Annotated in this window: 802 protein-coding genes, 8 tRNA genes, 4 rRNA genes, 1 other RNA gene, 9 pseudogenes and 2 riboswitches (1 of these 826 running past the window's edge); of the genes and pseudogenes, 471 read left to right on the top strand and 353 right to left on the bottom strand. The window is 50.9% G+C overall.

All coding sequences use genetic code 11. The features are described 5' to 3' along the window. Together UNDYM_RS05520 and UNDYM_RS05525 are read left to right on the top strand one after the other, a co-directional pair. A protein-coding gene (locus UNDYM_RS05520) for a DedA family protein (RefSeq protein ID WP_162040155.1) crosses the window boundary here: on the top strand, nt 1–521 show its 3' portion. 133 nt of this gene lie to the left of the window's left edge; only the last 521 of its 654 coding nucleotides appear in the window; the start codon falls outside the window, past its left edge; the stop codon is at nt 519–521. A 15-nt stretch (nt 522–536) separates the two neighbouring features. Next, complete coding sequence (locus UNDYM_RS05525; RefSeq protein ID WP_174244927.1) at nt 537–869, top strand: hypothetical protein; 333 nt, start codon at nt 537–539, stop codon at nt 867–869. 179 nt (nt 870–1,048) lie between these two features. Here UNDYM_RS05525 and UNDYM_RS05530 read toward each other — a convergent pair whose 3' ends face one another. After that, nucleotides 1,049–1,708 carry a hypothetical protein gene (locus UNDYM_RS05530; protein WP_162040156.1) on the bottom strand — a complete coding sequence of 220 codons (660 nt, stop codon included), beginning with the start codon at nt 1,706–1,708 and terminating at the stop codon, nt 1,049–1,051. A 105-nt stretch (nt 1,709–1,813) separates the two neighbouring features. Continuing rightward, the gene (locus UNDYM_RS05535) at nt 1,814–2,437 is read right to left on the bottom strand and encodes a LysE family translocator (protein WP_162040157.1); all 624 of its coding nucleotides are present in this window, start codon (nt 2,435–2,437) and stop codon (nt 1,814–1,816) included. A gap of 98 nt (nt 2,438–2,535) precedes the next feature. Here UNDYM_RS05535 and UNDYM_RS05540 point away from each other — a divergent pair, with 98 nt between their 5' ends. Further along, nucleotides 2,536–3,861 (top strand): PLP-dependent aminotransferase family protein, encoded by a 1,326-nt coding sequence (locus UNDYM_RS05540; protein WP_162040158.1) that lies wholly within the window; start codon nt 2,536–2,538, stop codon nt 3,859–3,861. Between the two features lie 20 nt (nt 3,862–3,881). On the opposite strand, the gene UNDYM_RS05545 is transcribed toward UNDYM_RS05540, so the two are convergent. Genes UNDYM_RS05545 through tsaE form a run of 3 tightly spaced genes read right to left on the bottom strand, consistent with a single transcriptional unit; the run spans nt 3,882 to nt 6,323 of the window. Then, nucleotides 3,882–4,406, bottom strand: a complete 525-nt coding sequence (locus UNDYM_RS05545; protein ID WP_162040159.1) for a hypothetical protein — start codon at nt 4,404–4,406, stop codon at nt 3,882–3,884. A 22-nt stretch (nt 4,407–4,428) separates the two neighbouring features. Beyond that, entirely contained in the window at nt 4,429–5,874 is a 1,446-nt protein-coding gene (locus tag UNDYM_RS05550; RefSeq protein WP_162040160.1) for an N-acetylmuramoyl-L-alanine amidase, read from the bottom strand. Next, the gene (tsaE, locus tag UNDYM_RS05555; protein WP_162040161.1) at nt 5,838–6,323 is read right to left on the bottom strand and encodes a tRNA (adenosine(37)-N6)-threonylcarbamoyltransferase complex ATPase subunit type 1 TsaE; all 486 of its coding nucleotides are present in this window, start codon (nt 6,321–6,323) and stop codon (nt 5,838–5,840) included. Before tsaE ends, UNDYM_RS05550 begins: the two co-directional genes overlap by 37 nt. 79 nt (nt 6,324–6,402) lie before the next feature. Here tsaE and queG point away from each other — a divergent pair, with 79 nt between their 5' ends. Both queG and UNDYM_RS05565 read left to right on the top strand, forming a co-directional pair. After that, nucleotides 6,403–7,479, top strand: a complete 1,077-nt coding sequence (gene queG, locus UNDYM_RS05560; RefSeq protein ID WP_162040162.1) for a tRNA epoxyqueuosine(34) reductase QueG — start codon at nt 6,403–6,405, stop codon at nt 7,477–7,479. A gap of 48 nt (nt 7,480–7,527) precedes the next feature. After that, a complete protein-coding gene (locus UNDYM_RS05565; RefSeq protein ID WP_162040163.1) occupies nt 7,528–8,214 on the top strand; it encodes a hypothetical protein in 687 nt (228 codons plus the stop codon). 45 nt (nt 8,215–8,259) lie between these two features. On the opposite strand, the gene UNDYM_RS05570 is transcribed toward UNDYM_RS05565, so the two are convergent. From UNDYM_RS05570 to UNDYM_RS05580, 3 genes are read right to left on the bottom strand one after another with little or no spacing between them, the layout of a single operon-like run. Continuing rightward, on the bottom strand, nt 8,260–9,150 hold the full coding sequence (locus tag UNDYM_RS05570; protein WP_162040164.1) for an AEC family transporter: 891 nt from the start codon (nt 9,148–9,150) through the stop codon (nt 8,260–8,262). An 18-nt stretch (nt 9,151–9,168) separates the two neighbouring features. After that, nucleotides 9,169–9,759: a response regulator transcription factor gene (locus UNDYM_RS05575; protein WP_162040165.1), complete on the bottom strand. Its 591-nt coding sequence runs from the start codon at nt 9,757–9,759 to the stop codon at nt 9,169–9,171. A 41-nt stretch (nt 9,760–9,800) separates the two neighbouring features. Further along, entirely contained in the window at nt 9,801–11,789 is a 1,989-nt protein-coding gene (locus tag UNDYM_RS05580) for a PAS domain S-box protein (RefSeq protein ID WP_162040166.1), read from the bottom strand. A 172-nt stretch (nt 11,790–11,961) separates the two neighbouring features. On the opposite strand from UNDYM_RS05580, the gene UNDYM_RS05585 reads away from it, so the two are divergent. The 5 genes from UNDYM_RS05585 to xerD all read left to right on the top strand — a co-directional run bounded on the left by UNDYM_RS05585 (nt 11,962) and on the right by xerD (nt 16,793). Further along, nucleotides 11,962–12,966: a TRAP transporter substrate-binding protein gene (locus UNDYM_RS05585; protein ID WP_162040167.1), complete on the top strand. Its 1,005-nt coding sequence runs from the start codon at nt 11,962–11,964 to the stop codon at nt 12,964–12,966. Between the two features lie 104 nt (nt 12,967–13,070). After that, on the top strand, nt 13,071–13,622 hold the full coding sequence (locus tag UNDYM_RS05590) for a TRAP transporter small permease (protein ID WP_162040168.1): 552 nt from the start codon (nt 13,071–13,073) through the stop codon (nt 13,620–13,622). Continuing rightward, on the top strand, nt 13,619–14,899 hold the full coding sequence (locus tag UNDYM_RS05595) for a TRAP transporter large permease (RefSeq protein WP_162040169.1): 1,281 nt from the start codon (nt 13,619–13,621) through the stop codon (nt 14,897–14,899). The genes UNDYM_RS05590 and UNDYM_RS05595 overlap by 4 nt, the downstream gene beginning before the upstream one ends. 446 nt (nt 14,900–15,345) lie before the next feature. Next, complete coding sequence (locus tag UNDYM_RS05600; protein ID WP_162040170.1) at nt 15,346–15,879, top strand: methylated-DNA--[protein]-cysteine S-methyltransferase; 534 nt, start codon at nt 15,346–15,348, stop codon at nt 15,877–15,879. Then, a complete protein-coding gene (xerD, locus tag UNDYM_RS05605; RefSeq protein ID WP_232063724.1) occupies nt 15,870–16,793 on the top strand; it encodes a site-specific tyrosine recombinase XerD in 924 nt (307 codons plus the stop codon). The genes UNDYM_RS05600 and xerD overlap by 10 nt, the downstream gene beginning before the upstream one ends. Before the next feature lie 67 nt (nt 16,794–16,860). On the opposite strand, the gene UNDYM_RS05610 is transcribed toward xerD, so the two are convergent. Further along, entirely contained in the window at nt 16,861–18,858 is a 1,998-nt protein-coding gene (locus UNDYM_RS05610; protein ID WP_162040171.1) for a S9 family peptidase, read from the bottom strand. Nucleotides 18,859–18,987: 129 nt separating this feature from the next. Then, nucleotides 18,988–21,858: a TonB-dependent receptor domain-containing protein gene (locus UNDYM_RS05615; RefSeq protein WP_162040172.1), complete on the bottom strand. Its 2,871-nt coding sequence runs from the start codon at nt 21,856–21,858 to the stop codon at nt 18,988–18,990. Nucleotides 21,859–22,458: 600 nt separating this feature from the next. On the opposite strand from UNDYM_RS05615, the gene UNDYM_RS05620 reads away from it, so the two are divergent. Continuing rightward, entirely contained in the window at nt 22,459–25,104 is a 2,646-nt protein-coding gene (locus tag UNDYM_RS05620) for a zinc-dependent metalloprotease (protein WP_162040173.1), read from the top strand. A 593-nt stretch (nt 25,105–25,697) separates the two neighbouring features. Then, nucleotides 25,698–25,892, top strand: coding sequence for a hypothetical protein (locus UNDYM_RS05625; RefSeq protein ID WP_162040174.1), 195 nt, complete (start codon nt 25,698–25,700; stop codon nt 25,890–25,892). A gap of 168 nt (nt 25,893–26,060) precedes the next feature. Here UNDYM_RS05625 and UNDYM_RS05630 read toward each other — a convergent pair whose 3' ends face one another. Further along, the gene (locus UNDYM_RS05630) at nt 26,061–28,112 is read right to left on the bottom strand and encodes a S9 family peptidase (RefSeq protein ID WP_162040175.1); all 2,052 of its coding nucleotides are present in this window, start codon (nt 28,110–28,112) and stop codon (nt 26,061–26,063) included. Between the two features lie 100 nt (nt 28,113–28,212). After that, nucleotides 28,213–30,813 carry a TonB-dependent siderophore receptor gene (locus tag UNDYM_RS05635; protein ID WP_162040176.1) on the bottom strand — a complete coding sequence of 867 codons (2,601 nt, stop codon included), beginning with the start codon at nt 30,811–30,813 and terminating at the stop codon, nt 28,213–28,215. Nucleotides 30,814–31,389: 576 nt separating this feature from the next. On the opposite strand from UNDYM_RS05635, the gene ybaK reads away from it, so the two are divergent. The 3 genes from ybaK to UNDYM_RS05650 all read left to right on the top strand — a co-directional run bounded on the left by ybaK (nt 31,390) and on the right by UNDYM_RS05650 (nt 33,192). Then, on the top strand, nt 31,390–31,881 hold the full coding sequence (ybaK, locus tag UNDYM_RS05640; protein WP_162040177.1) for a Cys-tRNA(Pro) deacylase: 492 nt from the start codon (nt 31,390–31,392) through the stop codon (nt 31,879–31,881). An 87-nt stretch (nt 31,882–31,968) separates the two neighbouring features. Beyond that, nucleotides 31,969–32,634 carry a glycerol-3-phosphate 1-O-acyltransferase PlsY gene (gene plsY, locus UNDYM_RS05645; RefSeq protein ID WP_162040178.1) on the top strand — a complete coding sequence of 222 codons (666 nt, stop codon included), beginning with the start codon at nt 31,969–31,971 and terminating at the stop codon, nt 32,632–32,634. Between the two features lie 96 nt (nt 32,635–32,730). Further along, on the top strand, nt 32,731–33,192 hold the full coding sequence (locus UNDYM_RS05650; RefSeq protein ID WP_232063726.1) for a cache domain-containing protein: 462 nt from the start codon (nt 32,731–32,733) through the stop codon (nt 33,190–33,192). Between the two features lie 17 nt (nt 33,193–33,209). Here the strand turns inward: UNDYM_RS05650 and tsaD are convergent, their stop codons facing one another. Then, nucleotides 33,210–34,238: a tRNA (adenosine(37)-N6)-threonylcarbamoyltransferase complex transferase subunit TsaD gene (tsaD, locus tag UNDYM_RS05655; protein ID WP_162040179.1), complete on the bottom strand. Its 1,029-nt coding sequence runs from the start codon at nt 34,236–34,238 to the stop codon at nt 33,210–33,212. Between the two features lie 144 nt (nt 34,239–34,382). Here tsaD and UNDYM_RS05660 point away from each other — a divergent pair, with 144 nt between their 5' ends. The 9 genes from UNDYM_RS05660 (at nt 34,383) to UNDYM_RS05700 (ending at nt 46,761) form a co-directional block, all read left to right on the top strand. Next, complete coding sequence (locus UNDYM_RS05660; protein ID WP_162044468.1) at nt 34,383–35,060, top strand: ANTAR domain-containing response regulator; 678 nt, start codon at nt 34,383–34,385, stop codon at nt 35,058–35,060. 289 nt (nt 35,061–35,349) lie between these two features. Further along, entirely contained in the window at nt 35,350–36,633 is a 1,284-nt protein-coding gene (locus UNDYM_RS05665; RefSeq protein WP_162040180.1) for a CmpA/NrtA family ABC transporter substrate-binding protein, read from the top strand. Between the two features lie 9 nt (nt 36,634–36,642). Next, nucleotides 36,643–37,542, top strand: a complete 900-nt coding sequence (ntrB, locus tag UNDYM_RS05670) for a nitrate ABC transporter permease (protein WP_162040181.1) — start codon at nt 36,643–36,645, stop codon at nt 37,540–37,542. Between the two features lie 2 nt (nt 37,543–37,544). Continuing rightward, the gene (locus UNDYM_RS05675; protein WP_162040182.1) at nt 37,545–38,357 is read left to right on the top strand and encodes an ABC transporter ATP-binding protein; all 813 of its coding nucleotides are present in this window, start codon (nt 37,545–37,547) and stop codon (nt 38,355–38,357) included. A gap of 467 nt (nt 38,358–38,824) precedes the next feature. Then, complete coding sequence (locus UNDYM_RS05680) at nt 38,825–41,125, top strand: bifunctional diguanylate cyclase/phosphodiesterase (RefSeq protein WP_162040183.1); 2,301 nt, start codon at nt 38,825–38,827, stop codon at nt 41,123–41,125. Nucleotides 41,126–41,555: 430 nt separating this feature from the next. Next, nucleotides 41,556–43,478 carry a PrkA family serine protein kinase gene (locus tag UNDYM_RS05685; protein WP_162040184.1) on the top strand — a complete coding sequence of 641 codons (1,923 nt, stop codon included), beginning with the start codon at nt 41,556–41,558 and terminating at the stop codon, nt 43,476–43,478. A 56-nt stretch (nt 43,479–43,534) separates the two neighbouring features. Continuing rightward, entirely contained in the window at nt 43,535–44,806 is a 1,272-nt protein-coding gene (locus tag UNDYM_RS05690) for a YeaH/YhbH family protein (RefSeq protein WP_162040185.1), read from the top strand. An 8-nt stretch (nt 44,807–44,814) separates the two neighbouring features. Next, nucleotides 44,815–46,356, top strand: coding sequence for a SpoVR family protein (locus UNDYM_RS05695; RefSeq protein ID WP_162040186.1), 1,542 nt, complete (start codon nt 44,815–44,817; stop codon nt 46,354–46,356). 99 nt (nt 46,357–46,455) lie between these two features. After that, the gene (locus UNDYM_RS05700) at nt 46,456–46,761 is read left to right on the top strand and encodes a hypothetical protein (RefSeq protein ID WP_162040187.1); all 306 of its coding nucleotides are present in this window, start codon (nt 46,456–46,458) and stop codon (nt 46,759–46,761) included. Nucleotides 46,762–46,838: 77 nt separating this feature from the next. Here the strand turns inward: UNDYM_RS05700 and UNDYM_RS05705 are convergent, their stop codons facing one another. After that, nucleotides 46,839–47,519 carry a MarC family protein gene (locus tag UNDYM_RS05705; protein ID WP_232063727.1) on the bottom strand — a complete coding sequence of 227 codons (681 nt, stop codon included), beginning with the start codon at nt 47,517–47,519 and terminating at the stop codon, nt 46,839–46,841. A gap of 171 nt (nt 47,520–47,690) precedes the next feature. On the opposite strand from UNDYM_RS05705, the gene UNDYM_RS05710 reads away from it, so the two are divergent. The 3 genes from UNDYM_RS05710 to UNDYM_RS05720 all read left to right on the top strand — a co-directional run bounded on the left by UNDYM_RS05710 (nt 47,691) and on the right by UNDYM_RS05720 (nt 49,093). Beyond that, entirely contained in the window at nt 47,691–48,113 is a 423-nt protein-coding gene (locus UNDYM_RS05710; protein WP_162040188.1) for a hypothetical protein, read from the top strand. Between the two features lie 96 nt (nt 48,114–48,209). Then, nucleotides 48,210–48,695 (top strand): GNAT family N-acetyltransferase, encoded by a 486-nt coding sequence (locus UNDYM_RS05715; RefSeq protein ID WP_232063728.1) that lies wholly within the window; start codon nt 48,210–48,212, stop codon nt 48,693–48,695. Between the two features lie 38 nt (nt 48,696–48,733). Further along, nucleotides 48,734–49,093 carry a 5-carboxymethyl-2-hydroxymuconate Delta-isomerase gene (locus UNDYM_RS05720; RefSeq protein ID WP_162040190.1) on the top strand — a complete coding sequence of 120 codons (360 nt, stop codon included), beginning with the start codon at nt 48,734–48,736 and terminating at the stop codon, nt 49,091–49,093. Between the two features lie 53 nt (nt 49,094–49,146). On the opposite strand, the gene UNDYM_RS05725 is transcribed toward UNDYM_RS05720, so the two are convergent. Together UNDYM_RS05725 and UNDYM_RS05730 are read right to left on the bottom strand one after the other, a co-directional pair. Continuing rightward, nucleotides 49,147–51,459, bottom strand: coding sequence for a TonB-dependent receptor (locus UNDYM_RS05725; RefSeq protein WP_162040191.1), 2,313 nt, complete (start codon nt 51,457–51,459; stop codon nt 49,147–49,149). Nucleotides 51,460–51,551: 92 nt separating this feature from the next. Next, nucleotides 51,552–51,932, bottom strand: a complete 381-nt coding sequence (locus tag UNDYM_RS05730; RefSeq protein WP_162040192.1) for a DUF2946 family protein — start codon at nt 51,930–51,932, stop codon at nt 51,552–51,554. 234 nt (nt 51,933–52,166) lie between these two features. On the opposite strand from UNDYM_RS05730, the gene UNDYM_RS05735 reads away from it, so the two are divergent. The 3 genes from UNDYM_RS05735 (at nt 52,167) to UNDYM_RS05745 (ending at nt 55,198) form a co-directional block, all read left to right on the top strand. Further along, nucleotides 52,167–53,636 carry an APC family permease gene (locus UNDYM_RS05735; RefSeq protein WP_162040193.1) on the top strand — a complete coding sequence of 490 codons (1,470 nt, stop codon included), beginning with the start codon at nt 52,167–52,169 and terminating at the stop codon, nt 53,634–53,636. A 55-nt stretch (nt 53,637–53,691) separates the two neighbouring features. Next, nucleotides 53,692–54,180, top strand: coding sequence for a CreA family protein (locus UNDYM_RS05740; protein WP_162040194.1), 489 nt, complete (start codon nt 53,692–53,694; stop codon nt 54,178–54,180). Between the two features lie 151 nt (nt 54,181–54,331). Further along, entirely contained in the window at nt 54,332–55,198 is an 867-nt protein-coding gene (locus UNDYM_RS05745; protein ID WP_162040195.1) for an HDOD domain-containing protein, read from the top strand. Between the two features lie 40 nt (nt 55,199–55,238). Here UNDYM_RS05745 and UNDYM_RS05750 read toward each other — a convergent pair whose 3' ends face one another. Then, nucleotides 55,239–55,433, bottom strand: a complete 195-nt coding sequence (locus UNDYM_RS05750; protein WP_162040196.1) for a hypothetical protein — start codon at nt 55,431–55,433, stop codon at nt 55,239–55,241. 387 nt (nt 55,434–55,820) lie between these two features. Between UNDYM_RS05750 and UNDYM_RS05755 the strand changes: the two genes are divergently transcribed. The 4 genes from UNDYM_RS05755 (at nt 55,821) to UNDYM_RS05770 (ending at nt 59,580) form a co-directional block, all read left to right on the top strand. After that, a complete protein-coding gene (locus UNDYM_RS05755) occupies nt 55,821–56,465 on the top strand; it encodes a TetR/AcrR family transcriptional regulator (RefSeq protein WP_162040197.1) in 645 nt (214 codons plus the stop codon). Between the two features lie 117 nt (nt 56,466–56,582). Beyond that, nucleotides 56,583–57,452: an HlyD family secretion protein gene (locus UNDYM_RS05760; RefSeq protein WP_255456550.1), complete on the top strand. Its 870-nt coding sequence runs from the start codon at nt 56,583–56,585 to the stop codon at nt 57,450–57,452. Further along, the gene (locus UNDYM_RS05765; protein ID WP_162040199.1) at nt 57,449–58,450 is read left to right on the top strand and encodes an ABC transporter ATP-binding protein; all 1,002 of its coding nucleotides are present in this window, start codon (nt 57,449–57,451) and stop codon (nt 58,448–58,450) included. Before UNDYM_RS05760 ends, UNDYM_RS05765 begins: the two co-directional genes overlap by 4 nt. Beyond that, a complete protein-coding gene (locus UNDYM_RS05770) occupies nt 58,447–59,580 on the top strand; it encodes an ABC transporter permease (RefSeq protein ID WP_162040200.1) in 1,134 nt (377 codons plus the stop codon). The genes UNDYM_RS05765 and UNDYM_RS05770 overlap by 4 nt, the downstream gene beginning before the upstream one ends. Here UNDYM_RS05770 and UNDYM_RS05775 read toward each other — a convergent pair. The 3 genes from UNDYM_RS05775 to UNDYM_RS05785 are packed head-to-tail and all read right to left on the bottom strand — an operon-like array spanning nt 59,577 to nt 61,869. Then, the gene (locus UNDYM_RS05775) at nt 59,577–60,083 is read right to left on the bottom strand and encodes a D-alanyl-D-alanine carboxypeptidase family protein (protein ID WP_162040201.1); all 507 of its coding nucleotides are present in this window, start codon (nt 60,081–60,083) and stop codon (nt 59,577–59,579) included. The two genes, UNDYM_RS05770 and UNDYM_RS05775, sit on opposite strands and share 4 nt — an antisense overlap. A gap of 2 nt (nt 60,084–60,085) precedes the next feature. Next, entirely contained in the window at nt 60,086–60,895 is an 810-nt protein-coding gene (locus tag UNDYM_RS05780; RefSeq protein ID WP_162040202.1) for an N-acetylmuramoyl-L-alanine amidase, read from the bottom strand. Further along, nucleotides 60,892–61,869 (bottom strand): N-acetylglucosamine kinase, encoded by a 978-nt coding sequence (locus UNDYM_RS05785; RefSeq protein WP_232063732.1) that lies wholly within the window; start codon nt 61,867–61,869, stop codon nt 60,892–60,894. Before UNDYM_RS05785 ends, UNDYM_RS05780 begins: the two co-directional genes overlap by 4 nt. A 188-nt stretch (nt 61,870–62,057) precedes the next feature. Here UNDYM_RS05785 and UNDYM_RS05790 point away from each other — a divergent pair, with 188 nt between their 5' ends. The 5 genes from UNDYM_RS05790 to UNDYM_RS05810 all read left to right on the top strand — a co-directional run bounded on the left by UNDYM_RS05790 (nt 62,058) and on the right by UNDYM_RS05810 (nt 68,260). Continuing rightward, nucleotides 62,058–63,359: an AmpG family muropeptide MFS transporter gene (locus UNDYM_RS05790; RefSeq protein ID WP_162040203.1), complete on the top strand. Its 1,302-nt coding sequence runs from the start codon at nt 62,058–62,060 to the stop codon at nt 63,357–63,359. 14 nt (nt 63,360–63,373) lie between these two features. Then, nucleotides 63,374–64,381 (top strand): succinylglutamate desuccinylase/aspartoacylase family protein, encoded by a 1,008-nt coding sequence (locus UNDYM_RS05795; RefSeq protein ID WP_162040204.1) that lies wholly within the window; start codon nt 63,374–63,376, stop codon nt 64,379–64,381. Next, complete coding sequence (locus UNDYM_RS05800; RefSeq protein WP_162040205.1) at nt 64,378–66,174, top strand: ABC transporter substrate-binding protein; 1,797 nt, start codon at nt 64,378–64,380, stop codon at nt 66,172–66,174. The genes UNDYM_RS05795 and UNDYM_RS05800 overlap by 4 nt, the downstream gene beginning before the upstream one ends. A gap of 137 nt (nt 66,175–66,311) precedes the next feature. Further along, nucleotides 66,312–66,911 carry a M15 family metallopeptidase gene (locus UNDYM_RS05805; protein ID WP_162040206.1) on the top strand — a complete coding sequence of 200 codons (600 nt, stop codon included), beginning with the start codon at nt 66,312–66,314 and terminating at the stop codon, nt 66,909–66,911. 2 nt (nt 66,912–66,913) lie between these two features. Beyond that, complete coding sequence (locus tag UNDYM_RS05810) at nt 66,914–68,260, top strand: serine hydrolase (RefSeq protein WP_162040207.1); 1,347 nt, start codon at nt 66,914–66,916, stop codon at nt 68,258–68,260. Here the strand turns inward: UNDYM_RS05810 and UNDYM_RS30480 are convergent. The 4 genes from UNDYM_RS30480 to UNDYM_RS31310 form a co-directional block, all read right to left on the bottom strand. Further along, complete coding sequence (locus tag UNDYM_RS30480) at nt 68,257–68,796, bottom strand: LysR substrate-binding domain-containing protein (protein ID WP_370529441.1); 540 nt, start codon at nt 68,794–68,796, stop codon at nt 68,257–68,259. The genes UNDYM_RS05810 and UNDYM_RS30480 overlap by 4 nt on opposite strands. Beyond that, nucleotides 68,679–69,158, bottom strand: a complete 480-nt coding sequence (locus UNDYM_RS30485) for a LysR family transcriptional regulator (protein WP_232063735.1) — start codon at nt 69,156–69,158, stop codon at nt 68,679–68,681. Before UNDYM_RS30485 ends, UNDYM_RS30480 begins: the two co-directional genes overlap by 118 nt. A gap of 91 nt (nt 69,159–69,249) precedes the next feature. Next, nucleotides 69,250–69,711 (bottom strand): hypothetical protein, encoded by a 462-nt coding sequence (locus UNDYM_RS31305; RefSeq protein ID WP_370529442.1) that lies wholly within the window; start codon nt 69,709–69,711, stop codon nt 69,250–69,252. Further along, nucleotides 69,669–70,136, bottom strand: coding sequence for a hypothetical protein (locus UNDYM_RS31310; protein ID WP_370529443.1), 468 nt, complete (start codon nt 70,134–70,136; stop codon nt 69,669–69,671). Before UNDYM_RS31310 ends, UNDYM_RS31305 begins: the two co-directional genes overlap by 43 nt. A gap of 177 nt (nt 70,137–70,313) precedes the next feature. On the opposite strand from UNDYM_RS31310, the gene UNDYM_RS05825 reads away from it, so the two are divergent. Beyond that, nucleotides 70,314–70,883 carry a L,D-transpeptidase gene (locus UNDYM_RS05825; RefSeq protein WP_162040208.1) on the top strand — a complete coding sequence of 190 codons (570 nt, stop codon included), beginning with the start codon at nt 70,314–70,316 and terminating at the stop codon, nt 70,881–70,883. Between the two features lie 133 nt (nt 70,884–71,016). Beyond that, nucleotides 71,017–72,339, top strand: coding sequence for a serpin family protein (locus UNDYM_RS05830; RefSeq protein WP_162040209.1), 1,323 nt, complete (start codon nt 71,017–71,019; stop codon nt 72,337–72,339). A gap of 90 nt (nt 72,340–72,429) precedes the next feature. Here the strand turns inward: UNDYM_RS05830 and UNDYM_RS05835 are convergent, their stop codons facing one another. The 3 genes from UNDYM_RS05835 to UNDYM_RS05845 all read right to left on the bottom strand — a co-directional run bounded on the left by UNDYM_RS05835 (nt 72,430) and on the right by UNDYM_RS05845 (nt 78,456). Next, nucleotides 72,430–75,270: a TonB-dependent receptor domain-containing protein gene (locus UNDYM_RS05835; protein WP_162040210.1), complete on the bottom strand. Its 2,841-nt coding sequence runs from the start codon at nt 75,268–75,270 to the stop codon at nt 72,430–72,432. A gap of 329 nt (nt 75,271–75,599) precedes the next feature. Next, the gene (locus UNDYM_RS05840) at nt 75,600–77,201 is read right to left on the bottom strand and encodes a glycoside hydrolase family 10 protein (RefSeq protein ID WP_370529444.1); all 1,602 of its coding nucleotides are present in this window, start codon (nt 77,199–77,201) and stop codon (nt 75,600–75,602) included. 94 nt (nt 77,202–77,295) lie between these two features. Continuing rightward, entirely contained in the window at nt 77,296–78,456 is a 1,161-nt protein-coding gene (locus tag UNDYM_RS05845) for an acyltransferase family protein (RefSeq protein WP_162040211.1), read from the bottom strand. A gap of 409 nt (nt 78,457–78,865) precedes the next feature. On the opposite strand from UNDYM_RS05845, the gene UNDYM_RS05850 reads away from it, so the two are divergent. From UNDYM_RS05850 to UNDYM_RS05870, 5 genes are all read left to right on the top strand, one after another. Next, entirely contained in the window at nt 78,866–79,261 is a 396-nt protein-coding gene (locus UNDYM_RS05850; protein ID WP_162040212.1) for a DUF6404 family protein, read from the top strand. Between the two features lie 13 nt (nt 79,262–79,274). After that, entirely contained in the window at nt 79,275–79,856 is a 582-nt protein-coding gene (locus UNDYM_RS05855) for a hypothetical protein (protein ID WP_162040213.1), read from the top strand. Nucleotides 79,857–80,272: 416 nt separating this feature from the next. Next, nucleotides 80,273–81,886: a ShlB/FhaC/HecB family hemolysin secretion/activation protein gene (locus UNDYM_RS05860; protein WP_232063736.1), complete on the top strand. Its 1,614-nt coding sequence runs from the start codon at nt 80,273–80,275 to the stop codon at nt 81,884–81,886. Between the two features lie 18 nt (nt 81,887–81,904). Continuing rightward, nucleotides 81,905–88,075, top strand: coding sequence for an S-layer family protein (locus tag UNDYM_RS05865; protein WP_232063738.1), 6,171 nt, complete (start codon nt 81,905–81,907; stop codon nt 88,073–88,075). Next, entirely contained in the window at nt 88,044–88,802 is a 759-nt protein-coding gene (locus tag UNDYM_RS05870; RefSeq protein ID WP_162040214.1) for a FecR domain-containing protein, read from the top strand. The genes UNDYM_RS05865 and UNDYM_RS05870 overlap by 32 nt, the downstream gene beginning before the upstream one ends. Before the next feature lie 73 nt (nt 88,803–88,875). Here UNDYM_RS05870 and UNDYM_RS05875 read toward each other — a convergent pair whose 3' ends face one another. The 5 genes from UNDYM_RS05875 to glyQ form a co-directional block, all read right to left on the bottom strand. Further along, nucleotides 88,876–89,832, bottom strand: coding sequence for a M48 family metallopeptidase (locus tag UNDYM_RS05875; protein WP_232063740.1), 957 nt, complete (start codon nt 89,830–89,832; stop codon nt 88,876–88,878). A gap of 188 nt (nt 89,833–90,020) precedes the next feature. Next, nucleotides 90,021–90,770 carry a 1-acyl-sn-glycerol-3-phosphate acyltransferase gene (locus UNDYM_RS05880; protein ID WP_162040215.1) on the bottom strand — a complete coding sequence of 250 codons (750 nt, stop codon included), beginning with the start codon at nt 90,768–90,770 and terminating at the stop codon, nt 90,021–90,023. Nucleotides 90,771–90,808: 38 nt separating this feature from the next. Next, nucleotides 90,809–91,372 (bottom strand): D-glycero-beta-D-manno-heptose 1,7-bisphosphate 7-phosphatase, encoded by a 564-nt coding sequence (gene gmhB, locus UNDYM_RS05885; protein WP_162040216.1) that lies wholly within the window; start codon nt 91,370–91,372, stop codon nt 90,809–90,811. 40 nt (nt 91,373–91,412) lie between these two features. Next, nucleotides 91,413–93,497, bottom strand: coding sequence for a glycine--tRNA ligase subunit beta (gene glyS / locus UNDYM_RS05890; RefSeq protein WP_162040217.1), 2,085 nt, complete (start codon nt 93,495–93,497; stop codon nt 91,413–91,415). 72 nt (nt 93,498–93,569) lie between these two features. Further along, nucleotides 93,570–94,520 (bottom strand): glycine--tRNA ligase subunit alpha, encoded by a 951-nt coding sequence (glyQ, locus tag UNDYM_RS05895; protein WP_162040218.1) that lies wholly within the window; start codon nt 94,518–94,520, stop codon nt 93,570–93,572. A 352-nt stretch (nt 94,521–94,872) separates the two neighbouring features. Between glyQ and UNDYM_RS05900 the strand changes: the two genes are divergently transcribed. Together UNDYM_RS05900 and UNDYM_RS05905 are read left to right on the top strand one after the other, a co-directional pair. Beyond that, the gene (locus UNDYM_RS05900; RefSeq protein WP_162040219.1) at nt 94,873–97,356 is read left to right on the top strand and encodes a GGDEF and EAL domain-containing protein; all 2,484 of its coding nucleotides are present in this window, start codon (nt 94,873–94,875) and stop codon (nt 97,354–97,356) included. Between the two features lie 4 nt (nt 97,357–97,360). Beyond that, nucleotides 97,361–97,639 (top strand): hypothetical protein, encoded by a 279-nt coding sequence (locus UNDYM_RS05905; protein ID WP_162040220.1) that lies wholly within the window; start codon nt 97,361–97,363, stop codon nt 97,637–97,639. A 5-nt stretch (nt 97,640–97,644) separates the two neighbouring features. Here UNDYM_RS05905 and UNDYM_RS05910 read toward each other — a convergent pair whose 3' ends face one another. After that, nucleotides 97,645–98,652, bottom strand: a complete 1,008-nt coding sequence (locus tag UNDYM_RS05910) for an aldo/keto reductase (protein WP_162044475.1) — start codon at nt 98,650–98,652, stop codon at nt 97,645–97,647. Nucleotides 98,653–98,805: 153 nt separating this feature from the next. Here UNDYM_RS05910 and UNDYM_RS05915 point away from each other — a divergent pair, with 153 nt between their 5' ends. From UNDYM_RS05915 to UNDYM_RS05970, 12 genes are all read left to right on the top strand, one after another. Further along, nucleotides 98,806–99,717 carry a LysR family transcriptional regulator gene (locus UNDYM_RS05915; protein ID WP_162040221.1) on the top strand — a complete coding sequence of 304 codons (912 nt, stop codon included), beginning with the start codon at nt 98,806–98,808 and terminating at the stop codon, nt 99,715–99,717. A 134-nt stretch (nt 99,718–99,851) separates the two neighbouring features. Beyond that, complete coding sequence (locus UNDYM_RS05920) at nt 99,852–100,433, top strand: 3'-5' exonuclease (protein WP_162040222.1); 582 nt, start codon at nt 99,852–99,854, stop codon at nt 100,431–100,433. A gap of 85 nt (nt 100,434–100,518) precedes the next feature. Further along, complete coding sequence (locus UNDYM_RS05925) at nt 100,519–101,283, top strand: hypothetical protein (protein WP_232063743.1); 765 nt, start codon at nt 100,519–100,521, stop codon at nt 101,281–101,283. Between the two features lie 149 nt (nt 101,284–101,432). After that, nucleotides 101,433–104,570 (top strand): prolyl oligopeptidase family serine peptidase, encoded by a 3,138-nt coding sequence (locus UNDYM_RS05930; protein ID WP_162040223.1) that lies wholly within the window; start codon nt 101,433–101,435, stop codon nt 104,568–104,570. 611 nt (nt 104,571–105,181) lie between these two features. After that, nucleotides 105,182–106,033, top strand: coding sequence for a helix-turn-helix domain-containing protein (locus UNDYM_RS05935; protein ID WP_162040224.1), 852 nt, complete (start codon nt 105,182–105,184; stop codon nt 106,031–106,033). A 47-nt stretch (nt 106,034–106,080) separates the two neighbouring features. Further along, nucleotides 106,081–107,283 carry an acyltransferase family protein gene (locus UNDYM_RS05940; RefSeq protein ID WP_162040225.1) on the top strand — a complete coding sequence of 401 codons (1,203 nt, stop codon included), beginning with the start codon at nt 106,081–106,083 and terminating at the stop codon, nt 107,281–107,283. A gap of 164 nt (nt 107,284–107,447) precedes the next feature. Then, nucleotides 107,448–108,842, top strand: a complete 1,395-nt coding sequence (locus UNDYM_RS05945; RefSeq protein ID WP_162040226.1) for a dicarboxylate/amino acid:cation symporter — start codon at nt 107,448–107,450, stop codon at nt 108,840–108,842. A gap of 36 nt (nt 108,843–108,878) precedes the next feature. Next, a complete protein-coding gene (locus UNDYM_RS05950; protein ID WP_162040227.1) occupies nt 108,879–109,328 on the top strand; it encodes a hypothetical protein in 450 nt (149 codons plus the stop codon). Nucleotides 109,329–109,601: 273 nt separating this feature from the next. Next, nucleotides 109,602–110,225, top strand: a complete 624-nt coding sequence (locus tag UNDYM_RS05955; protein ID WP_162040228.1) for a hypothetical protein — start codon at nt 109,602–109,604, stop codon at nt 110,223–110,225. Between the two features lie 56 nt (nt 110,226–110,281). Further along, nucleotides 110,282–110,623, top strand: a complete 342-nt coding sequence (locus tag UNDYM_RS05960) for a helix-turn-helix transcriptional regulator (protein WP_162040229.1) — start codon at nt 110,282–110,284, stop codon at nt 110,621–110,623. Further along, nucleotides 110,616–111,095 carry an SRPBCC family protein gene (locus UNDYM_RS05965; RefSeq protein WP_162040230.1) on the top strand — a complete coding sequence of 160 codons (480 nt, stop codon included), beginning with the start codon at nt 110,616–110,618 and terminating at the stop codon, nt 111,093–111,095. Before UNDYM_RS05960 ends, UNDYM_RS05965 begins: the two co-directional genes overlap by 8 nt. Before the next feature lie 27 nt (nt 111,096–111,122). Next, nucleotides 111,123–111,806 carry an Asp/Glu/hydantoin racemase gene (locus UNDYM_RS05970; RefSeq protein ID WP_162040231.1) on the top strand — a complete coding sequence of 228 codons (684 nt, stop codon included), beginning with the start codon at nt 111,123–111,125 and terminating at the stop codon, nt 111,804–111,806. Between the two features lie 49 nt (nt 111,807–111,855). On the opposite strand, the gene UNDYM_RS05975 is transcribed toward UNDYM_RS05970, so the two are convergent. Next, nucleotides 111,856–112,629 carry a VOC family protein gene (locus UNDYM_RS05975; RefSeq protein ID WP_162040232.1) on the bottom strand — a complete coding sequence of 258 codons (774 nt, stop codon included), beginning with the start codon at nt 112,627–112,629 and terminating at the stop codon, nt 111,856–111,858. Nucleotides 112,630–112,879: 250 nt separating this feature from the next. Between UNDYM_RS05975 and UNDYM_RS05980 the strand changes: the two genes are divergently transcribed. Then, entirely contained in the window at nt 112,880–113,506 is a 627-nt protein-coding gene (locus UNDYM_RS05980) for a hypothetical protein (protein WP_162040233.1), read from the top strand. Nucleotides 113,507–113,535: 29 nt separating this feature from the next. On the opposite strand, the gene UNDYM_RS05985 is transcribed toward UNDYM_RS05980, so the two are convergent. Further along, nucleotides 113,536–114,849, bottom strand: a complete 1,314-nt coding sequence (locus tag UNDYM_RS05985) for an SH3 domain-containing protein (RefSeq protein WP_162040234.1) — start codon at nt 114,847–114,849, stop codon at nt 113,536–113,538. 173 nt (nt 114,850–115,022) lie between these two features. Between UNDYM_RS05985 and UNDYM_RS05990 the strand changes: the two genes are divergently transcribed. From UNDYM_RS05990 to UNDYM_RS06000, 3 genes are all read left to right on the top strand, one after another. After that, a complete protein-coding gene (locus UNDYM_RS05990; protein ID WP_232063746.1) occupies nt 115,023–115,874 on the top strand; it encodes a polysaccharide deacetylase family protein in 852 nt (283 codons plus the stop codon). Between the two features lie 30 nt (nt 115,875–115,904). Next, nucleotides 115,905–116,906 (top strand): ParB/Srx family N-terminal domain-containing protein, encoded by a 1,002-nt coding sequence (locus UNDYM_RS05995; RefSeq protein WP_162040236.1) that lies wholly within the window; start codon nt 115,905–115,907, stop codon nt 116,904–116,906. Between the two features lie 253 nt (nt 116,907–117,159). Further along, nucleotides 117,160–118,989, top strand: coding sequence for a sensor domain-containing diguanylate cyclase (locus UNDYM_RS06000; RefSeq protein WP_232063747.1), 1,830 nt, complete (start codon nt 117,160–117,162; stop codon nt 118,987–118,989). Here the strand turns inward: UNDYM_RS06000 and UNDYM_RS06005 are convergent. From UNDYM_RS06005 to UNDYM_RS06025, 5 genes are all read right to left on the bottom strand, one after another. Further along, a complete protein-coding gene (locus UNDYM_RS06005) occupies nt 118,986–119,516 on the bottom strand; it encodes a GNAT family N-acetyltransferase (protein WP_162040237.1) in 531 nt (176 codons plus the stop codon). The genes UNDYM_RS06000 and UNDYM_RS06005 overlap by 4 nt on opposite strands. A 95-nt stretch (nt 119,517–119,611) precedes the next feature. Further along, nucleotides 119,612–120,118: a DinB family protein gene (locus UNDYM_RS06010; RefSeq protein ID WP_162040238.1), complete on the bottom strand. Its 507-nt coding sequence runs from the start codon at nt 120,116–120,118 to the stop codon at nt 119,612–119,614. Between the two features lie 247 nt (nt 120,119–120,365). After that, nucleotides 120,366–121,982, bottom strand: a complete 1,617-nt coding sequence (locus UNDYM_RS06015) for a methyl-accepting chemotaxis protein (protein WP_162040239.1) — start codon at nt 121,980–121,982, stop codon at nt 120,366–120,368. Between the two features lie 480 nt (nt 121,983–122,462). Further along, nucleotides 122,463–123,494 (bottom strand): Glu/Leu/Phe/Val dehydrogenase, encoded by a 1,032-nt coding sequence (locus tag UNDYM_RS06020; protein ID WP_162040240.1) that lies wholly within the window; start codon nt 123,492–123,494, stop codon nt 122,463–122,465. 229 nt (nt 123,495–123,723) lie between these two features. Next, nucleotides 123,724–124,338: a hypothetical protein gene (locus UNDYM_RS06025; protein ID WP_162040241.1), complete on the bottom strand. Its 615-nt coding sequence runs from the start codon at nt 124,336–124,338 to the stop codon at nt 123,724–123,726. A gap of 235 nt (nt 124,339–124,573) precedes the next feature. On the opposite strand from UNDYM_RS06025, the gene UNDYM_RS06030 reads away from it, so the two are divergent. The 3 genes from UNDYM_RS06030 (at nt 124,574) to UNDYM_RS06040 (ending at nt 131,051) form a co-directional block, all read left to right on the top strand. Next, a complete protein-coding gene (locus UNDYM_RS06030) occupies nt 124,574–125,785 on the top strand; it encodes an efflux RND transporter periplasmic adaptor subunit (RefSeq protein WP_162040242.1) in 1,212 nt (403 codons plus the stop codon). 2 nt (nt 125,786–125,787) lie between these two features. Then, complete coding sequence (locus UNDYM_RS06035) at nt 125,788–128,985, top strand: efflux RND transporter permease subunit (RefSeq protein ID WP_162040243.1); 3,198 nt, start codon at nt 125,788–125,790, stop codon at nt 128,983–128,985. Between the two features lie 449 nt (nt 128,986–129,434). Continuing rightward, complete coding sequence (locus UNDYM_RS06040) at nt 129,435–131,051, top strand: MFS transporter (RefSeq protein ID WP_232063748.1); 1,617 nt, start codon at nt 129,435–129,437, stop codon at nt 131,049–131,051. An 80-nt stretch (nt 131,052–131,131) separates the two neighbouring features. Here the strand turns inward: UNDYM_RS06040 and UNDYM_RS06045 are convergent, their stop codons facing one another. Continuing rightward, the gene (locus UNDYM_RS06045; protein ID WP_232063750.1) at nt 131,132–132,814 is read right to left on the bottom strand and encodes an alkaline phosphatase family protein; all 1,683 of its coding nucleotides are present in this window, start codon (nt 132,812–132,814) and stop codon (nt 131,132–131,134) included. Between the two features lie 357 nt (nt 132,815–133,171). Here UNDYM_RS06045 and UNDYM_RS06050 point away from each other — a divergent pair, with 357 nt between their 5' ends. Further along, nucleotides 133,172–134,419 carry a GGDEF domain-containing protein gene (locus UNDYM_RS06050; RefSeq protein WP_232063755.1) on the top strand — a complete coding sequence of 416 codons (1,248 nt, stop codon included), beginning with the start codon at nt 133,172–133,174 and terminating at the stop codon, nt 134,417–134,419. A 78-nt stretch (nt 134,420–134,497) separates the two neighbouring features. On the opposite strand, the gene UNDYM_RS06055 is transcribed toward UNDYM_RS06050, so the two are convergent. Then, nucleotides 134,498–135,673: a DUF3667 domain-containing protein gene (locus tag UNDYM_RS06055; RefSeq protein ID WP_162040244.1), complete on the bottom strand. Its 1,176-nt coding sequence runs from the start codon at nt 135,671–135,673 to the stop codon at nt 134,498–134,500. Between the two features lie 124 nt (nt 135,674–135,797). On the opposite strand from UNDYM_RS06055, the gene UNDYM_RS06060 reads away from it, so the two are divergent. Next, the gene (locus UNDYM_RS06060) at nt 135,798–136,214 is read left to right on the top strand and encodes a lysozyme inhibitor LprI family protein (protein WP_162040245.1); all 417 of its coding nucleotides are present in this window, start codon (nt 135,798–135,800) and stop codon (nt 136,212–136,214) included. 56 nt (nt 136,215–136,270) lie between these two features. Here UNDYM_RS06060 and corA read toward each other — a convergent pair whose 3' ends face one another. Further along, nucleotides 136,271–137,236 carry a magnesium/cobalt transporter CorA gene (gene corA / locus UNDYM_RS06065; protein ID WP_162040246.1) on the bottom strand — a complete coding sequence of 322 codons (966 nt, stop codon included), beginning with the start codon at nt 137,234–137,236 and terminating at the stop codon, nt 136,271–136,273. Nucleotides 137,237–137,320: 84 nt separating this feature from the next. Further along, nucleotides 137,321–138,397 carry a GlxA family transcriptional regulator gene (locus tag UNDYM_RS06070; RefSeq protein WP_162040247.1) on the bottom strand — a complete coding sequence of 359 codons (1,077 nt, stop codon included), beginning with the start codon at nt 138,395–138,397 and terminating at the stop codon, nt 137,321–137,323. 191 nt (nt 138,398–138,588) lie between these two features. Between UNDYM_RS06070 and UNDYM_RS06075 the strand changes: the two genes are divergently transcribed. The 3 genes from UNDYM_RS06075 to UNDYM_RS06085 are packed head-to-tail and all read left to right on the top strand — an operon-like array spanning nt 138,589 to nt 141,396. After that, nucleotides 138,589–139,350, top strand: a complete 762-nt coding sequence (locus UNDYM_RS06075; RefSeq protein ID WP_162040248.1) for an N-acetyltransferase — start codon at nt 138,589–138,591, stop codon at nt 139,348–139,350. Beyond that, nucleotides 139,347–140,273, top strand: coding sequence for a ThiF family adenylyltransferase (locus tag UNDYM_RS06080; RefSeq protein WP_162040249.1), 927 nt, complete (start codon nt 139,347–139,349; stop codon nt 140,271–140,273). The genes UNDYM_RS06075 and UNDYM_RS06080 overlap by 4 nt, the downstream gene beginning before the upstream one ends. Beyond that, complete coding sequence (locus UNDYM_RS06085; RefSeq protein ID WP_162040250.1) at nt 140,260–141,396, top strand: nitroreductase family protein; 1,137 nt, start codon at nt 140,260–140,262, stop codon at nt 141,394–141,396. The genes UNDYM_RS06080 and UNDYM_RS06085 overlap by 14 nt, the downstream gene beginning before the upstream one ends. A gap of 188 nt (nt 141,397–141,584) precedes the next feature. Here the strand turns inward: UNDYM_RS06085 and UNDYM_RS06090 are convergent, their stop codons facing one another. The 5 genes from UNDYM_RS06090 to UNDYM_RS06110 form a co-directional block, all read right to left on the bottom strand. Then, nucleotides 141,585–142,340 (bottom strand): Crp/Fnr family transcriptional regulator, encoded by a 756-nt coding sequence (locus tag UNDYM_RS06090; protein WP_162040251.1) that lies wholly within the window; start codon nt 142,338–142,340, stop codon nt 141,585–141,587. 244 nt (nt 142,341–142,584) lie between these two features. After that, nucleotides 142,585–145,413 (bottom strand): ATP-binding protein, encoded by a 2,829-nt coding sequence (locus UNDYM_RS06095; protein WP_162040252.1) that lies wholly within the window; start codon nt 145,411–145,413, stop codon nt 142,585–142,587. 5 nt (nt 145,414–145,418) lie between these two features. Beyond that, nucleotides 145,419–146,225 carry a hypothetical protein gene (locus UNDYM_RS06100; RefSeq protein WP_232063757.1) on the bottom strand — a complete coding sequence of 269 codons (807 nt, stop codon included), beginning with the start codon at nt 146,223–146,225 and terminating at the stop codon, nt 145,419–145,421. Then, nucleotides 146,222–147,616: a hypothetical protein gene (locus tag UNDYM_RS06105; protein ID WP_232063759.1), complete on the bottom strand. Its 1,395-nt coding sequence runs from the start codon at nt 147,614–147,616 to the stop codon at nt 146,222–146,224. Before UNDYM_RS06105 ends, UNDYM_RS06100 begins: the two co-directional genes overlap by 4 nt. 182 nt (nt 147,617–147,798) lie before the next feature. Continuing rightward, on the bottom strand, nt 147,799–148,131 hold the full coding sequence (locus UNDYM_RS06110) for a hypothetical protein (RefSeq protein ID WP_162040253.1): 333 nt from the start codon (nt 148,129–148,131) through the stop codon (nt 147,799–147,801). A 407-nt stretch (nt 148,132–148,538) separates the two neighbouring features. Between UNDYM_RS06110 and msrA the strand changes: the two genes are divergently transcribed. Further along, nucleotides 148,539–149,078 carry a peptide-methionine (S)-S-oxide reductase MsrA gene (gene msrA, locus UNDYM_RS06115; protein WP_162040254.1) on the top strand — a complete coding sequence of 180 codons (540 nt, stop codon included), beginning with the start codon at nt 148,539–148,541 and terminating at the stop codon, nt 149,076–149,078. A gap of 96 nt (nt 149,079–149,174) precedes the next feature. Here msrA and UNDYM_RS06120 read toward each other — a convergent pair whose 3' ends face one another. The 8 genes from UNDYM_RS06120 to UNDYM_RS06155 all read right to left on the bottom strand — a co-directional run bounded on the left by UNDYM_RS06120 (nt 149,175) and on the right by UNDYM_RS06155 (nt 155,731). Beyond that, nucleotides 149,175–149,780 carry an SRPBCC family protein gene (locus UNDYM_RS06120; RefSeq protein ID WP_162040255.1) on the bottom strand — a complete coding sequence of 202 codons (606 nt, stop codon included), beginning with the start codon at nt 149,778–149,780 and terminating at the stop codon, nt 149,175–149,177. Further along, complete coding sequence (locus UNDYM_RS06125) at nt 149,777–150,376, bottom strand: dual specificity protein phosphatase family protein (RefSeq protein WP_162040256.1); 600 nt, start codon at nt 150,374–150,376, stop codon at nt 149,777–149,779. The genes UNDYM_RS06120 and UNDYM_RS06125 overlap by 4 nt, the downstream gene beginning before the upstream one ends. Beyond that, nucleotides 150,345–150,863, bottom strand: a complete 519-nt coding sequence (locus tag UNDYM_RS06130; RefSeq protein WP_162040257.1) for a hypothetical protein — start codon at nt 150,861–150,863, stop codon at nt 150,345–150,347. The genes UNDYM_RS06125 and UNDYM_RS06130 overlap by 32 nt, the downstream gene beginning before the upstream one ends. 14 nt (nt 150,864–150,877) lie before the next feature. Beyond that, entirely contained in the window at nt 150,878–152,008 is a 1,131-nt protein-coding gene (locus UNDYM_RS06135) for a glycosyltransferase (protein WP_162040258.1), read from the bottom strand. 113 nt (nt 152,009–152,121) lie between these two features. Continuing rightward, entirely contained in the window at nt 152,122–152,757 is a 636-nt protein-coding gene (gene pdxH, locus UNDYM_RS06140; RefSeq protein WP_162040259.1) for a pyridoxamine 5'-phosphate oxidase, read from the bottom strand. Nucleotides 152,758–152,809: 52 nt separating this feature from the next. Beyond that, nucleotides 152,810–153,343: a hemerythrin domain-containing protein gene (locus UNDYM_RS06145; RefSeq protein WP_162040260.1), complete on the bottom strand. Its 534-nt coding sequence runs from the start codon at nt 153,341–153,343 to the stop codon at nt 152,810–152,812. 76 nt (nt 153,344–153,419) lie between these two features. Further along, entirely contained in the window at nt 153,420–154,316 is an 897-nt protein-coding gene (locus tag UNDYM_RS06150; protein ID WP_162040261.1) for a class I SAM-dependent methyltransferase, read from the bottom strand. Further along, complete coding sequence (locus tag UNDYM_RS06155; protein WP_162040262.1) at nt 154,313–155,731, bottom strand: FAD-binding oxidoreductase; 1,419 nt, start codon at nt 155,729–155,731, stop codon at nt 154,313–154,315. Before UNDYM_RS06155 ends, UNDYM_RS06150 begins: the two co-directional genes overlap by 4 nt. A gap of 293 nt (nt 155,732–156,024) precedes the next feature. Here UNDYM_RS06155 and UNDYM_RS06160 point away from each other — a divergent pair, with 293 nt between their 5' ends. The 3 genes from UNDYM_RS06160 to UNDYM_RS31210 all read left to right on the top strand — a co-directional run bounded on the left by UNDYM_RS06160 (nt 156,025) and on the right by UNDYM_RS31210 (nt 159,548). Continuing rightward, nucleotides 156,025–156,768 (top strand): helix-turn-helix transcriptional regulator, encoded by a 744-nt coding sequence (locus tag UNDYM_RS06160; RefSeq protein ID WP_162040263.1) that lies wholly within the window; start codon nt 156,025–156,027, stop codon nt 156,766–156,768. A gap of 73 nt (nt 156,769–156,841) precedes the next feature. After that, nucleotides 156,842–157,666, top strand: coding sequence for a tRNA cyclic N6-threonylcarbamoyladenosine(37) synthase TcdA (gene tcdA, locus UNDYM_RS06165; RefSeq protein ID WP_162040264.1), 825 nt, complete (start codon nt 156,842–156,844; stop codon nt 157,664–157,666). A gap of 247 nt (nt 157,667–157,913) precedes the next feature. Further along, entirely contained in the window at nt 157,914–159,548 is a 1,635-nt protein-coding gene (locus tag UNDYM_RS31210; protein ID WP_162040265.1) for a methyl-accepting chemotaxis protein, read from the top strand. Between the two features lie 91 nt (nt 159,549–159,639). On the opposite strand, the gene UNDYM_RS06175 is transcribed toward UNDYM_RS31210, so the two are convergent. The 4 genes from UNDYM_RS06175 to UNDYM_RS06190 form a co-directional block, all read right to left on the bottom strand. After that, a complete protein-coding gene (locus UNDYM_RS06175) occupies nt 159,640–160,398 on the bottom strand; it encodes an energy transducer TonB (protein ID WP_162040266.1) in 759 nt (252 codons plus the stop codon). A 410-nt stretch (nt 160,399–160,808) separates the two neighbouring features. Beyond that, entirely contained in the window at nt 160,809–161,849 is a 1,041-nt protein-coding gene (locus UNDYM_RS06180; RefSeq protein WP_162044481.1) for a GMP reductase, read from the bottom strand. A 188-nt stretch (nt 161,850–162,037) separates the two neighbouring features. Beyond that, nucleotides 162,038–162,958 carry a metallophosphoesterase gene (locus tag UNDYM_RS06185; protein WP_162040267.1) on the bottom strand — a complete coding sequence of 307 codons (921 nt, stop codon included), beginning with the start codon at nt 162,956–162,958 and terminating at the stop codon, nt 162,038–162,040. Nucleotides 162,959–163,026: 68 nt separating this feature from the next. Then, on the bottom strand, nt 163,027–165,609 hold the full coding sequence (locus tag UNDYM_RS06190) for a heavy metal translocating P-type ATPase (protein WP_162040268.1): 2,583 nt from the start codon (nt 165,607–165,609) through the stop codon (nt 163,027–163,029). An 82-nt stretch (nt 165,610–165,691) separates the two neighbouring features. Here UNDYM_RS06190 and UNDYM_RS06195 point away from each other — a divergent pair, with 82 nt between their 5' ends. After that, nucleotides 165,692–166,123: a MerR family transcriptional regulator gene (locus UNDYM_RS06195; RefSeq protein WP_162040269.1), complete on the top strand. Its 432-nt coding sequence runs from the start codon at nt 165,692–165,694 to the stop codon at nt 166,121–166,123. A 25-nt stretch (nt 166,124–166,148) separates the two neighbouring features. On the opposite strand, the gene UNDYM_RS06200 is transcribed toward UNDYM_RS06195, so the two are convergent. The 3 genes from UNDYM_RS06200 to UNDYM_RS06210 all read right to left on the bottom strand — a co-directional run bounded on the left by UNDYM_RS06200 (nt 166,149) and on the right by UNDYM_RS06210 (nt 170,001). Further along, entirely contained in the window at nt 166,149–167,756 is a 1,608-nt protein-coding gene (locus UNDYM_RS06200; protein ID WP_162040270.1) for a DUF3369 domain-containing protein, read from the bottom strand. Between the two features lie 165 nt (nt 167,757–167,921). Beyond that, entirely contained in the window at nt 167,922–168,566 is a 645-nt protein-coding gene (locus UNDYM_RS06205; protein WP_162040271.1) for a TetR/AcrR family transcriptional regulator, read from the bottom strand. Beyond that, nucleotides 168,559–170,001, bottom strand: a complete 1,443-nt coding sequence (locus UNDYM_RS06210) for a PLP-dependent aminotransferase family protein (RefSeq protein ID WP_162040272.1) — start codon at nt 169,999–170,001, stop codon at nt 168,559–168,561. Before UNDYM_RS06210 ends, UNDYM_RS06205 begins: the two co-directional genes overlap by 8 nt. A 185-nt stretch (nt 170,002–170,186) precedes the next feature. Between UNDYM_RS06210 and UNDYM_RS06215 the strand changes: the two genes are divergently transcribed. The 8 genes from UNDYM_RS06215 to UNDYM_RS06250 all read left to right on the top strand — a co-directional run bounded on the left by UNDYM_RS06215 (nt 170,187) and on the right by UNDYM_RS06250 (nt 182,032). Further along, nucleotides 170,187–171,497, top strand: a complete 1,311-nt coding sequence (locus UNDYM_RS06215; protein WP_232063760.1) for an aspartate aminotransferase family protein — start codon at nt 170,187–170,189, stop codon at nt 171,495–171,497. Nucleotides 171,498–171,510: 13 nt separating this feature from the next. Then, nucleotides 171,511–173,010: a CoA-acylating methylmalonate-semialdehyde dehydrogenase gene (locus UNDYM_RS06220; RefSeq protein WP_162040273.1), complete on the top strand. Its 1,500-nt coding sequence runs from the start codon at nt 171,511–171,513 to the stop codon at nt 173,008–173,010. Nucleotides 173,011–173,071: 61 nt separating this feature from the next. Continuing rightward, entirely contained in the window at nt 173,072–174,430 is a 1,359-nt protein-coding gene (locus UNDYM_RS06225; RefSeq protein ID WP_162040274.1) for an NAD(P)-dependent oxidoreductase, read from the top strand. Between the two features lies 1 nt (nt 174,431). Further along, entirely contained in the window at nt 174,432–175,706 is a 1,275-nt protein-coding gene (gene preA / locus UNDYM_RS06230; protein ID WP_162040275.1) for an NAD-dependent dihydropyrimidine dehydrogenase subunit PreA, read from the top strand. A gap of 329 nt (nt 175,707–176,035) precedes the next feature. Further along, a complete protein-coding gene (locus UNDYM_RS06235) occupies nt 176,036–177,484 on the top strand; it encodes an NCS1 family nucleobase:cation symporter-1 (protein ID WP_162040276.1) in 1,449 nt (482 codons plus the stop codon). A gap of 186 nt (nt 177,485–177,670) precedes the next feature. Next, a complete protein-coding gene (hydA, locus tag UNDYM_RS06240; RefSeq protein ID WP_162040277.1) occupies nt 177,671–179,083 on the top strand; it encodes a dihydropyrimidinase in 1,413 nt (470 codons plus the stop codon). 24 nt (nt 179,084–179,107) lie between these two features. Beyond that, complete coding sequence (locus tag UNDYM_RS06245; RefSeq protein ID WP_162040278.1) at nt 179,108–180,349, top strand: Zn-dependent hydrolase; 1,242 nt, start codon at nt 179,108–179,110, stop codon at nt 180,347–180,349. A 249-nt stretch (nt 180,350–180,598) separates the two neighbouring features. Further along, the gene (locus UNDYM_RS06250) at nt 180,599–182,032 is read left to right on the top strand and encodes an SIR2 family protein (protein ID WP_162040279.1); all 1,434 of its coding nucleotides are present in this window, start codon (nt 180,599–180,601) and stop codon (nt 182,030–182,032) included. A gap of 89 nt (nt 182,033–182,121) precedes the next feature. Here the strand turns inward: UNDYM_RS06250 and UNDYM_RS06255 are convergent, their stop codons facing one another. The 5 genes and pseudogenes from UNDYM_RS06255 to UNDYM_RS06275 form a co-directional block, all read right to left on the bottom strand. Continuing rightward, nucleotides 182,122–182,778 (bottom strand): uracil-DNA glycosylase, encoded by a 657-nt coding sequence (locus UNDYM_RS06255; protein ID WP_162040280.1) that lies wholly within the window; start codon nt 182,776–182,778, stop codon nt 182,122–182,124. Next, the gene (locus tag UNDYM_RS06260; protein ID WP_232063761.1) at nt 182,775–183,923 is read right to left on the bottom strand and encodes a nucleoside triphosphate pyrophosphohydrolase family protein; all 1,149 of its coding nucleotides are present in this window, start codon (nt 183,921–183,923) and stop codon (nt 182,775–182,777) included. The genes UNDYM_RS06255 and UNDYM_RS06260 overlap by 4 nt, the downstream gene beginning before the upstream one ends. Beyond that, a complete protein-coding gene (locus UNDYM_RS06265) occupies nt 183,913–184,542 on the bottom strand; it encodes a hypothetical protein (RefSeq protein WP_162040281.1) in 630 nt (209 codons plus the stop codon). Before UNDYM_RS06265 ends, UNDYM_RS06260 begins: the two co-directional genes overlap by 11 nt. Next, nucleotides 184,542–185,009 carry a TIR domain-containing protein gene (locus UNDYM_RS06270; protein WP_162040282.1) on the bottom strand — a complete coding sequence of 156 codons (468 nt, stop codon included), beginning with the start codon at nt 185,007–185,009 and terminating at the stop codon, nt 184,542–184,544. The genes UNDYM_RS06265 and UNDYM_RS06270 overlap by 1 nt, the downstream gene beginning before the upstream one ends. A gap of 256 nt (nt 185,010–185,265) precedes the next feature. Continuing rightward, nucleotides 185,266–186,182 (bottom strand): annotated as a pseudogene (locus UNDYM_RS06275) (LysR family transcriptional regulator). 141 nt (nt 186,183–186,323) lie between these two features. Between UNDYM_RS06275 and ycaC the strand changes: the two are divergent. After that, complete coding sequence (gene ycaC / locus UNDYM_RS06280) at nt 186,324–186,965, top strand: isochorismate family cysteine hydrolase YcaC (protein WP_162040283.1); 642 nt, start codon at nt 186,324–186,326, stop codon at nt 186,963–186,965. Between the two features lie 103 nt (nt 186,966–187,068). On the opposite strand, the gene UNDYM_RS06285 is transcribed toward ycaC, so the two are convergent. The 7 genes and pseudogenes from UNDYM_RS06285 to UNDYM_RS06310 all read right to left on the bottom strand — a co-directional run bounded on the left by UNDYM_RS06285 (nt 187,069) and on the right by UNDYM_RS06310 (nt 199,688). Then, on the bottom strand, nt 187,069–187,713 hold the full coding sequence (locus UNDYM_RS06285) for a hypothetical protein (protein ID WP_162040284.1): 645 nt from the start codon (nt 187,711–187,713) through the stop codon (nt 187,069–187,071). A gap of 278 nt (nt 187,714–187,991) precedes the next feature. After that, nucleotides 187,992–190,904: an HD domain-containing phosphohydrolase gene (locus tag UNDYM_RS06290; protein WP_162040285.1), complete on the bottom strand. Its 2,913-nt coding sequence runs from the start codon at nt 190,902–190,904 to the stop codon at nt 187,992–187,994. 218 nt (nt 190,905–191,122) lie between these two features. Beyond that, a complete protein-coding gene (locus tag UNDYM_RS06295) occupies nt 191,123–194,476 on the bottom strand; it encodes a PAS domain S-box protein (RefSeq protein ID WP_162040286.1) in 3,354 nt (1,117 codons plus the stop codon). Nucleotides 194,477–194,484: 8 nt separating this feature from the next. After that, nucleotides 194,485–196,602 (bottom strand): bifunctional diguanylate cyclase/phosphodiesterase, encoded by a 2,118-nt coding sequence (locus UNDYM_RS06300; RefSeq protein WP_162040287.1) that lies wholly within the window; start codon nt 196,600–196,602, stop codon nt 194,485–194,487. A 167-nt stretch (nt 196,603–196,769) separates the two neighbouring features. Beyond that, a complete protein-coding gene (locus UNDYM_RS31035) occupies nt 196,770–197,243 on the bottom strand; it encodes a protein kinase (protein ID WP_255456551.1) in 474 nt (157 codons plus the stop codon). A 32-nt stretch (nt 197,244–197,275) separates the two neighbouring features. Continuing rightward, nucleotides 197,276–198,454 (bottom strand): annotated as a pseudogene (locus UNDYM_RS31040) (protein phosphatase 2C domain-containing protein); the annotation flags it as partial. 19 nt (nt 198,455–198,473) lie between these two features. Continuing rightward, nucleotides 198,474–199,688, bottom strand: a complete 1,215-nt coding sequence (locus UNDYM_RS06310; RefSeq protein ID WP_162040288.1) for a NarK/NasA family nitrate transporter — start codon at nt 199,686–199,688, stop codon at nt 198,474–198,476. A gap of 371 nt (nt 199,689–200,059) precedes the next feature. Between UNDYM_RS06310 and nirB the strand changes: the two genes are divergently transcribed. From nirB to UNDYM_RS06330, 4 genes are all read left to right on the top strand, one after another. Then, complete coding sequence (gene nirB, locus UNDYM_RS06315) at nt 200,060–202,489, top strand: nitrite reductase large subunit NirB (protein WP_162040289.1); 2,430 nt, start codon at nt 200,060–200,062, stop codon at nt 202,487–202,489. A gap of 24 nt (nt 202,490–202,513) precedes the next feature. Then, nucleotides 202,514–202,858 carry a nitrite reductase small subunit NirD gene (gene nirD / locus UNDYM_RS06320; protein WP_110255775.1) on the top strand — a complete coding sequence of 115 codons (345 nt, stop codon included), beginning with the start codon at nt 202,514–202,516 and terminating at the stop codon, nt 202,856–202,858. Between the two features lie 63 nt (nt 202,859–202,921). Further along, nucleotides 202,922–205,684, top strand: coding sequence for a nitrate reductase (locus tag UNDYM_RS06325; RefSeq protein WP_162040290.1), 2,763 nt, complete (start codon nt 202,922–202,924; stop codon nt 205,682–205,684). A 4-nt stretch (nt 205,685–205,688) separates the two neighbouring features. After that, complete coding sequence (locus UNDYM_RS06330) at nt 205,689–206,159, top strand: GNAT family N-acetyltransferase (RefSeq protein ID WP_162040291.1); 471 nt, start codon at nt 205,689–205,691, stop codon at nt 206,157–206,159. Nucleotides 206,160–206,179: 20 nt separating this feature from the next. Here UNDYM_RS06330 and UNDYM_RS06335 read toward each other — a convergent pair whose 3' ends face one another. Continuing rightward, nucleotides 206,180–206,821 (bottom strand): LysE family translocator, encoded by a 642-nt coding sequence (locus UNDYM_RS06335; RefSeq protein WP_162040292.1) that lies wholly within the window; start codon nt 206,819–206,821, stop codon nt 206,180–206,182. 36 nt (nt 206,822–206,857) lie between these two features. Beyond that, nucleotides 206,858–207,229, bottom strand: coding sequence for a GFA family protein (locus UNDYM_RS06340; RefSeq protein WP_232063763.1), 372 nt, complete (start codon nt 207,227–207,229; stop codon nt 206,858–206,860). Nucleotides 207,230–207,678: 449 nt separating this feature from the next. Here UNDYM_RS06340 and UNDYM_RS06345 point away from each other — a divergent pair, with 449 nt between their 5' ends. Genes UNDYM_RS06345 through UNDYM_RS06365 form a run of 5 tightly spaced genes read left to right on the top strand, consistent with a single transcriptional unit; the run spans nt 207,679 to nt 217,461 of the window. Then, complete coding sequence (locus UNDYM_RS06345) at nt 207,679–209,214, top strand: ShlB/FhaC/HecB family hemolysin secretion/activation protein (protein WP_162040293.1); 1,536 nt, start codon at nt 207,679–207,681, stop codon at nt 209,212–209,214. 11 nt (nt 209,215–209,225) lie between these two features. Then, nucleotides 209,226–211,535 carry a CHAT domain-containing protein gene (locus tag UNDYM_RS06350; RefSeq protein ID WP_162040294.1) on the top strand — a complete coding sequence of 770 codons (2,310 nt, stop codon included), beginning with the start codon at nt 209,226–209,228 and terminating at the stop codon, nt 211,533–211,535. Further along, a complete protein-coding gene (locus UNDYM_RS06355; RefSeq protein ID WP_162040295.1) occupies nt 211,532–214,720 on the top strand; it encodes a filamentous hemagglutinin N-terminal domain-containing protein in 3,189 nt (1,062 codons plus the stop codon). The genes UNDYM_RS06350 and UNDYM_RS06355 overlap by 4 nt, the downstream gene beginning before the upstream one ends. A gap of 6 nt (nt 214,721–214,726) precedes the next feature. Next, nucleotides 214,727–216,565 (top strand): adenylate/guanylate cyclase domain-containing protein, encoded by a 1,839-nt coding sequence (locus UNDYM_RS06360; RefSeq protein ID WP_162040296.1) that lies wholly within the window; start codon nt 214,727–214,729, stop codon nt 216,563–216,565. 41 nt (nt 216,566–216,606) lie between these two features. Continuing rightward, nucleotides 216,607–217,461: a hypothetical protein gene (locus UNDYM_RS06365; RefSeq protein ID WP_162040297.1), complete on the top strand. Its 855-nt coding sequence runs from the start codon at nt 216,607–216,609 to the stop codon at nt 217,459–217,461. Nucleotides 217,462–217,515: 54 nt separating this feature from the next. Here the strand turns inward: UNDYM_RS06365 and UNDYM_RS06370 are convergent, their stop codons facing one another. From UNDYM_RS06370 to UNDYM_RS06395, 6 genes are all read right to left on the bottom strand, one after another. Continuing rightward, on the bottom strand, nt 217,516–218,811 hold the full coding sequence (locus UNDYM_RS06370) for a GAF domain-containing protein (protein ID WP_162040298.1): 1,296 nt from the start codon (nt 218,809–218,811) through the stop codon (nt 217,516–217,518). A gap of 195 nt (nt 218,812–219,006) precedes the next feature. Next, nucleotides 219,007–221,085 (bottom strand): M13 family metallopeptidase, encoded by a 2,079-nt coding sequence (locus UNDYM_RS06375; RefSeq protein ID WP_232063765.1) that lies wholly within the window; start codon nt 221,083–221,085, stop codon nt 219,007–219,009. A gap of 124 nt (nt 221,086–221,209) precedes the next feature. Beyond that, nucleotides 221,210–221,578: a hypothetical protein gene (locus tag UNDYM_RS06380; protein WP_162040299.1), complete on the bottom strand. Its 369-nt coding sequence runs from the start codon at nt 221,576–221,578 to the stop codon at nt 221,210–221,212. Between the two features lie 76 nt (nt 221,579–221,654). After that, nucleotides 221,655–222,116 carry a GNAT family N-acetyltransferase gene (locus tag UNDYM_RS06385; RefSeq protein ID WP_162040300.1) on the bottom strand — a complete coding sequence of 154 codons (462 nt, stop codon included), beginning with the start codon at nt 222,114–222,116 and terminating at the stop codon, nt 221,655–221,657. Nucleotides 222,117–222,138: 22 nt separating this feature from the next. Then, nucleotides 222,139–222,789 (bottom strand): FMN-binding negative transcriptional regulator, encoded by a 651-nt coding sequence (locus UNDYM_RS06390; RefSeq protein ID WP_162040301.1) that lies wholly within the window; start codon nt 222,787–222,789, stop codon nt 222,139–222,141. Nucleotides 222,790–222,792: 3 nt separating this feature from the next. Further along, entirely contained in the window at nt 222,793–223,254 is a 462-nt protein-coding gene (locus tag UNDYM_RS06395; RefSeq protein ID WP_162040302.1) for an OsmC family protein, read from the bottom strand. A gap of 104 nt (nt 223,255–223,358) precedes the next feature. On the opposite strand from UNDYM_RS06395, the gene UNDYM_RS06400 reads away from it, so the two are divergent. Continuing rightward, nucleotides 223,359–224,858 carry a PLP-dependent aminotransferase family protein gene (locus UNDYM_RS06400; RefSeq protein WP_162040303.1) on the top strand — a complete coding sequence of 500 codons (1,500 nt, stop codon included), beginning with the start codon at nt 223,359–223,361 and terminating at the stop codon, nt 224,856–224,858. A 3-nt stretch (nt 224,859–224,861) separates the two neighbouring features. On the opposite strand, the gene leuA is transcribed toward UNDYM_RS06400, so the two are convergent. From leuA to UNDYM_RS06420, 5 genes are all read right to left on the bottom strand, one after another. After that, nucleotides 224,862–226,574: a 2-isopropylmalate synthase gene (gene leuA / locus UNDYM_RS06405; RefSeq protein ID WP_162044485.1), complete on the bottom strand. Its 1,713-nt coding sequence runs from the start codon at nt 226,572–226,574 to the stop codon at nt 224,862–224,864. Between the two features lie 119 nt (nt 226,575–226,693). Further along, entirely contained in the window at nt 226,694–226,822 is a 129-nt protein-coding gene (locus UNDYM_RS31045) for a hypothetical protein (RefSeq protein WP_255456534.1), read from the bottom strand. Nucleotides 226,823–227,213: 391 nt separating this feature from the next. Then, nucleotides 227,214–228,017, bottom strand: a complete 804-nt coding sequence (gene lgt / locus UNDYM_RS06410; RefSeq protein ID WP_162040304.1) for a prolipoprotein diacylglyceryl transferase — start codon at nt 228,015–228,017, stop codon at nt 227,214–227,216. Next, entirely contained in the window at nt 228,011–228,928 is a 918-nt protein-coding gene (locus tag UNDYM_RS06415) for a LysR family transcriptional regulator (RefSeq protein ID WP_162040305.1), read from the bottom strand. The genes lgt and UNDYM_RS06415 overlap by 7 nt, the downstream gene beginning before the upstream one ends. 84 nt (nt 228,929–229,012) lie before the next feature. Continuing rightward, nucleotides 229,013–229,243 (bottom strand): TIGR04438 family Trp-rich protein, encoded by a 231-nt coding sequence (locus tag UNDYM_RS06420; RefSeq protein WP_162040306.1) that lies wholly within the window; start codon nt 229,241–229,243, stop codon nt 229,013–229,015. Nucleotides 229,244–229,398: 155 nt separating this feature from the next. Here UNDYM_RS06420 and UNDYM_RS06425 point away from each other — a divergent pair, with 155 nt between their 5' ends. Then, entirely contained in the window at nt 229,399–229,707 is a 309-nt protein-coding gene (locus tag UNDYM_RS06425; RefSeq protein ID WP_162040307.1) for a c-type cytochrome, read from the top strand. 180 nt (nt 229,708–229,887) lie between these two features. Here UNDYM_RS06425 and UNDYM_RS06430 read toward each other — a convergent pair whose 3' ends face one another. Then, nucleotides 229,888–231,033: a branched-chain amino acid ABC transporter substrate-binding protein gene (locus UNDYM_RS06430; protein ID WP_162040308.1), complete on the bottom strand. Its 1,146-nt coding sequence runs from the start codon at nt 231,031–231,033 to the stop codon at nt 229,888–229,890. Between the two features lie 145 nt (nt 231,034–231,178). Between UNDYM_RS06430 and UNDYM_RS06435 the strand changes: the two genes are divergently transcribed. After that, entirely contained in the window at nt 231,179–231,691 is a 513-nt protein-coding gene (locus tag UNDYM_RS06435) for an Lrp/AsnC family transcriptional regulator (protein ID WP_162040309.1), read from the top strand. Nucleotides 231,692–231,933: 242 nt separating this feature from the next. On the opposite strand, the gene UNDYM_RS06440 is transcribed toward UNDYM_RS06435, so the two are convergent. The 6 genes from UNDYM_RS06440 to folD form a co-directional block, all read right to left on the bottom strand. Further along, nucleotides 231,934–233,238 (bottom strand): D-amino acid dehydrogenase, encoded by a 1,305-nt coding sequence (locus tag UNDYM_RS06440; protein ID WP_162040310.1) that lies wholly within the window; start codon nt 233,236–233,238, stop codon nt 231,934–231,936. A 164-nt stretch (nt 233,239–233,402) separates the two neighbouring features. Next, on the bottom strand, nt 233,403–233,804 hold the full coding sequence (locus UNDYM_RS06445; protein ID WP_162040311.1) for a hypothetical protein: 402 nt from the start codon (nt 233,802–233,804) through the stop codon (nt 233,403–233,405). Nucleotide 233,805: 1 nt separating this feature from the next. Then, on the bottom strand, nt 233,806–234,225 hold the full coding sequence (locus UNDYM_RS06450; protein ID WP_162040312.1) for a DNA polymerase III subunit chi: 420 nt from the start codon (nt 234,223–234,225) through the stop codon (nt 233,806–233,808). A gap of 6 nt (nt 234,226–234,231) precedes the next feature. Continuing rightward, a complete protein-coding gene (locus UNDYM_RS06455) occupies nt 234,232–234,837 on the bottom strand; it encodes a glutaredoxin family protein (protein WP_162040313.1) in 606 nt (201 codons plus the stop codon). A 17-nt stretch (nt 234,838–234,854) separates the two neighbouring features. Beyond that, nucleotides 234,855–236,918, bottom strand: coding sequence for a M3 family metallopeptidase (locus tag UNDYM_RS06460; protein ID WP_162040314.1), 2,064 nt, complete (start codon nt 236,916–236,918; stop codon nt 234,855–234,857). Between the two features lies 1 nt (nt 236,919). Further along, the gene (gene folD, locus UNDYM_RS06465) at nt 236,920–237,765 is read right to left on the bottom strand and encodes a bifunctional methylenetetrahydrofolate dehydrogenase/methenyltetrahydrofolate cyclohydrolase FolD (RefSeq protein WP_162040315.1); all 846 of its coding nucleotides are present in this window, start codon (nt 237,763–237,765) and stop codon (nt 236,920–236,922) included. Nucleotides 237,766–238,142: 377 nt separating this feature from the next. On the opposite strand from folD, the gene UNDYM_RS06470 reads away from it, so the two are divergent. The 5 genes from UNDYM_RS06470 to UNDYM_RS06490 all read left to right on the top strand — a co-directional run bounded on the left by UNDYM_RS06470 (nt 238,143) and on the right by UNDYM_RS06490 (nt 250,715). Next, a complete protein-coding gene (locus UNDYM_RS06470; RefSeq protein ID WP_232063766.1) occupies nt 238,143–240,932 on the top strand; it encodes a TonB-dependent receptor in 2,790 nt (929 codons plus the stop codon). A 404-nt stretch (nt 240,933–241,336) separates the two neighbouring features. Beyond that, nucleotides 241,337–244,033 (top strand): pyruvate dehydrogenase (acetyl-transferring), homodimeric type, encoded by a 2,697-nt coding sequence (gene aceE, locus UNDYM_RS06475; protein WP_162040316.1) that lies wholly within the window; start codon nt 241,337–241,339, stop codon nt 244,031–244,033. 123 nt (nt 244,034–244,156) lie between these two features. After that, a complete protein-coding gene (aceF, locus tag UNDYM_RS06480) occupies nt 244,157–245,491 on the top strand; it encodes a dihydrolipoyllysine-residue acetyltransferase (protein WP_304941427.1) in 1,335 nt (444 codons plus the stop codon). 14 nt (nt 245,492–245,505) lie between these two features. Continuing rightward, complete coding sequence (gene lpdA / locus UNDYM_RS06485) at nt 245,506–247,614, top strand: dihydrolipoyl dehydrogenase (RefSeq protein WP_162040318.1); 2,109 nt, start codon at nt 245,506–245,508, stop codon at nt 247,612–247,614. Nucleotides 247,615–247,823: 209 nt separating this feature from the next. Beyond that, nucleotides 247,824–250,715, top strand: coding sequence for a pitrilysin family protein (locus tag UNDYM_RS06490; protein ID WP_162040319.1), 2,892 nt, complete (start codon nt 247,824–247,826; stop codon nt 250,713–250,715). An 84-nt stretch (nt 250,716–250,799) separates the two neighbouring features. On the opposite strand, the gene UNDYM_RS06495 is transcribed toward UNDYM_RS06490, so the two are convergent. Next, on the bottom strand, nt 250,800–251,849 hold the full coding sequence (locus tag UNDYM_RS06495) for a cyclopropane-fatty-acyl-phospholipid synthase family protein (protein WP_232063768.1): 1,050 nt from the start codon (nt 251,847–251,849) through the stop codon (nt 250,800–250,802). 299 nt (nt 251,850–252,148) lie between these two features. On the opposite strand from UNDYM_RS06495, the gene UNDYM_RS06500 reads away from it, so the two are divergent. The 3 genes from UNDYM_RS06500 to UNDYM_RS06510 all read left to right on the top strand — a co-directional run bounded on the left by UNDYM_RS06500 (nt 252,149) and on the right by UNDYM_RS06510 (nt 254,953). Then, complete coding sequence (locus UNDYM_RS06500; protein ID WP_162040320.1) at nt 252,149–253,255, top strand: HD-GYP domain-containing protein; 1,107 nt, start codon at nt 252,149–252,151, stop codon at nt 253,253–253,255. A gap of 21 nt (nt 253,256–253,276) precedes the next feature. Continuing rightward, complete coding sequence (locus UNDYM_RS06505) at nt 253,277–253,819, top strand: GNAT family N-acetyltransferase (protein ID WP_162040321.1); 543 nt, start codon at nt 253,277–253,279, stop codon at nt 253,817–253,819. Nucleotides 253,820–253,975: 156 nt separating this feature from the next. Then, complete coding sequence (locus tag UNDYM_RS06510) at nt 253,976–254,953, top strand: GGDEF domain-containing protein (protein ID WP_162040322.1); 978 nt, start codon at nt 253,976–253,978, stop codon at nt 254,951–254,953. An 8-nt stretch (nt 254,954–254,961) separates the two neighbouring features. Here the strand turns inward: UNDYM_RS06510 and UNDYM_RS06515 are convergent, their stop codons facing one another. From UNDYM_RS06515 to UNDYM_RS06540, 6 genes are all read right to left on the bottom strand, one after another. Next, nucleotides 254,962–255,582, bottom strand: coding sequence for a hypothetical protein (locus UNDYM_RS06515; protein WP_197740985.1), 621 nt, complete (start codon nt 255,580–255,582; stop codon nt 254,962–254,964). Between the two features lie 61 nt (nt 255,583–255,643). Next, nucleotides 255,644–256,897 carry a hypothetical protein gene (locus tag UNDYM_RS06520; protein WP_162040323.1) on the bottom strand — a complete coding sequence of 418 codons (1,254 nt, stop codon included), beginning with the start codon at nt 256,895–256,897 and terminating at the stop codon, nt 255,644–255,646. A gap of 2 nt (nt 256,898–256,899) precedes the next feature. Next, nucleotides 256,900–257,640 carry an outer membrane lipoprotein-sorting protein gene (locus UNDYM_RS06525; RefSeq protein ID WP_162040324.1) on the bottom strand — a complete coding sequence of 247 codons (741 nt, stop codon included), beginning with the start codon at nt 257,638–257,640 and terminating at the stop codon, nt 256,900–256,902. 15 nt (nt 257,641–257,655) lie between these two features. Then, nucleotides 257,656–258,873, bottom strand: a complete 1,218-nt coding sequence (locus UNDYM_RS06530) for an FtsX-like permease family protein (RefSeq protein ID WP_162040325.1) — start codon at nt 258,871–258,873, stop codon at nt 257,656–257,658. Beyond that, complete coding sequence (locus UNDYM_RS06535) at nt 258,870–259,547, bottom strand: ABC transporter ATP-binding protein (protein ID WP_162040326.1); 678 nt, start codon at nt 259,545–259,547, stop codon at nt 258,870–258,872. The genes UNDYM_RS06530 and UNDYM_RS06535 overlap by 4 nt, the downstream gene beginning before the upstream one ends. Next, on the bottom strand, nt 259,544–260,191 hold the full coding sequence (locus tag UNDYM_RS06540) for a hypothetical protein (protein WP_162040327.1): 648 nt from the start codon (nt 260,189–260,191) through the stop codon (nt 259,544–259,546). Before UNDYM_RS06540 ends, UNDYM_RS06535 begins: the two co-directional genes overlap by 4 nt. A gap of 264 nt (nt 260,192–260,455) precedes the next feature. Here UNDYM_RS06540 and UNDYM_RS06545 point away from each other — a divergent pair, with 264 nt between their 5' ends. Then, entirely contained in the window at nt 260,456–261,577 is a 1,122-nt protein-coding gene (locus UNDYM_RS06545) for a DUF2855 family protein (protein ID WP_162040328.1), read from the top strand. Here the strand turns inward: UNDYM_RS06545 and UNDYM_RS06550 are convergent. Continuing rightward, nucleotides 261,574–262,263: an ABC transporter substrate-binding protein gene (locus tag UNDYM_RS06550; protein ID WP_162040329.1), complete on the bottom strand. Its 690-nt coding sequence runs from the start codon at nt 262,261–262,263 to the stop codon at nt 261,574–261,576. The genes UNDYM_RS06545 and UNDYM_RS06550 overlap by 4 nt on opposite strands. A 322-nt stretch (nt 262,264–262,585) precedes the next feature. Here UNDYM_RS06550 and UNDYM_RS06555 point away from each other — a divergent pair, with 322 nt between their 5' ends. The 4 genes from UNDYM_RS06555 to UNDYM_RS06570 all read left to right on the top strand — a co-directional run bounded on the left by UNDYM_RS06555 (nt 262,586) and on the right by UNDYM_RS06570 (nt 265,562). Next, on the top strand, nt 262,586–262,966 hold the full coding sequence (locus tag UNDYM_RS06555; RefSeq protein WP_162040330.1) for a tautomerase family protein: 381 nt from the start codon (nt 262,586–262,588) through the stop codon (nt 262,964–262,966). A gap of 97 nt (nt 262,967–263,063) precedes the next feature. Beyond that, nucleotides 263,064–263,648 (top strand): TMEM175 family protein, encoded by a 585-nt coding sequence (locus tag UNDYM_RS06560; protein WP_162040331.1) that lies wholly within the window; start codon nt 263,064–263,066, stop codon nt 263,646–263,648. Between the two features lie 5 nt (nt 263,649–263,653). Then, nucleotides 263,654–264,640, top strand: a complete 987-nt coding sequence (locus UNDYM_RS06565) for a S9 family peptidase (RefSeq protein ID WP_232063769.1) — start codon at nt 263,654–263,656, stop codon at nt 264,638–264,640. Between the two features lie 97 nt (nt 264,641–264,737). Continuing rightward, complete coding sequence (locus UNDYM_RS06570) at nt 264,738–265,562, top strand: DUF2189 domain-containing protein (RefSeq protein WP_162040332.1); 825 nt, start codon at nt 264,738–264,740, stop codon at nt 265,560–265,562. A gap of 32 nt (nt 265,563–265,594) precedes the next feature. Here UNDYM_RS06570 and UNDYM_RS06575 read toward each other — a convergent pair whose 3' ends face one another. Both UNDYM_RS06575 and UNDYM_RS06580 read right to left on the bottom strand, forming a co-directional pair. After that, complete coding sequence (locus tag UNDYM_RS06575) at nt 265,595–267,532, bottom strand: hypothetical protein (protein ID WP_162040333.1); 1,938 nt, start codon at nt 267,530–267,532, stop codon at nt 265,595–265,597. Nucleotides 267,533–267,742: 210 nt separating this feature from the next. Then, a complete protein-coding gene (locus tag UNDYM_RS06580) occupies nt 267,743–271,090 on the bottom strand; it encodes a S41 family peptidase (RefSeq protein WP_162040334.1) in 3,348 nt (1,115 codons plus the stop codon). A gap of 327 nt (nt 271,091–271,417) precedes the next feature. Here UNDYM_RS06580 and UNDYM_RS06585 point away from each other — a divergent pair, with 327 nt between their 5' ends. Then, entirely contained in the window at nt 271,418–273,199 is a 1,782-nt protein-coding gene (locus UNDYM_RS06585) for a glycoside hydrolase family 44 protein (RefSeq protein WP_162040335.1), read from the top strand. An 80-nt stretch (nt 273,200–273,279) separates the two neighbouring features. Here UNDYM_RS06585 and UNDYM_RS06590 read toward each other — a convergent pair whose 3' ends face one another. Then, nucleotides 273,280–274,293 carry an NADP-dependent oxidoreductase gene (locus tag UNDYM_RS06590; protein WP_162040336.1) on the bottom strand — a complete coding sequence of 338 codons (1,014 nt, stop codon included), beginning with the start codon at nt 274,291–274,293 and terminating at the stop codon, nt 273,280–273,282. A gap of 169 nt (nt 274,294–274,462) precedes the next feature. Here UNDYM_RS06590 and UNDYM_RS06595 point away from each other — a divergent pair, with 169 nt between their 5' ends. Continuing rightward, a complete protein-coding gene (locus tag UNDYM_RS06595; RefSeq protein WP_162040337.1) occupies nt 274,463–275,356 on the top strand; it encodes a LysR family transcriptional regulator in 894 nt (297 codons plus the stop codon). Here the strand turns inward: UNDYM_RS06595 and UNDYM_RS06600 are convergent. From UNDYM_RS06600 to UNDYM_RS06610, 3 genes are all read right to left on the bottom strand, one after another. Beyond that, entirely contained in the window at nt 275,339–277,357 is a 2,019-nt protein-coding gene (locus UNDYM_RS06600) for a S9 family peptidase (RefSeq protein WP_162040338.1), read from the bottom strand. The two genes, UNDYM_RS06595 and UNDYM_RS06600, sit on opposite strands and share 18 nt — an antisense overlap. A 162-nt stretch (nt 277,358–277,519) precedes the next feature. Beyond that, nucleotides 277,520–278,716, bottom strand: coding sequence for an acetylornithine transaminase (locus UNDYM_RS06605; RefSeq protein WP_162040339.1), 1,197 nt, complete (start codon nt 278,714–278,716; stop codon nt 277,520–277,522). A 269-nt stretch (nt 278,717–278,985) separates the two neighbouring features. Continuing rightward, complete coding sequence (locus UNDYM_RS06610; protein ID WP_162040340.1) at nt 278,986–280,011, bottom strand: CDP-6-deoxy-delta-3,4-glucoseen reductase; 1,026 nt, start codon at nt 280,009–280,011, stop codon at nt 278,986–278,988. A gap of 12 nt (nt 280,012–280,023) precedes the next feature. Between UNDYM_RS06610 and UNDYM_RS06615 the strand changes: the two genes are divergently transcribed. Beyond that, nucleotides 280,024–280,932, top strand: a complete 909-nt coding sequence (locus tag UNDYM_RS06615) for an SDR family oxidoreductase (protein ID WP_162040341.1) — start codon at nt 280,024–280,026, stop codon at nt 280,930–280,932. On the opposite strand, the gene UNDYM_RS06620 is transcribed toward UNDYM_RS06615, so the two are convergent. From UNDYM_RS06620 to UNDYM_RS06635, 4 genes are read right to left on the bottom strand one after another with little or no spacing between them, the layout of a single operon-like run. Continuing rightward, the gene (locus UNDYM_RS06620) at nt 280,866–283,343 is read right to left on the bottom strand and encodes a CHASE domain-containing protein (protein ID WP_370529478.1); all 2,478 of its coding nucleotides are present in this window, start codon (nt 283,341–283,343) and stop codon (nt 280,866–280,868) included. The two genes, UNDYM_RS06615 and UNDYM_RS06620, sit on opposite strands and share 67 nt — an antisense overlap. Continuing rightward, a complete protein-coding gene (locus tag UNDYM_RS31050) occupies nt 283,325–283,591 on the bottom strand; it encodes an MASE1 domain-containing protein (protein WP_162040343.1) in 267 nt (88 codons plus the stop codon). The genes UNDYM_RS06620 and UNDYM_RS31050 overlap by 19 nt, the downstream gene beginning before the upstream one ends. A 23-nt stretch (nt 283,592–283,614) precedes the next feature. Beyond that, a complete protein-coding gene (locus UNDYM_RS06630) occupies nt 283,615–285,396 on the bottom strand; it encodes a GspE/PulE family protein (protein WP_162040344.1) in 1,782 nt (593 codons plus the stop codon). Between the two features lie 34 nt (nt 285,397–285,430). Next, complete coding sequence (locus UNDYM_RS06635) at nt 285,431–286,249, bottom strand: methyltransferase domain-containing protein (protein WP_162040345.1); 819 nt, start codon at nt 286,247–286,249, stop codon at nt 285,431–285,433. 245 nt (nt 286,250–286,494) lie between these two features. Between UNDYM_RS06635 and UNDYM_RS06640 the strand changes: the two genes are divergently transcribed. Beyond that, complete coding sequence (locus UNDYM_RS06640) at nt 286,495–287,430, top strand: hypothetical protein (RefSeq protein WP_162040346.1); 936 nt, start codon at nt 286,495–286,497, stop codon at nt 287,428–287,430. A 37-nt stretch (nt 287,431–287,467) separates the two neighbouring features. Here the strand turns inward: UNDYM_RS06640 and UNDYM_RS06645 are convergent, their stop codons facing one another. Continuing rightward, entirely contained in the window at nt 287,468–287,992 is a 525-nt protein-coding gene (locus tag UNDYM_RS06645) for a DNA-deoxyinosine glycosylase (protein ID WP_162044489.1), read from the bottom strand. Nucleotides 287,993–288,156: 164 nt separating this feature from the next. On the opposite strand from UNDYM_RS06645, the gene UNDYM_RS06650 reads away from it, so the two are divergent. Beyond that, entirely contained in the window at nt 288,157–288,663 is a 507-nt protein-coding gene (locus tag UNDYM_RS06650) for a DUF3016 domain-containing protein (RefSeq protein WP_162040347.1), read from the top strand. Nucleotides 288,664–288,724: 61 nt separating this feature from the next. Here the strand turns inward: UNDYM_RS06650 and htpG are convergent, their stop codons facing one another. Then, nucleotides 288,725–290,632 (bottom strand): molecular chaperone HtpG, encoded by a 1,908-nt coding sequence (gene htpG, locus UNDYM_RS06655; protein WP_162040348.1) that lies wholly within the window; start codon nt 290,630–290,632, stop codon nt 288,725–288,727. Between the two features lie 260 nt (nt 290,633–290,892). On the opposite strand from htpG, the gene UNDYM_RS06660 reads away from it, so the two are divergent. The 4 genes from UNDYM_RS06660 to UNDYM_RS31060 all read left to right on the top strand — a co-directional run bounded on the left by UNDYM_RS06660 (nt 290,893) and on the right by UNDYM_RS31060 (nt 294,046). Further along, nucleotides 290,893–291,654 (top strand): transporter substrate-binding domain-containing protein, encoded by a 762-nt coding sequence (locus UNDYM_RS06660; protein WP_162040349.1) that lies wholly within the window; start codon nt 290,893–290,895, stop codon nt 291,652–291,654. Between the two features lie 246 nt (nt 291,655–291,900). Next, nucleotides 291,901–292,500 carry a TonB-dependent siderophore receptor gene (locus UNDYM_RS30525; protein ID WP_232063770.1) on the top strand — a complete coding sequence of 200 codons (600 nt, stop codon included), beginning with the start codon at nt 291,901–291,903 and terminating at the stop codon, nt 292,498–292,500. Continuing rightward, nucleotides 292,500–293,498: a TonB-dependent siderophore receptor gene (locus tag UNDYM_RS31055; RefSeq protein WP_255456535.1), complete on the top strand. Its 999-nt coding sequence runs from the start codon at nt 292,500–292,502 to the stop codon at nt 293,496–293,498. The genes UNDYM_RS30525 and UNDYM_RS31055 overlap by 1 nt, the downstream gene beginning before the upstream one ends. Beyond that, nucleotides 293,456–294,046: a TonB-dependent receptor domain-containing protein gene (locus UNDYM_RS31060; RefSeq protein WP_255456536.1), complete on the top strand. Its 591-nt coding sequence runs from the start codon at nt 293,456–293,458 to the stop codon at nt 294,044–294,046. Before UNDYM_RS31055 ends, UNDYM_RS31060 begins: the two co-directional genes overlap by 43 nt. A gap of 58 nt (nt 294,047–294,104) precedes the next feature. Here UNDYM_RS31060 and UNDYM_RS06670 read toward each other — a convergent pair whose 3' ends face one another. Both UNDYM_RS06670 and cysS read right to left on the bottom strand, forming a co-directional pair. Next, nucleotides 294,105–294,725 (bottom strand): hypothetical protein, encoded by a 621-nt coding sequence (locus tag UNDYM_RS06670; RefSeq protein ID WP_197740986.1) that lies wholly within the window; start codon nt 294,723–294,725, stop codon nt 294,105–294,107. Between the two features lie 87 nt (nt 294,726–294,812). Then, a complete protein-coding gene (cysS, locus tag UNDYM_RS06675; protein WP_162040350.1) occupies nt 294,813–296,186 on the bottom strand; it encodes a cysteine--tRNA ligase in 1,374 nt (457 codons plus the stop codon). A 370-nt stretch (nt 296,187–296,556) separates the two neighbouring features. Between cysS and UNDYM_RS06680 the strand changes: the two genes are divergently transcribed. Both UNDYM_RS06680 and leuE read left to right on the top strand, forming a co-directional pair. Next, nucleotides 296,557–297,642, top strand: a complete 1,086-nt coding sequence (locus UNDYM_RS06680) for a GGDEF domain-containing protein (RefSeq protein ID WP_162040351.1) — start codon at nt 296,557–296,559, stop codon at nt 297,640–297,642. Nucleotides 297,643–297,703: 61 nt separating this feature from the next. Next, on the top strand, nt 297,704–298,360 hold the full coding sequence (gene leuE / locus UNDYM_RS06685) for a leucine efflux protein LeuE (RefSeq protein WP_162040352.1): 657 nt from the start codon (nt 297,704–297,706) through the stop codon (nt 298,358–298,360). Between the two features lie 22 nt (nt 298,361–298,382). Here leuE and UNDYM_RS06690 read toward each other — a convergent pair whose 3' ends face one another. After that, nucleotides 298,383–299,804: a PLP-dependent aminotransferase family protein gene (locus tag UNDYM_RS06690; RefSeq protein ID WP_232063771.1), complete on the bottom strand. Its 1,422-nt coding sequence runs from the start codon at nt 299,802–299,804 to the stop codon at nt 298,383–298,385. Between the two features lie 183 nt (nt 299,805–299,987). On the opposite strand from UNDYM_RS06690, the gene UNDYM_RS06695 reads away from it, so the two are divergent. The 10 genes from UNDYM_RS06695 (at nt 299,988) to UNDYM_RS06740 (ending at nt 309,637) form a co-directional block, all read left to right on the top strand. Next, nucleotides 299,988–300,602, top strand: a complete 615-nt coding sequence (locus UNDYM_RS06695; protein ID WP_162044491.1) for a LysE family translocator — start codon at nt 299,988–299,990, stop codon at nt 300,600–300,602. 35 nt (nt 300,603–300,637) lie between these two features. Continuing rightward, the gene (locus UNDYM_RS06700; RefSeq protein WP_232063772.1) at nt 300,638–301,510 is read left to right on the top strand and encodes a DMT family transporter; all 873 of its coding nucleotides are present in this window, start codon (nt 300,638–300,640) and stop codon (nt 301,508–301,510) included. A gap of 253 nt (nt 301,511–301,763) precedes the next feature. After that, on the top strand, nt 301,764–302,222 hold the full coding sequence (locus UNDYM_RS06705) for a RidA family protein (protein ID WP_162040354.1): 459 nt from the start codon (nt 301,764–301,766) through the stop codon (nt 302,220–302,222). A gap of 61 nt (nt 302,223–302,283) precedes the next feature. Beyond that, on the top strand, nt 302,284–303,477 hold the full coding sequence (locus UNDYM_RS06710) for a PLP-dependent aminotransferase family protein (RefSeq protein WP_162040355.1): 1,194 nt from the start codon (nt 302,284–302,286) through the stop codon (nt 303,475–303,477). A 213-nt stretch (nt 303,478–303,690) separates the two neighbouring features. Beyond that, entirely contained in the window at nt 303,691–304,305 is a 615-nt protein-coding gene (locus tag UNDYM_RS06715; RefSeq protein WP_162040356.1) for a glycine zipper 2TM domain-containing protein, read from the top strand. Nucleotides 304,306–304,522: 217 nt separating this feature from the next. Beyond that, nucleotides 304,523–305,359 carry an ABC transporter substrate-binding protein gene (locus UNDYM_RS06720; RefSeq protein ID WP_162040357.1) on the top strand — a complete coding sequence of 279 codons (837 nt, stop codon included), beginning with the start codon at nt 304,523–304,525 and terminating at the stop codon, nt 305,357–305,359. A gap of 81 nt (nt 305,360–305,440) precedes the next feature. Beyond that, nucleotides 305,441–307,378, top strand: coding sequence for an ATP-binding protein (locus UNDYM_RS06725; protein WP_162040358.1), 1,938 nt, complete (start codon nt 305,441–305,443; stop codon nt 307,376–307,378). A 48-nt stretch (nt 307,379–307,426) separates the two neighbouring features. Next, nucleotides 307,427–308,143 carry a pseudouridine synthase gene (locus UNDYM_RS06730; protein WP_162040359.1) on the top strand — a complete coding sequence of 239 codons (717 nt, stop codon included), beginning with the start codon at nt 307,427–307,429 and terminating at the stop codon, nt 308,141–308,143. A 133-nt stretch (nt 308,144–308,276) separates the two neighbouring features. Next, on the top strand, nt 308,277–308,891 hold the full coding sequence (locus UNDYM_RS06735) for a ParA family protein (RefSeq protein WP_162040360.1): 615 nt from the start codon (nt 308,277–308,279) through the stop codon (nt 308,889–308,891). A 137-nt stretch (nt 308,892–309,028) separates the two neighbouring features. After that, the gene (locus UNDYM_RS06740; protein WP_162040361.1) at nt 309,029–309,637 is read left to right on the top strand and encodes a lysophospholipid acyltransferase family protein; all 609 of its coding nucleotides are present in this window, start codon (nt 309,029–309,031) and stop codon (nt 309,635–309,637) included. A gap of 41 nt (nt 309,638–309,678) precedes the next feature. Here UNDYM_RS06740 and UNDYM_RS06745 read toward each other — a convergent pair whose 3' ends face one another. Continuing rightward, nucleotides 309,679–310,764, bottom strand: coding sequence for an acyltransferase family protein (locus UNDYM_RS06745; protein WP_162040362.1), 1,086 nt, complete (start codon nt 310,762–310,764; stop codon nt 309,679–309,681). Nucleotides 310,765–311,094: 330 nt separating this feature from the next. Between UNDYM_RS06745 and fliL the strand changes: the two genes are divergently transcribed. Next, nucleotides 311,095–311,742 (top strand): flagellar basal body-associated protein FliL, encoded by a 648-nt coding sequence (gene fliL, locus UNDYM_RS06750; protein ID WP_162040363.1) that lies wholly within the window; start codon nt 311,095–311,097, stop codon nt 311,740–311,742. A 235-nt stretch (nt 311,743–311,977) separates the two neighbouring features. Here the strand turns inward: fliL and UNDYM_RS06755 are convergent, their stop codons facing one another. The 4 genes from UNDYM_RS06755 to UNDYM_RS06770 form a co-directional block, all read right to left on the bottom strand. Next, nucleotides 311,978–312,844, bottom strand: coding sequence for an EF-hand domain-containing protein (locus UNDYM_RS06755; RefSeq protein ID WP_162040364.1), 867 nt, complete (start codon nt 312,842–312,844; stop codon nt 311,978–311,980). A gap of 100 nt (nt 312,845–312,944) precedes the next feature. Next, nucleotides 312,945–313,964 (bottom strand): ATP-binding protein, encoded by a 1,020-nt coding sequence (locus UNDYM_RS06760; protein WP_162040365.1) that lies wholly within the window; start codon nt 313,962–313,964, stop codon nt 312,945–312,947. After that, on the bottom strand, nt 313,961–314,746 hold the full coding sequence (locus UNDYM_RS06765) for a response regulator (RefSeq protein WP_304941428.1): 786 nt from the start codon (nt 314,744–314,746) through the stop codon (nt 313,961–313,963). The genes UNDYM_RS06760 and UNDYM_RS06765 overlap by 4 nt, the downstream gene beginning before the upstream one ends. 2 nt (nt 314,747–314,748) lie before the next feature. Further along, the gene (locus tag UNDYM_RS06770) at nt 314,749–315,234 is read right to left on the bottom strand and encodes a CinA family protein (RefSeq protein WP_162040366.1); all 486 of its coding nucleotides are present in this window, start codon (nt 315,232–315,234) and stop codon (nt 314,749–314,751) included. Nucleotides 315,235–315,623: 389 nt separating this feature from the next. Here UNDYM_RS06770 and UNDYM_RS06775 point away from each other — a divergent pair, with 389 nt between their 5' ends. Continuing rightward, nucleotides 315,624–316,451: an HDOD domain-containing protein gene (locus UNDYM_RS06775; protein ID WP_162040367.1), complete on the top strand. Its 828-nt coding sequence runs from the start codon at nt 315,624–315,626 to the stop codon at nt 316,449–316,451. Between the two features lie 89 nt (nt 316,452–316,540). Here the strand turns inward: UNDYM_RS06775 and UNDYM_RS06780 are convergent, their stop codons facing one another. After that, complete coding sequence (locus UNDYM_RS06780; RefSeq protein WP_162040368.1) at nt 316,541–318,148, bottom strand: NAD(P)/FAD-dependent oxidoreductase; 1,608 nt, start codon at nt 318,146–318,148, stop codon at nt 316,541–316,543. Between the two features lie 887 nt (nt 318,149–319,035). Here UNDYM_RS06780 and UNDYM_RS06785 point away from each other — a divergent pair. The 13 genes from UNDYM_RS06785 (at nt 319,036) to UNDYM_RS06845 (ending at nt 332,164) form a co-directional block, all read left to right on the top strand. Then, nucleotides 319,036–320,564: ribosomal RNA gene (locus UNDYM_RS06785) — 16S ribosomal RNA — on the top strand. 112 nt (nt 320,565–320,676) lie between these two features. Continuing rightward, nucleotides 320,677–320,753 (top strand) — tRNA-Ile (locus UNDYM_RS06790). A 42-nt stretch (nt 320,754–320,795) separates the two neighbouring features. After that, nucleotides 320,796–320,871 (top strand) — tRNA-Ala (locus UNDYM_RS06795). A 427-nt stretch (nt 320,872–321,298) separates the two neighbouring features. After that, nucleotides 321,299–324,172: ribosomal RNA gene (locus UNDYM_RS06800) — 23S ribosomal RNA — on the top strand. Nucleotides 324,173–324,428: 256 nt separating this feature from the next. Then, nucleotides 324,429–324,541, top strand: a 5S ribosomal RNA gene (gene rrf, locus UNDYM_RS06805). The 16S, 23S and 5S rRNA genes sit together here with 2 tRNA genes alongside, the layout of an rRNA operon. 823 nt (nt 324,542–325,364) lie before the next feature. Then, nucleotides 325,365–325,979: a GspH/FimT family pseudopilin gene (locus tag UNDYM_RS06810; protein ID WP_162040369.1), complete on the top strand. Its 615-nt coding sequence runs from the start codon at nt 325,365–325,367 to the stop codon at nt 325,977–325,979. A 7-nt stretch (nt 325,980–325,986) separates the two neighbouring features. After that, complete coding sequence (pilV, locus tag UNDYM_RS06815) at nt 325,987–326,523, top strand: type IV pilus modification protein PilV (RefSeq protein ID WP_162040370.1); 537 nt, start codon at nt 325,987–325,989, stop codon at nt 326,521–326,523. Between the two features lie 11 nt (nt 326,524–326,534). Then, on the top strand, nt 326,535–326,906 hold the full coding sequence (locus UNDYM_RS06820) for a PilW family protein (protein ID WP_162040371.1): 372 nt from the start codon (nt 326,535–326,537) through the stop codon (nt 326,904–326,906). A gap of 8 nt (nt 326,907–326,914) precedes the next feature. Continuing rightward, the gene (locus tag UNDYM_RS06825) at nt 326,915–327,484 is read left to right on the top strand and encodes a PilW family protein (RefSeq protein WP_162040372.1); all 570 of its coding nucleotides are present in this window, start codon (nt 326,915–326,917) and stop codon (nt 327,482–327,484) included. Continuing rightward, nucleotides 327,481–328,056 (top strand): PilX N-terminal domain-containing pilus assembly protein, encoded by a 576-nt coding sequence (locus UNDYM_RS06830; RefSeq protein WP_162040373.1) that lies wholly within the window; start codon nt 327,481–327,483, stop codon nt 328,054–328,056. Before UNDYM_RS06825 ends, UNDYM_RS06830 begins: the two co-directional genes overlap by 4 nt. 689 nt (nt 328,057–328,745) lie before the next feature. Next, nucleotides 328,746–330,185, top strand: a complete 1,440-nt coding sequence (locus UNDYM_RS06835) for a hypothetical protein (protein ID WP_162040374.1) — start codon at nt 328,746–328,748, stop codon at nt 330,183–330,185. Further along, nucleotides 330,182–331,696 (top strand): pilus assembly protein, encoded by a 1,515-nt coding sequence (locus UNDYM_RS06840; protein ID WP_162040375.1) that lies wholly within the window; start codon nt 330,182–330,184, stop codon nt 331,694–331,696. The genes UNDYM_RS06835 and UNDYM_RS06840 overlap by 4 nt, the downstream gene beginning before the upstream one ends. Nucleotides 331,697–331,714: 18 nt before the next feature. Beyond that, complete coding sequence (locus UNDYM_RS06845) at nt 331,715–332,164, top strand: type IV pilin protein (RefSeq protein WP_162040376.1); 450 nt, start codon at nt 331,715–331,717, stop codon at nt 332,162–332,164. Between the two features lie 17 nt (nt 332,165–332,181). Here the strand turns inward: UNDYM_RS06845 and nrdR are convergent, their stop codons facing one another. Further along, on the bottom strand, nt 332,182–332,634 hold the full coding sequence (nrdR, locus tag UNDYM_RS06850; protein ID WP_110257305.1) for a transcriptional regulator NrdR: 453 nt from the start codon (nt 332,632–332,634) through the stop codon (nt 332,182–332,184). Nucleotides 332,635–332,775: 141 nt separating this feature from the next. Continuing rightward, complete coding sequence (gene glyA, locus UNDYM_RS06855) at nt 332,776–334,026, bottom strand: serine hydroxymethyltransferase (protein ID WP_162040377.1); 1,251 nt, start codon at nt 334,024–334,026, stop codon at nt 332,776–332,778. 89 nt (nt 334,027–334,115) lie between these two features. Then, nucleotides 334,116–334,252, bottom strand: a riboswitch (ZMP/ZTP riboswitch). Between the two features lie 198 nt (nt 334,253–334,450). On the opposite strand from glyA, the gene UNDYM_RS06860 reads away from it, so the two are divergent. From UNDYM_RS06860 to UNDYM_RS06885, 6 genes are all read left to right on the top strand, one after another. Next, entirely contained in the window at nt 334,451–335,203 is a 753-nt protein-coding gene (locus UNDYM_RS06860; protein WP_162040378.1) for an SDR family NAD(P)-dependent oxidoreductase, read from the top strand. Nucleotides 335,204–335,332: 129 nt separating this feature from the next. Beyond that, nucleotides 335,333–335,743: a tol-pal system-associated acyl-CoA thioesterase gene (ybgC, locus tag UNDYM_RS06865; RefSeq protein ID WP_162040379.1), complete on the top strand. Its 411-nt coding sequence runs from the start codon at nt 335,333–335,335 to the stop codon at nt 335,741–335,743. Between the two features lie 59 nt (nt 335,744–335,802). Next, a complete protein-coding gene (tolQ, locus tag UNDYM_RS06870) occupies nt 335,803–336,498 on the top strand; it encodes a protein TolQ (RefSeq protein WP_162040380.1) in 696 nt (231 codons plus the stop codon). Between the two features lie 16 nt (nt 336,499–336,514). Next, nucleotides 336,515–336,958: an ExbD/TolR family protein gene (locus UNDYM_RS06875; RefSeq protein WP_110257282.1), complete on the top strand. Its 444-nt coding sequence runs from the start codon at nt 336,515–336,517 to the stop codon at nt 336,956–336,958. 121 nt (nt 336,959–337,079) lie between these two features. Next, nucleotides 337,080–338,813 (top strand): autotransporter assembly complex family protein, encoded by a 1,734-nt coding sequence (locus UNDYM_RS06880; protein ID WP_232064102.1) that lies wholly within the window; start codon nt 337,080–337,082, stop codon nt 338,811–338,813. Nucleotides 338,814–338,928: 115 nt separating this feature from the next. Further along, a complete protein-coding gene (locus UNDYM_RS06885; RefSeq protein ID WP_162040382.1) occupies nt 338,929–342,981 on the top strand; it encodes a translocation/assembly module TamB domain-containing protein in 4,053 nt (1,350 codons plus the stop codon). 121 nt (nt 342,982–343,102) lie between these two features. On the opposite strand, the gene UNDYM_RS06890 is transcribed toward UNDYM_RS06885, so the two are convergent. From UNDYM_RS06890 to UNDYM_RS06925, 8 genes are all read right to left on the bottom strand, one after another. Further along, a complete protein-coding gene (locus UNDYM_RS06890) occupies nt 343,103–345,967 on the bottom strand; it encodes a pitrilysin family protein (RefSeq protein ID WP_162040383.1) in 2,865 nt (954 codons plus the stop codon). 127 nt (nt 345,968–346,094) lie between these two features. Beyond that, nucleotides 346,095–346,886, bottom strand: a complete 792-nt coding sequence (locus tag UNDYM_RS06895; protein WP_162040384.1) for a hypothetical protein — start codon at nt 346,884–346,886, stop codon at nt 346,095–346,097. A gap of 153 nt (nt 346,887–347,039) precedes the next feature. Beyond that, complete coding sequence (locus tag UNDYM_RS06900) at nt 347,040–347,549, bottom strand: DUF2867 domain-containing protein (protein WP_162040385.1); 510 nt, start codon at nt 347,547–347,549, stop codon at nt 347,040–347,042. Then, entirely contained in the window at nt 347,546–347,935 is a 390-nt protein-coding gene (locus UNDYM_RS06905) for a DUF6463 family protein (RefSeq protein ID WP_162040386.1), read from the bottom strand. The genes UNDYM_RS06900 and UNDYM_RS06905 overlap by 4 nt, the downstream gene beginning before the upstream one ends. Continuing rightward, the gene (locus tag UNDYM_RS06910; protein ID WP_162040387.1) at nt 347,919–349,271 is read right to left on the bottom strand and encodes an AarF/ABC1/UbiB kinase family protein; all 1,353 of its coding nucleotides are present in this window, start codon (nt 349,269–349,271) and stop codon (nt 347,919–347,921) included. Before UNDYM_RS06910 ends, UNDYM_RS06905 begins: the two co-directional genes overlap by 17 nt. After that, entirely contained in the window at nt 349,268–349,999 is a 732-nt protein-coding gene (locus tag UNDYM_RS06915; RefSeq protein WP_162040388.1) for a TetR/AcrR family transcriptional regulator, read from the bottom strand. Before UNDYM_RS06915 ends, UNDYM_RS06910 begins: the two co-directional genes overlap by 4 nt. Nucleotides 350,000–350,333: 334 nt before the next feature. Next, nucleotides 350,334–352,592 (bottom strand): ATP-dependent DNA helicase, encoded by a 2,259-nt coding sequence (locus UNDYM_RS06920; RefSeq protein ID WP_162040389.1) that lies wholly within the window; start codon nt 352,590–352,592, stop codon nt 350,334–350,336. Further along, nucleotides 352,589–354,259: a VRR-NUC domain-containing protein gene (locus UNDYM_RS06925; protein ID WP_162040390.1), complete on the bottom strand. Its 1,671-nt coding sequence runs from the start codon at nt 354,257–354,259 to the stop codon at nt 352,589–352,591. Before UNDYM_RS06925 ends, UNDYM_RS06920 begins: the two co-directional genes overlap by 4 nt. A 236-nt stretch (nt 354,260–354,495) precedes the next feature. Between UNDYM_RS06925 and UNDYM_RS31065 the strand changes: the two genes are divergently transcribed. Together UNDYM_RS31065 and UNDYM_RS06930 are read left to right on the top strand one after the other, a co-directional pair. Continuing rightward, entirely contained in the window at nt 354,496–354,627 is a 132-nt protein-coding gene (locus tag UNDYM_RS31065; protein ID WP_255456537.1) for a hypothetical protein, read from the top strand. After that, complete coding sequence (locus UNDYM_RS06930) at nt 354,609–354,860, top strand: hypothetical protein (RefSeq protein ID WP_232063773.1); 252 nt, start codon at nt 354,609–354,611, stop codon at nt 354,858–354,860. Before UNDYM_RS31065 ends, UNDYM_RS06930 begins: the two co-directional genes overlap by 19 nt. 30 nt (nt 354,861–354,890) lie before the next feature. Here UNDYM_RS06930 and UNDYM_RS06935 read toward each other — a convergent pair whose 3' ends face one another. The 11 genes from UNDYM_RS06935 to UNDYM_RS06980 form a co-directional block, all read right to left on the bottom strand. Further along, nucleotides 354,891–355,781: a GIY-YIG nuclease family protein gene (locus tag UNDYM_RS06935; RefSeq protein ID WP_162040391.1), complete on the bottom strand. Its 891-nt coding sequence runs from the start codon at nt 355,779–355,781 to the stop codon at nt 354,891–354,893. Between the two features lie 68 nt (nt 355,782–355,849). Next, on the bottom strand, nt 355,850–359,167 hold the full coding sequence (locus tag UNDYM_RS06940) for a type I restriction endonuclease subunit R (protein ID WP_162040392.1): 3,318 nt from the start codon (nt 359,165–359,167) through the stop codon (nt 355,850–355,852). Nucleotides 359,168–359,208: 41 nt separating this feature from the next. Next, a complete protein-coding gene (locus UNDYM_RS06945; RefSeq protein ID WP_162040393.1) occupies nt 359,209–359,814 on the bottom strand; it encodes a restriction endonuclease subunit S in 606 nt (201 codons plus the stop codon). Then, nucleotides 359,787–360,413, bottom strand: coding sequence for a restriction endonuclease subunit S (locus tag UNDYM_RS06950; protein WP_162040394.1), 627 nt, complete (start codon nt 360,411–360,413; stop codon nt 359,787–359,789). The genes UNDYM_RS06945 and UNDYM_RS06950 overlap by 28 nt, the downstream gene beginning before the upstream one ends. Continuing rightward, on the bottom strand, nt 360,410–361,429 hold the full coding sequence (locus UNDYM_RS06955; RefSeq protein WP_162040395.1) for a YhcG family protein: 1,020 nt from the start codon (nt 361,427–361,429) through the stop codon (nt 360,410–360,412). Before UNDYM_RS06955 ends, UNDYM_RS06950 begins: the two co-directional genes overlap by 4 nt. Further along, nucleotides 361,426–361,704, bottom strand: a complete 279-nt coding sequence (locus tag UNDYM_RS31315; protein ID WP_370529445.1) for a hypothetical protein — start codon at nt 361,702–361,704, stop codon at nt 361,426–361,428. The genes UNDYM_RS06955 and UNDYM_RS31315 overlap by 4 nt, the downstream gene beginning before the upstream one ends. Further along, a complete protein-coding gene (locus tag UNDYM_RS06960; protein ID WP_370529446.1) occupies nt 361,694–363,760 on the bottom strand; it encodes an N-6 DNA methylase in 2,067 nt (688 codons plus the stop codon). The genes UNDYM_RS31315 and UNDYM_RS06960 overlap by 11 nt, the downstream gene beginning before the upstream one ends. Nucleotides 363,761–363,975: 215 nt before the next feature. Next, nucleotides 363,976–364,060: transfer RNA gene (locus UNDYM_RS06965), tRNA-Leu, on the bottom strand. A 93-nt stretch (nt 364,061–364,153) separates the two neighbouring features. Next, nucleotides 364,154–365,578 (bottom strand): MATE family efflux transporter, encoded by a 1,425-nt coding sequence (locus UNDYM_RS06970; protein WP_162040396.1) that lies wholly within the window; start codon nt 365,576–365,578, stop codon nt 364,154–364,156. Then, the gene (locus tag UNDYM_RS06975) at nt 365,575–367,299 is read right to left on the bottom strand and encodes a glycosyltransferase family 39 protein (protein WP_162040397.1); all 1,725 of its coding nucleotides are present in this window, start codon (nt 367,297–367,299) and stop codon (nt 365,575–365,577) included. The genes UNDYM_RS06970 and UNDYM_RS06975 overlap by 4 nt, the downstream gene beginning before the upstream one ends. A gap of 183 nt (nt 367,300–367,482) precedes the next feature. After that, nucleotides 367,483–367,749 carry a type B 50S ribosomal protein L31 gene (locus UNDYM_RS06980; protein WP_162040398.1) on the bottom strand — a complete coding sequence of 89 codons (267 nt, stop codon included), beginning with the start codon at nt 367,747–367,749 and terminating at the stop codon, nt 367,483–367,485. Nucleotides 367,750–368,279: 530 nt separating this feature from the next. Here UNDYM_RS06980 and UNDYM_RS06985 point away from each other — a divergent pair. Then, on the top strand, nt 368,280–368,909 hold the full coding sequence (locus UNDYM_RS06985) for a trimeric intracellular cation channel family protein (RefSeq protein ID WP_232063779.1): 630 nt from the start codon (nt 368,280–368,282) through the stop codon (nt 368,907–368,909). A gap of 21 nt (nt 368,910–368,930) precedes the next feature. Here the strand turns inward: UNDYM_RS06985 and UNDYM_RS06990 are convergent, their stop codons facing one another. Further along, nucleotides 368,931–369,614 (bottom strand): TetR family transcriptional regulator, encoded by a 684-nt coding sequence (locus tag UNDYM_RS06990; protein ID WP_162040399.1) that lies wholly within the window; start codon nt 369,612–369,614, stop codon nt 368,931–368,933. Between the two features lie 673 nt (nt 369,615–370,287). Here UNDYM_RS06990 and UNDYM_RS06995 point away from each other — a divergent pair. The 4 genes from UNDYM_RS06995 (at nt 370,288) to UNDYM_RS07010 (ending at nt 377,087) form a co-directional block, all read left to right on the top strand. Further along, nucleotides 370,288–371,613, top strand: coding sequence for an efflux RND transporter periplasmic adaptor subunit (locus UNDYM_RS06995; RefSeq protein ID WP_162040400.1), 1,326 nt, complete (start codon nt 370,288–370,290; stop codon nt 371,611–371,613). Between the two features lie 74 nt (nt 371,614–371,687). Then, nucleotides 371,688–374,843, top strand: a complete 3,156-nt coding sequence (locus UNDYM_RS07000) for an efflux RND transporter permease subunit (RefSeq protein WP_162040401.1) — start codon at nt 371,688–371,690, stop codon at nt 374,841–374,843. A gap of 2 nt (nt 374,844–374,845) precedes the next feature. Continuing rightward, a complete protein-coding gene (locus UNDYM_RS07005) occupies nt 374,846–376,288 on the top strand; it encodes an efflux transporter outer membrane subunit (protein WP_162040402.1) in 1,443 nt (480 codons plus the stop codon). Nucleotides 376,289–376,502: 214 nt separating this feature from the next. Then, on the top strand, nt 376,503–377,087 hold the full coding sequence (locus UNDYM_RS07010) for a hypothetical protein (protein ID WP_162040403.1): 585 nt from the start codon (nt 376,503–376,505) through the stop codon (nt 377,085–377,087). 105 nt (nt 377,088–377,192) lie between these two features. On the opposite strand, the gene UNDYM_RS07015 is transcribed toward UNDYM_RS07010, so the two are convergent. The 4 genes from UNDYM_RS07015 to UNDYM_RS07030 form a co-directional block, all read right to left on the bottom strand. Further along, the gene (locus UNDYM_RS07015; RefSeq protein ID WP_162040404.1) at nt 377,193–377,843 is read right to left on the bottom strand and encodes an SCO family protein; all 651 of its coding nucleotides are present in this window, start codon (nt 377,841–377,843) and stop codon (nt 377,193–377,195) included. Continuing rightward, the gene (locus tag UNDYM_RS07020) at nt 377,840–378,652 is read right to left on the bottom strand and encodes a formylglycine-generating enzyme family protein (protein WP_232063785.1); all 813 of its coding nucleotides are present in this window, start codon (nt 378,650–378,652) and stop codon (nt 377,840–377,842) included. The genes UNDYM_RS07015 and UNDYM_RS07020 overlap by 4 nt, the downstream gene beginning before the upstream one ends. Before the next feature lie 53 nt (nt 378,653–378,705). Next, on the bottom strand, nt 378,706–380,214 hold the full coding sequence (gene nirK / locus UNDYM_RS07025) for a copper-containing nitrite reductase (protein ID WP_162040405.1): 1,509 nt from the start codon (nt 380,212–380,214) through the stop codon (nt 378,706–378,708). 180 nt (nt 380,215–380,394) lie between these two features. After that, nucleotides 380,395–380,850, bottom strand: a complete 456-nt coding sequence (locus UNDYM_RS07030) for an Rrf2 family transcriptional regulator (protein ID WP_162040406.1) — start codon at nt 380,848–380,850, stop codon at nt 380,395–380,397. 291 nt (nt 380,851–381,141) lie between these two features. On the opposite strand from UNDYM_RS07030, the gene UNDYM_RS07035 reads away from it, so the two are divergent. The 3 genes from UNDYM_RS07035 (at nt 381,142) to UNDYM_RS07045 (ending at nt 384,162) form a co-directional block, all read left to right on the top strand. Then, nucleotides 381,142–383,430, top strand: coding sequence for a nitric-oxide reductase large subunit (locus UNDYM_RS07035; protein ID WP_162040407.1), 2,289 nt, complete (start codon nt 381,142–381,144; stop codon nt 383,428–383,430). A gap of 79 nt (nt 383,431–383,509) precedes the next feature. Further along, complete coding sequence (locus tag UNDYM_RS07040) at nt 383,510–383,773, top strand: DUF2249 domain-containing protein (RefSeq protein WP_162040408.1); 264 nt, start codon at nt 383,510–383,512, stop codon at nt 383,771–383,773. Nucleotides 383,774–383,823: 50 nt separating this feature from the next. Then, nucleotides 383,824–384,162: a cupin domain-containing protein gene (locus tag UNDYM_RS07045; protein WP_162040409.1), complete on the top strand. Its 339-nt coding sequence runs from the start codon at nt 383,824–383,826 to the stop codon at nt 384,160–384,162. Nucleotides 384,163–384,229: 67 nt separating this feature from the next. On the opposite strand, the gene rho is transcribed toward UNDYM_RS07045, so the two are convergent. Next, a complete protein-coding gene (rho, locus tag UNDYM_RS07050; RefSeq protein WP_162040410.1) occupies nt 384,230–385,492 on the bottom strand; it encodes a transcription termination factor Rho in 1,263 nt (420 codons plus the stop codon). Nucleotides 385,493–385,736: 244 nt separating this feature from the next. After that, nucleotides 385,737–386,063: a thioredoxin TrxA gene (gene trxA, locus UNDYM_RS07055; RefSeq protein WP_162040411.1), complete on the bottom strand. Its 327-nt coding sequence runs from the start codon at nt 386,061–386,063 to the stop codon at nt 385,737–385,739. A gap of 276 nt (nt 386,064–386,339) precedes the next feature. Here trxA and UNDYM_RS07060 point away from each other — a divergent pair, with 276 nt between their 5' ends. The 10 genes from UNDYM_RS07060 (at nt 386,340) to UNDYM_RS07100 (ending at nt 396,150) form a co-directional block, all read left to right on the top strand. Beyond that, entirely contained in the window at nt 386,340–389,090 is a 2,751-nt protein-coding gene (locus UNDYM_RS07060; RefSeq protein ID WP_162040412.1) for a PD-(D/E)XK nuclease family protein, read from the top strand. Further along, nucleotides 389,090–391,966: a UvrD-helicase domain-containing protein gene (locus UNDYM_RS07065; protein ID WP_370529447.1), complete on the top strand. Its 2,877-nt coding sequence runs from the start codon at nt 389,090–389,092 to the stop codon at nt 391,964–391,966. Before UNDYM_RS07060 ends, UNDYM_RS07065 begins: the two co-directional genes overlap by 1 nt. Then, entirely contained in the window at nt 391,936–392,421 is a 486-nt protein-coding gene (locus UNDYM_RS31320; RefSeq protein WP_370529448.1) for a hypothetical protein, read from the top strand. The genes UNDYM_RS07065 and UNDYM_RS31320 overlap by 31 nt, the downstream gene beginning before the upstream one ends. A 117-nt stretch (nt 392,422–392,538) precedes the next feature. Beyond that, entirely contained in the window at nt 392,539–392,757 is a 219-nt protein-coding gene (locus UNDYM_RS07070) for a DUF904 domain-containing protein (protein WP_162040413.1), read from the top strand. An 11-nt stretch (nt 392,758–392,768) separates the two neighbouring features. Beyond that, complete coding sequence (locus tag UNDYM_RS07075; RefSeq protein ID WP_162044496.1) at nt 392,769–393,080, top strand: cell division protein ZapA; 312 nt, start codon at nt 392,769–392,771, stop codon at nt 393,078–393,080. A gap of 67 nt (nt 393,081–393,147) precedes the next feature. After that, a non-coding RNA gene (gene ssrS / locus UNDYM_RS07080) (6S RNA) lies at nt 393,148–393,328 on the top strand. 127 nt (nt 393,329–393,455) lie between these two features. Further along, nucleotides 393,456–393,917: an EVE domain-containing protein gene (locus UNDYM_RS07085; protein ID WP_162040414.1), complete on the top strand. Its 462-nt coding sequence runs from the start codon at nt 393,456–393,458 to the stop codon at nt 393,915–393,917. Further along, entirely contained in the window at nt 393,914–394,915 is a 1,002-nt protein-coding gene (ybiB, locus tag UNDYM_RS07090) for a DNA-binding protein YbiB (RefSeq protein WP_162040415.1), read from the top strand. The genes UNDYM_RS07085 and ybiB overlap by 4 nt, the downstream gene beginning before the upstream one ends. Nucleotides 394,916–394,928: 13 nt before the next feature. After that, nucleotides 394,929–395,462: a hypothetical protein gene (locus tag UNDYM_RS07095; protein WP_162040416.1), complete on the top strand. Its 534-nt coding sequence runs from the start codon at nt 394,929–394,931 to the stop codon at nt 395,460–395,462. A 100-nt stretch (nt 395,463–395,562) separates the two neighbouring features. Beyond that, nucleotides 395,563–396,150, top strand: a complete 588-nt coding sequence (locus UNDYM_RS07100) for a hypothetical protein (RefSeq protein ID WP_162040417.1) — start codon at nt 395,563–395,565, stop codon at nt 396,148–396,150. Nucleotides 396,151–396,790: 640 nt separating this feature from the next. Here UNDYM_RS07100 and UNDYM_RS07105 read toward each other — a convergent pair. Together UNDYM_RS07105 and UNDYM_RS07110 are read right to left on the bottom strand one after the other, a co-directional pair. Continuing rightward, nucleotides 396,791–397,297 (bottom strand): hypothetical protein, encoded by a 507-nt coding sequence (locus UNDYM_RS07105; RefSeq protein WP_370529449.1) that lies wholly within the window; start codon nt 397,295–397,297, stop codon nt 396,791–396,793. A gap of 101 nt (nt 397,298–397,398) precedes the next feature. Continuing rightward, the gene (locus tag UNDYM_RS07110; protein ID WP_162040419.1) at nt 397,399–398,112 is read right to left on the bottom strand and encodes a hypothetical protein; all 714 of its coding nucleotides are present in this window, start codon (nt 398,110–398,112) and stop codon (nt 397,399–397,401) included. A 313-nt stretch (nt 398,113–398,425) separates the two neighbouring features. Here UNDYM_RS07110 and UNDYM_RS07115 point away from each other — a divergent pair, with 313 nt between their 5' ends. After that, nucleotides 398,426–399,265 (top strand): transposase, encoded by an 840-nt coding sequence (locus UNDYM_RS07115; protein ID WP_162040420.1) that lies wholly within the window; start codon nt 398,426–398,428, stop codon nt 399,263–399,265. A gap of 378 nt (nt 399,266–399,643) precedes the next feature. On the opposite strand, the gene UNDYM_RS07120 is transcribed toward UNDYM_RS07115, so the two are convergent. The 3 genes from UNDYM_RS07120 to UNDYM_RS07130 form a co-directional block, all read right to left on the bottom strand. Continuing rightward, nucleotides 399,644–401,914, bottom strand: coding sequence for a TonB-dependent receptor (locus UNDYM_RS07120; RefSeq protein ID WP_162040421.1), 2,271 nt, complete (start codon nt 401,912–401,914; stop codon nt 399,644–399,646). Between the two features lie 511 nt (nt 401,915–402,425). Next, nucleotides 402,426–403,292 carry an SDR family oxidoreductase gene (locus UNDYM_RS07125; protein ID WP_162040422.1) on the bottom strand — a complete coding sequence of 289 codons (867 nt, stop codon included), beginning with the start codon at nt 403,290–403,292 and terminating at the stop codon, nt 402,426–402,428. Nucleotides 403,293–403,341: 49 nt separating this feature from the next. After that, the gene (locus UNDYM_RS07130; protein WP_162040423.1) at nt 403,342–404,001 is read right to left on the bottom strand and encodes an O-methyltransferase; all 660 of its coding nucleotides are present in this window, start codon (nt 403,999–404,001) and stop codon (nt 403,342–403,344) included. Nucleotides 404,002–404,415: 414 nt separating this feature from the next. Here UNDYM_RS07130 and UNDYM_RS07135 point away from each other — a divergent pair, with 414 nt between their 5' ends. From UNDYM_RS07135 to UNDYM_RS07170, 8 genes are all read left to right on the top strand, one after another. Further along, entirely contained in the window at nt 404,416–405,048 is a 633-nt protein-coding gene (locus tag UNDYM_RS07135; RefSeq protein ID WP_162040424.1) for a TetR family transcriptional regulator, read from the top strand. Nucleotides 405,049–405,126: 78 nt separating this feature from the next. Further along, complete coding sequence (locus UNDYM_RS07140; RefSeq protein WP_162040425.1) at nt 405,127–406,326, top strand: NAD(P)/FAD-dependent oxidoreductase; 1,200 nt, start codon at nt 405,127–405,129, stop codon at nt 406,324–406,326. 273 nt (nt 406,327–406,599) lie between these two features. Then, nucleotides 406,600–406,812 (top strand): 30S ribosomal protein S21, encoded by a 213-nt coding sequence (gene rpsU / locus UNDYM_RS07145; RefSeq protein ID WP_005877634.1) that lies wholly within the window; start codon nt 406,600–406,602, stop codon nt 406,810–406,812. Between the two features lie 240 nt (nt 406,813–407,052). Next, complete coding sequence (locus UNDYM_RS07150) at nt 407,053–407,499, top strand: GatB/YqeY domain-containing protein (protein ID WP_162040426.1); 447 nt, start codon at nt 407,053–407,055, stop codon at nt 407,497–407,499. A gap of 50 nt (nt 407,500–407,549) precedes the next feature. Beyond that, nucleotides 407,550–409,343: a DNA primase gene (gene dnaG, locus UNDYM_RS07155; RefSeq protein ID WP_162040427.1), complete on the top strand. Its 1,794-nt coding sequence runs from the start codon at nt 407,550–407,552 to the stop codon at nt 409,341–409,343. A gap of 537 nt (nt 409,344–409,880) precedes the next feature. After that, nucleotides 409,881–412,652 carry an RNA polymerase sigma factor RpoD gene (gene rpoD, locus UNDYM_RS07160; protein ID WP_232063789.1) on the top strand — a complete coding sequence of 924 codons (2,772 nt, stop codon included), beginning with the start codon at nt 409,881–409,883 and terminating at the stop codon, nt 412,650–412,652. Nucleotides 412,653–412,819: 167 nt separating this feature from the next. After that, a tRNA-Ile gene (locus tag UNDYM_RS07165) sits at nt 412,820–412,896 on the top strand. A gap of 6 nt (nt 412,897–412,902) precedes the next feature. Beyond that, complete coding sequence (locus tag UNDYM_RS07170; RefSeq protein WP_162040428.1) at nt 412,903–414,396, top strand: DEAD/DEAH box helicase; 1,494 nt, start codon at nt 412,903–412,905, stop codon at nt 414,394–414,396. Between the two features lie 237 nt (nt 414,397–414,633). Here the strand turns inward: UNDYM_RS07170 and UNDYM_RS07175 are convergent, their stop codons facing one another. Then, nucleotides 414,634–415,572: an ornithine cyclodeaminase family protein gene (locus UNDYM_RS07175; protein ID WP_162040429.1), complete on the bottom strand. Its 939-nt coding sequence runs from the start codon at nt 415,570–415,572 to the stop codon at nt 414,634–414,636. Nucleotides 415,573–415,957: 385 nt separating this feature from the next. Here UNDYM_RS07175 and UNDYM_RS07180 point away from each other — a divergent pair, with 385 nt between their 5' ends. Continuing rightward, nucleotides 415,958–416,290, top strand: a complete 333-nt coding sequence (locus UNDYM_RS07180) for a DUF3579 domain-containing protein (protein ID WP_162040430.1) — start codon at nt 415,958–415,960, stop codon at nt 416,288–416,290. 49 nt (nt 416,291–416,339) lie between these two features. Here UNDYM_RS07180 and UNDYM_RS07185 read toward each other — a convergent pair whose 3' ends face one another. Further along, entirely contained in the window at nt 416,340–417,251 is a 912-nt protein-coding gene (locus tag UNDYM_RS07185; protein WP_162040431.1) for a LysR family transcriptional regulator, read from the bottom strand. 101 nt (nt 417,252–417,352) lie between these two features. Here UNDYM_RS07185 and UNDYM_RS07190 point away from each other — a divergent pair, with 101 nt between their 5' ends. From UNDYM_RS07190 to UNDYM_RS07210, 5 genes are all read left to right on the top strand, one after another. Further along, entirely contained in the window at nt 417,353–418,084 is a 732-nt protein-coding gene (locus UNDYM_RS07190) for a histidine phosphatase family protein (protein ID WP_162040432.1), read from the top strand. Between the two features lie 29 nt (nt 418,085–418,113). Next, nucleotides 418,114–418,878 (top strand): SDR family oxidoreductase, encoded by a 765-nt coding sequence (locus UNDYM_RS07195; RefSeq protein WP_162040433.1) that lies wholly within the window; start codon nt 418,114–418,116, stop codon nt 418,876–418,878. Nucleotides 418,879–418,902: 24 nt separating this feature from the next. Beyond that, nucleotides 418,903–419,352, top strand: a complete 450-nt coding sequence (locus UNDYM_RS07200; protein WP_162040434.1) for a PaaI family thioesterase — start codon at nt 418,903–418,905, stop codon at nt 419,350–419,352. A gap of 49 nt (nt 419,353–419,401) precedes the next feature. Continuing rightward, nucleotides 419,402–420,628 (top strand): acyl-CoA dehydrogenase, encoded by a 1,227-nt coding sequence (locus tag UNDYM_RS07205; RefSeq protein ID WP_162044498.1) that lies wholly within the window; start codon nt 419,402–419,404, stop codon nt 420,626–420,628. 134 nt (nt 420,629–420,762) lie between these two features. Further along, the gene (locus UNDYM_RS07210) at nt 420,763–422,466 is read left to right on the top strand and encodes a long-chain fatty acid--CoA ligase (protein ID WP_162040435.1); all 1,704 of its coding nucleotides are present in this window, start codon (nt 420,763–420,765) and stop codon (nt 422,464–422,466) included. Nucleotides 422,467–422,551: 85 nt separating this feature from the next. Here the strand turns inward: UNDYM_RS07210 and UNDYM_RS07215 are convergent, their stop codons facing one another. The 4 genes from UNDYM_RS07215 to UNDYM_RS07230 are packed head-to-tail and all read right to left on the bottom strand — an operon-like array spanning nt 422,552 to nt 425,392. After that, on the bottom strand, nt 422,552–422,782 hold the full coding sequence (locus UNDYM_RS07215; protein WP_162040436.1) for a hypothetical protein: 231 nt from the start codon (nt 422,780–422,782) through the stop codon (nt 422,552–422,554). 39 nt (nt 422,783–422,821) lie between these two features. Next, nucleotides 422,822–424,282 carry a TIGR01777 family oxidoreductase gene (locus UNDYM_RS07220; RefSeq protein WP_162040437.1) on the bottom strand — a complete coding sequence of 487 codons (1,461 nt, stop codon included), beginning with the start codon at nt 424,280–424,282 and terminating at the stop codon, nt 422,822–422,824. Beyond that, the gene (locus tag UNDYM_RS07225) at nt 424,279–424,926 is read right to left on the bottom strand and encodes a DUF4166 domain-containing protein (RefSeq protein ID WP_162040438.1); all 648 of its coding nucleotides are present in this window, start codon (nt 424,924–424,926) and stop codon (nt 424,279–424,281) included. Before UNDYM_RS07225 ends, UNDYM_RS07220 begins: the two co-directional genes overlap by 4 nt. Further along, on the bottom strand, nt 424,913–425,392 hold the full coding sequence (locus tag UNDYM_RS07230; protein ID WP_197740987.1) for a cell division protein: 480 nt from the start codon (nt 425,390–425,392) through the stop codon (nt 424,913–424,915). The genes UNDYM_RS07225 and UNDYM_RS07230 overlap by 14 nt, the downstream gene beginning before the upstream one ends. 177 nt (nt 425,393–425,569) lie before the next feature. Here UNDYM_RS07230 and UNDYM_RS07235 point away from each other — a divergent pair, with 177 nt between their 5' ends. The 5 genes from UNDYM_RS07235 to UNDYM_RS07255 all read left to right on the top strand — a co-directional run bounded on the left by UNDYM_RS07235 (nt 425,570) and on the right by UNDYM_RS07255 (nt 429,715). Then, nucleotides 425,570–426,232: a response regulator gene (locus tag UNDYM_RS07235; protein ID WP_162040439.1), complete on the top strand. Its 663-nt coding sequence runs from the start codon at nt 425,570–425,572 to the stop codon at nt 426,230–426,232. Next, nucleotides 426,229–427,554, top strand: coding sequence for an ATP-binding protein (locus tag UNDYM_RS07240; protein ID WP_162040440.1), 1,326 nt, complete (start codon nt 426,229–426,231; stop codon nt 427,552–427,554). Before UNDYM_RS07235 ends, UNDYM_RS07240 begins: the two co-directional genes overlap by 4 nt. A 169-nt stretch (nt 427,555–427,723) precedes the next feature. Beyond that, nucleotides 427,724–428,260 carry a peptidoglycan-associated lipoprotein Pal gene (gene pal, locus UNDYM_RS07245; protein WP_162040441.1) on the top strand — a complete coding sequence of 179 codons (537 nt, stop codon included), beginning with the start codon at nt 427,724–427,726 and terminating at the stop codon, nt 428,258–428,260. A gap of 177 nt (nt 428,261–428,437) precedes the next feature. Then, a complete protein-coding gene (locus tag UNDYM_RS07250) occupies nt 428,438–429,274 on the top strand; it encodes a serine hydrolase (protein ID WP_162040442.1) in 837 nt (278 codons plus the stop codon). A 99-nt stretch (nt 429,275–429,373) separates the two neighbouring features. Beyond that, the gene (locus tag UNDYM_RS07255) at nt 429,374–429,715 is read left to right on the top strand and encodes an NIPSNAP family protein (protein WP_162040443.1); all 342 of its coding nucleotides are present in this window, start codon (nt 429,374–429,376) and stop codon (nt 429,713–429,715) included. 37 nt (nt 429,716–429,752) lie between these two features. Here UNDYM_RS07255 and UNDYM_RS07260 read toward each other — a convergent pair whose 3' ends face one another. Continuing rightward, entirely contained in the window at nt 429,753–430,160 is a 408-nt protein-coding gene (locus tag UNDYM_RS07260) for a helix-turn-helix domain-containing protein (protein WP_232063791.1), read from the bottom strand. A 97-nt stretch (nt 430,161–430,257) separates the two neighbouring features. Here UNDYM_RS07260 and UNDYM_RS07265 point away from each other — a divergent pair, with 97 nt between their 5' ends. From UNDYM_RS07265 to UNDYM_RS07275, 3 genes are all read left to right on the top strand, one after another. Then, a complete protein-coding gene (locus UNDYM_RS07265; protein ID WP_232063796.1) occupies nt 430,258–430,791 on the top strand; it encodes a nuclear transport factor 2 family protein in 534 nt (177 codons plus the stop codon). Between the two features lie 49 nt (nt 430,792–430,840). After that, on the top strand, nt 430,841–431,698 hold the full coding sequence (locus UNDYM_RS07270) for an SDR family oxidoreductase (RefSeq protein ID WP_162040444.1): 858 nt from the start codon (nt 430,841–430,843) through the stop codon (nt 431,696–431,698). A 280-nt stretch (nt 431,699–431,978) separates the two neighbouring features. Continuing rightward, complete coding sequence (locus UNDYM_RS07275; protein ID WP_162040445.1) at nt 431,979–433,208, top strand: S9 family peptidase; 1,230 nt, start codon at nt 431,979–431,981, stop codon at nt 433,206–433,208. A gap of 98 nt (nt 433,209–433,306) precedes the next feature. Here the strand turns inward: UNDYM_RS07275 and UNDYM_RS07280 are convergent, their stop codons facing one another. The 9 genes from UNDYM_RS07280 to UNDYM_RS07320 form a co-directional block, all read right to left on the bottom strand. After that, on the bottom strand, nt 433,307–433,786 hold the full coding sequence (locus UNDYM_RS07280; protein ID WP_162040446.1) for an NADH-quinone oxidoreductase subunit B family protein: 480 nt from the start codon (nt 433,784–433,786) through the stop codon (nt 433,307–433,309). 46 nt (nt 433,787–433,832) lie between these two features. Further along, a complete protein-coding gene (locus tag UNDYM_RS07285) occupies nt 433,833–434,711 on the bottom strand; it encodes an AraC family transcriptional regulator (RefSeq protein WP_162040447.1) in 879 nt (292 codons plus the stop codon). 58 nt (nt 434,712–434,769) lie between these two features. Continuing rightward, the gene (locus UNDYM_RS07290) at nt 434,770–435,339 is read right to left on the bottom strand and encodes a hypothetical protein (protein ID WP_162040448.1); all 570 of its coding nucleotides are present in this window, start codon (nt 435,337–435,339) and stop codon (nt 434,770–434,772) included. Between the two features lie 97 nt (nt 435,340–435,436). Further along, on the bottom strand, nt 435,437–436,042 hold the full coding sequence (locus UNDYM_RS07295) for a response regulator transcription factor (protein WP_162040449.1): 606 nt from the start codon (nt 436,040–436,042) through the stop codon (nt 435,437–435,439). After that, nucleotides 436,039–437,154 (bottom strand): sensor histidine kinase, encoded by a 1,116-nt coding sequence (locus UNDYM_RS07300; RefSeq protein ID WP_232063799.1) that lies wholly within the window; start codon nt 437,152–437,154, stop codon nt 436,039–436,041. Before UNDYM_RS07300 ends, UNDYM_RS07295 begins: the two co-directional genes overlap by 4 nt. Before the next feature lie 35 nt (nt 437,155–437,189). Continuing rightward, complete coding sequence (locus UNDYM_RS07305; RefSeq protein ID WP_162040450.1) at nt 437,190–439,010, bottom strand: CIA30 family protein; 1,821 nt, start codon at nt 439,008–439,010, stop codon at nt 437,190–437,192. Nucleotides 439,011–439,182: 172 nt separating this feature from the next. Continuing rightward, nucleotides 439,183–441,039, bottom strand: coding sequence for a signal peptide peptidase SppA (sppA, locus tag UNDYM_RS07310; RefSeq protein WP_162040451.1), 1,857 nt, complete (start codon nt 441,037–441,039; stop codon nt 439,183–439,185). Between the two features lie 30 nt (nt 441,040–441,069). Further along, complete coding sequence (locus UNDYM_RS07315; RefSeq protein ID WP_162040452.1) at nt 441,070–442,083, bottom strand: S1/P1 nuclease; 1,014 nt, start codon at nt 442,081–442,083, stop codon at nt 441,070–441,072. An 88-nt stretch (nt 442,084–442,171) separates the two neighbouring features. Further along, the gene (locus tag UNDYM_RS07320) at nt 442,172–442,873 is read right to left on the bottom strand and encodes a hypothetical protein (RefSeq protein ID WP_162040453.1); all 702 of its coding nucleotides are present in this window, start codon (nt 442,871–442,873) and stop codon (nt 442,172–442,174) included. 262 nt (nt 442,874–443,135) lie between these two features. On the opposite strand from UNDYM_RS07320, the gene UNDYM_RS07325 reads away from it, so the two are divergent. The 4 genes from UNDYM_RS07325 to UNDYM_RS07340 all read left to right on the top strand — a co-directional run bounded on the left by UNDYM_RS07325 (nt 443,136) and on the right by UNDYM_RS07340 (nt 447,598). After that, on the top strand, nt 443,136–444,812 hold the full coding sequence (locus tag UNDYM_RS07325; protein WP_174244928.1) for a peptide chain release factor 3: 1,677 nt from the start codon (nt 443,136–443,138) through the stop codon (nt 444,810–444,812). A 290-nt stretch (nt 444,813–445,102) separates the two neighbouring features. Continuing rightward, complete coding sequence (locus UNDYM_RS07330; protein WP_162040455.1) at nt 445,103–445,417, top strand: hypothetical protein; 315 nt, start codon at nt 445,103–445,105, stop codon at nt 445,415–445,417. A gap of 229 nt (nt 445,418–445,646) precedes the next feature. Beyond that, nucleotides 445,647–446,453, top strand: coding sequence for a transporter substrate-binding domain-containing protein (locus UNDYM_RS07335; RefSeq protein ID WP_162040456.1), 807 nt, complete (start codon nt 445,647–445,649; stop codon nt 446,451–446,453). A gap of 485 nt (nt 446,454–446,938) precedes the next feature. Beyond that, a complete protein-coding gene (locus UNDYM_RS07340; RefSeq protein ID WP_162040457.1) occupies nt 446,939–447,598 on the top strand; it encodes an amino acid ABC transporter permease in 660 nt (219 codons plus the stop codon). 25 nt (nt 447,599–447,623) lie between these two features. Here the strand turns inward: UNDYM_RS07340 and UNDYM_RS07345 are convergent, their stop codons facing one another. The 5 genes from UNDYM_RS07345 to UNDYM_RS07365 all read right to left on the bottom strand — a co-directional run bounded on the left by UNDYM_RS07345 (nt 447,624) and on the right by UNDYM_RS07365 (nt 456,557). Next, complete coding sequence (locus UNDYM_RS07345; protein ID WP_162040458.1) at nt 447,624–449,081, bottom strand: M48 family metallopeptidase; 1,458 nt, start codon at nt 449,079–449,081, stop codon at nt 447,624–447,626. A 7-nt stretch (nt 449,082–449,088) separates the two neighbouring features. Then, a complete protein-coding gene (locus UNDYM_RS07350; RefSeq protein ID WP_162040459.1) occupies nt 449,089–451,197 on the bottom strand; it encodes a lipopolysaccharide assembly protein LapB in 2,109 nt (702 codons plus the stop codon). A gap of 73 nt (nt 451,198–451,270) precedes the next feature. Beyond that, nucleotides 451,271–452,008 (bottom strand): YoaK family protein, encoded by a 738-nt coding sequence (locus tag UNDYM_RS07355; protein WP_162040460.1) that lies wholly within the window; start codon nt 452,006–452,008, stop codon nt 451,271–451,273. 137 nt (nt 452,009–452,145) lie between these two features. Further along, the gene (locus UNDYM_RS07360; protein ID WP_162040461.1) at nt 452,146–453,660 is read right to left on the bottom strand and encodes a tryptophan halogenase family protein; all 1,515 of its coding nucleotides are present in this window, start codon (nt 453,658–453,660) and stop codon (nt 452,146–452,148) included. 161 nt (nt 453,661–453,821) lie between these two features. After that, complete coding sequence (locus UNDYM_RS07365) at nt 453,822–456,557, bottom strand: TonB-dependent receptor (RefSeq protein ID WP_162040462.1); 2,736 nt, start codon at nt 456,555–456,557, stop codon at nt 453,822–453,824. A gap of 1,012 nt (nt 456,558–457,569) precedes the next feature. Between UNDYM_RS07365 and UNDYM_RS07370 the strand changes: the two genes are divergently transcribed. The 13 genes from UNDYM_RS07370 to UNDYM_RS07430 all read left to right on the top strand — a co-directional run bounded on the left by UNDYM_RS07370 (nt 457,570) and on the right by UNDYM_RS07430 (nt 470,681). After that, on the top strand, nt 457,570–458,241 hold the full coding sequence (locus UNDYM_RS07370) for an energy transducer TonB (RefSeq protein ID WP_162040463.1): 672 nt from the start codon (nt 457,570–457,572) through the stop codon (nt 458,239–458,241). 251 nt (nt 458,242–458,492) lie between these two features. Beyond that, the gene (locus UNDYM_RS07375; protein WP_162040464.1) at nt 458,493–459,362 is read left to right on the top strand and encodes a MotA/TolQ/ExbB proton channel family protein; all 870 of its coding nucleotides are present in this window, start codon (nt 458,493–458,495) and stop codon (nt 459,360–459,362) included. Nucleotides 459,363–459,748: 386 nt separating this feature from the next. Continuing rightward, complete coding sequence (locus UNDYM_RS07380) at nt 459,749–460,183, top strand: biopolymer transporter ExbD (RefSeq protein WP_162040465.1); 435 nt, start codon at nt 459,749–459,751, stop codon at nt 460,181–460,183. Nucleotides 460,184–460,319: 136 nt separating this feature from the next. Continuing rightward, nucleotides 460,320–460,754 (top strand): biopolymer transporter ExbD, encoded by a 435-nt coding sequence (locus UNDYM_RS07385; RefSeq protein ID WP_174244929.1) that lies wholly within the window; start codon nt 460,320–460,322, stop codon nt 460,752–460,754. A 298-nt stretch (nt 460,755–461,052) separates the two neighbouring features. Continuing rightward, nucleotides 461,053–461,997: a BadF/BadG/BcrA/BcrD ATPase family protein gene (locus UNDYM_RS07390; RefSeq protein WP_162040466.1), complete on the top strand. Its 945-nt coding sequence runs from the start codon at nt 461,053–461,055 to the stop codon at nt 461,995–461,997. A gap of 22 nt (nt 461,998–462,019) precedes the next feature. Then, nucleotides 462,020–462,754 (top strand): GntR family transcriptional regulator, encoded by a 735-nt coding sequence (locus tag UNDYM_RS07395; protein ID WP_162040467.1) that lies wholly within the window; start codon nt 462,020–462,022, stop codon nt 462,752–462,754. A gap of 2 nt (nt 462,755–462,756) precedes the next feature. After that, the gene (gene nagA / locus UNDYM_RS07400) at nt 462,757–463,887 is read left to right on the top strand and encodes an N-acetylglucosamine-6-phosphate deacetylase (RefSeq protein ID WP_162044503.1); all 1,131 of its coding nucleotides are present in this window, start codon (nt 462,757–462,759) and stop codon (nt 463,885–463,887) included. Then, complete coding sequence (locus UNDYM_RS07405) at nt 463,880–464,890, top strand: SIS domain-containing protein (RefSeq protein ID WP_162044504.1); 1,011 nt, start codon at nt 463,880–463,882, stop codon at nt 464,888–464,890. The genes nagA and UNDYM_RS07405 overlap by 8 nt, the downstream gene beginning before the upstream one ends. 139 nt (nt 464,891–465,029) lie before the next feature. Next, nucleotides 465,030–466,301, top strand: a complete 1,272-nt coding sequence (locus tag UNDYM_RS07410) for an ABC transporter substrate-binding protein (RefSeq protein WP_232063805.1) — start codon at nt 465,030–465,032, stop codon at nt 466,299–466,301. Next, nucleotides 466,298–467,191 carry a carbohydrate ABC transporter permease gene (locus UNDYM_RS07415; RefSeq protein ID WP_232063807.1) on the top strand — a complete coding sequence of 298 codons (894 nt, stop codon included), beginning with the start codon at nt 466,298–466,300 and terminating at the stop codon, nt 467,189–467,191. The genes UNDYM_RS07410 and UNDYM_RS07415 overlap by 4 nt, the downstream gene beginning before the upstream one ends. Before the next feature lie 2 nt (nt 467,192–467,193). Further along, complete coding sequence (locus UNDYM_RS07420; RefSeq protein WP_232063811.1) at nt 467,194–468,015, top strand: carbohydrate ABC transporter permease; 822 nt, start codon at nt 467,194–467,196, stop codon at nt 468,013–468,015. Continuing rightward, on the top strand, nt 468,012–469,568 hold the full coding sequence (gene nagZ, locus UNDYM_RS07425) for a beta-N-acetylhexosaminidase (protein ID WP_370529450.1): 1,557 nt from the start codon (nt 468,012–468,014) through the stop codon (nt 469,566–469,568). The genes UNDYM_RS07420 and nagZ overlap by 4 nt, the downstream gene beginning before the upstream one ends. Nucleotides 469,569–469,580: 12 nt before the next feature. Next, complete coding sequence (locus UNDYM_RS07430) at nt 469,581–470,681, top strand: ABC transporter ATP-binding protein (RefSeq protein ID WP_162040470.1); 1,101 nt, start codon at nt 469,581–469,583, stop codon at nt 470,679–470,681. A gap of 69 nt (nt 470,682–470,750) precedes the next feature. Here UNDYM_RS07430 and UNDYM_RS07435 read toward each other — a convergent pair whose 3' ends face one another. Both UNDYM_RS07435 and UNDYM_RS07440 read right to left on the bottom strand, forming a co-directional pair. Further along, nucleotides 470,751–471,188, bottom strand: a complete 438-nt coding sequence (locus UNDYM_RS07435) for a hypothetical protein (RefSeq protein ID WP_162040471.1) — start codon at nt 471,186–471,188, stop codon at nt 470,751–470,753. Between the two features lie 75 nt (nt 471,189–471,263). Further along, a complete protein-coding gene (locus UNDYM_RS07440) occupies nt 471,264–471,479 on the bottom strand; it encodes a DUF4287 domain-containing protein (protein WP_162040472.1) in 216 nt (71 codons plus the stop codon). Between the two features lie 247 nt (nt 471,480–471,726). On the opposite strand from UNDYM_RS07440, the gene UNDYM_RS07445 reads away from it, so the two are divergent. Further along, nucleotides 471,727–471,969, top strand: coding sequence for a hypothetical protein (locus UNDYM_RS07445; RefSeq protein ID WP_162040473.1), 243 nt, complete (start codon nt 471,727–471,729; stop codon nt 471,967–471,969). 36 nt (nt 471,970–472,005) lie between these two features. Here the strand turns inward: UNDYM_RS07445 and UNDYM_RS07450 are convergent, their stop codons facing one another. After that, nucleotides 472,006–472,908: a LysR family transcriptional regulator gene (locus tag UNDYM_RS07450; RefSeq protein ID WP_162040474.1), complete on the bottom strand. Its 903-nt coding sequence runs from the start codon at nt 472,906–472,908 to the stop codon at nt 472,006–472,008. A gap of 129 nt (nt 472,909–473,037) precedes the next feature. Between UNDYM_RS07450 and UNDYM_RS07455 the strand changes: the two genes are divergently transcribed. From UNDYM_RS07455 to UNDYM_RS07465, 3 genes are all read left to right on the top strand, one after another. Beyond that, nucleotides 473,038–474,048: a zinc-binding alcohol dehydrogenase family protein gene (locus UNDYM_RS07455; protein WP_162040475.1), complete on the top strand. Its 1,011-nt coding sequence runs from the start codon at nt 473,038–473,040 to the stop codon at nt 474,046–474,048. A gap of 33 nt (nt 474,049–474,081) precedes the next feature. Then, nucleotides 474,082–474,525, top strand: a complete 444-nt coding sequence (locus UNDYM_RS07460) for a heme-binding protein (protein WP_232063816.1) — start codon at nt 474,082–474,084, stop codon at nt 474,523–474,525. A gap of 87 nt (nt 474,526–474,612) precedes the next feature. Further along, nucleotides 474,613–475,086, top strand: a complete 474-nt coding sequence (locus UNDYM_RS07465) for a nuclear transport factor 2 family protein (protein ID WP_162040476.1) — start codon at nt 474,613–474,615, stop codon at nt 475,084–475,086. 7 nt (nt 475,087–475,093) lie between these two features. Here the strand turns inward: UNDYM_RS07465 and UNDYM_RS07470 are convergent, their stop codons facing one another. The 3 genes from UNDYM_RS07470 to UNDYM_RS07480 form a co-directional block, all read right to left on the bottom strand. After that, a complete protein-coding gene (locus UNDYM_RS07470; RefSeq protein ID WP_162040477.1) occupies nt 475,094–475,957 on the bottom strand; it encodes a DUF2306 domain-containing protein in 864 nt (287 codons plus the stop codon). A 131-nt stretch (nt 475,958–476,088) separates the two neighbouring features. Then, the gene (locus UNDYM_RS07475) at nt 476,089–476,862 is read right to left on the bottom strand and encodes a LytTR family DNA-binding domain-containing protein (RefSeq protein ID WP_162040478.1); all 774 of its coding nucleotides are present in this window, start codon (nt 476,860–476,862) and stop codon (nt 476,089–476,091) included. Between the two features lie 5 nt (nt 476,863–476,867). Next, nucleotides 476,868–478,043, bottom strand: a complete 1,176-nt coding sequence (locus UNDYM_RS07480) for a sensor histidine kinase (RefSeq protein WP_162040479.1) — start codon at nt 478,041–478,043, stop codon at nt 476,868–476,870. A gap of 108 nt (nt 478,044–478,151) precedes the next feature. On the opposite strand from UNDYM_RS07480, the gene UNDYM_RS07485 reads away from it, so the two are divergent. Beyond that, nucleotides 478,152–478,883: an ABC transporter substrate-binding protein gene (locus UNDYM_RS07485; protein ID WP_162040480.1), complete on the top strand. Its 732-nt coding sequence runs from the start codon at nt 478,152–478,154 to the stop codon at nt 478,881–478,883. Between the two features lie 17 nt (nt 478,884–478,900). Here UNDYM_RS07485 and UNDYM_RS30540 read toward each other — a convergent pair whose 3' ends face one another. Both UNDYM_RS30540 and UNDYM_RS07495 read right to left on the bottom strand, forming a co-directional pair. Beyond that, nucleotides 478,901–479,290, bottom strand: a complete 390-nt coding sequence (locus UNDYM_RS30540) for a cupin domain-containing protein (RefSeq protein WP_370529479.1) — start codon at nt 479,288–479,290, stop codon at nt 478,901–478,903. A gap of 214 nt (nt 479,291–479,504) precedes the next feature. Continuing rightward, nucleotides 479,505–480,827: an MFS transporter gene (locus UNDYM_RS07495; protein ID WP_162040482.1), complete on the bottom strand. Its 1,323-nt coding sequence runs from the start codon at nt 480,825–480,827 to the stop codon at nt 479,505–479,507. Between the two features lie 394 nt (nt 480,828–481,221). On the opposite strand from UNDYM_RS07495, the gene UNDYM_RS07500 reads away from it, so the two are divergent. Continuing rightward, nucleotides 481,222–482,295 (top strand): acyltransferase family protein, encoded by a 1,074-nt coding sequence (locus tag UNDYM_RS07500; protein ID WP_162040483.1) that lies wholly within the window; start codon nt 481,222–481,224, stop codon nt 482,293–482,295. 15 nt (nt 482,296–482,310) lie between these two features. Here UNDYM_RS07500 and UNDYM_RS07505 read toward each other — a convergent pair whose 3' ends face one another. The 4 genes from UNDYM_RS07505 to UNDYM_RS07520 all read right to left on the bottom strand — a co-directional run bounded on the left by UNDYM_RS07505 (nt 482,311) and on the right by UNDYM_RS07520 (nt 489,211). Further along, nucleotides 482,311–483,147 (bottom strand): HDOD domain-containing protein, encoded by an 837-nt coding sequence (locus UNDYM_RS07505; protein ID WP_162040484.1) that lies wholly within the window; start codon nt 483,145–483,147, stop codon nt 482,311–482,313. A gap of 222 nt (nt 483,148–483,369) precedes the next feature. Beyond that, nucleotides 483,370–484,677: a hypothetical protein gene (locus tag UNDYM_RS07510; RefSeq protein ID WP_162040485.1), complete on the bottom strand. Its 1,308-nt coding sequence runs from the start codon at nt 484,675–484,677 to the stop codon at nt 483,370–483,372. A gap of 137 nt (nt 484,678–484,814) precedes the next feature. Beyond that, on the bottom strand, nt 484,815–486,659 hold the full coding sequence (locus UNDYM_RS07515; protein ID WP_232063820.1) for a phytase: 1,845 nt from the start codon (nt 486,657–486,659) through the stop codon (nt 484,815–484,817). 14 nt (nt 486,660–486,673) lie between these two features. Next, the gene (locus UNDYM_RS07520) at nt 486,674–489,211 is read right to left on the bottom strand and encodes a TonB-dependent receptor (RefSeq protein ID WP_162040486.1); all 2,538 of its coding nucleotides are present in this window, start codon (nt 489,209–489,211) and stop codon (nt 486,674–486,676) included. Nucleotides 489,212–489,697: 486 nt separating this feature from the next. Between UNDYM_RS07520 and UNDYM_RS07525 the strand changes: the two genes are divergently transcribed. Continuing rightward, complete coding sequence (locus tag UNDYM_RS07525) at nt 489,698–490,621, top strand: GGDEF domain-containing protein (RefSeq protein ID WP_232063822.1); 924 nt, start codon at nt 489,698–489,700, stop codon at nt 490,619–490,621. Next, a complete protein-coding gene (locus tag UNDYM_RS07530; RefSeq protein WP_162040487.1) occupies nt 490,621–491,676 on the top strand; it encodes an AraC family transcriptional regulator in 1,056 nt (351 codons plus the stop codon). The genes UNDYM_RS07525 and UNDYM_RS07530 overlap by 1 nt, the downstream gene beginning before the upstream one ends. A 39-nt stretch (nt 491,677–491,715) precedes the next feature. On the opposite strand, the gene UNDYM_RS07535 is transcribed toward UNDYM_RS07530, so the two are convergent. The 3 genes from UNDYM_RS07535 to UNDYM_RS07545 all read right to left on the bottom strand — a co-directional run bounded on the left by UNDYM_RS07535 (nt 491,716) and on the right by UNDYM_RS07545 (nt 495,920). Further along, nucleotides 491,716–492,009, bottom strand: a complete 294-nt coding sequence (locus tag UNDYM_RS07535) for a hypothetical protein (RefSeq protein WP_162040488.1) — start codon at nt 492,007–492,009, stop codon at nt 491,716–491,718. Between the two features lie 214 nt (nt 492,010–492,223). Next, a complete protein-coding gene (locus UNDYM_RS07540) occupies nt 492,224–494,899 on the bottom strand; it encodes a prolyl oligopeptidase family serine peptidase (protein WP_162040489.1) in 2,676 nt (891 codons plus the stop codon). Between the two features lie 223 nt (nt 494,900–495,122). Further along, complete coding sequence (locus UNDYM_RS07545; RefSeq protein WP_232063823.1) at nt 495,123–495,920, bottom strand: AraC family transcriptional regulator; 798 nt, start codon at nt 495,918–495,920, stop codon at nt 495,123–495,125. A gap of 114 nt (nt 495,921–496,034) precedes the next feature. Here UNDYM_RS07545 and UNDYM_RS07550 point away from each other — a divergent pair, with 114 nt between their 5' ends. After that, complete coding sequence (locus UNDYM_RS07550; protein ID WP_162040490.1) at nt 496,035–496,727, top strand: aspartate/glutamate racemase family protein; 693 nt, start codon at nt 496,035–496,037, stop codon at nt 496,725–496,727. A gap of 10 nt (nt 496,728–496,737) precedes the next feature. Here the strand turns inward: UNDYM_RS07550 and UNDYM_RS07555 are convergent, their stop codons facing one another. Then, nucleotides 496,738–497,625 (bottom strand): DUF2785 domain-containing protein, encoded by an 888-nt coding sequence (locus UNDYM_RS07555; protein WP_162040491.1) that lies wholly within the window; start codon nt 497,623–497,625, stop codon nt 496,738–496,740. A gap of 192 nt (nt 497,626–497,817) precedes the next feature. Between UNDYM_RS07555 and UNDYM_RS07560 the strand changes: the two genes are divergently transcribed. The 4 genes from UNDYM_RS07560 to UNDYM_RS07570 are packed head-to-tail and all read left to right on the top strand — an operon-like array spanning nt 497,818 to nt 499,998. After that, nucleotides 497,818–498,186, top strand: a complete 369-nt coding sequence (locus UNDYM_RS07560) for a GntR family transcriptional regulator (RefSeq protein WP_162040492.1) — start codon at nt 497,818–497,820, stop codon at nt 498,184–498,186. Further along, complete coding sequence (locus tag UNDYM_RS07565; RefSeq protein WP_370529451.1) at nt 498,183–498,803, top strand: ATP-binding cassette domain-containing protein; 621 nt, start codon at nt 498,183–498,185, stop codon at nt 498,801–498,803. Before UNDYM_RS07560 ends, UNDYM_RS07565 begins: the two co-directional genes overlap by 4 nt. A gap of 23 nt (nt 498,804–498,826) precedes the next feature. Continuing rightward, nucleotides 498,827–499,060, top strand: coding sequence for a hypothetical protein (locus UNDYM_RS31325; RefSeq protein WP_370529452.1), 234 nt, complete (start codon nt 498,827–498,829; stop codon nt 499,058–499,060). Next, nucleotides 499,057–499,998, top strand: coding sequence for a hypothetical protein (locus UNDYM_RS07570; protein ID WP_162040493.1), 942 nt, complete (start codon nt 499,057–499,059; stop codon nt 499,996–499,998). The genes UNDYM_RS31325 and UNDYM_RS07570 overlap by 4 nt, the downstream gene beginning before the upstream one ends. 44 nt (nt 499,999–500,042) lie before the next feature. Here UNDYM_RS07570 and UNDYM_RS07575 read toward each other — a convergent pair whose 3' ends face one another. The 3 genes from UNDYM_RS07575 to xseA form a co-directional block, all read right to left on the bottom strand. Further along, entirely contained in the window at nt 500,043–500,915 is an 873-nt protein-coding gene (locus tag UNDYM_RS07575; protein WP_162040494.1) for a DMT family transporter, read from the bottom strand. A gap of 193 nt (nt 500,916–501,108) precedes the next feature. After that, entirely contained in the window at nt 501,109–501,687 is a 579-nt protein-coding gene (gene sodB / locus UNDYM_RS07580; protein WP_162040495.1) for a superoxide dismutase [Fe], read from the bottom strand. Nucleotides 501,688–501,858: 171 nt separating this feature from the next. After that, nucleotides 501,859–503,172, bottom strand: coding sequence for an exodeoxyribonuclease VII large subunit (gene xseA, locus UNDYM_RS07585; protein WP_162044511.1), 1,314 nt, complete (start codon nt 503,170–503,172; stop codon nt 501,859–501,861). Nucleotides 503,173–504,446: 1,274 nt separating this feature from the next. Between xseA and UNDYM_RS07590 the strand changes: the two genes are divergently transcribed. From UNDYM_RS07590 to UNDYM_RS07675, 18 genes are all read left to right on the top strand, one after another. After that, nucleotides 504,447–505,052 (top strand): MotA/TolQ/ExbB proton channel family protein, encoded by a 606-nt coding sequence (locus tag UNDYM_RS07590; protein ID WP_162040496.1) that lies wholly within the window; start codon nt 504,447–504,449, stop codon nt 505,050–505,052. A 2-nt stretch (nt 505,053–505,054) separates the two neighbouring features. Further along, the gene (locus UNDYM_RS07595) at nt 505,055–505,498 is read left to right on the top strand and encodes a biopolymer transporter ExbD (RefSeq protein WP_162040497.1); all 444 of its coding nucleotides are present in this window, start codon (nt 505,055–505,057) and stop codon (nt 505,496–505,498) included. A 118-nt stretch (nt 505,499–505,616) separates the two neighbouring features. Then, nucleotides 505,617–506,657, top strand: coding sequence for a tetraacyldisaccharide 4'-kinase (gene lpxK, locus UNDYM_RS07600; protein ID WP_162040498.1), 1,041 nt, complete (start codon nt 505,617–505,619; stop codon nt 506,655–506,657). Beyond that, on the top strand, nt 506,638–506,832 hold the full coding sequence (locus tag UNDYM_RS07605; protein ID WP_162040499.1) for a Trm112 family protein: 195 nt from the start codon (nt 506,638–506,640) through the stop codon (nt 506,830–506,832). Before lpxK ends, UNDYM_RS07605 begins: the two co-directional genes overlap by 20 nt. 5 nt (nt 506,833–506,837) lie before the next feature. After that, the gene (gene kdsB / locus UNDYM_RS07610) at nt 506,838–507,596 is read left to right on the top strand and encodes a 3-deoxy-manno-octulosonate cytidylyltransferase (protein ID WP_162040500.1); all 759 of its coding nucleotides are present in this window, start codon (nt 506,838–506,840) and stop codon (nt 507,594–507,596) included. Nucleotides 507,597–507,792: 196 nt separating this feature from the next. Next, nucleotides 507,793–508,449 carry an adenylate kinase gene (gene adk / locus UNDYM_RS07615; protein ID WP_162040501.1) on the top strand — a complete coding sequence of 219 codons (657 nt, stop codon included), beginning with the start codon at nt 507,793–507,795 and terminating at the stop codon, nt 508,447–508,449. A 267-nt stretch (nt 508,450–508,716) separates the two neighbouring features. Then, nucleotides 508,717–510,930, top strand: coding sequence for a sodium-translocating pyrophosphatase (locus UNDYM_RS07620; RefSeq protein ID WP_162040502.1), 2,214 nt, complete (start codon nt 508,717–508,719; stop codon nt 510,928–510,930). A 226-nt stretch (nt 510,931–511,156) separates the two neighbouring features. Then, nucleotides 511,157–511,915 (top strand): 3-hydroxyacyl-CoA dehydrogenase, encoded by a 759-nt coding sequence (locus tag UNDYM_RS07625; protein ID WP_162040503.1) that lies wholly within the window; start codon nt 511,157–511,159, stop codon nt 511,913–511,915. A gap of 276 nt (nt 511,916–512,191) precedes the next feature. Next, on the top strand, nt 512,192–513,406 hold the full coding sequence (locus tag UNDYM_RS07630) for a patatin-like phospholipase family protein (RefSeq protein WP_162040504.1): 1,215 nt from the start codon (nt 512,192–512,194) through the stop codon (nt 513,404–513,406). A 149-nt stretch (nt 513,407–513,555) separates the two neighbouring features. After that, entirely contained in the window at nt 513,556–513,933 is a 378-nt protein-coding gene (locus tag UNDYM_RS07635; RefSeq protein WP_162040505.1) for a ribonuclease domain-containing protein, read from the top strand. A gap of 26 nt (nt 513,934–513,959) precedes the next feature. After that, complete coding sequence (locus UNDYM_RS07640; protein WP_162044512.1) at nt 513,960–514,358, top strand: barstar family protein; 399 nt, start codon at nt 513,960–513,962, stop codon at nt 514,356–514,358. A gap of 89 nt (nt 514,359–514,447) precedes the next feature. After that, nucleotides 514,448–515,053: a phosphoribosylglycinamide formyltransferase gene (gene purN, locus UNDYM_RS07645; RefSeq protein WP_162040506.1), complete on the top strand. Its 606-nt coding sequence runs from the start codon at nt 514,448–514,450 to the stop codon at nt 515,051–515,053. Nucleotides 515,054–515,192: 139 nt separating this feature from the next. After that, a complete protein-coding gene (locus tag UNDYM_RS07650) occupies nt 515,193–516,503 on the top strand; it encodes an RsmB/NOP family class I SAM-dependent RNA methyltransferase (RefSeq protein WP_162040507.1) in 1,311 nt (436 codons plus the stop codon). Nucleotides 516,504–516,584: 81 nt separating this feature from the next. Then, entirely contained in the window at nt 516,585–517,883 is a 1,299-nt protein-coding gene (locus UNDYM_RS07655) for a mechanosensitive ion channel family protein (protein ID WP_162040508.1), read from the top strand. 146 nt (nt 517,884–518,029) lie between these two features. Then, entirely contained in the window at nt 518,030–519,232 is a 1,203-nt protein-coding gene (locus UNDYM_RS07660; protein WP_162040509.1) for an acyl-CoA desaturase, read from the top strand. A gap of 263 nt (nt 519,233–519,495) precedes the next feature. Beyond that, a complete protein-coding gene (locus UNDYM_RS07665) occupies nt 519,496–520,116 on the top strand; it encodes an ANTAR domain-containing response regulator (RefSeq protein ID WP_162040510.1) in 621 nt (206 codons plus the stop codon). A 606-nt stretch (nt 520,117–520,722) separates the two neighbouring features. Next, nucleotides 520,723–521,766 (top strand): HD domain-containing phosphohydrolase, encoded by a 1,044-nt coding sequence (locus tag UNDYM_RS07670; RefSeq protein WP_162040511.1) that lies wholly within the window; start codon nt 520,723–520,725, stop codon nt 521,764–521,766. Nucleotides 521,767–521,852: 86 nt separating this feature from the next. Then, nucleotides 521,853–525,143 (top strand): hybrid sensor histidine kinase/response regulator, encoded by a 3,291-nt coding sequence (locus UNDYM_RS07675; RefSeq protein WP_162040512.1) that lies wholly within the window; start codon nt 521,853–521,855, stop codon nt 525,141–525,143. A gap of 176 nt (nt 525,144–525,319) precedes the next feature. On the opposite strand, the gene rpmG is transcribed toward UNDYM_RS07675, so the two are convergent. The 3 genes from rpmG to radC form a co-directional block, all read right to left on the bottom strand. Next, on the bottom strand, nt 525,320–525,487 hold the full coding sequence (gene rpmG / locus UNDYM_RS07680) for a 50S ribosomal protein L33 (protein WP_110257750.1): 168 nt from the start codon (nt 525,485–525,487) through the stop codon (nt 525,320–525,322). 25 nt (nt 525,488–525,512) lie between these two features. Next, complete coding sequence (rpmB, locus tag UNDYM_RS07685) at nt 525,513–525,749, bottom strand: 50S ribosomal protein L28 (RefSeq protein WP_162040513.1); 237 nt, start codon at nt 525,747–525,749, stop codon at nt 525,513–525,515. A gap of 237 nt (nt 525,750–525,986) precedes the next feature. Beyond that, nucleotides 525,987–526,661: a DNA repair protein RadC gene (radC, locus tag UNDYM_RS07690; RefSeq protein WP_162040514.1), complete on the bottom strand. Its 675-nt coding sequence runs from the start codon at nt 526,659–526,661 to the stop codon at nt 525,987–525,989. A gap of 96 nt (nt 526,662–526,757) precedes the next feature. On the opposite strand from radC, the gene UNDYM_RS07695 reads away from it, so the two are divergent. The 8 genes and pseudogenes from UNDYM_RS07695 to UNDYM_RS07730 all read left to right on the top strand — a co-directional run bounded on the left by UNDYM_RS07695 (nt 526,758) and on the right by UNDYM_RS07730 (nt 534,191). After that, nucleotides 526,758–527,213 (top strand): peptidylprolyl isomerase, encoded by a 456-nt coding sequence (locus UNDYM_RS07695; protein WP_162040515.1) that lies wholly within the window; start codon nt 526,758–526,760, stop codon nt 527,211–527,213. A gap of 9 nt (nt 527,214–527,222) precedes the next feature. After that, entirely contained in the window at nt 527,223–528,161 is a 939-nt protein-coding gene (gene ispH / locus UNDYM_RS07700) for a 4-hydroxy-3-methylbut-2-enyl diphosphate reductase (protein WP_162040516.1), read from the top strand. A gap of 532 nt (nt 528,162–528,693) precedes the next feature. Continuing rightward, the gene (locus UNDYM_RS07705; RefSeq protein WP_162040517.1) at nt 528,694–529,623 is read left to right on the top strand and encodes a branched-chain amino acid ABC transporter permease; all 930 of its coding nucleotides are present in this window, start codon (nt 528,694–528,696) and stop codon (nt 529,621–529,623) included. Nucleotides 529,624–529,634: 11 nt separating this feature from the next. Next, nucleotides 529,635–530,825 (top strand): ABC transporter ATP-binding protein, encoded by a 1,191-nt coding sequence (locus UNDYM_RS07710; protein WP_162040518.1) that lies wholly within the window; start codon nt 529,635–529,637, stop codon nt 530,823–530,825. A gap of 11 nt (nt 530,826–530,836) precedes the next feature. Continuing rightward, a complete protein-coding gene (locus tag UNDYM_RS07715; protein WP_162040519.1) occupies nt 530,837–531,607 on the top strand; it encodes an ABC transporter ATP-binding protein in 771 nt (256 codons plus the stop codon). After that, complete coding sequence (locus UNDYM_RS07720) at nt 531,607–532,332, top strand: ABC transporter ATP-binding protein (RefSeq protein WP_162040520.1); 726 nt, start codon at nt 531,607–531,609, stop codon at nt 532,330–532,332. Before UNDYM_RS07715 ends, UNDYM_RS07720 begins: the two co-directional genes overlap by 1 nt. A 314-nt stretch (nt 532,333–532,646) precedes the next feature. Continuing rightward, nucleotides 532,647–534,010: pseudogene (locus UNDYM_RS07725) on the top strand (OFA family MFS transporter). 34 nt (nt 534,011–534,044) lie between these two features. Next, complete coding sequence (locus tag UNDYM_RS07730; RefSeq protein WP_162040521.1) at nt 534,045–534,191, top strand: hypothetical protein; 147 nt, start codon at nt 534,045–534,047, stop codon at nt 534,189–534,191. Nucleotides 534,192–534,300: 109 nt separating this feature from the next. Here UNDYM_RS07730 and UNDYM_RS07735 read toward each other — a convergent pair whose 3' ends face one another. Beyond that, on the bottom strand, nt 534,301–534,858 hold the full coding sequence (locus tag UNDYM_RS07735; RefSeq protein WP_162040522.1) for a phasin family protein: 558 nt from the start codon (nt 534,856–534,858) through the stop codon (nt 534,301–534,303). A gap of 362 nt (nt 534,859–535,220) precedes the next feature. On the opposite strand from UNDYM_RS07735, the gene UNDYM_RS07740 reads away from it, so the two are divergent. The 7 genes from UNDYM_RS07740 to UNDYM_RS07770 all read left to right on the top strand — a co-directional run bounded on the left by UNDYM_RS07740 (nt 535,221) and on the right by UNDYM_RS07770 (nt 552,102). Continuing rightward, the gene (locus tag UNDYM_RS07740) at nt 535,221–535,661 is read left to right on the top strand and encodes a thioesterase family protein (protein ID WP_162040523.1); all 441 of its coding nucleotides are present in this window, start codon (nt 535,221–535,223) and stop codon (nt 535,659–535,661) included. Then, nucleotides 535,658–536,350 (top strand): nitroreductase, encoded by a 693-nt coding sequence (locus UNDYM_RS07745; RefSeq protein ID WP_162040524.1) that lies wholly within the window; start codon nt 535,658–535,660, stop codon nt 536,348–536,350. Before UNDYM_RS07740 ends, UNDYM_RS07745 begins: the two co-directional genes overlap by 4 nt. 182 nt (nt 536,351–536,532) lie before the next feature. Further along, nucleotides 536,533–537,579 (top strand): D-alanyl-D-alanine endopeptidase, encoded by a 1,047-nt coding sequence (pbpG, locus tag UNDYM_RS07750; RefSeq protein WP_162040525.1) that lies wholly within the window; start codon nt 536,533–536,535, stop codon nt 537,577–537,579. Between the two features lie 629 nt (nt 537,580–538,208). Further along, nucleotides 538,209–539,057, top strand: a complete 849-nt coding sequence (locus UNDYM_RS07755; RefSeq protein WP_162040526.1) for a sulfotransferase — start codon at nt 538,209–538,211, stop codon at nt 539,055–539,057. A 2-nt stretch (nt 539,058–539,059) separates the two neighbouring features. After that, nucleotides 539,060–547,618, top strand: a complete 8,559-nt coding sequence (locus UNDYM_RS07760) for a DUF4347 domain-containing protein (protein WP_162040527.1) — start codon at nt 539,060–539,062, stop codon at nt 547,616–547,618. Between the two features lie 424 nt (nt 547,619–548,042). After that, nucleotides 548,043–550,862 (top strand): Ig-like domain-containing protein, encoded by a 2,820-nt coding sequence (locus UNDYM_RS07765; RefSeq protein ID WP_162040528.1) that lies wholly within the window; start codon nt 548,043–548,045, stop codon nt 550,860–550,862. A gap of 97 nt (nt 550,863–550,959) precedes the next feature. Further along, a complete protein-coding gene (locus tag UNDYM_RS07770; RefSeq protein ID WP_162040529.1) occupies nt 550,960–552,102 on the top strand; it encodes an OmpA family protein in 1,143 nt (380 codons plus the stop codon). 278 nt (nt 552,103–552,380) lie between these two features. Here UNDYM_RS07770 and UNDYM_RS07775 read toward each other — a convergent pair whose 3' ends face one another. Both UNDYM_RS07775 and glnE read right to left on the bottom strand, forming a co-directional pair. Beyond that, entirely contained in the window at nt 552,381–552,773 is a 393-nt protein-coding gene (locus tag UNDYM_RS07775; protein ID WP_197740988.1) for a hypothetical protein, read from the bottom strand. A 241-nt stretch (nt 552,774–553,014) separates the two neighbouring features. Then, a pseudogene (glnE, locus tag UNDYM_RS07780) lies at nt 553,015–555,749 on the bottom strand (bifunctional [glutamate--ammonia ligase]-adenylyl-L-tyrosine phosphorylase/[glutamate--ammonia-ligase] adenylyltransferase). 368 nt (nt 555,750–556,117) lie between these two features. Here glnE and UNDYM_RS07785 point away from each other — a divergent pair. From UNDYM_RS07785 to UNDYM_RS07855, 15 genes and pseudogenes are all read left to right on the top strand, one after another. Continuing rightward, nucleotides 556,118–557,293, top strand: coding sequence for an AsmA family protein (locus tag UNDYM_RS07785; protein ID WP_162040530.1), 1,176 nt, complete (start codon nt 556,118–556,120; stop codon nt 557,291–557,293). Nucleotides 557,294–557,811: 518 nt separating this feature from the next. After that, a pseudogene (locus UNDYM_RS30545) lies at nt 557,812–558,695 on the top strand (DUF3971 domain-containing protein); the annotation flags it as partial. Between the two features lie 513 nt (nt 558,696–559,208). Next, nucleotides 559,209–560,294, top strand: a complete 1,086-nt coding sequence (locus tag UNDYM_RS30550) for a YhdP family protein (protein WP_232064108.1) — start codon at nt 559,209–559,211, stop codon at nt 560,292–560,294. 62 nt (nt 560,295–560,356) lie between these two features. After that, nucleotides 560,357–561,151 (top strand): carbon-nitrogen hydrolase family protein, encoded by a 795-nt coding sequence (locus tag UNDYM_RS07800; protein ID WP_162040533.1) that lies wholly within the window; start codon nt 560,357–560,359, stop codon nt 561,149–561,151. Nucleotides 561,152–561,323: 172 nt separating this feature from the next. Next, the gene (gene tldD, locus UNDYM_RS07805; RefSeq protein WP_162040534.1) at nt 561,324–562,784 is read left to right on the top strand and encodes a metalloprotease TldD; all 1,461 of its coding nucleotides are present in this window, start codon (nt 561,324–561,326) and stop codon (nt 562,782–562,784) included. A gap of 43 nt (nt 562,785–562,827) precedes the next feature. Next, a complete protein-coding gene (bcsQ, locus tag UNDYM_RS07810) occupies nt 562,828–563,595 on the top strand; it encodes a cellulose biosynthesis protein BcsQ (RefSeq protein WP_162040535.1) in 768 nt (255 codons plus the stop codon). A gap of 339 nt (nt 563,596–563,934) precedes the next feature. Next, nucleotides 563,935–564,426 carry a cellulose biosynthesis protein BcsD gene (locus UNDYM_RS07815; RefSeq protein WP_162040536.1) on the top strand — a complete coding sequence of 164 codons (492 nt, stop codon included), beginning with the start codon at nt 563,935–563,937 and terminating at the stop codon, nt 564,424–564,426. 41 nt (nt 564,427–564,467) lie between these two features. Continuing rightward, nucleotides 564,468–565,289 carry a cellulose biosynthesis protein BcsP gene (gene bcsP, locus UNDYM_RS07820; RefSeq protein ID WP_162040537.1) on the top strand — a complete coding sequence of 274 codons (822 nt, stop codon included), beginning with the start codon at nt 564,468–564,470 and terminating at the stop codon, nt 565,287–565,289. After that, a complete protein-coding gene (gene bcsQ / locus UNDYM_RS07825; RefSeq protein WP_162040538.1) occupies nt 565,286–566,053 on the top strand; it encodes a cellulose biosynthesis protein BcsQ in 768 nt (255 codons plus the stop codon). The genes bcsP and bcsQ (UNDYM_RS07825) overlap by 4 nt, the downstream gene beginning before the upstream one ends. Beyond that, a complete protein-coding gene (gene bcsA / locus UNDYM_RS31330; RefSeq protein ID WP_162040539.1) occupies nt 566,054–570,610 on the top strand; it encodes a UDP-forming cellulose synthase catalytic subunit in 4,557 nt (1,518 codons plus the stop codon). Between the two features lie 161 nt (nt 570,611–570,771). Beyond that, the gene (locus UNDYM_RS07835; RefSeq protein WP_162040540.1) at nt 570,772–575,340 is read left to right on the top strand and encodes a cellulose biosynthesis protein BcsC; all 4,569 of its coding nucleotides are present in this window, start codon (nt 570,772–570,774) and stop codon (nt 575,338–575,340) included. 229 nt (nt 575,341–575,569) lie between these two features. After that, nucleotides 575,570–580,306 carry a cellulose biosynthesis protein BcsC gene (locus UNDYM_RS07840; protein WP_162040541.1) on the top strand — a complete coding sequence of 1,579 codons (4,737 nt, stop codon included), beginning with the start codon at nt 575,570–575,572 and terminating at the stop codon, nt 580,304–580,306. A gap of 23 nt (nt 580,307–580,329) precedes the next feature. Next, nucleotides 580,330–580,761: a tetratricopeptide repeat protein gene (locus UNDYM_RS07845; RefSeq protein WP_162040542.1), complete on the top strand. Its 432-nt coding sequence runs from the start codon at nt 580,330–580,332 to the stop codon at nt 580,759–580,761. Nucleotides 580,762–581,135: 374 nt separating this feature from the next. After that, a complete protein-coding gene (aroG, locus tag UNDYM_RS07850) occupies nt 581,136–582,197 on the top strand; it encodes a 3-deoxy-7-phosphoheptulonate synthase AroG (protein ID WP_162040543.1) in 1,062 nt (353 codons plus the stop codon). A gap of 57 nt (nt 582,198–582,254) precedes the next feature. Next, a complete protein-coding gene (locus tag UNDYM_RS07855) occupies nt 582,255–583,064 on the top strand; it encodes an ATP-grasp domain-containing protein (RefSeq protein ID WP_232063825.1) in 810 nt (269 codons plus the stop codon). 73 nt (nt 583,065–583,137) lie between these two features. Here UNDYM_RS07855 and UNDYM_RS07860 read toward each other — a convergent pair whose 3' ends face one another. Continuing rightward, nucleotides 583,138–583,788, bottom strand: coding sequence for a TIGR02281 family clan AA aspartic protease (locus UNDYM_RS07860; protein WP_162040544.1), 651 nt, complete (start codon nt 583,786–583,788; stop codon nt 583,138–583,140). Nucleotides 583,789–583,793: 5 nt separating this feature from the next. Continuing rightward, nucleotides 583,794–584,279: a YajQ family cyclic di-GMP-binding protein gene (locus UNDYM_RS07865; protein WP_162040545.1), complete on the bottom strand. Its 486-nt coding sequence runs from the start codon at nt 584,277–584,279 to the stop codon at nt 583,794–583,796. Between the two features lie 88 nt (nt 584,280–584,367). Between UNDYM_RS07865 and murB the strand changes: the two genes are divergently transcribed. After that, the gene (murB, locus tag UNDYM_RS07870) at nt 584,368–585,396 is read left to right on the top strand and encodes a UDP-N-acetylmuramate dehydrogenase (protein WP_162040546.1); all 1,029 of its coding nucleotides are present in this window, start codon (nt 584,368–584,370) and stop codon (nt 585,394–585,396) included. Nucleotides 585,397–585,470: 74 nt separating this feature from the next. Further along, complete coding sequence (locus UNDYM_RS07875) at nt 585,471–587,009, top strand: C13 family peptidase (RefSeq protein WP_162040547.1); 1,539 nt, start codon at nt 585,471–585,473, stop codon at nt 587,007–587,009. Between the two features lie 151 nt (nt 587,010–587,160). On the opposite strand, the gene UNDYM_RS07880 is transcribed toward UNDYM_RS07875, so the two are convergent. The 4 genes from UNDYM_RS07880 to UNDYM_RS07895 all read right to left on the bottom strand — a co-directional run bounded on the left by UNDYM_RS07880 (nt 587,161) and on the right by UNDYM_RS07895 (nt 590,975). Further along, complete coding sequence (locus tag UNDYM_RS07880; RefSeq protein ID WP_162040548.1) at nt 587,161–588,168, bottom strand: M48 family metallopeptidase; 1,008 nt, start codon at nt 588,166–588,168, stop codon at nt 587,161–587,163. Then, nucleotides 588,165–589,253, bottom strand: coding sequence for a YjgN family protein (locus UNDYM_RS07885; RefSeq protein ID WP_162040549.1), 1,089 nt, complete (start codon nt 589,251–589,253; stop codon nt 588,165–588,167). Before UNDYM_RS07885 ends, UNDYM_RS07880 begins: the two co-directional genes overlap by 4 nt. Nucleotides 589,254–589,402: 149 nt before the next feature. Next, a complete protein-coding gene (locus UNDYM_RS07890; protein WP_162040550.1) occupies nt 589,403–589,981 on the bottom strand; it encodes a lipocalin-like domain-containing protein in 579 nt (192 codons plus the stop codon). Between the two features lies 1 nt (nt 589,982). Continuing rightward, entirely contained in the window at nt 589,983–590,975 is a 993-nt protein-coding gene (locus UNDYM_RS07895; RefSeq protein ID WP_162040551.1) for a quinone oxidoreductase, read from the bottom strand. 128 nt (nt 590,976–591,103) lie between these two features. Between UNDYM_RS07895 and UNDYM_RS07900 the strand changes: the two genes are divergently transcribed. The 7 genes from UNDYM_RS07900 (at nt 591,104) to UNDYM_RS07930 (ending at nt 598,618) form a co-directional block, all read left to right on the top strand. After that, a complete protein-coding gene (locus tag UNDYM_RS07900) occupies nt 591,104–591,970 on the top strand; it encodes a LysR family transcriptional regulator (RefSeq protein ID WP_162040552.1) in 867 nt (288 codons plus the stop codon). A gap of 214 nt (nt 591,971–592,184) precedes the next feature. Continuing rightward, a complete protein-coding gene (locus UNDYM_RS07905; protein ID WP_162040553.1) occupies nt 592,185–592,571 on the top strand; it encodes a flagellar protein FlaG in 387 nt (128 codons plus the stop codon). An 11-nt stretch (nt 592,572–592,582) separates the two neighbouring features. Next, entirely contained in the window at nt 592,583–593,518 is a 936-nt protein-coding gene (locus UNDYM_RS07910; RefSeq protein ID WP_162040554.1) for a hypothetical protein, read from the top strand. 210 nt (nt 593,519–593,728) lie between these two features. Further along, a complete protein-coding gene (locus tag UNDYM_RS07915; protein ID WP_162040555.1) occupies nt 593,729–595,192 on the top strand; it encodes a pyridoxal-dependent decarboxylase in 1,464 nt (487 codons plus the stop codon). Between the two features lie 4 nt (nt 595,193–595,196). After that, nucleotides 595,197–596,450 (top strand): RimK family alpha-L-glutamate ligase, encoded by a 1,254-nt coding sequence (locus UNDYM_RS07920; protein ID WP_162040556.1) that lies wholly within the window; start codon nt 595,197–595,199, stop codon nt 596,448–596,450. Between the two features lie 23 nt (nt 596,451–596,473). Next, nucleotides 596,474–598,006, top strand: coding sequence for a hypothetical protein (locus tag UNDYM_RS07925; protein WP_162040557.1), 1,533 nt, complete (start codon nt 596,474–596,476; stop codon nt 598,004–598,006). 75 nt (nt 598,007–598,081) lie between these two features. After that, nucleotides 598,082–598,618, top strand: coding sequence for an isochorismatase family protein (locus tag UNDYM_RS07930; RefSeq protein WP_162040558.1), 537 nt, complete (start codon nt 598,082–598,084; stop codon nt 598,616–598,618). Nucleotides 598,619–598,652: 34 nt separating this feature from the next. Here the strand turns inward: UNDYM_RS07930 and UNDYM_RS07935 are convergent, their stop codons facing one another. Continuing rightward, nucleotides 598,653–599,333 (bottom strand): hypothetical protein, encoded by a 681-nt coding sequence (locus tag UNDYM_RS07935; protein WP_162040559.1) that lies wholly within the window; start codon nt 599,331–599,333, stop codon nt 598,653–598,655. Between the two features lie 300 nt (nt 599,334–599,633). On the opposite strand from UNDYM_RS07935, the gene UNDYM_RS07940 reads away from it, so the two are divergent. Both UNDYM_RS07940 and UNDYM_RS07945 read left to right on the top strand, forming a co-directional pair. Beyond that, nucleotides 599,634–600,341: an SDR family oxidoreductase gene (locus UNDYM_RS07940; protein ID WP_162040560.1), complete on the top strand. Its 708-nt coding sequence runs from the start codon at nt 599,634–599,636 to the stop codon at nt 600,339–600,341. 90 nt (nt 600,342–600,431) lie between these two features. Continuing rightward, entirely contained in the window at nt 600,432–600,989 is a 558-nt protein-coding gene (locus UNDYM_RS07945; RefSeq protein ID WP_162040561.1) for a hypothetical protein, read from the top strand. 2 nt (nt 600,990–600,991) lie between these two features. Here UNDYM_RS07945 and UNDYM_RS07950 read toward each other — a convergent pair whose 3' ends face one another. The 3 genes from UNDYM_RS07950 to UNDYM_RS07960 form a co-directional block, all read right to left on the bottom strand. Next, on the bottom strand, nt 600,992–601,744 hold the full coding sequence (locus tag UNDYM_RS07950; protein ID WP_162040562.1) for an SDR family oxidoreductase: 753 nt from the start codon (nt 601,742–601,744) through the stop codon (nt 600,992–600,994). A gap of 268 nt (nt 601,745–602,012) precedes the next feature. Beyond that, a complete protein-coding gene (locus UNDYM_RS07955; RefSeq protein WP_162040563.1) occupies nt 602,013–602,648 on the bottom strand; it encodes a hypothetical protein in 636 nt (211 codons plus the stop codon). A gap of 58 nt (nt 602,649–602,706) precedes the next feature. After that, the gene (locus UNDYM_RS07960) at nt 602,707–604,617 is read right to left on the bottom strand and encodes an ATP-binding cassette domain-containing protein (RefSeq protein ID WP_162040564.1); all 1,911 of its coding nucleotides are present in this window, start codon (nt 604,615–604,617) and stop codon (nt 602,707–602,709) included. Nucleotides 604,618–604,792: 175 nt separating this feature from the next. On the opposite strand from UNDYM_RS07960, the gene UNDYM_RS07965 reads away from it, so the two are divergent. Further along, nucleotides 604,793–604,867 (top strand) — tRNA-Arg (locus UNDYM_RS07965). Nucleotides 604,868–605,040: 173 nt separating this feature from the next. Next, nucleotides 605,041–606,057 carry a site-specific integrase gene (locus tag UNDYM_RS07970; RefSeq protein WP_162040565.1) on the top strand — a complete coding sequence of 339 codons (1,017 nt, stop codon included), beginning with the start codon at nt 605,041–605,043 and terminating at the stop codon, nt 606,055–606,057. Here UNDYM_RS07970 and UNDYM_RS07975 read toward each other — a convergent pair. The 14 genes from UNDYM_RS07975 to UNDYM_RS08040 are packed head-to-tail and all read right to left on the bottom strand — an operon-like array spanning nt 606,054 to nt 613,729. Further along, complete coding sequence (locus UNDYM_RS07975; protein ID WP_162040566.1) at nt 606,054–606,329, bottom strand: hypothetical protein; 276 nt, start codon at nt 606,327–606,329, stop codon at nt 606,054–606,056. The genes UNDYM_RS07970 and UNDYM_RS07975 overlap by 4 nt on opposite strands. Then, nucleotides 606,326–606,790, bottom strand: a complete 465-nt coding sequence (locus UNDYM_RS07980) for a hypothetical protein (protein WP_162040567.1) — start codon at nt 606,788–606,790, stop codon at nt 606,326–606,328. The genes UNDYM_RS07975 and UNDYM_RS07980 overlap by 4 nt, the downstream gene beginning before the upstream one ends. Before the next feature lie 24 nt (nt 606,791–606,814). Further along, the gene (locus UNDYM_RS07985) at nt 606,815–606,985 is read right to left on the bottom strand and encodes a hypothetical protein (RefSeq protein WP_162040568.1); all 171 of its coding nucleotides are present in this window, start codon (nt 606,983–606,985) and stop codon (nt 606,815–606,817) included. Continuing rightward, nucleotides 606,985–607,275: an ASCH domain-containing protein gene (locus UNDYM_RS07990; protein WP_162040569.1), complete on the bottom strand. Its 291-nt coding sequence runs from the start codon at nt 607,273–607,275 to the stop codon at nt 606,985–606,987. The genes UNDYM_RS07985 and UNDYM_RS07990 overlap by 1 nt, the downstream gene beginning before the upstream one ends. 2 nt (nt 607,276–607,277) lie before the next feature. Next, nucleotides 607,278–607,853, bottom strand: coding sequence for a hypothetical protein (locus UNDYM_RS07995; protein WP_162040570.1), 576 nt, complete (start codon nt 607,851–607,853; stop codon nt 607,278–607,280). Next, nucleotides 607,850–608,950: an RNA-directed DNA polymerase gene (locus UNDYM_RS08000; RefSeq protein WP_162040571.1), complete on the bottom strand. Its 1,101-nt coding sequence runs from the start codon at nt 608,948–608,950 to the stop codon at nt 607,850–607,852. The genes UNDYM_RS07995 and UNDYM_RS08000 overlap by 4 nt, the downstream gene beginning before the upstream one ends. Continuing rightward, nucleotides 608,947–609,711, bottom strand: coding sequence for a hypothetical protein (locus tag UNDYM_RS08005; protein ID WP_162040572.1), 765 nt, complete (start codon nt 609,709–609,711; stop codon nt 608,947–608,949). Before UNDYM_RS08005 ends, UNDYM_RS08000 begins: the two co-directional genes overlap by 4 nt. After that, a complete protein-coding gene (locus UNDYM_RS30565) occupies nt 609,708–610,241 on the bottom strand; it encodes a hypothetical protein (RefSeq protein WP_232063827.1) in 534 nt (177 codons plus the stop codon). The genes UNDYM_RS08005 and UNDYM_RS30565 overlap by 4 nt, the downstream gene beginning before the upstream one ends. Then, the gene (locus tag UNDYM_RS08015; protein ID WP_162040573.1) at nt 610,228–610,644 is read right to left on the bottom strand and encodes a four helix bundle protein; all 417 of its coding nucleotides are present in this window, start codon (nt 610,642–610,644) and stop codon (nt 610,228–610,230) included. Before UNDYM_RS08015 ends, UNDYM_RS30565 begins: the two co-directional genes overlap by 14 nt. A gap of 54 nt (nt 610,645–610,698) precedes the next feature. Next, entirely contained in the window at nt 610,699–611,073 is a 375-nt protein-coding gene (locus UNDYM_RS08020) for a DUF1566 domain-containing protein (RefSeq protein WP_162040574.1), read from the bottom strand. 60 nt (nt 611,074–611,133) lie between these two features. Then, nucleotides 611,134–611,739: a DUF1566 domain-containing protein gene (locus tag UNDYM_RS08025; RefSeq protein WP_162040575.1), complete on the bottom strand. Its 606-nt coding sequence runs from the start codon at nt 611,737–611,739 to the stop codon at nt 611,134–611,136. A gap of 30 nt (nt 611,740–611,769) precedes the next feature. Next, nucleotides 611,770–612,684, bottom strand: coding sequence for a UvrB/UvrC motif-containing protein (locus tag UNDYM_RS08030; protein ID WP_162040576.1), 915 nt, complete (start codon nt 612,682–612,684; stop codon nt 611,770–611,772). Then, nucleotides 612,681–613,196, bottom strand: coding sequence for a hypothetical protein (locus tag UNDYM_RS08035; RefSeq protein ID WP_162040577.1), 516 nt, complete (start codon nt 613,194–613,196; stop codon nt 612,681–612,683). The genes UNDYM_RS08030 and UNDYM_RS08035 overlap by 4 nt, the downstream gene beginning before the upstream one ends. Beyond that, nucleotides 613,193–613,729, bottom strand: a complete 537-nt coding sequence (locus UNDYM_RS08040) for a metal-dependent phosphohydrolase (protein ID WP_162040578.1) — start codon at nt 613,727–613,729, stop codon at nt 613,193–613,195. The genes UNDYM_RS08035 and UNDYM_RS08040 overlap by 4 nt, the downstream gene beginning before the upstream one ends. A gap of 50 nt (nt 613,730–613,779) precedes the next feature. Here UNDYM_RS08040 and UNDYM_RS08045 point away from each other — a divergent pair, with 50 nt between their 5' ends. Next, nucleotides 613,780–613,944, top strand: coding sequence for a hypothetical protein (locus UNDYM_RS08045; RefSeq protein ID WP_162040579.1), 165 nt, complete (start codon nt 613,780–613,782; stop codon nt 613,942–613,944). Here UNDYM_RS08045 and UNDYM_RS08050 read toward each other — a convergent pair. The 7 genes from UNDYM_RS08050 to UNDYM_RS08075 form a co-directional block, all read right to left on the bottom strand. Beyond that, nucleotides 613,917–614,789: a DUF2303 family protein gene (locus UNDYM_RS08050; protein WP_162040580.1), complete on the bottom strand. Its 873-nt coding sequence runs from the start codon at nt 614,787–614,789 to the stop codon at nt 613,917–613,919. The two genes, UNDYM_RS08045 and UNDYM_RS08050, sit on opposite strands and share 28 nt — an antisense overlap. Continuing rightward, complete coding sequence (locus UNDYM_RS08055; RefSeq protein ID WP_162040581.1) at nt 614,789–615,136, bottom strand: hypothetical protein; 348 nt, start codon at nt 615,134–615,136, stop codon at nt 614,789–614,791. The genes UNDYM_RS08050 and UNDYM_RS08055 overlap by 1 nt, the downstream gene beginning before the upstream one ends. Before the next feature lie 63 nt (nt 615,137–615,199). Next, a complete protein-coding gene (locus UNDYM_RS08060) occupies nt 615,200–615,877 on the bottom strand; it encodes a DUF1566 domain-containing protein (protein ID WP_162040582.1) in 678 nt (225 codons plus the stop codon). A gap of 23 nt (nt 615,878–615,900) precedes the next feature. Beyond that, entirely contained in the window at nt 615,901–616,098 is a 198-nt protein-coding gene (locus tag UNDYM_RS08065) for a hypothetical protein (RefSeq protein ID WP_162040583.1), read from the bottom strand. A gap of 10 nt (nt 616,099–616,108) precedes the next feature. Beyond that, entirely contained in the window at nt 616,109–616,231 is a 123-nt protein-coding gene (locus tag UNDYM_RS31070) for a hypothetical protein (RefSeq protein WP_255456538.1), read from the bottom strand. Further along, nucleotides 616,228–616,449 (bottom strand): hypothetical protein, encoded by a 222-nt coding sequence (locus UNDYM_RS08070; protein ID WP_162040584.1) that lies wholly within the window; start codon nt 616,447–616,449, stop codon nt 616,228–616,230. The genes UNDYM_RS31070 and UNDYM_RS08070 overlap by 4 nt, the downstream gene beginning before the upstream one ends. Beyond that, nucleotides 616,446–616,703 (bottom strand): hypothetical protein, encoded by a 258-nt coding sequence (locus UNDYM_RS08075; RefSeq protein WP_162040585.1) that lies wholly within the window; start codon nt 616,701–616,703, stop codon nt 616,446–616,448. The genes UNDYM_RS08070 and UNDYM_RS08075 overlap by 4 nt, the downstream gene beginning before the upstream one ends. Before the next feature lie 137 nt (nt 616,704–616,840). Here UNDYM_RS08075 and UNDYM_RS08080 point away from each other — a divergent pair, with 137 nt between their 5' ends. Beyond that, entirely contained in the window at nt 616,841–617,176 is a 336-nt protein-coding gene (locus tag UNDYM_RS08080; protein WP_162040586.1) for a hypothetical protein, read from the top strand. Between the two features lie 3 nt (nt 617,177–617,179). On the opposite strand, the gene UNDYM_RS08085 is transcribed toward UNDYM_RS08080, so the two are convergent. Beyond that, nucleotides 617,180–617,887, bottom strand: a complete 708-nt coding sequence (locus UNDYM_RS08085) for a LexA family transcriptional regulator (protein ID WP_162040587.1) — start codon at nt 617,885–617,887, stop codon at nt 617,180–617,182. A gap of 79 nt (nt 617,888–617,966) precedes the next feature. Here UNDYM_RS08085 and UNDYM_RS08090 point away from each other — a divergent pair, with 79 nt between their 5' ends. From UNDYM_RS08090 to UNDYM_RS08265, 36 genes are all read left to right on the top strand, one after another. Then, on the top strand, nt 617,967–618,179 hold the full coding sequence (locus UNDYM_RS08090) for a Cro/CI family transcriptional regulator (protein WP_162040588.1): 213 nt from the start codon (nt 617,967–617,969) through the stop codon (nt 618,177–618,179). Beyond that, the gene (locus UNDYM_RS08095; RefSeq protein WP_162040589.1) at nt 618,176–618,517 is read left to right on the top strand and encodes a hypothetical protein; all 342 of its coding nucleotides are present in this window, start codon (nt 618,176–618,178) and stop codon (nt 618,515–618,517) included. The genes UNDYM_RS08090 and UNDYM_RS08095 overlap by 4 nt, the downstream gene beginning before the upstream one ends. Nucleotides 618,518–618,841: 324 nt before the next feature. Continuing rightward, the gene (locus UNDYM_RS08100) at nt 618,842–619,309 is read left to right on the top strand and encodes a YmfL family putative regulatory protein (protein ID WP_162040590.1); all 468 of its coding nucleotides are present in this window, start codon (nt 618,842–618,844) and stop codon (nt 619,307–619,309) included. 1 nt (nt 619,310) lies between these two features. Then, a complete protein-coding gene (locus tag UNDYM_RS08105) occupies nt 619,311–619,715 on the top strand; it encodes a hypothetical protein (protein WP_162040591.1) in 405 nt (134 codons plus the stop codon). Next, the gene (locus UNDYM_RS08110; RefSeq protein ID WP_162040592.1) at nt 619,712–621,085 is read left to right on the top strand and encodes a PriCT-2 domain-containing protein; all 1,374 of its coding nucleotides are present in this window, start codon (nt 619,712–619,714) and stop codon (nt 621,083–621,085) included. Before UNDYM_RS08105 ends, UNDYM_RS08110 begins: the two co-directional genes overlap by 4 nt. Next, entirely contained in the window at nt 621,070–622,299 is a 1,230-nt protein-coding gene (locus UNDYM_RS08115; protein ID WP_162040593.1) for a DUF5906 domain-containing protein, read from the top strand. The genes UNDYM_RS08110 and UNDYM_RS08115 overlap by 16 nt, the downstream gene beginning before the upstream one ends. A gap of 270 nt (nt 622,300–622,569) precedes the next feature. Beyond that, nucleotides 622,570–622,761, top strand: a complete 192-nt coding sequence (locus tag UNDYM_RS08120; protein WP_162040594.1) for a hypothetical protein — start codon at nt 622,570–622,572, stop codon at nt 622,759–622,761. After that, a complete protein-coding gene (locus tag UNDYM_RS08125; protein WP_162040595.1) occupies nt 622,758–623,171 on the top strand; it encodes an antiterminator Q family protein in 414 nt (137 codons plus the stop codon). Before UNDYM_RS08120 ends, UNDYM_RS08125 begins: the two co-directional genes overlap by 4 nt. Before the next feature lie 335 nt (nt 623,172–623,506). Then, the gene (locus UNDYM_RS08130; protein WP_162040596.1) at nt 623,507–623,824 is read left to right on the top strand and encodes an HNH endonuclease; all 318 of its coding nucleotides are present in this window, start codon (nt 623,507–623,509) and stop codon (nt 623,822–623,824) included. Between the two features lie 122 nt (nt 623,825–623,946). Continuing rightward, the gene (locus UNDYM_RS08135) at nt 623,947–624,444 is read left to right on the top strand and encodes a phage terminase small subunit P27 family (RefSeq protein ID WP_162040597.1); all 498 of its coding nucleotides are present in this window, start codon (nt 623,947–623,949) and stop codon (nt 624,442–624,444) included. Continuing rightward, on the top strand, nt 624,410–626,119 hold the full coding sequence (locus UNDYM_RS08140; RefSeq protein ID WP_162040598.1) for a terminase large subunit: 1,710 nt from the start codon (nt 624,410–624,412) through the stop codon (nt 626,117–626,119). Before UNDYM_RS08135 ends, UNDYM_RS08140 begins: the two co-directional genes overlap by 35 nt. Further along, nucleotides 626,119–627,342 (top strand): phage portal protein, encoded by a 1,224-nt coding sequence (locus UNDYM_RS08145; RefSeq protein WP_162040599.1) that lies wholly within the window; start codon nt 626,119–626,121, stop codon nt 627,340–627,342. Before UNDYM_RS08140 ends, UNDYM_RS08145 begins: the two co-directional genes overlap by 1 nt. Then, a complete protein-coding gene (locus tag UNDYM_RS08150) occupies nt 627,339–627,989 on the top strand; it encodes an HK97 family phage prohead protease (RefSeq protein ID WP_162040600.1) in 651 nt (216 codons plus the stop codon). The genes UNDYM_RS08145 and UNDYM_RS08150 overlap by 4 nt, the downstream gene beginning before the upstream one ends. A 59-nt stretch (nt 627,990–628,048) precedes the next feature. Then, a complete protein-coding gene (locus tag UNDYM_RS08155) occupies nt 628,049–629,272 on the top strand; it encodes a phage major capsid protein (protein WP_162040601.1) in 1,224 nt (407 codons plus the stop codon). An 82-nt stretch (nt 629,273–629,354) separates the two neighbouring features. Next, a complete protein-coding gene (locus UNDYM_RS08160) occupies nt 629,355–629,786 on the top strand; it encodes a hypothetical protein (protein ID WP_162040602.1) in 432 nt (143 codons plus the stop codon). Nucleotides 629,787–629,869: 83 nt separating this feature from the next. Further along, nucleotides 629,870–630,604, top strand: a complete 735-nt coding sequence (locus UNDYM_RS08165; RefSeq protein ID WP_162040603.1) for a hypothetical protein — start codon at nt 629,870–629,872, stop codon at nt 630,602–630,604. Between the two features lie 13 nt (nt 630,605–630,617). Then, complete coding sequence (locus tag UNDYM_RS08170; RefSeq protein WP_162040604.1) at nt 630,618–630,827, top strand: hypothetical protein; 210 nt, start codon at nt 630,618–630,620, stop codon at nt 630,825–630,827. Continuing rightward, nucleotides 630,824–631,777: a hypothetical protein gene (locus UNDYM_RS08175; RefSeq protein ID WP_162040605.1), complete on the top strand. Its 954-nt coding sequence runs from the start codon at nt 630,824–630,826 to the stop codon at nt 631,775–631,777. Before UNDYM_RS08170 ends, UNDYM_RS08175 begins: the two co-directional genes overlap by 4 nt. Then, nucleotides 631,774–632,118: a head-tail adaptor protein gene (locus UNDYM_RS08180; protein ID WP_162040606.1), complete on the top strand. Its 345-nt coding sequence runs from the start codon at nt 631,774–631,776 to the stop codon at nt 632,116–632,118. Before UNDYM_RS08175 ends, UNDYM_RS08180 begins: the two co-directional genes overlap by 4 nt. Further along, nucleotides 632,118–632,615 (top strand): HK97-gp10 family putative phage morphogenesis protein, encoded by a 498-nt coding sequence (locus UNDYM_RS08185; RefSeq protein ID WP_162040607.1) that lies wholly within the window; start codon nt 632,118–632,120, stop codon nt 632,613–632,615. The genes UNDYM_RS08180 and UNDYM_RS08185 overlap by 1 nt, the downstream gene beginning before the upstream one ends. A gap of 10 nt (nt 632,616–632,625) precedes the next feature. Beyond that, nucleotides 632,626–633,225, top strand: coding sequence for a hypothetical protein (locus UNDYM_RS08190; RefSeq protein WP_162040608.1), 600 nt, complete (start codon nt 632,626–632,628; stop codon nt 633,223–633,225). After that, nucleotides 633,225–633,620, top strand: a complete 396-nt coding sequence (locus UNDYM_RS08195; RefSeq protein ID WP_162040609.1) for a DUF3168 domain-containing protein — start codon at nt 633,225–633,227, stop codon at nt 633,618–633,620. Before UNDYM_RS08190 ends, UNDYM_RS08195 begins: the two co-directional genes overlap by 1 nt. A 79-nt stretch (nt 633,621–633,699) precedes the next feature. Beyond that, nucleotides 633,700–634,161: a hypothetical protein gene (locus UNDYM_RS08200; protein ID WP_162040610.1), complete on the top strand. Its 462-nt coding sequence runs from the start codon at nt 633,700–633,702 to the stop codon at nt 634,159–634,161. A 140-nt stretch (nt 634,162–634,301) separates the two neighbouring features. Beyond that, nucleotides 634,302–634,730: a hypothetical protein gene (locus UNDYM_RS08205; protein WP_162040611.1), complete on the top strand. Its 429-nt coding sequence runs from the start codon at nt 634,302–634,304 to the stop codon at nt 634,728–634,730. A 35-nt stretch (nt 634,731–634,765) separates the two neighbouring features. After that, nucleotides 634,766–635,164 carry a hypothetical protein gene (locus tag UNDYM_RS08210; RefSeq protein WP_162040612.1) on the top strand — a complete coding sequence of 133 codons (399 nt, stop codon included), beginning with the start codon at nt 634,766–634,768 and terminating at the stop codon, nt 635,162–635,164. A gap of 41 nt (nt 635,165–635,205) precedes the next feature. Further along, nucleotides 635,206–640,647: a hypothetical protein gene (locus UNDYM_RS08215; protein ID WP_162040613.1), complete on the top strand. Its 5,442-nt coding sequence runs from the start codon at nt 635,206–635,208 to the stop codon at nt 640,645–640,647. Next, complete coding sequence (locus tag UNDYM_RS08220; protein WP_162040614.1) at nt 640,644–641,564, top strand: hypothetical protein; 921 nt, start codon at nt 640,644–640,646, stop codon at nt 641,562–641,564. Before UNDYM_RS08215 ends, UNDYM_RS08220 begins: the two co-directional genes overlap by 4 nt. Then, entirely contained in the window at nt 641,564–642,406 is an 843-nt protein-coding gene (locus UNDYM_RS08225; protein ID WP_162040615.1) for a hypothetical protein, read from the top strand. Before UNDYM_RS08220 ends, UNDYM_RS08225 begins: the two co-directional genes overlap by 1 nt. A gap of 13 nt (nt 642,407–642,419) precedes the next feature. Continuing rightward, a complete protein-coding gene (locus tag UNDYM_RS08230) occupies nt 642,420–642,830 on the top strand; it encodes a hypothetical protein (RefSeq protein ID WP_162040616.1) in 411 nt (136 codons plus the stop codon). Nucleotides 642,831–642,832: 2 nt separating this feature from the next. Next, nucleotides 642,833–643,687, top strand: coding sequence for a glycine-rich domain-containing protein (locus UNDYM_RS31075; protein WP_162040617.1), 855 nt, complete (start codon nt 642,833–642,835; stop codon nt 643,685–643,687). Nucleotides 643,688–643,689: 2 nt separating this feature from the next. Beyond that, nucleotides 643,690–643,848, top strand: a complete 159-nt coding sequence (locus tag UNDYM_RS08240) for a hypothetical protein (RefSeq protein WP_162040618.1) — start codon at nt 643,690–643,692, stop codon at nt 643,846–643,848. Nucleotides 643,849–643,878: 30 nt separating this feature from the next. Then, complete coding sequence (locus tag UNDYM_RS08245; protein WP_162040619.1) at nt 643,879–644,364, top strand: hypothetical protein; 486 nt, start codon at nt 643,879–643,881, stop codon at nt 644,362–644,364. Between the two features lie 92 nt (nt 644,365–644,456). Further along, the gene (locus UNDYM_RS08250) at nt 644,457–644,618 is read left to right on the top strand and encodes a hypothetical protein (protein ID WP_162040620.1); all 162 of its coding nucleotides are present in this window, start codon (nt 644,457–644,459) and stop codon (nt 644,616–644,618) included. 10 nt (nt 644,619–644,628) lie between these two features. Beyond that, the gene (locus UNDYM_RS08255) at nt 644,629–645,555 is read left to right on the top strand and encodes a lytic murein transglycosylase (RefSeq protein WP_162040621.1); all 927 of its coding nucleotides are present in this window, start codon (nt 644,629–644,631) and stop codon (nt 645,553–645,555) included. Between the two features lie 4 nt (nt 645,556–645,559). After that, nucleotides 645,560–645,934: a hypothetical protein gene (locus tag UNDYM_RS08260; RefSeq protein ID WP_162040622.1), complete on the top strand. Its 375-nt coding sequence runs from the start codon at nt 645,560–645,562 to the stop codon at nt 645,932–645,934. Beyond that, nucleotides 645,900–646,091, top strand: a complete 192-nt coding sequence (locus UNDYM_RS08265; RefSeq protein ID WP_162040623.1) for a hypothetical protein — start codon at nt 645,900–645,902, stop codon at nt 646,089–646,091. Before UNDYM_RS08260 ends, UNDYM_RS08265 begins: the two co-directional genes overlap by 35 nt. Here UNDYM_RS08265 and UNDYM_RS08270 read toward each other — a convergent pair. Then, nucleotides 646,081–646,392: a hypothetical protein gene (locus tag UNDYM_RS08270; protein ID WP_162040624.1), complete on the bottom strand. Its 312-nt coding sequence runs from the start codon at nt 646,390–646,392 to the stop codon at nt 646,081–646,083. The genes UNDYM_RS08265 and UNDYM_RS08270 overlap by 11 nt on opposite strands. Before the next feature lie 126 nt (nt 646,393–646,518). On the opposite strand from UNDYM_RS08270, the gene UNDYM_RS08275 reads away from it, so the two are divergent. Continuing rightward, on the top strand, nt 646,519–646,809 hold the full coding sequence (locus UNDYM_RS08275) for a hypothetical protein (protein ID WP_162040625.1): 291 nt from the start codon (nt 646,519–646,521) through the stop codon (nt 646,807–646,809). A 331-nt stretch (nt 646,810–647,140) separates the two neighbouring features. Here the strand turns inward: UNDYM_RS08275 and UNDYM_RS08280 are convergent, their stop codons facing one another. Both UNDYM_RS08280 and UNDYM_RS08285 read right to left on the bottom strand, forming a co-directional pair. After that, entirely contained in the window at nt 647,141–649,339 is a 2,199-nt protein-coding gene (locus UNDYM_RS08280) for a DUF4132 domain-containing protein (protein ID WP_162040626.1), read from the bottom strand. Between the two features lie 234 nt (nt 649,340–649,573). Next, nucleotides 649,574–649,947, bottom strand: a pseudogene (locus UNDYM_RS08285) (VOC family protein). Nucleotides 649,948–650,389: 442 nt separating this feature from the next. Here UNDYM_RS08285 and UNDYM_RS08290 point away from each other — a divergent pair. Both UNDYM_RS08290 and UNDYM_RS08295 read left to right on the top strand, forming a co-directional pair. After that, the gene (locus UNDYM_RS08290) at nt 650,390–651,004 is read left to right on the top strand and encodes an ATP-dependent Clp protease proteolytic subunit (RefSeq protein ID WP_162040627.1); all 615 of its coding nucleotides are present in this window, start codon (nt 650,390–650,392) and stop codon (nt 651,002–651,004) included. Between the two features lie 113 nt (nt 651,005–651,117). Further along, nucleotides 651,118–651,675, top strand: a complete 558-nt coding sequence (locus UNDYM_RS08295; protein WP_162040628.1) for an STM3941 family protein — start codon at nt 651,118–651,120, stop codon at nt 651,673–651,675. 74 nt (nt 651,676–651,749) lie between these two features. On the opposite strand, the gene UNDYM_RS08300 is transcribed toward UNDYM_RS08295, so the two are convergent. The 6 genes from UNDYM_RS08300 to UNDYM_RS08325 form a co-directional block, all read right to left on the bottom strand. Beyond that, nucleotides 651,750–652,454 carry a phosphodiester glycosidase family protein gene (locus UNDYM_RS08300; RefSeq protein WP_162040629.1) on the bottom strand — a complete coding sequence of 235 codons (705 nt, stop codon included), beginning with the start codon at nt 652,452–652,454 and terminating at the stop codon, nt 651,750–651,752. 30 nt (nt 652,455–652,484) lie between these two features. After that, on the bottom strand, nt 652,485–653,132 hold the full coding sequence (locus tag UNDYM_RS08305; RefSeq protein ID WP_162040630.1) for a hypothetical protein: 648 nt from the start codon (nt 653,130–653,132) through the stop codon (nt 652,485–652,487). 113 nt (nt 653,133–653,245) lie between these two features. Beyond that, complete coding sequence (locus UNDYM_RS08310) at nt 653,246–653,962, bottom strand: ABC transporter substrate-binding protein (RefSeq protein WP_162040631.1); 717 nt, start codon at nt 653,960–653,962, stop codon at nt 653,246–653,248. Nucleotides 653,963–654,131: 169 nt separating this feature from the next. Continuing rightward, nucleotides 654,132–656,063: an ABC transporter substrate-binding protein gene (locus tag UNDYM_RS08315; protein WP_162040632.1), complete on the bottom strand. Its 1,932-nt coding sequence runs from the start codon at nt 656,061–656,063 to the stop codon at nt 654,132–654,134. Nucleotides 656,064–656,260: 197 nt separating this feature from the next. After that, nucleotides 656,261–659,221 carry a site-2 protease family protein gene (locus tag UNDYM_RS08320; protein ID WP_162040633.1) on the bottom strand — a complete coding sequence of 987 codons (2,961 nt, stop codon included), beginning with the start codon at nt 659,219–659,221 and terminating at the stop codon, nt 656,261–656,263. 376 nt (nt 659,222–659,597) lie between these two features. Next, nucleotides 659,598–659,915, bottom strand: a complete 318-nt coding sequence (locus UNDYM_RS08325) for a RidA family protein (protein WP_162040634.1) — start codon at nt 659,913–659,915, stop codon at nt 659,598–659,600. Here UNDYM_RS08325 and UNDYM_RS08330 point away from each other — a divergent pair. Both UNDYM_RS08330 and sodC read left to right on the top strand, forming a co-directional pair. Beyond that, complete coding sequence (locus tag UNDYM_RS08330) at nt 659,890–660,459, top strand: helix-turn-helix transcriptional regulator (protein WP_162040635.1); 570 nt, start codon at nt 659,890–659,892, stop codon at nt 660,457–660,459. The genes UNDYM_RS08325 and UNDYM_RS08330 overlap by 26 nt on opposite strands. A gap of 270 nt (nt 660,460–660,729) precedes the next feature. Beyond that, nucleotides 660,730–661,242: a superoxide dismutase family protein gene (gene sodC, locus UNDYM_RS08335; protein ID WP_162040636.1), complete on the top strand. Its 513-nt coding sequence runs from the start codon at nt 660,730–660,732 to the stop codon at nt 661,240–661,242. A gap of 71 nt (nt 661,243–661,313) precedes the next feature. Here sodC and UNDYM_RS08340 read toward each other — a convergent pair whose 3' ends face one another. After that, nucleotides 661,314–662,615, bottom strand: coding sequence for a GNAT family N-acetyltransferase (locus UNDYM_RS08340; protein ID WP_162040637.1), 1,302 nt, complete (start codon nt 662,613–662,615; stop codon nt 661,314–661,316). A 149-nt stretch (nt 662,616–662,764) separates the two neighbouring features. Between UNDYM_RS08340 and UNDYM_RS08345 the strand changes: the two genes are divergently transcribed. The 3 genes from UNDYM_RS08345 (at nt 662,765) to UNDYM_RS08355 (ending at nt 664,658) form a co-directional block, all read left to right on the top strand. Continuing rightward, nucleotides 662,765–663,724 carry a ribonuclease Z gene (locus tag UNDYM_RS08345; RefSeq protein ID WP_162040638.1) on the top strand — a complete coding sequence of 320 codons (960 nt, stop codon included), beginning with the start codon at nt 662,765–662,767 and terminating at the stop codon, nt 663,722–663,724. Between the two features lie 141 nt (nt 663,725–663,865). Continuing rightward, nucleotides 663,866–664,258, top strand: a complete 393-nt coding sequence (locus tag UNDYM_RS08350) for an MAPEG family protein (protein WP_162040639.1) — start codon at nt 663,866–663,868, stop codon at nt 664,256–664,258. 19 nt (nt 664,259–664,277) lie between these two features. Continuing rightward, the gene (locus UNDYM_RS08355) at nt 664,278–664,658 is read left to right on the top strand and encodes a hypothetical protein (RefSeq protein WP_162040640.1); all 381 of its coding nucleotides are present in this window, start codon (nt 664,278–664,280) and stop codon (nt 664,656–664,658) included. 73 nt (nt 664,659–664,731) lie between these two features. Here UNDYM_RS08355 and UNDYM_RS08360 read toward each other — a convergent pair whose 3' ends face one another. Further along, nucleotides 664,732–665,904 carry a serine hydrolase gene (locus UNDYM_RS08360; RefSeq protein WP_162040641.1) on the bottom strand — a complete coding sequence of 391 codons (1,173 nt, stop codon included), beginning with the start codon at nt 665,902–665,904 and terminating at the stop codon, nt 664,732–664,734. Nucleotides 665,905–666,319: 415 nt separating this feature from the next. Between UNDYM_RS08360 and UNDYM_RS08365 the strand changes: the two genes are divergently transcribed. The 5 genes from UNDYM_RS08365 (at nt 666,320) to UNDYM_RS08385 (ending at nt 673,563) form a co-directional block, all read left to right on the top strand. Next, entirely contained in the window at nt 666,320–670,552 is a 4,233-nt protein-coding gene (locus UNDYM_RS08365; protein WP_162040642.1) for a hypothetical protein, read from the top strand. 119 nt (nt 670,553–670,671) lie between these two features. Further along, entirely contained in the window at nt 670,672–671,346 is a 675-nt protein-coding gene (locus UNDYM_RS08370; RefSeq protein WP_162040643.1) for a hypothetical protein, read from the top strand. Then, nucleotides 671,333–672,049, top strand: a complete 717-nt coding sequence (locus tag UNDYM_RS08375) for a hypothetical protein (protein WP_162040644.1) — start codon at nt 671,333–671,335, stop codon at nt 672,047–672,049. The genes UNDYM_RS08370 and UNDYM_RS08375 overlap by 14 nt, the downstream gene beginning before the upstream one ends. Before the next feature lie 88 nt (nt 672,050–672,137). Next, nucleotides 672,138–672,665 carry an alpha-ketoglutarate-dependent dioxygenase AlkB gene (locus UNDYM_RS08380; RefSeq protein ID WP_162040645.1) on the top strand — a complete coding sequence of 176 codons (528 nt, stop codon included), beginning with the start codon at nt 672,138–672,140 and terminating at the stop codon, nt 672,663–672,665. A gap of 118 nt (nt 672,666–672,783) precedes the next feature. Further along, nucleotides 672,784–673,563, top strand: coding sequence for an ATP-grasp domain-containing protein (locus UNDYM_RS08385; RefSeq protein ID WP_162040646.1), 780 nt, complete (start codon nt 672,784–672,786; stop codon nt 673,561–673,563). Between the two features lie 54 nt (nt 673,564–673,617). Here UNDYM_RS08385 and kynA read toward each other — a convergent pair whose 3' ends face one another. Together kynA and kynU are read right to left on the bottom strand one after the other, a co-directional pair. Further along, entirely contained in the window at nt 673,618–674,469 is an 852-nt protein-coding gene (gene kynA / locus UNDYM_RS08390; protein WP_162040647.1) for a tryptophan 2,3-dioxygenase, read from the bottom strand. A gap of 178 nt (nt 674,470–674,647) precedes the next feature. Next, nucleotides 674,648–675,904, bottom strand: a complete 1,257-nt coding sequence (gene kynU, locus UNDYM_RS08395; protein ID WP_162040648.1) for a kynureninase — start codon at nt 675,902–675,904, stop codon at nt 674,648–674,650. A gap of 481 nt (nt 675,905–676,385) precedes the next feature. Between kynU and UNDYM_RS08400 the strand changes: the two genes are divergently transcribed. The 3 genes from UNDYM_RS08400 (at nt 676,386) to UNDYM_RS08410 (ending at nt 678,509) form a co-directional block, all read left to right on the top strand. Beyond that, nucleotides 676,386–676,862, top strand: a complete 477-nt coding sequence (locus UNDYM_RS08400; protein ID WP_162040649.1) for an Lrp/AsnC family transcriptional regulator — start codon at nt 676,386–676,388, stop codon at nt 676,860–676,862. Nucleotides 676,863–676,900: 38 nt separating this feature from the next. Continuing rightward, the gene (locus UNDYM_RS08405; protein ID WP_162040650.1) at nt 676,901–677,377 is read left to right on the top strand and encodes an NUDIX hydrolase; all 477 of its coding nucleotides are present in this window, start codon (nt 676,901–676,903) and stop codon (nt 677,375–677,377) included. A 178-nt stretch (nt 677,378–677,555) separates the two neighbouring features. Further along, the gene (locus tag UNDYM_RS08410; RefSeq protein ID WP_162040651.1) at nt 677,556–678,509 is read left to right on the top strand and encodes an MBL fold metallo-hydrolase; all 954 of its coding nucleotides are present in this window, start codon (nt 677,556–677,558) and stop codon (nt 678,507–678,509) included. 46 nt (nt 678,510–678,555) lie between these two features. Here UNDYM_RS08410 and UNDYM_RS08415 read toward each other — a convergent pair whose 3' ends face one another. Then, nucleotides 678,556–679,554, bottom strand: coding sequence for a type II secretion system F family protein (locus tag UNDYM_RS08415; protein WP_162040652.1), 999 nt, complete (start codon nt 679,552–679,554; stop codon nt 678,556–678,558). A gap of 115 nt (nt 679,555–679,669) precedes the next feature. On the opposite strand from UNDYM_RS08415, the gene UNDYM_RS08420 reads away from it, so the two are divergent. Both UNDYM_RS08420 and UNDYM_RS31215 read left to right on the top strand, forming a co-directional pair. Beyond that, nucleotides 679,670–680,335, top strand: a complete 666-nt coding sequence (locus UNDYM_RS08420) for a hypothetical protein (RefSeq protein ID WP_162040653.1) — start codon at nt 679,670–679,672, stop codon at nt 680,333–680,335. 119 nt (nt 680,336–680,454) lie between these two features. Continuing rightward, a complete protein-coding gene (locus UNDYM_RS31215; RefSeq protein ID WP_162040654.1) occupies nt 680,455–680,994 on the top strand; it encodes a glycine zipper 2TM domain-containing protein in 540 nt (179 codons plus the stop codon). A 104-nt stretch (nt 680,995–681,098) separates the two neighbouring features. Here UNDYM_RS31215 and UNDYM_RS08430 read toward each other — a convergent pair whose 3' ends face one another. Further along, nucleotides 681,099–682,193 carry a serine hydrolase gene (locus tag UNDYM_RS08430; protein ID WP_162040655.1) on the bottom strand — a complete coding sequence of 365 codons (1,095 nt, stop codon included), beginning with the start codon at nt 682,191–682,193 and terminating at the stop codon, nt 681,099–681,101. A gap of 102 nt (nt 682,194–682,295) precedes the next feature. Here UNDYM_RS08430 and murJ point away from each other — a divergent pair, with 102 nt between their 5' ends. The 3 genes from murJ (at nt 682,296) to UNDYM_RS08445 (ending at nt 685,982) form a co-directional block, all read left to right on the top strand. After that, the gene (murJ, locus tag UNDYM_RS08435; RefSeq protein WP_162040656.1) at nt 682,296–683,849 is read left to right on the top strand and encodes a murein biosynthesis integral membrane protein MurJ; all 1,554 of its coding nucleotides are present in this window, start codon (nt 682,296–682,298) and stop codon (nt 683,847–683,849) included. Between the two features lie 192 nt (nt 683,850–684,041). Continuing rightward, complete coding sequence (locus UNDYM_RS08440; protein ID WP_162040657.1) at nt 684,042–684,371, top strand: hypothetical protein; 330 nt, start codon at nt 684,042–684,044, stop codon at nt 684,369–684,371. 312 nt (nt 684,372–684,683) lie between these two features. After that, nucleotides 684,684–685,982, top strand: a complete 1,299-nt coding sequence (locus UNDYM_RS08445) for a right-handed parallel beta-helix repeat-containing protein (protein WP_162040658.1) — start codon at nt 684,684–684,686, stop codon at nt 685,980–685,982. 219 nt (nt 685,983–686,201) lie between these two features. On the opposite strand, the gene UNDYM_RS08450 is transcribed toward UNDYM_RS08445, so the two are convergent. The 8 genes from UNDYM_RS08450 to UNDYM_RS08485 all read right to left on the bottom strand — a co-directional run bounded on the left by UNDYM_RS08450 (nt 686,202) and on the right by UNDYM_RS08485 (nt 698,790). Next, nucleotides 686,202–687,383, bottom strand: coding sequence for a serine hydrolase (locus UNDYM_RS08450; RefSeq protein WP_162040659.1), 1,182 nt, complete (start codon nt 687,381–687,383; stop codon nt 686,202–686,204). 101 nt (nt 687,384–687,484) lie between these two features. Next, nucleotides 687,485–688,285: a YfaP family protein gene (locus tag UNDYM_RS08455; RefSeq protein WP_232063835.1), complete on the bottom strand. Its 801-nt coding sequence runs from the start codon at nt 688,283–688,285 to the stop codon at nt 687,485–687,487. Between the two features lie 5 nt (nt 688,286–688,290). Continuing rightward, complete coding sequence (locus tag UNDYM_RS08460; RefSeq protein ID WP_162040660.1) at nt 688,291–689,070, bottom strand: YfaP family protein; 780 nt, start codon at nt 689,068–689,070, stop codon at nt 688,291–688,293. After that, a complete protein-coding gene (locus UNDYM_RS08465; protein WP_162040661.1) occupies nt 689,067–690,830 on the bottom strand; it encodes a DUF2300 domain-containing protein in 1,764 nt (587 codons plus the stop codon). The genes UNDYM_RS08460 and UNDYM_RS08465 overlap by 4 nt, the downstream gene beginning before the upstream one ends. Then, nucleotides 690,808–695,475, bottom strand: coding sequence for an alpha-2-macroglobulin (locus UNDYM_RS08470; protein WP_162040662.1), 4,668 nt, complete (start codon nt 695,473–695,475; stop codon nt 690,808–690,810). Before UNDYM_RS08470 ends, UNDYM_RS08465 begins: the two co-directional genes overlap by 23 nt. Before the next feature lie 9 nt (nt 695,476–695,484). Further along, entirely contained in the window at nt 695,485–696,210 is a 726-nt protein-coding gene (locus UNDYM_RS08475; RefSeq protein ID WP_232063836.1) for a DUF1175 family protein, read from the bottom strand. After that, complete coding sequence (locus UNDYM_RS08480; RefSeq protein WP_162040663.1) at nt 696,207–697,799, bottom strand: DUF2138 family protein; 1,593 nt, start codon at nt 697,797–697,799, stop codon at nt 696,207–696,209. Before UNDYM_RS08480 ends, UNDYM_RS08475 begins: the two co-directional genes overlap by 4 nt. Nucleotides 697,800–698,121: 322 nt before the next feature. Continuing rightward, on the bottom strand, nt 698,122–698,790 hold the full coding sequence (locus tag UNDYM_RS08485; RefSeq protein WP_162040664.1) for a glutathione S-transferase family protein: 669 nt from the start codon (nt 698,788–698,790) through the stop codon (nt 698,122–698,124). Nucleotides 698,791–698,908: 118 nt separating this feature from the next. Here UNDYM_RS08485 and UNDYM_RS08490 point away from each other — a divergent pair, with 118 nt between their 5' ends. Then, nucleotides 698,909–699,904 (top strand): YafY family protein, encoded by a 996-nt coding sequence (locus tag UNDYM_RS08490; RefSeq protein WP_232063837.1) that lies wholly within the window; start codon nt 698,909–698,911, stop codon nt 699,902–699,904. A gap of 239 nt (nt 699,905–700,143) precedes the next feature. Here UNDYM_RS08490 and UNDYM_RS08495 read toward each other — a convergent pair whose 3' ends face one another. Then, nucleotides 700,144–700,611 carry a cytochrome c family protein gene (locus tag UNDYM_RS08495; RefSeq protein ID WP_162040665.1) on the bottom strand — a complete coding sequence of 156 codons (468 nt, stop codon included), beginning with the start codon at nt 700,609–700,611 and terminating at the stop codon, nt 700,144–700,146. 379 nt (nt 700,612–700,990) lie between these two features. Continuing rightward, nucleotides 700,991–701,614: a glycoside hydrolase family 25 protein gene (locus UNDYM_RS08500; RefSeq protein ID WP_162040666.1), complete on the bottom strand. Its 624-nt coding sequence runs from the start codon at nt 701,612–701,614 to the stop codon at nt 700,991–700,993. A 193-nt stretch (nt 701,615–701,807) separates the two neighbouring features. On the opposite strand from UNDYM_RS08500, the gene UNDYM_RS08505 reads away from it, so the two are divergent. The 3 genes from UNDYM_RS08505 (at nt 701,808) to UNDYM_RS08515 (ending at nt 703,506) form a co-directional block, all read left to right on the top strand. Next, a complete protein-coding gene (locus tag UNDYM_RS08505; protein ID WP_162040667.1) occupies nt 701,808–702,599 on the top strand; it encodes an ABC transporter substrate-binding protein in 792 nt (263 codons plus the stop codon). 159 nt (nt 702,600–702,758) lie between these two features. After that, nucleotides 702,759–702,917, top strand: coding sequence for a DUF3096 domain-containing protein (locus UNDYM_RS08510; protein ID WP_162040668.1), 159 nt, complete (start codon nt 702,759–702,761; stop codon nt 702,915–702,917). A 76-nt stretch (nt 702,918–702,993) separates the two neighbouring features. Beyond that, the gene (locus UNDYM_RS08515; protein WP_162040669.1) at nt 702,994–703,506 is read left to right on the top strand and encodes a GFA family protein; all 513 of its coding nucleotides are present in this window, start codon (nt 702,994–702,996) and stop codon (nt 703,504–703,506) included. Between the two features lie 93 nt (nt 703,507–703,599). Here the strand turns inward: UNDYM_RS08515 and UNDYM_RS08520 are convergent, their stop codons facing one another. The 3 genes from UNDYM_RS08520 to UNDYM_RS08530 all read right to left on the bottom strand — a co-directional run bounded on the left by UNDYM_RS08520 (nt 703,600) and on the right by UNDYM_RS08530 (nt 706,601). Further along, on the bottom strand, nt 703,600–705,804 hold the full coding sequence (locus tag UNDYM_RS08520) for a TonB-dependent siderophore receptor (protein WP_162040670.1): 2,205 nt from the start codon (nt 705,802–705,804) through the stop codon (nt 703,600–703,602). Nucleotides 705,805–705,881: 77 nt separating this feature from the next. Beyond that, complete coding sequence (locus UNDYM_RS08525; protein WP_162040671.1) at nt 705,882–706,187, bottom strand: hypothetical protein; 306 nt, start codon at nt 706,185–706,187, stop codon at nt 705,882–705,884. 108 nt (nt 706,188–706,295) lie between these two features. Continuing rightward, a complete protein-coding gene (locus UNDYM_RS08530; protein WP_162040672.1) occupies nt 706,296–706,601 on the bottom strand; it encodes a hypothetical protein in 306 nt (101 codons plus the stop codon). Between the two features lie 404 nt (nt 706,602–707,005). Between UNDYM_RS08530 and UNDYM_RS08535 the strand changes: the two genes are divergently transcribed. Then, complete coding sequence (locus tag UNDYM_RS08535) at nt 707,006–707,920, top strand: LysR family transcriptional regulator (RefSeq protein ID WP_162040673.1); 915 nt, start codon at nt 707,006–707,008, stop codon at nt 707,918–707,920. 177 nt (nt 707,921–708,097) lie between these two features. Here UNDYM_RS08535 and UNDYM_RS08540 read toward each other — a convergent pair whose 3' ends face one another. Then, nucleotides 708,098–708,292, bottom strand: a complete 195-nt coding sequence (locus UNDYM_RS08540; RefSeq protein WP_162040674.1) for a hypothetical protein — start codon at nt 708,290–708,292, stop codon at nt 708,098–708,100. A 259-nt stretch (nt 708,293–708,551) separates the two neighbouring features. Here UNDYM_RS08540 and UNDYM_RS08545 point away from each other — a divergent pair, with 259 nt between their 5' ends. Then, the gene (locus UNDYM_RS08545) at nt 708,552–708,935 is read left to right on the top strand and encodes a glutaredoxin family protein (protein ID WP_162040675.1); all 384 of its coding nucleotides are present in this window, start codon (nt 708,552–708,554) and stop codon (nt 708,933–708,935) included. 96 nt (nt 708,936–709,031) lie between these two features. Here UNDYM_RS08545 and UNDYM_RS08550 read toward each other — a convergent pair whose 3' ends face one another. The 3 genes from UNDYM_RS08550 to argF all read right to left on the bottom strand — a co-directional run bounded on the left by UNDYM_RS08550 (nt 709,032) and on the right by argF (nt 711,860). Next, the gene (locus tag UNDYM_RS08550; protein ID WP_162040676.1) at nt 709,032–709,346 is read right to left on the bottom strand and encodes a pyrimidine/purine nucleoside phosphorylase; all 315 of its coding nucleotides are present in this window, start codon (nt 709,344–709,346) and stop codon (nt 709,032–709,034) included. 72 nt (nt 709,347–709,418) lie between these two features. Beyond that, a complete protein-coding gene (locus tag UNDYM_RS08555; protein ID WP_110257440.1) occupies nt 709,419–710,651 on the bottom strand; it encodes an argininosuccinate synthase in 1,233 nt (410 codons plus the stop codon). Nucleotides 710,652–710,945: 294 nt separating this feature from the next. Continuing rightward, nucleotides 710,946–711,860 carry an ornithine carbamoyltransferase gene (gene argF / locus UNDYM_RS08560; RefSeq protein WP_162040677.1) on the bottom strand — a complete coding sequence of 305 codons (915 nt, stop codon included), beginning with the start codon at nt 711,858–711,860 and terminating at the stop codon, nt 710,946–710,948. A gap of 516 nt (nt 711,861–712,376) precedes the next feature. Between argF and UNDYM_RS08565 the strand changes: the two genes are divergently transcribed. The 6 genes from UNDYM_RS08565 to UNDYM_RS08590 all read left to right on the top strand — a co-directional run bounded on the left by UNDYM_RS08565 (nt 712,377) and on the right by UNDYM_RS08590 (nt 717,651). Beyond that, the gene (locus tag UNDYM_RS08565) at nt 712,377–713,036 is read left to right on the top strand and encodes an SGNH/GDSL hydrolase family protein (RefSeq protein ID WP_162040678.1); all 660 of its coding nucleotides are present in this window, start codon (nt 712,377–712,379) and stop codon (nt 713,034–713,036) included. An 18-nt stretch (nt 713,037–713,054) separates the two neighbouring features. After that, nucleotides 713,055–713,711: an alginate O-acetyltransferase AlgF gene (locus UNDYM_RS08570; protein ID WP_162040679.1), complete on the top strand. Its 657-nt coding sequence runs from the start codon at nt 713,055–713,057 to the stop codon at nt 713,709–713,711. Between the two features lie 20 nt (nt 713,712–713,731). After that, nucleotides 713,732–715,129, top strand: a complete 1,398-nt coding sequence (locus tag UNDYM_RS08575; RefSeq protein WP_162040680.1) for an MBOAT family protein — start codon at nt 713,732–713,734, stop codon at nt 715,127–715,129. 9 nt (nt 715,130–715,138) lie between these two features. After that, a complete protein-coding gene (locus tag UNDYM_RS08580; RefSeq protein WP_162040681.1) occupies nt 715,139–716,275 on the top strand; it encodes a cell division protein FtsQ in 1,137 nt (378 codons plus the stop codon). A gap of 25 nt (nt 716,276–716,300) precedes the next feature. After that, a complete protein-coding gene (locus UNDYM_RS08585) occupies nt 716,301–716,801 on the top strand; it encodes a 2'-5' RNA ligase family protein (protein ID WP_162040682.1) in 501 nt (166 codons plus the stop codon). A 106-nt stretch (nt 716,802–716,907) separates the two neighbouring features. After that, nucleotides 716,908–717,651: a Sir2 family NAD-dependent protein deacetylase gene (locus UNDYM_RS08590; protein ID WP_162040683.1), complete on the top strand. Its 744-nt coding sequence runs from the start codon at nt 716,908–716,910 to the stop codon at nt 717,649–717,651. 14 nt (nt 717,652–717,665) lie between these two features. Here the strand turns inward: UNDYM_RS08590 and UNDYM_RS08595 are convergent, their stop codons facing one another. The 5 genes from UNDYM_RS08595 to UNDYM_RS08615 are packed head-to-tail and all read right to left on the bottom strand — an operon-like array spanning nt 717,666 to nt 721,442. Beyond that, nucleotides 717,666–718,301 (bottom strand): SMI1/KNR4 family protein, encoded by a 636-nt coding sequence (locus UNDYM_RS08595; RefSeq protein ID WP_162040684.1) that lies wholly within the window; start codon nt 718,299–718,301, stop codon nt 717,666–717,668. Nucleotides 718,302–718,344: 43 nt separating this feature from the next. Further along, complete coding sequence (locus UNDYM_RS08600) at nt 718,345–718,911, bottom strand: hypothetical protein (protein WP_162040685.1); 567 nt, start codon at nt 718,909–718,911, stop codon at nt 718,345–718,347. Between the two features lie 5 nt (nt 718,912–718,916). Then, nucleotides 718,917–719,822: a ribosome small subunit-dependent GTPase A gene (gene rsgA, locus UNDYM_RS08605; protein ID WP_162040686.1), complete on the bottom strand. Its 906-nt coding sequence runs from the start codon at nt 719,820–719,822 to the stop codon at nt 718,917–718,919. Then, nucleotides 719,822–720,172 (bottom strand): 4a-hydroxytetrahydrobiopterin dehydratase, encoded by a 351-nt coding sequence (locus UNDYM_RS08610; RefSeq protein WP_162040687.1) that lies wholly within the window; start codon nt 720,170–720,172, stop codon nt 719,822–719,824. Before UNDYM_RS08610 ends, rsgA begins: the two co-directional genes overlap by 1 nt. 10 nt (nt 720,173–720,182) lie before the next feature. Then, the gene (locus tag UNDYM_RS08615) at nt 720,183–721,442 is read right to left on the bottom strand and encodes a M48 family metallopeptidase (RefSeq protein ID WP_162044519.1); all 1,260 of its coding nucleotides are present in this window, start codon (nt 721,440–721,442) and stop codon (nt 720,183–720,185) included. 42 nt (nt 721,443–721,484) lie between these two features. On the opposite strand from UNDYM_RS08615, the gene orn reads away from it, so the two are divergent. Continuing rightward, nucleotides 721,485–722,081 (top strand): oligoribonuclease, encoded by a 597-nt coding sequence (orn, locus tag UNDYM_RS08620; RefSeq protein ID WP_162040688.1) that lies wholly within the window; start codon nt 721,485–721,487, stop codon nt 722,079–722,081. A gap of 150 nt (nt 722,082–722,231) precedes the next feature. Here orn and UNDYM_RS08625 read toward each other — a convergent pair whose 3' ends face one another. Beyond that, nucleotides 722,232–722,588 carry an FKBP-type peptidyl-prolyl cis-trans isomerase gene (locus UNDYM_RS08625; RefSeq protein ID WP_162040689.1) on the bottom strand — a complete coding sequence of 119 codons (357 nt, stop codon included), beginning with the start codon at nt 722,586–722,588 and terminating at the stop codon, nt 722,232–722,234. A 396-nt stretch (nt 722,589–722,984) separates the two neighbouring features. Here UNDYM_RS08625 and UNDYM_RS08630 point away from each other — a divergent pair, with 396 nt between their 5' ends. The 8 genes from UNDYM_RS08630 (at nt 722,985) to UNDYM_RS08665 (ending at nt 730,699) form a co-directional block, all read left to right on the top strand. Then, nucleotides 722,985–723,959: a cytochrome D1 domain-containing protein gene (locus UNDYM_RS08630; protein WP_162040690.1), complete on the top strand. Its 975-nt coding sequence runs from the start codon at nt 722,985–722,987 to the stop codon at nt 723,957–723,959. Nucleotides 723,960–723,993: 34 nt separating this feature from the next. Then, entirely contained in the window at nt 723,994–724,749 is a 756-nt protein-coding gene (locus UNDYM_RS08635; protein ID WP_162040691.1) for a polysaccharide deacetylase family protein, read from the top strand. Continuing rightward, nucleotides 724,749–725,729 (top strand): sterol desaturase family protein, encoded by a 981-nt coding sequence (locus UNDYM_RS08640; protein ID WP_162040692.1) that lies wholly within the window; start codon nt 724,749–724,751, stop codon nt 725,727–725,729. The genes UNDYM_RS08635 and UNDYM_RS08640 overlap by 1 nt, the downstream gene beginning before the upstream one ends. After that, nucleotides 725,726–726,571, top strand: coding sequence for an EI24 domain-containing protein (locus tag UNDYM_RS08645; RefSeq protein WP_232063838.1), 846 nt, complete (start codon nt 725,726–725,728; stop codon nt 726,569–726,571). Before UNDYM_RS08640 ends, UNDYM_RS08645 begins: the two co-directional genes overlap by 4 nt. Before the next feature lie 20 nt (nt 726,572–726,591). Beyond that, complete coding sequence (locus UNDYM_RS08650; RefSeq protein WP_162040693.1) at nt 726,592–727,392, top strand: molybdopterin-binding protein; 801 nt, start codon at nt 726,592–726,594, stop codon at nt 727,390–727,392. Nucleotides 727,393–727,394: 2 nt separating this feature from the next. After that, a complete protein-coding gene (locus UNDYM_RS08655; protein ID WP_162040694.1) occupies nt 727,395–728,741 on the top strand; it encodes a TAXI family TRAP transporter solute-binding subunit in 1,347 nt (448 codons plus the stop codon). A 36-nt stretch (nt 728,742–728,777) separates the two neighbouring features. Beyond that, nucleotides 728,778–729,263, top strand: coding sequence for a hypothetical protein (locus UNDYM_RS08660; protein ID WP_162040695.1), 486 nt, complete (start codon nt 728,778–728,780; stop codon nt 729,261–729,263). 143 nt (nt 729,264–729,406) lie between these two features. Beyond that, nucleotides 729,407–730,699 carry an acetamidase/formamidase family protein gene (locus tag UNDYM_RS08665; protein ID WP_162040696.1) on the top strand — a complete coding sequence of 431 codons (1,293 nt, stop codon included), beginning with the start codon at nt 729,407–729,409 and terminating at the stop codon, nt 730,697–730,699. Nucleotides 730,700–730,759: 60 nt separating this feature from the next. On the opposite strand, the gene UNDYM_RS08670 is transcribed toward UNDYM_RS08665, so the two are convergent. Beyond that, nucleotides 730,760–731,014 (bottom strand): hypothetical protein, encoded by a 255-nt coding sequence (locus UNDYM_RS08670; RefSeq protein WP_162040697.1) that lies wholly within the window; start codon nt 731,012–731,014, stop codon nt 730,760–730,762. A gap of 75 nt (nt 731,015–731,089) precedes the next feature. On the opposite strand from UNDYM_RS08670, the gene UNDYM_RS08675 reads away from it, so the two are divergent. Together UNDYM_RS08675 and UNDYM_RS08680 are read left to right on the top strand one after the other, a co-directional pair. Further along, a complete protein-coding gene (locus UNDYM_RS08675) occupies nt 731,090–731,881 on the top strand; it encodes a helix-turn-helix domain-containing protein (RefSeq protein WP_162040698.1) in 792 nt (263 codons plus the stop codon). A gap of 31 nt (nt 731,882–731,912) precedes the next feature. After that, nucleotides 731,913–732,389 (top strand): type II toxin-antitoxin system RatA family toxin, encoded by a 477-nt coding sequence (locus UNDYM_RS08680; RefSeq protein ID WP_162040699.1) that lies wholly within the window; start codon nt 731,913–731,915, stop codon nt 732,387–732,389. Here the strand turns inward: UNDYM_RS08680 and UNDYM_RS08685 are convergent. Beyond that, the gene (locus UNDYM_RS08685; RefSeq protein ID WP_162040700.1) at nt 732,384–733,457 is read right to left on the bottom strand and encodes a hypothetical protein; all 1,074 of its coding nucleotides are present in this window, start codon (nt 733,455–733,457) and stop codon (nt 732,384–732,386) included. The genes UNDYM_RS08680 and UNDYM_RS08685 overlap by 6 nt on opposite strands. 150 nt (nt 733,458–733,607) lie before the next feature. On the opposite strand from UNDYM_RS08685, the gene UNDYM_RS08690 reads away from it, so the two are divergent. Together UNDYM_RS08690 and UNDYM_RS08695 are read left to right on the top strand one after the other, a co-directional pair. Next, nucleotides 733,608–734,318 (top strand): response regulator transcription factor, encoded by a 711-nt coding sequence (locus tag UNDYM_RS08690; RefSeq protein ID WP_197740989.1) that lies wholly within the window; start codon nt 733,608–733,610, stop codon nt 734,316–734,318. Continuing rightward, a complete protein-coding gene (locus tag UNDYM_RS08695) occupies nt 734,315–735,748 on the top strand; it encodes a HAMP domain-containing sensor histidine kinase (RefSeq protein ID WP_162040701.1) in 1,434 nt (477 codons plus the stop codon). The genes UNDYM_RS08690 and UNDYM_RS08695 overlap by 4 nt, the downstream gene beginning before the upstream one ends. 32 nt (nt 735,749–735,780) lie before the next feature. Here the strand turns inward: UNDYM_RS08695 and UNDYM_RS08700 are convergent, their stop codons facing one another. Together UNDYM_RS08700 and UNDYM_RS08705 are read right to left on the bottom strand one after the other, a co-directional pair. Continuing rightward, nucleotides 735,781–736,122, bottom strand: a complete 342-nt coding sequence (locus tag UNDYM_RS08700; RefSeq protein ID WP_232063843.1) for a hypothetical protein — start codon at nt 736,120–736,122, stop codon at nt 735,781–735,783. A gap of 116 nt (nt 736,123–736,238) precedes the next feature. Continuing rightward, nucleotides 736,239–737,342: a low specificity L-threonine aldolase gene (locus tag UNDYM_RS08705; RefSeq protein WP_162040702.1), complete on the bottom strand. Its 1,104-nt coding sequence runs from the start codon at nt 737,340–737,342 to the stop codon at nt 736,239–736,241. A gap of 105 nt (nt 737,343–737,447) precedes the next feature. Between UNDYM_RS08705 and UNDYM_RS08710 the strand changes: the two genes are divergently transcribed. The 6 genes from UNDYM_RS08710 to UNDYM_RS08735 all read left to right on the top strand — a co-directional run bounded on the left by UNDYM_RS08710 (nt 737,448) and on the right by UNDYM_RS08735 (nt 743,253). Then, nucleotides 737,448–739,157 (top strand): M14 family zinc carboxypeptidase, encoded by a 1,710-nt coding sequence (locus tag UNDYM_RS08710; protein ID WP_162040703.1) that lies wholly within the window; start codon nt 737,448–737,450, stop codon nt 739,155–739,157. A 102-nt stretch (nt 739,158–739,259) separates the two neighbouring features. Continuing rightward, a complete protein-coding gene (locus UNDYM_RS08715) occupies nt 739,260–739,475 on the top strand; it encodes a hypothetical protein (RefSeq protein ID WP_162040704.1) in 216 nt (71 codons plus the stop codon). A 22-nt stretch (nt 739,476–739,497) separates the two neighbouring features. Beyond that, nucleotides 739,498–741,255: a diguanylate cyclase gene (locus UNDYM_RS08720; RefSeq protein WP_162040705.1), complete on the top strand. Its 1,758-nt coding sequence runs from the start codon at nt 739,498–739,500 to the stop codon at nt 741,253–741,255. 108 nt (nt 741,256–741,363) lie between these two features. Next, on the top strand, nt 741,364–741,636 hold the full coding sequence (locus UNDYM_RS08725) for a hypothetical protein (RefSeq protein ID WP_162040706.1): 273 nt from the start codon (nt 741,364–741,366) through the stop codon (nt 741,634–741,636). 148 nt (nt 741,637–741,784) lie between these two features. After that, nucleotides 741,785–742,612, top strand: coding sequence for an SAM-dependent methyltransferase (locus UNDYM_RS08730; RefSeq protein WP_162040707.1), 828 nt, complete (start codon nt 741,785–741,787; stop codon nt 742,610–742,612). Between the two features lie 242 nt (nt 742,613–742,854). After that, nucleotides 742,855–743,253, top strand: coding sequence for a hypothetical protein (locus UNDYM_RS08735; RefSeq protein WP_162040708.1), 399 nt, complete (start codon nt 742,855–742,857; stop codon nt 743,251–743,253). Nucleotides 743,254–743,363: 110 nt separating this feature from the next. On the opposite strand, the gene UNDYM_RS08740 is transcribed toward UNDYM_RS08735, so the two are convergent. From UNDYM_RS08740 to UNDYM_RS08760, 5 genes are all read right to left on the bottom strand, one after another. Next, entirely contained in the window at nt 743,364–743,579 is a 216-nt protein-coding gene (locus tag UNDYM_RS08740) for a DUF3820 family protein (RefSeq protein ID WP_162040709.1), read from the bottom strand. Nucleotides 743,580–743,582: 3 nt separating this feature from the next. Further along, nucleotides 743,583–744,245 (bottom strand): DUF2242 domain-containing protein, encoded by a 663-nt coding sequence (locus UNDYM_RS08745; protein WP_162040710.1) that lies wholly within the window; start codon nt 744,243–744,245, stop codon nt 743,583–743,585. A gap of 42 nt (nt 744,246–744,287) precedes the next feature. Beyond that, the gene (locus tag UNDYM_RS08750; protein WP_174244932.1) at nt 744,288–744,485 is read right to left on the bottom strand and encodes a hypothetical protein; all 198 of its coding nucleotides are present in this window, start codon (nt 744,483–744,485) and stop codon (nt 744,288–744,290) included. 391 nt (nt 744,486–744,876) lie between these two features. Then, nucleotides 744,877–745,587, bottom strand: a complete 711-nt coding sequence (gene hutC / locus UNDYM_RS08755) for a histidine utilization repressor (protein WP_162040711.1) — start codon at nt 745,585–745,587, stop codon at nt 744,877–744,879. Between the two features lie 80 nt (nt 745,588–745,667). Then, nucleotides 745,668–746,603, bottom strand: a complete 936-nt coding sequence (locus UNDYM_RS08760; protein ID WP_162040712.1) for a LysR family transcriptional regulator — start codon at nt 746,601–746,603, stop codon at nt 745,668–745,670. A gap of 192 nt (nt 746,604–746,795) precedes the next feature. On the opposite strand from UNDYM_RS08760, the gene UNDYM_RS08765 reads away from it, so the two are divergent. Both UNDYM_RS08765 and UNDYM_RS08770 read left to right on the top strand, forming a co-directional pair. After that, the gene (locus UNDYM_RS08765) at nt 746,796–747,587 is read left to right on the top strand and encodes a 3-oxoacyl-ACP reductase family protein (RefSeq protein ID WP_162040713.1); all 792 of its coding nucleotides are present in this window, start codon (nt 746,796–746,798) and stop codon (nt 747,585–747,587) included. 176 nt (nt 747,588–747,763) lie between these two features. Beyond that, nucleotides 747,764–748,570: an isocitrate lyase/phosphoenolpyruvate mutase family protein gene (locus UNDYM_RS08770; protein ID WP_162040714.1), complete on the top strand. Its 807-nt coding sequence runs from the start codon at nt 747,764–747,766 to the stop codon at nt 748,568–748,570. An 81-nt stretch (nt 748,571–748,651) separates the two neighbouring features. Here UNDYM_RS08770 and UNDYM_RS08775 read toward each other — a convergent pair whose 3' ends face one another. Next, a complete protein-coding gene (locus UNDYM_RS08775) occupies nt 748,652–749,131 on the bottom strand; it encodes a GNAT family N-acetyltransferase (protein WP_162040715.1) in 480 nt (159 codons plus the stop codon). After that, nucleotides 749,128–749,535, bottom strand: coding sequence for a rhodanese-like domain-containing protein (locus UNDYM_RS08780; RefSeq protein ID WP_162040716.1), 408 nt, complete (start codon nt 749,533–749,535; stop codon nt 749,128–749,130). The genes UNDYM_RS08775 and UNDYM_RS08780 overlap by 4 nt, the downstream gene beginning before the upstream one ends. A 303-nt stretch (nt 749,536–749,838) precedes the next feature. Between UNDYM_RS08780 and hutU the strand changes: the two genes are divergently transcribed. The 5 genes from hutU (at nt 749,839) to UNDYM_RS08805 (ending at nt 759,089) form a co-directional block, all read left to right on the top strand. Beyond that, nucleotides 749,839–751,542: a urocanate hydratase gene (gene hutU, locus UNDYM_RS08785; protein ID WP_162040717.1), complete on the top strand. Its 1,704-nt coding sequence runs from the start codon at nt 749,839–749,841 to the stop codon at nt 751,540–751,542. Nucleotides 751,543–751,756: 214 nt separating this feature from the next. Continuing rightward, on the top strand, nt 751,757–753,298 hold the full coding sequence (gene hutH, locus UNDYM_RS08790) for a histidine ammonia-lyase (RefSeq protein WP_162040718.1): 1,542 nt from the start codon (nt 751,757–751,759) through the stop codon (nt 753,296–753,298). Between the two features lie 91 nt (nt 753,299–753,389). Further along, nucleotides 753,390–753,998, top strand: coding sequence for a HutD family protein (locus UNDYM_RS08795; RefSeq protein WP_162040719.1), 609 nt, complete (start codon nt 753,390–753,392; stop codon nt 753,996–753,998). Further along, nucleotides 753,998–755,221, top strand: coding sequence for an imidazolonepropionase (hutI, locus tag UNDYM_RS08800; RefSeq protein WP_162040720.1), 1,224 nt, complete (start codon nt 753,998–754,000; stop codon nt 755,219–755,221). The genes UNDYM_RS08795 and hutI overlap by 1 nt, the downstream gene beginning before the upstream one ends. 127 nt (nt 755,222–755,348) lie before the next feature. After that, nucleotides 755,349–759,089: a DUF748 domain-containing protein gene (locus tag UNDYM_RS08805; protein WP_162040721.1), complete on the top strand. Its 3,741-nt coding sequence runs from the start codon at nt 755,349–755,351 to the stop codon at nt 759,087–759,089. A 91-nt stretch (nt 759,090–759,180) separates the two neighbouring features. Here the strand turns inward: UNDYM_RS08805 and UNDYM_RS08810 are convergent, their stop codons facing one another. Then, a complete protein-coding gene (locus UNDYM_RS08810; RefSeq protein ID WP_162040722.1) occupies nt 759,181–760,812 on the bottom strand; it encodes a M28 family peptidase in 1,632 nt (543 codons plus the stop codon). Nucleotides 760,813–761,176: 364 nt separating this feature from the next. Here UNDYM_RS08810 and UNDYM_RS08815 point away from each other — a divergent pair, with 364 nt between their 5' ends. Next, on the top strand, nt 761,177–761,569 hold the full coding sequence (locus UNDYM_RS08815; RefSeq protein ID WP_162040723.1) for a response regulator: 393 nt from the start codon (nt 761,177–761,179) through the stop codon (nt 761,567–761,569). Continuing rightward, nucleotides 761,570–763,381, top strand: a complete 1,812-nt coding sequence (locus UNDYM_RS08820; protein ID WP_162040724.1) for a diguanylate cyclase — start codon at nt 761,570–761,572, stop codon at nt 763,379–763,381. It begins immediately after the preceding gene. A 152-nt stretch (nt 763,382–763,533) separates the two neighbouring features. Here UNDYM_RS08820 and UNDYM_RS08825 read toward each other — a convergent pair whose 3' ends face one another. Next, the gene (locus UNDYM_RS08825) at nt 763,534–764,421 is read right to left on the bottom strand and encodes a LysR substrate-binding domain-containing protein (RefSeq protein WP_162040725.1); all 888 of its coding nucleotides are present in this window, start codon (nt 764,419–764,421) and stop codon (nt 763,534–763,536) included. Nucleotides 764,422–764,671: 250 nt separating this feature from the next. Here UNDYM_RS08825 and UNDYM_RS08830 point away from each other — a divergent pair, with 250 nt between their 5' ends. From UNDYM_RS08830 to UNDYM_RS08860, 7 genes are all read left to right on the top strand, one after another. Then, nucleotides 764,672–765,427 (top strand): MBL fold metallo-hydrolase, encoded by a 756-nt coding sequence (locus UNDYM_RS08830; RefSeq protein ID WP_162040726.1) that lies wholly within the window; start codon nt 764,672–764,674, stop codon nt 765,425–765,427. A 45-nt stretch (nt 765,428–765,472) separates the two neighbouring features. Then, on the top strand, nt 765,473–766,099 hold the full coding sequence (locus UNDYM_RS08835; protein WP_162040727.1) for an FMN-dependent NADH-azoreductase: 627 nt from the start codon (nt 765,473–765,475) through the stop codon (nt 766,097–766,099). 29 nt (nt 766,100–766,128) lie between these two features. After that, on the top strand, nt 766,129–766,440 hold the full coding sequence (locus tag UNDYM_RS08840; protein ID WP_162040728.1) for a YciI family protein: 312 nt from the start codon (nt 766,129–766,131) through the stop codon (nt 766,438–766,440). Nucleotides 766,441–766,454: 14 nt separating this feature from the next. Further along, a complete protein-coding gene (locus UNDYM_RS08845) occupies nt 766,455–767,237 on the top strand; it encodes an alpha/beta fold hydrolase (protein ID WP_232063845.1) in 783 nt (260 codons plus the stop codon). A 163-nt stretch (nt 767,238–767,400) separates the two neighbouring features. Beyond that, the gene (locus UNDYM_RS08850; protein WP_162040729.1) at nt 767,401–767,700 is read left to right on the top strand and encodes a putative quinol monooxygenase; all 300 of its coding nucleotides are present in this window, start codon (nt 767,401–767,403) and stop codon (nt 767,698–767,700) included. Nucleotides 767,701–767,887: 187 nt separating this feature from the next. After that, nucleotides 767,888–768,769, top strand: a complete 882-nt coding sequence (locus UNDYM_RS08855) for a phosphatidate cytidylyltransferase (protein WP_162040730.1) — start codon at nt 767,888–767,890, stop codon at nt 768,767–768,769. Nucleotides 768,770–768,795: 26 nt separating this feature from the next. Further along, nucleotides 768,796–770,598 (top strand): bifunctional alpha/beta hydrolase/class I SAM-dependent methyltransferase, encoded by a 1,803-nt coding sequence (locus UNDYM_RS08860; protein WP_162040731.1) that lies wholly within the window; start codon nt 768,796–768,798, stop codon nt 770,596–770,598. Here UNDYM_RS08860 and UNDYM_RS08865 read toward each other — a convergent pair. After that, nucleotides 770,546–771,166 (bottom strand): CDP-alcohol phosphatidyltransferase family protein, encoded by a 621-nt coding sequence (locus tag UNDYM_RS08865; protein ID WP_162040732.1) that lies wholly within the window; start codon nt 771,164–771,166, stop codon nt 770,546–770,548. The two genes, UNDYM_RS08860 and UNDYM_RS08865, sit on opposite strands and share 53 nt — an antisense overlap. After that, nucleotides 771,163–772,356 carry a phosphatase PAP2 family protein gene (locus UNDYM_RS08870; protein WP_162040733.1) on the bottom strand — a complete coding sequence of 398 codons (1,194 nt, stop codon included), beginning with the start codon at nt 772,354–772,356 and terminating at the stop codon, nt 771,163–771,165. The genes UNDYM_RS08865 and UNDYM_RS08870 overlap by 4 nt, the downstream gene beginning before the upstream one ends. A 41-nt stretch (nt 772,357–772,397) precedes the next feature. Here UNDYM_RS08870 and UNDYM_RS08875 point away from each other — a divergent pair, with 41 nt between their 5' ends. The 3 genes from UNDYM_RS08875 to UNDYM_RS08885 all read left to right on the top strand — a co-directional run bounded on the left by UNDYM_RS08875 (nt 772,398) and on the right by UNDYM_RS08885 (nt 776,007). After that, complete coding sequence (locus UNDYM_RS08875; protein ID WP_232063847.1) at nt 772,398–773,495, top strand: patatin-like phospholipase family protein; 1,098 nt, start codon at nt 772,398–772,400, stop codon at nt 773,493–773,495. Between the two features lie 2 nt (nt 773,496–773,497). Next, nucleotides 773,498–774,220 (top strand): SDR family oxidoreductase, encoded by a 723-nt coding sequence (locus tag UNDYM_RS08880; RefSeq protein WP_162040734.1) that lies wholly within the window; start codon nt 773,498–773,500, stop codon nt 774,218–774,220. A 344-nt stretch (nt 774,221–774,564) separates the two neighbouring features. Then, nucleotides 774,565–776,007, top strand: coding sequence for a tetratricopeptide repeat protein (locus UNDYM_RS08885; protein ID WP_162040735.1), 1,443 nt, complete (start codon nt 774,565–774,567; stop codon nt 776,005–776,007). A 139-nt stretch (nt 776,008–776,146) separates the two neighbouring features. Here the strand turns inward: UNDYM_RS08885 and parC are convergent, their stop codons facing one another. Beyond that, entirely contained in the window at nt 776,147–778,474 is a 2,328-nt protein-coding gene (gene parC / locus UNDYM_RS08890; RefSeq protein ID WP_162040736.1) for a DNA topoisomerase IV subunit A, read from the bottom strand. A gap of 51 nt (nt 778,475–778,525) precedes the next feature. Further along, a complete protein-coding gene (locus UNDYM_RS08895; RefSeq protein WP_162040737.1) occupies nt 778,526–780,517 on the bottom strand; it encodes a DNA topoisomerase IV subunit B in 1,992 nt (663 codons plus the stop codon). A gap of 150 nt (nt 780,518–780,667) precedes the next feature. Here UNDYM_RS08895 and UNDYM_RS08900 point away from each other — a divergent pair, with 150 nt between their 5' ends. Further along, nucleotides 780,668–781,495 carry a response regulator gene (locus UNDYM_RS08900; RefSeq protein WP_162040738.1) on the top strand — a complete coding sequence of 276 codons (828 nt, stop codon included), beginning with the start codon at nt 780,668–780,670 and terminating at the stop codon, nt 781,493–781,495. Between the two features lie 107 nt (nt 781,496–781,602). On the opposite strand, the gene UNDYM_RS08905 is transcribed toward UNDYM_RS08900, so the two are convergent. Both UNDYM_RS08905 and UNDYM_RS08910 read right to left on the bottom strand, forming a co-directional pair. After that, nucleotides 781,603–782,772, bottom strand: coding sequence for a VWA domain-containing protein (locus tag UNDYM_RS08905; protein WP_162040739.1), 1,170 nt, complete (start codon nt 782,770–782,772; stop codon nt 781,603–781,605). A 19-nt stretch (nt 782,773–782,791) separates the two neighbouring features. Continuing rightward, entirely contained in the window at nt 782,792–783,388 is a 597-nt protein-coding gene (locus UNDYM_RS08910; protein WP_162040740.1) for a GNAT family N-acetyltransferase, read from the bottom strand. 301 nt (nt 783,389–783,689) lie between these two features. Here UNDYM_RS08910 and rpsT point away from each other — a divergent pair, with 301 nt between their 5' ends. Both rpsT and UNDYM_RS31335 read left to right on the top strand, forming a co-directional pair. Next, nucleotides 783,690–783,953 (top strand): 30S ribosomal protein S20, encoded by a 264-nt coding sequence (gene rpsT, locus UNDYM_RS08915; protein WP_162040741.1) that lies wholly within the window; start codon nt 783,690–783,692, stop codon nt 783,951–783,953. A 218-nt stretch (nt 783,954–784,171) separates the two neighbouring features. Next, complete coding sequence (locus UNDYM_RS31335; protein ID WP_162040742.1) at nt 784,172–784,426, top strand: hypothetical protein; 255 nt, start codon at nt 784,172–784,174, stop codon at nt 784,424–784,426. A gap of 90 nt (nt 784,427–784,516) precedes the next feature. On the opposite strand, the gene UNDYM_RS08925 is transcribed toward UNDYM_RS31335, so the two are convergent. Then, complete coding sequence (locus UNDYM_RS08925) at nt 784,517–785,062, bottom strand: pseudouridine synthase (RefSeq protein WP_162040743.1); 546 nt, start codon at nt 785,060–785,062, stop codon at nt 784,517–784,519. Nucleotides 785,063–785,422: 360 nt separating this feature from the next. On the opposite strand from UNDYM_RS08925, the gene icd reads away from it, so the two are divergent. From icd to UNDYM_RS08940, 3 genes are all read left to right on the top strand, one after another. Then, nucleotides 785,423–786,676 (top strand): NADP-dependent isocitrate dehydrogenase, encoded by a 1,254-nt coding sequence (icd, locus tag UNDYM_RS08930; RefSeq protein WP_162040744.1) that lies wholly within the window; start codon nt 785,423–785,425, stop codon nt 786,674–786,676. A gap of 350 nt (nt 786,677–787,026) precedes the next feature. Continuing rightward, on the top strand, nt 787,027–789,885 hold the full coding sequence (locus tag UNDYM_RS08935) for a DUF3857 domain-containing transglutaminase family protein (protein WP_162040745.1): 2,859 nt from the start codon (nt 787,027–787,029) through the stop codon (nt 789,883–789,885). A 22-nt stretch (nt 789,886–789,907) separates the two neighbouring features. Then, entirely contained in the window at nt 789,908–791,137 is a 1,230-nt protein-coding gene (locus tag UNDYM_RS08940; RefSeq protein WP_162040746.1) for a hypothetical protein, read from the top strand. A gap of 131 nt (nt 791,138–791,268) precedes the next feature. Here UNDYM_RS08940 and UNDYM_RS08945 read toward each other — a convergent pair whose 3' ends face one another. From UNDYM_RS08945 to UNDYM_RS08955, 3 genes are all read right to left on the bottom strand, one after another. Beyond that, nucleotides 791,269–791,910: a response regulator transcription factor gene (locus UNDYM_RS08945; RefSeq protein ID WP_162040747.1), complete on the bottom strand. Its 642-nt coding sequence runs from the start codon at nt 791,908–791,910 to the stop codon at nt 791,269–791,271. Continuing rightward, complete coding sequence (locus UNDYM_RS08950; protein WP_162040748.1) at nt 791,907–793,274, bottom strand: cache domain-containing protein; 1,368 nt, start codon at nt 793,272–793,274, stop codon at nt 791,907–791,909. Before UNDYM_RS08950 ends, UNDYM_RS08945 begins: the two co-directional genes overlap by 4 nt. Nucleotides 793,275–793,452: 178 nt before the next feature. Beyond that, complete coding sequence (locus UNDYM_RS08955; RefSeq protein WP_162021162.1) at nt 793,453–793,656, bottom strand: cold-shock protein; 204 nt, start codon at nt 793,654–793,656, stop codon at nt 793,453–793,455. Nucleotides 793,657–794,052: 396 nt separating this feature from the next. Between UNDYM_RS08955 and clpS the strand changes: the two genes are divergently transcribed. The 3 genes from clpS (at nt 794,053) to UNDYM_RS08970 (ending at nt 796,999) form a co-directional block, all read left to right on the top strand. Then, complete coding sequence (gene clpS / locus UNDYM_RS08960; RefSeq protein WP_110257372.1) at nt 794,053–794,361, top strand: ATP-dependent Clp protease adapter ClpS; 309 nt, start codon at nt 794,053–794,055, stop codon at nt 794,359–794,361. Beyond that, nucleotides 794,358–796,658, top strand: a complete 2,301-nt coding sequence (clpA, locus tag UNDYM_RS08965; protein ID WP_162040749.1) for an ATP-dependent Clp protease ATP-binding subunit ClpA — start codon at nt 794,358–794,360, stop codon at nt 796,656–796,658. Before clpS ends, clpA begins: the two co-directional genes overlap by 4 nt. A gap of 74 nt (nt 796,659–796,732) precedes the next feature. Further along, entirely contained in the window at nt 796,733–796,999 is a 267-nt protein-coding gene (locus tag UNDYM_RS08970; protein WP_162040750.1) for a hypothetical protein, read from the top strand. A gap of 57 nt (nt 797,000–797,056) precedes the next feature. Here UNDYM_RS08970 and UNDYM_RS08975 read toward each other — a convergent pair whose 3' ends face one another. Then, nucleotides 797,057–797,461, bottom strand: coding sequence for an OsmC family protein (locus UNDYM_RS08975; RefSeq protein WP_162040751.1), 405 nt, complete (start codon nt 797,459–797,461; stop codon nt 797,057–797,059). Nucleotides 797,462–797,469: 8 nt separating this feature from the next. Next, complete coding sequence (locus UNDYM_RS08980; protein WP_162040752.1) at nt 797,470–798,336, bottom strand: pirin family protein; 867 nt, start codon at nt 798,334–798,336, stop codon at nt 797,470–797,472. A gap of 256 nt (nt 798,337–798,592) precedes the next feature. Between UNDYM_RS08980 and UNDYM_RS08985 the strand changes: the two genes are divergently transcribed. Next, the gene (locus tag UNDYM_RS08985; RefSeq protein WP_162040753.1) at nt 798,593–799,117 is read left to right on the top strand and encodes an NADPH-dependent FMN reductase; all 525 of its coding nucleotides are present in this window, start codon (nt 798,593–798,595) and stop codon (nt 799,115–799,117) included. A gap of 15 nt (nt 799,118–799,132) precedes the next feature. Continuing rightward, nucleotides 799,133–799,570, top strand: a complete 438-nt coding sequence (locus UNDYM_RS08990; RefSeq protein ID WP_162040754.1) for a hypothetical protein — start codon at nt 799,133–799,135, stop codon at nt 799,568–799,570. Between the two features lie 70 nt (nt 799,571–799,640). Here UNDYM_RS08990 and dut read toward each other — a convergent pair whose 3' ends face one another. The 7 genes from dut to UNDYM_RS09025 form a co-directional block, all read right to left on the bottom strand. Further along, on the bottom strand, nt 799,641–800,090 hold the full coding sequence (dut, locus tag UNDYM_RS08995; protein WP_162040755.1) for a dUTP diphosphatase: 450 nt from the start codon (nt 800,088–800,090) through the stop codon (nt 799,641–799,643). A gap of 58 nt (nt 800,091–800,148) precedes the next feature. Beyond that, complete coding sequence (coaBC, locus tag UNDYM_RS09000; protein WP_162044525.1) at nt 800,149–801,354, bottom strand: bifunctional phosphopantothenoylcysteine decarboxylase/phosphopantothenate--cysteine ligase CoaBC; 1,206 nt, start codon at nt 801,352–801,354, stop codon at nt 800,149–800,151. Nucleotides 801,355–801,371: 17 nt separating this feature from the next. Next, nucleotides 801,372–801,899 (bottom strand): signal peptidase II, encoded by a 528-nt coding sequence (gene lspA / locus UNDYM_RS09005; protein WP_162040756.1) that lies wholly within the window; start codon nt 801,897–801,899, stop codon nt 801,372–801,374. A gap of 81 nt (nt 801,900–801,980) precedes the next feature. Then, on the bottom strand, nt 801,981–804,845 hold the full coding sequence (ileS, locus tag UNDYM_RS09010; RefSeq protein ID WP_162040757.1) for an isoleucine--tRNA ligase: 2,865 nt from the start codon (nt 804,843–804,845) through the stop codon (nt 801,981–801,983). A 66-nt stretch (nt 804,846–804,911) separates the two neighbouring features. Next, on the bottom strand, nt 804,912–805,889 hold the full coding sequence (locus UNDYM_RS09015) for a bifunctional riboflavin kinase/FAD synthetase (protein WP_162040758.1): 978 nt from the start codon (nt 805,887–805,889) through the stop codon (nt 804,912–804,914). Between the two features lie 138 nt (nt 805,890–806,027). Next, nucleotides 806,028–806,243, bottom strand: coding sequence for a hypothetical protein (locus UNDYM_RS30590; protein WP_110257360.1), 216 nt, complete (start codon nt 806,241–806,243; stop codon nt 806,028–806,030). Between the two features lie 68 nt (nt 806,244–806,311). Then, on the bottom strand, nt 806,312–807,460 hold the full coding sequence (locus UNDYM_RS09025) for a class I SAM-dependent methyltransferase (RefSeq protein WP_162040759.1): 1,149 nt from the start codon (nt 807,458–807,460) through the stop codon (nt 806,312–806,314). Between the two features lie 231 nt (nt 807,461–807,691). Between UNDYM_RS09025 and UNDYM_RS09030 the strand changes: the two genes are divergently transcribed. The 4 genes from UNDYM_RS09030 (at nt 807,692) to UNDYM_RS31220 (ending at nt 813,892) form a co-directional block, all read left to right on the top strand. After that, nucleotides 807,692–809,479, top strand: a complete 1,788-nt coding sequence (locus UNDYM_RS09030) for a DUF885 domain-containing protein (protein ID WP_232063855.1) — start codon at nt 807,692–807,694, stop codon at nt 809,477–809,479. A 73-nt stretch (nt 809,480–809,552) separates the two neighbouring features. Beyond that, a complete protein-coding gene (locus tag UNDYM_RS09035; protein WP_162040761.1) occupies nt 809,553–810,029 on the top strand; it encodes a hypothetical protein in 477 nt (158 codons plus the stop codon). Nucleotides 810,030–810,073: 44 nt separating this feature from the next. Beyond that, entirely contained in the window at nt 810,074–810,523 is a 450-nt protein-coding gene (locus tag UNDYM_RS09040; RefSeq protein ID WP_162040762.1) for a dual specificity protein phosphatase family protein, read from the top strand. Nucleotides 810,524–811,099: 576 nt separating this feature from the next. Next, nucleotides 811,100–813,892, top strand: coding sequence for an Ig-like domain-containing protein (locus tag UNDYM_RS31220; protein ID WP_162040763.1), 2,793 nt, complete (start codon nt 811,100–811,102; stop codon nt 813,890–813,892). Nucleotides 813,893–813,984: 92 nt separating this feature from the next. Here UNDYM_RS31220 and UNDYM_RS09050 read toward each other — a convergent pair whose 3' ends face one another. Next, on the bottom strand, nt 813,985–814,614 hold the full coding sequence (locus UNDYM_RS09050) for a hypothetical protein (RefSeq protein ID WP_162040764.1): 630 nt from the start codon (nt 814,612–814,614) through the stop codon (nt 813,985–813,987). A 76-nt stretch (nt 814,615–814,690) separates the two neighbouring features. Between UNDYM_RS09050 and UNDYM_RS09055 the strand changes: the two genes are divergently transcribed. The 4 genes from UNDYM_RS09055 (at nt 814,691) to UNDYM_RS09070 (ending at nt 817,539) form a co-directional block, all read left to right on the top strand. After that, nucleotides 814,691–815,299 (top strand): glutathione S-transferase family protein, encoded by a 609-nt coding sequence (locus tag UNDYM_RS09055; protein ID WP_162040765.1) that lies wholly within the window; start codon nt 814,691–814,693, stop codon nt 815,297–815,299. A 62-nt stretch (nt 815,300–815,361) separates the two neighbouring features. Then, nucleotides 815,362–815,928, top strand: a complete 567-nt coding sequence (locus tag UNDYM_RS09060) for a hypothetical protein (RefSeq protein WP_162040766.1) — start codon at nt 815,362–815,364, stop codon at nt 815,926–815,928. Between the two features lie 52 nt (nt 815,929–815,980). Beyond that, nucleotides 815,981–816,901, top strand: coding sequence for an ADP-ribosylglycohydrolase family protein (locus UNDYM_RS09065; RefSeq protein WP_162040767.1), 921 nt, complete (start codon nt 815,981–815,983; stop codon nt 816,899–816,901). Next, nucleotides 816,898–817,539, top strand: coding sequence for an alanyl-tRNA editing protein (locus tag UNDYM_RS09070; protein ID WP_162040768.1), 642 nt, complete (start codon nt 816,898–816,900; stop codon nt 817,537–817,539). Before UNDYM_RS09065 ends, UNDYM_RS09070 begins: the two co-directional genes overlap by 4 nt. 54 nt (nt 817,540–817,593) lie before the next feature. On the opposite strand, the gene UNDYM_RS09075 is transcribed toward UNDYM_RS09070, so the two are convergent. The 7 genes and pseudogenes from UNDYM_RS09075 to UNDYM_RS09105 form a co-directional block, all read right to left on the bottom strand. Continuing rightward, entirely contained in the window at nt 817,594–818,019 is a 426-nt protein-coding gene (locus UNDYM_RS09075) for a YidB family protein (protein WP_162040769.1), read from the bottom strand. 130 nt (nt 818,020–818,149) lie between these two features. Then, entirely contained in the window at nt 818,150–818,875 is a 726-nt protein-coding gene (locus tag UNDYM_RS09080) for a 16S rRNA (uracil(1498)-N(3))-methyltransferase (RefSeq protein ID WP_162040770.1), read from the bottom strand. A 136-nt stretch (nt 818,876–819,011) separates the two neighbouring features. Then, a complete protein-coding gene (locus UNDYM_RS09085) occupies nt 819,012–819,419 on the bottom strand; it encodes a DUF350 domain-containing protein (RefSeq protein ID WP_162040771.1) in 408 nt (135 codons plus the stop codon). Between the two features lie 8 nt (nt 819,420–819,427). Continuing rightward, nucleotides 819,428–820,560: pseudogene (locus UNDYM_RS09090) on the bottom strand (glutathionylspermidine synthase family protein). Beyond that, nucleotides 820,560–821,051, bottom strand: coding sequence for a hypothetical protein (locus UNDYM_RS09095; protein WP_162040772.1), 492 nt, complete (start codon nt 821,049–821,051; stop codon nt 820,560–820,562). Before UNDYM_RS09095 ends, UNDYM_RS09090 begins: the two are co-directional and overlap by 1 nt. 27 nt (nt 821,052–821,078) lie before the next feature. Then, the gene (speE, locus tag UNDYM_RS09100; protein WP_162040773.1) at nt 821,079–822,314 is read right to left on the bottom strand and encodes a polyamine aminopropyltransferase; all 1,236 of its coding nucleotides are present in this window, start codon (nt 822,312–822,314) and stop codon (nt 821,079–821,081) included. Nucleotides 822,315–822,324: 10 nt separating this feature from the next. Next, complete coding sequence (locus UNDYM_RS09105; RefSeq protein ID WP_162040774.1) at nt 822,325–825,702, bottom strand: DEAD/DEAH box helicase; 3,378 nt, start codon at nt 825,700–825,702, stop codon at nt 822,325–822,327. A gap of 182 nt (nt 825,703–825,884) precedes the next feature. Between UNDYM_RS09105 and tkt the strand changes: the two genes are divergently transcribed. The 6 genes from tkt (at nt 825,885) to UNDYM_RS09135 (ending at nt 831,769) form a co-directional block, all read left to right on the top strand. After that, a complete protein-coding gene (gene tkt / locus UNDYM_RS09110) occupies nt 825,885–827,888 on the top strand; it encodes a transketolase (RefSeq protein WP_162040775.1) in 2,004 nt (667 codons plus the stop codon). A gap of 14 nt (nt 827,889–827,902) precedes the next feature. Continuing rightward, complete coding sequence (locus UNDYM_RS09115; RefSeq protein WP_232063862.1) at nt 827,903–828,502, top strand: GNAT family N-acetyltransferase; 600 nt, start codon at nt 827,903–827,905, stop codon at nt 828,500–828,502. A 206-nt stretch (nt 828,503–828,708) separates the two neighbouring features. Next, nucleotides 828,709–829,722: a type I glyceraldehyde-3-phosphate dehydrogenase gene (gene gap / locus UNDYM_RS09120; protein ID WP_162040776.1), complete on the top strand. Its 1,014-nt coding sequence runs from the start codon at nt 828,709–828,711 to the stop codon at nt 829,720–829,722. Between the two features lie 130 nt (nt 829,723–829,852). Beyond that, a complete protein-coding gene (gene lepB, locus UNDYM_RS09125; RefSeq protein WP_370529454.1) occupies nt 829,853–830,533 on the top strand; it encodes a signal peptidase I in 681 nt (226 codons plus the stop codon). Between the two features lie 146 nt (nt 830,534–830,679). Continuing rightward, nucleotides 830,680–831,141 (top strand): BON domain-containing protein, encoded by a 462-nt coding sequence (locus UNDYM_RS09130; RefSeq protein ID WP_162040777.1) that lies wholly within the window; start codon nt 830,680–830,682, stop codon nt 831,139–831,141. 166 nt (nt 831,142–831,307) lie between these two features. Next, complete coding sequence (locus UNDYM_RS09135) at nt 831,308–831,769, top strand: cache domain-containing protein (RefSeq protein WP_232063864.1); 462 nt, start codon at nt 831,308–831,310, stop codon at nt 831,767–831,769. 82 nt (nt 831,770–831,851) lie between these two features. Here the strand turns inward: UNDYM_RS09135 and UNDYM_RS09140 are convergent, their stop codons facing one another. Beyond that, on the bottom strand, nt 831,852–832,631 hold the full coding sequence (locus tag UNDYM_RS09140; protein WP_162040778.1) for an IclR family transcriptional regulator: 780 nt from the start codon (nt 832,629–832,631) through the stop codon (nt 831,852–831,854). Nucleotides 832,632–832,883: 252 nt separating this feature from the next. Between UNDYM_RS09140 and UNDYM_RS09145 the strand changes: the two genes are divergently transcribed. The 16 genes and pseudogenes from UNDYM_RS09145 to UNDYM_RS09220 all read left to right on the top strand — a co-directional run bounded on the left by UNDYM_RS09145 (nt 832,884) and on the right by UNDYM_RS09220 (nt 848,203). After that, nucleotides 832,884–833,282 carry a diacylglycerol kinase gene (locus UNDYM_RS09145; RefSeq protein WP_162040779.1) on the top strand — a complete coding sequence of 133 codons (399 nt, stop codon included), beginning with the start codon at nt 832,884–832,886 and terminating at the stop codon, nt 833,280–833,282. Nucleotides 833,283–833,307: 25 nt separating this feature from the next. Next, on the top strand, nt 833,308–834,345 hold the full coding sequence (gene cobT / locus UNDYM_RS09150) for a nicotinate-nucleotide--dimethylbenzimidazole phosphoribosyltransferase (RefSeq protein ID WP_162040780.1): 1,038 nt from the start codon (nt 833,308–833,310) through the stop codon (nt 834,343–834,345). Between the two features lie 40 nt (nt 834,346–834,385). Then, on the top strand, nt 834,386–835,153 hold the full coding sequence (locus tag UNDYM_RS09155; RefSeq protein WP_162040781.1) for an adenosylcobinamide-GDP ribazoletransferase: 768 nt from the start codon (nt 834,386–834,388) through the stop codon (nt 835,151–835,153). A gap of 1 nt (nt 835,154) precedes the next feature. Then, the gene (locus tag UNDYM_RS09160; RefSeq protein ID WP_162040782.1) at nt 835,155–835,703 is read left to right on the top strand and encodes a histidine phosphatase family protein; all 549 of its coding nucleotides are present in this window, start codon (nt 835,155–835,157) and stop codon (nt 835,701–835,703) included. A gap of 56 nt (nt 835,704–835,759) precedes the next feature. Beyond that, entirely contained in the window at nt 835,760–836,104 is a 345-nt protein-coding gene (locus tag UNDYM_RS09165; protein WP_255456539.1) for a PilZ domain-containing protein, read from the top strand. A gap of 104 nt (nt 836,105–836,208) precedes the next feature. Further along, nucleotides 836,209–836,447, top strand: a riboswitch (cobalamin riboswitch). A gap of 284 nt (nt 836,448–836,731) precedes the next feature. Beyond that, nucleotides 836,732–838,486 (top strand): TonB-dependent receptor domain-containing protein, encoded by a 1,755-nt coding sequence (locus tag UNDYM_RS09170; RefSeq protein WP_304941429.1) that lies wholly within the window; start codon nt 836,732–836,734, stop codon nt 838,484–838,486. A gap of 137 nt (nt 838,487–838,623) precedes the next feature. Continuing rightward, a pseudogene (locus UNDYM_RS09175) lies at nt 838,624–839,681 on the top strand (FecCD family ABC transporter permease). Further along, a complete protein-coding gene (locus UNDYM_RS09180; protein WP_162040784.1) occupies nt 839,681–840,454 on the top strand; it encodes an ABC transporter ATP-binding protein in 774 nt (257 codons plus the stop codon). The pseudogene UNDYM_RS09175 and the gene UNDYM_RS09180 overlap by 1 nt, the downstream one beginning before the upstream one ends. Nucleotides 840,455–840,473: 19 nt before the next feature. Then, a complete protein-coding gene (cobO, locus tag UNDYM_RS09185; protein ID WP_232063870.1) occupies nt 840,474–841,112 on the top strand; it encodes a cob(I)yrinic acid a,c-diamide adenosyltransferase in 639 nt (212 codons plus the stop codon). Beyond that, nucleotides 841,106–842,419: a cobyrinate a,c-diamide synthase gene (locus tag UNDYM_RS09190; protein ID WP_162040785.1), complete on the top strand. Its 1,314-nt coding sequence runs from the start codon at nt 841,106–841,108 to the stop codon at nt 842,417–842,419. The genes cobO and UNDYM_RS09190 overlap by 7 nt, the downstream gene beginning before the upstream one ends. After that, nucleotides 842,416–842,994 (top strand): bifunctional adenosylcobinamide kinase/adenosylcobinamide-phosphate guanylyltransferase, encoded by a 579-nt coding sequence (gene cobU, locus UNDYM_RS09195; RefSeq protein ID WP_162040786.1) that lies wholly within the window; start codon nt 842,416–842,418, stop codon nt 842,992–842,994. The genes UNDYM_RS09190 and cobU overlap by 4 nt, the downstream gene beginning before the upstream one ends. Then, on the top strand, nt 842,994–843,941 hold the full coding sequence (cbiB, locus tag UNDYM_RS09200) for an adenosylcobinamide-phosphate synthase CbiB (protein ID WP_162044531.1): 948 nt from the start codon (nt 842,994–842,996) through the stop codon (nt 843,939–843,941). The genes cobU and cbiB overlap by 1 nt, the downstream gene beginning before the upstream one ends. Further along, a complete protein-coding gene (gene cobD / locus UNDYM_RS09205; RefSeq protein WP_162040787.1) occupies nt 843,934–844,947 on the top strand; it encodes a threonine-phosphate decarboxylase CobD in 1,014 nt (337 codons plus the stop codon). The genes cbiB and cobD overlap by 8 nt, the downstream gene beginning before the upstream one ends. Nucleotides 844,948–845,023: 76 nt before the next feature. After that, on the top strand, nt 845,024–845,941 hold the full coding sequence (locus UNDYM_RS09210) for a cobalamin-binding protein (protein WP_162040788.1): 918 nt from the start codon (nt 845,024–845,026) through the stop codon (nt 845,939–845,941). Beyond that, nucleotides 845,938–846,747, top strand: coding sequence for an ABC transporter substrate-binding protein (locus UNDYM_RS09215; RefSeq protein ID WP_174244934.1), 810 nt, complete (start codon nt 845,938–845,940; stop codon nt 846,745–846,747). The genes UNDYM_RS09210 and UNDYM_RS09215 overlap by 4 nt, the downstream gene beginning before the upstream one ends. A gap of 34 nt (nt 846,748–846,781) precedes the next feature. Next, the gene (locus tag UNDYM_RS09220) at nt 846,782–848,203 is read left to right on the top strand and encodes a cobyric acid synthase (protein ID WP_162044533.1); all 1,422 of its coding nucleotides are present in this window, start codon (nt 846,782–846,784) and stop codon (nt 848,201–848,203) included. Here the strand turns inward: UNDYM_RS09220 and UNDYM_RS09225 are convergent. Beyond that, on the bottom strand, nt 848,200–848,607 hold the full coding sequence (locus UNDYM_RS09225; protein WP_162040789.1) for a hypothetical protein: 408 nt from the start codon (nt 848,605–848,607) through the stop codon (nt 848,200–848,202). The two genes, UNDYM_RS09220 and UNDYM_RS09225, sit on opposite strands and share 4 nt — an antisense overlap. A gap of 173 nt (nt 848,608–848,780) precedes the next feature. Here UNDYM_RS09225 and UNDYM_RS09230 point away from each other — a divergent pair, with 173 nt between their 5' ends. The 3 genes from UNDYM_RS09230 to UNDYM_RS09240 all read left to right on the top strand — a co-directional run bounded on the left by UNDYM_RS09230 (nt 848,781) and on the right by UNDYM_RS09240 (nt 851,491). Then, entirely contained in the window at nt 848,781–849,275 is a 495-nt protein-coding gene (locus tag UNDYM_RS09230; protein WP_162040790.1) for a MarR family winged helix-turn-helix transcriptional regulator, read from the top strand. A gap of 47 nt (nt 849,276–849,322) precedes the next feature. Further along, complete coding sequence (locus UNDYM_RS09235) at nt 849,323–849,724, top strand: DUF1398 family protein (RefSeq protein ID WP_162040791.1); 402 nt, start codon at nt 849,323–849,325, stop codon at nt 849,722–849,724. Nucleotides 849,725–849,856: 132 nt separating this feature from the next. Continuing rightward, the gene (locus UNDYM_RS09240) at nt 849,857–851,491 is read left to right on the top strand and encodes a DUF342 domain-containing protein (RefSeq protein ID WP_162040792.1); all 1,635 of its coding nucleotides are present in this window, start codon (nt 849,857–849,859) and stop codon (nt 851,489–851,491) included. Between the two features lie 68 nt (nt 851,492–851,559). Here UNDYM_RS09240 and UNDYM_RS09245 read toward each other — a convergent pair whose 3' ends face one another. The 15 genes and pseudogenes from UNDYM_RS09245 to UNDYM_RS09315 all read right to left on the bottom strand — a co-directional run bounded on the left by UNDYM_RS09245 (nt 851,560) and on the right by UNDYM_RS09315 (nt 870,875). After that, nucleotides 851,560–852,252 carry a tetratricopeptide repeat protein gene (locus UNDYM_RS09245; RefSeq protein WP_162040793.1) on the bottom strand — a complete coding sequence of 231 codons (693 nt, stop codon included), beginning with the start codon at nt 852,250–852,252 and terminating at the stop codon, nt 851,560–851,562. A gap of 36 nt (nt 852,253–852,288) precedes the next feature. After that, nucleotides 852,289–852,975 (bottom strand): hypothetical protein, encoded by a 687-nt coding sequence (locus UNDYM_RS09250; RefSeq protein WP_162040794.1) that lies wholly within the window; start codon nt 852,973–852,975, stop codon nt 852,289–852,291. A 1-nt stretch (nt 852,976) separates the two neighbouring features. Then, entirely contained in the window at nt 852,977–853,615 is a 639-nt protein-coding gene (locus tag UNDYM_RS09255; RefSeq protein ID WP_162040795.1) for a CatA-like O-acetyltransferase, read from the bottom strand. 72 nt (nt 853,616–853,687) lie between these two features. After that, nucleotides 853,688–854,623: a transaldolase gene (gene tal / locus UNDYM_RS09260; RefSeq protein ID WP_162040796.1), complete on the bottom strand. Its 936-nt coding sequence runs from the start codon at nt 854,621–854,623 to the stop codon at nt 853,688–853,690. A gap of 34 nt (nt 854,624–854,657) precedes the next feature. Beyond that, nucleotides 854,658–855,715, bottom strand: a pseudogene (selD, locus tag UNDYM_RS09265) (selenide, water dikinase SelD). Nucleotides 855,716–856,164: 449 nt separating this feature from the next. Beyond that, entirely contained in the window at nt 856,165–857,607 is a 1,443-nt protein-coding gene (locus UNDYM_RS09270) for a DEAD/DEAH box helicase (RefSeq protein ID WP_162040797.1), read from the bottom strand. A gap of 421 nt (nt 857,608–858,028) precedes the next feature. Next, a complete protein-coding gene (gene bcsZ, locus UNDYM_RS09275; protein ID WP_232063875.1) occupies nt 858,029–859,222 on the bottom strand; it encodes a cellulose synthase complex periplasmic endoglucanase BcsZ in 1,194 nt (397 codons plus the stop codon). A 68-nt stretch (nt 859,223–859,290) separates the two neighbouring features. Continuing rightward, nucleotides 859,291–860,085, bottom strand: coding sequence for an enoyl-ACP reductase FabI (gene fabI, locus UNDYM_RS09280; RefSeq protein WP_162040798.1), 795 nt, complete (start codon nt 860,083–860,085; stop codon nt 859,291–859,293). A 333-nt stretch (nt 860,086–860,418) separates the two neighbouring features. Next, a complete protein-coding gene (locus UNDYM_RS09285) occupies nt 860,419–861,741 on the bottom strand; it encodes a TldD/PmbA family protein (RefSeq protein WP_162040799.1) in 1,323 nt (440 codons plus the stop codon). Beyond that, nucleotides 861,741–863,138, bottom strand: a complete 1,398-nt coding sequence (locus tag UNDYM_RS09290; RefSeq protein ID WP_162044535.1) for a TldD/PmbA family protein — start codon at nt 863,136–863,138, stop codon at nt 861,741–861,743. The genes UNDYM_RS09285 and UNDYM_RS09290 overlap by 1 nt, the downstream gene beginning before the upstream one ends. Nucleotides 863,139–863,358: 220 nt before the next feature. Then, complete coding sequence (locus tag UNDYM_RS09295) at nt 863,359–865,059, bottom strand: ABC transporter ATP-binding protein (RefSeq protein ID WP_162040800.1); 1,701 nt, start codon at nt 865,057–865,059, stop codon at nt 863,359–863,361. 9 nt (nt 865,060–865,068) lie between these two features. After that, complete coding sequence (locus tag UNDYM_RS09300) at nt 865,069–866,184, bottom strand: ABC transporter permease (RefSeq protein ID WP_162040801.1); 1,116 nt, start codon at nt 866,182–866,184, stop codon at nt 865,069–865,071. A gap of 9 nt (nt 866,185–866,193) precedes the next feature. After that, nucleotides 866,194–867,132 (bottom strand): ABC transporter permease, encoded by a 939-nt coding sequence (locus tag UNDYM_RS09305; RefSeq protein WP_162040802.1) that lies wholly within the window; start codon nt 867,130–867,132, stop codon nt 866,194–866,196. A 51-nt stretch (nt 867,133–867,183) separates the two neighbouring features. Continuing rightward, a complete protein-coding gene (locus tag UNDYM_RS09310) occupies nt 867,184–869,016 on the bottom strand; it encodes an ABC transporter substrate-binding protein (protein ID WP_162040803.1) in 1,833 nt (610 codons plus the stop codon). A gap of 74 nt (nt 869,017–869,090) precedes the next feature. Further along, nucleotides 869,091–870,875 carry an ABC transporter substrate-binding protein gene (locus UNDYM_RS09315; RefSeq protein ID WP_232063884.1) on the bottom strand — a complete coding sequence of 595 codons (1,785 nt, stop codon included), beginning with the start codon at nt 870,873–870,875 and terminating at the stop codon, nt 869,091–869,093. 1,092 nt (nt 870,876–871,967) lie between these two features. On the opposite strand from UNDYM_RS09315, the gene UNDYM_RS09320 reads away from it, so the two are divergent. The 5 genes from UNDYM_RS09320 (at nt 871,968) to UNDYM_RS09340 (ending at nt 876,101) form a co-directional block, all read left to right on the top strand. Beyond that, nucleotides 871,968–872,639 (top strand): energy transducer TonB, encoded by a 672-nt coding sequence (locus UNDYM_RS09320; protein ID WP_162040805.1) that lies wholly within the window; start codon nt 871,968–871,970, stop codon nt 872,637–872,639. 194 nt (nt 872,640–872,833) lie between these two features. Continuing rightward, a complete protein-coding gene (locus UNDYM_RS09325; protein ID WP_162040806.1) occupies nt 872,834–873,715 on the top strand; it encodes a MotA/TolQ/ExbB proton channel family protein in 882 nt (293 codons plus the stop codon). Between the two features lie 79 nt (nt 873,716–873,794). Beyond that, on the top strand, nt 873,795–874,229 hold the full coding sequence (locus tag UNDYM_RS09330; protein ID WP_162040807.1) for a biopolymer transporter ExbD: 435 nt from the start codon (nt 873,795–873,797) through the stop codon (nt 874,227–874,229). 14 nt (nt 874,230–874,243) lie between these two features. Continuing rightward, nucleotides 874,244–874,678 carry a biopolymer transporter ExbD gene (locus UNDYM_RS09335; RefSeq protein ID WP_174244935.1) on the top strand — a complete coding sequence of 145 codons (435 nt, stop codon included), beginning with the start codon at nt 874,244–874,246 and terminating at the stop codon, nt 874,676–874,678. A gap of 169 nt (nt 874,679–874,847) precedes the next feature. Next, entirely contained in the window at nt 874,848–876,101 is a 1,254-nt protein-coding gene (locus tag UNDYM_RS09340; protein WP_162040808.1) for a tetratricopeptide repeat protein, read from the top strand. A 73-nt stretch (nt 876,102–876,174) separates the two neighbouring features. Here the strand turns inward: UNDYM_RS09340 and UNDYM_RS09345 are convergent, their stop codons facing one another. Genes UNDYM_RS09345 through UNDYM_RS09355 form a run of 3 tightly spaced genes read right to left on the bottom strand, consistent with a single transcriptional unit; the run spans nt 876,175 to nt 878,369 of the window. After that, nucleotides 876,175–877,146 (bottom strand): GGDEF domain-containing protein, encoded by a 972-nt coding sequence (locus UNDYM_RS09345; protein WP_232063890.1) that lies wholly within the window; start codon nt 877,144–877,146, stop codon nt 876,175–876,177. 51 nt (nt 877,147–877,197) lie between these two features. Beyond that, nucleotides 877,198–878,052: an HDOD domain-containing protein gene (locus UNDYM_RS09350; protein WP_162040809.1), complete on the bottom strand. Its 855-nt coding sequence runs from the start codon at nt 878,050–878,052 to the stop codon at nt 877,198–877,200. Continuing rightward, nucleotides 878,049–878,369, bottom strand: coding sequence for a hypothetical protein (locus UNDYM_RS09355; RefSeq protein ID WP_162040810.1), 321 nt, complete (start codon nt 878,367–878,369; stop codon nt 878,049–878,051). The genes UNDYM_RS09350 and UNDYM_RS09355 overlap by 4 nt, the downstream gene beginning before the upstream one ends. 299 nt (nt 878,370–878,668) lie before the next feature. Here UNDYM_RS09355 and UNDYM_RS09360 point away from each other — a divergent pair, with 299 nt between their 5' ends. Beyond that, entirely contained in the window at nt 878,669–879,286 is a 618-nt protein-coding gene (locus tag UNDYM_RS09360) for a DUF1345 domain-containing protein (RefSeq protein ID WP_232063892.1), read from the top strand. A 58-nt stretch (nt 879,287–879,344) separates the two neighbouring features. Here UNDYM_RS09360 and UNDYM_RS09365 read toward each other — a convergent pair whose 3' ends face one another. Then, nucleotides 879,345–879,803: a hypothetical protein gene (locus UNDYM_RS09365; protein WP_162040811.1), complete on the bottom strand. Its 459-nt coding sequence runs from the start codon at nt 879,801–879,803 to the stop codon at nt 879,345–879,347. 213 nt (nt 879,804–880,016) lie between these two features. On the opposite strand from UNDYM_RS09365, the gene UNDYM_RS09370 reads away from it, so the two are divergent. After that, nucleotides 880,017–881,255 carry a nucleoside recognition domain-containing protein gene (locus tag UNDYM_RS09370; protein ID WP_162044539.1) on the top strand — a complete coding sequence of 413 codons (1,239 nt, stop codon included), beginning with the start codon at nt 880,017–880,019 and terminating at the stop codon, nt 881,253–881,255. 46 nt (nt 881,256–881,301) lie between these two features. Here the strand turns inward: UNDYM_RS09370 and UNDYM_RS09375 are convergent, their stop codons facing one another. Next, a complete protein-coding gene (locus UNDYM_RS09375; RefSeq protein WP_162040812.1) occupies nt 881,302–883,095 on the bottom strand; it encodes a M14 family metallopeptidase in 1,794 nt (597 codons plus the stop codon). 36 nt (nt 883,096–883,131) lie between these two features. Beyond that, a complete protein-coding gene (locus UNDYM_RS09380; protein ID WP_162040813.1) occupies nt 883,132–884,439 on the bottom strand; it encodes a TRZ/ATZ family hydrolase in 1,308 nt (435 codons plus the stop codon). Nucleotides 884,440–884,583: 144 nt separating this feature from the next. On the opposite strand from UNDYM_RS09380, the gene UNDYM_RS09385 reads away from it, so the two are divergent. Both UNDYM_RS09385 and maiA read left to right on the top strand, forming a co-directional pair. Further along, nucleotides 884,584–885,279: a fumarylacetoacetate hydrolase family protein gene (locus tag UNDYM_RS09385; protein ID WP_162040814.1), complete on the top strand. Its 696-nt coding sequence runs from the start codon at nt 884,584–884,586 to the stop codon at nt 885,277–885,279. Between the two features lie 8 nt (nt 885,280–885,287). Next, nucleotides 885,288–885,944 carry a maleylacetoacetate isomerase gene (maiA, locus tag UNDYM_RS09390; protein WP_162040815.1) on the top strand — a complete coding sequence of 219 codons (657 nt, stop codon included), beginning with the start codon at nt 885,288–885,290 and terminating at the stop codon, nt 885,942–885,944. A 106-nt stretch (nt 885,945–886,050) separates the two neighbouring features. Here maiA and UNDYM_RS09395 read toward each other — a convergent pair whose 3' ends face one another. Then, nucleotides 886,051–886,581, bottom strand: coding sequence for a response regulator (locus UNDYM_RS09395; protein WP_162040816.1), 531 nt, complete (start codon nt 886,579–886,581; stop codon nt 886,051–886,053). Nucleotides 886,582–887,050: 469 nt separating this feature from the next. Here UNDYM_RS09395 and UNDYM_RS09400 point away from each other — a divergent pair, with 469 nt between their 5' ends. The 9 genes from UNDYM_RS09400 (at nt 887,051) to UNDYM_RS09440 (ending at nt 895,441) form a co-directional block, all read left to right on the top strand. Further along, nucleotides 887,051–889,813, top strand: coding sequence for a PAS domain S-box protein (locus tag UNDYM_RS09400; protein WP_162040817.1), 2,763 nt, complete (start codon nt 887,051–887,053; stop codon nt 889,811–889,813). Nucleotides 889,814–889,980: 167 nt separating this feature from the next. Continuing rightward, nucleotides 889,981–890,553: an RNA polymerase sigma factor gene (locus tag UNDYM_RS09405; RefSeq protein ID WP_162040818.1), complete on the top strand. Its 573-nt coding sequence runs from the start codon at nt 889,981–889,983 to the stop codon at nt 890,551–890,553. A 14-nt stretch (nt 890,554–890,567) separates the two neighbouring features. Further along, the gene (locus UNDYM_RS09410; protein WP_370529455.1) at nt 890,568–890,978 is read left to right on the top strand and encodes a hypothetical protein; all 411 of its coding nucleotides are present in this window, start codon (nt 890,568–890,570) and stop codon (nt 890,976–890,978) included. Between the two features lies 1 nt (nt 890,979). Further along, a complete protein-coding gene (locus UNDYM_RS09415) occupies nt 890,980–891,276 on the top strand; it encodes a 4Fe-4S dicluster domain-containing protein (protein WP_162040819.1) in 297 nt (98 codons plus the stop codon). A 112-nt stretch (nt 891,277–891,388) separates the two neighbouring features. Beyond that, entirely contained in the window at nt 891,389–891,868 is a 480-nt protein-coding gene (locus UNDYM_RS09420) for a GNAT family N-acetyltransferase (protein ID WP_162040820.1), read from the top strand. A 2-nt stretch (nt 891,869–891,870) separates the two neighbouring features. Beyond that, nucleotides 891,871–892,830, top strand: coding sequence for a GyrI-like domain-containing protein (locus tag UNDYM_RS09425; RefSeq protein WP_232063898.1), 960 nt, complete (start codon nt 891,871–891,873; stop codon nt 892,828–892,830). 147 nt (nt 892,831–892,977) lie between these two features. Then, nucleotides 892,978–894,045: a prolyl oligopeptidase family serine peptidase gene (locus UNDYM_RS09430; RefSeq protein ID WP_162040822.1), complete on the top strand. Its 1,068-nt coding sequence runs from the start codon at nt 892,978–892,980 to the stop codon at nt 894,043–894,045. Between the two features lie 93 nt (nt 894,046–894,138). Next, nucleotides 894,139–894,570 (top strand): hypothetical protein, encoded by a 432-nt coding sequence (locus UNDYM_RS09435; RefSeq protein WP_162040823.1) that lies wholly within the window; start codon nt 894,139–894,141, stop codon nt 894,568–894,570. A 127-nt stretch (nt 894,571–894,697) separates the two neighbouring features. Further along, the gene (locus UNDYM_RS09440; RefSeq protein WP_162040824.1) at nt 894,698–895,441 is read left to right on the top strand and encodes a TMEM175 family protein; all 744 of its coding nucleotides are present in this window, start codon (nt 894,698–894,700) and stop codon (nt 895,439–895,441) included. On the opposite strand, the gene UNDYM_RS09445 is transcribed toward UNDYM_RS09440, so the two are convergent. After that, nucleotides 895,434–897,128: a cation:proton antiporter gene (locus UNDYM_RS09445; RefSeq protein WP_162040825.1), complete on the bottom strand. Its 1,695-nt coding sequence runs from the start codon at nt 897,126–897,128 to the stop codon at nt 895,434–895,436. The two genes, UNDYM_RS09440 and UNDYM_RS09445, sit on opposite strands and share 8 nt — an antisense overlap. A gap of 518 nt (nt 897,129–897,646) precedes the next feature. On the opposite strand from UNDYM_RS09445, the gene UNDYM_RS09450 reads away from it, so the two are divergent. From UNDYM_RS09450 to UNDYM_RS09460, 3 genes are all read left to right on the top strand, one after another. Beyond that, on the top strand, nt 897,647–897,910 hold the full coding sequence (locus UNDYM_RS09450; RefSeq protein ID WP_162040826.1) for a hypothetical protein: 264 nt from the start codon (nt 897,647–897,649) through the stop codon (nt 897,908–897,910). Nucleotides 897,911–898,033: 123 nt separating this feature from the next. Continuing rightward, on the top strand, nt 898,034–898,576 hold the full coding sequence (locus UNDYM_RS09455) for a hypothetical protein (RefSeq protein ID WP_162040827.1): 543 nt from the start codon (nt 898,034–898,036) through the stop codon (nt 898,574–898,576). 90 nt (nt 898,577–898,666) lie between these two features. After that, a complete protein-coding gene (locus tag UNDYM_RS09460; protein WP_162040828.1) occupies nt 898,667–899,233 on the top strand; it encodes a hypothetical protein in 567 nt (188 codons plus the stop codon). 152 nt (nt 899,234–899,385) lie between these two features. Here UNDYM_RS09460 and UNDYM_RS09465 read toward each other — a convergent pair whose 3' ends face one another. Continuing rightward, the gene (locus UNDYM_RS09465; RefSeq protein WP_162040829.1) at nt 899,386–900,417 is read right to left on the bottom strand and encodes a histone deacetylase family protein; all 1,032 of its coding nucleotides are present in this window, start codon (nt 900,415–900,417) and stop codon (nt 899,386–899,388) included. 226 nt (nt 900,418–900,643) lie between these two features. Between UNDYM_RS09465 and UNDYM_RS09470 the strand changes: the two genes are divergently transcribed. Then, nucleotides 900,644–901,135 carry an Lrp/AsnC family transcriptional regulator gene (locus UNDYM_RS09470; protein ID WP_162040830.1) on the top strand — a complete coding sequence of 164 codons (492 nt, stop codon included), beginning with the start codon at nt 900,644–900,646 and terminating at the stop codon, nt 901,133–901,135. A gap of 160 nt (nt 901,136–901,295) precedes the next feature. Next, nucleotides 901,296–901,496 carry a hypothetical protein gene (locus UNDYM_RS09475; RefSeq protein ID WP_162040831.1) on the top strand — a complete coding sequence of 67 codons (201 nt, stop codon included), beginning with the start codon at nt 901,296–901,298 and terminating at the stop codon, nt 901,494–901,496. A gap of 153 nt (nt 901,497–901,649) precedes the next feature. Here UNDYM_RS09475 and UNDYM_RS09480 read toward each other — a convergent pair whose 3' ends face one another. The 6 genes from UNDYM_RS09480 to UNDYM_RS31225 form a co-directional block, all read right to left on the bottom strand. Further along, nucleotides 901,650–902,492, bottom strand: a complete 843-nt coding sequence (locus UNDYM_RS09480; RefSeq protein WP_162040832.1) for a hypothetical protein — start codon at nt 902,490–902,492, stop codon at nt 901,650–901,652. A gap of 300 nt (nt 902,493–902,792) precedes the next feature. Beyond that, a complete protein-coding gene (locus UNDYM_RS09485) occupies nt 902,793–903,017 on the bottom strand; it encodes a hypothetical protein (RefSeq protein WP_162040833.1) in 225 nt (74 codons plus the stop codon). 156 nt (nt 903,018–903,173) lie between these two features. Then, nucleotides 903,174–903,383, bottom strand: a complete 210-nt coding sequence (locus UNDYM_RS09490; protein ID WP_162040834.1) for a phage tail protein — start codon at nt 903,381–903,383, stop codon at nt 903,174–903,176. Between the two features lie 106 nt (nt 903,384–903,489). Next, nucleotides 903,490–903,579: transfer RNA gene (locus tag UNDYM_RS09495), tRNA-Ser, on the bottom strand. Between the two features lie 107 nt (nt 903,580–903,686). Further along, nucleotides 903,687–904,151 carry a rhodanese-like domain-containing protein gene (locus UNDYM_RS09500; RefSeq protein ID WP_162040835.1) on the bottom strand — a complete coding sequence of 155 codons (465 nt, stop codon included), beginning with the start codon at nt 904,149–904,151 and terminating at the stop codon, nt 903,687–903,689. Nucleotides 904,152–904,211: 60 nt separating this feature from the next. Beyond that, nucleotides 904,212–907,124 (bottom strand): EAL domain-containing protein, encoded by a 2,913-nt coding sequence (locus UNDYM_RS31225; RefSeq protein ID WP_162040836.1) that lies wholly within the window; start codon nt 907,122–907,124, stop codon nt 904,212–904,214. Between the two features lie 584 nt (nt 907,125–907,708). Here UNDYM_RS31225 and glnA point away from each other — a divergent pair. The 4 genes from glnA to ntrC all read left to right on the top strand — a co-directional run bounded on the left by glnA (nt 907,709) and on the right by ntrC (nt 912,492). Continuing rightward, nucleotides 907,709–909,124 (top strand): type I glutamate--ammonia ligase, encoded by a 1,416-nt coding sequence (gene glnA / locus UNDYM_RS09510; protein WP_162040837.1) that lies wholly within the window; start codon nt 907,709–907,711, stop codon nt 909,122–909,124. A 127-nt stretch (nt 909,125–909,251) separates the two neighbouring features. After that, entirely contained in the window at nt 909,252–909,740 is a 489-nt protein-coding gene (locus tag UNDYM_RS09515; RefSeq protein ID WP_162040838.1) for a DUF4124 domain-containing protein, read from the top strand. 86 nt (nt 909,741–909,826) lie between these two features. Beyond that, entirely contained in the window at nt 909,827–910,900 is a 1,074-nt protein-coding gene (glnL, locus tag UNDYM_RS09520; protein WP_162040839.1) for a nitrogen regulation protein NR(II), read from the top strand. 77 nt (nt 910,901–910,977) lie between these two features. Then, complete coding sequence (ntrC, locus tag UNDYM_RS09525) at nt 910,978–912,492, top strand: nitrogen regulation protein NR(I) (RefSeq protein WP_162040840.1); 1,515 nt, start codon at nt 910,978–910,980, stop codon at nt 912,490–912,492. A gap of 55 nt (nt 912,493–912,547) precedes the next feature. Here the strand turns inward: ntrC and UNDYM_RS09530 are convergent, their stop codons facing one another. The 5 genes from UNDYM_RS09530 to UNDYM_RS09550 all read right to left on the bottom strand — a co-directional run bounded on the left by UNDYM_RS09530 (nt 912,548) and on the right by UNDYM_RS09550 (nt 915,989). Beyond that, nucleotides 912,548–913,072 (bottom strand): phosphatidylglycerophosphatase A, encoded by a 525-nt coding sequence (locus tag UNDYM_RS09530; RefSeq protein WP_232063900.1) that lies wholly within the window; start codon nt 913,070–913,072, stop codon nt 912,548–912,550. Further along, nucleotides 913,069–914,037 carry a thiamine-phosphate kinase gene (thiL, locus tag UNDYM_RS09535; protein ID WP_162040841.1) on the bottom strand — a complete coding sequence of 323 codons (969 nt, stop codon included), beginning with the start codon at nt 914,035–914,037 and terminating at the stop codon, nt 913,069–913,071. Before thiL ends, UNDYM_RS09530 begins: the two co-directional genes overlap by 4 nt. A 76-nt stretch (nt 914,038–914,113) precedes the next feature. Further along, on the bottom strand, nt 914,114–915,301 hold the full coding sequence (locus UNDYM_RS09540) for an FAD-dependent oxidoreductase (protein WP_162040842.1): 1,188 nt from the start codon (nt 915,299–915,301) through the stop codon (nt 914,114–914,116). A gap of 7 nt (nt 915,302–915,308) precedes the next feature. Beyond that, nucleotides 915,309–915,473, bottom strand: a complete 165-nt coding sequence (locus UNDYM_RS09545; RefSeq protein ID WP_110258335.1) for a rubredoxin — start codon at nt 915,471–915,473, stop codon at nt 915,309–915,311. A gap of 36 nt (nt 915,474–915,509) precedes the next feature. Beyond that, on the bottom strand, nt 915,510–915,989 hold the full coding sequence (locus UNDYM_RS09550) for a rubrerythrin family protein (RefSeq protein ID WP_162040843.1): 480 nt from the start codon (nt 915,987–915,989) through the stop codon (nt 915,510–915,512). A gap of 272 nt (nt 915,990–916,261) precedes the next feature. Here UNDYM_RS09550 and UNDYM_RS09555 point away from each other — a divergent pair, with 272 nt between their 5' ends. Then, a complete protein-coding gene (locus UNDYM_RS09555) occupies nt 916,262–918,571 on the top strand; it encodes an NADP-dependent malic enzyme (RefSeq protein ID WP_162040844.1) in 2,310 nt (769 codons plus the stop codon). A gap of 76 nt (nt 918,572–918,647) precedes the next feature. On the opposite strand, the gene UNDYM_RS09560 is transcribed toward UNDYM_RS09555, so the two are convergent. Next, nucleotides 918,648–919,553: a 5'-nucleotidase gene (locus UNDYM_RS09560; protein ID WP_162040845.1), complete on the bottom strand. Its 906-nt coding sequence runs from the start codon at nt 919,551–919,553 to the stop codon at nt 918,648–918,650. Between the two features lie 50 nt (nt 919,554–919,603). After that, on the bottom strand, nt 919,604–920,257 hold the full coding sequence (gene alkB, locus UNDYM_RS09565; RefSeq protein ID WP_162040846.1) for a DNA oxidative demethylase AlkB: 654 nt from the start codon (nt 920,255–920,257) through the stop codon (nt 919,604–919,606). 586 nt (nt 920,258–920,843) lie between these two features. Here alkB and UNDYM_RS09570 point away from each other — a divergent pair. The 3 genes from UNDYM_RS09570 to UNDYM_RS09580 all read left to right on the top strand — a co-directional run bounded on the left by UNDYM_RS09570 (nt 920,844) and on the right by UNDYM_RS09580 (nt 922,679). Next, a 16S ribosomal RNA gene (locus UNDYM_RS09570) occupies nt 920,844–922,372 on the top strand. A gap of 112 nt (nt 922,373–922,484) precedes the next feature. Continuing rightward, nucleotides 922,485–922,561, top strand: a tRNA-Ile gene (locus UNDYM_RS09575). A 42-nt stretch (nt 922,562–922,603) separates the two neighbouring features. Beyond that, a tRNA-Ala gene (locus UNDYM_RS09580) sits at nt 922,604–922,679 on the top strand. The last annotated feature ends 67 nt before the right edge of the window (nt 922,680–922,746 follow it).

Here is a 922,746-nt window from a genome sequence, read left to right on the forward strand (position 1 = left end):
TCCCTTTCCTGCCAGGGGATTCGCTGTTGTTCATTGCCGGTGCGCTGTGCGCCGCGCCCGATGCCCCCATCAATGTCTGGGTGCTGATCGCCTTGCTGGTGATTGCCTCCATCACTGGTAACTCCATCAATTACTGGATAGGCAGCCTGCTAGGGCACAAGGTCATGGAAAAAGATTTCCGCTGGATAGACCGCAATGCCTTGATGAAAACGCATATGTTTTATGAAAAACATGGCGGCAAGACGGTGGTGCTGGCACGTTTTATCCCTCTGGTGCGTACCTTTGCACCTTTTGTGGCAGGTTTTTCCGAGATGACGCACAAGACTTTCCAGCTCTACAATGTGCTGGGTGCCCTGCTGTGGGTGTTCAGCGTGGTGCTTGCTGGTTATTATTTTGGCAATATCCCTATTCTGCGTGACCATTTGAATACGGTAGTCTTGGTTGGCGTTGGTGCTGCAGTCATCCCGGTCGTGCTGGGTGGCCTGTGGCGACTCTTCAGGGGCAAACGCAAACCTTCTTGAAAGCGGGTTCTTATCTTGAAGCCCCGGCAGACTTCATCCACGGTTATCTGGTTGCAAGCCAGTGCACCAGCCAAGCCTGCCCTGGGTCAGTCTTGCAATGGTTGTGGGGTGTGCTGCGCGGCTGAGCCTTGCCCGGTGGCGCGGGTGTTCTTATTGCAATTTCGTGGCAGTTGCCAGGCGCTGGAGTGGCATGCGGATGTGCAGCAATATCGCTGCGGGATGTTAGTGCAGCCTGCGAATTATGTGCGTTTGCTGCCGATTTCGTGGCAGTGCTGGTTTGCGAGACGGGTAAAGCGCTGGATAGCGGCGGGTACGGCTTGTGATTCGGATGCCAGTGTGGGTGGGTAATATTATGGATTGGGCCATGTTGTTGGACTGCGGATTGTAGCTTGGGCTACGGGATATCAGCCCAACACTCGGCTTCCACAAACGCATACGATTATTTAATCGCCCAGTGTTGGGCTGGTGAAGCGTAGCCCAACCTACGATTCCGGCCCAACCTACGCACTATCCAAGCTCTTCACTCCCTACCTGAATATAACAGGCAATACACTCGCACAAAACAGGGCTGCGGCGATATTGCACACAACCAGTTTGCGGGGCGCACTTAAATCTGGCTTCAAATCATCTGCGCGCATTTTTTCTTCCAGGGCTTTTGCTATTTTTTCTGCGGTCTCTTCGCGGCTGCCTGAGCCAGCGGCAGGGTTACTTTCCAACACCCGGCCTATTACAGAAATAAAATCAAACTTTTGCAGCAATGAGCTAAAGACCAGCTTGTTGACGGCGGATTGCTCCCCCATTTTATTGAGTTGTTCGGTGATTTTTTCATGAATGGCCGCACTGGTGCTGCCTGCACTATGGGCTTTGTCCAGCAACTGTGGGTAGCTGTCGGTCAGTTTGCCAACGACGAACTGGCTCAGGTCAGTGCCATGGCGCTCTGCCAGAAAGTGCAGAGCAGCGGCAACACCCTGCTTTTTACCCACGAAGAAATACAGGATGGGGGCCAGCAAGGTCGTCACGCAAAGCAATAATAATGGCAAGCCGCTATGGCCCCTGCCAGCCCAACTGGTAAACAACAATAATAAAACCATGTTCAAGAACACCCCGAAGGCTGTGTAACCGATGAGGCGTGAAGTGACTTTTACGCCAGCCAGGGCGCTTACATTCAAGATGGTTTTGATTGCCATAGGGGCGGATATTTCCTGTAAGAGGGCGAGAATTGCCCTCATTGGTTAGTCTATGGCGGTAAATCATAGCATACAGATAACAGTGCCCCCTGAAATGCTTTGCCGCTAGCGTGTCATTAGCAATAAACGCAAGGCCAGCAGGGACAGTACCGCCGCCAGTATGCGTGCCTGCAATTTGGCGACTTTGGCGTGGCGCATCAAGGTCTGGCGTATCACATGGCCAAAACTGCTGAGCAGGCTATGGAATACAGTGCTGATGATGGTCAGTGTTAAACCCAGTAGCAATAATTGCTGCGTGACCATGCCTGCTTGTGCATCGACAAATTGTGGCAGGAACACCATGAAGAATAACAAGGCCTTGGGATTGAGCAGGCTGTTCAGGCAAGACCGGGCAAAAACTGTGCGTAACGCCACTGCCTGAGCCGTAGCTGGTATTGCTGAAGCAGGATTACGCAGGGCCTTGTAAGCCATCCACAGCAAATACATTGCGCCCGCATAGCGTATCAAGTCAAACGATGGTGGCCATGCCGTGATGATGGCGGTGATGCCGCAGGCGGTCAGCAGCGTCAGAATGATGTCTGCCGCACCTATGCCCAGGGCAGCAGCGACACCGCCACGCACACCATATTGCATGCCGCAAGTCATGACAAAGGCCATGTTAGGGCCGGGCGAACATAGCAAGAGCAAAACTGCAATGCTGAAGGTGGCGAGAGTACTCAAGCTGATCATGGTGGCTTCCTGGTGATTGCTGAAAAGATGCAGGCAGTGTAGTCTCTTGATCTGATACAGTAAAAAAATTGTTCTAGATACTTTCTTGCTGCTATTTTATGGCCCTGGCTCGCTACAAATCCATCGTTGATGATTATGCTACCCGCATACGCAGCGGCAAATTACGTCCCGGTGCGCAATTGCCTACCCTGCGTAAACTCATGAAGGAACATGGCATTGCCCTGGCCACGGCCTCACGCGTTTATGCCGAACTGGAAGCACATGGCCTGGTTGCGTGCGAAATGGGGCGTGGCACTTTTGTACGCGATACCAGCCTGCCGCGCGGCCTGGGGCTGGAGCAGCAGACTTTGCAAACTGGTGCGGTAGATCTGATTTTCAATTATCCCTGTCTGCCAGGCCAGGATGAAATGTTGCGCGAAGGCTTGCGCGCTATCGCCAGTTCCGGCGACCTCGATGCTTTATTGCATGCGGCACCACAAGGTGGTCGCCCGCATGAACGGCAGATTATTGCCCTGCATTTACGCAATCGCGGCTTGCGTCTTCCCGTTGAACAGGTGCTCATCGTTAATGGCGCACAGCAGGCGCTGGCGGTGACGGTGCTGGCCTTGCTGGCACCCGGCGACATCCTGGTCATGGATGCGCTGACTTTCCCCGGCATGAAAACCCTGGCGCAATCAGCACGGCTGGATGTGGAAGCCTTGCCGCTGGCAGAAGGTAAATTGAACTTGCCAGCCCTGGCGGCGCTGTGCAAACGGCGTCCAGTGCGTGCCGTGTATGTGATGCCCACCATGCATAATCCCATGGGCACGGTGATGACAGATGCAGAACGCCAGCAGCTTGCCCAACTGGCGCAAAAGCATCAATTCTTGATCATCGAAGATGGGGCTTATGCCTTTCTGGCAGAACCTGCACCCAAGCCTGTGTTTACTTATGCGCCTGAACAGACGGTGTATATTTCCGGCCTGTCAAAAAGCGTGGCATCGGGTTTGCGCATAGGCATGCTGGCTGCGCCGCCAGCATGGATACCTGCGCTGGAAACAGCAATACGCGTCACCTCAGGTAATACACCCTCATTGATGATCGCCCTGGCTTGCCGTTGGATAGAATCTGGTGTTGTCGATGAACTGGAAACAAGAAAGCGCAAGGACGCCAGGCAAAGGCAGAAGCTGGCCCGAGCAGCGCTGCATGCTTGCATGCTGACAGCGCATCCCTCTTCTTATTATTTGTGGTTGAGTTTGCCTGACACTTTGCGGGCAGAACAAGTTGCCACAGCGTTGGCAGAGCAGGGCATTATGGTGGCAACCGCCGATGCTTTCAACGCAGGATTAACTGCGCCACAGGCTTTGCGGCTGGCGATAGGATCGGTTCCGCTGGATGTACTTGAACAGGCACTGACAAAGATAAATGAGGCATGCTGGCCTTAGCGAGCCTTAAGCACTGTGATTTAACGCGCAGGAAATTTTTTCATCTCGCTAATTTTTACCTGCATACCATGTCCTGTGGGTAAGCCTGTCAGGCATTGCGCGACCGTGACATGTTTTTGACTGGCTTTGATTTCACCACAGGACAGGCCCTTAGTGGTTTCAAAAACCTGCGTCTTGCCAAGATAGTAGGTATTGCAGAAATCGACATCATGCCCGGGTGACATGAATTGGCGCACAACTGCCTTGTCCAGGGTTTTTATACGCCCTTTGTAAGTTTCAATACCATGATCATAGTAGGATCGTATGTATTCCACTTCCTGTAGGGGCTGGGCTGTGAACAAGGCAAAGTATTTGGCCGAGATGCGGGTTTCTTCCAGTTCTTTTACGGAATAATCCCCGCCTTTTATCTTTTGTTCTATCAATGGCAGGGCAGAGGAGCAACTGAGAACTTTCATTTCCACATAAACGGGAATGTCGGCTATATCTTCGGCTCGGCCAGGTGCAGCAATTGCCAACATCAGCACGGACAGAATCAGTGATTTCAATTGTTACCACCCATTGATATTCTCAGGTCATACGGTTTTTAGCCAGCGGCGGGTTCTTGGAAAAATATTTCTTGATACCCTTCATGACTGCATCTGCCAGTTGATCCTGGTAGGCATTGTCGGTCAGCTTGGCTTCTTCTTCCGGGTTGGAGATGAAGGCGGTTTCTATCAAGATGCTGGGAATGTCAGGTGCTTTTAATACGGCAAAGCCAGCCTGTTCAACTGAGCCCTTGTGCAATCTGTTGATGCCGCTGATTTCACTAAGCACGACCTTGCCCAGCTTGAGGCTGTCATTGATTTGCGCCGTCGTTGATAAATCGAGCAAGACGCTGGCCAACTGCTTGTCATGGGTCTTGATATTGACGCCACCGATGAGGTCGGCAGCATTTTCTTTATCTGCCAGCCAGCGGGCGGCGGTCGAGCTCGCCCCTTTTTCTGACAGGATAAATACCGATGAACCGCGTGCGCTGGAATTGACAAAGGCATCTGCATGCACGGACATGAACAGATCAGCCTGCACGGCGCGGGCTTTTTGTACCCGGACATTCAGCGGCACAAAGTAATCTGAATCGCGGGTCAGCATGACGCGCATATTGGGATGCTGCTCTATCTTGGCCTTGAGGCGTTTGGCAATCGCCAGCACCACATCTTTTTCACGGCTGCCGCCACGGCCTATGGCACCTGGGTCTTCACCGCCATGACCAGGGTCGATGGCGATGGTGATCATGCGCGTCAGCTGTACCGGTTTTTCCTGCTTTTCTATGGCTGGCGCACCGGGTTTGATTTCTGGTTGCGGATCGAGCTTGATTTCTGGCTTGGGCTCCACTTTGGGTTCGGTTTTGCCCGCGAGTATATCGGCAGGGTTTGCCGTAGCTACCGGTGCCTGGTTGATGGCACCGGGTTCCTTGTTCCATTCGCCTTTTTCTATCAAGGCCGCGAGCGGGTCTGTTGGATTGGCAGGGTAAAGATCGAATACCAGCCTGTGCTTGTAATTACCCACTGGTGGCAGGGTAAATACCTGCGGGCTGACTTCTTCTTTGAGGTCGAACACCAGACGCACGACGTTGGGGCGGTTCTGGCCCACGCGCACTTGTTTGATGTAGGGGTCATTCGACTTGATCTTGGCGACCAGTTCCTTGAGCTTGGCATTGAGCTCCAGGCCTTCGATATCGACAAACAGGCGATACGGGTCTTTCAGCACAAAATGATTGGTTTTGAGCTCACTGTCATTTTCCAGCGTAACGCGGGTATAGTCTTCTGCCGGCCAGACGCGCACGGCTAGTATCTGTGCCGCCCTGGCAGCAGGTGCCAGGACTGAGAGCAGCAGGGTACCGCCTGCCTTGAGCAGGACGCGGCGTTTTTGGGTGCGCGCTATAGTACTGGTGGCAGCACCAGTGGCAGTACCTGGCGTACTTTCAGGCTTTTCAGCGTTTACAGATTCGGGGCGAACTTGAGTGATGCGAGACATGCGATACCTTTAGCAGACAACGCGTGCAATTCTACCTCACGACCGTCACCGGCGACGTGCAAAAATACATTCAAATCGGGTTCTGGCAGCACGCCGTCGGCTTTTTCTGGCCATTCAACGACGCAGATATTGCTGTCATTAAACTCTTCCCTGAAGCCTGCCTCGGCAAATTCATCTGCACTGATCATGCGATACAGGTCAAAATGCATGATGGTGACAGCCTGGCCCTTGATGCTGACCTGGTAAGGTTCGGCCAGGGTATACGTAGGGCTTTTGACGTTGCCGCTATGGCCTGCGGCATGGATCATGGCACGGGTCAGGGCAGTCTTGCCTGCACCGAGGTCGCCATGCAAAAAGATACTCATGCCCGGTGTCAGCGCATGCGCCAGGCATTTGCCCAGCGCCTGGGTAGCTGCTTCATCGGCGAGTGTGGTCTTATAATGTGACATTTCCTGCAAAGTTCCTATTCATGAATCTGCCTAACATAGCACAACACCCTCAATCTGTGTACTACAGAGGGGCGGGCTCGTGAGTCTGGACAGCACAGCCCTGGCCGACCTGGCAGGGCAAATACGCCTGTGGGGCAAGGAGCTGGGCTTTGCCGAGTTGCGCATAGGTGACGTCGATCTGTCACATATAGAAGGCAGCTTCGAGGCCTGGCTGGATGCTGGTTACCACGGCGAAATGGCCTACATGGCCAGCCATGGTACCAAACGCACCCGTCCGGCGGAGCTGGTGCCAGGCACGGTCAGGGTGATTTCTGCCCGCATGAACTATCTGCCCAAGACAGAAAGCTGGCGTGCCGAAGAGCAGGGGCAGGCGGCAGACAAGGCAGTGATCTCCCTGTATGCGCGTGGCCGCGACTACCACAAAGTCTTGCGCACCCGCCTGCAACAACTGGCTGAACGCATAGAAAAAGCCATAGGCCCGTTCGGTTACCGGGTCTTTACCGATTCTGCCCCTGTCATGGAAGTGGCGCTGGCGGCCAAGGCTGGCCTGGGCTGGCGTGGAAAACATAGTCTGTTACTCAGCCGCGAAGCTGGTTCGATGTTCTTTCTTGGTGAAATCCTGATCGACATCCCCTTGCCTGTTGATGAACCAGTCGGCCAGCACTGCGGGCAGTGCAGCGCCTGCATGGATGTCTGCCCGACCAAGGCCATCGTTGCACCATATACCGTCGATGCGCGCTTGTGCGTGTCTTACCTGACCATTGAATTGCACGGCAGCGTACCGGTGGAATTGCGCCCTCTGATAGGTAACCGGGTATATGGCTGCGATGATTGCCAGTTGGTCTGCCCCTGGAACAAGTTTGCCCAGGCTGCTGCTGTCGATGATTTTTCGGTTCGCAATGGTCTCGACAATGCCCGCATGGTGCATTTGTTTGCCTGGACGGAAGAACAATTCCTGCGCATGCTGGAGGGGAGCCCTATACGACGCATAGGGCATGAGCGCTGGTTGCGTAATATTGCGGTTGGGCTGGGGAATGCGGCGGTCAGCATGCGGGGAGATGCTGAGATCGTGGCGGCTTTACAGGCGCGGCTGGGTCATCCTTCTGAGATGGTGAGGGAGCATGTATTATGGGCGTTGAAACAGCATGGTAATTGAATTGCTTATCACCACTGTGACTCAAAATGAAGTGAAAACCCTAAAATCATGAACCTGAATATAAAACGCCTGCTAGTTATTGGACTGCTGCTAATTGGTTCATTGATCGGGGTGCTGCTATTGAATTTGAATAAACAGAAAGCTGAACAGGAGCGGCTACGTTATACGATAGAAGGTGAATTAACCTTGGATAAAGTTGCCGAGTTCGAAAAGCAGCTCAAAGCCCATCCTGATATCAATGAACTGGAACTGCGCAGCTCCATAGGATCTGGCAGTTCGGCAGGGATTATTATTAATAGAATGTATGCATTAATTGATGCCCGACAAATGCGTACGTTCGCAAGAGGGCAATGCGCATCTGCTTGTGCTTTTGTATTCTTATATGGTTACGAGCGTACTTTGCTGCCACCACAAAACACAAACATATCTACCCACCTGATGGTGCATGCCGGGAGAAGTAACACTACCGGAGAAATCAATTACGGCGAAACCGACAGGGACTTTAATAAAATTATTGCACGCAGTAATGGCAAGCTGAACATGGCTTTCCTGGAGAAGGTATATGATGCAAAAAACAAAGGTGGAGGATTGTATTTCGTGCGTGATGGCGAAGTGACTGTGGCAGGTAGAGAATATGTCTTCTTCTGTACTGGAGAAGAACTGAAAAGTAAAAAACCTTGTGAGCCGTATAAGGGTATCAAGCTTGAAGACCTTGGAATAAAAATAGCTCAGTAGTACAGCCTGGCAAGCTAGCTTGGTAAACAGGATTATTAATGAGCGCTAGCGCACCAAACTCAACCATACCGGCAAAGTCAGCACCGACAACACCGTGCTGGCAGAAATCAGAAATGCCACGAATGGCCCGTTGCCGCCCATGCGTGCTGCGAGTACATAAGCACTCGATGCGGTAGGCAGGGCGCAAAAGACGACGGCGATTTGCAATTGCAGCGGCGGCAATTCCAGCCAGCGGCCAAGGAACAGAGCGATCAGGGGCAGGGCCAGCAGTTTCACCGATAAAAAGTAGGTGGCTATACCCTTGGCCTCACGCAGGCCAGACAGGCGCATGCCAGCACCAACAGCGAGCAAGCCCAATGCGATTGAGGCATTGCCCAGCCGCGACAGGGTAGCGGCAATACCTTCAGGCATGGGTATTTCCAGCACACTGAACAAGACACCGCTGGCGGTGCCGACGACCAGCGGGTTGCTGGCGATTTCTTTCATGAGTCTGCCGCTATTGTGTGCCAGTGCATACACCGCACCCATATTACAGAGCGGTACCAGAAAGCCTATCAACAAGGCCATCAGTGCGGTACCCTGGTCACCTGCGAGACGTGAGGCAATCGCCAGCGCGATGTAGGAATTGAAACGAAATGCGGTTTGCACACCCGATTCAAATATCCTGGGTGCCGTGGTAAACATGAACTTGGCCAGCCAGCCCAGCAACATACCGCAGGCGGTTGTGATCAGGGCGACTTGCAGCAAATGGCCAGTCGCATGCAAGTCAAAGCGAGTGCGCGATGTCGTATAAAACAGCAGGGCCGGGAACATGATGAAATAAACGATCTTTTCCACCCCGGCCCAAAAATGTCCGCCCCAGTGCGCATGACGTGCCAGCAGAAAACCGATCAATATCAGGCTGAAGTCGGGGAAGAGCAGGGTGAAGATGGACATCGGCTTTACTTCAATTATTTACTTGAGCAAGCCCGCCAGCTCTACTGCAGTCTTGACCTGCATTTTGTCAAAGATATGGGCGCGGTGTACTTCCACCGTGCGCATGCTGATACCGAGCTGGTCGGCGATGACCTTGTTCATTTTTCCCAGCAAGATCAGGTCCAGCACTTCTTTTTCCCGGGCAGACAGGCTGGCAAGACGGTCATGGACCAGCGCGGCAGAACCTGCCTGGCGCGAGATGGCCAGGGCTTCCTGCACTCTGTCCATGAGCTTGTTGTCGTTGAAGGGTTTTTCAAAAAAATCAAAGGCACCGCGCTTCAGTGTATCTACTGCCATCGGTACATCGCCATGGCCAGTCAGGAAAATCACGGGCAGGCGTTTGGTCAATTGCCGGGCTGCCAGCATTTCAAACAGATTGATGCCGGTCAGGCCGGGCATGCGCACGTCCAGCAGGATGCAGTCGCCCTGGCTGTCAAAGATCAGGGGTTTGTCGAGGGCCAGCAGGAATTTTTCTGCACTCTCATAGCTGTGTGCGGCGATCTGCCTGGACCTGGCCAGCCATGATAAAGAGTCACGTATGACCTCTTCATCGTCAATAATATGTAGCATGGTATCTCCCGTTTTTTGTGTGGCGCATTATGTATTTCTTGTTAACTTGATGCGCTCGGATAGTCTTGTATAGGTATAGCGAATTGGAAAATAGTACCACCGGCAGGGTTTTCATGATGTGAGAGCTTGCCGCCGTGGAATTCTATGGCAGTGCGGCAAATGTTCAAACCCATGCCCATGCCTGCAGACTTGGTAGTGAAAAATGGCGAAAACAGTTTCTCGGCCACTTCTACTGGTATGCCGTGACCGCGGTCAGTCACACTGACGATAATCTGCTGTGTGTCTTCATCCAGCGCAGCCTCTACCCGTAGTATACGTTTTTCAGGTGCCGTGGTTTGCATGGCCTCTATGGCATTTCTGGTCAGGTTCAGCAAGACTTGCTCCAGCAATACCCTGTCTGCCAGCACCAGTGGCAACTTGGGCCTGACCTTCCATTGCAGGGCGACATGGCTGGCCTGCGCCTGTAGTTCTACCAGCGGCATGGCACTTTGTATGAGGTCGGCAATTTGCAGGGGCTCACGGGCAGCTTCGCGTTTTTTTACGAACTCATGCACGCTGCGTATGATTTGCCCTGCACGCTGCGCCTGGGCATTGACTTTTTCGAGCGCACTTTGGAACAGGCTGCGGTCTATCATGCCCGCCTGCAAGAGGTTGACGGCCCCTGTGGTATAGCTGGAAATTGCTGCCAGTGGCTGGTTCAGCTCATGCGCGAGCATGGAGGCAATTTCACCCATGGTCGCCAGTTTGGCGCTGGTGTGCAGCTTTTCTTCCTGCTGACGAGTCAGTTCCTGGGCGCGCCTGAGCTCAGAGATATCAAGGATGGAGCTCATCCAGCCAGCTTGCTTACCCTGTTCATCGATGAGGGCAGATTCATAGATCAGTACCGGGATGCGCTCGCCGCTGGCATGCTGGTATGTCGTCTCGAAACCTTCGGACGGCACGGTACCCGCCAGTAACTGGGTAAAGCGCTGCTGGTATTCTTCTATTGCTTCAGGTGCCCAGTAAGGCATGGGCGGCATGCGCCCTATGATTTCTTCTGCCGGGAAACCCACCATGCGACAAAAAGCCGGATTGACATAAGTCAGGCGGCCTTCCATGTCGCGTGCACGCAAGCCGGTGACCAGGGAGTTTTCCATGGCGGCGCGGAAGGTTACCTGCTTGCGCAGCGCCCCCTCTGCCGCCAGCCGCCGGTTGATATCTCGCCACAGGGCCAGCAGGCTCCAGATCAATCCTATTGATAACAGGATGACCGACAATACCAGCAAGTTCGACAAAAGCTTGGGTTCGGTTTTGATGCTGTTGGTGCGCAAGACCAGGGTCAGGCTGGGTAATTCCCAGGCGCGGCTGTGGGTATACACGTTTTTGCCGCTGCCACCGGCGCTCCGCTCCGCCAGGATGCGGTCGTCAATGTCGGTGATGGTGATCTGGTTATCTTGGGCAAACCACCAGGGCACCAGCTCTTCCAGGATGGCATTCATGCGGTAACTGATCATGATGCTGCCTACCCGGTGATCGTCTTTGATCAGAGGGATCTGGCAATGCATGAGATAGGCATTCTTGGCATTGATTTCCAAAACCGGCTTCATGCACACCGTTTCTTCGCTGACATCAAGTTCGCCAAATTCAAACTTGGGGAGGGGGATCCTGTCATTGTTCGCCGGTATGACCTCGCGGGTATCGACCAGCAATTTATTGTTGGCGTCATACCAGGCGATGCGCTGGATTTCACGGTTGTTCTTGAGTATGGTGCGAAAGCGATCAAGCACGGCATCTTTTTGCAACTTGGCCGATTTGATTTCATTGCCTATCTGGCGCAAGACTTCGTCATTGCGGTTGAGCTGAAATTGTATGGCCTGCTCCACCCATAGCGAATCAGCGATCAGTTGCTCCTGACGCTCATTGGCTTCCATGCGCTGCGCCTGCCACGGTAACCAGATCAGCGTGGACAAGAATAACAACAACAGCAAGATGGGAATAATCCAGCGCCACTTTTGATTGGGCCAGGATTGGGAACGGTGAAGGCTTTTCATGACCCTAGTTTACTTCAGAGCGTGATTTATCGACAAATACATCGCACAAACACTGCATAATCATTACACAAACATCGCACAATAATTAAGCCTTGTGGTTTTCCACAGTTGCAAGATAATGCTGCGGTTGAAATAATCAGTGTAATAACCCTTATAACGATTGGAGACTTAGATGAAATTGAAATCCCTGTTGTTTTCCCTGGTGGCGGCTTCTTTGGTGAGTGGCGCAGCATTCGCGCAAGCTCCCATTGTTATCAAATTCAGTCATGTTGTCGCAAATGACACACCAAAAGGCAAGGCTGCTGAGCGTTTTAAGGAATTGGCTGAAAAAGCCACCAAAGGCCGGGTTAAAGTTGAGCTTTATCCTAACAGTACCTTGTACAAGGATAAGGAAGAACTTGAAGCCCTGCAACTGGGGGCAGTGCAGATGCTGGCGCCTTCATTGGCCAAGTTTGGCCCTTTGGGCGTAAAAGAATTCGAAGTCTTCGATTTGCCTTATATTTTCCCATCAAAAGATGTGCTGTATGCCGTCACTGAAGGGGCAATCGGCAAGGATTTGATGAAAAAACTGGAGTCCAAGGGTATTACTGGCCTGGCATTTTGGGATAATGGTTTCAAAGTGATGTCCTCCAACAAACCCATGCACTTGCCAGCTGATATGAAGGGGCAAAAACTGCGCATACAATCTTCGAAAGTGCTGGATGCACAAATGCGTGCATTAGGTGCCAATCCACAGGTACTGGCTTTCTCTGAAGTGTATCAAGCGCTACAAACAGGTGTTGTTGATGGTACAGAGAACCCGCCATCCAATTTGTACACGCAAAAGATGCATGAAGTACAAAAGCATGTAACGGTGACCAATCATGGTTATCTGGGATATGCTGTCATTGTCAACAAGAAGTTCTGGGATGGTTTGCCAGCAGATGTGCGCACTCAACTGGATGAAGCGATGAAATCGGCAACCAAGTACGCCAACGCCATCGCTCAGCAAGAGAACGACAATTCGCTGGAAGCAGTCAAAAAATCTGGCAAAACCACAGTCTATGTTCTGACAGACAAAGAAAAAGCTGAATGGCGCAAAGCTTTGTTGCCAGTTCAGAAGGATATGGAAGGTCGCATAGGCAAGGATTTGATCGCCAATGTGAATAAAGAAGCTGTCAAACTCGGCTTTAAATAATATTCTGCCTGCCACCATGACATGGTCGTGGTGGCATTCTCTACAGTCTGCGCGTCCGCGCATGGTTCCGGGTCAGCGTTCTGCTACCCAGTTCAGGAGCTTATATGAAATTTCTGGATCACCTCGAAGAATGGCTGATCGCGACCCTCATGGGCGCGGCCACCATTGTTATTTTTATTGCGGTAGTACACCGCTACTTGTCTGGTTTTGCCATACCTGGCTTGCAAGATGCCTTGTTGAAGCTTAATACCAGTTGGGCGCAGGAACTGACCATCTATATGTTTGTGTGGATGGCAAAGTTTGGTGCAGCCTACGGCGTGCGCACCGGCATCCATGTCGGTGTTGACGTGTTGATCAATAAAATGAATCCGCAATGGCGTAACAAGTTTGTCGTGCTGGGTTTGCTGTCTGGAGCTTTGTTCACGGGTATCGTTGGCACCCTGGGTGCAAGTTTTGTCTGGGAAATGTCACATACTGACCAGACTTCAGCTGATATGGAGATTCCGATGTGGTGGGTGTATCTGGCAATACCGCTGGGATCTTACCTGATGTGCTTCCGTTTCCTGCAAGTTACATGGAATTTCATCAAAACTGGTGAGTTGCCCAAGCACGATCACGCCCATGTTGAAGGTCTGGACGAAGAGGTGAAAGCATGAACGCCGCGATTATATTTATCCTGCTGTTAGTTCTCATGCTGACAGGCATGCCGATTTCAATATCGTTGGGTCTGACTGTTCTGACTTTCTTGTTCACCATGACCCAGGTACCTATCGAGTCGGTGGCCCTGAAATTATTTACTGGTATTGAGAAGTTTGAAATCATGGCGATTCCATTCTTCATTCTTGCAGGTAATTTCCTCACACATGGTGGTGTGGCGCGGCGCATGATTAACTTTGCGGCCTCTATGGTAGGGCACTGGCACGGTGGCTTGGCGTTGGCTGGCGTTATGGCTTGCGCGTTGTTTGCGGCAGTTTCTGGTTCTTCTCCGGCAACCGTGGTGGCGATTGGTTCCATCATTTTGCCTGCGATGGTGAAGCAGGGCTATCCAAAGGGTTTTGGTGCTGGTGTAATTACCACCTCAGGAGCCCTGGGTATCTTAATCCCACCATCTATTGTCATGGTGATGTATTCAGTGTCCACCAATACATCGGTGGGGCAATTGTTCATGGCGGGCGTCGTGCCAGGCTTGTTGCTGGCTTTCTTTTTGGGGCTGACAACCTGGTTCCTGGCGAAGAAACACAATTACCCCCGCATGCCCAAAGCGAGTTGGACGGAACGCTGGGCTGCATTCCGCAAGAGCGCCTGGGGATTGCTGCTGATAGTCATCGTCATGGGTGGTATCTATACCGGCATGTTCACACCAACGGAAGCTGCTGCAGTGTCTGCTGTGTATGCCTTCGTTGTCGCCGTGTTTGTCTACAAGGACATGACCATCAAGAAAGTACCCAAGGTCTTGCTGGATTCTGCTGCGATGTCAGCGATGCTGTTGTACATCATCACCAATGCTGTTTTGTTCTCTTTCCTGATGACCAGTGAAAATATCCCGCAAGCCATGGCAGGCTGGATCATGGACAAGGGCTTTGGCATCATCAGCTTCTTGCTGGTGGTGAATATACTTTTGCTGTTGGCTGGTAATGTGATGGAACCGTCATCGATCGTGCTGATCATGGCACCTATTCTGTTTCCGGTTGCGATGAAGCTGGGTATTGATCCTGTTCACTTCGGTATCATCATGGTGGTCAATATGGAGGTGGGTATGTGTCATCCTCCAGTGGGCTTGAACCTGTATGTGGCGTCAGGAATCACCAAAATGGGGATTACTGAATTGACTGTGGCTGTTTTGCCATGGCTGATGACGATGATAGGCTTCCTTTTGTTGATTACCTACGTACCGCAAATCACAATGTGGTTGCCAAATTTGATTTACAAATAAGTTAAACAAAGTAAACTGACCAAAGTTTAAAAGAAATTGCCGTGTTTCCCGCAAGGAAATACGGCAATTTTTATTTTGGCAGAATTTAAATTGGTGTTGCCTAGCACATTTTTTAGGTTTATGATCGTTTTTCACATATCTGCAACAATGCACCGTTTTGTATCATTTTTGTTTTGAAAGCCAAAACTTGTCATGCTATATTCACGGCAGTTCAGATTTTTGCAAGACTAAGATCAATAAGAAAAAGGCACACAGGTTTAAAAGGCGGTAGTGCAAAATAACGGTAACGATACCGTACACACTGAGGAGACGCGCGTTTTTACTACAAGCTGAGTGGATGTGATAAATTAAAAAAAATCGCATACGCTAAACAGCCGAAAACGCGAAAGATGTTTTAAGGGCGCATCGGATGATGCGCCTTTTTTCTTTTGTCAAAAAGGAAAACCATGTCGAATAAAGAAGCTAAGGAATCCAGGGAAACGGGCTTTTTCTCCGCCATCGTCGAAGCCCCTTTTGGGGCCGTTGGCATACGTTGCGAAGACCAGAAAATCAGTGAACTGGTTTACTTGCCGCCACGTTTCCAGGAAAAAGCACCATCAGACAAAGTGGCTGAAAAAGCCGCCAGGCAAATAGCGGCTTATCTGGAAAATCCCGACTTTCAATTTGACCTGCCTTTGAAAGAGGCCGGCACGGCATTTCAGGGCAAGGTGTGGCATGCTATTTCTTCCATACCGCGCGGCCAGGTGCTGACCTACGGCCAGATTGCCAAGCATATACGCTCGGCACCACGTGCGGTTGGCCAGGCCTGCGGTGCCAACTGGTACCCGCTGGTTATCCCATGTCACCGCGTGACTGCTGCTGGTGGCCTGGGGGGCTTTGCCCACAATGATGATGAAACCGGATTCCACCTTGGTGTAAAGCGCTGGCTGCTGACACATGAGGGCGTGGCCGGCTTTACCCAGGAAAAATTGTGGAAGTAAAACCGCTGCCTGTCATCTTGCCGGAAAAATTGACGTCGCAAATCGATCAGTTTTGCGACGCACTATGGCTGGAAGACGGGCTGGCAAAAAATACCATAGAGGCTTACCGCCGCGACATGCGCCTGTTTGCCGAGTATTTGCACACAGATCAAGGTAAACATCTGTACGAAGTCAATCATGCTGACATAGGCAATTACATTGCAGCCAAACACGGCACATCCAAAGCCAGTTCTGCTAACCGGCGCATGAGCGTACTAAAGCGATTTTATTTGCTGGCATTCCGTCAAAACCTGATCAGTGTCAATCCTTGCACCAAATTGCGCTCGGCCAAACAGGGACAGCGTTTGCCCAAAACCCTGAGCGAAGCCCAGGTCGTTGCCTTGCTGCAGGCACCGGATGAGACCAATCCCCACGGCTTGCGCGACAAGACCATGCTGGAACTATTGTATGCCTGTGGCTTGCGTGTCAGTGAGTTGGTGGGTTTGCGCTCCATAGAAGTCGGCTTGAACGAAGGCGTGCTGCGTATCACCGGCAAAGGCGACAAAACCAGGCTGGTGCCGTTTGGCGAAGTAGCCCGCGCCTGGCTGGAACGCTATCTGCGTGAAGGCAGGCCAGCCATACTGAATGGCCAGATAGATGATGCCTTGTTCGTCACAGCCCGCGGTGGTGCCATGACCCGGCAGATGTTCTGGATACTCATCAAGAAGTATGCGACACAGGCTGAGATTACTACCCATTTGTCACCCCATACCTTGCGCCATGCTTTTGCGACACACCTGTTGAATCATGGTGCCGATTTGCGGGTAGTGCAGCTGCTGTTGGGTCATGCGGATATTTCAACGACGCAGATTTATACGCATGTGGCACGTGAACGTCTGAAAAAGTTGCATGCGATACATCATCCGCGTGGCTGAGCAAATTTGTGGCAGACAAAAAAATCCACGCTGATCAGCGTGGATTTTTTAATTGAAGCGCATTGATTTATTTTACTGCCGTATTCTCATCCAGGAATTTTTCTACCCTGGTCCAGAAATCGACATTGTTTTTCAATAAACCCCAGACATGCGCTTCTTCTGGATAAACTATCCATTCCACTTTTTTGTTGTGCGCTTTGACTGCGTCGTAAAACTTGGTACCGTGAATAATGGGGACGCGCACATCTGCACCGCCATAGGCCAATATCAAGGGGCTTTTAAGCCTGGAGGCTTGTTGCAGTGGCGATGTACGCTGCAACTGTTCAGCATCTTTTTGTTGATCACCAATGAGCTTGGGCATGCCGAATTTGGTCCAGGCGTTGCCTGCCGTATCACTCCAGGAAACGTCATACAGCAAATTGATGTCTGATACGCCTACCCAGCTAATGCCACAACGATACAAATCGGGTTCTTTGATCAATCCCATCAGCACAGCGTAGCCCCCATAACTTGCGCCTGCAATACAGACGCGTTTTGGATCCGCATAACCCTGTTTGATCGCCCACTCGCGCGCGTCCGCTAAATCATCCTGCATTGCCAGGCCCCATTGTTTCCAGCCAGCCTCGTGCAGTTTTTTACCATATCCTGTGCTGCCACGAAAATCCGGCTCTATGACTGCATAGCCACGGGATGCCAGAAATTGTACGGCAGGTGTCCAGTTCCAGTGACCACCCCTTAGATAGGGGCCGCCATGTACCATTACAACCAGAGGCAGGTTTTTTGCAGGACGCCCTTTTGGCAAGGTCACATAAGCCGGAATTTCCATGCCATCGCGGGCTTTGTACCTGACAAAATCACGATAGGCCATTTTGCTAGTATCAATATCAGGAAGGACTTCACCCAGGGGTGTTAGTTTTGATGTAGCTGCATTGAATAGTAAAAAACTGCCTGGATGCGTGTCCGAAAAAGACTTGACGAGTCTGATGTCAGAATCTGGATTTCTTCCTATGTCAACATTATTTACCCTATCTGGTAACAAGGCATCAATTTGGCCTTGTATCCTTTTCTCTTTTTCATCTAACCATAGAGTACCTGGGGCATCGCTCTCATAACGAATGCCGGCAATTTTATTCTGCTTACTGTTAAACAGTATTCTGCCTTCAAAATCAAAGCCATTTAGTTCCATTAAAGGGGAAGCATCCAGTGCTTTCTTTTTAATGTCGTAGCGATAAAGCGCAGCAGTGTCCTTGCCGTTGCGCGCAGTGACGTACAGCTCGCCCTCAGAACTGATAAAAATTGGGACATACCCATCTTCTATGGTTCCATCAAATTTATTTAACAATACCCATGGTGTGTTTTTATTTTCTTTGTAGTGGACGCCGGTGATCCCATCTCTGTTTGATACGGCAATGCGAATTTGCCCGGATTGGTCTTGTAAAAAACTTCCTGAATTTGGTGGTACGCTAACGATTTCAGCTTGTCCGGTACGAGTGTTGACTCTGAATAAATTGATGCCTGAATTTACGCGTTCGGTAGAGGGCTGCCCAACATATACATCATCTGAATTTTCGCTATTAACAGGACTTATAAATTGAGTACTAGCCGGTAGCATACGAAATTTTGGTGCCTCGATGCTGCGGATCCGATCAATTATTTGTCGCGAGTTTTTGCCATCTTTGTCGATTGCAAACAGACCGGTGCCAGCATAGGTGTCGCCTGCACCGGTTTTTTTATCAGAGATTCCGTAAACCAAGCGGTCATTGTTGACCCAATTAAAAAACACTACATCCAGGTTACTGTAGCGAGCCACTACTGTCGGTGTTGCATCACCCTGAGCATTCATCACCAACAACATGGTGCGATTGCTGGTATCTGCTGCCAGGAAGGCGATAAATTCTGCATTCGGTGACAATAGCGCATCGGTAAATTGTGCACTCTTGAAAAAATTTTCAACGGGTATAGGTGTTTCTCTGGCCTGTATTGCCTGAGCATTGACAAGCACCCACGTCAAGGCAAGCATCAATTTTAAAACTGGTTGTGTGATGCGCAGATATATAGTTCGCATATGTTCTCCAGACTTGAATGTATCGAAGGTAAAGCGCGTGGTTTAAAAAAAACGCCTCGTTACACGAGGCGTTTTTACTCTGCAAGATAGAAGCAAACAAACTTCATTCACTTCCCAAATTGCTGGTGATTACCAGAATTTGTAATTCGCGCTAACTGTGAAGTAGCGACCCAGCGGGTTATGCAGAGACTGGTTATAGCCAACTGTACCTGCACCCGGATCATACGGCGCTTTGGAATCAAACAGATTCTGGATGTTGCCGCTGATAGTCAGGTTTTTGATACCTGTGTAAGCATAGTTGACATCGATCGTAGTCCAGCTTGCGATCTTACAATCCATATTGTAGTTGCTGTACTTAGGCAGACCACCGAGGCTGTAGGCTGTGGATGGTTGACCAGTACCGTAGTAGCAATATGGAACTGGGTATTCAACAGTACCATCGTAACGACGCAACAGGGAGACTGAATCAACAAAGTTGATCGAGCCACTTACTGCGTGCGCTCCGTTGGTCCATGCTGTGCTCAGGGATGCTTTCAGTTTTGGAATCGCACCACGATTCAAAGCCCAGTTAGCAACACCAACATTACCGCCAACCAGGTTGAACTCTGGATCGCCAGGTGAACCAGCACTTCTGTAAGAGAAGATATAGTTCAGGTTCAGTTTGGTTGTCAGGTTACCGTAGGCACCCAAAGAAGTACGCAAGGTCGTGTCGATGTCCACACCAGTTGTTTCTGTACTACCCTGATTGATGTATGGGGTAAACACAGAGAAAATCGGGCCGGAATTTGGAATCACATTGCCATTCGCGTCCTTGATCCATGTACCAGGATTGGTATCACGGATAACCAGGCCAGGATACTGGGCTGGATGCTGGATAACAACGTCAGTACCCAGCAAGGCAACTTCGCCTTCTTTCCTGATTTTGTAGAAATCCAGTGCGACGTCAAAGTTCTTGGTCGGTGCCAGGATCAGACCGATAGTCAAGCTCTTGGAGGTTTCTGGTTTCAGGTCAGGGCTGGAACCGGCAACACCGGAAATGCTCTTGCTGCAATCAGACTGATCTGCACCAGTTACCGCTGTTACGCCATCTGGGCAACGGATAGGATCAGCTGTCGTGGTGAAGTACTGTGTACCACCTTTAACAATCTGATTCAAAGCCGGAGCACGGAAGCCTTCAGCATAGGTACCACGGAAAGAAATGCTGTCGTTTGGTGTCCATTTCAGGCCCACTTTTGGTACAAAAGAACCTTTCAGATTTGGATATTTATCGTAACGACCGGCAAAATCCATTTCAAAAGTTTTGCTGAATGGTGTGCGCAATTCTACGAAAGCAGAGCTGACATTACGCTCGCCAGACAAGAATTGATTGACCAGGCCCAAAACGTTACCGCTTGCTGTTGCAGGGTCAGGCGTCAACTGCATTTTTTCTTTGCGCAATTCAAAACCTGTCGCCAGGCCAATTGCACCACCAGCCAACTGGCCGATTTCAGTACTGGCTTTGGCATCCCACTGAGTAATTTCAGAGGAATTGTGGTTGACCAGTGGACGACTGACGGATGGGTCAGCAGCTACTTGAGCAATCGATTTATTTTGCGTGATCAGTTTTTGAACAGCGTCTAACTGGATGAAGCCATTCAAGGTTTCTTCACGTTTGACTTTATTCCAGAGAATTGCTGTTTCCCAATCCCAGTTGAAATTGCTGCCCTTGATACCTGCTACCAGACGTGCTGCATCATTTTCATTTTTGGAGCCGCCAGGAATATTTTCAAAGCGGTACAAAATCGCTGCACGAGAAGTCGGGAACGGATTGTCAGGATGGCCAACAGGCAAGATCGCCTGGAAGCTTGCAGCTGCACCCAGTTGTGGGAACGCAGACGCTGCTGTACGGCCGTCGATAGTACGTGATACGCCAGTGTATTTGCGTTCTGTTTTGGAGTAAGCGAATTCACCGAAAGCGCTGATATTGTCATTGATGCGCAATTGACCGCGGGACAGGAAGTTAATATCCTGAGCTGCGCCTTGAGATTCAAGGTATTGGTTACCGTTATAGTTACAGAATGTACGGCCTGTCAGGTAGCTGGTCGCTGCCAGGTTGTACTGCGGGCCACCCACCAGTTGCTGGGAAGTAGGGCAGTTCAGCGCATTGACGATATTCGCATTAGGGAATGCGCCACTGGTGAAGAAGGAATTGCTGCCAGGTGTACGTTCTCTGAAGAAGATAGGGCTGGCGCTGATAGAGCTGTAGTAAGGAATCAATGTCGCATTGATATCCTGGTACATGCTTTTTTCCCAGGCAGTAGCATCTTGCAGTTTGGTGCTGTCGCGCTTGGAGATATCCAATGTCGCAAAGACGTTGTAGCCGTCGTTGGAGAAATTACCTACACCAGCGAAAATATTGGCTTTTTGACGGCCAAATTTGCTGTGGGCATCAGAGGATACAGAGGCAGAAGCTTGCGCGCCCTGGTAATCCTGCTTGGTAATAAAGTTGATGACACCGGCAATAGCGTCAGAGCCATACACCGCAGATGCGCCATCTTTGAAAATATCAATGCGTTCAAGCGCAGAGATAGGGATCGAATTCAAGTCATACAGTGTGGATTGACCGTCGTTTGGATTGGCATACGCTGCTGGCGTCATGCGGCGGCCATTCAACAGGATCAAGGTGGACGAAGAACCCAGTCCACGCAAGGATGCAGTTGCGACACCTTTGGAGAAACCGCCATCGACGTTATCAAGCGCGCCGCCCGTACCGATCGCAGGGATTTTCTTCAAGAAGTCAGTGACAGTTGCAGCACCGCTTTCACGAATTTCTTTTGCAGTAATAATTTGTACTGGAGACGTACCTTCTTTATCCGTGCGCTTGATGTTAGAGCCGGTAATTTCAATACGTTGTGGTGCTTCAGTCTGAGCGTGGGCAAAACCCCCGATCAGCATGGAGCCAGCAAATACGCTGAGCGCCAGGCGCACGGACTGCACGCCTATTTTTTCTTTAAATATCATTATTGTTCCCTCTTTGTTGATAGACCAGATGCAATCGGGTGCCGGATCCGTTTGGCAGACAGGTTTAGTTCAGAAATTTTGTAAATTTACAAACAATCCTGTGCTGCTGCCTGATGAAATGCTGCCAAATCCATCCTCTTTATAATTGCGTGCGGGAAGTGAAAGGCAATGAATCAAACAGAACTTTATTATGTAAATAAAATACCTTTCGGGGAAAGCATTTGTTACTTTTTTTTGAGCGCTTGTTGTTTGACGACGACAGGAAATGAAAATTTAATTTCTAATTTTCCATGAAAATGACTTTTCAATATCTTTTTGAAAATTCATTTATATCGATATAAATTCCGGTTATAAGCTTATAAAAGCTGGAAAAAAGTATCAGTTTCAAGAAAATATGATGGATTTGCGGTCATTTAGCGGTTTAATATAAACCCGAGAAATGCGAAAAAATTTTCAAATTTCCGAATTTCTGTAAAAATCCAACCTATTGATAAGTTCCTGCAATATGTAAGAACTTGTAACGAGAAACAAGGTCTATGAACTGAGCAAATCCTTGCTTAGTGAGTAGTTTGCGGCCAATTCATCCAACCAGGAAAAAATATGAAATTGTCAAAAGAAGTACATTTTAAGAAAAAGACCTTACTCCTTTTGTTATGTGCATTGAGTGAGGCAGCCCTTGCCCAGACACCTCCCGCGACCCCGGCCGCTGCACCTGCTACAAATGGCGCTGCGACAGCTACACCAGCGGTTGCGCCAGCGCCTGCAGCAACACCTCCTGCCGGATTGCGTCCTTTTAAAGATGTTATCAAAGACGCTAAAGAGCTCAAGGGATTTTTTAATTTGTACCAGAAAGACGACAAAGTCTGGCTGGAAATTCGCCCCGAGCAATTTGATAAACCATTCCTGTTTACTTACAACATCCCGAATAGCATAGGTGAGCGTGGTTTGTATGGCAGCCAGATGGGTCGTGGATATCAGGCCGTGTTCAAAAAAATTGGTAATCAGGTACAACTGCTGGCCAAGAATACCCAGTTTTATGCCACTCCAGGCACGCCACAGGCGCTCGCTGTTTCACAAGCGTTTTCCGATAGTCTGCTGGCCAGCGCCAGCGTATTGAGTACGCCCAATTCAGAGTCGAAAGGCATCCTGGTCGATGCCAGTGCCTTGCTGTTTAATGATATCCCTGGTTATTCAACGAGCCTGGAATATGCCTATCGCGCCATGTATGTGCTGGACAAGGCCAACACCAGCTTTGGCAAGCTGAATACGGATGAGTCTCTGGCAGGTTTGTTTGTGAATGCACATTTCATGACACCGCGCATTGCTGCGTCTCCATTGGTACCACCGCCGGTAGCTCTCCCTACGCCCCCACAAACGACACCTGATCCGCGCAGCTTTTTCGTCGGTTTCTATTTTAATTTCTCAGCGCTGCCAACCGAAGCCATGCGACCACGCCTGGCAGATGACAGGCTCGGGCATTTTGTGACGACCAGCTACGATTTCACCGAAGACATCAAACCCAAGACTTCGCGTTACTACGTGAATCGCTGGCGCCTGGAAAAGCAAGACCCGACAGCCGCACTGTCGGAACCAAAACAGCCTATCGTGTATTGGCTGGACAAGAACGTGCCAGAGAAATATCGTAAATCGATCACTGAAGGCGTGCTCGAATGGAACAAGGCTTTTGAAAAGATAGGCTTCAAAAACGCCGTGGTCGTCAAACAGCAAACTGAAAAAGACGCTTTTGATACCATGGATTCTCGCCATGCCTCGATACGCTGGTTTGTCGGTGCAGACGTCGGCTTCGCTATTGGCCCTTCACGTGTCGATGAGCGCAGCGGCGAAATTCTGGATGCAGATATCGGTATGTCGGATGTCTTTGCCCGTGGTGCCCGCCGCATGATAGGTGAAGATGCACAGACACATGCGCTGCATGCCCAGGGTGACTGTAATTTTGCCCACGAAGCATCAATGGAAATGGGTTTCGCCATGGACTTGCTGGATGCCCGTGGTGAAATGGACATGGACAGCCCAAAAGCCGAAGCACTGGCACAAGCCTATGTCAAAGACGTCATCATGCACGAAGTTGGCCACACTCTGGGCTTGCGTCATAACTTCCGTTCTTCCACGATCTATACCCTGAAGCAATTGCAAGACCCGGCGTTCACCAAAGTCAATGGCATGGCTGGCTCAGTTATGGACTATGTGCCTTTCAATCTGGCGACCAAGGGTGAGCCTCAGGGCGAATACGTCATGTCTTCCCTCGGCCCCTATGATTACTGGGCAATTGAATATGCCTACAAGCCTATCGATGCCGACAAGGAAAAAGAAGAGCTGACCCGTATTGCTTCACGCTCTACCGAGCCTTTGCTGGCGTATGGTACGGATGAGGATTCTGCGGGCACCATGGTTTCAGACCCCGATGTTAACGTCTTCGATCTGGGTTCTGATCCGCTGGTCTATATACAAAAACGTTTGACGATTTCACGCGAATTGTGGGACAGGCTGCAAACCCGTCAGTTAAAAGCGGGTGACAGCTATGAAACCCTGCGCCGTAGTTTTGAATATGGTTTTGGTCAATTTGCCCGTACCGTACCTCTGGCGACGAAATATGTCGGCGGCACCACTTTCTTGCGTGACCACGCTGGTACTGGCCGTGCCACTTTCACGCCTATCGCGGTAGAACGTCAGCGCCAGGCTTTGAAGCTGGTATCTGACAGCCTGTTCACGGCCAAGAGCTTTGTATTTACACCAGAGCTCCTTAGCCGTTTGGGTGTCGATCACTTCCAGCGTGCCAATCGTAATGACGTGTCTATCTCCACACGTTTGCTGGGTCTGCAAACTGCGGCCCTGGATCAATTGATGTCTGATCTGGTGGCACAACGCATGCTCAATAATGCAGAGAAATTGCGCGACCCTAAAAAGGTATTGTCCCTGCATGAGCTGTACGGAAACCTGCAATCGAATATCTGGAGTGAGCTGGCAAGTGGTACAGATATCAGTTCGGCCCGCCGCAATCTGCAACGTGAACATCTGAAGCGTTTGTCGAATGCCTTGCTGAAACCGTCTGCAACTACACCGGCTGATGCCCGTAGTTTGCAAAGGGAACAGGCAAATCAGTTGTTGGTAGCTATCCGTGGTGCAGTCGGCAAGCCTATGAGCCCGGAATCCCGTGCGCATTTGTCTGAAAGTCTGGCTACTTTGAATGAGGTATTGAAGGCTTCACTGGTGAGGGCTGGCGTTTGATCCAGTCGTTTAAAGTAGTCGTTTAGTGCAGTCATTTTTTGCAGCATACAGTATTAGCATCATTTTCAAATACTGACTTCTGGCAAGCTCGAAGCCCCGTGTAAAAGCACGGGGCTTTTTTCATGTTTGCTGAAAAAATAGAATAGCGAGCGACTGTTTTGCCCTTTACTCAAGCTGAGTAAGTAATGCATGCCAAGTTTTAAATTGAACGCATTTTCCAATTGGATTGCTGATTTATTCTGATATCAAATGCTTGTATAAATGGGAAAAAATTTATCCATTTATTGTTGATGTAGCATTCATTGTGTGATATTTTATAAAATATAATTTAGCAACTTATGCTGACTTAAAAGTGTGCTATCGATATATGTTTTTTGCTGTTTTTTTAAGTTAAAGCAGCCTTTATTTGCCTGTGCTGTTGGGTATATGGCTGGGTGAAGAAGTGCGGAAAAAGAATTCAGGCATGTGGTTGTATGCATGGAAGTGCATAGTCCCGTGCCAGGATGCTGTTCCAGGCACAAAAAGCCGGGAATGGTGCAAATGCTTATGTCTGAACAGACATAATTTATTTACCTACAATGGAGTAGTGTCAAATGCGTTTGATTTCAAATGAAGAATTGAGCCTGATTGCCGGCGGTGACGGTGAAAGTCCAGATAATCCAATCATTGCCTCACCAGTTGAGATTGTTGGGGTTGTCCCCAGAGAAATTGTAGGGCCAGGAAATCCCCCTCGCCCTAATGGACCGATCCCTACTCCTTATCAGCCGCCTATCACTAAAATAGAGTGAGCCTGAGCTAGATTCTTGAAAAGCGCCAAATTCTTGGCGCTTTTTTATTGACTGTATCTTCCTGCTTCATTTTTCCAGGAAATGACAGAACAAAAAAATCCCCTGCAATCACAGGGGATTTTTTGTCTTGCATATTGAACTTGGCTAGGATTGCCTAAAGAATCAACATTATTTCTTCAAACACTGAGCAAAGAATTTTTCGCTGCGGTTGTATAAGTCAAATACGTTAACGTCTTTGTTGAAACCATGTCCTTCTTCTGGATAGACCTTGTAATCCAGGGTTTTACCAGCTTTCAACAAGGCATCACGCATTTTTTCACCATGAATCAAAGGAACACGCTTGTCATCGGAGCCCATGGTCAGCATGATGGGGCCTTTGACGTTGGCGGCATTCCTGGCTGGTGAGCGCAATTCAAACAAGGCGGCATCAGCTTTGGAATCACCTACCCAGAGTTTGAACTCATTGTTCAGGTAGCCGCCGGTTGCCGCGTCGGCATTTTCAGAGGTATCTGACCAGGAAACGTTCTGCAAGAGGCCGAGATCACTAACGGCTACGACAGAACTGGCGCAACGCCACAAGTCTGGGTCTCTGGTCATGCCCTGCAGGGAGGCATAGCCACCGTAACTACCACCCATCAGCGCCATGCGTTTTTTATCGACGATGCCTTCCTGCACCAGGAACATCGCACCATCATTGATATCATCCTGCATGGTGCCGCCCCATTGTTTCCACGCCTTGACATAATGGTTGCGACCATAACCTTCAGAACCGCGTGGTTCCAGTTCCAGGACGGCATAGCCACGTGAGGCAAAGAATTGTGCTTCAGGCCAGCGCCCCCAGGAAGAAAAGTGGAAACCACGCACCATAGGGCCGCCGTGAATATTTATGATCAACGGCAGGTTCTTGGCTTCAGTGCCTTTAGGCAGGGTCAGGTAGCCATATACCGGCAGCCCGTCGCGGGCCTTGAAGCCTATGTATTTACGTTCTGCCATCAAGGCTGGATTTGCCCACTCACGCTCCTGAACTATAGGTTCCAGAGTTTTCTTTTGTGTGTCAAACAAATAGTAGATGCCTGATTGAACATCTGACGTGGAATGCACCAAAGCTTTGCTTCCATCAGCAGATAACCTGAAGGTATTTTGAGTTGCGGGCAGGGATGCATCAATTTGCTCAGACAGGGTTTTTCTTGCGCTATTGCCAAACCAGACATGTACTGGTTTGGCTGCATCATAGGCCAGGCCCACGACTTTGCCGGCATCGTCACCACCTTCGCGTATCAAACGTGCACTGCTACTCTGGCCGTTAATATCAAATATGGGATCTGCGTGCACCATCTCACCAAATTTCTTGGTGACAGTGTCATATTTAAAAACGGCCATTTTATCCAGGCCATCTTTGTTGGTAGAGACATACAAGGTGCGGTCATCATTGTCAAAACCCAGCACATCGTACATCGTGCCATCGTTGTAGCTGGATTGTTCAAATATTTTTTCCCATTTTTCACTGTCGGGAGCACGGTGATAGTAAGCAGTCATCTGTGGCTGACCAGCTGCCGGACGGATTTCACCTCTTTGTGCGATGCGCGGACGTTTGTGGGTATCCAGTTCCCAGCCTTCTGTACGGCCTGGGGACTCGAATGTCAATAATTGCGAGCGCCTGGTTTTGAAGTTGAATTTATAGACATCCGCATATTCCTTGCTTCTTCCACGCATGGAAACATAGGCTTCTGGCGAATCATTGCCTTCTGCCATGATGATGCTGTCAATATGAATGTCGCCTTTCTTGCGTTCATTCGTATTTTCCAGCTCCATGCTTTTATCATTGTCTATATCGTAGTAGTAGGAGCCTTTATAGACAAAACGGCCCCTTGCTTCTTGTCCGTCAGCAGTGCGATAGAACAGATACTTATTACCTACCCAGCGACTCTCCGCGACGTCAAAGCGGGGAGATGAAGTGATGACTTTGGCTTTGCGCGTAGCAAGATCTATCAATACCAGATTGCCACGGCCATTCAGTGGCACGATGGCAGCGATGGTTTTTCCATCTGGTGACATCGACAAGTCACGGTAATCTGTCAGTTTAAAGAAGACTTCTACCGGTATGTCGGCTGCGCTCTGATATGCCTTGGTTTCTGCAGGGGCCCCGGCATGTGCAGCGCAGACAGGTAAGACAGCAAAAGCGGCAACGATCAAATGTTGCAGCGTTGTACGAAATTTCATGTTTACTCCTAAAAATGGGGGCACTAGGCCCCCAAAAATTTGATCCTGTATTTACTTGTACATGGATGCAATGCTGCGTATTTTTCAATAATCGCTTTGATTATTTGAACGCGTATTTAACAGAGAATTGGAAACGACGGCCAAATGGACTGTTATAACCTGAGTTGTATGGGAATGAACCATTGTTCAGCGCGCTACGGGCATCAAATGGTGGTTTTGTATCAAACAGATTGGAGATGTTCAATGCCAGTTCCATGTTTTTGAAACCCTTGTAACCGGTGAACCAGTTCCAGGTAGTAGTTGCAGCTACGCGGCAGTAGGAAGTTGGTGCACCATAAATGATGTCAATCTTGCAGCTGTCTGCTGGCGTACCAACATAGTCATAACCCGAGATATAGTTACCAGATGCCTCATGTGACCACGGACCTTTTTCCCAACCAACTGCGAGGGAACCACGGAATTCAGGTTGGCTATAAGTCTTGTTGTAATCGACAGTTTCACTATCCGGGAATGGCGTTGTCAGATACTCCCTGGTCAAGGACATTTTTGAACGGAAGTTCAGTTTGCCGTATTCACCCAGATTCTGTTTGCCCTTGAAGTCCAGATCAAAGCCGCTGACCTGGGTCTTGCCGATATTGATGTATGGCAGGCTTACTTCAGTGATGTGACCACCTTTGTCGCGTGTGATGAATTTCGCGAAGTTAGGGTCTTTCTGATTCGACAGCAGATAGGTGATGTCCAGCGAGCTGATTTCATCACGGCGTTCTATTTTGTAATAGTCCAGAGTGACGCTATAGTCCTTGACAGGTTCCCAAACGATACCGATGGTGTTGCTGGTGGATTTTTCTGGTTTCAGGTTAGCGTTACCAGAAATATTTGCCTTCAGCGAGATATTGCAGTCTGGTTCATTACCAGTCTGGCAAAGTACCGGATCTTGCTGGCCGTTGTAGAAACCAACGGAGACAGATGGAGAAATTTCGCGGAAGTTAGGCGCACGGAAGCCTTTTGCAATCGTGCCACGCAAGACTACCGTAGGCAGTACACTCCATTTTGCACCTATCTTCGGTGTCAGAGAATTGCCACCGACACTGTAATTATCTGCACGCACCGCAGTGGACAGTTCCAGGGATTTCAGTACAGGCAGATTCAACTCACCATACGCAGATGCGACATTACGGCTGGAGAATGGCAACTTTGGCAAACCACCGATGGAATAAACGCGTTGATCCAGGAAGTACTGGTCGTCGACGTCACTGGTGGACTCGCGGCGGTATTCAATACCGGCAGCGCTACCGGCAAAGCCACCTGGCAATTCAAACAATTCAGAATTACTGACTTTGAGATCAGCAAACCAGGTTTTATTTTCGCCCTGACGTCTCAACATAGGAGAGATTCTGGCACGCACGTCAGCTGCATTGTTGGCGGCGCCAGGCACATAAGTGCCATTTGCCAGTGCGGCTTCCATCTGATCGGTGATGATGAATCCGCGTTGATCTACGTTGACTTTACTTTGCAGGTAGCCGAGCGACGTATCATATTCCCAGCTGCCCAATGTGCCTTTGAAACCGCCGATGACACGTGTTTCTGTATCCTTGACATCAATAGTGCGGGCACCCAGGTCGCCGGTACGCACCAGGTAGCTCTTGCCGCCAGCTATCGTGAAAGTGCCAGCGTCGTCGTTCGCGTAGAACTGTGGATCAAAACGCAAATTGGTTTTGATTTGTGTGACCCCAGCTTCGATGAAGAAACTGTGATTCGCGCTGAACTGATATTCGCCACGGGCGAAGAAGGAATCGTTGGAGCGTTTTGGAACCGCATCTGTCCAGTCAAAACGATCCAGCAGGCAGCGGCCGTTTGGTGCCAGGTTGGCTGTAGGGCATCCTGGCAGGGCAGTAATCACGTTATTGATCAGGACATTACCAGGTACTGAGTAAGCTGTGCGGCGATCGCCTTTGGTAATGCCAAAACCACGGTAATCCTGGCTGTTATAGGCATTGATGTCGCGCATGGACAGTGCATCAGAGTCGTGATGCTCGAAAAAGCCCATCAGATTAAACTTGTCTGCTGCAATATCGCCCATACCATAGGAGAGATTGAAGTCTTTGGATTTTGCCTTGCCGTGAGAGGTTGTGCCACCGCTGACCTTGACTTCGCTGCCAGTGTAGTCTTTTCTCAGCCAGATATTGATCACGCCTGCGATCGCTTCCGAACCATAGATTGCGGATGCGCCATCGAGCAGGACGTCAATATGATCAACGGCACCGACAGGTATCGCGTCAAGATTGGCAAATTGTGACTGGAAGCCGGTAATGCCATATTGTGCAACACGGCGGCCATTGACCAGTACCAGAGTGGCGCCGCTACCCAGGCCACGCAGAGATGCAGTTGTTGCGCCGGGAGAGAAACCGTTGTATTCAACACCGGTCAGGGCACCGGCATTGTTTGAAGAAAGATTTTGAATAACAGATGACAGACTGGTGGCACCTGTTTTTTCCAGCTCGGCCCTGGTAATGATCTGTACCGGTGAGGCACCTTCGGTCTGTACACGTTTAATGTTTGAACCGGTAATTTCAATTTTTTGCAGTTTTGCAGGTTCTTCTGTAACGGCTTGCGCGTAACCGTTCATGGTGAGCATAGACCCTGCCATCAGGCACAGGGCAGTACGCACCAATTGAGAAGCTTTTTTTTCTTTCAGGTACATATATTTTCACTTCCACCTTAAGTTGTTATGAATTTTATCGGCGGCAATCAAACCGTTTTGCTGTTGTATGGTCGGTTTGGTCAGCACCGATAGAGCTAACTACATGGCCTGTTATATTTTTTTAACCATGCAGGCAAAGCCAGAATGACCATCTGGCTTGCGCGGTATTATGTAATGGGATGTAACAGAATTGTTAATAATTGTTGCTTGCAAACTACGGAAATAAATATTATGCATTTAATAAATATGAAATTTTGTAAATCATTATTTGAGGCTTGAGAATTCGAAAATTTCCATATTTTCCTGACATTATTTTGTGCTTTTTTTATTTGTCATCTTGCATCTTGATGAAATTGAATTTTTGTAGTTTAAATATGTTTCTGGCTTGCCTGAAGTGTGTTCAGGAGCGTTTTTAATGTTTGCATTCGACGTAATCGATACCTGGATTTGCAAGTTCATTATTGCCAATAGCCCAAATAAAGTGATGTTGAGCACGCACTTGTGTCCCAGCCAGACATCCTGAGGCGATATAATCTGTGCCTGTTTTTTACAAATCCAGTTTTTTGAGAGTGTAATTTGGCCAAGAAAGAACATGTATCAGTCACCCAGGCAACTCAGTTGCTGCGCAAGCACAAGGCGGAATTTACTGAGCACCCGTATGCGTATGAAGAACATGGTGGTACTTCGGTGTCTGCGCGTGAACTCGGTGTCGATGAGCACCACGTCGTGAAAACCCTGGTCATGCAGGATGAGGCTGCCAAGCCCTTGATCGTGCTCATGCATGGTGATAAAAAAGTTTCTACCAAAAACCTGGCCCGGCAGATAGGTTGCAAGTCAGTCGAACCCTGCAAGCCTGAAAATGCGCAAAAGCATTCTGGCTATCTGGTTGGTGGCACGTCCCCCTTTGGCACCAAAAAACTCATGCCCATCTATGTGGAGCGCAGCATACTTGCCCTGCCAAAAATTTATATCAATGGTGGCCAGCGCGGCTATCTGATAGGTATAGCTCCCGGCTTGCTGGAAAGTCTCTTGCAGGCACGGCCAGTCGATTGTGCCATCGACGAATGAATCCAGTTTCAAGAATTTTGCGAGGCTGGCTGATTCTGCTACTGGCCTGGCTTATACTTGCGAAGCTTAAAGAAATGAAGGAATAAGATGAATACAATTCTGGCGGCAGTTGCCGCTTACCTGATCGGTTCACTGTCGTTTGCAGTGGTGGTCAGCAAGCTGTTTGGCCTGGCTGATCCGCGCACTTATGGCTCAAAAAACCCGGGCGCGACTAATGTACTGCGTAGCGGGAACAAGGCGGCAGCGATACTGACCCTGTTGGGCGATGCCTTCAAGGGCTGGTTGGCGGTATGGCTGGCAATCCGCTACCAGGATCAGTTTGATTTGGGTGACGCCGGTGTTGCCATCGTTGCCCTGGCAGTATTCATCGGTCATTTGTGGCCAGTGTTTTTCAAGTTCGTTGGCGGCAAGGGCGTAGCGACGGCAGCCGGTATCTTGATCGGCATTGATATCTGGCTGGGTGTGGCGACACTGGTGAGCTGGCTGATGGTGGCGTTTGCTTTCCGTTACTCTTCACTCGCAGCCCTGGTCGCGGCGATATTTGCGCCTTTTTATTATGGTCTCTTGTTTGGGCCTGACATCAAAATGGCGGCCATTGCCGTGATGAGCGGGCTGCTGGTGTATCGCCATAGCCAGAATATCGCGAACCTGATCGCAGGCAAGGAAAGCCGTTTGGGTAGCAAGAAGACGGCAGTGAAAGATGACAAGAAAGACGGCAAGAAAGAAGATAAAACGCAGGACAAGAAAAAATAAGTCTTAAATATTGCAAATAAATCTAGATTATTCGCTACCCCTCACTTATGCTTAAAAAGCTCCATGCTTTTTTATTCATAAATGAGGGGTTTGCTTATGCTGACGCGATTTGTGAAACTTTGGATGGCAGGCTTGTTCACTCTGGGCTTGATGAGTTTTCCGGCCCAGGCGGCAGAGCATGGCAGTGCCAATGAGGCCAAGGCCATGGTGCAAAAAGCCATCGATGCGATGAAAAAGCATGGTGTCGAGGCGACTGTAGCCGAGATCAACAAGCGCGATGGTCAGTATCAGGACCGTGACTTATATGTCGTTGTGTATGACATGAATGGCAAAAATCTCGCCCACCTGAATCCCAAGATGGTAGGCAAGGAGATGTTTGACCTCACCGATGTCGATGGCAAATTTTTTATACGCGAGCGTATAGAACTGGTCAAAGCCAAGGGCAAAGCCTGGCAGGATTATAAATTCGTCAACCCCACGACCAAGCAGATCGAACCCAAGTCCATGTATGTAGAGAAATTCGAGAATGTGATCGTTGGCTGCGGCATCTATAAATAGTGCTGCCGTGGATAAAATCAGGCGGCGATCAATTCCTGTAAAGGCCAGCGCGGCTTCACATTAAATCCGTAATCTTTGGTCGCCAGGCCGGGATTGTTTTTCAGGCGCATGGCACCTGCAAAGGCGATCATTGCACCATTGTCGGTACAGAATTCCAGCTCAGGGTAATACACCTGGAAGCGCTTCTTCGCTGCTGCCGCATTCAGGGACGCGCGCAACTGCTGGTTGGCCCCAACACCACCAGCGATCACCAGACGCTTCAGGCCACTTTCTTTCATCGCGGTGACGCATTTGGCGGTCAGCACTGCGACGATGGCATCGACAAAACCACGCGCAATATTTGCCTTGTCCTGCTCACAGATATTTGATGGATGGTTTTTGACGACTGTCAGCACCGCTGTTTTCAAACCAGAAAAGCTGAAGTTCAGGTCCTTGGAGTGCAGCATGGGACGTGGGAACTGGTAAGCTGCAGGGTCGCCAAATTCTGCCAAGCGCGAGATAGCCGGTCCACCGGGGTAAGACAGGCCCAGCAATTTGGCTGACTTGTCAAAAGCTTCACCTGCAGCATCGTCCAGGGTTTCGCCCAGTAACTGGTAACGACCAACGCCATCCACCCGCATCAACTGGGTATGCCCGCCAGAGACCAGCAGGGCGATAAAGGGGAACTCCGGTGGCTGGCTGGCGAGCAAGGGGGACAGCAAATGGCCTTCCAGGTGATGGACACCGAGCACGGGCTTATCGAGTGCCATACCGAGGCCGCAGGCAACCGCGGCACCAACCAGCAGGGCCCCGGCCAGGCCAGGCCCCTGGGTATAGGCAATCGCATCGATGGCCTGTTTGTCTGTGCCAGACTTAGTCAGCACTTCAGTCAGCAGGGGCAGGGCGCGGCGTATATGGTCGCGTGACGCCAGTTCAGGCACGACACCACCATATTCCTGGTGCATGGCGATTTGCGAATGCAGGGCATGCGCAAGCAGGCCGCGCTCTGTGTCATACAGGGCCAGGCCGGTTTCGTCACAGGAGGATTCAACGCCGAGAACTATCATATCTGTTTCTAAGTAAGGGAAAAGCAAGCGAATGACATAGGCATGGCAAGAATGCAAGTGATTGTCCGCTTGTATTCCAGCGCAGGGATTGGTGTGATTCTTGCTATTGCTGGTAAACGTAATTATATCTGGCATGGGCCATCAATGCGCGGCAAAGCAAATACTGACGAAGCGACAACACCGGCAACACCAGCATCAACCAGTCTGCGGATTGTGGTGGTGAACACGGTCATCCAGCGCGAAGACGAGTTGCAGGAACACGCCCAGGCACAATTGGCCCGCTCCCGCGCCTTGCGCATAGGCTTGCTGCAAGCGGGTTATAACATCATCGCGGTTATTCCTGGCGACATCTATATGAGCGAGCGCATCGCCCAGTTGCAGCCAGACATGATCATTATTGATGCCGAGTCTGATTCGCGTGATGTGCTGGAACACATGGTCATGCTGACCCGCGATGCGCCTCGCCCCATCGTCTTGTTCACTGAAGATGGCAACCAGTCGAACATGGCTGCAGCCATGGAAGCTGGCGTCTCGGCCTATGTAGTTGCCGGTTTGCATTCTGAGCGCATCAAGCCTGTGCTGGATGTTGCCATGGCGCGCTTCAATGCAGATCAAAAGCTGCGTAGCGAATTATCCGATACCAAGGCCAAGCTGCAGGAGCGCAAAACCATAGAACGTGCCAAGGGTTTGCTGATGGAGCGCCATCATCTTTCAGAAAACGAGGCCTATCAAAAAATGCGCAAGCAAGCCATGGAAAAGAACCTGAAGCTGGTCGATCTGGCGCAGCGCATGCTGGATGTGGCGGATTTGCTCGGTGGCTGATCTGCTTTGCGCATGGAAATGGTGCATTGCGTCATTTAAGTGCGCGTCAGTTGGTGTTTTTCAGGGATTTTTATGTCACCACGCTGGCCTGAGGATAAGAGTCTTTTAATTTGAGCTGGCACGGCAATTGCTGTAGCTAAAGAAAGTGCCAAAGCTGGTGCTTAAGAAAAAATGTGAGTCTGACTAACGGCGGCCACCTCACAAGACAAAGGTGTCTTTCCATACGGTTTATCCGTGGTGGAACGACACCTTTTTTCATTATAGAAATCAATTTAGCTGGAGTGCAGACATGTCGAATCAGGAAACTTCTAATCATCTCATCAAGACGCAGGTAGAAAATGAACCTAATTTTAAACGTCGCAGTTTCTTGCAAACTGCTGCACTGGCAAGCGGGGCAGGCATCATGGGCTTGAGTACTGGTGGGGTATGGGCTGCGGGATCAGACAAGCCAGAAAAAGAAGAAGTGCACATAGGCTTCATTCCTCTGACGGATTGCGCTTCGGTGGTGATGGCATCGGTGCTGGGTTTTGATAAAAAGTACGGTATCAAGATTATCCCGAGCAAAGAATCTTCCTGGGCCAGCGTGCGTGACAAACTCGTCAATGGCGAACTCGATGCTGCCCATGTTTTATATGGTTTGATTTATGGCGTACAGCTTGGGGTAGGCGGGAATAAAAAAGACATGGCCGTGCTGATGACGCTGAACAATAACGGCCAGGCCATTACCTTGTCGAAGAAGCTGGCAGAGAAAGGCGCTGTAGATGGCGCGGGTCTGGCCAAGCTCATGCAAAGCGACAAGCGCGAATATACTTTCGCCCAGACTTTCCCTACCGGCACCCATGCGATGTGGTTGTATTACTGGCTGGCAGCACATGGTATCAACCCCATGAAAGATGCCAAGGTGATAACCGTGCCACCACCGCAAATGGTGGCAAATATGCGGGTCGGTAATATGGATGGTTATTGCGTAGGTGAGCCCTGGAATCACAGGGCAATTGCCGACGGCATAGGCATTACGGCCACAACGACACAGGACATCTGGAAAGATCATCCAGAAAAAGTTTTGGGTACCACTTCTGAATTCGTACAGAAATATCCAAACACGGCGCGGGCAGTTGTCGCCGCTATTCTCGATGCCAGCCGCTGGATAGACGCGTCCTTGTCCAACAAGACCAAGATGGCAGAAACCATTGCCGACAAATCCTATGTAAACACCTCGGTCGATGTCATCAATCAGCGCATTCTGGGACGCTATCAAAATGGCTTGGGCAAGACTTGGGACGACCCTAACTACATGAAATTTTTTAATGACGGTGCAGTGAATTTCCCTTACCTGTCTGATGGCATGTGGTTCCTGACCCAGCACAAGCGCTGGGGTTTATTGAAGGCGGATCCCGATTACCTGGCGGTGGCAAAAGCGGTTAACCGCATCGACATCTACAAGGACGCCGCGACCATGGCCAAGGTATCCGTACCAAAAGACCCTATGCGCAGCAGCAAGTTGTTGGACGGTACGGTCTGGGATGGCAAGAACCCGGCTGCCTACGCAGCTTCTTTCAAAATCAAGGCTTAAGGAGTTGCCATGAATACCCTGGTACATGGTGTAATGCCCGCAACAGACGATGCCGCCAGCGCTGCAACGACAACGAAGGAAGTAAACGTGGTCAAGGAAATCAAACCTAAAAAAGAAAAAAAGCCACGTTCGTTCCGGCCTTTTTTCCTGAGTGTGTTGCCGCCTTTGTTTGGTGTCGGCATGCTGATATTGATCTGGGAAATCATTGCAATCAAGAACACGACTTTTCCTTCACCATGGGTGACTTTGCAGGAAGCCGTTAAGGTATTCTCTGATCCCTTTTATCAAAAAGGGCCAAATGACCAGGGTATAGGCTGGAATATTTTTGCTTCGCTCAAGCGGGTTGCAGTTGGCTTTGGCTTGGCTGCAGCGGCAGGTATACCGTTGGGGTTTTTGATAGGCCGTTTCAAGTTCCTGTCCGGCATGTTTAATCCCATCATCAGTCTGTTGAAGCCGGTCTCGCCGCTGGCCTGGCTGCCTATAGGTTTGCTGGTATTCAAGTCGGCTCATCCGGCGGCGATCTGGTCTATTTTTATTTGTTCAATCTGGCCCATGATCATCAATACTGCAATCGGTGTGCAGCGCGTTCCACAAGATTATATGAATGTCGCTCGCGTGCTCAATTTGTCTGAATGGAAAATCATCACGCGCATTCTCCTGCCCTCGGTGCTGCCCTATATGCTGACCGGCGTCAGGCTGGCGATAGGCACGGCATGGCTGGTTATCGTTGCGGCAGAAATGCTGACCGGTGGTGTAGGCATAGGCTTCTGGGTCTGGGACGAATGGAATAATCTGAACGTTCCACACATCATCATCGCCATCGTCGTCATCGGCATGGTGGGGCTGATACTTGAGCAAATCCTGGTGGCGATAGCACGCGCCTTTACTTATGAAGATGTGGGGACATGATCATGAATGAAATCGACAACAAGTACATAGAGATCAATCAGGTAGAGATGGTCTTCAATACCAAAAAAGGCAGTTTTCATGCATTGCGCGATATCAACCTGAATGTCAAAAAGGGCGAGTTCATCACCCTGATCGGTCACTCTGGTTGCGGAAAATCGACGCTGCTGAATCTGATTGCTGGTCTGACTAATGCCAGCTCCGGCACCTTGCTGTGCGCACACAGGGAAATTTCTGGACCATCACCAGAACGCGGCGTGGTATTCCAGAATCATTCTTTATTACCCTGGCTGACCTGCTATGAGAATGTCTTCCTGGCGGTGGAGCGCGTATTTGGCGCAACCGAGAATGGGACGAAACTGCAAAAGCGCACCATGCAAGCCCTGTCACTGGTGGGGCTCACGCATGCCGAGAAAAAACGCCCGAATGAAATTTCCGGCGGCATGAAGCAGCGTGTAGGCATAGCCCGGGCGCTGGCGATAGAACCAAAAGTCTTGCTCATGGACGAGCCCTTCGGTGCTCTTGATGCCCTCACGCGGGCTCATCTGCAAGATGAGTTGCTGAAGATCGTCGCCAAGACGCAATCTACCGTCGTTATGGTGACACATGATGTGGATGAAGCGGTGTTATTGTCAGACCGTATCGTCATGCTGACCAATGGCCCGGCAGCGACTATAGGTGAAATCTTGAAAGTGGATCTGGACAGGCCACGTGACCGCGTGGCACTTGCGCAAAACCCACAATATGCAGCTTACCGCACTGAAGTACTGGAGTTTTTGTATCACCGCCAATCACATCCTGTGCATGATGCTGCCTGAACTTGCCTGAATGCAGTATTTGCTGGGAGCGGTGGTTTTTAGTTTCTTTAAAACCACCCGCATGCAGAAACTCCGTCGCCGCCGCCATTTCATTGTTTTCTGGCAATGAAATGGCGTTTCCGCATTTTATTTGTAGTCCATGCAATAAATTATCTAAATGCAATGTTTGGAATGTTTTGTCATCAAAAGAACTACAATATGAAATATAAGTATCCGTTCAATTCACCAAATGAAAAATAGTTTTCATTTTTAATGCGGCTAATTGTGACAATATGTGCGGAAATCAATTAAATCTATGAGAGAATGCCTAATTGTTTTGGAAACATTTTTTTACAGATTCATAGGGATTTGTTGATGTGAATGTGGTCAGGGATACCTCTGGGCAAATAATTGTTTTGCCGCAAGAGTGCAGGTATTTTTTCCATGAATGCGCAACAGGTTCTGGCTTTTTATATTGATTGCATGACATGTTTCGCTGGCTTTTTCTTAATGAAAGTGCATTAACGCCTGCCGAGCACGCTGCATGGAAATTAAGTGCACTACGTATCATTTTGATGTCCGGCTTTGTGCTGGAGGCGGCAGTAGCGATTCACAGTTCCCTGGACGCAATCGCAGTTGGTGCTTATCAGGTGCTGTGGGTGGTTGGCTTTTTCTATGCGGTGCTGGCATTGGGCTTGTACTATTCATCCCGTCATCTGCGCGCCGGTGCCGCTATACTCATAGGCACGGTATATGCGTCTGCATTCGCCATTGTTTGTCTCGTCGATCAGTTCGAAATAGCCAAGTTTGGCTATATCTTCATCTATACCACCCCCATTATTGCCCGCCTGTTCTTTGGTACCCGGCTTGCCTTGGGTCTCATGGCATTCAATGTATTGCCTTTTCTTTTACTGTTGCTGAACCGTCCCCTGTTCAATGTGCCTGGTTTTGATGTGACCCTGCCTGCCAGCAATACCTATATACAGTCTCTGTTATTCCTGTTCTTTAATACCTGCGTACCCTTGGCGGTGTTCAGGGTTTTGCACGAACTCGACGTATCAGCATTGCGCTATCGCCAGGCCAGTGCAGCGCTGGAAGTAAGCCATGCGCAATATGAAGAAGTATTCCAGAACGCCGGCACAGCTTTGTTGCTAACTGATGCGAGTGGGCAAATCCTGCAGGCGAATCAGCTAGCCAATAATTTGCTTGGACGAGAGGCAGATGATGATGGCGACCGCGCCTTGTTTGGCTGGTTGTCGCTGGATAACAGTGTGCGCTTGAAAAGCCCGAACGCCGAAGAATCAGAAAACATGCGCATGTCGGCTTACCGCACGCGTGATGGCAAGCTGGTTGCACTGGAAAATATTTCTCAGACTTCTACCGATCACTACATCGTCGCCTTGCGCGATGTTTCTGGCCTGCATTCCATGCATCACGCATTGCAGCTCAGCCTGCAGCGTGAAGATTACCTGAGTCGTCATGATGCCCTGACCAATCTCCCCAACCGTGACATGTTGCGCAGCCACCTGCAAGGCGTGCTTGGGAATAATGATGAAACCAAAGTCACTGCCCTGGTGTCTTTCCGGCTGAACAGCATACGTCATGCCAACCAGCAGTTTGGTGCTCATACTGGCGATATCCTGCTGCGCCGTTTTGCCGAAGAGTTATCACGTGCCTTGCCCAAGAATTGTTTTTGTGCACGCCTGCGCAGTATCGTGTTTTCATTCGTCGTTGAGAATTCGCGCACCCCAGGTGAAATCATCAAGCTGGTAGAAAAAGTCAGGAATAATTTACCCAAAGAGCTGGAAATCAATGGCGAGAATTTATTGATACAGTTCTCTGCCGGTATCGCCCTGGTCAGGCCAGAAGATGTTGATCCCGATGACCTGATACGCCGTAGCGAAGTGGCGCTCGATACTGCCCGCCGCTCCAGTGACCAGAGTGTCACCTTGTTCGATGAAGAAGATGCCCTGCAGATACGCCGCAGTGTCGAGATTGAAGTTGGCATCGTCAATGGCCTCAAGCAGGATGAATTCCGTCTGGTATATCAACCCAAGGTCGATAAGCATGGCAAGATCGCAGGCCTGGAAGCCTTGCTGCGCTGGGAATCACCCAGCCTGGGCAATGTCGCACCGGCAGAATTTATTCCGATTGCCGAGCGCGCAGGCCTGATACGCCTGATCAGCAACTATGTCATGAACCAGGTGTGTTGCCAGGTCAGGGACTGGCTTAACCGCTTTGCTGATTGTCCCGTGATTGCGCTGAATTTATCGGCGACAGATATCGCCCGCAATGACTTGCTGCAACTGATAGACAGTTGTTGTAACCGCTACGATATCGCCCCTTCCTATATCGAATTTGAGATTACCGAGACCGGCCTGATCGCGAATGAAGCCCTGACCATCCACCATCTTGATGAACTCAAGGCACGCGGTTTCAATATTGCGATTGATGATTTTGGTACTGGCTATTCATCGCTGTCCAAGCTCAGCCATTTTCCGGCACAGAGCGTCAAGATTGACCGTTCCTTCGTTGCCCAGATAGGCAATAACAAGAAGAGCGAAATGATCATCAAGGCGATTATCTCACTGGCCAATATCCTGTCCTGTCACACGGTTGCCGAGGGTGTGGAAAACGAAGAGCAGGAACGATTCCTCAAAGAGATAGGCTGCGATTATTTCCAGGGATATTATTATTACAGGCCACTCGAAGTCTCTGCACTGGAATTACTGTTGACCGAAATGCCAGCCAAAGAAGCTGCGCCATCTTATAAATTCAAACTTGCCTGACATGCTTCATGTCATATTTCCCGCATATGCATCAATGATTTGCGATGGAATGCGCATAAAAATTTGTGCATCTGCGGAATTACTCATCACATAAATTAACATTCGCTGTCAACGCCATCCACGAAATTGCGTTGGATAGTGTAGATTGATGCTTTGTGTTTGATCATGTTCAAGCGCAGGTTTAACTTAATTCGTTTAACCTAATTCGCTTTACTTAATTTGTTTAACAAATTTAGCTGACTGAATTCGTTTTGCTTATTTCCAACATTTTGCACAGAGTAACAATTTCGTCTGCACGTTTTGATAATTTCAACTACACTAAAGTTGTAGTGTGCTGGCTGGCAATTAATTTGATGTGATCAGTTTGATTTGAATTGCCACCAGACCGGTTCGGTATTTGCAAGTTTTCTGCTTATCCATGGAGGTCGGGATGAATATCTTTGACAACTACACCGCGCGGTATGAACGTACTCGTGAAGAAGAGTATTCCATGCAGGAATACCTGGATCTTTGTAAAAAGGACAGGCTGGTATATGCCAGCGCTTCAGAGCGCATGCTGGCTGCCATCGGTGAGCCTGAGCTGGTTGATACCCGGCACGACTCGCGGCTCTCACGCATCTTCTCAAATAAAGTCATCAAGATCTATCCTGCCTTCCGTGAATTTTACGGCATGGAAGAAGTCATAGAACAAGTCGTTTCCTATTTCCGCCATGCTGCGCAAGGTCTGGAAGAGCGCAAGCAAATCCTGTATCTGCTGGGTCCTGTCGGTGGTGGTAAATCGTCCATTGCGGAGAGGCTGAAATCGCTGATGGAGAAGATACCTTTCTACTGCATCAAGGGCTCACCCGTCAATGAATCACCTCTCGGTTTGTTCAACGAAGATGAAGACGGGATTTTGCTCGAAGAAGATTTTGGTATTCCTCGCCGTTACCTGAAAAATATACCCAGCCCATGGGCGGTCAAGCGCCTGCATGAGTTCAATGGTGATATCAACCAGTTCCGTGTGGTCAAACGCTACCCCTCGGTATTGAAGCAGATTGCCGTTTCCAAAACTGAACCAGGTGACGAAAACAATCAGGATATCTCTTCTCTAGTTGGAAAGGTCGATATCCGCAAGCTTGAAGAATATGCACAGGATGATCCTGATGCCTACAGTTATTCAGGTGGTCTGTGCCTGGCGAATCAGGGCTTGATGGAATTCGTAGAAATGTTCAAGGCGCCGATCAAGGTCTTGCATCCCTTACTGACTGCTACCCAGGAAGGTAATTTTAAGGGTACAGAGGGCTTTGGTGCGATACCGTTTGAAGGCATCATCCTGGCTCACTCGAATGAGTCAGAATGGAAAACCTTCAAGAACAATAAGAATAATGAAGCCTTCCTTGACCGTATTTACATCGTCAAAGTACCGTATTGCCTGCGCGTCAATGATGAAATAAAAATTTACGAAAAACTGGTGCGCACTTCTTCACTGGCAGCCGCACCATGTGCTCCTGGCACACTGAAAATGATGGCGCAATTTGCCGTGTTGTCGCGCCTGAAAGAGCCTGAGAATTCCAGCATCTTCAGCAAGATGCAGGTCTATGATGGTGAGAACCTCAAGGACACCGATCCCAAGGCCAAGTCACGGCAGGAATATGCTGATTATGCCGGTGTCGATGAGGGCATGAATGGTCTGTCAACACGCTTCGCCTTCAAGATTTTATCCAAGGTGTTTAACTTCGATAATACCGAGGTAGCGGCCAACCCCGTGCATTTGCTATATGTGCTGGAGCAGCAGATAGAACGTGAGCAATTTGCGCCAGAGATTGAGCAAAAATATGTGTCCTACATCAAGGAATATCTGGCACAACGCTATGCAGAATTCATAGGCAAGGAAATCCAGACGGCTTACCTGGAAAGTTATTCCGAATATGGCCAGAACATCTTTGACCGTTATGTGACCTTTGCCGATTTCTGGATACAGGATCAGGAATTCCGCGATCCCGATACCGGTGAGAGTTTTGACCGCGATGCCCTGAACAATGAACTGGAAAAAATAGAAAAACCGGCAGGTATTTCCAACCCTAAAGACTTCCGTAACGAAATCGTCAATTTCGTGTTGAGGGCGAGGGCACAGAATGCAGGTAAAAATCCAGCCTGGACCAGTTATGAAAAACTGCGCACGGTCATCGAGAAAAAAATGTTCTCGAATACAGAAGAATTATTACCCGTCATTTCCTTCAATGCCAAAGCCAGTGCCGACGATTCGAACAAGCATCAGGAATTTGTTGAGCGCATGGTCGCTAAAGGTTATACCGCTAAACAGGTACGCCTGTTATGTGAATGGTATTTGCGGGTAAGGAAATCTTCTTGATCGCAGCATGGACAGAAGAGTAAAGCAGGGAATTTGAGGGCAAACGGGAGAGCATTTTGGTTCATTTGATTGACCGGCGTGTCCAGGGTAAAAATAAGTCTGCCCCGAATCGCGAACGCTTTTTGCGTCGCTATAAAGGGCAGATCAAGGATGCTGTTGCCAGAGCAGTTAAAGGTCGTTCTATCACTGACATAGAAAGTGGTGAACGCATTTCCATCCCCGTCAAGGATGTCAGTGAACCGACTTTTGGTCATGCCCATGGCGGTGTCTGGGAAGGTGTGCAGCCAGGTAATGAGCAATATCAGCGCGGTGACCAGGTAGCCAGGCCCAAAGGTGGTAGTGGTGGTTCCGGCAAAGGGCAGGGCGGCAATAGTGAAGACCCCAGCGAAGATGATTTTGTTTTTCAGTTGTCGCGCGAAGAGTTCATGAATTACTTCTTCGAAGATCTGGAATTGCCGAATATGGTCAAGACCCAGCTGACTTCGACGACCGATTTCAAGAGCCAGCGTGCTGGTTATAAAACTTCAGGTACGGCATCCAGTCTGCATGTGCTGCGCTCTTTGCGCGGTGCCATGGGAAGGCGCATAGCGGTGGGTGGCAAGTCTGCCCGCAGACTCAAAGATGCAGAAGCAGAAATGACAGTCTTGCTGGAAGTGGGTGTGGACTCCAAAGATCCGCACTTCGTCGCACTCAAGCAGGAGATACATCATCTGCGTACCCGTTTGCTGGCCATCCCTTTTCTTGATCCATTTGACCTGCGTTACAGCAACCGCGTCAAAGTGCCCAAACCAGCCAGCCAGTGCGTGATGTTTTGCCTGCTGGATGTATCCGGCTCCATGGATGAGCAAAAGAAAGATACGGCAAAACGCTTCTTTATTTTGCTGTACCTGTTCCTGACACGTGCCTATGAAAAAATAGAAGTCGTCTTCATACGTCATCACACAACGGCGCTGGAAGTGGATGAAGATGCTTTTTTCCATTCGCGTGAATCGGGTGGTACCATCGTTTCTTCAGCCCTGAACCTGCTTTCGCAAATCGTGCGTGAACGTTATGCCGCATCTGACTGGAATGTGTATGTGGCCCAGGCCTCGGATGGTGATAACTGGGACAATGATTCTGCCACCTGCAAGCAATTGCTCATCAATAGCATCATGCCCCTGGTGCAATATTATGCCTATGTAGAAATTACCGATGGTCAGCCGCAAAACCTGTGGCTGGAATATGAAAAAGTGGCCGAGCAAAGTGCACACTTTGCGATGCAAAAAATAGAAACACCGGCGGATATTTATCCGGTTTTTCGGGAACTGTTCAAGAAGCAGCCGAAATGAGGTAATCCATGGAAAACGACCATGTCAGCCCCAGGAAAAAACATGCCCATGCCCTGCCCGAACAATCAGAATGGACTTTCGACCTGATAGAGCAGGCGCATGAAGAAATACGTCGTGTGGCCGAGCAATTTGGCCTAGATACTTACCCGAATCAGCTAGAGATCATTACTGCTGAGCAGATGATGGACGCCTATGCCTCGGTGGGCATGCCAGTCTCCTATAATCACTGGTCTTTCGGCAAGCATTTCCTGTCTACCGAAAAAAGCTATAAGCGCGGGCAAATGGGGCTGGCCTATGAGATAGTCATCAATTCCAACCCCTGCATTTCCTACCTCATGGAAGAGAATAGCCTGACCATGCAGGCACTGGTTATTGCGCATGCTGCCTACGGGCATAATTCCTTTTTCAAGGGGAATTACTTGTTCCGTACCTGGACGGATGCCGAGGCGATTATTGACTATATGCTGTTCGCCAAGAATTATGTTGCCGACTGCGAACAGCGTTATGGCATGGAAGCGGTGGAACTCATCATCGATTCCTGCCATGCCTTGCAGAATTATGGGGTGGATCGATATAAACGCCCGGCCCGCATCTCCCTGGCTGAAGAACGGGAACGTCAGGAAGAGCGCGAGAAGTACATGCAGTCCCAGGTCAATGATTTGTGGCGCACGATACCGAGGCGCAATGAAGCACCTGAGAGTATGGTCAAACAGCGTTTCCCGGCAGAGCCGCAAGAAAATCTCTTGTATTTCATCGAGAAATATTCTCCGCTGCTGGAACCCTGGCAACGTGAGATCGTGCGCATCATACGCAAGGTGTCGCAATATTTTTATCCGCAGCGTCAGACCCAGGTCATGAACGAGGGCTGGGCCACCTTCTGGCATTACACCATATTGCAACAACTGTATGAAGAAGGCGTCGTTGGAGACGGCTTCATGATGGAGTTTTTGCAGAGTCATACCAATGTCGTGTATCAGCCGCCGGTAGGCAGCCGCTACTTTAACGGCATCAACCCATATGCGTTGGGCTTTGCCATGATGCGCGATATACGCCGCATCTGTGAAGACCCAACGGCGGAAGACCGGGAGTGGTTCCCAGACTTTGCCGGTTCTGACTGGCAAAAAACCTTGCAGTTTGCCATGCGCAATTTCAAGGATGAAAGCTTTATTGCCCAGTTCCTGTCTCCGAAACTGATGCGTGACTTTCATTTCTTTTCCATTCTTGACGATGACAGCAAGGATAAACTGCTGATCTCTGCAATTCATGATGAGCATGGCTACCGTTATCTGCGCGAGCAACTGGCAGGGCAATATAATCTTGGTAACCGCGAACCCAATATTCAGGTCTGGTCCGTCGATATGCAGGGGGACCGGGCCCTGACCCTGCGCCATACCCAATACCTGCGCCGCCCACTGAATCCGCAAACAGGAGAAATGCTCAAGCATGTGGCCAGGTTATGGGGTTTTGATGTGTATCTGGAAACAGTTGATCCTGAGTCCAAAGTCCTGGCCAGGCAGGAGTGCAAATGGGAAAAACGCAACAGGCCCTGAGTTTTTCAGGCTGGCAGAGGGGTGGGCTTAAATCCCGGTGGCGACTGTGCTGTCTATCAGTTAGAATGAAAAACGATTATCAGAAGACGGAGACGCGCCATGTATCTGGACCACCCAAAAATTTCTGCCACTAATAGCGAAACCGAACCAGACCGTATAGAGCGCCTGAGCCGTGTCTATGGTTATGCGATGGGGCTGGCAGATATTGATGGCAATACCGTCTGTATTACCAAACTGGCCAAGATACATGATCACAAAGGCACGCTGATGGTGATCTGGTACGATGCACCTACACAGGCAGAAAAGAATTATTTTGTACGTGCCTGGAATAGCCGTATTGGCGACGAAACCGAGATAGTCGAGCATGCCCTGATGCTCAATGAGCCGGTTTCCAACGCGGAATAAGTAAGTCCCGCCCGCTGTTCAAAGGGAAGTCAATAGCACATGACTGGCTTGATGCCTGTCATGTGCGCTGTTACTGCTCAGTGCTTCAGATCTCCTAGTAAATCAGAAATACCAGCCCAGCCAATTTCTATCCCTATACAGAGCAAAATAAAGGCAGACAGTCGCAGCAAGACGATGGCACCGACATCGCCGAGTATTCTCTCCATATTGCGGGCAAAGCGATAACACAGGTAAATGACCAGACTGGTCAGCAAGACGCCTATCAGTGAGGCGATGCCGGTAATGATCCAATCGACAGGCTTATGCGGCATCTGCGTACCCAGCGTGACTGAAGCGGCGATGGTGCCCGGCCCCACGGTCAAGGGGAAGCTGAAAGGATAAAAACTGCGGCGGCGCAATTCTTCACGGGTCCAGCTGCCACCATGGGATGCGGCGACAGAATTGCGCAAATTATCCTGGCCCTGGTCGTTCAATAATTTCCAACCCGCCATGGCAACCACGATCCCACCGGCGACCCTGACGATGGGCAGGGAGATGCCAAAAAAATCCAGTACGTAAGAGCCTATGAAGATGGCGCCCATGAGCAGGAAAAAACAATTCAGGGCTATGCGTTTTGCCAGCCGGTTAGCCAGTGGTGGCTCTATCGGTCCTGTCATGGACAAGAAGATAGGTGCAATGGCAATGGGGTTCAGGATGGGCAGCAAGGTGATCGGTACTACGATCAGGGCCTTGAAAAATATGATCATCGTGATGCTCATGAATACTCCTAGTCATTGGGCTAATGATTATGCATCAGAAATCCGGCTACCGCGACTGTCAGGCCAGGCTTTGAAGTACAAATTGATACTTTTTGCAGATGGATGGCAGTATTCGCATGACCTACAATATATTCATGATGTAATGTACAGTAGATCTGCGACCGTAAATATATGAATGCATTGTATAAATTCTCTGCTTTGGCAGCCCTGGGTCTGTTGACAGCTTGCGAGACTGCTCCTCTTTCTTACCTGAGTGGCAAGCCTGACCGTCCTTTGATTGACCATGAATATCCGGTTCGTATTGTGGCTGTCGATCAGACTTATTATTTCCAGGGCCCGGTTTCTGTAACCCCTGGCAAGCATCTGGTGACGCTGGAGCTTCGCCATTCCTCTTCTCGTCTGCCTACCCAGAAGACACTGGCTCTCGACGTCCAGCCATGCACCCGTTACTACCTCACGGCCAAGAAAATATCCCTGATGGAAAGTAAATGGGAGCCGCGTATCTTCGACACTGAGCAGGTAGGCGGATGTAACGCTGAAGAAGAATTGAAGAAAGCCAGTGCTTCTGCCGGGCTTGCGGTATCCCGTTCATAAAATTTGCAGGCACGGCATCGACTTAAGTGCAAGAAGCTGGGTATTTGCTTAAAATAGAAAGCCATAGGCAATCTTTAGCCCATGCCCGGCAAACTCATGAGCATCAGTTTCTCTCCCTTACTTCCTGAACATCAGGACTTGCTTTGGAATTTTCTGCACGTCGCTTTGTGGGACCCGCCGCCCGCGGGTTTGCGTCCGCTGGAAACCCTGCAACTGCCTCATGTACGCATCTATGCCGAAGACTGGGGGCGTGCCAGCGATATCGGCGTCATCGCCAAGATTGAGGGCGAAGATGCACCCATAGGCGCCTGCTGGATGCGCCTCGTGCCAGATCGCATGGGGCTGGCGTATATCAATGAACATACACCGCAGCTTGGCATTGCACTTTTGCCCGACTGGCAGCACAAGGGCTATGGCAAATTAATGATGCTGGCAGCATTGGATGCGGCACGCCAGCGTGGCATAGAACAGGTTTCTCTGACCGTGCATCCACAAAACCCGGCTGCTGGCATGTATGGCTCTTGCGGTTTTGTGCAGACCGGTATCAGGAATTCTTATCTGCTCATGCAGGTCACGCTATAAAATTCAGCCACATTTTCTCAAATCATCAGAAAGAAAACATGCCTCATCTGACCGTAGAATATTCCAGTAATCTGCCCTTGCAAGCCAGGGAGTTACTATTGCAAATTAATGAATCTTTAGCTGAGACAGGGCATTTCAAGGAGATCGATATCAAGAGCCGGGCAATCCGCTTTGATGAGGTGGTCATTGGCACCGAGCCTGCTGCACGGGCTTTTTTGCATGCCAGGCTGCTGATATTGAAAGGGCGCAGCACCGAAGTCAAACGTGAATTATCAGAGCGTGTGCTGGCGGTTATCCAAGCTGCACAAGCCTGGCCGCAAGGGCTGGATGTGCAGCTTTGTGTAGAGGTACTGGAAATTGACAAGGAAACTTATGCAAAGGCGCATCTGGCTAATTGATAAGGCCATCAAAGCCATAGCATAAAGCCACAGCGCCTTTGGCTTAATCCACTTTAAAAATCAAACTTCAATTCACCTACTACACTGCGTTGCGTGTAGGGGTGAAAGGCCCAGTATTTTTTATTGTTCAGATTATCTATGCCGACAGAGGCCACCCATTGCCTTGCCAGTTGATAACGCACGCGCACATCAGCGACCACAAAACTGGAAAAGCCCTGATAAGTAAAGGCATTGCTGTCGCTGTTATCGAGTGAGCCATATTGCTTGCCGCTATAACGCAAACCCAGCGTGGTGCTGAGTTTGTCTTCAGGGCGGTAGCTGATGACAAAATTGGCGCGCCAGGCTGGCACGCGCGGCTGCCATTTACCAACGCTGGCGGGGAATTTGTCATTACGCGTTATTTCAGAATTGGCATACGTGAGGCTGGCTATCAAATCCAGCCCACGGGTAAATACATCGCTAGCCTGGTAGGCGAGCTCCAGCCCTGTCGTATGGATTTCATCGACGTTCTGGATATTCGTCACATTCGGCGTGATCAGGGTGTTCACTTGTGAATACAGCGCATCCCTGGTTCTTTCATGGAACAGGGTGGTACGCAGAAAACCCTTGCCATCATTGAGCGTCCGCTCTGCCGTCCATTCCGTAGTCCAGGATTTTTCTGGTTTCAGATTGGGGTCATTATTGACGATGGCGGTGGTGGAAATGCTTCCTTGATACAGTTCAGAGACAGTAGGCATGCGCACCGCACGACCTGCCGATGCCTTCAGGGTCCAGTCATCACTTGCTTTGAAGGCGATAGCTGCCTTGGGTGAAAAATAATTTTCCTTACGTTCAGCAAAGGGCAGGGTGCTGGTCGCTGATGAAATGGCTCCACGATCTGCCTGCCATTGCTCCAAGCGGCCGCCAACAATGGCTTTCCATTGCGGATTGATACGCCAGGCATCTTGCGCATACAGGCTTTGCAATTGGGTATTACCCTGGAAGGCAGAGAAGCGTTTGGCTGCAGCGCCATTGATCCAGTCATCCGTATCCGACACCAGGGTACGCATTTGATAAGCTTCGCGCTGGTAGCCAAATTCGGCAACGTGTTCTGCTGTCGGTCGCCAGATACCTTTCAAGGCCAGGGTGTTCCAGCCTGTACCTGCTCCATCGGTAATCCGGCCATTGCCACCGCCGTTGGCCTGCGGGATGGCCACTGTCGGCGCACGGACGATATCCTTGCTGTAGTCATACAGGCTGGCGGCGACTTCCCAGTCAAACTCGCCTTTGGTATTGCTCCTGAGGTTCAGGCCATGTGTGATATGCTCTAGCTGGTTTTTGCTGTTCGACATGTCAGTTGGGGCCAGGGTATATTTTTTACCGGCGATATTGATGTCGCCGCTATATACCGCATTGCCAGCAGCATCGCGCAAATAGCTTTCGACGCCGCTGTTCATATTATTGCGCCAGTAGCCAAAGGTGTAGCTCGCACGCAAAGTTGGGCTAAAGTCATAGGCAAGCTTGATCTTTGCATGGTCTTGCGTGGTATGGTATTGGCCGGTTGCACCCAGTATCCACCAGTCCAGCCCTTGTGGATTTTTGTCGGTAATCGCACCTGTCACTGCGGTGCCCGCGCTGCTGCTGATACCAGTGGAGGCCAGCTTGTTGGCGAAGGCGATAGGGTGGCCATCGCTATCAAGCTGGTTCACATTGAGCCACCAGGAAAATGCCCCTTGTTTATTACCAAGACTGGCGCTGAGCTGCTTGCCGCTATAGCTTTTGTCGGTGCCATATTGCTGGAAGTTTTCGCTAAAGCCCACCAGTTTGGCATGGGCTTCAAACTGCTTGGGCATACGCGTCACATAATCGACCACGGCACCGGCAGAGTTACCGGCATAGGCAGCAGAGAAGGGGCCGTACAGCACATCCACACGTTCGACTTCTTCCGGCGTCACCAGGCCCCAGCGTGGCGTGAATGCTGCACCATTGCCCAGCAAATTCGACAGCAAGATGCCATCGGCATACACCATAGAGCGCGCACTATTGCCAGTGCCGGATGCCCGCGTCGCCAGTACAGCATGGTTGTAGTCGCCCACATAGCGTTTGCGTACCAGCAGGCTGGGCAGGTATTTCAGGGCATCTTCTGCGTCGATGGCATTGATGGTCTGCTCCATGGTTTTGGCATTGATGCCCTCTATGGTGGTAGGGATTTCCTTGGGTAGTGAGGATGGGCGGTCACCATTGATGATGACACGTTCGGCCTGGGTGGCATTTTCTATTGCTTCAATTGCGAGGGCAGTAGCTGGTAATAAAGATAAAGACAAAGGGAAGGCGACAGTCAGTGCCGCTGTCAATGCGCGCAAGCGCAAAGGGCGTAAAGGAGACATATGAATAATCTAAAAATTGGAACGCGCATGCAAATGCGCAAAGCAAACTTGCCAGTGCAGGTGGCATGGCCGGTTTGAACTAATTCAATTTTTTAGATAGCAGGCGGCCCGCGTGCAGGTAAAGGTGCTGCAACAATCGATGCCAGGCGTGCAGCGGGTATGGAGCGGGTAGCGTAGGAAAGAGCGTGGGGTGCTGCAAAAACCGTGGTTTGCGGGAAGCTGGCAGGCAAACTGGCTGCCAGACACATGGAGCAATCAAGCATGTGCGTCATGCTCTTGCCAGTCTCTTTGACACCACTGCCGTCCGCTTTGATGAATTTATAGCCGGTACTGGTACAGATCAGATTCATGCCCTGTTCGCCGGATTTCACCACAGAAGATGCCATCGCGACACCCAGCGTCAGTACATACATCAGCAGTACTGCGCGCACCAGGTGGCGAAAACACGACAGGGAAATATGTTGGGCGGACATGGGGCGGAATTGTACCACCCTTCTGTTCTGTTATAAATCAGCTGTTGGAAGTCAGGAAAAATAAGCAGACTGACATCAAAGCAGACAAATTTGGGGCTATCATGGCGATTTTCGGGGCAAGCCTGGCCTGGGCCGCACAATGGCAAACAGCTAAACCTGGACTTTAGTCCGGATGATAGCCAGGCATCAGCCCCTTTACTCAACAGGTATTTGGCATAAGCAGAAGGATAGATCTTGAGACAAGTTAGCCTGGGTCAGCAACTGACCCGCACCAAGCCCATAGACCATAGCGAACAAGTGACGGACGATCAGGGCCATAGCCTGCATCGCTCACTGGGCTTGTTTTCCCTGACCATGATAGGCGTGGGTTCTACCATAGGTACCGGTATTTTCTTTACCATGGTAGAGGCCGTGCCCAAGGCTGGGCCTTCGGTCATTTTGTCCTTTATCATTGCAGCGATTACGGCTGGTTTGACAGCACTCTGCTATTCCGAGTTGTCTTCCCGTATCCCGGCATCCGGCTCTTCTTATTCTTATGCCTATGCAACAGTCGGTGAATTTGGTGCCTTCATTGTTGCCGCCTGTTTATTGCTGGAATATGGTTTGGCTGCCAGTGCGACGGCGATAGGCTGGTCTGCCTATCTGAATAATTTCCTGACCAATGCCCTCGGCTGGCAGATACCCGAAATGCTACGTTCACCCATGATAGTCGCGGGTGCCAACGGGGTGGAATTTCATGCTGGTCAATTCAATTTGCCACCGATGGTGCTGGTGGCGATTTGCTGCATACTTTTGTTGCGCGGTGCCAAGGAATCTGCGACGGTAAATGCCGTCATGGTCATGATCAAGCTGGTGATTTTGACTTTCTTTGCCGTCGTGGCATTTTCCGGCTTCAATGCAGAGCATTTCACACCTTTCTTTAATACTGACAACAGCAAGGGTCTGGCCGGCATGGCTGGCGTAACGGCTGCTGCCGGTACGGTATTCTTTTCATTCATCGGTCTTGATACGGTGGCAACCGCTGGTGCTGAAGTCAAGAACCCCAAGCGCAATGTGCCGCTCGGCATCATGGCGGCGCTGGTCGTTGTGACCGTGTTTTATTTGCTGGTGGCAGTTGCCGCGGTTGGCGCCCAACCAGCCAAGATGTTTGAAGGCCAGGAAGCTGGTCTGGCAGTGATCTTGCAAAACGTTACAGGCAAAGCCTGGCCTGCATTGATCTTGTCTGCTGGCGCTGTTATTTCTGTATTCAGCGTGACTCTGGTGACTATTTATGGCCAGAGCCGGATCTTGTTTGCGATCAGTAAAGATGGTTTGATCCCCAGTTCCTTCCAGCGTGTGCATGCGCGCACCCGCACGCCTGTCAGCAATACCATCATCGTCTGCCTGCTGGTGGGTATCGTCGCTGGCCTGGTTGATTCGACCTTCTTGTGGGACATGGTCAGCATGGGTACCCTGGTCGCCTTTATGGTGGTCTCGGTTGCCGTACCTGTCATACGCAGGCAAAAGCTGGGTGACGAAGCAGGTGGTTTTAGGGTGCCTTTCGGTCCTTATCTGATACCGGGCATGAGCATACTGGCTTGCCTGTATATCCTCAAGGATTTGTCGGCAACGACTTACCATGTGTTCTTTATCTGGATGGCAATCACTATCGTGATTTATTTCCTGTACAGCAGAGCCCATTCACACTTGAATAAACAGCAATAAGCCTGATATTCCTGAGGCGCCCGGTTTGTGGCGTCTTCAGGAAAAGAGCGAGATCATGAAACTGCCATCATTAAGTTTTGCCGCTGTAGCTATCTTCACCGCCTTCTCTGCGTACGGCACAGTTGCCCTGGCTGAAAACGTCGGCAGTGTTGATACTGCCTTCAAACTCATAGGTCCGGACCACAAGGTCGTCGTGGAAGCTTATGATGATCCTAAGGTCAATGGCGTCACCTGTTATGTGTCGCGTGCCAAGACTGGTGGCATCTCAGGTGGCTTGGGTCTGGCAGAAGACAAGTCTGAAGCCTCGATTGCCTGTCGCCAGGTTGGCCCCATCAGTTTTAATGGTCAGCTTAAACAGCAGGATGAAGTTTTTAATCAAAGTCTGTCTATACTGTTCAAAAAGCTGCGCATAGTCCGCATGGTGGATCAAAAGCGCAATGCCTTGGTCTACCTGACTTATTCTGACAAGCTGATAGATGGCTCACCCAAGAATAGTGTGACGGCTGTTCCAGTAGATCGCAGTACGCCCATCCCAGTCAAATAGTTCTGGAGCCAGGGAGTCCGGGAAGTATGCCCGGAAAGCAGGCAGGGCTTGATATGTAAAAAATGTTTGGGTTTTTCTATCCAGCAATGATTTACGCTTACAATAGCAGCCTGTAGGCCTTATCTCTTCCTGGTGTATCAACCGTACTATTATGACAAGCTCTGCTGCGGCCCCCCGGCTGACCACTGAACAATCCGTTGATGCGCTCGTCAAGACGATACGCATACCGCCACGTCCCAGCTTGCTGGCAGACGTGCAGGCAGAGCTTGCCGCCAATGATCCTGATCCCCGTAAATTGACTGGCATCATTGCCAATGATGTGGCGATGTCTGCATCATTATTGAAGCTCGCCAACTCTTCTTTCTTCGGTTTGCGCCTCAAAGCCAAATCGGTCGAGCATGCTGTCAATCTGTTAGGAATTACCCAGTGCGGTAATTTGATGACAGGGATTATTGCCCGGCAAAGCATACAGGTTGAGAAAATTTCCCTCGTTAAGTTTTGGGATTTTTCTACCAAACGTGCCCAGGCCATGACACAACTGGCCAGGCGCATGCGTGTTTGCCCGCCTGACCAGGCCCATACCTTTGGTTTGTTCTGTGACATAGGTATTCCTTTATTGCTTGAGCGTTTCCCCGACTATGCGGAAACCCTGGAGCTGGCTCACCAGGAAATCAATGAAACATTTACCGCCATAGAAGAGCAGCGCCATAGTACTTCGCACGCCGCGATTGGCTCATTGATGGCACGCACCTGGGGTTTGCCTGAGAGCGTATCTTTGGCGATACTTTTGCATCATGACTACAGTGTTTTGCATGACGCTAATACTGAAGACTCAGTCAAAAGCCTGATTGCCCTGGCCCTGCTTGCCGAATATGGAATACAAAAATACCATGGGCAAGAATTTTCTTGCGAGTGGGAAAAAGGTGGTGAGGCTGCCTGTGAATTTCTGGGCTTGTCTGCCGATGAAGTTGAAGACAGGTTTGAAGAATTGCACGAACTATTCAATCATGCGCATTAGCATTGATAGGTTGTACATTTACCAGCTAAAAGCCGTCCTCTCATGGGCGGCTTTTTAACAGGTTGGCTGGCAACATAAAGATCGCCCGCAATAATTCAAATACACCATTCACTGCAATGCCCAGCACGCGGAAGGGCAGCAACAGCAGCCACACCAGTGGATAGATCACCAGGGCCAGTATGGCTAATGGCCAGCAGAGTACAAACAAGATAATCCAGATCAAAAAGCCTAGCATTATTTTTCCTTAAGCGATGATGGCGCGCAACAGGCTGCTCAGGATAACCAGAGCGATAGTAGCGATGACAACGCCGTCCATGTTTGCTGTGATGTTCATGATATTTCCTTTCAATTCGGGTGGGAGTGATTGCACTTTAGGCCGTCGCCATATTGGTCGCCAGTAGCAGGCGACGAAGTGCAATTTTCTAGTATCGGAATGCGTTTGCAGGCGATGAATTGAGGGAGGTATTGATGCGCCGCGCATCGCTCTGCTCAGCCCCCACATTTCTTGCTAATTTAAAAATAAGCATTTGCCAATGGCCCAAAAAACGCTTGACTTGGCGGTTGTGCGCCCGCAAACTTCAGTTATTAGTCATCTGCATAATAATTATTGGAAAACAGAAATATGGCACGTCCTTCTCAACAGCTTGACGAAGTTTTATTGCAAAGCGGGCGCGCGCTGTTTGCCCAGCATGGCTGTGGCGGCTTGTCCCTGCGCATGCTGGCAGAGCATGCAGGCGTGAACGTAGGCATGTTCCATTATCACTTCAAGAATAAAGATAATTTCCTGACGCAGTTGCTGCAAACCATGTACGACGAAGTGTTCGTGCAACTGCAGGCTGAGGTGAATCATGAAGGCTCACCCATGCAGCGTCTGCGTGAAGCTCTGTGTCTGCTGGGGCGTTTGCTGCGTGAGCATGGCAGCTGGATAGGGCGGGTCTGGGCTGATGCCGCGCAAGGTGAAAAAGTCGCCAGACAATTTCTCGAAAAAAACGGCGCGCGTCATGTACTGCTGATCACTGGTTTGCTCATGCAAGCCATGCAGGCTGGGGAAATAGCCATGGCCCCGCCTGCCTATGCGCTGTCATTTTTGATGGGCAGTGTCGCTGCCCCCATGGTCATCGTGCCGCGTGCACTGGATATGGGCTTTGTACCAGCCATGTTGCAAGAACCTTTAAGCCAGGTATTGAGCGATGCCGCAATTGCCGACCGCGTTAACCGTGCCCTGTATGCCCTGGCTGCAACGAATGAGGAGTTACGCCGTGTATAAAAATGCAAACCCGCAGCAGTATTGCCATTGATACTCGCCATGTCTGCCATGCTGGCAGCCTGCAATGAAAAGACCTCCACCGCCTGATCAGGTTATGTAGAAGGTGATTACGTCTATATCTCTGCACCGCTGGGTGGCAAACTTGACAGTATCAAGGTGCAGGCGGGCCAGCAAGTGACCAAGGATAGCCTGCTGTTTGCTCTTGATGCCGAAGCTGAAAATGCCGCCCATGACGAAGCCAGTGCCCGCCTCACGAGCGCGCAGGCGCAAGCCAGCAATACTGAAAAAGGCAGGCGTACAGAAGAGATTGCAGTCACCCAGGCACAATTGACAAGTGCGCAGGCACAGGCCGCCCTGGCAAGACAGGAATTGGCACGCCAGCAGCAATTGGTAGGGCAGGGCTTAGTGTCCAAATCCCGCATGGATGATGCACAAACCAGTGTCAAACTCGCGGAAGCCCGCGTGGCAGAATTAAACGCCGCATTGAGTGTCGCCAAGCTGCCAGCACGTGTAGATGAACGCGCCGCTGCCCAAGCCAGTGCCGATGCCGCAAAAGAAGCCTTGCGCCAGACTATCTGGCGCTCAGGCCAAAAATCACAAAACGCACCCGCGAATGCGTTAGTGGCAGAAGTCTTTTTCCGCCAGGGCGAATATGTGCAGCCAGGTCAACCGGTATTGTCGCTGCTGCCGCCAGAAAACCGCAAAGCCCGGTTCTTTGTGCCGGAAGCTGAGTTGGGCAAGATTGCTGTTGGTCAGGCAGTCAGCCTGCATTGCGATGGCTGCGCAGCACCGGTACCTGCCCACATCTCCCGCATCGCCAGCCAGGCTGAATACACACCACCGGTCATTTATTCAAATGCACAAAGAGCCAAGCTGGTGTTCATGGTCGAGGCCAAACCAGATCAGCCCGGCAAACTCTTGCTGCACCCCGGTCAGCCTCTGGATGTGTCGCTGCTGGTTCCAGCAAGTACAGGAAAAGCACAGTGAACAGCGCAACGAATACCAGTGTTGACACAGGAAATCTGGCCATCAATGTGCATGGCCTGAGCAAATCCTATGGCGGTCGTGCCGTCGTCGATAAAGTCGAACTGCAAGTTGCCAGGGGCAGTATCTGCGGTTTTCTGGGACCAAACGGCAGCGGAAAAACCACTACCATACGCATGCTGTGCGGCTTGCTGACGCCCGATGCTGGCACGGGTTCTTGCCTGGGTCTGGATATCATCAAACAGGCAGAGCAGATCAAGCGCCAGGTCGGTTATATGACGCAAAAGTTTGGTCTGTATGATGATTTGTCGATACGCCAGAACCTGGATTTCGTCGCGCGCCTGTTTGAGCTGCCCAACAGAAAAAATGCAGTCGATCTTTCTCTCGAAAGGCTGGGCCTGACAGCCCGCCAGCAACAACTGGCAGGATCATTGTCCGGCGGCTGGAAACAGCGCCTGGCACTGGCTGCCTGCCTCATTCACGAACCACGTCTGCTGTTGCTGGATGAACCAACGGCTGGCGTCGATCCAAAAGCGCGTCGCGATTTTTGGGACCAGATTCATTTGCTGGCTGACCAGGGCATCACAGTGCTGGTGTCCACTCATTACATGGATGAGGCTGAACGCTGTCATGAACTTTGCTACATCGCCTACGGCAAAATACTCGCACGTGGCACCGAGGCAGAAATCATACGTGACTCCAAACTCAAGGTCTGGACTCTGCAAGGTGAGCAACTGGGTACTTTACTTGAGCCATTGAAGTCGGCATCAGGGGTATTAAGTGTCGCCGCATTCGGCAATGCCGTCCACGTCGCCGGGCTGGACGAGGCCCTGGTCTTGCAGGCACTCGACGGCATAAGGCATCAAGCCAATATACAAATCACGCCGAGTGCGGCGAACCTGGAAGATGTCTTCATCAGCCTGATCGCCAGCGCACCTGATAATTTTTCCAAAGACGATATTCAACAAATACAGAAAATACGTCAAAAGGTGACAGCATGAAGCGCTTTTCGCTGGCACGCATGTTCGCCATCTTTATCAAGGAATTCCAGCAAATGATGCGTGACCGCCTGACCTTTGCCATGGCGGTTGGAATCCCCATCCTGCAACTCATCCTGTTTGGCTATGCGATTAATACCGATCCCAAGGGTTTGCCAACTGCTGTAGTCAGTACCGACAATAGTGCCATGGCACGCAGCTTTGTCGTTGCCATGCAAAACACAGGCTACTTCCGTATCGATTCGGTAGGCCAGAGTGAGCAAGAGGCAGAAGCCTTGCTGGGAAAAGGCAAAATACAATTCATGCTGGTGATACCGCCACAATTCACCCAGCAACTGGTGCGCGGTGAAAAACCAGCCTTGCTGATCTCCGTTGATGCGACCGATCCTTCAGCATCAGGGAATGCCATCGCCGCGTTGAATGCCATTGCTACCCAGGCTTTGCATCATGACTTGAAAGGCCCTTTGCAATACCTGCAAACCGCCACGCCAGCTTATGAGGTGCGCGTGCACCGTCGCTATAATCCCGAGGGCCTGTCACGCTATAACATCGTGCCCGGCCTGATAGGCACCATACTCACCATGACCATGGTCATGCTGACCTCACTCGCCATGACACGCGAACGTGAGCGCGGCACCATGGAAAACCTGCTGGCAACCCCGGTGCGCCCGGCAGAAGTCATGGTCGGCAAGATACTGCCCTATGTGTTGATAGGCTATATACAACTGGGCGTTATCATCAGTGCTGCCTTTCTGTTATTTGAAGTGCCGATGATGGGCAGCTTCAGCCTGCTCATGAGCATGATAGGTGTTTTCATCCTCGCCAATCTCGCAGTCGGTTTTACCTTTTCGACGATAGCGAAGAACCAGTTGCAAGCGATGCAGATGACCTTCTTTTTCTTCCTGCCATCGATGCTGCTGTCCGGTTTCATGTTCCCTTTCCGCGCCATGCCGGAATGGGCGCAAGCGATAGGCGAAGCACTGCCATTGACGCATTTCCTGCGCATCGTGCGGGGGATCTTGTTGAAGGGAAATACCGCAGACCAGCTAGCACCAGAGCTATGGCCCATGCTGGTGTTTCTGCTGGTGGCGGGGTTTGTGGCTTTGAAGAGGTATAGGCAGACGTTGGATTAAGACTGAAAACACCAATGCCACGGCTCATATTGAAACCCGCTGCTATTTCCTGGCGGGTAGGACATGTGAAAACCAAAGCGCCGTGCACTATTTTGCAGCCAGGCAAAGGCAGCCGTGGTGTCAAAAGAAATTTCCAGTTCAGGGTCTTCTGGCGTGGCGATGTCTATCGCTCGGCCAGTGTGATGTTCGCTGTAGCCGGGTGGGGCGCAGACTAGCAATATATCTTTGAGTTGCTTGCCCTCGGCCAGTTTGTCGCTGATGATCTCGGTTTGTCTGGCGATGCTTCGAAAGGCGGAGATCATCAGCAGGGCAATGCCATCCTCGCTGGCGGCAGCCTTCATGGCTTGCCAGGCGAGCTTGGTGGCAGGTGTCAGCAGGTATTGCCTGCCATCTTCGCCGGTTTCTGCCAGTACCAGTTCTGTGGCTTCTTGCTGCGGTAGCAGGCCACGCTGTTCCAGCAGTTGCGGCGGGATGATGAAGTTTGCAGCCTGGTTGGCGACCATATTTATTTCGCCTTCAGGTTCGCCAGCAGGGTATCGAGCATGGCGGCGGTTTCTGCATCTGGCATGCCGTCAAATTTTGCTGGCCTGTACTTGGTCTGGAAGGCGACCAGCACACTGCGGGTGGTTTCATCGAGCAGACCGGTTTGTGGAATGCCATAGCCGTATTGTGCAAGTTTTTGCTGGAACCATTTAATCTCGGGCAATTGCATTTCATAGGCTGGCATGCGCTGGGCGACTTCGTCTGCCTTGGGCCAGGGGATCAGGCCAGCGTCGGCCAGTTGCTTCCAGGGGAAGAGCGGGCCAGGGTCTGACTTGCGCAACGGCGCGATGTCGGAATGGCCGAGTATGTATTCAGGGCGTATCTGGTAGCGTGCCGAGATATCCTTGACGAGTGCAATCACGCGGTCTATCTGGGCTTGCGGGAAGGGGAAGTAAATCCTGCCTTCTGGCGTATCCCTGAAACCGAGATTGACGATTTCTATGCCTATGGAACTGGCATTCAGACGGCTATAGCCTTTCCATTCACTGAGACCAGCGTGATAGGCCATATGATTTTCCGGCACCAGTTGCCAGACCTTGACGGGGGCTTGGTCACCAACTAGGTAATTCGCGCTGACGGCTTGCTGGCTGAGTACGCGCAAGGAGGTAGGTTCATCCAGTGCGGTGTAATGCAGGATGATGAATTGCACGCGTTCTTCCTGGCTCTTGGCAGAAATGGTGGTATCAAGTTTGCCCATGGGGCCTACGGTGGCACAGCCACTGATGAAGAGGCTGACTGCAGTAAACAAACTATATAGCGTGATTTTTTTCATGGTAGGTTTTTGAGGTGTCGGGCAGCTAGCCGTGCTGCAGAAAAATGTGCCTGGCAAGTACTTTGGCGTAGGGATATCTCGGGTGCTAAATTCTGGCGCAGGGATTCAACGATAGCCGGATGCAATTCCTGCACGCGCCCACTCAGTGCAATCGGTTTGCTGCCAAAGCGAGCGCACATGGCCATGCCCAGGCGCGCCAGTTCCTTACCTGCATTTTGCAAGATGGACATGGCGACTGGGTCACTGTAGGCAGCAGAGGCGACGGCCAGGGCGAGTTTGCCAATTTCGCCACGGCTGCGATGATAGATAAAATCGCGCGATATATTCCAGTCATTGCCACCGATGAGCTTGAAAATACGTATCGCCATTTCTGAATTTTTCCACTGGCCCGGATTTTCATCTTCCGCACGCCAGAGCTTGCTGATGGCTTCGCGTGCTATCCAGAAGCCGCCTCCGGCATCATCGAGCAGGTAACCACGGCCACCAGCCCGGTGAAATTCCCCATCGGCATCAATATAGGCAGCGATAGAGCCGGTACCTGCATAGATCAGATAGCCAGTGCCAGGTTTGAAAATATCGAGATAGGCAATTTCTATATCATTGCTGACCAGGATGTGCTGTTTTTGCAGGTCAAAGCACTCAGCCAGCATCTCTGGCAGGGTCTGTGAATCGCCACCAAAACCGGTGATGCCTGCGCGTATGCTGCTTACCTGGCCATGGCTGCCCGTTGCAGCAGCCAGGCTGGCAAATATCTGGTGTACTGCTTCCCTGCCTTCCGGTTTGTCAATTTGCAGCGCGGTCAGGCCTGCTGCCGTGCCGCTGGCAAGGATTTGTTCATCTTTGTTTGCCAGAGCCCAGCGTGTCTGTGTGCCGCCTGCATCTATGCCCAGCGCAATGTCTGCGGTTTGTTGTACCAGGCTTGCTTGCTGATCAGGTGACATGAATACAGGTTTCTGTTGATTTTGTTGAAACATCGTCGTGCTGAATTGCAATAACTGGCAGTTGTTCGTTTATCATAGGGCGCTTCTGGCGCTGGCAGCGAATGAAAAGATGCATCCGGCTTATAACTTTTTGCTATGAAGCAGCAGCAAAATTTCAATCGTAATCCCGGCATTTTACTGGGAAGATGATCCAGGCCTTACCATTCAAGAAAAAGATAAAAATGACAAGCGAGACAGTTACTGCAGTCAAAAAACCTGAAGTTCCTGCGGGCGGGGTCTGGCGCTGGATACCCTCATTGTATTTCAGTCAGGGGATTCCTTACGTCGTGGTAATGACACTTTCCGTCATTATGTACAAAAACCTGGATATTTCCAATTCGGATATTGCATTATATACAAGCTGGTTATACCTGCCATTTGTCATCAAGCCGTTCTGGTCGCCGTTCGTCGATATGTTCAAGACCAAACGCTTCTGGATCATTACGCTGGAGCTGATCATAGGTGCGATGTTCGGGCTGGTAGCCCTGACCATCCCCATGCCTGGTTTTTTCCAGGCGACGCTGTTGGTGTTCTGGCTGCTGGCGTTCAGTGCCGCCACCCATGACATCAGCTCTGACGGTTTTTACATGCTGGCGCTGGAGCAGTATCAGCAGGCGGCTTTTGTTGGTGTACGCAGCATGTTTTTCAGAATATCCATGCTGACCGGGCAGGGTGCCCTGGTTTATCTGGCTGGCACGTTGCGTGATATGACAGGCGATGCCAGGTTTGGCTGGGTCGTGGTTTTTTGTGTGCTGGCCGTGATGTTCATCAGCCTGTCTGCCTACCATAAATGGGCTTTGCCACGCCCTGCCAGTGATACGGCGCATGGCGACCCGAATCAGGTAGTAGCAACTTTCTTTACGATCTTTGGCAAGTTCATCAAAAAGAAAAACATACTGCTGACGATAGCTTTCCTTTTGTTGTATCGCTTTGGTGAAGCGCAACTGGTCAAGATGGCACCACCGTTCTTGCTCGACAGTGTCGATAAAGGCGGCCTTGGTCTTTCTACCCAGGCGGTTGGTATCGTGTATGGCACCATGGGCATGATAGCGCTGACCATAGGTGGTCTCGCCGGTGGTGCGCTGATCTCGCGTTTTGGTTTGAAACGCATGTTGTGGCCGATGGCACTGGCGATCAATGTGCCGCATCTGGTGTATGTCTATCTGGCCTTTGTGCAGCCAGACAATATCTATCTGATTGGTGCTGCTGTCGCTATAGAGCAAATGGGTTATGGTTTTGGCTTTACAGCCTATGTGCTGTATATGATCATGATTGCTGATGGCGAACACAAGACCGCGCATTATGCGATTTGTACGGGTTTCATGGCGCTGAGCATGATGTTGCCAGGGATGTTCAGTGGCCGCTTGCAAGAGAACTTGGGCTATGCCCATTTCTTTGTCTGGATATGTATCGCTGCCGTTCCTACCTTTGTTGTGACCGCCCTCATTAAAGTAGATCCGGCCTTTGGCAAAAAAACTGAATAGAGGCTGAATAAAATATGAACAAAACCGCTTACCCCTATCATTTTCAAAGCAACAGCTACAGCTCACCACAGCCCGGCAGCAGTGTCATTATCACTGGTGCCGTGCATGGCAATGAAACCTGCGGCACGCAGGCCATCCGCCGCGTCATTGCAGAACTCGAAGATGGCAGTCTGCAATTACTGGCTGGCCGTGTGACGCTGGTACCAGTATGCAATCCGCTGGCCTACAAACTGGGGCAAAGAGAAGGTGAGCGCAACCTGAACCGCCGCCTGATACCGACAGCAGATGTGCAGGAATTTGAAGACCATGTAGCAAACTGGTTATGCCCGCTGATGGCCCAGCACGATGTCTTGCTCGACCTGCATTCCTTCCGTAGTCAGGGTGAACCTTTTGTCCTCATAGGGCCAGAAAATAATCGCGGTCCCATAGAATCATTCAGCCATGAAAAACAGGAACTGGCGATGGCCATGCGCCTCGGTGTACATCGCTTGGTCGATGGCTGGCTGGGCACTTATGCGCGTGGCGTGCAACGCCGCCAGGAGAGGCTGGCGCATGATGCCGATGCCAAAACCGTGGCAAATGCTAATACACAGTTTGGTGTCGGTACCACAGAGTACATGCGCTCAGTCGGCGGTTATGCGATGACGCTGGAATGTGGCCAGCATCTCGACCCACAAGCGCCAGCGGTGGCTTATGCCGCCATCGTCAACAGCCTGCGTCACCTGGGTGTGATCGCCGGTGCAGCGCCAGAACCTGTGGCACAGATGGAAGCACTGCGCATCTATGATGTCATCGACAAGCTGCATGTTGGCGATAGTTTCGTGCGCGAATGGCGCAGCTTTGATGAATTGAAAAAGGGTGATCTGATAGGCATGCGCGCTGATGGTAGTGAAGTCAGGGCGGATCAGGATGGTCGCATCATCTTTCCTGACGCTGGTGCCAGCGCTGGTGAAGAGTGGTTTTACCTGACCAAGCCCAACCCCCGACTGGGCCTGGCCGGATCTGGAAAGTCGATAGCATGAGTTTGCGTTTCCTTTGTGCCGCATTGCTGGGTGTATTTGCCCTGATCAGCATGACACCTGTGCATGCCGCAGCCAGTACAGAAAAAGTCTTGCGGGTACTGGTGACGACGCCAGAGAGCAGCCTCGACCCGGCAGTGGCATCTGACGTACCCTCCGTCAGCATCAACGAAAATATTTTTGAACCCATGCTGCGCTATGACTACCTGGCGCGGCCTGTCAAACTCAAACCGAACACCTTGAAAAGCATGCCCGAGATACTGGATCAGGGCAAAACCTATGTCCTGCATCTGCAGCCCGGCATCATGTTTACACCTGACCCTGCATTCAAGGGCAAGCCCAGGGAATTGACGGCGGAAGATTACATCTACAGCATCAAGCGTATCTATGATCCTGCGGTCAAGTCGCCGTGGCTGTTCATGTTTGAAGGCAAGTTACTCGGTGATGAAAAACTCAAGCCAGCCAAAGATGGCAAGAGCCAGGACTTCAATCTGCAAACCAGCATCCCCGGTTTGCAGGCGGTGGATAAATACACCTTGCGCGTGCGCCTGAATGCACCTGACAGTAATTTCCTGTTCATCCTGGCGACTACCGCTACTGGGGCCGTAGCCAGGGAAGTGGTAGAGGCTTACGGCAACCAGGTCGGCAATCACCCCATAGGAACTGGCCCTTTCATACTAGGCCAGTGGCAGCGCAGCTTTCGCATAGAATTACTGGCGAACCCACAATATCGCAAAGTGGTTTTCAATGACCAGGGCACCGATGACGCTACCAGGAAAATTGCTGCCAGCCTGGCAGGGCAGACCTTGCCACGTGTCAGCAAGGTAGAAATCAAGGTCATGGAAGAGCAACAGTCGCGCGTGCTGGGTTTCCTGAATAATGAATTTGATTATCTGGAACAAGTGCCACCTCCACTGTCAAACATGGTGCTCGATGATGGCAAGCTCAAGCCTGGATTGCAGCAGCAGGGCGTGCGCCTGTCCCTGTTCACGCCCCTGCAAACCTATTACATGTGGATGAATATGGAAGATCCGGTGATAGGTGGCTATACCCCGGAGAAAATCGCCCTGCGGCGCGCCATTGCCCTTAGCTACGACAGCAAGGAAGACATCGCCCTGATGGAAAAGGGGCTGGCGATACAGGCGCAATCGCCTTTGCCACCGAATGTGCTGGGTTACGACGCCAGCTATAAAACCCCGGTGCAATATGATGTGAAGCTGGCCAATGCCTTGCTCGACAGGTTTGGCTATAAGCGCGGCACAGATGGTTATCGTCACTTACCTGATGGTCAGCCCCTGCACCTGCAAATGCATAGCCTGGCCAGCACGACTGGCCGCCTGCGCGATGAAGTCTGGCGCAAGAACCTGGATGCTATTGGCATCCACGTCAGCTTCAAGACCGACAAACATTCAGAAGTCTTGCGTGCGGCCCGTCTGGGCAAGGTGCAGATGACCGAGGCCAACTGGATTGCTGATTTTCCCGATGCCGAGAATTTTTACCAGCTTTTGTATGGCCCCAATGCTGGCCGTGCCAATTATTCGCGCTTCAACCTGCCAGCTTTCAACAAGCTGTATGAAGAAGCGATGCGTCTGAGCGACAGCCCGGAGAGAACGGCTATGTACCGGCAAATGGCACAGCTTATGCATGGTTATAGCCCCTGGGTGCCGCGCATACATCCGGTGACGGCAGATTTGTCCCAGCCCTGGCTGCAAAATTACTATAGGCATCCAGTGGATTTCACAAGCTGGCGCTATGTTGATGTGGATGTTGCAGCCCGTAATAAAGTACTAAAATAATTTGTATTGATAACCTGATGGAAGTTTAAAGCCTGATCATTCCATCTGGTTATATGTCATCGGTAAGTTTTCATTGGCAGGTGCAGGTGACTCACCCTATGCTGCGATTATGAAAAACTCTGTTGTGTGGAGAATGTGTGCGTTGTGAATTGATTGCGGATCATCCTGATTTTTGCCGGCTCGACACCGTCAGCGGCATAGTTATCGATTTACGTTATGTCGGTGCCGACAATTTTGTCGGTCGTGAGTTATATGGTGATCTTGATTGTAGCTGGTTGCACCGCGAAGCGGTTGCTGCACTGCAGGCTGCAGTCAACTGGTTGCATGAACATCACCCTGACTTGCGCATCCTGGTACTCGACGCCCTGCGCCCGCACCGCGTGCAGGAAATGCTGTGGCAGCACCTGGATGGCACACCCTTGCGCATGTACGTCGCCGACCCGGCACGTGGTTCCATCCATTCCTTTGGCATGGCGGTGGATGTCACGCTCATCGATGCCGCTGGCAAGGAGCTGGATATGGGCAGCGGCTTTGATGCCCTCGAAGAAAAATCCCATCCTGCACTTGAGCAAAGAATGCTGGCGGAAGGGCAGCTCACCCAGCACCAACTGGACCAGCGCGGCATATTGCGGGCAGCAATGGCGCATGGCGGTTTCAGAGGTATCAATAGCGAATGGTGGCATTTCAATTGTGGCGACCCGGTGGTCGTGCGCGAAACTTATTTGCGCATAGACTGAGGATGAAGTCTTATCCTGTCCGTTGCCTGTTCGTACTCACGTCCTTATTGGCAAGCCCGGTGATGGCGCAAATCAATCCGACCACTGAACTGCTGGTGACGCAGCAATTGGCTACGACTGTCGCACAGCCTGATAAAGCGCTTTCCAGCCTGTCCGTACTGGCAATCAAGTCTGGTAAAGTCGTTTACCAGCAACAGTTCGGTCAGCGCTATATAGACCTGCAAAACCCCGCCAATAATCTTCCCGCCGATAAGCTAACCCTGTTCCGCGTCGCCTCGGTCTCCAAGATGGTGGCGGCCATAGGTGCGATGTGCCTGGTAGAGCAGGGCAAGCTTGACCTGGATGCCGATATCAGCAACTACCTGGGTTTCAAACTCAGGAACCCGCATTATCCAGATCAAATTATCACTACCCGCATGCTGCTCAGTCATACCTCATCCCTGCGGGATGACGGTGGCTATAATTTCCCGGCAGATGTCAGCATACAGAGTTTCCTGCAACCTGGTGGCAAAAACTTTGCGCAAGGTGTGCAATGGGCTGATCCGGCAACGTCCAAGCCGGGAGAGAACTTTGCACCTGGCCGCTATTTCCATTATGTGAATCTGAACTGGGGCGTGCTGGGTACTGTCATGGAAGCCATCAGCGGCCAGCGCTTTGATGTGCTCATGCAAAATCTGGTCTTGCAACCCTTGCAGATAGAAGGTGCATATCATCCTGAACTTTTATCGGTAGATGCCTTGTCTCGGCTGGCTGTCTTGTACCGCAAGCAGGCGAATGAAGTGTGGAATGCGCAAGGCCCGTGGGTGGCGCAGACAGATGATTTCCGCAATAAACCTCTGCTTAAAAGACAATTGCAAAACTACCGGCCTGGCACGAATGCAACTTTGTCCAGCCCGCAAGGTGGCTTGCGCATCAGCGTGCAAGGTTTGAGCCGCATCATGTTGATGCTCATGAACGAGGGCGAGCTTGATGGCGTGCGTTTGCTAAAACCTTCCAGCGTCAGGGCTTTGACATCAGAGCAATGGCGTTACGGCGCAAAGGCCCACAATGGGGATGATTACCGTGGCCTGTTTCTATCCTGGGGGCTGGGTTTCCAGCGCTTCACTGATACCAGCGCTGCGCATTCTGGCGACAGGTTGGTACAGGCCCGGCCTGCCTTCAAACCGGTTGGTCATCTGGGATTTGCTTATGGCTTGCAATCGGCCTTCCTGTTTGACCCGGCAACACGCAATGGCATTATCTATGTCATAGGCGGTGTTGCGGCTGACCCGGAAAAAAATCCCGGTGTCTATTCCAGCCTTAGTATCTGGGAAGAGCAGATACAGACATCGCTTTACACCCTGTTTTAGCTGGTACGGGCAATAAACTCAGCCCCGGCTTCCTTGATGCATTCGACGAAAGCGCGCGCAGAGCGTGACAGTGGCGTTGATTTTACTGTCAGCAGATACAAATCCACAGGCACATTCGGCGACAAGGGGCGGCATTGCACTTTGCTATGGTCAGATGTGGCGGCAGTAAAGGGGTCGATGACGGCTGCGCCAGCACCCAGCTCCACCAGTGTCCTGGCCAGCAAATAGGTCTGTACCACGGTGTAAGAAGTAAAGCTCAGACCCTGTTCTTCACAGGCATCCATGACGCGGCTGACAAGATGGTCATCGAGGTCCAGTGCAATCAGGTTCTTGGGCAGGTCGGCAACGGGCAGGGCAGTATTGTCCAGGTTCTTTGCCCAGCTACCCAGCGGGGCGATGGCTGTCATGCTGCCGCGTATCAAGGGCTCAGATGCGATATTCGGGTGACAGGGGTCATACAATGACAGCGCAAAATCAACATCCCCAGTAGCAGGGCATTCACAATCTCGCTGGTGTGATGGGTCGCCAGTGTGCAATGCACATTGCCAAATTTCTTGCGCCAGGCGGCCAGTGCGGTGGGCACTACGGTGATAGACAGTGTCGGTGTTGATGCCAGCCTTACTGCTTCGTCAGGATGGTTTTTGAGATTGCTGGCCAGCCTGCGTACTGACTGCAAATCACGGTTGAGCTTATCGACTTCAGCAAACAGTTTGTGCGCTTCTGGCGTGGGATGCAGCTTGCCCTTGATGCGCTCGAACAGTTTCAGGCCCAGCTGTATTTCACAATGCTGCAAGACCTTGGTCGCGGCTGGTTGTGAAATATTCAACAATTGCGCAGCGCCACTGATCGTGCCTGCCTGCATGATGGCATGAAAAACTTCGATATGACGCAAACGCATGGTGAAAGTCCATTCAGCAAAAAAAAACGAGTTTGATTGTAACGCCTGGCGGGATTTATTGCCGTATTGATTGACGCTCAACTGCTGTAGTTCAAACCGTAGTGCGCAGGGCAAGACGCAGGTCGTCACCGCAGGCCAGCAATTTGGCATGTGCGGCTGTCACGCTGATGTTGTTGAGGATAGCCAGTATCGCTGTTTTGACATGGAAGTCACATTCTTCAAGGATGCGGCGGCAATATGCTTCGTCGCGCCCGGTTGCATGCATGGTCAGGGCGACGGTGCGTCGCAGTAGTTTGACATTAGTCGGTTTGACATCGACCATGAGGTTGCCATAGACCTTGTGCAGCCTGACCATCAAGGCGCTGGAAAAGCTGTTCAGGGCGACTTTTTGTGAGGTGCCTGCTTTCAGTCGGGTACTGCCAGAAATCACTTCGCTGCCGGTATCCAGGGTGATGCCTATCTCGGCTTGCAAAGTTACAGGTGCGCCAGGATTATTGGCAAAGCCTATGGTCAGGGCACCAGTCTGGCGCGCTGCCTGCAAGGCACCAAGCACATAGGGGTAGCGCCGGATGCGGCAATCAGCATCACCACATCATTAGCCGTCAAAGCCAGTTCCTGGATTTCTCTTGCACCTTGTGCAGCATCATCTTCTGCACCTTCGACTGCGACAAACATGGCTTGCTTTCCACCTGCCAGCAGAGACAAAGCGCGTTCGTTTGGCCATGAGAAGGTCGGTAATAATTCCACCCCATCCAGCACACCCAGGCGGCCAGAAGTGCCAGCACCCACATACACCAGGCGACCACCCGCGAGTATGCGCGGCGCGGCGGCATCCACAGCAGCTGCGATCTGTGCGGCAGCCAGGCTGACTGCACGTATGGCATTGAACTGATCATCAATGAAGGCATCAACCAGTTGTGTGGTTGGGTATAAATCCAGTCCTGTGTGGTTAACGCTAGGTGCTTCTGTATTCAGCATGGCTTGATTCCTTTTCTCTCATTACCTTATGTCCTCTGCAGACAGAGCACAAATGAAAGCTGATACCCGGCCCATAACTTCAGGTAATGCATGCGGCTGCATGAATTATTTGCAGATGCTCTTTGATCAGCTTATGCTGGCTTATCCTTAAAGCACAGATAAACCATGCAAATAAGAATGCAAATTCTTCGCCGTCACTTGATATTGATACTGGCTGCCAGCTTGCTGCTATCCGCCTGCCAGTGGGGCTGGCTGCAAGGGGGCGATACCCGCCATCAATTGATCATCTCAGTCCCCGAGCAAAAAATGGTGTTGCTGGAAGATGGCAAGCCAGTCGCGACCTATGTCATTTCTACCGCCAAACGCGGCATAGGCGATATGCCAGACAGCTATATGACACCGGGTGGCCGCATGCAGATCGCCGAGAAAATCGGCGCTGGTGTACCGCTGGGTTCAGTTTTCAAGGACCGAAAGCCTACCGGCGAGATTGTGGCTGCAGATGCACCTGGGCGTGATCCTGTGGTGACGCGCATACTGTGGTTGCGTGGCACTGAACAACGCAACCGCAATGCCTATCCACGCTTTATCTATATCCACGGCACGCCACAGGAAAGCCTGCTGGGCACGCCTGCAAGCTATGGCTGTATACGTATGCGCTCAGTAGATATTGCCGAACTGTTTGAGCGGGTGGGGGTTGGTGCGGTGGTGGATGTGCTTGAACAGCCGACAGCTAGCACAACATCTTGATTGTTTATTTGAGAATATCTTTCAGCATTTACAATTTGATGACAATTTGAGTACATTTTTGAACTGATTCAACAGAGTGGCAGGGGTATCATGAGCAAGTGTTTCTATTTTGATAACTCAAAGAAAGCTCAACATGCGCCCTACACTTCTATGCTCAAGCTTGCTACTTACACTGGTTTCTGCCTGCGGCGGGGCAGGCACTGCAGCCACAGCCACCACTCCTGACGCCAGCAAACCTCAGGCTGTCAGCACAGCCAAATCTACGCTGGCACGCAATGTCGCGCCTCAGGCCAGTGATGCTGATCTGGCCGCAGCAGTGGCCGGAAATACCGAGTTTGCTCTCAAAATCCTGCCTTTGCTGGATGCGCAGGGCGACAGTAACCTCGTCTATTCACCGTACAGCCTGACACTGGCACTGGAGATGGCAGCAGCCGGTGCTAAGGGCGATACCCTCAGTGGTATGGAAAAGGCTCTGGCTTTCCAACTGCAGCAAAGCCGTTTGCAACCAGCCCTGAATCGTCTTGATTTATTGCTGGCAGATAAAACCTCGACTGCTGCCAAACCAAATGCACAATTACCCAACCTGAATATCGCCAATGCCTTGTGGGCACAGCAAGGGTACAGTCTGCAAAGCAGCTACCTTGATGCACTCAGCGTTAATTATGGTGCTGCTGTGAACTTGCAGGATTTTGTCGGCGCTGCTGAACCATCACGTCTGACAATCAATAACTGGGTGGCTGACCAGACCCAGCAAAAAATCAAGGATCTGATACCTGCCGGTGGCATCTCACCACAGACCCGCGTGGTGCTGACAAATGCGATCTGGTTCAAGTCAGACTGGGCGCAGCCATTTACCAAAGAAGCTACGAGGAACCAGGATTTTACTGACCGCAAAGGGAATGTGAAAAATCTGCCCTTCATGAATCTGACCAGCAATTTCCCGTATGTGCAGGGCAAGGGTTATCAGGCGGTGGAGCTGCCTTATATCGATAACAAACTGGCCATGCTGGCCATCGTGCCTGATGCAGGCAAGTTTGATAGTTTTGTCCAGGGCCTGAGCAGTACGACCATCAGCGACATCACGGCAGGTTTGAAAGACAATTACATTGCCTTGAGCATGCCCAAGTTTAACTTCAGTGCCAGCCCGGCGATGAACTCCAGTCTGAGTACTCTGGGCATGGGCGCTGCCTTTGATGCAAGCAAGGCAGATTTTTCCGGGATAAGCGGTAACCGCGAATTGTCGATTTCTGGTGTCGTGCACAAAGCCTTCATCAACGTCGATGAGAAAGGAACAGAAGCTGCCGCTGCTACGGGTGTGTTGATCGGTGTCACCAGTATTAATGTGACACAACCCTTGAAGTTGACGCTGGACCGTCCTTTCCTGTTCATGATCAGGGACAGGCAGACTGGCCTCATCATTTTCATGGGCAAGCTCATGAATCCTGCTGCGAGCTAATCGCTAGATGTTTTAGTTGTAGCACATAAAAAAAACCCTTGGCATCAATCAATGCCAAGGGTTTTTTGTTTAGCTCGTTACTTGTTCGTTTTATTTGAACTTGTAATTCGCCAGCAAAGTAAATGAGCGTCCGCGTGGGTCAGCGACGCGTGGTTCCCAGGAGCTGCCTGCACCGGTATTGCTGTCATAAGTGATGGCAAACGGTGGATCGGTATTGAAGAGGTTTTTCAAACCGGCAGTCAGCGTCAGGTTCTTGATGCCGCTATAGGTCACACTCATGTTGTAGATGATGTAGGCTTTGACGTTAGGATTGTAGTTCGATGGCATGACCAGGCCACTTTGTACGCCCGGCAAGACCTGATCCTTGTAACCAGCACGGTAAATCTGCGTGAAAGTACCTGTCCAGTCACCCTGGGTGTAGTTGACAAAAGCAGTGTGCTTCCATCTCAGACCCAGGTCACCAGTGAAGGTGAAGCGGCCAACTTCGCTTACGCCATAAGGTGCGTTAGCCATAGGGCGGGATTTTTTCTCCAGCAGATAAGAACCATCCAGACCGGCAGCCCATTTGCCATTGAAAATTGCACCATTGGCTTTGGCACCAACTTCCACACCACGGGTGATGCTGGAACCGGCATTGACCCAGCGTTGATCAATGAAAGCCAATGCGCCTGTACTGTCACGCAAGAACTGATCCCTGAACAGGTCATAGTTTTGCAGCATCGTGGTCAGGTCTATGGACATGATGGAATTCTCCTTGCGGATTTCCCAGATGTCAGCATTGGCACTGAAGTTGCTGCTTGGTGCCCACACTACACCGACCGTACCTTGCTTGGCTTTTTCAGGGCCCAGCGTGGTTTTACCACCAGTCAGGATATTCGGCGTGATGGCGGCACAACCAGGTTTGCTGCTATCGACCTTCAGTGTTGGGCAGGTGGCTGGATCAGCCAGGTCTTTACCTGCATAAGGTGAATCAGTAATACCGTTAAACAACTGGTTGAATGACGGTGCGCGGAAACCTGTGTTGTACGAACCACGGAACAGCAGCGTTTCCGTCGGTGTATAACGGAAGCTTACTTTGGGATTGAAAGTGCTGCCAAAACCAGAGTAATGATCCTGGCGACCTGCAACGGTGACTTCCAGTGATTTCAAGACTGGCACCAATACCTCGGCATACACGGCGCGTATGTCGCGGCTGACCTTGGGCAAGGCATTGCTGTCATCAAATGGCGCATTCAGGATGGCAGGGCGGACACTGGATGCTCTTGCATCACCATTGAAAGTATATTCTTCCTTGCGCAAGTCAGTACCTACTGCAGCCATGACAGGGCCAGCAGGCAATTGCCAGATTTCGCCAGACAGGGCAGCATCAGCCTGGGTCAGCGTGGTTTTGCCACCATACAGCGTAACACCTGCAGCTGAGGTGCTGTTGATCAGGTCAAGCGCAGCTTGCGACTGTTTTTCACCGGGCTTGAGGAAAGGATTGATGATGCCGGTACCCAGGGCATTTGCCAGCGCAACGGTATAGTTATAGCCCGTGCCCAGTTTGGATTCGGACTGGCTGTAGGCACGCGACAGGCCAACACGGTAATCCCATTTGCCGATCTGGCCATCTGCACCCAGTTGCAAACGGGCGGCTTCTGTCTTGGTGGTGATTTCACGGTTGCCACATTCCATACAGCGCCAGCGGTAGGCAATAGGCGCACCACGGTTCGCTTCTATGCTGGGGAATACCGCAACGATGGCATTGAATACATCGTTATAGGCTGAACCTGTGCTTGGATAAAATGAAGACGCAGGGAAGTTCGTACCCGGTGACACCTGGTTGGGTGAAAAGCGTTTCGACACTTCAACCTGAGAGCCAACTGCTTCGGCAAACAACTGGTGCGTGCCTATTTTGAACGTGGCACGGCCGACGAAATTATCGTTCTTGACTGGTTGCTGCAATACTGCAGCGCGGCCTGTGTCCCAGGCGCAGGCATATTTGGAAGATGCTACATCCCACAGCTTGGCGTCGTAAGCGGCCATGCCATCGATCGCGCCACAACCCGCACCGCCCGGCAGGTTCAGCACATTGATGGCATTCATGACCTGGGTAGTACCTGGGAAGACCGGGCCACTATTGCTCTTGTTACTGAGTATGGTATTCGCCAGCGAAGTGGCAAATACAGTTGCATTTGGTGTACCACGGGTATCTACCGACAAACCACGGTTGGGCTGGAAGGTATTCACAAAATCACGCTGGTCACCACGCAATGCATCGTTCTCACTATGGGTAGCTGTCAGCAGGACATTGTAGTGATCATTTTCGAGGTCACCAAAGCCACCAACCACAGACACGCGCTTGATATTGCCGCCACCTTGCTGGGAGATATCGGTAAATGCCTGGGCTTCCAGACCATTGTAATTCTTGCGCAGGATGAAGTTGATGACGCCACCAATTGCATCGGTACCGTAGATCGCAGAGGCACCATCTTTCAAGACTTCGATTCTCTCCACTGCAGCCATCGGAATGGAATTCAAGTCAACTGCCGAGCCTTTCATACCATGGGTGGCAACGCGGCGGCCATTCAACAGCACGAGAGTGCTGTCAGCACCCTGGCCGCGCAGGTTGGCGGAAGATGCACCGTTATTACCGCGCTGGGCACCTGAGGTAACGTCAGCATTACTGGCCAGGTTGTCAGAACCATTGCCATTGATATTCAGGTTGGCGATAAATTGTTCTGCAGTGACGATGCCCGCAGCTTCGAGTTGCTTGCGGGTAATGACCTCAATCGGCAAAGCACCTTCGGAGGCAATACGCTTGATGCTACTACCGGTAATTTCTACCCTTTGCGGTGCTGGAGCAGGCTGCTCCTGCGCCTGTACCCATCCGCTGGTACCGGCAGAAATGCCTATCAGGGCGATGCACCTGGCTATGGTCTTTAACTTCACTGGTCTCTCCTTGGGTCGTACGACATTGATATTGTGAGCTCGGTATTTGTTTATGCTCAATTCTGGCCGCTGCTTTGAATTGATATAAATTTTATGTGTATGTTTATATGTTCCAGACTAGGGTTTTGTCACAATACGTGACAAATGAAAATATCATGACGGGCGATAACCAAAAGATATGGGGTTTGTCACGGCTGACGTGTCAGCCAGTGCGGATGCTGATTTCCGAGGAAAAACAGCGTATACGCCAAAGAAAAATACGTATGCACAAGACTGTTCATACGTATCTAAAAACCACACTTGCTGCTTGAATTTATGTCAACCTGACTTCAGGGCAGGCTATAACTGGCACGCACGCCTTCTACCCCGGTACGGCTGATGGCTGACACAGTGACCTGCCTGATCGCCCCTAGCTGAGGGTCGTCGCTGATGTCTATGCTCATGTTCTGGGCTGGCACCACAGAGAACAGCCATTGCTGGTCAGTGCGCTTCCAGATCGCCAGCAGGCGGGTATTGCTGGTATAGCTCAGTTGCACGCGTAATGATTTCTTGTCGGCACTGGCTTCCAGCACAGCGCTGGCAGGTGGGCTGCTGTCCAGCCAGGGGCTGGCAGGGACCAGCGACTGGGACGTGTATTTCTCGCTCGCCAGGCGTTTCCGTATATCTTTGCGGTTCTGGTTCAGCGCTGCCATGCTGAAATGCACATGGCCATTACCGGCCTTTTCACGCAGCGCATCGACCTGGTTCAGGATTTCATCAGCAGGCCAGGATTTGTCTGTATTGTCTATGCGGCTCGTATACAAACCAGGCCAGATATGCTTGCCAGTGGGGTTCTGGGCCAGCCAGTAATCATGCAAGACCTTGAACGCCTGCGGCCCCTGGTTGATCGGCCAGTAAAGTTGCGGTGCCAGATAATCCAGCCAGCCTTTAGCCAGCCACAGTTCTACATCAGCATACAGTTTGTCATATTGGCTGAAACCGGCAATGCCGGGTGGCAAGCGGTCTGGCCTGCCTATTCCAAATGGGCTGATACCAAATTTCATCCAGGGTTTTTCCAGATGTACGCGCTGGTTGACTGCTTCTACCAGGCGGTTGACATTATCACGGCGCCAGTCTGCACGCGCCAGTTTGCCGCCAGACTGCAGATAAGCTACCCAGGATGGGTCGTCAGGGAAATCCTGCTCTGCGCCATTGCTGCCCTTGACTGGGTAAGGGTAGAAATAGTCATCAATATGGATGCCATCGACATCATAACGGCGCACCACGTCGCTGATGACATTCAGAGTTTGCTGCATCGCCAAAGGTTCACCCGGGTCCATCCATTGCAGGTCACCATAATTCTTCACAACTTGCGGTGCCAGCTTGCTGATATGATTGGTCGCTAGCGCCATTTTGGATTGCGCGGTGCGGGAACGGTAGGGGTTGAACCAGGCATGCAATTCCAGGCCGCGCGCGTGAGCTTGCTCCACCCAGAATTGCAGAGGATCGTAATAAGGTGAAGGTGGCCGCCCTTGCTCACCAGTCAAAAACTCTGACCAGGGTTCTATCATTGACGGATAAATGGCATCCGCCGCCGGGCGCACCTGCAAGACGATGGCATTGAGTTTCAACTGCACCGCATTGTCGAGTATCGTGAGGATTTCGTTCTTTTGTTTTTCTGTGCTCAGGTCACGGCGTGAAGGCCAGTCTATATTCGCTACGGTTGACACCCAGGCAGCACGGAATTCACGGGGCAAGGGCGGCGCGTCTTTGACTTGCACAGGGTAATTGACCAGGGCATTTTGCGGGATGATGGTAAGGTCAACTGCGACAGGTTTAGGCTGGGGCTTTACTGGCGGCGTTGCAGTGGAGCAGGCAAGCATCAGTGCACACGCAGATGCGGCCAGCGCAGGCAACTTGAAACCTTGAAGAGCAATTTTCAAATTAGACAAAGTAAAAGCAGGTCGTGACGAGGGTGGTAACGAAAACATGGATAAGCCGGACTAATAATGCAATAAAGAGCGAAAGACCTGAGATGCTACTGCATTACACTTTGACAAACCAGCGTTTCTTCCACATTGCCCAGGCAATCAGCAACATCACCAGATTAAACAGTATTGCATACAGCAGGGAGGCATTGACGGCATGCATGGGCAGAGCCTTGATTGGTGCATAGATAAACGCCTGCAGGCTGGGTTTAGTGCCATCAGCCTGATCTACATGGATAAATCCCAGCATTTTGGCAATCAGGCCAGACAGGGTGAACAGGAACAGGGCATTCACGCCATACAGCACAAAGGGATGACAGAGTTTTGCCATGGATTTTTTCAGCATGGCTGAAGGATTGCCATCCAGCAGCCAGTAAAAGCAGGCAAAGCTGACGAGTGCCCAGCCTGTCATGAAAATGCTGTAAGACGGTGTCCACAAGCTCTTGTTGATCGGCATGAACAAGGTATCCAGCACCAGGCCAATTGCCAGGCAAGTCAGGCCTGCGACAAAGAACCAGGCAGTTTTTACAGCGGCGTCCTGCTTGCCTTCCTGCCTGCCGCTGAGCCAGCGTCCGGCCCATGCACCAAAGATTACACTGCAGACGGCGGGCAGGCTGCTCAGCACGCCCTCAGGGTCCCAGGTTTTTGCCCGTTTCCATAAGTGCCCGTCGAGCAAAAGCCGGTCCAGCCAGGCACCGGCATCACGCCCCGCTTCCAGTGCACCCCTTGTCCAGACGCCGTCAGCATCCGGTACAGATACGGTTAACATGAAAATGGAATACACAGTGAAGAGTATGCCAGCCCAGATTGCCTGCCATTTCCAGTCACAATAAATCAGTATCGGCGCTGCCAGCAGAGTGCACAGGGCGATGCGCTGTAAAACGCCAGGGATGCGTACAGATTGGAAATCAAAGCTGGGGAAGAGGTTAAGTGTGAGGCCTATCAGGAATATCCACAGCGCCCGCTTGGCGGTTTGCCTGAACAATTGCCCCCGGGCATAGCCAGCCATGAGTTTTTGATGCAGGGATATGTGTAGCGATACACCAACGATGAAAAGGAAAAAAGGGAAAATACAGTCAGTAAATGTCCAGCCTGACCAGGTCGCATGCTCAAGTGGCGGGTACAAGTGCCCCCAGTCACCCGGATTATTCACCAGGAACATGCTGGCAATGGTGAAGCCGCGAAATGCATCGAGTGACAGTAATCTGGATTTATTCATCGTGCTGACAGTATGGGCTGAAAAAAAGGGCGCTTGCGCGCCCTTGAGGTCTCGTTCGTCTTGGGGGAGTCATGAGAGTAATCCAACGAGGAAAGAAGGATTACATACATCATAGACACTAATACCAGTTAACTGCGATTGACTTTTTATTCATCAGATATAAGCCTGGGTTATTCTCTGTCCTTGCTGGCTTTGGTTTTCTTTCTGTAAATCAATATTTTCAATAGCCTTCCTGATAGTGAGGCTTAAAAGTAATTTATTCTTTTGTCGTTTATCTATGCGGGAAAAGTTCCGGGCCAGGTTTAAGTTGCATATAATCAAATATTACAGTGCGGCTTTCTTGTAGGCGTTTTTATAAATCAAACACGTCAGTAACGCACTTGTATCGGTTTCCTTGATAAGTATACAGATGAATACCACTGAATCAGATAATCGTGAAAACAGTAGAGAGCTTAAGCGCCAGGCAGCCTTAAAGTTGCTGGAAAAGACCGGTATCATGCGCAGCAATTATGCGCCGCCTTACTTGCACCTGTTGTGGCGCATGGGTTTCGATGTTCCTCCTCCACACTTTGCCAAATTCTGGCAAAACGCACTGTTTTCTGGCTGTTTTTATGCAATCGCCTGGGGGACACTGATGTACTTTTTTGTCTGGTCCAAAACAGCCATGTCTGTCACTGCCATGCTGAATTCTGCTGGAATTGCCGGTATTCTGTTTGGCCTGGCCCTGGCCAGTTATTATGCGCATGGCAAACGCAAGCATGGACTGCCATCCTGGCAAGAGTTCAAACCGGATACGGCAGTTTGATGGGAGGGCAGGCATGAAGTATTTTCTTTCCGCTTTGCTGTGCAGCTTCATGCTGCTTGCCTGCGCAACTGTTCATGCTGCCTCAACGCCAGTTCGTGCGGCAGTGACGGCATCTCCAGCGCAACAGGCAGCAATGCAGCTTGAACTAGACAGGCTGATCGCACAATTTAGCGATGGCATTGCAGAAACCTACAGCGAAAACCCTGCCCGTATCGTTTATGGAAATTTGTTTGGCGATCATCAACATGACGCCGTTGTCCTGTTCAACCTCGAAGGATACGGTGGCGGTAACCATCATGCAGAATTCATCGCCTTTTTTACCGAACAGGAACAATTTGACGTAGCCGACATGCATACACGGCCCTATCTGCTGGTGGCTGTTACCAAGCTGGGGGAGCGTGGCTGGCGCTCCTTTGATTTTAATAGTGCAAGCATCAAACAGAAGTCTGTCACCCTGAATGGCAAGGAAATGACCTCAGGTGATGCCATGTGTTGTCCGTCTCTGACGATTACTCGCAGCTTTGGCGTCGATGAATTTGATCATATTATCGAAAGCAAAGACGGGAAAATGAAGCGTCGTGCTGCTCGTCCATAATTACTCTTCCATCGATTTGCTGTTTTAACTTCGCGAAGTTCAAATTCACACATTCCAATTTCTCGCATTTTTCTCGCATTTAAGCCTCTCACATTCATATTTCCGGGTTTTAATCTGAATAAAACACATCAGTTTTAACTTTCCCGAATACAAAATAAGACAGCATGTTTGAATTAACAACATAGTGCTTGTAGTGCGTATTGGATTGCAGGATACTTGTAACTAAACATTTGTAAGCAGACATTTCAGCCGCAGTTTTTTTCGCGCGCATCTTCAGCACAGAATTCGATACAAGAATAAAAGTCGATAGGCAATATCAGCACAATCAGCATAAATCAGTACATCGCAGAGGCTGGTCAGGCTCCGCACACAGAAGAACTTGGTATAGCACGACTCAGTAACTGGGAAATCTTAGTATGAGACCGTTGAAGAACAAGCATGTCAAATCCCGTCTTAGCCTCAGCCTGCTTTTCGCCATGGCATTGGGGCTTAGCCAGCCACTGGCGGCGCAGGATACCGATAGCGTCATAGGGCGTTTTGATATCAGCCGTTACGATGTCAAAGGCAATAATTTGCTGAGTGCTGCTGCACTCGATAGCCTGTTGGCACCGTATACCGGCAAAGGCCGCAGTTTTGCCGATGTGCAAAGAGCACTCGAAGCACTGGAAAAAGCTTATCGCCAGAAAGGTTATAGTCTGGTGCAGGTGGTCTTGCCTGAGCAGGAATTGAACCAGGGCGTTGTTAAATTCATCGTCGTGCAGGCACGCATTGCCAATGTCAGTGTCAAGGGCAACCGCCATTTCGATAGTGACAATATCAAACGCAGCCTGCCCCAGTTGCGCACAGGTGATACGCCCAATATTAAAAAACTGTCTGAGAGTCTGAAGACAGCGAATGAAAATCCAGCCAAAAAAACCAGTTTGCAATTCGAGACATCGAATCAGGAAGGCGAAGTCAATGCTGTCCTGAATGTCACCGACAGCAAACCCTGGACAGTGGGCGCGACGCTCGATAATGCCGGTGACAGTAATACCGGCAAGTCACATTTGGGTTTGTTGTTCCAGCATGCCAATGTCAGCGGGCATGATGATGTACTCAGCCTGCAATACACGACCACCCTGCAAAAACCGAGTAAATACGCGGTGTTTGGTGTTGGTTACCATTTGCCACTGTATGAGCGTGGTGACAGTGTGGATTTGTATGCGAGTTATTCGAATGTCGATTCAGGCTCAGTCTCGGCTGGTATCTTCGACCTCAATGTCAGTGGCCGTGGTTCCGTCTTCGGTGGGCGTTATAACTTCAACCTGGGCCGCAGTGAAGATTTTGATTCACGTCTGAGCTTTGGCTGGGACTATAAGGCATTCAAGAACAATGTGGCTCTGCAAGGTATACAACTGGGTAATGATGTCACTGTCCATCCCGTCAGCATCAGCTATGCCGCCAGCCTGAATTCCACAGCAGGTGAGACAAATGCCTATGTGACTGCAGTGCACAATTTGCCCGGCGGTGAAAAGGGCAAGACCGAAGATTTCCAGCGAGTGCGCAGTGGCGCGACTGCTGGTTACAGCATCCTGCGTTATGGCTTTGGTTACAGCAAGGTGTTGCCCGCAGCCTGGCAATTGAAGCTCATGCTCAGTGGTCAATATACCAGGGACAGCCTGGTCCCGGGTGAGCAGTTCGGTGCCGGTGGTGCCAGCAGTGTGCGCGGCTTTACTGAACGGGCGCTGGCCAATGACTATGGCACCCTGATCAGCGCAGAAATTTATACTCCTAATCTGTGTGCCGGTTTCAGTGCCAGTTTTACCCAGTGCCAGTTACTTGGCTTTTATGACGCTGCCCATCTGTCGCGTAACAAGGCGCTGCCTGGGGAGCAGAGTTCGGCTTCCCTTTCCAGCGTAGGCATAGGCATCAGGCTTGCCATGTCGCGCATGATGTCGCTGCAGATGGACTATGGTAAGTCCCTGCATGCGCCGGATGAATTGAGCAAAGATGACAGGCGTTTGCATGTCAGGCTGGGCATCAACTACTAATGATGGATGAGGAAGAGCATGAGAAAAGAAATCGATATGTTCGCTCAATCTGTATCAGTATTGCGATCGGACTTGAAGCAAGTCTCGTTACCGAGATTGCTCCCACGGTTTATGCCAGCTTTGCTGGCAGCATGTTTTGGTACGGGTTTCATTACCAGCCTGGCCCATGCAAATCCCGTAGGGCCGCAGATCATCAATGGCAAGGTCATCTTCAATCAGGATGGCAAGGTCTATACCATCACCAATACGCCAGGTGCAATCATCAACTGGCAGGATTTTTTCATCAATGCCGGTGAGACTACCCGCTTCATACAAGAGAGTGCCAACAGCACGGTATTGAACCGCATCATCGGCCAGAATCCCACCCAAATACTGGGCACCTTGCAGTCGAATGGACGGGTGTTTTTGATTAACCCGAATGGCATCCTGTTTGGCAAGGGCGCGCAGGTTGATGTCAATGGCCTGACCGTCTCCAGCCTGGGCATGAACGATACCGATTTCAAGGCTGGCAAACTGAATTTCAATGCCGGTACTACGGCAGGCAAGGTCAGTAACCAGGGCGCAATCACGACACCGTCTGGTGGTCAGGTTTACCTGATTGCACCGGATGTAGAAAACAGCGGCATCATCACTTCACCCAAGGGTGAGGTCTTGCTGGCAGCAGGGCGCTCGGTGAAGCTGGTTGATTCAGCCAACCCGGATGTACACGTGGTAGTCAGCGCCAACGCCGACCAGGCAGTCAACCTGGGGCAAGTCATTGCCCAGGGTGGCAAGGTCGGGATTTATGGCGGCCTGATCAGCCAGCGTGGCCTGGTCAGTGCCAATAGTGCCGTCGTAGGTGAAAACGGCAGGATTTATTTCAAGGCCAGTGGGGATACCACACTTGATGCAGGCAGCACAACCACCGCAACCGGCAAAGGCAAGGGCGGCGATATACAAGTGCTAGGTCAACGCGTGGCACTGGCTGGCAATGCACAGGTGGATGCCAGCGGCGACACCGGTGGTGGCCAGGTCTTGGTGGGCGGTGATTACCATGGCGATAATCCCTCTGTCACGAATGCCAAACGTGCTTTTGTGTCGAGCGATGCCAAAATCAGTGCTGATGCATTGAAAACAGGTGATGGCGGCAAGGTCATTGTCTGGTCAGATGAAGTTACCAGGGTCAATGGCAGTATCTCTGCCCAGGGCGGTGCTTTGGGCGGTAATGGCGGTTTTGTAGAAACCTCGGGCAAGCAAAACCTCGACTTTCATGCCAAGGTCAATGTAGGTGCGGCACGCGGCAAGGCCGGCACTCTGTTGCTTGACCCGTCTTCGATCACCATAGCCGGTGGCAATGGCGACGGTGCCTCTGACGGTACTGGCACTTTCCAGGGCTCAGCAATAGGCACGATCAATTTTGCTGATGGCAGCCCGACGACTGTCTATCAGTCAGAATTACAGGGCTTGACACCAGGCACCAATATCATCCTTGAGGCCAGTAATTACATAGACACCAGCGGTACTTTTTTCGGTAGCCTCATCAACCTGCCTGCAAACTCCAATCTGACGCTGCGTACCCGCAATGCCGCTACCGATGTCAGTGCCACACGCGGCATCAACCTAACAGGCGCCGATCCCAATCTCGAATTCAAGACTGCCGGTACCGGCAGTATCAGCCTGCAGGCCGGGACTGCAGCGTCGCCGCAGACTGCAGGTATTTCAGTCGCCAAACTGACGACCAATGGTGGAAGCATCACCTTGAATTCCAGTGGCAATACCACCGCCAAAACCTTGCTGACAACCCCGGGCACGGTTGGGGCAGGCGGCAATATCACCATCAATAGTAGTGGTTATGTCAATCTTGGTTCTGGTGGTGTTGATGCGCGTGGCAACGCTGCCGCGAATGCGAATGTCACGATCACCGCCGGTTCTGATGTGACCCAGCAAAATGCGACAACCATTTATGCCAATGACCTGAAACTGATTGCCGCAACCGGCCTGCATGGCACAACATCGACCGACAATATGGTGGTCAGGGCGGCAAAAGTGAATGCCCTGAATACCGGTAGCGGGGACATCCGTATCACCAGCAATGGTGCCAATCTGGTGGTTGGTGATGTCGGTGGCACCGGCTATGGCATTAAACAGCAGCTTGCAGGGCAGGCCATATACCTGAGTTCGCCTACAACTTTTGCTGTTGAACTGAATGCCCCCGTCATTACCAATAATGGCCTGGTATCTGTCACCGGCGCAGGCGGCATTAATCAGTTTGCTGGTGGTAATATCGTCAGTGCTGGTGGTACGGTCAGCCTGTCGGCGACCGATGCGGATGCCATGACCAGCACGGCTGCAGGCACACAGATCAATAGTTCTGGCGCTGCCATCTCTCTCAAATCAGACAAGATGGATTTGCAGGGCACGGTCAACGCAGGTAGTGGTAGTGTGGCGCTGGATATGAATGGTGGCGGCACTATTCATCTTGCAACTGTTGCTACCAATCTGAGCTCGGGTACGCTGGAACTGTCCGCTGCCGAATTGAATAATATTACTGCGGCTCGCCTTAAAGTCGGCAACATGTCTGGTGCCAGTATAGATATCAAAGGCGTCATGGGTTCAGGCGCTGGCGGTGCCCTGCAGAACATCAACACCTCGCTGACCTTAAATTCTGGCAATACAATTACCCAGCAAGCTGGCGCTACTATTGATGGCGCCAGTTCGGTGCAGGCGCGTGGATACAGTGTCAGCCTGACTGAGGCGAATGCTACCGGTGTTATTTCCGGTTCTTCCAGCACGGGCAGTTTCTTTTACCGATCAAGCAATCCCATCAATGTTTCCACGGTCGATGGGTACAGCGGCATCAGTGCGCCGTCCAGCGTCAAGCTCATGTCTGATTCTGCCTCAGGTATCAGCCAGGCTGCTGGCAATGCCATTACCACAAGTGGCCTGGCCTTGCAGACCAAAGGCTCGGTCAATCTGAGTAATACCGGCAATAGTTTCAGTTCACTGGCGGCAGACCTCAATCCTGGTGGCCTTGGTACTGGCAGCCTGAATGTCTTTAGTTCCGGTAACCTGAATATCAGCAATCTTGCTGCCATCACCGGTATTACGACGAATAATCAGGCAGTAACGGTGAGTTCTGGCACCGGTACATTGACGGTTTCTGACAACGTCAATGCAGGTACCGGTAAAGTTGGCCTGATTGCTGATCAACTGGTACTTGGCGGCCCTGGCGGTATCACAGCCGGTGATTTTGGCATACGTCCATTTACCACAGGACGCGCAATCACGGTAGGTTCTGGCACATGCACATCGGCACCTTGCCTGAGTGTGACCAACCTGTACAAGGTCAGTGCCGCCAATATTGCGATTGGCAGTGGTGACGCTGGCAATGCATCCGGCTCCATCTCGGTGGTTGGCATTACTGACACCAATACCAGTGCAATTACCGATATCAAACACCTGACGACAACCCGCATAGGCTTGCTGACCGGCGGCGATATTACCCAGGTCAATCCTATTACTGTGCAGGATCTGGGTCTGGTTGCCGGTAGCAGCATCACGCTCAATAGCGCGAATGTCATCAGCAACCTGGCTGCCAAGGGCAATGCCAGCCTGAGCCTGGTGAATACCCAGGGTATCAATGTCAGCACATTAAGCGGTGGTAACGGCTCCAGCACATATAGCCTGGCTGGTATCGCCACGACAGGCAATTTGTACCTGACCACCAGTTCCGGCAATATCGCGCTGGGGGCCAATATCAACACCGGCACCTCCACCACAACACTGTCTGCCGCTAACGGTGCAATTACCCAGTCGGCTGGTAATGTAATCAGTGGCGGCGCGCTCGATGCAACTGCCAATGGGGGTATAGGAAACAGCACTGGTTTGAAAACCAGCGTACCTGTCCTGCTGGCGAATAACACCGGTGCCAATACCGATATCAACATCAAGAATACCGGTGCGCTGAACATCCGCAACGTGCAGCAAAGCACAGCTGGCAGCACTGGCAATATTTTTATCGATAATATCGGTGCCATCACGCTTGACAGCGGAGATGCCGTACGCAGCAAGGCTGGCAACATCAGCCTGGTCGCACACAGTCCTCTGACGGTGAACGGTACGGTTGCCAGTGCAAATGGCGGTAACATCACCCTCGAAGCGGGTGCCAGTGGCAGTACTGCCGACAAGCTGACGGTAGGCAATACCGGCTCAGTGACGACCAGCGGTAATATCTTACTCAAGGCAGGTGATGCCATCCTGATCTCTGGCACTGTCAGCGGTGGCACGGTCACTCAGCAAGCTTTCCAGAATGCACCTTTGCCTACGCTGGAACAGTGCATAACCAATTCCTCCACACCGGGCTGCAGCTCTGTCCTGCCTAGCCTGGCTGCCTGTGTCAGTAATCCTAATCTGCCGGGTTGCAGCGTGGTATTGCCCAGTGTGGCAGCCTGCCAGGCCAACCCTACGCTGGCAGGTTGCAGTGTAGTCTTGCCCAGCCTGAGTTCCTGCATTGCCAATCCTTCTCTGTTTGGTTGCTCGAATGTACTGCCCAGTCTCAGTAGCTGCCTGGCCAACCCGAATATCGCTGGCTGTAGTGCTGTATTGCCCAGCTTGTCTTCTTGTCTGGCAAACCCATCCATCCCTGGTTGCAGCGCTATTCTGCCTAGTCTGAGTTCGTGCATCAGCAATCCCAGCCAGTCCGGTTGCAGCGCAGTCTTGCCCAGCCTGACACAATGTACCGCCAACCCCGGTATCCAGGGTTGCAGCGTGGTCTTGCCTGCGCTGGCTGCCTGCCTGGTATCACCTAACATCGCTGGCTGCTCGGCTGTCTTGCCATCGGTCGCGGCCTGTACCGCCAGCCCGACTTTGCCTGGCTGTTCTGCGGTCTTGCCCAGCTTGTCCGCCTGCATCGCCAACAGCAGCCTGGCTGGTTGCAGTGCTGTATTGCCGACGCTGGCGTCCTGTATCGCCACACCGACGCTGGCAGGTTGCAGCAGTGTCTTGCCAAGCTTGACAGCATGCGTGGCCAACCCGTCTCTGGCTGGTTGCGCTGCTGTTTTGCCTACGCTGGCAGCCTGTACTGCCAGCCCCAGCCTGCCAGGTTGCAGCGCTGTTTTGCCCAGCCTCAGTGCCTGTATTGCCACACCAACGCTGGCAGGTTGCAGCAATGTGTTGCCGACACTGACAGCATGCCTTGCCAACCCATCGCTGTCAGGTTGCAGCGTAGTCTTGCCAACGCTGGCAGCATGTACAGCCAACCCGGCCCTGGCTGGTTGCTCGTCTATCCTGCCTAGCTTGACAGCTTGTATCGCCAACCCCGGTTTGGCAGGCTGTTCATCTGTGCTGCCATCGGTTGCGGCATGTGCGGCTACTCCCAGCCTGCCTGGCTGCAGCGTGGTCTTGCCCAGCCTGAGTGCCTGTATTGCCACACCTGCACTGGCAGGTTGCAGCAATGTCTTGCCGACACTGGCCTCCTGTACTGCAACACCTGCGCTGCCTGGCTGCAGTGTTGTTTTGCCCAGCCTGAGTGCATGTACTGCCAATCCGGCTACGCCTGGTTGTTCTGCTGTCTTGCCCAGCTTCGCAAGTTGCACTGCCAATCCAGCCCAGGCAGGTTGCAGCGCCGTATTGCCGACGCTGGCAGTATGTACCGCCAATCCATCCACTGCGGGTTGTTCTGCCGTCTTGCCTACCTTGGCTGCTTGTACAGCCAGCCCTGGCCTGCCCGGTTGTAGTGCGGTGCTGCCTGGCCTTGCCATTTGCGTAGGCTCGCCATCGACGCCAGGTTGCAGCGCAGTCTTGCCTGGTCTCGCTGCATGTACTGCTAATCCAGCGACACCCGGTTGCTCTGCTGTCTTGCCTTCGATGGCCAGTTGCGCAGCTAATCCGGGCTTGCCAGGTTGCGCTGCTGTGTTGCCTGCCCAGGCACAGTGCGCCATCAATCCAGTCTTGCTGGGTTGTTCACTGGTCTTGCCCATAGGTGATCTCAGGACTGGCAATATTCTGAACAACACGATTAATTTTGCGCTCAATAACTTTGTCAGCTCTACCTTGTTTATCACTAACGCTATCAGCAATCCTGGCAGTTTCTTCGATAGTGGCAGTGATTCCGGCAGAGAGACCAGGTTTGAGCAAAGAAGCAGTTTTGGCGGTATCAGGGATAACGGAGTATTAAAAAATGCTACAGATAAAAAACTCTACTGCAATTAAGTTTTTCTTTATTGCAGCACTGTGCCTGAGCTGTGCGCTGAGTTTTGCTGCGCAGATCGCGGGCACGGTGACCCATCTCAGCGGGCCATTGATCGCCAAGAAGGCAGATGGCACGGTCAAGGTATTGTCCCTGCAGTCTGGCATAGAGCAGGGCGATACCCTGATTGCCGAGAAAGATACGTATGCCCGCATCAAGTTTGCCGATAATAGTGAAATCGTTTTGCGCCCAAGTACCCAGATCAAGATAGACCAGTTTTCTTTTGAAGAAGACAAGCCCAATAATGATGGCTTTACCATGACCCTGATCAAGGGCGGCTTACGCGCTGTTACCGGCGTACTCGGCAAGCGCAATAAAGAAAGATTTGGCCTGAATACACCAACGGCATCGATAGGCATACGCGGCACTATCTTCATCGCAGAGTTCGTGCCTCAGGATGCAAGCCAGCCTGGCTCGGGTGCTACAGACGCCCAGGGTAACGGGCCACGCGCGCCTGGTTTGTATGTGCAAGTCCTGGATGGCACAGTCTTCCTGAAAAACGATGCGGGCAATCTCGATGTCACTGCCGGTCAATTTGGTTTTGCGACCAGCTTCACCAGACCGCCAATTCTTTTGCCGAACAACCCGGGCATGCAATTTTCACTACCCGGTAATTTCCCTGTGAGCCTGAATCAGGATAATGCCAATAATGAGAGCAAATCAGGCAGTTTGATTTGCGAAGTAAGGTAATGATGTATTGAGATGAAGACAGGATTTGTCGTAGCGGCAAATCCTGTTTTTCATTAGAGCCCTGTCGTTGAATTTAGAAAACCGGCAAATCAGCACTGGCATGCTGGCGCAAGGTATTACGTGCGACTTCAAAGTCAGGAAATACCGACTGCACAGTTGCCCAGAAACGCGGGCTATGGTTCATCTCACGCAAATGCGCAAGCTCGTGCGCGATCACATAATCAATAATCATTGGGGAGAAATGGATCAGACGCCAGTTCAGTCGTATCTTGCCTTGTGACGTGCAAGAGCCCCAGCGCGTTGCTGCTGCCGACAAGGCCATGCTTTGATAGCGGACGTTGAGTTTTTCAGCAAATACCGGCAGACGCTCATTGAAAACCCGCTTGGCTTCTTGCTGTAGCCAGGCCTGCACCCGGTCTTTCAATTGCTGCTCACCAGCATCCGCTGGCAGGTTGATAATCAACTCAGCCTGCTCGCTCTGGAAATGCGTGCCGCTGACAGAGGCAGGGGCAATCCGCAAGGTAATTTCACCACCCAGATAAGGCAGCTTCGCCCCATCCTGCCAATGCATGGTGGGTTCCAGCTGGCGCTGCGTGCGCTCACGCCGCTCGGTCAGCTTGCGCAAGATCCAGGCTTGCTTTTCCTGTATCGCCGTTTCTATATCGGCAATCGTGACCCAGCGCGGTGCAGTGATGCGCAAACCATCTTCGTTGATCAAAAAACCTATACTGCGCCGCTTCGAGCGCTGCAAATCATATTCAAGCAAATAATCCTGTATCAGGATGCGACGCTTGTTGCTGGTATTGACGAAGGTAGAAGGTGGTGATGCAGACGGCGGTGGTATGGGAGAGGGTGGTGCGGCGGGCCGCTGTTCATCACGCAGAACGATATCTTTAAGCGGGTTTGCTGCTGGCACCGGCGTCTTGGCAGGCACAGGACGCAATTTGTCCGGCACCAAAAAATCACTGAATAAATCCAGTTGCAAAGCCATTTGTATGGCCTTGCCTATCGAGGGAATACGGGGCTTCATTTATGCTTGGGGAATCCTGATTCAATAGCAAGTGAATATCTGCTCAGCTTCATTTTTAAGCTGGCATGACACTAGTTTGACCTATTTTCAGGCTTTCGTGTTTTTACGGCTGAAAATGGAGATTTGCAGCGGAGTTTGCAGCGGGGGAGGGGGAAGGAGCTGACACAGCAAGCATCAGCCCCGATAGCTTATTTGGATTGTTCAGACTGATAAACCTGCGGAGAAATCACACGCATCTCTGCCTCTATCCACTTCTCCACTTCCTGCATCAGCTCCACCGCATTCATGCCGTTCGGTGGTATAGGTTTACCGACAGAAACAGTAACAGTACCCGGCAATTTGGTGAAAGAGTTTTTTGGCCAGCATTCACCCGAGTTCAGCGCGATAGGCACGACTGGCGTATTGGTTTCTACTGCCAGACGGGCGCCGCCGCCTTTGTACTGGCCTTTTTTGCCAACAGGGATGCGCGTACCTTCAGGGAACATGATGATCCATTGCCCATCAGCCAGGCGTTTGCGGCCTTGCGTGACAACGTGAGCAAACGCATCCTTGCCCTTGCTGCGGTCGATAGGGATCATGCGCAGCATGGAGATGGCCCAGCCAAAGAAGGGGATATAGGTAATTTCTTTTTTGAACACGAAGACCAGTGGGCGTGGTGTCGCCATCAGCAGGAAGATGGTTTCCCAGGCAGACTGGTGTTTGGACAGCAGGATGGCCGGGCCATCCGGGAAGTTTTCAAATCCCTTGGTCTGGTAACGTATGCCGCAGATTACTTTTGCTGCCCAGATGATGGTGACATTCCAGCGGGCGGTAATGTAATAGCGCTGGTTATACGGCAAAAACGCAAACAGCATGCTGATGGGCGCCCAGACAACGGTGACTACCGCCATCACCAGCAAGAAAATCAGTGAACGTATAAAACGGGTGAAGCTAAGCATGTAGTCTCCATTGTAGCGATGCTGGTTTGAATAATGACTCAGATCGCGATATTAAATTCAGACGGCGAGTTTTCCACCAGTTTGTCGACCATGGCTGCCAGATCGTCATAAACTTGTGTGCCAGGTGGCAGGCCACCTTTTTCCTGGGTTTTAGTGCCTTTACCGGTCAATACCAGATGGGGTTTGCAACCCAGTACGAAGCCCGACTGTAAGTCACGCAAAGAATCCCCGACACAATGCACACCTTTGAGATTTACTTCATAGCGACGGGCAATTTCTTGCAGCATGCCAGGCTTGGGTTTGCGGCAGTCACAATTATCATCTGCCATGTGTGGGCAAAAGAAAATCGCATCGATTGTCGCCCCGACTTGTTGAGCACTGGTATGCATTTTTTGATGGATGGCATTTAACGTCGCCATATCAAACAGCTTGCGGCCTATACCAGACTGATTGGTTGCCACCACTACCCTATAGCCCGCCTGGTTAAGCCGGGCGATGGCTTGCAGCGAACCTGGTATCGGCTTCCATTCTTCGGGTGACTTGATAAAGTCGTCCGAGTCCTGGTTGATCACGCCATCGCGGTCAAGGATGATGAGTTTCATCTGCAATCCTGGTTAGTGGTGCACTCTTATTTAACTTGCCTCAAGCTGCCAGCTTAGAAATGTCGGCAACCTGGTTCATCATGCCATGCAGGCTGGCCAGCAAGGCCAGGCGGTTATTCCGCAAGGACAGGTCTTCTGCATTCACCATGACATCATTGAAGAAGCTGTCGACCGCTGCACGCAGGGCTGCCAGGGTTTTCAAGGCACTGGTGAAGTCACCTTTGGCAAATGCCGCATCCACTTCCGGTTTGACATCAGCCATGGCCTTGGCCAGTGCCTGCTCTGCAGCTTCCTGCAACAATGCTGGCTGTACTGCGCCTGGCGTACCCTCGGCTTTTTTGAGGATATTGGTAATACGCTTGTTGGCAGCAGCCAGTGCTTCTGATTCTGGCAGGGCAGCAAAGGCTTGTACAGCTTGCAGGCGTTCAACGATGTTATCGAGCGTGTCTGGTTGCTGGGCAACCACAGCTTCGACTTCATTTTGTGAAAAGCCCTTGTCGCGCAACTGGCCGCGCAGACGGTCAAACAGGAAGTTCAGTACATCGGCAGTCGGGTCTGTGAAATTGGCATTACCAGCGAACAGTGCTACCGCTTGTGCCAGCAGGGTGTTCAGCGACAGCGGCAAGCGTTTTTCCACCAGCATGCGCAAGATGCCCAGGGCATGGCGGCGCAGCGCAAACGGGTCACGGTCACCGGTAGGTTGTAATCCTATACCCCAGATACCAACCAGGGTTTCCAGCTTGTCAGCCAGTGCTACCGCAGTACCTGTCAGCGTTGCAGGCAATGCATCACCTGCAAAACGTGGTTGATAATGTTCAGACGCGGCAGCGGCCACATCAGCGTGTTCGCCATCATGCTGGGCATAGTAAGTCCCCATGATGCCTTGCAATTCAGGGAATTCACCGACCATGTCAGTCAGCAGGTCAGTCTTGGCCAGCAGGGCGGCACGTTCGGTCAGCGCGACATCGCCACTCAGGCTGGCAGCAATCTGGCCTGCCAGGGTTTTAACGCGTTGCGTACGTTCTGCCTGGCTACCCAGTTTATTGTGATAGACCACATTTGCCAGCAAGGGCAGGCGTGACTCCAGGGTCTTTTTCTTGTCTTGCTCAAAGAAGAATTTTGCATCCGACAGGCGTGGGCGCACGACACGCTCATTACCCTGGATGATGTATTGCGGGTCGCTGGTTTCGAGGTTGGAGACGATCAAAAAGCGTGAACGCAATTTGCCAGATGCATCTGTCAGGGCAAAATATTTCTGATTCGTTTGCATGGTCAAAATCAGGCATTCTTGCGGTACAGCCAAAAACTCTTGTTCGAAATTGCATTCATACACTACCGGCCATTCGACCAGGGCCGTGACTTCATCGAGCAGGGATTCAGGCATCAACACCTGATCTGCACCTGCTTTTCCCAGCAAGGCGGCGCGTATCTGTTCTTTGCGCTCATTGAAGCTGGCAATGACCTTGCCTTCGGTTTTCAGGCTGGCGGCATAGTCTTCAGCCTTGGCAATACTGACTTCACCGGCGGACAGGAAACGGTGGCCTTTGGTAATGCGGTCACTATTCAAACCCAGCAAGGACAGTGGAACAATCTCAGCGCCGTGCAGGGCAATGATCTTGTGCACAGGGCGCACAAAATGCACAGTCTCGCCATCGGGACGCTGGTAGCTCATGACTTTAGGAATAGGCAGCTTGCCTATGGTTTCTTCCAGCGCAGTTTGCACTGCCGGCGCCAGCGCAGTACCAGCGGCTGTATAGCTGTAAAAGAAGCTCTCAGCCTTGCCATCCACTGCACGTTCGAGGTCACTGACCTGCAGGTCAGGGAAGCCCAGTGCTGCCAGCTTCTTGCCCAGCGGTGCTGTTGCATTACCAGCCGCATCCAGTGCCACGGATACCGGCAAGACTTTTTCACGCATCAGCTTGTCCGGGGATGTGGCGCGCACGCCAGTGATGCTGACAGCCAGGCGGCGTGGTGAGGCATAGCTGGTCGCGACAGATTCAGCTTCCAGAAAATCGCGTGACTTCAGACCAGCGACGATGCCTGCGCTAAATGCTTCACCCAGTTTGGCCAGGGCCTTGGGTGGCAGCTCTTCGGTAAATAATTCTACTAACAGTGTTTGGCTCATGTTTCTTATCCTACGTTCCGGCGCTGTGCCAGAATCTGTTTAATGATGTTCTTGTTGGCTATGCGTACTTGCTTATACAGAAGCAGCAACCGTAGCGGGAGCAGGCTTGTGCTTGTCATCCGCAGCGCACATGGGGAAGCCCAGTGCTTCACGCGATGCATAGTAAGCCGCAGCCACGGCACGCGAGAGATTGCGTATGCGGCCTATGTAGGCAGCACGCTCAGTCACAGAAATCGCGCCACGCGCATCCAGCAAGTTGAACGTATGCGCAGCCTTCAAGATCATTTCATAAGCAGGCAGGGCCAGGGATTTTTCTGTCACTTCCAGCAGGCGCTTCGCTTCTGCTTCATAGTTGGTAAACAGGGAGAACAGGAAATCAGTGTTCGAATATTCAAAGCTGAAGGTCGATTGCTCAACTTCATTTTGATGGAATACATCACCATACGACAGGCGCAGGGTCTTGCCGTTTTCTTCACGCTCAGTCCAGACCAGGTCATAGATATTGTCTACACCTTGCAGATACATGGCCAGACGTTCGAGGCCATAGGTGATTTCACCGAGGATAGGTTTGCAATCCAAACCACCAACTTGCTGGAAGTAAGTGAATTGCGTGACTTCCATACCATTCAGCCAGACTTCCCAGCCCAGGCCCCAGGCACCCAGGGTAGGGTTTTCCCAGTCATCTTCCACAAAACGTATGTCGTTTTGTTGCAAATCCAGACCCAGGGCTTTCAAAGAACCCAGGTAAAGGTCGAGGATATTTTCCGGTGCAGGCTTCAACACCACCTGATATTGGTAATAGTGTTGCAGGCGGTTAGGGTTTTCACCATAACGGCCATCCTTGGGGCGGCGTGATGGTTGTACATATGCCGCACGCCATGGCTCTGGCCCGATGGCGCGCAAGAAAGTGCCGGTATGCGAAGTACCCGCGCCCACTTCCATATCGTAAGGTTGCAGCAGGGCGCAGCCTTGCTTGTCCCAGTAATCTTGTAATGTCAGGATAATTTGTTGAAATGTGAGCATCGTGCTATCTGCCTTTGTCACTTCATTAAGAAGCGATGAATAAAGTTTGCCAAACCTTAGATTTTAACGGCTTTTGCGTAGGATAGGCGAATTTGCTTGATGTTGTTTTATTAATTTCATGGGGTAATTTACCTAAATACCCAAGACCTCTCACCACAGAGACACAGAGGCACAGAGAAAACCAGGAGGGTGCTTATTATTTTTGCAAATATTCGTTTTATATCAAGTGACGCAATTGCAGCATAAATAGGCTGCTTTGTGATGGCGGTTTTTGTTGCAATTGCCTGGGCTACGCGGTATAAAAATCCACCTGCCAATAAAAATAGCGAGTTTAACCGGAGACCGCAGAGCAATGGCTATCGTTGATCCTGATCTGACTTTGGATGCCGAGTCACACCGGCTGGAAGAGTGGTATCTCTTGTTGGGGGAGCTTTCCCATTGTTTGTGGTACACGGCAGAATTGCCTGAGATGTTGCGTGGCTTTTGTCGCATCCTGGTACAGCGTGCTGGCTATTTGTGCGCCGAGGTGGAACTGGACTTGGGTGACAAGTCAGAAGTTTACCGCTTTCGCGCAGACAGACAGGCTGGAAAAGAGACAAAATACCTGGTCCTTCCTTTGCAGCGTTATGGTGATGTGCTGGCGCAATTGCGCGTTGGCGCTGACTTTGATCTCAGTGAAAATGGTGATGCATGCAACATACTGAGTCGCTTCGCCAACGAACTGGCGCAGGCCATCCATGCCCTCAGCAGTACCCATGAACACCATGATCTGCAAGACAATATGGAAATGCTGGCACTGTCTGTGCAGCAAAGCCCGTTTGCGGTAGTCATTACCAATGCCGATGGTGAGCTCGAATATGGCAATGACAGCTTTTGCCGTATTTCTGGCTATGCACTGAACGAGGTGCTGGGCAAGCATGTGTTCTGGAATTCTGGCGACCCTGCTGATGAAAAAGTCATGCGCATCATCAAGGCGCTCAAGGTTGGCGAGCACTGGCAGGGAGATGTACTCAGCCATCGCAAGGATGGCACAGCATACTGGGAAAGACAGATGGTCAGCCCCCTATGCAATGCAAACGGCCATATCACCCATCTGGTCGCTGTCAAACAAGACATTACCGATAGCAAATTCCAGTTGAAGGAAGTCGAACAGGCCTTGCTCTTGCGTGAACAGGCTTTGGTATCCAGCAGTAATGGCATCATGATTACCCGCAGTGATGACAGTGATCATTCCATCGTCTATGTGAATCCTGCTTTCGAACGTATTACTGGCTATACAGCACAGGAAGTCATAGGCAGGGAAGGGCGCTTTTTGGTCAGGGAAGACCTGGCACAACCTGATCTGGAAGAAATTCGCAGTGCCTTGCGGGAAAAAAGAGCAGGCTGCGCACTGCTGCGCAATTACCGCAAGGATGGTACGCAATTCTGGAATGAATTGCATATCTCACCCGTCAAGGATGCGGTGGGTGCGGCTACCACACATTTTGTCAGCGTCATCAACGATGTCAGCGAGCGCGTCAATTACCAGAAAGAGCTGGAATACCAGGCCACGCATGACAGCCTGACCGGTCTCGCCAACCGTAATTTACTGAATGATCGCATTACTCAAGCCATCGCCTGGGCCAAGCGCCAGGATTTGTCGGTGGGTTTGATGTTGCTCGACCTTGATCATTTCAAACTCATCAATGATGCCTCCGGCCATGGGGCCGGGGATGAAATGTTGAAGCAGGTTGCCAACCGGCTCAGTCATTGCGTGCGTGAAACCGATACAGTGGCGCGCCTGGGTGGTGATGAATTCGTCGTCATCCTGACTGATTTGCCTGAGACTGGCGACGTTGATATCGTCGCAGAAAAAATCCTGGCGGCCTTGGCGCGCCCGTTTGAAATCAATAGCCATGACGTGTTTGTCACTGCCAGCATAGGTATTTCGCTCTACCCGCGTGATGGTGATCATGGCGAGATTTTGCTGCGCTATGCCGACATTGCCATGTACCGCGTCAAGGAACATGGGCGCAATAGCGTGCGCCAGTTTATTCCCGAGATGGGTGTTACTGCCATCAGCCGCCTGAATATGGAAGGCGCATTGCGCCGTGCGCTGGAAAGGCACGAACTGACCTTGCATTACCAGCCCAAGATAGAACTCGCTACTGGCCACATAGTCGGCGCAGAAGCACTGGTGCGCTGGCATCATCCGCAGATAGGCTTGATACACCCCATAGAATTCATCCCGCTGGCAGAGGAAACCGGGCTGATATTACCGTTAGGTGAATGGGTGCTGGCAGAGGCTTGCCGCCAGCAAGTCAGCTGGAAAAAATCCGGCATGGCAGATCTGAAAATCGCCGTCAACATGTCGCCACGTCAGTTCAGGCAAGAGGATTTGTCCGAGCGCGTTGCCGCTATTTTTGCCGAGACAGGTGCCGACCCATCGAATGTCACACTGGAGCTGACCGAGAGCATGGTTATGCAGGATGTCAACAGTACACTGGTCGCATTGCGCGCCTTGAAAAACCTGGGTTTGTCGATATCGCTCGATGATTTTGGTACAGGTTATTCCAGTCTTTCTTACTTGCGGCGCTTCCCCATTGATGAACTCAAGATAGATAAATCTTTCATCAATGATATCCATGAAAATCCTGACGATGCAGCGATTGCCAGCGCCATCATTGCCATGGCTTTGAGCCTGAGTCTGAGTGTGGTTGCAGAGGGAGTCGAAAAGAAAGAGCAGGCCGAGCTTTTACGCAAAATGGGATGCAGCCAGGTACAGGGTTATTATTTTGGCCGCCCCATGGATGCCGTCGGATTTGCCACCCGCTATCGCGAACATATCAATGAGTAATGTAATGAGTAAACCCATGAACAAGCTGATCTGGCGCACCGGCAAGGTAAGCGAAATTCCGGAATTACTGATGGCCGCAACAATGGAAAAATCAGCCGCCATCGGCGCTGCGACCGTCTATCATTTCAAGCATGATGGGCAGGAAAAACTCGCGATTTCCCTGCCCGACGGCCAGGCACTAATCATAGAACCGCTGCCCAGCGGACGACCACGCCGCCGCCGTGTTGATCCACTGAAAGCTGAGTTGCCAGATCAGTTTTCAGTTGTTCTCGATAAGAGCTAAATAGTTTAATGATTTGCTGCATGCTCACTATCGAGCAAAGCCATGGCATGGTCATTGTAGCGATTACCCGCTACTGCATCGCTGGGCACCGCAGTAGCTATTGCCTGTAAATCTGCCGCATCCAGCTTCACATCAAGAGCACCAAGTGCCTCTGTCAAACGGTCACGACGGCGTGCGCCCACCAGCGGAATGATATCTGCACCTTGCGCTAGTACCCAGGCAATTGCCGCCTGTGCCACGCTGATGCCCTTGCTGCTGGCGATGCTGCGCAAGGCTTCTACCAGGGCCAGGTTACGCTCCAGATTGCCATCCTGGAAACGTGGACTGACACTGCGGAAATCCCTGGCGCCAGTAGTGCGTTCCGGGCTCCAGTGACCGCTGAGCAAGCCACGTGACAGCACACCGTAGGCTGTGATGCCTATGCCCAGTTCGCGGCAGGCTGGCAAAATTTCAGCTTCTATGCCGCGTGAAAACAGTGAGTACTCTATCTGCAAATCACTGATGGCATGGACGGCTGCCGCACGACGCAGGCTGGCAGCACCTGCCTCAGACATACCGATGTGGCGTACATAACCGGCTTTCACCATGTCGGCAATCGCACCTATGGTGTCTTCGACGGGTACTTGCGGGTCTATGCGTGCCAGGCGGTAGACATCAATGTGATCAATACCCAGACGCTTCAGGCTATAAGCCAGGGCATTTTTGACGGCCGCGGGTCTGCCATCCATGCCTATCCAGTTGCCTGCTGGATCGCGCAGTGCGCCGAATTTGACGCTGATCTTGACCCTCTCGCGTGGCAGGTTTTGCAAGGCTTCCTGTATCAGTAATTCATTATGGCCCATGCCATAAAAATCGCCTGTATCAAGCAAGTCTATGCCCGCATCCAGTGCCGCATGGATAGTGGCGATGCTTTCACCACGGTCAGCCGGGCCATATAAGTCCGACATACCCATGCAGCCCAAACCCAGTGCTGAAACTGCCGGGCCTTGTTTGCCCAATTGACGTCTTGTCATTTTGTTCTGTGCCATGCTGAAACTCCTTTGTCATTATTGCCTCAGCGGGTTTGCTGAAGATGTAGCCATTGTAGTTAGTCAGTATTTTTAGATAAATACGTTAAAATTGCCTTTACTGTGCAAAAAATCTAAACAATGAGGGTAGGGGCGATCATGGACAAATTCCAGGCTATGCAAGTCTTTATCGCCGTGGTCGAGCAAAGCAGCTTCACCCGCGCTGCCGAGCAATTGCAAATGCCCAGGGCTAGTGTGACCCTGAGTATCAAGCAATTGGAAACCCATCTGGGTACGCGTCTCTTGCAAAGGACTACGCGCCAGGTGAACACCACGGCGGATGGCGATGCTTACTATCAGCGTTGCGTGCGCCTGCTGGCTGATCTGGAAGAAACTGAGTCCGCATTCAGCCACAGCCTGCTTAATCCGCGTGGCAAGCTCAGGATTAATTTGCAAGGCTCGCTGGGCAAATCTTTCGTGGTTCCGGCCCTGCCAGGTTTTAGTGCCAAATACCCTTTGATAGAGCTGGAAGTTGGTATGAGTGACCGCCTGGTTGATCTGGTACGGGAAGGCGTCGATTGCGTCTTGCGTGGTGGTGAGTTGCGCGATTCCAGCATGATCGCCAGACGGGTAGCATTGATGACGCAAATTACCTGTGCCAGCAGCGCTTACCTGCAAAAGCATGGCGTGCCCATTACGCTGGACGATTTGCCTGCCCATCTGGCCGTGAATTATTTCTCATCACAAACTGGTCGGAATATGGATTTTGAATTTGTCATCGGCGGTAAAACCCAGACATTGCCTTTGAAAGGACAACTGGCAGTCAATGATGTTGACGCCTATGTTGCAGGAGCAGAAGCGGGTTATGGCCTAATACAACTGCCGCGCTTCCACGTTGCTGCCCAACTGGCTGCTGGCAGCATGCAGGAAGTTTTACCGGAGCTGCGGCCACCACCCATGCCGGTATCGATACTCTACCCTCACCACCGGCAGTTATCGCCCAGGGTGAGGGTATTCGTAGAATGGCTGACTGAGCTGATGCAAAAGCATGCAGACAAATTCAAGGCCTAAATAATATTAAAAATATATCGTTTATCAGGCTGGCGGGTAGTTTGTGGCTTATTTTCACTGTTTTTGACCTCACACGAGCTAAGCTGGCAAGTCAACACCTGACATATTCACCCTGTTTCCCTTATCATGCTGTCATGACAGAAGATCAGGAAGTTCTCCTCCCCCCTTATCCTGGTATCCAGGAAAAAGACATACTGCTGGTACAGACGCCGGCAGACGCAGAGCAAGCCTATGCAGAGATGCTGACAGCCGATATTTTGGGTTTTGATACCGAATCCAAGCCAGTATTCTTTAAGGGCCAGCAATCTGATGGCCCGCATCTGATACAACTGGCTACCGACAACAAGGCTTATCTCTTCCCCACGATCAAGGCGCAAAATATCGATGCCGTGAAAGCCTTGCTGGAATCGAAAGACATACTCAAGGTTGGCTTTGGACTCAGCGATGACATGAAACGCCTGAAGATCAAACTCGGCATTGTGCCGCAGCATGTGCTTGATCTCGCACGCGCCATGCGTGAGAGCAAGCAACGCGACATGGGCGCAAAAGCGGCGGTCGCTAAATTCTTTGGCATGCAACTGCAAAAATCCAAAAAGACATCGACCTCCAACTGGGCTGCCCCAGCCTTGAATGACAGGCAAATCATGTATGCCGCCAATGATGCACAAGTGGCCTTGCTGGTCTATAGAAAGTGGCTGGCACTAAAGCAAGGATAAGCAAGGCTGAACTTTAAGACCTCCCAACGGTCAGATGGCTCACGATAGCTATATTGACAGGGGATGTATGCTGGCCAAAAAGAAAATGCTTTTACTGCTTGCGGGCATGTGTTTCAGTTTGCTTAGTTTGTTTACTCAGGCGGCACAGGCTGATGGCCTGGCGGATTTAAAAGCCGCCCTGGCACGCTTGCCAGGGCAAACACCAGTGAAAGCTGTCGTTGAAGCCAAAACCTGGAGTCGCCAGGGTGAAGGTAAAGACGCTGATGAACAAAATGGCCAGGCCAGTATCAGCCTTGATGACAGCCCGCGTGGCTTGCAAATTTTGTACAGCAAGGATTTATTGACGCGCCTCGAAACCGAAGAGCGCGCCAAGGAAAAAGACTCCAAAGCCAAAACCCCCACTATTGCTGCCATCAAGGAAGTCAATTCATCCGAATTGCGCCCCATGGTTTCTGCCGTCGGCAATCTTTCGCGGGTGCTTGAGAAAGCCATATTCAAAAGTGAAAAAGCCGACGCTAGCTACAATGGCAAGCCTGCACGCTTGCTGAGCTTTGAGATACCTGTTGAAAAGCTCAGCGAAAAAGACCGCAAATACGTTAAGAAATTCGAAGGCAGCCTGGAAGTCTGGATAGGCCAGGATGGCATCCCGCTGGCCAGCCGCATGCATCAGGCTATCTCAGGGCGTGCTTTCGTTGTGATCAGCTTTGAAACAAAAAATGAAGAAGAGCTGGTGTATAGCGTCAGCGGTGACAGGCTCGTCGTGACTAAAAAAGAAAGCAAGAACAGCGGTTCAGGTGCTGGTGAAAAAGGCGAGATGCGCGTGGTCAAAACCTTGCAGGTGCAATCTTGATATGTTTGGGCTTGCTGCAACGCAACACCGATAATTCATAATTGTTTTGTCGATTTATTTTGGTTTGACATTACAATGTCGTGATGTAAAGTTCGTCTCCCAGAAAGGTAATTCCAGTGTTTAGCACGCCTTATTCCTCTCCTTCTTCTGTGTCTTCTGTTTTTTCTTTTTCTTCCTTCGGCCACTACAATCAGCGTCATCTGCGTAAGCTGGCTGCTACTGCCTTGCTGGTATGTCTGGCCTACGGTGCCTATGTTCCTGCTGTCCATGCTGCCCCGGTATTAGCAGATGGTGCGGCAGCCGCAGTCATTCCGGTAAATGCAAAAAAAGTCATCAGCCATGATGTCTATGCAAACTGGCGCAGCATACAGGGCAGTGTCCTGAGCCGCGATGGCAACTGGGCAGCTTATGCCCTGGTAGGGCAAGAGTCAGATGGCGAGGTCGTGGTCAGGAATCTCAAAGATGGCCGCGAGTGGCGAGCACCACGCGGCACGACACCAGCCTTCAGTGCAGATGGTCGTTACCTGGCTTTTGCGATTGCGCCAACCAGGGTAGAACTGGACAAGGCCAAGAAAGAAAAAAAGAAGGGGGATGACTTGCCCAAGTCTGGCCTGGGCATCATGAACCTGGCGACGGGTAAAGTTGAAAACCTGGACAGGGTAAAACGTTTTGCCTGGCCAGAAGAAGGCGGCAATTTCCTGGCAGTTTTGTTCGATGCACCCAAGGAAGCAAAGAAAGAGGCGAAGAAAGACGCCGAGCCTGCTGCCAAGGACGATGAAGATCAGCAAGCCACTGCTGCCTCAGCCGCAGCAAAGAAAAAAGATACAGGCACAGAATTCTTGTTGATTGATGTGGCGAATGCCAAGCGCAGCAGCTTCAAGGACGTTGCTGATTTTACCTGGGCAAAAAATGGTGAATTGCTGGCTTTCAATATCATCACCAAAGAGGCTCAGAAAGACGCCCAAAAAGACACGCAAAAAGACACGCAAAAAGATACACATAAAGACGCTGCGCGCGAAGGCGTTTACCTGATTAGTCCGCAAGACCTGACACCACGCACCGTCATGGCAGGTGCAGGCAGTTACAAGCACATGAATTTTGATGAGGCAGGCCGCCAACTGGCTTTCGTCAGCAATCGCGATGATCTCGCAAAGAAAAATGCGGAAGCCGAAAAGTCTGGCAAGAAAAATGCCGACGCTGACAAGGGCGATAAGTCTGATAAGGCCGAGAAAGTCGAGAAAGTAGATAAGGCAGAAAAAGAAATTACAGCTTTCAACCTGTATTACTGGCGCGCCGGTGATAGCGAAGCCAAAGCGGTCGTTACAGCAAACACCGCTGGTATGCCAGCAGGCTGGTTGCCTAGCGAGCACGGTAGCCTGAGTTTTAGCAAGGATGGCCAGCGTCTGTTCTTTGGCACTGCAGAGTTGGCCAAGGCTGATCCCAAGGATGCACCAGAACCTTTCAAGGTTGATCTCTGGCACTGGAAAGACCCTGAGCTGCAATCCATGCAAAAGGTCAAGGCAGAGAAAGAAAAACAACGCAGCTATAAAGCAGTTTTTCATATCGCTGAGCAACGCTTTGTCCAGCTTGCCAACAAGAATATCCCGAATGTGCTGATCAATGATAACCCGCGTTTTGCCATGGGTGCCAGCGATGTGCCATACAAAATGCAGCAGTCATGGGATGCGCTGTATCACGATGCCTACGCGGTAGATTTGCAAACTGGCCAGGCCCGCTTGCTGGCGCAAAAACTGCGCTACGTACCCAGCCTGTCTCCTGGCGGCAAATATGTCATGGCCTTTGATGCCAACAGCAGTATCTGGTATTGCTGGTCAACTGCAGATGGCAACAAGATCAACCTGACCGGCAAAATCAAGGCGCGTTTTGAAGATGCCAAGCGCGATACGCCAGAAGTCAAGGACGCCTATGGTTTTGCAGGCTGGACAGAAGATGACGCCAGCGTCGTTTTGTATGATCAGTTCGATCTGTGGGAAGTCAATCCCCAGACACAGTCCAGCCGTAATGTGACTGCCGGCTATGGCCGCAAGCACAATCTGGAACTGCGTTATGTTCCCGTCGATACCGAGAAAAAGCCGCCCGCTGATGAACCATCACCAGTCGCTGAATCCAAGGCTTTGCCGACAGATTCATGGATACTCGCAGCCACCAATGAAGGCAATCGCTCTACCGGCTATTACCAGCAAAATCCAAAATCTGGTGAGCCGGTAAAACTGATACATGGCGATAAAATGTTTGCCGGCCTGATCAAGGCCAAGAAGGCCGATACGGTTTTGTTCACTCAGCAAAGCTTTACGGAATTCCCTGACTTGTGGACCAGTAACCTGGCTTTGCAAAACCCGCAAAAAATCAGTAATGCCAATCCCCAGCAAGCCCAATACAACTGGGGCAAGCAGGAAATGATTGAATACACCAGTCTCGACGGCAAGAAGCTCAAAGCCTTGCTGGCCAAGCCTGAGAATTTTGATCCGGCAAAAAAATACCCGATGATGGTCTACATCTATGAAAACATGTCAGACAATCTGCATCGCTATGTTGCACCTGCCCCTGCCCAGAACATTAATGTCACCCGTTACCTGAGTAATGGCTACATCGTGCTGCGCCCGGACATCGTCTATAAAACCGGCCACCCAGGCAAGAGCGCCTACAACGCTGTCGTACCGGCAGTACAAAAAGTGCTGGCACAAGGCTATGTCGATCCCAAACGCGTAGGCATACAAGGTCATAGCTGGGGCGCTTACCAGGTCAATTACCTGATCACGCAAACCAATATGTTCCGTGCGGTTGAAGCTGGTGCATCAATGGCGAACATGATCAGCGGTTACGGTGGCATACGCTGGGGCACAGGCATGAGTCGCGCCTTCCAGTATGAAAAACAGCAAAGCCGTATTGGTGGTGCACCCTGGAACAAGACGGCAGAGTACATAGAAAATTCACCGATATTCTATGTCGATAAAGTGCAGACGCCTTACCTGACTATCCACAACGATGATGATGATGCAGTGCCCTGGTATCAAGCCATAGAATTCTTCACTGCCTTGCGTCAGTTGGGTAAGGAGGCTTACTGGTTCAATTTCAATGGTGAAAAACATGGTCTCAAAGAACGTGACAACATGAAGTATTTCACGGTACACATGGCTGAGTTCTTTGATCATTACCTGCTGGGCAGCCCGCGTCCTGAATGGATGGATAAGCCTGTGCCTTATCTGGAACGGGGCAAGCGGGATGTGATGGGGCAGTTCAAGCCTGTGGGGGCGAAGGCTGAGTAATTTTTTGGGAGCCGCTTGCGACTCTTTGTTAGCTGCCAGCACTTCAATCATAAGATAAACGGCAATCATAAATTCGTCGCTCCAGCGCAGGCTCACGGCTGTTCGGAATAATTATCTTGACTCGTGCTGAGCGTTAAGTACGAACAGCGCCTCGGCGATTCTTCTGCGTCGGAGACTTAATTCTGCAATTGAATAATTTTTGCCAGCGATCATGCTTGAAACTCCTTCCCCTTCAAGGGGAAGGTTGGGATGGGGATGGGTTTCTGTAGCAAAATCATTTGCTGCCAATCGACCGAAACCCATCCCCACCCTAACCCTCCCCTTGAAAGGGAGGGAATTTACTCGTTATTGTTTGTTAAAGACATTATTCCGGAAAGCAGTGAGCGCAGGCTGGAGCTCAGTGGCGTTCGTCGCATACGGGAGTCCTTATTAAAGTGACTGCCCTTCATGCACCCAGCTGGTCCATCACTCGCAACGCAAACATGTCTTACGAACTGCTCTGAGCAAATTGCCAACAATGCCTAAACAAATCAAACACTGGCCCTCATAAAACTTCAAAAATGTCGTAAACGTCCAATACATCCATCACGTAAGCAGGTAGCATCCACTACATGCACAAGACTGACATTATTCTCAAAGCGCAAACGCATATCTGGCCAGCCAGTGGCCAGGCGGCTGAGCATGTGCTGATGTATATCGTACGGGATACCCGTGGCTGTCATCTGGAGGGGCCGGATCAACTTAATCGTTACCCTGCTACGCCATTCTGTTGCATCACCTGGATGCTGGAAGGTGAGGTGAGTCTGCTGCAGCAGGGAAAAATCAAGCGTGAGCAGCGCTTGCCGCAGATATTTGTGGCTGGTTGTCAGAGCCAGTATGGGGTGTCGATGAACCTCGGTGACAGGCACAGTTTCATGGCGGTGTTTTACTCTGATGCCTTTCATGCCTTGTTTGAACTGGACCTGACGACAGGGCAGGACAGATTTGTCGACGCGATGGAGGTATTGAATCCGTCAGGGCTGGCGTTGCTGCAGGCCGTTGCGCTGGCAGATACACATGCTGACCGGCGCTCGCTGATTGAAAGCCATGTTGCACACAACAGCAGCGCCCTGCTTTCCAGCCCCTGGTCACGTTTGCGCAAGATGGGACAGAATCTGAGTCTACGCCTGAGTTGCAGCCTGCTTGGTGTAGGCGCGCGCCAGTTACAAAGACGGGTCAGGAAGGAAGCTGGCCTGCCTTTGCTGGGTTTGTCGCGTTTATGGCGTGCCAAGCGCAGTCACAGCCAGGTCTTGAGTGACCTGGCGCAGGGGCAGACTCCAAACTGGGCGGAACATGCCAATGCCCTGGGTTATGCCGACCAATCCCACCTGATCCGCGACTGCAAGGAAGTATCAGGGCGCAGCCCACAGCAATTGCTCAACGATGTCAGAAAAAATGAAAGCGACTGGATTTACCGTCTATAAGCAAGACGCCAGCCAGAGCTGTCCCATGCTAAGCTTGAACTTACCCTATGAATACTGCTAACACTGATCAACGCCTGCATTCTCTTGATAATCTCCGGGCCATCATGATGTGGCTGGGCATAGTCGTGCATGTATCGGTGAACTATATGATCAATCCATCACCTACACCCTGGCGCGATAGCCAGACCAGTGTGCTGGCGGACTTATTGATCGTCTTCATCCATGCTTTTCGCATGCCTGTGTTTTTCATCCTGGCTGGATTTTTTGTTGCCATGTTGGTGGCAAAGCGTGGCATGGCAGCCATGCTGCGTCAGCGTGTACGCAAGCTGGTTTGGCCTTTCATGGTGTTCTGGCCTTTACTGCTGATTTTCATGAGTTTGCTGGTGGCAGTGTATGCGCATCTGAATGCTTTTGGGACTATGGGTGTGGATTTTGAGTTGATTCCGAAAGTACCTGGCAGACCGCAGGTGTCGCTACTGCATCTGTGGTTCATCTATTACCTGTTCCTGTATTGCCTGGTGTATGCGCTGCTGCTGCGCTGGTCGGTCTTTATTCCATTGGCGTTACAACATGGTTTTGCCAATACCTGGAAAATACTGTGCACTAACTGGTGGGGTATATTTCTTCTGACATTACCTTTGGCGTTGGCCGGGAGTTTTTACCGCAATGGCATGGTGACGCCGCTGGGTTCTTTCATGCCGCACCCGGCAGAATTCATCCATAGCGGCATGTTCTTTAGCTGCGGGATTTTCCTGTATCGCTTTCAGGCAGATTTGCTGCCCCGTTTTGAGCGCAGGTGCTGGTCATATCTTTGCGCTGGTTTGCCGGTCTTTGTCGTGTTCCTGGCGCTGGTCAAAAGTGGTGGCAATACAGAGTCTGCCAACCCAGGCATGCAGACCATCATGGCGTATTTATACAATAGCGTGAGCTGGCTCTGGAGCTTTGCCCTGATAGGCTTGTTCCTCCGGTACTTACTTGGTAAGAGTCGTTTGCTGTCTTATCTGGCAGACAGTTCTTACTGGGTTTATCTGGTGCACATGCTGGGGACGATAGGCTTTGGTATCTTGCTATATCACAGCCCTTTTGGCGCTGTTGGAAGAATGATGTGCAATATCGTGCTGACCAGCCTGTTTTGCCTGTTGAGCTACCATTTGCTGGTGCGCCGCGGCTTGATAGAGCGCTTCCTGAATGGGGGTGCGAGCAAAAAAGCCGTTGATGCTGGCTCGGTCAATCCAGGGATTTCTTGCTGAATTTTGCTAAATCGTAGGCATATTCGTAGACATATTCGCGGGCGTATTTCTCCTTATGCGCTGAGCTCATTGCAGGGATGAATTTCTGTATTTGCAAATAGCACAGTCTTTGGTGCATCATGGCAGGCATTAATCATCATGTCAGAAGCACAGGGAATTTGGATATGCAAACTTCAAATAACAAGGCGACTGTATCAGCATTGCCCGGCGGGCATGGCGCACGCTGGTGGAAGTCTTTCGGACCGCAGATAGTCATAGGTTTATTGGCCGGGGTAGTGGTGGGGCTGATAGCACGCAACATGGGTACCCAGGGTAACGAGGCTAACTGGCTGCAGGTTGCGCTTGGTGCAATTGGCAATGCTTATGTAGGCCTCTTGAAACTCATGATCCCGCCGCTGATATTGACGGCAGTGGTTAGCAGTATTGCCAATCTGCGCCGTTTGCAAAATGCAGCGCAACTGGCAACACAGACCTTGATCTGGTTTGCGATTACTGCCTTTATCGCGGTAGCTATAGGACTGACAATAGGCTTGCTGGCAAATCCCAGTGCGGGTGCGGTAGTCGATGTCGCCAAGGCCAGTGCACCGTCAAGAACAGGCTCATGGTGGGCTTTTCTGAATCAACTGTTACCGGGCAATATTCTGGGCATGACCGCCAGCAGCTCAGTCAAGCTGGTGGGTGAAAAGGCGGTGGCCACTACCCAACTGGGTTTCAATGTCTTGCAATTGCTGGTGATCTCGATTGCAGTGGGTATCGCTGCACTCAAGGTCGGTGAGCGTGCAGAACCGCTACTGCGTTTTACCGATGCAGTCGGCGCAGTGGTGCAAAAAATATTGTGGTGGATCATACGCCTGGCACCAATAGGTACATTGGCCCTGCTGGGTGACGCGGTTGCCAGTTATGGCTGGGATGCGCTGGGTTCACTCGCCAGTTTCAGCGCCTCAGTGTACGTGGGTTTGTTGCTGGTCTTGTTCGTGGTGTATCCATTGCTTGTCAAGTTGCATGGCTTGTCCGTGCGCCAGTATTTCACAGGCGTCTGGCCTGCAGTACAACTGGGATTTGTCTCACGCTCGTCCATGGGTACCATGCCCCTGACAGAGCGGGTGACCGAGCGTTATCTCGGTGTGCCGCGTGAATATGCTGCCTTTGCCGTGCCGCTGGGAGCAACCACCAAGATGGATGGCTGTGCCTCGATTTATCCGGCGATCTCGGCTATCTTTATCGCGCAATTCTATGGCCTGCATCTGGATGTCACGCAGTTAGCCTTGATTGCCCTGGTTTCTGTACTGGGCTCTACCGCGACTGCCGGTACCACCGGTGCCACTGTTATGCTGACACTGACTTTATCTACCGTGGGCCTGCCACTTGACGGTGTCGGCCTGTTGCTGGCTGTGGAACCTATCATTGATATGGGCCGCACTGCAGTCAATGTCGCTGGTCAGGCACTGGTGCCAACCATAGTCGCCAAGCGCCTGGGTCTGCTGAACCTGGAACTCTATAATGCAGAACGTACTGCAGAAGCGCTGGAAGCTGAGATTGTCGAACGTCAGGCAGCATAAGTCTGATAAGGCTGGCGGGCTGTTGAGTCTATCGCGATGAAGCGTATCAGCATCCTGGATGATAGCCCTTATTTAAATACCCCCGATTTGCCTTTGCAATTAGGCCCGTCTGCGGTAGTGGCTGGCGATATCAAAGCTGTTCTGCCAGCCAGCTTGCTGGAGTTTTATCAGGGTGCACCGGCCTGCCATTTGCTGGCCTGGAACGATACAGATAGCGCAACGATGGGTCTGATTAGATCAGGCAGCGTCATCGTCTTTGAACGCACCCGCCTGCTTGAATTGACGATTAATATTTTGCGGCGCGCCAAAGGGGCGGGCTGGATATCTTTCGAGGCTGTGCTCACAGATCAGGACAAACCTCTGGTGTTGCTTGAGTCAGTTACGTTTAATGAAGCTGGTCTGGCATGGCTGGAAGCGAGGACTGCCGTTTTCGAGGCCGTGTTTGGCGTCAAGTCAATATTGATTGAGCATGGTTATGATTGTTAAATTGTTTTAGAAGGTGATGGATTTGATATGTCATAGCCATAAGTTTCAATATGAAAATGACCAGTCTGAACCAGTCTTGCAACATGGCGACAAGTCCCTCTTGTAAGCCACTGAAAATTGTTAAATACTGGAGCAGGGAAGGCTCCATCACTGATAGTCACTAAGCAAGAACGCGAAATGCCTGTCCCGGTTTGAAAGCCCATCATCGTGCGCGCATTTCTATTCACTTTTTTCTGTAGTGCCTGTGTCTTTGCAAGCGCCCATGAACAGCCCGTGCAACGCGAGATATTACGCTTTTCTTCTTCGCTTAGCGAAGCCGGTGAGGCCTTCGCAGACAGCAAAATTTTATTGGAAAAACTGTGCAGGCAAAGCGGCCTGAGTTGCAGCCTGACTGCTTATCCACCTGGCCGTGCAGTAAAGATGCTGCAAGATAGTGAAACAGCGGGTGAGTTGCCGCGCTTTGAAGAATTCCAGAATCTGGCACCAGCGGCAAGCCGCGTCCCTACGGCTTTAGGTTATCTGAGTTTCAGTTTGCTGACGCATGACAAAAATATAGTCGTGAAATCCCTGGCTGACTTGAACAGACACAAAGTGTTTTATGTGCGCGGCAATGCGGCCATTGCCGCGCATAAGGAACTGGATCATCTGATCGCAGTAGGCTCAGAACATGATTGCGCCTATATGGTGCTAAGAAAAGTGGGAGACGCCTGCATCATGACCAAATCGCTGGCGTTGAAAATGCTGGAAGAAATCCAGGCCACTGCAGGCAGCTATTACCTGCAAGATTTATTTTTCAAGCCAGTTTATTTATACCTGTCACCCCGTTATCAATATCTGCAAGATATCTTCGATCAAAAACTCAGGAATATGCGGCCAGAAGAGAAAATCGCACAGTAGCGAAAATTCAATATAAAGGTATTTACCTAAGTATTGGTTTGCGCTATATTATCCGCATGTCAAACCAGCAAACTCAACTCGATCATCTGTTTTCTGCCCTCGGTGATGCAACACGGCGTGCAGTGCTGGCACGCCTGTGCCAGGGGCCGGCTGCAGTCAGCGAGCTGGCGCTGGAATTCGACATGGCCCTGCCTTCATTTACCCAGCATCTGCGGGTACTTGAGCATTCTGGTCTGGTAGTGTCTGAAAAAAATGGCAGGGTAAGGACATACCGACTTGCACCAGTGGGCCTGAAAGAAGCAGAGCAATGGCTGGCTTCGCAGCGCAGCGATTGGGAAAAGCGCTTTAACCAACTCGATGCTTACTTAAATAAGATAAAGGAGAACCGTGATGTCTGAAGCAATGACGGAAGAAGGTAAATTTGATCTGGTGCTGGAGCGTATAGTCGATATCCCGCCATCTTTGGTATGGGCTGCCTGGACTACGCCTGCCCATTTGCTGGAATGGTTCACGCCTGCTCCGTGGAAAACCGTGGATTGCGAGATAGACCTGAAAGCTGGCGGTATCTTCCGCACGGTCATGCGTTCGCCTGAAGGTGTCGATCACGACAATGCCGGTTGCTATCTCGAAGTCATCCCTGGCAAGAAACTTGTGTTCACCGATGCACTGGGTCCAGGTTTTCGTCCTACAGGCAACTCCTTCATGACTGCCATAATAACTTTCGAGCCGCATGAAACGGGAACCCGGTATAAAGCAGTCGTCTTGCATAAAAACGCAGAAGACAAGCAAAAACACATGGAAATGGGGTTCCATCAGGGCTGGGGCACTGCCCTCGACCAACTGGTTGCTCATATGAAAAAACTCAATTGACTGTGCAAATACCAGGCTAAGGATCGTATGCAGGCCCAGCTCGCTTTTTTACATACCTCACCGGTACATGTCGCGGGCTTTGATGCCCTGGTGCAGGAACTGGCTCCAGGGATTGAAGTACACCATCATGTTGATGAAAGCCTGCTTGCCGCTGCTCAGCAGTTTGGTGCAACAGATGCTGCCGTCATTCAAAAAGTGGAGGCAGCGATGCATGCGGCTTCCTTAAATCGTGCAGCAACCAAGGTGAGCATGGTGGTATGCACCTGTTCCAGCATAGGCGGGATTGCCGAACGCATGAATGGGCGTTCAGGTTTGCGGACGGCCAGGATAGACCGTGCCATGGCAGATCGCGCAGTCGCTTTGGGGCCGCGCATTTTGCTGGTCGCCGCGCTGGAAAGCACGCTTGATCCAACGACGGAGTTGCTGATGGAGTCGGCCAGGGCTGCAGGTAAAACGATAGAGATCATTACACTCTTGCCTGAGCAAGCATGGGCGTATTTCCTGCAAGGTGACAGGCAGGCTTATCTGCAGGCGATCAGTGATGCGGTCAGATCGGCATTGCTGGATAAAACTGCTGGCATTGATGTCGTGGTACTGGCACAGGCATCAATGGCAGCAGCGGCAGAAGAGTTAAGTGATCTGGGTATAGAAGTCTTGTCCAGCCCCCGGCTTGGTGTGGCACGCGCCATCAGTGCATTGACACATGCTTGACACATGCAAACCAGGGACTGTGACTGCTAATTTCTGGCAAATTTTCCTGCTAATTTTCTTCATAAATCGCAAACACGGCACCCTGAGGATCAGCCAGAACGGCAAAGCGGCCAGTATTTGGAATATCACTTGGTGGCACATAAGTCGCTGCACCCAGGGCCTGTGCTTTTGCGGCAGTTGCATCGCAATCTTCAACGCTGAAATAAGCGAGCCAGTGTGAAGGCGCCATGACACCATCTGGCAAAGCCATCATGCCGCCTATGGCAGTGCCATGTTGCTGCCATTCTGTATAAGTCATGGCGCCATCACTGCCTGTACTGGCACCCCAGCCAAACAAGGCCTTGTAATAGGCTTCTGCTTTCGCCGTATCACTGGTATTGAGCTGCCCCCAGCAAAAAGCGCCTGCCTCATTGTGTATGCCTACGCCGGTATTTTTACCCGGTTGCCAGATGTTATGGAAGGCGCCGGTAGGATCTTTTAATACTGCCATGCGGCCCAGGTCATACACATCAAATGCCGGGACCACGACTTCACCACCTAATTCTGCGCTGCGCTTTGCCGTGGCCTCTGCATCTGCAGTCGATACATAGATAGTCCAGTGCGGTGGCACGCCTGCCTGTTGTTCCGGGTCCAGGGTATAAGCTGCTGCGGCATCGTGGCCCTTGAGCTGGAAAATCGTGTAATAGCTTCCCGGCCCCATCTCATTGTCTTGATGTCCCCAGCCAAACAATTCGCCATAAAATGCTTTTGCAGCTTTTTGATCATTGGTGCCAAGTTCTACCCAGCAAAAGGCACCAGGTTCGTGTGAGCTTACGATACTCATGCTGATATCTCCTTCAGTTTTATTTCGGTTGGAAAGCAGTGTGCCAGGACAAGTGTAAGAGGGAGTGAAGATACATCAGTGCAGCTCAGGAATTATAAGCTGCCATACAAGAAATGAAATGAGAATTTGCATGGATGCAGTCAGCTTGTGCAGCTGTTAAAGCTTAATGTTATGCTATCGTATATTGTTTTTGTTGCGCACCTGCAATTTGCACGGGCATCAAAAGAAAATCCTTTGGCCTTCTCTATTCATGCAACTTAAAAAAAAGCTGTTTTCACTGTTCATCCTGACGACATTGACAGCCTGTCAGCCTGTCGAAAAAAACGTAGTCAGCCCGCTTTCCCAGCAAGACGCAATCCCTGCATTGAACAAGGAAAATGTAGGTGACTTCGAGAATTACAGCGTGCTCAGCACGCAGGATGAATGGAAGATCATCGCCTGGTCCGGCAAAGCGGTAAGCCAGCCCGGCAACAAGAGCAAGGCTGGAATCTCCAGCACGGTCAGCATACTAAAAAAAGAAAAGCAAGCCTGGCGGGTCGTTTCGCAAAAGCAGTTTGCCGATAGTTATAACCCCCGCCTGCAGTTGCATACCGAATTCACACTGGCAGGTAAACCAGTCTTCATCCTCAAGATACAGCAAGGTGCTGCCTATGAAGAGCTGCAGGTATATGGCCTGGCTCAGGGCGAATACAAGCTGCTGCAAACCCTGGTAGCCGGGGCATTTGAGTGGACTTATGATGCCGCCGGAAATAAGAAATCTTTATTGGCAGTATCTGCCACACCAGGCGAGCAAGCCGCAACTTATCAATGGAATGGTCAGCAGTTCATGCTGATTGATAAAGTTGATCGTAAAGATAATGATTATGTGACAGACTGAATTTCCTGTTTTTCGCCTTTATGGTTATCTCAGCAACCGCATGGCGGGTCATCCTCATCGAAGTCGAGAAAATGCCAGCGTCCAAGCACATTGACGAAAATTAGTTTTAAATGGTACTCGCTGTTGTCACCCAATCCAACTTGAGTATTGATGCCATCCCACAAGGCAAGGTCTGGAATGCCATCACCATCAAGATCAATATACCTGGTCAGTGCGCGGATAAAATGAGGATCTGCCGGTAAGGACTTGGGTTGCAATAAAACCTGCAGCTTGACAGTTGACTTTGCCTTGGACAGATTCAGGGCCTTGTTGGAGCGGAATAAGCCCTGAATATGAGTAGCGTTTTGCGAGTCTGTTACTGGCCAGAGTATATGAGGATTGCCAACACATGGCGACGTATCTCCACCAGGTATTTCACGATAGTCTATCGTAGAGCTAGTTTGCACTAGCTCCGCTTTTTCATTCATGCCGATGGTATAGATTGGCCGATCCAGTCTCTGCGAAATTTCACCCATGTCCCAGATGCCATTTTTTGAGGGACCACTATTATTGTCACCGCCCCAGAACGGTGGTGCAGTGACAGCCAGTTTCCATGGAATGCCGAATTGGGCGCTAATTTTTTCTGGTGTAGTCTTGGGACTGGCAAGCTCGTTTGTGCTTTGAAAAAATGAAGATGGAACCTTGGTCAGCCTTATTTGGTGATATACCCACTGATGAAGTGCGCTCGAAGGCAGCATTCCTAAAGGTGATCCATCCCAATTGCTGGCGAGTTCTGCGATTTCTTTTGGCGCAACTATTCCGGCGGCTAATTTGGCACGCATTGCATTCAACTCAGGAATAGGGAAGCGCTTGATTTCAGAATTTTCTGCGCCACCGGATTCAGCATATTTTCTTTCGCTTTCACGTTGCTTTTCCGGTAACATAGTGTTTTCGAAATAACTGGCAACTGCCATCAATCTGTCATAGCCAGGTTGCAGCCAAAAAGCGCGCGCAGAAAGTGATGGATCAGTTGCGCCATTTGCCAATTTCTTTGAAGATAGCTCGGCCAATGTGACTGGTTTAGTACTGAGAAATTTGCAGGCAATAAACCCGTGTTGATTATTTTCCCAGCTAATTTCGCAAAAATCATCACGCGCCGCAAGCAATCTGACTTCGGTATTGATAATCAGTGTCGCACTCACCGGCGCGTCTTTTTTTGCTGCGGTTCTGATATTGACATATGAACCGCTGACCCATTGCCTCGCTGGCGCAGATACGGATGCCAATGCAGGTTCGGCACTTACTGCTGCTGACAGACAGAGGCAGGTGATCAAAAAAGAAAACCGCTGAATTGAATTGCTCATTATCCGCATTTGATGGTCGATCGAAATGTGAAAAGACATATAAAATCAGAGAACACACAAAACTTGTTACAAGTCACTTTATAAAATACATGCACAAATTTCTAAAAATATGTTTTGCACTCTCGCTTAATTTTACCTTTTTTGGGTTCCTTAATATAGCGCATGCGCAAACAGTGGCTATCACTATCGACGATGGCCCCAATCTGGAACAGACGCCCAGGCTGAGCCCTGAGCAGCGCAATCTGGCCATGCTCAAGGCGCTGTCCAGACATGGTGTCACTGCTGCCCTGTTTGTCACTGCCAATTATGCAGCCACTCAGCCTGCCGGTTATGCGCTGGCCAAAGCCTGGGGCGATGCGGGGCATGCTGTCGGCAACCACAGCATGAGTCATCCTGACCTGCATAGCGACAAAGTTAGTCTTGCACAATATCAAAAGGAAATCCTTGATTGCGATGCCATCATCAGTACTTTGCCCGGCTACCAGAAATGGTATCGCTATACTTATCTGCGCGAAGGTAATACGCCAGAAAAGCGCGATGGCATGCGCAGCTTTTTGAAACAGCATAACTACCGTAATGCCTATGTCAGCCTGGATACCAGCGACTGGCGCCTGAATGAGAAACTGGTAGAAGTGCTGGGCAAAAATCCCCAGGCAGATGTGAGCGCCATCAAGCGCGCTTACCTGGCTCATATACGCCAGCGCGCCGAAGCTTATCGCGCCTTGTCGTGGCAATTGCAGGGGCGCGATATTCCACAAGTCCTGCTCATGCATCACAATCTGATCAATGCCCTGTGGCTTGATGATGTGTTGGCCCAGTTCAAGGATATGGGCTGGAAGTTCACGACTCCGGCTGCGGCATTCAGTGATCCAGTCTATCAACTGGTACCGGATCGTCTGGCATCAGGACAAAGCCTGTTGTTGTCCATGGGCAGAATACTGGGTTTGGGCAAGTTTCCTGGCGGAGAGCGTTTGGTCGATGATGGTGATTTTGAGATTGAGGAATTGAAGCGACAGGGTTTGTAATCGGATTTTCCTGTAATTGAGAATTGCAATATGGCGATCAACATTCATTATCAAGACGATACCGGCGACTATGAGAGAGAGTATGGGCAGTGGAAAGGGCTATTGCTATCGATCAGTAATGCGCCCAGGCCGACATTGCGTTTGCGTACTGCATTCGACAGACGGATGCGTTTGGATGCGGGAGATTTGAGTCTTCTGTGGGCAGAAATACTTGATGGTTATCACGGCGTCACTATCTATCGCAATTTGCCGCAACATCAAAACTGGCTCCCTTCAATTAGCTCAACTGAGGTTCAGCGTATCAACGAATTTACTCCTGATCAGCAATTGAAGTTATGGTTTAGATATTTTGTTCGGGTCCTTCGTACTGCTGATATTAACTGTATGTCCAACGGTTTATGGTCGCTGGAATATTGCGACGGTACCCAAATTTATCATCCACATTGGTGTGGTAGCTATCGCTTGCGCGGCTGGCAGCGCGATGGCGATGATATGCAGTTGTTGCATGCGCCTACAGTTTATCTGGATTGGAACTTGAATGGTAACGGGCAGGTGTTGAATTTGTTTGCCCCGCAACACAAGGATAGTGGGCGCGTCAAGTGGTGGCGAAAATTGGTTCGTAATGGACAATTGCCACCAATACTCGTCTGGTACATTCACGGCCTAAATGCTTATCTGGTATTGGACGGGCACGACCGGTTGCAAGCTAGCTTGTTGGAAGATGTGCGGCCTACTTTTGCGGTGCTTAGTTCTTTTTATGAAATCGCCGTGCAAGGTGATCCCAGACGGGAGAACGCCATATTGCAGCAAGTAAATATGGTTAGTGAGCGAGTTGCTCAAGGCTTGCATATCAATCCAAGTGTATTGAATGACATGCAACAATTGCTGGCACAGGCGTTTGATCGTAGACCAATGCGTCGCTTCATTACCCGCAGTTCGGCAACTTTGAATCCGCAAACATGGGACGATGAGGTTGCCGCCTTCATGCGCCAAAAAGCTGCAACTGGCTGTATTCATTTACGCGGCCTTTGATGAACACCGTAAATTCTTTCAAGCAATTTACTGTTGTATTAATCTCAGCAAAATAGTGCAACACCACATTGTATTCAATATTTGTATTAAAAATTGTTGCTCGCCATCACGCCTCCTCTCTTTGGTATATGATCAAATAGGATATTACCGATCTCTGCTGGTAATGACCTGCACTTAGCCCGATATGTCATGCCGGTATAGCGGGCCTGCTAAATACGTGCAAGCACACTCTGATCAGGAATGCCGGGTAAATATGAGTCTGGATAATTTGCACAAGAGCAATGAAGACGGTCAGCACATGCTCGACCTGTATCGTCTATGCATGAATGATATTGCGCGCAATACTGAGCTGACGGATAGTTTGCTTCGCATAGTCAGCAGCCTGGATGCCCATTATTCCGGTTTGCTGTCTGCTATCGCGGTGCGTGGTATTGAGGCTGATTTGCTGCTTGCTTCAAATGTGCACCAGGCCTGCCTTGATGACATGCGCAATATGTATGCCGTGGTCGAAGATGCATATCCACAAGGCGCAATTCCTGAACATGGCAAGCATGTCAGTCGATTACAGGTGCTCGCACAAGACCACGGCCTTTGGCTGTTAGCTGAGATACCTATTTCCAATGATGAACACAGGCAGTCAGGTGGCTTGTATTTCTTTGCAAAGAATGGGGCAATTGAAGAAAAGCCCAATCAGCAAGCCTTGCAAGAGCTTGCCAGCCTGATCGCTAATCTCATACAACACAAGCGCACGCAGCAAAAAGCCCGGCAGGCAAAATCGCTGGCTGAACAAAGCCAGACCAATATGCTGCGTATGGCACTGGCGATAGAGGGCAGTGGCACCGGCATCTGGGACAGGGATGTGCCTGGTGGGCGAATACATTATTCGCCAGGCTGGAAAGCCATACTCGGTTATGCCGATGCGGAAATCACCGGGCGCATAGAAGACAGTTATGCGCGCTTGCATCCTGATGACCGTTCCTATGTACAGGCGACCATACAGGCGCATTTTGACGGACTCACTGAACAATATGCCGTCGAGCACAGGGTGCGTTGCAAGGATGGCAGTTATAAATGGATATCCAGCCGTGGCAAGGTAGTCAGTCGTGCAGAAGATGGCAGCCCCTTGCGCATGATAGGGACCACGACAGACATCACGGCCATGCGTATTTTGTCACAACGTCTGCAAGAGAGCGCTGACCTGGTGACCTGCCTGACCAATGAAGTGCCTGGCCTGGCCTATCAATATCGCATGGATAGCGACGGCGCAGAGCGCTTCACCTATCTCAGCGAAGGTGTGCGTGATATCTATGAATTAATCCCTGCACAAATGCCAGAAGCCATACAACTGGTGCACGCGCGTATTCATGCAGATGATTTCCCCGCTTACCGTAATGCCCTTCTGAAATCAGCCAGCAGGCTGGAGCACCTGCATCTGGAATACCGCGTTAACCTGCCACAGCAAGGCATGCGCTGGCGTCAGATGGATGCCAGGCCGCGCCGCCTGCCTGATGGCGCTACGCTTTGGCATGGTTTCATCAACGATGTCACAGAACACAAACGCATAGAACAAGAGTTGCAGGAACTGGCAACCATAGATTTTTTAACGCAAATTCCTAACCGGCGCAGCTTCATGTCCCGTATGGAAGAAGAACTGGCGCGCATACAGCGCGGTGCCAGCAAAGCCGCGGCGGTGCTGATGTGTGACCTGGATAATTTCAAACTCATCAATGATACCTATGGACATGCAGTAGGTGACCTGGTGCTCAGGCATTTTGCCCATATCCTGCATGATGAATTGCGCAAGAGTGATTATGCGGGCCGGGTAGGTGGTGAAGAATTTGCCGTCGTGCTGGCGGGCACAGGTATTGCCGATGCCACCATCTTTGCAGAGCGTGTACAAAAACAATTGCTGGACACCCCAGTCAATGCGCATACCCAACTCATCCCGGTGACGGTCAGCATAGGTATTTCCCTCATGCAGGCCAGCGATATTGATGCCGATGTCTCGCTCTCATCGAGTGACATGGCCTTGTACCGCGCGAAGGAAGCTGGCCGTAACCGCATTATTGTTGCGGCAGATTAGACCTTATTTGCTGTTTGCCAGCCTGCCTTGTCCATGGAATAGACGGCAGTGTCCATGTCATACCAGCGTTCTATGCCACGATATTGCATGCCCAGCTTTTTCATGACGTGGGCTGATCCATGATTGTCCTGGTGACAGACCGCGCACAGTGACTCAGCCTTGAGCTTGTCAAAGGCGAATGCCGCCATGGCGCGTGCAGCCTCCGATGCATAGCCCTGGTTCCAGCTTTCCTTACGCAGACGCCAGCCAGTTTCCAAAGGATTGGCCGGGTCGCGGCCCAGATACTGTATACAGCCAGCACCGATGACTTCATTGCTGGCTATCTCTATGAAACTCCACCAGGAAAAACCATAATCTATCCAGCGTGCCTTGACGCGCTCTATCATTGCCAGTGTATCCTCGGGCGTATCTGGTTTGCCGGTGATGTATTGCATGACTTCAGGCTGGCTGTTCATGCGGAACAAACCTTCAAAATGGCTGTCGGTCATTGGTTCCAGGCGCAGGCGTGCAGTGGTAAGTATGGTCATGATCTTCAGGGTCACTATAGACATTGATGAGTGTAAGCTTGAAAGCAATACGTTTCAAGCACGCACTCAATTGACCCGGGATTCACATAAAAGTTTCAAGCCCTTAACACGTCCCTGACAAACACAGTCAAATCAGTCGATTGCGGCATGACCTTGGCCTGGTACATCATATCGCCTACAAAACCGCGATGATAGGTAGCATGATTGACGACGTGCAGCAGCATTTCCTGGCAGCTCATGACACCCTCACCACCACCGATGAAATTAAAATGGATGACGCGCTCCAGATCATCCTCATTCAAGTCTTTGGTGAAGTTCCTGTACCACTCATTCATCTGCTTTGATGCATTCCACAGTTCATGAAATGGCGGTGTCGTCGCGGTATTACGGTCCTGATAGTCATGCGACTGACCCAGTAAATGGGCGCGGAAGACATCGTCTATCACATACACGTGGTTCAGTGTATGCAGCATATTGCCAAAGCGTGTCAGGCGTGGGCGCAGTATCTCTTCTTCTGGCAAGACACTCAGCATGGAAAAAAATTTATCATCTGCCCATGCTTTGTAATGGGTCAGCATACGGATATTTGACAGCATAGTCATCGTCTTGCTCCAGTGTTTGAAATAATAGTACCAGGCTTCTTTTCTTTGCTGCACGTGAAGTAGTGCATGGAAATGCAAGCCTGACCATAGTTACCATCAAAACTAGAGTAAGGTTTTTAGAGAATTGAAAATAGATACAGATCAATACAATTGAGACGGATACAATCGACTGTTCATGAAGTAGCGCTTGAGAGCATGACTGAAAAATTCAAAAAGGAATTTTGACAGACACAAGATTTTATCGGCGCTATGAAATGGCGAGTAAGGTCCCGGGGCGCATGTTGTTGTTTTTGGTTCGTAACTGGGGAGGCATGTTCTCTTGGCTCGCCATGATCTTGAATACGCTTACTACGCGCGCCAGATTCGTAGCCTGTTCCTGCATGCTTTCTGATGCAGCTGCGGCTTCTTCCACCAAAGCGGCATTTTGCTGAGTTACATCATCCATTTGGATGATTGCTTTGTTGATTTGCTCAATCCCCGATGTTTGCTCATCGCTGGCTGAAGTGATTTCACTGATGATGTCAGTTACATGTTTGACACTGGCAACAACCTCATTCATGGTCACTCCCGCCTGGCTGACGAGCCTGGCGCCGACTTCGACTTGTTCCACCGAGTTACCGATCAGGGACTTAATTTCCTTGGCAGCGGCTGCCGAACGTTGCGCCAAGTTACGTACCTCAGCAGCGACTACGGCGAACCCGCGGCCCTGTTCGCCTGCACGTGCGGCTTCAACTGCTGCATTGAGTGCCAGGATGTTGGTTTGAAAAGCGATACCATCAATTACACCAATAATGTCGACTATCTTTTTTGAAGATTCATTGATGGATCCCATCGTGTCAACGACTTGTGAGACCACTAATCCTCCTTTGATAGCAACTTCCGACGCGGATCTGGCCAACTGATTCGCCTGGCGTGCATTGTCAGAATTTTGTTTAACCGTTGATGTCAGCTCTTCCATTGAAGACGCGGTTTCTTCAAGTGAACTGGCTTGTTCTTCTGTTCGCGAAGACAGATCCTGATTTCCAATGGCAATTTGCCCAGATGCCGTAACGAGCACATCCGTGCCGTTGCGTACTTCACGGACAATCTTGTTCAGGCTGCTGTTCATGTCCTTCAATGCCAGCATCAATTGACCAGTTTCATTGCTTGAGTTGGACTGGATGTTAGCTGTAAGATCACCGTCTGCTACTTGCCTTGCCAAACTGACAGCTTCATTCATCGGTTTTGTGATGCCACGTGTGATGGAATGGGCTATCACAAGAGACAGCACCAAAGCGACGAGAGTAATCCCAAACATCAGTTGCTGTGCATTTCTGAATTCAGCTTTACTGAATTTTGCTTCCTCTGCCATTTTTCCGGCCTGGAGATCTATCATTTCAGTTAAGAGTTTGATGTAGGTTTGCTCCGTTTGTCGCACTACTTGGGAGAGAAATATCTTCGCCTCATCCTGTTTTCCTGCTTCCAGCATTGTCAGCAATTCTTTTTGCGCCGCAAGGTCCTTGCTGCGGGCGTCGGTAATAGCATTAAAGATTTCACGTGCCTTGGGTACGTTGATGATTTTGTCGAAGGCATCTAACAATTCCTTGTTTTTTGCCCGTATTGCATTCATGGTTTCGATAGCGCTTTTCACCCCCTCTCCATTAATAGCTATGATGGCATTACGCATTTGTTGATGTATTAGTGATACGTTATATTTTACTTCTGTAGCCAGTGTAATCTTCTTGTAACGATCTTCCAGCATATTGTCCATCCGTTGCTCAGCTTGACGCATGCGCGAAACGGATAGCAGTACTAAGACCACCAATAGCATGATGACAAAACCAAATCCTGACCAGAGCCGGGTAGCGATTTTCAGATTCTTCATTTTCATTTCCTTTTTAGCCGAAAACAAAAGTCATGCCGAAAGTGTGTTTGCCAAAAACGTTACCTTTTCAGCTACCAGCTTTCATATCAAGGTTAAACAGCATTGTTCGGGTTGAAATATGGAAAAACATTTGGCATTGCGGGATCTGCAATAGACGCAAATCAAAAATAGGGTCCCTGATTTACTGCAAGAGTAAAAACATGCTTTACAGATGTGACATTGGCGAGAACCACTCATGCCCTCACATGGAATTGATCAATGAAAGAATTCTCTTTGGCTTTCTCGTGATTTCATTAATAGCGAATAGAGTAAATTATTTCAAGGATGAAATAGTCACATTTGTTGTCTTAACGCGGCATTTGATGTGTCAGGGAAGCCTTGGTGTGAAAAAGACCCTGTCTAAATGAAAAAAACCGCTCAGACAAAGTGTCCGGCGGTTTTTTCTTTCAAGGTATAGCCAAAAATTTTTAACTTTAAAAGTTATTTCCTGAATTTTGCTTCGGCAATACGGTCAGCAATAACACTGGTCGGCAAGCCTTCTGCGTCAGCACGGGCAAATACTTCTGCCAGGGTTTCCCCGATACGGCGTACATGGGCGACCATGCCGTCTTCTGGGGTGTTCAGGTATTCGTAGCAAACCTTGATGATGCCACCGGCATTGATGACAAAGTCAGGCGCATACAAGATACCTTTTTGACGGCAGAGTTCGCCCATCTCTGGTGTTGCCAGCTGGTTGTTGGCGCCACCTGCAACGATCTTCGCTTTCAGGCGTGACAGGGTGTCCGGGTTCAGGGTTGCACCCAGGGCGCATGGTGCATAGATATCGGCTTGCACATCATAGATGGCGTCGATGGCGACGACTTCCGCACCCAGTTCTTCTTGCGCGCGTTTCAGTGCACCCTGGTCGATGTCGGTAACGATGAGTTTGGCACCGGCTTCTTTCAACTGGCGCGCATAGTCATAACCGACATGACCCAGGCCTTGCAGGGCCACGGTCAGGCCATCAAAGCTGTCACGCTTTAAATGGTGTTTGACTGCAGCCTGGGCACCAACGAAGCAGCCCAGTGCGGTGTAAGGGGATGGGTCGCCACGGTCACCCAGACCGGCAACGTATTTGGTTTTGCTCGCAACATTGGCCATGTCAGCCGGGCTGGTGCCTACGTCTTCTGCTGTGACATAACGGCCACCCAGGCGCTCCAGGGCTTCACCCAGGGCTTCAAACAGGGCAGGAGTCTTGTCAGTTTTCGGGTTGCCGATGATGACGCTCTTGCCGCCGCCTATAGGCAGGCCAGCAACGGCGTTCTTGTAGGTCATGCCGCGCGACAGGCGCAATACGTCACGTACGGCTTCGGCTTCATCTGCATAATTCCACATGCGGCAGCCACCCATGGCCGGGCCAAGATTGGTGTTGTGGACTGCGATGATGGCTTTCAAGCCGGATTTGGCTTCGGATGCGAACACGACTTGTTCGTGGTCGTCGAAATTGATTTCATTAAATACAAAAGCGGTCATGCTTATGGCTCCGCGCGGATCAACCAGACGAGCTGCCAGATCAGGCAGATGCACTGGTGCCGCAAAAAAAGTTAGTTAAATAGTGGTGTTGTCATGCAAATAAAACTGTCTTTGATCACGGGTTGGTGCAATCAAAAACGCAGGGCGGTGATTGTGTCACGCGTGCGAAGTATAGGGGAATAGGGTGTGAAACTCAATCTTGCCAGCCAGCTACAAGCAGGGTCTTTATTCATGCTGCAACGCTGATTTGCGTCAGATCAAGCAACTCTTTCATAAAACGTTCCTGGGTTTTCAGGCAAAAACCAGCGGAATAGGGATTCATGAAGCCATGTTTGCTGCCCTTGACCAGTTCTGCATCCTGATTCCGCCGTCGCAAGTCGGCTACCAGCTCTGCCGGTTCAAAGGCTGCTTCCTGCTCGGCAAAAATCAGGCGCATTGGGCAAACAGGTTTTACCTCGCGATGATCGCGTATGCGCGAGCCATAAAACAGCACGGCTTGCTGCAGGCCAGCCATGGCCGGCATGGCGCTATTGAGCCAGAGTGCACTGGCTCCGGCGCTAAAGCCTATCGCATAACGCAGGCTGGATTGATGCTCTTCTATGATACGGGCCAGGTTTTCGGCATAGGCAGCAACGCCGCCTTCGGCAATAAATGCGTGATAAGCCAGTGTTTCTGCCGGGTATTGTGTTTTCTCGCCACTAAAAGGCGAAACGGTCAGGCAGGGCAGGGGAAATTGCCGGGCAAAACTGGCAACCGCTGGCGTATTGCCAAAAACATCAGTAACAATCAGTAAGACGGGCGGTGAAGCTGGTGCAGGCGCTTGAACAGAAACAATAACAGACACAATGAGAGCTTGATAGATACGCAGGAGGCGGGAGCCTACCGGACTTGTGATCGAAATGCAAGAAATTCACCCATAAGTAAGCGACAAAGGGGGAGTGTTGCTAGCTGGTAATGTCGCTGGAAATGCATGATTGACACTTGCCTGCATGCTCATAGATACTTGGCAAGAGTTGGAACTTTTTGTTACAAATCAGCTTCTTAGCGAAACATTTATTATAAATATACGGAGAACCACCATGTTGCGACCCAGTCTGATTTTTCTTACCCTTGCCCTGGCATTGACGGCATGCAGCAAGGGAGGAAAAGATGGCAAGGACTCGGATCAGGCCAAGGCCAGTGCAGGTACTAGCCCGGCAAGCGCAAAGCCTGCCAGCGCCAAGATACCAGACAGTCCCTTGCTGGTTACTGAAGAAGACTTGCAAACCATACAAAATAGTGCGCTCTCATCCGGGCCCGTGATTACCGGCTCGATACAGCCAGAACGCAAGGCAGACCTGCGCTCGGAATTATCTACAGTCGTTTTACAGGTGCTGAAAGAAAATGGCGAGACTGTAAAGCGTGGTGACTTGCTGGTGCGTCTTGATGATACTTCGATACGCGACAGCCTTAATTCAGCTGAAGAAGCCGCCAGGGCCTCGGCGCAGACACTGGAGCAGGCTGAGCGCCAGTTTCAGCGCCTGAAGACCTTGCGTGCCTCCGGCATGACCTCGACCCAGCAACTGGAAGATGCAGAAATACGCCGTAACAATGCCCAGAGTGACCTGGTAGCCGCCAAGGCGCGTGCAGTGCAGGCGCGCCAGCAAATGCAGCGTACGGAAGTGCGCGCACCCTTTGATGGTGTTGTCAGCGAGCGTAAGGTCTCGGCAGGTGATACCGCCCAGATAGGCAAGGAACTGGTCAAGGTCATCGACCCGACCAGCATGCGCTTTGAAGGCTTGCTGTCTGCCGACAAGGTCAACAATGTCAAGATAGGTCAGGCGGTCAGTTTTCGCGTCAATGGTTATGGCGACCAGCAGTTTGCAGGCAAGGTCAAACGTGTTGATATGGCAGCCAACGCCACCACCAGGCAGGTCGAAGTGCTGGTCGCTTTTGCTGATGCGACCCCTCCCAAGGTGTCCGGCCTGTATGCAGAAGGCCGCATAGAGACGGGTTCTACCCAGACCCTGATGATCAAGAGCACAGCCCTGCTGCGCGACGGTGACAAGGCTTATGCCTGGCGTGTCAAGGATGGCATGGTCAAAAAAATCAGCATCGTGATAGGCGAGCGTGACCCGCGCCGTGGTGATTTTGAAGTGCGCAGTGGTCTGGTGGATGGCGACAAGGTCATACGCAATCCGGTTTCGACTCTGGTAGATGGCCAGAAGGTGAAAATGGTTGCTACCGCCGGGGCTGATCTGACTGCAGCAGCTTCCACACCAGCTGCGACTGCCAATCCACAAGGGAAATAATCATGTTCCTTTCTGATTTTAGTATTAAACGCCCGATTGCGATGATAGTGATTATCATCGCCCTCATGTGCATAGGTTTGCTGGCGCTGAAGAAACTCAAGGTCAACCAGATACCCGATGTGGAAGAACCGGTACTGGTGGTCAGCATCCCCTATCCTGGTGCATCACCCGAAACGGTGGAGCGCGAGATTATCAACCGTCTCGAAAAATCACTGCAAAGCATTACTGGCGTGTATCAGGTGCGTTCGACAGCGTTTGAAGGCCGGGCGCAAGTCGTTATTGTTTTTAACTTCAATAAAAACCTGATTGAAGCCTCGGACGAGGTACGCAATGCGATTGCATCTGTGCGCTATAAATTGCCGACAGAAATGCGCGAACCGATATTGGAGCGCAGTGATCCGTCGGCGCAGCCCATCATGCAGATGGCACTGTCGTCCAGCACACTCAGTCATGCCGAGATTTCACGGTTGGCGGAGGATGAGTTGTCGGATAAATTCCGCGGCATCGATGGCGTTGCCACCGTCAGTGTGAATGGCTCATTGCGGCGTGAATTGACCGTGCTGCTGCACGCACAAAAACTGCGTGAATACAATGTCTCGGTCGGTGAAGTGGTGACAGCCTTGCGCAATCAGAATACCACGGCACCAGTAGGTAAGGTGCGCGGCAAGCTGGAGGAGCAGAGCATACGCCTGATAGGCCGCATAGAGTCACCGGCAGAATTTCAGAATATCGTTATCAAGCGTCGTGGTACTGACCTGGTCAGGCTCGCGCAAGTGGCCGAGATTGCTGACAGCTTTGCCGAGATAGGTGGTTTCAGTGTGCGCAATGGCAACCCCAATGTCGGTATCTCGGTCACCCGTTCGCGCGATGCCAGTACTGTCACCGTTGCCAATAAAGTGCGCGACCTGATAGAAGAGATCAACAAGACCCTGCCCAAAGGCAGCAAGCTGGAGGTCACGCAAGACGGCGGCAAGGATGCGCAATCAAGCCTGAACAACGTCATCGAATCCCTGATGTTTGGTGCGGTGTTGACGATTTTTGTGGTGTATGTCTTCCTCAATTCATGGCGTTCTACCCTGATCACGGCCATGAGTCTGCCGACTTCGGTGATTGCCGCTTTCATCGCGGTGTGGTTGTGCGGCTTTACCCTGAACTTCATGACCCTGCTGGGCCTGTCACTGGCAATCGGTGTATTGATTGATGATGCGATTGTGGTGCGGGAAAACATCGTGCGTCACATGGAAATGGGGTCAGACCGCCGCACTGCTGCCAGCAATGGTACCAAGGAGATAGGCCTGGCCGTCGCTGCCACCACCTTCTCCATCATTGCCGTGTTTATCCCCGTGGCTTTCATGCCCGGTGTTTCTGGTGAATGGTTCAGGCCATTTGCGCTGACGGTTGCCAGTTCCGTGCTGGTCAGTTTGTTTATTTCATTTACGCTTGACCCTATGTTGTCGGCTTATTGGGGTGACCCGGTTGGCCATCACCTTGAACCCAAGCGTGGTATCAGTAAACTGCTTGCCAGTTTCAATGCCTGGTTTGATCACCAGGCTGATCGTTACGGCAATGTCATAGCCTGGGCCTTGCATCACCGCATCTGGATGGCCCTGATTGCGGCGCTGAGTTTTGCCGGTGCCATCGCCTTGCATGCGACCAAAGGTGGTACCAGTTTCCTGCCTGTGTCTGACAATGGTACCCTGGTCATTGATGTGCGTACTCCTTCCAGTGCCAGTCTTGATTATGGCCGCATGAAGGTGGAAAAAGCCGCCGAGCTTGCCCGTACCATCAAAGAAACCAAGGCCACCAACAGCGTGATCAATGCCGGTGGCGGACGGGTATATGTCGATATCGGCAAGAGTACCGAGCGCAAGCGCTCGGCTACTGAAGTCGGCATAGAATTGCGCAAACTGGTGGCTACGATTATTGGTGCAGAATATGTGGTGCAGGATGATCTCAGCAATGGTGCCAGAAAACCGGTGCAGATCAGGTTCTCTGGCCCTGACTCCAGAAAACTGACCGAGATTGCCACTGACTTCATGGGGCAGCTCAGCAAAGTTCCTGGCGCGGTGGATGTAGGTTTGTCTGAGCAAGACCCCAAGGATGAATTGCAGATAGAGCTTGACCGTGGCCTGGCAAATTCCCTCGGTATTTCGGTCAATGATGCGGCCCAGGCATTGCGCGTGGCTTTTGCCGGCGTTGAGATTGGTGACTGGGTCGATCCTACTGGTGAAGCGCGTGACGTGGCTGTGCGCCTGCACCCTGACGACAGGATCAGCGCAGAAAACATAGAACGCCTGCCGATTGCCGTAGCTGGTAGTGACAAGATGGTGCCACTGGAGCAGATTGCCAAGATCACCATGGGCAAGGGCCCCGCCAAGATCCAGCATACCGATGGCAAACGCATGATAGAAGTGTCTGCCAATGCACAGGGCAAGTCTTCTGGCGAAGTCACAACCGAGGCCCTGAAGATCGCCAGGGCCATGAACTTCCCGACTGGTTTTGGTATAGAACTGGGTGGAGCTGCACGTTCGCAAAAAGAATTGTTTACTGAAATGACCATCGCGCTGGTATCCGGCATAGGCCTGATGTACCTGATTCTGGTCATGCAGTTCGGCTCATTCACAGCACCTATTGCCGTCATGCTGTCCCTGCCTTTGAGCCTGATAGGGGTGGTAGTTGCCTTGCTGCTGACCAAGGGTACGCTGAACCTCATGAGCTTTATTGGCATCATCATGCTCATGGGTCTGGTCGCCAAGAACGCGATTCTCTTGCTTGATTGCGCGAGGAAGCGGGAAGAAGAAGGTTATGACCGTGAAGAGTCGCTCATGTATGCTGGCCGCAAGCGCTTGCGTCCTATCCTGATGACGACCTTTGCGCTGATTGCCGGTATGTTGCCAGTAGCGATAGGCCTGGGTGAGGGCGGTGAGTTTTACCGTCCGCTGGCGATTGCCATCATAGGTGGGACGATTACTTCCACCTTCCTGACCTTGCTGGTCGTACCGACTTTCTATGACAGCATAGAAATCAGCCATGACCGCATGATCGCCAAGTTCCGCCGCCGTGAATCGCGCTGGAACAGCTTCTTTGCGTTCATCGCGACTTTTATTGAAGTCTTGCTGACTTTGGTCATGCTGCGCTTTATCTACCGCCTGCCATTCAAACTGTGGCGCAAGATCAGCGGCAAACCTGCCGTAGCCTGATGAGATGAATGCCCACTTCACAGTGGGCATTTTCTTTTTTACAGCATGAAATATGGCTTAATTAAAAAAATTATTTTGCCTGATTTTTACTCATAACCATATCGTCATCAACCCATAAGTTTTTTATTTTTGCGGTGCACAAAGCCTTTATTCATAAGGCTTGCAGCCCGGTTACTGGCTGGTGTGGCATGACATTACGGTAGCTCTCTGACATGATTTCTCCTTGATTGTTGAAGCATGCTTCGCTGCAAGGCTTTTCTCTCGCAAATGAGCATGTTTTCATGCTTGACTACCCCTGCACAAATCTGGATACTTCGCCCACTGTTTTTCCAGATATATCCATTTTATATACTGGCAAAACTTATCCATGATCCCAAAAAGGCAAGCCTGTCTTTACAAGAGACAGTTTGCCCAGGCTGTGAAAAAAACAATTGAAACAGGAGAGACGAATGACTCAATCCGTGGCTATGGATAGCGCCGACAAGGCGCGGATGCCTAAGCAAATACCGTATATCATCGCCAATGAAGGCTGCGAGCGCTTCAGTTTTTATGGCATGCGCAATATTCTGGTCTCCTTCCTGACGACCAGCTTGCTGCTATCCATGCCTGAAGAAATGCGCAAGGACATGGCGAAGGAAGTGTTTCATACCTTCGTCATTGGCGTGTATTTCTTCCCCTTACTTGGGGGTTGGCTGGCTGACCGTTATTTTGGCAAATACAATACGGTGTTCTGGCTCAGCCTTGTGTATTGCTGCGGCCATGCATGCCTGGCTATTTTTGAAGATAGCCGTAACGGTTTTTATACCGGACTATTCCTGATTGCCCTGGGGTCGGGTGGGATCAAACCACTGGTAACATCTTTTGTTGGCGATCAGTTTGATCAGACCAACCGTTCGCTGGCGCAAAAAGTGTTTGATGGTTTTTACTGGATCATCAATTTTGGCTCTTTCTTTGCATCTCTGTTGATGCCTTATTTCCTTAAAAAATTCAGCCCCACTACTACCTTTGACATTTTCGGCGTACTGAAGTTTACTTTGACTGGCCCCAGTATCGCCTTTGGTATCCCCGGCGTGCTGATGCTGATTGCGACTATCGTTTTCTGGACAGGCCGCACCAAATATGTCCATGTACCACCGGCACCACGTGATCCACATTCCTTCTTGAATGTAGTTCGTACCGCATTGACTACTAATGCACCTGGACAGGCTAAAACTGGTTACTTCATCGCAGTCGCTGGCGTGTTGCTGGCGATAGGCTCGATGTTCCTGATTCCTAAAGTCGGTATCGTGGCGGCGCTGTGCCTGGCGCTGGTGTTGGTAATGGGCTTTGGTGGCATGGGTACCTGGATGCAACTGGAACGTGCCCGTGGCATCCATCCTGATGTGGCGGTTGATGGTGTGCGTTCGGTATTGCGCATCCTGGTTGTGTTTGCTCTGGTGACGCCGTTCTGGTCCTTGTTTGATCAAAAGGCATCGACCTGGGTCTTGCAGGCTGATCAGATGACCAAGCCCTCATGGTTTGCATCTTCACAAATGCAGGCTTTGAATCCTATGCTGGTGATGTTGCTGATTCCTTTCAATAATTTAATCCTGTATCCGCTGTTGAAACGCAAAGGCGTGGAGCTGACTGCCTTGCGCCGCATGGGCACAGGTATCGCTTTCTCTGGCCTGGCCTGGATAGTTGTGGGTTTCATGCAGGTGGCGATTGATGGTGGCAATGCCCTGACCATCGTCTGGCAAATTCTGCCTTATGCCTTGCTGACCTTTGGTGAGGTGCTGGTATCCACGACAGGGCTGGAATTTGCCTATAGCCAGGCACCTCTGGCGATGAAGGGCGTGATCATGAGCTTCTGGAATCTGTCCGTCACGATAGGTAACCTGTGGGTTTTGCTGGCTAATTCCAGTGTCAAGAGTGAGGCAGTGACCGAGCAAATCAAATCGACTGGCATGAGCGTCACGGCTTTCCAGATGTTCTTCTTCGCTGGTTTTGCCTTGCTGGCAGCCTTCCTGTTTGCTTTATATGCACGCGGCTATACGATGCAAAACAATTACCGTCAGGCGAAATAAGCTGATTGTATGATGTTAAAAAAACCGCATGATTTTAATCATGCGGTTTTTTTTCGTCCTGCCATTTAGCGTGATTGGAATCAGCGCAATATCTCTGTCAGCACCCGGCCTTCAGAACCTGACGGTGGACGTACCCGCAACAGGTGAGCCAGGGTAGGGGCAATGTCCATGACTTCAGCATACTGGCCATAAGAACCGGCTTTGAAAGGCTTGCCCATCAGTATCAATGGCACATTGGTGTCGTAGATATAAGGTGAGCCATGCGATGTGCCATGTGCCTCGCTGGCAAAATACCAGTAAGGTTTGGTGACGACCATGACATCGCCTGAACGCTGTTTATTCCAGGCACGTTGTACCAGTGTGCCTATGCGGGTGCGTGGCAGATTACCGTTCTCAAACTGAGTGCGGGTAAAGCTGTCAGCAATACCTGGTACGCCCTGCAGGAACCTGGCTGCTGCCAGTTCCACCTCTTCACGCTTGAGGTTTTTTTGCTCCATGAGTTTGTAGTCAAGCAGGAAGTTGGGATTAGACCATTTGCGGACCAGGTCTTTTTGCCCAAATTTTTCTGCCAGGTACAGATTCAGATCTGCCGTTATCTTCTTGCTATCCAGGCGCTGTGCATCACGTTTGATGGATTGCGCAAATTCAGGCACATTCGGGAAGCCGTGATCTGCGGTCAGCACTACCATGGTGTTTTCCAGGCCTATGCGCTTGTCCAGATAAGTAAAGAAAGCGGCCAGCATCCTGTCCAGTCTTTGCAGATGGTCATGCGACATGCGGCTTTCAGGGCCAAAGCTGTGATTCACATAATCATGGCTGGACAGGCTGACACCGAGTACGTCCGGCACACCGGTCGGATTTTGCCCCAGCTTTTCACCCTCTATCGCAGCACGGGCAAAGTCCAGTGTCATTTCATCGACATAAGGACCAGTATAGAGATCCTTGTAGTATTCAGCATCAGGCTTGCCTGACTTGCTGACGTATTTGAAAGGGAAGCGCTTGTCTTTCTCTTTTTGGTTGATGACCAGCTCGTCGTCGGCATCATTTGCGTAGGCCGCATCCGGCAGCAGGGGACGCCATTCCTTGCCATAAAACTTGTCTTGCGGTTTTGCCGCCTGGAATTGCTGCACCCATTGTGGATGAGACTTCATGTAATACGTGGAGCTGGCGAAGTTGCCAGTTTTGCTCATGTACATATAGGCAGTACCGGTTTTGCCCGCCAGCAGGATTGCGCCCCTGTCCTTGCCGGACACGGTGATTACCTTGCTGTGTTCACCGTTCGAATAACGCAATTCATCGCCCAGGGTGCTGACGCGCAGGTTGGCTGGGGATGTGCCATCACTGGCCTTGGTTTCTTCGCCTATATAAGTATATTGCTTGTCTTCTGTGCAATAGACAGATTCCAGCGTGACCGGGTCTATCCAGTTATTGCCGATGATGCCATGTTGATAAGGGTAAGCGCCAGTCAGCACCGCAGAGTGACCAACCGCTGTGACGGTAATCCCGTGCGCCTGATGTGCATCCGAGAACCAGGCACCCTGGTCCAGCAAGCGGCGGAAGCCGCCTTGTCCAAACTGATCGCGGTAGCGCACTACTTGTTCTTGAGGCAGGCCATCAACGACCAGAACCACAATGAGTTTGGCTTGTGCTGGTTTTTCTGCGACCGTTGCGGCGTGCGCAGGCATGCTGGCAGAAGCAGCAAGGCAGGTCAGCAAAAATAAGCGGCGCATGGGCAGGGGGATGCGGGACAGGGAATTATTCATGGTGTATTGTTGAGTGGTAAGTGCGGGTCAATGATGGTCAATATTGCTCAATAGTGGTCCAGGCAGGAGCCGACTCTCGCTATCATCGGCACCCAGGCTAGCATACACTAAGTGATACATCTGACAGCTTGATGACAAGGTAAATCTTGAGCAAAATACATAAGATTTTCGGTATGTATTCTTTATCTATTAAATTTGGCTATTAAGTTTTTGCTTTCAATTCCCTTGTTGTTGTGCATCAAAAACAAACTGCCTGATCTTGCATTTTCTTACTTTGCTCATCATTGCCCGGCAGTAAAATGAAATCATGCTTTTCTGCATGTCTATCAATTGAAGCCGGACCTGATCGGATCATTCTTGAACAAAGATCATTATTACACTTACCTGTTTGATATCTTGCCAGTCGCGGTGGCGATTGTGGTCGATGGCAAATTGGTGAAACTCAATCCCGCTGCAGTGCAATTGCTCGAGGTCAGTGACGAGCAGCTATTGCTGGGCAAGTCTGTTGATGAATTTGTCCACCCCATTGACCAGCCAAGATCACAGGGACGATTGAAAAAGCAGGGCAGCAACTGGGCGAATGCGAATAGTAAATTTCGCATACGTACCAGCAAAGGTAATTTCCGCATGCTGCTGGTGATCAGCAATGCGATAGAATTTGAAGGCAGGGATGCTGTCATGATCAGCGGCATGGACATGACCGAGCACAGCGAAATGGAGGAGCAATTGCGCCTCAGCGAATTCAATTTCAGGCGCTTGTTTGAAAACATGCAGGACGTGTATTACCGTACTGATGTCAATGGCATCATACAAAAAGTCAGTCCTGCAGTCACTAAAATATTGGGTTACACCCCTGAAGAAATTGAGGGCAAGCCAGCAGCGGAACTATATCCGCAAATGGGCGACAGGGAAGCCTTTAGAAAAGAGATCATGCTGCACGGCATGGTCAGTGATTTCCCCGGACAAATGGTCACCAAAGATGGTCGCATCATCGATATATCAGTCAATAGCCAGGCGCTGTATGACGATGAGGGCAATTATGCCGGTGCAGAAGGCATTTGCAGGGACGTCACTCAACGAAAATTGCTTGAACGAGAAATGCAAAGGTTGGCAACCACGGATTCTCTGACCGGCATTGCCAACCGCCGCGCTTTTCTTGAGCATGCCGAGCATATCTTCAAAAGCTGCCAGCGCTATCAAACCCAGATGACGCTGATGATGCTGGATCTGGATTTTTTCAAGGGCATTAATGATAAATATGGTCACCAGTCTGGTGATCTGGCGTTGATAAATTTTGCTGAGGCCGTCAAACTGGAATTACGGGAGTCCGACCTGTTTGGCCGTCTTGGTGGAGAAGAGTTTTGCGTGCTTTTGCAACAGGCCAATCAGCCAGAAGCCTTGCTCGTGGCTGAACGCATACGCGCCCATGTACAGTCCCTGCTGCTGAATTCTGCCGCTGGCGAGCCGTTCTCACTGACAGTAAGCATAGGCATAGCCATATACCGGACCGAGGATGACCGCCTTGGCCGTTTGCTTGAACGCGCTGACAAGGCCTTGTATCAGGCCAAAAGCAATGGCCGCAACCGGGTTACCTGGGAAACCTAGAGTTCAGGCTTTTCCCGGTTACACAATACACACTGCATACTACACACCGTACACTGCACACCGCACACTACAAACTGATCAGGCGCTCACGCTCAAAATCAGTAACAGATACATGAGCAAAGAACATCCAGCCACGAACAGCAAGGCTATCGTGCGCCACAGGCTGGCAGCTACTCCCAGGTGATAGGCCTCACGTAACTGCCTGAACATATGCAGGGGTGGCACAAACACAAATAGCAGTACTGCTGTGGTGCTGAAACCCATGGTATTCAGTATGGCCGTTGTCATCAGAAGCAGGGCCATGAAGGACAGGGAATACAGCGAAAACACCGCATGATCGAACATGCCATATCTGCGCTTGAAGATGAATAGCAGCCATAAAAACGGCAATGAAATAGGCATGAGCATGAAGGCAAGTTTCGATGCATTACTCTTCATTTTGTACAGGGTCAATTCAGGTGTATTGACCGCATGCTTGATTTTTTCCTGTATGGATGGAAGAGATGAGGTAACCGTGACCTTTTGTTTTTTTGCCGCTTGCTTGGCTTGATTCTCTTCTATTTTTTTAAACAGTTTTTCATCCAGTTTTTGCGCGAGTTTTCCCACGCCCTGGTCTTTGTCATCGTCCTTTACCTGGCCATTTCCATCATTTTTGATGCCAAGTAAATTCAATGAACTTTCCAGTGCAGTGATCTCTGACTTAAGATCGGCGATGTTCTCATCCAGTTCTTCCAGTTTCGAGTCTCCTGCCGGCAATTTGCCACGTTCACTTTGCAGGGATGTCAGCTTCGCCTGATTCTCTTGCAAGACCCTGCTGATTCCTTCCCTGGTGTGCGGCTTGTCAGTAATGCTCTCGAGCGGATTGCTCGTCGTGAAAGAAAACACAAAGAACATCAAAAAGATCAAAAACAAAAACAGGGCCAAAGGCGATACATAGCGTGTGCGCTGGCCATCTATATAGTCGCGGGTCAGTTTACCAGGTGACCAGATCAGTTTTGGAATAGTCCGCCAAGCCTTGGTCTCAAAGTGAAACAGACCATGCAAAAGCTCTTCTACCAGGTGCAACAGGGATTTGTGTATATGACCAGACTGACCACAGGCGTGGCAATAGGCCCCTTGCAGGGGAGTATTGCAGTTGGCGCATGCATGATGATGCTCTGCTGCGCCAGTCACATGTGAGGCGCTCTTTTCTGCTTCATTGACCAGCACTGCTGCTGTTGCCACATCCGTTGCAATTTCCACATCCACGTTCATATGCTTGCTCTCTGATTTTTTTGATTATGCACGATGTTGAACTTCCCTCAGTCCGGCAAGATAGCACAATCAGGTGTGGATTTGATAATATGCAACACTCATTTTTTAGATAAACAGGAACAAGATGCGCTTGCCTCAATTACTGTTGTGTTTGAGTTTGTCGGTTTCCAGTGCAGGTGCATGGGCGCAACGTGCTGCATCTGGTGAAGACTGTTTTTTCATTGGCGGCCAGGCAGATGCACGTACTTGTCTGGAACAACGGGTCAGGGACAGTGACACGCTGCTGCAGCGAACAGAAGCAGATACCTCCTCCATGGTGTTGCGCTGGGACGATACGCCAACAAACCGTGGCCGGGTGCAGCGCTATATGTTATCCGCAGGCAAGCAGTATTTGCTCTATCGCAAAGAACAATGTGAGCTGCAAGCTGCGCTCGCCGCTGGTGGCACAGGCGGTTCGCACCGGCGCTACCTGTGCATACTGGAATTGAATGAACAGCGCATCCTTCATCTGCAAGGAGTCCAGACCTCATTGCAGCGCTGAGACACCGATAATGACTTGCCTGATACCATGTAAGTCGTGCCAAGAGTGAACTCAGGTCACAGCCAGCCTGACTTCCTGAAGCGGTAATACAGATAGGCACAGGCCGAGAACATGATGCCCAGGGCCATGGGATAGCCGAAATGCCATTCCAGTTCTGGCATGGCCTTGAAGTTCATGCCCCAGATACCGGCAAAGGCGGTGGGGACTGCAAAAATCGCCGCACCTGCGGCCAGACGTTTGTTGACCTCACTCTCATCAATCGCAACCATGGATAAATTGACCTGTATCGCTGTGCTGATGGTGTCGCGTATGGTTTCTATCGAGGTATTGATGCGGTATAAATGATCATAGACATCGCGGAAATATTCCTGGGTATTCACACACAAGGCTGGCACGCGGCCACCAAACAGTTTGCCGCAGGCTTCCATCAAAGGTGTGACTGCATGTTTGACCACCATGATCTTGCGCTTGAGCTGGTACAGACGCTGGATGTTGGCACGTTCACTGCCTTTGGTGAAAATCTGTTCTTCGATGAGTTCCAGTTCTTCTTCCAGGGCTTCCACGACGGGGAAGTAGCGATCGACCACGGCATCAATCAGCGCATAAAACACAAAAGATGAGCCATGCCTGAGCAAATGCGGTTCTCGTTCGCAGCGTTGCCGCACACCTAGAAAATTTTGCTGGCAACGGTTGCGCACCGAGAGCACATAATTGTCACCGACAAAGAGGTTGAGTTCGCCCGTATGCAACTCGCCTTCCAGCATTTCTACCGTGTGGATGACGGCAAACAGCGAGTCGCCATATTCTTCTATCTTTGGCCTTTGATAACCGTGACGCGCATCTTCTACCGCCAGCTCATGCAGTTCAAACTCAACCTGCATTTCCTGTAATTCTTCATCCGAGGCATCGCGCAGGGCCACCCAGACAAACTGGTCCTTATGTTGTACATAGTCGCTGATTTCTGCGACGGGTATGTCTGACAGTTTGCGACCTTCCTGATAAGTAACGCAGTTGATTAACATGTTTCAGTTTCCATCTTTTTGTTGGGTGAAATAGGCTCAGTCTGAGCCAATATGTGTGCTGTGTAAACTCGGGCGTGGCAGGATTCAGTCAGTATCGTAAGAGGTGGCGTCAGTGGCGCGCCACCAGCGCTTGTCTGTCCTGAAGTTGAAACGGCGGCGGAATTGCAAGGGACTCATTTGCGTTTCTCTTTTGAACAGGCGGCAAAATGAGCTGTTGTCGCGGTAGCCGCATTGCTCAACGATGGCGCTGACATCCAGCATGCTAATTTCAAGTAATTGCTTGGCTCTTTGTATGCGCAGTTTTTGCAGATACGAGAGCGGCGACATTCCCAGTACTTCGTTGAAGTAGCGGTTGATTGTGCGTGGGCTGACGGCAGCGGCATGGGCCACTTCCTGCAAGTTGTAGCTGCGGCTCAGGTCTGCTTCCAGCCACACACGGGCCTTGAAGACGATGCCATCGCGCGCTTTGGTGGAGAGCACAGGGTTCATGTCGGCACTGATCTTGTAGCGCTCCTCGCGGTAATAGGTGGCGTCGATGGCGCTATTGGCCAACGCGTCACCGTACTGCAGGCGCATGACTTCATAAATCAGGCGGTAATTGCTGGCCGGTGCGCCCGTTGTGAACAGATTGCCGTCAATCACCACCTCATGACGCAAATTCAGCAAGACATTCGGATAATTGTCGCTCAGCCATCCGCTCATCATCCAGCTCATGCTTGCCTGCTTGTGTTCCAGCAAGCCTGCTTCTGCCAGAAAGCCTGTGGCGTTATAACTCGCAGCAATAACGGCCCCCGATTGATGACGTGACTGCAGCAAGGCTTTTTCTGCCACACCAGTTTTAACCCGCTGGTCCAGCTCATAAATGGTGCTTATTTGCAAGCCAGGCACGACCAGCACGGTTTGCCTCGCCGGCAGATATTCATCGGTGCCGTCAAAGCCGGGGTCCATGGTGTTTGTCAGCCATGGCAAATGCAGGGCTTTGCCATGCACATCAATGATGCGCCAGCGAAATGGCAGGGCACGCCTGCCAGCCTGGCTTAATTTTTCAGGGTTTCTCAAACTCCACAGGGTATTTCCTGCGGTAATGGCATCAATGCTGGTGAGCATGGCACCAGGCATGCAGCCTTCCAGAAATAAGAGATCAAAGCGTAGCGGTAACATTTGATTACATAGATTTGCTTACAAGTCATGGCTGAATCGGCACATCGCTTGTCTATTTTAGCTTATTAATTTTCAGCAGGCATGAATATACTTACTGCACAGAAACGATATTTCTGTTTCCAAAAGGTGGGTGCGCACTCCACAGGAAAGGTTTTGTAGTCCCTCAAACTGCTTATACTTTGGATAAGATCATGCACTCACTTGCTCAGACAAATACCATCATTGGTATGCCCCTGGATGTTCCGCGCCAGAATAAGGCGGATGCTTTCAGGCGGCAGCCACCAGTTTATCCCTGGCCGAACAAGCAGATTCCAGGCTTCAAGGTCAAGCTGGTGAATTCCAGAAATGACCGTGAAACCATCAACATGCTGGTCAATGAACGGTTTTCCTCGCGTGGTTATGCCCACCCTGAAGCGAGCAAAACCGGAAATATCCTCAGCCTGCAGGCGACCATAGAAAACCGTGTGGTTGGTACGCTCAGTGTGCAATTTGATGCCGGCGAAGGCCTGCCGCTCGACAAACTGTACCAGTTTGAACTTGATAGCTTGCGCAGGAGAGGTGCAAAGCTATGCCAGTTCACCAAACTGGCGATAGAAAAAGAAGTCAAATCCCGCAGTGTGCTCGCCTCCTTGTTCCACCTGGCCGAGATTTGGGCATTGCGGGTGCGTCAATACAACTATATCTGTATAGAGGTTAATCCCAGGCATGTGGCCTTCTATCAGCGCATGCTGAAATTTACTGTCCTGAGTGATGTCAGGGATAACCAGCAGGTGCAGGCACCATCTGTCTTGCTGGGCATCGATTTGCATTATGTCGCCAGGATGATAGAGATTTTTGGTGGTAAACCAGAGCTGGCTGATACTGAACGTTCTTTTTATCCTTACCTGTTTTCCCCTGAAGAGGAAGCCCGTCTGGCTGCCCGCATGCAGGGCATGAGTGAGCAATACGAATGAAACCACTACTAGTGCATCCTGCTCAGCCGGGCCCATCTTTTGATTACGACCAGGCTTTTTCCCGTAATCTGGGCTGGTTTACCGAGGCAGAGCAGGCACAACTGCGTGGCAAGAAGGCAGCCATCGCTGGCATGGGTGGAGTAGGTGGTGCGCATTTACTGACACTGGCCAGACTGGGCATAGGTGCTTTCCATATTGCAGACTTTGACCAGTTTGATTTGCCGAACATGAACCGCCAGGCTGGTGCCATGCAATCCACCCTCGGTAGAGACAAGGCGCAAGTCATGCAGGCCATGGCCAGGGATATCAATCCTGAGCTGCAGATAGAAGTTTTTGCCCAGGGTATAGGGCCAGCCAATATGGATGCCTTTCTGGATGGTGTCGATATCTATATCGACAGCCTGGACTTTTTTGCCTTCGATACCCGCCGCGCCGTGTTTGCTGCCTGCTATCGCAAAGGCATACCTGCTGTCACCGCTGCCCCCTTGGGCATGGGGACTGCCGTATTGTCCTTCATGCCTGGCAAAATGAGTTTTGATGATTATTTCCAGATGCAGGGGCAATCAGAATTTGAGCAAGGCATACGCTTTTTAATCGGGCTGGCGCCGGCACGTCTGCATGGCTCTTACTTGGTTGATCCCAGTCGGGTGCGGCTGGATTTGAAAAAAGGCCCGTCAACGGTCATGGCCTGTCAGTTGTGTGCAGGTGTGGCGGCAACGGAAGCTGCAAAAATCCTGCTGGGACGCGGCAAGGTGGTTTGTGCGCCGCGCGGCATCCATTACGACGCTTACCGGCAAGAATTGAAGAAAACCTGGCTGCCCGGTGGCAACCGCAACCCCTTGCAAAAAATCAAGCTGGCGATTGCCAGACGCATGTTGGGGCAGAAACTGGCAACTGCAGAAAAACAGCATGAGCCCGCTTGAATACATATTGGACAAGGCGCGCTGGGCACCCAGTGGTGATAATGTACAGAACTGGCGCTTTGAAGTCGTTTCAGAAGATGTCTTCATCATCCGTGCCTTTGATACCCGCGACACAGTGGTCTATGATTTTGATGGCCGCCCCAGCCAGATCGCCCTCGGTGCTCTGCTGGAAAATATCAGCCTGGCAGCCAGCCATCAGCATCGCCAGGCAGAATTTCTGCGCCTGGATAGTCAGGACAAATCTGGCAATAGCGATGCCATTGCCTACCAGGTCAGGCTTCTGCCTCTGGATATTTGCAGTCCCCATCCCCTGGTGGAGATGATAGAAAAAAGAAGCGTGCAAAGACGTGCGCTGTCCACAAGGGGTTTGCGGCCCGAACATCAACTGGCGCTGGAACAGGCAGCCGGAGACAATTTCAGCATACGCTGGTTTGGTGGCTGGCAACAACGCTGGCAAATGGCGAAATTGTTGTGGCGCAATGCCCAAATACGCCTGACCATGCCAGAAGCCTTTCCCGTGCATAAAAAAGCCATAGACTGGGGCAAGCAATTCAGTACAGACCGTATACCAGACCAGGCCATAGGCATGGATAAGCTGGGTTTGCTAATCATGCGCTGGGCCATGCATAGCTGGCAACGCGTTAGCTGGATGAACCGCTATATGGCAGGTACCTGGTTGCCACGTTTGCAGCTGGATCTGGTGCCCGCATTGTTTTGCGCTGCGCATTTCATGATCGTGGCAAAGAAAGAACCACAAACCGCTGAAGACTTCGTCGCTGCAGGCCGCAGCCTGCAACGCTTATGGCTGACTGCCACACAACTGGGTATACAATTGCAGCCAGAAATGACGCCACTGATCTTTAGCTGGTATGTCAATGCGGGGCGGCCTTGCAGTGCTGAAGCAGGCATACAGAAACAGGTGCAGGCATTGCATCAAGATCTTGCAGCGCGCTGCTACCCGGGAGCTTTGGAAAATACCTGCTTTATGGGGAGAGTGGGTTACGGCAAACCAGCGCAAGCACGTTCTTTAAGATTGAAGCTGCAGGATATTTGCCTGCAAGCCAATAATGGAGAAAATGAACAAGGTGACTACCCCATAGTTTGCCAGCATACTGCCACGTAACACATAGCCTCATGATCATTTCCTCAAGAGGGGAAATGCGATTAAGATGTCTTGGGACGCCGGGCAAGGCCCAAGCTGTAAAAAATTCTCCCTGTATGGCAGCACCAATGACTTACTTGTCCATCTTACTGCGCACTTTATGACAAAGTGCGCATCATACATATGGATGAACAATCGCTAGCTTATCGCTACAGCACCGTTGCCGGGTCGGCATCTGGAACGGGCGGTAGTAGCCGCAGGTATTCTTTGCGGACGACTTCATAGCATTCACAGACACGAGCTTCCATTGCCGCTCTGTCAATGATCTTGATATGACCGCGTCTGCTGGCAATTAATCCGTCCTTTTGCAATTGGCCTATTGTTTGCGTAACGCTTTCGCGCCGCACGCCTAATAAATTGGAAATCATTTCCTGGGTGATCACGATATCTTCAGAATGCAATCTGTCCATACTCATCAGGAGCCAGCGGCACAATTGCTGATCGAGTAAATGATGCTGGTTGCACACCGCTGTTTGTGAGGTCTGGCAAATCAGCGCCTGAGTGTATAGAAGAGCATATTGCTGCAACTTGCCGCCCAGGGAAAATTCTCTTTTCATGACTTTTCTGCTGAGTTTGTATGCCTTGCCTGTGCTTTGCACCTCCGTGCTGGATGGCATGCTATCCCCACCCATGAAGATGGAAATGCCCACCATGCCTTCATTTCCGACCAGGGCAACTTCGCTCGACGAACCATCTTCCAGTGCATAGATCAACGAGACGATGCCGGATATGGGGAAATACAGGTAGCGTACATGGTCACCTGATTCCAGCATAGTCCACTTCAATGGAAGAGGAACTAGTTCCAGATCAGGCAGGATACGCTCGAAATCTGCCTTGGGTAGCGCAGCTAATATGCTGTTCTGTTTTGGATTTTCAGACCAGACAGCTTTGCTTGTTTTTTTCATATGTTTTTTGAGGTCGCTTGCTTGTTCTACCGCAGGCTTGGGCAGGCTGTAACATCAAAGCAGTTTACATGGTTTCGCCCGCAGTCTGTGGGTCATTTGGTTTGTGCAAGCGGAAACAACAATAAAGACTATCATCCTGATTTCACAGCTAATAGTCTCCTCCAGTATTGGCAGTATGTACACAGAAAAAGTGACTACCAGAATAAGCTATCCCCTGATATCAAGCGATATCAGGGGAAATCCATTATGTCTTGGCAGTCTTGTTTTTCTCGGTTTTTCTTTGCAATACAAAAATAGGCTGCGCCCATTCCGTATCTTTTTTCTTCTTGCTGGTGATCAGTGTCAGTTCAGAAGGATCATACACATCCGTGTTATGCGTCAGCGGTGTCGTCATCAGGTACTGAGCATCTGTGTTCTTCAGAAACTCACCCACCAGCTGGATATTGCGTATATCCAGATGGGCGAAAGGTTCATCGATGAAGACAAAGCCGCCGGAACCATCGTCAGATTTCAGCAAGCCTATCAGCAAGATCAGTGACTTCATGACTTGCTGGCCGCCGGATGCTTCGCCGTCGTTCATGCCTATCGGGCCTTTGCCGTCAAACTTGAAACGTACATGCAAGCCAGCCTGGGCCAGTTGTATGTCGTCATTTTCGAGTTTGACCGGATCGGTATGCACTTCTATGCCTGCCAGCTCGCCCAGTTGCTTGATGTTCTTGCTGTAGGACTTGATCGTGAAGCGCAGCCTGTCCATATAGGCGGCGCGGGCATTCACGGTGGCTTCTATCGCGCGGTTATTTTGGTAGCGACGTTCATCAGTCTCAGCCTGGCGGCCTTGCAGCAGGGCGTTCAGGCGGGTGTATTGATCGACGACGGTGGAGTCAGTTTCCCAGTCATCGCGCGCAAGGTTATTCGTCAGGCTGCGTATGCGCAATTCTATCTGGTGGACGTTTTCATGCTCTGCCACCAGTTCCTTGCGGTGCGAGGCACGCTTCCAGTTATGTGGAAGGGTATGCCAGGTGTCGCGCATGGCGCGCAGGGTTTCGAATTGTTCCTTGCGTTCATCGGCATGTCGCTTTTCTGATGTGCGTAATTGTGCTTCGGCATCGGCAATCGCTGCCTTGGCCTGTTCCCATTTAAGGTGAGCAACCGAACGTTGCTCCGTAGCGGCTTTCAGCAAAGGCGCAATTTCACCGAGGCGGCCGCCGACTTCCATACGCTGCTGTTTCAGTGGCTGGGTATTGCGGGTTGCTTCTTCAAATTCGGCATGACGGGCACTCAGTTCTTTTGCTGCATCGACACCTGCCAGACGCGCTTTGAAGGCACTGATTTCACCAGCCAGTTTGCTGATCTGCATGGTCAGCACATCTTCTTGTGATTGCAGGCGTGGTAAAGACTTCAGCAGGGCTTCAAGACGCTGGGTGCGGCCCGCATTACCAAAGCGATAGCGTGACACTTCAACGAACAGTGAGCGGCCACCGCGACGTTCGAAATGGTAAGCGTCGGGGGTAATCCACTCCTGGTTTTTCGGCAGCTTCATGCCCAGCTCGATTGAACCTACCGTGTCTATGCGTTGCAACTGTTCTATCAGCCAGGCAGGAGCCTGACCAGTGAAGTTGACGACAGACAGCAGACTCTGGTCCTTGACCACAGGCGCACTGATACGGTCAGGCACGATGAAGTGACTATAGCGCTGCTTCTCACCTATGCGGTAAGCGGCAGAGGCGTCAGTCGCCTTGTCCAGCAAAATCACTGAAGTATAACCGCGCAATACACCTTCGACTGCAGCCTGCCATTTAGGATCAGTGACTTCGACGATCTCCGGCAACATGCAATGCGGGATATTCGCATCCGTCAGCGCCCGGCGCATCTGGCGCACATTCTCAGGGTCAGGCAGGGCAGACTTGCCTTGCAAGGCGGCGATGGTTTCCATTTCGCCAGCGATGCGCTGGGTCAGGGCATCACGTTCGAGTTTCTGGCGCGACAGTTCGGCTTCTTTTTTCTCCAGATCGTCAGCGATATTGGCGACATCGGCGTCTGCTTCAGCAGCCAGTTTTTGCAAACGGGCTTTTTGTTCCAGCAGGCTTTCTTGTGGCTTCAGTTTGCTGTTGATTTGCCCCAGTTTTTCTCGCAGCGACGACTCTTCTGCTTCCAGTGCAGCTTCTGCCTGCTTGGCATCTGAGACTTGCTGTGCCTGTTGTGCCAGGTGCTGGCGGCGGTCAGACAGGGCCAGGTCTTGCGTCTTTAAAAAGCGCTTGCTGGCACGTAGTGCCTGGCTGGTGGTGCCTGCTTTTTCCAGGGCTTCATGGTATTGCAGGGTAGGTAGTATCTCTTCCTGCAGATCGCGTTTCTCTTTGCTCAAACTTTCATACTGGTGGTAATTGGCAACCCGCAGGCGCAAGCCTTCGAGATTGGTTTTTGCACCTTCCAGCTCGGTTTCAAAGCGCTGCAACTCGGTTTCTGTATCACGCTGATGGCGCTTCGCATCATCGTATGCATCCAGTACTTCCTTGTCGCCAAAGACCTGGAACACCAGGTCCAGCAACTGGCGTGGTGCGTATTCACATAGTTTGTCGGTTTCACCCTGTTCCAGTGCCAATACCTTGCCCATGGCATTCGACAAGCCAGCATGTGCCAGACGCTTGCGATAGCTTTCCACGCCCAGCCAGTCATTGGCTTCCTGTATTTCTTCTATCTCGGTCTTGCCACTACGCATCAGGTATTGGCGCTTCCAGTCACCGCCATTTTTTTCTATCTTGCAAAACAGTGTGACCTCATCTTCATACAGGCCAGACATGCGGAAAGGCCGGTTGGATATCTGCGGACCCACCGCGCTGTTATCAACCACCGCACGTATCCATGCCGTTTGCTGGCCTGAGTGACGGGCGTAATGTTTGTAGGATCGCCCCATGGAACATTCCAGACCAAACAGGGTGCGCAAGGCATCGAGCAGCGTGGTTTTACCCGAGCCATTTTGCCCGGCGATAGTAATGATCTTGGCATCGAGAGGGATGTTCTTGATGCGTTGCCAATAATCCCAATGGACAAGTTCCAGCGATTTGATATGAAACATGGTGCTTATTCTTTTTCGGTATTGGTGTCGGTATTGGTGCCAGGACCGGCGTCCTTATCAGCGTTTGCACTTGCCTCGAAGTTGGCAACGGGTGTGACCACGCTTGCTACAGCCGGTTCAGTGACAGAGACAGTTTCAGCCTCTGCTTTTTGGGCCGCAACGGGTGTGATGATGGCAGGTGTCCTTGGTACCGGGATCTGGAAAATATCCGACAGCGCGCCGTTGATGATGCGGTCTTTCAGGGTATCGGTATCCATGAGTAAATCCAGCAGTGGGCCTTCCAAAATCAGGTCTGCCTTGCGTTCGATAAAACCTACGCGCGCCAGCTGGCCCAGGTTCATGTCCATGCGGGTTTTCTTGCCCAGCTTCTCGCCAAAGTCTGCCAGCAGGGCGCGGTAAGAGATGCCTATCGAGGTATCTTCTGCACGAGGCATGGGCTTGTCTTTGCCAAACATATCATTCTGGTCTTCTTCTGCCAGTTGATGGGCTTCCTGCCGTTCCCGTTTCGGCAAAATGATTAGTGACCACAAGACCACTAACAGGGCCACACCGTCGCGCGCCAGGCCAAAATTATTGTTTTGCCATGTCTCCTTCGTGCCAAATACCTTGGATTCGCTATCGCGTGTCAAAGCCAGGGTCACATAGTCGGCATACACGTTATCGACAAACTTCATGCCGCAGGCTTTCAGACGGGCGTCTATCTCGGTGCGAAATAATTCATCCGACAAGGCGCGCTTGACCAGCTTGTCTTCACGGCGCAGGGTCTGGTGCGCCAGCAAGCGGGCGATCAGGATTTGTGCATCTTCAGTCATGGTGTTTCTCTTGTCTGTACAGGTGGTGCAGATGGTACTGATTGTTCAGCAGGTGCAGTTGACTTCGCTTTGCGAGTCGCCTGGGCAGTAACTGCAGCATCGGGCGCGCTCAGGCTGGCGATAGACATGGCCGCAACGTGTTCATCATGCACCTTTTGCATTTTGTCTTTGGAATTGAAAACCAGCGGCAGGCGCGCCAATACGCCAGTGGCGCCCTGTAAGGCGGATTCATTGGCATCGCCCAGCAAAGGCAGCATGGACGCGCGGTAGGATGCAATCGAAAAATTCGACGGCAATAAAAGATCCTGTAATGAGATGGGCTTTTCCGAGGCATCAGCCTCAGTCAGCAAGGCCAGCCAGTGATCGAGTTCATGCAGGGCATCGCTGTCATCATTGGCAATCGATGGTGCATTTTCACCGGCAGGCAAGGCACCCACAAGCGCAGAGACGCGGTGGCTCAGCAGTTCACTCTCGGCCACGTCTATCATTTCTGACGGCGTAATGAACATCGGTGTCACCGGTTTTGCCAGTGCATCGTCAGCCAGTGCCGCCAGGTCGTCTTTTTGCAATAGCCAGGTTTTGATGTCGGTGGTCGATAAGCCAGACTGGCCCAGATGCACGCGCTGGCGCTCAATCTGGTTCAGCGCGCGGGAGAACATGCCCTGCATGTTCAGCAGGGCACTCTGGGCACGCCCTATCGCCTGCGCTGCTCTGTGTGTTGCTGCATCGGCACGGCTGTCATTGGTGATCGCATGAATAATTTGCGAACCTTTTTCCACCCAGTCACAGGCGGTATGCCATTTTTGCTGGGCTGTGCGTAACTGGAACTCTGAACCGGAGGCTATCGCATCCGAGAATTCTTCGGTCAGCTCTATCAGGCGTCCCAGCAAATGATGCAATTGCTCTACCGAGACTCCGCCCACGGCCTGGGCACCAGCAACCTGGGTGAGCATATAGCTCATCTCAGCCTGGTCATTGTTTTCTTCAACTTGCAGCAAGGATTCGATTGCGGCCAGCACATTACGTGCCGTTGGTGCAATACGGTAGACCGACTGGCTGGCATCCCAGATCAGCAAGCCGGTAGAGCGCAGGCGTGACAATACCGTCTCCAGAGCATCTGCTTCGAGATAACCGAGTTTGGCATTGATGTCGGCACGGCTCAGTGAAGGTGTTTCCACATCCGCTGCCAGTTCCCGCAAAACCAGCAGGCGCAGCAATACGCCGTTGAAACCGCCATGAAACAAGGCCGTAAAAGCCTGTAATACAGGCTGGGCGCGCTTCAGGGGGAATACAGCGGAAACGTCTTCGGGAGTAATACCAGGCTTGAAATAGGTCTGCAGAGCGAGATCGTCTTCGTTCTGAACCTCAGCGTCATGACTTATATTTTGCATGCGGGCATTTTAACCGCTTGCAGCCTGCTTGAGTATTGTCAGGATTTTAATTTTTGACAGTGTGCATCAAGAAAATGCTGTCGGACATAGTGCCAAAAATCCAGTTTCTTAATGCGAATACAAGTTTTGCTGCAATGGTTTATAAAATATGCCAGATATTGAGTTTTGTTGTGTTTTTAAAATTAGTGCAGGCGCGACCTGTCATAGCGGTGTTCTATGATTTGCAGTAACAGCACTTCACGGTCTGTTTCATTGGCATGCAACAGACGTGTCACCGCTTTGCGCGGTACCTTGAAGTAACGGCGGCGGTTTGAGCGCATATCCAGTGTACGCCAGCCTTTTTCGGTCAGCCATTCCCATTGCTCATAGTCAATAGGCACGATTAATTGCATCTTCAGGCGCTTGTAGACGACGGTGCTGCCAAATGCCGGCTTGGGGCCTGGCGGTGGCAGTTCGCGGTCATGGCGTACTCTGAAGATAGTCCTGAAACCGTTTTTGATAACGTCAATTAACATGATGTACTTATTGAAATAGCAAGAAAAATATGTGCCAGCAGGATTTGGCAATTAAATTCTGGTATCCACCATCTCTACCGGATGTCTGAGGATATTAAACCGACTCTCCACTGTGTCTGGAAGTGGAAGCAGACAGTACCAAAATTGAGGAAATATTTTAGTCGTATACCAAGTATTTCCTTTCATATTCTCGTGTAAGTTTTTGTAATCTTTCAATTGCTCCGTTACATTAATTCACATTTGACCAGGTTTCGATTAATGTATTTTTGATCATCACTCCAGGCGCGTGACAAACTGATGTGTGCCCTTAGCGCGAGGCGTGTGCGTAGATCGTGAGTAAATAGTTCATAAATGTAAGAAAATGGCCCGGATACAGACTAAGCTTGTATGTAAACAAGGAGAAAGATATGAGTACGACATCCACTGAATTTGCCACCCTGGGCGGCGGTTGTTTTTGGTGTACTGAAGCGGTATTCCAGCAAATTCGCGGAGTATTGAAAGTAGAGTCCGGCTATTCTGGCGGGGCAGTGCATCAGCCTACTTATGAACAAATCTGTACCGGCAAAACCGGACATGCAGAAGTAGTGCGCCTGACTTTTGACCCTGCTATCGTCAGCTATCGGGAGTTACTGGAAATTTTCTTCACCATCCATGATCCTACTACCCTGAACCGTCAGGGGAATGACACCGGCACTCAATACCGCTCTGTGATTTTTTTCCATGATGCGCAACAGCAGGCAATTGCTGAGCAAGTCGTCAAGGAAATGGCGATGGTCTGGGATGATGCCATCGTCACTGAAGTGAGCCAGGCACCGATGTTTTATATTGCGGAAGACTATCACCAGAATTATTTCCGCCAGCATCCTGAACAAGGATATTGCTCATTCGTGGTGGCACCTAAAGTAGCGAAAGCGAGGAAGATGTTTGCCAGCAAGCTGATAGGCTAGCATGGATTGAGATGTTGTTGATTCAGCGCGTTCGCTGCATAAAAAAAGGAGAGTTGCCGACTCTCCTTTTTTACGTAAATCAACGCAGGCCGTCAATCACCAACGCAGCTTGGTTCTGAGTGCATCCATCATCTTGGGTATGCTGTCCTTGCTCATGCTATCGACTATCCAGCCCAGGCCCATGGGCACTGGCCCCGGGTCGGTGAACACCTGGTATTTGACGACAGTCTTGGCTGGATTATCTGCCAAAGGAGTGAGTTCCCAATAACCTGAGGTATCAGCGATGGTTTCTTCCTGCCTCAGGCCTTCCCATGGCTGCAGTTTCCAGCTCAGGTTGCATGTGGCAGGGCTGACTTTGGGTGTCATCTTGAGGCGGTATTTTTTCACTTTCCCCAGTGGCAGGTTCAGGGTGAAATCGACCAGGGCAGATTCATCGGCTTGGCGTGTGACTTTTGCCTTGGCGGTATTCGGCATGAAGCTCGGGTAATCTTCATACGCCTGTATGGTGGCGCAGACCTTGGCGACTGGGGCATTCAGGATAGTACCTGCGGCAAAGGTTTTGCCATTGCTGTCCGCCTTGCTCTGGTCAATTAACTGCACCTGGGTTTCAGAAAACTTGCTGGCGTCCAGTTGGGCTGCTTGTGTGCTCGATAGCGCCAGCAAACTGGCAGTGATACCGGTTAAAACAGTTGTGTGCTTCATGGTTTGTTCACACCTTCGCGTATTTTTTCTATGTTCACGTTTTTTAGATATTCAGGGATATTTTTCCACATGCTGTGGTAGCCATAGCCACCTTTCATCAGCTCTTCCAGGGCCTTCTCTTTGCTCCAGGCCTGATACAGGATGCGGTACATCGCAGTCACCAGGCCGGTGCGGTCAGCCCCATGCATGCAATGCAAAAGTACCGGGCCATCCTTCTCTGCTGCCTTGATGGCACGCAGGGCAGAGATGACATTGCTGTCATTGATGTTCCAGGTATTGATACCTATGCGTTGCAGCTTGATGCCTGTATCTTTGAAGATGCCGGTGTCTGAATGGAAGGAACGCAGGCTGACCACGGTCTTGATACCCAGCGTCTGTAGCATGGCAACATCTTTGCTCTCCAGTTGGGCGCTGCGGTAAAAGTCCTGATTGACGCGGAACAGATTTTGCGCTTCCGCCACGGGGCTAGCCCAGTCAGCAGGCCTGGTTTCTTGCGCATGTGCGACAGGTGCAGTCAGCAGTAAGGCAGCGCAAACCAGTACTGCAAGGCGGGGACCTGAGCGCTTATCGGGTGTTTTGCAGAGGTAGTTGTCCATGTTGTTTATATGAATAAATATAGAGGAGGGTTGCGCCTATCAATCCTACCCAGTAATCAGTGGGCACACCCAGCAGCCAGTGTACATGCCATGGCACATCATGCGCGTTGAAGCGCGAGATGCCATAAGCCGGATTCATGACAAACCATAAAAAGTCTTCTGCTACCCAGAATGTCATGATACTGGCAATCGCACGGCATTCCAGCTTCAGTGTCCATTGCTGCAGCATTGCAAACGGGAAATGGAAGAACAGGGTGATGAAAGGGAACACCCAGGCATGGTAACCCGTCATGGCCCGGCCACCCCAGAAGATATCGAGCAACCAGTGCTTTTCTATACGCCAGGTAGGCAGGTTGGCGGCCCAGCCTGCACTGCCTTCTATCTGGATTTCAACCTGGGCGAAGAAAAGTGCGAGTACAAAAACAAAACCAAGGCAGATCAGGAAGGGCTTGAATGCATTATTAGCCGGGTTGTTAACAGATTTCATAGTCAACCCAAGGCTCAAACCGGTGCATCCAATATGGTTTGCAATACCTGCGTTGCCGCTTGCGGACGTCCCAGCGCCTGCGCCTTGTCATGCATGTCGCGCAATTTGGCGGGATGCTGCAACAGGTAATTCAGGCGGTAAGCCAGGCTGATATCATCATAGGCTTTCATGGCGACGCCTTGTTCCAGCAAGAAGTCGGCATTGCGTTCTTCCTGCCCCGGTATCGGTGAATTGACTATCATGGGCAGGCCCATGGCCAGGCACTCAGATGTCGTCAGCCCGCCGGGTTTGGTAATGACCAGGTCAGCACAAGCCATCAGGCGTTCTACCTTGTCGGTAAAGCCCTGGGGCAGCAGGCGGCCAGGATAGCGCAAGGCCAGTTTCTGCAAGGCCTGCAGGGCTTGCGCATTTTTACCAGCGAGCACGATGAGCTGGAAATTACCCGGTAATGACAGCAGCCGTTCTGCAACTTCATCCAGGCCACCAAGACCAGCACCACCACCCATGAGCATGAAGGTTTGCAGCGCAGGATCAAGCTTGAATTCTGCGGCACAGGTTTTTCTGTCCAGTTGCTGTGTAAAGGCAGGCATGATGGGGATGCCCGTGACGTGTATGCGTTCAGCCGGGATGCCATTGAGGCGCATGCGGTCAGCCACTTCTTCGCTGGCGGCAAAATAGCCAGCCATGTGTTCATGCACCCACATCCTGTGCAAATCAAAGTCGGTGACCTGTACCCAGACCGGGCAATGCAGTCTCTCCTTGCGCAATAGGCGGGACAGCATTTCTGCTGGCAGGAAATGCGTGCAGACGATGACATCTGGCGCAAAATCGGCAATGGCTTGCAGCAAGGGGCGGGCATTCAGGCGCTCTATGCCACGCCTGAGTTTTTCCATGGTACTGTCAGATTGCGCTTCATTCGACGCATGATAGAGATAACCCCACAGCGTCGGCGCTTTATTGACGAGCTTGATATAAAAATCAGTATAAATCTTGCGAAACCCGGCGGTAACAAAATCCATTACATCCAGGTGCAAAACCTCAGTATCGGCGGGATATGCTTGTGCGGTTGCCTCTATGGCCTGGGCCGCACGCTTGTGACCAGCGCCAGCGGATACGCTTAACAGCAAGATTTTTTTCTTGGGCATGGACTTCGGTGTCGGTAAAAAAACACCGAGGATATCATGCTCTGTATGCCCTCATGCCAATTTGGGCACCTGACTATCTCCTTAAAGAGAATAGTCAGGGCCGTTGAACAGCTTTAAGGTTGCAGGCGGGAAATTTTCCATGCGCCATTTTCATCGCGGGTATAGATGATGCGGTCGTGCAGGCGCGAGCTGCGGCCTTGCCAGAATTCGACGCGCTCTGGCAGCAAGCGGTAACCACCCCAGTGGGCAGGGCGAGGAGGTTGATCACCAAATTCTGCCACTACGGCTGCCAGTTTTTGTTCCAGCGTTTGTCTGTCAGCGATAGGCTGGCTTTGTTGCGATGCCAGCGCACTTTGGCGGCTACCCAGCGGGCGGCTATTGAAATAGGCATCGTTTTCTGCGTCGCTGAGCTTTTCTATGCGGCCCTCTATACGCACCTGGCGCTCCAGGGGAATCCAGAAAAACAGCAGGGCAGCGTGAGGATTGCTGGCCAGGTCCTGGCCTTTGGCGCTGTCGTAATTGGTGAACCAGGAAAAGCCGCGTTCATCAAATTCTTTGATAAGGACGATGCGTGAACTGGGCTTGCCATCAGTGCTGACTGTCGAAAGTGTCATGGCATTGGGTTCTGGCACATCGGCTTTCAAGGCATGATCGAACCAGCTGGCAAACTGGCTGTAAGGTTCGGGCTTTACATCAGCTTCGGCCAGGCTGGCTTTTTTGTAGTCGGTGCGGATATCAGCTATGGACATGTATATCTTTCATATCATCTTCAGAAATATTACAGGGTGTTTGCGGCTTGTTTCATGCAGCAATGCCACGCCTTGCCTGCATGGCTGCACCCAGGGTGGCCATTTGTGCATCAGAAAACAGACGTTTTGCCATCGGGGCGATCTGTGTTTCTTCTATCTGCATGTGCTCGCCATACAGGGCTTGAAAGTCTTTTACTGCCGCATCAGACAGGTGTGCTGCGCTTGCTGCGGCAATGGCAGTTAGCTGCTTTTCGAGCTGGCTCCATTGCGCGGCCATGTCTTCATGCTGGCTCAGGATTTTTGGCAGCAGGGTGGCCAGCAAGCTGGCATCCTCATCTTTGGCCGTTGCTTGCAGTTCAGGCAAGAGATTGATTTCTTCATCTTCGTGGTGCAAGGGCGCTGCTTTGATAAAATAATTCAGGACTGACTGCGCCGCCTGCTGCGCATCCTTGTCTGCGCCGTGGCTGGGCAGGTGTTCCAGCAACTTGCCCATGGTCGCCAGTTGCTTGCGTATGCGGTCATGGCAATGCTTGAGTACGGCCAGGGGCTGGTCAAAGCCTGGAGCGCTGTCGAATAGAGTATTCATGTTCACTTCACCTTTGTAGATATGCTTATTATGCAATAGACAGGCTGCTACTGCTTGCGTCATATCAAATTTAGGTTCACAGACTCTCAGCCATGCAGATATATTCCCCGGCAATTGGTTTGACACTGCAGTCCTGCGGACATACAGAAATGCTTTCCTTTAAGTCCTGCATTGCATAGCCTAGTTGCTTTAGAAATACCGGAACCCGGTCCTGTTGCATGCCAGATAAAAAGGGTTCGGCTTTTTTCCTCAGGAAAAAGTCGATAATCTTGCTGGCTGGCCGAAAATTGGCTTGGCCGTTGGCCTGTATCTCCATCCAGGTAAAAACCAATGCTGTTTTGGTGGCTGCCATCTGCATTTGTTTCAACAAACTGGCTATATCATCGCTTGTTAAATACATCAACAAGCCTTCTGCGATGAACAGGGTTTTTATGTCAGGATTGAATGCCTTGCAGTTGCTTAATACCTCATTCAGTTTTTGCTTACCCAGTTCGGCAGCAATGTAGTGGATGCGATGCGTCACTGTTGTCGCTGATGCCACTGCTGCCCCCGGTACTCCTGCCGCAGCGCGCTTGACTGCCTGCGTTGCCGGGTGATCGATTTCTATCAGTTTCAAGTCTGGATATTGCGTAGCAAGCTCCATGCACAAGGTATCGTAACCCGCACCGAGCAAGACGATCTGGCGGGTACCGGCAGTGATTGCGCGGGCAACATATTCCCTGATAAGTATTTTGCGCAAGACATAGTGCTGCAAGATGCCGGGCAGGGTGAATTTTGCTGCTGTGTATGCAAGGCTGCGGAACCAGTGCCGCGCAGTCAGGCTGGACAAGCGCGGGTGGCTGGCCCGTAATAAACGCTGGCCATGCGCCGCCATGGATGCGGGTACCAAGTCTCTGTAAGTCGGATCACGCGCCAGCATCTGCACCCCGGCTGCAACGATAAGAGCGGTGTTGCTGGCCTGATCTGTCTTCATGCTGCCTGCTCCAGGTTTTTTGCAAACATGGCCGTATGATGGCGTAACCAGGTACTCTGGAATAGCGATTCGGGATCAAGACGCTGTTTGTAAGCCAGGAAGTTTTCAAAATTTGGATAGCAATGGCGAATTTGCTCAACCGTGGCAAAGCGCCCATAGGTCAGATAAAAACTGCCATCGCGTTTGATGGCGAGATCGATCAGCCGGCGGAAAGCCGCAGCGGTTGCGGTGATGCCGCTTTCTGTATGTTCAGTGTGCAGATTGAAAATCACGCAAGCATAGTCTTGTCTCGCCCATGGCAAAAAGCTTTCTGTATCGGCTTCTATCAAACGCACCGTGCCGTAAATGAGATCGACAGCATGCTGGCGAAAGTCTTGTGCTGCATCGTGCATGAAGGCTGGCAGTGCAGTCCTGGGTACATATAATTCACCTATCATTTCTGAACCCTGGTGTCCAAGCAGCTCGTCTATTTTTTTGTGATAACCATCAAGGTAGGTTGTTTGCTGCAGTCTGTCGCTCCAGTAAATCTGGCCTGAGCTGGCCATATAATGTTGGGCGTAACAATCAAAGGCGCGGCTCTTGTCCACATGCGCGAGCATCAGTAATTGCTGCCATTGCTCATCGCTGAGTGCATATTCTTCGCGTATGCTGCTGGCCTCGGATACCGGGCAATAACAGGAGAAAACACCGCGTTGCAAAAAGTCAGGGCTGGCCGGGTCTATGGCAAACTGGAAGTCGCCATAGACATAGCCAGCATCCATGCGCTGCTGGAAGGCTGGCATCAACTCATTGAGCGAGATAATGCTGACATCACGCCGCATTTTTTGTCTTTGGCTCAGTCGCAGACTGACTTTGGTGATCACACCAAACACACCGTAGCCACCTATTGCCAGTCTGAATAAATGGCTGTTTGTATCGCGGTTGCAGTGCTGTAATCTGCCCTGCGCATCCAGCAGACTGAAGCTCTCTACATCAGCGATAAAAGGGCGCATTTGCAAGCCCCGTCCATGCACATTCGCTGACAGGCAACCGCCTATGCTGAGGTCATCGGCACCGGTCTGTTTTTGCCGTATCGCCCATGGATGCGTACTGTCTTTCTGGGCTGCTTCCAGATAATCGATCAGAGCTGGCCATTGTATGCCAGCCTCTACCGTGATGATGCCCAGCTCACGGTCAAAGCTGAGTACCTTGTCCATGCCACGCATGTCCAGCAAGATGGCATCTTCTGCAAACTGTTGCCCACCCATGGCATGCCTGCCAGAGCTGATGGCAATTTTCTTTCCCTGGCATTTGGCTTTTTCCAGCGTGGCGGTAAGCTGGGGGAGGCTGCTTATTTCTATGATCTCGCTGACCCTGGTCAGGTTCAGTGCGGAATGAATGTCATTGACCATGTTTGTGGTGTGGTGCTCGTACATGCTTTTTCTCCTTGATAGAAGATTGCATTTTGCAATTCAAGGTATTGATATACAATCTAATAAAAATTAGTATTGAATATCGATACTATTCGCCATGTCAGAAGCCACTTTGAGTTTTATGGAAAACCTTTCAACACAGAGACACAGAGGAGGCACAGAGGGGCACTGAGAAAAGCAAAGTACACACTGAGGTGAGCGCTCATGCTTTTCTCAGAGTCTCTGTGTCTCTGTGGTGAGCCTTTTGGTCTTGCCTTAATGCATACAATTCTATTTATTCCAAAAATGGACGCACCATGAACCTGACCCAACAGATAACGATTGCCCTGAAAAAACACCTGAAGCAAAAAGGCCTGACCTATGCGCAACTGGCGGCGCATCTGCAAATCAGTGAAGCCAGTGTGAAGCGCCTGTTTTCTGAATCCACCTTCACCGTGCGCAGGCTGGAGGCGATATGCCAGTTACTGGAGCTGGATTTCCTGGAGCTGGCCAGACTCGCACGCGGCCAGCAGGAACTCAAGGGAGAATTATCTGACTTGCAGGAGCAGACCCTGGCAGACCAGCCCAGGTTGCTGGGTGTTTTTTATCTCTTGCTGAATCAGTGGCAAGTCCGTGAAATCGCCAGGCAATTTGAGATTGCAGAAACGGAGTTATTGCAATTGCTGATGAAGCTGGAGCGCCTAGAATTGATAGAGCTGCATCCACATAACCGCATCAAGTTACTAACCCATACCACCCTGCAATGGCGTGAGGATGGGCCCATACGCAGGAAATACCAGTCCAAGGTCATGGAAGAATTTTTGCAGAATGATTTTCATGATGAGCAGGCTATATTGCGCTTTGAAACGCGCGAGCTCAGCGCCGCTTCGATTGCTGTTTTACAAAGAAAAATGGCACGGCTGTTGACCGAGTTTAATGAACTGGCTGATATTGATGCCAGCTTGTCATCGGAACAAAGGCAGGGCATGGCCTTGTTGATGGCGACCCGGCCCTGGGTCTTTTCTTTATTCTCTGATCTGAAGCGCAAAGCCGGGCGTTAAAGTCACGCCGATTCTTGCATCAAGTAAAATAGCGCCTGCTTACAATGTCCAGCCTTTTTGGCGTAATTTTCTTATGCAAGATGTAATAGATATCGATTTTGAACGCCGCTTTGGTGGCATTGCCCGTTTATATGGAGCGGCAGGTCTTGAGCGCTTCAAACAGGCGCATGTCTGCGTCATAGGCGTGGGCGGTGTAGGTTCATGGGTGGTAGAAGCGCTGGCGCGTAGTGCCATAGGCCGCATCACCATGATAGACCTCGACAATGTGGCAGAATCAAATATCAACCGCCAGATACAGGCTAATACCGATACCGTAGGCAAGGCCAAGGTTACCGCGCTGGCTGAGCGTATCGCCCTGATCAATCCCTATTGCAAGGTGAATGAAGTCGAAGACTTTGTCACACCAGACAATCTTGATGCCATGTTGGGGCAGCCGGGTTTTGATTATGTGATTGACGCCATTGACAATGTCAAAGCCAAGACCGCACTGATCGCCTATTGCCGCCAGCATGCCATACCGCTGATCACCATAGGTGCAGCAGGTGGGCAGACTGATCCAGGCAAGATAGAAATTCGTGATCTCTCACGCACCGAGCAAGAACCTCTGCTGGCACTGGTACGCAAGCGCTTGCGCCAGAACCATGGTTTCCCGCGTGGCGCAAAAAGCAAATTTGGGATTGATGCCGTGTTTTCCATGGAAGTGCTCAGCATGCCTGAGACTGCCGAGGCTTGCGAAATCAGTGCCGATGCAAGCACTAACACCAGCGCAGGTGTCACTGGCCTGAACTGTGCCGGTTTTGGCTCATCCATCGTCGTGACAGCATCCTTTGGCCTGATGGCAGCAGCGCAGGTGTTGCGCAGGCTGGCTGCACCTGTCCCACTAAATCGAGCAGAATAATTTCTATCTATGTAGAAATATTTTCGTTTGGAAACAATCGTTTATATTGTGTGGGGAAAATAGCTCAGACATTGTTGAATTACATTTCCTGTCTTGAGTTATTGCCACTTAGCATTTAAAGTCAATTGACGGACGGCTTGTCCGCTCCGTGTATCTCTATTGGTTCTGAGTCATCAGACCCGATTCAAAAAGCACCATGGTTAAGCCATGGTCTGTCACGTTCAACTCTGTGTTTGCGGAGGCAAGTATGTTTCAGGACATTCGTATCAAGACCAAGCTCATCTTCAGTTTTATCTTGCTGACCGTATTGGTGTTATCCATAGGGGCAGCCGGTTTTTTGAGTCTCAATGCCAGCAATAATTCAATTAAAACAGTGTATGACGACAGGCTGGTCGCCCTGGGCCAACTGGATGGCGTCATGCGCCTTATCATGCGCAATCAGGTCATCGTTGCCAAGGCGATGACGGACGATCCGGAGAAGGCTGCAGCGCATATAGATGTCATTGAAAAAGGCAAGGCAGAGGCGAGCAAGATATGGGCAGAATACATGGCGACCTACCTGACGCCAGAAGAAAAAGTCCTGGCTGAGCAGTTTGCCGCCAAGCGCAAGCAATTTCTCGATGAAGGTTTAAATCCCGCTCTTGCCGCATTAAAGAACAAGGATATCGACGCTGCATCAAAACGCTTCCATGGCAAAGTCGATCCTCTGTTCCTGAACATGAAAGAGAATATGGATGCCCTCATACAACTGCAGTTGAATGTGGGTAAATCTGAATATGAGGCTTCGCAAAGCTTCTTCCACAGCTTCCAGGTTTATGCGACGATTTTCATCGTCTTGTCAGGCCTGTTTGCATCTGCCATGGGCATCTGGCTGATCAACAGCATTTCACGGCCCCTGAACTATGCGGTGGAAATTGCCAATAATATTGCAGCAGGCGATTTGCGCCAGGAGATCAAGGTAAGCTCCAGGGATGAGGCAGGGGAATTGCTGCAGGCCTTGTTCAATATGAACCAGAGTCTGATTGCCATCGTCAGCCAGGTCAGGACCAGCACCGATACGATTTTTACTGCATCGAATGAAATCGCTACCGGTAACCTGGATTTATCTGAGCGCACAGAAAGTCAGGCCAGCTCACTCGAAGAAACAGCTTCTTCCATGGAAGAGCTGACCTCGACTGTGCAACACAATGCGGCAAGTGCTTCGCAAGCCAACCAACTGGTGATGTCTTCATCTGATTTTGCCAGCAAGGGTGGCGACGTGGTCGGGCAAATGGTCAGTACCATGGGTGCGATCAAGGACAGCTCGCGCAAGATTGTCGATATCATAGGCGTCATCGATGGCATCGCCTTCCAGACCAATATCCTGGCCTTGAATGCAGCGGTGGAGGCAGCCAGGGCCGGTGAGCAGGGGCGCGGTTTTGCCGTAGTCGCTTCTGAAGTGCGTAATCTCGCGCAAAGATCGGCCAGTGCCGCCAAGGAGATCAAGCAATTGATAGGTGACTCTGTTGCCAAAGTCGATGCCGGTACGGTACTGGTGGATGAGACCGGTATCACCATGGACCAGATCGTGACATCCGTCAAACAGGTAGCTGAGATCATGAGTGAAATTGCCGCAGCAGGGAGCGAACAAAGCCGGGGCATAGAACAGGTGAATGTGGCGATCACACAGATGGATCAGGTGACCCAGCATAATGCTGCTCTGGTGGAAGAAGCCGCTGCTGCGGCCCAAAGCCTGCTTGAGCAGGCTGATAATCTGCATCAGGTGGTCGGTGTGTTCAAAGTGACGGGTTTGCCAGAGGGTGGCAACGTCATCAAAACCGGCAAATTCAGGAAAGCAGAAGCAGCTAACCAGGAGCAGCGCAAGACTTTGCGTCTGGGATGAATGCCGGGGTGAATACTTGCCTTGGTACGAGCTGCAAATAAAAGAGCCTGCCTGATTTTAATCAGGCAGGCTCTTTTTGTTATGGCTAGTCTTAATTGTCGAGCTTGAAATTAAATTCCAGCAAAGTGGTCAGTGGTTTGGAAATCGGCGCGTATTTCCATTGAGACGCTGCTGCAATCACTTCCTTGTCAAAATGCTTGGGTGGATTGGCTTTGACGATTTCTACCTGAGATACCTTACCATCCGTATCGACATGCACACGTGCACTGACTACCCCGGAGGTGATGCCAGCACGTACTGCAGTACTCGGGTATTTGGGCTGTACGCTGGAGACGACTTTTAAAGTCAGGTTTTCAACCGGTGCCGCAACTGGTGCAGGCTTTGGTGCTGCAGCGACCACTGGTGGAGGCGCTTCAACAGGCTTGGGTGCCGCGACAGGTACCGGGGCAGGTGCGGTAGCGGTTGCTGATGCCGCTTTAGGAGCGTCTTTTACTTTGGCTGCAAGGGCTTTTGCCTCTGCTGCCGCTTTTGCATCCTTGGCGTCTTTAGCCTCTTTTGCTTCTTTAGCCTCTTTAGCTTCTTTCGCCAGTTTTTCTTCTTTGGCGATTTGCGCGGCTGACTTGTTGGATGCCATATCCATCCACTTCGTCACATCGGCAGTATCGGCATGTTTGACAGGGTTTTTTACCAGGCCTGTTGGCATGGCTGTCGATGAAGGTGCCTCCGGTGCACTGGCAACTGGAGCAGGCTCCGGTGTTTTTTGGCAGGCAGTAATGAGCAAGGCACTGGATGCCAGGCTGAAAGTGAGAAATGATAACTTCCCTGTTGTTTTAGTAACTACCGTTTTCATATTACTCCAGACAAAAGACTGTTTTTAAAGCTAAAGTGAAATCAAGCAATCGGCTGTATCACAGCGAAAAATGCTTGCATGAAAATAGTGCATTTCAAAACAAATGCAATAAATTGGTGCAAAAGCACTTTATCCGCTGCTCAGGAAATTTTCACAAATCCGAACGGCTATCCTGCCATGGATGTAGGCACTTAGCAATATTCAAATCACAGAACTGATTGAAATCATGAAAATTCACCGATCAAAATGGCATAAATTTCGCATAACCATGCATGATTTGTGCCAAATGCAGGCTAAATCATTTAATTGATAAGAATTATGAAAAAAAGCCAACTTCTATCGAAGCTGGCTTGTAGTATTGTTACGGGATTATGCTGATGCTGTTTAGTGCTAAACAGGCTTGATACGGATCAGGATTTTCCGAACACTTCATTCAATTGCTGTGTTACGCGAATGAAGGTCGTGCGCTTGGTCAACTCCTTGAGTTTGTGTGCGCCCACATAAGTGCAGGCTGAGCGCACGCCACCGAGTATGTCCTGCAAGGTTGCCTCGACCGGGCCGCGGTAAGGGATCAATACTTCCTTGCCTTCTGATGCGCGGTATTTGGCAACGCCACCTGCGTACTTGTCCATTGCAGCGCGGCTGCTCATGCCGTAGAAGCGTTTGAATTGCTGGCCATCGCGCTCTATCAAATCACCGGCACATTCATCGTGACCCGCCAGCATGCCACCGAGCATGATGAAGTCGGCACCGGCACCAAAAGCCTTGGCCAGATCACCTGGCACGACACAGCCACCATCGGCGCAAATCTGCCCACCCAGGCCATGCGCTGCATCAGCACATTCAATCACTGCTGATAATTGCGGATAACCCACGCCCGTCATCTTGCGCGTCGTGCAGACCGAGCCCGGGCCTATGCCGACCTTGACGATGTCGGCACCGGCCAGTATCAGTTCTTCCGTAATATCTCCCGTCACCACATTGCCTGCCATGATGGTCAGGTGCGGATAAGTGGTGCGCACTTTTTTGACGAAATTGATAAAGCCTTCGGTATAACCATTCGCCACGTCTATGCAGACATATTCTATGGCGTTCTGGGCTCTCGCCATGACAGCCGAGAATTTCTCGAAATCGGACTGGGTAATCCCCATGGAATAAAAGGCCGTGGATTTCTTTTGCAGGGCAGAGAAATAGGCAACCAGTGCATCTTCATCATAGTGCTTGTGCAGGGCAACCGATAATTGATGCGGGTCCAGTGCGGCGGCCATTTCCATGGTGCCGGTAGAATCCATATTGGCAGCAATGATGGGAATGCCGTGATAAGTCTTGCGCGAGTGATGAAAAACGAATTCGCGTTCCAGATTGACCTGCGAACGGGAGGTGAGGGTGGAACGCTTGGGACGTATCAAAACGTCCTTGAAATCCAGCCTTAGGGTTTCTTCTATATGCATGACGACTCCAGTATGCGCCTGGCGGACGCGGGAAATCACGACCAGACGCAGTAATGCCATCAAGTCGTTGAGCCGTACTTGAGTATAGTGCAAAATTTTTCCCCGGCTTGATCTGATTATTAAATGAGGTTTATAAGCCAGCGCATATACTGTTGCACCAAAAGCATGCTTAATGCTTTCAGCAACAATTAGTGGCATACCCCCTTGCCTTTATCGGTAAAATCTTGGCCTGGAACTGGCATAAATTCCCATTCGTAAGACTTGTCTTGCAGAGTCAGTTTCAGTACGCCATGGGTGGAGTTGTCACGTATCTCCGTCGCACCTTTGGGTAAAAACATCGGTGTCAGTTTAGCCCCGCCAGTGCCGACCACAAAACTGCGTATGCCATTCTTGTCGTCCCTGTCGCCATTCGCATCCAGGGGCGCAAAGCGCTCGTAATCATGATCATGCGAAGTCAGGACCAGATCTGCCTTGGCCGCGACCAGCATGGCCCAGGCTTCCTGCATGTTCTTATTATTGCCATGGCCGCCTGAGCTATATACAGGGTGATGCCAGAAAGCCAGGGTGCAGCTTTGTTTATTGCTGGCCAGCTCTTCTTTCAACCACGTCATCTGCACTTGCATCTGGCTGGGGTCGAGATTGCTGTTGAGCGAGAGCACCAGCCATTTGCCCAGTTGTGTCGCATAGTAGCCGCGTCTGTCAGGCCCGGCCAGTTCACCAAAGTAATTGTAATAACCGAGAGCTTTGGGCATGCCGTAATCATGGTTGCCTGGTGAAGGCAGGGTTTTATCCTTGAAGCGTCCCCAGGTGGGCTCATAGCATTTGGTGAATTCCTCGGGCTTGCCTACCGGGTAGGTATTGTCACCGAGGGTAATGGCTCTTGCGGTATTGTCTTTGGCCAGGCCAGCGGCTATCAGCTCTGCGGTTCTGGCTGCCATGCTTTCTGCAGGAGGTTGCTTGCGGCAATCGGCAATGTCGCCAGCCACGTAGACCGTTGTGCTGACAGCTTTTTCTACAGGCTTTTTGCCAGGTTTCCTGGTTTTATCTGCGGCCTGTGCTGACAGGATAAACAGGGTGGAGAGAGCAACAAGCAGGCGGGGGATACGCATGGATTCTTCTTATGAAACTTGGTGAGCAGGAACAGGCGCGTATTTTACCTGTTCCTGACAATTGCATACTACAGCTTTGCATGCCGCAGGCGTAAGGCATTGCTAATGACGGAGACTGAACTCAGGCTCATCGCCGCACTGGCTATCATGGGGCTCAGTAAAATCCCGAACCATGGATACAGCAAGCCTGCGGCAATGGGCACGCCGACAAAATTGTAGGCAAAGGCAAAGAACAGATTTTGCCTGATGTTTTTCATGGCCTGTTTGCTCAGGGCGCGGGCTTTGACTATGCCGCGCAAATCACCTTTGACCAGCACCACATGGGCGCTGTGCATGGCGACATCGGTGCCGCTACCCATGGCGATACCGACATCAGCCTGCGCCAGTGCAGGTGCATCATTGATGCCATCGCCTGCCATGGCAACTGCGTGACCCTGTGCCTGCAATTCCTGCACGATGCGGAACTTGTCGGCTGGCAGCAAGTCGGCCCGCACATCGTCGAGCCCCAGTTGTTTTGCCACTGCCTTGGCAGTCCTGGCGTTATCACCCGTCAGCACGATGATGTGCATGCCCTGCTGCTGCAATTGAGTGATGGCCTCTTTGCTGTTACTCTTGATTTTGTCTGCGACACTGAGCATGGCCACGGCTTTTTGTGCTACCGCCAGCAGCATGACGGTATGTCCCTGCGCCTGCAGATCACTGATTTGCGATTCGAAGCCTGGCAGCTCTATGGCATGTTCTTTCAACAGTGCAGGGTTACCCAGCAAAACCGTCTTGCCATCGACTGTGGCGCTGACACCCTTGCCTGTGATGGACGTAAAATCGCCGATGGCAATGGACTTTGCACCGCGAGACTCTGCATAGCTGACGATGGCATGGGCAACCGGGTGTTCACTGCGTTGTTCCAGTGCCATGGCCAGCGCCAGCAAATCTGTTTCTGATTCGCCGCTGGCGACGCTGTAGTGTTGTACTGTTGGTTTGCCTTCTGTCAGTGTGCCGGTTTTGTCTATCACCAGGGTATCGATTTTTTCCAGCCTCTCCAGTGCTTCTGCATCCTTGATCAGTACACCATCGTGGGCACCGCGACCTATACCCACTGTGACCGATATTGGCGTGGCGAGGCCAAGTGCGCAAGGGCAGGCAATGATTAGTACCGAAACTGCGGCCATCAGGCCATTTGCCATCCCCGGCGCAGGTCCCCATACTGCCCAAATCACGAAGGCCAGTACGGCAATGGCAATCACTCCCGGCACAAACCAGCCGGATACCTGATCCGCCAGCTTCTGTATCGGTGCGCGTGAACGCCCGGCCTGGTTCACCAAATTGATGATGCTGGCCAGCAGGGTGTCCTTGCCTATGCGTTCAGCCCGCATGCTGAAGCTGCCTTGCTGGTTGATGGTACCAGCACTGACTTTGTCGCCAGCCTGTTTGCTGACGGGCAGTGGTTCACCTGTCAGCATGGCTTCATCGATATTGCTATGGCCATCCAGCACTACGCCATCAACAGGAATATGCGCCCCCGGCTTGACGCGCAAGTTGTCGCCAGTCTGTACTTCATCAAGAGCAATTTCTTTTTCGCTGCCATCAGCAGCAATGCGTATCGCCGTTGCAGGTGTCAAACCCAATAATGCCTTGATCGCTGCATTGGTTTGCGAGCGTGCCCGTAATTCCAGCACCTGTCCCAGCAATACCAAGCTAATGATGACGGCTGCGGCTTCAAAATACAGCGGTGCCATACCACCCATCTTGAAGGCTGCAGGCAGTATATCTGGCAACAACAAAGCCACCAGACTGAACAGATAGGCAGCGGCTGTGCCAACACCTATGAGACTGAACATATTCAGATGCATGGTTCTGAAGGACGCCAGCGCCCGTTCAAAAAATGGCAGGCCAGCCCATAGCACGACAGGTGTTGCCAGGAAGAATTGCAGCCAGTTGAACACTGTCATGCCCAGCAGACCATGAAAAGACACGCCAGGCAACATGTCACCCATGGTCATGATCAGCAGCGGCAAACTCAACACCAGACTGAACTTGAAGCGCCGCGACATGTCATCGAGTTCACTGGTGTCCTCTTCTGCCGAGGCTTCCTTGGGTTCCAGCGCCATGCCGCAAAGCGGGCAGGTACCGGGACCTACCTGTTCTATTTCCAGGTGCATGGGGCACGTGAAAATCGCATCCTTGGCGACGGGTTTAGGTGCGGGGCGTTTGGCCGGGTCCAGCCAGGCGGCAGGATCTTTGCGAAATTTTTCCAGGCAGGCGTTGCAACAAAAATAATAAGGCTGCCCATCATGCACAAACTGGTGCTGGCTTTGCCCATTGACACGCATGCCACAGACCGGGTCTTTGTGCTCACCCTGGGCATCGCTTTGCATGGCATCTGTGCTGGCAGCATTAACGCTGCCCAGCCCTATGACCTTTTTGGCCTTCACATAATTCTCAGGCGCAGCATTGAACTTGCTGACGCAGGAAGTGCTGCAAAAATAATAGGTAGTACCCTGGAAGCGCGCCGTTTTTTCAGGGTTTTTACTGACCTGCATGCGGCAGACCGGGTCGGTATATTTTTTTTCCTGGGCTGCGGCTGGCTGTTCATCATGCTTGTGCCCACAGCAACTGCCGCCATGCTGGTGGGTGGATTGGTCCTGGGTCATTTGCTATGCTCCCGTACAGATAAAATGATATTGCCTTATCATAGACTCCGTACCCAAGAACAGAGTCAAGGATTATTTAACGATGTCTGATGCAGATCAATATACGATAGGGCAGTTAGCCAAGGCAGCAGGCGTGGGCGTGGAAACCATACGTTACTATCAGCGCCGCGAATTGCTGCCAGTCCCCGAAGTGGCAAGCGGTTTCAGAACCTACCCGGCCAGACTGGCAGAGCGCATACGCTTTATCAAAAGGGCGCAGGAACTGGGTTTCAGCCTGGATGAAATCGCTAATTTGCTGATGCTCGAAGATGGTAATGACAGACAAGCCATACGCGATGTCGCGCAAGAACGTTTGTCACAGGTAAAGGCCAAGCTGGCTGACCTGCACAGGATGGAAGACATGCTGACTGAACTGATACATCAATGCGCATCATCAACTGAACAGGCGCAGTGCCCTATTATCCAGGCGCTGGCAAGTGATAAGCCAGCAGAGGGAAAAGCCTGCCAGCATTGAGATAGAGGGACTGGGGCGGGTTTGATTATTCTCCGCTGGCGACCCAGTCCGGTTGCTCGGTCTGTACATAATGGATCAGGGCATCGACGACCAGCGGGTCAAACTGCGTGCCGCTCCGAGATTTGATATAGGCAATGGTGTCTTCGAGTGACCACGGTTCCTTGTAGGGGCGGCGATGCAGCAGAGCATCAAACACATCGACTACGGCAACTATGCGTGCCGACAAGGGGATTTCTTCCCCCTTGAGTTTGCGCGGATAACCCTGACCATCAAAATGCTCATGATGGCTGCCCGCAATCTGCGAGCCATAAGTCAGGTAACTGACGCCATCAACCATGGTGGCAGCGCGCGCCAATACGGTTTCACCTGCCAGTGCATGGTATTCCATGATTACACGTTCATGCTTGTCGTGCCCACCCGCTTTGAGCAGGACGGCATCTGGCGTCGCCACCTTGCCCACATCATGCAAGATGCTGGCGATGCCCACCATTTCCATGAATTGCGGCGTCAGGTCAGTGGCAAAATCATTGCGCCGCTTGAGTTCACTGGCGATGGCATTGGTCAGCCTGCATACCCGCTGTACATGGCCGCCGGTATCGGTGTCACGAGATTCTGCGAGGTCAGTCAGGGCAACCACCGAGGCTTCCTGGGCTTTTTGCAATTGCTCATTGAGGTAGCGGTTGTCAAAGGCCGCAGCGATGCGGTCGCAGAATAATTCCAGCAAATCGCGCTGCATCTGCCCCAGCGGCCAGGGCGGTGTCACCAATATGGCAAATTCATGGCCTTGCCGGGTGTGGATGAACAAGACATCGGCAGGGTGCTGGAACTGGCTTTTCTTTTCGTTGAAGGCTTTTTCTACGATGGCTGTCCATTCGCAATCCTGCGGCAGTTTGTCCAGCCCTGAGAAATCACTATAAGTACCAGTCGCCGCAATGATGCTGGCTTGCAGGCCACTGCCAGGATTACCAAGCGGGTTGCGTGAAAGGCACAAGACCCCGTCAGCACCGACATCCAGTATCGCACCTATCTGGTTCAGCACGCCACTGGCAAATTCTTTCAGGGACTTTAATTCATACAGGTTGGCAGACGCCTGCAATATGCGCGTCAAACCTATGCGGCTGCGCTCTATTGACAGCAAGCCTTCATAGGCGCGCAAGGACGCGATGACAGTCGTGAACAGGCGCTGGGTAGTCAGCTCGGTCTTGGTTTTATAGTCATTGATATCGTAATCGACGATGACACTTTTCTCGGGAGCCTGGCCGGGCTGGCCGGTGCGCAGAACGATGCGCACCAGTTGATTCTTGAGTTCTTCGCGTATGCGTTTGACGAGGCGCAAACCGGCGTCATCGGTTTCCATGACGACATCGAGCAAGATCAGGTTGATGTCGTTTTCTCTGCTCAGAATATCAAAGGCTTCGTATGCACTGTGGGCTGACAATATGTCCAGCGGACGCCCTTTGAAAACGATATTGGAGAGGGCCAGGCGGGTAACGGCGTGTATGTCTTCTTCATCATCAACGATAAGCAGACGCCAGGGGCGTGATTCAAATGAAGAGTCCAGTTGTTCCTGTGACTTGTCATTGCTGTCGTCTTCGATGATCCAGTCTTCGTCTGATCCCTGTTCGTGATTCATGCACTCCCCCGATCATTTGCACTGCAACATGACTTTTGGAAAATCAATCGAAATGGCTTGTATCTCAGAATTTATTATGCCAGCAATTTCCCTTCAATGCCTTCAGGCATTATTTTATTTCCGTGGTATTTGACAGACATTTACATTACCTCAAACCCAAGGCAACTAGCCGGGGGCTGCGGCCTGCAGGTGCAGCCTATGCAAGACCATATCCACTATCAATGTCTCGGCTTCTTCAAAGTCATTGTTGTTTAATGGACTATGACCTAGCACCAGGCTCATTTGTGCTGCAAAATCAGCATACGACTGCGTCATCGCCCAGATGGAAAACAACAGATGCGTGGTATTGACGGCAGCGATTTTGCCAGCCGCCATCCAGGCTTCAAAAACGGCTATATCTTTTTGCAAGAGCGGCAGGATTTTATTGCGCATGGTCTCGGCATACACAGGTGCACCGCTGATGACTTCCATCGCATACACGCGTGACGCCTGCGGTTGTTCGCGCGAGAAGCGCAGCTTGGCGCGTATGTAGTTTCCCAGTAATGTCGCCGGGTCTTGTTCAGGGTCGGCCAGTATGTTCATGCGCTCCAGCCATTGATCCAGCACCTGATCCAGCACCTTTTCATACAGGATTTGTTTGGTAGGAAAGTAGTACAGCAAATTCTGTTTCGACAGGCCAGCCCGTTCGGCTATTGATGCCAGCGCCGTGCCTGCATAACCAGCCTCGGCAAACACCTCGACCGCCGCCTGCATGATACGGGCTTGCAGCGCATCGCGTGAGCGCGTGAGTTTATCCGGCGCTCTATCCATGGCGCTGCTTCATCAAAAAGGCTTTCAATGCCTCATTGCCGCTGTAAGCGATATTGAAACGGAACCATGGGTGCTCGCTGCTGCGCAGGCTGAAGAATTCATCAGGTGCCAGCAAGATGCCTTCCTGCAAAGCCTGCCGTGAAATCTCGCTGGCACTGGCCTTGCTATCTTTCCAGCCTGCACTGATAAACATGCCGCCGCGTGGCTCAGCCAGTGGTGTCAGACCTGCGGCCAATAACAAATCCATGCTGGCATTGCGTGAAGTTTCCAATTGACGTTTAAGCTTTTCCAGCATGCGCCGGTACAAGCGCGAGCTGATTGCATGCAGCACCGCACGTTCATTGATCTCAGATGTCGTCAAACCAGCCAGCATCTTCACCCTCAATAGTTCACCGATCAGCGAATGCGATGCACATACTGAGCCTACACGCAAGGTAGGGGACAGCGTCTTGGAAAAACTGCCCACCCGTATCACACGACGCAAACCATCCATCGCTGCCAGTGAAGGTTCGGGGCGCGGGCACAGTTCGCGGTAAATATCATCTTCAACCAGCCAGAAATCAAACTGTTCAGCCAGCGCCAGCAGGCGGTGTGCCTGTGCCTGGGAGAGACTGGTGCCCAGGGGGTTTTGCAAGACCGTATTCACAAACATCAGCTTAGGTTGATGCAGCAGGGCCTTTTCCATCAGGCTGTCGAGGTTCAGTCCTTTTTCATCGCGGGCGATGCCTATAGGTATGCAGCCGTGATGACGTATCAGGGATAGCAAATTGCTATAACCGGGGTCTTCGACCAGTACAGTGTCACCGGGTTTGCACAGGGTGCGCAAGATAAGGTCAAAACCATGGGTAGCACCATGGGTCAGTAATATCTGCTCAGAATCAACACTGAACAGTTCCTGCGACAGGCTGCTGGCCAGGTGCTGGCGCAGGCTGGGGAAGCCCAGCGGGTTGCCATAGCCGCGCAGGCGCTGGGTAGGGATGCGCATGGATTGCTTCAGGGCATCCAGCAAAATATCATCGCCATACCATTCTGGCGGCAACCAGCCAGAACCCACGGGCAGGGCGCTCGATACGCCAGAGTACAAATCCGGGCTAAGCGCATCCAGCGCGCTGGGGACGACGGCTTGCGCCATAGGTTGCGGTGTACTGGCGGGTTTGGTAACAAAATAACCAGAACCGCGGCGCGAACTCAGCAAGCCCAGGGTGATCAGCCGCTCGTAAGATTCCACAACTGTAAAGGTACTGACCGCATTACATTTGGCGAATTGCCGCACGGACGGCATCTTGCTGCCCTGCGCCAGGTCGTTCTGACGCACCAGACGGCTTACCTCCTGCACGATCTGCTCTACCAGACTGGCCTGGCGGCTACGCTCCAGCGCCAGTTGCGGCCAGATCGGGCTTTGCTCTACTACCTGCTGTTCTTTTACGGCGTCCATGCTTGCTCCTCGCTAGACATAACATAAGCTAAATTGTGCAGATGCACATAACTGTTATGTCTCGGCTACCAATACGGTTGGATGAAATTAAACTGGCTGTATATGTCATTACTGCATATGCTTATTTAGCATTTCAGCATATTTTTACCACTTGGTAAATTGTTTTCAGTGTCGAGGAGAAACCCATGCTCAGCAAACAACAACTCAATTCCTACTGGATGCCTTTCACGGCCAACCGTGACTATAAAGAGGCCCCGCGCCTGGTGGCTTCTGCCTCTGGCATGTACTACCGTGACCAGAATGGCCGCGAAATACTCGACGGTACGGCAGGCCTGTGGTGCGTGCCGCTAGGACATTCCCACCCAACTGTGGTGAAAGCGGTACAGGATGCGGTAGCGACCCTGGATTACGCACCCGCCTTCCAGATCGGCCACCCGCAAGCTTTCGAGCTGGCAGAACAGTTGATAGACTATAGTGGCCACAAGTTTGGCCAGGTGTTTTACACCAATTCCGGTTCTGAGGCCGTCGACACTGCCATGAAAATGGTACTGGCCTACCACCGCAGCCGTGGCGAAGCCCAGCGCACCCGTTTCATCAGCCGCGAACGTGCATACCACGGCGTAGGCTTTGGCGGCATGTCACTCGGCGGCCTGCCAGCCAACCGCAAACAATTCGGCACCTTGCTGGCTGGTGTTGATTACCTGCCGCACACGCACAACCTGGAAAAAAATGCCTTCACCCGTGGCTTGCCGGAATATGGCACACATCTGGCAGATGAACTCGAACGCCTGATTGCCCTGCATGATATCTCCACCATCGCTGCCGTCATCGTTGAACCGCTGGCTGGTTCTGCCGGCGTCATCCTGCCATCAAAAGGCTATTTGAAACGCCTGCGTGAATTGTGCGACAAGCATGGCATCCTGCTGATATTTGATGAAGTCATCACCGGCTTTGGCCGCATGGGCACACCGTTTGCATCTGACTTCTTTGGTGTCACGCCCGACCTGATGACCACAGCAAAAGGCCTGACTAATGGTGTGGTACCCATGGGCGCTGTATTCAGTCACCAAAAGATTTACGATTCACTGATGGCTGGCCCGGCAGGCATAGAACTGTTCCACGGTTACACCTATTCCGGACACCCACTCGCCGTTGCTGCCAGCCTGGCTTCCCTTAAAGTATTCAAGGAAGAAAAAGTGCTGGAACATGCACAAAGCATGACTGCCTATTGGGAAGATGGCCTGCATTCCCTGAAAGGCTTGCCGCACGTCATAGACTTGCGCAATGTCGGCCTGATTGGTGCGATAGAGCTGGAATCCATGCCAGGCAAAGTCGGCGCACGCGCCATGGCAGCCTACAAGAAAGCCTTTGCCGAAGGTGTATTGGTACGCACGACAGGCGACATCATCGCCATGTCACCTCCATTGATACTTGAGAAAAAACACGTAGACCAGCTGTTCGGCAAACTGCACGACATTTTGAAACACCTCGATTAATCCGGCGGGCATCATGACCACATATCAAGTCAATCATTACATCAACGGCGAACTGCATCAAAGCCTGCAGCCACGCTTTGCCGATATCTATAATCCTGCTCTTGGTTCTGTACAGGGCCAGGTAGCGCTGGGTAGCGAGCAGGACGTCAACCTGGCAGTTGCCGCTGCTGCAAAAGCTTTTCCTGCATGGTCTAACACACCAGCCCTGTCACGCGCCCGCGTACTCATGGCTTACCTGAACCTGCTGCAACAGCACACTGATGAATTTGCCAATCTGCTGACCAAGGAGCATGGCAAGACCCTGGCCGATGCCAAGGGTGAAGTCGCACGCGGCATAGAAGTGGTGGAGTTTGCGATAGGCATACCACAGTTGTTGAAGGGTGAATATTCCGAACAGATCGCCCGTGGCATAGACGCTTGCAGCATGCGCCAGCCGCTGGGTGTAGTCGCAGGCATTACGCCATTCAACTTCCCCGTCATGGTGCCGATGTGGATGTTCCCTATCGCTATCGCTTGCGGCAATACCTTTGTGTTGAAACCGTCTGAACGTGATCCATCTGCATCCTTGCTGCATGCAAAACTGCTCAAGCAGGCGGGTTTGCCTGACGGTGTTTTCAATGTTGTGCAAGGTGACAAGACTGTTGTTGATGCACTGCTTGATCATCCAGAAGTGCAAGCCATCAGCTTCGTCGGTTCGACACCAATTGCGCAGGCAATCTACGCACGCGGCTGTGCCAATGGCAAACGCGTGCAGGCACTGGGCGGCGCAAAAAATCACATGGTCGTTATGCCGGATGCTGATCTGGACATGGCAGTCGATGCCTTAATGGGGGCAGCCTATGGTTCTGCCGGTGAGCGCTGCATGGCGATCTCGGTTGCCGTTGCCGTTGGTTCTGCTGCAGATGCCCTGGTCGATGCCATGGCTGCACGTGTTAAATCCCTTAAGATCAATAACGGCCTGGTGCCGGATGCTGAAATGGGTCCGGTCATTACTCATGCCGCCAAAGAACGCATAGAAAGCCTTATCGGCGACGGTGTGGCAGAGGGCGCGAAACTTGTTGTCGATGGTCGCAACTTCAAAGTGCCGGGACATGAACAAGGTTTCTTCTGTGGCGGCAGCTTGTTCGATCATGTGACGCCAGAAATGACGGTCTATAAGCAGGAAATTTTTGGCCCGGTTCTATGCGTAGTGCGTGTACCAGACATGGAAGCAGCAGCAGACCTCATCAACAAACATGAATACGGCAATGGCGTCGCCGTATTCACGCGCGATGGTGGCACTGCACGTGAATTCGTGCGCATGATACAGGTAGGCATGGTCGGTGTGAATGTACCCTTGCCTGTGCCTATGGCCTTCCATAGTTTTGGTGGCTGGAAGCGCAGCCTGTTTGGCGATCATCACATCTACGGCCCTGAAGGCGTGCGCTTTTATACGCGTGTGAAAGCAGTCATGCAGCGCTGGCCAGACAGCATTTCCAAGGGGGCAGAGTTTTCATTCCCTCAAAATAAATAATCGCTGTCACGAAACTTGCTTTTAGAAAAAAGTTAGCAAACCGAGATTGATTGGAGCCACCATGTTGGAAGCCCTTAAGCATTTACCCCAGGCAGAGGAAAGTCAGGAAACGCTGCGTTCGCATTTCACTGATTTGAATCCCGCACTGAACAAGCGCCAGGCAGCGATAGAAAGTGACCGCTGCCTCTATTGTTACGACGCTCCCTGCACACGCATCTGCCCGTCAGAAATTGATGTGCCCAGCTTTATCCAGAATATTGCTGTTGGAAATATCAATGGTGCAGCCAAAGTCATTCTCGATCAAAACATACTCGGTGCAAGTTGCTCACGCGTTTGCCCCACCGAGATTTTGTGCGAGCATGCCTGCGTGCGCAATCATGATGCAGAAGGTGCACCAGTCAAGATCGGTCTGCTGCAACGCTTTGCACTCGACAATGCAAAATTCGAACAGCATCCTTTCCAGCGCGCCGCCAGCACTGGTAAAAAGATCGCCATCGTTGGTGGTGGTCCTGCAGGTTTATCCTGTGCGCACAGACTGGCGACACTGGGTCATGATGTCGTGATTTTTGAAGCAAAACAAAAATCCGGCGGCCTCAATGAATACGGTATCGCCAAATACAAACTGACAGAAGACAGCGCCCAGCGTGAAGTTGAATTCCTGTTGCAAATTGGCGGCATCACCGTCAAGCATGAACAGGTACTGGGCAAGAACTTGCAACTGGCAGATTTACGTCGTGATTATGATGCCGTTTTCCTTGGCCTCGGTCTTGGTGCCAGCCGCCGGTTGGGCCTGACAGGTGAAGATGCCCCCGGTCTGATGGCAGCTGTCGATTACATCGCTGAGCTGCGCCAGGCAGAAGATCTGACTAAATTGCCGGTACCCAAACAATGCGTGGTCATTGGTGCCGGTAATACCGCCATCGATATGGCAGTGCAAATCGCCCGCCTTGGTGCAGAACAAGTCACGCTCGTGTACCGGCGTGGTGCAGAACACATGTCTGCTACTCACCATGAACAGGATATCGCCAAAGCCAACCAGGTACGCATTGTCACCTGGGCGCAACCACAAGAAGTCTTGCGCGACGCAGAAGGCAAGGTCAGCGGCATGCGCTTTGCCCGTACCAAAGAAGTGGACGGCAAATTGCAAACCAGCGGTGCCACTATCGACATCCCCGCACAGGCCGTCTTCAAGGCTATCGGTCAATGCATGGACAACAGCAGCCTGTCAGATGTACTGGCAAAAGACCTGCAAAAGCAGAATGACAAAATCCATGTGGATGCCCAATACCGCACCAGCGTATCCGGCATTTATGCCGGTGGTGATTGTATCGCTGACGGGCAGGACCTGACCGTACAGGCAGTCCAACATGGCAAGCTGGCAGCGCTGGCGATTGATAATGATTTGAAAGCGAAGGTGTAATATGGCTGACCTCTCGATTAACTTTGCCGGTATCAAGGCCCCTAATCCTTTCTGGCTGGCTTCTGCACCACCGACCGACAAGGCCTATAACGTCATCCGCGCTTTTGAAGCAGGCTGGGGTGGCGTGGTCTGGAAAACACTGGGTGAAGACCCACCACCGGTCAATGTCTCTTCGCGTTACTCTGCCCACTTTGGCAAGAACCGTGAAGTGCTGGGTTTCAATAACATAGAACTGATCACCGACCGCAGCCTCGAAATCAACCTGCGTGAAATCACGCAAGTCAAAAAAGACTGGCCAGACCGTGCCATGATCGTGTCGCTGATGTACCCCTGCGAAGAAGAAAGCTGGGCACGCATCCTGCCATTGGTAGAAGCGACAGGCGCAGATGGCATAGAACTCAACTTCGGCTGCCCGCACGGCATGCCAGAACGCGGCATGGGCGCAGCCGTAGGGCAGGTGCCAGAATATGTGGAAATGATCACGCGCTGGTGCAAGAAATATTGCTCACTGCCCGTCATCGTCAAGCTCACACCCAACATCACCGATGTGCGCGTGCCAGCCCGTGCTGCCTTCAATGGTGGTGCAGATGCGGTGTCGCTGATCAACACCATCAACTCCATCACATCTATCGATCTGGACCAGATGATCGCCCGCCCGATAGTAGGCACGCAAAGCACGCATGGCGGATACTGTGGCAGCGCAGTCAAGCCTATTGCCTTGAACATGGTGGCCGAAATCGCCCGTGACCCGGCCACCAAAGGCCTGCCTATCTCGGGTATAGGCGGCATAGGTAACTGGCGCGATGCAGCAGAGTTCCTGGCGCTGGGTGCAGGCTCAGTCCAGGTCTGTACTGCCGCCATGTTGCACGGTTTCCGCATCGTCAAGGAAATGACAGACGGCCTGTCGCGCTGGATGGATGAAAAAGGCTATGAGCGCATCAGTGACTTTGCCGGTAAAGCCGTCGCCAATACGACAGACTGGAAATACCTGGACATGAACTATGCCGTCATTGCCGAGATAGACCAGGACAAATGCATACAATGCGGCCGCTGCTACATTGCCTGCGAAGACACCTCGCACCAGTCGATTGCGCAGTTGATTGCAGACAACGGCACCCGCAAGTACGAAGTCATCAAGGAAGAATGCGTAGGCTGCAACCTCTGCCAGATCACCTGCCCGGTAGAACAGTGCATCACCATGGTGCCCCAGGCAACTGGCAAGCCATATATGAACTGGACGCAAGACCCACGTAACCCGCGTGCTGTGTTGAAATAGGTTTAAAACCACTCACCACAGAGGCACAGAGACACAGAGAAAGCACTGAGAAATGCAAGAGAATTCAAGACAGCATTGGGCGCTTGGCTCTTATTGAATTTCTAAGTGTTGTTAGATGTTGATGTTGGAACGAAGTTTGCTATAAATCTGCTATAAAGTAGATATATAAAGATCATTCAGTATCTGAGTATTGATACACAGAGAGGTGCAAGAGAATTACATGGTTTTCCTCATGTTCTTCTCTGTGAACCCTCTGTGTCTCTGTGCCTCTGTGTTGAGAGGTCTTGAATGTATCGCTAATTCACTTGCTGACACCTAATGGAGAGTATATGCAGACACAAAGCGGGCAACTTTGGAATGAGGATTTAGCACCTACTTCAGAAGCACAGCGCACCTGGCGCTGGTATCACTTTGCTGCGCTCTGGGTCGGCATGGTCATGTGTATCCCGGCCTATACTCTTGCAGCCAGCCTTATCGAAGGTGGCATGTCGGCTTACCAGGCGGTCATGACTGTGTTCCTGGCCAATGCCATCGTACTCGTCCCCATGTTGCTGATAGGCCATGCCGGTGCCAAATATGGTATTCCTTATGCCGTGCTGGCGCGCACGTCCTTTGGTGTGCACGGCGCACGTTTGCCTGCGCTCATGCGTGCCATTGTCGCCTGCGGTTGGTATGGCATACAAACCTGGTTTGGCGGACAAATGATTTATACCCTGGGTGGCGTCATGTTAGGCCATCCTCTCGGTGGCGACAATATTGCTGGTCTGGGCATTAACGCCGCACAACTGGTCTGCTTCCTGATTTTCTGGGCCATACAGTTCTGGTATATCTTCCACGGTATGGACTCCATACGCAAGCTGGAAACCTATACCGCACCTTTGAAGATCATCATCTGCTTCGTTTTGCTGGGCTGGGTGTATAACAAGGCCGGCAGCTTTGGTCCCATCCTTGATCAACCTTCCCAATTCGTTGAAGGCGGTAAAAAAGCCGGACAATTCTGGTCAGCCTTCTGGCCTTCATTGACTGCCATGGTCGGCTTCTGGGCTACTCTGGCGTTGAACATCCCTGACTTCACCCGTTTTTCCAAATCACAGAAAGACCAGATACTCGGCCAGACCATAGGTTTGCCTGCTCCCATGGGTTTGCTGGCGCTGCTGGCAGTGATCGTCACATCTGCCACGGTAGTGCTGTATGGCAAAGCCCTGTGGGACCCGGTAGACCTCGCCAGCCGCATGACTGGCATTGCCGTCCTGATCGCCTTGCTTATCTTGCTGATAGACACGGTATCCGTCAACCTGGCCGCCAACCTTGTTGGCCCGGCCTATGATTTTTCGGCCCTGAATCCCAAGCTGATCTCGTATAAAACCGGTGGCTACATCACCGCATCCATCGCCCTGATCATGATGCCTTGGAAGATACTGGAATCTACCCAGGGTTATATCTTCACCTGGCTGATAGGCTATTCCGCCTTGCTTGGCCCCATTGCCGGTATCCTGATCATTGATTATTACTTCATCCGCAAGACAGAGATTGATGTCGCTGCCCTGTACCAGGATGAAGGCAAGTACAGCTATAAAAATGGCTGGAACATGGCCGCCGTGATCGCTTTCGTGATCGGCGTCTTGCCGAATATCCCGGGTTTCTTGAACGCGGCTTTTCCTGCCAGCTTCCCGGCTATTCCAGAAGTATTGAAGACCATCTACACCTACGCCTGGTTCGTCGGCCTTGCCTTGTCCGGTGTGGTGTATATGGGTTTGATGAGTGGTAAGAAGGTTTGAATGTGCAAAATAGCGGAGCGGGTTGCAAGAACGTAGGTTGGGCTACGCTTCACCAGCCCAACACCGGGCCTTAAATAAGGTATACGTTTTTGAAAGCCGAGTGTTGGGCTCGATGAATCCCAGCCCAACCTACGAGATGCAACCTCCGCAATTTCGCACACCCAATGAATTAATGAAGGAACTGTCATGACCATACTGATACGCGGCGGCACTGTCGTCAACGCAGACCGCGAATTTAAAGCCGATGTCCTCTGCGACAATGGCAAAATCATCGCCGTAGGCGACAAGCTCGATGCACCTGCGGGTGCCGAAATCATCGACACCGGCGGCCTCTACGTCATGCCCGGCGGCATAGACCCGCACACCCACATGCAATTGCCCTTCATGGGCACGGTCACGCAAGATGACTTCTTTACCGGCACGGCTGCTGGCCTGGCGGGTGGCACGACCAGCATCATCGACTTCGTCATCCCCAACCCGCATCAGGGCCTGATGGAGGCTTTTAACATCTGGCGCAGCTGGGCAGAAAAATCTGCCGGGGATTATTCCTTCCATGTCGCCGTCACATGGTGGGATGACACCGTTCACGCCGATATGGGCAAGCTCGTCAATGAACATGGCGTCAACAGCTTCAAACACTTCATGGCCTACAAGAACGCCATCATGGCCGATGATGAAATCCTGGTAAAAAGCTTTTCCCGCGCACTGGAGCTTGGCGCCATACCTACCGTGCATGCAGAAAATGGCGAGCTCGTTTATGTCCTGCAGCAAGAACTCATGAAGAAGGGCATGACAGGCCCACAGTCCCACCCCCTGTCACGCCCACCCATGGTAGAAGGCGAAGCCGCACAGCGCGCCATTGCCATTGCCAATGTGCTTAACACGCCGCTGTATATCGTCCACGTATCCTGCCAGGAGTCACTCGACGCCATTGCCCGCGCCCGTGCCCACGGCCAGCGCGTATTTGGTGAAGTGCTGGCAGGCCACCTCGTTGTTGATGACAGCGTCTACAAGAACCCGGATTTTGTACAGTCTGCAGGCCACGTCATGAGCCCACCTTTCCGTAGCAGCCATCATCAGGAGGCTTTGTGGCAAGGCCTGCAAGGCGGCAACCTGCATACCACGGCTACTGACCACTGCACCTTCTGTGCCGCCCAAAAAGCCGCAGGCAAGGATGACTTCACCAAAATACCCAATGGCTGCGGCGGCGTAGAAGAACGCATGATGATCTTGTGGGATGCAGGCGTCAACACTGGCCGCCTGACACCATCAGAATTCGTCAAGGTCACCTCCGCCAACTGTGCGCAGATTTTCAATATCTACCCACGCAAGGGCGTGATTGCAGAAGGTGCAGATGCCGACATCGTCCTGTGGGATGTCAATGGCACCAAGACACTGTCAGCCAAGACACAATTCTCCAAAGGCGACTTCAATGTCTTTGAAGGCCGCACCGTCAAGGGCATACCAACGCACACCATCAGCGGTGGCAAGCTGGTGTTCAAGGAAGGTCAATTAATGGCAGAGATGGGAGCAGGGCGTTATATCAAACGCCCATCCTTTTCGCCCATGTTTCAAGCGCTGAACAAAATGCGCGCGTAAAAAATAAGTCGAGGAGTAATAAAAATGTCTACCGCAAATCTACGTATCAATGGAGATCGCCTCTGGGCCTCATTGATGGAACTCGCACAAATCGGTGCCACACAAAAGGGCGGCGTCAAACGCCTTGCCCTGACTGATCTTGACAAGCAGGGCCGCGACCTTGTCGTCTCCTGGGCCAAGCAGGCAGGCCTCACCGTCACCATAGACCAGATAGGCAATGTCTTCATGCGCAGGGCAGGCAAGAACCCGGCGCTGCCACCTATAATGTCCGGCAGCCATATCGACACCCAGCCCACCGGCGGCAAGTTCGACGGCAACTACGGCGTGCTGGCGGCGCTTGAAGTCGTGCGTACCCTGAATGACCACAACATAGAAACCGAGGCCCCTATCGAAGTCGCCTTCTGGACCAATGAAGAAGGCTCACGCTTCGTCCCCGTCATGATGGGCTCAGGCGTATTCTGCGGCGCATTCTCGCTGGAGACTGCTTACGCCGCCAAAGACACCGAAGGCAAAACCGTAGGCGATGAACTTGAACGCATAGGCTACAAAGGCACAGAAGTGCCAGGCCAGCACCCCATAGGCGCTTACTTCGAGACCCATATAGAACAAGGCCCGGTACTCGAAGATGCCGACAAGGTCATCGGCGTCGTCCCCGGCGTGCTTGGCCTCTCATGGTACGACTGCGTCGTCACCGGCATGGAAGCTCATGCAGGCCCAACACCCATGGCCCTGCGCAAAGACGCCCTGCAAATCTCCACCAAAATCATGCAGGAAGTCGTCAACATCGGCAACCGCTACCCGCCCTATGGCCGTGGCACGGTAGGCATGGTGCAGGTTTTCCCCAACAGCCGCAACGTCATTCCTGGCGAAGTCAAATTCAGCATAGACCTGCGCAATGTGTCCTCAGAATTGCTAGACACCATGCACAATGAAATCCTCGCCTTCGTCGATAAAACCAGCAAGGACAGTGGCCTGAGCATCAGTGTAGAACGTGTTTCCTACTACCCTCCATGCCCATTCCACCCAGACTGCGTCAATGCCGTACGCGAAGCCACAGCCACCCTGGGCTACAGCACCATGGACGTAGTATCCGGTGCAGGCCACGACGCCATCTACACCGCCAGACTGGCCCCCTCCGGCATGATCTTCGTGCCCTGCAAGGACGGCATCAGCCACAATGAAATTGAAGATGCGAAATCAGAACACCTGGAGGCGGGGTGTAATGTGTTGCTGCATGCTATGTTGGGGAGGGCTGGGGTGGTGTAGCAACTTCACTTAGAATAATTCAAGCAGGATTTGAATTAATGCTCGTTGTTGAATGAAAGGTGATTTAACCGCCTCTGATTTCAAGACGAGCATTTTTATATATAAAAGTTTGACTGATGTTTTTAATACAGAAAATCTAATTCGATAATTAGAGATAGGGTTACGAAGATTAAGTTTAACATTGTTTAAAATGCAAAATATGCTAAGCTTTTAAAATTGCCATTTCATGCATTGATAAAGGATTTATTGATGGAGTTTGACCGTGAAATAGAAGCATTCATTAAAAGCTTTGTTGCTGATCTGAATGAAAGAAACGTAGCTGTTTTCGCTGGCGCTGGTATGTCTAAAGCTGTTGGTTATGTCAATTGGCCAGAGCTGTTGACTGATATCGCAGATGAAATAGGTTTGAGTGTTGATAAAGAGCACGATCTCATATCACTTGCCCAATACCATGTGAATGAAAAAGGCAGTAATGCTGGACTCGCAAAAAAAATACTCCAAGAATTTTCAGAGCAAGCTGAAGAATCAGAAAGTCATCGGATTCTAGCGCGATTGACTATTCCCACTTATTGGACAACTAATTACGATTCAGTTATCGAAAAGTCCTTGGAGAAGGCATTCAAAATTGTAGACACCAAGCATTCGGTTTCACAATTAGCTGATACAACACCTAAAAGAGACGTGGTCGTTTACAAAATGCATGGCGATGTCACTCTCCCACGCGCTGCAATAATTTCAAAAGAGCAGTACGAAGGATACTATAAGACGCATGAAGCCTTTATTACTGCATTAAGTGCAGATCTGATTACAAAAACCTTTCTCTTTATTGGATTTAGTTTTACAGACCCTAATCTTGACTACGTTTTAAGTCGTTTAAGACTAAATTCTTCAGTAAGACACCATTATTGTTTCCTTAAGAAGGTTACTAAAAGCTCCGAGGACGACGATGAACTATTTCAATACAACGTACGAAAACAGAATTTGAAGATTGCAGATCTAAAGCGATATGGAATTCAAGCGCTGCAAGTAAACGACTTTGATTCTGTCCCCCAGATTTTGGCTGAAATTGAACGCCGTTTTCGTAAGAAAACAATATTCATATCTGGAAGTGCCGAGGAGTATGGGGAGTGGGAGCGACAAGAGGCACAAGTGTTCATCCATTCGCTTAGTAAGAAAATTGTCGAATCAAATTTAAGAATAGTGAATGGATTCGGTTGGGGTATTGGTAGTGCGGTGATTAATGGTGCATTAGAGGCTGTCTATGAAAATCCTAGAAAATTTTCAGAAGATCAGTTGATAATAAAACCATTTCCACAATTTGAAACGAATTCAAAAAAACTTCCCGAACTATGGGAGGATTATCGCCAACGTATGATTTCTTTGGCTGGGGTGGCAATTTTCTTATTTGGAAATAAGCTTGATGAAGAAGGAAAAATCATTAACGCAGATGGGGTGAAGCGTGAGTTTGAAATTGCGCTTCAACATGGTCTAATTCCAATCCCGATTGTTAGGACCGGTTATATGGCAGCAGAAATTTTTCAAGAAATAGAAAAAGATTATGTGCATTTCTATGGTGTCAACAACGTACTTATAACAGCAATTAAAGAACTCACATCAAAAACACATTCCCCTGCACACATAATAAAAAATGTGATTTCAATTCTTCAAAATTTAAGCAAATAGGCGATGATAAAAACAGTACTTTCAATTCAGTCTTTATTTTGAAAGTGAAGCCATACGAATGTAGTGGAAAAAATGCCAGATCGATACTCCTAGAACAATGATCTAGTATGAAGCGAAGAATTATAGATCTCGTCAATCTGTTTCAAAAACTGAGTTTGCCCACCGTAACTCGGATGACGAACACAAATCACAGGAATTTTTTCTGTAATACGATTAGCTGCGTTAGCTGCATCGTTGCCGATTGCGACAATACGTGATGGTTTCAACAATTCAATTAATTCCAGTAGGAGCATTTCGCCAGCGGAACGCTCTCTGGCATTATGCTGGCGGTTTGTAAAGGGTGAATCTACTTCGTGTGGATGAAGTGGAAATACATTCCATAAGAAAATTCGCGCATCGATTTGATCTAGTTTGCTCCAGATCACCGCCGCAGTCCGTTCCGCAATCGCGGAACCAACTGTAGAGCGTTCTGCTACCAAGTTCCAGCGCTTGGCATGTTGTGCAATATGAACGTCGTCTGTCAACGCTAGACCAGTGCGCCTTCCTCCACGATAACCAAGGTCTCGCCCAATCCAAATTGCATCAACTGGCTGACTTTGAGCCTCTTTTAACATTGTAGATAAGGCAATTGCCCTGCGACTTGGGGCGTCAGATTGATCGTGTATTTCACAACGATCCGAATATGGATTAAAGCAATTTTCAAACTGTAATGCGGCAACCGCATCAACAAAAGGGTGTAATTTCATTTTTGGGACTCAAATGCTTCGTAACGGATTGTGCGAAGCTCGCGGTCTCCGATAATCCATCCACCTTCCGCATCTTTTATTTGTCGGAATACTGAATAGCCCTCAAGTATAGCCTTTTCCCAAAGCTTTAGTGGACACTTTTCCACTTCATAACCACTTACAAATTCAGCAATTGTCTTCAGCATCTCTAGTGAGATTTTCTTTTGATTTTCAAAAAAATGAAGTTCTTTAGCTCGAGAAAATATCCAGGCTGTTACTCCTTCTTCTACAACAATTGCACGCCCACTATCCTGTTCTTCATCATATGCGGCTATGCTCTTACGCTTGTGTTTGATCAATGCTCTCGTTACGGGTGACCAGTGAAGAATGGCAGCATATGCAAAATGGAAAACGTCATGAAATCTATACCCATCTCGATCAGACATATTGTCTGTCAATGGATCTCCGATGAAAACCCCTTGCCATTGAAGATAACTCCTGGCACTACCTCTTTGATTTAGTCGAATTTGGAATTTTCTCGGTAATTGCTCTTCTATTCCAAAATCTGCATCAAAGTCAATTAAGTCCTCCTGACATGGATCAAGAAAGGCTCCTCTAGTCTTATGCAAATTGCCATGGACAACGTCAGAAAATTTTAGGTTGGCGGCAGACAGAGCATGAAGATAGTCTCGAGCAAAACAAGCGATCGCTGTTCGTTTTGGAGTATCTTCCAATAGTGCACCTGCGGAACGTCCAAGTTTGAAAAGTGTTGCATCCGGTGAGTCGGTCAAGATTGGCACTGCGACTTGAGCAAATCCCCCTCTTGTCAAATCATTTGCAACGCCAAGCATCTTAAAATCACTTGTCGGACGCGTCGCTTCACAGAATAATTCATCAAGCGGAATATCTAATCTTCGACAAAGTGCAGCAAGGTACCAAAGGGTATCTCCAAACTCCTCCTCTGCTTCTTTCTTGTGGCGAGGGTAAGCAATATTTTCGCGGATGAGTTTCTTTGCGGTAGACATTATTCCGCCTACTTCTCCATAAAGCCCTAACAGAATTGGCTTGATGTCAGTATGGTCAAGAATATCTGTATCAGCAATTTTGACGGCGTAGTCCGAAAGCAAAATCGAACCGCCATTTTGTATAAGGGTATTATTCGTCACGAAGCGATATCCATTCGTATGGTGGGCCTTGGTATCCGCTAGCTAATAAACTACTCAACCAAAGCTCAAAATCACCGAGCAGCTTAGGGTCATTAAAACAAGAACGTCCTATACCGCTCTTGCATAGCGCCCGCCCATAATTATCCCGAAGATGCAGGGGGAATTTCGGTCCAGTTCCTCCAAAGTAAACGAAATCATCGCTTACTAAGACTCGATTAACACCTGTATCCCGTCTAACATGTAGTCCATTTATTGTCCCATTTTGAGATGAGTGGAATGAGTCACGTTGTTGCCACTCAGCATCAATCTTTTCACGAAAATAGATATTGTCGCCACAGCTTTGTTTTCGACTTCCAGTACGATAAGGTTGTTTTGCGCGGAACCTCGGGTCGATCGAATACGCATCGAATGTCATCGTCTCGGTGACCCGCATAGCATATACAAGATGCCCCCCTCTCCTAACACCGCGAGCATTGCTTCCACAACCGACTATCCAATCACCTACATTTGCACTACGGCGAATGTCCGGCTTGCATGTTGCGAGAGTACAGTAACTATAAAATGGGTTCGGTGCGAATCCACTGTCATACCGTACAACATATGAATAGATTTGAGCCATCAGCAGGGATGGCGTTTCAACGCCACTTCTTCACATGCATCACCGTCAGGTTTTTCCCAACTATCCTTGCCATTAATAGCGTCGATTATGGCATCTCCATTCCATCCGACTAAGGCATCCGCGTATTCTTTTAATGCGTCCGGAAGATCACATTCTTTCTCACCGTGCTCCCAGATTCCAACAATGCGCTTACCTTGTTTAGCCGCGTATTCGATTTCCCAGTTGACCCATTCGCTATTCTTAGTTTGTGGAGAAACGTAGCAGATAAAAACACCTGCCCAATTGATAGCCGGGGCAAGAATTTGAGATTTGATATATTGAGGATCTTTCGCGTTATTGAATTTCCCTGTGTGGATCGACGAGTCGCGGATATCTATACCCTTAGGAGCTAATAGGTCCTTTAATTTTTTTAAGCCATCATCGTCCTTGTGGATATGACTAATAAATACATTCTTTTGTTCTGCCATGATTCCCTCAACTAAGAATTTCTAGAGACACCAATTGCTCAAAAAACTTATTATTCAGCCTTGAGGTCCGAACTTACAAATAAGCCCCTTGCTAGGAGGCAAATATCGGGGTTTCACATTCAAAGTGAAAACTTTATAAATGTTGAATTGATATTACTACTATATTTTGCAGTTAATTATTAAATTAACTAGTTAATTTAATAATTAACAAATGTTTGCAAAAAACACATTATTCAAAGAAATATAGTTGGCTGTTCTAATTATTCGGCAAGCTCTTAAACTTTTCATCCAGCATATCAATCAAACTGCGTACGGCAGGCCTTATCCATCGCCTCGATGGAAACACCAGGTGGACGATGCCGTGTTTCAGTGTCCAGTAGGGGATGAGCTGGACCAGGCGGCCGTCTTTTAATTCTTCTTCCATCATCATGACTGGCAGTGTCACCACGCCTGCGCCAGCTATGGCGGCCTGGCACAGGGCTGTCATGTCGTCGCTGATCATGCGTGGGGTGTGGCGCATGGTCAGCAGTTCGCCTTGTTCGCCTACCAGTTGCCACAGGTATTCTTCACGCGCGGGGCCTAGGTCCAGGCTGGGGTAGTTGGCCAGGTCCGCGGGTTGTGTTGGCGTGCCTAGCTTCTCCAGCAGGGCGGGGCTGGCGGCCAGGCACCAGCAGCGGGTGCCTAATACCTTGACGACCAGTTCGCTGTCTTCCAGCGGTGGCGGGCGCACGCGTATGGCGAGATCAAAGCCTTCAGCTATCACATCCACACGGCGGTTGCTGGCTTCGAGTTGCAGGGTCACGCGCGGGTGGCTGACCATGTACTCAGCCAGGATGGGGCCGACCTGGGCATGCAGCATGGCGATGGGGCAGCTCAGGCGCACGACCCCTTGTGGTTCGGCTTTGTCCTGGTCTATGGCTTCTTGCGCGGCGCTGGCTTCGGCCAGCATGGCCTTGCAATGGCTGTAGTAAGTCTGGCCTATCTCGGTCACACAAAAACTGCGGGATGAGCGCTGTATCAGGCGCACGCCCAGGTGTTCTTCCAGCTCTGCGATGCGGCGGCTGAGCTTGGATTTGGGTATGCCCAGGGCAGCCCGGCAGGGGCGAAGCCGCGATGGTCTACCACCTGGGCAAAGTAGTAGAGGTCATTCAAGTCTGGTGGCGTGGACATCATTTTTCTCTGCTTATCGTGTTCATCATCGTTCCAAAAATAGGACGTTGCATCATATTTTTGCGTACTACCACCATTATTTGCAAGAAATTAAACTTCCTTCCATTAACACCAAGCGTGTTCAATTCAATAGGAAGTAAAAAAATGAGCAAAGAAGCGAGTAATGATCTCTACCAACGTTTGAATAAAGATGATGCGGTCGTACTGCTGGTGGATCACCAGACTGGTTTGCTGTCACTGGTGCGTGATATCCAGCCTGACCAGTTCAAGAACAATGTGCTGGCGCTGGCCGATGTGGCGAAGTATTTTAATTTGCCAACGATATTGACGACGAGTTTTGAAGATGGCCCGAATGGCCCGTTGGTGCCGGAATTGCGTGAGATTTTCCCGGACGCGCCTTTCATCGCCCGCCCCGGCCAGATCAATGCCTGGGACAATGAAGAGTTTGTGGCAGCCGTCAAGGCAACAGGCCGCAAGCAAATCATCATTGCTGGCGTGGTGACGGAAGTGTGCGTGGCTTTCCCAGCCTTGTCGGCTTTGGGTGAGGGTTATGAAGTGTTTGTTGTGACCGATGCATCAGGCACCTTCAACGACATCACTCGCAATTCTGCCCTGCAACGTATGCAGGCAGCGGGCGCGCAGTTGACAAGCTGGTTTGCGGTTGCGGGTGAATTGCACCGCGACTGGAGGAATGATGTGATAGGTCTGGGTACGCTGTTCTCGAATCATATTCCTGACTACCGGAACCTGATCAACAGCTATACCAGGGCGAGTGCAAACAAGTAAGCTTGTGAAGCGATAGGCAAGTTTGTATGAAACAAAAAGGGCTTCTTCATATGTATGAGAAAGCCCTTTTCTGTCAACATTCAGCCAGGTTCAGGCTGGATGTTTACTGCATACATGGGTCGCAAGCTTCTTTACTGTACTTGTTGCGGCAGATGTTTTTGCCTGGATATTTTTTCTCAAGGTCAGCAAAGTATTTGCAGGTCGATTCTTTCAATGGCTTGATTTCTGGCAGCTGCATTTTGACGCCATTCTGGTCGGATACGCTGAGGCGTGATCCATTTGTATCAGAGCGCAATTCTATACCGTTGTCGCTGTTCCAGAGGCGCAGGGCGCTGGCTTCACCTTCGGGTCCTGCGACGAATAAAGCCAATTGTTTATGCTTGCTGTCGAGGGTAATCATGGCGTTGCTGCCATTGTCCTGGGTGACATAGCCACCGCGTTCTATACCTTCTTCATCAAAGATGATCAGGCCAGCCGCATTGCTGCCACGCGGGGTAACTTTCCCGTCCATGATGGCATCAGGCAGGTTGCCGCCAAGGCGGGCGCGGACTATGCCCTTGTTGTCAACGATGACGATTTCTTTGGCTTTGATAATACCGCTTTGATCTGGCCCTTGCGCCTGGGTAGGTGCGGCGGTGAACCATACGGCGATGCACATGACGACTAGTGCTTGCAGCCAGAACAGTTTTTTCATGCGCTTGTTGGATTGCTCGCAGTCGGCCAGCCTTTGCATTAAATCTGCATTCATATTTTCTCTTTTTTTAAATCAGGGTTGATGTTTGCAAACGAGTTTTTACTCATTTATTTTTTGGGGATGTCTTTTGCAAATCAGACGACTATCCTTGGCGGATAGACATAAGCCTATTTGAATAGTTTCATCATGGAAACTATTATTGCACATATGAATACTGTTGAGTTTGCAATTTAGCAGCGTGTAGAGAAAGCAGATTGATCCGTCGCCAGGACGGATCGGTGAAATAAGTAGGAGACAGGTATCAGTAAAAAAGACGCATGCGAATGAACAAATCACACATAGGCATGAATATCAAACTCATCAATCTGATCAGGATGCATGAATAGTTTGGCGTATTCAAGATAAGCACCTGATTTCAAAAACAGTCCGAATAATTCTGCGTCTATGTGCTGGTCTTTTTTCATGAAGCTCATGATCTTGATGGCTTCTGACAGGGTCTTGCCTTTTTTGTAGGGACGGTCGGCGGCGGTCAGGGCTTCGAAGATGTCGGCTATCGCCATCATGCGGGCGGGGATGCTCATGTCTGCGGCCATCAGGCGTTTGGGGTAGCCTGTGCCATCCATTTTTTCATGATGGCCACCGGCTATCTCTGGCACTCTGGCGAGGTGGCGCGGAAAGGGGAGTTTTTCCAGCATCATGATGGTTTGTATCATGTGTTCATTGATCTTGTATCGTTCTTCTTCTGACAGGGTGCCGCGAGCTACGGTGAGGTTATACACTTCGCCCCGGTTATACAGGTGTTCTGGCACCTTGACCTTGAAGCCCCAGGGATTGTCTGGCCTGACATTGTCACGTTCTGATCTGGTGAAGATGTGCTCTGGCTTGTCGCTCAGCAGTTGTTCCTGCACAGGCAGGGCTGGTTCTGGTGTGCGGTCCTTGCGCTCTTTTTCATCGTGCGAGATACCGATGCGGTCAGGCAGGGTGCGGGTCCAGCTGCGTTCGGCAATTTGCCTGATACGGGCGATTTTGTCGGGGGCCATGAATTCGCCACCTTCATTGCAGGTGGCGATGAAGTTGAATTCTTCATCGAGTTCTGCCAGGGTTTTGTCCAGTTCTGTTTTGAGTTCTGCTTGCTGATCAGGCGTTTCTGCAACGGCTTTCCAATAACTGATTTCTGCATCGCGTTTCAGTACTTCAAAACGCATGCGTATTTCATGGATGCGGTCGTACAGGGTTTCGAGCTTGGTGGCTTTATCGACGATGTATTCGGGCGTGGTCACTTTGCCGCAATCATGCAGCCAGGCGGCGATGTGTAGTTCTTCCCATTCTGTCTCTGTGAGCTGGAAGCCTGCAAACGGGCCTTCGGTTTCCTTGCAGGCAGCCTGCGCCAGTAACTTGGTCAGTACAGGTACGCGCTGGCAATGGCCACCGGTGTAAGGACTCTTTGCATCAATGGCACTGGCGATCAGTTGTATGAAGGCTTCGAGCAGGGCTTTTTGTTCCTGTATGAGGCGTTGGTTTTCTATGGCGACGGCGGCGGCACCCGAGACTGCTTCAGCCATGGCTTGCCTGCCGGGATCAATGGCAGCATCATCTATCACCAGGGCGATGGCACCGACCAGGGTGCCGCTTCTGTCCTTCAGGGGGATGGCAATCAGCGTGGTGGTGTGGTCAGTGGCGGGCAGGGTGCTGAAATAGCGCGCCAGGTCTGCTGCCTGCAACTGGCAGATGCTGCTGCGCGATTTACAGGACTGTATGACGGGGTGGTTTTCATCAGCCATGCTGATGCTTTGCGCATCACTTTCCATCACCTGATGATCGACGTAGGCCTGCACCACTTGCATGCTGTTGTCCTGCGGCTGATAGAGGTAGAGTATGCCGGATTTGGCATCGGTAATTTCCGACATCTCCTGCAATACCCGGGCCAGTAATTTATCGTAATTGGTTTCTGATGCGAGGCTGCTGGCGATGTCGAGGAAGGAGCGTATCGTTGCTTTCATGCCGCGCATGGAATTGCTGAGGTCGGCAATCTCCTTGATGCGCGACTGTATATTGATGGGGCTTTTGAAATCGAAACGGGCGATCTTGCTGGCTTCGTCATTCAATTGTTTAAGCGGGTTCGATGCCAACCTGGAAAAATAAATGGTGATGCCCACACTGATCGCCAGCATGACCAGAAAGAGGATGCTGGTTTGTTTGCGCATCTTGATGATGTCGGCCAATAATTCTTCATGCGGACTGGCGATCAGTATGCGCAAGTCTTGGCCGCCTGGAACCTGTATCTTGCCCTGGTAGGTGGCCCATGTTTTTTCTATGACATCGAGGGTCTGGCTACTCTCCTTGCTGCTATCGAGTTCGCGTATTCTGTTAAGTACGGGGGCATTTTGCTCAGCCAGGGTAGGCATGCCTTGCGTGCCATCGAGCTTGGTGACAATCTGCGGCTTATAGGCTGGCTGTTTGCCGTTTTGCCAGGCCAGTAATTGGCCCTTGCTGTCTATCAAAGCTATCCTGGTGGATGGCGTGACATTACTGTTCTTGATGGTTTCATGGATAGTGGGCATTTCTATGTCTATGCCGACGACAGCATCAGCACCAACTATTTTTTGCGCATAGGTAACGCCTATCTGGCCGGTCGTAAAGAAATAATAGGGTTCGCTGACATGGGCCTGCTCAGGGTTTTTCATTGCAGTTTCATACCAGCCACGCTGGCGCGGATCATAATTGCGCAAGGGAATTTGCTGGCGACTGATTTCATTGAGCCTGTCATCGAGATAGACCACATGCTCGACCAGTTTCCCTGCATCCGTGCTGGTGCTTTGTACTATCCAGGTGGTTTTTTCCGGCGCTTTGAATACTTCCTTGCCGCCATTCGATTTGGCATATTGGCGCAGCAGGAAAAATTCGCCATTGGCAAATCCCACATAAGCGGATGTCGCCGATTTGACGCTGATGATGGCCTTGGCCAGGTAGTTGACATGGGCCAGGCGTTCATTGAGGTCTTTGCCCGAGATGGGATGTGATTGCGCCAGTATCTCGGTCTGGTTTTTTACCGGTTCATAAATGTCTTTGACATTGCTGGCGACTTCATTGCCTATCAGGGCATAGCTGCTATTGGCCTGGGCCAGTATGATCTTGCTCATACGGCTGAACTGCACTGTGCCCATGGCGATGCCAAAGATGAGGATCAGGGTGGTAAAGAAATACGAGATGTAGATATAGAATCTGACGTTCCTGGTCGCACGCATTGCCTGATCCGCCTGTAATGGTGGGTGACGCGGTGGGAGAAGTGATGCACAGTGTAAAGCAGCGGAAAAGCAAAATAAGCTGTTTCAGTGAGCATATCTAAAAAGCAAGAATTATGGTAGTGATTTATTCATCAATACATGAAACTTTTTAGCATGTAGTCCCGGCAGACAATTACCGTGGTGCGAGATGTAGTGAAGGCGGATTACTTCAGGGCATTTCAGGAAATGGGCAAGTCCACATAAAACCTGGTGGCTTGTCCTGGTGTGGATTCAAAGCCTATGGTGCCGCCCATTCTTTCCACCAGTTCACGGGTGATGGCAAGGCCGAGGCCGGTGCCACCGTTTTGCCTGGTGTCTGAAGAGTCTGCCTGCGCAAATTTCTGGAATATCCTGTCACGAAATTCATGCGGTATGCCTATGCCGTGATCGATGACGCTGATACGCAGCACAGGCAAGAGTGGCAGCTCGTTCGTGCGCTTTTCTGCTTCGATATTGACGACCTCATTTTCTGGTGAATACTTGATGGCATTCGACAACAGATTGGACAAGACTTGCATGAAGCGCTGGGTATCGACCGTGATGCTGATATCGGGCAGTTGTTTTGCCAGACGCAGGCTGACTCCGCGTTCTGTGCCAAAGGTTTGGTTGGCATCGACTGCCTGTTGCAGCAGATCACGGATCGCGATGGTTTCGGGTCTGAACACCATCTTGCCTGCGGTGAGTTTTTCCATGTCGAGCAGGTCGTTGATGAGGAAGGTCAGGCGCTGGCAATTTTTATTGGCAACATCAATCATCTGTTTCATGCGGTCAGAATAACTGCCAAACACGCCGCCAGAAATCAGGCCGAGCGCACCTGAGATAGAGGTCAGTGGCGTGCGCAGTTCATGGCTGACCGTGGAGATGAATTCATTCTTGATAGTCTCGGTACGTTTGCGTTCGGTAATATCACGCATCAGGGCAATGAACAGGGGCTGCCCCAGGCGCGTGACTGTCGATACCGACAAGTCAATGGGGAACAGGCTGCCATCCTGACGACGTGCTTCTACTTCACGCCCTATACCTATGATGCTTTGTATGCCAGCTTCTTGTGCTTGAATAGTGTCGTCGTCATGGGCAGGATAGGGGATGATGTGGCGTATGCTGCGACCCAGTAATTCGTCTGCTGCATAATCAAAGATATGCGCTGCGGCATTATTGACACTGAGGATAATTTGCTGCTCATCAAAAGTGATGATGCCATCAAGCACATTGTCGAGTACGGCACTGGTGTGGGCAGCCTGGTCACGCAAATCTTCTGCTGCGGCCCTTCTCTCACTGATGTCCTGGAAGGTGCCATACACGCGCACGCATGTGCCTTCTTCAAATTGCGGGAAGCCGATGACATGTACCCATCTGTCATTACCCCTGGCGGTGCGTATGCAGAATTCGCTGTCAAAGGATATGTTTTCGCGTATGGCACGGGCAAATAGCGCGCGGATTTCTTGCTGGCTTTGCGCACCTTTGTAAAAAGCAATTGCATTATCAACGCCACATACAAAGTCATCACCGACTTCATGTATTTGCCGGGTGACCTTGCTCCATTCCAGCTTGCGGGCTTTGACTTCAAAATCCCAGGTACCTATGCGGGCGGCAGTATTGGATTTTTCCAGCAATTCATAGGCGTGCTCGAGTTCTGCTTCCGCTTCTTTTTGCTTGGTGATGTCGGCATGGCTGCCTGACATGATCAGGGGTTCACCATTAGGGCCCCAACTGACAACACAGCCACGGTCGTGTATCCATATCCAGTGACCATCCTTGTGGCGCATGCGGCTCTTGAGGTCGAAGTACTCGATTTCGCCCCTGAAGTGCTGCTCTATCATGGCACTGGTCAGCTTCAGGTCGTCGGGGTGGCATAGCCTGAGCCAGGTATCGACGGTAGTGGGTTCAAGTTCGGCCAGGGTGTAACCCAGCATCTCGGCCCAGCGCTCGTTATACACGGTTTCACCGGTAGCTATATTGCATTCCCATGTGCCGATATTGGTACCCTTGATGACATTGATCAACTGGCGCTCGGTTTCAAACCTGTGCTTTTGCACACGCGCCGCACTGATCAATTGGCCCAGGGTGCTGAAGAGGGGATTGAGGAAATCGATCACCCGCTGGTCATAGGCATCCGGTTTGTTGGCTATGCCTACCAGGGCAATCAATTGACCATCGTATTGCACAGGTATGCACAAGAAACATTGCAAGGCATCGAAGTGCGCAGGGAATACCTGATCGAGACCGCCAGCGACCAGCGCATTGTCGATGACGGGTTGGCCAGACTTGAGGGCTGCACCATACCGTGTTTTCAATTGCAGACAAGCTATATCCCTGGCTGCAGTATCCAGGCTGGTGCTGGAAATATGTGAGGTGGCAGTATTCCAGGCCAGCATCATGCTTTTCAGTGCCGGATTGCTGACGGTATTATCCTTGACTTCACAGATAAATCCATAGTCGCTGGAGGTCAGCCGCAGGATTGCTGCCAGCAATGATTCAAAGCCTTTTTCCTGGTCGGTTTCGCGGATGAATAAAGCTTGTGCCATGGCGATGGCATCACTGAGTGCGCGCTGCCTTTGTAATTGCCGGTCCAGCTCCTGTCTTTTCATGACACCGGTAATCCAGTCAGCCAGCAGACGTACAAATTCTGTTTCTACTTCTGAAAACGGGTATGACCTGGGCTCGGTATGCCAGATGCACAGTGCCGCATCATTCCTGGCATTGATATGCAGGCGCAGGCCTATCAGGCATTGTATCTGTGCTGGTATTGCGCTCCTGTACTTGCTTTCTGCCAGGTCTGCCGCATGGATGAGCCCCTTGTGTGCATCTTCTGGCAGTATGCATAGCGGTGCTGAATGTGAAGCCGCCATTTCTGGATGCAGCGAATCACCAGACTGGCAGACCAGGCTGGCTTTAGCACCGGCCTGTACGCGGCTGATCTGGCCGCAACTCATGCCGAGATAGTCGCAGGCCATGGCCAGGGTTTGTTGCAGGGCTGCTTCAGGATTTTGGTGCGACAGGGCGGTGATGGCAGTCAGCGACAGCAGGGCATGCAATTGCCTTTGCTGCTCTTCTCGCGCAAATTCACTCTCTACACAATCAGCCAGGTCACGCAGGGCAGCCAGGTCTTCTGTACTAAGTATGCGCGGTTTGGTGTCGATGATGCACAGGGTACCCAGACTCTGGCCATTGCGTGCACGCAAGGGTGCACCGGCATAAAAGCGGATATTGGGGGCATCGCTGACCAGAGGGTTGTCGCTGAAACGCGCATCCTGGCTGGCATCGGCGACATACAGAATATCAGGCTTGAGTATCGCATGACCGCAGAAAGAAATATCTCGCGCCGTTTCGCTGACATCCAGACCCTGTTTTGATTTAAACCATTGACGCTCGCTATCGATGAGGGAAACCAGGGCAATCGGTGTCTTGAACAAATGGCTTGCCAGCCGCGTCAACCGGTCAAAACGCTCTTCTGGTGGCGTGTCCAGAATGGCGCAGGCTTGCAGGGTTTGCAGGCGCAATATCTCATCGACAGGAAAATCAGGTGCTTGCATAGTGACGGTCAATCGCCAGCGTGGTTAGCCAGAGCGTCCAGCCACTTTTGCAGATTCTCGCCATACAAGGGTTTGCTGGCGAAATAGCCTTGCATGGAATCACAACCAAGCTGGCGCAGGCATTCCCGTTCGGCTGCTGTTTCTATGCCCTCGGCTATCACGCTCAGGCCCAGGCCATGGCCCATTTCTATAATGGCTTTGACCAGCCCCTGAGTTGCGGGCAACTGGTCGATGTCAATGACAAAGCTGCGGTCTATCTTGAGTTCACTGACGGGCAGGCGTTGCAGGTAAGACAGGGAAGAATAACCAGTACCAAAATCATCAATGGATAAATCCAGACCGATGGCGCGCAGACGGTTCAGCAACTCTATGGTGCTGCCCGGGTCTTCCATGATGCCGCTCTCGGTAATCTCGAGCTTCAGCAATTTTGGGTTGAGCTCATATTGACGCAACAGTGCGGCTATTTGATCCGGGAAGCTGGCGTCGCGCAAATCATGGGTGCTGACATTAACAGCGATGGTCTGGCCAGAATATTTGTCTTGCCAGTTCTTGAGCGTAACGATGGCCTGTTCCAGCATCCACATGGTGAGCATGCTGATATAGCCGGTGCGCTCGGCAAAGGGGACAAACTCGGCAGGAGAAATAAAACCACGCACCGGATGTTGCCAGCGTACCAGGGCTTCAAAACCATAAGCCTTGCCTGTTGCCAGGGAGAGCTTGGGTTGCAGCCACATTTGCAGTTCTGATTCCCGGACGGCAGAGCGCAAATCTGACAAGAGGCTAAGATGGGTCAGGCGTGAAGCTTCCTGCGCATCGGTATACCAGGCCGATGAACTGGCGCTGCGTTTGGCAGCATACAGGGCAACCTCGGCATTGCGTATCAGGGTCATCAAGGGTAGCGGTGTGGCTGTGGTGATGGCAAAACCATACACCAGGCTGACATCGACAGAATGCTGGCCACATTTGACCGGATCTGCCATGGCTGCATCTATGCGCTGATGCAGGTCTTCTACCGCAGCTTTGGAACTGTCATGGCAGAGTATCGCGAAGGCACCGCCAGCCAGTCTTGCCAGCCAGGGTTTTTGTATGGAGGTATCCTGGCTGATGACGGTTTTAAGACGCAAGGCCACATCGGAGATGACGGTGTCGCCCGTATCAAACCCCAGGGTTTCGTTGATGACCTTCAGGCGTGCCAGATCCATGAGGATAAAGCCCTGATATGGCAAGCCCTGGCCTTCATGGGTCTTGAGCAACAGGGTGCGGTTGGGCAGGCCAGTCAGGCTGTCGTAATAAGCCAGGCGCTCAACAGCTTGTTCACGTATGCCTATGGCCTCAGCCATAGTATTCAGGGCTTCACCTACTCGTGCGACTTCTTCTGTCTTGCTCGGGATAAAACGGGTCTGGTAGTCGCCTTTGGCAATTTGCAGTGCGCTGGTTTCCAGCCTTGCCAATGGCCTGACTACGCTGCGGGTGGTCAGCCATGCCAGCACTGCCGCCAGGATGACGCCAAAGACAGACAGCATGGCGACCATGGTGCCGGTTTTTTCCAGTTCCATTTGCGCTTCTGCCTGATGGGCCTGGATTAATTCCTGCTCGCGCTTGAGAAAAATTTTGGACTGTTCGAGCAGGGCATCGAGTGCCGGTTTGACACGCGTACTAAAGCTGGTCTTGGCCGCATCCTGCCCTTCATCTTCGAGCTGATTGACAGTATCAAGATAATGCTGCTGATAAATTGCGCGCTTTTGCTTGAGCAGTTTGAGGCTGTTCAATTGCCCGTCGTCACTGAGGCTGCCTTCTAGATCGCTGATGAGCTGATCTATGCGGCGGTTTTTTTCATCGACGATGGTGTATTCAGGTACCCGTTGTTCATAAGGAACTGTCAGGAATTGCAATAAGGCTCTGCCGACGTTTTCTGTCGCTACGCTGAGTTCTTGCACATACAGGAGACTTTGCACCTCTTTGCGGGCAAATTGCTCATTGCGCGCAGTCATGTTGCGGATTTGTGAAATTGGCAACAGCAAGACAATACTGAACAGTATCAGCAACAAAGCATAGCTCAATGCCAGCCGCATGCCTATACGGCGCAAGCGCAGGAGCTGGATCAGGCGATGAAAACTGTTCGACATAAATATGGCCGCTTATGTTCTTGGTCCGGTACAAAAGGCGCTTTTTGCCGCGTGCAAAAAGCCACAGGCACACAAGGGCCCGCCACTACAGGCTTATGTTAATGCACTATTAACAGCGAGGGCAATACTATTGTGCAGAGATCAGCGGGCGATCAGTATATACAACATCAAGACATTGGCGACGATGGACAAGACTGCCAGCATGCGCCAGGTAGCCAGCGGGTCGCGCTGGGCCAAGGGTTTGGCTTGGGGGCGGGCAGGGGATGGGCGGCACCACGTTCCAGTGCCAGTAAAAATTCTTCTGCGGTTTCAAAACGTTCAGCCTCGTCACGTGCCACGGCTTTGAGCAAGACGTTTTCCAGCCAGTGTGGCAAATCCGGGCGGTAGCGCCCCGGCGACGCAGGCTCAGCAAATTTGGGGCGCTGGAAAGGTTCGATTTCGCCATACGGATAGTGGCGTGTCAGCAAATAGTAAAGTGTGACGCCGGTGGCATACAGATCAGTGGCGCGGGATGGTGCTGCACCCTGGAATTGCTCCGGTGCCAGAAATGAAGGTGTGCCTGCCATGCTGTGACTGGCATTGCCCTGGCCATCCTGGCTGTCAAAGCCGGATTGTGCGACACCAAGGTCAAGAATGCGGATTTCATCATCATCCCCAGATGCACATTGGCGGGCTTGATATCCCTGTGCAGAATGCTGCGTCTGTGCAGCGCACCGATGGCGCGTACCAGCTTGCCACCATAAGCGACTGCTTCTGGTATCGTGAAATGCTGCCCGGCTTCCAGCCTTTGTTGCAGGGATGCACCGGCATGCCAGGTTGAGAGATAGTACAGGTAGTTTCTTTGATCGGGCGTGATCACCTGGGGGAAAAAACGTGCTACCACGCGCTTTGCCAGCCATGCTTCATGCGCAAAGGCTGAGCGCTCCTGCGCATCATTGGCCTTGTCGGGATGCAGGGTTTTTAACACCAGTTGCCGGTGATGAGAGGTGTCGCTGACGCGATACAGTATCGTCGTCAGCGAGGTATGCATGACTTCTTCTATCGCATAGCCATCAAGGGTCTGGCCGGGCTTCATGCGTGGTGGTACGGGCAGGGCGCGCAGCTCGCTGATGGCATCGCGCAACTCGCCTTCTGGCAAGCTGTCTATGCGTGCTATCACCGCACTGCAGTTGTCTTGCGACCCCGCTTTCAATGCGGCTGCACATAGAGCTTCGCATGCAGCCTCACTGCCCAACTTACCGGTGCTGACCTGCTTCAAAAAATCTGTCAGGTCATATTCTGTCAGACTGGCCCAGATACCATCACAGGCCAGCAAAAAGACATCATTGACACGCAGCTCACCCATGCCATGATCGATGACGAGGTGGTTGTCCAGGCCGATGGCACGGGTCAGCACATGTTGCATCTCCGGTCTGTCCCAAACATGATCCTGGGTCAGTTTTTGCAAGACACCGTCACGCAACAGGTAACAGCGGGTGTCGCCGACATGGGCGCTGTAATACATGCGTCCGCGCAAGACCAGTGAGGTCATGGTAGTGGCCATGCCTGCCAGCTCACGGCGGACTGAGCCTTGCTGCTGTACCCAGCTATTCATGGCGACCAGCACCTTGTCGAGTGCTGTTGTTACCTCCCAGGTGTCAGGCGTAGCATAGTAGTCTGTCAGCAAGCCACGTACTACATATTCAGCCGCTTCGCGCCCGCCTTCATTGCCAGAGACGCCATCTGCCACTGCCAGTACCATGCCTTTGCAGGACAGCTCGGGTTCGCCTGGCGTGACCATGCCGACAAAGTCTTCATTACGCGGGCGTATGCCAGCGACGCTGTGATGTCCTGTGCTGACTGTCAGTGGCATGTTTGTGTATTTTGTGTATTCAGATTTTTGCAGTAGTCATGGCGGCAGAGCCCCAGGTCGTGCGCCAGCGTTTCTTGACCAATGATAAACCCAGCAAGGCGATGATGGCGAGGCTGGCGAAAATCGACAGGCCTATTTGATAACTGCCGGTGATCTGGCGTGAATAACCCATGCTGGCCGCCAGATAAAAACCACCTATGCCACCAGCCATGCCCACCAGGCCAGTCATGACACCCATCTCTTTACGGAAACGCTGCGGCACCAACTGGAATACCGCACCATTGCCAGTGCCCAAGGCCAGCATGGCAACCACGAATACACATACTGCAGCAGCCGCAGATTGCAAGCCGATGGATGCAATGAACAGGAAGGCAGAAGCGATGGTGTACATGACAGACAGGGTCTTGATGCCACCTATGCGGTCAGCAATACGGCCACCCATGGGGCGTACCAGAGAACCGGCAAAAACACAGGCAGCAGTGAAGTAACCGGCTGTCACTGGCGTTAAACCATATTGCGTATTGAAATAAATCGTCAGGGAAGAGGCCAGGCCAGAGAAGCCACCAAAGGTCACGCTGTAAAAGAACATGAACCACCAGGCGTCTTTGTCTTTCAGCACGGCCAGGTATTCAGTCAATGATTTGCTAGGTGCATCACCTGGCGCATCCTTGGCAAAAATCAGGTAAACCGCCAAAGCGATGAACAAGGGTATCAGCGCCAGGCCAAACACATTTTGCCAGCCAAAGGCAATTGCCAGTGCTGGTGCAAACAGGGCGGCAAAGGCGGTGCCGGAATTGCCTGCACCCGCTATCCCCAAGGCAGTACCCTGGTGTTCAGGCGGATACCAGCGCGATGCCAGCGGCAATGCCACGGCAAAGGCAGAACCTGCGACGCCCAGGATCACGCCGAGGAACAGCAGTTGTTCATAAGTGTGCAAATTCCCCAGCCATGCCCAGCATAATCCCGCCAGTACGACGATCTGGCCTATCAAACCGGCTTTCTTGGGTTTCAGATGATCGACCAGCACACCCATGACGATGCGCAGCAGGGCACCGGCCAATAAGGGGGTGGCGACGATCAGGCCTTTTTGCGCGGCAGTCAGGCCCAGGTCCTTGGAAATCTGGATGGCGAGTGGCCCCAACAATACCCAGACCATGAAACTCAGGTCAAAATAAAAAAAGGATGCCAATAAGGTGGGTGTGTGCCCGGCTTTCCAGAAGGAAGTTTTTTGCATGATCGCTCCAATAGTGAACATGCATGCCACTTGCAAGGGACGTGCCATCAAAATGTGCAGGTGATTCACGTATTTCATGATTAAAAACAAAACTTTCTGCGCAAAAACTGTGCGTACTCTGAATTAAATGGTGCATTGCACCAGAATGGCTGGGTTTTGTATGAGTACCGCAAGGATTTTGGGCGCATGCTTCAATAAGTGGCATTGTTTTTGCCGCCAACAGAGGAATCCTCCGTTTTTCTTGGTGAAAACCATATTAATGCGCAGTTAAATTGGTGCAGGCTTATAAAAACAGCCTGGCTTTCCCTCTGATAAAAATGAACTGGCATTGCTCTTGCTTAGAGTCTGGGGAGACAAGCAAAGGAGCAGCCATGAAGAAACTTAAGCTAGTGATGGTAGGGAATGGTATGGCAGGTGTGCGTACCCTGGAAGAATTAATCAAGATCGCGCCCGACCTGTATGACATTACCGTATTTGGTGCAGAACCTTATGCCAATTACAACCGTATCCTGCTATCACCAGTACTGGCAGGCGAGCAAACCATCAAAGACATCATGCTTAATGATGTCGACTGGTATGAAGAAAATAATATCACGCTGCACCTCGGAAAAAAAATCACCAAAATCGATCGCCACAAACGTATCGTGATCGCCGAAGACGGTACCCAGACTGAATACGATCGTCTGCTGCTGGCCACTGGCTCTACACCTTTCATGTTGCCGGTTCCAGGCAAGGATCTCAAGGGCGTGATTGCCTACCGCGATATCTACGACACCAACACCATGATAGAAGCGGCAGAAAAGCATACACATGCTGTCGTTATCGGTGGTGGTCTGCTGGGTCTGGAAGCCGCCAATGGTTTGAAAATGCGCGGCATGAGCGTGTCTGTCGTGCATCTGCCAGGCTGGCTCATGGAGCGTCAGCTTGATCCTGTTGCTGGCAAGATGCTGCAAAAATCACTGGAAGACCGTGGCCTGAACTTCCTGCTCGAAAAAAATACCGAAGCCATCATTGGTGATGATGCTGGTCACGTCAAAGCCATACGCTTTACCGATGGCCTGGAAATCCCTGCGCAACTGATCGTCATGGCAGTTGGCATACGCCCCAATACTGCGCTGGCAGAATCTGCAGGGCTGTACTGCAATCGCGGCATCATCGTCAATGACACCATGCAGACTTATGACCCGCGCATTTACTCTGTTGGTGAATGCGTCAATCATCGCGGCACTGTGTACGGTCTGGTCGCACCTCTGTTTGAAATGGCCAAAGTCTGCGCCAATCACCTGGCTAATTTTGGCATAGGCCGTTACCAGGGTTCAGTCACCTCCACCAAACTGAAAGTGACAGGTATAGATCTGTTTTCTGCCGGTGAATTCATGGGTGGCAAAGACACGGAAGAAATCATCTTGTCTGACCCCATAGGTGGCGTTTACAAGAAGCTTGTGGTTAAGGATGACAAGCTGATTGGTGCCTGTTTATATGGCGATACTGTCGATGGCAGCTGGTATTTCAAATTGCTACGCGAAGGCAAGAATATTTCTGAAATCCGCGATTCCCTGATGTTTGGTGAATCAAATACCGGTGACGTTGGTCATGAAGGCCATACCAAAGCCGCTGCCATGCCGGACGAAGCCGAGGTCTGTGGTTGTAACGGTGTCTGCAAAGGCACCATCGTCAAGGCCATCAAGGAAAAAGGCCTGTTCACCCTGGATGATGTGCGCAAGCATACCAAGGCTTCAGCTTCCTGCGGCTCCTGTACCGGGCTGGTAGAACAAATTATCATGTTCACCGCTGGTGGTGATTATTCAACGGCTTCAAAAGTCAAACCCATGTGCGCATGTACTGATCATAGCCATCAGCAAGTGCGTGATGCCATCAAGGCCAACAAGTTATTGACGGTATCTGGCGTGCAGGAATTCATGGAATGGCGTACTCCTAACGGTTGCTCCAGTTGTCGCCCGGCCATCAACTACTATCTGATTTCTACATGGCCACGTGAAGCCAAGGATGATCCGCAATCACGCTTCATCAATGAGCGCTCGCATGCGAATATCCAGAAGGATGGCACTTACTCCGTCATCCCGCGTATGTGGGGTGGTGAAACCAATGCCAGCGAATTGCGCAGGATTGCTGATGTCGTCGATAAATTCAAGATACCAACAGTCAAGGTCACTGGTGGCCAGCGTATCGATTTGCTGGGTGTGAAGAAAGAGGATTTGCGCGCCGTATGGCAAGACCTGGGCATGCCATCCGGCCTGGCTTATGCGAAGGGTCTGCGTACCGTGAAAACTTGTGTGGGCAGTGAATGGTGCCGTTTCGGTACGCAAAACTCCACCCTCATGGGGCAGCAACTGGAGCGTGAACTGGCACGCATGTATTCGCCACACAAGGTCAAGCTGGCTGTGTCAGGTTGCCCGCGTAATTGTGCTGAGGCAGGTATCAAGGACGTTGGTGTTATCGGCGTTGATTCTGGTTGGGAAATTTATGTAGGCGGTAATGGCGGTATCAAAACCGAAGTTGCGCAATTCCTGGTCAAGTTGAAAACCCATGAAGAAGTCATGGAATATACCGGTGCTTTCTTGCAGTTATATCGTGAAGAAGGTTGGTACCTGGAGCGCACCGTGCATTACCTTGCCCGTGTCGGTCTGGATTATGTGAAGAAAATCATATTGGAAGACCACGAGCGCCGCAAAGACCTGTATCAACGTTTGCTATTTGCACTGGAAGGTGAGTCTGATCCATGGCATGAACCAGAAAAAGCTCAGGTCGATACGCGTCAGTTTGAACGCTTGCCAGCATAACGCCATTTTTTGAGAGGAAAAAACATGAGTCAGGAATGGCAAGTTATTTGCCGTGTAGAAGATATCCCCGTACTGGGTGCGCGCGTGGTTGCACGTGCGGCCAAGCCGGATGTCGCCATCTTCAGAAATACAGAAAACAAGGTCTTTGCTCTGCTGGATAAATGCCCGCACAAAGGCGGTCCTTTGTCACAAGGTATAGTCTTTGGCGAAAGAGTAGCCTGCCCCTTGCATAACTGGAACATAGAATTGCCCACAGGTTGCGCGATTTCTCCAGATGAGGGCTGTACCCAGAAGTTCAGTCTGAAGGTGGATGCAGATCAGGTATATCTGGATGCAAATGAGTTACGTACGCTCGCAATAGAGGCATAGAAAAAATGCGCTACATCACATACTATGCATAGTATGTGATGCAGCGTGCACTTAAAGGCATGTATGACTGAAACCAAATCTACCTGTTGTTATTGCGGCGTTGGTTGCGGTGTAGTAATTGAAAGCGATGGTAGGCAAGTGCTGGGTGTACGTGGCGACACCGAGCATCCAGCTAATTTTGGCCGCCTGTGCAGCAAGGGCAGCACTTTGCATCTGTCTGCAGATGCAAAAATACAGCAACAGGTCAGGGCGCTGTATCCTGAAATGCGTGATTCGCTAATGCGTGAAGAGCTACGTCAGCGCAGTGACTGGGATACCGTCATTGCCAGCATGGCGGGCAAGTTTGCAAACACCATCAAGACGCATGGCCCAGACAGCGTGGCATTTTATATTTCTGGTCAGTTGCTGACGGAAGACTATTACGTCTTCAACAAACTCGCCAAGGGCTTGATAGGCACCAATAATATCGACAGCAACTCGCGCCTGTGCATGTCAAGCGCGGTTGCTGGTTACAAGCAGACCCTGGGTGCGGATGCACCGCCTGCCTGTTATGAAGATATAGACCTCGCAGAAGTTATTTTCATCGTCGGCTCCAACACGGCTTACGCACATCCTATTTTGTATCGCCGCCTCGAACAGGCCAGGGAAAAAAATCCAAACCTGAAAGTGATAGTCGCAGATCCACGTCGTACAGATACTGCGCGTGAAGCGGATTTGTTCCTGCCTATCTTGCCAGGTACCGATGTCGCCCTGTTCAATGGCATGTTGCATCTGTGCCTGTGGGAAGATTTAATCGATCTGACCTATATCCAGGAACATACCGAAGGCTTTGCCGAACTCAAGCAAACCGTGCGTGACTACACGCCAGCAGCTGTCGCCAAGACCTGCGGCATCAAGGAAGCTGACCTGGTGCAGGCGGCACGCTGGTTTGGCCAGTCCAAAGCCAGCCTGTCGCTGTATTGCCAGGGGCTGAATCAATCATCTGCCGGTACTGCAAAAAATGCTGCACTGATCAATCTGCATCTGGCTACCCATCAAATCGGCAAGCCAGGTGCCGGGCCGTTCTCTTTGACTGGCCAGCCCAATGCCATGGGCGGGCGTGAAGTCGGCGGCATGGCCAACTTGATGTCGGGTCACCGCGACCTTGCCAATGCTGAACATCGCGCAGAAATTGCCGCCTACTGGGGTGTAGACGATGTGCCCGCCACACCGGGTAAAACTGCAGTGGAAATGTTTGAAGCAGTCCGGCAGGGTGAGATCAGGATCATCTGGATAGTCTGTACCAATCCGGCGCAATCCATGCCCGAGCAAAACCTGATACGCGAAGCCCTGCAAAAAGCCGAGCTGGTGATTGTGCAGGAAGCATACTCCAGCACCGCCACCGTGCCTTATGCCGACATACTTTTACCCGCCAGCACCTGGGCCGAGAAGACAGGCACCGTCACCAATTCAGAACGCCGCATATCCCGCGTGCGCCCCGTCATACCAGCACCTGGCGAAGCAAGACACGACTGGCAAATCGCCAGTCAGTTTGCCCAGGTACTGGCTCCTTTGCTGGGCAAGTCGCCAGCAAACTTCAAGTACGACAGCGACGAACAAGTCTGGAACGAGCACCGCGACAGCACCCGTGGCCGTGACCTGGATATCACCGGCTTGTCTTACGCCATACTGGAACAGCAGGGGCCACAGCAATGGCCTTATCCGGCGGGTGCCAGCGCTGGCAAACAGCGCCTGTATGAAGACGGTATCTTCCCTACACCAAATGGCCGCGCACGTTTCGTCAATACTGTGTATCAGCCTGTCAAGGATGCAGTTGATGCACGCTACCCATTTTCCTTGAACACGGGTCGCCTGCGCGATCAATGGCACGGCATGAGCCGCACCGGTACTGTGGCGCAGTTGTTTGCCCACGTGGCAGAGCCTGGCCTTTGCATGGAGGCGACTGACATGCAAAGACGTTTTCTGAAAGCGGGTGATCTGGTGCACGTCAGTAGTCGTCGCGGTACTGTCATTTTGCCGGTAGTTGAAAGTGATGAGCAGCGTGCGGGCCAGGTTTTCATTGCCATGCACTGGGGGGAAGAATATGTATCTGGCCGTGGCCATGCCGGCAATGCCAGCTATGGTGTGAATGCCCTTACTTCACCGGCAATTGATCCGAGCTCTAAACAACCTGAACTGAAAGCCGCTGCCGTCAAAATTCTGAAAGCAGAATTACCCTGGCGCTTCGTTGTATTCGCGTGGCTGGATAGCGAAGAAGCCTATAGCGTACAAGCAGCCTTGCGCCCTTATATGCGCGAGTTTGCCTATGCATCCTGCACACCATTTGGTCGCGACAAGGTGGGGGTGATCTTCCGTGCCGCCAATGAAGAAGCGGTGGCAACTGAAGTTCTGGAAAAAATCGAGAAGATTTTTGGCATAGTGGGCGCGGACGTCTTGCGCTATGACGACAAGCGCCGCAGTGTTTCGCGGCATATCCTGGTGAATGAAGGTAGTCTGGCTGCCGTGGCATTGGCGGGAGATGTGTCTGCCGAGAGTTGGCTCAAGGACTTCCTGCAGGCGCAGGAACCAGTCGCCAGGTTGGGCCGCCTCCTGCTGATGCCGAGCACGACGGCACCGCAGGGTTTTGCAGCACGTGGCAAAGTAGTGTGCAGTTGCCTGAATGTGACCGATACTGAAATCAATAAGACACTTGCAGATATGGATGGTTTGCCTGCCGATATTCTGGCTGGCTTGCAGGGCAAGCTTAAATGCGGCACGAATTGTGGCTCATGTGTGCCGGAACTCAAGAAGATGATTAGTTTTAATATGCAGGAAAAAGTCGCATAAAAACATGATGATAGAAAGAGTCGATCCGGCTTCAGAAGCAGCAGGCAGGCTGATTGCCATGTCTGATGCTTACATGGCTGCACTATATCCAGCCGAGAGTAATCACATGCTCAGCGTGGACGCATTGCTGCAAGATAATGTGATTTTTCTCGGTTGTTACATGGACGGACAACTGGCTGCCTGTGGTGCTGTCAAAATACTGTTTGATGACGATGAGCAGTTAAGTTATGGTGAAATCAAGCGCGTGTTTGTACCTGATGAATTTCGAGGAAGAGGTTTGTCCAAGCACATCATGCGGGCACTGGAAGATCATTTGCTGGATCAGGATATACGTGTAGTCCGATTGGAAACCGGTATCAGGCAGCCCGAGGCGCTGGGCTTATACTTTCGCCTCGGCTATGCCGAACGGGCTGCTTTTGGTCAATATGAAGAAGACCCTTTGAGCGTCTTCATGGAAAAGATTTTATCTGTCTGAATCCTCAGACTCTCAGACCCTCAGGCAGTTTGCCTGCGCAAACTGAGCAACATCGTCCCGAAGGTAATGAAGGCCGCACCGACCACGCGGTTAATCCATTTCACAAAACGCGGCTTGACCAGTACATGCATGGCACGTGCCGCCAGTTGTGCATACATCAGATGGGTCAGGTAAGACAGGCCCATGAAGATTGCCATCAATGCAAAAAACTGCGGTGCCAAAGCTTCACCCGGTGTGATGAAGTGCGGGAACAGGGCCGTAAAAAACATCAGGGCCTTGGGATTGGTGGCTGCTGTCAAAAAAGCTTCAGAAAATAATTTGCGCGGACGTGGCCTGCTATCAGCCTGGCCGTTCTGTGCATCATGCGCCAATGCGCTGCTTTTTCCAAATAACTGCTTGGCACCGATATAGAACAGGTAAAGTGCACCAATGATCTTGACGGCGGCAAACAGCATGGCTGACGAATTCAGCAAGGCGCCCAGGCCTAGAAATGCGGTAGTAGAAAGGCAAAAGATGCCGCATACATTGCCAAAGGCTGACCACATGACCGCACGTGTGCCATAACTCGCACCGTTCTTTAAAGACAGCAAGGTGGCTGGGCCAGGGCTGAGTATCGCGAGGCTGGCGATGGCAGTGAAGGCAAGCAGGGTTTGGGTTTGCATGGCTGGTTTCCTGTTTAGTGTAAAAGATTTATCGCCTTATGGCATCTTGGCACCAACGGCCTGGCGCACAGGAATACCTTCAGGGTCAAAGTCGTCAAGGCAATAGACGTTGATACCAAAATTGTCTGGCGTCACGCGTTTTCGATGAAAAGGATAAATGCCGCAAGTCTTGCAAAAATAATGATGGGCTGTATTGCTGTGGAACTGGTATTCACTCAATGATTCTGCACCCGCCAGCAGCTTGAACTTGCTTTCATGTACCTTGACCATCAGGGCATTTTTGCGGCGGCATATTGAACAGTCGCACATCGTCAGCTCAGGAAAATCCGTCTCGATTTCAAAGCTCACCGCGCCACAGTGGCAACTCCCCTGATATATTTGCATGGGGCGGGAACCGGATATTTGCATTTTTTCTACTCCAGAATCTACTATGAGTTCATCTTAGAGCATGGCAGGCAATGTGTACCGGTACAATTTCCTGCAAGATACTGTGCTGCCACGGTCTTTTTACCATGCCAATTTTATGAGGTATTTAATTATCAAGTCGTGAGCAATTATTCAAGCTTGCTGCAAAGCCTTGTCTGCCTGTTTCAGATGTGTCCAAATGTAAGCCATACCTTGGTATCGTTGTAATGATTTGGCAATAGACTTATCATGCCGGGTCTGCGTTGTTAGTCTGTACTGCGGCACTATTTCCCTGTTTATTTTTTAAACCATCTCATGCAAGCAATTCTACATACTATGACCGCACATCGATTTCTCAGTACTGGCGGTCAATAACGATGTGGAATTCTATTTTTGCAAGACCTGCAGTATCAGGTACTTCACGGATCGCGGCCTGTATTGTGTTGGCGTGCTTGAATCCAGATGTCGTTTTCGCCAATGATTTACCTCCTGTACAAACGATAGCCAGAGATGTGCTGGTCAGGGAGTTTCAATTCAGTGGCAACGTAGTCATCAACACCTCAGAATTGCAAGCAATGTCGGCAGCCTATCTTGGCAAGCGCACCACTTATGCTGATCTGGAAGAATTGCGCACCCGTATTTCACGCCTGTATGCAGAACGTGGTTACCTCAATTCTGGCGCTGTTCTGATCGTGGCAGAGGGTAGCGAGCCTTTTCCATCAGGCGTAGTCAGCATACGTTTGATAGAAGGGCGCATCTCTGAAGTCCGGGTAAAGGGGGAAGAAAGACTGCGGCCTGCGTATTTGCAGCAGCGCCTGCTCAGGGATAACGAAGTATTCAATATGCCAGTCTTGCAGCAGCGTTTCCAGCTCTTGCTGACTGACCCGCTGTTTGAAAAAATCAATAGCCGCATCATCCCCGGTGACAAGCCGGGTACTGCCATACTGGACATCGATGTTGTTCGCGCCAAAGCCTATGGCCTGAATATCTATGCCAATAACTACCGGGCGCCCTCAATAGGATCAGAAGTTTTGGGCATGTCAGGCTGGGTGCGCAATCTGAGTGGCTATGGCGATTATCTGGAAGCCAGTGTCGCCCATAGCGAAGGTGCCGACCCTGTGCATCTTGGCTGGACTATGCCTGTGAACAGCCTTGGTACTGCATTCAAGCTGGGTCTTGATAAAGGCAGCTCTTCTGTTGTTGGTGAATCCATGGCAGCGATCGATATCAAGAGCCGTAGCTCTGGTTATGAAATTGGTATGAGCCAGACTTTATCGAATAGCCTGCAAAGAAAAATCGAACTCGGCCTCAGCTATGGCCAGCGCGATAGCCAGACCAGTTTATTGGGCGAGGCGTTTTCCTTCACGCCGGGCGAGCCTGACGGTTATTCAAAAACCAAAGTAGTACGCTTTTCCCAGGAATGGACAGAGCGCTGGGAAACCCAGGCCCTGGCCTTGCGCAGTGTGTTTGCTTTTGGCCGCAATAATATAGACAGTAGTGATACCAGCTTTCAGGTGCCTGATCAGCATTACCGCATCTGGACAGGGCAACTGCAATATGTCAAAAACCTCGGCAAAGCCGGTGATCAAATAATTTTGCGCGCTTCTGCCCAGCTAACACCAGACCGTTTATTGCCCATGGAAAGATTCTCGCTGGGTGGCGTCGCTACCGTTCGCGGCTATAGGGAAAACGCTGTCGTACGTGACCGTGCCTGGTTATTGAATGCAGAATACCATTACCCCTTGCCAGTCTGGCTGGAAGCGGGGCACAAATTCAAGCTTATTGCCTTTACTGATCTGGCAACAGCCAGCAACCAGGGTGAGGCTGCACAAAGACTGGCTTCGATAGGTGTGGGCATGAACTGGCAATGGCAAAACTGGGCAGCCGACTTGTTCCTCGCCAGGAAGCTCATCACTTTGCCGGGGCAGAGCAGTGGCAACTTGCAAGACCATGGCGTGCATGCCCAATTGACTTACCATTTATTTTGAGAGTGCGGCATATGCGTAAAAAATTTGCCTCACCAGCCAGATGTATCTTGATTGCCAGTGTACTGGCAATGTCTGTTCACTTGGCCGCATCTGCAAACGATGCCGCGCTGGATCAGGGCGTGCGTGAATGTGCCAGCGGTAGTTATATCCAGGCATTGTCTGTCTTACAAACTGCTTACGCCAGAGCGGATCAGACAGCGGATAAAGTCGAGGCAGCGTCTGCACTGGCACAGACTTATGTGCAGATGCATCAGGTTGCCAAGGCAGAACCCTACCTGGTATTTGCCTTTGATCACGCCAGCAATAAACTGGACAAGGCTGGCTATGCGATTGATGTTGGCAACTGGCAGCAGCAACAGGGGCATGCAGAGCAGGCGCGTTACTACTACGATACGGCGCTGCAATTGGCGCCGTCGGATGCCGCAATCGCCATCAGCGTCGGACTGAACAGGCAAAAACTGGAGTTAAAAAATCTGACTCCGGCAGCCAAGCTGAAAAACCTGCAGGCATTGTGGCAGCAACTGATACAAGCAGGAGAGCAGCCACAGGCTGCCCGCTACAGCCTGAATCTTGGCGTGCAAGCCAGGGCTTTGGGCGCAGAGGGGCAGAATCTGGCTTTCCAGTCATTCGACCATGCACGCAAACTCGCGGCAAAGCAGGGTCAGGCGAGATTGCAACTGGAAGCGCTGGACCAGCTTGCACAGCTTTACGAAGATGCCCATCGTTACGATGATGCCCTGGCCTTGACTGATCAGGCAATGCTGGTTTCACAGGGGCTGGAAGCGCATGACTTGCTCATCAATATCGAATGGCGTCATGGCCGCATCTTGCGGGTGCAAGCAAAAAATACTGAGGCAATCGCCGCCTATCAAAGAGCACTTGAGCATATAGAAGCGATACGCACCGACATACCGGTCGAATATCAGGATGGCCGTTCGTCATTCCGTGAAACACTGGAGCCTGTGTATCTGGGGCTGGCAGATTTGTTATTGCAGACATCCGCGCAACTGGATGATGTACAAAAAAAAGCACAATTGCGTCGCGCCCGCGATGTGCTGGAATTGTTGAAGCAAACAGAATTGCAAGACTACCTGGGTGATCGCTGCGCTGTTGATACTGCCAGGGCCAATCGTAAGACTGGCAAGAATGATGTGATCGCTGATGATACAGCGATACTCTATCCCATCATCTTGCCCGACAGGCTTGAGCTTTTGCTGGAAACAAGCAAGGGCATGTATCGCCATAGTATTACTATGTCTGCCGCAAAGATGCGCGTCGACGTGCTGGATTTTGGCAATCTCCTGAAAGACAATCTCTCTTTCAAGCCTCAGGCAAAGCGTCTTTACCAAGCCTTGCTGGCACCAGTTGATACCGAATTGACGCAGCAAGGTATACGCACATTAGTTATTGTCCCAGATGGCGTATTGCGCCTTTTACCTTTTGCAGCCCTGCACGATGGCCGACAATTTGCCATAGAAAAATATGCGATCGCCGTGGTGCCAGCACTGAGCCTGACCAATACCAGTGCCCGTAGCCGGGAAGGGGTAGCATACAAAACACTGCTGGCAGGCATGAGTGAACCAGGTGCAGTGCTTGATAAACTGCCCGGTGCGATGGTTGAGCAATTGCTGGCAGCGAATCCACAAACGACTGCAAATGGCAGACAAGTTGCCAGAGCCGTGTTGACGCGCAGCCTGCGTAACATCCCCAAAGCAGGCGAAGCTGCTATCCTGAACAAGCCAGCACAGCATCAACAATTGCAGCAGATGCTGGCGTTGGCTGGTGTCGATGAAGAAATCCGTACACTGGAAAAACTGACCAGCAGCCAGACTTTGTTGAATGCGAAATTTACCGTCGCTGCATTCAGTCAAAAAGTCAAAACAGGCGATTACCAGATTGTGCACATTGCTTCGCATGGTGTATTTGGCGGCACTGCCGACAGTACCTTTGTCATGGCGCATGATGACTTGATCACCATGGATAATTTGCAAGGTTTTTTACGGGCAGGCAGTATGAAAAATCAAGAACTGGAATTATTGACTTTGTCAGCCTGTGAAACGGCTGAGGGTGATGACAGGGCACCACTGGGCCTGAGTGGTGCGGCTCTCAAAGCCAGGGCCAGGAGTGCCTTGGGTTCATTGTGGCCAGTATCCGATGATGCGGCGACCTTGCTGATGGGCCAGTTTTACCGCCGCCTGGCAGAACCTGCCATGAGCAAGGCGCAGGCTTTGCAAAAGGCACAATTGGAATTGATGAAAAATAATCAGTTCAGTCATCCATTTTATTGGGCACCATTCATCATGGTCGGGAGCTGGTTATGAAGACTAAGCGATTACATAAGATGGGCTTGCTCAGATTAAGCCTTCTCAGAGTAAGCCTGTCCTTGGCTTTTGGGAGTATCCCTGCATTTGTTTACGCCGGTGCCACCACTGACGGTACAGTTGGTGCCGTACAAAACCTCAGTGGCAATTTTGTCGTACCACAAAGCCTGGGGTCGACCAAGGGCGGCAATTTATTTCACAGTTTTAAAAACTTCAGTATAGAAAATGGTGAGTCTGCCACTTTCACTACGACGACGGCTTTGCAAAATGTCATAACCCGTGTCACTGGCGGTGCAGCCTCGAATATCAATGGTTTGTTGAAACTCAGCGCATCTGCGGGTAACCAGCCGCATTTTTATTTCATCAATCCTGCTGGTGTGATTGTTGGTGCAGGTGCTGCCATCGATGTACCCGCAGGTTTGCATATCAGCACAGCAGATTATGTGAAATTTGCAGATGGAAATTTTTATGTCGATACGGCAAAAGCCAGCACCCTGTCTGCTGCCGCGCCTGAGGCTTTTGGATTTTTGGGAAATAATTCTGCCGCTCTCGAATTCAAAAACGGCGCGACTGTCAATGTCCGCCCGCAACAAGCACTGACCCTGGCCGCTGGCGATATCACGATCAATGACGCCAGCTTGCTTGCACCCGGCGCGGCAGTGCGTGTGGCTGCAGTGGGCAAGAGCAAGCTGGAAGTTGGTTTTGCCGGTGATTTGCCTGCAGCGGGTGGCAAGTTGAGTATCCTCAATGGCGGCAGCATCAATGCGTCTGTGAGTGGTAATGTCGATGGTGCCCAGGTGCGAGTACAGGCTGGGGATATTATGATTGACGGCCAGGATGCACGCAAGCCTACCGGCATTTTCAGCAATGCCAATGATGGTGGCGCAAAATCTGGTGACATCGTTATTGCGGCAAACCAGCAGCTCAGCATCGTCAATGCCGGTCGCATTTCGACTTCTACTTTTAGTTCTGGCAATGCCGGTTCCATCAGGCTGGATGCAGGTAGTGTCAGCATGGATGGCAAGGGCCAGGTAACAGGTATTTTCAGCCAGGCTAATGAGGCTTATGGCAATGCAGGTAATCTTGACATTAATGTAGCTGGCAAACTCAATATCCTGAATGGTGCCGTCATTTCATCATCGACCTATACCTCAGGCAATGCTGGCAATGTGCGTGTGAATGCTGGCGACATCATGCTGGATGGCGCAGAGGCCAATGGTCCATATACAGGCTTGCTCAGCACCACCAATAAAGGCACAGGCAATGCTGGCAATGTCGAGGCCACTGCCAAAGGCAAGCTCAGCATATTGAGCAGCGCACAAATCTCTTCCGCCACTTATGCGGCAGGGCAGGGTGCCGATGTCAAAGTCACTGCGGCAGAATTGCTGATCAATGGCAACGGCGTCTCTACCGGCATCAACAGTATTTCTGGCGCTGCTGGCAACGCCGGTAATGTCAGCGTCAATGTCAGCGGAGCCACTTCCATATTTTCTGAAGGTGGTATTTCAACGTCGGCATTTGATGCAGGGCAGGCTGGCAAGATCAGGTTTGTTGGCAATAGCCTGAGCATTGATGGTCAGGGGCTGGAAGCGGGCATCTATAGTGACGCCGGAGATTTCCGTACCGCAGCCAGCTTCCGTGGTGGTAATGGCGGTGATATTGATGTAAGCCTGACAGGTAAATTATCACTGGCTGGTGGCGGGCGTATATCCACTACAACTTACACACGCGGCAATAGCGGTTCTATCAATGTAGCTGCCAACACTGTGGCTCTGGATGGTGACGGCAGCGGCATTCTGGCAGAAACCATAGGCATCGGTAACGCGGGCAATATCGCAGTCAAGACCAGCCAGTCTTTGCAGATACAAAACGGTGCCAGGATTTCTTCTGCAACCCACTTTGTTGGCAATGGCGGCAGCGTCAGCATTGATGCTGCCAGCCTTGATATTGATGGCAAGAGCCTGACGACCGGCATCTATAGTGATGCTGGTACGCAGGCACAAGGTAATGCGGGAAATGTAGCAGTCAATGTGACAGGCAATCTGTCATTGAAGGATGGTGGTCAGATATCGTCCGCGACGACCAGTTATACCACTGGTTCGGCTGGTACGGTGAAGGTCAATGCTGCCAATATCAGCCTCGATGGCAAGCTCAGTAACCCTGTCAAGGACGATGAGGGAAATTCCAAGGTCTTGAGTACAGGTATCTTCAGCAGCGCCAATGCCGGTGATGAATCTACCAGCAGGTCAGTCGGCAATGCCGGTACCGTGAATGTCACTGCGGGTCAACTGCAGATGAGCAATGCCGCATTGATTTCATCAAGTGCCTATGCCAAGGGCAAGGCGGGTGAAGTCAATGTCAATGCCAGTAAAATTCGTGTAGACAGCAATGCCATTATCAGCTCTGAAGCCGGTGCTGCATCCAGCGGTTATACTGGTAATGTGAATATCAAGGCGACAGACAGCCTGAATCTGGATCAGGGCATAGTATCAATTAGCAATGCCGCCCAGGTCAGCGCCGACAAATTGCCAGCCAAGACCCTGCTGGCAATTGATGCTCCGGATATCACATTGCAAAAAGCGCAGATCACTGCTTCTGCCAGCGGCAATGTGGCGGCCAGCGATATTCGCCTCAACTACGCTCACCGCCTGCTTGCCAAAAACAGTAATATCAACACCAGTGCTTTTGATGGCAATGGCGGTGCAATTACGGTACAGGGTAAAGGCGCTTTGATACTTGAGCGCTCACAAATCACTACCTCCGTTACAGGTTTGCAGACCGGTAATGGTGGTGACATCAGCATCAGTGCGCCAGCTTTGATACTGCGCAGTGGCTTCGTCCAGGCAAATACTGCGGCCAAGGCTGCCAGTGGTGGTAATGTGAACATACAGGTGAACGCCACCATCGCCAGTGGCAATCAATTGCTGCTTGGCGGTGCACCATTAAAATTTGATGGAAGTGGCAAGAATTTGATACAGGCGGCTGCACCTGATGGCGTGAACGGGGCTGTCAGACTGAGTAGCCCGCAAGTCGATTTCTCCGCCAGCCTTGTGAATTTGAATGCGCAGACTTATGATTTTGCTGACCTGGCGGCGGACTTGTGCCGGCTGGGTAGCGGTAGCTCCCTAAGCCTGGTTGGAAGGGGCGGCTTATTGCCGACTGCCACTGGTTTATTGAGATACTAAGTTGCCATGACCAAGTTCAGACATCTGCAGGATTTTTTTACCCCGCGCTTGCTGCAAGTGCTGGGTTTGCTGGTGCTGCTTGTTGTGGCTGCATTCTTGCTGCGTTTGCCTGCGGTCATTGCGATAGACAATAAAATTCTCGACCTGCAATTCAAATTATCGCGTGAATACTCTCCTCAAAAAATAGCCATAGACCCCGTTGTCGTGGGAATAGATGAGGCCTTTCTTGATGAAGTCGATGAGCCACTGAGCCTGAATCATCAGCATCTGGCCAATTTTCTGAAAGCCATGAATCAGGCCGGAGCCAAAGTAGTAGGCATGGATTTAAGCTTGCCTGAAAAGCGTTTTGACAGCCTGATTTCCACCCGCAAGGATGCTGCCGATTTTCACAAGATATTGCTTAGTGGCCTGCTCGACAGCATACAGAACACACCGCTGGTCACTGCCAAAATATGGGATTTGAAGCATGCGCATTACCGCGATATCCAGGTGGATTACGCAGCCGTGTTAGGCATGCAGGGCGAACAGTTTCAGGCTGTCGCCTCAGCTGAGTTTTGCCGCGACAGTGACCAGCGCATACGCCGTTTTCCGGGGCGTGATTGCCAGCCCGACCGCAGTGAGCGCGGCCTGGCGACTGAGATAGCGGCAGCAGCAGGCGTACGGCAAGACTGGAATGGCCTGATCAATTACCGCTTGGGTGAGCGCTTCAGATATGTCCCGCTACAAGAAGTCTTGAAGCTTGCGGGACAGGGTAAAACCGAAGAATTGAAAAAGCGCTTTGCAGGCAAAGTTGTCTTGCTCGGTGCAACCATGGATGCGACTGACTTGGTGGATTTGCCAGTGTCACTGGCAGCCTGGTTGCCGGTGAATGATCCTAATCCTGGTGTACTGGCACACGCGCAGTTACTGCGCAGCATACTGAACCAGCGTTTATTGCAGCAGGCTGGCACGCTCAGTCTGTTTGCTTTGTCTGCCTTGTTTGTACTGTTCTGGCTGGGACGCAGCATACGCATTAAAGTGCTGGTGTTTGCAGTGGCGACTGTGGGTCTGTTCGCAGCTAGCAGCATCGCCATGCAATATGATGTTTGGCTGCCACCGACGGCAGCTTTTCTGACTGGCATGATGGCACTGAGCTGCAGCGGCGCCTGGCAAGCCTGGCGGCATTACATCGACAAGCAAAGATTGAGCAAGGCTTTTTCTGGTCGCGTCAGTCCCGCCGTCATGCAGGAAATAGTTGAGGGGCGTATAGACCAGACTTCACAGAGCAGACGTTTGCATGTTTGTGTCTTGTTTTCTGATATCCGTAGCTTCACCACTTTGTGTGAACATGCACAGGCAGAGGATGTGGTCAGTCTCTTGAATCGCTATTTTGCAGTTATGAGCAAGCCTGTGCATGAACATGGCGGTACCATAGACAAGTTTATTGGCGATGGCATGATGGCATTTTTTGGCGCACCCAAGCGACTCGACAATCCAGCACAAAATGCCTTCAATGCTGCGCAGGCGATGCTGGCTGCATTGGATACATTGAACCTGGAATTTGCGGCAGAAGGCAAGCCTGCATTGCAGATAGGTATAGGCCTGCATGCGGGCGATGCAGTCATTGGCCAGGTCGGTTCAGCAGAGCGGCACGAATACACGGCCATAGGCGATACCGTCAACACCGCTGCAAGGATAGAGGGTTTGTGCAAGGACGTGGGTTATCCTGTTGTCTGTTCGGAGGCCGTGCTTGCCAGCCTGGCAGAAGCTGACACGTTGACCCCGCTCGGTGATAAAAATCTCAAAGGACGTTCTGCCATTGCCGTTTGGGGCTGGCAGCCGGTATCTGTTGTTACTGAAATTTAAATACCGCAATTTAATTGATGGGTGTGATGATGAAAAAAAGTATGAATGGATTGAGAACCTATCTGGCCATCATGGCCAGTCTCGTCGCAGTGCTGACTTGCGGCCTGGCACGTGCTGAAGCTGCACTGGGCATGGTGCTGGACGTGCAGGGTAATGGCAAGATGGAAGTCAATGGAACGACATCTAAACTGCAGTTGCTGGCTTACCTGCAACCGAAAATGCAAATTACGCTGGAGACAGGTGCCAGGGCTTCGCTGTCTTTATATGCAACACGCAGCGTGTATCAGTTGACCGGTCCTGCAACGGTAAGCATAGAAAAAGACGGCGTCACCAGTTTGCAAGGGCAAAAAGCGGTAGTCCGGCCCATGGCAGAAAAACTCGTGCGTGCGGCAGAAACCAGCAATGTGATTGCCGGTGCCGTACGCATGCGCCAGGTGCCACCGCGCATCGTTGTCGTTACGCCAGAAAACAATTCCCTGTTGCTGGGCCAGCGCCCTGGCTTTAGCTGGATTTCTGCTGAAGCGGCTGAGTTTGATATCAGCATTTCTGACATGGATGAGAAACCCGTTATCACAGAAAAAACCAGAGAGCATAACTGGCAATTGCCAGAGAAGATCAAGCTGGAAGAGGGTACAACTTATCGCTGGCAAGTCGCTTATGTCTCGCCCAAAGATGGCAAGACATATACCTCCAGGGCTGAATTCAAAATGGCCAGCAAGGCAGAAGCTACAAGCCTGAATGAATTGAAGCCAGAAGACAATGCCGGTGTCGAAGACTGGGTCATGTATGCCGCCATGCTGCAAAGCAAGCGTGCGTTCGGCGAGGCCAGGCAAGTCTGGCAACAGATTGCCAGACAGCGGCCAGACTTGCAAAAACTGTCTGAAGCTGCTCCTTAAACAAAAAACGCCACGCTCATTTCTGATCGTGGCGTTTTAATAATGCGCAGTATTTTATGCTGCTGTATTCATGCCGGTATCCAGAAAATCGACATGGAAATCAACAATGACCTGACCTGCGATACGCTGGACAGAGCCATCCTTGTGCATGCGGCTGACTGTTTTGTCTTCGCGTGAACGCACATCAATCTGGAATTCAGGATGACTCTTGGCAAAGGCATCCTGTATGGTTTCCCTGACTTGTGCGATCAAGGCTTTTTCTGAGGCAGATACAGTATCAATTGCATCTTGTGCAGTTTGTTCGGCAGCAGCAACAACGGCTTCAGCATCGCCAAAGAACTGATCCACAGTTTGCCTGAATTCTCTTTGTGTAGTCACCACATATTGAATCTTGGCGATAGGGAACAGGCTATGCACGATGCGCGAAGCCATGACACGTTCAGGGTCAGTCGTCATGACAGTCAGGCTATCAGCAATTTCTTCCAGTATGACCCAGTGATGATCTTCTACATAGGCGCGTTTGAAATTCTTCAAGGCATCCGGGCGTGCACGGTCTGCCTTGTAAGGCTGGTATTCGCATTCAAAGAAGGTCGCCAGGGAATTGCCTATGTCCGTCAGGCTGACTTCAAATTCGTCGATGAGGATTTCTTCTACATCCACACCCTTGCGGCGTGCTGCACGCGCAGCCAGGCCCAGTTCAGGTATCGACAGTATCGATGATTTGATCAATGAATCAAACTTGGTATGAATTACCTGCGGTGACATCAGACGCTGGGCGAAAGCTACAGCCAGGGTGTTGCGCAGGTATTTGAAGCCTTCTTCCAGCAGTGGTGGGAACTGGCAATCATTGCGGTTGTTGATCAGTTGCAGTACACCCAGCAATTCATTGCTCTGTTCATGGATCAGCGGGCCGACCAGCATGTGTTTGGTGCGAAAACCAGTGCGTTGATCAACACGGCGCAAAAACTCCAGCTTCGGTGAATGCTTCCTGAGTTCTGCTTCGTCATACACATTCAGGATATTGACTGTCTGCTTGCTCATGGCGACGAAACCGGCCACGCTTTTTTCAGAGATGGGCAGGGCAAAATCCTTGAATGAAGTCAAGCCGGTCTTGACCTTGGATTCAATGGCATTTTTCTTGTAGTTGACCGAATACAGCGTCAGGCGCTCACAATCAAACAGGTTGCAGATATCCTGGGACAGATCAAGCATGATCTGCTCGATATTGCTGGTCGAATGGATGGCATTCGTGATGGTTTGCAGGTTCTTGAAGAAATGTAAGCGGGCATGCACGTCCTCTTTATCATATACATCATACTTATCTTGCTGGACACGGCGTACAAAACTCATAAATTTGCTTTCATCGATGGAATTCAATCCCGGCTATTCTGCCACAGCCAGGCTATATCGTCATTGCGACACTGATAAGCTTGGGCGCGTTTTTTGTAAAAAGCCCGCGCCGAAAATTGCTTTTTGGGAAAGTATTGCTATTTTATGACTATTTCCATTAAAAAAGAGGCATTTCTGCCTCTTTTTACCTGAATATCATTTACCAGATGGTGATGCGTTTTTCCGGGGGACATACATCTTGTCACCTTCCTTGACACCAAACGCCGAGTAAAATTCTGGCAAGTTCGTCAAGGGACCGTTGCCACGGAACTCGGAAGGGGAGTGTGGATCGGTACTTACCCTGAGTATGGTTTCGCCATCGCGCGATTTGCCACGCCAGACTTGCGCCCAACCCATGAAGACACGCTGGTTGCCAGTGTAACCGTCAATCACTGGCGCTGGCTTGCCACCAAGGGAAATCTGGTAGGCCTTGTAAGCGATCGACAAGCCGGAATTATCTGCAATATTTTCACCCAGAGTCAGGGCACCGTTGACCTTATAACCTGGCAGCGGGCTGTAGGCACTGTACTGGGCAATCATGGCGGCTGTCAGTTTGCCAAAGTTGGCCTTGTCTTCCTTGGTCCACCAGTCACGCAGGTTGCCGTCGCCGTCTGACTGGCTGCCAGAATCATCAAAGCCATGGCTGATTTCATGTCCTATGACAGCACCTATGCCGCCATAATTGACGGCATCATCGGCTGCGGCATTAAAGAAAGGTGGTTGCAATATCGCTGCAGGGAAGACGATTTCATTCTGACGTGAGTTGTAATAAGCATTCACGGTTTGCGGGCTCATGCCCCAGTCAGTGCGGCTGACAGGTTTGCCCAGTTTGGCCAACTGCCGTTGATATTCATGTTCACGGCCACGTATGATATTGCCGACCAGATCGTCCCTGGCAATGGTCAGCTTGCTGTAGTCGCGCCATTTATCCGGGTAGCCTATCTTGGGATTGAATTTGGCCAGTTTTGTCAGGGCTTCTTTCTTGGTTTCCGGGCTCATCCAGCTCAAGGTTTCTATGCTTTGCTTGTAGGCCAGCAGCAAGTTATTGACCATGGTCTGCATGCGTGCCTTGTTCTCGGGCGGGAAATATTTTTCCACATACAATTGCCCCAGTGCTTCTGACAGAGCTTCTTCGACCCGGCCTACGCCACGTTTCCAGCGCGCCTGATTAGCTGGAACTCCGCGCAAGGTCTTGCTGGTGAATTCAAAATCCTGGTCAACAAAGCGCTGGCTGAGGAAAGGTGCATAGGCATTCAGGGTTTGCCATTTCAGGTAATTCTTCCACGTATCAAGCGGGGTGGCAGCAATGACCTTGGCAAGACCACTGAAAAATTCAGGCTGACGCACGATGACATAATCCATTTTACCTGCCATGCCAATTTCACTGAAATAAGCATTCCAGTCAAAACCAGGCAGTAATTGCTCAAGTTGTTTCAGGTCCGTCTTGTTATAGGTTTTTACAGGATTGCGGTTTTCTACCTTGGTCCATTGTATTTTGGCGATCTCGGTTTCCAGCGCCATGATGGCCGCTGCGCCTTGTTCAGGCTTGGCCTGGCCACTCATACCCAGCATTTTTTCCAGGTGTTTGAGATAAGCGTCGCGGAAGCCCTGCAACTTCGCATCATCCTGTTTCAGATAATAATCACGGTCTGGCATGGTCAGGCCATTCTGGCTCAGATATACCGCATAGCGGCTGGAGTCTCGTGCATCCTGGTTAATGCCAGTCGCAACAGGTGTGTTGACGCCCAGCTTGCTGAGTTCTGCCATCAAGGTTGGCAGTTTTGATTTATCGGTAATGGCATCGATGCGGGCAAACTGGCTTTGCAGTGGTTTGATATCAAGCTCGTTGGCGCGGGCTTCATCCATGAAGCTGTTAAACAGATCGGCAATTTTTTTCTGGTTTGAACCTGAGGCAAGCTGTTTGTTCGCAGCGAGGGTCTGGATGATGTCATAAGACCTTTGCTCAGACAGATCACGCAACTGGTCAAACGAACCAAAGCGGCCACGGTCAGCCGGTATTTCGGCAGTCGCCAGCCATTTGCCTGACATGTGCTGATAGAAGTCATCCTGTGGCCTGACGGTGTTGTCTATCCATTGCAAATCTATGCCAGATTGCAGTTTATTTGTGGTGATCGTGCTGTTGATGCCAGCGCTTGCATTTTGTGCAAAGGCTGGCGTTGCCATCATATTGGTAAACAAGCTGGCAAGAGCGAGAGAAATCAGGGTACGTGACATGGTATGTCCTGGTTATATAACTTGTTGTATGGAAATAGCTATAGATGCACTGTTTTAGCTAAAGTTCAGCAACTTTGAAGAAACTTATGCTGCAGAACGGCAAAACCCAGGTTTGAAAACAAGATCAAGGCAGGTGAGCCAAAATAATAGCCAGGCAAGTTACGCAGATAGTCAAAACCACAATTGGCTTGATGACAGGAATGGGCAGTCGGGGGTGTTCGGGTTTGGATGGTGCTATGACCATCCATAGGGCATCCGGCAAATGCCTGTGCTGCATCAGGTCAGCACGCCAGTGAACCTGATATCTTTGTGATTCATGCCAATACTCAAGCTCGGCATGTAGCCAGCCAGTAGCGCTGCCATCATCGTCGCCAGTGACCTCTTCTCTGGTACTCAGGACGCGTACTTGCACTTTGGGCCACAAGGCTATTTGCAATAGCCTTGTTCCATACATCAAGCCAAGTACGCAGATGAGGGATAAGAGCAGTGTCATTGAAACAGCAGTGAGAGTATCGATTGCCAGCATATTGCCGACCCGAGCCGCTCTTGTAAATGAATGATTTTTTTTGTTATGTCAGGCTTTTTCTATAAACAATAAATCCTGACCTGTCTGCCACCTGGCGATACAGTTTTTGCGCCGTCTCATTGGTTTCGTGGGTTTGCCAATATACGACAGTAGAACCTGCCAGCCTGGCCTGTTCATACACTGCCTCTATCAAGGCACCCCCTACGCCCTGGCCGCGCACATCCGGGCTGGTGAACAAGTCATTCAGATAGCAACTGGCTTCGATGCGGCTGGTAGTCCTGTGGTACAGGTAATGCGCCAGCCCAACCAGGCGTCCATCCTGTTCTGCGACCAGAGCATGTACAGGTTCGTAACCATCAAAAAATCTTGCCCAGGTCCTGAGCGTCACTGCTTCTGGCAAGGCATTTGGACCAGTGCGTTCATAGAACTGGTTATAGCCTTCCCATAGCACAGACCAGTTGGCGAAATCTTCTTTGGTGACGGCACGTACTACTACTTTACTCATTTCTTTTCCTTATTGTTTCGTTTTATTCGGTTTCGAACAATTGTTGCTCCATGACGCTTGCCAATGCGTGCGAGGCCGTATCATGTTGTTCGCGTAATCCATCCACCATATTCACCCTGTCTTGCGTGCTTTTGTTCTGGCTGGTTTTCCATTTGCCACTGATGCGGCGTATCGGGATTTCTATGCCGACTATCATGTCCATGATGCGGTCTATGTATTCTGCAGGCGCATCGCTGACTTTCCATGGCTGGTCGAACTTGCGCTCAAAGTTATCGCTAAGTTCGCTGAGCAGGCGCAAAAATTCCTGCCGGTCTTCGACGATGCGCATGGGGCCGTGCGCATGCACGACAGCATAGTTATAGGTCGGCACGACAGAACCGCTGCGCTGCTTTTCTTCATACCAGCGCGGACTGATATAGGCTTGCGCGCCTTGGAAAATCAGCAGCACATCCTGAGCTGAAGCTGCACTTTGCCAGACCGGGTTATTGCGGGCGACATGGCCCCGCAAAACGCCATAAGGTGCATCTGCGCTTGGTGGCGAAACGATGAAGGGAATGTGATTCGCCTCGAGTTCGCCAGCTTGCAAGCTGACCAGCGCTGCCAGCGGATGCGCCTGTATCAGCGTGTGTAAGACTTCTATGCGTTCTTCAGAAAAATGACTGGGCATGTACATGGGCTACTCGATTTCTATGATGACTTCGGCGCTAATGGAGTTGGCGATATAACAGTGTTGATGCGCCATATGATGGAGTTCTTCACGCTCCTGCAAGGCTGGCTGCTTATCACCACTATAGCTCTCCTGCGGGCGCAGGTGGATGCGGGTAATGGCTGTCTTGCCCAGGGTATTTTTATCCATGATACCCACTGCCAGATCGCGGTATCGATCCAGTACATAACCGCGCTTGGCGACGAACGACAGGTAAAACAGCATATGGCATGATGCCAGCGCCGCAACCAGTGCTTCCTCAGGGTCGACATTTTTTTCTTCCGACATCGGTACCGGGACAGACAGAGGGGATGAAGATGCCGGCACCACCAGGCCGCCATCAAATTCCCATGCATGCGCGCGGCTGTAACGATTGTCGCTAAAAATCTGTTCGCCACGTTCCCATAAGATTTTTGCCTGATATTGATGCATTTATTTACTCCTTTGCCTTGAATTTACGCTAATCTTATGCCTGGTATTGGCTATTGAAAAGTACCAATTTTATAAAAAATAAGAATGCCAATTTGGGCGAGAGCATGCATATTTCTCAAATGATTGCCGGGATAACCCTGGACAGACAAGACCGCCAGCCCTTGTACAGACAGTTGTACGCCGAAATAAGAAAAAGTATATTGGCGGGCCAGATGCTGCCTGGCATGCAGTTGCCACCCAGCCGCGAGTTTTGTCAGGAGCTGAATATTTCCCGGCAAACGGTCTTGAATGCCTATGATCAATTACTGGCAGAAGGGTATTTGCGCGGCTCGGTAGGGCAGGGAACTTTTGTGAATGAAGATTTACCTGCAATTGCAGAACGTGGAAAAACAAAGGTCAACGATATATCCACGACAAAGCTGCTGGACAGAATTTCAAAACGCGGACTGCAGCATATAGATCCACGCGGCAGCACGCGTTTTCATCAGGGTAGCGTAAGGGCATTCAGGGTGAGTATGCCTGACCTGGATTTATTCCCATTTGATATATGGGCGCGGCTGGAAGCGCGGCATTGTCGCCATCCCAAAGGGCAACTGGGCTATGGTGATCCTGCCGGCCATCTGGCTTTGCGTGAATTACTGGCGGTGTATCTGAAGGCCGCACGTGGCGTGAATTGTGCGCCAGAACAAATCCTGATCACTTCCGGTTCGCAGCAGGCGCTGTATTTGCTGAGTACCATGTTGCTGGACCAGGGTGAAAAGGCGGTGGTGGAATATCCTTGCTATCGGGGTACGACTGCTGCCCTGCATGCAGCACAAGCGGACATTTGTGCCGTACTTGTCGATGATGAGGGCCTGGATGTCGAATACGCAGCGATGCATTATCCCGATGCGAAAGTCGCTTTCGTCACACCTTCCCACCAGATGCCACTGGGCATGACCATGAGCCTGCAAAGGCGCATGGCCTTGCTGGAGTGGGCACAGGCGAATGCAGTATGGATAGTCGAAGACGACTATGACAGTGAATACCGCTTTGGCAGTTCACCACTGGCATCCCTGCAAAGCCTCGATACTCATCAGAGCGTCATTTATGTAGGCACTCTCTCCAAGGTGCTGTTCCCTGGCTTGCGGCTCGGTTATCTGGTGCTGCCAGAAAAATTGCTGGAGCCGATGATACAAGCCAAAGCGGTCATCGATAAACATACCAGTATCATGCCGCAAATGACGCTGGCCGACTTTATTGCAGAAGGCCATTTCGGCAGGCATATCAAGCGTACCAGAAAAATCTATGCAGAACGACAGGCATGTTTAGTGAGTTGCCTGAAAAAAGAATTGGTAGATGAGCTTGCCTGCGGCGCGCAAGATGGCGGGCTTGATCTGGCCGTGTATTTCAAACAGGCCTACGATGAAGAGCAGATCATAGAAGCAGGACAAAAAATCGGACTGGAATTACGCGGCCTCGGTCACTATGCCGATGTGCCGGGAAAAACAAACAGGCCGGCAGAAAGTCCTGGCGGCCTGTTACTGGGTTTTGCTTCACTGACTTGTGCTGAGATAGAGCGCAGCGTTAGCAAGCTGGCTACGCTCTTCAAAGCGGTTACTTAGCAATCAGGCAGCAATCATCTGCATTGCCGTGTCTGCGTTTGCATGACGGTTAATCACACTGATGATGGCGCGCATGCTGGCCGTTGCCGCGTCGTCTGCTATGCCTGCACCATGCTGGCTGCTGCCATCATTGACGCGTGCTTCTATGATGCTGATGTACTGTGAACGGCCATGCTGCGTCACTTGCTGTTCTTGTTTGTCGATGATCCTGAGCTGATAACCAAGTGCCTGGCAGGCATTGATCTGTGCTTCAACAATACCATGACCTGTACCCTGGATAGCTTGTGGCTGTCCGTGGTGCAGCAGATCGACATGCAAGGATACTTGTGCCGGATCGGATGGTGATGTCCTGTGATGCAGGACTGGGTTTGCATGATGAGCTTGATAACTGATGGGTGTTGCTGTCGAGAGGTAACTGTCGCTGAAAATCTGGTGTATCTGTTGTGCTGTCATTTCCTTGCCGCTGTCGTCGGCAGCCGTTTGCACAACACGGCTGAATTCAATTTGCATGCGTCTTGGCATGCTGATGCCATATTCCTGTTCCAGCAAAAATGCCATGCCGCCTTTGCCAGACTGGCTATTCACGCGTATCACGGCGTCATAATTGCGGCCAAGGTCAGCCGGGTCTATCGGCAAGTAAGGCACTTCCCAGATGACGTCTTTTTGTTGCTGGGCAAAGCCTTTTTTGATCGCATCCTGATGTGAGCCAGAAAATGCTGTGAAGACCAGGTCGCCGACATAAGGGTGGCGCGGATGCACAGGCAATTGGTTGCATTCTTCCACGCACTGCCTGACGCTATCGATATCAGAAAAATCCAGCCCGGGATCTACACCCTGGGTATATAAATTCAAGGCCAGCGTGACGAGATCGACATTGCCGGTGCGTTCACCATTGCCAAACAAGCAGCCCTCAACCCTGTCTGCGCCCGCCATGATCGCAAGCTCGGCGGCGGCGACTGCCGTGCCCCTGTCATTATGAGGATGCACACTGAGGATGATGGCATCGCGTTGCGCCAGGTTCCTGTCCATCCATTCTATCTGGTCGGCATAGACATTCGGCGTTGCGCATTCGACGGTGGTCGGCAAGTTGATGATCATCTTGCGTTCAACGGTGGGCTGCCAGATGGCGGCAACTGCATCGCAGACTTCCTTCGAGAAATCGAGTTCGGCCATGCTGAAGGTTTCTGGCGAATATTCAAATACCCATTCTGTCTCAGGCATGGCATCAGTGAGTTGCTTGATGAGGCGGGTACCATCAGTGGCAATCTGTTTGACTTCTTCACGTGATTTGCCAAATACGATGCGGCGGAAAGCGGGCGCTATCGGGTTATACAAATGCACGATTGCCCGCTTGGCACCACACACGGATTCTATGGTGCGGCGTATCAGGTCTTCGCGGGATTGCGTTAATACTTCTATCGTCACGTCATCTGGTATGCGTTGCTCTTCTATGAGTTTGCGGACAAAGGCAAAATCAGTTTCTGATGCCGAAGGGAAGGCGACTTCAATTTCTTTAAGACCTATCTTGACCAGCATTTCAAAGAACCTGAGTTTTTTCTTGGCATCCATGGGTTCTATCAGCGCCTGGTTACCATCACGCAAATCCGTACTCATCCAGATCGGTGCTTTGCTGATGCTGCGGCTGGGCCATTGCCTGTCCTGCAAAGCGATAGTCGGGAAGGCTTGATATTTTTTAGCTGGATTACTCATCATGATGTTCTTTTCCTTGGGCTGGCACAGTGCCTCAGCAAGGCGCTGATATTTTTAATTTGTTGAATTCGTGGGAATGTGGCGGCGTTAAGCTAACCGGCTGCCACAGAGATACGCGAGGCCGGTTAACCGATCAGTAGTCGTAGCACTAGCAGATCGTGGCTACGTTGCAGCGCAGACTGTGGACGGGCAAAGCCAGACATGACGCTGATACCGCCTGCTGAATGCTTTGCTGATGTGCCTGATGGTGTCATGCTGTTTTTTCCTGATGTCAGGAAGCCTGTGCTGGGTGCTAATTGGGTATAAAGGTAATTTTTGATACTGGTGTTTTAATCTGGCTGGTATGCCGCTTAAAACTGGACAAGACGCAACTTATAGTAGCGAGCTTGCTAGAGATGGTAGTAGAACTAGAGAGGCAGACACAGACGACAGCACTGCTTGCAGCTTGGCGCTGTCAGCAGTTTTTCTTGCAGATGTCGATGTCAAAAATGAGTCCATGCAATTACTGTAAAAGATTTTGCCTGTGCACGTCAAGCAGTATTTTTTGTTTGCTTGTCTATGCGCTTACTGAACGGCATTTCATCGCAACGCAATCTCAATGAAATGCCGCTCAGACAGATTAACATCCAATCAAAAATCAGCTTCTCACGAACCTGATTTTTGATTGTTCCTGTAGGCGAAACCCAATAGCAGCAGCCCGCCGATAATCATGGGGAATGACAACATCTGCCCGGCTGAAATTGTCGCGCCGAGAATATTGACTTCATAATCCGGGGTGCGGAAATATTCCGTGAAAAAGCGTGCGCAGCCATACAATGTAACGTATAAGGCACCTACGGCCAGACGCGGTCTGGCCTTGGATGCATATATCCACAGTATGACGAATGCCAGCAAACCATCTACCAATGCCTGGTAAATAGGTGAAGGGTGAACCGGGTGGTCTATACCCGGCCAGATCATTGCCCATGGCAGGTCTGCTGATGCGATGCGTCCCGGCAATTCATGGTTGATGAAATTGCCCAGGCGACCGGCAGCGTAACCCAGCGGCACCAGCGGCGCGATGAAGTCGTACACGTCTGCAAGATGAAACTTGGCTTTGCGTGCCCATAAGAACATGGCGATCAGTACACCGATGAACCCGCCGTGGAAGGACATACCGCCTTTCCAGACGGCAAATATTTCCAGCGGATTCTCCATGTAATACGAAAAACCGTAAAAAAACACTTCACCGAGACGGCCGCCGAGTATCACCCCGAGCACACCAAAAAACAGCATGTCGTCTATATGCTCACGCGTCCATCCCTGTGCGGCGATATGCGGTTGTTTGAGCCGGACGCGGCCCAGGGCAATAAATTGGGCAAAGGCGATCAGGTACATGATGCCATACCAGTGAACAGAAACAGGGCCCAGATGGAAAGCGACAGGATCAGGATTTGGATGAGTCAGCATGGATGAATTGGTAAGTTAAACAGGTGCGCAAATGCAGCCAGCACCGCAGAATGATTGTCCTTGCGCCAGGCCAGGCCAATTTCAACGGTGGCGCTGGTGTCTGGCAAGTCGAAATACAGCACGCCCGGGCGCTGCAAATTTGAAACGGATTGTGGCACAAGTGCGATACCCATGCCAGCCGAGACCAAGCCAACGATGGTTTGCATCTGTATGGCTTCCTGGCCGATGGCAGGCGTCAGGCCCGCAGCATGGAAGCAACCAAGGATGGCATCATGCAAAGCCGGGGCAATTTTGCGCGGGAATAGTATCAACGGCAAGTCAGTGCAATCGCTGAGGCGCAGTTGCTGGCGTCCTTTTGCATGGTTTTCTGGTACTGCCAGCATCAGTGGTTCAGACAGCACTTTTTGATAATTGAACAGGTTTTGCAACTTGTCAGGGAGTGGCGGTATCAAAAAACCAGCATCAATTTCCCCGTTTTCCAGCGCTTGCAATTGTACGTCGGTGGTTGCTTCACGTAATTCTATATGGACATCGGCATGATGACGGCGAAATTCCCGCAGTGCGGGGGGCAATACGCTGTAATCAGCGATAGACACAAAGGCCAGGGACAAGTGACCGTAAGTACCGCTGGCGGCTCTCTGCGCCAGTTCTGGCAGGGATTGCGCATGTGCCAGCAAGCGCCTGACTTCTGGCAGTAGCGCCATCCCGGCTGATGACAGTGAGATATTGCGCGTATTGCGGATGAACAGTTCTGCTCCGAGGATGGCTTCCAGCGCCTGTATGGCTTGTGACAAAGGCGGCTGGGTCATGTGCAGGCGCGTAGCTGCCCTGCCAAAGTGCATTTCTTCCGCCACCGCCAGGAAGTAGCGCAACTGGCGCAGCTCTAGATTGCGTAACTCAGGTAAAGACATCTGGCAGCTCAGCCGGTATTTTATGTTGTGTCAGAATGCTGTTGCTACGCAAAAAATAGTCCGGAACAGAACCATGTGCTGTCATTAGCGGCGGGTGTTTTTGTCAAAGGCGCGTTTGACGCGTTCTTTCTGGATTTTTTCAAAATGCGCATGATCTTTGCGTTTGTCCAGGCCCAGCATACGCTCAAGAACTTCAAACCAGGCAAATGCCGCGCCTGCACCACCAATGATCCACCACCAAGACATGGTGGCAAAAATCCATACATCTGCCAGCTTCAAGACGAGCATGATGAATAAAACGATGATGATGAACATGGGATACATCCTTTTTCTGGGGAAAAACCTTCAAACTCTTTGCTACAGATCATGGAGTTTCCTTAATTTTACTGCAGGTCAACCCCGGTATGTAGATAAACGTTAAAATTGTCAAAAGGCGGTAGAATAAGTGAGTTTTTAACCTGGAGAAAGCAATGAAATATTCTTTATTGGTAGGTTCGGTATTGGCAATGGTGGTTTCTGGCTCCGCTTGGGCGAATGCTGATCTGGCAAAAGCAAAAAACTGCATGGCCTGTCACGCAGTCGATAACAAGGTTGTGGGTCCTGCTTTTAAGGATGTGGCCAAGAAATACGCCGGCGACAAGACTGCTGAAGCCAAGCTGGTGCAAAAAGTATTGAAAGGTGGCTCAGGTGTATGGGGCGCGGTTGCCATGCCACCTAATGCCCAGGTAAGTGATGCAGAAGCGAAAACCCTGGTTAAATGGGTCCTGAGTTTGAAATGAGTTCTGCTTTGATACAGATGGCTTGATCTGTATCCTGCTAGCAGAAAATAAAAAAACCTGGCTTTTGCCAGGTTTTTTTATTGTTTATAAGATCTGCTTGTTGAACTGTTTCAGTTTCACAAGACCTTGCAGTTTGTCACTACAAGGTCTTGTGTGGTGCAGATCTTATAAGTCGCCAGCTTACTTGACTACGCGCAGCAGATCACGTTTGCCGCCTTTGTATGTGTACAAAGTCAGTGTGCCGTCTTTGATATCGCCTTTGTCATCAAATGCGATGTCGCCAGTTACGCCTTTGTAGTTGATTTTCTTCAACTCTGGCAGGTATTTGGCTGGGTCAGCAGAGCCAGCTTTTTTCATTGCTTCTACCATGACCATGACGGAGTCATAGACATATGGTGCATAAATCTGGACTTCTACACCAAATTTTTTCTTGAAGGCAGCTTTCCAGTCGTCATTGACTTTTTTCTGGGCTTCCAGAACACCACCGGCTTCAGCACAAACTACCTGGCCTTCACCAATACCGTTGTCAGCCAGTTTAACCAAGTCAGCTGTACAGATGCCGTCGCCGCCCATGAATTTGGCTGTGATGCCCAGTGCTTTCATCTGACGCAGCATAGGACCGGCAACCGCATCCATACCGCCGAAGAAGATCACGTCTGGGTTTTTGGCTTTGATTGTGGTCAGGATGGCGCTGAAATCTGTAGATTTATCAGTTGTATGCTCTTGCACAACAATTTCAGCACCCTTGCCTTTGGCGCCTTTGATAAATTCTTTTGCCACGCCTTCGCCGTATGCAGTTTTATCATCAATCACAGCGACTTTCTTCGCTTTGTTGATTTGCACCGCGAAACGACCCAGTGTGCCGCCCAGTTGGCCGTCATTCGCTACCACGCGGAATGCACCTTTGAAGCCTTGTTTGGTGTAGTCAACGTTAGTTGCAGATGGGGAGATTTGAACGATGCCAGCATCGTTGTAGATTTTGGAGGCAGGGATAGTTGTACCGGAGTTCAAGTGACCGATAACGCCGTTTACTTTCGCGTCAACCAGTTTTTGTGCTACGGTTGTGCCTTGTTTTGGATCGCCAGCGTCATCTTCAGTCAGCAATTCGAATTTGGCTTTTTTGCCGCCGATCATCACGCCTTTGGCGTTCAGTTCTTCGATCGCCATTTTGGCGCCGTTTTCATTGTCTTTACCCAAGTGGGCGATCGCGCCGGAGATAGGGCCAACGTGACCAATTTTTACAACCAGATCTTGAGCTGCCGCAGCACCAGCGAAAGCGAAAGCAATTGCGCCAGCCAGTGGAATCATTTTAGTTTTGAACGACATGAACATACTCCTAAGGATTAAAAAGTAGGATAACAGTACTGCATCTCTGACTTATTCAGATAACTGAACAGCAAGAAGGTACAACAGAAAAAATATTTCGCAAAGCTATTTTGTGTGGTTTTTTCTCCAAACTGACGTTTTTTATATGCCCCAATATCGCACCCTTGACAAGCTTGATCGCAAGCTTTTGAACCTCCTCCAAAAAGACAACCAAACCCCGACCAGGGTACTGGCCGACAAGCTGCATATCTCCCAACCCACCTGCCTGCGCCGCATACGGGAACTGCGGGAAGCAGGCGTCATCAGCGCTGAAGTAGCGATGGTCGATAGCTTCGCTCTTGGTTATGGCATGCTGGCTTTTCTGGAGGTATCGCTGATCAACCAGTCGGATGAATTCATGCGGGAGTTTGAGACACGCATGAACAAGGAAGCCGAGGTCATGCAATGTTATTTTGTGTCTGGGGAGTATGACTATTTCCTGGTGGTTCATGTGATAGACATGGACGCCTATTACCAATTTGTGCGGCGCGCCATTTCCGGCTCTGGCAATGTCCGACATTTCCATTCCCGTTTCCCCATGAAGCGTGCCAAATTTACGACACGTATTGCCTTTGACGAAAAAGCTGAAGAGTTACCTGTGCGTATTAAAGGCAAGTAAAGTCAGATAAAACAACATAAAGCTAAATGATTCAGCCTGTTTTGAAGTAAACGCCGGGATCTTGTGTTTGGATGACAAAAAGAACGCAAGTTGTTGCAGATAGAGATTCCATCTGGCAACTTGCGTGAGGGGAAACTTGTTTTTGTACGCCCGCTTTAGCGGGCGTTTAGCTTGCAGGGCAGGGCTATGCCTGGGCGCATCCTGTCTGTATCAGAGCAGTTTTTAGATAAAGCTTGCTTGCCTCAGGCGGGTAGCAGTAAGGTTTTGCCTGTCTTGTGTTCCATGCCAGTGAACGCAAAATCCACGTCTGGCTGCACGCCCGAGACTATGTCGGCAATCGCACGGCCAGAACCTGCGCCCATGGTCCAGCCCAGCGTACCGTGGCCGGTATTGAGGTAAAGATTGCTGATGCGGGACTTGCCTATATACGGAACATTCGAAGGCGTCAGTGGCCGCAAACCTGTCCAGTAAACCGGATTATCGTAATCGCAGGCGTCCGGGAACAGTTCCCGCGTGCGCCTGGTAATAGCGTCGCAACGGGCAGTATTGAGTTCCCTGCCATAGCCATTGATCTCGCAGGTGCCTGCAACACGCAGGCGGTTGCCCAGGCGCGACACCACCAGTTTATAGCCATCATCTGTCAGAGAAATAACGGGTGCCTGCTCAGGATTGGTAATTTGATAAGTGGCCGAGTAGCCTTTGCCCGGATAAATCATCAGAGAGATACCCAAAGGTTTTAACAGGGTTTGTGAGTGGCTGCCCATGGCAACCACAAAAGCGTCAGCATGCAAAGTCTTGTGACGCCCGGCTGCATCGATGATCTCCACGCCAGTAATTTTGGCGCCGGCACCAGTGCCCTCAGATAACAAGCGTGTGACCGTCGTATTGAACTGAAATTGCACGCCTGCTGCTGCGGCCTTGTCAGCCAGACCTGTAGTGAATTGATAGACGTCGCCTGACTCATCGGTTTCGGTGTAATCGCCACCAACGATTTTATCGCGTATGCCTGCCAGCGCAGGTTCCCTGCGCACCACTTCGTCGGCATCGATAGAGTCGCGCGGGCAACCGAGGTCGCGCATGAGTTTTGCTGCTGGCAGGGAAATGTCGAACTCTTTTTGATCGGTGTAGAAGTGCAGTATGCCCTTGCTCAGGTTGTCATATTGTATGCCGGTTTCTTCACGCAGGCTGCGCAAAGTCAGGCGGCTGTATTCAGATATTGCAACAATCTGACGGATGTTTTCTGCCGTGCGGCCAGGTGTGCATTCACGCAAAAAGTGCAGGCCCCACAACCATTGCAGCCATTCTGCACGCGGGCGGAACAAGAGTGGAGCATCTTCTTTGCCCAGCCATTTCAAGACCTTCATCGGCGCCGATGGATTAGCCCAAGGTTCAGCATGGGAGACAGAAATCTGGCCGCCATTGGCAAAGCTGGTTTCTTGTGCGGCACCAGGCTGACGATCAATGACGGTGACCTCGTGGCCCTGCTTTTTTAAAAACCAGGCAGACGATGTGCCAACTATGCCGGAACCGAGAACGATGACTTTCATGGGGAATCTCCTGTGTTTCATCTGTGTTGCATCTTGTATGCGATGCAGGAGATTGTAGAAATACTTTGCTTTCTCAGGTAATCAGAAAGCTGGTTCAGATTTTTATTTTTAAACACGGATGGAGTCTTTGTGTTTAAAAATAAAAATATTATTAATTATTTTGATTATTTAGGTGACTTTGCCTTGGTGATTTCCTGGGTCACCGCGCGGGTGATGACTTCTTCCAGGGTTTTATGCAAGCCAGAGCGTATTTCTGTTGATAAATTGGCTACGGCAATCTGCAAAACATCGGCCAGGTTGTCCCTGATCCTGTGTTCGAGGACAAAATCAATGCGGGTCAGCACCTGGCGCAAGACGTTTTCACGCAGGCTTTGTTCCAATGCTTGCCAGTCTTCTTCTGTCTTACCCGGATAATGGTTGATAGCCGTTTCATGGGCAGGCTGTGCCGTGCCATCGACGCCTGCATTGTCAGTTGCTGCAACTGTTTTGGCGGGTGGCGTGAGAAGTTCTTCCGGCTTGATGACTTCAGTCAACACAGGAATGCTGGCGTCTATTTGATTATTCATTTTATTTCGCCACGGAGTGGGTAAGAGTATGACCTTGTTGCTGGTAGTGGCGATAGCGCTCACGCCCGGCCAGTTTGTCTGCATCATCGGCAGAGATGACTTCTATCATGCGCTGAAACTGAGTAAAGTTGGCAGGTGTGGCAGCGGTGAGGTTGATCAGCAATTCATGATGTGGGCATGCCGCATGCTCATCGTGGCTGAGCACGATGGGCGTCATGGCAGACAAGGGATCACTGAGCATCACATGCGGCAAAAAATCAGCTTCTGTCAGCGTCCACAAGGCCTCATTCAAGCGCTGCAACCAGGCGCGGTCATGGTGATACACCACCATCTTGCAATTGGCAGCGTGGGCCTTGCGTATCAGGCGGCAAGAGTAGTTCAGCTTGTCCGCCACATTGCTATGAAAATCGATGCGTGTCATGCGAACTCAAAATTTAAAGCCATCATCCGGCTTCTTGGGCTGGGGAGTAGCGGCTTGCCTTGCTGCATCTGGCGCTTTGGGGGCGGCTGGCGGCGGTGGCGGGGCGGCAGGTTCAGCCGCTGCGTAGCGGTAGTCCTTGGGCAGTTTGCTGGTGGCTGGATAACCAGCTTTGCTCAAGGCATCTTTCCATTCATCCATGCTATAGCCACGGAATTTGACATTCGAAATGACCAGCAAGGGCATTTGCAAGTCGCCACTGACTTGCTTCATTTTTTCCTGGTCTGCTGCCGTGTTAACGGTTTTTTCGTTAAATGGTATGCCCAGGCTTTTGAGCAGATTGCGGCCATCATTGCATGGTGAACAGCCATTGGCTGAGTACAGGGTGACTGGATTTTTTGCAACAACGATTGCCAGCTCCTGTGGCAGGTTACCGCCTTCCAGAGTATCGGGCAGTTTTTTCTTTTCTACTTTTTGATTGGCTGCTGGCGGTTGATCGCTATACGTGACTTTGCCGTCTGGCCCTACCGATTTATATAATTGTGCCTGCGCTGCCGTCGCCATAAAAATGCTGGAAAGCAAGCTGCAGATCAGGATCTTTTTATTGAATGTCATCATTTTCTCCTCAAGACTCAGGCACTCATGCCATTGTGACGTAACAAGGCATCGATGACCGGCTCGCGACCACGGAATGCCTTGAATGAAGCCAGGGCAGGGCGAGAACCGCCAGCTTCCAGGACTTCAGTTTGAAATTTTTCACCGACAGCACGCGACAAGGTGCTGCCTGCTTGCCCCGCATGTTCCTCAAAGGCGGCATAGGCATCAGCCGATAAAACCTCTGCCCACTTGTAACTATAATAACCTGCTGCATATCCACCAGAAAAAATATGGCTGAAAGAATGCTGGAAGCGATTGAATTCTGGCGGCTGCATGACTGCCACCTGGGCACGCACTTCCCTGACGATGTCTTGCACGCTTTGACTACCATTCGGCTCAAAGGCATCATGCAGGCGCATATCAAACAGGGAGAACTCAACCTGGCGCAGGGTTTGCAAACCAGACTGGAAGTTTTTGGCCGCAATCATCTTGTCATACAATGAGCGTGGCAATGCCGCACCAGTATCCACATGAGAAGTCATGTGCTTCAGCACATCCCATTCCCAGCAAAAATTCTCCATGAATTGCGAGGGCAATTCCACTGCATCCCACTCGACACCAGAAATGCCGGAGACAGACAGATCATCGACCTTGGTCAGCAAATGATGCAAGCCATGGCCAAATTCATGGAACAGGGTAATCACTTCATCATGGCTGAACAGGGCAGGTTTTGCCACGCCATTCATGGTGACAGGGGCACTGAAATTACAGGTCAAATAAGCGACCGGTGTTTGCACGCCATCTGCCGTCAATCTGCGGCCACGTGCGTCGTCCATCCAGGCACCACCACGTTTGCCATTGCGGGCATACAGGTCAAGATAAAACTGACCTATCAGCGCGCCATTTTTTTCCAGCCGGTAAAACTTCACATCCTTGTGCCAGACAGTTGCCTCATCTGGTTTGATATCGACTGCAAACAGGGTCTGGATGACGCGGAACAAGCCATCAACAACCTTATGTTCCGGGAAGTATTCTTTGACTTCCTGTTCAGAAAAGGCATAGCGTTGCTGGCGCAGTTTTTCGGATGCATAGGCAGTATCCCAGGCTTGCATGTCGCTGATGCCCAGTTCGTCTGCTGCAAAGGCGCGCAATTCTGCCAGGTCTTTTTCTGCATAAGGGCGGGCGCGTCTTGCCAGGTCTTCCAGGAACTGGCTGACTTGTGCCGGTGACTCAGCCATTTTGCTGACCAGTGATACTTCGGCGAAATTCTGGTAACCCAGCAGCAGCGCTTCTTCTTTGCGCAGGCGCAGCAGTTCGGCCATGATGTCGCTATTATCCCATTCTGCCTTGCTGCCAAGTTCAGAAGCCTTGGTCGCGTTTGCGCGGTAAATGGTTTCGCGGATATGTCGGTTTTCTGCGTATTGTAATAACGGGAAATACGAAGGAAAGTGCAGGGTGAATTTGTAGCCGGTCTTGCTATCGGCTTCTGCCGCTGATTTGGCAGCCTGCAAGACATCTTCTGGCAAGCCTTTGAGCTCGGCCACATCTTCGATGAACAGGCCATAGTCATTGGTTGCATCCAGCAGGTTTTCAGAAAATTTGGTCGACAGGGCAGCCTGCTTTTCCTGTATCTCTGCATAGCGCAGCTTCTTGTCCTCGGCCAGTTCTGCACCACTCAACTGGAAGTCGCGGATCGCATTCTGGATAATGGTTTTCCTGGCTTGTGGCAGGCTGGCAAATTCAGGTGCTTGTTGCAAGGCTTTGTAGCCAGCAAACAGGGCGAGATTTTGCCCCAGTTCTGTCCAGAACTCAGTAATGGCTGGCTGGTTTTCGTTGTAGGCGGCGCGCATTTCTGGCGTATCGACAACCGCATTCAAATGACCGACTATCCCCCAGGCGCGTCCCAGTTTTTCTGTGGCGTTTTCCAGTGGCTCTACAAACCTGTTCCAGGTGACCGGGCCAGTGTTTTTTTCAAGTTCTGCAATCACTGCACGGTTTTCTTCCAACAGGGCAGCAATGGCAGGGCTCACATGCTCAGCCCGGATGTCAGAAAAACGCGGTAAATCGCTAAAGTCGAGCAGGGGATTGTCTTGGGTCATATTAAATTCTTTCAGCGGCTTCTATGGTGTTGACCAGCAGCATGGTGATCGTCATGGGACCGACGCCGCCTGGTACTGGCGTAATATAACCCGCGACTTCTGTGCTTGGCAGATAATCAACGTCACCGCAGAGTTTGCCTTCATCGTCGCGGTTCATGCCTACGTCGATGACAACTGCGCCAGGCTTGATCATGTCTGCCGTGACAATATTGCGCTTGCCGGTAGCAACTACCAGAATGTCGGCATTGCGCGTGTGCGCTGCCAGGTCACGGGTCTTGGAATTACAGATGGTGACAGTAGCGCCAGCTTGCAAGAGCAACATGGCCTGAGGCTTGCCCACGATATTCGAGGCGCCTACCACGACCGCGTTGGCACCGCGCACAGGATAATCTATCGATTCCAGCATCTTCATGACGCCATAAGGCGTGCAGGGGCGGAACAGCGGTTGACCCGTCATCAGCAGACCGGCGTTGCTGATATGGAAACCATCGACGTCTTTTTCTGCCGCAATCGCTTCGATGACCTTGTTGGCATTGATGTGGGCAGGCAGGGGCAGTTGCACCAGGATGCCATTGATCTTTGGATCATTGTTCAGGCGGGCAATGTGCTCAAGCAATGCTTCTTCGGTCAAATTTGCATCATATTTTTCCAAAACCGAATAAAAACCGCAGTCTTCACAAGCCTTGACCTTGTTGCGCACATACACCTGCGATGCCGGATTCTCACCAACGAGGATGACAGCCAGGCCAGGCTGCTTTCCAGCAGCAGTCAGTTTGGCGGCACGTTGTGTTACATCGGCACGGATTTGTTGGGAGAGCTGGGTTCCACTGATGATTTGGGCGGTCATATTATGCTTCGTTAGTGATAGGGGTAAAACAAGATTATAAGGGATGGCGACGCAGCTAACATGTCTGCTGGTCATGAGTCTGTTTTTGAGCCGGTTTCCACCGATTTAACATTGTTTTTCATAGTAGTAAAATTATGTAATTAATAATTAAATTTTGTCTTTGAATTACCTTTATGTAAGTCTTTTATTTCATTTGGTTATGGAATTGTATCGCTTTGTTGTTTTCTGTCCGCATTCTCTGCGTATTGATTGACTTCAAAATTCAAGAATGGCTTCATACATATTGTGAAAATTAATTTTCAAAATATTTTTCATCGTGGCTGATTGCTTGGCTTCGCCGCGATGTAACACCAGAAACAAACCCCTAGGAGAGAGATATGCTGAAGGAAAAGGTAATTTCAAGGTCGCTGCGCGTGATGTTTTCTGGCGGCTTGATGATGACAGCCGGCATGCTGGTACAACCTGCATTTGCGCAAGAAGAAGGCAAGATACAGCGCGTAGAAGTGACAGGTACCAGTATCAAACGTGCTGAAGCTGAAACAGCATCACCGATACAAATCATCAGCCGTGCAGATATCGACAAGTCTGGTAAGACTACCGTTGCCGAATACCTGCAAACCCTGACTTCCGATGGCGCCGGTTCTTTGCCAACCAGCTTCGGTAATGGTTTTGCTGCCGGTTCTACAGCCATCTCTCTGCGTGGCCTGGGTGCCACTTCCACACTGGTATTGCTGAATGGCCGCCGCATGGCGCAGTTTGGCCGTGCTGATGATGGTCAAAAAGCATTTACAGATATCTCCACTATTCCTATGGAAGTGGTTGAGCGTATCGAGATCCTGAAAGATGGCGCTTCTTCCATCTACGGTGCTGATGCGATTGCCGGCGTTGTCAATATCATCCTCAAAAAGAACTATGAAGGCATCACTGTCAGCGCGACTGCCGGTACTTCAGGTTCCCGCGACGCCAACCAGATTAAAGGCTCTATCACTGCCGGTTTTGGTAACCTGGACAAAGATAAATACAACATCATCCTCAATGCCGAGGCTTACAAATCCAATGAGTTGATGAACAGCCAGCGCTATGACCGCGACTGGATAGGTACTGGCGACTGGCGTCGCTGGGGTTACCCTATGGTGACTGTGGGCTCTTTCACTTCCGGCTATATCGCCGGCAATAACAGCGCGCAACCAAATCCTGCCGGTTCCTTGCGCGATCCAAAATCATTGAACTATGTTTCCCTGCCAGGCTGCTCAAGCTTGTCGACAACCAAAGTGCAAGATCCAGGCGGTGGCTGTCTGTGGTACGCGGATCAGTTCCGTACCATGCTGCCACAAATCGACGGTGTGAACCTGTTTGCCCGTGGCACCTGGCAGTTGAATGATGATTTGCAAGCCTATGCTGAATTTGGTTATTCCCAGCGCAAGGCTGCGTTCACAGTAACGCCACCTTCTACATCTGCCAACGTGTTCTTCCCTTCAAATCCTACTAATTTGAACGGTAACATCAACTACGGCAACACCATTCTGATGTCGGCTTCACATCCGCAAAATCCGTATGGCGCTGATGTCCGTTTGCGTTATTCCATGTTTGACGTCGGCGCGAACCGCCGTATTGCTGACAACTCCTTCTACCGCGCCGTTGCAGGTTTGAAAGGTACGATGGCTGGTTGGGATTTTGATACTGCTATTTTGCATTCTGAATCCAAACTGCACCTGGATTACACCAATACCATCAACATGGCAGTATTGAAGTCTGCTCTGGGCGATCCCAAGAGCCCATACTTCCCATACTACATAGGTACTCAGGCCAGCAAAAACAACCCGGCCTTGTATGCAGCCATGGTCAAGACAGCGACTATCGATGCACCTACCAAAATGGACATCATCGACTTCAAGGCTTCCCGTGAACTGGTGGCTTTGCCTGGCGGTATGATGGGTCTGGCGGTTGGTGCAGAATACCGCCGTGAATCCTATGACATGCCTTCCCTGGACGGTAGCAAAGATGGTTCCATCAATGCCAGCTATGTAGCTGCAAAAGGTGACGAAACAGTATCAGCGATCTATGCAGAATTGCTGGCTCCGGTCATCAAGTCTCTGGAATTGTCCGGTGCTCTGCGTTACGACAAATATTCTCACTTCTCTTCCGTGACACCAAAAGTTGGTGCCAAGTGGACACCAGTGAAGACATTTGCCCTGCGTGGTACTTATTCTGAAGGCTTCCGCGCACCAAGTGCTCCTGAATCCGGTACAGAAAGCTTCAGTGCAGGTACAGCATCTGTGCGCGATCCGGTACGCTGCCCTAACGGTACACCATTGCCAGGTGCACAGGCTTCTGATTGTGCTGCGACTTTCACCGGCTTCAAAGTTGGTAACCCTAACCTGCAACCAGAAAAATCCAAAGGTTATACCTTGGGTATGGTCTGGGATCCATTGCCAGATACCAGCTTCGCGATTGACGCTTGGAAGATTCGCCGCAACAACGAAATCAACTCCATGTCCTTCCAGCAAGCAGCGGCCTTGCCGGGCGTATTGCGTCAGGATAACAACCTGACCATCAATGGCGTGGTGACACCAGGTACAGGTACCATCATCGGTGGCGCAGCTCCTTATGCCAACTCCAGCTACACTGAAGTTAAGGGCGTGGATCTGAACGCAAGACAGCGTTTCAACCTCGGCGAATACGGCAAACTGACTGCTGATGTCAACTGGACACACGTTAATTCCTGGTTGCGTGTCGATGGTACAGTGCAGCATCAATATGCCGGTACTCATGGTAACTGCGATACATCCAACTGCGCAGGTACGCCAAAAGACAAAGTCAACTTTGTACTGGGTTGGGACAGAGGTCCATTGAACATCACTGGCGTGGTCAGCTATCGTGGTTCCATGAAAAATATCCCTGAAGAGGGCCAGCCTTGCGCCAACAAGTTTGCTGACGGCACTGAAGCGCCAGCAGGTTGTACACTGGCTTCCTTCACGACTCTGGATGTGTCTTTCCGCTACAAGGCAATGAAAAACCTGGAAGTCTTCGGTTCCATCGCCAACCTGTTTGACAAGGTTGCTCCACTGGATCCTCTAACTTACGGTGCTATGGGCTTCAACCCTATGGACGGCAGCGGCGCAATTGGCCGTTACTTCAAAGTTGGCCTGAAATATCAATTCAAATAATAAGTAGTTACGCCGTTTAAGGCGATTGAGAGGGCGATGATTTATTCATCGCCCTTTTTTATTTAAATCAAAAAAAGAGAAAGTGCCATGCATATTTGTCGCAAGATTAATAAAAAAATTAAGATTGATAAGCAATATCCATGCTAGTTTGTTTTTGACTGAATTTTGCACTGCACACTAAGCGCGATTAGCCGTTTTTTGCAGAAGCCTTGTAGAGAATGTAAGGAAGTTTTTAGCTTTAATTGTTGCGCTGCGGCGCAAATTTCACATTATGAAATCATATATCGCTATTTGAAAAATTAAAAAGTCCTGTTAAAATACTTGCGAGAACAAAAAACTAGCCGTAATTTGTCGATTCGCCCCGCGCGTTTCACCCTAACGCGCACCAACAGGAGACCCCTTCTATGTCACCCCAGATAGACCAGGTGCTGGCCCAGGCCGCCAATGATCCCGATGTAGTTGAAACAAATGAGTGGCTGGATGCGCTTGAAGCAGTCATAGAGGCCGAAGGCCCTGAACGTGCGCATTACCTGATGGAGCGCATGGTTGACCTGGCGCGCCGTCGTGGTGCCCATATCCCGTTTTCAAGCAATACTGCTTACGTGAATACCATTCCGGCTGACCAGGGCGAACATTGCCCGGGTAACCTGGAAATTGAAGAGCGCCTGCGCTCTTATATGCGCTGGAACGCGATGGCGATGGTGGTCAAGGCTAACCGCGTTGATGGCGACCTCGGTGGCCACTTGTCCAGCTTTGCTTCGCTGGCGAATATGCTGGGCATAGGTTTCAACCATTTCTGGCATGCCCCGACGGAAGACCACGGTGGTGATCTGCTGTACATCCAGGGCCATTCTTCCCCCGGTATCTATGCGCGCGCTTTCCTCGAAGGCCGTCTGACTGAAGACCAGTTACTGCATTTCCGCCGTGAAGTCGATGGCAAGGGGCTGTCTTCTTACCCGCATCCAAAACTGATGCCAGACTTCTGGCAATTCCCTACCGTATCCATGGGTCTGGGCCCTTTGATGGCGATTTACCAGGCACGCTTCCTGAAGTATTTGCACGCTCGCGGTATTGCAGACACAGAGAAACGTAAAGTATGGGCATTCTGTGGTGACGGTGAGATGGATGAACCAGAATCCATGGGCGCAATTGGCATGGCTGGTCGTGAACAATTGGACAATCTGGTGATTGTCGTCAACTGTAATCTGCAACGTCTGGACGGCCCGGTACGTGGCAATGGCAAGATCATCCAGGAACTGGAATCTGATTTCCGTGGTGCTGGCTGGAATGTCGTCAAAGTCATCTGGGGCAGCGGCTGGGATGAGTTGCTGGCGAAAGACAAAGACGGCATCCTGCAAAAAGTCATGATGGAAACCGTTGATGGCGAATACCAGAACTACAAAGCCAAGGATGGTGCCTATGTACGCAGCCACTTCTTTGGCAAGCATCCAAAATTGCTGGAAATGGTCAGCAAAATGTCGGACGACGACATCTGGCGCTTGACCCGTGGTGGTCATGACCCACACAAGATTTATGCAGCATTCAAAGTCGCCCAGGAAAACAAGGGCCAGCCTACCGTCATCCTGGCGAAGAGCATCAAGGGCTTTGGCTTTGGCAAATCCGGCGAAGCACGCAACACTGCGCACAATACCAAGAAGCTCGACGATGAAGCCATCAAGGCCATGCGTGACCGCTTCCAGTTGCCGATTGCTGACTCTGAATTGCCAGCAATCCCATTCTTCAAACCGGCTGACGACACGCCAGAAATGCAATACCTGCATGCGCGCCGCAAAGAGCTTGGTGGTTATTTGCCACAACGCCGTCAAAAAGCCGACGAAGCTTTGGTTGTGCCAGAACTGACAGCCTTCCAGGCCATGCTGGAACCAACGGCAGAAGGTCGTGAAATTTCCACGACAGCCGCTTATGTCCGTATCCTGACTGCTTTGCTGCGCGACGCCAGCCTGGGTCCACGCGTGGTACCTATCATGGTTGACGAATCCCGTACCTTTGGTATGGAAGGCCTGTTCCGCCAGATCGGTATTTTCAGCCAGGTCGGTCAGTTGTATGAGCCTGTCGATAAAGACCAGGTCATGTACTATCGCGAAGACAAGGCTGGTCAGATTTTGCAAGAGGGTATCAATGAAGCCGGTGGTATGAGTTCATGGATCGCTGCGGCGACTTCCTACTCGACCAATAACCGCGTCATGATCCCGTTCTATACCTATTACTCGATGTTCGGTCTGCAGCGTATCGGCGATCTGGCCTGGGCTGCTGGCGATATGCGCGCACGCGGCTTCCTGCTCGGCGGTACAGCAGGTCGCACGACGCTGAATGGTGAAGGCTTGCAGCATGAAGATGGTCACAGCCATGTCCTGGCATCGACCATCCCTAACTGTATTCCTTACGACCCGACCTTTGCACATGAAGTGGCAGTCATTATGCATGATGGCCTGCGTCGCATGGTGACTGATCAGGAAGATGTGTTCTACTACATCACCCTGATGAATGAAAACTATAGCCACCCAGGTTTGAAAGCCGGTCAGGAAGAGGGCATCATCAAGGGGCTGTACCAGCTGCAAAAATCCGAGCAGACTACCAAGCATCGCGTACAACTGATGGGCTCAGGCACTATCTTGCGTGAAGTGATTGCCGGTGCTGAGTTGCTGCAAAACGACTGGGGTATTGCTGCCGACGTCTGGTCTGCGCCATCCTTCACTTTGCTGGCCCGTGACGGCCAGGATGCTGACCGCTGGAACATGCTGCACCCGACTGCAGAGCCACGCGTGCCTTACATCGCCCAATGCCTGAAAGACACAACCGGCCCTATCGTAGTGGCAACTGACTATATGCGCACTTTTGCTGAGCAGGTACGTGCCTTCATACCGAAAAACCGCAGCTATAAAGTACTGGGTACAGACGGTTTTGGCCGCTCTGATTCTCGTGCCAAACTGCGTGAATTCTTTGAGGTTAACCGTTACTTCGTGGTCGTTGCTGCGTTGAAGACACTGGCTGATGAAGGTGCCTTGTCTGCATCCGTGGTGGCGCAGGCAATTGCCAAATACGGTATCGATGCAGATAAACCTAATCCGGTTACTGTGTAATTTTACGTCTGACACCCACTAACATTTCCTGTCTCTCTCATTTTCAGGGAGAGACAGGATGAGCGTGAAGACAGGGTAAAACCTGGCTTCACCCCAACCGCCCTGTGACAGCGCAGGGCGACAATGGAGAAAACTATGAGTAGCGTAGAAGTCAAAGTACCGGATATTGGTGATTTCAAGGAAGTTGAAGTCATTGAGCTGATGGTCAAAGTCGGCGACACCATCAAGGTTGATCAGTCACTGATCACCGTAGAATCAGATAAAGCCAGTATGGAAATCCCTTCCAGCCATGCCGGTGTGGTCACAGAAATTAAAGTCAAGGTCGGCGACAAGGTTGCTGAAGGTTCTTTGCTGGTCGTGGTTGACGCTGCGGCAAGTGCAACTGCACCAGCAGCGGCACCCGCACCTGCGGCTGCGCCGGCAGCAGCTCCCGCGCCAGTAGCAGCAACACCAGCACCAGCGGCTCCAGCACCTGCTGCCGCTCCTGTAGCTGTTACAGCAGCACCGGTAGCAACTGCCAGCGCAGGCAAAGCGCATGCCTCACCATCGATACGCAAGTTTGCACGTGAGCTTGGTGTAGATCTGAGCCGCGTTGCCGGTTCCGGTCAAAAAGGCCGTATTACGCAAGAAGACGTACAAAACTTCGTCAAGGGCATCATGGCAGGCAGCACAGCTGTTGCTGCGGTTTCTGCTCCGGCAAAAAATGGCAGTGGCGTTGGCCTCGATGTATTGCCATGGCCATCGCTGGATTTCAGCAAGTTTGGCGCGACCACGACATCGCCTTTGTCACGCATCAAAAAACTCAGTGGTCCGAACCTGCACCGCAACTGGGTCATGATCCCGCATGTCACGCAATTTGATGAAGCCGATATCAGCGACCTCGAAGAATTCCGTAAATCCTCGAACGAAGCCCTGGTCAAATCCGGCGTCAAGTTGACGATGCTGGCCTTCGTTATCAAAGCCAGTGTTGCTGCGCTTAAAAAATTCCCGGCATTTAATTCTTCGCTTGATGCGACCGGCGAAAACCTGATCCTCAAGCAGTATTACAACGTCGGCTTTGCTGCTGATACACCTAATGGCCTGGTCGTGCCTGTCGTTAAAAACGCAGACCAGAAAACCTTGTCGCAAATCGCGGTCGAAATGGGTGAGTTGTCTGCCCAGGCACGCGATGGCAAGTTGAAACCTGCTGACATGCAGGGCGCAACCTTCACCATATCTTCACTTGGTGGCATCGGTGGCACGGCATTTACGCCTATCATCAATGCACCTGAAGTGGCGATCCTGGGCTTGTCCAAATCCAGTATCAAGCCAGTCTGGGATGGCAAGCAATTCCAGCCACGCCTGATGTTGCCGCTGTCACTGTCATATGACCACCGCGTCATTGATGGTGCCATGGCTGCCAAGTTCACCGCTTATCTGGCTGATGTCCTGGCTGATCTGCGTAAAACCCTGCTGTGAACGGAGACCAGACTATGAGCACTATCGAAGTCAAAGTACCCGATATCGGTGATTTCAAGGAAGTTGAAGTCATAGAATTGCTGGTCAAGGTGGGTGACACCATCAAGGTCGATCAATCGCTGGTGACTGTCGAATCTGACAAGGCCAGCATGGAAATTCCATCCAGCCATGCTGGTGTCATCAAGGAATTGAAAGTCAAACTCGGTGACAAGATTGCTGAAGGCAGTCTGTTGCTGGTCATAGAAGCTGAAGGTGCTGCGGCAAGTGCAGCGCCCGCGGCTGCTCCGGCAGTTGCGGCCGCTCCTGCGCCAGCATCAGCACCCGCCGCTGCGCCTGCTCCTGTAGTTGCAGCACCTGCCGGGCCTGTCGGCATCGTCGAAGTCAAGGTACCTGATATTGGTGACTTCAAGGAAGTTGAAGTCATCGAAGTCATGGTCAAGGTTGGCGACAGCATCAAGGTAGACCAGTCGCTGATCACCGTCGAATCGGACAAGGCCAGTATGGAGATTCCATCCAGCCATGCCGGTACAGTAAAAGAAATCAAGGTTAAGGTCGGTGACAAGGTTGCTGAAGGCAGTTTGCTGTTGCTGGTCGAAGCTGCAGGCCAGGCAGCGTCTGCTCCTGTTGCCACTGCTCCGGTCGCCGCGACTGCTGCACCAGCAGCCCCTGCGCCAGTTGCGTCCGGTTACGCCGGCAAGGTCGATGTTGAATGCGACATGATGGTATTGGGCGCGGGCCCTGGCGGTTATTCTGCTGCTTTCCGTTCTGCCGATCTGGGCATGAATACTGTGCTGGTTGAGCGTTATTCCACGCTCGGTGGCGTCTGCCTGAATGTCGGTTGCATCCCATCCAAGGCACTGCTACACGTGGCTGCGGTGATTGATGAAACTGCATCCATGGCAGCACATGGCGTGACCTTTGCCAAGCCAGAAATCGATATCGACAAACTGCGCGGCTACAAGGAAAGCGTCATCAAGAAAATGACGACTGGCCTGAATGGTATGGCGAAAGCCCGCAAGGTCAATGTTGTACAGGGTGTAGGCCAGTTCCTCAGTCCTCATCATATCGAAGTCACTGCCGCCGATGGCAGCAAGAAAACCGTACAGTTCAAGCAGGCGATTATTGCCGCTGGTTCTTCGGTCGTGAACCTGCCTTTCGTACCGGCTGACCCACGCATTGTCGATAGTACAGGCGCGCTGGAATTACGCCAGATACCCAAACGCATGCTGGTCATCGGTGGCGGCATCATCGGCCTGGAAATGGCGACCGTGTATTCCACTTTGGGTTCACGCATTGATGTCGTAGAAATGCTGGATGGCCTGATGCAGGGCGCAGACCGTGACATGGTCAAGGTCTGGCAAAAATTCAATGAAAAACGTTTTGACAACATCATGTTGAAAACCAAGACGGTTGCCGTTGAAGCCCTGCCTGAAGGTATCAAGGTCACGTTCGAAGCCGCCGAGGCGGGTGGAACTGCACCTGCACCACAAGTCTATGATCTGGTACTGGTGGCAGTAGGCCGCAGCCCCAATGGCAAGAAGATTGCTGCTGACAAGGCAGGCGTTGCCGTGACTGACCGTGGCTTCATCAATGTCGATAAACAAATGCGCACCAATGTGCCGCATATTTTTGCGATTGGTGACCTGGTTGGCCAACCCATGCTGGCACACAAGGCTGTGCATGAAGCCCATGTAGCAGCCGAAGCCGCATCCGGTGAAAAAGCCTACTTCGATGCCAGCGTGATTCCATCCGTTGCCTACACTGACCCTGAAGTCGCATGGGTAGGTATGACTGAAGACGAAGCCAAGGCCAAAGGCGTCAAGCTGGAAAAAGGTCATTTCCCTTGGGCTGCGTCTGGCCGTGCAGTGGCCAATGGCCGTGACGAAGGCTTCACCAAGTTGCTGTTCGATGCTGAAACCAAGCGCATCGTCGGTGGCGGCATCGTCGGTACGCATGCTGGCGACATGATAGGTGAGATCGCCCTGGCGATAGAGATGGGAGCTGATGCAGTCGATATAGGCAAGACCATCCATCCTCATCCTACCCTGGGTGAATCGATAGGCATGGCGGCTGAAGTGTATAAAGGCGTCTGTACTGACTTGCCACCGCAGCGCAAGAAATAGGTGAAATTGCTGTAAAGATAGCCCTGATGCATAAAAAGCATCAGGGCTTTTTTGTCTCCATCGCCAGTGAGGTCTGGTTTTCTGAACTTGTTCTCTAAACAGTAGTCATATTGCTGCTTTTTGAGCTATCTTCAGGTGTTTTCAAAAGATAGTTTCGTAAAATCTGATCCAGGCTCCCTCAAAATAATATGACTATAGGTGGTGCAACCATGAAAATCTTTGTACGCAGCACGCTGGCTTTGGCGCTGGCCTCTGCTTTTCTTCCGGCTCTTTCTGCCCATGCGCAGGATAAAGCCGCAGCAACTCCGGCGACTACTGGCAAGGCCAGCAAGCCCGCGCAAAAAGCGGCTGACCTGCTGCCATTTCACGCAACAGAAAAACTCTTGCCCAATGGCCTGAAAATCATCATCGTGCCGACTGGCTTGCCTAACATCATCTCGCTGCACATTCCGGTGCAGACTGGTTCACGCAATGAGATAGAAGAGGGTAAATCCGGTTTTGCCCATTTCTTTGAGCACATGATGTTCCGTGGTACCAAGGAAATCCCGGCAGACAAGTACAAAGACATATTGACGGCCACTGGCGCACGGCAAAACGCGTATACCAGCGACGACCTGACCAACTATCACACGACCTTCTCCAAAGAAGACCTGGAAACCATGCTGAGGATAGAAGCAGACCGTTTCGAGAACCTGTCCTATAGCGAAGCAGACTTCAAGACAGAATCGCGCGCAGTACTGGGTGAGTACAATAAAAATAGCGCCAACCCCATCAGCAAGCTGTTTGAAGTCATGCGCGATGCGGCTTACCAGAAACATACCTACAAACACACCACCATGGGCTTTCTCAAGGATATTGAGGACATGCCCAATCAATATGCCTATTCCAAAGTGTTTTTTGATCGCTGGTATCGTCCTGAGCGTACCACCGTCATCATCGCCGGTGATGTAGAGCCGCAGAAAGCCATCGCCCTGGTCGAGAAGTACTGGGGTAAATGGCAGCGTGGCAAGGTGCAGCCAGCTGTTCCGGCAGAACCAGCAGCGACAGGTGCGATTTACAAGCATGTGCCATGGCCCAGCCCTACCTTGCCGTACGTGACAGTGGCTTTCCATGCACCGGCTTTTTCTGAAGTGAACAAGGAACATGCTGCCCTGCGTCTGCTGCTGAACCTGTCATTCGGTTCTACCTCTGCCCTGAACAAGCGCTTGCAGCAAGACGAGCAAAAGGTCGATCAGTTGTTTGACTTTACGCCTGACAATGTTGACCCTGGCCTGGCGACCATAGGTGCACGCGTCAAGAAGCCGGAAGACGTGGTGTATGTGCGCGATGCCATCCTCAAAACCGTTGCCGGTATCACCGCCAAACCATTGTCTGACAAAGAACTGGCCGACGCCAAGTCTGCACTTAAATACGGTGTGATACGCTCGCTGGACAATACCGAGCAGATCGCCTCTACCCTGGTGCGCTTTGTCCATTACAAACGTTCTTACGCGACCATGAATCAGTTCTATCAGCTCATAGACAGTCTGACGCCAGCAGACTTGCAGGCTGCGGCGAAGAAATACCTGAGCGATGACAGCATGATCGTCACCACGCTGTCAAATACCCCCTTGCCTGCCGAGGTCAGCCAGTTGCCCAAGCTGGCCAGCTTTGCTGACAAGAGCACTGGCAGCAAGCTCGATATGCTGGTACAAAAATCAGCCTTGCCACAGATACGCTTCAAGCTGGTGTTCAATGCCGGTGCCGCCAATGACCCAGCAGGCAAGGAAGGTTTGGCAGCCCTGACTGCAGCCATGGTCGATGCAGCAGGCTCCAGAGAGCGCAAGATTGATGAAATCAAGAAGGCCTTGTTCCCGCTGGCAGCCAGCTTCAATGGCCTGACCGACAAGGAAATGACGACCTTCAGCGGTTCCGTCCACAAAGACAAATGGGATGATCTGATCAATATCGCCTTGCCGCAATTGCTGGAACCCGGCTTCCGCGAAGAAGATTTCCGCCGTCTCAAGGATGCGCAAAAGAATGCCCTGACGCTGGATTTGAAAGACAACAACGAAGAAGAGCTTGCCAAAGAACGCCTGCAAACCAATGTGTTTGCAGCGTCACCCTATGCCCACCCTGTATTGGGTACGATCAAGGGCATAGATGCGATTACGCTGGATGATGTCAAACAGTTCTGGAAACAGGCTTATACCAAAGGTGCGCTGAAGGTTGGTATTTCTGGCGATGTGACAGATGCGATGCAGGCTTCCTTGCAGCAAGCCCTGGCGAAATTACCAGAGGGTGCAGGCATTGCGCGCATTGCCGCACCTGTGGGCAAGGTCAGCAAGGGACTGGAGGTAGAGATCATAGAAAAGAATACGCGGGCAACCGCTATCTCTTTGGGGCAGCCTATCACGGTGACGCGTGCGCATCCTGATTTTGCCGCCTTGTGGCTGGCCAAGACCTGGCTGGGCGAACACCGCGCCAGTTCATCCCATTTGTACCAGCGCATACGCGAAGTACGCGGCATGAATTACGGCGACTATGCGTATATCGAAGCCTTCCCTGGTGGTATGTTCCAGTTCTTCCCGACCGCCAACAGGGCGCGTCAGTCACAACTGTTTGAAATTTGGATACGCCCGGTTGCGCCGGAAAATGCCCAGATGGCGATACGGGTTGCACTGACCGAGTTCGACAGAATGGTCAACAAGGGACTGAGCAAGGAAGAGTTCGAGATCACCCGTGCCTACCTGATGAAGAATGTCTTCATGATGACGGCCACCCAGGACCAGCAGCTAGGCTATGCCATGGATTCCCAATGGCACCATACGCCTGAATTCACGAAGATGATGCGTGATAACCTGAGCAAGCTGAGCCTGGCAGATGTCAATGCGGCCATCAAGAAGCATTTGTCGGCAGACAACCTGTCCGTCGTCATCATCGCCAAAGATGCTGCCGACCTGAAGGCAAAACTGGTGGCGGATGCTGAATCACCGATCAAATACAATTCCGACAAACCCAAGGAATTGCTGGATGAAGATCAGGTCATAGGCAAGCGCAAGCTCAACATCAAGGCTGAGGCTGTCAGCATCACACCTGCAAGCAAGGTGTTTGCTGATTAAGCCAGTCAGATAGCCAGATAGTTAAAAAGCCCTGCAATCCTAGAAGATTGCAGGGCTTTTTTAATCTGCGGATATTTCTAAAAATTATGCAGCTTTTTGTACGATCAAACCTATCGACGTCACTACATATTTTTCTATCTGCAGACGCAGATGTGTATCCTGTATGTAGGGAGCCATATCGACATGGCCATCTGCATAGCCATCGCCTTCATCCCAGTCCATCTCTATCTGGTGACCTTGTGATTGCAGGGTAGTGATGATTTCTTCGATATCGCGCTTGCGGAACAAGACGGTAGCGCCAGTATCGACGGTATCATCATTGGAAGACATATTGAATTCTGTCGTGTGCACTGCGATGCCACCGGGCTTTAAACAATGCATGGCATTGTAGACAAATTGCTTGCCATGTTCGATGGAACCCAGATGTTCAAAGGCGCAGGATGACCACAGAAAATCGAATTTGCCATGCAGCTCTTCGCTGATATTGTTCATGTCGGCAAATTTGAATTCGACCAGCCTGCGTAATTCTTTTTCATCGCAGAGATTACGCTGGTTGATGGCTTCAAAACCATTTGCGTGCTGCGTGGAGTCAACCCAGCCCTTGGCTTGTGCTTCTTCAGTGAACAAATCCGTGGCGATGATGCTGGCACCATGTGCTGCGAAGATAGCAGTCAAGGGTTCTGTGCCGACAGCAAATCCCAGGCCAAGCTGCCCTTCTTGCAGCATGCCGCGCTCTTTCAAAGCCTGGGTGATGAAAGCCCACTCCCAGATTTTTCTGTGCATGTGACCTGGCCTGTCACCCATGCGTGCAGTCCAATATTGAAAAACCTCGGTGCGCATCATCTGTTCTGTACACATGGATGATTTCAGCGGCTCTGTTCGGGCAGGTGGTGGGGACTGCAGATAGTCGTGAACTGGCTTGAAACCATCTTGCCATGCACGCACAGTGATGAGCGGGTCTTCAACTTCAACGGGCATTGGTGGCGTGGGTTCAAGCTGAACGACGGCAGGGGCCGGTACGACTACCGGAGCTATGAATTGCTGCCGGATTTTTGCGGCCAGGCTGGATTGGCGAAATTCCGTAGGGAGCACTCGCCACACCGGCAAAACCAATTTCAAGATACTGGATTTCATGAGGTAAATCTTAGCTTTAATTGAATAAACTGCACTTATGCTGTTTCCAGCCAAGTAGAGAGCTTGCTGCCATGCTTCCTATAATAGCAATTGATTTGCCAGTCTGACTATTAAATTTTTCAATTGACACAGTCATCACTAATTGTCTGAAGATAATTACGCCCAACATCATTCAATATCTTTATGTGTTGTGGAAATTATGTCTGTCATCCAAAATAGTCTTACAGTTCGTTCATGGATGCTGCTTTGGACTATAATTTTCAGTAATATTGACGTACGACAATCAGGAAAACCTTAAGATGAACACAGCCACAAGCGTTGATAGTTTCACTTGTCCTGAGTTTCTGGCCATGGAGCGCAGCATCATCGATGACTTTGTCGATTGCACGCGTGAAGCTTGTGAAGAGGCAGAGGCCTGCGTCAAAGAGCTCAATAATCAGGGCGGTGCGGCCTATGTACACCGCCTGTTCCGCGCCATGCATTCACTCAAGGGCAATTGCCAGATGGTTGGCCTGATTCCCTTTGTCGAGTTATTGCACAGGCTGGAAGAAATCGTCGCCAGGGTCAGGGCAGAGCAGGACCCTTATTTTCGCGAGCTGGGTGAATTCTTGCTGCTGGCCATTGATGAAGTCGAGGATTTGCTCAATGACCTGATCGCCCATGGGCGCACCAGCGACGTCAGGCGCCAGAAGCTATATGAACTTTGTGCCGCCTTGCAAAAAACCGTCGTTGGTGGCTTTCAGGCCCAGCAATTCAAGGAGGCGATTGCTACACTGGATGGCAAAGCCGCCAATAAGGAAAATGTTGTCAGGGCACCGAAGGTGTTGCTGGAATTATCAGACGACATGGCGATGATGCAAAAAATTGCCCAGCAGATTGATAATCTCAGCATCTATAGAAAAAATCGTAGCGAACAGTCTGCTCAATTGACGGAAGCTCTGAATGAGGCCCTGGGCTTGCCAGTCAATGCGCAGCAATTAAAGGCTGCGTCCTTGATGCATGATGTAGGCATGGCCTTTATCCCGCACAGTATCTTTAATAAGGAAGCGGGTTTATCCAGGGAAGAATTGAAGATACTGCAGGAGCATGTGGTGACGGCCAGCCAGATTCTTTTGCGCTTTGGCGGCTGGGATGAAGCTGCGCGTATAGTACTGGATCATCATGAACGCTACGACGGCTCAGGTTACCCGAATGGTTTGAAGGCTGAACAGATACATTCTGGCGCCCGCATACTGGCGATAGTCGATACTTTCTGTTCAGTCACCAATGAACGTTCTGACCGCAGCTACAAACGCAGCTTGCTGAGTGCGATTTCCGAGATCAATGCCAATATTGAAAGCCAGTTTGATCCCGCCATGGTAGAGATGTTCAATGACGTGGTACGCAAGCTGATCGCCAGGCAATAATTCTTTAAGCTTGCAGACAGTATGCAGATAAGTAAAGTACCTGAAATTTCACACAAGGATGTCCGCTTACGCAGCATACGCCGCAGTGATGCAGCAGCCTGGTATGACTATCTCAAAAATCCGGATGTGATCAGACATACCAGCTGGAACCTTAGTGCGGCAGCAGATCTGTTACCGCAGTTCGAAGCATATGAAAGCGCTGCACCTGATACCCCTATTCGTCTTGCCATCGTCAGCAGGGAAGAAGACAGGTTGATAGGTACGGTCGGTTTTCATACCATTTCCGGCATCAACCGTAGTGCGGAACTTGCCTATGACCTGGCACCTGAATACTGGGGCAAGGGTGTCATGCAAGCTGCTGCAATGGCACTGTGTCAATGGGGCTTTCAGCAGGCTGGCTATAAGCGCATCCAGGCGACTGTGCTGGAAACCAATTTCCATTCCATGCAACTGCTGGAGCGCATGGGTTTTGAACGAGAAGGCCATCTGCGGGCTTTTCGGATGGTGCGCGGCACACCGGGCAATTTCTGGATGTATTCACGTTTGCATCCTGATATTGCCTGATCTTGCCAGCGGATAAACAAATCTTTACGACGACATAACAAGACTGTTTTTTTCATGCAAAGCATGTCGCATAGTGTTGGACATAAGCTTGTCGCTTGAGTTAGGCTGGCATTGAACAGATCCCTGCCTTGCAGGGGCAATAGCCGGGAAAACAGCATGTTGTTAAAACGCTCAAAAGAAGAAGTAGTCTTGCTCATGCTTTGTGGCCTGAGCATACCGAGCATCCTTCCTTTTGGCATAGTGCGCCTGTTCCAGGGTAATTTTTTGATGGCAACAGTTGATCTGTTGATCGTGCTGGGTATGTTGTGCATCATCGTTTTTGTCTGGCGTACCAGGCGCGTGCGCCTGGCCGGGCTTGCTGTCACTGTGTTTTATTCCATGGGCATGCTGGCGGCTGTGTATGTCAAGGGCGTGCCTATCGCTTACTGGGTTTATCCCACCATGATCGCTGCCTTTTTCATACTCAGGGCAAAAGAAGCCCTGATGATCAACAGCATTTCATTGATCGTGCTGATCGTGATTTTGCACAAAGCCATGCAGTTGCTGGACCTGTCCAGCCTGGTCGTCACCCTGGTGTTGATCAATCTGTTTTCCTATATTTTTTCTGACCGCACCAGCCTCCAGCATTTTGAACTGAACCAGCAGGCAGAAAAAGACTTTTTAACCGGTGCTGGCAACCGCCGTGCGTTTGACAAGCAGTTACAGACCATCTGCGCCAAGGATGAAGTACATACCGATGTTTGCATCCTGATCCTTGATCTTGACCACTTCAAGCGCATCAATGACCAGTTTGGACACATGGTGGGTGACCAGGTTCTTATACAGTTTTGCGCACTGCTGCGCTCGCGCATACGCACGGCAGACTGTTTCTTCCGCTATGGCGGCGAAGAATTTGTCGTCATTGCGATGGGGGCAGACGATATTGCCGCTGCCAGGTTTGCCGAGGAATTGCGCACCCTGGTAGAAAAGGCGCAATTGCTGCGTGATTATCCCGTAACCGTCTCCATAGGTGTGGCAAAGAAAATTGCCGGAGAAGATGGTCAGGCATGGTTCCAGCGTGCTGACGCCAAGCTTTATGAAGCCAAACTGGCCGGGCGCAATGCAGTGCGGGTGGCTGGCAATGACAGCGTTTGAACTACAACTCAAGCCTGCTGGTCTGGCTGATCGGCGGAAGCAGTAACGTCATTGGCGACGACGATCTGTTTTTCCAGCTCACTGTCAGGACGATAGCTCCAGGCTGGCATGAACAACAATACAAACAGCGAAGCCAGTGCCGTAATGACACTGATCCAGATGACAAACTGGTTGGCTGCAATACGTTCAGGATAGATATGGATGACAGCACCCAGGCCTATGGCATTCGCGGCTGCCACCAGTACTGCACAGGCATAATCCTGAAAACGCCTGGCCTTGTTGGCACTTTTGGCCCAGCGTGGATCAGTGTTGTAGCTGGGCAGATGCAGATGGGCATCTTCCAGCCTTTCCAGCGTGGCCAGGAAATGGCGCAAATTGGTGATCGAGCGTTCTGCCTTGTAATTCAAAAATGTCAGGCAAATCGATGCGACAGGGAAGCCCATGACCAACCACTCTACCGGCAGCTTGCTGCTGGGCTCACCCGGTTTCAGGGCCACCAGCGCTGCCAGCAGGCTGACCACCAGGGTCACATACAAGGCCAGTGCCTGATGTCTTTGTGCTATGCGGGTATTAACTTCCTGGTTGGCGGCGATGAAACGGTAGTTGGCATCAACATGGGATTTTGACATGGACAGCTTTCAGCGATGTGGAGCAAGCCGATATTATCGCTGAAACTGCCCGTCATCACACTCAAAATGCCCAGGTAGCAGAAACGTAGGCTGTTTTGCTATCTGGCAGTTGAGCGATTATTGCCTTGCGGGGGCCGCCATACATACGCAAACCACCATTGATGCTGATGCGGTCACCCTGCCAGCCCAATGCAGCGGTGATGATGCGGCCATGGTCCTCTGGCGTCCACAATATATCCAGCGAGGGTTGCCAGTCATTTTTTTGCCAGCTCCAGCGTGCAAACACGTTCTTGCGCCGGATATTGCCAGAAGCTGACAGCGCCTGATTTTGCCAGGCCAGGTTATAGCCAATTATCTGCTGCATTTGCGGCAAATAATTGACGCTGCCCTGCAAAGTCAGGTTGCGCCTGTTCCAGTCTTGCCATTCGCGGTCTGACAAGGCCGTACCATCCCACCAGGCTTCGAGGAAAAAACTATGCTGTGACTCTGTTGTGTAATTTGCCCCGAGCATAGCTTGCACGACATTGTTTTGTGTACTGTTTTGCCAGGGACTGGTGCGCTGCAGCAGGGCAGGGTCTGTATTCATGCGCAAGCCTGTATTTCTTTGCATGAAGCGTACAGAGCCATGTATCTCCATTTCATCAGTCGCTACCCAGGACGCGGCAGTACCAAGACTGCCGCCACTCTTTTGGCCATAACGCCCAAAGCCATGCAAATCCACGCCGCCAGCACGGTGATAAACCCGCGCTGCCAGAGCCTGTTCATCTGCAATATCGGTCGTTGCAGCATGGCCGGGATTGACCCACACCAAAGTTGCTGAAGTATTCGCAGTGAAATAATCAAGACTGGCCAAAGGCTTGCCTATGACGGTGGTGCTGATCAGCGAACGGCGCTTTTCCTGAGCCACCACATCATTCGGGCGAAAGCCATAGCCCACATCCCAGGCAATGGTTTTTTTGCCAGCACTGAACTGCCATGCACCATCGCCAAGACTGCCATACAGTTCATTGAGCCATGCCGTGGCCTGGGTGCGCCCGCCATCATTGATCTGTCCCTGCACGGTCGCAACAGCATTAATGACTTTGCCACTGGCGCGCAATTCAGTTTCCACCACGCCCAGTTGCGTATTCTTGCTCAACAAGCCCGGCACCAGTTGATTGGCAATTGCAAGGGGACTAACGCTGTTACTGGAATAGCTGTTATCCAGGCCACGTACCTGGCCGCTGAAGTCAGTATCCCCGGCCATCACACAGGCCGGTGCGCACAGCAGGGCGGCCAGCACACTGCCCAGTGTTTGGGTTTTGAGATCAGGCATGACTACTCCAGACTGGGATTCTTGGCCAGGAACATGGGGTTCAACCATTGTTCAGGCACGGTTTTTTGCTTGCGGCCCAGATAGCGCACCCGGGTTTCTTTGTGGCTGCTCAGTTGATCTAGCAAAAACATTTCTGTCACGGCTGTTGGTGCCTGTGGCTTGTCAAAGACAAAACGGGCCTGTTTCGCGAGCTTTTCGGATTGCACGTAGAGATCAGCCTTGATCGGTTCGTGCTTGCTCTTGCCCAGCCATACCTCTATGCGCTGATAGGCGACTGATTTGCGTACTGCATTCAGACTCAGGTGTACACAGGCTTTGTCATCGCATTTTTCTTCGCCTATGATCTTGCCGGTGTAATCCTGGGCCCAGCTCATGGTGGCGACGTCGCCTATGGATGCATCGCCGAGTAATTTTTGCATGGGTGTGATGCGCAGCGGGCGCTGGCTGCCAGGCAAGAGCATCCAGAAATCATCACCCAGCATCAAGACCTTTTGCCCTTTTTCTGCCGGGCTTTTCATGAGCACCAGAGATTGATGATTGACTTGTGAAAACACCAGGTAGTTTCTTTCTTTTTCCTTGCTGCCATCTTTGGCAAAAGTGGTGATCTCTGTTTCTACCTGCATGTTCTCGCTACCTACCCTGAACTGATCGGCAGCTTTGAGGATGTCGCCAACCTCATCTGCCCTGGCCAGACCTGTTGTTGCTGCGAGCAATAAAGCGATAGTGTGTATGGCTGTTTTCATTTTTATTCTCCAGTCTTAATTATGAGCGAGTGCATCGACGATAGGCTGACGCAGGGTTTTACGGGCGATGAAGGCTGACGACAGCATCGACAAGGCAATCATCATGAACACGGTGATGGCATACATGGCAGCATCTATCGTGATCAGTAAGGGGTAACCGCTGGAGCGCCCTGGTGGTGGTGGCATTTCAACCGGGAACACCATGAGCAGCAATGCAACGGAAATCGCCAGCAGGGCACCGGCGATGGCACCTGTGCCGCCTAGTATCATTCCTTCAAATGAAAAACTGCGTATCAGTTGCCCCGGCAAGGTACCCATGGCACGCAGTGTGCCAACTTCACGGGTGCGTTCTATGATGGCCATGGCCATGGCATTGGCAACCACGAACACCACGATGACGCTGATGATGGCACCCAGAGCACCAAAGATGCGGTTATACAAATCACGTACAGATTTATAAAAGAAGGCTTGTTCCAGCCAGTTTTGCACCGTCAGTTCAGGAAAGACTTTCGCCAGTCTGGCTTGGGCAGGCAGGGTCGCATCCATGGAGTTAAGGAATACACCAAGGCTGGAAATACGCTGGGTATTCAAGAGCTTTTGTGCAGTCTTGATGTTTGAATACACGAGGCGTTTATCCAGGTCAGGCACACCCGTAGATACCAGGCCCTTGACGGTGACATCAACCGCATTCAGCGCACCATCAGTCGTGCTGGCCATCAGCGTCAGGTTGCTGCCGGGTTTGGCTTTCAGGCTGCGTGCCAGTGCATCACCCAGGACGATTTCTGCCTCTGCTGATTCGGTTTGCAGGAGTTCGCCTTCTTTCAATGTCAGGGTAGGGCCTTTGACCGAGAATTCAGCATCCGGGTCTATACCTACCGCCATCATGATCGTGGATTTGTCGCCATTGCTGATCAGGCCGCTATATTCTATGCGTGGCAAGACATAACGCACTGCCGGATCAGTCAAGAGCTTGCTTTGCAGGGACGCTGCGTTGTCCAGACCATATTGCAGGGGCACATCCTGGTCACTGGTGAAATGCTGGGGTTTGCCTATGGTCAGGTGGCCGGTGCTGCGTGCGGATATCTGCGCCAGACCTTCGTAAGTCGAATAGGCAAAGCCACCAGCCAGCAATATCGCTGCTGTACCTAGCGCAGCGATGACCACGGTAATAGCAGAACGGCGGCGGTTGCGCAGGGTATTGTAAAAGGCAAATTTGAGCCAGCTGAGTTTCATTGCAATCTCCCATCCAGCAGCGACACGATGCGGTCGCTGCGGCTAGTCAGGCGGTTATCATGGCTGGCGATGATGAAGGCCACGCCTTCGGCATGGCCGCGTTCACGCATCAGGTCCAGTACCTGGTCGGCGGTGTGTGAATCCAGGCTGGCCGTGGGTTCATCTGCAATTACCAGGCTTGGGCGCTTGATGAGGGCGCGGGCAATCGCCACCCTTTGGCGCTGGCCGCCAGACAAGGCATCCGGCAAATGCTGGGCGTGTTCATGCAGGCCAACGGCTTTCAGTTGTGCGGCCACCCGTTCACGTCGTTCTGCGACAGGTACACCAGTCAGGAATAGCGGGTAATCGACATTCTCAGCCACCGTCATGACAGGCACCAAATTAAAACTCTGGAAAATAAAACCTATGGTGTCTCGTCTTTGCAGGGTCTTTTGTGTTTCATTGTATTCATTGATGTTGACACCGTTAAGCAAGATGTCGCCAGCATCCGCATGGTCTATCAGGCCGCACAGGTTCAGTATCGTGCTCTTGCCACTGCCGGACGGGCCGGTCAGTGCCAGCAGTTCACCACGCTGCAATGTCAGGTCTATGCCTTGCAAAGCCTTGACGACATGAGCGCCGAGTTGATAAGTTTTATGAACTGCATGCAGTTCTATGGCAGGTGCAAGGCTCATGATGGAATACCTTTCAACATGGCCTTGGCAGCTTCTGCCTGTGGTGCATTCTGTTTGATGACTTCATTCAGGTAGCGTTTTGCATCCTCTGGGCGCTTTTGCTCATTGGCCAGACTGGCAGCGCGCATCAATACAGAACCGCGAAAACCGGGTTCGGCCTTGTCGAACTGCTTGTGTTCCAATACTTCGTTGAGGAGTTTGGCACCGCGTGCTCCACGGTTCATGAAGGCTGGCACAGCCAGGAAAGTGCTGGCGGCGACATATTTGACTTCCAGTATCACAGGCGTGCTGCCATGTCCCTGGGCGTTTTCATTGGCGGCAGCCAGTTGCAGGGCTTTTTCCAGCATGGCCATGCCATCTTCTGCATACGACATTTTCTTCCAGGGAAACATGGTGGTAGTGGCGAGCTTGCCAGTGCTGGCACCGGCGTAGGCCATGATCAAGGGACTGGCAGGGTCTTGCTTGAGCAATTCGTTGAAGGCATTGGCTGCAGCTTCTTCGCTACCCTTGGCAGACTGGGTAAATTGCTGGAAAGCTGTTTGAAACTGAGGCTCGGAAAACGCCATGGCCTGGCTGCTGGCAAAGAGAACCAGGCTGCCTGCCAACAGAATTTTTTTGCCAATGTTGAAATAAGTCGTGTGCATGTGTATCTCCTGTTTGTCTGATGTGATTCGTGTTTGCGACAGGAGGCAGATTAAAAGGGGCGTGCCTTACTCACAATGCTGATGCGACAGACCGGAGAAGTGGGCCGTGAACGGTAGTAAAAATGGCGCGAAATGAAAGGCTGTTGCGCGTATATCCAGGCTTGTCTGGAAATGCTGACAAGACAGGAAAAATTTCCTGAATCGTGCAATACTGGAATTTAAATGTTAATTCCCTAATAAAATGACGAAGAAAACGACGAGACCATGAAGAACCCAGCCAAAGAATTTATTGTCAATAAAAGCAATTTATTGGAATCCAGATTCAAGCCCCTGCACGTTCCTGCGGAAGCGGAATTGCAGGACGGGCAAGTAGTGTTGCAGGTAGAGCGTTTTGCCTTCACGTCAAATAACGTGACTTATGCAGCCTTTGGCACAGCGATGCATTACTGGAATTTTTTCCCCACCGATGAAGGCTGGGGCAATATCCCGGTCTGGGGTTTTGGTGATGTGCTGGCATCGAAAGCCGAAGGCGTAGCAGTGGGCGAGCGCTTCTATGGCTACTACCCCATGGCTACCCATCTGACAGTGCAGGCGACGCGGGTCTCACCTGGCGGCTTTGTCGATGGCGCAGAACACAGACAGGCCATGCATGGTTTATATAACCACTATGTCAGAACCAGTACTGATCCTGGTTACACCAAAGAATCTGAAGATGTGCAGATCTTGCTGCGGCCCTTGTTCATCACCTCCTTCATGATTGATGATTTTCTTGATGATAATCAGTTCTTTGGTGCGCAGACCGTACTGATCTCCAGCGCTTCCAGCAAGACCGCTTATGGTTTGGCATTCATGCTGTCGCTGCGCAAGGACAAGGCCTGCAAAGTCATAGGCCTGACTTCGCCGGGCAACCTCGAATTTGTGCGGAATATGGCGATCTACGACGAAGTCATCAGCTATGAGCAAGTGACTGGGCTGGCAACTGACCAGGGCGTTGTATATGTCGATATGGCAGGCAATGGGCAATTACGCAGCCAGTTGCATCATCATTTCAAAGACAATATGAAATATAGCTGCGCTGTTGGCGGCACACACTGGGAAGAGCTAAGTGGTGCATCAAACCTGCCAGGTGCAAAACCGACCTTGTTCTTCGCACCGGCGCAAATCAAGAAGCGCATGACAGACTGGGGCCCGAATGGTGTGCAATCCCGTTTAGCTCAGGCCTGGAAGGCTTTCATGCGACCTGTGATGGAAGCAGAGAAACCCTGGATGCAGGTGATACATGGGCAGGGCGAAGCTGCAGTGCGACAAGTCTATGATGATATGCTGAGTGGCGCTGCCAGACCTGATCAGGGCAATGTCCTGACTTTGCTCAGCCCTGAGATTTAGTTTTTCCAGAGGGCAGGCAAGTCACCAGACTTCCTGCCCCTGATGATGGCAGCGTTGATCTTGTTGATGACATCTGATCTGGTATTGACGCCAGAGGTAAAATGGATGGGATCAACCAGCAGCGGTTTGGCAAATACTTTGACACCATAATTCATTTGCGTTTCGCTGCGCAGGTTCTTTTCGTCGAGGTAAAGATTCAGTTCCGCTTCCAGGTCTTTGGCGTTTGGCAGGCGTGAATTGACCAGCATGACATCCATGCGCCCGGATAAGAGTTTTTTGAGGCGAGAGCTGCTTTGCGGTTGGTCTTCCTCTACTTTGAAAGACACATTGCGCAATTTGTCTATCTCATCTCCAAAACGTATACCCCTGACTATACCTACAGATTTACCTTGCAGATCACCGATGCCGGTGAATTTCATGCTGCTGTCATCTCTCGCAACTACCCAGACAAAGTCGGAAAAAACTGCTTCAGAGTAGCGCATGGTTTTCAAGCGTTCGCTGCTTTTTGACAGGCCAAACCCCAGCCCTTCGCCTTTACCTATATTGTCGATAACGCGGGGCAGGGGATAGCGGCGTACATCAAACTGCACGTCCATGGCGCGTTCAAAATAGGCAATGATCTTTTGGTTTTCAGGGCGTATCGGAGCAATCTCACCATTTTCATCGCGAGACTCAGCGAGTAGCAAAGGTAGGACGGTTTTGGCGTGAACTTGTGATTGCAGGCAGCACAGACCTAACAGTAATCCCAGTCCAGCCTTGCGGATTAGAGTCAGTAGAGTGAGGTGGCACTTGTCTTGCATGCAATGTTTTTGTGCGGAAAGGATGCGGCGATGATACCTGTGTGGATACTGGCTTGTATAGCGCCTTTAGGTAAGGATTTGTTAAGCACGGCTTGCCTTTATTGAACAATGTAATTTACATGCAGATAGATTTCAAAAGAGCTATTTAATTTGCTAAGATGGAGACAGGCATACCGACAATTGCCATTTGCGTAAAAAAGGAGACATCATGCCCTTGGTTACCATCACCGTCTGCAAACCCAAATCCCTGTTGTTCAAAGAGACAGTCCTCAATGCCGTGCATGCAGCATTGATGGAGGCGGGAGTACCAGAGACAGACAAGTTCCAGCGTATTCTGGAGCTGGATAAAGAAAACTTTCGTTTTGATCCGCATTACCCTGATCTGCACAAGGACAGGAACCAGGATTTCGTCCTCATAGAAATACTATGGTCAGTGGGACGTAGCGTACAGGTCAAGAAAAAATTGCTCGATACCCTCATGCGGCGTCTCAGCGAAAAGAGCATGAACCCCGAAAACATCATGGTCTGTTTCAGGGAGACCGCTTGGGAAAACTGGTCTTTCGCTGGTGGCCGAATACTGCATACCTGAACTGTTCACACTGCATTGATTTTGCGTGCGACTTTTTGCTGGCGCAGCATAGACATATCCGTCAGAATAATTGAAATTCAACAAGACGGAGCAAGTAATGGGAAAGACCAGACTGGAAGCCTTCAGCGATGGCGTGATCGCCATCCTGATTACCATCATGGTGCTGGAAATGAAAGTGCCGCATGGTGGCACGCTGGAAACCCTGCTGCCGGTATGGCCGGTATTTTTGAGTTATATCCTGAGCTTTGTGTATGTCGGCATCTACTGGAATAACCATCACCACATGCTGCACACCTGCCGCAAGGTGACTGGCGGGATTTTATGGGCCAACCTGCATTTGCTGTTCTGGCTTTCACTGATTCCTTTCGCTACTGGCTGGGTAGGTGAAAATCATTTTGCCCCTATCCCGGCAGCCTTGTATGGTGCGGTTTTGCTGATGGCCGCGATTGCTTATTTCATCCTGCAACAGCAGATCATTGCTACCCAGGGGCCCGATTCATTGCTGAAAAAAGCGGTAGGCGCAGACTGGAAGGGCAAGCTCTCGCCAGTGGTCTATGCTACTGGCATGATGTTGGCTTGCTGGTATCCCCTGGTGGCGATGGCAATGTATGTAGTCATGGCCCTGATATGGCTGATACCTGACCGTCGCATAGAAAAAGTCCTCAAAAACCACGAAGAGTAAATTCCATGCGCATGATGATATTTGCCGCAGCCCTGGCAGCAGGAGTAATCTTTTGCACACCGACTATCGCAAGACAGGCCGATTATGATCAGGAAATCGTACTTGCTACCACAGGCGGCAGCATTAATGGCAGCCTGATCATGCCTGCCAATGGAGTGAAGCCGCCTGTGGTATTGATGATTGCTGGTTCTGGCCCCACCGACAGGGATGGCAATACAGTCGGCCTGAAAGGCAGGAATGACTCACTGAAAATGTTGGCAGCATCCATGGCACAGGCCGGGATAGCATCGGTACGCTTTGACAAGCGTGGCATCGCCGGCAGCGCAAGTGCCGCGGCATCTGAAGCCGATTTGCGCTTTGAAACCTATGTGCAGGACGCCGTTGCCTGGATAAGGCTGCTCAAGGCAGATGCACGGTTTTCTGGTGTTGCCATACTTGGTCATAGCGAAGGTTCTCTGATTGCCATGCTGGCTGCGCAGCAAGAAGCGGTCAGGGCATACATCTCTGTAGCAGGCCCGGCGAAAAATGCCGCTGATGTCTTGCGGTGGCAGTTGCAAGGTAAATTGCCACCTGCGCTGGCCATCCGTAATGAAGAAATTCTGAGCGCTTTGCAGGCAGGCAAAACCCATGCCGAAGTGCCGCCAGAATTAAATGTCCTGTACCGCGCCAGCGTGCAGCCATATCTGGTTTCCTGGTTCCGTTACACGCCGGAAAAGGAGATAGGCAAATTGACTTGCCCGGTTTTGCTGATACAGGGTGACAAGGATATACAGGTAAATACAGCACAATTGACGGCGCTTAAACTTGCGAAACCAGATGCTGAAAGCCTGCTGGTACACGGTATGAACCATGTACTGAAAATCACAGGCAATGATGCAGCACAGCAAATGGCTTCTTATACAGATCCGGCCTTGCCCTTGGCACCCGAATTGACTAAAGGCCTGGCCTCCTTTTTGCTGAATAAACTCAGAAGCAATCTCAGAAGCAAATAAGTCTCTCGCGGTACAGATTGTAATTTGTGCCGGACTGCCTTAGGATGGAAATTGATCCGTATCAAAAAACGGGCATTTTCAAAACAATGGGGACAGTATGACTAATCAATCGCAAGGCCGGGGCGGGGATAGTGCGCCGCCCGACATCCGGACCGTCATAGACCATGAATCTGCTTTTCCACCTCTGCGCCGGGTCGGCATGTTCCGCCCCCTGGCCTGGCTAAAACTGGGCTGGCGCGATTTTCGTGCTTCGGGCGGCTCCAGTATTTTTTACGGGGTCTGTTTTGCAGCCATGGGGCTGGTCCTGCGATTGATACTTAATAATGCACCCGAATATCTGTCTGCCCTGACCTGCGGTTTTTTATTGGTCGGCCCATTACTCGCGTTGGGACTCTACGATATCAGCCGCCGTCTTGAGAATGTGCGCTCCGGTTTGCTAGGCAGTGTATTTTCCATGCGCGGACGCTGGAGCAATATCGGTGTTTTGGCTCTGGTGCTGGCGATTATCATGATGGTGTGGGCGCGCGCTTCGCTGGTTATTTTTGCCCTGTTTTACAACAAGGGCATGCCAACCATGCAGGGCTTCCTGGCGCAATTGTTCTCACTGAATAACCTGGAATTTTTGGCGGTGTATATCTGCATAGGTTTCGTCTTTGCCAGCCTGGTATTTGCCATCAGTTGGGTGTCGATACCATTGATGCTGGACAGGGACACCGATGCCATTACCGCGATGATCATCAGCTGTGTTGCCTTGTTCATCAATGCGCCCGCGACCATGGTCTGGGCCACACTGATCATTGGCAGCGTGGTATTGAGTTTCTTAAGCTGGAACCTGGGCTTTCTGATACTCATGCCCATCATAGGCCATGCAAGCTGGCATGCTTATAAGGATGTCGTCGGTAATGCTGCTGATCGCCACTAGGTCGTAAATTCAAGTGTGCTGATTAAAGGTGGTCAGGCATTAATGTCGATCTTGCCAGATGTCGCTATATGTTCTTCTGGCTCACCCAATTCTTCTGCCTGGTGATACGCAGAATCGACCTCCGCCTCTTGATGCTGGTTTTTCGCATGCTCATGTAAATCCAGTGTGACGGGTTCTACAACAATGACAGCCTCGGGCGCTGTTACTGTGTCGGCGTCTGCCGGGCTAGAGTTTTCTAAGGGGTTGGTTTGGATACCGTCTCTGACGCGCAAGCTCGCGATTGCAGCCGCAATCAGAGGGTTGATACTGGACTGGATACCAGTCGCGCTGGCGCTGGTGTTGACTGCCGCACTGTTGTTGACGGGCGTAGTTTGCTGGGCGCTGGCATTGACGGGTACTGGAGTGGTAACTGCGGTTGATGCCTGGCTGGCTGCGGCGGGCAGCTTATTGGCTGCAATATTAGTTGCTGCTGCGGTGGCCTGATTGATGGTATCCAGAGTCTTGCTGACTTCTTCAAATGTGGACAGCGTATTGAGCGTAGTCTCCGCAATGCCTGAAGCGCTACTGGACGCAGTGCTTTCATTTAATTTGCTTGTATTTGCCGCGACCTGATTTTCCAGCTGACTTTCGGTTGGCAGTGCAGACGGTGTCGTGATGCTTGATGACAACTTGCTTTGAGTGGCTATAGCAGCCTGTAATACCTTGGGTGTATCCACGGTTTCCGCAGGCGGAGTTTGTGTCCTTATTTGTGTCCCCTGTGTTTGTGAAGGCAGACTGGTGGTGATGTCCGCCACCTCTGTTTCGGCTGAAAGCGCCTTGCTGTTTACGTTGATATCAGTTGTTCCTGTGGCCACTATGGCATTCGAGCCGATGTCAGTCGCTGCACCAGAAGATGCCGCCGTTCTTGCAACCGTAGATGTATCTATTGCAGAATTGATTGCGGCATTACTTTGCGAGATATTTGCTGCATTGTTTGTAGCTGCTGCTGTTCTTATTTCTGGAGATACGGGTATTTCAGGACTTGCCTGCGCAGCATTGCTCGCTATATTGTCTGTGCCGTTGGTGTTCGCAAATGTGGCCTGAGAATTTCTTGTGATATCGATTGCTACCTGCAGTGCTTCATCTCCCAATGCTCGCTGCAGTTCTGCATTGGCATTGGTCGTTGCGGTGCCTGCGTCTTCATTCAAATTAGCCGGTGGGGAAGCGCTGTTACTGACTTTGTTATTTATACTTGTGCTTTCAGTTGAGCTTGTAAGGTCAGGATTCTCAGCGTCATTGATACTTGTATTCGTAAGGATATTGCCCGAAGCAAGCTCCTGATTTTGTGCAATGACGGTGCTTTCTGCCTTAACCAGTATCTGTAAAGCCTGCGCCAGTAAAGCAGTTGTGCCCACAGGGTCTTCAGCCAGGGCATTTTGAAAAACACTCACATCCAGTGTCAAAAAACTGTCGTTGTTGGGCTGGGCGACATTTTGCAAATTGATCCCAATTTTCCCCAATTGCTCGAACAGGCTGCTCCCGTCTGCACTTTGTGTGCCAGCATTCATGACCAGCAAGAGGCTGTCCCTACTGGTGGGTATCAAGGGATTTTCCGCCAGGTTGGAATTGCTGGCTTGCAGTTGATTGAATGCGTCCACAAATGATGTGGCGATGGTGGTGAGCTGGGCGATGTCTGCTTTCGTTTGCGCCGTTTGTGCTTGATCTGCACTAACTGCCAGGGGGACAGTCGTTGTAACATTGGCAGTTCTCTTGTTTTGCAGGCGGACAGTGTAGGCCAGCAATTCACCCAGAGCAGAAACATCGACCGTCATGTTATTGCTGCGTATTGCAGGTATTGCATCAAGCAAGCCTGTGTTGTCAGCTATTGCTGTTGAGAGGGCGCGAATTGTAGCGGAGTCAGTAGCTGCATTGATTGCTGAGGGAGAACTTGCTGCTGCCGTCGCCACCGTGCTGATGGGTGAGATAATCATGCACTACCTGCCTTCCTGGAACATGCTGCTCTATGTATTAGATCGTATCTCATCCTGTTGATGAAATGCACTCTGATAAATTATCAGCTTATTTGCGAATACTCAGTGCGCTGCATCACTTAGTGAAAGCTATCTATGGGCATTCAAACAAAAAACCTCATAGTATTTAGCTATGAGGTTTTTGCTCTAACAAGAAAAGCCAAGTATTTGCTATTTGCTTAATGGTGGAATGACTTGTGGCACCATGGCCTTGATTGGCTGTTCTTTCAATTTTTTCTCCAGTAATTGTATTGCTGCTTCGAGTTGCTGGTCTTTGCCATTGAAGGTTGCGTGTGGCAGGTTATCGACTTCGACATCGGGTGCTACACCTACACCTTCTACCAGCCAGCGGCCATCCATGCCAAATTGTGCGTTTTCTGCTGCCCTGATCATGCCATTGTCTGACAGTGAATTATTATCCGACAGCCAGACGCCTGCACCTGCGGTGCGTTTGCCTACCAGTGGCCCCAGCTTCAGGGCCTTGATGCCGGCGGCAAATGTTTCGCCATCAGAGTAAGTCAGTTCATCCACCAGTACCACCAGATGGCCACGGAAGGTCTGCTGCATATTGGTGTAGGGTGCAGAGGTTGGTGATGCCCAGAAAGCCCAGGCCTTGCGCAAGAGTTTTTCTATGACCCAACTGTCGATATTGCCGCCACGGTTGCGGCGCACGTCGATGATGAGGCCGTCACGTTCTATATTGCTGTAAAAATCACGGGCAAAGCTGTTGATATCCTGGGCACCCATGGCACGCAGATGCAGGTAACCAATGCGGCCTTGCGTAGCCTTGTTGACTTGTTCGCTGCGGCTTTGTTCCCAGTCGCTGTAACGCAGATTCGCATGCTTCATCATATTGACAGGTGTGACGATGACAGCTCGTGTTGCCTGGTCACCACGTTTGACATGCATTAATACCTGCTTGTCTGCCTGGTTGATCAGCAGGTCTGAAATATCACGTGCTTCCATCACAGGCTGACCATTGATGGCGGTGATGACGTCGCCTTCCTTGATGTCCAGATCAGGTTGCGACAGGGGAGTGCGCTCAGATGGCAATTCTGCTTCAGTATGATAGATATGGTCGATGCGGTATCCACCATTGCTGCGGCTCAAGACCGCACCGAGTGAGGCAGCCTGTCCTTCCGGTGCTGCACGGCGTATATCGCCAGGGCGACTTTGTGAGTGCAGGGTGCTGACTTCGCTGGCCATCATGCCCAATACATCATTCAACTCTGCCCTGTCGGTGATGCGGTCCACCAATGGTGCATATTTGCTACGTACCTTGCTCCAGTCTACGCCGCGCATTTTGTCGTCAAACAAAAAGTCCCTGTGCATGCGCCAGGCATCGGCATACATTTGCTGCCATTCAAGTTTAGGACTGAGGAAGAAAGCCCAGTCGTTAATATTGACTTTGCATTTGCTGACATCGCCCGGTTGTTTTGCACCGGCTTCGACAACAAAGAATTCCTGTGGCCCAGTGCCAATTTGCTGACGATAAAACACGTGTTTTTTGTCGGCAGACAAATCAAACTGGCGTATGTTGCCAGCAAAAATGTCGGGTTGTGGTGAAGTCTTGCTGATCGCCAAGGTTTTCAACGTGGACTTACCATCCGTGCCTTCCGCTTCAGTGAAATACAGTCGTTTTTCATCAATGGCCAGGTCGCGGTAATTGCCATACGCCAGTGGTACCTGATACAAGCGCTCGGCCAGACCGGTATACTGTATGGCAGGGAGGACGGGCTTGGCAGGTTTCTTGGCTTCTTCAGTTTTATCGGCTGGCTTGTCTTTTGACTTGTCGGCGCTCTTGTCGTCAGTTTTCTCTTTGTCCTTATCTTTGTCTGCCGGTTTGTCAGTTGTCTTGTCGCTGGATTTACTCAACTCATCGTCGGCCTTGAAGGGGAAGCGGTTCCCAGCCTGCAAAGCAAGTGCATACAGGCCAGTACGCTTCTCGAAATGCGGCCCCATATTGCGGTCACCCCAGGGGGCACGGTTGCTGACCTGGAAATTGCGCTCAGAGTAAAAATACAGCCAGCGTCCATCGGGAGAGAACACTGGTGCGTGCGAGTTATAACGGTCGCTGGTGACAAAGTGAATCTGTTTGCTTTCCAGCGAGTACAGGCCTATCTGTGGTCTTTGCAGCTTATTGTCTGCCCTGACGATGGCGATGGTCTTGCTGTCTGGTGACCAGATGACTTCTTCCTGCCTCTCGGCACTTATCTTGCCTGCATCATCAATGACTTGATTGGTCTTGGTCGCCAGGTCCAGCAACCACAGCCTGCCGCGCTTGTCCGTATGCGCCAGCCATTTGCCATCAGGGGAGGGGATGATACGGTAGCGGTGTACATCACCATTGGTAGTCAGGACCTCTGGTTTGCCGAGGCCATTGGCCGGGAATTTCCAGATTTCATTTTCACCGGTAGTATCGACAATGGCATACACGGATTTGTCATCATGTGAAAATACGGCTTCGCGCGCACGGGCGTTCTCTGGCACGGGCAAGTCTATGCGCCTTTGCGGGCCAGAGCCTGCTATGCTCAGGCGTCCGCGCGCAGTGAACAGCAGACGTTCTTCCTTGCCGGCGATTTCTACATTCGACAGATACTCCATGGGAGTCTTGATCTGGCGCTTGCGCTGCTGATCAAAGTCAGACACCAGGTCTATAGTCAGGGTCTGGTCTTTGGCATTGCTGATATCGAGTACATGCAAGTCGGCACCGAGTTGATAGGCTATCTTGCCATCGGCTATGCTGGGGTTGCGTACTTCCCATTCCTTGTGCTGGGTCAGGACGCGGGCATCTGTGCCGTCGAGATTGGCACTCCAGATATTGAAGGCGCCATTGCGGTCGCTGATAAAGTAGAGTTTGCCCTTCCATAGCATGGGGCGGCGGTTGTTGCTTTTGTCGTCGGCAAATAATTGCGTGGCTTCAGTCTTGGTCTGCACGTCATAACGCCAGACTTGTGCAGTAGCGCCACCGCGATATTGCTTGGCGTTGTCATTCGTCATGTGCAGGCCAAAGCGGGTGAAGTACAGATACTTGCCGCTTTCGTCGAGCACAGCTTCATTCGCATCTGCCACCGGGAATACCCTGCGCATCAGGGTTTGCGGATTGATGGCGGCGATGATGCGGTGCGAAGCCGGGCCTGTGCTGTTCAATGTCGTAACCAGTACTTCGCCGCTGGCTGTCCAGCCCAAGACAGATACCTGGTCATTTTCAAAACTGATGCGCTTTGGTACACCACCTGCCATGGGCATGACATAAGCTTCGGTTGCACCTTCGTAAGCAGCAGAAAACGCCAGCCACTTGCCATCTTGTGAGATGGCGGGCAAGACTTCTGCCGCAGGATGGCTGGTCAGCCTTTGCGCCTGGCCACCACTGCTTGCCACTTTCCATAGATCGCCTTCTGCGGTAAACACCACAGCATCACCACGTATGCTGGGGAAACGATAATAGGCAGGTGCTGCAAGTACGGTTGTTGCCAGACTGGACAGGCTAAGAGCGAGGGCGAGTTTGCTTAGTCTCATTGTTATTCTCGAAAATGGATTTGGATGGTTTTTTATAAATACTTGTACTAATTGAAATGCAAATGGCAAAGCGGTGCTACAAACAAAAACAGCCTCAAATACATACAAAGGCGGGATAAAAGCTATAACAAAAGCTATATCAATAACGGGATTTGCAACATTCTGTAAGCAGTTTTTTTACTGTTACCAAGCAAAATACTGACTAATGTGTCTTACGGTTACATTTACCCGCCGGATATTTCTTGAATTGTTAAAAATGATGAAGTACCCTGAACGTTAAATTTCCACTTGGAAATAATTTATCGACGAGCAGACCAAGGGTGCCTCATGAGACAAGTCAGCTTGTGCAAAGTTCTTTTAATTCTGGGTATTTCGGCAGAAATTTCGACAACGTCGGCGCAGAATGTCACATTTTCCATTGATACCCAGGCAGAGCGCAAGACCATCAGCCCTTTGATCTATGGTTATAACGCTTATGCCGATGGAACCGGTCGTGCTGGTTGGGCCAATCAGGGCGGGCAAGCCAGTCTGCAAAGCCTGAACCTGCGCTCGCGCCGCCTGGGTGGTAATAATATGACCAGCTACAACTGGGAAAATGGCGTCAGCAATTCTGGTAATGACTGGTGCCATTCATCCAATGCGGGTGTCAGTGCGACAGCCGGAGCGGGCAATCCCAATTCAAATAATGGCCTGGCCTACTACACCCCTGGTGCAGCCTTACAAAGTTTCCAGGACCAGTCGCTGGTGCTGGGCACTTATTCCTTGCTGCAATTGCCTGCCGCTGGCAAGCTGCCCAAAGACATCATCAACCTCAATCCGCCAAGCACTTGCATGGGTTCCCAGCTGTGGCAGAGCACTGCCGGGCCATCAAATGTGGATACTGCACGCTGGGTCAATATCATCAATGACAAGCCCGCTGCGGCTGGTGGCCTGAGCCTGACGCCGGGCCTTAATGATGGTGTCGTCTATATAGATGAAGAAATCAATTTCCTGACACAGAAATACGGCAATGCGTCATCTGCAAATGGTGTCAAAGGCTATGAACTCGATAATGAGCCAGATCTCTGGCATCACTGGACTACCAACAGCGGAGAAAGCGGCACACATGCGAATCTGTACCCAACGTTGACTACGGTCACCGATGTCTTGCAAAGAAATATCAGCCTCGCAAAGACGGTCAAACGCATGGACGCCAGCGCAGAGACCTTTGGGCCGGCAATCAGCGGTTACCTTGGTCTGTTCAGCCTGTGGGCAGTGTGGGACGGTTCAGCCTCGCATCAGCCATCTGACTGGGCGCAATACAATGTAGAGCCTTATTACAGCAATAATACTGGCGACCGTTATCGATACAACGGCATGGCCATGGCGAACGCCTATCTGGCAAAAATGAACCAGGCTTCGCAAAGCGCCGGTCGTCGTTTGCTCGACGTGTTTTCTTTTCACTATTATCCACAAGCTTCTTACAATGCCACTGACCGTGTGCAGGCCGCGCGCAGTTTGTGGGATGCGACTTATGTAGAACCTAGCTGGATTACCCAGAACGGTAACGGTTTCACTGACGGGCGCTCTCTGCAAATGCTGCCCAAGCTGCAACAAGCCATCAATGATTTTTATCCAGGCACCAAACTGGCGGTGACTGAATATGATTTTGGTGGTAAGAGCGATATCACAGGCGCGATTGCCCAGGCAGATGCACTGGGTACCTTTGGCAAACAAGGCGTGTATCTGGCGACTTATTTTGGCGATGCAGAACAATACATTGCTGCAGGCTTCAAGATTTACCGAAATTATGATGGGAATAAGTCGGTATTCCCTGCAACTTCTGTGAAGGCGGTTTCCAGCAATAATAGCAATGCAGCCGTGTATGCAGCGGTCGATGTCAATGACCCTAATGTCATCCACGTTATTGCCATCAACCGCCAGAGCACTAATGTTACGAGCAGCTTTCAACTCAGCCATCCTGTGAATTTGAAATATGCCCAGGTCTGGGGTGTCAGTGGCAGCAGCACCAATATCACTGCAAGGAGCGGGCTCAGCAATATCTCCAAGAACAAGTTCAGTTACACTTTGCCTGCTTTGTCTGTGCTGCACTTTGTGTTGAAGCCATAAGTAACTAAGCTTTAGCAAAAAGCCACCAGCATGCTGGTGGCTTTTCATTTGATGCTTACTATCGATGCTTACTATTTTCCTTAGACTCCAGCTACTTTCAAGATCAGCTTGCCATTGTTTTCACCTGTGAACAGTTTTTGGAAGGTCTCAGGGAAATTTTCCAGGCCCTCAACGATGTCTTCACGGCTTTTCAATCTGCCAGACATGATCCAGCCACCCATGACCATCGCCGCTTCCATGGCACGTGGGTAAAAGTCGGATACCATCACACCTTTCATCGTGGCACGTTTGACCATCAGGTTCAGGTAGTTTGATGGGCCCTTGATAGGGGTCGTATTATTGTATTGGGAGATCGCACCGCAAATCACCACGCGGGCACCAAAAGCCAGTTGCGCGAGGGCCGCATCAAGGATATCACCGCCGACATTATCGAAATACACGTCTATGCCTTTAGGGCAATGCTGCTTCAAGGCGGCGCTGACATCTTCGCTCTTATAATCGATGGCAGCATCGAAGCCCAGTTCTTCTGTCAGGTAACGAACCTTGTCGGCACCACCGGCGATACCAACCACGCGTGCGCCCTTGATCTTGGCAATCTGACCAACGATGGTACCGACTGCACCGGCTGCGCCGGATATTACGACCGTATCACCTTCCTTGGGCTGGCCGACTTCGAGCAAACCAAAGTAGGCAGTCATGCCTGGCATGCCCAGGGTGCTCAGGTACAGTGGCAGAGGGGCCAGTTTTGGATCAACCTTGCTGATGCTATTGCCATCAGAGTAGGCATATTCCTGCATGCCCAGTATGCCACTGACATGATCACCGACTGCAAACTTTGGATTATTCGATTCTACGACCTGACCAACAGCCAGGGCGCGCATGACTTCGCCTATCGCCACTGGTGGCATATAAGAATTTTTGCTCTCATTCATCCAGCCGCGCATGGCTGGGTCGAGCGAGATATACAGGTTCTTGATCAGCACTTCGCCTGCCTGCAAATCACGCAATCGCTCTTTGACGTGATTAAAATCGCTGGCTTTGACACTGCCTTGTGGGCGGGCTGCAAGTTTGAATTGAGAATTGATGGCGTTCATGTTTTTTCCTTTGTCGGATGGTGAGGACTTACTGGGAATTTATTGTGGCAGCACGCTGCTGACCATGGAAAGCAGTATAGGTTGCTTATTGTTGCTTGATAAGTCAGGTATATTGCATAATATTGTTGTCAAAATCAGGACAATGTCGAAGCAAAAAAGAGGGCATATCATGCTGAATCCACAACATCTTGCTGTATTTGCCACCATTATCCGCGCAGGTAGCATCAGCAAGGCAGCCGTACAACTGGGCTGTGGCAAGTCCTTGCTATCGCGGCAACTGGCCAAACTGGAGCAGGACCTCGGTGCACGGCTGATACAGCGCTCCACCCGCAAGCTGACCCTGACCGAGATAGGTGAACAAGTCTTGCATGAGGCGCAGCGCATCGATACCGCATTAGCCAACATAGAACAAATGGCGGGACAACACCAGCAAGAAGTCAGAGGGCGCTTGCGTGTGACCTGCCCCGTTCCAGCGGTCACCCGGCTGGTGCCGGTCATGATGGAGTTTTGCAAACGTTATCCGCAAATTGATTTTGCCCTGCAAGTCGAAGACAGGCTGGTCGATCTGATTGCCGAACAGATTGATGTTGCCATCCGTGTTTCTCACCTGGAAGACTCCAGCCTGATAGCGCGCAAGCTTGTCGATAGTCAGCGCATACTTTGCGCATCACCTGGCTATCTGGCGCATGCTGGACATCCTGTTGTGGCAGAGGACCTGGCACAGCATGCCTGCCTGCTGTACATCAGCGCAGGGCGCGCCCATGATGAATGGACTTTGCTACAGGATGGCGAGGTGAAAAAGGTCAGAGTGAGCAGCCACTTCCAATCCAATAATGGTCTTGCCCTGGTGGCTGCTGCATGCTCAGGCGCTGGCATAGTGCTGATCGATAAACTCATCGTCAGCAAGCACTTACAAAGTGGTGAGTTGGTGGCGGTGCTGGACAATTATCAACTGCCCAGCGGCTCACCGGTGTATGCAGTGTATCCAGCGCGTGACTGGCTGGCACTGAAGACGGCCACTTTCGTGGCCTTTTTGCAGGAGCGTTTATTTACCGGCGTCTGATGCCGCCAGCGGCTGGCCTTTGCCTATATTCTGATCAAGGAATTTCTCCACACGGCCCCAGAAGTCAACATTGTTTTTGAGCAGGAAGAATCCATGGCCTTCTTCTGCGTATTCCACCCATTCAACACTGGAATTTTTTTCCTTGATGGCTTTATAGAATTGAGTACCATGGTCGATCGGAACACGACGGTCACGCTTGCCATAAGCCATCAACAAGGGACGTGTCAGCTTGTCGGTGTTTTGCAAAGGTGAAGTCGCCCTCAACTGGGCTGCATCCTTGACCTGGTCACCAATCAGCACTGGCATGCCGAACCATTTCCATTCGTCTGAAAAATCACTCCAGTGGATGTCGTACATGAGATTGATATCGGTCACCCCCACCCATTCTATGCCGCAGCGGAAGATGTCGGGGTCTTTGATCAGGCCCATCAGGGTTGCATAACCACCATAGCTCGCACCCGCTATGCAGATACGTTTTGGATCAACATAGCCCTGAGCGACTGCCCATTTGGCGGCGTCGGCAACATCATCCTGCATGGCCAAGCCCCATTGCTTGATACCCGCGCGGAAGTGTTTTGCACCATAGCCCGTACTGCCGCGATAATCCGGTTCGATGACAGCATAACCGCGCGAGGCCAGGAATTGTGCTTGCGGATTCCAGTTCCAGTGATTGCCGCGCAAATAGGGGCCACCATGCACCAGTACTACGGCTGGCAGATTTTTGCCCGTGCTGTTTGGCGGCAGGGTCAGGTTAACCGGGATTTGCAGGCCGTCACGCGCTGCATAATTCAGCATCTGTTTTTCTGCCATCTGCTCAGGTTTAATGTCAGGTTTGCTGACACCCAGGCGTATCAATTTTTTTGAATTGAAGTCAAACAGTTGCCATGTGCCAGGTACGATATCTGAATGAGAATAAACCAGAGCGATATTGGTTTTCAGGTCAGAAGGGAAGTGCAGGGCGTTATGGGTATCAGGCAAAAGCGCATCAATCTGCTTTTGTTTTTCCGCCAGGGTTTCATCAAACCATATGGTTGCAGGCCTGCTCATTTCATAGCGCAGGCCCAACACCTTCTTTTGCGGAGCGTTGTAGATCAACTGACCAGTAAAGTCATAGCCTTTCAATGAAATTACCGGATCTGCTTCGAGCTGATTTTTTTCCAGATCAAAACGATACAGTGAGCTGAATTCCTTGCCATTGTTGGCGCGTACATATAAATCACCTTCCGGACTAAAAAACACAGGCGTTATCCTGTCATCGGATGTCCAGCTGGATGTTGCCAGTTTGCGCCAGGCATTGGTTTTCGGGTCTTTATAGTTAAGGACAGATTTGTCTTCTTCTGTCGTGACTGCGGCACGTGCAACCCCAGCCTTGTCTATCAACCATGCGTTGACCTTGCCGGGGCGTGGAATAAGTTCAGTATTGCCTGTTATCGTGTTAAGGCGATATAGATCATAGATACCAGACCCGGCTTCGGTAGCTTGAGTGACATAGATGTCTGGCGAATTTAAATCATGAGCGATGTCCAGAAAGTCGGTGTACCAAGGTAATTCACCTACCACCTTGGTGCCGGGATTGGTAAACTGATGTGTGACCAGGCGTACACGTTTGCTGCGGTCTTTATTTACCGCATATAAGCCAGGTCTGAAAATGCGCTGGACTTCTTTGTATTGCAGATCTGTCAGATCGTAGACCAGCCTGTCATTATTGATCCAGTGGAAGGAGTGCACATCCTTGTCTTCATAATTGGCAATAATTTCCGGGCGCAGTTGGCCAATTTCCAGCACTGCCAGCACCATACGGTCATTCGCACCCTTCATGATCATGGCGATGTTTTTGCCATCCGGAGACAGGCGGGCATCTTGAAATTGCGATCCTTTGAAAAAACTCGCAATAGGGATAGGTTCAGCCGCGGCATGCGAAACTGGAGCCTGAAGCAAGAACAGGCTGCCGAAAACACCAAAGGCGATTTTGAGGGCGAGAGGCTTGTAAAAGTGAGGCATGCGCGCTTTCATTGCTGGAATGGAATTGCGCATTATATATAGAATAAATTCAGATTAAATACAGATTGATAAATATTAAACATGCTTTAGAGGCAATGCTCTTGGCGTAAAAAAAAGCCTGTATTGCTTTCACAATACAAGCCATTTTCTTTATCTTGACGCTCAGGCTGAGTTTTTGACTTGTTGTATTACGACACGCAACATGCTGATCAATTGATCAATTTCTTCCTTCGTCACATTCAATGCAGGCATGAAGCGCAGCAGGTCTGGGCGAGGTGAATTGATGAGCAAACCAACAGGCTCCATGTCGCGGGCAGCTTCAACCAGCTTGCCACCGATATTCTCACCGAGCTTCAAGGCACGCAGCAGACCAAAGCCACGTTCGCCTTGCATGCCGAATTCCTCAGACAGTTTTTCCAGTTGCTGGCTCAGGTACTCGCCTTTCTCTTTGACTGAGGCGAGAAACCCGGGCTGGTTGACTTCATTGAATACAGCTTTGCCGACGGCAGCCATCAAAGGCGCGCCGTTATAAGTGCCGCCCTGGTCACCAGGGACAAAGCAGGCTACTTCTTCACGGCACAGCAGGGCACCCAGTGGTACGCCACCGCCTATGCCTTTTGCCAGGGTCATGATGTCTGGTTCTATGTTGGACAACTGATAGCCAAACAATTCGCCAGTACGGCCCATGCCAGTCTGTACTTCATCAACGATGAGCAGCAGGCCATGCTTCTTCGTCAACTCACGCAGGCCTTGCATGAATTCGGGGCTGGCTGGAATGACGCCGCCTTCGCCTTGTACTGGTTCCAGCATGACACCGACGGTTTTGTCAGTGATCAGTTTTTCTACTGAAGCGATATCGTTCAAATCTGCTTTAGGGAAGCCGCTGACTTGCGGCGCAAAGATCGTGTCCCAGCCTGGCTTGCCGGAGGCTGACATCATCGCCAGTGTGCGGCCATGGAAACCATGGTCGAAGGTAATGATTTCAAATGCACCATTCTTGTTCAACTGACCCCACTTGCGTGCCAGCTTGACTGCGCCTTCATTGGCCTCTGCACCGCTGTTGGTGAAAAACACGCGGTCAAAGCAGGAGTTCTTCGTCAGCAGATCAGCAAACTCCACCATAGGGGCGTTATAGAAAGCCGGGGAGGGGTTCAGCAATTTTTTTGATTGTGTGACCAGTGCTTCATGGATCACATCAGGGCAATGGCCGAGGCAGTTGACCGCCCAGCCTTGCAGATAATCCAGATATCGCTTGCCCTTGTGATCAGTCAGGTACATGCCCTTGCCTTCAACGAACACCAGTTCGGGGCGTGGGGTGATGTACATCAGGGAATTTACGTTGTACTGACTGAATTCCATTTCAAGACTCCTAAGGTCGTTACAGTGGGTGGGGATAGATAAAAACTCAAGGTAAAAAAAAGCCACAGGGCGGAACCTGTGGCTGGATATTCGTGGTGCAGCTTTTTACGCGCACGCTCACTCCTACATCGGCCCAGGCTCGCTCAGCGAGTTGCGACGTCGTGCAATATTTGGTGAGGACATGTCAGTAAAAATTTTCATAAAACGGATAGTAGGACTTTTTGCGCACTGCGTCAAAATAAATTTTCAGGTAGTTACGCAAAAAGTATTCAGTTTGCCAGGTCAGCCTCAGAAGTAAACGAATCTGCATAGAACTCGTCTGCTGGCAGTTGACACTGCGCCGTAAAGTCGCGCTTGGCTGAGTCAACCACGACAGGGGCGCCGCAGGCATACACTTGATAAGCAGACAAGTCTGCATGATCAGCTATCACGGCCTGGTGCACAAAACCGCTACGGCCTGTCCATGCATCTTCAGGCAAGGCGTCAGAAACGACAGGGATGTAGTTAAAGCCAGGTATTTGCTGTTCCCATTCCTTGCACAGCGCATGCATATACAGGTCCGCCGGGCGGCGGCCACCCCAGTACAGGCTGACCGGGCGCTTGGACTCAATATGGATCAGGTGCTCCACCAGAGCCTTGATAGGGGCGAAGCCTGTGCCGGAAGCCAGCAGGATAATTGGTTTTTCGCTATCTTCACGCAGGAAGAACGTGCCTTGCGGTCCTTCAAAGCGCAGGATGTCACGTTCTTTTAGGGTGGAAAAAACCTGGTCGGTGAACAGTCCACCCGGCATATGGCGTACATGCAAAGTGATATGCTCATCCAGATGCGGGGCATTCGCCATGCTGTAGCTACGGCGCTTGCCGTCTCTGAGCAGGAATTCTATGTATTGACCGGCGCGGTATTGCAGGCGCTCATTGGCTGGTAATTGCAGAGCGATGAGCATGACGTCGTGCGAAAGCTTTTCCAGTTTGGCAATGCGGCTAGGCATTTTCTTGACCGGGTAGTCACCGTCAGCGACGATTTCGCGCGCTTCTATGGTCAGGTCTGATTGTGGCCTGGCGCAACAGAACAGGGACATGCCCTGGGTTTCTTCCAGCTCGCTCAGGGCACGTTGCTGGTGGGGGCCATGCTGCACGGTACCACTGGCGATCTTGCCTTTACAAGAACCACATGCACCATTTTTACAACCGTATGGCAAGATGACGCCTGCGCGCAGCGCTGCCGACAATACGGTTTCATCTTCTTCACAGCTAAATTGACGGCCACTGGGGGTGACGCTTACTTGAAAAGTCATACTATCCTGAACATGAATAAACAGTTTAAACAAATTGGCAAGCCACGCTTGCTCATCATAGGTTGTGGCGATGTGGGCATGCGCCTCTTGCCCTTGTTACGCCAGCATTTCCGCATTTTTGCCTTGACCAGCCAGGCTGAGCGCTGCACAGAATTGCGCAACGCCGGTGCCATTCCCTTGCTGGGGAACTTGGACCAGCCAGACCGCCTGGCCCGCCTCAAAGGCCTGGCAGGCTACGTTGTCCATCTGGCACCGCCACCCTCAGAAGGCAAAGCCGACAGGCGCACACAAAATTTGATCGCCATTTTACCTGACAAGGGCCGCCTTGTTTATGTCAGCACCACTGGTGTGTATGGTGACTGTGCGGGGGCCTGGTTTGACGAGACCCGCACAGTCAGGCCACAGAATGCCCGTGCACTGCGCCGCGTGGCGGCAGAAAGCTGCCTGCGGGCCTGGGCGCGGCGCAGTCAATCCTGCCTGTCCATCCTGCGCGTGCCTGGCATCTATGCGGCAAACCGCCTGCCACTGGAACGTTTGCACAAGGGCACGCCCGCATTGCTTGAAGCTGATGATGTATATTCCAACCACATCCACGCAGATGATCTGGCGCAATTGATCAAACTGGCCTTGTTCCGGGCGCTGCCCAATCGTGTCTATCATGCGGTCGATGACAGCGACATGAAGATGGCGGCTTATTTTGACCTGGTGGCCGATGCGTTTGCATTGCCACGCCCGCCACGCTTGCCGCGTGCTGAACTGGCGCAGCAGGTCAGCCCCGTATTATTGTCTTTCATGTCAGAATCAAGGCGCATGCAAAACCAGCGCATCAAACTGGAGCTGGGTGCACGCCTGCGCTATGCCTCGGTGACAGAGGGCGTCGCGGCAGCAGTGGCTGCGGTCACGAGCGGTAAGGTGATATAGAAGCAGGAGCCAAGGTTTTCTGTGCTGGTGAAGCCGATCTGCCCGCCCATTTTTTCTATCATGGTCTTGGTCAGGCTAAGACCCAGTCCGGTACCGGCATATTTGCGGGCAGCCTTGGCATCTTCCTGGGTGAACTTCTGGAAGATGCTGCTCTTGAATTCTTCTGAAATACCTATGCCAAAGTCTTGTACTTCTATGCGTGCCTGCCCATGGTCGAGCGTGACGCGCACATCAATTTGTCCATGCGGCCGCGAGAACTTGATGGCATTCGACAGCAGGTTGGACAGGACCTGTACAAAACGCTGTGAATCCACCCTGACCATGACAGCCTTATCTATCGTTGATTCATACTGTATGCCTATATCAAAACTCTGTGCATAGCCGAGGTTGGACTGCAGGCTGCTGTCTATCAATTCAGCCAGGGAAAGTGTCTCGAAATGGAATTGCATGCTGCCATATTCCAGCTTTTCAAAGTCCAGCAAATCATTGATGAGTGCAGTCAGGCGTTTGGCATTGTCATTCGCCATAACCAGCATGGCCTGTGCTTTTTCCGGAATGTCTCCGGCAACTCCACCTGCCAGCAGACCCAGCACACCACGGATAGAAGTCAGCGGCGTGCGCAGCTCGTGGGACACTGCAGAGACAAATTCATTTTTGAGTTTTTCCACCCGTTTTTTCTCGGACAGGTCATGCACGATGATGACATACAAGACTTGCATGCCCAGACGTACGCGGGTGATTGCGAGCTCCACCGGTACGTCATGACCATCTTTTTGCCTGGCCAGCAATTCTTTGCGTTCGCTTTTTCCAGCCACTTCAAATTGTCTTTCACGACTGGTCGTACGCAAATGGGTAGTCAGGAATTGCAGTGATTCTGGGTCAGGGAAAAGGCTGAACATGTTTCTGCCACGCAGACTGCCATGTGCATATTTCAACAAAACCTCGGCAGAACGGTTGGCTGATTCTATGATGCCATGTTCATTCGTGGTCAGTATGCCTTCTGCCGCGTTATCGAGTATGGTACGCAGTCTTTCTTCGCTGTCGTGCAGCTCTGCCGTTCTTTGTGCGACCAGGCTTTCTATGCCAAAAGTATGGGCTGTTGCGACCAGCAGGTAAGCGCCCAGCAGGCCTGTGAACAGCAGGCCGCCTATCATGGTGATCCAGGTGATCCAGGCGACGTGGGTGCGCCAGTATTCTGATGAAGGCTGTGCCAGTAATGCGAATTGTCTGCCACCAAAGTTGATGGTGGTTTGGAATAAATAAGTCGGGGTCAGTCCACTGATTTCATCGATGAATATACCTTTCTTGCCAGGGTAGGAAAGGTCATAGAATTTGATACGTACGCTGCGCATGTCTTCATTCGACAGGATTTCCCTGACGACGTCAGCCATGCGTATCATGCTGACAGCCGCTCCTGAAAAAGCATCCTTTCTTTGTTCCATGGTTTCTTGCGGTTTGCCATTTTCATAGACTGGCGCAAACAGCAGCACATGCAATTGTTCCCTGCCATCGGTCTCGCTTGAAATTAAAGGGTCGGTGACTGTCAGGTGACCACTGTCACGCGCATCCTCAATCGCTATCCTGCGGGCGGTGGTAGAGCCCATGTCATAGCCAAACATCTGGTGATTATCGAAAAAAGGCTCTATGTACCTGATGGGATAATATTCATCCCTGACACCGACCTCCACGAGCTGATTAAACTCATTCATCTCCTGTATCTGATAATTGGCGAAACCTTCGCGTAATACATTGACTTCAAAGTTTTCGCGGTGTTGCAGATCTACCTTTGGCACCCAGGACAAGAAGGAAATGGCTTTCTGGCTTTGCAGGGTATGACTGACAAAGGTGGCAAAGTCATTACGGTTGACCTGTATGGAGCTGGCATACAGGCGCTCGATATTGCGCATGATGTCTGCATGTGTATCCAGCTTGTTTTGCAGGTTCTGGCCTATGCGTTCAGCTTTCAGGCGGAATTCAAGCTGCTGCTTTTGTTCTTCGCGGTAACGGGTAAAGGTAAATGCGGTAATCACCAGCAGCAGGCATATCAGCAGGGGCACCAGGACACTCCAGCGTCTGGCATACCATATCTCACGCGGCTTGCCATAGATCACCATGATGATGGGGGTAATCGTCAGCACACCAAAGGTATCGCCTACCCACCAGCCTATCCAGTTATTGAAAAAATCCTGCCAGGGGATGACACCCAGAGCGACCAGCGCAGTGACGCTGATGCTGGCGTTGATGAGGCAGGCAACCCCGCCGCCATAGATAAAAAACTGAAAAATAGCCCTGTCTGTATCCAGGGCCAGGTTGTCATGCAATTTCTTCAGGATCAGTTTGCAAGCTACCAGGGTTTGCAGGCTGGCACCAGCAGCGACGATGGTTGAGGCAATCAGGGCATTGGTATTGATGTTGCCAAAATGTTCAGGTTAATGAGTAAATTGGCAACGAAGGCACCGATGGCTACACCGGGCAAGAGGCGGTAGCCTCCGGTAAGCACCATGCCCAGGGCAACACCGGCAGAAGGATAGATGGCGATGGAATAGCCTGGCGGGATGGCAAGCAACAGGGAAAGGCGTCCAAGTGCCGCATACAGTATGGCAAGCACCAGCATTTGCCATAGTAGTTGTCGCGTATCACTTTCCGGTGTTGAACGCATCCCCGCCTTCCCAGAAAACTAAGCTAGATCAGTGATGAAGTGACTTTCAGAACCTCATCTGCCGTGGTAACACCTTCGATGATCTTATATGCGCCTGCAATGCGCAAGGGTTTCATCTCATCCTTGATGCTTTGGGCACGCAGGGCATGGATATCGGCATTCTCAGTGATCAGTTTGCTGAAAGGCAGGGTGACTGTCAGCAATTCATACAAGCCTGTACGTCCCATGAAACCGGTCTGGCGGCATTCCGGGCAGCCGACGGGTTTATAGATTTTCTCGGGTTTGCTGATGCCCCAGCCCTCAGTGAGGGTGTCCCAGACAGCATCCTGCAGTTCACCTTCGGGAGATTTGCAGTGGATGCACAGGGTTCTGACCAGGCGCTGGGCCAGGATGCCTATGATGGTTGCTTCCAATAAATAATAAGGCACACCAAGTTCCAGCAGACGCATGATGGCTGAAGGCGCGTCATTGGTATGCAGGGTGGATAAGACCAAATGACCTGTCAGTGCGGCCTGTATGGCCATCTCGGCAGTTGGCAAATCGCGTATCTCACCGACCATGATGATGTCAGGATCCTGACGCATGAGGGCACGTATGCCATCGGCAAAACTCAGGTCTATCGCAGATTGCACCTGCATCTGGTTGAACGAGCCTTCCACCATCTCGATAGGGTCTTCTACGGTACAGACATTCACGTCTGGTGTCGCCAGCGCTTTAAGGGTGGTGTACAGGGTCGTGGTTTTACCGGAACCGGTAGGCCCGGTCACCAGGATGATGCCATGTGGCTTGCTGGTCAGGTGATCCCAGCGTTTTGCATCATTGATGGGGAAACCGAGTTCGGGCAGGGTCTTGACCACAACTTCAGGATCAAAAATACGCATGACCATTTTTTCGCCGAACACCGTAGGCAGGGTGGATAAACGCAGTTCCACCTCCTGGCCTTCACTGGTACGGGTCTTGATACGACCATCCTGCGGACGACGTTTTTCGATAACGTCCATGCGGCCCAGCAATTTGATACGGGCTGTCATGGCGATCATGATAGTGGCTGGTACCTGATATACCTGGTGCAAGACACCGTCGATACGGAAACGGATGACGGAAATATCGCGTTTGGGCTCGAGATGGATATCCGAGGCGCGCTGATCAAAGGCAAATTGCCACAGCCAATCGACGATATTGACGATGTGCTGGTCATTCGCATCGACCTGCTTATTGGTCTTGCCTATCTCTATCAGTTGCTCAAAGTTCTGACGCAGGTTGGCATCATTCTTGTTTGACTTGCGCGCATCCTTGATGGATTTGGCCAGTGAGAAAAACTGGACGATGTATTGCGAAATTTCCAGCGGGTTCGCCACCACCAGGCGAATCTCCTTGCGGCTGAATTTCAGTATTTCATCCTGCCATTCGGTATTGAATGGCTCTGAAGTCGCAACGACAATGACATTTCCCGTGGATTCCACAGGCAGAATGTTAAAGCGGGTCGCATAAGAGGCCGACATGACATCGGATACGCTGGTGAAATCTATCTTCAGGGGATCAATGCGGTAAAAAGGTAAATTTACCTTGGCGGCTGCCCATTCCGTCAGCCAGTCCAGCGTCAGCAAAATATGCGGTGAAATGGCCGAATGCAATCTGGCCTGTGCAACGGCAGTCAGGGGATGCATGCTGGCCGGACCGTTTTTCAACAAACCCTGGGTCGCGTGGAACTGGGTCTTGGCTTCTTCCTTGGGGATGATGCCATCGGCCATCAGCCAGGTAAAAATTTGTTGCAGGTTCAGGCTGCGGTGTGCTGGTTTATTCATGCTTGGTGACCGTTTTCATCAAATTATTTTGACATTATTTGGGATCGCAGGCTGCCTTGAGCCCATTGACCCAGGATTTTGCAGGCAATTTGGTGCTCGCCTTGATCTGTTCCGCTTTTTCGTACAACTCAGGGAAATTCAATTCGGGCTTGCGTTTGAACGCCAGGGCAACCACATTGCCATCGTGGACTTCTGGCAGGCATAGCACAGTGTCAAATGCAAAGCGCATGGCTTTGAGGTTGCGTGCATAGCTGGGGTGGTCGCCAAACAGGTTGACTGTCAATATGCCATCGTCCTTCAGGCAATTTGCACAGGCCTGATAAAACTCAGCGCTGTCGAGTACCGGGCCACGGGCAGTAGCATCATATAAATCCACCTGCATGGCATCGATATGGCCATGATTATTGTCATCATTGACAAAGTCCATGGCGTCCATTTCCAGCACTTGCAGGCGCTCGTCATTGGCAGGTAATTTGAACATGCTTTCGCAAATGGCGATAACAGACGGATTAAGTTCTACCGTGGTGACTGCGGCATCTTCGAAATGACGGTAACAGAACTTGGTCAGTGCACCGGTGCCCAGTCCCAGTTGCACCAGTTGTTGTGGCGTATCGATGAACAGCATCCAGGCCATCATCTGTTGCGCGTATTCGAGTTCTATGGCGTCGGGCTTTCGCAGGCGCATAGCACCTTGCACCCATTCGGTACCGAAATGCAGGAATCGTACCCCATCCATTTCGGATAAGGTGACAGGAGCAAATTTGGGTTTGCGGTTGACCTTCTTCGGGGCAGCAGCGGTGGGGCCAGAGCGGTGATTGGCCTCGGCTTCTATGGATTTTCGTTTGATCAGCATCCGCTTATTTTAACCTTCATAGTGTGTGTCGAAAGCAAATTTACATTTTCCATACAAGTTGTAATGAATTTTGACGGAAAAACTTGAGGGAGGAGTTACTTTTACGCAATTATACTTGCGCGCACTTGCCTGATGCTTCGCTTGTGGAAACTATATTGTCAGTATGGCTATGAAAGATGCCTCTGAGGTAAAATCCCACCTTGCCCAAATTGACACATACTTTCATTTATTTCCCCGTTTTCCACATGAAATATAAAAAAACAGCCGCTGCTGCCTTCATTTTTGTCGCCTTGCTCGGCCTGTCCGCTTTTTTCCTGTTTGGCCGTGAACCCCTTGATCCTGCCAAGCCAGAGGTTTTCAATGCCGATACTGCCATGCTGGCGATTTTTGGCACATATAACGAAAAGCATCACGGGGTCTTGCTCCCTGAAAAAAATACTGCAGCCTGGGATATGGGGCAGGCCGATACCCTGGCCACAGCCCTTCTGGCGGACACCTATACCGAGGCTGGTAAAAAGAAGGCCGTACTGGTCGTGCAGCGTCAGCAAATTCTTGACGGTGTTGTGGAACAAAGCCATGCGACCGCTCCAGTCGTCTCTGTGTATATATTCGCCTTTAACGGCAAGCAATGGCTGTTCGAAAAGGGCAAGAAAGAAGTCGCAGCCTATGGCGCAAATGGCATGGCACCTATGGCCAACCTGATCCGCCTTGGCAAGGACAAGTTTGGTCTCTTGTTTGAAGGTGGAGACATGCATCAGGGCTATACCAATGACTATGCCTTCATCGTGTCCTTGAGCGACGCCAAACCCGTCATCGCGCTGGAATTGAACATGGGCGAAAGCAATAGTGGCGCCTGTACCGATGATGTGGAAGAACAGGGCCCAATGATGCAGGCATGCTGGGAAAATACCGGCAAGCTCAGTTTCCTGCAGAATGCCACTGATGAGTACTATACCGTCAAGCTGAGCACGACAGGCAATAAACCGGAGGGTGACAAGCCGCCATCAGCCGCCAGGCAGCAGGATACTTATTTTGTCCATACAAGTAATACCTACAAGGCCAGCAAAGACCAGCGTCTGAAGAGCGCCAGTCCGGTTGCTGACGAGCTGTTAAAAAATGCCGGTGAAATGAAAAAGCAGAAGCCTCCTGTCGCTGATGCGGCAAACAAGCAAGGCGCTTAGCACATCAAGGTTTGCATGCTCTGATAACCTGATATCTTCAGCCAGGTGCAGGCTGCAGTCCGGCCTGCCAGTCGAGTAATTTGTCTGCAAAACTGCGTGTTGCGTGGGCGGGGGAGGATGAGGGTAGTATCAGCGTCTGGTACCCCTGTTGCTGGAAGTAAGTCGCCATTTTTCCTGCGGTCTGGCCATTGAAGCAAAGCTTGCGTAAATGCGGATGTGTTGGCCGCAAGCCGCTGAAGTCATTGAGTTTGCCCTCGCGTATGGCTGAGTCAAGGCTGCCTGCACGCACGCAGGAATGAAATACATCCCATAAACCTATGCCATGCGCCAGCAAAGTTTGCAGGCGCTGTTCGTAATCAAGTGTGACCAGGTCTGTTGCCAGAGAGGCTGATACCAGTCGCCAGAACTGGTTTTGCCTGTAGGCATAATATTGCGTTGCCGTGAGTGAAGCAGCGCCAGGGAAACTTCCCAGTATCAGGGTATGGGTGTGCTCATTGATGACAGGAGGGAAGCCCAGCAATACAGGGGCTTGCGCAAGTGGGTTCGATTCTGGTGCCTTCATAAAGCTGTAATTGGCCGGTGCCGTTTGCATGGAAAAACTTTGTGACAAATTTCATGATAACTGATGACAAAGCTGTCTGGCTGTTTACGTCTTGCTGGGCTATTCTTGAAGCATGACAAAAGCTTCAATTTAATTTGCAGTAGAATGGGACAGGAGGTGGAGTGATGAAATTGATGACAAGTGCAATATTGCTGGCAATGGCGATGGCGACACAGGTACAGGCTGGCGAAGTGAAAGTGACCTGGCAGGAGCCGGAGAAATATACGGATATTCGCCCAGGCAATGAATCCAAGTCAGGCTTCCAGGAACGCATGATCAAGGAGTTTGATCAAATATTTGCCGACCTGGCAAAAAAACTGCCCGATGCGTATCAGTGGGATATCACAGTCACTGATGTTGATCTGGCTGGCGACGTACGCCCGTTTTACCGTAACACCGTTGGTGATATACGGATCATCAAGGATTTGTATTGGCCACGCATGACTTTGACTTTTGATCTGAAGGACGAAAAAGGCAAGAGCATTGCTTCGGGTACAGAAAATATCAAGGACATGAATTTTCTGATGAGATCCGGTCTGGCTACCGGTAATTCTGCCTTCCGCTATGAAGAGCAAATGCTGCGTGACTGGTTCGCGAAGCAGCAGCGTGACAAGATTTTCCCTTCACGTTGAACACGATGCATAAAAAAACGGACTCAATATGAGTCCGTTTTTTGTGCTGTAGAGATACTTACTACTTGCTCAGCAACATCTCATTGAGACGTTTTACAAATGCACTTGGGTCGCTGAGGTTGCCACCTTCAGCCAGCAAGGCCTGGTCAAACAGCAGGTGTGACCAGTCGTCGAACTTGTTGACTTCATACTTGAGTTTCTGTACCAGAGGATGATCAGGGTTGACTTCCAGTATAGGCTTGGACTCTGGTGCAGCCTGACCTGCAGCCTTCAGCATGCGCGCCAGGTTACCAGACAGATCATGCTCATCTGCGACCAGGCAGGCTGGTGAATCTGTGAGACGGAAAGTCACTCGCACATCTTTGGCTTTGTCTGCCAGGGCTGTTTTCATCTTCTCGACCAGGTCTTTGAACTCGGTCTGGGTTTCTTCGTGTTGTTTCTTTTCTGCTTCATCTTCCAGCTGGCCCAGATCCAGGCCACCTTTGGCGACGGATGCCAGTTCCTTGCCTTCGAAATCATTCAGGAAGGACAGCATCCATTCATCAACGCGGTCAGTCAGCAGCAAAACCTCTACACCTTTCTTGCGGAAAATTTCCAGGTGTGGGCTGTTCTTGGCAGTGGCATAGCTTTCTGCCGTGAGATAGTAAATCTTGTCCTGGCCTTCTTTGGCGCGGCTCAGGTAATCTGCCAGTGAGACATTTTGTGCATCGCTATCATTGTGGGTAGATGCAAAGCGCAGCAATTTGGCGATACGTTCCTTGTTGGCATGATCTTCACCCACGCCTTCTTTCAGGACCTGGCCAAATTCTTTCCAGAAAGTCGCGTACTTGTCTTTCTTTGCTTGAGCATCATCGCCATCCGCATTTGCCAGGTCTTCCAGCATGCCCAGCACGCGCTTGGTCGAGCCTTCGCGTATCGCCTTGATGTCGCGGCTTTCCTGCAGGATTTCGCGTGAGACGTTCAAAGGCAGGTCATTCGAATCAATGACACCTTTGACAAAGCGCAGATAGACCGGCATCAGTTGTTCCGCATCATCCATGATGAATACGCGTTTGACGTAGAGCTTGATGCCACCACGTTTATTGCGGTCCCACATGTCAAACGGTGCGCGTGATGGGATGTACAGCAATTGTGTATATTCGCTGCGGCCTTCAACACGGTTATGCGTGTGGGTCAGCGGTGCGGTGTAGTCATGCGACACGTGTTTGTAGAACTCATCATATTGCTCAGGCGTGATGTCAGACTTGCTGCGTGCCCACAAGGCACTGGCCTGGTTGATGGTTTCCAGTTCGTCTTTCAGAACCTGTTCTTTCTTCTCTTCGTCCCATTCTTCTTTCTGCATCTTGATAGGCAGAGAGATATGGTCGGAATAAGTACGGATCACGGATTTGAGTTTCCACGCAGACAGGAACTCGTCTTCGCCTTCACGCAGGTGCAGGGTGATGCTGGTGCCGCGGCCTTCCTTGACGATGTCTTCGACGCTAAAGTCACCTGCACCTTCGGATTCCCAGCGTACAGCCTGGTCTGCAGGCAGACCGGCGCGGCGGCTTTCTACGGTGATGCGGTCGGCAACGATAAAGCCGGAGTAAAAACCAACACCAAACTGGCCTATCATGGCGGCGTCTTTTTGCTGGTCGCCAGACAGCTTGCCAAAGAATTCCTTGGTGCCGGATTTGGCGATCGTGCCCAGGTGTTCTATCGCATCGGCCTTGCTCATCCCTATGCCATTGTCGGCAATGGTGATGGTGCGTGCTTCCTTGTTGAAACTGACCTGTATTTGCAACTCAGGATCGTTTTCAAACAGGCTGGCATTATTAATGGCTTCAAAACGCAGTTTGTCTGATGCATCAGAAGCATTCGAGATCAGTTCACGCAAAAAGATTTCCTTGTTTGAATACAAGGAGTGAATCATCAACTGCAAAAGTTGTTTGACTTCGGCCTGAAAGCCCAGGGTTTGTTTTTCTGACATGGTTTCCCTCAAAGATTTCTTTAGTAGTATTGGCAATTGCTTGCCTGCTGCTGTTTTTGTAACATTGTTTGCAACATTGCTTGAGCAGATGGAAGGTGAGGTCGCTTTGACAGATTTCAAGATGATTGTTTAAAAGACATGGCAGCCCGGGTGGTGCTTGCCTTCCAGCATGAATGTTTGTATTTTTTGCAAAATTTCACTAGACTTCACTGTAGCAGTACCTGTATCTCTGAACTTTTCATGGACATGGAGTAGCCGTAATGTTGCTTAAAGTAGCGGGTGTGCTCTGTTTCATTTTCCTTTGCGGGTATGCGCCTTTCTTGAAAGCGGCTAATCTCTATCTGACTGAGGTCGCTCCTTTTGCTTTCGCCAAAGATGCCAAGGGTACTTATGACGGCATCAATGTGCGCATAGCCAATGAATTGCGCAGGAGATCCGGCGTCCCGCTGGAGCTTGTGGTGGTGCCCAGCGCCCGCCATGTGGTGATGTTCCCAGCAGATAAAGAGGCTTACAGTATTTCCCAGGCAGAAAATTTCAGTGAGCAGGAAGGTGTCCTGTTGAGCGAGGTTACCCAGTTTCCGATTATGGTGATTGCGCCGCGCGGGGCTGTACTCAGAAATTATGATGACCTGATTGCCCTGTCCATGGAAAAAGGCATAGGCATGATGCGCAGGCTCAGTTATGGCACGTTTGGCCAGGATGAGCGCGTCAGGAAGGTAGAAATCAATACCCTGGAGAATGGCATGCGCATGCTGGAAGCTGGGCGTATCTCGGGTATCGTTGGCAGTCAGCCTGCTATCCTGGCGGCGGCAGAAAAGAATGCCTCGGCAAATTTATTAGGCCCCGGCCTGGTTATTTCTTATGGCTCACATGTCATGCGTGTGCGGCCAGAGTTCGCTGCGAGTGCGAATTCAAAAATCATTAGTGCGACTTTGCTGGCCATGAAAAATGATGGCAGCATCGCACGTATACTCGACGACTATCTAAAAGACCTGAAGGCGGGGTTGTCAGCCGCAAAATAATTTCTGCTATCCCCTGATTTCGGGCTTTTATCACAAGCCTGTATTGTCTGAGTCTTGCCCTCCTTAAAATCCATCCTGTTGTTCAATTCTGGAAATCCTGCCCGCCTTGCGCGGCAGCTCACTGTCTCGCTAAAATTCTGCCATCACATGTCCAAGTTCGCTTTAAAAAATAAATTCCTATCGCCTGGCTTTGTGCGCCAGGCATGCATGCAAACCGGAATAGCCAGTATCGGAGCCTCGCTACTTATGTGTAGTGCCGCATTGCGAGCTGCTGACGTAGTCAAAAGCGAGGTCAAAGTTGAAACCACGAAGAATGCAGATACGATACAAACCGTTGAGGTGGGCGGGCCCGGGGCAACAGCGCAAAGAAAGAATGATACTGCCGCAAAAATCGTCGTCAATGCCGCTGAGCTGATGCAATATGGCGATACGCAATTGTCTGCGGTGTTAAAACGCCAGCCTGGCATTTCTGTCGTAGGCAATGAATTGCGCATGCGTGGCCTGGGTGCAGGCTATACGCAGATATTATTGAATGGCGACCCGGTGGCACCGGGATTTTCCATAGACAGCATTGATCCTACGTTGATAGAGCGCGTGGAAATCCTGCGCACCACGACGGCAGAATTCAGCGCCCAGGCGGTGGCAGGTAGCATCAACATCATCCTCAAAAAAGCTGCGGACAGTGCCAGAAAAGAGTTCAAGGCTGCAATCGCGCATAGTGAACATAACTGGAATCCCACATTGTCCCTGGAACTGGCCGACAAGCATGCAGGTTTCTCTTACTCCGTCACTGGCACTGTATCAAAAACCGGTTATGAAAATTCCCCGCAGTCACCGAGAGCATAGTGAGCCCTGACGGCAAATCCAGGGTACTGAGATCAATACAGCAAAAGAATCTGGCTGACTTTTGGCGTCTGGCGCTAACACCCCGTCTGAACTGGAGCCTGGACAATGGCGACACGCTGAGCTGGCAGAGCCTGATTGATTTTTACCGCAACGTGAATTGGGGGCATGATCATGAAACAGCGGCACCGGAAGATGCCAGTCAATACCCTGATAATAATTATCGCGCCTCTTCACATACAGGTTTGTTACGCTCAGACTTGAGCTGGGCGCACAGGATAGATGCAGACAGCAAACTGAATGCGAAGCTGGGCCTGAACTACAACAAGCGCGAGACTGACTATAACTTCTATGGCTATCCCCTGGCGAAGAACCAAGCTTTCAACCGCCATGTTGTGTCGAACGCCATAGACAGCAGTGTCAGCAGCAGCGGCAAATACCTGAGCCGCTTTCGTGATGACCATAGTCTTGCACTGGGTTGGGATTTCACTCACACGCAACGCAGCGAGACCCGTTCGCAGTATGACCTGCAGCCGCATGATACAAAGATAGATACACTATTTGAAGACTACAAAGCCAATGTACGCCGCGTAGCCGTGTTTGCCCAGGATGAATGGGACGTGACTAACCGCCTGCAAGCTTACCTGGGTTTGCGCTGGGAAGGTTTGAATACAGAAACCACAGGCAGGCTGATGGTACCCGTGCAAACCAGGTCCAGCGTATGGAGCCCGGTCATGCAATTATTATGGAAATTGCCTGAACAAGAAAAAGACCAATTGCGTTTTGCCTTGTCCCGTACCTACAAAGCCCCCACCACGCGTAGCCTGGTACCCCGTCGCTATACGGCAAACAATGATAATGGCCCGAACAATCCTGACTTCCAGGGCAACCCGCAACTCTTGCCAGAGCTGGCCTGGGTGCCGACCTGGCGTATGAATCCTATTTTTCTAAAAACAGCATGTTCAGCCTGTCCGCCTATGTCAAGCGGGTGCAGGACGTGACGGTGCAAAACCTGTATGAAAGAAATGGCGTATGGATTACGACACCTTTTAATAACGGTAAGGCCAGAGTGATGGGGCTGGAATTTGATACCAAATTTAGCCTGCAGGATTTGCTGCCAGCCTCAGTGCCGCTGGAAGTACGTCTGAATGCCGCACGCAACTGGTCCAGGCTGGATGCAATACCAGGGCCGGATAATCGTCTTACCGATCAGGTACCATTGACGGCCAATCTGGGCATGGATTACAAGCGCAGTGAGCAGCAGTCATTTGGCTTTAATTTCAATCTGCAGACAGGCGGCAATGTGCAGGTCACGCCTGGTCTGCGCAACTATACGGGCGTCAGTCGCAATCTTGATGTGTATGGTTTATGGAAGCTGGGAGACAAGATGCAACTGCGCAAGACGCAACTGCGCCTGTCTGTCAGCAATCTCCTGCATCAGGATGTGCTGCAGTCTTCTCAATTCAGCGATCAGTATGGGCGCAAATCACGTAGCTCAGTAACACCGGGTAGTGCCACGATACGTCTGCAGTTTGAAAAGAGTTTATGAAAAAATGGGAGAAAACATCTCCCGTTTTTTTTCTTAATATTTGCTTATTACTTGCTTATTATTTGGCGCCTACACCCTTGAATGTTTCCGGATCAAAATCAGCGATGTCGATTTTGCCAAAATGTTTTGGGGGCGTATAATTTTTTTCCTTGGCTTTTTCCGGGTCACTTGTATGGAAGGATGATTCAGACACTTTCACCAACTGCCATGTATCGTCCTTGCGCGAGTAATTGAATTGATATTCATTTGCCCAGCGCCAGGCACTGCCGCCGTAGTGGGATACGGTGAAACTTTTCTTGCTGGCTGTCAGGTCTGCAAATGGGTCGCCCATCATGCCGCCACAAGTTGAGCACAGCACAATTTTTTCATTGGTCTTGACCAGCTTTAATTTACCATCGGCCTGACGTATGGCGATATGCAGGGGACGCTGTCCTTGCTCCATATCTTCATCTGCAGCGTTTTTCTTTTGTTTTTCGAGGATGAAGACGTAATCAGCCTTGTCGTCGCCATTCAGATCTGCACTGACAAAGGCCAGCAATTTGGTATTGGCTGTGATGAAGGGGCGCAAATCTGCGGGAACATCCTTACCTTCTGTGTAAGTACCCGCCAGGCTGAGGCCGGGCACTATCATCATGCTTGCGATGACAGTCATTTTGTTGAACAGCTTGATGCTTTGCATGGCAATCCTTTTAAAAGAAAACAGGGGAAACCATAGTTTCCCCTGAGTTGTCCTGATTAATCTTGCGTTACTCAATACGATAATTGATTACAGCTTTTTGATTTGCATGCCTTCGGCCTTGTCTTCCACTTCATAGCCCAGCGCATGCAATTCGCTTCGCAAACGGTCTGCCTCGGCCCAGTTCTTGGACTTGCGTGCAGCCTGGCGTTGTTCCGCCAGACTTTGCACTTCTGCCGGGATAGCCAGCACAACCGGTTGCCATTGCGCCAGACCCAGGCCAAATACCTTGTCGAATTCTGTCAGCGTGGCTTTTTTGTCGGCATCAGACAAATCAGCTTTCAGCATTTCCCATACCAGTGCAAGGGCGCGCGGTACGTTCAGGTCTTCATTGATGAAGGTGGTGAATTTTTCGCGGTATTCTGCACTGACATTGCCACCTGCCGGCCATGCATGGTAAGTCTCGCGCAGGCGTTGCAAGGCTGTTTGTGCGGACAGCAGAGCTTCAAAGCTGAACTGCATCTGGCTGCGGTAATGCGCAGTCAGGCACAGGTAGCGATATGCCAGCGGGTCAATATTCTGATCCAGCAAAGTTTGCAGGCGCAGGAATTCACCCGTCGATTTGGACATCTTGCCAGAATCGATTTGCAGGAAATACCCATGCATCCAGAAGTTGGCCAGGCGGGTGCCATGGCAAGCCTGGTTTTGCGCGATCTCATTGCTATGGTGGATGGCGATATGGTCTTCACCACCGCAATGGATATCAAACCAGGGGGTCAGGTATTTGGCTGACATGGCCGAGCATTCTATATGCCAGCCTGGGAAGCCACGGCCCCATGGGCTATCCCATTCCATTTGACGGTGCTCATCTGGCGGGCTGAATTTCCACAGCGCGAAATCAGTCGCATGCAGTTTCTCACCGAGTTCAACACGGCTGCCGGCCTTGATCGCATCACGCTTGATACGCGCCAGGAAACCGTAGTCATCCTGCTTGCTGGTATCAAAATAAATGCCATCGCTGGTGCGGTAGGTGTAGCCATTTTTTTCTATGGCAGCGATGAAATCAATTTGCTCTGCGATATGGTCAGTGGCCTTGCACCAGATGGCTGGTTCGAGGATATGCAGTTTTTGCAAATCATCCTTGAAGGCGGCAGTGAAACGGTCGGCAATCTGCCATGCTGATTCACCGGCCTTGCGGCTACCTTTTTCCATCTTGTCTTCACCATCATCACCATCAGACACCAGATGGCCAACATCGGTGATATTGATGACATGGCGCACGGTATAGCCATTCCATTCCAGGGCGCGGCGCAGCAGATCTTCAAACAGATAAGTACGCAGGTTGCCGATATGGGCATAGTCATACACGGTAGGTCCGCAGCAGTACAGGCCCACCCAGTCTTTGTTCAAGGGGCTGAAGGGGCGCAGGCGGCGTTCCCAGTTATCGTAGAGAAGTATGTCCATTTGTTGTGAAAATAGCTAAGTGTGAATGTAGTAGATCGTGAAAGCGGGTATTTTTTCGACATGGGCGGACAGGCAAGGGCATTCCTTGCTGCGCGCAGCTTGCAGACTCAACAACAACAGTCTGAGTGGAAGTCTTGTATTTGTATAGATGCAGACATGCCTGACACTGATGTGTCGCCTATGCAATCTTTAACATCTTGCAGGTACAAGTGGGGCATATAATTAGTCTGACTGGTTCCGTTAGGACTGAATTGAAAAAGTTCAGAGTGAGAATGTAGCATAGATATGCACTTTTGATCAAAATTGAACTGCCTGACCAGGCTCCAGACTGGCAAAGCCAGGTGCAGCTGAAAAATAAAACGGTGCAAAAATGCAAACGAATTATAAAGACGTCAGCGAGGAAAATTACCGCTCTCATTACACCAAACAAGACAGGGCGCAAGTCCGCCGTGTTGTCCGCATCATGCTGTGGGCTTTTTTGCCGCTGGCACTGGTCGATGTACTCTTCCATGAGTTTGATATTTCTCTGGCTGTCTTGCTGCTGATGCGGCTCGCCGGATTCTCTTATTCCCTGTGGCTGATCAAGCAATACGGCATGGAAGAGAATGTGCCCAGGCTGGACCGCTATGCCATGCACTGGATAGTTCTGGTGTTGTCGATACAATTCATCAGCAATATCTGTTTGCCACGCGATTATCTGGGCCATTACATGGTCGATGCCTGGCTGGTGCTGATGGCATTTATTTCCCTGCCTTTGGCTTTGAACATATTGCGCATACCGCTGTTCCTGTTTGTCGCAGCTTCCTGTTTGCTGTTGTTGTATAAACAATCCGGCACTTTTTCACAGGCAGCCAGTGTTTTGCTGATCATGCCTGCGGTAGCCATTACCGGCCACGCCATTGCTGCCTATGTGCACAGGTACAGGCGCAAGCTCTTGAGTGCCGAGCATGAGCTGGAAAGACAGGCAAATACTGACCCTGTCACCGGCGTCGCCAACTGGAAAGAATTCATGCGCATCTCCGACTCTGAGCTGCAGCGTCACCAGCGCCTGGGCAAGCAATTGTCCATGCTGGTACTTGATTTGAGTGACTTCAAGCATATCAACGATACGCACGGGCCACAGGTCGGCGATGTGATCCTGGTCGAAGTCAGCCGCCGTGTAAAACGGGCGATGCGTGCTTATGATTGTGTTGCCCGTTTCAGTGGTGAAGAGTTTTTTGTGCTTTTGCCTGAGGCCTCCGCCGAGGACGCTGTCAAAATTGCTGACCGTGCCCGTGCCACGGTCGTCGCCATGCCGATTTCCGTCTCTGGCAAGGAAATGAAAGTCACAGCCACTGTCCGTACTGCTACCTTGCGTGAAGGGGATACTGCATTGAGCCTGCTGCGCCGTGCGGGTGAGGGCACTGGCACACGCGAGCAGGAAGTACCGCAAAATGTTAATCTCGTGCCTGTATAAATGTGCTGCATATGGCAAAGCAAGCAACGAAGATTAATCTGTAATTTTGAGGATGTGGAAAATGGAGTTTTACGGCGTCACCGATTTATGGACCTATGTATTAGGCGCGCTGGGCATAGTCTTGCTGCCTGGCCCCAATTCTTTATATGTATTGGCAGTTGCTACCACACGCGGCGTGCGTGAAGGCTATAAGGGGGCAGCGGGTATTTTTGTCGGTGACAGTATTTTGCTGCTGCTGACAGCTTTGGGTGCAGCGAGTATCTTGCGCACTTACCCGGCCTTGTTCATGGTGGTGAAATATGCGGGCGCAGCTTATCTGGCCTGGGTGGGCGTCAATCTGATCTGGGCTGCCATACAAAAATGGCGTAACAAGACAGTGACGGTGGCAGAAACGCAGGCGACAGCTGTAAATATGCAAAACCCGTTCAAGCGTGCGCTGGTGATCAGTTTGCTGAATCCCAAGGCTATCCTGTTCTTGCTGTCGTTCTTCGTGCAATTCATCAACCCGAATTATCCGACACCGGCAATTCCCTTCCTGATACTCAGTAGCATCGTGATGGTGTTCAGTACCACTTATCTGTCGGTATTGATTTTCCTGGGCTCTCGTCTGGCACGCAATTTCAGCAAGCGTCGCCGCCTGTCTGCCAGTTTGTCGAGTGGAGTGGGCAGCATGTTTGTCTGGTTTGGCGTCAAGCTGGCCAATGCCAGCCTGCACTAGGTTGTATTAAGTATTGCAGCAATTATTTGATTTCACGTTTCAAGAACTCCCAGACACCAGGGTCAGACATTGCCGCTATGTTGATGCGCATCTTGGTGGAGGGGAGCTGGCTCGGTGAGAATAAACTGCCAGGTGCCAGCAAGTAACCCTGTTCCATGGCTTTCTCGGTCAGCTTGTTGGTGTCACAGCCCGTCTCTGTCCACAGGAACATGCCGGCGGGCGTGCGGTAATCGACCTTCATGCCCATTTGCTCAAGACGTTTGGTGATGTCATCGCGCACCCCGTCAAGCTTTACCCTTATGCGATCGACATGCTTGCGGTAATGTCCCTCAGACAGGATTTTATACACCACGCGCTCGCCAATTTCTGTGGTCGTCAGAGTAGACAGCATCTTACGATCGGCCAGGCGTATCGCCAGTTCAGGTGATGTCGCGATAAAGCCTACCCGCAAATTGGCTGCCAGCGATTTGGAAAAACCACCAAGATAGATCACCCGGTTCAACTGATCCAGCGCAGCAATGCGGGTGGCTGCCTGCACGGCAGGGCCCGGGTGCATGTCGCAATACACATCATCTTCAACGATCATGAAGTCATGTTCTTCTGCCGCTTTCAAGACCTGGAATGCCTTGGCTGCAGACAGCGAAGTCGAGGTCGGATTATGCAAGACCGAGTTGATGATATACAGCTTTGGTTTGTGCACTGCTGCCAGTTCAGCCAGTTTGGCCACGTCCGGGCCGTCATGCAGGCGTGGTATGCCTATCACCTTGGTACCCAGGATAGCGAAAGAGCCAAACATCAAAAACCACGCCGGGTCATCGACAAAAATGGTGTCGCCGGGCTGGGTGAATTCACGTGCCACCAGATCCAGTGCCTGCGTCACACCGCTGGTCATGACGAGTTGTTCAGGTGAGGCGGCAATTTCCAGTTCCGCCAATTTCAACTGCAATTGCTGGCGTAGCGGCAAAAAACCTTGCTGGGTGCCATAGTGCAGCAAGAGGTTCTGGTTCAGCCTGCTGATGGAGCGTAAGCCATTCGCCACCAGTTCACCGTCGAGCCAGTCATGTGGCAGAACACCTGAGCCCGGCATTTTCTGCGGTGGCAATTGGCGAAACATATTGCGTACCAGCCACACCACATCGAGGTTTTGGGTGATCGGGGCGATTTGTGCTGTGGTTGGGACATTGTTGAGCATTGACGCTCGTTCGCGCACAAAAAATCCTGCTCCCCGGCGCGACTCCAGATAACCCTTGGCGACCAGCCTGTCATAGGCTTCAACCACCGTAAAACGCGATACTTCCTGTTCGTCGGCAAACTGGCGTATCGATGGCATGCGTGCACCTGTGCGCAGCAATTTGTCGTCGATGCGATTGGCCACGGCATTGACGATTTGCTCTACCAGTGAGCCGCCAGAATCGCGCGAGATAAAAAAGGTTGGTGTCAGCATTGCATGTCTCCGGACTGTATCCTGTAATGGATAGTTGACCATTACAGTATGAATATTATCGCTTGCAGTGTATTGGTACTGTATCGGTTTTTGCGTTTAGGATAGCACAACACTAAAGCAAAAAAGGGAGAAACAACATGGATGGACGACAGAATTTCAGTCTTGACCGACGTGGAGAGCAATATGGCAATTGATACCCTCATGGCCTTTGCCCTGTTTGCGCTGGTGTCTTCGATTACACCCGGCCCGAATAACCTGATGTTGCTGGCTTCTGGTGTCAACTTTGGTTTCCGTGCCACCTTGCCGCACATGCTGGGCATCAGCATAGGTTTCATGGTGCTGGTACTGGCAGTCGGTGTGGGTCTGGCTGGCCTGTTTGCGCTTTTCCCCTGGTTATATGTCGTGCTGAAATGGGCTGGAGCTGCATATCTGCTTTACCTGGCCTGGAATATTGCCAATGCCGGGCCTATAGAAAGCAGGGCGCAAGACGGTGCACATAAAACTGGCCCCATGAGTTTCTTGAGTGCGGCCGCTTTTCAATGGATCAATCCCAAGGCCTGGGTCATGGCGCTTGGTGCCTTCAGTACCTATATCCCCGCAACCAGCGGTTTCTGGATCGTTGCCCTGGCGGCTGGTGTTTTTGCAGTCATCAATTTGCCCAGCGTAGGCTTATGGGCATTGTTTGGCGCCAAAGTCAGGCATTTACTGAAGGTGGAGCGTAATCTGCGTATCTTTAATTATGGTATGGCCTTGCTGCTGGTCTTGTCGCTTTATCCTATGCTGGTGAGTTCACAATGACAACGGACACGCAAATTAAAACAGGCAGGTCTGTCATGCCGATACAAGAAAACAAGGGTATGGCCCTTGGGCTGGTTGGTGTCATGATTTTCAGTCTGACACTGCCATTTACCCGCATGGCAGTGGCGGAACTCAATCCCGTTTTTGTTGCACTGGGACGGGCAGTGGTCGCAGCATGCTGCTCGGGCGTCTTGTTATGGATGCAGGGTGCCAGACTGCCACAACGTGAGCAAATCAAACCCTTACTGATTACTTCTCTGGGCGTGGTGGTCGGTTTCCCCTTGTTCAGCTCTGTTGCCATGGCTTATGTGCCTGCTACTCATGGGGCCATCGTACTGGGTATCTTGCCTCTGGCAACTGCCTTGTTTGCAGCATTGCGCTTTAATGAAAAGCCGTCGCCTGGTTTTTGGGTGATGGCCGTACTCGGCAGTGGCCTGGTCATCGTCTTTGCCCTGATGCAGGGTGGTGGCTCATTCCAGTTTGCCGATCTGGCTTTATTCATCGCAGTGATCGCTGCTGCCATGGGTTATGCCGAAGGAGGGCGCTTGTCGCAAAGCATGGGCGGGCAACAGGTAATCTCCTGGGCTTTGCTGCTGGCGCTACCAGTTTTATTGCCCGTTACTACCTGGCTTGGCTGGCATTATGGGGTACAGGCGTCTGGCCGCGCCTGGGCGGGGTTTGCCTATGTGTCAGTGTTTTCCATGTTCATAGGCTTTTTCTTTTGGTACAAAGCCCTGGCTATAGGTGGTATTGCCCGCGTCGGCCAGGTGCAATTGCTGCAACCATTTTTGAGTTTGCTGGGTGCTGCTGTGATATTGGGTGAAGTGTTGACTGGCCGTGAAATCTTTTTTGCGCTGGCTGTGATCATTGTCGTTGCACTGGGACGGCGCATGAATATTCAACGGTGAAGCTGGGAAATCTCCTGGAGTGACCAAATTTAATCTGTCACAAGCAGTGCAGCAGGGGGTGTTAATCGCATCAGTGCAGGCTTACAATAGAGGACTGGTATTTTTGCTTGAATTTGTAATTGATGCAAACAGCATCTGCCAGTCTTAAGGTTTTGACTCTGCAAATTTTTGAAAATTGCAGAAATAATAATAAAAATTTAATTATCTCTAGTGCATCAGTGAGGGCTGCTGCGCTTTTTCCTGGAAAATAGACATGTCATTTTACGAAAAGCTTCAAGCATTAAATATCGAATTGCCTGCCGTGGCGACACCTGCTGCTGCCTACGTCATGTATGCACAAACTGGTAATACCGTATTCCTGTCTGGTCATATTGCCAAAAAAGATGGCAAGCCATGGGTAGGCCAACTGGGTAAGAATATTTCTACTGAAGAGGGCAAACTGGCAGCACGCGCAGTCGCGATTGATCTGATCGCCACTTTGCAAGCTGCTTGTGGCGGCGATTTGAACCGTGTCAAACGTATCGTCAAACTGATGAGCCTGGTTAATTCCACACCTGATTTTATCGAGCAACATCTGGTGACGAATGGTGCTTCTGAACTCATAGGCGAAATCTTTGGTGAGCAAGGCAAGCATGCACGTTCAGCCTTTGGCGTGGCCCAAATCCCTTTGGGTGCTTGCGTAGAGATTGAAATGATCGTCGAGATCGCCTGATTTTATAAAACAATAAGCTTGCCCGAGATGGCAATCCTAACCGAGAGATAGTGAGACCAGCATGAAACTTGAGAATCCCAGCCCCATAGAGTGGAAATTTTCTGACCGCGCCGAACAGTTGCAGAGTTCTGCGATCAGGGAAATTCTGAAAGTGACCATGCGTCCTGAAGTGATTTCTTTCGCTGGCGGTTTGCCATCTCCAGAAACTTTCCCGGTAGAGCGCATGCGCGCCGCCTTTGACAAGGTATTGTCGCAACAGGGCAAGTCAGCATTGCAATACGGTCCTACCGATGGTTATGCACCTTTGCGTGAATTTTTGGCCGACTCTTTATCCACCAATGATTCAAAAATCCTGCCTGACCAGATCATGATGGTATCCGGCTCTCAGCAAGGCCTGGATTTGCTGGGTAAAGTGCTGGTTGATGAAGGCAGCAAGGTTTTGGTGGAAACACCAAGCTACCTCGGTGCCTTGCAGGCTTTTTCCGTGTATCGCCCCGAATTTGAATCGGTGGATACTGATGATCATGGCCTGATTCCCGCTTCTGTCGCCGCCAAAGGCGCAGGCGCACGCCTGATGTATGCCTTGCCTAACTTCCAGAACCCTACCGGACGCACCTTGTCGGTAGAGCGCCGTTATGAGTTGGTAGAAACCTGCGCCCGCATGGGCATCCCGCTGGTCGAAGATAATCCTTATGGTGACCTGTGCTATAGCGGCGAGCCTTTGCCAAAAATGCTGAACATGAACCCCGGTGGTGTGATTTACATGGGTTCTTTCTCCAAGGTGCTGACACCTGGCATACGCCTCGGTTATGTGGTTGGCCCTACACCGCTGATACGCAAACTCGAACAAGCCAAGCAGGCAGCCGATTTGCATACAGCCCAATTGACACAGATGGTGGTGTATGAAGTCATCAAGGATGGCTTCCTGAGTGAACACATCCCGACCATACGTACACTCTACGCAAAACAATGTAACGCCATGCTGGATGCCATGAGCAGGCATTTCCCTGAAGGTGTGCAGTGGACCAAGCCTGAAGGCGGCATGTTCATCTGGGTCACCCTGCCAGAACACATGGACAGCAAGCAATTGCTGGATGAAGCAATCCAGCAAAATGTCGCTTTTGTGCCAGGCGGCCCTTTCTATGCAAACAATCCTGCAAAAAATACCTTGCGCCTGTCCTTCGTGACTGTGTCTCCAGAGCGTATCAATGAGGGTATAGAAAAACTGGGCAAGCTGATCAAGGCAAGGCTCTGATTTTCATTTCAAATGATTGCAAGGCCCTTGGGCCTGCCAATGAAACCCGCCGTCCGGCGGGTTTTTTTTATGTTGCAGAGATATTTCTTTCGTTCTGTTCTAATATGTAACTGTCAACTATTGTGATTTAAGTCATCAATTTCTCGTCCAGGCCGTTAATGTATGTATGTTTCGCAATGCGATACTGAACTTTGATTAACTGAGGAGTATTAAATGAATAAAAAATTGTTCCTGGCCAGCCTGATGCTGACTGCCGTGACGGGTGCATTTGCACAAAATATGACGGCCAAACAGCAATACGCTGCAGACAGCAAGCGCGCCACGCAAAGGTACAATGACGATAAAAGACTGTGTGCTGATGCTGGCAGTTCCTCAGCCAGAATGCAGTGTCTGCGTGACGCCAAGACTGAATACAATACAGCGCTGGCTGTTGCCAAACAAAATATGAGTAGCAGACCTGTAGCTGCGCCAGCCAATGCCAGGAACGAACCGGTTTGCCCTGATTGCGGCAAGGTTGTTGCTGTTGCCGTTGTGGATAAGGAAGGTGAGGGCGGTGCCCTTGGTGTGATCGCAGGCGGCGTTGCCGGTGCTTTGCTGGGTAACCAGGTTGGTGGCGGTACAGGCCGTGATCTGGCCACGATAGCCGGTGCTGCCGGTGGTGCGTTGGCCGGGCACAAGATAGAACAAAAAGTGAAGACCACCAAGGTATGGAATGTGACTGTCGCTTTTGATAATGGCAACAAGCAGACCTATTCTTTTGACCATGACCCTGGATTGTTGTCTGGCGATGCAGTCAGAAGTAGTGGTAATTCTGTCGTCAGGCGCTAAACTCCGTAGCATATAGAAAAGGATTGCCGTGTCCGGGCAGTCCTTATTCTGGCTGATTGCAAAGTGGTAAAAATCTTGCACTTATAGTCAGGATTTGGAGGAATTATTTTCTTTTTGGAAACCGTTCCTCCTTCACAACTACTTTCTTGCCAAGCCCAATTCCAGCAGTTAGACTTAGGCATCCATCCCCTCACGTTCTTGCCGAGAAGGTCGTGCCATGAAGCTTGATACATGCAAAGCCAGTCCTTCAAATAATGTCCAGTGGCAGTTGTTCTGCTATGCGGCATTGTTGTTGATGGCAGCATTCAGTTCAGCTGCGCATGCCAATGAGTCATGCAAGAGCCTTTTGGCAACTGGAAACCCTGAATATCCACCTTATCTGTGGCGCGATCCTGAAGATGAAAACCGTCTGATTGGGGCAAATGCAGAGTGGATGCAGTTATTGTCCAAAGAAATTGGCATACCTATAGACATTAAATATGTAGGCCCTTGGGGCCGTGTACAGGAAGAGGCCAAGCTGGGGCGTGTAGATTTGCTGGCAGGCGCATTTTTTACCCTGCCGAGGCTGGAATACATGGATTATTTCTACCCGGCTTTTCGTGAAACACGCACGGTCATCTGGACTCGCAATAATTATAATCTGCCGTACAAGAAATGGTCTGACCTGACGGGCAAGCAGGGGGTTACTGTGATTAACAACAGCTTTGGTGAAGACTTTGACCGTTATGCCAAAGAGTCTCTGAAGATATCCATGGTGCCCAGCCTTGAGCAGGCCTTGAAGATGCTCAGCCTGTCCCGTGCTGATTACCTGATTTATGAAGAAGACCCGGGCCTGGCCTATGTTGCCAAGCTGAATATCACTGGCTTGAAAACCGTCACGCCACCGATCACAAATGAAAATTTATATTTGACCCTGTCCCATAAGTCAGCCTGCAATACGCCAGAAATGCGTGGCCGTATTGCCAAGGCAGTCTATAAGCTGGACAAGCAAAACGTGATGAATAAACTCATCGCGGCAAATATACAATTGTGGCGTAAGCAACAATCGAAGTAACCGCTGCAAACAACAGGTATTCCATTGCGTACACTCTCCCTCCGACAAATTCTTATTATCGGCGTTGTAGTTGGCATCGTATTGCCCGCGATTGTTCTGGGGCGTTTCCTGGTGCAGGACAGGTATGAGCGGGAATTGCAACTGCGTGTACGCAATCCCATGTCGCAATATGCCGATATGCTGTCGCGCGGCATGGCAGTGCCGGTCTGGACGCTGGACAAGGCGGTCGCCAATCAATTCATACAAGCCGTCATGCGCAACCCCGAAGTGGTCAGCGTGGAAGTGCTCGATGAATCCAAGTCCATTTTTGCCCACAGCAGCAAATTCAAGAAAGAGGGTGCCAAATTCCTGCGTGAAGAGCGCCCTATCCTGCTGGAAACCAAGGTCATAGGCAGCGTCATGCTGGAGCTGACTACCGAGCACATAGAAAAAGAATTATGGGCTGACTTTCTTAAACTGGGACTGGCCTTGCTGGTGCAGGTCGTGTTTTCTTTTATCCTGATCTGGCTATTGTTTGAACGCCGGATCGTCAGGCCCATCATGGAATTGCAGTTGGCGACCGGGCGGCTGGCGCGGGGCAAACTGGATCAGCCACTTGAATGGGTTAGGCAGGACGAAATAGGTAATCTGGCACAGGGCCTGGACAAGATGCGCCTGAACCTGGGACGTTTGATCACGGAACGCGAAGCGCAAAATATCACCCTGCAACAGGAACTCAATGAGCGTTTGCGCGCCGAGCAGGCACTGAAGGTGACCGAAGAGAAGTTCATTGGTATTTTCCAGGCATCACCCGTCGCCATGACGGTACTGCGCAAAAGCCAGCACTACAGCATGATCGATGTCAATGATGCCTGGGTCAGGCAATTCTACTGGTCACATGATGAAATTCTCGGGGACAACGAAACCCAGAAAGCGCTGTGGCGCAACGAAGCTGATTTCGCGGAGATACTGCGCATCATAGAACGCGATGGTGAAATTCACGACTATGAAGCCTGGCTGACTTGTGGGAAGCAAGAAAAAGTCATTCTCTGCCAGGTGTCGGGACGCATGATCAGACTCGGTAATGAACCCCTGATTATTCTGGTGCAGGAAGACATTACCGAAAAACGCCAGAATGAGCAGGAAATCCGCAACATGAATACCACGCTGGAGAGACGGGTTTCTGAGCGTACCCAGGCGCTGGAAGCTGCTAACAGTGAATTGACTGTGGTCCTGGAAAACCTGCAGCGTGCGCAGCGGGAGTTACTCAGGACAGAAAAAATGGCGGCGCTGGGCTCCCTGGTCGCGGGTGTCGCGCATGAGCTTAATACGCCCATAGGCACCAGCGTTACAGTGGCCAGCACCCTGGCACAGCATACCGATGCTGTACTGGTTGAATTTGAAAAAGGCTTGCGTCGTTCGGTACTGGAGGAGTACCTGAGAAATGCCAAGACTGGTGCCGATCTACTCTTGCGTAACCTGAGCAAGGCATCGGAACTGGTGATCAGTTTCAAACAGGTGGCCGTCGATAGAACCAGTGCCAACCGCCGTGTCTTTGCGCTTGATGAAATGTTGTCTGAGCTGATCCTGACCATGGGGCCTACCATACGCAAGACCCGCCATGATGTTGTTCATGGCGTTCCCCCGAAACTGATGATGGACAGCTATCCGGGACCATTGGGGCAAGTGATGACCAACTTGATCAACAATGCTTTTATTCATGGTTTTGAAGGCGATTATCGTGGCACGGTCAGTATCACGGCGCGTATTTTTGATGAGAATTTCGTCGAAATAACTGTACGCGACAATGGCAAGGGCATACCAGAAAGCAATCTGGGGCGCATTTTTGATCCCTTCTTTACGACTCGTCTGGGTTTGGGAGGGAGTGGTCTGGGTCTCAATATTGTCTATAACCTGGTGACAGGTATCTTGGGCGGTAATATCGTGGTTGAAAGCGAGATTGGTAAAGGGACCTGCTTTAAAATCAGCTTGCCTCTTGAACCAAAGCTGGTGGATGAAGATGTCGCCGAAGTCCATTGAGAGTGCGAGTACTAGCGGTGCGGGTGCTACATCTGATAAAGTCGCGGCATGACAAAATTAAGCTTAGATAAAATCCTGCAATCACAAGGATTTGGAACCCGAAAATATTGCCGCGATCTGGTGGAAGATGGTGAAGTCTCCATCAATGGCGAAGTGATACGCAACGTCAAGACCAGTTTTGAAACCCAGGGCCTGCAATTTCATATCTTTGAAGAAGACTGGGAATACCGCGAGCGCGTGTATATCGTCCTCAACAAACCGGCAAACTTTGAATGCTCACGCAAGCCCAGCCACCATCCCGGCGTATTGACACTCTTGCCCGAACAATTCAGCTGGCGTGACGTGCAGCCTGTGGGGCGGCTTGACCATGATACGACTGGCATGTTGCTGATGTCAGACGATGGCCCGTTTATCCATGCGCAATCTTCACCCAAGCGCCACGTACCCAAAGTGTATCAGGCAACAACGGCTGAGCCGGTGACCGAGGAGCTGGTGAGCTTATTATTGCAAGGTGTGAAACTGCATGATGAGCCTGCTCCACTGGCTGCCGTACATTGCCAGAAGTTGGGGGAACATCTGCTCGAAATCGTGCTGGAGCAGGGCAAGTACCACCAGGTCAAGCGCATGCTGGCCGCCGCAGGCAATCATTGCGCCGCCTTGCAGCGTACTGCTATAGGCAAATTGACACTGGAATCGCTGGAGCTGGAAGAGGGTGAGTGGTGTTATCTGACTCCTGAACATCTGGCTTTACTGGTGCCTGCCTGAACTTTTTGACGGTGTTGACAGGCGTCAGGTGGTTTTATGTATGCCCTGGATCAGATGAAGTCTTGCTATCTTCCGGTGAATATGGATAATCTGATCAGATGCTGTAGTTCTTACACTGTCAAAAGGAGCGGACATGCCTGTCATTGCAATTGTCAATCCCAAAGGGGGCGTCGGTAAAAGCACGGTGGCTACCAACCTGGCTGGCTATTTTGCTGCGCATGGTCATAAAGTCATGCTGGGGGATACTGATGTGCAGCAGTCTTCCCGCACATGGCTGACATTGCGGCCACAAAATTTGCCGCAAATCCAGCCCTGGGATATTGCAGATGGCCATATATTAAAACCGCCAAAAGGTACTACCCATGTCGTACTGGATACTCCTGCAGGCCTGACGGGAAGCAAGCTCGATATGGTGCTGAAGTCCGCAGACAAGATCATCGTACCCTTGCAGGCATCGATTTTTGACATCCTGGCAACGGAAGAATTCCTGAAAAGCCTGTCCCAGCATAAAAAAAATGGTTACCAGATAGGCATTCTGGGTATGCGCGTAAATACCCGCAGCAAGGCAGCCGAGCAGCTTGAGCATTACGTAGGCCAACTGGGTTTGCCCGTTCTGGGGTTTTTGCGGGATACACAAAACTATATACAACTGGCGGCCCATGGCGCCACCTTGTGGGATGTCGCGCCATCCAGGGTGGAAAAAGACTTGCCGCAATGGGAACACATTGTGAATTGGGTCAAGACTTGATAGCCTGTTGTGACATCGCTTTCGTTAATTAATCTAAAAAAAGCTGATTTTTATTCCCCTTAGTTGCCACTGCTCACTATAATGCCGCTTGCTTGAAGAGAAGGCAGAATTCTCTTTTCTTATCAAAGACTTACGGCATGCATCTTACCATTTTTGAAACTCCCATCATTAATACCTTCATGCGCTGGTTGTCCATTATCGGGCTTAAACTGGCTGGCTGGAAGGTCGAGGGTATTGTTCCTGCCGAACAAAAATATGTCCTGATCGCCGCCCCGCATACCAGCAACTGGGATTTCCCAGTAACTCTGATGGTGTGTTTTGCCTTGCGTCTGCGCGTCTACTGGATGGGTAAGTCCAGCTTGTTTCCACCTGTATTTGGGCATGTCATGCGCTGGCTGGGCGGTATTCCGGTCGATCGTAGTAAATCTGGCAACTTGGTGCAGGGTACGGTAGATGCCTTCCATGCCAATCAAAGATTGACAGTCATTGTCCCGCCCGAAGGTACCAGGGGCAAGGTCACTCATTGGAAAACCGGGTTTTACTACATCGCACTTGGTGCCGGTGTGCCGATTGCACTTGGTTATCTTGATTTTAAGCGCAAGGCAGGTGGTATAGGCAAGATGTTCGCGGTGAGTGGTGATATTGAAGCAGATATGGCGCAGATACGTGAGTTCTACTGTGGCATCTCAGGCAAGAATCCTCAGCAGTTTGACGAAGGCAAAATACAGACGAAAACTCAGGACTGAGCAAGTAAGGCGCTGACCCGGATTCGTATATCAGTGCAGATTCAAGGTTCTTGCTGTACAGGATTTTTCTGGACATCCTGAGCGTCTATGACCAGTCCTGCTGGCTTGCTGACCGTTTGAGGGATCAGCAGCCATGCGAGCGGATCAAGGATCAGACGCTTGGTGAGGGCTTCAGTTTTTTCATGCGCACATACCCATGTGATAGCCATGGAAACCAGAACTGAAACCGCCAGGGCTACAGTATTTTCATGCTTGAAAATGGCGCGCAATACACCAGTTTCTTGTAATATGATTAATGCCATCCCATGCCACACCAGAACATAAATAGAACGTTTACCTATCTGTGCCATACGCAGGTCTTTTTGCGCCAGCAAATACAGGACGGACAATCCGATTACTGTTGATGCGGCATACTGCAATAACTGATACATGCTACCAGTAAGGTTGGCCATTTCCAGCCTGTGCAATGAGTAACTGCCATAGAACCAGCGGTAGTCAAAATCACTCTTAAGCATGAAGGCTGCAATGAGCGCTGCCACGACGACGACTGCACTGACCAGCAATCTCTCCTTCTTTTTGACATTGAATATGTCAGGACCGAGCTTCCAGCCTAACAAGAAGTAAGGGAAGAAGATCAGGGTACGTGAAATACCAAGGAAATAGCCCGCATGTTCAGAGTAGCTGCCAGCCAGCGACAGGGCCAATGCCAGCATGACCCCAAATTGCATGCGCGAAAACAAAGGCAACAGCAGGCGCCAGCACAACAGACTCAGTAAATACCATAGCATCCAGTAAGGTGCGACCAGCCCGGCATAGACACTGGCCGTGCCTTTCAGGGCAAATTCGGTCGCTTCATAAATGATTTCAAAGCCTATCAACGGTACCAGCACGGTAGAGATCAGTTGAGTGGCATTTTTATCATCCCAGCTAGCCTTGGAAAACATGCCAGACATCAGGGCAAACATGGGCATGTGGAAGGAGTAAACAAAAATCCAGATAGAACGCAAAACATGATCCTCGCCCACGTAAATTTCTATCAGATGGCCAAACACGACTAAAAAAATCAAGACGGCCTTGATATTGTCTATGCTGGTATTTCTGATTTTGGGAGTTGTAGGATTGGTCATGCCTGTCCAGGTAGTGCGGGGGAATGCCGCCATGATAGCGAAATTGGCTGCTGATATACACTCTTAGTTTGTAACGAAGCATTTAAATTCCGCTACTTGAGCAATATGTCGGGGATGGCAAGGGATGCCAGGGTATGGTCAAGATCAATCATCCAGATAGCATAAAAACAAAAATGAGACTAGGGTTTTTTTCGTCACCATCCCTGGCAATTTGATGAATTTGGGTAAAATATGGGCTATGCTTTCCATACTTTAAAATTTCCGCAAGGAAATTAAATGCACTGCCGATGTTTCGAATATCTGGACATGTGCAAGCTATAAGAGGTAGTTATGTCTAAAGATAGGTCAAAGGCCAGCCTGCTTAGTGCTCAGCTGGATTTTGAAGCGATAGATGGAAGTGAGCCCAACAAAACAGATCCTGCGCTGGATTTTGATATGGGAGTAGGGACGTCCGCCGCTCAGGCGAAAGGCCCAGCACCTAAAGGCAGCGCCAGCCCTATACCCAATTCAGCACCTGCATCCAAGCCCCGCACACCAGCACTTGCCAAAAAAACAGTGAAAAACCCGGGAGTAACCAAAGATCGTTTCGGTATTTATGCGGCTATCATCGTCATGCTTGGCTTTGCATGCTTGCTGGCAATCTTTTTCTATATCCGTAGCGCCACCAGCAATGCAGCTGGCTTAAGTTATTTTGTCTTGCCGCAGCAAGTCGCAAACCTGAACGGGCAGGTGGTGCGTATGCAAGTGACGATACAAGTCCGCACTGAGGATAAGGAATGGCTATTTGAAAACAAGAAAGTATTAACGAATATATTTCAAATCGAATTCGCCAAAATTGATCCTGACGATTTACATAGTGAAGAAGGATTTGACACGGTCAGGGCGCAACTTAAATCTGGTTTGAACTCTGCTTTGCAGACAGACAAGATAGAGTCTGTGCTTATCAATGAATTATTGATGCAGAACCGGGAGCAATAATTACTGAGAGCTCCCCGAATCAGGAAAACGGCAAGGCACATGATCTAGTGGACTGTCACATTGGAAATCGGAGTGCCCGCCATGTGCGCGATGATCATGGCAGCGTTGCAAGTACTCGCGATAGCCCCGCTATTGCTGTGTTCATTTATTCAACCCTTGCCTTGCCCTGATGCGCCGGGCACATGTCCTTCACTCTCAATTCCACTGCGACAGTCCACTACATGTGCTTTTGTCTTTATGCGCTGACGGATATACTTTGATTACTGGCGCTGGTTGATGGTGAGCTGTACGCACGCAATAACTGTAGCGCTTTTTTGAACAGTGCGGCGTCGGTATTCGTACTGCTGTTACCTGTCACCGAACTGGTCGTTCCATCCGATGCGCTGCCAGTGCTGCCAGAACTGCTGCTTGTGCTGGAACTGCTTGTACTGGTAGTAGCGCTCGCACTGGTCGTTGTGGACGTGTTGCCCGTCTGTGCAGTACTGGCTTTTTCCAGGTAGGCCAAGGTTTCTTGCAGACTGACCTTGCCATCCTGATTGGTATCGGCAGCGTCAAAGTTCTGTGCCACCTTGCTCAGCGCCGCACCGGCACTGCTATTGGTTTTGCCCACTTCTGTCGATAAATCCGTCAACTGGGTTTTATCCAGACCCTGATCGCCACCTTCACCACCTCCTGGTGCCGGAGGTGGAGGCGGTCTCGATCCCTCTGCGCCACGCGTGCGTCTGGCATTGAATTGTGTTTCCAGGGCATCGCCGAGTTTTTTGATGCCATCGCTAAACTCGCTTTTGGTGACCTTGCCATCGCCATCACTATCGAGTTTTTTGAACAAGTCATTGATGCTGGCGCTATTGCCGCTGGCATTGGCAGAACTTGTGCTGCTGTCAATGCCGCTAGTGCTGGCGGTGTTGGTGGATGACGATGATGCGATATTGCCAAATGCACTTTCCAGATCCGAGACTTCAAGATAGCCCTGATTCTTGGTATCAAGCTTGGAAAAAACACTTTCCGCTATCTTGCTGGTATCACGTTCCTGTCTTTGGGGGCGGCCAGTTTGCGGGAAATAACTGCCGGAACTTCCACTCACTCCACTGATGCTGCTCATTGTGCTCTCCTTCAGTCATGCGTTGTCGTGATCTGAAGTGTCGCATCCACATGTTGCCTGCTTGTGTCTGCTTTGTATCGGCTTTGACACAAAGAGGAGTTCAGTTCCTTGGCAGGCGTAATTCCACCATCAAGCCTTGATTGCCTGGGCGGTTTTTTAGTATCAGGCTGGCCTGGTGGCGTCTGGCGATTTCCCTGGCAATGCTGAGCCCCAGGCCAACACCACCAGTATTTCTATTTCTGGAAACAGCCAGGCGGACGAACGGGGCGAATACCTTTTCCAGCTCTGCTTCAGGTATACCAGGACCCTCATCCTCAATAATGATGAACAATTCATGCTGGCTATCATGCAAACTGATTTGTGCAGTCTTGCCATAAGCAATCGCGTTTTCCAGCAAATTGCTGATGCAGCGTCTCAATTCATTTGGCAGGGCCATCAAAGGGCGGGCTTCTCCATGCATGCTGACAGCTTTGCCTTCTTCCTGCATATTATCGACAATCGCAGCTACCAGCGACGTGATGTCCAGCATTTGCGGTGATTCCTCGCTGCCACGCAGGTAATCCAAAGTCGCGTCCAGCATCAGGCGCATCTCTTCTATATCGTCGAGCAGTTTTTCACTTGCCTCATTGTGTAGTTGTTCTATACGTAGCTTCATGCGCGTCAATGGCGTGCGCAAATCGTGGGAAACGGCTGCCAGAAAACGCTCCCGCTCTTCCATTTGCTGGAACAGACGTTCTTGCATCTGATTAAAGACCCGGGCACTCTGGCGTGCCTCTGCTGGCCCTGTCTCTGGAATCGCCAAAGGTTCTTTATGCTTGCCCAGCTTGCCTGCCGCTTCTGCCAGTAGTTGCATGGGGCGTGCCAGACTGCGCGAGCCTGCCCAGGCCGCCACTGCCAGTAACAGCAATTGTATGGCCATGCTCAGGCAAAAACCCAGGAACGGGCCATGCAAGATGCCGTGCGGGTGATGTTGTGGCAGATGCGCCGGAGGGGGCGGTGGACGGTGATCTCCCAGAAAAACAAATAGCAGGATAAAGGTGATGATGTGGCTCACGACCACCGCAGCCATGGCCAAGCCAAACAGACGGCTGAAGATGGTATCGCGCAACAGCTTGTTCATGGCACGCTGGCGTTAAACAGATAGCCTTCGCCACGTATGGTTTTTAATAGGGCAGGGTGACGAGAGTCATCGCCCAGTTTTTGGCGCAGGCGCGACACCAGTAAGTCTATGCTTCTGTCAAAGACTTCAGTCGATTTATTGTGCGCAAAATCGATCAGTTGGTCGCGGCTGAGTATCTGCCCCGGTCTTTTAAGAAAGGCAAGCAAAAGCCTGAATTCTGCATTTGATAGTGGAATAATCAGTTTATCCGGGCTACATAATTGCCGTGTAGGCAAATTCAATACCCAGGCATCAAAGCGTATTTCTGTTGCCTTGTTCTCCGTGGCTTCTTGCGTTTGCTTTGCCGAGGTATGCGCACGTCTGCTGACGCTTTGTATGCGCGCGACCAGTTCACGGGTATCGATGGGCTTGATCAGGTAGTCGTCAGCGCCTGATTCCAGGCCTTGTATCTTGTCTGCAAATTCACCGCGGGCAGTCAGCATGATGACTGGCGTACTGGCATGGCGGCGTAGCTGGCGCAGCAGGCTCAAACCGTCTTCGCCAGGCAGCATCAAGTCCAGCAAAATTACATCGAAATTGTGGGACTGCAGCGCCGCGCGCATTGCCAGACCATCTTGCACGGCGACGCAGCTTATATCAAATTTCCCGAGGTAGTTGCTGAGCAATTCTGCAATTCCGGCATCATCATCTACCAGCAATACGTGCAGGCGACCTGCCTGGGCATGTAAACCTGATGACTGATGCTGGAGCGAATTTGCAATTGCCGATGATGCAGTCAGCAATTTTATAACTCCTTGATATACCTGAGTAATTTATCCAGGGCATGAACGACAGTCTGTTCCCTGACTGATTTTCTGTCGCCGGCAAATACCAAACGTTCGGTATGAGGGACACCGCCGACTATCCAACCAAAGCAAATGGTTCCTACGGGTTTGCCTGGGACTGCTCCAGTCGGCCCGGCAATGCCGGTGGTGGATAAGGAAAGGTGCGCTTCGGAATTGGCAAGGGCACCTTGTGCCATGGCAGCAGCAATTTCTTCACTGACAGCACCATGCTGGGCTATCAGCGCTGCGGGTATGTCGAGCAATTCGGTCTTGGACGAATTGGAATAAGTCACAAAGCCACAATCAAACCATTCCGACGATCCGGCAATTTCTGTAATGGCGTGGGCAACGCCGCCGCCTGTGCAGGATTCGGCGACGCTAAGTATCAGTTTTCTGGATTTGAGTTCTTCACCGACTTGTGTTGCGAGTTCTATGGCATTTTGCATGATGCGTCTCCTGGCTGCTGGCTCTGACTGGATGTACTGTTTCAAAACCTGTCCTGCATTACTCTAAACTACTTTACCACCATGTACCCTCTGAAGTGAAGTAAAGAAACAAGTCAAAAAGTAAGCTGACGGGAAAGTAACAAATTGCATGTGCGCATGTAAAAAGTGCTATGCAACATATTGTTTGCCGCTCCCAATTGTTAGCAATCTTGAGTTAAGCGATGCATGCAGCAAAAAAGCATTTCTGAAAAACCAATATCAGAGTATGATTTTTGATAGCAATGCGCATTCTTCCTGTTTGCTCAGGGAATTTGCTGAAGGTGTATCAATTTCCGGAAATAATAAGAGGCATAGACCTCTTGTATCTACATCCCCAAAGGAGATGCCCTATGAAAATCGAGAATCTGTTTCAGCAGCAAAATGCTTTGCCGTCGATACCCAAAGTCGTCCAGGAAGTCATCGACAGTTTTAATAATGATGATGTCTCCATAGACGAGATTGCCCGCAAGCTGTCTGCCGACCAGGTCCTCAGCGCAAAACTGCTGCGCCTGGCCAATTCCTCCTATTACCATGCTTCAAGAACGGTTGGCTCGGTTGATGACGCTGTGCTGATGCTGGGTTTTATGACCGTACGTACTTTGGTTGTCAGCAGCGGCCTGACCAGCGGCTTTAAAGCCATGCCCGGGGTGGATCTGAAGCAATTCTGGCGCTATAGCCTGCACACTGCTGTCGTATCCAAATGGCTGGCAAAGAAAACGCATTGCAATTCTGATTTTGCCTTTACCGTTGGGTTGATGCATGCCATAGGCCAGCTGGTCATGCATGCAGGCATGCCAGAGCAAATGCTGCAAGTCGATAAAACGGCTGGCCCGCTGGACCCGCGCAGGGCAGATGTGGAGCGCACATCCTTTGGCTATGATTTCTTTGATGTGGGTGTTGAGTTGGCCAAACGCTGGCGTTTCCCTGTCACCTTTGCTACTGCCATTAAAGCTTGTGGTGAACCATTACAACAATCAGAGTTCGATCAGATCGGTGCAGTCGTACACATAGCGTCCTGGTGCGCCCGGTGTGAGGAGGGGCATTATTCCAAAGAAGAACGCGAAGCCACTTTCCCGGCAGATGTGGCAAAGAAACTGGGAATTAAGTCAGAACTTATCCTTGACGAGATGCCGCCACTGGCAGAGTTGGCTGCCGGACTGGAAGACCTTCTGGGTTGAGTTAGTTTGGATAGTTTGAGGTTCGCATGAAAAAAATGGCAAAAACCATAGCGGTTTTTGCCATTTTCATGTGTGCTGTCAGCTCAGCTTTATAAGCTTGCCTGAATATCGAGAGCAACTGCCTCAGCAACTTTGATGCCATCAACTGCAGCAGACAATATCCCCCCGGCATAACCTGCACCTTCGCCCGCAGGATACAGACCGCGAGTATTCAAGCTTTGCAAATCGTCGTCATTGCGCTTGATACGTATGGGGGAAGATGTTCGCGTTTCCACGCCAGTCAAAATCGCATCCTTCATGGCGAAGCCTTTGATTTTCTTCTCAAATTCCGGCAAGGCTTCACGTATGGCCGTGATGGCAAATTCGGGCAACACTGTCGCCAGATCGCACAGGGTAATACCAGGCTTATAGGATGGTTCTACCGTTCCCAGCGCTGTAGATGGGCGGGCTGCCAAAAAGTCACCGACCAACTGGCCGGGTGCATTGTAGTTGCCGCCACCAACCTCATAAGCCTTTTCTTCCAGCGCCCTTTGCAAATCAATGCCCGCTAATGGGTTGCCAGGATAATCAGCAGGTGTAATGCCAACCACGATAGCTGAATTCGCATTGCGTTCATTGCGAGAATACTGGCTCATGCCATTCGTCACAACACGGCCAGGTTCAGATGTCGCTGCCACTACCGTCCCACCAGGACACATGCAGAAGCTATACACAGAGCGACCATTTTTGGCGTGATGCACCAGCTTGTAATCTGCCGCACCCAATATCTTGTTGCCTGCGTTAGGACCAAAGCGCGCTTTGTCGATCACAGATTGCGGATGTTCCACCCTGAACCCTATGGAAAACGGTTTGGCTTCTACATATACGCCACGATCAGCAATCATCTTGAAAGTATCGCGCGCACTATGCCCTATCGCCAGCACCACATGAGCAGTTTCTATATACTCATTGTCATTCAGTCGCACGCCCTGAACCTTGCCATCAACGATATCGATGTCCGTCACTTTTTGCTCGAAGCGTATCTCGCCACCGAGTGCCTCTATATTATGGCGCATCTCTTCTATCATCTTCACCAGACGGAAGGTGCCAATATGAGGCTTGCTGACATACATGATCTCTTCAGGCGCGCCGGCCTTGACGAATTCCGTCAATACTTTACGACCATAGTGCTTGGGGTCCTTGATCTGACTATATAGCTTGCCATCAGAAAAAGTGCCTGCACCACCTTCCCCAAACTGCACATTTGATTCCGGCTTCAATTCACGCTTGCGCCACAGACCCCAGGTATCCTTGGTGCGCTCACGCACAGTCTTGCCACGCTCCAGCACGATAGGGTTAAACCCCATTTCCGCCAGCAGCAGTGCAACAAACAAACCACAAGGCCCAAAGCCGATCACGACCGGGCGTTTAAATTGCTTTCCATCCGCATGCGTGACAAACTTATAGGAAGTATCTGGCGTCTCGGATAATTTCGTGCGGTTTCTGTGGCTGGCCAGCAATGCAGTTTCATTCGTTGTCTCTACATCGATTGTGTAGATCAAAATGATCGCCGTCTTTTTACGCGCATCATAGCTACGGCGGAATACCGTAAAATTAATCAGTTCTTTTTCTGTTATTCCTAATTCCTTCAGCACGGCAGCTTTCAGCTCGTCTTCTGCATGGTCCAGCGGGAGTTGTAAATCGGTAATGCGCAACATAAATTCGGTCCGGATAACACTAATGACGAATGATCTGCTTATATGTATATACATAAGCAGATGTCTTGTTAGTGGTTTGATGAATTCGCTATTTTACCTGCATGTGCTTTGATATAAGGATTTCCCTGCACGAAAAGCTGTTATCGGCCTGGTATGTAAGCTTGGACCTGTGTTGTCGCCAAGCGAAATGCTATTAATGTAGACGCCCGTCGGCCCCGTCGCAGCGCATGCAGGAGCCCAGCGTCGTCCGGTGCTAATCCGTAAAGCGCATTACGAAGCAATACGCCCCCCTCAAAAAAATAATAGGTGCGCGCAGCGCACCTATTGATTTTGCCTTTCTGCCTTTCTACAAACGGCTAAATAATTTACGCCAAAGGCTTGCAAAGGGGAGGGGAAGTTTGCTATAGTTCGCCTCCCGCTGAAGAGCGGGTGAGAAATGAAGCAAAGCCGGAGATTGAGCGGAGAAGTAAAGGCTGCGGAAAGATCTGGTTGCTGTGAATAGTTTGCAACGGTTTAGCTAGTTCGCAAGAACGAAACAAAACGAAATGAGTTGCAGGTGTTGACAGCGAAAGTAAAGTGCTTCATAATCTCGTTTCTCTGCTGCTGACGCACACAACGCTGCGACGCAAAGCTGGATCAGAAGATGGTCTGGCAGGGTAGAAAAGATTTCGGTTCTTTAACAATTAACAGTCAATAAATGTGGGCACTTGGTGAAGCGCACCAAGCAACTTAGGTTGTTTGGAATGCTTAAATAATATAGCAAGTGTTCACAAGAAATAACAAAGCAAGACGATGATTTAGTAATAGATCATTGAACTGTCAGTATTTTGAGTGAGCGACATGTCACGTATGTGACATAGACAAGAAATTGTCGAAAAACAGAGATTAAACTGAAGAGTTTGATCCTGGCTCAGATTGAACGCTGGCGGCATGCCTTACACATGCAAGTCGAACGGCAGCGCGGGGTAACCTGGCGGCGAGTGGCGAACGGGTGAGTAATATATCGGAACATACCCTAGAGTGGGGGATAACGTAGCGAAAGTTACGCTAATACCGCATACGCACTAAGGTGGAAAGCGGGGGATCGCAAGACCTCGTGCTCATGGAGTGGCCGATATCTGATTAGCTAGTTGGTAGGGTAAAAGCCTACCAAGGCGACGATCAGTAGCTGGTTTGAGAGAACGACCAGCCACACTGGAACTGAGACACGGTCCAGACTCCTACGGGAGGCAGCAGTGGGGAATTTTGGACAATGGGGGCAACCCTGATCCAGCAATGCCGCGTGAGTGAAGAAGGCCCTCGGGTTGTAAAGCTCTTTTGTCAGGGAAGAAACGGTGGTTCCTAATACGGACTGCTAATGACGGTACCTGAAGAATAAGCACCGGCTAACTACGTGCCAGCAGCCGCGGTAATACGTAGGGTGCAAGCGTTAATCGGAATTACTGGGCGTAAAGCGTGCGCAGGCGGTTTTATAAGTCTGATGTGAAATCCCCGGGCTCAACCTGGGAACTGCATTGGAGACTGTAAGGCTAGAGTGTGTCAGAGGGGGGTAGAATTCCACGTGTAGCAGTGAAATGCGTAGATATGTGGAGGAATACCGATGGCGAAGGCAGCCCCCTGGGATAACACTGACGCTCATGCACGAAAGCGTGGGGAGCAAACAGGATTAGATACCCTGGTAGTCCACGCCCTAAACGATGTCTACTAGTTGTCGGGTCTTAATTGACTTGGTAACGCAGCTAACGCGTGAAGTAGACCGCCTGGGGAGTACGGTCGCAAGATTAAAACTCAAAGGAATTGACGGGGACCCGCACAAGCGGTGGATGATGTGGATTAATTCGATGCAACGCGAAAAACCTTACCTACCCTTGACATGGAAGGAATCCCGAAGAGATTTGGGAGTGCTCGAAAGAGAACCTTTACACAGGTGCTGCATGGCTGTCGTCAGCTCGTGTCGTGAGATGTTGGGTTAAGTCCCGCAACGAGCGCAACCCTTGTCATTAGTTGCTACGAAAGGGCACTCTAATGAGACTGCCGGTGACAAACCGGAGGAAGGTGGGGATGACGTCAAGTCCTCATGGCCCTTATGGGTAGGGCTTCACACGTCATACAATGGTACATACAGAGGGCCGCCAACCCGCGAGGGGGAGCTAATCCCAGAAAGTGTATCGTAGTCCGGATTGTAGTCTGCAACTCGACTACATGAAGTTGGAATCGCTAGTAATCGCGGATCAGCATGTCGCGGTGAATACGTTCCCGGGTCTTGTACACACCGCCCGTCACACCATGGGAGCGGGTTCTGCCAGAAGTAGTTAGCTTAACCGCAAGGAGGGCGATTACCACGGCAGGGTTCGTGACTGGGGTGAAGTCGTAACAAGGTAGCCGTATCGGAAGGTGCGGCTGGATCACCTCCTTTCTAGAGTAGCGCGTAGTTAAGTGTCCACACTTATTGACTGTTAATGATAATGAACAGAGAACGGTTTGCGTCGGGGTAGCAATGACCGGACAGCGACTGAAGGTTCAGTAGCGGGTCTGTAGCTCAGTTGGTTAGAGCACCGTGTTGATAACGCGGGGGTCGTTGGTTCGAGCCCAACCAGACCCACCAGGTTGATTGAATAAAAGTGGAATAAAGCTTTTATTTGAATATGGGGGATTAGCTCAGCTGGGAGAGCACCTGCTTTGCAAGCAGGGGGTCGTCGGTTCGATCCCGTCATCCTCCACCAAGAAATCGCAAACCTAAGTCAGCGAATATCAGTAAGTAGTTAAGTACTGATAAAAAGTAAAACGTTGAGATTTAGGTTTGTACTTTCAAAGCGAAAGACATAGTAATAAGTAGTTCTCGTTCTTTAACAATTTAGAAGAAGTAAAGTAGAAATAATCAAAATTATTTCTGTAAAGAGAAGTCAGCGCAGTCAGTAATGACAGTGTTGATGGAAATTATGGAAGGGTTGTGATTGTATCGAACAAACATAGTATTAAAAGCGAGTTTGAAAAAGCTGTCGAAAGACAAGTTTTAGAAATATCAAATTCCTTGAGATACGGCAAACGCTAAAGTAATACTCATAAGTAGTAAAGAACTATAACCGGTTTTTGGTGATGAACCTGAAGTTGAAGAGATTCAATGACAGACACCAGAGGCTAACGTTATAGGGACAAGTGACTAAGTGCACATGGTGGATGCCTTGGCGATATCAGGCGATGAAGGACGTAGTAGCTTGCGATAAGCTGCGGGGAGTGAGCAAACACACATTGATCCGCAGATTTCCGAATGGGGAAACCCGGCCGTAAGGTCATTGCAACCTGAATACATAGGGTTGCAAAGCGAACGTGGCGAACTGAAACATCTAAGTAGCTACAGGAAAAGAAATCAACCGAGATTCCCAAAGTAGTGGCGAGCGAAATGGGAAGAGCCTGCAAGATTTAGCATCTTTGATAATAAAACGGAATGGAAAGTCCGGCCATAGAGGGTGATAGCCCCGTATATGAAATCATCGGTGTGGAACTAAGTTTGCGACAAGTAGGGCGGGACACGAGAAATCCTGTCTGAACATGGGGGGACCATCCTCCAAGGCTAAATACTCGATATCGACCGATAGTGAACCAGTACCGTGAGGGAAAGGCGAAAAGAACCCCGGGAGGGGAGTGAAATAGAACCTGAAACCGTGTGCATACAAACAGTAGGAGCGGACTTGTTCCGTGACTGCGTACCTTTTGTATAATGGGTCAGCGACTTACATTCAGTGGCAAGGTTAACCGCATAGGGAAGCCGTAGAGAAATCGAGTCCGAATAGGGCGAATCAGTCGCTGGGTGTAGACCCGAAACCAAGTGATCTACTCATGGCCAGGTTGAAGGTGCGGTAACACGCACTGGAGGACCGAACCCACTAATGTTGAAAAATTAGGGGATGAGCTGTGGGTAGGGGTGAAAGGCTAAACAAACTTGGAAATAGCTGGTTCTCTCCGAAAACTATTTAGGTAGTGCCTCAAGTATCACCGACGGGGGTAGAGCACTGTTATGGCTAGGGGGTCATCGCGACTTACCAAACCATTGCAAACTCCGAATACCGTTGAGTGCGAGCTTGGGAGACAGACATCGGGTGCTAACGTCCGGTGTCAAGAGGGAAACAACCCAGACCGCCAGCTAAGGTCCCAAAGTATAGCTAAGTGGAAAACGAAGTGGGAAGGCTAAAACAGTCAGGAGGTTGGCTTAGAAGCAGCCACCCTTTAAAGAAAGCGTAATAGCTCACTGATCGAGTCGTCCTGCGCGGAAGATGTAACGGGGCTAAGCTATACACCGAAGCTGCGGATATCCGTAAGGATATGGTAGGAGAGCGTTCTGTAAGCCTGCGAAGGTGACTTGTAAAGGTTGCTGGAGGTATCAGAAGTGCGAATGCTGACATGAGTAGCGATAATGGGGGTGAAAAGCCTCCACGCCGTAAGCCCAAGGTTTCCTGTTCAACGTTCATCGGAGCAGGGTGAGTCGGCCCCTAAGGCGAGGCAGAGATGCGTAGCTGATGGGAAGCAGGTTAATATTCCTGCACCGTCGTATGATGCGATGGGGGGACGGATCGCGGAAGGTTGTCCGACTGTTGGAATAGTCGGTTTTTAACCTGGAGAAGGCTGTTAGGCAAATCCGGCAGCGTAATTCAAGGGGTTGAGACGAGTGAATTTATTCACGAAGCAATCGGAAGTGGTTCCAAGAAAAGCCTCTAAGCTTCAGTCATACGAGACCGTACCGCAAACCGACACAGGTGGGCGAGATGAGTATTCTAAGGCGCTTGAGAGAACTCGGGAGAAGGAACTCGGCAAATTGGTACCGTAACTTCGGGATAAGGTACGCCCTTGTAGTTTGACTGCCCTGCGGCAGAAGGACGAAGGGGTTGCAATAAACTGGTGGCTGCGACTGTTTAATAAAAACACAGCACTCTGCAAACACGAAAGTGGACGTATAGGGTGTGACGCCTGCCCGGTGCTGGAAGATTAAATGATGGGGTGCAAGCTCTTGATTGAAGTCCCAGTAAACGGCGGCCGTAACTATAACGGTCCTAAGGTAGCGAAATTCCTTGTCGGGTAAGTTCCGACCTGCACGAATGGCGTAACGATGGCCACACTGTCTCCTCCCGAGACTCAGCGAAGTTGAAATGTTTGTGATGATGCAATCTACCCGCGGCTAGACGGAAAGACCCCATGAACCTTTACTGTAGCTTTGCATTGGACTTTGAATCGATCTGTGTAGGATAGGTGGGAGGCTTTGAAGCGTGGACGCCAGTTTGCGTGGAGCCATCCTTGAAATACCACCCTGGTTTATTTGAGGTTCTAACCTTGGCCCGTTATCCGGGTCGGGGACAGTGCATGGTAGGCAGTTTGACTGGGGCGGTCTCCTCCCAAAGTGTAACGGAGGAGTTCGAAGGTACGCTAGGTACGGTCGGACATCGTGCTAATAGTGCAATGGCATAAGCGTGCTTAACTGCGAGACTGACAAGTCGAGCAGGTACGAAAGTAGGACATAGTGATCCGGTGGTTCTGTATGGAAGGGCCATCGCTCAACGGATAAAAGGTACTCTGGGGATAACAGGCTGATTCCTCCCAAGAGTTCATATCGACGGGGGAGTTTGGCACCTCGATGTCGGCTCATCACATCCTGGGGCTGTAGCCGGTCCCAAGGGTATGGCTGTTCGCCATTTAAAGTGGTACGTGAGCTGGGTTTAAAACGTCGTGAGACAGTTTGGTCCCTATCTGCCGTGGGCGTTGGAAGTTTGAAGGGGGCTGCTCCTAGTACGAGAGGACCGGAGTGGACGAACCTCTGGTGTATCGGTTGTCACGCCAGTGGCATTGCCGAGTAGCTATGTTCGGAAGAGATAACCGCTGAAAGCATCTAAGCGGGAAACTCGCCTTAAGATGAGACTTCCCAGAGACTTGATCTCTTTAAAGGGTCGTTCGAGACCAGGACGTTGATAGGCTGGGTGTGGAAGTGCAGTAATGCATTAAGCTAACCAGTACTAATTGCCCGTAAGGCTTGTCCCTATAACCTTAGCAGGTAATAGGCTACGACAAGTATTGTGAAGTGTTTGCGAAATGTGCCTCTGTGAAAATCAATAGAACAGAGAGCAAGTTCGACAGCAGTCACAACCACCACAGTAAGCGATGGTCTCGCTTACTGTGAAAATTAAGTAATTCTTGATTAGTGCGAATAAGATCGCACACTCTACGACACTTCTTCTGAATTGGATTTGTTGCAGGCCACAAAACAACGTGACCCTCAACGAATCAACAAGTTATGCCTGATGACCATAGCTAATCGGTACCACCCCTTCCCATCCCGAACAGGACCGTGAAACGATTACGCGCCAATGATAGTGCTGCAACCAGTGTGAAAGTAGGTTATCGTCAGGCTTTTATTCCGCAGACCCCCACTCAAGCAATTGTGTGGGGGTTTTGCTTTTGCTCGAACGGAAATATCCCGGGTCGCAGCAAACAAAAACTACGTCAAGACCTCTCAACACAGAGACACTGAGACACAGAGGGGCACTGAGAAAGGCGAGAACGGCAAAAGAACAGCAAAAACATGCGAACTTCTCTGTTTTTACTCTGTGACTCAGGCACTTTGTATTTTATTCTTGAAGCACTGGCATCCAATTCATCTCAATAGAGTGCGCCGTGCGCACTGCTTCTTCATTGCTCAATCGCTTTCTTATTCACCGCACGGCCCGTCAACCAACGACACTGGGCTCCAGCCTTCGCTGGAGCGACGATAATCTGGCTAATTCTCTTATGACCAGAACGGCTGGCTGCCTGCATCGCTGCTCAACTTGCTGGATAGTTCAAATCTTTGCATTCGGATGCGCGTATTTCAGCGTGAAAACTTAACATCGTCGCTCCTGCGCAGGCAGGAGCCCAGTGGCGTTCTTGGATTAACAGAGGCGTCCGCTTGGGGATAGGTACTTATCCAGTCACTTAATTTATGCGTATTTTGAGTATGTGTTGTGACAAATTAATCTGAAACCATCAACTCATCGCCGTAGCTCAGGCAGAAGATTGAGATGATAACGTCGTAACCGCGTAAACTAGTGATCTAAAGTCAAAACTCAAAAAACGAACTCGCGTGGTATAAACTGATCCCTCTCGCACGATGGATACGATTTTTAATATCCACTCATCAGTTTAAGCATACCGTTAATCGACTAGCTTTTGATTCCGGGATGCAATTACGCATATCATGTCTGAAACTAAGGTGACAAAAATGACCAGTCAATATCAAAACCGATCTGAGCGGCAAAGTGGGTACACAATCATTGAAGTGATGATTGTTGTTGCCATTATCGGAATTATTTCAGTATTTGCAGTACCCCAGTTCAGGAATACGCTGAGTGGTGGTCGTGTGCGGACTACGACAGATGCGCTACTGCATGATTTGCTCCTGGTAAAGACTATTGCACGTGAGCGGGGGGGCGGCATAGTGATCTGTAAGAGCGATAACCCAGAAGCTGCGATACCGGCATGTTCTGCTGTGGCGAGTAATGCACTAGGCAATACTGGCTGGGCAGGTGGCTGGATTGCCTTCAAGGATGCAAACAGTGACGGACAATTTAATGTTGGTGAAGATTTGTTGTTCGTTCAACCTGCAACCATGCGGGCTTTTACCGAAGGCTCTGTTGTTCCAAATCCAAATGTGCAGGCGCTGACTTTTAATGCGACAGGGCAAAATATGGGAGGGGCAGTGCAATTTTACGTGAAAGGTAATGACCCAGATGCAACCCGTGACCGGTATGTATGCGTCGGCATTGGGGGCGGATACTGGTTTCAAAAACCGCTGCCTGTAATTGAGAATTGAGAGCGCCATGAAACAACATAAATTGAAAAAGCAGGCTGGTGCGTCGATGGTGGAGATCGTTGTGACGATCATTATCATTGCAATTGGTTTGCTGGGCGTCGCCAGTTTGCAGGCAAACACGATGCGGTACTTAAAAGTTGCCAATCAACGCACCGAGGCTACTCAGGCCGCATATGATTTGAGTGAGCGCATGCGTGCAAACGGTCAGGGTGTTAGGGATTCTGTCACAGGCGCTACGTCATACACTTACGTGACAGCCTATGCGACGACGGTTGCAAGCTTGCCTGCCATGCCGACTTGCGGCGGTCCCCGTTGCACTCCTGCTGAGGTTGCTGCCATCGATATCAATGACTGGCTGAGAGGCTTATCAAATCGCCTGACTGATGGTGCGGGGTATATCGTCCCAGTTGCACCGACAGGGTACGATGTTATCGTGATGTGGAAGGAAGCTAACCTGACTATTGTTGACCCAGCATGCCCTACGGCTACCGCTCCGGCACCTGGTATAGGTGTGCGTTGTTTCACTGTCAGGTTTTCGCCATAACTGAGGTAAATATGAAAATGACGAATTTACGCTATCAGCAAGGCCGGACTTTGGTGGAGTTGATGATCTCCCTTGCAATTGGTTTAATTATCATGCTGGCTGTCAGTACTTTGTATGTGACCAATACACAGACGTACAGGGTAACCGATGACAAAGCGCTCATGGAAGAAGATGGCCGTCTGGCTTTGGCTACTTTGGCATTCAATTTAAGAATGGCTGGATATGGACAATTGATAAATGGTGCGCCTTCTACGGCTGCGGGTGGTGGTTTGACTAATTTTACTGGGGTAGGCCAGGCTATCGAAGGGTGTACTGGTGGCTTCTCTTCAGCTACTGCCGTCCCCCTGTGTGCGCCGGTGGTACCAACCCCGACTCATTTCTGATCCGGTATGTGATTGATGGCCTCAATTCAAATTCCAGCGGTGGTGTTCCGGCAGATTGTTTGGGGCAGGCGGTTACAACAGTGCCTGCGATTGTTGAAAATCGCTTTTATGTTCAGGTAAATCCTGTAACTGGACGCAGGGAACTCTTTTGTGCAGGGAATGGTGGCACGGCACCGGGTGCAACCAATATTTTACCTGGACAACCTATTGCAGATAACGTTGTTGATATGAAAGTAACCTATGGTTACGATCAGGATGACAATCAATCTGTTGATGGTTTTTATACTGCGGCGCAGTTGACAGATGCTGCAACAACGGTACCCATGCCAGATTATCAAGTTAAGGATCCAGATAGGATCCCCGCTGAAACCTGGACACTTATGTCGAACCGCTTCTTTAAAGTACTTTCTGCGAGGGTTTGTCTAGTGATGCGATCTGCTAACGATAACATTACGCCAACAGCACAAAAATATCGTGACTGTAGCGGCAATCTTGTCACAGCAACTGACAAAAGATTATATGCGGCTTTTTCTAGTGTCATTTCTTTGCGTGGCCGCACGAATGGGAGAACTTTATGATAAGAAATTACTCATCGCAACGCGGATTTGTGATGCTTACTTCCATGATTTTTCTTTTGGTCCTGACGATGCTGGCGATTACAGCGGTGAGACGTGCTACTCAGGAAGAGCGATTTGCGCGCAGTATCAGGGAGCAAAATCTCGCATTTCAAGCTGCAGAAACTGCTTTGCGATATTGTCAGAAAGATTTTGAGCTTACCAATAAAGGTGGTGTGTTGCCAGCTGGCCTGGACAGGACTGTGAATAACATTCCCATCAATTTATATGTACAGGCCAGCAACCTTAACCCTCCCCCTGTACTCTGGGCAACGAAGGCAAACTGGGCGACTAAAGGTTATCGTTTACCGGCAAACACTGTTCCAAATGTGACTAATCAGCCAGAGTGCATGATTGAAGAATGGTTCGTACCAATACCTGGGAGTAATGCCTCATTTTCAAATAGTGCATCAAATGAGGGAGCCAATGACCTTCGTCACCAGACTAACTATGTGATTACTGCCAGAGGGGAAGGGAGTTCAAACCTTTCAGTGATCTGGTTGCAAGTGACTTTATATATAGGTTCAGCAACATAAGCGACATTTTGTGATGCATATCGTGTCGATTTTACTCAACGGGCCCTTTTGCCAAACATTGATGTTTTAGTCTCAATAGATTTGATCACTATAAATCCAATGGTATGGTAAATGGCTACCGGCAGCAGAAGAATGAACATTCAGGGGAAGACCATGAAGAAAATAAATAAACCGCTAACTGTGTGTCTGATTGGCTCTTTGCTTGGGCAATTAATTGCACCGAGCTTGGCATACGCGACAATATCAACCGCTCCACCACTGGTGAAGCCCAATGTGCCACCTAATATTTTTTATACCTTGGATGATTCAGGTTCAATGATGTGGGAAATGATGCCAGATGATATTCCCCGGACAGGTAATGGGGATGTTACAGGCACAGGTTATGACGACTATTGCGAAACTGGAGGAGCCTGCTGGGTTACCAATGTATTTCCCAAGCCAGCCAATGTGTATAACGTCGGCGGCGCAGGCGATTATGGTATCTCGAATGCTGTCGTTGTAGGTTTTAATCATAATATTACTGTTGCACGCTGGCGTTCTTCTGATATTAACAAGGCGTACTACGATCCCAAGATTTTGTATCAGCCTTGGGCAGACCCTAATGGTGGCCTGATGGCGCCCGCCAACCCCTGTCAGCCCTCTATAACCCTGTTGCGCCTAGTGGTGGAACAAATACCAATGCAATTAATTTGTCAGTTAATCAGACTTATGCCAACGGCGCTTATGGATGGCTGGCTGATGACGCTAAATCGTACAACACTAATGGCAGAACGATTTTCCCTGCACTTTATTATGTCTATAAAGGTACCTCAGGATGTAACAAGTCCACGCTGGCTTGCTTCGATCGCTATGAAATCAAGACAGGGACAGTTTTTCCTGCGAAGGCGGCAGCACGCACAGACTGCGTTGGTTCCGCTTGTACAGTAGCTGAAGAACTGCAGAATTTTGCCAACTGGTTCCAATATCACCGATCCCGTATTCTGACCGCGCGCGGCGGCAGTGGCCAGGCTTTTTCCAAGCAAAATTCTACGATCCGCGTTGGATTTGGTACCATTAATACCAATGGCACTGTCATTAACAAGGTCTCAAATGACTTCAGTGCCGCCAATAAAACCAATTTCTTGAATACTTTGTACAAGCAAAGAATGCCAGCTGCGGGTACTCCATTGCGCAAGGCTGTTGATGAGGTTGGTCAATATTTCAAAGACACGTCAATTACTGGCCCATGGCAAACGACTTCTGGTGTCGGTTTGGCCTCAACGCAATTAACTTGCCGCCAAAATTATAATATCTTAATGACTGATGGCTATTGGAATGGTACGGCTGCAGGAGGTGGGCGCAATGGTAACTATGATGGTGCCAATGGCCCAACAATCACCCGGCCAGATGGATCAACTTATCAATACACACCCGCTAAACCCTACACCGATACTTTTAGTAATACGCTTGCAGATATAGCCTTTTATTATTGGGCAAATGATTTGCGTCCAGATTGGCCAGCAGCGAAGAAAAATGTACCAACCACATCGGCTGACCCAGCTTTTTGGCAACATCTGACGCAGTTCACAGTGGGTTTGGGTGTCAAAGGCACGCTGGATCCAAGCACTGATTTGCCTGCCTTGACGAGTGGTGCCAAAGTCTGGCCAGATGGTTCCACCAATCAGATTGACGATTTGTGGCATGCCGCTGTTAATTCCCGTGGTAAGTACTTTAGTGCATCCAATCCTACGGAGTTTGCAGCAGCACTTGATTCTTCTTTGAACACGATAGCAGAGCGTGTCGGCGATGCTGCGGCTGTTGGCACTTCCAGTAATACCGTGCGTGCAGGTAGTAGTATCTTTACTTCGACTTACCGCACGTCTGACTGGTCAGGTCAATTGGTACAAAGATTATTGGATGATAACGGCGTCATTACAGGGACTGGCTGGACTGCGACGGTCCCTGATTTTTTAACCAGACAAAATAGAGTATTTACTTATATTGATCCGGCCATAAAAGGTAGAGTCTTTAATTACTCTAATTTAGCTCCTACAGATAAGCCCTATTTTGATACTGAGGCTAGTACCTATCCTGCGACAACCGTCACTGGAGAGAATATAGTCAATTACATTATTGGGGGCCGGATTTGAACCGTCTTCGCCCACGCACAGTACCATTCGGTGATTTTGTGAACTCGGCTCCACAATACGTGAAAGAAGGTGAGGACAGTGGCTATAGTTATTTGCCAGCCAGCACGCCTGGCAAAGGTAGTTACGGGGGGTATTTGCTGACAAAATATAATCGCACACCCATGGTGTACATAGGTTCGAACGATGGTATGTTACATGCCATTAATGGCACAACAGGCGTTGAGGAGTTTGCTTATGTTCCCAAAGCCGTTATGAGCAATTTGCCATTGTTGTCACGTACAACTTATGGACACAGATTCTTTGTCGATGGTACGCCCAACGTAGGCGACTACTATGATAATGGTTGGAAGACAGCTTTGGTTGGTACGACTGGTGCTGGTGGGAGAGCTGTTTTCGCCATGGATATTACTGTGCCGACACTCCCTGCATTCGGAGCAGACAAGATTCTTTGGGAAATTAATTCCACAACGCAACCAGAGTTGGGATATACGATTGGTACTCCCCAAATTGGCCGTATGCCAAATGGCGACTGGGTCGCTATCCTGGGGAATGGCTACGAGAGTTTTTCAAAGCGCGCGCAGCTGTTCATCATTCGCCTTACCGACGGCGCGGTTACCAAAATAGACACTGGTGTGGGAAATGCGACGACACCTAATGGACTGGCTACGCCAAAATTGATTGTTGGCTCTGATGCAACTATTAAAGCCATCTTTGCTGGTGATTTGCTGGGTAATTTGTGGAAATTTGATGTAAAGAGTTCAGGCACTACGATTGCATTTTCTGGCTCACCTTTATTTCAGGCAAAAATTGGTGGAGTCGCACAGCCAATCACAGTCCAGCCTGATATGATTCCACATAGTAAAGGTGGGATGATGCTGCTGTTTGGCACAGGTAAAATTTACGAAACTGAAGATGCTTTGAATACCGATGTTCAATCTCTGTATGGAGTGTGGGATCAAACTGGCGTACCTAGTGTCAGTTCTCCAACCTCCATCTCAGGTAGTCAGTCTGCACTGCAAAAACGAACCTTGAGCTGGTCTGGTTCCAATGCTTACGCGGTTAGTAATGAAACGGTTGACTGGACAAGTAAACGTGGCTGGTATATGGATTTGAACTTGAGTACAGGTGAACGTCTGACCATAGATCCGCAAATATTCTTTGATGAGATAGTGTTCACCACTATTATTCCAGCCAGTGCTGTAGATACTTGTTCTTCAGACGGTAAGTCAACAACATTTATTTTGAATGCCATCAACGGTAATGTTTTCCCTTACCCCACGTTTGATACGACTGGAGATAATAAAGTGACTTCTGCAGATGCGATTATTGCTGGTAAGCAGGGTGGTCTGACCTTTGGATCTACGTTGCTGAAAAATGGTCCGTCGGCAATTATTTATCAACCGGAATCGTCTGGTGCGGGTTTATCCGGTAATGGAACACGTGCCACAGCTATTGTTCCAAGTTACAACCCGACCAGACGTATCTGGAAACAGATATTGCGTACTGATTAAAATCATAGAGGTGCTCAAGTGTTAATTAAGAAATCGGAAGCTGGCTTTACTCTGATAGAGATATTGATTGTGGTCGTTATTTTGGGGATATTGGCGGCAATCTCTGTCCCCGCATATACCGATAATGTCAGACGTAGCCGACGTGCGGACGCGCGTTCTGTTCTAACGCAAAATGCGCAATTCATGCAGAGCTTCATGACTGCGAATGATCGTTATGACAAAATGCGCGACAACACCCCGGTTGCCCTGCCTATGCTGGTGAGCCCGGTAGGTGCTACGGGTAGTAATATTGACTATGACATCAGTTTCACGATAGCACCAACTGCGACTACTTTTAGCGTTCGTGCCGTACCGCGGGCTGGTGGCAGGATGGCCGCAGATGGCTGTGGCACTTATGCGATCAATGAAAGTGGTGCAAGATCGAATGTGGGCAATACTTTATCTGTAGATACCTGCTGGACCAAGTAATAAAACCGGGAGGAGCTTTAGCTCTTCCTGACCTCTTGTATCGCCTCGGCAAATTCGGATACATCCTCAAAGCTTTTATAGACAGAAGCGAAGCGGATGTAGGCGATTTTGTCGAGGCGTTTCAATTCGCGCATGACCAGTTCACCCAGGTGGCCGGACATGACTTCGCGCTCTCCGCTGGACAATAATTTTTCTTCTATTCTCTGTATGGCTGTCTCGACAGCTTCGGCAGATACCGGGCGCTTGCGCAATGCCAGCATCAGGCTGGCGCGCAGTTTGGCGGTTTCATACTCTGTGCGGCTGCCGTTTTTCTTGACGATGACGGGCATCACCAGTTCTATACGCTCATAGGTGGTAAAACGCTTGTCACAGTCGGCACAGCGGCGGCGGCGGCGTATGACATTGCCTTCTTCTGAAACACGGGTGTCGATGACCTGGGTATCATCGTTGTGGCAAAAAGGGCATTTCATGACGTATAGTGCTCCAATGGTTTTTATAATTGATTTTATAATTTGATGATACAAAAAAGCCACTCAAGCGAGTGGCTTTTTATTGTGCTGCCTGATACTTAAGCCTTGCTTTGCTTGAATCTCTTAAGCTTGATGAATCTATTACGCTTGATAAACCGGGAATGCATCTGTCAATTGTTTGACTTCAGCTTTCACGCGTTCTATCGTCGCTGCATCATGCGGATTATCGAGTACGTCAGCAATCAGGTTACCCACTTTAACTGCTTGCTCTTCCTTGAAACCACGGGTTGTGAAAGCCGGGCTGCCGAGACGAATGCCGGAAGTGATCATCGGTTTTTGCGGATCGTTCGGGATACCGTTCTTGTTGCAAGTCATGTGGGCAGAACCCAGGATGGCTTCGGCTTCTTTACCTGTCAGGTTTTTAGGACGCAAATCCACCAGCATCACGTGGGATTCTGTACGGCCAGAAACGATACGCAGGCCGCGTTCAGTCAGGGTATTTGCCAGCGCAGCAGCGTTCTTGACGACCTGTTCCTGATAAGCCTTGAACTCTGGTGTCAGTGCTTCTTTGAAAGCAACTGCCTTACCAGCGATCACATGCATCAACGGGCCACCTTGCAAACCAGGGAAAATCGCAGAATTGATCTTCTTGGCGATTGCTTCATCATTCGTCAAAATGATACCGCCACGTGGGCCGCGCAGGCTCTTGTGAGTGGTGGAGGTGACGACGTCAGCGAAAGGTACAGGGTTAGGATAGACACCCGCAGCGATCAGGCCAGCATAGTGGGCCATGTCCACCATGAAGTAAGCGCCGATTTCTTTGGCGATCTTGGAGAAGCGCTCAAAGTCGATGCGCAGGGCAAATGCAGAAGCACCAGCGATGATCAGTTTAGGCTTGGTTTCACGTGCCAGTTTTTCCATGGCGTCGTAGTCGATATCTTCTTGCTCATTGAGGCCATACGAGACCACATTGAACCATTTGCCAGACATATTCAAAGGCATGCCGTGGGTCAGGTGACCACCTTCAGCCAGACTCATGCCCATGATGGTGTCGCCTGGGTTCAGCAAGGCAAAGAACACGCCCTGGTTGGCTTGTGAACCAGAATTAGGCTGTACATTGGCGAAATTGGCGTTGAACAATTGTTTCAGTCGGTCAATCGCCAGTTGCTCGACCACATCCACATGCTCGCAGCCACCGTAGTAGCGCTTGCCTGGATAGCCTTCAGCATATTTGTTGGTCAACTGGGAGCCCTGGGCTTCCATGACGGCAGGGGAACAATAGTTTTCAGAGGCGATCAACTCGATATGCTCTTGTTGACGGACATTTTCTTTTTGTATCGTAGCAAACAGTTCTGGATCTACGTTGGCGAGGGTATGATTTTTTGCAAACATGGCGGTTCCTGATTATTCCTGTTAATAAACAATGATTGTTGTTAATGAGGTGTCTGAAACGGATAGGGGCAGCCTCATTGCTTTTACCATCAGGCTACCCAGGCGCACGGCTGGAGTCAGATAGACTCCGAAATCTCACGCTTCCCGATGGAACTCCATCTTGGGCCAGGATGCTTGCCCGTCTAACAGGGCAGATATGGCCACTTCGCCAGTCACGTGAGATGAAATGGTGCAAGGATTTTACGTGATGGCGTTTGAATGGGCAAGTGCCAGCAGTGGTATGGCAAAAATTAATTTTCACACAAGTATTGCCTTGAAATTTTTAGCTTCCCGATATTGGATGGCAAAACCACTTAAAATAGTATGCTTCAGAGCTGCAAACGTCAGCTAGGCAAATTACCCACAAAAAATGAAGGAATTCAGCATGATCGTCTTGATTACAGGTGCAAGTTCAGGTTTTGGTGAAGAAATGTCCCGCAAATTTGTCCGTGAAGGGCATAAAGTCATTGCTGCCGCACGCCGAACAGACAGGCTGGACGCCTTGCAGGCAGAGCTTGGCGCTGCCTTGTTGCCAGTCACGCTGGATGTGACCAGCAAAGATTCCATCAAACAGGCTTTGGCTGGTTTGACAGCAGAATGGAAAAATATCGATGTGCTGGTCAATAATGCCGGCCTGGCCCTGGGTACAGAGCCTGCACATCTGGCGTCCCAGGATGAATGGGATACCATGATAGACACCAATACCAAGGGCCTGGTCACCGTTACCAGAGCCATCCTGCCAGACATGGTCGCGCGTGGTACCGGTACGGTCATCAATATAGGTTCTGTGGCTGGCGAAACACCTTATCCAGGTGGCAACGTGTATGGCGCGACCAAGGCTTTTGTCGATCAGTTCACCCGCAATTTGCGTGCTGACCTGGTTGGTACAGGCGTACGTGCGACCAATATTGCTCCTGGCCTATGTGGTGGTACTGAATTCTCTAACGTGCGCTTCCGTGGCAATGATGATGCCGCAGCCAAAGTTTATGAAGGCACCGTACCGCTGACAGCCATTGATATCGCTGAAACAGCCTACTGGATCGCTACTTTGCCTGCGCATGTGAATATCAATCACATAGAAATGATGCCTACTTGCCAGGGCTATGGGCCACTGGTGATCAAGCGCAATACTGCGTGATTTTCATCAGGTCTCAGGCTTTGCTGAGACATTGATTTACTCTGCCTGCTGCCAAATTGATGGCAGCAACAGCTCCTTTGAGTGACAAAGAGTAAATATACGCACTGAATAGCTGGTAAAGTTTATACTATGAAAACAGAATTTGTATGGCCGGTCAGGGTCTACTATGAAGACACTGATGCCGGTGGCATCGTTTTTTATGCGAATTACCTGAAGTTTTTTGAGCGTGCCCGTACCGAGTGGCTCAGGGCCGCAGGGGTCAACCAGCAGCAAATGGCAGATGAGCATGGTCTGATGTTTGTCGTCAAAGCCACCGCAGTCGAGTATCATGCACCCGCGAGGCTGGACGATGAACTAAGACTCACCGTCGTGGTCGAAAAGCTGGGCAGGGCGTCTGTACAGTTTGTACAAGAAGCCTGGTGTGGGCAGCGTTTGCTGGCCTCAGGCAAGATCAAGGTTGCTTGTGTCAGCAAGTCTGAAGTCAGACCGGCGGCAATTCCTGCTGACGTGCTGGCACAGATAGACAGAGATGCTGGCTGAAATTATTTTATTTTAGGGCGGCAACATTGCCCGGTGTTTTGTTTTTGAATTGATTCAATATGACTGTTACCCAAGACCTTTCATTTTTAAGTCTGATCACGAATGCCTCTATTCTGGTGCAACTGGTCATGGCATTGCTGCTAGGCGTGTCGCTGACGAGCTGGACTTACATCTTCAGTAAAATGTTTGCCATCAAAAAAGCGCGCGGGCAAACTGAAGAATTTGAACGCAATTTCTGGTCTGGTGGCAATCTGGTTGATTTGTATGCAGCAGCGACCAATAGCCGCCGTACTGGCCGCGACACTAGCGGTGCGCTCGAGCGCATCTTTGAAGCGGGCATGAGCGAATACCACAAGGTAAAGACCGCCAATAAAACCACGCTGGATGCCACCGCCATGCTCGATGGCGCACGCCGTGCGATGCGTGCGTCTTACCAGCGTGAGATGGATTTGCTGGAGTCGCACCTGTCCTTTCTCGCGTCCGTTGGCTCGGTCTCGCCTTACATAGGTTTGTTTGGAACGGTCTGGGGCATCATGAATTCTTTCCGCGGTCTGGCGAATGTGCAGCAGGCGACATTGGCTGCCGTCGCCCCAGGTATTGCTGAAGCCCTGATTGCCACTGCGATAGGCTTGTTTGCTGCTATACCTGCCGTGCTGGCTTATAACCGCTATTCTCACGATATAGACAGGCTGGCGATACGCTTTGAAACCTTTATCGAGGAATTCTCCAACATTCTCCAGCGTCAGTCACGCTAAGGCAGAATGAGATAGCATGAGTACCCTGCGTGGCGAACGTAAACGCAAATTCAAGGCAGAGATCAACGTCGTGCCGTATATCGACGTGATGCTGGTGTTGCTGGTGATTTTCATGGTGTGCGCACCGATGACCAATCCCAGCGTCATCAACCTGCCTACTGCCGGGCAATCTACCCAGCCGCCATCTGATTACATAGAAATCACCTTGCGGCCCGATGCCGCTTCCACCATCAGCATCAATAGCAAAGCCGGTAACAATGGCAACAACCGCCAGGAAAGCAAGGAAGAAGCCAAAGACCGCAAACAACTGATGCAAAAACTGCGTGAGTATCATGACGCCAAGCCAGAGTTGTCTGTGCTGGTTTCTGCCGACAAGGGCATGATTTATGACGAGGTCATACAAGTGATTTCAGAAGCAAAAAAACTGGGTATCAATCGCGTTGGTCTGGCGACCAAGTGAGTTTTTGCAGATGCAGATAAGACTGCGCCCCTTACTGATACTGTTCTGTGCTGCCGGTTTATGCGGTGCAGGCTTGGTGAGAGCGCAGCAGTTAGCACAACCTGAAGCCCCATCTGTGCAAATGCCTGAAACAGACAACGATGCTGTTTCCACCACCAGCAGTGGCCGTTTGCAACTGGTTGCTGCCAAATCACACTGGGCCGATTTGCTGAGGGAACATATCCCTGAATTTGCCAGCAATGCTGAAGCGCAGAATATCACTCCCGCACTGATCAGACGGTTGCGCCTGGATATCAGCAATATTCTCGCGACTGAAGGCTATTTCTCACCGCAAATCCAGTTTGATAATCCAGATCAGGCGCTGGCGCCAGCCTCCACAAATAAAATCATCCACGTGACTGTGGGAGCAGGCCAGCGCACCATCATAGAAAACGCGTCTGTAAAGGTGCAGGGCCCCATGGCAGACGCGATTGATGCGGGCGACAAGGCCGTTACCAAAAGGCGACGGGCCCTGCAGGAAGACTGGGGCCTCGCAGTTGGCCAGCCATTCCGTGACGCTGACTGGAGTGATTCCAAAAACCAGCTGTTGGAAAGCCTGCGCTCAGATGCCTATGCTTCAGCCAGCATGACATCCAGTGAGGCAAAAATCGATGCTGACCAGCATAGCGGCATCCTGCAAGTAGAAGTCGATAGTGGCCCGGTATTTACCCTGGGTGATTTGCGTGTCACTGGTTTGCAGCGTTACCCCTCCTGGCTCATAGAACGTTATCAGGCACCCAAAAAAGGTGAGGTTTATTCACGTTCGCGCTTGCTGGATTTCCAGCGCTCCCTGCAAAACTCCGCTTACTTTGCCACCGTCGCTGTAGGCATAGATCCTGATCCAGAAAAAGCCGACGCAGTACCCGTGGATGTGACCGTGGTCGAGCGCCAGGCACGTGACCTGAGCTTTGGTCTCGGTTACAGCACCAACACCGGTTACCGCAGCGAAGTTGCCTATCGTGACCGCAATATACTTGAGCAGGCCTGGGATTTGCGTAGTGCCGTCAGGCTCGAGCAGCGCAGGCAACTTGGGTACGCCGATATTTACCTGCCACCGCGTGAAAGCAAATTCCTCGATTCTTTTGGTGTACTGGTGGAGCGCGAGAATATCGCCGGTGTGCGCTCCAGCCGTTATGCACTGGGCATCAAGCGCACCAGCACCCGTGGCCATCTCGAGCAACGCCTGGGTCTGAACATCGTCAGGGAAAAAATTTCTCCTGATGGCGAAGCGGAAGAGGTCAACAAGGCACTGGTTGCCAGCATAGGCTGGACTTGGCGTGATGTTGATCAGCCTTTCGATCCACGTAAAGGGCAGATTTTGCAATTTGATCTTGCTGCATCTGAAAAAGCCTTACTGTCCGACCAGCGCTTCATACGCAGCTATGCCAAATATCAGCGCTGGATACCAGTACGCAAAACCGATACTGTCATCTTGCGCGCAGAGCTGGGTGCTGTTATTTCCAAAGATGAACAGGGTATCCCTGAAGATTACCTGTTCCGCACTGGTGGCAGTACCACGGTGCGTGGCTATGGTTACCAAACCCTGGGCATACAGCACGTAGGCAGCACACGTGGTGGCCGCGTGCTGGCAACTGCCAGTGCTGAATATGTGCATTGGCTTAACTCTTCCTGGGGAGCTGCCACTTTCCTTGATGTGGGCAATGCCGCCGACAACTTTCGTGAGTTGAATTTAAAGCAGGGCATGGGTGTCGGTGCGCGTTACAAGACACCTGCGGGGCCGATTGCGCTTGATCTGGCTTATGGTCGCCAGACCAAAAAAGTCCGGCTGGATTTTTCTATCGCGATTGCTTTCTGATATGAGCGAAAACGAAAAAAATCAGACAGAGCAAAAAACGCCCGCTAACAAAAAGCGGAGTCATTTGCGCCGCTTGATCCTGTTCATTCTCAAATTGTGTTTTCTAATCATTGTCGTGTCCGGCCTCGCCCTGACCTGGATGTACAAAACTGAGAGTGGCACCAGAACTGCACTGACCCTGATAGAAAATATTAGTCTTGGCAGCCTCAAATTCCGTGGTGTGCAAGGCACACTGGATGACGAACTCAAACTCGATGAATTCAGCTTGGTAGCCCAGGATTTGCATATCAATGGCAGCGCCATCTCCTTGCGCTGGCGGCCTGGCGCTTTATGGCGACGTCAACTGGATATCACCAGTCTGCAATTGAGCGCTTTGACTATCGCCAGCAGATCCAGCAAAAAAGCCGCCAGCGTACCCGTTGATATTGGGCTACCCTTTAACCTGAGTGCACCAAAGCTGGCACTGGGGCGCTTGCATATCGCTAATCTGACCGATGATGGCAAACAGCTGGAGACCCTGAAGCTCAGTGCATTGACAGGCAGTTTTTCTTATCAAGATAATTTATACAAAGCGCAAACTGCATTCAGCAGCCCCTGGGGTAATTTGAAAGGCGAAGCGGCACTGGGCAGCCACACCCCTTTCAAGCTGGATAGTCGCCTGAGCCTGCAAGGCCAGGTTCAGGAAAGCATACCGCCTGTTATTCTGCAGGGCGTGGTTTCTGGCAACCTGCATGATATGCAAATTGCGCTTGAAGCTGCATTGGATAGCGCGGCAGAAAAAAATATCCGCAATCAAAACCTGCAAGGACATGCCCGAGGGCGTATCAATTCATTTGCCGCGCCGTATGTACGCGAGCTTGACATTGTTATCCAACATTTCGACCCGTCTGCCTGGCAGGTCAGTGCACCTCATGCAGACTTGCGCATATTGACGAAGTTGAAACCGATAACAGATGAGAAAAATGTAGAAAAAAATACAGAAAAAAACGCGCAAAAAAATACTGTATTTGGTTTGACTGGCCCTATCAATATTCAGAATAGTCAGGTGGCCAGCATCAATAAACAAGGTTTGCCAGTGCAGTCGCTGAGTACCAAATTACTCTGGCAGGGCCAGCATCTGAGTCTGACAGACCTGGCAGTGCAATTGCCCGGCAAAGGCAAGTTGCAAGGTCAAGCTGATGTTAATTGGCAAGCGGCGCAATTGCAGGCTGACCTGAAACTGAATCTGGCTAATATCGACCTGAACCAGATCGACCAGCGCCTGCATGCCAGTAATATCAAGGGCCAGTTTTCTGCACAGACAGCAAAAGACAAAAGCATCAATCTGCAAGCACAGTTGCAAGATGCTCGCGCCAGCCTGAAAGCAGAAGCCAGTTACCATCCTGAGAAACTGCTGCTGGATTTGAACAAGTTTGACCTGCAGGCAGAAGATGCACACCTTCAGGGTACAGGTGATATCAGCTTTGCGGGCAAGCAGGCATTCAACGTCAAGGCAAGCCTCAAAGATTTTGACCCCGCACGCTGGGTGGCAACACCGGCAGGCCGCTTGCAGGCAGACTTCAGCGCGCGTGGCCAACTATCGCCGCGCCTTGATGTACAAGTCAATCTACAGCAATTGCAGGGTCAATATGCAGGCCAGCCTGTGCAGGCAGCGATGGATGCGCGCTGGCTGCAAGACCAGCAACTGCAAGTCAGGCAACTGGATGCGCACTTTGGTAAAAATACAGTGACAGCACAAGGCAACTGGGGCGGTGCCGACGACAGCTTGAAATTCAATATTGATGCCCAGGATTTGAGTCACCTGAATCCCTTGCTTAGCAACTGGCAACTGGCATTGGGCGGCAAGCTGAAGGCAGATGCGGTATTGCGGGGCCGCTTCAATGAGCCCGCAGGCAGTCTTGATGCCTTGGCAGAGCAAGTCATGATTAAACGTGGTAGCCAGCAATTTACCATTGCCCAGTTGAAGTCCAGCCTGAATCTGGCCAACGGTGCCAAAGGCCAGTTTGATGGCGAGCTGGTGGCTCAGCATCTCGGTGGTGATCTTCCGACCCTGAGCTCTGCCCCTGACAACCCCGATAAACTCGCGCAAGTCAGTCTCAAATTGCAGGGCAGGCGTGATGCCCACAAGCTGAGCCTGGAAACCATCTTCCCTAATAAACAGGCACTGAGCTTGGTCGCGAATGGCAGCATGCAGGCCAGTGCAAAAAATGACGCTGCCTGGTCATGGAATGGGCAATTGCAGGCCTTGAATTTGAATGGCAAACCTGAGCTGCGCCTGCAAAGTTCAGCACCATTACAGGTGTCGGCACAGTCTGTGCGCCTGGGTAGCCTGTCACTACAGAGCGCACTGGGCAAGCTGGAACTGGAAGAACTGGAATGGACACCTGCCGCACTCAAAACCAAAGGGCAAATCAGCGATGTACAAGTACTGGAAATTGCCAAACTGTTTTACCCGCAAAATGCAGTCACAGGTAATCTGCGCCTGAATGCACAATGGAAATTGCAATTGACCGAGCAAGCCCAGGGAGAAATCAAATTGCAACGCCAGAGCGGTGATTTGCGCTTCAATGATCCTGAGGGAACCGGTACTTCAGTCGCCCTGGGCATACGCGATGTGCAATTGCAGATGAAACTGGGTGGCCTGGTTGCCGGTAGCGATAGCGAAAATCTTAGTCTTGATCTGCTTGCCGATGGCAGCCGCCTGGGCCAATGGCAAGCGAAACTCAATTCCCGCTTGAGCAAACAAAACGATGCCTGGACCATACTGGCCAGTGCCCCTCTCAGTGGACAGGTCACGGCAGCAGTACCTGACTTGCAATGGCTGGGGCCCTTTGTCAATCCCGGCCTGGTACTCAAGGGTAAGCTGAACGCCGATGCGCGCCTGACTGGCACCATAGGCAAGCCAGGTTATCGTGCCAATCTGGCGGGGCGTGAGATGGAAATCGCTTTTGCTTCTGAAGGTTTGTTATTGCCAAACGGCAGCCTGGATGCGCAGATAGAAGACAAACATTTGAAACTGACGAATCTGCAATTCTCCAATACCGTCGCCAACATGCCGCGTCATGCGCAATTCAGGGATGAGAACTGGATAGGCCGCAAAGGTGAGTTCAAGGCCAGTGGTGATATCGACATGGGCAAAGAGACTGGCAGCATACAGGCACAATGGACACAATTTCCACTACTGCAGCGCAAGGACAGATGGCTGCTGGTATCTGGCCAGGCGAATATCGTTGAAGCCAATAATATCTGGAGTCTGACAGGTAAAGTGCTGGCTGATGGTGCCTACTTCAGGCTGCCCAAGTTGCCGCCGCCCAGCCTTTCCAGCGATGTCGTTGTCGTACGCAAGACTGACAAGGCGGTTACTAAAGCAGCAGAGGCAGACAGTAATAGAAAAGGTCTCAAGACCCGCATTGATGTCAGCTTCGACATGGGGCCACGCTTCGTGTTTGTTGGCCGTGGCCTCGATACCGGCCTGGAAGGTAGCCTGCGCCTGCGTTCCAGCGATGGTAGCCCCTTGCAGGCGAACGGGTCCATACGCACCGTCAAGGGCGCGTATGAAGGCTATGGCCAGCAACTGGCGATAGAGCGGGGCATCTTGAACTTCCAGGGGCCACCGGCCAACCCTGGCCTGAATATTCGTGCCTTGCGCAAGGGTTTGCCTGTTGAAGCAGGGGTAGAAGTGGTGGGTACAGTCAGCGCACCGCAAGTCAGGCTGGTGTCAGAACCAGAAGTGCCGGATGCTGAAAAACTCTCATGGCTGGTGCTGGGACGTGGCTCAGACCAACTTGCCAGTGGCGATGCCTCATTGCTGATGTCGGCAGCGACAGCGATATTTGGTGGTGATGGCAGCCGCAATGTGCCGCGCGACATTGTGCAAGGCCTGGGCTTTGATGAGTTTTCGATAGGTTCTTCATCGAATGGTTCAGGCAGCCGCTTGCCAGTGCAGACGATTGCCGGTTCAACTGGTACCTCCAATGCCACTACTGACCAGGTCGTCAGCGTAGGCAAACGTATCATGCCGGGCCTGGTGTTGTCAGTGGAGCGTGGCTTGTCAGACGCCAGTGGTGGCATCAAGCTGAGCTGGCAACTGACCCGGCGCATCAGCATCACAGGCCGTACTGGTGCTGAGTCTGCGGTGGATGTGAATTACACTTTCTCCTTCAATTAAAATCCTTTTAAAACCCTATTAAAACCATACTAAAACCCTGTAAAAAAGGGAAGGCAATCTGTCTGGATTGTCTTCCCTTTATCTTGTCTGCGCTCATGCTTGCCGCAGATATTGCACCGGATTATTTCTTCTGTTCAGGATAGAGCACAATCTGCGCATAGTTCTGGAAGTTGAAATAACGCTGCGCTGCTTCCTTGATCTGTGCAGGCGTGATGGCGCGTATGCGTTTGTCTACCGACAAGATGGCCTCTGCCTCGGTTTTATAATAGACCGCGCCTTGCAGATGGTTTAGCCAGCTTTCATTGCTGCGCAATTCTTCCTGGTGCGCTTTCAACCAGGATTGCTTGACCTTGTTCAGGTCTTCCTGTTGTGGGCCAGACTGCTGTATTTTCTTGATTTCGCCAAACAAGGCTGTGATCACTTTATCGACATTTTCCGGGCTGCATGGCAATTCAGCATCTATGCCATATCTGCTCTGAGGGATGCGTTCAAATGACCCGCTCATGCCGCCGCTATAAATCAAGCCTTGTTTTTCGCGCAGCACGTCAATGATCTTCAAATTCAGGATATCGACCATGGCATGGAAGCGCATATTTTCTTCCCGGGTATAAGTGGATGGCCCGGTGAAGCTTAATACCACCGTACTTTTTTCTTCATTCCCGGCCAGTACTTCTTTCTTGACTATGCCTTGTACCGGGTTGATATGCAGGTCCTGATATTCGGTCTTGATATCGGTGACTGGCAAACTTGCCAGGTAGATGGCAAGCAATGGCTTAATCTTGTCGATCTCAAAACTACCTACAAAAATAAAGTGCAAATCCTTGGCACTGCCATAACGGGACTGATAAATGTCGATACTGCGTTCGAGTGATATCTTGTCAAAATCTTCTACCCTGGCAGGATGGAATGCACGCGGATTATCTTTATAAATAGTCGTCGTAATCGCATCTGTAAACACAGTTTCAGGATGTGCCCAGCTATTCCTCGCCAGCTCCTTTTGTGAACTGATCAGTGACTGGAATAGTGCCTCGTCCTTGCGCGGGCTGGTCAGGCGCAGGTACAGCAATTGCAGCATGGTTTCTATGTCACTGGCGCTGGATGCTCCGCCTATGCTCTCGGAATAATTATCCATGCTGGTCCTGACATTGGCTGATTTGCCCGCCAGGGTTTCCTGCATATCCTTTTGACTGAAGTTGCCCATGCCCATGGCCCAGACTACAGGGTTGCTATAGAAAGCATTGTAATAGTCTGCATCAGAGAACAAGGACATACCGCCGGCACGGCGAGCACTCATCAAGACCTGGTCATTCTTGAAATCTGTTTTTTTCAGTGTGACTTTGACGCCATTCGATAAAGTCATTTCCACCAGACCCAGCAGCTTGTTTTCTTTTTCATTAACTATCTGGCCGGGCGTGGGTAGCGTAGTCATCAATTTGGCGCTGACTGTTTTCTCAGCTCTGGCTTCTGGCGTCTTTTGTTCTGCTTTGGCAGCCATGTCTTGCAGTTCGGCTACCCCGGGAGTGCTTTCTCCAGCCTTGTTCGAACCCACGTAAAACATGAGTTTGACACTGTCATCCGGCGTCGCCTTTTTGGCAAACTGGTTCATTTCTTCCAGTGAAATACCTTCGGCAAACTCCTTGAAATACAGGTACTCATTCTTGATACCAGGGATAGGCTCATTGGTCAGAAAGTTGCGTATGTACTCGGCAGCAAAACTCGCAGAATTGGATTTGCTGAACTCATTGAACATGCTCTCATATTCGCGTGCCTCTATTTTCTTGGCCCTGTCAAATTCTGCTGCCGTAAAACCAAACTGACGCACACTGTTTTTTTCCTGCATCAAGGCATCCAGCGCGGCTTGTGTTCCAGATGGTGACAATATCGCGGTTGCTACAAAAGAATCATAGCCTGCTACTACAGGTTCGCTACCGGCAGATGCGCCCAGGAAAGGTGGCCTGGCCTGTTCCGTCAACGCACCCAGGCGGCGGTTCAGCATGGATTTGTAGAAATTGCGGATGATATCCTGACGATAGTCCCCTATGACTTCATGCGTTGGCTGCTTCTCCAGTGGATAGCGCAGCATCAGCATGTTATTCGTCGCCTCCTTGTCGGTGATAACCATGGTTTTGGATGCGGTATTTTTGGGGATATTGATTTCTGGCCGTGCACGCGCAGGTACCGGGTTTTTCAAGCCTGAAAAATACTTGTATATCATTTTCTCGGCATCATCCGGCTGTACATCGCCAATAACAACCACGGCCATCAGGTCTGGCCTGTACCAATCCTTGTAAAAACGGCGCAGGGCATCATGCTTGAACTGTTTGATCGTGTCTTCCTTGCCTATGGGCAGGCGCTCTGCATATTTGGAGCCATTGAATACCTCTGGCAGCAACTGGCGCATCATGCGGTCACTGGCACCTTTGCCCAGCCGCGCTTCTTCCAGGATAATGCCACGTTCCTTGTCGATATCAACAGCCTTCATCTCCACACCCTGTGCCCAGTCAGCCAGTACCTGGAAACCAGTTTTCAAATAGGCCGGTTTGTCGGTAGGGATGGGCAGGATATACACCGTTTCATCAAAGCTGGTATAGGCATTCAGATCAGCACCGAATTTCACGCCTATGGATTGCAGGTAAGAAATCAGTTGATGTTTCTTGAAATGCTTAGAGCCATTGAAGGCCATGTGCTCAGTAAAATGCGCCAGACCCTGTTGATCATCGTCCTCCAGTACTGACCCGGCTTTTACCACCAGGCGCAGCTCCACTTTCTTTTGCGGATTATTATTCTTCTGGATATAGTAAGTCAGGCCATTTTCCAGTTTGCCCTTTTTCAGGTCGGGATTGATGGGCAGGGGATCGTTCAGGCTAATTTCTGCCAGTGCAGGCAGGCTCACAGGCAGGATAAACGCCAGCAACATCAGGCTGGCAACCAGCCTCCTGGCGGGGGTGAGTGATTTTATTACTGAGATAGCAAGGGTATTCGGCATAAACAGCGGTGCAGGCTAGATAAAAATGCCAGTGTACCCTGTTGGCGGAATACCGGTGGAGTGGGCTTTGTATCGATTTGCTACAGAACTGGGAGACGGAACAAAGGGCTTGTGGATGAAATGTCTTCTAGCTACCGCAGCCCCCACCACAACCACCACCGCAACTGCTACCACAGCTTGATCCGCCGCCATCGCAACCGCCCGAGTCGCCGCTGCTGCTGCCGCAACTGCTACCGCCGCCGCAGGATGATCCTGTATTCGCGGCTTGCGCCTGTTTTTTGATCATTTCTTCATAGGCCAGGGTAGTGATCAGGCCAGCGGCCAGCAACTGGGCTGCGCCGAAGCTTTCAGGGTAAGTCGATTTACCTTCACCCGTACCCCGTGCATTCATGTTCTGGAAACCGATGCGGCTGGTGGTGGCAAAGTAAGCATAACCATGTGGCATGTGCAGCTTGCTGTCGAGTGCAAACAGGCGGGGCAGGGCGGGTTTGCCAGGCCAGATACCATCTACCCTTTGTGCTGTCACCAGGCAGTTGGCCAGTGCCGCATCCATGTCGGAAGCCATGTTCTCTGCTTCTACATGCGGTATGGTGCTGCCAAAATGTTTGCAGCAGAAATTGTCAAGGCTGATCGATGACCAGCTGTTCCAGGCATGCCAGATTGAATCGGCGGCTTTTGAAGGCAGTGCACAAGCCTGCTTGCTGCGGCTGACGCAACTGAAAAACATCATCAACCCCTCTGCCGCGCGGGCAAAAAAAACGGCATCACTAGGGATGCCGGGGAATTCATACTTCGCTTTTGCCTGCCAATGCAGGAACACTGCATTCGGTATCTCGACCAGTTGACGCCTGTAATCTGAATATTGAACAATATTTTTGGCCCGCATCATCTGGTATTTTTGTTTTAATTTACTTAGCATCGTCTTTAATCTCCTTTTCTCTTTTGTTTTAGTGATTTCATCTTAGAAGAGATATATGACAAATAGATGACAAAAATGATGAGGGAAAACACGTATACAGTTTACCTGTTAAATCAAGCAAGATGGTATCTTGAGCCCTCGCTAATACCACCCTCAGGCTCTTGCCAATACCGCCGGGGCAATTACCTTGTGTGCCGGCCCCACGAACAACATATATGCTCGCCCCAGGTTATTGTGTACATGCACGACGGTGGTGACTGCAATGAAGGGTTGACCATCCCGGGTTTGCTTGCTGACCGATACCTTGACATCGAGATGTTTGTCAGAGTCACAGAGTATGACTTCGTCATCAGATTTATACACCAGAGAAAATATCCCGGCCCTGTCGCCTACCTGATAAGCCTCGGCTGGTTTGCTTTTGTTCAGCGACTTCATGCCACCCAGGTTTTTCAAGCCAAACAGGCCAACCACGCGATTACGTATGCCCATCAGTGCATTGACCCAGGCTGGTGTTTTTGCAAAGGTATCCATATAGATTTGCATTGCACTCAAATCTGCATGAGGGAAGGGTGTTTGGTAGCAGTCGTAAAAGTAAGCGCCGGGTACGTCTTCTGCGATCTTGCTGGATGCCGGGACTGCTGTTTCCGTGATCTTGTTTTTCATGCTGCCTGCCCCTGGTTTGCGTTTATGTTCATCAAGGCAATTGCGGCAGGCATGGCCAGCCAAAAGCCGGACGTGGGCATCAGTATGACAGCAAAGATGCTGCAGAGCAGGAGACCCAAACCCAGCGTGCGTGCTTCAGTAAAATCAGGTTTGCGTTCCAGACTGTTGATGGTCATGCCGAGAAGTAAAAATGGACCACCAAACAGCAAGAACCATGTCGCCGCCGAACGTAAAGGATCACGATTGACGGTATTGAATACTCCTCGCTCCAGCATGCCCACAAAAACTGGACCAAAGAGTAGAAAGGCAGCTATCGTGTGCAGAGCGGCAACGGCGATCAGATAATTACCTATCCAGATTTTCCGGCGCTTAGTTGGTATTGACATGACTTGCTCCTTGTTTAATCCAGGCTATTTCAGTGTTGACGACAGCACCCATCTTCTTGAGCATATTCATCAGCCCCAGGTAGGCGCGATCAAAATAAGGTACGTCTTCATGCCAGCCCGCCAGGATGCCTGACAGCAGCCTGCTATGTTCGGCATTGATGGTTTTGGGGTAGGGCGATTTATTGCTGAAGTCAAATTCACTGCTTTGAAATGCTTCCATCTTCCAGGCATGCAGGTCGGCAAGTGCGGTCACTACACTTTGATCAAATTCATCTTGCGTGACCGCCTCAGAAAACAGACCCAGATCTATATATGCCAGCCGCAGGATGCGATTGCGCTCAGCCACATCTGTCATCAGCAAGGCACGCCAGCTGCGCGCCATCGCATCACAAAAACTGAACGAGATTTTATTCGTGCAACCAAAATCCAGTACCGCCAAACGCCCATCCGACATGAATAAAAAATTGCCAGGATGCGGGTCTGCATGTATGCGACCCAGTTCGCAAACACTGAACCAGAACCAGTCAAACAGCAATTGCCCGTAGTGATTGCGCTGTACCTGGTCAGGCGCTGTCGCCAGCCATGCATCCAGGTGCAGGCCATCTAGTCTTTCCATCGTCAAGACCCGCTTGCTCGACATCTCATTGATGCATTTGGGGATGACTATGCCAGGCAAGTTCACATGCTCATGAAACCAGTTGAGCTGCATCGCCTCGTGTTCATAATCCAGTTCTTCCCCCATCTTGACTTCCAACTCGCTCATGAAGCGGTCTATCACCTCTTTACGCGGCAAGACGGTGGTGCCCATGGCCATGGTCTGGAAGATACCGCGTAACATGCGCAGATCACTGCCGATGGCAGCGGCAATGCCGGGGTATTGCACTTTCACCGCCAAATGCCTGCCATCAGCCAATCTGGCATGATGTACCTGTCCCAAACTTGCTGCAGCAAAGGCATGTGCATCAAATTGCGCATACAGGTGTTCTGGAGCCTCGCCAAATTCACGCTGGAACACTTTGTGGATTAGCGCACGGTTCAGCGGCGTCACCTGATGGCAACCTTTCGCTAGTTCGCGGCGTATGCCTTCCGGTAAAAAGTCAGCCTCCATACTCAGCAATTGCGACACCTTGAGGGCACTGCCTTTTAACTGGTTCAGTGCCTTGAACAGTATGCGCCCCAGCTCAGCTTCATGCCGCTCTTGTGCAGCTTGCTTGTCATCGTCACTGCGTAGCATTTGCCGCGCCTTGTGCCCCAGCTTGCTGGCACCGGCCTGTGCCAGCGCCAGGCCAGTGATGGCAGTTCTGCCCAGCTTGCTGGCGGGCGGTGCCTTGTTCATCGCGCATCCCCCAGGCCATTGCGGACGAGCTTGACCATCTCCAGCAAACCAGAACCATTTTGCATGATGCGTGACAACTGGTTGCGCAACATGAAGCTGGCCAGCTCAGATACTTTATTGACGATGCCGCTCTTCAAAGCCATCACCAGTATCGCCAGCGTCATGTCCACCAGTTGTGTGGTATTCGAGAATTCTTCTGAGTCATCCTTGAGCCAGTAAGCGATGACAGCAAACAGATAATCGCCAAAAAGGCCACCTATCAGGTTCTTGAAATCGCAAGGAGAAATATCGCCACGATGCTCCGCCTCTTCCAGCAGTCTGATAATTTCCTGCTTCAGGGTTTGCTGACCCGGCATATTGTCGCGCATCATCAGCAAGGGCGATTTGCCAAAGATATCGCGCGTGATCTCGACAAATTCACGGTCACCCAGCAAGAGTTCCAGCAAGGCATCCACCAGCCTTTGGAGTTTTTCCTGCAAGGTAAATTCTTCCCAGCCCGGTGTTTCTTGCACCACTTCCAGCGTGATTTCTATGCACAGCTCATAGTAAGCCAGCAGGATTTTTTCCTTGCTGGGGAAGTACTTGTAAATCGTCGCATCCCCTATACCCGCCTCACGGGCAATCTGCTTCATGGTGGCGGCGTCATAGCCTTTTTCCGTTATCAGATCAACGGCGGTGCGTATCAAGGTGCGCCGGGTTTGCTCTTGCTGGGACTTGGAAGTTTTCATAATCGAGACGAACTTCTATAAAAATGGTGATTCGGCCCCATTAATATATACTTTGTTTCGTTAAATAACAAGGTTTACTTGTTTAATGGAGGGTTTGTGTTGATTGCGAGGGCGGAAGGTGAGCGTGGTGTAGGTTGGGCTACGATTTATCAGCCCAACACTGGGCGCATAAGTGACGTATACGTTTGCTGAGGTTCTGTGTTGGGCTGATGAAGCGAAGCCCAACCTACGAAGCTGAGCGTTTAAATAACATAAACGTTTGCAGAGGCCGAGTGTTGGGCCGGGCCTCGCTAGACTGGTGAACCGTAGCCCAACCTACAAGGGCACGATACAGTTACCTCACCTCCCACCACCCCGGCAACAAAGCCCGCACATCGCCCCGCCCAAACCTGTCATCAATCAAATACACCACCCCCCGATCATCTGTCTGCCGTATGACCCGCCCCGCAGCCTGCACCACCTTTTGCAAACCAGGGTAAAGATAAGCATAGTCATACCCCGACCCAAATATCTTATCCATGCGCAGCCTGATTTGCTCATTGATGGGGTTTAGTTGTGGCAGACCCAACGTCGCGATAAACGCACCTATCAGTCGTGTACCAGGCAAATCTATGCCTTCACCAAATGAGCCGCCCAGTACAGCAAAAGCAATACCCTGACTATCTTCGGTAAACTGCGCCAGGAACCCTTCACGATCTGCCTCATTCATACGCCGGGTTTGCAAACGCACAGGGATATCAGGATGCGCATTGATGAAGCTGCCGCTGACCTGCTCAAGATAGTCAAAGCTGCTAAAGAAGGCCAGATAATTGCCTGGCTGCGTATGATACTGTCGTGCCATCAAGGCAACGATAGGCGCAACAGAACGCATGCGGTCGGCATAGCGGGTAGAGACGCTATCCACCACATGTACCTGCAATTGATCAGCAGAGAAGGGCGACTCTACATCCACCCATGCTGTGCCCTCGGGCAAGCCTAGCGTGTCACAATAATAGTTCCAGGGACTCAGAGTAGCCGAGAACAGCGCTGTCGTATGACTGGCCGCAAAGCGCGGTGTCAAAAAAGCCGCTGGCACGATATTGCGTATGCAGAGCGTCGATGTGCCATGTGCTTTGCTGGCATCGAATATCGAATGATCAGCAAAGCTTTCTGCCAGGCGGTTGAACAGCAAGGCATCCAGATAAAACTGCTGCAAGTCCGGCGCTAACTGGCTGGGATTGTCAGCAAAGTAAAGACCAATTTCTGTGCACAGACGCGTCAGAGCGGCCAACAGTTTCTCTGGTATCTCGGCATGCGGCTGGTAATCAGCCTCCTGCTCTTTTTCCAGTTGAAGCCAGGCGCGATACAAACTGTTCAAAGTTTTTTTGAGCGCTGGCGGTGGCGACTTGCGCAAGCGCTTCAGGCTATCGCGTTGCAGCTCTACACTATACATCTGGCGCGCCCGAGTCACCATATTGTGTGCCTCATCCACCAGTACGGCGACACGCCAGTTGTTCACTATCGTTAAACCATGCAGCAAAGCATACAGATCAAAATAATAGTTGTAGTCGCCAATGATGACATCGGCCCAGCGCGCCATTTCTATGCCCAGATAATAAGGGCAAACCTGATGTTCAAGAGCGATGCTGCGCAAGCCTTCTTTATCAAGCAATTGCTGTTCAACAGCGGCCGCACGTGCGGCAGGCAGGCGATCATAGAAACCTTTGGCGAGCGGACAGGCATCACCATGACAAGCGGCTTCAGGGTATTCACAAGCCTTGGTCTTGGCGACCAGTTCCAGCGTGCGCAAGCCTAGCTTTGGCGTGCTGTTCTGGATATTGCCCAGCGCATGCAAAGCCAGTTGCCGTCCTGATGTTTTTGCTGCCAGATAAAAAATCTTGTCCAGCTTGTGCTCTGCTGTCGCCTTCAACAGAGGGAACAAACTGCCTATGGTCTTGCCTATACCCGTCGGCGCTTGCGCCAGCAGGCAACAGCCGCGCTTGCTGGCCTTATACATCGCTTCAGCCAGTTGCCTTTGCCCTGGTCTGAATGTCACGTGTGGAAAAACCATATCCGCCAAAGCCAGATCACGTGCAGCACGGTGAGCTGCTTCCTGCTTTGCCCAGGCAATAAAGCGCCCGCCCAACAAAGCAAAAAAATCTGCCAATTCACCAGCAGCTAAGTCTTGCTGCAGCACAGTCTCTTTCTGGCTTTGTATATTGAAATACACCAACGCCACACTGATCTTTTGCAAGCCCAGCTTCTGGCATAACAAATGTCCATACACCTTTGCTTGCGCCCAGTGCAGGTTACGGTGGTTATCAGGCATGGCATGCAAGTCACCCAGGTAGGTCTTGATTTCTTCAACCTGGTGCAAGTCGGGGTCATAACCATCAGCTCGGCCACGCACATGCAAGCTGCCATGCTGGCCTTCCAGTTTTACTTCACGCTGGTAACTGCTGCCTCTGCGCAGGGCCACTGTTGCATGCCCGGCCATACCTTGCTCGGCAGTGGGTGAGGGGGTAAAGCGCAAATCCAGGTCACCTTGCTTGGCCGTGAACTCGCACAGGGCACGCACGGCCACCGTATAACTGGCGGTGCTCTCACTGCTCACTGTTCAGCCTCTTGCCATTCCAGGTAGCACACTGTCACCGGCATATCATGTGTCGCGCAAAAGTCCAGCCAGCGCTTCTGGTTATCCTGCAATTTATCGCCAGGCCCCTTGACCTCTATCATCTGGTAACGCCGTTCTTGCGGCCAGAACTGTATCAGGTCAGGGAAGCCATTGCGGTTGGCGCGGATGTCCAGCAAGATGCGCTCAAAACTATGTTTCAGATGTTGTGCAGGTATGCACTCCAGCGCCATCTCCAGCAAGTCTTCAGACAGCGTACTCCAAAACACAAAAGGTGACTGCAAGCCAGACTTGGCCGCATAAGTTTGCCGTATGGTCTGGCGATAAGCATCTGTATCGAGCTGCGCAAAACAGGTCGCAAAATCATCCGTCCGCCGCGCCTGAAAATCAACACTCAATAAATCCGCAGGCCCGCGCTGGAAAGGGTGAAAAAACGCCCCCGGTATTGCCTTGAAAATCACAGACCAGCACAACAAACCAAACAGAGAATTGATAAGCGCATTCTCCACATAAAACACCGGCGCATCATCTGTACGCAAATGATCACGTACCACATACTCAACCACATAATCTTCTTGTGGATAAGGCAGGCGCAAGGCCAGTTCTGTCGGTGGCTTGCTGGCTGCTTTGGCGGCTTTAGCCAGCCCCAGCTTGCGGGCAAGGCGCGGTGCAATGCGCAACATCTGCTGATGCTCTGCCTCACTCTCAGGCGCTTGCTGTGCCAGCATCAGCAAATCATAGGCGGCCTGCGTCTGTTCACTTTTCTCCAGCACACGTATGGCACGCAAGCGCGCGCCTGGGTAAGTGCAGCCCGCATACACCTGCTGCGCCAGCGCCCAGTCCTTTTGCTTTTCCAGGTACTCACCAATCTGGTACAACAAGCGGTTACGGCGGCTGGCAATCCATGCATTGTCCAATGCATGCAAATCAGTCGCAGCCAGTTGCGCCAGCACTTTAGGCACAGGCTGCTCCGCATGAAAAGCCTCACGACAGGCATGCAAGGCCAGATAAGCATCAATATCTGCCCGACAGCCAAAGCCGCGCGAAGCCGCAGAAAACTCCACCTTCTCATACTGGAAAATACCCAGGTCAGACAATACAAACTCAGACCAGTCCTGATACAGATTACCAAAAAACAGCAGCCGCAAACGATCACACAAATCCTTGTTCAGCACCTGGTAAGCCACATCATCCACAGCACTGACAGCGCCTGAGCACCAGGCAGAAAAAGCCTGGCTAGCCGTATGCCGTAGGCTAAACAAACCCAGTTGCTCAGCCTTGGGCAATTTCTTTTCAGCAGGTGTCATCGCCAGCACCAGCGCCAGCTCAGGCTTTTGCAGCAAATCAAACAGGCCCGCAATATCGAGCTCAGGATCAGCCTGCACCCAGCCCACATCCACTAGTGCCTGCATTGCAGCACAAGTCTCACCAATCTCGCCATACACCAGCTTGCTGGCCCTGAACACGCAACCCTTGCGCATCACCATACGCACAAACAAAGCCCGCGACGCCTGCGGCAGCTTGCCGAACTGCTCTATAAACGCTTGCTCATCATCAGCCAACAAATCCGCGTAGCGCCCACCCACCCAGTCCAGCACGGCCTGGAAGTTTTCAAGGTAGTAAAAAGGATTATCCAGATTGGCAAGCATGGGGGAGGGGAGTAGCGTTTAAATAACTGTATATGCATACAGTTTAACGCAATGTAGCGTGAAGGGTAAACGAGAACTGCGTCCAATTCCGTCTGTATTGAAGCTGCAACGGTTAAAATACCGCCACATACTCCTTCCCCTTCAAGGGAAAGGCAGGGATAGGGATGGGTTTCCGTCGAATACCCAGGCAGCAATCCTGCTCATGAATCCCGCCCAAGACCCCAAAGAAAACAAAAATGAACAAAGCCGAAGCCATCCAAATCGCCAACGATTCCCTGCAAGCCAACGTCCTCAACGAAGGCAACACCCAATTCTCCCAAGTCGTCCGCTACGGCAACGACGAAGGCTGGTGGCTCAATATCCCCTGACCAACTTCAGAAAAGAAAACCACTTCCTCATCTGCAGCGAAAAAGCCAAAATCATCCGCCACCTGATGATCAAAGCCAACAACATCTTAAGCCCCGCCACCAAGTTCCGCGTCAAGGACGGCATCGCCGACATCTTCATCTCATCCGCCAACCCCAAACGCCTGACCGATGTGCTGCAAGGCGGCAGCAAATACAGTTTTAATAAGCATTTGGTGGATGAGCATAGGTATTAACAATTTGCATGCAGATAAATGCGAGCAGGTTTATGCCCAAACCTCATCCAGATACGTTGCCGCTAACAGCTTGTCACGTAAGGCGTAGCGTGCTGACTGCATATTGATTTCACTAGTATCTGTACGAGGAACAGGCGTGAGCACTGTCGCCGCCTGCTTGAAATTGATCATGTACTTACCAGTATCGTTGTAAGGGACGATAGACTCAATTTCAGCAATATGCGTAATCGCTGCGACTGGAGCAACTTGGTAGGCGGCGATGTATTTTAGTTTTGGTATTTGTTTGGCGTTGATCCTCACAGCAAACCAGCGGTTTTTATTTAAGAATTGCTCTTTAAATCCATCTTCACGGGCTGGGATGACTATAGTGTCGAACGTGCCGCTTTCTGAGCCCACAGGCTGCACTTGTTCCGTCACATCTGTGATCTTAGGTGGAGTAAATGCGTTGATGCCCAGCATGGGCAAGATCAGCAGCATGTCCGCCAGAAAAGCTTGTGCAGTGGCTTTTGCGGCTGGCGACATGGTTGGTTCTGTGGGCGTATTTTTGTTAAGCAAAATGGCACTGTCATACCTTTTGGCCAGTGCAATGAGCGTAGACTCAAGGTATTGCACTTCAGTCTTGCCGATTTTATGATTTTGATCAAAAAAGTATACGCCCCAGACCCAGCCTTCTTTGTTAACGACGTGATTCTTAAGCCTGTCACCAACTGGATCTGCTTCGCCAATATAAATTGTTTCTTCGGCGGCGTTGCCTACCAAGATATAAATACCTGCCTGCGAAATACCAGGTTCTTGTTTCAAACTACCTACTAGCTCTTTGGTAAACACCACTCCATGGCCCGACCAATTGGACTTGTCCACGTGGCGAATCGCTTCCGGGTCACCAGTGGTGGCAAACAGGGTTATTGAGAACGGTTGCATCACATCTATCCTTATCTTAAATCTTGGTTGTCATAGCGACCTAGTCATTCGCTACTGCTTGCAAAATGTCACGGCGCTGGTCGCGTCAATAAATCAAAAATCACCTTCGCAAAACCGGCATTGCGTTTAGGGTCAGACAGTAACTGCATCATTTGAATTTGATGCACTTCGCTGCTGTCCAAAATTGCATCATCGACAGCCTTGGAAAAATCACCCAGCATGGCTTGTTCTGCGCTGTTGTTGGCGATTTGTTGCATGACGATGGAGTTTTCCCTGACCTTGTCGCTGATGGTATAGGCGTAATTCACCATGTCCTGGTCAGTCAAGTGGTCGGTGATGAACAACTCGTTAAGCCTGTGAATGATCTGTGACAAGAATTCAGTTTTCTTGTCTTTGGCCTTGGCTGTGCCTGCGCCTTCACCTGGCACCAGCTGGTATTCTTCCTGATCTTCTTTCAGCATCAAATGCTGTTGGCGGATTTTGGATACGCGATAGTGGCTCAGAGAGATGGTCGATAAATCGATATCGTCTTCGTCAATGATGGTTTCTCGCAGCATGGGGCGCAGGTTGCGGGCGTACAGACTGAGTTTTTCCAAATCCTTGTCATCGTAATCAACAATTTGCGACATGAACTCATAAAAGCGCACGAAAGTGCCCAGGTCTTTTTTGAAAATCTCCAGCGCATCCCTGGCTTTCTTGCAATCTTTAAGGCTGTTCTCCGCATTGGCAATTAGTACCGCATCATTAAACTTCTTTGTGCGTTCAAACATTTCCTTGGCTTGCTTGTAAGCCTCTACCGCATGTTTATAGCGTTTTTGCCAGCGCTCTACCGCTGGTTTGCAAATATTGGCAATGGCGGCGTTGCTCTTGCTTTGCACAAAGAAGGCTTTGCAGAACTGCTCAACTTCTGTCCAGGTAAAAATATCCGCAGTGCGCAATTTATCAAACAGATCAAAAATCAGGTTAGGGTTGGATACATCTGCCAGTTCGGCAGTCTGAAAGTAAGGCTGAAAGGAGGAAAGAATATCTTCCGGGGCATTAAAAAAATCCAGCACAAAAGTGCCCGTTTCTTTTTTGCCTGGGTAAGTACGGTTCAGGCGCGACAGAGTTTGCACACATTCCACACCACCCAGTTTTTTATCCACATACATGGCGCACAGCTTGGGCTGGTCAAAACCTGTTTGAAACTTGTTGGCGACGATCATGAGTTGATAATCATCCGTGTCGAAAGCCTTGCGCATGTCGCGGCCTTTTAAAGCCGGGTTCATATTCGATTCTGTAAATTTTTGATCTAGCAAGGCTTCGACATTTGGGTCTTTGTCGTTAAATTCTACCTCGCCAGAAAATGCCACCATGGCCCGTATCTGTTGATAGTCAGGCTCACTTTCACTTTTCTTGGCAATATAAGCGTCAAAAGACTTTTTATAGCGCACTGCTTCTTTGCGTGAGCTCGTCACCACCATGGCCTTGGCCTGTCCACCCAATAAGCCCATCACATGCGTTTTAAAATGCTCGACAATGATCATGACCTTTTGGCTGATATTGTGGTCATGCAGGCGCACCCACTGGTTGAGCCTGACCGTGGCTTTCTTGCTTTCCACCTGTTGATCAGCATCGTTGATACGCATGGCCAGGTTATAAGCCACCTTGTAATTGGTATAGTTCTGCAATACATCCAGAATGAAGCCTTCTTCTATCGCCTGGCGCATGCTGTACACATGGAAGGCAGCAGGCTTATTGGTTTTTGAAGCCTGTTCTTCAGGGCGGGGGCGGCGGCCAAATAATTCCAGCGTCTTGGTTTTGGGCGTCGCAGTAAATGCCAGATAGCTCAGGTTTTTGGAAGCACGGCGTGAGGCAACCGCAGCATCAATGATATCGTCAGAGGTGATTTCATCTTCATCACTGGTGCTGCCATCCACCATCAAGACTTCTTTCAACTTGCGCGCTGTTGAGCCAGTTTGCGAAGAATGCGCCTCATCAGCAATGACTACATAATTACGCTCTTTTAGGCTCACACTGTTTTCTATCGCCTGCAAAACAAAAGGGAAGGTTTGTATCGTCACGATAATAATCGGCTGTGAGCTTTCTAAAGCCTTGGCCAATTTTTCTGATTTTGAGCCATCACCTTCCTGATTGTTGATGCGTCCAACCACGCCGTCGGTATGTTCAAACTGGGCGATGGTGTCTTGTAGTTGCGCATCCAGCACAGTACGGTCTGTCACCACAATGACAGAGTGAAATTGCTTATTGCCCCGTTCATCATATAAAGACGATAACTGGTGCGCCACCCAGGCAATGGAATTTGATTTCCCTGAACCCGCGCTGTGCTGTATCAGGTATTTATGTCCTGGCCCTTCAGTACGTGCTGCTGACAGTAACTTATTCACTACATCCCACTGGTGATAACGCGGGAAAATCAGGCTTTCTTTTTTATACTTGCGGCCTTCCCAGTCTTCTTTTTCTTCTATCTGCAAATGCACATAGCGGCCCAAAATCTTCAGCAGATTGTCTGGCAATAAAACTTCATTCCACAAATAATCAGTGGCGTATTGCGTGACATCTTCAGGCACGTCATTACCAGAGCCACCATCATGTGTACCCTTGTTAAAGGGCAGGAAGAAAGTATCATCCCCTTCCAGCCGGGTAGTCATATAGACTTCGTACTGGCTCACCGCAAAATGCACTAACGCGCCGCGTTTGAAAGTCAGCAGAGGTTCCGGCTTTTTGGTAACAGGGTCAATAGGCAAGCGCGTAGTGCGGTACTGGCGCATGGCATTGTGTACAGCCTGTTTAAATTCAGACTTCAATTCCAAAGTCGCAACCGGGATGCCATTGACGAACAAGACCAGATCAATGCGCCAGGCTTTTGCTTTTGCACTGCTTGTCTCATCCGTACCCGTAGCGTCATCATTCCCGCGCAGGCGGGAATCTAGCGGCGTAGCATCCGCCTCCTTCACCCAGGGGCTGTAAACCAACTCCGGCACCACCCGCAAACGGTTCTGCTTATAACGTGCCAAGGTATCCGGGTTCAAGTCATGTTCCGGCGCAAACTGGCAAAGCGAAAAGCGCGTACCACGGTCTTTAAGTTCATGCCGCAAGACACCCAGGGTGCCAAAGGTACGCATCTCTTTATTCGCCGCATTCGGGTCGGCCTTGTTGAGCTGCTGCACCAGCCGTTCCAGGAATTTTTGTTCAGGCTGCACTGGATACAAGGCACAAAATTTTTGCCATTGCTCGTCTTGCGTGTCTTTGACAAAACCCAGCACGTCTTCAGGATACAAAGCCAGTTCGCGGTTGTAATGCTCCGCCTTGCCGAGCAGCCAGCCATTGGCCAGGAGCTGGCGTATCATGTCGTTTTGGAAGGTCAGTTCGTTGGCTTTGCTCATAAAGAGGTTCTCTGGTGTAGGCTTGGTTTAATCACACGCTATCAGGCTGATAAGGCTGTTTCGCTTGGCGCCTGCCAATCGCGTACATCGATCTTACCTGTGACGGCTGCGGAGATTAGGGCTGTGCGGCGTTCTTGAAGTATTGCGACCTGAGATTCAGATTTTTCTAGCAATACTTCAAACTGATTATTTGCTGTAGTAATGTGACTTACAATCTCTCTTTGCTCAGATTTTGATGGAATAACGAATCCAAGCTCTAATAGGTCTTCCTGAGTTACACTCGGTAAAGCAGTATTTGTAGAAAGTAAATCAAAAGGGAACAATGAAGCTTGAAAATGTATATATTCAGCTTCGCTATCTTGAGAAACCTCGCTATAGAACATGGTATCTACAGTCCAAAATTTTCCGTCAACAATAAGAGGTTTATTCACTGTTCCTTTGCGGCCAAATAAAACAGATTTTCCATCGAATAAATAACTGGAACTACGTTTAAAAATACCGCCTGAACCATAGACTGGATATCCGCCATTTTCGACTTCCACATCTTTATAGTCTTTACCATTTCTTATTTTTAAGACATTCTTTAATCTTCCTACTAACCAGTGTCTCGGCACCTCGCCTAGCCACTGCACGCCAGAATTACGCATGGGGCGTTGGGGTGGAGGCCTTTGGTGACGGCATGACTAATCACCGCCTGTCGTTTTTCTTTCAGCAGTTTGATCAACTCTTGCTGCTTCGCGATCAGGGTATCGATCTTGGCGGTTTCGTGGTCGAGGAAGTTTGCGATCTTTTTGCGCTCGTTAGCATCTTCTGGAATTGCAAACCGATAGTTTCCCAAATGCTCTTGAGTCATGCTGGGCAATGCGGTATTGGTGGAATAGCGTGAGAACTGAATGGTGAGCGCCAGGTAGTATAAAAATTTTGGATAAATGTCTTCGTTTATTTCCGTATAGTACATAGTATCCACAGTCCAGAAAGGTTCGTTGATGTACAGCGGCTTATCAATCGTTCCTTTTCTTCCGAGTAATACAGACTCTTTTGCGTAGGTGTATGAGGAAGCATACGTAAATTGTCCACCGGATCCAATGACTGGGTATCCTTCATCTACTTGAACGTCTTTATAGTCTTGGCCATTTTTTATTTTCGCCATGAACTTGAGTTGTTTCAATGCCCATTCACTTGGTATCGCCCCCAACCATTCAACTCCAGAATCTTTGTACTCAGCATAAGCCTTATAGCGACTCATACCCCTTCCTCCTGCGCCAGATTCAACAAATAAAACTCATGCAGTTTCGCTTGCAGCAGTTTTTTATCGGGCAGTTGCGTTTGGTATTCAGCAATCATGGCGGGTGAAAGGCTACGGCTCAACGCATATTCAACGACTTCATCATCTTTACTCGCGCACAGCAGCACGCCGATGGCTGGGTTTTCGTGTGGCTTTTTGTGGTCGCGGTCCAGGGCTTCCAGGTAGAAATTGAGTTTACCCAAGTGCTCTGGCTGGAATTTATCCACTTTGAGTTCTATCGCTACCAGCGCGTTTAAACTGCGATGGAAGAATAAGAGATCGAGTGCAAAGTCTTGTTTGCCGACTTGTACAGGATATTCGCTGCCGACAAAACAAAAATCACGCCCAAGTTCGAGCAAAAAATGCTTTAATTTGGCGAGCAGGCCTTGGTGCAAATCAGCCTCGCTGTGTTGCTCTGGCAGGCTTAAGAAATCAACGATGTAGCTGTCTTTGAAGACGTTGAGGGCTTCGGGGTGTAATTGTGTCAGCACTGCTGACACTTTTGGTGGTTGCAACACCGTACGCTCAAAAAGCGCGGCATTGAACTGTCGTTCAAGATCACGGCTAGACCATCCCTCTTGTATAGACATCCTTAAATAAAATTCACGCTCTTCACTCACTTTACTGCGACTGAGAATAGTCAGGTTATGTGTCCACGGCAATTGTCTCACCAGTGGTGCGACAATTTTATCATCTTGATAAGCTTCATAAAACTGGCGCATCCGGAACAGATTGCGACGTGTAAAGCCCTTTAAATTAGGCTGCGTGATGGCTAAATGTTTCGCCAGCGCATCGACCACACCATCCCCCCATTCTGCGGCCTTGATTTTATTGCTGATGTGGGCCCCTACTTGCCAATACAGTTCTATCAAAGTGGTGTTGACGGCTTGATAAGCGTGCTGGCGTGCGGCTGCGATCAGATGTACGACTTCGGTAAAATCGGGCTGCGCGATATTGCTCAGGTTTGATTTGCTCATGAATGCACCTCTTGCAGCAGCTTCATGATTTCTGCGCTGACGGCATCCAGATCCGCATCTATCTCAGCCAGGTCACGCGGGGGCTGGTATTGGTAGAAGTGGCGGTTGAAGGGTATCTCATAGCCGACGATGCCGATTTGTTGGTCTTTATCGTCTTTTTTGCTGGCATCGATCCAGGCGTCCGGTACGTGGGGTTGTACTTCTTTTTTGAAGTATACTTCGTTGATCTCGTTGACTGTTTTGGATGGATCGAGGGCGACGTTTTCAAAAATCACGCAGGTCGCCATCGGCTTTGTATTCTATGGTTTTGCCATCCACGTTAAACAGGCCATAGATAGCGTCGGCCTTGGTTTTGTGGATTTTTTTGATAACGGGCAGCGCGACTGGATTTTTCCAGCTCACTGCTGCTTCGATGACTTTTTTGTCTTTGGCGTCCAGGCTGATGTTGGCCAACTTGGCAGCTTTGACAATGGCATCATCGTATTCGTTCATGTCATCAAACTGTGCGGTGCCTATCTGCGCTTGCAGAGCCTGGGCTTTGAGCATGCTGGCTCTTGCGCTTAACCAGGTATCACGATTGAGCAGGTCCTTGATCTGCTTTTCTTTGAGATCAGCAAAATGTATTTTGATGTAGCGGCGTATAGTGTCTTCATGCTGGCCAAGTTCACCATAGTGTGAGCAATCTGTTGAATCGCTCCAGATAGCGCCTTGCAGAGTGGCGAACTCTGCGTATGCCCATTGCATGATGCTGTTCAAAGCACCTAATTCAAAACGCAGTGTGGCAATACGTTCATCAGAGAACTGGTAAGACTGCCTTAGCGGGCGCTCTATCGTAATGCGGCGATAGCCAAATTCATGGGTATTGAAAATCTTGGCGGCAAAGGTTTTGGCTACCTCAGTCTTAGTGTTTGCCGATTGTCTGCCGCGATTACTTTTTTGTTCGGCGGGTTTGTCGAGTTCACGCGCATCAACGGCTTCAAAATCACCGAAGCAGCGGATGATGGTGGCGATGTCGTCGGCACTCATCTCATTGCGCTTGCTGCCCAATGACTTGCGCATTTTGCTGTAGAGGTTGCTGCCGTTGATCAGTTGTACCAGGCCCTTTTTCTCTTCCGGTTTTTTGTTGGATAGTATCCATACATAAGTGGCGATGCCGGTGTTATAGAACATATCAGTCGGCAGGGCGACAATGGCTTCCAGCAAATCGGCTTCCAGAATATAACGTCGGATTTCAGATTCGCCAGAACCCGCACCGCCTGTGAACAGGGGGGAGCCATTGAGGATAATGCCTATACGGCCACCGCCATCCTTGGCATCACGCAATTTGCTGATGAGGTGCAACAGGAATAGCAAAGAGCCATCAGAGACTCTGGGCAAGCCTGCGCCAAAGCGGCCATCGTAGCCTTTTTCATTGTGCTCTTTGGTGATGTCTTCTTCTATCTTTTTCCAATCAACACCAAATGGGGGATTGGATAGCATGTAGTTAAAGCGCTCGCCATACAGTTGATCGTTGGATAGGGTATTACCGAGCTTGATGTTTTTGACTTCTTGCCCCTTGATTAGCATGTCTGCTTTGCAGATGGCATAGCTTTCAGGATTCAACTCCTGGCCATACGCGCGTATGACGGCGTTGGGATTTAATTCATGGACATATTCCATCCCTGCCGACAAGAAGCCGCCAGTTCCTGCTGTAGGGTCATAGATGGTGCGGATGATGCCTGGGGTGGTCAGTGCTTCATTGTCTTCTATAAACACTAGTGAGGTAGTCAGGCGCACGATATCACGTGGGGTGAAGTGTTCACCTGCAGTATCGTTTGAACTCTCAGCAAAGCGGCGTATCAGCTCTTCAAATACCAGACCCATATCATGGTTGGACACCGCGTTGATGCTCAGATCAATGGTGCGTACTTTTTGCACGACCTTATAGAGCAAATTGGCGTCGTTGAGCTGGCCTATGAATTCAGCAAAATTGAAGTATTCAAATATCTCACGCGCATCCTTGGAAAAGCTTTGGATATAACTTTCCAGATTGGCTTTGATGCCGCTTTCACCCAATTTGGATAAATCCATTTTGGATGTGTTGAAGAAACTCAGGCCACCAGTCGCACGCAACAGCAATTTTTCTTGCGCCTCTTCGGGCAAATTCATGCTTGCTATTTTTTGCTGTTCCGCCAGTACGGTTTCTTTACTGGCTTCCAGCACACATTCCAGGCGGCGCAGCAAGCAAAACGGCAAGATGATGCGGCCATACTGGCTTTGTCTAAAGTCACCACGGAGCAGGTCGGCAATTGCCCAGGATTCGGCGGCGAGATTATTGGATGTTTGTGTCATGGATGATTCTTTGTCATTCAAAGTCGGTGAGCTGAAGCAGTTGTAGCATTGCTTGCATTTGTTTGATTTGTATCTTACCCGACTGGCAAAGGACTGCCTATGGGAATGCGCTTGGCGTAGCTCAAAAAAGCTATGGAAGAAGGGGAAGGTATAAAGAAGAATTGCTGTCCAAAAACCAAAAAAGCCCTTGAATAATCAAGAGCTTAATCAGTGATTGGTGCCGAGAGCCGGAATCGAACCGGCACGCCTTGCGGCGCGGGATTTTGAGTCCCGTGCGTCTACCTATTCCGCCATCTCGGCAACGCAGAACGAAATTATGACAGAGCCGTCAAAATTTTGCAAGCGGGCTGCTGCTTTTGCCGGGTTTGCTGGGTTTCTTATTTTTGTTATTCATCATGGGTTTCTGCCTGGCTGGTCGAAATTCACGTTCCTGCGCCACATGGCTGGGGTAGGGAAGCGTTTTTGGACGATGCGCAGGTAGTACCACAGGCTGAAGGCGACGATGGCGAGGCTGGTGCTGTTGGCCATCCAGAAGCCTGCTGCGCCGTGCAGAAAGACGGGGCTGATGTTGTAGGGGTCCAGGCCGAGGATGACGCCGCCACCGAGGCCGCAGCCCCATAGCGCGAAGGCGTACAGGATGGTGGGGACGATGGCGATTTTATAGGCGCGCAGGATGAAGGCGGTGGTGACCTGTATCGCATCAAAAATCTGGTACACCGAAATGAAGGTGAATAGCGGGAAGGCCGCAGCGATGATGATGGGGTTGGATGTGTAGGCGTGCAAAATCAGGTCGCGGCTGAACCAGATGGTGATGCCGATGGGCACAGCCAGCATGGCAGCGAGGATGATGCCTGCATTGCCTGTGACGCGGGCGGCCTGCATTTGTTTTGCGCCTATGGCTTGCGCGACCAGGGTGCCGGTGGCGCTGGCAATAGAGAGCGGCAGCATATAAAGGATGGTGCCAAAGTTGGCGGTGAGCTGGTGGCCGGATACGGCCACTTCACCGAGGCGGGCGATGAACAGCGCCATGAAGGCGAATGCGGTGACTTCTATGAGGTAGCTCAGGCCCATGGGTATGCCGAGGTGCAGCAGGCTGCGCAGGGCTTTCCAGTTGGGTTTGACGAAGCCTGTGCCAAATAGTGCAAACAATTCATAGTATTTGACGTGCTTGAGCATGAGCCAGCCAGTGATGAGCATGAGCCAGGCATTGACGGCAGTGGCAGCCGCGCAGCCAGGGCCACCCATGGCGGGTATGCCAAGGCCGCCGAAGATGAATAAGGTATTGAGCGGGATTTTTATCGCCAGCGCAGCGAGCTGGATTGCCATGACCATCTTGGGGCGGCCAACGGCGTTATTGAGTGCGCCGTAGATCCTGAAGCCCAGCGTGGCGGGCAGGGCGATGGCCAGTATTTGCAGATATTGTGCGGCCTTGTCATTCAAGGTCGGTGAAGCTTGTGCGATGGAGAGTAGGCTATTCGGGAACAGCAAGATCAAACAGCCTATGCAGGCGAGAAAGCCGCCCAGCCACACGCCTTGTTTAATTTCTGCGCCTATCTTTTTGAATTTGCGTGCGCCAAACAATTGGCCAACGACAGGCGAGATGGCTTGCAAGATGCCGTTGAGGCCGACGAAGATGCTGACGTAAATCGAGATGCCGATGGAGAGTGCGGCCAGGTCAGTCGCCGAGAAACGCGAGGTCATGGCTGTGTCTATCACCCCATTGCCCACCACTGCCATCTGGCCCACCATCATGGGCCATGAGAGTGAGGCGATGCGCTTGATGTTGCCGCGCAGCGTGCTGGGGTGTTCGGTCTTCATTGCTGCTTGCGCTGGTACAGGGTAAACAATTCGTCGTTGTCGGCGGCGCGGTGGCCTGACCACAGGACTGTCCATTGTTCTTGCTTGTATTCTGCTGGCAGTGCGGGCTCATTTCTGGATTTCTTGCTGTTCTGTACCAGCAGGAGCTGGCAGTCGTGATCAGAGAATCCGGCAAACTGCAGCTTGCCAAAATAGGCGAATGAGGCGCGTTGCGATGGGCCTATGTGGGCTTGTATGCAGCCCATATTGGCGGGTACTTTTTGTGCCAGCTCTTTGGCCAGTGGTGCATAGCTGACCTTTTGATTGACCCATGGCAGCCCCAGGCTTTGTATCAGCAGCCAGCACAGGATCACACCACCGCTGGACAAGACAACTGCACGCCACAAGACCGCAGGTTGCCTGGATATGCGCCAATATACGAGGCGGAACCAGGCGACGGTCGCTGCCAGGGCAATGATGAAGGCAAAGACGCTGAAGCTGGACTGATAGCCCGGCACCATGCTGGCTACTTTCCTGGACATGCCAGCGGGCCAGCCAGTCTGGTCTGCCAGCCAGTACAGCCAGATAAAGCCCGCCGCCGCAGTAAAGACGATGACCGAGAACCAATCCACAGCGTTGATGGCGCTGCGTTTCATGGTCGGCAAACCAAAGGCGGCAAGTATTGCCAGTGCGGGCAGTATCGGTAAGAGTATGGCTTCTTCAGACTGATGGTTGAAGATGCCGAGCACGGCAAAACAGATCAGAAAGCTGACTGGCAATGAGATATGCAGGGCTTTCTCTTGTTTGCGCCAGGCATAGATTGCCCAGGCTGCAAATGGCCAGGCGGGCCAGCTAAACCAGATACCATAGCGGAACAGGTAGCTGACGCTGTCTGTATTGGGGAAATTGAACTGACGGTAGTTCCACAACATCCATGCCTGGTAAGGCGAGCTGTCATAAGGATGCGCCAGGTTGATGGTGATGAGCCAGGCGCCTGCAATGGCAATCGCCACAGGCAGGCAGGTGTTGATCAGGTATATCAGCGGCTGGCGCTGCTGGCGGTAAGCGCAGACTGCCAGCAGGCTGGTCCATAGACCAGTTGGCAATACCCAGCCACGAGTTAATACCAGCAAGCCTAAGATGCCACCGATTTTTGCGGCGGTAAGCCTGGCAGGTTCGTCGAGCAGCCGTACGCACATATACAGGGTGCAGGCGATCAGGGATATCTGCAGTGCTTCTGCACTGGTTTCATGGCTGCGCAGCAGGAGGCCAAGGCAGCCGAGGTAAATCAGCAAGGCGCCGTCAGCGAGGGTGCGGCCAAAATCGCGTGCTTCTGGCTGGCCACCAAAGGCCAGTTTCAATGGCTGGGCTTCTGGCCTTCGGCCCAGCAGGTAAGTGGCATACCAGACCGAGAGTGAACCTAGTAGGAAGCAGATGCCGGTACTCAGGCGGGCGGCCATGGGTTCGCCCACGAGCCAGCCAAATAATTTAATGCAGATGGCACCGAGCCAGAAAGCCAGCGGGCCTTCTTCTGGCATGGGCAGGCCGACGATGTGCGGCCACAACCAGTCTGCCAGGTTGCCATGTGCCATGGTCCACATGATGCCAAAGCCAGCGGCATCGTCGCCTTTCCATGGGTCACGGCCTATCAGGCCGGGCAGGATATACAGGAGACAGAGGGCGATGATTCCCCAGCGCGGTAGCGCAACTGTTGCGGCAGCAGGAAGTCGGACTGGCTTCATATCTGGGTGGTGGAGGGAAAGGATGCTTATTGTAGGGTAAAGCTGTAGTAAAAAAGGCAGCCTGGGCTGCCTTTTTTACTAAAAACTCTTGGGAACCACAGACTGTCTTGCGTACTCTGCAATTTTGTATTAGCAGGGTTGCCTCTGCCAATGCATGAAACCGTGCTGTGTTTCCCTTGCCGATTAGTTGGCGACAGAAGTCTTGGAACCGACTTTGCCGAACTTTTGGCGGAATTTTTCAACGCGACCGGCCGTATCCACGATTTTGTGTTTGCCAGTGTAGAAAGGATGAGATTCTGCAGAAACCTCGATCTTTACCAGTGGGTATTCTTTACCTTCAAACTCACCTTTGTCTTTGGTGCCGATAGTTGAACGTGTGATGAATTTGAAATCGCAAGATACGTCGTGGAACAGAACTTCGCGATAATTTGGGTGGATGCCGTCTTTCATGCTTGCCTCAAGATAGTGTAGGTAGCCAATAAGCACTTCGTCGGTCGTCTTGCTTCTTGACCCGATTGCATTATCACTTGCCAAAGGTTAAATAATTGTCTGGATTTTGGACGCCCAAAATGCCAAGCCGATGATTATACAATGAAAATTGGGAGTTTTGCGATGGGATGTTGTCGGAGTTGGGGGCCTATTGTAGAGAAATTTGAGGTGGATAAGGTTGGCTTGAGTGAGATTGCGTTATTTATTTAATATGTTTCTATCCTTTTTTGCCGCGACTTTTCCTAGCTTGCTACGAACGCCACTGGTGCGCCAGCCCGGTAGGTTTCTGCCTGCGCAGGAGCGACGAATTTGAGGGTGGTCTCTTTGCATGAGCTTCTGGATATCTTCGATTTTTCTCAGTCTTTCTCTGTGATAGCTCTGTGTCTCTGTGTTGGGAGGTCTTGAATTTAAAGAACCATAGACTATCAGACCCATAATCACCCCTAACTTGATAAAATCCCCATTTTTGCACCAAATCCTGAAGGAAAAACATGACGACGAGCTATCTGGGTATGAGTTCGATGTTGCATACCATTGAAGTCGCCGGGATACTGGCTTTTGCCAGTTCGGGATTTATTGAGGCGCGGCGCAAGCGTATGGATGTGGTGGGAGTGTTCACCGTGGCCTTCATCACGGCCTTTGGTGGCGGCACCCTGCGTGATCTGCTATTGGACAGGCGGCCCTTGTTCTGGGTGGAGAATCAGGAATACCCTATCCTGATCTTTGTCATGTCGATTATCGCCATCCCGTTTTTGCGGCATTTACGTAATGCCGTGACTGAAAACGCCATTGTCCTGGCCGATGCCTTAGGGCTGGGTCTGTTCAGTGTGACCGGAGCATCCCTGGCGCAAGAAGCGCAGATGCCCATGTTTGTCTGCGTGATGATGGGGGTTATTACGGGGATTTTTGGTGGAGTTTTGCGCGATATTATCTGCAATGAAATACCGTTGGTGTTCCGCCGCAGCCACTTATATGCGACCTGTGCGTTTGCCGGTTGCTGGACCTACCTGATACTGAACTGGCTGGAGCTCAATGAAGGTGTAGCCCTGTGGTTTGGTGTGGGCATCTGTTTCGTACTGCGCATGATGGCAGTACGGTTTGACTGGAAATTGCCGGTCTAGCCAGGTTTTGCCTGGCCTTGCCTAGTCCTGGTTGTTGACGACCAGTTGCAGGCCGCATTCTTTTTCTGCTGGTCTGGCTTTTTTCAGGGGCGGGCGGGCGACCAGGCCTGCCAGGAACATGTCTATCATGTCTTCTGCGTGCAGCATCAGGCAATAGGCGGATGAGTCTTCCAGCCATTCATGGACTATGCCTATGACGTAGGCGTGGATGGCCTGCATAGCGATCCAGGTGTCGGTGTCAGGATGCAGTTGTCCCTGGTCAACCGCCTGCTGGACCATGGCCTGCACTTTGGACAGGCATTCAACCCGTTTTTCACTTTCGGCGCTGAAGAAGATCAGGTCACTGTTCTTTTCGCAGCGATGAAAAATGATGTCAAACACATTTTGCTGGCGTGCATTACCGGTGACGAGGTTGAGGAAGTGGACGTTTAATTGCCTGATGCCTGCCAGCGGGTCCTTGTGTGGCGTGGAGACTATCTCGTTGAGCAACGCTTCCATGGGCAGGAAGGCGCGGTCGCACATGGCCTGGAACAGGGCGTTCTTGTCCTTGAAGTGCCAGTAGATGGCGCCGCGCGTCATGCCTGCTGCGCTGGCAACATCATTGAGTGTGGTACTGGTGACACCTTTTTCGGCGAACACTTTTTCTGCCGCGTCTAGCAGAGTATTATAAGTTTCCTGTGCTTCTTCTTTCGTCTTCCTGACCATTTTGTTTCCTTTGTGTACGCGGCCAATTTTTATCGCGACGTACAAATTTTTTTGCTGTCTCTTCGTTATTGTATGTGATCACTGCAGGGTGAAAAGCGCTGAAAGCCTGAGGCTCGCTACTAATCACACTGCGTGAGTAAGACATGTATTCCGGTTATACCGTTTTTATGTTTTTAAAACCTGCATTGTTACGCATTGATACTGCTCTACATTTAAAAAATCGACCTGTTGCAGATCAAATCTGTTGCCTCGCAGCAGAAATTTATTGTCTGCTTTATACTTGTTTACTTGCCTGTCTTGCCAGCCTCTATCAACCCTCGGGATCGGGATGTCATGAGGCTTTCATCAGGCTGCTTTATAAAGCATTTAAATACCGCGCTTGTCATTCATGCTGCTAATGACTGCAAACAATTCTTGTTAATTTGAACACGACTCACGAAGAGTCATATAAATATAGCCCAAGAGAAACTGCACCATTAGGCGCTGGTTTTTCATAGGTAAGCATCAATTCAGATCTCACCCAAATCCCTGTTTTACCGTAGGGCTGTTTAAAAACTTTATTTACAAACATTCGTGAATGTATATAATAGCACACCGCCTTTCCTTTTAGAAGAAAGAATCTCCTATGCGCTCCCCTGTAAAACCAATAACAAATGTATTTAAGCTAACTTCAGTGACTAGTCAGATGACACAGGCTTTGCCTGCTTTGCGTATTGCTGCTATCAGCCTGCCTTTGCTGGTGCTGGCCGCCTGTGGCGATAAAGGGGCTGCCAATGCTGCCGGCCCAGGCAAGATGCCGCCGCCAGAAGTGAATGTCGTTACCGTGCAGCCACGTAACCTGGGCATGGACTTTGAATATGCGGCGCAAACCGCAGGTTCACGCGAAACTGAAGTACGGGCCCGCGTCGCTGGTATCCTGGAAAACCGCCTGTATGAAGAAGGTTCTCGTGTTAAAGCTGGCACAGTCCTGTTCCAGATCGACCAGGGTGCTTACCGCACGCAACTGGCCTCTGCTGAAGCGTCTGCTGGCGTGGCAGAAGCCAAACTGAACCAGGCCAAACGCGAATTTGCCCGCCTGACACCACTGGCAGCAGAAAAAGCCATCAGTCAGAAAGAATTTGACGATGCCAAGTCTGCACTGGAAACAGCAGAAGCCAGCTACAAGCAAGTGCAGGCCCAGGTGAATGAAGCCAAACTCAATCTGGGTTATACCCGTGTTGTGGCACCGATTGATGGTGTGACTGGTGTTGCTGCCAAATCAAACGGTAGCCTGGTGACAGCAGCAGACAGTTTGCTGACCACCATCGTGCAAACTGATCCTGTGTATGTCAACTTCAGCGTACCGGAAGCCGATTACCTGAAACTGAGCAAGGACGTAGGCGCAGGCAAGATCGCCTTGCCTGGCAAGAAAACCAATAACGGTAGTCTGGCGTTTGATGTGCAACTGAAACTGGCGGATGGCAGTACAGCCCCGGTCACCGGCAAGATGAACTTTGTCAGCGAAAAAGTGAACCCGGCTACCGGCGGTTTTGATGCCCGTGCCCAGGTGCCTAATCCTGATGGCACATTGCGCCCAGGCCAGTTTGTACGCGTGATACTCAGCGGTGCTACCCGTAGTGCTGCCATTGCGATACCTCAGCGTGCTGTGATTGACAGCCCTATGGGTAAGATCGTATTTACGGTGTCGCCAGATAACAAGCTGGTACCAAAACCGGTTGAGCTGGATGGCTGGTCCCATGGTGAATGGATAGTGACCAAGGGTTTGCAAGGTGGCGACCGCGTATTGGTGGATGGTTTCATCAAAGCGCATGATCCTGGCATGACGGTAACGCCAATCGCGATTACGGCCAATGCTGCAGCCCAGGCTGCACCAGCGGGTGCGCCACCAGGTGCTCCTGCTGCCGGTGGCAAACCACCTGCCGCCAGTGCATCTGCTTCAGCACCTGCAGCATCTGCCGCATCTGCAACACCGGCTGCCAGCGCAGGGGAAAAACACTAAGCCCGTATCTTCAAGCCAAAGTATCAAGCTGAAAATCCGCTGCATAACAAAGCTAAGGCTACAAGGAATAATTCATGTTCTCAAAATTTTTCATTAACCGGCCGATCTTCGCGACAGTTTTATCGCTGATCATCGTGCTGGCCGGTCTGGCCGCCTTGCGCGTCCTGCCGATTTCGCGCTACCCGGAGATTTCTCCGCCGGTAGTGAATGTGACGGCGGTCTATCCAGGTGCATCTGCCGAGGTGGTTGAGCGCACTGTTGCTGGCCCTATCGAAGAACAGATCAACGGCGTGGAACACATGCTGTATATGGACTCTGTTTCTTCTGCTGACGGTCGTGTATCGATCAACGTCACTTTTGAGGTTGGTACCAATCTCGATATCGCGGCGGTGAACGTTAATAATCGTGTGCGTCAGGCTGATGCCAAGTTGCCGCAAGAAGTACGCCGCCAGGGTGTGACGGTCTCCAAGAGTTCGTCCAACTTCCTGGTCGTTGCTGCGCTGTTCTCGCCAGATAACCGCTACGACGCGCTGTACTTGTCCAACTATGCAACCCAGAATGTGCTGGATGCATTGAAGCGTGTGCCAGGTACCACCAATATCCAGATTTTCGGTGCCAAGGATTATGCGATGCGTATCTGGATGCGTCCTGACCGCATGGCACAACTGGGTGTGACGGTTGCCGATATCTCGAACGCGATTACTGAGCAAAATGCGCAGTATGCTGCAGGTAAAGTAGGCGCACCACCAAACAATACCGAAGAACTGACGATGACAGTGACAGCCAAGGGCCGTTTGCTGGAACCATCTGAGTTTGCCAATATCATCATCAAATCTGCCAAGGGTGGTTCTGCCATCCGTATCAGTGATGTAGCACGTGTTGAACTGGGTTCCAAGGATTACAACCTGTATGGCCGCGTCAATGGTCACCCATCTGCGAATATCGGTGTGTTCTTGCAGACTGGCGCAAATGCGCTGGAAACCCGCAAGGCGGTAGAACAAACCCTGAAAGACCTGAAAGCCAAGTTCCCTGAAGGTATGGAATACGCTACGCCGTATGACACAACACCTTTCGTGACAGAATCGATTGCCGAGGTGTTGAAAACCCTGGGCGAAGCGATGGTGCTGGTGTTCATCGTGGTATACCTGTTCCTGCAAAGCTGGCGCGCGACTATCATCCCTACGCTGGCTGTACCGGTATCGCTGATTGGTACCATGGCTGGTCTGCATTTGCTGGGTTACAGCATCAACACGCTGACCTTGTTCGGTATGGTGCTGGCGATTGGTATTGTGGTCGATGATGCGATCGTGGTGCTGGAAAACGTTGAGCGCTTGATCAATGAAGAAGGCATGACACCAAAAGATGCAGCGATTGAAGCCATGCATGAAGTGACTGGTCCGGTTATCGCGATTGTGCTGGTATTGGTTGCAGCGTTTGGCCCTATCGCTTTCCTCGGTGGTCTGGCGGGTGAATTGTATCGTCAGTTCTCGGTCACGATTTCTATCGCTGTGGTCTTGTCCGGTATCGTTGCCCTGACGTTGACACCAGCTTTGTGCGCGATCCTGCTCAAGCCAGGTTCAGAAAATCATAACCGTTTCTTCACCTGGTTTAATGCTGCTTTCCTGCGTTTGACCAAGCGTTACACCAATGGAGTCACTTTCTTCATGAAACGTGCGGTACTGGGCGTAGCTTTGGTGTTGGGCATGGTTGCCCTGACTGGGCTGTTGTGGAAAAACGTACCGGGTGGTCTGGTGCCTGATGAAGATCAGGGGTATTTCATTGGTGCGGCGATCATGCCGGACGGTGCTTCGTTGGATCGTACCGATGCAATGGTGCGTCAGGTTGAATCCATCATGAAAACCAATAAAAACATCGATACGACGTTTGCCCTGGTTGGTCTGGATTTCCTCGGCGGCGGCGGTTTGAAATCTTCTGCTGCAACCATGTTCTTCCCACTGAAGCCTTGGGAAGAACGCAGCCAGTCTGCCCAGCAGATGGTGGGTGAAAGCTATATGAAAACTGGTCGTATCAAGGAAGGTTTGCCTTTGTTCTTTGCCCCGCCTGCCATTCAAGGTCTGGGTCAGACCGGTGGTTTTGAGTTCTATCTGCAAAATGCTGGTGAAGGCGGTGTCAAACGCCTGGCACAACTGTTGCCATTGCTGATTGCGGAAGCCAACAAGCAGCCAGAACTGGCTGGCGTTAAAACTTTGTGGCAAGCCAATTCACCACAGTTGTATGTCGATGTGGATAATGAAAAAGCACGCTCCATGGGTGTGGCCCTGTCTGATGTGTATAACACCCTGGCTGCAACCATGGGTAGTTACTACGTCAATGACTTCAACAAGAATGGCCGTATCTACACCGTGCAGTTACAGGCAGAAGGCCAGTACCGCGCCAAGCCAGATGATATAGGCAGCATGTATGTGCGTTCTGCCACTGGTCAGATGATACCTGTGCGCGCTTTCACGACCATCAAGTTCATTACCGGTCCTGATTCTGTACAGCGCTTCAATGCCCTGCCTGCGATTAAATTGCTGGGTGATGCCAAACCAGGCTACAGCTCCGGCCAGGCAATTGCAGCGATGGAAAGAGCAGCGAAGAATGTCTTGCCAGCTGACGTAGTCTATGACTGGGGTGGTGCTTCCTTCCAGGAAAAACGCAGCAGCAATGCGGCTGGTCTGGCATTGGGCGCTGGCGTGCTGATGATTTTCCTGATCCTGGCTGCACAGTATGAAAAATGGTCTCTGCCATTCTCGGTCTTGCTGGCCATGCCTTTCGGTATCTTTGGTGCCTTGCTGGCGGTGTATCTGCGTCACTTCAACAATGACGTGTACTTCCAGATCGGTCTGGTGACGCTGTTAGGCCTGTCGGCGAAGAATGCGATTCTGATTGTGGAATTCGCGGTCATGAAAGTGCATGAAGGTTATGCGCCGGTGGCGGCGGCACTGGAAGCGGCACGCTTGCGCTTCCGTCCTATTCTGATGACTTCGCTGGCATTTATTTTGGGTGTGGTACCACTGGCTTTCTCGCACGGCGCTGGTGCTGCTGCGCGTCAATCCCTGGGTACTGGTGTATTGGGCGGTATGTTGGCAGCGACTTTCCTGGCGATCTTCTTCGTGCCTTTGTTCTTCAAGCTGATCAATGACAAACGCTTGAAAACGACTGAGCAGGATTTTGAACACCCTGTCCATATTTTGCACAATGCGCCTCAAGCAGATGTGAAGGAATAATGATGTCTGGAACAAAATTCATATTAACGACACTGGTTGCCAGCATGATGCTGGCAGGCTGTGCCTCGGTAGGGCCTGACTACCAGCGCCCGGCGCTGGAAACTCCGGCCAGCCCCGGTGTGGTGGTCACGCAAAACAAACTGGCAGCAGTTGATTATGCAGCCTGGTGGAAAAGCTTCCAGGACCCGGTACTTGACGGTCTGCTCGATGAAGCGGCCAAAAATAACCAGGACTTGCAGCTGGCCGCAGCGCGTATAGAAGAAGCACGTGCAGTTGCTGTCGGTGCCAATTCGAACCGCTATCCCAGTGTGGATGCTAACCTCGGCGCAACCCGTACCCGCACCAGTGAAAATGCCGGTAAGCTGGGTACCGGTGCCAGCCCGTACAGCAAAGACTTTCAACTGAGCCTGACAGCTTCGTATGAAGTCGATTTCTGGGGCAAGCTGGCGCGTGCCGATGAAGCAGCCCGTGCGCGTTTGCTGGCGCAGGAAGCCAATCGTGGCCTGGTGCAAAGCAGCCTGTATGCGAATGTGGCGCAGACTTATTTCAGCCTGCGCGCAGCCGATGCACAACTGGCTCTGGCGGATTCGACCCTTAAAACCCGTCAGGAAAACCTGCGTTTGCAACAGCGCCGTTTTAAGGCAGGTGCAACCAGCGAACTTGATTTGCATGTAGCTGAATCTGAAGCAGCCGCATCGGACATCAGTTATGCTCAAGCCAGGCAAGCCTTGTCAAACATAGAATCGACACTGGCTGTTTTGCTGGGCCGTTCTGCCAGTGCGATTGCGCAGCCTGTGATTGCACGTGGTAATGAAATAGACAGCCTGCATCAGCAATTGACGATGCCTGCAGACTTGCCATCTGATTTGCTGAACCGCCGTCCGGATATCCTGTCGGCAGAGCAGGCGCTGGTCGCTGCCAATGCAGATATCGGTCAGGCCAAGTCACAATATTTCCCTAGTGTTAAATTGACGACGACTGCTGGTTATGAATCCAGGGTATTCCAGGACTTGATCAATCCGGCATCGCTGTTATGGAGCCTGGGTAGCAGTCTGGCGCAACCTATCTTCCGTGCCGGTGCAATTGGTGCGGTAGTACAAGGCGCGGAAGCCCGCAAGAACCAGGCCCTGGCGCAATATGTGCAGGCAGTGCAGGGCGCTTTCCGTGATGTGCATGATGCGCTGAATAATACGGCGGCTAATGAGCAGGTCAACCTGGCTTCCGAGCGCAGGGTGGTCGCATTGAAAGATTCATTGCGCCTGGCGGATTTGCGCTACAAGAATGGCTATAGCAGCTATCTGGAAGTCTTGAACGCACAACGCGACCTGTACCAGGCACAGTCCAGCCTGATCGACAGCAAGCGTGCGCAATTGTCTGCCGTGGTCAGTATCTACAAGGCGGTGGGCGGAGGCTGGAGCAAGCCTGAGGTTTTGGCCAGCAAGTAAGTGATAATGTAATAAAGTAAAAAAAGTAAAGCAGCGGGCCAGTCTCAAAACTGGCCCGTTTCTTTTTGGGTTTGCGATTCTTCAAGGCGTTACATTTTGCTACTTACGCTTGTTACTCTCACTTACAGCTTGGCTGTCATCGGCACTTTCTGATGAGTCGTTATAGGCATGTGACTAGCACAAGTAACTTATAACCCCACATAAGGATTGCATCATGAAAACAAAATTTATCCCCTTGTTATTGGCTGGTTTGCTGACAGGCTCTGTATTCGCACAAAGCGTCAGCAGCGATGTACAGCGCAATGTGAACCAGCAAGCACGCATAGAAGATGGCTTGAAAACCGGGCAGTTGACGACCAGGGAAGCAGGTAAGCTGGAGCGTGAGGAAGCGGCTGTCGCACGTGAAGAGCATAAGGCATTGAAAGATGGCAAACTGAACCAGCAAGAGAGAAACAAATTGGCGAGAATGCAGGACAAGGTCAGCGCTGATATTTATGCAGAGAAGCATGATGCTCAGGTCGGTAATCCCAACTCAGTATCCAGCAAACGCATGCAGGCTGATGTACAAAGAAATGTGAACCAGCAACAACGGGTTGAAAATGGCATCAAGTCTGGCGAATTGACCAATCATGAAGTGGCAAAGCTGGAGAAAGGTCAGGCAAGAGTCGATCACAAAGAAGCCCTTGCTGCAAAAAATGGTCATGTCAGCGCGGCTGAACAGCGCAACATCCAGCATGCTGAAAACCATCAATCGAAAAAAATCCACAAGGAAAAAACGGATGACCAGGTTCGTGGCTGATCTGCGCGCTTGTTAATGCAAAAGCCGGGCTCCTGACTCCTGTTAGTGGCCCGGCTTTTTTCCTTGATCTCAATTGCTGATTTGTATCAGCTCAATCTGATTAATTTAAGGCGCCGCAGCAGCAGTGCCAGCATCCAGGCTTTTGAGTGCGAGTTTTATCTTCTGCAAGAATTCATCATCCACTGACCCCAAGGTGCCGCTACGGGCGAGTATGCGGCCATTTCTATCCAGCAAAATGAGGGCGCTGGTATGGTTGAATTCGCCGCTGTCCATTTGCCGGTACTGAATATTTAATACCGCAGCCAGTTGTCTCACGGATTTTTCACTGGTGCGTGCAAGTACCCAGTGCTGCGTATCCAGTTCCCTGGCTTTGGCGATGGATTGCAAAGTGGCGACCTTGTCCCTGGCTGGATCAAGGGTCACCAGCAGGACGGATAAATGAGATTTCTCTTTTTCATCCAGTTTTTTTTCCAGCATGCGTATGGTGTCTATCAGCATGGGGCAAACATATTCACATGAGTTGTAGAACATGCTGGTGATGACGATATTGCCGGCCTGGTCTGCCAGCTTAAAATTTTGGGCTTGCTGATTTTCCAGGTTGATAGGCAAGCGGTAAACAGAGTCACCTGGTATTGACTGTATTTTTGCTTGTGCTTTTGTTGTTGCTACTGCTTCGCTGCTACCTGCATGTGCATGCAGTGCAAGCAGTAGAAAAGAGGCTGCAATGGCCTTCCATGTGTTCAAAGCTGATTTCATTTTTTTTCTTCCTTGAGGTCGCGCGCACAGCGGAAACCCAGATTGTCGGTCGTGCTTGCACCAGTCAGCGATGACAGCAGGGCTACCCGCATCAGGATCGCGTAGTTTTCCTTGTTTTGCAGGCTGATGGCACCGGCACCACAGAATTGCAGTTTGTCCGGATCACCCTGGGTACGGCTGTCAGCGCTGATCAGCAGGGCATTAAAGTCACTGACCCATTCCCATATCAGGCCATGCATATCCCGGACACCATAATAATTTGGTGCATGGCTCATGTTAGCTGACGACTGGGCTGGTGATTCTGAATACCATGAGAGTATGCGCGCACGCCAGGCCGGGTCACTGCGGGCATCGGCATGTTGCTCATCTGCTGCTGCCACGAGCTCCCATTCATACCAGCTGGGCAGGCGCGCGTCTTCCGATTCACAGTAAGCCTGGGCTGCATGCCAGCTGACGCTGGTAATTGCCTGCGTCAATTTCTTTTCATTCCCCACATCGCTTGCCGAAGCCCACGCATGCAAATAGCTGGCATCTGCAAAGATAGAGGCGACCTGATCCCGCTGCCATTCAGGATGGATGTGCAGGAATTGCTGGTATTCCCCCGTTGTTACCGGGCTGGTGCGCATGGCAAAGAATGGGACCCTGGCCATGTCCTTTACATCGGACCCAGACAATACACTGGCGAACTGCTTGCCCGGAATGGCAACATATTCAGCGGCACAGATAATCGCAGGAGCCAGCAAGAAGACCGTCCCCAGCATAGCCTGCCCTAACTTTGATTTGCTGCCACGCCTGTTACAGTTCGCCATATATTGATCTATTTATTGATCTATTGACCGATGAATCGTTCAGTTGATGAGTTTCAATGTGCCGCTGCTTTGGCAGGCACAGCCCTGGCACGCTCGGCCTTGACTTCACTGGCCAGTATGCGTCCGCCCTTGTTGCCCCAGCTATTCAGGACATAAGTGAGGATATTGGCGACTTCATCATCATTCAACTGGTTCATGGCAGGCATGACGGAATCAAAATCTTTGCCATTGACACTGACTTTGCCACTTAAACCACGCAGCAGTACGCCTATTGATCTTTGTGGGTCAGTATTGAGGTAGTCAGACTGTGCCAATGGCGGGAATACGCCGGGCAAGCCCGCGCCATTTGCCTGATGGCAGACTGAGCAGGTGCCCGCAAACAATTGTCCGCCTGCATTAACCTGGTCCTGCACTGTCAGTGTGCCACTCTCTGCTGCCTTGGCTGCTGTGCTGACTGCAGACAGATTCGCTTGTGCACGGTCACCCAGATAAACTGAATCGAGTTCTTTGCCTGAGTAGATATCCTTCTTCTCTGCGCCATCGACTTTCATGATGGCCAGTGCACCTTTATTGAATGCGCGGAAAATTGAGTGATCGACCAGTACATAGCTGCCAGGCACCTTGGTCTGGTATTCAACCACTGCTGCACCGCCAGCCGGGATGAGCGTAGTTTGTACATTTTTCTGGAAATTGCTGCCGCCTTCAAAACGTACCTTATCAAAGATGGCACCAATTACGTGGAAGCTGGATACCAGGTTGGGGCCGCCATTACCGACGAACAGGCGAATTTTCTCATCTGTTTTGGCAGTCAGGGCTTTGTCACCAGTCAGGGCACCTTCGGCGCCGTTGAACAAGACATAGGTTGGTTTTTCATCGATGGCTTTTTCCATGTCGAAAGGCTGGTAACCTTTTTCACGGTATTTGCCGGTGGTGTAGAAATCGCCTTGCATGACATAGTATTCACGATCTACGGGTGGCAGGCCTTGTGGTGGTTCAACCAGGATCAGGCCATACATGCCGTTGGCAACATGCATGCCCACAGGTGCAGTCGCGCAGTGATAAACATAAATACCTTCATTGAGTGCCTTGAAGGTGAATTGTGATTCATGGCCAGGTGCAGTGAAGCTGGAAGATGCGCCACCGCCAGGGCCAGTTACGCCATGCAAGTCAATATTATGTGGCATCTTGCTGCTGGGGTGGTTCTTGAGATGGAATTCAACCGTATCACCCTGGCGCACACGAATGAAACTTCCTGGCACGGTGCCGCCGAAGGTCCAGAACATGTATTTCACACCTTCAGAGATAGCCATTTCCTTTTCCACGACTTCCAGCTCGACAATGACTTTTGCCGGATGGTTGCGTTTTATTGGTGGAGGAACAAAGGGTGGGCTGGTCAGTACTGCACGTATGACTGGCCCCTGGGGAGGGCCAAAATCACCAGTGCCTTTGTTGCTTTTACTGTCTTTACTCTCCGCCGCATGCGCTGACAAAGTCAGGAACAGCGAGACGAACAAGATGCGTGCAAGCAGGGATGCAAAAAATCCTCTGAAAATGTTTTTCATGTGAACACCTTTTGTATGTGTAGGCTATAAACCCGAGGGAAATTACTTTGCTGTTCACAATACTGGTGTCTTTCTCAAAAATCCTTGATATGAAATAAGAAGCCGGAAACTTTTACCGGCAGAACACGGTTTTTCAGTGCACAGTGCCTGATAACAACAGATTGATGGCAGGAGCGTATGTCATGTCCGCTTTATTTTCTTGCCCGCAAAAAGCTGTATTTTGCCAAGGCTGTTTTTTTGCGCGACCAGGTCGGCCAGTGTCACTGCATCAAGCACTGATAGATAGGAGTCTGTAGCCCGGCTCAGTACGCCTTTTAAAATGCAGGCACCTGAGTAGGAGCAGGTATTGCTGTGACGGTCAAAACACTCGGCCATATCGAAATCAGATTCAGCGTTGCGTACCACGTCACCTATATTAATTTTTTCTGGCGGCAGATTCAGTTTCAGGCCGCCATTGCGGCCACGTATGGTTTCTACCATGTTCGACATTCCCAGTTGATGGACAACTTTGGTCAGGTGGCTTTTCGAGATGCTGTGCAACTCGGCAATTTCCTGTATGGTCACCAGCCTGTCCTCATGTTGTGCCAGGTACATCAGGGTGCGCAGGGTGTAGTCGGTAAATGCGGTCAATCTCATCATGGTTCCTAAGTGCTGTGCATGCAATGGGAGGCATGAGCACTCCGCATTAGCTCGTTAAGATGCATATAGTATAGATGTTTATAAGCCTGGTCTTACAAATCCCGGAAAATTGATCTTCATCAAGGGTTTTACATTAAACATTCATTTGTTTTGTATCTTTAAATACATGCATATAAAATGAATCTTTAACGAATCAAGCCTGTTTGTGCTGACATGCTGCCATAGCTTGGCGCTAAAACAGGTTTTGTATCAGGAAACTCTTTCAATTTACCAATAAGGAATCACGCCATGCATGCCACGCGTAAACTCTGGACTTGGCTCGCTGTCATCTGTGTTCTATCATTTACCGTCCTTGGCTGGGTGGGCACAGAAATTTACCTGACTGCGCCGCCTATTCCCAAACAAGTCGTCAGTGTTGACGGCACTGTCTTATTTTCTGAGGGGCAGGTAGGGCGCGGCCAGGAAGCCTGGCTATCTGCGGGTGGGCAGCAGCTTGGCACGGTATGGGGCCATGGCAGTTATGTCGCACCTGACTGGTCTGCTGACTGGTTGCACCGTGAATCACTGGCTCTGCTCGATATCTGGGCGCAAAAAGAGGCGCAGACATCTTATGAGCAACTTAGTCCGGGCCGCCAGGCCGAGTTGAAGGCTCGCCTCAAAGAAGAAATGCGGCGCAATACCCACGATGCCTCTGGCAATGTGATTACTGTGAGTGCAGACCGTGCCAAGGCTATACAAAGCGTGGCGCAGCATTATATGGCCTTGTTTGGCAATGATCCTTCATTGGAAAACTTGCGTGAGCAATATGCGATGAACCGAGGCAGCCTGCCAGAAATCAAGGACTTGCAAGCCTTGCCTGCATTCTTTTTCTGGTCGGCCTGGGCCGCCGCCACAGACAGACCGGGCGCGGCTGACCTCAGCTATACCAGCAACTGGCCGCATGAACCCCTGGTCAATAATACGCCGACAGCAGGTGCAGGCATCTGGTCCATCGCCAGTGTCATACTGATGATCGCGGCGATTGCGGGGATGATTTTTTATCACTCCATCAGCAAGGAAGAGAGTGATCCCATACCTCCCAAGGCTGATCCCTTGTTTGACCTGAAGCCTACTCCTTCCATGCGGGCAACCAGGAAATATTTCTATGTCGTCATAGGCTTGATACTGGCTCAGGTCGGCATGGGCGTGATTACTGCCCATTATGCAGTCGAAGGCCACAGCTTCTTTGGCTTTCCGCTCGCTGACATATTGCCGTTCACTGTCAGCCGCACCATACATACGCAATTTGCCGTCCTGTGGATAGCCACAGCCTGGCTGGCGACGGGCCTGTATATTGCGCCCGCCATTTCTGGCCATGAACCTAAATTCCAGAAGCTTGGTGTCAATGTGTTGTTCTATGCCTTGCTGTTTATCGTGGTCGGCTCCACCGCATTTGGCTGGCTGGGCAGCCTGCAGCACAAAGGCAATGAATTCAGTTTCTGGATAGGCAATCAGGGACTGGAATTCACCAGTATGGGCAGGGTCTGGCAAATACTCCTGTTCGTCGGCCTGTTGTTCTGGGTGACCTTGCTGGGACGCGGCTTGATGCCTGCATTGAAAAAACCATCCGAGAGCCGTGGCCTGATTGCCATGGTATTCCTGGCTGCCATGTGCATAGGCGGTTTCTATGCCACCTCACTGACCTGGGGTCCACATACCCATTACTCCATGATTGAATACTGGCGCTGGTGGCTGGTGCATCTGTGGGTAGAAGGCTTCTTTGAGGTGTTCGCTACCGCAGTGATTGCCCTGCTGTTCACCCGCCTGGGCCTGATCCGTGCAGCAACGGCGAATAGTGCAATTATCCTGGAAACCATCGTCTTCCTGTTTGGTGGCATCCTGGGGACTTTGCATCACCTGTATTTCACCGGCACCCCCACTTTTGTCATTGCCATTGGTGCCATGTTCTCTGCGCTTGAAGTTGTGCCGCTGGCCATGATAGGTGTTGAGGCTTTCCGTAACTACCAGCGCTCAAAAGCGGCAGCCTGGGTGCAGGCCTACAAGTGGTCGATACTGTGCTTTATTGCTGTTGGTTTCTGGAACACTGTTGGCGCGGGTTTGCTGGGCTTTTCCATCAACACCCCTATTGCCCTGTACTACATGCAAGGCTTGAATATGACAGCTGCGCACGGCCATGCTGCCTTGTTTGGCGTGTATGGCATGCTGGGTATAGGTTTGCTGCTGTTCTGCCTCAGAGGCTTGTCTGAGCGAGCGCTGTGGTCCGATAAATTGTTGCAGGCAATGTTCTGGCTGCTCAATATAGGGTTGGCAATGATGGTGTTCATGTCGTTGGTACCTGCCGGGATTTACCAGGCCGTGGCAAGCATCAGCAAGGGTATGTGGTATGCACGTTCACCCGAGGTCATCCATTCACACTTTATGGAAACCCTGGTCTGGTTGCGGGTTCCTGGTGACGTCGTGTTTTCTGTTGGTGTCGTCTGCCTGGCTATATTTGCCTTGCGCCTGCTGATAGGCAAAAAGCGCACGCAGGCAAGTGCGCTTGATATGACTTATGCCAAGGCTTCCGGCAAGCTCTAGTTATTTATTCAGGGGAGGGTAGAAATTACTCTCCCTGTGTTTTCTGCTTATTTTCATCTATATTAAAAGGAGTTTCATCATGGCTCATGATTGTTCTATTCCCGTTTTGGCCGATGGCGTATATGAATTCGATGCACGTGGAGTTGCCAAGCGTTTTCGCCATGCCGCAATCTTTGGCGCCCTGTCAGCATTAAGGCCGGGAGAAACCATGCGATTTTGCAATGACCATAATCCCTTGCCCTTGCTCGCTCAGATCGCACAACATTTTGGTACGGGTGTAAAAGTGGCCTATGTTTCGCAAGAGCCTGGTGAAATCATTATTGATTTTCATGTGGCGACATAATTCTGTGCTGCTCACGCCGTCAAATCTGATTGCACTAAAGGAGAGATAACATGGCCATGCCACATTTGCGCTCAGGAGAAATGGCTAATTTGTTGTTGCCTGAGGCGCAATTACTGACAGTGCCAGCGCACGCCTTGTTTAAAGACGAGCATCTGGAAGTCATACGCATGCATCTGGCGCAGGGCAGGAGCCTGCCTTCACATCATGTTCAGGGGCCTATCACCATACAATGCCTGAGTGGTGAGGTACAAATCGAGCTACAGGCTGGACCCAGGATCATGCATGCAGGCGATCTGCTGTATCTGGAGGCTGGTTTGCCGCATGCGGTAACGGCGCTCAGCGAGACTTCTTTTTTGGTGACGATAGTATTGTTGAAAGTCGCAAGCTAGCAAATCAATGAGCAAAAAAAAGCCGTCACAAAAGTGACGGCTTTTTAGCCTGAAAACAGGAGGGGGATTAACCGCCCCTGCGCATCATTTCAAAAAACTCTGCGTTGTTTTTCGTGGCTTTCATCTTGTCGAGGATGAACTCCATCGCTTCGATTTCGTCCATGCTATACAGCAACTTGCGCAAGATCCAGATCTTTTGCAACTGATCCGGTTTGATCAGCAATTCTTCACGACGGGTACCGGATTTGTTCAGGTTGATGGCTGGATAGACGCGTTTTTCAGCAAGGCGGCGTTCCAGATGGACTTCCATATTGCCCGTGCCTTTGAACTCTTCATAGATCACATCATCCATGCGGCTGCCGGTTTCGATCAGGGCTGTCGCGATGATGGTCAGTGAGCCGCCTTCTTCTACATTACGTGCTGCACCGAAGAAGCGTTTTGGGCGTTGCAGTGCGTTTGCATCCACACCACCAGTCAATACCTTGCCGGATGCAGGGATGACGGTATTGTAAGCACGTGCCAGACGGGTGATGGAATCCAGCAGGATGACCACGTCTTTTTTCATTTCAACCAGGCGTTTGGCTTTTTCCAGCACCATTTCAGCAACTTGTACGTGACGGGTGGCTGGTTCATCGAAAGTCGATGCGACCACTTCACCGCGTACTGAACGCTGCATCTCGGTTACTTCTTCCGGACGTTCGTCGATCAGCAAAACGATCAAAGTAACGTCAGGGTGATTGGTGGTAATCGCGTGTGCCACGTGTTGCAGCATGACGGACTTACCGGATTTTGGCGACGCTACCAGCAAACCACGTTGACCACGGCCTATAGGGGCGATCATGTCGATGATGCGGCCGGTGGTATTTTCTTCGCCGCGCATCTCGCGTTCCAAGGTCAATACCTTGTTCGGGTGCAGCGGTGTCAGGTTTTCAAACAGGATGCGGTGCTTGGAGGCTTCTGGCGATTCGCCGTTGACCTTGTCCACCTTCACCAATGCAAAATAGCGTTCACCGTCTTTGGGTGTGCGCACTTCACCTTCGATAGAGTCGCCAGTATGCAGATTGAAACGGCGGATTTGCGAAGGAGAGATATAGATATCGTCAGTCGAGGCCATGTAGCTGGCATCTGGCGAGCGCAGGAAGCCAAAGCCGTCGGGCAATACTTCTAGGGCGCCATCGCCAAAAATTTGTTCGCCTGCTTTTGCACGTTTTTTGAGGATCGCGAACATCAATTCCTGCTTGCGCATACGCGCTGCGTTATCGATATCGAGTCCTATGGCCATTTCCAATAATGCGGATACGTGTAAGGCCTTTAATTCAGATAGATGCATGGTGAGTGTCCCGGGATGGGATTATGGGGTGGGGGAGTGAACGGAGGAACTACGGATTAAACAGGATAGAAAGAATTTCTGTCTCGGTTTTCGTTTTATTTAATTTTACTTAAAATTGGGCTGAATCAGCATGCCTTGAATGGTGGCTATCAACTAACCGGCAAGCAAGGCAGCTTGTCTCTGTTTTAAAGCTGCAAACAAGCTTGTTATTTGCAACTTTAAAGTTTCAGACCGCAATAATACCTTAAATATTACTGTCAATGAAAGAGATTAATTGGCCTTTTGCCAATGCACCTACTTTTTGTGCGGCAGCACTACCATTTTTGAACAGGATCAGGGTAGGGATACCACGGATACCGAACTTGGCAGGAACTGCCTGGTTGGCATCGACGTCCATCTTGGCAACGACGATCTTGCCATTATATTCTTTGGCAACTTCTTCCAGTATGGGGGCAATCATTTTGCAAGGGCCACACCATTCAGCCCAAAAATCGACCAATACTGGTACGTCAGATTTCAATACGTCTGCTTCGAATGAAGCATCGCTTACATATTTGATGTTTTCGCTCATGGAATCCTCAACGAGAGGGGAAAAATTAAGGGGTAACAGCGCCACTGAATGTCGGTATTTTGGGACAGCGCCGCATTCTGGTTTGAATCTGGGGTGATAATCACGAATTCAATGGTGTTGAACAGTGCAGCACCGTGACTAAAACAAAATGAGTCAGGCGTGGTCAGCTATGCGGTAGATAATAACCTATTTTTTAGAAAAGTGTGATGCCTGCCTCCAAAATGCCGGAGCCGTCGCATAGTATACTTGCTCTACAGGCAAAACCACTAATCCTTGATGCTACATAATCCCCAACTGATACCTGCTGGCCCCCTCTTCTGGCAACAGACTGCCCGGGCTTTTTTGCGCGCTGCCAAAGAGCAGGGCTGGGGGCGAGAGCAAGAGCGGGATTTTTCCGGCGTAAGGGTGATCGTGCCTACTTATCAGCACGCCCATCTCCTGTTAAGGGCATTGGGGACAGTATTGCAGGGTAATTTTATCCCGCCACGCATACAAACCCTGTTTGCCTTGCTGGAAATGCAGGCACCGGATGCTGCACTGCAAAATAATGCCGGTGGTGATGCCAGTGAAAGACTGATGGGGCTATATGCTGAATTGCGGCAACATCCCTGGTTAAAGAAATTATTTGGTGCGCGCCGCAATACTGACTTGTTACCCCTGGCACAGACCCTGCTGACTTTATCCGATGAATTGACGGCTGTGTTATTGCCTACCGTAGGCAAGGATAAAAGCAAACTGGAAAAAGACTGGCAGGCCGCGCTGGCGCAATTGCCTGCGCCTGCGCAAGCCCTTTTATCAGAAGAAACACAACTGGTATGGTCAGTCTGGCAGAGTCAGCTCGATGGTAATGACCCGCAGGTAAAGCGCTATGCACAGTTATTGCAAATTGCTGCTCAGGCCAGTGAACCTTTGCTGTGGATAGCCCCAACCTTGCCCAACCCCATGGAAAATGCATTTCTGCATGCCTGGGCAAAGAAGCAAAGCGTATTGCAAATCAGTCTGGACTGGCGTGCGCATACCTTGCCGCAGCCTTATTACCATGCCTGGCCGGGTTTGCAGGATGCAGGCAGCCAGCATCAGCAGGCGCTGACTGAGTATGTAGCGACATCTCACATACGCCTGTGCCGCGCCACGTCGCTCGAAGATGAGGCGGTACAGGGTGCACAAACCATCATCAACTGGTTGCAGGGCGGCAAGCAAAGTGTGGCTGTGGTGGCGCAAGACCGCGTCGTATCGCGCCGCATGCGCGCCTTGCTGGAACGCGCACAGATCATGGTGGCTGATGAAACAGGCTGGAAGCTATCTACCACACGTGCTGCGGCAGCCATTGCCGCCTGGTTGGAAGTGGTGACGACGCGGGCCGATACCATGGCCTTGCTGGATTTCTTGAAGTCACCTTACCTGCTGTGGAAAGACCCGGATAATAGTGAACCCGAGCAAGATGCCATCGCTGCCAAGGCCGACATCGTCATGCGCATAGAGTTGGTCTTGCGCCGCGCCAATGTGCTGGGTGGCTGGGAATCGGTATTGGCTGCACTGGATGCGGGCAAGGATACCGGGGCAGCCAGCCGCTGGATCAGGTCCATGTCCAGGCAGGCTGGCAATTTCACCGGCAGGCGCAGCTTGTCTGAATGGAGTGCATTAAGCCTGCAGGTGTTCTTTGATCTCTCCATGTTCAATGCCTTCCAGGCAGACCCGGCGGGCGCGCAAATCATACAATTGCTACAGAAATTGCAGCTTGCCTGTGCGGACTTGAAAACCCCATTCACCTTTGCTGAATGGCGTGCCCTGATGAATCTGCAACTGGAGAGTACCGCATTTGTGTTCGCACATACCGACAAGCGCGTGGTCATGTTGCCGCTGAATGGCGCACGCCTGCGTCCCTTTGATGCGGTGTTATTGGTCGGTGCGGATGCGTCACACCTGCCATCGCAAGCCAGCGAGATTTTGTTTTTTGCAAATGCAGTCAGGCGTGAATGTGGTTTGGAAACCCGCGAATCACGCCAGCAACAGCAATTGCGTGATTTTGCCGAACTCTTGCTGAGTAATACTGACATCGTTTTATCCTGGCAGGGCAGCCTGAATGGCGAACATAATCCCGTCAGCCCCTGGCTGGAACAACTGGGTCTGACGCTGGAACGCACCCAGCAAGGTGTGCTGGACAGTCATCCTTTGGATTTGCCGATCAGGACCATGCAAGTCAGCACCCAGCACATGCCCACGCCCTCTGCCGCTGCGCTGTTGCCAGAGACTTTATCCGCCAGTGCCTATACAAGCCTGGTGGTGTGCCCTTACCAGTTTTTTGCCGGGCGCATGCTGGGTTTGAGTGCGCTGGATGAGCTGTCAGGCATGCCTGAAAAACGTGACTATGGCGACTGGCTGCATGCCATCCTCAAGCGTTACCATGAGGAATTGAAAGCTGCTCAAGTCAGTCAGCCTGGCGTGGATAAAGAAGCTTTGCTGCGCAATATCTCTGCTGATTTTTTTGCCGATGTCTTGCAAAAAAGCCCGGCGGCACTAGCTTATAGCGTGCGCTGGGATAAAGTCATTCCTGCCTATGTCGCCTGGATGCAGGCGCATGAAGAAGCTGGCTGGCAGTTCGACATGGGTGAAATCAAGAATGAAAAGACGCTGGAATGGCAGGGCGGCCAGATCATGCTGAAAGGTCGTATAGACCGCATAGACAGAAATACGAATGGCGAAGTGGCCGTACTCGATTACAAGACTAAAAATTTGATGGACCTGCGCAGGAGACTCAAGGAGGGAGAAGATCATCAACTGCCGTTTTATGGCTTGCTGACAGATTTGCCTGTCAGCTCAGGCAATTATGTGGCGCTGGAACTGAGCCAGGGCAAGGCTGGTGATGTCGCTGCTGACGATTTTGAACGCTGGGTTTCAGAACTGGCACTGGCGATTAAAGCCAGCATGTCTGCGATACAGAAAGGTGCGAGCTTGCCAGCCCATGGTGTAGAAGCAAATTGCCAGTATTGTGAAATGCGTGGCCTGTGTCGCAAGGGGGCTTGGTGATGACTGAGTCCATGCAGGCCCCTCAATACTCGCAGGCTTATGAAGTCAATGGCCAGGCTGTCAGCCATGCCCACTTCACGGCAACCGCATGTGACCCGCGCCATAGCGTTGTCGTCGAGGCTTGTGCTGGCAGTGGCAAGACCTGGCTGCTGGTGTCGCGCATGTTGCGCCTCTTGCTGGCTGGGGCCGAACCGGCAGAATTATTGGCGATTACCTTTACCCGCAAGGCTGCTCAGGAAATGCGCGAACGCCTCATGGATTTGCTGCATGAACTGGCGCTGACAGATATCGCCCATGTGCGGCAATTGCTGACTGAGCGCGGCATAGCCGAAGCTGACTTGCAGAATGTCATCCCGCTGGCACGTGGCTTGTATGAAAAGGTCTTGTCCAGCCCGCAATCGCTATCATTGGATACCTTCCATAGCTGGTTTGGCCGCCTGATACAACTGGCACCGCTGGCATCTGGCGTGCCGCATGGCTTTACGCTTGTCGAGGCCAGTGGCGACATACAGCGCGAAGCCTATGGCCAGCTCATGCAGATGCTGGCTCAGGAAGAGCATGCCAACATCAAGGAAGCACTGCTGTTCCTGTATCAGGAAATTGGTGACTTCAATGCCCGCGAAATGCTGGAAGCCTTTCTCGACAAGCGGGCCGAGTGGTGGGCCAGCAACCAGCAAATTGAACTAGGTGGCCCGCTGGACTGGTTGCGTGATTTATGCGGCGCAGACCTGTATCAGGATGCACGGCTCAGCATCTGGGAAGATGCCCAGCTATATCAGCGCATTGCCCACATGGCCCTGGTATTGGGACAGGGTTCAAAAAATAACCAGGCCAATGCCAATAAGATAGAGCAAGGCCTGACAGATGGCCCCAGCCTGGATGCCTTTGCCATGATTTGTGATGGCTTCATCAATGGGCAAGGCAATATCCGCTCACACAATGTCAAGGTCAGGGCGCTGATCACATCCATAGAAAAACATCTGGGCCTGGACCAGATCAATGCCTTTGAAGATGAATGTGACGCGATAGTGCAGGCACTGCAGCAACTGCAAAAACGCAGCGCCGAAAAATTGGTCATGCAAGTCAATGAAGCCCTGTTTGCTGTCGGCACAGCTTATCTTGAATGCTACCAAGGCCTGAAGGCTGACCAAAGGGTATTTGATTTTGCTGACCTCGAATGGCAGGCATATAGACTGCTCAGTAATGAAGAATATGCAGCCTACCTGCATAGCCGTCTCGATGCACGTTACAAACATATCTTGCTGGATGAATTCCAGGATACCAACCCCTTGCAATGGGGCATAGTGCAAGCCTGGCTGGAAGCCTATGGGGATGATGGTGCCAAGCCCAGTGTGTTTGTAGTGGGTGACCCCAAACAGTCTATTTATCGTTTTCGTCGTGCCGAACCCAGGGTGTTTACCGCTGCACAAAATATGCTGGCAGCGCAGGGAGCAAGGGTGTTGCGCACCAACCAGACGCGCAGGAATGCACCCGCGATTGTTGATGTACTCAATGTCAGCATGCATGGCAACCCTTTGTTTCATGCACAGACGACAGCTTCTGATGCAGATGGTGCAGTCTGGCGTTTGCCATTGATAGGCATGGCCGCGCCCATTGATCTTGAAGAGGCAGGCGAAGAAGAAGCTGCGCCTTCACGTTTCCCTCTGCGTAATCCGCTGACAACTCCGCTTGAAGAAGCAGAAAACCAGCAACGCTATGAAGAGGGCAGGCAAGTCGCGCAGGCTTTGCTGGGCATACGCGCCGGACAGGGCTTGGAGAGCTTTCAATGGAGTGAGGTGATGTTGCTGGTCAAGCGCCGCACGCATTTGTCTGCCTATGAAAAAGCCTTGCGCGAAGCAGGCATCCCATTCGTGTCCAGTCGTCGTGGCGGCTTGCTGGATGCGCTGGAAGTGCTGGATTTGATCGCACTATTAAATTTCCTGATGACGCCAGGCGACAACCGTGCATTGGCGCATGTGTTAAAGTCGCCCATCATGGCAGCCAGTGATGAGGATCTGATTGCGCTGGCCATGCGCGATGAAGCGACCTGGTGGAAGCGTCTGCAAACCTTGACTTTGGACTTGGCCTCGACGGAAGATGATTCTTGTCCAGTTCTGCAACGCGCCGCCAGCTTGCTGCAGCAATGGATGGAGGCATCTTATTATTTGCCCGTGCATGATTTGCTGGACCGCATCCTGCATCAAGGCGAGGTCTTGCAGCGCTATGCGCAAGCGTCGTCAGTTGCCCAGCGTAGCCAGGTCATGGGCAATATCCATAGTTTTACTGAACTGGCTTTGAATCTGGATGCCGGGCGTTACCCCAGTTTGCCCAAATTTATCGCTGCCCTGAGCGCCTTGCGCCGCGGCGGTGACAGTGACGCCCCCGATGAATCTGCAGTTGATAGCGCGGCTGACGCTGTACGTATATTGACCATCCACAGTGCCAAGGGGCTGGAGGCAAAGATCGTCGTCATGCTGGACGCCAATCACAGTGAATCCATGAAAGACAGGATAGGTGTCTTGTGCCAGTGGCCCTTGCAAGCGGGTGAAGAAAGGCATTTTTCTGTCTTTGGCAAAAAAGACCAGCGCGGCGCTGCGCGTGACCGGTTTTTTGCGCAGGAAGAAGCCCAGGCCACGCAAGAAAACTGGAATCTCCTATATGTCGCCATCACCCGTGCCAAGCAGATATTGATACTTAGCGGTGTACAGAGCGGGAAAAAGCAATTAGCGCCCAGTTGGTATGGCTATCTCGATCATGTAGAAGAAAAATTACCGGCTGCGGCTAATATTGAGAATGAAATACAGCAGCATCAGTCGTTCAGTATGGCAGTATTTGACCCCCTGCCATGCCTGCAGAAGAGCTGGTACTGGAAGTGAGCAGTGATGAACAATTGGAAGGTATAGCCCTGCATACCCTGATGGAGCGTTTGAGCAATAACGCAAAGAGCTGGCCCATTGCAGTGCCAGATGTTGAGACTATCGCAGTCTGGTTGCCTTGTTCCAGCACTGTGGCGATGGCAATACGCAAACAGGCTGAGTGTATATTCAGTAATTCTGCATTGCAGAAATTTTATGAGCCTGCCGCTTATGTATATGCGCGCAATGAAATGGATGTGCTGGTCGAGAAAAAATTATTGCGCCTGGACAGGGTTGTGGTTTTTTCGCATGAAGTCTGGGTATTGGATTACAAACGTCAGCTTTTACCTGGTCAGGAAACAGGCTATCGCCAGCAGTTGCAGGATTATGTATTGGCCTTAAAGCAGGTATTTTCTGGTAAAACTGTCCATGCTGCACTTATTTTGAGCGATGGCAGCCTGATAGACATGCTCTGAGAGAAAATTTACTCGTATAATTAAAGATCGCATTAACATCGCATTATTGACTGCCCTGTTGGCTGCCTTATTGGCTATCTTAATGAATGCATTGCATACCCCTTGAACTGAGACATAATGATTTCCGAATTCGAATTGCTCGCTGAAAAAGTGAAACAGCTAGTCGTGCTGGCGCACACCTTGCGCAGCGAAAATGCCAGACTGCGTAATGATGTGACCTCATTGATGACGCAAAACACAGACTTGCAACAACGCATGCACCAGGCTCATGACCGTGTCTCTGCCTTGCTGGCGCAACTGCCAGCCGAGGTCTTGAATGACAAGGAGGCGGCATGAGTGAAGTAAAAGTGATACAGGTCGATGTCAATATCATGGGGCAGAGTTACAAGCTCAGTTGCCGTGAGGGTGAAGACCGTGCCCTGCGCGAAGCTGCTGCCTACCTTGATGGCAAAATGTCTGCCATACGGGATGCTGCAAAAGTCAAGGGTACTGACAGGATCGCGGTCATGGCAGCATTGAGCATGACCACAGAGCTATTGGCGACCAAATCACCCGAAGGCCCTTTGTCTGGCTTGTCTCTGGCAGAAGTCAAACAAAAGATCAATGAAATGCATGACATCATGGATCAGGCTTTGACTCCACAAGAAAAACTATTTTGATCAGTGAGCTTATTATTTAATTTAATCAAAATAGCTAGCGATGTGCGGGCATTTCAGGGTACACTTTAGTTCCCTGCCGTGTTCGCCAATGCCATATATTCCTTGAACCATTTTAGTGCATAGGCCGTGGAACATTGTTCGATGGGTGTGAGCGTCGCTAGTCCGATGAACCCGAAATTGAATTGACCGTGGCCAACTTGAACCGCTCAGGTTCAGGATGCCGGCATAGCGGCATCGGTGGGGACTTATTCTGAACGGCTGTCATTTTTATGACAGCCGTTTTTTTGTGCCTGATCTATCCATGATGTTTATCGTACTGATGTCGTCGCTACATAAATGTGCGACAATTTCCTTTTGACTTTGCTGGTGCTCACCATGGCATATTGGTTGATGAAGTCTGAACCGGATGAGATCAGTATTGACGATGTACTGGCTTTGCCCAGCATCCCCTGGTTTGGCGTACGCAATTACCAGGCACGTAATTTCATGCGCGATGGCATGAAGGTAGGTGATGGTGTGCTGTTTTACCATTCCAGTTGCGCTGAACCTGGCATCGCCGGTCTGGCCGAGGTGGCCAGCACTGCTTACCCTGATCACACCCAGTTTGAAAAAGACAGTAAATACTTTGATCCCAAAGCGACCCAGGAAACCCCGCGCTGGATGATGGTGGATGTCAAGGCCAAGCGCAAGACCCGCTTGCTGAGCCTGGCAGAACTCAGGACTTACCCTGAACTCGCGGATATGACGGTGCTGCAAAAAGGCAGCCGCCTGTCGATTACTCCAGTCAAGCCAGATGAGTGGCGCTTCATACAGAAACTGTTGAAGGAACAGGTTTGAAATTTTCTCCATTCACTGCAAATTTTGCGACAGAGTCGGTCGAGCCCCTTGCCGCGGCCAAATTCATCAAGGAAATAGGTCGCGGCAAAGATGGCGCGCGCAGCATGACACAGACCGATGCGGCGACTTTATATGCCGCCATGCTGGCTGGACGGGTATCTGACCTGGAGTTGGGCGGTATCTTGCTCTCCATGCGCATCAAAGGCGAGTCCATAGAAGAAATTTCTGGCTTCCTGCAGGCGGCGCAACCGTATATTTTTCCGCTGCAAGCACCTGCAGATAGTCCTTATGCCCCGGTAGTCATACCCACTTACAATGGCGCCCGCAAGAAAGCCAATCTGACGCCTTTGCTGGCTTTGCTGCTGGCGCAGCGCGGTGTACCTGTGCTGGTGCACGGTGTACGCACAGATACCGGACGGGTCGCCACGGCTGAGATCTTCCAGGCCCTGGGCCTGCCTTTGGTGACCAGCTCAGAACAAGTGCTGGAACAGTTGCAGCAAAAGCAGCCAGCCTTTATGCCCATAGACGCCTTATCGCCCGCAATGGCGCATTTGCTGAGTTTGCGCCGTATCCTGGGTGTGCGCAACTCCACCCATACCCTGGTCAAACTCTTGCAACCTTTTGTCGTGCCTGCCTTGCGCCTGAGTTCTTACACCCATCCAGAATATCTGCTGATGCTGCAAGACTATTTTTCCCGCTGCGCACCTGTTGAAGCTGGGGATGTATTCCTCATGCGTGGTACCGAGGGTGAAGCTGTCGCCAGCACGGGCCGGGCCCAGCAGATAGACTGGTTTCATGCCGGGCAGGGAACTACCCTGGTGCCCGCTCAGCAAGAGCCCCTGGCGGAAGTGCCTGCTGTACCTGGCAGCATAGATGCCAATACGACTGCGGCATGGATCAGGTCCGTACTGGCGGGTGAGATTGCCGTGCCTGAAAATATTACTGTGCAAGTGGAGCATTGCGCCAGCATTGCACAGCGTTTGCGACAACAAAGCTAAGGCTGAATTTATGATGGAAACCGATATCGCAGAAATTAATCCCGGTGTGCGCGATGACCCGCGTCTGGATAAGGTATTGAATTTTCTTGACAGGATAGGTATCGCGGTTATTGAGCGTGAACTGCAGCACGCAACGTTTTTGCCCGGCCTTGATCTGGGGCCTGGCTGCATTTATGTCGATTACAGCAAACTCAAATATCCTGGCGATATGGTGCATGAAGCCGGGCACCTGGCGGTGACACCATCTGCGAATCGTGCACTCATAGGCAGCGATCAGCAAGACAAGGACTGGCCACCCCAAGGCGAAGAGATAGCCGCTATTTTATGGTCACTGGCGGTCGCCAGGGAACTTGATTTGCCACTGGATTTTGTGTTTCATCCAAATGGTTACAAGGATGATTCCAGCTGGTTGATAGAGACTTTTGAATCAGGTAATTTTATTGGCCTGCCGTTTTTGGAGTGGGCGGGTTTGAGCCTGGGGGCGGTACGTGCAGAGAAAGAAGGTAAGCCTGCTTTTCCCAAAATGCTCAAGTGGATGCGGGAGTAGTTCTGATATAAGCGTGCAGGCGCGCACATGGCATTGAACGACGAAGTCGGGATCGGTTTGCAAATACACATAAATAAATGTAAATTTTATGGGGATGAGAATGAAGGCTTCGGTGTTAGCGATTGTTTTTTCTGCTGCTGTGCTGGCGTGTGGTGTGAGTTATGCTGCTGACTGTGTGTCGATCAAGTCTCAAAAAGAGCGCTTGAAGTGTTTCGATGCTTCAGCCAAACAAGCTGATATAGATTCCCCAAAAAAGAAAGAGTTGGACGACAAGGCTGAGCCGGACAAGCTTGAGTCAGCGCGGCTATCCCAAAAAAAACTGGACAACGAAAAAGCCAACAAGGCGGCGACTGAGAGCTTTGTCAATGGCCGTATAGTCAGTCTGTTGATTGTGACCTTGAGTTGGAAGACTTTCATGTCTAGCCCTGGCGGTGTGGATGAGAGGCTGAAGACGGTTGAATGGGCCAAGCAAGAGACAGTTAGTGACTATGATAAATTGCTTGCCATGGAAGATTATAGCCCCATGCTAAGAGGGAAAATCAAGGACCTGGTCGCTTCGTGGCTGCAGGCGGTCGAGGATGCGCGGCCCACTTCAAGTGATAGTGTGCGTAGCCATAGTGCGCGAGTGGATGCGGCGGTTAGACTGTTTCAGGCACAGGTTGACCGTTTAAAGCTTGATATCAGATGACGCGCTTCCTTGCTCTCATGATGATGGTGCTCGCCATTGAGGCATTCGGTGCGCCAGCCCGCAGCTCAACCGTCAAGCGTCACTTCCAGCGCTAGAATCCGTGCCCCAGTACCCACGAGGGCCAGGGGCAAGGAACAGCGTTATCTGCTCCAAAAAATTGGGTCATTTCTAACATTCCAACATTTTCAATCCGGCGAACGATTACGCGCCGCCGAGCGTCTCCGCGTGCTTTGAGAAATGCTGAATTTTCGTGGATAAAAATGTTGGAATGTTAGAACTGACCCCATCTTCCTGGTTGCGTGAATCGCACCAGTCAGCCATGTGGCTCTAGCGAAACATCAAGCTGGATTTCGCCCAAATAGCCCAGCTACTCCAGAAGCATCTCAGTACCGCGTTGCGTCCAAGTGATGGGCAGATCTGTGGCTACCGGATTCGGTTCCAACCCCTTGTGGCTCGCATTGCAGACGACTCATTGTAAAATAACGATTGTGATGGCAGATACTGCGTGTCCAATCAGTTCTGATGGCTTGTGATCCAACCCCAATCTCTGGCTCACGCAGTGCTGCCAACTCTCAGGTGTAACGTGCCACCCATAAAAAAACGCCGGATCACTCCGGCGTTTTATCAGCTTAACAAGCTATCAGAAGTTAGCCTTGAACTGCACGCCATAGTTGCGTGGTTCGTTCAGGATACCTGTCAGGTTGTTGAAGTCAATGGCGGCGATGACTTGTTGCTTGTTGGTGATGTTGCGACCATAAGCAGCGAGTTCGTATTTGCCGTCAGCCCACATGTAAGCCAGGCGCAGGCCGCCTTCGAGCATGGATTTAGCTTTGTATTCCTTGGCTTCATACAGGAACATATTGTAGGAATCTTTGTAAGACCAGTCTGTGCTTGCGTACAAAGTGCCTTCGCCGATTTGTGTGGAATAACGCAGTGAGAAGTTACCTACCCATTTAGGTGCGCGTGGCAGTGGGTTGCCACCGATCAGTACCGTACCAGCAACAGGGCCCGCAGGGTTGGTGACTGTACAGCCGTTACCGCATGGGGCGACGAACAGTTTGCCATCTCTGATTTCAGTATCATTGTAGCTGATACCTACAGTGGTTTTCCAGTTACGGCTCAGGTTGGCTTGTATGAAGATCATCATGTTCCGGCAGCATGTTTCATACTTTAGCCGGAACATGATTTCAAATTTGAGAAAATTAGAACTTAATCAGACTTTCCTTAATTTAATTTCGCAACAGCTTCTTAATTTGGGTCCAAGATTTCCACCTTGAAATTTTTCCCATTTGATGCCACTGCCCACCCAGTTTTACTTGCATCCGAGATATCTCTCAATGGCGTTCGATGCTGCTTAAATATTCTCGCTTCAAATATACCGACAGGCAAAGGTAATTTAATGATCGGTATAAAGTCTAGATAATCGCCTTGGATCTGACTTGTAAGATCGAATTCCCTTTGCGGAGTACGTATTATCATGTCATAAGTAGTTTTTCCAAGCGCTGACAACGTGTGTTTGACTGGCACCCTAATGGATTCATGAGGCTTATAACTTTTTGGGTACTCAAGAATATTCAAAGTTGGCAAGACAAAGGTGTGTGTCATTGATTGCTTTGCATTACGAATCAGCTTGAACGTCAATTCTCCTTCGGTCAAAGGAACTTTTCCAACATACGTGATCGTCCCTCTCAAGCCAGATTCACCTTTCAACTCAATCCCATTGACAGTGATTGAACCAGTTGGTGCTAGCTTGATAGATTTCTTGGAATCCCAAAACCAAAAGTCTGCACGGACAAAGGTAAAATCCTGACCGTCTGTGTGAGTCATCGTGTAGATAGGAGTAATCTCTGATTCTCCATCATCAATCACCCATGCCTCAGCATTTGAATTTTTCATAATTCCCAAAGAGCCAGTTAAAACTGTCCCAATATAAAGACAAATATCTCGTCGATTCATTTTCAATTTACTTCCTTGGTCGGTTTGACTGGACTGCCGTAATGGTAAAGATTGTAATAAAGGTTAAGTCCATCAACTTGCCCGGCCAGTGGGTTCGTATTAGAAAGTATCGCAGTAGCGTTGGGAACATAGGTATACCCTGGCCCAACTCCTTGGTAATTGAGCAGGTATCCGGCTCCATCGTTCGCTATTCCATGATTTGTCGCAACTTCCTTACCACCAGCCAATGCATATTCTAGCGCATTTATTTCCTTACCAACGAAAATGGGGTCAGTTCTAACATTCCAACATTTTCCGCAAAATGTGCTATGTTTAAACCATGTCCAGACCCCTACGTGTAGAATTCGCCGGAGCTTTGTATCACGTCACTTCTCGCGGAGACAGGCGTGAGGACATTTATATTGATGATGAAGACCGGCAAGAGTGGTTGACTGTGCTGGCAGAGGTCTGTGACCGCTTTAACTGGGTAGTGCATGCCTACTGCGAGATGAGTAATCATTATCATCTGTTGGTAGAAACCGTGGATGGTAATTTGTCGCGCGGCATGCGCCAGCTCAATGGCTTGTACACCCAGCGTTTCAATCGCAAGCACAAGCAAGTCGGGCATTTGTTCCAGGGCAGGTACAAGGCTATCCTGGTGCAAAAAGAAGCGCACCTATTAGAGTTGTCACGCTACGTTGTACTTAATCCCGTACGTGCAAAAATGGTGGACCTGCCAGAAGACTGGCCGTGGAGTAGCTATGACTACTGCATGAACGACAAGCATGCGCCAGAGTGGCTTGATACTGACTGGCTGCTGGGGCAGTTTGGTAAAAGCCGCAAACGGGCGCGTGTTGCCTATGCAAAGTTTGTGCTGGAAGGAGTGGGCTTGCCATCACCTCTGCTGGCGACCAGACATCAGTTGCTATTGGGCGATGATGAGTTTGTCGAAAAATACCAGCATCAATTGCGGCCTGAAGATCTGCGTGAAGTGTCGCTGGCACATCGCCGTTCCATTGCACTCCCTCTAGCTACTTACCAGCAGCAATATACAAATCGAGATGAGGCCATGTATCGTGCCTATCATTCCGGTGCTTACACCATGGCAGAAATAGCAGAATTTTTTACTGTGCATTACATGACGGTTAGCCGGGCGGTGCGAAAATTCGAGGCGCAATGAGAATGGCACAGTGCATTGCATTTTTATCTGATCAATCGATATCGGCTTTTGCAGGCATGCACAAGGATGACAGTTGCGGATTGAGGTGATGAGTTGACGCTCTCATTTTCAATTGCAAATAGCAGTTGCATAAAAATGCGATTTTGAATTTTTCCTTGACCGCACAAAACCAGGGAGTACTCATTCTTTCACATTGCCAGTGAAACCCAATCGACAGCGAAATCAGGCAGGTTTACTTTTGAACTCTTTATATTCCCTGGATTCACTTAATGCATGGGTGGCGTATAACCATGATCCCTGCCACGACAAATCTGTTTTAACGTGCACCCATAAAAAAACGCCGGATCACTCCGGCGTTTTTTATCAGCTTAACAAAGATCAGAAGTTAGCCTTGAACTGCACGCCAAAATTGCGTGGTTCATTCAGGATACCTGTCAGGTTGTTGAAGTCGATCGCGGCGATGACTTGTTGCTTGTTGGTGATGTTGCGACCATAAGCAGCGAGTTCATATTTGCCGTCAGCCCACATATAGCCTACGCGTACACCGCCTTCGAGCAGGGACTTGGCTTTGTATTCCTTGGCTTCATACAGGAACATATTGTAAGTGTCCTTGTAAGACCAGTCGGTATTGGCATACAGCGTGCCTTCACCGATTTGTGTGGAATAACGCAGTGAGAAGTTACCTACCCATTTAGGTGCGCGTGGCAGTGGATTGCCACCGATCAGCACTGTGCCTTTGACCGGGCCAGCAGGATTTGTCACTGTACAGCCGTTACCGCAAGGGGCGACGAACAGTTTGTCATCCTTGATTTCGGTATCGTTATAGCTGATACCCAAGGTGGTTTTCCAGTTGCGGCTGAGGTTGGCCTGCAAATCCATTTCAAAGCCCTGGCCAACGGCCTTGTCAGCATTGACCAGCTTGTTCTGGTTCACTGCGCCGCTGCCAGCGGTCAGTTGCAAGTCTTTGGCCGTGTACTGGAATACAGTGGCGCTGATACGTGCCGTGTTATCCAGGATGTCTTTCTTGATACCGGCTTCGAAAGACAGGGTCTTTTCTGAGTTGGCTACAGAGATGCTGTCGCCGAACAGGACGCGACCCTGTATGCTTGGTGCACGATAACCTGTAGCGATACGGGCAAACACGGACGTTGCTTTATCCAGTGTGTAGTTGGCACCCAGGTCCCAGCTGATGTTGGTCGCAGAAGGGTTGGCACGCAGTACTGGTGTGCCAGGTGTGCCAAATGCCGTGCCAGGTGTCCAGGTACGTTGCGCGTCAAAATCTTTTTTGTCGCTGGTGTAACGCAGGCCGCCGCGCAGCTTGAACTGGTCATTGACTGCATAGTTCACAGTACCGAAAGCGGCCCAGGATTTTGCATTCTGATGTTGAACAGCATAGCCGTCCTGTGGATTACCTGGTGCGAAGGAATTGTAGTCAAAGCTGTCTACTTGCAGGTCTTCGCTGAAGTAGTACAGACCGGCGATCCATTGCAATGGGTCTTTGGTATTGGACTCGACACGGAACTCTTGCGTGATCTGTTTCAGGCTAGGCAAGCCATCTGCGGTTTCAGCAGGGAAGGGGATAAAGCCTGGGCCCATGGTTGGCATGAAGGATGCACCGTAGCCGCCATCGACGTCTGCGCGGCTATAGAATTTTGCCTTGTCATACGCAGTGATGGAATGCAGACTCATGCCTGGCAAATCCCAGCGCAGACGCAAGCTGCCGCCTGAGGACTGCAGCTTCTGGCTGTTCAGGCCGTCAGTAGGGTAGCTGCCATAGTCAAAACCAGGTACCAGTTCATTCGTACCTTTTTGTATGATATTGGCACGGAACAGGGTGGCATTGCCAGACATGTCGCGGCCATGCAAATTCACCAGGGCGCTGAAATCACCGTTTTTATACGAGAATTGCAGGCGGGCGGCGTTATCGCGGTAGCCTTCGAGGTTTTTCTCACCGGTGGAACGTGGATTGGTAACGCGGTCATCACGTGTTTGTGATTGTGCCGAGAAGCGCATTGCCCAGTCTGGATTCAGTGGTACGTTGATCGCACCTTCCAGATTGATCGCCTTGTAGTTACCAAAGCCGATATTGCCATAACCCTCAAAACGGCGGGTAGGCTTGGCAGAGTCAAACTTCAGTACACCGGCTGGCGAGTTGCGGCCAAACAGCGTGCCTTGTGGGCCGCGCAGAATTTCTACCTGATCTACGTCAAATACCGGGAAGCCTTTCAGCATAGGGCTTTCTTGCACGACCTCGTCATACACCAGGCCAACTGGCTGGGATGCGTTCAGATCGAAATCGGTATTGCCCAGACCACGGATATAGAAGCGTGGGAAGGAGCGGCCAAAGTCGGATTCTACGTTCAGGCTGGGTACGCGCGCCGCCAGGAAACGAATATCCTGACCGCTGGCATTGTAAGTATCGAGAGCCTCGCCTTTGATGGCAGAAATGGACATCGGTACTTCCTTGATGTTTTCTGCACGACGGTTGGCGGTAACGATGACTGTTTCCAGTTGCGTACCATCATTTTTTGCTGCAGGCGTGGCAGCCTGAGCCCAGGCAGCCTGCATGGGGAAGGCTGCAGCAACCGCCAGGGCGATCACGCTGAGGCTGACCCCCTTGTGCAATTGCTGAGAAATAGTTTTGCGCATGTTAAATTCCCAAGTTGATGTTAATCGATGATGTTCTGAAATGGTGCACTTGCACCATCCCTGAAATGGGGCGTGGTGAAATCGGGGATTTCGCTACGAGCGCCACCGCAAACGTTTGCGTAATCGTTTGCGGTGCGGCGAATCTGTTATCTCTCTAGCCAGCAAACAAGTCAAGAATTACTTAAATCCAAATAAGGAAATAAGCTTTTTGCTGCAAGAATGTTGCTAATTTCAAACAATAATGTTGCTGAACAGAATTCCCGGTTTGCAGATTTTTTTGCCTGAAAATGGGGCAAGGCGGGAGGCGAGAATGGAAAGTGGACTTGCTGCAGACGACAATTGCCATAAAATTTTTCATGACATATCTGGGACTTGAAAAAAACTGGTCTGCTAATTCGGCTATCCTCATGTTGCTGAAGCAGCTGGAAGACAAAAAACCTTGGCAACCGCTGTTAGCAGCTTGCCAAGGTATTTGAAGGAGTTTCCTTGAAATAAATGTCAGTCAGTGTGGTCAACTCATGTAATAAGCGGCCTGGTCCAGGTCTGTGAGCAGGGACGGGCCTTCAGGCTTCCAGGCCAGCAGCTCTCTGGTCCCGGCGCTGGAGGCAGCCATGTTGGCACCTGCCATTTTTGCGAACCAGCCAAAATGTTCTGCTTCCCGCGATTCAACTGGCAAGCCAAGGTGGTGACCTATCATTTCAGCGATGGCTTTGAAGGGAATGCTCTCATCGGCAATGGCATGGTAAGCCGCTTGAGTCACACCCTGCTCAAGTGCCAGGCAATAGACCCGCGCTGCATCTTGCCGGTAAACACCAGACCAGCAGTTTTGGCCGTCGCCCAGGTAAGCGGAGACACCTTTTTCCTTTGCCAGTCGTATCAGCATAGGCACGAAGCCATAATCGCCAAGGCCGTGAACTGATGGCGCTAGCCGGACTGTCGCCGCACGTACGCCGCGTTCAGCCAGTGTACGGGCCGTCGGTTCTGATTTGCGCGGTGAACCCGGATTGGGCAAATCCAGTTCACTTGCTCCACGCGCCATTCCAGACAGCACGGAAGTGACGATGAGCGGGCGGTCTGACCCCTCCAGTGTGCTTCCCAAGGCTTCGATGACTAGACGGTCTTGCTCGCAATTTGCTATGAATTTTGAAAAGTCATGATTGAACGCGGTGTGAATGACGGCGTCAGCTTTGTCTGCTGCTGTACGCAGCGCATCAAGATCCTCCAGCCTGGCGAGCAAGACTTTTGCACCCGTTGCAGCGAGTGCGGTCGCCTTTTCGGCAGAGCGGGCAAGCCCGGTTACCAGGTGACCTGCGTTGATCAATTCCTGAACTACTGCAGAGCCTACCCAGCCGGCGGCTCCTGTGACAAATACGTGCATAATATTTTCCTTAAATCTAATTATGGTTTGTTTGAGGGTTTGTGAGAATTCAGCCCAGCCACATCGATACTTCTACTTCGTCGCCAAATGGCAAGGACAAGTAACCACTGCCTGGTGCACGTATCTGGGCCAGGTAATCAGGGCTGTAGTCCGCGTTGTCGGCGATGATCAGCGCACCCGGACGCAAGTGTTTTTGAATCAGCATCAGGACATCGCTATAGAGCGCCTTGGCACCGTCGAGTAATAACAGGTCAATGGATGCGGGAAGATCTGTTGCCAGCGTCTGCAATGCATCGCCTTCACGTATCTCGACCAGATCAGCCAGACCGCCTTCGTCCAGATGTTTGCGTGCCTGCACCACCTTCGATGGCTCAAATTCGCTGCTGATCAGGCGGCCACCGCCGTTGTCACGCAATGCTGCAGCCAGGTGTAGGGTGGAAATGCCGAAGGACGTGCCAAATTCAACGATATTGCGGGCATTGCTGCTGCGTGCCAGCATGTAGAGCAGCACGCCTGTCTCGCGTGAGACTGGCAGCCAGAGGTCTTTCAGCAAACTATAAAAATCCAGGTATTCGGTTTTGCTGTGCATCAGGCGTTCGCGTTCTTCACGCGAGATGCTGGCAATGGCCGGGCTGGTCGCAGCATCGGCTTGCCTGAACAGACGGTCAAGCAAGGCCGCCAGTGTGGGTGAAGTAAGTGTATTGGTCATGAATGTATCCGGTTCTGAATTGAGTGCAAATATGTGTGCCACCTGCCATGCAGGTGATTAAAAATAAAACGCGATTAATTCGTCGCATTGGTGAAAAATGATACGGTCAATGATTCAGCTTGACTAATCGCATTGGGCCTCGCGTTTTTGCCCTGGCCTGCGCTATTGGATAAGTCTTTGATTCGTTATAAGAATTTGTCTGTCGGGTGGCGATAACAGAGGTTTTGAATGACATGTCATCAGATCAAAGCTCAGGTTTTGCCTTGGTGTGAAATTGCTTTCATTGCAATGATTTGGGTAGATTGCAAGCTGATTGAGTGAAGGCACAGCTTGGGTTAAGATGTGATGGATTCATCGCATTTTCACAGGATGGATTTTCCATTTTCTTGTTCGTTTTCTACGGTTTCTTACACGATGACTACCCGCCGCCGTCCTCAGGTTTCCACCCGCAAGCAGCCACAACAGGTACGCTCGGCAGGTCTGGTAACGGCAATCCTGCAGGCGGCAGTTCAGGTTTTGGCGCAAGAAGGCGTGACGCGTTTTACTACGGCGAGAGTGGCAGAGCGGGCAGGGGTCAGCATAGGTTCGGTTTATCAATATTTCCCGAATAAGGCCGCGATTCTGTTCCGGCTGCAAACCGACGAGTGGCAACAGACTACCGAGATGTTGCGCCGCATTCTTGAAGACACCAGCAAGCCACCGCTTGAACGCCTGCGCATACTGGTCCATGCTTTCATACGTTCAGAATGTGAAGAGGCTGAAACACGTCTGGCGCTCAGTGACGCCGCACCGCTTTACCGCGACGCGCCTGAGGCGCAAGAAATGCGGGCCTCGGCAGACCGGACTATCGAGCTATTTATGGATGAAGTGTTGCCCGCGGCATCTGCAGCCAAGCGCACGCTTGCTGGTGACCTGGTCACCACGACCCTGAGTTCAGTAGGCAGCAGTTTTTCTGGCACACGCCGCACTAAGGCAGAAATCAAAACCTATGCCGATGCCATGGCGGATATGTTTTGTGCTTATCTCAAGGGCATTCAGTCAGATTGAGCCGAACTGCCGGATTCATTGCGCCGGCCATAAGCTACAATCTCGCCTGAATTTTTGAAAGTACCGAAAGTAGATACCATGAGTAATCAATTTGATCTTGCCGTGATAGGCGCAGGCGCTGCCGGGATGATGTGCGCAGCCGTTGCGGGCCAGCGTGGCAAGCGTGTGGTATTGATCGATCATGCCACCCGACTGGCTGAAAAAATCCGTATTTCGGGCGGTGGGCGATGTAATTTCACTAACCTGCATGCAGGGCCGAATAATTTTCTTTCCGAGAACCCGCATTTTTGCAAAAGCGCCTTGTCGCGTTATACACCGCAAGATTTTTTGTCCCTGATGAAGCGCTATCAGATTGCCTGGCATGAGAAGCATAAAGGCCAATTGTTTTGTGACGACAGCGCTGAAGACATCATCCGTATGCTCAAGGCTGAATGTGATGCTGGCAAGGTCGATTGGCGCATGGGCTGCAAGGTCGATGAGGTGCAACAACAGGAGCTGGGTGGTTTCTTGCTGCAAACCGGTGCAGGTGTCATCCGCACTGCGCAAGTGGTGATCGCCTGTGGTGGCTTGTCCATCCCAAAGATAGGCGCGACTGACTTTGCCCATAAGGTAGCGCGCCAATTTGGCCTGAAGATCATAGAGCCACGTCCGGCCCTCGTGCCTCTGACTTTCGACGCCAAGGCCTGGGAGCCTTTCGTACCCCTGTCTGGTATCTCACTGGAAGTAGATATAGAGACTGGCGAGAAAAAATCCCGCGCGGTATTCCGTGAGGATTTGCTGTTCACTCACCGTGGTTTGTCTGGCCCGGCGGTATTACAGATATCCAGCTTTTGGGGGCCTGGCAAAGCCATACGCATCAATCTCTTGCCAGAAGTGGATGTAGCAGAGGACCTGGTCGGCAATAAATCGACGATCAAAAAGAATCTTGCAAATCATTTATCGCAATACCTGCCTGCACGCCTGGTTGATGGGTTGTTGACTGCCCATGGTTTTGCTGGTGATGCCAGAGTAGCGGACATGCCGGACAAACGCTTGCGCCTGCTGGGTGAAAAGCTGAACCGCTGGGAACTGATACCGAATGGGTCTGAAGGTTACCGCAAGGCTGAAGTGACACGCGGCGGTGTCGATACCCGTGAGTTGTCCCAGCAAAGCATGATGGCGAACAAAGTGCCTGGCTTGTATTTTATCGGTGAGGCAGTCGATGTGACGGGCTGGCTTGGTGGCTATAATTTCCAGTGGGCCTGGGCTTCCGGTACAGCCGCCGGACTGGCGATATAAAGTGTTGTAAGAGCGGTGTTGTATTTTTGCCTGTTATAATACACGGAGGCAGTATGCTGGTTTGCATTTCATTTATTAGTCTGTAATGCATGGAGATCGCGCACATACTCCTCAAAATATCGAAATTTCCAGGTGAATGGGGAGCGGATATTGATGGTCTTGTTTTGTCATGCAGAGGTTTTTGCGCAAGATTTAATCAACTTCCTTCCATTAATTTAATTTTCCTGTTAATATCTCGGTCTTCCTATAAATCTTTCCATGGTTTGAACTTACATGACCACAATTCGCCTTAAAGAAAACGAGCCGTTCGAAGTTGCCATGCGCCGCTTCAAGCGCACTATCGAAAAGACCGGTCTGTTGACCGAATTGCGCGCTCGCGAGTTCTACGAGAAGCCAACAGCAGAACGCAAACGTAAGTTGGCTGCAGCTGTTAAGCGTCACTACAAACGTATTCGTAGTCAGCAATTGCCTAAGAAGATGTACTAATCCAGCTGTTGTGTCTGGCAATTTGCCGGATGCCTCATCGCTGTTGGTGCATTAAAGCTTAGGTTTGCATGCCCGCTCCGGTCAGCCGCAGCGGGCTTTATTGTCTTTGTTTCGGGTATTGTGCCGGCGCTGTGCAAGTACTATGCAAGTATTGCGTGTCGCACTGCACGTGCCCGGGCTGGTATGTGATTCCAGTGCAAGTTTGCGCGGAATTCATTTAAATAATTTCAGGAGCAGCTTATGAGTTTGAAAGAGCAGATCACCGATGACATGAAGGCTGCCATGCGCGCCAAAGAAACAGTCAAGCTGGGCACTATCCGCTTGCTGACGGCAGCGATGAAGCAAAAAGAAGTCGATGAGCGCGTAGAGCTGGATGATGGCATGATCCTGACCATCATAGAAAAAATGCTCAAGCAGCGTAAAGATTCCATCACCCAGTTTGAAGCAGGTGGTCGTCAGGACTTGGCTGATATAGAAAAAGCTGAACTGGCTGTTTTGTCTGTGTATATGCCAGCCGCGATGTCAGATGAAGAAGTGCAGGCAGCCGTGGTTGCTGCCGTGGCAGAAACTGGCGCAGCCGGCCCGCAAGATATGCGTAAAGTGATTGATGTATTGAAGGCAAAACTGGCTGGTCGTGCCGACATGGGCAAGGTCTCTGGCCTGGTCAAAGCGGCATTGTCCAAGTAATCTGGTCATTTGCTTAGACTTTTGTTTTATCCTTTAGCTGGCGTCCTGCGTTGATACCACAAAGTTTTATACAGGATTTACTGGCCCGCGTTGATATTGTCGACGTGGTGGGTAAATACGTGCAGCTCAAAAAAGGTGGCGCAAACTATATGGGTTTGTGCCCCTTTCATAACGAAAAATCCCCAAGTTTTACCGTCAGTCCGACCAAGCAGTTTTATCACTGCTTTGGCTGTGGTGCGCATGGCAGTTCCATTGGTTTTTTGATGGAATATTCCGGGCTCAGCTATGTGGATGCCATCCGCGACCTGGCGCAAAACAATGGCATGATCGTGCCAGAAGAAGACCGGCTCTTGCCTGCGCAGCGTGCAGAAGTTACGGCAAAAAGCCTGGCCTTGTCAGAGGTCATGACCAAGGCAGGTGAATACTATAAACAGCAATTGCGTACCGCGCCGCAAGCCATCGCTTATTTGAAAAAACGTGGTTTGACCGGTGAAATAGCGGCACGCTTTGGTCTTGGTTTTTCCCCGGATGCCTGGGATGGCTTGCGCAGTGTTTTTGCTGATTACAATATCCCGGCCCTGGTCGAGGCTGGCCTGGTCATCGATAAAAGCGAGGAAGAGGGTGGTGGCCGCAAGCGTTATGACCGCTTCCGCGATCGCGTCATGTTCCCGATACGTAATACCAAAGGCCAGATCATAGGCTTTGGTGGCCGCATCATGGAGCAGGGTGAGCCCAAGTACCTGAACTCGCCAGAAACCCCGCTATTTCAAAAGGGCCTGGAATTATATGGCCTGTTTGAAGCACGCCAGGCTATCCGTGAAGCTGGTTATGTGCTGGTCACTGAGGGTTATATGGATGTGGTGGCGCTGGCGCAAATGGGTTTTCCGCAAGCGGTAGCGACCCTGGGTACGGCTTGTACGCCTACCCATGTGCAAAAACTCTTGCGCCAGACTGATCACGTGATTTTCAGTTTTGATGGCGACAGTGCGGGTCGCCGTGCGGCCAGGCGTGCACTCGATGCCTGCCTGCCGCATGCGAATGACGACAAGGTCATCAAGTTCCTGTTTTTGCCCAAGGAGCATGACCCTGACAGTTATATCCGTGAATTTGGTGCGGATGCCTTTGAGCAGGAGGTGCGCGATGCGATGCCGCTGTCGCAATTCTTTATGCGCGAAATGATAGGCGACAATGATTTGAGTACGGCAGAAGGGCGCGCCCGCACCCAGTTTGATGCCAAGCCACTGTTGCAAGCCATGCAATCGTCTGGCATGCGTTTGCAACTGGTGCGCAATCTGGCGCAGGTCACGCAAACCAGCCCGTCCGAAATAGAAGCCATGTTCGAGCTCAGTCAGCCAGTGGCGCGTATCAAACTGGCGCCTCCAAAAAGCAAGCGCAATGCGCCTGTTGGGCTGGAGCGCCAAATCATGCGCATCCTTGTCGCTCATCCTTCATTGGCCATGATGCTTGATGAAAATGTGCTGGCTGATGCTGCCGTCCTTGCGCCTGATGGGGCCGACATGTTGCGCAGTCTGGTATTTACCGCACAGAGCATGGGTGAAAATGCACAATTTGCGGCATTGTCCGAGCAATTGCGCTCGGGAGGCTCAGATTTTGATGTTTTGATCGCCGAGATCGCAGAGCAGGCAGAAACTGATATTGATATCGTCAGGTTGGAGTTGGCCGGGGCCTTGCGTCAGATGCGCCATCAAGTCTTGCGTGCTGAGGCAGAGAGTCTGGCTGCGCGTGGTTTGCGTACGCCTGAAGACATGGCGCGCTATCGCGAAATTGTGCAATTGCAAGACCAGCTTAAAAAACAGGCGGCAGCGGAAGCTGCATTGCGTTAAGTAAAAAACAATTTTCGGTTGAGCCATATTCCGTGTTGCGCGATCATCAGAGTTTGAGGTCTGGTCTTGTTATTTTTGATTTTGGCTTCATTTCTGCTATTGAGATCAGGGCGAAGATCAAATTATTTAATTATTTGCTAAATAATTTGACAAGTTGGTGCGTTGCAAATCAGGGTTTTTGCCTCTTTTTTACCCAGTATTTGCCTAAAATTTATTCACTAAGTTGATATATGCACAGTCTTGGGCTGGAGTAAAGTACGCCCGCGTGGTATAATTAAAGGCTTTCGATTCAAGGTCTTAGGTTGTTTCATTCTGGGCGAAGCTTTTTGCATTTGCACAGGATGTGTTGTTTAGGTGAGCGTAATGCTCCTCCGAGTAACCCAAAACACTGGCGCTGAGACTCGGGAAGTCTGCAACAAACCAGATTTTGCTCTGCGATGCCGATCAACAGATCTGCTGGCAGCGCATTTTCTTTTTTGTGATGTGCCCACAGGCGACTTCCTCAGTACCGGATGGTTTGATTCAATGGCTAGCGCAATGAAGAAACCCGCGAAAACCCTGAAGTCCACTACGGTAACAAAAGCCGTGGCAAGCGCACCCAAAAAAGCGCCTGCCACTGCAACGAGCAAAGCGGTAAAAACCGCGGCAAGTGCTGGCACCAAGGCAAAGACGGCTGCAGCGTCTGTTGCACGGAGTACGAGTAGTAAGGCTGTGACTGTCAGTAAAACAGACAAAACAGCGGAGCAAAAAGGGGTTGCGAAAGACGTTAAAGCGCCTAAAGTGATAAAGACCTCACTGGCAGCCGAGACCGTCAAGGTGACGCAGGCAGCAAAACAGGCAACAAGTAAAGCAGTATTGAAAACGGCAACAAAAGCCAAAGACACGGATGCAGTATCCGCGTCTGCGACAAAAACGGCTGGTAAGGAAGTGAGCGGCAAGAATGCGACACCACCGGCAAAAAAAGGGAGTCAGCCAGCAGAAGCGGCCGAATCCCAGCTCAGTGGAAAAACCAGGAGTGCATCTGCAGCCCGGCCAGAACCAGTATCCGTATCATCGAAAGCTTCTGTGACAATTAACAAAACCGATTCAAAGACAGTGACTAAGCCAACCAAGAATTCAGCGAAAGCTGCACCAGAGGTGCAGGAAATCAAAACCGGTTCTGCGCCTACCGTAAGCCAGACGACCGATGCTGCGGTGCTTGCCGCGATTGACACCTCCGGCTATGTATTGCCCGGGGTGAAGGTGCCTGGCCGCCGTGGTCGCAAGCCAAAAGAATACCAGCCTGAGAATGAAGAAATCGCCGCGCTCAATGCAGTAGAGCGCGCCGAGATGAAAGCCATAGACAAGGCCAAGGCAAAAGACCGAAAGGCCAAAGAAAAGGCTTTGCTCAAAGATGCCTTCTCTTCTGATCCTGAAGCGACAGAAGAAGAACTCGAGCGCCGTCGCCAGAAACTGAAAACCCTGATCAAACTGGGTAAGGACCGTGGCTACCTGACGTTTGCAGAAATCAACGATCACTTGCCAGAAAACGTTGTTGACCCTGAAGCCATCGAAGGCATCATCGGTACCTTCAACGACATGGGCGTGGCCGTCTACGAGCAAGCCCCTGATGCTGAAACCCTGTTGTTGTCGGATAACGTCGTCACTGTCACGACCGATGATGATGAAGTTGAAGCCGCTGCTGAAGCTGCACTTTCTACGGTCGATTCTGATTTTGGTCGCACCACTGACCCTGTGCGCATGTATATGCGCGAAATGGGTTCGGTCGAGTTGCTGACGCGTGAAGGCGAAATCGTCATCGCGAAGAAAATCGAAGAAGGCCTGAAAGACATGATACAGGCGATTTCTGCCTGCCCAACCACGATTGCAGAAATCCTCGCTGCGGCGGACCGTATCGCTGCCGATGAAATCAAGATCGATGAAATCGTCGATGGCCTGGTTGATCCGAATGCGGATGAGCAGGCTGCGCCGGTAGTGGTCGCTGCTGCCGAAGAATCGTCTGAAGAAGATGAAGAGGACGAAGAGGAAGAAGAGGAAGAAGAAGACGATGATGGCGGTGCCGCTGGCGCAGCTGCTATCTCTGCTGAGCAACTCGAACAACTGAAGCGCGATGCTCTGGCAAAATTCGAAATCATTGCGACGAATTTTGACAAGATGCGCAAGTCCTACGAAAAAGAGGGCTATAACTCCAAGACTTACGTCAAGGCGCAGGAAGCGATTTCCGGGGAGCTGCTGGGCATACGCTTTACCGCAAAAGTCGTTGAAAAATTATGCGATACCTTGCGTGGTCAGGTTGATGAAGTGCGCCATGTAGAAAAACAGATACTCGAAGTGGTAGTCAATCGTTGCGGCATGCCACGTTCTCACTTCATCAAGGTTTTCCCTGGTAATGAAACCAATCTGAGCTGGGTTGAAGGCGAAGTGAATTCCGGTCATTCCTACAGTGCTGTGCTGGGCCGTAATATCCCTTCAGTGCAACAACTGCAGCAGAAACTGATAGACCTGCAATCCCGTGTCGTCCTGCCTTTGCCTGATCTGCGCAACATCAATAAAAAGATGTCTGCCGGTGAAATGAAGGCACGCAAAGCCAAGCGTGAAATGACCGAGGCCAACTTGCGTCTGGTGATTTCGATCGCCAAGAAATACACGAATCGTGGTTTGCAATTCCTGGATCTGATTCAGGAAGGCAATATCGGTTTGATGAAGGCAGTCGACAAGTTTGAATACCGTCGTGGTTATAAATTCTCGACCTATGCAACATGGTGGATACGTCAGGCCATTACCCGTTCTATCGCCGATCAGGCACGCACGATCCGTATTCCAGTGCACATGATAGAAACGATTAATAAAATGAATCGTATCTCGCGTCAGATTTTGCAAGAGACAGGTGTAGAGCCTGATCCTGCAACGCTGGCGATCAAGATGGAAATGCCGGAAGATAAAATTCGCAAGATCATGAAGATTGCGAAAGAGCCGATTTCCATGGAGACACCGATAGGCGACGATGATGATTCCCATCTGGGCGATTTCATCGAAGACAATCACACATTGGCGCCAGCCGATGCTGCCCTGCACGCATCGATGCGCAATGTAGTAAAAGACGTGCTCGACTCCTTGACGCCGCGCGAAGCAAAAGTATTGCGCATGCGTTTTGGCGTTGAAATGTCCACGGATCATACCCTCGAAGAAGTAGGTAAACAATTTGACGTGACTAGAGAACGTATTCGCCAGATAGAAGCCAAGGCTTTGCGAAAATTACGCCATCCGTCACGTTCGGATAAGCTCAAGAGCTTCCTCGAAGGTAATTAATGTTATATAATGGGTGTCGGTTTTCCGGTGCCCATTGAAATTGTTGTGCTGAAATTTGGCGCAATTTTTTGCAGGCGGCATCATCTGGCTTTACCTGCAAAACCTGAAGTATTTTTCCAAACTGGATTAACCTCAGATTAAAGCAGGCAGAGCTTGCAGAAAGAATTGGGCCCATAGCTCAGTTGGTTAGAGCAGCGGACTCATAATCCGTTGGTCGCAGGTTCAAGTCCTGCTGGGCCCACCAACTACCATGACTGATATCAAGTCCCCAGCTACATCCTCTGATGAGCAAGCTACCCCTACGGTAAAGTTTGCCGATTTTGGTCTTGCGCCAGAAATCTTGCGTGCCCTGACAGATCAGGGTTATGTGCATCCAACTCCGATTCAGGAACAGGCTATTCCAGTTGTCTTGCAAGGCCGTGACGTGATGGGCGCCGCCCAGACCGGCACAGGCAAGACTGCAGGTTTTTCACTGCCTATCATCCAGTTGTTGCTGGCACATGCAAGCAGCAGTGCTTCGCCGGCACGCCACCCTGTGCGCGCACTGATTTTGACGCCGACCAGGGAGCTGGCTGACCAGGTCGCAGAAAACGTCAAAGCTTATTCCCGTCACACGCCTTTGCGTTCTACCGTCGTATTCGGTGGCATGGACATGGCACCGCAGACGGCAATCTTGCGTAACGGCGTCGAGATTGTGATTGCTACACCTGGCCGTTTGCTCGATCACGTACAGCAAAAAACCGTCAACCTGTCGCAGGTCCAGATACTGGTCATGGATGAGGCTGACCGCATGCTGGACATGGGTTTCCTGCCTGACTTGCAGCGCATCATCAACCTGCTGCCCAAAAAGCGCCAGAACCTGATGTTCTCTGCGACGTTCTCGCAAGAGATCAAAAAACTCGCTGCCAGTTTCCTGACCAATCCGCAAACCATAGAAGTGGCACGCAGCAATGCTACTGCTGATAATGTCACGCAGATTTTGTACAAGGTATCGACGGAAGAAAAGCGTGATGCCGTCTCCTTCATCATCCGTGAACGCGGCCTGAAGCAAGTCATCGTGTTTTCCAACACCAAGATAGGTGCCTCACGCCTGGCTGTGCACCTGGTCAAGCAAGGTGTCAAAGCATCTGCAATTCACGGTGACAAGTCACAGCAAGAACGTATGGCGGCACTGGAGGCCTTCAAGCAAGGTGAGGTTGAAGTGCTGGTGGCAACTGACGTGGCCGCACGCGGCCTTGATATTGCCGAGCTGCCTTGCGTCATCAATTTTGACTTGCCGTATAACGCAGAAGACTATGTCCACCGCATAGGCCGTACTGGTCGTGCCGGTGCCAAGGGCGATGCGATTTCCCTGCACACCGATCAGGATGAGCGTCTGCTGATCGATATAGAAAAAATGATCAAGCAAAAAATCGTGCGCCTGCATCTGGCCGGTTTTGTGGCGACATCCGTACATCAGCCAGAACACCGTGCACCGCGTGAGCGTGGTGAGCAGGGCGATCGTTCTGGTCGTGACCGCGCTGACAGGTCTGACCGTGGCGAAAGAAGCGAGCGCCCAACGCGTAGCTATCAACCACCGAAAGAGAAAGTCGATCCCTGGTTCCTCAAGCCTTACGAACCAAGTTCAGGTGCGAGTTCAAGCAGCAACAATACGACAGCGTCGATGGCATCGCCATCGAGTAACAGCACACCAGCCAAGCCACAAAAGCGTGCGGCTTTGTTGGGTGGGTTTCCCAAGAGCTGATTTTTTCCCAAGACCTGATTTGGATATGGCAAAGTTGATGACTTTGCTGAATGTATATGTGATGTCGTAGGTTGGGCCGGGCGTCGCTACGCTACGTTTCACAAGCCCAACACCCGAATAATTTATACGTTTGTTGAGGCACAGTGTTGGGCTGGTGAAGCGTAGCCCAACCTACGAGGATAGGCAGACCCAGCCTACAATGCATAGCCAAGTTCAGGGCCTAGTCTGCGTCAATCATCATTTCCCCCACACCAGATTCGCTGCACACAAATCCTCGATTGCCGTCCCCACTGACTTGAACAAAGTGATCTCGGCATTGCTCTTGCGCCCCAGGTGCTTGTCGGCGCAAAGCTCGGCCAGTTCCGCAACAATCGCTGATTTTGCCAGGTTGCCATTCGCCAGGGTTTGTGTGATGTCTCCTGCCTCAGCCAGGGCGCCTGCATAAGTATCGACAAACACGGTGGCCCTGCTCATCAACTCGTCATCCACTTCACGCATATCCGGCTTGAATCCGCCTACCAGATCAAGATGTGTTCCCGCTTTGACATAGTCACTCAACACAACCGGTGTCTTGCTGGTGGTCGCGCAACAAATGATGTCGGCTTCATGGCATGCTGCTGCCAGGTCTTCCCTGACATGTACCCTTATATGTGCGGGAAATTCTGCATGTTCGCGTATTATTTTTGCGGCACTTGCTGACTTCTCAACCGATCTGCCCCAGATGCTAATGTCCGTAATCGCCCTGGTCTGGCAATGTGCAATCGCGATATGGGGTGCCAGGCTGCCGTTGCCAACCAACAGCAAATGCCGTGCATCGTGCCGGGATGCGTAGGATGATGCTAGTGCAGAAGCCGCAGCAGTGCGTCGCAAAGTCAATTCCTCACCATCCATCAAGGCCAGCGGTGCACCTGTTTTGGTATCAAATAAAACAAAGACTGCGTGCACGGTTGGTACATCTGTATTCTTTGGTGCCACCGTTACCAGCTTGACACCGAGTTGCCCTTGCGGCTGCCAGACTGGCATCAACAACAGACTGGAACTGTCTGCTTCAGACAGGCTGTGTGCATGCCGTTTCGGGGAGATTATCTCTTGCGTAAATGCCAGGCGTAAAGCAGGTATCAGTTTTGCATAGGGCAGGGCAATGCTGACTTGTTCTTTGGTGAAATAGGGGATCATGTCGTGTAATTGGAAACTTGCTATGGTTGGATGCGCAATTTTTTATTGTAAGGGCATATGTATTTTGCATTCAATGATGTAATGCCTGAACATGGCAGAAACATCATTTTTATTAAACGCCAACTCTCTTCATGCGGTTTGCCCTCTCTTGAGAAAAGCAGTGCTTGTCAATCAGGCAAAACTTTGTCCTGAGTTTTCTTTACTCCCTCTTAAAATGCACTATAGTGGCTCAGCAAGTTTGCACGCTATGCATCAAAGCCAGATATATCAGCGGCGCCATTTTGATTCAAGTCTTCTATAAGATATAATATGGAAGTATATTGAAAGCTTGGTGTCACATAATGATGTTAAGCTTAATTCACTCTTGCTTTTGCAAGCCGAGCACATGGCCGATTCCAAAGAAACGCAACAAGTACGCGAGTTTTTCATCCAGGGTATTACCAGCGATGGAAAACAATTTCGCCCCAGCGACTGGGCAGAGCGCCTGTGCGGAGCCATGTCCTGTTTCAGCCCTGATGGTGGCAGAAATTCACACTTGCAGTATTCACCTTATGTACGCCCCATCTTGTTGAATGGTGTGCGTTCTGTCGTGGTGAATGAAGCTATACGTGAAATTGAACCACTGGCTTATCATTTTGTTCTCAGTTTCGCCAAAGATAATGATTTGCAAATTATCGATGCCTGTCTGTTGCCTGATGAGCCCAAGGCTGGCAAATAAATCACATCATGCCTGATGCTGGATCAAACCAGCTTCATGTCTTGCACTTTCACACTGTCTGGTCTTGAAACGCTTCTATCACTTGCTGCCTTAACCAGCGATTGGCCGGGTCATTTTCCACATTCTGGTGCCAGTACAAATACACATCCCACGAAGGCATGGCTGCCGGTAGCGGCAATATCTGGTTGTTAAACTGCTCATTCGCGATGCGTGCATAGCCTTCCGGCATGGTCAGCAGTAAATCAGTCTGGCTGACTACCCGGCAAGCCGCAAAATAATGCTGACAGCGCAGGCGTATGCGTCTTTGCAAGCCCAGGCGGCTCAGTTCAAAGTCTTCCAGACCCATGCCTTTGCGGCGTGAACTGGCAAGTATGTGTTCTGCCTGCATATAGGTGTCCAAATCCAGCTTGCCTTGTATGACGGGGTGATCACGCCGCGCCAGAACCACGGTATTGCCTTGCACTACCTTCTGGCGGTGTATTTCATTTGGCAATGGCAATAGCATGTCAATCGCCAGATCCAGGCTGCCAGCCGCCAGTTCACTGACCAGTTCCCGTCTTTCTACCTGTATCGCTGCCAGATTGATTTGCGGTGCCTGCCGCGTGATGCTTTCCATCAACGGTGGCAGAGCCGTGGACTCCAATACATCCCGCAAAGCCAGGTTGAACTGTTTGGTGGCTAGTGCCGGGTCAAACTTGTCATTCTCGGTCAGCGTCACTTCCAGCCCGCGCAGAGCTTGTCGCACCGGTTCTATGATGCTGCGCGCCAGCGGAGTCGAGACCATCATCTGGCCCTGGCGTACAAACAAAGGGTCATTGAATAATTGCCGCAGGCGGTTCAGCGCATGGCTGATGGCTGGCTGGGTCAGGTTCAGTTGCTGGCTGGCGCGGGTCACGCTGCCTTCGGTATAGATGGCAACAAAGACGGTGAACAGGTTTAAATCGACGCGGGATAAATGCATGAGATTAATTAATCTTGATAATAACTATTCATTTGATCAATTATAGTCCCGGGCTTACACTTTGTTCATCAATTTATAAGTGATATCTCACAGAGGAAGTAATGGCAGCTTTATATCTGGTCAGGCATGGGCAGGCTTCATTCGGCAACCAGAACTATGACCAATTGTCTGAATTGGGCGAACAGCAGGCGAGGCACTTGGGCCGCTGGTGGGCGGCGCGTGATATGCAGGTGTCAAGGGTGGTAACGGGCGCGTTGAAACGGCACCAGCAGACTGCGCAAGCCTGTCTGTCCGAAATGCTGCAACAGGATGTTGATGGGCTGGATACCTCTGTCTGGCATTGCGACGCCGGTTTCAATGAATACAACCATCATGAAGTGCTGGCACGGCACGTACCCGCTTTTGATGATCCGGCAGCAGTCAAGCATTTCCTCATGAATACGCCGAATGGCAAGCAAGCCTTCCAGGATATTTTTGCCCAGGCCATCAGCCGCTGGATGTCAGGCGAACATGATGCTGAGTATGTAGAAAGCTGGAACGAATTCTGCCAGCGTTGCGTCGTTGCCATGCACAAGCAACTGGCAATTGCGGATGATGCCAAGAACATCGTCGTCTTCACTTCTGGCGGCACAATCTCTGCCTTATGCCAGCATGTACTGGGTTTTCCTGATCCACGTTTTGCTGAACTCAACTGGTCATTGGTGAATAGCGCGGTCACGCGCTTTCATTTGCAGCCAACAGCAGAAGGCGTATTGCGCCCAGCTTTGGCTTACCTGAATAATTTTTCACATCTTGAAGTATTGAACAACCCCAAAGCAATTACCTACGTTTAAAAAAACAAGAGAGACGAGAGAGATACGACATGACAACAATGTTTGATTTGACCGGCAAGGTCGCACTGGTCACCGGTGCCAGCCGTGGCATAGGTGAGGCCGTCGCCAAAACCCTGGCTGCCAATGGTGCCTATGTCATCGTGAGCAGCCGTAAGGCAGAAGCTTGTGAAGCCGTGGTGGCAGCAATTATCGCTGCCGGTGGCAAGGCAGAAGCACGTGCTTGCCATATTGGTGAAATGGCACAGATAGATGCCTTGTTTGCCGATATCACAGCCACTCATGGCAAGCTCGATATCCTGGTCAATAATGCTGCCACCAACCCGCACTTCGGACATATCACCGAGACCGATGTCAGCGCATTCCAGAAGACGGTCGATGTCAATATACGCGGCTATTTCTTCATGTCTTCAGCCGGCGCCAAGTTGATGGCAAAACATGGCGGGGGCAGCATCATCAATGTCGCTTCTGTCAACGGCGTAGTGCCTGGTGCCATGCAAGGAATTTACTCCATCACCAAGGCAGCAGTCATCGCCATGACCAAATCCTTCGCACAGGAGTGTGCGTCTATGGGCGTGCGTGTGAATGCCTTGCTGCCAGGCGCGACCGATACCAAGTTTGCCTCGGCCTTGTTCCACAATCCTGTCATTCTCGAAAGAGCCCTGACCCGCATACCCATGAAGCGCATTGCCGAACCTGACGAAATGGCGGGCACGGTCTTGTACCTGGCATCGAATGCATCCAGCTATACCACTGGTGCCTGCATCAATGTTGATGGCGGTTATCTGGTTAGTTAACACGGCAAATAACAAGGCACGATCATGAAACCTGCATACGAGGCTAGCAATCCAGATTACGCAATACAGCTTAAGAGCCTGGTGCTGGCCATGCCCATGGCTAAATGGCTGGGTATAGAGTTTTTGAAGATAGCACCGGGTGAAGTGGAACTGGAGATTGCTTATCGTGAAGAACTCAGTTTCGTGCCTGGAAAGATGCAGGCCACAGCGATATTTGCAGCCGCAGATTTTGCCGGCGTCTCTGCCGCTGGTACCCTGTTACCAGCAGGCTGGATCAACGCCAGCATTGATTGCAATTTAAAGATAGTCGCCCCTGCTGATGGTGAAAAATTGCGGGCACGTGGGCGAGTGGTTTCAAATGGAAAGTTGTTGACAGTCAGCGCCGCAGAGGTTTTCTCTGTACGCGATGGCGAAGAAGTTTTATGCGCAACAGCCTTGCTGACGGCGCGCAATATCGAACTAGAAAGAAAGTAAAGCGGACATATCCATGTCCATCTGGACCAACAAGGAAAAAGGAAACAAAATGGATTTTCAATACAGCCCCAAAGTCAAAGATTTGCAGGCACGCCTGATCGCTTTCATGGATGAGCACGTCTATCCAAATGAAAAGACTTTCTTTGGTGAGATCGCAGCCAACCGCAAGGCAGGCAATGCCTGGATACCAACCAAGGTCGTTGAACAACTGAAAGCCAAGGCACGCGATGCCGGTTTGTGGAATCTCTTCTTGCCAGAATCTGGCCATGGCGCAGGTTTGACAAATCTCGAATATGCACCGCTGTGCGAAATCATGGGCCGCGCCGTCTGGGCACCTGAGGTATTCAATTGCTCTGCACCTGATACCGGCAATATGGAAGTGTTTGCCCGTTACGGTACGCCTGAGCATCAGGAACAATGGTTGAAGCCCTTGCTGCGCGGCGAAATCCGTTCCTGCTTCGCCATGACAGAACCGGCAGTCGCCTCTTCTGACGCCACCAATATTGAATCATCGATAGTGCGTGATGGCGATGAGTACGTCATCAATGGCCGCAAATGGTGGTCGTCCGGTGCCAATGATCCACGTTGCAAAGTGTTTATCTTCATGGGTAAGAGTGATCCTGACAATGCTGACCGCCACAAGCAGCAATCCATGATCATCGTGCCGCGTGATACGCCGGGCGTAACAATTTTGCGTGCCTTGCCGGTGTTCGGTTATGACGATGCCCCACATGGTCATGGCGAAGTGTTGTTTGAGAACGTGCGTGTACCAGCATCCAATATCTTGCTGGGTGAAGGCCGTGGTTTTGAAATTGCCCAGGGGCGGCTTGGACCTGGTCGTATCCATCACTGCATGCGTCTCATCGGTCTGGCAGAACGTGCACTGGAAGACATGTGCAAACGCTCTTTGACACGTGTGGCTTTCGGCAAACGGGTGGCAGAGCAGGGCGTGACGCTGGAACGCATTGCCAACGCCCGCATCCTGATCGACCAGGCACGCTTCCTGGTCTTGAATGCCGCACAGATGATGGACACGGTAGGTAACAAGGCAGCCGCCAAAGAAATCGCCATGATCAAGGTGGCCGCACCAACCATGGCTTGCCAGGTCATCGACTGGGCGATACAGGCGCATGGTGGTGGTGGTGTGTCTGATGATTTTGGTCTGGCATATTCTTATGCACAGGCGCGCACCCTGCGCCTGGCAGATGGCCCGGATGAAGTACACAGGAATCAAATCGGCAAGATGGAGTTAAAGAAATATGCGGAGAAAAAATAATTACTTGTAGTTTCATAAGTGCGATTTACGGGTAGTTCCGGATTGGCTCTTCTTCTTTTTGAGGCAGGGCTTTTCCGACGTTAACTTCCCAGTTGGCTGACATTTTCAAATTATTCTTATAAAGAGAGACAAAAATGCGCGACTTACAACCCTGGATCAAATCTTACCCCGCAGGCGTACACTGGGACGCCGACCTGCCCATCAGCAGCGTGCCACAATTGCTACATGATGCCGTTGCCAAATGGCCAGACTTGCCCGCACTGGAATTCATGGGCAAGAAAACCAGCTATGCAGAATTGCAAAAGCTGGTAAACCAGGCCACCAAAGGCTTCCAGCAACTAGGTGTGAAGCCAGGTGTGCATGTGGGCCTTTATTTGCCGAATACACCGCATTACGTCATCAGTTTTTTTGCGATCTTGCAGGCAGGTGGCACGGTGGTGAATTATTCGCCGCTGGATGCAGAGAAAGTGCTGGAGCATAAAATTGCCGACAGCCATACCGACATGCTGGTGACGCTGGACATGGTCATGCTGTATCCGCAAATGGCCAAGATGCTGGGACATACACGCCTGCAAAAACTCATCATCGGCAATATCCCGGAAATGACACCTTATCCGGATGCCGTCAGGGCTAATCTGGACAAGGCAGGCCAGCTAAGCGCAATTCCCGATGATGCACAGCACCTGCTGTTTGCAAAACTGCTGGACAATGATGGTGACTACACACCCATCCCGGCAATCGATCCCAAAGAAGCCATCGCAACCCTGCAATACACGGGCGGCACTACTGGCCTGCCCAAGGGGGCGATGCTCACGCATGTCAACCTGACCACGGCGTGCAGCCAGATCATGGAGACCACCAATATCGAGCCGCGTGTACTGGAAGAGGGTAAGGAAAAACTGCTGGCCGTTTTACCGTTATTTCACATCTATGCATTGACAGTAGATATGCTGTTCGGCATACGCCTGGGTGCAGAAATTGTCTTGCATACCCGCTTCGATGCTGATGCCGTGGTCAAGGATCTGGCGAATAAAAAAATCACGGTATTCCCTGGTGTGCCGACAATGTACACAGCCATCATCAATCATCCGCAGATCAAGGAATATGATCTCAGTGCTTTAAAGTTTTGCAACTCCGGTGGCGCACCCTTGCCGACAGAAGTGCTACAACAATTCCAGGCGCTGACAGGCTGCACCCTGCTGGAAGGCTGGGGCATGACCGAGACTTCGCCCACCGGTACCTTCACTCCCTTGGGTGGTGTGCGCAAGGCGGGGTCCTGCGGTTTACCCACGCCTGGCATACGCTTTAAATTTGCCAGCATTGATGACCCCCGCCAGGAAGTGGCTTTGGGAGAACGCGGCGAAATCTGCGTGGCCGGTGCGAATATCATGAAAGGCTACTGGAACAAACCAGATGCGACCCGTGATGCATTTACTACTGACGGTTACTTCCGTACCGGCGATGTCGGGTACATGGATGCGGACGGGTTTGTGTATATCGTCGACCGCACCAAGGACATGATTTTGTCCGGCGGCTACAACGTCTATCCGCGCAATATAGAAGAAGCGATTTATGAACATCCGGCTGTCGCCGAAGTCAGCGTCATTGGCATCCCCGATGCATATCGTGGGCAAGCTGCCAAAGCCTTTATCAAACTCAAGACAGGTCAGATGGCTTTCAGCTTCGATGAATTGAAAGACTTCCTCAAGGACAGACTGGGCAAGCATGAAATGCCGCAAGCCATGGATATCCGTGCAGAGTTACCTAAAACCCCGGTAGGGAAATTGTCCAAAAAAGAATTGTATGAGGAAGAGGCCAAGAAGAGGGCCGCTGCCTGAGTTAGTCTGATCTACCTGATTAAACAAGTTTTTGCGCGTTTCTGCGGCTTTCTGGTTCCCTCCAGGAAGGCCGCAGTTTTTTATCTTATTTATTTTTCCCCGCAGATTTGACGGCTAACTTGACAGCTACATTGTCCTTCACGTGAGTTTGCAAATTCTGCAAATCTTTTGCACTATGCTTAACCACAATAGTCTTGGTATCTGCCACCTGAGCTTGGCTGCTGACTTGTAGTTCGGGTACGGCTTTTCTTGGCCTTACAGGCTGTGGATGATGCAGGAAGAACATGGCTTGCTCCAGTAGGATCAGGCTGAGCATATCGAGACATTCTTATCGAATTCAAGTGATTTATGTACATCAAGCCAGATTGCTGATTGCACTACGCAAATCCGGATAATCAAAAACAAAACCGTCTTCCAATAATTTTGCTGGCACGACGCGCTGGCCTTCCAGTAATAAATCAGCTTGCTCACCCAGCATCAGGCGCATAGGCCAGCCCGGGGTAGGGAAAAAGCTGGGGCGATGCAAGACACTGGCGGCGATAGTGCTGAACTGTTTTTGCGTGACTACTTCAGGTGCAGTAAAATTATAAGCTCTGTCCGGCGGCAGGCTGGCTTCATGCTGCCACAGGTGGGCAATGCCGCGCAATACATCGTGTACGTGTATCCACGATTGCCATTGTTTGCCGCTACCCAGCGCGCCACCCAGACCCAACTTGATGGGCAGCAGCATCATACCCAGTGCACCTTGCTGTCCCAGTACAACGCCGAAGCGCATCCTGGCTACTTTGATGCCGTAAGTAGTGGCGGCCTGGTTAGCTTGCTCCCATTCCTGGCACAGTTCTGACATGAAGATGGATTGTGGTGCTGCGCTTTCTGTCAATTCTCTGTCATCGCCTATTGCCTGTATGCCGTAATAACCTATGGCTGAGGCTGCCAGCAAGAGCCTGGGTTTGCTTTTTGCACGACTTATCCATGCAATAATTTCTTTCGTCAGGCCGGTGCGGCTATGACGCAATTCTGCCTTGCGTTTTTCTGACCAGCGCCAGCCCAGTATGCGTGCACCGGCCAGGTTGATGATGACATCGATGTGTTGATTTACTGGTAATTCCTGCATGGATGCAATGACCCTGATTCTGCCGTCAAATTTCCAGCTTGCCTGTTTGGGATTGCGGCTGAGTATCGTCACTTGCTGTCCATCCGCCAGCAAGGCTTTGACCAGCAAGCTGCCGATAAAACCGGTGGCACCAGTGACCAGAACCTGTTCTGATTGGTCGCTGAAATGGATAGTGGATGCCTGTTTATCCTTGTTTGCCAGTTTACCCAGTCGCAGTGCCGCTAGCCCATCACGTATGCCCGAGAGGCCAACGCCCACTCCACATAAGGCCAGAAATACACTGAGCCAGCCCTGTGGCTGCCATAGCATTTGTGTAGGAGCCGCAAACCACTCAGGTGTATTCAAGATCAACAAGGTGATAAAGGCACCACCATTGATGGCGAGTACGGTATGCGTCACGCGTTCAGTGGCTGGCAAAAGTCGGGTCTGGTCTTCAATCACAAAGTCCCACAAGGTTAAAACGATCTCGACGCCAAACACCAGCAACAACACGATGGCCCAGACACCTTGCCAGGCCCACGCTGACAAACCAACGAAGAGCAAACTGTAGATAAGCGCGCGGGTCGCATGTATGCCCAGCTCTTTGCGGGCGCTGGCGCGTTGTGGCAAGGCCTCGGTCAGTTCATGGTGATACAGTGTATCGAAAGCGCCGAGCAAGCCTTGTGCGGCCATTAATTGCAGGGCAAGCAGGTGGGTGTTCATGATGCAGCCTCAGGATGAATTTCCTTGAAAACGCCGACCTGGGTAAAGGTTCGGCCAAACAAGGCGTGTTTGATTTCTATGCGTATATTGAATTGCTCAGGATTGTCATTGCGATGACAGAGATAAGTTTTGCCCGGCGTAAAAATACCGGGTATGGGCATGCGGTAGCCCAGTACATCCCAGAAGTAACCATCGCTGGTGAAGTAGAGATTGCCTTCATGTACATGCAAGACCAGTTTCATACCGAGGCCCATGCCTACATATTCGAGCACTTCGCCTTTCTCACTTTCCTGCATGTAGGATGTGAATTGTATCGGTGGCCTGTTGTGCAGACGGTATATCCTCTGCTTGAAAATGGAAGGACAATCTGGTTTGGAATACACCATGATATCGACAGGAAAATCATGATCAGTGTAAGGGATCAAGGCCCCGGCGATCATCGGTTTGGTCAGGTGACCCAGGAGTTTGCCTATTCTTGAACAGCTCAGTTCACTGAGCTGGCCAGTGTAGTACAGTGGCTTGTCCGGTTCAGGGTTCTTGGCGAACCTGGTCTGGATATCCGGGTGCAGTTTCAACCATTCCTTGCCCAGGATTTTCCTGAATAATTCACCTTCGGATGGGATGGGCTTGCTATCTGGATTCATGCACTTCTTTCTGTATTTTCAGTATTCTTTGAGTCCATTTTCCATAAGATGAATAAGGGGGGATCATGCTTAGCACCGCGAATGCATCTATCCATACATTAATTAGCATATTCGCCTGCATGGAAATCAACATATCCTGCGGAGCCCATACCAGTATGCCTATCATCAGCCATAGCCAGGCAAAGCGGCTACGATGCTGGTTACCCAGGTAAATCAGCGCGCCCATCCACAAGCCCACAGTTTGCACGGTAGCGCCAAACAGACTCATCCACCAGACTTGCATATTGCGCGCCGCATCTGGCGCAGCCTGTGGCCAGAAATGGCTTTCTATGAGCTGGTGATAAACCTCGACCAGGCCAGTGGCACTGATCCAGGGTAACAAAATGCCGATCAGCAAATGAGTGAAAGCTGCGGCATACAGCCAGAGTATCAGCCATTTGCGTAATGAGGATTGTTTTTGTAGCATGGCTTTTCCTTTATTTCTTTAATTTCTGTCGTTACAGAAATTAAAGATTAAATGACGGCGACTGTCAAGTGATTTGCAGCATATCTTTTGAATCCGGCCATGGCGTACAATCACGCTGCACTTATTGTTTCATTCGTCTTTTCACTCGTCCTTTCACACATCAAGCACATACAAAACATGAAAGTCCTGCTCGTCGAAGACGACCCCATGATAGGTGAAAACATACAGATTGCCCTGGAAAGCGAAGCCAATCTGGTCGATTGGCTCAGCAACGGTGAAGCCGCCGAGGCTGCCCTACAATTCCATAGCTATGATGTGTTATTGCTGGACCTGAGCCTGCCACAGCGCGATGGCATGGACGTTTTAAAAGCCTTGCGCAAGCGCGGTGATACCTTGCCCGTGCTGGTCATGACCGCGCGCGACGCCGTGCCTGACCGCGTACGCGGCCTGCATGCAGGTGCAGACGATTACCTCGTCAAACCTTTTGATCTGGATGAGTTGATCGCCCGCATGCATGCCCTGGTAAGGCGTTCGCATGGGCGTACTGATACTTCTTATGTATGCGGCGACGTCGTCGTTAATACCACGACGCGGCAAGTATTTAGTGGTACAGAGCAGGTCATACTGTCTTCGCGTGAATGGACAATACTTGATGCTCTGGTAGCACGGCCTGGTGCCATACTGTCGCGCAGCCGTCTGGAGGACCAGTTATTCGGTGCCACTTCAGAGATAGAAAGCAATGCGGTTGAAGTGTATATCCACGGCTTGCGGAAAAAGCTGGGACAAAAATTCATCGTCAATGTGCGTGGCGTCGGCTATATGGTAGAGAAAAGCGCATGAAGTCTTTGCGCCTGCAAATGATGCTCTTGTTTGGCATCGCCATTCTGGCCGCCGCAGCCCTGCAGTTTGCCAGTTCGCTGCATGCGGCCATTGGTGAAGCCAACAAACTGTTTGATTACCACATGCAGCAAATGGCACTGGCCTTGCAGGATGGTGATTTTGACCAGGTTGATTGGCATAATTTGCCAGGTACTGAGATTGATGATTTTGATTTTGTCGTCCAGGTCTGGTCAGAAGATGGTGCCAGGGTTTACCAGTCACGCCAGCACCGCAGCCTGCCCAAGCAAGCTGCGCTAGGCTATTCAACAGTGACGCTGGAAAACGGCGACTGGCGTGTGTATGCTGCAGAAGAAAACAAGCGCGTCATCCAGGTTGCGCAAAAAATGGGTTCACGCAGGGACAGGGCGATATCCTTTGCACTGAGTACCTTGTGGCCGGTGATACCGGTTTCTTTGCTCCTGTTTTGCGCAGTCTGGTGGGGCATCAACTCTGTGCTGGCACCTCTTAATCGCATAGGTAGCGAGCTGGCCAACCGCAATGCCAATTCGACTGATCCGGTGTCGTCAGACGGCGTGCCAAAAGAAGTTTCCCTGCTGGTGACGGAATTGAATTCGCTGCTGAGTCGCATGGGTCTGGCGATACAATCACAACAGCGTTTTGTGGCAGATGCCGCGCATGAGCTCAGGTCGCCCATCACCGCCTTGCGTTTGCAAGTACAAAATCTGGGCAGGGTCAAGGATGAAAACAGTCATGAACAAGCCATCAATCGCCTGCTGGGTGGTGTCGATAGAGCTTCACGACTGGTAGAACAATTGCTGGCGCTGGCCAGGCAAGACCCGACTTCACAAGCCAGCCTGAGCTTCCAAAACGTCACGCTGAATACCTGTATAGAACAGGCAGTCAGCGATGTCATGCCCTTTGCGCAATCCAGAAAAATAGCTATCAATGCAGAAATGCCTGAACTGCTTGAACTGCAAGGTGATAGCGAAAGTCTGCGCATCATGATACGCAACCTGCTCGACAATGCCGTGCGCTATATACAGGACGAGGGCAGGGTACAGATCAGTCTCAGCCGCGACAAAGATGGTGTGCGGCTCGGTATACAGGATACTGGCGACGGCATCGCGCCAGAAGAACGTGAACGTATCTTTGACCGCTTTTATCGCGTTGCAGGGACGAATAAAAGCGGCAGCGGACTGGGTCTGGCCATCGCCAAGGCGATTGCTGACCGCCACCATGCCACTATCAGCCTGACGGATGCCGCCCTGGGCGGGCTGGAAGTAATCATCCTGTTTCCTGCTACTCATACCCTGCCTGGCTGAAAAACACTCACATTTTTGACAAAATTCTGTGTTTGATTGCTGGCAATGCGGTTTTTTAAGATTCGCCTAAGTTTCCTGAGGCAAGATAGCATTGCTTCATACTACCTGGTAGCGCCTCGCTTACGCGCCAGGTTTGAATCGACCAATTAAAAATTTAGAGGGTATTTACATGCGTGCAATTAACACAATCAATAGCGCTGCCGGGTTGGTAGCAGTAGCAGTTTTATTGGCAGCTTGCAGTTCGCCAGTAAAAGTGGCTGAACAACCAACACAACAACCTGCAACAACGACTAAGCCTCCGGTTACTGATACACGTAGTGTCACGGCAGTAAAAACTGAAATAGATCCGTTGAATGATCCAAACAGCCCATTGGCAAAACGCAGCGTCTATTTTGATTTCGACCAATATGTAGTCAAAACTGAATACAGTGGTACGGTTAACGCTCACTCTAAATATCTGAGCGCCAACAATGGCAAAAAAATCCTGATTCAGGGTAATACCGACGAACGTGGTGGCCGTGAATACAACCTGGCGCTGGGCCAGAAACGTGCTGAAGCCGTGCGCAAGTCCCTGTCCCTGCTGGGAGTGCCTGAAGCGCAAATGGAGGCAGTCTCCCTGGGTAAAGAAAAACCAAAAGCCACAGGTAGCGATGAAGCTGCATGGGCAGAAAACCGCCGTGCAGATATTATCTACTCCGGTAAGTAATCTTCAGTTGTGAAAAAACCGGTTTGCATGCAGCGAGCAAAACTTGCCGACTGTATGCAAGCTGGTTTTTCTCTATAATGTTGACGCAAAATTGTTATATTCGGGTTTGTCCCTTTGCCTTAGCAATTTTGCGTCAGCCTTATTTGTTTAATCCCGTGACAGAATCGATGTGCCCAGATGTTGAAGCCCAAGCTGTTAGTTGTTCTGATGTTGTACTGCGGCAGCCTGTCTGCCATGCAATTAAGTTCTCAAAATGCCATTGTTGTTGATGAGCGCAATGGCCAGGTTTTGCTGGAAAAAAATTCCGATGTGGTCGTACCCATTGCTTCGCTGACCAAGCTCATGACAGCCATGGTGCTGCTCGACAGCAAGGCGAACATGGATGAGAAAATCTCCATAGAAGAAGAGGATAAAGACCAGCTCAAGCATAGCCGCTCCCATGTTCCTATAGGTTCAAGCCTGACGCGCCGGGAGGCCTTGCAACTGGCACTGATGTCTTCTGATAACCGTGCCGCCGCTGCACTGTCCCGCACTTATCCTGGTGGTCAGGGTGCCTTCATGGTCGCGGTCAAATCCAAATTGGTCGCTCTGGGTATGGGGCACACCGTCATTCGCGAAGCGACAGGCTTGTCGCCAGAAAATACTTCGACAGCTGCTGACCTGGTGAAGATGGCGCAGGCTGCATCACGTTATCCGGAAATTGCCGACATCACGACCGACAGTGAAGACAGTGTCACCTTGAAGAATGGGCTCAGCCGTGAATTCCATAACACTAATCGCCTGATCGGTAAAAAAGGCTGGGATATCCTGCTATCAAAAACCGGCTTCACCAATGAAGCCGGTGCCTGTCTGATCATGCGAGTCAAATTGGCAGGCAAAAAAGCCACCATGATTTTGTTGAATGCACGGGCTGGTTCGGCGCGCTGGACTGATGCATTGAATATAGGCAAATTGTTGGGCTATAAAGAAGAAATCAAGGCAAAGATAAGCCGAAGACACAGGCATCATCGCTGATCTTGTCCTCCCATGTCAGTGCGCTTGTTTGATGATAAGTGGATGCCAGCAGCTTGTGCTAGCATGACTATTCTCAAATGAACCCTGACAGGTAAAACCATGACCCGCTTGGTCGAAATCCGCACTTATCGTCTCAAACCCGGCGTTGCCGAGGCCTTCCATCATGCCGTGCATACCGTTGCTGTGCCCATGCTGAAAAGCAGGAATATGGATGTAGTCGCCTATGGGCATTCTGATCATGAAGAAGCGACTTATTACCTGATACGTTCTTATGCCAGCCGCGCAGCTTTGGAAGCAGAGCAAGATGCCTTCTATGGTTCCAGCGAATGGAAAAATGGCCCCAGGGCAGAGTTGGTCGATCGCATCGAGACGTATATGAATACTCTGATCTGGTTGTCAGAAGACGCTATCATTAGCATGCGCGAGTTGAACAAAGCGTAGATAGCCTGCTACAGTCTCGGTCAGTGCTATGCAGGGCTTACGCAGCTCCATTCTCTTGATCAAAGGTCTGCCTCGATAATTTGATTTGTTCAAAATTCTTGTCTGCCCACTCTACCAGGGCGCCCAAAGGCAGCATGACCGAGATACCTAGCGGGGTCAATTCATATTCCACGCTGGGTGGTTTGGTTGGGAACACTTTCCGGCTCAGTAAACCGTCCCTTTCCAAATCGCGCAAAGACTGTGTCAGCATGCGCTTGGAAATGTCAGGCACCTGCTTATGCAACTGACTAAAGCGCAGAGGGCCTGCTTGCAGCGTCAGCAAGATCAGCGGCGTCCATTTGGTGCTGATATGGTCGAGCACATTCCTGACCGGGCACAAGTCCGTATCAAAATCCGATGCCATCCCCAAGCTTTTAACCTGGTTCACTTTTGGTAACCTGGACACGAAAAACTGCCTCCTTACAATTTTTAGACATAGTCTCTATTATAGACCTTGATTCGATCGCTAATACAAGTATATCGAAACAAGGAGATGCTTTGTCATGAAAAAACAGTTGCACAAATTCAAGAAAAACCTGATTTCGGGCGCAATGATCACGCTTGCGTTCACGACATTGTCTGTCGTTTTGCCATCTAGCAGTCATGCGCAGGAGCCAGTTGCCGGGGTTGAAAACCCTGACCTGCTGTTCACCAGCAGCGATCCAAAGCTGCATGCCAACAAGCAGGTGGTCTATCACATTGTGAAAGACTTGCTGGAGGCGGGCCATTGGGAGCTGGCAGACAAGTATCTGTCCAAACGCTACCTGCAACACAACCCGAACGCAGCGTCCGGCCTCGATGGCGTGGTCAGGTATTTTGTCGAAGTCAGAAAAGTCCAGGCCACACCCATACCGGAAAAGATGACGAAACCCGTGGTTGCAGTCATCGCCGAAGGTGACCTGGTAACAGTCATGTATCCCTTGCCAGTCAGGGACAAGACCACCAACAAGCTTTTATACACCACCACCTGGTTTGATACCTGGCGGATAGTGGATGGAAAAGCAGATGAACACTGGGATTCTGCACTTAAAAATTGATGAATTTTGATGAGCGTTGACGAATTTTCACATAACAGGAGAAATAAATATGATCGCAGTAACAGGAGCAAGTGGGCAATTGGGACGTCTGGTGATACAGACCTTGTTGGACACGGTCCCGGCGAATCAGATCGTTGCCATCGTCAGGGATGTCAGCAAGGCAGAGGATTTGCGCGCCAGCGGCGTACAGGTTCGCCAGGGTGATTACAGCCAGCCAGAGACTTTGGCTACGGCCTTGCAGGGAGTGAAAAAAGTCTTGCTGGTGTCCTCCAGCGAAATTGGGCAAAGACTGGAACAGCACAAGAATGTGGTGCAGGCAGCAAAGAATGCAGGCGTAGAATTAATTGCTTATACCAGCATCCTGCACGCAGATACTTCACCGCTGTCGCTGGCCCAGGAACATATAGAGACAGAACAGCTGATACGCGACAGTGGCCTGTCTTTCGTGTTCTTGCGCAATGCCTGGTATATAGAAAACTATTTCTCTGCAGTGGGCACTGCGCTACAAACTGGCAAGGTATTTGGGGCAGCAGGTGAGGGCAAATTCTCGGCTGCATCGCGTGCTGACTTTGCGGTAGCCGCGGCAGCGGTGCTGACAGGCAGTGATCAGGGCGGCAAGATCTATGAACTGGCCGGTGACCAGGCATTCACTCTCGCAGAACTGGCTGCGACCCTGGCTGAACTGTCAGGCAAGCCTGTCGCTTATGTGAACTATGCGGAGACTGAATACAAGGACTTGCTCGTGTCATTTGGTTTGCCAGAAGGCTTTGCCCATATCCTGGCGCAATCCGATACAGGCGCTGCACAAGGTGGTTTGTATGATGGCAATGGCCAGTTGTCCAAACTGATACAGCGGCCAACGGCGACTTTGCGTTCTGTGCTGCAAGCGCATTTGGCAACGGTGTAAGCGACTTGTCATCATAGGCCAAATTAAGCCGAACCAAACCAGTAAGCTGCTGCACGCAGTTTTACTGGTTTTTTTTATGTAACCTTTATTCCAAAGCCTTTGATCAGGGTTTGAGTCATCGAAATCCTGCATTCATCGGATTGCAAGAGCTGGCAACGACAATACCGCATAGCATCCACAGCATTGATTCCTCCTGGAGAAATGCGTGAAAATATTATCGTCCACTCTGTTTGTTGCATGCACGCTAGCATGTCCCAGCCTGTTTGCGCAGGCTGTTACTATGCCTGATCAATTGAAGTCCAGCTCTTTTATATCGGCCCCTTGTGAGACAGGTATTTTTAAAAAAGACAAACAGACATTTGTTGTCGTGACCAAGGCAGACAAAGGATTTAACTACACCTTCAGCAACGGGATGCTTGGCAATACGCTGGATTCCGGGACTACGCTGATATGTGGAAAAAACGCAGTTCTGGTTCGAGGAGAGGAGGTCTGGAACAAGCTGATCATTTCTGAGTTGAACACGCGATTTGAATCTGGTGGTGTCGTGCTCGCAGGTCGCTTGATGGAAGCTATGGAACCGCCCGGTGCTGGAAAAAATACACCCCTGGTTGTCTATGCACATGGCTCAGAAGGCACTGGCTGGATAGACCGTGCAGGTGACCCTTATCAAATGCTCGGACGGGGTATTTCGGTCTTTGTGTATGACAAACGCGGCACCGGATTTTCGCAAGGAGAATATACCCAAAACTTCCCCCGCCTGGCCGATGACCTGGTAGCAGCTTCGCACGAAGCCAAACGACTGGCAGCCGGGCGCTACGGTCGTTTTGGTCTCATAGGCCTGAGTCAGGGTGGGTGGATAGTGCCACTCGCGGCAGCGCGGGCCAGGGCAGAGTTTCTTGGGATTGGCTTTGGCCTGGCGGTTGATATTACGGGGCAGGATGCGGAGCAAGACAGAAAGGAATTACGCGATCACGGTTATGGCGACGACATACTCGCCAAAGCCAGCAAAGTCACAGATGTGACAGCAAAAATAGCAAGATCTGATTTGAAAGAAGGGTTTGATGAGCTTGCTGATATCCAGAAGCAGTTTGGCAAAGAAGCCTGGTTCACAAGTATAAAGGGAGGATACTCAGGTGTGTTCCTGAGTATGTCCGTAGATGATTTGCGCCGTAATGGCGTACCAAGATTCGACAAGCTGAATATTGACTGGTCGCTTGATCCCATGCAGGTCTTGCGCAAAGTTGATGTACCACAGATGTGGGTATTCGCGGATGAAGACCGCCAGGCTCCGGGTGCAGTGACTTTGGAACGGCTCTCAAGTCTGCGTCGCCAGGGCAGTAATATCACGATTTACCGCTTCCCCGATACCGGTCATGGCATGTGGGAATATACAGAAGCAAAAGATGGTACGCGCAAGCAGACACGTATTACGCCAGGTTTTTACGATCTGATGGCGGACTGGGCAAAAGGCAAACTTGACGGCAGCTATGGGAATGCATATCGCAGATAAATGCTCATGGATATGCTTCCCTGTATCTCTGTCGGTGCAGGGTAATGGCAGCATCTGTGCGATGGAACCAGATTACTATCAAGTGCCAGAACCTTTTATTATCGGGCAAAGCTATTGCTGCGCTTGATCTTGTTCTGTAACTGCAACAGGCCATAAATCAGCGCCTCTGCAGTAGGTGGGCAACCGGGTATATAGATATCGACTGGCACGATGCGGTCGCAGCCACGCACGACAGAATAAGAGTAGTGATAGTAACCGCCACCGTTGGCGCAGGAGCCCATGGAAATCACATAGCGTGGCTCGGCCATCTGGTCATACACTTTGCGCAGCGCTGGGGCCATTTTATTGGTGAGGGTGCCGGCAACGATCATCAAATCTGCCTGGCGTGGGCTGGCGCGTGGCATGAAGCCAAAGCGGTCCATGTCATACCGTGCGCTGGCAGCCTGCATCATCTCGACAGCGCAACAGGCAAGGCCAAAGGACAGGTACCACATGCTGTTGCTCTGTACCTTGTTCATCAGATCGTTGACGTTGGTGAGGATGTATGAATCCTGAAACAAACCTGCTTGCTCTTCCATGATGTGGGCCCTTGCTTGCCTGGTATAAGAAGACCTGATTATGGATTCAAGAGATAAGCTGGTCTTGAACCGAAACGACATCGATTTCATCTAATGGGATAAACATCTTTCCCACGTCAGTTTCATTGAAACGGAAGGCCCAGAGCGCAGGGTCTTGAGCTGCAATCCCACGCATGAGCTGGGCTGGTGTATGACCAGTAAAGCGGGCAAAGTCACGGTTCATGTGTGCCTGGTCAGCATAACCAAAGCTGATGGCACATTCAGCCCAGGTAGGGGCTGGCAAGCTGCCCAGCATGACTTGCATCAGCGACGCGCCATAACGCAAGTGCTGTTTGTAGCTGCGCAAACTCAGGCCAAAGCTGGCCAGGAAACGTCGCTCGAACTGCCTGGTACCCAGACCGAGTTGGTCAGCCAGCTCATCGCCTGGCTTGCTGATCCAGTGAGGTGGCATCGCCAGCGGGGCGATGCGTGGTTTTTCCAGCAAACGCCAACGTAGCAACATGTCTTGCACCACTTCTACTTTGGCAGCAGTGCCGCAGGCAGCATGCAGTTTGTCCTGGAATTCATGACAGCTGGATGGCGGCAGCACATCGGCGAGATCAATGACAGCATCACTGAATTCATCCACGGGATATCCAAGGATAGCGCTGAGCTTGCCTGGGCGGAACGCGGCTGAAATAAATCTTGAGCCGGGTTGAGCCTTGCCACGGTAGCGATGACGGCTGGGGCCTACGACAGTCAGGGGAGGCAATGTTTGCCCGTTTTCCATTTCAACTGCACCATGCGTGACCACAAGCAACATAGGTAGTGGGCTGGCAGGTACGGTGTACCAACAGTCGGGAATGTCCTTGACCAGAAAATGCATGCAGACATCCGCCAGCAGGGGATGTGGGGCGAGGCTGACATGGGATAAATAATCTTGCAATTTAGGCTAACTTTGATTGCGGAAGAATTGGCGCTATTGTAGCCTGTTTGCAAAAAGCTTATTCGCTCCTGACTGCTTGCTCCTGGGCCTGGTCTGGTGGCAGGTAGCATGTGGCTGGCAGTGTCTCAGGTTTTATTTTGTAGAGATAAGTAATAGTTGAAGTCTGTGCATCTGGCTTGAGTTTGACGGTCTTGAAATAGCGTCTTCTCAAGTCGCCATAGGCACGCAGATTCAGCCGGATATCTTTCAGGAGTAACAGTGGATTGGCTGCGATGGGTGCAAAATCTTCGCCCGGGCGGTATTTGGAAAAAGCAAATCCCAGGCGTTTTACATACAGCGGGAACATGCTCTTGCTTTCTTCCATGCCACAAGCCAGCAAGACTGCGATTGCCTGGTGTTGGGCAGATGCCTTCCATTTGCTGCTCTCGTAATAATACAAACCGGCATCATCATAGTTTTCTACTGTGCGCCAGCTGCTTGCTGGCAAAGAGCGGCTGAGCTTGAGCGCGGCGGCATTCAGTTGCAATGCTTTTTTCTGGTCGTGATTCTTTTCAAATGCACTCATGGCTGCTTCGCGCAGCGCGTCTGACTTCGCTTCAAGCGCGGTTTGCTCGGCGTAGGAAAGCAAGGGAAGGCTGCATATCCAAAAAATAACTGCTTTCCTCATCGTCTTCATCCTTTTTAGCCCTGCATTTCGTCCTTACAATTATAGGCTGCCTGTGACTTTACAACCAGCCTTGATCCCTCGCGAGGCGATAGGCATCCACACGGTTTTTTGCATGTAGTTTACTGATCGCTTCTGACAGGTAATTGCGTACCGTACCTTCCGATAAATGCATGATCCTGGCAATTTCTGTACTGCTGGAACCCGACCCTGCCAGTCGTAAAACCTGGCGTTCACGCTCGCTCAGCGGGTCTTGTTCTCCGCCCCAGCTTTCCATCGCCAGCTCCGGCGCGATAGCACGACCACCGCCATGCACCGTACGTATGGCGGCTGCCAGCGTATCAGCAGGCGCGTCCTTGAGCATGTAACCACGCACGCCACTGGCCATGGCGCGGCGCAGGTAGCCGCTGCGGGCAAAGGTGGTCAGCACGATGACTTTACTGTTGAGCTTTTTCTCTGCAATTGCTGCTGCCAGTTCCAGCCCTGTCATCAGGGGCATTTCTATATCGGTAACGAGTATGTCTGGCTGTTCTTTTTCGCACAAGGCCAAGGCTTCCTGGCCGTTTTTTGCCAGCGCAATGACTTCCAGGTCGTCTTCCAGGCCCAACAGGGCGGCCAGTGCGCCAGATACCAGGGCCTGGTCTTCGGCGATGATGATGCGTATCATGTCTTTTCTTTCAAGGGCAAAGATAATTCCAGGTGCAAGCCTATGGCGCCTGGTGCTACCTGTACTTGCAGGCTTCCACCCAGGGCCAGTACACGTTCACTCATGCCGTTCAAACCACTACCTTTGCGTACTGCACCAGTTTGTCCGGCGACGCCATTGTCGCTGATTTTCAAGATGACATGCGCATCATGCTGGTAAAGCCTGATGTGGCATTGGCTGGCATGGGCATGCCGTATGATATTCGTAATGGCTTCACGCAATGCCAGCGCCAACACGTTTTCCTGTGCTGAGGGTATGGTGAATTGCTCAATCTCGCTGAGCAGGGTCACTTCAGCCGCGTCCAGGGTTTTTTTCGCAGACTGTAGTTCATGCCCCAGGCCGGTGGCGCGATAGCCGATGACGGCGGCCCGCACTTCTGCCAGTGCCTGCCGGGCAGTGTGCTCTATGTCATTGATCTCTTTTTTGCAGGCCTCGGGATTTCTGTCCAGCAGTTTGCCAGCGAGTTCGGCCTTCAGGGTAATCACTGACAGTGTATGACCAAGCAAATCGTGCAAGTCCCTGGCTATGCGTTCACGCTCGGCAAGGGCTGCCAGGTATTCGACTTCTTCCTGCTTCTTGAGCAGGTTTTCATTGCTGCGGCCAAGACGCTCACTGATGATGGCACCAGCCCCGCTGGGGATACTGAAGATCAGCGCCGGTACCCAGAAATAAGAATCCAGGTGCATCAGCAGACTGGCACTGACTATCACGATACCGATGCAGAATAAAGTCAGGTAAGCCTTGCGGGTATCTGGCAAACGTGAACAGATGGTGGCAGCAAATATGCAAAAAGTGGAACCGCCATAGTTATAAGGTGCCCACATGACGCCCTGGGTGCATATAAATATGATGCATGCATACAGGCGCCAGCCCGAGCACCAGAAGCTGTAAAAATAAACAGGCAGGAATAGCAGCAGGCTCAGTGCCAGGCAGGCTATTTCCTCAACTGTTGGTGTCACGTATAAATACTTCCAGCCAAAAATGGCAAACGAGAGTAGCCAGAAGTAGGGTGCCTTGCCATAACGTGCTGGCACCCAGGGGAAAGAGAGTATTGATAAGATTTTTCTGGTCACGGCTTTACCCTGGGTGTTGAATCAAGAATGCTGCATTATTCCTTCAAAAGGCGGATATCGGCAATTTCAAAATGAAATTCTCCGGTTTGCGGCCCGGCATTGAAGGCAAGGATAGTGATGATGCTGGGATCCATACCCTTGAATTTAGTGAAGGGAATAGAAATTTCCTGCCACTCTGCCGTTGTTTTGAAACTGACTGTGACGGGGATAAAGCTGCCTTGCATGCTGATGCCAACGCTATAGTCTTTGCCATCACCTTTGACACGGAATTTCAAGGTATTGGCATTCCCGAGATTGACTGCTTCCATAGGCTTATTGCCGGGAAAGAAAGCCAGACCAGCCCAGGGATAAGTAAAACCAGGGTTGATACTGCCAGCGACCGAGAGCGCATGTTCAGGCACATCGCCATCCTTGCCAGACTCGAGGACTTTCAGGGTGACTGTAGATTTGCCACCCATGGGGGAGTCATTGGATGGATACCAGCCTGAGCCAAAAGGACTGGCCAGTTTGTCTTTGCTGAACAGACCTATACGTCCATCTGCAGGTATATTGACCAGCAGATTTTTTTGCATTTTTTGTTTGGCGACTTCCTGCAGTTTTTGCTCGCGTTGTGCCGTGACGCGCTCGCCATCCTTCCATACATCAACAATATTGCGCGTGTTGAGAATATCTTTGTCCGGCTCGCCTTCAACCAGCAAGAGATCAGCTTTGTAACCCTTGGCGATGCGGCCACGGTCTTTCAGCCTGAAGGCGGTGGCTGCCACCGATGTGGCTGACTCCAGTGCTGCCATTGGGCTCAGGACTGCCTCGACCAGTGCAGCGAGTTCATGATGCAGGCTGATGCCATACTGGGTGCCGGAATTGCCAGCATCGGTACCTGCCAGGACAGGGATGCCAGCAGCATGCATGGCTGCTGTTACCTTCCTTGGGGCCTTGAGCAAATCAGCATCAGGCTTGTAGCCATACGGTGTATTCAAAGGTTGCAGTTGCGATTTGCTGAGCAGGCCGTTCATACGCTGGTCGGACAGGACATCCTGTTCTTTCAGGCCAGCAATACTCTCCAGTACCGCGAAAGTCGGTATGACGAAAGCATGTTTGCTTTTTGCGCTGGTGACGAGTGCACGCAAATGCTGTTCACTGATTTGCCTGTCGGTGAAAAGATGTACCAGCCCATCTGCACCGGCATCCAGCGCATCCTGTGCCTCTTTCAGGGTACCTATATGGACAACTGCGAGTTTGTTGCGCAAGTGTGCGGCCTTGACCAGCGCCTTGACGGTGGCATTGTCCAGGCTGTTGAAAGAGTGTTCTTCACTGCCATGCTCGATGACGATCTTGATAAAGTGCGAGCCTTCGGCGATACGGGCATCCACCCAGGCCTGTGCTTCTTCAGGCTTGGTCAGGGTGGGGATGGGCATGCCGTATTCCGTACCATGGCCGCCAGGGGCAGTAGCGAGTATGCCTGCAGAGATGATGTCGGCACGGTCGCGGTTCTCGCCTTTGCGCATTTTTTCATTGATGGCCTTGAGCATGTCCACATTGCTGAACATGTCGATCTGTGTGGTTACACCATATAGCAGTGGCAGTTCCTGATCCTGGAATGCATGTACATGGGCGTCGATCAGGCCAGGCAGCAGGGTGCGGCCTTTGCCATTGACGATGGTGGTATCGGCGGCAGGCTTGCCAGTGAAATTGCTGTCCTGGATCTTACCATCGACGATGAGCACATTTTTATCAGCCTGGATTTTCTGGCCATCAAACACGCGTACATGTTCAATCAGAAAACTCGCAGCGCTTGCCGGGAAATGAATGGTGCCAGCGCAAACAGCCAGTGCCAGGGCGAGTGAGGTTTTATGCATTTATTTCTCCTTGTTTTGTATGTCGTCATTTTGCCTCGCCTGGTGTTGGTAAAACAGAAGCAAATGCCATCAGTTTGAGATGACATTTGTCATGTCGGGTCTGGTTTGATTTGCCTGGCAGGCAAAAAAAATCCCGCAAGCTTGCGGGATTTTTACTGCAAAAACAATCAATTTACGGTGCAGTACACAGGCAATGCGTCAATGCAGTGAAGCCTTTGCCTTCTTTATTGACTTCTGCCAGCCAGCTCAGGTCGTTCAGCACCTGGCTTGCAGCCGCTGGTGGCAAACCTGTAGGTACGGCAGCAAGCTTGAAGTTGTCTTGCAATACCTTGGCTATCTTGGCGTCAAAAATACTCAGCAGGCGGTCTATCTTGGAAGGCTCACGTTCTATGTAGCTGATGCGATAGTCTGCCCCCAGTTTGGCGCGGGTGGATGCCGATTTCAGTGCATCACCAAAACTGCCTATGGTATCGACCAGGCCTCTTTCCTTGGCTTGTATGCCAGTCCAGACGCGGCCCTGGGCAACTTCATTGATTTTCTCTGGCGTGGTTTTACGCGCTGCCGCTGCCTTGGAGGTGAACTCAGCATAGGTATGGTCTATGCTGGTCTGCAAGACCTGGGCAAAACGCGCGTTAAAAGGACGCAGGGGATTGAAAGGATCGGCCAGCCAGGTGGTTGGTGAACCCGCAGTGTGTACCCCCAGTTTGTCGGCAGCTTTATCGGCAGATGGCAAAATCGCGATGACACCGATAGAGCCGGTAATCGTCGCTTCATCTGCGATCACCTCGTCAGATGCCATGGAAATCCAGTAGCCACCCGATGCCGCAACATCACCCATGGAGACCACAACGGGTTTGCCAGCCTTGCGTGTCAGTTCCAGTTCGCGGCGTATCAATTCAGAACCAAAGGCACTGCCGCCGGGAGAATCGACTCGCAGCACGATGGCTTTGATGCTGTCGTCTTCTCTTGCCTTGCGTATCATCTGCGATGTCGATAAACCACCTATGGAACCTGGAGGCGCAGTTCCTTCACTGATTTCACCAGCAGCAACGATGACGCCTACAGCGTCACCAAAAGTTTTGGTCTTGACCCTGGCCAGGTAGTCGTCAAAGGAAATCTGACGAAAGCTCTTGATCTGCTCATCCCTGATACCGCGCTTGAGCATCAGTTCACGCAATTCGTCACGGGTTTTCAAACCATCAACGAGTTTGGCGTTGACCGCCAGTTTGGCCAGATCACCGCCTGCATCTGTCAGCAATTTGCCGAGGTCATTGATGCCACGCATGATATCGCCATCGGGCAGCTTGCGGGCTTTTTCTACATTGCTGGTATAGGTTTTCCACAGGCCATTGTATAAATAGCTTTCTGCTTCTGCGGCTTCTTTTGAAGGGCCTTTGGCAACATAGGGTTCGCCAAAGCTCTTGAAGTTACCCGCCTTGAGCACATTCACGGTGACTCCCACTTTGTCTAGCACATCGCGATAGTAATTGCGGTATTTGCCAAAGCCGGTAATCATGACAGTGCCCATGGGGTGCAGATAGACTTCATTTGCATGCGAGGCCAGGTAGTACTGGCGCTGGTCAAAGCTGGAACCCCAGGCGACGACAGTTTTGCCACTGGCCTTGAAGCGGTCAATCGCCGTTGCTACTTCGCGCAGGGTGGCAAGACCCGCTCCACCCATTTCATCCAGTAGCAAGACTGCGCTGCTGATTTGCGGGTCCTTGGCTGCCTGATCCAGCACAGCCAGTACATCGCGCAATTGCGTGGTTCTCTTGGTATCGCCTCTGGCTTCTGCCAGCAGTGCTTCACGCGGGCTGCTGTCATGTTGTTCGACCAGCGTGCCTTTCAGATTCAGCACCAGGGCAGTTTTGTTTTCTATTTTTCTAACCCCGCTACTGAGAATGTTAACGATGATCATGATCAGAATAGCCAGGATCAGCAGGTTGAAAAATACCCTGCGGCTGAAATCGAGCGCATTCCAGAGGTATTTAAATCCTTGTCCTGCCCAGCGTAGCGGAGTGAAAGCCATAAAAATTTCCTAATGTGACGTAAGACTGAATTATTCGGGCCAGATGGTTTTTAACAGCTGGGCCAGATGAGCACCTGCACGGGCCAGCGCATCTTCCTTCATGTTCAGCATGGTTTTTTCATATTCCAGCGGTAAAGCGATAGACCAGTTATTTCCTCTTTGGTTCGGTGTGCTTTTGCTGAATTGTGTGCCGGCAAACAAAACCCTGGCATCACGGATGGCATCATTGGCCCACAAGACGGGCAATTCCTCGATGGCGCCATTTGTTGGTGCCACCGCTTTTGCCTTTTTGGTCAGTGCATCATTCATGCGGCCACGTTTGAACTGCTGTGGCAGGTCATCCCACAGCGAATGCAGATTGCCACATGGGCATTGCAGCGCATTACCGCCTACGGTATTGCTGCCACGGTCATACTGGCCCTCATCAGGATTGACGATCTTGCCGTCCGCATTCAGGAACACAGATCCTACATGCAGCGGTTGATGCAAGTCACCGACATAGTGGGTCAATAACATCAGGGCTTCCTGCTTGTCCTTGAAATTGAACGGGGCAGGCTGAGTCTTGCCTTGCAAGACCATGACCGCAGCGCGTATCGCATACACGACGTCGTGATCGCTGGTGCCAACATAGCCCAGTTTGTATTGATCATGCTGCAAAGCCACGTCGGCATAATGATATTGCTTGTGGCAATTCTCTTCGTCAGAAGCCGGGTTGCAATTGGTGTTATTGCGTTTTACATAGTCGGCCATGGCGGCGATGCCTGCTGCCGTCTCGAAAGATGCACATTCAGGGTAACGGCCTGCAGAGGTATAGGCAAAATCCTTGTCCGGTGCGATGCCTTTGACGCAATCACCCCATACAGCAATTTTTTCCAGCGAGTTATCACCCAGCAGTGCCTTGACCTGGGCTCCAGCCTTGCTGCCTGCCAGCAGGTTTTCGGCAACGGCACCGACCGTCTGGTGTCCATCAGCGCCCCAGGCAAAACCCAGTTGTGGCAAGCTGGCCAGCGCCAGCATGAAAGCGGATATCAGTAGCTTTTTCATAGAAATGTCGATAAATAGTGATCAATACCAGGAATAGTAAAGGGCAAAGATGACGAGGATATAGCAAACTGATTAAATTGTGTGTACATCAGAAAGCATATTGCAGGCGCATGCTGAATACGCCGGTATGGCGGGCATTGAGCTTGCCCATGACATACGCGGCCTCATACCTGATGGCTTGTTTGCTGTCCGGTGCATTTCCCAGCCTGAAATTGCCAGAAATCATGGGGCCGGCGCGGTGAGATTGCCGGGCTCTGGCTGACCAGTCGTCCAAGTCACCGAGTTCTCCAAAGCCCTGCAAACCAAATTCCAGCTCAGACCGCAGGCGGTATTTAGCCTGCCACTGGTATTTCATCTGCATGCGGCTGGTGGGCGTGGTGCGGTAAGTTCTTTCCAGAAATACATTGGTATTTACCTGCACGCGACCAAATTCAGTCTGCATGGCCGGGCCAAATTCAAAGTCCACGCCACGGCTGCTGTCGATATTCTTGTTCAGGCTGGTATGCAGCGCCAGATCAACGGGATATTGGCCATGGGTGAGCAGGAAGTCGTTTTGCCAGGTCCAGGCGCTATTTGCCAGCGAACTTGCTCCACGTTTTGCCCAACTGGCATAGACTTCGGTGTACCAGGTCTTGTTGGGCATATAGCTGATACCCAGCTCAGGTACGGTGGAGGTCGCCCGGTTTTCTGGAAATGAAGACCAGGATTTGAAGTCTATGGTCTTTTCACCCTCATTTTCATAGATACTGACCAGATAATAACCAGAGCCTGCCTGTACTGGCATGGACATGAATAGGCAAACAAAAAATGTTGCTGTAAGAGCAAATTTCTTCATGGCGGGCTAAATGAGCGTCAATATCGGCATCTCCATATCATGGCATTGCCGCGGTAAAGTGCAAGATAATCTCTTGGCGAAATTGTTATTTCCTTCATTTTTCCTGGATGAGCCGTAAATTGCGCTGATCCTGATAGTGCTTGCATTCGACTTCGCCCTCAATACCAGCTAAACTTGCGTGTTTTTCTTCCATTTTTGCGGTATCAGCATGAACACCATGAATACATCCCCAGACGATAACGCTGAATCCGGCCACGAGTCAGTCTCAGAGACGAGCACGGTCAGCGCGGCATCGAAAGACCTGATCAGCCGCGAAGTGGCACGCCGTCGTACATTCGGCATCATTTCCCATCCGGATGCGGGTAAAACCACGCTGACTGAAAAGCTGCTGATGTTCTCCGGCGCGATCCAGCTGGCAGGTACAGTCAAGGCACGCAAGAGTGGCCGCCATGCGACATCTGACTGGATGGAAATCGAAAAGCAACGCGGTATTTCTGTGGCATCCTCCGTCATGCAGTTTGAATACCGCGACCACGTGGTCAACCTGCTTGACACTCCAGGCCACCAGGACTTTTCTGAAGATACCTACCGCGTATTGACTGCAGTCGATTCTGCCTTGATGGTGATCGATGCTGCCAAGGGTGTGGAAGAACAGACCATCAAGCTGCTGAATGTTTGCCGCATGCGCAATACGCCCATTATCACCTTCGTCAACAAGATGGACCGCGAAACCCGCGACCCGCTGGAGTTGCTGGATGAACTGGAATCTGTACTGAAGATACAGTGTGCACCAGTGACCTGGCCTATAGGCATGGGCAAGACTTTCCGCGGTGTGTATCACATCCTGAAAGATGAAATCCTGCTGTTCACGCCAGGTAGCGAACGTGCTGACCAGGAATTTGAAGTCATCAAGGGCATTGATAACCCGCGTCTGGTTGAAATGTTCCCGCTGGAGATCGAACAACTGAAGATGGAAGTCGAACTGGTGCACGGCGCATCCCACCCATTCAGCCTGGAAGACTTTTTGGCCGGTGTGCAGACGCCGGTATTCTTTGGTTCTGCCATCAATAACTTTGGTGTGCGTGAAATTTTGAATGCCTTGCTGGACTGGGCTCCTGCACCGCGCGAACGTGATGCTACCGTACGTGCGGTAGAGCCCAAGGAAGTGCCATTCTCTGGTTTCATCTTTAAAATCCAGGCGAATATGGACCCAGCCCACCGTGACCGTATTGCCTTCCTGCGCGTGTGCTCGGGCCGGTTTGAACGTGGCATGAAGCTCAAGCATCTGCGCCTGAACCGTGACATCAAGGTATCGTCTGTTGTGACCTTCATGGCGTCTTCTCGCGAGCAGGTGGAAGAGGCTTATGCAGGCGATATCATAGGCTTGCCCAACCATGGCAATATGCAGATAGGCGACAGTTTCTCAGAGGGTGAATTGCTGCAATTTACCGGCATCCCGTATTTCGCGCCCGACTTTTTCCGTACAGCACGTATCCTGAACCCGCTGAAAATCAAGCAATTGCAAAAAGGCTTGCAACAATTGGGTGAAGAGGGTGCCGTGCAGGTATTCAAGCCAGTTGTCAGCAGTGACCTGGTGCTGGGTGCGGTGGGTGTCCTGCAGTTTGAGGTGGTCGCCAGCCGCCTTAAAAATGAATATGGTGTCGATGCCGTGTTTGAAGGCACCAGTATCAGCAGCGCCCGGTGGATCAGTTGTGACGACAAGAAAATGCTGGCTGATTTTGAACGCTCCAGCGCTGGTGGCAACATCGCCTATGATGCCGCGGGCAATATGGCTTATCTGGCGACATCGGGTGTGAATTTGAAGCTGACACAAGAACGTTGGCCTGGCGTAACTTTCCACGCTACACGTGAACATGCAGCAAAATTGAGCTGATTAAAAAAGACAGCGAAGCACAGCGAGCAAACTGACGGCTGACAGAGCGAAAAGCTTCTGTCAGCCGCTTTGCTATTGAGGTCGAAAAAATTTACTTGAACGCAGATTTTAATTTGCTAACATGTTGATTTAAGGTGCTTTTTTTACACGGCATCATGACATATAGCTGTCATACTAAAGGCGCAAGATAAAGTAACAGGCTGGTGCAGTTCCTGATAATTGTAGAAATTTGCACAGGCAATTCAATTTCCTTCCCGGTTTTCTTTGCAACTTAGATGAGGAGCGTGATCATGGCATTATTTTTTATCGAAGCCGTCCGTTTTGATGACAGTGGACAGCGTATCGCCAAGGTGCGCTGGGGCAAGAGCAAAGGCGGACAAGTGATGCCACCAGCCACGGTGGATGACCCCCAGGAAGCGGATGTACAGGCTGTGCTGGACACCATCGCCAACGGTGATGAAGTCTTGCCCAAGTTCCAGAGTGAAAACGGCATCATACTGGGGCCAAAAGTAGTCGGTATCCTGTATGAAGATGGCGCACATGGCCTGAGTACTGCCAGCAATGATGCCCCTGGGCATAATTTGAGTGACCTTCCTTCTTTCTGATGTCATCTGTACGCCACTGCCATGCGGTGGCGTTTTTGTTTGCTCAGGCTTCCTTGTTTTGCGCATATAGCTGCCCCAGGTATATGCAAATAAGAAATACTTCGTTGTCCTTCGTCAGCCTGACTCCATATCATACACAGGTCGCCGGAGAATCTTTCCATCCGGCATGTGTGAATGTATTTGTCTTCATTGCAGTGTGATGAAAGGCAGTAAACCCCTAGGGAATATAATGAAAATTTCTACAAAAAAAACAATCTCCACTTTGCTGGCTGGCGTTATTTTGGCCAGTGCTTCTTTGTCGGCAACTGCTGCTGATTTGCTCGATACCGTTAAATCACGCGGCACCTTGAAAATCGCATTGGAAGGTACTTACCCTCCATTCAATTTTAAAGATACCAAAACCAATGAACTGGCTGGCTTTGACGTTGATGTTGCCAAATTACTGGCGGCTAAACTGGGTGTCAAACCAGAATTCGTGACTTCTGAATGGAGCGGCATACTCGCAGGCTTGTCCGCTGGTAAATTTGATGTCATCGTCAATCAGGTCGGCATTACTGCCAAGCGTCAGGAGACTTTTGATTTCTCTGACCCATACACTGTCTCCAGTGCCCAGCTTATCGTCAAAAAAGATGAGAAACGCGAGTTCAAGAGCCTGGAAGACCTGAAAGGCAAAAAACTGGGTGTAGGGCAGGGTAGTAATTATGAAGAACGTGCCAAGGCTGTTGCAGGCGTTGAAGTTAAAAGTTATCCAGGTGCACCAGAGTACCTTCAAGACTTGGCTGCTGGCCGTGTTGATGCCGCGTTGAATGACAGCCTGATGGTTGCCTACCTCGTCAAAACCAGCAATCTGCCTATCAAGGCTGGCGCACCTATCGGTGAAATTGCAAAAAATGGTATTCCCTTCCAAAAAGCCAACCCCAAGTTTGCGGCTGCTTTGAATGCTGCCCTGGCTGACATTATCAAAGACGGCAGCTTTGCCAAAGTATCCAATAAATGGTTTGGCAAGGATGTCAGCAAGGCACCTGCTGCACAATAAGCGACAAACAAGCTGAAATTAAGTCGGCAATACTGTCTGATATGGATTGCCGGCTGATTACGCATGTATGATTAAGTGGATGTAATCCATTTGATGTCACTAGAACTCATTTCATAAATAGGGTGAGATGCGTTTGCCTCATAACGTGGGCTGGCAAGGGTAAAGCAGGGGTTTCGTGCAGCATGTTGCACGCCTGCGTACGATGTGCGCTTGCAAGCGCACATGCGCCCTGCAAGGGGATGAGGCAGTCAATAGCTTTGCCTATTGACAACGAGTCCAACGCAGTCCAGCGCACGTTATGAGGCAAACCCTCCGGGAACTGACGATTTGGGCGCATTGCAGCGTTGTGCCCTCGCTAAGGCACCAGCCTTAGCTTCGCGTCACGCCTTGCACTGCATCCCAAATCGTCTTGTTTGCACTCATCCTATTTATGAAATGAGTTCTATATCCCCGTCACCACGGGGATATTTCTTTTTAAAGTCGCCATGGAAATTTTCGAATTGCTGCAAATGGCCGCACCGGTCATGTTGAAGGGGGTTGCCTATACCCTGTTGTTTGCCATCGGTGCCATGGTAGGTGGTTTGATACTGGGTTTCTTGCTGGCGGTTGCGCGCATATTGCCAAGCAAATTGATCAGTACGCCCGCTGCTGTCTATGTCAGCCTGATACGCGGCACACCCTTGCTGGTACAGATTTTCGTCATCTATTACGGCTTGCCTGGCATAGGCATAGAATTTTCAGCGACATCGGCAGGCATACTGGCCTTGAGTCTGAACGCCGGTGCCTATCTGTCAGAAAGCATACGCGGTGCAATAGTTGGTGTCAGCCGCGGTCAGTGGTCTGCCAGCTCCAGCCTGGGCTTGAATTATGGGCAGACCCTGCGTTATATCGTCGTGCCACAAGCCATGCGTGTGGCAGTGCCGTCCATGAGCAATACCCTCATCAGCCTGATCAAGGATACTTCTCTGGTATCGGTCATTACCGTGACAGAGCTGATGCTGGCGACCAAGGAAGTCATCGCCACCAGCTTTCGCCCCTTGCCACTGTATATCGCAGCCGCTTGCATCTATTGGGCGCTGAGCCTGTGTTTTGAAGTCGTACAAAGACGCCTGGAAAAACGTCTGCAAAAAGCCCATCAGGTTTGACACGGCACCGTACCGCACCGCTTGACTAGGCGGGTTGTGTCGCCTCTTTTTGCAAGCCATTCAGATAAGCGACAGTGAGTTTTGATTGTAGCGCGGCCTGCAATAATTCTGATGGCATGAGCCTGGTGTCAGCCCGTGTCATGGTCAGTGCCTGGCCAGGCAGCAGGCTGGCTTTATAGCCATAATGTGTCAGGCACGCGGCAATCCAGGACTCCATGATTTCGAGTACATAAAGACGCTTGCCCAACGGCGACAGGAAGCTGACGCCTTCTGGCCTGAGCCTGTCCCATAAGCTGTTTGGATCAGTCGCCATCTTGACCAGTTCATTCAGGGGCAGGGCTTGCGGGTCCATCCAGCTACCGGCAAATCGCTGTTTATTCTGCTCCTGCAAGACTTCGGTAGCATATCTGTCCCAGTCACAATGCTGCAGGTTTTCTTTTTCAAACATGGCATACCATGCATTCTCTGTTTCTGCTTCCCCACCCAGTAAATGCAGGCACTGAGACAGGGGAGGGAAGCTGGGTTTGGCACCGGGAACAACTGCCGCCACCCTTTCTTCGAGGCTGGGATGGGTATCAAATTCCGTGGTCGTGTGTGATTCTGCATAATTGATCGCAGTTTGAATATCGGCCCGCTTTACGCCGGGTTTGCAGAAACGGCGGAAACCTTCAAAGATAGGCATGCGCACGCCACGATTCAAGGCGGGGCCAAGTTCATAATCGAGATAACTTGACCACATCGGTGAAATCAAATGTACTTTTTCCAGTGCACTGCGGGTGGCGACCGGGCCAAATTTTTTGGCAGCCAATGCATCTGCGGCAAATTCCTGTTCGCGTGATACAGCGGCAGATAATTTCAAGAACCATTTGCCATAAAACCGGAACAGGACATCCAGAAAAAACATGGAGTCATCGAGATCTGTGACTGTATAAGCGATAGACGTGCGGGTGCGGTATACCCAGGGGCCGAGTGACAGGTCGCCTGCAACAAAGTGACCAAATTCATGGGCGATGACTGAACCCAGCTCTGCCTCAGATAGGGTGCCCAGCAATGGCAGGCCCAGGCCAACTTCAAGCTCTTTCACCTTTCCCCGCCAGTTCTTTTTGCCGCTGATGAAGGCAGATGCCACGCCTATCAGGTGAATATTGACTGGTGCTTCTACCTTGAGTTCCTTGGCGATGCGCTCTACCAGCGCATACAAGGGTTCAGCGGTTTGGCGTGATAAAGGTTTAACGGTATTGCCGCTCTTTTTCTCCTTGCTGCGTGGTCGCAAGGAATACGCCAGTGTCAATGCCGCAATACCCGCAATGACACCAGAAAATTGCAAAGAAGAGCGGTGATTGATCTGGGTAATCGGCACCCAGGCCAATGCAATTAACAGCCCAAGGGCGAGTACCCAAAAGCCAACCCAGAGGGCGACAACCAGTCCGGCGCGGCGCGTCAGATTGGTTTTTTGTGGTTTGCGTTGATGATCTGTTTTCATAATGGACTCAGCTTTGCCATTGCTTGATTGCGGTCGTGACTATGCCTTGCAGCACATCTGTTTTTGCTGCCAGTTTCCTCAAATTTTGCCGTTCCTGCGCTGACAGTTGCGGATTACGTGAGCGAATAAAATAAGCCGCTGCCAGTACATCAGTTTCAAAATCCATCTCATCCAGATTGACCTGTTCGCCTCGCACATATTGCTCAAATGCAGACAAATCGGCTTTGCGCATGTGCATCATCTGCTGCAACTTGTCTTTGGTGGTTTTGTCATTGACGCGGCAGGCTTCGCCATATAGCAGCGCCAGTTGATCAGCTCCCAGATGCTGGCGTACCTGTATCGTGTTGATATGTTTTACCAAATCCAGTGTTTGCTCTGGTGAACTGCGCAAGCTTAGTGCAAGCTTGACCATGGGCAGGTCACGATGCTCTGTCTTGTTCGGTGGCAGGCCAGCTTTGGCGCGATAAATATCCAGGATATTGTCATTCTCGTCGTCCGGCATGCTGCGCAAATACTTTTCGGGATCACCAATTCCCTGTTGCCGGGCGATTTCATTGAATTCGACGGCGAGCATGGCTCTTTCCAGACCCTTGCTGTTATTGATTGCCGCATCCAGTAATTTCAGGGCATCAGCGGGACGCTGTTGCGTCAGCAGCAGCCTGATTTCTGTATCCAATAAATAGCTGGCATTTTCTGGCGACAGCTTATGCAGTTGCTGCAAATCCTGGGCGGCACCGCGACTGTCACCGTGAACAAATTTACGCCAGGTCAGGCTGCGCAGGATATTGGCGTCTCGTGGGAATTTTTGTGCCAGGTTCTTCATTGCCTGCAAGCCTTCGTTGCCGCTCAATAGTGAGGCATACAAGTATTGCTCTGACGAAGAGTCAGCAGCCTGACTGGCACGTTGGGCATATTCCTTGAGCATGACATCATGCTCACCGATATCATCACGCAAATCCTGGACACTGCGCTCCAGCAATACATTGTCCGGGTGTATTTTCAAGACCTTGCGGCTCAGGCGCAGCGCTTCTGCACGCGAGATGCCATTGGCGACAAACAGGGCAATGTCAGTAGTGCGCGTATCCCAGCCCTTGATGGCGGCATAGGCTTCCAGCGCGGGTAGCATGTCTTTTTCCTGGCCATGGCCAAATGCATAATTCAGGCAGGACATCACAGCGGGTGTGTCGGCCTGGTTGACGATAGTCAATTGCCTGGCGCTGACACTGCTTTGGTGCTTGCTCATGCTCTTGGTTTGCGGCGGTTCTGTGAACAGGTACTCGACGCCGGCAAATTCCAGCAGGCGCTTGCCGCAATACACGGTCTGGCTGCCAGCTTGCTCTGGAGAGGCTGGTTTGACTTTGCTATAAATGATGGTGTTTTCCACCAGCGGGGCAGCCCCGGCGATATTCCATACGTTATAGCGGTCAGTGCTTGCCAGCGTCTGATCATAGGTGTCGATGATGCCAGTCTTGTCGCTGCTGGCTTCGCCTTTTAATTGACCTACTGGCAAGGTCATGGTTGCACGTCCTTGTGCTGCCACGACCAGTGCCTGTTCCCCTATCTTCACTTTGACGGGTATGTCAAAACCATTCAGTATGGTCAGGTTCTGGGTGCTCGCTTCCTGATAACTTGCCGCTGCACCGGTCAGGACCATGATGACCATGGCCAGCGCCAGGCCACGTGTATATAACCAGCCCATGATGCCCAAGGGCGCACGGGCATAAATTTGCCATTGCCTGTCGCCAGTGCTGCGCACTACGTAAGATCCCATGGGAACGAGTGGTATGCCAAACAGGATGACAAAAGCATGCAGGGCAATATGGCTGCCGTCAGTATCCCGCTCCGATTCACCGACAAAACTGAAGCCTACCGAGTTGATTGTTCCTAGCGAAGGCGTTCCTTTCAGTGGCTTGGCAAACAGACGGCGTTCACTGGTCAGCTCCTTGAGTACTTCCTTATGCTGTGGAAGGCGACGGAACAGGCGTGCCAGCACCAGGGAACGATAGACCTTGAACGTATCTCCAGATTCTATGGCCCGGCTGATTTTTGGGTCATCGCTGAAAGTGCGTAACTCTGGCACGCGCTGGAATAAATTGGCTGGATCAGATATGGACATACTGGTTTATGAATGAGATAGCCAACAGTAATAAATTGAAATAAAGGATGTACAAACGATTACATGAAAAGCATCAGGCTTTCCTGAAGCGTGGTGCCAACGACAAAACCACCAGCGCAGTCGCGATAGGCAGGGTAGAAATAAAACCAAAATGCTTGAATCCATAGGCACCGGTCAAAGCACCCAAGAAAAACGAAGCTACAAGCAAGCCGTGCAAACGCAGCTTTTGCAAATTGGCTCCCACTTCATTGTCATGATGGATTTCGTCTTGATTCCTGTTCCAGTAAATCATCTTGCCCAGTTCTATACCTATATCAGTGACCAGACCGGTGACATGGGTAGTGCGTATCTCGGCTTGTGAGATTTTGGTGATCAGCGCATTTTGCAGGCCCATCACATAACAAAGCAGGACAGTGGTGAACGAGACGGTAATCACGGCGTGCTCCTGCAATTCAGTACCAACCAGGCCAAATATCAGGAGCAACACAGCCTCCAGCAACAAGACGGGGGTATAGATATAGCGAAAGTGGTTGCGTTTGGCGTAATTCACCATGATAGCGGTGCAGGCCGCACCCCAGGCAAAGGCAATTAGCATGAATAAGGCGGCCAGGGCAGGTAATACCTTGCCGAGCACCAGGTCATCGGCGGCAGAAGACAACATGCCCGTCATGTGGGAAGTATATTGTCCTACTGCCAGAAAGCCACCCGCATTCAAGGCTCCGGCCACACATGCCAGGCTAACTCCCAGGTGCATGTTAGCCCGGGGAGTGCGCTTGGGTGAGGTCAGCTTGGCGAGATAATTGATGGGCATGCAGGAAAAGATAGATTTTTTGCCAGTCTGACCAGAGTTTAGCCCAAAAACTGGCAAAAATGCACACCCGCCTGCATTTGCTGCCTTTGTTCATGCGATTTACTGCATGCTTATCGGCATTCCTGTATATCCCTGGTCTACATGGCAGGCTTTTGCTTAGCTAAAAAACTGCGGTGATCCTGGAAATTCAGTGCGCAACGCTGGATGAAATCACCGAGTGGGTATTGTTGGTGCTGTTCACCAGCGGTTGTTTTCTTTTCTGCATCGGGGAATATGCCCATGCCCGCCAGCAAAGCGTACCAGGAGGCTATCGGGTAATACTTCTCGATATTCTGACGGCGTATTTCATCGCCCAGATCACGGCCTTCCAGCCAGGTTGAAAAGATGTGCTTGAGTGAATCAGGTATTCTGTGCAGGTTGGCCGCGTTGGCCTTCCAGTATTCTGTATCTGTCCGGGTATTGGTTTTGTAATGGGCGATGATGTAATTCCTGTGTCCGTCAAAATAATCGTTGATTTCCTGGTTATAGACTTGTTGAGCCTGTTCGCTCAAATCACCTTTTTCCAGGAACAGGCAAAAGATCGCAGCGGTCATTTGCGTCAGGTAAAGCGCCGTCGCCTCCAGCGGTTCGAGGAAACCCTGTGACAGTCCGACAGCCAGACAATTCTTGTTCCAGTGTTTCTCCACACGGCCGAGTTTCATCTTCAGATGACGTGCTGGCGTGTCGGAATCAAGCATGCCAATTTTTTCGCGCAATTCTGTCTCTGCCTGATCTGCCGTCGTAAAAGCCGAGCTATACACATAACCATTGCCATAGCGATTTTGCAGTGGAATCTTCCAGGCCCAGCCATGCTTCATGGCAGTGGATACGGTCAACGTGGGAATCTTGTCGCATATGTCGGTGGGCATGGCTATCGCCGAATCATTGAGCAGATTGTCTGCGTAGCTGACAAAAGGTGTTTTCAGTGCCTTGTCTATCAGTAGAGCAGAGAAACCTGAACAGTCAACAAAGAAATCCGCTGCCAGTTCACTGCCATCTGCCAGACTGACGGCGGCGATATTCCCTTTTTCATCCAGGCGGGCGTGATCGATATGTGCCTTGATATGCTCTATGCCTGTCTGCAAGGCTTTCTTGCGCAGGAATTTGCCAAGCAGCATGGCATCGAAATGATAGCCATAAGTCGTAAAGAAAGGGAAGTTATGATCTGCGATAGGTGCAAGGCAACTGTCAGCCAGTTGCGCCGAAAGAAAAAACTTGTTCGGCAAGGCACAGACATCTGCCCCTTGCAAGCGCGCTTTAACGTTTTCGATAAAGGGTGGCATGGTCAGATTATCGACCATGGTCACAAACGGGTGGAAATAACTCGCATGACCGGGCTTGCTTGACCAGCCATCAAAGGCAATACCGCTTTTGTAAGTGGCATTGCATTCAGGCATCCATTCGGTTTCATGTATCTCCAGGGTGTCGAAGAAACGCTTCATGACTGGTGTTGAGCCTTCGCCTACACCAATGACGCCAACGGTTTCGGATTCTATGACGGAAACCTGTATGCCCTTGTCCTTGACGGAATGAGCAATCAGCAATGCTGCCATCCAACCGGCAGAACCGCCGCCGACGACCAGGATTTTTTTTATGGAGTCTTGTGTAGTCATATCGTTTGCCGTAAAAATGACAGTATCAGAAGAATATCTGACAACAGGGTTGCAAATGCAAAAAAAGTGATGGGGCAGGCATGCACCATCACTTATGAAGCGGGGAAGCAGAACAACGAATCAACTTCCCCGCATTTACCGCTATAGAATTACAAAGCTGCTTACATCTTCGCGTGCAAAGTCAGGAAGATTTGACGGCCATTTTTGTACAGGGATGCTGGCAGATCTGCTGCGCCTGGTGTTTTCCAGACAGAGCTGACCAATGGATTGTTGAGGTCCTTGCCATCCAGAGAGATGGAGAAGCTGTCATTGATCTGATAAGCCAGTGTTGCAGACAAAGTACCGATATCATTCTGGTAAGCAGCGCTGTTACGGCTGGTACCATTCAGGAAGCCGGAACGATAGCTGTATGTCAGACGCGCGCTGAACTTGCCATCTTCATAGAATGCACCGATGTTGTATGCATTTTTGGAAGTACCGATCAGCGTGCAATCAGGAGCCAGCAAATCACCGCACTTGGAACCAGGAGCTGCACCTGTTTCTTTACCCAGTGTGTAAGTGTAGTTGGCGTTGATACCAAAACCTGCTGGCAGTGCCTGGATGTAAGCCAGTTCCAGACCCTTGACTTCAGCCTGGGTATTGATAGGCGTACTCATTGCATACACAGTGTTTTTCTTCTGGATCTGGTTGTAGAAGGTACCTGTGCTTGAGCCATAAGTAACATAGCCATCCAGAGCAGAGTAGAACAGGTCAGCAGACACCATGGACTTAGGTGCGAAATACCATTCTACGCCCAGGTCTACAGTATTGGCACGGATAGGTTTCAGGTTAGGGTTACCACCGTTACCTGTACCTTGAACGTCACGCAGATCCAGACCAGCCATTTGACCCAGTTCAGGACGGGCCATCGTGCGGGAAACACTGAAACGGGCAACCATGTCTTTGTTCAGATCCATGCGGAAGTTTGCACTTGGCAGGAAGTCGACATAATTGTTGTTATAGGTACGTGGTTCAAAATTGCCAGAAGCACCGATCTCATTACGTGTGACTTGCTCGCTGGTGCGGGCAACACGCAAACCGAAATTACCGCTGATGCCTTCGCCTGCAAAATCAGCCATCACATACGCAGATTGTGTTGGTTCTTTAATGGAGAATTCATTTTGCAGTAAGTGGCCAGTATAGTTGGTGTATTGTGCCAACCAGGCATTCACAGAAGCTTGAGAGAATGTCCAGTAACCCGCACCATTGGCACCCAGATCATTGAAAATGGCTGGGAAGGCTGTCAAGCCAGACATAGGCAGATTGGCTGCATTGCTCAAACCTGGCAAGGCATTATTGCCGATGGAAGTCAGATCACGCTTGTGTTCGGCAGCACGGAAACCAAAACGCACAGTAGGTATGCTGGCGAGAGAAGTTTTGAACGTACCGTCGATTTGTGCGTAGTCTTCCTTGTCATTGGCGGTTACGTGTGAGCCGTAAGTGTATGGTGCTCCAGGTGTGCCAGGTGCGCCATTGTTAAAGCCACCGATAGAGAACTTGTCAGCACCAGGTGTGACATAAATCACAGGCTTGTCAGAACCCTGAACTGTGTAGCTACCACCTGTCCATGGCATCCAGATACCCATCGCACCACTGATAGTGTTGCCCAGGCCTTTGGTTGTACCGATTTTACCGGCAAGTGTCAGTTGATCATTGACGCGGAAAGAGCCGTCGATGTTAAAGAACTGAGACTGGCTTTCGGCTACAGGACGGGAAAAAATTTCCTGAACAGAGCTGGACATGCCGCTGCAAGGTACGCAACCGGCAGGATTGCCAACGGATAATTGGGAAATAACGCCCTGGCTCAAAGTGCCACTGACAGCGCTGGTTGGGAAACCAGTTGTTGCCCAGGATGGTCCGACGAAACGGCCCAGGGATTGCATGAAGTTGTGATTGACGTTAGGTGCATCGAGATGGGACTGGAATGCAGTAATATCAATGTTCACATCTTTGGATGGTTTGAACTGGAAGTCAATCAAACCACCTTCGCGGGTACGTTGCTGTTCAAACCAGGCAGTACCACCCAGATAGTTGGTGACTGCGCCAGAAGCTGGCGATGTTGCTGTGTTTGCTGTACCAGCACCTTTGATGGCGCTATCGATAGGGCTGCCAACATCAACTTTATCCCACCAGATTTGATTCTCTTGGCCAGCGCGGCTCAGAGTACGTTTTTGGTGGAACGCTTGCACCAGAATACCCATGGTAGATGCATCATTTTTCCAGGCGATCAGACCGCTCAACTGAGGATCAGATTTGCCGGAGTTGGCAGAGTTGACCAGACCAATACTTGCCTGTGCATTGAATTGCTTTTTGAAATCCAATGGCTTGCGTGTTTCGATATCGACGACACCTTCAGCACCGCCATCAAGCAGGTTGGCTTGAGAACCTTTATGTACTGTTACGCGGCCTATCAGTTCGGATGGGAACAAAGAGAAGCTGACGCTGCGGCCACCGCCAACGATATTGTCGGCAAACCAGTCGCCGCTCGATACTGAGTGACCATTGAGTGTCGTCAGTGTCAGGCCAAATGGTGTGCCGCGCAAGGCAACGCGATCGTTCTCACCAAAGCTGCCTTCGCCGCCACCGGCTGCAGCAACGCTGACGCCAGGAACGCGTTGCAGAGAGTCAGCCACGTTTTTATCAGGCATCTTGCCGATGTCTTCGGCAGTGATCACTTCAACGAAGTTATCAGCGTTACGCTTTTGATTCAAAGATTGTTGCAGGGATGCGCGAATACCAGTTACGACCACTTCTTGAGGCGCCGCGGGCTTTGCTGCCTCTTGTGCTTGCGCCTGCATGGCAACGCTCATGATCAGTACCGCAACAGCGGACGCCACGGGCGTTAAATTGTTCCTCATTGGACTCATTTTATTTTGCATTTATTTCTCCTTCGGTTAAGACCTGTGAAAAGCTTTAGATCCGTGACAAAAAATTGCTTCCTCCCCCATACCCTACACACTTGATGTTTTGCCAGTGAGTATTTTCGGTACAACCCGCTGCAGTAAAAGTCATTCAGAGTTAGCTACCACTCGAAACAACAACACCGGATGTGAAGCACTTTAGTGGTGACTAAACAGGTTGTCAATCGGTATCTAAGTGGTATCTATGCGATGTTTAAATGCTTGTTTCTTTGATATCTGTATTCAATCTATCTATTTGTTTTTATTGAATAAATTATTCTTTTCAAATTCGGAAGATGAGAAGTGGACTGATGTTTTATTCCCACATGTGGTCTTTAATTGTTCCTTTTTTAGTCAATAAAGTGGATTTGAAGTGGCTTTGAACTTGGTTTTTTAAATTTATTTACTTATGTCTTGAGTGAGGTATTGATGGCTGCATTCTGCGCACAAAAAACATGTTTTAAATTTCCCTGGAAGCGCTGACAGATATAGGTGTTGCCCCGATCATGTCTGCTTGATGGCTTTATTTGCTGTTTGATGAGCTAAGACCAGTTGCAAAAATGTGTCATTGTTTTGACGTGAATTTTTGCTTGAGCAAGGCTCATAATACCTTCTGATTTGAGCCTTTCAGGATATCCTGAAAATGGTAAATTTAATTCCACATAGATACCTCTTGACAACCAGTTGTGAGGACACTACAGTGAGCCAGATTCTAAAGACTGGCGCTTACTTAAGACGTTTTCAAGGCTGTTCAGGGCAAGTTGTACGGGAGTGGTATTTTTGTATTTTCCTGCAAGGATAGAGTTCAGGGCATGCTTGCATCTGCAAAATTGCAGGTACATGAATGCACGCATCACTAGTCCAAGCACGGTGATGCGATACAAGCTGCTCCCGGTTCTGAATCTGCCTTTGCTGCAGTGTTTGGAAGCCGGTTGGTGAAAATGTCTTCACAATAATAGAGGGAGCAGTAATGGATTTTTCAAATCGCCAGCAAGAGCCGGGGAAGAAGTTTATAGGCTTAGGGCTGGTTATCGCATTTCACGTACTGGTGGTATATGCGCTGGTATCTGGATTGGCGCGCAAAGCGATGGAAGTGGTGATCAAGCCAGCAGAAGTCAAGCTGGTAGAAGAAGTAAAACCGCCGCCACCGCCGCCAGACACCCCGCCACCGCCACCACCAAAATTGTTGGCCCCGCCGCCGCCGTTCATTCCGCCACCGGAAGTCCAGGTCCAGCAGCCGGTCCAGCAACAGCCAGCGATATCAGCGGTATCGAATGTCAAGCCAGAAAACCCGACATTCACCAAGACCCAGGCCCCACCTGCACCAGTTGCAGAGACGAAGGCCACAGGTCCCGTCACGATACCAGGCGTGATCGACTTCAACGTTGGTGGATGCAAACCGGAATATCCGCGTGCCTCCCTGCGCAATGAAGAAACCGGCACCGTCCTGTTGTCCGTATTGATTGGTGCAGATGGTTCTGTGGCCGACGTCAAGATCGACAAATCCAGCGGTTTCCGCGGTCTCGACAATGCGGTGAAATCCCAGTTGATGTCAGGTTCCTGCAAAAACAAACCAGGTACCGTCGATGGCAAACCACAACAGACCTGGGCCAAGGTTCAGTATGTATGGAAGTTGGAGTAGATAAAATCAAGATCAAGATCAAGACCTCTCACCACAGAGGCACAGAGACACAGAGAAAAGCAAGAGGAAACACCGATGGATAAAACATCCACACTTTGCGAAGTTTTTCTCACCAGGGTTTTCTCAATGCCCCATCTGTGACTCAGTGTCTCTGTGGTGAAGATGTTTGGTCTTCAAGTTTCATATTCAAGTAATACATAAAAACAGCAGTAAGCAATACCAACCTTATTTTGTTAAAAGGAAGCACCTCAATGAAAACCCGTTTCTCCGCATTCCTGGCTGCAACACTCCTGGCCTTGACAGCCGCCGTTGCCGTCGCCCCTGTTTCTGCACAGGAATCCGCCTCAGCAGCTGCCTCCGCTGCCGCTTCAGCCCCTGCTGCAGAAGCAGCCCCGGCACCAGCCGCTCCAGCAGACGCTGGCGCCCCGGCAGCACCAGCAGCCGCCAAAGAAATGGTAGAAAACCCATATGGTCTCGACGCCCTCTGGAAAACTGGTGACTTCGTTGCCAAAGGCACCCTCATCATCATGGTCATCATGTCCATGGGCAGCTGGTACATCCTCATCACCAAAATCATTGACCAGGTCAAATTGTCCGGTCAAGCCACAGATGCCCGCTCCAAATTCTGGAAAGCAGCTTCTGTACAAGCCGGTGCCGCTTCTCTGAAAGAAGGCAGCCCATTCCGCTTCATCGCTGACTCTGGCATCAAAGCCACAGAACACCATGAAGGCGCCTTGCTCGAACAAATCGATCTGAACACCTGGGTATCCATGTCCATCCAGCGCGCTGTTGATAAAGTCCAAAGCCGTTTGCAAGATGGCCTGGCCTTCCTGGCGACTGTGGGCTCCACAGCACCATTCGTTGGTCTGTTCGGTACCGTATGGGGTATTTACCATGCGCTGACAGCGATTGGTATGTCCGGTCAGGCATCGATCGACAAAGTAGCGGGCCCTGTTGGTGAAGCGCTCATCATGACCGCGATTGGTCTGGCTGTCGCTGTTCCTGCTGTACTGGGTTACAACTTCCTGGTCCGCCGCAACAAGAGCGCCATGGAAGAAGTCCGTGCCTTCTCCGCTGACCTGCACTCCGTAGTCCTGTCCGGCACCATGGGCAAGAAGTGAAATACTGATGAAGCTACTGCGCGACGCGATTTTGAACCTGCGATGCTCGTCGTACCGAAGTACGACTGCGCTTCTTAACTAAAATTAGCGCCGCTCGCTACGCTTCCTCAGCATTTCACACGGCTACTTGTAAGATTGAAAAAAACCAAGACCCTTAACCACAGAGGGGTAGAGACACAGAGGAAAAACATAGGGAAAATCTGGGATGACTTGCAAGTAACTGCAAACAAGTTTCCCCTGCCTTTCTCTGTGTCTCCGTGGTGTGGCAGGGAATTCGAGGGGCATGCCACTCGCCTGCGGAACGAAGACTTCTTGCAAGAAGTCTTTCTTTTCTCTGTGTTGAGAGGTCTTAAGGGTTAAAGCGTAACATCGAAAGAGAACACATTATGGCAATGGCAATTGGCAATGATGGAGATGGTGAAGACGAAGTCAACAGCACCATCAACACCACCCCGCTGGTCGACGTCATGCTGGTATTGCTGATCATCTTCCTGATCACCACTCCGGTGATTACAGATACGGTCAAGCTGAAATTACCGGCAGAAACCAACGTGATTTACAAAACCAAACCGGAAAACATCACCCTGTCGGTGAACAAGGATGGTGATCTGTACTGGAACGGCAGCATGAAGCCGCTGGCAGGCACGGATGCCCTGTTTGAAAAGCTCAAGGTAGAAGCAGTCAAGATCCCGCAACCGGAGTTGCATATCAGTGGAGATCAGAATACCCGCTATGAGTTTATTGGCAAAAGTATCCTGACGGCACAGCGTGCCGGTATCGCCAAGGTCGGCTTCGTGATTGAACCGCCTCCACGGAACTAGTTTTTTGAATGACTAAACAGGGCTGGCGAAAAATTGTCCTGACAAGGCGTAGCGACGAAGACAGTGCGAATAGCACGGCGAGGAGCTGCAACGCAGTCAGGGCGATTTTATCGTCGGTCCCAGCAAAGGAAGCATTATGGGTATGCAAATTGGTTCCGGTGGAGCGTCAGCCGATCCGGAAGTGATGATAGAAATGAACATGACGCCGCTGATTGACGTCATGCTGGTATTGATCATCATGTTGATTATTACCATTCCTATTCAGAATCACGCAGTGAATCTGAATATGCCGACAGGTAACCCACCGCCACCAACCACACCGCCTGTGGTAGTGAATATCGACGTCGATTTTGATGGTACGGTGTCCTGGAATGGTACGGCAGTCGATCATGCACAGCTGGAAGCGAAGTTGGCTGAATCGGCAGCAATGCCTGCAGCAAACCAGCCAGAGATCCACCTGCGTCCGGTTGCTGTTGTACCTTACAAATCCGTGGCGTCCGTCATGGCGGCGGCACAGCGTCTTGGTGTGACCAAGATCGGTATGGTCGGGAATGAGCAGTTCCTGAAGTAAAAATGGTCTCAGCAAGCGCTAATACAAGTTGCTATGGCGCTTGCAGTGGAGAGGTCGGTTAGCAAGCCTGTTTCATTGTGCTGGACGGCAATAGTGTTGCGGGAATAAAGTAGGCAAAATTAAATTTAACGATACCACTTAAATACCTATTGACATCCACTAGTAAAAAAACTTACAGTGAGGCTTAAAATAGTAGCAGAAGTACAGATTCTGATTTGGTCAGATAACTTATTGCACCATTTTTATTATCGTTCTTATCGTCGTTTTTATCACCATTCTTATCACCATTTAATTATCAATGAACAAACAGGCAGAACATCTTTCTACAGTTGATTCATCAGGTACTGCGGGGCAGTCCTCAGCAAAACCTGCTTGTTCTTATTTTATTGGTGCTGATGGTGGTGGTACTGGCACACGAGTGGTGTTGGCTGATGCCAGTGGCAAAGAACTTGGCCGTGGCAGTGCCGGTCCTTCTGGCCTCGCACATGGCCGGGATAAAGCCTGGCAATCCATCCTGCTGGCGACCCAGCAAGCGTTTGCAGCGGCGAATCTGGATGTGCCGGCACTGACCGATATCGCAGTCGGTTGCGGCCTGGCTGGTGTTCATAATATTCATTGGGCCAGGGAGTTTGTTGCGCTCAATCCTGGCTTTGGCGCGGTCTGTGCAGAAACCGATGGCTATACCACTTTGCTGGGCGCACTTGATGGCAAGCCTGGTTCTATCATCGCCTTGGGAACTGGCAGCGTTGGTGAAGTTTTGTTACCTGATGGTCAGCGTCGTGAAGTCGGTGGTTGGGGCTTCCCGGTCAGTGATGAGGCCAGTGGTGCCTGGCTGGGTATGCGCGCCGTCAATCATTTGCAGCGTGTGCTTGATGGCCGCGCTGCCAGCAATCCATTTGCCAGCGCTGTGCTGACACATTGCGGTGGCGACAAAGATGCCGTCTTCGCCTGGCTTGCCCTGGCCAATCAAACCCGCTATGCCGAACTGGCACCCCTGGTGATACGTTTTGCGCCCGAGGTAGAGGTCGCCCGTGCGATCATGCTCGAAGCAGGTAAAGAAGTCGCCATCATGGCACAGTCCCTGGACCCGGAATCTGCATTGCCGATTGCTCTATGTGGTGGTCTGGCAGCGCCGGTAGCCAGCTATTTGCCAGCAGATTTAAAAGCAAGAATACAAATGCCCAAGGCTGATTCAGCAGTTGGGGCTTTGATCCTGATACAACAGCATTTGCAAGCCCAATAAATACATAAAAAGAGAGAAAGACATGCTGGCACAATTGATAGACTTTAAACCTGACGCAGAAAGTTCTACCCCCTTGTATCTGCAACTGGCGAACAAGCTTGCGAACGGCATACATAGCGGATTGTGGCAGCCGGACGAAGCCTTGCCTTCAGAGCGCATGCTGTCTGATACTCTGGAAATCTCACGTGTGACAGCACGCAAGGCCATAGACATGTTGTGCGAGCGTGGCATGCTGACCCGCAAACATGGCTCTGGCACTTACATCACGCCCAAGATAGAACAACCACTGTCACGCCTGACCAACTTCAGTGAAGAATTGCGTAACCGAGGTTTTGCACCAGGCTCTCGCTGGTTGTCGCGTGAAACCGGCATTGCTTCGCCAGAAGAAATTTTGTCACTGGGGCTGTCACCCAATACCGTGGTATCGCGTTTGAAACGTCTGCGTACCGCCGACAATGTCGTCATGGCGATAGAAAGCTCGACCATCCCGGCAATCTACATGCCGAATCCCAAACTGGTCAATGACAGCCTGTACGGTTATCTGGAATCACATAATCTGTCGCCGACACGCGCCTTGCAGCATATACGCGCCGTCAATGCAACTGCCGAACAGGCGCGCCTGGCAGATATCAAGCAGGGCGCTGCCATGTTGTTCATCACCCGTGTTGCCTATCTCCCTAACGGTGCAGCGATAGAACTGTCGCATTCTTATTGCCGTAGTGATTACTATGACTTTGTGGCGGAGTTGTTCAGATGAGTTTGCCACAACAAGTGCAGGGACAAATACTGACGCCCCAAGGCTGGGTGCGCGGCTCTCTGGTGTTCGATGAAAGAGTGCAGACCATCACTGTCGATGCTGCCGATGCTGATGTAGAGAATGCTGCTGATGCAGAATCCCTGCATTACATCTTGCCCGGCTTTGTCGATTTGCATGTACACGGTGCCGGTGGCAAAGACACCATGGAAGCTGGCGACGCGGTAGAAATCATCGCCCGCAAGCATGCTAAACATGGCACCACCAGCATGCTGGCCACCACCATGACAGCGCCGCTGTCTGATCTGGAAATGGCCTTGAAGGCGATCAGGCCATTGGTGGATAAACGCAGCAGCGGTTCTGCCCGCATATTGGGTGTGCATCTGGAAGGGCCGTATATCAATCCCGGCAAGCTCGGTGCGCAGCCAGACTTTGCTCATACAGGTTCGCTGGAACAGGTACGTCACCTCGATGCGATAGCACCGATACGCCTGATCACCGTGGCACCAGAAATGGATGGGCATTTGCAACTGGTGCGCGAACTAACAGCCATAGGCATGCAGGTGCAGATAGGTCATACCCTCGGTACTTATGAAGAGGGTAAGGCAGCGCTGGAAAATGGTGCCACCGGTTTTACCCACTTGTACAACGCCATGTCGCGCCTTGATCACCGTGCGCCTGGTATGGTGGGTGCAGCGCTGGCACATGCGCAGTTTTCTGAAATTATTCCCGACTTGTTGCACGTTCACCCTGGCGCGATCAAAGCCGCCATGCGTGCGATTCCGCATCTGTATTGCGTTACTGATTCCACTGCCGCTTCCGGTATGCCGGATGGGCAATACATGCTGGGCCGCCAGGTCGTGCATAAATGTCTGGGTGGCGTGCGTCTTGAAGACGGCACGCTGGCAGGCAGCACACTGACCATGGATCAAGCCTTGCGCAATCTGGTCAGCATAGGCCTGGACCTGGAAGATGCATCGAAGCGTGTTTCTACCTACGCAGCCGATTATCTGGGACTGAATGAGCGTGGCCGCCTGCAGGCTGGCAGTTACGCAGACCTGGTTGTGCTGGACCGCCAGCTCAACCTCATCGCTGTTTATGTAGAAGGAGAAAAGATTGACCTCGCAGATGCTTAAGGAAGCCAGCTCTTCCGCTGATTTTGTAGCCGAACAACTCAAACACGAACGTGAGCGCTATGCCGAACTTGGTGCATACTTGCGCGCCAAACCACCCACATCCGTTGTTACCGTTGCCCGTGGCAGCTCAGACCATGCCGCTAATTATGCAGCCTATCTGATCATGGCCAGGGTAGGGCGTATCGTCGCCTCTCTGCCCATGTCTCTGGTGACTTTGAACAAGGCTCCACTGGCAGCCAAAGATGCGTTGGCAATTGCGATTTCACAATCTGGCCAAAGCCCTGACGTGGTCGAGCCTATTCGCTATTTCCGCGAAGGTGGCGCGACTACTGTTGCCCTCGTCAACGACGCAGCATCGCCGCTGGCACAAAGCGCAGAATGGACCATGCCATTGTACGCAGGCCCGGAACTGAGCGTGGCTGCGACCAAGAGCTTTATCACTTCGCTGGTGGCAGGCGCACGCCTGGCAGGTCACTGGCAAAACGATGCAGAATTTTTGGCGGCGATAGAGCAATTGCCCGAATCCCTGCATGCTGCCACAAAACTTGATTGGTCACCTGCAATAGAAGTCTTGCAACCTGCATCACGCATCATGGTGGTGGGCCGTGGCATCAGCTTCCCGGTTGCGCTGGAGTCTGCACTTAAGTTCAAAGAGACTTCCGTCATCCAGGCAGAAGCCTTCAGCGGTGCAGAGATCAAGCATGGCCCCATGGCACTGATACATGATGGTTATCCATTATTGATTTTCGCAACCCGTGGCCCTGCACAGGCTGGCCTGATTGCCCTGGCAGAAGAAATGCGTGGCCGTGGCGCGAATGTCTTGCTGGCAGCACCAGAAGATGTCAAGGAACGTAACCTGACTTTGCCAGTTGCAGCAACGCCTGATCTCGATCCTGTGGTCGCAATACAAGCCTTCTACATGATGGCAGCAAACCTGTCGATTGCCCGTGGCCTCGACCCGGACAAGCCAAGGCACTTGAGCAAAGTCACCAAGACAAATTAACATCGCTAAAGCAGCAGGCTATTTTTTAAAAACTTAAAAAATATATACTGCCCCCAGTATTTTTATTAATAGCAAGATTGGTATGACTAAAATGCGAGATTGCTTAAGAATATTGGGGAGTATGTGTAAAAGAGTGATTTTGGTAACGAAGTTACGCGTGTTCTTGAGTGTACTGCTATTGAGTTTTGGCTTGCACGACAATGCCTTTGCCGTCCAGAAAATTGAATTCTGGACCATGAGCCTGAAGCCAAAATTCATTCCCTATTTCCAGGAACTCGTCAAAAATTACGAAACCCAACATCCCGGCATCAAGCTCGAATGGGTAGATTTTCCCTGGGACATTCTGCAATTAAAACTGATCACTGCGATTGCTGCCGGTACACCACCAGCACTCGTAAATCTGAGCGTGCCATGGGCAGAAGAAATGGCGCGTGATGGTTTGCTCGAACCTGTCGATGCCTTGCTGGCAGCGCCAGGTGCCACCAATGATTACACCGATGCCGCATTGGCCGACCTGCGTTTCAATGGCAAAGTCTACGGCTTCCCGCATTACAGCAACGTCAATGTCATTGCCTATAACCGCAAGATATTGGCAGCGGCAGGCATCTTCCAGGCACCACGCAGCATGGATGAATTGCTGACCCAGGCAGTCATGATCTCCCTCAAAACCGGCAAGCCCGGCTACGCACCAGCACTCGGCAAAATTGATGGCTTTTTCATGCAGCAGGGGCTGGATTTGATGCGCGATGGCAAGGCAGTCTTCAATTCGCCAGCCCATGTGACCCTGGTCAAAAAATTGGCTGCCACTTACAAGGCGGGTGGTTTTTTAAAAGATAAATTATTTGCAGAAGACAATTTTCCTGCCGTGGTAGATGCCTATCTCGGTGGTCGTCTTGGCGTCATGGTCAGCGCACCCACGGCCATCAAACGCATACAGACTGATGCACCAGAAATTTATGCGCAAACCGGTATCTTTCCTGTGCCGCCGGGCCCGACGGGCATCAATGACGGTGGCTGGATGTTCCATTTCGCTATACCCAAAGGTGTGAAGAAAAAAGATATACCTGAAGTTGCCGCCTTTGCCCGTTACCTGACCAGCGATACCAATCAACTGGCTTTTGCCAGCATGGCCGGTGTCATGCCGACGACCAAACAGGCATTGGCAAATTCCTACTTCAAGAAGATATTACCCAATGCTGGCGCATCAGAGCAGGCGTTGGCAGTGGCGGCAAATTCCATGAATTCTGCCCGCAGTCTGTACGTCAGCGGCATTGATGATTATGATGAATTGCGCCGCTTTCTGGTCAAGGCTGTCGAAGCTGGCGTTACGGGCCGCCGTGATATACAAGAAGCGCTGGATGAGGCAGTCGCTATCTGGAACCGCAAGCTGCAAGGGGTGAAGCTGCCATGAGTATGCCTGGCTCTTTATCAGCAAGCAACAAGCGGCGTAATCTGCTCGCCTATGCCTTCCTGGCACCAGCTTTGTTATTGCTACTGATGTTTTCTTTCTGGCCTGTCATGTATGGCTCTTATCTGAGCTTTACAGACTTCAGCCTGATACGCGAAGTGCACTGGGTAGGTTTCGCCAATTATCGCGCCTTGTTTGCAAATGACATGTTTTTGACCGGGCTTAAAAACTCCTTGCTATTTTTGCTGGTCGTACCTTTCACGCAATTAGGGGCGATATCACTGGCAGTGCTGGTGAATAATCAATTGCCCGGCATACGCTGGTTTCGTGCTGCCTATTATGTGCCTGTAGTGACGACGGTTTCTGTCGTCGGCATCATGTGGGGCTTCATGTTCCACGACCAGGGCACACTCAATTATGTACTGCTGCAATTGCATATCATTGCTGCGCCACTGGGCTGGTTGTCGGACGATGCACTCGCTCTGTTTGCCGTGATGTTCGTCTCTTTCTGGCGCGGCCTGGGCTGGTATATGGTCATGTACCTCGCGGCCCTGCAATCGCTGCCATCCGAAATGCAGGAAGCCGCCATACTGGACGGGGCCAATCGCTGGCAACGCTTCTGGCGCATCACCGTGCCCATGCTGAAGCCGACAATACTGGTCTGCAGCATCATGTCTGTACTGGCCGCTTTGAAGGCTTATCAGGAAGTTGATGTGTTGACCCAGGGCGGGCCCATGAACGCCACCTTCACGGCCCTGTATTATGCCTATGACCAGGGCTTGAAACATCTGAAGTTGCCGCGTGGTCTGGCTGCGAGTTTTGTTGTATCCCTGTGCTGCATGGCGATTGCTTTCGTCTGCCTGCGCTGGCTTAAACCAGGGCACAGGGAATGAGCATGCACATCAAAAAAATCCTGCGTAAGGCTTCACAATATGGCTTGCTGAGCCTGATTGCCATCATCTGTATTTTTCCATTCTGGTGGACGCTGGTAGTGGCGATGTCCACCGAGGGCAATCTGTTCGAATTCCCACCCACATTCTGGCCGCGTGGCATTTCGCTGGATAATTTTATAGAGGCTTTCCGCGTTATCCCCATCATCGCTTTCTACAAGAACTCACTGTTGATCACTTTGACGACAGTGCTGGGCAAGCTGGTCGTGTGCTCACTTGCTGCTTACCCTTTGTCGCGCATGCAGTTCAGCGGCAGCAAGCTCATCATGGGGGTGATACTGGCGACCATGATCTTGCCGTCTGAAGTCAATTTCCTGGTCAACTTCATCACCATGACCAAGATATCTTTGGTGAATACTTATACCGCCGTAGTGCTGCCAAATATTGTGACAGCAGTCTCGATACTCTTGCTGAAGCAGGCTTTTGATGAAGTGCCGCAAGACTTGCTTGATGCTGCTCGCGTCGATGGTGCCACAGAATGGATTATCTTTTACCGTATCGTCTTGCCATTGATTACACCCTGGCTGGCAACAGTCGGCATCCTGACTGCGGTGGAGGCATGGAATGAATACATCTGGCCATCCATCGTCATCAGCAAGCCAGAAGACTTTCCCTTGTCTGCCGGTGTGCTGTATTTGCGCGGCACTTACGGCAGCAGCACCCGCGTGATCGCGGCAGGAACCATTTTGACAGTTGCACCTATATTGGTCGCCTTTTTATTTACCCAGCGCTTTTTTATGCGCGGCATGGATGGAGCAGTGAAATGACGCAAGACAATAAACAAAACAATAAGCAAGACAAAAATGCGCAACAAACCCTGACACGCGAAGAAGCACGCCGCCTGGCCGGGCAACTAGTGATGATACGTATGCCCATCACCAGCCTGGATGAGACATCGGCACAATTTTTAAAAGACAATCATATCCGTGGCATTTGCCTGTTCAGGCAAAACATGGTTGACGAAATCCAGCTGAAAAAACTGACGGCTGATCTGCGCCTTATCTTGGGGGAGGAGGCGCTGATCGGCATTGATCAGGAAGGGGGCGCAGTCGTGCGTTCCACCTGGGTACCGCAGCCCCCGGCGGCAATGTCGCTGGGGGCCAGCGATGATCCTGAGCTATGTCGCCAGGTGGGCGCTGCTGTTGCCCGTGGTGTCAAGGCCCTGGGCTTCAACTGGAACTTTGCGCCAGTGCTGGATTTGAATAACAATGTCGATAATCCCGTCATCTCTGAACGCTCCTTTGGTTCTGACCCCAAACGCGCCAGCGAACTGGCCCTGGCCTGGATGGATGGCAGCCTGGCTGAAGGCGTGGCTTGCTGCGTCAAGCATTTCCCCGGTCATGGCGACACCAATGTTGACTCCCATCGCGACCTGCCTACCGTGAACAAGAGCCTGGCAGAATTGCAGGCGCTGGAACTCGCACCTTTCCAGATTGCTGTCAGCCGCAATGCACCCGCGATGATGACAGCACATATCGTCTATCCTGCACTGGATGCAGAAAACCCGGCCACCATGTCCAAACCGATATTGACTGGCCTGCTGCGCGATCAATGGAATTATCAGGGCGTCGTCATCACAGACGGCATGGACATGCATGCAATAGCGGGCCGCTATGGCGTAGGCAATGCCGCAGTACGTGCCTTGCTGGCCGGTGCCGACATGGTCATGGCTCTGGGCACCACAGAGACGCAACTGGAAACCCTGAATGCCCTGACAGAAGTAATTTTGTCTGGCCAGATATCTCTCGCAGAAGTACAGCAAAAACTGCAACGCATGGCTGACCTGACCAAGACCTATCCTTGCATAGACACCGCCTACCAGACCGACATGGCAGACCGTATCCTCATGTCCAGCGCCTGGAAGCGCGGCCTGACTACCCAGGGCAATGCACAACCGCCTGCGAAGGGCAGCAAGCTGCGCCTGGTCATCAGCGCCGATGTCGTCAGCGATGGCGTATCGGAAGCGGGTATACCCGCAGCAAAAGTCAGCGCCATGTTGGCAAGTTTGTATGATGTTGATACCGTCACCTTTGACAATGCCGACAGCTTTGACTGGAATGCCTTGCCAGATGATGGCCGCTTTGTCGTGCTGGCATCCACCGTGCGCATACGCTACAGCAAACAGGTGCGCGACACCTGGAAACCAGACCTGCACCTGGTCTTGTGGAACCCGTTTCAAATGCTGGACATTCAGGCTCCAGCACTCATTACCTACGGCTTTGCACCACCTGCGATTGATGCAGCTCGCGCCTGGTTTGCCGCAGAAGTGGTCGCCAGCGGCCAGATACCGGTCGTGGGTTTTTCCAGCGCTGCTGCATAAGGAACACAAGGAATGGCCGAAGTCAGACTGCAGCAGATCAGCAAATCCTATGGCAATAATCAGGTTTTGCAAGGCATAGACCTGCATGTGCGCAATGGTGAGTTCATGGTCTTTGTCGGCCCCTCGGGCTGCGGCAAATCCACGCTCTTGCGCATGATTGCCGGTCTTGAAGATATCAGCGCCGGTGAGCTGCATATAGACAATCAACTGGCGAACGATATTCCGCCCGCCAAACGCGACCTGGCCATGGTGTTTCAGTCATATGCGCTGTACCCGCACATGACTGTGTATGAAAACATGGCCTTCAGCCTGAGCCTCACCAGCATGAGCAAGGCCGAGATAGACACAGCCGTACAACATGCAGCCAGCATCCTGCAAATGACTCACCTGTTGCAACGCAAGCCACGCGACCTGTCCGGCGGCCAGCGCCAGCGCGTCGCCATAGGCCGCGCCATCGTACGCAAGCCAGGCCTGTTCCTGTTTGATGAACCGCTATCGAACCTCGACGCCAGCCTGCGCGTACAAATGCGCATAGAACTCAGCAAGCTGCACAGAGAGCTTGCCGCCACCATGATCTATGTCACGCACGACCAGGTAGAAGCGATGACCCTGGGCCAGCGCATCGCTGTATTCAACGGCGGCAAGATAGAACAGATAGGCGCACCGCTGGAACTCTACGACAAACCCGCGAATCTCTTCGTCGCAGGCTTCCTCGGTTCACCGAAGATGAACATCGTCAAGGCCAGGGTATTACGCAATCTTGGTGACGAGGTAGAACTGCAACTGGCCGCAGGCACGCATATCAACGTCCAGCTTGATAGCAGCAATTTACAAACAGGTGACGAAGTCAGCCTGGGCATCAGGGCAGAACACATCCTGCTGGCCTCACAAACCACAGAGCACAGCAACCAGCTCGAAGTATGCATCAGCTTTGTTGAACATCTGGGGGATGCTGCCATCGTGTATGCAACACTGGCAGGCGAAGAAAACCTGTTTGCTGTCAAGCTGCCAGCGGATACTTCAGACCTGTATGCAGGAGCTGATCTTTGCATACAACTGCCGGGGCATAGGTGTCATGTGTTTGATGGGGCTGGAAGGACTATGAAGAATTAGCAAATGGCCTGAAAGTTTGCTATTTGACTGCAGCCTTAAAGCTTTTATAAACAACTCAATCGGGATTTTTTATTCATTTCCATCCAAGATTTGTGCACAAATTGAGTGCCAGACATTGGCATCCAAAGCGATGGCGTTTGCCCAATCAATGCGACCAACAAAAGCGGGATGTGGTGCAAATCCATAAAATTGATTTGCACCGCGCTCTACTCCTTTTTCTTTCAGCAGGCACATACCTTCGGTAAGCAGATTTGTTTCTTGCCATTCTGGTGAGTTCATCATGATTTGAAACTCTTCAATATCAGAAGCAATGATATGGGTGCCTCCTTCAAGCAAATCCAGCCGCTCAATGTGGCCATTCTGTCTTTCAAAATACAAGTCACCAAAAGCAGAGCAACCTAAGGCACGCATTTTTCCAGTCATGGTCTTGGGCCAGTTAGCCAGCAAACCGGAGGTGTCAAGTAGGGAAGCGTCTATGAAAATATCCGACCAGGTGAGTGTAGTCATAAGTGTTGAGAGTTAAACAGCACGTAGCCACTATAAACCATGGTAGCGTGACTTATGCTTTGTTGAACTTTAGAATTATTTCTTTTCAGTAGCTAGGGCATAAGCAACAATCGCATTGGCATGCCCATGCCCCATCTCATGTTCGGCCTTGAGCTTGCTGACTATCTCCATGTGCTTCAATCCTTTGTTCTGCTGAATCAGGTCCAGCCAGTGCTGTATGGGCTTGCCATATTTCTTTTCTATTGATGGGAAATACGAGGCAGGGCCTTTGACTTTTTCTTCAGCAGACATGGTGTATTCTCTTTCTCGGAGTGTTTTAAAGTGAAGAGCAACTTCAATCACAATTAAGCATGCAGGCGCAGATTTCTTAAGCCTGAATTTGCATCATGCCAAGAATTGGCTTAATCTTATCGCAACTTTAGGTGATTTACGATATTTCGATGGAATTGTTTGAGTGATAGGGATGAACATATTCGCTGACAAAGAATATCGTTAAGCTAGGTATTCTTTAACTACTATTTGAGCGACTGAAATTATCTTGAGAAACTATCCAGCGACATGGTACGAACGTGTTCCCGCAGAGGTGTTCGCTTGTTTGCTGCCAGGTGAAATTCAGCTTCTATTATGCCCAGGTGTTGGCCTGGCAAATGGTGGCGCACGCTATCATGTTCCTTTCGAAATTGTGCCACCAGAACTGCGCATGCCTAACACCTTGCTTTGGGTAAAGCTCGATGAAAACATGAATGTGGTGAAAGTGTGGAAGCGAGAATTGGAGGAGTAGGGCGATCAGCTTAATGAGACGATTTTGACGATTGCATTAAGTATCAATTGCCGCAAACTTCCCCGCCAAAAACTCCACCAAAGCCCGCACCCGGTTAGGTATGAAACGCCCACTAGGCAACAGTGCATGCAGCGGATAGGCCTCAGTCTCCCAGTCCGTCAGCAGCGCCACCAAACTGCCATCTGCCAGTTCTTGCCTGACATCAATCAATGACTTGAAGATGATGCCCGCACCTGCTATCGCCCACATGCGGGCTAGTGAGGCATCGTCGGCGCTGCGGTCGCCTTTTACTCTGACTTCTTTCCATTTACCGTTTTGCCCAAAGCGCCAGGTTTTGTGCAGGCGGCTGCTGCGCTCGAACAGCAGGCAATTGTGATGTGCAAGGTCTTGCGGTGTTTGCGGGGCGGGGTGGTGGGCCAGGTAGCTGGGGGCGGCGCAGAGTATGGGGCGGCTTTGTGCCAGTACCCTGGCGACCAGACGTGAGTCTGTCAGGGTGCCATATCTTATTGCGACATCGACCTCATCACGTACTACGTCGAGTGGCCTGTCACCGACATTCAATGCCAGTTGCACACCTGGGTGCAGTGCCAGGAATTCATCCAGCCAGGGCAGCAGGGTGGTGCGGGTCAGGTCGGACGGGGCGGCGACGCGTATCGTGCCGACCAGGGCGGTGCGGGCTTCTGATACCTGGGATTCGCCTTCATCGAGCAAATCAAACGCCCTCTGCGCATAGTCGAGCAGGATTTGCCCTTGGGCGGTAATTCGCAGGGCGCGGGTAGATCGCTCGAACAGGCGGGTGCCCAACTGGGTTTCCAGTCGCTTGAGAGTGGCGCTGGCGGCGGCTGGTGTCATGCCCAGCACGCTGGCTGCGCCTGATAGTGAGCCGCAGCGTGCGGTTTGCACGAGTACATGCAGGTCGCTGAGATTTTCAATTTTCATTTGAAAGTGATAGTTATTTATCGGTCTTATCAATTCATGCTTCAGATTCTACAATGCCTGCACTGATCTGGAAATGTTTCTGGACACCATACCGATACTTAACATACTCAACATACTCAAGGACTTAACATGAAAGCCATTGCTTACCGCCATTCTTTGCCTATCGACAACACTGCATCACTGGAAGATGTGGCATTGCCAAAACCGACGCTGGAAGCGCGCGACCTGCTGGTGCGCGTGAATGCCATCTCTGTCAACCCTGTCGATACAAAAGTCAGACTGGGCCGCGCACCTGCTGAAGGCCAGTTGAACGTGCTGGGCTGGGATGCGGTGGGCATCGTTGAAGAAGTCGGCGCGGCAGTCAGCAATTTCAAAGCGGGCGACCGTGTTTACTATGCTGGCGCGATAGACCGCCCCGGTGCAAACAGTGAATTGCATGCAGTGGATGAACGCATAGTCGCCAAGGCCCCAACCACACTGGATGATGCACAGGCCGCCGCCTTGCCACTGACTACGATCACTGCCTATGAATTGCTGTTTGAACGCCTGGGTGTTGCCAAGAATGGTGGCGCAGGCCAGACCTTGCTGGTGATAGGTGGTGCTGGTGGTGTTGGTTCCATCCTCATACAACTGGCGCGCCAGTTGACGCAATTGCGTGTGATTGCCACAGCTTCACGTGCCGAGACACGTCAGTGGTGCCTGGATCTGGGCGCGCATGCTGTGATCGATCATTCGAAACCTTTGAGTGATGAATTGAAAGCCATAGGCATCAATGAAGTCGATATCGTCGCTGGCCTGACGCAGACAGCCCAGCATTACGCAGAAATCATCGCCAGCCTGAAACCACAAGGCAAGCTGGCCGTGATTGACGACATGGTGGCGCTGGACTTGATGCAATTGAAAGGCAAATCCATCTCCCTGCACTGGGAAATGATGTTCACCCGTTCGATGTTCAAGACGGTCGATATGGATGAGCAAGGCAAGCTGCTGGCAGAAGTGGCCGCACTGGTGGATGCAGGCAAAGTACGTACAACTGTGAATGCGAATTTTGGCAAGATCAATGCGGCAAACTTGCGCAAGGCGCATGCGCTGATAGAAAGCGGCAAGGCGCAAGGCAAGGTTGTTCTGCAAGGCTTTTAATTTAATCTCACCAGAATTCACCAGAAAGTTTTTATGCAAACGACGAACATCAATAAATCATTTGCAGCAGCCAGCATCACCCGCGATGCTGCGAATGCGCTGATCACCGCAGCCGGTGCTGCTGCCCGCGATATCGGTATCGATGTCACGATAGCCGTCACTGACAATGCCGGTCACTTGAAAGCATTTGAACGAGCAGACAGTGCCGCATTTTTGACGGTAGATGTGGCAATCGACAAAGCCTGGACGGCAGCCTCGTTTGGCCTGCCTCCTCACACCTGGACAGCGATCATTGGCAATGAGGTAGTAGCCCAGCTTGCCCACAGGCCGCGCCTGGTGGCCGTTGGTGGTGGTTGCCCGATTATTGAAAATGGCAAAGTCATAGGCGGTATAGGTATCTCAGGCGGTAATGCACTGCAAGACCAGCAAGCTGCGGAGATTACACTGGCTGCACTGGGTTTTGAAGTGAAGGCATAAGCTCAGACCCAAGCCCAGGCCATTTGTTGAGAGTGCATGCCTTCACTTCAAAGCCCAATGCACTCTTTTTTGTAGAGATCAAACAACATGACAACCATCATTAACCGCTCATTCGTCAACATTCTGGTGACAGTTTTACTCACACTGAGCATGTCCGTTGCCAGGGCAGAAAATACCAGCGGGGCAGATGCCGTAAAAGCGGCATCAGTCGATTTTTTCAACAGTGTCAGCCAACGCAATTTAACAGCAGTTGCGAGTTATCTTGACACTGAAGGTTTTACTGAATTCGTCGCTGAATCTGACAAGCTCTTGCAACTCGATGCGAATGCATTTGCCGGACTATTCAAATCTGGCGCACAAATCGATTTGCGTCTGCTTGATGTGCAAGTCAAAGCCACGAGTGACGCAGCGATAGTCACTGGCACCCGTGTTGGTGCGATTACCAGGCCGGGTGCGGCAGTCGTCGAAGCTAAATCGCTGATCACGATGGTGTGGTTTAAAAAGGATAATGCCTGGCTATTAAAGCATATTCACCTGTCACCTGTGACCAGCAATAAATAATCGATCGCTAAAGGCGCGGCAGCCACATACCCATAAACGCCACAAAGATACCCATGCCGCTGGTTGCACTTAAAACCAGCAATGTACCTGCCATGCCGAAGTGAACTGCTTTGTTCTTGCTGTCTTGCGCACGCAAATATAATTCACAGACGATCAGCGGTATGAGGGAATTGGCAAAGGAAATGAAGCTCAGGAATGGTCCCTCGAAAGTTTTGGGATTAAAGCCTGCCGGACCCTGATTGATGGCTATCCAGAACATCAAGCCTATGCGAAAGAACCAGACGCCGTTCGCCAGCAAGAACAGACGCAGTGCCCAGCGGCGGTGCAGGGTGAACTGACGTGCGAGAGCATGGCGCAAGGCCATGGCTGAGCAGACCAGGATTAATATTGCATTCAGGCTGACACCCAGATGCTGGGTAAAGTCACCCACGCCATTGCGAAACCACACCATGTATAAACCAGTCGTGGCAGCGATGACGAGGCTGGATAAATAAATACGGCCGTTCCAGCGATGGAATTTTGGTGCCCTTGCGCGGATTTGCGGGATCATCTGGAGTATACCGGCCAGGGTAATACTGGCCGCCAGAAAGATGTGCGTGATGATGGCGAAATTGCCTGGACTGTCGCCCTTGATATAGCCGTGGGGCAGTACTTTGCTCCATGCTGCAAGATCGCCTTTCATCGCTGACAGAACGTAAAAACCAAGGATGTAATAGACGAATAAGAGCTGGCCTATGATGGCGACTGAGAACCACAGTCCAGCGGCATATTTCAAACTAGCGCGGGAGAATTTTTCATTACCATATTTTTTTGCCTGAGGTGTGGCCTGTGCAGAATATATATTCGTTTCATAAGCAGTGTCTTGCGTCATTTGAAAACTCCCTTTTTAATGTGAATTAGTCGCGTCTGATCCTGCCGGACAGGCGTAAGTGTGCGTGCAACGCGTGCCTGCAAAGGCGGGTTTGCTTTTATGGTTTGTTACTGAAAAAATTCAGTGCGGTGCTACATCTGCCTGAAAAGATGCAGATAGCTGCGGCTGACCGGCAATACATCGGGGCGGCCGCGTATATGCAGTTCGGCAGTTTCATTCATGCCACGTGTGACTTCACTGACATAGTGCAGATTGACGATGACGGAACGGTGGGTTTGTGCAAAACGGTCCGGGTCCAGCTCGTCGCTGAGTTCACGTATGCTCTTGCGTATCAGCGCATCGCCACCCTCCCAGGCGACCAGGGTATATTTATCGTCAGAGCGCAGGAAAGCGATTTGCTCTACCGGTATCAGGCGCACGCTATTACCTACCGATGCTTTTATCCATTGCAGGTAGTTTGCTTTTGGGCTGCGCTGGCGCATGTCGCTGGCCATGCGGTCAAGCAGGGCATCATAGCTGGCACCAATATCATTCGTTTGTGTCAGACGTTGTTGCAGGCGCTTGACGGTATCAGCCAGGCGTGCTTCTATGATAGGTTTGACGAGGTAATCAACAGCACCTTGCTCAAACGCCTGTACTGCATATTGTTCATAGGCGGTAAAGAAAACGATATGTGCCCTGCGGGCAATCGATCTGGCGGCTTCTATGCCGTTCAAGCCCGGCATGTGCACATCCAGAAAGACGATGTCGGGCTGATGGATATCAAACATCTCCACCGCTTCGCGACCATTGCGGGCTTCATCGACGATATGCAGTTCTGGCCACAGGCGTGCCAGGTTGCTACGCAGATGTTCCCTCAGCAACGGCTCATCGTCGGCGATCAGCGCGGTGATCTGTTTGCTCATTGCGCTCATGCTTTGGCCCCCGGATGGAAAATTAATTCAACCCGCAAACCATGCGGTGTCAGCTCATGCAAATCGACACGCGCATCTTTGCCAAAGCAGGCTTGCAGCCGCGCTTTCACATTTGCCAGGCCAGTACCTGGTGCGGCAGTTTCTGCCATGCCTGTGCCGGTATCGGCTACCCAAAGTGTCACTATGTTGTTTGTGTCCTGCTTGCCACCGACTTCGATCGTACCACCTTCAGTGCTGGGGTCTATGCCGTGGCGCACGGCATTTTCTACCAGGGTTAGCAAGGCCATGGCAGGGAAGCGCAAGCCTTTTAATTCAGGTGCCAGCCGCAGTGCAAATTGCAGGCGGTCAGGCATGCGCATGTGCATGATTTCGAGGTAGGCACTGACTAATTGCATTTCGTTTTCCAGCGTCGCATCTGCATCATTCAGGCGTGGCATCGCGGCACGCAGATAGGCAATCAGGTGATGCAGGACAGGTGCTGCATTCTCTGAACCCGCTTCGACCAGGGCTTGCACATTCGCCAGCGTATTGAACAGGAAGTGTGGTTCTATCTGCGCTTGCAACAGCCGCAGGCGGGCATCCAGCACTTCACGTTCCAGCGCGTTCTTTTCCAGTTCCAGTTGCAGCCGGTCTGCACGTTCACGTTGCTTGTCTTCACGCTTGATAGCTGCGACGGCGACCAGGGACCCAAAAAACAACGCAAGTATCGTACTGGTAGCAAAACCTGACAAGAGATTATTCGCCCTGATGAAGTTCATGAAACTGCCCGCTATCGCCACATAGGCTGTCAGGCTGGCAAACGGTGCCAGCAGGCACACAGCGGTCACCCGCACCAGCCAGCGTGGTATCCAGCGCGGCAACCACTGCAAGCGCCAGGTACCAGAGACCGTGAATGCCAGCAGCATGACCATGGCGATGAAGGTGGTACGCTTGAGTACGAGCGAGAAAGGTGACTGGAAGACTGGCGTGGTCACCCAGGCGATCAGCAGGCTGATGATAAGCACTACGGCAATTTGTCGTAGTCTTGGCAGTGCAGGCCAGCGTGGGGAGGATGTATGTGCGGTTTTCATGAAGCTAAGATAGCTGTAACTGGTATTTTGAACAAGCCAGCCTGTGGGGATATGCGACCAGTGACGGTTTTCAGGGGCTGAGTGACGGAGCCAGACCTGCATTCACCACCTCTTGCTTAACCATAGTTTGCAAATCAGCACGGCTATCAGAACGTATCTGTCATTTTTCTCGCTTACACTGCCGGGGATTGATACGGAAAAGGGTCGGCAATGATGAAAAACTGTGTGTTCGCTGCAACAATGCTGGTATTCCTACCTGCAAAGGCGGACACTTTTCGTATCGCTTATTATGAAGGTGGCGATGCGCCCTTTGTCTTGCTGGACAAGGCTGGTCCCAGGGGTATTTTCCCCGATCTGATGACAGCTATTGTCAAGCTCAGTGGCGACAAGCTTGAGCAGCGCTATCTGCCCATGCGCCGGCTGCTCAAGTCATTTGAGGATGGGCAGCTTGATATGGAAGTGGGAGCCAATCCAAAGTGGCGTAGTCATTCGCCAGTGCCAGGTATGTATAGCATCGCCTTTGGCTTGCCCAGGGCTGTTCTCTGTTTCCGTCCTGGAGAAACACCAAAAGAACAGGCTGTCAGCGATTTTTATGGTCAGAAAGTAGGTGTGATCTCGGGTTATTCCTATCCCGAATTTGAAGTGGCTTTTGCCAGTGGCAAGATACAGAGGGAAGACATCTTCAATTCCCCCAATCTCTTGCTCACCTTAAGGGCTAAGCGCTTTGACCAGATCATCATCAGCAACTATGTGCGGCAATACTGGACCAAGGTCGATGCGCAGCGTTATGCCTGTGATGAAGGCCGCATGATAGATGAAAGCGAGATGATGCTGAGGCTGCATCCATCCAAAGCCGATGCCCTGCCGCGCCTGAATGCGGCCATCGCCACTCTCAAAAAGAGTGGTGAGCTTGATGCCATCTTCAGGCGCTATACGGATTAAGCGAGCAAGCCGGGATATCAGGGGGCAGAGGCTGGTGAAGCCAGCGGCTTGTCTTTATCCACGACATAGACTCCGACCAGCTTGATGGGTACTGTGCCATGGTTTTTTGCACTGTGGACGACACCGGCAGGGATGACGAAACCCTCGCCAGCCTTGACCTTGCGTGGTGGATGGTTGGCGACCAGCAACTCTGCCTCGCCTTCCGAGATATAACTGATTTCATCGCCAGGATGGGTATGCCAGCCTACCGTCGCACCTGCCGCAATTTCTACTCGGGCAATCACGTCTTCCTTGCCGGGTATCGACGAATCTGCCTTGGTGACGATGGTGCGGGTAATGCCTGTGTTTTGTGCCAGCAGGCTGGTGCTGATCAGCAATAAACTGACGGCACTTAATTGGCGCAGGATGTTGGTTTTGGTCGAATGCAAGATAGATCTCCCGGTTGGATAGTCATGCGCAGTTGTACATGTTTGCGCATGATTATAATTACAATCCTTTTTGAAAAGATAGTAAAGAGGAAATGAATTTGTCTTCGGCTGGTGTTGTTTCCAGAGGGGCGGGAGGCTTGCAGGTGTTGCGGAATGATGCGAACTGCTGTCCGCATCATTGTGAGAAAGATGATCAGGCGTCTGCAGTTTTTGCCATGCCTTCAGACGCAGCCTTGCTGTTGCCTTCTTTGTCGCCGGCATTGTCACCAAAAGAGACAAAGCGTGTCATGACCAGCACAGGAATGGCGCTGAGCAAAACCCAAAGGAAGAAGTTCTGGTAACCCAGCGCAACCTGTATATCACCGCTGATGGTCTTGAAAAACACAAAGCCCAGTTGCATGACGCCTGTGCCCAGCGCATAGTGAGCTGTCTGGTATTTGCCAGGCGCAACCACCTGCATGATGAACAGGATCAGGCCGACGAAACCAAAGCCATAGCCAAACATTTCGAATGCCAGCGCTGCGGTGATGACAGTCATGCTTTCTGGCAGGCTGCTGCTGAGGAAGAAGAAAGCCAGGTTTGGGGTATTCATCGCCAGTATCAACCATGGCAGCGCACGCTTCAAGCCCAGCCAGGAGGCAAAGTAACCACCCAGTATGCTGCCGCCCAGGAATGCGATGGTGCCAGCTATGCCATAAGCAGTGCCGACCTGGTCAGTAGTCAGGCCCAGACCACCAAGGTTTTTGGCTTCGCGCAAGAACAAGGGGCCTATGGTTTGTATCTGGCCTTCCGCAGCGCGGAACAGGATAATGAATACAATCGCCAGCCAGATACCGGGCTTTTTAAAGAATTCAATGATCACGTCTTGTAAGGTGACGAAGATGCTATGTACAGACGCCTTGCTTTCTGTATTTTTAGTGCCTGGCAGCGACCAGCTGTTATACAAACCCAGACCGAACAAGAGCACGCCCATGATGGCAAAAATGATCGTCCACGCTTGTGCTGGCGGCAGGCTTTTTTCTAGATAACCGGCCATATACACCAAAGGCCCCAGGGTAATGAATTTTGCTGCATTAAAAAATGCGCCTTGCCAGCCAGCATAACTCGCTTGCTGGGCGTTGCTCAGACTGGCCATATACAAACCGTCGGCGGCAATGTCATGCGTGGCAGAGGCTATGGCGACCACGCCAAGCAGGGCAATGCTGATCGCAAAATAGGCAGGCAGTTGCAGCGACAGTGCCAGCAAACCCAGCGACACACCACCCGTCAACTGGAACAGTACTACCAGCATTTTCTTGCTGCCAGCAGCCTCCAGGAAGGGACTCCATAAAGACTTGAACACCCAGGCCAGACCGACCAGACCCGTCCAGTGGGCGATCTGGTCATTTGGTACTCCCATACTTTTATACATCAGCCCGGCGATCAGGGCGACAGCATAAAACGGCAGGCCAGATGCCAGATACAGGCTGGGTACCCAGCGCATTGGCTGGGGAGTCTTGGTGTTTTCTATGCTCATGTAAGTGTCTCTAGTTGAGGGTGTTCTTAAACCCGGTGCGTTTATATTATTTTTTGTATTTATCTGTCAGCAACGCAAACATACAAGCCGCAAAATTGCTGGTCAACTGGTTTTATATTTGCAATGCCACTTAAGTGCCAGTAAGATGTGGCAAGGATGAAATTGACCTCAAATAATGCACATGTTTGAGGCAGTATTTCTGTATTCTTGCTATGAAATGGCAAAAGCTTTTACTATTTTTTTATAGGAGAGCAGGTTAAATACCACTTTGTCAGATTTTAGCACTGGTATTAAGCCATCGCTTGGCCATTCTGAGATTTTTCTTGATGCCGGGTAAGCTTGCCTGGCTGAATTGGTATTTCTGTACTGGTCTCAGCACACCCTGAAGCTGGATATGCTTACAGTAAAACGTTTTGCAGCATTGGATGCGATGCGCGGCCTCACGGTTGCTGCCATGCTATTGGTAAACAATGCCGGTGACTGGTCGCATGTGTATCCCTGGCTGGAACATGCGGCCTGGCATGGTTGCACACCTGCGGATCTTATCTTCCCGTCCTTCTTGTTCATCATGGGTGCGTCTTTAGCGATGTCTGTGGATGCGCAAATCAGTAAAGCTGGCCATATTGTTGATATACGCAAGAAAGTACTCTGGCGCGGTTTGCGACTGTTCATGCTGGGTATCAGCTTGCACCTCGTCGCCTGGGTCTTGATAGACGGGCGTCAATTCCGCCTGCTTGGGGTCTTGCAGCGCATAGGCATTTGTTATGCAGTGGTAGCTTTCCTGATGACCTACGTGCGGCAATTGTCCAGCCTGGCGTTGCTCTGCCTCGCGGCCATGCTGGCATATTGGGCTTTGCTGGGCTGGGGCGGTTCGTATGAACCACATCTGAACCTGGTCGATAAAATAGATACTGCCATGCTCGGCAAACTGGCGTATAGCTTTGATGTACAAACCGGTCTCGCGCAAGAGCCCGAAGGTTTGCTTTCTACAGTGATGGCAATGATGAGTGTCTTGACCGGCGTCTGGGCGGGCAGGGCCATGCGTGATGCGCAGTTGATGCACATGCTGGCAGGTGCGGCTGGCTTGATATTGTTGGCGCTGATCTGGTCAGCTTATCTGCCTTTCAATAAACAACTGTGGACGCCATCTTTTGTGTGCTGGACCAGTGCCTGGGCGATCTTGCTCTTGCTGGGCATGCATCTGCTGATAGACAGGCAGGGCTGGCCTGCGATTAGTAAAAGCCTGGGTGTGAATGCGATAGCCGTTTATGCGGGCGCATGGCTGGCAACTTGTGTGCTGGCCTGGACTGGTTGGGCAAATGCGATCTACCAGCATGTATTTATAGCTGTGCTGCAAAAGCAAACAGGCGAAGAATTTTCATCCTTCGCCTATGCAGCATGCTTTACTTTGGTGTTTGCCGGCCTGGCATTTGCCATGAACAAAAAGGGCTGGCGGATAGTGATCTGAGGTTTTGCTTCTTTATTACATCATCAGGGCAGTAGCCAGAGTATCTATCTGTTCTTCCTGCTCTTCCATGATGATCTGGAAGTTACTGTCTTCAGTATCAAAATTCAGGCGGCGGGCAAATTTCTTATTGTATTCCCTGTCCACATCATGCAGAGGCGACAGCACTGGTGCGATGTCATTCGCCAGGATCAGGGTGTCACCCAAGGATTCTGGAGGGAAGGCGCAAACGCCATGCCACATGGCTTCTACTGCCTGCATGACGCTCTCGGGTATGCCCAGCTGGCGCATAATGCCGCGGCCTATCATGCGTTCGCCGTATTCAATCCAGATTTCTGGTTCGCCATCAAGCAAGCCAGGGAATTCTTCTGCACGGGAGATCAGGTAAAAGCCGCCAATTTCATGCACGATACCGGCAAACATGGCAGTTTCAGGATCTACCCTGGTGACCTGTTTGGCAATGACCTGCGCCAGTGAAGAGACATGGGCAGAGTGTTCCCACAATCTGTCGGCCTTGTGCTTTAAAACCGGGTCAGTGACCTTGCTATTGAGTTGGCGCACGATGACGGCAGCCAGCATGGCTTTGAGAGTACGGAAACCGAGGCGGTTGACCGCGAGCCGGACGTGCGTAATTTCATTCGTCGAACGGCGGTAGGCTGCCGAATTGGCGATGGCAACAGTGCGGGCTGAAAGCAAGGGATCAGCCATGATGAGCTTGGCTGCCGTATCTATATGGCAATCGGGATCGTCCAGGGTACGTTGTAGTCTTAGCGAAGCTTCCACATTGGTAGGGAAGACGATGTCCCCACGATTTACCTCTGCGGCTATGCTTTTAAAAATTTCCAACCTGTCCATGACTTTCTCCCGGTAAACATCTGGCGATTCCTCCACTCATAGGCTATTGCTGCATGAGTTTGCATGCTGTGCTTGTACAGAATGCTAAAAGTTGCCTTGAGGAATGATTGACTGTCTGTATGATAGTCAATAAATTCTCAAAAGCAACTTATAATTTAACTTTATTTTGCAATCATCCAGAGCCTGTCGATAGCATACGCGCTCGGGAAAATCTTGCAAGTTCTAATCAGGGGGGTAATTTACCAAAATATCGAGTATTACGTATATAGACGGAAAGTCATCTCTCTGCACTTTGACGTGATAAGTGCCAATTTTTGTGGGCGCAAGATAATTACCTGACAAGTTAATGCTGCCGCCATCAGCTTCAATCACACTCCAGGTCACTGGCTGGCGTATATAGTTGACATTTGGTGGATAATTAATGCTTGCCTGCAAGCCCATGGTCGCACCCGGCATGACATTGACAATGTGCCTGTCCACGCTCAGCGTTGGCACAAAGTCAGGTGTGCTGTTATCCACGACTACCAGAGCAGTCGTGCTCAGTGAAGGATAATCCTCACGCTGTGCCCTGACATGATAAGTACCTGGCTTGCTGGGGGCGGTGTATTCGCCATTGATACTGATAACTCCACCATCGGTTTCCACAATCTGCCAGGTGACAGGTTGCCTTATATAGTTGATATCAGGTGGATAGTTGATGGCAGCATTGAATACCTGTTTGCTGCCTGGCTTCATGATCAAGGCACCTGGGCTTATATCAATGCGGGGTGCTGTCTCCCAAAGGCCGGGACCACTGCATGACATGAACTGCTTGTCGACTAACTGTATTAAGCAGCCTGGACGGCCAAATACCGGGAGACCGGCAGGTGGATTCGTTTTCGCCAGCATGGTCAGTAGCGGCTCGTATAAATTTGCTGCCAATGCCAGGTTCAGGGTGTCCAGTATTTTGTCCTGAGCATCTCCACCTGCCGGGTTGGCGCTGGTGGCTGCTTTCAGGGGTGTGCTGTAAAAATCACTTATGCTACTGGTATCGAGCAAGCCGCTGAGTACATTGCGAATTTCGGTTTGCGCCGTCGTGACGTTGGTGCTGGTCAGGGTCTTTGTTACCGCATCCAGATCAGGATTGGTAAAAAAAGTAGCCATATCGGTACGCATGAGACGGGTAGAAAGCATCTCGGTCAAGGGCGTCAGGTTGATGACACCAGTATTGACCGCAAGCGCATGCAGTTTTTTGCCATTCGCAGGATTGGAGGTTTCCAGTACGCAGGGAAGTGCACTACTTGCGGGCAGATTGATTTCAAACGTGCCATCGGCAGCAGTTTTTGTCGCCCCTGTACCTGTGCGGCATTTGTAATTGACAGCCGAATCAGCGATGGCCTTGCCTATTGCCGCCGTGCCACGCAAGCTGAGACTGGTGACCTGTGGTGTTACCACAGGGTTGCTTGCAGACGAACTGCCACCACCACAGGCTGCCAGCAGGCTGGTCATCAGAGACAAGCTGCCTGTCAGTAATATATGTCGAGCTTTCAATTTGCCGCCTCATTATCTAATTTCACAGTCCACTATAATCATAGACGCTGAGGTAAAGCAGACTTCTGGAAAAGTGTCGGCAAATTGTCATGAATTTGTATCGCGCCTGTTTTTTTCAGGCGCGACACCAGTCAAAATCACTCCAGCTTGAATGATCTGGCAATTGCAGACCAGGGGATATATTTGAAGTTTTGCGTACCATCCGGAAGGCGTTTGTAACCATCTTGCACGACCAGCATGCCTAGTGCGAACTCGCCGCCAAAATTGACAGAACTGACCTCTATCCCATCTGTTTCTGAAGTGCCATCAATACCCTTGGCCAGATTCATGCCTACGCGAAACTTGCCGCGCAGACGATAAGGGGCTTGGGCTTCCAGCACCAGATAACTGCTGTCACCCTGGCTCGATACCAGCAGGTAATTTTTCTGCTGACCAAAGTACATGGCCAGGCCCTCAACATCAGCCACCAGTTGTTTGCCAACAGGCATCACCATTTGCAAATCCGCAGGCTGATCTGCCTTGGCAGACGTGACCCAGATACCGCGCTTTTCTTCACCCATGAACAGGCGGTCAGTCTTGTCGTCCGCCACGCAGCCTTCCGGCTGACTCTCCAGCTTGAAACTGCGCACCAGGCTGCTGCTGAAACCTTGCTCATTGTGATTGATGCGGAACTGCTGGTAAGTGCCATCCTTGTCATTCACAAAGGCTTCCAGACCACCGGTGCGTGGCTGGTACAGGCAAAAGCCATAGATTTTGTCCAGCTTGGTAGCGAAGCGGGCTGCCTCTGCTACTTGTCCCTGGTCATTGATGACATATAGCACCAGACTATTTTCATCACGCTGGGTCGCCATGGCGATGTCAAAACTCTGCTGACCCCACTTGATATGCTGGCGTACATCGACATTGTTCAAACGCCCGCTTTCCAGCAACTGGGTTTGCTTGCCCTGCATGTCGTACACCAGCAGGCCCTGTTTCTTATTGGTGCCCAGCACGCGTGAGAGCTTGGCATCTTGCGGGTGCGCCCAGATGGCTGGATCATCAGCAACATCGCCATGACGGGCGACGGTATCGGTTTGCACTGTGGGTTCGATGACCACTATCTCTGAGGCTGCTGGCTGCGTCCAGGCAGTACTGCTGGAGCGCCAGGTTTTTGCCTGTTCATCCTGCAGCAGAAAATCCAGTTTATTGCCGGATGCATTCACATGGATATTCGTTGCACTGTAAGGCAGGTTCAAGATTTGTTCAGGATAGAAATGCTGCCCATCTTTTTGGCGATACAGATGCAGTTTCTTGCCAACGGCATCTAGCACCGCCACGCCACCCGGTAACGCATTGATGGCACCTGCACCTCCTTGCAATTTTCCAAATGGAGCAAGCATGGCGACAGGTTTCAGTTTGGCTGCAGTTTCTGCCTCTGCCGTAAATGCCCAGACGCCGCTATCTGGCACGCTCAGGTAGAGGGTCTGGCTCTGGTCATCGACACGGCAATGCTTGCTGTGTGGTGGCAGCGCCAGCTTGCGTACCAGTTGCGCGTTGCCTTTGTGCATGACCCATTGTTCGCTCAGTCCTTCCTTGCCAATCAGGAAGACATGATCCAGCTGTTGTGCATCACGGTACAGACATACACTTTCCAGTGAAAAATCTGGAGAAGCCATGCTGGCTTGCAAACGCAGTTGCCCGGTTTTTATATTTGCTAAGTAGGCATACGTCTTTTGCGTGTCGGCATCCGTGAAGACCGCCAGCATGCCATCTGTGTGAGGGCGGGCATCAAGGTGTTTTGCCCGCAGGCTGACTTTGCTGCGTTCCTTGCCTTGCGCGTCCAGAAGACGCACTCCTTGTTTGTCTAGTGTGAGCCAGCCGCCATCTGGCAGGGCGATTATTTCCTGGGCTCTGCCAGTGACTGCGGGTGGCAAACCTGCTGCTGAAACGCAGGAAAAGGTCAGTATTGATGCCAGACTCGATATCAGATATTTTGTTTTCATCGTTTTCATTCTCATCAGAATACGCTGGCTTTCAGGCTGATTTTGTAAGTACGTCCATATTGTTCATATTGCGCGTTGTACTGATGCGCACCTTGGTATACATAGTATTTTTCATTGTTCAGGTTTGCCGCTTCAAAGACCAGTTGGAAGCGCTTGCTGAGTTGATAGGCCAGCGAAAAATCGAGCTGCTTTTGGGTGTCAACAATACGGTCCTGATCTGCGCGCAAAATATCCGTACCCAGTTCCAGCAGATAAGGAGATTTATAGTTGAGCGCGAGACGGCTGCTGACACGGCCATGCTCGTAACCCAGCATCAGGTTCATGACACGGTCAGACTGACCGGGCAGGCTGATGGAACGGCTACGGGATTTACCCAGTGCAGTATCAAAACGGGCAATGTCAGCACTGGAGCGTGTCAAGCTGGCATTCGCACCAACGATCAGATATTTCCACGGAGCCGGCAACATGCGCAAAGGTTGCGAGTAAGACAGTTCCAGGCCTTTTACATTGGCTGTATCACCGTTCGCATAGGACACCGCACTGGTATAGCCCTGCCATGCGCCTGAACCGGCCAGGTTGGTGGTGTAGGTGAAGTTCTTGATATCCTTGTTGAACAGATAGGCAGATACGCTGCCATCATGGCTCAGAATTTTTTCTACACCCAGATCAAGATTACTGGCTTTCAGTGGTTTCAAATCCGGGTTGCCAATCACTGCCTCGGTAGTGCTGGTGAGGTTGATGCCGGGTGCCAGTTGGCTGAAGTTGGCACGCACGACAGCATTGGTCCAGGCCGCGCGCACACTGGTTTTCTGGTCCAGGTCATAGCGCAGGTGCAGGGACGGCAACCAGTCGGAATAACTGCGCTGGCGGCTGATGGCTTGCAGGCTGGTACCTCCAGTCACTTGCGTGCCAGCGGCATCAAACTGCGTGCGCTCTACGCGGGCACCGGCCAGTATGTGTAGCTTATCCATGTCGAAGCTGTTTTGCAGATAAGCGGCGTCAATATTTTCATTGATCTTGTAATCATTGATGGCAGATTCCAGCACCAGGCGCGCAGCATTTCTGTCCAGGCCTGCCACGCGGGCGCGTATCAAGTCAGCACTGATGGCGGTGCCTATATTACCCAGGGGATAATCGAGCGCCTGGTTTTGGACGAAGGCGCTCATGGACGTAGAGCCCGGCCCCCAGTAATTGCCACTGCTGGTTTTGCTACTGTTGTAAGTCCATTGATTGGTGTCATTGGTCTTTTCACGACGGCTGCTCTTGGCACCGAATTTCAGATTCGATTCAAACTGCTCGAAATGGAACTTACGGGTCAGATCAAATTTGAGATGCTGTTCAGTATCCTTGGAAAAACGCTGTTGCAGGCTGATGGCATTCAGGCTGTAGTTCGCCGGATCATACAGGCTGGCCGGGCCTATGATCTTGGGTATTTCTCCATCGACAAAACCAACGCCGGCGAAATTGGCATTGCCACGGAAGCGGCCATCATTCAGGGCTTCAGGCGTATCTTCACTGGCGCGGCTGGAGCCTGCTGCCAGGTCCAGTTTCCAGTCCTTGAATTTTTGTTCCGTGCCCAGCTCGATGGAGCTGATGGTCTGGGTATATTTACGCTGGCGTATGCGGCGCTCTGCTCTGGCCGTAGTCGTTGCACCTTCGGCCAGAGTGCCGCTGGCAAAGCTGCCTATGGTGATGCGGTCGCGTACTTCATCATCGCTGAAGTCACTCAAAAAGCCGTGCATAAAGTAAGTCTGTGATGCAGTCGGCTTGTAATCCAGGTTTAATGCATAGGCATGTCGTTCACGCACAGGCAGGTAATCACGCAATTCAAATCCACCCAGTTTGCCATTGTCCCAGGCACCACCGGTTTCCACATTGTCTGAACCAAAGCTGCGTTTCTCAGCGCTAATGCCAGCAGCGATACCCAGCTTGCCACCAGCAAAGCGGTCAGCCCACAAGAGACCTGCATTAGGGCTGGTCTTGCCTGTAACCTGGTCATAGCTGGCACCCGTATTCAAAGTGAGAAATTTCCCTGGCAAATCAAAGGCAGTCAGGCTCTTGACTTCGACCGCGCCGCCGAGTGAGCTGGCATCCTGTTCAGGGCGCAGGGTCTTGGTGACTTCCAGTGAACGTATCATCCCGGCAGGCAATACATCGAGCGCTACCGCACGGCGGCTGGCCTCTGGTGAGGGCACAAGAGCACCGTTGATCGTGACGCCATTCAGGTCAGCACCCAGACCACGTACAACAATATAGCGGCCTTCGCCCTGATCACGCTGTACCGAGATGCCGGGCAGGCGTGCCAATGCTTCAGCTGCATTTTTATCTGGCAGGCCACCGATGTCATCACTACTGACCACGCTGACGATATTGTCGGCCTTTTCCTGCATCTCCAGCGCCTTGCGCAAACTGGCACGCTGGCCGCTGATGACAACGCTGCTGGCATCACTGACAGTTACGTTCGGCCCCTGGGCATTGGCGTTCAGCATGGCTGAGATGCCCAGCATGATGATGGATAGTTGGGGGACAGGTTTTTTCTTCAGGGTTTTCATGAGTGAAATTTTCCGCAGGTAATGGATGGCATAGAGTGGGCGGATTCTAGGAGTTACATGTGTCGGGTTTGTGACAGATGGGAGCAGGATTTGCCGTTGCGGGGAAATCGCACTGTAAATCGCGAAGATGTGAGCTGAAATGACTTTTGCGTTTGGCGATACTCAACTGATAACGGGCCCATTTTGAAAAACAGACCAAAAAGCTCACCACAGAGACACAGAGGAAGAAAGAAGAGAATACTCAAATCAAGTCTATCCATTTTGGCAAAGAGATTTTTTCCTCTTGCTTTTCTCAGTGTCTCTGTGTCTCTGTGCCTCTGCGGTGAAAGGTCTTTCAGGCATTGAACCCGTGAAGATGAAAAAGAACTGAGCCGTTTGCACCCCCGTTGTTTTTCATCCATATGCCATACGAAAATGAACGCATGTCATCGTCCCGTCACGCACGTCCATTACCCTCGCGCGACTTGACCTTAGGATGTGAATGCAATGCTTAAAAATTCCATGCTGCGCCTGCATAGAAACTTCATTATCACTGCCTGCGTGGCATTGATTGCCTTTATTTTTCTATATGCCTATATGGGCACACCCAAGCCCTTCATCAAATGGAAGTGGATGGACATCGTCGGTGAAGGCGGTACCTCGGTGATGTCTGGCCTGTGGTTGCTGATCATGCTCAGCAGCCGTCCCAAGGGGCTGGTGACGCGGCTGTTTGCATTTGGCCTGGCAGCCATCATGTTGGGTTCATGGGCAGATTGCCTGGATGAGTTTTTTGCGATACCCAAGGAAGATGTCTGGGATAACTGGCTGGAATCCATGCTGGTCTTTGCCGGTATGCTCATCGTCACTGCCGGCATGTATTACTGGCGCGAAGAACAGTTCACGCTGAATGAACATTTGCAAAAGCGTGAGCGTCTGTTCCGTGACCACCGTGCAATTGACCGTGTGACCCAGCTCAGCAATGCTGATTATTTGCGCCTGCAAATCAAGCAGGAGCTGGACAGCCATCCCGGCGTGCCCTGTGCGCTGGTGTTGCTGGACATAGACCAGTTCCATCTGATCAACCGTCAGCATGGACAGCATGAGGGCGACCGTGTCTTGCAGGCTGTCAGCCACATGCTCTTGCTGAACCTGCGTAATGAAGATGTGTTATGTCGTTATGCAGGCGACAGGTTTGCCCTGGTCTTGCATGACACCAGTCTGGAAGAGGCGCAGGCACTGGCCGTGCATCTGTGCAAGATGGTCAGGCAGATGCGTTATTGCGCCAAAGAGGCGACGCTGGAAATCAGCATGCGTCATGCCTGCACTATGGCAGACGATGCGCCAGATACTTTGTTGAGCAGGCTCAGCCGCGCAGTGGAAGCCAATGCACTTGCCTCTGCTGAGACGCAGTTGGCAACGAGGGGCTTGTAATGCATTTCCATCAGGCGGCAGACGCCTGCCTGCAAGCCGGGTACCATGCGGCGCAGATATTGGCCTATACGCGCAGCCGCGAAGTCGATGATGAGCTCATCTTGCGTAGTGTAAGCCTTGAGGCGGCACGGATCACGCAAGGGCAATGTAGCATCAGTCCGCAGCAATATCTGCAACTGCTGGGTAACGCACTACAGGCCCTGCGCAGTGCCGACAGCAGTTTCATGCTGGGACAGCAAATGCTGCCTGGGCATTTTGGCAGCGTCAGTCATGCATTATTGCAGGCACAAAGCCTGCGGCAGGCATTGGAGATTTTGTGCGCGCATTCCACCCGCCTGTGTCCTTTGCTCAGACCCAGGTTCAGTGAAGGCAAGGATATGGCTGTCTTGTACTGGATGAATAGCTATGGCGCCCCCAGTCTGCACCCGGCAATAGTCGAGATGCACATGACAGCCGTGGTTGCGATGTGTCGTTGGCTTAGTGGTGTGCGCTTGCCATGGCGCTTTTGTTTCAACCGCAGCGCTGCCCGTCACACCGAGCAACATGAAGTACACCTCGGCAGTGAGTTGCGTTTTAATTGCCATCTGGATGCCATGTTGATCGCCACAGAATACCTGGATTTGCCGTGGCCACGCGGTAATGCGCTGGCAGCCAGCCTGGCCTTGCAACAGGCACAGCAAGAAGCCTTGCTCAGCGATGAAACGCCGAGCCTGTTAAATGCGGTCTATGATTACCTGCTGACCCATATACGAGGCAACCCCAGCCTGGAGCAACTGGCGGCCGCATTTGCAGTTAGCCCGGCCAGCATGAAACGCTATCTGGCCAAAGAGGGTACGCATTTCCAGGCCGAGCTGGATCAGGTCCGCACGCATGTCGCCCTGTATTTATTCCATAGCAGACATTACGACAATGAGGCAGTTGCCATGCACCTGGGTTTTCATGATGCGAATAATTTCCGGCGTTCTTTCAAGCGCTGGACAGGGCTGACGCCCAGCAGCCTGAAAGAAAATCTGACTCAGGATTTTCCTGGACTGAATTTCAGTGTTGGAATCTGATGGTGGGATAATAATCAGGCGATTTCTTCCACCACTGGATCAATGTATATCCTTGATCCGTCGTTCATACGGCACGCTTGAATCTTTACCCCGGTTTTGCCGTACGCTCACGGAAATGATTTTCAATAATATCCTGATGAGTACAAAAGCAATAAACAAGGTAATGATCAGCGGAATAATCGTGATCAGCAGCGCGATAGCAAGAATGATAACCAGGATTTTTGGCAAGGGCGTGCGCAGCAGGCGTTCTCCTACCTTTTGTCCTATCTGACGAAACTCTTGTGCTGCCTGTCGGCAGACAGAGTACAGGTATTGGCTGATGCTATTTTTCATGGGTAACTCCTGAATCGGTGCTTGCCTGATCTGAAAATCAGGCGATGGGGGCATTATCAGCATGCTTGCGCAAATAATCTACGGTAATTTTAATGCGAAATTGCCGTTCCCTGTTTTTCAGGGCCAATTCTGTAGTGTATTCCCTTGATAGAAGCGAAAAGAGCGACCAGCTTGGTCGCTCTTTTATTTCAGCTGACTACGGCTAGTTCATTACTTATTTAGCCTTGCCCAAATGTTGCAGGAAGAAAGCTTCATATTTCTTGTGCAAAGCCTTGGGTTTGACTGTGCCACCCAGGCCATGTTCACCATCTGGATCAAGGAAGAGATCAACCAGGGATTCCTTGCCGTTTTCCAGCAATGCACGATACACATTCACTGTATCCTGATACAGCACGTTAGGGTCTTGCATGCCATGTACCAGCATCAGCGGTTTTTTCAGGCCAGCAGTCAGGGGCAGCAGCGAATATTTACGCAGGTTGGGTTTACTGCGTTCTGTCTTGCCTATGGTGCGGCCGCTGTACCAGCTATTGTAGTTTTCCCATTCTGTCGGGCCAGCACCGGCGATACCGGCAGCAAAGGTATCAGGGCTGGTGTACATGGTGTATTGGGTCTGGAAGCCGCCAAAGCTCCAGCCTGTGAGGCCTATGCGTTTGCCATCTACGCCCAGGTTCTTTTGCATGTACTTGGTCAGGTCTTCCAGGTCTTCTGCCTGCGGCTTGCCTACCTGTTCCCAGTTGGCATCGCTGAACTTGCGGCCATAATTGGAGTGGCCGCGTGGGTCAACTGCCACAGTCACATAACCATGCTTGGCTGCCATATACATGCCAAACATATAGGCGGTCTGCTGGAAGCTGTCAGTCTCGACGATATGCCTGTCATTCAGTGGGCCGCCATAAGTGTAGACAATCGCAGGGCGGTGGTCAGATGAGCTCAGACCGGCTGGCTTGAACACATAAGCCTGTATCTTGTCACCATGGCGGTTGGTGTAACTGAAGCGCTCAGGGCGTTGCAGGTCTATCGCATTCCAATGCGGGTCATGGCTTTGTGTCAGCGTCGTGGATTTCGCTTTATTGATATCCACCAGTTTCAATTCAGGGCGGCTGGCCCATTGGCCTGCCATGCTGGCCAGTTTGTCGCCGCTTTCTGTCACGGTACTGTTGCGGTGGAAGTCACCAGCCTGGCCCAGAGCTTTCATGTCACCAGTTGCGAGATCGACCTTGTACGCATTCATGGCGGCAAAATCATCCTTGTTGGCGAGTACGAACATGGATTTATTGTCATCGCTAAAACCGATGATGTTGTGGGCTTCAAAATCACCTTTGAGCAATGGTTTTGCGCTGCCATTGCTGACATCAATCACGTAGGGCTGGCGATAACCTTGCTCGTCGAGGACGGCAACCAGTTGCTGGCTGTCTGCAGTGAAGCGTGGTGCCAGCACATTGACAACTTCGTGGCCAACATTGCCACGTCTTTCAAAAACCATTTGTGGCTTGACGCCTTCTTCTGCCTTGCCTACATAGATGCGCAGCAAGTCTTTTTCACGTTCCCAGGTGGAGAAGGTATAACGGCTGCCATCCTTGGCCCAGGCTACCGGGCTCATTTCAAACCAGACATCGCCACCATCATTGGTGAAGACTGGTTGTGGCTGGCGTGCTGATGCTTCGCCGACACGGCGTATGTACAGGGCCGTGGCAGGTACTTTGCGCTTGTCATCGGACACTTCACGCGGCACTTTTTTGGCCGTAGCAAAGCGCTCGCTGTAGTTCATGATCTCTACCTGGCGTTCAGAAGGTGGGGGCGGTTTGCCGTTTTCTGGCTTGGCATCAGGTGCCTCGGCAGAAATCGCCATCCATTGCTTGTCTTCACTGAGCACGGTATTGGCGATGCGGTATTTTTTCTCGGCATCGTCAGGGTGTATCAGTTCGCGGTTCAACTGTCGTATTGTGCTGCTGCCAAAGCTGGCGCTGTACAGGCGTTTTTCATCCATGTAGATATAGCCATTATCATCTGCCTTGAAGGCGACGATGCGTTCAGGCTTGTCAGTCTGGGTCAGGCGTTCTATCTTGCCATCTGCGGCATTCAGGCGGAACAGGTCGCCGCGATACTGGAAGATCAGTTCATTCTTTTTATTCGCCCAGACCAGGGCATCCACACCAGGATATAGGTCAGTCGGTTTGAGTTTTTCTTTTTCGAGTTTCTTTTTCAGCTCGTCACGCAATTCCCATACTTCCTTGGCCTTGTCGTCCTTGGCTTCTTTCTTTTCCTCTTTTTTGTCGCTGTCGTTTTTAGCTACGCTGGCTGTGCCGGTTTTTGCGGCGGCCGCTTTTTCTTTGGCGGCTTCTGCATCAGCCTCTGCTTTCTTGGCAGCGTCCTTGGCTTTTTTTTCGGCCAGTTCACGTTTCACTTCTTCCAGCGCGGTTTCTTCCCACTGCATCAGGTTGACTTTTTCACCGCGCAGGTAGGCGGCCTGGGCTTCTGCCTTGGCCTGGCGCTCGGCTTCTTCTTTTTCTTTTTGTTTGGCTTTTTTATCGAAGCGTTCCCAGTCTTCTGGCGCATCGTAGGTTTTCATCAATGCTGGTGAAGTGATGCGTTTGGTTTCACCAGTCTGGGTGTCATGTACATATAAATCAAAACCATTTTCACCGAAAGGGTTCCAGGTGTATGCCAGGTAACGGCCATCCTTGCTGAATTGTATATGGCGGGCGGCCTGGCCTGCATAGCCTTTGGCGCGGTATACCTGTTCCAGCGTCAGGTCGGCTGGCTTGATTTTGGCGACACTAGCAATTGCTGGGGCAGCAGGTGCGGCCTGCGCAGTTTCTTGAGGAAATAGCAAGCTGGCTGCCCCGCTAAAAGCGAGCGCAATACTGACGGTGAGAATTTTCCGAGACATAGTGAAAACCTTGGTTTTAGTTTAATTAGCAGGTATGGGATTGATCAGGAGGTGATGCGCAAATGCCGATGTTAGCAAGCTATCGCTGGAATTAACGCATTTTCCATAGACAAATGCCAGTGAAGACAGTTCCACAGGAAAACAAATTCTACAAAATTCGGTAGAAAATTTGCTTTTGCCTTATTAAAGCGGAGTTAGCTTCAGTTTTTTGTGGGATTGAGCTTCACCCAAGCAGCTTGCGGTATTGCTGAGGGCTGAGTCCCAGCCTGGATTTGAAGGCGCTGCCAAGATGGGATTGATGAGCAAAACCACAATCTGCTGCAATATCTGCAATAGATAAATTGCTATCAAGGATGAGCAAGCGCGCCCTTTGCAGGCGACGCTCAGTGATGTAGGCATGTGGTGTGGTGCCGGTTGCATGGGCAAAGCTGCGCAAGAAGCGCAGCAGTGGCATATTTGCCATCGTTGCCAGCTCTTCCAGATTCAAGGCGGTGTCGAGTTGATCTTCGATGTAATCCAGTATGCGGCCATGTAAAACTTTGTCTTGTGCATATGGGCTAGATGTCTTTACCTTGCTTGATTTTTCATTGGCGAGCGCTAAGCCCCGCTGCAAAAACAGGCCAGCTTTTTCTTGCAGGAGCAGAGCATCTTTATCTTTTTGCAAGAGCAGACTGCGCAATTGCCAGGCCAGCATGACGGCCTGTTTGTCGCCATGGAATATCTGTCTCGGCGATGATGCACGCATGTCTGCCAGCAGATCAGGATTGGTGATGTGCATGAGCAGGTATTCACCGCCATGTGCAGATTCTGAAAACATCGGTAAGCCAGCGGTGCTGATGGCAAAGTCGCCTGGCCAGGCATCAAAGTCATGACGGATATCGCTGCCTATCGCATGCACGCCTGTCTGACGTGCAAACGCCAGACCCAGGCTGGTATGGGACGATGCACTATTGGTGGTATAGGGCGCGGCTGGTAATAATTCCAGTCTTGCCCACTTGATGTCGATAGTATCCATGCTCATGACAAAAGCTCTCTGCTGAAATTTCTTGATAGCCTGGAAATGCGGTCTGCTTATTATAGAGGCGTTCTATCCAATGGCCAGGGCAGCGGCCTTTAATTTACACATGGAGTTGCAATGAAAACCATAGGCCTGATAGCCGGCATGAGCTGGGAATCGACGATACCTTATTACAAGCAAATCAATGAAACCATCAAGGAAAAACTTGGTGGCCTGCATTCTGCAAAAATCATCCTGTATAGCGTCGATTTTCATGAGATAGAAAAACTGCAACGTGCCGGTGATTGGGATGCCGCTGGTGTCATCATGGCGCAAGCTGCACGTTCACTGGAGTTGGCGGGTGCAGATTTTCTGGTGTTGTGTACGAACACCATGCACAAGCTGGCGCATGTTATTGAGGCAGCGGTCGCGATACCCTTGTTTCATATCGCCGACCCTACTGCGCAAGCCATCAAGGATGCGGGCTACGGCAAGATAGGTTTGCTGGGTACGCGCTTTACCATGGAGCAGGATTTTTACCGCGAGCGTTTGCATAGCAAACATGGTTTGCAAGTGTTGGTGCCCGAGCTGGCAGACCGTGACATTATTCACCAGGTCATTTATGAAGAACTTTGCCTGGGTAAGATCAACCCGGCATCACGCCAGCACTATCGCCGCATCATGGCCAGCCTGAAAGAGAGTGGGGCGCAGGCGATCATCCTTGGTTGTACCGAGATCAGCCTGCTGGTAGGCCAGGATGATGCCGGTGTGCCCTTGTTTGATACTACGGCCATTCATGCGCGCCGTGCTGCGCTGCATGCTTTGTCGTGAGGGGTGGGTATCAATTGACTTTGCGCAGGGCTTCCCTCAAAGCGGGCAAGAGATTTTCCTTCAGGGCGGGTTCGGTGCTCTCCCTGACTGAAAAATACAGGGGCAGCAAAAAGGCACTGACATTATGTCTTTGCGCCAGTCTGGCCTGAGTGTAAGGACCAGGTTGTATGCTGTTGTCTATCAGCTTGTTGAACCATAGATCCCAGTCGTGCTTGTTGAAACTTGGTGTGCGTGCCAGGTAATACACGGCCGTCATTAACCTTACCCCTTCGCCATATTGATAGAAATGCGTGGATGGGGCGATCTGCGTAGCGATGGCTGCCAGCATGGTTTCATGCTGGGGTTTTTCTATGGCCGGGTTCATCGCCAGTTGCAGCATCAAGTCAGCACTATGGGCTATGCCATGTCGCCAGCCATCTTTTTCATCAAAGCCGCGATAGTCGCGCAGATTCGTCAGGTAATGACTGCCAGCATTGACGATATCGATTCTTTCTTGAGCACTCAGATATGGTTTTTTCCTGTCTGCCCGTACCAGTTCTGCCAGCGTCAATATAGCAAAGGGTCGCAAAAAACTGCTTTCTTCCGCCGCAGGCATCTGCACGGCATTCAGCATTTTCATGCGCAGGCTGGTGAGTGTCGCGACGTCCAGCTTCTCAGTACGCATCCAGGCGGACAACCCTTCAAACGCCAGTTCATCACGTAATTCTGTATCCGGGTTACCAAGGCAATCAGCCGCAGAGAGCGCCAGGCTTTGTCGCTTGCCATCATCGTCAAGCTTCCAGCCAGCAGATTTTGCGGACTTTAGTTCTTGCTTGGTAGGTTCAACACAATCGGCGAATGCTGCGGTGGTGATGAACAATAAAACAAGCAGACAAAAAGTAGAGGTCAGACGATGCATGAGTGCTATCCATACAGAAGAGGAAAGATTGACAAGTGTGCCATGCCGATTTTTTCTTGTCATGCGCCACAAAAAACTTGCACAAATTGAATTGAGTTAGTGTTATAGTTAACTACAACACTAATTTACTTGTGGATGACACATTAGAAGTATCAATCTCGTTGTCCCGGGTATTCACAGGAAGGTGCAAGCATGAGTGTTAACTGGAATGACCAGACGCCGATTTACCGGCAATTGAAGCAGCGGGTGCTGGGCATGATGCTGGATGGCTTGTTAAAGCCAGGCGATGTCTTGCCCTCGGTAAGGCAGGTGGCAGCAGAGTACCAGCTCAATCCGATTACGGTCTTGAAAGCCTATCAGGAATTGGTCGATGAAGAACTGGTGGAAAAACGAAGGGGTGTGGGCATGTATATGACCGAATCAGCGCTCGATAAATTACTGGCAAATGAACGCCAGCGTTTCATTGAAGAAGAATGGCCAGCCATGCTGGAGCGCATACGCAGGCTGGGTTTGGATGTGCAGCAATTGCCGGGTTTGATGGCGACAGGAGGAGGCAAATGAGCAGTATTACCAATACTATAAACAGCGTCATTTCCGCCCGTGGCGTCAGCAAGCAATATGGCAGACAGCGGGTGCTGGATGACATCAGCTTTGAGATTGCTCCCGGTCGCATCGTAGGTCTGATAGGGCCGAATGGCTCAGGCAAAACCAGCACCCTCAAAGCAATACTGGGTCTGGGTAATTTTGATGGTGAGATGCAGGTATTGGGCCTGGACCCGCGTACCCAGCGTGATGCGCTGATGAATGATGTCTGCTTCATCGCCGATGTCGCCATTTTGCCGCGTTGGATCAAAGTGAAGCAGGCGATAGACTTCATTGCTGGCGTCCATCCGAAATTCAACCGTACCAAGGCTGAGAAATACTTGGCCAATACCAAGTTGACGCCGGACATGAAGGTCAGATCCATGTCCAAGGGCATGATAGTGCAATTACATCTGGCGCTGATCATGGCCATTGATGCGAAATTGCTGGTGCTTGATGAGCCTACTTTGGGCCTGGACATTTTGTACCGCAAACAGTTTTATCAAAACCTGCTTGAAGATTTTTTGATGAAAACAAAACCATCATCATTACTACGCATCAGGTGGAAGAAGTTGAGCATATTCTCAGTGACCTGATTTTTATTGATGATGGAAAAATCGTGCTGGAAACCAGCATGGAGCAAATGGCCGGGCGTTTTGTTGAAGTGATGGTCACACCGGAAAATATGGAAAAGGCAGTTGCCTTACAGCCCATCGATCAACGTGCAGTATTTGGCAAAATGGTGATGCTGTTTGATGGCGTTGCGCAGGAGTTACTGGCCAGCTTGGGTGAAACACGCATACCTGGCGTGGCAGACTTGTTCGTCGCCAGCATGAAAGGAATTGCTAAATGAAAACCATGATTAGTCTTTTAAAGCGTGAATTCTGGGAACACAAGGGCATGTTCCTGTGGACACCCTTGTGTGTGGCCACTGTGATCATATTTGTGTTTATCCTGCCCTTCCTCAGAGGGCATGCATTATTTGGTGCCAGGATTTTGGGACGGGTAGCAACATTTAAAGAAGATGTTCCCAGAGTCGGTGATCTATTGGCAAGCATGTATCTGCTTTTCTCTGGCCCCATGCTGGTAGTAATGGCCATCATTATTTTCTTTTACTGTCTGGGTGCGTTATTTGATGACCGGCGAGATCGCAGTATCTTGTTCTGGAAGTCTTTGCCCGTCTCGGATTTTCAAACGGTATTGTCCAAGTTAATCACCGCCAGTCTGACCGTTCCGGTGATATTTATCCTGTGCGCTATCGCCATGTCTTTTCTCATGTTGATGATAGTCAGTATTGCATTGACGACTCAGGATGTGTATGTATTCCAGGATTTGTTCTTGAATGGAAAATTGTATCTGGCACCCTTGCAGTTATTCGCTACCTTGCCAGTGTATATCCTGTGGGCTTTGCCCAGCATAGGCTGGTTGATGCTTGTATCGAGCTGGGCGCAGTCCCGGGTGTTTTTGTGGGCAGTTGGCATACCATTGCTCCTGGTATTTTTGGTGGGGATGCTGGATTTGCTGTTGGGGCAAAACGGTGACATGAAATGGTTCAGCAATTTGATTGTTGGACGTGCATTGGGAGGGATACTTCCAGGTGCATGGATAGAGTTTGAACATGTCCCGCTTGCCAGTTTCGCCCGCCCTTCGGGCACAGGCGTAGATTTCAGCAAGGTGCTGTCAGTATCCTGGCAGACGATGCTCAGCCTGCAATTATGGCTGGGTGTGGTGGCTGCAGCAGGAATGTTTTATCTGACCGTGCGATTGCGCCGCTGGCGCGAAGCAGCCTGAAGCAAAAAATCGGGATTGCGGCAATAAGCGCAATCCCAAATTTTTTATCTCGATGGCCTCACCACCAGCGCCACACCCGCCAGGGCAATCACCATGCCAAAAATTGCTGTCATCGTCAGCTTCTCCCCAAACATCAGCCAGGCCATGGCGGCTGTGACTGCAGGTACCAGGTACATGTAGCTGGTGACCTTGGTCGCTTCGCCGTGCCGTATCATGATGAACAGCACCGAGATGCCAACGCCGGACAGTACAAATACCGACCAGGCCATGGCGGCAAAAAATTGTGGCGTCCAGATGATGGTCTGGGTTTCCAGCGTCAGTGCGAATGGCAGCGTCACCAATAAAGATGCAACAAACTGTATGACTTGCCCAGTTCTGACATCAAAACTGGGGCAGGTTTTTTTCTGGTACAGCGTACCTATGGTCATGGCTGTCAACGCTATGACGGCCAGTGCCACACTGCTGACGGACAAGCCTATGACAGAGATTTTGTTGGCCACGACCAACGCTACGCCGCAAATGCCAAGCGCCAGTCCTGCCCATTGTTTGCCATAGATGCGCTCACCGATGATGGGGCCGAGGAATGCAGTAAAGATGGGTTGGGTATTGGCGATCAGTGCGGCGACGCCAGCCGGCATGCCTAGCTTGACCGCGCACCAGATACCACCGAGGTACATGGCCTGCATCATGATGCCTGCGATAGCTATCGGCAGCCAGAAGCGGCGCTCAGGCCAGGGCGCGCGCATGGTCAGCGCCAGTATCAGCATGAAGATGATCACGCCCAGATACCGCAGGCACAGGAAGGTCAGTGGTTCTGCATAAGGCAGGCCATATTTGGCAACGACATAACCGGATGCCCAGATGAAAATGAAGATGGCGGGGAGAAAACGTAATAGAGGAGAGGCTTTGGTTTGCATGCTGTTCAAAGAGTAAGGCGATAGAGCTTAGGGGAAAGTTCCTGGCGCTCATTTGAGCCATGATCTTCGCATAATCAGCTTGAATGATGGATGAAAAAAAACCTGCGGTGCTGATGCATGCGCAGGTTTTTTTCATCTGTGATGTATATGTCATGAATATCTCATGACGTGACTGGCATCACGACAAGCTGGTTCAGCCCAGGTTTGCTGTTGCAAATTCCCAGTTGACCAGTGCCCAGAATGCTTCCAGGTATTTTGGACGTGCATTGCGGTAGTCGATGTAGTAAGCGTGTTCCCACAGATCGCAAGTCAGCAATGGTGTGTCAGCTGTAGTCAGTGGTGTCGCTGCATTGGACGTGTTAACGATGTCCAGTGTGCCGTCGGCTTTTTTGACTAGCCATGTCCAGGAAGAACCGAAATTGCCTACACAAGACTTGGTGAAAGCGTCTTTGAATGCATCGAAAGAACCCCATTTAGCATTGATGGCATCTGCCAGTTTGCCACTTGGTGCGCCGCCGCCATTAGGTTTCAGGCCATTCCAGTAGAAAGTGTGGTTCCAGATCTGTGCGGAGTTATTGAAAATGCCGCCAGAAGATTTCTTGACGATTTCTTCCAGTGTGGAGTTTTCAAATTCTGTACCCTTGATCAGGTTGTTCAGATTGGTCACATAGGTTTGATGATGCTTGCCATAGTGATATTCCAGAGTCTCCTGGGAGATATGTGGAGCCAAAGCATCCAGTGCATAAGGCAGTGCCGGTAAGGTATGTTCCATATCGTGTCCTTTTATCGTGAGTTCATCATTTCCGGCAATCCGGAAAAGCCAGACCAGCATTGTAAGCTTTTGTGCAAAAGCGTGCACGCGGCCTTATACAAATTCTATGTATATGCGCAAAATGATGACTGTAATTGGCACTGCAGGTAATTGGTTTTGTATCGGTATGGATCAATCCAGTTTGGTTTGCACACTACTGATGCCAACTTCAGCGGTACCAGATGCCAGTCTGACTTGTATCAGTGATTGTGGTTTAAGTTCAGACGTCTTGCGCAAGGCCTTGCCTTTGTGATCGCTGAGGATGGCATAGCCGCGCTCCAGCGTGCGTTGTGGGTTAAGCAACTCCAGTTGGCTGCGCAGTGCCGACAACTGCTGTTGCTGGCCTTCACGGACGTGTCTGGCTGCTTGCTGCAGGCGTCTTTGCATGTCGGTCAGCAGCAGCCTGGGTTTGCTCAGGTCTGGCTTGTGTGTTTGCCAGCTCAGGGTCAGTTGCGTCAGCTCATGTCTGGCCTGGCGCACCGGCAAGCTGGCGCTGTGGCTGAGGTTGCTGGCCAGGTTTGCCAGTTGCAAGCGTCTGGCGGCAATGGCAGAGCTTGGGCTGAGCAGGCGGCGGCTTTGCCAGTCCAGGGTCTGGGCCTGGTCATCCAGTTGTCTGTGCATGCAGCGGCTGAGTATTTGCGCCTGGCGCTGTAATAACTGTAGCCAGGCATCCCTGGGCGTGGCTGCCAGCTCGGCGGCGGCGGTAGGTGTGGCAGCACGCAAGTCGGCTGCAAAATCGGCGATGGTAAAGTCAGTTTCATGGCCTATGCCGGCGATCACAGGCATGGGGCAATTGACGATGGTGCGGGCGACCACTTCTTCATTAAAGGCCCACAGGTCTTCCATACTGCCACCGCCACGGCAAACCAGCAAGACATCGCATTCTTCGCGGGCAGCGGCAGAGGCTATCGCCTGGGCGATCTTCATGCCTGCGCCTTCGCCTTGTACTGGAGTAGGGTAGAGGATGACGTTGACGTGTGGCGCTCGCCTGTGCAGCGCGGTCAGGATGTCACGCAGGGCGGCAGCCTGCGGGCTAGTGACTATACCTATGGTTTTGACAAAGGTGGGCAGGGGGCGCTTGCGTTCAACGTCAAACAAGCCTTCCTGCGTCAGTTGCGCTTTCAGGCGCAAGAATGCTTCATATAAATTGCCAACGCCGGCGCGGCGTATGGCCTCTACACTCAACTGATAATCGCCGCGTGGCGCGTACAGGGTGACCAGGGCGCGTACTTCTACCTTGTCGCCTTCTCTGGGCTGGAAGTCTGCATATTGCGCGCGGCCACGGAACATCACGGCCCTGACCTGGGCACCACTGTCTTTTAAAGTGAAATACCAATGTCCAGACGCGGCGCGGGTAAAGTTGGAAATCTCGCCAGAAACCCAGGTCAATGGCAGGTTGCGTTCCAAAAGCTGAGCAACGGCCTGATTCAGCGCCGTAACTGTCATCACGGAGGGCGTGTTTACTGGGGGGCGTAAGGCGATTCAGGATTCATAAAGCTTGGCGGCTGAAATTCTGTCCACAGAAGCGTGGATTGGTCATCATGTCATTTTGCCTCTGAGATGTCAAAAGAAATGAAAGTTTACTATCTAAGTCTTTGATTTTTAATAAAAATCAATCTGCAAAAGAATGAGGCAAAATGAAAATTCCCTTTCAAATCAAGGACATTGCGCTGCATCAAGCCGCTTGTGCACAAACTTATCCACAGAAATTGTGGTTAAGCTGTTGAAAACTTTATTTTCCAGCCAGCTCTGGTGGTTTGCCTAAAATATTTGCACTGCGGTAATCTTTTTTAAAATCAAGTACTTAGTGCCTTTCCCTGCGCTTTTACACAAGCTTGTCCACACATTTTGTGCAGAATAAGCTGCAATCTACAGAGAAAATGATGATAAAGACAATATTTTAAACCGGCCTGTGAATAATTGGAGTTTGCCACTTTTTAGGCGCGAATAAAAGAATGATTAAAATCAGTGACTTAGTTACATACCCTATACTTTTTCACATAGTTGTCCACATATTTTGTGCAAAAGCCTGGATTAGTGCAAATCTGGCTTATAAATATTTGTCTTAAAATCAATTTTTCTGTGGAAAAAGTATTGTGTCGCAGAAAAACTGCCGTTTGCCTGTTTTTCTGGCAGTGGGGATTAGTGATTAAAAATCAGTGACTTGTGGCATTTATTTACGGTAATGCACAATCTTGTCCACATATTTTGTGCAAAACGCAGAGCATTTTCCTAGTCACATTTTTATGCTGAAAATTTGTGCAAAAATGCGTCAGATTGGATGTTTGCCTAAAATATTGGCAGTACAATAATTTTCTTTTAAATCAGTCACTTGTCAGTATGTGCAAGACTTTTGCACATACTTGTCCACAAATTATGTGTAGAAAAGACGGGGCTAAAATGGAAAAAATGCTGTTTTATCCACAAAATCGCTGTGCCTAAATCTTTGGCACAGTCAAAAAAATGAAATAAATCATGGGCTTAGGCGGAATCGATGTACTTATCCACAAGCTTGCGCACAGATTTTGTGTAAAACAGTGAATATTTTCAATCGCAATACAATCGTAATAATTTGCTGTGATGACGGCAAACTTTATGCTTTTTGTTGAAAATTATGCTTTGAAACATTTTGTGCCTAGTTTTTTGCTTTGCACTCTTGCCCGCAGGCAGACAACGCGCTACATTGCGGGCTTGGATTTAGGAACCTTCAAGGAGTTAATTTGTTCGATATCATTCGCGCCGCGGGCTGGCCAATTTATTTTTTATTGATTGCCTCAGTGATCGCGCTGGCATTAATCATAGAACGCAGCCTTTCTTTGCGTCGTAGCCGTATCTTGCCGCCCACTTTGCTGGACGAAGTTATCCGTGTTTATCAGGCTGGCAAGGTCAAGCCCGAAGTCATAGAACAACTGGCTGGCAATTCTCCTTTAGGTAAAGTTCTGGCAGCAGGTTTGCGCAATGTCAATGCGCCACGTGAAGTCATGAAAGAATCGATAGAAGAAGCGGGCAGTGCTGTTGCTCATGAACTTGAGCGTTTTCTGACTACTTTGGGCACGATTGCTTCTCTGGCACCTTTGATGGGCCTGTTTGGTACAGTCGTCGGTATGATAGAAATTTTCGGTTCGCAAAACGCGACCGGTGCCAATCCTGCGCAACTGGCGCATGGTATTTCTGTGGCCTTGTATAACACTGGCTTTGGTTTGATGATCGCCATGCCTGCGATGGTGTTCTGGCGTCATTTCCGCGCGCTTGTTGATAGCATCGTCGTCGATATGGAACAACAGGCAATCAAGTTTGTTGATGTCGTCCACAGCTCCAGGAAGTAGTCATGAATTTTCGTAAAGGAAGGGGCAGGGAAGAGCCAGAGATCAACCTGATCCCGTTTATCGATGTCTTGCTGGTGATCCTGATCTTTTTGATGGTGACGACGACGTACAGCCGCTTCACCGAACTGCAGATCACCTTGCCGACCGCTGACGCAGAAAAAGCCCAGGACAAACCGAATCAGATAGATATCGGTATTGATGCCCAGGGACGCTACAAGATCAATAACCAGGCCGTGTCTTTCCTTGACACTCTGACCCTGGCGGAAGACTTGAAAAAAGCGGCAGCAGCGCTGGAAGCTGGCAAGACCGGTGCCCAGCCTGATCCTGTGATCATCATCAATGCAGACCGGGCAACCAGCCATCAATCTGTCATTGATGTGCTGGAAGCCGCACGTATTGCGGGCATGGCCAAGGTTACGTTTGCGGCCCAGGCAACTGCAAAGTAAAGTATGGAATGACCAGCTTGTAAGTAGAGTCGTGCTTCAGGAGCTGGCGAGAAACCGGGGAGTGTTACTCCCCGGTTTCTTTTTGTAGAAAACAGCTAGAGAAAAACAAGAGAGTGACATGCGGGCAGTATTGGAAAAAGTCTTATTGAGTAGCTGGCAAAAGCGCGGGCTGCTGGCATGCCTGCTGTGGCCAGTGTCCAGGCTATTCCAGCTCATCGTGACTTTCCGTTTTGGCTTGTTTGTGATGGGCTACAAAGCGCAAACCAGATTACCCGTACCTGTGGTCGTAGTTGGCAATATCTTTATCGGCGGTACCGGCAAGACACCGCTGGTGATCTGGCTGGTGCAGCAATTAAAGCTTGCAGGCTGGCATCCGGCTGTTATCTCGCGTGGTTATGGTGTGCATGCCGAGAGCGTAATTTTGCTGGATGCTGCTTCGCAGCCGCAGCAGGTTGGTGATGAGCCAGTATTGATTGCTGCCAGGGCAGCATGCCCGGTAGCGGTAGGGCGTGACCGTGTTGCCGTGGCGCGTTGCGTACTGGCAGCCAATCCGCAAGTCGATATTATTATTGCTGACGATGGTTTGCAGCATTATGCCCTGGGGCGTGATGTTGAACTCGTGCTGTTTGACCAGCGCGGGGCTGGCAATGGCTGGCTTTTGCCAGCCGGGCCTTTGCGTGAACCCGTGGAAAGACGACGTGATTTTACTATCTGCAATATGCCGGCGCAGGAAGCAGTATTTCCGCCCGGGATGCCAGCAGACACCGTGCGCATGCAGTTACAGGCAGGTCAGGCTTATAGGTTGAATGATAATGCCCAGTGCAAGTCTCTGGTCGAGTTCTCAGGACAGCGTTTGCTGGCAGCGGCTGGCATAGGTAATCCACAACGATTTTTCACTATGCTGGCAATGCAGGGTTTGGCATGCCAGACCTGGGCTTTTCCTGATCATCATGCCTTTGATGCGCAGAGTTTTGAAGGTGTTGATGCTGATTGCATCCTGATTACGGAAAAGGATGCAGTAAAATGTAGGCAAATCCCGGCTTTACTGGACGATGCCCGCATCTGGGTAGTACCAGTCGAAGCTCAACTTGATGCAGCTTTTGCCGCATCCCTGATACAAATGATTTCGGAGAAAAAGCATGGACGCACGTCTGCTTGATGTGTTGGTTTGCCCTTTGTGCAAAGGACAATTGGTTTACCAAAAAGCCAGTCAGGAATTGATTTGTTATGGCGATAAACTGGCTTACCAGATACGCGATGATATCCCCATCATGTGGGCAGATCAGGCGCGTGCGCTGACGAATGAAGAGCTTGATGCCAGACCCAAGGCGTAAGTTTTATGAGTTTTATCGCTATTATCCCGGCCCGGCTGGCCTCCAGCCGTTTGCCAAATAAACCGCTGGCTGACATAGGTGGCAAGCCCATGGTGGTGCGCACCGCCGAGCAGGCATTATTGTCTGGCGCCAGCGCCATTATGGTGGCTACAGACCATGCTGATATCGTCGCAGCCTGCAAGGCCCACGGTGTGCCCGTCTGCATGACGCGGCCTGATCATCCGTCCGGTACTGACCGCATTGCCGAAGTTGCTGCCAGCATGAACCTGGCAGAAGATGCCGTTGTCGTCAATGTGCAGGGTGATGAACCACTGATAGATCCGGCCTTGATTGCCGCTACCGCAGCGCTGGTGAGCGCTGATGTGCCTATGGCGACTGCAGCCCATCCTATCCATGCGGTCGAAGATGGTTTTAATCCCAATGTCGTCAAGGTGGTATTGGACAAGCATGGCCGCGCACTGTATTTTTCACGCGCAACCATACCCTGGCACAGGGATGGATTTGCTGTCAGCCGCGAACAGTTCCCGCCAGCCTATGCACCTTTACGCCATATTGGTTTGTATGCCTACCGCAACGATTTCTTAAAAAAATATCCGCAACTCGCTGTTTCTCCATTGGAACAAATTGAGGCTTTGGAGCAGTTGCGGGTTTTGTGGCACGGCTATGCAATTGCTGTCCATGTGACAGCTTCCAGCCCCGCATCCGGCGTGGATACGGCAGAAGACCTGGAACGTGTCAGGCAGTTTTTCAGGGATAAGGTATAAAAAAACGGGCAAAACCCCAAGTTTTCGTGGCAAAGCATCAAGAATTGCGAAAATTGTGGTAAGTTTCGTGAAAAGAAACTGTGTTATCAAGCTAAAAGAAGAAAAGCAAAAAGAGCCGTGCCTGCAATGAAACCACTGCCGGGCACGATTTGATAATACAAGTAAAAAAATTCAAACTCGTCTTAGGAAATTTAACATGCGTCTTATTTTGTTGGGAGCGCCGGGTGCCGGCAAGGGTACACAAGCCAATTACATCAAAGAAAAATACAATATTCCTCAAATCTCTACTGGTGATATGTTGCGTGCCGCAATCGCTGCTGGAACGGCTTTGGGTCTGGAAGCAAAAAAAGTCATGGACACCGGTGGACTGGTATCAGATGACATCATCATCGGCCTCGTTAAAGACAGGTTGAAACAGCCAGATTGCGCCAATGGTTATCTGTTCGATGGTTTTCCTCGCACCACGCCTCAGGCAGATGCGATGAAGGATGCTGGCGTAACGATAGACTATGTACTGGAAATCAATGTACCTGATGAAGCCATCATCGACCGTATGAGTGGCCGCCGTGTTCATCCTGGTTCTGGCCGCACCTACCACGTCAAATTCAATCCTCCAAAAGTCGAAGGCAAGGATGATGTGACAGGTGAAGACCTGGTGCAGCGCCCTGACGACAAGGAAGAAACCGTCAAGAAACGTTTGTCCGTCTATCACGAACAAACTGAAGTGCTGTTGTCTTACTATGGCGATTGGGCCAAGTCTGGTCAACCAGGCGCACCCAAGTATCGCAAGATTGCTGGCGTCGGACCGGTAGAGTCCATCCGTGACAGCGCATTTGCGGCGCTGTCCGAATAAGTAAGTAAAAAGCGGACTGTACTGTCCGCTTTTTTTATCGCTATCAAGTTACCAAGCTATTAAGTACGGCTAAGCCCCAGCCAGATTTCTCCAAAAATATGGGCTACGTAAAAGTTTCGCAGTGTGCAGGATTCATTTTTGTCATTTGATGCAAGGCAGTCTGGCATCAAAGTCTGAAAAATGAAGAATTGTCGTTGTTTCACTTTGTCGTTAAAAAAATGCATGTGCCCACAAGGCCAACATGCCCATAACATTGGAGGAGTCAACATGACAGCAAGTCTTTGGTTTGTCATCGCATGTGGCGTCATCGCCGTACTATATGGTTTGATATCGCGCAGCTGGATCCTGAAGCAGGATGCCGGTAATGCACGTATGCAGGAAATTGCCGCAGCCATTCAACAAGGCGCTGCCGCTTATCTCGCACGACAGTACCGTACCATCGCCATTGTTGGCGTGGTGCTGTTCATTGCCGTCGCCGCCATACCAGGTCTGGGTTTGATTACTGCCATCGGTTTTCTGATCGGTGCGGTGTTGTCCGGTGCCTGCGGCTTCATCGGCATGAATGTGTCGGTCAGGGCAAATGTGAGAACTGCGCAGGCCGCAACCAAGGGCATGAATGAGGCGCTGGACGTGGCTTTCCGCGGTGGTGCCATCACCGGCATGCTGGTCGTTGGCCTTGGTTTGCTGGGTGTGACGATTTTTTACTGGGTATTGGTCATGAATGCTGCCGGCGGTACGCTGACCCAGCATGATGTCATCAAGCCCCTGATAGGCTTGGCCTTTGGGGCATCGCTGATTTCCATCTTCGCCCGTCTTGGTGGCGGTATCTTTACCAAAGGGGCGGACGTTGGTGCTGACCTGGTCGGCAAGGTTGAAGCCGGTATCCCTGAAGATGATCCGCGCAATCCCGCTGTGATTGCCGACAATGTAGGTGACAACGTTGGTGATTGCGCCGGTATGGCCGCCGACCTGTTTGAAACCTATGTCGTGACTCTGATCGCCACCATGTTGCTGGGGGCGCTGGTGATTACCACCAATGTCACCGAAGCGATTGTTTATCCCTTGTTGCTGGGTGCGGTTTCCATTCTCGCTTCGATTGTCGGCTGCTCCATGGTCAAAGCCAAGCCTGGCAAGAAAATCATGTCTGCCCTTTATACTGGTTTGTGGTGGGCTGCCGGTTTATCGCTGATCGGTTTTGCTGTCGTCACCTGGCAGGTCTGGCCTGATGAAGCGATGCGCATGAAGATGATGGGTTCAGCCCTGGTCGGTATCGTGCTCACAGGCTTGATGGTATATATCACTGAATATTACACAGGCACAGACTTCAAACCGGTGCAGCATGTGGCACAGGCATCGACTACTGGTCATGGCACCAATATCATTGCAGGACTGGGTGTATCGATGAAATCGACGGCCTGGCCCGTGCTGGCTGTGTGTGTGGCTATCCTGGTGTCATTTAACCTTGCTGGCCTGTATGGCATCGCGATTGCGGCAACTTCCATGCTGTCGATGGCGGGGATTATCGTCGCGCTCGATGCCTATGGCCCTATCACTGACAATGCCGGTGGTATTGCCGAGATGTCGGAAATGCCAGCCTCTGTGCGTGCCATTACTGATCCTCTGGATGCCGTCGGTAACACTACCAAGGCAGTTACAAAAGGTTATGCAATAGGCTCAGCCGGTCTGGCAGCGCTGGTGCTGTTTGCTGATTACACGCATGCGCTGGATTCAGTTGGCAAGAGTACTTCGTTTGATTTGTCGAATCCGCAAGTCATCGTCGGCCTGTTTATTGGTGGTTTGATCCCTTATCTGTTTGGTGCGATGGCGATGGAAGCCGTGGGGCGTGCAGCCGGTGCCGTGGTGGTCGAAGTGCGCCGCCAGTTCAAGGAAATCAAGGGCATCATGGATGGCACGGGCAAGCCTGAGTATGACAAGGCTGTTGATATGCTGACGACATCGGCGATCAAGGAAATGATTATTCCTTCGCTGTTGCCTGTCATTGTGCCTATCCTGGTTGGCTTATTGCTCGGGCCAGCCGCGCTGGGCGGTTTGTTGATGGGGACCATCGTGACTGGTTTGTTTGTTGCCATCTCCATGACGACTGGTGGTGGTGCCTGGGATAATGCCAAGAAATATATAGAAGATGGCCATTTTGGTGGCAAGGGTTCGGAAGCACACAAGGCTGCCGTGACTGGCGATACTGTTGGTGATCCGTACAAGGACACGGCTGGCCCGGCAGTCAATCCGCTCATCAAGATCATCAATATCGTGGCGCTGTTGCTGGTGCCCTTGCTGCCAGCAGCAGGACCGACAAGCGCAGCCGGTAGCCATCTCAGCCAGCCTGTGCAGACTGCAGCTCCGGCAGCGTCTGTATCCTCTGCATCTACCCAAGTTGCCGCACCTGTGGCTTCGGCGGTTTCGACTCCGGCAGAGGTGCCACCACCTCCAGCCATGGCCGATCCGGTATCTGCGAGTAAATAAGCAACAGCCTGCTTGAAAAGAAAGTAATGGAAAGTGGTGGCGAGTATATCGCTGCCACTTTTTTATTTTTGCGCGAAGAAGATTATTCGCTACAATACGTGGATGTGACGTTTACGTAAACGTCATATAGGATGCAACTCGGTGGACGCAGATAAGTGGACACAAATAAGCACCATCCTCACAATTCGATTAATGTGCTCATAGATAATAGCCTGGAGAGACAAACATGCAAATTCAAAATCATGTATTTATTATTACTGGCGGTGCTTCCGGCCTGGGTGCTGCTACGGCAAGAATGATCGTTGCCAATGGCGGCAAGGTCGTGCTGGCTGACGTGCAGGTAGAGGCGGGCGAGGCGCTGGCGGCTGAGCTGGGTGGCAAGTTTGTCAAATGCGATGTGACTTCCGAGGCCGATGGCAAAGCAGTCGTCGAGGCGGCAGCTACTCTGGGTACTCTGCGCGGCCTGGTCAATTGCGCCGGCGTTGCACCCGCAATCAAGACTGTCGGTAAAGATGGCCCGCATCCGCTCGACGTATTCCAGCGCGTGGTCAATATCAACCTGATCGGCACTTTCAATATGTGCCGTCTGGCAGCAGATGCCATGGGCAAGACTGAAGCCGCAGAACATGGCGAACGCGGTGTCATCATCAATACAGCATCGGTCGCTGCTTATGATGGACAGATTGGCCAGGCAGCTTATGCTTCTTCCAAGGCAGCAGTGGTTGGTCTGACCTTGCCTATGGCTCGTGATTTGTCACGCAGCGGCATCCGTGTCATGACGATTGCGCCGGGTATTTTTGAAACCCCCATGCTGCTGGGTATGCCGCAAGAGGTACAGGATGCTTTGGGCAAGATGGTGCCGTTTCCTCCGCGCCTGGGCAAACCGGATGAGTATGCAAATCTGGCCAAGACGATTATTGAGAATGTGATGTTGAATGGGGAAACTATCCGGTTAGACGGAGCCATTCGCATGCAACCCAAGTAGTAAGTGCTGATAAAGCTACTGCGCGTCGCGATTTTTGGTCGGCGATGCTCATCGTACTAAAGTACGATTGCGCTTCTCAACCAAAACTAGCGCCGCTCGCTACGCTTTCTCAACACTTACGCACCTTGGTATGCTGAGAGGAGAAAATCCCAAGGCTTCACGCGACTCAGTACGGTTGTTGTATTTGCAGAGCATGATTCTTTCACTGTGCCGTGCAGCATGACAAATTGCTAGGGGGCTACTACACTAGGGCAAATCTGGATTTGCCCTTTTTTTATGCCTAAACAAACGAGCAATAACGCGGGAACAGGATTGATCTTGACGGGTGGTGGGGCGCGTGCGGCCTATCAGGTGGGGGTGCTGCATGAGATTTCGGCGATACTGGTGGAGTCTGGCTGGCATCCTGCCAGCAATCCTTTTGGCATTATCTGCGGTACTTCGGCAGGGGCGATCAATGCAACTTCACTGGCTTGCGGAGCCGATAATTTTGCTGATGCAGTCGGGCGCATGCTGCATATCTGGGAAAATTTTGAAGCGGCGCAAGTCTATCGTGCCGACTCTCTTGGTGTCATGCGTAGCGGCGCGCGCTGGCTGACCTTGTGGTCATTTGGCTGGTTGCTGAATAAATGGCGCAAAGCACCACCAAATTCGCTACTGGATAATTCTCCACTGGAAGCCCTACTGACCCGCATGCTGGACTTGGGCAGTCTGGACGCTGCATTCAACAATGGCAGCCTGCATGCGTTGGCGGTGACGGCGTCTTCTTATACGGCTGGTCAGCATCTGACTTTTTACCAGACCCTGGCCGATATTGAACCCTGGGTCAGGAGCCAGCGACTGGCGCAGCGTGATTTCATTGGCGTCCAGCATTTGCTGGCATCTGCCGCGATTCCCTTTATTTTTCCTGCCGTGCCACTGAATTGGGGCGGGCGCATGGAATATTGCGGTGACGGTTCCATGCGCCAACTGGCACCGATCTCTCCTGCTATTCATCTGGGGGCGCAAAAGGTCTTGATCGTTGGCGCCGGACGTTTGACCGAACCCCCCAGTGTCAGCACTGAAACTGCGCGTTACCCCAGCCTGGCGCAAATTGCCGGTCATGCCTTGTCCAGTATCTTCCTTGACAGCCTGGCGGTCGATATAGAAAGACTGACGCGCATCAACAAAACCTTGTCGATGTTGCCGCCAGAGTTGCTGGAAAAAACACCCTTGCGGCCCGTGGATATACTGGTGATTGCGCCATCAGAAAGGCTGGATGAGATTGCCAGCCGCCATACCAATAGCCTGCCTTTGCCTGTGCGTACCATGCTGGGCGGCATAGGTGCTACCGAAGCGCGTGGTTCGGCTCTGGCGTCTTATCTTTTGTTTGAATCAAGCTATACCAAGGAGTTGATCGCTCTGGGGCGACGTGATACCCGCGCCCGTATGGATGATGTCCTGCACTTCTTCGGCGTTGATACTACCTCGCGGGTACCAGTGAAAACAGCCTGATTGTCGTGCAAGATTGCCGCAAAGTATTTTTATCTGAAATGTGACAACTGTATGAATTAATACATTGTAACATCTGCAACAATGGTTGATTCATCATCGACAAACCGTTACTCTATGCGCTGTTTAAGCGTGTGCGGATAGACAAAATAATGATAAATCCAACATTTTTTAAAAAATGGCTGGTATTCCTGACGCTTGCTTTGCTGGCTGCAACCAGCTTCGCCAAAGGCCCAAATGGTGTTGGTCAGGTGGCGCTTGCCGAATTGCCTAAAGAGGCACAGACCACACTCAAGCTCATCAAGCAGGGCGGCCCATTTCCTTATGACAAGGATGGCGTTGTGTTCGGTAATTATGAATCCAGATTGCCAAAGCAAAAGCGTGGTTACTATCATGAATATACGGTAAAGACGCCGCGTGCCCGCAACCGTGGCGTGCGCCGTATTATTGCCGGAGCAGACCCACAGACTTCGGGTGAATACTATTACACGGAAGACCATTACGAGAGTTTTCGCAGAATTAAAGAGTAAATATGATCTCAGCAACCGAGGGAGAAATAGATTTGTTGGCAACGGTAGCGCCGAATGTGGTGCAATCCATACGTGCTTTCCGTGTACCGGATTTACAGGCCGAAGCCGCCAAACTGGGCCAGCATTTCCTGTATGCCTATTGCCTTGAGGCGGCGACCAAGCAGCAAGTGCTGGGGAAGATAGCCTTGTCTTTTGGTTTCCCCAAGCCCATGTGCCGCAATCTGGATGCCTTGTCAGATTGCCTGACTGACATGATTTATAAGGCGGGCCCACAGCCTGGTTTTTTGATTGTGCTTGAGCAATTGCCAAATACACAAAAATTTGACAAAGAAGCACGTGAGACGCTGTTGGACGTGTTCCGCGACGCAGCCGATTTTTGGGCTGACAGAAAAGTCGCTTTCCGGGTGTTTTACTCCTTCGAATAGCATTTTCATATCCCGCAGAATAGATGCCGGTAAGCAAATGCTGGCATTTTTATTTGGGGCTAGACCCCTGTCAGCGGTACAATGCCGCCATGAAAAAGATTGTTATCCTCATTTCTGGTCGTGGCAGCAATATGCAAGCCATTGTTGAAACTGCCGCAAAACAGCAATGGCCAGCACAAATCGCTGCCGTTATCAGCAACCGTGCCGATGCAGGTGGCCTGGAATATGCCGCCAGCCGTGGCATACCAACTGCCGTAGTGGTTAGCAAGCAATTTGCCACGCGTGAGGCATTTGATGCCGCTTTGCAAGCAAAGATAGATGAATTCGCCCCTGACCTGGTTGTCCTGGCTGGCTTCATGCGTATACTGACGGCAGGTTTTGTTGAACACTATGCAGGCAGGATGTTGAATATCCATCCATCCCTGTTGCCCAGTTTTGTCGGTCTCGCAACGCATCAGCAAGCCATAGATGCGGGCGTTAAAGTGCATGGAGTCACCGTGCACTTTGTGACTGCCGAACTGGATCATGGTCCCATCGTTGCCCAGGCAGTTGTGCCAGTGCTTGACGATGATAATGAAGACACTCTGTCGCACCGTGTACTTGAACAAGAGCACCAGATTTATCCGCGTGCCGTATTGCAATTTGTCGAAGGCAAATTGCGTATAGAGGGCAACCGTGTTCATATCAGTAATTAACAAGCTGGATATTCAGAAATAAGAAGCTTGATTAACCAGTATCAGCAAAATCGCTTGCGCGGTTTGCCATCCGTATTAACTAGCAAAAAATAGTAACAAGGCCCGTCCGGGCCATATCAGCATATCAGAAGGAAGCAGCATGAGATTACCTCCAGCCATACTCGTCAATACCGAAGAAGTATTACGTGAGATTCTGCGTTTTACCGGCCCGGCAGATGGCACTTTGTCGCGTTATTTCCGTGATCACCCACGCCTGGGTTCACGTGAACGTGGCGTAGTTGCGGAGGCTGTCTACGGCTTGCTGCGCAATAAAGCGGTGTATACCAATTTTTCTGAGTCCGGCATAGGTTCTCCTATGCGCCGCCTGAGCCTGCTGGGTCTGGCTGATGCCGTTGGCGTCGATGCTCTGGGTGGTTTGACAGAAGATGAAACTGCCTGGCTGCAACGTGTCATGGAAATTGATCGCACGCACCTGCCTTTGATGATGAAGGCCAATTTGCCAGAATGGCTGTGGACAAAATTGCTGGAACGCTTTGGTGAAGAAGATGCTTTGGCCCTGGCCATGTCCCTCAATACCCCGGCACCGCTGGATTTGCGTGTCAATACCATCAAAGGCGATCGCGAAACTGTCATCACGACATTGGCACAGGCACCTATCATCGCCGAGCCTACGCCATATTCCAGCACAGGTTTGCGGGTACGTAAAAAACCATCCATCCAGAATCTGCCTTTGTTTAAAGATGGCACGATAGAAGTGCAGGATGAAGGTAGTCAGTTACTGGCGCAACTGGTGGGTGCCAAGCGCGGTGAAATGGTGGCCGATTTCTGCGCCGGCGCTGGTGGCAAGACTTTGGCACTGGGTGCATTGATGCGCAATACCGGTCGTCTGTATGCTTTTGATATTTCTGAAAAACGTTTGGCCAAACTGAAGCCACGCATGGCGCGCAGTGGTTTGTCGAACGTACACCCGGTCGTCATCGCCCATGAAAAAGATGCCAAGATCAAACGTCTGGCAGGCAAGCTGGACCGCGTGCTGGTTGATGCTCCTTGTAGTGGTCTGGGTACCTTGCGCCGTAATCCTGATGTCAAATGGCGTCAGACGCCAGAAGGCGTGGCAGAGTTGAATGTCAAGCAGGCTTCCATCCTGGCCAGCGCCGCGCGCATGGTCAAACCAGGTGGTCGTCTGGTATATGCAACCTGCAGTATTCTCGATGAAGAAAACGAAGGCATAGTCCAGGCTTTCCTGGCTGAGCATGCTGATTATGCATTGGTGCCAGCTTCTCAAGTGTTGGCTGAGCAAAAAGTGGATCTGGAAATGGGCGACTATCTGAAGCTCTATCCTCACCTGCACCAGACTGATGGTTTCTTTGCAGCGATACTGGAGCGTAAAAAAGCGCCAGCCAAAGTTGCTCCAGAAGCTGCCGCGCCAGATGCGGAAGCAGAAGATTAATACGGCCATTCACTTCAAGTCTCCGAGCGCACGATAAGCACGTACGAAAAGTACGCACAATAAGCACAATTAGCACCGCCTATGAGCACACCTTTACTTGCCAGTTTGTTGTCTGATTTATCCAAGGATCTGGGCCAGCCTGATTTTTACTGGCAAGTTGGGGTGGTTGTTCTTTGCTTTGGCCTCGCATGGGTTTTGTCGCGTGCCCTGAGGCGCAGTTTTACTGCCAAAGACACTGATTCCGGTGTCGTGAAGCTGGGAGTGGAAAGCTTCACCCGCGTACTCTCGCCGACCCTGGCGCTGATTTTTATCCTGATTGCAAAGATGATTTTAGGCAAATGGCAGCACACGCATTTGCTGTCCTTACTGTTCCCTATCATAGGTTCACTGGCACTGATAAGATTTGCCTTCTATGTGGTGCGGCAAACTTTTGCACGTGATGGTTATATAGGCAATTTTCTTGCCGCATTTGAAAAACTGTTTGCTGGCCTGGTCTGGCTGGGTGTCGTCCTGCATTTCACTGGTCTGGGTCTGGAGTTGTTCGCTGCCCTTGATGAGGTCTCCCTGCCTTTGGGTAAAAACAAGGTATCGCTGCTGACCATATTGCAGGCCGTGGCCTCAGTCGTGGTTACCCTGGTTGTTGCCATGTGGGCCAGTGCTGCGCTCGAAAAACGCCTGATGCAGCTGCCGGATGCGCATACTTCACTGAAGGTGGTCTTGTCACGGGTGAGCAGGGCAGTATTTATCCTGTTGGCCATACTCATCAGTCTGACCCTGGTTGGCATAGACCTTACCGTGTTGTCTGTCTTTGGTGGTGCGCTGGGCGTGGGCCTGGGTTTTGGCTTGCAGAAAATCACCAGCAGCTATGTATCCGGTTTCATCATCCTGCTCGACCGCAGTATGTCCATAGGTGACATGATCACGGTGGATAAATATAGTGGGCGGGTCACGCAAATCAATACACGCTATACCGTCTTGCAGGGTACTGATGGCGGTGAAGCCGTCATACCGAATGAAATGCTGGTGTCTTCACCCGTGCAGAATTATTCCCTCAGTGACAGGACGGTCGCCATGTGGACTGATATGACGGTCGGCTATGAAACGGATCTTGGAAAGATCATGCCCATCCTTGGCGAGGCTGCAGCGACCGTGGAACGGGTGTGCAAAGACCCTGCGCCCGCTGCCTATTTGCTGAAGTTTGGCGCAGATGGTTTTGAGCTGAGGGTAGGGTTCTGGATTGCCGATCCTGAAAATGGACGTTCCAGCGTCATGTCTGCAGTGAATCTTGCTTTATGGCAGGTTTTGCAAGAGCATCAGGTGAATTTGCCCTATGGTCAACGGGTTGTGACTTTAATTAACAGTCCAGCCAAAGAAACTTGAGGCAAGGCAACAATATTAGTTCTAGAATTGGGTGAATCCCTCTAAAACCGCGTACAATGCCGTCCGATGTCTATAATGAAAAAAGTTGATGGCGTTTTTGCGAAATCAACCAAGATGCCGTCAATAACAATGGAGTACATGTCATTTTGAGCACTTTTATCGATACAGTAGTTGATTTTCTGTCCAACGGTCTGACCCGTGCGACAGCCTGGCAGGTATTTATCTTCACCATGGTTGTGACGCATATCACGATTGCCAGCGTGACAATTTTCTTGCACCGCTGCCAGGCCCACCGCGCGCTGGAATTGCATGCGATACCCAGCCATTTCTTCCGTTTCTGGTTGTGGCTGACCACTGGCCAGGTCACCAAGGAATGGGCTGCGATACACCGTAAACATCATGCCAAGTGCGAAACTGAAGAAGATCCACACAGCCCGGTAACGCGCGGCATCAAAAAAGTCTTGTTTGAAGGCGCAGAGCTGTACCGTGCAGAATGCAAGAACCTGGAAACCATGGAAAAGTATGGCCATGGCACACCAGACGACTGGATGGAGCGCAATGTATATACCCGCTTTAGCTGGCAAGGCGTGGCCCTGATGCTGATCATCGACTTCTTGCTGTTTGGTGTTGTTGGCGTCACAGTATGGGCGGTACAGATGCTGTGGATACCTGTGACTGCGGCTGGCATCATCAACGGTATTGGTCATTACTGGGGGTACCGCAATTACGATTGCACCGATGCCTCACGCAATATCCTGCCTATCGGTATTTTGATTGGTGGTGAAGAACTGCATAACAACCATCATACATTTGGTACCTCAGCAAAACTGTCGTCCAAATGGTATGAGTTCGACATAGGCTGGCTGTATATCCGCAGCATGGAAATTGTTGGTCTGGCCAAGGTCAAGAAAGTCGCTCCTGAACCAAAGTTCAAGGAAATCAAGACCGTCGTTGATCTGGAAACGCTGCAAGCGGTCATCACCAACCGTTATGACGTGATGGCGAAATACGCCAAGTCCCTGCGCCGCGCCTGGAGTGAGGAAGTTGCCAGCCTGCGTGAAAAAGCCATGTTCGAAGCGCAGATGCTGAAATCAACCAAGAAATTGCTGCAGCGTGAACCAACCAAACTTGAAGCACCGCAGCAACAGCAATTGTCTGAAGTACTGGCTCATAGTCTGGCACTGAAGACCATGCATGATATGCGCGTGGAACTGGGCCTGATCTGGGAACGCTCTACCGTCAGCCGTGAACAACTGGTTCAGCAATTGCAGGACTGGTGTGTACGCGCTGAGGCATCTGGCATCCAGACTCTGCGCGAGTTTTCGCTCAGGCTGCGTACTTACGCTTGATATTTACTGAACGCATCTTGAAACGGCACTTAGGTGCCGTTTTGTTTTTCTGTTCCCATGATGTATGTGTTGCCCGCTTGTTGCCAGTTTGTTGCGTGCGTGTGCAAGATGGTTAAACATTGTGGCTACTCAAGAAATACTGCTAAGCAGATTAACTAACTGTTTAAGGTTTCCCCATTTGTTGGTACAGTAAAGTGTTGACAGACAGGCGCTCTGATTTACCTAATGCCCACTTGAGTGCTTAAATAACAGAAGAGGTTTACATGGTCGCCAGTGCCAACTTAAAAAGCAGGATACTGTTAGTTGATGATGATGAGTTCACGCTCACACTTCTGAGCAGGATTTTGGAGAAGGCTGATTATGAGATCATCCAGGCCCAGTGCGGTGAAGATGCATTGAATGTCATCTTGATGCAGGAGCCTGATATTGCTCTGCTTGATATCAATATGCCCGGCATGTCAGGCCTTGATCTGGCGAATCACTTGCGTACTGAAACTGCTATTCCATTTATGTTCCTGTCTGCCACTTCAGATACTGAAATCGTCAAGCAGGCGGTTGAGTACGGCGCGGTAGGTTACATGGTCAAGCCAGTAGATGTATTAAATATCGTTCCCACAGTTGAGGCAAGTCTTGCGCGCGCCAAAGAGATCAGGCAATTGAAGAAGAGCGAGGTTAATCTTACATCTGCGCTTGCTTCTGGCCGCGAAACCAGCATGGCGGTAGGCTTGCTGATGGCCAAATTTCAGTCTGACAGGCAAGGCGCGTTTGATGTACTGCGCAACTTTGCCCGTTCTAATCGACGGCCCATACACGATGTTGCAAGTGAGCTTTTGCAAGCAGAAGAGACCATCAATCAATTTAAAAACCTGTTTAGTGGCAATTAGATCGACACCATCAAAAGATGGTTAAATCTTGTTTCTCTGTATTGCCGGGTGGAAAAATTCAGATATTATTCACTTCAGGCGAAGCGACTATCAGTTAATTCACCTGTCCCGTAACCATTTCCCCGTTATGGGACGTCTCATCAAATGCCGTCTGGCGTCGCCCCATTGCTGCGACCAATTGTCGGCTTCACCGGCCCAGAACCGCCGTCTTTCCCTAATCACATAGCGTCTTGTTTTTCGCTGGCAATTGCCCATGCGTCTGCTTAAACTTGTTTTTAGTCTTTTGCACGAGAATGTGCGCAGATCGAAAGGAACAGATGTGTTCACAGATATTATTCAGCAGAATCTTTCGAATTCACCTGAACCAGGCAGGGCATATTCTTGCATTGGTTTTGCGATCAAGGTGTTGACATTGAAGTTAGATCCAATAGGTACGTTCAATGGATGATCAACGGGGCTTGTCAATTTGACTGGATAAGCGCAATAAAACGACTAAAGTAGAGAGTGCTATTTGCACTTAATAAACATCAGGCTGTGTCAGGCAAAAAGATAGTAGAAAAAACGCCTTCGATGCCAGTGTGAGTATCAAATAAATGGAAAAAAAGGATGACTGCGAAACCTAATGTATTGATCGTTGACGATAATGCCGTCAACCTGTTGCTGCTGGCGACGCTGACAGAATCGGTCAGCGGTTTTCCTGCCATAAGTTTTGATGATCCGCTCAAAGCTTGTGAGTGGTGCCAGTCAAATACGCCGGATCTTATTCTGGTTGACTATATGATGCCGGGATTGAATGGGCATGATTTCATCCGCAACGTCAGAAGGCTAGCACATTGCATGGATGTCCCCATCGTCATGGTGACCACAGAAAACGAAAAGGCGGTCAGGCATGAGGCCTTGTCTTTGGGGGCAACCGAATTTCTTGCCAAGCCTGTGGATATACCTGAATGCCGTAGCCGCATACGCAATTTACTCGCTCTGCGCCATTCTCAAAATTTGATCAAGGACAGGGCCAAGCTACTGGAACATGAGGTACAACTGGCGACAGCTGCCATCATCGAAAGGGAGAGGGAGTTAATCGTGCGGTTATCCAAGGCTGCCGAGTTCCGTGATCCAGAAACAGGGGCGCATGTGCAGAGAATGGCACATTACTCCAGGATTATTGCAAAGAAAATGGGCTTGTCTGCTGAATTTCAACAACTCTTACTGGATGCAGCTCCCATGCATGACGTTGGCAAACTGGGGATTCCTGACCATATTCTGTTAAAGCCAGGGAGGCTGGATGACGATGAATTACGCATCATGCGGCGACATGCAGAAATTGGATCTGTGATCCTGGCGGGCAGTTCTGCACCTTTAATACAGTTGGGTGAGGAAATTGCCAGGACGCATCACGAAAAATATGACGGAACAGGGTATCCAAATAATCTGGCTGGGGAAAACATCCCACTCTCTGGACGCATTGTGGCCGTCGCGGATGTATTTGACGCCCTGACTTCAGTGCGTCCTTACAAAAAAGCCTGGTCTGACGAGGATGCACAGAAGTTTTTGCAGGATAACGCCGGTAGCCATTTTTGCCCCATCTGTGTGGCGGCATTTATCGATGCCTGGGATGAAGTCTTGCAAGTGAAAGCAAGCTTGCAGGATTGATGACATTTTTTTAGATTCGAAATTTCTTTGAGCGGGCAGGTGCTTATGGTGCCAATCCAGCCTGCGCACCTTAGTGGATAAAGCAAATGAAAACAGCCAGAAAACGCTTCCGCCGTCAGTTGATACTGATGTTCGCCCTGACGCTGCTGCTGACCTGGAGTTTTGTCGCCTATGAGCTGTTTCGCAGCCGCACGCAATATTTGCAAGAGGCAAACGTTCGTACTTACGTACAGTCACAGGTTTTTGCTGAATATTCACAGTCCGTCGTCCGACGCATCAATGAAGTGTTACTGGATATACGCGGCGACTGGGATGGTAACTGGGCTGAATTCGCTGACGTCGTGCGTCGTCGTCAGGAAATCTTGCAAGATATCTCTTTCCAGGTAGCAGTGATAGACAAAGACGGCATGATGCAATTCTCAAATTTGTCTAAACCGAACGAAAAGGTGGATCTCAGCCAGCGCGAACATTTTCGAGTTCACCACGACAGCCCCGAAACCGACGCCCTGTTCATCAGCAAACCTTTAAAAGGGAAAGTATCGGGCAAATGGTCACTACAGTTCACGCGTCCCATATTGAGACAAGGTAAGTTTGACGGCGTTTTGGTGGTGTCCGTCAGCCCGGACCAATTTACTGCATTGGCAAAAAAACTCAATATGTCTGAAGGCGGAGCGGTAACAGTGTTGCGTGATAGTGGTGAGGTAATGGCACGTTATCCATCCATGGAATCCGTCCTGGGAAAAGTTATCGACAACAGCTTTCTTGGATTGTCTTCCACACCTAGTCTTGCCGGGAATTATAGGCGGGTTGCTAAAGTAGATGGTGTAGAAAGGATTTACGGTTACTTTCGGATACCTGAGTATCAATTAACTTTCCTGGTTGGTGAATCGGTCGAGAGCGTGTTGATGCCTTATGCGACGCACAGGAATATGGTTTTGGGTGCCGCACTTGTCATCAGTTTGTGCGCCTCTTTCCTGTTTAGCCTCTTGTTTAAAGCGCTGAACGCCAGGGATGGCATACAAGAGCAATTGGTTGAGCGTGAGGCTATCTTGCGCCAGTCCCAAGAAGTGGGACAGATAGGGAGTTTTTCACTGGATATCGCTCGCAAGATCTTCGAGTGTTCAGACACCATGAATGCTATTTTTGGTTTGCCTGCGGAGTTTGAGAAAACCTATGCCAACTGGCTGGAAATGATTGTCCCCGAGTTTCGTGAAACCGTTGGCAAGGCCATGAGCGCAGCGATCGAGCAGCATACCCGGTTCAGCTATGAATACAAGATCGTGCGGCCCGTAGATGGTCGCGAATGCTGGATACAGACAGTGGGTGAAATCAAGCGCGGGGCAGCAGATCAAGCGAGGTACCTGGTCGGGATAGTTCTGGACACCACAGAACGCAGGTTGCATGAAGAAGAATTGTTGAAGGCAAAAGAGATGGCAGAAGCTGCCAATATTGCCAAGAGTTTGTTTCTTGCATCCATGTCGCATGAGATACGTACGCCCATGAATGGAATTCTGGGAATGACGGAGCTTGCGCTTGATAGTAACTTGAATCGTGAACAGCGTCAGTATCTTAATTTGATCAAGTCGTCCGCTGATTCGCTGCTGACCATTATCGACGACATACTCGACTCGTCCAAGATAGAGGCAGGTAAGCTGGTATTGGAAAATGTGGTATTTGATCTGGCCACAATGCTTGACGATGCGGTGAAAACCCTGGTCATTCCGGCTGAACAAAAAGGGCTGGAGCTGGTTGCTGATACTGATGTTGACAGTCGTCATACGCTCATCGGTGATCCTGTCCGCATACGGCAAGTTTTGTTTAACGTGGTCGGCAATGCAATCAAGTTTACTGAAAGTGGAGAGGTGGTTATCCAGGTCCGGCAAGAAGTAGTGCCTGGTGGCGAGGTGCTCTTGCATTTTAAAGTGACCGATACGGGCATAGGGATAGAGCAATCCAAAATTGCCAGCATTTTTGATTCATTTTCACAGGCGGATAATTCCATTACAAGAAAATATGGCGGTACCGGCCTGGGATTATCGATTTCCTCGCGCCTTGTAGAGATGATGCGCGGCCGCATCTGGGTTGAAAGTGAGTTGGGACATGGAAGTACCTTTCATTTTGTCATCCGTCTGATCAAGGGAGGCGAAAGCCGGCTGCCATCGCTGCTACGTCTGCCTGAGCGCAAGTTCCTGGTGGTGGATGACAGCACTGCCAACCGGCAATTTCTGGCGGACTCTTTTCTGAAAATGGGTATCCAGGCTGTATGTGCCGAAACTGCTCAGGAAGCCTTGGGTGAGATGCTGCGCGCGCAGCGTAGCGGCAATGCTTATGACCTCATCTTAATCGATGCCCACATGCCCGGTATGGATGGATTTGCCCTGCAGAAGAAGATGGCAGAAACCATGCCTCCGCTTGCCGCCAAAGTCATCATGATGATTTCTGCTGGCATACGGGGGGATGCGGACCGTTGCCGCATGGCGGGCATAGAATTTTATATGAGCAAACCTGTCAGGTTGCCGGATTTAAGATCAACGCTGGTATCGGCATTGGATATGGATAGCGATAATGTTGCCGATTCAGAACGGGCTGAAAATCCAGCGCCTTCATCGCTAAAAAGATTGTATATCTTGCTGGCAGAAGATAATTTGATTAATCAGCAACTGGCTGTACGACTACTTGAGAAGTCAGGGCACAGAGTCAAAGTCTGTGACAATGGCCAGGATGCCCTGAGTTTGGTTGAAACAGAAAAATTTGATGTCGTGCTCATGGATGTGCAAATGCCCGTGATGGATGGCATAGAGGCTTGCCTGGCAATCCGTGCCAGGGAAGAGCTGCGCGGCGGGCATCTGCCTGTCATTGCAATGACCGCCAACGTCATGGAAGGGGACAGGGAGCGTTGTCTTGCTGCTGGTATGGACGATTATCTATCCAAGCCGATACAGTCAAAAAAACTGATGGATTGTATTGAAGCGGTATTGAGTGGACATCGGATAAGTCAGTTACTAGATGATCATTCGGGAGATGTTCTGCAGGTGTTACCTGAATTTGATTATGCAAAAGCCCTGGAAAAAACGGATGCTGAAGTGCTCGATATTGTGGGCAAGCTGGCTCTCACGAACATACCAGCCCAGCTTGCAGAAATTGCATCTGCATTGCATGTCAGCCATTTATCAGACCTGCAGCGCGCCGCCCATACTCTTAAAGGGGTTATGGGATACTTTGGAGCTACGCCCATCGTCGAATATGCGAAAAGAATTGAATTGAGTGCCAAGCAGGGGGAGTTGGAAGTGGCCCAGCGACATTTTCAGTTATTGGAAGTGGAAACCAGAAAATTTCTGGTTCATTTGACGGATAAATTGGGAAAACATGAGTGTTAGTTCTCTGGACATGTCACCTGTAGTCGCGATGAAAGTTACGTCCGGAGGAACTTGAGCTTCTTGCTTGAGGTCTTGCTTGCTGCTCACTTATGCATATTCATCATCAAGCCATTGGAATCAGACATAAAAAAACCCTGCAATGCAGGGTTTTTTTATGTCTACAAAACTTACCAGAATTACTTGATTTTGGTTTCTTTGTAGATGACGTGCTTGCGTGCTTTAGGATCAAACTTCATGATCTCCATTTTTTCAGGCATAGTGCGCTTGTTTTTGGAGGTTGTGTAGAAGTGACCTGTACCAGCAGTCGATTCCAGCTTGATTTTGTCGCGACCAGATTTAGCCATGATATTTTCCTAACTATAGTTTAGCTTAAACTTTTTCGCCGCGAGCACGCAGGTCAGCCAAAACGGCATCGATGCCGATTTTGTCAATGACGCGCAGGCCAGCATTGGACAAACGCAGAGAAACCCAACGGTTTTCTGATTCTACGAAAAAGCGACGATTTTGCAGATTAGGCAAAAAGCGGCGTTTTGTTTTGTTGTTAGCGTGGGATACATTGTTGCCAACCATTGGCCCCTTCCCAGTCACTTGGCAGACACGTGCCATGTTTTACTCCTTAGACGATTCCGAAATTGGAAAAACGCAAGTATAAACAAAATCCCATGAAATATCAACGACTTGCGAAAAACAAGTGTGTCTTTTTTAAAAAATTAATTTAACAATTGAATTTTCCTGGTTTTTTCGCAGGTAAACGCGGGTGTAAACTGCGAGTGATAACAAAGTCTTATCTGCAACACTGGTTGTTTCAATGCTGCAAAATGGCTGGCCCGGCGGGGTTGATGCTCACATCAGGCCATGCTCTGCAAATGAATACACATTGGGATTGGCAACGATAAAATGATCCAGCACACGCACATCGATCAGTGCCAGTGCCTGCTTCAAGGTTTGCGTGAGGCTGATGTCTGCCTGACTGGGTTCGCAGGAGCCTGAAGGGTGGTTGTGGGCCAGTATGATGGCTGCGGCATTTTGCTGCAGGGCCGACTTCACCACCTCACGCGGATAGACGCTCGCATGATTGAGAGTGCCACGGAACAGTTCTTCAGCCTTGATCAGGCGGTTTTTGATATCCAGGAACAGGATGGCAAAAGACTCATGTGGTTTATTTCCTATCATCAATTGCAGATAGTTTTTCACAGCCTGCGGTGATGATAGCGAGGCGTTTTCCTGCAGTTCTTCAGAAATCGCCCGTTTGGCCAGTTCCAGTACGGCATGTAACTGTGCATACTTGGCTGCTCCCAGCCCGTGTATGGAGGAAAAATCCTTCATATTTGCTGCAAAAAGGCCTGAAAGAGAGCCAAAGTGCTTGATCATATCGCGCCCCAGATCTACTGCGCTTTTACCCTTGACGCCAACCCGGAGAAAAACAGCCAGTAATTCGGCGTCTGATAATGCGCTTGCTCCATGCTTGATCAGGCGCTCACGCGGGCGTTGATCTTCTGGCCATTCATTGATTGCCATCTAGGTTTTCCCCATAGAATTTGGTCCTTGTCTCTTCATAAGCTAAAGCTGGCTTACAATATCGGATTCTCAGCCTCATAAGCCCAGTTTCATATCATGTCTTCGAATGTTATCCCCACTGTGACACCCAACGCCTACCTGACCCTCCATTATCGCCTTGCGACGCTGGCTGGTGAAGATATACTCAGCACCTTCAAAGAGCGCCCAGCCACATTGCAACTGGGCACAGGGCAACTGGCACCAGAGCTGGAAGCATCCTTGCTGGGGCTCGAGGAAGGTTCTCATACCACCCAGGAACTGGCACCTGAAAAAGCCTTTGGGCCGCGCAACCCGGATTTGATACAAAGAGTATCGATGGCTACACTAAAAGAAAACTCTGCTTTTGGCGAGCAATATGTGATTGGCGACCTGGTTGAATTTGCCGCGCCTGCGGGTGGCAAGTTTGCCGGCATCTTGCGAGCAATTGACGATGAAGGTGCATTGTTTGACTTTAATCATCCTCTGGCCGGGCAGACCGTGCTGTTTGAAACAAAAATTATCGGGATTCTTTAATCAAAGCTTATGGACAAAGAAATCTTATTAGCCCAGCCGCGTGGATTTTGCGCTGGTGTCGATCGCGCCATTGAAATCGTCGAGCGTGCCTTGCAACAATTCGGTGCACCGATTTATGTCAGACATGAAATCGTGCACAACGCCTATGTCGTGAATGACTTGAAAAACAAGGGTGCGATTTTTATTGAAGAGTTGGAAGATGTCCCGCCGGGTAATACCCTGATATTTTCTGCCCACGGCGTGTCGCAAAGCGTGCGCCAGGATGCCGAGGCCCGTGGCCTGACGATTTTTGATGCTACCTGCCCACTGGTGACCAAGGTGCATATAGAAGTGGCCAAGATGCGCAAGGAAGGCCGCGAAATCATCATGATAGGCCACCATGGTCACCCTGAAGTGGAGGGCACGATGGGGCAGGCAGATGAGGGCATGTATCTGGTGGAAACCGTGGCCGACGTCGCCAGCCTGCAAGTAAAAAATGCAGATATGCTGGCTTTTGTATCGCAAACCACATTGTCTGTTGACGACACGGCAGAAATTATAGATGCTTTGAAAAAGCGCTTTCCTTTGATCAGTGAACCAAAAAAGGGCGACATCTGCTATGCCACGACCAACCGGCAAGAGGCGGTGAAATTCATGGCACCGCAAGTCGATCTGGTTTTGGTGGTTGGCAGCCCGAACAGTTCCAATTCCAACCGTCTGCGTGAAGTCGCCGAGAAGAAAGGTGTGACCGCCTATATGGTCGATAATGCCAGCCAGATCAAACCTGAATGGCTGGAAAACAGCTTGCGTATAGGTGTGACTGCCGGAGCTTCTGCACCCGAAGTGCTGGTGCAAGAAGTGATTGCCAGTTTGCGCCAACTGGGTGCACGCAGTGTGCGTGCGCTGGATGGTGTCGAAGAGGCCGTGACTTTCCCCATGCCCAAAGGACTGGCTGTAGCAAAAGTTTGATGCTTGTAACTCTCTTAAGTAAGTGAATTTGATAAAAAATTTGTTTTGGCTGTTGTTTTCGATATTTTATTTTGCAAATACGTGTTTAAGATTGCGGCACAATCAAGTTCGGTATTTGCCGGACTTGGCAAAACGTGTATGCTGGTATTCGGCACTTGTGGAAAGTACGTAGCTTGCGGTGGTTTTTTTACCACTGGAAGAGCAGGCAAACTATGTATAATCCCGCCGACTTTACTGGGATAACCTTTAAGTCAAAATATATTACAAAAACTTTTACCAAAAGTTGCTGAGGAGAGTTCTACTATGTGCATCGATTACGCCATTATTGCTTCTACTTTGATGACGCGCCTGTTTGGCTAACGCGCGTTCGAATTCCGGCGGCACCCAGTCTGGGTGCCGCTTTCCTTATCAGGAATGATTTTTGCTGAAACCTGCGTATTGTTACCCGATTCTTTCGGGTGGCAAGATGGCAAGCAGTTCATCTCCTGGTTTTTTCAGAAATTCGTTTCGTTTTTAAAGTGAGAAGCAAAATATGGATACCTTTATCCAACAAATTATTAACGGTCTGGTGCTGGGTAGCATGTATGCCCTGGTCGCATTGGGTTACACCATGGTCTATGGTGTGCTCAATCTGATTAACTTCGCGCACGGCGACGTACTGATGGTCGGTGCGATGGCCGGTCTGAGTATCATCAAGTTTTTATCCGTGGTAGCTCCTGAGCTGCCAGGCATAGTCAAACTGATTATCGCCATTCTCGGTGCCATCCCTGTCAGTATTGCTGTCAATGTCCTCATTGAGCGCGTGGCTTACCGGCGATTGCGAAATGCACCGCGCCTGGCTCCGCTGATTACGGCGATTGGTGTCTCCATCCTGGTGCAGACTTTTGCGATGATGATCTGGGGCCGCAGCCCTATTCCTTTCCCTTCCGTGATGCCATTGGAACCTGTGCAAATCGGCGGTGCAGTGATTTCACAAACACAGATACTGTTGCTGGTGTTGGCGACGCTCTCCATGGTTGCCCTGGTTTTGCTGGTGGAAAAAACCAAGATGGGCCGGGCCATGCGTGCAACTGCTGAAAATCCACGGGTTGCCGGCCTGATGGGCGTTGATTCCAACAAAGTGATTGTCGCAACCTTTGCGATAGGCGCTGCACTGGCGGCTGTTGCTGGTGTGATGTGGGCTGCCAATTATTCGTCTGCCCAGTTTGCCATGGGTTTTGTGCCGGGTCTGAAAGCATTCTCTGCAGCGGTGCTGGGTGGTATCGGTAATATCTACGGCGCGATGGTAGGCGGTATTGTCCTGGGTCTGATTGAAAGTCTGGGTGCCGGTTATATCGGTGACCTGACTGGCGGTATTCTGGGAAGTCACTATCAGGACATCTTTGCCTTCGTGGTATTGATTATCGTATTGACCTTGCGTCCATCCGGCATCATGGGTGAACGTGTTGCTGATCGTGCGTAAGGAGAAAATCTATGTCTACATTATTTGATGTAAAAGCCAATCCGCAAAAGGCATTTGCCAGTTTCGCCGTACTGGCGGTTATTCTGGTGGCATTTCCTTTTGTTGCTTCCAATTTTGGTAATTCCTGGGTCAGGATTATTGATCTGGTGCTCTTGTATATCATGCTGGCCCTGGGGCTCAACATTGTGGTTGGTTTTGCCGGTTTGCTTGACCTGGGCTATATCGCATTTTATGCGGTAGGTGCCTATTTGGCGGGTATATTTGCGTCTCCACAATTTGCCATTGCTCTGGAATCCATCGTCGATAACTACCCTGGTTTCGGCGCTTTCCTGGTCAATGTGCTGGGGCAGGAAGTCACTCAAAACGGCATTCATCTTTCAGTCTGGCTTATTGTGCCGATGGCGGCAGCGGTAGCAGGCTTGTTTGGTGCGATACTGGGTGCACCTACCCTGAAATTGCGTGGTGATTACCTGGCGATCGTGACTCTGGGTTTCGGTGAAATCATCCGTATTTTCATGAATAACATGAATGCACCGATTAATTTTACCAACGGCCCAAAAGGTATCAACAAGATAGACCCTGTCAGTGTATTTGGTGTGTCACTGGCTGGTGAGCCCGGCAGCAATGCGACGGTACATTTCCTGGGCATGAGCATGCCTTCGGTGAATGCCTATTATTTCCTGTTCCTGTTCCTGTGTATCTGTATCGTTCTGGTTTCCTTCCGTTTGCAAGATTCCCGTCTTGGCCGCTCCTGGGTTGCCATCCGCGAAGATGAAATTGCTGCCAAGGCCATGGGTATCAATACCCGTAATATCAAGCTGCTGGCTTTCTCCATGGGCGCTTCTTTTGGTGGCGTGTCTGGTGCGATGTTTGCCAGTTTCCAGGGTTTCGTTTCTCCAGAGTCCTTCTCCCTGATGGAGTCCATCATTGTTCTGGCGGCGGTCGTGGTCGGCGGTATCGGGCATATCCCTGGTGTGATCATGGGGGCTGTGGCACTGATCTCATTGCCGGAAATATTGCGCCACGTTGTCAAGCCTTTGCAAATGCAATTGTTTGGTGAAGTGTGGCTGGAAGATGAAGTTTTGCGTCAGTTGATCTACGGAGCGACACTGGTTGGTGTCATGCTTTATCGTCCAGCCGGTTTGTGGCCAGCGCCCAAGCACGAAGACCGTATGGCTAAGACTAACGAAGCGGCAGCATAAGGAAGATCGTCATGACTGAACAAACTATCTTAAAAATTGAAGGTGCCAATAAACGTTTTGGCGGCTTGCAGGCGCTGTCAAATGTAGGTATCAATATCAAGAAGGGCCAGATCTACGGCCTGATCGGGCCTAATGGTGCTGGCAAGACCACTTTTTTTAATGTCATCACTGGCCTTTATCAACCTGACACAGGGACCTTTGAACTGGAAGGCAAGCCTTATTCGCCATCGGCACCGCATGAAGTGGCCAGGGCAGGCATCGCCAGGACTTTCCAGAATATCCGTCTGTTTGGTGAAATGACGGCATTGGAAAATGTCATGGTGGGCCGCCATATCCGTACTCATCAAGGTGTATTTGGTGCGGTGTTCAGACATGGTGCGGCAAAAAAAGAAGAGGCTGAAATTCGCCAGCGTGCGCAGGAGTTGCTGGATTTTGTGGGCATAGGGCAGTTCGCCAGCCGCACATCCAAGTTCCTGTCTTATGGTGATCAACGCCGTCTGGAAATTGCCCGTGCACTGGCAACAGATCCAAAACTGCTGGCACTTGATGAACCTGCTGCCGGTATGAATGCGACTGAAAAACTTGCTCTGCGTGAGTTGCTGGTCAAGATCAAGGCAGAGGGCAAGACGATTTTGCTGATTGAGCATGACGTCAAATTGATGATGGGATTATGTGACAGGATGACTGTTCTGGATTACGGCAAGCCAATTGCAGAAGGTTTGCCAGCAGACATACAGAAAAATCCGGCAGTTATCGAAGCGTATTTGGGAGGTGGTCACTAATGGCTGAGAACGTATTAAAGATAAGCAATCTGAAAGTTGCTTACGGCGGCATCAAGGCCGTTAAAGGAATCGACCTGGAAGTCAACAAGGGTGAATTGATTACCCTGATCGGTGCCAATGGTGCAGGCAAGACCACGACCCTGAAAGCCATCACGGGCACCTTGCCTGCCTGTAAGGTTGAAGGCGAGATTGTCTATCTGGGTAACTCCATCCGTAACGTTAACTCTTTTGAGATGGTGAAAAATCACTTGGCCATGGTGCCTGAAGGCCGGGGCGTGTTTACCCGCATGACCATTCTGGAAAACCTGATGATGGGGGCTTTTATCCGCAACGATAAAGCGGGTATCGAAGCCGATATCGAAAAATGGTTTGCCGTCTTCCCGCGTCTGAAAGAGCGTGCGGCACAACTGGCAGGTACCTTGTCCGGTGGTGAACAGCAAATGCTGGCGATGGCACGTGCCCTGATGAGTCATCCTAATCTATTGCTGCTGGATGAGCCATCCATGGGGCTGTCACCTATCATGGTGGAAAAGATTTTTGAAGTGGTGCGCAATGTGTCAGCCCAGGGAATTACGATCCTGCTGGTAGAGCAGAACGCCAAGCTTGCCTTGCAGGCAGCACATCGCGGCTATGTGATGGATTCTGGTTCCATCACGATGAGTGGCAATGCCAAGGATATGCTGAATGATCCTAAAGTACAGGCAGCCTATCTCGGTGAAGGTTGAATCGTTTTACGAAGTAAGGTAAGTCTCTTGCGCAGCATGTGCTGTGCCGGGACCTTTCAAATACCTGCAAGTAATTGCAGGTATTTTTTTGCCTGTTTTTTTCCTCTCTCTTCTTTTCACTTTTCATTTTTCACCTGGCCGTGACAGATATCTTTTGCTATCCGCAAAAAGGGGATCAGGCAATGGAGTCGCGTATCACAATGTAATTGCTCTATGTTTTTTGCAAGCACTTGTTTCCAGACTTGATCTTGATGTGGATCAAGATATATTCCGTTTTTGGTAAATAGTTTATATAAAACAATAAAGGAATATACATGGGGTTTGTAAATAAATTGCAGGCTGCATTGGGCAAGGATGCTGCCATCGCCACACCGGGTTATAGTCGCTGGCTGATGGCCGCTGCTGCTTTATTGATCCATTTCCCGCTTGGTCAGGCATACGGATTTTCTGTCTTCAACGGGCCACTGGTCAAGGTGCTGGGATCAAGCCTGACCAGCGTTGGCTGGATTTTTTCTGTAGCTATTATTTTTCTGGGGCTGTCGGCGGCAATCTTTGGCAAATGGGTAGAACGCGTAGGTCCGCGCAAGGCCATGCTGGCGTCAGCATTGTGTTTTTTTGCGGGCTTTCTGGTTTCAGCACTGGGCGTGGTACTGGGCTCTTTGCCAGTAGTTATTCTCGGCTACGGCGTGATTGGCGGTACGGGTCTGGGGATAGGCTATATCTCACCCGTTTCGACACTGATCAAATGGTTCCCTGACAGACGCGGCATGGCTACCGGTCTGGCTATCATGGGCTTTGGTGGCGGTGCGCTGGTTGGTTCGCCATTGGCCGTGAATCTGATGAAATATTTCAGTGAAGGTTCGCAATACGGCGGTATTCCGGCGACTTTCATTACGATGGCGGTCTTGTACCTGTGCTTTCAACTGGCAGCGGTCAGGATAGCCCGTTTGCCTTTTCCCGGCTACCAACCTGCGGGCTGGGTGCCCAGCAAGACGGAAGCTGCGCATATTGCCGCGAAAGGCGCGGGTGATTTTTCAGTGGCACAGGCCATACGCAAGCCTCAATTCTGGCTGCTGTGGGGATATTGCTGCTCAATGTCTCGGCAGGTATAGGCATACTAGGCCAGGCTTCATTGATGGCACAAAAAATGGTGGGCATCTCTGCCGCAGCGGCAGCTGGTTTTGTGGGCTTGCTTTCGCTGTGCAATATGGCCGGTCGTTTTATCTGGTCCAGTTTCTCCGACAAGATAGGGCGTAAATGGGCTTATGCCATGTATTCTGGTGTTGGCGCTCTTGCTTACTGGGCGATCCCCGGTGCGGCAGCCAGTGGCAATATGCTGCTGTTCGTTGCACTGTTTGCCCTGGTCATGAGTTTTTATGGCGCTGGTTTTGCTACTATCCCCGCCTATCTGGCAGACATGTTTGGCAAAAAAGAAGTTGGTGCCATACATGGACGTTTACTGACTGCCTGGTCCATGGCTGGTGTGATCGGGCCACTGGTCGTCAATGCAGGGCGTGATTATCTGGTCAAAAACCAGGGACTGGCAGATGCCGCCGCCTATTCAACAGTCGTGTATGTACTGGGTGGTTTGCTGGTCGCAGAATTTGCCCTGAACCTGTTTGTAAAAGCGCCTGAGTCAGACACGAATCCTGCCGTCAATGCGCAATTGGCAACTTGACAGATTATCAGGACACATCAGATCAGAAATAAATATGGAAGACAAAAAGATGGAAGATATCAACAAGCATATTGATCCCAGCATGACTGGCAAAATCATTTTTTACTGGGCGCTGGCCTGCGTTCCACTGGGATGGGGAGTCTGGCAAACGGCAATGAAAGTCATGGCAATGTTTGCATGAGTTGAACAGGCATACATAAGCAAAAGCCCCGATATGTTTTCCGGGGCTTTTTCACTTGCTGTCTGCCTGTTACAGCAGGAGGGGAGTCCTGCTGTAACAATGCGGATGCTTACTTCTTCGTGGCCTTTGGTGTTGCCGCTTTTGTTGCAGTAGAAACTGCATTGTTCAGATTGGCTTCCAAAGCTTCAACAGCCTGCTTAGTCGTTTTGCTGATGTGATCGTAGCTGGCGTTCGCATTGTCTATCGATGTTTTGAACAGGGAAACAAATTGCTCGGAACCTGCAGGGGCATTTTTAGACACTTCGTCAATCAGGGACAACACTTTGCGGTTGGTTTCCGCGATTTGTGCTTCAGCCGCATGTGTGAATTCTGCCTGTGTGCTGGTGGCGATATTTGCCAGGTGGCGGCTATATGCCAGTACTTTTTCAGCGGTAGGCTGTGCCTGCGCTGCGGACAGATTGAAAAATTCTTGCGGGTCTTTGGCAGCCAGCAATTGCTTGGTTGCAGCAGAGCTTTCTTCCAGAGAGGATTTGGCGGCATTCAAATTCAGTTCGATGAATTTTTCTACGCCTTCAAATGCTTTGCCTGTCAATGTAGTGAACAGCGCAAGTTGTGCATCGAAATTGGCTTTGGTTGCTGCAGAAATTTGTTCGGGTGCAGTAAACATGGACATCTCCTAAGTAGGAAAGTGGAATACAAGAAACCTGGCGATTGCTAAGTGGAATGTTGCAGCGCTGAACTTAATTATTAAACCATAAAATTGTGCGATGCAATAATCTGTATTCTATTGATTCGCAAAATGAAGTCAAGGGAAATTTGTGCGTCGCAATATAATAATTATGTATATAAAAACATTTGATACGTATACCCGGTCAGGAAAATTAGAAACTAATACAAACACTTTTCCTCGGGCAATTATGTATGGTAATTATGACCAGAAAATGAAGTGGCATGCCTATGTTAGACTTTCATATGGAGATTTGCGTTCAGGCAATTCATTTTGTGGCAAGCATATAGCTGGGAGAGGTAATGGCAATCACTGCAAAAACAAAAAAAGACTTTAAGCATTTTCATGCAATTACTACACGCTGGATGGATAACGATGCTTATGGACATGTTAATAATGTCGTGTATTACAGCTGGTTTGATACGGTCGTCAACGAGTTCCTGATCAGTAACGGTGTCCTGGACATAGAAAACAGCCCGGTCATAGGCCTGGTCATAGAAACCCAGTGCAATTACCTGGCGTCGGTTGCTTTTCCTGATGTTATCGAAGCGGGCGTCAGCGTCAGCAAATTGGGCAACTCCAGCGTGCGCTACGAAGTGGGTATTTTCAGGAATGGTGAAGACCAGGCTGCCGCTCAGGGACATTTCGTGCACGTTTATGTAGATAGGGAAAATCGCCGCCCTACAGCCATCCCTGGCAACATGCGCCAGCTCTTGCAAACAATAGAGGTAATAGGCTCATGATTACGTCAGCAAATCAGCAAGTGGTTGATGAAGCCATCACGTCACGCCGCTCGATACGTGCATTTTTACCAACAGTCGTGGCGCGTGAAGATATACAGGCAATACTTGAGGTTGCTGCCCGCGCACCATCTGGCAGTAATACCCAGCCCTGGAAGGTCTATGTACTGACCGGCTCCCGCCTGCATGCAGTATCGAATGCCATTCTGGCTGCCCACAATAGTGAAGGGCAGGGAGGGCATGAGCAGGAATACAATTATTATCCGGTGAAATGGATTACTCCCTATCTGGAGCGCCGCCGCAAGGTAGGCTGGGATCTATATGCCTTGCTGGGCCTGGGACGTGAAAACAAGATGGGCATGCATGCGCAGCATGGTCGCAACTATGCCTTTTTTGATGCGCCGGTCGGGTTCATCTTTACCATAGACCGGGTCATGGAGCAGGGGTCATGGCTGGACTATGGCATGTTCCTGCAAAATATCATGATTGCTGCGCGTGGTCGCGGTCTTGACACCTGTCCACAGGCGGCCTTCACTCAATATCACAAGGTAATTGCAGAGCAGCTGCAGCTACCGGCAGATGAAATGCTGGTATGTGGCATGTCACTGGGTTATGCCGATCACAGCAAAATTGAAAACACTCTGGTGACCGAAAGAGCGAGCCTTGCTGATTTTGTCCGGTTTATCGAATAAAGAAGACAAATGACTATTTCTGGAAAATGAATTGTGAATTTTGTTTAAAAGCCAGAATATTTTTGCAACTTACCCTAAGGCTGCGAATGAATAAGCGCAGCTAACTCCTTATTTTCCTTGCGGAATTTCCGAATTTTGCTACACTGCACTATCTTTTTGGCATATCTAATCTGGAGTCATTAATGGTGAAATTTGCCCGTAGTGCAGTGGTTTTTTCATTAATCGCACTCTTGCCAGTGGCTAGTGCGCTGGCTGCCAACAACACTCACAAGAATTCTTCCAAGAAACATGCTGTCCATGGCAAGACGCATGCGGCTGCGCATAAGAAAATTATTATTCATACTGCGTCGGGCAAACTGGTCAAGCGTACCGTCATGGTGCATGGCAAACGAAAGGTCATTACAGAGCGCGTTGCACTGGTACGTGAAGTGCCGGACAAGCCCAGCATGGGTGATACCGTCGGCTTGAAAAATACCCAGGACCCTCTGGAATTGAAATCAAATGTGGCCTATGTGGTTGATCAGGATAGTTCCAAGGTCTTGTTTGAAAAAAATTCTGACGTTTCCCTGCCTATCGCCTCAATCACCAAACTCATGACCAGTCTGGTAGTAGTAGAAGCACATCAGGACATGGATGAGCAGATAGAAGTGACGAATGATGATATCGACAAGGAAAAAAACACCAGCTCCCGCTTGAAGATAGGTGCCAAATTATCGCGCTCTGACATGTTGCATATTGCCTTGATGAGTTCAGAAAATCGTGCAGCCTCTGCACTCGGACGCAATTATCCAGGTGGCTTGCCTGCATTTGTCACTGCGATGAACACCAAAGCGAAACAGCTGGGCATGACTGATACGCATTATGTGGATTCTAGTGGTCTTTCCAGCCAGAACCGCGCCAGCGCACGTGATTTGGTGAAACTGGTTAATGCGGCCTATCAGCACCCTGTGATCAGGCAGTATTCTACCGATTCAAAATATGTCGTTGCGCCAGGTGGCAAAAATCTCGAATACGGCACGTCCAACAAACTGGTTATCAATCCTGCATGGGAAATCGGCTTGCAAAAAACAGGTTACATCGCCGAAGCTGGCCGCTGCCTGGTTATGCAAGCGATTATTGAGGGACGCAATATTGTCATGGTCTTCCTTGACTCCAAGGGCAAGTATTCACGTCTGGCAGATGCTGATCGCATGAAGAAATGGCTGGAGACGATCAAGCCGCATGTTTGAGCAGTATTCAAAGCATGTCGTAATAAATGTACATGCAAGAACAAATTCTCACTATACCCGCCTTAACAGGCGGGTATTTTTTTGCCAATAAACATTTAAGTCTGGGCAAAAGCTGAAATCAGCAGGCTTACGAGGCTCTTACGATGCTTGATTACAATAAGTAATTTATTTGATGTATTTTCGGTATTTGCCATCCAGTGGATATGAGTCTATCGCTTCAGGTAGGATCTGATTCCGTGTGAGTAGCTGCATTTTCCCAAAAATGTGGTGAAGCCTTGCTGTCACTTTCCTTTAAGAAATACTCTAAGATTTGTCGAATAAGATGGGCAAGATTGTTGGGAAAATTTGGCGAATTTGCCATGCCGAAGCAATTATTGAATGGCTTTAACTATATTTCACATTCTACTTTTTGTGAAAATAAATATTTAAAGCCTTTTGCGGTATTGTCTTGCATTTTGCTTATCTTTTAATCAAAAGGCCGTTTCTCAATGCTAAAGATGGCGAGGATTGAAAAAGTATTTGGACTTTTCTTCATCAATACTTCGATATTATTTTAATAATGCAATCGTTTGCTCAGTGTTTTTGAGAGAATTTCATTCACACAGTAGTAGTTTTATCTGCCTCAAATAATGACGACACCGACTTATCACTTTATCTCAGGCTTGCCACGTTCCGGCTCTACCTTATTGGCCGCATTGTTACTGCAAAACCCACGCTTTCATGCCGGGATGACCAGTCCGGTTGGTACTTTGTATACCAGCATGCTGCATCAGTTTGGCGCTGGTACGGAATTTGGCCCTGTCATTACCAAGGCAGAACGCAAGCGCCTGGTGCGTGGCTTGTTTGATTCTTATTATGCCGAGCACGCTGAGAAGAGTGTGGTATTCGATACCAACCGCATGTGGACAGCACATCTGCCCATGCTGATGGATCAGTTCCCCGGCTCCAAGGTGATTGCCTGTGTACGCAATGTCGCCTGGGTGATGGATAGCATAGAGCGCAAATATGCGGCTGACCCCTATGAAATCACGCGCCTGTTCAATGACGATAATGAGCGCGCTACTGTGTATAGCCGGGTAGAAACCCTGGCACAGCGCAATCGCATGGTCGGTTACCCCTGGGCTGCCCTGAAGAGTGCCTTTTACAGTGAGCATGCCGGTTCCATGCTGCTCATCGATTATGACTTGCTGGCGCAGGCACCGCAAAAAGTGCTGCCGCTGATTTATGACTTTATTGGTGCTGAACCATTCGAGCATGACTTCCAGAATATCCAGTACGACGCACCTGAGTTTGATGCGCCCTTGGGCATGCGGGGTTTGCACAAGGTCAGGCCAGAAGTCAGCTTTCAAGCCCGCGACACCATACTGCCTCCCGATTTATTTCAGCAATACAGTCAGCTATCGTTCTGGAAAGACACGACCGGTAGCCGTGCCAATGTAATCACCGCCAAATTTGTTCCAAATTCTACTGAAAAATGAAGATGACACCGTCTAATTCCTTGAATCCAGCCACTTCTGAAGCCAGTTCATCTTCCGGTTCTTCTTCAAGTTTTGCATTTGACCCTCTACATCCAAGTCTGGCAGATGGTTTGCCATCCGTCGCCACTGCAGTTGTTGCGCCAGCAGTTCCCGTCATTACCCAAACGGCAGTCGTACCATCCATTGCCGCACCTGCGCCTGTCGCTGCCGCAACGCCCCATGAAGTGGTGTTTGTTGATACCACACTGCAAAACTGGCAAGGCCTGGTTGGCAATCTCAAACCAGGTACCGAAGTCGTTACGCTTGATCCGTTAAAGAACGGCGTACAGCAAATGGCCGATGCCTTGCAAGGCAAGGCCGATATCACTGCTGTCCATATTGTTTCACATGGTGGTGAAGGCTATCTGGTACTTGGCAATACCATGCTGTCTTCGTATAACCTGACAGACTATCAGGCCAGCGTGGCGACCATACAAAAAGCCATGGCGCCAGGGGCTGATATTTTGCTGTATGGCTGCGATGTTGCCAAAGGCGATAACGGCACCAGCTTTGTGAATCAGCTGGCTAAAGCGACAGGTGCAGATGTCGCTGCATCGACCAATGACACGGGTGTACATGGTGATTGGGTGCTGGAATATCATAGTGGTGTGGTAGAGACTACTGCAATAGCTGCACAACAATATCATTACGACCTCGCGACCATTACCGTTACTAATTTGAACGATATTGGCACAGGCTCGTTACGAGATGCTGTGGTGAACGCGACTGGCAACGGTGCTGCCGATACCATCGTATTTGATCCAGCCTTGTTTGCCAGTGGTGCTGGCACCATTACCCTGACCAGCGGAGCGCTTGAGGTTGGTGGCACCAGTGATGCGGATGCATTCAGTATTATCGGCCCTGGCAGCAATTTATTGACCATCAGCGGTAACAATAGCTCACAGATTTTTCGGGCGGATAATTATGCTGCGGCCAATACTTCGGCATTGAATATTTCAGGTATGACGTTGACCAATGCGAGCAATACCACAGCAACCGGTTACTCTCTCTCCCGTGGCGGCGGTGCCATCATCGTGTCCAGTACTGGTGCCGTAGTCATCGATCACGTAGTCATTAAAAATTCCAGTTCTTCCGGCTATGGCGGCGGCCTTTCTTCTTACGGTAATTACAATAGCAGTATTACCGTTAGCAATTCGAGTTTTCAATCCAATACTACTACTGGCGCTGGTGGCGGCATTAATCTGTCTGCCCATTCGGTCACATTGCTTAATAACACTTTTGAAGGCAATACTGCCGCTACAGGCGGTGGTGGAGCAGCGCTCGGTATCATTGGTGCCGGTAACTTTACGATCACCAATAACACCTTTTCCAATAACACCAGTGGCACAAGTAATGTGGTGGCAGGCAAGGGAGGTGGTTTGCAGATTTCTTCCTTCTCTGGAAGCACTGGCAGCATCATCAATAACACCATTGTTGGCAACCATTTCGTCGGCAAATCAACGGTCAATGCAGACCTGGTATCTGCGGATGGTGGTGGCCTGCATGTAGACGGTTCGCCTGGTGTGATTACGCTGTCGAACAATCTGATTGCGAACAATACAAGTACCGGTGCAGCTGGCAATAATGGCGCCGATCTGGTCCTTGGGCGCAACCTGACTGTCAATGGCGCCAATAATATTTTTGGTACCACGGCTGGCACCTACACCGTGTCCAATAGTGGCGGCAATACCATCAGTAACCTGACCGGTACTATTTCCACCGTCCCGAGCATGGGTACGTTGGCCTACAATGGCGGGCCGGTAAAAACCATTTCGATTGCTGGCGGCAGTAGTGCCGTAGGTGCAGGTACCACAACCGGCGCGCCGACGACGGATGCGCGTGGATTTAACCGAGGTGGCACAATTGATATTGGTGCCTATGAATCTTCCGATAATGGCAGCTTCAATTTTGGTGGAGTCGTTTCCCCTGCGAATGGCGTTATTGATGTACCCATCAACTATGACCTGGTGATCGATTTTGGTACGGCGGTTACAGCAGTTGCCGCCAAAAATATCGTCATTTACCGCCAGTCAGACAATGCGGTGCTGGAAACCATCGCTGCCACCGATACCAGCAAGGTCACATTCAGCAGTGGTACGGGCGGTGCCAATAGCAAGGTTACGATTAATCCAGCCGCCAATTTCCTTGGCAAGACTGGCTACTATGTATTGATAGACAGCGGTTCGTTCCTGGACAGTAGCAGCAAGTCATTTACCGGCATCACTTCCAATTCTACCTGGGCCTTCACTTCTGCCGGTTTGCCATCGATCATCACCAGCGCCACCTACGATGCCAGCACTGGCATTCTGTCCGTTATCGGCACTAATATGGCGAGCGGCGACACCATTGATGTTTCCAAACTGTCGCTGACAGGGCAGGGCGGTTCTTACACGCTGACGACAGCGAATGTAACGACCAGCAGTGCGACAGCTTTCTCAATAACATTGAACGCGGCTGATAAGCTGGCCATCAACGGTGTCTTGAACAATAACGGTACAACGGCTGTTGATACCACTACATTCAATCTGGCCGCTGCTGCTGGCTGGGATGCTTCGCAGGGACCATTAGCCGACACAACAAACCCTGTCACTGTCGCGAACGTCACATCCCCAACGATCACCTCAGCAACTTACGACGGTACAACACACGTCTTCACCATCACCGGCACCAACCTGGTCAAGACCATAGGTGCCACGAATGACGTCACGATTTCCAAACTGACGATTACCGGTGAAGGTGGTGCAACCCGTACTCTCTCAACCACAGGCAACGTCGAAATCACATCAGACACCAGCTTTACCTTTACTTTGGCTGGCGCAGATATAGCCGCTGTCGATAGCTTGCTCAACAAGAACGGCACTGCGTCCGCCAGCAGCGCTACTACATATAACCTTTCTGCAGCTGATGACTGGAACAGCGTCATCACCGGTGGCAACATTCAGGATTTGACAGGCAACGGCATCACCGTCTCCAATGCTGCCCCCAGCATCCTGAGTTCCACCTACGATGCAGCAACCGGCATCCTGTCTGTCTCCGCCGTCAACATCGTCGGTGGCGACACCATTGATGTGAGCAAGTTATCCATCACAGGCCAGGGTGGTTCCTACACCCTGACCACGGCCAACGTCACCGCCAGCAGTTCGACTGCCTTTGCTGTCACCCTGAATGCCGCCGATAAGCTCGCCATCAACGGCATCCTGAACAATAACGGCACGACAGCAGTTGATACCACCACCTTCAATCTCGCCGCTGCTGCTTCCTGGGACGCCACCACCACATCCAGTGCAGATTTGACCGGCAATGCTGTGACTGTATCGAATGTCACCGCCCCAACGATCACCTCAGCGACCTACAACGGCAGCACCCACGTCTTCACCGTCACCGGCACTAACCTCGTTAAAACCATCGGTGCGACCAATGACGTCAACCTGTCCAAGTTCACCATCACTGGTGAAGGTGGTGCGACCTATATACTGTCCACCACCGGCAATGTTGAAGTCACCTCCGCCAACAGCTTTACCTTTACACTGGCGGGTGCAGATATCACTGGTATCGATGCCCTGTTGAATAAGAACGGCACCTCCTCTGTCAGTTCCACTACCTACAACCTGGCTGTTGCCGATGACTGGAACAGCGTCATCACCGGCGGCAACATTCAGGATTTGACTGGCAATGGCATTACCGTTTCCAATGCCGCGCCAAGCATATTGAGTTCCACCTACGATGCGGCAACCGGCATTTTATCGGTCTCGGCAGTCAACATGGTTGGTGGTGACCTCATTGATGTCAGCAAACTCTCTATCACAGGCCAGGCTGGCTCCTACACACTGACCAGCGCCAACGTCAACGCCAGCAGTACAACTGCTTTTGCAGTCACGCTGAATGCCGCCGATAAGCTCGCCATCAACGGCATCTTGAACAACAACGGCACCACCGCCGTTGATAGCACCACATTTAACCTGGCCGCTGCTGCCTCCTGGGACGCCACCACCGCATCCAGTGCAGATTTGACTGGCAATGCCGTGACAGTCTCGAACGTCACAGCGCCAACGATTACATCGGCAACTTACGACGGCACTACCCATGTCTTTACCGTCACCGGCACCAACCTGGTTAAAACCATTGGTGCGACCAATGACGTCACCATTTCCAAGCTCACCATTACTGGTGAAGGCGGTGCGACCTACGCCCTGTCCACCACCGGCAATGTTGAAATCACCTCCGCTACCAGCTTTACATTTACGCTGGCGGGTGCCGATATCGGTGGTGTTGATGCCCTGCTGAACAAAAACGGCACCTCGTCTGCCAGCAGTGCCACCACCTACAACCTGGCTGTTGCCGATGACTGGAACAGCGTTATCACTGGCGGCAATATTCAGGATTTAACTGGCAATGGCATCACCGTCTCGAACGCTGCACCGAGCATCATCAGCTCCACCTATGATGCCGCGACGGGCGTTTTAAGTGTCACTGCCGTCAACATCGTTGGTGGCGACACCATCGATGTATCGAAGTTATCCTTGGTCGGTCAGGGTGGTGGTTCTTATACCTTAACCAGCGCCAACGTCACCGCCAGCAGCAGTACCGCCTTTGCCGTGACCCTGAACGCTGCCGACAAACTCGCCGTCAATGGCCTGTTGAACAAGACCGGCACCACCGCCGTTGATGCCACCACCTTCAACCTGGCCGCTGCTGCTTCCTGGGACGCCACCACCACATCGAGCGCCGACCTGACCGGCAATGCCGTCACCGTCTCGAACGTGGCCGCCCCAACCATTACCTCAGCCACCTATGACGTCACCACCCACATCCTGACCGTCACCGGCACAGGCCTCGTCAGCACCCTCGGTGCCACCAATGACATCACCGTCTCTGCCCTGACCATCAAAGGCGAAGGCGCAGCCACCCGTACGCTGTCGACCACCGGAAATGTCGAAGTCACCTCCGCCACCAGCTTTGCCGTGACCCTCGCCGGTGCTGACCAGGCTGCTGTCGAAGCCCTGTTCAACAAGAACGGCACAACATCCACAGGTGGTACCACTTACAACCTGGCTGCCGCCGATGACTGGGACAGCGTCATTACCGGTGGCAATATTGCTGTCACCACTGCCCCGATTACCGTCTCCAATGTCGCCGTCCCGACCGTGACCTCGGCCACCTACAACGCCAACACCGGTGTACTGACCGTCACCGGCACTGGCCTCACCGGTCTGACAGGCGCAAACAACGACATCGTCGCCAATAAATTCAGCCTGCAAGGCGAAGGCGGTGCCAGCTATACCCTCACCACCACCAGCAATGTCGAGATCACCTCTGCGACCTCGTTCACCCTGACCCTCAGTGCCGCAGACCGCCTGGGTGCCAACCTCATCATGAACAAGAATGGCACCAGCTCCACCAGTGTCAATACCTATAACCTGATTGCCGCAGAAGACTGGAATGCCGGTGCCGATGCCGCCGTTGTGATTGCTGACCTGACCGGCAATGGGATTACTGTTACCAATGTGGTGGCACCAACGGTCACCTCAGCGACCTACAACGTCGCCACCGGTGTACTGGTGGTTACGGGCAACAACTTCCTGTCCTTGACAGGAGCCAATAACGATATTACCGCCAACCGTATCCGTTTCCTCGGTCAGGGTGCCTTCAACTACACCCTGACCGATACCGCCAACGTCGACATCACCTCCAACACCAGCTTCACCATGACCATGAGTGCCAACGACAAGGCGGCCCTGGCATTGCGCTTGAACAAGGATGGCAACTCGTCCACCGACAGCACCACCTACAACATTGGCATGCTGGAAGACTGGAATACTGGTGCCGCTACGGCTGTCGTCATCGCTGACCTGTTTGGCAATTTCATTACCGTCACCGGCAATAACGTTGCTCCCGTCATCGGTGGTGTGGTCGCAGGCCAGACCGTGACTGAAACCACCACGGTTTCTCCGTTCACCGGTGTCACCATCACTGACCCTGACGTGGGTGCATCTGAAACCATCATCATCAGCCTGGATGTTGCCGCCAAAGGTGCCTTCACCGCCGCTTCACTGGCAGCGACTGGCTTCTCGACTGCCGATGGCGGCCTGACCTATACCCATGCAGCCGGTACCCCGGCAGCCGTGCAGGCGGCCATCCGTGGCCTGGTGTTCCAGCCGGCTGCTGGCCGTGTCCCTGTGGGCAGCACAGAAACCACGACCTTTACCATCAGTGCCAATGACGGTATTGCTTCTGCGGTATTGAATAACACGACGACAGTGATTGCGACCGGCATCAATGCGGCACCGACCAATATCACCTTGTCGAATGCGGCACTCCAGCAGGGTTCTGCTGACAATACCAGTGTGGGTACTTTGACAGCGATTGACCCGAATCCGGGTGATACCGCCAGTTTTACCCTGGTAACTGGTAATGGGACGAATGACAAGGACAACAGTAAATTCACCATCTCGGGTAATACCCTGGTGGCGAAGAACCCTGTGGGCATGACACCGGGCAATTACAGTATCTTTGTGAGAGCCACGGATGCCATGGGTTCTGCCTATGAAAAGAACTTCATCATCGCCGTTGGTGACAATGTCGCTCCAACCGCGACCGGTATTACCCGCATCCAATCTGAGAACACCAGCCTGGGCACGATAGACTACAAGGTCACGTTCAGTGAAGCGGTGACGGGCGTGAATGCGGCAGCCTTTGCACTGGCGACGACGGGGACAGTGGCAGGAACCATCAGCAGTGTCACGCAGCTTGATCCTTCTACCTACAGCGTCAGGATCACGGGATTGACCGGTGATGGGACACTGGGCCTGAATCTGAAGAATGCCGGTACTGGCATTGTGGATACGTCCAGCCTGGCCCTGAATGGCGGCTTTACCGGGCAGTTGTATCAGGTCGATCATACGGCGCCGACGACCACCGTTGTGAACCTGAAGTTCTCTAATGATGACGGTATCAGTGGTACCGACTTCATCACGACAGCGACTCAACAGACCATCAGCGGTACACTCAGTGCCAGCTTGCTCGCCGGTGAAACCATCCAGGTCTCGCTCGACAATGGCACGAACTGGATCAATGCGACAGCAACAGTAGGTAGTAATAGCTGGGCCCTGCAAAACCAGACTGTCAGCGGTAATAACACCCTGAAGGTCAGGGTAAGTGATCTGGCTGGTAATAGCGGAGCGGTACTGCAACAGGCTTATTCCATCCTTGCCTATGACAACAATACCGGAACCAATCCTTCTGACAATACCAATCCTGTCATTGATCCGGATGCCGATGGTGACGGCATCCTGCAAACCATAGAAGCAGGAGTACCCAACTGGATAGGTAGTGGCAAGGGGGATGGTAACGGCGATGGCAAAGCTGATCAGGCGCAGAAAGAAGTCGCCTCCTTGCCATGGAATAATGGTGGCCTGGTCAATACGCACTATGCGACTTTGAGTATTGATTCTTCACTGGCCTTGTCTCATACGACGACGTCAGCCAGCCCGCTCAATTTACCCAGTGACCTGCAATTACAGTATGGCTTGATCAACAGCCAAATTAATGGCGTGGGTACAGGTAAAGAAATCAATTTGTCGGTTTATACCGATAAGCTGGGTTCAGTAAATGGTTACTGGGTACAGGACAAGGCGGGTAACTGGACAAATATTGCCAGCGCGATCACAGAGGTGAATGGCAAACTGAAGGTGGACTTCAAGATCACCGATGGTGGCATATTTGATGCGGACGGCAAGGTGGATGGCAAGATCAGTTTCAGCGGTGGTCTGGGATACAGGAACAGTTCCCTGCCCGGCGACAAGGATGGTGATGGTATCCCGGATGCGATAGAAGCGAAGGTCGGCACCAAACTTGATGTCAAAGACAATGATGTCTTGCACCGCTCTGACCTGTTTGCCATGCAGCTGTATCGTGACGTGCTGTTCCGTGAAGCGGATACCGCAGGCGTGCAGTACTGGCAGGGTCAGATCGACAGTGGCAAGATGAGCCGGGCGCAGGTGGCGGCGTCGTTCATGGAGTCAGCTGAATTCCAGAGTGGGATAGGCGGGATTACGCGTCTGTACTTTGGTGCCTTTGACCGCTTGCCTGACCGTGAGGGTCTGGCTTACTGGATGCAGGCGCAAAAGGATGGCATGAACCTGAGTAAAATCAGTGCTTCGTTTGTGTCGAGTGCAGAATTCCAGAAGACTTATGGGGCGCTGGACAATACGGCCTTTGTGGACCGGGTCTATCAGAATGTCTTGCACCGCAGTTCAGATACAGCAGGCAAAGCCTACTGGCTGGGGCAACTGGGCAATGGCTTGAGCCGTGGCGATATGCTGGCGGGCTTTACGGAATCGACGGAGTTCAAGGCGAATTCGCAATCCAAAGTGTCTTTGACGCTGGATTACATCGGTCTCTTGGGTCATGCGCCGGATCAGGCGACCTTTGATACTTTAGTCAGCCAATCGGGTACGGATGTGGTCACGCTGATCGGGCAGTTTATTAATTCGCCTGAGTATCTGGCGAGGTTTATGCCCTGAACCTGATTCAGTCAGTATGCAAAGCCGTCCGGGAGAAAATCCGGGCGGCTTTTTCATTTAATGCGCTCAGGAAAATAAATAACTCTGCTGAAGAACTATTTTGCTGTAAAAACACCTGCACCTGTTGTTTGAAAAAAACAACTCAAAATTCAATAGGATTTTTGTGCGCTATCGCACAGATCGTGCGATGTGAAAAGAGAGATAAGGGATGCTTGATACCTTACTCAAGCAGAAATTGCCTGGTCAATCTGTCAAAGCTGGACGGATAAAGACTGCCTCCCACATGTGAAACCAATGCAACCAATGATTCAATCCTGGTTAGCAACTTCACCTCAGGTCGCTTTCTGAAATAAGAAAGAAGCACCGTATTGCGGCCACACCGAAATTACTCGGCACCGGTTTCACCTGACAAAAAAAGGCAAAAATGAATATCCTACAGCGCTACCTGAGGCCGCTTGCTTGCGTCTCTGCAATGCTCATCACATCATTCATTGCCGGTTGCGGCGGTGGTGATCAAGGCCGTGATCCGATTTTGGGATTACCATCAACTACTCTTTCTACTCTCACCGTTAGTCCTGCAACAGCCACAGTAGCAAGTGGCGGTATGCAACAATTTGTGGCTACGGCGACATTTGCAGACGGTGTTTCCCGTGATGTCACGACGGCTTCCGTGTGGAGTTCTGGCAGCCCTGCGATAGCCAGTGTCGTCGTTGATACTGGCGTTGCCAAAGGTCTGGTGAGTGGATCGGCGATTATCACTGCCAGCTTCGGTGGCAAACTAGCCTCTGCTACGTTGACGGTGTCGCCTGCATCTCTGCAATCGATCAGCCTGCTGCCCGCAAATCCATCATTAGCGGTTGGTGGCAAGCAGCAATTTTCGGCGATGGGAACTTACTCTGATGGCACCACCAGTGACATTACAGCAATCTCCAGCTTTACGTCGGCAACTCCTGTATCGGCCACGATCAGCAACACAGGATTGGCGACAGGTGTAGCAGTTGGTTCATCGGTCATTACGGCAGTTTCAGGTGCTCGGTCAGCCACGACCTTGCTAACAGTGACGCCAGCGAGCTTGCTCTCCATCGCATTGACGCCAGCTAATCCGGTCATGCAAATAGGCACGACGCAACAGCTGACTTCCACTGCCAAATATTCAGATGGCAGTAGTGTGAATGTGACCGCGACGACTAGTTTCAGTTCTGCCACACCTGCCAATGCAACAGTCTCGACTGTCACAGCCAGCAATGGTCTGGTGACTGCAATCGCTACTGGCCCCTCTGTCATTACAGCGACGTTTAATGGCATGAGCACGACAACCACCATCAACGTCAGCTCTGCTGTGTTGCTTACTATTACCGTGGTACCACCTAATGCAAATGTTGCCGTTGGCAGCACCCAGCAATTTGTTGCCAGTGGCGGTTATTCTGACGGCACTACAGCAAACATCAGCAATGGTGTGACCTGGGCGACTAGTTCACCTCTGGTTGCAACTGTCTTGCCAAATGGTCTTGCTACTGCTGTGGCTACCGGCCCAGCACTGATCACAGCAACGCTGGGTGGTAAAACAGGTTCTGCCTCATTGACTGTGGTACCTGCCGTTACCCTGAACTCAATTGCAATCACTCCCGTCACCGCAAATCTGGCGATAGGCTCTACCCAGGCATTCATAGCGATTGGTACGTATTCCGATAGTAGCAATGTCAATGTCACGAATTTGGTTACCTGGAGTTCAGGTAGCAGTTCGGTTGCAAGTATATTGTCTAGTGGTATTGCAACTGGTGTGACAACAGGTACATCGATTATCACGGCTAGCCTCAGTGCTAAATCTGCGACCGCCACACTCACTGTCGTAACCAGCCCGGCCTTGACTTCGATTTCGATTGCCGCACCGCCTGCAAGCATGCTTGTTGGCGCGACACAAAATCTGGTGGCAACAGGTAATTACTCAGATGGCAGCACCGCCAATATTACTAACAGCATCACATGGAGTTCTGGTGCAAGTACGATTGCTACGGTGAATACAAGTGGGCTGGTGGCTGCAGTCTCTCCTGGTACTACACCAGTTGTGGCGATATCTGGCACTAAATCTGCTTCAGTGACGATTAATGTGTTGCCTGTCGCAACTTTAAATTCCATCACCGTGACGCCAGCTTCACCAAGCATAGCCGTCAATGGTGCGCAGAGTTTGCTTGCTACCGGCAGCTTTGCAGATGGCAGTAACCTCAATATCAGCAATTCTGTCACCTGGGCTTCTGCTAACGCTGCAGTTGCTTCAGTGTCGGCGACGGGTGTTGCCAATGGCTTGTCTGGTGGTACTGCCGCCATTACTGCCAGTTTTGCTGGCAAGCTGGGTAGTGCCAGTTTGACGGTAACACCTGCAGTCACGATTACGGGTATTACGCTTGCGCCAGTCAATGGCTCAGTACCTGTTGGATCATTGCAGCAATTTACTGCGATCGGCACTTACTCAAACGGCACAAGCAATAACATCAGCAGCACAGTAAGCTGGAATTCAAGTGTGGGTAGTGTCGCCAGTATTTCATCCACTGGACAAGCTACGGCACTTTCAGCAGGTGTGACAAATATCACAGCGACGCAAGGTGCGCAGACAGCAAGTACGAGTTTCACCGTGACTGCCGCTCCTGTGGCAAGTATTAACCTTGGTAGTGCAGCCAGCTTTGCCGTCTTGGCTGGAGCATCAATCACCAATAACTCTGGTGGTATTACCCTGGTGAGTGGTGATGTAGGTGCACCATCGCAGATAGTTGATCCTGTGCAGGCTGCAGGTTTTAGCAATTACAAATCTGGTGCCATATTGAACACGGCGTTGGCTGACCTGCAAGTTGCCATTGCTGATGCGAATAGCCGCACCTGCACTGTTAATTCTGCTGGTGGTGTTGATCTGGGCGGGCAGACCTTTACACCTGGTGTGTATTGCTATGCCGGTGCCATCACTATTACCGGTACTTTTACGATGAATGGTCCCGGCCTGTATCTGTTTCGCAGTAGCTCCACTTTAAACACGACAGCGAATTCCATCGTCGCTTTAAATGGTGGTGCGTCAGCGGCCAGTGTCTTCTGGGTACCTGTATCAGCAACAACTCTTGGCGCAAACAGCGTGTTCAAGGGAACTATCATGGGGCAGTCTGCAGCCATCACGATGGGGGATACTGCGACCTTGCAAAACGGCCGGGTATTGTCGGGCAGCGCCGTGACGCTTAAAAATAATGCGATTGCACGTTAAACACAGATGGATATCTGAAAGAGTTCCCGATGAACTCTTTCAATAAAACATCCAATAAGTCATTCAATAAATTCGGCAAATTCATCAGGAGAAAATTATGGCGCTGCCAAAAAAATTATTCACACTTAACTTGTTCGCTTGCGCACTTCTTGCCAGTCAACTGGCGCAAGCTGATGAACCGTGGACCAACCAGGAATGGGCAGACAATGCGTGGTACTTGGGTGTGGGGGCTGGACGTGCAAACACAAGCATTGATAAAGACAGAATAATACGTAGCCTCATGGACAATGGTGCAAGTTCTGTGACATTCGGATCAAATGAGCGTGATACTGCCTTCAAGCTGTTCATGGGCAAGCAAATGAATCGATACTTTGCCATAGAGGCAGGCTACTTTGATCTTGGCAAATTTGGATTCAATGCAACGACCACACCACCAGGAGTTATCAATGGTGAAGTGGGATTTCGCGGATTTAATCTGGATCTGGTGGGACAGCTACCATTGACTGAGCGCTTCTCTTTGCTTGGGCGTGTGGGTGCAAATTACACCAGGGCTGATGCACACTTCAGCGGCAATCGCCTGTTTGCCCTAACGGATCCCAATCCTACCGAGAAAAAACTGAATCCCAAAGTTGGCGTTGGCCTGGAATATAAATTTACGCAGGCATTGGCAATGCGCGGTGAAGCAGAAAGATACCGCGTCAATGATGCCGTGCATAATCGTGGTGACGTGGATTTTTATTCTGTCAGCCTCGTCTACAAATTTGGCAAGCCAGCGTATGCCAGACCGGTAGCCTACGTAGCGTCACCAGTCCCTGTAATGCAACAAGACCCCATACCTGTTACTGTTGCGCAAAGTCCGCCTCCGCCACCGAGGCCGCAACCGGTGTCTGAAAAAATCACTTTCAGTGCAGAAACCTTGTTTGACTTTGATAAATCCGTCGTCAAACCACCAGGCAAGCAGGCACTGGATGATTTGTTGAATAAACTGCAGGGCATGAATACCGAAGTGATGATTACTGTTGGGCACACTGATTCTGTAGGCAGCGATGCATATAATCAGAAATTATCCATCCGTCGTGCCGAAGCAGTAAAAGCCTATCTGGTTAGCAAGGGAATTGATGCAACACGCGTCTATACCGAAGGTAAGGGTGAAACCCAGCCAATCGCTGATAACAAGACTAGTGATGGGCGTTCCAAAAACCGTCGCGTGACTGTGGAAGTGGTTGGTTCACGCAGATGATGCATTTGTAGTGTGATTACCTCATTCTTCTGATTTTTTATGAAATGTATTTTATGTGTCGTCCAGAGAAAAACTGGACGACATTTTATTGCAGGAGCAATTCAGCATTTCTCGGAAACTTCAATAAAGGATGACAGTAAAAACGAATAGGTCCGCCGTAAAAATATTAAAACCGCATGATCTTCTCAGGCGGTTCGAATACTTGAAAATTTTCAGATGCTGTTTGTTGAAGAGCTATTTTCACTCACCTGCACAAAATATTTGATAGGAATTTGGGGTTAACGGTTAAATAAACCAGTCTTTTGAGTAACATCGGATTCACTCATTGAAAATCTCTTCAGTATGTTATTTTGATCAAATAACACAACAAGTTCTTTTTTCTTGCCGCTGGCAGACGCGCCAAATAAGTTGACGATAGGAACATAGCTAATCGCATCAGCAGAGACATTGGTAAATTCGTAGTTCCATATCTCTAATCCCCCGTCGGTAAAAGTTGTTTTGATAGGTGAGCCAAATAGCGCGCGCACTTCATCTCTTGTCGTTTTTCCTTCAACTAATTTTTGTTTGGCCGAGCTCTCAGATTCTTTGCGAAGACTTTCATTTCCAACGCTGGCACATCCTGTAAGGACGAGGGCGGAAAGAAGTGCAGATGCTATTGCTATTTTTTTCATGTAGATAATCCAATTGATCGTTATTAATTGCAATCTGAGTTTGATGTGCAGATAAAAATGAAGAGCGAAGGATTATCATATCGGAAAATATGCAACTAAATGTAATAATATTTGCATCTGCCAATTGAAATTGGCTTCCGTTGTTGTTAAAGGGATGCCAGAGTCTGATTGCATAAAAATGTAAACCTGTTGCGAGGTATTTGAGCAATGTGCCTGACTGGATATACATGAAAAAAATCACTCATGGAATTCCAAACAGGTCTGACCATAATGCCTTGGTCGCGTTTGCTCCACTTTCTGACAATATGGGCGGTACCCTGGCTCTGTCTTCGCCCTGCAGCCGTATGCCATGCTGCAATTTGCGGAATAGGCGATACGCATCTGATACCTGATTAGCCAGTTGCAAGTCAATCAGGCCCAGTTCACCACAACGTTTTAATAAGGCGATATTGCCTTTGTTAGCGGTCAATTCAGGATACTGGTTTGCATATTTCAATACCAGAAATTGCACGATGAATTCTATGTCTATCATGCCGCCCGCATCCTGCTTGAGGTCAAACAGGTCGCTGCGATTCACGTTGGCATCATGCATTTTTTTGCGCATGCTGATGACTTCAGTACGTAGTTTGTCAGTATCTCTTTGCTGGCGCAGGACTTGTTCGCGTATTTGTTCAAACTGCGCGCCTATGCTGGCATCTCCTGCGCAAAAGCGGGCGCGTGTCAGTGCCTGATGCTCCCACAGCCAGGCGGATTTTTCCTGGTAACGGGCAAAGGAAGAAACTGAGGACACCAGCAAGCCGCTGGCTCCATCAGGGCGCAAGGCGATATCAATATCGAATAAGATACCTGCTGGCGTATGACAGGTCATCCAGGTAATGAAGCGCTGTGCCAGCTTGGCATAGTTGGCGGGTGCCTCCTGGTCTTCATCTTCATACAAAAAGATTACGTCAAGGTCAGACGCATAGCCCAGCTCTTTGCCACCTTGTTTGCCATAGGCGATCACAGCAAAGCTGGGCTCGGCCTTATGCCTGGTAGCAATAGTTTGCCAGGCGGATCGCAACACGGCTTCAACGATAATGTCGGCCAGTTGCGAGAGTTCATCAGCCAGGTGTTCTACGCTGAGTTGGCCTTCCAGATCTTGCGCCAGCAAGCGAAATTGCATGGCATGGTGCATTTCACGCAGGGTTTCCATTTGCCTTTCAGTGTCGCCTGCATGCTGTGTCAGGTGCTGTTGCAAGTCCAGGCGGAATGCTGACCAGTCCGGGCGCTGATGCAATGACGATTCATCCAGCAATTCATCGAGCAGCAGAGGGTGGCGGGTCAGGAACTTGGCAGCCCAGTCAGATGCTGCCATCATGCGTATCACCCTTGCCAAAGCATGCGGGTATTCGGTCAATAGCGCGAGGTAAGCCGCGCGACGGGCAATGGCTTCCATGAAGTCGAGCAGGCGGTTCCAGGCCATTAATTGGTTACTGCCTTGTCTGGCGATAATGTTCAGGGCATTGTTGACCAGTGCCACCAGTTTCATGCGGCTGGCTTCAGACAGGGATTGCACCTTGGGTGATTGCCAGGTGGCCTGCAGGCGCTGGCTGAATGCTGCAGCATCCTGCGCTGAAAACTCCAGGCCAGTCAGATGTGCGGCGATCAATTCTTCGCTGTCGGGGCTGGACAGGCTGACTGCCAGCATGCCCTGTTCATTCTCACTATTATTTTCGGCCTTGTCGCGGAAGATCGCATCAAATTGCTCGGCGATGAATTCACGGTGAGGGCGCAACTGATCCAGTAGCTGGGCAACACTGGTATAGCCCATCATCTGCGCTATCCTCAACTGGTCCTCATCCCTGGCCGGGAAGGTATGGGTTTGGGCGTCATCCAGGTATTGCAGTCTATGTTCGAGATTGCGCAAAAAGGTGTAGGAGTCCAGCAGTTTTTCGATGATGGGCGCATCCATGATGCCCTTTTCTGCCAGGGTCTGCAGAGTCAAGCGGGTAGAGCGATCACGCAGACTGGCATCGCGGCCACCGCGTATCAGTTGGAAAACCTGTGCCAGAAATTCCACCTCTCGTATGCCACCACGTCCAAGCTTGACGTTATTGCTGCGCTCTGGATGTTTGGTTTCCTGGCGCACGACTTCTGCCCGTATCTGGGCATGCATGGAGCGCAGGGAATCAATCGCGCCATAATCAAGATAACGACGATAGACGAAAGGGCGGATGATTTTTCCAGAGCGGCGATATCATAGTCATTGCCCGTCATTGCCCTGGCCTTGACCCAGGCATAACGCTCCCATTCACGCCCTTGTATCAGGAAATACTCTTCTATCATATTGAAGCTGGCGACCAGCGGGCCAGATGCGCCATTCGGGCGCAGGGCCATATCGACACGGAAGCTATATCCATCTTCCGTGACTTCAGAAATGGCAGCGATGAGTTTTTTGCCAAGGCGGCTGAAGTACTCATGATTTGACAGACTGCGCTGGCTGGAGTCCGTGGTTTGTGTTTCTCCGTCTTCGGCATAGCAAAAAATCAAATCGATATCGGAAGAGACGTTGAGTTCATAGCCACCAAGTTTGCCCATGCCCAGCACGATCATGGCTTGTTGTTTGCCACTTTCTTCTCCTATGGGAGTGCCATGCATGGCTTGCATTTCGGCATTCAGGGCCTGCAGGTGCTGCTGCACGACGAAATCGGCAAACAGGCTGATTGTTGTTATAACTTCATTGAGGTCGGCCTGGCTACAGAGGTCGCGTTTGATCAGGGTGCAGACCACCAGTTTGCGCAGACGGCGCATGGCTTTGTTAAGAGAAGCACCTTCGTATATTTCTTTTTGTAAAAACTGCGCAAAATGGGCCGTGCTCAAGGATAATTCAGAAACTTGCTGTAACTGCTCATTTCGGCTGGTATCTGCTTCCATGCAATGAGTAAAAAAGCGGGAAGCCTGGAGAATTTCTAGGTTTGTGCTGGTGCTGGCAGTCATAATGGGGCTGTGATGGGCCTTTAATTGCCCGGTCTGGTCAGTGTTGTGATTGATTTTAAGCGATAAGGGCCAGGCAGGGTGGTATTGGTTAGCGGGGCTATGCAAGCCACAGTAAATAATTTTATACTCCTTGGGAGTATAAAATTGATGTCAGGTGACAGAGTGGGTTAAGCTTGGTTGTTTTGGGAATTATTTGATTGATAATGATGGATGGCTGTTTAACTGATGACAGCATGCTAAAAATTCCGGGATTGTTTTGTGTGTGTTTCCCGGCATGTGAGGATTTGCGCAAGAACAATGAGGCTTGCTGATTTGCAAGTGCATGGTTTTTGCGCAAGTCTTACTTACAAATAAATTAAACATTAGCAATGACACAAGCAGATCAAGAAAACATTGCTAACACCGCGGTCAAGGACGACAAGCCGGGTCATTTTTGGCGGCTCTGTCGTTTTACCTGGCGAACTTGCGATAAAAGCCTGCGCTTCACGCTCAGGCTGATATTGGCATTGTATTTCCTGTTCTGCATACTGGTGCTGGTATTGCGCTATGTCGTATTGCCCAATGTAGACAGGTACAAGCCTGATATAGAACAGGTGATTTCAAACTCTCTCGGACGGCAATTACAGATCGCCAGTCTGCGTGCCTCCTGGCAGGGCCTCAATCCACAACTGACGCTGGAAAATGTCGTGCTGCGTGACAAGCAGGGTGGCACCGCGCTGGTCTTACCCGAAGTGTCGGCAACCATGTCCTGGTGGACACTCGCAGTTGCCGATTTGCGTTTTAAGCGTATTGTCATCAATCAGCCTTCCCTCGATATACAAAGGGACGCGGATGGCAAAATCTATGTGGGCGGTTTTCATATTGATCCTGCTGCCGAGAGCAAGGGGCAGGGCCTGGACTGGGTGCTGGCTCAGCATGAAGTATTGATACGCAAGGGGTCTGTGCGCTGGACAGATAAACTGCGTAATGCGGCAGAGCTGAAATTACCGGATGTGAATTTTCTCTTGCAAAACCAGTGGCGGCATCACAGGTTCGCCCTCAAGGCTACGCCTGATGCCAGCCTGTCGGCACCTTTGGATATACGGGGTGATTTTCAGCATCCGGTTTTTGCCAAAAAGATTTCAGACTTTTCTTTATGGACTGGCGATATGTATGCCGACCTGCGTCGTACTGACTTGGCCGCATTAAAAACCTATATAGACTACCCGGCAGATGTCAAGAAAGCCTATGGCTCGGTACGCGCCTGGCTGCACCTGGACAAGGGCAGGCTGGCAGACCTGACTGCAGACCTCAGTCTGGCTGATGTACTGGGCAAGTTCCGGGCTGATCTGCCTGAGCTGGACATGGCCCTGGTCAGTGGCCGTCTCGTTGCCAGCGAAACCCAGACTTCTGCACATAAATTCCTCGCGGCTCTGATGGGTAAGGCTGGACATAGTGTCTCACTGGTCAATTTTTCCATGCGTACTCGTGAGGGCTTGCAATTACCAGCAACCACCATCAAGGAAACATTTACCCCGGTGACAAGGGCCAGCCCGAAAAGGTAGAGCTGTACGCCAAGACCCTGGATTTACAGACACTGGCCAATTTCGCCGAGCATCTGCCTTTGCCTGCTGATCAAAGACAAATGATGCTGGACTTTGCGCCCAAAGGGCAACTCCGGGACTTCACTGCCAAATGGCAGGGCACTTATCCTGATGTGTCGTCTTACAGTGTCAAAGGACAGTTCATCGACTTGTCGATGACGGCACAGCCAGCGCAACTGGCCAGAGCCAAAACTGCCACGTCCCCGGCAAAGGCAGCAGTGCCCGCCATACCAGGGTTTGAAAATCTGTCAGGCAGCCTGGAGGCCAATGACAAGGGCGGCAGTTTCGTGCTGGATTCCAAAAACCTGTCCTTGCGCCTGCCCAGTTATTTTGTTGATCCTCTGATGCCGTTTTCAAGCCTGAACATGCATGCGCAATGGCAATTTGTTGAACAGGACAAGCTGATTTTCCAGATACATAAAATGGAAGCGCAACAAGAAGGCATGCGCGCCATCTTGTCTGGCAAGCACATCATGTCCATGCGTCACGGTGCCGATGCCCAGCCGGGCGAAGTGGATTTGACCGGCAGTATTACAGGCTTTGACCTGAAGCAGCTTGACCGCTACATTCCTGCCGCAGCAGAAGAGCATTTGCGGCACTGGCTGTTGAATTCCATACTGGAAGGCAAGGCCAATGATGTCAGCGTGCGCATACGAGGTGATCTGGCGCATTTCCCATTTCATACTACGGATGGCAAGAAAAACCACAAGGGTGAATTCCTGATCAAGGGTAGTCTGGCTGGGGCCAAACTCGATTTTTCTGCCGGTGCACTGAATGAAGACGGCAAGCCCCTATGGCCAGTGATTGATGACATCAAGGGTGGTTTCGTGTTTGATAAAGCCAGGATGGAAATTACTGGCGACACCGCCAAAACCCTGGGTGTCGATCTGAAAAAGGTCAAAGCGATTATTCCTGACTTGTCGCAGCATGGTGCCATCCTGAGTATTGATGGTGCGGTCAGTGGCAGTCTGCAAAATATGCTGGCTTATGTGGGGCGAGTCCGGTCAGTGGCTGGCTGGGGCATTTTCTCAAGGAAGCCAAGACTTCGGCACCTGCTGCCTTGCAGCTCAAATTGCAATTACCCCTGCAGCATTTGATAGAGTCAAAAGTCCTCGGCATTTTGCAGTTTGCTAATAATGACGTGGTTTTACAACCTGGTATTCCCCAGGTAACAGGCTTGAATGGCAAGCTGGAGTTCAATGAAACCGGGGTCAATCTCGGGACACTGAGAGGCATGGCGCTTGGCGGCCCGGTACAAATTACTGGCGGCTCGCAAAAAGATAACAGCGTTAAAGTCAGACTCGATGGTACCGTCACTGCCGATGGCATACGCAAGATCATTCCCGTCAGCATGGTCGATAAAATGGCTGACCGTGTCAGCGGTGCCAGCCGTTACACCGCCAGCATCCATGTCAAAAAACGGCAGCCGGAAATCATCGTCGATTCAACGATGGCGGGCATGTCCCTGAATTTTCCTGCGCCCTTGAAAAAGGCCAGCGCAGAGCTCATGCCTTTGCATTTTGAGCTGTTGCCACAGGCAGGCATGGATGCGCAAACTTTGCGTGATGAAATCCGCGTCAGTCTTGGCAACTCCATCAACACCAGATATGCGCGGCAAAAACAGGGCAGTGGGCCCTGGCAGGTGGTACGTGGCGGCATAGGCGTCAATGCGCCTGCACCAGAGCCGGATAGCGGTTTGAATGCCAATATAGAATTCAAGTCCCTGAACATAGACGAGTGGCGACGCCTGATGTCGCCAGCATCTGCGAGCCAGCAGGCCAATACCGCAGGCGCAGAAAGGGATAGTGCCGAAGTTGATTTGTCGCCTTACCTGGAACCAAGCACAGTAGCGGTCAGGACGCCGCAATTGAATGTCATGGGTAAGCAGCTGGAAAATGTCATCGTTGGGGTTTCCCGTCAAAATAAAACCTGGCAAGCCAATATACAGTCGAACCAGGTTGCCGGTTACCTGACCTGGAATGAGGGTACAGGTGGACAATCCCTGAGCAGTGTCACAGCGCGCCTGAGTAATCTCATCATTCCCCAGTCCGCCGCTGCCGACGTCAGTGAGTTGCTGGAAGGAAAAAATACCACAACGCAAATTCCTGGCCTGGATATCGTTGCTGAAAACTTTGAACTGTTCAATAAAAAGCTTGGGCATCTGGAGCTGCAGGCGGTTAATCAAATCCTCAGCCAGGGCAACGGGCGTGAGTGGCAGATCAATAAGCTGCAACTGAAAAATCCCGATGCTGATTTCAATGCCACCGGTAAATGGGCCAGCCAGGGCGGGGATGGGCGTACCCAGCTCAATTATGTGCTGGATATAGCAAATTCAGGCAAGCTGCTGGAACGTCTGGGCTTTGCCGATGTCTTGCGTGGCGGCAAGGGCAAACTAGAAGGTGATGTGCAATGGAACGGCCTGCCTTTTGCAATGGACATACCCAGCATGAGTGGCCAGGTCAAGATGGTGCTTGCCAGTGGTCAATTCTTGAAGGTGGATCCAGGAGCTGCGAAACTACTGGGCGTTCTGAGCTTGCAGTCCTTGCCCCGGCGTTTGACGCTGGATTTCCGTGATGTGTTTTCTGATGGCTTTGCCTTTGATTCCATCGCAGGGATAGCCCATATACAGCAAGGGGTGGCAAAAACCGATAACCTGAAGATGCTGGGTGTCAACGCGACCGTGCTGTTGGAGGGAAATGCAGATATCGTCAGGGAAGCTCAAGACCTGCATGTGACCGTCATTCCCGTAGTGAATGTGGGTACGGCGTCGGTTGTATATGGTCTTGCCGTGAATCCGGTTATCGGGCTTGGCACCTTTCTTGCTCAGTTATTTTTGAAAGAACCATTGAGCAAGGCATTTACGTTTGAATACAAGGTCAGTGGTTCATGGAAAGAACCCACTGTAACTAAAATTGAAGGCCGTGACAGCCCGTCGGCGATCAAGGCAGCAAGCAAGCCTTGAGTAAGCTCAGTATGGAGCCATGTGCTCATGTGACGGTAGCGTCATTTTTAAAAGAGGGTGATATGAAGATAGCAGCAATACAAATGATATCCACGCCCGTGCTGGCAGAGAACATGGCAACTGCCAGACGCCTGTTGCAGGAAGCGGCAGCCTCAGGCGCGAAATTATTATTACTGCCAGAATACTGGCCCCTGATGGGCTTGCAGGAAACCGATAAGGTGGATATTGCCGAGCCTATAGGGCAGGGACCCATGCAGGCCTTGATGGCCGAAATGGCGGGTACTCTGGGTGTCTGGCTCATCGGTGGCACCATCCCTCTGCAGGCCGCTGAACCTGGCAAGGTCTTGAATACGACCCTGGTCTATGATCCTCAAGGGCAACAGATTGCGCGCTACGACAAAATTCATTTATTTGGATTCAGCAAGGGTGAAGAGTCGTATGAAGAGGCGCGTACTATCGTCGCCGGTAACCAGGTCAGCAGTTTTGATGCAGGTTTTGGCAAGGTGGCGCTGTCTATCTGCTATGACTTGCGTTTCCCTGAATTATTCCGTGCGCTGGGAACCAGCTCCCTGATCGTTGTGCCTGCTGCATTTACCTATACGACAGGTCAGGCGCACTGGGAAATACTGTTACGTGCCCGCGCGATAGAAAACCAGTGTTATGTGCTGGCTTGTGGCCAGGGCGGCAAGCATGTGAATGGCCGTCGTACCTGGGGGCATAGCATGCTGATCGACCCTTGGGGCAAGGTCTTGAATGTACTGGAAGAGGGCGAGGGTATTGTCAGTGGCGACATTGATGAAAGCCTGATTGCCAGCATACGCGAAAGTTTGCCAGCATTGCGCCATCGCAAGTTATGAAGCTAGTGCGGGGATAAGGTGGCAATCAGCGGATTGAGCAGACCAGAGAAACCCGCAGATGCTCTACAATGTCAGTGTGTGCGCCAGCGCTTTGCATGTATGTTGCCAGTATTTTGCAAATATTTTGCAAGTAATGTGCGCTAATTTAATTGCAGTGTAAATAATTTATTCTATGACCCCATTTGATCCCGCCATGAGCCACCTCGCTATCGCACGCGATATTTTGCTTACCCCATTTGGCCTTGATGAAGCCAAACTCGGTAAGGTGCTGGGCAGCATGTTCACTCATAAAGTGGACTATGCCGATTTGTATTTCCAGTTCACCCGCAACGAAGGCTGGAGCCTGGAAGAAGGCATAGTCAAGACTGGCAGTTTCTCTATAGACCAGGGGGTAGGTGTACGCGCCGTCTCTGGCGATAAAACTGCATTTTCTTACTCTGATGAAATATCTGAGCAAGCCTTGTCCGATGCAGCCAAGGCAACCCGTACGATTGCCCGCCAGGGTACTGGCAAGATTCAGGTGGCATCCAGTCTTAAAGGTCTGGATAACCGCTCCCTGTACTTGCGGGATGACCCCCTGCATTCCATGGACGCCAATCAAAAAGTCCAGTTGCTGGAAAAAATCGAGAAAATCGCCAGAGCCAAGGACCCGCGCATAGTGCAAGTTATGGCCAGCATGGCCGGTGAATATGATGTGGTGCTGGTGGCACGTAGCGATGGTGTGATCGCTGGCGACATCCGTCCTCTCGTGCGTGTTTCACTGACGGTCATTGCTGAACAAAATGGACGTCGTGAAGTGGGCACCAGCGGTGGTGGTGGCCGCTACGATTATTCGTATTTCACTGATGCACTGCTGGAGCAATATGCAGAGGAGGCCGTCAAGTCAGCACTGGTCAACCTGGAAGCGCGTCCGGCCCCTGCTGGCCCCATGACCGTGGTACTTGGCCCAGGCTGGCCAGGCGTACTGTTGCATGAAGCGATAGGTCATGGTCTGGAGGGGGACTTCAACCGCAAGGGTTCCAGCACTTTCTCTGGCCGCATAGGTGAGCGAGTCGCAGCCAAAGGCGTGACCGTGGTGGATGATGGCACCATGCTGAACCGCCGTGGCTCCTTGAATATGGATGATGAGGGCAACCCTACCCAGTGCACGACGCTGATAGAAGACGGTATCCTCAAAGGCTATATGCAAGACACCATGAATGCGCGCCTGATGAAAATGCCGGTGACAGGCAATGCCCGTCGTGAATCCTTTGCCCATCTGCCCATGCCGCGTATGACCAACACGTATATGCTGGCCGGTGACAAAGATCCTGAAGAAATTCTCGCATCTGTTAAAAATGGTCTCTACGCTGTCAACTTTGGCGGTGGTCAGGTCGATATAACGAACGGTAAGTTCGTATTTTCAGCCAGTGAGGCATATATGATAGAAAACGGCAAGCTCAGCTATCCGGTCAAGGGCGCTACCCTGATAGGCAATGGTCCGGAAGTATTAAATCACGTCAGTATGATAGGCAATGACCTGCGTCTTGATTCCGGCGTCGGGGTCTGTGGCAAGGAAGGACAGAGTCTGCCGGTAGGCGTGGGTCAGCCCAGCCTGCGCATAGAGGGCCTGACAGTTGGGGGAACTGCCTGATGGCCTGTGGCTATCCATGTATTGACACGCAGGGCTTGCTCACATGTTAGTCATTGCCATCGTCTCTGCGAAAGGTGGGGTCGGCAAGACCACGATTACCGCTAATCTGGGTGTCGGTCTGGCGCAGCGCGGTTTTCCTGTGACTGTTGTCGATCTTGATCCGCAAAATGCCATGCAATGGCATCTCGGTGGCCTCGAGGCAGGCGAGACTAACGGCATCAGCTTGTTGACAGCTGCACGCGCCAAATTGATGGATGCCTGCTATACCAGCCAGTTTGGCTTGAACTTCATCCCCTTTGGCAATGGCGGTGAAAAGCAGCGCATGCGCTTTGAAGATGTGCTTGAGCAGCAAGAACCCTGGCTGCGCAAGAAACTGCAGGCAGCAAAACTGCCTGCCAATGCCATCGTCTTGCTGGACACCCCGCCTGGGCCCTCGGTTTACCTGAAGCAGGCTATCCACGCTGCGGACTTTTTATTGGTTGTTGTACTCGCCGATGCTGCTTCGTATTCAACTCTGCCCGAGATGGAAGAACTGATTTCGACCTATGGGCACAGAAGCCAGGCAGATGTTGGTTCCGCCTATATAGTTAACCAGGGTTCGCAGCGGCAATTGGCGCAAGATGTGGTGGCCCTGATTGCTGACCGGCTGGGTGAACGTATGGTGCCCTTCATCGTCCAGGAAAGTCCGCAAGTCGAGGAAGCGCTCGCCTATGAGCGTCCGGTACTCGAATACAAGCCGGATAATCCTGCGTCTTTAAGCATACAAAAAATCATAGACTGGTTGCTGGCCGGTTTACTGGGTGGCCGCTGATATTTCAATTGCGGGATCATGCTGAAATTTTCCCGCGTCTGCTACTACCATCTGACCGTTTTTTGTAAGCACGCTTGCCTGCATTGGTAATGTGTGACGCATAGTGTAAACGCCGATAAATTGTGCTGTTTTGGCTCAGTAATTGTGAAAATGGTTTGCAAAATAATTAAATTTTTATAAATGCTTGGTCTTATTATTAATTGTTGACAATTCACCATTCATATAGGCTGGACTAGCAATAAAGGCGAGTGGTAAAGTCGCAACGAATCAACACTCTCTATGATTTGCATGTCACGATAGTAGCCATAGAGAAAAAGTTAACGCAAAGGTGTCATGAGCATGTCCACAAATTCTATTCGCTATTACGAAGAGCAGCAGTGCTCAGTTCAATGGAGATCTTTCCTTGGAGCATTTTCTGCCGAGTTTGCTTCCAAAGGGGAGCCTGGCGACCTGCGCGCTTTCATGCATCAGTTGGGCCGCACCATGGCTGCCGGTTTTCACGTGGATGACGGCAGCAGCTTGCAAGCACTGGAGGCATGCATGAACAAGGTCTGGTCAGAAATGAACTGGGGCTGGGTGGAGCTGGTGGAAGAAGCCGATGCACTGGTCGTTGCCCATCATGCATCTCCGCTGAAAGTAGCATTTGGCGAACATGCACTGGAATGGTCTCCCGCTTTGCTGGAAGGTGTTTATGCGCAGTGGTTTGATGGCCTGGGTATGGACAAATCCTTGCGCCTGACACAGCGGGCTGGCGTATTTGAAGATGGACAATTATTTGTATTTGATTTGAAGAAGCAGTCAGAAGAGCCGTCTTATTTCACACGTCGTTAATTGGATTGTGACGCTGCAAGTAACCGGAGCTGGTGGACATTATGGATGATGACGTAAAAAATCTTTTTCAGAAATTTGGGCAATCAACTGATGCGTATCGCGAAATCAATCGTGATGCTGACAGTGAACAGGCAAAGCAGCGCTGGCCCTTGTTGCGTGACGTGCATCTGCATGCGGGACCGGCTCCTGCCGCGGCACCCACTCGTGCTCAGCACAGGGAAGAAGAGCTGGCCGCACCAGTCCATTTGAATGACAGTCCTTTCCGTCCCGCAGCCGTGAAAACTGCGGCGAGCAGAGCAACTGCGGTGAAAGCCAGCGCGGCACAAGCCGCACCTGAGGGGCATGCAAGCATCAGGCACAGCTCTCAATTGCCTTTGAAGCAAATGCTGATGCAAAAAGCTGCAGTCGAAGAGCAAGAGCTTGAACCCGAAGTAGCACCTCCATTTTTGTCAAGAGTGTTACCAACTGCACCAAAGCATAATACTGCAGGTAAAAAAGAGTCTGTTACCAGTGGCTTGTTTTCCAGCAGGGCCCAGGTTTCACCCGAGCGGGAAGTGGAAGCGTCTGCGCACGCTGTGCCTGGCGTTGCTGCAAGCACTGGCATACGCAAGCCTGTGAACGTCAGCCCTGCGCAAGTATCTCCAGCTACTGTCATACACAACATACCTGCAGCACATGCCATGCCTGTCAAACAAGCACATGTGCATGTTGAAGAACAGCGCGGTCAAAACGTGAAAACCAAACCGGCCGACAAAGACCAGCCTGTCAGTGCCGTCTTTGGTCGCCTGGCTGGCAAACAGGAAGAGGCCAGGCCAGCCGATGCGGGTACCAATTCATTCTTTAAAAAAATATTTAAACCATGAGGGTAGTTGCCGTCATTTCTCCCAAGGGTGGGGTAGGTAAAACTACCGTTACCGCAAATCTGGCGGCATCCCTGGCCCGTCTCGGTCCACGCATCACCATATTGGACCTGGATCCGCAAAACGCACTCAGATTGCATTTTGGTATGGCACATGATGATGCCAGTGGTATTGCGCAACAGGAGACCATGGAAAATAGCTGGACAAATGTCTTGTTTGAAAGCGCCTATGGTGTCGATTTCCTGCCTTATGGCAGCGTAGATGAAGATCAGCGCGCAGTTTTCGAGCAGGAAATCAAGGCCGATCCAAAATGGCTGGCAAAAAAACTGGCTAGCCTGAATTTGCCTGAAAACAGTGTGGTCCTGATAGACACACCACCTGGTCCCAGCATTTATCTGCAACAGGTCTTGCACGCGGCAAATTATGCGCTGGTGGTGTTGAAGCCAGATGCCGCTTCTTATTCAACGATACCATCGATAGAATCCCTGATCGATTATTACTGTGCTGACCGCAAGGAGTTTCTGGGTTATTGCTATCTGCTGAACCAGATGGACGCCGCCAAGCAATTGAGTCGCGATGTCTTCGGCATGTTGCGCAGCAGCCTGGGCAAGCGCTTCATACCTGTCACCATCCATAAGGATGAGGCAGTCAGTGAAGCACTGGCTTGCCAGACACCGGTCTCCTATTATTCCCAGCATTGTTCTGCTACGCATGACATGCAAGAGCTGACAGCCTGGCTGCAAACGAATTTCAGATTGGTTGATTAAATGCGTTCGATACTTAACTCCCGATATCTCTATGGTCGCCTCAACGACCTGGGGCGTGCCATGGTCAACTGGCCAGGCTGGGAGCGCAAGACACCGCGTTTTCTTGCCCTGTTGGTGGCGGTGTTCCTGTACTGGACCAGTATCAGCATCCCGCTGGATTTGCCGCTGCAAACACTGTTTTCGATTATCATTTTTAGTACTGCGCTGTATCTGCGCCGCTATACCGGTACGCTGATTTCACTGGTGATGGTGATGTTTTCCATCAGTGCCACCAGCCGCTATATCTATTGGCGCATCACTTACACCATAGGCACAGATAATCTGATTGACCTGTTCTTTGCGCTGGTGCTGATCATGGCTGAGGTGTATGCCTGGCTGGTGCTGCTGCTGGGTTATTTGCAAACCGCCTGGCCCTTGAAGCGCAAGCCAGTGATGATGCCGCCAGATACCTCGACCTGGCCCACCATTGATCTGTTCATCCCCAGCTATAACGAAGACCTGGCCGTGGTTAAGCCTACCGTGCTGGCGGCCATGGGCATAGACTGGCCAAAAGACAAACTCAATATCATTATCCTCGACGATGGTCGTCGCCCTGCCTTTGCCGAATTCGCCGCTTCAGTTGGTGTGCAATGTTTTACCCGTCCTGATAATAATCACGCGAAGGCCGGTAATATCAATGCTGCCCTGAAGCGTACTACCGGCGATTTCGTCGCGATCTTCGATTGCGATCACATGCCGACGCGCTCGTTTTTGCAATATACGATGGGCTGGTTCTTGGTTGATCCCAAGCTGGCGATGGTACAGACGCCCCACCATTTTCTGTCACCAGATCCGTTTGAGCGCAATTTGCAAACCTTCCGCAATGTGCCAAATGAAGGTGAGCTATTCTATGGTCTGATACAGGACGGTAATGATCTGTGGAATGCCACTTTCTTTTGTGGGTCCTGTGCCATCCTGCGTCGCACCTGCCTCGAAGAGGTGGGCGGCATTGCAGTTGAGACCGTGACAGAAGATGCACACACTGCATTGAAAATGCAGCGCCTTGGCTACAATACGGCCTACCTGGCATTGCCGCAGGCAGCCGGTCTGGCAACCGAGAGTCTGTCTGCCCACGTTGGTCAGCGCATACGCTGGGCGCGCGGCATGGCGCAGATTTTCCGTACTGATAATCCCTTGCTAGGCAAGGGGCTCAGTTTTGGCCAGCGACTTTGTTACAGCAATGCCATGCTGCATTTCTTTTATGGCTTGCCGCGCATGGTGTTCTTGCTGGCACCACTGTCTTACCTGTTTTTTGAAGTGCATATCATCAAGGCTTCAGCCCTATCGATTGCGGCGTATTCCTTGCCCCATCTCTTGCATGCCAACCTGACCAACTCCCGCATACAGGGCGCGCACCGGCATTCTTTCTGGGCCGAGGTGTATGAGGCAACGCTGGCATGGTATATCTTCCGCCCCACACTGGTGGCGCTGATCAACCCCAAACTCGGTAAGTTCAACGTGACTGCCAAAGGTGGTCTGGTCGAGCAGGAGCATTTTGACTGGACCATTTCCAAGCCTTACCTGATCATGTTGGGCATGAACATATTAGGTTTTTTTGTCGGTTTTGGCAGAGCATTGTGGTGGAATACTTATGAGATGGACACAGTCATCCTGAATATGCTGTGGACGATTTATAACCTGGTCATCCTTGGTGCTACCCTTGCCGTAGCAACAGAATCCAAACAGGTAAGGCGCACACACAGGGTCAGGGCAGTATTGAATGCGACCCTGCGTTTGAACAACGGTCACTCTATAGTTTGCCGTACTGAGGATTTTTCCATGGGAGGCATGTCTTTCCGGGTACCGGAAGGATTTCAGATGCACAAGGATGAAGACTTGATGATTTCTCTGTATGGCACCAACGGGGAATCCGTATTCCCGGCCAGAACAGTGTTCTTCAAGGATAATTTGCTCAGTGTGCAATTCATGCCACTGGATTTACAGCAGGAAATGGATTTGATCAATTGCACCATAGGCCGGGCCGACGTCTGGCTCAGCTGGTCAAATGACAGGGATATCGACCACCCGCTGAATGGTTTGAAAGAAATCGCCTATCACAGCATGCGCGGATTCAGCCGGTTTGGCACCAGTATCAAGCAATACGTCATGGAAAGAACGGGACATATGAATAAAATAAATGAGGCTTCCATCGTGAAAACCATCACAACAAGTATACGGGCAAAATTGTCGCGCAAAGGCAGTACTACGGCTCTGGCCATACTTTGTGGCGTAACTGCGATAGCACACCATGAAGATGTCTTGGCCAAGTCCAAACATGCAAGCGCCAGTGCTTCTGCCACTGCCAGCGCTCAGCCTGCTGTCGTTGAAAAAATCGCCCTGGAAGATTTGCAGCCAACATCGGTAATAGGTGGCCAGAAGACCTATAACATCAGCCTCAAGGACATGATAGGCATCAGCTCCAGTGTTGAATTGCGTGGCACCGAGGGCGAGCGTTCCTTCCCCTTCACCGTGCGTAGCGATGAGGTGATTACAGCAGCCAAGGTCAAGTATGGCATAGCCTATTCACCTGCTTTGCTGCCTGACCTGTCCCACATACAGGTGCTGGTCAACAATGAGCTGGTCAGTGTCGTTCCTCTGCCTAAAGAAACTTCTAAAGGCATTGTGCGTGAAGACGTTATCGACCCAAGGTTTTTCGCTGACTTCAATCAACTCAGTTTTAAACTCATAGGCCATTACACCCGGGATTGTGAAGACCCTTATCACTCCAGCCTGTGGGCCAAGCTCAGCCATACCACCAATCTGGAATTGACAGTTTCCCCGCTGACCCTGGCAAATGACCTGGGCATGTTGCCAGCGCCTTTCTTTGACAGGCGTGACAACAAATTGCTGGAACTGCCTTTCATCCTGCCAGCAACACCTTCACTGGAAGTCTTGCGCAATGCGGGTGTCGTTGCGTCCTGGTTTGGTCACCTGTCTTCTTACCGTGGTGCGCGTTTTCCTATCGAAGCCAATACCCTGCCACGTGGTAATGCAGTATTGTTTGCTACTGCCAATGAAGCGCCAGCGGGTGTGACTTTGCCGGCAATTGCTGGTCCAACCCTGGCTATCATGGCTAATCCGGCCAACCCCAAAGCCAAGTTGTTGCTGGTGTTGGGCCGTGATATCAATGAGCTCAAGATCGCCGTGCAGGCACTGACCATGGGCCAGATGGCCATGTCTGGTGAATCTGCCTTGATCAAGAATCTCAAAGAAATCGATCCACGCAAAGCTTATGATGCGCCAAAATGGTTGCCTACCGACAGACCTGTCAAATTCGGTGAGCTGGCTGCACCCCCAGCACTGAAAGTCAATGGCCTGACGCCTGACCTGATACGCGTGAACCTGCGCGTTGCACCTGACTTGTTCACCTGGCAAAAAGAAGGCGTGCCTATCGATTTGCGTTATCGCTTCACGCCACGTCCTACCGTTGATAAATCGACTTTGAATATTGGTATCAATGATGAGTTTGTACGCTCCTTGCCTTTGTCTGGTACACAGGTAGAAAAAGGCAAGATCAAGGAATCGGTCATGCTGTTCTTCAAGGATGGCCAGCGTTATGCCCAGGATGAAATCCAGGTGCCGACTTTCCGTATCGGTGCAGAGAACCAGTTGCAGTTCCACTTCTTCTACGATTACCCAAAACAAGGTGCCTGTAAAGATGTGTATCTGGACAATGTGCGTTCTGCGATAGACCCGGATTCGACGATCGATTTCTCGAACATGCCGCACTATGCAGCCATGCCTAACCTGGCATATATGGCAAATGCAGGCTTTCCGTTCACTCGCATGGCAGACCTGGCGCAAACCGCCATCGTCATGCCAGACCGCCCAAATGCACAAGAGATGGAATTGTTCCTCAATGTCATGGGCCGCATGGGTGAGTCTACAGGTTACCCGGTATTGAACAGCACCCTGATCCGTAGCGCTGACGTTGAAAAACATAGTGATAAAGACTTCCTGCTGTTAGGTGCAAGTGGCAATCTGCCTTTGCTCAAGCAATGGTCAAAATACATGCCCATGAGCATGGATGAAAACGGCAATCGTCTGCAATTGCCTACAGGTTTCCTGCGTCTCGTGACCCGATGGGCTGGCCGCGATCTTGACGCCATGGAACGCCATGCCGGTGAAATGCTGGCCAAGACTGGCAATGCCTTTGGTGCCATGATGCAGTTTGAATCGCCCTTGTCCAGCGGCCATAGCGTGATTGTCATGACCTCTGGCGATTCTGCCAGCCTGGCTGACCTGACTACCGGTTTGAACAAGGCTGATCTGCGCAGTAAATTCCAGGGTGATCTGGTGCTCATCAAGGGCGACCGCATCGCCAATGCACAGATAGGTGAAACCTATTATTCAGGCAGCTTGCCCTGGTGGACCTGGTTGAAGTGGCATTTATCTACTCAGCCTTTTATCATGATTATCTTCCTGATGCTCGCTTCACTGATTGCTGCGACCATGCTTTTCCGTTTCTTGCGCAAGAAAGCGGCATCCCGTCTGGCGCTGGAAGATAAAAAGAAATAATTGAAATGAATTGAGTTGTTTGGGCAGCGTGCTATCTGAAGCGTAAAATAAGTAGATAGCACTGCCCATTTCCTTGATTTAAAACCTGACACAGTGCTGATTTTCTGAGGTGACGATAAATAAGCTGACTCACAGAAAAAAGCGATCATTAGGGGAAGTAAATGGTCTTCAAGAAGAAAGCGATAGTCTTTGCGCTTTTGACGGTTTTTTTTGAGAGCGAAACTGCGTTCGCGCAGTCAGCCTTGACACAGCAATTGAAGGAGCAGGCGCAGTTCTGGCAGCAACGTGGCCGTGACGACAATGCGGCAGATATCTGGCGCAAGCTGTTGAAGGTCGATGCCAATAATATTGATGCCCTGATGGCCTTGTCCGTTTTTGAAGCCAAGGCAGGTAATCCCGAGCAGGCAAAAACCTATTTTTCGCGTTTGCGTGGCACCCAGGCGAGTTCTGCCCAGATACGCAATGTTGAGCAGGCTTTGCGCCAGGGCAGCAATGGTGGCGTAGGCCAGCTGGAAAATGCCCGCATGCTTGCCAAACAGGGTGACACTGAAGCCGCAGTCGATGCCTACAAGCAAATAGGTGATCCTTCCAAGCTCAAAGGGGATGCTGCCTTCGAATACTTCCAGGTTCTCGCCGGCACCAAGAATGGTCATGCCGAAGCCCGCAAGGGATTGGAAAAACTCAGCAAAGAGAATCCAGGCAACAGCAAATACGCACTCGCCTATGCCCAGGTGCTGACTTACCGCGAGCCCAGCAGGGTAGAGGGCATGGCCCTGCTCGAAGGCCTGAGTAGCAGACCCGATGTCGGCAAGCAGGCGACAGAATCCTGGCGTCAGTCACTGAGCTGGATGGGCATGAAACCTGAAAATGCCAAATACTTCAACCACTTTCTCGAAAAACATCCGGACGACCAGCTCATCAGAGACAGGATGGCTGGTTTGACCAGACCAGCGGCAGTTACTCCGCCAGCAGTGCAAACTGCACAAGCCGTGCAGACTGTAAAGCCGGCAGAGATCAAAGCCGCAGACAAGTCAGTGAAAACTGAAAAGGTCGATAAGTCTGAGAAGATAGATAAGACTGAAAAGGTCGATAAGCATGAGAAGACTGATAAGGCTGATAAAGTTGATAAGGCAGCACCAAAACCCAAGCCAGTAGCAGAAAATCCTATAGAGAAAAGCCGCATCGCTGGTTTCAAGGCACTGGAAGATAATGTGATTGAGGCAGCAGAAGCCGAATTTCAGGGTTTGATCAAAAACTATCCCAAAAACCCGATAGGTTATGGCGGCATGGGCCTGGTCAAGATGCGCCAGGAAGAGTTCATTGAGGCGCGCACTTTCTTGCATAAGGCAGTCGATTATTCACCTGCACAATCGAAAGACCAATGGAAGCAAGCTTCTGACGATGCCAGCTATTGGGCAACCGTGGCCGAGGCGAGGAATGCCTTTGAAGATGGTGACAGCACCAAAGGTATTGATTTCCTGCGCAAGGCGATTGCTCTGAATGGCAAGGAGCCAGCCGGTATCCTGCAGCTCGCTGACGCCTTGCAGGCAGAAAATGATTTGAAGGGGGCAGAAGAAAATTACCGCCGCGTCCTTGATGCAGACAAAACCAATATCCGCGCACTTGATGGTGTGATTGGTGTACTGGTTTTGCAAAAACGTATTGCTGATCTGGAAGCCCTGAGCAGCATTATGCTGCCGCGCCATCTGGCCATCATCGCCAACCTGAAGTCTGAAGATTTATGGAACAAGGCCAAGGCTGCAGAAGCCGCAGGTGACATCAACACAGCACAAAAAATGCTGGAAGATGCCATCATGATCAAGCCGGATAATGCCTGGCTGCGCATGGCACTCGCCAGGATTTATCTGAAGCGCGATATGCCAGGACAGGCTCGTGCCCTGATCGAGGCAATGACCAATGTCGAAGCACCAGACCCTGAAGCGCTGTATGTCAGCGCCTTGCTCAGCGAAATGCAACAACTCTGGTGGGAAGCCCTGAATACGCTGGAAAGAGTACCTGCAGCTTCACGCAAGAAAGAAATGGTGGATCTGCAAAAACGTCTGTGGATCAGGGTACAGATAGACCGTATCACCTTGCTGGCCAGGCGCGGCAATACCAGTCAGGCGAGTGAGATATTGACACAGGTAGAGCAGGTCGCTGGCAACGATATGGAATTCACCGGCACCATGGCGAACCTGTATATACAGTTGGGCAACAAGGAACGTGGTTACGCCATGTTGCGCGAGGCCGTGCAAAATACGCCCAAACCGGCAGCAGGTTTACTGTTGCAATATGCAGGTACCCTGATGCAGGCAAACCAGGAAGGTGAGCTCGAAGCCGTCATGCGCCGCGTAGCTGCCATGCCCAACCTGCAAGAGGCAGAAATTACTGCCTTCACCCAACTGCAAAGAGTATTGGCGATGCGCTATGCCGAGCGTGCGCGTGAAGCGGGCGATTATGCAACGGCCTATGCCTACATACAGCCCATGCTGATCGCCACCCCTGATGACGAGATGTTGCTGCTGACGCTGGCCCGTATTTATACAGCGTCAGGCGATAGCGCATCAGCGCGGGAATTGTATGTCAAGGTTTTGCAAAGCGATCCAGAAAACCCTGAAGTCTTGCAGGGCCTGGTCTATGCCGCGATGGAAGCACGTGATCTCGATAATGCAGAAAAATACCTGAGTGTGCTGCTGCGCCAGGAACCTGATAATCCGCGTTACCTGGCACTGGCAGGCAATGTCGCCAGGGCGCAGGGAAATAATAGCCGCGCCCTGAGTTATTTCAAAAAAGCGCTGGCACTCGAACAGGCACAAAAAACCGTGGTCGGCTCAGGCCCTAATGGTTTGCGTCTGGTGGATACTGCACCAGCCAGTACGGTCAATGATTTCAAGGTCAATCCTTTTGCTGACCGCAAATCTGGTGCGCCTGCCAACGCTCAACAACCGCAGTTAAAAACAGTAGCACCGACATCGGCACCTGCACCGGGGCCACTCCTGAAAGAAGCACCAGCCAGTAACTTTACCGGCGGTATATTTGCGCCAGTCGGCAAGCCATTGACTACCCCGCCTGCTCCTGCCGGTGTCCCATTGAATAATGTAGCGCCTGGCAGCACGCAACCAAAAACTATTCCAAGTTTGCCGAGCTTGCCACCAGCTCCCAAAGCTCAGCCTGCTCCGGCCAGTGTACCTGCGGGGGCGGCACCGCCACCAGTCAATACCTTGCAGCCCAAGATGCCAACGGCAGTCGGTGCCCCACCAGAGCCCAATCGTGGCAGGGCAGATACCTATAGCAATGGCGCGACCATGCAAAGCCCTTATCCTGAAGGGAAAACCATGCTGGCGCAGTACACGCCAGCTACCCCGTATGTGCCGCCCAAAGCCAGCTACACGGCAACAGTGCCGGTGCCGCAGCAATATGCTGTTAGTAATAGCAACAGTAGCAAAGCGCGGCCAGCGAAGGCCGCCAATGTGAGTGCCGAAGAAGCGGCGTTGCTGAAAGAGATAGATTCGATCAACGAACTCAAACGCACAGAAGTATCGGTCGAAGTCGCGGCCAGAGCGCGCAGTGGAGAAAAAGGCCTGTCAGCGTTGACCGATATAGAAATCCCGATCGAAGCCCGCATCAACACCCTCGGCCTCGGCCAGTTCGGTCTCAAGATTATTCCTGTGGTGGCCGACGCCGGTACCCTGTATCTGAACGACCCTGCTGTTTCAGGCCAGTTTGGCCGCAATGCCATCGTGGTAGAACGTGCCAGATACGCCAAAGTCCCGTTCACCACCATCGCCCGCCAGCAAGGCCTGTCCAACGTCGCCACACTCGATGAAGAAGCCAAAGGCGTCGCCCTCAACCTCAGCTACGAAATAGCCGGTGTCAGAGCAGACATAGGCTCCAGCCCCATAGGCTTCCCCGTACAAAATGTAGTCGGTGGCCTGCGCTGGAGTGGCAGTGATGATGGCGCCAGCCTAGGCATAGAAATCGCCAGACGCTCCGTGACAGACAGCTACCTCTCCTATGCAGGCGCAAAAGACAGCCTCTACGGACTTACCTGGGGTGGCATTACCCGCACCGGCGTCAAGATCGACACCTCCTATGACGGTGAAGATGGCGGCGTCTATGCCAGCCTCGGCTACTACGGCCTCACAGGTAAAAACGTCGCCAAGAACACCGAAGCAGAAGTTGGTGTCGGCGCCTACTGGCGCGCCTACAAAACCAATGACTTCAGCTTCACCACTGGTTTAGGGCTCACCTCCTTCTTCTACCAGAAAAACCTGCGCTACTTCACCTACGGACATGGCGGCTACTTCAGCCCCAAATCCTATGTCGCGCTCGGTATTCCGCTAGAGATAGCAGGACGCAAAGGCAAGTTCTCCTACCAGCTCGCCACCTCACTCGGTGTCCAGCACTTCCGCGAGCTGTCGGCCTTGTATTACCCAAACTCAGCAGCAGATCAGGCAGAGCTGGAACAATTTGCCGCAGCCAACCCCACCATCAACATCCAGACCATCTACCCTGGTCAGACCAGGACAGCGTTCGCGTTCAAAGTGGGTGGAGCAGCAGAATACCAGCTGACGCCGCATTTATTCCTTGGTGGCAAGATCAGTGCAGATAACTCGGGAGATTTCAACGACACCTCGGCAGCCCTGTACCTGCGCTACAGCTTTGAGCCGCGCAAGGCCCCGGTGACGTTCCCGCCTGTCGCTCCCAAGGCGTATTACCAGGGTAACTGAGTCAGGCTAATCAGACTTAAATTGCGCAATGCGATGAAACCGTTCAAATCTTTCTGGTTTGAGCGGTTTTTTTATTGGATTTACAATAGATTTACAATTCCTGCCACACATGGACTTCCTATTTATGCTGGCTTACTTCAAAATGCAGGTGAGGTGAGTGTTTGTAAAGTGTTTATATAAGCATTGGCAGACGATGCCCTCACTAGCGAAGAAGTTAAAGGGGACATGAATGACATTTAAGAAGAAAGCGCTGGTACTGGCGCTTTTGACGGCATATCTGGAAAGCGGGACAGCTCTCGCGAATACCCCTTTGACGCAACAATTGAAAGAGCAGGCGCAATTCTGGGCACAGCGTGGCAAGGATGAAAATGCTGCCGATGCCTGGCGCAAGGTCTTGAAACTGGAACCATCCAATGTCGATGCCTTGCTGGCCCTGGTCTTATTTGAAGCCAAGGCGGGCAATACTGCACAGGCAAAATCCTATTATTCCAAACTGCGGGGTTCGCAAGCCACGATAGCGCAATTACGTACGGCTGAAAATGCCGTCTTGCAGGGCGGTGGTGGCAGCGGTGGCCAACTCGAGGAAGCACGCAAGCTCGCCAAGCAGGGCGATGCCGACAGTGCGGTCGAAGCTTACAAGCAAATGGGCGACCCTTCCAAGCTCAAGGGCGATGCTGCTTTCGAATATTTCCAGGTATTGGCTGGTACCAAGGCAGGCTATCCAGATGCCAAGCGTGGCCTGGAAAAACTGCAGAAAGAAAATCCGGGCAATACCCGCTATGCACTGGCCTATGCCCAGGTGCTGACTTATCGCGAACCCACGCGTGTGGAAGGTATGGCAGCGCTGGAGCAATTGACCGTCAAGGCTGATGTTGGCAAGCAGGCCGGGGATTCCTGGCGTCAGGCCTTGAGCTGGATGGGTGTCAAGAATGAAAATGCGAAACATTTCCGCCGCTATCTCGATAAGTTTCCGAATGACCAGGTCATCAGCGAGCGACTTGCCAGTCTGAGTCATCCGCCAGCGCCAGCAGTGCCAGAAGAAAAATCCAACCCTGCCAAGGTCATGGCGGCTGCCAAGCAAAGTACGGCGGTGCAGGCCGCAGCTGAAAGCAAGCAAAAAATAGAAGCAGCGGCAAAACCTGAAGTGGTCGCCAGGGCTGAGCCAAAAAACAGCAATAAGCCAGAAGCCCAGTCAAAATCAAACGGTGACGCGCCAGAAAAAGCACGCACTGCGGCTTTCAAGGCGCTGGATGACAATGACCTCAAAACAGCGGAGGCAGCTTTCCAGGCGCTGATCAAATCACATCCCAAAGATTCCGCCGGGTATGGTGGCATGGGCCTGGTAAAAATGCGCCAGGATGAGTTTGTTGAGTCACGTACACTCCTGCAAAAAGCGGTGGAATTGTCACCTTCCAATCGCAAGGATCAATGGAAGCCTGCTTTTGACCGTGCCAATTACTGGGGCATGATCGCAGACGCGCGTACAGCATTTGAAGACAGCAATAGCAGCAAGGGTATCGCCTTATTGCGCAAGGCCGTGGAAATGGACCCCAAGGAAGCAGTTGGCATATTGCAGCTCGGTGATGCCTTGTTGGCAGAAAATGATGTAGTTGGTGCCGAGGCAAATTTCCGTCTGGTTTTGCGTGATGATAAAAAGAACCTGGGCGCGCTTGATAGCCTAATAGGTTTGCTGGCACTGCAAAAGCGCATCAAGGATCTGGAAGAGCTTAGCGCCTATATGTCGCCGCGCCAGATGACGGTGCTGTCTGAATTGAAGGCAACACAGCTATGGGACAAAGCCAAGGCGGCTGAAGCAGCGGGTAATATCGCCGTCGCGCAAGCCAACCTCGAAGATGCCGTGCTGATCACGCCTGACAATCCCTGGTTGCGCATGGCCCTGGCAAAAATCTACCTGGACCAGAATGCGCCGGGCGCAGCACGCGCCCTGATGGATGCGATAGCCAATGTAGAAAATCCCCAGGCCGAAGCCCTGTACGCCAGCGCCTTGCTGAGCGCCATGCAGCAATTATGGTGGGAAGGTTTGATGACGCTGGAGCGCCTGCCTGCCGCCGCCAGAAAACCTGAAATGTTCGAGCTGCAAAAGCGTCTCTGGACCAGGGTACAGGTTGATCGCCTGAATGTCTTTGTCAATCGCGGTGATATCGCAAGAGCACGCGAACTGCTGGGCGTCATAGAAAATACTGCCGGCAATGATGCAGAATTTGTTGGCATCATCGCCGCCTTCCACATGAAGGTGGGTGACCCTGCGCATGGCCTGGCACTCGTCAAGCGCGCGGTAGAAGGCACACCTAATCCCCAGGCAGGTTTGTTGCTGCAATATGGCATGGCCTTGTTGCGCGCAAATCAGGAAGCAGAAGTACTGGCCGTCATGCGCCGTGTCGCTGACATGCCCAAGCTGACTACAGAGGAAGTCACTGATTACAAAGACTTGCAGCGTATAGTTTCGATGCGCTATTCCGAGCGTGCGCGTGAAGCCGGTGACTATGCCAGCGCTTTCAATTTTATCCAGCCCATGCTGATCGCTGACCCTGAAGACAATTTGCTGTTGCTGGCTTTGGCACGCATCTATTCTTCTGCGGGTGATACTGATTCTGCCAAGGATTTATATCAACGCGTTTTGCAGTCAGAACCCGATAATCCTGAAGTCTTGCAAGGATTGGTCTATGCCGCGATACAGGTCAAGGACTTTGACACTGCAGAGCAACACCTGGCAACGCTGATGCAGCAGCAGCCATCCAATCCGCGCTTTATTTCCCTGGCCGGTAACCTCGCACGTGCACGCGGTAATACCGGTAAAGCCCTGGAGTATTTCAGGCAGGCCCTGGCATTGGAACAGTCACAAAGACCAGGCATCGATATGGGGGCAAATGGCATACGCCTGGTCGCACAGGCGCAGTCAGCGAATGTCAGCGAATTCAGTGTCAATCCTTTTGCTGACCGCAGCGGCAGAACCCAGCTTGCAGCCGCATCCTATGCAGCACCTGCACCTGCCCATGCACCACAGCAGCTAGTTGCACCTAATCCCAGGAGCGCGATTTTTGCCCCGGTAGGTGTGCCTTTGCAGGCTGCGCAGCCTCAATATGCACAGGCACCTCAGCCTGTGCAAGCAGCGCCGCAATATGTGATCCCACAATTGCCAGCCTCTACCATGGCCGCTGCACAAAGCCGTGCCGCCTATCCGGTAATGGCCGCTACTGCTCCGGCACCCATGCCCAGTATCCCGCAGTTGCCCGCTACTGCCTTGAATAACAGGGCGCCAGCACCAGTATCGGTACCTGCGCCTCAACAGGCTTATGCTGGCAATGTTATTCCAGCGACAGTGCAGGGTGGCTCCAGCGGTAATGTCAGCACGACGACAGGTGCAGCAACGGTATATCAGATTCCACCAGCTAATCTGACACGCAGCCCATTATCACAAGCGCCACAATCAACACAGGCCTCACAAGCTGCATCGGTGCAAACGAATCCACTGCAAAACCAGGCCGCGCCAAAAAACAGTGATGCAAGCGGCAGTGCTGCTAATGTACCGGCACTGGTGACACCTTATGTGCCACCCAAAGCCAGTTATTCTGCCGCGCCCGTGCCTGTGCCGCAACAATACGCAGCGGCTGGCAACAATGCTTATGCTGCTGTTCCAGCTAACCTGGCCCAGACAGGCAAAGCGCGGCCAGCAAAGGCCGCGAACGTAAGCGCAGAAGAAGCGGCGTTGCTGAAAGAAATAGACGCCATCAACGAACTCAAACGCACAGAAGTCTCGGTCGAAGTCGCGGCCAGAGCGCGCAGTGGAGAAAAAGGCCTGTCAGCGTTGACCGATATAGAAATCCCGATCGAAGCCCGCATCAATACCCTCGGCCTCGGCCAGTTTGGTCTCAAGATTATTCCTGTGGTGGCCGACGCCGGTACCCTGTATCTGAACGACCCTGCTGTTTCAGGCCAGTTTGGCCGCAATGCCATCGTGGTAGAACGTGCCAGATACGCCAAAATCCCGTTCACCACCATCGCCCGCCAGCAAGGCCTGTCCAACGTCGCCACACTCGATGAAGAAGCCAAAGGCGTCGCCCTCAACCTCAGCTACGAAATAGCCGGTGTCAGAGCCGACATAGGCTCCAGCCCCATAGGCTTCCCCGTACAAAATGTAGTCGGTGGCCTGCGCTGGAGTGGCAGTGATGATGGTGCCAGCTTAGGCATAGAAATCGCCAGACGCTCCGTGACAGACAGCTACCTCTCCTATGCCGGAGCCAAAGACAGCCTCTACGGACTCACCTGGGGTGGCATTACCCGCACCGGCGTCAAGATCGACACCTCCTATGACGGTGAAGATGGCGGCGTCTATGCCAGCCTCGGCTACTACGGCCTCACAGGTAAAAACGTCGCCAAGAACACCGAAGCAGAAGTTGGTGTCGGCGCCTACTGGCGCGCCTACAAAACCAATGACTTCAGCTTCACCACTGGTTTAGGGCTCACCTCCTTCTTCTACCAGAAAAACCTGCGCTACTTCACCTACGGACATGGCGGCTACTTCAGCCCCAAATCCTATGTCGCGCTCGGTATTCCGCTAGAGATAGCAGGCCGCAAAGGCAAGTTCTCCTACCAGCTCGCCACCTCACTCGGTGTCCAGCACTTCCGTGAACTGTCAGCCTTGTATTACCCGAACTCAGCAGCAGACCAGGCAGAGCTGGAACAATTTGCAGCAGCCAACCCCACCATCAACATCCAGACCAGCTACCCTGGCCAGACCAGGACAGCGTTTGCGTTTAAAGTGGGTGGAGCAGCAGAATACCAGCTGACCCCACATTTATTCCTTGGTGGCAAGATCAGTGCAGACAACTCGGGAGATTTCAACGACACCTCGGCAGCCCTGTACCTGCGCTACAGCTTTGAGCCGCGCAAGGCCCCGGTGACGTTCCCGCCTGTCGCTCCCAAGGCGTATTACCAAGGCAATTAAGTATTTTTTGAAAGCAAGAGATCATGAAAGTCGTGGCACATCATATTCAATCGCTCCTTGCAGGCTTGTTGGCATTGGGCCTTGTTGCGAGCGTATATGCGCAAGACCCAAATGCAGAAGGCCGCAATTTCCTTGCTGAAGGAAATAATAGCGCTGCCAGTAAAAAATTTGCAGAAGCCGCCAAGATCAACCCCTTTGATGCGTCGGCTCTCAATAACCAGGCCGTTGCTCTGGCTGCTCAAGGCGATAATGAAAAAGCGCTTAATCTGCTGGAAAGGGCAAACCGTCTTGCCCCCAACCGTGCTGATATCGCAGCCAACCTCAATGAATTACGGAACTGGATGAACCGCAATACGCCACAAGTGGCCGCCGTGCAGAGAAAGGCTCCGGTACCTGGTGCTTACCCAAATCAGGGTGATATTCCACCAGAGCCGCCACCCCTGTGGAAAAAATGAATAAGCTTATTTCCGCAACATTCTTGCAAATTGCTGAATTCTGAGGCACTATAGTTTTGAAATATCCGCTTAGGCGGATAAAATCATGTAAAAACAATAATTAAGTTGAATACATACGCAAATATTGATATGAAACACATTGCTTTCTTTTTCTTCTTTTATTTTAGCTATTCCAAGCCAAGGGCGGTGGAAAGACGGTAAGCACTCGAAGAAAAAGAGCCAAACCAAAATTCTAAAAAACCGCCCGATCAGGCGGTTTTTTTTTGCCCTTGCATTTATTACCCATAATTTGCATTCAGGCCAGGAAAAAGATTGAACCGTATTTTTTGACTACATTGACACATATTATTTTTTAAGAATTTTTAGGAGAAAACATGCAACGCACCGATGATTTACGCATACGCGAAATGAAGGAACTGGTTCCACCCTCACATTTGATACGTGAGTTTGCCTGTTCCGAAAAAGCGTCGGAAACCGCAGCCAATGCCCGTACCGCCCTGCATCGCATTCTGCACGGTCAGGATGACAGATTGATGGTCGTGATCGGCCCATGCTCCATACACGACACCAAAGCCGCAATGGAATATGCACAGCGCCTGGCAGAAGAACGCCCACGCTTTGCCGGCGAGCTGGAAATCATCATGCGCGTCTATTTTGAAAAACCACGCACTACCGTAGGCTGGAAAGGACTTATCAATGACCCTTACCTCGATAACAGCTTCCGCATCAATGATGGTTTGCGCATAGCCCGTGAACTGCTACTGAACATCAACGAACTCGGCCTGCCTGCAGGTACTGAATACCTCGACGTCATCAGCCCGCAATACATTGCAGACCTGATCAGCTGGGGTGCGATCGGTGCCCGCACGACTGAATCACAAGTTCACAGGGAACTGGCATCCGGCTTGTCCTGTCCGGTAGGTTTCAAGAATGGTACAGACGGTAATGTCAAAATCGCGGTCGATGCGATCAAAGCTTCTTCCCAGCCTCATCATTTTTTATCGGTGACCAAGGGCGGCCATTCGGCCATCGTATCGACCAATGGCAATGAAGATTGCCACATCATCCTGCGCGGTGGCAAAGCACCTAACTACGATGCTGCCAGTGTCGATGCTGCCTGCAAGGACATCGCCAATGCGGGCCTGGCATCCCGTTTGATGATAGATGCATCGCATGCCAACAGCTCAAAGAATCCTGCTAACCAGATACCAGTCTGTGCAGATATCGGCAAACAAATTGCAGATGGCGACACCCGCATTGTCGGTGTCATGATCGAATCCCATCTGGTTGCTGGTCGCCAGGATCTGGTGCCCGGTAAGGAACTTGTCTATGGTCAGTCAGTGACGGATGGCTGCATAGATTGGGAATCCAGCATCAAGGTGCTGGAAGGTTTGGCAGAATCTGTCAAGCAAAGGCGGTTGAAGCAGGCTTATTGAAGTAGTTAGTTTTCCCTGAGCATAACCAGAAACTCATGGCGGCATCAGTAAGCTGTCATGAGTATGGATTTGCTGAACTTTGCTATTGAATCGATGCAAACTTTGCCCACAAAATTGATCGTCTCGGCAAAAATGCCGGGTCATCTGGATCATGAACAAAGATTGATGGCCGATTATGCAGCCAGTCTTGGCATAACTGTAGAGACTGCATCGGAAAAAATGATGGAACGTGGCAAAGTGCCACTTTCGCGCGACATGCTGGTGATGGGAACCGTGCCGTTTGTGCATCATGCCCTGCGTTTGCTCGGAGCGCAGTTGCCTCAGCATACGCCATACCCTGAAGTATTGAAACCATGGCTTTACCGAAAAGTATGGCAAGAAAAGAGCTTGCGACGTGTGCTGGATCGCTTGCAGAATGGTGGCCCACGTTTGTTCATCAAACCAGTTTCAGGCTGGAAGCGATTTACTGGTTTCGTTCCTGATTTCGCGGATGATTACCGGTTCAATGGAGTTTCGAAAAGCATGCCAGTCTGGGTTTCAGAACCAGTTACTTTTGTGAGTGAATGGCGGGTGTATGTTTTGCATGGGGAAATTCAGGATATTAAACTCTGTGATCACGGCGGCGATGCACAGGTGACGCCAGACTTGAATGAGATAGAGAAGGCACTACAAGCGCTACTGGATGCGCATATTGCACCAAGTGGTTTTGCAATTGATTTTGGTGTTACTGCACAAGGTCACACCGCCCTCATAGAAATGAATGACGGTTTTTCATTTGGTGCTTATGATGGACTTTCTGCGAAAATATACTGGGATATCACCTGGGCAAGATGGCAGGATATTTTCCCCTTAGGGACGTGCAAATAGCGCGCACAAGATTTATCTGGTGAGACGCAAGTGAGCCCTATGGCAATCAATTATGCATAGGACTCGGTTAAACTCAATACCGCTTGGTCAACGTCATCTGATCGCCTTCACGTCGCATGTCCATGCGGTTCAGGAAAGACATGCCCAGCAAGGGTGTGGTCAGGCCCTGCTCCAAGATGGACGCATCCACCTGATATAACTCCACGTCACCTATTTTGATTTTATCAAGTTTGACATGGTAGGTCTTTACGACACCGCCAGCAGTATCTGCACTGTTAGGTGTGCCTTGCTTGTAATTGATGCCCAGCCTGGTTGCCTCTGTTGCAGGAAGGGCGATGAGGCTGGCCCCGGTATCAACCAGCATACTGATGCTGATGCCGTTGATCATGGCAGGTGCCGTGAAATGGCCGCGATCATCTGCACGCAATACGACGCTGCTGCCACTGCTAGGCGCAGAGCGGTGCACGGTTCGTCCCATGACCAGCACTTGGCGTTTGCCGTTAATGAGCACCGTGGCTGATTCACGGTCAGCATCAACGAGCTTGGCGTCGCTGCTGATATTACTGCCCACGGTATAGGTTTTTGGTGATGCACCATCAACCACCAGGATCGCCTTGCCCGGAAATAAACCGACCACACCTATGTCGGTGGCATGGGCCAGTGCAGTGCCTGTCACCAGGCAGACTGCAATCAGGAGTTTCAGTATTTTTACAGGCAGGCGCATGTTGATCAATCGCGGAAGTTATTGAATTCCAAAGGCAGGTCTTTGATTTCCTTGCGCAGCATTGCCATGGCTGCTTGCAGGTCATCACGCTTGGCACCTGTCACACGCACAGCGTCACCCTGTATGCTGCCTTGCACTTTCAGTTTGCTCTCTTTGATCGCCTTGACGATTTTTTTGGCATCTTCGGTTTCTATGCCGTTTTTCACCTTGATGCCTTGCTTGACTTTATCACCGCCGATTTTTTCTATCTTGCCCATGTCGAGGAAGCGCACATCCACATTGCGCTTGGCCAGCGTCATGGTCAATTCTGTACGAACCTGGTCGAGATGGAATTCAGAATCGCCATAAATAGTCAGTTCACGGTCTTTTTGTTCAACTTTGGCGCTGCTGCCTTTGAGGTCGAAGCGGTTGGTGACTACCTTATTGGTCTGGTCTATGGCATTCTTGACATCAACCATATTGGCTTCAGAAACGGTATCGAAAGAGGGCATCTTGCTTCCTTGCTTAAAATAATGAATTAAGCGCCATTTTAGCAAATGCAGGCAGGCATGAGAGAGCAAAGGCTATAATTTGGGTCTTATGACAAATTTACTCACATTTTTAGCAGATTATTCTCTGCAAAACCTCAATACCTTTGGTATCGCCGCCCACGCCAGCCAGTTTTTGCGCATACAGCAGTTGGCGCAATTGCAAGCCATTTTTGCGGATGGCCAGTTAAAAACCTTACCTCGCCTGATACTGGGAGGGGGCAGCAATCTTGTCTTGTCTGATCACGTTGATGCACTGGTCTTGCAGATGTGCATGAAGGGCAGGGAGATTCTGTCTGAAGACGACAACTATGTGTATGTGCAGGCTGCCGCAGGCGAGAACTGGCATGAATTTGTGCTGTGGACACTGGAACAAGGTTTGGGCGGGCTGGAAAACCTGTCCCTGATACCAGGCACCGTGGGTGCGGCACCCATACAGAATATAGGTGCTTATGGTATCGAAATCCAGGAGGTCTTCAGCAGTCTGAGCGCCTTTGATTTTGTCACTGGCCAGTTGGTGGAAATCGACAGGGCTGCATGCCGCTTTGCCTATCGCGACAGTATTTTCAAGCAGGAATATAAAGACCGCATGGTCATACTCAGTGTGCGCTTTGCCTTGCCCAAGCGCTGGCAGGCAAGGTTGGGTTATGCCGATGTCTCGCAGTATTTAAGCCAGCACCGGATTGCCAATCCCGGCGCCAGAGATATCAGTGAGGCTGTCATTGCCATACGTCAGGCAAAATTACCAGATCCAGCCAGTATAGGCAATGCGGGTAGTTTTTTCAAAAACCCGATAGTTTCCGCGAGTTTGCGTGACAGCTTGCTGGCTGTCTATCCCGGACTGGTCAGCTATCAGCAAGATAGTGGTGACTACAAGCTGGCTGCGGGCTGGCTGATCGATCAGTGTGGCTGGAAGGGCAGGCAGTTGGGCAAGGCAGGCGTCTATGAAAAACAGGCACTGGTGCTGGTCAATCATGGCGGTGCCAGCGGGGCAGAGGTAAGGGCACTGGCGCAGGCAATTCAGGCGGATGTGATGGGCAAGTTTGGCGTGTTATTGGAAGTTGAACCGGTGTTTTTCTAATACATTGAGTCATCGCTACAGGTTTTGCTACAAGGCTGTGAATATCATCTTCGAGTTTTTTAACAGGTAATTGAATGACGGAATTTTCACCCGTGAATAGTGCAGCACAAAGCTCTGAACCAGAGGGAGAAGTGCGGGCTCTGGCACCTGCCACAGCATCCCAAGCATCCCAAGAACACCCAGGCGTCAACCATGCTGCCGCCCTGCGTCGTTTGCTGGTAGAGGCCATGCGCGTGAGTATTTGCTTAAAACCGAGGTGGCAGGGGCTGCCAGCATCACCCTGGCTGATCGCGCTATTGATGTTCTTTTACTTGGGCTGCCATATAGGCCTGCAGCGCCTCATGTTCGTTGGCGCTGCCCGGTTTTATTGGCAAGTTCTGGCTTCAGGCTGGTTGGAATTCGCTGCTCTTGCCTGGGGATGTTACTGCTTGCGGCCAGTGCGTATACAAACGCAGGGAAACCACGCAACTTCTGACAGCAGGGCACCGGATGCGGCGCATTTTTTTGTGCTGGCACTTGCTCAAATGTTGGTATTGAATGTTGTCATCTGCACTATTGGCGCCTTACTCATACATATGGGTTGGTATGATCTGTCAAAATTATCCATGCGTATGCAATGGCTGGTCTATCTTGTGCCACCTGTCGTAGTTTTGTTTATTCAATGCTTGTTCTTCTGGCGCGCCAGTGACAGGCGCGTACTTGCCATGCTGTCTGTCATCATCGCCATGGCAGCGGCTGGTGGTTTGGGTATCAGCACCAATGCAACACAATTCTGGTATCCGGTCCAGGAAAAGACAGAAAAAAATGAGGAAGATACTGAGATCAAGTCCCCCGAAATTACTCAGGAAATATTCGAGGAGCAAGCGCTTTTGCTAAGCCAAAAACTCGAGGCACTGCAAGCACACAGACCAGGCATCATAGACCTGTACAGCCTCAGTTTTGCCCCCTATGGTGAAGAAAATGTCTTCCTGAATGAAACCAGCATGGTCACGCAAGTGATGGCGAAACGTTTTGATGCAGAAGGTCGCAGCCTGCAACTGGTGAATAATCCAGGAACCATGAATAGTCTGCCCTGGGCTACGCCCCTGAATTTGCAGCGGGCCATACAACAGATGGCAAAACGCATGGATGTCAATGAAGACATCCTGTTCCTGCACATGTCTTCGCATGGTGCGAGTGACGGCGAGTTATCCGCCGGGATGTGGCCGCTCAGCGTGAAGTCGGTTACGCCAGAAGATTTGAAAAAATGGCTGGATGAGGCGGGTATCAAATACCGCGTTATTTCAATTTCAGCTTGCTTTGCCGGTAACTGGGTGGCACCTTTGTCGAATCCCAATTCCCTGGTCATGACGGCATCAGATGCTGATCATACTTCCTACGGTTGCGGCAGTAAATCCGATTTGACCTTCTTTGGCCGTGCCATGTATGACGAACAGTTGCGTAACAAGACACTGTCTTTTGAAGCAGCACATGCAGCAGCGAGACCCATCATCAAGCAACGTGAAGAAGAGGCTGGCAAGAGTGACGGTTATTCCAATCCGCAAATTGCAGTTGGTGAAGAAATACGCGGGCGTTTGAAGTTACTGGAACAGCGTTTGCAGGCGCGGAAATAGTAGAGGCGAGGCTGATGCCAGGCAGATACTGCTGCCGTGATCAGCACCATATCAAATGGTGCTGATTTGTCGCTGCTTATGCTCAGTTTAAGTGTGCCCGAATGGAGACAGCCGGCTCAAGACAGTAATCAGTCGCGGTCTTGAGCTTTCCTCAATTATTGCCGCGTATGCGCATCACGCGTTCGCTGCCGGAGGGGTGGCTGGAAATGTACGGTGATACGCCAGGCGCCAGGGCTTCGAGCTTTTCAAACGCCGCTGCCAGGTGTTCGCGGGCTATGCCATTCGCATCCATCATTTGCATGGCGTAGTCATCCGCTTCAGTTTCAGCATCACGCGAATATTTCATATCCAGCATCAGTGTCGGTATATTGGCAATCACTGCTGACACATCACCAAACAGCAAAGTAGCGACGGCACCTACTGCAGAGCTTTGTATGATGCGGCGTGTCAAGTGCCGCTCATGCAAATGCCCTAGCTCGTGCGCCAGCACGCCCATGACAGCATCATCGTCTTTCATCAATGCGATGATTTCATCGGTGATAATGATGTCGCCAGATGGCAGGGCAAAGGCATTCGGCCCTATGGCGCTTTTACGAAACACCAGCTGATATTTAGGGCTGCCTTCACGTGGCGGGCGCAAGCGCTGGAAGCGTTCACGCAATTCCGCCTGTCTGGCTGTAGGCAATTTTGAAGGCTGGAATATATGCTTGTCCAAAAATTCCAGCACCCCGTCACCCAGCTTGCGCTCTACCGATACCGGTGTGGAGAACGCCGCCACCTTGGCTACCGCAGGCAAGCCATAGAGGTAACCCAGGGTCAGGGTGATGATGACAGCGGCGAGAGCTGCCAGCGTGCCTGTCCAGCTCTGCTGTAATTGAACCACGGCAGAATCCTGGTAGCCAGTACTGTCAAGTATGGCATTGAAGCTGGCATGATCAGTGATTTCCAGATAGGCGCCATCGCTGAAGGTGACCTTGCGCGGGGCATGCCGGGTGCGCTCAGACACCCGCAAGTCTGACAACGGGCAACTGCGTATGACCGCTGTATGCAGCGTATTGCTGGCGTCGCATACCTGGGCGATATCGCCCTGCACCAAAAACTCAACATGGTGCAGGCGCGAGGTTTTGCCATCAAAATAGATGGCGGCAACTTTGTTCATAGAGATAAATCAAAATCCAGTAAATCAGCCATACCTTCGCCAGTCGCATTGACCTGTTCTTGTGTTTCAGCAATGAAGTCATCCAGGCTGCCGTTGACTTCCAGTTGCAGGCTTTCAACACGGTAACGCATTGAGCGAATTTGTGCGAACGGGATAAACAGGCCCAGAGTACAAACAATACCAAGTATATTGGTGATGGCGATGAAAGTCATGCGACCCCATTGCAGATTGTTCCTGAACTGATGATCACCGAGTTTGGTATGGTTCCAGATCAGGTTTTGCAGCAAGGTCAGGAAGATGGGGTAGATCGCAAACATCCACATATAGAGTACGAAGATGAAAAGTCCAAATGAGGCTGCTGCAGCAACATCAAATTTGCCCCCATGGCCGCCAGCAAACAATGCCATTACTGTACTGCCAAAGCCTACGCTGATAACAATAATGCCAGCCAGCATAATACCTATGCCGACCAGGTAAGCCCAGTAAAACTGGCCAACGCCAGCATTGAAAGAAAAATGTGTACTGCCGAAACGGCTTTCGTTGTGCTGGAATCTTTTCAGGCGTTGATGGAATACGGGGGCCAGCAAGTACAGAGTGAACGCTGTCAGCAGCGGCCATAACAAGAAGGTGCTGTATGCCTGCCCTGCAGTGCCACGAAAACCAAAACGTATGCCACGGTAGCTGGAGTTATACAGCTTGAACTGCAAGCTCTTCCATACCAGCCATGGCATGACCACAACCATCATCAACATCATGGATGATCCCAGGATCATGCTAGGATCAAGTTTAAATGCTAACTGATAGCCAAAGAAAAAAACAAAAGCGACGATGCGCCCCTTGAGGATGGCAATGGCATTGCCATGATATTCAAAGCTGCTACCACCCAGATGCGTGCTGGAATACAGGTAGCGGTTGCGGCGTACCTTGGCCCAGGCAGAATAAATACCCAGGGTGATAATACTGAGTAATAAATTAACTATCCATATGCGGAAATATTCGCTGCCACTTCCTCTGAATTCAAGTTGCAAAGTGCCGCTTGATGATTGCTGACTTACCGAAAAGTCATTGTTTTGAAAGTTATCCATGCTTGTGTTTTTCCCATGCACTTTATTTTTTGGAGCATGGACAATCGCATGGAGTTAGTATTAAGTCAAGTGCATTAGCGCTTGCGACCTCTGATCAAAGATGCTTTACCACAAACTGTTGTGGAAAATAAATGGTTAAAGCGGCTTGGCTAATGCAGCTTTTTCCAGGTGGAGATAGCAGTTGTGCCATTGCCGCTAGCGCCGGCGGGTACGCGGTAACTCAGTACGTCAGCCTTTAACTCAAATTGTCTCGCCTGCTCACTGCCATCCCAGTTAGAGAAGGATGCATGTTCTATTCTGAAGACCAGCACATTTCTCTCGGTATCAATGAAGCAGCGGCCATAATGTGAACTGGTGTCGAGGGCAGCAGCGCGGTATTCTGCTTCCGTACCTTTGCGTTTGTCGCCTGCGGCAAACTTGCTGCGTTCTGATTTGTAGATTTGCAGTGAATAACGGCCAGTGCCGTCAATGATGAGCAAGCCTTGCGGATTTGCCCCAAAGGTTTCGCCACGGCTGCCGTCGGCGCGAATTTCTGGTGCAGCCAACAATACCCAGGTACCTGCCAGGTATTTTTGTGCCTGTTCATTTTTATCGACTTCCTGTTCGGTGAAAGCGCTGGCTGGAAGACTCAGGGTCAGAAGGCAAATCACAGCGATGATGTTGTTGATTGGTGTTTTGATTGAGGTTTTAACTGCGGTTTTAACTGCGGTTTTAACTGCGGTTTTCATGTCATTTCCCTTGCTGTTCATTTTTTGCTGCGTCACTGATTGCCAGCAGTAATTTGCCTGTCGTCCGGCGTGATTCCAGATCTGTATGGGCTCTGGCAGCCTGCTCCAGTGGGTAAACCTGATGTATGCGCAATCGCAATACGCCTTCGCGCAACCAGTCCAGAACCCGTTGGCTGCGGTACTTGAGGTCTTCGGCGTCAGCGATATGATGGGTGAGGGTGGGGCGGGTAAAGAACAGTGAGCCCTGGCGGCACAAGTGCATGGGGTCTATCGGCGGCACATTCCCGGCGGACTGGCCAAACAAGACCAGACTGCCCAAAGGGCGCAAGACTGCCATGCTGCCCAGGTAGGTAGTCAGGCCGACTGAGTCATACACCACATGCACACCTTTTTGCTGGGTCAACTCCCTGGTCGCTGCAACAAAGTCAGTTTCCGTATACAAAATGACGTGATCTGCTCCGGCTGCTTTGGCCAGTTCGGCTTTTTCCGCGCTGGATACCGTGCTGATAACGATCGCGCCCTTATGTTTCAGTACCTGGGTCAGTAATAAACCAACTCCACCAGCACCGGCATGCAACAGTACGGTATCGCCAGATTGCACGCGATAACTGGTTTCGGTCAGATATTGCACGGTGACGGCTTGCAGCATGGCGGCTGCGGCTTCTTGCGTGCTGACTTCGGCAGGCAGCGCGATCAGCTTCCATGCTGGAATAGCCAGGTATTCGGCATAAGAGCCCGGTTGCGACAACCAGGTTACCCTGGTGCCGGGTGTTAGCTCTGCATTGCCTTCGACCACGATGCCTGCGCCTTCTGCACCCGGTATGCAGGGCAGGGTAACCGGGTTTTGTCCATTGCGCTGATATACATCGGCGTAATTGATACCGGCGTAATCGACGCGTACCAGGACTTCCCCTTCTTTGGGCGTCGGCCTTGCCAGGTCGCGCACTTCAAGTACTTCTGGCCCACCTTGTGAAAAAAATTGTATGGCTCGCATATTTCCTCGCTTTGCTCTGATCATCAGTTGTTCAGACCCCATGTCTGTTTGTCTGGTGTGCAGCTTAATCAAAGCCGGATCGAAAGAAAATTACTGAAAAATTCGCCTCGACTGTGCATAATTGCACCATGATGAACTGGGATGATTTACGTTATTTTCTGGCACTGGTCGATTGCGGTACGCTGACTGGCGCGGCGCGTCGCCTGCAGGTAGAGCATACGACGGTTGCGCGGCGTATTGATGCGCTGGAGGCAGCCCTGAAGCTGCGTCTGTTCGATAGACTTGTACGTGGATGGCAACTCACCACAGAAGGGCATGACCTGGTCGCGCATGCAAGGGAAGTAGAAGAACGCTGGTTCAATTTTGAGAGAAAGGCACTCAGCACCAGCAAAATGGAAGGCATAGTGCGTATTTCTGCACCACCCAGTTTATCGACTTTTGTACTCGCACCCCAGCTTAAAAAACTCTGCACCAGCTTGACCGGCGTGGAATTGGAGTTGCAGGCAGAGCGGCATCAGGTCAGCTTGGGCAAGCGTGAGGCAGATATTGCATTGCGGATGGCACGTCCGCAAACGGCGGGTCTGGTGATCAAACCCTTGGCCAATGTGGGCTATGGATTGTATGCCAGCAAAACCTACCTGAAGAAGCACAAGGAAGAAGATTGGGAATTTGTTGCCTATGAAAAGAATTCTGCAACGCCCCATCATCAATGGCTGGAAGATTATCTGATGCCGCGCAAAGTCGTGTTGCGCAGTAATGACCAGATGGTGCTGGCGCAATGTGCCGCTGCTGGCCTGGGAGTAGCTGTTTTACCCCATTATTTACGTCAAAGTCATCGTGACCTGCAGCGTATAGAACAACAGGCTTGCCCCATGCGCAGAAAACTCTGGCTGGTCATGCATGATGATGTACGCCGCTCGCCGAGGGTAAGAGCAGTGGCCGATGGCTTGATTGAATTGTTTTCCAGTGCCGAAGTGAGTGATTTATTGACATAAATGAAAAGTGTGCTTGCATAAAAATACGATCTTGTCATTTTAAAATGTTGTTTTATTGAAATTTTATTTGCCAGTGTACAGTCAGTTGCTTACATGTGCTCACATTTAAATTAAGCCTATCTTAGGTAGAAACCTAAACTTTTGACAAAAACGACCGTAATACACAATATGCGGTAATCCGTCATTGGGTTTAATTTATGGGCTGGAGAGCAAAATGAGCATCAATCAAATAGCAGGTGGGGCCACTGGCGGTGTCAGTGTTGATACCCGGCAAGATGTTAAAATTGCCCCCGTTGTTGTTAAACAGGTGTCTGCTCCTGCACCTGTTGAGGCGAGTAAAACTGCTGTCAGTAAAGACAGTCAGCCTCAAAATGACATTTCTGCCAAAGAGCTCAAGAACTCTGTTGACCAGATTAACCGCGCCATAGGCTTGAATAAAAGCGTCAATCTCAACCTCGACAATGATTCCGGTAAAGTGGTGGTACAGATTGTTGATAATGAAACCAAGGTTGTCTTGCGCCAAATCCCATCAAAAGAAGTGCTGGCTATCGCCCGCGATCTTGAAGGTAAAAAAGGCGTTTTGCTTAATGATCATGCATGAATGGATGAAGAGTGATTGTCAGCTCTGATGTTGAATACTGGTTAAAGCAAGCAAATCTTCCCCTCCACGACAGGATAGGTAAGGCACCTGAAGAATTATTGGCCTATGTTGCGAAAGTGAATAACAGCACTTTTGCTGACCAACTACCTGCGCAAGCCGAACTGAATCCCGATTTTTTAAATGATATCCGCGCAGCGATAGTGGACATGCCACCTCCTGTGCTGCAGCTTTTGGATAAACCCCTGCTGGGTGTCTATTTAGGTTGCGGCCTGGGATCATCTGCGGTGACTGACGTTGTTGCAGGCCCGGATGGTAAGGTGCTCGGCCTGGTGACACTCATGGATGCCGACGCTTTTTTAGACCGCACGGCAAATGACTGGGCCAGCTGGAAAGAAAACACCCCATTTTTGCCAGGCTCAGCTTTTCAAGTCCATCTGCAAATTGAAACTGCGGAAAACGATAACCGCAAAAATGCCATGCAGTTTTTGCTCTTGCATGAATTTGGTCATGTGCTGACTGCCGGTAGCGAGTTTTTACCCGACTGGTGGATAGGTTCGCAAAAATTCAGATCGACTGAAGAATATAGTTTCTTGAGTCTGTCCTGGCAAATAGCCATGAGTGGCGACATTATTCCTTTGCTCAGACATGATTTTGAGCACCGCAAGGACTTGCGCTTTTATAGCGATCAGCAAGTTGATGGCGATTTAATCCCAGGTATCTACAAGGCGCTTGAAAAAACCGGCTTCTCCAGTCTGTATGCCGCAACCAATGCCTATGACGATTTTGCCGAAGCATTTGCCATGTATGTACATGGCATGATGATGGGCAAGCCTTATCGATTGAGCATTCGTTCTGGCGATGAAATCATCATGGAAGTGGCGGATTACTGGTCCAGCCCACGAGCCCGCTCCAGGAAACAGTTATTTGCTGAATACCTCGGTAATTGACAATACTCCCCCTAAGCTCTGGACATAAGCAGGGGGTAGATAAAGCGTTGCCTTTAGGTCACTTTTTGCTATTGAACTATTCGTTTGCATCAATAAAGCAGCAAAATTTGCTTTATTCGACACTTCATTTTCCATCCGCTCATCCATAATGTGAATAAGCTTAGGCGCTTCTTGCCTTTATGCTGCAATTATTCACGGATGGATATCTGAATGACCGTACCGCCAAAGAACTTCATGGACCCGGACGACTGGCAGGCCCTGCGTGCGCAGGGACATCGCATGCTGGACGATATCCTTGATTACGCAGAGCACATACGCGAGCGCCCGGTCTGGCAAGTGATACCGGATGAAGTGCGCGCAAAGTTCCAGTCGGGTTTGCCAACTGCGCCGACTGAGCTCGGTGAAGTGCATCAACAATTCATGGAAAATATCTTGCCGTATTCGGTAGGCAATAGCCATCCTGGCTTCATGGGCTGGGTGCAGGGAGGTGGTAATCCTGTTGGTACTTTGGCAGAAATGCTGGCAGCGGGACTGAACGCCAATCTGGGTGGGCGTGATCATATACCGATAGAAGTCGAGCGTCAGATAACGCGCTGGGTCAGCGAGCTATTCCATTTTCCGGATACTGCCAGTGGCCTGTTCGTGACTGGCACGTCGATGGCTAACTTCATTGCCGTACTGGTAGCGCGGGCGCGTACTCTGGGTACAGAGGTAAGGCATCAGGGGCTCACGGCTTTTCCTGAACGGCTGGTGGCTTATACCTCAGCAGGGGCGCACGGTTGCGTCGCACAGGCCATGGACATGGCAGGGATGGGGAGAAATGCCTTGCGCGTCATCCCCATGAATGCCAGCTTTGAGATGGATGTCGGCGCATTGCAGGCAGCAATCGCGGCAGACCGCGCAGCGGGATTGACGCCATTCATGCTGATAGGTACTGCCGGTTCAGTGGATGTTGGCGCGATTGATGACTTACAGGCCCTGGCGGATGTCGCCAGCACTGAAAAATTATGGTTCCATATTGATGGTGCATTTGGTGCGCTGGGTATGTTATCTCCCCTTATTGCTGCACGCCTGGTTGGCATAGAACGGGCTGATTCGATTGCCTTTGATTTTCATAAATGGTTGCAAGTACCTTACGATGCAGGCTTTATTCTGGTACGCGACAGCGATGCACATTATGCGACCTTTGCCACGCCAGCCAGTTATTTGCGACGTGAGAGCAAAGGCCTGGCAGGTGGCTCACCCTGGCCCTGTGATTTTGGCCCTGATTTGTCTCGCGGTTTCAGGGCGCTCAAAACCTGGTTTACCATACAGGTATATGGTGCCGAGCGACTGGGGCAGATGATTGCCCACACCTGCGAGCTGGGGCAGTATCTTAAAGACTGTATCCTGGCGAATTCAAAATTTGAATTGATGGCACCGGTTGCATTGAATATAGTCTGTTTCCGCTACCTTGTTGCTGGTCTCAGTGATGAAGCCGTGGATGCACTTAATGCCAGTATCGTCATGGCCTTGCAAGAGTCAGGCATAGCGGCACCATCAACCACCATCATTAACAAGCGGCTTGCCATACGCGCGGCAATCGTCAATCACAGAACTACCTCTGCCGATATCGACGCCTTGCTTAATGCAACTCTCGCCATAGGCGAGCAAATTCATACTTCAGGTGATTGAGAATATGATCGATATCGACGAATCCCTTGTTGCAGAAAACAAGCCAGCGCAAAGTAAATTGATAGGCCTGGCACCCCTGATGCGCATTGCTTTTTCTGGTGGTGATTTAAAGCCACTGGGTAAAGAATTGATCGCCTATGCAGAAAAACATCCGCATGACGCGCATGCACTCATGAACCTGGCAACGGTATTGATCTTGCTCGGTCATCGTGATGCGGCTTTGTCCACTCAGATGGAGGCATTGCGCCTGCAGCCGCTGTATTCTGTCCCCACGACCCGCGAACCCACCTTGCGCCTGCTGGCACTCATGACAGACGGTGACCTGATGGCCAATACGCCGCTTGAATTTTTGGTCGAAGATTCCGACATCGCACTTGATTTGTTATATGTAGGCGCAGGCATACCTGCAGTGGAACAGTTGCCACCACATGATGTTATGTTTGTTGCTGTGGGTGAGGCAGATGGCAAGAACAGCTTGCTGCTTGACCTGCAAGAGATTATCCAGACCTGGCCCACACCCGTGTTAAACGCACCTGAACGCATTACCCACTTGGGCCGCGACCGGGCCTGCGCCTTGCTGCAGGACGCGCCAGGTGTCGCCATGCCCACGTCAGCCCGCATCAGCCGTCAAACGCTGGAGCAGATAGGTGGTGGCGAGGTGGCTGTCAGCAGTATTTTGGGTGGCGATGATTTCCCCATCATAGCCCGCCCCCTGGGCTCACATGCGGGCCATGGCTTGCGCAAAGTATTGTCGGCTGAAGATGTGCCAGATTACCTGCAAGCCGTACCTAGTGAAGAATTTTATATCGCCCGCTTTGTTGATTACCGCACCCTCGCAGATGGTCAGTTCAGGAAGTACCGCATTATCCTGATTGATGGCAAGCCCTTCATCTCACATATGGGTATTTCCAAACACTGGATGATCCATTACCTGAACGCCGGCATGACAGACAGCGCAGAAAAACGGGATGAAGAAGCACGCTTCATGCAAAGCTTTGATGAAGATTTTGTACCCCGGCATGCAATAGCATTTGCAGAAATATTCAAACGTCTTGACCTTGATTATGTAGGCATAGACTGTGGCGAAACCCAGGACGGCAAGCTGCTGATTTTTGAAGTCGATAGCGACATGATTGTGCATGCGATGGACCCTGTCGATATGTTCCCCTATAAGCAGGAGCCCATGCAAAAATTATTTGCCGCATTCAGGGATTTGCTGATCAAGACAGCCAGAATGTCGCCGGCTTACCAGGGCTAGTTTGTATAGAATTACTTGACCCTATGCTTAGCAAAACCCATATTGCATTCCCATCGCTGGATCAGCTTTTGACAGGCGGTGGCGATGCGCGCATCGCACTGGATGATGATGGCTATAATAAATACGGTTGCGGCATAGTGCCAGATAGCCTGTCGCTGGCCTTTGGCTCTGCGACGGCATCAACAATCTCTGCCACGGCACGCGCTGCTGCCAACGCTGTCTATCAAAAAATGGCGGCCGTCAATGGTGGGGCAGAATATTACCCCTTAGTAGAACATGAGCTTGAGCTTGTCAGGCAAGAGTTAAGGCAATTATGTGGATTAACAGAAAACCTGGAGTCTGCCGACCTGGCAGCGACTGATGTTGTCTTCGCCGCCTCAGGTACAGACCTGCATTTGATTGCGGCGCAAATGTTGGCCTTGTCATCACAAGACGGTCAGTCTGCCTTGCCCATGCTGGTGATCATGGTCGATCCAGCTGAAACAGGCAGCTCGGTACCAGCCGCTTTAAGCGGGCAGCATTTCAGCAACCGCTCTGCTCTTGATGTCACCGTCACTGCAGGCGAAACTATTCCTGGCAGCATACCCACAGAATTGCGCACGATAAGCATCAGGGCGGGCGATGGCAGTGCACGCAATTTGCAAGATGTTGATGCAGAGGTAAGAGCATTGACTGAGGCGGCAATTGCCCAGCACAGGCAGGTCATGCTGGTACTGGCAGATGTCAGCAAGACGGGCATGATTGCACCTGCTATCGATGTCGCCACGGGTTTAAGCCTGCAGTATCGCCACAATTTTCATGTCATGGTAGATGCCTGCCAGTTCCGCATTTCCAATGCCAGCCTGCATGCCTATTTGCAGCAAGGCTTTCTGGTTGCAGTCACTGGTTCCAAATTTTTAAGCGGCCCCAGCTTCTCTGGTGCATTGTTTGTTCCTGCTCCGGTAGCAAAAAAACTGAAATCATTGAGTTTGCCGCTGGCTTTGCAAGCATATTCCAGCCGTGCCGACTGGCCGCGTGACTGGCCAGGGGCAGACAAGCTGGGCAGGCAAGTCAATACAGGTTTGCTACTGCGCTGGGTGGCAGCGCTCGCTGAATTACGTGCATTCCGGCAATTGCCGGAAACTGCCATCCATCGTTTTGTCCTGCAATTTGGACATGCCGTCCAGTCATATTTTAAGCATAGCCCTCATCTGGTTTTGCTGCCCATCGTCATTCCTGAACGCGGCGTTTTGCATGAAAATGTGTCCTGGGACCAGTTACCGAGCATCTTCCCTTTTGTAATCAAGGACGCCAGTGGCCAGCATTTTCTTAATCGTGAGCAAACCATGCTGGTCTACAGGCGCTTGCAAAAAGAAAAACACATGCAGTTAGGGCAACCGGTGCTGTGCGGCGTGCGCCAGCAAACGCCCGTGAGTGCACTCCGCCTCTGTCTCAGTGCACGACTGATAGTCAGTGCAATTGACGGAGAGGGTGATAGCGCAGAAAAAGTTATCGAAGATGCATTGCTGGTGCTGGATACTGCTGCACAATTGGCAGCGCAGTTTGAACAGGTCTAGCGGTGTTGCGCCGGGCTGCCGTATCCGCAGTATCATATTGCTTTATGCCATATAGTGCTTTTAGGCTTTGCTACAATGAATACCTTACTGATTATCGATATGCAAAATGCCTGGTTACATGGTCAAACCCGGCGTTTTGACAAGGTAAACGTTATTAAACGCATACAGCGCGCAGTGGAGCATACCCGTGAACATGGTGGCCAGGTGATTTTTGTGCGTCACGCCAATGACGAAGCGCTGGTTGGTTCTGCAGGGTGGGAAGTCATACCCGAACTGCCATTTGCACCTGGCGATGTTTTTGTCGATAAAACTGCCTGTGATTCATTTGCTGGTACCGGCCTCGATACACATTTAAAAGTCACCGGGGCGCATACGCTGATTGTTTGTGGTTTGACGACAGAGTTTTGTGTAGATACGACGATCCGTGCTGCCGCATCGCATGGTTTTGATGTGATTGCCCTGTCTGATGCGCATACGACTGGCGACAGACCTCACATGAAAGCCGAAAAAATAGTCGAGCACCACAACTGGGTCTGGTCGAATATTGCGACTCTAGCCAATAGCCGCATCATGGTGCGCACTACGGCTGAAGTGTTTGGTCAGCACTATTAAGCTCGCTTAGGCACGTTCAAGGCCAGGCACACTACTATTTTGTACAGCCCAGCTCTTTTAAACTGGTTTCAGTGTCGCGCTTGTTATTGGCCTGTGTTTCCATGTCCAGTGCCGTTCCACCTGCTTTTTGCGCATTACGCAAGGCATTGATTTGCTTGCGTAGTTCATCACACTGCTTTTGTTTGCGGGCAGCTTCGGCAGGATCTGGCTTGCTGCTGTCTTTTGAGTTTTCACCAGTCACTGCCTTGCGCTCAGCAGCCTGATGGCGGCTGGCCTCATCTTCACTTGCGCGCGGACCAAATTTGCGCTCGGCTTCTTTTTCAGCCATGCAATCACTTTCGATTTTCATGCGTACGTCATTGGCATTGCCTTTCATGGCATAGACATCGGCAACGATTCTGCGCTGCTCGGCAGTTTTGGCTTCAGACAGCATTCTGTCCTGTAATGCGCCGCCTTCCTTGTACCAGATCATTTTCTTCGCTTCTTCGCCACGGCGCACGCAATTGGCATCCAGGGGCGGTTTATCCGAGGTAGATGGGCTGGGGTTTTTCTTGATCATTTGGCCTTGCCCGCCATCACAAGGCTTGTCCTGATAAGTGCTGCCACAACGATACAGGTTTTGCGCCTGGGCCTGCCCAGGCAAGCTGCTACCAACGATGAGCAGGGCTTGCAGTGACAGGGTGAAAGCGAGTGAAATAAAGAGAGCGGGACGCATGCTGATTAACCAATGCAGAGAGATATAGATTCATTACTTTAGCATCCTGCCCGGCACAGTGGTGAGCTGTCGAGGCGGGGAGGCCCCTGATTTTTGTAAATTACGTAACATTCTTTGATCAGTTTTTTACAATGAGCATTTGAAATTTATTTAAATGATGATTGACATCTAAAAATATGACGATCATAATCTAATTAAGTTGATTGACTTCAAGTAGGGAAAGCAAGTTCTCGACGGCCTCGCTTGCAACGCAATTCAATCAAGCTTATTTATCAAACTTAGTTATCAACAGGATTAATCATGGAACTCAAGAATACTGTCGCCTTCGTCACTGGTGCTAACCGTGGTTTAGGTCTGGCATTTGCCAAGGCCTTGCTGGATGCAGGCGTCAAAAAAGTCTATGCAGCGGCTAGGAACCCTGCGCAAATTACTTTGCCCGGTCTCCATCCCATACAACTTGATGTCACCGATCAGCAGCAGGTGCTGGCAGCAGTCCAGGCTTGCGGTGACGTGAACCTGCTCATCAACAATGCAGGCATTGCCCAGCCATCACCATTTCTTGCCAGTGACAGCGTGGCTGCCATACGTGCGCAGTTCGACACCAATTTCTTTGGCATGCTGGCAATGAGCCAGGCTTTTGCCCCTGTGCTGAAAGCCAATGGTGGCGGCGCACTGGTCAATATGCTCTCGGTCCTGAGCTGGATTAACCTCGCTGGCATCAATGGTTACAGCGCATCCAAGGCCGCAGCCTGGTCATTGACGAATGGTTTGCGCAATGAATTGCGGGCGCAGGGTACGCTGGTAGTTGGCGTACATGCCGCCTTCATCGATACCGATATGACGCAACATGTGGCCATGCCAAAATCTACACCACAGCAAGTTGCATTACAGGTCGTGGAGGCAATAGCGAAGGGCAGGGAAGAAGTGTTTGCCGATGAGATTACGCGCCAGGTCAAGCGGGCGCTGTCGCTGGACTCAGCACCCTATCTGCGTGAGGGCGGTCAGTAAAATTCAGCAATGTGAATCAGCGCAGCAGTGCAATGAAAGCCTTTGCCGGGTTATGATGCAAAATTCCCAATCCGGTAAAAGGACGTGCCCGTGTCTGGACTTATCCGTAACTTCCTGACGGTCATACTGGCCCTGTTCGCTTACTGCATAGTCCGCCGCCGCGCAGCTGCAACTGCTTCTGCAGGTGATCGTGTTACTTCGTATTTCTGGATCACACCATGGGATACCGGCATCAGGACTTTGAAGAGTGACAAATACTTCCAGCTGGCAGAATCAGCACAACTGGACTTTGTCATCAAAACCGCTTTGTTGCGCCCCATGCTGAGTAGCGGAACGGCTTTTGTCAATGTATCGCAACTGGCCAGTTTCATGAAACCCCTGCACATTTTCCAGAGGGTGCGGGTAGAGACGCGCATCATGCATGCAGATGAAAAATGCGCATATTTTTCACATGCATTCTACGCAGGTGACGCGCTTCATGTTGAGCCACATGCTGAGCTACTGGTCAAAATGAAATTCAAGCGCGGGCGCTTAACAGTAAACCCATTTGAATTGCTGGGCTTGCGTTTTGAAGAGCCACCCGCACAACTGCTGGCCTGGGAGCAGGCGCTGGCAGTAATGACATCTTTACGAAACGCATCGCAATAACATTACCGCCCGCCAGATACATCAACAAAACTACCAGTGATATAAGAAGCCGCATCACTCAACAAAAAACTGATGGCAGAGGCCACTTCTTCAGGTGCGCCGCCGCGCAGCATGGGAACATTGGTTTTCAGTCTTTCTACCCGGTTCGCCTCACCTCCATCGGCGTGCATAGTGGTGTGTATCAAACCAGGCCGCACGCTGTTGACACGTATGCCTTCAGCCGCCACTTCTACCGACAAGCCCTTGGTAAGGGTATCTATGGCGCCTTTGGTCGCTGCATAATCAATGTATTCAAAAGCTGAACCAAGACGCGCGGCAGCTGAAGAGACATTGACGATGGCACCGCCTTTGCCCCCGTGCCTGGTTGACATGCGTTTCACCGCTTCGCGGCAGCATAGAAAATAACTGGTGACATTGGTACTGAGCAGGCGGTTGATGCGCTCTGCCGTCAAGTCTTCCAGGCGGCATTGCTGCATGAGTATGCCGGCATTATTGACCAGCGCATCGAGCTTGCCTAGCCGCGCATCTATTTCATTGAACAGGCGTACGACCTCTGTTTCATTGGCAACATCAGCTTGCAGGGCAATCGCCGTACCACCTTGCGCCTCTATCTCTTGCACGACTTGCTGTGCCGCTTCATGATTGTGCAGGTAGTTGATGCAGACGGCATAACCGGCAGCGGCCAGTTGCTGTGCCGTAGCGGCACCTATACCGCGGCTACCACCTGTGACCAATGCTACTTTTGCGTTTTTCATTACTTTGATCCTCACCTGGAAATTATCTGCGCGATGAGCAATTGTATAGGCGCCTGGATCGTGAGTTGAATGAAATTTATTTGTCAACCGCAGGCGGCGATGCACTTATTTTGTCGAGTGCAATCGTTGTATCGTAAGCAGGGTTGATTTGCAGTTTGCTCTTGTTGTGCTTTTGTACGCCACATTGCATGGTTTCCCTGGTTGGTCCGCTGCAACGCCAGCTCTCACCTTCAGGGTGGGAAAAAGTAATTGTATAGATGGGATAGGTTTACGCCAGAATATGCGCCATGCTCTGGTACGAGTCTTTGGGGTTTGCATATTTGCGTGCATGTAAACCACCTGTGAGCACAACGATAGTATGCTGAGGATAAAGCCTGGCACGAACATTGATATTGAGTCCCATGACAGTTTCTCTATATCCGCCCCAAAATGATTCCTGTTTTTGCAAGCGCACAGGCCAGCTCTTGTCTGCCTGATCGTAGGCAAATACCATCACAGGCATGCCTGCCTTGCCCCACTTGCGACTGGTTTCTATGACAGATAATACCGCTTCGCTCGCCATGCCAAATTTTCTGGCTGTGTGCCAAAAAGTGCCGCTGAGCAGATCCATTCGGTCATCTGCATCTCCTTCTGATTGCAGATACTTGTTGATCGCTTCTTGTTCGCTGGCAGGTATCTCCAGGCCAATCAATAATGGCTTGCCATTATTAAGCAGACGACAGGCCAGTTGTAATGCATAAAGTGGAGTTTCTGTGCTGCCGTGCGAATCATCGACGAAGATGATGCGATTTTTTAGTGCATCCTCAGGCAGGTTTTTTTCAGGCTGACAATCTGCTGCGTTTGCTGGTGCAATTCCAATTAAGGAAACGCTTAGTAGTGTCAGGAAAATGTGGATGATTTTCATGTTGAATGCATATCCTGTCTTAATGGCAAGATATGCATTCTATTACAGTCTGTTAGTTTTAGCCTTTGCTACGTGCTTCTATCACTTCCCATTTTTCCAAAGCCTCCAGTAATTGCTCGTCAATCTCAGCATGACGGGCATTCAAGAGATTGGCTTGCTCCGGGCCGTTTTTATACAGATTGGCATCGGCCAGTTTTTCGGTGATGGATGCCTGCTCGGCTTCGAGAGAAGCGATCAGCTTGGGTAATTCCTCCAGTTCGCGCTGCTCTTTGTAGCTGAGCTTTTTCGGCTTGGCTGCTGCTGGCGCACTCATGGTTGATACTGCTGCTACAGTCGGTTTTTGCTCGGTCTTCGCTGTTTTGGTGACCGGTACTGTGCTGCGATAGCGTTCCCAGTCGGTGTAGCCACCAATAAATTCACGCCACTGGCCTTCACCTTCAGCAACGATAACCTGAGTCACCACATTGTCGAGGAAGGTGCGGTCATGGCTGACCAAGAAGACAGTGCCAGTATATTCTTCCAGCAATTCTTCCAGCAATTCCAGCGTGTCGATATCCAGATCATTGGTCGGTTCATCCAGCACCAGTGCGTTGGCTGGCTTGGCAAACAGGCGGGCTAGCAAGAGGCGGTTGCGTTCACCACCAGACAATGATTTAACCGGTGAGCGTGCGCGCTCAGGGGCGAACAAAAAGTCACCCAGATAAGACATCACATGCTTGCGCTGACCATTCACTTCTACCCAGTCACTACCTGGGGCTATCGTGTCTGCCAGACTGGCTTCTTCATTCAGTTGCGCACGCATCTGATCAAAGTAAGCGATCTGCAATTTGCTGCCTTGCTTGATGGTGCCACTGTCCGGTTCATCCTGACCCAAAATCAGTTTCAGCAAGGTGGTTTTACCGGCACCATTCTGGCCAATGAGACCCACCTTGTCGCCACGCAAAATAATGCTGGAGAAATCATCGATGATGACTTTGTCGCCAAAGCGCTTGCTGACATTTTCCAGTTCTGCCACGATCTTGCCTGAGCGTTCACCAGAGCCTACATCCAGCTTGACCTGGCCTTGCTGTTCACGACGGGCGCTACGTTGCAGGCGCAATTGTTCCAGGCGCTTGACGCGGCCTTCATCGCGCACGCGACGGGCTTTGACGCCTTTGCGTATCCAGATTTCTTCTTGCGCCAAAAACTTGTCAAACTTGGCGTTTTCCACTTCTTCATTTTCCAGCAGATCCGCTTTGCGGGACTGGTAAGTTGTGAAATTGCCAGGGAAAGAAGTCAGCTTGCCGCGATCCAGTTCTATGATGCGCGTCGCTACATTATCCAGAAAACTACGGTCATGGGTGATGAACAGCACGCTGCCTTTAAAGTCTTTCAGCAGAGCTTCCAGCCATTGTATCGATGAAAAATCCAGGTGATTGGTTGGTTCATCAAGCAGCAGGACATCCGGTGCGCTGACCAAAGCACAGGCCAGGGCCACGCGCTTTTTCATACCGCCCGACAGCGTACCCATGATGGCGTCTTTGGACAGGTTCAGCTTGTCCAGCGTGGTTTCTACCTTGTTACCCAGGCTCCATGCGTCAGCCGCATCCAGCTTCACCTGTATGTCGTGCATGCGCTCCATCAGGGCATCATCACTGTCACCACCAAACTGGCCAGTCAATGCTTCATATTCCTGCAACAGGGCAGGCAGCTCACCCAGACCGGATGCCACAGCGTCGAACACGCTGAGCTCCATGTCAAATTGCGGTTCCTGCTCAACATAGGCGATCTGTATGCCTTGCTGCATGACCAGCAGGCCGTCATCAATCTTGGACTTGCGGGCAATAATCTTCAGCAAAGAAGACTTGCCAGTACCATTGCGCCCGATCAGGCCAACACGCTCGCCTGCCTCTATGGAAAACTCTGCATGATCGAGCAGAGCAACGTGACCGAATGCCAATTGGGCATCGCTTAATGAGATAACTGCCATAAAACCCTGTGAAACCGGCATCATGGAGATGCGCGGACATAAATTGGAGAAAAGCAGTATTGTACGCTAGGGGGCACCTAAACTCATCTGCTGAATTGATTGTTGGCCCAAGCTCAGGTAAGATGGCGGGCTGATTGAGAAATGCACAAGCAAAACTTGCCATTTCTCACCGTGTCTCGCCGTAGTTCAATGGATAGAACGTATGCCTCCTAAGCGTAAGATACAGGTTCGATTCCTGTCGGCGGGACCAGAAGCACAAGCAACAAACCATCAAAAACAGCAGAAAATGTAGTTAAATCAACGAGTTAAGTACATTTTTAACTGCCTGTCCATTCGGCAAAATACCGATAAAAACCGATAATTTCTTGCTGCCATTACGCCAGATTTACACCATAATTACGCCACCATTTATTTGGAGGGTGTATGGCGAGCTATAGTAAGCGTGAAGGGGCGTGGCGGGCTCAGGTGGCAATCATGGGCACGCGACAAAGTAAGTCATTTGCAACAAAAGCGCAAGCTGTTGCCTGGGCAACACAACTTGAGGCAGATCTCAGAAATAACCTTGCTACCGGCACGGTCCATGGCAAGACGTTGGAAGATGCCTGCCGCCGCTATGAGAAAGAGGTGTCACCTACCAAGCGCGGCCACCAGTGGGAAGTGAAGCGCCTTACCTGGATGTGTGACTATCAAGTATTCGGAAAGCGTCTTGGCGACTATGAGCTGGTGGACATCACCCCAGAAGTGCTGGGCAAGTTCCGCGACATGCGCCTGGTGGGTAGTCCTGAATGGCGGGCAGTGACCGGATCCACTTTTAACCGCGACCTTAATCTGCTGAGTAATGTGTTTCACACTGCGGTCAAGGAATGGCAGTGGATAGTGCAAAGTCCCACGCGCAACGTCAGGCGGCCAAAAGAATCACCTTCACGCGACAGATTGATATCGGACGATGAGATTGAGCGCATCAGCGTGAATCTTGGGTTTGATTTCCAGCCGGTGACGACAAAGAAGCAGGCCGCTGGGGCTGCGTTTCTATTTGCCATTGAGACAGCAATGCGCCAGGCGGAAATTTGTAGCCTGACCAACAAGTCGATCAAGGGGCGAGTCGCCCATCTGGATAGTACAAAGAACGGCTCAGAGCGTGATGTGCCCTTGTCGAAGGTAGCGCGGGAGATATTGGCCTGCCTGCCGGCACAAGAGAAAGATGATGTCCCCCTGTTTTTGCAGACGCCGCCCAGGTTGAGCGCTATCTTTGCCAAGGCAACAGCGCAATGCCTGATTGAAAACCTGACCTTTCATGACACGCGCCATGAAGCCATTACGCGCCTGGCCAAGAAACTGAACGTGCTTGACCTGGCGCGCATGGTGGGGCATAAAGACTTGCGCATGCTGCAAATTTATTATAACGAGACCGCAGAAAACATGGCCGACAGGCTCGACTAATGTTTCTCTTTGTATTTTTCCACCCAGGAGATGACCTCGGTGGCTTTATAGAGGGGCTGGCCTTTGTGTCCCTTGGCGGAAGGTAGGCGCACCGCGCGCGGAAAATCAGGCAAGCAGGCCAGCCGCTCACGCACCGTTGCCGGGTCGCGCTTGATGTACTCGGCAATCGTGCTTATATCCCACATGTCAATGCTCAGCGGAATGGCTGGCTTGATATGCCTTGCAACCGCGCTGGCCAGGCGTTCTATCAGGTCTGGTTCGTTTGTATTCATGCCGTCCTCGCTATATTCTGTGTTTCTGTAGAAAACTCTGCCATTGCTGCAATAAAGTCCTTCCACTCATGCCTTGTGAAATTCAGTAAAAGGGCTTGCTTATTACCCCTCCAAAGCCCGCAGGTTTCGAGCGTTTGGCCTTCATGGTTCCACCAGGCCCCGCGAATTGATGTGCCCCAATTCAGTCGCCCTGCAAAGAATGGCATGTTGATCATGAGCAGGAACCAGCGGTAATCATCTTCGTTTTCTATATAGCTGATGATTGTTTGGTTGCTGACGGCGGTGCAGACTTCCAGTGCTTTGCTGGCGAATATCTCGCCCATATCGCTGTCGTAGGTAATGAAGCAAAAAATGTAGTCGGCTAAAAACGCTTCCCGGCTCATTTCCTCATCCAACTCGCATTGGATGTGATAGCTGTTTTCAAGCAAATGTTTATAGCTGCCTGTTGTATCTTGGCTCACGGCTTCTTGTCCTTTTTAATCTTATTAGTCGTTGTGTTCTATTTGCTGCCCGCAAATCAATTTTTCTAATGCTATTGCAGCAGCATTTGCCTGGCTTTCTGTTTTTGTAGTTACCATCAAGGCGACTATAAATCCGTCTTCAGTTTTTTCAACTGGATAGATCGATATCACAACGTCTTCAAAAATTTGCTCCATCATTCCTCCTTTGGAATTTCGCCAACATGAATTGCATACACTTCAACTGGTTTATTGCCAAAGTGCGGATGCGTTATAGTTTCTTTGTGCCATCCAACAAAGCGGCGCTTGATGATTCTTTCTTGATCATCGCTACGTGGATAGCCGCATTTCAGAATAATGTTGATGTAGTGAGGATGTTCAAGGCGCTTTGACCAGTACGGCGTTACCTTACGATATTCATATTTCTTGGTTCCAGCCTTGATGGCGTCGAAATATTCTTTCTTCAGGTTTAAATGCAGATCAGCCATGATCATGTCTCCGAGCTCAAAGCATCAATCACGTAAGCAAAAAGCTGCTCAGGCGAAAGCTGGTGGCGGTCAAAGTCATAGTGAAAATCAACACCGCGACGACAAACACTGCATGCGTGGATGGTGCCTTCTCCCATCTTTTGCATGATTGTCACGACGATACCCTTGCACGGTGTATGGTGATATTCCAGCGCTGGCATGTAGTATTCCTGGCCTGGGCCATACTGTTCAATTTCGCGCATGATGATGTTGACATCAGCAACCGGGTAACTTTCCCTTCCGCCTTTATCGCTGCGTGGGCCATTGTGGCTGATCAGTAGATGTGTGCCGGTTCCAGGCTTTACGACTTCCAGATCACAACGTTGATTGACCTGAATCCCCTTCAGTACGCGTGAGCGAAATGCAAAGCGGTGGTTATGTACGGCAGAATGTTCAAAACAGCCGCGCCTTGGCAGGTCTGGGTGCCATACGTGCATGCGCTGGCCGCCGCCTAATACCAACTGTATAAAGCCAAGTCCATGAAGGCTGATGACTTCTTTGGTTGGGGTAAAGTCTTTTACTGTAGATATCGCATTCATGTTGTTGCCCTCCTAAAAGTCTTCGTCAATTGTTTATCCACCGCAAATCCCCTACGCAGCGCCAGCCGGGCCAGCAAGGCGCGGTCGTGGTGGCTGGCGGGGCTTTGGCGTAGCAGGCCAAAGTAGCTATTTGCCGTGGTGTGAAAATCTGCGTCTGATGCGGCGCGCATGCGGGCCTGGGCTTCGTGTACTGTCCTGCGGCGGGTGGTGGTGTGCCATGGCTTGATGACGTGGCCGACGAAATCGACTCCTCGAGTAACTGGCTGCAGGATGGTTTTGCTGTGGTTGAGCCTTGCGCCCAGGTGGGCGGGTAGCCATGCATCTATCTTTGCCAGAGCATCATTGAGCCAGGCTGCTGAATCGTGCAGGATGATGAAGTCATCGACGTAGCGGATGTAGTGCCTGGCGCGTAGTTGGTGCTTGGCGTACTGGTCCAGCGCGTCCAGATAGACATTGGCAAAGAACTGGCTGGACAGGTTGCCGATAGGCAGGCCCAGATGCGCCGGCTGGTTGGTCAGGCGTTTGTGTGCCGGTACCAGTGATGCCAGTTGCGCAGCGCCGCGCAGCTCAAAATTCTGGCGCGGGTCGTGCCAGAGGATGGTGTTGGCCAAGTCCATCCAGAAGGGCTCATCGATACGCTTTGCGAGCTGCTGTTGCACGATGGATTTGTCGATCTGCACAAAGAAGTTGGCCAGGTCCATCTTCAGATAGTAGGTGGGCTTAGACCAGTTCTGCGATGCGCTGCGGATTTTGGCTTCTAACCGCCTGGCCGCGTACAGGGTGCCGCGTCCTGGTATGCATGCGCAGCTATCGGCAATAAAGCTGGCGTAGAAGCGCGGGGCGATGTGGTTGTACAGCAGATGATGCACGATGCGGTCGCGGAAGTCTGCCGCCCATACTTCGCGGGCTTTGGGCTTGGTGACGACAAAGCAGATGGACTTGCCGGGCGCATAGGTGCCTGCGGCCAGTTCGTCATTCAGCTTGATCAGGTTGCGTTCCAGGTTGGCTTCAAATGCCAGTGCGCTGGGCGTGTTGCGCTTGCTTTGGCGGCAGTCGAAGTAGGCTTGTACCAGTGATTCGAATGTAAAGTCATTCATAGCATTTCACCCACAAGGTCAATTGATAGTTGGATGGGAGATAGTGACCTTATCCAAAGCGGCGATGATTGCTGACTTTCGATTCGTTCACGCATAATCGCTGCCCTTGCTTCTTTTGTGGGCGGTGTATACGTGCCTTTCCAGGCCGAATCAATACCTATGTTCTGTGCAATATTGGTACTGTCTGCACTTGAAAACGGGAAGCGTGTAAACACTTCCGGATTGAGCATCCTTAGGCCATGAATTTTGGTGTTTGGTTGGCCGGACTCATTGCAAATGATGTCCATGGCTTCAGCCATTCTGTTCCACCATCTTGCGGTCCCGATTTTTGTAAACTCCCCCGAGCTGCCCAGGCAAATACGTGGCCAGTTCGCAGCTAGGCGTTCAAGGCGATCCAGCGATTCATGTAAATGCCAAACCGGTGCACCTATGTGAGGGGCTGAAAGTCTCCAAGGCCAGTCGTTCAGTAGAGCATCGTTTGCATCTTCATCACCATCAATCACATCTGGAATGCATGCAAAATCAAAATTCGGATATTTGTGTATGTCATTTACCCAGGCGTAAAAGCTTGTCCAGTCGGTAACTGGTGTGCCGCTTACCCATGCAGAGAATGCACCGTTGTCCACTGCAAAACTTTGTGCTGCTTCAATCGCAATTGTTAGTTGGTCTGCGTGGCGAAATGAGACAAACGCATGTCCGCCGCTTATAGCGCGGACTGCAGCAGTGGCAGGTGTAATCGGCAGGCCATGGTAGTGAATCATTTGGCTTCCCGAACCGTGATTATTTCTACGCCATGATGTAGCGCGGTAATTGTTTGATGCCCGCCAAATCGGTTAATAAAATCATCTGCGATGTTTTCATGGTAATTAGATTTGTGTAGTGCTGCCGCCGTGATGATATGTTCAACATGAATCATCTTTTTAGATTGAATCTCTAGGGTATAAATAATCGCATCACCATTAGTAGGGCAGAGTGATACGAATTGATATCGGTAGTTATTCATATTTTTAGTCTGTAAAAAGCCAGCATGGCCCTCGGTGGTACCATTTTTATCTGCGGACGGCACGCGCGCGGTACTCGTTGCTCTTGTGGTTGTTGTTCTGGTTGCCATTGTTGAAATTCTGCATCCATGCATAAGAGGGGTTGCCCGCGTTCTGCGGTAATTCATGCTATCCACGTCATCAAGCCGAAGGCATAAGCCGATCAGCTTGGCAACTGCGCCAGACCTGCCAGCATGGCTGGTGGTATCTGTGATGCGCTTGGCGGTGGGTGGTGTTCTACCCAGCGGCATGACCAGATTTAAATAATGAGTTCTGACGAGGCTGCCTTGACACCCTCGTATCTGACTCTGGTACTACTGCGGATTTCTTCCACCCGTTTGCCTGTTTTCCTACGTCATCTGTCAATTGCACTGCCTCTGCGTACTGTTTTGTTGATATAAAGCGCATGTCTTTACATAGGCGAAACAGTATTTCTGCGGCGTGGACTTGCTCCAGCAATTTCGATAGATAGGCGGTCTTGTCCTGGGCTGCATTGGCATTGGCGATAAGGACAATGTTCTGCAAGCACAGGCTGCGAATTTCGCCACCAATCGAGCCTTTAAAATCTTTGGGCATGTTCTTGGTGACGTTGGTCGCCAGCTTCAAAAGCTCGTAGGCTTTTTGGTAAATCGGCAAATCGTGGTGTAGGGCCATGCTGAAAAAAAGTTTCGGGCTTCGCCCTGGTTAAGAAGCGGCTAAATTATTGAATTACTCAATAATTGATCTGCGGACGGCACGCGCGCGGTACTCGCTGCTCTTGCGGTCGTCGTACTGGTTGCCACCGTTGAAATACTGCATCCATGCAAAAGAGGGGTAGCCCGCGTCCTGCTCACCAGACCAGTAGTAGTACGGTTCAAACTGCTCTTTGGCATTGGCGAACAACAGGGATTGTTCGCTGCGTGTAGGCAATTCGCCGCCCACTGAGGCTGCCCAGGCCTTGGCCGCTTCCCAGTTCAGTTTGGTAGCTGGTTTTGCTTCCAGCAAAAACAGGTGATGGTCTGGCTGGCCTTCTTTGCCCAAAATCAGGCCTGCGTATATCTCGCCAGGCTTGAGGTTTTCTTGCATCCATTGCGCTTTGCTCATGGTAATCATCCTAAAAAAAATCGGTTCGGGCTTCGCCCGGTGATGGTGGAAATTATTGAATTACTCAATAATTAAGACTCTGCGGACGGCACGCGCGCGGTACTCGTAGCTCTTGTGGTAGCCGTACTGGTCGCCACCGTCGAAACTCTGCATCCACGCATAAGAGGGGTCGCCCGCGTTCTGCGTACTGGTCCAGTACCATTCAGGCTCAAATGCCTCCGCGCCGCCTGTGATGAATGCTGAGTCTGTCGTCTGTGCTGGCTCGTTGCGTGAATAGGCGTAACCAGGTGGTACGCTGCTGGGGTTGTCGCCGCGCCAGCAGTAGTTTTGCTCATTGGTAGGCTTCAGGTTGCGGTAGCACAGCTCCAGTTCATCACGGCTGGGCAGGTACCAGTCGCTCAGGCCGTAGATGCTCATGCTGAGCATGCGCTGCGCCTGTTCGCTGCCTGCCTCGGCCATGGCTTTGGTGTTGGCAAGGCCATCAAAAAAGCTCAGGCTATTGGCTGCGGCAACATCTTTGTGCCAGGCGGCTTCGACTTCACCGGCTGCCTTTGGCGCGACGATGATGGCGTACTGCTCGCCCTCGATATTGATGCGTCCAGCGTAAAAACCGCCAGCGTAGGGTGTGCCGGATACGGTGGGTGTTGGTTTGACTGCTGTGTCCATGGTTGCTCCTGTTGTGGTTGTGGTGCTGGGTTAGGCTGCTGCTTTTAAAATGTCGCGAATGATGGCTGCGCGTTCAAAATTTTCTTCGTCAATTGCCTTTTGCTTTTCTCTTTGCAACTTCCTCAGGCGTGTTTCTTGGTTGCGTTTTGTTCTTAAATCGCCTGGGTTGTTGATGTAGATTTGATAGGCTTGGCAGCGCATGAATCCATATCGCCCGGTGACGACCTGCCATGTTGAATTAAGATCGTAGTAGGCGGTGCCGGTGACGATGCGGCCTTTGTCGCCAATTGCAAACACGCTGGAGCCATGGGTAATAATTCCTTTGTCCCTGCTAGTGACATTACATGTCATATTGGTATGTGCCCGATCCAGTTCAGCAACGTAGTGTCCAGTTGTTGCGCGTTCGTGCTGTGCAAACTCATTTGCGGTCACACCAAGCAGACCCATGACAGGGTCGGGCTTTTTAAACTGGTAATCAGTAAAGACATTGCACAAATAGTCGCGAATCCTGCTCCTTGTGCGCTCCATTTCGATGCGCAGCAGATACGGCATGCAGGCTACTTTGTTCGACTCATATCGCCCTTCATGGTCAGGCCGAGTAGGGCAGTTGATTGACTGGAACATATCAAACTCAATGCAGCGTCCACTGATATGCAGGTCGGCTTTTAGATCGCCTTTTTTGCAAAAGCGCTTTGATTCAGCGGACCATCTGGCGACTTTGGCGCCATAATGTTTTACTGAGTTTTCGTCAATCTCTGGCATGGTGCATGTCCAGCCAAGGCGGTTCAGGGTCTGAATGATGCGTGCAAATACTTGGCGTTTAAAATCGCGCTCCCATTTTTCCCTGGGTTTCCAGTCTCTAGGAATGTCTTCTTCCCAAATTTTCAGGCTTGCATCGCCGAAAACAACTTCGCCTGCGCGGGATATTTGTTGTAATGGTTTCATGCTGCAATCGCCTCAACTTCAAACACATTGCCTTCAGCCACTCGCTGCGCAATTTCGCGCAGTGCCTTGGCGATATCGCTGTGCGTGACCAGGGCGCATTGCTGGTCATGTAGTTCAAGCGCATCGCGTACATCATTTACGCCAGCGCCATCAAATCGCCAGACGTGTTTTGTTGTGCCTCTGATATAGCAACGGGTGAGTGCTTCTTGGGCGCGCACAAATACATCTTGATGCTCAACGCCATAGCCGTACTCTGCCAGCAGTAAAGCAATATTCATCGACGTAGTAACCATGGCCCAGTTATCGATGGTTGAAATACTGCCGCTGGCAATGGCCGCATAAGATTGCCAGGCGTGCATGCGTATGTCTTGCTGCTGCGATACATCAAGCTCGACGTTAGTATTAACAGATTGCGTGTTGAGAGCAGGATTCAAAAACAGATAGGTGCCTGCTGGCTTGACATTCCAATTTCGGCGTGCGCAATGGTGTTTTGCTCTGGATTTTTTGCTCATGCTGCCACCTGTGTAGAAGTCAGGTTGTGGAAACGCTGTAAGAATTTGAGCTTTGCGGTCTTTGAATCCCACGGCTCGATGCGGTCTTTCATTGGCACGATGTCGGTGCCCGCAAACCAGTTTTCGCCAATGTCTGGCATCAGGTCGCGCTGTTCTGTTGCCAGCATGATGAGGTCTGCCCGCTTAATCCATGGGTGATCTTGATGTTTCAGCGAAAAGTGTTGAATCAATGCATTTTCGACCTGGCGTTCAATCTCGGCATAGTCAGGTAGCAGTACTTTCAAAGGCTTGGATACGTCGCCAATGTATGCCTCTGCTGCGTCGTGCATAAGGCCGTCCAGTGCCAGATCAGGTGGTACGACAAATGAAGCCATGTAGCAGTGCTGGGCGACGCTGTAGAAGCGGGTGCAGTGGCCAGTGAAGCGGCAGATGTGCGAAAGTGCATGAGCAATCGTCTCAATCTCAATATCGCTTTTTTCGGGCTCATTGAAATTAAAGTAGGAACCGCCTGCGGTGAGTATGGTCGGTATCATTGTGCTTTCCTCAAATTAACAACTGGCTCACTGCACATGCAGCCGGGCGGGTGAGCGCCCTGCAGTTCAATCACTGCATGTGGCTGGCCGTTGCTGATGCAGCGGGTAAAGTGTTTGATCACGCCGCGTACCTCGCCCAGGATGTGGCAGGTAAAGGCGACGTGATCGCCTTCGGTGAAGCTGGAGGTCATGGCTTGCCGAGTAGTACCGTGTAGCCGGACTCTTTTGAAACTTGTTCGATGTAGTCGGCAAAGCACAATTCAATGCCATCCTCTACGCGGTCAAGTTCGTACCAGAATTTGACTCTTTGATGGGTCAAGCGATACTTGAGCCTGGCTTTGATTCTCAGTCCGTCGCCATTTTTGAATATGCGAATCCCGAGTGTGAATTCGCGGGGAATTTCAATGCTGCCAGCACCTGCAGTTGCATTGATAGTTTCGTTGTACAGGAACTGTACTTGCCCATTATCGAGGCGGCGGGCGCTGGCAAAGGCCACTTCTGTTTTCGCCTGCAGAGTCAACGCGACAGTCAGCAGCATGTCGCCTGATGGCTCTGCTATATCGGCGATATTATCTTCAAGGAAGATGGCAAATTCTTCTTGCTCCATTTGCCGCTTATTGTTGTTGATCCATGTAGTTGCTTCGCGACTCAGCTCTGCCCGGTAAATGGCTTGATGGTCCTTCCAGCCGCCAACCGCGTCTTTTTGATGATTGAATACGGCAGTCAGGCTGCGAGCCTCAATGTCAGCGAAAATATAGCCGGTGGCTTCTTTAGCCTGATCACGCACAAACTGCAAGAAGCTGGCTGTGTCGTTCAAGACGGTTGTGCCTGTCTTGCGGTTCGGATTGGGCTGCGCTTTTTCGATGATGCTGGTGATGTCTTTGTGCTGATACTTCTCCGGGAAGATCAGGTGTGTCGTGCCGCCTATCGCTTGATAAGAGACCGATGCATGCGCCAGCTCAGTAATGCGGTCGATGGTGTCTGCGCCGATATGTACCTGGTCTGATGTGGCGGCAAACGTGGCCAGTTCGCCTGGTTGTGCTGTTTGTTGGTCGGACATTATTTGGCTTCCTTAAAATTGATTGGTGCTGGTTGAGAAGCGTCGCGCAATTCGAGATTGCCTTGACGTGGATGGTTGCGGGACAGTTCGTTGTCATCTGTGAGCCAGAAAACATCTTCACCACGGTCTGGCTTGGGCATGTTGACCGTGATGGCATCGGCGATGAAAATCTTGTCAACATCCTGGCCGCGGCCTGTAGGTTTGACTTTGAGTTTCAGCGTGATATCGCCGCTTTTGCCTGTTGATTTGACGGTGTTGATCAAATCGCCAAACAGCTTGGACAGTTCGGCATTAACGCGCCCGTCCCGTAGGTCTTGTAGGGTGATTGCAAATGATTTGGTGCTCACTTTGACTCCTTTACTGGATAAAATTAAATCGAGCGCTTCGCGCTGGTTGGGGAAATTATTAAATTACTGAATGATTAATAACCTGCGGACGGCACGCGCGCGGTCCTCGTCGCTCTTGTGGTAGTAGCCCTGGTCGCCACCGTTGAAACTCTGCATCCATGCATAAGAGGGGTAGCCCGCGAGCTGCGTAGATGTCCAGTACCAGCCGTCTGTATCAAAGCCTGCAGGCGTGTTGGTGTGCAGCAGTCTGGCTTCGCGGCGGTCTGGTAGTGACCAGTCGGTGAAACCGTTGACCGGTGCTTGCGCTTTTTCGATGGCGGTCTGCCAGTTGGCGTCTTTGATCTCGAACTCTGCCGGCGCATGAATCAGGTGGTAGTCTGGCTGGCCGTCCTGGCCTGCGACTACGCCAGCGTAGATGCCGCCTTGCCAGGCTGTGCCGATTTTTGGGGCATTGATAGTGACTTGCGGGGTTTCTGGTAGCAGGATGATGTCATCCTCGTTTGCCCAGACGGCTGCTTTTTCCCATTCGTTGATGCGGCCTTCGCTGTAGTCGAAGGGGTTGATGCGATAACGGATAACCAGAGGGGTATTCACCTGGCGATAGATGCGATGTGGTTCGCTTGAAAGGATGGCGCTAACTGAGTTGGCGCGGGCCGTTTCAATTGCGCAAATAATGCCAGCGCGTTTGCTTTCTGGGTGGTATACCATATTGTCGATGGCGAACTTTGGTTGTGCTTGCATGATGGTCCTTGTCGGGTAAAAAATCAGTCGTTGTCGTTGGCTTGCAGCTTCTTCAGGTCGAACTGTTCGCGCTGCTGCATGTGTTTTCTGGCGCGGGTCTTGATGACTACTTTCCATGTCGGGTGATTCATGGCCTCTTGAAAACTCAACCTGGTCGCCAGCAGGCCGTGCGCGATTTCAAGCGCGGCGAGGTCTGGTTCGGGGGTCTTTGTGCGGGCCATGGTGTGCGCCTCAAGCTGGGATAAATGCCTGCAGCGCAGTGCGAAAAGCCGTGCGGCGGCTGTGCCCGAACTTGCGCTGGACGCTGTACAGGCTGCGGGCGATGGTGTATTTGGCAGTCAAGGTGCGCATCATGCTGGCACCCCGTGGTCGTCTGCTTCTTGGGCTTTGCTGATCTTACTGGCGAGTTCGCGCAGGGCGCAGGCTTCGCCCATCTGCTTTAAAGATCGTTCGATTTCATCCGGGCCGCACACGCCAGAGTCTATAAACATCTTTGCATCGGCTTCTATCCTGCTTGCTTCGTTGCGCAGCGCGCAGAACACCTCAAAGGCTTCTTCTTTGGTGAGTCTCATTTGTCACCTCTTGCAGTGGCAACAAAGCGCATCTGGCCAGCCGACAGCCGCTCTTGCTGCAAGAAAGCCTGCTCTATCGCCTCACGCCTACGCTCAGCAGCATCGAGCCTGGCGATGTGCTTGGCGTTGCTCAGCACTTCGGCAGATTTGGCCTCGTCATTCATTTGGTCGCAGCCAGCAATGCTGAGCGCGATCAGCAGGCCGATTGCGCAAGTGGCGTAGAACAGGATGTCGATGAGGGTGGGGTGTTTCATGTTGACTCCATCTGGTGGGGTGATGGAGTAACTTTAGCCTGCTAAATTAAAAAAGTAAAGAACTTTAGCGAACTAAATTAAATGTAATGTAAAATAATTATTAAATATTAATAGTAAGAGTAGTTAGAGGAGGATATATGGCTCTAGTGGAATGCAGGGAATGTAAACGTCAGGTATCGACTGAGGCAATCGCTTGCCCGAATTGCGGTGTTGCAACGCCAGGCGCGACCAAAGAAGAAATTATTATTAATATAAAGAAAGGAATCTTTGCGCAGCAAAGGTGGGTCTCAGGAGTAGCTTTTTTTGGAGGGCTTGCCTGGCTTTTTTTTGCTGCTAAATCTGGTGGCAAAGATGCGTTTGTTGACGCATTTGATGGGGCAAAATGGCTGATTGGGGGTGGGTTTTGTTGGTATATTGCTTCTGAAATTGATAGGAATTTGTATGAAAGAAAATTGAAAAAACAAAAGAAGTGAGAATTAAATTCTGTCACTCTGTTTGTGAACGACTTTCCCTATAATGATGCAAGCACTGCCCTGACAAGTCTTGCGGCCATATTTGCTTTTATCAGAATTATCTGAAGATAGAAACCATTGACCTAAATCTCGAACTAGGCGTTTAACTACGGCTTCGCCTTCATAGTTGACTGCGTAGGTATCTCCGTCATTTAACTTGCAATCTGCTGTATTAATGATGACAGTATCGCCATCATAGAGAGCAGGTTCCATACTGTCGCCCTTTATTGCAACCGCAATAAGTTTGCTTGGTATAAAACCATTTTTATCTACCCAACTTCTTTGAACAAGAAGAGGCTCTCCGTTGCTTTCTTGCTGATCTAGAGCAATGCCAATTATCCCTGCGGATAGGCGCAGATTTACCTTGCGGACTTCAATAAGATTGGGCGAGCCGTGTTCGGCTACAGCCACTTTTGAAAACTGATTACTGGTTCCGTAACCTTCGTTAGCGACTTGCTCCCTGTATTTGGGCAATGTTCCATCAGCTATCCAGTCAATATTGAATCGCGTGCGTGAGAAGGCTTTCAATGGCTTGGGCCCCAGATTGGTCTGCCCAGAAAACCACTGCGTCACCAATCCTTCCGATACATCGCAGAATATTGCCAGGTCTTTTGCCCTGGTTATTTTGAGGTCTTCCATCACCTCAGTAAGTCGGTCTTTAAGTGTTTCCATGTTTAGCATTCTAAATAAATAGCGGTTTAGTTCGTTAAAGAAACTTGCAAACTTATCTTTAGTGCGCTAAAGTTTGGGAATGGACGCTACGAAACTTATTGATTTGCTGGGCGGCACTACCAAAGTTGCCGAAATTTGCGATGTCACCCCTGGCGCGGTTTCGCAATGGAAAAATAACGGAATACCTAAACCGTGGCTTCGTTTTTTTGAAAGCCAGCATCCTGAAGTATTCAATTTACCTGAACTAAAAGACACCCCGCCTTACACAGAAACCACCCAGGAGGCCGCATGACTCTCGACACTTTAGACATCGTTATCAATACCAGCGGCCTCGATGAAGCCCAGGCCAAGGCAGACAAGCTGCTGTCAACACTGCATGAAATCAAAGATACGCAGGCGCTGGTGGCACTTGTTGCTGTGTCGGCGCAAAGCAAGGGGCAAGAAGAGGTGCTTAGGGTGCTGCGCGAAATTCGCCGCGACTTGAAAGGCTGTATTGCACCAGATGGCGATTCACTCAATGTCTCATCTGGTGCCCCTGTGTCAGTTGTGGGTTGCGCTGACTTTTTGGGTGCAATTACTCGCTCACGGAAGATTGCGCCTCTGCTCGACCAAGAGAATCCGCAAGGCTGAGTAAGTCTTTTGCTATTTGTCTCATAGCCTCTTGCTGTGCTGCAAGTAGTGTGTAGTTTTTGTTGGGTAAAACGACACTGAAACGAGCCAAGTTTTTGCCAATAGTGTGCTCGGCTTCGACTCGTAAAGTTTGGCCTTCCTGGATAAATGTCACTGAATTGCTCATCGGAGATTCCTTTCATAAAAATCATTGTTGAGGGACTTTGATTGTACATGGTTGGAATCTCCACCTTATTAAATTAATCATGAATTTGCTGCGATGCAATGACGGCAGTGTATTCATAAACGCAAGAAGTTAACACCACAAAAACAAGGGGCGACAATATGGATGTTCGTGCAACTAATTTACGGATGATTAATGAAGTGGATGGTACCTGGGATGTGGTAGCTGCTTTCCTAGGTATGTCTAAGGCTTCTTTGCATAACCGTGTGTATGAGGTGAAGGGGCAAAAGCTGTCGGTGGAAGATACGATGTTGTTGCAGTCTCTTTCAAAAACGACTCACTTTGCAGATGTGGTGGCTGATGCTACTGGCGGGGTATTTGTGAAGATGCCTGATGCTGCGTCGATCGCACAGGAGTCTATCCATGCGAAATTCAATGAGTTGTATGCAGATGTGGGTGCTTTGTTCAGCGAGTACCAGGCTGACATCAAGAATGATGGTGTGATTGATGATGCTGAGTTTGAGCGGCTGCAGGCAATCCTGGCTGATATGCATAAGAAGGGTGAGGAGTTGTTGTCGCTGATGATGGTGATTGGCAAGCGTCGCAGCCCTGCTCTGAAGGTTGCTTGATATGAAGCGGCTGAAAACTGATTCTGATGCCTTCGCTATGTTGGCGCGTTTGGTTGAATTGGGTGGCGTTGCGCAGTTCAGCCAGTTTCGTGATGTTAGTGTGAAGCAGTTGAGCTACCGTGTTGGGGTGCTGCGTGACCATTTTTTGATTGTGGTGGAAGATAAGACAATCAGGGTGACGCAGGCGGGCAAAAACTATGTGGCTGAACATCATGAGATGGTGTCGGCGATAGTGACGCAGGTGGCGGTTGAGAAGGTGGCTGAGGTGCAGCTTAACCGGCCTTATGCGTCGATACGGTCAACAACAAATGCGCGGCCTTATCGCCCTGGCTCGGAAGATTATAAACAAATACCGTCGCTGAATTTTGGCGTGCGCACGCCCCGTCCTGGGGACATTGTGGAATGACACAGATTACTTTAGATACGGCGCGGCGGGCGCTGGGCTTTATTTCGCCTGAAGACCGCGATACATGGGTGCGCATGGGTATGGCGCTGAAGGCTGAGTTTGGCGATTCTGCATTTGAGATGTGGGATAACTGGAGCCAGGGGGCATCGACTTATAACGCTGGTGCGGCGAAGGCTTCGTGGAAGTCTTTTAAGCTGGGCGGCAAGGTGGGTATTGGCTCGTTGCTGGCAGAGGCGAAATCGCAGGGTTTTGTGTTGTCTGACAGTGATGTGATTGTTGACCCGGCTGTGCTTGAAGCTGCGCGCATTGAACGTGCTGCGCGTGACAAGAAGACGGAGGAAAACCGTATCAAGGCGGCAGCAGCTGCGGCCAAGCGTGCGGGCACACAGTGGCGCATGGCAGCGAAAGAGGGTGAGTCGCCTTATCTGGTGCGCAAGCAGGTGCGGGCTGAGTCGTGCAGGTATTTGCCTGAGGGCGGCATCATCATCCCTATGTTGCGCTATGACCTAGACCCGGTGGTGATGGTTGGTAAGCAGCAGATTAATGCGGATGGGTCGAAGAAATTCAGTGGTGGGATGGATAAGCATGGGGCGATGTGTCGCCTGGGTGATTTACCGGTTTGCACTGACGATGATGTTGATTATATTTATGTTGGTGAGGGTTATGCGACGCTGGGCAGCATCCGCGCTGCGCTGAATTATGCGGCCCCGGCTTTTGTTTGTTTTGATACGTCAGGCCTGCTACCTGGTGCGAGAGTATTGCGGGAGCTTTATCCGCTGTGCCCAGTGGTGTTTGTGGCTGATGATGATTATCTGACGGGCGGCAAGGGTTATTCTAAGGCGGTTGAGGCTGCTGCTGCGATTGGTAATGCGTGGGTGATGTTGCCGAAGTTTACGGCGGCCAGGCGACAGTCAAGGATGGATGAGTCTTTGCCCATGCTGACTGATTTTAATGATCTGCATTGCGCTGAGGGCTTGCAGGTTGTGACGGATCAGATTAATCAGTTTATAGCGTCCATCACGAATACTGGTGTGCCGCCTGCTTCAGACGTTGCCTTGCCTGATTCCCCGTACCCCTTTCTGGATGAGGAAACGCAGCCGGTTGAAACGACTGCAGTTATTTCCCAGGAGGCGTTGCTTTTTCGCTTTGCCTTGATTTATGGCACCACGGAAATCTGGGACGGTATTTCAAAGCGTAAATTGAAACGTGCTGCCTTTGATGCTTATGTGGGCAAGGCAGAGGCGAAGGCGTGGATAGAGAACCCGAAGAAGAAGCTGATTGAGAAGTCAGCCTTGCCTACGCTGGTGGGCGGCGTTGCCGTTGACGGGGGAGCGGGGGAGGTGTTTTGCAGGAGATGCTGGATAACCTGACCCTGCTGCGTGGTACTGAAACGGTGTGGGACATGATAGGCCGACAGGTGATGACCTTGGGTGCGGTGCGGGCGAACTACACGCCTGAGTTGACGGCGAAGTGGCAGGAACGGATTGACCGCAAAACGGTAGAACAAAAAAATCTGGTGTTTGACCCTACGCAGACGGTTGATCTTGATACGCATGTAAATATCTTTTTTGGCTGGCCACTGACGCCAAAGAAAAACCATGATCTGGTGGACCCGATTATAGAGCTGATTCAGTCGCTTTGCTCATCTGAGGATAATGCAGATCAGATTATGCATTTTATGTTGTGCTGGATGGCTTTGCCACTTCAGCAGCCAGGCGCAAAGTTGCAGACCGCTTTGCTGGTGTTTGGTGAGAAACAGGGCACCGGCAAGAGTTTGTTGTTTGATTCTATCTTGCGGCCTATCTATGGTGAGTATGGTACGACGGTGGGCCAGCATCAGCTTGAATCTGGTTTTACTGACTGGCGTTCTCGCAAGCTGTTCACTTTGTTTGAAGAGGTGTTGTCGCGTGATGACAAGTTCAGTCATAACGGTACGCTGAAGTACATGATCACGGGCAAGCGCATGCAGGTGAACCCAAAAAACCTGCCATTGCGTGAAGAGAATAATCACATGAATTGTGTGTTTCTCTCGAATGAGCCGCAACCTATCCCTATTGAATTGGAAGATCGCCGTTTCTTGGTTATCCAGGCCAGGCTGATGCGGGATAAGGAATTTTATGACCGTGTGGTGGCGTCGATCAATAACGGCGGGCTTGAGGCTTTTTATGAATTCTTGTTGTCGTATCCGCTTGGCGATTTTAATGAGCATACCAAGCCACCAATGACGCGGGCAAAAGAGCGTGTGATTTCGTTTGGCCGTGCTAGCTGGGATGCGTTTCACTTCAATTGGCGTGAGGGCATCCTCGATGCGCCGTATTGCTCTTGCCTGACTTCTGATTTGTACATTGTCTATAAGCGTTGGTGTGACCGCAATGGTGAGAAGCCGTTGTCGCAGACGAAGTTTTCAGGATACCTGGATAGCAGGGAGACCAAGGTTAAGCGGGAGATATCGCTGAGCGATAAGCCTAAGCGGTCGTACATGATTTTTGAGATACCTCGACCTGAAGGTGCGAAAGAGATGAGCTTGCATGAGCAGTGCACGATGTTCCGCGAGAAGGCTGATGTGTATGGTGCGGGCAATTAGCCGCAGGGTATGCAGGCACAAGGATAAACCCTGCTGCTCTGGAAGCCACGCCAGATATAGCTTTCAGCAGGGTATGCAGGGTTAGCAGGGTTTCGCGCACGTGTGCGAATAAATATTTATCTGTATGTATTAATGCGTGCAAATTATTTTTTTACGTACACGATCTATAACCCTGCTAACCCTGCATACCCTGCTGTAAACGTTGATAGATAAGGCTTAGAGAGCAGCAGGGTTAAATAAATACCCTGCTGTACCCTGCGGGAATGGTGAATGGATAAAGAATCTGATCAATGGCGCATGGAGTGTGAAGCGCGATATGTGTTGCAACTGCATGGCCTGCAGCGAAGGCGGGATTACCTGGCACTGGTTGAACGTAGGCGCGGGGCAGCAGCAAGGGGTGAATTGGAATTGGTAGTAAAGCGTGAGTGGGACAAGATGAACGGGACAAAGGGGCGGCGATGATTCAGTACATAGATAGGTTGATGCAGGACTGGGCAAGATGGTCTAAGGTGCGCAGGGATGGTGGGCTTGGTTATCCGTCATCGGCTGCTGGGTGCAGGCTGATGGTAAGAGGGACTGCTTATGGTGATTTTCATGATTTGGATGAGCAATCAATGGAGATAGAGCAGATTGTTAGTTCTATGCGCAAAGAGAGACCGGATATGTACAAGGTTGTTGATTGGTTTTATCTTGCTGGCGATGTAACAGTGGATCGCATTGCGCGTGAGCTTGGCTGTCATCGTGATACTGTGTATGCAAGACTTCATGCTGTACACCAGCATGTGATGATGGTGATGCAAGATAATGATATAGCCAGATCGGATATGGTTGATGCAATGCGGAATCAAAAAAATCTTTTAAAAGCATCTTGACTCAATCCGACACTTTCAATATGATTCAGCTAAAGTTGTGTAGTTGCGACTAAAGCAGTTGTAAGTAAATCAAGCCCTGTCGAAAGACGGGGCTTTTTTGTTGGTGTTTGCCTGTAGTACAGCCGTCGTTAGTCTCCTTGGTAGTGATTGCCCCGCTTGTTCATTCAAGTGGGGCTTTTTATTTTGGGGTATGAAATGCCAACAAAAGAACAGGTGAGGGAGTGGCTTAAGAAGGAAGTTCAAGCTAAGCGCCCGCCACCTGATATGAAGGAAATTCGCAGGCAGTTAGGCTGGAATTTGATCGAAGCATCAAGGAAGGCAAGAGTCAAGCGCTGATGGCAAAAGGAATATACAAGCACTTGTATAACACAAAGCAATGGTATCGCTTGAGGTACCATCAGCTTACTAAAAAACCTGAATGTGAATACTGCGCGAAACTCAACAGGATAACGCCAGCAACAGTTGCTGATCACAAGCGACCACATCGTGGTAATGAAACCTTGTTCTATGACCCTGAGAATCTTCAGTCATTATGTAAGCCATGCCACGATGGGGCAAAGCAACAACTTGAAAAGTCAGGCACGTTACGTGGATGCGATATTAACGGCATTCCGATTGATGAAAACCATCACTGGCACCATCCAAAAAATTGATGCCTCACTATGATAGGGCGGGTCAAATCTTTGGGCGAAAGAAACTAAAGACCGCTTCGATACCTTTCTTTGCATAACCGCGAAATTGATAGGGGTAGGGGTCAGGTTGCATAGGGGTAAATATGAAGGGTAGAACGCCAAAACCATCTGCACTCAAGCTGGTTGGCGGTAATGCGGGTAAGCGAAAAACCAATAAGCAAGAGCCTGACCCGGATTACCTGGCCGATCTTGATCCGCCAAGCTGGCTGCCGGAGCGCGCCAAAATCGTATGGCGCGAAATCGCACCGAAGCTATCGCGGGCAAAGCTGCTGACTGAAATTGACGTCGAGCTGGTTGCACAAGGCTGCGTGGCAATCGCAAATTTTCGTTTGTCAGTGACCAAGGCTGGTGATGACCTGGTCAAGCCTGGTCAGACTGAGACTGACGAGCACGGCAAGGAAGTCCAGATCAAAGGCGAAAGCCTCAGCCCCTGGCTGATCGTACAGAGCATGAGCTTCAAGCAAGCAAATTTAGTATTCCAACAATTCGGCATGTCCCCCGCAGCGCGTACACGTATCGCGGTACAGCCGCAGGGAGATTTATTCGGTGGCGGAAACGACAAAACGGCGGACTACTTCTGACCGCGTCACCGCCTATGCCAAAAGCGTAGTAGCAAAAAAAGTAGTTGCCGGTCCCCATGTACGCGATGCCTGTGCCCGCCACCTGCGTGACCTTGAAGACGGACCAGCCCGTGGCCTCAAGTGGGACAAGGCTCTGGCCGCCAGGGCAATTGGATTTTTTGAAGATGTGCTGCGCCTCAACGGCGGCCAGTTCGAGGGCAAGCCCTTCGAGCTGCAACCTTGGCAAGCCTTCATCGTTGGTAGCCTCTTCGGCTGGCTTGGCCCCGATGGTTTCCGCCGCTTTCGCGTCGCCTATATCGAGACCGCCAAGGGATCGGGAAAGTCCCCGCTTGCCGCTGGCATAGGTCTCTACGGGCTTGTTTCTGATGGTGAAGCCCGGGCAGAAATCTATGCCGCCGCCACAAAAAAAGACCAGGCGCAAATCCTGTTTCGCGATGCCATCGCCATGGTGGATCAGTCGCCAGCGCTGCGTAACCGGCTTGAAAAAGCTGGCAGCCCAGGCAAGGAATGGAATTTAGCCTACCAGAAAACAGCATCCTTCTTCCGCCCGATAGCGGCAGACGAAGGTCAGTCAGGCCCGCGCCCACACATCGCCCTGATTGACGAAGTACACGAACATCGTAACGGTCACGTCATCGACATGATGCGAGCCGGTACCAAGTTCCGCCAGCAAGCGATGATCGTCATGATCACCAACAGCGGCACCAACAAGCAAACAGTCTGCTGGGAGAATCACGAATACGGCGCCAAGGTCAGCGCCGGGCAATTGCAAGACGATGCCTACTTCGCCTACATCTGCGCACTCGATATAGGTGATGACCCGTTTAAAGATGAAAAATGCTGGGACAAAGTCAATCCCAGTCTGAAGTACGGTATCCCAGGCCTCAAATACCTGCGCGAACAGGTGACAGAAGCACGCGGAATGCCCTCGAAAGAGTCTGTAGTCAGGCGTCTAAACTTCTGCCAATGGACCGCAGCAGAGTCACCATGGTTACCGCCAGAGGTCTGGTTTGATTGTGCAGACCCAGATAGCCTGCCAATCAGCCAATTTTATGGCAGGGCAGGCACAGCAGGGCTAGATTTATCCAGCACAACTGACCTTACAGCCCTGGTTTTAACACTGGATCCCACGGAAGACGACCAGTTCACAAGGCTAATCCCGTTTTTCTGGCTGCCAGGAGATGGGCTTAGTGACAAGGCCGCCAAAGACCGCGTGCCTTACCTCGCATGGCGAGATGCAGGTCACTTGGAAGCGGTACCCGGTAGAGCAATCAACAAACTGCACGTGGCCCACAAGCTCAGCGAACTATGTGGGCTATTTGAGATACGCAAAATCAGCTATGACCGATGGCGCATTGAAGATTTCAAAAATCTGATTGAGAACGAAGGGCTAAGCATAGCCCCGCTAGAACCCTTCGGCCAAGGCTTCAAAGACATGGCCCCAGCAGTAGACGAATTCGAACGCAAATTGCTCGAAAGTGAAATCAGGCACAACAACAACCCCGTCATGACCTGGTGCATGGCAAATGCAGTCGTTGTCAGCGACCCAGCAGGCAACCGCAAGATCGCCAAAGAACGCGCAACAGGCCGGGTGGATGGCGCTGTGGCGGCAGTAATGGCAGTCGGCTTGCTGACAAACGCAGTGCAAGAGAAAAGTTTTTGGGAGAAAAATTAGTGTCGATATTCAAGCACCTGTGGCCACAGCGGAAAAAGTCGCTGTCCACCTGGGATGTGTTTCGTGACATGGTCAGGGGTATGCTCAGCTTTGCTGGCAAATCCGTCACCGTAGAAAACGCAATCAAGGTGTCGGCTGTCTTTTCCTGCTGCCGTGTCATCGGCGAAGGCGTAGCGCAAGTGCCACTCAAACTGATGCAGGTCAGTAAAGATGGTAAGAAGCGAGTTCCTGCAGTTGACCATCCACTGTATGACGTACTCGCCAACAGGCCAAACGGCTGGCAAACCAGCTTTGAATATCGTGAGATGCTTGCCTGGCATGTAGTGCTTTGTGGGCAAGCATTTTCCTTCATCAACCGCAGTGGTAGCGGCAACATTTTAGAGCTGATTCCGTTTGAGCCAGGCCAGGTCACCGTCAAACGTGCCGAAGACTGGTCACTCACCTACGAGGTTCGGGGCAAAAACGGTGATTTCCAAACCTTCAAGCAAGACCAGATTTGGCACCTGCGCGGCCCAAGCTGGAACGGCTGGCAAGCCCTCAGCCCAGTCACTCTGGCGCGTGAAGCAATCGGTTTGGCAATGGCTACAGAAGAATCTGTTGGCAGGCTTCACAGCAATGGTGTTCGTCCATCTGGCATGTACTCTGTCGAAGGTAGTTTGAATGAAACTCAGCATGCATCGTTAGAAAAGTGGGTTCACGAAAATAACGCAGGCGTAGAAAACACAGGCAAGCCACTGATACTCGACCGTAGTGCCAAATGGATCAACACCCAAATGTCAGGTGTTGATGCCCAGTCGCTCGAAACCCGTAAATTCCAGATCGAAGAAATATGCCGCTTTGCCCGCGTCCTGCCCATCATGGTGGGTTACAGCGACAAGGCCGCCACCTTCGCCAGTGCAGAACAAATGTTCCTGGCCCACGTTGTGCACACACTGGCACCCTGGTACACAAGATTTGAACAATCCATCGACGCCAACCTCCTGACTGACAAAGACCGCAAAGCCGGTTACTACTCCAACTTCGTTGAAGAAGGCATGATGCGCGGCAGTCTGAAAGACACAAAAGATTACCTGCTCGGCCTCGTCAACGGCGGTCTCATGACCCCGAACGAAGGCCGCGGCAAGCTTGACCTCAACCCGGATGATGATCCGGAAAGCGATAAATTACGAATCCCTGCCAACATCGTTGGCACAGTGCCTGACGCTCAAGGAGCAACCACATGACATTAGAAAAGCGTGACTTTGGCTTTGAGCTGAAAGACCTCAAAGAAGACGGTACATTTGAAGGCTACGGCTCTGTCTTCGGTGTGGTCGATAGTTATGATGAAGTAGTAGCACAAGGTGCATTCTCAGCGACACTAGCCGCTGGCAAAGCATCTGGGAAGATGCCCTCATTGTTGTGGCAGCACCGCAGTGCTGAGCCTATAGGAGTTTACACCTCCATGTCGGAAGACAATATCGGCCTCAAAGTCGCGGGCCAGCTTGCCCTGAAAACTGTACGTGGGGCCGAAGCTTACGAATTGCTCAAAATGAAGGCCATCAGCGGGCTGTCCATAGGCTTCGTCAGCCGTGAAGATTCATACGACCGCGTGACTGGCATTCGCACCTTAAAAGCCGTGGACTTATGGGAAGTCTCCCTGGTCACCTTTCCCGCCAACGACGCCGCCCGCGTGCAAGGCGTCAAGAGCATAGAAAAAATTGAATCAATCCGCGACGCTGAGCATTACCTGAGAGAGTCAGGTATGTCACGTGCGGAAGCCGTCGCTTTTATAGGGCGGATAAAAAGCTTTAGTCAGAGTGATTCTGATGCAAGCGACATGCAGCAAATCGTCAACGCGCTTAAGCGTAGAAACGATCTATTCGCCGCCTGAGCGGTTCATCAAATCACACAAAACCGCCTTCTGGGCGGTTTTTTTATGAAGGAAAAATTATGCCAACCGCAAACGAAGTCGCAGAACTCATTCAAAAGCAGGGTGAGGCCTGGGAAGAATTCAAAAAAACCAACGATGCCCGCATCAAGGCAGTCGAAGAAAAAGGTCATGCACCCGCAGAATTCGACGCCAAGCTGGGTAAAATCAACGACGACATGGCAGAGATTCGCAAGTCTCTGGTCGAGATTGAGAAAAAAGCCGGTCGTCCAACAGTTGGCGATGATGGCAAAGGCCCAACTGAAGACCAGATAGCCCACCGCAAAGCCTTTGCCCAGTTCATTCGCAAGGGGCATGACAGCGGTTTGAACGATCTGCAGCAAAAAGCAATGAACAGCGGCAGCGACCCAGACGGTGGTTACCTTGTATTGCCAGAAATGGATAAAACCATTGACCGTGTCGCGCAGATTACATGCTCCATGTATCGTCTGGCAAACGTCGTCACCATCGGCACCAAGCAGTATCAAAAAATGGTGAAAAAATCCGGTATGTCCATGCGCCGTGTAGATGATGGTGGCACAGGCGGCGAAACGACTGAACCAACCTACGCAAAAATGCTGATCGATGTTTTCCCTGCAGAAGTTGAGCCATGGGTGTACAACGAAACGCTGGAAGATGCATTCATTGACCTGGAATCTGATCTGGCAATGGAAGCAGCCATTGGCTTTGCGGAAGGTTCCGGTGCTGAATTCATCACTGGTGACGGTGTCGGTAAATCTCGCGGCATCACGGCCTACGACAATGTTGCAAACTCTGCTTATGCATGGGGCAAAGTTGGCTACATCACCTCCGGCAAGTCTGCTGCGTTTGCCTCCGTCGCGCCAGGTGACAAAATCATTAGCCTTCAACACGCATTGAAGGCGCAGTACCGCCCTAATGCCGCATGGCTGACAAACGACGCCACACTGGGCATCATCCGTCAGATGAAAGATGGCTCAGGTAACTACTACCTGTGGCAGCCAGACACCGCTGGCGCCTTCGGTGGTCGCATCCTTGGTCATACTGTCGAAGTGGACGATAACCTGGCAGACATTGCTGCCGGTTCGTTCTCGCTGGCTTTCGGTGACTTCAAGCGCGCCTATACCATCGTAAATCGCTCCGGTACCACGCTGATCCGCGACAATATCACCGCCAAAGGCACTACAAAATTCAACTTCCGTAAGCGTTTCGGTGCCGGAATCACGAATTTTGAAGCGCTCAAACTGATGAAATTCGCGACTTCCTAAGCAATTTCACGCAAATCAATGCACAAAAAGGCCAGTCAATCTGGCCTTTTTCATGCCAAAAATCCATTCTGAAAGGCAAAAAATGAATGATCTGCACAACAATTCGCGTGCAAAAGTCGCGATTATCCCCACTCAACTGGGTACAACAGGCGCTATCACCGGCAGCGTGATTGACCGTCAGGGCTACGGCGGTGTCGAATTCCTGATCACCTACGGTTCCATCACCACAACCGGTACCAATGTCGCCGTCATCGTTAAAGAAGGCAACGTTACCGGTACGCTGACCAGTGTCGCTGATGCTGACCTGCTCGGTACCGAAACCCTGGCAGCATTGCTGGCAGCAACGCCACGCACTGCCGGCACAACCAAAGAAGTGACCAAGCGCATCGGCTACAAGGGCAACAAGCGCTACGTCTCCGTCAACCTCAACCACACTGGTGCCACATCCGTGGGCTACGTCTGCGCAGAAGCTCTGCTGCATTCGCCAGCGATCAGCCCAACTGCCAATCCTTAATCGCTGGCTCGCCAATAGGGCGCGTGCTCACTCCATGCGCCGCCGTGCAACTCGGCACCCAACCTATTTCGAGTGAGGAAATAATGTCTGAACAAGTGCAAGAGCGTCATATAGCAATACTCGGCCTGGGGCCATCCCTCGACCAGTACCTTGAATTAACCAAACGTTTGGGCGGACGCTCCAACTTCTGCGACGAAACCTGGGCAATCAATGCCCTGGGTGATGTCTTCGCTTGTGATTTGGTGTTCCACATGGATGATGTCCGCATACAAGAGATACGCGCAGCAGCAGCTCCAGATTCCAATATAGCTGCCATGGTCAAGTGGTTAAAAACCACAAAAACGCCAGTCATGACCAGCCGTGTACATGAAGGTTACCCCAGCCTGCAAGCCTTCCCTCTGGAGGAAGTGCTTAACAATCTGGGTCACGACTACTTCAACAGCACAGCCGCCTATGCCGTGGCCTATGCCATCCATGTGGGCGCAACAAAGATCAGCCTGTTTGGCATGGACTTCACCTACCCCAATGTGCACGACGCAGAAAAGGGCAGGGCATGTGTTGAATTCTGGTTGGGCACAGCCCACGCCTACGGCATCAAGCTCAATATGCCCAATAACACTACGCTGATGGATGCAAACTACCCGCAGGCCGCCAGGCTGTATGGGTATGACACGTTGAACGTGGGCTTTAACGTACAGGAAGATGGAGAGTTGAAGCTTAATTTCACTCCTAAAGAAACACTGCCCACGGCAGAGCAGATCGAAAAAAACTACGATCACTCCGCCCCCATCGCCAAACAGCATTTATCCCTCACCTGAATCAGGAGAAACCATGCGCTGCAAAATTTTACAAGACTTCAAAGGAAGTCAAGACGGTCGCTTTGCTGAGAATTTCACAGCAGGCTCAGAAGCCGACCTGTCTGAATACCTCATGGCCAATGCCGACCCCAGTTGGTTTGAACCGGCAGAAGACCGCCAGGCAGATTTGCTTGAAAACAAAGCCATCATCACCACCCCAAAAGCCACGCCTAAGAAAAAATGACCATCGTCGTCTACCAAGGCCCAGCCACTGAGCCAGTTTCTGTTGCTGAAGTCATGGCGCATTTGCGCCTCGACGACTCTAACAAAGAGCCAGCAGCCGGTGCACTGACACCCGCCATGGCATCTCCAGTTGCACCAGGCAATGTCAACAACGGTGTGCACCGTTACCGCGTCACCTTCGTGACTGCGGATGGTGAAACGCAGGCGGGCACCATATCGGCAGCTGCCAATGTGGTAGACAAAACAGTCAATGGCCAGGTAACGCTAACGGCCATTCCTGTTGGTGGTTCCATGGTTACCGCCCGCAAGGTCTATCGCACTATTGCTGGTGGCAGCACCTATCTGTTGCTGACTACTCTCAGCAACAATACTGCCACCACCTATACAGACAATATTGCCGATGCGGATCTGGGCGCAGAAGCCCCCAGCACCAACAGCACGGCAGACCCATTGGTCAGGATGTTGATCACAGCAGCTCGCCAGCATGCAGAGCAAGAGTTGCGCCGCTACCTGGTCACCCAGACGCTGGACAGCTATTACGACAGCTTCCCGCGCTACTGCAACCCACGCTTTACAGACCCGGATATCCGCCTGCCACCCTTGCAAACTGTGTCTGCCATCACCTACATCGATGGCGATGGTAATACGCAGACACTGGCAGAAGAAAAGTACATTGTTGACGCAGCCAGCATACCTGCCCGCATCATGCCCGCCTATGGCTGCGCCTGGCCTACAACGCGCCAGCAGATCAATGCCGTCAAGGTGCGCTTCGTCGGTGGTTATGGTGATGCAAGCGCGGTGCCAGCGTGCATTAAACACTGGATGCTGGTACGCATAGGCACCATGTGGGAAGTGCGCCAGCAGTTCGTTGCGGGGCTTACGTTTGATCAGTTGCCAGCAAGCTTCATCGATTGCCTGCTGGACCCAGAAAAGGTGCATGGTCGTCTATGAACATCGGTTCCCTTGATCGCCGCTGCCGGGTTGAATACAAACAGTCAGGCAACGATGCCGACTATGGCAGCGAAGTGCCAAACTGGGCACTGCTGGGCGTGTTCTATTGCAACGTGCAAGATATTTTGCCGTCCAAGTCCAGTGAAACGACCAGGGGCGATAAATTGCAGGTCAATGTCAGCCGTACCCGCATCCGCATGCGGTACCGCACTGATATCAATGCCACTATGCGCATCATCATCGACAGGCCAAACCCTGTGACCTACCAGATCGTGACCGACCCGGCAGAGATAGGCAAAAAAGACGGCATCGAATTTTTGGTAGAAAGGTACTCAAGCTAATGGCAGCTTTTACCAACATCAAAGGCGGCGATGAACTGCAAAAGTTCCTTGATCAGCTGCCCGCCAAGATAGAAGCCAACATCATGCGCTCATCCCTGCGCGCCGGGGCCAAGGTTATTTTGGATGCCGCAAAAGAAAATGTACCCGTAGAACATGGCGACCTGCGCGCCAGCCTGCGCATCAGCACCCGCAGCAAGCGCGGCGTTGTTACTGCCACCGTCAAGGCAGGCAGTAAAAAAGCCTTTTACTGGCGTTTTGTTGAATTTGGCACCGCTGCCCATGGCATTAAGCCAAAAAAGGCCGCATCGCTATTGTTTGGCAATGTTTTTGCAGAATCTGTCCTACACCCTGGTGCAAGGGCAAAACCCTACATGCGCCCCGCGCTGGATACGCAAGCTGGTGCAGCAATTCAGGCAGTCGGTGAAGCAATCAAAAAGCGCCTCACCAAGCAAGGCATCAACGCCTCAGACACAGAATTTACTGTCGAAAAAGACTAACAGGACCATCATGACTACACCTTTCAATCTTGACCAGGCATGGTCAGGGCAAACTGTTGCCATCCTTGCCGCAGGCCCCAGCATGAGCCAAGCCGTGGCAGACGCCATGCGCCAGCATCGCTGCATCGCCCTTAATCACACGGTTGCTCTGGCCCCCTGGGCTGACCTGTTCCTTGCTCTCGACCCTGGCCCCACCTTCCTGGCGCAAGCGCCAGATTTCGCAGGCATCAAGGTCTGCGGCATTGATGACCCCGATACAGATGCCCTCTACGCAGGCCTCATGTACGAGCGTGTAGATATCGGCCCCGCCCACCAGGTAGAAATCCGCAACAACGGTCTGGCCGCCATTCGCATTGCCGTGCGCATGGGTGCCGCAAAGATCATCCTCTGCGGCTTCGACCCGCAAGAGCGCGGCTACTACACAGGCGAGCTGTCAGAGCTTGAGCAAGCCTACATGGCCACAGTAGAAGGTGAGACCTACCCCGGCCTCACAGTAGGCCTGCAAGCCATCACCGCAGAGCTGCAAGCCGCTGGCATTGTGGTCGAGCACTACAAGCCAGAGCAGGTAGAGCCACCCAAAGCAGAAAAGCGTAAAAACAAGGCCGCCTGATGTCTGACGTAAAGGTCATCCGCTACCTGCTGGCAAACAATGCGCCGCTGACAGCGGTCGTGGCCGCCAGCAAGATCATGGCAGGTCTGGTGCCAGAGGGTACCGAACTGCCAGCTATTGCCATCAACCATATTTCAGGATGGTGGTACGGCGAAATATCAGAACAAAGCAAAACCTGCCGCGCCCGGGTGCAAATTACCGTCATGGCCAGCAGCTACCCAGAGCAAAAACAAATCATGCGCCTGGTGCGCGCAGCCGTACCACGTACCAGGGGCAGCATCGCAGGTGTCACAGTAGATAGCATCCTGCGCGAACCAGATGGCCCAGACTTCAGGGATGACGAGTTAGGCATCTTCATGCAAACACAAGACTTCTTCGTCACCTTTAGCGAATAGAACAAGCAGTACCAGTTACCTCCACCGCCACCTTTTGGGTGGCTTTTTCATTTGTACCACCCAATCGAAAGGAAACACCATGCCCGCACATACCGCTGCAGCAAGTTTTACCGATACCATCTACGCCATCTCTGCCAGCCTGCCAGCGTCATACGATGCTTCTGGCTATGGCTCCACCAACATCACCTACACCACCATCGGCAAGGTATCTGCTTTCCTGCCTTATGGCTCCAAGCGCCCGATCAATAAATTCAACCCTATTGCTGGTGCTGTAGAAAAATCCAAAGGCTCCCCAGACTATGGCGAAGGTGACCTGGTCTGTGCAGATGTACCGGCAGATGCTGGTCAGGTCATTCTCAAGGCTGCAGAAGCTTCACCAAATCACTACAGCATGAAAATCACCTACCCAGATGGCGAAGTGCATTACCTCGATGTGTTGGTAGCTGGTTGGGAATTGTCCGGTTCCAAAGAAGGCGAATTCATGACTCGCACCGCCATGATCGGTATCTGCAAAGCCCCGGTCGTCGTCGCTGCTTCTTAATCAAACAGGACTCCTCAATTTTGAGGAGTCCCCTACTTTCGGGCGCAAGTCCATCCTCGTACCGACCTGCCTGATGTCTTCCTTTCGCGGGGAGCATCGGGCGGGCACGGGCATTTAACATCAACGCGAAAGAGAAAATTATGTCAAGTATCAAAAAATATGCCCTGCAATCCACAGGTATCTTGCATCTGCGTGACGGTAATGAAGAACTCATGTATGCAGACAATGTAGACGGTCAGCCAGATCTGAATCGCCCCATGCGTGCGCATTTGTTTGGCCCTGGTACTAAAGTCTATGCTGCTGCCAAAGCACAAGCGCAAAACCGCGCTATGGACAGGCTCAAGAAAAAAGGCAAGTCTGATATGACAGCGGAAGACCAGGCTAAAGAAACTGCGCAATTCCTGGCTGCCTGTACCAAAGAGCTCGAAAACGTCGAATATGATGGTTTGACAGGTCGTGATTTGCATATTGCCATTTATACCGATCTTGAATTGTGCTTTGTGCCGGCGCAAATTGATAAATGGCTGGCTGATACAGCAAATTTTACCAAGGCATCGCCGACGACTTAAGTCTCTATATCAGGCATAGCGCATGGTTAAGCGCTGTGCCTGATCGCGCGCCAGACGATAAATCAAAAATTCCTCTGGTGTCGCGCCTGCAAAGTTTGCGCGATGCGACAAAAAATCCTGAGCTGAATCCACCGATGCCGGAGTTAGTCGGCGGTGAATATCTGATTGAGTACCTTTTTTCAGTTGGGCCCAGTGTAGGTGAGGGTGCTATTTCCTATTCAGAACTGCAATGCTATCAATCGCTGATGGGTTTTGATCTGTCGCCGTGGGAATGTCTGACATTGCGCAGGCTATCTATTGATTACATTAACGAGTCTCACCGTGCAAAGGCGATAAATTGCAAGGCCCCATGGCAACCAGAAGAAAATAACATCGACAACTATCTGGCGGCGCTCAGATCAAAAGAAGCAATACGCAGTCTTGCAAAAATGTGATGCAACAAACCCGCTTCGGCGGGTTTTTTATTGGATAAAACATGAACGTCGGAACCCTTGAAATACAGTTGATGGCAAACATGGCCAGGCTGCAAAAGGATATGGAAGACGCCAAGCGCACTGTAGGGGGTGCCATGGCTTCCATTGAATCCGCCGTCAATATGGCAAAGGCTGCTATCACAGGTCTTGCTGCTGGTATGTCTGTCAATGCGTTCATTGGTTTGATTCGCGGTGCGATTGAGGCAAAGGCCGGTCTGCAACAGCTGTCAGAACAAACCGGTTCAACTGTTGAATCGTTGTCTGCATTAAAAAGTGTGGCAAAACTGTCAGACACTTCCATGGAAAACGTGGCAGCTGTCATCAATAAATTATCCAAATCCATGGTCGCGTCAAAAGACCCGGCTAGCGCTGCCGCGCAGGCATTCAAAAGCCTGGGTATTTCTGGGCAAGAGATAGCTGCCAACATGGATGACCCAGCAAAAATGCTGCTGGTGATGGCAAAGCACCTGGATAACTTTAAAGATGGTGCGGGTAAAACGACAGTCGAACTGGAGTTAATGGGTAAAGGTGTGGCGAGCATTCTTCCAATGCTAAAAGACCTTGCCGAGCACAATGAGCTCGTCGGAAAAACTACCAGTGCGCAGGCGGCAGAAGCTGATAAGTTCGAAAAAATAATGGTGCAGATGGGCGGTAAGTGGAAAGGTATCTATTCCATCATCGCTGATGAAATTCTGCCGACATTGAATGAATTTTTTGGCGCCATGCTCAAAGGTGGTGGTATTGCCAAAACACTGACTGAATATGTTCGTCAGTTAGCGAAAGAAGGAAAGATTCGCGAATGGGCTGAATCAGCAAGAATTGCAATCGAAGCCTTGATGGCAGTCGTCAAGCCAGCGACGCTCATCATGGCTGCATACATCGCCATTTTCGTAGCTGCCCCGGCAGTGATAGGCGCAACAACTGCAGCTTTTACTGCTCTGTACGGTGTGATGGGTAGATTTGTTGTCGGCATGGTAGCTGGTCAGGCTTCCACAGTTGGTCTCAACACCGCTCTATTTGGCACATCAGTTGCTGCTGAGATAGCAGCTGGTTCTCTGACAAAAATGGCTGTCCTGGGCGGCGTATTGTTCGCAGCTTTTGCAGGCTGGCAAATTGGCACTGTTCTGAGAGAGCAGTTTCTTGAGGCAAGATTGGCTGGGCTAACATTCATTGCCCTGATGTTGAAGGGGTGGGAAGACTTGAGATATGGTGCTGAAATAGCATGGGAAGCCATCAAGTTTGCATGGGAAAAAACCATCAATACCATGAAGGTGCTATTTGCTGGTTACCTCACCACCGTGGCAACTGGCTTAAAGACAGTTGGCGCAACCGCAGTTGCAAGCCAGGTTGCCGACTATGCAGATGGACTAAGAGCTGCTGCTGCCTCGCAAAAGACTTTTGCAGAGCAAACTGCAGGAATCACTGCCGCACATAAGCAGGCTATATCCGCCATCGATGACGATATCGTCGCAACCATGGCATGGGAAATGGCAAATGACAAGGCATCAAAAAAAGCGGCCGACGTTTCTGATTCAATTAAGAAGAGCAAGGATGAAGTTAAGGCAGCGTCACAAGGTAATACTGCTGCCAATCAAAAGGAGCAAGAGGCCTATAACACACTAATTTCTGCCATCAAGGCCAAAACAGAAGAAAACCGACTTGAACTTTTGATAGGTGAAAACGCTTCTGAAAGTCAAAAGGAACTGATCAAACTTGATCAGCAGCTAGCGTCAGGGAAACTGGTGCTGACTGCCGCACATGAAGCCGCGGTCAGAGCAGCCATTAAAGAGCAAGAATCAACAGAGGTAATGCTCAAAACCCGAAATGCAGAAAAAGCCACACTTGAGTGGATTATCCAGAGTACCAAGGCCCGCAACGCGTCCAAAGACGCCCTGGCGAATGAGTATGCCATGTATGGCAAACTCAATGATGAAAAAGAGATTGCTCTCATCGCCTTGAAGGCCGAAGCTGAGCTTGAAGATGAGGTGAATAAGCGAAGGAAGGCCGGTATTCCTGTCACTGATGAAATGCTCAAGCGGATGAAAGAAGAAAGTGATCTAAGGGTAAAGATTGATCAGGAAAGAACAGCCCAGGGCAAAGCCCTTGGTTACGCAGAGCAGCTTGCCACTGATAACAAGCGTTTCATTGCAGAAAATATCTATGATGAAAAGGAGCGTGCTGCGGCAATTTTAGCCATTGATGCGGAAGTATGGAGTAGGCGAATAGCGATGGCTGGCGAAGGTACAGAGGCCCAGAAGAAATTACAGAAGGATTACGACATTTGGTATGGAAACCAAAGCATAAAACCTTCGCTAGAACAGCAAAAAAATATGCTGAAATCTCTTGATGATACCGCCCACGACACTTTTGTCGATATCGCGAGAAATGGTAAAAGTGCATTTGACCGCGTGACAGACACGCTTAAATCTGGCTTGCTGGATTTACTGTATCAACTGACATTTAAAAAATGGATTATCAATATTGGTACATCCATCACAGGATCGTTGGTAAGTGGTGCAGCTTCCGCAGCAGGGGCAGCAGGAGCGGCAAGCAGCGGCCTAAGTCTGTCGTCTCTCATTGGCGCTGGTGCAAATGCAATATCTGCTGCTGGTACTATGTTTGGCTCAAGTGCTATTGCGGCCTTTGGTGGCGGCCTGGCTGCCACTGCTGGTGTTGACACTGGCCTGGCTGCCATGTACGCATCTGCTGCCACTGCTGGCAATCTGTCTGCTGGTGCGGCAGCGGGTGGTGCTGTGGGCTCTGGCTTAGGCTCTATCGGTAGTACGTTGGCTGCCATCCCAGGCTGGGGCTGGGCAGCAATGGCTGCGGCTGCGGTCGCCGTTCTTGGTCAAGGTAAAGATCGCCAGTTGACAGGTGTCGGCCTGTCCGGCCAGTTGGGTACCCAAAACATCACCCGCGATGTGTCCTGGACAAAAGATGGTGGCTGGTTCCATAGCGACACAGCAGGTACCTGGAAATATAACCTCGCCAATTCTTCCACGGTTGTGGATGGGCGTAGTTATACAGATAGCGCGAGTCAACAGTCTGATCAGACATTATTGAAGGCAATCACTGTTCAATATGATGCAATGAAAAAGGCCGCCGCCGACTATGCAAAAGCGCTTGGACTAGATGCGTCATATCTGGAAAACAGAACACAAAACTTTAGTATTGCGCTTGGCACAACGACAGAAGAGATACAGAAAAATATTGCTGAGTTATTTAAGAATGTCGGTAATGACATCAGTAAAGAGTTGCTAAGCCTTGCGCCTGGTCTCGAAAAACTAGCCAAAGAAGGCGAATCAAGTTCTGAAACCGTAGCGCGACTGGTAACAGATATTGGTAACGTCAATGACACAATGAGGTTGCTCGGTGAGACAACCTATAAGCTTGATGTGTCTGGTATCAGTGCTGCCGAAAACCTGGTCAAGTTGTATGGGAGCCTGCAAAATCTCGAATCAGTATCGGCGGCATACTACGAAAAATATTATTCTGCCGCAGAAAAAGCAGCAATTGTTACCAACAACCTGACAGACCAATTTAAATCCGTTGGCTATGTGCTGCCTGATTCTCTGGCTCAATTGCGCAAATGGATTGAGGCTGCTAAAGACCTTGGCACAGAAGCCGGTGACAAAACCTATGTCGCCCTGATGCAATTGACGGGGGCTTTCGCCAGCCTGCAAGACATCAAGAAGCCAGTGGATGACAAAACCGCAGATCGCTCAGCCATCATGCTGCAGATCATGGAAGCTCAAGGACTCAGCCAGCAGGCATTGAACCTCAAGCGCCAGACTGAGCTGATGCTGATGGACGAAGAGACCCGGGCCCTGAATGAAAAGCTCGATGCAGCCTTGCGAGAAAAAGCGGCGCGTGAGCTCGCAACCCGCCAGTCAGAAATGATGGTGCAGATTCTGCAACTTGAAGGCAAGACAGCAGAAGCAGCCGCACTTCAACATAAACTCGAAATGGCAGCCACAGAGGAAGGCCTCAGGCCGCTCGCAGAACGTGTCTACCAGCTTCAACAAGAAAATGCAGCAGCAGAAGTCGCCGCGAGACATCGCACCCTTGATATTGAACTGATGCGCGCCCTGGGCAATGAAGAAGGCGCACTTGCGGCTGAGCGCGCAGACGCGCTCAAGGGCATGGATGCATACGAGCAAGGGGTTACTCAAAAAATCTGGGCAGCAGAGGCAGCAAGAGAAGCCGCAGCAAAAGCAAAGGCCGCAGCAGAGGCGGAAGCACAGAAACAGCAGCAAGCCGCGCAGGAGCTTGCTCAGGCCATGCAAAAGCAGGCAGATGAGGCAAAGGCAGCATACGACCAAAAAATCAGTGCAGACCGTGCCGCCCTGCAAGACGCCTATAACGCTGAATCAGCAGCTGTGCAGCAAGTAATTGATAAGATGGGTAACTTTGCCCAGGCCGCCCGGGCATTGCAAGAATCGCTGCGCTTCGGTTCTGACTCTGCTTTAACCCGCGCACAAAAATTTGCGGTAGCGCAAAACAATATGCCTAACATCATCGCCTCGGCACGCTCTGGTGATGTGGCAGCAGTTGACCAGCTTAAGCAATATGTCGAGCTGCTTAAAGCCAGCGCATCGTCGTCAGATGAGTATGTTGTTGGCGTTGCCAAGGTCATTGCCATTCTGGATGGTGCGGCAGATACGGCAGAGACACAGGAGTCGATTGCAAAAAGCCATCTGTCCATGCTCAAAAAACAGGTTGATGTTTTGCTGGGAGTGGATAAAAGCGTTATGTCAGTGTCCGATGCCATCGCGCAGTTAAACACTGATCTGCAAGGTGGCCTGGCTGGTGTTGCCGGGGCTGTGTATGGTCAGTATTTGGCGAACAAGCCCGCCAGTGCATCAAAATCTACCACCACAGGAATGACGCCAGATCAGATATATGGTGGCCTGCCAGGTGAGGGTGATTTGCAGGCCAAACGAGCCAGCGCAATTGCATTGAATAATGCGCGGGTGTCGCAGGTTCAAAAATACATTGATGATAACTATGCCAAAGAGGCAGGTTACAACCCGGGCAATATGGGTAACCAATATTATTTGAACCTGAATGATAAATACTATGGTGCGGGAGCTTTCGCCAATATTGCCAGAGAACTGGGCATCTTTGCGCCAAGTGATTTGCCAACAGTATCGCAATTGCCATCCTTTGATGTTGGTACCAACTATGTACCGCAAGACATGCTGGCCCTCATTCACGAAGGCGAAAAAATCACGCCAAAAGCCTACAACCACGACGCCACCTTTGAAGGCAGCCTGCGCACGCAGTTACTCGAGGAGTTGGTAGAAAGCCTGACAGAAGAGGTCAAGGGCTTGCGGGCAGAAGCAAGGGCGACGGCAATCTCTAACTCAAAAATTGAGTACGTCATGCGCAGAATGCTCGCGCCAGAAGGTGACGCAATGGCAACACGTGAGGTGCCAGCATGAGCGACGGATTAATGAAGCTAATCAAGCCCGTCACGATCACGACTGCCATGCTCACCAGTACGACCGTGGCAGAGCCCGACACAGGCGAAACCGCATGGGTGAGTGGGCATGCCTACGTCATTGGCAATGAAGTGATTGTGGTGGCACAGCACCGAAAATATATATGCATCGCCAATATCACCGGCATTGTCTCGCCCGAGCTTGACCTCACGCACTGGCAAGATATTGGCCCCACCAATGCCTGGGCCATGTTTGACCGGGCAATTGGTACCAGCACAGAAGACGCTAGCCCGCTCACCGTCGTGCTGGAGCCTGGCACGATAGGCGGCCTGGCGATGCTCGAATGTGTTGGTCGCCAAGCGCAAGTCACTTATAAGGATGCATCGGGCGGTACAACAGTCTATTCAAAAACAGTCAGCCTTGACGGCACGATTATTGGTAGTGTCTATGACTGGTTTTTTGAAGAGTACGAGCAGCTCGGTGATTTTGTGTTGACTGACCTGCCTCCGCAATACCCCAATGGTGAGCTAACCGTTTCCATCACTGCCACCGCTGGCGATGTGTCTTGCGGTGTTCTCAGTGTCGGTAGAGTCATTGAATTTGGTAAAACCCTCGACGGGGCCAAAGCCACCATAGACGACTACAGCATCAAAGAAACCAATGAGTACGGCGCCACCGATGTTGTGGAGCGCACCTACAACAGGCGCTCAAGCTTTGACGTGGTCATTGATTCGGCAGACTTTAACCGGCTCTACCGCCGCCTGTCTCAATTGCGCGCCATCCCTTGCGTCTACATCGGTGTAGATGAACTCGGCTACCAGCCATTCATCAACTACGGTTTTTTTGAAACATTTGGCATGGTCGTTTCTTACGGCACAAAAAGCCTCTGCAATCTGGAAATAAAAGGACTTACATAATGCCATTAACCCAACTAACCGCGCTTGACCGCACATCACCCACCTTTAAAGATGAGGCTGATACCTTCTTTGGGGAGGATTTGCCCCGATTTGTTGATGAGGTTAATGATCTCGAAGCCGATCTGACGACAAAGCAGGGCATAGCATCAGCCGCCGCCACAACCGCCACTACGCAAGCTGGCATTGCAACTGCTGCCGCAGGCACCGCCACTACGCAAGCTGGCATTGCAACTGCTGCCGCAGGCACCGCCGTCAATGCCCCAGGCACCATGGGTACCAGTACCACATCGGCAACGATAGGCAAGGGAAGTAAAACGCTCACTACGCAAACGGGTAAGGCCTTCCCGCTTGGCGGTTGGTTATCCATCAGTGACAGCGCCAATCCGGTGACCAACCGCATGGACAGCATCACCACGGGCTATAACAGCACAACAGGCCAGCTTGATTTTATCTGCGTCAACGCCGTGGGCAGTGGCACCATCTCTTCCTGGAATATCTCGGTCGGTGCGCAGCCAGGCCTGAAGGATTTTGATCAGAACATTGCCACGACCAGTGGTTTAAATCTGGGCCTCTATGGCGGCAACTTCCGTTCAGACAATGTCGTTACCGCTATTGCTGGTACGACTGTCGCGCTCGCCAACAATGCAACAAATTATATCGAAGTGTCAGCATCTGGCTTCTCGGCAAATACCACGGGCTTTACTGCTGGTCGCTTTCCAATTTACACGGCAGTCACCAGCGCAGGCGCCATCACAAGCATTGTTGATAAACGTGGCGATGCTGTCGGTATCGCCGCTGTCGCCAGTGCCGCGCAATCCATCTTCCTCTACATGAACTACTAAAAGGATATTCATCATGCCAACAGCAACCCCTATTTTTCCGCAAACGCCCAAAGTTCAGTTTGGTACGCTGCTCACCACTGCCAACACTGCCAAGGACGGTACCGGCACGGTGGTGCAAATATCCGCTGTGGCGGGTGCCAGCGGTGCTTTTGTTGAAAGCATCGAAGCGCTGCCAATCGGTACCAATGTCGCCTCTGTCTTGCGCGTTTTTCTCAATAACGGCAGCACGCCTGCAACAGCCGCAAACAACATCCTATGGGAGGAAGTCAGTTTGCCAGCCACTACGCTGACTGAAGTAGCGGCGCAAACCAAGGTCGTCGTCCCGCTCAATCGCGCTATCCCAGCCGGGTACACCCTGTACGCCACTATCGGCACCACTGTGGCTGCTGGCTGGCGCGTACGTGTTCACTCTGGAGATTACTAATCATGACCGGCTTTACAGGTTTCTTTGGTATGCCGCCGCGTGGTGCCAATTTTCAGGTGTTTAAAACATCCGGCAATTTTCAGATGCCTGCCGCCAGTAATTACCTGGTCGATGTTTTTGGTGCAGGCGGCAGCGGGGCTAGTTTAGCAACTGCCGCGCCTGGTGGCGGTGGTGGAGCGCGGCACAGAGTAGCGCTGCCTCCAAACATCATCAAACCCGGCACGATGGCCGTCATCACTGTTGGCGCTGGCGGTGCGTCTGTCACCGGTGGTTCTGGTGCGGGCAATGCCGGCGGTAAATCAGCCTTTGCGATTCCTGACATTCGTCTTTTGGTTGAGGCTTATGGAGGCGGTGGCGGTGGTACAGGCACTGGCGGCGGAGGCGGGGGTGTTGCTGGAGCGGGTGCATCAAATGGGTTGGGAGGCTTGCCTAACGTGCACGCATCAACATCAAGCATCACAAATATGAACGAAAACGCCACAAGCGATTATGGTGGCGCGAATAATCTTTCCAGTGCCAACGGCGGTAATGCTATTTGGGGCGGCGCCGCTGGTGGATATGGCAATGCAGGTAACACCAGCGGCGCAAGTCTTTATGGCGGCGGTGCTGGTGCGCCTGGTTGGTCAGCTAATCGCGGCGGCAAGTCTGGCGCATATACCGGGCAAATAACCACAGCAGCCGCTGTTGACGGCATCTTGCACGCTCTCATGGGCGGTGCTGGTTCTGGTGGGTCATCCGCTAACAGTACTGGTGGCAATGCCTTTGATGGTGGTTTCCCTTCTGGCGGTGGCGGCGCTACTGACTCCGGCACATCCGGCAAGGGCGGTGATGGTCTCGTCGTTCTCTATTGGTGGTGATCATGAAAAGCGCAGAAATCCAAGACGGCATCGTCGTCAACATTGTCCTGGGCATCGTCACAGGCTACATCCCCTGCGATGACACGGTGTCCATCGGCGACACATGGGACGGCAACAAATTCAGCAAACCAAAATCTGGCCCCGTGCAAACCGGATCTTAAACTCACGCACACTTTAATAAAGGAAATACCATGAAATTCTTCAAACTCTGTATCGCTTCAGTACTGTTGATGTCCATGTCTGCATTTGCGCAAAATGGCAAGTTCGTCACAGATCAGCCTGTCTATAACAATCTCACTCTGGCCGCTGCAAAATCGGTCAACCCGGCAAATGCTGGATTGATTGATGCCAACCCAGCGACAAAGACAATCAGCATTACCTATGCAGACGGTGTCACGGTAGAAAACTGGGTATTCGGTACCTCTGCTGACTTCAGTGCGGTATTTGATAATTTTGCGACTGGCACCCGTACTCAAGGTGCTGATTGGTACTGGGCTCCAGTCTATGGTAGCAACGCACAACGCAAGGTGTCATATAAATCCATATTGAAATCAAGCTGCGCGAAAACGACTCCAGTCGGCGGTGACTTCTATACAGCCACCATCACAATGAAAAGCGGCCTGGTATTCACGTCCAGCGGCTTCGACATCGGTATCTGCGCACGTCTGACAGATTAATTAAGTCGGGTATCGATTTGATTTAACCGCCTTGCAGCCTTGCTGCATTCATTACAAACCTGCAGCAAGTCTGAAAGGAAGCTATGCCAAACATGGATAAAGAAGCAGAAAAAGAAATACTCAAAGAAGCGCTGCAAGAGTGGCTGGATAAGCAGTTTGCACTCTTTGGCAAATGGACGCTGGCGGGCTTGTTCGCGCTGGCATTTTCTGGGCTGGTGTACCTGGCGCTGTCTGGCCAGGGCTGGCATAAATAAAGGTGAACCGATGAAACGACTCAAATCTGATTTTAAACGTGTAGGCATTCTGCTTGCGCTGGCCATCATCTTCTTTATTTTGGCGGTGCCAGTGGCCACAGTTTTCCACGAACCCGCTTTGGCACCCTGGGGTATGTTCGCAGGCGTCGCCCTCATGGGAGTGGCACTGTCTCATGTTCTACGCCGATTGATGTTCCCCTACATCGACCTTGAAGCCATTGCGCGAGCAGCCATGCAACACGCTATAGGTGCGGGCTTGGTATTCCTGGGCGTTAGTGTCGTCCTGACAGCCTTCCTTTTATTGATGGGTAACCTGGTGCACGCAGAAACCCTGCCAGTCAATGCCGTGACCTATGCCCCAGTGCTTAAAGCAGAGCAGGCCGCCTACTGGCCAGACATGCCAGCGCCAGCCGTACTGGCGGGACAGGTAGAGCAAGAAACCTGTATCAGCCTCAAGCACAGCCGGTGCTGGTCCCCGCGAGCGGAACTCAAAACCGCAAGAGAGCAGGGCGTAGGCCTCGGCCAGATCACCCGCACCAGCCGCTTTGATGCCCTGGCAGAAATCAAGGCCAGCTTCCCCCAGGCTTTGGCGGGCTGGTCGTGGGAGTCAAACCTGTATGATGCCAAGTACCAGCTACGCGCACTGGTGCTCAAAGACCTGCAGGGCTGGAAAAAGACCATAGGCGCAGCCACTGATCAAGACCGGCTTGCCATGACGCTGGCCGCCTACAACGGCGGCATCGGTGGCGTGCTGTCAGACCGCAAGGTCTGCGCCGCAACGCCAGGCTGTGACCAGTCTAAATGGTTCGGCCACGTCGAGCGCACCAGCCTCAAAGCGAAGGTAGCCGCCAGCGGTTACGGCAAAAGCTTCTTTGAAATCAACAGGGAATACGTGCGCAACATCCTGCTGATACGTACAGACAAATATCGCGGGTGATGTCGTGATCGATTACGCCAGGCTGGCTGCAGCCCTGGTCATCGCCGCCGCCTGCTTCGGTACCGGCTGGACAATCCAGGGCTGGCACAAAGACAGCGATATCGCCGCCCTCAAGCTCCAGCAGTCCAACGACCGCGCCACCGTCGCAGAAAAAGCACTCACTGAGCTGCAAGCCGGTACCAAAAAGATGAACGAAGCCGCCACCGAACTCACCGGCATCAAACTCAACCTCGATGGCAAGCTGGATAAAATTGGAAGGGATTTAAAAAATGCACAAGCTCAAAAGCCTCTGCCTGCTGACTGCAAGCCTGACGATCTGCGCATGCTCAACCTCAAAGCCGCCATTGACGCTGCAAACAGTGCCGCCGCTGGACGCTAGCCTGGCAGAACCCTGCAAAACCCTGTCAGCACCAGAAGCCCTGGACTATGACCAGTGGCAGCTATGGATGCAAAACACCGTCCTGCGCGCTTATGGGGAGTGTGCGGCCAAGCACCGCAAGGTAGTGCGGGCCTGGCCAACAACTACTAAACCTTAGGGAACATGGGCCAGTTTCTTTCAAGCCAATCTGTAATTTTAGTTCTACTATGCAGTGCTGGTGGTACATTCAATTTAAGTAGTCGTTCAACTTTTAAGGCAGTTTCGAATGGTGCAGTTGTGGTATGTGTATTTGCAAATTTGTTGCAAAAATAAAGCACTTCGTACCATTCATCACGGCTAAGCAAATCTGAGTCAGGATGATTTCGTAATTTTGGATCATCGCCGGATGTGTGGTGGTCTGAGTATTCATATTGAAGGTTGCTTTTTTTAAGCGGCGTTAGTCTATGATCAACTGACATTTTCATTCCTCTCAAAACTAATAATTATTAATGGAAGATTAATATTATTACTTTTACACGTAGAACATTGTTTAAATTAATAACAAAAATGTTAATTAAACATAAATACTTGCATCACCATTGATGATGAGTAAAAATACTGATTATTTATTCAGTATGAAAGAGCATATGCAGCCGAGTAATGACACAAAAGAAGGTGAAAAAGTAACTATTTATTGGGTTAGGTACGAAGTGCCAGGCAAAAAGAAAATGCGAAAATCTACCTGGCGCATGACGCCGGTGGATGCTGCTAGACATTTTGCTGGGGTGAAATATGAAATTGAGGAATTTGATAGCTATACTTTTACGCGCGGCACAATAAACGGGCGAGGAAATTTTACAGATAACTGGCCAACCGATACCAAGCAAGATTCATAAATAAGGAATCGAACTCAAAATAATTTTTCAGTTACGCCATATTTACGCCATGACTATTTAAGCCATTGAATTAAAAGGTAAATATGTTCCTGTCGGCGGGACCAGTTGTACTTCAGACACTTCACCATATTTCAACATAACTCAATAAAAATCAAAGAGTTATAAAGAAATTTCAGTTTTGCCAAAAATGCAAAATAAAGCTGTTTTCTATTAGCCTTGACTAAAAATCTACGTCACTGCCATCAAAAAAGCGGTAGCGGTTGGCATATCCGACTTGCAATCCAGGGTGTGCAAAGATTTGGTGCTTCTCGTCCATCAAGCAGTTTGCTTGTCATGTCATTAGCCTGGCAACGTTATCAAGGATGCGTTGTAGCAAAATCTCATCGTATGGTAGCCATGGCATTGCTGCCAACTGTGCTTTTTCCTGGTTGACGGCAATCTCGATTGGTTCGCCGCCTTTCATCACCCTTGCTGTTGCAATATGAATGGCATACTCGCCAACATGGACATGCCGCTCATCAAGCGTGATCTTGCCTTCCTTGATTTGCCTGGCAAGCACCATAGCGAGTGTATTCTTTCTGTTGCTTGCCATAACACCGAGTGGCAAGTTGGAAAGATGGGCCAGGTGCCTCCATCTTGCAACTGTAGGGTGATATGCCGGTGGTGCAGATTGTGCAGATGGCGCGGCTTGCTCAGCATAGTGCAAGCCTAAATCGCCTGCTGTCACTGGTTTCTCGTTAGCTTCGTTGTCAGTTGCAAAGCTGGTGACACTGACCAGCAAATCGACTGCGCGTGCGACTTCCGAGAAAATGACAATATCGAGATCGGCAATCGGCAGATCTTCCCAACGCTTTCCATTCTTGTGTGCGAAACGAAGTTTGCCCGACGTGCCGTAACCAGTCGCACCGGGATAGAGGTCTGCCGAGATGTCAAAATTTGCACGGACATCGCCAAACTGGCGGCTCAGCCCTTCATACTTGCTGATAGACCATCCTTCCTTGCGTGCCAGACCGATTAGCGGCCTGATGGAAACGATATGTCCCTCAAACATGGAAGACTCGTTCGAGCTAAGCTCTTTGCTATCCGCGACATAGTGTTCGCGGAAAACTTGCCGCAATGGTTGCTTGATTTTGCGGGCAAGAAAGATGCTCTGCCACGCATGTCTTTCAGCGGTAATAGCAGCAAGAGGATGCCAGAGGCTGATGGTACTGGCATGATCAACGACATGAGCAGTACCATCTGCACTTGTCATGTAGGTGTCGGCATTCGAGGTGGTCACGGTGAAAGACAAATTCCTGCCATCTTGCCTTTGTTCCAGCCACACGACGCTGTTGGCAAACGCAGCGCCTGCAGGCGTGTCAACCAGATGCTTTCTCCATTCTTCAACACTCAGCGCCATTTTTAGCCAGTAACCTGACTCCATGCAACTGGCGAGCAGGGATAGGTGTTTTTTGCCGGGCTTTGCATCTGCCGTCATACGTAGTGCAACACTGGGTCTTTCTGCGAGAGCGCGTTCTGCCGGTTTTACATTACGGGAAAGCTTTTTCTTGATGCCAGCATGACGGACAAGGGCAAGTGCATCGCGCAACGCCCTGACACTTTCTGGTGTTGGCACGGCCTCAATTGAATGCCCAAGTGTAATGGCGACTGACTGAGATGGAACCGTCTTGGCAGTCGTAGGAGCAACACAAACTCCCTCCAGAAGTGGGCCAATAATCGGGCGTAACCACGGTTCATCTCTATAGGCGGCAACACGGGCTGCTCGACTGATGACTTGTGCGTCATCCGTGCTGAAAGCAGCATCGGCCTTGTAAGCTATCTTCCCAGTTTGAATTTCATTGACGTGTTGCGCAGCAGATAGCAAGGTTTCGCGCGCAAACTCAATGTAAGCAGCTTCGTCAGCCAATACAATTGCGGGATTATCAATCGCAAGTTGGGAGCCTGATGGCATGAAATACCCGTTGATCGTACCTGCCAGGGCGAGCAGGCTATCTGAACTGAGTTCGGCCAAGACATCGAATTCGAGTAAGCGGTATGGCGAGTTTTTATAGCGCTCAGCCACTTCAGCCCTTAATTCAGGCAATCCATGGCCACCTGCAAAATGGCTGATTGCATACGCCTTGTATTCCCTGCTTTCGGGATAACCGGAAGGTTTTGTTTCCAGAATCCTGATCAACTCTTGTTGCAGGGGAGCCGCAGGTTTTTCTGCGAGATAAGATAAATCTCTGAGGGCCTGCTCCCATTGCCCCGCTTTGATGTGACGAAAAACTTCCAGGGCACTAAATTCATCAAGGACAGGAACCAGTTCAGCTTCTTCTATCTGCTTGCACAAGGAGTGTGCAAATTGCGCACGGGGGTCCTTGAATTCAAGAGTTTGAGCACGGCGCATAGCTGGCCAGATGGAGCCTAACTGCCTGGCATCCAGCAAGGACAGATCAAACGGGGCACCGGTGAAGCGGGGATGATCCGGTAGCTCGCTGAGGCGACTCAGTAAATGTTGGACAGTGTTTTCTTGTATCTGATCATGCATGTGTGCATTGCTTCTTGATATGGTGAGCTTGCCGTTTATATCACAAATTTTATGGGCTTAGCCCGGTATGTTGCCGCGAATGACAGACATGTACTGATTCAAACATGCGCTGACTAAAAAGACGTTAAGCGAGCCTGACCTTCATTTCCCATTTATTCGTGTGCTAAATCCAAGTCATCCACAGACCGAAGGGGTTCCCGGCAATCTTCGATAGTACTGGGGAAAGTCACAAGATCAGATCTCAGGCTCGTGGTAAACCGCTTCAATGTTGTGACCGTCAGGACCAATCACAAATGCCGCATAATATCTACCCTGATATTGTGAACGCAGACCGGGAGGGCCATTGTCTTTACCACCGGCCTCAAGTGCTGCACGGTAAAAATCTTCGACCTGTTGCCTGCTTTCTGCCTTAAAGGCAAGGTGAAGATGGGCAGGTTTTTCATCGGTTTGATACAGGCACAATGACACTTCATCATTTGCACAAAGCTCGACTCCATAGCTTGGTATCCCTCGGCTATTACTTTTACGCCTAAGGGTTCTAATGCCTTAAGGAAGAAGGTTTTGCTCGCAGTGAAGTCGCTGACTCCGAATTTGACGTGATCAAACATGGCTTATCCTGGGATGATTGCTTGTGCAAAAGCAATTAGTTTTGAAATGCGGATTCAAAACTTAGCAGAAAATTTCCAATCAGGCAATTGTCATGATCTTTGATCATGCATTCACGTATTTGTTCTGTCTTTAATCCAGAAAATTGCCCATGTGCAAAGTAATGCTTGTTTATTTCAGTCGAGGGTACTGTTTTCTGACTTTAAGAAGTGATTTTAATTTGCGCAAAAACTGCTTTAAATAATAAGATGCCGAAAAGTAAATCCTTTTTGCTTGTATGCGGGCTTGGTTTTCACCAGGGATTGCTCTGGACAGGTTTGATACATGAATCGAAGTAACTCTTACAATGAAGATGATAGGTATATGAAATTGAATTCCCGGATAATTTTATTATTCTTGGCACTATGTAGTACTTTCTTTTCAGCTCATGTTTCTGCAATGAGCATGGTGCGCTCATATGAAACCCTGATCCTGTTTGGTGGTGTTGAACCAGATGATGCAGAGCGCTTTCGCAAACATCTTGAAAAAGGTGTGGTCAAGCAAGTTGTTTTGAGTGAGAGCCCGGGTGGCGATTTGAGAGCGGGTTATGCCATCGCTGAACTTATTGCTGCCAACAAAATCAATACGGCAGTTCAGGGAAATTGTTTTTCTTCATGTGCCATTATTTTCATGGCCGGTGTGAAAAGACAAATGCTGGCAGGCAAGGCTCTCTCTCGCACGCGCCTGGGCTTCCACGGTCCGCATAAAAAACAGACACATGAGGTCGCTGTGGCGGCGATTCCCCATTTGCGTGAATGGTTGCTGGCAGCAACGCAAGGTAAATTCCCCGAAGAGATATTGAATCGTGCGATGTATATAGATCGTGCCGGTGACATGATGCTGTTTTACTACCCTGGACAAAGCCGTTTTGGCGACATCCGTTTTTGCACTGAGGGTTCTATTCGTTGTGAAGGTGTAGAAGGCTATGACATTGTCAGCGTGGGCATCCTGACGACGGCTGAATTGCTGGATTCTGACAGTCTTGCTCCCGCTGCTTCAGGCAATAAGGCAAGTCAATAAGCTGTAGCCTCATGAAAAAATGCTTTGCTCTCTACTGCTGACCTGCTCCTGAATCTGCTTTTAAATCTGCTTGTGAATGTGCTTATAAATCTGCTTTTAAATAAGGTGCACTGATGAACCATGATTTGAATGTCGAAGACGAAAAGCGTATAGCTTTAAGCAAAAGCAAATTACGCCTGTTGTTTGTCGGCGCGGTCCTGTTTGTCGCAATGGGCATCTGGATGGTGCAATTGGATGTTGCTGACATCGAAGCGCATAGCCGGTATAACAATCCTGTCATGATGCATGGCATAGGTGTAGTGGCTATCCTGTTTTTTGGGCTTTGTGCTGTTTTTGGTGCCAGAAAGTTGCTGGATAACAGACCGGGCTTGATATTAAATTCAACCGGCTTACTCGATAACAGCAGTGCGGTAGCAGCGGGTTTTGTGCCCTGGTCTGAAGTTGTTGGATTCAGTATTTTTGAAGTGCAAAACCAGAAAACCCTGGTCGTCAGGGTGCGCGAGCCCGGGCGCTACATCGCGGCTGGTGGCATGTTCAAGCGAATTCTGAACCGCATGAATTACAAGCTCTGCGGTAGCCCGGTCGTTATTTCAGCCAATTCACTGAAGTTGGGTTTTGATGAGTTGCTGAAAATTAGCCAGACCTACCTCCATAGGTATGGCGATAAATGATCAAGCTACGCGTTGTAGCCCAAGATTGCGCAGAGTGAGCAGGGTAGAGTGAATAATGAACGTCAACGCACTAATCAACGCACCACCCCGATAATTGGCCCCAAATCTACAGTCACATCATTCCTGTTCAGTTCTACTGAATAAATGCCAGAGATACTGCCATCCAGATACAGGGCATCCTGGCAGTGGAGCGTGTCGCGAAAAAATATCGCCATCTCATAAAAATTGACAGGCTGTTCGCTGATCACAAATATTGCTTTGCTGCCGATGACACCAACACCGTTACGCTTCAGACGTGAATTTGAATCAGGTTTGAATGCGGGATGTATGACGCCGTTTCTTAGCAGTAGCGGGCCAGACTGGGTCGCCAGTAAAACATCCTTGGCCAGTGCCGGATATTCTGAAGATTCAACAACCTGTGGGCCTGATTTGCTGAGCAGGAAAACGCCATTCGGTTTCAGGAAAAAATTTCCCCAGTTACTGCTCAAATTCAATGCATAGACTTGTTCACCATTCTGTACAAACAGACCTACAGGTGAGTAGTCTGCATGGTACATACCAGCATTCATCGCGAACAGCAGTTGCTTGTTGCGTGCTGCCAGTGAATTCTTGAGTTGCTCAAAGCGCCTGTATCCCTTGCCAGCTTCATCACGCAAGAATAACTGCAACTCTTCATGTTCCGTATCTACAGTGATGACGGTGAAGCGTGGGTCAGCCGCCTGACACAGCAAACTGACCAGCAGAAGTAAAATCGCCAGCAATGTATTACGTATAAACATGCAGAATAAAAGCGTTTGAAGCGAATTGTTTTATCTTGGAAAATGCGCCAGTACTTTGTAAGTAATCCCCGTGTTATTTGCCTTTACCACCTCCAGACGGGCTCCTTTTATTCCTATGACCTGACTTTCTGCCAGATCGAATTTAAATTCTTGTGTAAAGGCCGGACGGATAAAGGCACCGTTTACAGTTTCGTTAAACTCTTTATAGAATATGGAAATTGTGTTGCCACTCTTTCCTGCATACTCAATGACTCTTTGCAGATTGTTTGGTTTTTGAATGATGATTTCAATCTCATCGTAGGGTAGGCCTTTTTCTTTAAATTCTGCGGCTGAATAACAAGCCAGTCTTTGAATTCCATTGTTAAGCGGATCGCGTAGCGTGATCAAGCCGCAATAGTTGGGACCATTGCCCGCCAATTGGTAAACGCCCTGAAAATCAGCGGGGAAAATCCCCATGCTTGATCTTGTTACTTGATCTACCTTGATGCCTTTGACTACTGTGGCATCCATTTGGGTGAGTAGTTTCGTGCCAATCTCTGCAGTCTCTGTTGTTCCTATTGCGGGATAGTCAGTTTGCCTGATCGGTAACGGTGCCCTGGGTACGGGCGTTGCGCAGGCAGTAATGAGAATGGTTAACAGCGAGATACCGAAGGTTCGCAAATTCAGGGTCATAGCCATGGATAAAATTAATGTTGTGAATAAAAATGTTATTGAATATAACAAAAATTTTAAACAACATGCACTTAAGTGTATTAATTTTTGAAATTTTACTCAAAGCGGTGTTATGACTGTTATCTGTATCGTTTTTCAATGGCAGCGCTGGTGCCATCCTTATCCATCTCCTTCAGGATATGGTTCCATTTATCAATTTTTGCTTGTGACATCGTGGTATTGCAAGCCAGGTACATCTCGGTTTGATTAAAGGTGAACAACTGGACTACCATCTTGGTCAGGCCTTGTTGCTTGAGTATTTCCCAGCCCAGCAATTCTCCGCTGGCCCAGAAGTCAAAGCGCCCTGCCAGCATCTTGCGCGGGTTGTCGGCGTCCGTGCTGGCCAGTTCGGTATTGAAACCCTTGAGCGAAAAATACTCTGCAATGGCATCATTGCGGTAAGAGCCTATGGTGTATATGCGCAAGTCTTCCAGGGTTTTGGGGTGTCGGGTATCGTCGACCCTGGCGAAGATGACCCAGTTGTTTTTGACCAGCGGGCCGACCCATTTGTAGAGTTGCTCGCGGCCTGGCGTGCGTGAGGTGGAAAAGACGCAGGTGTCAGGATTGTTTTGCGCCATTTGTATCGATCTTGCCCAAGGGTAAGCCGTGATACTGTATTTTTCACCGGCGCGGCGCATGAGTTCCTGCACCTTCTCCGTCGATAGTCCGGTCACTTCACCTGTCTTGGGGTTGACAATATTGAAAGGAGGATAGTCTTCGGTGACCAGTATCTCTGACCTGCAAGATAATGGCAGCGAAATAAGCAGGATGAGAATACAAAAGCGCAGGACAGCCATATTTCCCCCTACGATGCCTGCAAGGCAACTGACTGGGTGCTGGTCAACAGGACATGCGCAAGCCAGAGGCTGAGGTGACCTGGCCTGGTCACCTGTCTTACGTCAAGCAAAGACCTTGTGCCGCATTCTTATCAGGATAGGACATCTGCGGCACTTTGCGATGATTTTCTTATCTGGCCACGTGATGCATATCGCGCTTGCCATTTCTGTAGGTATATAAAGTGAGGGCAGGTTGCTGGATATCGCCGTTTTCGTCAAATGAGAGCTGGCCCGTTAACCCGTTGAAATTGACATTTTTTATGTGACCCAGGTACTTTGCAGGTTCGACTGAGTTTGCCCTTAACATGGCGCCAGCCAAAGCGTAAAAGGCATCATACACATAAGGCGCATAAATCTGTATATCCGTGCCAAAGCGGTCTTTGTACGCGCGCCTGAAATTTTTGAGTGTAGCTGTCCGGGCTGCTTCAACACCTCCGGCTTCTGCACAGAAAACCTGATCATTGCGTATAGTATTATTTGCAAGTCGCGGCAGGTCTGTTGTACAAATACCATCGCTGCCAGCAAATTTGATGTTCACGCCTTGCGCTGCCAGTTGTTGCAGCAAGGGCCCAGCCTGACTGTCCATGCCGCCAAAAAATACCAGATCAGGATTACTGTTTTTTATCGCTGTGACTTCTGCATTGAAGCTGCTCGCCTTATTACTGATGGATTGCACATTGACGATGCTTGCTCCTCTGGCTTCTGCTGCTTGCCTGAATGCATATGCAATACCTGCTCCGTACATGGTGCTGTCGTCAATGACGGCGATTCTGCGGGCTCCCTGTTCCTGGGTCATTACTTTTGCTATCAAACCGGCCAGAGCTTCATCATGGGCAACCATGCGAAAAGTCGTGTTGTATCCCTGTCTGGTGAACTGGGGATTGGTGGCTGAGGGCGATATTTGAGGTATCCCTGCCCGAAAATACACTTCTGAAGCTGGGATGGATGTGCCAGAATTCAAATGTCCGACCACTCCCTTGACACGCATGCTGACCAGGCGTTGCGCAGCGCTGACCGCCATTCTGGGGTCGGCACCGTCATTTTCTGTGATCAATTCAAATTTTGTTACCTGACCACCGATGACGAGATTCAAGGAGTTCAAATCATCGATCGCCATTTTTGCGCCGTTTTCATTGTCACGGCCAAGTTGAGAGATGGCACCGGTCATGGGCCCAACATGTCCCAGTCGTACCAGACGGGTACCTGGAACGCTGGCAGCTTGCTGGTTGCCCCTGAATTCTTGTGGCTCACTTTCATGTTGGGCGGTGGCTGGTGTTTTTCTGGATGTTGACTCAGACGCTGCATTTTTGACGTCTGCTTTCAATTGGACCAGATAAACTGCATCTTCAGCCATTTCGGCGACTTCTTCCCTGGATTTGGCGGTTTTTACCGGCGCGCGCAATATCTGGTCTTTGACTTGCCTGGTCCCGGCAATCATGGCAAGCAGGTACTGAACTTTGATTGCAAAATTCACGTTTTGCCCGACTTCACCTTGCCTCTCCAGCATGACAATGTCGCTGAGTTTTGACACTATAATGCCGACGGCGTAGCCACGACTGTCAAGCAGTGGCCCCCCGGAATTGCCTGGTTGTATCGGGGTGCTGATTTGGAAATGGCGGATATCGTCTCGCAGCCCGCTCTCAGCTGTCAATGTGCCATTGGTAAATTTGGCTTCGGCGCCCTGTACGTCGGTATTGGGAAAGCCGAGGGTCGAGACTTCTGAACCCCTGCGAATTTTCTGGTTGGATTCCAGATAGAGCGGGACGGTGGCCTGGTCTATGCTCAATATGGCCAGATCATTGACGGGGTCTGTGCCAATTACCTGGGCCGGAAATGTTTTCTTGTTTTTGTCAACAACAACAATTTCTGTCGCGCCTTTGACCACATGAAAATTGGTCACAAGATGGCCGTTTCTGGTGATGGCGAATGCCGTACCACTTCCTATGTTTTCTGTAGTTCTGGCCTGTGTGTCGCTAGCGATGAGCAGGATGCCACAGAAGAAAATCAGGCTGGCCGTGAAAAAAGCAGATTTGATGGACGAACACACGTGGTCAATCTTCATTTTGATCATATGTTTGAGGGAGAGGGGGTTGCGGAATCTTGCAAGCAAGAGTATTGCTCACTTTATCAATTGCCACAAGTGCAAGCTGTGACGAGCACTTTTGCCTGTTGCGGGAAAATGCCATGACTCTTGGCTCGTTCTGTTCCCGTCGAAGAAGCGCAGCAGGCATCTGTCTGGTCGCGCTTCATTTATCAGCCTCAACGTGACATCTGACCCATGCCGGCACGGGGCGTGCACCGGGTTTCTCTCTGCTCAATATTGAGCAGGGTTTGCTGTAACTGGTTTTTCCAGGCGCTGCCATAAGGATAGATACTGCACGCCATTTCACTATTGCCAGACCTCAGGTTGCCGGGTTCTGCGCGCGCTTTGCGCTGAGCTTCCAGCAGGCGTTCGGCAAGCTTGTCTGCCTCTCCCTGTTCACCTTGTGCCCGCAGAGTTTCGATCAGCATCAGGTCTGCCGGCAAATTACCTGCGGGTTGTGCACGTTGAATGAACAAATCTATCAGCCAGTTTCCTGTGCCAGGTGCATGTAACTGTGTCGAGGCCATGGCTTCTTGTTTCGCCGTTTTGTAGTCTTTTTGTAGCATGGCAATCATCCATTTGATCTGGTGACGCTCTCTGTTTGCCAGGTCATTCTGACCAGGATGCTTTTCCTTGTCTGCAACAGGGCCGAGCAATGCCTGAGCCTCAGCAAATTTCTTCTTATTGAGCAGTAACCAGGCCTGGTCTATTTTTAAAGTGTGGCAGAAAAAATCTGTTTTATCTTTGGCCTGGCAGGCGTAGTCATCTTCAGCAGTTTGCAGTTGATGTTCTGCGTCATCAACCCGCCCGCTCTTGTAGTAAGCGCGCGCCAGCATTTGGTGTGCCTGCAAGAGCTGGGTGTCATCTTCAGTTTTTTCCTTGGTAAACAGGCTGACGACTTCTTCCTTCAATATCAGTTGCGCAGGATTGTCGGGATCTATGTCACGTGCCTGCAAAACTTCGGCGAGTAAACGGGCATCGCGTCTGTCACTTTGCATGCGCAGTCTTGCGCGCAAGATGGCTTCTGCTTCTTGCAGGTAGTTGGCAACATCGCCTTCATTTTTTCTGGCATTTTCCGGTTCGTCCTGCACGGACCAGTTGCGTATTGCATTCGCCATGGCTAAAGCGGCATCTGCATGCAGATAGGTCGCTTGCAAGGAATTATTATTTTCAGCGTAATAAATTTTGGCAATACGCAAAGCATCTTCAGCATCATTGTCGCTGGCTTCATCCAGTACCGACCTGAGTATGGCTGCGCGCTCACTTCCCTGAGCCGCGGTAATTTTTTCGGCGCGCGCCTGTCTGGATGCCATCCTGTCTTCGTGCAAGGCGTTTGCACCGACCTTGTCTTCATTGTCAGCGATTGCAACGGGCTGGCTGGCGTCACTGGATGCCAGTAAAGAAGACAAACCCTGGCCTGCCAGACTTAACATGGTAGTCGGTGCAGTATGAATAAAACTTAACAGCACTACCACTGGCAAGATGATGCAGGCGATATACAGGCCCAGACCTGCAATGCTTTCTTTCCAGCCAGGCTGCCTTCCAAGATAACGCGGCAGCAAAGTCTGGCCTATAGCCAGTTTTGTGGCGTAGCTCCATTTACTGAAACTTGCGTGTCCAAGAAAATCAAATAAGTCACCCGCAGAATGCGCAAAACTTTTACTGCTATCCGTTGGACCGGTATGTTGTCTGGATAAGAGCGATGCAGCGCTGGCCAGCCTGTATTGAAATTGCGCACTGATGAGCGCGAGTATGCCTATCCCCAATATGATCTTGTCACTGGAGTACAAACCATATGCCAGCATGGCCGTACCGCTGCTTATTGAAAACAAGAAACGCAACCACGGCAGGCGTGCCATGACCAGTAATTCGATGACACGGCCGCCGTCGAGTGGCAGCACGGGCAGGAGATTGAACCCATTCACCAGCAATGAGGCCAGTGTCGCCATCGTCAGATAGGGGCCCCAGACGGAATTAAGGATCGTCGGTTCTTTGACGATCAATGCAATACTTGCCAGTGACAGCAGCAAGCCAGGCATGGGGCCCGCCAGATACACCAGCATGTGTGTAAAGGGACTTGCTTCATGCTTCTCACCACTCGTGATACCTCCCATTCCTGGTACAAAAAATACCTGGACATCGCGAAATCCTGCCAGCTTCATGGCCAGCCAATGCCCGCCTTCATGCAAGACAATAATGCCGCCAATCAGCAATGCGCCGGTAAGACCCCACCACCATGTGCCAAGCGCCAGGAAGGCGAGAGCGGACAAAACAAGACTGGCAGACTGGTACCAGCGTGGTGCCAGCATGGAGCGCAGCGCACAGAGAGTACGGACGAATGAATAGCGGTCACGTAACTGACGTGCAGCCACCATATCGATCAAGGGTCTGGTGCTCGTGCTTGCAGCAGTTGGAGTGGGGCCGGGTTTCGTTGATTTAGGCGTACTGGCTTTGCGCATTTGCCATGCCATCTTCAGCGAAGGCCAGAAACGAAAACCATAAATAATTTCGTCGTCGCGCTGGCTGCGTTGATATACCTTGGCTTCTCTTTCCAGCCTTACCAGCCAGCGTTCTGCCAGGTTTTGCGCAATTTTGGGTGCGTCAGCAGGGTCACTGCGTTGCACGCTAATCATTTCACGTACATGAAGGTGGGTTGCCAGTTGACCAGCGAGATCTGCACTTTTATCGCTGATGACTGCTACCCGCGACGGATAAGGTACCATGCTCTGCAATTGGCCATTCACAGTCAGCAAGGCTTTGCCATCAACATAGGTGTTCCACAGATAGATGGTGTACAAGCGTTGTTCGAAAGGCGACTCACTCGGGCAAACCTCGGCATGCACATCTTGCGCCAGATGATGGTAGACATCGCAATAGCTGGCAGGAATATCGTCAGCCGCGATCATCGAACGCTCGCGCCAGCTATGCATGTAACGAAAACCGGCTTGCTCCATTTCAGTGCGGGCAGCATCAAGCACTGGTAACAGGTCACCACTGGCTGTGCGCAGGCATGGCGTTTTGCGTGGTGTCCATAATTGCAATTTCAGTAAACGGTTCATGCCTATGAGCAGAACCAGTACCTTCAGTAACAAAATAACGGTAATGACCGTGACACCTATAAACCACAGCAGGTCCATCCCAATTTCCACCCAATTCTCCACGCACAAAGTATCAGCAGCATTGTCAGCTAAATAGTGTGAAATTGCGAGTACATGAATAGAATTAGGGCGCAATTCAATCGAATAGATGACTGAAATTGCATGAAACCTGCGCATTACTGCGTTACTTTTTTCATTTCGATAATAATTATGAAATCACTTCCTGCAAATGAAGGAATCGCATGTCCTGCATGTTCTTATGCAATTTGCATTGAGCCAGCGTTGTTATGACCTGGATATATGATCTAGCCAGTATAAAAATATAAATAGATGTAGCCATGTTCAGGCATTTGCCGGGACATGGCCAATCAAATCGCCAGCTTCAATCAAGCTGCATGCAGCTGTCAAGGTAGCATCAATATTGTGCTGCGATGACTTCTATTTCCAGCAGAAAGCCTGGCTTGACCAGGGCAGGAATAATCATCAGCATGGACGCAGGGCGCGCGCCACCAAGATAATGACTGAGCACCTTGACATACTCTGCGATGTCGGATTCCCTGGTCAGATAGTGAGTCACTTTGACGATATCAGCCATCGTCATTTTGCTGCTTTCCAGCATGCGGATAATATTGCGCCAGGCGAGATCGGCCTGGCCGGTAATGTCATCTGGTAAATTGCCATCTTCATCGAGACCCGGTGTTCCCGAAGTGAATAACCACCTGATTGATGGCACGACACGTCCCGCCGGTGAACTGGCTTTTGTCGCCAATGTGTCAGCGCAGTCAGCCAGCGCCCATCTGGCAAGGCTGGTAGAGGGTGGCTTGTTAACCTCGCAGGCACATGGACGGCATCGCTATTTTCGTATTGCCAGTGCTGAGGCTGCGAGCCTCATAGAGTCCATCGCCGTTCTTGGTGCAGCAACTCACACTAAAGCATCGCGCCAGCCAGCTCCGCCTGCCTTGGTACGCACCATGCCCAAACAGTTTTTACACGCAAGGACTTGTTATGACCATCTGGCGGGTGAGCTGGCCGTGCAATTGCTGGATGCCATGCTCAAAGTGAAGTGGCTGGAAGCAGATGGCAAGGATTTCAAGCCAAGCAAGTTGGGTAGTGAAAAGCTCGCTGCTTTGGGTATTGCAAGGCCTGAGACAAGCGCTGAGCACACAAAGAGTCGCCGGATATATGCCCGCTGCTGCATAGACCTGACGCAGCGCCGCCCGCATCTGGCGGGTGTACTGGGCGCCGAGTTGTTGAATCTGTTTGTCAGGGAAGCCTGAATACTGCGCACACCGCATTCACGGGTGGTCAGTGTGACGCCGCAGGCCAGCATGCTTTGCGGGAAATCCTCGAGGCCTAATTTGAGATGTTTAGGCGGACACCAGGGCCTGCCTGCTCATGGGCAATATCATCAGTTTTGTTTGTAACACCATGTAATCCTGCACTGTTAACCTGGCTCAGAAATTGCCAATCGCATGCCAGTCGCGTATATTTTCAATCCTTACGTCACGATGTCGGCGTTGATTGAATTTCTTTAAGGTAACAAGACCATGAAAACCAAATTAATTTTTTGCCTGTTAAGCGCCTTGCCTCTGATTGCAGCGGCGGATGTCACTGTGAACATGAACCAGGTCAGTGAAGCTGGTGTTGGTACCAAACTGGGGCAGGTTGTTGTCTCTGAAAGCAAATACGGCCTGGTGTTTACGCCTGCTTTGACAGGACTGACACCTGGCTTGCATGGCTTCCATGTACACCAGAATGCAGATTGCAGCGCCAAGGAAAAAGATGGCAAGCTGGTTGCAGCCCTGGGTGCAGGTGGCCACTATGATCCAGAAAACAGCAATCGCCATGGCACACCGTGGGGTGATGGTCATGCGGGTGATTTGCCACCTTTGTATGTCGATGCAAGTGGCAATGCCAACCAGCCTGTACTGGCACCACGTTTGAAACTGGCTGACCTCAAAGGTCGCTCACTGATGATACATATAGGTGGCGACAACCACTCTGATCATCCTGCAGTATTGGGTGGCGGTGGTGCGCGCGTAGTGTGCGGCGTATCCTGATTTATTGAGTTTATCGCTTATCGATTATCGTTCAAGCTGCTGCCGCTGAAGGCAGCAGCCTGAACGAGGCTTTACGATGATGTTTCAGCTTTGGCCGCTTTTTCTTTTTTGAAGGGATTGCGGTCAGGGGCATCTTCATGTTCTATGCCCAGTAACAGGCGTTTCATGAGTTTGTTCAGCACGGGTTGACGGTGGCGCACAAATACACCAAAGGTTTGCGGCTTGGCACCCAGTGCAGCCTTGGGTTCCAGTGCTGTGCGGCCATAAGAGATGCGTTTGCACCCCAGGTCTATCGCGTCGGCAATGCCTGCATGCAGCAGGCGCAGGTAGATGGGCAATTCTTCTGCGGCGGTGCGGTCAAAACCTATGTGATAGGCAATCGCCGTTTCACCATCTGCGACGGAAATCAAAAAGCCGAGCAAGCGGCCATCGCGTTTGATGATGCTGCACCTGAACTTGTCGCCAGCGGCAGCCTGCAAAACAGGAAAGTACTCAGGCAATAATTCAAACGGTCGAAAGTTGGCATTCACCTGTACCGCTTTGTACAGCGCAAAGATATCGTTAAGCACCGGGCTCAGGTCATCCAGCCTTTCTATGCTGCAGCCGGCTTCATCGAGTGGTTTGAAGATGGCATTGCGGATATTGCTGCGGTATTTGGATGCGAGGCTGGCGAGATAGTCATCATAGTTTTTCCATGACGGTGACAGCTCAAGCACCATGTTAGGCTCAGTTTCTACATAGCGGTAACTGAGGTTTTCCAGATGTGCCGCCTGGTCTATGTACGGATCATGTAAATCCTTGATCATGACAAAATGGGTTTTGCCCGCGAGTTTTTCGGCCTGGCGCACGCGGTATAACACTTCGACCACACCATGCCATGCCAGCTTGGGATCGACATCTTTGGCAAAGGCAATGCCGTGCTGACCAAAGGTGAGGAAATTACCGCAACTGAGTATGCGCTGTTTGGCATGCTGGGCCAGTTGGTCCAGTGGCAGGGTCCATTTTTTATCTATATCAGCTGATTTTTCTGGCCTTGCCTGCGCGAGGCTGATATCCGCAATTTGCATATACACGGCGGCGACCAACAGGCGGTCTGCGCCCGTACCATCAAAAATCAGGGCATAGCGGGCTGAGAGATTGAGTGGCAAGACCTGTTCGAGTGCAGCCAGGTATTCCAGCGACATGAAAAAACCGGACTGTGCCGCCAGTTCCTGCCAGGATGCGCCGTCAAGCATGCTGATGGAGTCGGCAATGGCATAATACAAGTCAGCAGGGCCACGCAGACGCTTGCGTTCTTTCTGGCGTTCTTTCAAAGCATTGGTAACGGCACTGGTAACAGACTGCAGTGATTGCAGGGCAGCAGGGATTTTCATGTCTCAGATGGATAATGAATTGTGAATTTGCATCATAAGCGCAAATCAGCATACAGAATAGTATGCGAAAGACTGTATTGTTAGAATTTGCAACAGAGTGGCATGCAAAAGCAACCGGCAAAAAACAGAGAATCAAGTTTAAGGAAATTGTGGATATTTTATTTTTAGGCACCTCTGCAGGCGCACCTACCCGACAACGCAACGTCACTGGCCTGGCTTTATTGCCTGACCAGGGCAGTGAATGGTATCTGGTTGATTGTGGAGAAGCTACCCAGCACCAGATATTGCACACCACTTTGTCTATTCATGGTTTGCAAGCGATTTTCATTACCCATGTGCATGGTGATCACTGTTATGGTTTGCCGGGCTTGCTGGCCAGTGCCGCCATGCATGGACGCAAGATGCCCTTGCACATCATCGCCCCGGCAGGCATACAACACTGGTTGCAGGTCACGCATGCAATGTCAGAGTCTTTCCTGCCGTATGAATTGATATTCACGGATGTTGAGAACATGGATGTCTGGCAGGATCATGCCGTCACTGTACGCGCAATCAAATTGTCACACCGTGTATCTTCCCATGCTTATCGCTTTAGTGAGAACCATACTGAGGCGGTGCTGGACACCGCCAAACTGCAAACCGAGGGCATACCAGCAGGCCCGCTCTGGGGACGTTTGAAAAAGGGTGAAGATGTCATTCATGAGGGGAAAAAATTAGTCAGCCATGATTATCTGCATCACCCTTATCCACTACGCAGCATCATCGTCGGCGGTGATAATGACGCGCCAGGCTTGTTGCTGGAAGCCAGTCAGCAAGCCCATGTGCTGGTACATGAAGCGACTTATACAGAAGAAGTGGCAGAGAAAGTGGGCGCGCGCGTCCAGCATTGTTCTGCTGCCGCCGTCGCCAGCTTTGCTGCTACTGCTGCCTTGCCCAATCTGGTGCTAACGCATTTCAGTGCGCGCTATCAGCATGACAGCGAAAGGTCACCATTCATAGGCGATATTGAGACAGAGGCGAGGGCGCATTATCAGGGGAATCTGTTTCTGGCTGAGGACTTCGCGCGTTTTCGCCTGGACAAAACAGGAGTTTTAAGCAGGATTGCATAAAACTGTTGCTGTTTTCATGCCAAAAATTGAGCTTGTTGAAAAAATAAGCACAAGTCCTTGTTGTCATAGCATAATCGCTGGCACCGGGCGCTAACATAGTCGCCCGGTCAATGATAATCCAATTTGAGACGAGGAGCGAGCATGAAAACAGAATTGCTGTATCTGAGCTATGTCACCATATTGACTGGTGTATTATGGATACCTTATATACTTGACCGTGTACTGACCTGTGGCCTGCTGGCAGCGGTTGGTTATCCAGATAACAGCAAGCCGCAATCCAAATGGGCAGTGCGCCTGATGAAAGCGCATAGCAATGCTGTAGAAAACCTAGTGGTGTTCGCTACCCTGATCCTGCTGGCCAATGCCATGAATATCTCCAATCCGGTAATTGCCAATGCCAGCATGCTGTACTTCGCTGCACGTGTGGTACATGCGGTGTGTTATACCCTTGGCATACCCTGGGTGCGTACGCTGGCGTTTTTAACTGGTGTAGTAGCGCAGGCCATGGTTGCCGTGCAATTGCTGTCGCATTAGTCAGATGTGATGGGACAACATGATTGAATTTTTCTTTGAAGTTTTATTGCAGCTAGTCTTTGAAATTCTTGAATTGGTGTTCACCACAGGGATAGAGAAGCGTGAGCGTAGTCCGCGGTCTCCACTTTTTACAGCAATTTTGTATATCGTATTCGGCGTCGTTGCGGGTTTCGCCAGCTTATGGATATTCCCGCAGGCATTCATTAATAGCAGTGTCGGGCGCATCATCAACCTGATATTGACGCCTGTGTTGATGGGCACGCTGGCTGCAGTTTTTGCCGCATGGCGTACTGGCGATGGCTTGCGTCTCTGGCGTTTCGTCAATGCATATGTGTTTGCATTGTCTTTGGCCCTGGTGCGGTTTGTCTCTGTGGGCCATTGCATGACCTGTGTGCAATGATGCAATGATAAACTGTTGCTTTGTGCCTGCATCGGGCACAAAGCATCAGTTTATTGGCCGCACTGGTGTGTCATTATTTAGGTATCAGCGGCTGCATCAGCGAGTCTGCAAAATCGTCCAGCTTGCTGATGGCAGCTTCGTTATAGCAATTGCAGGCGATAGCAATAGCAACGTTTTTGCTGGGGATTACTCTGTTACTGGCATAATAAGTCAACTCTGTACCGTTATGTATGCTGACATTACCCAGCCCAGGAACAGTGGCGATACCCCAGCCCATGCCGTAATTATCGACAGGCGTGTGCATCAGCTGGAAATTGGCTAGAGTCAGATAAGTGCTCTGGCCCTGCAAGCCTCGTAGTTGTTCACGTAAGAAGAGGCCATAGTCAGCCAGACTCAGATTCATGCCACCTGCAGCATTGATAAAAAATGCGTAGCGGGGATCGACGAGAGATGATGTGACCTGCCACTTGCCGCCGACCAGGGTATGCCCAATATTGTTATTGACGCCTGCATCTTCAGGAAAACCAAAGCGTCCCTTGATACCCAGTGGTACAAATACTTCTTTCTGCATCAGGTTTTCATAGCTGTCACCACCTGCGACCTCGGCCATCAGACCAGCCAGGGCATAACCTATATTTGAATACACCATCTTGCTGTTGGGCGGATATTCGGGAGCGTCTTGCAATAACAAAACGGCGAGGCCACGCCGGTCTGCAAGCAAGTCGCCGGTCAGCAAGGGCAGTGCTTTTTCTATGGTTCCATCATTCACTTCACGTGGCAGGCCCGAACGGTGGCGCAGTAATTGTTCTACCGTGACATTCACATATTCAGGGCGGATTTGCGTGCGCCAGGCAGGGAATATCTCTGCTATCGTGCTATCCCAACGTAGTTTCTTTTGTTCCACCAGGCGGCCTACCAAAGTGGCGGTAGCCGCTTTGGTCAATGAACCCAACTGGAACAGGTCTGTACTTTGTACATTCTGGCTGCCATTGACCTGTCTGGTACCTGTCACGACGTTTTCTACTTTATCCTGATTGACGATAGTGACTGAAACTGCAGGAAAATTGTTGGTACTGCGGAAGCGCTCAACCTCGGCGCGCAGTGCATCTCCGGTCAATAGTGTTGCCGGTTTTTGTACTTCTACGGCTGGCGTGGTGACGGGAGACGTAGAGTTGGGGCTGCCACCACCACAGGCAGCGAGCATGCCGCACAGACAGGCGGCAATCAGTATATTGTTCAAGCGCATATGCATGGTCCCATAAAAAAGTATGCCATTAGTATCTTCAGGAAAGAATGGAATGCCGGGAGCCTGTGTAAATTCTGATCAATCTGTATGCAGGTTTGCAGAGTGGTGGTGTACAGGCAACGCAGCGGGCGCAGTATCGCTACTTATTTGTCAATAAACTATGTTTTCGTACAAGGTATAGTTTTATAAAACGACAAGTATTATCTGGTAGAACCTGGCTGTTCCGGCCGTGCCTTATGTCATGCAGGCGTCATACCGGCGTCATGTAGAGCTTGTGAAGTTCAGGCAGGTCAATAATGATTTCTGTTTTAGCCAGGCAAAGAGGCTTGCAAATAAAAATCACCAACGCCGGGTGCCATTGCAAAATATGCCACTATAATTGACGTGACCATATCTTAACCATCAGGGATACAGAATGCTGAAGAATTGCATTGCAGCCTTAGTCATCGTTTTATTTGCTTCATTGCTCAGCCGTGCCAGCCAGGCTGCTGAATTCCCTGTCGGTGCCGTTCCCGACCCTCTAAAGAGCTGGGTGCCATGGGCACTGGATGGTGTAGAAAACTTCGGTTGTCCGCAACAGGGGGCTGACGCCAGCCAAAAGCAATGCGTATGGCCCGGCCTGCTGGATATAAAAGTAAATGCGAAGGGGGCGAGTTTTGCCCAGGATATGCAAGTGCATAGAGATACCTGGGTTTATCTGCCGGGCAGCGCCCTGCATTGGCCGCAAGATGTCAGTGTAAATGGCAAACCACAGACAGTACTGGCACGCGATGAAATGCCCGTTATAAAACTGACGCGTGGCACCTATAAACTGGCAGGTAAATTTATCTGGACTACAGTACCAGAGTTTTTACCCCTGCCACAAAATACGGCTTTATTGAAGCTGGATTTGAATGGCAAAGCAGTGAATTTCCCTGTGCGGGATGAAAGCAATCAGTTGTGGTTGCAACGCAAAGCCGATGCAGACAGTGGCGAACAAATCCAGATACGCACCTTCCGTAAAATCACGGATGGTGTGCCGGTCATGGTAGAGACTTATATCCGGCTCGAAGTCTCAGGCAAGGGCAGGGAGATCAAGTTGGAGCGCGCACTCTTGCCAGATTTAATCCCGCTGGAATTACGCTCTGGCTTACCTGCCAGCCTGAAGCCGGATGGCAGCATGACAGTACAGGTCAGAGCAGGCAAGTGGGAAATACGTTTGTTTGCGCGCCAGCCCGGGCCGTCTAAACCCCTGAGTCTGCCTGAAGCTGCTGAGGAAGAAGTCTGGTCTTATGAAGCGACGCCCCTGATACGCACAGTGGCGATAGAAGGACCATCCACCGTTGATCCCCAACAAACCACCTTGCCGCCAGAATGGCGCAATTTGCCAGCATATCTCATGCGTGCTGGCAGTACATTCAGCTTCAAGGAAATACGCCGTGGCGACAGTGATCCGGCACCTGACAAACTGTCTTTGCAACGCCGTTTGTGGCTGAGTTTTGATGGCTCCACGCTGACCATGAGTGACCAGATCAAAGGTGACATCAGTCATTCCAACCGCCTGACCATGGGCAATATCGCCCAACTTGGCCGTGTCAGCGTAGCCGGGCAAGACCAGTTGATTACCCGTGGCAGTGACAAGCTGGCTGGCATAGAAATCCAGCGCGGCAGCATCGATGTGGGTGCTGACAGTGTGATTGGCAATAGCACCCGCAAGCTTTCTGCCGTGACCTGGCAAAAGGATTTTGACAAGCTGGGCATAGAATTGATTTTGCCGGCAGGCTGGCGTCTACTACACGCGGGTGGAACCGACAGGGCCGAAGGAGCCTGGCTGTCCCGCTGGAATTTGCTGGATTTTTTCCTTGTGCTGGTAATTGCGCTGGCTGCGGGCAAATTGTGGGGCAGGCAATGGGGCGCGCTTGCCTTGTTTGCGCTGGTCCTGTCTTATCAGGAGGCAGATGCACCACGTTATGCATGGATAGTCTTGCTGGCGCTGACCGCGATTTTGCGCGCCTTGCCAGCCAGTCGCTTCCAGATTTGGATCAAGCGTCTGCAGCAAGTCAGTTTGCTGGTGCTGGTCTTGCTGACGCTGTCATTTGCCACGCAACAGGTACGTTCAGCTTTGTACCCTGTGCTTGAGACCGATGGTAGTGCAGCTTATAGGTATCAGGCAGTTCAAGGTGACATGTCGCCAACACCTGCCGCTGCGCCAGCTGCAATGCCAGTCGATGCCAGTACAGAAGTGCAAGGCGGTAGCAATGCTGAGATGGCACCACCACCGCCTCCTGCGAGGATGGTAGAAGAAGTCAAACCACCAGCCGAGCGCGCTGCCGAAAAACTCGCCAAAGCGGACGCAGTACGATCCTATAGAATGACCAGTCCCAAGGCAATTATCGGTACGCGCGCAACTAACTATCAAGTGCTGGACCCCGATGCCAAGGTGCAGACTGGCCCGGGCTTACCCACCTGGAACTGGCGTTCCCATCAGTTGATCTTTGACGGCCCGGTCAGGCAGGATCAACAACTGGATCTATGGCTGTTGCCACCCTGGGCAAATAAACTGCTGGTTGTGTTGCGCCTGATATTGCTGGGCTTTTTATTGCTGTGCGTGAGCGAGTTTAGAAAAGGATCAAATCAGGGGCCTTCGGACAGTGACAAACCAACTGCAGGCAGATGGCCATGGCGTGGCTTGGGCAAGGCCGCGTCCCTGTTGATGATGTGCAGCTTGATTGCACTTCCCGCTGTTTACAGCGAATCTGCACATGCCCAGATGCCGGATAATGAAAGGCTGGAAGAGTTAAAACAAAAATTAAGCCGCCCGGCAGACTGCCTGCCAAATTGTGCCGAAATCTCGCGCATGATGGTGCAAATCAATGGCAACAATGTCCGGCTGGGGCTGGATGTTGATGCCGCCATTGAGCTTGCCTTGCCACTGCCTGGTGGTATCAAACACTGGCTGCCCGCGCAGGCGCAACTGGACGGCAAGCCAGCCTACATAAGCCGTGCCGACGATGGAACTATATGGTTGCTGGCCCCGGCAGGACGACACAGACTGGAACTGGCAGGCGAATTGATGCAGAGCGATACTTTGCAACTGCCCCTGCCGCAAAAACCGAGACAGGTCGATGTACATGCAGATGGCTGGGATGTGGCAGGCTTGTCAGACGACTCTGGTGTTGCCGATACCCTGCAATTCAACCGCCGCATCAAGGCCAGCAGCAAGACCGAGGCGAATGCTTTGCCTAGTTTTTTACGCGTCACCCGTCGCTTGATACTGGACAAGGAATGGCAAGTCGAAACCACAGTCTCGCGCCTGTCTCCCTCGGGCCAGCCTGTGTTGGCGCAGATCCCATTATTGCCGGGTGAGGCAGTCACTACTGCTGGTTTGAATATCAGGGATGGCAAGGTTGCCGTTAATCTGGGGCCACAAAGTGAGAGCATGGAATGGCATTCGAATTTGCCACAAACTGCCCAGCTTAAACTGAATCTTGCGCAGCAAAGTAATTGGGTAGAAACCTGGGTTATTGCTGCCTCCGGTATCTGGCACCTGGGCACGACAGGACTGCCACCACTCGCCAGTGATGCCAGCAATGGTGAGAGCGGGGCTGATCTGGTGTTCCGGCCATGGCCGGGCGAGACCCTGGCTATCACTGTAGAACGACCACAAGCCATTCCCGGACAAACCCTGACGATAGATGAAAGCCGCTTGCTCGTCAGCCCGGGCAGCAGGGCTACTGACTATCAACTGAGACTGCATTTGCGCAGCAGCCGTGGCGGCGACTACACCCTTACCTTGCCAGAAGGAGCGGTATTGCAGCGTGTGAATATCAATCATCAGTTAAGGCCATTGCGTGCAAATGGCAGGCAACTGGTGTTACCGGTAGTACCAGGTGCGCAAGACATAGAAGTGCAATGGCGTCTCGATCAGGGCGCAGCTTTCAGCTATACGACTGCTACTGTGAATTTGCAGCAGGCCAGTGTTAACCACACCCTGCAATTGATCTTGCCACGAGACCGCTGGCTGTTGCTCGCCGGTGGGCCCGGCATAGGGCCTGCCATCCTGTTCTGGGGCAAGCTCGTCGTCTTGCTGCTGGTTGCGGTTGCCCTTGGCCGTTATGCAGGCTTGCCTGTCACGACCCGGCAATGGTTGCTGCTGACCCTGGGTTTAACCCAGGTTGCCTGGTGGAGTGCGGCGCTGGTGGTTGCCTGGTTCTTTGCATTTGTCCGGCGTGCGGCAAGGGCTGACACAGTCTCAGCAAGATGGCAGTTCAATTTGGGGCAGTTTGGTCTCGCCGTATTGACTTTGCTCATGCTGGGTATTTTGCTCGATGCGGTGCAGAGCGGTTTGCTGGGCCAACCAGACATGCAGGTTGTTGGCAATGGGGCCAGTGCCAATAACCTTGTATGGTATCTGGACAGGGCAATAGCAGACCTGCAAACAGCCTGGGTATTATCACTCCCCATGCTGGTTTACCGAGGCATGATGTTGCTGTGGGCCTTGTGGCTGGCATGGTCATTACTGGGCTGGTTGAAGTGGGGCTGGTCGGCATTTGCCAGCGGCAGTTTGTGGAAACAAAAGCAGCGTGTGCTGGAGACAGAAGTAATCGCATCTGAGGATGTAGTCAACTCAGAGCTTGCAGAAGGGCGCGCAGCAGAAAATCAGAAGTGAGGTAAAAGCTCAGGCGTGGCTTGCTGCGCCTGAGTTCAACCGCACGCATAGGACAGCAACTTGCATGAACGATGACCACTTCAAGAATAGCTTAACAATAACTCAAAACAGGTTGAAAATTGAATACGAAAAGTGCAGTAATACTGCAATTCTGGCGACACTTATCTTTCAATGTTGGAGTCATCGCTACTTTGATTGTAGGTGCAGGTCTGGCTAATGCTGGTGAACTTGCAGTTTCAGCTCGCCATCTTGTGACAGATTCCCTGACTATGGAGCATGTCGCTGCCCTGGATGCCGCATTGAAAGCGAATCCGGATATGAAAGAAATAGAATTGGTAGATGTGCCCGGTGCCAGTAAAATCGCGCCAGATGTCGCCTATCAATTTCAATTGCGTATTAATCAAAACAAGATGCGCACATTTGCGCGAGGTTTTTGCGCTTCTACTTGTGCCTATATTTTCCTGATGGGGCATGAACGCACGCTGTTACCTTCGAAGAATGGGCAAGATACAGTGTTGCTCATGCACTCGATCAACTCTGGTATCGATGGTACATTTCAACGTACTTATAACGACGACTTGATCTCTATCGTGCATCAACGCAGTAATGGCAAGTTGCCCTTCGATTTGCTGAACAAAATGTATGAAACTACAGACAGAAGTGGCGGTATTTATATTTATCGTAAACCTTTGGATACCGGTGGCTATGTTTTCTTTCAAGCTCAGTATGGTGCCAAGCGTGTCAAAATGAGCGATGCCACACCTGCAGATTTAGGAATCCATGTCGATGAATAAGTCTTTTAAAATGCCTCAGATTTTTTCACGTCCTGTATTTAAGCGAGCCACTAACATTTGCTTGCCCATTGCCATGCTCACCGTTTTCTATCCAGTCTTGGCACAGACATTAGTTAGCGCATCTACCCCTGTATCTATTCCTGTTAATAACAAAAATTTTCGAGTAGAAAGGAAAATTGACAAAGCTTTGCTAGAAAAGTTTGATGCTGCTATCAAAGCCAATCCTTCGATATCTGGAATTGAATTTGATGGCGTAATGGATGCACCAGAGATTGATGTAGATGCCGTCATGGGTTTGCATGGCAGGATTAAACAATATCAGCTCTCAACTGCAGCACGTGGTTTGTGTGTTGGTTCATGTGCATTACTTTTTATGTCTGGCTACACACGCACTATGCTGCCTGCAGGAAATAATCGCTTAACCAGAGTAGCACTGCGCCCTCTTACAAATCAATATCATGAATTTCTTTATGAGCAGACCGACATGCTTGTAGCAGAAATCATCAAGCGCAGCGATGGGAAAATTACCGGTGAGTTCATGGCAAAGATATACCTGGTCCGTGACGACGTCGCCAGCCTCATGATTCAGTACCTTGCTGGAAAGAGCGATATTAATGTCATTTTTCTTGAGCGTGCCGGAGGTAAAGTGCAGCCAGTAGAGCCATCGACTGCCGAGGGCTTAGGTTTGAAGATAGGGGCATGAAATGCTAATCAGTGATTAAGCTCAGAATTTTTTAATGGTGTCTGCGACATAAGTGCAACACTAATCACTTGACACAAAAAGCTATAGAATGCAAACACCAGCAATTTATTTGAAGCCCGATTTTCTCCCGGCATCTGACGAATTATTTAAACGATTAAAAAAAGAGGTCATCTGGGATGAAAGAATGCGCGCCCGTAAAACAGCGAGCTTTGGCGTTGCCTATGATTACTCGCAAATCTCGTATGCTGAGACTGAGATGCCAGAATTCCTGCAGGTGATTTGTAAGGATATAGAAAATGAACTCGGTTTTTTACCCAATAATTGCCTGCTGAATTTTTACCTGGACGGTCACTCGAGCATGGGGTTTCATTCAGACTCTACTGATGAACTGGCAGAAGGTAGTGGCGTCGCCATCGTCTCGCTTGGCAGTTTGCGGCATATTGCCTACCGCAGCAAAGAAGATAAAAACCAGGAATATTTTTACCCTTTGCCAGCGGGAGGATTGCTGTATATGTCGGCAAGCATTCAAGAGGAATGGCTGCACGCCATTCCTAAAGAACCAGGGGCTGGTGAGCGAATTAGTTTGACGTTCAGAAAAATAGTGAAGAAGGCTTAGACAGGGTAGTGATTGATATTTACCAAGCCGTCGTCTGGATGGCAAGTAAAAACGAATTCATTGCATAGCATTAAGGATGCGCACTACACTGTGACTTTTAAAAACAATAAAGCTGCATATGCATTGGGTCATACAAAACAATATTTTTTCTGAGACAGGCTGGGACCAGTTACTGGAAACCATAGATCGCTTTGGGCTGTCTCATTCAGTGCATAAGGTTGTACCGTTTATTGGTGAGCTGGAACCGCCTGCAGTTATTGAGCATGACAACGTCATCTGCATAGGTTCATACTCTATGCGTCATGTTGCCAAACGAAATGGCTGGGCGCCTGGAGTTTTTGATTTGTTTGAGCAGGATTTTGAGCAACAACTCAAGCATTGGGGTGAGCATATGCTCAATGCCGGTTCTGTCATCAGCAGTTTCGCAGAAGCGGTATTTACCGAAGATTTGATGTTCATCCGTCCGACTAATGATTCCAAATATTTTGCCGGGCGGGTATTTTCACGCGAGGAATTTGAGACCTGGCAAAAGAAAGTCTGCGACCTGAAGCTTGATGATGGCAGCAGTCTGACTCCGCAGACTTTGATACAAGTCATGAAGCCGATTGCGATTTATTGCGAGGCACGCTTTTGGGTCATCAAGGGACGTATCATCACCAAGTCTATATACAAGCGCGGTGACCGGGTGATTTATTCCAGTGAAGTTGATGACAGTTTTGCGCACTATGTGGAAGAACGCATTCGGGAATGGCAGCCGCATGAAGCCTTTGTCATTGACGTATGTGATACTGAAATGGGTTTGAAGATAGTTGAAATCAATACCTTGAATTCATCAGGTTTTTATGCGGGAGACGTGCAAAAACTGGTGCTGGCATTGGAAGAAGCTTTTAGCGTTTGAATTACCCATGCAGAGGAATTATTTCCTCTGCATGTCGTTGATATCTCTTATTCTTTAAAGTGCCGTCCGCAAAGAGAACAATTCCGGGAACAACACTACATCCAGCATCTTGCGCAGATAGCTTACACCTGCTGTGCCACCAGTGCCGGTTTTGAAACCTATGATGCGTTCTACCGTCGTCACATGGCGGAAACGCCAGATGCGGAAGGCGGTTTCCATATCCACCAGTTTCTCTGCCAGTTCATACAAAGACCAGTATTTTTCTGGTGTTTGATAGACTTGCAACCAGGCTGCCTTGACGGATTCATTGGCAACCACGCCAAGTGACCAATCCTGTTGCAAGCGGTCTGCATCTATCGCAAAACCCTGGCGTGACAAGAGCATGATGGCTTCATCATAAATCGAGGGCGTACGTAAGGATGCATCCAGGGTTGCGTGTATTTCGGATTTGCTTTCGTGCACGCTCATCAGGGTGGCGTTCTTGTTACCCAGCAGGTATTCCAGTTCACGGTATTGATGTGACTGAAAGCCTGATGACGCACCCAGGTAAGGGCGTATCGCCGTATATTCACTGGGCGTCATGGTAGATAAAACATCCCAGGCATGCACCAGTTGATCCATGATGCGGGCCACGCGCGACAGCATCTTGAAGGCTGGTGGCAGATCATTGCTGCGTATGTGCTGACGCACCGCATGCAGTTCATGCAGCATCAGCTTGATCCACAATTCACTGGTCTGATGCTGGATGATGAACAGCATTTCATTGTGATTCGGTGAGCGCGGGTGTTGCGCCGTCAGTATCTGGTCAAGGCCAAGATAATCGCCATAGCTCATGGATTCACTAAAGTCCATTTGCGCGCCATGCCATGACATAGGGCATTTGCCAGTTTGTTCGTTATTGCTCATGATGTTTCCTTAAATATCTTTAATGCTTAAAACCATTAACCACAGAGGCACAGAGAAAAACATAAAAGAGAGAAAATCTTTTACAGTTGAGACGATGTTCTTCACCATCTGTTTTTTTGAGGTTTTCTCTGTGATCCTCTGTGCCCCCTCTGTGTCTCTGTGTTGAGGGGTTTTTAAATTAAGTCACTGCATTACGTTCAGCGTTGGCATCGTAGTCTTTGCTGTCGAGTATATCGCGCAAGCCTTCTGCCGCGTCCCAGACATCAACAAAACTAGTATATAACGGTGTAAAACCAAAACGCATGATGGCTGGTTCACGGTAATCACCGATGATGCCGCGCTTGATCAGCGCCTGTATCACGGCATAGGCATGCGGGTGTTTGAAGCTGGCCTGGCTGCCGCGTTGCTGATGCTGGCGAGGCGTGACTAGTTCCAGTGAATGTGCAGCGCAGCGGGCTTCTACCAGGGCGATAAACATGTCCGTCAGTACCAGTGATTTCTTGCGTATGGCCTGCATGTCGGTCTTGCCGAAAGTATCCAGGCCACAGGCGACCATGGCCAGCGAGGTGATAGGCTGGGTACCACAAAGGGCGCGGCGTATACCTGGGGTGGGGGTAAAACCAGGGTTCATGGCAAACGGGCTGGCATGGCCCCACCAGCCGGACAATGGATGGTGGAATGCTGCCTGATGGCGTGCTGGCACCCAGATAAACGCTGGCGAGCCGGGGCCACCATTCAGGTATTTGTAAGTGCAACCCACAGCAAAGTCGGCATTTGCGGCATTCAGATGTACTGGTACTGCGCCGGCAGAATGGGCCAAATCCCACAAGATCAGCGCACCATGTTGATGCGCAAGCGTAGTGACTGATTCCATGTCATGCAAATAGCCAGTACGGTAATTCACGTGCGTGAGCATGACCAGCGCCGTGCTGTCATTGATGACTTGTGGCAGCTCGTCCGGAGAGTCTATCAACTGGATTTGATAACCGCGATCCAGCCAGCGGGTGATGCCTTCCGCCATGTAGATATCGGTAGGGAAGTTGCTGCGCTCAGTAATGATGGTTTTGCGTTTGCTGTCTGCTGCCTGTATCTGCAGCGCGGCGGCAATGGCCTTGAACAGATTGACAGATGTCGTGTCGGTGACCACTACTTCATTGTCTGCGGCACCAATCAAAGGGGCGAGCTGGTTGCCCAGCTTGGATGGCATATCAAACCAGCCAGCAGTATTCCAGCTCTTGATGAGATCAGTTCCCCATTCGCGGGAGATGACATCTTGTGCCCTTTGCAGCGCTGCCTTGGGGCGCGCACCGAGGGAGTTGCCGTCAAGGTAAATCACACCGGCAGGCAAATCAAATTCTTCACGCAAGGGCGCCAGCGGGTCTTGCTGGTCTAGCTTTTCGCAATCGCTGCGGGTGATGGTGGTAGTTTGTGTCATTACTGCAGACTCCTTAATATAGCGCGTAGTGGGCTGGCATCAAGCCCGGTAAGTTTGGTGGCAGGCAAAGCAGTTCATCTTTGCTGTAACGATCTACACGGGGCTATGGTTCATGAAAAATATGCAGAGATTTTATGCCGGATTGCCTGAATTTTTCTTGCAAATTGCAGTATGAAAATCGAAATTAATAGAATATTCTGCGATTTATATCTGAAATATTGATATAAAATGCATTGATGAGTTTGTGCATTGCGCAAAGACACCAAATTGTTTTCATCTTTGCAATTGCTTGTTCTTCTCATCTGCTGGTAATCATAGATTAAGAAACACTCACCACAGCGGCATAAAGGAAGCAAAGTATGCTTGCAAGTAAGCTTTCATGCTTCTTCGCTTGTCTCAGTGTGTCCATTGTGTCTTTGTGCCTCTGCGCTTGTGCCTCTGCCTTAAGAGGGCTTACCATAAATTAAAAAGAGATTGTCAAATGCAACTCGACGCCACCGATCTTAAAATCCTGCAGCAATTGCAAGCCGATGGCCGCATCAGCAATCAGGAACTTGCTGACAAGGTATTCCTGTCCCCATCATCCTGCCTGCGCCGCGTGCGCATGCTGGAAGAGGCGGGTATCATCCACCACTATTGCGCTGTCATTGATGCTGCGGCAGTTGGCCTGGAAGTTGATGCTTTTGTCCAGGTCACCATGCGGCGCGATGTAGAACAATGGCATGAGAATTTCTCACAAGCGCTGCAGCAATGGCCGGAAGTCGTCGGGTCTTATATCATCACCGGAGATGCCAATTACCTGTTGCGTGTGCGTGCACGTAATCTCAAGCATTACTCAGCATTTGTACTTGAACGTCTTTATAAAACCACCGGTGTGCTTGATATACGGTCAAACATCGTACTGCAAACCTTGAAGGACACACAGCAGATTGCCACCAGTTTGCTGGTGGCCGAATAAACCAGGCCAGGCCTGACCAACATAACCATGTCCAAGCCATGATTTCTTTTGATATTGATGAATACCGCTATAACCTGCGGGCTGCTGCCATCATTCTGGATGGTGACAGGGTACTCTTGCATAAAATCGAAGGCGATGCATTCTGGTGTGTGCCAGGCGGGCGGGTCGATGCGGGTGAGCAGGCTGCTGCTACGGTAGTGCGCGAAATGCAGGAAGAATTATCAGAACAAGTGACTTGCGAGAGATTTTTGTGGACAGTAGAGAATTTCTTTGAATACCGGGGGCAAAAACATCATGAACTGGGCTTGTATTTTTTAGCGCTGTTGTCACCAGACTCGCGCCTGCGCAACACACCAGGCCCCTATTTTGGCAATGAAGGTAATCTGCAATTGACTTTCGATTGGTTCACACGGACAGAACTCCAGCATCTGGATATTCGCCCCTCATTTCTGGCAGATGTATTGGCAGAGCCGGAGCTCAGAGTTGGGCATATTGTGCATCAGGAAAGCCAGTGATACCCTCTCTGTCCATCGTACAAAAAAGCGGAAGTCAGCGAATTGAACCTCATTGTGCGGGACATGAAAGAACGCAAGCATAAGTTGGGGCGCAAGATTAGAGTGGCAGATATTCAGCGTTATGTATAAGTCGCATTGCATGATATTGAAGTGTTCACGGTCTTAGGAGAGTAACACCATGCTTCAAAAAAAACGTCTGCCGAAAATCAGTTTGAGCCTGCTATTCGCTGGCTGTTTGTGGGGCTATGCATCTTCTGTCATGGCTGCGGTATGTCAGCCAGGCAAGCTGGTGGTACAAGTACTGGGTTCCGGCGGGCCTGAACTCAGTGATCAGCGTGCGTCTACTTCTTATCTGGTCTGGGTGGATCAAAAGGCCAGGATACTGGTTGATTTTGGTAGTGGCGCAGCCTTGAATTATGAAAAATCCGGTGCCAATCCGGCAGAGCTGGATGCGGTGCTCTTCTCACATTTTCATGTTGATCATACGGCGGATTTTCCTGCACTGGTCAAAGGTTTGCCATTTGCTGGCTACGACAAAGAGCTGCGTGTTTTTGGCCCGGCCAAGCGTGGGGTTTTTCCAGGTATCAAAGAATTCACACATGCCTTGTTTAACCGTGACACGGGTGCCTACGCCTATCTGGCAGATTATGCTGACCCTGATGTCAGCAGCCAGTTCAAAATGGAACTTGAAGAAGTGAGCGTCAAGCCTAAAGAAATCAGGCGCTACGATATTGATGAGAGTCTGACGGTCAGTGCCGTCAGTGTATTACATGGCCCCGTGCCTTCATTGGCATGGCGGGTCGAGAGCAAGGGTTGTAGTGTCACTTTCAGCGGCGACACCAGTAACACCGATCAGACGCTGGATCAACTGGCGCAAGGCACGGATGTGTTGCTTGCCCATAATGCCGCCCGCGAAAACGACCCAGATGAAGTGGCACGCTTACTGCACATGATGCCGACAGAAATTGGCCGCATCGCAGGTGCGACAAAAGCAGGCAAGCTGGTTTTGTCACACCGCATGAAACGCACCCTGGGCCATGAGATGGAGAGCACAGCGGCGATACGCAAGAATTATGCAGGAACGATTTTGTTTGCCAACGATATGCAGCGCATCATCGTTGGCGGTAAATAAATGCCGGCATGGCCTTAACTGAAATGCGTTCTGTTATGCGTCCTGTTTAAAGATCCTTGGGCACTTGCGGAAGAAATGCGCCGCTGTTTAAAATGCCGTAGGCAATCACTGATGCTATCAGGGCATACGCAATTCTGGGTATCCATTCTGCTACCTGCCTTTGTTGTAGTATCAGGCTGGCATTTTCACCCTTGGCATAACGGGACAGCATTTCTGGCAAGGTACCGCTGGCTTCTCCGGTTTGTATTAATCCCAATAGTGTGTCGTTGTTGATTGCTGGTAACGAGCGTACCGCTTCTGCCAGAGTTGCCCCTTTTTCCATGCGTGGCAAAATACGCGCCAACTCACGTCTTAACAAGACATTACTGGCCCCTTGCAAGCCCAGTGGCAACGCATCGAACATGGGCAGGCCCGCTTCCAGCAGCAAGGCCATGCTCTGCCAAAAATCGCAGAGATTGCGCCGTTTGTGCATACCGCCAAAAACCGGCAATGCCAGCAGCACTTGATCCAGCCAGGATGCAGGCGCATCTGCAGGGCGCATCTGGAAACGCCTGTAAGCATAAATACCGCCTCCCACCAGGCCTGCGGCGAGCAAGATGCTGCGTACAGCATGCCAGAGATAAGCACCCATGCTCAGCGAACCGGCTACCAGTTGTGGCAAAGGCGGGATGAATAAAGCCGCTATGCCCATCAAGATAGGCCGCGTCATGCCTGACCTGACCGTGGCAATCTGCTGGGCTTTTTCTTCGTAATAGCTGGCCAGGTGGCGATAGGTCGGGGTTGGATCACCGGCAGCCAGTGCCGCCTTGAGCAAGCCTGCTTCCAGCGGGGTCCAAAGACTACTTTGCAAGCCCGCATCTGCGAGGTTTTTGCCGCGCTTAACGGCATGCAGGGTTGCTGTCATCCGGCTTTGATACGGCGCAGGCAATTTGATCATGGGCAAAGCTTGCAACGGGGGAATGCTGGCATGGCTCAATGCAGCCAGTTGTTGCAGTAAGTCTGCACGGATACGGTAGGGCAGGGCCAGTTGGGGCTTATTTTTCATACATGTTATTGTGCCATGGATTATCATGGGCTATATATAATGACGTGAATCTTAACTGTCGCAGGGAAAATATCTCGTATTTAGAAAAAAAGCCAAACCTAAAAAGGAGTACTTGATGTCTATCTCAAAATTGGCCCTTACTGTTTTATTTGCCACTTGCGCCTGGCATGCCCGGGCTTCTGAAATTCTCGAATTACAGGACTATCATGCCAGCGAAGCCAAGGTCGGCAAGACTGGCCCCTGGCTGGGTTTGCAGCAGGCAGGCAAGGGCTGGCGGCTGGTGGCGGTCAAGCCCAGCTTCAGAAAAATACCCGATCCCATCAGCGGTGCGGGTGTGCGGGTTGCGGCAAATACAGCCAATGTCAGGATGTTGTTATCCGATCCCGGTTTGAAGGCCGGGGCAGTCAGTGTTTCAGATGAAGTGAAACTGGTCAGCGGCTCTATGGACGAGGAATTTGAATTGTCGACCTTGCCATCCCTGGGGCAGGAAAGGCTGATGCACTTGCAAGGCAATGAATATAGCCTGCAGAACCGCGAAGGTAAAATCTATCTGAAGTATGCAGGAACAGAACAATACCTGTTCGACTATGTCGAAAACAAGGAAGACAACAATGCCCGCCTGATCTGGGTAGGTGATCTTGATCATGATGGGAAACTGGATTTCATCATCGATACCTCAAATCACTATAACGTCACAGAATTGCGGCTGTATTTGTCGGGGCAGGCAGCAAAAGGTGAGTTGTTGAAGCTGGTGGCCAGACGTAAAAGTACTGGCTGCTAATCCAAATTGCTTATCCTCAAGTTACATTTGCTTACCTGCGTAACATAATTCATGTCTCCTTTTTAATAGCCTCATGCGTTGTTGGAGCATGAGTCACTGTTAAATTGAAGGAGAACAACATGGAATTAGCCAATACCAGCAAACGCATACACCCCTTGGTAGCAGGTGCCGCATGCTCAGTCATACTGGTGAGCCTCCTGGGTGCTGCTGCCCTGACAGGCGTATTGCCCAGTTCCCACAGTACGGCAACACCAGTCAATGATGTTGTGCCAGCCATGAGCAATAATACCAATGCGATGAATCCCGCAGGTAATACTGCCATGCCGCTTGCCAATACTGGCAATCAGCCTGCAGCTAATTATGCAAACACGCAGTATGCTAATCCTCAGTATGCAAACGCTGCACAAAATAATTATCCTGCGCCTGCACCGGCTCCAGCCAGGGTTGCACAGAGCAGCAGCCATCATCAGCCAGTCAGAAATTATCAAACACAGCCAGCCCAGGCAAAGAATAGCCCGGTTGGTATAGGTGTAGGCGCGGTGATCGGTGGCCTGGTTGGTAGCCAGATCGGTAATGGCAATGGTCGCACGCTGGCAACTATCGCCGGTGCGGTTGGTGGCGGTTATGTTGGTAATGAAGTTGCAAAAAGGAATCCATAACAGGATTTGAGGATTACAGGATTTTGAGCTTTTAAGTAATCCATGATAAAACGGAGTGCCAGATTAGCATCTGACACTCCGTTTTCATTTAATGCGTATTGGTTTTAGCGCGCATTCGTCGAGTTCATCAGCGAACGCAACAAGTCGGCAGCAATGCCTTTGTTTGCCCAGGTTTGCGACAAATCCAGATCACCGTTGGTACTGACGATGATGAGTATATTCTGGTTTTGCAAATCTACCAGATTCAAGATGCGTACACCAGCTATCCAGCCCTGACGCTCAACTATCATGGCCGCAGCGCTATCGTCACCGGCTTTGAATGGATAAGACCAGACACCTATCGCGCCACCGACATTATTCGGCTTGACCATCTCATCGCGGCTTTTGGCAGACAGATATTTACCACGCATGAAAGCCAGGTCAAATGCATACAAGTCACGCAGAGTACCAAAGCTGCCACCAGCAGGACCATAACTGGCAAAGTTCACCGCAGGCTCAGGTTTGCCGCCCAGTGTGCCATGGATATGGGTTTTGACGTCTGGCTGGGCCGCAGAGTAATAGCCTACGTTTTGCATGCCAGCCGGGCTGAAGATGCGTTGTTGCAGCAGGCTTGAAAAGCTTTGCTTGTTGATCTTTTCCAGTAAGGCACCGAGCACAATGTAATCGCAATTGTTATAGTCGAATTTGCTGCCTGGCTTAGCATTGGATGGCCCTGCACACAGGCCAGTGGCAAATTTCTGAATATCATCACCGCTATTGGCATCCATCATGTGGACCGCGGGATTGACCATCTCATTGTAAAGACCAGAGTAATGTGTCAGCAATTGGCGCAGGGTGGCACTGCGTGCCTGTACATTGGGGTAGTCGGGCCAGTAATGTCCCAATGTCTGATCCAGTTGCAGCTTGCCCGCTTCTACTTCCTGCATTACCAGGATGGCAGTCATTTGCTTGGTGATGGATGCATAGCGAAAAGTTTGTTTGGTATCAGTGACATTGCCAAAACTTTTTTCCAGCAGGACCTTGTCGCCACGCGCGGCAAATACCAGGCCTTGAAAGCCAGTATTTTTGAGGTTTTTGGCTGCCTCTTCAAGCGTAGGAATAGCTTTGGCAGGTGCAGCATGAATGACTGGACTTAGTAAACTGCTTGCGGCAATGGTGAAAGTGGCAAAAATAGCAAGATGGCGATGAAGGTAAGACATATTGTGCTCCGGTACATTAGTCAAACAGATGCTCTGGCCTGAATATTAACAAAAGTCTAGCCTTGGTGATGTGCGTTTAGCCTCAGGCTATAATGCCGCACTATGAATCTATTAAGAACCCTTGCCTCCATCAGTGGCATGACCATGCTGTCGCGGATTACCGGGCTGGTACGTGACGTATTGATTGCTACCCGTTTCGGGGCCGACGCCTATACCGATATATTCAATATCGCTTTCCGCATTCCCAATCTTTTACGCCGCATGTTTGCCGAAGGCGCGTTCTCGCAAGCCTTTGTGCCCATCCTTGCCGAATACAAGAACAATAAGGGTGATGAAGCTACCAAGAAATTGATTGATCATGTCTCTACTGTCATGACATGGGTCTTGGTGTTGACTTGCATACTGGGCATCGCTGGCGCGCCGATTTTGCTTTATTTTTTTGCCGAAGGTTATAAAGACAAGCCACAGATCTTTGACATGGCGGTGGTGATGACCCGCATCATGTTCCCGTATATCGGTTTTATGTCCATGGTTGCGCTGGCGGGCGGGATATTGAATACCTGGCGTGAATTCAAGGTGCCTGCCTTTACGCCGGTTTTATACAATTTGTCTTCGATAGCTGGTTCGTTGTTCCTCGCACCTTATCTTGAAAAACCAATTTATGCACTGGCTATTGCCGTTTTTGTTGGTGGCGTTTTGCAACTGGTGGCGCAGGTACCCTCATTAATCAGGGTAGGCATGCTGCCGACGATTAGCTGGCGTGTAGGTACGGCCTGGCAGGACGAGGGCTTGCGCCGCATCATGCGCAATATGGTGCCCGCCATTCTGGCTGTGTCGGCAACACAGATCAGCATCGCCATCAATACCAGCCTGGCATCCAAACTTGCGCCGGGCAGTGTAACCTGGCTGGCAAATGCTGACAGACTGATGGAATTTCCAACGGCCTTGCTGGGAGTAGCCCTGGGTACCATCCTCCTGCCAGGCCTTTCCAAGGCACATACAGATGGTGACACGGTCGAATATTCCGCCTTGCTGGACTGGGGCTTGCGCCTGACTTTTTTGCTGGCCTTGCCTGCGGCTGTCGGCCTGGCAACCATACCAGATGCGCTGACATCAACCCTGTATCATCACAATAAATACGATGGCCATGCCGTGCAAATGACATCCAATGCCCTGATTGCCTATGGTATTGGTTTGCTCGGACTCATCGTCGTCAAGATTCTGGCACCGGGTTTTTACGGTAAGCAGGATATACGCACACCCGTAAAAATCGCTGTGGCTGTCATGCTGGTGACACAGGCTTTAAACTATGTATTCGTACCTTATCTTGCTCATGCTGGTCTGGCCTTGTCTGTTGGCCTGGGGGCCTGCGTGAATGCGATTTTCTTGTATACAGGCTTGCGCAAACGCGGTATTTACCAGCCGCAAAAGGGTTGGCTGCTTTTCCTCATTAAACTTGTTGCTGCACTGGTCTTGATGGCCGGTGTGGCCTTGTGGACTTCAGCGCAATTCGATTGGTTAGGCATGCGCCATACTCCTGTCTTGCGTGCTGCCTGCCTGGCGCTGGTGCTGTTGGCTTGTGCCAGCACCTATTTTGCCGCATTGGCACTCATGGGTTTCAGACCCAGGGATTTCAAGAAAGTGACCAGAGTTTGATCCCTTAGCCCTCTGCTTGACGCCTTGTCAACTGCGATCATCCTTACCTGACATAGTCATCATTGTTGCCCGGCTGCCGGCTGATTAAAATGCCTACAGCCGGTCAGCTAAGCAGTGCATTCTGCAGATAGATTCATGCATGGTTTTCTTGCCGGATTCAAAAAATCCTATTTGCCATGAAAGAGTTGAACCATGTCTGACAACCATGCATTGATTACAGATGCTGAAGCCCCGCCGAAAAAATCCTGGTTACTAAAAATTATGGGATGGTTAGTATCGATCATAATTTTGATTGTTGTTGCCCAATTCATTGCTGGCTTAAAAAGCGACCAGAAAACCAAATTTGTGAATGAATCACGCGGCCTGGCTGAGACCGCCTGTGCTGGTGATGCTGCCTGTCTGGATGCATTGAAATCCAAATTTGAGGTTTGCCTGGAGCTGCACTCAGAATCGCATAAGACAGGTAAATTCGGCCGCAAATACACTTTGCATAAAGAAGAATTTTTAAGCTGCATGAAGTAGTTAAAGATCCAATTTTGTCTTGGATGAGTCTTCGTCAACTTGTAATATTTGATCTGAAATTTGATTAGGACAGCAAAATCCGGGTCACAAAAGAATCAGCAAGATGATTGAAGAATGAGGCTAATTCCGTACAATTTCTCCTATATACACCCGATAATGCACGGATCAGGAAACTGATATTGAAGAGTCAGAAAGAACTCACTATTGCGGCATTCACAATCTAAAAAGCGTGGTATTTGTGAGCATCCAGCACCTGACTTCGCGTTTTTTCTGTGGATGTTTATTATCGATGGAGACAAGGGGAATAAGGGAATGAAAAAAATCATATTGGCAGGGCTCATGTATGGCATGGCAGCGGCAAGCAGCGCAGCCACGTACTATGTTTCACCGACTGGCAATGACGCAGCGGCGGGAACCAAGGCAGCACCATGGAAATCCATAGCGCGAGCCCAGACTGCAGCAGTTGCTGGCGATACCGTGTATTTCAGAGGCGGTAACTACAACTACACGGCAGGCATCAACACATGTGCCACCCGCACTGACATCGTCAATGCGATTACTCTCGACAAGAGCGGTAGTTCTGGCAGCCCGATTCGTTACTGGGCTTATCCTGGTGAGACACCGGTATTCGATTTTTCACAAATGAAAGACGATTGCCGCGTCAAAGCCTTCAATGTGGTGGCCAACTGGGTGCATTTGAAAGGGCTGGAAGTCACCGGTGCGCCACAACAACCCGGCAACCGCCTGAACCATGAATCATGGGCAGTATGGATCAACGGTAGCAATAATACCTTTGAACAGTTGAATACCCATCACAATATGGGGCCTGGCCTGTTCATCCAGAATGGTGGCAATAACCTCGTCCTCAATAGTGATTCCCACCACAACTATGATCCCTACACCTCGAATGGTGCGGGCCAGAGTGCGGATGGTTTTGGTGCCCACATCAAGGCGGGCAACCCCGGCAATGTATTTCGTGGCTGCCGTGCCTGGGCCAATTCGGATGATGGTTTCGATCTGATTAATGCCTACTCCCCCGTGTTGATAGAAAATTCCTGGACCTGGTCGCAAGGTTATTTGCCGGGTACAACCACACCTTTGGCGGCGGGTAATGGCAATGGCTTCAAACTCGGTGGTTATGGTGGCGTATATGTATCGAACGCGGCCAAGCATACGATACGTTACTCGGTTGCCTTTAATAACAAGGCAGCAGGTTTTTACGCCAATCATCACCCGATTGCGAATGATTTCTACAACAACACCAGCTACGGTAACAACAGCGATTTCAACATGCTTGGCATAGATGAAAATGGCAATGCGGTGAACCTCGGTAACCTGCGTAACAACATCGCATTTGGTGGGACGCTGGTGTCCAATATGACGGGTGCCAACGATCAGTTTAATTCCTGGAACCTCGCAGTCACGGTTTCGTCAGCTGACTTCCAAAGCATATCCACCACTGGCTGGGATGCTCCACGTCAGGCCGATGGCAGTCTGCCTGTACTGAACAAGTTCCGCCTGGTTTCTGGTAGCGACCTGATCAACAAAGGCACTAACGTTGGCCTGCCTTTCAACGGCTCTGCACCAGACCTGGGGGCATTTGAAAACTGATAGATCTGATCATAAATAGGATGAGTGCGAACAAGACGATTTGGGATGCAGTGCAAGGCGTGACGCGAAGCAAAGGCTCATTCCTTAGCGAGGACGAGGTAATAAAATTTGCGCTGCAATGCGCCTAAATCGTCAGGTTCCGACGGGTTTTCCTCATAACGCGTGCTGGACTGCGTTATGAGGCAAACGCATCTCATCCTATTTATGAAATGAGTTCTACTATTTGTGCAACGACGGCTCGTTTTCTCTGTTCTTGCAATTGGTCGGTAAATACCCTTCCCACTTCCACGGCGTATATACATCCTGTATCAGCAAGGCCAGCAGCTCTTTGAAGATACCATCGCCATTAGAGCTGTTGCTCATGATAACTACAGCAGTTTTTTGTTCGTCGAATACTACGGAATGGTTTTCCCAGCCGTCATCATGGCCTTCCTTGAAATAGGCTGTACCATAAGGTGTTTGGAAAATACCCCAACCCAGGCCATAAGCCAGTTGTATCTGCTTATTCTCATCTGTTGATGCAGTCGATAGGGTGGGGAACTGGCTGGGTGTGGTGATGGCAATCTGCGGTGCCAGCATGATGGCTTTTGCTTCTTTGCTGATGATGCTTGCCTGCATGATGCCTTGTATGAAGCGTGCATAATCGTTGAGACTCGTGTCCATGGATCCTGCGGCGTTTACTTTTTTCCTTTTTACATGGCCCAGTGTTTTTTCTTTTTCATCGTGACCAACTGCAAGGTTGTCATTGAAACGGTCTTGCCATTGCATGCTGGTGTTATGCATGGCCAGTGGATTGAAAATGCGTTCCTGGATTAATGTATCTACACTTTTTTGCGTGACGGTTTCAACGACGAATTGCGCCAGATTGATGCCTTCGCCTGAATAGGCATATCTGCTGCCAGGAGTAAATTTAATCTCCAGTTTCTTGCCGGGGTTGAGCCAGCGAAAATTGGCAAAGCCTGCAGTGTGGTTCAACAACATCCGCAGCGTAATTGCCAGATAGCGCGGGTCATCTGCGAGATCGCGGTAGTTGTCATAGTCTGGCAAGGGCTTGGGCAGATATTGTTGTATCGGCAGGTCCAGATCAAGCACACTTTCTGCCGCCAGTTGCGCCACTAGTGTGGCGAACACGGCCTTGGTGAAGGATGCGCCGTACATGACGGTATCTGTGGTCAGTGGCAGTAGTTTCTCTTTATCGCGGAAACCAAAGCTCTTGTTATAAACAATCTTGTTGTCATTTAGGATGGCGATATTCAGTCCGGTGACACATGAGGCGACCATCATTTTGCTGCGCTTGTCTTCAATGGTTTGCGAAGAAATGCTGGAGCCATCAAGCCGTTTGATGATGACGGGCTGCGCCAGTGTAGGGATGCTGGCGGCAAGTAATATGGGGAGCATCATGAAGCTGGTTAATGCATTTCGCCACATGATGCATGTTCTCCCTTTAGAAGATTTTTGCTGCTGAGGTCTCTGTTCAGGTCTGTTCAGGTTTAAACCTACCCTTAAAACATGAACGATTTCACCAGATTCAAATCGCCGATCTTGCGCAATGGAATGACAAAGCTTTCGCGTTTTTCTCTGGCTGTATTTTCATAAAATACCAGGGTCACACGGGTAGTGATGATGGGTTGTTTGCGCTGGCCTTCATCGAAGTTATAGCCACCTGCGCCATAGTTACCCCAATAGTTGACGAACACGTGGTAAGCACCGTGCTTGGGGGCGATCGTCGTGAACATCTCTGGCCCTGGGCCATCGACGCTATCTACATCGAGGCCACCGCCACCATTCAGTATTGGCGCTGCGAAAAAGGCGTGCTGACCATCGGGCGTAATGATATGCAGATCAACTTCTGCCTCAGGCGCATCCCACGAGCAGATGATGCGTAGCTGCGGTGACAGTTGCTGGGTATTGGCTTCGTAATATTGCACGCGTTGCAGGCTCTTGCCGTCTGGCCCCTTGATTTCTATATTGTTGGAACCACTGCCAAAGGCATAGTGGCGTTCAAAGCGGCCATCTGTGCCGTAATTGAGCACCATGGGATTGCCATTGACGATGAGGGTATGCTTGCGCTGTTTGCCCGCATCACGGATATGGCCTTCGATAAGGGTGCGGTTTTTTTGCGTGCCACGGTCTATCGGCGGCAAGGGATAGGAGGCACGTGTATCGCTGGATTTATCGGTCAGGCCGCCATAGTTCCAGCCGCCACGCGGGCTGTTGATGGTGGGCTGGTCTTCAGCTATACAATTGGCGGCAGCGACGAACAGGGTGCATGCCAGCAGGGCAGGTTTCATCATTGTTTGCATGATCATTACGGATAGGTAAAGGATTTAACCAGGGTCAGTTCACCAGGTTTGCGCATAGGCACCTGAAAGCTTTGCTGCTTCTCGGCCAGAGTGCCTTCCTGGCTGATGATGGCAACTCTGGCGATAGTCAGTTTTTTGTCGTCGCCGCCACTGCCATAGTAATTGACATAGACATGATAAGTACCTTTCGGCGGTGTCGTACTGGCATAAATCTCAGGGCCATAACCGGTGGTGACATCCACATCAAGTGCGCCGCCATTCTGTACGACGCGGTTACCATAGAACACATGCTGACCATCCGGCGAGACTACATGCAAATCCAGGTCAGTGCCATCGCTATCCCAGGACAAGACTACACGCAGACGTGGGTTGGGGCGGCTGGTATTGGTGTCATAAAATTGTACCCGTTTGACTTCGCTGCCATCGGGACTGCGCACTTCTACATTATTCGAACCGGAACTGAAAGAGTAAGGGCGGGAGAACTCGCCACTTTCACCAATAGCCAGAGGCATAGCGGCACCGTTGACAATGAGCTTGCCAGGTTTCTTTTTGTTGCTGGTGCTGATGCGGCCCTTGATCAAAGCCATTTCGCTTTGCCCTTCGGTATTAACCGAAGACGCAGGGTAATGCACAGGCTGTTTAAAGCCAGAAGCTTCGCCACCACTATTACGCCATCCGCCGCGCGGCAGTTCTATCGTGGCGTCTGCTGATGCATTTAAGTGAAAGCCAGCAAGCAGGCTGCCCGCGATGCATATGATGAGTCGCTTTTGGTGAAACTTGATCATGTTGTTCCTTCTATGAGACGGCGGGCCAGTTTTTCCACATAGTCTTCGTTGGCGCCGTTCGGATGAAATCGTAAAGCCAGGTGCAGGTATTCATGGGCGAGGGTGATGCGCTCGTCCAGACTGCGCCAGCCGCGGGCGTAGATGCGCATGCGCTTCTGGTCTGAATAGGGGTTGCCGCTTGCCAGCGAGCAGATGGCTGGTGGGGTATCAGGATGCTCAAAACCGGGTTCACGACGCAATATGCTTTGCCATTTGCTGCTGGCAGTGCTTAACCAGGTTTGCGCTGCTGCCAGTGGTTTGCAGTCAGATTTGCCGTTGAAGCTGGCGACGCTGGCTTGCGGATAACTGGTGGCCAGGATACGTTCAAAACTCCAGCCCTGGTTTGCCTGCTTCGTCGCTTCTTTCAATGACATGCGGTTGTTGCCTGCACTGTCATTGTGGTAGCGCACGTTTGCCCCTTGCAATATCAGGTCATCCGTGAACCAGGCCGCTGCCAGGGCCGCATCGGTGGGGGCATTGGCGCTGACGCGCTGGCGGGTAGTGCTGTCGGCAATGCGCCAGCAGCCATGATCAAAAGCAGCGTTCTGCACCAGATAGCTACGCGCCGCAATCGCCAGGCTGCGGGCAGCCTGTATATTGCTGGCGTCGCCCTCACGGTCTATGACGCGGGCGACATAGTCATTGATGCTGACGCGGCCGGTGATCTGTGGTGCCACGCCTGGGGCGCGTTGCAGCGTCAGGCTGCCATTGCTATTGATGTCCAGGCTATTGCCGTTGGCGAATTGCAGTCGATATTTGCCGGACAGCGTTCCCGCACGCGCAGGAGCGTTTGCAGATATGGACAATACTTCGCGTAATGGATAGCGCGCAAAAAAATCTACATCCACGCAATGTGCTTCATCACCGACATTGTCCATATTATTGATGCCCGTCCAGCGAGGAGCGGGCAAGGTAGTTGCCAGAGCACTGGCCCAGGTCGTGAGGGTAGAGCGGCTGGAACCACGGGCACCAAACCAGAACGGCGTGCCATCTGCCAGCCAGCCTGCTGCGCCGCCAAAGGCGCTGTTGTCAGGCAAATGCCAGGAATAAGTTTTGTAACGTATGCCTGTGCCCAGTTGTGTCCAGGCTTCGCGGCCATAACCCTGTACCGCTGTTTCCAGCAAGGCTGTGCGTGCGGCAGCGCGGGCGTGTGGTGAGAATTTATTCAGGGTTTCCAGTAAGTCTTTTACGCTGATCTGGGTGTCGGGCTGCAATTGTGCTGTGCGTTGCAGCCAGTTGGCATCGCTACGGGTTTGCCAGTAACTTTTCCAAGCCTTGTCATTGACACCTAATCGCGCTGGTGAGAAATAAGGGGCGCAGGAGCGTGCCAGGGCAGAGTCGCGTTCTACCTGCTCACCGGGTTCACAGCAATACAGGTCTTCGTTTTTTTCTTGCTGTTCACGCACGTCCTTGCGCAAATCTTTTTTTGCTGCACAGGTGTACGCAGTTTCCTGTACATGATTGTCTTGCAGGTAGGCGTAGACAAATAACTTCCACAAGCTACCCAAGGGTATCTTTTGATCTATGGCCTTGTTGTCCTGAGAGTTCAGGGAACGCATTTCCACCTGGCCATCACGCAGCCAGGCGACGGTGGCCGTGCTTGCTGCATCTGCGGCATGAGCAACATGCGCAGATGCAGCCAGCGTGACTACTGTCGCACTGGCAAGCATGATGGTGCTGATCGCTTTGCGGGCAGGATCAGCGGATTTCCATAAATGCACGTGGCTTGTCCTCAAAGGCTTTCTGGTCTGGCTGGTACATGCGGTAGTAGCGTGCTGGTGGCAGGGCGAACTTGCCGGTTTGCGCTGCGCGCACCAGATGACGTATCACGACCTGGCCATCCAGTGCATCCACCGGCACGGCATAGCCGCGTGGTGTTTGCTCGTAGCGTGCACGTTCCATCGCTTCCATATCTTTGCCGCCAGGGTAACGCAGGCTGATGCCCCAGGTGGAGCGGTCAGCCGAAGTGCCTGGTGGCAGAGGTACTTCAACAATACCGAAGTTCAGTTCAGGGCCAGAGGTGCGGGTAAGTACTACTTCATCCAGATAAACTTCATCTGTCTTCAGTGCTGCACCTTCGCCCAGCAATTCCAGTTTGAAGCCAGCTTTGCCTGCGACTGGCTGCACAGGTGCGCCAGTAGTTGGATTGATGGCAGGTTTGCTGGCACTGCTTGGCGCTGGCAGTGCTTCTGGTACCAGGCGGTAAATGCGACGTTCCACCTTTACTGGCAAGCTGGATTTTTCTGGTTCACGGCTGTCGAACTGGGCAATCGCAATCATGCCTGCGCTTGGGTTGGAAACCATTTTGATCACAGCTGGTGTTGGCGTAGCTGCGGTGGCATTCCAGCGATACACGCTTTGACCTGTGACGGTTTCACGCGCCTGCCAGCCAGCTTCCAGTTCCACCTTGGCCATATTATTGCGCAACAGAGGATCATTACTGCCAGACTTGCCACCGAGAGCGCGGTAAGTCCACAGCAGGCTTAAGGCGCGGTCTATGGTAGGCGACTCTGCTCTCACACGTTCCAGCACGGCAGCAGCATCACTGGCAGGGCGTTTGCCTGTCAGTATCAGCAAGGCTTCACCCAATGGCAGATCAGCCTGGTGTACGCGGGCTGCGGCTTCTGGCAAAGTCGTGACGGTAATGCCAGTCAGGTTGCCTTTGCTTTGCTGGACTACATAGGCCGCCAGCAAGGTGCTCATGGCGTGTTGTACATCATCATCCTTGTTGGCAAAGATCATGCTGTTCATGCCTGAACGCGGGGTGATCACGACAGGTTTTGCAAACGCGCCTTTGGCACCGAGTTCTTCACTCAGGGCTTCGGCCATGGATTTTACCGGCAAGCCCATGTCCTGCATCCAGTACAACATCAGGGCGCGCTGCCAATGTGATTGCTTGACGCCATCCTTGCGGTAGACATCATTCAGGCGGTCAAAATGGCCTTCTGGCAGCGACAGTTTCAAGGCGCGGCTGGCATGCCAGTCAGCATAGTAGGCATAGGTGGTCAGCAGGGCGTCGCCATCTTTTTCTGGCACACTCCACCAGCCAAAAGTCGCGTTTGGCCCGGCCATTTGTGCCAGGCGGAAGCGGTAGCTGTACAGCCTTTGTGTCAGTTGTGCAGCCAGTCTTTCTTCACTAGGCAAGGTTGATTGCAGGGCCAGGCTGTAAGGGATGAGGCGGCTGGAAGTCTGCTCGACGCAACCGTATGGATAGTCGATCAAATCATCCATCAAGCGGCGGAACTGGGTGCTGGCACTGTCAGCAAATTGCAGTTGCAGGTTGCTGGCGTCAGGTGGCAGTTTCAAGACTGTTTCCTTGCCAGTCACAGGCACGCTGACCGAGCGCTGGCTCAGCCAATGCACAGGAATAACTTTCAGCGGCACATTGAGCGCATCAACAGTCTTGCCACCTACAGCGAGTGACAGGTCTATCTTGTTGTCGAGGCCATTGGCTTTCAAAGGTACGGAGATAAAGTTCGCACCAGGTTTCAGTTTCAGGCTTTCTTGTTTATTGACACCGGAACCGGTGATGTTCAGGCTGGCACTGGCATCCTGGTTGCCCTGATTGAAGATGGCAACGCTGGCATTCGGTGCATCCTGCACGCGCATCCAGTTCGGGCTGGTCCATTTCACATAAAAGTCTTTGTCTGAACGTACATAGGCGATGTTCTGACCTACATTGCCACCGGCCTCAGTCGCACGGACAGTAATGCGCCAGCGTGTCAGCGAATCGGGCATGGTGAAAGTCAGGCGGGCACGGCCAGCAGCATCCGTGGTAACGCTTGGTTGCCACAGGGCGGTATCCTTGTCTTCACGGCGTGGTCTTTCCAATACCTTGATGGCGCGCTCATGGGTTTGCCCGTTGGCCGGCAAGGCCAGCTTGGATGGCGGTACCGCCAGGTCATAAGCAATGAAGCTCAGGCTGGCAGAAGTGCGCACATTGTTACGGCGCGGATGATAGAAGAAGTCAGAAATATCGGGTGCAATTTCAGGTTGCAACACATAAATCATTTCATCGACCACACCTACCGTGAGCTGGCTGCCTGCGGCTGGCTTGCCATCGACCATGGCAGTCAGGTCCAGCGTGACTTTGTCACCAGGCGCATAGACGGCCTTGTCAGCTTTGACGGCGACATTGATGCGTGGCTGCTCAACTTTCAAACCCAGGTTCTGGAACACATAATCAGCGCCTTTGACATACACCACGGACAGGGTGATGTTGGGGCCATAGGTATCTTGCACAGGGATTTCAACTTTCCACTGCATCGGTGACAAGCGCTTGGCACTGAGCCAGCCACTTGCATTGCTCATCAGGGCGGTTTTTTCTACCTTGTCACGTTCCAGGGTGAACAGCGCCTGGTCGATTTGCTGCGGGAAGGTGATCAGCGCACTGGCAGTCTCACCTGGTTTGTAGCTGGTCTTGTCAAATACCATTTCTATCGAGCCTTGCGGTGCACTGACGCCAGCGCCACTGACATAATGCGAAGTGGCACCAAGGATATTGCCTGCTGCATCACGTACAGACAGGGTATAGGTACCAGGTTCAGCAAAAGCCAGTGTCAATTTGTTGGCGTTGGCGAGCTTGCCGTTCGATTTTTTCTGGTTTTCCAGTCTTACCCAATCCCATGTTGCCGGGGCACTGACTGTGCTGACGGTATTGCCAGGTACAGGCAGGGCAGCCAGCGCAAAGTTCATGTTTTCACCAACGGCAGAGAAGGCGCGTTCTGCCTTCAGGCTATAGGTGCCAGCGCTACGTTCTACCAGTATCTCCTTGGTAGAGCGTACGCGGTAAGCTGCGCCATCAGTTGCCAGCACCGACAAAATATAGCGGCTGGGTTCAGTTGCTGCTGGCAGTTTGAATTCAACGAAACCGCTGCTGTCGGTCGTAAATGTCGTCGTGCTCATCTGTACCGGGAACTGGCCTGCATAACCAAGGTCGCCTTCAACGATGGTCAGGCGCTGGGCGCGTACTGTCAGGTCTGCCTTGGCATTGACGACAGGCTTGCCATCGGGGTACACCAGTTGCAGCTTGCCCTTGATTTCTTCATTGGTCTTGTAATCTTTCTTGCCGGGCATGACATTGATTTCAAAATGCGGCTTCTGGTATTCAGCGACGCGAAAGGCTGCACCATAGCTGTTACCCTTGTAGCTGAAACGCAATTCATAACCACCTGCGACGGCATTGTCAGGTAACTGGAATACCGTATCACCGCCAGACTGCGGCGTCATTTGCAGGGTCCGTGCTGCTACCGGGAAACCATTCGCATCAAATACCTGCAACTTCAATTCACCTGCGGTGATGGCAGTGGATTCGCGTGCAGACACAAAAGTACGGCCCAAAAATTTCACATACACCGTTTCACCAGGGCGGTATAGAGGACGGTCAGTCACCGCATACAGCTTGGTGTTATAGATTTCACTATCGTAGTAATAATTTTCTGCGACAAACACGCCGCCTTTGCTGTCTTCACCATAGACATAAGTTTTTTCTGGTGCATCACGTTCAAAATTGACGATACCGCTGGCATCGGTCGCACCTGTACTCAGGATACCTGCGCCATCTGTCCACACTGTTTTTGCATCTGCTACAGCCTGGCTGGTGCGGCGGTCAGCTACCCAGACCAGCATTTGTTTGCTTGATACCTTGGTCACAGCGATAGAGTCCGAGACAAACACCAAAGTCACAGCGCGATAGCTGCCGACCATGGCTTCTACCAGGTACAGGCCAGGCTCTTTTTTACCCAGTGGTATCAGCACATTGCCTTTAGGCGACATGATGAATTCACTGCTGCTGCCATCGAGCTTGACGCCTTTTGGTGGTTGTATGGGCTGGGCGACATGTACAGGGTAGCGGAAGCTATCAACCAGGGTATGCGCCTTCAGTGGCTGGTACAGCGGGTTCATCTGTTGTGGTGTTGGTGCTTTGACCAGCGGGTGCAGACGTACTTCAGGCGCTCGTGAAGTTACGGCTTTCCTGGCATCGGATGAAAACAGCTTGCGCCACATGCGACGAGATGCATCCCACCAGTTATCCCAGGTACGTGCCAGCGCATCGGACACGCCTTTGCCCTTGTAGTTACCTTGGGCATCAATGCGGTGCAAATTCTTTTGCGCCTTTAAAAATTCCAGTGGGTCCTTGACCTTATAAACATAGACATCGACACCGCCTAGCTCAGAAATCTGTCCCATGTCCTGGGCTTCCAGCCTCACCATCGCAGTGTCGCCGGAGCCATAGGCTGCATCGCTGAGCAGGAAGAAAGACGAGCCCCCACCGCCGTCTTGTGCCAGGGCAGGCATGAAGAGCAGCATCGCGCACAGCGCTGTCAATAAAGTGAAATAACGGGATTGTTTGAATGTAGCTTTCATTGGGCGCTTTCAGGCGGACAAGAAATTGAGGCGATACACGCCAGCAAAATTGGGATTATCTTGGGTAGGGTGCCAGCGCGTGTCGCGCCAGGCCTGCAGGTCACGCAGCTTGACGGCGCGCAGACCATTGTCAGTTGGTGTGACCGTGCCAGTGTGATAGGCGATGTAAGAATTCATCCACACCATCAGATGCTGGGCGTCGCCCTGGTCATAGAACAGCAGATCACCGGGGGATGCCAGATTGCAGTCCTTGCCGCGGAACCTGGCATTCTCCTGCACCATTTCTATGGCGCTAACATAGGCAGAGGTGCTACCGTCAGCCAGTCGCCATTGATGGCGTACTGATTGCGTGCCTTGATCGAGAGCTATCTCTGGCGGCAACGCAGTGCCCAGCATGCCATTCGCCCGCTTCCATTTTTCATCATGCTCACGCAGGGATTCAGCCACCGCAAAACGCACCAGGCCTACGCAATCACGCTGTTGCCAGCGCGGTGTCGGGCCTGCAGTCAGCTGGGCAGCGATAATGCGCGTCATCCAGGCGCGGCAACTGCGCGACTGGGCTGGTGTCAAGCTTGGTGCAATAACGACAGGCGCAGTAGTTGTTCCAGCTTTGGCAGCACTTGCGGCAGGCAGTGGCACAGCCGGTGCCGTGAGCTTATTGGCCAGCGCCAGCCTGTGCCAGCCCAGCATGGTGCTGGTGGCGAGCATGCCAGTCAGTACATGCCGGCGTTTCAATTGGATTTCTCCTTGCTGACCCATTCAACTTTTTGCCAGGCTTTGCCACTGGCCTGTGCCTTGCTCAGTTCCAGACGGATAGGTGGGTAAGTCGCCAGAGCTTTGATGCGGGCAGGTAGATGTGTCTTCGCGGCTTCGAGGAAGCTGGCATCTTCAGGTTTTGCCAGGGCCGCGTAGATTTCACGTTGAGCCATTTCTGACAAGGGGCGTGGCGTGATCAGGCCCAGGGTGCTTTGTGCGCCAGATGTCTGGTCAGCCACGCTGGGGTTACTACGGGCGATGGTGTCCACCACTTTTTCTACCAGCCCGCCGTCGGGTGAGAACACCACAAAGTCGCCACTGGCGGCCAGCGTAGCCATGCTCTTGGTATTGCGCCATAGTTTCTGATCAGGCTTGGCCCTGGTCGTTCCCTTACCTGGTGCAGCCTGTTCACCGCTGGCTATTGCCCAGGTCGCCATGGCTTGCAAGGTAGCATCGCGGTTGGCAGTGTTCAGCGGTAGCTTGGTGATAAAGACAGGAGAATACAAATTCGATTCGCGGTACCAACAAGCCAGGCCTGGGCCAGACAACGGCGCCAATGCCTGCTCTGGCAACTTTGGTTTGGCATCAGCCTGTTTCAAGACAGTATTGACCATGGTCCAGTCAATTGGCACGGTGATACATGCGCTTGGGTTGGCTGGCGCAGCAGTCCACAGGGCTGGGTCAAGCAACTGTGCCGAAGAAGTTTTTTTGGAATCCAGCCAGACCGAGGTTGACCAGTTGCCACCAAAGTCAAAGCGCATGCCCTTGAAGCCGGATACAAAAGCGCCGTAACCCAGGGCCATGGTAGGAGCACCGATAGCCAGAGTATGTTTTGCCGTGCTAGCAGGCTGGGCTGGTGCAGGTGCAATACTATCGAGATCAAATTGCAGCGACAGCGCGCCATCATGTTCCAGCCAATTGGCTACCGCAGCGCGGGCTTCTGTCACGACGCCGTTTTTGTCATCAAACAAAAGACCAGGGTCAGACAAGACTACGACGCGGTCACCCTGGCTGATCAGCAGCAGGGTGCGGCGCGGATTGACTTCCAGCGCCATGATCTGGGCCTTGCCATTGCTGGTGCTGATATCACCGGCCAGTTTGAGTTGGCCATCTTTCATCGCTACCTTGGCGGCTTCCTGCAAGGCTTTATTGAACAGGCCCATGCGCATGACAACGGCATAGTGACGCAAGGCCCCTTTGCCATCGCGCCAGAAAGCCACTTCTGCAGGTTCATTGAAAATGCTGGCATACAGCTTGTCTTGCCAGTCAAGCTCATGCTCGTAGGCAATACGTTTGACGGCACCATTCAAACCCAGGCGGTCTTCATTTTGCTCGTAGTAGAAGGCCAGGTCTTCGGTCAGCACATCTTTGGCTATCGGCACTTGCAGCAAGTCGCGCGGCAGCTTCGACAGGCTGGTGGTGCGTATCAAGGCATCTGGTTGGGAAATATCCACCATGAGGCGGGTGCCAACATAGTGGTAATCCTTCCAGTGTTTGCTCAACTGGTAGGCAACAGCAGCAGCGGCAACTGTAACAACAGTGCCGGTGACGATCCAAATACGACGCATGAATTCTCCCTCTGGGGTATGGCTTTTTTATTGCACGGATACTATCCAAAGCAAGGCTGCAAGACAATCGTTTGCGGCTGTCTATTTGGTAATTTTCTGTAAGCGTGCAAGTAAAGACTGCAACTGGCAATTGTGCCATGCATAGCCCTGGGAATTTATATTGTTGCAATATATTTTTGCAGACATGCCAGACATGTTTCAGAGGGGGAGAAACTGAAGGCGGGGAAACAAAATAGCTGGAATGGATTTCTTATGTGCATATCGCCCGGAGAAACAACCGGGCGATATGCACTACTTTTTAGCTTGTAATTTAGCTTGCAGCTTAGGCAGCCTTGCTTTCAGACTGCGCTTCACTGGCGATGCGCTCGTGTTCTGCTGCCCAGGCTGCATCAATGGCACCGACTTTGACAAACGCCGGACGGCTGCAGACGCGTTCAATGTAACTCATGACGACAGGCGATTCAGGTACGAGCTTGAACATGGTACCCCAGCGCAAGGCGTTGCCCCAGAGTACATCTGCTGCCGTGAATTGCTCACCCAGTAAATATGGTCCTTTTTCCAGTTGTGCCTTGATGATACCCAGCATGGTGTCAAAATCACCGTAAGGGCACATCGAAGGCATTGCTGGCGGATGTTGCGCAAACTTATCTACCAGTGCAGGCTCATAGCAGGCCGCATAGTAGGCCATCCAGCGCAGATAAGGGCCGCGCAACTGGCTATCCAGTGCGGGTGTCAGGCCTGCCTGCGGGAACAGGTCTGCCAGATACAAGAATACTGCCACTTGTTCAGTGATCAGTTCACCGCGATGCAGTATTGCAGGCACTTTACCCATGGGGTTGATGGCCAGATAGGCGCTTTGTCTTTGCTCGCCAGCTTTCATGTTCAAGACATGCAATTGATAAGGTGCGCCTAATTCTTCCAGCATAATCAAAGCGCCTGTAGCGCGTGTTTGTGGGGAGTAGAACAGGGTGATGTTGTCTGCATTGCTCATGATAAGACCTTTCTTTTTATCGCGGAGGCGGAATTGCCGGGCCGTTGATATAAGAATATGCCTCTATACCTGACATCTTTTGTCAGGTTAGCTTATTATTCTTTTATATTTTAAAAATATGGCAAAAGGATCAGTTTTTACCATGCGTGCCAGCCGACTTATCTCCATCCTGACTATCCTGCAGGCACGTGGTTTTGCCACCGCGCCAGAACTGGCTGATGAATGCGCAGTCAATCTGCGCACTATCTATCGAGATATCGACGCCATGAGTGAGGCGGGTATCCCCATTTATAGCGAGCGTGGCTCAGGTGGCGGCTATCGTTTGCTCGATGGCTACCGCACCCAGCTCAATGGCTTGTCCGCCAAAGAGGCCGAGGCCCTGTTCATGAGCGGGCTGGCAGGAGCCGCCACGGACATGGGGCTGGGCTCTGTCATGATGGCCGCGCAAAACAAGCTACTGTCAGCCATGCCCGCCTCTTTACGTGAAGGTGCGCAGCAAATGCGTTCGCGCTTTCATCTCGATGCACCGGCCTGGTTTGGTCAGTCAGAGCAACCTGCACACTTGCCCAAGGTTGCCGATGCAGTGTGGGAGCAAAAGCGCATGCAGATACGTTACCAGAGCTGGAAGGGAATCAAAGAGCGCGTCGTCGAGCCTTTGGGCCTCGTCATGAAAAGCGGTTCCTGGTACCTGGTCGGGCAAGTGGATGACACACCACGCACCTACCGCATTTCACGCATGCTGGAATTGTCGGTGCTTGAAGAACGCTTCGAAAGACCTGCGCCTTTCGATCTGGCAGCCTATTGGCGCAAATCTACCGAGCGCCTGGAGCAGGACATGCACAGGAATGTGGCAACCGTGCGTCTGTCACCAAGAGGGGTGAAATTCAGGGAGCACTTTCTGTCGCCCTATGTTTTTTCTGAAATGCAGTTGGCCAGCGAACTTGACGGGGACGGCTGGTGCAAGGCGACCATGCCCGTAGGTTCCCTGATGATGGCATGTGCAGAAATTCTGCGCTTTGGTGAAGATGCCGAGGTGCTGGAGCCGCCAGAGCTGGTAAGTAAGGTGAGGGAGCATGTAGAAAAAATGGCGATGATTTATAACAAGCCAGCGTAGGCACGGCAGGCAAAAAAAGCCCGCAACCGTTGCCAGTTGCGGGCGAACACCTTTGGAGAGGAATACTTCAAACCCGGTAGAACAATCTTCTGCTCTTCCCAGATACGCAATATGAAAAAATCAAATTAAGGATTAATTATATACATTTTATCGATAAAATATAAATAAAAAGATTTTATTGTGGCTTTTCAGCGATATTTCTCTCCAGAATTAATCAACGGCAATAGTCGTGGCGATAGTTAAGGTTTGTTGAGCTTGCTGCTTTTCGTGCTCAGGGTCTTCAGGTAGGCGATCAGGTTTTTCCTGTCTCCGTCTTTACTGACGCTGACATCCATTTGTTGTCCAGGGATATAGGCTTCAGGGTCTTGCAGCCAGCGGTCCAGGGTTTTTTCATTCCAGACTATCCTGGCATTGCGCAAGGCAGGTGAATACTCAAAGTCTGCAATGCTGCCAGCCTTGCGGCCAAATACATTGGCGTGTCTGGGCCCTATATTGTTGGCTTCTACAGTATGGCAACCCAGGCAGCGTGATTCATAGATGATTTTGCCCGCCTGTATCTCATCTGCTTTTGTTGCCATGGCGTCAGCGGCGATCAGCGCGATGCCGAATGGCAGCAGGCATACGAGCAGTTTTCTAAAACTAATATCCGGCTTTGATTTTTCCTGCTGCTCGGACCAGACCCTGGTATTGAAAAGAGCCGTCATCATTGACATGCCAGTTCAGTTGCAGTCAGCGCGGCACGGCATGCGCTGCAATAAATTGGACAGCGCCCGCCAGCCTGAATGGAAATATACAAATTTGTCATGATGTTCTCTTCGTCTTCAAATACGCAGCCCTGTTGCTGCTTGGGAATATACGCAGGCAGGTGCAGACTGGATGCACAATTTTTTAAAATTGCCCAAAAGAAATTAAAGTGCTAATTTCTTGTTGTCTGAAATGGTGGTACGAGACTACAGCAGGGGGTATTGAAGGAGGTGGATTGGGTTGGAATAAGCTGGATGGAAGGTGATTGAATTTGCCTGCACTTGATTGAGCCAGATTATTGAGGATCTGACTCAATCACGTGCATCAGGTTTGCGAACGATCTTATTTCTTTGCTGCAAAAGCCAGCAAGTCCGCCATGGAACCCGCAAAGACGTCGGTATCCACACTGCCGGTGACGCCAGCCACGCTACCAGATTCAGAATTTTGCCAGAATGTCCAACTGCTCCAGCCAATGGGAATTGTTGGCTGCGAAGCACCATATTGCGCAATCCACAATGCATACCTCGAAAAACTGTTGTTCATATTCTGGTTCCAGAACGATGGCCCGGTATAAATCATCGGTGTGCGACCCAGTGCCTGTTCTACCGTGTTGAGCCAGATTTGCAGGTTAGCCGCCAGCGTGGCATTTCCAAAACCACCTTTATTGATTTCAATATCGACTACCGGGGGCAAGTCGCCAATGGCAATACTGCCTACCGCCTTGATGAAATTATTCGCCTGCGTCACAGGATCATCATTGCTCTCATAAAAATGATATGCGCCACGCAATATGCCTGCCGCTTTCATGCCAGTCCAGTTGGTCTTGAACTGTGGGTCAGTATAGGTATTGCCATCCGTAGCCTTGGCAAAGGCAAAGCTAATGCCTGCACTTTTGACTGCAGTCCAGTTGACTGTGCCTTGATAGTGGGAAACATCAATTCCCTGCACCTTGTTGTTGATTGCCATACATATCTCCGCTGATGAATTCAGGGTTAAATAACAAATCGTTAAGATAACAGGAATATGGTTAATTATGCAAAAACAAGATGTTTTTCATGGGTGTTTTCTGACTTTTCCTTGTATGCCTGGTTCTGGCTGCCTACCCTGATTCATGGGTAAGCGATGAAAAGAGTGTCCATCAAAGTCAGGGAGCCTGAGCATGAAATTCATACTGCTAATTTTGCTTTGCCTGTGCGTGCCAGCATTGGCGGCAGATATCATCGAAGTTAGCATTTATGCCGACGAATCTTATCCACCGTACTCATACAAGGAAAATGGCGAGGCCAGAGGCATTTATCCTGCCATCTTCAGTAAAGCCTTCGAACGTATGCCTGCTTACAAGGTGCACATCAAGCCAGTACCCTGGAAGCGCGGGCTCATGCTGATGGAAACCGGGCAGGGGCTGGCTTTGTTCCCACCCTATAACCGGCCACTTGAGCGCCCTTATCTTAACAATTCCGAGCCCGTGCTGACTGAACAGGTGGTGGCTTTTTGCAGTGAGAATTCCATGAAGAGAAGAAAACATCCCTCAAGTTGGCCCGAAGATTTCCAGGGACTGAAAGTTGGCATCAATGCCGGATTTCAAATCGGCGGCGACAAGTATAGAAAAGCCGTCAAGGATGGCAAGATGTTTGAAGACCAGGCGCCCAGCAACCGGTCCAATATACTCAAGCTCTTGCTGGGACGTATAGATTGCTACGTCAATGACCGTCTGTCCATCTTGTGGGAGATAGAGCGCATCAAGGCAGATGGCGTTTACGCTGACAGTAGCCAGGCCATCGTCGAAGCTGCAGTCATTAGCCAGGAGCAGGCCTACCTGGGTTACACCAATCGCGATAACGGGCGCTATCCCTACAAGCCTGATTTCATGCGTGCGCTGAACCAGATACTGACAGACATGAAGAAGTCAGGTGAGATACAGAAAATTGTAGAAGATGTGCTGAGCAAATAAAGGGCACGGAATTTCTTTGCAAGTTGGCGTGAACCAGAGGATGAGTCAGGCCCGGTATCAGAGGCTTGAACATAAGGTGAGTCTGTGGAACTATACGGCATGCATGGCGGGTAATGCCGCCGTGCATACTCAACCTGGTCAACCTTAGAATAGTGATACATGAACATACACCTGTCCCTGATGCCCATCCTTGCCCTTGTCGCTGGCATTTGCATACTGATCAAACCCAAGCTCGTCAGCTTCATCGTGGCGCTTTACCTGATAGCCATAGGCCTCATCGGTATTCTTGGACTTGGACGGTTTGGTCTGCATTTGTAAACGAGACCAGGCAATCAGCTGCGCAGGTTCAGGGCTGAATCGGGCAAAGACATCGATTAATGAGGAGTTGGCAAAGATGACGGCTGCATCGATTTACCCACTCGAAGGTGGTTGTGATTGCGGCATGCTGCGCTATCGCATGCTCAGTGCGCCGCTGATCGTACATTGCTGTCATTGCCGCTGGTGCCAGCGTGAAAGCGGCACTGCCTTTGCCCTGAATGCCATGATAGAGGCTGACCGTGTCATTCACACCGGGGCAGAACCTGAACTGGTGGAGACGCCATCAGCCAGTGGCAAAGGCCAGAAAATTGCGCGCTGCCCACATTGTCGGATTGCCATCTGGAGCAATTATGCGGGTGCCGGGCCTTTGCTAAGGTTTGTACGGGTAGGTACGCTTGATCAGCCAGACCACCTGCCGCCAGACATTCATATTTATACCGAATCAAAACAGCCATGGCTAAATCTGGCTGGAACCATACCCGTGATGGCTCAGTACTACGACAGGGACTTATACTGGTCTGCTGCCAGTCTGGCCAGACGGCTTGTGCTGTTGCCCCAAATCGAGGCTTATCAGGCAAGAAAATCTTAGAAACCGCTTATTCCTATTCCCGTCAGGATGAATTTGATTGATGGCTGAATCTGGCCTCAAGAACTTATGATTGTTGCGCTCTTGGTTTTTTCCTTATAGTTTGAATTCCATCCGCAGCCCAATACGCGCATAGTTGGTTTTTTGCGTGCTGGTCCGTACAGTGCTGCTGGTATTGAAATATTCCCTTACTGTCTGGGTATCAGGTGCCAGCAGATTATCGAGGTTCAGCACCAGGCGGCATTGCGGGTTGACAGTCCAGATGGCATTCGCCGTCAATGTGGTGCGGTGAGATTCATAGGTGCGCAGCGTCAGGTTATTGCGCAGCCAGTCGCCGGGCAACCAGTTGGCATCGACATCAATTTTGACAGGCGCATCGCTCATCGCAAAAGTCATGCCCAGTTTGGCACGCCATGGCAACTGTCCTTCCAGTCGGTTATCTGGCCCTGGAACATCACTCAATACCGAGTGCGCCCAGCCGAGGCTGCCGCGCACATCCAGCTTGGGAGAGGTGGACCACAAGTCACGCATAGCCACACGCCAGTCCAGGTTAATACCCTGCACGCTGGCGCTACCCAGGTTGGCAGGGCGCTGTACATAACGCGGCACATTGGCCCAGGGCACCGGCGCCAATACAATTTCCTTGCCGATTTTGCGATCTATCTGGCGCGCATAAAATTCCAGGCTGATCTGGCTATCCCGGCTCAAGCCATGTTCATACGCCAGATTCAGCGCCAATGCACGTTCCGGCTGTAAACCGGGATTACCACTACTGTCCGCAGTATCGATGGTATTAGCGCCGCAGCCGTTGATGTTGGTACAGGGAGCCAGCGAATTGACTGAGGGCTGCAGCATCAATTGATTGCTTTCTGGCGCCTTGAAGCTGCGCGCCAACGATGCCCGCAACTGACGTCTTTGATCACCTTCCAGTTTTTTTGTCACATGTAAAGAGGGCGACCACACGCGAAAACGTGACTGGCTTGTGAGATTGTTTTCGGTCAGGTCAAAGCGCTGTTCCTCAGATGATAGGCCTGTATTCATGGCCAGGTTTTTATCTATGCGCCAGTCATCCTGGATGAATGCCCGCCATTTATCTTCCCGTATGCTGGTCATGTTTCCCAATGCAAGCAGGCTGGTGTCGATGGCACCATTGAGCAAATAGCTGGTTCTGGTCTCATGCTGATCACGGCTGACTTGCAAACCGGTCTTTAATCTGTGACCACCACTGAGGTGTTTTTGGTGGTTGATTGCCAAAAGCAAATTCCAATTATCATCGCGCCATTCCTGGCGTCTTAAGCCATTGCTTGCAGCATTATCCTGGTCATTCAGAAGGGTGCTGGAATTACTTCGTATCTGGCCATCATTCCAGACAAGATTAGCATCGATGTTACCCAACTCCTCACTCTCGTACTGCCAGTTTAATGGAAGCCGGTAGCTGCGTAGTGAGGCGGAAGAAGTTTGGGTCAACTGCAACGATTGCCCACTTGTCCAAAGACGTTGCTCTTCATTGAGTTTATTGGAATTGATTTGCCCGGTAGAGGGCTTGAAACTCAAACTGCCATTTTCAGTTTTATAGGCAACTTCTCCGCTCAAAGCTGCTGCCTCATTCTCATTCAGATTGTGACGGCTAGCAGTAAATTGAGGTAATAGCTGTGATCCTGCTATCAATATTTGCGTGTCTTGCGCATTGCCAGGCGATTGGTTTTTTTGTAAAAATACACTGGCCATCAGACTAAGCGGGCTGTCCTGGCTAAACTGGTTCATAAGCCAATTGGCAGAGCCGCCATGCTCACCGCCCATGCTTTTGACTTCCAGATTCAGTTGTTGCTGGTTTTTGCGTACATGTTTACGCAGAATGACATTTATAGTCCCCGCAATCCCAAACGGTCCGGTCTCGGCGGTGGTAGTTTTAATAATCTCTATCTGCTCCACTTCACTGAGATCAAGGTCCAGCGGGTTTTTACCTATTGCAGGTAATCCATCGACGAGAATCTGAGTGTAACCGGGCAAGCCTAGCAAGCTCAAACGGCCATCTTTACCTATGGTGATGGCGGGCTCGCGTTTGAGCAATTCATTCACGTTTTGCAAGCCAATATTGGTAATTTTTTGGCGACCTATGATGAGTTTGCCTGCTGCCAGTTCGCGGTTCGCTTCTATATCTGTTGGCGCACCGTTGATCTCTACCTGTTGCACTTTTTGAGCTTCCACATTGACAGGTGGAACAGCAGGAGTATTTTGTTGTGACCAGACTGGGCTGCTGGCGAGCAGCAAGCCGGACATCGCGGTGATGCGGATATACATACAGTTTTTCAGAAGTCTAATCCTCGCAAGAGAGTATTACAATTAATGGTCAATTACCGACAGTAAAACCTCGAGGTTTATTCTGGATTGTGCGAGCACATTTTTGTGCAGTCTTTTTCTGCCTTAACTCTGACGCGTTCCAGTTCAGCTTCTTCTTTTTTGCGTAGCTCTTTTAGCTTTGCTGGCTCTTTTTCTTTTTCAATTTCTGCGCGAATGATGTCGAGTACTTTTCGATTGACTGCGAAATCAGGGGATATTTCATTACATACACGCTCGCACTCTGCACGTGGACGCGCTTTCCTGCCTTCGGGGCTAAACTGCGCCTGAGCGTTCATACCAGGCAATGCGCTTAATATCAATGCCAGCAATAAAAATCTTTTCATTCGATTTAATCTCATTTTATTTTTGACAAACGACTTCATCGCAGGCTTCGCTCCTGCCATAGAAGAGTGTGATTATGAATTTATTCAAATACTAATTAGACCTCAGATTTAGTCAGGATTGCCCTCGCAAATATATGCGCAGGATTTTTCAACTTTGTCTTTGACACGTTCCAGTTCGTTTTCTTCTTTTTTGCGTAGCTCTTTGAGTTTTGCAGGATCTTTTTCTTTTTCAATTTCCGTCCGGATTTTATCTAGACCTTTCCGGTTATGTGCGAAATCAATAGATCCTTCATTACATAAGCGCTCACACTCTGCGCGTGGGCGGGCCTTTCTTCCTTCTATATTAATCTGGGCCTGCGCCTCGATACAGGACGAAGAGCTTAGTATTATTATCAGTAATAAAGATAATTTCATTCCGACTAACCTTTGTGAGTGACCGCCTACCGTATTGCCTGGTATTGCTTGTGCTGAAAAACATGCTGGCTTTACATGCATTTCCATTGCAAAAAAACAAACTGCATATTAGTTGTGTAAGTTTCACAATGTCAATTGTTATAGCGGTATTTTTTGCTGAACATGCTTCATGCAGATATCTTCTTCAGGCTCATAGCTATTGCCTGCATCCTCACCTCAATTCTGCATCTGCTTCAAATGAGATATAGCGTTGACTTTGTCCTCGTGGGTTCTTCTTATGCCTGGGTTTGAATAGCAACGCCATTGTGATCGATTGCGTATTTCGGTAAGATCAAGCCAGATAAAATAAGTATTTTGCAAAATAAGCAAAGATAGGTCAGGCTTGGCCAGAAAGTAGCATCATCATGCTGGATGAAATCAAAACCTTTATCGCGGTAGCCACCGAGGGCAGCTTCAGCGCTGTCGCGCGCAGTCATGATCTGGCGGTCTCTTCCATTACTCGCAAGCTTGATGCGCTGGAGGCCGATCTGGGTGTCAGGCTGTTTGCCCGCAGTTCGCGCTCCATCACTTTGACTGATGCCGGTAATCAGTTTTTGCCGCGTGCCCGTACCATCGTTGCTGAAATGGAGGAGGCCAGGCATGTACTGGCTGACCTGCATGCTGATCCGCGAGGTTTGTTGACCGTGACAGCGCCGGCAGCATTTGGCCGCATGCATGTGGTGCCGGCACTGGCCAGTTTTCTTGAGCGCTATCCTTTGATGCAGATAGATTTGCATCTCAGTGATGATTTCGTTGATTTGCTCACGCGCAGGGTAGATGTGGCGATACGCATAGGTGTGCTACCTGATAGTGACCTAGTTGCGACCCGGCTGGCACCGATTAACCGGCTGGCTTGTGCCAGCCCGGCTTATCTGGCTGCGCATGGGCGGCCAGCCTCTCCCGAACAATTGCTGCAACACAATTGCCTCAATATCGCATCGTCACCCTTGCCATATGGCTGGTGGAGTTTTGCGGGTGTCAGGAATGAGGCGGCCTTGCCAGTCAAAGGCAATTTCAAAAGTGATGATACCGAAGCACTGCTCGCTGCCGCAGTATCGGGTATGGGTATCGCGCATCTTGCCAGCTGGATGGTGTGCGACATGCTGCGCGCAGGCAGACTGGAACTCTTGTTCCCCAACTTGCCCATGCCAGCCAAAGCTGCACGGACAGGCATACACGCAGTGCGCATGCCCGGGCGTTCGCATACTGCCAAGGCACAATTGTTTATCGCTCATCTGAAGGCTTGTTTTGGTGAGCAACCGTATTGGGAAGATTTTTAAGTAATGCTCAGGGTGGTGCCAGTCGCGACCATTCGGCGTATTGATCGTCAGGTTTATGTAACCGGGAGGGGGCGGTCGGGAGGAAGCAAGTACTCTTGCAGAACAGCCTGTGTTGGCATTGGTACCCACACCAGGCTGTTACATCTCGGCAGGCGGAACTGACGAGCGAGGCTGATATTAGCCTACGCAGCCACCGCAACGATAGCGTGGTGTGTAGAACAGATTGCAAGAATCTTGATTGCCATTCTGGCATTCTTCAAACCAGGCTACACAAACCTCACATGGGATAAGGGCAGATGCGCTGCCTGCGAAACCGAAAGCGATACCAACGCCGACAAAAAATGTAAACAATGCTTTTTTCATTTTGCTCATTACTGACTCCTGGGGTTGTGTGAAAGTCAAATGTCGCTGTGTCGAGAGTAATCTCAACGCGTTGATGCTAGGTTAACAATATCAATAGGTCAATATTTATTTATTGAATATACTTATTAAATATTTATATTGACAATATTTGCCTGGCCGGAATATTGTTCACAACTGCTGGTCGTGACTCAGGCCATGGAAACTTGATTGCAGTTCATCAAGGCTTGGCCTGCAATCGTTGTTTGGCTTATCAATGGAAGGTGGAAAAATGCTGAAACAGAGACTGAAATCAATCGCTTCATACGCTTTGATCCTTATCGCTGGCCTGGCCGTAGGGCTGGCAGCGGCCAATGTTCCTCGCTGGCTGACGCCGGCTTATATTGAAGGGGATTACAAGGCGTATTTCCCTGATGCAAAGACCAAGGTTGTGCTGTATGCGACAGCTACTTGCCCATATTGTGCCAAAACCCAGGAATACCTGAAGGCGAAAAATATCACCTACGTCAAATTTGATATTAATGAATCAGAGCAGGCACGCAAGGAATTCAAGCAGTTGAAAGGAGAGATCGTACCGCTGATACTGGTTGGCAACCGCCAGATAGCCGGTTTTAAACCTGAGGTTCTGGATTCAGCATTACAGCAACTGCATTAGTGCAAGGCGCTGATTGTCTTGCAAGTGCAAGCCTGGCGTAAGCCGACGGAATTGCCATCGTCGGCTTTCTGCTGACTTTCTGCTGAATTAGACTACTCAGATAAAATGACAGACATAATCGAGTGTATCAATAGTCTCGATTTCAAAACGTGAATTGGCCGGGACGTTGAATTGCTGGCCAGCTTCATAGGTATTCCATTCCGTTTCACCCTGCAAACGTATGCGGCACTTGCCTGCATTTACTTCCATGATCTCGGCAGCCGCCGTATTGAATACCAGACTGGAAGGAAAGACCACGCCTATGGTTTTTTTGCTGCCATCGGCAAACAAAACCGTGTGGGATACGCATTTGCCATCGAAGTAGAGATTGGCTTTTTTAACGACACTGACTTGATCAAATTGGGTAGACATTTTTTAGATTCCAAGAAAAAACGACCCGCGCAAATGAATGGGCGGGTCGTGCGGGATAATAAACTCAGGTGATTACTGACCGCGTTTTGCGCGGGCATTGGCAGCAATACGCATGCGCAATGCATTCAGCTTGATGAAGCCGCCAGCGTCTGCCTGGTTGTAGGCGCCGCCATCTTCATCAAAGGTTGCGATGTTCATGTCGAACAGCGAATCGGTTTTGGAATCGCGCGATACCGTGATGACATTGCCCTTGTACAGCTTCAGGCGTACCCAGCCATTAACTGTGTGTTGAGTATGGTCAATCAGGGTTTGCAGAGCGACGCGCTCAGGTGCCCACCAGTAGCCGTTATAAATCAGACTGGCGTAACGTGGCATCAGGTCATCTTTCAGATGAGCGACTTCACGGTCCAGGGTGATGGATTCTATCGCACGGTGGGCGCGCAGCATGATGGTGCCGCCTGGCGTTTCATAGCAGCCACGGGATTTCATGCCGACATAACGGTTTTCCACGAGGTCCAGACGACCGATGCCGTGCTTGCCACCGAGGCGGTTCAATTCTGTCAGCACGGTTGCTGGCGACATGCGTACACCATTCAGGGCAACGATGTCACCGCGTTCAAATTCTACATCCAGATATTCTGGCTGGTCTGGTGCAGCTTCAGGGCTGACAGTCCAGCGCCACATGGATTCTTCAGCCTCGGCACTTGGGTTTTCCAGGTGACGTCCTTCAAAACTGATGTGCAGCAGGTTGGCATCCATGGAGTAGGGCGCGCCACCGTTTTTATGTTTCTGGTCGATTTCTATGCCTGCATCTTCAGCATATTTCATCAGTTTTTCACGGGACAGCAAATCCCATTCACGCCATGGAGCGATGATCTTGATACCTGGCATCAGCGCATAGGCACCCAACTCGAAACGCACCTGGTCATTACCTTTGCCAGTCGCGCCGTGGGAAATAGTGTCTGCACCAGTTTCTTTGGCGATTTCGATGAGACGTTTGGCGATCAGTGGACGGGCGATGGACGTACCCAGCAGGTATTCACCTTCATACACCGTATTGGCGCGGAACATAGGGAAGACGAAGTCGCGCACGAATTCTTCACGCACATCATCGATAAAAATATTTTCAGGCTTGATACCAAACTTGATGGCTTTGGCACGTGCCGGTTCCAGCTCTTCGCCCTGGCCCAGATCGGCAGTGAAAGTGACGATTTCACACTGATAATTATCTTGCAGCCATTTCAAAATGACAGAGGTATCCAGACCGCCAGAATAGGCGAGGACGACTTTTTTAGTATCGCTCATGATGTGCTTTCAAAATTAAACTAACTTTATGCTGAAGACCAAAAAGCTCACCACAGAGACACAGAGGCACAGAGAAAGGCATGAGAAAAACATCAAACATTTATCTGCGACTTAGCTCTTACGATTACCCTTTATTTGATCTTGCCGCTTCCAATATAAAACGATTACAGAGACATTGAATTAAGACAGTCTTTATTGACGTAGATTAAATCTCAATTTTGACAAGATTTTCTCCTGTTTTTCTCTGTGTCTCTGTGCCTCTGTGTTGAGAGGTCTTTCCCAAAAAATACCGTATCAGCGAATCTCGCCCACCACTAAATATTCCAGCAAGGCTTTTTGCACATGCAGGCGGTTTTCGGCTTCGTCCCAGACTACTGATTGTGGGCCATCGATGACACCGGCAGATACTTCTTCACCACGGTGCGCGGGCAGGCAGTGCATGAACAGGGCATCGGGATGGGCGCGGGCCATCTTGGCTTCGTCGACTATCCAGCCGTCAAAGGCTTTCAGGCGGGCCTGGTTTTCATCTTCATAACCCATGCTGGTCCAGACATCAGTATTCACCAGGTCGACACCTGCGCAAGCGTCGGACGGGCTGTCAAATACCGTGTATTGCGACGGGTCTGCCGTCACCTGCGCCATATCAATGTCGTAGCCTTTGGGCGTAGAGATGTGCAGGTGGAAGTTGAATACCTGGGCGGCCTGCAGCCAGGAGTACAGCATATTATTAGCATCACCTATCCATGCCACTTTTTTGCCGGTGATGGAACCACGGTGTTCTATATAAGTAAACACATCGGCCAGTACCTGGCAGGGATGATGCTGATTCGTTAAGCCATTGATGACAGGTACGCGCGAATTCGCGGCAAAGCGCTCTATCATTTCTTGCTCAAAGGTGCGGATCATGATGATGTCGCACATGCGTGACATGACCTGGCCAGCATCTTCTACCGGTTCACCACGGCCCAATTGGCTGTCGCGGGTATTCAGGTAAATCGCTGCACCGCCTAACTGGTGCATGCCTGCTTCAAAGGACAGGCGGGTACGTGTCGAGTTTTTCTCGAACACCATGACCAGGGTTCTGTCCAGTAGAGGGTGGTAGGTCTGATAAGCCTTGAAACGCTGTTTGATGATGCGGGCACGCTGCATCACGTATTCAAACTCGGACAGGCTGAAATCGGAAAACTGCAGGAAATGTTTGATAGCCATAAATAAAACGGGCAGCAAGTTAAGCTTGCCGCCGCTTGTCATAACTGCTTAATTATAAGGGATTAATCGAGGCTTCCCATATTAAATTCTGGGAGCAGGCAAATTTGACCCTTTTTACTTGGGTTTGCCCATAAAAGAAGATCTTGCACTTCTTGTTACTGCCTTCTCCCAGAGCTTAGCATCAAATGATGGTTTTAGGCAGATACAAGGAATCACCCTCGCAACAAGGAGTATTTTTATAAAGTTGCCGCAAGGAAAATTGCATTTGTGAACTTTCGTCAACTAGCTGGAATTTCATATTGGTTTGTTTAAACTAGATTTCATTGCTGTATTTGCATAAATATTTGGTGATTAGCGCCGCGGTTGCGCGAAATTCCGATGGAATTGTAAGCAAATGCAATCAAGTGTTAATAAATGAAACATTTTGCAGATGAAGTTCGCCTGATAAGTCTTCCAGAAATGATGAAGCACTCAACAGCGAATATTTTTTAAATGATTTTGTAAAGAATACAAACTATGAGCGCACTGTTAGCCGGACTGACCGTCCTGATCATTGGCGATAGCCACATGTCCACCCCAGATTACCTGATCACCACTTTGCACGATGATTTGATGAGCAAGGGTGCAGTCGTGTATTCCTTCGGTGCCTGCGGTGTTGCTGCCGGTGACTGGATGGTGAAAAGTCAGTCACCTTGCGGTGGTGCGACCCGTATCAAGGATGGTCCGGTAGAAGTGAAAACCGGGCAAGACGCGATGACCCGCCCCTTCAATGAGCTGGTTAAAACCTACAAGCCTAATCTGGTGGTCGTCGTCAATGGCGACACCATGGCATCTTATGCCGCACCCGAATTGCCGAAGACATGGATCTGGCAACAGGTCTCCCGCCTGACCAAAGGCGTTAAAAACAATGCAGTAGGTTGCGTCTGGGTAGGCCCAGCCTGGGGTACCGAAGGCGGCAAGTTCAACAAGACTTTTGCCCGTGCAAAAGAAATGTCGGGCTATTTGTCCGAGATCGTCGCTCCTTGTACGTATATCGATTCTCTGACCATGTCCAAACCGGGTGAATGGGCATCTTCTGATGGCCAGCATTTTGATCTGGCTGGTTATAAAGCCTGGGGCACTGCAATTGGCAATGCCATTTCTTCCCCTGCGGTTTTGCAAACCATCAAAAAATAATTACGGACTCTGACCCACATGAAAAAGCTTATCTTTGCTTGCCTGACTTCAGCCCTGACCCTGGCGGCACATGCTGACAATCCTCTGTATGAAACCGGGCCTGCCCAGGATTCATCCTTTGTCAGGTTTCTCAATGCAAGCGAAGATAAAGCCAGTGTGGTCAATGGTGCCGCCAAAGTGGCGTTGGCTGCCCAGGGTGACGCAAGGGTTTCCCGTTTTTACCCCGTCAAGGCGGGCGCCAGGCTGGCAGCCAATGTGCAGGTCGGTAACGCCAAGACTTCTGTCGAAGTCGTTGCCAAACCGGGTGAATTTGTCACTGTAGCGATTGTTAGTAGTGGCGCAGGCATAGCGACTGTAGTGGTAAAAGATACGCCGACAGATTTCAATGCCAGCAAAGCCTCGGTTGCCTTGCTCAATCTGGACAGCACTTGCAATGCCGCTGGTTTGAATGTGGCAGAAAAAAATACCGCCATACTGGAAGCAGTGAAACCAGCCAGCCTGCAGCGTCGCCTTGTCAATCCCATCAGCCTGAAAACCCAGGCCATTTGTGATGCCAAGGACGTGGGTAAAACTATAGACCTGGGGCAGTTGCAACCAGGTGAGCGTTATAGCGTGGTTGTCATGCCTGGCAAAAAAGCACGCCAGACTTTCTTTGTACGCGACAGTACGTCCTGATCTGATTACGGGTTCTGGCCATGGTATTTGCGTCCCTGGAGTTTCTGACTCTCTTTCTACCCCTGTTTTTTGCGCTTTATCTCGTCACGCCCCAGCGCTTTCGTAATCACACTTTATTGGTAGGCAGCTGGTTGTTCTATGCCTGGTGGACACCAAAATTCCTGTTGCTGATTATCGCTCTGACGGTACTTGCCTGGGGTGCAGCAATACTGATAGACAAGAGCCAGAGCGAACAACGCAAGACCCGCTTGATGGTGATTGCCATCGTCCTCAATCTGTCTTCGCTGGTCTGGTACAAATACACCAATATGCTGGTGTATTCACTCAATACCATTTTGACTGGCCGCGACATGCCCACCATACCGTGGGAAAACCTGATGCTGCCGATAGGCTTGTCCTTCACGGTTTTGCATGCGATTTCTTATATTGTTGATGTGCGCCGCAAAACCGTGGATGCACAGTACAGCATCATTTCTTTTAGCGCCTATATGGCGATGTTCCCACATCTGATCGCTGGCCCGATTGTGCGCTACAAGGTCATCGACACCGAATTGCGTGAACGTGTTTTTTCCATAGACAAGTTTGCTGCCGGCGTGCGCCGTTTCATGGTCGGCTTTTCGATGAAGGTTTTGATTGCCGACACTTTGTCACCCATAGTGACCCTGGGGTTTGGCTTGCATAATCCAAGTTTGATCGATGCCTGGACTGCCTGTGCCGCCTACACTCTGCAACTGTATTTTGATTTTGCCGGCTACAGCGCCATGGCCATAGGTCTGGGCCTGATGCTGGGTTTTGATTTCCAGGAAAATTTCAATAATCCCTACCTGGCCGTGTCGATACAGGATTTCTGGCGGCGCTGGCACATGACGCTGTCGTCATGGTTGCGTGATTATCTCTACATCAGCCTGGGCGGTAATCGTGGTGGACCAACCCGCACCTACATCAATCTCTTGCTGACGATGGCAATCGGCGGACTTTGGCATGGTGGTGAAAACTGGAATTACCTGATCTGGGGCATCATCCAGGGCACAGCGCTGTGCTGTGACCGCGCATTTACTCAGCGTGGTTTGTCCATGCCCAATTATTTGTCGCGCACCTTGACCTTATTCGTCGTCATGCTGGCGTGGACAGTTTTCCGCTCTGAGAGCTTTGCTACTGCCACCGATATCTGGGCAGGCCAGTTCGGTATGCACGGTGTTGCCATGGGTGATGCCATTGCCCAGGCGCTGCGTCCCAGCATCATCCTGACCTTTGTGCTTGGTCTGGTTTGCGTGGTTTATCCTGCCACCAAAATTGGCAAGCAGGGCGGCCTCGGTTTTGCGGGCTGGAGCATGACCTGGCCAGTGCTGACTTTTGCTTATGCTGTCGTGGTTCTGGCCGGGCAAAAAGCAATTCCATTTTTGTATTTCCAGTTTTAGGAGATCATCATGAGTGAGTGTTTTAGTTTTGATCCCAAAAAAGCTGGCTGGACACGCTTTATCCCCGTTGCTGCCTTTGGCGTCATCATGCTGGGTGGCTTTGCTGTTACCCAGACATCCTTGCGCCAAGTACCAGAAGAAAAATGGGAAGGCATAGGTAAAATACACCGTTTGCTGGATGGCGAAGCAACGCGGCAGTTTTCAACCCAGTTGAATGAGCACTTCCTGTTAAGTAAACCATTCGCAAAAATTGAACGTGGCGTCACCTGGACTATCGCCGGTGATACCGGCGCTTCTGTGCGCCGTGGCTGCGATGGTTGGTTGTTCTTGTCGGATGAGCTGACCCCTTACGCGCATGCAGCAGAGAATGCCGCCGCCAGGGCCAGGATTATCACCCAAACCGCTGCTGACTTGCAAATGCGCGGCATCAAGTTGGTGGTTGCTGTCGTGCCCGACAAAACCCGCATAGAAGAAGATCATCTGTGTGGCTTGCATCGTCCCGCAGCATTTGCCAATCGTTTGAATGACTGGGTCAGTACCCTCGCAAGTAACAAGGTCGAAGTGCTGAACTTTGCGCCGGCTTTGTCAGCCATGAAAGAAGAACGTTATTACCGCAGCGACTCACACTGGAATGAGCGCGGTGCCAACGTTGCAGCGACGACCCTGGCAGACCGCCTGCAATCTTTGAAGCTGGTCGATAAGCCAGCAAATGCACCTGACCCCAAAGCCATACAAAGCAATACGACCGAGCGATCAGGCGACCTCATGCGCGTTTCCAATCTTGAAGGCTTGCCAGCATGGATGCGCCCAGCGACAGAAGTCACCCAGGTCAGCAAGGTCGCACCCGTAGCAGTCGCCAGTGATGATTTGTTTGGCGATGCAGGCTTGCCGACCGTGGCCCTGGTTGGCACATCCTTTAGTCGCGCTGCAAATTTTGTTCCTTTCCTGAGTCAGCATCTCGGCGCCCCGGTTGCCAACCTGGCCAAGGATGGTGGCGATTTTGATGGGGCTGCCTACGCCTACCTGAACAGCAAGGAATTCAAAACCCAGCCACCTAAAGTCGTAGTCTGGGAAGTGCCGGAGCGCATGCTGCAAAAAACATTGACTGCGTCTGAGAAAAAATGGCTGGAGACTTTTAAGTCATAATCCTGATTTTCCTTTGATTTCGGCCATGCTACATTCACGTCAGCAGTTGAGCATGTTTGTACCTGTGCAAGCCGCCATAGAGTTGGAGCAAGTGCGGCGAGTAGTCGATCCTGCGCAGAGCAGTCTTATCCCGGCACATATAACTTTATGTCGCGAAGATGAGCTGGGGGATTTACCCGCGATGAGGAGCAGGCTGCAAAACTTGCACCTGCCTGCCATATCCCTGAGTTTCGCTCCTGCAGAAATATTCTACGAGCACGGCCTGATCATGCATTGCATAGCAGGGGAGGATGCATTTTTTCATCTGCGCGAGTTTGTGCTGGACTCAAAAAACATCAGGGCTCAGCGCCCACACCTGACTCTGGCTCATCCCAGAAACCCCAAGGCTCCCGGCAATTCTCTTGACGTTGCGGCTAACCTGCCGACACCCTTGCAGCTTGTTTTTCCCAGCATTTGTCTGATAGAACAAAGCGGCAATGATCCCTGGCGAGTTCTGGAAACTTATGAATTTAGTGTTGGTGCCTGAGCTACCTCCGGCGGTTTTTTTTCGACATATGATATGCTGAACTTTCACTTGATACCGTGGCGTTGAATTTTCACGAAAAAATTCCTTCAGCGCGCCAACATTGCTTATGAAAGCCGAAATACAAACAAATAAAATAGTTGTCTTGTCAGGTTCAGGCATCAGCGCCGAGAGCGGAATTCCCACTTTTCGTGATGCAAATGGCCTGTGGCATAACTATTCATGGGAAGCGGTGGCCAGTCCAAGCGGTTGGCGTGCCCATCCTGAAGTCGTGCTGGAATTTTATAATGAACGCAGGTTGCAGGCAGCCGAGGCACAACCCAATGCCGCACATCTTGCTCTTGCTGAACTTGAATCAGCTTACGAAGTTGTTGTGATCACCCAGAATGTTGATGATCTTCATGAGAGAGCTGGTTCTTCAAACGTCATTCATGTGCACGGACAATTGAACCATGCACGCGGCACTTCTGAAGCGCGCAGGCGTTACCGTATTGATGCAGCGCCCATACAATTGGGGCAGCTCTGTGAAGATGGTACTCAACTTCGCCCTGATATCGTCTGGTTCGGTGAAGATGTTGAATATCTCGAAGAATCCAGAAGGCACATCACCACAGCGGCCAAGGTCCTTGTGGTCGGCACCTCATTGACTGTTTTTCCGGCAGCCTCATTGGTCAAGGCTGCGAGGGGCAGGGCAGAGAAAATACTGGTTGCACTGGCAATGGACAAGCTGCCTTATGGCTTCAGGTTCATGCGTGGCAAGGCAAGCAGTATTGTTCAATTCTTATGTCAAGGCTGGTTGGCTGAGCACCAAAATCGCAACCTCTATCCTGATTCAGATAAGCACGCTTCCTGACAGGAATGGGATAATTAATACAGCCATTTCCTCACAAGCCCGGTGCCGTGGCGCTGGGCCAGCAGGTCAAGACCGGCTTCTTCATCCTCATGTATTTCTGCGAGGCAGCGTATCATCAGTGCATCCAGATATTCTTCTACTGAATTGAAGAAGGGATTGAGCATGCTGCCATCATCATGGTCAAAATAAAATACTTCGCCGATGTCACGAAGAAAGCAAAACATATTGCCGTTACCCAGGTAGTCACCAAAGACTATCATGTCTTCAAACAGCTCCAGCACTTGCTCATCGTCGTGCTCCAGCATATCAACTATACCTGGGTATGCTTCCAGCAAAGGCTGGATAGGGGTGTCACCTTCAGGGCTGACGCTGCATAATTTTTCTGCGAGTGACAGGGCGCCAAATTCAAGATGATAAGCTTTTAATGCAGCTGGCAATTGACAGGACAAGCGCTGTTCCAGTTCAAGCACATCTGTTTCGCGGACCGGGGCAAAAACTGCCTGGCTGACATGCCCTTCCCATAGTGCCGCATAGGCTGTGATGACGGCGCGATACCATGCCGACCTGTCTTCAGGCGTCAGCAGTTCTGGCCAGCATAAATCAGGGCAGCCAGGTGGTGGCCACTGATCTGTTGAACCCATGTCTTGCATTCGAATCTCTCCTGTTTCTTATCGCACTGCTTGTCAGCCTGGCTTAATTGCATACTTTCTTGTCAGACGGGCCCAGCACCTTTGCCTGGGTAAGCAATAATTGATAGATGGGATAGGGCCAGTGTTCAAAAAGTTTCAGTTTGCCACCTACTGGGCAACTTGAAGTGGCGTATATTTTGCTGGAGTCTGTCAGCATATATCCCATCTTGAATTTGATATTCTCAGGGAATGGATTTTCCACTTCCAGGAACATGTCCTTCTTTTTATCCATCTGTTCGAATTTGAAAACCAGAGTGCGCTCCGGGTGCGTGTTGGCAGCGACCGCTTGCTCCAGTTTGATGACCCCGTTCTCGACACTCGCTTCTATAAACACGATCTCACCAGGGTATACAGAAATCAATTTATTATTGATCAGTACGGGTAGCGGTGTTTCAATTGCACTTTCAAATATCTCTTGATTATTCAACTGAAGCCGGACGTTCGGTGTACGACAATAGATCTGCTTGCATGGATCCTTCTCGTCTGTTTTAGCGTCAGCAATTTGTGCAAGGGAATAGCCCACTTGCAAAAAAAGTAGTGATGCTATGAGGCCTGTTCTTTTTAAATTCATGCGCTTCAGTATCCTACAGTTTGCTTCGATTCATGCACCAGTTGTTCAAACATGTCATGCCGCATGGTGGAGATTTCGCCATCCTTGACTGCTGCCAGAATTGCGCAACCAGGTTCGGTGTGGTGGTGGCAATTATAGAATTTACATTTGCCCAGGTGTGGCAAAAATTCAGGAAAGGCGCGTTCCAGCATGCCTTCACTGAGGTGGTGCAAACCAAATTCCTGAAAGCCTGGGGAGTCGATCACATAAGAGTTCTCATCCATGTGATACAGGCGGGTGAAGGTGGTCGTGTGCTTGCCGGTGTCCAGTGCTGCCGAGATTTCGCGTGTCGCGATTTCTGCGTCGGGAATCAGCAAATTGATCAGTGAGGACTTGCCCATACCAGACTGCCCGATGAGGATAGTGCTTTGCCCCTGCATCAGATTATGCATGAGCTGGCGCGTACCTTCGGGATCTGTTCTGACCGATACTTCATGTACCGGATAGCCGAGCTTGGCATACAGGCCAACGCGCTCTCTTGCCTTTGGCAGGGAGGCAGTGACATCGACCTTGTTAAGGATCAGGTGCGGTTTGATGCCCGACGATTCCGCAGCCACCAGGGCGCGTGATACCAGGTCATCGGTAAAGCTGGGCTCAGTCGCAACGACGATCAGCAATTGCGTCAGGTTGGCTGCCAGCATCTTCGATTTATACTGGTCAGAGCGATACAGCAAAGTCTTGCGCGTGGTGATGGCTTCTATCACGCCCTGGTTTTTGGATGTAAGGGCGTATTCAACAATGTCGCCAACCGAGACATCACTTTTCTTGCCACGGGTGACGCAATGGAGCTTGATCTGCTCACCGTCAATCTCGGCCTGTACCAGATAATGGCGGCCATGGGCAGCAATGACTAAAGCTTGTGGACGCGCCATCAGGAAAAACTCTGCTGAAAAATCGCATCTATCTTGGCAGCGCAGATAAAGTCATTTTCTGAAATATCACCCTTGCCATCATTGACGGTATGCGTGTCAAACTTGATGACGCAACGGTTATAGGTCACCACCAGTTCAGGGTGATGATCTTCTGCATGGATCACATAGGCAATCGCATTGATGAAAGCCAGGGTTTCATAATAGTTCTTGAACTGGAAAGTCCTGACGATGCGCGGGCCATCTTGCGCCCATTCAGGTGTGGCTGCAAAGTAGGCTGGCAGGATGGCATCGTCGAGGCCGGTTTCTGTATGCTGGGATTTCTTCGCCAGCAGGTCTGTAGTCTTGATCATGGTGTCTCCGTTATTGTGCGGCCAGCAGGTGGTTGATACGTACCGATGCTGAAGGGTGTGAGTCATAAAACGCCGAATGCAGTGGATCGGGCGTTAGGGTAGAAGAATTGTCGTCATACATTTTGACCAGGGCAGTGACCAGGTCATTGGCATTCGTGTGTTTGGCGGCAAAGGCGTCAGCTTCAAATTCATGTTTGCGCGAAGTGATCGCGCTCAGCGGTGAAAACAGGAAAGTAAACACAGGCAAGACCAGCATGAACAAAATAATCGCCATTGCATCATTTTGCGCCAGCAACATGGGATCAACGCCCAGGCCAGTGTAGAACCAGATTTGCTCTTTAAAAAAGCCCAGCATGGCCATGAAGACCAGCGACAGGGCGAACATGACAGCCATGCGCTTGATGATGTGCTTGAGCTTGAAGTGACCGAGTTCATGCGCCAGCACGGCTTCAATTTCATTTGGTGCCAGGCGTTCCAGCAAGGTGTCATAAAACACGATGCGCTTGGCGCCACCAAAACCGGAGAAATAGGCATTGCCATGGCCAGAGCGTTTCGACCCATCCATGACAAAGATGCCTTTCAGGGCAAAGCTGACGCGCTTGCTCAGGTTTTCTATGCGTTCACGTACTTCTTCATTGTCCAGCGGCCAGAATTTGTTGAACAGGGGAGCAATCACAACCGGGAAGATCAGCATGATCAACATCTGGAAACCGATGAAAAATGCCCAGGCATATAGCCACCACAGGCTGCCAGCTTTTTCCATCAGGGTCAGTATCACCCATATCAGGGGCAAGCCCAGTACGGCACCTATCAGGGCATTTTTGATCATGTCAGTGAAAAACAGGCCCAGCGTCATTTTGTTGAAACCAAATTTTTCTTCCAGCACGAATTGTGAGTAATAGCTGAATGGGAATTCAATCACGCTGCTGATGATGGTAAATGCCACCAGCAGGCTGATCTGATACCACATGCCGGAGCCAGTAAGCTTGACCAGATGCACAGACAGCCATTGCAAGCCGCCAAACAGGGTAAAGCCCATCAGCACGGCTGCATTCAACAGCAGCATTGCCATACCCAGCTTGGTCTTGGCAATGGTGTAGTCCGCCGCCTTTTGGTGAGAGGCCAGACCTATCTTTTCTGCAAATTGCGCAGGTACAGCAGCACGGTTGCGCAGGATGTGGCGTATATGGCGGGAGCCCAGCCAGAACTGAATAATCAGCGTCAATAGCAGGAAGGAAACGAATAAAACCGAAAAACCGGATGAAATCATGGGAAAATGTGACATTCGATAAGTAATAGCCAAGGAAGAATTATGTCACAAGCGACCGACATTCAAACAAACACTGCAAATCCTGCCACGCCAGCCCGCCCAAATGAAATGAACCTGATCTGGCTGGATATGGAAATGACAGGCCTGGACCCGGATACAGATCGTATCATTGAGGTGGCCGTGGTGGTAACGGATTCACAATTGAATGTACTGGCAGAAGGCCCCGTATTTGCAATTCATCAATCTGATGAAACCCTGGACAAGATGGATAACTGGAACAAGGGCACGCATGGCCGCTCTGGCCTGATCGACAAGGTCAAAGCCTCTACCGTGACAGAGGCAGATGCTGAAGCCGCCCTGATCGCCTTCTTGAAGCCCTATGTGCCAGCAGGTAAGTCACCTATGTGTGGCAATACCATCTGCCAGGACCGCCGCTTCATGGCGCGTGGCATGCCCAAACTGGAAGCTTTTTTTCATTACCGTAATCTCGATGTATCGACATTGAAGGAACTATGCCGCCGCTGGAAGCCTGAATTGGCATCCGGCTTCAAAAAGCATCAAAAGCACACGGCACTGGCGGATATTTTGGAATCCATCGAAGAGCTCAAATACTATCGCGAGCATTTCATTAAAGAATAAGCTGTATTCAGCAAACTTGTAGTAAATAAGCAAAAAGCCAGGCAAAAGCCTGGCTTTTTTGTCTTAAAGATCAGAGGGGCGGTGTGCCACGTGACTCAAACCCGGGACCCCAGCCCCGGGTTTATATGCTGATCTCAGGAAAGCAGGGGATTAAACGCCCAGCAATTCGACTTCAAATATCAGAGTTGCATTGCCAGGGATGACACCACCAGCGCCGCGTGGGCCGTAACCGAGGCTGGAAGGGATAGTCAGCAGACGAGTACCGCCCACTTTCATGCCTTGTACGCCTTCATCCCAGCCTTTGATCACATGACCCGCACCCAATGGGAAAGAAAATGGCTGACCACGGTCTTTGCTGGAATCAAACTTCTTGCCTGCGCTGCCGTCAGGGTTTTGCAACCAGCCTGTGTAGTGAACATCGACGTGATTACCTGCGACGGCTTCCGCGCCTTCGCCGACAACTTTGTCTTCATATTGCAAACCACTGACTGTTGTAATAGTACTCATTATTTTTTTCCTTTATTCCGCGTTTGTCACGCTACAAAATCGTTGCTGGTATTTGATTCCAGTTGTGCTGTTTTCAAGTCCGTATATCGTGTTCCCTGATACTTTTTGTTGCTTGCTTTGTAGTGCGATGCAGGCAATTTCATAGGGAAGCATGTTAAATACCGGCTAAAATTCACTGGAATTAGCGTCTCTGATCTAAAAAAGCTGGCGCAATTGTAGAGCAAAAGAAAAGATTTTGGTCGCTCAGCTTTAGGTTCTTGTTCTGGCAGCAATAGATTCTGGCTTGATTTTAGACAAATTAGGTGAAAAATCTGAAAAACAATGAAAGGAAAGCTCTTTCCTTATTGTCATGCGCTGTAAAATGCCAGTTCGATTTATTTTTTTGCGGTCTTTTTCATGCGTAGTCGTATCTTGTTGTCGTCTTTGGCGTTTTCTTTGGTTTCCGCATTCTCTGCATTTTCTGCACAGGCCAATGTGGTCGTAGTGCTCAATTCGCGCGATGCCACGGTGAGCCTGCTTGACCAGGTCACTTATAAAGAAATCAGCACCTTTCCTGTAGGCAAGGAACCCCATCATTTGATGGCCACCCCAGACAACAAATCCCTGATCGTGGCAAATGCGGTGGGTAATGAACTGGTATTTCTTGACCCCAAGACTGGCCAGATACAACGCCGCATGAAGGATATTGCTGACCCCTACCAGATTGGCTTTTCACCAGACCAGAAGTGGTTTATCTCTAATTCCCTGCGCCTCGATCGTGTCGATTTCTATAAGTTTGACGGCCAGGAGATGAAGTTGGTACAACGCGTACCATTGGCAAAATTGCCTAGCCACATGGCTTTTGATGCCGCCAGCACCACGGTTTTTATCACCCAGCAGGGCAGTGACCAGATTTCTGCGATTGATCTGGCGACTCAAAAAATCAAATGGACTATCCCGGTGGGAAAGCTGCCTGCAGGTATTTCCATGACACCTGATGATAAATACTTGCTGGTCGGCATCATGGGCAGCAATTATGTTGAAGTCATAGACTGGCGCACCCAGAAAACTGTCAAGAAAATCAAGGCAGGTGAGGGCACGCATAATTTCCGTGCCCTGGGTGACAAGCGCCATCTCTTTGTTTCCAACCGCACTTCCAACGAAATCAATATCCTTGACCAGCAGACCCTGGAAATTGTCGGCTCTATTCCCGTCCCAGGCGGTCCTGACTGTATGGAAGTCAGCGAAGATGGTAAAACCCTGTGGGCAACCCTGCGCTGGATCAAAAAAGTGGCTGTCATTGATATTGCCAGCCGCAAGGTGATCAAGCTGATCCCGGTTGGTCGTTCCCCGCATGGCGTTTTCTTTGCCAATCGTGCCGGCAATATGTAAATTGCGGTGGCCTGCACATGTGGCCTTGGTCGCCATGGCGTGTTCGCCTGCGGTGATTGCAGCGACTGCAACGGGTAACTGCAAGGGAAGCATCTACCTGACCTTTGATACCGGCAGCCAGTCGCAGGCAGAACTGATTGCCACGACCCTGCGCCGCCATCAAATCAAGGCAACATTTTTCCTGGCAAATGAAAAAACCGTGCAAGGCGACTATTCGCTGGACATGAGCTGGTCAGCTTACTGGAAAAAACTGGCTGAGGAAGGCCATGCTTTTGGTACTCACACTTTTGATCATGTCTATGTTGTCGGCGATTTGCCTGATGGCCGTATCACCGTCAAACCGCAGTTTGGTGCGCAAGCTGGCCAGACCCTGCAATGGACAGCAAAAGAATATTGCCAGGAGCTGCGCCGTGTCGATCAGCGCTTCTTTGCCCTGACGGGTAAAAAGCTCGATCCTTTGTGGCGCGCGCCAGGTGGCAAACTCACACCCAATTTGTTGAAGGCCGGACAGGCTTGTGGCTACATGCATGTAGGCTGGTCACCTGCCGGATTTTCTGGCGATGAATTGTCCAGCGAAAAATTCAGCAACCCCATGTTGCTCAGACGTGCTCTCGACAAACTCAGGGATGGTGATATTTTCATGGCGCATCTGGGTATCTGGTCACGCAAACAGGCCTGGGCGCCAGAAAACCTGGAGCCATTGCTTATTGGCCTTGAGCAAAAATCCTTTTGTTTTGCTACTCTACGCGAACACCCCGCTTATCAAAATTTAAACCAGCAGAAAAAATAATGACTATTTCCGATCTGTTCACAAATCTGCAAGCCTGGATTTTTGAAACGATAGTACAGCCCTCCATGTTTAATCTGGGGTTGGGTGAATTTGTGGAAGACTCCTATGAAGGCGTCGAATGGTTCATGCTCGGCGTTTTGCAATTGATTGTGCTGTTCATCATCTTGCGCCCGCTGGAAGCATGGATACCCGTGCATGAAATCAAGAACCGCTATGCACGCTGGAATGATTTCATCTATACCGCCTTGCACAGACTGGGGGCTTTTTCCATCCTGGTGTTTTTTGTGCTTGACCCCTTGCTGGATCAACTGACTGCCCTGCTGCACCTCCAAGGCGTGAACCCCTTCAACCTGGAAAACATCTGGCCAGGCATGTTGCAATATCCAGTCTTGCTATTTCTGACATATTTGATAGTGCTGGACTTCTTTGATTACTGGTATCACCGTGCCGAGCACCAGTTCAACTGGTGGTGGGCATTGCATAGCCTGCACCATAGCCAGCGCGACATGAACTTGTGGAGTGATAACCGCAACCACCTGCTGGATGATTTTATCCGTGATATTTACATGGGTTTGATTGCGATTGTCATTGGTGTGGAGCCGGGACAATATGTGATGCTGGTCATGGCATCACAAATGCTGCAAAGCCTGCAACATGCCAATGTACGCATTCATTTTGGCCGCATCGGTGAATACCTGCTGGTGTCACCACGTTATCACCGTACCCATCATGCCATAGGCATAGGCCATGAGACCCATGGCAAGGGCACCCTTGGCGGGCATAACTTTGCGGTGTTGTTCCCCATCTGGGATGTGTTGTTTGGTACCGCCCTGTTCGCCAAAGAATTTTCGCTGACTGGCATACGTGACCAGTTGCCCGCACCGGAAGGCAGCGCACGCAACTATGGTGAAGGATTCTGGTCACAGCAATGGCTGGGTTTAAAGCGTATGTTTGGATTTGACAAGGAAAAGCAATCATGAATATCGCATCCGTGATGCGGGCCTGGGGCAGGGCAGTAGCAGCGCAATTGCATTACCGTATGCTGCTGCTGACTTTTTTGCCTTTTATGATCGCCCTCATTTTATGGGGTGTTGCCATGTGGTGGGGTTTGCAAAGCATGATGGATTTTATCCAGGCATGGCTGAGTGAACACGATGGTTTTGCAAGGGTAAGCAGTGTCCTCAACATAGTCGGCCTGATTGCTTTCAAGATGGTGGTCGTACCGCTGGTAGCCATGTGGGTACTCTTGCCATTGATGATATTTACTTCATTGATGTGCATAGCAGTGTTTGCCATGCCTGCCATCAGCAAACATGTGGGTATGCGTGATTACCCGGAGCTGGAACAAAAGAACGGCGGCACGTTCCTCGGTAGCATGGGGCATTCCTTATCGTCTTTTCTCATTTTTGCGCTGATCTGGTTTGTGAGTTTGCCGCTGAACCTGATCCCCTTCGTCGGCCTGGTGTTGCAACCGCTTTTGTGGGGCTGGCTGACTTACCGGGTCATGGTGTACGATGCACTGGCGCTGCATGCGGATGAAGATGAGCGTGCCAGCCTGGTGCAGGAGCATCGCTGGTCTTTGCTGTCTATAGGCATCATTGCTGGCCTGTTTGGCGCGGCGCCTGGTTTGTTGTGGCTGGGCGGGGTTGTTTCTACCCTGTTCTTGCCTGTCATCGCAGGCGTGGCGATCTGGGTTTATGTGCTGATGTTTGTCTTTACTGGACTGTGGTTCCAGCATTACTGCCTGGAAGCCTTGCAGCGTCACCGTAGCGTAGCGCCCCAGACAGGGGCGTCAGTTTCGCAATCGCTGCCCAGCCTGTAATATAAAAATAAGGAGAAATCGTGGCAATCGGTCTGATTATCGTTGGCGATGAGATTTTATCTGGCAAACGCGAAGACAAGCACATGACCAAAGTCATCGCCTTGCTGAAGGCGCGTGGCATGCAGCTTGACTGGGTTGAGTATATAGGCGACAACCGCGAGCGCATTACATCGACTCTGAAGCGCAGCTTTGCCAGTGGTGACGTGGTGTTTTCTACCGGTGGCATAGGTGCGACACCAGACGACCATACCCGTCAATGCGCGGCAGCGGCGCTGGATTTACCTGTCGTTCTGCATCCAGAAGCCAAACTGCTGATACAGGAACGCATCATGGATATCGCCAAAGAAAAAGGCGAAGTGGCCGACCTGACGACGCCTGACCATTTACACAGGTTGAAGATGGGCGAGTTCCCGCTTGGGGCCGATATCATCCCCAATCCATTCAACAAGATCGCCGGTTTTTCCATACGTAACCACTTCTTTGTTCCCGGCTTTCCGGTCATGGCCTGGCCGATGTTGGAGTGGGTGCTGGATACCTATTTTACTCACCTGTTCAATCAGCATGCACAGTTTGAACAATCAGTACTGGTGTATGAAATGGCTGAATCCATTGTCACACCTCTGATGGAGAAACTGGAAGCCGATTTCCCGCTGATCAAAGTTTTTAGCCTGCCCAGTGTTGGTAGTGAAACTGAACGCAGGCATATAGAACTGGGCGTTAAGGGCGACGAGCAGCAAGTACCAGTGGCCTATCAAAAAATGCTGGAAGGCTTGCAGCAACTGAAAGCCGAATACATTCCCACGCCTGCCAAGCCTGCCTGAACATGCAAAAGATCAAATTCACCCTCTTCAATCTGCGTGATCTGCTGGTCGCATTTGGCCCGATCACGCTGATGGTGGTGATAGTCTGTGGCGTTGGTTACTGGCTGGTAGATCCAGCACCACCGCGTGTGATCGATATTTCCAGCGGGCAGGAAAATGGTTCTTATGAGCGCTTTGCAAAACGCTATGCGCAAGAACTGCAAAAAAACCAGATCACCCTACGCCAGCAAGTGTCGCAAGGATCAGAAGAAAACCTGAGCCGCATCAGTGACCCTGATTCTGAAATTGAAGTTGGCTTTGTGCGCAGTGGTTCGAGTGATGAAGCACAGGCGCATGAACGTGGCCTGATCTCACTGGGTAGCCTGTTTTATGAGCCCATCTGGGTGTTTTACCGCAGCCCCAAAGAAGTCACCACGATTAGCCAGTTCAAGGGCAAGACTGTCAATGTGGGCCCTGATGGTAACGGCGTCGCCAAACTGTTCAGCCAGATTTTAAGTGTCAATGGCATGTCAGAAGAAGATGTCAGCATACAAAAACTGGCTGATACGCCGGGCACGGCTGCTTTACTGGATGGCAAGGTTGATGTATTGATTTTCAGCTCTGCCAGTGATTCGCCGCTGGTGCAGATGTTATTGCTGACTCCCGGCATACGCCTGTTTGATTTCGTCCAGGCAGAGGCGTATACAAGGCGTTTCCCCTTCTTGTCGCATGTCGTACTGCCGCGCGGTATTGTCGATATAGGTAAGGATATTCCTGCCCGTGATTATCATTTGATTGCACCAACAGCGACCCTGGTCGCCCATGAAAGCCTGCATCCGGCCCTGATGGGTTTGTTGCTGCAAGCCGCGCACAGGATACATAGCGGTGCAGACTGGTTCAGCCGTCAGGGTGAGTTCCCCTCCGATAAATATACTGAAATACCAGTAGCACATGAGGCTGAAAAATTCTATAAAAACGGCCCGCCCGTGTTGCAGCGTTACCTGAGCTTCTGGATTGCCAATTTCATAGAACGCATGTGGGTCGTCATCGTCGCCCTCGGTGCCTTGTTCCTGCCGCTGTCAAAGATCATCCCGCCCTTGTACGTCTGGCGCATACGCTCACGCATTTACCGCTGGTATGGACAATTGCGGCTGGTAGAGCAGGCGATAGAAGAAGTCGCAGCAGAAGACAGGCATGGCGTTGCAGAGAAACAGTTGCGCTATCTCGATGAGATAGAAGAAAAAGTCAATCGCATCACCATACCCTTGTCTTATGCCGAGGAATTATATGGCTTGCGCAGCCATATCGCTTTTGTACGATCAAGGGTGCAGGCGATGCTGGCTGCATCCATGGGGCAGGCGACGCAGTAATGGAACTGTACTTCCAGTAAGGATTTTTAAAGCAAATTGATACTTGAAAAAACTACCAGTGAAAGCAAATTTGCCGTGCCTCGCTTATACAGACTATTTTTAAAGAGCCTGGTTGCAGTTTTATGCTTCATCTTTCTGGTGCTGTTGAGTGGTCCCTGGCTATTGTACGCATACGGTTTATCAAACATTGCAGGCCGACCCGAACATGCCAAAATCGCAGTGCTCAGCCCAGAAGACAAAGCGCTGATCTGGAAAGAAGTGAAAGAGCAGGGAGCTATGCAAGTAGAGGTCTTAACGCCCTATGAAATATATTCTCTGTTGCTGGATAAGCCTGACCCTGCTGGCTTACACTTGGCCTGGTATGTCGCCAGAAACTATAATTACGATCACCTGCAAGACCGCCGTATGGTGAATTGGCACATCTCTGGCGAGGCACTTACTGTGTGGCTGACGCGGCACTGGAGTAGCGATGAATTGCTGGCCAAGGCACTGGAAATTCGTCAAAGCAAGGTAAAACCATAAATTCATCATGAGTCGGTAGCGCAAATTTCGGGGCTGCGTTTGCAGTCTGTGCTTGGCTATTGGCAGTTCATCGCATTTATTGAAGCTTAGGCGCAGAATAATTTAGTATCGCAGCTACATTTAATTTCTTCACTGGAAAAAACATGCTGCGATACGCGATGTTATTGATCTTTCTTGCCCCCTGTCTGGCGACTGCAGCAGATGAAGAGCATTGGCTATTGCAAGTTGATAGATGGGGTAACCGTTCTTATCAGACCTTGAGCCTGACAGTAAATGGCAGCAGCATCAGCGGCAAGCTCGATGGTGACCAGCTTCTTGGTACGCGCTCCGCCAAAGGCATAGCGTTCACGGTAACGGATGCTGACAAGGCCAAGTATTCCTATGTCGGCACAGTCAGCAAAGATGCCATGCAGGGCACGGCTGATTTTCCTGATACAAATAACCCGCAGGCAAGAGCCGTACACACATTCAGTGCACGCAGGATACCTGATCGCCCTGCCGGAGCGGCACGAAAATACGATTTCCAGCCTACGGATTATTCCAATGAATTCGACCCGCACCGTCTGCCAGTGCTGACGGTCTGGCCAGGCGATACGGTGCATACCAAGACCATAGACTCTGGCGGCGTCGATGAAAATGGTGTCACCAAAGCCTTGTATGGCAATCCACAGACTGGTCCGTTTTTTGTCGGTACTGCCGAGCCGGGTGATACGCTGGTCATCCATCTTAAACGCTTGCGCCTGAACCGTGATTATGCCGACAGCCTTGACAGTATCGTCGGCAGGGCAATGGGTACTGCACTCGCAGCCAAAGCCACAAATCTTGGCAAGGCCATACGCTGGAAGCTGGATAGGGAACGCGGTCTGGCAAGTCCTGAGACGCCAACAGAAGGCTTGCGTAATTTGAGTTTGCCAGTGCGCCCCATGCTGGGTGGGCTGGCGGTTGCGCCGGGCAATGGTTCGCCACCTATATCTACAGGTGACACTGGCCGCTTTGGCGGCAATATGGATTTTAATGAGGTCGTTGAAGGTAATACCGTCTATCTGACTGTGCAGCAACCCGGTGCCTTGCTCTATCTGGGCGATGCACATGCCTTGCAGGGAGATGGCGAGACTTCGCAATATGCATTGGAAACATCCATGGACGTGGAATTTACCGTCGATGTCATTAAAGGGAAATCTGTCAATACACCAAGAGTAGAGTCGCCAACGCAGATCATGGTGCTGGGCCAGGCCGGTTCACTGGATGATGCCCTGCGGGCAGCAACTGGCGGTATGGTGCAGTGGCTGCAGCAGGATTACGGGCTCAGCCTGTCGGAGTGTGCGCAGATTTTGGGTAGCGCAATTCATTTCAGTATTCCCAATCTGGCGGGGCGCAGCGTCGGTGTGGCAGCAAAACTCGACAAGACTGTGCTGGCAAACCTGCGCCGTCAATAAGGCTAATGAGCATAGTGCTGGCTTGCCTCATTGACGATCTGCATGGTCAGAATCGGGTTACTACTGATGTTTTGCCAGCATGTCACGCAGGCCAGTGTCTGCAATAGCGAATACATCAAATATACCCAAAGCCTTCAAGGCGGGCAGGGCTTCAACTACGGCTGCTTTTGCATTCGCGCGTTCGTCTGCAGAACTGTCTGGCTGCAGGTAAGTCTTTGCATTGACCACGAAGGCAGCGACCGTGCCTTTTCTGATAGTCAGGCCGTCAATAGTCGTTGTGTTGATGTGGTCTGGGAGTATGTCTTCGGCTTTCATGTTGTTTCCTTGTGGGTGAATGGAGACTGAAGTTTGCGCTCCATGCACAAAAGTCGCTTGCGATATAATGCCAACATGTGTCGAACTGAGGCCAAGCCCTTACCCCTGATCAATCCCGAGCACGCCAACGCGGATGGCGGGGCGATTGCCTACGCTGTCACCAGCAAGGCCCATGCGAGGATGACGCCAGAACACAGCCATGCCCGCGGTCAGTTGCTGGCCGCAACGACAGGTGTGCTGGTGCTCGAAGCAGAACAGCAGCATCTGCTTGTGCCTCAGGGCTATGCCATCTGGCTGCCACCGTTTATCCCTCATGCCTTACGTACCAGCCATTTGTTCAATGGCTGGAGTGCCTATCTTGCCCCTTCAGAAGTGTTGCCTGCCAAAACCCAGGTGTTTCAAGTATCCGGTTTATTGCGTGAAGCAGTTTTGCGTGCTGCAAGCTGGGGTATCAGCGATCAGTTGAGTGCAGCTCAAGAGCGTGTACTGGCCGTCATTGTCGATGAAGTAGCGAGTTTGCCCCCTCAGGATTTTGTACTCGCCATGCCCACCGACCGCCGCCTCGTCAAAATCGCCGGTGCATTATTGGAAAATCCTGGCGACCCGCGCCCCATGCAAGACTGGGCGACCTGGGCAGGCATTGCGCCGCGCAGCATGACCCGCCATTTTGCTGATGAAACGGGCATGAGTTTTTCTGACTGGCGGCAACGCGCCAGACTCATGCGGGCGCTGGAATTACTGGCTGCAGGGACAGCAGTAACCAACATTGCACTTGAACTCGATTACGATAGTCTAAGCGCCTTTATCGCCATGTTCAAGCGACACTTTGGTGTGCCACCGAGCCAGTTTTTGGCTGGCAATCAATGAGTTCTCTTCCATTAATATCACAGGACAAGATATGCTGATCAAACACGAATTTGAAGTCAGGGCCAGTGCCAAGTATCTGTTTGACCTGACCCAGGATTACACGCTCAGGCAAGAATGGGATACCTTGACTACCGAGTCCTATTTGCTGAATGCAAAACAGGCCGCGATAGGTGCGCAGGCCCGCTGCATAGACGGCAATGGCCTGGCGATGGATATTGAATATGTGTCGTATAAGCCAAATGAAGTGGCCGCCGTCAAGATGGTCAGCGGCCCCTATATTTTTGATCAGTTTGCTGGTGGCTGGCATTTCAAGGCCTTGTCTGACGGGCTGACCCGTGTGCGCTTCTCGTATAACATCACGGCCAAACCACGCTGGCTGTCATGGTTGTTGACGCCTATCTTGTGTCTGAAATTCAAACGCGAGACAGAAAAGCGCATCGTCGCACTGACAGCCTATGCAGAGCGGCAATTTGCTGTCTTGCCGCCCGCGCATCCTGTTGCTTCATAAGGCATTCATGAAGGCCTTGCGTATCTGACGACCGCATTTGACGGATTCCACATAAGCCCCGGCTGCCTTATCGTGGCGCGACAAAATGCCATAGTATTTCCTGTCAGGGCTGACCCATGGGTAGAAACCCCATTTGCCTGGGCTGGAGTAGGCATCAATACTGCCATTGCCTTTCTCTGATTCTACCCAGTGATTGTAAGAGTAAGTCCAGGGTTCATTCATCAATAATATAGGTGAGAACACCACCTTGCCAGGGCAGGCAGAAGGCAGGGCACAGACTGCCTCATCGCCGAGGTAGCTGCCTATCACCAGTTCCTGTTTCATGATTTTTTTGAGAAATAGCGCATAGTCGGTGGCCGTACCCATCATGCCGCCTGCCATCAGCGGGTCAAGCGCTGCCATGTTGAAACCCTTGCTCAGGCCTATGGTGTTCTGGTATTCCGTATCCAGCTGGTTTGCCGTGAAATTACCCAGGCCCAGATCTACAACCGCCAGCTTTTGATCATGGCCGCTGTCATAGTCAAATCTGTTCTCGGTTAGTGAGTTGGGTTTGTCAGTGTTAGTGCCCATACCTGCTTTATAGCAATCAGATACATTCTGAGTGCCAGCACAGGCATCTTCATTGAAGCCAGTATAACCTGACATAAAGCGCAAGCCATCCTTCAGTGTGTTGTTGCTGCGTACCTGGTTGATGCCTTTCTTTTCCAGCACGTAGGCGCCAAATATCCATTTCGAGGCAGAGGCAATATTGAAGTAAGTGTTTGATTTAACGCTGCCAGCGCCTTGCGAAGCAGAGACTATGGGAGCATTGTCGGTGGCATTGCCGATTTCCCAGTAAAAATCGCCCAGCTTGTCGGTGGTGCACATGGGGTCTGTGCTTGCTGCATTTTTGGCTGCCGCGATGGCGGCGGTAAGGCGGGTAGTGGAATTGGTAGCACTGGCCGAAACGGGTGGTACAGCGTCAGTTGTAGTGCCAGGACTGCCAGGGCTACCACCGCCACAGGCACTTAGCAAACAGGCTGCAGCCGCCATAGTGGCAAAGCTCAGCACGGAAGCAGGATAGTTCATGTTATCTCCAGTAGGGAACAGATAATGGACAGACCCGCTTGTCAGATCGAGAGGTGCAGGCCCGCTGTCAGAAACTGTAAACATGAATTCTGTAATTTTGATGGAAGAGTTTCTCGTTCACCGCAATATGGCAAAATGAAGGAGTAAACTTTGTTACCACATGTTTCAAACTCCATGAATCCTGCCACTACCGTCCTGCTAGTAGAAGATGACCCCATGATCGCCCGCACCTTGAGCATGGGTTTGCGCTATGAGGGTTTTGAACTCAGCCATACAGGCAGCATTGCTATCGCCATGCAGTTACTGGAGCAGCAGGCGTTTGAGCTGATATTGCTGGATGTGGGCCTGCCTGATGGTGACGGTATCAGCCTGTGTAGGGCATTGCGCGCATTGCACCCTGCAACACCGATATTGATGTTGTCTGCCAGGACCGATGAAAGCGCCGTGGTCGCCAGCATGGAAGGCGGTGCCGACGATTACATACGCAAGCCCTGTGGGCTGCGGGAACTTAGTGCCCGTATGCGCCGTCTATTGGTCAGGGCACAGCCAGCCAGGGAGCCAAGGGCGGTCATCAGTTTTGGTGATATTGAGATGGATGTACAGCGCCGCAATGTCAGTGCCAGAGGAGTAGCGCTACAATTGGGCAAGAAAGAATATGATGTGCTGATGTTGCTGGTACGTGCCAATGGTGACGCTATCACCCGTGAGCAGATACTGAGTCAGTTTGAGGACAGTAATATCATTTACGACCGTACCATCGATTCCCACCTTAGCCATTTGCGCCGTAAATTAAAGGATGCCGGTGCGACTGAGCGTATCGTCGCCATTTATGGCATAGGTTATAAACTGGAGCATGCATGAGTCGTTCATTATGGTTGCGGTTTTTTGCGATCAGCGTATTTTTTGCATTGCTGCTGAGTCTGTTCTATCTATGGATGATCAGGGAAGTAACTACGCGCCCCGGGGACGAAGTACAGCGCAGCATGTATCTGTTTATCGCCCGCATTGTGGAGGGGCATGATTACGCCGAGGGTCTGCGTCTTGTACAGACTTACCGCAGCGAGTCACCGGCAATCCCGCTGGAAATGTGGATAGTGAATGCAGACAATCAGATACTCGCCAGCAGCCCGGCAGATGCCGTTCCACCAGCCGCGCTTTTGCAGCGTGCCAAGCCAGGCGTAATCCATGAGGTAGTAGCACGCGGGCGATTTTTTTCAGGTACGGCTGCTTCTGCCATTGTGCGCCTGCAATCTGACCAGCCCAGGTATTTACTGATACACAATCCAGGTACACCTGCACGTGGCGCATTTTTTACCATGGCGACCTTGTTCGTGGTGACACTAGTTACTGCAATTTTGCTGGGTCTGTTATTGCTGACTCTATATCTGCGCATGCGGTCGGCAGAAGCGCGGCGGGTTATTCAAGACATGGAGGCTGGTAACCTGAGCGCACGTTTTACCTCTGGCAGGCTGGATGCCATAGGTGGCCTGATGCAGCATTTCAATGCCATGGCCAATGAAATACAGCGACTGGTTTTGCAGTTGCAAGCCATAGAAAAAACCAGGCGCGAGCTTTTGCAAGAGCTGGGTCATGATTTGCGTACTCCGCTGACCAGTTTGCGCACCGCGATTGACACCCTGTCTGTACATGGTGAGGCGATGGAACAGCAGGAGCGAGAAGAGTTTTTTACTGTCGTCAGTAATGAACTGGATTATTTCACCAAGCTCATCGATGACCTGTTCTTTATTGCCAATATTGATGAGCCGCGTTACCGTAACCAGGCCAGCAGTGTGGATTTATGCGATTTGCTGAAAGCCGAAACAGGCCATGCCGTACACATGCAACAGCAGGCAGATCAGGTCATAGAGTTTGTGCTGGAGATAGACGCTGGCTGTGAACAAGGCAGCCAGCAGGGCGGGTTTATCACTGGTGATACCTACCTGATATCCAGGCTATTACGCAATGTTTTTGAGAATGCCGCCAGATATGCGCAAAGCAAAGTCCGCATACGCCTGTCTGCCGTTGATACAGTGCTGGTATTGAGCATTGAGGACGATGGCCCTGGTTTATCTGCCGATGCCATGTTCCGTTTTGGTCAGAGGCGCGACACCCGCCTGCTGTTCCAGGGTTTGCCAAGCAGGCAGGCTGGAATATCGCTGGGCCTGGGTTCTGTCATTATCAAGTCTATAGTCGAATTGCACGGCGGCCATTACGAGATAGCTAATGGCGAAGCCCGCAGCGAATATCCCGGTGCACGCCTGAGGCTGACTTTTCCCAGACGATATTCTTGATCAGCGAATTAAGCCTGAGCCTGGTACTGTTCTCAGTATTGGTGGCTCATGGACTGTTCTTTGCTTTTGGGGCGTGACTTCGCAAGCGTGGATTTTAATTGCGAATCCGTAATGCGGAAGGTTTCCCTTTTATCCCCCATCAGGGCACGTAATTCCTTGATCGTGAGGCCACTGATTTCATGCATGCTGATCATCAGCGACGCACCTATAGGCAAACGCAAGTGACGGATTTTGCTGATCACCGGTGGTGCCACATCCAGCATTTTTGCCAGTGCCGCATCATTTTTCAGATGCAGGCGCCTGATGAGCGTATCAAACAGGTGATTGGGGTTGTATTTGACCTTGTCGGACTGCAAATTGAGCAGGCTTATCATTATTTCTCCTTGGCGTTTCTTGAAAAATTGAAACGATGCCAAGGAGCTTAATAAAGATATAAAGTTTTGTATGTGCGATAACTCACATAGCATACTTATATATGGCGCGAGCAGATTCAGTGTGTGCTGTTTTTCAAGGCTTGCGCCAGTAGCTGCAAAGCCTGCCTCAGTTTTTCGTCATCCATGGCAAGCAAATTATCGCCTACATACCACTCGAACATGCACTGCCCGGGTAAGGCAGTGTGTACGGCATTATTGAACAGCCATATCCCGTGTTCTTGCGCGATGCGGTTGCGGATGGTGATGGCAGTATCCCGGTCTGTCGGCAGATACAGGTGCAGCATATTGCATTGTGGTGCGGCGGGATTGGTTTTGAATTCGGGATACGCGCGCAATTCTTCAAACAACCAAAGGGTGCGGGCAAAGCAGGCGGGCAGGGCAGCCAGCCTTTGATCAAACTGCATCGCAGCAGCGACGACATAGGGGCTGCGGCGGAATACGCTGCCACCCTGCCTGTGCATCCAGACGTGTGCTTTGGCAATGAAATCGGCACTGCCCAGCAGCATGGCACCACCCAGGCCAGCTATACCTTTGTAGAACGAAACATAGACCGTATCAAAACCTGCACTTACTTCTGCCAGGCTGCGGCCATAACCGGCGGCAGCTTCCCACAGGCGCGCTCCATCCATATGCAGGTGTATATCCTGCTGGCGGCAATGGGCTTTGATGGCGTTCAACTCTTCCCATTCTGGTAATTGCCCGCCTATTTCGCGCATGGGTAATTCATATTGTGCCGCAGCGATTTTCTCCGGCTGGGCCTGCAAGTCCTTCAGTGTCCAGGGTCTATAGGGGTTGCCGACCTGCACGGCCTTGAAATGGTCAAGCAACTGAAAATTGCTTTTTTCATGGACCAGGATATGCGAGCTCGCATGCAAGGCGACCAGCGGGCTGCCTCTTTCTTCGCAAGCCAGACGCAAGGCAGTAACCTGGGTCAACGTGCCGGTGATACAGAACAGACCTGCTTCCATGCCCAATAAAGCAGCGATCTTGCTTTCGAAAGATTGCACCAGTTCACCCTCACCATAGGTGTCATGTTGCACCTGATGCTCTTCTGACCAGGCTGCCATGCGTGCAAAGGTCTCTGCAGGCGTGATGGCACGATGGCCAGGCAAAGTGGTATGACAATTCTGGCGCAGTGCGCTTATTTCAGCATCGGTCACAAGGTTCTCCTGCAAATTGTTTCAATCAAGCATCAGTATGCCATGTCAGTACCGTCACTTGTACGCTAAAATCGTGGGATATATTTACTTCAACTGGTATACCGCATGTCATCACATACAGACCATACCACCGCCTTCATCACACCCTATGAAGCCGGTAACCAGAACCAGACTACCACCTGGCAAGCCTGCATACAGTTTTACCAGGATCTGGCAGCGCAATTTCCAAATGTCCTGCAATTCAGCCAGATCGGTGTTTCTGATAACGGCAAGCCCATTCACGCCGGTATTGTGACTGCCGATGGCGTATTTGAGCGCGAGCGCATCAAACAGGAACAACGCACGATATTTTTCAATAATAACGGCATACACCCGGGTGAGCCTGAAGGTATCGATGCCTGTATGGCGCTGGTACGCGATTTTTGTATCCAGCCCGAACGCCTCACAGCACTGGGTAAAACGGTATTCCTGTTCATCCCCGTGTATAACGTTGATGGCTGCCTGAACCGTCAGGATACTTCACGTGTCAATCAAGATGGGCCAGAGCAGTTCGGTTTCCGTGGCAATAGTCTGCATCTTGACCTGAACCGTGACTTCATCAAGTGTGATAGCGAAAATGCCCAGGTCTTCAACCGCTTTTTCAGCGAATGGAGCCCGGATGTCATGGTCGATACGCATACCTCAAATGGTGCTGACTACCATTACACCATGACCCTGATACAAACCCAGGCAGACAAGCTCGGATATGGTCTCGGCCCCTACTTGCGCAACACCATGTTGCCTGCCATTTATACAGAAATGCAGGAACGTGGCTGGCCGACTTGTCCCTATGTGAATCCTGTCAAGGACAGCCCTGATCATGGCATAGAAGATTTCCTGGAAACACCACGGTTTTCTACCGGCTACGCAGCCCTGCATCACACCATAGGTTTCATGCCTGAAACCCATATGCTGAAGCCTTTTGCCGACCGCTACGCGTCCATGCGCGCCCTGGTGGAAACCGTGCTCGCATTCACGACCGCCAATGGCGCAGAGATACAGGCATTACGTGCGCAAGCACGCGAGGCTGCCAGCCAACAACAGCAGGCAGCAGTGCATTGGGTGGCCGACCATGGCCAGGCTTCCAGCTTCATGTTCAAGGGCTACCAGGCGGTATATAGCCCCAGCGTGCTGGGTAATTACACGCGGCTGTCGTATGACCGCAGCCAGCCATGGGAAAAAGCCATCGCTTATTACGATCACTTTGTCGCTGATATCACAGTTACGCAAGCCAGGGCTTACCTGATACCGCAAGCCTGGCGCGCAGTCATAGAACGCCTGCAATGGAATGGTGTGCAGATGCAAAGGCTGGAAGCTGATACCAGCTTGCAGGCAGAGGTTTATCACATACAGTCAGTGCAATCACGTTCGCATGCTTATGAGGGGCACATGTTCCATGACGACGTACAGTTGCTGCCGACCAGCGCTAGTGTGATTGCCCACGCAGGCGATTACCTGGTCCCACTGGATCAGCCCGCGGCACGCTACATAGTCGAAACCCTGGAACCGCAGGCGCATGACAGTTTCTTCCGCTGGGGCTTCTTCAATAGCGTACTGGAAAAGAAAGAAGCTTATTCAGATTATGTCTTTGAAGACACCGCCACCGATATTCTCAACACCGAGCCAGAAGTCAAGGCAGCCTTTGAGCAATGGAAGCAAGAAAACCCAGGTTTACTCAGCGACCAGCAAGCGGTTCTCGATTTTATTTTTAGCCACTGTGCAAGATTCAAGGAACCAGAATGGCGTCGCTACCCTGTGTTGCGCATAATGCATTGATTTTTTGAAATTTGTTACAAGTTTTTACAGAAACATAATAGAATCTTCCGTGGTATTACCTCGTGTTTTATACAACGGAAGTCTATTGAAAGGTTAAAAATCATGTCTAAATTGCTTGAATATTTGAATACACTGGATAAAGATGCGACGGCGCGTGAGGCGCATGTCAATGATCCCCTCGGTGCAATGACTGACTTTGGATTGACTGAAGAAGAAAAAACTGCAGTTCATTCAGGAGATACGCAGGCAGTCGCAGACGTATTGGGAATTTCTGTCGATAAGCTCAACGCCTTAGACACCATCGTAACACTATATTGATTTCATTTTTCCGGCGCTTGCAATGATTTTAAATAGGGCTATTTTATTTGTCGCATCTATTTTGCTTGTCGCCGGTACTCAAGTGGCAGCCAAGCCAATTTACAACTCTAGCTCAATTGATGATTTGTTGAATCAATCTGGGATGGAGGTTGTTACTGCGCCTGAAAAAGCCTCCGAGACTCTTAGTAAGTTGGGTGAATTGAAGGGTAATTTCACCGAGGCACAACGAAGTAGATTCTTTTTGCTTAGTGCTGCGACTTTAGGATTTAAGGGAAAACACAAAGAAAGAGTCGAATTAGTGCAATCCGTGATAGATCAAGTTCAGGAGCCACTTTATCGGGTTAGGTTTCTTTCTCAATTGTCTTCAGGCTATACAAATCTCGGGGAATACGAAAGAGCTTTAGAGGCAATGAATCAAAGTATTTTAATTCTGCCGAAGTTAACTAGTATCGAAGCAAAAGTTGATACATTACAAGCTGCAATCAATGTGCTAAATTCTCTGCACGCGTATGATGAAGCATTGATTTACGCAGAAAGAATGCTGACTACAGCAACTTCGTCCGAAAGCAATAGTGCACAATGCCTTGCTTTAGGTGATCAGGTTGAAATCAATTTTCTACGAGGTGAGCGGCAACGCGCGAGACATATACTGCCAGATGCCATAAAAGTATGTGACTCAGCAAATAAAAACTTCTATTCGCTCTTACTTAACACTCTTGCTGCTATAGATTTGATTGATTCTGGCAATTATCTACAAGGTAAGGGCGCAGCTTTAAAATTACTTCAAGATTTTTCGCACTTAAATCAAAGTTCGGATTATGGTACCCAGTTAGAGGAGGCATTGGCTCGCGCTTATTTAAATACGGGTAATCTTGAGCAGGCCGAACGCTTTGGTACGCAGGCCTATCAACGAGCAAAAGCCGGCAACGCTATTCATTTGATGGAGAAAACTGCAGAAACAATGGCCACTATCAAGCGTGCTCAAGGCCAGTATCCCAGCTCACTGGAATACTATGAAGCAGCACTGGTACTGAAGAATCGTGTGTTAGACGATCAACTACATAAAAATCTGGCATTCCAGCGCGTCAAGTTTGACACTCAGGATAAAGCCAATCAAATGAGTTTGCTTGAACAGAAAAACAAAATCCTTGCTGTTGAACGCGAATTAGAAAAAAAGAATAATCAGAATCTTTGGTTGTTTATTTCTTTGGTGGGAGTGATTCTGGTTGTATTGAGTTTATGGCTGATCAAAACCTTGCAGCAAAAAAATCAATTCCGCCAGTTCTCACAAACAGATGGTTTGACCCAGGCAGCCAATCGCATGCATTTCATCAGCTTCGCGAATGAAGCATTCAAATTGCGCACTGGTAGCGTCAGCATCATCCTGTTCGATATGGACTTGTTTAAAAATGTTAATGACACATATGGTCATGCTACAGGCGACTGGGTATTGAAAAGCGTCAGTGAAACCGTCAAGACGCATTTGCGCAAGGTTGATTTGTTTGGGCGGTTGGGTGGTGAAGAGTTTGGTATTTGCATGCCAGACTCAAGCCAGGCCTCAGCCCTGCAATTGGCGGAGCGCTGCCGTATGGCAATCACAATGATAGATACAGAACCTAGTGGCCATAAATTCTCACTGTCTGCCAGTTTTGGTGTGGCTACAGTAGATGGAAATGGGCTCAAGAATTTTGACGAAACTCTGGAGGCTGCTGACAAGGCACTGTATATCTCCAAAGCCGAAGGTAGAAACTGCGTTAGTGTTTTCAGGCAAGTTCCTTAAACTTGTCGATGATAATTTGTTAAAAATAGTTTTGCTTTAGCTAATACTTGAGTTTAGAATTATCCTTGGTATTACCCCATGAAAGTTTTGCCAACCAAGGAGAAAAGTATGTCTAAGTTGTTAGATTATCTGAATGCTCTTGATACTAGTGCTGCTCTTATTCAGGCGCACAAAAACGATCCAATACAGGCGGCACGTGATTTCGGTTTATCCGTAGATGAACAGGTTCTTATCCTGCGTCAGGACAGGCGTGAAATATCCGCCTTTCTGGATTTACCGTTCAGGGATTTCGATGCTATTGATACAACCGAAACTTACTTTGAATCATGGGAAATTGCCGGTGACGAGCAAGCTCAATTTGAGCAAGAAGTTGTCGCGTAATACACGTTTATGAAAAACACTTTTTGCAAACGCAATGAAGCTAAAAAGTGTTGATAGCACTGCTATGTATAGAGCCGGATCATATTTGTTTCTGGCTCTATTTTTTTGTATTTGCAACCCCTTTTTGTGATATTCACACCTAAAATCTATGACAATTCAAAAGCAAGGATCACTCGTCTGTGTGGGAACTGGCATGCGTATGGCGGGGCAATTGACGCCAATTGCGCAAAGCTATATTGAAACCTTTGATATCGTCATAGCTGCTGTGCCGAATATTTTTACGCGTAAATGGTTGCAGGGTGTGGCAAAAGAGTATGTCTGCCTCAATGATCACTATGAGGATACCAAGATTGACGGAAAGACCAGACGTGATACCTACAGACGCATGGCTGATACTATTTTGAAAGAAGTGCGGGCTGGCAAGAAGGTATGCGCTGCCTTTTATGGTCATCCTGGCATATTCGCTTGCATTTCGCATATGACAATCGCCGAAGCTCGTTTGGAAGGTTATGAAGCTCATATGGAACCAGGAATTTCTGCATTAGATTGCCTGGTTGCTGATTTGGGCATTGATCCTGGTAGCTTTGGCATGCAGTCAATGGAATCAACACAGTTCATGATTTATAAGCGGCCCCTTGATCCTACAGCTTTGCTGGTGTTATGGCAGGTAGGCATAGCGGGTGACTTGACCTTGAAGCGTTTTGATACAGAGCCAGCTCATTTGCAGATACTGGTGAATAAATTGGCACAGTATTACCCGCTTGATCACGAAGTGATTTTGTACGAAGCCGCCACAGACCCGCTGGAAAAAACACGCGTAGACAAACTGCGCCTGGAGGATTTGCCTAAGATGTCTTACAAGCAAATCACTACTCTGGTGATACCCCCATCCAGGCCGCTGGAAAGAGACCAGTCAATTATCGATGAACTCAATGCAATCGCTGCACAGAGAGGGAAGGTCCAGCAAGCAGCTTGAGAGCCAGGGTAGTTCAGGTTTTGCCCGTGCTCTGGCGCGAACGCCCTTTGAATAGAAAAGGTTTATAAATGCTATTGCTTGCATACCAGTGACAAAATCCTTTAAAAGTAGCTAAATGCTAATTTGATCAATATATTGATCTGAGCCCGCAGGTTACAAATATCTGCTTTCAATTTGATTTACACTTAATTAGAATCAGTTGCGTGCGACAAAATGGTTTGTCAACAAGTTGGAGGATACTGATGAAAAAAATGATCAAAAATACATTGCTGGGTCTGGCTTTGGCCGGTGGTTTGTCGGTAGCTTGCGCTGAAGGCGTAGATACCACTGTTGATGGCATTTTCAATGCGCTGACAACGACAAGTAATTTGCAGGCTACGGTTGATAACCTGGTCGCCAGCGGTGCGAATCCACAATCCATCGTTTCTGTTGCTGCCGCTGCTGGTATTCCTCTGGATACTGTCAAGGATTTGCAGGTATGCGTGAATTCTGCTGCACCTGATGCAACAGTGCTCAGTGCTTCCTGCATGAGACAGCGTAGCCTGGTAACTGCCTATGCAGCAGGCGTGAATGATCCTATGAAATATCTGCCTGCAACTGCTGCTGGCAAACGTCAAAGCAAAGAAGTCAAAACGAACTAATCAATTAGTTCAGGATGGCAAGAAAAGCAGACATGTTGAACATGTCTGCTTTTTTATTTTGAGACTCCTGCTATTTGCTGCCCTGACCGTGATAAGCGAGGAAAGCGTTCTCAGGTCTTCTTCCTCAATGGCTCCAGCAATTCTTTGAGGTTGTTGTGATCGATCTCATACATCAATTCCAGTAGCCGGCCTATCTCACCCTTGGGGAAACCTTCCCGCGCAAACCAGCCCAGGTAATTACCGGGCAGGTCAGCGATGACAGTATCCTTGTACTTGCCATAGGGCATCTTGAAGCTCAGCAGTCTTTGCAGGTCGTCCGCTTGCATAAACTAGTCCTCGGATTTCTTGCCAGACTCAACGGGCGGCGGCGTGCTGGTAGCTGGCTGGCTTGCGCTCGTTGCCGCTGGGGCCGCAGGCGTTACGCCAACAGTCTTTTTTTCTTCTTCCATATCCTGGATATAGGGAACCGCATCCAGGTAACGATCGACGAGTTCGAAGAACTGTTCATAAAACTGACCGGTAGGAATGGTTTCGCTGGCGACCTTGACCAGGGCATCGTCAGTTGAGCCAAATGGCAGTGACACTGAACCCAGGGCGCTGACGCCTATGCTCGCTGAAGTATTACTCTTTTTTAGGGAATAACGGTCGCGAACGGCATTTGCAAAAACGGTCGTGCTATTGCTGCCTTTGCTGTTGGCTACGCAGACGACGTTAAATTCAATTTCTGCGTGAATGTCTGCTTCTGGCTGGTATTTCCTGCGGCCTTTAAGTACAGAAGGCTTCCATTCACTGATGACATAACCCTGGCTGAGCAAGGCACGACGCGCTGCCTCGCAGGCGCTTTTTTCAGTACCAGGGAAGGCGCGGGTGAATACGCCGGTAGCACCAAATTCTTCGTGCTGCAAGCCAGCGTGCTTGGTGGTAGTGCAGGCGCTTAACATGCTAAGCCCCAGGGCGAGGCTGAGAGGTAGTAAAAATTTGCGGTGAATCATCTTTATTTCAATAGTACGGATAAAAGCGCAGTGCACTGACACTCAGGCCAGCGCTTCTTTGGCTGCTTCTTCCGGAGTTAATCCATCAAAGAACAGATCGGTGAACCATTCTATCTGCTCTTCTATGTGATCCTGGGCCTGGCTCACGGTGGCACCACCAGCGACCAGGAAGCCTTCTACTTCCGTGCACCAGGCAATCAGCGCCTCGGTTTCCGGGTCCAGTTCATTCTTTTTTGCCATGATGTTTCTTTCTTGCTTATATCAACGTAAGCCGTATTTTAACTTGTCAGCACTGGCAAGGTGTTACCGCTACATTAAATACAAAATTGCAAGTGCCAGATTATTAAGATATAACGCGGCGGGGCATGATTTGGGTGACAGATATCGTAGAAAATTTTAAGACCAAAGAGTTCACCATAGAGGAGTGATCTTTTTTGTAAAGGATCATCGTTTCGTAAGCAGGCAACGTGTCACTTGAGTTCTTTGTTATCGATGTAGGAGCGGCTTTAGCCGCGAATGTCCGTCATAACCAAAAATAATAGATATGGCCAGATGTTTGCGGCTAAAGCCGTTCCTATAAAGTTTCTCTGTGATCCTCTGTGCAAACTCTGTGTCTCTGTGTTGAAAGGTCTTAGAAACTTCCCGCAAACTGATAACGCTTACCCGGATGCCACATCGTCACGCAGGTAGCAATCATGTCGCGCGATCGGGTGGTTCTGTGCAAGACCAGGCAGGCTTCTTTGGCTGAGATATGCAGCATCTCAGCGATCTGTTTTGGTGGCAGCACGGCTTCTATGCTGTAGTCAACTCCTTGCAAGGGCGCGACTGCGACCAGGTATTCATTCGGGGTCATGACGCTGAAGTCTTGTTGCAGGTATTCTGGAGTGACACTGGAGTTGACCCAGCGGTCTTCAACCTGTATCGCCACTTCGTTCTCAAAATGGACGATGACGGAATGGAATAAGCTATGGCCCGCCTTTACCTGGAATTTTGCTGCCAGTTGCTCGCTCGCGGTTTCTGCCTTTAACTCATGCAGTTCGCTGCGGTGAGTATGGCCGCGTGAGCGAATTTCTTCGGCGATGCTTTTGATGGCGACCAATGTTGCCTGGTATTTTTGTTGTGCCACATAAGTGCCTGAGCCCTGTATGCGCGTCAGGATTTGTTCGCTGGTGAGTTCGCGCACGGCGCGGTTGACTGTCATGCGCGAGACACCAAACTGGCTGGCCAGCGCAGTTTCGGCGGGGATGGCATCGCCTTCTTTCCACTTGCCTGACTGGATTTCCTGAAGCAGGGTATCTTTGATGACTTGAAACGCTGGGGTATCTGGCTTGCTGGGTTTCACAGTATGGCTGACATGGGAGTGATAGGTGTTTGCATTTTCTCATAGCACTGCTGTGATAGCGAATAAATCGGCTGGCACTGTCACTTTTTGCGCGGCAACGCAGAAAATTTACCTGCAATATCCAGTTCACGAAAACGCATGAGGATGAAATCAACAAACAGCCTGGTCTTGGCTGGCATCAGCTTGCTGCTGGCGTAGTAGATGGAAATGGGGCCAATATCCGCATACCAACTGGGCAGCAGGCGTAGCAATGCACCGCTTTCCAGGTAGGGCAGCGCATGCAGTCTCGGCACCATGGCGACACCCAAATCGAACAAGGCAGCACGGCACATGGCTTCCGGGTCATCCATGATGATGCGTGTCTTCAATTCCAGATGTGCTTCTTCACCCGCAGCATTGCGTAACGTCCACGAGCGCAGTCGGCCACTTTGTGACGAGCGGCGCATGATGCCGTCCAGATGAGCCAGGTCTGCGGGTTTTGTCGGCATTTTGTGAGCAGCGATATAGGCGGGCGAAGCAACGGGTATGACATGAGCGCGCCCGATTTCACGCGCAATAACACCAGGCACCAGTTCTATGCCACCGCCGATGGCAACATCAAAACCTTCAGCGATGATATCTACGCTGCGGTTATCAAAATGCAGATCGGGTATGACATCAGGGTAAGTGTTAATAAAATCATTTACCGCAGGCAAAACATAATCTCGCCCAAAGGCCAGTGCCAGGCTGATCTTTAATACGCCAGCGGGTTTGCCTGCGACGTTTTCTACATTTGCCAGTGCTGCCTGTATGCTGTCCAGCCCGCCCTTGATCTGCGCCAGAAATACCTCTCCCGCCTCCGTCAGCATCAGACTGCGCGTGCTGCGCTGGAACAAGCGTATGCCCAGCCGTGATTCCAGCTTGGCGACGTTCTTGCTGACAGCCGCTGGCGTCAAGCCCAGGTTACGTGCTGCCTGGGAAAAACTGCCAGCCTCAGCACTACGAACGAAAGATTCTATGCTCGCCAGTGTCTCCATGATTTCCTCTGCCTTCGGTCTTTAATTTTGATTATTAGCTTCAACCTACTTTCAACCTTTGGTTGAAAGTAATGTTATCGATTATGGACTACTTGTAATCATTTAAAAAGCACAAAATAGCTACATCCAATCACGGATTAAAGAAATTAAACCGAATCAAACTTAAGTAAGCCAACTACACAGGAGAACGACATGACACAAGCACTCAGCACACAAGCACTTAGCACACAAGCAAACACATCCAAAGCAAACCTGGCTGGTAAAACAGCCCTGGTCACCGGCGGTTCACGCGGTATAGGTGCTGCCATTGCACGCAAGCTGGCAACAGATGGCGCAGCAGTTGCGATCACTTATTCCAGCAGTGCACAGCAGGCAGAACAACTGGTCGCGGATATACGCTCAACTGGCGGCAAGGCATTGGCTATCCGTGCTGATGCGCAAGATGCCGATGCCGTTAAACAGGCAGTGGCAAAAACGGTCGCAGAATTTGGCGGTCTCGATATCCTGGTCAACAATGCAGGGGCACTGGTCGCCGGTGGCATTGCAGATATCAGCATGGATGATTATCAACGCCTGATCGCTGTCAACGTGACAGGCGTGTTTGTTGCCTCGCAAGAAGCGCAGCGTCACATGAAAGAAGGTGGACGTATCATCAATATTGGTAGCGTCAACAGTGATTATGTACCTGTACCTGGCCTGTCACTGTATGCTTTGACCAAAGGTGCAGTAGCTTCTTTCACTCGCGGCCTGGCACGCGACCTGGGCGCACGTGGCATCACCGTCAATAATGTACAGCCCGGTCCTGTTGATACAGAAATGAATCCAGCCAACGGAGCTTTTGCCGACACCATGCGCAGCTACATGGCGACTGGCAAATACGGCACAGGTACGCAGATCGCCAGCCTGGTTGCCTACCTGGCAAGTGAAGATGCGGCATTCATTACTGGTGCAAACCTCAAGGCTGATGGTGGTTTTGATGCCTGATATGCTTGATGTGGGCAAATAAAAATACATGAATCAAAGAGCCGGATTGCCTGCAGGTTGGTGCAGCGCAGCCCGGTTTTTTTGTGTGACAATATTGGCCGAATCCGGCGGGATATATCCCGTCGCATTGCGTAAGATTTCGATGTTTTTTACCTGATTAACATTTGGAGTTTTTCATGACAGCCTCAAGCTTTAGTAAATTCAAAGAATTGCACGAGAGTAGTAAACCCTTGTTGTTGCCCAATGCCTGGGATGCTGCCAGCGCTATCTTGTTTGAACGTGATGGTGCCAACGCAATTGCCACTTCCAGTGCCTCGCTGGCCTGGGCGTCGGGTTATGCAGATGGCGGCACCCTGCCACGTGAAGAGTTGCTGGCAGCCGTGCGACGTATCATGCGTGTCATCAAAGTACCTTTGTCCGTGGATATTGAAGATGGCTATAGCGACGATGCCGACGCCGTTGCTGATCTGGTAGCAGACTTGCAGCAGTACGGCGTGGCTGGTATCAATCTTGAAGATGGCGGTGGCACACCTGAATTGATGATCGCAAAAATCAAGGCTATCCGTAGCAAGCTGGCTGGCGCTGGATTTTTCATCAACGCCAGGACAGATGTTTATCTGCGTGGGCTGGCGAGTGGCGATGCTGCAATACAGATGGCGATTGGCCGTGCGCAAGCTTATCAGGCTGCCGGAGCCAGTGCAGTATTTTTGCCAGGGCTATGCGACGCTGAAACCATTTCTACAATTGCCCAGGCAATTGATATCCCAGTCAACATCATGGCTGTACCTGGCATGCCAGACATCAGTCAATTGTTCGCCGCTGGCTGCCGTCGTTTTTCGCTAGGGCCTGTGCCTTTCCAGCTTGCTTATCACCACGCCAGAGAAGGTGTGCACCAGTTTTTGCATCAGGGCCAGACAGCTGCATTATTCAAACATGAGTTAAGCTATCCATCTATGAATGCGGGCTTGAATATTGATGGCTGACATGTATTGCTAATCCTTGGATAAACAGATCATCCGTGCGGGATGATCTGAAAAATATTCCTGAATTTGGCTGGGTTTAATTCATGGCGTGAGTTGCAATGCCCATGCTTCCCAGTCCCTTACCGGTTCACCGCCAAATTGTCGGTAAAACTGCTTTGCATTGCTATTGTCTGGCAGCACATCCCATTTTAATCTGCCGCAGCCATGCTGCCTGGCATCGGCGATGACGGTTTCCATCAATGCCTTGCCTATGCCAAGCTGGCGCGCAGTTGCGCTGACATACAATTCTTTAAGTCGCCAGTCCGGGCGCAGGTCGTAGGTGAAAGCAACTTCAACCAGGACTGCATAGCCCAGCAAGGCACCCATTGGTGCTGCCGCCACATAAGACTTGAATTGTGGCTTTTCTGTATCCAGGCCACGTGCCAGCAAATCATCAGCGGTGACGCGAAATTCAGCCAGGTAGCCTTCAAAGGCTGCCAGTTCTCGCATCAGTTGTAACAAGTCTGTTACGTCGCTGGCCAGGGCAGGGCGTACGCTGAATTCAGTTGCTCCTACGCTCATGCCAGTTCAGTGACTTCTGTTGTCAGGCTGAAGCCTTCATCGAGCCAGCCAGTGATACCGCCTATCATGATTTTGACCGGGCGGCCAAGCTGCGCCAGCCTGATCGCCGCCTTGGTCGCGCCATTGCAATGCGGGCCTGCACAGTACGTCACAAACAGGGTATCGGCCGGATAGCTGGCCAGTTTGGACGCAATGATCTTGCCTCTGAGCAGGTTGATCGCGCCAGGTACGTGGCCTTGGGCATAAGACTCGGGGCTGCGTACGTCCAGCAAGACAAAATCGGCCTTGCCTTCAGACATGGCGTGGTGGGTATCCCAGCAATCTGTCTCAAAACGCAGGCTGTCTGCAAAATGGGCGATGGCTTCCTGGCTGCTGGCTGCGGCGACTTCAGTAACGACGGACATGGTGTTTGCCTTTCATGAGTGGGTTGACTATGTAGCTATTCTCGACCTTTTTAACATGGGTAAGTAGTGGCGTTAACGGCATGATCCGGTAATATCTCGCCAAAGTGGCGGATGACTAAAATTTTTGCACAGTCCTTTTATTATTTGCTTGCAAAAGTTGTATATACAACTTAAACTTTCTCTCAATGATTCAGCTTTGTCCGGTTTTGTGCATGTTTGCTGGCTTGACCGGATTCTTAAATTTGGGCGGTATATCTGCGATTTTGCCGCTATCCTGTATTCACTGACTGATGGAGAGAGACTATGAACAACGATCCACGCTGGGATGCCAGCCGCGAAATCCACGCACCACGCGGCGCAGAAAAAACCTGCAAGACCTGGGTAGCCGAAGCGGCTTACCGCATGATCCAGAATAATCTTGACCCTGCAGTGGCAGAAAACCCAAAGCATCTGGTCGTCTATGGCGGCATAGGCCGAGCAGCCCGCAACTGGGAATGCTATGACCAGATCCTGGCATCGCTGAAAGAACTGGGTGAAGATGAAACCCTGCTGATACAGTCCGGCAAACCGGTAGGCGTGTTCAAGACCCATGAAGACGCACCCCGCGTGCTGATCGCCAATTCCAACCTGGTACCAAAATGGGCCAACTGGGAACATTTCAATGAACTCGACCGCAAGGGCCTGTTCATGTATGGTCAGATGACTGCCGGTAGCTGGATATATATAGGCACGCAAGGCATAGTTCAGGGCACTTATGAAACCTTTGCCGAGGCTGGCCGCCAGCATTTCAATGGTGACTGGGGTGGCCGCTGGATATTGACAGCAGGTCTGGGCGGCATGGGTGGCGCGCAACCTTTGGCGGCCAGCTTCGCCGGTGCGGTATCTCTTAACATTGAATGCCAGCAATCAAGTATAGACTTCCGCCTGCGTACCCGTTATGTCGACAAGCAAGCCAAAAACCTTGACGATGCTTTGGCTTTGATCAAACATCATTGCGACCGTAAAGAAGCAGTATCCATCGCCTTGCTCGGCAATGCCGCAGAAATCTTGCCTGAACTGGTCAAGCGCGCAAAAGCTGGGGGCATGAAACCTGATCTGGTAACAGATCAAACCTCTGCCCATGACCTCATCAATGGTTACCTGCCTATAGGCTGGACCGTGGCTGAATGGAAGGCTGCGCAACAAGACGCTACGCAACATGCGAAACTGACTGCTGATGCTTCACAAGCCTGCGCTGTGCATGTACAAGCGATGCTGGATTTCCACGCCATGGGCATACCGACTGTTGATTACGGCAATAACATCCGCCAGGTAGCTTTTGACACCGGCGTCAAGAATGCCTTTGACTTCCCCGGCTTTGTACCGGCATATATCCGCCCGCTGTTCTGCGATGGCAAAGGCCCGTTCCGTTGGGTAGCCTTGTCGGGTGACCCCGAAGATATCCGCAAGACCGATGCCAAGATCAAGGAGCTGTTCCCAGAGAATAAGGGCGTACACAAATGGCTGGAAATGGCGGGTGAGCGCATTGCCTTCCAGGGTTTGCCAGCGCGTATTTGCTGGCTGGGCCTGGGTGAGCGGCATATCGCTGGTCTGGCCTTCAATGAAATGGTCAAGAATGGCGAATTGAAAGCACCGATCGTCATTGGCCGTGACCATCTGGATACAGGCTCAGTCGCCAGCCCTAACCGTGAAACAGAAGGCATGCGCGATGGTACAGATGCAGTGTCCGACTGGCCTTTGCTGAATGCTTTGTTGAACACGGCTGGCGGCGCCAGTTGGGTATCGCTGCATCATGGCGGTGGTGTGGGCATGGGTTACTCTCAACATTCTGGCATGGTCATCGTTGCTGATGGTACTGAAGCTGCGGCAAAACGCCTGGCGCGTGTACTGGTCAATGACTGCGGTTCTGGCGTCATGCGTCATGCGGATGCGGGGTATGAACAGGCTGTTGCTTGTGCTGAGCGTGAGGGTTTGAAGTTGCCTATGATTAAGGGTACTGCCAAGTAAGCTGATTTTATTTATCGCGAGAATAGTAATTTGCTTTTATATTCCCTCCCCGTCAAGGGGAGGGCTAGGGTGGGGATGGGTTTCGGTTGATCGATTACGAATCCAAATTGCTGAAGAAATCCATCCCCATCCCAACCTTCCCCTTGAATGGGAAGGAGTAGATTGCCCTCCGAATTTGACCATGCAAATTATTAAAAGTATTCAGGAAAAACACATGAGTAATCATTTTGAAATTCAACCCGGCCAGTTCACGCTGAGCGACTTGCGCTCTATCTGGATCAAGGCGCAGCCTTTGAAGCTGGTAGAATCTGCCTATGCAGCAATCAATGCATCATCCGCCACCATCGATAAAATCGTTGCCAAAGGCGATGCTGCTTATGGCATCAATACTGGTTTTGGCAAGCTGGCCAAGACCCGTATCCCTGACGATCAACTGGAACTCTTGCAGCGCAATCTCATTCTTTCGCATTCTGTTGGTTCTGGCGAATTCATTTCTGATGAAGTCGTGCGCCTGATCCTGGCGATGAAGATTGCCAGCCTGGCGCGTGGTGTCTCCGGCATACGTGCTTCTGTGATAGACAGCATGATCGCCATGTATAACGCAGGCATCATGCCGACTATCCCGGTCAAGGGCTCAGTTGGTGCATCCGGCGATCTGGCACCTTTGTCACACATGACCCTGGCTATGCTGGGTGAGGGCGATGCACGGGTCAATGGCAAACTGGTGCCAGCCAAAGAAGCATTGGCTGCTGCCGGTATCAAGCCTGTCGTTCTGGCAGCGAAGGAAGGTCTGGCACTGATCAACGGCACGCAAGTATCGACAGCGCTGGCATTGAATGGCCTGTTCCTGGCAGAGCGCTTGCTGGAAGCTGGCACTATTACTGGTTCCTTGTCAGTCGATGCTGCCAAGGGCAGCGATGCGCCGTTTGATGCGCGCATTCATAGCAGCCGTGGCCAGCCTGGCCAGATTGCGACAGCGCAGATTTATCGCAGCCTGCTGGAAGGCAGTGAAATCCGTCAGTCCCATCTCGTCAATGACGAACGTGTGCAAGATCCATATTGCCTGCGCTGCCAGCCGCAAGTCATGGGCGCCTGCCTCGACATTATCAATAATGCAGCACGCACTTTGCTGATAGAAGCGAATGCGGTGACAGATAATCCATTGGTGTTTGTTGAAACCGGTGAAGTCATTTCTGGTGGTAACTTCCATGCAGAGCCTGTGGCTTTTGCGGCAGATACCCTGGCGCTGGCGATAGCAGAAATTGGTTCCATCTCTGAGCGCCGCATCGCCTTGCTGATCGATTCATCAATCTCTGGCCTGCCACCTTTCCTGGTACCCTCATCTGGCTTGAATTCTGGTTTCATGATCGCTCACGTGACAGCAGCAGCGCTGGCTTCTGAAAACAAATCACATGCCCATCCATCCAGTGTGGACAGTATTCCGACTTCTGCCAACCAGGAAGACCATGTCAGCATGGCGACTTATGGCGCACGCCGTTTGCATGAAATGGCCCACAACACGGCGACCATCGTTGGCATAGAATTGCTGGCGGCGGCACAAGGTGTGGACTTCCATGCGCCTTTGCAAACATCGGCTATGTTGAAGCAGGTTCACGCACTTTTGCGTGAAAAAGTGGCTTTCTATGACAAGGACAGGTTCTTTGCCCCTGATATAGAAGCAGCAAAAGCGCTGGTCGTTGAAGGCCATTTGAGCGCACAATGCCAGCAGTTGTATCAAAATCTGTATTTGGCCTGATTCTGCTTGAAGCTTAACAGTTTGTATTAAGATAGTGGCTCTCTCATCTGGGAGGGCCATTTTTGTATTTTGTTGAAAGCTTTTGATACCCATGCGTAAGTGGACAAGACTAGACTATCAAACCATGCCATGGAAAAATGGCGGCGGCAGCACGACTGAGCTGGCAATATTTCCAAGCGGTGCCAGCCTCGACCATTTCGTCTGGCGTCTGAGTACGGCAGAAGTCAGCAGCAGTGGCCCGTTTTCGCATTTCGCCCAGATAGACAGAACGCTGGCGATTTTATCTGGTGAAGGCCTGATACTGCATAGCGATAGCGAGCAGGCCCATGGCCAGAGTGTTTTCCTCAAACAGGATAGCCTGCCGCATCAGTTCAAAGGTGAAACACCCATCAATGCCGAACTCTTGCATGGCACCGTGCTGGACCTGAACATGATGACACGGCGTGATGTCTGCACCCATCACATGCAAAGGTTGGAAGCTGGCAAGCATTTCATCGAAGCCAATGATGCCCAGCAGCTTTTGCTGTTCTGTGCCAAAGGCAGTGCCCGCCTGGCTACAGGTGAGACTTTGCAAGACTATGATTGCTGTCTGTTTGAAGAAGAGCATGAGCATCAGGGCATACGACTGAACCTGCACGCTGATGAAGACGCAGTACTGTATCTGATACGCATACAATTTTTGAGCATGGGTGACAGTTGATGACTACTACAGTCTTATCCTGGGATAGCTTGTGGATCAATGTCCACCTGGCTTGCATGACAGATGGCTATGGCGAAATCAGGGATGCTGCCATCGCCGTCAAGGATGGCAAGATCGCCTGGCTGGGCGCGCAGAGCGAATTACCCGCAGAATATGGTGCGGCCAAAACCCACGACGGCAAGGGTTGCTGGCTGACGCCCGGCCTCATCGATTGCCACACCCATCTGGTGTATGCCGGTAACCGCAGCAATGAATTTGAAGCGCGCCTGAACGGCGTCGCCTATGAAGAAATCGCCAGGCAGGGCGGCGGTATCAATGCCACTGTGCGTGCCACACGCGCAGCGTCTGAGGATGAATTGCTGGCGGCTACACTGCCGCGCCTGCATGCCATGCTGGCTGAGGGCGTGACGACACTGGAAATCAAGTCTGGCTATGGCCTGGACCTGGAAACCGAGGCACGCATATTGCGTGTAGCCAGACGTATAGGACGTGAATTTCCAGTACGAGTCAAAACCACGTTTTTGGGCGCACATGCCTTGCCGCCAGAATATGCAGGCAGGGCTGATGATTACATCGAGCTGGTTTGCGAGCAGATGTTGTCAGCTTTAGTCGCTGAAGGCCTGGTCGATGCCGTTGATGTATTCTGTGAAAAAATAGGGTTCACGCCAGCGCAAACCGAACTGGTGTTCAAGGCGGCGCAAGCGCATGGCTTGCCAGTCAAGCTGCATGCTGAACAATTATCGGATCAGGGTGGGGCCGCATTAACGGCACAATATAAAGGCTTGTCTGCCGATCATCTGGAGTATTTATCTGATGAAGGTATAGCAGCGATGGCAGCCAGTGGCACTGTGGCCGTGCTGCTGCCTGGCGCGTTTTATTTTTTGCGCGAAACCAAATACCCGCCATTGGCTGCCATGCGTATGGCTGGCGTGCCAATTGCGCTGGCAACGGACTGCAATCCTGGTACCTCACCCATGACTTCGCTGTTATTGACCATGAATATGGCTTGCACCCTGTTCCGCATGACGCCGCTGGAAGCACTGCAAGGCGTGACTTGCCATGCAGCGCAAGCTCTAGGTTTGAATGCAGAAACTGGCAGTCTGGCAGTGGGCAAGGCGGCCGATTTTGCACTGTGGGATATTGCCAGACCGGCAGACCTGGCTTATCACATAGGAGCCAATCCTTCGCAGGCCAGGGTGTTTGCAGGTAAGTTGCTGGCTTAGCAGGCTCAAAATCTTTACTGATTGACATTCTTTAACCCCGCAATTGCGGGGTTTTCTTTTTATCGCTGCCGCTGGCGACTATAATCTTGTTTAGAACACAAACGCTGCAGACTCATCAGACTACGCCATGACGACAATAAAACAGAAAATTACGAATGCAAATCAACGCTGGCATCTGGGGCGATGGGCTGCGGGTTTTGCCGGGCTGCTGCTACTGTTGATAGTGTTAAGCTGGGCTTTTTTGCCAGGTATCGTCAAGCGCATCGCAGCTGAACAAGTGCAACAACAGATAGGCCGCAAGCTGGATATGGTGGATATCCGCTTTTCACCTTTCAAGCTGGCGCTGACGATAGAGGGTTTGACCCTGTATGAGGCTGATCAGCGCACACCCGCAGTCAAGGCCAGGGAACTGGTGCTGAATCTGTCGCTGGCATCGCTGTTTCGTCAGGCTCTGATCGTTGATGAAGTCAAACTCACCGAGCCTTACGTGCATATTATCCGCACACCAGGTGAGGGCTATGGTCGCTACAATTTCAGTGATATCCTCGAAAAAATTGCCGCCATGCCCAAGAGCGAATCAACGACGCGCTTTTCGCTGGCGAACCTTCAGCTTGCCGGTGGCCGCATAGAGATCGATGACAAGGTCGTCAATGAGCAATTCAAGATAGAGGCACTGCAAATCGGTGTGCCCTTTGTGTCCAACTTCCCGAATCAGGTAGAGAGTTTTGTCGAACCCCTATTATCGGCCAAGGTCAATGGTGCAAACTTTGTCCTCAAGGGCAGGGCCAAGCCATTTACTAGCAGTCTTGATACTTCACTGGCTATTGATCTCGATAAACTGGACCTGACACAATACCTGCCCTATATACCCGTGGCCTTGCCAGTACAAATCCAGAATGCAAAATTGTCGACCAAACTGGATTTGATTTTCAGCCGCAAGAATGCCCACCCTGAATTATTGCTGGCGGGTGACGTGCATCTGGATGAGCTGCATGTCAACGACAAGTCAGATGCACCCTTGCTGAAACTTGGCAGCCTGCATGCACAAATCAAGCAAGTCAATGTCATGACAGCGGCAGCCAGCATCAGTAAACTGGAGCTGTCAGCACCAGAAATCTGGCTGGATATCAATCAGCAGGGGCAATTGAACTGGGCCAGCCTGGCTGCCCCAGCTAGCCCAGCTAAAAATGGCAAAGCAAATACCAAGAATGCGGCAGCGCCAGCAGTGTCAGCAGTGGTAGGTGCCTCTGCTTCTGCATCGTCTTCTGCAGCGGGCGTGGCAAAACCTGTCACGGTCTTGCAGCAACTGGCAGAACTGCAACTGTCAAAAGGGATAGTGCATTTCCGTGACGCCAAGCATGCCAATCCTGCCCAGACCGTTAATTTGAAAGATATCAGCCTGACGGCACATGGTTTGTCGTCCTCAGCAGATGCCAAAGCTGCGCCTTTCAAGCTTGCACTGAGCGGTGAAAATGATGAAAGCCTGAAACTGGAAGGGGATATGCAAGCGCTGGCTGGCACGCTCAAAGCACAACTGGCTTTGAGTTCATGGTCACTGGCTACTTACCAGCCTTTGCTGAGCAATTATCTGCTCGCAAGTGTCAGCGGCAAATTTGATGTGAATGCACAATTGCAGGTGCAAAAAGGCCTGGTGCAAGTCGATGATCTGGGCATGAAACTGAGCCAGTTCGCCATCAAACCCAAGTCTGCCGACGACGGCAGTTTTAACCTGAAAGCATTAGCAATAGACAAGCTGACTCTTAGCATGGAGAACAGGCAAGTCAATATAGGCAGCGTGCTGTTTGATGGCCTGGTGAGTGATGTGCGGCGTGATGAACAGGCGGTAATGAATTTCAAAAAATGGCTGAAATCTGGTGCAGGCACAAATCAGGCTGCATCTGAGACTGCGGGCAGCAATGCGGCAAGCACCGCGACTGCTCCTGCATGGAAAGTCAATTTGGCCAGTCTGGATTTCAGGGATAGTGCTGTCAGCTTCAACGACAAATCCATGTCACCAGAGGTAAAAATCAGGCTGGATGGTTTTAACCTGCATGCAGAAAAACTCAGTAGTGATATGTCGCAGGCTGTGAAGATGACTTTGCAGACGAATATAGGAAAAAAATCGAAGTTGAGCCTGGATGCAAGCGCATCCAGTCAGCTAAAAAACATCAACATGAATCTGGATGGACAGGGTTTGCCTGTGTCTGCATTATTCCCCTACGTATCACCGTACGTGAATGCTGCGCTGACACGTGGCAGGGCAGATATCAAGGGTAAATTGAGCCTGATTAATGTGCTCGATAGCAGCAGGCAGATCAATTATGAGGGCATGCTGGCATTGAATGATTTTCACCTGCTGGAAAATGGCGCTGAAGAAGATTTCCTGGAATGGAAAAACATTTCCATGGATGGCATCAGTGCCCAGATTGGCGGCGACAAACAATTGGTCAACCTGAAAAAACTTGCACTCAATGATTTTTATGCGCGCGCGATCTTGTCCGCCAAGGGCAAGCTGAATATACAAACCATACTCAGCACCAAGAAAGCAGATGCCGAAGAAGCTGAGGCAACTCAGGCTGCCCAGTCAGATGACACAGCCAAAGCTGTCACCAGCAAAACTGCAACATCGACTATCGTCACTGTACCCCTGCCCGCCAAGGTGGAAAAAGCCAATCCGGTTGCCATACGCATTGCACAGACCACGCTTAAAGGCGGCAATATCAATTTTACCGATAATTTCGTCAAGCCCAATTACACTGCCAACCTGACCGGTGTTGCAGGTACCATAGGTGCTATAGCTTCTGACAATCCTCAGCCAGCAACTATCGAACTCACAGGCAAGGTTGATGATGATGCGCCATTGGTGATATCCGGCACCCTGAATCCTTTATCCAATCCCATTTTCATGGATGTCAAGGCCAGTGCAAACGGCCTGGAACTGACACGGCTGACTCCTTATGCAGCCAAGTATGCTGGCTATGCCATAGAAAAAGGCAAGTTGTCGATGCAGGTGTCATACCGCATAGAGAACCAGCAGTTGCAGGCAGAAAACGATGTGCGCCTTGATCAGCTGACTTTTGGTGAAAGAGTAGATAGTCCTACCGCGACCAAATTACCTGTCATGCTGGCCGTTGCCTTGTTACGCGACAACCAGGGCCGTATCAATATCAATTTGCCGATCAGCGGCTCCTTGTCTGACCCACAGTTCTCAGTTGGCGGCATCATCTTCAAGGTCTTCATGAATGTGATCACCAAGGCAGTGACTTCACCATTTGCCTTGCTGGGTTCCATGTTTGGTGGTGGGGAGGAACTCGCTTACACCGAGTTTCTGCCCGGTCAGACCAGTTTGACCCCAGAGGCAACAGCCAAGCTTGATAATCTCGCCAAGGCACTAAAAAACCGCAGTGCATTGAAGCTGGATATCATAGGCCGTGTAGAGCCAGCGACTGATGGCGATGGCATACGCCAGTTGCTGTTGTTGCAGAAAATGCGCGAACTGAAATGGAAAGACGTGCGTCAGAAAGACCGCACGGTCAAAAAAGAAGACATCGTCATTAGCGATACTGAAAAAGCCAAATATATAGAAGAGGTTTATCAGGCCGAAAAATTCACCAAACCCCGTAATGCGATTGGCCTCGCCAAGACCCTGCCAACGGCAGAAGCTGAGAAAATGATACTCGCCAATACCCAGGTCACGCCGGATGCCTTGCGCAGCCTGGCCCAAAAACGTGCGGATAATGTGCGTGATTACCTGGAAGATGTATCGGGTGTCGAGCGTGAAAGGCTATTCCTGATCGCCCCTAAACTGAATGCCGACGGCATCAAGGATAAGGGCAGTCCGAACCGGGTAGATTTCTCGCTGAAATAGTTTGAGCCAGGTGATCGTTTAGTTTTGCTTTGATATGGCCTGGCAGGAGGGCGCCGGTAAGAGCGTATCCGGCGCCCCTGCTGTAGTCCTGTTACTGTGTTGCTCGTCTGTATATTCCACCTTTTTTCCAGACTGGCATCGCAGTAGCGTTAGCAATCGCATAACCCAGATTCAAAGTAAATTGCGCCTGCTGTAGCATGCCGCTCAAATCCCATGCCGGGTTGTAGCGATCGCGCGGGGTATGGTAGTCTTTTTTAAACGCTTTCATTTGTGCTGCTTCCTGTTCGGCATCATGATCGAAGGCAAATGAACCATCACCAGAGAACACGGCAGAACCGACATTAAATGCCGGAACACCCGCCCGTACAAAATTGAAATGATCGGCGCGGAAGAAAGCTCCTCCTAAATCGGCAACGGGCGGTGCAATGCGCAAGCCCATTTTTCTTGCAACGGCTGTGGCACTGTGAAACAGGCTGCTGTGCTCGCTGCCAGCAACACCCATGTCCTGGGTTTTGCCAACAAAATTCATGCTGTCCAGGTTGAGATCAGCCGCAGTTTTTGCCAGTGGCCATAAGGGGTGTTGTACGTAAAATGCGCTGCCAAGCAAACCCTGTTCTTCCGCCGCTGGCCACAAGAAAATCTGTGTGCGTTTCGTTGGATGTGTCACCGCAGCTTGTGCCATGGCCAGCAATGCCGCCGCACCGGAAGCATTATCCACGGCGCCATTCCAGATTTGTGCAGGTTTACCTGGTTCTTGCGCTATGCCCAGATGATCCCAGTGTGCGGAATACAGTACCGCCTGATCTTTCAGTTTTGTGTCCTTGCCGGGTACCATGCCTATGATATTTTGTTGCTCCACTTTACGCACTGCACTGCGCAATGTCACATGTATCCTGGCATCCAGAGCAACAGGTTTAAATTCACGGGTCTCAGCTTGTGCACGCAACCCATCCTGGTCTTGCCCTGCCGCAGCGAACAGGGCTTTGGCAGCATCTTCCTGTAGCCAGCCTTCCAGCGCATTGCCCTTATTATCATCGCTGCCAAGACTGAAACGCTCGTGGCTAAAAGATGTTTGCGGCACGTTCCAGGCGTAACTGGCTGATGGCGTAGTGTGTATCAGTAAAACACCCGCAGCACCTTGCCTTGCCGCTTCTTCAAACTTGTAGGTCCAGCGGCCATAATAGGTGAGTGCCTTTCCTGCAAAACGATTTGGTTCTGCCACGGTTGGCTGGGGATCGTTGACCATCATTACCAGCAATTTTCCTTTAAGGTCCATGCCTTTGAAATCATCCCAATGTTCTTCTGGCGCACGCACGCCATAGCCAACAAATACCAAAGGAGCGTCGAAATCATTATTGGCTTTACCATTGGAGGAGCCATATACAATCTCGGTCCCGAGGATAGGCGAAAGCGCAGCTTTGCTTGTTTCAAAGCGCAGTTGACTGCTGCTGAGTGTCTGGCTGCCTACCAGTGTCACCGTTTGTCTATAGCCATTTGCGCCCGGTAAGGGCACCAGGCCGATGGCTGCTGCCTGAGCTTCCAGATAGCGCACGGCGAGATCGCCACCGCGTTGTCCGGTACCGCGCCCTTCCAGCAAATCGTCAGATAAAAATGCCAGATGCGCACGCAAAGGCGCTTCCTTTACTTGTTGCGCCTGGACGGGCTGATGGTACAGCGCAAAATGTAAAACGATGCTGGATATGGCGATAGACGCAAGGCGCATCTGTACTCCTGTGAATTCTATAAATTGATTTGATTTGGCTGGTTTGCGCCAGATCATATTACAAAGCAGGTGCTTTTTTCTTTGCTTGAGATATTAGTGGTCCATGAAAACAGAAAAACAGTCCTATTCTCCAATTACTTGTCTTGAGGTAATGATAATCCTGATTGCTTGATGCATAAATGAGTAATTATTTCAAAAAATACATTTACTTTGGAAGTAAAAGGCGAATTTAAGTGCTGACTTGTTGTCGAGGGCTCTGCGTATGATGATTATTCTGATAATGGACAGGATTTATTGTTGTTTTGCGAGTAATCTTGATTTATCCTGAGATCATCTGTTTTATCTATCGCAATAAGGAGTAGTAATGACTTCTGCAACGCTCGCCAGCATTTTGTATGTTGAAGACGATGCTGATATACAAACCGTGGCTCAAATTGCTTTGGAAGTTGTCGGTGGTTTCAGTTTGAAAACCTGTAGTTCAGGGGCGCAGGCCATTGCCGAAGTCAATGCTGGCTTCGTCCCTGATTTGCTGCTGCTGGACGTCATGATGCCGAATATGGATGGCCCGACCACCCTGGCAGAACTACGTAAATTGCCAGGCACCGCCTCTACGCCGGTGATCTTCATGACTGCCAAGGTGCAGTCATCCGAAATGGATTTTTATAAGTCGCTGGGCGCCATAGGCGTCATTGCAAAACCTTTTGACCCTATGGAGTTATCGACTCAGGTGCGAGGTTTATGGCAGGAGAAGGCTTAAATGTCCGACAAAAATGATAGCCTGCAAGAAAAATTGCTTGCTCTCGAAGCAATTTTCCTGCAAAAACTGCCGTCAAAGTTTGAAGAGATAACCAGTACCTTGCAAAAGGTCGTTGAGCGCCCGGATGACAAGGAATCCATGGTTGTCCTGCACCGTCACCTGCACACCATGGCGGGCTCGGCCGGTACTTTTGGTTTTGCTGATATAGGCACGCAGGCCAGGGTATTTGAATCTACCTTGAAACCGCATCTTGAAGGAAAAGCCTGGGACCCGGCAGAGCTGAAAGCTTATTCGGAAGAAGTTAACCGCTATTTTGAGTATGCCCTGAAGCATGATACCAAGCCAGTCAATGGCGTGGCAGAGAGCGTGCAGGAAGAAGAGCGCGAACTAAGCGACCCCCACCTGATCTATCTGGTGGATGAGGATGAGGCCCAAAATCAGGAAATTACCACGCAGCTTGAGCATTTCGGCTATGAAGTGGTGCGCATGAATCACCTCGGAGCTCTGGCAAAGGCGGTGGCTACCCGCAGGCCGCATGTCATCGTCATAGAACTAAGTTTTCCTGAGGGTAAGGTCGCCGGGGCTGAAGAGATATCGCGCATCAAGCAGATAGAACGTTTCCGCATTCCCACCGTGTTTGTATCCCGTTCCAGCAGCTTTGATTCGCGTTTGCTGGCCGTGCGTGCCAGTGGTGACGGCTATTTCACCAAGCCTGTCGATGTTGTTGCTTTGACTGAACGAATAGAATCCCTGCTGCAGCTTGATGAAAACAAGGGTTATCGCGTGCTCATCATCGATGATGATGCCGTAACTTCCAAGTTTTACGGCGCAATCCTGCGTGATGCCGGCATGAATGTGTATCTGCTCAATGACCCTACCCAGATATTGACAGTGATGACAGATTTCCGTCCTGAATTGCTGCTCATGGATATTTACATGCCAGTCTGCAGTGGTGTCGAACTCTCGCGCCTAATCCGGCAAGATAATTCTTATGTCGATGTGCCCATCGTATTCCTGTCCAGTGAAGCAGACCTCAGCAAGCAGCTTGATGCTGTCAGGGCAGGGGCGGATGACTTCATTACCAAGCCGGTAGCACCTGAATATCTGAAATCTTCGATTGCTTCCAGAGCTGAGCGTTACCGCTCCTTGCGCGCACTGATCATGCGCGACGGTCTGACAGGCTTGTTTAATCACACGGCGATCAAGGAACAACTGGCATCCGAGATTTCCCAGGCCGGTCGTACCGGTTCCCCGCTGGCCCTGGCGATGATAGACCTTGATAACTTTAAATACATCAATGATACCTATGGCCACCCTGCAGGTGACCAGGTACTGCGTACTCTGGCCAGACTCTTGCGCCAGCGTTTGCGCCGCAGTGATATCGTTGGCCGTTACGGTGGCGAAGAATTTGCCGTGATTTTCCCCGACACCAATGCCAGCACGGCGCGCCGGGTCCTCGATCAGGTCAGGCTGGCCTTCACCAAGATACAGCAGCACTGCGAGGGTGGACATTTCTCTGTCAGTTTTTCGGGGGGGTCGCTGATCTTGAATCTACGCTGGATGCTGATGAGTTATTTGATATTGCAGATGCCGCGATGTATGTGTCTAAGCAGGAAGGGCGCAACCGCATCAGTCTGGCTTAAATCCTGGCTGCCCGATGAAGCGCGTTTTCATGGATGTAAAATTTATCTTGTGCGATTGTGCAATGACGAAGACGCAGGCAATTACTTCGAGCGCTTTATCATCCTGAAAAGTATGTCATTATTTTGTATTGTCCCAAGTGTGCCAGCGCTTGCAGATTGCAAGTCGTGACTGATATGAGGTGGTTGCGCTTCGCCCGTAAAATCTTTTGGACTGTTTTTACCTTGATCAAGAACAAGTCTGACTTTAATTCCAATCCCATCATAATAAAAACTTGACGGTGACCTTGCTTTATCATCCCGTCTGCACATCACAACGCGAAATCAATCCTGAAAAACGGCCTTGCGAAACAGGGCGACCAGTGGACGTTGTTCATCTGTGCGCCATACGAGGTGCACGCTGACCCGTAGATCGAGCCAAGGCAGTTCACGGAAAACAAGGTCTTCTGATGCGTACGCATTTCCCAGACTTGCCTGCACCAGGCTTAGCCCGACACCTGCGCTGACCAGATGTAGCGCCGACAGTGGATCGGAGGCTTCATAAGCGATATCAGGTATGAAACCTGCTCGCTGGCAACCCGCCAGCAGTGCAGGGCGTCTTGTATCCACAGGCTGACGGACAACGGCAATCCAGGGACGTTGATCAAGTTGTTGCGGCTGAATTTTTTTCGATTTGCTCAGCGGATCATCCTTATGCATGGCGAGTAATAGCGGCTCGTCAAGCATCACGGCGCTGCTCAGACCGGTTGCTTGCTCCGGTGCCCGGTAAGTCAAACCGACGTCAAGGGTACGCTGGCGCAGGCGCTCGAATTGCACTGTGGTGCCCAGCCCTTGCAAGGACAGCGCCGCCGATGGACTGGTGCGCCGAAACCGTCGCAGTACCGGGCTCAGGATATTTGCATGCAAGGCGCCTTCGACGTAGCCAATTGCCAGCCTTCCCACGGTACCTGAACCCAGGCGGCGACCAAATGCCTCGACACGCAAGGCATTCGCCATGAGTGCGCGCGCTTCACCCAGTAAGTCGTGTCCTTCTTGTGTCAGGCGCAGCCGCTTCTTGTTACGTTCGAAAAGCAGCACGCCCAGTTGGTCTTCAAGCTGCTTGATCTGGCGACTCAGTGGTGATTGCGAAATGTGGAGTAGCTCAGCGGCGCGACCGACGTTTTCGGTCTCTGCCACCGCAATGAAATACCGGAGCTGACGCAAATCTAGCATGGTTAAGTCCTTTCAGGTCTCAACTATCCCATATTCTGTCTTGGACAGCAATCATCATTTGGCAGATTCTGTAAGCCTGTTCAAATACTTTTGATGACATCATGAAAAAATTACTTACCCTCGGTCTTCTGACATCTACTTTTTTTGCGGGGATGTTAGTTACCCCATTTCGGCATACGCACAAGAGGATACCCGCCCGCACGCCCTTGCTCAGGTTGTCAAGGCCACGCCAAATGTCACTGTCCATACTTTGGTTGCGCCGACATCTGCTTTTGCTGTTACCAGCCACATTATCGAATTCAAGAGCCAGTTGTTCGTGGTTGATGGACAATTTTTCGCGCCCTATGCGGCAGATCTCAAGGCCTACATCAGCAAGCTCGGCAAACCGGTCACTCGCTTCTACATCTCGCACGAACATCCAGATCATTATCTGGGCATGGGCGACGCTTTCCCCGACGTCACAGTCTATGACCTGCCTGGTGTCAGGCATCACATTGAAGAGGATGGCCCCAGGCAGATCGCGATATGGACCGCCCGGCTGGGCCCCAGGATGGTGGCACAACACCTGACATTGCCAAGTCGCGATGCAACAGCGGGCATCGAAGTCATCGAGGGCGTCACTGTAGAATTTGCGACCGTTAAGGATAGCGAAGCCCCCGAGTCACTGGTGATCAAGCTGCCGGAACTGGGTGTCTACATTGCCCAGGATCTGCTCTACAACGGCGTTCACCTGTGGCTGCCCGGACCAACCGATGGCTGGCGCAATGCCTTGGAAAGTCTGCTGGCCGAAACCCGCTACACGAGTTTTCTTGCGGGACATGGGCAGCCTGCCGGTCGTGAGGTCATTGAACAAGACCTGGCTTACCTCGATACGGTTGACCGCATCCGTCGCTCGGTAGCCAATGCCGCCGATTACAAGAGTCAGTTGTTAAAGGCCTATCCGGATCTTGCCGGTACAGCGCTGCTGGATATTTACCTGCCTCTGGTCTATCCGGCCAAAAAATAAATATGCATTTTCAAGAGCGCAACTTTCTTTTTTAGGAGTACTACCATGCAAATTCTTCACATCGATTCCAGCATCCTGACGGATGCCTCCGCGTCCCGGGCTTTGACTGCCACCATCGTTGACGAAATCCGGCGCGCGCACCCAGATGCCAGTGTGATTTACCGTGACGTCGTTGCCGATGCCATTCCTCATCTGGATGGCCCCATTGCTGCGGGGTTCCGGCCTGTCCATAGCGATGTGCCTGCCGCCAGTGTGGCGACTGAGCATGCCCGTTCGACTGCGCTGGTCGCTGAATTGCTGGCCAGTGATGTGATCGTCATTGGTGCGCCGATGTACAACTTCTCGGTAGCGAGCCAGTTGAAATCCTGGATAGACCGGGTGGTACAACCACGGCGCAGCTTCCACTACACCGACAGGGGCCCGGTGGGCCTTGCCACAGGTAAGCGCGTGCTGGTCGCATCTACTCGTGGTGGCTCTTATTCCGCATGGCACGCGACCGCCATGGATTTTCAGGAAGACTACCTGAAAGCTGTGTTCGGCTTTATCGGTATCACCGACGTCAGCTTCGTGCGCGCCGAGAACCTGTCACGCGGCGCAGAGGCCAGGGAACTGGCCATGCATACCGCTTATGCAGCGGTCGCAGAAGTCGTTCGCCAAAGCAATTCAATCTGATTTTTACCCTTCAGCTTTTGGAGAAACCCATGCTTTACCTTGACACATTGACCTACATTCGTCCAATTGAGGATGTGAATGCACATCTTGACACGCATCGCGACTGGCTGGTTACGCATACCCGCCGCGGCCAGATACTCATCGCTGGTCCGCTGGAAGACCGTAGCGGTGGTTTTCTGCTGGCACGCTGTGCCAATCGCGATGAACTCGATCACATGCTTGCGCTGGATTCTTTCGCGATACATTACCTCGTCGAGCCACAGGTCAGGGGCTTCGACGCCGCCTTGCGCGCCGAAGCTTTTCCCGCGGAATGGGCTCCCGGTGCAAAGGCAATTCAGTAACGAGGGAGTTCACTATGTACATCAAATTCAGTCTATGGCGTTGGTCAGCCTGGATCATGGCTATGGTGACCAGTTTCGCAACACCCTTATCCGGCGCTGCTGCACCTACTTCAGCCATACGCAACATCGTGCTGGTGCATGGTGCCTTTGCCGATGGTTCAAGCTGGTTGCCCGTGATCAAAATCTTGCACAGCAAGGGCTACCACGTAACGGCTGTGCAAAATCCGCTAACCTCGCTTGCCGATGACGTCGCCGCAACGCGGCGTGTTCTGGAGAGGCAGAAAGGTGGTGTTATCCTGGTCGGCCATTCATGGGCTGGGGCGGTGGTGACTGAAGCCGGCAACGCCGACAATGTACAGGGGCTGGTGTACCTGTCCGCACTCGTGCCGGATGCGGGAGAATCCGTGGGCGAGATGCTGAACCGCCTGGCATCACCAATGGAAGGGCTGGCACCAGACAAGGAGGGACTGATCTGGCTGGACGATCCGGTCGCTTATCGACAAGTCATGGCAGGGGATGTGCCTGTCCCTACGGCACGACTGCTGGCGGCGACGCAACAGCCAATCTCCGCTCGCACATTTGTCGACAAAGTGACGACTGCAGCATGGCAGAAAAAGCCCAGCTGGTACCTTATGACAGAGAATGACAGGGCCTTGCCGCCCAGAGTGCAGCAGGCCCTGGCCCAGCACATCGGCGCAACGACCATGACTGTGAACTCGAGTCACATGTCGCTGGTCAGCCACCCTGAGGTGGTGGCTTCCCTCATTGAGCGCGCAGCACGTTCATTGGGAAAATAAAGGCTTGTGGGGTATTGGCAGCGAAACGATCGGCAAATCATTGGAAGTTGGTACACCTCTTTTGATTTGCCGACGTCAGCTTATACAATGCTTGTCATCCATCGGATCAGTGCGGGTATCCGGTGGCATGAGAACATCTTTCTTGTAATATAGGACACATGCCATGATCATCGTAACCGGCTATGCGATTGCTCGCGAAGGCGCAGAAGAGGAGATGCAGAGACTTGCCATTGAGCATGTACTGCGTTCTCGTACCGAACCAGGATGCATTTCCCATGAGGTGAGTCGTGACGTTCAGCAGCCACGCCGCTTCGTATTTGTCGAACGCTGGAACGACATGGCAGCGCTGCAGCAGCATTTTCGCGTAGAGGCATCGAGGCAGTTTGCAAAATCCTTGAACCAACTCTCTGACGAAAAGCCAGAGCTGGCAATCTATCAGGCTGACGTCCTCAATTTGACTTGAGGCAAATTTCGACCTGAAAGCCTGCCTTTGCGTTGAGGGATACTGCAAGCCGGTTTATGGTGAATCAGTTGATTTAATGTTAATCGACAAGCATGTCGTTTGTTTCTTATGCTTACATATTGAAAAAGCAAGTACAGACAAAGTTCGGTGTACACTGGAGCATCTTTACTGTTGTTCAGGTTGCTTAGTGTTTTCAAAATTTCTTCTCGGCAATTCGACTCTGGCTGCCATGTTGATGCTCTACCTGCTGCTGGCGTTTGCGAGTGTTGGTGTAGGCAGGCATAGCTCGCCCGAAAGCCAGTTGCGCAAACAGGTGAATGCCTGGTGGTTTATTTTTCCTGTCGTCAGCCTGAGCCTGTTTTTGTATCCTCTTGGGCCGCTGCTGATGGCCTTGCTCATCGTCTTGCTGGCAGTGCGTGAATTGTCCCTGCACTACACCGGCCCTCGCTGGCGTTTCCTGTTGTCATGCTTTGTTCTGCTGATTTTGCAGGTGGGTTTGCAATATGTAGATAGTTTTGATTCCGGCATGATCTTGCCTGGTTTATTGTGTCTGCAAGCCCTGCAGTTTTTTATCTGGCGACAACGCAATCATTTATTGCTCATGCTGTTTTTGCTGCTCTGCTACGGCCTGAGTTTCATGCTGGATTTATTGACGCTGCCATTTTCAAACGAAGTCAGGCTGGCCTGGTTTTTTTATCTGTTTGTGGTAACTGCACTCAATGATATTGCCCAGTTCGTCAGTGGCAAAATTTTCGGCAAGCAAACTATCGCCCCCACCATCAGCCCGAATAAAACTGTACAGGGTTTGATCGGCGGTGTCGTGATTTCCATGTTGGTGTCCCTTGGCCTTGGCATGTACTTGCATCTTGCCAGCCCCGGTTATTTAATGCTGATGGGTATTTTGCTGTCGCTCGGCGGCTTTGCTGGTGACCTGATTTTTTCAGCAGCCAAACGTTATTTGAAGATCAAAGATTTTTCTGAACTGATACCAGGGCATGGCGGCATACTGGACAGGGTGGATAGCCTGGTCCTGACCGCACCCTTGTTGTATCTGGGATTGTTATTTTGAGATAAAGAATTTAATAAGGACTATGCATGACAACAGAATTGCAAACAAAATGGCTGTGCAGTGAATCCGGCTTTGATAGCCATGACAGTACCCGTTTGTTTTACCGCATCTGGCAACCGCTGGCGATTCCTGCGGGTCAGCCACAAAAAGCCCTGATATTTTTACACCGCGGCCATGAGCATTCTGGACGTATAGGGCCGCTGGTCGAGCAATTCGGTTTTACCCAGGACTGGGCTTTTGCCTGGGACGCGCGTGGTCATGGCAATTCACCGGGTGAGCGCGGCGATGCACCTGATTTCCAAACCATGGTGCGCGACTTTGACAGCTTCATCAATCACATCCAGCAGAGCTATGGTATAGACAAAGAAAACATGCTCATTGTGGCAAACAGCGTGGGTGCCGTGATTGCCGCAACCTGGTTGCATGACTATGCACCGCGCGTGCGTGGTGTGGTCATGGCTGCAGCGGCATTTGATATCAATCTGTACGTGCCATTGGCTAAGCCAGCGCTGCGTTTTGCCACCTGCTTCAAGCCTGACTTATTTGTCACCAGCTATATACGCTCATCCATGCTCACGCATTCAGCCGAACAGGCCAAGGCTTATGATGCCGACCCGCTGATTACCGAGAATATTTCTGCCCGTGTTTTGCTGGACCTGGCCGATACTGCCAAGCGCGTAGTACAGGATGCCCAGGCGATAGATGCACCCGTGCTGATGCTGGTCGCCGATAAGGATTACGTCGTCAAGCAGGCGCCGCAAAAGCAGTTTTTTGAAACGATCTCTTCGACACTGAAGCGCTATATCCTCATAGAAAACTGCCATCATGCGATTTTTTATGAGAGCGAAAACCAGGTGCAGCAAGCCATACAGGCAGCGAAGGATTTCATTAATGAATGCTATGCCCAAGAATTGCTGCCTTTGCCGCACTATTTCAAAGCCGATACCTTAAGCCAGAGTGCGCGCCAATACCAGGCACTGCAACAAGGCAAATTAGGTGGGGCGCTGGAAAACGCCTTTTACGGCATGCAAAAATTCATGCTCGGTCACTTGGGCAGGCTTAGCAATGGCATGACGATAGGCCTGCAACACGGTTTTGATTCCGGCGCATCACTCGATTATGTTTATCGCAACCAGGCAGGTGGCCGTTTGCTGATAGGCGGCATGATAGACCGTGGTTATCTGGATGCGATAGGCTGGCGCGGCATACGCCAGCGCAAGGCGCAGATGCAGCAGACTTTGTCTGACCTGATACAGCAATATCCGACGGACCAGCCTGTGCGCATACTTGATATTGCTGCCGGTGGTGGTCGCTATGTGCTGGAAACCATCAAGCGATTCCAGAACCGCGATATAGAAATCAGCCTGCGCGATTTTGACCAGGCCAATCTGGATCAGGCCAAATTACTCGCAGAACGTTTGCAGTTGAAAAACAAGATCAGCTATCAATGCCGCGATGCCTTTGCCGCAACCAGTTACCCGGCGGAAGAAGATGCCTATGACATCGTCATCGTCTCTGGCTTGTATGAGCTGTTCAGTGACAATGTGCTGGTACTGGCATCCTTGCGCGGCATACAGCAGCAATTGAAAATTGGCGGGCATCTGGTGTACACCGGCCAGCCATGGCATCCGCAGTTATTGATGATCGCCAAGACCCTGAATAGCCATCGCGGCCAGTCATGGCAAATGCGTCCACGTCCACAGGCAGAGATGGATGCCCTGGTCGCCAGCATAGGTTGCAAAAAGATTGCGACCCAGCTTGGCATCGCCGGGATATTTACGGTGTCGGTGGCGCAGCGTGATGCGGCAGTGCCCGTTTTATCCGATTGAACAAAGTCCAGAGCAAGAGCAGCAGGACGATGGTCAACACGGCATTCAGCCAGATCGCTGGTAGTTGAAAAGCTACAAGCAGGGCCAGCAAACCAAAGGCAAAAGCGCGGTCGCTTTTGCCCATGGGGCCATCAAAGCGGCGCTCTGAGCCTGCCAGCAAGGCTGCAACGCCAGCAAACTCTGTCAGCAGGGCCAGCATAGCCACTGCAATCAACAAGGGCAGATGTATGCCTGCCACCAGGGCAAAAGGCAAGACCAGGGCGGCATCTGAAACCTGATCTGCCACTTCATTGAAAATGGCTCCAAAGGCAGTTTTTTGCAACGTGAAGTTGGCCAGCATGCCATCTATCGCATTCAGCGCCATGCGCACGAACATAAAGACCGGCAGGCCCAGCCACAAGCTTTTATTCTGAGGATAACAGGCCAGCGCAATGCCATAGGCGATGGACAGGACCATTGCCAACAAGGTCACCTGATTTGGCGTGATATGTCGCTTCGCCAGTCCCGTCAGCAATGGTTGCAGCAATTGCTGGAAGCGCGGCTTCAGTTGGTAGATAGAAAAACTCATGGTCTGCTATTTGTTCCTTGTGACATATACAGTTTGGCCAGCAATATACATCGGCTATAACCCATGGCGCAATGCAGGTAAACTGTTTTGCCCATTTCAATTTCCTGGCGCATGTATTGCAAAATTTCATCGCTTACCTGTTTGCCCGGCTTAAGCAGATCAAGCAGAGGGAAATGTCTATAAGCGTGCTTGCGCAAGGCAGGCGTTTCGCTGAGTTCATTTGCCAGGTCGATGATGCTGCAATCTGGCGGCAGTTGTTTTGCCTCCCGGCTACTGAGGCGGCGCCCCACCCAGAGTCGATCTGTCAATTTGATGATGACGGGTTTGCGCCTCTCACGCCAGACAACGGCCAGCCAGGTAAGCTGGTAACCGAGCAAATAAGGGGCATACATGAACCATATCCACCACGGATATTGCCCCTGTTTTTTATGCAGGAAGTGAACATCGTTACGATAGTAAGCCAGGCTGACCAGGGCGAGACCGCATGCTATATACAAAGCCAGCCAGCTATGGGCAAAGATGAAGCCTGTGATAAAAAATATGCTGGCAAATATCAGGTAATAAAACGCCACATGCGGTTCTGCCCTTTTTGGTTTGATAAAGATGAGGCAAAACAATCCCAGCAAGCTGCCGCCAAGCACATCCAGCAAATGGTGTTGATAAGTGAATACCGTCGAGGCAGCTGTCAGAAGTAGCCATGTAGCCAGCGCCATGCGCAGCGGTGTTGTGTGGACGTGCTCGCGCAAGGCGCTCCAGAATAGCAGGCAGTAAGCAACATGCAGCGAGGGTAATTGATTATATGGTTTATCCATTAGCGCCAGATAATCATATAGATATGCACACCATGTAGAGGAGATGGCAGGTCTGGGCCAGCTGAATTGCAGAGGGTAGAGCACGAAGATGAAGGCTGCAATGACGGTTGCCAGTAACAGGCGCTGGCTGAGCAGGCGTAATTGATCCTGACTGCGCACTACAAAGAATGTCAGACAAAAAAACAGGCCTGAACTAAGGTAGGGCAATATCATCCATTGCAAAAACGGGATGCCAGCCTCAAATGACAGGGCAGCGTGTCTTATCACTCCTTGCTGCTGCGCCAGCATATTTGCGGTCAGATAGCACAAGCCAAACACCAGGGAATTCAGCAACCAGTGACGCAAGCGGTGTTGCACAGTTGCAGGAGTAGATGGCATTTGATATATGTTTAGCCTTAACAGTGTGATATTTTAGCAGGATGAATCAAGTTAAAAAATATAAACGCTGCATGGTATTGGCAGGTGGTGGGTTTCGTTTTGGTATTTACCTGGGCATGTACGCAGCCGCCTGCGAGGCTGGCCGTGCGCCAGATATCCTGCTGGCCAGCTGCGGCGGTGCTATTGCGGCAAGCATCATTGCCGGGTTTCCTGACGATGCACAACGCAGGGCATGGTTAAGCTCTGAAGAAATGTACTATTACTGGAGCGGTTTGAAATCTTCTCCCAGGGCAGGCATAGTCCGCGCCTTGGCGTTAGCCGCCAAACGTGGTTTTGGCCGTGACTCTGCCAGCACCATACCTGATCTGTTTAACGAATACCTGTTTGAAATCCCGGCGGAATTGCCCTTGCCACGATTGACGGCAAGCGAGCAGTCAGTAGCGACTGCCATCATAGGCGGCAAATTGCTGTTTGATGAAAACGAAGTCGGCCTTGCCCGTGGCCAGCGCAAATTATTTGCCGAAACCGTGTTTTGTGATCCAAGAGCTGCAGCGCTACTGGATGGCATGGCCTCGCCACTGGCAGACCCGCGCTGGGGTGAGCATGCCATTTCAGAGCAGTTATTGTGCGATGTGCAAACGCCAACCAGTCTGGCAGCACGTATTTCTATCACTGACATGTTTTACTTCCGCTGCCATACCCACACTGATGGCAATTATTTTGGTGGCGTACTGGACTTGTTTCCCATAGAGATTGCCAAGCGCTTGGCCGATGAAGTCATGATGGAATTCAAGCAAAGCTTTGACCAGGCTTTTTCCATCCCTGCCTGGCGTACAGTCCTGGGTCTCGATGGTAATGCCCGCCTGCGCTATGCAAATGGTCAGGCAGTCGATGTGCGTATTGATACTTCTGATGTGGCGACGGTCTTGGCCAAGGAGTCGGTACAAAAGAAACTGGACTGGCGCAATAACCGCATACGCCTGAGCATGCCAGAAACCCATGCCACCTATGCTGCCTATATGGAAGCCCAATGGCAATATGGGTATGCACGCGGCATGGAAGCCTTTACCCGTCAAGCTGCGTATGACGAAGCTGCCATGATACGCAGCAGCGACAAATACAGCCGGGGCATGGCCTAGGCATGAAGAGCATCATGGTCATAGGCGGCACCAGTGGCATAGGCCTGGCCCTGGCGCGTCACTATCTGCAGCGCGGTGCCAGAGTCGCAGTCTGTGGCCGTGACCTGCAGCGCCTACCTACTGACTTGCGTGGGGTAGTCAGTTATCAACTCGATATCGCAGATCGCGCCGACTTGTCACTAGCCATTGATGACTTTGCTGGGCAGGGCCTGGACATGCTCATCGTTACCGCCGGTATTTATTACAATACCCGCAGCCATTTGCTGGATGAGGCTGCCACCCTGCACATGCTGCGCACCAATGTCAGTGGCCTGAGCCATGCATTTGAACTGGCTGCGAAAAAAATGCTGCTGCAAAAATCGGGGCAGCTGGTGGCCATCTCATCGGTTGCGGGTTTGCTGCACGATTATCCCGGCGCGTCCGTCTATAGCGCGACCAAGCGCAGTGTCTTGAGTTTGTGCGATACCTACCGCATTGCACTCAAACCATTTTCCATTGCCGTGACTGCGATAGTACCTGGCTATATTGATACCGCGAAGCTGCGTGCCTTGAATGAGGGCGATGCCAGTCATAAGCCTTTTATCATGTCTGAGCAAAAGGCAGTGGCCTTGATTGTGGATGCAATTACTGCGCGACGGGACAGGCGGGTGTTTCCGTGGCAGATGAAGTGGTTGATCGCGTTGCTCAATCTGTTGCCGAGATGGGTGTTGAAGTTGAGGAAGTAGGTAAGTCTTTTACCGAAGCCTGTCACGTCAAATACAGTAGCCGTAGTTACGTCATTCCTGCATGCTTTTGGCAGGAATCTAGCGACGTTCATCGTATTCTATGAAGTTTATTTGTTCGGATGCGTAGCCAATCCGGGGCCTTGATTTGAAAAGCATGCACATGTAATTTTGCGATTGCTTGTCAGCTATGGACTAGCGACTATATTTCTTTTGCTTCGCTAAAGAGTGATGCCAAAAAAAGCGACTCAGACCTCGTACCTTAGGTCTCAAAGTCTTTATAATTTGGCACATGATTTCTTTGTTGATACTGCAATCGATACGACATCTGCAAAATGGGAGAGGAAATGGGCGAAGAAAATACCAATGTCAAAATGATCAAATATCGCCTTTCTTTATTTCAAGCCCGCGCCTCGGCACTTCAATCTAAGCCGTCTCCTGCAAAGCCGGTATTGCGCAAGTCAGGAAGCAGTTTGTTGCGTGCCATTTTCCTGTCATCCTTGATGCTTGGTGCGGCAGACATGTCGACTGCAAGTGAAAAAGATGTGAAGTCTGCAAACAGTATTAGCCTTGATGATGCGAAGATTAATGGCATACGCGAGAAAGCCGTTAAGGGCGATGCCGATGCTCAATACCAAATGGGTCTGATGTTTGCAACAGGCAGGGGTGCTGCTCAAAACTATGATGAGGCATTGAGATGGTTTCGCCCAGCGGCTCAGCGTGGCTTTGCAAAGGCCGAGACATCCATGGGATTTATGTACGCGAATGGATTTGCTGTCGCGAAGAGTGACACCCAGGCACTGTATTGGTATGAAAAAGCTGCAAATCATGGCGACCCTGTCGCACAAAATAATTTAGCAATGCTGTATGACCAGGGGATAGGAAATCAGCCGCATTCCAGGGATGCCAGCAAGGCATTGAAGTGGTACAGGAAAGCAGCAGAACAAGGCGTAGTCGTTGCTCAGGCGCGTCTGGGTTTCATTTACATGATAGGTGAAGATATTGCCAGGAATGGAGATGAGGCATTTACCTGGACCAGCAAGGCAGCCAGACAAGGGCATCTGGAATCGATGGCCAATCTGGGTTATTTGTATGAGCAAGGTTTGGGCGTAAAACAAAGTTATGCTGAAGCATTGAAATGGTATGTTACTGCTGCCAATGCGGGCTCTCCTATGGGGGAATTCAATATCGCCCACTTATACCAGGAAGGTCTGGGTGTAGCAAAAGACAGTGCTTTGGCCCTGAGCTGGTATAGAAAAGCAGCCGATCATGGCATGGCGGAAGCGTGGACGCGCTTGGCGAGTGCCAGTCGTCGTGGTGAGGGAGCGGTAAAAAATCAAGCTGAAGCAATCAGGCTGTACCGGATTGCAGCCGATATGGGTAGCGTGGACGCGCAACATGATCTTGGTCTTGCCTACATGAATGGCGATGGCGTCCCACAAGATGATATAGAAGCGGAAAAGAGGTTTGAACAGGCAGCTGATCAAGGTGATGTTGAAACACAGTTCCTGCTTTTTAAGCTTTATCTTGACAGGTATGACAGGAATGGAAGCCTTGGGGCAGAGTCTTTCTTTAAAAAATCCGCGAACTCAGTCAAAGCCTATAAATGGCTCTTGATCGCAAAGTCAAATTCGATAAAAGATTGCAAGATTTGCAAAACTGCTGACAGTTATTTACAAATAGCTGATTTAGCCATGACAGCAAAAGATATCAAGCAAGCAAAGGACTATGTAATCGAGTGGAATACAAGATTTTCGAAAAGGCCGCGAAAAGAAATATTGCCTCTCTAGTCAAGTATTCCCATCGCATACAGTGGTATGCCCGCTTTTATCGACAGCTTTGAAAAAGAAAATCGTCCATGACACTTATTTCATGGACGATTTTTAATGTCACAATCAGCAAACACTACTGATCAAACGCAAACAGCCATTACTCTTTTGCCGTAATTTTCTGCAAGCCACTAGCCTTGATCTTGGCTTCCAGCGCCTTGCCCTTGCGCGCACGTTTACCGATATGGATGCCCAGACCGCTTGCACTGAGATTGACTTCCTGCGGTTTGCCGCCACGACCTATGCCAAGCACGCGTACACCGCGTTGGCTGATGGCCTGAGCTGACACTAGGCTTTCCTTGTCTTCCAGTTCCATCAAGATCACGCCACGGCCACCGCTGGAGAGTTGCTTGATTTCTGCCAGGCCAAAGACCAGCAAACGACCTTTTTCTGACAAACAGGCAATCGCGCTGGCGTCGTCAGCGACTACGGCAGGTGGCAACGGTTGATCTGCTTCTTCCAGTGTCATGAAAGCTTTGCCGGCTTTCATGCGGCCTACCATGTCGCCGACTTTTGCGGTAAAGCCATAACCAGCAGTCGATGACAGTAACAGGCTGATGTCGGCACTGCCAGCAAAGTAATGCAAAATCTTACTGCCAGCGGCCAGGTCTATCAGGGTAGTGATAGGTACGCCATCACCACGGGCACCGGGCAGGGCAGAGACGGCGACGGAATACACGCGGCCATTCGAACCAAATACCAGCAATTGATCTACCGTGCGGCATTCAAAGGTGCCGTACAGGCTGTCGCCCGCCTTGAAGGTGAACTGACCATTGTCATGACCATGGCCGGTACGTGCACGTACCCAACCTTTTTCCGAGATGACCACGGTGACGGGTTCATCGATGACTTTTTGTTCTACTGAAGCCTTGGCAGCTTCTTCGATAACGGTACGACGGGCATCGCCAAACTGTTTGGCATCGGCTTCGATTTCCTTGATGAGCATGCGCTTCATTGAGGAAGGGTTTTCCAGCAAGTCATGCAGGCCCGCTTTTTCTTTGCGCAATTCATCCAGTTGCTGCTGTATCTTGATCGCTTCCAGACGCGCCAACTGACGCAAGCGAATTTCCAGAATATCTTCAGCCTGGATATCTGACAGCTTGAAGGCCGCAATCAGCGCAGGCTTGGGATCATCAGATTCACGGATGATGCGTATGACTTCATCGATATTCAACAGTACCGCTTCACGGCCTTCCAGGATATGGATGCGGTCATCTACCTTTTTCAGGCGGAACTGGGTGCGGCGTGTGACTGTTGTGAAGCGGAAGGCTATCCATTCACTAAGAATGTCGAGCAAACCTTTTTGACGTGGGCGGCCATCGCCGCCTATCATCACCAGGTTGATCGATGCTGAGGTTTCCAGTGAAGTATGGGCGAGCAGCATTTGCATGAACTCGGCCTGGTCCTGGTTTTTGGATTTTGGTTCCAGTACCAGGCGTACCGGCGCATCCTTGCCGGACTCATCGCGTACCGTATCGAGCACTGACAGGATGACTTGTTTCAATGCCACCTGTTCTGGCGACAGCGTCTTTTTACCCAGCTTGATTTTAGGGTTGGTCAGCTCGTCGATTTCTTCCAGCACTTTTTGTGAGGACGTGCCAGGCGGTAATTCTGTGACCACGGCTTGCCACTGGCCGCGTGCCATTTCTTCTATCTTCCAGCGTGCACGCACCTTCATGCTGCCACGGCCAGTCGCATACATATCGGCGATGGTGGATGCCGGCGTAATGATTTGCCCGCCACCCGGGAAGTCAGGACCAGGGATGTATTCCATCAACTCGGCATGCTTCATGGCCGGGTTGCGTATCAGGGCTACTGCGGCTTTGGCGACTTCAGTCAAATTATGCGAAGGGATTTCTGTTGCCAGACCGACGGCAATGCCGGATGCGCCATTCAGCAAGACGAAGGGCAGGCGGCTGGGCAGGAGCCTGGGCTCTTCGGTGGTGCCGTCATAGTTGGGCTGGAAATCAACCGTACCCTGGTCGATTTCATCCATCAGCAATCTTGAGATTGGTGTCAGACGCGCTTCGGTATATCGCATCGCCGCTGCGCCATCACCATCGCGAGAGCCGAAATTACCCTGGCCATCAATCAGCGGGTAGCGCAGGGAGAAGTCCTGCGCCATACGCACCAGCGCGTCATACACGGACTGGTCGCCATGTGGATGCAGCTTACCCAGTACATCACCGACCACTGCGGCAGATTTACGTGGCTTGGCGGCAGAGTTCAGGCCCAGCTCATTCATCGCATACAGGATGCGGCGCTGCACTGGTTTTTGACCGTCGCACACGTCGGGCAGGGCGCGGCCTTTGACGACCGAGATGGCGTAATCGAGGTAGGCGCGCTCAGCAAAGGTCGCCAGGGTCAGGGTTTCACCATCGCCTGGTGGCGGTGGAGTTTGATCAAATAAATTCGCTTGTTCGCTCATGGTTCTATTCGTATTTTTTGTATTCTTTTATGGTTTGCGAGATCAGATATCTTAGATGTCAGCTTCAACGGCGTTGCCGTGTTCTTCTATCCAGGCACGGCGGGCGGCGGCTTCGCCTTTGCCCATCAGCATATTGAAACGGCCTTCAGAAAAGACCTGATCAAACTCACCAAGAGAAACTGGCAGCAGGCGGCGTGTATCCGGGTTCATGGTGGTTTCCCATAATTGGCTGGCATTCATTTCACCCAGGCCCTTGAAGCGGGAAATTGCCCAGGCGCCATCCTTGACACCATCCTTACGCAATTTGTCTTCGATAGCGATAAGTTCGCCTTGATCCAGTGCGTAGATTTTCTGTGCCGGTTTCTTGCCACGTGCAGGTGCATCGACGCGGAACAGCGGTGGACGTGCCACGCAGATATGACCACGCGCAATCAATTGCGGGAAATGGCGGAAGAACAGCGTCAGCAACAAGACCTGGATGTGAGAGCCATCGACGTCCGCATCAGAGAGTATGCAAATTTTGCCGTAGCGCAGATTGCTAAAGTCAACGATCTCATTTATTCCATGCGGATCAACACCTATGGCAACGGCGATGTCATGAATTTCATTGTTGGCAAACAGGCGGTCGCGCTCAGATTCCCATGAGTTCAGCACCTTGCCGCGCAATGGCAAGATCGCCTGGAATTCCTTGTCGCGCCCCATTTTGGCAGAACCACCGGCAGAATCACCCTCGACCAGGAAGATTTCATTGCGGTCGGTGTCGTTGGATTCGCAATCCGTCAGTTTGCCTGGCAAGACAGCCACGCCTGAGGATTTTTTCTTTTCCACTTTCTGTGCCGAGCGCAGGCGCGATTGCGCTTGCTTGATGACCAGCTCAGCCAGTTTCTTGCCATATTCCACATGCGAATTCAACCACAGCTCCAGCGGTGGTTTGGCGAAGGAGGACACCAGGCGCACGGCATCGCGTGAATTCAGTCTTTCCTTGATCTGGCCCTGGAATTGTGGGTCCAGTACCTTAGCAGACAAGACAAAGGAGACTCGGGCGAAAACGTCTTCTGGCAGCAGCTTGACGCCTTTGGGTAGCAGGGAGTGCATCTCGGCGAAGCTCTTCACTGCACCAAACAGGCCTTCGCGCAAGCCGGATTCATGCGTACCACCTGCGGGTGTAGGGATGAGGTTGACATAGGATTCGCGGACGACATTGCCTTCTTCTGTCCATGCTACTACCCAGGATGCACCTTCGCCCTCGGCAAAGCCTTCACTTTCCGAGGTGGCAAACTGCTCACCTTCAAACAGAGGGATCAGTGGTTCACCGTGAGAGGATTGTGCCAGCGCCTCGGTCAGGTAACCACGCAGGCCCTGATCATATTGCCAGGTCTGGCTTTCGCCTGTCTTTGCATGGGTCAGTGTCACCTTGACGCCAGGCAATAACACTGCCTTGGAGCGCAACAGGCGCTGTAATTCACCTTGCGGGATGTTGGCGCTGTCAAAATACTTGGCGTCTGGCCAGATCGTGACACGCGTACCGCTCTTTTTGTCTCCGCGCGCCAGTGGCTGGCTACGCAGTGGTTCTATCACGTCGCCATTGGCAAAAGTCAGGTTGTGCAAACCTGCTTCACGCCAGACCGTGATTTCCAGGCGTTTTGACAGGGCATTGGTGACCGACACGCCGACGCCATGCAAACCGCCGGAGAATGCGTAGGCACCGCCAGAACCTTTGTCGAATTTGCCGCCAGCATGCAGGCGGGTGAATACTATTTCCACGGTAGGCACGCCTTCTTCAGGGTGCAAACCGACTGGAATACCACGGCCATCATCTTCTACACTGATACTGTTATCGGCATTGATGGTGACCAGGATGTTCTTGCAATGTCCGCCCAGGGCTTCATCCGAGGCATTGTCGATGACTTCCTGAATGATATGCAGCGGGTTTTCGGTGCGGGTATACATCCCCGGTCTTTGTTTGACCGGCTCCAGGCCTTTAAGTACTCGGATGGATGATTCGCTATAGTCTGACGGAGAAGTATTTTTTTTAGTGGCCATGCGAATGAAAATCTGTTGTTTTGGTTAATTTTTTGATGATGTTTTGCAATTTTTTTGTGAGGCTGGCAGAATTAAGCTGTATTCTTGCAGCGTTTTTGCAGCTATTGTAGCTGCAATGATCGAAGCTGCAATGTGTAAGATGGAAAAACGATGCCAACAAAAACTCCAACGATCGCGATCCGACTGCTTGGATTTTCTCCAAAAGAGGAAGAAACCTTCTCAACCGTTCTCGCTGTTCTCCGCGAGAAGGGTTATCGCTATCTGGTTTTAAAGACCGGTAGTTTACAAGATCCTGACATTCATATTGTCAACGCAGAAGATTTAAAAGCCCTGGCGACCCTGTCTGACCTTAACCTCGGTGGGGCACAACCAGTATTGCTCATAGGTAAGACAGAAGTCAATTTACATTATCAGTCCATGCCGCGTCCTATACGCTGGCGTAAATTGTTTGACGTCCTCGATGAATTGATAGACCGCCGCCAGCTCCTGCTGACCACGCTGAGCGCCTTTGGTGAAGTGGCCGTGCCTGAGCGCCGTCGCCGCGAACGTCTTGATCTCGACCTGACCGATCCCAGCGAATACCAAAAGATGCGCAGGCCCAGCGTACCCAAGGGTGGCATCATGATCGTCGACAAGGACATGCGCTTTCGCGAGTATGTTGCCATGATCATGGATAAATATGGCATCACCGTGACACTGGCAACAGATGAACGTAGTGCCCTGATGCTGGATAAGAACAATCGTCATGCAATGACGATGATTAATTCTTCTACGCCAGATATTGACCCCTATCGCCTGTGTGCTGAGCTGAAAAAGCAAAATACCGACCGCAGGACGACGGTGATCTTTTTGGTCGATAAGAGTTTTAATTATAAAGTTGCAAATGCGCAACAGGCAGGGTGTGAAGGCTTTTTAACCAAGCCATTGTCGAGAAAGCAGGTTCTGTCGACGATACAAAAGTTTTTGCAGTTGCGCTGAAGGTAGCGCAATACCCGCTCTTGTCCTTGACTTAAACGCATCTCTACCAGCCGATAAAAACAAACTTTGCCAGTGCAGCCTGACAAAGTTTGTTTCTTGATCTACTGTTACTTGCTTAATAACCTCATTCCCCGCTCCAGACCTTCTATCGTCACAGGGAACATCCTGTTACTCATGATCTGCCTGATCACTGATATAGACTGCCGGTATTGCCACAAGCCTTCAGGTTCAGGGTTGAGCCAGATGTATTTGGGGAAGGCAGAGGTAAAGCGCTGCAACCAGGTCGCGCCAGCTTCTTCATTGTTGTATTCGACAGAGCCACCAGCCTGCAGAATTTCGTAGGGGCTCATGGTCGCATCACCGACGAAGATGACCTTGGTGTCAGGCGTGTATTTGCGCAAGACATCCCAGGTCGGGAATTTTTCTGCATGGCGACGGCGGTTGTTTTTCCACAAATAGTCATACACGCAATTGTGGAAATAAAAGAACTCCATATTCTTGAATTCTGTCTTGGCGGCAGAGAATAATTCTTCAGTCTGGGCGATGTGGTCGTCCATGGTGCCGCCCACATCCAGCAACATGAGTACTTTGATATTGTTCTTGCGCTCAGGCTGCATCTTGATGTCGAGGTAACCAGCATTGTTGGCCGTGGCTTTGATCGTCGCATCGAGTGCCAGTTCTTCTTCTGCACCCTGGCGGGCGAATTTGCGCAGGCGGCGCAGGGCGACCTTGATATTGCGGGTGCCGAGTTCGCGTTCAGCGTCATAGTCGCGGAAGGCGCGAGCCTCCCACACCTTGACGGCGCTGCGGCCACCGCCTTTGCCACCTATGCGTATGCCCTCTGGATTAGTGCCACCATTGCCAAAGGGGGAGGTGCCCCCTGTGCCTATCCATTTGCTGCCACCTTCGTGGCGTTCTTTTTGTTCTTTGAGCAATTCCTGCAACCTGTCCATCAGCTTGTCGTAGCCAAATTTCTCGATGGCGGCTTTTTGCTCGTCGGTCAAATCACGCTCCATGCGTTTCATGAGCCAGTCCAGTGGGATGTCGGGGCGCTTTTCAAATATCGTGTCTATGCCCTTGAAGTACAGGCCAAAGGCTTTGTCGAACTTGTCGTAATGCGCTTCATCCTTGACCATGATGGTGCGCGCAAGGAAATAAAAGTCGTCGAGTGACATGCTGATCAAGCCTTTTTCCATGGCCTCCAGCAGCATCAGGAATTCCTTGATGGATACCGGGATCTTGGCGTCTTTCAGGGTAAAGAAAAAATCGATCAGCACTGGTCAGTCTCCCTACTATTTATTCATATTTGGATTGCATATATTGCAAATTCTTTTTCACGCCCGCCCATTCAGAATGCAGGATACTGTATACCACCGTATCACGGATGCGGCCATCAGGCAAAATCATGTGATTGCGCAGGACGGCATCACGCTTCGCACCCAGGCGTTCTATCGCTGCCTGTGAGCGGCGGTTAAACCAGTCAGTACGAAACTCGACAGCTATACAGCCAAACTCTTCAAAGGCATGACCCAGCAACAGCAATTTGCACTCGGTATTTACCGGGCTGCGCTGTACCCGCTGCGCATACCAGGTGTAGCCTATTTCCAGACGTTTGTTATTGATGTCCATATTACAGTATCTGGTGGCACCGACTATCTGGCCAGTCGCATTTTCACGGACGACAAAAGGAACGGCTTTTTGCTGCTGTTGCATGCCCAGGGCGATATTGAGCCAGTTCTGGGTATTATCGGGGGAGGGGACTGAGGTAAAAAACAGCTTCCATAATTCACCATCTGCGGCGGCGGCCTGGATATCAGCCAGATGATGCTGTTCCAGCGGCTCCAGAGTGACGTGTTTCCCCTTTAAAGTAATAGCGTTGCAGTGCATGTTCATCCTTGTGATGGTGGATTGTGATGTGGATAGAGAAATGGCATTGGTAGTAAAATCTGAGCAGTGCCTAGTTTTGCATCCCCACACGCAGGCGCATAGATACAGTCGTGCAGATTTTAAGCATGACAGTTGCGTAAAATCCCCTGAAATAGCGGAAATATGCCTGCCTGTTGCAAGAATCGACAGGAAAGCTTGCTATCAAAAATAAATCCGGTTATACTGCAAAGCTGTATAGAATTTTTGCGGCGTGGCATTTAAATCAAATGTTTTGACCTCGTCGCTTTGACCACGTTTAGGAAATCTCATGGCAAATACCGCACAAGCACGCAAACGTGCTCGTCAAGCAGTTAAACTGAATGCACACAACTCCAGCCAGCGCTCTACGCTGCGCACAGCGATCAAAGCTGTTCGTAAAGCAATTGAAGCTGGTGACAAAGCTGCTGCTGCAACAATTTTCCAAAGCTCCGTATCGGTTATCGACCGTATCGCTGACAAGAAAATCATTCACAAAAACAAGGCAGCTCGCCATAAGAGCCGTCTGGCATCTGCTTTGAAAGCACTGGCTTAATTCAAGCCTGCTTCTAAAGCTGTAAGATCAGCGGTTATGCTGATCGCCTGAAGTGAAAAAAAGCCGCAATTTATTGCGGCTTTTGCTTTTTTTGCTTCCGGCATGCGTTCCCCCTCTCTATTTTCCTGAGTTGTTCTAATTGGCGGGAAAGTTTCAGCCGCAAAAAAAGGCAGGGGTAAGCCTGCCTTGCTTCTGTACTGAAAAACGACAGAAATTACATGGATGCAGAAGCGGATGCAGATGCTGCTTTAGCTTTTTTAGCTTTCTTCGCTTTTTTAGCTGGCTTGGAAGCATCTGTAGATGCAGCTGCAGCAGCCGAAGCGGCTGGAGCTGATGCTTTTGCTGAAGGAGCAGATGCTTGGGCGAAAGCAGTAGAAGCAAACAGACCTACGACCAGAGCGGCGATCAATTTTTTCATTTTGGTGTCCTTCATAAAGTATTGGTTAAGAGTGATTCAATTGAATCAAGGTTAATAACGTTACCGATGAATCGGGCGTTGACAGGAATTCTAATTAATTTATAACGTTTATGGATTTTTTTCTGAATTTCTGTGCAAACATTATTTAAATTTTAACTTCTTGCCATTCGCCGGGCATTAATGGGTGGGTTTCCAGTGAAAAACCGCCTATGCTGATACGCACCAGGCGCAAGGTTGGCAAACCAACCGCTGCCGTCATGCGCCTGACCTGACGATTTTTTCCTTCCGATAAAGTCAGGCTTAACCAGCTGGTAGGTATATTCGCCCTTTCACGTACAGGCGGATTACGTGGCCATAGCCATTCCGGTTGATATATATGTTTGACGACGCAAGGCTGGGTCACAAAATCGCCAAGGTCCAGAGGCTGGCGCAGTTTTTCCAGTGCTTCGCGCGTGGGCGTGCCCTCGACTTGTACCAGATAGGTTTTTGGCTGTTTGTGATCGGGATGGCTGATGCGGTTTTGTAGCTGGCCGTCATCAGTCAGTAATATCAGTCCCTCACTATCTGCATCTAGCCGGCCAGCTGGGTATATATGCGGGATGTTGACATAGTCAGCCAGGGTAGGGCGGCTGGGGTGCGCCGAGAACTGGCACATCACATTAAATGGTTTGTTGAGTAAAATCAGTTTCATGGCAATATGGTAACCGTAAAATGTACTTGCATGATTGCGCACTGCTGCATAGGCTGCTCATTCGGGCATGGGTAGATGTGAAAATTATTTCTTCTACACCAACGGCTTTGCATCTGGCTCAATGAGATGGCTACTGAGCTTGTCATTTTGTATTTTCAAACAGGGCAGTACGTGAAAACCGAAGTCGCCGTGACGCCAGCAAAGCTGACAAACTGATGGCATACGGTAAAATAGTAGTGCATAATACGAAAAGATGGTCTTGTGTCTTATAGAAGAGTGATTGCTCTATAAAATATATGCTCACAAGGCAAATGATGAGAAAAGCGTGACCCGCTTGATCGCCCAACTACGGAGAAAACGATGTATCAACATATTCAAGTACCTGCTGAAGGTAAACAAATTACCGTCAATGCTGATTTTTCGCTGAATGTTCCTGACAATCCTATCATCCCATTCATCGAAGGCGATGGTACTGGCGTTGATATCAGCCCGGTCATGATCAAGGTCGTTGATGCGGCCGTAGCGAAAGCCTATGCAGGCAAACGCAAAATCAGCTGGATGGAAATCTATGCTGGTGAAAAATCCACTAAAGTATATGGCCCTGATGTATGGCTGCCAGAAGAAACACTGAAAGTCTTGAAAGACTACGTAGTTTCCATCAAAGGCCCATTGACGACACCAGTTGGCGGCGGCATCCGTTCCCTGAACGTGGCCCTGCGTCAAGAGCTCGACCTGTATGTCTGCCTGCGTCCAGTGCGTTATTTCAAAGGCGTGCCATCCCCAGTGCGTGAGCCAGAAAAAACAGACATGGTCATCTTCCGTGAAAACTCTGAAGATATCTATGCTGGTATCGAATTCGCTGAAGGCTCTGATCAAGTTAAAAAACTGATCAAGTTCCTGACAGAAGAAATGGGCGTTAAGAAAATCCGTTTCCCAGAAACTTCCGGTATCGGCGTCAAGCCAGTATCCCGTGAAGGTACAGAGCGTCTGGTACGCAAAGCGATCCAGTACGCTATCGATAATGACAAGCCATCTGTGACTATCGTTCACAAAGGCAACATCATGAAGTACACCGAAGGTGGCTTCCGTGATTGGGCATATGCTCTGGCGCAAAAAGAATTCGGTGCTGAGCTGATCGACGGCGGCCCATGGTGCAAATTCAAGAATCCAAAAACAGGTAAAGAAATCACTGTTAAAGATTCCATCGCTGATGCGTTCCTGCAGCAAATCCTGTTGCGTCCAGCAGAATACAGTGTTATCGCTACACTGAACCTGAACGGCGACTATATCTCTGACGCTCTGGCTGCTCAGGTTGGTGGTATCGGTATTGCTCCAGGTGCAAACTTGTCTGACTCTATCGCGATGTTTGAAGCAACTCACGGTACAGCACCTAAGTATGCCGGTAAAGATTATGTGAACCCAGGTTCCCTGATCTTGTCTGCAGAAATGATGTTGCGTCACATGGGCTGGGTAGAAGCAGCTGACCTGTTGATCAGCTCTACAGAAAAAGCCATCACTGCCAAGAAAGTGACTTATGATTTCGCCCGTTTGATGGAAGGCGCGACACAAGTGTCTTGCTCCGGCTTCGGCGATGTCATGATAGAAAACATGTAAATCTGAGCATTGCTTTTTGGTTGGAGAGATCCGGCCAGACATGCAAGGCGCAGTCAGAGCCCCCTGTTTTGCGACAGGGGGCTTTTTTGTCGTTATCTGTACCCAGAGCGCGAGACTTAATGAAGATTTCTTCTAGCGGTTTTTAGCCAAAAAGACATGCCATTCTGATAGAATTAAGTTGAAAAACAAATCTCGAAGTTGATTTTCAAGGCAGGTACAGTTTGTTGGATCAAAGCTTCGGGATCCGTGTGAGACCACTCCGGTCTGTATTCCCATGGCTTGTGACGGCAGAATGTTACTCACTTTTCTTGATCATGAATTTCAAGTGAGTGACCATTCCTTGCATACTTATGACGCCATTCATGACACCCGCCCTGCTCAAACTGACCGGGCTGAATAAAAAATCTTCTCTATCCTTCAAGAGTACAGCTTCTGTACTGTGCCTCTGTTTGCTGGCCCTGTGCAGTCATGCTTCTACGGTGCAAACCGAAGCGCAGACTGGTGGCAGGCCGCAGGAGTCCCAGCGCTTTGAAAAAAATCTGACGCGCGGTGAACCAGTGCCCTCATGGGTAGAGTTGGATAATGGAAGCCAGGTGGCAAATACCAGTAATGCCGCGCCACTGGTGGTTCGCCTGTCCGATGTCCAGACCTATGTAGACAAGCAGGCAAGCACTTATGTGCATCGCATGATGCAGGCAAATGAAGCCTCCATGCTGACGCAGGTGGGCCGGATTGAGATTCCATTTCATCCCGAATATCAAAGAGTGGGTTTGCACAGCATCCGGGTCATACGGGGTAGTCAGGTATTTGACAAAACCACTACCGCTGATATCCGTTATTTGCAGATGGAAAGTGAACTTGATTCCGGCATTTTCACAGGTTCAGTTACCGCGTCGATTGTGATTGATGACATCCGCATAGGCGATATTGTCGATATAGCGTATTCAACGACAGGGCAGAATCCGGTTTTTGATGGTCATTTCTTCTCGACCCTGGTGTGGGATAACAGTTACCCGATTTTGCGCAAGCGCATACGCCTGAACACACCAGCCAGCAGGCCGGTCAAATACCGCATTCTTGGCCAGGGCAGTGGCAATATCCAAACCAGGGAAGAGCAACTGGCGGGCCGCAAGATCATTACATTTACTGCGGATCAGATCAAGGCAATAGAGTTTGAGCCCTATGTGCCGCACGACATATTCCAGTTCAGGGTCATACAGTTTTCAGAGTTTTCACAATGGCAGCAAGTCAATCAATGGGCGCAAAACCTGTTTGACGTCAGCACCAATAGTGCCGAACTCGATAAAGTCGTGGCGGGCCTGCGTGGGGCGGGTAACTCAGACCAGACTGTGCAGCAAGCGTTGGCTTATGTACAGAATGAGATACGCTATCTGTCGATTTCCATAGGCGAGAATTCTCACAAGCCTTTCCCGCCAGACGTGGTGCTGGCCCGCCGTTACGGCGATTGCAAGGACAAGTCTTTGCTGTTATCAACGATTTTGCGCAAGTTGGGGATAGAGGCAGCTCCGGTTCTGATTTCTGCATCCAATCCAGCAATGCCAGGAAAAATGCTGCCTTCTCCTTTGGCATTTGATCATGCGATCGTCAGGGTCAGGGTCAATGGCAAAGTCTATTACCTTGACCCGACCAGGGCCGCCCAGTACGGACCGCTTGCCAATATGGGACAGGTACATGCCGGTGCTGAAGTACTGGTGATTAACAAGGATAGTTTTGAACTTGCCACGGTCCCCAAAAATGAAGAGGGCACGGCGACCGTCAATGGGCGTCTGGAAAAAATACGCCTGGATAAAATGGATGGCGTGGCCGAGTTTCAGGTTACGCATCAGTATTCAGGCATAGAAGCTGAGCAGGTGCGTTCTTACCTGGCACGGCAAACCAGGGAGCAATTGAAAAATGCCTACGTCGCCTCAGTGTTGAGACGCTATCCTGATGCCGAGCTCAAGTCAGGCCCAACTGTTGCTGACAACCGCCAGGCCAATACTGTCAATATTGAATTGAAATTCCAGATACCTGGCTTGCTGGTCAAGAATGCTTCTGGATGGCAGCTGCGCTATCAGGCATCAAATATGCGTGAGCGTTTTTATATTCCTGAAAATCCCAAACGCAAGCAAGCCCTGATCGTGCCGACACATCCGCCGCTGATACGCTATGAACTGGAAGCCAGATTGCCAGAAGAGGTCAATGCGAACTACACGCCTTCGATTACAAATATTGATGACCCGGCATTCAAGGCAAGTGAAACTTTGACTTTCAAACAGAATGTATTCAAGGCCAGCGTCGAGTTGCACAGCCTGAAAGACAGGATAGCGCCGCAGGACGTGGTTGATTTCATGGCGAATACCCGCAAAGTCGGTGTCATGCTGGAAGGTAGCATACAGATACGCAAGACAGACTTGCGTGAAGCTGCTGCCCGTGACTTGCCTGACGTGCCAATCAAGCAGAAGGTCAGGGAGCAACTGGAAGAGGAAATACGCAACAAATCCAGCCTGATCAATGAAGCGCGTGCCAGCGGCAGTATTCCTGCGCTTGCACTCTGTGAACGCAGCCTGGCCTATGCGCGTATGGGGCGCAAGTCCGATGCCCTGGCAGATCTGCAGGTAGCCAGAAAGGATGCCCCGGATAGCCAGGAATATATACGCTGCCGTTCAAATGCTTATTATGCGATAGGAGACTTTAAAAACAGTGAAGCAGACAGCGCGCGCCTGTTGTCTCTTGGGGCTGCTGATAGCAGGCTTTACATGTCACGCGGCATGTCCTTGTTTGCCCTGGGTAAATGGCGGGAGGCTGCAGATAGTTTTGCTTTGGCGATAGAGCAAGGCAGTGGCAGCCAGGCCAAATTGCGCGCCAGCATCATGCGCCAACTGGCACTCAGGCGGCAAAATCTGTCATCCAATGTCAATAACACCTTGGATGGCAGTGATGACTGGCTCAGTGACATGTTGTCAGCCACTTATGCAGGCGGGAAGTCGGAAGACCAGGTATTGCATCAGGTGCATAAGCGCACAGGAGATGAGCTTGATGTGGCATTGGCCGAAGCCTATTTCTACATCGCTCAATTGAATATGATTAACGGTAACAAGATCAAGGCCTCGGTTTACATGCAGAGATCTGTTGAAAAAAGTCCGCTCAACGCAGATTACCGGCCATTGGCTGAGTTTGAAGCAGAGCGATTAAAGAAAAATAAATAAAACTATTGATGAGGGAGTAGTGATGTTGGTGTGTAGATTATTGTTAGTGCTGTTTTTGTCGTCTCTGGCATCGTTTTCTGGTGCCGCCGGAATACCGATCAAGAATCCGGCAGCGCTTGAGGATGTGCAGCAGATTGTCAGTACCTTTGGTATAGACCAGGGAGTACAGAATGCTATTCGCCGTGACCTGGAAAATAACAACAGGACGAAGCCTGAATTGTATTTTGATCCGGTAATTTACATGCAGCCGTTTACAGTCGAGGCGATTAATCAGCATATTTCTGTCGTGCTGGCAAAATACATTTCATCGGATTATGCACAAAAGCTGTTGAAGGAATTACCCAAGCCTGCTGGCAAAATTTCTACCCGTCTCTGGCGGACTGAAATGAACCAGAGCCTTGATGCGGCACGCGGCGAATTCAATAAACTGTCACCAGCTGATCGCAAGGCAGTTAATGACTTTCGCTCTTCGCCTACCTTCCTGAGCATGCTCAATGCACTCAATAACAGCCGGGAGGAGCGTCAGGAAGAGTTGGGGAACTGGTCAGGCAATGAAATGCGTGCGAGGGTACAGCAATCGCGCAAGGCAATTGCAGAATTGATGGAAATCAGTATTAAGCTTGAAAAAGAAGAAATTGACGAAAACGTCAAATTGTCCGAACGTATTCCTCTTACTGGCCAGCGCTCTTTTGATCAGGAAGCTCGTCTGACTTTCGAATACCTGCGTGCCAATATCAAACAGAATTTGCGTTTCTCGGAAGAGCTCAAGGCATTGGACCTGGCGAATGCATTAAAACCTGCCACCCTGACTTCCCGCCAGGGCATAGAAAACAGCAACCTGGCCATTCTTGCAGCAGAGGCCATGTTTGACAATAACTCCAAGCGCTACGATAGCCTGCGCGCAAGCTATACCGACGCCATTGAAAAAATCGTCATGTCGCCGCAACAGAGGCAGGATGTTATCGCCAACAATAAAAAGAATATGGAAGATATCCTCGAACTGAGGATAAGGCGCAACGAACATTTGCGGGCTTTTCTTGAATTGAAAAAGCAGGTGCTGGCGCTGTGTGAGAGCAGATTCGGAAAAATAAAAGTGGAAAGTGATACCCTGGTTTTCGACAACGAACAGGATGTCAATCAATATAACAGTCTCGTCAGGCAGATCAATGCAGAAAGACAGGCCCTGCTGGACATGGAAAAGCAAGACCTGGATGAACGCAGCCGTTCATTGGCAACGTTCAGAAAGAAATAGAAGGCCATAAAAATTAGCCAGCCCGGCGTGGGTGATTGTCTGGTCTGGCTGTTTTTTTAAAGCATGTTCTAAGGCATGTTCCGAAACATATATTAATTGATTTCAGGGTTGAAGTTGACTGCCTTGAATTTTTAAACAATCACATTGCTCAGGGCGTAGCGTATCAGGTCGGCCTGGCCTTCGATGTTAAGTTTGCGTTTGATATTGAGCCTGTGGGTTTCCACCGTCCTGACGCTGAGCCCCAGTTCCTTGGCAATATGTTTATTCGATTTGCCAGTTGCTATGCATGTCAGGATGGATTTTTCTCTCTGCGTCAAAATCTGGCTGGCGTCACTGCTGGCAGTTTGCCGGTTCAGGCCCGAACTGAAATACGTGCCTCCGGCAATGACGGTATCAATTGCCTCTATGATTTCTACAGCTGGCGCATCCTTGAGTACGTAAGCGCGGGCGCCGGCCTGCATGGACTGATTCACGTATTCAGTTTTTTCATGCATAGACAACATGATGACTGCGATGTGCGGGTACTCAGTCTTGAAACGGGCAGTCAGGCTGATACCATTGCCTGTGCCAAGATTAATATCCATCAGTATCAGGTCTATGGGTTTGCTGGCAGCGATGGCCAGTGCTTCTTCTGCCGTACCTGCTTCACCGGCTATTCTGATGCTGGCGATGGTCTCCAGCCTTGCCCTGAGTCCGTCCCTGACCAGGGGGTGATCATCGACGAGTAACAAATGCACTTGTCGTACAGCTTGGACCGGTATCTGCTCGGTCATTGGTTATCTCCATTTGGTATGCTGGCGGTGACAGTCGTGCCGCTGGTATCGGATTGTAATTGCAAACTACCATTAATCGCAGCCAGACGTTCACGCATATTGCTCAGGCCTATGCCACGATGTGGGTGGTTCGCCACACCCTTGATATCAAACCCGCGTCCGTCATCGCTGATGATGAGATTGATGTTTTCAGCGTCGCTGAGCAGGTGCACATTGACCTGGCTGACTTGCTGCGCATGTTTATGTATATTCGTCAGGGCTTCCTGTGCCACCCTGAACAGGACGGTGTTGCCGATTTCATCGAGCGCATGGAAGTCGCCAGAAGCATGAAAACTGACCGGCAAGCCACTGGCATGTTCAAACTCATCGCACAGATGTTCAAAGGCGGCCACCAGGCCCAGATCATCGAGCAGGGCAGGGCGCAGGTTGTGGGAGATGCGCCTGACTTCGCTGAGTGCTTCATTGAGCTGGTCTGTGGCACGGGCAAATGACAGTTTTGCCGCTTCCGGGCCTGCGCCTGCCTGATGCAGTTTGACCTGACCTGATTCGATCTGCAGCTTGACGGAAACCAGTAGCTGACTCAGGCCATCATGCAGGTCACGGGACAGACGGGCACGCTCATCTTCCTGCGAGCTGACCACGCTTTGTGCGAGTACCTTGAGCTTGGCTTCGGCAAGCCGCGATTCAGTGATATTCAGGGCCAGGCCGGACAGGGCAATCAGCAAGGCGCTGATAATGGCGATGCCAGCGATCCATGACATGGTGCTTTGTATGTTTTTTGCCACTTGCACATCAATTTTATTGAGGGCGGTATCAACGTCGTCGAGATAGATCCCCGTACCCATCATCCAGCCCCATTTTTCCAGGTGCACCACATAGCCGAGTTTGGGCATGACCTTGTGCATCGAAGGTTTTTCCCACATATAACGGATAGCCCCGCCTCCTGCCCTGGCTTTATTGAGCAGGTTTTGTATGGTCAGGCTGCCCTGGGGATCGGTCATATTCCACAAGTCCTGGCCTACCAGGTCAGGCCGGCGGGGATGCATAAGATTTTTACCATCCATGTCGTAGATGTAAAAATACCCATCATCCCCAAAATCCAGGGCCGCGAGTATTTTCTTGGCTTCTTCCTGCGTGGCAGGGCCTTGCTGCTTGCCATTGTAAAGGTGGGCAATGGCTGCAGTGCCGAGGGTGACATAATGCTTGAGTTCAGCTTCTTTGCTGGACAGGTAGGCTTGCTCTATCGTGCTTCTTTGCTGTTTTGCCAAAAAAGTCGCCTGATAAAATACCGCCATGGCAATACCGGCAAAAGCCAGCAGCAGCGGGACAACAGCCAGCAATATGATTTTATGCCTGAGCTTCATGGGAGAAATCTGAGCCTGCGTTTAATAAAAGCATTTGAAAAAGGTATCTACTCTAGCCTTGAACTCAATTAAAGCAAAATTTAATCGGACTGGGGGAGGGGGAGTTTGCCGGGGAATAAAAAAAAGCCCCGCAGTGCGGGGCTTTTTAAAAAACCAGAATCTGAGAAAAAATCAGAGATTAAGGGTTTTGGATGTTGGAAGCTTGCTTGCCTTTAGGGCCTTGCGTGACTTCGAACGTTACTTTTTGACCTTCTTTCAGGGTCTTGAAGCCGTTCATCTGGATTGCGGAAAAGTGGGCGAACAAATCCTCACCACCGTCATCCGGAGTGATAAAGCCGAAACCTTTGGAATCATTGAACCACTTGACGGTACCTGTTGCCATAATGCATCTTTCAAATAGAAACTAATCACACGAGCCGTAAAAGCAAGAAACCTAGCACTACGCTACCTCCCCCTTGACCTGCTCACTTCATATTGACGATTTACTACTTTATTTGTCAATAAATATCATTCTTGGCGGAAAAAAAGCTAAAGTCAAGAAACTTCTGGTTACATATCAAGTAGTTTTGCAGTACTGTTGTATTTTTACTTAATGACAAGAAAATACCCTGATATTTGATGTGAAGAAATAGTTTTACCATTGAAACTTGATCTAAAGGAATTGATCACCATCTGCGAGGAAAGCAGAAAGCGCGTAACATTGACCAAGGAGAAAATTAAGCCGTTTTATTCGCTTATTATTTGTCTCTGAAATGAATCAACGTACTAGAATATACGTATGGGAAACAAGCAAGAAAACGGTACGATACTGGAACGTCAGGCGCAGAAGTTAAAACCGCCTTCCATGTATCAGGTAATTTTACTCAACGACGACTACACTCCTATGGAGTTTGTGGTGGCGATCGTTCAGGAATATTTTAATAAGGATCGTGAGACTGCCATGCAGATCATGCTCAAGGTGCACAGGGATGGCAAAGGGATATGTGGTGTCTATTCCAAGGATATTGCGCTGACCAAAGTGGAACTCGTTTTAACGCACGCCCGTAAGGCAGGACACCCCCTGCAATGTGTGATGGAGGAAGTATGATTGCGCAAGAACTGGAAGTTAGTTTGCACATGGCTTTTGTCGAGGCCAGGCAGGCTCGTTATGAATTCATCACGGTAGAGCACCTGCTGCTCGCCTTGCTGGATAACCCTTCTGCTGCGGAGGTGTTAAGAGCCTGCGCAGTGAATATCGAGGATTTGCGCAAAACCCTGGGTAATTTTATTACTGATAATACCCCTACAGTTCCTGGCACCAATGAGGTGGATACCCAGCCTACGCTTGGTTTCCAGCGCGTGATACAGCGCGCCATCATGCACGTGCAGTCTGCCTCAAATGGCAAGAAAGAGGTGACTGGTGCGAATGTGCTGGTCGCCATCTTCGGTGAAAAGGATTCGCATGCTGTGTATTATTTACATCAGCAGGGCGTGACACGTCTGGATGTGGTCAACTTCATTTCGCATGGCGTACGTAAAGATAGCCATAACGAAGTACCAAAATCACCTGAAGGCGGTGAAGAAAACCAGGCCGAAGCACAAGCCAAGGAAAATCCGCTGGATCAGTTCACCCAGAACCTGAACAAGGCCGCTGCTGAAGGCAAGATAGACCCGCTGATAGGCCGCGACAACGAAGTAGAGCGCGTGATCCAGATCCTTTGCCGTCGCCGCAAAAACAATCCTTTGCTGGTGGGTGAAGCCGGTGTTGGTAAAACAGCTATTGCCGAGGGCCTGGCATGGCGCATCACGCAAAGTGATGTACCTGATATTTTGCAAAACGCTGTTGTCTATTCTCTGGATATGGGGGCTTTGCTCGCAGGTACCAAATACCGTGGCGACTTTGAGTTGCGCCTCAAGGGTGTGCTTAAACAGCTCAAAGACACGCCTAACGGCATTTTGTTCATTGATGAAATCCATACCATCATTGGTGCGGGTTCTGCATCCGGTGGTACGCTGGATGCGTCCAATCTCTTGAAACCAGCCTTGTCCAGTGGACAACTGAAGTGCATAGGTGCGACCACTTATACAGAATACCGTGGTGTTTTTGAAAAAGACCATGCACTGGCACGTCGTTTCCAGAAAATCGATGTCAACGAACCAACGGTAGAACAAACCGTACAAATCTTGCGTGGCTTGAAAGCCAAGTTCGAAGAGCATCACAACGTCAAGTATTCAGCGTCTGCGCTGACGACTGCGGCAGAGCTGTCTGCACGATTCATCAATGACCGTCATTTGCCTGACAAGGCGATTGATGTCATCGACGAGGCTGGTGCTGCGCAGCGTATTTTGCCCAAGTCCAAGCAAAAGAAAACCATAGGCAAGGCCGATATCGAAGACATCATTTCGAAAATCGCCCGTATTCCGCCACAGACTGTTAACCAGGATGACCGCAGCAAACTGCAAACCATAGAACGCGACCTGAAAAATGTCGTGTTTGGCCAGGAGCCTGCGATTGAAGCCTTGGCTTCCTCGATCAAGATGGCGCGTGCTGGCCTCGGCAAGACAGACAAGCCTATTGGTTCCTTCCTGTTCTCAGGTCCCACCGGTGTGGGCAAAACCGAGGTTGCCAAGCAACTGGCATTCACCCTTGGTATAGAATTGATACGCTTTGACATGTCTGAATACATGGAGCGCCATGCCGTCAGCCGTCTGATTGGTGCGCCTCCGGGTTATGTCGGCTTTGATCAGGGTGGTTTGATGACTGAGGCCATCACCAAAAAACCACATGCCGTGTTGTTGCTGGATGAAATTGAAAAAGCGCATCCTGATGTTTTCAACATCTTGTTGCAGGTGATGGACCATGGCACGTTAACAGATAACAACGGTCGCAAGGCAGATTTCCGCAATGTGATCATTATCATGACGACCAATGCCGGTGCTGAAAGTTTGCAAAAACGTTCTATCGGTTTCAACGACAGCAAAGAAGCTGGCGATGAAATGGCGGATATCAAACGCATGTTTACGCCAGAGTTCCGTAACCGTCTGGATGCCATTATCAGCTTCCGCGCACTCGACGAAGAGATCATCTTGCGTGTGGTCGACAAATTCCTCATGCAGCTCGAAGAGCAATTGCATGAGAAAAAAGTTGAAGCTACCTTTAGTGATAATTTGCGCAAGTTCCTCGGTAAAAAAGGCTTTGATCCTTTGATGGGCGCAAGACCTATGGCGCGCTTGATACAGGATATGATACGCAAAGCCTTGGCGGATGAGCTCTTATTCGGTAAGCTGGTGACAGGCGGACGTGTGATTGTTGATCTTGACGATAAAGACCAGATAAAACTGGAATTTTCTGAAGGCGATGCCACCCCACCAGAGGCATCACAAGAGGTGGTGGAAGTAGAATAATCCTGCCCTTGTCTGCCCCGGCCCTGGCCGGGGTTTTTTATTAATTTGTATATTTTTGCGTGATGGAGACAAGTATGGCTGGCCTGACACTTCCCACATATGTCCTTGAATATACAACTAAAACCATAGACGCAGTTCTGTCCCAGGCCGCCCTGGAAGGAAATGAGGTTGAAGTTGATGTCTATGAGCGTAGCGATGTCAGCAAGAAGCATGTTGCACTGGGCAAGCGCCTGAAAAGCGATAGTGACATGTTCCGCGTCTCAGTAGGTTCTCATGATGATGACTGGAATTACACCATTCTGCGTGAATCGGCGGGGCGCAGCCGAAAAATGAAAAAGTAGTAGCAAAACAAAAGCCCGGCGCAGATTGAACTGAGCCGGGCTTTTGTTTTGAGCTTATCAGCCTGCAGTGGTTTCTATGATGGGCGAACTGGTGATGGTCTTATGCACTGGGCACTTTGCCGCGATGGCGACCAGTCTGGTTCTTTGCTCATCAGTTAAATCTGCACCATGCAGGATGACTTCTTTCTTGAATATGTCTTGCGCGCCTTCTTTGTGATGTGTCAATTTGACTTCAACCTTGTCCAAAGGCCATTGATGCTGGCTCGCATACCAGCGCACTGTCATTGCCGTGCACTCCCCCAGCGCTGCAGTCAATAAGTCGAATGGGGCGGGGCCCAGGTTACCGCCACCGGCATCCAATGGTTCGTCACCTTTGATCAGGTGGCCAGAGACATTGATATCTACGGCAAAAGCGTTTTCGTCTGTTTCAATGATATGGGCAAAGATAGTTTGATCTGACATGCTGCTTCCTATTCAGGTAATGGGATGAATTCATTGTCGCCCGGGACTTTGGCAAAGCGCCCAGCCTTCCAGTCGGCTTTTGCCTGTTCTATGCGCGCTTCTGAAGTGGATACAAAATTCCAGAAAATATAGCGCTGTTCAGGCAGGTTCGCGCCGCCCAGCAATACCAGATGAGCGTCGCTGGTAGCTGTAATGATCACGTTGGCACCTTCTTCGAAGACTGGCATGGTGCGTTCTTCAACGGCTTCATCATTGATGCTGATCTGGCCTGAGATCAGATACAAAGCACGTTCAGCATATTCTGCCGGTACTTGCAACTGTGTACCCGCAGGCATTTTTGCCTCTACATAAAACAACGGGCTGAAAATTTTAACGGGAGCCGTGTGCCCATAGGCAGAACCGGCAATCAGTTTTAGTGTCACCTGGCCAATATCAAACACCGGCAAACTCTCTGACGCATGATGATGAAACGAGGGCTCGACTTCTTCAAATTCCTTCGGCAAGGCCACCCAGCTTTGCAGGCCATGTACTGTGCGCGTCTGCGCACGTTGGGCATCGCTATTGCGTTCTGAATGGGTAATGCCGCGTCCTGCAGTCATCCAGTTGACTGCGCCAGCCAGTATCTCTTGTTCTGAGCCCAGGCTGTCGCGATGGAACATGCTGCCTTCAAACAGATAAGTGACTGTTGCCAGGCCTATGTGAGGATGGGGACGCACATCCATGCCTTGTCCGGCCTCGAATTGGGCTGGGCCCATGTGGTCCAGGAAGATGAATGGGCCAACCAGGTGCCGTTTGGCGAAGGGTAAAATGCGCCCGACAGTAAAACCCCCAAGGTCTTTGCTGCGTGCAGGTATGGTCAGACTGATGACGCTCATGATAGATTTCCAATAAAGATTTGTAAGGATACTCAAGTCGCTCAGAGTTCAGGCTTCAGTTATTCAGTTTGAATAAGCATCGCGTGACAGTGATGTCGCTTAATATCATTTAATCAGCATTTTAATCCAGATTGATCATTGCAGCCTTGCCCAGGTACGCCAGGTTTTATCGCATCGGCACTTGATCATCTTGCTTTACAATGTGGCAAGCCAATTTGCACTTAATTTGATTCTTAATTTCAACAAGGACATCATCATGAAATTACTCGCCTTCGCCGCCAGCAGCAGCAAAAAATCCATCAACAAACAATTGGTCACTTATGCTGCCAGGCAGGTCGCAGGTGCTGAAGTTGAATTGCTGGATTTGAATGACTATGAACTGCCTTTGTTCAGCGTAGATAAAGAAGCAGACCTGGGCAAGCCGGCACTGGCGCAGGCATTCCTGGACAGGATCGCTGCCAGCGACGCCATCCTGATTTCTTTTGCTGAGCATAATGGCTCATACAGCGCTGCCTATAAAAACCTGTTTGACTGGTGCTCACGTGCCAATGCCAAGGTGTTCCAGGGCAAGCCCATGGTCATGCTTTCGACCTCTCCTGGTGCACGTGGTGGTGCCAGTGTACTGGCTGCAGCCACAGGATCTGCTCCATTCTTTGGCGGGCAACTGAAGGCAAGTTTGTCTGTGCCTGCGTTCCATGAAAATTTTGATGTGGAGAAGCAGGAATTGAAGAATGAGGAGTTGAAAGCTAAATTGGTTGCGGTGCTGGCCAGCCTCGCTTGAAAACCTGCGATAAAAATGAGCTTGTTTAAACTGCCTTTGCATTTGCCAGGCTATAAGTTCATGGCCATGGCTTATTTGGTAGTGGCAGTCATATTGATCTGGGCTGGAACTTTCCCAAATGAATATCTATTATCTTTGGGAAAGGTAGCGGACGCCCATGCTTTTCCATTTGTTCCCCTGGCTCTTGAGTTGTCGCTTTTATTGCTAGTTTGCTGGCTTCAAATATGGGCGCTCTCGGTATATGCGTGGCGAAGAGTGGGAAGACTGCTTGTTTGCCTTGTTTTGACTGGTGGTTTAGCTATGCTTTCCGCTTTGGGTGTCGTGCATTCATCACGGCAATATATTTATTTTGTTCTTGCAGTGATTGCTCTCGCACTGGCAGATGCAATACTGATAATCAGTTTCAGTGTTATCGCTCTGGTGTCACAATTAAAATTGCCAGTAACTCGCTGAAGGAGCAGTTCCTGTTCAGGCACGCAGGAACTGCTTCATAAAAGGTATTTGGGAACTTCAACGGCTTTTCTTAATGCTTGCCCGTACTACCAAACCCACCCTCACCACGCTCACTCTGTCCAAATTCATCGACGATATTAAAACCGACTTGCAGCACCGGCACGATGATCAGTTGCGCCAGTCTTTCCATAGGTTGCAGGGTGAACTCTGACTGGCCACGGTTCCAGGTTGATACCATCAACTGGCCCTGGTAGTCAGAATCAATCAGGCCGACCAGGTTGCCCAGCACGATACCGTTTTTATGGCCCATGCCGCTGCGTGGCAGGATCATGGCGGCATAGCCTGGGTCGGCGATGTGGATGGCCAAACCGGTAGGGATCAACACTGTCTGGCCGGGTTGTATGGTAATCGCTTCATCTATGCAGGCACGCAGGTCCAGGCCGGCGCTGCCAGGTGTGCCGTAGGCTGGCAGCATGTCTTTCATGCGGCTGTCGAGGATTTTCAGGTCTATGTTTTTCATGGTATTGAGAAAAAATAATGCTCAAAGAGCGGGCGCTCTTTGAGCAGGTAGGGGAGATTTAAATGAGGCTGGAACGCAAGGCGATTTCTGCCACCAGTTGTTGAGCCAGCGCTTGTTTGTCGGCGCGCGGCAAAGTCGTGTGGCCGTGCACATCAAACAGTACCAGCTCATTCTCATCCTTGCCAAAGGTATGGTGACCGATATTGCCAACCAGCAGAGGCACGTCTTTTTTCTGGCGTTTGGCGGCACCATATTGCAAAAGGTTTTCTGATTCTGCGGCAAAGCCCACGCAATAAGGCGCATTCGGCATGGCGGCGACGCTGGCCAATATGTCAGGGTTTTGTGCAAATTGCAGTTGCGGCGCATCGCCATCACTGGTCTTTTTCAGTTTCTGCGTGCTGGCGTTGGCAACGCGCCAGTCGGCGACAGCGGCAACGGCAACAAACACATCCTGCTTGTGCTGCCTGAGTTGAGCCACTACCGCATCAAACATTTGCTGGGCAGTTTGCACATCGACGCGGCGCACGCCATACGGTGCATCCAGCGCGGTAGGGCCGGACACCAGAGTGACGATGGCACCAGCTTCCCAAGCTGCCTGCGCTATCGCATAACCCATTTTGCCGGACGACAGATTGGTGATGCCGCGTACCGGGTCTATCGGTTCAAACGTAGGGCCGGCAGTGATCAATACATGCTTGCCCGCCAGCGTTTTGGCCTGGAAGGAGGCGATGATTTCTGTCAGTAATTGCTCGGGTTCCAGCATGCGGCCCATGCCGGTTTCTCCACAAGCCTGGTCGCCAGCAGCCGGGCCCAGCAGGTGTATGCCATCTGCCCTGATCTGTTGCACATTGCGTTGGGTGGCAGGGTTTTGCCACATCTCCACATTCATGGCCGGAGCGACAAGCAGCGGTAAGCTGGCCGGGCGGGCAACACACAGGGTTGACAGCAAATCATTGCAGGCACCATGTGCCAGCTTGAAGATAAAATCCGTACTGCAAGGCGCGATGACGATGGCATCAGCATCACGCGTCAGGTCTATATGCGGCATATTATTATTGATGCGCGCATCCCACTGGTCGGTATATACCGTATTGCCAGACAGGGCTTGCATGGTCACCGGCGTGATGAAATGAGTGGCAGATTCTGTCATCACCACCTGTACATTGGCTCCAGCCTTGCCTAGCGCCCGTGTCAGTTCTGCAATCTTGTAGCAGGCGACGCCACCGGTCAGGCCCAGAACGATTTTTTTACCAGCCAGTCGCAGACTCATGGTGCTACTCCTTATTTTTTCACACGACGTAGTTCATCAAGTATGAATAATGCCGCACCTATGCAAATCGCGCTGTCAGCGATGTTAAAGGCTGCAAAGTGATAGATTTCCTTATAATGAAAATCCAGAAAATCGATGACATGACCATATATTACCCTGTCAATGACATTGCCCAGTGCCCCGCCCATGATCAGGGACAACGCCGTGCAAAACAGTTTTTGTCCTGCATGGCGCTTCAGCAGGTAGGTGATGTAAGTTGCGGCGATTAAACCGATTGCTGTAAAGAAGTAACGCTGCCAGCCGCCTTGCGCTGCCAGGAAGTTGAAAGCTGCCCCTTGATTGTAAGCCAGGGTCAGATTGAAAAACGAGGTGATGCCCAGGGTTTCACCATAGGTAAAGGCCTTGTCGATCGTAATCTTGCTTACCTGATCAAGCAGAATAATGATAGCCGCCAGACCCAGCCAGGGTATCAGACTGGAACCCGAAGAGCGGGAACCTGAAGGATTATTGGAAGCAGCAGAACTTTTTTTGGTTGCCATTGGCGTTAAACTCTTGTGAAGTCTTGATGAATGCAAGCGTGTCAGATTTTCATCTGACACGCTTGCGTACCAACATTCCTGTTATGCAAAGCGACGTGCTTCGCCAGCGCCAAACAGATTGCTGACGCAACGCCCACAGAGACCAGGGTGTTCTGCATGGCTGCCTACATCCGCACGATAATGCCAGCAACGCTCGCATTTTTCGTACTTGGATGGGGTAACGACTACCGCTTCTTCCGCTTCGCTGGCAACCTGTTCCACACCTGCTGCAGAGGTGATCAGGGTGAATTTCAAGTCGTCTGCAAAGCTGTTCAATACATCAAACTTGCTGCCGCTGGCCTTGATCGTCACTTCTGCCTGCAGGGATGAACCTATGCCACCTGCAACGCGCACTTCTTCCAGTTGCTTGGTCACATCCGTGCGCACTGCACGCAGGGCGGCATACTTGGTCAGCAAGGCTTCCGCATCAGCGATTTCTGGCAGGCTGTAATAAGTTTGCGTGAAGATGGTTTCGTCGCTGTCTTTATACGCATCGGCAGCAGCAAAGAACTGCCATGCTTCTTCAGCAGTGAAAGACAGCATCGGTGCCATCAGACGCAATAGGGATTGCGTGATATGCCAGATTGCAGTCTGTGCAGAGCGGCGCGCATGCGAAGTCGCACCGCTGGTGTACAGACGGTCTTTCAGGATGTCGAGGTAGAAACCACCGAGGTCTTCCGAGCAGAATGACTGCAATTTGCTGACCACAGGGTGGAATTCAAACGCATCAAAATGCGTCAGGATTTCTTTCTGCAATGCTGCCATATTGGCGATGGCATAGCGGTCTATCTCCAGCAATTCATTGATGGCGACTGCATCTTTTGCTGCATCAAAATCAGACGTATTTGCCAGCAAGAAGCGCAGTGTATTACGGATGCGGCGATAGGCTTCCGTCACACGTTTCAGGATTTCATCAGAGATAGAGAGTTCACCGGAATAATCAGATGATGCTACCCACAGCCGCAAGATGTCAGCACCCAGGGTGCTGGAGATTTCCTGCGGCTCCATGCCATTTTTCAAGGACTTGGACATTTTCCTGCCTTGACCATCGACGACGAAACCATGTGTCAGCAAGGCTTTGTAAGGCGCGCGGCCATCCAGCATCGACGCTGTCAACAGCGAAGAATGGAACCAGCCGCGATGCTGGTCTGAGCCTTCCAGATAAAGGTCTGCCGGGAAGGCGGACTGCTCTTTATGTGACCCACGCAAGACGGTCTGATGTGTCACACCAGAATCAAACCACACATCCAGGGTGTCACGGTTCTTGACATACATGGCAGCTTCATCACCGAGCAAATCAGCAACTTCGATTTTTTGCCAGGCTTCTATGCCTTCTTTTTCTATGCGCAGTGCGATCTGTTCCAGCAACTCTGGTGTGCGTGGATGCAATTGGCCAGTTTCTTTATGCAGGAAGAAGGCCATAGGCACACCCCATTGACGCTGGCGTGACAAGGTCCAGTCAGGACGGTTGGCGATCATGCCGTGCAAGCGTGCCTTGCCCCATGCCGGGAAGAAGGCAGTGTCATCGATGGCTTTCAATGCCGTCTGACGCAGGCTGTCACCACCGGCTTTGGGCGTATTGTCCATGCTGGCAAACCATTGTGAGGTAGCGCGGTAGATGATCGGTGTCTTATGACGCCAGCAATGCATGTAGCTATGTTCAAACATCTTGAATGCAAACAGGGTGCCAGCCTCGCGCAGTTTGTCGCAGATAGGCTTGGATGCTTCCCAGATTGTCATGCCGGCAAAGAAAGGCAGGCTGGACGCAAACTTGCCATCACCCATGACAGGGGCGATGATGTCATCATCCTTCATGCCATGTGCCTTGCATGACTGGAAATCTTCGATACCGTAGGCAGGGGCAGAGTGCACCACGCCGGTACCAGTTTCTGTACTGACGTATTCACCCAGATAGACTGGAGAAAAACGGTCATAGCCCGCATCCAGTGCTGACAAGGGATGTTTGAATTTGATTTCAGATAAATCCGCACCCAGGCAAGTTGCGATGACTTCACCTGTCAAACCGTAGTTAGTCAGGCTGGCTTCAACCAGGTCTTTTGCCAATATCAACAGGATATCTTCACCTTCGCGCTGGGTCTTGATCAGGGCGTAAGTGATTTCCGGATGCATGTTCAGCGCCTGGTTGGAAGGGATGGTCCATGGCGTTGTCGTCCAGATGACGCAATAGCCTTTGTCCAGTGGCAGTTTATCCAGCTTGAAGGCGGCAGCCAGTTTGTCATGTTCCGCAAACGGGAAGCCGACATCGATGGATGGATCGCGCTTGTTTTCGTATTCAACTTCAGCTTCCGCCAGGGCAGAGCCGCAGTCAAAACACCAGTTGACTGGTTTCAGACCGCGATAGACATAGCCTTTTTCCAGCAATTTGCCGAGTGCGCGCAGTTCATCCGCTTCATTGCCAAAGGCCATGGTTTTGTAGGGGTTGTCCCATTCGCCCAAAACACCAAGGCGGATGAAGCTGGCTTTTTGTTTTTCTATCTGTTCATTCGCATACACGCGGGCTTTGGCATGTACTTCGGCCACTGGCAGGTTTTTGCCAAACAGTTTTTCCACCTGGATTTCGATAGGCATGCCGTGGCAATCCCAGCCCGGCACATACGGTGCATCAAAGCCAGCCATGGTGCGGGCTTTGACGATCATGTCTTTCAAGATCTTGTTGACCGCGTGACCCAGATGGATATCACCATTGGCATACGGTGGGCCGTCATGCAGGATGAATTTCGGGCGACCGGCAGATGCTTTGCGCACACGTTCATAGATTTTCTTGTCTTGCCATTCCTTGACCCACTTGGGTTCACGCTTGGCCAGATCGCCGCGCATAGGGAAGGTGGTTTCGGTCATATTGACCGGGTATTTACTGGCAGTTTTTGCCGCTTTGTTTTCAGACATAATGAGTTTTCTATTTTTAAAATCGGGATGAAGTCACAAGCAATCACAACAAACAAAGTGTGAGCTTCAAATTCGGTCAGTGGCAGAGCGGGCAGGGCGGTGGCTGTCGGCAAAATAGGCACGAGCCTGTTCAGCGTCCTTGTTGATGGCCGCAGTCAGGGTAGGCAGGTCTATGTATTTTTCTTCGTCGCGCAGTTTTTTCAAAAACTCTATCTGCACGACTTTGCCGTAGGCATGACCGCTGTAATCGAATACGTGGGTTTCCAGCAGCACGCGGCCACTGTCATCGACAGTAGGGCGTACGCCCAGGCTGGCAACGGCGGGCAAAGGCTGTTCGGCCAAACCGTGAACCTGCACGATAAAGATGCCATGCAGGGCAGGGCGGTGATGGGCAATACGCAGGTTCAGCGTAGGAAAACCTATGGTGCGCCCCAGCTTTTGGCCGTGCACCACATGGCCTGAAATACGGTAAGGGTGGCCCAGCAAGGCTTCTGCCTCATCAAAATCACCATTCGCCAGCGCAAGGCGTACTGCAGATGAGGAGATGCGCACACCCTTGTTTTGTACTGAGGGCAGCGTCTCTACGGTAAAACCATGGCGCAAGCCTGCTTCGGCCAGTGTGGCGACATCGCCAGCGCGTTTGGCACCAAAGCGAAAATCTTCACCAACCATGACCCATTTCACATGCAGGCCATCGACCAGCACTTTTTCTATGAAGTCTTGCGGTGACAATGCAGCGAAGTGGGCATTGAAATGTTCAACGATGACGCGGTCAACACCGGCAGCTTGTAGCGAAGCCATGTTGTCGCGCAAATTGGCAATACGTGTTGGAGCTTTCGACAAGTCGCCCAGCATCTGGGCAAAGAATGCACGCGGATGTGGTTCAAATGTCATGACGGCAGCTTCTATGCCCAGACGTGTGGCGGCATCCCGCAAACGGGCAAGCAAAGTCTGGTGGCCCAGATGTACGCCGTCAAAATTGCCTATCGCCAGCGCACAGGGTGCACGGGAGGCTGCATTTGGAAGTCCGCGAAATACCTTCATTGTTTCCAGAAAACTGCTGCAAAGCCGTAGATTATAAATGCTTTCGTCTGGCTATAGACCTGATCTGAGGTGGAAATGCAAATTTCACAAGGGATTAATTTGTGAAATCCTCCCATTTCTCAGCATTTGGCACCTGAATCAATGATGATGTGACCACAAAACATCATTGGAGCTCAGATAAGACTGCACAGCTTCCTTATTGCCAGTCGCATGTTTCATGATCTCGCCGCAGTTGCAAATGCCTTGATAGGGTTGAATGTGGGAGCAGGCAGAGACTTTTTGCAAGAAAACCTGGACGGATTTGCTGCAATTTTTGCATTTAAAGGTCAGGATGCGGGCGGGTTTGTTGATCATGATGCTAATTTTCTAAACGATTAATCAATTCTGGTGATCAGTACCTTGGCAGCTACTGATCACAAATACTATTTTAATTTCAAACGCCACAATGAAGTAACTTCTTTGACACGGGCTGCGTGCAAGGGATCGTTTTCATCGGTTGATTTTGGATGGCGCGGTTTGATATCCATCTTGCCAACTACTGTCAGGCCACCTGCATCTATCCAGCCTTGCAACTCTGCAGCAGCACGCAGGCCCAGGTGTTCGGCAAAGTCTGACATGACCAGCCAGGCTTCACCCTGTGGTTCCAGGTGCTCTGCCACGCCAGCCAGAAAACCGCGCAGCATGCGACTGTCAGGGTCATACACAGCATATTCTATCGGTGAGTTAGGACGTGCTGGCAACCATGGCGGGTTACACACTATCAAAGGCGCGCGTCCTGGCGGGAACAGGTCTGCCTGCATTAATTCAATCTGGCCGGACAAACCCAGTCTGTCTATGTTTTCACGGGCACAGGCGAGGGCGCGCTGGTCCTGGTCAGTCGCGATGATCTTTTTAACGCCTCGCTTGGTCAGCAAGGCAGACAGCACACCGGTGCCTACACCAATATCAAAAGCCAGTGTCGTCGATGGCAGCGGGGCTTTTGCCAGCAAATCTATGTATTCACCACGCACTGGTGAGAACACGCCATAGTAAGGGTGAATTTTTGCACCCAACGCAGCGATCTCTACACCATTCTTGCGCCATTCATGCGCCCCTATCAAACCCAGCAATTCACGCAGGGAAGCCACAAAGGCCGTGCTGGGTTCGCCATAGACTTCGCGGCAGGCTAGTGTTACATCCGGCGCACGGCGCAGGGTGATGCGGTAGTCGGCTTCAAAGGGTATCAAGACCATGGCCAGTACGCGCGCTCTTTGCGACTGCGCCTGGCGGTGCAGGTTGAATGCTTCTTTCGCAGATTCAGGCACCTTGGCCTTTTTGCTGGCCCTGGCTGGTTTTTTATCTATGCGGCGTGCCAGTGCCTGCAAAAGCTGCTTGGCATTGTGGTAGTCACCACGCCATAGCAGGGCTGTACCTTCACATGCCAGCTTGTAGGCGGTTTCGACATTCATGCGGTCATCGGCGATCTGCACGCGCTTGGGCGCTGGTGCACCACTCTCTGAATGCCAGCGGCATGAGCGTGCTTCGTCGTTTTCTGTCCAGTGCAATTGCAGAGCGGGATCGGGGGTGTTCATATTTTTCTTTTTGTTGATTTTGTTGATGCTGCAGGTTTGCCAGTGTCTGGCCAAGGCTGGAGTGTAACAAAGAATGCTGACTGGATGAGGGCTCTGTGAGGGTGTGCATGGTTTTGCAAGCGAATTTCCCTAATTGGGACAAAGTAAAAATACAGCTGCCAGGCACAATCTTATGTTAACCTCATGCTTCTTAATATATTAAGCCTGCTATTAGCCTACAAGGAACTCACTATGCCTTTCCAATTTCGTCCTATTATTCTTGCGACTTTGTTGTCGTCATTGATCATTGCTGCTCCTCTCAGCCTGGCTGCTAAGCCCTCGACTGTAGTGGAAAGCAAGAAGGCAGACCTGGGTTTTGCACAGATCAAGACGGCCTTCCTCAGCGCATTGTGGCAACAAGACCCGGACATGGCGATGGCAGCAGGCCGTTACCAGGATGCCAATAAGCTGGTGTTGCCAAATCAGGCTACCCGCGATGCCTATGTCGCCTTCACCGATAACTGGCTGGCACAATTGAACAAGGTGGGCGCAGATGCCTTGTCCGCCAAAGAACAGACTGACCTGGCGCTGATACGCAATTACCTGAACGGCACACGATGGTATTTGACGCAGTTCCGCGAATTTGAATGGAACCCTACCCAGCATAATATTGCCGGCAGTTTTGATGCCATTCTAAATACGGACTTCGCGCCGAAAGCAAAACGGGTACAGATAGCAATACAGCGCCTGCAAGCAGTGCCTGCCTATTATGTAGCAGCCAAAGCCAGCATTAAAAACCCTACGCCTGAGCACACCCGTCTGGCGATCAAGCAAAGTGCTGGCGCGATTTCGGTACTGGCTGATCTGGAGAAAGCCGCATCGCAGGAAAAACTCGCAACAAAAGACAAGCAAACGCTGGAAGAGGGCTTGAAAAATGCCCGGGCTGCCGTCAATGACTATGTGCAATTTCTGGAAAACCTGGAAAAGAAACTTGATCCTGCAACGGCCCGTTCTTTCCGCATAGGCAAGGAGCTATATGAAGGTAAATTCACTGCTGATATCCAGTCTTCACTGAGTGCCGAACAGACTTACCAGCGCGCACTGGCCGCCAGGGACGAAGCGCATAATAATATGGAAAAACTGGCTGACCAGCTCTGGGATAAAACCATGGGTGCGCAAGCCAAGCCTGCAGATCGCGTCAAGAAGATTGCCATAGTCATCGACAAACTGTCTGAAAATCATGTGGTCGCAAAAGACTTATATCCTGAAATTCGCCAACAATTGCCGCAGCTCGAAAAATGGATACGCGAACATGATCTCGTCAGCCTGGACTTGAAAAAGCCGCTGGTCGTGCGCGAGACACCAGTATATCAACGCGGCGTCAGCCTTGCCTCTATCGAAGCGCCTGGCATCTTCAGGCCCAATGATAAAACCTATTACAACGTCACCCCTTTTGACGGTCAACCCGCAGAGCAAGTTGAAAGCACGCTGCGTGAATACAATCATTGGGTCTTGCAGATATTGAACATCCACGAAGCTATTCCTGGCCATTATACGCAACTGCAACATGCGAATAAATCGCCGTCAGTCATCAAGACCCTGTTTGGTAATGGCGCAATGATAGAAGGCTGGGCCGTGTATAGCGAACGCATGATGCTGGAGTCAGGCTATGGTGGCAATACGCCCGAGATGTGGCTTATGTATTACAAGTGGAACTTGCGCGCAGTCTGCAATACCATCCTCGATTATCAGGTGCACGTACTCGGCATGACCGAGGCAGAGGCCAAAGACTTTTTAATGAACCAGGCTTTCCAGACCAAGGCTGAAGCCGATGGAAAATGGCTGCGTGTGCAATACACATCCGTGCAACTCACCAGCTATTTCAGTGGTTATAGCGAGATACTTGAATTCCGCGAACAGCTCAAGAAAGAGCAAGGCGATAAATTCAAACTCAAGCAATTCCATGAGCAATTCCTGAGCTATGGCAGTGCACCTGTGGGGATGATCAAGAAGCTGATGTTGAAGGACGCGGGAAAGTAAAGATTTCTTAAATGATTTCTGAATTGTTGCTAGTATTGATGCTCTTCAAAATTACCAAGTAAAGTCGCCCGCCATGATCAGATTAAAATCACTCAATTTTATGTTAGCTCTCATGGTGATGTGCCCCGGTTACGCATTCAGTCTGGAATCGGCTATCAAGGATAAAGAGCAACTGCTTATCGGCACATGGCAAAAAGGTTTGACCGCCGAAATTGCTGCATTAAGCGCAGATAAACTGGCTCTTTACAAATCGTCGAGCCCTTTAGGAGAAGTGGTTCAATACAAGGCGGACCATAGTTTTGTCATGTATCCACCTTGTGGGAAAAAGGCGGAAGATTTGCGTAAACTTGGGCTGAGTTTTATTGAGGGTACCTGGCAGATCAATGATGCTGGTGATTTGGTGAGTGAAGTCAGCAATAAAGGCAAAGTCTTTACGCAAGTATCGAAAATTGATTGGATAAATGAACAGCTTGTGTTGACCATAGGCAAACCTGGCACGGGCGACAGGATGGGGAAATATTCTGGCAAGTTCCCTCCGCAATGCTCTTAGTATTGTGCAAATCAAGCTAACATGATTCTCAACAGTAAATAGCAATGCGCCCTGATATTTATAAAGTCAGCCAGATCGGCAAAGGTTTTATCGCCGTCATGGCCAAGCCCGTTGCCGGCGAATGGATAGAAGACGAATTTCGCGGGATTGCGCAATTCGGCATCAGCAGGATGGTCTCTCTGCTGGAAACCCATGAAATACGTGATCTGGGTTTGCTGACTGCGCCAGATTTATGCGCTGCAAATCAAATTAATTTCATGCATTACCCCATCAAGGACAGAGGCTTGCCATCGTCTTTTTCTGCCACGCAGAAATTAGTGACGCAATTGCATGATGACATTCTCAAGGGGAACAATACAGTCATCCACTGCCGCGCCGGGATAGGGCGGACTGGCCTGCTTGCCGCAGCAGTGTTAATACGACACGGGCTTGATGCAAATGCTGCGCTGGCAATGATCAGCAAGGCACGCGGCGTTAGCGTTCCCGATACCTGAGAGCAAATCGATTGGCTGAACAAGCATCAGGCTACATTGCGCGCATGAAATAGCAAAATTCTGCTTTGCACAGATTTTGTTATTCATCTTTTTCGAAAATATTTCACTGCAGAAATTTAAATTTCCCTCTGGAAAAATATTCACTCGTCTGTTTTGGTGCGCCACCAAAAATTGTGGTGCAAAAGTCATAGAAATGCACAAAACAGATAAGCAAGAGTGGTTTTTTCACAAATTTGTTAAAAAAAGTCAAACCTTGGTAACAAAATTGACATAAGCGGATGTTAATCTAGTAATCGTTTGCGCAAACGATTGCTTAATTCAACTGTCGTTAAATCTCGTTTCTTGAAAGCTGCAAACAGCATGGTGGTAAGAAAAATAGTAGAGCTGTACAAGAATGGCTGCTTACGGATATCTGAACGAAGGCTGAAGAAAAAGAAGCGAGATAGGCGTATTCCTGAGGGGATATGTGCAGGCGAGGTATGACTCTGCTTTGATGTTTTTCATCTGGATGAGGATATGTGCGAGACGGCCACATAGATCAATACTAATGAACAATCATTCAGGGGGAATATTTTTATGCAAGGTCTAGAAAAAGCCGGCAAGCTAAAAGCGCTGGCGTTGCAACTCGGTCTTATCTTCACAGTCAGTTTTGCGGGCATCGGCGCAGCCTACGCGTCTATCCCGGATCATCACGAGTTTGACGCAAGTCTGCATGTGCCATATCGCTCGGATGCAAAAGCCGGTGCCGAATCCCGCTATTTCACGATGGAGTTTGAATACCCCTACGTGACGAAAGAACAGACCATCACCTGGCGTCTGGAATTGCTGGGCAGTGATGGCAAGGTCGTCGATCGCTGGTATGGCACAGAAAAACTGTTCAAGAAAACTGTCACCGCACAAATGTTCTGGAGTGGCCGTGGCCCAACTGGCGCAGCCTTGAAAGATGGCGTCTATCAAGTCAGGCTTACCGCCAAGGCGACGGATACATCTGCGCTGCAGGCGTCTCCCGCTGGCGATGTTGCCAGCACGGTTGAGCGCGCATTGGCTGTCCACGATACAGAAATCATTACACAAAACTGGCCGCTGCAAGTCGGCAAACTGGCAACACCAAAAATGCCAAGCTTTGCCGCCTTGCCGACCAAGGCCAGCAAGGCACTTGCCACGGCATCTACAGCCAAGTCTGTTGCAGGCATGGCACCGCCACCAGCAGCGGCGACAGGTTCTTTGCCTTACACTATTTACTACGGCAACCTGCACAGCCAGACCAATCACAGTGATGGCGGTGGTGAACTGACTTCATGCACAGGCGCGCAAAACCCGCAATCAGCTGCCTATGGCCCTACGGATGCGTATCAGTTTGCCTTGAACAAGGGCCTGGATTTCCTGATGACGTCTGAGCACAACCATATGTATGATGGTTCTGACAGCACGAATACTTCGGCCAACCCGGTAACAGCAAAGAACCTGTATCAGTCAGGCCTGACCGCGGCGAGCAGTTTTAATTCTGGCCATGCTGGCTTCCTGGCGATTTACGGTTTGGAATGGGGCGTCATCAACAATGGCGGCCACATGAATATTTTCAACTCCAATGAATTATTGGGCTGGGAATACAATAGCAGCAATCAGTTGATCGCCGATACACTGACTGCCAAGAATGATTATGCTGGCTTGTACACCCTGATGCGTCAGCGTGGCTGGATAGGGCAGTTCAATCATCCATCGAGCAGTGGTCAGTTCATCGTCAATGGTACTGCACTTGGCTACACCGCTGACGGTGACCAGGCCATGGTTGCCTGCGAAGTCTTGAATACTTCAGCTTTCTCGACCAATACCACAGAGACAGAAACCAGCCGCAGCACCTATGAAGGGGCATGTAACAAGGCACTGGAAGCCGGTTTCCACGTTGCATTTACGACAGACCAGGATAATCACTGTGCCAACTGGGGTGCGTCTTATACCAACCGTACCGGCATCTTGCTGGCAAACGGCGCTGCTCTGAACAATGCAAATTTCGTCGAAGCCATGAAGGCACGCCGCATCTTTGCCACCATGGACAAGACTTCGCAAATCATCCTGACTGCGAATGGCCATATCATGGGTGAGCGTTTTACGAATAGTGGCCCATTGACCCTGGTCAGCAATTTCGCCAGCACCAGTGGTCGCACTGTTTCTACCGTGGTGATCTATGAAGGTGTACCAGGCCGTAATGGCACAGTCACGCAATTGTCCAGCACTGCAACGACAACGATTACCCCGGCAGTAGGTGAGCATTTTTACTATGCAAAGATCACCCAGGATGACGGTAAAATCCTCTGGTCTGCACCTATATGGGTTACCCAATCGAATAGTACAGACAGCACGCCACCGACAGTCAGTGCAGGCGAATCCGGTACTAGCGGTAACATCACCTTGTCTGCCAATGCGACAGATAATGTCGGTGTCAGCAAAGTGGAATTCTATGTCGATGGTGCACTCAAAGGCACTGCCACCAGTACGCCGTACAGCATGACGCTGAACTCCACAAGCTTGACAAACGCCAGCCATAGCCTGGTCGCCAAGGCCTATGATGCGGCCAATAATGTCGGCACTTCATCGGCAGTCAGCTTCACTATCAATAACCCTGTCAGTGATACGACTGCACCTACCGTGTCGGCCAGTGAAAGCGGCACCAGCGGTAACATTAGCCTGTCAGCGACAGCGACAGATAATGTGGGCGTGACCAAAGTGGAGTTTTATGTCGATGGTGCATTGAAAGCGACCAGCACAACGTCACCATACTCAACGACATTGAATTCAACTACTTTGTCAAACGGTACGCATAGCCTGGTGGCCAAAGCCTATGATGCTGCCAACAATATTGGTACTTCTTCTACCGTAAGTTTTACTGTCAATAACAGTACTTCTACACAGTTGATTACCAACGGCGGCTTCGAGAGTGGTGCCAGTTCATGGACAGCCAGCTCAGGCGTGATCAGCAACAGCGGTTCTGAAACGTCGCGCACAGGCAGCTACAAAGCCTGGCTCAATGGCTATGGCAGCGCTCACACTGATACTCTGTATCAACAAGTGACTATCCCTGCCGCAGCAACATCCGCCAGCCTGAGTTTCTGGCTGAAAGTGAGTTCCGACGAGACCACGACTACCCAGGCTTACGATACCCTCAAACTGCAAATTCAAAACAGCAGTGGCACGGTATTGGCAACGCTGGCGACCTACTCGAACCTGAACAAGGGGACGACCTATGTCAACAAAACCTTTGACCTGAGCAGCTATAAAGGCCAGACCATACGCGTGTATTTTGTAGGCGTTGAAGGTAGTGTGACAGCGACATCTTTCCTGATTGATGATGTATCGCTGATCTCTCAGTAAACTGATTGGTCGCAACATTGAAAAAGCCCGCCAGTTAATGAACTGGCGGGCTTTTTCATCGCTAAATGCTATTCTGACGATGCTTGTGGAAATCAGGAGATTACCAGCGTAAAGTATCCGTTTTCGAGGGAGCTGGTGTCGACCACGGCGCTGATTGTCGCTTCAGGATTGTTGGTTTGTACTGGCTCTGTTGTAATGCCGTTAACGACCGCTTTGAAAGTGTAGTTTTCTGCAATGTTTAAGAAAGTCGTTTCAAAGCTATTGTTCACAAACACACTCTGTAGCAGCTTGCCATTTCCAGTAATCGAAAATACTACAGGCGCCAAACAGGTTTTTTGGAATTGCACTTGATTCGGTTGAGTGGGCCCCACTTCTATTAATTCAAAATTATACGTACCTTGCGCGTTCACTTGTTTGACTTGTGCCAGAAAGCCTGCTGCACCGATGAAGTCCAAGGGCGCACTTGTATAGATATTGTCTTCCAACACGGTTTCTGCAACGACACTCCTGGTAACTGGAGATGTCGGTATTTCGACAGTAGCATCCGCCATTAATTCGATACGTTCTGCCACGACGAGATCGCCTTTCAACACCGTGAAATATGCCTGATAGCCGGTTTTATTCGTCAAGTTTATGGGCATTGCATTCTCCTGTGGTTGGTTTGCCTCGTGGTTATTAAAGCTGATATTTGCTTGTTTATTTGATACTATCATGACATCCATGCGCAATGCAAAAATGTCAGGTAATGTTATTGGTGTTTGAATGACGTGGTGTTATTCAGGTTATCAAGGAAGAATCATGCATATCAGGTTTTATCACGCCCCAGATGCCAATTGCTGTGAACGGTTGTTGTGGATACTCGATTACAAGAGGGTGACTTATGAGCGCATCGATGTAGGGCTGACTCATGTGGGCGAACATGTGACCCGGCACAGTCCCTTTGCCCGCGTACCACTGATGGAAGTCAATGGCATTGCCCTGAGTGAATCCATGGCCATGGCCGAATTTATTGAAGAGATTGCGCCCAATCCACCTTTGCAATATACCGAAGCATTCGCCCGCGCCCAGGTGCGGGAGATTTGCGAAGCAGTCAATTCTTCCATACATCCTCAGCAAAATAGCAGTACCGTCCGGTACTATCATCCTGAATGGAGTAAGGAAGAGATGCAGCCAGTGCGCGCAAACTGGCTGAGACTCAATCTACAAAAATTGCAGGGGCGATTATGGCTTGGCAGCCAGTTTGCAGTTGGCAAACAATTCACCATGGCCGATATTTTTGTCAGTATCATTTATCGTAAAGCCCTGGACCTTGGTGTGCAGGTCAGTGACTTGCCTGAATATGAGCAATACTGGAAATTCTTGATGTCGGATGAAACCATTTCTGGCAGTTGTCCCGTCGCACCCTGATGCTCATATTTTCGAGAACATATTTCCAGCTATTCGCGTTTACTCTTATTTCTGATACATACATGCACAAATTCATACTTTCTCTGCTGCTGTTTTGTTGTGTGGGCAGCGTATCTGCCGGGGTACTTAACGACGCCATCAATATCAGTTTTCCAGATCAACTGGCAGGTTTTAAATTTACGGAAACTTCCTCATTCCCCGTGAAGGAGCTGGGTGACTATATTGCCTATAGGCGCAGCGATCCCATTCTGGCTTCGATTTATATTTACACTGCAGGTATTTCTCCGATACCTGCCAGTATTGATTCCCCGGTGGTACAACAGCATTTTACTAAGATCATTGCTGAAGCCAAGGGAATGGAAGCCTCAGGGCAAGCGCGTTCCGTTAATTTGATCACCGGTTTTCAGCAAAATACCCATTATTTTAGTTGTGGACCACAATTTATCTGGCGTGAGTTTGAGTTTGAAAATGCGGCTGGCATGCATACTTCGTACACCTATTTGACTACGATGAAAAATAATTTCGTCAAACTGCGTATCAGCCATCAAAAAGGAGATGCGAAAGCAAGAGTTGCTGTTGAAACTTTCGTCGCTGAAATCAGAAAGTTGCTGGGTAATTGCAAAGATTGAAATTTCAATCAGCAGCTTTTGCTGACACTGGTCTGATTAAAAAATAAGAGATATGCCTGCTATAAAGACTCCGTTGGAACGCGCACTGACATCACTCGATGGTCTATCTATTGGTGACGCTTTTGGTCAATGTTTTTTTCAAGAAGAAAACAAACTGCTGCTTGACGCGGGTGAACAGTTGCCAGAAGGACCCTGGTATTTTACTGACGATACGGAGATGACACTGTCTGTCATTGCTGTCTTGAGCAGTCGTGGTGAGATTCATCAGGAGATGCTTGCAAAAAGTTTTGCGAAACACTACAGCTATGACCGTGCTTACGGCCCATCCATGCATAGAATGCTGGCACGTATTGATGCAGGTGAAGCATGGCAGGAAGTCGTAGCCAGTGCTTTTGAAGGACAGGGCTCTTATGGTAATGGCGCTGCAATGCGTGCTGCACCATTAGGTACGTATTTCGCCGATGACCTGGGTTTGCTAGTGAAGCAAGCAAGTTTATCTGCCGAAGTGACACATGGGCATCCAGAAGGAATAGCGGGAGCCGTTGCTGTTGCTTTGGCTGCCGCGCACGCTTGCCTTTACAGCGATGCGGGAATAAGACCCCAACATGCAGAATTTTTAGGAAAGATTATCGACTTGTTGCCGCAAAGTGAAGTGCGTTCCAAACTGGTTCGCGCTCAGTCCATAGAGACTGCCGGGTCTATGGATTTTCTGGTTTCTCTTCTCGGGAATGGGAACAATATGTCGGCGCAAGATACAGTGCCGCTGGCCTTGTGGTGTTGCGGACAGACACTGGACGATTTTGAAAAAACCATGTGGCTGACTGTCAGTGCAGGCGGGGATTGCGATACTTTATGTGCGATTGCAGGAGGTGTCGTTGCCTCCTTCGTTGGCGACAAAGGTATCCCTGACAGCTGGAGAGTGAGACGCGAAGCTCTGCCAGACTGGTATCTGGAATCCAGGGATGCAAATTGACAAAGAAATTTTTTTGGGATGACCCTTATCAAACCAGTTTGCAAACGCATGTCAGCAAAGTGGATGGCAATGATATTTACCTCGCATCGACCATTTTCTTTGCCTTCTCTGGTGGGCAGGAAAGTGATCATGGCAGCATTGCTGGGCACGCAGTTGTTGCGGCACGCAAGGAAGGGCTGGAGTTGGTATATACCCTGGCTGATGACCACGGCTTGCTGGCCGGGCAGGAGGTGGAAGTTTGCATAGCTTGGGACAGACGTTATCGCCTCATGCGCTTGCATTTTGCGGCTGAGCTGGTGTTGGAATTGTTTTACAAGTCATTGCCAGGTGTGGGCAAGGTCGGAGCGCATATTGCGCAAGACAAGGCACGTATAGACTTTGTCTGGCCTGAAAGTATTGCCCCCTTGCTGCCTGCTTATACACAAGAAGCGCAGGCCATTATTGATGCAAATCTCGACATCACATGCGCTTTTGAAGATGAAGCTACAGAACGACGTTATTGGGAAATTGCAGGGTTTTCCCAGGTACCTTGCGGCGGTACGCATGTCAAACGTACTGGAGAATTGGGGCAGATAAAATTGAAGCGTAACAATATAGGGCGGGGTAAGGAGAGAGTAGAGATTTATCTTGCGCCTTAAAAAAACAGCGGCAGGAGAGTCTGCCGCTGTTTTTTCCTGGCCAGTTGTTGATGCTTACTTGCCGAACAGGGATGAAAACTGTTGTAGCACCGCAGCCGGGTTGATATTGCCAGCTTCGGGCACCTGGCCATGGGGCGTCAGGTGATCAATGATGCCTGGCAAGAATTCAGCGAGGTGGCTTGCTGCGCCTTCTTGTGAAATGCCGGTAGCATCAGCCAGTTGCTGCAACTGACCGCCCCCTAAGGCTTGCTGGATTTGTGCGGCAGAGATGGGCATGTTTTGTCCCGTCCCCACCCATGACTGCACGATGTCAGCCAGGCCCGCCTGGTGGAAGGCGCTGATCAGGGCTTGCAAACCACCAACGCCACCAGGTTGTTTGTCACCCAGCATGGCAACCACTGCCTGCATCAAGCCTGCCTTGCCATCATTGTCCTGGTTCATGCCGCCAAGCATACCTAATGCGCTATCGAGTAATCCCATGATATTCCTCTTTGAATTGATAAAGTGCAGCAAGTGTAAATCTGAGTATCGGCGGGAATTGTGAACTCTGCATGAAATTTGACAATGTTTTACGGCGATGGAAATTTTCTCTTTTAATTTGCTGAGTCCGTTACATGCCACCCCATGCTGCATTCAACATGGCAATCGCAGCCAGGCCTGCCGTTTCGGTGCGTAATATGCGTGGCCCCATGGACAGTGCCAGCACGCCGTGTTTAATAGCGAGACTTTCTTCTTCATCGGAATAACCGCCCTCAGGCCCAACCATTAAGCTGACAGCTTGTGCGGGATGATGGCGTGACCAGTCTGCCAGTGATTGTTCTGCGCGCGGGGTAAGCAGTATTCGCTGATGCATATCTTGCTGGCTCAGCCACTGGTTGAAATTCATGAGCGGTGCCAGGTGAGCGAGGCGGTTGCGCCCACATTGTTCAGCAGCTGCAACGATGATGCCTTGCCAGTGCGCCTGCTTTTTCTCGGCACGCTCTGCTGAAAGCCTGACGACGCAGCGTTGCGCTGCCAGCGGCTGTATTGCACTCACGCCCAGTTCCATGGCTTTTTCTATGATCCAGTCCATCTTTGAAGCTTCTGGAAGGGCCTGCACCAGGTTCAGGGAATAAGGCAATTCACATTCTTCTGGCAAAAATACTTTGACTTCTGCGGTCACGTTTTTCTTGGTGACCTGGGTCAGAGTGGCGACATAGCTGCCACCTTCGCCATTAAAAATATGGATGTTATCGCCCACATTCTGGCGCAACACAAAAACATGGTGCGCGACTTCATCAGGGAGGTCGATGGTGATCCCTATGCTTAAAGGGCGAGGACAGTAAAAACGTGGCATTCAATTCTCTTTGTTCGGAAGCAATTTCTTTAAGGGACTTACGAAAAAGCGTTCCAGCAAGGCGTAGCGACGACGGCAGTACTTAAGTACGACTAGGAGCTACAACGCAGCTGGAGCGCTTTTTCGTATGTCCAATTTAGTAGGTCATGCAGGCAGCATTTAGCATACCCAAGCCCAGACTCAAGGCACCAAGAAAAACGCCAGAGGCAATTTTATTATCTGGTATGTCAGAGACTATGCCGGGTATCAACAAGCGGGCAATACCAAAGGCCAGTAATTGTATGAGTAGCGCTATCACACCCCAGAAGCACATATCGATCAGGCTGACACTATTGGCAATGGCTGACGCCAGGGCAGTGCAATAACCGAGCACTGCGCCAGACAGGCTGGCTGCTGCAGCAATATTACCTTCTCGTATCAGGGCAATTTCACGGTAAGGTGTGATGCGTATATACACCACGACAAATATCGCCAGCAAGATGAAAGCGGCTGCAATATGGCTGAAGAAGGCGAGTAGGCCGTGTGCCAGTAATTGTTCACTCATGGGTTATCCTATTCTACAAAATAATGGGGAATGAAACGGCTGGTGTTTTTGGTGATCAGTGTTTCGTCTTCGCGTATGCCTATGCCGGCTGGTTCATCACCCACTATCCAGGCACCGATAGACGTGTAAGCCGGTGTGATGCCATCATCAAATTTGGGCTGGGGGCATAAGCCTGGTAGATATAGCCTTCATCACCATAATCACCACCAGTATGCATGACTTCGCCATTGGCATAGATGGAAATGTTTTCTCCCTCGCGTGAGTACAGAGGTTTTTTCACATGGTTGCCACTGATACGCCATGCATCGAAATAGGCGGGCAAGAGATTTGGGTGATTCGGAAACAGCTCCCACAATATCGGCAATATCGCCTTGTTCGACAAGATCATTTTCCAGGCTGGCTCTATGATGCGCATGGGACGCTTGAGCAAGTGATTGGAAAAATCTTCGCGGCACAGCCATTCCCATGGGTAGAGCTTGAACAGGTTATCGATACGGCTGTCGAGATCATCGACGAACACGCCTTCGTCTTCATCCCAGCCCAGGGATTCTATCGCGCACTGCTTGGTGGCAAAGCCCGCCTGTATCGCTGTGTCGCGCAAGTATGAGAGATTGCCTTCATCCTCTTCATTGCCGCCTGCGCAGGCAAAGTGCAACAGGCCTTTGCCTGGAAATTTTTTCCACTGGTCTATAAGTTTTTCATGCAGAGAGTTGAACTGGTCAGCATCAGGAAATACATCCTGCAGCCAATACCATTGTGCGACACTGGATTCGACCAGGCCGGTGGGTGTGTCGGCATTGTATTCCAGCATCTTGGGCGCGCCTGTGCCATCCCAGCTCAGGTCAAAGCGGCCATACAAAGAAAATTCTTTTGCGCGCCAGCTGTCTTCTACCTGTGACCAGAAAGCCTGGGGAATGGCAAATTTTTCTTGCATGCCGTGTTTGACGACATGGTCCACCGCTTGCAATGACATCTGGTGCAAGTCCAGACTGGCTTGTTCCAGTGTATCTACTTGCTCTGCCGTGAAACGATAGGCATAACGTTCATCCCAGTACAGACCATCAATGGAGTGGTAAGTAAAGCCCAGGGATTCAAATTGTTGTTGCCAGCCCGTACGTGGCGTTAATGAAGTACGTATCATTAACCACCCCCACTATGGCCATGTGCCGTACCGCCAAAACCACCACGGCTGACACTGCTGCGGCTGGTGGAAACACTGCGGCTGACGGCGTGATCACTGCCAGAATTGCTGACACCGAAATTTCTTTGCACAGTGTCACGATAACCAGGCGAATAATATGGCCCGAAAAAACTGTGGGAGTAACCGCTGTAGTGGCTGCCGCTGGTGCCGGTATAGCTGCTGCCAGTCGATGTGGCTGGCATGCTGGCCGCATTGAGGTCAGTGCTGGAGGCCACGGTTTCGCAGGCCGTGCCACTACCCCAGTCCTTCTGGCAATCTTTCAGACTCTTATATTGGTCGCGTATGGATGTCAATTCCTGGCTGCCACCGCTACTATCAGCGCTATCGCTGCTGACGCTGCATGCAGTCAGGGCAGCACTGGTCACTAGCATTAGCGGCAGAGTGCGGCTGACTCTGCGTTTGCCATGTTGTTTGCTTATTCCGGCACTCACGGTTTCTCCTGTTTTCCTGTCTAGGAATTAGGGCATCAGGTCTTTCACATAATTGGGTAAGGCAAATAATGCCTGATGCACATCGCCATTGTAATACTTTAGCAATGGCAAACCACGGTGTTTAATCTGAAGATTTACCGTTGACGGGCTTAGCGATAATGGGTTGCTATGCTTGCTGGCAATAGCCATGCCCCATAAGGCACCGTACAGGGGAATGAAAACGGTATATGGATGTAATTGCGGAAATATATTGCTGAGTTTTTGCAAGGTATCTGCAAAGCGTTGTGGATGATAGTAGGGGCTGCCCAGATGCAGTACCAGCATGCCTTGCGCAGTTAGTCTTCGTGAGCAAGCCTGGAAAAATTCTTCTGTCATGCAGGTGGCTGCCAGTGAGCTGCCATTCGGGCTGACCGGGTCAGTCAGGTCCAGCAGTATCAGGTCAAATTGCTCTGTACTGTTGTGGACATAGGCAAAGCCATCTTCATAGCGGTGTTGTATTTTTGGATCATCCAGCGCGCCGCGATGGATACGGCCCAAGTACTGGCGTGCCATCTTGACGACTTCTGCATCAATTTCGCAGAGAGTGATACTGCTGATGCTTGGATGTTTCAATAATTCTTCGCAGGAACCACCATCGCCACCACCGATGATGAGGGCAGTGCGTGGCTCCGGATGGGTCATCGCCGCAGGGTGCACCAGGCATTCATGATAAAAGAATTCATCTTTTTCTGAAGTCATCATGGCACCGTCTATGCGCATGACCTTGCCAAAATCTGTGGTTTCGGCAATCTCGATATCCTGCATGGTGCTGCGCTGGCGTGCCAATACCTGATTGATACGGGTGGCGGCAAAGCTGTCTTCTGTCAGCGCTTCAAATGTCATGGCGTGACTATGCTCACCGCGTTGCAATTCCTGGCGCGAGACTGTGCGTGGCTGGAAAACAGCAATCAATGTATCAACAATTTGCCTGGCCTTGCTGCCATTGTCATGATTGAAGTTGCAGACATACACGTCCAGCGTGACCGCATTGCGTTCTGGCCAGGTATGGATGGCGACATGTGACTCTGCCAGCAGCAAGGCTCCGGTGACGCCAGCCGGGCTGCCATCTTCATGCATGAAGGGGTGAAATTTTTCCCCAACAATGGTCAGGCCCGCAGCGATGGTGATGTTGCTGAGGCAAAGACGCAGGCTTTCCGGGCTGACAAAATATTCTGGCGCTGCTTCACAGGCAAAGCAGTCGGCGGTCAAGTGTAAGCCTTCCATAAGTCTTTCTTTAATTCAATGGTTCAAAAATGCCCTGCAAGTCCTCTGCAGTCAGTTGCACACTGGCGATCTCACCCTGGTCAAGTATCGCACGTGCCAGATCGGATTTTTTAGCCTGCATGTCCTGTATCTTTTCTTCCAGCGTACCCTTGGCTATCAGGCGATAGACAAATACTGGCTTGTCTTGCCCTATACGCCAGGCGCGGTCAGTGGCCTGGTTTTCTGCCGCCGGGTTCCACCAAGGGTCATAATGGATGACGGTGTCGGCAGCGGTCAGGTTCAGGCCTACGCCGCCTGCCTTCAGACTGATGAGGAATAGCGGGATATCACCTTCCTGGAAGCGGCGTACCACTTCACCACGGTGCTCGGTGTCGCCTGTCAGTATCGCAAAGCGCAATTGTTTTTCAGTCAGCGCTTCGGCGATCAGGGCCAGCATGCTGGTGAACTGTGAAAACACCAGGATCTTGCGGCCTTCGGCCAGCAATTCATCTATCATGGCCAGCAATTCTTCCAGCTTGGCCGACGGCGGCATCTTGTCCTTGCCACCTTTTGCAGATTTGACGGCTTTGGCACCAGTAATCTTGACCAGGCGCGGGTCGCAGCATACCTGGCGCAGTTTCAGCAGCGCATCAAGGATGACGATCTGGCTGCGTGCCACACCTTTCTTGGCGATTTCTTCACGGACTTTTTCATCCATGGCCAGGCGCACGGTTTCATACAGGTCGCGTTGCGCGCCGCTAAGTTCTATGTGGCGCAAGACTTCGGTCTTGGCGGGCAATTCTGTGGCTACCTTGTCCTTGGTGCGGCGCAGTAAAAATGGCTTGATGCGGCGCGTCAGCAGGGCATGGCGCTGGCTGTCGCCGAGTTTTTCTATGGGGTGCTGGAAGTCCTTGGTAAATGACTTGATGTCCCCCAAAAGGCCGGGCATGAGGAAGTTGAATTGCGACCACAGTTCGCCCAGATGATTTTGCAGCGGCGTACCAGTCAGGCACAGGCGGTGGTTGGCCTGCAACAGGCTGGCAGTCTGGCTGGCCTTGGCCTGGGCATTTTTGATGTACTGTGCTTCATCGAGTATCAGCAAATGATAGCGGTATTGGCGCAGGGCTTCTTCATCGCGTGGCAGTAAGGCGTAAGTGGTCAGCACCAGGTCTACCTGCGGGATTTGCTCAAACAGCTTGCTGCGGTCTTTTCCCTGCAAGACTAGCACGCGCAGATCAGGTGTGAAGCGTTGGGCTTCGCTGGCCCAGTTGTCCATCAGGCTGGTAGGGGCAACCACCAGTGCTGGCTGGGTCAGGCGGCCAGCTTCTTTTTCCATCAGGATATGAGTCAGGGTTTGTATAGTCTTGCCCAGGCCCATGTCGTCAGCGAGGATGCCGGCAAGCTGGTATTCGCGCAAAAACTGCATCCATGCCACGCCTTCTTTCTGGTAGTCGCGCAGGCTGGCCTGCAAACCAGCTGGTGGTGTGATGCTGTTGATACCGCCAAATTCTGCCAGGCGTTTGCCAAAGCTTTGCTGGCGTTCGCCACCTATCCAGCGCAAATGGGTAGTGGCAGACAATTCTGCCAGACGTGCCGCGTCCAGCATGGGCAGGCGCAGTTTGTCACCTTGCTGTTCATTGAAATACAACTCACCCAAAATAAGCAGGATAGGCTTGATGCGCGCATAGGGCAGAGCGACGCGGGTATTGTCAGGCAGGGCCAGCAAGACTTGTTCATCATCGGCACGCTGGTTGACCTGTTGCAGGCTGAAGTCTTGCGGTGCCTGGCGTATCAGGCTGACCAGTAAGGGCAGCAATGAAATCTTGGCCTGGTTGACGACGATGCCCAGTTCCAGCTCAAACCAGACGGATTGCTGGTTATCTTCATCAACCTCGGCATACCAGTCTTCCACTTCTTGCAGATCGTAGCGGTAGTCGTCTTGCGGACGGATATCCCATCCCTGGCTGATCAGCTCAGGCAAGTTTTTTGTCGCAAAATTGAGCCAGGCATTCTGGTCCGGCAGGCAGAGCAACAGCTCTTTTTCATGGCCTGCTACAGGCTGAGCTTGAAACCCCAAACCTTGCAGGGTTTGTTTGGTACTTTGCTCGGCAGGCAGGTCCCGGAGTATCTTTTCCAGGCCGTGCTGGCCACGACGCAGCAGGTGATCGCCGGGCTGTTCTGATTCAGCTACTGCATCTTCATAAGCAAACCTGAGCAGGGCGTAATCAGTGCATGCGCTGGATGTCGTCAGGCTATTCAGTTCCAGCACCGGGCGCATGCGTATATCTGCACGCAGTTGTGCTTCCAGTTCTGCCGGTAAGGGGATCAGGTTTTGCAAGCCCATGTCCAGCAGGCGGTTGGCCATTGCCTGCCGGGTTTCTGCCCGGCCAACAGCCAGGAGTGGCGCTTCCTGCACCAGGTTAATCAAGGCAGGCAGCGGGAACTTGCTGGTCGCTGCTACATGCAGCTCGCCACAGCTATCCTGCCCTATCAGCCAGGGTGGTTCGGTGGGCAGGATATGCGGCGAGGCAGGTATCTCTGTATCGCTACTATCGAGTTGCCAGCGCAGGCGCAGGTAGTCATTCTCTTCTTGCCAGGCCAGGTGTGCCTGTTGCAGAGGCTGGTAAGCCAGCCTGGATAAATGGTTTTGTTTATTCTCAGTATTGAGCCAATATAGTTTACCAGCCTTGGCGACACGATCGAGCAAGACCGCACCCATCCTGCCCTTGGGTGAATAATGCGAGTAATAAAACGAATTCATGGTGCACATATTGAACAGCGCCAGCAATTCGTAATCTGTTTCCTGCAAAAAACTGGCTGACTTCATCATGTCGCGCACCGCCAGTGAGAGCTTGGTGTATTTCAGGTCGCCTTTGGCGTTTTGCTTGGCCTTGCCGGGTATCAGACGCACTTCCTTGCTGCCAGATACGGTGGACAGGCTGAAAATCAGCATGCCATCTTCCAGATCGTCTTTGGTAAATTCTGTGTCTGCTACTGAGGCAGGGGCAGGGGATTCATGCGTGGCAAATTCCAGCTCACGCAACCATTTCTGTTCATTGAAACCCAGCGCTGCATCATTGCCATCGGCATGGCCGGGCAGGGCATGGGCCTTATTGTGATGGTCGAGGATATTCAATAAAACTGCCGCCACATGCTTGCAATTGTATTCAACCGGACAACTACAGGAGCCATTCACAGCTTCCAGTTTGCCGTTTTCAAACACCAGCTCTATCTCTTGCGCATAAATATTGCGGCCACTGCCCTGGACTTCGCTCTCGACAAAGTCATTGTCAAAACTCCAACCCCTGACCTTGTTTTCTGTTGCATAACTGATACCGCGTATGAACACCTCGTGAGGAAATTGCCGGGCAAGATCGTCGAGGGAGAAGTGACGTTTTTTTGATGACATGCGTAAGCTTTATATGTAAACCCAGTGATTTTACAGTTTAAAAGAGCAAGTTTGCACTTCTGAAGCGCCGCAATTGTAGTATGGACCCCATGCTCTGGTAAAATACCGGGTTTTCGCGGGGAGAGTTTCGCGTCCCCAGCTCGCAACACTGACCAGTTTTCTCAAGACTACCTTCTGACACCATGATTTCATCTCTTCAGCCAGCAACACTTACCAAAATGGCCAATGCAATTCGTGCCTTGTCCATGGATGCCGTACAAAAAGCCAATTCTGGCCACCCAGGCGCGCCTATGGGTATGGCCGATATCGCTGTTGCTTTGTGGAAAGGCTTTTATCGCCACAATCCGGCTAATCCTAAATGGATTAACCGCGACCGCTTTGTGTTGTCGAATGGCCACGGCTCGATGTTGCATTACTCGCTGTTGCATCTGACAGGCTATGACCTGCCTATCGAAGAGATCAAAAATTTCCGTCAACTGCATTCCAAAACTGCCGGTCATCCTGAAGTGCATATCACGCCAGGTGTGGAAACGACTACTGGTCCACTGGGTCAGGGTATTACCAATGCCGTCGGTATGGCACTGGCTGAAAAACTGCTGGCAGCCGAATTCAATCAGGGCGACCTGAAAGTCGTAGATCATTACACTTATGTGTTCATGGGTGATGGCTGCCTGATGGAAGGCATTTCGCATGAAGCCTGTTCACTGGCCGGTACATTGCAACTGAATAAACTGATCGCTTTCTGGGATGACAATGGCATCTCCATCGACGGACATGTCGAGGGCTGGTTCACCGACAACACGCCAAAACGCTTTGAGGCCTATGGCTGGAATGTGATCCCGGCAATTGATGGTCACAATGCAGAAGCCGTGGCGAATGCGATTGCTGCTGCCAAAACATCTGACAAACCGACGCTGATCTGCTGCAAAACCGTGATCGGCAAGGGCTCGCCAAACATGGAAGGCACGCACAATGTGCACGGTGCCGCCCTGGGCGACAAAGAAATTGCCGCAGTACGTGCGCATATAGGCTGGGAATATCCGCCATTTGAAGTACCGGCTGACGTTTATGAAGCCTGGGATGCCAAAGCAGATGGCGCCAAAGCCGAAGCGGAATGGAATACACAATTTGCCGCCTATACTGCCCAGTTCCCACAAAAAGCGGCTGAACTGACACGCCGCATGAATGGTGACTTGCCAGCCAACTTTGATCAAGTGGTGGCGAATGCGATTGCATCCTGCGTAGAGAAAAAAGAAAACATCGCGACCCGCAAAGCCAGCCAGAATGCCATCCAGGCATTTGCGCCATCGCTGCCAGAATTCCTCGGCGGTTCGGCAGATTTGACAGGTTCCAACCTGACCAACTGGAAAGAATGCATCGCGGTACGTGGCAACCAGGCTGGTAACCATATCAATTATGGCGTACGTGAATTTGGCATGAGCGCGATGATGAACGGTATCGCCCTGCACGGTGGTTATATCCCGTTTGGCGCAACCTTCCTGACTTTCTCTGATTACAGCCGCAATGCCATACGCATGGCTGCGCTGATGAAAATCCGTACCCTGTTTGTGTTCACGCACGACTCTATCGGCCTGGGTGAAGATGGTCCTACACATCAATCCGTCGAACATGTCTCCAGCATGCGCCTGATCCCTAACCTGGATAACTGGCGTCCATGCGACACAGTGGAATCTGCCGCTGCCTGGGCACATGCAGTCAAACGCAATGACGGTCCATCGACCCTGATTTTCTCCCGTCAAAACCTGCCGTATCAAGAGCGTACTTCTCAGCAAATCGCTGATATCCAGCGTGGTGGCTATGTCTTGCAAGACGCGGCTGACGCAAAAGCGGTATTGATCGCCACCGGTTCTGAAATTGAACTGGCTGTTAAATCTGCGGCTGAACTGGCGCAGCAAGGTATTGCCGTGCGCGTGGTGTCCATGCCATCGACGGATGTATTTGACCGTCAGGATGCGGCTTACAAGGCTGCAGTATTGGGCAAGGGCTTGCCACGTATTGCCATCGAAGCCGGTGTCACAGACTTCTGGTATAAATATGTAGGTTTGGAAGGCGCAGTGGTTGGTATCGATACTTTCGGTGAATCAGCACCGGCTGGCGTCCTGTTCAAGCACTTCGGCTTCACTGTTGACAATGTCGTTGCCAAAGTAAAAGCGACTTTAGTTTAAGCTGGAAGACGGAATTGACAGACATTACTGTGAGCAGCATCAAAGAGGTCAGCCTGCGTCGTGCTACTGTAGATGACGCAGAGGCGATTGCTGCTGTACGTGTGGAAAGCTGGCAAGCTACTTACCGCGGCATGATTCCGGATAATTATCTGGATGAAATGCGGATAGAAGACAGCATGCTGCAATGGCGCCAAATCCTGCAAGCCATGTCGCAGGCTGAAGACCGCATCTGCGTGTATGTGGCTGAAAGCGAAGGTCATATCATAGGCTTCGCTTCCGGTATGATGCTGCCTGAACCCAAACTGGGCATGCAGGCTGAGCTGACCGCAGTGTATCTGCGACCAGCCTGGCAGCGTTCTGGCATAGGCCGCCGCATGGTACAAAAGGTTGCCCGTACCCTGCAGGCCCAAGGCGCAGAGAGTTTGCTGGTATGGGTCATCTCCGGTAATTCCATCGCCCGCAATTTCTATGAAGAGCTGGGCGGTGCGCTGTTGATAGAACAGGCATTTAGCTGGGATGGTATGGATTTGATGGAAGTGGGTTACGGCTGGCGCGATTTGTCGGTGCTGATGGCATCTGTCAACGCCATGCGTACTTCTGCTTCTTTGCACTGAACGTATTTTGAAGACCGAAAAACTCACCACAGAGACACGGAGACACAGAGGAAAAACATGAGAAAAGCGGATTGAGGTTTGAAGCCGCTTCGTCACAAAGAAATTGCTGTTCTCCTGCCTTTCTCTGTGTCTCGGTGTCTCTGTGGTGAGAGGTTTACAGTTTTTTATTTGTATTTATTGTTGTTTAGTCCTTTGGAGATAAAACCATGACGATTCGCGTCGCAATCAACGGCTATGGCCGTATCGGCCGCAACATCCTTCGCGCTCATTACGAAGGTGGCAAGTTCAAGAACGAGATCCAGATCGTTGCGATCAATGACCTCGGCAATGCAGAATCCAATGCCCATTTGACCCGTTACGACACAGCCCACGGCAAATTCCCAGGCACAGTCACGGTTGAAGGCGACACCATGATCGTCAATGGTGACAAGATCAAGGTATTTGCAGAACGCAATCCAGCCAACATCCCATGGGGTGAATTGAATGTTGACGTCGTGCTGGAATGCACAGGCTTCTTCACGACAAAAGAAAAAGCGTCTGCCCATCTGGCTGGCGGTGCGAAAAAAGTCATTATCTCTGCCCCAGGCGGCAAAGATGTTGATGCAACCATCGTCTACGGCGTTAATCACAATGTATTGAAATCTACTGACACAGTGATTTCCAATGCATCCTGCACGACCAACTGCCTGGCACCTCTGGCCAAGCCTCTGAATGATGCTATCGGTATCGTCAATGGTTTGATGACGACTATCCATGCTTACACTAATGACCAGGTATTGACCGACGTCATGCATGAAGACCTGCGTCGCGCCCGTTCAGCCACCATGAGCATGATCCCGACCAAAACCGGCGCAGCTGCTGCCGTTGGCTTGGTATTGCCAGAACTGAACGGCAAACTGGACGGTTACGCAATGCGCGTTCCAACCATCAATGTATCCGTGGTTGACCTGACTTTCGTTGCTGCTCGTGATACTTCTGTTGAAGAAATCAACAAGGTATTGAAAGAAGCATCCGAAGGTTCCCTGAAAGGTATCCTGGATTACAACACAGCACCGCTGGTTTCTGTGGATTTCAACCACAATCCAGCTTCCAGTACTTATGATGAAACACTGACAAAAGTATCTGGCCGTCTGGTTAAAGTATCCAGCTGGTATGACAATGAGTGGGGTTTCTCCAATCGTATGCTGGACACCACTGTTGCACTGATGAATGCAAAATAATCTGCTAAATCTGTTGTTCAGATGGTTTTTGCAACATGCTTGAAAAATACCCCGAACTTTCGGGGTATTTTTTTGTCTATTGAGGGTAAGCTTGGTTCATTGAAAGATATTTTTGTTTTGGGAGATTGCTGTGAAGCTCAAGAAACTGTTAGCTGATAATAAAGGTTTTATCGTACTCATGCTGGGCATGGTTTTTGTGCGTAGCGCCCTGGCAGATTACTATCTCGTGCCGACCAGTTCCATGTATCCGACCCTGCTGGAAGGTGATCGCGTCATCTGCGACCGTCTGGCTTATGACGTCAAGTTGCCGTTTACCGATGTCGTTCTGAAGCATGTATCTGATCCTCAGCGTGGCGATGTGGTGACCTTTACTTCGCCGGCAGATGGGGTGCGCCTGATCAAGCGCCTGGTTGCCGTGCCTGGTGATGTGGTCGAAATGCGTGAAGAAAAACTGTTCATTAATGGTGTTGCTGCCAGCTATGAAGCGCTGGAGCCACGCAGTGACGACCATCTGACACCAAAGCGTGAATACAAAGGTCAGCAACTGGTTTACAAAGAACGCCTGGGCAGCCTGCAGCATGACATGATCGTCATGCCAGAACGCGAAGCCTTGCGTTCTTTTGGCCCTGTCAAAGTCCCGGAAGGTGAATATATGATGCTGGGTGATAATCGTGATAATAGCCAGGATTCCCGCTATATAGGCCTGGTCAAGCGTGAGCTGATCACCGGACAAGTCAAACGCCTGATGTACTCACTAAATGGGGATCAGTATTATTCGCCACGTTTTGATCGCTTTGGGGCGAAAATCTAGTAAAGCATTGTTTTAGTCAGAAAGCGAGAAAGCCAGTGCCAGCAGGTGCTGGCTTTTTTATGAGTCAAGCATGATGATTGAAATATGGTTAATATGTAAATTCTTGTTTGCGCAGTTTGTAACGCATTCCGCTGATAGGGATTTACATGTCGCCAAAAGAATTTACCTGCCATCTGTTTTTTGCGTCGGTACTTGTTGCTGGTACTGCGAATGCTGACGAACCGCGCAGCAATTTCTTCAACGACCCCTTCTTCAAAGTGACTCATGCCATCAGCGATTGTCCAGTGCCTGATGGCCCTTTGCTGACTGCGGCACAGGCCAGGTCCGAGGCGCATTCCAGAATAGAGCGCGGCACTAGTTGTTATCACTCAGGGCAGTGTCGCCTGCCAAATTCCTACCTGTACGACCAGGAAATCATTCCCCGGGTAAAACGTGCCATAGAAGCAGATGGGCGTTTTGCCGAAACCAGCATCTGGATAGAAGGGCAGCGGCGTTTTGTCACTTTAAAAGGCTGCGTGCAAACTGCTGGTCAGGCAAAAGAGTTGGAAAAACTCGTGCGCCACCTGGATGATGTAGAGGGTGTTGTAAATTTGCTGACTTATAAATAGCTTTTAGACTATGCTGTGATGACTCAAATTGAAAAGGAAAGTAAATTTATTGCGCTGCACAGTGACTAATACTGGACTGTAAAGCGCAAGTCATGAATGATTGGTTCTGCAAAGCAATATTCACCCAGGCCGCTGATCAAGGGCGGACATAACAAGGAGGAAGACCATGAAATTAATGAGCAAACTGTTGGTGATGGCCGCAATGGGATTTTTTATGTCGGCATCTGCCATGGCCAGTGATGAGCGGGGTACGACAGCACAGGCGCAAGCCATGGTTAAAAAAGGCATTGCCCACATCAAGAAGAATGGCAAGGAAAAGGCTTTTGCAGATTTTAATGACGCATCCAACAAGGATTTTCATGACCGCGACCTGTACCTGTTCGTGTATGACATGAACGGCGTCAGCCTCTCACACGGTGCCAATGCCAAGATGATAGGCAAGAATTTGATCGACTTGAAAGTCGAAGGTAAGCCCATCATTAAGGATATGATCACCGTGCTCAAAACCAAGAATGATGGCTGGATAGATTATCAATGGCCAAATCCCGTCACCAAGGCCCTGGAAACCAAGTCCAGTTATTTTGAAAAAATTGATGATTACTTTGTTGGTGCAGGTGCCTACAAATAATCCTGGAAGCAAACGAGCGCCAGATAATAAGTAAAAAACCAGTGCTTAGTCAGGCACTGGTTTTTGTTTTAGTGGGATTTTTTTAATATGTACCGGTATAACCCAGTGTCAGTGAAATCTGTCTTGCTGTTTCAGTCAGGTTACTCAGCCACTCTTCCTGCAGGCGGTCTGCAGGTGCAGAGATAGACAGGCCAGCAATCATTTTGCCGCTGTCATCGTGGATACCTGCTGCCATGCAGCGTACACCGAGTTCCAGTTCTTCATTATCCCTGGCATAGCCGTTTTCACGCACAGCCGACAATTCTTTTTCCAGTTTGGCGAGATCAGTAATCGAATTCTTATTGTGACCAGCCAGACCAGTCCGGGTTGCATAAGCGCGTATCGCCTTCGGTTCATCAAGGGACAGGAAGAGTTTGCCTGTTGAAGTCAGGTGCAGCGGGGCGCGGCCACCAATAGCACGTACCACCTGCATGCCCGAGCGCTCAGAGAAAGCCCGGTCTATATAGACAATTTCATCGCCCTGGCGTACCGACAGGTTAATGGTCTGGTTGGTCTGGCGGTGCAGGGCACGCATGAATTCCAGCGCGGCCTCACGCACATTTAGGCGGCTCTTGACGATATTGCCCAGTTCCAGCAGGCGCATGCCCAGGCGATAAGAACCAGTGTCGGCTCTGTCTACAAAACGGGTAAGCACCATATCATTAAGGATGCGGTGGGCAGTGGAGGGGTGCAAGCCTGTGACGATAGCCAGTTCCTTGAGGCTGACCGGGTCCTGGTAACGCGACAGGGCATCCAGCAAGGACACCATGCGTTCTATGACCTGTATGGATGTTTTATCAGAAGCGGGCGTATCGTTTTTCATATTATGGTTGGTGCGCTGCAATATATAAGTTATACCACAATGTGAAATGAACGTCACGGCTTCGTCGCCAAAATACAATATATGCAGCAAGATGATGTGCACTGACACTGTCAGCATGCAAGAAATTGATTTGCAATAAGTAAATCTTCTTGTTACAGACTTATAGTCCTGTAAAATTCGCCACCTGAGTGGAGGCTGACTGACCTGGCTTTCATCTGCAATACTGTTCAAGTGTGGGTTTAAGGAATAAAAATGTCTGAAAAAGAACAAGCTGTCAGTGAATTCAAAAGCAAAAGTGGCCTGCGCCGTATATTTTCGGCCTTTCTGTACTCCATCGATGGTTTGCGCTCTGCCTGGAAAAACGAACATGCCTTCCGCCAGGAACTGGTGCTGGTGGTTAGTGGCTCTGTTATTGCCTTGTTTTTGCCAGTGTCAGCTTTTGAAAAACTGATGATGATAGCCGTGCTGGTCTTGATACTGGTGGTTGAGCTCATCAATTCAGCGATTGAAGCCGTGGTAGATCGTGTCTCGCTGGAGCGCCATACCTTGTCCAAAAATGCCAAGGACTTTGGCAGTGCCGCCGTCTTGCTGACAGTGTTGATAGCGCTGGCAACCTGGGTAGTCATTTTGCTTGACCGTTTTTACTATTGATTGCTTTTACTATTGACCGTCAGACATGCTTAATTTCAATATTGCTGCCACCACCAATCCCGCTCTGCAAGCTGAACTCGCCGCTGCCATCAACAACAAGACCAAGCCTCTGGGCAGTCTTGGTCGTCTTGAGCATCTGGCGGCACAAATAGGTTTGATGCAGCGAAGCACACAGCCGGAATTGCGTGAGCCGGCCATCGTTGTCTTTGCTGGTGATCATGGTGTTGTGGCTGAGGGTATTTCTGCTTTTCCTCAGGACGTGACCTGGCAGATGGTAGAGAATTTCCTGGCGAATGGTGCGGCGATCAATGTCTTTGCAAGGCAGAATGGCATCGCTCTGCATGTGGTGGATGCTGGGGTCAATCATGAATTTGGCCCGCGTGAAAAACTGTTGAGCATGAAAGTCGCCAATGGCACGCACAATTTTGCCAAAGAACCGGCAATGACTGCTGCCCAATGCCAGGCCGCCATGCAAAATGGTGCAGAACTGGTGGCGGGCCTGTCTGGCAATGTGCTGGGATTTGGCGAGATGGGCATAGGCAATACCACGGCTGCGGCTGCACTCATGCACAAGCTGACGGGTGTTCCTGTCGTGGATTGCGTAGGTGCAGGCACAGGTTTGTCTGCGGAAGGCATACGCCATAAACAGGTTGTCATTGAAGCTGCCGTAGCCTTGCACGCAAATGTAGAAGAGCCTGCAGATGTGCTGGCTACTTTTGGCGGTTTTGAAATCGCGACCATGGTCGGTGCCATGCTGGCAGCGGCAGAGCGTCGCATGGTCTTGCTGATAGATGGTTTTATCGTGACCAGCGCCTTGCTGGTGGCAGCCAGGATGCAGCCGGCAATACTCGATTACTGTGTGTTTTCACACCAGTCTGACGAGAGCGGTCATGCCCAAATGTTGCAGGCCTTGCAGGTCAAACCTGTGCTGCAACTCGACTTGCGCCTCGGTGAGGGCACGGGGGCAGCGCTGGTTTATCCTATGCTGCAGGCTGCGGTCAATTTTCTGAACCAGATGGCGACTTTTGCGTCTGCGCAGGTGAGTGAAAAGAGCGGCGACTAGATATTGCCATACTGCGATTACCCATACTGCAGGAGCTCGCTTGCATCAATTACGCTTATTCTTCATCGCCCTGCAGTTCTTTACCCGCATCCCCATACCAGCCTGGGTAGGGTTTGAGCCTGACTGGTTGCGGCAGTCTTCACGCTATTTCCCGGCAACAGGCTGGGTTGTGGGGGCGGTGTGTGCAAGCGTCTATGCAGCTGCAGCGCAATTGTGGCCGCATGTGGTGGCAGTGGTGCTATCTACTATTGCAGGCATCTTGCTGACAGGCGCTTTTCATGAAGATGGTTTTGCTGATGTCTGCGATGGCTTTGGTGGCGGCATGACCCCAGAGCGGGTGCTGGAAATCATGAAGGATTCACGCGTCGGTGCCTATGGTGCCATAGGTATTTTACTGATGCTGACTCTGAAGCTGACTTTACTCTTCAGCTTGCCTGCCTCGACAGTTATACCTGCCTTGCTGCTCGCACATCCTTTGTCACGGCTGGCTTCATGCAGCCTGATCTGGCTGATGTCTTATGCCCGACATGAAGGCAAGGCCAAGCCGCTGGCGCAGGAGATGAGTAATGGCGAATTTTTCGTTGCCTGCCTGACGGTGCTTTTGCCTGGCTTAGCGCTGCTGTACTTCTTTCCTTTTCCATTGTATTCGCTGCTGCTGGCCCTTTGCCTGGTGTTATTGCTGACCTGGCGCATGGCACGTATGTTCCAGCGCAGAATAGGCGGCTTTACCGGTGATTGTCTGGGGGCTACCCAGCAAGTGGCAGAAGTGGCTATCTACCTGGGTTTGCTGGCTTTTCAGGCGGCCTGATATGCGCCTGCATTTGCTCCGGCATACCAAACCGCGGATAGCAGCAGGTTTGTGCTATGGACAAACAGATGTTGATGTCTTTGAGGCCGACTGTGCTGCATTGGTGAAGAATTTATACAATCGCTTGCAGCCGGGTTTGCCAGTATTTTCCAGCCCCTTGCAACGTTGTGCCAGGCTGGCCAGCTCGTTGCACACAGAACCTGTATTTGATGAGCGTTTGCAAGAACTGAATTTCGGTGCGTGGGAAATGCAAGCCTGGGATGCCATTCCAAGACATGAAATCGATGCCTGGGCTGCATCTCCCGCCAGCTACAAGCCCGGTGGTGTTGAATCTGCCATAGACTTGGCGCAACGCGTAATAAACTGGCTGAATGATATGCGTGCACTGGCCTTGCCGGAGGTCATCGTCATTACCCACGGCGGTGTCATGCGCATGTTGCTGGCCTGGCGGGCAGGTATGGGGGCAGAGGAGCTGGCAGAGCTGGTCTGCGCACAAAACCGCAGTCTTGCCTTTGGTGAATATCAGGAAATACTGGTATTTCATGCTTAATACAGATAGTATTTACGCAAGACTGACAAGAAATCCATGTTTCCCATGGTCATCGCATGATAGAACTCAGGAGATCCCCGCGTATTACCGTGACTTGGCGCGCAGGTGTTAAATTGCCTGACGGTAAACTGGTTCTCGCCAAGTTGGTCAATATCTCGGCCGAGGGTGTGCTCCTGCATACGACTGAAAACCTGATGCCACAACGCAGTTACCCCATGTTGATAGAAATCCCCGGCATCTTTCAGGAATCCCAGATTTACAAGGTCAGTTGCAAAGGCACAGTCAGGCATGCCATCCTCAGTGGCGAGGTTTATCATGTAGGCATACAGCTCTCAGAAATGTCGCAATTGCATACTGAACTGGTGACTGCCTGGATATCCAAGACTGCCCATCTGGGTTGAATTCTTGCTCTTATCGAGGCAAATCTGCTTTGTTTTCAATAAGTTAATAAACTGAGCTGCATCAGTTTTTAAGCCTTTCAAACTTGCGGCTACCCCATCTGTCTATAGAATGGCGGGGTTTTGGTGCTCGCGGATATATTCATGTCTGCGGTTAAACGGGAAACACTAAGCTCTTGCAAAAGTGTGCTGCCCCGCAACGGTGTACAAGTTGCTGCGAATTCAGAAGACTTATGTCGTTCACACGCAGCCAGCCATTTTCCAATACCACTGTGCTATGTGCATGGGAAGGTCAGATGGTGGATACTTGTCAGCCCGGATACCGGCCAGAATAAGTGAAGCAATACGGACGGGGAAGTTTCGTGAAACAGAAACGCATTCATTGCCTTGTTATGGTGGGGTGCGAAATCCTGACAGTGCAGGCTGCCTGTATGGCCCTGTAGCTGACGCCAGTGTCCTTATTGCTTTGTTCAAAGTAGCCTGCGGGGACGTTGGCGACTTGCTCCATTTTTTCTGAAATATCATGACATCTGTATTCAAACCGCTCGCCCTCAGCCTGGCTATTGCCGCTGCATTCCATCCACTATCGCTTTTGCCCAAACCACTGCTGTAGGCGCGGCTTCCAGCGTTGTGATTACCGCTGGTCGCCAGACACAAGCCGCCAAAGACGTGCTCGCAGATAACGTCGTCATCACTGCTGAGGACATCGCCAAATCCGGCGCTGCTTCTGTCGTTGATCTGCTGCAGCAACAGCGCGGCATAGAAATCGCCCGCAACGGTGGCCCTGGTACGACTGCTTCCGTCTTCATGCGCGGTGGCAACAATGCGCAAAACGTAGTGTTGATTGATGGCGTGCGCATCGGTTCTTCCACTACCGGTGGTGCCACCTGGTCTTCCATCCCATTGTCACAGATCGACCGTATTGAAGTCGTGTATGGCCCCTTGTCCAGCCTGTATGGTGCTGATGCCATGGGTGGTGTAATACAGATATTCACTAAAAAGGGTACTGGTGTTATCAGTCCTACCGTGTCGACTGGTTTGGGTAGCTATGGCACTCGTAAATTGCAGGCGGGTATCTTTGGTTCTGTGGCTAATAATCTCAGTCTCAGCCTGAATGCTGGCCACGAAGAGAGCGATGGTTTTTCTGCAACCAAGCCAACAGCGGATTTTGGCTATAACCCTGACAAAGACGGCTACAAGCTGGATAGTTTTAATGGCCGTCTGGTGTGGGAACTTAGCAAGGGTTATGAACTAGGCGTGAGTATTTTGCACAGCCGTAATAATGCACAATATGATTCCGGCTTAAATCGTGAAGACCGTTCAATTTCGACATTGGAAACTATTGCCGTATTTGGTCGTGGCAAGGTTACTGATAATTGGACAGCTTCTCTGCAATTAGCCAAAGCTACTGACAAAGGGGCAACAGAATCTGTTACCAGCACAAAGTATAGCTACAGCCAGATTAGCACGGTGCAGGATAGTCTGAGCTTCCAAAATGACATTCGCATCGGTAAAGACACATTGCAAGTTATTGCAGAAACAAGGGAAGAAAACGTCGATACACCTACTTTGGCTCTGAATGGCAAGCGGACGACTAACTCTTTTGCTGCATCTTATGTGTTCAAGCAAGACGCTCATCTGGCCAGTGCCAGCATACGTAATGACCGCAGTTCGCAATACGGCTCCAATACGACTGGCAGCATAGCTTACGGCTATCGTTTCACTGATGCTCTGCGCGTCAATGCCAGCTATGGCACCAGCTTCAGAGCGCCTACTTTCAATGAACTGTATTACCCTAATTATGGTGTTGCCACCAACAAACCGGAAAAAGCAAAGAATGCAGAAATCGGTGCGTATTTTGAGCAAGGTGATACTCAGTTAAGTGCGGTGTACTATCAAAACAAGGCAACTGATCTGTTGATTTCTGCCGGTTCTGCAGATTGTCCAGCAGGTTATACTTTTGGTTGCGCGCGCAACGTCAATAAAGCGACATTGTCTGGCTTGAGTATAGGTGGTAGTACACGCTTTGCTGACTTGACATTGCGTGGTTCCATTGACTTCCAGAATCCTAAAGATGACACGACAGGCAAACGCCTGGCACGCCGCTCCAAACAGCATGGTACTTTTGCCGCAGAATATGCTTTGCCTAGCGCAAAAATTGGTGTGGAAACAATCTTCTCTGGAGAGCGTTTTGATGATGCCGCTAACAGCAGAACTCTTGCTTCCTATCAGTTGCTGAACCTGTATGCAAGCTATGAAATCGCAAAAAATACAACGGTGCTGGCACGCTGGAATAATGCCCTGAACAAGGACTATGAACTGGCAAAAGGTTATGCAACAGCTGGTTCCAATGTATTTGTCGGCGTGAACTACGGCTTTAAATAAGTCTGGCATTGATGTGATGCGATGTGGCAGATATGGCTGCATCGCCCATCACATCAGCAAGCTGATAAGCTGATGTGCAGGTCTGGTTTTTAAAAGATGCTGCACATCAAAACCTGTTTTACCTTTGGACCAGACTAATGATAGCGTCTTTTTTTTCTGCACGACAGCGCAAGCAATCCCCCAGGATGGCGGTCGCTCAACGTGCCGGTCTGGTTCTCCCTATTTTATTTGCTGCCGCTGTAGGCAGCATATTGATTGCCTGCGTCTGCGGTTCAGTGTCTCTGAGCTTTGCTGAATTATGGCAAGCCTTGCTGGAATTGCTGCGTGGCCCGCCAACGACCTTGCCCGGCAGTCTGCTGGATTTACGCCTGGGCCGTGCGCTGACCGGTTTTGTGACTGGTGCTACGCTGGCACTGGCTGGCGTCATGATGCAGGCGCTATTGCGCAACCCACTGGCTGACCCTTATGTACTCGGCATATCCGGTGGTGCATCTGTCGGTGCGCTGGCAACCATCTTGTTTTTCGGTGCATTCTGGTTGGTCGATGTGGCGGCCTTTGCCGGTGCAATTACGGTGGCGCTGTTATTGTTCGGCCTGGCTTACCGCGACCTGCGCGGTGCGGGTAGTACCGATGGTAGTGCACCTGTCTTGCTGCTGACGGGTGTCATCGTCGCTACCGGTTGCGGTGCCATCATTACCCTCATGCTGTCGATTGCTCCAGACAGCCGCTTGCGCGGCATGGTGTTCTGGATGATAGGTGATCTGTCGAATACTCAGTCACGCTATGTGCCCTGGTTGATACTTGGCGCCATCTTGCTGTTCGTCATGCGCAATGCGCGTTCCATCAATGTCGCAGCCATGTATGCCGACAATGCCAGCACCCTAGGTGTCAATATTGGTCGTCTGCGACAACTGCTGTTTTTATGTTCGGCCTTGCTGACTGCAAGTGCCGTCAGTAATGCGGGTAGCATAGGTTTTGTTGGCCTCATCATGCCGCATATCTGCCGCTTTGCCTGGGGCCGGATCACCGATTGCTGGCACCTGCTGCGACCCTGGCTGGTGGCTGTTTCCTGGTGCTGGCAGATACAGTGGCCCGTACCGTGGTCGCGCCACAGCAGTTGCCGGTCGGCGTCATTACAGCCCTGGTAGGTGTACCCATGTTCCTGCTGCAATTGCATCAGTTGCGGAGGCGTTGATGGATATCCGCAACCTGAATTTATCGGTAGGCAAGCGCGTGCTGGTGCGTGACCTCAACTGGCAAATACAGCCAGGTGAATGCTGGTGCATCATAGGCCGCAATGGCGCTGGTAAAAGTACCTTGCTGCGCACGCTTGCTGGCCTGCGTCCCATAGAAAGTGGCCAGGTCTATTTGCGTGATAAACCTTTGCAAGACTGGGCATTGACGGCCCTTGCCCGTGAGCGTTCTTTCTTGCCGCAGGGCAGGGTAGATGCCTTTGGCTATTCTGCGCTGGATACTGTACTCAGTGCCCGTCATCCCTACCAGAATTCGCATTACTGGGAAAACAATGACGACATGGATCTTGCCATGGCTTCCCTGCGTGAAATGGATGTCGCCGACATGGCAGACCGTGATGTGCGCAGCCTGTCTGGTGGTGAAAGACAGCGCGTTGCGATTGCTGCCTTGCTCGCCCAGGATGCGAAGTGGATGTTGCTGGATGAGCCGGCGAGTGCGCTTGATCTTGGACACCAGGTCAGCGTCATGCAATTGTTTGCCAGCTTGTGCAGTAAAGCAGACGCACAACAAAACAAGGCTGTCGTCATGGTCAGTCATGACCTCAATATGGCTTATCGTATTGCCACTCATGCCCTGTTTCTGATGGGTGATGGTAGCTGGCAAGCCGGGCCAGCAGATGACATATTCAGTGCATCCCAGCTCAGTCTCTGCCTGGGACACCCAATAGAACGCTTCACACATGGCGGGCAAACCATATTCTTGCCGAAAAACTGAAAAATAAAGACAGACAATCATGACTAGTGCAATGCCACCAAAGCCGGACACAGAGACTGACAATATCAACACCCGTCATGAACGCCGCATGCAGCGCAAGAAGGCGATGATGGATGAAAAGATAGAAAAAGCCCAGCGCAAGACCGGTGTCTTGCTGGTACATACCGGCAATGGCAAGGGTAAGAGTTCCAGCGCCTTTGGCATGGTCATGCGTGCCATGGGACATGGCATGAAGGTAGGCGTGGTGCAGTTCATCAAGGGCGCAATGTCGACAGGAGAAGAAATTTTCTTGCGCCGTTTCCCTGATGAAGTCGAATTCCATGCAATGGGCGAAGGTTATACCTGGGTCACCCAGAACCGCGAACGTGATATGGAAAAAGCCGCAGTTGCGTGGGAACAGGCAAAGCGCTTTTTGAATGACCCAAGCATAGGCCTGGTCGTGCTGGACGAACTCAATATTGCCCTCAAATATCATTACCTGGATTTGCAGATGGTCATCGATGATCTTGATGGGAGGCCGGAAATGCAGCACGTGGCCGTTACTGGTCGCGGCGCCTTGCCAGAGATTATTGCGATTGCCGACACCGTCACAGAAATGAATGTCATCAAGCATGCTTTCAAAGAAGGCATCGTGGCGCAGGCGGGCGTGGAATGGTAAGGCCCAGCGCCAAGGTCGTACTGATCTCGGCCATAGCCTCAGGCCAGGGAAAAACCACGACTACCGCAGCACTGGCACGCAAGCTCGTCAAACTCGGCAAGACAGTACGCGTATTTAAAACCGGGCCGGACTTTATCGACCCCATGATGCTGGAACGTGCTTGCGGTTCTGCCGTGCATTCACTGGATTTGTGGATGGTAGGGCAGGCTGATTCTGAAGGTATGCTTGCACGTGCAGCGCTAGATGCGGACGCCATCCTCATCGAAGGCGTCATGGGTCTGTATGACGGCAACCCCTCATCGGCTGATCTGGCGCGCGCCTTTGGCGTACCTGTCGTGGCCGTGCTTGATGCCTCTGCCATGGCGCAGACTGTAGGTGCACTTGCCATGGGTTTGCGTGATTTTGGGCCTGTTCACCTGGCTGGTGTCATTGCCAACCGCATCGCCTCTGAAGGCCATGCAAAAATGGTGGCGGCTGCCATGCGTGATATACCCTTGCTGGGCAGCCTGCGCAGGCAGGATGAAGCCTTGCCAGAACGCCATCTGGGTCTGGTCTTGCCACAAGAAGTGGACCGCATAGAAGCCATACTTGATGCCATGGCCGACAGCCTGGAACTGGACATGCAAACCTGGGATGCCTTGCCTGAAACCAGTTTTGAATTGCAAGACCACGCATCACAGCATGTAGCTCAGTCAGCCGCCAGCCTGGCAGGCAAGACCATTGCCATCGCACGTGATGCCGCATTTGCTTTTATCTATCCAGCCAATATTGAATGCCTGATCGGACTGGGTGCCGAGCTGGTTTTCTTTTCACCTCTGGCAGATGAAGCGATACCTGCGCAAGCGGATGCCTTGTACCTGCCCGGTGGCTATCCTGAATTGCATGCAAAAACACTGACGCAGGCCAGCAACTGGCTGGCGTCGCTGCACGCCGCCCATGCGCAAGGCATGACTATATTGGCAGAATGTGGCGGCATGATGGCGATCACTGAAGGCCTCGTGGATCAACAGGAACAAAGCTGGCCCATGGCGGGCATCTTGCCAGGTAAAGTCATCATGCAAAAACGGCTGGCAGCGCTGGGTGCACAAGCCCTGGCTACACCGCAGGGTGAGTTGCGCGGGCATACCTTTCATTACTCACGTTTTGAAACCTCGTTGGCTGCCAGTAGCCATACCATCAAGCATTCCACACAGCAGCAGGGCGAAGCTATTTACCGCGTTGGCAATGTGCGTGCTTCTTATTTTCATGCCTACTTTGCTTCCAATCCAGCGGCAACGGCAGCATTGTTCTTGAGGGATAAAATATGAAACCCGCACACAGTACCAGCCTGATTTTTGGCGGTGCGCGTTCGGGCAAGAGTGCCTTTGCCGAGCAAATGGCAAGCAAGGTCAGTGACGGTAAACAAGAAGTACTGTATCTGGCAACTGCCAGGGCAGGCGATGCTGAAATGCAGGAGCGTATTGCCCATCACCGTGCACGGCGCCCTGTAGACTGGGGCACGCTTGAACAAAGCCAGGAGCTGGGTGCGACCATCATGGCGCATAGCCGCACAGATAACATCATCCTCGTCGATTGCCTGACTGTCTGGTTGTCGAATCTGCTGTTTTCAGAAGAGGTAGATTTTCCTGAGATAGGGCACATCACGCCACCACCGCAGTTTGCCGTGCAACGACAGGATTTGCTGGATGCACTGGTGCAGGCACCGGGGCAGATTATCCTGGTATCAAATGAAGTGGGTATGGGCATCGTCCCCATGGGCGCAGTGTCGCGCTGGTTTGTCGATGAAGCAGGGCGCTTGAATCAGGCAGTGGCTGCCATCGCAGACAATGTGGCCTGGGTCGCTGCCGGTTTGCCACTTTATTTGAAAGGCCAGCCATGCTGATGCTGGATGGCCTGGTCATGGTGCTATGCCTGCTGCTGGGTATTTTGCTGGACCTGGCGCTGGGCGAAGTGCGTCAATTTCATCCTCTGGTCGGTTTTGGTAATCTGGCCAATGCCATAGAGCGGCTATTGAACAAGCCGGCAGCCAACCGCTGGACCGGTGCTTTGGCCTGGTGCCTGGCGGTTTTACCACTAGTAGCATCAAGTGTGCTGGTACTGCTGCTGGCACAATATTTCAACTATTGGCTGGCGGCTATATTTCACATCGTATTGCTGTATTTTTGCCTTGGTTTGCGCAGCCTGCATGAGCATAATGCCGCCATCGCCACTGCTTTGCAGGTGGGTGATTTGACTGAAGCGAGAAAACGCACTTCTTATATCGTCAGTCGCGATACTGGCGATGCAGATGAAGTCTACCTGGCCAAGGCCAGTGTCGAATCCGTGCTCGAAAATGGCTGCGATGCTGTCTTTGCCACCTTGTTCTGGTTCATCTTGCTGGGTGGCCCCGGTGCAGTCTTGTACCGCCTCGTAAATACTCTCGATGCCATGTGGGGTTATCGCTCCACGCGCTTTCTGCGCTTTGGCTGTGTAGCTGCGCGCATTGACGATGTCATGAACTGGATACCTGCACGCCTGACTGCATGTACTTATGCCACATTGGGCAAGACCCGTCTGGCATGGCAATGCTGGCAACGTCAGGCTCCCGGCTGGCCAAGCCCGAATGCAGGGCCGGTGATGGCCGCCGGTGCCGGCGCGCTTGGCCTGGCGCTCGGTGGTGCTGCCAGTTATGACGGCGTGGCAGAAGTTCGTCCACCGCTGGGTGAAGGTGATACAGCAAAGGCGATTGATATTTTGCGTGCTCTGCGTCTGGTAGAAACTGGCGCCGCCTTGTGGTGTGGCATAGCCTTGCTGGCCGCTTTATTTTTAAGTGGAGTCATCCATGCTTGAACACGGTGGCAACCTGCGCGATGCCGTGCGCCATTTTGGCCGCCCGCTGGAAGACTGGCTGGACTTATCGACAGGTATCAATCCGCACTTTTATCCGGCACCACAACTCGCAGCAAATGCCTGGCATCGCTTGCCTGAATATTCTGATGAACTGGTAAAAGCGGCACAGGCTTATTATCGCGCACCACAAATCCTCGCCGTGGCAGGTTCGCAGGCAGTGATTCAGGCCTTGCCTCGCTTGCGCCCGGCTGCGCGGGTTGTCGTATCTGCCCCCAGCTATGCTGAACACGCTTACCAATGGCGGCAAGCTGGTCATGCGGTGACAGAGTGCATATATGCAGAACTGGATGCAGCCGTCGAACAGGCGGATGTCGTGGTGCTGTGTAATCCGAATAATCCTACGGGTGAATTTGTCCCGGCAGCTCAGCTTTTGCGCTGGGCTGCACAACTGGCAGTGCGTGGTGGTTGGCTGGTAGTTGATGAAGCTTTCGCTGATACCCTACCCGATATCAGCGTTGCATCTCATGCGGACCAGTCTGGCCTAATCGTCTTGCGCTCGGTGGGCAAGTTCTTTGGCCTGGCAGGCATACGCCTGGGTTTTGTGGCTGCTGAAAAAAACCTGTTACAGCAATTGGCAAATTATCTTGGCCCCTGGAGCATCAGCGGGCCTGCCCAGCAAATCGCCATTGCTGCTTTGAATGACTGTCAGTGGCAAATGCAGACAGCGCGACGCATGCAGCAAGAAGGTGAACGACTACGCCAGCTTTTGAAGGGACATGATATGCGTTCATCTGGCACTGATTTATTCCAATGGTGCAGTCATCAAGACCTGAACGATAAGTCGGAGCAGTTGTGGCAATTCATGGCAGAGCGAGGCATCTGGCTGCGCTGGTTTGCGCAGGGGCCACACAGACCGCATGGTTTGCGTTTTGGCTTGCCCGGCAGTGAAGCGGGGTGGTTGCGTTTGGAGCTTGGCCTGGATGAATGGTGTGGGTTAAATCTTTAAAACCACTCACCATAGAGTAAGCACCGAGAAAATTCAGAGATGTATTTCGGTTTTATATTTTGAATATAGGAAGTTTATGTCCAGGTTATTAAACGTAATGATGGCGGTTGGATTTGTTGTATTAACTGCACATTCGCACGCAGCTATTACGGTGACTGACGACTTGGGTAATCAGGTTACCCTGGCCAAGCCTGCACAGCGCATTATCAGTCTGTCACCGCATGTGACGGAGATGATTTATGTCGCAGGTGCGGGGGACAGGATTATTGGTACGGTCAAGTACAGTGATTACCCGGCTGCGGCAAAGAATATCCCGCGGGTTGGGGACAATCGCCAACTGGATATTGAGCGCATACTGGCGATGAAACCGGATTTGCTCATCGTCTGGATGCACGGTGCCTATGAGCGGCAGTTGGAAATGTTGCACAATTCCGGCATTCCCTATTTTTTTAGTGAACCGCACAAGCTTGATAATGTGGCAGAAACTTTGCTCAAATTTGGCAGTCTGTTTGGTACGGAAAAGCAGGCGCAGGTCGCTGCGGCAGAGTTTAGGCAGCAGGTGCAACAGCTAAACAGTCAGTACCAGAATAAAAGCAAGGTCAAGGTTTTCTATCAGGTCTGGGGCAAGCCACTCTATACACTCAATGACAGCCACATCGTCAGTGATGCAATCCGTAACTGCGGTGGTGAGAATATATTTGGCAAGTTGCCGACTACCGCACCCGTGGTCGGCACAGAAGCAGTCTTGCAGGAAAATCCTGAGGTCATCATCACTGGTGACAGCAAAACACAGGCAGTGAGTGGTGTCGAACAATGGAAAACTTTTCCTACCTTGCTGGCAACAAAAAACAATAATTTGATCTCCATCGAGGGTGATCTCGTCAATCGATCTGGTCCACGTATTATCGAAGGTGCCAAGTTGATATGTCAGGGATTGGAGCAAGCCAGACAGAAGCGCGACAAAACCGTGGCGCAGCCACAGGGGAAGAAATGAATTCAGTCAGCATGTATCAACGTATTGCCTGCCTTTCTACAGAAGCGGTAGAAGTCTTATATGCCCTCGGCGCGGAAGAATATGTGGCTGGCATCTCTGGCTATACCACCAGACCAGCCCGCGCCCGTGATGAGAAGCCCAAGGTCAGTGGTTTCTCGTCTGCACAGATAGACCGCATCCTGGCAGTCAAGCCTGACCTGGTGATTGCTTATTCAAACATGCAGTCAGAGATTTCGCGTGAACTCATCAGTGCGGGCATAGAAGTACATGCCTTCAACCAGCGCGATGTTGCCGGTATTTTGCATATGATCAAAGTATTGGCGAACCTGGTCGGCAAGCAGGAGCAAGGCGCAGTATTGATCGCAGAATTGCAGGCGCAGATAGACACTGTCAAACAGCAAAGCGCAGGCTGGACACGCAGGCCAAAAATCTATTTTGAAGAATGGAATGATCCACTGATGTCCTGCATAGGCTGGGTGTCAGAACTGATCCACATCGCTGGTGGTGAAGATGCTTTTGCTGATCTGGCGCAGCATCATAGTGCCCGGGAGCGCATTATTGCCGACCCTGCTGAAATCATACGGCGTGCACCAGATATCATCATCGGTTCCTGGTGTGGCAAGAAGTTCCGGCCTGAAAGCGTGATTGCCCGCGAAGGCTGGGATCATATTCCTGCAGTCAGGAATGGTAGAGTGCTGGAGATAAAATCGGCAGACATCCTGTCGCCCGGCCCATCAGCGATACAGCACGGGCTGGTGCAATTGCATATACTGATTGCTGAATGGCAGTCTGCACAGGCCGCTTGAACCAGAAACTTATCCTATGAAAATATCCACGCTGATGGTGCAAGGCACGACTTCTGATGCTGGCAAAAGCACGGTGGTTGCAGCCCTGTGCCGTCTGTTGTACCGCCAGGGATTGCGCGTAGTCCCCATGAAGCCGCAAAACATGGCGCTCAATAGTGCAGTGACCATTGATGGCGGTGAGATAGGCCGCGCCCAGGCCTTGCAGGCAATGGCAGCGGGTTTGCCTGCTCATACCGACATGAACCCGGTCTTGCTGAAGCCATCTTCGGATACTGGTGCGCAAGTCATCATCCACGGCAAGGTCAGAGCAGACATGGATGCACGTGATTACCACCAATACAAAACCATTGCCATGGGGGCAGTGCTGGAATCCTATGAACGCCTACAACAGCAATATGAGGCGATTATCGTTGAAGGTGCAGGTAGCCCGGCAGAAGTGAACTTGCGTGACCGCGATATCGCCAATATGGGCTTTGCTGAAGCCGTCGATTGCCCCGTCATCCTGGTGGCTGATATAGACCGTGGCGGTGTGTTTGCCCATTTCGTCGGCACCCTGGATTGTCTTTCTGAATCAGAGCAAAACCGCATCATAGGCTTTGTCATCAACCGCTTTCGCGGCGATATACGTTTACTGGAACCTGGTCTTGAATGGCTGGAGAAAAAGACCGGCAAACCTGTATTGGCAGTCCTGCCTTACCTGCATGGGCTGCAACTGGATGCTGAGGATGCGATACAGTCCAGCCAGGGCAATGCGGGCAAGTTCCGCATCATCGTGCCTGCCATACCGCGCATATCAAACCATACAGACTTCGATGCATTGCGCGCCCACCCTGATGTCGATCTGCAATTCATAGGCCCGGACAGGGCGATACCGCCTGCCGACCTGATCATCCTGCCCGGTAGCAAAAACACCCGTGCTGACCTGGCGTTTTTGCAGGCACAGGGCTGGCAGCCTGTGCTGGAAAAACATCTGCGCTATGGCGGCAAAGTCATAGGCATCTGCGGTGGCTATCAAATGCTGGGCCAAATCATTGGCGACCCGCATGGCGTAGAAGGGCAGGCTGGTGATTCTGATGGACTGGGTCTATTAGACATTACCACGGAGCTGACGCAGGAAAAACGTCTGCAGCAAGTGACAGGAGTTTGCGCATTCAACGCCAGCACTGCACAAGTCAGCGGCTACGAAATCCACATGGGCATCACCTATGCCAGTAATGACACGCAACCAGTATTCAAGATTAATGGCGAAGACGAAGGCGCACGCTCGCCAGACGACCTGATACTCGGCACTTACCTGCACGGCCTGTTCGACCACCCCGAAGCTTGCGCTGCCTTGCTGGCCTGGGCGGGACTGGAAAGCGAGCACAAGGTTGATCTGGCGGCTTTGCGCGAACTTAGCCTGAATCGTGTGGCAGATGCCTGCGCACCGCTGCTGGATGCCTTGCTGCGGCTCTAATCGGTTACAGCCTGTTTCTGCACAGGCTGTAACTGCAAAATACCAAAAGCAATTTCAAACACGGTAAAGGCCAGTATGATCTGGCTGGCTCCATGAGCAACCGCATATAGCTGCCACATACTGAACAGGACGCGTCCGGCAGCGTCATAGCGGCCATATTCCATGCGTGTGTCACGCAGACGCAGGATGGCCCAGATGGTGACAATAGATCCTAGCAAGTTCGCCATCAATACGTGGGCAGCGGCAAATGCCGGGAATTCCCCTGCAATGCCCAGACTGCTATTGAGTTGTGACAGGCTCTGGTGAATAAGTGCAAAACTCCAGGGCGTAGCGAAACCTATGGTGACGATCAGGTCATACCAGGCGCTGGCGCGCACGATGCGCAGATAGGTTCTCAGTTGCATATTTCTCTCCAAAATCAGGAAAGATCATGTTGAACTATGGTGTTTACTCCAGGGTCAAGCATTTATTTGCCACTTTTCATTTGCCATCCATGAGGTAAAGGATTTGGAAAATACTTGATTTTAGTTTCCTTGGAAACTAAAATGCTGAAATTAAACATATTCAGGATTTGGTAATGGGCGAAAAAAAGACCAGCACGTCACGTGATTTGCCTGTTCAGGGTGCCGTCAGTGCGCTGGAGTCACATGCTGGTTTTTGGCTGCGCTTTGTCTCCAATCATGTATCAGCCAGATTTGAAGCCAGTTTAGCGGCGGAAGATATTTCGCTCTCTGAATGGGTTGCATTACGCAGCCTGTTTGATACGGGGGCATCTGATCCCGCTGCATTGATGCGTGAATTGGGAATGACCAAGGGTGCTGTATCCAAGATCATTACCCGCCTGGAGCGCAAGGGGCTGCTGTTACGCGAAATATCTGCAATCGACAAAAGAGCGACACAAATTTTATTGACCATGGCGGGGAAAAATCTCGTACCAGGACTGGCTGCGTTGGCAGACGACAACGACGCACTGTTCTTTGGGCATTTGTCAGACAAGCAGCGTTCTGAATTGATCGCGTTAATGAAGCACATCGTTGACATGCATGATTTGCGGGCTGTACCTGTCAAATAAAGCAGTTGAATTAGTGAAAATCAAGGATAGTGAACCAAGGATTGAAAATGGAAAATTCAGTATTGCAAACGATAGAAGCAGTTGCCCATGACTCTTATGCAGGCAAGCTGACTTTTGGGCATGTAGTTGGCAGCTTGATGGCGGTGGGAGTAGAGTCATATTTTGCAGATTACCGCGCTGGCAATACCAGCTACTACATGGCAGATGGCAGCGTGCACGTGGTAGCACTGGGCAAGAAAGATCACCCTATTCCCATGGCGTTTGACGCAGGCGCCCTGGTTGAGGCTATCCGTGGTGCACAACGTGACGAGGTGCGCTATCCCGAATTCATACGGCTATCAATGGAGGCTGGTTGTGTGGGGTATATAGTCTGGATGGCGGGGCGGCATGTCAGCTATTTTGGCCATGCGGGTGAGGTGCATGTCGAGCGTTTTCCCGGTGCAGATTAAACTAAAATCTGGTGCCATACTTGTCAATATGACTTTGATTTCAATAGGCTGAGCTTAGATTACTTAAAGTCGCTGATTTGTGATGTAATAATAGGCAGCGTGGAGGCCAAACATCTACTTTAAGGAAGCATCGTGGGCGAGTCGCTTTCTAATTCAGCAATTTTATCTTTTTCTGTTGATGACTCTACAGGGATACTCTGTGCCCACTACGTGCCTCAAGAAGGTATTCGCTCCCCTGATTTGGCTGCTCTGGAAGAGGCATTGAACGCCAGTGAATATGCCAGTTTCTACAGGGACACCACTGCTCTGCCAGCCTTCATTACATTATGTCGTGATGCTACAGAGGTGGTCAGGCTGGATGTTGGTGCCCGCAAGGATGCCGAATTTTCTTTGGTGTTATCGGATGACTTATTGTCGGCCTGGCTGACGCTGATCCCAGCCATGGGCGGCAAGTCTGTGGGCAATGAAGTGAGTGATGCCTTGCGAGAGCAGGGCATCATTCATGGGATATTGCACAAAGAACTGGACGCAGCATTGGCAGCAGGCAGGTGTGAAAACTTGCTGATTGCCCAGGGCGATGCTCCGCGCCAGGGTGTTGCTGGTCGCCTTGAACCTTTGTTTGGCGCACACAAAAGCGAAGTGACCCAAAGGGATGAACTGGCGGTTATCAAGTTTCGCGAGCTTAGCCATTTGCTTCTCGTGCATGTCGGCGATGAACTGATGCGACGCATACCACCAGTGCAGGGCAAGTTTGGCATGAATATCAGAGGGCAGGTGATACTGGCCAAGCCGCTGCTAGATATGGCATTTGGGGCTAATCTGCAAGGTGCCGCACCGTCGGCAACGAACCCTGATTTGTTGATGGCGACCAATGCAGGTCAGCCTGTAGTTGTTGACGATGGGGTTATCGTCAATCCGGTCTTGCAAGTGCCGGATGTGGATTTGAGTACAGGTAACATCAGTTTTGAGGGGACTATCCATGTCGAGGGCGATATCAAGGCCGGGATGATATTGAACGTAACGGGAGATGTCATCGTCAATGGACTGGTTGAGGCAGCCGATATTATTGCAGGTGGCAATGTCGCCGTGAAAGGCGGCATCATCGGCCTGGCAGAAAGAAAACCTGGCACGCAAAGTCTCAGTGGCACCACCTCCCGCATCAAATGTGGTGGTTCAGTACAGGCGCTATTTGCCGAAAATGCCCATATTGAGGCTGGCGACAGCATAAGATTGGAACAAAATGCCAGGCAATGTGAGCTGATTGCCAGAAAAGAAATCACTGTCGGCAAACCTGGGTCGAGTGTAGGTAATATTCTGGGTGGCAAAACACAGGCGGCACTGATGATCAGTGCCGTATCTCTGGGATCTGCTGCCGGTACACGTACACAGATACAGGTTGGTTTTGATCCATACAGGGATGCGCAAATTCATGACAATCAATATCAGATAGGGCGCAAGGCTGCTGAACTGGATCAACTGATCAAGCTGCAAGCTTTCTTTATGACTCACCCAGAAAAAGCAGCAGGTGGCATTGGCGAAAAGGTTGAAGCCAAGCGCTTGCATTTACTGGAAGAACTGGATGCTCTGGAAAAAGAGCTCGATGAGCTGGAAGCTGAGCAAGAGCTGATAGACAAGGCCAGCGTCAAAATCATCAAGAAAATTCACGAAGGCACTGAGATACAGATAGGCAGGCATAAGTGGCAGGTCAAGGAAGACTCAGGCCCTGGTAATTATCAAATACACGATGGGCATATTGCTATCATCTGAACCGTCTTGCCTGTTAAAAAGCCAGATTAAAAATCTGCAGCATGAAGGGTAAATTGTCAGATGCCGGCTTACTCGGCTGCTTTCTGAGGTTTCCAGTCTTTTGCCAATGCCTGCGCTTCTGCAACGTCTTCCTTGCTCATTTTGGCGGCGACATATTTTCTGAATACTTCGCTATCATCATAGTCGCCTGCGAGACTGAGCCATTTATAGGCTTCGACAAGATTTGCCGTGACGCCCCTGCCTTTCAGGTAAAGCAAGCCTAATTGATACTGTGCACTGGCATTGCTTTGATTGGCGGCTTGCTGGAATAATTCTTTTGCCTTGTTATAGTCGCGTGCCACGCCGGTACCCGTGACATACAAAATACCGAGGCTGTATTGGCCATCGGCATAACCCTGGTCAGCTGCCTTCCTGAACCAGGAGGCGGCTATGCCATGATTCGATACCATGCCTTTGCCTTTTGCATACATGCGTCCTATGTTGACCTGCGCTCTGGCATTGCCCTTGCTGGCCGATTGTTCAAACCAGCTGAGTGCCTGCTTGTAGTCCTGGTCTATGCCTTCACCATTCAAATACATTAGCCCCAGGTTGAACTGGGCATCGGCATTGCCCTTGGTGGCGGCTGCCTTGAATGATTCAATGGCAGAACTAAAATCTCCCTGCTCGTAATAACTGACACCATCGCTGAAATCGTCAGCGCGGGCTGTCGCGATTGCCAGCCCAAAGGCGAGCAGGAAGATGGCGTGATTAATTTTGTGCATGATAATTCCTTCCGCAGTGCAGATAAGTCAGCAGCATCAGTTGACCGGCTTTGGCGTCCACTCAGCATGGTTTTGCTTGATAGACATCTTCGCTTTCTTGAAGGGAATCTGGATATCAATATTACCCTGCATCTGCCCTCTGAAACACAGGCCTTCTTTACCAGGTTCAGTATAGTGTGTACTGAAATCGGCATCCGCATAAAAAGCTACATGCATGGAGGTATCCATTTTAACCATGCAGGCTGTATCAGGATGAACCCATATCTTGATACTGATTTTCTTGCCTGCCCCATCATCACTGAGCTGAAACACGACAAGATTTTTTCCATTCAGGTTCTCATTGGCTAGCCGCTTGACCTTGACCTCGTCTTCCAGCAGGCTGGATTTGAGTTCATCCAGGCCGGTCAGCATTTTGTTGATGCCATCAGCAGATTTTTTTTGCTCTGGCAGGATTTGCCAGTTGCTGTCTGTGGTGGCACTGGTATATTTAGGTTCCTGTTTTTCCCAGCCATTCAATGTGGACTTGATGTAAGCAGTTTTGCCTGGCTGGTCTTTGCGCTCTGCATCGATCTGAGTCCGTATTTCTTTTGGAACCCATTGATTGGACAGTTTGTACTGCGCCATGGCTTTATTCCAGAGAATATCTGCGTCTGCCCTGACATGCGCGGCTGGCAAGATCGCCAGGCTAACGAGGAACAGGGAGGTTTTTATCTGTTTGATCATCTTAATTGCTTTGGCCAGACAAGGCTGTTTCCAGTGTGGTGGCGAACTGATGTACGTGATAAGCATCTACCAGGCCATGGTGGACGAATATCGCTATGGGCAGCATCAGACGCTGATCTTGCTTGAAAAACTTGCCTACTGAAATCTTGGGTACACTGTCCTTACGGTCATATTGCCGTGCATGCGTGAGTCCGGTAAAGCTGATCCAGGGGATTGCAGAAAAATGGATCACATCTTCACGTGCGCATTCATCATTGAAGCAAAGACCGCTGCTGTTCTTGATCTTGTCCATGGCGACGTTGGCGCCAGTGGCGAAGGCGGTAAATTCCTCTTCATAATAGATAGGACAAAAACCGAAAGTATGGTCAGCCCGTTGCACGGTTGCATTCGCGTGTATGACTTCGTAGTCAAATACCTTGTCATCTTCTATGCGGTAACGCATGGCATCCGTGCGCATGATGGCGCGCAGTATTTGATGCAGATAAAACAGGAAGAAGGACTTTTGTTCTTTTTTGCAATGCTGGTAAGCCCAGGTGCAATCCACATTCAGGTTCAGACCATGGAAGGGTTCATCCATTTGCGAAAAGAAGGCGTAATGCTCGCGCCGGTTCCAGTTTGCTATGTCTAACTGCTTTTTCATGTCCGGGTTATTCAAAATAAAAAAGGGCAGAAAATTCTGCCCTCTCATCATAACCTGTCAGGTGGTGTTGATTCAACGCATTGCGGCAATCATCTTTTCCAGTTTGACGGTATCGGCACAGAAGGCACGTATGCCTTCTGACAGTTTTTCAGTTGCCATTGCATCTTCATTCAAATCAAGGCGGAAAGTCTTTTCATCCATGCTGACTTTTTGCAGATCAGAAGAAGCTGCTAATTCCTTGCTCAGTTTTTGTGTGACATTGCTATTGCTGTCGCTGAGCTTTTGCAGGAGGTCAGGGCTGATGGTCAGCAGGTCGCAACCTGCCAGCTCCAGGATTTGTGAAGTATTGCGGAAGCTGGCACCCATGACTTCGGTGTTGTAGCCAAACTTGCGGTAGTAAGTATAGATTTTTTTGACAGACAAAACACCCGGATCTTCTGCACCAAAAATTTCCTGGCCTGTCTTGTTTTTATACCAGTCATAGATGCGGCCTACGAAAGGTGAAATCAGTTGTGCACCCGCTTCAGCGCAGGCAATCGCTTGTGCCAGGCAGAACAGCAGGGTCATATTGCAACGTATGCCTTCTTTTTCCAGTATCTCGGCGGCACGTATCCCTTCCCAGGTAGAGGCAATCTTGATCAGGATGCGGTCACGCGGTATCCCTGCGGCTTCATACATGGCGATCAATTGGCGGCCTTTGGCAACTGTGCCAGCTGTGTCAAAAGACAGACGGGCATCAGTTTCAGTAGAAACGCGACCCGGGATGACTTTTAAAATTTCCAGACCAAAAGCGATGAGCAGGTGATCGATGGTTTCATCAATCGATTTACCGGCAGTTTCCTTGACCGCTTTTTCCAGCAAAGGCAGGTATTCTGGCTTTTGCACGGCTTTCAATATCAGGGACGGATTGGTCGTTGCATCGCGCGGGGCATAAGCCTGGATAGCCTGGAAATCGCCAGTGTCGGCGACAACGGTAGTGTATTGCTTCAGTTGTTCTAATTGGTTCATGGTATTTGCAAAAGTAGGGGCAAAATCAAAAAAATCAGGGCAGTACAGCGATAGCAGGTTCACCTGCAACAATATCACCAATCACAGCAGCTTCCAAGAAGCCGCCCTGATGGAAAATTCTTAAAACATCTTCAACAACTGCCGCATCGCAGGCAACCAGTAATCCCCCGATGTTTGCGGATCAGTCAGCAAGGCTTGCTGGGCGGGACTGATCTGTGTGTCGAACTGCACAGATGAGCCATAGGCTGCCCAGTTACGGGCAGAGGCACCGGTGATATAGCCATTTGTGGCCAGCTCCTCCACATTCGCCAGCAAAGGTACTGCTGACATATCCAGCCGGGCTGCCAGTTTCGAACCACGGCAGACTTCCAGCAAATGGCCTAGCAGGCCAAAGCCGGTGACGTCGGTCATCGCATGCACGCCATCAAGGCCAGACAGGGCCTGCCCGGGTTTGTTCAGTTTGGTGGTATTGGCGATCATGGTGGCATAGCCAGCCTCGTCCAGTGCCTGCTTTTTCAGTGCGGCAGACAATATGCCTACACCCAGCGGCTTGCTGAGTATGAGTTTGTCGCCTGCCTTGGCATCGGCATTGCGTTTAACCCTGGATGGGTGAATCAGACCCATGACGACCAGGCCATAAATGGGTTCTACAGAGTCAATGGTGTGGCCGCCGGCTATGGGTATGCCAGCCTCGGCACAGATGGTTTCACCGCCCTGGATAATTTTGCCGATGACATCCAGAGGTAATTGATTAACAGGCATGCCCACCAGTGCCAGCGCCATGATGGGCGTGCCGCCCATGGCATAGATATCCGAAATGGCATTGGTGGCAGCGATGCGGCCAAAATCAAAAGGATCATCCACGATGGGCATGAAAAAATCCGTGGTGGCAATCAGTGCCTGCTCATCATTGAGTTTATAGACGGCTGCGTCGTCTGCAGTTTCTATCCCCACCATGAGGGCAGGCGGTACCGGAAAGCCTGAGGATTTTTTTAGTATTTCAGCAAGTACGCCGGGCGCAATCTTGCAGCCGCAGCCGCCGCCATGCGAGAAAGAGGTCAGTCGGACGGGGGCGTCAGTTTCTTTGCTCATGTGGGATTTATATTTTTATACAGGTCAGGGTTACTGATTATACGCCGAGCCAGTTAGTGGACTGTAACAGTGAAAATCGGAGCGCTTGCCAAGTGCGCGACGATCATGGCTGCGTTGCAAAATGCTCGCGATAGCCCCACTATCGCTGTGCGCATTTTTTAACCCTTGTCTTGCCCTGATGCGTCGGGCACATGTCCTTCGCTCTCGATTTCACTGTTACAGTACACTAGTATAAAAAAAGCGACCACCAAAGTGATCGCTTTTTCATGATATTGCTTATGCAGCAATATCTATGTTGTTTCTGTTTGCATGGAAACAAACTTCTCTGGAGTCGCTGTGTAAGTGTAGCGAGCGGTGTCAGTTTGAGTCGAGAAGCGCAACCGTACTAAAGTACGGTGAGCATCACAGGCTCAAAATGGCGCCGCGCTTAGCTTACACAGTGATTCCAATTAATAGTCGCCAAATGTACGACGTGCACCGCTATCGTTAGAACGGTTGCCTTTGTAGCCGCCGCCTTCTTTACGTGGACCAGCGCTGGTGCCTGTGGATGCGCCAGCTGGTTTGCTGAAGCTGCGTTGACCTGGCTTGTTGTTGCCATAGCCGCCACCACCAGTTTTACGGGCATCGCCTGGTTTCCAGCCGTTAGGCTTGCGCGCTGCAGAGCGTGCTGGTGCTGCAGATTTCTTGGGTTCAAAACCTTCGATGACATCGACCGGGATCAATTGCTTGGTGAAGCGTTCGATACGTTTGACGTGCATGCTCTCGGCATGATTGACCAGTGAAACCGCCAGACCCTTGCGGCCAGCGCGGCCAGTACGGCCTATGCGGTGGACATAGTCTTCAGGGAATTTAGGCAAATCGTAGTTGAATACGTGCGTAATTGCAGGAACGTCAATACCACGGGCAGCAACGTCAGTCGCGACCAGTACACGTACCTGGCCACGGCGCAATGCGTCCAGTGTGCGGTTACGTGCACCCTGGTGCATGTCGCCATGCAGGGCAGCAGCAGCGAAGCCAGCGATGTTCAGGCGGTCAGCGATGGTGTCGGCATCACGTTTGGTGGCTGTAAATACAACGGCCTGGTCAACGGTAGTGTCGCGCAGCAGATGATCAAGCATGCGGTTTTTGTGGGACAGGTCATCCACAAAGTGTACGCGTTGCTGGATGTTTTCATGCTTGCTGGCAGAACCGGCGATCTGGATCACCAGAGGCTCAGTCGTGATGCGTTTAGCCATGTTACCGACGACGCCATCCAGCGTTGCAGAGAACAACATGGTTTGACGTGTAGGAGGTGTGGCAGCAACGATTTTTTCGATATCGTCGATGAAACCCATGTCCAGCATGCGGTCGGCTTCGTCCAGAACCAGCATTTGCAGTTCAGAGAAATCGATCTTGCCAGATTCCATATGGTCGATCAGACGGCCAGGTGTTGCCACCAGAATTTCTGGATTGCGGGACAACAATTGCATCTGTTTAGGATAAGGCATGCCACCGAGGATAGACACAGCCTTGATACGGCGTGAATAAGCGCTGTATTTGTCAGTTGCTGTAGTGACTTGCAAAGCCAGTTCGCGGGTTGGTGTCAGTACCAGCATTTTTGGTTTTGCAGCAACGAAACGTTGACGGTCGCCACGGGAACGTGCAGATTGACGTTCCTGGTTAGGTGTTTTGCTGTTGTCATAGCTGACAACTTCAGCGGAAACCAGTTTATGCAAAGCAGGCAGCATGAAAGCGGCAGTTTTGCCGGAGCCGGTCTGGGATGAGACCATCAGGTCACGACCTTCAATCGCGGCAGGGATTGCCTGTTCTTGTACCGAAGTTGGCTTGGTATAGCCAGAGTCAGTCAGAGCGCGGATGATGTTGACGTGGAGACCTAGTGCTTCAAAACTCATGAATTTCTTTCGTGATTGGGACGTTTGCAAAATGCGGCAGCAATGCCTAGCTCACCGGCGACAAGGCCGGTTTGCAGCATGTTTTGCCGGAACGATTGCTTCTGTCCCAGTATAAATTAGCGCGTTGCTAACGAACGCGCGCAACAATGCAGCGCCAACCAAACGAAATGAACACAGAAAATCCAACAAGGGACGACAATGAAATTTCGGCACAAAAGCTTTGCGCCGGTATGATGTCTATGGATTACAACCAGACATGCGAGGCGGGAGGGCTTTTACATGCACCATCCTGAGGATGTGCACAGGCTTGCGATGCTACTTGGTTTTGCGCCGTAACTTTTATATTGCAGCGCAAAAAACGAAACTATACAGGATTTTTCAGGAAAAAGCAGCCAGTTTCTAAGAATATCTTGCAAAAGGTTTAGAATAGGCGCCAGCAAAAGTGCTGCCAGTAAAAGTCAGCTTCCCCGCGTGCATCAAAACGGAAGCGCTTTTCTTGCCAGCCCAGGGCAAACAAGGACAGCACCTGATCATAGTAGGCATCTGCCTTGATGGGTTGCGCCTGCAGACGTAATTGCTGTTGTACTATCGTCTTCTGTACCCCTTGCGCTTGCAGGAAAGGTAGTAATGCGGCGCTAAAACCGCTGGAACCAGGACCATTGATATCACCGGTCAGGATGTCGATATATTCCGGCGGGTAGCCCTTGTTATCCACGAGCTGGGCCATGGGGCGCAGTAACTTCAGCAGATTTGCGCGCTCGGCGTCCTGGCTTGCCATCATGCCAGTCCATAAATAGACGCGGATGGCATTGTATCCACCCTGGCCTTTTTCTACACCCTGGGTATCAGGAAGAAAACCCTTTTGTGCATCATAAATGATCCAGTCGGCAGCATAACCCTTGGGGGCACTGCCAGCAATCAGGCGCATCGCTGGCGTAAGCATGCGCTTCCAGCGTTCATCGCTTTCTTTTTGTTCAAACCAGCGCAGCAAGGGCAGAGGCAGGTAGCTGGCGTTGAGTTTCCATTGATTGCTCGGCAGATTGAAGCCGGTCGGTGCTGGCAATAAGCTTAAGCCCAGTCCGGGCAGTTCTGCCGTTTCTTCATTCAATATTCTTTGTGCCAGCAAACTTGAGAGAGCAGAGTAACGCTTTTCATTCCAGACTTCTCCGGCTACACCCAGGCTATAAGCTATCCACAGGTCTGCATCTGATGCAGGATTTTTATCAATGACGCCCCAGCTATTATCTTCACGCTGGCCCCATTGCCAGGCGGGCAAGCGCGCTGTCAGGTCACCTGCTGCCAGGTTATTCTCCGTCCAGGTGAGGATGCGTTGAAATGCGGCTTTGTCGTTGGCGCTCAAGGCAAAGAACAAGGCATAGGCCTGACCTTCAGATGTCGTCGGTTTGCGTGCGCCACTATGATCAATCACGCGGCCATCGTCGGCGACAAAAGTCTTCTTGAATTGTTCCCAGGCCGGCCATGGGTCATTACAGGATGCTGCCAGGCTGTCGCCTGAAGGCAGAAAGAACAGACTGAATATCAGCAGCAATAAAATGCGCGCAAGGCAGGTCGTGTTGTTTGGAATATTGGGCATGGTGGGCAGTGCTTCATTCATGCCAATAGTATAAGGCTAGTACGGGATACATGTGCAAGCATCCCGTACCGTCTTAAATACTGGACTGCTTACTTGTCGTAAGAGTCTGCGTTCAGACCCATGACGTGTGAGAAGCCGCCATCGACATAAGTGATTTCACCAGTAATACCATTCGCCAGTGGTGACAGCAGGAAAGCCGCAGTATTGCCCACGTCTTCGATCGTCACATTGCGGCGCAATGGTGCGTGTTCTGCGACAAAGCCCAGCAATTTGCCAAAGTCCTTGATACCGCTGGCAGCCAGGGTCTTGATAGGGCCGGCAGAAATACCATTGACACGTATGCCTTTTTTGCCCAGGTGTTCTGCCAGGTAGCGTACCGATGCTTCCAGAGAAGCTTTTGCCATACCCATGGTGTTGTAATGCGGGATGGCACGGATAGCACCCAGGTAAGACAGGGTCAGCAGGGCAGAGTCTTCACGCAGCAGTGGCAGCGCAGCTTTTGCCATTGCCGGGAAACTGTAGGCAGAAATGTCATGCGCGATGCGGAAAGCTTCGCGGGAGAAACCATCGAGGAATTCACCGGCGATTGCTTCACGTGGTGCAAAGCCGATTGCATGTACCAGGCCATCAAGTTTGTCCCAGGATTTGCCCAGGTCAGCAAATACTGCGTCAATTTGTTCGTCGCTGGCGACGTCGCAATCAAAGATCAGTTTGCTGTCAAATTCAGCCGCAAAATCAGTAATCCTGTCTTTGAAACGTTCGCCTACATAGGTAAATGCCAGTTCAGCGCCTTCGCGTTTGCAAGCCTGGGCGATGCCATAAGCGATGGAACGGTTGGACAACAAACCGGTGATCAGAATTTTTTTGCCTTGCAGAAATGCCATGTTGACTCCAGATATGACCGCAATATGCTTAAGGCTCTCAGGACGGCAAGATTGAAAGCCTTATTCTATTGCGCTGTGGGTTTTATTACTTGTTGTTTCTACACCAGGTTTTTGCCTGAATGTGGAATGCTTAAATTGCAGCCTTTTCCGCAACAGGTCGGAATTGTAGTTGCTCTCACCGAAAGGGGCAAATGCTAAGTTTGCCTGTACTTATCTGCGCTGAAACAAAGTGCCTTTGGTCAGCATAGGCGCTCTTTTGGAAAATGTCCTATTTTTACTTGAAGTCGCCACAAAATCGCCTTTCGTGTTCATAAAAAACAGCTTCTTGTCTGCTTATAATACAAAACGCATTTCCTTGAGCAGCGCTCCTGGCAGGATCGCGCCACCGGTATGTCGTTGCCCGTAAGAACGGTCATCCATGATGACCTCGGTTTCCTGGCTTAGCGCCAGCAGGTTTTCTCCCAACATCTTGAACAGGGAGTCATCAAAGCGCATGACATTTAAAGGTGCGATGATTTCACCATTTTCCACCCAGAAGGTGGCAAAGCGCGTCATGCCGGTAATACGGCAAGTGGCGCGGTCAGAAAAATTCAAATACCAGAGATTGGCGATATAGATGCCCGTATCCAGTTCTTTGAGTATGTCTGCATTTGCTAACATGCCTGCCTGCATGACCAGCGATTTTGCTGATTCATCTTCTGGCGCACCGTTTGTTTGCAAGGAATATTCTTTGGCGCTGCGCGGTGAGATCATGCTGCCAATCAGCTTGCCTGACTGTATCAATGGAATGGATACAGGTTTGATGTAACCTTGTGCCTGAAACCCTGGCTCCAGACCTGCTCGGCTGTCTTCGCAGAGATTCACCATGGCATGCATGCTGGCTTCACCAGACAGCATGCGGCGCAGGCAGCTATGGCGGGTGCGCAAGGCTTTTTCGGATAGTCCACCCCAGTTCAGCATCATGATTAATTCATTCAATGCAGCTGGACTCAGGTAGGCGCGGTAATTGCCAGCGGCAACCGTGATTGGTGGTCGTGCCAGCAGGGCCAGCTCTTTGCGGGCGGCGGCGAATTTATTCAGAAATGCGGCCTCATCCCAGGTAAATCCGGCATAGTTGGACTTGACTGCCTTGTCCGTCGCATAAAACAGGCTCCAGTCAAAATTCACATTGCTGGTTTCATACCAGTTGCGTTGACCGTGGGAATTGGCAAAACCGCGATATTGTGTTCCTGTGGTCAGCAAGCCCACCATGTCCACATCTTTTGCAGCAGCCAGTATTTGTTCCAGCATGCTGGCTACTGGTGGCAATGACGATGGCAGGATTTGTGTGCTGTTATTGACCTCTGTAGCCAGCATCAAATGTGGGTCCACAGGTAAATCAGGCAATTGCGCGCGCAAATCCTGGATTGCAGTATTAATGGTAGGTAAATCCATGTCCATTTCGCCGCTGAGATTGAAGCTCATGGCAGCATGTGTTTGCCCCTGTATTAATTGCAGGTTCAGTATCAGTTGGAAAACATGGCCGGGCTGGCGTATGGCGCTGCGGTTGAAACGCACAAAATCACTGGACTCCGCAGAGAGCCAGGTGGTGCTGACTTCATTCGCCGCGAGTTGTGTTTCTATATGTGCGGCCAGGGACAAGAAATAACTTTGCATCAGGCTTCACCTCCGAATACTTCTACCTGATCAAACAGGCAGGCCGGTGAGGCATGGCCCACGCGTATGACTTGCGACGGCTCACCTTTGCCGCAGAAGGGCGTGCCCATGACAGCCAGTGTAGAGGTATCACCGACCATCTTCAGCGAACGCCAGAAACTTTCTGATATGCCGCGATAATTCGGGTTCTTGACCAGTTCCTGCAATTTGCCGTTGCGTATCACTTGCCCGTATTCACAACCGAACTGGAATTTATTGCGGGAATCATCAATAGACCAGGACACATTAGTATTCATCAATACGCCGTAGTCAACACTGGCAATCATTTCATCGAGGCTGCTGCTGCCTGCTTCTATATTGAGGTTGGCCATACGGTCTATGGCTGGGCGGTTCCAGTCACAGGCGCGGGAGTTGGCGACGCCTGCCATGCCAGCACGTGCCTGGGAAAGGGCGCTGCCTAAAGGTTTTTCCAGTATGCCGTTTTTGATGATCCAGGTTTTTTCTGCAGTACTGCCATCATCATCCCAGCCAAAGCTGGCAAATTGTTCTGCACGGCTGGGGTCATAGGTGACGTTCAACAATTCAGAGCCATACTGGAAATGACCAAACATATCGGGTGTGACAAAACTGGTGCCGGCAAAATTGCGCTCATCACCAAGTATGCGATCCAGTTCCAGCGGGTGTCCTATGGATTCATGGATTTGCAGCATCATCTGTTCTGGCATCAGTAGCAAATCCATGCGGCCACTCGGGCAGTTCGCTGCATGCAGTAGCGCCAGTGCTTCTTCTGCAATGCGTTTGCCTGCGCCATAAAAGCCAGACTGCTGCAGAACTTCCATGCCACCCTGGCGGCAGAAACCATTGTATTGTCCACCCAGGCTACGCGTCTGGGTTTCTGAGCCTTCATTGGCGGTGACGCTGAGATTGGGGATCAGGTAATTGAATTGCTGATGGATGTCAGCACCTGCGCTACTGATAAATAGCTGCTCAGTTTGTGTCAGGCCTATGGATGCACTCCAATCTACAATCTTGTCACTGAAGTGGGACGCAACAGATTCCTGCATCAGTAAGGCAATCAAATCTTTTCTGGTAGGGATGGATGCGGTCAAGCCTTGATATTGACCAAGCACTGTGGCTTGCGGGATCTTGCTGAAATTCGTTACCGTTTTACCAGCGCTGAGCCTGGCCCAGTGCAAAGCATGCTGCAGTGCGGCATTCAACCCATTGCGGGATAAGTCGCTGGTTGCGGCATAGCCGTAACCACCATCATGAATAACGGTCAGCATGGCACCATGGCTGCGGGCATTGCGCAGCGGTTGCAATATATTTTGCCTTACCAATAGCTCTTCACTGCGCTCATCCACTACGCGCATCGAACAAAAATCAACAGCGGGCATTAATTCCCGGAATAAACTTCTTAGTGCTTCCAATCCTGGCTCCAGTGAATGTACCGCATACGGGATATGCGGGAGATTGTGCCTGTTTCGTCATGGTTTCGTTATGTCGCAGGCGAATGTCATCTTGCCAGTGTTTGCAGGATTGGTCAAAAATATAAGTGTAAGGGGATTTTTCAAGCAGGAGAGGCGAACCGGCATGCAGCCGGTTCGCGGTTACAACTTAGTGTTGCAAGCCTTTGGGTATGGCGTTCAGCAAAGTCCTGGTGTATGCCTGGGTAGGGTTCAGATACAGGTCATCCGAATTGGCCAGCTCGACAACCTTACCCTTGTTCATCACCATGACCTGGTCGGCAATGTATTTGACCACCGCCAGATCATGCGAGATGAAGATATAGGACAGGCCAAATTCTTCCTGCAAATCCTGCAGCAGATTCAACACCTGCGCCTGCACAGATACGTCCAGTGCAGATACTGACTCATCGCAGACCAGCACTTCTGGTTTCATCGTCAGGCAGCGTGCAATCGCGATACGCTGACGCTGCCCCCCCGAGAATTCATGTGGGTAGCGGTGAAAGGCAGCAGTAGGCAGGCCGACTTTTTCCAGCAACTGATACGCCATGGCAGAACGTTCGCTGTCATTGGCGCCGATATTGTGGATGTGCATGGGTTCCATCAAAATCTGCCCAACAGTAAAGCGCGGGTTCAGCGATGCATACGGGTTCTGGAAAATGATTTGTATGCGGCGCTTGTAGTGATGGAATTCCTTGTTTGACATGGACAAGATATCCTTGCCTTCAAACAGGGCCTGGCCAGAGGTAGCCTGATGCAGACGCATCAATGTCAGGCCCACTGTGGTTTTACCTGATCCGGATTCACCGACTACACCCAGGGTCTTGCCACGTGCCAGTTTGAAAGAGACGCCTTCGACTGCCTTGAATTCTTTTTTGCCAAAAAAACCTTCGCGCGAGTAAAAACTCTTGCCCAGGTCCTTGACTTCGAGCACGATTTCTTCGCTGCCATTAAGGCCACGCGGGCGTTGTTTTTGCTCGACCAGAGCACCGTTGTTGTTCATGAAATCAGCAATCACTGGCAAGCGCCATGGGCGAGTGTCCAGTGTTGGACGGCAGTGCAACAGCGCCTGGGTATAGGTATCTTTCGGGCTTTCAAAGATTTGTTCTACCGTTCCAGCTTCGCGAATTTCACCATTGCGCATGACGATGACATGGTCGGCAATTTCACCGACCAGTGCCAGGTCATGGGTGATGAACAAGACGGACATCTTGTGCTTGATACGCAAGGCATCAATCAGGTCGATGATCTGCTTTTGTATGGTGACGTCGAGAGCCGTGGTCGGTTCATCGGCAATCAGCAATTTTGGCTCACAGGCAATCGCCATCGCGATCATGACTCTTTGCTGCTGGCCACCGGACATCTGGCTGGGATAGGCGTCGATCTTGTTTTTTGGATCGGGGATGCCGACTTCTTCCAGCAATTCTATGGCGCGCTTGCGGGCTTGTTTTGCATCCATACCCATGTGCAGGCGCAAGACTTCGCCGATCTGGAAACCAACGGTAAACACCGGGTTCAGCGATGTCATCGGCTCCTGAAAAATCATGGAAATTTCCTTGCCACACAGATCGCGTCTTTCAGCGATGCTGAGTTCGAGCAGGCTGCGGCCTTCAAAGATAATCTTGCTGTCAGCAGCAATGCTGGATGTGTCTGGTGGCAGCAAGCCCATGACTGCGAGAGAGCTGACTGATTTGCCACTGCCTGATTCACCAACCAGGGCGACGGTGGAATTGCGGGGTATTTCAAAGGAGATACCCTTGACGGTTTCCACGCTGTCTTTTTTATTGACACGGAAAGACACACGCAGGTTTTCTACTTTCAGCAAAGCTTGATTTGGATTTTCTTGACTCATGATCTGTCCTTATTTCAATTTTGGATCAAGCGCATCGCGCAAGGCATCAGTGAACAATGAGAAGGCTGTTACCAGCACGGCCATCGCTGCGGTTGCGGCAACCAGTTGCCACCATTTACCCAAAATCAATTCATTCTGTGCTTCATTGAGCATACTGCCCCAGGACACCACGCCAACCGGTACACCAAAGCCCAGGAAACTCAGGATAACTTCAGACTTGATAAAGCCAACAACAAGGATAGATACCTGTACCAGTGCCACATGGCTGACATTCGGGAAGATATGCACGAACATTTTGCGCCAGTGCGAAGCACCGATAGCATCTGCCGCCCACACATATTCACGCGCCTTATGCTTCATGTACTCAGCACGGATCAGGCGGAAAGGCCCGGTCCAGCCAGTGAAAGCCAGGATCAGAATGATGGTGGTCACGCCTTTTTGCTGCAATACAGCTGCGACTGACAATATCAGCAACAGGTAAGGGATGGAAGTGAAGATGCTATAAAACCAGTTGAAAAAGTCATCGACTTTGCCGCCAAAGTAACCGGCCAGTGCACCAAAGATGGTACCCAGCAGTGTCGCCAGGAAAGCTGCGACCAGACCGACGACGATGGAAGTCTCTGCACCCTTGATGGTTTTCTTGATGATGTCATGTCCCCATTTGTCTGCACCAAAGGGCAGGGTGGTCAGACGCTCGCCCACGACAGCCTTGCCGGACTTGGCCAGCTCAGTGCGGATTTCTGCCATTTCCTTAGCTAGTGGGTCAGGGATACCATAGTCATTGACGATGACTGCCTGGTCCGCATCTGGTTGCTTGCGCAATTCACGGATGATGTCGGCCAAAGGATCGAGTGGATTCTCTGGCGGTGGTGCTTCAACTTCTGCTTTGGCGACAGTACCCGTATCAGCGCCCACAAAAGTTGGCGGCGCATAGCTGACACCGCTTTCCTGCTCCCAGTCAGAGGCGATGACACCGGCTGCGGATAGCAGCAGAGTAATTAAAAAGGCAGCCACGATGCCCATGGCAATCATGGCGACCTTGTCAGCGCGCAAACGGCGCCAGGCCAGTGCCCACAGTCCGGGTGAAACTGCTTGTACAGTTGGATTTGTGATAGTCGTGCTCATGAGTGATCCTTATTTCAACTGTACGCGTGGATCAACCGCCTGGTACAGCAGATCGGTCAACAAATTAAAAAACATGGTGGCTGCTGCGACATACACGGTGATCGCTTTGATCACGGGAAAGTCACTGCGTTCCACTGCCAGTATCACTTCACGACCTATGCCAGGGATGGAAAAGAAACGCTCAATCAGGAAGGCACCAATCAGCAAGGCCGGCAGGTTGGACATGACGTGGGTGATGATAGGTATTGATGCGTTACGCAAGACGTGCACCCATTTCACGCGGCTTTCGCTAACGCCTTTGGCGCGGGCGGTGCGTACATAATCCTGGTTCACTTCGTCCAGCACAAAGGTGCGGAACAGGCGCAGGTTAGGTGCCACACCCACTGCCAGGGCAATCAGGATAGGCAGGGCAGAGTACTTGAACAGGTTTTCAGCAAAATGATTACCCCAGCCCTGTACCGGGAACATGCCCAGTTTATAGGCAAAGAAATACTGACCGACGATGATATACACGAGGATACTGACTGACATGCCAACAGTACAGGCGATCATCACGCCACGGTCTGTCAGCGAACCACGCTTGAAGGCAATGGCCAGCGCCAGCGCAATCGCGATGATGGTTTCGATAATCGTCAGTGGTATCAGCACTGTCAGTGAAGGGCCAAGGCGTGTGCCTATGATGGATGATACGGCTTCACCAGTACTCCAGCTATTGCCAAAGTTGAAGGTAGCGATCTGTTTGACGAAGATCCACAACTGTACATAGTAAGGCTGGTCTATGCCTAGCTGGGTGCGGATATTGGCAATCTGTTCGGCATTCGACATCTTGCCTGCCAGGATGTATGCCGGGTCACCACCTACCCAGTTGAACAGGAAAAACACCAGTAGGATGACACCCAGCATCGTGGGTGCCATCTGCCATAAGCGGCGCAGTATATAAGCGGTCATGTTTGTCTCTCGGTTTTCAAATTTCAGTTAGTCTGCGGCTCATTTTTTTGTCTATTTGTTCTTGTCGATGTCTATCTGCATCCATTCTATATGCATGATAGGGTGTTTCTTGTGCCCTATCACGCGTGGCTGTGACAGCATCATGCGGTGGCGCGCATAACCCAGGCGTTGTGCTGCATACAGTTCCATGATGCGTGTCATCTTGTGATACAACAGATCGCGCTCTGGACCCGGAGCCAGTTTTTGTGATTGTTCATACAGCTTGTCATATTCAGGGATAGTGACGCAGCCATTATTATTCATGTGGATATTTTTACCGTAAAACAGTTGCATGAAATTATCGCCATCGGGATAGTCTGCTATCCATGGTGAAATGCGTTGCATCAACTGGCACTGCTTTTCTGCTTTGAGGATTTCAGCAAAGGGCCGGAATTCGGCACGCATTTTGATACCTATGCCGTCGTAAGATTTTTTCCAGACTTCAGCCTGTAAATGGCCGCGTGATTCGGTCTGGGCAGTGTGCACAATTTCCAGTGGGCTGCCGTCTGGCATGGTGCGATAACCATCCTTGCCTTTTTTGTAGCCGAACTTGTCGAGTAGTGCATTGGCAGCAGCAGGGTTGTACTGGATACTGCTCTTGTAGTTAGGGTCATGACCTACCACACCAGGCGGGATAGGATATTGCAGGGGAATAGCATGACCATTATCGACGATGCGAATTTCTTCTTCGACATTGTGTGCCATGGCCATGGCACGGCGCAGGGCGATTTTCTCTTTGCTCAGGCCGCCAAATACCGGGTCTTGCATATTCCAGTAATAGATAGTCAGCTCAGGATCGACAATGCGCGACATCTGTATGCCGCGTTTGACAAATTCAGGTTTCAGGTCAGGACCATTCAATACCTGAGGTGCCAGGCCACCATATAACTGGAACAGGTCAATTTCATCTTTCTGGAATGCCAGCAGGCGAGACTGATCTTCCAAAATCACATTGACGACAACGCGACCGATTTGCGGCATGCGCTTGCCTTTCATCGCGGCGATGATTTTCTGGTCATTCGGGTCAGAACTGGCCTGGAAGTCCCATATAGTTGTATGGAAATCCGGATTGGCATCCAATACCATTTTTGAGCCGCGTACCCATTCAGTCAGTTTGAAAGGGCCTGTGCCGACCGGGTTTGCCATGGCGGCACCCTGTACATCCTGGTATTTTTCTATGACCTCACGTGCGACGGCAGACATCGCGGTGTAGGCCAGTATCATGGGCAGGTTGAAGTCCGGACGCGTCAAGTGTATGCGCAAGGTATATTTATCGATGACTTCCAGGCCTGGTACTTTGGCAGAATAATCAAATTTGCCGGATTTTTTTGCCTGTGCCGCCAGTTGATCCAGGCCCGCAATCTTGTCCTCTAGCAGCCAGACATGGGTAGAGGCAATTTTCGGGTCCATGATGCGTTTGAATGAATACACATAATCATCCACCGTCAGTTCACGTTTTTTGCCATTGAAGGCTGCATCAGGCGAGAAGTAAATACCTTTCTTCAGCTTGATGGTATAGGTTTTTCCATCGGCAGAAATCTCTGGCATGCCATCGGCTGTTTCGGGAATGATTTTTGCCGGGCTGGCCAGATAATCGTAAGTGAACAGACGCTCGAAAATCGCTTCATTAATCGCGTTGGAATACAGGTCACGCGTCGCAGCAGGATCAAAGCCAGTCTCGGCAACGGGAAAAATGGTGCGTAACACTTTTTCCGGATCAGCAAACTCAGGTTTGGCGGCCTGCGCCTGCAGGGGCAGGGTAGATGACATCAGACCGGCTAGTGCCAGGCAGATAGCCATACCTGTTCTGGTCAGCCTGTGCTGAAACGGATGAGTGGACTTCATTAAGGAATTCTCCTGCTATTTTGTACGATGATATTAAGTGGGTATTGAATCAAACTGAAACTGTAGAGCCGGGCTCAATGTTTTTCTACATCAATGAAGGCCCAGTCAGAATGCAAGATGGGATGTTTTTTATAGCCAGTAATCCAGGGGCGATACAACCAGCTACGGATGCGGGAAGTGTGTACGATCCAGGGAGTATCAGCTTCGACCTGGCGGTTCATTTGTGCATATACTTTATTGCGCTCTTCACCCAACGGTAGCGATACTGCCTTGCGGAACAGTGCATCATAGGCGGGTGACTCATAGCAGGCATGGTTGCCTGCACCAGCTTTGGGGCCGTAGAGCAATTGCAGGAAATTTTCACCATCAGGAAAATCCGCATTCCAGGCACCGCCCCACATATTCAATTTGCAGGCCGAGGCAGCTTTCAGGTTGTCAGCGAAATTACTGACCGGGAATTCGATGCGCAAGCCGATTTTGTCCAGGCCACGTTTATAAATTTCAGACTGAACTTTATAGATGGCTGCGGGTTCCACGGTTTTTTTGAGGGTGAGCGGGCTGCCGTCAGGATTATTTCTGTATCCATCTGCCCCGCGTTTGTAGCCAAAATGGTCGAGCAGTTTATTGGCCAGCTTGATGTCGTAAGCCAGGCTGCTGCGATAAGCCGGGTCATAGCCAACCACATCTTTAGGGATAATCATTTCCGAGCGTATGGCTTGTCCCAGGCGCATCTGGGCGATTTCATCTTCATAGCTGTAAGCCATGCCTATGGCGCGACGCAGGGCGATTTTTTCCTTGGTGTAGCCGCCGACCACGGGGTCACGCATATTAAAAATTGTAAATACAATACCAGCATCTGTGACCCTGTCCATCTTGATGCCCTGATTTACCAGCTCAGGTTTTAAGGCAATTCCATCCAGTGCTGCCGTTGCTGCGCTTTGCGGCAGCTTGTCGATATCCAGTTGCGAATCCTGAAAAGCCAGCCAGCGTGATTGCTCTTCTTCTATGATGCTGATATCGACTTTGCCAACCTGGGGCATTTTCTTGCCCTTCATTTGCCTGACGATTTCTTCATCGCGTGCGCTGCCCGTTGATTTGAAATCCCAGGTATAACCACGGTATTCGGGATTGGCCGTCAATACGATCTTGCTGCGTGGCAGATACTTTTCTATCATATAAGGGCCGGTGCCGACGGGATGCAATCCGGTCTGATCGCCATAAGCCTCGATCACTTCTCTTGCTACTGCGCCAAAGCCACCGTAGGCGACGACATACAGGAAATTGTAGTCGGTAGCCTTTAATTCTATTCTCAGTGTGTATTTGTCTACGGCTTTCAAACCAGCAACAGGGGTGTCGTAGTCAAATTTGCCAGATTTTTTTGCTTTGGCAACCACATCGTCAAGACCGACTATCTTGCCCTCAATGAAGCTGGCATTAGGCGAGCGGTTCACCGGGTCGAGCAGACGCTTGAAGGTATAAACATAGTCTTGTGCGGTCAGCTCATGTTTTTTACCCTTGAATGCAGGGTCAGGGGCAAAGTAAATGCCGGGTTTGATCTTGAAGGTAAATACTTTTCCTTGCTCCGTCACTTCTGGCATGCTTTCTGCTGACAGTGGCAAAAGGCGGGCAGGGCGCGCCAGGTAGTCATAACTCAGCAAGGGCTCGAAGATGGCCTCGCTGACCCAGCCAGAATAGAAGTTCTGGGTTTTAGCCATGTCAAAACCATCATCCGCAGCTTCAAACGCTTGTCTGACGACTTTATTGAGGTCTGCAGGATTGGCTGCCTGAGCAATGTGCAGGGGAAATGTCGATAGCAGCATAATGAAAATACAAACAACTGTCTGGTGACGCATGAACATTCTTTAACCTCATTGTCTGGTAAAACAAATTTGCCTTGCGAGTTTGGCCTCTGTAAGCACGGATCAGGCCCGGTAAGCAAAACGCAGTTTTGTACCTTAAATCCAGGACGTAACATAAGCCGTATAGATTAATTTACATATTGCAGGTGCAAATTAATTTTCTTCACGATTTGCCTGGCGGCTTTTCGCGCTTCAGTTTTAAAAAGCCGTAACCATAACGCAAGTGTCTTATCGATGGGCGAAGGAAAGAAATTTTTATTTCATTGTTGAATTGTGTGGTGTGACAATTCTTTTCAATTTTGGTTTTTTGAGTGCATTTTGGCAATGAGCGCGCATTAATAAGAGGATTGTGATGGTGCCTTGCACCATTGTAGTGCGACATTTGCACGCAACTTTAGATAGTTTGATGCCTGAAAAAAGGCTCAAAAAAAATTAAATTCTGGTGAGTGAGGGTCTGAGCGAATTTCTCAATGTAATGAAGTGTAAAAAAAGCTGCATTGAAATAATTTATGCTGCATAGCACAAGAAATTAGGTTTCCTTTGCGGGTGTTTTTTTGGCAAAATGCGCCATGTTGTTTTTTGGCAGAGCTTAAAGTAAAGCACTTGACAGTTTCTGGGCATAAGTGGTTTTATGCGCCTTCGGAAAAATTTCTGACGACTAAATTTACATTTTCCATGTGGTAAGTTCGTGCTTTTTTACATGGGAACATAATTAGTTGTTCTGATAAAGATGAAATGGCTGTAGCGTTTGACTTTGCTGCAGGTAATAAAAAATTTTCTGCTTTGCATCGCCGGTTTAGCCATTTACGGCACGGAGAATCTGGTAGCGGAAATAGATTAATATTTTTTATTACTTGGTCAGGTATATATGGCGTCAGTAGAAGCTGGTGCTTTGGTTGCAGGCAAAATTAAATAAGTCAGTTTTATTAAAAACCTCGATTTATATTTTGACGAGCCCGCAGCTTATGAATTTATAAGTGGTTTTGTATCGGTATGGCTTTTTATTGATACACAGCATTTATAATCACTTTTTTGTTTGAGATGTTTTGACTTGCGTCAGACAGTTGACCTTGTGGTAGTGGAGGAGCAGTAATGGATTTTTCAAATCGCCAGCAAGAGCCGGGGAAGAAGTTTATAGGCTTAGGGCTGGTTATCGCATTTCACGTACTGGTGGTATATGCGCTGGTATCTGGATTGGCGCGCAAAGCGATGGAAGTGGTGATCAAGCCAGCAGAAGTCAAGCTGGTAGAAGAAGTAAAACCGCCGCCACCGCCGCCAGACACCCCGCCACCGCCACCACCAAAATTGTTGGCACCGCCGCCACCGTTCATTCCGCCACCGGAAGTCCAGGTCCAGCAGCCGGTTCAGCAACAGCCAGCGATATCGCAGGTGTCGAATGTCAAGCCAGAAAACCCGACATTCACCAAGACCCAGGCCCCACCTGCACCAGTTGCAGAGACGAAGGCCACAGGTCCCGTCACGATACCAGGCGTGATCGACTTCAACGTTGGTGGATGCAAACCGGAATATCCGCGTGCCTCCCTGCGCAATGAAGAAACCGGCACCGTCCTGTTGTCCGTATTGATTGGTGCAGATGGTTCTGTTGCCGACGTCAAGATCGACAAATCCAGCGGCTTCCGCGGTCTCGACAATGCGGTGAAATCCCAGTTGATGTCAGGTTCCTGCAAAAACAAACCAGGTACCGTCGATGGCAAACCACAACAGACCTGGGCCAAGGTTCAGTATGTATGGAAGCTCGAGTAATCAGGAATCCCAGGCAAGAGCAGGCAGACCAAAACACCTTGCCTGCTCTACCCAAGAAAATGAAGCAAGAGATGGTTCAGATCGATTTGTAAAAGATAAGTACCAGGCAACAAACAAACCAAGTAATACATAAGTAATACATAAAAACAGCAGTAAGCAATACCAACCTTATTTTGTTAAAAGGAAGCACCTCAATGAAAACCCGTTTCTCCGCATTCCTGGCTGCAACACTCCTGGCCTTGACAGCCGCCGTTGCCGTCGCCCCTGTTTCTGCACAGGAATCCGCCTCAGCAGCTGCCTCCGCTGCCGCTTCAGCCCCTGCTGCAGAAGCAACCCCGGCACCAGCCGCTCCAGCAGACGCTGGCGCCCCGGCAGCACCAGCAGCCGCCAAAGAAATGGTAGAAAACCCATATGGTCTCGACGCCCTCTGGAAAACTGGTGACTTCGTTGCCAAAGGCACCCTCATCATCATGGTCATCATGTCCATGGGCAGCTGGTACATCCTCATCACCAAAATCATTGACCAGGTCAAATTGTCCGGTCAAGCCACAGATGCCCGCTCCAAATTCTGGAAAGCAGCTTCTGTACAAGCCGGTGCCGCTTCTCTGAAAGAAGGCAGCCCATTCCGCTTCATCGCTGACTCTGGCATCAAAGCCACAGAACACCATGAAGGCGCCTTGCTCGAACAAATCGATCTGAACACCTGGGTATCCATGTCCATCCAGCGCGCTGTTGATAAAGTCCAAAGCCGTTTGCAAGACGGCCTGGCCTTCCTGGCGACTGTAGGCTCCACAGCACCATTCGTCGGTCTGTTCGGTACCGTATGGGGTATTTACCATGCGCTGACAGCGATTGGTATGTCCGGTCAGGCATCGATCGACAAAGTAGCGGGCCCTGTTGGTGAAGCGCTCATCATGACCGCGATTGGTCTGGCTGTCGCTGTTCCTGCTGTATTGGGTTACAACTTCCTGGTCCGCCGCAACAAGAGCGCCATGGAAGAAGTCCGTGCCTTCTCCGCTGACCTGCACTCCGTAGTCCTGTCCGGCAATATGGGCAAGACAGCAGCAAAGAAATAATTAGCAGTCACTGATTAACATACGGAGACCCCAGAGTTTAGGGGTCTTTGGTATTCGGTAACACGAAAGAGAACACATTATGGCAATGGCAATTGGCAATGATGGAGATGGTGAAGACGAAGTCAACAGCACCATCAACACCACCCCGCTGGTCGACGTCATGCTGGTATTGCTGATCATCTTCCTGATCACCACCCCGGTGATTACAGATACGGTCAAGCTGAAATTACCGGCAGAAACCAACGTGATTTACAAAACCAAACCGGAAAACATCACCCTGTCGGTGAACAAGGATGGTGATCTGTACTGGAACGGCAGCATGAAGCCGCTGGCAGGCACGGATGCCCTGTTTGAAAAGCTCAAGGTAGAAGCAGTCAAGATCCCGCAACCGGAGTTGCATATCCGTGGAGATCAGAATACCCGCTATGAGTTTATTGGCAAAAGTATCCTGACGGCACAACGTGCCGGTATCGCCAAGGTCGGCTTCGTGATTGAACCGCCTCCACGGAACTAAGTAAAGGAAGCATTATGGGTATGCAAATAGGTTCCGGCGGAGGCTCAGCCGATCCGGAAGTGATGATAGAAATGAACATGACGCCGCTGATTGACGTCATGCTGGTATTGATCATCATGTTGATTATTACCATTCCTATTCAGAATCACGCAGTGAACCTGAATATGCCGACAGGCACGCCACCGCCACCAACAGTAGAGCCAGTCGTCGTCAATATTGACGTCGATTTTGATGGTACGGTGTCCTGGAATGGTACGGCAGTCGATCATGCACAGCTGGAAGCGAAGTTGGCTGAAGCGGCAGCGATGCCTGCAGCAAACCAGCCAGAGATCCACCTGCGTCCGGTTGCTGTTGTGCCTTACAAATCCGTGGCGTCCGTCATGGCGGCGGCACAGCGTCTTGGTGTGACCAAGATCGGCATGGTCGGGAATGAGCAGTTCCTGAAGTGATAAATAAGCACTTCATGACATTTTCGGCGTATCAATGCTGAGTTATTAAGGTATGATAGAAAATTGGCAGGGTTAACCCTGCCATTTTTCATATTCACGGGTTGGGCTTTGCGTATTTCCAAGCTGCAATCCCAAAGTTTATTAAATTTATTGATTGAGAGATCAACATATGAAGCAACTTCGCTTGTCTCGTATTGCTGTATTGTTTGCAGCTATTGGCTTTGCCGCCGCTCCAGAATTAACAAATATTGCAGCAAATCAAGCTTATGCTCAAGAATCCTTGCGTCCTGAGATTGCCAAAATTGTGCACGGCGCTGGTGAATTGTACAAAGCGAAGAAATTCAGGGAAGCGCTGTCCAAGATTCATGAAGCCGACAGCGTAGGCGGCAAGACAGTCAATGAAAATTTCACGATAGAGCGCATGCGCCTGTCTATCGCTTCTGCTGCTGGTGATAATGACACCGTGATCCGTTCAGCAGAAACCATCGTTTCTGCAAACAAGCTGGGCGGTAAAGAGCAGTTGCAAATGATACAGGTGCTGGCGAATGGCTATTTCAAAGCTGGTAACTACGGCAAAGCTGCACAATGGTATAACCGTTACTATGCTGATGGCGGTACAGATCCTTCACTGCGTCCTTACCTCACACAAGCCATGTTGCAGAGCGGTGACAGTGCAAAGGCCATGAAGGAAATCAATGCTGAACTGGCAGCAGATGAAAAGGCAGGCCGCACACCAAGTCTGACCAATCTGGAATACCAGTCCAATGACGCATTGAAGCGTAAAGACATGGCTACCTATTCCAGTGCGCTGGAAAAAATGGTGGCCTACCATGGCAAGAAAGAGTACTGGGTCAACCTGCTCAATAACATCGAGAGAAAGCCAGGCTATTCCGAGCGTTTCAAACTCGATTTGATGCGTCTGAAACTGGCTCTGGGTCAAATTACCAAGAGCGCTGACTACATGGACATGTCCTTGTTTGCTATCCAGGCCGGCTTCCCGGCAGAAGCAACCAAGGTCATCGATGCAGGCTACAAGGCTGGTGCACTGGGTGAAGGCAAGGATGCAGACCGTCACAAACGTTTGCGCGACATGGCAAACAAGACCCAGGCAGAAACTACCAAAGGTCTCGCAGCTAGCGAAGCTGAAGCCAAGGCAGCCAAGGATGGCAATGCACTCGTCAATATCGGCTATGGTTATGTGACTGCCGGTAATTACGACAAAGGCATCGCCATGATCGAAGAGGGCATAGCCAAAGGTGGCCTCAAGCAGGAAGAGGATGCCAAATTGCACTTGGGTATTGCGCAGCTGCAGGCAGGCAAAAAAGCCAATGCAATCAAAACACTGAAAACGGTAAAGGGAACAGATGGCTCAGGCGATCTGGCACGTTACTGGGTGATTTACGCGAATCAGTCCGGCAAATAATGCGTGACCTGATGTAAAAAACAAAGGCGCCTTCGGGCGCCTTTGTTTTTTACTTATCTTTATCGTTTTAGTGTCAACTGGCGACTTGATTGCGCCCGCTGTCTTTGGCGCGATACAAAGCCGCATCAGCACAACTGATGAGCTCATTGCTATCTTGGCCTGTGCTCAAAGTTGCTACACCAAATGAGCCGGTGATATGCGGCAGTGGCTTTTGACGATCAAAAAATACCTTGGTTTTTGCCAGGCGGTTGCACAGTCTTTGCGCAACCCCCAATGCTGATTTATGATTGGCACCAGGTAGTATAACCATCATTTCTTCACCGCCGTAGCGGGCTGCAAAGTCACTGGGGCGCAAGCCTGCATTCAATACTTTTGCAGCAGTTTGCAAGGCATCGTCACCCAGCAAATGGCCGTGCTCATCATTAAAGCGCTTGAAGTGATCCAGATCAACCATGATGATGCTCAGGGCTGCGCTGGTAGCATGGGCATGCTGCACCATGCCAGGCAATTGTGCGTTTAGCCAGGCGCGGTTATGCAAGCCTGTCAGCCCATCTACCATAGACAGTTGGCGATAGAATTCCCCCACTTTCTGACGGCTGCGAATTTGTGCATTGGCTGCACGTATGCGGAAAGACAGCAGTTGCAAGAGATTGCGGGCAACACCATTGGACTCATCAATCAGACGCCACAGGGTTTCTGCTTCTATCAGTAATAATTCGCTTTCACTAATGGCAGAGATGGTTGCTGAATGAATTTCTTCATCCAGAACAGAGATTTCGCCTACGCATTCTCCTGGCAGATACTGAGTTATGGTATTTTCTAGCTGATTGCTGTCTTCGGTAATGCGGCTGACGCCGAGTGCACCTTTGAGTACGATATACAGTTTCGCGCCGGAGCTGTTGGCATCAAGCACGATCTGACCAGTGTATGCCTTGACGACGAGGCTATCCTTGATGATATCGGCGATGAGTTTTCTATTATCTTCGGTAATGTCACGGAATAACTGGATATCCTCTATCCGGTAATCCGTTTCCCTGAAAAGCATGAGTTGTTCCAAAATCGTTTTATCCAGATACATGAGGCAAATATAAGAGTGTCATAGTACGATCTGATCCATGGCATCGAAACGCATTTCAGTTTCGCGGAAAATGCTCAGGTAGTCAGCTTCACCAAGCCCTAGCGTATCCCAAGCGGCTTGCGACAGCAAGGGCAGCATATCGTTTTCATCCTGGGCCAGATCAAGTGCGTGCACAATTGCATTTGCTACATGTACGACCGAAGCAAGTACGTTCAGGTTTTCCTGTTCGGGATGATGATGGCCGCGTATGGCGTCACAAACGGCTTCGGAAAAATTCCAGTGTGTTGCCAGTGCCAGGCCAGCATCAACATGATCAATATGCAGGATGCTGCGCTCAGCCTCGATCAGCAGGCAATCCGTATTTCGCTGATGGCGTAAAACCTGATCATAATTCGCGGGATAGCTGGTCACCAGCACCAGCTTGCCTATGTCATGCAACAGACCCGCAGTAAAGGCAAAATCATGCTTCATGTGCAGTGCACGCGAGATCAGCTCAGCACAAATCGCTGTGGCAATGCTGTGACGCCAGAATGCCTTGAAATCAAATGCAGGACATTTCTCAGTAGGAAACTTGTTCGACAGGATTGTTGCGCGAATCAGGTTTTTTACATTCTTGACACCCAGCATGGCAGTCGCCTGCTGCAAGGTCACTACTTTGGAGTTATTGCCATAGTAAGACGAATTGGCCAGCCTCAATAATTTCGCCGTGACTGATTGATCAAGGGCGATTTTTTCAGTCACCATGTCCAGGCTGCTTTCTTCATCATCAAGATTTTGCAGCATCTCCATCGCAACTTCTGGCAGGGTGGGCAAGTCCTTGATTTTTTTTACCACGTCTTCCAGTTGCACCTTGAATTCATTGATATCAGTCATTTGGCTTCCCCTTTACGGTAGTCAATGACATAAGACTTCAGTATGCTTGCAGGTTCAGCATCGCCCGCCTGGCGAAAGATTTTTTCTATGCGGCTTAATTTGGTCGCCAGATATTCAGGCTCTTCGTCCTCAGAACCTGCTTCGCCTTCAACGGACAACTGATGAATATCGTGATGTGCAATTGCCTGTAGCATACGCTCTGTCAAAGTCGTACCTGCGGGCAGCAAGACGTGGCCGACTTTATCGAGCAAATCATCGGCCAGCACTGTTCCCGGTGTCACTTTGGAAAGCGGCAGATAGCGGTAATGTCTGTTCATGGTGCTTGCCTCGCTGAATGAGGATGTTGCGTTATCAGTGATGTATTGCTTCAGTGTAATAAAAAATAAGTTAAAAGGAAGTGGATTTTTATTAAGGCGTATGGATTAGCCAGACCCACTGATAAATATGACAGAATATCAATTGATAATGAATATACTACACCTGTTGCATCTGCATGTTTGATTCTGGCGGCTGCCTGTATTTACAATCTGAAGTTTCGTAATTTTCATGCATCATTTCTCATATTTTTGATCTGACAGGATTCATCATCAAACAAATCATCCAACGTCGCCCGCGTTTGTTACTTACCTTGGCTCTGGGCAGCCTGGCTGCAATTTTCTTGCCTGGGCCGCTGTCCCTGATCACCCGTGCCCTTTGTGGCTGGAATGTAGCCGTCTGGACTTATCTTTTGCTGATGGCCTGGTTGATGATGGGAACAGACAAGCATGCTGTACGCAAGATGGCGCAGCAGGAAGATGAAAGTGCAGTAGCCGTATTGGTATTGATGTCACTGGCAGCGACCCTGAGCCTGCTGGCCATCATCCACGAATTATCCGGTATGGCAGGTGCCAGCAGAGAGGAAAGGGCGATCAAATACTTGTTTGCCTGCAGCACGGTGTTGGGTTCGTGGCTGTTGCTGGGGGTGATTTTTTGTTTTCACTATGCATTGCAGTTTTATAACGCTCCACCAGACAAGCCAGCCTTGCGTTTCCCGGAAGAGGAGTGCATACCAGATTTCTGGGATTTCCTGTATTTCTCATTCACCATCGCTGTTGCTGCACAAACTTCTGATGTGACCGTGATGAACAGGCAGACACGCAAGACTGTGCTTGCTCAGTCAGTACTCAGTTTTTTCTTTAATGTGGCGGTCGTTGGTTTTTCCATCAATATTGCTGCCAGCCTGGTAGGTAATTAGGCAAAAAAGAAGCCGCTACAGCAGGTAGTAGCGGCTTCTTTTCTTATGCCCTTCCGTTTTAGCGCCAATGATGATCATGGTGGCGCTCACGTCTTTCTTCTCGCCATTCACGTTCGTAACGTCTTTCCTGGTGCCAGCCATGACGGTCACGCCATGGGCGGCCATAATTTTGCTCTACATAGACATGCTCGACATAGGGTCTGGGAGAGCTCAACACTACAGGTACCCCACCTATACGCATATCCACATTGACACCATAGGGCAGGCGGCTGCCACTTTGCCAGGCACCGCCATTTGCCCAGTACCAGTTACGCTGTGCCGGTGCGTAATATACTTGCTGGGATGGGTAATACACGTAGTTGTAGCTGCGTACTACTTGATGCACAGGAGGCGCAGGGTGCCAGCGGTAGTCCCTGGCATACACATCATGTGCAAGTGCCGTATTTGCGGTGGCAGCACAGATCAGCAGAGCTGATGTTGCTGACAAGAGGCCTTTGATAAGTTGAGTAGCTTTCATGGCATCTCTTCCTTCGTTTTGATGTTTATATAACGCGGCGCAGGGCGATGCGGCTGACAGCAATTTGTGTATGTCCGTACAAAACTGCAAGCAGATGTTACAGGCTGGTGGCATGTCCCATGCCGGGCGTTTATGGCGCTGGATGAAATTTTCATACTACAGCGCAAGCTTTTCATGATAAAAAGCCTGCACACTTACCCCATATTGAATGCCATGTTACTCACCTATATCTGGACAGGTTTTTTTCTGATTGGTTTTATTGCTGCCCTGGCGCAATGGTTGATATTGGGCGATGTAGAAGTATTCAAGCGCATCATGGACGGGACTTTTGAGTCAGCTCGCCTGGGTGTCATGGACATAGCCTTGCCGCTGGCGGGTGTCATGACACTGTGGCTGGGTATCATGAATATAGGTGAAAAGGCCGGCGCGATAGATTTTATCGCCAAAATCATTGGCCCCTTTTTCGCCCGGATATTTCCTGGTGTGCCGCAAAACCATCCGGCTAACGGCCATATGGTCATGAATTTTTCAGCAAACCTGCTGGGCCTGGACAACGCTGCTACGCCCTTTGGCCTGAAAGCGATGGAAAGCCTGCAAAGCCTGAACCCCAGCAAGGATGAAGCCAGTGATGCACAAATCATGTTCCTGGTCTTGCATACCTCCGGCTTGACCCTTATTCCCCTTGCCATCATGGCCCAGCGTGCGGTGCTGGGGGCAAAAGACCCTTCAGACATTTTCATCCCCTGCATGATTGCCACTTACGTGGCTACCGTCGTGGGCCTGATTGCAGTTGCGATCAGGCAGCGCATTAATTTGTTTGACCGGGTGATCATGAGTTGGCTGGGTGGTTTGACGAGTTTTATCGTTGCCCTGGTCTGGTATATGAGTCAGCACATGAGTCGTACTGACATTGAAGTGTTTTCCAAAATCAGCGCCAATCTTTTGCTATTCACCATTATCATCAGCTTCATGCTGGGTGCCATGCGCAAGAAAGTGAATGTGTATGAAGCCTTTATTGAAGGTGCCAAAGGCGGCATACAGACTTCGCTGACCATCATTCCTTATCTGGTGGGCATGCTGGTCGCTATCGGTGTCTTGCGCAATTCAGGCATTCTCGGATTTATCGTTTCCGGCTTTACCTCGTTGTTCACGCAGATGGGTCTGAACACTGACTTTACCGCTGCCTTGCCGACAGCCTTGATGAAGCCGCTCAGCAGTTCAGGCTCGCGGGCGTTGATGGTGGATGCGATGAAGACATATGGTGTGGATTCATTTATTGGCCGCCTGACCTGCATTTTTCAGGGCTCGGCTGACACCACCTTTTATATTGTCGCCCTGTATTTTGGTTCAGTCGGCATACGCAAGACCCGCTATGCGATTTCCATGGGCTTGCTGGCTGATTTTGCTGGTGTGGTTGCAGCGATTTTTGTTGCCTACCTGTTCTTTCATTAAAACAGCTGCCACATGCAGATGTCTGCATGTGGCGGATCGCAAGCTTTTACTGAGGAACAAAATCCAGCCTCAACACAGGATAAACCTGATAACGCTTATCCCATGACGAATGACGTTGCGCAAAGAACTCCAGGCGCGCAGATGCGCTCTTGGCAAATTCGGCATCTTCAGCAATACGTTTCTCGAATGCGGCTTTCAATTGCGGGTCAGCGGCTAACTGTTCGCGCGCGACATCTTCAGCCACATAGGCTTCCATGTATTCCTTGCGTTCAAAAGCGCCATTGAACCAGCCCCAGTTCACCAGTGCATCGGGTGCCTGCGGTTCAAACAAGCCTGCAACCAACCTGGCCTTTGCCTGGGCAACAGGGATGAACAAAGCACCTTTACGCAGGCTTTGCGTCTGGTTTTGCCATGTTCCCTGCAGCTTCAAGGTTTGCCGTCCTTCAAATGACTGCGCTTGCAAGCTGGCCTTGCTGGTAGCGAATTGCTCAGCAGAGAGGGCGTTCAAGTCGGTATTGATAATGCGGAACTCTATGCCATGCTGCTGCAATTTTTCTGCGACGGCTTTGCTGTAGGCGACAGGTACAATATAACCGCCCTTGGGCAATGTTATTTGCGCATCCGGCACAATCTCATCACGCAGCTTCACTGTCCATACTTGTGGTTTGCTTTCATCATAGCGCGTCATCAATGCGCCAGAAATATCAGACATCGTGCGTGTGTAGGCATAACCGCGGAAGTCTATATCCCTGGTTTTTTCTGTCGTCTTATAAGTAACCGGCAAACTTTGACCAGCCAACTGCGCAGCACGCTTATCTGCCGCTTTGGTAAGAGACAGCCATTGCCCGCCATTTGCTGCGACTTGCTCCAGCACTGATATTACGGTGTTGTGGGTAATGCGAACGCGGGTAGGATAGTCTTTCCAGGAATGGGTTTCCACCAGCATGCCAAAACGGTTGCGCAAAACTGGATAACCGCTGGAAAAACGTGGCGTAGGCACGCTGTCCATAAAGCCTGACATGGGATCATCTTCACGCATGAAAGACATATAAAAAGGCTGCGGCAACGAGCCCTGTTTCGCCAGATCGGCGATAACATTATCGCGCAAGTTTTTACCCGCTACACGCAGGGCTGCATCGCCTGAATTGATAGGTTCGACCTGTATCGAAATATCATGTTCAAATTTGGCACCGTCGGTCACATGCAAATCAATGACTGCCAGCGGGTCCCAGGTGTTGATCAGTTTGAGCATGGCCTGCATCTCAGGCGCATCTGCCTTCACATAATCGCGGTTCAGGTTAAAGTTTTGCGCGGTGGTGCGCCAACCCATTTCTTCGGGGCCGCGCTGATTTGGGCGGTTCCAGGCACCAAAGCGTTCATGCCCGTCGATATTGAAGACCGGGACAAATAACAGCACTTGTTTGTCCAGCACATGTGGTGCGACTTTATTGTCCAGTATCTCGCGCAATGCCAGAAAGCCTGCATCCTTGCCATCTATTTCACCCGCATGTATGCCGCCCTGTATCAGGGTCACCGGCAGAGCTTGTTTTGCTACCTGTGCAGGTGTGAACGCGCCACTGCGTGTCACCAGCAAAGCTAGCATGGGGCGGTTTTCTGGTGTGCGGCCAAATTCCAGGCAGCGTACTTCCTTGGGATAGTTTTTTTGAAAAGCCTGACAGAGTTTTTCTACTTCTTCATAGCGCCCGGTTTTTTTGAAACCGCTTTGTTCAGCGATTGTCGTCAAAGGAGTCGCTGCCTGGGCGCTCGCCAGCAACAGACTGCCGCCTGCGATCAAGCCACTGATAATGCTGAGTTTAAAAATTGAGTTTACTGGTTTCATACGAAGATCAAAATTTGATATGTTGACATTGAAAACCTAGGCTGCAGCAACCTTATGCTGCCACCATCTTGCCTTGTCCTTGAGCTGGCCTTCATCCACGGTCTGGAGTTTTCGATCAGCCATCAGACAGCGCCCGTTGACCCAGACGTGGCTGACCTGTTCACGCCCGGCGGCATAGACGATTTGCGAGACAGGATCAAACAGCGGCAGGGTTTCAACGGCAGACAGGTCTATCGCAATCACGTCAGCCAGCTTGCCTGCTACCAGGCTGCCAATTTGCTGATCCATGCCCAGCGCTTTGGCACCTGCCAGCGTTGCCATTTCCAGCGCATTACCGGCATTCAAGGCTGTCGGGTTGCTGGACACAGCTTTTGCCAGCAATGCCGCCATACGCAAGTCGCCCAGTAAATCCAGTTTGTTATTGCTGGCTGCGCCATCGGTACCTATGCCTACATTGACACCGGCAGTTTGCATGGCATGAATGGGGGCAAAGCCAGAAGCCAGCTTCAGGTTACTGGCGGGATTATGGGCAATGTGCACGCCTTGTTGTGCCAGCAGTTTGATCTCATCTTCATTCGCATGGACCATGTGCGCGGCAATCAGGCGCGGTGACAATAAGCCCAGATTGTGCAGGCGCTGCAAAGGGCGCATGCCATGGTCGCGAATACTGTCATTCACTTCATCCATGGTTTCATGGATGTGGCAGTGTATGCCCATGTCATGCTTATCCGCCAGCGCGACTATCTTTTTGAAAGTCGCATCTGATACGGTATAAGGCGCATGCGGAGCCAGGCGGAAAGATACACCGCTTTGCCCCTTGAATGCCTGGTGTGAAGCCAGTGCTTTTTCCAGGTAGCCATCAGCATCGGCTGCATAGCCGGTAGGGAACTCAAGCACACTGCAACCGACCACGGTGCGCATGCCTGTGTGCAGGCCCGCACGTGCCACATCATCATTATAGAAATACATATCATTGATGGTCGTGGTACCACCGCGCAGCATTTCTGCCATTGCATACACACTGCCATCGAAGACGAATTCTTCTGATACATGTTTTTTCTCGGCCGGCCAGATATGATTGTGCAGCCAGTCCATCAGGCTCAGGTCATCTGCCAGGCCACGCAACAGCGTCATGGCAGAATGGCCGTGCAGGTTGATCATGCCGGGTATGACGGCATGCTCAGGCAATTCCACATGCTGTGCATCAGGGTGCTGCAGACGTGCCTCAGCACTGCTGAGTATGGCCAGGATTTTTTCATCTTGCATGACCAGCGCATGCCCGCTCAGGACAGTGGCACGTGGTTCTATGGGAATCAGGTATTTGGGATGCAGGCAGGTTTTCATATTATTGGGCTCCACTATTGTTCATGCATTATAACCAGTGTCATTCAATATGGCTTTGGCAAGCCTGAATGGCAATTGCTCCATGTGACAGAGACTGAATGAAAGTGCCATAATACTGTCTGGTATCAGAAATCAGGAGCAGATATGGATTACCTTTTCCCACCTGTACAGCAGGCTGCTGTACCCATAGCTGGTGGCACAGCTTATTTCCCTGTGCACAGGATTTACTGTGTAGGACGGAATTATGTAGAGCATGCCAAAGAAATGGGATGGTCAGGGCGTGAACCACCATTTTTCTTCATGAAGCCGGCTGATGCCGTATTGCCCGTCAAGCAGGGTAGCGTCGGCGAAATGCCTTACCCACCCATGACCGTCAATCTGCATCATGAAGTCGAACTGGTCGTCGCCATAGGCAAGGGCGGCAAGAGTATCCGCACTGAGGATGCACTCAGCCATATCTGGGGTTATGCAGTCGGGCTGGACATGACACGCCGTGATCTGCAGGCCGAAGCCAAAGATCAGGGCAGGCCTTGGTGTACATCCAAGGGTTTTGATTTTTCTGCGCCCATAGGCCAGATCCACAGGGCAGACACCGTGCAAGGCATAGAGCAAGCCCACATACGTCTGGATGTGAATGGACTAGTCCGGCAAAATAGTGATACCAGCAAGCTGATCTGGAGCCTGGCAGAAGTCATCGCCTGTCTGTCTGAACTATATACGCTGCAACCCGGCGACCTGATTTATACAGGAACACCAGAAGGTGTGGCAGCTGTACAGCGCGGCGATTTGCTGGAAGCCTCGATCACAGGTTTGAGTGATCTGAAAATCAAAATGGTGTAGGCATTATCATGAAACTATATGGTTATTTTCGCAGTTCTGCTTCATACCGTGTAAGGATAGCCCTTAATCTCAAGGGGCTCGATTATGAACAGGTAGCGATTCACCTGGTAAAAAATGGCGGTGAACAATTGACGCCTGTTTACCGTGCTTTGAATCCGGATGGGCTCGTACCTGCATTGCAGGACGAACTGGACGGTGAAAGCGCCACACTGACGCAGTCGATGGCGATCATTGAATATCTTGATGAAGTGTATCCTGAAGTCGCCTTGCTGCCGTCCGGCGCTCTGGATCGTGCTCATGTCAGATCGCTGGCCTTGTCGATAGCCTGTGAAATTCATCCCGTTAATAATTTGCGGGTCTTGAAATATCTGTCAGGGACACTACAAGTCAGTGATGAACAAAAGAATGCCTGGTACCGTCACTGGTGTGAAACCGGCCTGGCCGTACTGGAACAAAAACTGGCTGCCGATCATCGTACCGGCCGTTTTTGTCTGGGCGACACGCCCGGATTTGCAGACTGTTTTCTGATACCGCAAATCGCCAATGCCCAAAGGTTTAATTGCGATTTAACTAGCATGCCTACTATCATGCGCATACATCAGGCTTGCAATGAGCATCCGGCCTTTATCAAGGCAGCACCGGCTAATCAGCCCGATGCAGAATAGCAACGCTAAACTGTTGGCAAATATTTTTGCCTCATGATTTTTGTTGATGCATAAAAAAGGGGCCAGAAAACTGGCCCCAGTCATGCCCCGCTTGCATAAACAAATGCTAATTCGGTATTTCGGGATTGTCGTGGCTATTTGCCAGCGTATCGTTGAGCACAGAAATCAGCAGTGAGCGTGTCAATTTTGACTTGGTAGTATAGCCATCAATGGCAAAGGTCTCGCTGACATGCTGCTCAGGTGCATAACCCGGCTGGCCTGTGCGTAAAACGATGCGCAAATTTGGTAGTGACATTTCATTGCGGATGACACTCACTAGCTTCAAGCCTGCATCAACAGTTTCCATCACCACATCCAGCAAGATCAGGGCAATGTCAGGAGTAGAGCGTATGATGCTATGCGCTTCTTTGGCAGAATAGGCATGGATAAATTCCAATGGCCTGCCATGGATTTTAACGCCGCTCAATGCCAGCAAGGTCGTGTCGTGCACATTGCTGTCATCATCTGCGATCAGAATTTTCCAGGGATGCAAGTCCAGCTTGGGCTGTAAAGACTCTTCATCTTCTTCAATAAAATCAATGACATCATCGTCCTGACTTGCACCGAGCGCACAGTCAGAAACTAAATCATTTCCCAAATGTGAATATATACCTAGCGATGGCGATCTTTCATTGTTTGCCAAAATGTTACAAGTCATTTGTGCCCGAAAAAGATCGTTTTGTAACAAGCCGGGTGTTCTACTGTGTTGATTCTTCATCAGCGTGCTCCCTGTTGCTTGAGTAAGTTCCAATTCAATCTTATGTGAACCAGACTGCATAATCAAGACCAAAGAAATGGAAAATGTTAAATAATGATTATTGCAACACTGGGACGTAACATAAATTGATATTCCTCACCGATTGTGCTGATGTTCGGTGCTACTATTTACGCCATAAACTGTAGCTCTATCGCTGAATATACAGCAAAATCAGGCAAGTTCCATGCTATTGGCCTGGTCCTGGTATTGGAGCACAACTTTACAAGGCAGCACACCTGAATCGAGAACGGGTACGGGGCTCGAAGTTTTTTGGCACAGGCAGTAGGGGTAGCTTAATTACGTCTTCATTATGTCTTCCATTATGCCTCCCACTTATCTTCCCGCAGCCATGGTGACTTCACTGGTCACTTCGTTCCTGATCATGCTGGTGCTGTTCTATATCCAGTATTTACATTTGCATCCCAGGGCCAGCAGGTGCTGGGCGCTGGCCTATGCCTGCCTGGTCATGCAGCAACTATGCCATTTTCTTGGTGATGCACAGAGCCCGGTTTTTAATCTGGTTGCAGATGTCTTCTTGTCTGGGTATATCTGTTACCTGTGGGCGGGTACGCGCATCTTCCACGGTGTCACCGTGTTTGTCATGCCCGTCATGTTGAGCTTTGCGATTGCAGTTCTCTGGCTGTTGATGACGTCACTGACTGCGGTTCATTCATTGTGGCGCATGCTGCCAGTTTACCTGGCTGCCGGTGTGGTCATGCTGGGAGCCTCGATGACTTTTTTGCGTACTCGCAATGAAAAACACGTGCTGGGATTTATCCTGCTCGGCGTATTCCTGGGCTTCAAAGGTGCATATCTGGCTGGCTCGCCATTCCTGCAAAACCAGCCAGAATATCTTGTGCTTGGTTTACAAGCCTCGACATTGCTGGACCTGGCCATAGGCATGCTTTTTCTGGTTGCTGCTTTGTTGCGCCAGCAAGATGATGCTGCGCGCATGAATGATAATTTGAAACAGGAAATGGAAGAGCGCAAAAATATAGAGCGTCTTTCCAAAGACCGTGAAACCCTGTTTGAAAAAGTCTTCCAGATGGTGCCAGATGTATTGGCTATCTGTCGCGAAAAAGATGGCCGTTACCTGGATGTGAATCGTCACTGGGAAACTATTACCGGCTATTCCAGAGAAGAGACCCTGGGGCGCTATTCGCTGGAACTGAATTTATGGATGGATGTCAGCCGGCGCGCTGAGATGCTGGCGACCTTAAGACGTGATGGCGAGATCAATAATTTCGAGGGCCTGTACAGACATAAGCTGGGGCACGCTTACCACGTACTGATCTCGGGCACGCTCTTTGATGTTGGTGGTGAGCCCTACATCGCCTATGCCATGCAAGATATCTCGGCCCTGCGCAAGGTCGAGCAATTGCAGGAACAGGCCGAGCGTGATCTTCAGGAACGCGAGAAATTGCTATCAACCGTATTTCAACTTGTGCCCGATACCCTGACTATCACCAGGATGACGACAGGTGAATATGTCGATGTCAACCGCAACTGGGAACCAATGTCTGGCTACACCAGGGAAGAAGCGATAGGCCATACCTCAAACGAAATACAGCTATGGGAAAAACCTGAGCAAAGGGATGAACTGATCAGGCAGATACGGCTGCATGGTGAAGTCAGGAATATGCAAATCGCCTTCCGCCATAAGCAGGGCTACACCAGCAATTGCCGTGTTTCAGGCTCCAAGTTTGAGACCGGGGATGAAACCTATCTGCTACTGTCCTCACGCAATATCGATCAGGAGCTCAGTGCAGAAACTGCGCGCCTGCACGCAGAATCACTATTGCGTGAGAACGAGCAAAAATATTCTACACTCTTTCAATTGTCGCCTATACCTCTGGGGCTGGTCGATGTCGAAACCGATTGCATAGTCGAAGTCAATGATGTCTGGCTCAAGGAACTCGGTTACCAAAGACAGGACATAGTAGGCCGCACGACGCTGGAGATGGGCATCATCCGGCAAGCTGAGCTGCGGGCGAAATTCAATGAAGACCTGGGGCGCGAGAAGAAGATAGATCAGCTGGAAGTCCGCATCAGGGATCAGGCTGGGGAGGAAGTGGTTTTCCTGTTGTCAGCCAGACTGATCAGAATGCATGGTAAGGCCATGTGCATTTTTTCTTTGCTGAATGTGACCAGGCAAGTTCAGGTAGAGCAGGAGATTCGTGAAATGACGGCACAGTTGGAAGAGCGCGTCAGGTTGCGCACACTCAATCTGCAGCAAGCCAATGCCGAACTGGCTGCAGCGATGGAATCATTGCGACACACCCAGGATGAACTGGTGCGTTCAGAAAAAATGGCAGCCCTGGGTTCACTCGTGGCTGGGGTCGCGCATGAATTGAACACGCCCATAGGTAACAGTGTGACCGTGGCCAGCACCCTGCAGGACCAGACCAGGGATTTGGTGCGCGATATCAATGATGGGAAGTTGAAGCGCTCGGTGCTTGATCATTATCTGGAAAGTGCAACGACTGGCACAGCCTTGCTCATGCGCACACTCGGCATGGCGCGCGAGTTGATCGGCAGTTTCAAGCAAGTCGCAGTTGATCAGTCAAGCAACCACAGGCGACAATTTGATTTGAAAGTGGCGCTGGAAGAACTCATCGTGACACTGGCACCCATGTATAAAAACACGCCTTATCATCTCGTTACTGAACTGGCACCCGGCATAGGCATGGACAGTTACCCAGGCCCGCTGGGACAGATCATGACGAATTTCATGACTAATGCATTGACGCATGGATTTGAAGGACGTGAGTCTGGCGAAATGCGTCTGAGCACGCAATTACTGCCTGATGATCAGGTACAAATCATCTTTGCCGATAATGGCATAGGCATGACAGAGCAAATACAAAAACGTGTTTTTGATCCCTTCTTCACGACCAAACTGGGGCAGGGCGGTTCTGGCCTCGGTATGAATATCGCCTATAACCTGGTGACTGGCGTGCTGGGTGGTGAGATACGGCTGGAGAGCAAACCAGAAGAGGGAACCCGTTTCATCCTTGTAATTCCCCTGCATGCTCCTCAATTAAGTAGCGAGAGCGAGAAAAAGGCAGGTTGAAGCACATGCCTGTTCTTTTGAATTCTCAATACTATTCCGGCAAGCTACGTTAGACATAAATTGTTATTTGATAACTTTTTCTCTATCCTGTGCGCTGATATGCTAGTGTTTGCCCATTATTTTGCCTGTATCTGCAATATTCGCCCTTATTGCGCGTCTTCACAGGCATGGAGACTACACATAACCCACCAGAGCTGATGGCTGATCAGAACAAAGACCTTGCTGAAACGGTCAGGCGCGAACGTGGGCGACTGGGTAGCTTCATACGCAAGCGCGTGGCAGATGCCAGCGAGGCAGAGGACATTTTGCAAGATGTCTTTTATGAGCTGGTCGAGGCTTATCGCCTGCCGGAGCCTATCGAACAGGTTGGTGCCTGGCTGTTCAGGGTTGCCCGCAACCGCATCATAGACCGCTTTCGCAAGAAAAAAGAAGTCGCCCTGCCTGATGTAGAGGAGGGCAGTGAGGATGAGGCCTGGCTCGACAGAGTCATGCCATCCGTAGATGAAGGCCCGGAGGCCGCGTATGCACGAAATGTCATGCTGGAAGCCTTGTATGAAGCCCTGGATGAATTGCCTGAAGAGCAGCGCGATGCCTTCATACGCCATGAAATTGAGGGGCTGAGCTTTAAGGAAATGTCCGCCGCTACTGGCCTGGGCGTTAACACTTTGCTGGCGCGCAAGCGCTATGCCGTCTTGCATCTGCGCCTGCGCCTGCAAGACTTATTGGAAGAATTTAATTAAGACAGGAGTTTGATATGTTAATGCGATTTAGAGTATTAAAAATCATGGTGGTAGTGATCGCTGGCATCAGCGCACTGAGCTGGGTAGTCATGTTGTTGTGGAACTGGCTCATGCCAGCTTTGTTTGTCGGTGCCCGCAGCATCGATTTTTTGCAAGCGCTGGGTTTGCTGGTGCTCAGTAAAATCCTGTTTGGCGGCATGCGTGGACATGGTGGCTGGCATAAACATGGCGAACATCACTGGCATCGTCGCTGGGAAAAACTGACGCCAGAAGAAAGAGAGAAATTCCAGCACGGCATGTTTGGTCGCAGAAGGCACAGGGATGAAGCCTATGCCCAGGCTTGCCGCAATCATCAGGATAATAACAGCCATAGGCCTGAGAGTCCGCCTGACAACAAGCCTGAAAACAAGCATGAGCAGGCTTGAAATGCAGACGACAAAGGAAGTGGTTTGCAAACAAGAACCAGGCATCATCATCCCTGTCGTCAACTTCAGCAAGTGTGAAGGCAAGGCTGATTGCGTGCCAGTTTGCCCGGAAAACGTTTTTGAAATTCGCCGCATTGCCGCCGAAGACTACAAACAACTGGGTTTGCTGGCACAACTCAAGCAAAGGGTACATGGTATGAAGGTAGCCTATACTCCCAATGCCGATGCCTGCCGCTCTTGCGGTTTATGCGTGAAGGCCTGTCCGGAAAAGGCAATTACTTTGCGACGCTCAACATAACAGAGGGATGCATATTTAAGTGAGGCCCACACGGATGTTTTAAAATAGTCATTTGAGCAGGCATAACAGATACCTGCATTCCATCACTCTGCATTACCGGAGAGGAGTATTGATGACTATTGTAATTCGTGAGGCCGGGCTTGCTGATCTTGAAGAAGTCCTGCAACTGCGCATGCGCCTGTTCGACAAGCTGGTCGATTTTAATAATGGCAAAGGTGTCGATGAGGATTTGTTGCAATCGACCAGAGCCTACTTCAGCGATGCCTTGCAAAATGGGGCTTGCAAAACCTGGGTAGCCGAGGCAGATGGACATCTTGTTGCCTGCGGCTCACTCGCCATCTTCATCCGCCCACCGTATCCGGGTAACGTCGCAGGTAAGGATGCTTATCTGCTCAATATGTACACCATGGCAGAATATCGCAAGCAAGGCCTGGCCAGAAAGATATTGCAACAGGCCATGCGGTATGCCCGTGAACAGGGCTTTGCAACAATCTGGCTGCATGCCACTGAAGATGGCCAGGCTTTATATGCGTCTGAAGGGTTCGAGCCGTCGGCCAAATACATGGAATGGGAAGTCGGGGCGGGAGTATAAACTTGAGCCAGCTTCCAGCAGGGAAAAATGCTCAGGCATCCCAGCATCAGTCACATTACCAGGCGCGCATGCACAGGGTGCTGGAACATATAGACCGTCACCTTGATCAGCCACTTGATCTGGAGGTGCTGGCCGGGGTCGCACATTTTTCACCGTATCATTTCCACCGCCTGTTTGCTGCCTGGATGGGCGAACGCCTGGGCGACTATGTGCGTCGTCGCCGCCTCGAAGCCGCAGCATTTCGCCTGTTTGCGCAAGCTGGTACACCCGTGCTGGAGATTGCCTTGTCTGTCGGTTTTGGTTCGGCTGAGGCATTTACTCGCGCCTTCAAAGACCGGTTTGCTTATACGCCAGCGGCTTGGCGGCAATATCAAATTGATTTGCAGCGCGCAAATAGCAAGAATAATCAAGCGGTAAGCAATAATGATCAGGTCCAGTCTTATGCGTCATTTCATAATGGGGTCTCTTCCAGTTTAAAACAGGTGGCCAGCATGGACGTTAAATTAATACACAGAGAACCAGTCAATATCGCTTACCTGCGCCACATAGGGCCTTATGGCGCAGATGTCGGCCGCTTCTGGGCAGAGGTTGTGTCACCGTGGATGGCAACACATAATTTGTTCACAAGGGCGCGCTATGGCATCAGTCATGACGACCCCAGCATTACTGATCCGGCGCTTTGCCGTTATGATGCTGGAGCTGAACTGCCAGAAAATGCCCCCGTACCCGGAAATGCCTTGCTGACCAGCATACCCGGCGGAGAATATGCCTCACTGCACTTCGAAGGCAGAAGCACTGAAATCGGTGAAACCTGGGCTGCCCTCCTGCGCGACTGGTTGCCTGCCAGCGGCTATCAGATCGATGCCCGACCCTGCTTTGAATACTATTCACCCGATGCCTGTTTTGACCCGGGAACCGGCATCTTTGACTGTGACATCTGCATCCCGGTTATTCCTCTTTGACATGCCTTACTGAGGCAGCCTTATGACCTGAGTCAGGTCGCGACAATTCTTTGCATGCTCAACGGCACATTGCTGCCGCTGCATTTTTGCGCCCATTTTTTGGAGTTCACGAATATGATGTCATTTCTTCGCTACTGCTTAACATCCTTGATTTTACTCGCTGCAAGCAGCCTCTCTGTCATGGCCGCCGGGGCGGAGTACAAACCTTATCCTGTAGGCCTGAAGCTGGTGCAATATGAAGATGCCAGCCGCCTGACCTGGACGGGTAACAAGGCGCGTCCCCTGGCAACGGCAATCTGGTATCCGACCCAGGCTGGTACGGTAGAAAAAGACTGGAACGTGGCCATCTTCAAGGCGGGCCGCAATGCGATAGATGCACCCATGCTGCACACAGCCGGGAAAATGCCCTTGATCCTGCTCTCACATGGCACGGGTGGCTCGGCAGCATCCGTCGCCTGGTTCGCCGAGAGCCTGGCAGCACACGGCTATATAGTCGCTGCCGTCAATCACCACGGTAATACCGGATATGAAGAGCATACCCGGCTCGAAGGCTTTGTCGTCTGGTGGGACAGGCCGCATGATTTGTCAGTGCTCATCGACAAGTTGCTGGCAGACCCCGCTATCGGCCCTGGTATTGATACCCAGCGCATTGCCGTGGCAGGTTTTTCTATCGGTGGTTATAGCGCACTTGCCAGTGTAGGTGGCAGGATCAGTTATGCACAGTGGCAGGAATTCTGCGGCAAATACGCAAGCAACCCAAATTGCACATTGCCACCAGAAGCCAAATTTAGCCATGAAGACTTACAGACGCTGCTTAAAGAAAACCAGCGCGTCAAGGCTGAGATTGCCAAATCTGGCGCAGACTACAGCGACAGCCGGATCAAGGCCGCGTATGCCATGGCACCTGTCATGGGCAGGGTAGTGACCAAAGACAGCATGGCTGCTATCAAAGTCCCTGTACGCATCGTGGTGGGGGCTGCTGATGATCAGGCTATTCCAGAATTTAATGCCCAGGTCTATGCTGCAAATATCGCTGGCAGCAGCCTGCTGACACTGCCTGCAGTAACCCACTATGCTTTTTTGGCAGAGTGCAATATGCTAGGCAAATTAGCTGCACGTCAGGTTTGCATAGACCCTGCCGGGTTTGAACGTACTGCCATCCATCAACAAGTAGCAGCAGATGCCAGGAAATTTTTTGACGACAAGCTGCGGTAGTTTGTGCCCATTGCTACTACCTAACTAAGCTGATTTAAACGGCAGGGCATGATACAGTTTTCCAAGTCAAATCCTTGATATGAACTCTGCAATATGATCCCTGTATTTCATTTCAGTTTTGAAAGCCACTGGCGCAGCGTGCCGCTGGCTTATTGGGTGCATATCCCTGTAGCAGGGCAGCCAGACAGTTTTTTGCCTGCTGCTCCACCCTGCATACCGCACCGAGGCTATGCAGTTCTGCATGTGGAATTTGAACAGTTTGATCTGCTGTTCAGTGCACCTGCGCAACTCGATCATTTCATTACCGTGCTATCGACCAAGCCCTTGCCCACATCTGGCCAACTGTCTGCCTTGCGCAATGCGCCGATCGGGCCAAACGGACACTGGCTCAGCCGCCTGCCAGCGGCTTTGAAAACACCACGCAAGCGGGGCAGGCTGGTACAGCTCATCAGCGAGATACGCAGCCTGGTCGTGGATAAGGAGAAGCCCGACAGGTTTGACTGGGAAAACCACGACATCGCATGAGATATCACCAGCCTTCAGCGGCCTTTTGAACGATATCCAACACTTTGGCGACACAGAGCATCAGACCTGCCTTTACGGTCTGGAACTCGTTATAATTGTTTAAATAACCATCGCTGAGGATAATATCGTGTCAGATACCGTTCATCACAAGCATCAAGGTTTTATCTCCCTGCACAGGCTAGAAGGTTTCAGCGACGCCGTGTTTGCCTTTGCCGTGACCCTGCTGGTGGTGTCGCTGGAAGTGCCCAAATCTGCCCATGAACTGTTCCACCTGATGCATGGATTTATCGCCTTTGGCGTGGCCTTTGTCTTGCTGATGGTCTTGTGGTATCAGCACGGCAAATTTTTCAAGCGCTTTCCGTTGACTGATCTATGGATGATCAGCCTGAACACCGCCTTGCTGTTCGTCATCCTCTTGTACGTCTATCCCTTGAAGTTTTTATTTGCCAGCTTGTTTGACTCATGGATATGGAGAGCCAACAACGATAATTTTTCTTCAGTGTCAGAAATCAGGCAACTGATGGCTATTTATGGTGCCGGCATCATCGCAGTCAATTTTGTTTTTTTTCTCATGCATAAACATGCCTGGCGCCTGCGTGAGAAATTTAATCTCGACTTTGAACAACTCACTGAATTGCAGTCAGACATGGGGGGCAATCTCGTCAATATGGCGGTTGCCGGTCTGTCAGTATTGATCGTGGCAGTCAGCAACGACAAGGGGACATGGTCAGGATTTATCTATTGCCTGCTGGGCCCGCTCCATTGGTGGAATGGTGCACGTCATGCGAAGAAGAAGCCGCCAACTGCTATTGAGGATGCAAAAGACGTGACTAAAGAAGCCCCCAAAGAGGCTTCCAAAGAAACTACATAGGCTTGAAGCGATTGACTATGTGCACAGCCATGCCTTTTGCCAGTTCTTCTTCGCCATAAAAGACATCGCCTATCTCTTCCTTGCGCAAGAGTATGGATTCGTCTTCGCTATGCGTGCGCAACAAAACTTCAATGCCAGGGTTCAGGGTGCGCGCAGTTTTTGCCATCTGTCGCACATTCAGGGTGTCTGGTGTTGCCACCACCAGCATCGCTGCATTGGTGATATGCGCCTGTATCAACACTGCCGGGTCGGCGGCATTACCAGAGACAGCGGCGATGCCTTTCTTACGCAAATCTTCGACCACTTCACGGTTCTGTTCAGCCACCACATAAGGGATGCCGCGCTCATCCATGGCCAGGGCAATACGGCGGCCAACTCTGCCATAACCCACTAACACTACCTGGCCTTCCAGATATTTACGTTCAGTCGTCATTGGCAATTCAGCATAGGGGTCCTGTCTTTGATCAAGCTCTCGCGCCAGATCAGAATGCGACAAGGCCCATTTCCTGAGTGGCCCTATCAGCGCAAACAAGAAAGAATTCAAGCCTATGGAAATCAGCACCCCCGCCAGTATCAAACTCATGCCCTCTTGCGGCAGCAAGCCCAGCGACAAACCCAAACCAGCCAGGATGATGGAGAACTCGCCTATCTGCCCCAGGCTTGCACCTATCGCCAGCGCCGTATTGAGCGGGTAACGCAACAAGATCACCAGCGCAGAAGAAGTAAAGAAGTTGCCCAGTATGACAATCGCCACCACGCAAAGCACGCGCAAAGGTTGTGCCGTCAAAATCGCAGGGTCAAATACCATGCCCACCGACACAAAAAACAAAACTGAAAACGCATCACGCAAGGGCAGTGATTCTTCCGCTGCACGATGGCTGAACTCTGACTCACGCATCACCGTACCAGCAAAGAATGCGCCCAGCGCAAACGACACGCTGAATATCACCGACGCACCATAAGCAATACCAATGGCAGATGCAACCACCGACAGCGTGAACAATTCACGCGAACCCGTACGCGCCACCTGCCACAACAACCAGGGCAAAGCACGACGGCCAACCACCAGCATCAAGGCAATAAAGGCAGACACCTGCAACAGGGTTTTACCTATCGTCATCCACAGTGGCGTCGTACTCTCGACAACTGCCGTTGTGCTCCCCAACACTCCTGCCAATGGTGGCAGCAACACCAGTACCAGCACTGTCACCAAATCCTGCACCACCAGCCAGCCCACTGCGATGCGGCCATTCATGGTGCTCAGCAGATTGCGCGCTTCCAGTGACTTCAACAACACCACTGTACTGGCGCAAGCCAGCGACAAACCAAATATCAATGAGCCACCCACACTCCAGGTCCACCACGACGCAATCGCCATACCCACTGCCGTGGTAATCCCCATCTGCAATACCGCTCCAGGAATAGCAATGCGCCGCACCGCCAGCAAATCAGCAGGCGAGAAATGCAAGCCTACCCCAAACATCAGCAACATCACACCTATCTCTGACAACTGCGATGCGATATGCACGTCAGCCACAAAGCCAGGTGTGGTAGGGCCAATCACGATTCCCGCCAGCAAATAGCCAACCAGGGCTGGTACCTTGATTTTCTCGGCAATAAAGCCAAGAACAAGCGCCCCCGCAAAAGCGGCAGCAACGGTAGTGATCAAAGAAATGCTATGGTCCATTCGGCTCCTTAAATTAATTCACCCGCAATAACTGCGCGTGATAGAGGTTGAAGTGATTGAGTATTCGGACGCCATCATCTGCATGTGGCTTGCGGTGGGTAGTGCTGTATTCCGGGTAGCTGGGTAGCAAATACTTCAAGCTATTTGAAGCAGAGCATACTTGGCTTTGTTGACGCAGTGGGAAATACTAGAGCCAATATTGCTGTCGGTCAAGAAATTTGGCTCGGCCTTATACTGATATATGCTTATTCGAAAACATACTTTTGATCATTTTAAGCCTTCATACTGCAAGCAAAGTTCATAATACGAATATCGAAAAAATCATATTTTTGGGAAAAACAATGGGATCACTCTGGGGCCGCGTAACCACTTGTAGTGCATGTGATTTTTTCTTTCAAAGCAATCATAGTTATGACACTCGTGGATTTGTTCCCGAGATACGTGGGTTTTTCGAGGCAGTCTGTATAGAATGCTTGCAGCCCTATATCTTCCCGACCGAGAACCCTAGGGGGCCAGGCGTGGCTGAATTGCTGGAATTATGTACATGCGTGCAAGAGGAGCAGACTAAGCAACAAGCGAAAAAGAAACTACCAAGGATCTGGAACTGGAAAGGTACAGGGCAACATATTTTGTTTGAGGCAGCATTGCGCGACGGTCGTTACTTGCCAGATTTGATTTGCATCAAGTGCACTGGAGTTGAATCTATTGTGATTGAATTTGAAGATGGGCAGGCATGCCCTGCATGCAAACTTGGGATATTGCATGGTGGTCGAACTGTGTAATGTTGAATTCAGTTGAATGCACAGCATGCACAGGATTATGTATTATTAATCGGATATACGAAGACTTTAAACGTGACAAGGTTATGACTTCGAAAAAAATCACAAAAATAGCAAGGCATTTTAATGATAGAAGACATAATTTCACTCTTAGTAGTTACTCAGAAAATTCCGCATGATTTTCGGGAGATTCGATCATGTGCAAACCATCTAAGCGGTAGTTTTGGTGCTGATGGTTCAACACTTCATTTTAAAAAAAGCTTCGTTGCAGATGATTTAGGGTCGCTCGTAAATTTGGTTGTTGAACCAGAAGACACTTATTTTGAAAAGCTATTATGGCTTGAACTGGAGATTCAAGAGACTTGGTATGCTTTTAATGGTATTCATCATTTTCAATTGGGGCAGTTAATGATGTACCGTGAGGCTGCTGTGTTCAGATTTGTCCGTACACTTTATCGAGGCAATGCTGTAACAGGGTCAATATATATACTTGGTGACGGATACGATAATATTATCGCCAGAGATGAAATTGTGAAAGCTTCGCTCCCATCCTGGGTTAATTCTCAGACCTGGGGCAGATACTCAGGCGCTAGTCCTGGCATTAGCGCCAATATCCCCGCCTATACTTTGAGCGAAGAAGAAGTGGCTGCCTGGCCTGATGCGGAATAAGAATTCAGTGTCGCTTATCAATGTTTTTTTGCGCCTTCCAGTTTCTTTAGTGCGTAATTTATTTTTACCCAAGAATGAGGGATTCATTTTATGAGCAAGATGTCAGAGCTTACGGCTGAAGAGGTAATTTCACTTATGATTGCATCTAAGATGATTACATATGATGAAGCCACAATCAGGCTCTGTCTTAACTGTATGACGGATCTATTTTTGGAAGAAGACTCAAGATTTCATCTGAAAAACAGTTATGTAACATATGACCTGGCATCCCAAGTGAGCTTGATATTAGAGCCAGACGACGAGCATATGACCCTCTATTATGTTGCCGGTGAAATTGAAGATGCATGGTGTAGCTATTGTGACGTGAAAAATTTTCAGATTGGGCAAATTGAACGATTTCGTGAGGTTTCTGTTTTCAGATTTGTGGACACCACATTTTTAGGTAAAGCGGTAACGGGTACGATATACATCATGGGTGACAATTATGCGAAATTGTCAGATCAGCACGTAGAAATGGGGCACTATATTGATAGTTGGGTGGGTACTAAATCGCATCAACGATTTTTGGCGGAAGAAGAAAAGTACTCGGTGCTAGCTCGCACAAGTGTAACTCGTGAGGCGTTAATGCGCGCACGTAGACCACTCGTAAATCAATGAACCATGCCGATTCAATCGATCCGGGTTGTCGACTAGAGAGTGCATCTGAAACATGAATATCCTGGGATGGATTCAAGCTCAAAGGCAATCAAGTGTTAGTGGGATTGTAGCTGAGTCATAAAAGCTTCGTGCGGCGTTGTGTAGTCAAGGAATTATCGACGCCCTTCAAAACCCAGCAATACGTTGGCTACATTGACGCCGATGTCATCCACCATGTAGCCACCTTCCATCACAAACAAAGTGGGCTTGCCGATACCAGCAATGGCTGCACCCATGCGCAGGTAATCCTGATTTTCCAGCTTGAACTGACTGATAGGGTCGTCTTTGAAAGTGTCAACACCGAGCGAGATCACGATTGCATCAGGCGCATACGCAGCCAGCTTGCTGCAGGCATCATCCAGCGCGATGCTGTAGGTGTCCCAGGCAGTGCCGTGCGGTAGCGGATAATTGTGATTAAAGCCCATGCCAGCACCGTGACCCTGTTCATCACGATGACCCAGAAAATACGGGTAGGAATTTTTGGGGTCACCATGCAGCGAAATAAACAGCACATCGGCACGGTCATAAAAAATACTTTGAGTACCATTGCCGTGGTGGTAATCCACATCAAGCACAGCGACTCGTTTGGCGCCTTTGACGATAAAGCCTTGTGCAGCGATGGCAGCATTATTCAGGTAGCAGTAACCACCCATGTACTCTGCTGCAGCATGATGACCAGGAGGGCGGCACAAGGCAAAGGCGCTGGACGTGCCACCTGCGATCGCCTCCATCCCCGTCAAGGCGAGATTGGCGCTGGTGCGCACCGCTTCCCATGTGCCTGCAGTGATGGGCACGCCAGCATCCATCGCATAAAACCCCAGTTTGCCATCGATATGATCAGGCTCGATATCGCTACGCAAATCACGCACCGGCCAGATCAGCGGCAAAGCATCATGCGAGCGCCCGGCAGCTACCCACCTGGACCACGCATTTTCAAGAAAACTGACATAGCGCTCGCTATGCACAGTGCTATATGAAGACGATGCATAGTCGTGCGGTGCCATGATCTCACCCAGAGCTGCACTACGCACACGCGCCAGCACAGTGTCAGCGCGGTCAGGCATTTCCACACAAGGTTTTAAAACCCCATCTTTCAGTTCGGTGCCATGGTGCAGCCGGTGTTTATCGCTATAAATGGTGAGCATCTTGATTTGCCTGAGCGTTGGAAGTAGAAATTATTATGGCGCTCTGCAGATGGAATTGCTGTGCTTTATTAGGATGTGGAATGACGCATAATTAGAAGAACAGACTAAAAATTAATGAAATAAAGGGTTAATAGACTCAATTTATCTCTACTCAAGCAAATTAGCTTTGTCGGCCATGTTAGCGCGAAGTATGATTTGAGCAGGAGAAATTGAGGAGTTATTAGAAATGAACGGAAAAAAACAGTATCTGGACCTGGACGATACAGACCGAACTATCCTGAGTCTTTTGCAGCAAGACGGCACCTTGTCCAATCCCAAACTGGCTGAACATGTCTCGCTAAGCGTGACACCCTGCTGGCGTAGGCTAAAGCGACTGGAGCAGGAAGGCTTTATCACCAGCTACCAGGCCAATCTGGATCGTCGCAAACTGGGCCTCGATGTCCTGGCTTTTGTCCAGGTGAGCTTTGTGATCGTCACCGATGTATCCATCAAGCATTTCGAGGAAGTGATCCAGACACACCCGCAAGTCTTGTCCTGCCACAAGGTCACGGGTGAGGCGGACTATCTGCTGCAAGTAGTGGCAGAGAGCCTGGATGCTTACAGCGATTTTGTAGAGAACGTCCTGCGCGTCATCCCTGGGATCAGCATGATCCACTCAAGCTTGGCAATGCGCGAAATAAAATCATCGACGCGGCTTCCAATAATTGGGGTAGATTAAATGTGATCAAAGGCTGTTTAAATACTTGAAATCACATATGAGTTTGTTGGTGATTCGCCAAATACCGATGCACTCTTAATGCAGTTCGTACCGCTAAAAGGAAATCTGCCTCGACTTTTTTGGAACACTCCCCGTACGATGAATGCCTTAAAATGCATGAATGAAAAACCTGACCCTGCTCTTGCTTGTGCTCTTGTGCTCTTGTACTCTTGTACTCTTGTGCGCGACTGTGCTTGACTTCGGCAATGCTGCCAAAGCGGACGATATCTTGCAGGCGGCGGGAGAAGTCGGCAAGGGTGAATTCCATGCCGACTATGGTGACGTGACCGGGCTAGCCAGTCACGCGGGGAGGGGGCTATGAGACTTAGTAACTTATAGTGCGATTGTTAGGCGGTTCCTAACTATGCTGGCTACAACTTCATTTTTTCCTCTAACCATTGCAATGCAATACTATGTTCTGATAACCACCTCATAATCGTGCGTGCGAATATGCAGGGCTATTCATATACGCAGGCTATTTTACTTCGGTATGTTCCTTATATTTCTGTGCGGTATTTGCCGGCGAGGCAATTGGCGCAGCTTGTGGATTCTTTTCCGATGCGCGATGTAATTCATTGGATATTTCTGTCAACTTGTTTTGAGTGTTAATCAGCTCATTAACTATCGGCTTGATACTCTCGTTAATCAAGGTTTGTGTACCGCTCATTGTTGTCGGGCTAAGTTCGGTAACAATCTTTTGATTTTTTATGTCGACAACTGTGGTCACTAAATTCGGTACCAGGATAGAAATTGCAATGCCAACGAACGAGATTAAAACTGCAGCTCTGGTAAATGTAAGTTGTTTTTCGATTGACGAAATTTCTTTCTCATGGCGAAGTTCCTCGTCGGTTTTATATCCATTATTTACTAGCATCCGTAAAGTCTCTGAAACAAAAATTCGTTTTCTGGAATATTTATAAACTTTTGATTGTAATTCAGGATCTAACAATTCAGATTCTATATATGGAGCGCCATCAAATAATTGACCGAGGTGAGGTATTTCAATATCACCGATGAAATATGCCAAACGCTCGCCTTCAAGATATTCAAGCAAGGCAACACAGCGGAGCAGCGTCCTTGATATTTTTCCCTCAACTTCATTTAACCAATTTAGACCGCTTTCGTTGAGCACATCCTGCTTAATGTAAATCGACACATCATTTTCTGCTTTGAGTGCAACATAAAGATGTTCTGGAAAACGTAATGATTCATCAGTCGAGTTAAAAATATTCGCAAGTACATTTAACGCACCAACGTTTTCATCTAATTCGATCATACGAGTAATCAGTTTTTTCTCAAGTGCGCTAAATGACCTCATATATTTTCCTTCTTGGTTAATTCATTTAATTTTTCAATGTATATTTAATATGTAAATGTAGCAATACAAGTTGATATATTTGATACAATATTTGACATTTTCTCTGTTTGAATCTGGTCGTCTTCTTGGATGATGTTTGATTTTAATTGCTTGACTTCATTGTTATTGGCTAGCCCAGCAGAGCGCACCAGTCTGTTAATTCTTCAAGCAGACACTGCCGTTTTACTGGGTGGGTTGTTGTTCTTAGCCCGGCTAGGGCGGACTGGTGGGCTGCTTCTACGAGCTGGCGTTCTTTGGTGGTCAGGGTTTTGGTGGTTGTTGGCATTGTGGCGTCCTGCTTTCGATGATGGATTTGCGCAGAACGGCCATGGTGGGTATAGGGAGTTTGCGCAGCATGGCCAGTTTTGCGACCTTAAGCAAGTTGATGGCGATACGGTTAGCGCCGCGGCTGTTGTTGAGGGTGATGCCGAATTTTTCTAGCCACCTGCTAGCCCAAGTTTCTAGTGCGGTGAGGTTATCTTGCATTATGTGGGTGGGATGGGTTTTACCTGCCACTCTGCCAGCAGCTTGTTTCCGTGTATAGTTGCCATTAGTAGGTGGTGTAGTCTGGCGTGGGTGTGACTTGGCCAGCGTGGGCGATGTCTGGTCTGGTGCCGGTTTGTTTGAAGATGACGCCCTCTGTTAGCCTAATCTCCAGACTGTGATATCGCCGCTGTTGCGGTTGTTGAAATCGACCATGAAGCGTATGCCTTTGGCTTTGTCGTCGTTGCCGAACAGGTCTGCCTGGCGGGTTGCTAGCCAATCGAGCAGAGGGACGATGAGGGCGTCTTCTTCATCGCTGTAGTCAGTGTTATGAGGTGCGGTCGCTTTGAATGAGCGTGATTTTGTCAATATTGATTGCGGCGTGAGAGCGCAAATTATTTCCAATGTTTTTTGTTGGCACAAAGTGAGTCAAAACAAAAAAGCCCTTGGAATCATCCAAGGGCTTTCATATTCATGGCGGAGAAGGGGGGATTCGAACCCCCGGTAGGGATAAACCTACGCACGCTTTCCAGGCGTGTGACTTAAACCACTCATCCACCTCTCCTGCATTCGCTAAAACTTGCCGTAACAGCGAAGTCCGCTATTCTAGCAAAGCAAACTTCATTATGGAAGCTTTTTTCTTGGTTTTTGTAAATCTTGCTATGTATTAAGTCAGGCGCCCAGCCATGGCAGGCCGTTTTGGCACCAGCCGCCTACGGTTTTCCTGTGGCCTTGCTCGTCCTTGTCGCCTTCAAAACCTTGCAGGATGTCGTAGCAATTGGTGTAGCCGTTCTCAGTTGCCAGCTTGGCTCCATGGCGCGAGCGTACGCCTGAGCGGCAAAGGAAGAGGATGGTGCTGGCTTTGTCGGGCACGCTGGCTTGCAGTTGTGCGAGAAAGTCGGGGTTGGGTGTGCCGCCTGGGTAGAGGCTCCATTGCACGGCCAGGTGTTGGGCTTCGTTGATGTTCACCCTGCCTACCCAGTCGCGCTCGGCATTGGTGCGTACATCGACGAGTAATATCTTGCTGTCATTTTGCAGTAGTGCAAAGGCTTCTTGCGGGCTGACTGCACCGGCGTAGGGCAGGGCTTGTTCCTGGCCGCGCTGGCGTGCTGTTTGCAGGGTTAGTTCTGTGGACATGGTGGTTCCTTGATTGAAAATGGCGATTGCAAAAAAGGTAGTGCTGATGTGCCTGCTAGTTTATATTAAATTGGCACTGGGTTTGCCATACAGATAACCTTGATACGAAAGACAGCCCTGCTGTAGCAGGAAATCGCGCTGGGCTGCGGTTTCCACACCTTCGGCGATGACGGCCAGGCCCAGGCTTTGGCCGAGTGCGATGATGGTTCTGGTGATGACGGCATCATTGTTATTATTAAGGATGTCGCGTACAAAGGACTGGTCTATCTTGAGCTGGTCCAGCGGCAGGCGCTTGAGATAAGACAGGGATGAGTAGCCAGTGCCAAAGTCATCGAGTGAAAAGCCCACACCTCTGGCTTTGAGCTGGTTCATCTTGTCTATGGTTTCTTCCACATTATCGACGAGCAGGCTTTCTGTCAGTTCGAGCTTGAGTTTGCTGGCGTCTATCTGGTAATGCCTGATGTTGTCGAGCACCAGTGCGACAAAGTCGTTTTGCCTGAATTGGCGTGCGCTGACATTGACGGCCAGGGTGCGGTTTTTTGTGTCGTCATTGTTTTGCCATTCTGCCAGTTTGGCGCAGGCGGTTTTTAATATCCATGCCCCCAGGCTGAGGATGAGGCCTGACTCTTCTGCCAGCGGAATGAAGTCTGATGGTGGTACCAGTCCCTTGTGGGGATGTTGCCAGCGTACCAGAGCTTCTGCGCCGGTGACCTGGCCTGTGCTGCTGACTTGTGGCTGGTAGTGCAGCACGAACTGTTCTTGCTGCAGGCCCTGGCGCATGTCTGCTTCCAGTACTGCGCGGGTGTTGACGATGTCGAGCATGTCTTTGTCAAAGAAGCGGAAGTTATTGCCGCCACTGGACTTGGCCTCATACATGGCGACTTCTACCTGCTTGAGCAGTTCTTCGGCAGAGGTACTTTGTTTGTCGAACAGGGTGATGCCTATGCTGGCACTGCTGTGATACTCACTGTGCTCTAGATCATAGGGTGCGCGCAGGTCTGCCAGGATTTTGGTGGCGATCATTTGCACTTCTATGGCGGTTTCTCTGACGTTGTCGCTGAGTTCTTCGAGCAGCAAGACAAATTCATCACCGCCGTAACGTGCCAGGGTATCGCCCTTGCGTATGCTGTGTGCGAGGCGTTTTGCGGCAACTTGCAAGAGCATGTCACCTTTGCCGTGGCCACTGCTGTCATTGATGGTCTTGAAATTATCAAGGTCAAGGAATAGCACTGCACCATACAGATTGCTGCGGCTTTTTGCGAGCAGGCTGTGTTGCAGCCGGTCTATCAGCAGGCGGCGGTTGGCCAGGCCGGTTAAAGGATCATGGTAGGCCAGGTGTTCAAGCTTGGCTTCGGTGGCTTTTCTCTGGGTGATGTCTAGCATGGTGGCGACATAGTTGACAACCTTGCCGCTGGTGTTTTTAACTGCAGTGATGGTCAGCCATTCTGGGTAGACTTCGCCATTTTTTCTGCGGTTCCAGATTTCGCCTTGCCAATAGGCGTTGGCGTCAAGCTGCTTGCCCATGTCTTCATAATAGTTAGGCCCATGCAGGCCAGACTTGAGCAGGCTGGTCTGTTTGCCGAGTGCTTCTTCGCGGCTATAGCCTGTGATGCGGGTAAATGCCTGGTTGATGCGCACGATAGTGCGGCGCTCATCAGTAATGACCATGCCTTCTTGTGCTTCAAAGGCAATGGCGGCAATGCGCAAGTCTTCTTCTATATGTTTGCGTTCGGTGATGTCTTGCACCGTACCCATGTGCCTGGCGCTCTGTGCATCATATTGTGAATGTAGCCAGCGCACTTGGCCGTCAACAATAATACGGTGCTCTATGCCTGCATCTTTGCCCGCTTGCACCTGGCTCCAGAAAGTCTTGACTGCCAGGATGTCGTCTGGATGGGCGCGTTGCATGAGGCTGGCGCAATCGATTTTGCTGCCATGTGCGTAACCTAGTATACGGCGTGCTTCATCTGAATAGCGCCATTCTTCTGCATTGCTGCCTATGCTCCAGTTGCCTGTTTTTGAAATGATCTGGGCTTGACGCAAGTCTGTTTCGCGCTGCGCCAATTCTGCAGTTCTTTTACTGACGATTTTTTTTAGATTTTTTCTTTGCTCGCGTGCTTCAAGCAGGAGTTTTACCAGACAGGCCACCATGAAGCTAAACAAAAGCCCGATGCTGTTGTAGAGCAGTAGTGGTTTGTTCTGGATAAGAGAGTTTTTTGGTGATAGCTCCAGTGTCCATTCTGCATTTGGCAATTTGATTGCATAGCGGAGGTAATTCGTTGTTGTAAATCCAGCGGATTTTTCTATGACTTGCCTGAGCCTGGTACCCGGATGAACACGCGACAATTCATAGTCGTAGCCGCGCTCGTTTAGCTTTGACAATCCGGTGTCGGCCAGCAGGGTTTTCAGATCAATCGCAGCCGAGATCAGGCCCCAGAATTGAGGTGCTTTGTTGGCGTCTATGGGGTCTTCAAGATAGACGGGCAAGCGGGCTATGATGCCGGTGCTGCCATTGGTGAGGGGAAGTGGTCCTGCAAGTGTCAAGTGATGGCTGTCCTTGGCGAGCTGTGCTTCTGCTTTGCGTATGGGATCGGCCAGCAAGTCTATTCCCAGACCGTCATTGCGCCATTCTATTGGCGCGACTTCGCTGGTGACGCCGTCTGGGGCAAGATATAAAGCAGAAATTTGCGGATGATACTGCAGTATCTTGTCAGCAAAACGTCCAAAATGCCTGACCCGGCCATTACCGTCGGCAACCATGGCAGCAAGCGCATAGCTTGCCGATAACGCGCTATACATATTGTTTTGCAGGTTGACGGCTTGTGAGCGCGCCAGATCATAAGCGAGCTGGCGTTCTTCCTGCTTTGCACCTTCGTCCAGTTTGACGATGATGGCGGCGCTTGCCAATATTGTCAGCGCAAAGGTGAGCAGGGCAAACAACATGGGTTTGCGTAGGTAAGGGTGAGGCGACATAATGAGATTTGGGTATGGGAGCGAACGCCCGTGCACTGGTCCATAACTGTTTAAGTTGCAGGCAGGGGCATCGCCGCCTGAAATACCATCACAGTCTAAATGAGAGTGAGTCGCATATAGAGAAATACCAATCAATGTTGATTTTGGTCAATATTGCCAATTGAGTATTTCGCTTAAATGCTTCAATTGCAAGTGTTCAATAGGCACGATGCAATTGACTCTTGGTTTGCACCAAAATAATGCAGATTGATTCGATAGCTTTAAAAGTGCACCAAAATAGTTACTTAAATTTATTTTGCGTTATTTTGGTGCGTGCGTGGAGTTTGTATAATGCTAAGGTGCTGTATTTTTGTCAGAGAAAACGCCACAAAAACAAGCATTTAACAAATTTAGAATTTATATATGACTGATCTGGATGATGGCACGGTTTCTGCTATTATCCCCACTGAGTTTAGCCGCCAAGCGAAAATGCTGTTGTAAGAACAATAAGGCAAGGTTTGTCTGTTGGTCAAAATTGCACATAACTGGCAGGCGCAGGGCTCGGCAATTTCCGAATTTATTTTTAGCTCTCAGAGGAGTTTCACATGGCAATGACAGCCGCAGAAGTCTTGAAAATGGCGAAAGATAACGAAGTCAAATTCGTTGATTTTCGCTTTGCTGATACCCGAGGCAAAGAACAGCACGTAACTGTTCCAATTTCCCAGTTCGACATCGATAAATTCGAATCTGGCCACGCATTCGACGGCTCGTCCATCGCTGGCTGGAAAGGCATTGAAGCATCCGACATGTTGTTGATGCCTGATCCTAATACTGCCAACATTGATCCATTCTTTGAAGAAACCACATTGTTTATGCAATGTGACGTCATCGAGCCATCTGACGGCAAAGGTTATGACCGTGACCCACGTTCCATCGCGAAACGTGCTGAAGCTTATTTGAAATCCTCAGGCATTGGTGACACAGCTTACTTTGGCCCAGAACCAGAATTCTTCATTTTTGACAGCGTACGCTGGAAAGTGGACATGTCTGGCTGTTTCGTCAAGATTGATTCTGACGAAGCCTCTTGGACGACAGGCGAAAAACTGGAAGGCGGCAACACTGGCCACCGTCCAACGGTGAAAGGTGGTTACTTCCCGGTTCCTCCAGTCGACAGCTTCCAGGACATGCGTTCTGAAATGTGTCTGATCCTGGAATCCCTGGGTATCCCGGTTGAAGTGCATCACCATGAAGTGGCTGGCGCTGGTCAAAACGAAATCGGCACCAAGTTCTCTACTCTGGTAGAGCGTGCTGACTGGACTCAAAACCTGAAATACGTGGTCTGGAATGTTGCCCATACTTATGGCAAGACAGCGACTTTCATGCCTAAGCCTATCGTTGGTGACAACGGTTCTGGCATGCACGTGCATCAATCCATCTGGAAAGATGGCAAAAACCTGTTTGCTGGTGACGGCTATGCTGGTTTGTCTGATTTCGCCCTGTACTACATCGGCGGTATCATCAAGCATGCGAAAGCACTCAATGCGATCACTAACCCAGGTACCAACTCTTACAAGCGTCTGGTTCCAGGTTATGAAGCTCCAGTGAAACTGGCTTACTCTGCACGTAACCGTTCTGCTTCCATCCGTATTCCTTACGTTGCCAATCCAAAAGGCCGTCGTATCGAAACACGTTTCCCTGATCCACTGGCGAACCCATACCTGTGCTTCTCTGCACTGATGATGGCAGGTCTGGACGGCGTACAGAACAAGATTCATCCTGGTGAAGCAGCCAGCAAAGATCTGTACCATTTGCCACCAGAAGAAGATGCATTGATCCCAACAGTGTGTGCATCTTTGGAAGAAGCGCTGGATGCATTGAACAAAGACCGCGAGTTCCTGACACGCGGTGGCGTATTCAGCGACAGCATGATCGATGCTTACATTGATTTGAAAATGCAAGAAGTACAACGCTTCCGCATGACAACTCACCCTGTTGAATTCGATATGTATTACTCTCTGTAATCTGGGTAAAAACGCAAAAAAGCGGGGGTAACCCCGCTTTTTTTGTTACAAATGCTAATTTGTTCGTAATTGTGTTGCACGGCTGCATGACATACACTTACAGTCTATCAATGAATATTGCTTATTTATGAACCGACTCTTGTCAGGATTGCTTCTCTTTATTGGTGTGCACGCTTATGCGCATGCACAGGCTGAGGTGTATCTGTGCGTCGATGATAATGGCAAAAAAGAATACAAGAACACCGGTGCCGTCAAAGGTTGCAAGAAAGTGGATCTGCAAGGCCTGACCGTTCTTCCTGCACCTGTATTGCCAGCGCCTGCCAAAAAGCCGCAAGGCAAGCCTGCCAGCAGCCCCAGTGATTTTCCCAAAGTAGATGAGGGCACGCAAAAAGCCAGGGATTCTGACCGCAAGCAGATTTTGCAGGACGAATTGAAGACTGAAGAGCAAAAGCTGGCGAATCTCAAGAAAGAATACAATAATGGTGAGCCTGAGCGCCGTGGTGATGAAAGAAATTTCGCCAAATACCAGGAACGCACCAATATGATGAAAGAAGACATCAGCCGCACCGAAAAAAACATAGAAGCACTGAAACGTGAAATTGCCAATGCAAAATAAGTTGCCAGTGTGAACGGCAAAAGTGCTGTTCGGGCATGATGCTTGCGTAAAGGTCGCTCTGTGCGGCCTTTTTTTATGGACAAGTTTTGAAAACTCCACTTACATCATTTGCCGGACTTGACCTGCTGACATCCGCAGTCATTGTGCTGGATGCTGAGGGCAGCATTTTATTTGCCAATGCTGCCGCTGAAAACCTGCTTGATTCCTCTTTCAAGTCACTTACACATCTGAAGCTGACAGACCTGTTCCTGAACGGCCAGGAATTGACGGCAGTCTTCCATCAGGCGGTCGCCCACCAGTTTGCTGACAAGCGCCAGGACCTGACGCTGGAGCGGGCAGGGCGGGATCCTCTGCATGTGCACAGCATAGTGACTGCACTCGATAATCCTGATACGCCTGTCCTGATTGAGCTGCGTGAGAACGTGCAGCAACTCAAGCTCGACAGGGAAGAGCGCATGCTTGATCAGAGCAAGGCCAACAAGGAATTGATACGCAATCTGGCGCATGAAATCAAGAATCCGCTGGGTGGCATACGGGGAGCAGCGCAATTGCTGGAGCTGGAATTGCCTGAGCGGCACTTGCGTGAATTGCGTGAGTACACCCAGGTCATCATCAAGGAGGCTGACAGGTTGCAGACCCTGGTCGATCGATTGCTGGCACCGCATCGTTTGCCGCATATAGTCGGTGACGTGAATATCCATGAAGTGTGTGAACGGGTGCGCAGCCTGATTGTTGCCGAGTTCCCGCAGGGGCTGACCATCAGACGTGATTATGATTTGTCGATACCTGAATTTCGTGGTGACAAGGAACAACTGATACAGACGGTGTTAAACATTGCCCACAATGCTGCGCAGGCGCTGAATGAAAGAATCAGGCAGGGTGATGCCGTGCTGACTTTCAAGTCGCGCGTGGTGCGCCAGATCACGTTGGCCAAGGTGCGTTACAGGCTGGCATTAGACTTGCATATCATAGACAACGGTCCGGGCATCCCACCTGAGATTCGCAACCGTATTTTCTATCCCCTGGTATCAGGCAAGGAAGGCGGTAGCGGTTTGGGATTGACGCTGGCACAAACTTTCGTTGAACAACACTTGGGTGTCATCGAATGTGAGAGCCGGCCAGGATGTACGGATTTCCGGATACTGATACCACTACCTTAAATAAGGATGTGGCAAAGCGGCGGCACCAAAAGTGCTCCTTCTATCGATATGCTTAACACAGACTGCAAAACGACAATATGAAACCAATCTGGATAGTGGACGACGACGATTCAATTCGCTGGGTGCTGGAAAAAGCACTGGCGAGAGAAAATCTGGCAACCCGCAGCTTCACCAATGCAAGAGATGCGATGAATGCCTTGCAAAGCGATACGCCGCAAGTGCTGGTGTCGGACATACGCATGCACGGCGCATCCGGCCTTGAACTCTTGCAAACCGTCAAAGCCAAATACCCAGGCTTGCCTGTGATTATCATGACGGCGTTTTCTGACCTTGAATCTGCGGTGGCAGCTTTTCAGGGCGGGGCCTTTGAATACCTGGCCAAGCCATTTGACCTCGACAAAGCCGTTGAGCTGATACGTCGCGCGCTGGATGAAAGTCTGCGTGAATCCAGTGTAGAACAAAGCATTTCAGAAACGCCAGAGATATTGGGCCAGGCACCGGCTATGCAGGACGTGTTTCGCGCCATAGGCAGATTGTCGCAATCGAATGTGACAGTACTGATCACTGGTGAGTCTGGCAGCGGTAAAGAACTCGTGGCACGTGCCTTGCACAAGCATAGCCCGCGTGCATCCCAGCCTTTTATTGCCTTGAATACCGCAGCGATCCCCAAGGATTTGCTGGAATCTGAATTGTTTGGTCATGAGCGCGGTGCATTTACTGGCGCACAAACCACGCGCCGTGGCCGTTTTGAACAGGCTGAGGGTGGCACGCTGTTCCTCGATGAAATTGGCGACATGCCTTTTGATTTGCAGACACGCTTGTTGCGAGTTTTGTCAGACGGCCATTTTTATCGCGTTGGTGGGCATCAGCCCATGAAGGCGAATGTACGTGTGATCGCCGCGACACACCAGAATCTCGAAACCCGTGTCAAAGATGGCTTGTTCCGTGAAGACTTGTATCATCGCCTGAATGTTATCCGCCTGCGCTTGCCGAGCTTGCGCGAGCGCCGTGAAGATATCCCCTTACTGACAAAATACTTCCTGAACCAGAGTGCCAAGCAACTGGGTGTGGATGTCAAGCGTATGTCGGAACCGGCATTGCAATTTTTGTCCAGCCTGGATTTTCCGGGGAATGTGCGCCAATTGGAAAACCTGTGTAACTGGATCACCGTCATGGCACCAGGCCAGACGGTGGAAGTGCCAGATCTACCACAAGATCTGGTACCAGGTACGGCAAGCGCTGCCCATGTTGCACCTGTTGGCAACGTGGGGGAAATGCATGGCCGTAACCCTGAGCATCTGCCAGGCACGCTTACCCCAATGAATGGCAGCACCTATCCCGAGAAGCCAGTGTATCGCAGTGGTGAAAGCTGGGTTTCTTTGCTGGAAGCTGAGGCAACAGCGATGCTTGCAGAGGGACAGTCAGAAGTCATCGACAAACTGGGTCGCTGCTTTGAATCCGTCGTCATCAAGGCCGCATTGCGCCATACCCATGGCCGCAAGAATGATGCAGCGATACGTCTGGGTATAGGCAGGAATACCATCACCCGCAAGATTCAGGAATTGGGGATAGACGGGGTGAAGGACGAGTAAGTATTCTTCAATATGGAACAGTAAAAATAATGGCTGCAATTTGCAGTCATTATTTTTAGAAGTTGCGCCAGAGTGCAAAACTCAGCAGACAAAAGAAAGCCGCCACAATATCATCCCACATGACACCAAAGCCCCCTTTGAAGCGGCGGTCAAAATAGCCTATCGGTGGTGGCTTGACCATGTCAAAAAACCGGAAGCCGATAAACGCCCACAACTGGGTTTGCCAATCTGCAGGAACGATGAATAACAGCACCAGCCAAAAGGCGATGATCTCATCCCACACCATGCTGCCATGATCAGCAACCCCCATGTTTTTTCCGGTGACATGACAAGCCCAGACACCAATAGCAAAGCCAATGACAATGATGGCAAGCCAGTTAAGTGTCGTGAATACCTCTGGCCAGCGGCTGGATAAAAGATAAAAACTCAGCCATGCGAACAGAGTGCCTGAGGTGCCGGGCATGATGGGTGACAAGCCGCTGCCAAAACCCTGGGCCAAAATATGGGCGGGGTGACGCAGCATGAAGCGCCAGCCAGGGTGGGTGATGATCGCTGTCTGGCCGTTTTCTAAAGTGCTCATGGATTCACAAAGTGATCGAAGGATTTATATTGCAGATTCACTGGTTTGCCATCGTTATCAAGCAGGCGCAAGCCAGCATTTGCTTCTATCTGGCCTACGCGCGTAACCGCAGTGTGCGATTTTGTAGCTGCGGCGATGACTTGTTGCCTGTTGCTGGCGGGAGCCGTAAAACATAGCTCATAATCATCACCGCCGTTCAGTGTAAATCGCCTGCGCAATTCCTGAGGCTGCGTTTGCAAGACCGGGCCAGCAGGCAATTGATCGATACGCAGACTGGCACCCACTTGTGACTTTTCCAGGATGTGGCCAAGATCACCAGCCAGACCATCCGAAATATCCAGCGCTGCATGCGCTATGCCACGCAAGGCCATGCCCAGTGCAATACGCGGGCTGGGCTGGTGCATTCGTGTTGCCGCCAATTGATGATCAGTCTCGCTGAGTGTGACTTCATTCCAGTAGCCTGCCAAAGCCAGACGGGCATCACCCAGTGTGCCAGACACCCAGATGTCATCGCCAACTTTGGCGGCATCGCGGCGCAGGGCAGTGCCGGGTGGCAGTTCACCAAAAATGGTGATGCAGATATTCAGTGGGCCCTTGGTGGTGTCGCCGCCTATCAGGTGGCAATGATGCTCATTAGCCAGCGCCAGCAAGCCGCGTGAAAATTCTGCCAGCCATTCAGGATTGGCTTCTGGTAGTGACAGTGCCAGGGTAAATCCCAATGGCGCAGCGCCCATGGCGGCCAGGTCAGACAAATTCACCGCCAGGCATTTATGGCCCAGCTTGTACGGGTCAGCATCCGGGAAAAAATGTCGGCCAGACACCAGCATGTCGCTGGAAATGGCCATCTGCATGCCGGGGCTGGGGTTGAGCAGGGCGCAATCATCCCCTATGCCGAGGGCGACGCGGCTGTCTTGAATACTGTGCTGCGCAAAGTAGCGCTTGATGAGATCGAATTCGGAAAGCATGCGCGCATTGTACCTAAGCTGACCCAGGATTCAAGATAATCCCCAGGCGCCTTTGGTGCCTATGCGCCTGGCCGCTTCAGTTCAGCCGCGTTGCTTGTGCTTCTATCAATTCTGCAATCAGTGCATTTCTCGATTTGGCATCTTGCGGGGCAACTGCAAAGCCGTGCAAATTATTGCTTTCATCAAAGTAACGGCTAGTGGTGACACCCTCGGCATGGCCTGACTCCCAGCGACCTGATTTGCTGGCCGCAAATGCTGGCGGGATCAATGCAACGGGGTAGCTGGGTGTTTTGACCAGCACTGCGGCTGGTTTCATGTCTATGCTGGTCAGTTGGCCTGTCAGACTTAGCGCAATTGCCCGCGCTGCAGTCATGATGGGGGCGACATAGGGCATCAGGCTTTGGCTGCCATCTGCTTGCTTGTACTGCGCACAATCTCCAAGCGCAAATATCTCGGGCACGCTGGTCTGGCCATACTCATTGATGATAATGCCGCGGTCTGTGTGCAACTGCGCTGCCTGTGCCAGGCGTATATCTGCGCGCAAGCCGACTGCCGACAGGACGACGTCAGTGTTGAAGCTTTCGCCATTGGACAGCGTCACCTGCAAGGTATTATCCAGCATATCAATCTGACTGGCAGTGGTGCCCAGTTTGAGCTGTACACCTTTTGCATTTAGTGCGGCATGCAAGCCTTGCGAAATGGCGGTTGGTGCCAGCGCAGCGAGTGGCAGGGTGTTTGGGTCTATCAAGGTAACTTCATGACCGGCACTGGCTAAATCATCGCTGAATTCACAACCTATCAAACCTGCACCCAGTATGGTGACCCTCGCCTTGTCGCCAGCCTGCGCCAGTTTGTCGCGGAACACTGCGTAATCAGTCAGGTTATTGACCGATAAAACCTGGTCAGCAGCGCTTCCGGCGATGGGCAAACGTATCGCTTGCGCACCTGGCGCCAGCACCAGTTGGGCATACTCAAAGTCTCCCATCTTGGTATGTATGGTATGCGCAACTGTATTGATGCCGCTCACCAGAGTTTTGGTCAGGATGGTGGCAGTCAATTCCGCTGCCATCTGATCTGCCGTTTTGCTTTGCAATTGTTGCGGCTGCTTGCCCATGGCAAAGGCGTTCGAGAGCATGGGCTTGGAATAAAAGCCGCCATCATCACCAGTGATGATCAGCAAGGGTGTAGTTTTATCGAGCTTGCGAAATTCTCTGGCGACTGTATAGCCAGCCAGGCCGGAACCGATGATGGCGATGGGTTTCATGGCTACCTCAGATTTCTATCATGTCAAAATCAGCTTTGGCGACGCCGCAATCAGGGCATTCCCAGTCGGCTGGAATATCATCCCAGCGCGTGCCTGCGGCGATGCCTTCTTCTGGCAAGCCTTTGGATTCTTCATAGATAAAGCCGCATACGATGCATTGGTAAGTTTTCATGGTGTCCTCTGTATATTGTTAAGTGTTTTTCGGGGCTCAGGCCTGATTGGCTTCGAGCACGGCGCGGTAATGATTGGCGTGGCGCTCTTCTACCTTGGCCAGCGCGGCAAAGCGTTTGGCGGCAATTTCTAAAGTCCGCTTAAAGTTTTCAGCGTGTTCCTTAGATTCTGCGATTTGCTCATCGTATTCAGCGACAGCAGCATGGTTGCCTTCTTCCACAGCGAGATGGCGGAATTTTGGGTACATTTCTGTGTATTCATAAGTCTCACCTTCAATGGCAATTTCCAGGGCACGTTGGGGTGTCAGTTGGGTTTTGGGGTATAACAAATCCAGATGGCCGAAGGCATGCATGACTTCCTGATCAGCGGTTGCTTCAAATGCTTCTGCAATGTCAATCGCGCCAGCTTCGCGTGCCAGTTTGGCGAAATAACGGTATTTGATATGGGCCATGGATTCGCCGGCAAAAGCGGATTCAAGGTTCTGGATAGTGACGGATGGGTTTGCCTGGGTGCTCATAATGCTCTCCTTGGTTATTTGCGGTGTTGTTTGCATTTGCTATCAACGTGAGACAGATAATAGATTTTAATAATCGATTTGAAAAGATAATTAATTTTATTAACTCAATAGTTAAAGACTATGTATTTTTGCTTAACAGAATAAATTGCATTTGGTTATGTCAGAAAAGCATAAGAGTCGTACAAATACGTATAAAGTTAGAGGGTTCCCTCTGCTAGAATCTCTATCAGTAAGATTTCCGTAAGCAAAAAAATAGAAAGAAGGTCAAGCACATGGATTCGTCAGATCAAAAAGAGCAAATACGTCAACAATTGCGCCAGGCAGCGCTGGAATATCATGAGTGCCCGACCCCGGGCAAAATCAGCGTTACACCGACCAAACAACTGACGAATCAGCGTGATCTGGCCCTGGCGTACTCCCCCGGAGTTGCTGCCCCCTGTGAAGAAATCGTCGCTGACCCGACTGCTGCATTTAAATACACTGCCCGGGGTAACCTGGTTGGCGTGATCACAAACGGCACTGCGGTACTTGGCCTGGGTAATATCGGCCCACTGGCGTCCAAGCCGGTCATGGAAGGCAAGGGCGTACTGTTCAAGAAGTTTGCCGGTATTGATGTGTTCGATATAGAAATCGCCGAATCTGACCCTGATAAACTGGTCGATATCATCGCTTCCCTGGAGCCTACATTTGGCGGTATCAACCTGGAAGATATCAAGGCACCGGAATGCTTCTATATAGAACGCAAACTGCGTGAACGCATGAAGATACCTGTCTTCCATGATGACCAGCACGGTACGGCGATCATCGTTGGTGCGGCGATCCTGAATGGTTTGAAAGTCGTAGGTAAAACCATCAAAAACACCAAACTGGTGGTGTCTGGTGCCGGTGCCGCAGCGCTGGCCTGCCTGGATTTGATCGTTGATCTCGGCTTCCCGCTCGAAAATATCTTTGTTACCGATCTGGCAGGCGTAGTTTATAAAGGCCGTGTCGAGTTAATGGACCCGGACAAAGAACGTTTTGCGCAAGAGACATCGGCTCGTAGCTTGCGCGATGTGATCCCTGATGCAGATATCTTCCTTGGTTTGTCTGCTGCGGGTGTCTTGAAGCAGGATATGGTCAAGTTGATGGCGCCGAATCCTTTGATCCTGGCCTTGGCCAACCCTACGCCAGAAATCCTGCCTGATGAAGTCAAGGCTGTGCGTGATGATGCCATCATGGCGACCGGACGTTCTGATTTCCCTAACCAGGTTAATAATGTCCTGTGCTTCCCTTATATTTTCCGTGGCGCTCTGGATTGTGGTGCAACCACGATCACACGTGAAATGGAAATCGCGGTTGTGCACGCAATTGCTGAACTGGCCCAGGCTGAGCAATCAGACGTGGTCGCTTCCGCGTACGGCATCAGCAATCTGTCGTTTGGCCCTGAATACCTGATACCCAAGCCGTTTGATCCACGCCTGATGATCAAGATCGCTCCGGCAGTGGCAAGGGCTGCAGAAGAATGCGGTGTTGCAGCGCGCCCTATCAAGGACATGCAGGCCTACGTCGAGAAGTTGCAGCAATTTGTGTATCACAGCGGCACCTTCATGAAACCGCTGTTCCAGATCGCCAAAAAAGCGCCGGCAGAACGCAAACGTATCGTCTTTGCCGAGGGCGAAGAAGAAAAAGTCTTGCGCGCAGTGCAGGTTATTGTCGATGAAAAACTCGCTGCACCTATTTTGGTGGGCCGTCCACACATCCTTGAGCAACGTATAGAAAAATTTGGTCTGCGCCTGAAGGCAGGTGTTGATTTCCTTGTCATCAACCCTGAGCACGATGACCGCTATCGCGATTACTGGCAGACCTATCATCAGATGACTGCCCGCAAGGGTGTGACCGAACAATATGCCAAACTGGAAATGCGTCGCCGTCATTCACTGATTGGTGCGATGATGATCCATAAAGGTGACGCTGACGGCATGATCTGCGGCACATTTGGTACGACAGGTCTGCATCTGAATTACATCAACCAGGTATTGGGCAAGCGTGATGGCGTCAATGTCTATGCTGCCATGAATGGCCTGGTTTTGCCGGATCGCCAGGTCGTGCTGGTCGATACACATGTCAATGAAAACCCGACGGCAGAACAAATTGCTGAAATCACGATTCTGGCTGCAGAAGAAATGCGCCGCTTTGGCCTGATGCCTAAAGCAGCCTTGCTGTCTCATTCAAATTTTGGTTCCAGCAATAGTGAATCCGCGCAAAAAATGCGCGCTGCTCTGGCGATTATCCAGCGTGACGCACCTGATCTTGAAGTAGACGGTGAAATGCATGGTGATACTGCGCTCGACACTAGCTATCGCAAGAAAATGATGCCGGATTCAACATTGAAAAGCGATGCCAATTTGCTCGTCATGCCGAATATTGATGCAGCAAATATTGCCTATAACCTGTTGAAAACAACGGCAGGTAATAATGTTGCGATTGGTCCTATCTTGCTGGGTTGTGCCAAGCCTGTGCATATTTTGACGCCATCGGCAACGGTGCGCCGTATCGTCAACATGACTGCCTTGTGCGTGGTAGATGCGGTAGCACAACGCTAATCATCTTTGAGATGTAAAAAAGCCAGCCTGATGTATGAGGCTGGCTTTTTGTTTTCTGGAAGCTTGTTTCGTTTGCTTATTTGGCCTGCTTGACGGGTACTCTGCCAGTTGGCACAACATTCGACGCGTGCAGACAATGTCCATGTTGATCGTCAAAAAACATGTGCGGCTTGAAGGCGGCCAGGACAGCAGACTTGTTGACGCCGCCCATGAAGAAGGTTTCATCAATTGCGATGTTCCAGGCGCGCAAGGTGCGTATCACTCTTTCATGAGCAGGGGAGGCTCGTGCTGTTACCAGCGCAGTCCGCAGTGGGAAGGCGCGACCATCCGGCGTTTTGAAATTATTCTGTAGATACGATAAAGCCAACAGCAATCTGGCAAATGGCCCTTCCGGCAAAGGCTTCAGGGCATTTTCCCTTTCATGCTGCTCAAAGGCTTCTACACCTTGCTCCTGATAGATGCGTTCAGATTCATCCGAGAAGATGACAGCATCGCCGTCAAAGGCAATGCGTATTTGTTCAGGGTCGGCTGCATTTTCCGGCAAACGATATAGCATTGCCGATGCTACGCCTGAATTGATGGCTGCTTGCACATCATCTTCATGCAGGGATAAAAACAGGCTGACATTAAAAGCCAGCAAGTAGGGTGCAAGTGGTGATCCTCCGGATAAGGCTGCGCGTGTAATATCCAGGCCATAGTGGGCGATGGAATTAAATATGCGCAAAGAAGTTTCGGAAGAATTGCGCGACATGATGACCACTTCCACTAGCCTGTGGCCAGGCGTCAGCTCATTAAGTTTCAATAAGGCTTTTACCAGGGCAAAAGCTGCACCTGGTTTTAAGATACTGTTTTCTTCCTTGAGTTGATGCTGACGATAGGCATCCAGGCCTTGCTCCTGAAAAATCGTCTCTTCCGCTTCCAGATCAAACAGGGCGCGGGAGGAAATTCCTATGACTAAGAGATTATCTAGCGAAAATGGCATATGAGATTGTTTGTCTTGTTATTTGGCGGTGAGATAAAGTGCCGCCCTGTTTATGTAGCCTGACGGAAGGTCAGATTGATTCTTTGTGTTCCCAGGAGTGGATGCGCCACTTCCTTGATGGCTGCTACGCCATGGTAACGCAATCTGGCTGGGCCACCCCAAACTACCACATCACCATGTGCCAGATGATAGCGCTGGACAGCATCACTGCGTTGCATGCCACCAAAAAGAAATGTCGCCGGTATGCCCAATGAAAAGGACACGATAGGTGCACCAAATTTCTTTTCGTCCTTATCCTGATGGAGACTAAGGCGTGACCCCGCCTGATATTGATTGATCAGGCAACTGTCTGGCGTAAAGCCGGGAAAGCCAGCTTCTTGCGCCGCTTGCACAGCCAGTGAATAAAAACTATCTGGCATCGCAGGCCAGTGTTCTCCATTTTCCGGATCATAAGCGCTGTAGCGATAGCCATCGCTATCGGATACCCATCCCACCTCTCCGCAGCAAGTCATCGCTACTGACATGCGGTGACCATTAGGCGTGCGCATTTGCCGGAAAGGGTGCTTGCTTAATATTTGCTGTATGCCATCCAGCAATGTGGCCTCGTGATTCACTGAAAAGTGCCTGAGTATCACAGCACCTTCGCAGATAATTTCAGTCCAGGGCTGTATATTGCTGGCGTCATCAAAGAGTGAATAATTCATAGACTTGCTTCTGCTTCCTCGTGTCGTATATAGAAGCGTAATTCATTTTTTGAAAGTTTGGCTGATAAAGAAAATTTCTCTTGCAAAACAGGTGGGGAATTTGCTATAGTTCGCCTCCCGCTGAAGAGCGGGGTAGAAAGTGAAGTAATTCTCGGTTTGAGCGAAAGAAATAACGCGGAAAGCCGGGGTCTGAAAATATCCTGAAGTAGTTGAGATTGATTCTAAAAGATTTAATCTAAACGAAATAAAAACAGGGTGTTGACAGCGAAAGTAAAGTGCTTCATAATCTCGTTTCTCTGCTGCTGACGCACACAACGCTGCGACGCAAAGCTGGATCAGAAGATGGTCTGGCAGGGTAGAAAAGATTTCGGTTCTTTAACAATTAACAGTCAATAAATGTGGGCACTTGGTGAAGCGCACCAAGCAACTTAGGTTGTTTGGAATGCTTAAATAATATAGCAAGTGTTCACAAGAAATAACAAAGCAAGACGATGATTTAGTAATAGATCATTGAACTGTCAGTATTTTGAGTGAGCGACATGTCACGTATGTGACATAGACAAGAAATTGTCGAAAAACAGAGATTAAACTGAAGAGTTTGATCCTGGCTCAGATTGAACGCTGGCGGCATGCCTTACACATGCAAGTCGAACGGCAGCGCGGGGTAACCTGGCGGCGAGTGGCGAACGGGTGAGTAATATATCGGAACATACCCTAGAGTGGGGGATAACGTAGCGAAAGTTACGCTAATACCGCATACGCACTAAGGTGGAAAGCGGGGGATCGCAAGACCTCGTGCTCATGGAGTGGCCGATATCTGATTAGCTAGTTGGTAGGGTAAAAGCCTACCAAGGCGACGATCAGTAGCTGGTTTGAGAGAACGACCAGCCACACTGGAACTGAGACACGGTCCAGACTCCTACGGGAGGCAGCAGTGGGGAATTTTGGACAATGGGGGCAACCCTGATCCAGCAATGCCGCGTGAGTGAAGAAGGCCCTCGGGTTGTAAAGCTCTTTTGTCAGGGAAGAAACGGTGGTTCCTAATACGGACTGCTAATGACGGTACCTGAAGAATAAGCACCGGCTAACTACGTGCCAGCAGCCGCGGTAATACGTAGGGTGCAAGCGTTAATCGGAATTACTGGGCGTAAAGCGTGCGCAGGCGGTTTTATAAGTCTGATGTGAAATCCCCGGGCTCAACCTGGGAACTGCATTGGAGACTGTAAGGCTAGAGTGTGTCAGAGGGGGGTAGAATTCCACGTGTAGCAGTGAAATGCGTAGATATGTGGAGGAATACCGATGGCGAAGGCAGCCCCCTGGGATAACACTGACGCTCATGCACGAAAGCGTGGGGAGCAAACAGGATTAGATACCCTGGTAGTCCACGCCCTAAACGATGTCTACTAGTTGTCGGGTCTTAATTGACTTGGTAACGCAGCTAACGCGTGAAGTAGACCGCCTGGGGAGTACGGTCGCAAGATTAAAACTCAAAGGAATTGACGGGGACCCGCACAAGCGGTGGATGATGTGGATTAATTCGATGCAACGCGAAAAACCTTACCTACCCTTGACATGGAAGGAATCCCGAAGAGATTTGGGAGTGCTCGAAAGAGAACCTTTACACAGGTGCTGCATGGCTGTCGTCAGCTCGTGTCGTGAGATGTTGGGTTAAGTCCCGCAACGAGCGCAACCCTTGTCATTAGTTGCTACGAAAGGGCACTCTAATGAGACTGCCGGTGACAAACCGGAGGAAGGTGGGGATGACGTCAAGTCCTCATGGCCCTTATGGGTAGGGCTTCACACGTCATACAATGGTACATACAGAGGGCCGCCAACCCGCGAGGGGGAGCTAATCCCAGAAAGTGTATCGTAGTCCGGATTGTAGTCTGCAACTCGACTACATGAAGTTGGAATCGCTAGTAATCGCGGATCAGCATGTCGCGGTGAATACGTTCCCGGGTCTTGTACACACCGCCCGTCACACCATGGGAGCGGGTTCTGCCAGAAGTAGTTAGCTTAACCGCAAGGAGGGCGATTACCACGGCAGGGTTCGTGACTGGGGTGAAGTCGTAACAAGGTAGCCGTATCGGAAGGTGCGGCTGGATCACCTCCTTTCTAGAGTAGCGCGTAGTTAAGTGTCCACACTTATTGACTGTTAATGATAATGAACAGAGAACGGTTTGCGTCGGGGTAGCAATGACCGGACAGCGACTGAAGGTTCAGTAGCGGGTCTGTAGCTCAGTTGGTTAGAGCACCGTGTTGATAACGCGGGGGTCGTTGGTTCGAGCCCAACCAGACCCACCAGGTTGATTGAATAAAAGTGGAATAAAGCTTTTATTTGAATATGGGGGATTAGCTCAGCTGGGAGAGCACCTGCTTTGCAAGCAGGGGGTCGTCGGTTCGATCCCGTCATCCTCCACCAAGAAATCGCAAACCTAAGTCAGCGAATATCAGTAAGTAGTTAAGTACTGATAAAAAGTAAAACGTTG

Source organism: Undibacterium sp. YM2, assembly GCF_009937975.1.
In the GTDB taxonomy this organism is placed as follows: Bacteria; Pseudomonadota; Gammaproteobacteria; order Burkholderiales; family Burkholderiaceae_D; genus Undibacterium.

Coding starts and splice junctions, on each gene's coding strand:
- UNDYM_RS08575 (WP_162040680.1), top strand. CDS start 713,732: ATGGTATTTGCGTCCCTGGAGTTTCTGACTCTCTTTCTACCCCTGTTT.
- UNDYM_RS06530 (WP_162040325.1), bottom strand. CDS start 258,873: ATGAAACTCAGCTGGCTCAAATTTGCCTTTTACAATACCCTGCGCAAC.
- pal (WP_162040441.1), top strand. CDS start 427,724: ATGCGTGCAATTAACACAATCAATAGCGCTGCCGGGTTGGTAGCAGTA.
- UNDYM_RS07595 (WP_162040497.1), top strand. CDS start 505,055: ATGAATTTTCGTAAAGGAAGGGGCAGGGAAGAGCCAGAGATCAACCTG.
- UNDYM_RS08505 (WP_162040667.1), top strand. CDS start 701,808: ATGAAATTCATACTGCTAATTTTGCTTTGCCTGTGCGTGCCAGCATTG.
- UNDYM_RS05945 (WP_162040226.1), top strand. CDS start 107,448: ATGCAAACTTCAAATAACAAGGCGACTGTATCAGCATTGCCCGGCGGG.
- UNDYM_RS08030 (WP_162040576.1), bottom strand. CDS start 612,684: ATGAAACCATTACAACAAATATCCCGCGCAGGCGAAGTTGTTTTCGGC.
- UNDYM_RS09055 (WP_162040765.1), top strand. CDS start 814,691: ATGCATATCAGGTTTTATCACGCCCCAGATGCCAATTGCTGTGAACGG.
- UNDYM_RS05730 (WP_162040192.1), bottom strand. CDS start 51,932: ATGTCCGCCCAACATATTTCCCTGTCGTGTTTTCGCCACCTGGTGCGC.
- UNDYM_RS31075 (WP_162040617.1), top strand. CDS start 642,833: ATGACCGGCTTTACAGGTTTCTTTGGTATGCCGCCGCGTGGTGCCAAT.
- UNDYM_RS30590 (WP_110257360.1), bottom strand. CDS start 806,243: ATGATCAACAAACCCGCCCGCATCCTGACCTTTAAATGCAAAAATTGC.
- UNDYM_RS07240 (WP_162040440.1), top strand. CDS start 426,229: ATGAAGTCTTTGCGCCTGCAAATGATGCTCTTGTTTGGCATCGCCATT.
- UNDYM_RS06040 (WP_232063748.1), top strand. CDS start 129,435: ATGACTCAATCCGTGGCTATGGATAGCGCCGACAAGGCGCGGATGCCT.
- UNDYM_RS07895 (WP_162040551.1), bottom strand. CDS start 590,975: ATGCGAGCCATACAATTTTTTTCACAAGGTGGGCCAGAAGTACTTGAA.
- UNDYM_RS05785 (WP_232063732.1), bottom strand. CDS start 61,869: ATGTTTCAACAAAATCAACAGAAACCTGTATTCATGTCACCTGATCAG.
- UNDYM_RS06545 (WP_162040328.1), top strand. CDS start 260,456: ATGAAGAACCCAGCCAAAGAATTTATTGTCAATAAAAGCAATTTATTG.
- UNDYM_RS09230 (WP_162040790.1), top strand. CDS start 848,781: ATGGGCGAAAAAAAGACCAGCACGTCACGTGATTTGCCTGTTCAGGGT.
- UNDYM_RS05875 (WP_232063740.1), bottom strand. CDS start 89,832: ATGAAGCCCCGTATTCCCTCGATAGGCAAGGCCATACAAATGGCTTTG.
- UNDYM_RS06205 (WP_162040271.1), bottom strand. CDS start 168,566: ATGGATAGAGCGCCGGATAAACTCACGCGCTCACGCGATGCGCTGCAA.
- UNDYM_RS31065 (WP_255456537.1), top strand. CDS start 354,496: ATGAACAAAGCCGAAGCCATCCAAATCGCCAACGATTCCCTGCAAGCC.
- UNDYM_RS06585 (WP_162040335.1), top strand. CDS start 271,418: ATGAGACAAGTCAGCTTGTGCAAAGTTCTTTTAATTCTGGGTATTTCG.
- UNDYM_RS31070 (WP_255456538.1), bottom strand. CDS start 616,231: ATGATGCGCACCTTGACTGCCAAATACACCATCGCCCGCAGCCTGTAC.
- UNDYM_RS06935 (WP_162040391.1), bottom strand. CDS start 355,781: ATGCAACCGTTCTCAATAACCCTGTTTGCCACCACTGGTGACCCGGAA.
- UNDYM_RS07630 (WP_162040504.1), top strand. CDS start 512,192: ATGCCTAAACAAACGAGCAATAACGCGGGAACAGGATTGATCTTGACG.
- UNDYM_RS06435 (WP_162040309.1), top strand. CDS start 231,179: ATGCCCCAATATCGCACCCTTGACAAGCTTGATCGCAAGCTTTTGAAC.
- UNDYM_RS08500 (WP_162040666.1), bottom strand. CDS start 701,614: ATGGCAATCAACAACAAGGTGCAGGGAATTGATGTTTCCCACTATCAA.
- UNDYM_RS09165 (WP_255456539.1), top strand. CDS start 835,760: ATGATAGAACTCAGGAGATCCCCGCGTATTACCGTGACTTGGCGCGCA.
- UNDYM_RS08780 (WP_162040716.1), bottom strand. CDS start 749,535: ATGTCCGTCGTTACTGAAGTCGCCGCAGCCAGCAGCCAGGAAGCCATC.
- UNDYM_RS09560 (WP_162040845.1), bottom strand. CDS start 919,553: ATGCCATTTTCGCTAGATAATCTCTTAGTCATAGGAATTTCCTCCCGC.
- UNDYM_RS08695 (WP_162040701.1), top strand. CDS start 734,315: ATGAGTCGTTCATTATGGTTGCGGTTTTTTGCGATCAGCGTATTTTTT.
- UNDYM_RS07420 (WP_232063811.1), top strand. CDS start 467,194: ATGCACATCAAAAAAATCCTGCGTAAGGCTTCACAATATGGCTTGCTG.
- UNDYM_RS05720 (WP_162040190.1), top strand. CDS start 48,734: ATGCCTCATCTGACCGTAGAATATTCCAGTAATCTGCCCTTGCAAGCC.
- UNDYM_RS06285 (WP_162040284.1), bottom strand. CDS start 187,713: ATGAATGCAGATTTAATGCAAAGGCTGGCCGACTGCGAGCAATCCAAC.
- UNDYM_RS07480 (WP_162040479.1), bottom strand. CDS start 478,043: ATGCAGGTCTGGCTCCGTCACTCAGCCCCTGAAAACCGTCACTGGTCG.
- msrA (WP_162040254.1), top strand. CDS start 148,539: ATGAGTACGACATCCACTGAATTTGCCACCCTGGGCGGCGGTTGTTTT.
- UNDYM_RS07940 (WP_162040560.1), top strand. CDS start 599,634: ATGGAACTCAAGAATACTGTCGCCTTCGTCACTGGTGCTAACCGTGGT.
- UNDYM_RS06890 (WP_162040383.1), bottom strand. CDS start 345,967: ATGCCGAATACCCTTGCTATCTCAGTAATAAAATCACTCACCCCCGCC.
- UNDYM_RS09370 (WP_162044539.1), top strand. CDS start 880,017: ATGTTACTCACCTATATCTGGACAGGTTTTTTTCTGATTGGTTTTATT.
- cbiB (WP_162044531.1), top strand. CDS start 842,994: ATGCTGGATGGCCTGGTCATGGTGCTATGCCTGCTGCTGGGTATTTTG.
- UNDYM_RS09225 (WP_162040789.1), bottom strand. CDS start 848,607: ATGCAACTGAGAACCTATCTGCGCATCGTGCGCGCCAGCGCCTGGTAT.
- UNDYM_RS07030 (WP_162040406.1), bottom strand. CDS start 380,850: ATGAGATTGACCGCATTTACCGACTACACCCTGCGCACCCTGATGTAC.
- UNDYM_RS08120 (WP_162040594.1), top strand. CDS start 622,570: ATGGATAAAGAATCTGATCAATGGCGCATGGAGTGTGAAGCGCGATAT.
- UNDYM_RS06340 (WP_232063763.1), bottom strand. CDS start 207,229: ATGCAAATATCCGGTTCCCGCCCCATGCAAATATATCAGGGGAGTTGC.
- ntrC (WP_162040840.1), top strand. CDS start 910,978: ATGAAACCAATCTGGATAGTGGACGACGACGATTCAATTCGCTGGGTG.
- UNDYM_RS06945 (WP_162040393.1), bottom strand. CDS start 359,814: ATGCGTAATTCTGGCGTGCAGTGGCTAGGCGAGGTGCCGAGACACTGG.
- UNDYM_RS05810 (WP_162040207.1), top strand. CDS start 66,914: ATGAAGTCTTATCCTGTCCGTTGCCTGTTCGTACTCACGTCCTTATTG.
- UNDYM_RS31215 (WP_162040654.1), top strand. CDS start 680,455: ATGGAATTAGCCAATACCAGCAAACGCATACACCCCTTGGTAGCAGGT.
- UNDYM_RS09075 (WP_162040769.1), bottom strand. CDS start 818,019: ATGGGATTACTCGATAGCGCATTAGGTATGCTTGGCGGCATGAACCAG.
- UNDYM_RS05985 (WP_162040234.1), bottom strand. CDS start 114,849: ATGAGCAATTCAATTCAGCGGTTTTCTTTTTTGATCACCTGCCTCTGT.
- UNDYM_RS06100 (WP_232063757.1), bottom strand. CDS start 146,225: ATGACTGAAGATGCACAAATCCTGATCGCCCGCTTGCTGGCGCACCAG.
- UNDYM_RS08125 (WP_162040595.1), top strand. CDS start 622,758: ATGATTCAGTACATAGATAGGTTGATGCAGGACTGGGCAAGATGGTCT.
- clpA (WP_162040749.1), top strand. CDS start 794,358: ATGATTGCGCAAGAACTGGAAGTTAGTTTGCACATGGCTTTTGTCGAG.
- lgt (WP_162040304.1), bottom strand. CDS start 228,017: ATGCTGACTCATCCAAATCCTGATCCTGTCGCTTTCCATCTGGGCCCT.
- UNDYM_RS06220 (WP_162040273.1), top strand. CDS start 171,511: ATGACCACATATCAAGTCAATCATTACATCAACGGCGAACTGCATCAA.
- UNDYM_RS06705 (WP_162040354.1), top strand. CDS start 301,764: ATGTCATTTTACGAAAAGCTTCAAGCATTAAATATCGAATTGCCTGCC.
- UNDYM_RS05595 (WP_162040169.1), top strand. CDS start 13,619: ATGAACGCCGCGATTATATTTATCCTGCTGTTAGTTCTCATGCTGACA.
- UNDYM_RS08255 (WP_162040621.1), top strand. CDS start 644,629: ATGAAACGACTCAAATCTGATTTTAAACGTGTAGGCATTCTGCTTGCG.
- UNDYM_RS06495 (WP_232063768.1), bottom strand. CDS start 251,849: ATGAAATCCAGTATCTTGAAATTGGTTTTGCCGGTGTGGCGAGTGCTC.
- UNDYM_RS06660 (WP_162040349.1), top strand. CDS start 290,893: ATGTTGCTTAAAGTAGCGGGTGTGCTCTGTTTCATTTTCCTTTGCGGG.
- UNDYM_RS06380 (WP_162040299.1), bottom strand. CDS start 221,578: ATGACACTGCTCTTATCCCTCATCTGCGTACTTGGCTTGATGTATGGA.
- tal (WP_162040796.1), bottom strand. CDS start 854,623: ATGAACCAATTAGAACAACTGAAGCAATACACTACCGTTGTCGCCGAC.
- UNDYM_RS06700 (WP_232063772.1), top strand. CDS start 300,638: ATGCCGATACAAGAAAACAAGGGTATGGCCCTTGGGCTGGTTGGTGTC.
- tolQ (WP_162040380.1), top strand. CDS start 335,803: ATGACTGTTACCCAAGACCTTTCATTTTTAAGTCTGATCACGAATGCC.
- UNDYM_RS09340 (WP_162040808.1), top strand. CDS start 874,848: ATGAAGCAACTTCGCTTGTCTCGTATTGCTGTATTGTTTGCAGCTATT.
- UNDYM_RS08000 (WP_162040571.1), bottom strand. CDS start 608,950: ATGAATGACTTTACATTCGAATCACTGGTACAAGCCTACTTCGACTGC.
- UNDYM_RS07575 (WP_162040494.1), bottom strand. CDS start 500,915: ATGCAAACCAAAGCCTCTCCTCTATTACGTTTTCTCCCCGCCATCTTC.
- UNDYM_RS08655 (WP_162040694.1), top strand. CDS start 727,395: ATGCAAAAGATCAAATTCACCCTCTTCAATCTGCGTGATCTGCTGGTC.
- UNDYM_RS08570 (WP_162040679.1), top strand. CDS start 713,055: ATGAAAAAGCTTATCTTTGCTTGCCTGACTTCAGCCCTGACCCTGGCG.
- UNDYM_RS07465 (WP_162040476.1), top strand. CDS start 474,613: ATGACAACCATCATTAACCGCTCATTCGTCAACATTCTGGTGACAGTT.
- UNDYM_RS07530 (WP_162040487.1), top strand. CDS start 490,621: ATGCATTTCCATCAGGCGGCAGACGCCTGCCTGCAAGCCGGGTACCAT.
- UNDYM_RS05965 (WP_162040230.1), top strand. CDS start 110,616: ATGTCTGAAGCAATGACGGAAGAAGGTAAATTTGATCTGGTGCTGGAG.
- UNDYM_RS07335 (WP_162040456.1), top strand. CDS start 445,647: ATGAAAATTTCTACAAAAAAAACAATCTCCACTTTGCTGGCTGGCGTT.
- UNDYM_RS06775 (WP_162040367.1), top strand. CDS start 315,624: ATGAAAATCGAGAATCTGTTTCAGCAGCAAAATGCTTTGCCGTCGATA.
- UNDYM_RS06780 (WP_162040368.1), bottom strand. CDS start 318,148: ATGTTGCGCATTACCGATTTACAACTCCCGCTGGACCATGCAGAAGAC.
- UNDYM_RS06460 (WP_162040314.1), bottom strand. CDS start 236,918: ATGACCCAAGACAATCCCCTGCTCGACTTTAGCGATTTACCGCGTTTT.
- UNDYM_RS06400 (WP_162040303.1), top strand. CDS start 223,359: ATGCATATTTCTCAAATGATTGCCGGGATAACCCTGGACAGACAAGAC.
- cobD (WP_162040787.1), top strand. CDS start 843,934: ATGCTTGAACACGGTGGCAACCTGCGCGATGCCGTGCGCCATTTTGGC.
- UNDYM_RS07390 (WP_162040466.1), top strand. CDS start 461,053: ATGAACAAACAGGCAGAACATCTTTCTACAGTTGATTCATCAGGTACT.
- UNDYM_RS06695 (WP_162044491.1), top strand. CDS start 299,988: ATGGCAATTGATACCCTCATGGCCTTTGCCCTGTTTGCGCTGGTGTCT.
- UNDYM_RS08490 (WP_232063837.1), top strand. CDS start 698,909: ATGGCAAAAGGATCAGTTTTTACCATGCGTGCCAGCCGACTTATCTCC.
- UNDYM_RS06330 (WP_162040291.1), top strand. CDS start 205,689: ATGATGATAGAAAGAGTCGATCCGGCTTCAGAAGCAGCAGGCAGGCTG.
- bcsP (WP_162040537.1), top strand. CDS start 564,468: ATGGATGATGACGTAAAAAATCTTTTTCAGAAATTTGGGCAATCAACT.
- speE (WP_162040773.1), bottom strand. CDS start 822,314: ATGGAAGGCTTACACTTGACCGCCGACTGCTTTGCCTGTGAAGCAGCG.
- UNDYM_RS05535 (WP_162040157.1), bottom strand. CDS start 2,437: ATGATCAGCTTGAGTACTCTCGCCACCTTCAGCATTGCAGTTTTGCTC.
- UNDYM_RS09385 (WP_162040814.1), top strand. CDS start 884,584: ATGGATTACCTTTTCCCACCTGTACAGCAGGCTGCTGTACCCATAGCT.
- UNDYM_RS08495 (WP_162040665.1), bottom strand. CDS start 700,611: ATGATGACGGCTCTTTTCAATACCAGGGTCTGGTCCGAGCAGCAGGAA.
- UNDYM_RS06645 (WP_162044489.1), bottom strand. CDS start 287,992: ATGAAGGCACCAGAATCGAACCCACTTGCGCAAGCCCCTGTATTGCTG.
- UNDYM_RS06425 (WP_162040307.1), top strand. CDS start 229,399: ATGAAATATTCTTTATTGGTAGGTTCGGTATTGGCAATGGTGGTTTCT.
- ybgC (WP_162040379.1), top strand. CDS start 335,333: ATGAAAACAGAATTTGTATGGCCGGTCAGGGTCTACTATGAAGACACT.
- UNDYM_RS08320 (WP_162040633.1), bottom strand. CDS start 659,221: ATGGACCTGCTGTGGTTTATAGGTGTCACGGTCATTACCGTTATTTTG.
- UNDYM_RS08535 (WP_162040673.1), top strand. CDS start 707,006: ATGCTGGATGAAATCAAAACCTTTATCGCGGTAGCCACCGAGGGCAGC.
- UNDYM_RS07500 (WP_162040483.1), top strand. CDS start 481,222: ATGCTTACAGTAAAACGTTTTGCAGCATTGGATGCGATGCGCGGCCTC.
- UNDYM_RS07185 (WP_162040431.1), bottom strand. CDS start 417,251: ATGCATTTATCCCGCGTCGATTTAAACCTGTTCACCGTCTTTGTTGCC.
- UNDYM_RS07395 (WP_162040467.1), top strand. CDS start 462,020: ATGCTGGCACAATTGATAGACTTTAAACCTGACGCAGAAAGTTCTACC.
- UNDYM_RS05740 (WP_162040194.1), top strand. CDS start 53,692: ATGAAACTGCCATCATTAAGTTTTGCCGCTGTAGCTATCTTCACCGCC.
- UNDYM_RS08155 (WP_162040601.1), top strand. CDS start 628,049: ATGCCAACCGCAAACGAAGTCGCAGAACTCATTCAAAAGCAGGGTGAG.
- UNDYM_RS08730 (WP_162040707.1), top strand. CDS start 741,785: ATGACAATTCAAAAGCAAGGATCACTCGTCTGTGTGGGAACTGGCATG.
- UNDYM_RS08270 (WP_162040624.1), bottom strand. CDS start 646,392: ATGTCAGTTGATCATAGACTAACGCCGCTTAAAAAAAGCAACCTTCAA.
- UNDYM_RS05800 (WP_162040205.1), top strand. CDS start 64,378: ATGAGTTTGCGTTTCCTTTGTGCCGCATTGCTGGGTGTATTTGCCCTG.
- UNDYM_RS06925 (WP_162040390.1), bottom strand. CDS start 354,259: ATGCTTGCCAATCTGGATAATCCTTTTTACTACCTTGAAAACTTCCAG.
- UNDYM_RS09135 (WP_232063864.1), top strand. CDS start 831,308: ATGAAATTAATGAGCAAACTGTTGGTGATGGCCGCAATGGGATTTTTT.
- UNDYM_RS06225 (WP_162040274.1), top strand. CDS start 173,072: ATGTTGGAAGCCCTTAAGCATTTACCCCAGGCAGAGGAAAGTCAGGAA.
- UNDYM_RS09335 (WP_174244935.1), top strand. CDS start 874,244: ATGGGTATGCAAATAGGTTCCGGCGGAGGCTCAGCCGATCCGGAAGTG.
- UNDYM_RS07435 (WP_162040471.1), bottom strand. CDS start 471,188: ATGACTACACTCACCTGGTCGGATATTTTCATAGACGCTTCCCTACTT.
- UNDYM_RS08645 (WP_232063838.1), top strand. CDS start 725,726: ATGAATATCGCATCCGTGATGCGGGCCTGGGGCAGGGCAGTAGCAGCG.
- UNDYM_RS09030 (WP_232063855.1), top strand. CDS start 807,692: ATGCCTTTCCAATTTCGTCCTATTATTCTTGCGACTTTGTTGTCGTCA.
- UNDYM_RS07305 (WP_162040450.1), bottom strand. CDS start 439,010: ATGCATAAAACCTCACTCGCCCTGGCACTGGCTGTTTGCGCTGGCACC.
- UNDYM_RS07890 (WP_162040550.1), bottom strand. CDS start 589,981: ATGAAAACCGCAGTTAAAACCGCAGTTAAAACCGCAGTTAAAACCTCA.
- hutU (WP_162040717.1), top strand. CDS start 749,839: ATGAACAACGATCCACGCTGGGATGCCAGCCGCGAAATCCACGCACCA.
- UNDYM_RS09530 (WP_232063900.1), bottom strand. CDS start 913,072: ATGAGCACTTTAGAAAACGGCCAGACAGCGATCATCACCCACCCTGGC.
- UNDYM_RS07070 (WP_162040413.1), top strand. CDS start 392,539: ATGATTTCCGAATTCGAATTGCTCGCTGAAAAAGTGAAACAGCTAGTC.
- UNDYM_RS09455 (WP_162040827.1), top strand. CDS start 898,034: ATGATAGAAGACATAATTTCACTCTTAGTAGTTACTCAGAAAATTCCG.
- UNDYM_RS07205 (WP_162044498.1), top strand. CDS start 419,402: ATGGATTTTCAATACAGCCCCAAAGTCAAAGATTTGCAGGCACGCCTG.
- thiL (WP_162040841.1), bottom strand. CDS start 914,037: ATGCTTTCCGAATTCGATCTCATCAAGCGCTACTTTGCGCAGCACAGT.
- UNDYM_RS06015 (WP_162040239.1), bottom strand. CDS start 121,982: ATGAAGAATCTGAAAATCGCTACCCGGCTCTGGTCAGGATTTGGTTTT.
- xseA (WP_162044511.1), bottom strand. CDS start 503,172: ATGACAGTTACGGCGCTGAATCAGGCCGTTGCTCAGCTTTTGGAACGC.
- UNDYM_RS05620 (WP_162040173.1), top strand. CDS start 22,459: ATGAAATTGTCAAAAGAAGTACATTTTAAGAAAAAGACCTTACTCCTT.
- UNDYM_RS08735 (WP_162040708.1), top strand. CDS start 742,855: ATGAAAAAAATGATCAAAAATACATTGCTGGGTCTGGCTTTGGCCGGT.
- UNDYM_RS07705 (WP_162040517.1), top strand. CDS start 528,694: ATGGATACCTTTATCCAACAAATTATTAACGGTCTGGTGCTGGGTAGC.
- UNDYM_RS31310 (WP_370529443.1), bottom strand. CDS start 70,136: ATGCTGAATACAGAAGCACCTAGCGTTAACCACACAGGACTGGATTTA.
- UNDYM_RS08745 (WP_162040710.1), bottom strand. CDS start 744,245: ATGATTCACCGCAAATTTTTACTACCTCTCAGCCTCGCCCTGGGGCTT.
- sodC (WP_162040636.1), top strand. CDS start 660,730: ATGAAAACCAAATTAATTTTTTGCCTGTTAAGCGCCTTGCCTCTGATT.
- UNDYM_RS08215 (WP_162040613.1), top strand. CDS start 635,206: ATGAACGTCGGAACCCTTGAAATACAGTTGATGGCAAACATGGCCAGG.
- UNDYM_RS07900 (WP_162040552.1), top strand. CDS start 591,104: ATGATGAACTGGGATGATTTACGTTATTTTCTGGCACTGGTCGATTGC.
- UNDYM_RS07000 (WP_162040401.1), top strand. CDS start 371,688: ATGTTCTCAAAATTTTTCATTAACCGGCCGATCTTCGCGACAGTTTTA.
- UNDYM_RS06440 (WP_162040310.1), bottom strand. CDS start 233,238: ATGAAAGTCATCGTTCTCGGTTCCGGCATAGTTGGCACATCGTCTGCC.
- UNDYM_RS07250 (WP_162040442.1), top strand. CDS start 428,438: ATGTTGAAGCCCAAGCTGTTAGTTGTTCTGATGTTGTACTGCGGCAGC.
- UNDYM_RS09250 (WP_162040794.1), bottom strand. CDS start 852,975: ATGATCAAACAGATAAAAACCTCCCTGTTCCTCGTTAGCCTGGCGATC.
- alkB (WP_162040846.1), bottom strand. CDS start 920,257: ATGAATTATTCACTCTTTGATGACGCCAGCAATATACAGCCCTGGACT.
- UNDYM_RS06515 (WP_197740985.1), bottom strand. CDS start 255,582: ATGTCAAAATCCCATGTTGATGCCAACTACCGTTTCATCGCCGCCAAC.
- UNDYM_RS05575 (WP_162040165.1), bottom strand. CDS start 9,759: ATGCTACATATTATTGACGATGAAGAGGTCATACGTGACTCTTTATCA.
- aroG (WP_162040543.1), top strand. CDS start 581,136: ATGCAACGCACCGATGATTTACGCATACGCGAAATGAAGGAACTGGTT.
- UNDYM_RS08635 (WP_162040691.1), top strand. CDS start 723,994: ATGGCGTGTTCGCCTGCGGTGATTGCAGCGACTGCAACGGGTAACTGC.
- UNDYM_RS07015 (WP_162040404.1), bottom strand. CDS start 377,843: ATGAAATCAGCTTTGAACACATGGAAGGCCATTGCAGCCTCTTTTCTA.
- UNDYM_RS08840 (WP_162040728.1), top strand. CDS start 766,129: ATGCTTTACCTTGACACATTGACCTACATTCGTCCAATTGAGGATGTG.
- UNDYM_RS08100 (WP_162040590.1), top strand. CDS start 618,842: ATGGATGTTCGTGCAACTAATTTACGGATGATTAATGAAGTGGATGGT.
- UNDYM_RS06715 (WP_162040356.1), top strand. CDS start 303,691: ATGAATAAAAAATTGTTCCTGGCCAGCCTGATGCTGACTGCCGTGACG.
- UNDYM_RS07405 (WP_162044504.1), top strand. CDS start 463,880: ATGCTTAAGGAAGCCAGCTCTTCCGCTGATTTTGTAGCCGAACAACTC.
- UNDYM_RS06325 (WP_162040290.1), top strand. CDS start 202,922: ATGACTGAAACCAAATCTACCTGTTGTTATTGCGGCGTTGGTTGCGGT.
- UNDYM_RS07675 (WP_162040512.1), top strand. CDS start 521,853: ATGAAAACAGCCAGAAAACGCTTCCGCCGTCAGTTGATACTGATGTTC.
- UNDYM_RS07635 (WP_162040505.1), top strand. CDS start 513,556: ATGATAAATCCAACATTTTTTAAAAAATGGCTGGTATTCCTGACGCTT.
- UNDYM_RS07775 (WP_197740988.1), bottom strand. CDS start 552,773: ATGAAAAAAATAGCAATAGCATCTGCACTTCTTTCCGCCCTCGTCCTT.
- UNDYM_RS08955 (WP_162021162.1), bottom strand. CDS start 793,656: ATGGCAACAGGTACCGTCAAGTGGTTCAATGATTCCAAAGGTTTCGGC.
- UNDYM_RS08870 (WP_162040733.1), bottom strand. CDS start 772,356: ATGCCATCTACTCCTGCAACTGTGCAACACCGCTTGCGTCACTGGTTG.
- UNDYM_RS05750 (WP_162040196.1), bottom strand. CDS start 55,433: ATGCTAGGCTTTTTGATCTGGATTATCTTGTTTGTACTCTGCTGGCCA.
- UNDYM_RS07860 (WP_162040544.1), bottom strand. CDS start 583,788: ATGCGCCTGCCTGTAAAAATACTGAAACTCCTGATTGCAGTCTGCCTG.
- UNDYM_RS09400 (WP_162040817.1), top strand. CDS start 887,051: ATGTCTTCCATTATGCCTCCCACTTATCTTCCCGCAGCCATGGTGACT.
- UNDYM_RS08105 (WP_162040591.1), top strand. CDS start 619,311: ATGAAGCGGCTGAAAACTGATTCTGATGCCTTCGCTATGTTGGCGCGT.
- UNDYM_RS07440 (WP_162040472.1), bottom strand. CDS start 471,479: ATGTCTGCTGAAGAAAAAGTCAAAGGCCCTGCCTCGTATTTCCCATCA.
- UNDYM_RS07085 (WP_162040414.1), top strand. CDS start 393,456: ATGGCATATTGGTTGATGAAGTCTGAACCGGATGAGATCAGTATTGAC.
- UNDYM_RS07225 (WP_162040438.1), bottom strand. CDS start 424,926: ATGAATCCAGATAGCAAGCCCATCCCATCCGAAGGTGAATTATTCAGG.
- UNDYM_RS07800 (WP_162040533.1), top strand. CDS start 560,357: ATGAAGATAGCAGCAATACAAATGATATCCACGCCCGTGCTGGCAGAG.
- ycaC (WP_162040283.1), top strand. CDS start 186,324: ATGAGCAAAGAAGCGAGTAATGATCTCTACCAACGTTTGAATAAAGAT.
- UNDYM_RS09350 (WP_162040809.1), bottom strand. CDS start 878,052: ATGACTGATATCAATGAATTCAAGGTGCAACTGGAAGACGTGGTAAAA.
- UNDYM_RS06000 (WP_232063747.1), top strand. CDS start 117,160: ATGAGTCTGGATAATTTGCACAAGAGCAATGAAGACGGTCAGCACATG.
- UNDYM_RS05615 (WP_162040172.1), bottom strand. CDS start 21,858: ATGATATTTAAAGAAAAAATAGGCGTGCAGTCCGTGCGCCTGGCGCTC.
- UNDYM_RS07005 (WP_162040402.1), top strand. CDS start 374,846: ATGTCTGGAACAAAATTCATATTAACGACACTGGTTGCCAGCATGATG.
- UNDYM_RS08110 (WP_162040592.1), top strand. CDS start 619,712: ATGACACAGATTACTTTAGATACGGCGCGGCGGGCGCTGGGCTTTATT.
- UNDYM_RS08200 (WP_162040610.1), top strand. CDS start 633,700: ATGCCCGCACATACCGCTGCAGCAAGTTTTACCGATACCATCTACGCC.
- UNDYM_RS09515 (WP_162040838.1), top strand. CDS start 909,252: ATGAACCGACTCTTGTCAGGATTGCTTCTCTTTATTGGTGTGCACGCT.
- UNDYM_RS05530 (WP_162040156.1), bottom strand. CDS start 1,708: ATGGCAATCAAAACCATCTTGAATGTAAGCGCCCTGGCTGGCGTAAAA.
- UNDYM_RS06295 (WP_162040286.1), bottom strand. CDS start 194,476: ATGCAAGCACCTGATTTTCCTGTCGATGAGATATTGCGCCTGCAAACC.
- UNDYM_RS09215 (WP_174244934.1), top strand. CDS start 845,938: ATGAATTCAGTCAGCATGTATCAACGTATTGCCTGCCTTTCTACAGAA.
- UNDYM_RS08975 (WP_162040751.1), bottom strand. CDS start 797,461: ATGTCAGATCAAACTATCTTTGCCCATATCATTGAAACAGACGAAAAC.
- UNDYM_RS08760 (WP_162040712.1), bottom strand. CDS start 746,603: ATGGAGACACTGGCGAGCATAGAATCTTTCGTTCGTAGTGCTGAGGCT.
- UNDYM_RS08115 (WP_162040593.1), top strand. CDS start 621,070: ATGCTGGATAACCTGACCCTGCTGCGTGGTACTGAAACGGTGTGGGAC.
- UNDYM_RS07720 (WP_162040520.1), top strand. CDS start 531,607: ATGGCTGAGAACGTATTAAAGATAAGCAATCTGAAAGTTGCTTACGGC.
- UNDYM_RS06500 (WP_162040320.1), top strand. CDS start 252,149: ATGAACACAGCCACAAGCGTTGATAGTTTCACTTGTCCTGAGTTTCTG.
- kynA (WP_162040647.1), bottom strand. CDS start 674,469: ATGAGCAATAACGAACAAACTGGCAAATGCCCTATGTCATGGCATGGC.
- UNDYM_RS07350 (WP_162040459.1), bottom strand. CDS start 451,197: ATGTCCATATCTGATCCAGCCAATTTATTCCAGCGCGTGCCAGAGTTA.
- UNDYM_RS08530 (WP_162040672.1), bottom strand. CDS start 706,601: ATGAAATTATCTTTATTACTGATAATAATACTAAGCTCTTCGTCCTGT.
- UNDYM_RS06150 (WP_162040261.1), bottom strand. CDS start 154,316: ATGAAGACAGATCAGGCCAGCAACACCGCTCTTATCGTTGCAGCCGGG.
- UNDYM_RS08035 (WP_162040577.1), bottom strand. CDS start 613,196: ATGAGCAAAAAATCCAGAGCAAAACACCATTGCGCACGCCGAAATTGG.
- UNDYM_RS08685 (WP_162040700.1), bottom strand. CDS start 733,457: ATGAACTATCCTGCTTCCGTGCTGAGCTTTGCCACTATGGCGGCTGCA.
- UNDYM_RS07885 (WP_162040549.1), bottom strand. CDS start 589,253: ATGGATAACTTTCAAAACAATGACTTTTCGGTAAGTCAGCAATCATCA.
- UNDYM_RS06395 (WP_162040302.1), bottom strand. CDS start 223,254: ATGCATCAATATCAGGCAAAAATCTTATGGGAACGTGGCGAACAGATT.
- UNDYM_RS05950 (WP_162040227.1), top strand. CDS start 108,879: ATGAAGCGTATCAGCATCCTGGATGATAGCCCTTATTTAAATACCCCC.
- UNDYM_RS06155 (WP_162040262.1), bottom strand. CDS start 155,731: ATGTACGAGCACCACACCACAAACATGGTCAATGACATTCATTCCGCA.
- UNDYM_RS05825 (WP_162040208.1), top strand. CDS start 70,314: ATGCAAATTCTTCGCCGTCACTTGATATTGATACTGGCTGCCAGCTTG.
- lspA (WP_162040756.1), bottom strand. CDS start 801,899: ATGGCAACCAAAAAAAGTTCTGCTGCTTCCAATAATCCTTCAGGTTCC.
- UNDYM_RS05630 (WP_162040175.1), bottom strand. CDS start 28,112: ATGAAATTTCGTACAACGCTGCAACATTTGATCGTTGCCGCTTTTGCT.
- UNDYM_RS08850 (WP_162040729.1), top strand. CDS start 767,401: ATGATCATCGTAACCGGCTATGCGATTGCTCGCGAAGGCGCAGAAGAG.
- UNDYM_RS08750 (WP_174244932.1), bottom strand. CDS start 744,485: ATGGCAAAAAAGAATGAACTGGACCCGGAAACCGAGGCGCTGATTGCC.
- UNDYM_RS31050 (WP_162040343.1), bottom strand. CDS start 283,591: ATGCGTTCAACACCGGAAAGTGATACGCGACAACTACTATGGCAAATG.
- rpsT (WP_162040741.1), top strand. CDS start 783,690: ATGGCAAATACCGCACAAGCACGCAAACGTGCTCGTCAAGCAGTTAAA.
- UNDYM_RS07755 (WP_162040526.1), top strand. CDS start 538,209: ATGACGACACCGACTTATCACTTTATCTCAGGCTTGCCACGTTCCGGC.
- tcdA (WP_162040264.1), top strand. CDS start 156,842: ATGCAAGATGTAATAGATATCGATTTTGAACGCCGCTTTGGTGGCATT.
- UNDYM_RS07385 (WP_174244929.1), top strand. CDS start 460,320: ATGGGTATGCAAATTGGTTCCGGTGGAGCGTCAGCCGATCCGGAAGTG.
- UNDYM_RS07505 (WP_162040484.1), bottom strand. CDS start 483,147: ATGGACAGGTTGGAAATTTTTAAAAGCATAGCCGCAGAGGTAAATCGT.
- UNDYM_RS09405 (WP_162040818.1), top strand. CDS start 889,981: ATGGAGACTACACATAACCCACCAGAGCTGATGGCTGATCAGAACAAA.
- UNDYM_RS07210 (WP_162040435.1), top strand. CDS start 420,763: ATGCGCGACTTACAACCCTGGATCAAATCTTACCCCGCAGGCGTACAC.
- UNDYM_RS09180 (WP_162040784.1), top strand. CDS start 839,681: ATGGATATCCGCAACCTGAATTTATCGGTAGGCAAGCGCGTGCTGGTG.
- UNDYM_RS06915 (WP_162040388.1), bottom strand. CDS start 349,999: ATGAAAACTTCCAAGTCCCAGCAAGAGCAAACCCGGCGCACCTTGATA.
- UNDYM_RS07375 (WP_162040464.1), top strand. CDS start 458,493: ATGAAAACCCGTTTCTCCGCATTCCTGGCTGCAACACTCCTGGCCTTG.
- UNDYM_RS07365 (WP_162040462.1), bottom strand. CDS start 456,557: ATGAGGAACAATTTAACGCCCGTGGCGTCCGCTGTTGCGGTACTGATC.
- UNDYM_RS06735 (WP_162040360.1), top strand. CDS start 308,277: ATGCCTGTCATTGCAATTGTCAATCCCAAAGGGGGCGTCGGTAAAAGC.
- cobO (WP_232063870.1), top strand. CDS start 840,474: ATGACTAGTGCAATGCCACCAAAGCCGGACACAGAGACTGACAATATC.
- UNDYM_RS08020 (WP_162040574.1), bottom strand. CDS start 611,073: ATGAGCAAAGCGCAATGGATGCAAGAAAACCTCAAGCCTGGCGAGATA.
- UNDYM_RS06195 (WP_162040269.1), top strand. CDS start 165,692: ATGTCTGATGCAGATCAATATACGATAGGGCAGTTAGCCAAGGCAGCA.
- UNDYM_RS06455 (WP_162040313.1), bottom strand. CDS start 234,837: ATGACATTCAATAAAAAGATCCTGATCTGCAGCTTGCTTTCCAGCATT.
- UNDYM_RS07235 (WP_162040439.1), top strand. CDS start 425,570: ATGAAAGTCCTGCTCGTCGAAGACGACCCCATGATAGGTGAAAACATA.
- UNDYM_RS08250 (WP_162040620.1), top strand. CDS start 644,457: ATGGATAAAGAAGCAGAAAAAGAAATACTCAAAGAAGCGCTGCAAGAG.
- clpS (WP_110257372.1), top strand. CDS start 794,053: ATGGGAAACAAGCAAGAAAACGGTACGATACTGGAACGTCAGGCGCAG.
- UNDYM_RS06445 (WP_162040311.1), bottom strand. CDS start 233,804: ATGAATAATCAAATAGACGCCAGCATTCCTGTGTTGACTGAAGTCATC.
- UNDYM_RS08375 (WP_162040644.1), top strand. CDS start 671,333: ATGTCGATGAATAAGTCTTTTAAAATGCCTCAGATTTTTTCACGTCCT.
- UNDYM_RS09320 (WP_162040805.1), top strand. CDS start 871,968: ATGGATTTTTCAAATCGCCAGCAAGAGCCGGGGAAGAAGTTTATAGGC.
- UNDYM_RS08720 (WP_162040705.1), top strand. CDS start 739,498: ATGATTTTAAATAGGGCTATTTTATTTGTCGCATCTATTTTGCTTGTC.
- UNDYM_RS09040 (WP_162040762.1), top strand. CDS start 810,074: ATGCGCCCTGATATTTATAAAGTCAGCCAGATCGGCAAAGGTTTTATC.
- rho (WP_162040410.1), bottom strand. CDS start 385,492: ATGCATCTATCTGAATTAAAGGCCTTACACGTATCCGCATTATTGGAA.
- UNDYM_RS08835 (WP_162040727.1), top strand. CDS start 765,473: ATGCAAATTCTTCACATCGATTCCAGCATCCTGACGGATGCCTCCGCG.
- UNDYM_RS07060 (WP_162040412.1), top strand. CDS start 386,340: ATGCTACATAATCCCCAACTGATACCTGCTGGCCCCCTCTTCTGGCAA.
- UNDYM_RS06085 (WP_162040250.1), top strand. CDS start 140,260: ATGAGCCCGCTTGAATACATATTGGACAAGGCGCGCTGGGCACCCAGT.
- kynU (WP_162040648.1), bottom strand. CDS start 675,904: ATGACACAAACTACCACCATCACCCGCAGCGATTGCGAAAAGCTAGAC.
- murB (WP_162040546.1), top strand. CDS start 584,368: ATGACAAATTTACTCACATTTTTAGCAGATTATTCTCTGCAAAACCTC.
- pdxH (WP_162040259.1), bottom strand. CDS start 152,757: ATGTCCATAGCTGATATCCGCACCGACTACAAAAAAGCCAGCCTGGCC.
- UNDYM_RS07535 (WP_162040488.1), bottom strand. CDS start 492,009: ATGAAAAATAGCATCAGCCAATACCTGTACTCTGTCTGCCGACAGGCA.
- UNDYM_RS08230 (WP_162040616.1), top strand. CDS start 642,420: ATGCCAACAGCAACCCCTATTTTTCCGCAAACGCCCAAAGTTCAGTTT.
- UNDYM_RS07970 (WP_162040565.1), top strand. CDS start 605,041: ATGGCGAGCTATAGTAAGCGTGAAGGGGCGTGGCGGGCTCAGGTGGCA.
- UNDYM_RS09080 (WP_162040770.1), bottom strand. CDS start 818,875: ATGCCACGTTTTTACTGTCCTCGCCCTTTAAGCATAGGGATCACCATC.
- UNDYM_RS30525 (WP_232063770.1), top strand. CDS start 291,901: ATGTGTAGTGCCGCATTGCGAGCTGCTGACGTAGTCAAAAGCGAGGTC.
- UNDYM_RS06375 (WP_232063765.1), bottom strand. CDS start 221,085: ATGTCACGTACCCTGATTTCTCTCGCTCTTGCCAGCTTGTTTACCAAT.
- UNDYM_RS07760 (WP_162040527.1), top strand. CDS start 539,060: ATGACACCGTCTAATTCCTTGAATCCAGCCACTTCTGAAGCCAGTTCA.
- UNDYM_RS31320 (WP_370529448.1), top strand. CDS start 391,936: ATGCCTGCAGAAGAGCTGGTACTGGAAGTGAGCAGTGATGAACAATTG.
- UNDYM_RS05590 (WP_162040168.1), top strand. CDS start 13,071: ATGAAATTTCTGGATCACCTCGAAGAATGGCTGATCGCGACCCTCATG.
- UNDYM_RS07455 (WP_162040475.1), top strand. CDS start 473,038: ATGAAAGCCATTGCTTACCGCCATTCTTTGCCTATCGACAACACTGCA.
- UNDYM_RS08940 (WP_162040746.1), top strand. CDS start 789,908: ATGTTGGTGTGTAGATTATTGTTAGTGCTGTTTTTGTCGTCTCTGGCA.
- UNDYM_RS07920 (WP_162040556.1), top strand. CDS start 595,197: ATGATCGATATCGACGAATCCCTTGTTGCAGAAAACAAGCCAGCGCAA.
- hutI (WP_162040720.1), top strand. CDS start 753,998: ATGACTACTACAGTCTTATCCTGGGATAGCTTGTGGATCAATGTCCAC.
- UNDYM_RS06125 (WP_162040256.1), bottom strand. CDS start 150,376: ATGGACAACTACCTCTGCAAAACACCCGATAAGCGCTCAGGTCCCCGC.
- UNDYM_RS07020 (WP_232063785.1), bottom strand. CDS start 378,652: ATGGCGAACTGTAACAGGCGTGGCAGCAAATCAAAGTTAGGGCAGGCT.
- UNDYM_RS08070 (WP_162040584.1), bottom strand. CDS start 616,449: ATGAGACTCACCAAAGAAGAAGCCTTTGAGGTGTTCTGCGCGCTGCGC.
- UNDYM_RS05865 (WP_232063738.1), top strand. CDS start 81,905: ATGAGAAAAGAAATCGATATGTTCGCTCAATCTGTATCAGTATTGCGA.
- UNDYM_RS06810 (WP_162040369.1), top strand. CDS start 325,365: ATGTCTGAAACTAAGGTGACAAAAATGACCAGTCAATATCAAAACCGA.
- rpmB (WP_162040513.1), bottom strand. CDS start 525,749: ATGGCACGTGTCTGCCAAGTGACTGGGAAGGGGCCAATGGTTGGCAAC.
- UNDYM_RS07340 (WP_162040457.1), top strand. CDS start 446,939: ATGGAAATTTTCGAATTGCTGCAAATGGCCGCACCGGTCATGTTGAAG.
- UNDYM_RS07935 (WP_162040559.1), bottom strand. CDS start 599,333: ATGCGTCCCGCTCTCTTTATTTCACTCGCTTTCACCCTGTCACTGCAA.
- UNDYM_RS06900 (WP_162040385.1), bottom strand. CDS start 347,549: ATGAAAAACAAGATCACGGAAACAGCAGTCCCGGCATCCAGCAAGATC.
- UNDYM_RS06055 (WP_162040244.1), bottom strand. CDS start 135,673: ATGAACGTGGATGTGGAAATTGCAACGGATGTGGCAACAGCAGCAGTG.
- UNDYM_RS08770 (WP_162040714.1), top strand. CDS start 747,764: ATGACAGCCTCAAGCTTTAGTAAATTCAAAGAATTGCACGAGAGTAGT.
- UNDYM_RS07995 (WP_162040570.1), bottom strand. CDS start 607,853: ATGAATGCGATATCTACAGTAAAAGACTTTACCCCAACCAAAGAAGTC.
- UNDYM_RS06710 (WP_162040355.1), top strand. CDS start 302,284: ATGAAACTTGAGAATCCCAGCCCCATAGAGTGGAAATTTTCTGACCGC.
- UNDYM_RS07190 (WP_162040432.1), top strand. CDS start 417,353: ATGGCAGCTTTATATCTGGTCAGGCATGGGCAGGCTTCATTCGGCAAC.
- UNDYM_RS06505 (WP_162040321.1), top strand. CDS start 253,277: ATGCAGATAAGTAAAGTACCTGAAATTTCACACAAGGATGTCCGCTTA.
- UNDYM_RS08810 (WP_162040722.1), bottom strand. CDS start 760,812: ATGCGCCTTGCGTCTATCGCCATATCCAGCATCGTTTTACATTTTGCG.
- UNDYM_RS05850 (WP_162040212.1), top strand. CDS start 78,866: ATGAATACCACTGAATCAGATAATCGTGAAAACAGTAGAGAGCTTAAG.
- UNDYM_RS06985 (WP_232063779.1), top strand. CDS start 368,280: ATGACGACGAGCTATCTGGGTATGAGTTCGATGTTGCATACCATTGAA.
- UNDYM_RS06145 (WP_162040260.1), bottom strand. CDS start 153,343: ATGAATACTCTATTCGACAGCGCTCCAGGCTTTGACCAGCCCCTGGCC.
- UNDYM_RS09160 (WP_162040782.1), top strand. CDS start 835,155: ATGCGCCTGCATTTGCTCCGGCATACCAAACCGCGGATAGCAGCAGGT.
- UNDYM_RS07255 (WP_162040443.1), top strand. CDS start 429,374: ATGACCCGCTTGGTCGAAATCCGCACTTATCGTCTCAAACCCGGCGTT.
- bcsQ (WP_162040538.1), top strand. CDS start 565,286: ATGAGGGTAGTTGCCGTCATTTCTCCCAAGGGTGGGGTAGGTAAAACT.
- UNDYM_RS08445 (WP_162040658.1), top strand. CDS start 684,684: ATGAAAAAAATCATATTGGCAGGGCTCATGTATGGCATGGCAGCGGCA.
- glyQ (WP_162040218.1), bottom strand. CDS start 94,520: ATGCTCACATTTCAACAAATTATCCTGACATTACAAGATTACTGGGAC.
- UNDYM_RS08365 (WP_162040642.1), top strand. CDS start 666,320: ATGCTGAAGAATTGCATTGCAGCCTTAGTCATCGTTTTATTTGCTTCA.
- UNDYM_RS08160 (WP_162040602.1), top strand. CDS start 629,355: ATGAATGATCTGCACAACAATTCGCGTGCAAAAGTCGCGATTATCCCC.
- UNDYM_RS07845 (WP_162040542.1), top strand. CDS start 580,330: ATGAAAGTCGTGGCACATCATATTCAATCGCTCCTTGCAGGCTTGTTG.
- UNDYM_RS09270 (WP_162040797.1), bottom strand. CDS start 857,607: ATGAGTTTTGAAGCACTAGGTCTCCACGTCAACATCATCCGCGCTCTG.
- UNDYM_RS09015 (WP_162040758.1), bottom strand. CDS start 805,889: ATGAAGGTATTTCGCGGACTTCCAAATGCAGCCTCCCGTGCACCCTGT.
- UNDYM_RS09235 (WP_162040791.1), top strand. CDS start 849,323: ATGGAAAATTCAGTATTGCAAACGATAGAAGCAGTTGCCCATGACTCT.
- UNDYM_RS09315 (WP_232063884.1), bottom strand. CDS start 870,875: ATGTTCATGCGTCACCAGACAGTTGTTTGTATTTTCATTATGCTGCTA.
- UNDYM_RS05770 (WP_162040200.1), top strand. CDS start 58,447: ATGAAGCGCTTTTCGCTGGCACGCATGTTCGCCATCTTTATCAAGGAA.
- murJ (WP_162040656.1), top strand. CDS start 682,296: ATGAATCTATTAAGAACCCTTGCCTCCATCAGTGGCATGACCATGCTG.
- UNDYM_RS06540 (WP_162040327.1), bottom strand. CDS start 260,191: ATGCACACGACTTATTTCAACATTGGCAAAAAAATTCTGTTGGCAGGC.
- UNDYM_RS07360 (WP_162040461.1), bottom strand. CDS start 453,660: ATGACTACACAAGACTCCATAAAAAAAATCCTGGTCGTCGGCGGCGGT.
- UNDYM_RS08355 (WP_162040640.1), top strand. CDS start 664,278: ATGATTGAATTTTTCTTTGAAGTTTTATTGCAGCTAGTCTTTGAAATT.
- UNDYM_RS07140 (WP_162040425.1), top strand. CDS start 405,127: ATGAGTAATCAATTTGATCTTGCCGTGATAGGCGCAGGCGCTGCCGGG.
- UNDYM_RS09305 (WP_162040802.1), bottom strand. CDS start 867,132: ATGACCGCTTATATACTGCGCCGCTTATGGCAGATGGCACCCACGATG.
- UNDYM_RS06875 (WP_110257282.1), top strand. CDS start 336,515: ATGAGTACCCTGCGTGGCGAACGTAAACGCAAATTCAAGGCAGAGATC.
- UNDYM_RS06650 (WP_162040347.1), top strand. CDS start 288,157: ATGAAATTGATGACAAGTGCAATATTGCTGGCAATGGCGATGGCGACA.
- UNDYM_RS08715 (WP_162040704.1), top strand. CDS start 739,260: ATGTCTAAATTGCTTGAATATTTGAATACACTGGATAAAGATGCGACG.
- UNDYM_RS09475 (WP_162040831.1), top strand. CDS start 901,296: ATGAAAAACCTGACCCTGCTCTTGCTTGTGCTCTTGTGCTCTTGTACT.
- UNDYM_RS08865 (WP_162040732.1), bottom strand. CDS start 771,166: ATGAGTTTTTCTATCTACCAACTGAAGCCGCGCTTCCAGCAATTGCTG.
- nirK (WP_162040405.1), bottom strand. CDS start 380,214: ATGAAAAACATTTTCAGAGGATTTTTTGCATCCCTGCTTGCACGCATC.
- UNDYM_RS08515 (WP_162040669.1), top strand. CDS start 702,994: ATGACGGCTGCATCGATTTACCCACTCGAAGGTGGTTGTGATTGCGGC.
- UNDYM_RS08400 (WP_162040649.1), top strand. CDS start 676,386: ATGCAACTCGACGCCACCGATCTTAAAATCCTGCAGCAATTGCAAGCC.
- UNDYM_RS06335 (WP_162040292.1), bottom strand. CDS start 206,821: ATGCAAACCCAAACCCTGCTTGCCTTCACTGCCATCGCCAGCCTCGCG.
- UNDYM_RS07655 (WP_162040508.1), top strand. CDS start 516,585: ATGAGCACACCTTTACTTGCCAGTTTGTTGTCTGATTTATCCAAGGAT.
- UNDYM_RS06215 (WP_232063760.1), top strand. CDS start 170,187: ATGCTCAGCAAACAACAACTCAATTCCTACTGGATGCCTTTCACGGCC.
- UNDYM_RS08615 (WP_162044519.1), bottom strand. CDS start 721,442: ATGATTTCATCCGGTTTTTCGGTTTTATTCGTTTCCTTCCTGCTATTG.
- UNDYM_RS06595 (WP_162040337.1), top strand. CDS start 274,463: ATGCTGAATCCACAACATCTTGCTGTATTTGCCACCATTATCCGCGCA.
- UNDYM_RS05580 (WP_162040166.1), bottom strand. CDS start 11,789: ATGAAAAGCCTTCACCGTTCCCAATCCTGGCCCAATCAAAAGTGGCGC.
- UNDYM_RS07875 (WP_162040547.1), top strand. CDS start 585,471: ATGACGGAATTTTCACCCGTGAATAGTGCAGCACAAAGCTCTGAACCA.
- UNDYM_RS09465 (WP_162040829.1), bottom strand. CDS start 900,417: ATGCTCACCATTTATAGCGATAAACACCGGCTGCACCATGGCACCGAA.
- UNDYM_RS06160 (WP_162040263.1), top strand. CDS start 156,025: ATGAACCTGACCCAACAGATAACGATTGCCCTGAAAAAACACCTGAAG.
- UNDYM_RS09285 (WP_162040799.1), bottom strand. CDS start 861,741: ATGCAAAGTTATTTCTTGTCCCTGGCCGCACATATAGAAACACAACTC.
- UNDYM_RS06740 (WP_162040361.1), top strand. CDS start 309,029: ATGCATCTTACCATTTTTGAAACTCCCATCATTAATACCTTCATGCGC.
- fliL (WP_162040363.1), top strand. CDS start 311,095: ATGTCTAAAGATAGGTCAAAGGCCAGCCTGCTTAGTGCTCAGCTGGAT.
- UNDYM_RS05650 (WP_232063726.1), top strand. CDS start 32,731: ATGCTGACGCGATTTGTGAAACTTTGGATGGCAGGCTTGTTCACTCTG.
- UNDYM_RS06860 (WP_162040378.1), top strand. CDS start 334,451: ATGATCGTCTTGATTACAGGTGCAAGTTCAGGTTTTGGTGAAGAAATG.
- UNDYM_RS05700 (WP_162040187.1), top strand. CDS start 46,456: ATGTATCTGGACCACCCAAAAATTTCTGCCACTAATAGCGAAACCGAA.
- UNDYM_RS07475 (WP_162040478.1), bottom strand. CDS start 476,862: ATGAGCAAACAGATCACCGCGCTGATCGCCGACGATGAGCCGTTGCTG.
- UNDYM_RS07275 (WP_162040445.1), top strand. CDS start 431,979: ATGCCTGATCAATTGAAGTCCAGCTCTTTTATATCGGCCCCTTGTGAG.
- nirD (WP_110255775.1), top strand. CDS start 202,514: ATGAGTCAGGAATGGCAAGTTATTTGCCGTGTAGAAGATATCCCCGTA.
- pbpG (WP_162040525.1), top strand. CDS start 536,533: ATGGTGAAATTTGCCCGTAGTGCAGTGGTTTTTTCATTAATCGCACTC.
- UNDYM_RS05960 (WP_162040229.1), top strand. CDS start 110,282: ATGTCAAACCAGCAAACTCAACTCGATCATCTGTTTTCTGCCCTCGGT.
- UNDYM_RS08410 (WP_162040651.1), top strand. CDS start 677,556: ATGCTTCAAAAAAAACGTCTGCCGAAAATCAGTTTGAGCCTGCTATTC.
- UNDYM_RS08680 (WP_162040699.1), top strand. CDS start 731,913: ATGCTGATCAAACACGAATTTGAAGTCAGGGCCAGTGCCAAGTATCTG.
- UNDYM_RS05625 (WP_162040174.1), top strand. CDS start 25,698: ATGCGTTTGATTTCAAATGAAGAATTGAGCCTGATTGCCGGCGGTGAC.
- UNDYM_RS06110 (WP_162040253.1), bottom strand. CDS start 148,131: ATGTTAATTGACGTTATCAAAAACGGTTTCAGGACTATCTTCAGAGTA.
- UNDYM_RS08860 (WP_162040731.1), top strand. CDS start 768,796: ATGACAACAGAATTGCAAACAAAATGGCTGTGCAGTGAATCCGGCTTT.
- UNDYM_RS08050 (WP_162040580.1), bottom strand. CDS start 614,789: ATGTCCGACCAACAAACAGCACAACCAGGCGAACTGGCCACGTTTGCC.
- UNDYM_RS09050 (WP_162040764.1), bottom strand. CDS start 814,614: ATGGATGTCATGATAGTATCAAATAAACAAGCAAATATCAGCTTTAAT.
- UNDYM_RS07125 (WP_162040422.1), bottom strand. CDS start 403,292: ATGCACGTATTTGTCACAGGAGCCGCCGGCTGGGTAGGCTCTGCAGTA.
- UNDYM_RS08670 (WP_162040697.1), bottom strand. CDS start 731,014: ATGAAAGCCGAAGACATACTCCCAGACCACATCAACACAACGACTATT.
- UNDYM_RS07100 (WP_162040417.1), top strand. CDS start 395,563: ATGAAGGCTTCGGTGTTAGCGATTGTTTTTTCTGCTGCTGTGCTGGCG.
- UNDYM_RS09485 (WP_162040833.1), bottom strand. CDS start 903,017: ATGCAAGATAACCTCACCGCACTAGAAACTTGGGCTAGCAGGTGGCTA.
- UNDYM_RS08640 (WP_162040692.1), top strand. CDS start 724,749: ATGACTATTTCCGATCTGTTCACAAATCTGCAAGCCTGGATTTTTGAA.
- UNDYM_RS06895 (WP_162040384.1), bottom strand. CDS start 346,886: ATGCTAAGTAAATTAAAACAAAAATACCAGATGATGCGGGCCAAAAAT.
- UNDYM_RS06350 (WP_162040294.1), top strand. CDS start 209,226: ATGCGTAAAAAATTTGCCTCACCAGCCAGATGTATCTTGATTGCCAGT.
- UNDYM_RS08775 (WP_162040715.1), bottom strand. CDS start 749,131: ATGAGCGTAGGAGCAACTGAATTCAGCGTACGCCCTGCCCTGGCCAGC.
- UNDYM_RS07740 (WP_162040523.1), top strand. CDS start 535,221: ATGGCAATCACTGCAAAAACAAAAAAAGACTTTAAGCATTTTCATGCA.
- UNDYM_RS08545 (WP_162040675.1), top strand. CDS start 708,552: ATGCTGAAACAGAGACTGAAATCAATCGCTTCATACGCTTTGATCCTT.
- UNDYM_RS06105 (WP_232063759.1), bottom strand. CDS start 147,616: ATGCAAAATATAAGTCATGACGCTGAGGTTCAGAACGAAGACGATCTC.
- corA (WP_162040246.1), bottom strand. CDS start 137,236: ATGTTAATCAACTGCGTTACTTATCAGGAAGGTCGCAAACTGTCAGAC.
- UNDYM_RS07880 (WP_162040548.1), bottom strand. CDS start 588,168: ATGAACAAAGTTGCCGCCATCTATTTTGATGGCAAAACCTCGCGCCTG.
- UNDYM_RS07280 (WP_162040446.1), bottom strand. CDS start 433,786: ATGGAAGAGCAAGCAGGTTTGTTTCAGGATTCATACATCCTCACCAAC.
- hydA (WP_162040277.1), top strand. CDS start 177,671: ATGACCATACTGATACGCGGCGGCACTGTCGTCAACGCAGACCGCGAA.
- gmhB (WP_162040216.1), bottom strand. CDS start 91,372: ATGAAACTCATCATCCTTGACCGCGATGGCGTGATCAACCAGGACTCG.
- UNDYM_RS07855 (WP_232063825.1), top strand. CDS start 582,255: ATGAGTATGGATTTGCTGAACTTTGCTATTGAATCGATGCAAACTTTG.
- UNDYM_RS05870 (WP_162040214.1), top strand. CDS start 88,044: ATGCTACAGATAAAAAACTCTACTGCAATTAAGTTTTTCTTTATTGCA.
- UNDYM_RS05585 (WP_162040167.1), top strand. CDS start 11,962: ATGAAATTGAAATCCCTGTTGTTTTCCCTGGTGGCGGCTTCTTTGGTG.
- UNDYM_RS06310 (WP_162040288.1), bottom strand. CDS start 199,688: ATGCAAAAAACTTCCTTCTGGAAAGCCGGGCACACACCCACCTTATTG.
- UNDYM_RS05995 (WP_162040236.1), top strand. CDS start 115,905: ATGGCGATCAACATTCATTATCAAGACGATACCGGCGACTATGAGAGA.
- UNDYM_RS07170 (WP_162040428.1), top strand. CDS start 412,903: ATGACTGATATCAAGTCCCCAGCTACATCCTCTGATGAGCAAGCTACC.
- UNDYM_RS06690 (WP_232063771.1), bottom strand. CDS start 299,804: ATGCTGACACCAACCTTTTTTATCTCGCGCGATTCTGGCGGCTCACTG.
- UNDYM_RS08740 (WP_162040709.1), bottom strand. CDS start 743,579: ATGCAAGCGGACGACCTGCAAAGACTGCTGAGCTTCAAGATGCCCTAT.
- UNDYM_RS07450 (WP_162040474.1), bottom strand. CDS start 472,908: ATGAAAATTGAAAATCTCAGCGACCTGCATGTACTCGTGCAAACCGCA.
- UNDYM_RS08985 (WP_162040753.1), top strand. CDS start 798,593: ATGAAATTACTCGCCTTCGCCGCCAGCAGCAGCAAAAAATCCATCAAC.
- trxA (WP_162040411.1), bottom strand. CDS start 386,063: ATGAGCGAAAACATCAAATATGTAAGCGATGCTTCATTCGAAGCAGAC.
- UNDYM_RS08630 (WP_162040690.1), top strand. CDS start 722,985: ATGCGTAGTCGTATCTTGTTGTCGTCTTTGGCGTTTTCTTTGGTTTCC.
- UNDYM_RS08040 (WP_162040578.1), bottom strand. CDS start 613,729: ATGATACCGACCATACTCACCGCAGGCGGTTCCTACTTTAATTTCAAT.
- UNDYM_RS07220 (WP_162040437.1), bottom strand. CDS start 424,282: ATGAACACCCACCTGCTTGCCCTGCAATTAATGGCCGCACAAGGCTTG.
- UNDYM_RS05790 (WP_162040203.1), top strand. CDS start 62,058: ATGACAAGCGAGACAGTTACTGCAGTCAAAAAACCTGAAGTTCCTGCG.
- UNDYM_RS06470 (WP_232063766.1), top strand. CDS start 238,143: ATGCTGAAGGAAAAGGTAATTTCAAGGTCGCTGCGCGTGATGTTTTCT.
- UNDYM_RS08440 (WP_162040657.1), top strand. CDS start 684,042: ATGTCTGACAACCATGCATTGATTACAGATGCTGAAGCCCCGCCGAAA.
- bcsZ (WP_232063875.1), bottom strand. CDS start 859,222: ATGAATGAAGCACTGCCCACCATGCCCAATATTCCAAACAACACGACC.
- UNDYM_RS09540 (WP_162040842.1), bottom strand. CDS start 915,301: ATGAAACCCATCGCCATCATCGGTTCCGGCCTGGCTGGCTATACAGTC.
- UNDYM_RS06010 (WP_162040238.1), bottom strand. CDS start 120,118: ATGACTATGCTGTCAAATATCCGTATGCTGACCCATTACAAAGCATGG.
- UNDYM_RS08585 (WP_162040682.1), top strand. CDS start 716,301: ATGCTACATTCACGTCAGCAGTTGAGCATGTTTGTACCTGTGCAAGCC.
- UNDYM_RS06415 (WP_162040305.1), bottom strand. CDS start 228,928: ATGTCTTTACCTGAGTTACGCAATCTAGAGCTGCGCCAGTTGCGCTAC.
- UNDYM_RS05935 (WP_162040224.1), top strand. CDS start 105,182: ATGCACAAGACTGACATTATTCTCAAAGCGCAAACGCATATCTGGCCA.
- UNDYM_RS08795 (WP_162040719.1), top strand. CDS start 753,390: ATGCGTAAGTGGACAAGACTAGACTATCAAACCATGCCATGGAAAAAT.
- UNDYM_RS08290 (WP_162040627.1), top strand. CDS start 650,390: ATGGTGCGCTCATATGAAACCCTGATCCTGTTTGGTGGTGTTGAACCA.
- parC (WP_162040736.1), bottom strand. CDS start 778,474: ATGAGCGAACAAGCGAATTTATTTGATCAAACTCCACCGCCACCAGGC.
- UNDYM_RS07470 (WP_162040477.1), bottom strand. CDS start 475,957: ATGACGCAAGACACTGCTTATGAAACGAATATATATTCTGCACAGGCC.
- UNDYM_RS06745 (WP_162040362.1), bottom strand. CDS start 310,764: ATGACCAATCCTACAACTCCCAAAATCAGAAATACCAGCATAGACAAT.
- UNDYM_RS08060 (WP_162040582.1), bottom strand. CDS start 615,877: ATGCAAGCACAACCAAAGTTCGCCATCGACAATATGGTATACCACCCA.
- UNDYM_RS09325 (WP_162040806.1), top strand. CDS start 872,834: ATGAAAACCCGTTTCTCCGCATTCCTGGCTGCAACACTCCTGGCCTTG.
- UNDYM_RS08175 (WP_162040605.1), top strand. CDS start 630,824: ATGACCATCGTCGTCTACCAAGGCCCAGCCACTGAGCCAGTTTCTGTT.
- UNDYM_RS09220 (WP_162044533.1), top strand. CDS start 846,782: ATGGTGCAAGGCACGACTTCTGATGCTGGCAAAAGCACGGTGGTTGCA.
- UNDYM_RS07180 (WP_162040430.1), top strand. CDS start 415,958: ATGGCCGATTCCAAAGAAACGCAACAAGTACGCGAGTTTTTCATCCAG.
- UNDYM_RS09130 (WP_162040777.1), top strand. CDS start 830,680: ATGTCGCCAAAAGAATTTACCTGCCATCTGTTTTTTGCGTCGGTACTT.
- UNDYM_RS08080 (WP_162040586.1), top strand. CDS start 616,841: ATGGCTCTAGTGGAATGCAGGGAATGTAAACGTCAGGTATCGACTGAG.
- UNDYM_RS08245 (WP_162040619.1), top strand. CDS start 643,879: ATGAAATTCTTCAAACTCTGTATCGCTTCAGTACTGTTGATGTCCATG.
- UNDYM_RS05780 (WP_162040202.1), bottom strand. CDS start 60,895: ATGAAAAAAATCACGCTATATAGTTTGTTTACTGCAGTCAGCCTCTTC.
- UNDYM_RS07130 (WP_162040423.1), bottom strand. CDS start 404,001: ATGACCAATACACTTACTTCACCCACACTGGCGGCCTTGCTTGACCGT.
- UNDYM_RS08485 (WP_162040664.1), bottom strand. CDS start 698,790: ATGAGCAATGCAGACAACATCACCCTGTTCTACTCCCCACAAACACGC.
- UNDYM_RS08075 (WP_162040585.1), bottom strand. CDS start 616,703: ATGAAACACCCCACCCTCATCGACATCCTGTTCTACGCCACTTGCGCA.
- UNDYM_RS09470 (WP_162040830.1), top strand. CDS start 900,644: ATGAACGGAAAAAAACAGTATCTGGACCTGGACGATACAGACCGAACT.
- UNDYM_RS05925 (WP_232063743.1), top strand. CDS start 100,519: ATGCTTTTACTGCTTGCGGGCATGTGTTTCAGTTTGCTTAGTTTGTTT.
- UNDYM_RS05635 (WP_162040176.1), bottom strand. CDS start 30,813: ATGTACCTGAAAGAAAAAAAAGCTTCTCAATTGGTGCGTACTGCCCTG.
- UNDYM_RS08765 (WP_162040713.1), top strand. CDS start 746,796: ATGACACAAGCACTCAGCACACAAGCACTTAGCACACAAGCAAACACA.
- UNDYM_RS07865 (WP_162040545.1), bottom strand. CDS start 584,279: ATGCCCTCTTTCGATACCGTTTCTGAAGCCAATATGGTTGATGTCAAG.
- UNDYM_RS08430 (WP_162040655.1), bottom strand. CDS start 682,193: ATGTCTTACCTTCATCGCCATCTTGCTATTTTTGCCACTTTCACCATT.
- UNDYM_RS08065 (WP_162040583.1), bottom strand. CDS start 616,098: ATGGCCCGCACAAAGACCCCCGAACCAGACCTCGCCGCGCTTGAAATC.
- UNDYM_RS09300 (WP_162040801.1), bottom strand. CDS start 866,184: ATGAGCACGACTATCACAAATCCAACTGTACAAGCAGTTTCACCCGGA.
- UNDYM_RS07735 (WP_162040522.1), bottom strand. CDS start 534,858: ATGTTTACTGCACCCGAACAAATTTCTGCAGCAACCAAAGCCAATTTC.
- UNDYM_RS08295 (WP_162040628.1), top strand. CDS start 651,118: ATGAACCATGATTTGAATGTCGAAGACGAAAAGCGTATAGCTTTAAGC.
- UNDYM_RS06615 (WP_162040341.1), top strand. CDS start 280,024: ATGAATAAACAGTTTAAACAAATTGGCAAGCCACGCTTGCTCATCATA.
- UNDYM_RS06560 (WP_162040331.1), top strand. CDS start 263,064: ATGGGAAAGACCAGACTGGAAGCCTTCAGCGATGGCGTGATCGCCATC.
- UNDYM_RS09065 (WP_162040767.1), top strand. CDS start 815,981: ATGCCTGCTATAAAGACTCCGTTGGAACGCGCACTGACATCACTCGAT.
- UNDYM_RS08725 (WP_162040706.1), top strand. CDS start 741,364: ATGTCTAAGTTGTTAGATTATCTGAATGCTCTTGATACTAGTGCTGCT.
- UNDYM_RS09445 (WP_162040825.1), bottom strand. CDS start 897,128: ATGGACCATAGCATTTCTTTGATCACTACCGTTGCTGCCGCTTTTGCG.
- UNDYM_RS07540 (WP_162040489.1), bottom strand. CDS start 494,899: ATGTCTCGGAAAATTCTCACCGTCAGTATTGCGCTCGCTTTTAGCGGG.
- UNDYM_RS07120 (WP_162040421.1), bottom strand. CDS start 401,914: ATGCGCAAAACTATTTCTCAGCAATTGCACAAGGGGGTCAGCCTCAGC.
- UNDYM_RS08455 (WP_232063835.1), bottom strand. CDS start 688,285: ATGCAAACAATGATGAAACCTGCCCTGCTGGCATGCACCCTGTTCGTC.
- UNDYM_RS07115 (WP_162040420.1), top strand. CDS start 398,426: ATGTCCAGACCCCTACGTGTAGAATTCGCCGGAGCTTTGTATCACGTC.
- UNDYM_RS09345 (WP_232063890.1), bottom strand. CDS start 877,146: ATGCTTTTCAGGGAAACGGATTACCGGATAGAGGATATCCAGTTATTC.
- UNDYM_RS07960 (WP_162040564.1), bottom strand. CDS start 604,617: ATGGCAGTTATCTCATTAAGCGATGCCCAATTGGCATTCGGTCACGTT.
- UNDYM_RS07565 (WP_370529451.1), top strand. CDS start 498,183: ATGAGCAGTATTACCAATACTATAAACAGCGTCATTTCCGCCCGTGGC.
- UNDYM_RS09140 (WP_162040778.1), bottom strand. CDS start 832,631: ATGAAAAACGATACGCCCGCTTCTGATAAAACATCCATACAGGTCATA.
- UNDYM_RS06290 (WP_162040285.1), bottom strand. CDS start 190,904: ATGCGTGCGACCAGGAACGTCAGATTCTATATCTACATCTCGTATTTC.
- nagZ (WP_370529450.1), top strand. CDS start 468,012: ATGACGCAAGACAATAAACAAAACAATAAGCAAGACAAAAATGCGCAA.
- nrdR (WP_110257305.1), bottom strand. CDS start 332,634: ATGAAATGCCCTTTTTGCCACAACGATGATACCCAGGTCATCGACACC.
- UNDYM_RS07105 (WP_370529449.1), bottom strand. CDS start 397,297: ATGATGATCTTCATACAAGCCAACCTGAGCCGTAACTGGAAAACCACT.
- icd (WP_162040744.1), top strand. CDS start 785,423: ATGTATCAACATATTCAAGTACCTGCTGAAGGTAAACAAATTACCGTC.
- UNDYM_RS07520 (WP_162040486.1), bottom strand. CDS start 489,211: ATGAAAACCCTGAAGAAAAAACCTGTCCCCCAACTATCCATCATCATG.
- UNDYM_RS06610 (WP_162040340.1), bottom strand. CDS start 280,011: ATGACTTTTCAAGTAAGCGTCACCCCCAGTGGCCGTCAATTTAGCTGT.
- UNDYM_RS08025 (WP_162040575.1), bottom strand. CDS start 611,739: ATGGACACAGCAGTCAAACCAACACCCACCGTATCCGGCACACCCTAC.
- UNDYM_RS07065 (WP_370529447.1), top strand. CDS start 389,090: ATGACTGAGTCCATGCAGGCCCCTCAATACTCGCAGGCTTATGAAGTC.
- UNDYM_RS07625 (WP_162040503.1), top strand. CDS start 511,157: ATGCAAATTCAAAATCATGTATTTATTATTACTGGCGGTGCTTCCGGC.
- UNDYM_RS05570 (WP_162040164.1), bottom strand. CDS start 9,150: ATGTCCATCTTCACCCTGCTCTTCCCCGACTTCAGCCTGATATTGATC.
- UNDYM_RS09255 (WP_162040795.1), bottom strand. CDS start 853,615: ATGAAAAAGCAGTTAGACATAGCAAACTGGAACCGGCGCGAGCATTAC.
- UNDYM_RS08935 (WP_162040745.1), top strand. CDS start 787,027: ATGACGCCATTCATGACACCCGCCCTGCTCAAACTGACCGGGCTGAAT.
- UNDYM_RS08460 (WP_162040660.1), bottom strand. CDS start 689,070: ATGATCAAGTTTCACCAAAAGCGACTCATCATATGCATCGCGGGCAGC.
- UNDYM_RS06565 (WP_232063769.1), top strand. CDS start 263,654: ATGCGCATGATGATATTTGCCGCAGCCCTGGCAGCAGGAGTAATCTTT.
- tldD (WP_162040534.1), top strand. CDS start 561,324: ATGACCCCATTTGATCCCGCCATGAGCCACCTCGCTATCGCACGCGAT.
- UNDYM_RS06080 (WP_162040249.1), top strand. CDS start 139,347: ATGAAACCACTACTAGTGCATCCTGCTCAGCCGGGCCCATCTTTTGAT.
- UNDYM_RS05940 (WP_162040225.1), top strand. CDS start 106,081: ATGAATACTGCTAACACTGATCAACGCCTGCATTCTCTTGATAATCTC.
- UNDYM_RS05565 (WP_162040163.1), top strand. CDS start 7,528: ATGAACCTGAATATAAAACGCCTGCTAGTTATTGGACTGCTGCTAATT.
- UNDYM_RS07150 (WP_162040426.1), top strand. CDS start 407,053: ATGAGTTTGAAAGAGCAGATCACCGATGACATGAAGGCTGCCATGCGC.
- UNDYM_RS08550 (WP_162040676.1), bottom strand. CDS start 709,346: ATGTCTACCCAATTTGATCAAGTCAGTGTCGTTAAAAAAGCCAATCTC.
- UNDYM_RS08580 (WP_162040681.1), top strand. CDS start 715,139: ATGAGTGAGTGTTTTAGTTTTGATCCCAAAAAAGCTGGCTGGACACGC.
- argF (WP_162040677.1), bottom strand. CDS start 711,860: ATGGCTATCAAACATTTCCTGCAGTTTTCCGATTTCAGCCTGTCCGAG.
- preA (WP_162040275.1), top strand. CDS start 174,432: ATGGCTGACCTCTCGATTAACTTTGCCGGTATCAAGGCCCCTAATCCT.
- UNDYM_RS08185 (WP_162040607.1), top strand. CDS start 632,118: ATGGCAGCTTTTACCAACATCAAAGGCGGCGATGAACTGCAAAAGTTC.
- UNDYM_RS08180 (WP_162040606.1), top strand. CDS start 631,774: ATGAACATCGGTTCCCTTGATCGCCGCTGCCGGGTTGAATACAAACAG.
- UNDYM_RS06235 (WP_162040276.1), top strand. CDS start 176,036: ATGCAGACACAAAGCGGGCAACTTTGGAATGAGGATTTAGCACCTACT.
- UNDYM_RS07295 (WP_162040449.1), bottom strand. CDS start 436,042: ATGATACGCATCATCATCGCCGAAGACCAGGCCCTGGTATCTGGCGCA.
- UNDYM_RS05795 (WP_162040204.1), top strand. CDS start 63,374: ATGAACAAAACCGCTTACCCCTATCATTTTCAAAGCAACAGCTACAGC.
- UNDYM_RS08095 (WP_162040589.1), top strand. CDS start 618,176: ATGACTCTCGACACTTTAGACATCGTTATCAATACCAGCGGCCTCGAT.
- UNDYM_RS07930 (WP_162040558.1), top strand. CDS start 598,082: ATGAATACCTTACTGATTATCGATATGCAAAATGCCTGGTTACATGGT.
- UNDYM_RS06070 (WP_162040247.1), bottom strand. CDS start 138,397: ATGTTACCGCTACGCTTTGATCTCTTATTTCTGGAAGGCTGCATGCCT.
- UNDYM_RS05685 (WP_162040184.1), top strand. CDS start 41,556: ATGAATATCTTTGACAACTACACCGCGCGGTATGAACGTACTCGTGAA.
- UNDYM_RS07560 (WP_162040492.1), top strand. CDS start 497,818: ATGAGTGTTAACTGGAATGACCAGACGCCGATTTACCGGCAATTGAAG.
- UNDYM_RS07730 (WP_162040521.1), top strand. CDS start 534,045: ATGGAAGACAAAAAGATGGAAGATATCAACAAGCATATTGATCCCAGC.
- UNDYM_RS31220 (WP_162040763.1), top strand. CDS start 811,100: ATGCAAGGTCTAGAAAAAGCCGGCAAGCTAAAAGCGCTGGCGTTGCAA.
- UNDYM_RS07525 (WP_232063822.1), top strand. CDS start 489,698: ATGCTTAAAAATTCCATGCTGCGCCTGCATAGAAACTTCATTATCACT.
- UNDYM_RS08150 (WP_162040600.1), top strand. CDS start 627,339: ATGACATTAGAAAAGCGTGACTTTGGCTTTGAGCTGAAAGACCTCAAA.
- UNDYM_RS06910 (WP_162040387.1), bottom strand. CDS start 349,271: ATGAACAAGGCACCGCCCGCCAGCAAGCTGGGCAGAACTGCCATCACT.
- UNDYM_RS08300 (WP_162040629.1), bottom strand. CDS start 652,454: ATGTTTATACGTAATACATTGCTGGCGATTTTACTTCTGCTGGTCAGT.
- UNDYM_RS06005 (WP_162040237.1), bottom strand. CDS start 119,516: ATGACCATACTTACCACTGCACGCCTGCGCCTGGAACCAATGACCGAC.
- UNDYM_RS08415 (WP_162040652.1), bottom strand. CDS start 679,554: ATGAAAAATAAGCCCCAACTGGCCCTGCCCTACCGTATCCGTGCAGAC.
- UNDYM_RS05600 (WP_162040170.1), top strand. CDS start 15,346: ATGTCGAATAAAGAAGCTAAGGAATCCAGGGAAACGGGCTTTTTCTCC.
- UNDYM_RS09365 (WP_162040811.1), bottom strand. CDS start 879,803: ATGAAAGCTACTCAACTTATCAAAGGCCTCTTGTCAGCAACATCAGCT.
- UNDYM_RS08225 (WP_162040615.1), top strand. CDS start 641,564: ATGCCATTAACCCAACTAACCGCGCTTGACCGCACATCACCCACCTTT.
- UNDYM_RS06075 (WP_162040248.1), top strand. CDS start 138,589: ATGCACTCACTTGCTCAGACAAATACCATCATTGGTATGCCCCTGGAT.
- UNDYM_RS07905 (WP_162040553.1), top strand. CDS start 592,185: ATGAGCATCAATCAAATAGCAGGTGGGGCCACTGGCGGTGTCAGTGTT.
- UNDYM_RS09085 (WP_162040771.1), bottom strand. CDS start 819,419: ATGAGTGAACAATTACTGGCACACGGCCTACTCGCCTTCTTCAGCCAT.
- lpdA (WP_162040318.1), top strand. CDS start 245,506: ATGAGCACTATCGAAGTCAAAGTACCCGATATCGGTGATTTCAAGGAA.
- UNDYM_RS08675 (WP_162040698.1), top strand. CDS start 731,090: ATGTGTCGAACTGAGGCCAAGCCCTTACCCCTGATCAATCCCGAGCAC.
- UNDYM_RS08385 (WP_162040646.1), top strand. CDS start 672,784: ATGCATTGGGTCATACAAAACAATATTTTTTCTGAGACAGGCTGGGAC.
- UNDYM_RS07485 (WP_162040480.1), top strand. CDS start 478,152: ATGATGAAAAACTGTGTGTTCGCTGCAACAATGCTGGTATTCCTACCT.
- UNDYM_RS08625 (WP_162040689.1), bottom strand. CDS start 722,588: ATGAGTACTATTACAACAGTCAGTGGTTTGCAATATGAAGACAAAGTT.
- UNDYM_RS07320 (WP_162040453.1), bottom strand. CDS start 442,873: ATGTCCATGCCAGTACAGGCAGGCTCTGGTTATTATCTGGTCAGTATC.
- UNDYM_RS09415 (WP_162040819.1), top strand. CDS start 890,980: ATGCAGACGACAAAGGAAGTGGTTTGCAAACAAGAACCAGGCATCATC.
- UNDYM_RS07955 (WP_162040563.1), bottom strand. CDS start 602,648: ATGAAAATCATCCACATTTTCCTGACACTACTAAGCGTTTCCTTAATT.
- UNDYM_RS06575 (WP_162040333.1), bottom strand. CDS start 267,532: ATGATTATCTCACCCATCAGCACGGTGGCGACGGCAGCAGCAAGTTCT.
- UNDYM_RS08310 (WP_162040631.1), bottom strand. CDS start 653,962: ATGGCTGTCCTGCGCTTTTGTATTCTCATCCTGCTTATTTCGCTGCCA.
- UNDYM_RS08900 (WP_162040738.1), top strand. CDS start 780,668: ATGCCAACAAAAACTCCAACGATCGCGATCCGACTGCTTGGATTTTCT.
- UNDYM_RS09355 (WP_162040810.1), bottom strand. CDS start 878,369: ATGAACAGACATTACCGCTATCTGCCGCTTTCCAAAGTGACACCGGGA.
- UNDYM_RS08885 (WP_162040735.1), top strand. CDS start 774,565: ATGGGCGAAGAAAATACCAATGTCAAAATGATCAAATATCGCCTTTCT.
- UNDYM_RS06200 (WP_162040270.1), bottom strand. CDS start 167,756: ATGAATCACGAACAGGGATCAGACGAAGACTGGATCATCGAAGACGAC.
- UNDYM_RS05675 (WP_162040182.1), top strand. CDS start 37,545: ATGAATGAAATCGACAACAAGTACATAGAGATCAATCAGGTAGAGATG.
- UNDYM_RS07835 (WP_162040540.1), top strand. CDS start 570,772: ATGGTCTTCAAGAAGAAAGCGATAGTCTTTGCGCTTTTGACGGTTTTT.
- UNDYM_RS06535 (WP_162040326.1), bottom strand. CDS start 259,547: ATGAGCCTTGCACCTGCCATAGAACTGCATGCAGTTCATAAAACTTAT.
- UNDYM_RS07380 (WP_162040465.1), top strand. CDS start 459,749: ATGGCAATGGCAATTGGCAATGATGGAGATGGTGAAGACGAAGTCAAC.
- UNDYM_RS07095 (WP_162040416.1), top strand. CDS start 394,929: ATGGAAACCGATATCGCAGAAATTAATCCCGGTGTGCGCGATGACCCG.
- UNDYM_RS06730 (WP_162040359.1), top strand. CDS start 307,427: ATGACAAAATTAAGCTTAGATAAAATCCTGCAATCACAAGGATTTGGA.
- folD (WP_162040315.1), bottom strand. CDS start 237,765: ATGACCGCCCAAATCATCAGTGGAACCCAGCTCTCCCAACAAATCCGT.
- UNDYM_RS08945 (WP_162040747.1), bottom strand. CDS start 791,910: ATGACCGAGCAGATACCGGTCCAAGCTGTACGACAAGTGCATTTGTTA.
- UNDYM_RS06880 (WP_232064102.1), top strand. CDS start 337,080: ATGCCTGAAACAGACAACGATGCTGTTTCCACCACCAGCAGTGGCCGT.
- UNDYM_RS06590 (WP_162040336.1), bottom strand. CDS start 274,293: ATGAACGCCATCAATTCTCAATTCAAACTTGCAGCCCGCCCACAAGGC.
- UNDYM_RS05710 (WP_162040188.1), top strand. CDS start 47,691: ATGAATGCATTGTATAAATTCTCTGCTTTGGCAGCCCTGGGTCTGTTG.
- UNDYM_RS07230 (WP_197740987.1), bottom strand. CDS start 425,392: ATGCTACAAAAACAATCCTCATTACGCAAATGGCTGATACTCTGGCTG.
- UNDYM_RS07545 (WP_232063823.1), bottom strand. CDS start 495,920: ATGAGCATGGATACTATCGACATCAAGTGGGCAAGACTGGAATTATTA.
- UNDYM_RS08450 (WP_162040659.1), bottom strand. CDS start 687,383: ATGATGCTCCCCATATTACTTGCCGCCAGCATCCCTACACTGGCGCAG.
- UNDYM_RS31060 (WP_255456536.1), top strand. CDS start 293,456: ATGTTCAGCCTGTCCGCCTATGTCAAGCGGGTGCAGGACGTGACGGTG.
- UNDYM_RS06450 (WP_162040312.1), bottom strand. CDS start 234,225: ATGACACGCATCGATTTTCATAGCAATGTGGCGGACAAGCTGAACTAC.
- UNDYM_RS07695 (WP_162040515.1), top strand. CDS start 526,758: ATGTCTTCGAATGTTATCCCCACTGTGACACCCAACGCCTACCTGACC.
- aceF (WP_304941427.1), top strand. CDS start 244,157: ATGGAGAAAACTATGAGTAGCGTAGAAGTCAAAGTACCGGATATTGGT.
- UNDYM_RS08555 (WP_110257440.1), bottom strand. CDS start 710,651: ATGAGCGATACTAAAAAAGTCGTCCTCGCCTATTCTGGCGGTCTGGAT.
- UNDYM_RS06640 (WP_162040346.1), top strand. CDS start 286,495: ATGAAATATAAAAAAACAGCCGCTGCTGCCTTCATTTTTGTCGCCTTG.
- aceE (WP_162040316.1), top strand. CDS start 241,337: ATGTCACCCCAGATAGACCAGGTGCTGGCCCAGGCCGCCAATGATCCC.
- UNDYM_RS07555 (WP_162040491.1), bottom strand. CDS start 497,625: ATGCATCGTCTGACCTCTACTTTTTGTCTGCTTGTTTTATTGTTCATC.
- UNDYM_RS05755 (WP_162040197.1), top strand. CDS start 55,821: ATGGCACGTCCTTCTCAACAGCTTGACGAAGTTTTATTGCAAAGCGGG.
- UNDYM_RS08710 (WP_162040703.1), top strand. CDS start 737,448: ATGTCATCACATACAGACCATACCACCGCCTTCATCACACCCTATGAA.
- UNDYM_RS08135 (WP_162040597.1), top strand. CDS start 623,947: ATGAAGGGTAGAACGCCAAAACCATCTGCACTCAAGCTGGTTGGCGGT.
- UNDYM_RS07175 (WP_162040429.1), bottom strand. CDS start 415,572: ATGATCCCCTATTTCACCAAAGAACAAGTCAGCATTGCCCTGCCCTAT.
- UNDYM_RS06755 (WP_162040364.1), bottom strand. CDS start 312,844: ATGAGCAGCATCAGTGGAGTGAGTGGAAGTTCCGGCAGTTATTTCCCG.
- UNDYM_RS08085 (WP_162040587.1), bottom strand. CDS start 617,887: ATGGAAACACTTAAAGACCGACTTACTGAGGTGATGGAAGACCTCAAA.
- UNDYM_RS07035 (WP_162040407.1), top strand. CDS start 381,142: ATGCATGCCACGCGTAAACTCTGGACTTGGCTCGCTGTCATCTGTGTT.
- UNDYM_RS08190 (WP_162040608.1), top strand. CDS start 632,626: ATGACTACACCTTTCAATCTTGACCAGGCATGGTCAGGGCAAACTGTT.
- UNDYM_RS09375 (WP_162040812.1), bottom strand. CDS start 883,095: ATGAAACCAGTAAACTCAATTTTTAAACTCAGCATTATCAGTGGCTTG.
- UNDYM_RS09210 (WP_162040788.1), top strand. CDS start 845,024: ATGTCCAGGTTATTAAACGTAATGATGGCGGTTGGATTTGTTGTATTA.
- UNDYM_RS05610 (WP_162040171.1), bottom strand. CDS start 18,858: ATGCGAACTATATATCTGCGCATCACACAACCAGTTTTAAAATTGATG.
- UNDYM_RS09550 (WP_162040843.1), bottom strand. CDS start 915,989: ATGAGCACCCAGGCAAACCCATCCGTCACTATCCAGAACCTTGAATCC.
- UNDYM_RS05540 (WP_162040158.1), top strand. CDS start 2,536: ATGGCCCTGGCTCGCTACAAATCCATCGTTGATGATTATGCTACCCGC.
- rpoD (WP_232063789.1), top strand. CDS start 409,881: ATGAAGAAACCCGCGAAAACCCTGAAGTCCACTACGGTAACAAAAGCC.
- UNDYM_RS06420 (WP_162040306.1), bottom strand. CDS start 229,243: ATGTTCATCATCATCGTTTTATTCATCATGCTCGTCTTGAAGCTGGCA.
- UNDYM_RS08600 (WP_162040685.1), bottom strand. CDS start 718,911: ATGAATTTAAAAAGAACAGGCCTCATAGCATCACTACTTTTTTTGCAA.
- UNDYM_RS06300 (WP_162040287.1), bottom strand. CDS start 196,602: ATGTCGAACAGTTTTCATCGCCTGATCCAGCTCCTGCGCTTGCGCCGT.
- UNDYM_RS06570 (WP_162040332.1), top strand. CDS start 264,738: ATGACTAATCAATCGCAAGGCCGGGGCGGGGATAGTGCGCCGCCCGAC.
- UNDYM_RS30565 (WP_232063827.1), bottom strand. CDS start 610,241: ATGCCGCTGGGTAGAACACCACCCACCGCCAAGCGCATCACAGATACC.
- tkt (WP_162040775.1), top strand. CDS start 825,885: ATGATTTCATCTCTTCAGCCAGCAACACTTACCAAAATGGCCAATGCA.
- UNDYM_RS06975 (WP_162040397.1), bottom strand. CDS start 367,299: ATGAAGCCAGTCCGACTTCCTGCTGCCGCAACAGTTGCGCTACCGCGC.
- UNDYM_RS09460 (WP_162040828.1), top strand. CDS start 898,667: ATGAGCAAGATGTCAGAGCTTACGGCTGAAGAGGTAATTTCACTTATG.
- UNDYM_RS05715 (WP_232063728.1), top strand. CDS start 48,210: ATGAGCATCAGTTTCTCTCCCTTACTTCCTGAACATCAGGACTTGCTT.
- UNDYM_RS07840 (WP_162040541.1), top strand. CDS start 575,570: ATGACATTTAAGAAGAAAGCGCTGGTACTGGCGCTTTTGACGGCATAT.
- UNDYM_RS08610 (WP_162040687.1), bottom strand. CDS start 720,172: ATGATCAAGACTACAGACCTGCTGGCGAAGAAATCCCAGCATACAGAA.
- UNDYM_RS07010 (WP_162040403.1), top strand. CDS start 376,503: ATGAAAACAAAATTTATCCCCTTGTTATTGGCTGGTTTGCTGACAGGC.
- UNDYM_RS05660 (WP_162044468.1), top strand. CDS start 34,383: ATGCGCGGCAAAGCAAATACTGACGAAGCGACAACACCGGCAACACCA.
- UNDYM_RS08820 (WP_162040724.1), top strand. CDS start 761,570: ATGTCCGACAAAAATGATAGCCTGCAAGAAAAATTGCTTGCTCTCGAA.
- UNDYM_RS06210 (WP_162040272.1), bottom strand. CDS start 170,001: ATGGACGCCGTAAAAGAACAGCAGGTAGTAGAGCAAAGCCCGATCTGG.
- UNDYM_RS08315 (WP_162040632.1), bottom strand. CDS start 656,063: ATGAAGATTGACCACGTGTGTTCGTCCATCAAATCTGCTTTTTTCACG.
- UNDYM_RS07950 (WP_162040562.1), bottom strand. CDS start 601,744: ATGAAAAACGCAAAAGTAGCATTGGTCACAGGTGGTAGCCGCGGTATA.
- UNDYM_RS06770 (WP_162040366.1), bottom strand. CDS start 315,234: ATGCAAAATGCCATAGAACTCGCAACACAAGTCGGTGAAGAACTCAAA.
- UNDYM_RS06980 (WP_162040398.1), bottom strand. CDS start 367,749: ATGAAAGACGGCATCCACCCAAATTATCGCGAAGTTCTGTTCCACGAC.
- tsaE (WP_162040161.1), bottom strand. CDS start 6,323: ATGTCACATTATAAGACCACACTCGCCGATGAAGCAGCTACCCAGGCG.
- UNDYM_RS08480 (WP_162040663.1), bottom strand. CDS start 697,799: ATGCGTCGTATTTGGATCGTCACCGGCACTGTTGTTACAGTTGCCGCT.
- UNDYM_RS07620 (WP_162040502.1), top strand. CDS start 508,717: ATGACAGCAAGTCTTTGGTTTGTCATCGCATGTGGCGTCATCGCCGTA.
- pilV (WP_162040370.1), top strand. CDS start 325,987: ATGAAACAACATAAATTGAAAAAGCAGGCTGGTGCGTCGATGGTGGAG.
- sodB (WP_162040495.1), bottom strand. CDS start 501,687: ATGGAACATACCTTACCGGCACTGCCTTATGCACTGGATGCTTTGGCT.
- UNDYM_RS05855 (WP_162040213.1), top strand. CDS start 79,275: ATGAAGTATTTTCTTTCCGCTTTGCTGTGCAGCTTCATGCTGCTTGCC.
- UNDYM_RS06970 (WP_162040396.1), bottom strand. CDS start 365,578: ATGAAGACCGAACACCCCAGCACGCTGCGCGGCAACATCAAGCGCATC.
- UNDYM_RS08665 (WP_162040696.1), top strand. CDS start 729,407: ATGCTGCGATACGCGATGTTATTGATCTTTCTTGCCCCCTGTCTGGCG.
- UNDYM_RS06365 (WP_162040297.1), top strand. CDS start 216,607: ATGAATGGATTGAGAACCTATCTGGCCATCATGGCCAGTCTCGTCGCA.
- UNDYM_RS05860 (WP_232063736.1), top strand. CDS start 80,273: ATGAGACCGTTGAAGAACAAGCATGTCAAATCCCGTCTTAGCCTCAGC.
- UNDYM_RS08895 (WP_162040737.1), bottom strand. CDS start 780,517: ATGGCCACTAAAAAAAATACTTCTCCGTCAGACTATAGCGAATCATCC.
- UNDYM_RS08305 (WP_162040630.1), bottom strand. CDS start 653,132: ATGGCTATGACCCTGAATTTGCGAACCTTCGGTATCTCGCTGTTAACC.
- lpxK (WP_162040498.1), top strand. CDS start 505,617: ATGCGGGCAGTATTGGAAAAAGTCTTATTGAGTAGCTGGCAAAAGCGC.
- UNDYM_RS07135 (WP_162040424.1), top strand. CDS start 404,416: ATGACTACCCGCCGCCGTCCTCAGGTTTCCACCCGCAAGCAGCCACAA.
- UNDYM_RS07985 (WP_162040568.1), bottom strand. CDS start 606,985: ATGGAGCAAATTTTTGAAGACGTTGTGATATCGATCTATCCAGTTGAA.
- UNDYM_RS07460 (WP_232063816.1), top strand. CDS start 474,082: ATGCAAACGACGAACATCAATAAATCATTTGCAGCAGCCAGCATCACC.
- UNDYM_RS09025 (WP_162040759.1), bottom strand. CDS start 807,460: ATGAACACCCCCGATCCCGCTCTGCAATTGCACTGGACAGAAAACGAC.
- tsaD (WP_162040179.1), bottom strand. CDS start 34,238: ATGATAGTTCTCGGCGTTGAATCCTCCTGTGACGAAACCGGCCTGGCC.
- plsY (WP_162040178.1), top strand. CDS start 31,969: ATGAATACAATTCTGGCGGCAGTTGCCGCTTACCTGATCGGTTCACTG.
- UNDYM_RS07770 (WP_162040529.1), top strand. CDS start 550,960: ATGGCGCTGCCAAAAAAATTATTCACACTTAACTTGTTCGCTTGCGCA.
- UNDYM_RS09190 (WP_162040785.1), top strand. CDS start 841,106: ATGGTAAGGCCCAGCGCCAAGGTCGTACTGATCTCGGCCATAGCCTCA.
- UNDYM_RS09290 (WP_162044535.1), bottom strand. CDS start 863,138: ATGCCCGCTGTTGATTTTTGTTCGATGCGCGTAGTGGATGAGCGCAGT.
- UNDYM_RS07195 (WP_162040433.1), top strand. CDS start 418,114: ATGACAACAATGTTTGATTTGACCGGCAAGGTCGCACTGGTCACCGGT.
- UNDYM_RS06060 (WP_162040245.1), top strand. CDS start 135,798: ATGCGCTTGCCTCAATTACTGTTGTGTTTGAGTTTGTCGGTTTCCAGT.
- UNDYM_RS09420 (WP_162040820.1), top strand. CDS start 891,389: ATGACTATTGTAATTCGTGAGGCCGGGCTTGCTGATCTTGAAGAAGTC.
- UNDYM_RS08910 (WP_162040740.1), bottom strand. CDS start 783,388: ATGAACATGCACTGCAACGCTATTACTTTAAAGGGGAAACACGTCACT.
- UNDYM_RS07315 (WP_162040452.1), bottom strand. CDS start 442,083: ATGAAAAAGCTACTGATATCCGCTTTCATGCTGGCGCTGGCCAGCTTG.
- UNDYM_RS09310 (WP_162040803.1), bottom strand. CDS start 869,016: ATGAAGTCCACTCATCCGTTTCAGCACAGGCTGACCAGAACAGGTATG.
- UNDYM_RS31335 (WP_162040742.1), top strand. CDS start 784,172: ATGGATGCAGAAGCGGATGCAGATGCTGCTTTAGCTTTTTTAGCTTTC.
- UNDYM_RS09295 (WP_162040800.1), bottom strand. CDS start 865,059: ATGAGTCAAGAAAATCCAAATCAAGCTTTGCTGAAAGTAGAAAACCTG.
- UNDYM_RS08195 (WP_162040609.1), top strand. CDS start 633,225: ATGTCTGACGTAAAGGTCATCCGCTACCTGCTGGCAAACAATGCGCCG.
- UNDYM_RS06045 (WP_232063750.1), bottom strand. CDS start 132,814: ATGAATAATTCCCTGTCCCGCATCCCCCTGCCCATGCGCCGCTTATTT.
- UNDYM_RS08240 (WP_162040618.1), top strand. CDS start 643,690: ATGAAAAGCGCAGAAATCCAAGACGGCATCGTCGTCAACATTGTCCTG.
- UNDYM_RS31225 (WP_162040836.1), bottom strand. CDS start 907,124: ATGTCGCCTCACCCTTACCTACGCAAACCCATGTTGTTTGCCCTGCTC.
- UNDYM_RS06030 (WP_162040242.1), top strand. CDS start 124,574: ATGTTGCGACCCAGTCTGATTTTTCTTACCCTTGCCCTGGCATTGACG.
- UNDYM_RS05775 (WP_162040201.1), bottom strand. CDS start 60,083: ATGGTCGCCAACCAGGCTGCAAACTTCATCATCCCGCCGCAACTGCTG.
- UNDYM_RS06955 (WP_162040395.1), bottom strand. CDS start 361,429: ATGAGCAAATCAAACCTGAGCAATATCGCGCAGCCCGATTTTACCGAA.
- UNDYM_RS09035 (WP_162040761.1), top strand. CDS start 809,553: ATGATCAGATTAAAATCACTCAATTTTATGTTAGCTCTCATGGTGATG.
- UNDYM_RS06270 (WP_162040282.1), bottom strand. CDS start 185,009: ATGGCAGAACAAAAGAATGTATTTATTAGTCATATCCACAAGGACGAT.
- UNDYM_RS06180 (WP_162044481.1), bottom strand. CDS start 161,849: ATGCATATAGAAGAAACCCTAAGGCTGGATTTCAAGGACGTTTTGATA.
- UNDYM_RS07345 (WP_162040458.1), bottom strand. CDS start 449,081: ATGAAAACAGATCATCAACGCAAACCACAAAAAACCAATCTGACGCGC.
- UNDYM_RS08590 (WP_162040683.1), top strand. CDS start 716,908: ATGAAAGCCGAAATACAAACAAATAAAATAGTTGTCTTGTCAGGTTCA.
- UNDYM_RS09435 (WP_162040823.1), top strand. CDS start 894,139: ATGATCCCTGTATTTCATTTCAGTTTTGAAAGCCACTGGCGCAGCGTG.
- UNDYM_RS07045 (WP_162040409.1), top strand. CDS start 383,824: ATGGCCATGCCACATTTGCGCTCAGGAGAAATGGCTAATTTGTTGTTG.
- UNDYM_RS05830 (WP_162040209.1), top strand. CDS start 71,017: ATGCGCCCTACACTTCTATGCTCAAGCTTGCTACTTACACTGGTTTCT.
- UNDYM_RS06370 (WP_162040298.1), bottom strand. CDS start 218,811: ATGAGTTTTGTACGCCGTGTCCAGCAAGATAAGTATGATGTATATGAT.
- UNDYM_RS08815 (WP_162040723.1), top strand. CDS start 761,177: ATGACTTCTGCAACGCTCGCCAGCATTTTGTATGTTGAAGACGATGCT.
- kdsB (WP_162040500.1), top strand. CDS start 506,838: ATGAGTTTTATCGCTATTATCCCGGCCCGGCTGGCCTCCAGCCGTTTG.
- UNDYM_RS08990 (WP_162040754.1), top strand. CDS start 799,133: ATGAGCTTGTTTAAACTGCCTTTGCATTTGCCAGGCTATAAGTTCATG.
- UNDYM_RS07040 (WP_162040408.1), top strand. CDS start 383,510: ATGGCTCATGATTGTTCTATTCCCGTTTTGGCCGATGGCGTATATGAA.
- UNDYM_RS08205 (WP_162040611.1), top strand. CDS start 634,302: ATGTCAAGTATCAAAAAATATGCCCTGCAATCCACAGGTATCTTGCAT.
- UNDYM_RS07265 (WP_232063796.1), top strand. CDS start 430,258: ATGAAAAAACAGTTGCACAAATTCAAGAAAAACCTGATTTCGGGCGCA.
- UNDYM_RS08595 (WP_162040684.1), bottom strand. CDS start 718,301: ATGCAAGACATGGGTTCAACAGATCAGTGGCCACCACCTGGCTGCCCT.
- UNDYM_RS08015 (WP_162040573.1), bottom strand. CDS start 610,644: ATGGCCCTACACCACGATTTGCCGATTTACCAAAAAGCCTACGAGCTT.
- UNDYM_RS07915 (WP_162040555.1), top strand. CDS start 593,729: ATGACCGTACCGCCAAAGAACTTCATGGACCCGGACGACTGGCAGGCC.
- UNDYM_RS05550 (WP_162040160.1), bottom strand. CDS start 5,874: ATGTCTCGCATCACTCAAGTTCGCCCCGAATCTGTAAACGCTGAAAAG.
- UNDYM_RS06990 (WP_162040399.1), bottom strand. CDS start 369,614: ATGGTCAGGAAGACGAAAGAAGAAGCACAGGAAACTTATAATACTCTG.
- UNDYM_RS05665 (WP_162040180.1), top strand. CDS start 35,350: ATGTCGAATCAGGAAACTTCTAATCATCTCATCAAGACGCAGGTAGAA.
- UNDYM_RS06720 (WP_162040357.1), top strand. CDS start 304,523: ATGAAGCTTGATACATGCAAAGCCAGTCCTTCAAATAATGTCCAGTGG.
- UNDYM_RS08420 (WP_162040653.1), top strand. CDS start 679,670: ATGTCTATCTCAAAATTGGCCCTTACTGTTTTATTTGCCACTTGCGCC.
- rpsU (WP_005877634.1), top strand. CDS start 406,600: ATGACCACAATTCGCCTTAAAGAAAACGAGCCGTTCGAAGTTGCCATG.
- UNDYM_RS07550 (WP_162040490.1), top strand. CDS start 496,035: ATGAAAACCATAGGCCTGATAGCCGGCATGAGCTGGGAATCGACGATA.
- UNDYM_RS05910 (WP_162044475.1), bottom strand. CDS start 98,652: ATGACAAGACGTCAATTGGGCAAACAAGGCCCGGCAGTTTCAGCACTG.
- UNDYM_RS07650 (WP_162040507.1), top strand. CDS start 515,193: ATGAGATTACCTCCAGCCATACTCGTCAATACCGAAGAAGTATTACGT.
- UNDYM_RS08275 (WP_162040625.1), top strand. CDS start 646,519: ATGAGTAAAAATACTGATTATTTATTCAGTATGAAAGAGCATATGCAG.
- UNDYM_RS09380 (WP_162040813.1), bottom strand. CDS start 884,439: ATGAAAACCTGCCTGCATCCCAAATACCTGATTCCCATAGAACCACGT.
- UNDYM_RS07330 (WP_162040455.1), top strand. CDS start 445,103: ATGGCATTATTTTTTATCGAAGCCGTCCGTTTTGATGACAGTGGACAG.
- UNDYM_RS05980 (WP_162040233.1), top strand. CDS start 112,880: ATGCAACTTAAAAAAAAGCTGTTTTCACTGTTCATCCTGACGACATTG.
- UNDYM_RS08170 (WP_162040604.1), top strand. CDS start 630,618: ATGCGCTGCAAAATTTTACAAGACTTCAAAGGAAGTCAAGACGGTCGC.
- UNDYM_RS07515 (WP_232063820.1), bottom strand. CDS start 486,659: ATGAAAACAAAATATCTGATATCGAGTCTGGCATCAATACTGACCTTT.
- nirB (WP_162040289.1), top strand. CDS start 200,060: ATGAAGAAACTTAAGCTAGTGATGGTAGGGAATGGTATGGCAGGTGTG.
- UNDYM_RS07665 (WP_162040510.1), top strand. CDS start 519,496: ATGGTCGCCAGTGCCAACTTAAAAAGCAGGATACTGTTAGTTGATGAT.
- UNDYM_RS07765 (WP_162040528.1), top strand. CDS start 548,043: ATGAATATCCTACAGCGCTACCTGAGGCCGCTTGCTTGCGTCTCTGCA.
- UNDYM_RS09545 (WP_110258335.1), bottom strand. CDS start 915,473: ATGAAAACTTACCAATGCATCGTATGCGGCTTTATCTATGAAGAATCC.
- UNDYM_RS06600 (WP_162040338.1), bottom strand. CDS start 277,357: ATGCCTCACTTTTACAAGCCTCTCGCCCTCAAAATCGCCTTTGGTGTT.
- glnA (WP_162040837.1), top strand. CDS start 907,709: ATGGCAATGACAGCCGCAGAAGTCTTGAAAATGGCGAAAGATAACGAA.
- UNDYM_RS06430 (WP_162040308.1), bottom strand. CDS start 231,033: ATGTCGTTCAAAACTAAAATGATTCCACTGGCTGGCGCAATTGCTTTC.
- UNDYM_RS06950 (WP_162040394.1), bottom strand. CDS start 360,413: ATGAGTCGCTATAAGGCTTATGCTGAGTACAAAGATTCTGGAGTTGAA.
- UNDYM_RS08950 (WP_162040748.1), bottom strand. CDS start 793,274: ATGAAGCTCAGGCATAAAATCATATTGCTGGCTGTTGTCCCGCTGCTG.
- UNDYM_RS07990 (WP_162040569.1), bottom strand. CDS start 607,275: ATGGCTGATCTGCATTTAAACCTGAAGAAAGAATATTTCGACGCCATC.
- UNDYM_RS06390 (WP_162040301.1), bottom strand. CDS start 222,789: ATGTACATGCCCAGTCATTTTTCTGAAGAACGCATAGAAGTCTTACAC.
- UNDYM_RS08510 (WP_162040668.1), top strand. CDS start 702,759: ATGAACATACACCTGTCCCTGATGCCCATCCTTGCCCTTGTCGCTGGC.
- UNDYM_RS06635 (WP_162040345.1), bottom strand. CDS start 286,249: ATGCTGATCAAACGAAAATCCATAGAAGCCGAGGCCAATCACCGCTCT.
- UNDYM_RS06190 (WP_162040268.1), bottom strand. CDS start 165,609: ATGACCCAGGACCAATCCACCCACCAGCATGGCGGCAGTTGCTGTGGG.
- UNDYM_RS05745 (WP_162040195.1), top strand. CDS start 54,332: ATGACAAGCTCTGCTGCGGCCCCCCGGCTGACCACTGAACAATCCGTT.
- UNDYM_RS06830 (WP_162040373.1), top strand. CDS start 327,481: ATGATAAGAAATTACTCATCGCAACGCGGATTTGTGATGCTTACTTCC.
- UNDYM_RS08980 (WP_162040752.1), bottom strand. CDS start 798,336: ATGAGCGTCATCAGTCTGACCATACCTGCACGCAGCAAAGACCTTGGG.
- UNDYM_RS06520 (WP_162040323.1), bottom strand. CDS start 256,897: ATGCCTGATCTCAAAACCCAAACACTGGGCAGTGTGCTGGCCGCCCTG.
- UNDYM_RS05880 (WP_162040215.1), bottom strand. CDS start 90,770: ATGCTTAGCTTCACCCGTTTTATACGTTCACTGATTTTCTTGCTGGTG.
- UNDYM_RS07325 (WP_174244928.1), top strand. CDS start 443,136: ATGAATACATCCCCAGACGATAACGCTGAATCCGGCCACGAGTCAGTC.
- UNDYM_RS09060 (WP_162040766.1), top strand. CDS start 815,362: ATGCACAAATTCATACTTTCTCTGCTGCTGTTTTGTTGTGTGGGCAGC.
- UNDYM_RS06385 (WP_162040300.1), bottom strand. CDS start 222,116: ATGAGTAAAGTAGTAGTACGTGCCGTCACCAAAGAAGATTTCGCCAAC.
- UNDYM_RS06820 (WP_162040371.1), top strand. CDS start 326,535: ATGAAAATGACGAATTTACGCTATCAGCAAGGCCGGACTTTGGTGGAG.
- radC (WP_162040514.1), bottom strand. CDS start 526,661: ATGGCAATCAATGAATGGCCAGAAGATCAACGCCCGCGTGAGCGCCTG.
- UNDYM_RS06580 (WP_162040334.1), bottom strand. CDS start 271,090: ATGAGACTAAGCAAACTCGCCCTCGCTCTTAGCCTGTCCAGTCTGGCA.
- UNDYM_RS30550 (WP_232064108.1), top strand. CDS start 559,209: ATGGGTAAGCAGCTGGAAAATGTCATCGTTGGGGTTTCCCGTCAAAAT.
- UNDYM_RS07975 (WP_162040566.1), bottom strand. CDS start 606,329: ATGAATACAAACGAACCAGACCTGATAGAACGCCTGGCCAGCGCGGTT.
- UNDYM_RS06510 (WP_162040322.1), top strand. CDS start 253,976: ATGTTGTTAAAACGCTCAAAAGAAGAAGTAGTCTTGCTCATGCTTTGT.
- UNDYM_RS05845 (WP_162040211.1), bottom strand. CDS start 78,456: ATGAATAAATCCAGATTACTGTCACTCGATGCATTTCGCGGCTTCACC.
- ispH (WP_162040516.1), top strand. CDS start 527,223: ATGGACAAAGAAATCTTATTAGCCCAGCCGCGTGGATTTTGCGCTGGT.
- UNDYM_RS05695 (WP_162040186.1), top strand. CDS start 44,815: ATGGAAAACGACCATGTCAGCCCCAGGAAAAAACATGCCCATGCCCTG.
- maiA (WP_162040815.1), top strand. CDS start 885,288: ATGAAACTATATGGTTATTTTCGCAGTTCTGCTTCATACCGTGTAAGG.
- UNDYM_RS09410 (WP_370529455.1), top strand. CDS start 890,568: ATGTTAATGCGATTTAGAGTATTAAAAATCATGGTGGTAGTGATCGCT.
- UNDYM_RS06175 (WP_162040266.1), bottom strand. CDS start 160,398: ATGAAAACGGTAGTTACTAAAACAACAGGGAAGTTATCATTTCTCACT.
- UNDYM_RS06555 (WP_162040330.1), top strand. CDS start 262,586: ATGCCCTTGGTTACCATCACCGTCTGCAAACCCAAATCCCTGTTGTTC.
- UNDYM_RS08845 (WP_232063845.1), top strand. CDS start 766,455: ATGTACATCAAATTCAGTCTATGGCGTTGGTCAGCCTGGATCATGGCT.
- UNDYM_RS05920 (WP_162040222.1), top strand. CDS start 99,852: ATGACAGAAGATCAGGAAGTTCTCCTCCCCCCTTATCCTGGTATCCAG.
- cysS (WP_162040350.1), bottom strand. CDS start 296,186: ATGGACATACTTCTCTACGATAACTGGGAACGCCGCCTGCGCCCCTTC.
- UNDYM_RS05905 (WP_162040220.1), top strand. CDS start 97,361: ATGAGTAAACCCATGAACAAGCTGATCTGGCGCACCGGCAAGGTAAGC.
- UNDYM_RS08525 (WP_162040671.1), bottom strand. CDS start 706,187: ATGAAAAGATTTTTATTGCTGGCATTGATATTAAGCGCATTGCCTGGT.
- UNDYM_RS08405 (WP_162040650.1), top strand. CDS start 676,901: ATGATTTCTTTTGATATTGATGAATACCGCTATAACCTGCGGGCTGCT.
- UNDYM_RS09105 (WP_162040774.1), bottom strand. CDS start 825,702: ATGTCATCAAAAAAACGTCACTTCTCCCTCGACGATCTTGCCCGGCAA.
- cobU (WP_162040786.1), top strand. CDS start 842,416: ATGAAACCCGCACACAGTACCAGCCTGATTTTTGGCGGTGCGCGTTCG.
- UNDYM_RS06760 (WP_162040365.1), bottom strand. CDS start 313,964: ATGAACAAGCTGTTGCGCGATACCATCTTCAGCCGTCTGTTTGGCTTG.
- UNDYM_RS09145 (WP_162040779.1), top strand. CDS start 832,884: ATGTCTGAAAAAGAACAAGCTGTCAGTGAATTCAAAAGCAAAAGTGGC.
- UNDYM_RS06135 (WP_162040258.1), bottom strand. CDS start 152,008: ATGCCCAAGAAAAAAATCTTGCTGTTAAGCGTATCCGCTGGCGCTGGT.
- UNDYM_RS08005 (WP_162040572.1), bottom strand. CDS start 609,711: ATGATTCACTACCATGGCCTGCCGATTACACCTGCCACTGCTGCAGTC.
- UNDYM_RS09480 (WP_162040832.1), bottom strand. CDS start 902,492: ATGAGGTCATTTAGCGCACTTGAGAAAAAACTGATTACTCGTATGATC.
- UNDYM_RS08875 (WP_232063847.1), top strand. CDS start 772,398: ATGAATCAAGTTAAAAAATATAAACGCTGCATGGTATTGGCAGGTGGT.
- UNDYM_RS07785 (WP_162040530.1), top strand. CDS start 556,118: ATGACACAAGCAGATCAAGAAAACATTGCTAACACCGCGGTCAAGGAC.
- UNDYM_RS07415 (WP_232063807.1), top strand. CDS start 466,298: ATGAGTATGCCTGGCTCTTTATCAGCAAGCAACAAGCGGCGTAATCTG.
- UNDYM_RS05915 (WP_162040221.1), top strand. CDS start 98,806: ATGGACAAATTCCAGGCTATGCAAGTCTTTATCGCCGTGGTCGAGCAA.
- UNDYM_RS07215 (WP_162040436.1), bottom strand. CDS start 422,782: ATGCTCAGCCTGATCCTACTGGAGCAAGCCATGTTCTTCCTGCATCAT.
- UNDYM_RS08700 (WP_232063843.1), bottom strand. CDS start 736,122: ATGATAAGCCTGCTCAATTTGCAGTCCGACAAGGTCAAATACAACCCC.
- orn (WP_162040688.1), top strand. CDS start 721,485: ATGTCACAAGCGACCGACATTCAAACAAACACTGCAAATCCTGCCACG.
- UNDYM_RS07370 (WP_162040463.1), top strand. CDS start 457,570: ATGGATTTTTCAAATCGCCAGCAAGAGCCGGGGAAGAAGTTTATAGGC.
- UNDYM_RS09555 (WP_162040844.1), top strand. CDS start 916,262: ATGGATTCGTCAGATCAAAAAGAGCAAATACGTCAACAATTGCGCCAG.
- UNDYM_RS07570 (WP_162040493.1), top strand. CDS start 499,057: ATGAAAACCATGATTAGTCTTTTAAAGCGTGAATTCTGGGAACACAAG.
- glyA (WP_162040377.1), bottom strand. CDS start 334,026: ATGTTTGCAAAAAATCATACCCTCGCCAACGTAGATCCAGAACTGTTT.
- UNDYM_RS06020 (WP_162040240.1), bottom strand. CDS start 123,494: ATGACCGCTTTTGTATTTAATGAAATCAATTTCGACGACCACGAACAA.
- UNDYM_RS06120 (WP_162040255.1), bottom strand. CDS start 149,780: ATGAAGCACACAACTGTTTTAACCGGTATCACTGCCAGTTTGCTGGCG.
- UNDYM_RS08520 (WP_162040670.1), bottom strand. CDS start 705,804: ATGTATATCCGCATCACCGCGATGTCCGGCTTGCTGCTCGCCAGCAGC.
- UNDYM_RS06525 (WP_162040324.1), bottom strand. CDS start 257,640: ATGAAAACAGCCATACACACTATCGCTTTATTGCTCGCAGCAACAACA.
- UNDYM_RS06255 (WP_162040280.1), bottom strand. CDS start 182,778: ATGAAATTACACCCTTTTGTTGATGCGGTTGCCGCATTACAGTTTGAA.
- UNDYM_RS06130 (WP_162040257.1), bottom strand. CDS start 150,863: ATGAAATCTGTTAACAACCCGGCTAATAATGCATTCAAGCCCTTCCTG.
- UNDYM_RS05705 (WP_232063727.1), bottom strand. CDS start 47,519: ATGAGCATCACGATGATCATATTTTTCAAGGCCCTGATCGTAGTACCG.
- UNDYM_RS06095 (WP_162040252.1), bottom strand. CDS start 145,413: ATGTTTCATATCAAATCGCTGGAACTTGTCCATTGGGATTATTGGCAA.
- UNDYM_RS06265 (WP_162040281.1), bottom strand. CDS start 184,542: ATGGCTCAAATCTATTCATATGTTGTACGGTATGACAGTGGATTCGCA.
- UNDYM_RS31045 (WP_255456534.1), bottom strand. CDS start 226,822: ATGACACCATCAGGCACATCAGCAAAGCATTCAGCAGGCGGTATCAGC.
- UNDYM_RS05900 (WP_162040219.1), top strand. CDS start 94,873: ATGGCTATCGTTGATCCTGATCTGACTTTGGATGCCGAGTCACACCGG.
- UNDYM_RS30485 (WP_232063735.1), bottom strand. CDS start 69,158: ATGCGTTTGCGTCATATCGAAGTTTTTCATGCCATCATGCAGGCAGGC.
- dut (WP_162040755.1), bottom strand. CDS start 800,090: ATGAAAAACATAGACCTGAAAATCCTCGACAGCCGCATGAAAGACATG.
- UNDYM_RS06605 (WP_162040339.1), bottom strand. CDS start 278,716: ATGGAATTCAGTCAGTACAACGTAAATTCCCTGATGTACATCACCCCA.
- UNDYM_RS08165 (WP_162040603.1), top strand. CDS start 629,870: ATGTCTGAACAAGTGCAAGAGCGTCATATAGCAATACTCGGCCTGGGG.
- rsgA (WP_162040686.1), bottom strand. CDS start 719,822: ATGGCGCGTCCACAAGCTTTAGTCATTGCTGCCCATGGCCGCCATTAT.
- UNDYM_RS06185 (WP_162040267.1), bottom strand. CDS start 162,958: ATGCGTATCCCCCGCCTGCTTGTTGCTCTCTCCACCCTGTTTATCCTG.
- UNDYM_RS07605 (WP_162040499.1), top strand. CDS start 506,638: ATGGACGCACGTCTGCTTGATGTGTTGGTTTGCCCTTTGTGCAAAGGA.
- UNDYM_RS08970 (WP_162040750.1), top strand. CDS start 796,733: ATGGCTGGCCTGACACTTCCCACATATGTCCTTGAATATACAACTAAA.
- UNDYM_RS09500 (WP_162040835.1), bottom strand. CDS start 904,151: ATGTCCACAGAACTAACCCTGCAAACAGCACGCCAGCGCGGCCAGGAA.
- bcsA (WP_162040539.1), top strand. CDS start 566,054: ATGCGTTCGATACTTAACTCCCGATATCTCTATGGTCGCCTCAACGAC.
- UNDYM_RS06245 (WP_162040278.1), top strand. CDS start 179,108: ATGTCTACCGCAAATCTACGTATCAATGGAGATCGCCTCTGGGCCTCA.
- adk (WP_162040501.1), top strand. CDS start 507,793: ATGCGTCTTATTTTGTTGGGAGCGCCGGGTGCCGGCAAGGGTACACAA.
- UNDYM_RS08925 (WP_162040743.1), bottom strand. CDS start 785,062: ATGAAACTGATTTTACTCAACAAACCATTTAATGTGATGTGCCAGTTC.
- UNDYM_RS09330 (WP_162040807.1), top strand. CDS start 873,795: ATGGCAATGGCAATTGGCAATGATGGAGATGGTGAAGACGAAGTCAAC.
- UNDYM_RS06360 (WP_162040296.1), top strand. CDS start 214,727: ATGACCAAGTTCAGACATCTGCAGGATTTTTTTACCCCGCGCTTGCTG.
- ntrB (WP_162040181.1), top strand. CDS start 36,643: ATGAATACCCTGGTACATGGTGTAATGCCCGCAACAGACGATGCCGCC.
- rpmG (WP_110257750.1), bottom strand. CDS start 525,487: ATGGCTAAATCTGGTCGCGACAAAATCAAGCTGGAATCGACTGCTGGT.
- bcsQ (WP_162040535.1), top strand. CDS start 562,828: ATGTTAGTCATTGCCATCGTCTCTGCGAAAGGTGGGGTCGGCAAGACC.
- UNDYM_RS05970 (WP_162040231.1), top strand. CDS start 111,123: ATGCAGGCCCAGCTCGCTTTTTTACATACCTCACCGGTACATGTCGCG.
- leuE (WP_162040352.1), top strand. CDS start 297,704: ATGGAGTTTTACGGCGTCACCGATTTATGGACCTATGTATTAGGCGCG.
- UNDYM_RS06355 (WP_162040295.1), top strand. CDS start 211,532: ATGAAGACTAAGCGATTACATAAGATGGGCTTGCTCAGATTAAGCCTT.
- UNDYM_RS07715 (WP_162040519.1), top strand. CDS start 530,837: ATGACTGAACAAACTATCTTAAAAATTGAAGGTGCCAATAAACGTTTT.
- UNDYM_RS06250 (WP_162040279.1), top strand. CDS start 180,599: ATGGAGTTTGACCGTGAAATAGAAGCATTCATTAAAAGCTTTGTTGCT.
- UNDYM_RS07815 (WP_162040536.1), top strand. CDS start 563,935: ATGTCCACAAATTCTATTCGCTATTACGAAGAGCAGCAGTGCTCAGTT.
- UNDYM_RS07710 (WP_162040518.1), top strand. CDS start 529,635: ATGTCTACATTATTTGATGTAAAAGCCAATCCGCAAAAGGCATTTGCC.
- htpG (WP_162040348.1), bottom strand. CDS start 290,632: ATGTCAGAAAAACAAACCCTGGGCTTTCAGGCCGAAGTCAAACAACTT.
- UNDYM_RS08280 (WP_162040626.1), bottom strand. CDS start 649,339: ATGCATGATCAGATACAAGAAAACACTGTCCAACATTTACTGAGTCGC.
- UNDYM_RS08805 (WP_162040721.1), top strand. CDS start 755,349: ATGACGACAATAAAACAGAAAATTACGAATGCAAATCAACGCTGGCAT.
- UNDYM_RS06960 (WP_370529446.1), bottom strand. CDS start 363,760: ATGACACAAACATCCAATAATCTCGCCGCCGAATCCTGGGCAATTGCC.
- UNDYM_RS07430 (WP_162040470.1), top strand. CDS start 469,581: ATGGCCGAAGTCAGACTGCAGCAGATCAGCAAATCCTATGGCAATAAT.
- UNDYM_RS09245 (WP_162040793.1), bottom strand. CDS start 852,252: ATGCACAAAATTAATCACGCCATCTTCCTGCTCGCCTTTGGGCTGGCA.
- UNDYM_RS06670 (WP_197740986.1), bottom strand. CDS start 294,725: ATGCAAAGCATCAAGCTGTTCAACAAAATGACTGTCATCGCAAGCATG.
- purN (WP_162040506.1), top strand. CDS start 514,448: ATGAAAAAGATTGTTATCCTCATTTCTGGTCGTGGCAGCAATATGCAA.
- UNDYM_RS08350 (WP_162040639.1), top strand. CDS start 663,866: ATGAAAACAGAATTGCTGTATCTGAGCTATGTCACCATATTGACTGGT.
- UNDYM_RS06680 (WP_162040351.1), top strand. CDS start 296,557: ATGCAAACGAATTATAAAGACGTCAGCGAGGAAAATTACCGCTCTCAT.
- UNDYM_RS08880 (WP_162040734.1), top strand. CDS start 773,498: ATGAAGAGCATCATGGTCATAGGCGGCACCAGTGGCATAGGCCTGGCC.
- UNDYM_RS08380 (WP_162040645.1), top strand. CDS start 672,138: ATGCAAACACCAGCAATTTATTTGAAGCCCGATTTTCTCCCGGCATCT.
- hutH (WP_162040718.1), top strand. CDS start 751,757: ATGAGTAATCATTTTGAAATTCAACCCGGCCAGTTCACGCTGAGCGAC.
- UNDYM_RS08360 (WP_162040641.1), bottom strand. CDS start 665,904: ATGCGCTTGAACAATATACTGATTGCCGCCTGTCTGTGCGGCATGCTC.
- UNDYM_RS08130 (WP_162040596.1), top strand. CDS start 623,507: ATGGCAAAAGGAATATACAAGCACTTGTATAACACAAAGCAATGGTAT.
- UNDYM_RS07200 (WP_162040434.1), top strand. CDS start 418,903: ATGAAACCTGCATACGAGGCTAGCAATCCAGATTACGCAATACAGCTT.
- UNDYM_RS08340 (WP_162040637.1), bottom strand. CDS start 662,615: ATGAAAATCCCTGCTGCCCTGCAATCACTGCAGTCTGTTACCAGTGCC.
- UNDYM_RS07925 (WP_162040557.1), top strand. CDS start 596,474: ATGCTTAGCAAAACCCATATTGCATTCCCATCGCTGGATCAGCTTTTG.
- cobT (WP_162040780.1), top strand. CDS start 833,308: ATGCTTAATTTCAATATTGCTGCCACCACCAATCCCGCTCTGCAAGCT.
- glyS (WP_162040217.1), bottom strand. CDS start 93,497: ATGAGCCAAACACTGTTAGTAGAATTATTTACCGAAGAGCTGCCACCC.
- UNDYM_RS08220 (WP_162040614.1), top strand. CDS start 640,644: ATGAGCGACGGATTAATGAAGCTAATCAAGCCCGTCACGATCACGACT.
- UNDYM_RS06490 (WP_162040319.1), top strand. CDS start 247,824: ATGAAAATCTTTGTACGCAGCACGCTGGCTTTGGCGCTGGCCTCTGCT.
- UNDYM_RS08565 (WP_162040678.1), top strand. CDS start 712,377: ATGAGCGCACTGTTAGCCGGACTGACCGTCCTGATCATTGGCGATAGC.
- UNDYM_RS05725 (WP_162040191.1), bottom strand. CDS start 51,459: ATGTCTCCTTTACGCCCTTTGCGCTTGCGCGCATTGACAGCGGCACTG.
- UNDYM_RS06940 (WP_162040392.1), bottom strand. CDS start 359,167: ATGAGCAAAGCCAACGAACTGACCTTCCAAAACGACATGATACGCCAG.
- UNDYM_RS07495 (WP_162040482.1), bottom strand. CDS start 480,827: ATGAGCATAGAAAACACCAAGACTCCCCAGCCAATGCGCTGGGTACCC.
- UNDYM_RS31210 (WP_162040265.1), top strand. CDS start 157,914: ATGTTTCAGGACATTCGTATCAAGACCAAGCTCATCTTCAGTTTTATC.
- UNDYM_RS08540 (WP_162040674.1), bottom strand. CDS start 708,292: ATGAGCAAAATGAAAAAAGCATTGTTTACATTTTTTGTCGGCGTTGGT.
- UNDYM_RS07355 (WP_162040460.1), bottom strand. CDS start 452,008: ATGCCCATCAATTATCTCGCCAAGCTGACCTCACCCAAGCGCACTCCC.
- UNDYM_RS06035 (WP_162040243.1), top strand. CDS start 125,788: ATGTTCCTTTCTGATTTTAGTATTAAACGCCCGATTGCGATGATAGTG.
- fabI (WP_162040798.1), bottom strand. CDS start 860,085: ATGGCATTTCTGCAAGGCAAAAAAATTCTGATCACCGGTTTGTTGTCC.
- UNDYM_RS07670 (WP_162040511.1), top strand. CDS start 520,723: ATGACTGCGAAACCTAATGTATTGATCGTTGACGATAATGCCGTCAAC.
- sppA (WP_162040451.1), bottom strand. CDS start 441,039: ATGGCTTTCACTCCGCTACGCTGGGCAGGACAAGGATTTAAATACCTC.
- UNDYM_RS07270 (WP_162040444.1), top strand. CDS start 430,841: ATGATCGCAGTAACAGGAGCAAGTGGGCAATTGGGACGTCTGGTGATA.
- UNDYM_RS07745 (WP_162040524.1), top strand. CDS start 535,658: ATGATTACGTCAGCAAATCAGCAAGTGGTTGATGAAGCCATCACGTCA.
- UNDYM_RS06090 (WP_162040251.1), bottom strand. CDS start 142,340: ATGAAAAAAACAAGCAAAGCTGTCTGGTCTGAAAATCCAAAACAGAAC.
- UNDYM_RS05680 (WP_162040183.1), top strand. CDS start 38,825: ATGTTTCGCTGGCTTTTTCTTAATGAAAGTGCATTAACGCCTGCCGAG.
- ileS (WP_162040757.1), bottom strand. CDS start 804,845: ATGTCTGAAAACAAAGCGGCAAAAACTGCCAGTAAATACCCGGTCAAT.
- UNDYM_RS06630 (WP_162040344.1), bottom strand. CDS start 285,396: ATGAATAAACCAGCACACCGCAGCCTGAACCTGCAACAAATTTTTACC.
- UNDYM_RS06905 (WP_162040386.1), bottom strand. CDS start 347,935: ATGTCAATACCAACTAAGCGCCGGAAAATCTGGATAGGTAATTATCTG.
- gap (WP_162040776.1), top strand. CDS start 828,709: ATGACGATTCGCGTCGCAATCAACGGCTATGGCCGTATCGGCCGCAAC.
- UNDYM_RS05975 (WP_162040232.1), bottom strand. CDS start 112,629: ATGAGTATCGTAAGCTCACACGAACCTGGTGCCTTTTGCTGGGTAGAA.
- UNDYM_RS08090 (WP_162040588.1), top strand. CDS start 617,967: ATGGACGCTACGAAACTTATTGATTTGCTGGGCGGCACTACCAAAGTT.
- UNDYM_RS08825 (WP_162040725.1), bottom strand. CDS start 764,421: ATGCTAGATTTGCGTCAGCTCCGGTATTTCATTGCGGTGGCAGAGACC.
- UNDYM_RS08470 (WP_162040662.1), bottom strand. CDS start 695,475: ATGAAAGCTACATTCAAACAATCCCGTTATTTCACTTTATTGACAGCG.